Source organism: Trinickia acidisoli (genome assembly GCF_017315725.1).
Classification (GTDB): Bacteria; Pseudomonadota; Gammaproteobacteria; order Burkholderiales; family Burkholderiaceae; genus Trinickia; species Trinickia acidisoli.
Genome location: NZ_JAFLRG010000002.1, coordinates 1,672,476 through 2,342,177 on the forward strand (window position 1 = coordinate 1,672,476; position 669,702 = coordinate 2,342,177).

585 protein-coding genes and 20 pseudogenes (1 of these 605 cut by a window edge) are annotated in these 669,702 nt (G+C 61.4%); 334 read left to right on the plus strand and 271 right to left on the minus strand.

What is annotated here, in order from left to right; all coding sequences use genetic code 11:
• The 7 genes and pseudogenes from J3485_RS25765 to J3485_RS25790 all read right to left on the minus strand — a co-directional run.
• Nucleotides 1-46, minus strand: partial view of a class I SAM-dependent methyltransferase gene (locus tag J3485_RS25765; RefSeq protein ID WP_206957142.1) — the beginning only. The gene continues 1,160 nt to the left of window position 1, outside the view; the window shows 46 of its 1,206 coding nt (coding positions 1-46); it begins with the start codon at nucleotides 44-46; its stop codon lies beyond the left edge, outside the window.
• Nucleotides 47-152: 106 nt separating this feature from the next.
• The gene (locus J3485_RS25770) at nucleotides 153-1,067 is read right to left on the minus strand and encodes a DnaJ C-terminal domain-containing protein (RefSeq protein ID WP_206957143.1); all 915 of its coding nucleotides are present in this window, start codon (nucleotides 1,065-1,067) and stop codon (nucleotides 153-155) included.
• Between the two features lie 96 nt (nucleotides 1,068-1,163).
• Nucleotides 1,164-1,559: a DUF4087 domain-containing protein gene (locus J3485_RS29480; protein WP_309477087.1), complete on the minus strand. Its 396-nt coding sequence runs from the start codon at nucleotides 1,557-1,559 to the stop codon at nucleotides 1,164-1,166.
• 22 nt (nucleotides 1,560-1,581) lie between these two features.
• Nucleotides 1,582-1,872, minus strand: a pseudogene (locus tag J3485_RS29140) (GNAT family N-acetyltransferase); the annotation flags it as partial.
• Nucleotides 1,873-2,050: 178 nt separating this feature from the next.
• Nucleotides 2,051-2,296 carry a sugar ABC transporter permease gene (locus tag J3485_RS25785; RefSeq protein WP_242538930.1) on the minus strand — a complete coding sequence of 82 codons (246 nt, stop codon included), beginning with the start codon at nucleotides 2,294-2,296 and terminating at the stop codon, nucleotides 2,051-2,053.
• A 284-nt stretch (nucleotides 2,297-2,580) separates the two neighbouring features.
• The gene (locus J3485_RS29345) at nucleotides 2,581-2,706 is read right to left on the minus strand and encodes a hypothetical protein (RefSeq protein WP_277991648.1); all 126 of its coding nucleotides are present in this window, start codon (nucleotides 2,704-2,706) and stop codon (nucleotides 2,581-2,583) included.
• 160 nt (nucleotides 2,707-2,866) lie between these two features.
• Nucleotides 2,867-3,820, minus strand: coding sequence for an alpha/beta hydrolase family protein (locus J3485_RS25790; RefSeq protein ID WP_206958388.1), 954 nt, complete (start codon nucleotides 3,818-3,820; stop codon nucleotides 2,867-2,869).
• Nucleotides 3,821-4,053: 233 nt separating this feature from the next.
• Here J3485_RS25790 and J3485_RS25795 point away from each other — a divergent pair, with 233 nt between their 5' ends.
• The 3 genes from J3485_RS25795 to ald all read left to right on the plus strand — a co-directional run bounded on the left by J3485_RS25795 (nucleotide 4,054) and on the right by ald (nucleotide 7,290).
• Nucleotides 4,054-5,301, plus strand: coding sequence for an eCIS core domain-containing protein (locus tag J3485_RS25795; RefSeq protein WP_206957146.1), 1,248 nt, complete (start codon nucleotides 4,054-4,056; stop codon nucleotides 5,299-5,301).
• Between the two features lie 103 nt (nucleotides 5,302-5,404).
• Nucleotides 5,405-6,040, plus strand: a complete 636-nt coding sequence (locus J3485_RS25800) for a hypothetical protein (protein WP_206957147.1) — start codon at nucleotides 5,405-5,407, stop codon at nucleotides 6,038-6,040.
• 134 nt (nucleotides 6,041-6,174) lie between these two features.
• Nucleotides 6,175-7,290, plus strand: coding sequence for an alanine dehydrogenase (ald, locus tag J3485_RS25805; protein ID WP_206957148.1), 1,116 nt, complete (start codon nucleotides 6,175-6,177; stop codon nucleotides 7,288-7,290).
• Between the two features lie 69 nt (nucleotides 7,291-7,359).
• Here ald and J3485_RS29145 read toward each other — a convergent pair.
• Nucleotides 7,360-7,482 (minus strand): annotated as a pseudogene (locus J3485_RS29145) (transcriptional regulator); the annotation flags it as partial.
• 31 nt (nucleotides 7,483-7,513) lie between these two features.
• Here J3485_RS29145 and J3485_RS25810 point away from each other — a divergent pair.
• From J3485_RS25810 to J3485_RS25820, 3 genes are all read left to right on the plus strand, one after another.
• The gene (locus tag J3485_RS25810; protein WP_206958390.1) at nucleotides 7,514-7,795 is read left to right on the plus strand and encodes an oxidoreductase-like domain-containing protein; all 282 of its coding nucleotides are present in this window, start codon (nucleotides 7,514-7,516) and stop codon (nucleotides 7,793-7,795) included.
• 15 nt (nucleotides 7,796-7,810) lie between these two features.
• Nucleotides 7,811-8,194 (plus strand): hypothetical protein, encoded by a 384-nt coding sequence (locus J3485_RS25815; RefSeq protein WP_206957149.1) that lies wholly within the window; start codon nucleotides 7,811-7,813, stop codon nucleotides 8,192-8,194.
• Between the two features lie 244 nt (nucleotides 8,195-8,438).
• Nucleotides 8,439-9,167 (plus strand): ABC transporter substrate-binding protein, encoded by a 729-nt coding sequence (locus J3485_RS25820; protein WP_206958392.1) that lies wholly within the window; start codon nucleotides 8,439-8,441, stop codon nucleotides 9,165-9,167.
• Between the two features lie 62 nt (nucleotides 9,168-9,229).
• On the opposite strand, the gene J3485_RS25825 is transcribed toward J3485_RS25820, so the two are convergent.
• Genes J3485_RS25825 through J3485_RS25835 form a run of 3 tightly spaced genes read right to left on the minus strand, consistent with a single transcriptional unit; the run spans nucleotide 9,230 to nucleotide 13,560 of the window.
• Nucleotides 9,230-10,492 (minus strand): ATP-binding protein, encoded by a 1,263-nt coding sequence (locus J3485_RS25825; protein ID WP_206957150.1) that lies wholly within the window; start codon nucleotides 10,490-10,492, stop codon nucleotides 9,230-9,232.
• 1 nt (nucleotide 10,493) lies between these two features.
• Nucleotides 10,494-13,343 (minus strand): TrlF family AAA-like ATPase, encoded by a 2,850-nt coding sequence (locus J3485_RS25830; RefSeq protein ID WP_206957151.1) that lies wholly within the window; start codon nucleotides 13,341-13,343, stop codon nucleotides 10,494-10,496.
• 13 nt (nucleotides 13,344-13,356) lie between these two features.
• Nucleotides 13,357-13,560, minus strand: a complete 204-nt coding sequence (locus tag J3485_RS25835) for a hypothetical protein (RefSeq protein ID WP_206957152.1) — start codon at nucleotides 13,558-13,560, stop codon at nucleotides 13,357-13,359.
• 151 nt (nucleotides 13,561-13,711) lie between these two features.
• On the opposite strand from J3485_RS25835, the pseudogene J3485_RS25840 reads away from it, so the two are divergent.
• Nucleotides 13,712-13,918 (plus strand): annotated as a pseudogene (locus tag J3485_RS25840) (SDR family oxidoreductase); the annotation flags it as partial.
• Here the strand turns inward: J3485_RS25840 and J3485_RS25845 are convergent.
• From J3485_RS25845 to J3485_RS25905, 13 genes are all read right to left on the minus strand, one after another.
• Complete coding sequence (locus tag J3485_RS25845) at nucleotides 13,915-14,088, minus strand: helix-turn-helix domain-containing protein (protein WP_277991649.1); 174 nt, start codon at nucleotides 14,086-14,088, stop codon at nucleotides 13,915-13,917. The pseudogene J3485_RS25840 and the gene J3485_RS25845 sit on opposite strands and share 4 nt — an antisense overlap.
• Before the next feature lie 204 nt (nucleotides 14,089-14,292).
• Nucleotides 14,293-15,672 carry a pectin acetylesterase-family hydrolase gene (locus J3485_RS25850; RefSeq protein ID WP_242538932.1) on the minus strand — a complete coding sequence of 460 codons (1,380 nt, stop codon included), beginning with the start codon at nucleotides 15,670-15,672 and terminating at the stop codon, nucleotides 14,293-14,295.
• A 63-nt stretch (nucleotides 15,673-15,735) separates the two neighbouring features.
• Nucleotides 15,736-16,452, minus strand: a complete 717-nt coding sequence (plcR, locus tag J3485_RS25855) for a phospholipase C accessory protein PlcR (RefSeq protein WP_206957154.1) — start codon at nucleotides 16,450-16,452, stop codon at nucleotides 15,736-15,738.
• A gap of 335 nt (nucleotides 16,453-16,787) precedes the next feature.
• Nucleotides 16,788-18,224, minus strand: coding sequence for a virulence factor family protein (locus tag J3485_RS25860; RefSeq protein WP_206957155.1), 1,437 nt, complete (start codon nucleotides 18,222-18,224; stop codon nucleotides 16,788-16,790).
• Complete coding sequence (mprF, locus tag J3485_RS25865) at nucleotides 18,221-20,827, minus strand: bifunctional lysylphosphatidylglycerol flippase/synthetase MprF (RefSeq protein WP_206957156.1); 2,607 nt, start codon at nucleotides 20,825-20,827, stop codon at nucleotides 18,221-18,223. The genes J3485_RS25860 and mprF overlap by 4 nt, the downstream gene beginning before the upstream one ends.
• Before the next feature lie 254 nt (nucleotides 20,828-21,081).
• Nucleotides 21,082-21,267, minus strand: coding sequence for a hypothetical protein (locus J3485_RS25870; protein ID WP_206957157.1), 186 nt, complete (start codon nucleotides 21,265-21,267; stop codon nucleotides 21,082-21,084).
• 45 nt (nucleotides 21,268-21,312) lie between these two features.
• Nucleotides 21,313-22,587: an NYN domain-containing protein gene (locus tag J3485_RS25875; RefSeq protein ID WP_206957158.1), complete on the minus strand. Its 1,275-nt coding sequence runs from the start codon at nucleotides 22,585-22,587 to the stop codon at nucleotides 21,313-21,315.
• 166 nt (nucleotides 22,588-22,753) lie between these two features.
• A complete protein-coding gene (locus J3485_RS25880; RefSeq protein ID WP_206957159.1) occupies nucleotides 22,754-23,617 on the minus strand; it encodes a hypothetical protein in 864 nt (287 codons plus the stop codon).
• Nucleotides 23,618-23,818: 201 nt separating this feature from the next.
• Nucleotides 23,819-23,974, minus strand: a complete 156-nt coding sequence (locus J3485_RS25885; RefSeq protein ID WP_206957160.1) for a hypothetical protein — start codon at nucleotides 23,972-23,974, stop codon at nucleotides 23,819-23,821.
• Between the two features lie 178 nt (nucleotides 23,975-24,152).
• Nucleotides 24,153-24,641, minus strand: coding sequence for a hypothetical protein (locus tag J3485_RS25890; protein ID WP_206957161.1), 489 nt, complete (start codon nucleotides 24,639-24,641; stop codon nucleotides 24,153-24,155).
• Nucleotides 24,638-25,915, minus strand: a complete 1,278-nt coding sequence (locus tag J3485_RS25895; protein ID WP_206957162.1) for an AAA family ATPase — start codon at nucleotides 25,913-25,915, stop codon at nucleotides 24,638-24,640. Before J3485_RS25895 ends, J3485_RS25890 begins: the two co-directional genes overlap by 4 nt.
• Before the next feature lie 196 nt (nucleotides 25,916-26,111).
• Nucleotides 26,112-26,564 carry a GNAT family N-acetyltransferase gene (locus tag J3485_RS25900; protein ID WP_242538933.1) on the minus strand — a complete coding sequence of 151 codons (453 nt, stop codon included), beginning with the start codon at nucleotides 26,562-26,564 and terminating at the stop codon, nucleotides 26,112-26,114.
• The gene (locus J3485_RS25905; protein ID WP_206957163.1) at nucleotides 26,561-28,087 is read right to left on the minus strand and encodes an AMP nucleosidase; all 1,527 of its coding nucleotides are present in this window, start codon (nucleotides 28,085-28,087) and stop codon (nucleotides 26,561-26,563) included. Before J3485_RS25905 ends, J3485_RS25900 begins: the two co-directional genes overlap by 4 nt.
• A gap of 164 nt (nucleotides 28,088-28,251) precedes the next feature.
• Between J3485_RS25905 and J3485_RS25910 the strand changes: the two genes are divergently transcribed.
• The 3 genes from J3485_RS25910 (at nucleotide 28,252) to J3485_RS25920 (ending at nucleotide 30,573) form a co-directional block, all read left to right on the plus strand.
• Nucleotides 28,252-28,665 (plus strand): hypothetical protein, encoded by a 414-nt coding sequence (locus J3485_RS25910; RefSeq protein ID WP_206957164.1) that lies wholly within the window; start codon nucleotides 28,252-28,254, stop codon nucleotides 28,663-28,665.
• Between the two features lie 115 nt (nucleotides 28,666-28,780).
• On the plus strand, nucleotides 28,781-29,776 hold the full coding sequence (locus J3485_RS25915; protein WP_206957165.1) for a homoserine kinase: 996 nt from the start codon (nucleotides 28,781-28,783) through the stop codon (nucleotides 29,774-29,776).
• Nucleotides 29,767-30,573, plus strand: coding sequence for a BPSS1780 family membrane protein (locus J3485_RS25920; RefSeq protein ID WP_206957166.1), 807 nt, complete (start codon nucleotides 29,767-29,769; stop codon nucleotides 30,571-30,573). Before J3485_RS25915 ends, J3485_RS25920 begins: the two co-directional genes overlap by 10 nt.
• 32 nt (nucleotides 30,574-30,605) lie before the next feature.
• Here the strand turns inward: J3485_RS25920 and J3485_RS25925 are convergent, their stop codons facing one another.
• Nucleotides 30,606-30,782, minus strand: coding sequence for a DUF3563 family protein (locus tag J3485_RS25925; RefSeq protein ID WP_206957167.1), 177 nt, complete (start codon nucleotides 30,780-30,782; stop codon nucleotides 30,606-30,608).
• A gap of 133 nt (nucleotides 30,783-30,915) precedes the next feature.
• On the minus strand, nucleotides 30,916-32,052 hold the full coding sequence (locus J3485_RS25930) for an extracellular catalytic domain type 1 short-chain-length polyhydroxyalkanoate depolymerase (protein ID WP_206957168.1): 1,137 nt from the start codon (nucleotides 32,050-32,052) through the stop codon (nucleotides 30,916-30,918).
• Between the two features lie 290 nt (nucleotides 32,053-32,342).
• Between J3485_RS25930 and J3485_RS25935 the strand changes: the two genes are divergently transcribed.
• Nucleotides 32,343-33,038 carry a phosphatase PAP2 family protein gene (locus J3485_RS25935; protein ID WP_206957169.1) on the plus strand — a complete coding sequence of 232 codons (696 nt, stop codon included), beginning with the start codon at nucleotides 32,343-32,345 and terminating at the stop codon, nucleotides 33,036-33,038.
• 23 nt (nucleotides 33,039-33,061) lie between these two features.
• On the opposite strand, the gene J3485_RS25940 is transcribed toward J3485_RS25935, so the two are convergent.
• The 3 genes from J3485_RS25940 to J3485_RS25950 all read right to left on the minus strand — a co-directional run bounded on the left by J3485_RS25940 (nucleotide 33,062) and on the right by J3485_RS25950 (nucleotide 36,346).
• A complete protein-coding gene (locus tag J3485_RS25940; protein WP_242538934.1) occupies nucleotides 33,062-33,952 on the minus strand; it encodes a TOBE domain-containing protein in 891 nt (296 codons plus the stop codon).
• Nucleotides 33,953-34,018: 66 nt separating this feature from the next.
• Nucleotides 34,019-35,851, minus strand: a complete 1,833-nt coding sequence (locus J3485_RS25945; RefSeq protein ID WP_206957171.1) for a CHAD domain-containing protein — start codon at nucleotides 35,849-35,851, stop codon at nucleotides 34,019-34,021.
• A gap of 108 nt (nucleotides 35,852-35,959) precedes the next feature.
• Entirely contained in the window at nucleotides 35,960-36,346 is a 387-nt protein-coding gene (locus J3485_RS25950; RefSeq protein ID WP_206957172.1) for a tautomerase family protein, read from the minus strand.
• A 113-nt stretch (nucleotides 36,347-36,459) separates the two neighbouring features.
• Here J3485_RS25950 and J3485_RS25955 point away from each other — a divergent pair, with 113 nt between their 5' ends.
• Complete coding sequence (locus tag J3485_RS25955) at nucleotides 36,460-37,335, plus strand: LysR family transcriptional regulator (RefSeq protein WP_206957173.1); 876 nt, start codon at nucleotides 36,460-36,462, stop codon at nucleotides 37,333-37,335.
• 70 nt (nucleotides 37,336-37,405) lie between these two features.
• Here the strand turns inward: J3485_RS25955 and J3485_RS25960 are convergent, their stop codons facing one another.
• Nucleotides 37,406-37,852 carry a GNAT family N-acetyltransferase gene (locus J3485_RS25960; RefSeq protein ID WP_206957174.1) on the minus strand — a complete coding sequence of 149 codons (447 nt, stop codon included), beginning with the start codon at nucleotides 37,850-37,852 and terminating at the stop codon, nucleotides 37,406-37,408.
• 247 nt (nucleotides 37,853-38,099) lie between these two features.
• Between J3485_RS25960 and J3485_RS25965 the strand changes: the two genes are divergently transcribed.
• Both J3485_RS25965 and J3485_RS25970 read left to right on the plus strand, forming a co-directional pair.
• Nucleotides 38,100-38,462: an MbcA/ParS/Xre antitoxin family protein gene (locus tag J3485_RS25965; RefSeq protein WP_242539085.1), complete on the plus strand. Its 363-nt coding sequence runs from the start codon at nucleotides 38,100-38,102 to the stop codon at nucleotides 38,460-38,462.
• On the plus strand, nucleotides 38,453-39,163 hold the full coding sequence (locus J3485_RS25970; protein WP_206957176.1) for an RES family NAD+ phosphorylase: 711 nt from the start codon (nucleotides 38,453-38,455) through the stop codon (nucleotides 39,161-39,163). The genes J3485_RS25965 and J3485_RS25970 overlap by 10 nt, the downstream gene beginning before the upstream one ends.
• A 20-nt stretch (nucleotides 39,164-39,183) precedes the next feature.
• Here the strand turns inward: J3485_RS25970 and J3485_RS25975 are convergent, their stop codons facing one another.
• The 5 genes from J3485_RS25975 to J3485_RS25995 all read right to left on the minus strand — a co-directional run bounded on the left by J3485_RS25975 (nucleotide 39,184) and on the right by J3485_RS25995 (nucleotide 44,553).
• Nucleotides 39,184-39,927, minus strand: a complete 744-nt coding sequence (locus J3485_RS25975) for a metallophosphoesterase (protein ID WP_206957177.1) — start codon at nucleotides 39,925-39,927, stop codon at nucleotides 39,184-39,186.
• A gap of 73 nt (nucleotides 39,928-40,000) precedes the next feature.
• Nucleotides 40,001-41,494, minus strand: coding sequence for a c-type cytochrome (locus J3485_RS25980; protein WP_374192464.1), 1,494 nt, complete (start codon nucleotides 41,492-41,494; stop codon nucleotides 40,001-40,003).
• Nucleotides 41,495-41,521: 27 nt separating this feature from the next.
• Nucleotides 41,522-43,123, minus strand: coding sequence for a GMC family oxidoreductase (locus tag J3485_RS25985; protein WP_206957178.1), 1,602 nt, complete (start codon nucleotides 43,121-43,123; stop codon nucleotides 41,522-41,524).
• Between the two features lie 89 nt (nucleotides 43,124-43,212).
• On the minus strand, nucleotides 43,213-43,773 hold the full coding sequence (locus J3485_RS25990) for a sugar dehydrogenase complex small subunit (RefSeq protein ID WP_206957179.1): 561 nt from the start codon (nucleotides 43,771-43,773) through the stop codon (nucleotides 43,213-43,215).
• 294 nt (nucleotides 43,774-44,067) lie between these two features.
• Nucleotides 44,068-44,553, minus strand: coding sequence for a VOC family protein (locus J3485_RS25995; RefSeq protein WP_206957180.1), 486 nt, complete (start codon nucleotides 44,551-44,553; stop codon nucleotides 44,068-44,070).
• A 455-nt stretch (nucleotides 44,554-45,008) separates the two neighbouring features.
• Here J3485_RS25995 and J3485_RS26000 point away from each other — a divergent pair, with 455 nt between their 5' ends.
• From J3485_RS26000 to treY, 7 genes are read left to right on the plus strand one after another with little or no spacing between them, the layout of a single operon-like run.
• On the plus strand, nucleotides 45,009-48,503 hold the full coding sequence (locus J3485_RS26000; RefSeq protein WP_206957181.1) for an alpha-1,4-glucan--maltose-1-phosphate maltosyltransferase: 3,495 nt from the start codon (nucleotides 45,009-45,011) through the stop codon (nucleotides 48,501-48,503).
• The gene (gene treS, locus J3485_RS26005) at nucleotides 48,493-51,903 is read left to right on the plus strand and encodes a maltose alpha-D-glucosyltransferase (RefSeq protein ID WP_206957182.1); all 3,411 of its coding nucleotides are present in this window, start codon (nucleotides 48,493-48,495) and stop codon (nucleotides 51,901-51,903) included. The genes J3485_RS26000 and treS overlap by 11 nt, the downstream gene beginning before the upstream one ends.
• 50 nt (nucleotides 51,904-51,953) lie before the next feature.
• Complete coding sequence (gene glgB, locus J3485_RS26010; RefSeq protein ID WP_206958400.1) at nucleotides 51,954-54,167, plus strand: 1,4-alpha-glucan branching protein GlgB; 2,214 nt, start codon at nucleotides 51,954-51,956, stop codon at nucleotides 54,165-54,167.
• Nucleotides 54,168-54,218: 51 nt separating this feature from the next.
• A complete protein-coding gene (gene glgX / locus J3485_RS26015; protein WP_206957183.1) occupies nucleotides 54,219-56,369 on the plus strand; it encodes a glycogen debranching protein GlgX in 2,151 nt (716 codons plus the stop codon).
• Nucleotides 56,370-56,402: 33 nt separating this feature from the next.
• A complete protein-coding gene (treZ, locus tag J3485_RS26020) occupies nucleotides 56,403-58,331 on the plus strand; it encodes a malto-oligosyltrehalose trehalohydrolase (RefSeq protein ID WP_206957184.1) in 1,929 nt (642 codons plus the stop codon).
• Nucleotides 58,328-60,592: a 4-alpha-glucanotransferase gene (gene malQ, locus J3485_RS26025; protein ID WP_206957185.1), complete on the plus strand. Its 2,265-nt coding sequence runs from the start codon at nucleotides 58,328-58,330 to the stop codon at nucleotides 60,590-60,592. The genes treZ and malQ overlap by 4 nt, the downstream gene beginning before the upstream one ends.
• Nucleotides 60,589-63,420 carry a malto-oligosyltrehalose synthase gene (treY, locus tag J3485_RS26030; protein ID WP_206957186.1) on the plus strand — a complete coding sequence of 944 codons (2,832 nt, stop codon included), beginning with the start codon at nucleotides 60,589-60,591 and terminating at the stop codon, nucleotides 63,418-63,420. The genes malQ and treY overlap by 4 nt, the downstream gene beginning before the upstream one ends.
• 52 nt (nucleotides 63,421-63,472) lie before the next feature.
• Here treY and J3485_RS26035 read toward each other — a convergent pair whose 3' ends face one another.
• Nucleotides 63,473-64,243, minus strand: coding sequence for a sensor histidine kinase (locus J3485_RS26035; protein ID WP_309477089.1), 771 nt, complete (start codon nucleotides 64,241-64,243; stop codon nucleotides 63,473-63,475).
• 186 nt (nucleotides 64,244-64,429) lie between these two features.
• Here J3485_RS26035 and J3485_RS26040 point away from each other — a divergent pair, with 186 nt between their 5' ends.
• Together J3485_RS26040 and J3485_RS26045 are read left to right on the plus strand one after the other, a co-directional pair.
• Nucleotides 64,430-64,771 carry an FKBP-type peptidyl-prolyl cis-trans isomerase gene (locus J3485_RS26040; protein WP_206957188.1) on the plus strand — a complete coding sequence of 114 codons (342 nt, stop codon included), beginning with the start codon at nucleotides 64,430-64,432 and terminating at the stop codon, nucleotides 64,769-64,771.
• Nucleotides 64,772-64,801: 30 nt separating this feature from the next.
• On the plus strand, nucleotides 64,802-65,647 hold the full coding sequence (locus J3485_RS26045; RefSeq protein ID WP_206957189.1) for a helix-turn-helix transcriptional regulator: 846 nt from the start codon (nucleotides 64,802-64,804) through the stop codon (nucleotides 65,645-65,647).
• Nucleotides 65,648-65,650: 3 nt separating this feature from the next.
• Here J3485_RS26045 and J3485_RS26050 read toward each other — a convergent pair whose 3' ends face one another.
• The 14 genes from J3485_RS26050 to J3485_RS26115 form a co-directional block, all read right to left on the minus strand.
• Nucleotides 65,651-66,841 carry an O-succinylhomoserine sulfhydrylase gene (locus J3485_RS26050; RefSeq protein ID WP_206957190.1) on the minus strand — a complete coding sequence of 397 codons (1,191 nt, stop codon included), beginning with the start codon at nucleotides 66,839-66,841 and terminating at the stop codon, nucleotides 65,651-65,653.
• A gap of 259 nt (nucleotides 66,842-67,100) precedes the next feature.
• Entirely contained in the window at nucleotides 67,101-68,648 is a 1,548-nt protein-coding gene (gene purF, locus J3485_RS26055; protein ID WP_206957191.1) for an amidophosphoribosyltransferase, read from the minus strand.
• 60 nt (nucleotides 68,649-68,708) lie between these two features.
• Nucleotides 68,709-69,203 (minus strand): CvpA family protein, encoded by a 495-nt coding sequence (locus J3485_RS26060; protein ID WP_206957192.1) that lies wholly within the window; start codon nucleotides 69,201-69,203, stop codon nucleotides 68,709-68,711.
• 7 nt (nucleotides 69,204-69,210) lie between these two features.
• Nucleotides 69,211-70,110 (minus strand): SPOR domain-containing protein, encoded by a 900-nt coding sequence (locus J3485_RS26065; RefSeq protein WP_206957193.1) that lies wholly within the window; start codon nucleotides 70,108-70,110, stop codon nucleotides 69,211-69,213.
• 48 nt (nucleotides 70,111-70,158) lie between these two features.
• Nucleotides 70,159-71,469, minus strand: a complete 1,311-nt coding sequence (folC, locus tag J3485_RS26070) for a bifunctional tetrahydrofolate synthase/dihydrofolate synthase (RefSeq protein WP_206957194.1) — start codon at nucleotides 71,467-71,469, stop codon at nucleotides 70,159-70,161.
• A 54-nt stretch (nucleotides 71,470-71,523) separates the two neighbouring features.
• Nucleotides 71,524-72,396 carry an acetyl-CoA carboxylase, carboxyltransferase subunit beta gene (accD, locus tag J3485_RS26075; protein ID WP_206957195.1) on the minus strand — a complete coding sequence of 291 codons (873 nt, stop codon included), beginning with the start codon at nucleotides 72,394-72,396 and terminating at the stop codon, nucleotides 71,524-71,526.
• Between the two features lie 108 nt (nucleotides 72,397-72,504).
• Complete coding sequence (trpA, locus tag J3485_RS26080) at nucleotides 72,505-73,305, minus strand: tryptophan synthase subunit alpha (RefSeq protein ID WP_206957196.1); 801 nt, start codon at nucleotides 73,303-73,305, stop codon at nucleotides 72,505-72,507.
• Between the two features lie 38 nt (nucleotides 73,306-73,343).
• Nucleotides 73,344-74,204 carry a DNA-methyltransferase gene (locus J3485_RS26085; RefSeq protein ID WP_206957197.1) on the minus strand — a complete coding sequence of 287 codons (861 nt, stop codon included), beginning with the start codon at nucleotides 74,202-74,204 and terminating at the stop codon, nucleotides 73,344-73,346.
• Between the two features lie 12 nt (nucleotides 74,205-74,216).
• Complete coding sequence (trpB, locus tag J3485_RS26090) at nucleotides 74,217-75,410, minus strand: tryptophan synthase subunit beta (protein ID WP_206957198.1); 1,194 nt, start codon at nucleotides 75,408-75,410, stop codon at nucleotides 74,217-74,219.
• Between the two features lie 61 nt (nucleotides 75,411-75,471).
• Entirely contained in the window at nucleotides 75,472-76,179 is a 708-nt protein-coding gene (locus J3485_RS26095) for a phosphoribosylanthranilate isomerase (protein WP_206957199.1), read from the minus strand.
• A 4-nt stretch (nucleotides 76,180-76,183) separates the two neighbouring features.
• Entirely contained in the window at nucleotides 76,184-76,981 is a 798-nt protein-coding gene (truA, locus tag J3485_RS26100) for a tRNA pseudouridine(38-40) synthase TruA (RefSeq protein WP_206957200.1), read from the minus strand.
• 11 nt (nucleotides 76,982-76,992) lie between these two features.
• Nucleotides 76,993-79,479, minus strand: a complete 2,487-nt coding sequence (locus tag J3485_RS26105) for a FimV/HubP family polar landmark protein (RefSeq protein ID WP_206957201.1) — start codon at nucleotides 79,477-79,479, stop codon at nucleotides 76,993-76,995.
• A 221-nt stretch (nucleotides 79,480-79,700) separates the two neighbouring features.
• The gene (asd, locus tag J3485_RS26110) at nucleotides 79,701-80,822 is read right to left on the minus strand and encodes an aspartate-semialdehyde dehydrogenase (RefSeq protein WP_206957202.1); all 1,122 of its coding nucleotides are present in this window, start codon (nucleotides 80,820-80,822) and stop codon (nucleotides 79,701-79,703) included.
• An 81-nt stretch (nucleotides 80,823-80,903) separates the two neighbouring features.
• Nucleotides 80,904-81,047, minus strand: coding sequence for a hypothetical protein (locus tag J3485_RS26115; RefSeq protein WP_206957203.1), 144 nt, complete (start codon nucleotides 81,045-81,047; stop codon nucleotides 80,904-80,906).
• A 134-nt stretch (nucleotides 81,048-81,181) separates the two neighbouring features.
• Here J3485_RS26115 and J3485_RS26120 point away from each other — a divergent pair, with 134 nt between their 5' ends.
• Nucleotides 81,182-82,432, plus strand: coding sequence for an integrase catalytic domain-containing protein (locus tag J3485_RS26120; RefSeq protein ID WP_206950637.1), 1,251 nt, complete (start codon nucleotides 81,182-81,184; stop codon nucleotides 82,430-82,432).
• A gap of 252 nt (nucleotides 82,433-82,684) precedes the next feature.
• Here J3485_RS26120 and leuB read toward each other — a convergent pair whose 3' ends face one another.
• From leuB to J3485_RS26140, 4 genes are all read right to left on the minus strand, one after another.
• Entirely contained in the window at nucleotides 82,685-83,752 is a 1,068-nt protein-coding gene (gene leuB / locus J3485_RS26125) for a 3-isopropylmalate dehydrogenase (RefSeq protein WP_206957204.1), read from the minus strand.
• A 59-nt stretch (nucleotides 83,753-83,811) separates the two neighbouring features.
• On the minus strand, nucleotides 83,812-84,462 hold the full coding sequence (leuD, locus tag J3485_RS26130; RefSeq protein WP_206957205.1) for a 3-isopropylmalate dehydratase small subunit: 651 nt from the start codon (nucleotides 84,460-84,462) through the stop codon (nucleotides 83,812-83,814).
• A gap of 15 nt (nucleotides 84,463-84,477) precedes the next feature.
• Nucleotides 84,478-85,887, minus strand: coding sequence for a 3-isopropylmalate dehydratase large subunit (gene leuC / locus J3485_RS26135; protein WP_206957206.1), 1,410 nt, complete (start codon nucleotides 85,885-85,887; stop codon nucleotides 84,478-84,480).
• Nucleotides 85,888-86,124: 237 nt separating this feature from the next.
• Nucleotides 86,125-86,997 carry an aldo/keto reductase family oxidoreductase gene (locus J3485_RS26140; RefSeq protein WP_206957207.1) on the minus strand — a complete coding sequence of 291 codons (873 nt, stop codon included), beginning with the start codon at nucleotides 86,995-86,997 and terminating at the stop codon, nucleotides 86,125-86,127.
• Between the two features lie 95 nt (nucleotides 86,998-87,092).
• Between J3485_RS26140 and J3485_RS26145 the strand changes: the two genes are divergently transcribed.
• Nucleotides 87,093-87,998 carry a LysR family transcriptional regulator gene (locus J3485_RS26145; protein ID WP_206957208.1) on the plus strand — a complete coding sequence of 302 codons (906 nt, stop codon included), beginning with the start codon at nucleotides 87,093-87,095 and terminating at the stop codon, nucleotides 87,996-87,998.
• 53 nt (nucleotides 87,999-88,051) lie between these two features.
• Here the strand turns inward: J3485_RS26145 and J3485_RS26150 are convergent, their stop codons facing one another.
• From J3485_RS26150 to J3485_RS26160, 3 genes are all read right to left on the minus strand, one after another.
• Nucleotides 88,052-88,438 carry a hypothetical protein gene (locus tag J3485_RS26150; RefSeq protein ID WP_206957209.1) on the minus strand — a complete coding sequence of 129 codons (387 nt, stop codon included), beginning with the start codon at nucleotides 88,436-88,438 and terminating at the stop codon, nucleotides 88,052-88,054.
• A gap of 592 nt (nucleotides 88,439-89,030) precedes the next feature.
• Complete coding sequence (locus J3485_RS26155; protein WP_206957210.1) at nucleotides 89,031-90,293, minus strand: dicarboxylate/amino acid:cation symporter; 1,263 nt, start codon at nucleotides 90,291-90,293, stop codon at nucleotides 89,031-89,033.
• Nucleotides 90,277-90,942, minus strand: coding sequence for a GntR family transcriptional regulator (locus tag J3485_RS26160; protein WP_206957211.1), 666 nt, complete (start codon nucleotides 90,940-90,942; stop codon nucleotides 90,277-90,279). The genes J3485_RS26155 and J3485_RS26160 overlap by 17 nt, the downstream gene beginning before the upstream one ends.
• A 179-nt stretch (nucleotides 90,943-91,121) precedes the next feature.
• Here J3485_RS26160 and J3485_RS26165 point away from each other — a divergent pair, with 179 nt between their 5' ends.
• Nucleotides 91,122-91,727, plus strand: a complete 606-nt coding sequence (locus J3485_RS26165) for a GNAT family N-acetyltransferase (RefSeq protein WP_242538935.1) — start codon at nucleotides 91,122-91,124, stop codon at nucleotides 91,725-91,727.
• A 136-nt stretch (nucleotides 91,728-91,863) separates the two neighbouring features.
• Here J3485_RS26165 and J3485_RS26170 read toward each other — a convergent pair whose 3' ends face one another.
• The 8 genes from J3485_RS26170 to J3485_RS26205 all read right to left on the minus strand — a co-directional run bounded on the left by J3485_RS26170 (nucleotide 91,864) and on the right by J3485_RS26205 (nucleotide 98,698).
• The gene (locus J3485_RS26170; RefSeq protein ID WP_206957212.1) at nucleotides 91,864-92,388 is read right to left on the minus strand and encodes a helix-turn-helix transcriptional regulator; all 525 of its coding nucleotides are present in this window, start codon (nucleotides 92,386-92,388) and stop codon (nucleotides 91,864-91,866) included.
• A 301-nt stretch (nucleotides 92,389-92,689) separates the two neighbouring features.
• Complete coding sequence (gltA, locus tag J3485_RS26175) at nucleotides 92,690-93,994, minus strand: citrate synthase (protein WP_206957213.1); 1,305 nt, start codon at nucleotides 93,992-93,994, stop codon at nucleotides 92,690-92,692.
• 68 nt (nucleotides 93,995-94,062) lie between these two features.
• Nucleotides 94,063-94,305, minus strand: coding sequence for an FAD assembly factor SdhE (locus J3485_RS26180; protein WP_206958403.1), 243 nt, complete (start codon nucleotides 94,303-94,305; stop codon nucleotides 94,063-94,065).
• 159 nt (nucleotides 94,306-94,464) lie between these two features.
• On the minus strand, nucleotides 94,465-95,169 hold the full coding sequence (locus J3485_RS26185) for a succinate dehydrogenase iron-sulfur subunit (RefSeq protein WP_206957214.1): 705 nt from the start codon (nucleotides 95,167-95,169) through the stop codon (nucleotides 94,465-94,467).
• 28 nt (nucleotides 95,170-95,197) lie between these two features.
• Nucleotides 95,198-96,973 (minus strand): succinate dehydrogenase flavoprotein subunit, encoded by a 1,776-nt coding sequence (gene sdhA, locus J3485_RS26190; protein ID WP_206957215.1) that lies wholly within the window; start codon nucleotides 96,971-96,973, stop codon nucleotides 95,198-95,200.
• A gap of 4 nt (nucleotides 96,974-96,977) precedes the next feature.
• The gene (gene sdhD, locus J3485_RS26195; protein ID WP_206957216.1) at nucleotides 96,978-97,346 is read right to left on the minus strand and encodes a succinate dehydrogenase, hydrophobic membrane anchor protein; all 369 of its coding nucleotides are present in this window, start codon (nucleotides 97,344-97,346) and stop codon (nucleotides 96,978-96,980) included.
• Between the two features lie 4 nt (nucleotides 97,347-97,350).
• Entirely contained in the window at nucleotides 97,351-97,767 is a 417-nt protein-coding gene (gene sdhC, locus J3485_RS26200) for a succinate dehydrogenase, cytochrome b556 subunit (RefSeq protein WP_206957217.1), read from the minus strand.
• 142 nt (nucleotides 97,768-97,909) lie between these two features.
• Complete coding sequence (locus J3485_RS26205) at nucleotides 97,910-98,698, minus strand: GntR family transcriptional regulator (protein WP_206957218.1); 789 nt, start codon at nucleotides 98,696-98,698, stop codon at nucleotides 97,910-97,912.
• A 224-nt stretch (nucleotides 98,699-98,922) separates the two neighbouring features.
• Here J3485_RS26205 and J3485_RS26210 point away from each other — a divergent pair, with 224 nt between their 5' ends.
• The 13 genes and pseudogenes from J3485_RS26210 to J3485_RS26270 all read left to right on the plus strand — a co-directional run bounded on the left by J3485_RS26210 (nucleotide 98,923) and on the right by J3485_RS26270 (nucleotide 112,593).
• Nucleotides 98,923-99,906: a malate dehydrogenase gene (locus J3485_RS26210; RefSeq protein WP_206957219.1), complete on the plus strand. Its 984-nt coding sequence runs from the start codon at nucleotides 98,923-98,925 to the stop codon at nucleotides 99,904-99,906.
• A gap of 147 nt (nucleotides 99,907-100,053) precedes the next feature.
• On the plus strand, nucleotides 100,054-101,067 hold the full coding sequence (locus tag J3485_RS26215; RefSeq protein ID WP_206957220.1) for an HpcH/HpaI aldolase/citrate lyase family protein: 1,014 nt from the start codon (nucleotides 100,054-100,056) through the stop codon (nucleotides 101,065-101,067).
• Between the two features lie 53 nt (nucleotides 101,068-101,120).
• Nucleotides 101,121-101,210: pseudogene (gene prpB / locus J3485_RS26220) on the plus strand (methylisocitrate lyase); the annotation flags it as partial.
• 27 nt (nucleotides 101,211-101,237) lie between these two features.
• On the plus strand, nucleotides 101,238-102,410 hold the full coding sequence (prpC, locus tag J3485_RS26225) for a bifunctional 2-methylcitrate synthase/citrate synthase (protein WP_206957221.1): 1,173 nt from the start codon (nucleotides 101,238-101,240) through the stop codon (nucleotides 102,408-102,410).
• A 99-nt stretch (nucleotides 102,411-102,509) separates the two neighbouring features.
• The gene (locus J3485_RS26230; protein ID WP_206957222.1) at nucleotides 102,510-103,028 is read left to right on the plus strand and encodes a hypothetical protein; all 519 of its coding nucleotides are present in this window, start codon (nucleotides 102,510-102,512) and stop codon (nucleotides 103,026-103,028) included.
• Nucleotides 103,029-103,053: 25 nt separating this feature from the next.
• Nucleotides 103,054-104,505, plus strand: coding sequence for a bifunctional 2-methylcitrate dehydratase/aconitate hydratase (locus tag J3485_RS26235; protein ID WP_206957223.1), 1,452 nt, complete (start codon nucleotides 103,054-103,056; stop codon nucleotides 104,503-104,505).
• Between the two features lie 90 nt (nucleotides 104,506-104,595).
• A complete protein-coding gene (gene acnA, locus J3485_RS26240) occupies nucleotides 104,596-107,313 on the plus strand; it encodes an aconitate hydratase AcnA (RefSeq protein WP_206957224.1) in 2,718 nt (905 codons plus the stop codon).
• 161 nt (nucleotides 107,314-107,474) lie between these two features.
• Nucleotides 107,475-108,770, plus strand: a complete 1,296-nt coding sequence (locus tag J3485_RS26245) for a toxic anion resistance protein (RefSeq protein ID WP_206957225.1) — start codon at nucleotides 107,475-107,477, stop codon at nucleotides 108,768-108,770.
• 2 nt (nucleotides 108,771-108,772) lie between these two features.
• Nucleotides 108,773-109,189 (plus strand): hypothetical protein, encoded by a 417-nt coding sequence (locus J3485_RS26250; RefSeq protein ID WP_206957226.1) that lies wholly within the window; start codon nucleotides 108,773-108,775, stop codon nucleotides 109,187-109,189.
• Between the two features lie 61 nt (nucleotides 109,190-109,250).
• The gene (locus tag J3485_RS26255; RefSeq protein ID WP_206957227.1) at nucleotides 109,251-110,129 is read left to right on the plus strand and encodes a heavy metal-binding domain-containing protein; all 879 of its coding nucleotides are present in this window, start codon (nucleotides 109,251-109,253) and stop codon (nucleotides 110,127-110,129) included.
• A 23-nt stretch (nucleotides 110,130-110,152) separates the two neighbouring features.
• Entirely contained in the window at nucleotides 110,153-110,992 is an 840-nt protein-coding gene (locus J3485_RS26260; RefSeq protein WP_206957228.1) for a heavy metal-binding domain-containing protein, read from the plus strand.
• Between the two features lie 28 nt (nucleotides 110,993-111,020).
• Nucleotides 111,021-112,130, plus strand: coding sequence for a Rieske 2Fe-2S domain-containing protein (locus J3485_RS26265; RefSeq protein ID WP_206957229.1), 1,110 nt, complete (start codon nucleotides 111,021-111,023; stop codon nucleotides 112,128-112,130).
• A 154-nt stretch (nucleotides 112,131-112,284) separates the two neighbouring features.
• On the plus strand, nucleotides 112,285-112,593 hold the full coding sequence (locus J3485_RS26270) for a DUF4148 domain-containing protein (protein ID WP_206957230.1): 309 nt from the start codon (nucleotides 112,285-112,287) through the stop codon (nucleotides 112,591-112,593).
• Nucleotides 112,594-112,659: 66 nt separating this feature from the next.
• Here the strand turns inward: J3485_RS26270 and J3485_RS26275 are convergent, their stop codons facing one another.
• From J3485_RS26275 to J3485_RS26285, 3 genes are all read right to left on the minus strand, one after another.
• The gene (locus J3485_RS26275; protein ID WP_206957231.1) at nucleotides 112,660-113,682 is read right to left on the minus strand and encodes an SGNH/GDSL hydrolase family protein; all 1,023 of its coding nucleotides are present in this window, start codon (nucleotides 113,680-113,682) and stop codon (nucleotides 112,660-112,662) included.
• A gap of 230 nt (nucleotides 113,683-113,912) precedes the next feature.
• Nucleotides 113,913-115,076: an acyltransferase family protein gene (locus J3485_RS26280; protein ID WP_206957232.1), complete on the minus strand. Its 1,164-nt coding sequence runs from the start codon at nucleotides 115,074-115,076 to the stop codon at nucleotides 113,913-113,915.
• 78 nt (nucleotides 115,077-115,154) lie between these two features.
• Entirely contained in the window at nucleotides 115,155-115,628 is a 474-nt protein-coding gene (locus tag J3485_RS26285) for a lipocalin-like domain-containing protein (protein WP_242539089.1), read from the minus strand.
• 185 nt (nucleotides 115,629-115,813) lie between these two features.
• Between J3485_RS26285 and J3485_RS26290 the strand changes: the two genes are divergently transcribed.
• The 3 genes from J3485_RS26290 to J3485_RS26300 all read left to right on the plus strand — a co-directional run bounded on the left by J3485_RS26290 (nucleotide 115,814) and on the right by J3485_RS26300 (nucleotide 122,444).
• Nucleotides 115,814-116,689 carry a LysR substrate-binding domain-containing protein gene (locus J3485_RS26290; protein ID WP_206957234.1) on the plus strand — a complete coding sequence of 292 codons (876 nt, stop codon included), beginning with the start codon at nucleotides 115,814-115,816 and terminating at the stop codon, nucleotides 116,687-116,689.
• A gap of 260 nt (nucleotides 116,690-116,949) precedes the next feature.
• Nucleotides 116,950-118,311 carry a flavin monoamine oxidase family protein gene (locus tag J3485_RS26295; RefSeq protein WP_206957235.1) on the plus strand — a complete coding sequence of 454 codons (1,362 nt, stop codon included), beginning with the start codon at nucleotides 116,950-116,952 and terminating at the stop codon, nucleotides 118,309-118,311.
• Nucleotides 118,305-122,444, plus strand: coding sequence for an ATP-binding protein (locus J3485_RS26300; RefSeq protein WP_206957236.1), 4,140 nt, complete (start codon nucleotides 118,305-118,307; stop codon nucleotides 122,442-122,444). Before J3485_RS26295 ends, J3485_RS26300 begins: the two co-directional genes overlap by 7 nt.
• Nucleotides 122,445-122,491: 47 nt before the next feature.
• Here the strand turns inward: J3485_RS26300 and J3485_RS26305 are convergent, their stop codons facing one another.
• Nucleotides 122,492-123,391 (minus strand): LysR family transcriptional regulator, encoded by a 900-nt coding sequence (locus tag J3485_RS26305; protein WP_206957237.1) that lies wholly within the window; start codon nucleotides 123,389-123,391, stop codon nucleotides 122,492-122,494.
• A 111-nt stretch (nucleotides 123,392-123,502) separates the two neighbouring features.
• Here J3485_RS26305 and J3485_RS26310 point away from each other — a divergent pair, with 111 nt between their 5' ends.
• Together J3485_RS26310 and J3485_RS26315 are read left to right on the plus strand one after the other, a co-directional pair.
• Entirely contained in the window at nucleotides 123,503-124,486 is a 984-nt protein-coding gene (locus J3485_RS26310; RefSeq protein ID WP_206957238.1) for an aldo/keto reductase, read from the plus strand.
• Between the two features lie 30 nt (nucleotides 124,487-124,516).
• Nucleotides 124,517-125,368 carry an aldo/keto reductase gene (locus J3485_RS26315; protein ID WP_206957239.1) on the plus strand — a complete coding sequence of 284 codons (852 nt, stop codon included), beginning with the start codon at nucleotides 124,517-124,519 and terminating at the stop codon, nucleotides 125,366-125,368.
• A 450-nt stretch (nucleotides 125,369-125,818) separates the two neighbouring features.
• Here J3485_RS26315 and J3485_RS26320 read toward each other — a convergent pair whose 3' ends face one another.
• Nucleotides 125,819-126,757, minus strand: coding sequence for a threonine/serine dehydratase (locus J3485_RS26320; RefSeq protein ID WP_206957240.1), 939 nt, complete (start codon nucleotides 126,755-126,757; stop codon nucleotides 125,819-125,821).
• On the minus strand, nucleotides 126,744-127,739 hold the full coding sequence (locus J3485_RS26325; protein ID WP_206957241.1) for a carbon-nitrogen hydrolase family protein: 996 nt from the start codon (nucleotides 127,737-127,739) through the stop codon (nucleotides 126,744-126,746). The genes J3485_RS26320 and J3485_RS26325 overlap by 14 nt, the downstream gene beginning before the upstream one ends.
• 107 nt (nucleotides 127,740-127,846) lie before the next feature.
• Here J3485_RS26325 and J3485_RS26330 point away from each other — a divergent pair, with 107 nt between their 5' ends.
• Nucleotides 127,847-128,572, plus strand: a complete 726-nt coding sequence (locus tag J3485_RS26330) for an IclR family transcriptional regulator (RefSeq protein WP_206957242.1) — start codon at nucleotides 127,847-127,849, stop codon at nucleotides 128,570-128,572.
• Nucleotides 128,573-128,613: 41 nt separating this feature from the next.
• Nucleotides 128,614-129,807, plus strand: coding sequence for a pyridoxal phosphate-dependent aminotransferase (locus J3485_RS26335; RefSeq protein ID WP_206958405.1), 1,194 nt, complete (start codon nucleotides 128,614-128,616; stop codon nucleotides 129,805-129,807).
• A 22-nt stretch (nucleotides 129,808-129,829) separates the two neighbouring features.
• Here the strand turns inward: J3485_RS26335 and J3485_RS26340 are convergent, their stop codons facing one another.
• Entirely contained in the window at nucleotides 129,830-131,023 is a 1,194-nt protein-coding gene (locus J3485_RS26340) for an NADH:flavin oxidoreductase (RefSeq protein ID WP_242538936.1), read from the minus strand.
• Nucleotides 131,024-131,161: 138 nt separating this feature from the next.
• Between J3485_RS26340 and J3485_RS26345 the strand changes: the two genes are divergently transcribed.
• Together J3485_RS26345 and J3485_RS26350 are read left to right on the plus strand one after the other, a co-directional pair.
• Complete coding sequence (locus J3485_RS26345) at nucleotides 131,162-132,004, plus strand: helix-turn-helix transcriptional regulator (RefSeq protein ID WP_206957243.1); 843 nt, start codon at nucleotides 131,162-131,164, stop codon at nucleotides 132,002-132,004.
• Nucleotides 132,005-132,087: 83 nt separating this feature from the next.
• Nucleotides 132,088-132,465 carry a cupin domain-containing protein gene (locus tag J3485_RS26350; RefSeq protein ID WP_206957244.1) on the plus strand — a complete coding sequence of 126 codons (378 nt, stop codon included), beginning with the start codon at nucleotides 132,088-132,090 and terminating at the stop codon, nucleotides 132,463-132,465.
• A 146-nt stretch (nucleotides 132,466-132,611) separates the two neighbouring features.
• Here the strand turns inward: J3485_RS26350 and J3485_RS26355 are convergent, their stop codons facing one another.
• Nucleotides 132,612-133,025, minus strand: coding sequence for an SDR family oxidoreductase (locus J3485_RS26355; protein WP_242538937.1), 414 nt, complete (start codon nucleotides 133,023-133,025; stop codon nucleotides 132,612-132,614).
• 134 nt (nucleotides 133,026-133,159) lie between these two features.
• On the opposite strand from J3485_RS26355, the gene J3485_RS26360 reads away from it, so the two are divergent.
• Both J3485_RS26360 and J3485_RS26365 read left to right on the plus strand, forming a co-directional pair.
• Nucleotides 133,160-134,035 carry a tyrosine-type recombinase/integrase gene (locus J3485_RS26360; RefSeq protein ID WP_206955967.1) on the plus strand — a complete coding sequence of 292 codons (876 nt, stop codon included), beginning with the start codon at nucleotides 133,160-133,162 and terminating at the stop codon, nucleotides 134,033-134,035.
• Nucleotides 134,036-134,056: 21 nt separating this feature from the next.
• A complete protein-coding gene (locus J3485_RS26365) occupies nucleotides 134,057-135,223 on the plus strand; it encodes an IS91 family transposase (protein WP_206955966.1) in 1,167 nt (388 codons plus the stop codon).
• A 314-nt stretch (nucleotides 135,224-135,537) separates the two neighbouring features.
• Here the strand turns inward: J3485_RS26365 and J3485_RS26370 are convergent, their stop codons facing one another.
• A complete protein-coding gene (locus tag J3485_RS26370) occupies nucleotides 135,538-136,065 on the minus strand; it encodes an SDR family NAD(P)-dependent oxidoreductase (protein ID WP_277991650.1) in 528 nt (175 codons plus the stop codon).
• Nucleotides 136,066-136,158: 93 nt separating this feature from the next.
• Here J3485_RS26370 and J3485_RS29610 point away from each other — a divergent pair, with 93 nt between their 5' ends.
• Nucleotides 136,159-136,800 carry a TetR/AcrR family transcriptional regulator gene (locus J3485_RS29610; RefSeq protein WP_206957245.1) on the plus strand — a complete coding sequence of 214 codons (642 nt, stop codon included), beginning with the start codon at nucleotides 136,159-136,161 and terminating at the stop codon, nucleotides 136,798-136,800.
• A gap of 108 nt (nucleotides 136,801-136,908) precedes the next feature.
• On the opposite strand, the gene J3485_RS26380 is transcribed toward J3485_RS29610, so the two are convergent.
• Complete coding sequence (locus tag J3485_RS26380) at nucleotides 136,909-138,120, minus strand: ABC transporter substrate-binding protein (RefSeq protein WP_206957246.1); 1,212 nt, start codon at nucleotides 138,118-138,120, stop codon at nucleotides 136,909-136,911.
• Between the two features lie 116 nt (nucleotides 138,121-138,236).
• On the opposite strand from J3485_RS26380, the gene J3485_RS26385 reads away from it, so the two are divergent.
• On the plus strand, nucleotides 138,237-138,668 hold the full coding sequence (locus J3485_RS26385) for an HAD hydrolase-like protein (RefSeq protein WP_206957247.1): 432 nt from the start codon (nucleotides 138,237-138,239) through the stop codon (nucleotides 138,666-138,668).
• Between the two features lie 77 nt (nucleotides 138,669-138,745).
• Here the strand turns inward: J3485_RS26385 and J3485_RS26390 are convergent, their stop codons facing one another.
• Complete coding sequence (locus tag J3485_RS26390; RefSeq protein ID WP_206957248.1) at nucleotides 138,746-139,351, minus strand: TetR/AcrR family transcriptional regulator; 606 nt, start codon at nucleotides 139,349-139,351, stop codon at nucleotides 138,746-138,748.
• 142 nt (nucleotides 139,352-139,493) lie between these two features.
• On the opposite strand from J3485_RS26390, the gene J3485_RS26395 reads away from it, so the two are divergent.
• A complete protein-coding gene (locus tag J3485_RS26395) occupies nucleotides 139,494-140,375 on the plus strand; it encodes an NAD-dependent epimerase/dehydratase family protein (protein ID WP_242538938.1) in 882 nt (293 codons plus the stop codon).
• A 33-nt stretch (nucleotides 140,376-140,408) separates the two neighbouring features.
• Nucleotides 140,409-140,753: a DoxX family protein gene (locus J3485_RS26400; protein WP_206957250.1), complete on the plus strand. Its 345-nt coding sequence runs from the start codon at nucleotides 140,409-140,411 to the stop codon at nucleotides 140,751-140,753.
• A gap of 52 nt (nucleotides 140,754-140,805) precedes the next feature.
• Here J3485_RS26400 and J3485_RS26405 read toward each other — a convergent pair.
• The 3 genes and pseudogenes from J3485_RS26405 to J3485_RS26415 all read right to left on the minus strand — a co-directional run bounded on the left by J3485_RS26405 (nucleotide 140,806) and on the right by J3485_RS26415 (nucleotide 144,251).
• A pseudogene (locus J3485_RS26405) lies at nucleotides 140,806-142,135 on the minus strand (MFS transporter).
• A gap of 83 nt (nucleotides 142,136-142,218) precedes the next feature.
• Nucleotides 142,219-143,229, minus strand: a complete 1,011-nt coding sequence (locus tag J3485_RS26410) for a dihydrodipicolinate synthase family protein (RefSeq protein ID WP_206957251.1) — start codon at nucleotides 143,227-143,229, stop codon at nucleotides 142,219-142,221.
• Nucleotides 143,230-143,366: 137 nt separating this feature from the next.
• Nucleotides 143,367-144,251, minus strand: a complete 885-nt coding sequence (locus J3485_RS26415; RefSeq protein WP_206957252.1) for a LysR family transcriptional regulator — start codon at nucleotides 144,249-144,251, stop codon at nucleotides 143,367-143,369.
• 124 nt (nucleotides 144,252-144,375) lie between these two features.
• On the opposite strand from J3485_RS26415, the gene J3485_RS26420 reads away from it, so the two are divergent.
• From J3485_RS26420 to J3485_RS26455, 8 genes and pseudogenes are all read left to right on the plus strand, one after another.
• Nucleotides 144,376-145,500 (plus strand): mandelate racemase/muconate lactonizing enzyme family protein, encoded by a 1,125-nt coding sequence (locus tag J3485_RS26420; RefSeq protein ID WP_206957253.1) that lies wholly within the window; start codon nucleotides 144,376-144,378, stop codon nucleotides 145,498-145,500.
• A 111-nt stretch (nucleotides 145,501-145,611) separates the two neighbouring features.
• Complete coding sequence (locus J3485_RS26425) at nucleotides 145,612-145,917, plus strand: panthothenate synthetase (protein ID WP_206957254.1); 306 nt, start codon at nucleotides 145,612-145,614, stop codon at nucleotides 145,915-145,917.
• Nucleotides 145,918-146,053: 136 nt separating this feature from the next.
• The gene (locus J3485_RS26430) at nucleotides 146,054-146,503 is read left to right on the plus strand and encodes a GNAT family N-acetyltransferase (protein WP_206957255.1); all 450 of its coding nucleotides are present in this window, start codon (nucleotides 146,054-146,056) and stop codon (nucleotides 146,501-146,503) included.
• A gap of 5 nt (nucleotides 146,504-146,508) precedes the next feature.
• The gene (locus J3485_RS26435; protein ID WP_206957256.1) at nucleotides 146,509-147,126 is read left to right on the plus strand and encodes an FMN-dependent NADH-azoreductase; all 618 of its coding nucleotides are present in this window, start codon (nucleotides 146,509-146,511) and stop codon (nucleotides 147,124-147,126) included.
• A gap of 361 nt (nucleotides 147,127-147,487) precedes the next feature.
• Nucleotides 147,488-148,018, plus strand: a complete 531-nt coding sequence (locus J3485_RS26440; protein ID WP_206957257.1) for a hypothetical protein — start codon at nucleotides 147,488-147,490, stop codon at nucleotides 148,016-148,018.
• Nucleotides 148,019-148,126: 108 nt separating this feature from the next.
• Nucleotides 148,127-148,462 (plus strand): annotated as a pseudogene (locus J3485_RS29350) (LysR family transcriptional regulator); the annotation flags it as partial.
• A 135-nt stretch (nucleotides 148,463-148,597) separates the two neighbouring features.
• Nucleotides 148,598-149,071 carry a RidA family protein gene (locus tag J3485_RS26450; RefSeq protein ID WP_206957258.1) on the plus strand — a complete coding sequence of 158 codons (474 nt, stop codon included), beginning with the start codon at nucleotides 148,598-148,600 and terminating at the stop codon, nucleotides 149,069-149,071.
• A gap of 24 nt (nucleotides 149,072-149,095) precedes the next feature.
• A complete protein-coding gene (locus J3485_RS26455) occupies nucleotides 149,096-150,292 on the plus strand; it encodes an aminotransferase class V-fold PLP-dependent enzyme (protein ID WP_206957259.1) in 1,197 nt (398 codons plus the stop codon).
• Nucleotides 150,293-150,310: 18 nt separating this feature from the next.
• Here J3485_RS26455 and J3485_RS26460 read toward each other — a convergent pair whose 3' ends face one another.
• The 4 genes from J3485_RS26460 to J3485_RS26475 form a co-directional block, all read right to left on the minus strand.
• A complete protein-coding gene (locus J3485_RS26460) occupies nucleotides 150,311-151,024 on the minus strand; it encodes an RNA polymerase sigma factor (RefSeq protein ID WP_374192465.1) in 714 nt (237 codons plus the stop codon).
• Nucleotides 151,021-151,353 carry a cupredoxin domain-containing protein gene (locus J3485_RS26465; protein ID WP_206957260.1) on the minus strand — a complete coding sequence of 111 codons (333 nt, stop codon included), beginning with the start codon at nucleotides 151,351-151,353 and terminating at the stop codon, nucleotides 151,021-151,023. Before J3485_RS26465 ends, J3485_RS26460 begins: the two co-directional genes overlap by 4 nt.
• The gene (locus J3485_RS26470) at nucleotides 151,350-151,880 is read right to left on the minus strand and encodes a DUF4142 domain-containing protein (RefSeq protein ID WP_206957261.1); all 531 of its coding nucleotides are present in this window, start codon (nucleotides 151,878-151,880) and stop codon (nucleotides 151,350-151,352) included. Before J3485_RS26470 ends, J3485_RS26465 begins: the two co-directional genes overlap by 4 nt.
• A 72-nt stretch (nucleotides 151,881-151,952) precedes the next feature.
• The gene (locus J3485_RS26475; RefSeq protein ID WP_206957262.1) at nucleotides 151,953-152,909 is read right to left on the minus strand and encodes a LysR family transcriptional regulator; all 957 of its coding nucleotides are present in this window, start codon (nucleotides 152,907-152,909) and stop codon (nucleotides 151,953-151,955) included.
• A 126-nt stretch (nucleotides 152,910-153,035) separates the two neighbouring features.
• Here J3485_RS26475 and J3485_RS26480 point away from each other — a divergent pair, with 126 nt between their 5' ends.
• The 9 genes from J3485_RS26480 to J3485_RS26520 all read left to right on the plus strand — a co-directional run bounded on the left by J3485_RS26480 (nucleotide 153,036) and on the right by J3485_RS26520 (nucleotide 161,850).
• Complete coding sequence (locus J3485_RS26480) at nucleotides 153,036-153,809, plus strand: SDR family NAD(P)-dependent oxidoreductase (RefSeq protein WP_242538939.1); 774 nt, start codon at nucleotides 153,036-153,038, stop codon at nucleotides 153,807-153,809.
• 18 nt (nucleotides 153,810-153,827) lie between these two features.
• Nucleotides 153,828-154,814, plus strand: a complete 987-nt coding sequence (locus J3485_RS26485; RefSeq protein WP_206957263.1) for an aldo/keto reductase — start codon at nucleotides 153,828-153,830, stop codon at nucleotides 154,812-154,814.
• A gap of 242 nt (nucleotides 154,815-155,056) precedes the next feature.
• Nucleotides 155,057-155,395, plus strand: coding sequence for an alpha/beta fold hydrolase (locus J3485_RS26490; RefSeq protein ID WP_206957264.1), 339 nt, complete (start codon nucleotides 155,057-155,059; stop codon nucleotides 155,393-155,395).
• Between the two features lie 861 nt (nucleotides 155,396-156,256).
• Nucleotides 156,257-157,435: a porin gene (locus J3485_RS26495; protein ID WP_206957265.1), complete on the plus strand. Its 1,179-nt coding sequence runs from the start codon at nucleotides 156,257-156,259 to the stop codon at nucleotides 157,433-157,435.
• Nucleotides 157,436-157,515: 80 nt separating this feature from the next.
• On the plus strand, nucleotides 157,516-158,484 hold the full coding sequence (locus tag J3485_RS26500; RefSeq protein ID WP_206957266.1) for a LysR substrate-binding domain-containing protein: 969 nt from the start codon (nucleotides 157,516-157,518) through the stop codon (nucleotides 158,482-158,484).
• Between the two features lie 323 nt (nucleotides 158,485-158,807).
• Complete coding sequence (locus J3485_RS26505) at nucleotides 158,808-160,157, plus strand: MFS transporter (protein WP_206957267.1); 1,350 nt, start codon at nucleotides 158,808-158,810, stop codon at nucleotides 160,155-160,157.
• A 51-nt stretch (nucleotides 160,158-160,208) separates the two neighbouring features.
• Complete coding sequence (locus J3485_RS26510; protein WP_206957268.1) at nucleotides 160,209-161,201, plus strand: LysR substrate-binding domain-containing protein; 993 nt, start codon at nucleotides 160,209-160,211, stop codon at nucleotides 161,199-161,201.
• Nucleotides 161,202-161,284: 83 nt separating this feature from the next.
• The gene (locus J3485_RS26515; RefSeq protein WP_206957269.1) at nucleotides 161,285-161,482 is read left to right on the plus strand and encodes a type II toxin-antitoxin system VapB family antitoxin; all 198 of its coding nucleotides are present in this window, start codon (nucleotides 161,285-161,287) and stop codon (nucleotides 161,480-161,482) included.
• Nucleotides 161,479-161,850 (plus strand): type II toxin-antitoxin system VapC family toxin, encoded by a 372-nt coding sequence (locus J3485_RS26520; RefSeq protein ID WP_206957270.1) that lies wholly within the window; start codon nucleotides 161,479-161,481, stop codon nucleotides 161,848-161,850. Before J3485_RS26515 ends, J3485_RS26520 begins: the two co-directional genes overlap by 4 nt.
• Nucleotides 161,851-161,861: 11 nt before the next feature.
• Here the strand turns inward: J3485_RS26520 and J3485_RS26525 are convergent, their stop codons facing one another.
• The 3 genes from J3485_RS26525 to J3485_RS26535 form a co-directional block, all read right to left on the minus strand.
• Nucleotides 161,862-162,542, minus strand: a complete 681-nt coding sequence (locus J3485_RS26525; RefSeq protein ID WP_206957271.1) for a YceH family protein — start codon at nucleotides 162,540-162,542, stop codon at nucleotides 161,862-161,864.
• Nucleotides 162,543-162,632: 90 nt separating this feature from the next.
• Nucleotides 162,633-163,634, minus strand: a complete 1,002-nt coding sequence (locus tag J3485_RS26530; protein WP_206957273.1) for a tellurite resistance/C4-dicarboxylate transporter family protein — start codon at nucleotides 163,632-163,634, stop codon at nucleotides 162,633-162,635.
• A 180-nt stretch (nucleotides 163,635-163,814) separates the two neighbouring features.
• Nucleotides 163,815-164,240, minus strand: coding sequence for a VOC family protein (locus J3485_RS26535; RefSeq protein ID WP_206957274.1), 426 nt, complete (start codon nucleotides 164,238-164,240; stop codon nucleotides 163,815-163,817).
• Nucleotides 164,241-164,373: 133 nt separating this feature from the next.
• On the opposite strand from J3485_RS26535, the gene J3485_RS26540 reads away from it, so the two are divergent.
• A complete protein-coding gene (locus J3485_RS26540) occupies nucleotides 164,374-165,249 on the plus strand; it encodes a LysR family transcriptional regulator (protein ID WP_206957276.1) in 876 nt (291 codons plus the stop codon).
• A 12-nt stretch (nucleotides 165,250-165,261) separates the two neighbouring features.
• Here the strand turns inward: J3485_RS26540 and arsC (J3485_RS26545) are convergent, their stop codons facing one another.
• From arsC (J3485_RS26545) to J3485_RS26565, 5 genes and pseudogenes are all read right to left on the minus strand, one after another.
• On the minus strand, nucleotides 165,262-165,687 hold the full coding sequence (gene arsC / locus J3485_RS26545; protein ID WP_206957278.1) for an arsenate reductase (glutaredoxin): 426 nt from the start codon (nucleotides 165,685-165,687) through the stop codon (nucleotides 165,262-165,264).
• Entirely contained in the window at nucleotides 165,684-166,769 is a 1,086-nt protein-coding gene (arsB, locus tag J3485_RS26550) for an ACR3 family arsenite efflux transporter (RefSeq protein ID WP_206957280.1), read from the minus strand. The genes arsC (J3485_RS26545) and arsB overlap by 4 nt, the downstream gene beginning before the upstream one ends.
• Nucleotides 166,756-166,869: pseudogene (locus tag J3485_RS26555) on the minus strand (arsenate reductase ArsC); the annotation flags it as partial. The gene arsB and the pseudogene J3485_RS26555, both read right to left, overlap by 14 nt.
• Nucleotides 166,869-167,336, minus strand: coding sequence for an ArsI/CadI family heavy metal resistance metalloenzyme (locus J3485_RS26560; protein WP_206957282.1), 468 nt, complete (start codon nucleotides 167,334-167,336; stop codon nucleotides 166,869-166,871). The gene J3485_RS26560 and the pseudogene J3485_RS26555, both read right to left, overlap by 1 nt.
• Nucleotides 167,333-167,665, minus strand: coding sequence for an ArsR/SmtB family transcription factor (locus J3485_RS26565; RefSeq protein WP_206957284.1), 333 nt, complete (start codon nucleotides 167,663-167,665; stop codon nucleotides 167,333-167,335). The genes J3485_RS26560 and J3485_RS26565 overlap by 4 nt, the downstream gene beginning before the upstream one ends.
• Here J3485_RS26565 and J3485_RS26570 point away from each other — a divergent pair.
• Nucleotides 167,664-167,861, plus strand: a complete 198-nt coding sequence (locus J3485_RS26570) for a hypothetical protein (RefSeq protein ID WP_206957286.1) — start codon at nucleotides 167,664-167,666, stop codon at nucleotides 167,859-167,861. The two genes, J3485_RS26565 and J3485_RS26570, sit on opposite strands and share 2 nt — an antisense overlap.
• An 896-nt stretch (nucleotides 167,862-168,757) precedes the next feature.
• Here the strand turns inward: J3485_RS26570 and J3485_RS26575 are convergent.
• The 3 genes from J3485_RS26575 to J3485_RS26585 all read right to left on the minus strand — a co-directional run bounded on the left by J3485_RS26575 (nucleotide 168,758) and on the right by J3485_RS26585 (nucleotide 172,307).
• On the minus strand, nucleotides 168,758-169,150 hold the full coding sequence (locus J3485_RS26575) for a toprim domain-containing protein (RefSeq protein ID WP_508616735.1): 393 nt from the start codon (nucleotides 169,148-169,150) through the stop codon (nucleotides 168,758-168,760).
• A complete protein-coding gene (locus J3485_RS29695) occupies nucleotides 169,032-169,388 on the minus strand; it encodes a hypothetical protein (RefSeq protein WP_508616731.1) in 357 nt (118 codons plus the stop codon). Before J3485_RS29695 ends, J3485_RS26575 begins: the two co-directional genes overlap by 119 nt.
• 429 nt (nucleotides 169,389-169,817) lie before the next feature.
• Nucleotides 169,818-172,307 (minus strand): hemagglutinin repeat-containing protein, encoded by a 2,490-nt coding sequence (locus J3485_RS26585; RefSeq protein WP_309477101.1) that lies wholly within the window; start codon nucleotides 172,305-172,307, stop codon nucleotides 169,818-169,820.
• On the opposite strand from J3485_RS26585, the gene J3485_RS29485 reads away from it, so the two are divergent.
• Nucleotides 172,270-172,404 (plus strand): hypothetical protein, encoded by a 135-nt coding sequence (locus tag J3485_RS29485; RefSeq protein ID WP_309477103.1) that lies wholly within the window; start codon nucleotides 172,270-172,272, stop codon nucleotides 172,402-172,404. The two genes, J3485_RS26585 and J3485_RS29485, sit on opposite strands and share 38 nt — an antisense overlap.
• 274 nt (nucleotides 172,405-172,678) lie before the next feature.
• On the opposite strand, the pseudogene J3485_RS26590 reads toward J3485_RS29485, so the two are convergent.
• Both J3485_RS26590 and J3485_RS26595 read right to left on the minus strand, forming a co-directional pair.
• Nucleotides 172,679-173,669: pseudogene (locus tag J3485_RS26590) on the minus strand (IS5 family transposase).
• 428 nt (nucleotides 173,670-174,097) lie between these two features.
• Nucleotides 174,098-174,799 (minus strand): hypothetical protein, encoded by a 702-nt coding sequence (locus tag J3485_RS26595; protein ID WP_206957290.1) that lies wholly within the window; start codon nucleotides 174,797-174,799, stop codon nucleotides 174,098-174,100.
• A gap of 423 nt (nucleotides 174,800-175,222) precedes the next feature.
• On the opposite strand from J3485_RS26595, the pseudogene J3485_RS26600 reads away from it, so the two are divergent.
• Nucleotides 175,223-176,332 (plus strand): annotated as a pseudogene (locus J3485_RS26600) (IS256 family transposase); the annotation flags it as partial.
• Between the two features lie 87 nt (nucleotides 176,333-176,419).
• On the opposite strand, the gene J3485_RS26605 reads toward J3485_RS26600, so the two are convergent.
• Nucleotides 176,420-178,114, minus strand: a complete 1,695-nt coding sequence (locus tag J3485_RS26605; protein WP_206957292.1) for a site-specific integrase — start codon at nucleotides 178,112-178,114, stop codon at nucleotides 176,420-176,422.
• Nucleotides 178,115-178,273: 159 nt separating this feature from the next.
• Here J3485_RS26605 and J3485_RS26610 point away from each other — a divergent pair, with 159 nt between their 5' ends.
• The 5 genes from J3485_RS26610 (at nucleotide 178,274) to J3485_RS26630 (ending at nucleotide 181,126) form a co-directional block, all read left to right on the plus strand.
• Entirely contained in the window at nucleotides 178,274-178,807 is a 534-nt protein-coding gene (locus J3485_RS26610; RefSeq protein ID WP_206957293.1) for a hypothetical protein, read from the plus strand.
• A gap of 101 nt (nucleotides 178,808-178,908) precedes the next feature.
• Nucleotides 178,909-179,304 (plus strand): PAAR domain-containing protein, encoded by a 396-nt coding sequence (locus tag J3485_RS26615; RefSeq protein ID WP_206957295.1) that lies wholly within the window; start codon nucleotides 178,909-178,911, stop codon nucleotides 179,302-179,304.
• 9 nt (nucleotides 179,305-179,313) lie between these two features.
• Complete coding sequence (locus J3485_RS26620; RefSeq protein ID WP_206957296.1) at nucleotides 179,314-179,955, plus strand: PAAR domain-containing protein; 642 nt, start codon at nucleotides 179,314-179,316, stop codon at nucleotides 179,953-179,955.
• Nucleotides 179,952-180,746, plus strand: a complete 795-nt coding sequence (locus J3485_RS26625) for a hypothetical protein (protein WP_206957298.1) — start codon at nucleotides 179,952-179,954, stop codon at nucleotides 180,744-180,746. Before J3485_RS26620 ends, J3485_RS26625 begins: the two co-directional genes overlap by 4 nt.
• Complete coding sequence (locus J3485_RS26630) at nucleotides 180,731-181,126, plus strand: DUF7079 family protein (RefSeq protein WP_206957300.1); 396 nt, start codon at nucleotides 180,731-180,733, stop codon at nucleotides 181,124-181,126. Before J3485_RS26625 ends, J3485_RS26630 begins: the two co-directional genes overlap by 16 nt.
• A 338-nt stretch (nucleotides 181,127-181,464) precedes the next feature.
• On the opposite strand, the gene J3485_RS26635 is transcribed toward J3485_RS26630, so the two are convergent.
• The 6 genes from J3485_RS26635 to J3485_RS26660 form a co-directional block, all read right to left on the minus strand.
• Nucleotides 181,465-182,413 (minus strand): IS5 family transposase gene (locus tag J3485_RS26635; RefSeq protein ID WP_374192466.1). Its coding sequence is split into 2 segments (ribosomal slippage): nucleotides 181,465-181,743 and nucleotides 181,745-182,413, totalling 948 coding nucleotides; the frame shifts between segments, so codons are not numbered across the junction.
• Nucleotides 182,414-182,645: 232 nt separating this feature from the next.
• Nucleotides 182,646-183,008: a transposase gene (locus J3485_RS26640; RefSeq protein WP_374192467.1), complete on the minus strand. Its 363-nt coding sequence runs from the start codon at nucleotides 183,006-183,008 to the stop codon at nucleotides 182,646-182,648.
• A 112-nt stretch (nucleotides 183,009-183,120) separates the two neighbouring features.
• Nucleotides 183,121-184,173, minus strand: a complete 1,053-nt coding sequence (locus tag J3485_RS26645; protein ID WP_206957302.1) for an IS630 family transposase — start codon at nucleotides 184,171-184,173, stop codon at nucleotides 183,121-183,123.
• Nucleotides 184,174-184,306: 133 nt separating this feature from the next.
• Nucleotides 184,307-184,951 (minus strand): immunity protein Imm33 domain-containing protein, encoded by a 645-nt coding sequence (locus J3485_RS26650; RefSeq protein ID WP_206957303.1) that lies wholly within the window; start codon nucleotides 184,949-184,951, stop codon nucleotides 184,307-184,309.
• A 4-nt stretch (nucleotides 184,952-184,955) separates the two neighbouring features.
• Nucleotides 184,956-195,854: a hemagglutinin repeat-containing protein gene (locus J3485_RS26655; protein WP_206957312.1), complete on the minus strand. Its 10,899-nt coding sequence runs from the start codon at nucleotides 195,852-195,854 to the stop codon at nucleotides 184,956-184,958.
• Entirely contained in the window at nucleotides 195,851-197,641 is a 1,791-nt protein-coding gene (locus tag J3485_RS26660; RefSeq protein ID WP_206957313.1) for a ShlB/FhaC/HecB family hemolysin secretion/activation protein, read from the minus strand. The genes J3485_RS26655 and J3485_RS26660 overlap by 4 nt, the downstream gene beginning before the upstream one ends.
• Before the next feature lie 787 nt (nucleotides 197,642-198,428).
• Here J3485_RS26660 and J3485_RS26665 point away from each other — a divergent pair.
• Together J3485_RS26665 and J3485_RS26670 are read left to right on the plus strand one after the other, a co-directional pair.
• Nucleotides 198,429-198,599, plus strand: coding sequence for an MGMT family protein (locus tag J3485_RS26665; protein ID WP_206957315.1), 171 nt, complete (start codon nucleotides 198,429-198,431; stop codon nucleotides 198,597-198,599).
• 152 nt (nucleotides 198,600-198,751) lie between these two features.
• On the plus strand, nucleotides 198,752-199,411 hold the full coding sequence (locus tag J3485_RS26670; RefSeq protein WP_206957317.1) for a hypothetical protein: 660 nt from the start codon (nucleotides 198,752-198,754) through the stop codon (nucleotides 199,409-199,411).
• Between the two features lie 42 nt (nucleotides 199,412-199,453).
• Here J3485_RS26670 and J3485_RS26675 read toward each other — a convergent pair whose 3' ends face one another.
• Nucleotides 199,454-199,930: an OsmC family protein gene (locus J3485_RS26675; RefSeq protein WP_206957319.1), complete on the minus strand. Its 477-nt coding sequence runs from the start codon at nucleotides 199,928-199,930 to the stop codon at nucleotides 199,454-199,456.
• 145 nt (nucleotides 199,931-200,075) lie between these two features.
• Here J3485_RS26675 and J3485_RS26680 point away from each other — a divergent pair, with 145 nt between their 5' ends.
• The 3 genes from J3485_RS26680 to J3485_RS26690 all read left to right on the plus strand — a co-directional run bounded on the left by J3485_RS26680 (nucleotide 200,076) and on the right by J3485_RS26690 (nucleotide 202,160).
• Entirely contained in the window at nucleotides 200,076-200,717 is a 642-nt protein-coding gene (locus J3485_RS26680) for a GntR family transcriptional regulator (RefSeq protein WP_206957321.1), read from the plus strand.
• A 61-nt stretch (nucleotides 200,718-200,778) separates the two neighbouring features.
• Nucleotides 200,779-201,522, plus strand: coding sequence for an SDR family NAD(P)-dependent oxidoreductase (locus J3485_RS26685; RefSeq protein ID WP_206957322.1), 744 nt, complete (start codon nucleotides 200,779-200,781; stop codon nucleotides 201,520-201,522).
• Nucleotides 201,523-201,554: 32 nt separating this feature from the next.
• The gene (locus J3485_RS26690) at nucleotides 201,555-202,160 is read left to right on the plus strand and encodes an alpha/beta fold hydrolase (RefSeq protein ID WP_206957325.1); all 606 of its coding nucleotides are present in this window, start codon (nucleotides 201,555-201,557) and stop codon (nucleotides 202,158-202,160) included.
• Between the two features lie 21 nt (nucleotides 202,161-202,181).
• Here J3485_RS26690 and J3485_RS26695 read toward each other — a convergent pair whose 3' ends face one another.
• Nucleotides 202,182-202,814 carry an aspartate/glutamate racemase family protein gene (locus J3485_RS26695; RefSeq protein WP_206957327.1) on the minus strand — a complete coding sequence of 211 codons (633 nt, stop codon included), beginning with the start codon at nucleotides 202,812-202,814 and terminating at the stop codon, nucleotides 202,182-202,184.
• A gap of 20 nt (nucleotides 202,815-202,834) precedes the next feature.
• Here J3485_RS26695 and J3485_RS26700 point away from each other — a divergent pair, with 20 nt between their 5' ends.
• Complete coding sequence (locus tag J3485_RS26700) at nucleotides 202,835-203,875, plus strand: hypothetical protein (RefSeq protein WP_206957329.1); 1,041 nt, start codon at nucleotides 202,835-202,837, stop codon at nucleotides 203,873-203,875.
• A gap of 28 nt (nucleotides 203,876-203,903) precedes the next feature.
• On the opposite strand, the gene J3485_RS26705 is transcribed toward J3485_RS26700, so the two are convergent.
• Entirely contained in the window at nucleotides 203,904-204,983 is a 1,080-nt protein-coding gene (locus tag J3485_RS26705) for an alcohol dehydrogenase catalytic domain-containing protein (RefSeq protein WP_206957331.1), read from the minus strand.
• 112 nt (nucleotides 204,984-205,095) lie between these two features.
• On the opposite strand from J3485_RS26705, the gene J3485_RS26710 reads away from it, so the two are divergent.
• Nucleotides 205,096-205,872 carry a helix-turn-helix transcriptional regulator gene (locus tag J3485_RS26710; RefSeq protein ID WP_206957333.1) on the plus strand — a complete coding sequence of 259 codons (777 nt, stop codon included), beginning with the start codon at nucleotides 205,096-205,098 and terminating at the stop codon, nucleotides 205,870-205,872.
• A gap of 315 nt (nucleotides 205,873-206,187) precedes the next feature.
• The gene (locus J3485_RS26715; protein ID WP_206957335.1) at nucleotides 206,188-207,315 is read left to right on the plus strand and encodes a histidinol-phosphate transaminase; all 1,128 of its coding nucleotides are present in this window, start codon (nucleotides 206,188-206,190) and stop codon (nucleotides 207,313-207,315) included.
• Nucleotides 207,316-207,366: 51 nt separating this feature from the next.
• On the opposite strand, the gene J3485_RS26720 is transcribed toward J3485_RS26715, so the two are convergent.
• The 6 genes from J3485_RS26720 to J3485_RS26745 form a co-directional block, all read right to left on the minus strand.
• The gene (locus tag J3485_RS26720) at nucleotides 207,367-208,092 is read right to left on the minus strand and encodes a dienelactone hydrolase family protein (RefSeq protein WP_206957336.1); all 726 of its coding nucleotides are present in this window, start codon (nucleotides 208,090-208,092) and stop codon (nucleotides 207,367-207,369) included.
• 174 nt (nucleotides 208,093-208,266) lie between these two features.
• Nucleotides 208,267-209,760: a hypothetical protein gene (locus tag J3485_RS26725; RefSeq protein WP_206957338.1), complete on the minus strand. Its 1,494-nt coding sequence runs from the start codon at nucleotides 209,758-209,760 to the stop codon at nucleotides 208,267-208,269.
• 490 nt (nucleotides 209,761-210,250) lie between these two features.
• Complete coding sequence (locus J3485_RS26730; RefSeq protein WP_206957340.1) at nucleotides 210,251-211,087, minus strand: ABC transporter permease; 837 nt, start codon at nucleotides 211,085-211,087, stop codon at nucleotides 210,251-210,253.
• A 58-nt stretch (nucleotides 211,088-211,145) separates the two neighbouring features.
• Nucleotides 211,146-212,426, minus strand: coding sequence for an ABC transporter permease (locus tag J3485_RS26735; protein WP_206957342.1), 1,281 nt, complete (start codon nucleotides 212,424-212,426; stop codon nucleotides 211,146-211,148).
• A gap of 137 nt (nucleotides 212,427-212,563) precedes the next feature.
• Nucleotides 212,564-213,610, minus strand: coding sequence for an ABC transporter substrate-binding protein (locus J3485_RS26740; protein ID WP_374192487.1), 1,047 nt, complete (start codon nucleotides 213,608-213,610; stop codon nucleotides 212,564-212,566).
• Nucleotides 213,611-213,723: 113 nt separating this feature from the next.
• The gene (locus J3485_RS26745; protein WP_206957345.1) at nucleotides 213,724-214,818 is read right to left on the minus strand and encodes an ABC transporter ATP-binding protein; all 1,095 of its coding nucleotides are present in this window, start codon (nucleotides 214,816-214,818) and stop codon (nucleotides 213,724-213,726) included.
• A 147-nt stretch (nucleotides 214,819-214,965) separates the two neighbouring features.
• Between J3485_RS26745 and pdxR the strand changes: the two genes are divergently transcribed.
• Complete coding sequence (pdxR, locus tag J3485_RS26750) at nucleotides 214,966-216,513, plus strand: MocR-like pyridoxine biosynthesis transcription factor PdxR (RefSeq protein ID WP_206957347.1); 1,548 nt, start codon at nucleotides 214,966-214,968, stop codon at nucleotides 216,511-216,513.
• A 593-nt stretch (nucleotides 216,514-217,106) separates the two neighbouring features.
• The gene (locus tag J3485_RS26755) at nucleotides 217,107-218,222 is read left to right on the plus strand and encodes a hypothetical protein (protein ID WP_206957348.1); all 1,116 of its coding nucleotides are present in this window, start codon (nucleotides 217,107-217,109) and stop codon (nucleotides 218,220-218,222) included.
• Here J3485_RS26755 and J3485_RS26760 read toward each other — a convergent pair.
• The 5 genes from J3485_RS26760 to J3485_RS26780 form a co-directional block, all read right to left on the minus strand.
• Nucleotides 218,219-219,283, minus strand: coding sequence for a lipase secretion chaperone (locus J3485_RS26760; protein WP_374192468.1), 1,065 nt, complete (start codon nucleotides 219,281-219,283; stop codon nucleotides 218,219-218,221). The genes J3485_RS26755 and J3485_RS26760 overlap by 4 nt on opposite strands.
• 3 nt (nucleotides 219,284-219,286) lie before the next feature.
• Nucleotides 219,287-220,393, minus strand: a complete 1,107-nt coding sequence (locus J3485_RS26765; protein WP_206957350.1) for an esterase/lipase family protein — start codon at nucleotides 220,391-220,393, stop codon at nucleotides 219,287-219,289.
• Nucleotides 220,394-220,789: 396 nt separating this feature from the next.
• Nucleotides 220,790-222,640, minus strand: a complete 1,851-nt coding sequence (locus J3485_RS26770) for an ABC transporter ATP-binding protein (RefSeq protein WP_206957352.1) — start codon at nucleotides 222,638-222,640, stop codon at nucleotides 220,790-220,792.
• A 425-nt stretch (nucleotides 222,641-223,065) separates the two neighbouring features.
• Nucleotides 223,066-226,899, minus strand: coding sequence for a DUF748 domain-containing protein (locus J3485_RS26775; RefSeq protein ID WP_206957354.1), 3,834 nt, complete (start codon nucleotides 226,897-226,899; stop codon nucleotides 223,066-223,068).
• A gap of 54 nt (nucleotides 226,900-226,953) precedes the next feature.
• On the minus strand, nucleotides 226,954-228,426 hold the full coding sequence (locus tag J3485_RS26780) for a DUF1254 domain-containing protein (protein WP_206957356.1): 1,473 nt from the start codon (nucleotides 228,424-228,426) through the stop codon (nucleotides 226,954-226,956).
• A gap of 400 nt (nucleotides 228,427-228,826) precedes the next feature.
• On the opposite strand from J3485_RS26780, the gene J3485_RS26785 reads away from it, so the two are divergent.
• Entirely contained in the window at nucleotides 228,827-231,133 is a 2,307-nt protein-coding gene (locus tag J3485_RS26785; RefSeq protein WP_277991651.1) for a heavy metal translocating P-type ATPase, read from the plus strand.
• Nucleotides 231,134-231,189: 56 nt separating this feature from the next.
• On the opposite strand, the gene J3485_RS26790 is transcribed toward J3485_RS26785, so the two are convergent.
• Nucleotides 231,190-232,164 (minus strand): hypothetical protein, encoded by a 975-nt coding sequence (locus tag J3485_RS26790; RefSeq protein WP_206957360.1) that lies wholly within the window; start codon nucleotides 232,162-232,164, stop codon nucleotides 231,190-231,192.
• A gap of 281 nt (nucleotides 232,165-232,445) precedes the next feature.
• Complete coding sequence (locus tag J3485_RS26795) at nucleotides 232,446-233,177, minus strand: MgtC/SapB family protein (protein WP_206957362.1); 732 nt, start codon at nucleotides 233,175-233,177, stop codon at nucleotides 232,446-232,448.
• A gap of 119 nt (nucleotides 233,178-233,296) precedes the next feature.
• Between J3485_RS26795 and J3485_RS26800 the strand changes: the two genes are divergently transcribed.
• From J3485_RS26800 to J3485_RS26815, 4 genes are all read left to right on the plus strand, one after another.
• Nucleotides 233,297-234,400 (plus strand): AGE family epimerase/isomerase, encoded by a 1,104-nt coding sequence (locus J3485_RS26800; RefSeq protein WP_206957365.1) that lies wholly within the window; start codon nucleotides 233,297-233,299, stop codon nucleotides 234,398-234,400.
• Nucleotides 234,401-234,628: 228 nt separating this feature from the next.
• On the plus strand, nucleotides 234,629-235,096 hold the full coding sequence (locus J3485_RS26805) for a PaaI family thioesterase (protein ID WP_206957367.1): 468 nt from the start codon (nucleotides 234,629-234,631) through the stop codon (nucleotides 235,094-235,096).
• A gap of 74 nt (nucleotides 235,097-235,170) precedes the next feature.
• Nucleotides 235,171-235,554 (plus strand): VOC family protein, encoded by a 384-nt coding sequence (locus J3485_RS26810; RefSeq protein WP_206957369.1) that lies wholly within the window; start codon nucleotides 235,171-235,173, stop codon nucleotides 235,552-235,554.
• 102 nt (nucleotides 235,555-235,656) lie between these two features.
• The gene (locus tag J3485_RS26815; protein ID WP_206958416.1) at nucleotides 235,657-236,199 is read left to right on the plus strand and encodes a hypothetical protein; all 543 of its coding nucleotides are present in this window, start codon (nucleotides 235,657-235,659) and stop codon (nucleotides 236,197-236,199) included.
• Between the two features lie 75 nt (nucleotides 236,200-236,274).
• Here J3485_RS26815 and J3485_RS26820 read toward each other — a convergent pair whose 3' ends face one another.
• Nucleotides 236,275-238,662, minus strand: coding sequence for a bifunctional acetate--CoA ligase family protein/GNAT family N-acetyltransferase (locus tag J3485_RS26820; RefSeq protein WP_206957370.1), 2,388 nt, complete (start codon nucleotides 238,660-238,662; stop codon nucleotides 236,275-236,277).
• Between the two features lie 229 nt (nucleotides 238,663-238,891).
• Between J3485_RS26820 and J3485_RS26825 the strand changes: the two genes are divergently transcribed.
• The gene (locus J3485_RS26825; RefSeq protein WP_206957372.1) at nucleotides 238,892-239,203 is read left to right on the plus strand and encodes a helix-turn-helix domain-containing protein; all 312 of its coding nucleotides are present in this window, start codon (nucleotides 238,892-238,894) and stop codon (nucleotides 239,201-239,203) included.
• 74 nt (nucleotides 239,204-239,277) lie between these two features.
• Here J3485_RS26825 and J3485_RS26830 read toward each other — a convergent pair whose 3' ends face one another.
• The gene (locus J3485_RS26830; RefSeq protein ID WP_206957374.1) at nucleotides 239,278-240,267 is read right to left on the minus strand and encodes a zinc-dependent alcohol dehydrogenase family protein; all 990 of its coding nucleotides are present in this window, start codon (nucleotides 240,265-240,267) and stop codon (nucleotides 239,278-239,280) included.
• A 96-nt stretch (nucleotides 240,268-240,363) separates the two neighbouring features.
• On the opposite strand from J3485_RS26830, the gene J3485_RS26835 reads away from it, so the two are divergent.
• Nucleotides 240,364-241,266, plus strand: a complete 903-nt coding sequence (locus J3485_RS26835) for a LysR family transcriptional regulator (RefSeq protein ID WP_242538943.1) — start codon at nucleotides 240,364-240,366, stop codon at nucleotides 241,264-241,266.
• Between the two features lie 48 nt (nucleotides 241,267-241,314).
• On the opposite strand, the gene J3485_RS26840 is transcribed toward J3485_RS26835, so the two are convergent.
• The 6 genes from J3485_RS26840 to J3485_RS26865 all read right to left on the minus strand — a co-directional run bounded on the left by J3485_RS26840 (nucleotide 241,315) and on the right by J3485_RS26865 (nucleotide 249,015).
• Nucleotides 241,315-242,916, minus strand: coding sequence for a peptide chain release factor 3 (locus J3485_RS26840; protein WP_206957376.1), 1,602 nt, complete (start codon nucleotides 242,914-242,916; stop codon nucleotides 241,315-241,317).
• Between the two features lie 160 nt (nucleotides 242,917-243,076).
• Nucleotides 243,077-244,501, minus strand: coding sequence for a UDP-glucose dehydrogenase family protein (locus tag J3485_RS26845; RefSeq protein WP_206957377.1), 1,425 nt, complete (start codon nucleotides 244,499-244,501; stop codon nucleotides 243,077-243,079).
• A gap of 510 nt (nucleotides 244,502-245,011) precedes the next feature.
• Nucleotides 245,012-246,037, minus strand: coding sequence for a DUF6566 family protein (locus J3485_RS26850; RefSeq protein WP_206957379.1), 1,026 nt, complete (start codon nucleotides 246,035-246,037; stop codon nucleotides 245,012-245,014).
• Between the two features lie 458 nt (nucleotides 246,038-246,495).
• Entirely contained in the window at nucleotides 246,496-247,077 is a 582-nt protein-coding gene (locus tag J3485_RS26855) for a DUF3501 family protein (protein ID WP_206957380.1), read from the minus strand.
• Nucleotides 247,078-247,111: 34 nt separating this feature from the next.
• Nucleotides 247,112-248,449, minus strand: a complete 1,338-nt coding sequence (locus J3485_RS26860) for a heterodisulfide reductase-related iron-sulfur binding cluster (RefSeq protein WP_206957382.1) — start codon at nucleotides 248,447-248,449, stop codon at nucleotides 247,112-247,114.
• Nucleotides 248,450-248,592: 143 nt separating this feature from the next.
• Nucleotides 248,593-249,015: a rubrerythrin family protein gene (locus J3485_RS26865; protein WP_102609193.1), complete on the minus strand. Its 423-nt coding sequence runs from the start codon at nucleotides 249,013-249,015 to the stop codon at nucleotides 248,593-248,595.
• A 320-nt stretch (nucleotides 249,016-249,335) separates the two neighbouring features.
• Here J3485_RS26865 and J3485_RS29165 point away from each other — a divergent pair, with 320 nt between their 5' ends.
• Together J3485_RS29165 and J3485_RS29360 are read left to right on the plus strand one after the other, a co-directional pair.
• Nucleotides 249,336-249,473 carry a hypothetical protein gene (locus tag J3485_RS29165; protein WP_242538945.1) on the plus strand — a complete coding sequence of 46 codons (138 nt, stop codon included), beginning with the start codon at nucleotides 249,336-249,338 and terminating at the stop codon, nucleotides 249,471-249,473.
• 3 nt (nucleotides 249,474-249,476) lie between these two features.
• On the plus strand, nucleotides 249,477-250,535 hold the full coding sequence (locus tag J3485_RS29360) for an acyl-CoA dehydrogenase family protein (protein WP_309477090.1): 1,059 nt from the start codon (nucleotides 249,477-249,479) through the stop codon (nucleotides 250,533-250,535).
• Nucleotides 250,536-250,637: 102 nt separating this feature from the next.
• Here J3485_RS29360 and J3485_RS26875 read toward each other — a convergent pair whose 3' ends face one another.
• The 5 genes from J3485_RS26875 to J3485_RS26890 form a co-directional block, all read right to left on the minus strand.
• Nucleotides 250,638-252,833 carry a beta-glucosidase gene (locus tag J3485_RS26875; RefSeq protein ID WP_206957384.1) on the minus strand — a complete coding sequence of 732 codons (2,196 nt, stop codon included), beginning with the start codon at nucleotides 252,831-252,833 and terminating at the stop codon, nucleotides 250,638-250,640.
• A gap of 156 nt (nucleotides 252,834-252,989) precedes the next feature.
• Nucleotides 252,990-253,979, minus strand: coding sequence for an RDD family protein (locus J3485_RS26880; RefSeq protein WP_206957386.1), 990 nt, complete (start codon nucleotides 253,977-253,979; stop codon nucleotides 252,990-252,992).
• A gap of 575 nt (nucleotides 253,980-254,554) precedes the next feature.
• A complete protein-coding gene (locus J3485_RS26885) occupies nucleotides 254,555-255,658 on the minus strand; it encodes a hypothetical protein (protein ID WP_206957388.1) in 1,104 nt (367 codons plus the stop codon).
• Between the two features lie 80 nt (nucleotides 255,659-255,738).
• Nucleotides 255,739-255,867 carry a hypothetical protein gene (locus tag J3485_RS29365; RefSeq protein ID WP_277991652.1) on the minus strand — a complete coding sequence of 43 codons (129 nt, stop codon included), beginning with the start codon at nucleotides 255,865-255,867 and terminating at the stop codon, nucleotides 255,739-255,741.
• A gap of 116 nt (nucleotides 255,868-255,983) precedes the next feature.
• Nucleotides 255,984-256,700, minus strand: a complete 717-nt coding sequence (locus J3485_RS26890) for a DUF29 family protein (protein ID WP_206957391.1) — start codon at nucleotides 256,698-256,700, stop codon at nucleotides 255,984-255,986.
• Between the two features lie 255 nt (nucleotides 256,701-256,955).
• Between J3485_RS26890 and J3485_RS26895 the strand changes: the two genes are divergently transcribed.
• Together J3485_RS26895 and J3485_RS26900 are read left to right on the plus strand one after the other, a co-directional pair.
• Complete coding sequence (locus J3485_RS26895; protein WP_206957393.1) at nucleotides 256,956-257,195, plus strand: ribbon-helix-helix domain-containing protein; 240 nt, start codon at nucleotides 256,956-256,958, stop codon at nucleotides 257,193-257,195.
• Nucleotides 257,195-257,605, plus strand: coding sequence for a putative toxin-antitoxin system toxin component, PIN family (locus J3485_RS26900; RefSeq protein WP_206957395.1), 411 nt, complete (start codon nucleotides 257,195-257,197; stop codon nucleotides 257,603-257,605). The genes J3485_RS26895 and J3485_RS26900 overlap by 1 nt, the downstream gene beginning before the upstream one ends.
• 346 nt (nucleotides 257,606-257,951) lie before the next feature.
• Here the strand turns inward: J3485_RS26900 and J3485_RS26905 are convergent, their stop codons facing one another.
• The 10 genes from J3485_RS26905 to J3485_RS26950 form a co-directional block, all read right to left on the minus strand.
• Entirely contained in the window at nucleotides 257,952-258,986 is a 1,035-nt protein-coding gene (locus J3485_RS26905; protein WP_206955957.1) for an IS630 family transposase, read from the minus strand.
• Nucleotides 258,987-259,631: 645 nt separating this feature from the next.
• Nucleotides 259,632-268,157, minus strand: coding sequence for a beta strand repeat-containing protein (locus J3485_RS26910; protein ID WP_206957397.1), 8,526 nt, complete (start codon nucleotides 268,155-268,157; stop codon nucleotides 259,632-259,634).
• 117 nt (nucleotides 268,158-268,274) lie between these two features.
• Nucleotides 268,275-268,847, minus strand: a complete 573-nt coding sequence (locus J3485_RS26915; protein ID WP_206957399.1) for a hypothetical protein — start codon at nucleotides 268,845-268,847, stop codon at nucleotides 268,275-268,277.
• Nucleotides 268,848-268,858: 11 nt separating this feature from the next.
• Complete coding sequence (locus J3485_RS26920) at nucleotides 268,859-269,833, minus strand: DUF6862 domain-containing protein (RefSeq protein WP_206957401.1); 975 nt, start codon at nucleotides 269,831-269,833, stop codon at nucleotides 268,859-268,861.
• 96 nt (nucleotides 269,834-269,929) lie between these two features.
• On the minus strand, nucleotides 269,930-270,313 hold the full coding sequence (locus tag J3485_RS26925) for a hypothetical protein (RefSeq protein WP_206957403.1): 384 nt from the start codon (nucleotides 270,311-270,313) through the stop codon (nucleotides 269,930-269,932).
• 125 nt (nucleotides 270,314-270,438) lie between these two features.
• The gene (locus J3485_RS26930; protein ID WP_206957411.1) at nucleotides 270,439-281,310 is read right to left on the minus strand and encodes a two-partner secretion domain-containing protein; all 10,872 of its coding nucleotides are present in this window, start codon (nucleotides 281,308-281,310) and stop codon (nucleotides 270,439-270,441) included.
• A gap of 61 nt (nucleotides 281,311-281,371) precedes the next feature.
• On the minus strand, nucleotides 281,372-282,307 hold the full coding sequence (locus J3485_RS26935) for a hypothetical protein (RefSeq protein ID WP_206957413.1): 936 nt from the start codon (nucleotides 282,305-282,307) through the stop codon (nucleotides 281,372-281,374).
• 18 nt (nucleotides 282,308-282,325) lie between these two features.
• Nucleotides 282,326-283,222, minus strand: a complete 897-nt coding sequence (locus J3485_RS26940; RefSeq protein ID WP_206957415.1) for a peptidylprolyl isomerase — start codon at nucleotides 283,220-283,222, stop codon at nucleotides 282,326-282,328.
• A gap of 61 nt (nucleotides 283,223-283,283) precedes the next feature.
• Nucleotides 283,284-285,002 (minus strand): ShlB/FhaC/HecB family hemolysin secretion/activation protein, encoded by a 1,719-nt coding sequence (locus J3485_RS26945; protein ID WP_206958421.1) that lies wholly within the window; start codon nucleotides 285,000-285,002, stop codon nucleotides 283,284-283,286.
• A gap of 122 nt (nucleotides 285,003-285,124) precedes the next feature.
• Nucleotides 285,125-287,260: a two-partner secretion domain-containing protein gene (locus J3485_RS26950; RefSeq protein ID WP_206957416.1), complete on the minus strand. Its 2,136-nt coding sequence runs from the start codon at nucleotides 287,258-287,260 to the stop codon at nucleotides 285,125-285,127.
• 545 nt (nucleotides 287,261-287,805) lie between these two features.
• Here J3485_RS26950 and J3485_RS26955 point away from each other — a divergent pair.
• A complete protein-coding gene (locus J3485_RS26955; protein WP_374192469.1) occupies nucleotides 287,806-288,453 on the plus strand; it encodes an MFS transporter in 648 nt (215 codons plus the stop codon).
• A 77-nt stretch (nucleotides 288,454-288,530) separates the two neighbouring features.
• On the opposite strand, the pseudogene J3485_RS26960 reads toward J3485_RS26955, so the two are convergent.
• From J3485_RS26960 to J3485_RS26970, 3 genes and pseudogenes are all read right to left on the minus strand, one after another.
• A pseudogene (locus J3485_RS26960) lies at nucleotides 288,531-289,187 on the minus strand (FAD-dependent oxidoreductase); the annotation flags it as partial.
• Between the two features lie 9 nt (nucleotides 289,188-289,196).
• Nucleotides 289,197-289,484 (minus strand): DUF1330 domain-containing protein, encoded by a 288-nt coding sequence (locus tag J3485_RS26965; protein WP_206957420.1) that lies wholly within the window; start codon nucleotides 289,482-289,484, stop codon nucleotides 289,197-289,199.
• 71 nt (nucleotides 289,485-289,555) lie between these two features.
• The gene (locus J3485_RS26970) at nucleotides 289,556-290,089 is read right to left on the minus strand and encodes a DUF1330 domain-containing protein (protein WP_206957423.1); all 534 of its coding nucleotides are present in this window, start codon (nucleotides 290,087-290,089) and stop codon (nucleotides 289,556-289,558) included.
• Nucleotides 290,090-290,314: 225 nt separating this feature from the next.
• On the opposite strand from J3485_RS26970, the gene J3485_RS26975 reads away from it, so the two are divergent.
• Nucleotides 290,315-290,731, plus strand: a complete 417-nt coding sequence (locus J3485_RS26975) for an acyl-CoA thioesterase (RefSeq protein WP_206957426.1) — start codon at nucleotides 290,315-290,317, stop codon at nucleotides 290,729-290,731.
• A gap of 96 nt (nucleotides 290,732-290,827) precedes the next feature.
• On the opposite strand, the gene J3485_RS29180 is transcribed toward J3485_RS26975, so the two are convergent.
• Nucleotides 290,828-291,319 carry a helix-turn-helix transcriptional regulator gene (locus J3485_RS29180; RefSeq protein WP_242538946.1) on the minus strand — a complete coding sequence of 164 codons (492 nt, stop codon included), beginning with the start codon at nucleotides 291,317-291,319 and terminating at the stop codon, nucleotides 290,828-290,830.
• A 153-nt stretch (nucleotides 291,320-291,472) separates the two neighbouring features.
• Between J3485_RS29180 and J3485_RS26985 the strand changes: the two genes are divergently transcribed.
• Nucleotides 291,473-292,378, plus strand: coding sequence for a LysR family transcriptional regulator (locus J3485_RS26985; protein ID WP_206957428.1), 906 nt, complete (start codon nucleotides 291,473-291,475; stop codon nucleotides 292,376-292,378).
• A 25-nt stretch (nucleotides 292,379-292,403) separates the two neighbouring features.
• On the opposite strand, the gene J3485_RS26990 is transcribed toward J3485_RS26985, so the two are convergent.
• Complete coding sequence (locus tag J3485_RS26990; protein ID WP_206957429.1) at nucleotides 292,404-292,871, minus strand: VOC family protein; 468 nt, start codon at nucleotides 292,869-292,871, stop codon at nucleotides 292,404-292,406.
• A 230-nt stretch (nucleotides 292,872-293,101) separates the two neighbouring features.
• Nucleotides 293,102-294,505, minus strand: coding sequence for an aminotransferase-like domain-containing protein (locus J3485_RS26995; RefSeq protein WP_206957431.1), 1,404 nt, complete (start codon nucleotides 294,503-294,505; stop codon nucleotides 293,102-293,104).
• A gap of 193 nt (nucleotides 294,506-294,698) precedes the next feature.
• On the opposite strand from J3485_RS26995, the gene aptA reads away from it, so the two are divergent.
• The 5 genes from aptA (at nucleotide 294,699) to folE (ending at nucleotide 300,041) form a co-directional block, all read left to right on the plus strand.
• The gene (gene aptA, locus J3485_RS27000) at nucleotides 294,699-296,027 is read left to right on the plus strand and encodes an omega-aminotransferase AptA (RefSeq protein WP_508616732.1); all 1,329 of its coding nucleotides are present in this window, start codon (nucleotides 294,699-294,701) and stop codon (nucleotides 296,025-296,027) included.
• 265 nt (nucleotides 296,028-296,292) lie between these two features.
• Nucleotides 296,293-297,618, plus strand: coding sequence for an MFS transporter (locus J3485_RS27005; protein ID WP_206958427.1), 1,326 nt, complete (start codon nucleotides 296,293-296,295; stop codon nucleotides 297,616-297,618).
• 137 nt (nucleotides 297,619-297,755) lie between these two features.
• On the plus strand, nucleotides 297,756-298,748 hold the full coding sequence (locus tag J3485_RS27010) for an IS5 family transposase (RefSeq protein WP_206952492.1): 993 nt from the start codon (nucleotides 297,756-297,758) through the stop codon (nucleotides 298,746-298,748).
• Nucleotides 298,749-299,001: 253 nt separating this feature from the next.
• Nucleotides 299,002-299,250 (plus strand): hypothetical protein, encoded by a 249-nt coding sequence (locus tag J3485_RS27015; RefSeq protein WP_206957433.1) that lies wholly within the window; start codon nucleotides 299,002-299,004, stop codon nucleotides 299,248-299,250.
• A 116-nt stretch (nucleotides 299,251-299,366) separates the two neighbouring features.
• A complete protein-coding gene (gene folE / locus J3485_RS27020) occupies nucleotides 299,367-300,041 on the plus strand; it encodes a GTP cyclohydrolase I FolE (protein ID WP_242538947.1) in 675 nt (224 codons plus the stop codon).
• A 93-nt stretch (nucleotides 300,042-300,134) separates the two neighbouring features.
• Here folE and J3485_RS27025 read toward each other — a convergent pair whose 3' ends face one another.
• The 4 genes from J3485_RS27025 to J3485_RS27040 form a co-directional block, all read right to left on the minus strand.
• Nucleotides 300,135-301,097: a DMT family transporter gene (locus J3485_RS27025; RefSeq protein ID WP_206957435.1), complete on the minus strand. Its 963-nt coding sequence runs from the start codon at nucleotides 301,095-301,097 to the stop codon at nucleotides 300,135-300,137.
• A 145-nt stretch (nucleotides 301,098-301,242) separates the two neighbouring features.
• The gene (locus J3485_RS27030; protein ID WP_206957437.1) at nucleotides 301,243-302,076 is read right to left on the minus strand and encodes an AraC family transcriptional regulator; all 834 of its coding nucleotides are present in this window, start codon (nucleotides 302,074-302,076) and stop codon (nucleotides 301,243-301,245) included.
• The gene (gene epsC / locus J3485_RS27035) at nucleotides 302,073-303,020 is read right to left on the minus strand and encodes a serine O-acetyltransferase EpsC (protein ID WP_206957439.1); all 948 of its coding nucleotides are present in this window, start codon (nucleotides 303,018-303,020) and stop codon (nucleotides 302,073-302,075) included. Before epsC (J3485_RS27035) ends, J3485_RS27030 begins: the two co-directional genes overlap by 4 nt.
• A 114-nt stretch (nucleotides 303,021-303,134) precedes the next feature.
• Entirely contained in the window at nucleotides 303,135-303,371 is a 237-nt protein-coding gene (locus tag J3485_RS27040) for a hypothetical protein (RefSeq protein WP_206957447.1), read from the minus strand.
• Between the two features lie 395 nt (nucleotides 303,372-303,766).
• On the opposite strand from J3485_RS27040, the gene J3485_RS27045 reads away from it, so the two are divergent.
• Both J3485_RS27045 and J3485_RS27050 read left to right on the plus strand, forming a co-directional pair.
• Nucleotides 303,767-304,243 carry a hypothetical protein gene (locus J3485_RS27045; protein WP_206957449.1) on the plus strand — a complete coding sequence of 159 codons (477 nt, stop codon included), beginning with the start codon at nucleotides 303,767-303,769 and terminating at the stop codon, nucleotides 304,241-304,243.
• A 55-nt stretch (nucleotides 304,244-304,298) separates the two neighbouring features.
• Nucleotides 304,299-304,901 (plus strand): short chain dehydrogenase, encoded by a 603-nt coding sequence (locus J3485_RS27050; protein WP_206957451.1) that lies wholly within the window; start codon nucleotides 304,299-304,301, stop codon nucleotides 304,899-304,901.
• Nucleotides 304,902-304,914: 13 nt separating this feature from the next.
• Here the strand turns inward: J3485_RS27050 and J3485_RS27055 are convergent, their stop codons facing one another.
• Together J3485_RS27055 and J3485_RS27060 are read right to left on the minus strand one after the other, a co-directional pair.
• Nucleotides 304,915-306,495 (minus strand): aldehyde dehydrogenase (NADP(+)), encoded by a 1,581-nt coding sequence (locus J3485_RS27055; RefSeq protein ID WP_206958431.1) that lies wholly within the window; start codon nucleotides 306,493-306,495, stop codon nucleotides 304,915-304,917.
• A 426-nt stretch (nucleotides 306,496-306,921) separates the two neighbouring features.
• Complete coding sequence (locus J3485_RS27060) at nucleotides 306,922-308,220, minus strand: Nramp family divalent metal transporter (RefSeq protein WP_206957460.1); 1,299 nt, start codon at nucleotides 308,218-308,220, stop codon at nucleotides 306,922-306,924.
• A gap of 373 nt (nucleotides 308,221-308,593) precedes the next feature.
• Between J3485_RS27060 and J3485_RS27065 the strand changes: the two genes are divergently transcribed.
• The 3 genes from J3485_RS27065 (at nucleotide 308,594) to bluB (ending at nucleotide 311,238) form a co-directional block, all read left to right on the plus strand.
• Nucleotides 308,594-309,118, plus strand: coding sequence for a c-type cytochrome (locus J3485_RS27065; RefSeq protein ID WP_374192470.1), 525 nt, complete (start codon nucleotides 308,594-308,596; stop codon nucleotides 309,116-309,118).
• A 163-nt stretch (nucleotides 309,119-309,281) separates the two neighbouring features.
• A complete protein-coding gene (locus tag J3485_RS27070; RefSeq protein ID WP_206957462.1) occupies nucleotides 309,282-310,580 on the plus strand; it encodes a cobyrinic acid a,c-diamide synthase CobB in 1,299 nt (432 codons plus the stop codon).
• A complete protein-coding gene (bluB, locus tag J3485_RS27075; RefSeq protein ID WP_206957472.1) occupies nucleotides 310,564-311,238 on the plus strand; it encodes a 5,6-dimethylbenzimidazole synthase in 675 nt (224 codons plus the stop codon). Before J3485_RS27070 ends, bluB begins: the two co-directional genes overlap by 17 nt.
• 15 nt (nucleotides 311,239-311,253) lie before the next feature.
• Here bluB and J3485_RS27080 read toward each other — a convergent pair whose 3' ends face one another.
• Together J3485_RS27080 and J3485_RS27085 are read right to left on the minus strand one after the other, a co-directional pair.
• Nucleotides 311,254-311,499 (minus strand): H-NS family nucleoid-associated regulatory protein, encoded by a 246-nt coding sequence (locus J3485_RS27080; RefSeq protein WP_206957474.1) that lies wholly within the window; start codon nucleotides 311,497-311,499, stop codon nucleotides 311,254-311,256.
• A 618-nt stretch (nucleotides 311,500-312,117) separates the two neighbouring features.
• Nucleotides 312,118-316,563 carry a response regulator gene (locus tag J3485_RS27085; protein ID WP_206957476.1) on the minus strand — a complete coding sequence of 1,482 codons (4,446 nt, stop codon included), beginning with the start codon at nucleotides 316,561-316,563 and terminating at the stop codon, nucleotides 312,118-312,120.
• A 713-nt stretch (nucleotides 316,564-317,276) separates the two neighbouring features.
• Between J3485_RS27085 and J3485_RS27090 the strand changes: the two genes are divergently transcribed.
• Nucleotides 317,277-317,561 (plus strand): hypothetical protein, encoded by a 285-nt coding sequence (locus J3485_RS27090; protein ID WP_206957478.1) that lies wholly within the window; start codon nucleotides 317,277-317,279, stop codon nucleotides 317,559-317,561.
• Between the two features lie 464 nt (nucleotides 317,562-318,025).
• Nucleotides 318,026-319,447, plus strand: a complete 1,422-nt coding sequence (locus tag J3485_RS27095; protein WP_206957480.1) for a class I SAM-dependent methyltransferase — start codon at nucleotides 318,026-318,028, stop codon at nucleotides 319,445-319,447.
• A 487-nt stretch (nucleotides 319,448-319,934) separates the two neighbouring features.
• On the opposite strand, the gene J3485_RS27100 is transcribed toward J3485_RS27095, so the two are convergent.
• Nucleotides 319,935-321,101 (minus strand): IS91 family transposase, encoded by a 1,167-nt coding sequence (locus J3485_RS27100; RefSeq protein WP_206955966.1) that lies wholly within the window; start codon nucleotides 321,099-321,101, stop codon nucleotides 319,935-319,937.
• Between the two features lie 21 nt (nucleotides 321,102-321,122).
• Entirely contained in the window at nucleotides 321,123-321,998 is an 876-nt protein-coding gene (locus J3485_RS27105; RefSeq protein WP_206955967.1) for a tyrosine-type recombinase/integrase, read from the minus strand.
• A gap of 207 nt (nucleotides 321,999-322,205) precedes the next feature.
• Here J3485_RS27105 and J3485_RS27110 point away from each other — a divergent pair, with 207 nt between their 5' ends.
• On the plus strand, nucleotides 322,206-322,670 hold the full coding sequence (locus J3485_RS27110; protein ID WP_206957482.1) for a hypothetical protein: 465 nt from the start codon (nucleotides 322,206-322,208) through the stop codon (nucleotides 322,668-322,670).
• A 211-nt stretch (nucleotides 322,671-322,881) separates the two neighbouring features.
• On the opposite strand, the gene J3485_RS27115 is transcribed toward J3485_RS27110, so the two are convergent.
• Complete coding sequence (locus J3485_RS27115; protein WP_206957485.1) at nucleotides 322,882-323,583, minus strand: hypothetical protein; 702 nt, start codon at nucleotides 323,581-323,583, stop codon at nucleotides 322,882-322,884.
• Between the two features lie 624 nt (nucleotides 323,584-324,207).
• On the opposite strand from J3485_RS27115, the gene J3485_RS27120 reads away from it, so the two are divergent.
• A complete protein-coding gene (locus tag J3485_RS27120; protein WP_206957487.1) occupies nucleotides 324,208-324,510 on the plus strand; it encodes a type II toxin-antitoxin system TacA family antitoxin in 303 nt (100 codons plus the stop codon).
• The gene (locus J3485_RS27125) at nucleotides 324,507-324,998 is read left to right on the plus strand and encodes a GNAT family N-acetyltransferase (protein ID WP_206957489.1); all 492 of its coding nucleotides are present in this window, start codon (nucleotides 324,507-324,509) and stop codon (nucleotides 324,996-324,998) included. The genes J3485_RS27120 and J3485_RS27125 overlap by 4 nt, the downstream gene beginning before the upstream one ends.
• A gap of 178 nt (nucleotides 324,999-325,176) precedes the next feature.
• Here the strand turns inward: J3485_RS27125 and J3485_RS27130 are convergent, their stop codons facing one another.
• The 9 genes and pseudogenes from J3485_RS27130 to J3485_RS27170 form a co-directional block, all read right to left on the minus strand.
• The gene (locus J3485_RS27130) at nucleotides 325,177-325,869 is read right to left on the minus strand and encodes a hypothetical protein (RefSeq protein ID WP_206957491.1); all 693 of its coding nucleotides are present in this window, start codon (nucleotides 325,867-325,869) and stop codon (nucleotides 325,177-325,179) included.
• 156 nt (nucleotides 325,870-326,025) lie between these two features.
• The gene (locus J3485_RS27135; protein WP_206957493.1) at nucleotides 326,026-326,790 is read right to left on the minus strand and encodes a hypothetical protein; all 765 of its coding nucleotides are present in this window, start codon (nucleotides 326,788-326,790) and stop codon (nucleotides 326,026-326,028) included.
• A 1,560-nt stretch (nucleotides 326,791-328,350) separates the two neighbouring features.
• Nucleotides 328,351-328,515: pseudogene (locus J3485_RS27140) on the minus strand (transposase domain-containing protein); the annotation flags it as partial.
• A gap of 88 nt (nucleotides 328,516-328,603) precedes the next feature.
• Entirely contained in the window at nucleotides 328,604-330,157 is a 1,554-nt protein-coding gene (gene tnpC, locus J3485_RS27145; protein WP_206957502.1) for an IS66 family transposase, read from the minus strand.
• A gap of 30 nt (nucleotides 330,158-330,187) precedes the next feature.
• On the minus strand, nucleotides 330,188-330,532 hold the full coding sequence (gene tnpB, locus J3485_RS27150) for an IS66 family insertion sequence element accessory protein TnpB (RefSeq protein ID WP_206951009.1): 345 nt from the start codon (nucleotides 330,530-330,532) through the stop codon (nucleotides 330,188-330,190).
• Nucleotides 330,529-330,921 carry an IS66-like element accessory protein TnpA gene (gene tnpA, locus J3485_RS27155; protein ID WP_309476971.1) on the minus strand — a complete coding sequence of 131 codons (393 nt, stop codon included), beginning with the start codon at nucleotides 330,919-330,921 and terminating at the stop codon, nucleotides 330,529-330,531. The genes tnpB and tnpA overlap by 4 nt, the downstream gene beginning before the upstream one ends.
• 83 nt (nucleotides 330,922-331,004) lie before the next feature.
• Nucleotides 331,005-331,379 carry a hypothetical protein gene (locus J3485_RS27160; RefSeq protein ID WP_206957504.1) on the minus strand — a complete coding sequence of 125 codons (375 nt, stop codon included), beginning with the start codon at nucleotides 331,377-331,379 and terminating at the stop codon, nucleotides 331,005-331,007.
• A 159-nt stretch (nucleotides 331,380-331,538) separates the two neighbouring features.
• The gene (locus J3485_RS27165) at nucleotides 331,539-332,339 is read right to left on the minus strand and encodes a hypothetical protein (protein WP_206957506.1); all 801 of its coding nucleotides are present in this window, start codon (nucleotides 332,337-332,339) and stop codon (nucleotides 331,539-331,541) included.
• A 149-nt stretch (nucleotides 332,340-332,488) separates the two neighbouring features.
• Nucleotides 332,489-332,737 carry a hypothetical protein gene (locus tag J3485_RS27170; RefSeq protein WP_206957508.1) on the minus strand — a complete coding sequence of 83 codons (249 nt, stop codon included), beginning with the start codon at nucleotides 332,735-332,737 and terminating at the stop codon, nucleotides 332,489-332,491.
• A gap of 516 nt (nucleotides 332,738-333,253) precedes the next feature.
• Between J3485_RS27170 and J3485_RS27175 the strand changes: the two genes are divergently transcribed.
• The 3 genes from J3485_RS27175 (at nucleotide 333,254) to J3485_RS27185 (ending at nucleotide 335,318) form a co-directional block, all read left to right on the plus strand.
• Nucleotides 333,254-333,694 (plus strand): hypothetical protein, encoded by a 441-nt coding sequence (locus J3485_RS27175; RefSeq protein WP_206957510.1) that lies wholly within the window; start codon nucleotides 333,254-333,256, stop codon nucleotides 333,692-333,694.
• A 182-nt stretch (nucleotides 333,695-333,876) separates the two neighbouring features.
• Nucleotides 333,877-334,290 (plus strand): hypothetical protein, encoded by a 414-nt coding sequence (locus J3485_RS27180; RefSeq protein ID WP_206957512.1) that lies wholly within the window; start codon nucleotides 333,877-333,879, stop codon nucleotides 334,288-334,290.
• Nucleotides 334,291-335,021: 731 nt separating this feature from the next.
• Nucleotides 335,022-335,318 carry a hypothetical protein gene (locus tag J3485_RS27185; RefSeq protein ID WP_206958501.1) on the plus strand — a complete coding sequence of 99 codons (297 nt, stop codon included), beginning with the start codon at nucleotides 335,022-335,024 and terminating at the stop codon, nucleotides 335,316-335,318.
• Between the two features lie 296 nt (nucleotides 335,319-335,614).
• Here the strand turns inward: J3485_RS27185 and J3485_RS27190 are convergent, their stop codons facing one another.
• The 3 genes from J3485_RS27190 to J3485_RS27200 all read right to left on the minus strand — a co-directional run bounded on the left by J3485_RS27190 (nucleotide 335,615) and on the right by J3485_RS27200 (nucleotide 337,542).
• A complete protein-coding gene (locus J3485_RS27190; RefSeq protein WP_242539098.1) occupies nucleotides 335,615-336,097 on the minus strand; it encodes a hypothetical protein in 483 nt (160 codons plus the stop codon).
• A 257-nt stretch (nucleotides 336,098-336,354) separates the two neighbouring features.
• Nucleotides 336,355-336,840, minus strand: coding sequence for a nuclear transport factor 2 family protein (locus J3485_RS27195; RefSeq protein WP_206957514.1), 486 nt, complete (start codon nucleotides 336,838-336,840; stop codon nucleotides 336,355-336,357).
• Between the two features lie 9 nt (nucleotides 336,841-336,849).
• On the minus strand, nucleotides 336,850-337,542 hold the full coding sequence (locus J3485_RS27200) for a TetR/AcrR family transcriptional regulator (RefSeq protein WP_206957516.1): 693 nt from the start codon (nucleotides 337,540-337,542) through the stop codon (nucleotides 336,850-336,852).
• Between the two features lie 158 nt (nucleotides 337,543-337,700).
• Between J3485_RS27200 and J3485_RS27205 the strand changes: the two genes are divergently transcribed.
• Nucleotides 337,701-338,390 carry a YceI family protein gene (locus J3485_RS27205; protein WP_206957518.1) on the plus strand — a complete coding sequence of 230 codons (690 nt, stop codon included), beginning with the start codon at nucleotides 337,701-337,703 and terminating at the stop codon, nucleotides 338,388-338,390.
• Here the strand turns inward: J3485_RS27205 and tdh are convergent.
• Both tdh and J3485_RS27215 read right to left on the minus strand, forming a co-directional pair.
• Nucleotides 338,368-339,396, minus strand: a complete 1,029-nt coding sequence (gene tdh / locus J3485_RS27210) for an L-threonine 3-dehydrogenase (protein ID WP_206957520.1) — start codon at nucleotides 339,394-339,396, stop codon at nucleotides 338,368-338,370. The genes J3485_RS27205 and tdh overlap by 23 nt on opposite strands.
• 10 nt (nucleotides 339,397-339,406) lie before the next feature.
• On the minus strand, nucleotides 339,407-340,606 hold the full coding sequence (locus tag J3485_RS27215) for a glycine C-acetyltransferase (RefSeq protein ID WP_206957522.1): 1,200 nt from the start codon (nucleotides 340,604-340,606) through the stop codon (nucleotides 339,407-339,409).
• A 157-nt stretch (nucleotides 340,607-340,763) separates the two neighbouring features.
• On the opposite strand from J3485_RS27215, the gene J3485_RS27220 reads away from it, so the two are divergent.
• Both J3485_RS27220 and J3485_RS27225 read left to right on the plus strand, forming a co-directional pair.
• The gene (locus J3485_RS27220) at nucleotides 340,764-341,378 is read left to right on the plus strand and encodes a helix-turn-helix domain-containing protein (RefSeq protein ID WP_206957524.1); all 615 of its coding nucleotides are present in this window, start codon (nucleotides 340,764-340,766) and stop codon (nucleotides 341,376-341,378) included.
• 88 nt (nucleotides 341,379-341,466) lie between these two features.
• Nucleotides 341,467-341,844 (plus strand): DUF2471 family protein, encoded by a 378-nt coding sequence (locus tag J3485_RS27225; protein WP_206957527.1) that lies wholly within the window; start codon nucleotides 341,467-341,469, stop codon nucleotides 341,842-341,844.
• A gap of 92 nt (nucleotides 341,845-341,936) precedes the next feature.
• Here J3485_RS27225 and J3485_RS27230 read toward each other — a convergent pair whose 3' ends face one another.
• A complete protein-coding gene (locus J3485_RS27230; RefSeq protein WP_206957529.1) occupies nucleotides 341,937-343,151 on the minus strand; it encodes a DNA-binding protein in 1,215 nt (404 codons plus the stop codon).
• 1,811 nt (nucleotides 343,152-344,962) lie between these two features.
• Here J3485_RS27230 and J3485_RS27235 point away from each other — a divergent pair.
• Nucleotides 344,963-346,321 carry a replication initiation protein gene (locus J3485_RS27235; RefSeq protein WP_206957531.1) on the plus strand — a complete coding sequence of 453 codons (1,359 nt, stop codon included), beginning with the start codon at nucleotides 344,963-344,965 and terminating at the stop codon, nucleotides 346,319-346,321.
• 21 nt (nucleotides 346,322-346,342) lie between these two features.
• Here J3485_RS27235 and J3485_RS27240 read toward each other — a convergent pair.
• The 3 genes and pseudogenes from J3485_RS27240 to parA all read right to left on the minus strand — a co-directional run.
• Nucleotides 346,343-347,233 (minus strand): annotated as a pseudogene (locus tag J3485_RS27240) (ParB/RepB/Spo0J family partition protein); the annotation flags it as partial.
• Nucleotides 347,234-347,292: 59 nt separating this feature from the next.
• Nucleotides 347,293-347,404: pseudogene (locus tag J3485_RS29615) on the minus strand (ParB/RepB/Spo0J family partition protein); the annotation flags it as partial.
• 24 nt (nucleotides 347,405-347,428) lie between these two features.
• Nucleotides 347,429-348,091 carry a ParA family partition ATPase gene (parA, locus tag J3485_RS27245; protein WP_206958437.1) on the minus strand — a complete coding sequence of 221 codons (663 nt, stop codon included), beginning with the start codon at nucleotides 348,089-348,091 and terminating at the stop codon, nucleotides 347,429-347,431.
• A 627-nt stretch (nucleotides 348,092-348,718) separates the two neighbouring features.
• On the opposite strand from parA, the gene arsC (J3485_RS27250) reads away from it, so the two are divergent.
• Nucleotides 348,719-349,078 (plus strand): arsenate reductase (glutaredoxin), encoded by a 360-nt coding sequence (gene arsC / locus J3485_RS27250; protein ID WP_206957535.1) that lies wholly within the window; start codon nucleotides 348,719-348,721, stop codon nucleotides 349,076-349,078.
• A gap of 132 nt (nucleotides 349,079-349,210) precedes the next feature.
• Here the strand turns inward: arsC (J3485_RS27250) and J3485_RS27255 are convergent, their stop codons facing one another.
• The 4 genes from J3485_RS27255 to J3485_RS27270 form a co-directional block, all read right to left on the minus strand.
• A complete protein-coding gene (locus J3485_RS27255) occupies nucleotides 349,211-349,672 on the minus strand; it encodes a DoxX family protein (RefSeq protein WP_206957536.1) in 462 nt (153 codons plus the stop codon).
• On the minus strand, nucleotides 349,656-350,423 hold the full coding sequence (locus J3485_RS27260) for an HvfC/BufC N-terminal domain-containing protein (protein ID WP_206957546.1): 768 nt from the start codon (nucleotides 350,421-350,423) through the stop codon (nucleotides 349,656-349,658). Before J3485_RS27260 ends, J3485_RS27255 begins: the two co-directional genes overlap by 17 nt.
• Nucleotides 350,417-351,289 (minus strand): MNIO family bufferin maturase, encoded by an 873-nt coding sequence (gene bufB / locus J3485_RS27265; RefSeq protein WP_206957548.1) that lies wholly within the window; start codon nucleotides 351,287-351,289, stop codon nucleotides 350,417-350,419. The genes J3485_RS27260 and bufB overlap by 7 nt, the downstream gene beginning before the upstream one ends.
• Before the next feature lie 99 nt (nucleotides 351,290-351,388).
• Nucleotides 351,389-351,634: a BufA1 family periplasmic bufferin-type metallophore gene (locus tag J3485_RS27270; protein WP_206957550.1), complete on the minus strand. Its 246-nt coding sequence runs from the start codon at nucleotides 351,632-351,634 to the stop codon at nucleotides 351,389-351,391.
• 446 nt (nucleotides 351,635-352,080) lie between these two features.
• On the opposite strand from J3485_RS27270, the gene J3485_RS27275 reads away from it, so the two are divergent.
• Complete coding sequence (locus tag J3485_RS27275; RefSeq protein ID WP_206957552.1) at nucleotides 352,081-352,638, plus strand: NADPH-dependent FMN reductase; 558 nt, start codon at nucleotides 352,081-352,083, stop codon at nucleotides 352,636-352,638.
• Nucleotides 352,639-352,642: 4 nt separating this feature from the next.
• Here J3485_RS27275 and J3485_RS27280 read toward each other — a convergent pair whose 3' ends face one another.
• Both J3485_RS27280 and J3485_RS27285 read right to left on the minus strand, forming a co-directional pair.
• Nucleotides 352,643-353,377, minus strand: a complete 735-nt coding sequence (locus J3485_RS27280) for a hypothetical protein (protein ID WP_206957555.1) — start codon at nucleotides 353,375-353,377, stop codon at nucleotides 352,643-352,645.
• 57 nt (nucleotides 353,378-353,434) lie between these two features.
• Nucleotides 353,435-355,696 (minus strand): hybrid sensor histidine kinase/response regulator family protein, encoded by a 2,262-nt coding sequence (locus J3485_RS27285; protein ID WP_206957557.1) that lies wholly within the window; start codon nucleotides 355,694-355,696, stop codon nucleotides 353,435-353,437.
• Between the two features lie 446 nt (nucleotides 355,697-356,142).
• Between J3485_RS27285 and J3485_RS27290 the strand changes: the two genes are divergently transcribed.
• The 19 genes from J3485_RS27290 (at nucleotide 356,143) to J3485_RS27380 (ending at nucleotide 374,943) form a co-directional block, all read left to right on the plus strand.
• Complete coding sequence (locus J3485_RS27290) at nucleotides 356,143-356,511, plus strand: response regulator (RefSeq protein ID WP_206957559.1); 369 nt, start codon at nucleotides 356,143-356,145, stop codon at nucleotides 356,509-356,511.
• The gene (locus J3485_RS27295) at nucleotides 356,504-357,127 is read left to right on the plus strand and encodes a chemotaxis protein CheC (protein ID WP_206957560.1); all 624 of its coding nucleotides are present in this window, start codon (nucleotides 356,504-356,506) and stop codon (nucleotides 357,125-357,127) included. Before J3485_RS27290 ends, J3485_RS27295 begins: the two co-directional genes overlap by 8 nt.
• 8 nt (nucleotides 357,128-357,135) lie before the next feature.
• A complete protein-coding gene (locus J3485_RS27300; RefSeq protein WP_374192471.1) occupies nucleotides 357,136-358,065 on the plus strand; it encodes a sensor domain-containing diguanylate cyclase in 930 nt (309 codons plus the stop codon).
• A gap of 255 nt (nucleotides 358,066-358,320) precedes the next feature.
• A complete protein-coding gene (gene hpnD, locus J3485_RS27305; protein WP_206957576.1) occupies nucleotides 358,321-359,169 on the plus strand; it encodes a presqualene diphosphate synthase HpnD in 849 nt (282 codons plus the stop codon).
• Nucleotides 359,170-359,246: 77 nt separating this feature from the next.
• Complete coding sequence (shc, locus tag J3485_RS27310) at nucleotides 359,247-361,244, plus strand: squalene--hopene cyclase (RefSeq protein WP_206957580.1); 1,998 nt, start codon at nucleotides 359,247-359,249, stop codon at nucleotides 361,242-361,244.
• A complete protein-coding gene (locus J3485_RS27315; RefSeq protein ID WP_206958439.1) occupies nucleotides 361,244-361,942 on the plus strand; it encodes a phosphorylase in 699 nt (232 codons plus the stop codon). Before shc ends, J3485_RS27315 begins: the two co-directional genes overlap by 1 nt.
• 353 nt (nucleotides 361,943-362,295) lie before the next feature.
• Entirely contained in the window at nucleotides 362,296-363,372 is a 1,077-nt protein-coding gene (locus J3485_RS27320; protein ID WP_206957581.1) for a Gfo/Idh/MocA family protein, read from the plus strand.
• Nucleotides 363,373-363,448: 76 nt separating this feature from the next.
• On the plus strand, nucleotides 363,449-364,567 hold the full coding sequence (locus J3485_RS27325; protein ID WP_206957582.1) for a DegT/DnrJ/EryC1/StrS family aminotransferase: 1,119 nt from the start codon (nucleotides 363,449-363,451) through the stop codon (nucleotides 364,565-364,567).
• Nucleotides 364,564-365,082, plus strand: a complete 519-nt coding sequence (locus J3485_RS27330) for an NUDIX hydrolase (protein WP_206957583.1) — start codon at nucleotides 364,564-364,566, stop codon at nucleotides 365,080-365,082. Before J3485_RS27325 ends, J3485_RS27330 begins: the two co-directional genes overlap by 4 nt.
• Nucleotides 365,079-366,182 (plus strand): DegT/DnrJ/EryC1/StrS family aminotransferase, encoded by a 1,104-nt coding sequence (locus J3485_RS27335; RefSeq protein WP_206957589.1) that lies wholly within the window; start codon nucleotides 365,079-365,081, stop codon nucleotides 366,180-366,182. Before J3485_RS27330 ends, J3485_RS27335 begins: the two co-directional genes overlap by 4 nt.
• Nucleotides 366,163-367,548, plus strand: a complete 1,386-nt coding sequence (locus J3485_RS27340) for an NAD(P)/FAD-dependent oxidoreductase (protein WP_206957591.1) — start codon at nucleotides 366,163-366,165, stop codon at nucleotides 367,546-367,548. Before J3485_RS27335 ends, J3485_RS27340 begins: the two co-directional genes overlap by 20 nt.
• Nucleotides 367,545-368,252, plus strand: a complete 708-nt coding sequence (locus J3485_RS27345) for an HAD family hydrolase (protein ID WP_206957593.1) — start codon at nucleotides 367,545-367,547, stop codon at nucleotides 368,250-368,252. The genes J3485_RS27340 and J3485_RS27345 overlap by 4 nt, the downstream gene beginning before the upstream one ends.
• Complete coding sequence (locus J3485_RS27350; RefSeq protein ID WP_206957595.1) at nucleotides 368,249-369,364, plus strand: fatty acid desaturase family protein; 1,116 nt, start codon at nucleotides 368,249-368,251, stop codon at nucleotides 369,362-369,364. The genes J3485_RS27345 and J3485_RS27350 overlap by 4 nt, the downstream gene beginning before the upstream one ends.
• Before the next feature lie 14 nt (nucleotides 369,365-369,378).
• Complete coding sequence (gene mtnP, locus J3485_RS27355) at nucleotides 369,379-370,275, plus strand: S-methyl-5'-thioadenosine phosphorylase (RefSeq protein ID WP_206957604.1); 897 nt, start codon at nucleotides 369,379-369,381, stop codon at nucleotides 370,273-370,275.
• Nucleotides 370,244-370,876, plus strand: coding sequence for a GDP-mannose pyrophosphatase NudK (nudK, locus tag J3485_RS27360; RefSeq protein WP_206957606.1), 633 nt, complete (start codon nucleotides 370,244-370,246; stop codon nucleotides 370,874-370,876). Before mtnP ends, nudK begins: the two co-directional genes overlap by 32 nt.
• Nucleotides 370,877-370,974: 98 nt before the next feature.
• The gene (locus tag J3485_RS27365) at nucleotides 370,975-372,174 is read left to right on the plus strand and encodes an MFS transporter (protein WP_206957608.1); all 1,200 of its coding nucleotides are present in this window, start codon (nucleotides 370,975-370,977) and stop codon (nucleotides 372,172-372,174) included.
• Nucleotides 372,175-372,191: 17 nt separating this feature from the next.
• Nucleotides 372,192-372,881 carry an HAD family hydrolase gene (locus J3485_RS27370; RefSeq protein WP_206957610.1) on the plus strand — a complete coding sequence of 230 codons (690 nt, stop codon included), beginning with the start codon at nucleotides 372,192-372,194 and terminating at the stop codon, nucleotides 372,879-372,881.
• Nucleotides 372,878-373,867: an ABC transporter substrate-binding protein gene (locus tag J3485_RS27375; RefSeq protein ID WP_206957612.1), complete on the plus strand. Its 990-nt coding sequence runs from the start codon at nucleotides 372,878-372,880 to the stop codon at nucleotides 373,865-373,867. Before J3485_RS27370 ends, J3485_RS27375 begins: the two co-directional genes overlap by 4 nt.
• Nucleotides 373,864-374,943: an aldose epimerase family protein gene (locus J3485_RS27380; protein ID WP_206957614.1), complete on the plus strand. Its 1,080-nt coding sequence runs from the start codon at nucleotides 373,864-373,866 to the stop codon at nucleotides 374,941-374,943. Before J3485_RS27375 ends, J3485_RS27380 begins: the two co-directional genes overlap by 4 nt.
• A gap of 85 nt (nucleotides 374,944-375,028) precedes the next feature.
• Here J3485_RS27380 and J3485_RS27385 read toward each other — a convergent pair whose 3' ends face one another.
• Complete coding sequence (locus J3485_RS27385; protein WP_206957616.1) at nucleotides 375,029-375,868, minus strand: helix-turn-helix transcriptional regulator; 840 nt, start codon at nucleotides 375,866-375,868, stop codon at nucleotides 375,029-375,031.
• A 101-nt stretch (nucleotides 375,869-375,969) separates the two neighbouring features.
• Here J3485_RS27385 and J3485_RS27390 point away from each other — a divergent pair, with 101 nt between their 5' ends.
• The 6 genes from J3485_RS27390 to J3485_RS27415 all read left to right on the plus strand — a co-directional run bounded on the left by J3485_RS27390 (nucleotide 375,970) and on the right by J3485_RS27415 (nucleotide 381,941).
• Nucleotides 375,970-376,863 (plus strand): SDR family oxidoreductase, encoded by an 894-nt coding sequence (locus J3485_RS27390; RefSeq protein WP_206957618.1) that lies wholly within the window; start codon nucleotides 375,970-375,972, stop codon nucleotides 376,861-376,863.
• Nucleotides 376,864-377,363: 500 nt separating this feature from the next.
• Entirely contained in the window at nucleotides 377,364-378,626 is a 1,263-nt protein-coding gene (locus tag J3485_RS27395) for an amino acid ABC transporter substrate-binding protein (RefSeq protein ID WP_206957620.1), read from the plus strand.
• A gap of 83 nt (nucleotides 378,627-378,709) precedes the next feature.
• Nucleotides 378,710-379,591 (plus strand): branched-chain amino acid ABC transporter permease, encoded by an 882-nt coding sequence (locus J3485_RS27400; RefSeq protein WP_206957622.1) that lies wholly within the window; start codon nucleotides 378,710-378,712, stop codon nucleotides 379,589-379,591.
• Nucleotides 379,584-380,540, plus strand: coding sequence for a branched-chain amino acid ABC transporter permease (locus J3485_RS27405; RefSeq protein ID WP_242538949.1), 957 nt, complete (start codon nucleotides 379,584-379,586; stop codon nucleotides 380,538-380,540). Before J3485_RS27400 ends, J3485_RS27405 begins: the two co-directional genes overlap by 8 nt.
• Nucleotides 380,530-381,237: an ABC transporter ATP-binding protein gene (locus tag J3485_RS27410; protein WP_206957632.1), complete on the plus strand. Its 708-nt coding sequence runs from the start codon at nucleotides 380,530-380,532 to the stop codon at nucleotides 381,235-381,237. The genes J3485_RS27405 and J3485_RS27410 overlap by 11 nt, the downstream gene beginning before the upstream one ends.
• On the plus strand, nucleotides 381,237-381,941 hold the full coding sequence (locus J3485_RS27415) for an ABC transporter ATP-binding protein (protein WP_206957643.1): 705 nt from the start codon (nucleotides 381,237-381,239) through the stop codon (nucleotides 381,939-381,941). Before J3485_RS27410 ends, J3485_RS27415 begins: the two co-directional genes overlap by 1 nt.
• Before the next feature lie 108 nt (nucleotides 381,942-382,049).
• Here the strand turns inward: J3485_RS27415 and J3485_RS27420 are convergent, their stop codons facing one another.
• From J3485_RS27420 to hpnN, 3 genes are read right to left on the minus strand one after another with little or no spacing between them, the layout of a single operon-like run.
• On the minus strand, nucleotides 382,050-382,841 hold the full coding sequence (locus J3485_RS27420) for a sulfite exporter TauE/SafE family protein (protein ID WP_206957645.1): 792 nt from the start codon (nucleotides 382,839-382,841) through the stop codon (nucleotides 382,050-382,052).
• A 28-nt stretch (nucleotides 382,842-382,869) separates the two neighbouring features.
• Nucleotides 382,870-383,766: an MlaA family lipoprotein gene (locus J3485_RS27425; RefSeq protein ID WP_206957647.1), complete on the minus strand. Its 897-nt coding sequence runs from the start codon at nucleotides 383,764-383,766 to the stop codon at nucleotides 382,870-382,872.
• Between the two features lie 9 nt (nucleotides 383,767-383,775).
• The gene (gene hpnN, locus J3485_RS27430) at nucleotides 383,776-386,394 is read right to left on the minus strand and encodes a hopanoid transporter HpnN (protein WP_206957649.1); all 2,619 of its coding nucleotides are present in this window, start codon (nucleotides 386,392-386,394) and stop codon (nucleotides 383,776-383,778) included.
• A gap of 239 nt (nucleotides 386,395-386,633) precedes the next feature.
• Between hpnN and J3485_RS27435 the strand changes: the two genes are divergently transcribed.
• The gene (locus J3485_RS27435) at nucleotides 386,634-387,230 is read left to right on the plus strand and encodes an MlaC/ttg2D family ABC transporter substrate-binding protein (protein WP_206957651.1); all 597 of its coding nucleotides are present in this window, start codon (nucleotides 386,634-386,636) and stop codon (nucleotides 387,228-387,230) included.
• A gap of 4 nt (nucleotides 387,231-387,234) precedes the next feature.
• On the opposite strand, the gene J3485_RS27440 is transcribed toward J3485_RS27435, so the two are convergent.
• The 4 genes from J3485_RS27440 to ispH all read right to left on the minus strand — a co-directional run bounded on the left by J3485_RS27440 (nucleotide 387,235) and on the right by ispH (nucleotide 391,494).
• Nucleotides 387,235-387,879, minus strand: coding sequence for a response regulator (locus J3485_RS27440; RefSeq protein ID WP_242538950.1), 645 nt, complete (start codon nucleotides 387,877-387,879; stop codon nucleotides 387,235-387,237).
• Nucleotides 387,876-389,306 carry a cache domain-containing protein gene (locus tag J3485_RS27445; protein ID WP_206957659.1) on the minus strand — a complete coding sequence of 477 codons (1,431 nt, stop codon included), beginning with the start codon at nucleotides 389,304-389,306 and terminating at the stop codon, nucleotides 387,876-387,878. Before J3485_RS27445 ends, J3485_RS27440 begins: the two co-directional genes overlap by 4 nt.
• A gap of 81 nt (nucleotides 389,307-389,387) precedes the next feature.
• Entirely contained in the window at nucleotides 389,388-390,539 is a 1,152-nt protein-coding gene (gene hpnH / locus J3485_RS27450; RefSeq protein ID WP_206957666.1) for an adenosyl-hopene transferase HpnH, read from the minus strand.
• Nucleotides 390,540-390,549: 10 nt separating this feature from the next.
• Nucleotides 390,550-391,494, minus strand: coding sequence for a 4-hydroxy-3-methylbut-2-enyl diphosphate reductase (gene ispH / locus J3485_RS27455; protein WP_206957668.1), 945 nt, complete (start codon nucleotides 391,492-391,494; stop codon nucleotides 390,550-390,552).
• Between the two features lie 389 nt (nucleotides 391,495-391,883).
• Between ispH and J3485_RS27460 the strand changes: the two genes are divergently transcribed.
• Nucleotides 391,884-393,065, plus strand: a complete 1,182-nt coding sequence (locus J3485_RS27460; RefSeq protein WP_206957676.1) for a glycosyltransferase — start codon at nucleotides 391,884-391,886, stop codon at nucleotides 393,063-393,065.
• 10 nt (nucleotides 393,066-393,075) lie between these two features.
• Here the strand turns inward: J3485_RS27460 and J3485_RS27465 are convergent, their stop codons facing one another.
• From J3485_RS27465 to J3485_RS27475, 3 genes are all read right to left on the minus strand, one after another.
• Nucleotides 393,076-393,549 carry a hypothetical protein gene (locus J3485_RS27465; protein WP_206957678.1) on the minus strand — a complete coding sequence of 158 codons (474 nt, stop codon included), beginning with the start codon at nucleotides 393,547-393,549 and terminating at the stop codon, nucleotides 393,076-393,078.
• Nucleotides 393,550-393,672: 123 nt separating this feature from the next.
• A complete protein-coding gene (hpnA, locus tag J3485_RS27470; RefSeq protein WP_206957680.1) occupies nucleotides 393,673-394,683 on the minus strand; it encodes a hopanoid-associated sugar epimerase in 1,011 nt (336 codons plus the stop codon).
• 93 nt (nucleotides 394,684-394,776) lie between these two features.
• Nucleotides 394,777-397,569, minus strand: a complete 2,793-nt coding sequence (locus tag J3485_RS27475) for a sensor domain-containing protein (protein ID WP_206957682.1) — start codon at nucleotides 397,567-397,569, stop codon at nucleotides 394,777-394,779.
• Between the two features lie 166 nt (nucleotides 397,570-397,735).
• On the opposite strand from J3485_RS27475, the gene J3485_RS27480 reads away from it, so the two are divergent.
• Complete coding sequence (locus J3485_RS27480) at nucleotides 397,736-398,032, plus strand: acylphosphatase (protein ID WP_206957684.1); 297 nt, start codon at nucleotides 397,736-397,738, stop codon at nucleotides 398,030-398,032.
• 96 nt (nucleotides 398,033-398,128) lie between these two features.
• The gene (gene rarD / locus J3485_RS27485; protein ID WP_206957687.1) at nucleotides 398,129-399,049 is read left to right on the plus strand and encodes an EamA family transporter RarD; all 921 of its coding nucleotides are present in this window, start codon (nucleotides 398,129-398,131) and stop codon (nucleotides 399,047-399,049) included.
• Here rarD and J3485_RS27490 read toward each other — a convergent pair.
• Nucleotides 399,037-399,594, minus strand: a complete 558-nt coding sequence (locus J3485_RS27490; protein WP_206957689.1) for an Mpo1 family 2-hydroxy fatty acid dioxygenase — start codon at nucleotides 399,592-399,594, stop codon at nucleotides 399,037-399,039. The genes rarD and J3485_RS27490 overlap by 13 nt on opposite strands.
• Before the next feature lie 764 nt (nucleotides 399,595-400,358).
• Between J3485_RS27490 and J3485_RS27495 the strand changes: the two genes are divergently transcribed.
• The 15 genes from J3485_RS27495 to J3485_RS27565 all read left to right on the plus strand — a co-directional run bounded on the left by J3485_RS27495 (nucleotide 400,359) and on the right by J3485_RS27565 (nucleotide 420,474).
• On the plus strand, nucleotides 400,359-400,934 hold the full coding sequence (locus tag J3485_RS27495; protein ID WP_206957691.1) for a helix-turn-helix domain-containing protein: 576 nt from the start codon (nucleotides 400,359-400,361) through the stop codon (nucleotides 400,932-400,934).
• A 382-nt stretch (nucleotides 400,935-401,316) separates the two neighbouring features.
• Nucleotides 401,317-404,103, plus strand: coding sequence for a TonB-dependent receptor (locus J3485_RS27500; RefSeq protein WP_206957693.1), 2,787 nt, complete (start codon nucleotides 401,317-401,319; stop codon nucleotides 404,101-404,103).
• Nucleotides 404,104-404,326: 223 nt separating this feature from the next.
• Complete coding sequence (locus tag J3485_RS27505; protein WP_206957695.1) at nucleotides 404,327-405,022, plus strand: energy transducer TonB; 696 nt, start codon at nucleotides 404,327-404,329, stop codon at nucleotides 405,020-405,022.
• 104 nt (nucleotides 405,023-405,126) lie between these two features.
• The gene (locus tag J3485_RS27510; protein WP_206957697.1) at nucleotides 405,127-406,047 is read left to right on the plus strand and encodes a MotA/TolQ/ExbB proton channel family protein; all 921 of its coding nucleotides are present in this window, start codon (nucleotides 405,127-405,129) and stop codon (nucleotides 406,045-406,047) included.
• A 26-nt stretch (nucleotides 406,048-406,073) separates the two neighbouring features.
• Entirely contained in the window at nucleotides 406,074-406,493 is a 420-nt protein-coding gene (locus tag J3485_RS27515; protein WP_206957699.1) for an ExbD/TolR family protein, read from the plus strand.
• A 14-nt stretch (nucleotides 406,494-406,507) separates the two neighbouring features.
• Nucleotides 406,508-406,936, plus strand: coding sequence for an ExbD/TolR family protein (locus J3485_RS27520; RefSeq protein ID WP_206957702.1), 429 nt, complete (start codon nucleotides 406,508-406,510; stop codon nucleotides 406,934-406,936).
• 10 nt (nucleotides 406,937-406,946) lie between these two features.
• The gene (locus J3485_RS27525) at nucleotides 406,947-408,152 is read left to right on the plus strand and encodes a tetratricopeptide repeat protein (RefSeq protein ID WP_206957704.1); all 1,206 of its coding nucleotides are present in this window, start codon (nucleotides 406,947-406,949) and stop codon (nucleotides 408,150-408,152) included.
• Between the two features lie 139 nt (nucleotides 408,153-408,291).
• Nucleotides 408,292-410,139, plus strand: coding sequence for an extracellular solute-binding protein (locus J3485_RS27530; RefSeq protein WP_242539102.1), 1,848 nt, complete (start codon nucleotides 408,292-408,294; stop codon nucleotides 410,137-410,139).
• A gap of 25 nt (nucleotides 410,140-410,164) precedes the next feature.
• Nucleotides 410,165-411,223 (plus strand): microcin C ABC transporter permease YejB, encoded by a 1,059-nt coding sequence (locus J3485_RS27535; RefSeq protein ID WP_206957707.1) that lies wholly within the window; start codon nucleotides 410,165-410,167, stop codon nucleotides 411,221-411,223.
• Nucleotides 411,177-412,286, plus strand: a complete 1,110-nt coding sequence (locus J3485_RS27540; RefSeq protein ID WP_206957709.1) for an ABC transporter permease — start codon at nucleotides 411,177-411,179, stop codon at nucleotides 412,284-412,286. The genes J3485_RS27535 and J3485_RS27540 overlap by 47 nt, the downstream gene beginning before the upstream one ends.
• Nucleotides 412,286-413,923, plus strand: a complete 1,638-nt coding sequence (locus J3485_RS27545) for an ABC transporter ATP-binding protein (protein ID WP_206957712.1) — start codon at nucleotides 412,286-412,288, stop codon at nucleotides 413,921-413,923. Before J3485_RS27540 ends, J3485_RS27545 begins: the two co-directional genes overlap by 1 nt.
• Nucleotides 413,920-415,356 (plus strand): TldD/PmbA family protein, encoded by a 1,437-nt coding sequence (locus J3485_RS27550; protein WP_206957719.1) that lies wholly within the window; start codon nucleotides 413,920-413,922, stop codon nucleotides 415,354-415,356. The genes J3485_RS27545 and J3485_RS27550 overlap by 4 nt, the downstream gene beginning before the upstream one ends.
• A complete protein-coding gene (locus J3485_RS27555) occupies nucleotides 415,356-416,690 on the plus strand; it encodes a TldD/PmbA family protein (RefSeq protein WP_206957721.1) in 1,335 nt (444 codons plus the stop codon). The genes J3485_RS27550 and J3485_RS27555 overlap by 1 nt, the downstream gene beginning before the upstream one ends.
• A gap of 5 nt (nucleotides 416,691-416,695) precedes the next feature.
• Complete coding sequence (locus tag J3485_RS27560) at nucleotides 416,696-419,863, plus strand: multidrug efflux RND transporter permease subunit (RefSeq protein ID WP_206957723.1); 3,168 nt, start codon at nucleotides 416,696-416,698, stop codon at nucleotides 419,861-419,863.
• An 8-nt stretch (nucleotides 419,864-419,871) separates the two neighbouring features.
• Nucleotides 419,872-420,474 (plus strand): helix-turn-helix domain-containing protein, encoded by a 603-nt coding sequence (locus tag J3485_RS27565; protein ID WP_206958444.1) that lies wholly within the window; start codon nucleotides 419,872-419,874, stop codon nucleotides 420,472-420,474.
• 74 nt (nucleotides 420,475-420,548) lie between these two features.
• On the opposite strand, the gene J3485_RS27570 is transcribed toward J3485_RS27565, so the two are convergent.
• Nucleotides 420,549-421,067: a DUF6622 family protein gene (locus J3485_RS27570; protein WP_206957725.1), complete on the minus strand. Its 519-nt coding sequence runs from the start codon at nucleotides 421,065-421,067 to the stop codon at nucleotides 420,549-420,551.
• A 443-nt stretch (nucleotides 421,068-421,510) separates the two neighbouring features.
• Here J3485_RS27570 and J3485_RS27575 point away from each other — a divergent pair, with 443 nt between their 5' ends.
• The 7 genes from J3485_RS27575 to J3485_RS27605 all read left to right on the plus strand — a co-directional run bounded on the left by J3485_RS27575 (nucleotide 421,511) and on the right by J3485_RS27605 (nucleotide 429,405).
• A complete protein-coding gene (locus J3485_RS27575; protein ID WP_242538951.1) occupies nucleotides 421,511-423,046 on the plus strand; it encodes an efflux transporter outer membrane subunit in 1,536 nt (511 codons plus the stop codon).
• A gap of 55 nt (nucleotides 423,047-423,101) precedes the next feature.
• Entirely contained in the window at nucleotides 423,102-424,355 is a 1,254-nt protein-coding gene (locus tag J3485_RS27580; RefSeq protein WP_206957726.1) for an efflux RND transporter periplasmic adaptor subunit, read from the plus strand.
• 51 nt (nucleotides 424,356-424,406) lie between these two features.
• The gene (locus J3485_RS27585; RefSeq protein WP_206957728.1) at nucleotides 424,407-425,102 is read left to right on the plus strand and encodes an ABC transporter ATP-binding protein; all 696 of its coding nucleotides are present in this window, start codon (nucleotides 424,407-424,409) and stop codon (nucleotides 425,100-425,102) included.
• Nucleotides 425,103-425,106: 4 nt separating this feature from the next.
• The gene (locus tag J3485_RS27590) at nucleotides 425,107-426,252 is read left to right on the plus strand and encodes an ABC transporter permease (RefSeq protein ID WP_206957730.1); all 1,146 of its coding nucleotides are present in this window, start codon (nucleotides 425,107-425,109) and stop codon (nucleotides 426,250-426,252) included.
• A complete protein-coding gene (locus J3485_RS27595; RefSeq protein ID WP_206957732.1) occupies nucleotides 426,249-427,427 on the plus strand; it encodes an ABC transporter permease in 1,179 nt (392 codons plus the stop codon). Before J3485_RS27590 ends, J3485_RS27595 begins: the two co-directional genes overlap by 4 nt.
• 162 nt (nucleotides 427,428-427,589) lie before the next feature.
• Nucleotides 427,590-428,675 carry a sensor histidine kinase gene (locus J3485_RS27600; protein ID WP_206957734.1) on the plus strand — a complete coding sequence of 362 codons (1,086 nt, stop codon included), beginning with the start codon at nucleotides 427,590-427,592 and terminating at the stop codon, nucleotides 428,673-428,675.
• A gap of 1 nt (nucleotide 428,676) precedes the next feature.
• Complete coding sequence (locus J3485_RS27605; RefSeq protein WP_206957736.1) at nucleotides 428,677-429,405, plus strand: LytR/AlgR family response regulator transcription factor; 729 nt, start codon at nucleotides 428,677-428,679, stop codon at nucleotides 429,403-429,405.
• Between the two features lie 15 nt (nucleotides 429,406-429,420).
• On the opposite strand, the gene J3485_RS27610 is transcribed toward J3485_RS27605, so the two are convergent.
• The 10 genes from J3485_RS27610 to J3485_RS27655 all read right to left on the minus strand — a co-directional run bounded on the left by J3485_RS27610 (nucleotide 429,421) and on the right by J3485_RS27655 (nucleotide 440,106).
• Nucleotides 429,421-431,058 (minus strand): AMP-binding protein, encoded by a 1,638-nt coding sequence (locus J3485_RS27610; RefSeq protein WP_206957737.1) that lies wholly within the window; start codon nucleotides 431,056-431,058, stop codon nucleotides 429,421-429,423.
• A 13-nt stretch (nucleotides 431,059-431,071) separates the two neighbouring features.
• Nucleotides 431,072-431,467 carry a RidA family protein gene (locus J3485_RS27615; RefSeq protein WP_206957739.1) on the minus strand — a complete coding sequence of 132 codons (396 nt, stop codon included), beginning with the start codon at nucleotides 431,465-431,467 and terminating at the stop codon, nucleotides 431,072-431,074.
• The gene (locus tag J3485_RS27620; protein WP_206957741.1) at nucleotides 431,464-431,943 is read right to left on the minus strand and encodes an acyl-CoA thioesterase; all 480 of its coding nucleotides are present in this window, start codon (nucleotides 431,941-431,943) and stop codon (nucleotides 431,464-431,466) included. The genes J3485_RS27615 and J3485_RS27620 overlap by 4 nt, the downstream gene beginning before the upstream one ends.
• Nucleotides 431,940-433,190, minus strand: a complete 1,251-nt coding sequence (locus J3485_RS27625; protein ID WP_206957742.1) for an acyl-CoA dehydrogenase family protein — start codon at nucleotides 433,188-433,190, stop codon at nucleotides 431,940-431,942. Before J3485_RS27625 ends, J3485_RS27620 begins: the two co-directional genes overlap by 4 nt.
• Nucleotide 433,191: 1 nt before the next feature.
• Nucleotides 433,192-434,049, minus strand: coding sequence for an enoyl-CoA hydratase family protein (locus tag J3485_RS27630; protein ID WP_206957743.1), 858 nt, complete (start codon nucleotides 434,047-434,049; stop codon nucleotides 433,192-433,194).
• Nucleotides 434,050-434,125: 76 nt separating this feature from the next.
• Entirely contained in the window at nucleotides 434,126-434,647 is a 522-nt protein-coding gene (locus tag J3485_RS27635; RefSeq protein WP_206958450.1) for a MarR family winged helix-turn-helix transcriptional regulator, read from the minus strand.
• A gap of 20 nt (nucleotides 434,648-434,667) precedes the next feature.
• Nucleotides 434,668-435,459: an SDR family NAD(P)-dependent oxidoreductase gene (locus J3485_RS27640; protein ID WP_242538954.1), complete on the minus strand. Its 792-nt coding sequence runs from the start codon at nucleotides 435,457-435,459 to the stop codon at nucleotides 434,668-434,670.
• Nucleotides 435,456-437,807, minus strand: coding sequence for a bifunctional salicylyl-CoA 5-hydroxylase/oxidoreductase (locus tag J3485_RS27645; protein ID WP_206957744.1), 2,352 nt, complete (start codon nucleotides 437,805-437,807; stop codon nucleotides 435,456-435,458). The genes J3485_RS27640 and J3485_RS27645 overlap by 4 nt, the downstream gene beginning before the upstream one ends.
• Before the next feature lie 359 nt (nucleotides 437,808-438,166).
• Nucleotides 438,167-439,036 (minus strand): hypothetical protein, encoded by an 870-nt coding sequence (locus J3485_RS27650; protein WP_206957745.1) that lies wholly within the window; start codon nucleotides 439,034-439,036, stop codon nucleotides 438,167-438,169.
• Nucleotides 439,024-440,106 carry a hypothetical protein gene (locus tag J3485_RS27655; RefSeq protein ID WP_206957746.1) on the minus strand — a complete coding sequence of 361 codons (1,083 nt, stop codon included), beginning with the start codon at nucleotides 440,104-440,106 and terminating at the stop codon, nucleotides 439,024-439,026. The genes J3485_RS27650 and J3485_RS27655 overlap by 13 nt, the downstream gene beginning before the upstream one ends.
• 574 nt (nucleotides 440,107-440,680) lie before the next feature.
• On the opposite strand from J3485_RS27655, the gene J3485_RS27660 reads away from it, so the two are divergent.
• From J3485_RS27660 to pstS, 3 genes are all read left to right on the plus strand, one after another.
• Nucleotides 440,681-442,306: an L-lactate permease gene (locus J3485_RS27660; RefSeq protein WP_206957747.1), complete on the plus strand. Its 1,626-nt coding sequence runs from the start codon at nucleotides 440,681-440,683 to the stop codon at nucleotides 442,304-442,306.
• Nucleotides 442,307-442,773: 467 nt separating this feature from the next.
• Nucleotides 442,774-444,261, plus strand: coding sequence for an MFS transporter (locus J3485_RS27665; protein WP_206957748.1), 1,488 nt, complete (start codon nucleotides 442,774-442,776; stop codon nucleotides 444,259-444,261).
• 134 nt (nucleotides 444,262-444,395) lie between these two features.
• Nucleotides 444,396-445,418: a phosphate ABC transporter substrate-binding protein PstS gene (gene pstS / locus J3485_RS27670; RefSeq protein WP_206957750.1), complete on the plus strand. Its 1,023-nt coding sequence runs from the start codon at nucleotides 444,396-444,398 to the stop codon at nucleotides 445,416-445,418.
• Between the two features lie 46 nt (nucleotides 445,419-445,464).
• On the opposite strand, the gene J3485_RS27675 is transcribed toward pstS, so the two are convergent.
• Entirely contained in the window at nucleotides 445,465-446,211 is a 747-nt protein-coding gene (locus J3485_RS27675) for a TetR/AcrR family transcriptional regulator (protein ID WP_206957752.1), read from the minus strand.
• 195 nt (nucleotides 446,212-446,406) lie between these two features.
• Here J3485_RS27675 and J3485_RS27680 point away from each other — a divergent pair, with 195 nt between their 5' ends.
• From J3485_RS27680 to argP, 7 genes are all read left to right on the plus strand, one after another.
• The gene (locus J3485_RS27680; RefSeq protein ID WP_206958452.1) at nucleotides 446,407-448,038 is read left to right on the plus strand and encodes a bifunctional 3-(3-hydroxy-phenyl)propionate/3-hydroxycinnamic acid hydroxylase; all 1,632 of its coding nucleotides are present in this window, start codon (nucleotides 446,407-446,409) and stop codon (nucleotides 448,036-448,038) included.
• A gap of 9 nt (nucleotides 448,039-448,047) precedes the next feature.
• Nucleotides 448,048-449,118: a VOC family protein gene (locus J3485_RS27685; RefSeq protein ID WP_206957755.1), complete on the plus strand. Its 1,071-nt coding sequence runs from the start codon at nucleotides 448,048-448,050 to the stop codon at nucleotides 449,116-449,118.
• A gap of 35 nt (nucleotides 449,119-449,153) precedes the next feature.
• Nucleotides 449,154-450,113, plus strand: coding sequence for a fumarylacetoacetate hydrolase family protein (locus J3485_RS27690; protein ID WP_206957756.1), 960 nt, complete (start codon nucleotides 449,154-449,156; stop codon nucleotides 450,111-450,113).
• The gene (locus tag J3485_RS27695) at nucleotides 450,110-452,077 is read left to right on the plus strand and encodes an acyl-CoA synthetase (RefSeq protein WP_206957757.1); all 1,968 of its coding nucleotides are present in this window, start codon (nucleotides 450,110-450,112) and stop codon (nucleotides 452,075-452,077) included. Before J3485_RS27690 ends, J3485_RS27695 begins: the two co-directional genes overlap by 4 nt.
• Nucleotides 452,078-452,162: 85 nt before the next feature.
• A complete protein-coding gene (locus J3485_RS27700) occupies nucleotides 452,163-452,888 on the plus strand; it encodes an OmpW/AlkL family protein (protein WP_206957758.1) in 726 nt (241 codons plus the stop codon).
• A gap of 108 nt (nucleotides 452,889-452,996) precedes the next feature.
• Nucleotides 452,997-454,124, plus strand: a complete 1,128-nt coding sequence (locus J3485_RS27705; protein ID WP_206957759.1) for an NAD(P)/FAD-dependent oxidoreductase — start codon at nucleotides 452,997-452,999, stop codon at nucleotides 454,122-454,124.
• A 50-nt stretch (nucleotides 454,125-454,174) separates the two neighbouring features.
• Complete coding sequence (gene argP / locus J3485_RS27710; RefSeq protein WP_206957760.1) at nucleotides 454,175-455,113, plus strand: HTH-type transcriptional regulator ArgP; 939 nt, start codon at nucleotides 454,175-454,177, stop codon at nucleotides 455,111-455,113.
• On the opposite strand, the pseudogene J3485_RS29185 reads toward argP, so the two are convergent.
• Together J3485_RS29185 and J3485_RS27715 are read right to left on the minus strand one after the other, a co-directional pair.
• Nucleotides 455,114-455,221: pseudogene (locus J3485_RS29185) on the minus strand (PDDEXK nuclease domain-containing protein); the annotation flags it as partial. It lies immediately after the preceding gene.
• Nucleotides 455,222-455,585: 364 nt separating this feature from the next.
• Nucleotides 455,586-456,044 (minus strand): annotated as a pseudogene (locus J3485_RS27715) (cation:dicarboxylate symporter family transporter); the annotation flags it as partial.
• On the opposite strand from J3485_RS27715, the pseudogene J3485_RS29190 reads away from it, so the two are divergent.
• From J3485_RS29190 to J3485_RS27735, 5 genes and pseudogenes are all read left to right on the plus strand, one after another.
• Nucleotides 456,038-456,226: pseudogene (locus J3485_RS29190) on the plus strand (hypothetical protein); the annotation flags it as partial. The pseudogenes J3485_RS27715 and J3485_RS29190 sit on opposite strands and share 7 nt — an antisense overlap.
• Before the next feature lie 308 nt (nucleotides 456,227-456,534).
• Nucleotides 456,535-457,983: a methylenetetrahydrofolate reductase C-terminal domain-containing protein gene (locus J3485_RS27720; protein WP_206957761.1), complete on the plus strand. Its 1,449-nt coding sequence runs from the start codon at nucleotides 456,535-456,537 to the stop codon at nucleotides 457,981-457,983.
• Nucleotides 457,984-458,056: 73 nt separating this feature from the next.
• Complete coding sequence (locus J3485_RS27725; protein ID WP_242538955.1) at nucleotides 458,057-459,334, plus strand: MFS transporter; 1,278 nt, start codon at nucleotides 458,057-458,059, stop codon at nucleotides 459,332-459,334.
• Nucleotides 459,335-459,416: 82 nt separating this feature from the next.
• Nucleotides 459,417-460,454: a DODA-type extradiol aromatic ring-opening family dioxygenase gene (locus tag J3485_RS27730; protein WP_206957762.1), complete on the plus strand. Its 1,038-nt coding sequence runs from the start codon at nucleotides 459,417-459,419 to the stop codon at nucleotides 460,452-460,454.
• A gap of 145 nt (nucleotides 460,455-460,599) precedes the next feature.
• Entirely contained in the window at nucleotides 460,600-461,022 is a 423-nt protein-coding gene (locus tag J3485_RS27735) for a cupin domain-containing protein (protein ID WP_206957763.1), read from the plus strand.
• 61 nt (nucleotides 461,023-461,083) lie between these two features.
• Here J3485_RS27735 and J3485_RS27740 read toward each other — a convergent pair whose 3' ends face one another.
• The gene (locus J3485_RS27740; protein ID WP_206957765.1) at nucleotides 461,084-461,956 is read right to left on the minus strand and encodes a LysR family transcriptional regulator; all 873 of its coding nucleotides are present in this window, start codon (nucleotides 461,954-461,956) and stop codon (nucleotides 461,084-461,086) included.
• 344 nt (nucleotides 461,957-462,300) lie between these two features.
• On the opposite strand from J3485_RS27740, the gene J3485_RS27745 reads away from it, so the two are divergent.
• The 5 genes from J3485_RS27745 (at nucleotide 462,301) to J3485_RS27765 (ending at nucleotide 467,034) form a co-directional block, all read left to right on the plus strand.
• A complete protein-coding gene (locus J3485_RS27745; protein WP_206957767.1) occupies nucleotides 462,301-463,668 on the plus strand; it encodes an aminomethyltransferase family protein in 1,368 nt (455 codons plus the stop codon).
• Nucleotides 463,669-463,721: 53 nt separating this feature from the next.
• A complete protein-coding gene (purU, locus tag J3485_RS27750) occupies nucleotides 463,722-464,615 on the plus strand; it encodes a formyltetrahydrofolate deformylase (RefSeq protein WP_242538956.1) in 894 nt (297 codons plus the stop codon).
• A gap of 7 nt (nucleotides 464,616-464,622) precedes the next feature.
• Complete coding sequence (locus J3485_RS27755) at nucleotides 464,623-465,486, plus strand: bifunctional 5,10-methylenetetrahydrofolate dehydrogenase/5,10-methenyltetrahydrofolate cyclohydrolase (protein WP_206957768.1); 864 nt, start codon at nucleotides 464,623-464,625, stop codon at nucleotides 465,484-465,486.
• Nucleotides 465,479-465,892: a dihydroneopterin aldolase gene (locus J3485_RS27760; RefSeq protein ID WP_206957770.1), complete on the plus strand. Its 414-nt coding sequence runs from the start codon at nucleotides 465,479-465,481 to the stop codon at nucleotides 465,890-465,892. Before J3485_RS27755 ends, J3485_RS27760 begins: the two co-directional genes overlap by 8 nt.
• A 116-nt stretch (nucleotides 465,893-466,008) precedes the next feature.
• Entirely contained in the window at nucleotides 466,009-467,034 is a 1,026-nt protein-coding gene (locus J3485_RS27765) for a porin (RefSeq protein WP_206957772.1), read from the plus strand.
• A 38-nt stretch (nucleotides 467,035-467,072) separates the two neighbouring features.
• Here J3485_RS27765 and J3485_RS27770 read toward each other — a convergent pair whose 3' ends face one another.
• Nucleotides 467,073-467,876: a carboxymuconolactone decarboxylase family protein gene (locus J3485_RS27770; RefSeq protein WP_206957774.1), complete on the minus strand. Its 804-nt coding sequence runs from the start codon at nucleotides 467,874-467,876 to the stop codon at nucleotides 467,073-467,075.
• 73 nt (nucleotides 467,877-467,949) lie between these two features.
• Between J3485_RS27770 and J3485_RS27775 the strand changes: the two genes are divergently transcribed.
• The 3 genes and pseudogenes from J3485_RS27775 (at nucleotide 467,950) to J3485_RS27785 (ending at nucleotide 470,536) form a co-directional block, all read left to right on the plus strand.
• Nucleotides 467,950-468,858: a LysR family transcriptional regulator gene (locus tag J3485_RS27775; protein ID WP_206957776.1), complete on the plus strand. Its 909-nt coding sequence runs from the start codon at nucleotides 467,950-467,952 to the stop codon at nucleotides 468,856-468,858.
• A gap of 173 nt (nucleotides 468,859-469,031) precedes the next feature.
• Nucleotides 469,032-470,044: pseudogene (locus J3485_RS27780) on the plus strand (aldo/keto reductase).
• A gap of 354 nt (nucleotides 470,045-470,398) precedes the next feature.
• Nucleotides 470,399-470,536 carry a hypothetical protein gene (locus J3485_RS27785; RefSeq protein ID WP_206957777.1) on the plus strand — a complete coding sequence of 46 codons (138 nt, stop codon included), beginning with the start codon at nucleotides 470,399-470,401 and terminating at the stop codon, nucleotides 470,534-470,536.
• Nucleotides 470,537-470,612: 76 nt separating this feature from the next.
• Here J3485_RS27785 and J3485_RS27790 read toward each other — a convergent pair whose 3' ends face one another.
• The 5 genes from J3485_RS27790 to J3485_RS27810 form a co-directional block, all read right to left on the minus strand.
• Nucleotides 470,613-471,593, minus strand: a complete 981-nt coding sequence (locus tag J3485_RS27790; RefSeq protein WP_309477091.1) for a PHB depolymerase family esterase — start codon at nucleotides 471,591-471,593, stop codon at nucleotides 470,613-470,615.
• 255 nt (nucleotides 471,594-471,848) lie between these two features.
• On the minus strand, nucleotides 471,849-472,916 hold the full coding sequence (locus tag J3485_RS27795) for a hypothetical protein (RefSeq protein WP_206957780.1): 1,068 nt from the start codon (nucleotides 472,914-472,916) through the stop codon (nucleotides 471,849-471,851).
• A 241-nt stretch (nucleotides 472,917-473,157) separates the two neighbouring features.
• Entirely contained in the window at nucleotides 473,158-474,486 is a 1,329-nt protein-coding gene (dmeF, locus tag J3485_RS27800) for a CDF family Co(II)/Ni(II) efflux transporter DmeF (RefSeq protein ID WP_206957788.1), read from the minus strand.
• An 8-nt stretch (nucleotides 474,487-474,494) separates the two neighbouring features.
• Nucleotides 474,495-474,770 (minus strand): metal/formaldehyde-sensitive transcriptional repressor, encoded by a 276-nt coding sequence (locus J3485_RS27805; RefSeq protein ID WP_206957790.1) that lies wholly within the window; start codon nucleotides 474,768-474,770, stop codon nucleotides 474,495-474,497.
• 81 nt (nucleotides 474,771-474,851) lie between these two features.
• Nucleotides 474,852-475,892 carry a LacI family DNA-binding transcriptional regulator gene (locus J3485_RS27810; protein WP_206957792.1) on the minus strand — a complete coding sequence of 347 codons (1,041 nt, stop codon included), beginning with the start codon at nucleotides 475,890-475,892 and terminating at the stop codon, nucleotides 474,852-474,854.
• Between the two features lie 218 nt (nucleotides 475,893-476,110).
• Here J3485_RS27810 and J3485_RS27815 point away from each other — a divergent pair, with 218 nt between their 5' ends.
• The 5 genes from J3485_RS27815 to J3485_RS27835 all read left to right on the plus strand — a co-directional run bounded on the left by J3485_RS27815 (nucleotide 476,111) and on the right by J3485_RS27835 (nucleotide 482,418).
• Complete coding sequence (locus J3485_RS27815) at nucleotides 476,111-477,265, plus strand: ABC transporter ATP-binding protein (RefSeq protein ID WP_206957802.1); 1,155 nt, start codon at nucleotides 476,111-476,113, stop codon at nucleotides 477,263-477,265.
• A gap of 20 nt (nucleotides 477,266-477,285) precedes the next feature.
• Nucleotides 477,286-478,521 (plus strand): ABC transporter substrate-binding protein, encoded by a 1,236-nt coding sequence (locus J3485_RS27820; RefSeq protein ID WP_206957811.1) that lies wholly within the window; start codon nucleotides 477,286-477,288, stop codon nucleotides 478,519-478,521.
• Nucleotides 478,522-478,690: 169 nt separating this feature from the next.
• Complete coding sequence (locus tag J3485_RS27825; RefSeq protein ID WP_508616733.1) at nucleotides 478,691-479,485, plus strand: carbohydrate ABC transporter permease; 795 nt, start codon at nucleotides 478,691-478,693, stop codon at nucleotides 479,483-479,485.
• A gap of 16 nt (nucleotides 479,486-479,501) precedes the next feature.
• Nucleotides 479,502-480,353, plus strand: a complete 852-nt coding sequence (locus J3485_RS27830; RefSeq protein WP_206957816.1) for a carbohydrate ABC transporter permease — start codon at nucleotides 479,502-479,504, stop codon at nucleotides 480,351-480,353.
• A gap of 82 nt (nucleotides 480,354-480,435) precedes the next feature.
• Nucleotides 480,436-482,418, plus strand: a complete 1,983-nt coding sequence (locus J3485_RS27835) for a beta-galactosidase (RefSeq protein ID WP_206957818.1) — start codon at nucleotides 480,436-480,438, stop codon at nucleotides 482,416-482,418.
• 68 nt (nucleotides 482,419-482,486) lie between these two features.
• Here the strand turns inward: J3485_RS27835 and mctP are convergent, their stop codons facing one another.
• From mctP to J3485_RS27850, 3 genes are all read right to left on the minus strand, one after another.
• Nucleotides 482,487-483,983: a monocarboxylate uptake permease MctP gene (gene mctP, locus J3485_RS27840; RefSeq protein ID WP_206957820.1), complete on the minus strand. Its 1,497-nt coding sequence runs from the start codon at nucleotides 483,981-483,983 to the stop codon at nucleotides 482,487-482,489.
• Nucleotides 483,980-484,192 (minus strand): DUF3311 domain-containing protein, encoded by a 213-nt coding sequence (locus J3485_RS27845; RefSeq protein ID WP_206957821.1) that lies wholly within the window; start codon nucleotides 484,190-484,192, stop codon nucleotides 483,980-483,982. Before J3485_RS27845 ends, mctP begins: the two co-directional genes overlap by 4 nt.
• Nucleotides 484,193-484,377: 185 nt before the next feature.
• Nucleotides 484,378-485,268, minus strand: a complete 891-nt coding sequence (locus tag J3485_RS27850) for a LysR family transcriptional regulator (protein WP_206957824.1) — start codon at nucleotides 485,266-485,268, stop codon at nucleotides 484,378-484,380.
• Between the two features lie 189 nt (nucleotides 485,269-485,457).
• Here J3485_RS27850 and J3485_RS27855 point away from each other — a divergent pair, with 189 nt between their 5' ends.
• The gene (locus J3485_RS27855; protein WP_206957826.1) at nucleotides 485,458-486,198 is read left to right on the plus strand and encodes an SDR family NAD(P)-dependent oxidoreductase; all 741 of its coding nucleotides are present in this window, start codon (nucleotides 485,458-485,460) and stop codon (nucleotides 486,196-486,198) included.
• Nucleotides 486,199-486,266: 68 nt separating this feature from the next.
• On the opposite strand, the gene J3485_RS27860 is transcribed toward J3485_RS27855, so the two are convergent.
• Complete coding sequence (locus tag J3485_RS27860) at nucleotides 486,267-487,259, minus strand: zinc-dependent alcohol dehydrogenase family protein (RefSeq protein ID WP_206957828.1); 993 nt, start codon at nucleotides 487,257-487,259, stop codon at nucleotides 486,267-486,269.
• A 152-nt stretch (nucleotides 487,260-487,411) separates the two neighbouring features.
• Here J3485_RS27860 and J3485_RS27865 point away from each other — a divergent pair, with 152 nt between their 5' ends.
• Nucleotides 487,412-487,783: a winged helix-turn-helix transcriptional regulator gene (locus tag J3485_RS27865; RefSeq protein WP_242538957.1), complete on the plus strand. Its 372-nt coding sequence runs from the start codon at nucleotides 487,412-487,414 to the stop codon at nucleotides 487,781-487,783.
• Between the two features lie 32 nt (nucleotides 487,784-487,815).
• Here the strand turns inward: J3485_RS27865 and J3485_RS27870 are convergent, their stop codons facing one another.
• A complete protein-coding gene (locus tag J3485_RS27870; protein ID WP_206957830.1) occupies nucleotides 487,816-488,103 on the minus strand; it encodes a hypothetical protein in 288 nt (95 codons plus the stop codon).
• Nucleotides 488,104-488,344: 241 nt separating this feature from the next.
• Here J3485_RS27870 and J3485_RS27875 point away from each other — a divergent pair, with 241 nt between their 5' ends.
• The 5 genes from J3485_RS27875 (at nucleotide 488,345) to ppnP (ending at nucleotide 493,669) form a co-directional block, all read left to right on the plus strand.
• Nucleotides 488,345-489,229 (plus strand): LysR substrate-binding domain-containing protein, encoded by an 885-nt coding sequence (locus J3485_RS27875; RefSeq protein ID WP_206957831.1) that lies wholly within the window; start codon nucleotides 488,345-488,347, stop codon nucleotides 489,227-489,229.
• A gap of 185 nt (nucleotides 489,230-489,414) precedes the next feature.
• Nucleotides 489,415-490,803: an MFS transporter gene (locus J3485_RS27880; RefSeq protein WP_206957834.1), complete on the plus strand. Its 1,389-nt coding sequence runs from the start codon at nucleotides 489,415-489,417 to the stop codon at nucleotides 490,801-490,803.
• A gap of 40 nt (nucleotides 490,804-490,843) precedes the next feature.
• Nucleotides 490,844-492,184 carry a glucarate dehydratase gene (gudD, locus tag J3485_RS27885; RefSeq protein ID WP_206957836.1) on the plus strand — a complete coding sequence of 447 codons (1,341 nt, stop codon included), beginning with the start codon at nucleotides 490,844-490,846 and terminating at the stop codon, nucleotides 492,182-492,184.
• A gap of 53 nt (nucleotides 492,185-492,237) precedes the next feature.
• Entirely contained in the window at nucleotides 492,238-493,155 is a 918-nt protein-coding gene (gene kdgD, locus J3485_RS27890; RefSeq protein ID WP_206957838.1) for a 5-dehydro-4-deoxyglucarate dehydratase, read from the plus strand.
• 193 nt (nucleotides 493,156-493,348) lie between these two features.
• Complete coding sequence (gene ppnP, locus J3485_RS27895; protein ID WP_206957840.1) at nucleotides 493,349-493,669, plus strand: pyrimidine/purine nucleoside phosphorylase; 321 nt, start codon at nucleotides 493,349-493,351, stop codon at nucleotides 493,667-493,669.
• Between the two features lie 908 nt (nucleotides 493,670-494,577).
• On the opposite strand, the gene tauC is transcribed toward ppnP, so the two are convergent.
• The 9 genes from tauC to J3485_RS27940 all read right to left on the minus strand — a co-directional run bounded on the left by tauC (nucleotide 494,578) and on the right by J3485_RS27940 (nucleotide 502,941).
• Complete coding sequence (gene tauC / locus J3485_RS27900) at nucleotides 494,578-495,453, minus strand: taurine ABC transporter permease TauC (protein ID WP_206957842.1); 876 nt, start codon at nucleotides 495,451-495,453, stop codon at nucleotides 494,578-494,580.
• Nucleotides 495,450-496,235, minus strand: coding sequence for a taurine ABC transporter ATP-binding subunit (tauB, locus tag J3485_RS27905; protein ID WP_206957844.1), 786 nt, complete (start codon nucleotides 496,233-496,235; stop codon nucleotides 495,450-495,452). The genes tauC and tauB overlap by 4 nt, the downstream gene beginning before the upstream one ends.
• Before the next feature lie 23 nt (nucleotides 496,236-496,258).
• Nucleotides 496,259-497,245 (minus strand): taurine ABC transporter substrate-binding protein, encoded by a 987-nt coding sequence (gene tauA, locus J3485_RS27910; protein WP_206957846.1) that lies wholly within the window; start codon nucleotides 497,243-497,245, stop codon nucleotides 496,259-496,261.
• A gap of 99 nt (nucleotides 497,246-497,344) precedes the next feature.
• Entirely contained in the window at nucleotides 497,345-497,920 is a 576-nt protein-coding gene (msuE, locus tag J3485_RS27915; protein ID WP_206957848.1) for an FMN reductase, read from the minus strand.
• Between the two features lie 22 nt (nucleotides 497,921-497,942).
• Nucleotides 497,943-498,761, minus strand: coding sequence for an ATP-binding cassette domain-containing protein (locus J3485_RS27920; RefSeq protein ID WP_374192472.1), 819 nt, complete (start codon nucleotides 498,759-498,761; stop codon nucleotides 497,943-497,945).
• On the minus strand, nucleotides 498,710-499,579 hold the full coding sequence (locus J3485_RS27925) for an ABC transporter permease subunit (protein ID WP_206957850.1): 870 nt from the start codon (nucleotides 499,577-499,579) through the stop codon (nucleotides 498,710-498,712). Before J3485_RS27925 ends, J3485_RS27920 begins: the two co-directional genes overlap by 52 nt.
• A 66-nt stretch (nucleotides 499,580-499,645) precedes the next feature.
• A complete protein-coding gene (ssuD, locus tag J3485_RS27930) occupies nucleotides 499,646-500,803 on the minus strand; it encodes an FMNH2-dependent alkanesulfonate monooxygenase (RefSeq protein WP_206957852.1) in 1,158 nt (385 codons plus the stop codon).
• Nucleotides 500,804-500,825: 22 nt separating this feature from the next.
• Nucleotides 500,826-501,824: a sulfonate ABC transporter substrate-binding protein gene (locus J3485_RS27935; RefSeq protein WP_206957853.1), complete on the minus strand. Its 999-nt coding sequence runs from the start codon at nucleotides 501,822-501,824 to the stop codon at nucleotides 500,826-500,828.
• Between the two features lie 229 nt (nucleotides 501,825-502,053).
• A complete protein-coding gene (locus J3485_RS27940) occupies nucleotides 502,054-502,941 on the minus strand; it encodes a LysR family transcriptional regulator (RefSeq protein ID WP_206957854.1) in 888 nt (295 codons plus the stop codon).
• A 98-nt stretch (nucleotides 502,942-503,039) separates the two neighbouring features.
• On the opposite strand from J3485_RS27940, the gene J3485_RS27945 reads away from it, so the two are divergent.
• The 7 genes from J3485_RS27945 (at nucleotide 503,040) to J3485_RS27975 (ending at nucleotide 510,932) form a co-directional block, all read left to right on the plus strand.
• Nucleotides 503,040-503,834, plus strand: coding sequence for an HpcH/HpaI aldolase family protein (locus J3485_RS27945; protein ID WP_206957856.1), 795 nt, complete (start codon nucleotides 503,040-503,042; stop codon nucleotides 503,832-503,834).
• 15 nt (nucleotides 503,835-503,849) lie between these two features.
• Nucleotides 503,850-504,728 carry an amidohydrolase family protein gene (locus J3485_RS27950; protein ID WP_206957858.1) on the plus strand — a complete coding sequence of 293 codons (879 nt, stop codon included), beginning with the start codon at nucleotides 503,850-503,852 and terminating at the stop codon, nucleotides 504,726-504,728.
• 38 nt (nucleotides 504,729-504,766) lie between these two features.
• Entirely contained in the window at nucleotides 504,767-505,915 is a 1,149-nt protein-coding gene (locus J3485_RS27955) for a DUF5624 domain-containing protein (RefSeq protein ID WP_206957860.1), read from the plus strand.
• Between the two features lie 105 nt (nucleotides 505,916-506,020).
• Complete coding sequence (locus J3485_RS27960) at nucleotides 506,021-507,367, plus strand: MFS transporter (RefSeq protein WP_206957861.1); 1,347 nt, start codon at nucleotides 506,021-506,023, stop codon at nucleotides 507,365-507,367.
• A 1-nt stretch (nucleotide 507,368) separates the two neighbouring features.
• Complete coding sequence (locus J3485_RS27965; protein WP_206957863.1) at nucleotides 507,369-508,460, plus strand: hypothetical protein; 1,092 nt, start codon at nucleotides 507,369-507,371, stop codon at nucleotides 508,458-508,460.
• Between the two features lie 171 nt (nucleotides 508,461-508,631).
• Nucleotides 508,632-509,744 (plus strand): porin, encoded by a 1,113-nt coding sequence (locus J3485_RS27970; RefSeq protein WP_206957865.1) that lies wholly within the window; start codon nucleotides 508,632-508,634, stop codon nucleotides 509,742-509,744.
• A gap of 87 nt (nucleotides 509,745-509,831) precedes the next feature.
• A complete protein-coding gene (locus tag J3485_RS27975; RefSeq protein WP_206957867.1) occupies nucleotides 509,832-510,932 on the plus strand; it encodes a methyl-accepting chemotaxis protein in 1,101 nt (366 codons plus the stop codon).
• Nucleotides 510,933-510,977: 45 nt separating this feature from the next.
• Here the strand turns inward: J3485_RS27975 and J3485_RS27980 are convergent, their stop codons facing one another.
• Nucleotides 510,978-512,897, minus strand: a complete 1,920-nt coding sequence (locus J3485_RS27980; protein ID WP_206957869.1) for a potassium transporter Kup — start codon at nucleotides 512,895-512,897, stop codon at nucleotides 510,978-510,980.
• Nucleotides 512,898-513,125: 228 nt separating this feature from the next.
• Here J3485_RS27980 and J3485_RS27985 point away from each other — a divergent pair, with 228 nt between their 5' ends.
• From J3485_RS27985 to J3485_RS28000, 4 genes are read left to right on the plus strand one after another with little or no spacing between them, the layout of a single operon-like run.
• Entirely contained in the window at nucleotides 513,126-513,797 is a 672-nt protein-coding gene (locus tag J3485_RS27985; RefSeq protein WP_206957871.1) for an ABC transporter ATP-binding protein, read from the plus strand.
• Nucleotides 513,794-515,197, plus strand: coding sequence for an ABC transporter permease (locus J3485_RS27990; protein WP_206957873.1), 1,404 nt, complete (start codon nucleotides 513,794-513,796; stop codon nucleotides 515,195-515,197). The genes J3485_RS27985 and J3485_RS27990 overlap by 4 nt, the downstream gene beginning before the upstream one ends.
• Before the next feature lie 25 nt (nucleotides 515,198-515,222).
• Nucleotides 515,223-515,999: an outer membrane lipoprotein-sorting protein gene (locus J3485_RS27995; protein WP_206957875.1), complete on the plus strand. Its 777-nt coding sequence runs from the start codon at nucleotides 515,223-515,225 to the stop codon at nucleotides 515,997-515,999.
• A gap of 3 nt (nucleotides 516,000-516,002) precedes the next feature.
• On the plus strand, nucleotides 516,003-517,265 hold the full coding sequence (locus J3485_RS28000) for a hypothetical protein (protein ID WP_242538958.1): 1,263 nt from the start codon (nucleotides 516,003-516,005) through the stop codon (nucleotides 517,263-517,265).
• A gap of 66 nt (nucleotides 517,266-517,331) precedes the next feature.
• Here J3485_RS28000 and J3485_RS28005 read toward each other — a convergent pair whose 3' ends face one another.
• Nucleotides 517,332-518,765: an ATP-binding protein gene (locus J3485_RS28005; RefSeq protein ID WP_242538960.1), complete on the minus strand. Its 1,434-nt coding sequence runs from the start codon at nucleotides 518,763-518,765 to the stop codon at nucleotides 517,332-517,334.
• A 10-nt stretch (nucleotides 518,766-518,775) separates the two neighbouring features.
• Nucleotides 518,776-519,498 (minus strand): response regulator, encoded by a 723-nt coding sequence (locus J3485_RS28015; protein ID WP_206957877.1) that lies wholly within the window; start codon nucleotides 519,496-519,498, stop codon nucleotides 518,776-518,778.
• 8 nt (nucleotides 519,499-519,506) lie between these two features.
• Here J3485_RS28015 and J3485_RS28020 point away from each other — a divergent pair, with 8 nt between their 5' ends.
• From J3485_RS28020 to J3485_RS28030, 3 genes are read left to right on the plus strand one after another with little or no spacing between them, the layout of a single operon-like run.
• Nucleotides 519,507-519,977: a hypothetical protein gene (locus tag J3485_RS28020; protein WP_206957879.1), complete on the plus strand. Its 471-nt coding sequence runs from the start codon at nucleotides 519,507-519,509 to the stop codon at nucleotides 519,975-519,977.
• Nucleotides 519,978-520,019: 42 nt separating this feature from the next.
• Nucleotides 520,020-520,220 carry a hypothetical protein gene (locus J3485_RS28025; protein ID WP_206957881.1) on the plus strand — a complete coding sequence of 67 codons (201 nt, stop codon included), beginning with the start codon at nucleotides 520,020-520,022 and terminating at the stop codon, nucleotides 520,218-520,220.
• A 27-nt stretch (nucleotides 520,221-520,247) separates the two neighbouring features.
• Nucleotides 520,248-520,469, plus strand: coding sequence for a hypothetical protein (locus J3485_RS28030; RefSeq protein ID WP_206957883.1), 222 nt, complete (start codon nucleotides 520,248-520,250; stop codon nucleotides 520,467-520,469).
• A gap of 256 nt (nucleotides 520,470-520,725) precedes the next feature.
• Here J3485_RS28030 and J3485_RS28035 read toward each other — a convergent pair whose 3' ends face one another.
• Nucleotides 520,726-521,340: a TetR/AcrR family transcriptional regulator gene (locus J3485_RS28035; RefSeq protein ID WP_206957886.1), complete on the minus strand. Its 615-nt coding sequence runs from the start codon at nucleotides 521,338-521,340 to the stop codon at nucleotides 520,726-520,728.
• Between the two features lie 81 nt (nucleotides 521,341-521,421).
• On the opposite strand from J3485_RS28035, the gene J3485_RS28040 reads away from it, so the two are divergent.
• From J3485_RS28040 to J3485_RS28100, 13 genes are all read left to right on the plus strand, one after another.
• The gene (locus J3485_RS28040) at nucleotides 521,422-522,549 is read left to right on the plus strand and encodes an MBL fold metallo-hydrolase (protein ID WP_206957888.1); all 1,128 of its coding nucleotides are present in this window, start codon (nucleotides 521,422-521,424) and stop codon (nucleotides 522,547-522,549) included.
• 389 nt (nucleotides 522,550-522,938) lie between these two features.
• Entirely contained in the window at nucleotides 522,939-523,625 is a 687-nt protein-coding gene (locus J3485_RS28045) for an RraA family protein (protein WP_206957889.1), read from the plus strand.
• Nucleotides 523,626-523,656: 31 nt separating this feature from the next.
• Nucleotides 523,657-524,196, plus strand: coding sequence for a type 2 periplasmic-binding domain-containing protein (locus J3485_RS28050; protein ID WP_206957891.1), 540 nt, complete (start codon nucleotides 523,657-523,659; stop codon nucleotides 524,194-524,196).
• Nucleotides 524,193-525,050 (plus strand): aminotransferase class IV, encoded by an 858-nt coding sequence (locus J3485_RS28055; protein ID WP_206957893.1) that lies wholly within the window; start codon nucleotides 524,193-524,195, stop codon nucleotides 525,048-525,050. The genes J3485_RS28050 and J3485_RS28055 overlap by 4 nt, the downstream gene beginning before the upstream one ends.
• Nucleotides 525,051-525,081: 31 nt before the next feature.
• Entirely contained in the window at nucleotides 525,082-525,750 is a 669-nt protein-coding gene (locus J3485_RS28060) for a 2OG-Fe dioxygenase family protein (protein ID WP_206957895.1), read from the plus strand.
• A gap of 1 nt (nucleotide 525,751) precedes the next feature.
• Nucleotides 525,752-526,129, plus strand: a complete 378-nt coding sequence (locus tag J3485_RS28065) for a cupin domain-containing protein (RefSeq protein ID WP_206957897.1) — start codon at nucleotides 525,752-525,754, stop codon at nucleotides 526,127-526,129.
• A 12-nt stretch (nucleotides 526,130-526,141) separates the two neighbouring features.
• Complete coding sequence (locus J3485_RS28070) at nucleotides 526,142-527,689, plus strand: AMP-binding protein (RefSeq protein WP_206957899.1); 1,548 nt, start codon at nucleotides 526,142-526,144, stop codon at nucleotides 527,687-527,689.
• A gap of 42 nt (nucleotides 527,690-527,731) precedes the next feature.
• Nucleotides 527,732-527,995 carry a phosphopantetheine-binding protein gene (locus tag J3485_RS28075; RefSeq protein WP_206957901.1) on the plus strand — a complete coding sequence of 88 codons (264 nt, stop codon included), beginning with the start codon at nucleotides 527,732-527,734 and terminating at the stop codon, nucleotides 527,993-527,995.
• A gap of 35 nt (nucleotides 527,996-528,030) precedes the next feature.
• Nucleotides 528,031-528,912, plus strand: coding sequence for a chlorinating enzyme (locus J3485_RS28080; RefSeq protein ID WP_206957908.1), 882 nt, complete (start codon nucleotides 528,031-528,033; stop codon nucleotides 528,910-528,912).
• A 28-nt stretch (nucleotides 528,913-528,940) separates the two neighbouring features.
• Nucleotides 528,941-529,870 carry a 3-oxoacyl-[acyl-carrier-protein] synthase III C-terminal domain-containing protein gene (locus J3485_RS28085; protein WP_206957910.1) on the plus strand — a complete coding sequence of 310 codons (930 nt, stop codon included), beginning with the start codon at nucleotides 528,941-528,943 and terminating at the stop codon, nucleotides 529,868-529,870.
• Between the two features lie 67 nt (nucleotides 529,871-529,937).
• Entirely contained in the window at nucleotides 529,938-531,197 is a 1,260-nt protein-coding gene (locus tag J3485_RS28090; protein WP_206957925.1) for a cation:proton antiporter, read from the plus strand.
• Nucleotides 531,198-531,299: 102 nt separating this feature from the next.
• A complete protein-coding gene (locus J3485_RS28095; protein ID WP_206957927.1) occupies nucleotides 531,300-532,229 on the plus strand; it encodes a DMT family transporter in 930 nt (309 codons plus the stop codon).
• Between the two features lie 61 nt (nucleotides 532,230-532,290).
• A complete protein-coding gene (locus tag J3485_RS28100; RefSeq protein WP_206957929.1) occupies nucleotides 532,291-532,863 on the plus strand; it encodes a gamma carbonic anhydrase family protein in 573 nt (190 codons plus the stop codon).
• An 8-nt stretch (nucleotides 532,864-532,871) separates the two neighbouring features.
• Here the strand turns inward: J3485_RS28100 and J3485_RS28105 are convergent, their stop codons facing one another.
• Nucleotides 532,872-533,303 (minus strand): YybH family protein, encoded by a 432-nt coding sequence (locus J3485_RS28105; RefSeq protein ID WP_206957931.1) that lies wholly within the window; start codon nucleotides 533,301-533,303, stop codon nucleotides 532,872-532,874.
• A 123-nt stretch (nucleotides 533,304-533,426) separates the two neighbouring features.
• Nucleotides 533,427-534,203 carry a serine O-acetyltransferase EpsC gene (epsC, locus tag J3485_RS28110; RefSeq protein WP_206957932.1) on the minus strand — a complete coding sequence of 259 codons (777 nt, stop codon included), beginning with the start codon at nucleotides 534,201-534,203 and terminating at the stop codon, nucleotides 533,427-533,429.
• Nucleotides 534,204-534,497: 294 nt separating this feature from the next.
• Here epsC (J3485_RS28110) and J3485_RS28115 point away from each other — a divergent pair, with 294 nt between their 5' ends.
• A complete protein-coding gene (locus J3485_RS28115; RefSeq protein ID WP_206957934.1) occupies nucleotides 534,498-535,211 on the plus strand; it encodes a LuxR C-terminal-related transcriptional regulator in 714 nt (237 codons plus the stop codon).
• 98 nt (nucleotides 535,212-535,309) lie between these two features.
• On the opposite strand, the gene tam is transcribed toward J3485_RS28115, so the two are convergent.
• The 7 genes from tam to J3485_RS28150 form a co-directional block, all read right to left on the minus strand.
• On the minus strand, nucleotides 535,310-536,089 hold the full coding sequence (gene tam, locus J3485_RS28120; protein ID WP_206957935.1) for a trans-aconitate 2-methyltransferase: 780 nt from the start codon (nucleotides 536,087-536,089) through the stop codon (nucleotides 535,310-535,312).
• A gap of 274 nt (nucleotides 536,090-536,363) precedes the next feature.
• Nucleotides 536,364-537,188, minus strand: a complete 825-nt coding sequence (locus tag J3485_RS28125) for an OmpW/AlkL family protein (RefSeq protein ID WP_242539111.1) — start codon at nucleotides 537,186-537,188, stop codon at nucleotides 536,364-536,366.
• Between the two features lie 76 nt (nucleotides 537,189-537,264).
• Nucleotides 537,265-538,515: a DUF2957 domain-containing protein gene (locus tag J3485_RS28130; RefSeq protein ID WP_206957939.1), complete on the minus strand. Its 1,251-nt coding sequence runs from the start codon at nucleotides 538,513-538,515 to the stop codon at nucleotides 537,265-537,267.
• A 107-nt stretch (nucleotides 538,516-538,622) separates the two neighbouring features.
• The gene (locus J3485_RS28135; protein WP_206957941.1) at nucleotides 538,623-539,099 is read right to left on the minus strand and encodes a PraA/PraB family alkane oxidation protein activator; all 477 of its coding nucleotides are present in this window, start codon (nucleotides 539,097-539,099) and stop codon (nucleotides 538,623-538,625) included.
• An 84-nt stretch (nucleotides 539,100-539,183) separates the two neighbouring features.
• On the minus strand, nucleotides 539,184-540,788 hold the full coding sequence (locus tag J3485_RS28140) for a DUF2957 domain-containing protein (protein WP_206957943.1): 1,605 nt from the start codon (nucleotides 540,786-540,788) through the stop codon (nucleotides 539,184-539,186).
• A 600-nt stretch (nucleotides 540,789-541,388) separates the two neighbouring features.
• A complete protein-coding gene (locus J3485_RS28145) occupies nucleotides 541,389-541,589 on the minus strand; it encodes a hypothetical protein (RefSeq protein WP_206957945.1) in 201 nt (66 codons plus the stop codon).
• Nucleotides 541,590-541,738: 149 nt separating this feature from the next.
• Nucleotides 541,739-542,377, minus strand: coding sequence for a LysE/ArgO family amino acid transporter (locus J3485_RS28150; RefSeq protein WP_206957947.1), 639 nt, complete (start codon nucleotides 542,375-542,377; stop codon nucleotides 541,739-541,741).
• 109 nt (nucleotides 542,378-542,486) lie between these two features.
• Between J3485_RS28150 and J3485_RS28155 the strand changes: the two genes are divergently transcribed.
• Complete coding sequence (locus tag J3485_RS28155) at nucleotides 542,487-543,383, plus strand: LysR family transcriptional regulator ArgP (protein ID WP_206957949.1); 897 nt, start codon at nucleotides 542,487-542,489, stop codon at nucleotides 543,381-543,383.
• Between the two features lie 190 nt (nucleotides 543,384-543,573).
• Entirely contained in the window at nucleotides 543,574-544,149 is a 576-nt protein-coding gene (locus J3485_RS28160) for a helix-turn-helix domain-containing protein (protein ID WP_206957952.1), read from the plus strand.
• Between the two features lie 23 nt (nucleotides 544,150-544,172).
• Here the strand turns inward: J3485_RS28160 and J3485_RS28165 are convergent, their stop codons facing one another.
• Together J3485_RS28165 and J3485_RS28170 are read right to left on the minus strand one after the other, a co-directional pair.
• On the minus strand, nucleotides 544,173-545,033 hold the full coding sequence (locus J3485_RS28165; protein WP_206957961.1) for a DUF72 domain-containing protein: 861 nt from the start codon (nucleotides 545,031-545,033) through the stop codon (nucleotides 544,173-544,175).
• A 48-nt stretch (nucleotides 545,034-545,081) separates the two neighbouring features.
• On the minus strand, nucleotides 545,082-546,596 hold the full coding sequence (locus J3485_RS28170) for a peptide MFS transporter (RefSeq protein ID WP_206957962.1): 1,515 nt from the start codon (nucleotides 546,594-546,596) through the stop codon (nucleotides 545,082-545,084).
• Nucleotides 546,597-547,007: 411 nt separating this feature from the next.
• On the opposite strand from J3485_RS28170, the gene J3485_RS28175 reads away from it, so the two are divergent.
• Nucleotides 547,008-548,372, plus strand: a complete 1,365-nt coding sequence (locus J3485_RS28175) for an OprD family outer membrane porin (protein WP_242538961.1) — start codon at nucleotides 547,008-547,010, stop codon at nucleotides 548,370-548,372.
• Between the two features lie 137 nt (nucleotides 548,373-548,509).
• On the opposite strand, the gene J3485_RS28180 is transcribed toward J3485_RS28175, so the two are convergent.
• A complete protein-coding gene (locus tag J3485_RS28180) occupies nucleotides 548,510-548,755 on the minus strand; it encodes a hypothetical protein (protein WP_206957965.1) in 246 nt (81 codons plus the stop codon).
• A 269-nt stretch (nucleotides 548,756-549,024) separates the two neighbouring features.
• Entirely contained in the window at nucleotides 549,025-549,594 is a 570-nt protein-coding gene (locus J3485_RS28185; protein WP_206957967.1) for a TetR/AcrR family transcriptional regulator, read from the minus strand.
• Nucleotides 549,595-549,973: 379 nt separating this feature from the next.
• Between J3485_RS28185 and J3485_RS28190 the strand changes: the two genes are divergently transcribed.
• Complete coding sequence (locus J3485_RS28190; protein ID WP_206957969.1) at nucleotides 549,974-550,621, plus strand: J domain-containing protein; 648 nt, start codon at nucleotides 549,974-549,976, stop codon at nucleotides 550,619-550,621.
• Between the two features lie 16 nt (nucleotides 550,622-550,637).
• Here J3485_RS28190 and J3485_RS28195 read toward each other — a convergent pair whose 3' ends face one another.
• A complete protein-coding gene (locus J3485_RS28195; RefSeq protein WP_374192489.1) occupies nucleotides 550,638-551,477 on the minus strand; it encodes an oxidoreductase in 840 nt (279 codons plus the stop codon).
• 329 nt (nucleotides 551,478-551,806) lie between these two features.
• On the opposite strand from J3485_RS28195, the gene J3485_RS28200 reads away from it, so the two are divergent.
• The 4 genes from J3485_RS28200 (at nucleotide 551,807) to J3485_RS28215 (ending at nucleotide 554,036) form a co-directional block, all read left to right on the plus strand.
• Nucleotides 551,807-552,085: a hypothetical protein gene (locus tag J3485_RS28200; protein ID WP_374192473.1), complete on the plus strand. Its 279-nt coding sequence runs from the start codon at nucleotides 551,807-551,809 to the stop codon at nucleotides 552,083-552,085.
• A gap of 159 nt (nucleotides 552,086-552,244) precedes the next feature.
• Nucleotides 552,245-552,538: an H-NS histone family protein gene (locus J3485_RS28205; protein ID WP_206957973.1), complete on the plus strand. Its 294-nt coding sequence runs from the start codon at nucleotides 552,245-552,247 to the stop codon at nucleotides 552,536-552,538.
• A gap of 128 nt (nucleotides 552,539-552,666) precedes the next feature.
• On the plus strand, nucleotides 552,667-553,056 hold the full coding sequence (locus J3485_RS28210) for a cytidine deaminase (protein ID WP_206957975.1): 390 nt from the start codon (nucleotides 552,667-552,669) through the stop codon (nucleotides 553,054-553,056).
• A gap of 2 nt (nucleotides 553,057-553,058) precedes the next feature.
• The gene (locus J3485_RS28215) at nucleotides 553,059-554,036 is read left to right on the plus strand and encodes a nucleoside hydrolase (RefSeq protein WP_206958468.1); all 978 of its coding nucleotides are present in this window, start codon (nucleotides 553,059-553,061) and stop codon (nucleotides 554,034-554,036) included.
• Nucleotides 554,037-554,156: 120 nt separating this feature from the next.
• On the opposite strand, the gene J3485_RS28220 is transcribed toward J3485_RS28215, so the two are convergent.
• On the minus strand, nucleotides 554,157-554,870 hold the full coding sequence (locus tag J3485_RS28220; RefSeq protein ID WP_206957994.1) for a CerR family C-terminal domain-containing protein: 714 nt from the start codon (nucleotides 554,868-554,870) through the stop codon (nucleotides 554,157-554,159).
• Between the two features lie 118 nt (nucleotides 554,871-554,988).
• Here J3485_RS28220 and J3485_RS28225 point away from each other — a divergent pair, with 118 nt between their 5' ends.
• From J3485_RS28225 to J3485_RS28260, 8 genes and pseudogenes are all read left to right on the plus strand, one after another.
• The gene (locus tag J3485_RS28225) at nucleotides 554,989-556,125 is read left to right on the plus strand and encodes an HlyD family secretion protein (RefSeq protein ID WP_206957997.1); all 1,137 of its coding nucleotides are present in this window, start codon (nucleotides 554,989-554,991) and stop codon (nucleotides 556,123-556,125) included.
• Nucleotides 556,118-557,719, plus strand: a complete 1,602-nt coding sequence (locus J3485_RS28230) for an MDR family MFS transporter (RefSeq protein WP_206957998.1) — start codon at nucleotides 556,118-556,120, stop codon at nucleotides 557,717-557,719. Before J3485_RS28225 ends, J3485_RS28230 begins: the two co-directional genes overlap by 8 nt.
• Nucleotides 557,720-557,737: 18 nt before the next feature.
• On the plus strand, nucleotides 557,738-559,207 hold the full coding sequence (locus J3485_RS28235) for an efflux transporter outer membrane subunit (RefSeq protein ID WP_206958000.1): 1,470 nt from the start codon (nucleotides 557,738-557,740) through the stop codon (nucleotides 559,205-559,207).
• A gap of 302 nt (nucleotides 559,208-559,509) precedes the next feature.
• Nucleotides 559,510-561,375, plus strand: a pseudogene (locus J3485_RS28240) (glycosyltransferase); the annotation flags it as partial.
• Nucleotides 561,376-561,507: 132 nt separating this feature from the next.
• On the plus strand, nucleotides 561,508-562,401 hold the full coding sequence (gene galU, locus J3485_RS28245) for a UTP--glucose-1-phosphate uridylyltransferase GalU (protein WP_206958004.1): 894 nt from the start codon (nucleotides 561,508-561,510) through the stop codon (nucleotides 562,399-562,401).
• 171 nt (nucleotides 562,402-562,572) lie between these two features.
• On the plus strand, nucleotides 562,573-562,992 hold the full coding sequence (locus tag J3485_RS28250) for a hypothetical protein (RefSeq protein WP_206958006.1): 420 nt from the start codon (nucleotides 562,573-562,575) through the stop codon (nucleotides 562,990-562,992).
• Between the two features lie 187 nt (nucleotides 562,993-563,179).
• A complete protein-coding gene (locus tag J3485_RS28255) occupies nucleotides 563,180-565,288 on the plus strand; it encodes a phosphocholine-specific phospholipase C (protein WP_206958008.1) in 2,109 nt (702 codons plus the stop codon).
• Nucleotides 565,289-565,550: 262 nt separating this feature from the next.
• Nucleotides 565,551-565,997: an HU family DNA-binding protein gene (locus J3485_RS28260; RefSeq protein ID WP_206958009.1), complete on the plus strand. Its 447-nt coding sequence runs from the start codon at nucleotides 565,551-565,553 to the stop codon at nucleotides 565,995-565,997.
• A gap of 106 nt (nucleotides 565,998-566,103) precedes the next feature.
• Here the strand turns inward: J3485_RS28260 and J3485_RS28265 are convergent, their stop codons facing one another.
• From J3485_RS28265 to J3485_RS28275, 3 genes are all read right to left on the minus strand, one after another.
• The gene (locus J3485_RS28265; RefSeq protein WP_206958012.1) at nucleotides 566,104-567,543 is read right to left on the minus strand and encodes a cytochrome-c peroxidase; all 1,440 of its coding nucleotides are present in this window, start codon (nucleotides 567,541-567,543) and stop codon (nucleotides 566,104-566,106) included.
• A gap of 125 nt (nucleotides 567,544-567,668) precedes the next feature.
• Complete coding sequence (locus J3485_RS28270; protein ID WP_206958014.1) at nucleotides 567,669-569,324, minus strand: phospholipase C; 1,656 nt, start codon at nucleotides 569,322-569,324, stop codon at nucleotides 567,669-567,671.
• A gap of 335 nt (nucleotides 569,325-569,659) precedes the next feature.
• Nucleotides 569,660-570,823, minus strand: coding sequence for a porin (locus J3485_RS28275; protein WP_206958015.1), 1,164 nt, complete (start codon nucleotides 570,821-570,823; stop codon nucleotides 569,660-569,662).
• Between the two features lie 52 nt (nucleotides 570,824-570,875).
• Here J3485_RS28275 and J3485_RS28280 point away from each other — a divergent pair, with 52 nt between their 5' ends.
• Entirely contained in the window at nucleotides 570,876-571,163 is a 288-nt protein-coding gene (locus J3485_RS28280; RefSeq protein ID WP_206958017.1) for a hypothetical protein, read from the plus strand.
• Between the two features lie 40 nt (nucleotides 571,164-571,203).
• On the opposite strand, the gene J3485_RS28285 is transcribed toward J3485_RS28280, so the two are convergent.
• Both J3485_RS28285 and J3485_RS28290 read right to left on the minus strand, forming a co-directional pair.
• Complete coding sequence (locus tag J3485_RS28285) at nucleotides 571,204-572,112, minus strand: YihY/virulence factor BrkB family protein (RefSeq protein ID WP_206958019.1); 909 nt, start codon at nucleotides 572,110-572,112, stop codon at nucleotides 571,204-571,206.
• Between the two features lie 84 nt (nucleotides 572,113-572,196).
• The gene (locus J3485_RS28290; RefSeq protein WP_206958021.1) at nucleotides 572,197-573,081 is read right to left on the minus strand and encodes a LysR family transcriptional regulator; all 885 of its coding nucleotides are present in this window, start codon (nucleotides 573,079-573,081) and stop codon (nucleotides 572,197-572,199) included.
• 94 nt (nucleotides 573,082-573,175) lie between these two features.
• On the opposite strand from J3485_RS28290, the gene J3485_RS28295 reads away from it, so the two are divergent.
• Nucleotides 573,176-574,156, plus strand: coding sequence for a nitrilase-related carbon-nitrogen hydrolase (locus J3485_RS28295; protein ID WP_206958023.1), 981 nt, complete (start codon nucleotides 573,176-573,178; stop codon nucleotides 574,154-574,156).
• 3 nt (nucleotides 574,157-574,159) lie between these two features.
• On the opposite strand, the gene J3485_RS28300 is transcribed toward J3485_RS28295, so the two are convergent.
• Nucleotides 574,160-574,708 carry a GNAT family N-acetyltransferase gene (locus J3485_RS28300; RefSeq protein WP_206958025.1) on the minus strand — a complete coding sequence of 183 codons (549 nt, stop codon included), beginning with the start codon at nucleotides 574,706-574,708 and terminating at the stop codon, nucleotides 574,160-574,162.
• Between the two features lie 676 nt (nucleotides 574,709-575,384).
• On the opposite strand from J3485_RS28300, the gene J3485_RS28305 reads away from it, so the two are divergent.
• Nucleotides 575,385-576,077, plus strand: coding sequence for a glycoside hydrolase family 26 protein (locus J3485_RS28305; RefSeq protein WP_206958026.1), 693 nt, complete (start codon nucleotides 575,385-575,387; stop codon nucleotides 576,075-576,077).
• Nucleotides 576,078-576,156: 79 nt separating this feature from the next.
• Here the strand turns inward: J3485_RS28305 and J3485_RS28310 are convergent, their stop codons facing one another.
• Nucleotides 576,157-576,858, minus strand: a complete 702-nt coding sequence (locus tag J3485_RS28310) for a FadR/GntR family transcriptional regulator (protein WP_206958028.1) — start codon at nucleotides 576,856-576,858, stop codon at nucleotides 576,157-576,159.
• A 233-nt stretch (nucleotides 576,859-577,091) separates the two neighbouring features.
• Between J3485_RS28310 and J3485_RS28315 the strand changes: the two genes are divergently transcribed.
• From J3485_RS28315 to J3485_RS28365, 11 genes are all read left to right on the plus strand, one after another.
• Nucleotides 577,092-578,642 (plus strand): sugar ABC transporter ATP-binding protein, encoded by a 1,551-nt coding sequence (locus tag J3485_RS28315; RefSeq protein ID WP_206958029.1) that lies wholly within the window; start codon nucleotides 577,092-577,094, stop codon nucleotides 578,640-578,642.
• Entirely contained in the window at nucleotides 578,635-579,666 is a 1,032-nt protein-coding gene (locus tag J3485_RS28320; protein WP_206958031.1) for an ABC transporter permease, read from the plus strand. Before J3485_RS28315 ends, J3485_RS28320 begins: the two co-directional genes overlap by 8 nt.
• A 76-nt stretch (nucleotides 579,667-579,742) precedes the next feature.
• Complete coding sequence (locus J3485_RS28325) at nucleotides 579,743-580,690, plus strand: ABC transporter substrate-binding protein (RefSeq protein ID WP_206958033.1); 948 nt, start codon at nucleotides 579,743-579,745, stop codon at nucleotides 580,688-580,690.
• A gap of 100 nt (nucleotides 580,691-580,790) precedes the next feature.
• Nucleotides 580,791-581,807, plus strand: coding sequence for an aldo/keto reductase (locus J3485_RS28330; RefSeq protein WP_206958035.1), 1,017 nt, complete (start codon nucleotides 580,791-580,793; stop codon nucleotides 581,805-581,807).
• 46 nt (nucleotides 581,808-581,853) lie between these two features.
• Nucleotides 581,854-582,864, plus strand: coding sequence for a zinc-binding alcohol dehydrogenase family protein (locus J3485_RS28335; protein WP_206958037.1), 1,011 nt, complete (start codon nucleotides 581,854-581,856; stop codon nucleotides 582,862-582,864).
• A gap of 31 nt (nucleotides 582,865-582,895) precedes the next feature.
• Entirely contained in the window at nucleotides 582,896-584,032 is a 1,137-nt protein-coding gene (locus J3485_RS28340; RefSeq protein ID WP_206958039.1) for a mannitol dehydrogenase family protein, read from the plus strand.
• Nucleotides 584,033-584,047: 15 nt separating this feature from the next.
• Nucleotides 584,048-585,574 (plus strand): UxaA family hydrolase, encoded by a 1,527-nt coding sequence (locus tag J3485_RS28345; RefSeq protein ID WP_206958041.1) that lies wholly within the window; start codon nucleotides 584,048-584,050, stop codon nucleotides 585,572-585,574.
• A 30-nt stretch (nucleotides 585,575-585,604) separates the two neighbouring features.
• Complete coding sequence (locus tag J3485_RS28350; protein ID WP_242538963.1) at nucleotides 585,605-585,886, plus strand: hypothetical protein; 282 nt, start codon at nucleotides 585,605-585,607, stop codon at nucleotides 585,884-585,886.
• Between the two features lie 63 nt (nucleotides 585,887-585,949).
• On the plus strand, nucleotides 585,950-587,542 hold the full coding sequence (locus tag J3485_RS28355) for a methyl-accepting chemotaxis protein (protein ID WP_206958043.1): 1,593 nt from the start codon (nucleotides 585,950-585,952) through the stop codon (nucleotides 587,540-587,542).
• Between the two features lie 269 nt (nucleotides 587,543-587,811).
• Nucleotides 587,812-588,675, plus strand: coding sequence for an N-formylglutamate amidohydrolase (locus J3485_RS28360; protein WP_242538964.1), 864 nt, complete (start codon nucleotides 587,812-587,814; stop codon nucleotides 588,673-588,675).
• A 47-nt stretch (nucleotides 588,676-588,722) separates the two neighbouring features.
• On the plus strand, nucleotides 588,723-589,757 hold the full coding sequence (locus tag J3485_RS28365) for a LysR family transcriptional regulator (protein WP_242538966.1): 1,035 nt from the start codon (nucleotides 588,723-588,725) through the stop codon (nucleotides 589,755-589,757).
• 28 nt (nucleotides 589,758-589,785) lie between these two features.
• Here the strand turns inward: J3485_RS28365 and J3485_RS28370 are convergent, their stop codons facing one another.
• On the minus strand, nucleotides 589,786-591,045 hold the full coding sequence (locus tag J3485_RS28370; protein ID WP_206958045.1) for an aromatic ring-hydroxylating oxygenase subunit alpha: 1,260 nt from the start codon (nucleotides 591,043-591,045) through the stop codon (nucleotides 589,786-589,788).
• Nucleotides 591,046-591,337: 292 nt separating this feature from the next.
• On the opposite strand from J3485_RS28370, the gene J3485_RS28375 reads away from it, so the two are divergent.
• Nucleotides 591,338-592,258: a LysR substrate-binding domain-containing protein gene (locus J3485_RS28375; RefSeq protein ID WP_206958047.1), complete on the plus strand. Its 921-nt coding sequence runs from the start codon at nucleotides 591,338-591,340 to the stop codon at nucleotides 592,256-592,258.
• A gap of 22 nt (nucleotides 592,259-592,280) precedes the next feature.
• Here J3485_RS28375 and J3485_RS28380 read toward each other — a convergent pair whose 3' ends face one another.
• Together J3485_RS28380 and betI are read right to left on the minus strand one after the other, a co-directional pair.
• Complete coding sequence (locus J3485_RS28380) at nucleotides 592,281-593,423, minus strand: FAD-binding oxidoreductase (RefSeq protein ID WP_206958049.1); 1,143 nt, start codon at nucleotides 593,421-593,423, stop codon at nucleotides 592,281-592,283.
• 206 nt (nucleotides 593,424-593,629) lie between these two features.
• A complete protein-coding gene (betI, locus tag J3485_RS28385; protein ID WP_206958051.1) occupies nucleotides 593,630-594,286 on the minus strand; it encodes a transcriptional regulator BetI in 657 nt (218 codons plus the stop codon).
• A 619-nt stretch (nucleotides 594,287-594,905) separates the two neighbouring features.
• On the opposite strand from betI, the gene pruA reads away from it, so the two are divergent.
• From pruA to putA, 6 genes are all read left to right on the plus strand, one after another.
• A complete protein-coding gene (pruA, locus tag J3485_RS28390; protein WP_242538967.1) occupies nucleotides 594,906-596,513 on the plus strand; it encodes an L-glutamate gamma-semialdehyde dehydrogenase in 1,608 nt (535 codons plus the stop codon).
• A gap of 44 nt (nucleotides 596,514-596,557) precedes the next feature.
• Nucleotides 596,558-597,634, plus strand: coding sequence for an ABC transporter ATP-binding protein (locus tag J3485_RS28395; protein ID WP_206958055.1), 1,077 nt, complete (start codon nucleotides 596,558-596,560; stop codon nucleotides 597,632-597,634).
• A gap of 70 nt (nucleotides 597,635-597,704) precedes the next feature.
• Nucleotides 597,705-598,769, plus strand: coding sequence for an ABC transporter substrate-binding protein (locus tag J3485_RS28400; RefSeq protein ID WP_206958057.1), 1,065 nt, complete (start codon nucleotides 597,705-597,707; stop codon nucleotides 598,767-598,769).
• Nucleotides 598,770-598,820: 51 nt separating this feature from the next.
• Nucleotides 598,821-600,104, plus strand: a complete 1,284-nt coding sequence (locus J3485_RS28405; protein ID WP_242538969.1) for an ABC transporter permease — start codon at nucleotides 598,821-598,823, stop codon at nucleotides 600,102-600,104.
• Between the two features lie 4 nt (nucleotides 600,105-600,108).
• On the plus strand, nucleotides 600,109-600,945 hold the full coding sequence (locus J3485_RS28410; RefSeq protein ID WP_206958059.1) for an ABC transporter permease: 837 nt from the start codon (nucleotides 600,109-600,111) through the stop codon (nucleotides 600,943-600,945).
• A 50-nt stretch (nucleotides 600,946-600,995) separates the two neighbouring features.
• Entirely contained in the window at nucleotides 600,996-604,772 is a 3,777-nt protein-coding gene (gene putA, locus J3485_RS28415) for a bifunctional proline dehydrogenase/L-glutamate gamma-semialdehyde dehydrogenase PutA (protein ID WP_242538970.1), read from the plus strand.
• 54 nt (nucleotides 604,773-604,826) lie between these two features.
• On the opposite strand, the gene J3485_RS28420 is transcribed toward putA, so the two are convergent.
• Nucleotides 604,827-606,155, minus strand: a complete 1,329-nt coding sequence (locus J3485_RS28420) for an MFS transporter (protein ID WP_206958060.1) — start codon at nucleotides 606,153-606,155, stop codon at nucleotides 604,827-604,829.
• A 228-nt stretch (nucleotides 606,156-606,383) separates the two neighbouring features.
• On the opposite strand from J3485_RS28420, the gene dapA reads away from it, so the two are divergent.
• From dapA to J3485_RS28475, 11 genes are all read left to right on the plus strand, one after another.
• On the plus strand, nucleotides 606,384-607,283 hold the full coding sequence (dapA, locus tag J3485_RS28425; RefSeq protein WP_206958062.1) for a 4-hydroxy-tetrahydrodipicolinate synthase: 900 nt from the start codon (nucleotides 606,384-606,386) through the stop codon (nucleotides 607,281-607,283).
• A gap of 38 nt (nucleotides 607,284-607,321) precedes the next feature.
• Nucleotides 607,322-608,392 carry an ABC transporter substrate-binding protein gene (locus J3485_RS28430; protein ID WP_206958064.1) on the plus strand — a complete coding sequence of 357 codons (1,071 nt, stop codon included), beginning with the start codon at nucleotides 607,322-607,324 and terminating at the stop codon, nucleotides 608,390-608,392.
• A 69-nt stretch (nucleotides 608,393-608,461) separates the two neighbouring features.
• Complete coding sequence (locus J3485_RS28435) at nucleotides 608,462-609,298, plus strand: ABC transporter permease (protein ID WP_206958066.1); 837 nt, start codon at nucleotides 608,462-608,464, stop codon at nucleotides 609,296-609,298.
• Nucleotides 609,295-610,146 (plus strand): ABC transporter permease, encoded by an 852-nt coding sequence (locus J3485_RS28440; protein ID WP_206958068.1) that lies wholly within the window; start codon nucleotides 609,295-609,297, stop codon nucleotides 610,144-610,146. Before J3485_RS28435 ends, J3485_RS28440 begins: the two co-directional genes overlap by 4 nt.
• A gap of 16 nt (nucleotides 610,147-610,162) precedes the next feature.
• On the plus strand, nucleotides 610,163-611,341 hold the full coding sequence (locus J3485_RS28445) for an ABC transporter ATP-binding protein (protein WP_206958070.1): 1,179 nt from the start codon (nucleotides 610,163-610,165) through the stop codon (nucleotides 611,339-611,341).
• A gap of 7 nt (nucleotides 611,342-611,348) precedes the next feature.
• Nucleotides 611,349-612,779: an FAD-binding oxidoreductase gene (locus J3485_RS28450; protein ID WP_206958072.1), complete on the plus strand. Its 1,431-nt coding sequence runs from the start codon at nucleotides 611,349-611,351 to the stop codon at nucleotides 612,777-612,779.
• 14 nt (nucleotides 612,780-612,793) lie between these two features.
• Entirely contained in the window at nucleotides 612,794-613,951 is a 1,158-nt protein-coding gene (locus J3485_RS28455; RefSeq protein WP_206958073.1) for an alpha-hydroxy acid oxidase, read from the plus strand.
• A gap of 25 nt (nucleotides 613,952-613,976) precedes the next feature.
• Nucleotides 613,977-614,783, plus strand: a complete 807-nt coding sequence (hutG, locus tag J3485_RS28460; RefSeq protein ID WP_374192474.1) for an N-formylglutamate deformylase — start codon at nucleotides 613,977-613,979, stop codon at nucleotides 614,781-614,783.
• Nucleotides 614,784-615,020: 237 nt separating this feature from the next.
• Entirely contained in the window at nucleotides 615,021-616,097 is a 1,077-nt protein-coding gene (locus J3485_RS28465) for an ABC transporter substrate-binding protein (RefSeq protein WP_206958075.1), read from the plus strand.
• A gap of 50 nt (nucleotides 616,098-616,147) precedes the next feature.
• Nucleotides 616,148-617,221 (plus strand): hypothetical protein, encoded by a 1,074-nt coding sequence (locus tag J3485_RS28470; RefSeq protein ID WP_206958077.1) that lies wholly within the window; start codon nucleotides 616,148-616,150, stop codon nucleotides 617,219-617,221.
• Between the two features lie 34 nt (nucleotides 617,222-617,255).
• On the plus strand, nucleotides 617,256-618,803 hold the full coding sequence (locus J3485_RS28475; RefSeq protein ID WP_206958079.1) for an AMP-binding protein: 1,548 nt from the start codon (nucleotides 617,256-617,258) through the stop codon (nucleotides 618,801-618,803).
• A 195-nt stretch (nucleotides 618,804-618,998) separates the two neighbouring features.
• On the opposite strand, the gene J3485_RS28480 is transcribed toward J3485_RS28475, so the two are convergent.
• Both J3485_RS28480 and J3485_RS28485 read right to left on the minus strand, forming a co-directional pair.
• Nucleotides 618,999-620,186 carry an NAD(P)/FAD-dependent oxidoreductase gene (locus J3485_RS28480; RefSeq protein ID WP_206958081.1) on the minus strand — a complete coding sequence of 396 codons (1,188 nt, stop codon included), beginning with the start codon at nucleotides 620,184-620,186 and terminating at the stop codon, nucleotides 618,999-619,001.
• 178 nt (nucleotides 620,187-620,364) lie between these two features.
• Nucleotides 620,365-621,990: a DUF3422 family protein gene (locus J3485_RS28485; protein ID WP_242539114.1), complete on the minus strand. Its 1,626-nt coding sequence runs from the start codon at nucleotides 621,988-621,990 to the stop codon at nucleotides 620,365-620,367.
• Here J3485_RS28485 and J3485_RS28490 point away from each other — a divergent pair.
• On the plus strand, nucleotides 621,890-623,563 hold the full coding sequence (locus J3485_RS28490; RefSeq protein WP_206958085.1) for an electron transfer flavoprotein-ubiquinone oxidoreductase: 1,674 nt from the start codon (nucleotides 621,890-621,892) through the stop codon (nucleotides 623,561-623,563). The genes J3485_RS28485 and J3485_RS28490 overlap by 101 nt on opposite strands.
• A gap of 50 nt (nucleotides 623,564-623,613) precedes the next feature.
• On the opposite strand, the pseudogene J3485_RS28495 reads toward J3485_RS28490, so the two are convergent.
• The 4 genes and pseudogenes from J3485_RS28495 to J3485_RS28510 form a co-directional block, all read right to left on the minus strand.
• A pseudogene (locus J3485_RS28495) lies at nucleotides 623,614-624,072 on the minus strand (PDDEXK nuclease domain-containing protein); the annotation flags it as partial.
• Nucleotides 624,073-624,454: 382 nt separating this feature from the next.
• Nucleotides 624,455-626,293: a type VI secretion system baseplate subunit TssF gene (tssF, locus tag J3485_RS28500; protein WP_206958095.1), complete on the minus strand. Its 1,839-nt coding sequence runs from the start codon at nucleotides 626,291-626,293 to the stop codon at nucleotides 624,455-624,457.
• Between the two features lie 13 nt (nucleotides 626,294-626,306).
• Nucleotides 626,307-626,945, minus strand: a complete 639-nt coding sequence (locus tag J3485_RS28505; RefSeq protein ID WP_206958096.1) for a hypothetical protein — start codon at nucleotides 626,943-626,945, stop codon at nucleotides 626,307-626,309.
• Nucleotides 626,946-627,082: 137 nt separating this feature from the next.
• Nucleotides 627,083-628,249, minus strand: a complete 1,167-nt coding sequence (locus tag J3485_RS28510) for a hypothetical protein (RefSeq protein WP_206958098.1) — start codon at nucleotides 628,247-628,249, stop codon at nucleotides 627,083-627,085.
• A gap of 375 nt (nucleotides 628,250-628,624) precedes the next feature.
• Here J3485_RS28510 and J3485_RS28515 point away from each other — a divergent pair, with 375 nt between their 5' ends.
• From J3485_RS28515 to J3485_RS28620, 24 genes and pseudogenes are all read left to right on the plus strand, one after another.
• Nucleotides 628,625-630,736, plus strand: coding sequence for a type VI secretion system Vgr family protein (locus tag J3485_RS28515; RefSeq protein WP_206958105.1), 2,112 nt, complete (start codon nucleotides 628,625-628,627; stop codon nucleotides 630,734-630,736).
• Nucleotides 630,737-630,755: 19 nt separating this feature from the next.
• Nucleotides 630,756-632,099 (plus strand): hypothetical protein, encoded by a 1,344-nt coding sequence (locus J3485_RS28520; protein WP_206958107.1) that lies wholly within the window; start codon nucleotides 630,756-630,758, stop codon nucleotides 632,097-632,099.
• Nucleotides 632,096-632,359 (plus strand): hypothetical protein, encoded by a 264-nt coding sequence (locus tag J3485_RS28525; protein WP_206958109.1) that lies wholly within the window; start codon nucleotides 632,096-632,098, stop codon nucleotides 632,357-632,359. The genes J3485_RS28520 and J3485_RS28525 overlap by 4 nt, the downstream gene beginning before the upstream one ends.
• Nucleotides 632,360-632,362: 3 nt before the next feature.
• Nucleotides 632,363-633,433, plus strand: coding sequence for a DUF2169 family type VI secretion system accessory protein (locus J3485_RS28530; protein ID WP_206958111.1), 1,071 nt, complete (start codon nucleotides 632,363-632,365; stop codon nucleotides 633,431-633,433).
• A complete protein-coding gene (locus tag J3485_RS28535; RefSeq protein ID WP_206958113.1) occupies nucleotides 633,430-634,524 on the plus strand; it encodes a beta-ketoacyl synthase in 1,095 nt (364 codons plus the stop codon). The genes J3485_RS28530 and J3485_RS28535 overlap by 4 nt, the downstream gene beginning before the upstream one ends.
• Nucleotides 634,521-635,567, plus strand: coding sequence for a DUF4150 domain-containing protein (locus J3485_RS28540; RefSeq protein WP_206958114.1), 1,047 nt, complete (start codon nucleotides 634,521-634,523; stop codon nucleotides 635,565-635,567). Before J3485_RS28535 ends, J3485_RS28540 begins: the two co-directional genes overlap by 4 nt.
• Nucleotides 635,568-635,600: 33 nt before the next feature.
• Entirely contained in the window at nucleotides 635,601-636,590 is a 990-nt protein-coding gene (locus tag J3485_RS29195; protein ID WP_309477092.1) for a type VI immunity family protein, read from the plus strand.
• A 311-nt stretch (nucleotides 636,591-636,901) separates the two neighbouring features.
• Nucleotides 636,902-637,204 (plus strand): hypothetical protein, encoded by a 303-nt coding sequence (locus J3485_RS28550; protein WP_206958116.1) that lies wholly within the window; start codon nucleotides 636,902-636,904, stop codon nucleotides 637,202-637,204.
• On the plus strand, nucleotides 637,201-637,767 hold the full coding sequence (locus J3485_RS28555) for a transglycosylase SLT domain-containing protein (RefSeq protein ID WP_206958118.1): 567 nt from the start codon (nucleotides 637,201-637,203) through the stop codon (nucleotides 637,765-637,767). Before J3485_RS28550 ends, J3485_RS28555 begins: the two co-directional genes overlap by 4 nt.
• 83 nt (nucleotides 637,768-637,850) lie before the next feature.
• A complete protein-coding gene (locus J3485_RS28560) occupies nucleotides 637,851-638,327 on the plus strand; it encodes a hypothetical protein (protein WP_242538972.1) in 477 nt (158 codons plus the stop codon).
• 65 nt (nucleotides 638,328-638,392) lie between these two features.
• Complete coding sequence (locus tag J3485_RS28565) at nucleotides 638,393-638,866, plus strand: hypothetical protein (RefSeq protein WP_206958122.1); 474 nt, start codon at nucleotides 638,393-638,395, stop codon at nucleotides 638,864-638,866.
• 128 nt (nucleotides 638,867-638,994) lie between these two features.
• Nucleotides 638,995-639,654: a tyrosine-type recombinase/integrase gene (locus tag J3485_RS28570; protein ID WP_206958124.1), complete on the plus strand. Its 660-nt coding sequence runs from the start codon at nucleotides 638,995-638,997 to the stop codon at nucleotides 639,652-639,654.
• Nucleotides 639,655-639,814: 160 nt separating this feature from the next.
• A pseudogene (locus J3485_RS29200) lies at nucleotides 639,815-640,104 on the plus strand (nucleotidyltransferase family protein).
• Nucleotides 640,105-640,305: 201 nt separating this feature from the next.
• Complete coding sequence (locus tag J3485_RS28575) at nucleotides 640,306-640,722, plus strand: hypothetical protein (RefSeq protein WP_206958125.1); 417 nt, start codon at nucleotides 640,306-640,308, stop codon at nucleotides 640,720-640,722.
• 195 nt (nucleotides 640,723-640,917) lie between these two features.
• Nucleotides 640,918-641,541 (plus strand): hypothetical protein, encoded by a 624-nt coding sequence (locus J3485_RS28580; RefSeq protein WP_206958127.1) that lies wholly within the window; start codon nucleotides 640,918-640,920, stop codon nucleotides 641,539-641,541.
• A gap of 64 nt (nucleotides 641,542-641,605) precedes the next feature.
• On the plus strand, nucleotides 641,606-641,989 hold the full coding sequence (locus tag J3485_RS28585) for a Rap1a family protein (RefSeq protein WP_206958129.1): 384 nt from the start codon (nucleotides 641,606-641,608) through the stop codon (nucleotides 641,987-641,989).
• 60 nt (nucleotides 641,990-642,049) lie between these two features.
• Nucleotides 642,050-642,529 (plus strand): hypothetical protein, encoded by a 480-nt coding sequence (locus tag J3485_RS28590; protein ID WP_206958131.1) that lies wholly within the window; start codon nucleotides 642,050-642,052, stop codon nucleotides 642,527-642,529.
• 21 nt (nucleotides 642,530-642,550) lie between these two features.
• Nucleotides 642,551-643,282: a DUF6283 family protein gene (locus tag J3485_RS29700; protein WP_508616734.1), complete on the plus strand. Its 732-nt coding sequence runs from the start codon at nucleotides 642,551-642,553 to the stop codon at nucleotides 643,280-643,282.
• 4 nt (nucleotides 643,283-643,286) lie between these two features.
• Nucleotides 643,287-643,418: a hypothetical protein gene (locus tag J3485_RS29370; protein WP_277991654.1), complete on the plus strand. Its 132-nt coding sequence runs from the start codon at nucleotides 643,287-643,289 to the stop codon at nucleotides 643,416-643,418.
• A gap of 234 nt (nucleotides 643,419-643,652) precedes the next feature.
• Nucleotides 643,653-643,910, plus strand: a complete 258-nt coding sequence (locus tag J3485_RS28600) for a dsRNA-binding motif domain-containing protein (RefSeq protein ID WP_206958134.1) — start codon at nucleotides 643,653-643,655, stop codon at nucleotides 643,908-643,910.
• Between the two features lie 23 nt (nucleotides 643,911-643,933).
• A complete protein-coding gene (locus tag J3485_RS28605) occupies nucleotides 643,934-644,122 on the plus strand; it encodes a hypothetical protein (RefSeq protein WP_206958137.1) in 189 nt (62 codons plus the stop codon).
• Between the two features lie 19 nt (nucleotides 644,123-644,141).
• Nucleotides 644,142-644,372: a hypothetical protein gene (locus J3485_RS28610; protein ID WP_206958139.1), complete on the plus strand. Its 231-nt coding sequence runs from the start codon at nucleotides 644,142-644,144 to the stop codon at nucleotides 644,370-644,372.
• 63 nt (nucleotides 644,373-644,435) lie between these two features.
• Nucleotides 644,436-644,660, plus strand: a complete 225-nt coding sequence (locus J3485_RS28615; protein WP_206958141.1) for a hypothetical protein — start codon at nucleotides 644,436-644,438, stop codon at nucleotides 644,658-644,660.
• 12 nt (nucleotides 644,661-644,672) lie between these two features.
• On the plus strand, nucleotides 644,673-645,038 hold the full coding sequence (locus tag J3485_RS28620) for a hypothetical protein (protein WP_206958142.1): 366 nt from the start codon (nucleotides 644,673-644,675) through the stop codon (nucleotides 645,036-645,038).
• A gap of 180 nt (nucleotides 645,039-645,218) precedes the next feature.
• Here the strand turns inward: J3485_RS28620 and J3485_RS28625 are convergent, their stop codons facing one another.
• The gene (locus tag J3485_RS28625) at nucleotides 645,219-646,568 is read right to left on the minus strand and encodes an IS4 family transposase (RefSeq protein ID WP_206954153.1); all 1,350 of its coding nucleotides are present in this window, start codon (nucleotides 646,566-646,568) and stop codon (nucleotides 645,219-645,221) included.
• Between the two features lie 155 nt (nucleotides 646,569-646,723).
• On the opposite strand from J3485_RS28625, the gene J3485_RS28630 reads away from it, so the two are divergent.
• From J3485_RS28630 to J3485_RS28655, 6 genes are all read left to right on the plus strand, one after another.
• A complete protein-coding gene (locus J3485_RS28630; RefSeq protein ID WP_206958144.1) occupies nucleotides 646,724-647,098 on the plus strand; it encodes a hypothetical protein in 375 nt (124 codons plus the stop codon).
• Entirely contained in the window at nucleotides 647,095-647,445 is a 351-nt protein-coding gene (locus tag J3485_RS28635) for a hypothetical protein (RefSeq protein WP_206958146.1), read from the plus strand. Before J3485_RS28630 ends, J3485_RS28635 begins: the two co-directional genes overlap by 4 nt.
• Before the next feature lie 227 nt (nucleotides 647,446-647,672).
• Nucleotides 647,673-647,960, plus strand: a complete 288-nt coding sequence (locus J3485_RS29620; protein ID WP_206958149.1) for a DUF2628 domain-containing protein — start codon at nucleotides 647,673-647,675, stop codon at nucleotides 647,958-647,960.
• Between the two features lie 37 nt (nucleotides 647,961-647,997).
• Entirely contained in the window at nucleotides 647,998-648,498 is a 501-nt protein-coding gene (locus tag J3485_RS28645) for a hypothetical protein (protein WP_206958151.1), read from the plus strand.
• Nucleotides 648,499-648,528: 30 nt separating this feature from the next.
• Entirely contained in the window at nucleotides 648,529-648,801 is a 273-nt protein-coding gene (locus tag J3485_RS28650; RefSeq protein WP_206958153.1) for an ASCH domain-containing protein, read from the plus strand.
• 297 nt (nucleotides 648,802-649,098) lie between these two features.
• Entirely contained in the window at nucleotides 649,099-649,374 is a 276-nt protein-coding gene (locus tag J3485_RS28655) for a DUF2164 domain-containing protein (protein ID WP_206958485.1), read from the plus strand.
• Nucleotides 649,375-649,431: 57 nt separating this feature from the next.
• Here J3485_RS28655 and J3485_RS28660 read toward each other — a convergent pair whose 3' ends face one another.
• The 3 genes from J3485_RS28660 to leuC (J3485_RS28670) form a co-directional block, all read right to left on the minus strand.
• Nucleotides 649,432-650,772 carry an MFS transporter gene (locus tag J3485_RS28660; protein WP_206958155.1) on the minus strand — a complete coding sequence of 447 codons (1,341 nt, stop codon included), beginning with the start codon at nucleotides 650,770-650,772 and terminating at the stop codon, nucleotides 649,432-649,434.
• A 62-nt stretch (nucleotides 650,773-650,834) separates the two neighbouring features.
• Nucleotides 650,835-651,473: a 3-isopropylmalate dehydratase small subunit gene (leuD, locus tag J3485_RS28665; RefSeq protein WP_206958156.1), complete on the minus strand. Its 639-nt coding sequence runs from the start codon at nucleotides 651,471-651,473 to the stop codon at nucleotides 650,835-650,837.
• Complete coding sequence (leuC, locus tag J3485_RS28670; RefSeq protein WP_374192475.1) at nucleotides 651,466-652,950, minus strand: 3-isopropylmalate dehydratase large subunit; 1,485 nt, start codon at nucleotides 652,948-652,950, stop codon at nucleotides 651,466-651,468. Before leuC (J3485_RS28670) ends, leuD (J3485_RS28665) begins: the two co-directional genes overlap by 8 nt.
• 116 nt (nucleotides 652,951-653,066) lie before the next feature.
• Here leuC (J3485_RS28670) and J3485_RS28675 point away from each other — a divergent pair, with 116 nt between their 5' ends.
• From J3485_RS28675 to J3485_RS28725, 11 genes are all read left to right on the plus strand, one after another.
• Entirely contained in the window at nucleotides 653,067-653,972 is a 906-nt protein-coding gene (locus tag J3485_RS28675; RefSeq protein WP_206958158.1) for a LysR family transcriptional regulator, read from the plus strand.
• An 871-nt stretch (nucleotides 653,973-654,843) separates the two neighbouring features.
• The gene (locus J3485_RS28680; RefSeq protein WP_206958160.1) at nucleotides 654,844-656,133 is read left to right on the plus strand and encodes a quaternary amine ABC transporter ATP-binding protein; all 1,290 of its coding nucleotides are present in this window, start codon (nucleotides 654,844-654,846) and stop codon (nucleotides 656,131-656,133) included.
• Nucleotides 656,130-657,017: an ABC transporter permease gene (locus J3485_RS28685; protein WP_206958162.1), complete on the plus strand. Its 888-nt coding sequence runs from the start codon at nucleotides 656,130-656,132 to the stop codon at nucleotides 657,015-657,017. The genes J3485_RS28680 and J3485_RS28685 overlap by 4 nt, the downstream gene beginning before the upstream one ends.
• A gap of 121 nt (nucleotides 657,018-657,138) precedes the next feature.
• Nucleotides 657,139-658,020: a glycine betaine ABC transporter substrate-binding protein gene (locus J3485_RS28690; protein ID WP_206958164.1), complete on the plus strand. Its 882-nt coding sequence runs from the start codon at nucleotides 657,139-657,141 to the stop codon at nucleotides 658,018-658,020.
• Between the two features lie 34 nt (nucleotides 658,021-658,054).
• Nucleotides 658,055-659,350, plus strand: a complete 1,296-nt coding sequence (gene glyA / locus J3485_RS28695; protein WP_206958166.1) for a serine hydroxymethyltransferase — start codon at nucleotides 658,055-658,057, stop codon at nucleotides 659,348-659,350.
• Between the two features lie 94 nt (nucleotides 659,351-659,444).
• Nucleotides 659,445-660,332 (plus strand): dihydrodipicolinate synthase family protein, encoded by an 888-nt coding sequence (locus J3485_RS28700; RefSeq protein WP_206958168.1) that lies wholly within the window; start codon nucleotides 659,445-659,447, stop codon nucleotides 660,330-660,332.
• 5 nt (nucleotides 660,333-660,337) lie between these two features.
• Complete coding sequence (locus tag J3485_RS28705) at nucleotides 660,338-661,669, plus strand: NAD(P)/FAD-dependent oxidoreductase (protein WP_206958170.1); 1,332 nt, start codon at nucleotides 660,338-660,340, stop codon at nucleotides 661,667-661,669.
• A 17-nt stretch (nucleotides 661,670-661,686) separates the two neighbouring features.
• A complete protein-coding gene (locus tag J3485_RS28710) occupies nucleotides 661,687-663,180 on the plus strand; it encodes an aldehyde dehydrogenase (protein WP_206958172.1) in 1,494 nt (497 codons plus the stop codon).
• A 305-nt stretch (nucleotides 663,181-663,485) separates the two neighbouring features.
• The gene (locus J3485_RS28715; RefSeq protein WP_206958174.1) at nucleotides 663,486-664,487 is read left to right on the plus strand and encodes a LysR substrate-binding domain-containing protein; all 1,002 of its coding nucleotides are present in this window, start codon (nucleotides 663,486-663,488) and stop codon (nucleotides 664,485-664,487) included.
• A gap of 32 nt (nucleotides 664,488-664,519) precedes the next feature.
• Complete coding sequence (locus J3485_RS28720; protein ID WP_206958177.1) at nucleotides 664,520-665,554, plus strand: GlxA family transcriptional regulator; 1,035 nt, start codon at nucleotides 664,520-664,522, stop codon at nucleotides 665,552-665,554.
• Nucleotides 665,555-665,637: 83 nt separating this feature from the next.
• Nucleotides 665,638-666,042, plus strand: coding sequence for a cupin domain-containing protein (locus J3485_RS28725; RefSeq protein WP_206958179.1), 405 nt, complete (start codon nucleotides 665,638-665,640; stop codon nucleotides 666,040-666,042).
• A gap of 27 nt (nucleotides 666,043-666,069) precedes the next feature.
• Here J3485_RS28725 and J3485_RS28730 read toward each other — a convergent pair whose 3' ends face one another.
• On the minus strand, nucleotides 666,070-666,732 hold the full coding sequence (locus tag J3485_RS28730; RefSeq protein ID WP_206958181.1) for a TetR/AcrR family transcriptional regulator: 663 nt from the start codon (nucleotides 666,730-666,732) through the stop codon (nucleotides 666,070-666,072).
• A 279-nt stretch (nucleotides 666,733-667,011) separates the two neighbouring features.
• Between J3485_RS28730 and J3485_RS28735 the strand changes: the two genes are divergently transcribed.
• Both J3485_RS28735 and J3485_RS28740 read left to right on the plus strand, forming a co-directional pair.
• A complete protein-coding gene (locus tag J3485_RS28735; RefSeq protein WP_242538973.1) occupies nucleotides 667,012-668,673 on the plus strand; it encodes a long-chain-fatty-acid--CoA ligase in 1,662 nt (553 codons plus the stop codon).
• On the plus strand, nucleotides 668,670-669,491 hold the full coding sequence (locus J3485_RS28740; RefSeq protein ID WP_206958183.1) for an SDR family oxidoreductase: 822 nt from the start codon (nucleotides 668,670-668,672) through the stop codon (nucleotides 669,489-669,491). Before J3485_RS28735 ends, J3485_RS28740 begins: the two co-directional genes overlap by 4 nt.
• The last annotated feature ends 211 nt before the right edge of the window (nucleotides 669,492-669,702 follow it).

Sequence of the window (669,702 nt, forward strand, 5' to 3'; positions counted from 1 at the left end):
CTGGACGAGCCTGGTCGAGCCATCCAGTCAATCCACTTGCGTTCATTGAAATTCGTTGCGGCAGTGAGTTCGGCGTTCACGCAGGGTGGCACGGTGCCCGGCTGGCGCGGCAAGTCAACACGCGACACCATTCGCTAGGTTATCGGCAAGATTTAGCCAAACTTAATCGCACGACGTTGCGCCGTCGCGAACATCTCACGCAAACGCTCCCGCTCATCCTCAGTCAGATGCAAAGCTGCGGCAGGCATATCGAGCACCATGCGCAGCGTCAAATCCCCACGCATGCCGTTGCGATCCGAGAGACCCTGCCCTCGCAAACGAATCGTGCTGCCAGGTCCGGAATTGGGCTCGATCTTCACTTGCAATGCACGCCCCAACACTTGGGCTTCGAAGCGGCCGCCAAGCATGGCCGTCACGAAATCGACGGAGATATCGCAAGCGACGTGCAAACCGTCGCGGCGAAACGACGAGCTGCATACGATCACCACCGAGAAAATCGCGTCACCCGCGGGGCCGCCATTGGGCCCCGGATGGCCCGCACCCTCGATCACGACGCGCTGACCGTCCCATGCCCCCGGCGAAACGTTGACTGTCTCGCACTTGCGATAGGCCGTGACGCCCTTGCCGAAACACGTTGGACAGCGACTGCGCGCGTGCCCGTGACAATGACAGCACGGCCCCTTCACCGCGTAGTTCGCCTCCACGTCGCCACCATGAATCGCAACCTCGAGCGGCACAAACAGTTCGGTCATGCAATTCACGCCGCGCATCGGGGGCGCGCTGCGATGCGTGCGCGACGGATGCTCGGGTTCGCGATGTTTCGTCGATGCGGGAGGCGAAGCGGGAGACGAAGCGGGGGTAGCGGTGGATAGCGGCGCCTTACGTTCGCCGATCAGAATCTCGAACGCCTCTTGAATACGCTTGAACAGCGGCTCGACGGAGGCTTCCCGCCCCTTGTTCCGATCGGGGTGGTACTTCGCTCTGAGCCGCCGGTACGCGCGTTTGACCTCCGTCGCCGACGCCGTGCTCGGCAGCTCCAGCCGCCTGTAATATTCGTCGAGGCTCACGCGCTCTCCCCGGTTGTCTTTCTCGATGTGCAAGTCTATCAAGAAGACGCCAAGACGCCGCAAGGGCGGCGGCGGGTCATGTCCGCGAGGACGCGGTTACTGTTTCAGGCTCTTGTCGCGCTGGCATGCCGATACCGGCTTGAGCTTGCCGCCGAGCACCTTCGTGATGCGCATCGTCGCCTTGTCGGCCTCGACCGACAAGCAACCGCACGAGTCGCCCTTGTTGGTATCGGGCATGTGGTCGGCGAAACCGTCGGCTTGCTTATCGATAGAAACGATAGTCCATGTTCCTTCGCGATCGTCCAGCGTCAGACTGGACGGCATGTCGTTTTCGATCCAACCGCAGCGCGTCTGCGCCGCCGAGGCGAATTGCGGGCAAAGCAATGACGCCGATAGAAGCACGGCGTAAGGCACGCGCAGCGACAAACGAAAGCTTCTCATTGACTGAAATCCCCGATCGATTCGATGAATAAAATTTCCCGGGCGGATCATAAATTAATTCTTCGTGGACGGGTAGCTTGCACTCGGACGCGTCGTCGCGAGCATAGAGCGTCACCGTACCGATCACCTGTCCGCGAACCGAGGCGACGAAGCATTCGCCGGCCTGCGCGCGCTGCCGCGTAACATCCGCACTCTGCGCCACGCACGTGCAATTCAGTCCCATCATGCCGAGCTGCGCAAATGCGCGATGCAGCATCGTCGTCAGCTTCTCGTTTGAATCACGTGTCGGGTCGAAGCGCCGCACGGCCACTCTGCCCGCGCCGCGATCGATATCGTGCTCGGTGGCTCTTCGGCGCTTGCGTATGCGGCACGTGGCACATTGCTTCGACATGACGCTTCTCCAAGGCTTGTCCTTTCCCCGAAGTCTAGTTTCGCGCACTCACCCGAACAAGAAAAAATCCCGTAACGATCGGGCGGTGCGTTGCATAAATCTCATATCGGACGAGCGGTCATTCGAGAAGCCACCCGCCTGCCCGCCTCGCTCAATGCGCCAACGTTAGCGGAGAGGGGCGGATAGAGCCGAATTCAGCTTCGGGAAGCACGCTCATGATGAGCGCCATTGCATGATCGACGCGCTGCGCGGCAAGTACGACCTGAAGACTCGCGCAGTCGCGCTTGTTGTCGATGACCGCTGTGTAGATGTCGAGGTCGGGGCCGAGCATTTCATGAAGCGCGCGCCGGACGAAGACCAAATCGCTGCTGGCAACGCGAATCGACATGAGGACCATGTACCCGTCTTTGCTTGCGTCGATCAGCGCGTCATCGCGCTTTCGCGCTCCCGTCGATCGGGATGCATAGCATGCTCGGGTATCGACTGCCGCGGAGCTTCCATTGAACGATCTCATCGTGATTTACGTCCGCCGTTGACCTGAATGGGATTCGTGGTCGTCATCTGTTGGACACGACGTCATTCTATGGATCATCGTGGAAATGCAGTGCAAATATCAAAGCCCGTGATGATAAAAAGTTATAAACGCGCTAAAAAGTATCGGCGTAGTGCGTAAAAAAACCATCAATATTTCGGGCTCTTTTCACTCGCGAGCGCCTCGTGCGGCTGCACGCGAAACGCTACCTCTATCAGGTTCATGCGATCGGTCACGCGAGCCGGATAGCCTTTCGCGCCGCCGCTGTATCGCATCAGCGCCCCGTGCAAGTCGCCGTCCGCCGAATTTGTTCGTCATTCTCATCACCGTCCTGCCGAGGGGTCAGGCACAAACGGTATCCGATCGCGCAGCAAGAATGCTGCAAAATCGCGGCTCAATCCCGTATAGATCGCGTCACGACGATGCTGTGCCGGTCTACCGCAAATGTGTTTTGTAAAACGCGAGCGCCTCTTCGTCGAATGCCTTGTGAAATACGACGCGATCGAAGCCCTGCGCGTCGGTGCAGATTCCCGGAACGTCCTTCGTCAGTTGCTCGGTGCAAGGCGCAAGAAATGCGAAATGCGCCGCCCCGGATACGACGTGAAGATCGGGCTGATTCGGAAGGATGCGGGCAAGCGCGGGCGTCGTTTCGGGCAGCACGCCGTCGCCGCCGAACTGAGAAGCCCAAAGCTGAATCGGCGCTTCCACTTTTTGCACGCTCTTCTTGGTCGGGAATTCGTCGAGTGGGTCAGCAAGTACGTAGGCTTTGATACGCGGATCGTGAGTCAATGGTTCGCGCGGAATCTTCTTGTGCCGCAATTCCACGCAAATCGGCAGCGTCGGATCCGGGCACGGAACATTCGCATGGAGGAAATCGGGGTTGCCGCCGGCCAACACGAGGCCCGTATAGCCACCGCGCGAAAAGCCGAAAAAACCTATCCGATTCGGATCGATCTTGTTCGCGTCCGGTGCGGCACTGAGCATATAGTCGATCGCACGTTTGATGTCGGCCGGGCGCTCGACGAATGACGAGATATCTGCCGCTCGGCTCATATCCGAGAACGTGTCACCGGGATGGTCGATCGCGACCACGATGAAACCGGAATCGGCCAGCGTTTCGGCAAGGTCGTGATGGCCGAGCAACGATCCCCCGTGGCCGTGTGAGATCACAATCAAAGGCAACTTCTCTCCGACCGTGGGGCAATCCCGCCGCCCACTGAGAACATAAGGTCCAATCGTTATGTTTTGTGCGGTGGCAGCGCACGGAGTCCAGACGGCCGCCTTTATCGCCGGACCTTTGGCATCGGCAGGAATTTGCACGAACTTTATCCCTGCTGCTTGTGAAAGCGTTGCATAAAAGCAAAGCAATAGCGCCAACATCGATCTCATGCGGCCTCCCGTAGTGGTGAAACGGAAGGCCGATTCTATCCGATGCGTCGAAGACACTCGCCTCTCATCTTGACGAAGAGCAAGCGATAGTTCAATGTTCGGACAAATTGTCTGGCAGGGGATCATCCTGCTCTTCGTATCGTCGGCACGTCTGCTACTTCATCAAGCGCTATCGCGGCAGATTTCGCGCTGAGATACCTACTCGATTGTTAGTACACCGCACGGGGGTGGTTATGGCTGGGCATGTCATTCAAGGCTTTTTTCCCAACGGACAGATGGCGCCCTCGTTCGGTGGCCGCAATGGCATCGTGCAGATGCGACCGACTAGCGGAGCGGCGCGCGGGCCTCAGCCCCGGGACAGTGTCGCGATCGACCCGGCGCGGCTCGGCCTTGTGCGCGGGGGTGGGCAGCCCCTGCCGCTTCCTCTGCTCGAGAAAATGCAGTCGGCGTTCCAGGCGGACTTCTCGACGGTGCGCGTTCATATCGGGCCGCAAGCCGAGCGCCTAGGCGCCATCGCGTTCACCACAGGTAACGACGTTTATTTCGCGCCGGGCCGCTATCAGCCGGATTCAATCCATGGCCAGGAGTTGATCGGGCACGAACTCACTCATGTCATTCAGCAGCGCCAAGGCCGCGTTCGCATGCCGATGTCCGGCGTATCGGTGCTGCAGGACGCTGCGTTGGAGGCAGAGGCTGACCGGCTCGGCGCGCAAGCCGCACGGCATATGCATGCCAATGTGGCGAACGCCGCACCGATATCGCACGCAGAGCGCCACGCTCTGACACCAGATCTCGTCAGTGGTGCGCACCGGGTTGCCGTGGGCGGTGCGGCCTCGGTCCAGCTTCGAGGAGGGAGCGGCTCCGTATTCGTCATTCAGCGCAAGACCGCGATCAGCTTCAATCCGGCGGACGACAAGGCGGGTAGCGTAAAAATCGCAGCGGTATCGCACCAACGGGAGTTGCACAACAGCACCCAGCGAACGCTCGCGGCGTATCTGAGCGGTTATAACCAACCGCCCTCCGGTCTCATCTGCAACCATCACGTTCCCTACAGCTATATTCGAAGCGAGATCGAACGCATACTCACTAGCAAAACGGATCTCGAGACCGCCGTTCAATGGATGAACGGACTCGCCCTGCCACAGGCGAAAGTTTTCGATTGGAATAACTGGGGATGGAATTTAACGAGTAACAATACGTTCACAGTGGGCGCGATGCCAAAGCCGAATATCAAGCCGACCAAAACGGTTGGACTCACGAAGTACTATGCCGAGGCCACCTTGAACACGGAGGTGAACGATCTGATATGGAATCTCGCCAACGATCCTCGCAACCTGTTTTACTGGCCAAATTCGACGGGTGATGGCGGCGGTACGCAGGTCGACACGCCGACCGGTACCGGGCCGATGGGCATCACTCATATCAAGACCCGCTTGAATGATTACGTTGTGAAGCTACGAGGCCTTGGCATCAACGTTTAGCGCTCGATCGCCGGTCGAGCACATCATGTACCTCTTTCAAACGCAAGCTAAAGCGCTAGACAACGTAATCCACCGCCCACGATTGTGGGTGGCGCTCATGCTAATGACCGCTTTCACGATTTCGCATGCGGCAGACGCTGCCACAGCAAAAGCGCCTTGCGGCAATGCTCCACCGGGATCCGTGCTCGACGACAGCGTGCGCGGCGCTATCGGTTCGACCGACCCCGTCAACGCATGCGTCGACGTGCTTCGCTCGCCGAAGGACGGGCCGCGCCGTCTACGCATCTTCGTAGACGGCAAGCAGGTGCTCTCGAACCACAGCGTCGCACTGGGGCCAAACGACGGCGGCGTCAATGGAGATCCATTTCAACCGCTCCAAATCAATCATGGCTCTCTGGTCGTACAGAACTCCGGCGGCGGCGGCCCGTTGACTTGGACCGAGACGTGGCACCTAACGATACGCAATGGTCAATGGATCGTTGCAGGGTGGGACTACGACGCAACGGACACGCATTCCGCGGCAGACGACGGCGGCCAATTCGATACGAGCGTCAACGCGTTGACAGGCGAAATCCGTGACAGCTACGACCCGCCCGACGATGACGATACGAATACCAAGCCTTCGACGCGTCGCATCTGCAAGTTGCCACCCGATTGGCGCAGCCCATCGATCTCGCGCGTAGCGACGATCCGCAATACGAGCTGGCGCTGCGACGCGCAGCTCGGGAAGCCACTTTGAATCGAAGGCCGCCCACAGGTTCAGGGCATCACGCGCAACGGCGTAGTATGTCGTTCAGCAGGAGACGTCATCCCATGCCATAAGCTTGGGCTGACCATTCGATCAATCGATTCCGTACACGGAGGAGGTGCATCATGCTGGTCGGCGTTCCCAAAGAGATCAAGAACCAGGAATATCGCGTGGGACTGACTCCCGCAGGCACACGCGAATTCGTCGGCCGAGGTCACCAGGTACTCGTGCAAAAGGATGCTGGCGCAGGCGTCGGGTTACCCGACGAAGCCTATGCCGCGGCGGGCGCAACGCTATGCGGCGACGCACAAGAAATCTTCGCGCGAGCCGACATGATCATCAAGGTCAAGGAGCCGCAGGCCGTCGAGCGCACCATGCTGCGGCGCGGGCAAATCCTCTATACGTATCTACATCTCGCACCCGATCGCGAACAGTCGATGAGCCTCATCGCATCAGGCGCCGTTTGCATCGCGTACGAGACGATTACCGGCCCGGGAGGGGGGCTTCCGCTGCTCGCGCCGATGAGCGAAGTGGCGGGCCGCATGTCGGTTCAAGTGGCCGCCGCGCATCTCGAGAAGCCGCACGGCGGCATGGGTTTGCTGTTGGCCGGCGTACCCGGTGTCGCGCCTGGACATGTCGTCATCATCGGCGGGGGCATGGTGGGGACGAACGCGCTGCAAATGGCGGTTGGCATGGGGGCGCGCGTGACGATTCTCGATACGAACGTCGATCGCCTGCGTCAATTGGATCTCATTTTCGGCAATCGCATCATGACGATGTTTTCAAGCACGCATGCGATCGAGCGATGTGTCGCGAGCGCCGACGCCGTCATCGGTGCCGTTTTGATTCCGGGGGCGACGGCGCCGAAGCTCGTTACGCGCGCCATGATTTCGACGATGAAGAAAGGCGCAGTCGTCGTGGACGTCGCGATCGATCAAGGCGGATGCTTCGAGACGTCCCACGCCACTACGCATGCCGAGCCAGCCTACGTCGTCGATGGCGTCATTCACTATTGCGTCGCGAACATGCCGGGCGCCGTTGCTCGTACGTCGACCTTCGCATTGACCAATGCCACCCTCGGGCATGCGATCGCGCTTGCCGGTAAGGGATGGAAGCGTGCGATGGCCGATGATGCGCATCTGCGAGCCGGTCTCAATGTATGCGAGGGGCAGGTGACGCATGAAGCCGTGGCGAAGGCGCTCGGGCAACCGTACGTGCGTGCCGGGGATTTGTTGGGGTAACGCACGTTAGCGAGTCACCACGCGAATCGCAAGCATATGTATCGGCTAAACGCGGGCTTTGTGCGGAGGCCCGCGTTTCCGAGTGAGGACTTCGTAGACTCTGTTCAGATTACCAAGGTACGGCTGCATATCGCTGGCCGACAAACCGGCCTGCTCCATACGAAACTTGATCGCTTCAATCGGATCGGGCAGACAATGAGCCTGATCGGCGATGCAACGCAGTATGCCTCGCCGGCGCGTCACAGTACCCGCAAAATGCGGATACCCTTTTATACTAAGCGCCCGACATCGCTCAAACAGCGCCGTGCCCAAAGCTTCCCCTCGGGGCCCCTCTCTCGACGATCCTCGCCCAACGCCGCCGAAACGGCCGACGCAAGACGATTGCTGCCACAGCGGCTGCTCGCCTTGCGTATTCGAGCTCTATGAAGAAGCACTCGACAGATACGAGGCATCGCTCGCCGCATGGGAAGCGCGTCAAGCAAAGCGCAAGGCGCATCGCCGATAGGCCGAGAACCCGAACATGCCCTCCACCGTCCGCAATTCACTCGCCTGGATCTTCGAAGCATTCGAGCGTGATCCGACCTTCGTTCGCAAACGTATTTTCGGCACGGATGCGGCCTACATCGACGGGCTCCTATGTATTGCGGCCGGCGATCGCGAGGAGCCTTGGAACGGCATGCTGGTCGGCACGTCACAAGACCATCATGCGACGCTCGTCGAGGAGATGCCGTCGCTGCGGCCGCATCCGGTGCTCGGTAAGTGGCTGTACGTTTCGCAAAGCGATCCTGCGTTCGAAACGATCGTTGAGCAGGTCACCTCGCTCGTGCTGGCGCGAGATCCTCGTATCGGCGTCGAGCCGAAACCGAAACGCAGGCGCAAAACCACGCTTCCGAATGGCGTCTGACGCTATCCACCAACGCGCTGCTCATACGTGCTCTCTTGGGTGCGTAGCGCCATGTTATCGCGGGCGCGCTGGACCTCGTGGGGGCACCAAGGCTTCCGCGTCCGCACCTGGATATTGCCTTGAAGGAAACAATGAAATGCACTATAAAGTGAGCAAAACTCCATAAAATGCTCCATTTATAGCGCATGAAGCTTTCGACCTCATACTCGTTCCAGACTGAGGACGCCCTTCGGGCGATCGGCTAATCGATCCCTCCGTCATTACCGCATTCACGCCCACCGGCAAGCTGCGGGCGTCGATCAATCTCGGCAATCCGATTCTCGTCAATCGCCATCCCGAGACCGGCGAGCCGGTCGGCGTCTCGATCGATCTTGCCCACGCGTTCGCGAAACGGCTCGGCGTCGAACTGGAGCTCGTGATCTTCGATACGGCGGGCAAGTCGGTTCAAGCCGTGAGCGAGGAGCGCGCCGATTTCGGTTTCTTCGCCATCGATCCGCTGCGCGGTGAAAAGATTGCGTTCACGGCGCCCTACGTCTTGATCGAGGGCTTTTATCTCGTGCGCGACGACTCGCCGATCAAAACGAACGAAGAGGTCGATCAATCGCACAATCGAGTTACCGTCGGCAAGGGCAGCGCTTACGACCTCTTTCTGACACGAGAACTGAAAGCGGCGCAGATCGTTCGCGCACCTTCGTCGCCGGCGGTCGTGCAAACGTTCCTCGAGCAAGATCTCGAAGTGGCGGCAGGCGTGAAGCAACAGCTCGAAATCGATGCGCAAAAAACCACCGGGCTGCGCTTGCTCGGCGAGCGCTTCATGGTGATTCGGCAAGCGATGGGCACGCCGAAGCGCCGCGGTAACGCCGCGGCGGCAGCGCTCGATGCGTTCGTCGAAGAGATGAAGGCGTCGGGCTTCGTGACCGAGGCGCTGCGCCGGCATGGGATCGCCGGAGCTTCGGTGGCGCCGAAGGGCTAACCTTGCACGTTGTGTCGAGCGCGCCTCAAGTTCGGCAACGCCGATCACCTGTCGCGCAAAAATTATCCCTCCACAGGCATCGCGGCAGGGATGACGAGTAGCAGCTCGGATTCATCGACCAGTCGAAATACCGGCCGCTTGCCGGACAACCGCTCGCTGCCGTCGAGTATGATCTGGACACCCTCGCCGCGCTTATCCATCATGGCAGTACGTCCACTAAGATCTCTTTCGCCATCAGGCACTGGACATTTAGCAAGCAGACTTGTAATTGCTTCATTACGAGACGCTTGGCGGTAAGGCAAACTCTCCACCGTCATCGTATTCGGGATCGCTCCCGGCGAATACAACTCGAGTCGGTCGGCGAACAAACGAAGCCTGATCTTAGCGCCATGGATCGAGTAGTCCCGATGCGCAACGGCATTGACAAGAGCCTCGAATACAGCCGTCATGTCGTATTGCGGGAGGTCGTGACGCCCCTCTCGCTTGCTCGCGAACACACTCATGTTCTTTTTGACGAAATGGCTGGCCTCCAGCACCTGCACGTCGAGTGAGCCGGTGATGTCTTGTGCATCGACCTGATAAGCCGCGTCGGCTTGGGGTAACGCTTCGGTTCCTCGGTACGCCACGGCCTGAATGAATGCGTTGGGTAGCCAGCGGCGCGGGTCCGCGCTTGCCATCAAAACGCCTGCAACAGTGGGGCGTATCGTACCGTCCGCGTCTGGTCGAGCCATAGCTAACTTATCCAGCAAAACCTCACGACTATCCGGAACACGAGCGCTGGCAAAGCGCTGCCAGAGCGTAGCCGTCAAGTCGTCCAGGGTCGCGCCGGGCACCGGCTGTTCATCGAAGCGAATGATGCGCGCTTGGCTGCGCTGTTGAAACAAGCGAGCCAGAAAATCAGGAGCCATCTCGCGTTTTGCGCTTCCCACACGATGCAGATACCCGCCTGGACTGCGATGCACGAACAGGCTGCTCGCCACGTCGATTTTCAGCACGGGCAGTTGCTCGCCCATGGTGCTCGGCAAAGTCAAACGTTCGATCACCGGGGCAAGCGGGGGATTAACACTATCTATGCAAAGCTGCCGAACGAAGTCCTCTACGCTGTCCAAACGCTCCAGTGGAACGCCAAGAACCTCCCCGGCGTCATCCACCCCAAGAACGCACACCCCGCCACGACTGTTGGCCAAGGCCGATAGTTCATCCGCCAGGGAATCTCGATGCGGAGCAGTAATTCTCTGCCCAGCAAAGCGCACTTCCTTGAGTTCGAGATAGGAATCTTCGCCAAGGCGGATCTTTTCGAGTAAAGCGGCGGCGTTGTCGAACATCTCAGCCCTCCCTTCCCAATCGTTGATACCGGCGCTCGAACGCCTCCTTGCCCCCTTCCATCACCTGGCAAACCTCGTCACGCATTGCCTGATCTTGCAGCGAGCCAATTTGCTTTACGTAACACTGATTGTTGAAATCCAACACATGGATCAACTCCGCGTCGCCGTTCACAACGATGTTCGGGTTGTGAGTCACGATAGTGAGTTGCCGACGCAGCTTGTTCGATCGAATCTGTTGTACCACCAGACGGTAGATGAGATGGTTGTCCAAATCGTCTTCTGGTTGATCCAGCACCAGCGGTTCGCTACCATGCGCCAACAGAAAGGCCAACATGGCTGCGGCGCGCTGACCAGCAGAAGCCTGTCCGATCGACAGAAAATCGCGACCATCCCCTTTTCGGCTGTACCAGACCTGCAAGCCGTCCTCCGGGAACCAGCACAGAATGTGATCGATGAACTCCGGTCGCTTTTCCGCCTCACCGTTTAGGTACTTGTTGAACCAACTCCCAAAGTCGCCCTCGCCCCGGCACGCCTTCACGAGGCGCGTCTTCAATTCTCGGATAGCGACTCCGAATGCAGCGGTATCCCACTCGCCAGGTTTCTCCGCAAGCTCCGACAGGCGCATTAGGTCTGCCACCAGCCCTTTCGCCGGCGCTCCATCTTGGGATTCCTCGTACACATCGTCCGCGTATTTTCCTTCCGCAGCGCCAAGCAAATCCCTTAGCGAGCGCTCGATAGCACGTGCATCGCGGCTGTGCGGTATAAGCGCCATTCGCACATAGAGGTTCCCGTCCAAGGAGGATCTCAGGAAGTCATCGCGGCGGGCGCTGATCGCTTGTCGGGCGGACTCGACTTCGCTCAATTGGATATGCGCCTTCTGCTTGAGTGCGTCACGCTGCTTTTGCAATGCGTCCAGCCGCTTGATCTCGTTTTCCAGCCGCTGTTTTTCCTGCACCAGACGCCCGTACTCGCTCGGGTCATTCACGCCCTGCTGCTGCAAATCCGTCTTGAGCTTCTCATACGCGGATGTGGCATCTTCCGCCCGGGTTGCCCATGCGGAGGCTTTCAATTCCGCCCTGAGTACCCGATGTCGCTCATCGATTTGCCCGGCGGCGCGATCGAGTTCCGCCCGTGCCTTGTCGATAGCGGCATGCAACATGCGAACGATCTGCAGAACGGATTCATCGCTTACGGCATCGAACAGACCTTCCGGCAAGTCTTCTGCCAGTAGTTCTCGAGCAAAGCCCTTCAAGCGATTCGAAAGATCGGCGGCGCTCTGGAACTGGCGGTCCAACTCGCGGCTCTGCCGGCTGGTCCGCTGATAGTTCTTCAAAATCACAGTGTGATCGTCACCTTCAAATCGTGCCAGCTTGCGCTGTACATCTTGCAGGCTAAGACTCAGGGCATCGCGACTCTGCAACTTGCCGTCAAGCTCGCGTATCTGCGCACGCGTCGCGCCGAACGCTCTCCTAGTCTCATCGAAAGCCGCTTGCTGCACACGTGTACCAGCCGCATCGTCGATCACCTTAAGTAATGCCTGTTGGCTGTCACCAGCAAGTGCCGCAATCTGCCCCTGGCTAAACAAGCGGATCGGAAAGCGCTGCTCGTCAATGAGCTGGCTGCTCGACGGCTTGAAGTCTTTAATCGACTCGTCCCACTCTTCGACGACCTGCCCCTGGCCATCTTGTCGCCAAATCAGCCGATACGAGACGCCGTCCCGGCTAACGCGTGCGGATACCCGCATCTCCGGACGCAGACCGCCTTCATCATTGCGGTTCTTCGCTACCTTGTCGAATCGAGCAAACGTCTGCCCAGCCTCGGAGCTCGGCGCAAGCTCCTTCTCGCGCCGATACGCAAGCCGCAATGCGTGTACGACCGTGGACTTCCCTGTGCCTCGCCCGCCGATCAGCGCATTGAAATAGGGGTTAAACGTCAGAATGGCCGGCTGACGACGCCCCATGAATCGAGCATCGTCGATCTCGATGGATTCGATGAAATGCTCAGGCCTATCGAATGGCGTAAACCCGTCACGATCGTCGCTGCGTCGAATCGACACGCCTTGCTGGCCATCCAACAGCGCCAAGCGTAGACCTTCGACGCTGGGCCTGGACATCTTGACCCACGTATAGCGAGAACCTGGAACCGCCAATCCTTGAAACGTATGGCAATCGCTCCCAACGACCTTGGCAAACGGTAGCTTCAATTCGTCCAACAGCGTTGGCGGTTGACAGGCCTGATCACACCACTCCACAGCGAGGATGCCAGGCTCTTGCACGACCTGCTTCACCGTAGTCGTGTCGAGTCGGCACTTACGCGTCCCTGGCTCCACTTGCAGCAGGCCCTTATCGCAGTCTGCATGCGCGGGTATCGCTACCCCGCCAGCCGCCAGGATCTCTTTGACCACTTTCGCGGCTCCCTCTCGGGTTACGTCATCGCTGTCGCCGCGAGTACCCTCATAGCGCACAACCGCCAACAAGTCGCTGACGGTTTGGCCACTTGCGGACGGGTCAAAGATCGCCAGCAGATGGAAGCCGCCCTGCACGGAAATCTCCACCCCTGGGAAGATATGCAACTCCCGAAAACCTGCTGCAGCAGCGCCCGCATCCGCCTCGCTCTTCATCCACGCGTACGCAAGCTTGAGCTTATCGATCCACTCGCCACTGTTATGGTCTGTCACGGCAACACAATCGATCTCGGCCGCCATGTACTTGAGCAACCACTTTTCCGGCGTGATTTCATCCGGCGTGCCAACAACCTTTTGCCACGCAACGGTGTCTTTGGATGCGGGCGTATGCGTATGGATGTCGAACTTCCACCATCGAGCGCCGGGATATGGCCAGTTCTGGGTCATGAAGGATTCCTCGCTAGGTCGCATGCGAAGTGCCTCCCTTTACCGAGCCACGGTCTTGTCGATCCACTTTCAGTTTGTGAACTCGCGCGTAGTCAAGGACCAAGATTTCGATCATCGAAGCAACAGAGCGCCGCTCCCGCTCGGCGGCCATCCGCAGCAATTGCTTGATATCCGCAGAAGTGCGGATAGAAAGGGTTTCGTCCTTCACGCGTGTCATAGCATCGTCTCGTCAACGAGGTAAGCAAATGTACTGCCTTTTGCGCCCTTTTTCCAGTATGAAGCGCCGTGACAACCGTCCCCCCTCCGCCTCGGCTGAGGTTAGCGGCCTCGACGTGATTGTCAGGCACGTCAGGCGTCTGAAAATCGCCGTCGCTTCAGGCGCTGTCGAGACCGACTTCTGCGGCGGCATGGTGCGTGACAATCCCGAAATCAATCGGTTTGTCGCCGCTGCAACCGCACTCGGCCGCGCCGGCGTGCCGGACGACATCGAGCCGATTATTGCGGCCCTGCTCTCCGATGACAACCGCTGGGTCAATGCCCAGCGTATCGAGGTATCGGGTGGGCTGGTCACCTAAGGAGTCCTAACCTTCGCCGATAGAAATTTCTTCCGATAGGCGGCGGGCAGCAAACCGACTCGCTGCTGAAACAGTCGCCGAAAGGAATTGCTGTCTTCGTAGCCCACTTGGAACGTGATGCTGTCGAAGCTCATGCGAGTCGATTCGAGCAACTGCTTGGCCCGCTCCAATCGAAGCGTCTATTCGAGGCCCCTCGAGGCGCTCGTGGCCGAGCATTGTTCGGCAAGCAGCAAGGTAACGTGCATGGCGTGGCGGTTTGCAGTTGTCGCATGATATGCGTGATTTCTACATCTACCTTACAGGAATCGTTCTCGGCATCTCCTACAGGACAGCGCGCGCCGACGCGCCGCCCTGTATGTCCGATCCCTCCTGCGCTATGCGCGATGTCCCGAGATCGGTCCCGCCTCGCCTGTCAGGTTCAGGATACGGTCGACCCAAGAAAGAAACGTCGACAACGTGAAATCCGAAGATCGGTCGGTGCGGAACGCCTTCATCACCGGTGTATCGGCCGGGTCCTGCTGATTGAGCAAATCGGCGACGAACGTGCCGACGTCCGCATTGATGCCGTTCTCATGGACACGCGATCCCGTGAAACTGACTACGGTGACCTGGTGGTTGTGCATGAAATCGTTGCGCGCCCAAGGCATGAAGTAGCCGAAGTTCGGCAACGGATTGAGCGTGCGTTTCAGCAGATCCAATTCCTGCCCGAACATCGCCATCGAGAGCGCATCCTTGCTCCCATCGTCGGGCGTGGCGATCACCGCGGGCGTGAACGCGCGATAGTGATAGGCGGCGATGATCTCGTCGCGCTGATACGTCGTGTACCCGAATCGATCGTGGGGGAACGTTTGCGACAACGCCGCATACGCGCTGCCCATATTGTTCGGATCGAAGTATGGCGACAGCTTGCTGTTGATCGTGATCATGCCGTCCGGTCCCGTCATACCCCATTCCGTCTTCACCCTGTCGTAGAGCCCGACGGAGGGATGCGTCGAAGGATCGGCGCCGAACGCGGTATTGAAGACAGTGCCCGCGTCGTCGAGCATCGAGCTGTGCGCTTGGGGCTGCAGCGTGTTGCGCAGCGTCGCATAATTGGCCAGTGCGCCGTAACCGCCCGCGCTCGTGCCATACACGAGCAGCCGGTTCGGTTTGCCGAAGCCGTGATCGACGAGCCATTGCGCCACGGCTTGCGCGTTCTTCATGCCGCCGTAGTGTTGAATGCGCCACTCTCCGGTAGGCGCCGTGTAGCTGCGCACGGCACTGCCCATATGAATGTCGCCCGTGCAATACGGCACGAACACTTGGGTCCAGTTCTGCGTTTCGACTTTCGGCTCGCCGACGAGGATATGCGCGAGATCCATCCGGATCATCAACGGAGATAGAAATGACGACAGCACGCTCTGGCTCAACGTGCCGTTCATATAGTTATGCGGGATGCCGTCCGAATTGAACGCGCCGAGCCCGGCCTCGGGGCCCGTCGTCGCCGTCTCCGAACACGTCGCGTAGTCCCAGCAGGCACCGCCGGGCTCCATCATGTAAAGCATGTTGTCCGATTGCGCTCGATTGATATAGAAGCGCATCGGCGTGCCGTTTCCGCATGACGCGCCGCTGCTTTCAGGCAGCACGACTTCGTACCATGAGTAGAACGGAATCGACGGATCCGGCAATGTCGTGTCCGTCGCTTTTGCGTTCAATGCGGCGCAGCTCAGCAAGCCGGCGAGGCATACTCGCTTCAGCCATTTGGATGCAGACATCCTCCCTCCCATGTCGATGACTCGAGGCATCGCAGGCTCGTGCAGGATGCACCGGCCCTACGTTCAATGCGCGTCGGATGAAGAAGCGTGATCGAACAACTGAACACGCAACGCCTGCAAACGCTGCGCGATGACGATTTGTTGCTGCTGGGGATCGGGTATCGTCGCTTGGACCTGATCGAAGATAGCTCTGCTCTCGCGAGCGTAGGCCAGATAGCGAGGATCCCGCGCGGGCGACGGCCCTACGGTTTGACTCGCGTACGCGTCCCACTGACGGCGTGACACCTCGAGATCGGCGCCGCGCGTGACCGGGTCGGGGTCGGCATCGGTCAGCAACGTTGCCGTCATCGCCTCCGCTTGCACCGGCACGATCTCGTTGCGAGCAACGTGCTCAGGCAGCTCCGCGAGAATTTGGCGGGCCAATCGGGTTCTTTCCGCGGCGTGCAGGCTGTCTCTGCCGCTCCCATAAGCCGCGATCCGATCGCGAAACCGCGCGAACGCGACGATGCGTTGCAGTTCCGCCTGCGCATCGGATCGCCCGGCCAGCGCTTTGCGCAATGCCGCGAGATCGAGTGCGCGCTCGGCCGGTCCTGGTTCGAGCGCAGGTGTATTCGTCGAAGCATCCGGTGACGGAAGCGCTTGCGCGGGTACCGTGTTCGTCGAGCGGGCGGGCGCGTCGACGGCTGCCTCCGAGAGCGTTTCGTACCGCCACACGGCTACCGCAACGATTGCGCACGCAACCAATAGTGCACGTCTCCAAAGCGATTGAGTTGTTTTCACACCGCCTTTCCAGTGAGCCGCCGTGGGGAATTGGACTACGTTGTAGGTCGAAACCTGTACATCGTCAAAATCGGCGTTGAGCGTGGAACTCTAATTTTCGAGGGAATTAAATCCCGTCTCGCGGTTAGGCATAAGTCGACCGCCGTCGTCCTATGCGGAAGGCGTGGTCGGAAAGCTGTAACGAGATGAGCCGTCCGCTACGGGAAGAAGAGGGACGGCCGATCGAGATCGCCCTCGATGTCTCCCCGTGAGCGTGGAAGGTAAACGCGGCAGCTACGCGTGGAAGCTAAGCGTGCAAGCTGCCGGACTTCACGGCCCGATTGCTCGCCGACGGGCTACCGCGCCGCGTGGCTCGTGTCCTCGCTGTCCAAGCGCTTTTCCCACCCGGTCAGGATTCGCTTTTCCAACGCGTCGTAGCTGCGGCCGAAATGATGTCCGCCCGACGTGCGGATAACCTCGTCCGTGCCGGCAAGGGTGGGACACAGCGTGTCGTGCTCGTCTTCGCCATAGAAACATTGTGCGAGCCCCGCGGGAAGGCGGTCGATTTCAGGCTTCGCCGGCAACGCCGTGTCGCTCGGCGGCAATCCAAGCCAACCGGTCACGCGAATCTGAAAATCCGCGGCAGACGCGAAGCCGAGCAGCGAAACGATCGCTACCTTGTCGCGCAGCGAGGGGGGCAGCCGGTTGTACGCGAATGGCATCACGTCCGCACCGAACGAGTATCCGATCAATGCGAACGAATTCGCATGCCAGCGCGCGCCATAGACCTGCAGCACGCGGGCGAGATCGCGGCTCACTTGCTCGGGCGTCTTCTCGCTCCAGAAATAGCGCAAGCTGTCCCAGCCGATGACCGACACGCCGTCCGTGCGCAACTGCTCGCCGATCGTCTTGTCGAGATCGCGCCATCCGCCATCGCCCGACATGACGATCGCCAACATCCCGTGCGGATGCGCGGCGGGCAACTCGACGAGCGGTAAATCGGAGACGTCTTGGTCGCTACCCACATCCGCCTGCAAATGCGGCCGTATCAACGCGAGAAGCGAGTCCGCGGGCGGCGTCGTGGCACCGAACATGCGCGGCGGCTTGTTCGTCAGCGGCGCCATCAGGCGATTCACGTTCTTGTCGAAATGAAACCCCGGCGAATCGGCCCCTTCCTTCACGGCCGATCGTTCCGCCTGCCGCATCGCGGCGACCGCGCTCGACGTCGTCACGCCCGCTTCGACGAACCCCGGCAAGGCCCTGCCGCGACTAATCGTCGGATCGGGCGGACATTGAAGAAAGTTAGGATCGAGAGCGGCTTCGGCATCGATGGCCACCGCGCCCGCGATCGTGTTCGCCGGCGCTTGCGCGAGCACGTGCAGCGCAAGCGTCGCCCCCTGACCGGTACCCGCCATGATCGGCGCGAAGTATTGGTTCGACTTCAACTGACGCTCGAGTTGATGGCTGACCGCCTCGGCATCGCCGTCCAGATGACGACAGGCTCGCCCCGTCGCCGCGAGATTGGCCGCATAGCGGCCCGTGTCGACGCCTACCGTCAACGCACCTTCGTCGGCCAATGCGTGCGCCGCTTGCGAATCGGCCGCGGTCCAGCCCTTGCCGGCGGAGAACAGTACGACGAAGCCGCGCATCTCGCCTCGCGGCCATTGAACCGTCACATCGCCATAACGCCCGCCCGATACGTGCGACTCGATCGCCTGCGCGGCCGTGCAGAAGGATAGACCTGCCAGCAAGGCAAGCCATTTAGCGTTTCTCAATGCTGCGTGAAGTGTCATGAACGGCGGCCCCCCGCCAAAATCGAAAGATCCAGCAACGTCAGGACGGCGCCCGCCCACCCCGACACCGCGAGATAACGCGGCTCCCACCGCGGCTGAAACTTGCCCTTGAACGCACGCAGGCCCTGAAAGTTGTAGAAGCGCCCGCCGAATCGCCACACCATCGACCCGAGCTGATGAAGCGGCGAGCCGAGCGGCATCGACCGTACGCCGGAGAACGGCGCCACGCCAAGGCTCAAGTGACGGTAGCCTTTGTCCTTCAAGTGCAATGCCAATTGCAGAAACAGGTAGTCCATGACATAAGGCGACGTATCGGACAGATGGCGCATCACACCGACCGTCGCCTCGACGTTCAGATCGGTCGTCATGAAGGTCGTGAAGGCGACGGGCAGGCCATGCTCGCGCACCAGCATCACCGACTGCGCCGCGAGATACGGATCGCTGAAGGCGGCCACGGAAAAGCTCTTCTCTCTGCCCGCCCGGCTTTCGAGCCAACTGTCGGAAATGCCCCGCAAGAGGTCGAGATGCTCGGGAACGGCATCGGCATCGATGACCTCGGCAGTGCAACCGTCACGCTCGGCACGGCGCAGCGAGTAGCGCAGCGCGGCGCGCTTGGGTCCGCTCAAGTCGAAGCCGTCGAGCGACAGGCGCGCTTCTTCGCCGAGCTTCATCAGTGTCAAACCCGAATCCAAGTAGAGCGGCAGCGAATCAGCCCTGACCTGATAAAACGCGGCACGTCCCCCGTGTTTGTGTGCGAGCATGACGAAGCTGCGGATCAATTCGGCCCATTCGCCGCGCGGTCCGACGGGATCGTGCAGCGCGGCCCACGTGCGTCCATGCTTTGCATACATGAGGAACGCCTCGCGCGAATCGGAGAACAAAAAGCTCTTGTCGCCCATCATCGCAAGCCCCGCATCGCTGCGCTCCTGCGCGCGAATGATGCGCACCGCGTCGATCAGATCCTCCGAACTCGGATGCACGAAGCGCCCCGCCGCGGGCCGCAGCAATTGCCACACCGAGAACGCCGTGGCGAACAGGGTCGAGGCGAGCATCGCCCGCAGCGAACGAGAGGCACGCTCGTCGAATGCGAACTGCCACCACAGATCGCTGCGATATGGGACGTCGCGGTAGGCGAAGAACATCACCCACGCCGCGCAGATCAGCACGATCGCCACCGAGATCAGCCATCCGGGCGTGAACGGCTCCGCGAACAGCGCGGCGCGCCGACTGAAGTGGCGGCGCGTGCAAAGCAGCAACACGAGCAACGTGGCGAGCACGCCCGCTTCGAAAAACGCCAATCCCTTGATGACCGAGAGGACGAGGCTGACGGTCGTCAGCGCGAGGGTCAGCCACCATGCGGCATCGAGCCTGCGCAGCAAGCCGCGCGAGACGAACAGCAGCAGTACGCCGAGGATGCCGCTCGTCAATTGCGAGCCTTCGAGCGCCCAAAGCGGAACGAGTTCTTGCAAGAGCGCAAGGCGATGCGCCAACGCCGGCGTCGCGCTCGATACAATCAGCATCGCGCCGACGACGAACGTAATGAGGCAGAGAAATAGCGGTGCGATGCGACCGATACGCGCGACGCGCCCGAGCGGCAAACGTGCACGCAGGGCGCTGCGTAGTGCCCGGCCCTCGTAGCAAGCGAGCACGAGCGCGGACAACACGAGCGGCAAACCGAAATAGACGGCGCGATAAGCGAGCAAGGCTGCGAGTAACGCAGGCGCCGCGACGTGGCCGCGCAAGGCGAACACCATCACCGATTCGAATACGCCGATGCCGCCCGGCGTATGGCCCACGATGCCGAGCAACAGCGACGCGGAATAGACGGCGAGAAAGCTGACGAAATCGGTATGCACGCCGGGGAGAAAGACCCACAACGCCGCTCCTGCTCCCGCGACGTCGACGATGCCGAAGACGATCTGCGCGAGCAGCGCGGCGCGCGTGGGCACGTCGAGCGTAATGCCGCGCCAACGCGTGCGAATCCGCTTCGTCGCGGCACCGCAGCATGCCACGATCAGCACCGACGCAGCGAACATGACGAGGCTGCTCGCGCGCAGAGCACCCGGCACGAGGTGCGTCATCGCTGATAGCGGGGCGGTATTCCAAAAGGCACCCAGCGCGCTGATCAGCACCATCGCAAGAATCAGCGAGCCGCTGGCGAACACAGTGAGACGACCGACCTGCGACGGTGTGACGCCGACCGCGCCATAAACGCGGCAACGCACGGCACCGCCCGTCAGCGCGCCGAAGCCCGCGATGTTGCCGAGTGCGGAAGCCGCCGTCGCGCCGATCCAGAGCAGCGTTCGCGGCACTTTCGCTTCGACGTGCCGCAGCGCGACCCCGTCGCGCGCCACGAGCGCGACGAAGCTCAGCGCCGTGGCCGCAAGCGCAGCAGCCCACCTAGCGGGTGCAATGCCGAACAATTGCCGGCTGACCGTGTGGTAGTCGATGCTCTGCGAGATCTTCTGCAGCGCAAGCAGCAGCAAGATGCAGATGGCCAGCGCAAGCGCAGGCGACGCCAGCCGCCTGTAGTTGATATTGCGTGTCTTCGCATATAGAGCGGCGATGACCTTCGAACCCCGGTCGCCGTGACTTCGTTGCATCTTTCCCGTGAATCGATCGTGTCATACCGGCAACGGGCGAGCCATGGCGACAGCCGTGACGCTGCCGTTGGTCAGCCATTATCGAGAATGTCGCACCCGCAGACCGATCGATATAGCAGATTGTGATCTATTACAACGCGGCAAGGGGCAATTCGGTTGACGAGGAAATCGTCGCGCGAAAGGGGATGCCGCGGCCCGGAGGGTGGGTGGGCTGCGGCGCTAGCTCATGTGGCGATGGCGACAAGGGGAAGGCCCTAAACGAACGGTTTGCCCTCGATTTGCTCGTAGACGACCGTACCGTCCTCGGCTTCGAATTTCTCGACGTAGTTGCGTGCGCCGCACATCGGGCAGCGAAACAGAAAGCCCTGACCTTCGTTCTTGATGACGACGTCGGACTGCTCCCATCGCGCTTGGCAGCTTTGATTTCTACAAGTGAACATATGTGGTGCTCCTACCGGGTCCTGGCCCTATTGCTTATCGATTGCTTACTGCTCGTTGTTGTTTTCCGCCTCGGGCTTACGGGAACGACCGGCACGCGAGGCGGGCTTGCGCGGCGCTCTCGCCTGCTTCGCCGCTACCGGCTTCGTTGCTGCCGGCACCTGAATCGCAGGCTCAACGGCATCGCTCGTGTGCTCCGGCGTTTGAGACTGCGCGCTTCGCGCCTTTTTCGCCGGCGCTTTGCGGGCGCGGCGCGGCTTCGGGGCTTCTTCCGCCACCTCGCTCGGCACGACAGGCGCGACCAACGATTCTTCGATGACCACCGCAGGCTCTGTCGCGACATCCACCGCGACGGAAGGCGCTTGTTCGCGCCCTTGCTTGCGAGGGCCCTTGCTCTTCTTCCGGCCCTTGCCGGCGGCTACTTCCGCCGGTACGCCGTGGTCCTGCGCGACGGCAGCGGCTGCCGTGGGGGCTTGTCTTGCCACGTCATGGCCCGCCGGCTGACTCGGCCGATAGACGAACGCGCCCGACTTGTCGTCGCGACCGACTTCGAGCAACCCGCGCGCTTGCGCTTCGTCGAGCAAATTGCCGAAGGCGCGAAAGCCGTAATACGACTCGCTGAAATCGGGCTTGCGCCGCTTGATCGCGCTCTTGAGTACCGACGCCCAAATCTTGCCGCTCTCGCCGCGCTCCGATGCAAGGGCATCGAACGTCTCGACGGCGATCGCGATCGCCTTCGCCTTGCGCGATTCCATCTCCGCCTTCGGCTGCTTGTCCTCATCGGCGGTGCGTTTCACGGCCACGCTCGCTTCGCGTGCCTCGCGCTTGGCCGTCGCACGCTGCTGCTCGCGGACCAGATCGTCGTAGAAGATGAATTCGTCGCAATTGGCAACCAATAGATCGGACGTCGAGTTCTTCACGCCCACGCCGATGACTTTTTTCGCGTTCTCGCGCAGCTTGGAGACGAGCGGGGAAAAATCGGAATCGCCGCTGATGATGACGAACGTATCGACGTGCGACTTCGTATAGCAAAGATCGAGCGCATCGACGACGAGCCGAATGTCCGCGGAATTCTTGCCCGACTGCCGCACGTGGGGAATCTCGATGAGTTCGAAACTGGCCTCGTGCATCGAAGCCTTGAACCCTTTGTAGCGATCCCAGTCGCAGTAGGCTTTCTTGACGACGATGCTTCCTTTCAGCAGCAGCCGTTCGAGCACGGGCTTGATGTCGAATTTCTCGAACTTCGCATCGCGAACGCCGAGCGCGACGTTTTCGAAGTCGCAGAACAGCGCCATGCTGACACTCTCTTGGGGGGAAGCCATACAGTTCTCCGGCCGATCGGGCGCAATGGTTCTTTGGTTTCAGATTGCGCACATGATAGCCGGTTGCGAGGATGACACTCGCGCGGCAGGCGCCGAGCTCAGCGCTCGCACGATGAGCGCCGGCGCCCAATTGTCGCCTCGAGCCCCCTTTTGGTACGAGCCTGGATCAAAGCAGCGGATAAGGACACCTACCGTTGATGGTGGGCGCACCGATCGTCGCATCGAAGATCTTCGCCGTAAAGTAGGCTCCGCCCTTCTCGGTACGCACGGTGCCTTCCCTCGTGCAGGTCGAGCGATGCCACGCTTTATAGAACTGCAATCCCGAGGCCGACGTGTCGCTGGCGAGCTTGTACTCCCATGCGATGTCCCATTCGAACGTCCCGACCTGCAAAGTATCGCCGTTCACCCAGCCTCCCGATGGCACGGTAGCCCGACTGAAAACCTGATCGGCGCCATCGAACAGCGTTCCTTGCGCCACGACCTTCGCTGCGGCGACCCATTTGGCGGTGATGGCATGAATGTCGCCGGTCCCGCCTTGAAACACGCCGGTTCCTTTGCCCGTGCCGCGGTTTTCGCGCATGACCAAGTTCATGAAGGAGACATCGTTCGGCATCAGCACCGGTTGCCCCCAAAAGCCGCTTTTCGCCTGGCCGTTGGTGTGAATACCGCCCAAGAACATCAGCCCGCATGTCGACGGGCGCACGATCGTCAATTCGACGCATGCAACCTCGGCGTTTTTGCTGTCTTTCAACGACAACTGGACCGTCTTCGTATCCGCGCCCGTCATCAACTCCTGCGCGGAGAAATCGGCCGCGGTGTAGTCCGCGGTGCCGCTCGATAGGTTATGCATCTGCCCGCCGCCCGACTTGATCGCCCAGTAGTAGGGCTGGTTATCGGAGGGCAACGATCGCGTCGGCAAAAGCTTGATCACCTCCCCTACGCCGTACCGGGCCGATTCGCCCGCGGCGCGCGACGGCACGCTCACTGCCGGAAGCGCGCCGATCTGCAGACTTCCCGAGATTAGCTTCATCCTATTCCTCACGTCGAACATTAATCGCGGCCTCATACGAGGCCGGCCGCGAGCGGCGAAGCGCGTCGACGTCACGCGTTGCCGCTCGCAGTCCGTAAGGTAGGTGGATGTAGCGCGAAGCAATATGGGCTTTACTTCACGCACGAAGACAGGGGAAGCAAGGGATGAGACGCGCCCCGGGCCCGGGCCATCGCTCGACCGTCATGTGCCTGCGCGGGGCCGGCGCGTACGGCAAGCGGCACTCGCTGCGATGCCGAGGCACAGCGGCAGCGCGACGAGAAAGACGATGCCGGCACGGACGTCGCTGTGCAACGCGGAGAACGAGGTGGATATGCTCGAATCAGGAGATTGGGGCATGGGCTTTCGAAGACGAATTGAGCCGCACCGCGGGTGACAGCGTTATGCGAATCATCGACAACAATTAGGACTGCTAACGGAAGTCTATAATTACAAATATCTTACATTCGAAGGATTCGAAAAAAATGGGAAAAATATTCGTTGGAGACAGCGGGACACCAACAAGCAGCCGCTTGCGTCACTCCACGATGACGACTCTGGCCTGAATATCGAGGCGAAAGCCGAATTCCTGGAAGAATGCCTTTTGCGTTTCGTTGTCGATGACGCCAAATGCCTGATGCCTGCGGTTGCACGCGAAGGCCTTCTTATGCCGATACCCACTCAGATCCGCCGATTCTTGAAGAAAGCGTAGCGTCGACGTCAATTGTCCGACTGCGTCGTCGCGCCACGAACTGCGTTGGTTCTTGAGTTCGACTAGATAAAGATGCTTAGACGTCGTCAGCATGCCGTCACAGCGCCCTCTGCCCGGCTCCTCGTCGTCCTTGATCACGCATTTGTCTATCGCCGTGAAGGTGACTTCTTCCTCTCGCGGATTCTCAACCGTGGCGCCCCACGATGACGGTGTGGTCATCGAAACGTAAGCGACGCCTCCGTTTTCATCGTCGCAGATGCCAAAGGCCAGGTCGGTGAACGGTCCTCGTTGACAAGCGTTGTCGAAAAAATTCACGCGCCCAACTCCTGCTCGATGTCGAGAAGGCCGTCGAACAACGCGTTGCCTTTCATGAGTTGGACGTTTAGATCATTCTGATCGGACGGGATGCCATCGGTAGTCGCTAGCTTCTGGATGCTTCCCGTCGTTTCGTCCGACTGATAGATCGATACGTCACCGCCGTCTATAAGCGCGCCGAGCGGGACGATGCGTTCGAGTCGTTGAAGCATTTCGCTAGAAGCACCCCGCGTTTCGATTTTCCGCCGAAGATAGTGGCCCTGGATCACGATGCTCAGGAAATTGACCATATAGGGGCTGTGGGTCGTGAGCACGAGCCGGTTTGCCGTTCCCAGGTTGTTCAGCGCGAGAAGTTCCGTAATAACCGTCCATTGCGACGAGGGAAACAGGTTCTGCTCCGGTTCCTCGATTACGTTGACGAACGCGGCCTTGTTGAACTGCGACGAGAGCACTGAAATGGCCACACGCCTCTGTTCATTCGTAAGCGATTCGTTGACGTAAATCTCGGCAACGCGGTGCCGGAAGCGCTCGACCTGTTCCGTACTCATCGGCTCGGCTTCTCCGCCAACGTCAACGCCACCGCCTGCAGCTTGCTGCTGGACCTTGTGTGCAAGGTGATGACTGACGAGGAACAACGGTACCGCCGACTGAAACCCGCTCGACGCGTCGGTCAAGCGGAGTTTGTACGCGTCGTCGCGGATGTTGAGCGTGTCATTGAGCTTGTCGTATTCAAGTTCCGCGTCGTTAATGGGAAGCCGCAGGCGGCCCCGCAACTCGGACTTGGCGTTTTCGAATTCGGACAGGAATTCCTTGAGCGCCTCAGACGAAAGCTTGAGTTCCTGGGGATGCCTAACATACGAGATGAAGTTACGTTCGGCGGGAACGTACATGATCTGCGGTAACGCGTACGGCGTCGCAGGCTTGGCCTCCTCGACGCGAAGCAGCCCGCCGGAAAAGGTGATCGAGTACGCATCGCCTTCGTATTCGATCATTGCGTCTTCCGCCCCATCCGACGGAAGGTAATTCTCGAGACGGTGATACCTGAGAAATTGACTTTGAAGTCGATTCTTGCGTTCAAACCATCGCTTCTCGTAGTCGCCGCGGACGAGCGCCTTCTCGATCCAAGCGAAGGTGGCAAATAGTTTGGCCAACGTGCTTTTGCCGGAGCCTTGATTGCCAACGAAGATCGTGACCTTCGTAAAATCGATCCACCCGTCGTTGTCCTTCCGCCCCTGACGAACCGGACCGAAGTTTTTCACGCGCATTCGTGGCATTGAGCCCTCCAAGTAAGCCGGCTGCCCCGAGGCGGATCGACACTGACGCGCGGCGGCCGCGGTCGCACCACTTGTTTGCGGTTTCCGGCTGATAGGCCGCGTATTTTACCGATTGTCCGACGGGAATAGAACGTCAGCAGTGTCCGAGTCCAGCAGCCGCTTTCCGTGGAAAAGAAGTTGATACGAACGGCACAGGCTATGCATTGCTTCCGCCACCCCTAATCAGGGAGTAGCGATCGATGTCCGTTCTGCGCTTCCACCCGTGACGCGCCCAGAACGCCGCGGCCGATTCGTTCGTCTTGAGTACGTCGACATGGCTCTTGCGGATGCCCAACGCATCGAGCGCGGTCAAGCAGCATTCAACGAGCGCATTGCCGATGCCCTGGCGGCGATGTTCCGGCAACACGACGAGATGCTGGAGATAACCACGACGGCCATCGTGGCCGCACATGATGCAGCCCACGAGTTCGGCGTCGATTTCGGCCACGAAGCTGAGCCCGGGGTTGCGTTCGAGGTAGCGGCTCGTCGCTGCGCGCGAATCGGCGTCGCGCATCGACACGCCCGGCGTCGCGCTCATCAGGCCGATGACCGCGTCGTAGTCGCTCATCGTCATCGGCCGAATGGCGCACGTGAAGCCGCGCTCGCTCATTGAAACGCGACCTCGGCGAAACTGCGCAGTTTCCGGCTATGTAGACGATCGAGCCCGTTCATTCGCAGCAGCTCCATCGCCTTCACACCGATCTGCAAATGCTGATCGACCTGCGCGCGATAGAACTGATCGGCCATGCCCGGCAACTTGAGTTCGCCGTGCAGCGGCTTGTCCGACACGCACAGCAGCGTGCCGTACGGCACACGAAAACGAAAACCGTTCGCCGCGATCGTCGCGCTTTCCATATCGAGCGCAACCGCTCGGCTTTGCGAAAGCCGCTGCACCGGTTCGCGATGGTCGCGCAATTCCCAGTTGCGGTTGTCCACGCTCGCGACCGTGCCCGTGCGCATCACCCGTTTGAGTTCGACGCCTTCGAGCTTCGTCACGTGCGCGACCGCGCGCTCGAGCGCAACCTGCACTTCCGCGAGCGCCGGAATCGGCACCCACAGCGGCAGATCGGCATCGAGCACGTGATCTTCGCGCACATACCCGTGCGCCAGCACGTAATCGCCGAGCCGCTGCGTATTGCGCAGCCCCGCGCAGTGGCCGAGCATCACCCATGCATGCGGGCGCAGCACCGCGATGTGATCGGTGATCGTCTTGGCGTTCGACGGTCCCACGCCGATATTGATCATCGTGATACCGCTGCCGTCCGCCCGTTTCAAATGGTAGGCGGGCATTTGCGGCAACCGCGCCGGCGCCGTGCCCTCGTCGGGCTGCTCGCCCAGATTCGCGTTGTAGATGATCACGTCGCCCGGCTCCACGAACGACGTGTATTCGCTTCGATAGGCACGCAGTTCCTCGTCGTCCGTATGCGCCATCAACTGACGGCCGAGCTTCGTGAACTCGTCGATATAGAACTGATAGTTCGTGTAGAGGACGTAGTTCTGAAAATGGGTGGGCGACGTGGCCGTGTAATGCTTGAGCCGATGCAGCGAGAAATCGACGCGCGGCGCCGTGAACAGCGCAAGCGGCAACGGGTCGCCCGGCAGCGGTTCGTAGGTGCCGTTGACGATGCGATCGTCGAGCGCGGCCAGATCGGGCGTATCGAACACGTCGCGCATGGCCATCAAGCGCTCGCGCCCGAGATCGCCCTCGAGGTGGATACCCTCGGCAAAGGCGAAATGGATCGGGATCGGCTGCTGCGACACGCCCACTTCGATCGCGACATGGTGATTCTTCGCGAGCAGGCGCAATTGTTCGCGATAGTAGTTGCCGAACAAATCGGGGCGCGTCACCGTGGTCTCGAACACGCCCGGCCCGGCGACGAATCCGTACGAGCGGCGCGAATCGACGTGCGTGTTCACTTCCGTGCGCACGCGAATGAACGGATAGCAGGCGCGCACCCGCTCGTGGAGCGGCTCGTTGCGCCGATAGCGCGCGAATGCATCGCGCAAAAAGGCCGCATTCGATTCGTAGATTTCGGATAGACGCGTAACGGCGTCGGCGGCATCGGCGAACGCCTCGGTCGGGAAATCGGGCGCGTGCATGGCACGCGCGTGTTGCGTCAGATCGTTTTTCATCGTTCGTTTCGCCTCGTTCGTTGCAACGACATTACCACGAAGCAACGTCATCCGGCCCTCTCGCTCCGACGGTCCCGTAGGCTCGCCCACACAGCCGAACGACGGTTAGCGCGCGAATAGAGGGGCGCATTTGCTAGAATTCGAAGATATTCCGGAGACCCATCATGAAGCCGTTCTTTTCCGCCGCTGTTTGCGCGGCGCTCGCCGCCGCGAGTCTCGCCGCCGCCCCGCGCCTCGTACTCGCCGCGCAGGCCGACGACGCGCAAGCGCGCGAGGCGCAACGCACCGCCGACGAGGCGGCCGGGTTGCCCGACCTGACCCAGATCAACCGTCCCGCGGCGCAGGTTTCGTCGAAGGTCGACATCAACGACGTGCAGCGCACGCCGAGCTTCTACGAGAAGAGCCCCACGGGCACCGAGATCACCGAGTACCGCGATCGGGGCAAACCCGTCGAAATCGACGTCCACTCGAACTTCGGCACGCATTACCAGATGAGCGCATCGCCGGACACGTCGCCGCAAGTCCACAGCAGCGCGCAACCGAGCACGCGGCTGCCGTCGATCAACCTGCGTTACTGACCCGCACCGCCCAGTACGCCGCGCACGATCGTCGATCGCCTGCGCGGCGACCAAGCGCGGCTGCCGCCATCGTGCGCGCCGCCCCCCTCGTTCAATCGCATTCGAAGCCTCCCGCATGGCCGTCTTTACCGTCGTCAACGAAACCGATCTCGCGCACTGGATGCGTAGCTACGATCTCGGCGAAATCGTCGATTTCCGTGGCATCCCCTCCGGCATCGAAAACAGCAACTTTTTCCTGACGACAACGCGCGGCGCCTACGTTCTGACGATCTTCGAGAAACTGACGGCCGGCCAGTTGCCGTTCTATCTCGAACTCATGCGCCACCTCGCGCATCATGGTGTGCCCGTGCCCGACCCGGTGCCGCGCCACGACGGCGCGCTGTTCGGTACGCTGCACGGCAAACCGACGGCCATCGTCACGAAGCTGCCGGGCGGGGCCGAACTCGCCCCCGCTGCCGAGCATTGCGCGGAAGTGGGGCAAATGCTCGCGCGCATGCATCTGGCCGGGCGCGACTTCAAGCCGTATCTGCCGAACCTGCGCAGTCTTGCCTGGTGGCAGGAGACGGTACCGCAGGTGCTGCCGTTCTTGACGGGCTCGCAACGCGAGCTTGTGTCGTCCGAACTCGCGCACCAGGCCGCGTTCTTCGGATCGGACGACTACGCGGCCTTGCCGGGCGGCCCGTGCCACTGCGATTTGTTTCGCGACAACGTACTGTTCGCGCCGGCACAGCCGGGTACGGGCCACACGGTGCGGCTCGGCGGCTTCTTCGATTTCTACTTCGCCGGCTGCGACAAGTGGCTGTTCGATGTGGCGGTGACGGTCAACGACTGGTGCGTCGACCTCGCAACCGGCAAGCTCGACGAGACGCGCGCCGGCGCACTACTACGCGCCTACCAGAGCGTGCGTCCGTTCACGCCCGAGGAACGGCGTCATTGGACCGACATGCTGCGGGCGGGCGCCTATCGTTTCTGGGTGTCGCGCCTGTATGACTTTTACTTGCCACGCGCGGCTGAGATGCTCAAGCCGCACGATCCCACCCATTTCGAACGCATCTTGCGCGACCGCCTTGCCGGCGTCGCGCCTTTGGCTGCGTCAAGTCCATGCAACTGACTGAAGTTTCCGCAAAGACCGGCTACGTCTGGTACCGGCAGGGTATTTGGCTGTTTCGTCGCAATCCTCTCGGATTCCTGACGATTTTCTTCACTTATCTGCTGGCGATGTGGGCAGTATCGTTGATCCCGATCGTCGGCGCAGTGCTGCCGCTTGCGTTGATTCCGGGCGTGGCCGTCGGCTTCATGGCCGCCTGCCGCGATACCGTCGCCGGGAAAATGGTGTTCCCGACGGTGCTCGCCGATGGATTTCGGTCATATGGGGGAACGGCCGCCATGCGGCTGATCGAACTCGGCGGCATCTACGTGGCCGCGATCGCGCTCGTTTTTGCCGGATCGGCAGTGGCCGACGGCGGTGTCCTGTTCAAGCTGATGATGGGCACGCAAGCCATCTCTCCCGAGACGCTGGCCGCCAGCCCGCTACTGGTGGCTGGTCTCGTTGCATTTGCATGCTATGTGCCGGTCGCGATGCTGTTCTGGTTCGCACCGGTGCTGACGGTGTGGCACGACGTGCCGCCCGTCAAGGCGATGTTCTTCAGCCTCGTGACCTGCTGGCGCAACCGCGGCGCCTTCATTGTGTACGGCGCGCTATGGTTCGCGACAGCGATCGTCGTCTCGACCGGCCTATCGCTGCTGATGGACGCGGTCGGTGCGCGCGACTACGCGTTCACCGTGCTGTTTCCGGCATCGATTACGTTGACGACGATGCTCTATTGCTCGTTCTATGCCACGTATCGCGGCTGCTACGGCGTGCAGGAACCCAACGGAGCCGGTGCACCGGGAACGCCCAGCGCCTAATCGATGCCGGGGCGACCGCACTGGGCCGCGGTTCAGCGTGCCGTCTGCCAGGACGGATGCGCGATCGTCGCTTCGCGGTCGAGCTTGCGCATGCGAAATTCAAGATCGTAAAGATCGGCGGCCTCGGACAAGTAGGCGTCGCGGTTCGCCTTTTGGCGCGCTTCGGCGGTTTGGGTCAAAAACAGGAACAAGCGGCTAAGTAGGAACATGATGGCCTCGTGCGGTTATAGGCGTTAACACCTAAGCGATAACCCTGATTATAGGGAAAACCCTAGGCGTACGCCAGCGCCATTTTTGGCTGTGGCTTTTTCGCATCAAAGGCCAGCGCGGCTGGCCGCACCGCTATCGGGCCGCGGCGCGGCGCCCCGCGGCGGACGAGCGGCGGCGTTGATCGCGCAGGAACGCCCAGATCATGGCGCTCGCGTCAGGACCGTGCTCGGAATGGAACGGCACGGCTTCGTCGCCGCCGGCCCAGGCGTGGCCGAGGCCGGCCACGCGGCACACTCGCACCACGCGGCGGCCGCTCATCGAATAGTCGTGAAGCTGCGCCGTGCCTTCGTGCGTTTCGTGCAGCGAACCCGCAATCCAGGCGCCCTCGCGGTCAATGAAGCCGTTCAGGCGAAGAAAAGCCAGGCCGAGCTGTTCCGCGTTTTTCGGGGCGACGACATGATCAGCGTCGCCATGCACGATGATCGCCGGCATGCCAGGATAACTCGCCGTATCGACCATCGCGTCGATGAGGGCGATGGGATCGTGCCGCGCGCCGCGCCGCATTACGTCCATCGCGGTGATACCCGAATGCGCTTCGCCCAAAACGGGCGCGGAATGCAACGCGACGGCCGCGAATCGCTCCGGATAGTGAAGCGCGAGCAATGACGCCAGGCCTGCGCCGGCGGACACCCCCGCGAGATACACACGTTCGGGGTCGAAACCTTGGTGCTCGATGAGTGCGTCGACGAGCGACACGACGGCGCGCGCTTCGCCGAGTCCAGCTTCTCTATCGTCATACCAATGCCAACATCGATGCGCATGGGCGTGCTTCGACTGCTCCGGGTAGACGACCGCGAACCCGTTCTTGTCCGCGACGAGGTTCATCCGCGTGCCCGTTGCGAACTCATCGATCGTTTGTTTGCAGCCGTGCAGCATGACGAGCAGCGGCATCGGACGTTGCGCCTTCGTCGGCGGAACGTATAGGCCGTACGACAAATGGTTGACGAGGCGGCCAGGCAGAGGCGGCGCCGAATGGTAGGAGCGCGTCCAGTCCCCCTTCGTCCAGGCGCCGGCGCGCGGACGGACGCGGGATTCGCGTGACTCCCGCGCACCCTGTCGGTCACGCGCGGGCGCGCGCCGCACTGAATCGGCGCGCGTTCGACGCTTCTTTTTCGTCACATCGCGCAGGTACTCGGCTTGCGCGGCCGGCACGCTGGACATCAAGCGCTTGAGGCCCTGCAGCCAGAGTTTCGTCAGGCTTTTGGTCATCGGACGTAGCTCGCTAAAAAGGGAGGGGTCACCTGTGCGGCGCAGTTTTATGATGCAATGCACAATATACCCTCTTCGTGTTCCCCCGCCCGGACGCTCCCCCTAAGCACCCGCACGCACTTGCCCGAATCAGGGCGCCCTGTCGCGTGCGCCATCGCACGCCGCGCGGCCACTGCGCGCGGCGGCGCTCGGTATACTGTCCCTTCACGCGATGACTGTCGTCGTTTCAGACGGCTCGCGCGTTAAGCAGATAGGAATCCTGCGGTCGATCCGCCTGGCATACGCCCGATATGTACGATTTGCCTCTTCACCTTTGGTTTTCCATTACGCGCCTCGGCGGCGCCGGCCTCACACTGCCGCTCGCCGTCGCGATCGCGCTGTGGCTCGCGCTCGGCTACACGCGGCGCTTGGCCGTCGGCTGGCTGGTAATCGTCGGTGCGGCGGCGGCCGTCGTCGCGCTCACCAAGATCGCTTTTCTCGGCTGGGGCGTCGGGATACGTGCATGGGACTTCACGGGGGTCAGTGGACATTCGATGCTCTCGACCGCCGTCTATCCTGTCGCGTTCTTTCTTACGCTGTTGCCGACCCGAGCCAGCATCCGCCTGTTCGGCGTCGCCTGCGGCATCGCGGCCGGGCTTGCGGTGGGCCTGTCGCGCGTCGTGCTCAGCGCGCACTCGCCGTCCGAAGCCGTAGCCGGCTGTGTCGTCGGCGCGCTGGCCGCCGTCCTGTTCGTGTGGTGGGCCTGGGATACCAAGGCCGGCAAATTGTCGGCCGTGCCCGTCGCCGTCAGTCTGCTGATGCTAACGGCGGCCCTGCACGACGTGCGCGTGCCGACCCAGCATTGGATCACCCATATCGCCCTGCACTTGTCCGGCCGCGAGCGGCCGTTCATCCGCGCTCGGTGGAAAGCGGGTCATGAAGCGCCCCACCCTGTGATTGCGCCCCCCGCGGGCCGTAGCGCGGCACTCGCGCCTTCCTTCGTCTAATCGCCGTCCCGTCCCAGGCAATCTCAGTCGGCCGTGCCGAGAATCACGCTCGACGCCTTGAAAACGGCGGTTGCCCGCTTGCCCGCGGCAAGGCCGAGCGTGTCGGCACTTTCGTTCGTCACGACGGCGGTGACCACCGGAGAATCGACATCGGTCGGCGAGCCTGTTGCGCCGTCGAGCGCCAGCGACACTTCGGTGTTGACGGCGCCGCGCGTGACCTGCGTGGCCACGCCGCGTAGCTGATTGCGGGCAGACAAGCGCAGCGGCTGGACCGCGTCGGCATCGTCCACCACGAGCATCACCCAAGATGCCTTCACGAGCGCGAGCGCAGGGGCGCCGACGACCAACCCCAACGTCTCGGTGCTCTCGTGCGTCACCACTGCGACGATCATCTGCCCGCCCGGCAGCGCCAGCGAAATCTCGTCGTTGACACTGCCGCGCGTCACGCACGACACCGTCCCGTATAGCTGATTGCGCGCGCTCGTCTTCATGCCGATTCTTCCGATCAATGCCCAATCGCCCGCGAAATGGTCGATCGCCGCGCTCGCGCGTTCGATGAACCTGCGGTGCTCGCGCTCGACCGCGTGGAAAGTTTCGATCAGGCGATGAGCACGCGGCGTCAGCGTCGTGCCGCCACCGCCCTTGCCGCCCACCGAACGCGTGACGAGCGCCTCGCCCGCGAGATTGTTCATCGCATCGACCGCATCCCATGCCGCCTTGTAGCTGATGCCGACCGCCTTGGCGGCAGCCGTGATCGATCCTGTTTCGCGGATCGCGGCCAACAGCGCAATGCGCGCCGCGCCGCCGAGCGTTTCCCGCCCCGCCCGGAGCCAAACCGAGCCGCCCAGTTCGAGCGGTGCGGCCGGGCTGCCGCCCGCGGAGGAAGGAGCCGATGACGGGATGTGTTCGCTCATGAGGGGCATGGAGACAGACGGAAGTCGAAATTATAGGCGGCGGGCCCCGCGCGTAGGATGGGGAGGTCAGGGCTCGCGCACGATCTTCGGTTTGCCCAAGTCCTGCAACAACCGTTCACCCTCCGCCGCGGACCAGCGATTCACCGCTTCGCACCAGCCGCGCGCAAAACCGTGCTCGTAAGGCGGCACGTCGAGCGCTTCGAGGAAACGCAACGCCGCCGTGGCATCGCTGCCATCGCCGAGCACGCTTTGGATTCGCCCGAGCTGCTTGGCCACCTTGCGTCGCGTCTTGCGCGACACCCGCGACTCGAAAAACTCGAGCGTGTATCGCAGGCGCTTGGCCTCGATGCGTCGACGATGGCGCTCGGCGGGCGTCAGCGACGTCAGCACGGGCTTCGCGACCAACCGCACGTAATGCTTACGGGCGCGTTTTGCCGCGTAGGCGGTGAGCGCCTTGTCGGCCATCGCGGGCGGTCCCGAAGATAGGCGCTGCACCGCGAGCCATCGAAGCCAAGCGAGGGACAGCGCCGCATAGCGGCGCGTGCGCAGGGCCTCCCGCACTTGCGCACGCGCTTCGTCGCGCCGCGCGGCCGCACGCGTCTGCAACGATTGCCAGGTTGTCGCGTCGACATCGGCCGCGGCCAGCGCGGGCAGCATCGTGTCGACGAAGACGTCGAGGTCGCGCGCTTGCCCGAGCAAACCGGCGAGCCAGTCGAGGTCGGGCGCGACCGTGCGCTTCCACATCTCATCGACCCAGCGCGGAAACGTCTTGAGCAATGTCTTTAGCCGGCGCATGGCAACGCGCATCTGATGCACGAATTCGGCGTCGGTGCCGTCGCGCACGCCAGCCTCGTTGCCGAACCACTGGCGGGCGACGTTCGCCCCTACCTCGATCAAAGCGTCGTGCGGCCGTTTCGCATCGGACACATCGATGCGAGCCGCCCGCGCCGGCGCCTCGCGTTCGGTCATCACGCAGGCTCGCGCGTAGCCGTCCGTCAATGTCGGGAAAATCGGTAGCGTATCGGCCAACATGCCGGCCACCGTGAACAGTGCTTGCAGCGCGGCAGCCGCCGGCTCGGGGTGCGGAGCCGGCGCGGCAGCGGATGTCTTGATGACCTCCGAAAATTCCGCTTGCGCGGCGGCCGTCGATGGGTCGACTTCGATCGAGCGCTGGCCGCCCTCGACGTGCGCCGAAAGCCGCAATTCGCAAAATGCAATCGGCTTGGCATCGGCGGCCGGCGCCGTGGACCCCGTCTGGGCGATCGGCCCCGCCGTCGCGCCGTCCAGCCTATCGCTTACCGCGCTTGTTGCGTCCCGCGCGTCGTGCAGCTCGATGTCGACGACGGCACCATCGGCTCCGCTCCAGCGCCAAATACCCCGACGAACCACGAGCGTCGGCGCCTGCGCCAATTTGTCGGGCTTGCCGAGCACGTCTCTAAGCGATGGGGGAATAGCGTCGTTGAGCGCGAGCGGGGCGCCGGCCTCGAACGGCTCATCGCACATCGTCTCGCATCGCCACACGCCAGGGGTAGCTTCATTCGCGCGCGTAGCCGTGATGCGGCGAACGCCGTCCTCCGCATCCAACAACGTGACGCGCCAGGCACCGTGCGGCTCGACGAACGCACGCACCGTCCACGGCTCGACGGCGTGTAACTCGGCGATGCCCGGCATTCTGCTCAGCGCATCGGCAATCGCCGCTCCGATGTCCTCGCGCGCCTTCGCTTGCGCGCCTGGACTGCCACGGCTCGCCCGCGTCACCTTCTCGGCGGCGCTCCCTTCCCTATGCGCTGCCGCTTGGCGAGTCGCGCGGCCGCGCCCCTCGGACTCGATAGGACCGGCCATCCATGCGCTTGCGGCCGCGCGCTCGACCGCAAGCACGAGTTCAACGGTGCCCGACATCGTCGCTCCTCAAGCTGATGTGCACCGTTCATGTTACACACGCTCGGAGCGGCGAACTGCGACAAAAGTAAGCGCGGACACTTTCGCCGTGGGGGGCGAGCCGCCCATTCAGCCTGGAACGTATTGCGCCTCGCCGTTGCCGAACGACCAGTTCTCCGGCAAAACCTCGAGCAGATTGATGAAGACATCCTCCTTTCGGACGCCCGGGTTATCGGCCAGTAGCTCAACGATGCGGCGATAGAGCGCACGCTTCTTTTCGAGCGGCCGCGTGTTGCTGACCGTCAACTGAATCATGACGAAACCGTCGCTGCGCTCGATACCGAGGTAGTTGCGGTTGTAGATCAAATCTTCGGCCGCATGCTCGGTCAGCACCATGAATTGGTCGTCTTTCGGGACGTTGAACGTCTCGACGAGCGCGCGCAGCACGCCATCGGTCAATGCCTTCTTGTACTCGGCCGAGCGGCCGGCGGGGAGCGAAATACGTGCGAGTGGCATGGCGTTTCTCCGTTGAGTGTCAGCAGGTCATCGGTCATCAGATGTAGGCAGAATACGGCACATCATTCATAATTAACACAAATCTATATTGATTTCTATCATTTACATTTGAAATGAAAGTACTTGATCTCGATGCCGTGCGTGCGTTCGTCCACGTTGCCGATTTGCGCAGCTTCACGCGCGCCGCCGACCTGCTCGGCACGACGCAGTCGGCGGTCAGCCTCAAGGTCAAGCGGTTGGAGGCGCATGTCGGCAAGCCGTTGTTCGAGCGCACGCCGCGTTCGGTGCGTTTGTCCGCGGCTGGGGGCGCATTTCTCGACGCCGCGCGCGAGCTCCTGCAAGCGCATGACCGCGCGTTGGGTTCGCTCGGCACGGAACGGCGGCGGCTCAAAGTCGGGCTCAGCGAGCACGTGGCGGGGCCGGATCTCGCGCCACTCGTCGCGAGCTTGCATCGGCACGATCCGCGCCTCGTCCTCGAGATGCATTTGGGTTCGTCCGCTACGCTCGTCGCTCAGTACGACGACCGGCAGCTCGACGCCGCCATCGTGCGATACGAGCCCGATGAGGTCGCAGCGCGAACCGCACGCACGCATGGCGCGCCGGACGGCGAGGCGCTGTTCGTCGAGCCGCTCGTCTGGCTCGCGGCGCCCGACTGGATGCCGCCCGCCGGCGCGCCGCTGCCGCTCGCCGTGCTGTTGGCGCCTTGCGGCGTGCGCACAGCCGCGGTGCGTGCGCTCGAGCGCGCGTCGATCGAATGGGAAGAGACGTTCGTGGGCGGCGGCATCGCCGCGATCGGTGCTGCGATCTCGGCAGGGCTCGCCGTATCGGCGCTCGCCCGGCGCGTGGCGCCGGCCGGCGTCGTCGACGTCGGCCAGAAGCTTGGCTTGCCGCCGCTGCCCGAATCGCACGTCGTCATGTACTCGCGCGTGCGCGAACGCCGTTCTTCCGACGCGCTGCGCTCGCTCGCGAAATCGCTGGCGCGCACATAGCGGCGAACGGGCGCCCGGTGGAGTGGCACGACGGTACGGCACGGCACGACCGCATGGCACGGCCGCGCGATCAACGCCTATCGATTCGATACTGCACGAACTCGCTGCGCGGCGTATAGCTATCGTAGAGCGCGCGCGCCCGGTAGTTGTTTTCCTTCGTCGTCCAATAGACGCGCGACCAACCTTGCCGGCGCGCCTCCTCGAGCAACCAATCGATCAGTTGGCGCCCCACCCCGCCCGCACGCACGGCCGGATCGACGAAAAGGTCCTGCAAGTAACAGACTGGCGTGGGCAACGACGTGCTTTCGTGAATCACGTAGTTGGCGATGCCTATGACTTCGCCGTCATGCTCGGCGACGGTTGCATGAACGGGCGAGCGCTCGTCGAGGATACGCGACCACGCGTGGCGCGTAATCGCCTCCGACGGTTCCCGTTCGTAAAAACGCGTGTAGCCGTCCCATAGCTCGCGCCAGCGCGCTTCGTCACGCGCTTCGATCTTGCGTATCGTCACCGTCATCGAACCGAATCCCCTGTCGTCTGAGAAGAAAGCACGGGCGCCATGCGGCGCGCGAGCCGTCAATCTACCGCAGGCCGGACGAAAGCACAGCGCGCAGCGCAGTCGTCTTGCATTAATCCACAAATAGACTAATATAAAACAGTGGTTCAACTAGAGATTCATCATGTCGCCTGCCGCGGTCCATCGCCTGTCCACTGCCGCCCCGCACGCGCTGAAGCACGCGCCAGGGGCCCCGTCGATTGCCGACATGTCGGCAGCCGGCCTGCGTGCGTTTTTCAATATCGCCCGGGACTGGGGGCTCGCCATCGACGAGCAACTCGTTCTACTTGGCTCGCCCGGCCGCTCGACGTTCTTCAAATGGAAGGCTGCGCCCGGCACCGCGCGGCTCTCGCGCGATACGCTCGAGCGCCTATCGCTGCTGCTCGGCATCTATAAGGCGTTGCAAATCCTGCTGCCCGAGCCCGCCGCCGCCGATGCATGGGTCAAGCGGCCGAACAGCGCTCCCCCGTTCGGCGGAAACAGCGCGCTCGATCGCATGCTGGCGGGCAACGTCAGCGATCTGGTCGCGGTACGGCAATATCTCGATGCCATGCGGGGCGGATGGGCGTGACGAAGGCCGAAAACTGGTTCTCCCTCCAGCGCCTCGCCCACATCGATTGGTCGCCGGCGTATCGCGTGATTCAGACGCGCTTTCCCGCCGTCAATCTGTTCGATCGCGTCGCATCGTCCGAGGATTTCGAAGCCCTCTATGCGCTCGAAGCGATGACGAACGATCGCTTGCGCACCGAAGTGGGCGAGCTCGATCTCGTTCCGCCCGAGGAGCGCTGCTTCGGCCCCGGCTGCGGACCGATCATGGCGGCGTTCACGCATCTGAATCCGCTCGGCAGCCGGTTCTCCGACGGCAGCTACGGCATCTTCTATTGCGCGCGCGAGGCGCGCACGGCCGTTGCCGAAACGCGCTATCACGCCGCCTTGTTTCTCGCGGCGACGAACGAGCCGCCGCTACGGCAACAGATGCGCCTTTATACGGTACTCGCGCGCGGCGAGTCGATCGACCTGCGCAACGATCCGACGCTCGATGCCGCCGTGCTGGCTCCGGCCAACTATTCGGCGGGCCAGGCGCTCGGGCGTCGCCTGCGGGAAGCGGGCGCGGCAGGCATCGTCTATCCCTCCGTGCGCGATTCGTCCGGCGAATGTCTTGCCGCGTTCAAGACAACACTGCTGCGCGACTGCCGCCATGCCGCGTATTTGGAATACAACTGGAACGGCCACGCGATCGATAGCGTGTTCGAGCTCAATCAGATCGGGTGATGCGCTGTTTCGTCAGCCACCTACGGCAGCGACATCTGGTCCGCTCCTTCGGCCAGTGCCTGTTCGACCGACACCGACCACGCGCGCGGCGTCAATGCCTCGGTGACGGTCAGCTTGCCCGTCGCCGCGAATGCGCCCGTGTCGATGAAGATTTGCGCGCCGATGCGTCCCATCTCGCGCATCGGCGTGTGGCCGCAGTAGGTCGGCGATAGGCCGGCCTGCCGCTCCACCATGCCGCTGCCGAGCGCGAGTTCCCTTCCCCACAGCAACTGCTGGCGCACGCGCTCGGTGAAGATGCCGACGTCGAGCGCAGCGTCGTCGCCGAAAAATTCCGCATGCAAGACGTTGAAGCGGCGCGCTCCGCTGCCGACGACGCGCACGAGCGGCAAGGTTCGCAACCACCGCGCATAACCACGCAGAATGCGGTCCGGCAACGCTTGCGCCCACCCGCCCCCGAGCGAATCCCAGGCGCTGCGCCGCATGGCGCCTTCGGCGACTAGGCATAGCGCGTCTTCGTGGTTGCCGAGCACGGGGAAGAACCACGGCTTGTCGAGCAATGCCAGCGCCTCTTCGGATTGGCTGCCGCGATCGATCAAATCGCCGACGGAGAAGAGCCGGTCGCACGTAGGATCGAACACGATCTCGCGCAGCAAGTAGCGCAACGCATCGACACAACCATGCAGATCGCCGACGACGAAATCGCGGCCGGCGGTATTCACCGCATGCCGGCGGACGATGGGATAGGCCTCGCTTGTCGTATCCATACGGGCAATCATAGTCCGGCGCGGTGGCCCGTGCGCCCAAGTCGCGTTTGGATCGCGCCGGCACGCACGGCCGCTATGGTTGACGCGTGCGCAATTTGGCGACGTCGGCGGCCGTCATGGTCGCCTTCGGATCGCCGAAATGCTGCGTCACGTAGTTCGCGATCGCGGCAATTTGGTCGTCGTTCAATTCATCGCCGAAGCCCGGCATCATCACGTGGACGTCTTTCGTCCGGCGATTCACGCCATACAGGATGACCATCGCCAAATTGCCGGCATCGGCGACACCGACCGCGCTGTTGTGGATCAGCGATGGATACGCAAGCGGTGCCGCACCGCCGACGCCCTGGCCCGTCCAGTTGTGGCAACTCGCGCAGTTCCCCACGAACAATTGCGCACCGTCCACCCCTGTCACGCGCGTGCCGCGCAGACGCAACACATCGTCGGCGGGGCGGCCCCATTGATCGCGCGCACGCGTTTGACCACCCGCAATCGGCGGCACCGAGCGCAGATAGACAGCCATCGAGCGCAGATCGTCGGACGTCAAATACTGCGTGCTGTTCTCCACTACGTCACCCATCGGGCCGGCCGCGTTGGCCCGTCCCGGCACGACGCCCGTGGCAAGGTAATGGGCGACGTCGTCGTCGCTCCAATTGCCGATCCCGCCGGCCTTGTCCGGCGTAATGTTGAATGCGTGCCAGCCCGCTTGCACTTCGCCCGAAAAGCGATCGCTCGATTTCAGCCCCTGCATGAAGTTGCGCGGCGTATGGCATTCCTCGCAATGCGCGAGACCTTCGACGAGATAAGCGCCGCGGTTCCATTGCGGGCTTTGCTTCGGATCGGGCACGAAGCGGCCTTCGTGGAAGTTGAACAGATTCCAGAAGAACATCAGCCAACGCTGGTTGAAGGGAAAGCTCAGTTCGTTGCGCGGCGGCGTGTAACGGATCGGCGTCAGCGTGTTCAGATAAGCGCGAATGGCGAGCACGTCGCGCTCGGTCACGCGCGTGTACTCGGCATACGGGAATGCCGGATACAAATGCTCGCCGCCTTTGCCGATGCCCTGCTGCATCGCACGGACGAAATCGGCATCGGTCCAGCGCCCGATTCCGGTATCGGGATCAGGCGTGATGTTCGGCGTATAGAGCGTGCCGAATGGCGTACCGATCGGCAGACCGCCCGCAAAAGGCCGGCTCTTGTCCGCCGTGTGGCATGCGATGCAATCGCCGGCGCGCGCCAGATATTCGCCGCGCTTGACGAGATCGGCCGTGTCGGCGTCCATCGGCGCGGACGCGTTCGCCGCAGACGAAACGGCCGCCGCCGAGGCCGCATTCGCCCCCGATGCCCGGGCCGTCGCGACTTCGCTCGCGCCTTGCGCCTGTGCAATGGACAGCGGCAACTCGTCGGCCGGCGAGGTCTCGCGATCGTTCGACGCATGCCACGCGAGATACAAAGCGAAAACCGAGAAGGCCGCCGCCAAGCCGGCCATGCGCATCGGGCGGCGCCGCGCGCCGTGCTGCGTCGAACCGTGACGCGGGTCGATCGCTTCGGAACGGAGTCGCAGGTTCGTCATCGGAGGTCTCATCGAGTCGTCGCGCAATCAGAGCTCATGCTTGAGCTTGTCGGCGAGCCGCAACGCAAGCGCGGCGATCGTCAGCGTGCAATTGACCGAAGCGGCGGTCGGCATCACGCCGCTCGTCGCGAGGAACAGATTCGGATGATCGTGCGTGCGGCAATCGGCATCGACGACGCAATCTTGCGGATCGGCGCCCATGATCGTCGTGCCCATGATGTGGTTGTTCGGCGCGAAATGGTCGTCGAACGCCACCTCGGTACCGCCGAACAAACCCGCGATCTGCGCATAGAGTTCGTGCGTATTCGCCGCGCTCTTCTTGACGTAATCGTTGATCGAGTAATAGATCTCGGGCTGCGCGATGCCGAGTGCGTCCTTGCGGCTCGAAGACGGCACGATGCGGTTCTGAGGCTCGGGCAGGTGTTCGTGGAAGCTGTTGATCGTCAAGGTGCGCGCCGCACGATCCCGAATCTGCCGGTCGAATTCCGCACCGGTCACGCCCTTGTCGATCAAAGCGGCAGTCACCGACATCGTCGCCACGCCGTTCGACAAATGCAGTTTCTTCGAAGCGTAATCGGAGCGGAATGCGCCGTCGCGGAAATTGACGACCGACGTCATCTCCATCGGGCCGCGCCCCGGCCAGAGCGCTTCGTTCGCGAGGAAACTCACGCCCGTGCCCGGATGGTCCATCAAATTGCGTCCGACCTGATCGGAGCGATTGCCGATGCCGTGCGGAAATTTGTCCGACGTCGACATCAGCATCAGTTTCGGCGTTTCGATGCCGTTCGCGGCGAGCACGAACAGCTTGCCGCTGACGCGCGTCGTGCCGCCCGAGGGGTCCTTGTAGTGCACGGCCGAAATAAGCCCTTGGTCGTCCGCTTCGATTCGATAGACGACCGCTTGGTCGATCAGCTTCGCACCGGCGCGTTCCGCTTTCTCGGCATGCACGATGCCGTTGTACATCGCCGCGATGGGGCAAATCGGCATGCAATTGTTGTTGCCGCAGCAGATCGGACGCTGATCGTAAGGGCGGCTGTTGCGTGCGACCGGCTCGGGCACGACCTTGAAGCCGTTGGCGTTCAGCACGTCGCTAAAACGCGTATCCATGTAGGACAGCGGCAATTGCGCCATCGGATAGGGCTTGGCGCGCGGCGAGCCGAGATCGATCGACGCATCGGGCCCGGACACGCCGAGTTCGATCTCCGCGTCGTAATACCAGGGCTCGAGCGCCTCGTACGGAAACGGCCAATCGCGGCCGACGCCGTACATCGTCTTCAGCTTGAAATCGGACGGCAGCAAGCGCCACGCGGCTGCGGCCCAGTGCCACGTCGTGCCGCCGACGAGGCGCAGGTATTGCGAGTTGTAGGGATAGTCGCCCTTTTGGATCAGATAGCCGTTGTCGGGCGAGTATTCGGGATGCGGTGCGTACGGCGTCGACGGATACGGCGTCGCGAAATCGCTCTTGGCCGGCGAGTTCCGAAAGTTCTCGACGATTTGCCAGCGTTCAATACGCGGCCCCGCTTCGAGGATGATGACCGACGCGCCCGCCAGCGCCAGTTGATGCGCGACGAGACCGCCCGCCACGCCCGAGCCGACGATCACGACGTCGGCAGAAGGGTTGTTTGCCATAAGCGCTTCGCCTATTTCGTTCTTTTGCAGTGCCGAATGCGGGGACTACGGAGCAAAGCACACGCCGCTCCCGTCGCGTCATGGCCACGTCAAACACCGGCCGGTTTCTGCGCCCAGTAGAACGGCACGTCCCGGCAATACGAGGGGATCGTCAGCACGTCGTGTACGGGGTCGAACATCAGCGCATGCTCGTACGCCACCACCTGAACCGTCGGCAGTTCACCCACGAGCCCAAGATACCAGGCGCGCATGACGTGGCCGACCGTTTTGGCCAAACGTGGATCGTCGCTTGCCAGCGCGGCGGTCACGGTATCGCTCGGCACACCGGCGTGCGTCTTGAGCCAGGCGTTCAGCGCGGCGACGTTGGAGACGAAAGCGCTATCGGCTTTGGAGAGCGCGTCGTAGATGCGCGAAGCGAGCGTCGCGTTCAGGCTCGTGCGCCCCGTGAGCTGCTGCGAAAGCGCCGTGAAAGCGTCCAGCCCGCCGCCGGCCGGCGGAGCGAACGCGAATGCGCACCGCACGGTGAACGGCAACCCGATCGCGGCGGTGAAAGCCAGGGCCGCCGCCGAAGCGCCGGCGCCGACGAGGAATTGCCTGCGGGCCGAAGCCGGCTCCCTCTCGCGTGGCTGGCTGGTTCGCGCATCTGTCATGTGGGCTCCAGCATCGTGTCCAAGACACCGCCGACAGCCGCCGACGGTTCGCCCCCCGACTCCGGTCTTGAATGCCGCCCTTGCCGTGGCGGTCTTTCGTTATCGGTACTTTCGTTATCGGTAATAACCCGCGGGCGGCGCCCACTGGCTGCGACTATAGCCGCGTCGCCGCGTTTAGACAATCGGCATACGTCGATCCATAGGAGCAAAGCCCAATGATCGTTTGATTGGAAACGATCTCGCCCGCTTTACGATTACATCCACTTCGCCGGTGCGCCGACCGAGCGCCACGCATTAGGCCCCTTCCCCATCGTACGCGCGCCGCAACTGCGCTATATCGAGCTTGCACATCTGCATCATCGCCCGCATGACGCGCGCCGCCCGCATGCCGTCCTCGTCGCGCAGCATATCGCCGAGCACGGTCGGCACGACTTGCCACGTCACGCCGAACTTGTCCCGCAGCCATCCGCATTGCAGCCGGTCGCCGCCCTCGCCGAGTTTCTCCCACAGCGTGTCGACCTCCTCCTGCGTCCGGCAGTGGATGAAGAACGAAATGGCCGGGGAAAACGCAAACTGCGGATTCGGACCGCCGTTCAGCGCGATGAAGGTTTGTCCGTCGAGCTCGAACGTCACGCTCATCACGCTGCCTCGCTCGCCGGGGCCGGCATCCGTATACCGCATGACGTCGACGATTTTCGATCGGTCGAATACGGACGTATAAAACGCGGCTGCCTGTTCGGCTTGATCGTCGAACCAAAGAAACGGGGTGACTTTCTGCACAGCGTCTCCTTTCCGTGTACCGAGATTCACGCGCGCGCACGACGCACGCGCGATAGACGACGAACGACGCGCACCGCAATCGACATCTACATCGATCATCGATGTAAAAATGCGCCGCAGCCTGTCACATTTACACCGCGCCGAGCTGATGATCGCATCATGAAGACTAGTCGACGCTAAGCCACATGTCACAGCCGCAGGCACGGAAAAGCGCATGCCGGCCTCGGCCAACGCGCGCATACTTGACGCCACCGACGCCATCCGTTCGTCGAATGCGGGCCCGCTCAGGGCACGGCGGCATGCATCGTGCTTTCCGCTCACTCGCGCGCTCATGTCTCCGCCTCTTCGTGCCGTTGCCCGTGCCGATGCGCGGATCATCGAACGCCGCCTGACAACGCGATGCGATCGCACGGTGGACGTGCATCCACATCGCCCGGACGAACTGGAACGGACCGATGGAATATCGTCACGCCTATGCGCCGCGGATTTACTTTCTTCACCCTCTACTCGTCGGGCCGCTCGAGGCTTGGCCCGCTCACTTCGAGCGCGCGGCGGCACTCGGCTTCGACCACGTCCTGATCGGCTCGCCTTTCGCCACGGGGCAAGCCGGCCACTCGCAGCTCACCGCCGATCACGCACGGCTGCACGCGATCTTCGGCACCGCCGACGATGCCGACAACGGCCTGCGTCGACTTGCGGAGGCTGCCCGCGCCGCGGGTCTCGCATTGCTCGTCGACGTCGTGCTCGATCGGGTCGCGGCCGACGGCGAACTGCTGCGCACGCATCCGCAATGGTTTCATCCCTACGAGCCGGCGCGCGTTCGGCTCGATCCGCGCCATGCGCGCCACGAGGACAACGCGGCCTATGCCAACTTCGGCGATCCGCACGCTGCGGCGCAGTTCGGCCGCTGGTGGAACGAGCGGCTCATCGCGCTGACCGATGCCGGCGTGGCCGGCTTCCGCTTCGACTCGCCGCATCGCGTGCCGATCGACATGTGGCTCGAACTGCGCGCGGCAGTGCATGCGCGGCGCGAGGACGTGCGTATGCTGGCCGCGACGCCGGGGCTTGCGCGCGACGATCTCGCGCGCCTCGAGCGAGCGCAGTTCGACAGCGTCTTTTCGTCCGTGCGCTGGTGGGATTTCCGCGAAACCTGGCTGGCCGAGGAACATGCGGCGCTCGCGCGCGTCGGCGCGCCGATCGCGTTTCCCGAAGCGCCCTATGGGTCGCGCCTTTCGAGTGAATTCGCCTATGCCGCGGATGCGGTCGTAATCGAGCGCGCCTATCGCCGCGCAATCGTGACGAGTGTCTCGCTCGGCACCGGCTGGCTCGTGCCGATGGGCTTCGAATATGGGGTTGCAGAGCCGCTCTCGCACACGAGCGGCAATGCGCAGCGGTACCGCGACGCGTGCGCGGCCGCGCGCTTCGATCTATGCGACGCCATCAAACAGGCCAACGCGCTGCAACGGCAAACGCCTTTGCTGGCAACCGTCGGTGAAGCGCGGCAACTTTCGGCGGCCGGATCGAATGTCGCCGCGATGCTCCGCGGCGACTGCTTCGACCTACGCGATGCGCGCACGGCCGTGCTGCTCGTCGTCAACCCCGACTTGAGCCGGCCGGCGTTCCTCGAGCCGGCTCGCTTGCTCGACGGCGTTCCCGGCAACTTCGCGGCGTTCAAGCCGCTCGGGCGCCCATGCAGGGACGAAGCCGAGCCGCTGCCCGCCTGTGCCCTCGACCCGGGCGAAGCGCGCATCTATCGCGCGCAGCCGTGCCCGAACGTGGCCGCGCGGCGCGCCACGAAGCGCGGCGCAACGGCCTTGGCTATGGAAGCACTCGCCGCGCCACGCATCGCGATCGAAAGCGTCACGCCCAGCGTCGACGGCGGGCGTTTCGTCGCGAAGCGCGTCGTGGGAGAAGAGATCGAAATCGGCGCGGCAATCTTCGGCGAAGGCCACGACAAGATCGCGGCCGCCGTGATCTGGCGCGCCATCGATGAAACCGCCTGGCGCGAGACCCCGATGCAACCGGCCGAGCCCGCCGGTCTCGACCTTTGGCAAGGCCGCATCACGCTCACGCGCGTCGGTCGCCATGAGTTCACGGTCGTTGCATGGCGCGACGATTTCGCTTCGCTCGTCGATCACATCCGCAAAAAGCTCGATGCCAATCAATCGGTCGAACTCGAACTCGAAGAGGCGCGCCATCTGCTAGCCCGCATATTGGCCGAGGCCGAGACGGCCGACGAAACGGGCGCGCAACAGCAGATTCATCAAGAGCATCGCGGACACGAAGCGCAGCACGCTGCCATCGCCGAACTGAAGCGCATCGCGATGCGCTTCGGCAATGCGAGCCACGCAGCGCGGCTCGAAGCCGTACTTGCACCCGAGACGGCCGAAGCCGTCGCGAAGTCGCGACATCGCCCGTTTCTCACACGCGATGCGACGATCTATCGCATCGACGCCGAACGCGCCGCGGCTCGTTTCGCAAGCTGGTACGAGATCTTCCCGCGTTCGATGAGCCGCGATCCCACGCGCCACGGCACGTTCGACGACGTGATCGCACAACTGCCGCGCATTCGGGACATGGGCTTCGACGTCCTTTACTTCCCGCCGATCCATCCGATCGGCAAGATCAATCGCAAGGGCCGCAACAACACGCTCAAAGCGCAGCCGGACGACGTCGGCAGCCCGTATGCGATCGGCAGCGACGAAGGTGGTCACACGGCCGTGCACCCCGAACTCGGCACGCTCGACGACTTCAAGCGCATGCTTTGCGCCGCCCATGCGAACGGGCTCGAAATCGCACTCGACTTCGCGATTCAATGCGCACCCGATCACCCGTGGCTGACCGAGCACGCGACGTGGTTCGCGTGGCGACCCGACGGCACGCTGCGCTACGCCGAGAATCCGCCGAAGAAGTACCAGGACATCGTCAATCCCGAGTTCTACGCGCACGATGCCAAGCCCGCGCTGTGGCTCGCGCTGCGCGACATCATCGCGTTCTGGATCGATGCGGGCGTGCGGATCTTTCGCGTCGACAATCCGCACACGAAACCGTTGCCGTTCTGGGAGTGGATGATCGCCGATATTCGTTCGCGCGAGCCCGGTGTCATCTTCCTCTCGGAAGCATTCACGCGCCCGCGCCTCATGTACCGCCTCGCGAAGCTCGGCTTTTCCCAGTCGTACACCTACTTCACGTGGCGCGAATCGAAACGCGATTTCACGGAGTACCTGACCGAGCTCACGCAGACGAACGTGCGCGAGTTCTTCCGGCCGAACTTCTTCGTCAATACGCCCGACATCAATCCTCGCCATCTGCAGGCGCAAGGTCGCGCCGGCTTCATGATCCGCGCGGCCTTGGCCGCCACGCTGTCCGGCCTATGGGGTGTCTATTGCGGCTTCGAGTTGTGCGAAGCGGCCGCCTTGCCGAGCAGCGAGGAATATCTCGACTCGGAGAAGTATCAGTTGCGCGCGTGGGATTGGCATCGACCCGGCAATATCGTCGACGTGGTCACCGCGCTCAATCGCATTCGGCGTGCCAATCCCGCACTGCATTCGCATCTGGGTCTCACGTTCCTGACCGCTCACAACGACCGCGTTCTCTTTTTCGAAAAGGCGACGCGCTCGCGCGAAAACGTGATTCTCGTCGCGATCAGCCTCGATCCGTTCGGGCCGCAAGACACCGATCTCGAACTGCCCTGGCACATGTTCGAGCACTGGCGCATGCAGGAATGGGACGCGCTTGCCGTCGCCGATCTCGTCACGGGCCAGCGCTTCGAATGGCGCGGCCGGCGGCAGCACGTAAGGATCGAGCCCGACGCGCGGCCTTTCGCCATTTGGCGTATCGCGCCCGCCGCGGGTTTGCCGCGCGACGAGCGTGCCCATACGGCCGCGAGCCCAATCGGACACGATGGACACAGCGGACACGGCGCCTCGGAGATGCACCATGAAGCGTGAAGATCAATCCCTGGATTCGGCCGCCGCGCAGTCGGAGTCGGGAAAACGCGCGCGCGCTTCGCGGCGCGCGGCGGGCGCACCGTTGTCGGACGATCCGCTGTGGTACAAGGACGCGATCATCTATCAGGTGCACGTGAAGTCGTTCTTCGATGCGAACAACGACGGCGTCGGCGATTTCCCCGGCCTCATCGCCAAGCTCGACTACATCGCCGAGCTCGGCGTCAACACGATCTGGCTGCTGCCGTTCTATCCGTCGCCGCGCCGCGACGATGGCTACGACATCGCCGATTATCGCGGCGTGCACCCCGATTACGGCACGCTCGCCGACTTGCGCCACCTCATCCAAGGCGCGCACGCGCGCGGCATGCGTGTCGTGACCGAGCTCGTCATCAATCACACGTCCGATCAGCACCCGTGGTTCCAACGCGCGCGCCGCGCCAAGCCCGGGTCCAATCATCGCAATTACTACGTGTGGTCCGATACGGACAAGAAGTATGAAGGCACGCGCGTCATCTTCATCGATACCGAGCCGTCGAACTGGACGCACGACCCCGTCGCGGGCGCCTATTACTGGCATCGCTTCTACTCGCATCAACCCGATCTGAACTTCGACAACCCCGCCGTGCTGCGCGAAGTGCTGCAAGTCATGCGCTTTTGGCTCGACATGGGCATCGACGGACTGCGGCTCGATGCAGTGCCTTACCTCGTGGAGCGAGAAGGCACGAGCAACGAGAATCTGCCGGAAACGCACGCGATCCTCAAGCGCATTCGCGCCACGATCGACGCCGAGTATCCGAACCGGATGCTGCTTGCCGAGGCCAACCAATGGCCGGAGGACGTGCAGGAATACTTCGGCCAGGAAGACGAATGTCACATGGCGTTTCACTTCCCGCTGATGCCGCGCATCTACATGGCGATCGCGAGCGAGGATCGTTTTCCGATCACCGACATCATGCGGCAAACGCCGGAGCTGCCGCCCACGTGCCAATGGGCCATCTTCCTGCGCAACCACGACGAGCTCACGCTCGAGATGGTGACCGATTCCGAACGCGACTACTTGTGGAATACCTACGCGAGCGACCGGCGCGCGCGGCTCAATCTCGGCATTCGTCGACGGCTCGCGCCGCTGATGGAGCGCGATCGGCGCCGCATCGAACTCATCAACTCGCTGCTGTTGTCGATGCCGGGCACGCCCGTGATCTACTACGGCGACGAGCTCGGCATGGGCGACAACATCCACCTCGGCGACCGCGACGGCGTCCGCACGCCGATGCAATGGTCGTCGGACCGCAATGGCGGCTTTTCGCGCGCGGACCCCGAGCAACTCGTCCTGCCACCCGTCATGGGCACCCTGTACGGCTTCGACGCCGTCAACGTGGAAGCGCAGACGCGCGACCCGCACTCGCTGCTGAACTGGACGCGCCGCATGCTGGCCACGCGCCGCTCGAAACGCGCGTTCGGTCGCGGTACGGTCCGCTTCCTGCGCCCGTCGAACCGCAAGATACTCGCGTATCTGCGCGAAATGGAAGGCGAGGCGCCGATTCTTTGCGTGACGAATCTTTCGCGCGCGCCGCAGGCGGTCGAGCTCGATCTGTCCGAATTCGCCGGCCGCGTACCCGTCGAGATGACGGCCGATTCGGTGTTTCCGGCGATCGGCCAGCTCACGTATCTGTTGACGTTTCCGCCCTACGGCTTCCTTTGGTTCATGCTCTGCAACAGCGAGGATAGCCCGTCGCGGTCGCAGCCCGGCTCCGAGCAATTGCCGGAGTTCGTCACGCTCGTGCTGCGCACGGGACAAACGGGCCCCACGCCCGAAAACGTGCGGCTGCTCGAATCGGAAGTGTTGCCCTCCTATCTCAGCCGTCGCCGCTGGTTCGCCTCGAAGGACCAAAAGCTTCACGCGGTGCGGCTCGCCGCGCTAACGACGATCCCCGACGCCGGTTTCGCCTTCACGGAGATCGAAGCCGACGTCGGGCGCCATACCGAACGCTACGTGTTGCCGCTGGCGATTTCATGGGGCGCGGATACGACCGTCCCGCTGTTCACGCAGCTTGCGCTCGCGCGCGTTCGACGCGGACGCACCATCGGGCATTTGACCGACGCCTTCTCCCTGCCGCTGTTCGCGCACGGCGTGCTGCAGAAGTTGCGCGAGCATGCAGCCGTGCCCACCGTCCAAAAGAGCGAGATCCGCTTCGTCCCAACGGCACGTTTTCCAGAACTCAGCGAGCTAGGCGACTCGCCGGAAATTCGCTGGATTTCGGCGGAGCAAAGCAACAGTTCGCTCGTGATGGGCGAGCGCGCCGTTCTCAAGCTCGTGCGGCGCTTGATCGGCGGTATTCATCCCGAAGCGGAAATGAGCCGGCATCTGACCGAGATCGGCTATGCGAATACAGCCCCCCTCTTCGGCGAGGTGGTGCGCGTCGATCCGCAAGGGGTACCGCACACGCTCGCGCTGCTGCAAGGATTCATCGAGAACCAAGGCGATGCGTGGAACTGGGTGCTCGACTATCTGCGCCGCGTGATCGATGAGCTTGCACTCGCGCCCGAAACCGACGAACCCGATCCGGAGAAATTCGACGGCTACCGCGCGCTGACCGGCATGATCGGCCGCCGCCTCGGCGAATTGCATGCGGCGCTGGCCGCGCCGTGCGACGACCCTGCGTTCGCGCCCGAGACGGCCACGCGAGCCGATATTCGCGGCTGGGTGGAGGGCGCGCGCACGATGCTCGAGCGCGCGCTCGACGTGCTGGCGACAGAAGGGGGAAAAGAAGGATCGAAAGAAGGGGCATTGATGGGCCATGAGATGCGCACGCTGGCGCAAGAACTCGTCGATCGGCGTGCGGCGCTCGTCGAAGCCCTCGAACGGCACGTGCCGCGCGACGTCGACGCGCAACGCATCCGCGTGCATGGCGATTTTCATTTGGGTCAAGTGCTGATCGCGCAAAACGACGTCTATCTCATCGACTTCGAGGGCGAGCCTGCTCGCAGTCTCGATGAGCGGCGCATGAAGCGCAGCCCGCTCGTCGACGTGGCCGGCATGCTGCGCTCGCTCTCGTATGCGAGCGCGGCGGCACAGCCCGTGTCGGAAAACGCGCCGACTCAGACGGCCGATCGCAAGCGCGCGCTGTTCGAACGCTTCCGCGAAGAAGGCCAGCAAGGTTTCCTCGCCGGCTATCGCGAGGCGGTCGGTCATGCCGCGCGTCCGCTCGTCTCGCCCGACGTCGAAGCCGTCCTGCTCGATCTGTTTCTCGTCGAGAAGGCCTCCTATGAAGTGCGCTACGAAGCCGCCAACCGGCCCACCTGGCTCGGGCTACCGCTACGCGGCCTCGCCGCGCTGGCCTCGCGGCTGCTCGGCGACGCTCGCGACGATGGCGAAGCCTCGGCGCCCGAGCAACCGTGAGCATTGCCGAGATGGCTCCCATGAACGACCAACCTTCACGCATCCGCGCGATCTCCGATCGCGATCCGAACGTAGGCATGCATTCCGTCGACATCGAAGCGCTCGTCGACGGCCGCCACCCCGATCCGTTCTCGCAGCTCGGACCGCACCGCACCGCCGCGGGCGACACCGTGCGAACGCTATTGCCGGGCGCGGCGAGCGTCTCCGTCATCGCAAGCGCAAACGGCGAGTGCATCGGCAAGCTGGCCCAGATCGATTCGCGCGGGCTCTTCGCCGGGCTCGTGGAGCGCGACGAACCCTATCGACTCCGCATCGACTGGCATGGCGTCGAGCAAGAGATCGAGGATACTTATTCGTTCGGTCCCGTGCTATCCGAAGACGCGCTCGCGCGCCTCGCGCGCGCCGATCCGTATGCGGTGCTCGATTGCCTCGGCGCGCGGCCCTGCACGGTCGAAGGCATACCGGGCGTACGCTTCGCCGTCTGGGCGCCGAACGCGCGGCGGGTATCGGTCATCGGCGACTTCAACACGTGGGATGGCCGCCGTCATCCGATGCGGTTGCGGCACGTGGCCGGCGTCTGGGAACTGTTCGTGCCCCGGCTCGCGGCCGGTGCGCGCTACAAGTACGAGATCGTCTCGCGCGACGGTCGCACGCTGCCGCTCAAGGCCGATCCGTGCGCATTGCAAACGGAACGCACGCCGGCGACGGGCTCGGTCGTTGCCGATTGGAGCGGGCTCGAACAATTCCCGTGGACGGACGGCGCCTGGATCGCAAATCGAGCGGCCCGGCAAAGCGCACGGGCGCCGATCGCCATTTACGAGGTGCATGCCGAATCGTGGCTGCGCGTCGAGGAGGACGGCCGCCGCGGTCTCGATTGGTACGAACTCGCGGACCGCCTGATTCCGTACGCACTCGGGATGGGCTTCACGCACGTCGAGTTCTTGCCGATCGCGGAACATCCGTTCGGCGGCTCGTGGGGCTACCAGCCGCTGTCGCCGTTCGCGCCGTCGGCGCGCTTCGGTCCGCCGCAGGGGTTCGCGCATTTCGTCAATCGCGCGCATGAGGCGGGGCTCGGCGTGATCCTCGATTGGGTCAGCGCGCACTTTCCGAACGATGCGCACGGCCTCATCCAATTCGACGGCACCCCGCTCTATGAGCACGCGGATCCGCGCGAGGGGTACCACCAAGACTGGAACACGATGATCTACAACCTCGGCCGCAACGAGGTCAGCGCGTTCCTGGTCGCATCGGCCCTCGCGTGGTTGTTGCGCTATCACGTCGACGGGCTGCGCGTCGATGCCGTCGCTTCGATGCTCTATCGCGATTACTCGCGCGCCGAAGGCCAGTGGGTGCCGAACATCCATGGGGGCCGCGAAAATCTCGAGGCGATCTCGTTCTTGAAGCGCGTCAATCATGAAGTCGGATACGCCCCCGGCGTGCCGGGTGCGGTGACGATCGCCGAAGAATCGACGGCATGGCCCGGCGTGACGGCGCAGCCCGAGGACGGCGGCCTCGGCTTCCACTTCAAGTGGAACATGGGCTGGATGCACGACACGCTCCATTACATGCACGAGAACCCGATTTATCGCCGCTATCACCATCACAACATGACGTTCGGGATGGTCTATGCGTACTCCGAGCGTTTCGTCCTACCGCTCTCGCACGACGAAGTCGTCCACGGCAAGGGCTCGCTGCTCGGCAAGATGCCCGGCGATCGCTGGCAGCAGTTCGCGAACCTGCGTGCGTACTTCGGCTTCATGTGGACGCACCCCGGCAAAAAGCTGCTGTTCATGGGCGGCGAATTCGCGCAGTACGCCGAATTCGATCACGACGCCTCGCCGCATTGGCATCTGCTCGACGAGCCGCTGCATCACGGCGTGCAAACGCTCGTGCGCGACCTGAACCGGCTCTATGCCGCCGATCCGGCGCTGCATGCGCTCGACGCCGAGCCGGGCGGCTTCGAATGGCTCGTCGGCGACGACAACGCGAACAGCGTCTTCGCTTATCGCCGCTGCGACGGCGCGGGGCGCGAAATCACGGTCGTCTGCAATTTCACGCCCGTGCCGCGTCACGGCTATCGCATCGGCATGCAACGCCCCGGCTGGTGGAGCGAAGTGCTGAACACGGACGCAGCCGTGTACGGCGGCTCGAACCTGGGCAACGGCGGGGGTGTCGTCACCGAAGAAGTGGCGAGCCACGGCAAGCCGCAATCGGCCGTCCTCACGCTGCCGCCGCTCGCCACGATCGTGTTGCGCGCGGCGTAACCGCGCGCAGCACGACAAGGATGATGACAAGGATTACAACAAGGACGCGGCATGGCGAATTCACTCCCCGACCGACTCGACCCCGGCGCACCGTATCCGCTCGGTGCGACGTGGGACGGTCTCGGCGTGAATTTCGCGGTGTTCTCGGCGAATGCAGAGCAGATCGATCTTTGCCTGTTCGATCCGACCGATCACAAGGAGCTTGCGCGCTTGCCGCTCGCCGAGTGTACGGACGAAGTCTGGCACGGCTATCTGCCCGGTGCGCATCCGGGCACCGTCTATGGCTTTCGTGCTCACGGCTCCTATCAGCCGCAATACGGCCATCGCTTCAACGCGGCGAAGCTGCTGATCGATCCATATGCGAAGAAGCTCACGGGACCGTTTCGCTGGTCCGATGCGCTGTTCGGCTATCGCGCGCACTCGAATCGGCTCGACTTGTCGCTCGACAAACGCGACTCGGCGCCGGTCGTGCCCAAATGCGTCGTCATCGACGAAGCGTTCGATTGGTCGCGCGACATACGTCCCGACGTGCCGTGGTCGGAGACCGTCATCTACGAAGCGCATTTGCGCGGCCTATCGATGCTCAACCCCGACGTGCGTCAGCACGAGCGCGGCACGTTTGCGGCGCTCGCTTCGCCGCGCTTCATCGATCATTTGCGCGATCTCGGCATCACGGCACTCGAGCTGATGCCGATTCACGCGTTCCTCGACGAACGCTTCCTGCTCGAGCGCAATCTGACGAACTACTGGGGCTACAACACCGCGGCGTTCTTCGCGCCGCAAGCGTCGTATTTATCGACGCGGCGCTTGAACGAGTTGCGTATCGCCGTGCGCCAGTTGCATGCGGCCGGCATCGAGGTGATTCTCGACGTCGTCTACAACCACACCTGCGAAGGCAACGAACTCGGCCCGACGATCTCGTGGCGCGGGCTCGACAACGCAAGCTACTACCGGCTCATTCCCGGCGACGAACGCCACTACATCAACGACACGGGCTGCGGCAACACGATGAATCTGTCGCATCCGCGCGTGCTGCAGATGGTGATGGATTCGCTGCGTTACTGGGTAAGCGCGTTTCACGTCGACGGTTTCCGTTTCGATCTCGGCGTGACGCTAGGGCGCGAAGGCACGGGCTTCGATCCCGGCTCGGGCTTTTTCGACGTGATTCGGCAAGACCCGATCCTATCGCAGCGCAAGCTCATCTCCGAGCCTTGGGACGTTGGCCCCGGCGGCTATCAAGTCGGCCGTCACCCCCCGGGATTCGCGGAATGGAACGACAAATTCCGCGACTGCGTGCGGCGCTTCTGGCGCGGCGATGCGAGGATGCGCGCCGAGCTCGCCGCGCGCATCGCCGGGTCGTCCGAACTGTTCAACCACCGCTTCAGGCGGCCGTGGGCCTCGGTCAACTACGTCGCGTCGCATGACGGTTTCACGCTTGCGGACGTCGTCTCGTACGAACGCAAGCACAACGAAGCGAACGGCGAGAACAACGCCGACGGTCACAACGAGAACTGGAGCGCGAACTGGGGCGTCGAAGGCCCGACCGAGGATGCGGCGATCGAATCAATGCGCGCGCGCGTCGCGCGCTCGATGCTCGCGAGCGTGTTCACGTCGCTCGGCACGCCGATGCTCACGGCCGGCGACGAGTTCGGACGCAGCCAGCGCGGCAACAACAACGCCTATTGTCAGGACACCGAACTATCGTGGCTCGATTGGCGCCACGCCGATTCGGACGAGGGGCGCGCGTTGATCGCATTCACCGCGCGCCTGATCGCACTGCGCCGACAGCATCCGCTGCTGCGCGACATGCGTTTCTTGAACGGCGACGCCGACGTGTCGGCGGACATGAAAGACGTCGGTTGGTTCGACGAATGCGGCAAGCCGCTCACGAGCGAGGCATGGCAAGCCCCCGAAGCGCGCGCACTCACATTGCGCCGAGCCGGGCCCGACCTCGAGGGAAAAGTCGAGGTGCTGCTGATGATGCACAACGGCTCGAACACAGACCTGATGTTCGTGCCGCCCGCACCGCGTCTGGAATGGAACGTGCTGGCCGATAGCACGAACCCGAGTTCACCCGTGCATCGGCTCGACGGCGAGCAACTTCAAGTCGGCGCGCACGGCTTCGTCCTGCTCGCCGCGAAGCCACCGCGGACCGAAACCACAGCGTCGGCCCACGCGCCGACGGAAGGCCTGGACCGATGATCGTCTCGCCTTCTCGAGCAAGGAGCCGCTGACATGTCAGAACACCGACCCAACTCACCGAATCGCCGCGCGCATCGATTACCGTTCGGCGCCGAATTGATCGATGCGCCCGCCGGCGAATCGCCGCGCACGCGTTTCCGGCTTTGGGCGCCCTCGCGTGCCGCGGTGCACGTGGAATTCGAATACGAGGGCAACGCGAGCATCGTCGGCATGACGCCGACCGGCAACGGCTGGTTCGAAGCGCAAGCCGAATGCGGCGCGGGCACCCGCTATCGCTATCGGCTCGACGGCGACCTCGCCGTGCCGGACCCCGCCTCGCGCTTTCAGCGCGAGGACGTGCACGGGCCGAGCGAAGTCGTCGATCCGCTCGCCTACCCATGGCGGCACCCCGAATGGCTCGGTCGTCCTTGGGAAGAGATGGTCGTCTACGAATTGCACGTCGGTGCGATGGGCGGCTATGCGAACGTTGCTCGACGCCTGCCGCATATCGCTCAGTTGGGGGCAACGGCGATCGAGCTGATGCCGCTCAACGATTTCCCGGGTCTTCGCAATTGGGGCTACGACGGCGTGCTGCCGTTCGCGCCTGATTCCGCCTACGGCCGTCCCGAGGACCTGAAGGCGCTGATCGATCGCGCACACGAGTTGGGGCTAGCCGTGCTGCTCGACGTCGTCTACAACCACTTCGGCCCCGACGGCAACTACCTGGCGCAGTATGCGCAAGCGTTCTTCCGCGACGACGTGAAGACACCGTGGGGTCCCGCCATCGATTTTCGGCGCGGCGAGGTACGCGAATTCTTCTGTCAGAACGCGCTTTACTGGCTGCACGAATACCGCTTCGACGGCCTTCGCCTCGACGCCGTCCATGCGATCGGCGACGACGGTTGGCTGCGCGAACTCGCCGACCGCGTGCATGCCTCGCTCGAGCCGCGGCGGCATGTCCATCTCGTGCTCGAAAACGAGCACAACACGGCGAGCCTGCTGCAAACGCACTTCGACGCCCAATGGAACGACGATGCGCACAACACGCTGCACGTCCTGCTTACGGGGGAGCACGAAGGCTATTACCGCGCCTATGCCGACCAGCCCATCGCCAAGCTTGGGCGTGTGCTGTCGGAAGGCTTCGCCTATCAAGGCGAGCCGTCTCCGATCCACGATGGCGCCCCGCGCGGCGAACCGAGTGCGCAGTTGCCGCCGACAGCGTTCGTCATGTTTTTGCAGAACCACGATCAGATCGGCAATCGCGCGTTCGGCGAGCGCCTGCGAACGCTTTGCGCACCGCAAGCGCTGCTCGCGGCCACGGCGTTGCTGCTGCTGTCCCCGCAGATTCCTCTGCTGTTCATGGAAGAGGAATTCGGCTCGACGCAGCCGTTCCTCTATTTCACCGACTATGCAGGCGGCCTCGCGGAGGCCGTACGTGAAGGCCGGCGCCGCGAGTTCGCGAAGTTCTCCGCCTTCACGGCCCCCGAGCGCCGCGCCCGCATCCCCGATCCGAACGCCGTGCAGACGTTCGCGCTGTCGTCGTCGCCCACCGAGGAGGAGCCCGACGGAACGGGCGTCGCGACGCACGGCGAGCGCTCGGCATGGTTGCACTTCTACCGCTCGGCGCTCGCCGTGCGCGCAAAGCTCATCACGCCGCGCCTGCGCGGCGCGCGCGCGCTCGACGTCACGCTGCTGCGAACGGCGGTCGGCCACGATGCCAATGCACTCCTCGTGCGCTGGCGGCTGGGCGACGGCGAAACGCTCACGGTCGCCTTGAACCTGAGCGCCGATACGCTGCCGTTCGAAAAACGGCCCGACGGCATGGTCATCTTCGAAACACCGCCGCGCGCGCGCGACAGCGTCGATGCTTATCGATTGCCAGGCTATGCCTGCCTCGTCTGGCTGACGGGCGACGTCAACGCGTTCGCCCTGCAACACGATGCGCGCCGCCCCGCTGCGGAAGGGAAAGGAAGCGCGCCATGAACGGGCCCGGATCGACCTCGCCGTCGCTCGGCCGCGAGACGATCGAGCGGATCGCCGCGCGCGCCGGCTTCGAAGTGCATTGGGAAGATGCAGGCAAGCGAACCCACCGCGTGAAGCCCAAGACGCTCGCGACATTGCTTGCCGCGCTGGGCCTGCCCTGCGGCACACAAGCCGAGGCGCAAGCAACGTTGGCCATGCTCGACGCCGAACGTGCCTCGCACAAGCTGCCGCCGCTCGTGACGGCCGAATGCCATCGCGCCACCGCGCTGCCCGTCATGCCGACACAAACGAGCGCCCTCTATCGGATCGAGCTCGAAGGGGGTGGTGTCATCGAAGGGCGCTTGGCGGCCCCGAGGGGCGAATCGACATTGCTCGCACCCATCGCGGAGCCGGGCTATCACACGCTCGAGCTCGGCAATCAGCGCACCGTGTTGGCGGTCGCGCCGCCGCGCTGCTATACCGTCGAAGATGCCTGTCGCGACGCGAGCGCCGCAACCAACGGCAAGCGCGCGCGGCGCAGCGACGCCGACGCACCGCGCGCCGCCTCGATCTGGGGCATCGGCGCGCAACTCTACGGGCTGCGCCGTACCGGTGACGGCGGCATCGGCGACTACACCGCGCTCGCGTCGCTCGCGCGGCACAGCGCACGCGCGGGCGCCGACGCGCTGGCGATCAGCCCGACGCATGCGATGTTCAGCGCCGACCCGCGCAAGTTCAGCCCCTATGCGCCGTCGTCTCGGCTGTTCCTGAACGTCGCCCATATCGACCCGTCCACGGCGCTCGGCACCCAGGCCTTCGAGGCCGTGCTCGACGCCGCCGGCGCGCATGGCGAGGGCTCGTTCCGCGAACGATGGGCCACGCTCGAAACGTTGCCGCTCATCGATTGGTCGAACGCCGTCACGCTGCGCCTCGCGATATTGCGCGCGCTGTACGCACGCTTTTGCGAGCACGAGCGGACGGCCGACACACCGTTGGCCCGCGAATTCGCCGCGTTTTGTTCGCGTGGGGGACGCACGCTCGAAGATCACGCACGTTTCGAAGCGATCGATGCGATCGAGCGCGGACAGCACGGCACCGGTCATTGGCGCGACTGGCCCGCCGAGTTCACCGACCCGCGTCGCCCCGAGGTCGATGCCTTCGCGCGCACGCATCGCCACGAAGTCGATTTCCATGTGTTCCTGCAATGGCTTGCCGCCAAAGGCATGACATCGGCTCAGCGCGCCGCGCGCGACGCCGGGATGGCGATCGGGCTCGTCGCCGACCTTGCCGTCGGCTGCGATGGCGCCGGCAGCCATGCCTGGTCTTATCCCGACGATATGCTCAGGTCCGTCTCGGTCGGTGCCCCGCCCGACTTGTTCAATCAAGCGGGCCAAGCCTGGGGGCTGACGACGTTCTCGCCTCGCGCCATGCGCACGCAAGGCTTCCGCGCGTTCATCGACATGCTGCGCGCCACGTTCGCCTATGGCGGCGGATTGCGCATCGATCACGTATTGGGCCTGCAACGGCTATGGCTCGTGCCCGAAGGCGCCAGCGCAGCCGACGGAGCCTATCTGCGCTACCCGATGACCGATACGCTGCGTCTCATCGCACTCGAATCGATGCGCCATCGCGCAATCGTGATCGGCGAAGATCTGGGCACCGTTCCCGACGGGTTCCGCGAACGCCTGGCACGCCACGGCCTGCTCGGCATCAGCGTGCTCTGGTTCGAGCGCAGCGAAGACGGAGGCCGCTTCAGGCCGCCCGCGCAATGGAGCCGCACAGCCCTTGCCACGACGACCACGCACGATCTGCCGACCGTCGCGGGATGGTGGTGCGGCGCCGACATCGCCTGGCGCGACAAGATCGGCCAAACCACCGCGCGTGCGGACGGCCGCGATCCCGTTGCGCTGGCCAATGCCGAACGGGCCGCCGATCGCCACGCACTGTGGCGCGCATTCCAGCATGCGGGCGATGCGGCGCCCGGCGTCGGCGCGCCGCCGAAAGACCAGCCGCCCGTCGACGAAGCACTGACTTTCGTCGCATCGACGCCGGCGCCGCTCGCGCTCTATCCGCTCGAGGACCTGCTGGGCCTCGCCGACCAACCGAACTTGCCGGGCTCGATCGACGAGCATCCGAATTGGCGCCGACGTCTCGCCGCGCCGATCGAAGCGCTCTTCGACGGCGGCGTGCTGACCGATCGCTTGCTCGCCCTCTCGGGCAGGCGCGCGTCTGCGGCACGCCCTCGCAACGGCCCGACCTCCGACAAGCCCAGCAAGCCATGACCGTCCCGCGCTCCACGCTACGTCTGCAGCTCCATCGCGGCTTCACGTTCGACGACGCGCTCGCTCACGTCGACTACTTCGCCGCACTTGGCGTGAGCCACCTCTATTTGTCGCCGATTACGACGGCAATGCCCGGCTCGCTGCACGGCTACGACACGATCGACTACACCCACGTGAACCCCGAGCTCGGCGGCGAAGCGGGCCTGCTGCGTCTGGCCGACGCTGCGCATGCGCGGCAAATGGGGCTCATCGCCGACATCGTCCCCAATCACATGGGGATCGCGAGCAGCCACAACGCGTGGTGGCTCGACATTCTCGAATGGGGCCGGCACGGCACGCATGCCCGCTACTTCGACGTCGACTGGCATTCGCCCGATCCGGCGCTGCGCGGCAAGGTCCTCGCACCGTGCTTGGGCGCGCCCTACGGCGACGAACTCGCGGCCGGCCGCATCATGCTGTCGTTCGACGCCGCGCAAGGCCGGTTCTTCGCGTGTTACGGCGAGCATCGTTTCCCGATTTGTCCCGTCGACTATCCGCTGATCCTGCGCAGCGCGGCGCATGCCGAGCATCCCGAACTGACCGCGCTCGCCGAGCGCTTCGACGGCCTCACGGTGCAGCCCGAGCAGCGGCCGCGCGCCCAGGCCGCGCTCGACGCGCTGCGTGCATTCGTGTCGGCGAACGGCGCGCAAGCGTTCGATGCCGCGCTCGCCGCCTATTGCCCGAGCCACCACGCGTCGCGCGAGCGACTGCATCGTCTGCTCGAGCGGCAGTTCTTTCGCTTGGCGTGGTGGCGCACCGCAGCCGACGAAGTCAACTGGCGGCGCTTCTTCGACATCGGCACGCTCGCGGCCATGCGCACCGAGCGCGCGGAAGTGTTCGACACGGTGCATGCGCTCGTATTGCGCCTGTTCGCGCAAGGCGTCATCGACGGCGTGCGGATCGACCACGTCGACGGGCTCGTGGACCCGCGCGAGTACTGCCAGCGGTTGCGGGAAAAACTGGCCGAGCGCGAATCCGAGCGCCCGCCGCAGCTCGACGGCTCGCGTGCCTATGTCGTCGTCGAAAAGATCCTCGCGCGCGGCGAAGCGTTGCCTGCCGATTGGGGCGTCGACGGCACGACGGGCTACGACTTCATGAACGACGTCGGCGCGCTGCTGCACGATCCTCAGGGAAGAGCGCCACTGACGGCGGCGTGGGCCGAGCTGTCGGGATCGAGTGAGACGTTTGCCGATCTCGTCTGCGATGCACGACGCAAGATCCTCACTGAAAACCTGTCGGCCGAGCTCGATCGCGCAGCGCGCGGCATCCATCGAATCGCGCGGGAGCACTCGGCCAGCCGCGATTTCACGTTCACGGCGATCCGTCGCGCCCTGGCCGAATTGGCCATCCACTTTCCCGTCTATCGGATGTATCCGCACAACGGCACGCGTACGGCCGCCGACGAAGCCTACTTCCGCCAAGCGCTCGAAGGCGCGCGCCGGACGATGGCGCGCGGCGATCATGCGGTCTTGGCATACGTCGCGGCGTCGCTCGGCGGCGACGGCCACGATGGTCGCGACGTGCGCAACAACCGCGCCAGCGAGCCGCGCTCGGCAGCCGGCATCGTACCCGCCCGCGAACGGCGCGCGGCGGCCACGCTGTTTGCCCAGGTGACCGCGCCGTTGGCGGCGAAGGCGCTCGAAGACACCGTCTTCTACCGCTACGGGCGCTTGCTCTCGCGCAACGAAGTCGGCGCGGATCCCGACGAATTCGCACTCGATGCGCACGCCTTTCACGCCGCCAACCTTGAACGCGCGCGGCGCCTTCCGCATGCGCTCGTCGCGACGGCCACGCACGATCACAAGCGCGGCGAAGACGTGCGGGCGCGCCTTGCCGTGTTGAGCGAAATCGCGGACGAGTGGACGGCAAAACTGCGCGCCTGGTCAACGCTGAACGCGCCGCATCGGCGCGCGTTCGACCCAGCCGCCGAGGCCATGCTGTATCAAACCTTGGTCGGCGCGTGGCCATACGAGCTCGACTGCGCCGACGCGGAGGGTGTTCGAGCATTCGCCGAGCGCGTCGCGCAATGGCAATTGAAGGCATCGCGGGAAGCGAAGCTGCAAACGAGTTGGCACGCCTGCGACGAAGCGTACGAAGCGGCCTCGCGCGCGTTTCTCTTCGATATCCTGGCGCCCCAACGGCGCGAAGGCTTTCTGCGCGAACTGTCCTCGTTCGTGGCGCGCATCGGGCGTGCCGGCGCGATCAACGGTTTGTCGCAAGCCCTATTGCGCATGACGTGCCCAGGCGTGCCCGACCTTTACCAAGGCACGGAGCTTTGGGATTTCAGCCTCGTCGACCCGGACAACCGGCGGCCCGTCGATTTCGACCAACGACGCGCGTGGCTCGTCGACACCCCGCCGAGCGAACAGTTGCAGAACTGGCGCGACGGCCGCGTCAAACTCGGCCTCGTGCATCGGGCGCTGACGTTGCGTGCGGTCTCGCCGGCGCTCTTTCTCGAAGGCTCGTACGTCCCGCTGGCGATATCAGGCGTTCACGCCGGGCATGCGATCGCTTTCGCAAGGCAACATGGCGACGCTTACGCCATCGTCATCGCAACGCGGCTCGCATCGTCGCTGATCTCGGCGTCGGGCGATGTCCCGCTCGTCGATCCGGCGGTCTGGGAAGATACGTCGATCGCGTTGCCGCCCGCGCTGGCGGGACGCGCGTTGTTCGACTGCTTGAGTCCCGCGGCGCCCAAAGCCGACGGCGCGGGCAGGCTCTATCTGTGCGACGCGTTGAGCGCGTTGCCGGTCGCGCTGCTCGTGGAGGAAGGCGTGCCGCGCGACTAGCTTGCCGCGCTTTCGCCGAACCGAGCCGAGTCCCGCGCTGATCGGCGCAGCGCTACTGCGCAGCGAGCGGGACGCGCAACAGAAGCGTCGACGGCTCCCCGTCGGCCAGCGCGCTTTGCTCGAACGTGCCGCCATGCGCCAATGCGACGCGCTGCACGAGCGCGAATACCCAGGCAATGCGCCCCGCCTCGCGCGGCTGTACCGCTTGGCTGCGCGCAAACGGCTCCAACGCGTGCTGCAGTTCCGTATCGGCCAACGCGGCGAAACGTGTCGTGAACGCGATTTCGATGCGCCAGAAGCCGGCGTCCAAATCGCTCTTCAGCGCGATCTGCGCGCCGGGCGCGCTCGCTTCGGCGGCAAAGACGAGCATGGTCCACAGCGCTTGCGCGAGACGCTCGCGATCGCCGTCGCAACGCTCCCCATCGAGCGACGACATGACAGTCACCGTCGCGCCGCGCGCCTCCACGAGCGCACGCCACGCATCCTCGAGTGCACGTTCGACGACGGCGCGAACCGGAAAGGATTCGCGCGCGAGCGGCAACGACTTCGTTTCCGCGCGCGTCTTGTCAACGGCATCTTCGAGCAGCTTCACTTGCTGCTCCACGCCCGAACGAATGCCCGCCAGCGCGCGCTGGGCCGATGCATCGGCGGTGTCCAGCTTGCGTTCGAGCACGTACGCCCAGCTATGAATCGCGTTGAGCGGACTGCGCAAATCGTGGGAGACGAGGGACAGGACATGATCGCGCATGAACAGCGCGACTTCGGCCCGCAGGTGCGCGAGACGTTCGTCGGATGCGGCAACGGCGTTGAAAGACGTCGACACGATCGCCCTCTTGGAAAGTCGCTCGGCTGTCCCGGCAGCGTCGCCGCAACGAGAGGGCAAGTGCCGCTCGTCACGTCGCAACGGCCCGTGACGCCATAAGCGTGTTGAGTAGACGGACATTATAGGCACCCCGGGCGGTGCAGCGCCTACAATGACGGTTTCATCTGAAATCGGAGCGTAACCATCATGACAATCGTGACCACCGAATCGGGATTGAAGTACGAGGATTTGACTGAAGGTACGGGTGCCGAGGCGGCCGCAGGCCGCACGGTCAGCGTCCACTACACGGGCTGGCTGGCCGACGGCCAGAAGTTCGATTCGAGCAAGGACCGCAATGATCCGTTCGCATTCGTACTCGGCGGCGCAATGGTCATCAAGGGCTGGGATGAAGGCGTGCAAGGCATGAAGGTCGGCGGCGTGCGGCGCTTGACGATTCCGCCGCAACTCGGCTACGGCGTGCGCGGCGCGGGCGGCGTCATTCCGCCGAATGCGACGCTCGTCTTCGAAGTCGAATTGCTCGAAGCTTGAGCGCATAGCCGAACGGCATACCGCATAACGATGAACGAGCACGCAATCGTATCGCCCGCCTTGGCGCTGCGCCACTACGGCGCCGTCAGCGCATGCGACGTGCATACGTTCCATCAGATCGTGCTCGGCGTGGACGGTGCGATGGAGATGGCCGTCGACGGTGTCGGCCATCGCATCGACGCGCGCCACGCTTGGCTGATTCCCGCCGGCGCGCGCCACGAGTACGCGGGCATCGGCGAGAACCGGCAGCTCGTGCTCGACGTACCGTGCGCTTCGTTGGCGCTGCCCGAGCGTTTTTTCTCGCGCGCGCTGCCGTTGACGATGAACGATGCGCTCGTCGGCATCGTGCACGATGCCGCTTCGTATGCCGCACGCATGGACCGGCTGGATGCGACGTCGGAAGCGGATCGCCGTGCAGTCGGTACGCTGGCTGATGCGCAGGACACGGCGCGCGCGGCAGGTTCGGCACATTCGGCACGCCGCTTGGCATGGGATACCGCGGCGCGCTTGGCGGTCTTGCTCGGCGACAGCATCGGCGTCGAAACGCCGGCCTCGGGGCTCGACTATGCGCGCATCGACAAATGGTTGCGCACGCATCTATCTGAGCCTCTGCGCGTCACCGATCTCGCCGCGCACTGCGGCCTCGGCGAACGCCGTTTCCATCAGCTCTTCGACGAGGCGTTCGGCACGACACCTCATCGTTATCTGCAGCGGCTTCGTCTCGACACGGCGCTCGCGCTGCTATGCGATCCGCGCCATACGTTAGCGGATGTCGCGCTGATGGTGGGTTTCGCCGATCAAAGCGCCTTCACGCATGCGTTCACGCCACGCTTCGGGCTCGCGCCCGGACAGTGGCGAGCGACGCGGATGCAGTAACATCTACCCCCGCAACCCCGGCGCCAGATCATCGCAAATGTCCTGCGCATCCTCGAGCCCGATCGCCATGCGCAGCAGCGCCTCGGTAATCCCCGCGGCGGCACGTGCCTCAGGCGTAATGCGGCTGTGCGTCGTCGAAGCCGGATGCGTGATCGTCGTGCGCGTGTCGCCAAGATTCGCCGTGATCGAGCACAGCTTGGTCCCGTCGATCACACGCCATGCGTTGGCACGCTGCTCTTCCGGCGTGTCGCCCACCACGTCGAACGCGAGCACCGAGCCACCCGAACGCTGCTGGCGCCGCGCGAGCTCGTACTGCGGATGCGATTCGAGCCCCGGGTAGTACACGCGCTTGACGCCCGGCTGCGCTTCAAGCCAGCGCGCAACGTGCAAAGCACTGGCCGAATGACGCTCGGCCCGCAACGAGAGCGTCTCGAGCCCCTTCAGCAGAACCCACGCATTGAACGCCGAGAGCGTCGGCCCCGCCGTACGCACGAACGGAAACACCTTATCCATGATGAACGCGCGCGAGCCGACGAGCGCGCCGCCGAGCACACGCCCTTGGCCGTCGATGAGCTTCGTCGCCGAATGCATCACGACGTCGGCGCCAAGCTTCAACGGCTGCTGCACGGCCGGGCTGCAAAACGAGTTGTCGACGACGAACAATGCGCCGGCCGCTTTCGCGATCTTGCCGATGGCTTCGATGTCGCACAGCTCGGTCAGTGGATTGGACGGCGTCTCGACGAAGAACAGCTTCGTTTCGGGCCGCACGGCCCCGCGCCACGCGTCGAAATCGTTCGGATCGACATAGGTCGTCGCGATACCGAACCGGCCGAAGATCTGCGAGAACATGCCGAGTGTCGAGCCGAACAACGCACGCGAGCTGACGATGTGGTCGCCGGCCTGCAGCGCCGCCATCACCACCGACAAAATCGCGCTCATGCCCGATGCCGTCGCGATGCACGCCTCGCCGCCCTCGAGCGCCGCCAGACGCTCTTGAAACATCGTAACGGTGGGGTTCGTGAAGCGCGAGTACGTGTAGTACTCCTCGGAATGCTTGAATCGCTCGGCTGCTTCGGCTGCGCTCGTAAAGCAAAAGCTCGACGTGAGAAAGAGCGCTTCCGAGTGCTCGTTGTAGTCGGTCCGCAGCGTGCCCGTGCGCACCGCGAGCGTATCGAAATTCAAAGAGTCGTCCATAGTCCTGATGCCTTAGGCGTTCGACGCCGTCCCTAAGCCAGCAACCGCACAAACGGCGGCCAGCAAAAAGCCCGCTTCGCGTCGGCAAAAGCGGGCTTCGTGTGCGGGGCCGTTTCGGCGTCGGACGGCGTGGCCGCCGTCCTTCGCTTTAGCTGTTTTGGGTCGCCCCGCGTCCGCAAGCTGAATTCAAATCGACGCTGAGCGGCATAGTAGCACGCCAGCCCCGGCGCGTGCGCGCTGGAACCCAACGCGCCGTGCCTTATTCGACCGACAACTGCAGATGAAGCTGCGAGCGCGTCACCGTGCCGTCTACGACATCGCCCGCGAAATCGCGCTCCGACTGCGATTGCGGCGAAAGCCGCGCACGCTCGATCGCGTCGAGGTACTGCGAAGTGATGTCGCCGGTGATGTAGTCGCCATCGAAGCACGACGCCTCGAAGTGCGACAGCGCGGGATTGATGTCGTTCACGGCTTGCTTGAGCGCGTCGACGTCCTGATAGACGAGATGATCGGCGCCGATGATCTTGGCGACGTCTTCATCGGTACGGCCGTAGGCAACGAGCTCGCTACGCGTCGGCATATCGATGCCGTACACGTTCGGGAATTTCACGGGCGGCGCCGCCGACGCGAAGATCACGCGCTTCGCGCCCGCATCGCGCGCCATCTGCACGATCTCGTGCGAGGTCGTGCCGCGCACGATCGAATCGTCGACGATCAATACGTTTTTGTCCTTGAACTCGATCGTCATCGCATTGAGCTTCTGACGGACCGATTTCTTGCGCACCGCCTGCCCCGGCATGATGAACGTGCGGCCTACGTAGCGGTTCTTGAAGAACCCTTCGCGATATTCGACGCCGAGCTTGGCCGCCACTTGCATCGCCGCCGGGCGCGACGAATCGGGAATCGGCATGACGACGTCGATAGGCACGCCGGGCAGCACGCGCTTGATCTTCTCCGCGAGGTAATCGCCCATGCGCAAGCGCACGTTGTAGACGGAAACGCCGTCGAGCACCGAATCGGGACGCGCGAGATAAACGTATTCGAAGATGCAGGGGTTCAGGCTCGGCGTATCGGCGCACTGCTGGCTGTGCAGATGCCCTTCGTTGTCGATGAAGATCGCTTCGCCGGGCGCCACGTCGCGCACGAAATCGAAGCCGATCCCCTCGACGGCCACCGATTCCGACGCGACGATCCACTCGACGCCGTGCTCCGTTTCATGTTTGCCGATGCAAAGCGGGCGAATGCCGAACGGATCGCGGAACGCGAGCAACCCATAACCGGCGATCAGCGAAACGATCGCGTACGAACCGCGCACGCGGCGATGCACACCGGCAACGGCCTTGAACACCGTAGTGGGTTCGAGTTGCAGCCCCGAACTGGCCAATTGCATCTCGTGCGCGAGCACGTTGAGCAGCACCTCGGTATCCGAATCCGTGTTCACGTGGCGACGATCGATGCGGAACATCTCGTCTTTGAGCTGCTGCCAGTTCGTGAGATTGCCGTTATGCGCGAGGATGATGCCGAACGGCGCGTTCACGTAGAACGGTTGCGCTTCCTCTTCGCTCGACGCCGAGCCGGCCGTCGGATAGCGTACCTGGCCGATGCCCATGGTACCGGGCAAGCTGCGCATGTTACGCGTGCGGAATACGTCGCGCACCATGCCGTTGGCCTTGTGCATGTGGAATGTGCTGCCGTTCGCTGTCGCGATGCCGGCTGCGTCCTGGCCTCGATGCTGCAATAGCAGGAGGCTGTCGTAAAGCAACTGATTGACCGGGGAATGGGAGACTACGCCTACGATGCCGCACATGGCAGGGTCCTTCAAGGATACGAAAACATGGGCGCCGGCCGTGCGGCCGACACACGCGCCTCACACGCGAACGTACGCGGCAAGCGCGGGCGGAAGCAGAGGCTTCAAATCACGCACGCCCTGCTCGGCATAAGGCCGCAGCAGCGCGTTGCGCCAAAATTCTTGCTTCGGCAACTCGGTCAGACCTGCCAGCGCCACGAGCAGCAGCACGCATACCACGCCGCGCACGATGCCGAACAACAAACCGAGCGACCGATCCACACCGCCAAGACCGGTAACGACAACGAGCCGCGCGATCAAGGCGTTGACGACACTCGCGACGAGCACGACACCGACCATGATCGCTGCGAAGGCCAGCAGCCACTGCGTCAGCGCGCCGCCGGGCCAGTCGCTTGGAATATAGGGCACCAGAAGCTGCACGTAGCGGCAGGCCACAAAAAAAGCCACGACCCAGCCGATCAATCCGAATACTTCCGACAATAAGCCGCGCCACGCGCCGCGCAGGGCCGATAGGCCGATGACGGCGAGCACGGCGTAATCGAATGCTGTCAGCATCGGGCCGTCACTGTGCCGCGTTGCCCGCGTTCGCCGTCAAGCCGGCGTCGCGCACTTTCGCGATCGCGGCCGATGCGGCTGCGCGATCGACGAACGGACCGGCCCGCAGCAACGTCCGCGTCTTACCGTCGGCCTGCTGGCGATGTTCGATGTATGCGGGCACGCCCGCGGCTTTGAGCTTCGTTTCCCAAGCGCGCGCGCTTGCGTCGTCGGCAAACACACCCAATTGCACGGCAAACCGCGCGCCCGGCGGCGCAGCGGGTGTGCCGGAATCGGCGTCGGCCGAACCGGGCGCGGGAACGGGACTCGCTTTAGCCGGCGGCGACGCGCTCGTACGCGCCGCTTGCGTTGCCGTAGCGCCCGACTGCGTTTGCTTGGCCGGGGCTTGCTTCGCTTCCGCTTGCTTGGATTTGCCTTGCGCAGCGAGAGGCGCCGCGTTGGCCGGCGACTGCAGGGTGGCGGGGGCCGGTGCAGAGGCAATCCCAGCCACTGCGGTGCCCGAGCCCGCGGCAACGTTGCCCGCATCGGCTTGATCAGGCACGACACCGGTTTGCGTATCGTCGGCGTGATCGTCGTCCGCTCGCGACGGCACGGTCGCGGGACGATTCGGGATGTCGATTGCGATGTCGTCGGTCACCGGCTTCGGGTGCGAATCGAGCACCATCGGCAAGACAACGATCGCAGCCACCACGAGCGCGATCGCACCGACGAGACGCCGGCGCGCGCGCTGCTTTTCGGGCAACGTCGGATCGAGCAGCATGGCATCGGCATCGCCGGCTCGCTCGCTGCGGCGGCTGCGCCGTGCCTCGCGCACTTCGGACGACGCTCCCCCGCTACGCGTGGATCTTGTGCCGGCGCTCCGCCGGCGCGGGGCATCGTCTTTCTTGCCGAACGAGAAAAATCCCATGAATCGCTGAGTTCGAGGGGGGCGGCGCGCGCTTCTGGCGCGCGTCGATCAATGTTGCCGCGACTTACGGTAGGCCATCACGCCAGCCACCGTATAGAAACTGCCGAAAACCACGATTCTATCATCCTCTGTCGCGCGGCTCAGCGCGTCTTGAAACGCCTCGGCCGGCGAAGCGAAGCGCTGGATGCCGCCGTCGGGCCCGCTTTCCACACCGACAGCGCGCAAAGTCTTTTCCAACGCCTCGGCCGAGGCGGCGCGCCCCAGCGGCAAATCGGTCACGCACCAGTGATCGATCTCGCCTTTCAAATGCTTGACGACACCTTCGATGTCCTTGTCGCGCATCGCGCCGAACACGGCGTACGTGTAGCGGAAAAAGCCCATGCCGCCCAAATTCTGGGCAAGGACGGCCGCCGCATGCGGGTTGTGCCCCACGTCGAGCACGACCGCGGGCCTGCCCGGCAGCACCTGGAAACGCCCGGGCAGTTCGACGTTGGCAAGGCCGAGCCGTACGTCTTGTGCGGACACGGGCAGACGATCGCGCAACGCCTCGAGCGCGGCCAGCGCCGCCGTCGTATTGATGAGCTGATTGGCGCCGCGCAGTGCCGGATAGGCCAGCGCAGAGCGCCGCAACGTGGGGCCGACGTAGCTCCACTGCTGCCGCTCGCTGCCCGCTTGGCCTTCGTATCGAAAATCACGCCCGAACAACCGGAGGTCTGCACCGATCGCCTGTGCATGATCGATCAGCGTCTGCGGCGGAGCGGGATCGGCACAAATGGCCGGCCGGCCCGGACGGAAGATGCCGGCCTTCTCGTAGGCGATCTTCTCGCGCGTATCGCCGAGATACTCGGTGTGATCGATGTCGATGCTCGTTACGATCGCGCAATCGGCGTCGATGATGTTGACGGCATCGAGCCGCCCTCCGAGTCCGACCTCGAGAATCACTGCGTCGAGCCCGCGCGACGCGAACAAGTGCAGGATCGCGAGCGTCGTGAATTCGAAGTACGTCAGCGTCACCGGCTCGGGCAAGCTCGTGCGGGCCGCTTCCACCGCCTCGAAATGAGGCAGCAGTTCGTCGTCGGTCGCATTTTGGCTGTCGATGCGTGCGCGCTCATTGAACGCGAGCAAGTGCGGCGAGGTGTGGCAACCAACGTGGTAGCCCGCGGCACGCAGGATCGACTCGAGCATCGCGCACGTCGAGCCCTTGCCGTTCGTGCCGCCCACTGTGATGACAGGGCAGCCGAGTTCGAGCCCCAGCGCATCCTTTACCTTCCGGATGCGCGTGAGCCCCATGTCGATGCCGACCGGATGCGCCGACTCGAGATGCGCGAGCCAGGCGTCGAGGGAAGAAAAAGTGGTCATCCGAAACCGCGGGCCGTCCCGCATGAGAGCAGCATTTAACGTTTAGGCGACGGTTTAGGCGACGGCGTCCGCGGGCTGGCGCGTGAGCAACGCGATGAGCCGCGCCACTTCCTCGCGCAGCTTGCGACGGTCGACGATCATGTCGATCGCACCCTTTTGCACCAGAAACTCGGCGCGCTGGAAGCCTTCGGGCAGCTTCTCGCGCACGGTTTGCTCGATCACGCGCGGGCCCGCAAAGCCGATCAGCGCCTTCGGCTCGGCGATCACCACGTCGCCGAGGAACGCGAAGCTCGCGGACACCCCACCCATCGTCGGGTCCGTCAGCACGGAGATGAACGGCAGCTTCGCGTCGGAGAGCTTCGTCAGCATGGCCGTCGTCTTCGCCATCTGCATCAGCGAAAGCAGGCTCTCCTGCATCCGCGCGCCGCCCGAAGCGGTGAAGCAAATGAACGGCACTTGCTGTTCGAGCGCATTTTGCGCGCCACGCGCGAAGCGCTCACCGACGACCGAGCCCATCGATCCGCCCATGAACGCGAATTCGAAGCAGGCGACGACGACGGGCAGCGTATGGATCGCACCGCCCATGACCACCATCGCATCGGTTTCGCCGGTTTCGTCCATCGCGTCCTTCAAGCGCTCGGGATACTTCCGGCTGTCCTTGAATTTGAGCGCGTCGACAGGGACGATTTCCTGTCCGATCTCGTAGCGGCCTTCGGCGTCGAGCAGCGCATCCAAACGAGCGCGCGCACCGATGCGCATGTGATGGCTGCATTTCGGACAAACATGCAGATTCGCCTCGACGTCGTTGCGATAAAGCACGGCCTCGCACGACGGACACTTGACCCAAAGCCCCTCGGGAATGCCCTTGCGGCTTTTCGGGTCGGTCTGTTTGATCTTGGGCGGCAGCAGTTTGTCGAGCCAGCTCATCGTTGTTCCTTCAAATGGTGTTGTTTCTTGCGCACGCCGCGCGCAGGCCGCTCGTCATCCAACGCCGGCCCGAAGGCCGGCGCGTGGAGCGTCGAACAGCGTCCCGCGTCAGGCGCCGTCGAGCGCCTGGCGAATCTCGGCGACGAAGCGCGTCAGCGCCGTGGCGGCCGTCTGCGGCGGCTCCTCTTCGAGCAATTGCACCAGACGGCTGCCGATCACGACGGCATCGGCCACCTCGCCCACTGCGCGTGCCGTCGAGGCGTCCCGGATCCCGAATCCGACCCCGATAGGCAACTGCACTTGCGACTTGATGGCCGGGATTTTACTCGCGATGTTGGAAACGTCCAGATTTGCGGCGCCCGTCACCCCTTTGAGCGACACGTAGTAGATGTAGCCGCTCGCCGCTTTGCCAACCGCCGCAATGCGCTCGTCGGTTGAGGTAGGCGCGAGCAGGAAGATCGGATCGATGCCCACCGCGCGCAAGCGCTGAGCGAACTCCGACGATTCCTCGGGCGGGTAATCGACCGTCAGCACACCGTCGACGCCCGCTTCGGCAGCCGCGGCGGCAAAGGCATCGACGCCCATGCGCTCGATCGGATTGGCGTAGCCCATCAGTACGACCGGCGTCTTCGCATCCTGCTCGCGGAACCGCTTCACGTCGGCGATCACGTGCTTCAACGTCACGCCGTGCGCGAGCGCGCGCTCCGACGAGCGCTGGACCACGGGGCCGTCGGCCATCGGGTCCGAGAACGGCACGCCGAGCTCGATGACGTCGGCGCCGCCGGCCACGAGCGCATGCATGAATTCGACCGTGCGCGCCGGGTCCGGGTAGCCGGCCGTGATGAACGGAATCAACCCTTTCTTGTTTCGTGCGGCCAGCGCCGCGAATGTTTGTTCGATACGGGACATGGTGTCTTCTCTACCGATAAGTGCGTTGCGCCGTGCCCTTACGAGGCGACGGCGGGCGCGTCGAGCGGTGCGCCGCTGATGGCGGCCACGCGCTCGCGCGCGATCGCGCAGTAATTTTCATTGATCTCATAACCGACGAACCCGCGCCCATGCCGCGCGCAAGCCGCCGCAGTCGTGCCACTCCCCATGAATGGGTCGAGGACACGGCCGCCGGGCGGGCAGCTCGACAACACCATTCGCTCGACGATTTCCAGCGGCTTTTGCGTCGGGTGATCGACGCGCTCGGCATGCTGGCGATGCAGCCGCGACACCGACCACACATCCTTCGGGTTGTAGCCGACCTCGAGCCACTTGCTGCCCTCGAACAGCTTGCGCGAACGCGCCTTCTTCGTCGCCGCGTCGTACGGGATTCGAACGGGATCGAGATCGAAGTAATAATCCTTCGATACCGCGAAAAACCCGATGTTGTCGTGTACGGACGTGAAGCGGCGCGTCGTCCCGCCCATGCTGGGCACGCGACGGTCCCAGATGATCTCGTTGACCATCGTGAGCTTCGTCTTCAGGAACGAGAATATCTCCGGCGCGTACTGCCAGGTGCAGAAGACGTAGAGCGAACCGCTTGCCTTCAGCTTAGGGATGGCCAGATCGAGCCAACACCGCGTCCAGACGAGAAAATCTTCGCCCGAGCGCATGTCGGAATCGTTGCCGTAGTCCTTGCCGAGCCCATAAGGCGGATCGGCGACGATCAGGTCGACCGAGCCGTCGGGCACCGTTTGCGCATCTTCCAGAAAATCGCGGTTGCGCAAATCGATGGGCAGGCGCGGCGCACTCGTGCTGCCGAGCGCGCCGCCGGCGGCCGCGGCCTGCGGTGCGTCGAATTCGTCGATGAGATCACGCATTGCCGATCGGGCTCAGAGCGCAAGGCCCGAGCGTTCGGCGACTGTGTGCATATCCTTGTCGCCGCGGCCCGAAAGGTTGACGAGCAAATGCGTGTCGCGCGGCAGCGTCGGCGCGATCTTGGCCGCATACGCAAGCGCGTGACTCGATTCGAGCGCGGGGATGATGCCCTCGATCCGGCAGCAGTCGTGGAACGCCTTGAGCGCTTCGTCGTCGGTGATGCCGACGTATTGCGCACGGCCGCTGTCCTTCAGCCACGCGTGCTCGGGGCCGACGCCGGGATAGTCGAGGCCCGCCGAAATCGAATGCGTCTCGATGATCTGGCCGTTTTCGTCCTGCAGCAGGTAGGTGCGATTGCCGTGCAGCACGCCGGGGCTGCCGCCGATCAGCGAAGCGGCGTGGTGCCCCGTTTCGATCCCCTCGCCCGCCGCCTCGACGCCGACCAGCTTGACGGCCGTATCGTCGATGTACGGATAGAAGATGCCCATCGCATTGGACCCCCCGCCGACGCAGGCGATCACCATGTCAGGCTGCCGGCCCGTGAGTTCAGGCATCTGCACGCGGCATTCGTCGCCGATCACGCGTTGAAAATCGCGGACCATCATCGGATACGGATGCGGGCCCGCAACGGTGCCGATGATGTAGAACGTGCTTTCGACGTTCGTCACCCAGTCGCGCATCGCTTCGTTCAACGCGTCCTTGAGCGTGCGCGAACCCGATTCGACGGGTATGACCGTGGCGCCGAGCAGCTTCATTCGATAGACGTTGGCGGCCTGCCGGCGCACGTCCTCGGCACCCATGTAGACGACGCACTCCATGCCGAAGCGCGCCGCGATCGTGGCGGTGGCCACGCCGTGCTGGCCGGCGCCCGTCTCGGCGATCACGCGCGGCTTGCCCATGCGCTTGGCGAGCAACGCTTGGCCGATGACGTTGTTGACCTTGTGCGCGCCCGTGTGATTGAGATCCTCGCGCTTGAGGAACAGTTGCGCGCCGCCGAGCAGCTCGCTCCAGCGTCGGGCGTGATAGACCGGCGACGGACGGCCGACGAAATACTTCAGCTCGTGCTGATACTCGGCGATGAAATCGGGATCTTGGCTGTACTTCTCGTAGGCGAGGCGCAACTCGTCCAGGGCATGAACGAGCGTTTCGGCGACGAACGTGCCGCCGTATGGGCCGAAGTGGCCCCGTTGATCAGGAAGGTTGTACATGGTCAGAACTCTTCGCAGCGGCGGCGAGGCGCCTATTGGCAAGCCCGCCGCCTTGGCTTTGTCACCCGGCGTCCGCCTCGCGCACCGCGCGCACGAACGCCGCCATTCGGGCGGGATCTTTCACGCCCTTGGCGCCCGCTACTTCGATGCCGCTCGAGACATCGACCGCGTAGGGGCGCACGCGCCGAATGGCGTCACCGACGTTTTGCGCGTTCAACCCACCACTCAAAACGGCCCGACGCGCGAGCTCTGCTGGAATAAGTGACCAATCGAATATCTTCCCGCCGCCGCCATAGCCTTCCACGAGCGTGTCGAAGAGCAAGCCGCCGGCTGTCGAATAGTTAAGGGCCGATTCTACCAAATCGGCAGGCCGCATATCCGCCCCGATGCGCAAGGCACGCAGCCACGGCAGCCCCGCGACGCTCGCAAGCTGCTCGCACTGCGCGGGCGTTTCATCGCCGTGGAACTGCAGCATCGTCAACGCCACATTGCTCGTCACTTCGCCGACCCACGCCGCGGTCGGATTCACGAAGAGGCCGACGACGGAGACGAACGGCGGTAGCCCGCCGGCGAGATCGATGGCTTCGGCAACGCCGACCGAACGCGGGCTCGGCGGATAAAAAACGAGGCCGATCGCATCGGCGCCAAGTTCGACGGCCAGCTCGACGTCCGCGCGGCGCGACAAGCCGCAAAGCTTGATGCGCGTACGCCGGGAAATCGGGCCGATGGCTTGCGAGATGGCTTGAGAAACGGGGACAGCGTGGGTCATGGGCTCACTCGCTCCAAATGCCGCTCCAAGGCACACTGCCGAGGGGCGCGGGCGGCACCGCATAGGCCTCGGGGTAGCCGACATGGGCCAGGTAAAGGCCCTCCGGCATGAAGGTTGGCGCGGCGCAATCGCGATCGCGGCTTGCCAGTACGTCTGCCATCCACGACACGGGATGGCGCCCTCGGCCCACGGCCACGAGGCAGCCCATCAGGTTGCGCACCATATGATGCAGAAACGCGTTCGCCCGAAAGCGAAAATGGATCAAATCGTCGGCCTGCCGGATGTCGATTCGATAGAGATGCTTGATCGGCGTTTTCGCCTGGCACTCGGACGAACGAAACGCCGAAAAGTCGTGCTCGCCGATCAAGCATTGCGCCGCGGCGCGCATGGCATCGAGATCGAGCGGCGTGTGAATCCACCCGGCGCGGCCGGTCAACATCGGCGAGCGCACGGCGTTGACATAGAGCACGTAGTAATAGGTGCGCTCGAAGGCGGCAAAGCGGGCGTGGAAATCGTCGGGCATCTGCTTGGCCCACGTCACGGCCACGCTCGGCGGCAAGAATGCGTTCGTGCCGCGCACCCACGAAAAATCCTGGCGATCGAGGTCCGTGTCGAAATGAACGACCTGCCCGAGCCCATGCACGCCCGTGTCCGTGCGCCCCGCCACGACCGTATGCAACGGCTTGCAGGCGAAATCGGCCAGCGCCCGTTCGAGCGCGTCTTGCACGGTCTTGCCATGCGGTTGCGACTGCCAGCCGCAAAACGCCGTGCCGTCGTACTGAATGCCGAGAGCGATGCGCATGTCAGCGGGCGTCAGGAAAGCGGCGCGAGCGTCGCGAGAAGCGCGTGCGCGTCGTCGTGCGTCGCCGCGTCGCTCGACTCGATCACTTCGTGAATCAGCGTGCGAGCGCCACCCAGATCGCCGAGCGCAATGTACTCCGTCGCCAGATCGAGCTTGTTGCGGGCAATCCGTGCAAGCTGCTCGGGGGTGAATTGCGGCTGCGGCGCGGCGTCGGCGTGCTCGCCCCCGCGCTCGCTCGCGGCCGCGCCCGGCAAATCGAGGTCGAACGAGAGATCGAGGCGGCCGACCGGCGCAGCGCCCAGTCCAGACACCCCGGGGTAGACGGCGGGCATCGCGCTCGCCCGCGCTTGAAAATCAACGCGCTCGCTCGGCTCGGCATGCTCAATGGGGGCGTCCGTCGGCGCGACATGCGCGGCCCCATCGATGCTCGCAGCCGAACCGGCCGCCGGTTCGGCCGCTTCGTGCTCCGGCTCGCCCGCTCGCTCTGTAGGGTAGGCGCCGCCTTCAACCGCCGGGCCGATGCGCGGCGGCAAACCCAGATCGAGATCACCCAGCGCTGCGATCGCCTCCGGAGGCAGCGTCGCCTCGCTCCCCGGCACGCCGGTGGCTTCGGCTGCGGGCGTGGCCTCGAATACAGCCGTTTCGTGCGATCCCGGCCGGCCCGGGTGCGCTGTTTGGGGTTCCTCCTCCACCGCCGGGGCGTGCGGGGCAACCGTCTCAGGCGGCACGAGCTCGATCGAAGGCGCGGCTTCGACAGCCGGCGACGCTGCGCGCGCGGCGGTTTCGGTCGATGCGCCGTCGTCCAGCGCCGCCGCCGCGGGACTCGTCTCGGAGGACGGCTCGGCGGGCGTACCGGGTTCGTCGGCCCCGGTCAAAGCATCCTCCTCGCCTTCGCCGGCTTCGAGCGCGAACAGAGGATTGTCCGGGTCGAGTTGACGTCCGATCGACGCGACGTGAATCCAATTCGGGCCGCGTCCGCCCGAAAGGCGGTAGATGCGCTGGGCGATTTCGTCGAAGCCTCGCACGTTCTTGCGTTCGGCGTAATGCCCGGCGAGCCCCATCAGCGCGCGTTTGCTCGACGGGGCGCGCGCGAGGATCGCCAAGAATTCGGCCTCGACCGGGTCATCCGCCGTCGCGGCGGGGGCAAGCGACGTCTGAGCGGCGTCCGCGCCCTGCGCGGGCGAAGCGGCACCCGTCGCGGAGCCGTTGGTCAAACCGCCAACCGGCGGCACAGGGCGACGGCGACGGCTGATGCCGAGCGCGCCGAGCAACACGAGCAGTGCCGCCACGATGGCGGCGGCAATGGCGGCGACAGCCGGAATATCGTTGCGCGCCAGGCTGAAGCCATAGCCGCCGATGCCGATGAAACGTCGATTGGCGGCGGCTCCGGCACGCGAGCGCCCCGGAGCGGACGCGGCGGCCACGCCCGACGCCGGCGGCGGCGCCGAGAAACCGGAAGCGGCGACCGGCGGCGCACTGCCCGATGCCGCGGGATGCCCCATCGAAGGGGCTCCGACGCCATGCTGCTGCAGCTCCATCAACACGCGATTCTTGAGTGCAAGTAATTGCTGGAGACTTGTGACCTTTGGATGCGAGGCCGCAACGGCCGGCGTTGCCACGGACGATGTCGTAACGGTGGGCCTCGGCGCACTCGTCACGACGGCCGTGGATGCGGACGCCGCTGCCCCCGCGCTCGCTGCGGTTCCACCGGATGCGACCGTCGGCGACGAAGCGTTCACGCTCCCCGACGCCGCGACGCCGGCTGACGCCCCGACAGCGCCAGCCGGGGTCTGGGTCGCCCCGCTCGCCGGCGCCGCAGTTGCCGGTGCCGATTGAATGGCACCGGCCCAAGCATGCCCGCCGCTCGCACCGCTCGGCGCACTCGGCTGCGGGCGAGGCGCGGCCGCCGGCGCAGTCTTCGGGGCAACCGCGACGGCTGCCGCAGCCGCCTTGGCTGCAGCTGACGCACCCGCGACTGCGCTGGCCGGTGCGGGCAAGGCCGTCGCGCCGGGTGCGGGTGCCGGCTGCGTCGCGGGCGCGCCGCTCGCCTTCGCGCCAACGGCGGCGCCTTGTGATGCCGCAGCGCCGACAGGATTCGCATTTGGCGCGCTGGCGGAGGCCGCCGGCGCCGGCGCGGCCTTGACGACCGCCCCCGTCGCATCGAGCGCGGGAACGTCCAGCACGACGCCGAGCTTCAATAGGCTCGGATCGCCGCGCATGAATGCCGACGGATTGGCATCGAAGATCGATTTCGCGGCCCGAGCCAGCACCGCCTTGTCGTGCGACTGAGTGGCAGCCGCGGCAATATCGGCAAGCGACTGCCCGGGCTTGACGGTGTACTGCATCGCGGCCGAAGCGGCGGGCATGCTCTGGGCGACGGGCGCCAAGGCGGCTGCCCCCGCGGTGGCGGGCGACGCGGCCCCGGCGGGCGATGCGCAAGCGAGCCAAGCGCAGGCGACCGCGAGGGGGACGACGCAGCGCGTCGAACGTGTTGTCATGGAGGTGTCACGCGCGTTCAAGCGCGCCTCGAAATGGCGTTTGGGGGAGACCAAAATTCGCTGCGGCACAAGAAAAAAGGCGTCGCGGTAAAGCGACGCCCTTCATGGGTTCCTATGCGTCGTAACCGCGTAGTTTACGTGAGGAACCTGGGCAAAACCACTGCGCGACGCAGCGCATCGAATCGAGCGTTCCATACGGCGCACGTCACACGCGCCGCGGCTTACTTCTCCAGCAGGATGCGCAGCATGCGGCGCAGCGGCTCGGCCGCGCCCCACAAAAGTTGATCGCCGACCGTGAAAGCCGACAGATACTCCCCGCCCATCGCGAGCTTGCGCAAACGGCCGACGGGAACCGACAGCGTCCCGGTCACGACAGCCGGCGACAATTCGCGCATCGATGCTTCGCGCTCGTTCGGCACGACCTTGACCCAATCGTTCGCCGCCGCAAGGATACCGTTGATCTCATCGAGCGGCACGTCCTTCTTCAGCTTGATGGTCATGGCTTGAGAGTGGCAGCGCATCGCGCCGATACGCACGCACAGGCCGTCGACGGGAACCGAACCGGGCTGCCCCATTGCCGGCTTGCCGAGGATCTTGTTCGCCTCGGCGCCGCCCTTCCACTCTTCCTTCGACATGCCGTTGCCGAGATCCTTGTCGATCCAAGGAATCAGCGAGCCGGCGAGCGGCACGCCGAAATGCTGCGTCGGCATCGCATCGGCGTTCATCGTTTCGAGCACGCGCCGGTCGATGTCGAGGATGGCCGAAGCGGGATCGGCCAGTTGCTCCTTGACGGCGCTGTGCAGCGTGCCCATTTGCGACAGCAGTTCGCGCATGTTTTGCGCGCCTGCACCCGACGCGGCCTGATAGGTCATGGCCGTCATCCAATCGACGAGATTCTCGTTGAAGAGCCCGCCGAGCGCCATCAGCATGAGGCTGACCGTGCAGTTGCCGCCGATGAAATTCTTCGTGCCCGCCACGAGCGCTTCCTTGATCACGCCAAGATTGACGGGATCGAGGATGATGACGGCGTCGTCGGACATGCGCAGCGACGAAGCAGCATCGATCCAATAGCCCTTCCAGCCCGCGGCGCGCAGCTTCGGAAACACCTCGTTCGTGTAATCGCCGCCTTGACAGGTGATGACGACGTCGCACTTCTTCAGATCGTCGATGCTCGTGGCGTCTTTGAGCTTCGTCTCGTTCTTGGCGAACGACGGCGCGTTTCCGCCCACGTTGCTGGTGCTGAAAAACACCGGTTCGATCAGATCGAAATCGCCTTCCTGCTGCATTCGCTGCATCAGGACGCTGCCGACCATGCCGCGCCAACCTACGAGACCTACGTTCATGACTAACCCTTGGAGTGGACGCTTCCCCGCAACCTTGCCCGGCGTGACCGCGCGGGGAAGACGAGCGGGCACGACGGACGATCAGCTTTTCGTGATCGTTTTGGGGGTAATCGTAATGATGGCGATGCCGGCAATGCCGACGACACCAGCGATGGCGAGCCCACCCACACGGGCCGTATCGCCGTGCAGGTTTTCAATCGAGGAGATTTGGGACAGTTGCGCCATCGCGACAGTCTACACGAAAAATCGGCATCGGCGCGCCCGAGCCTTGTCCAATGGCAAAGGAGTCTGGGCGGGGCGGCGTGATTCCAACGGCAAAGGAGTCTGAGCGGGGAGTTTTAGGGGTCGATCATTGCGCGATGGTGATCGACATGAATACGACAAGGCTGGAGACGATCGGGCAAGTCCGGGAGTTCCTGGCGGGGGTCTGCGACGTTGAGCTGCACGTCGTTCAGGACGAGGCTGAGCGACGACGGTTCGTTGAGCGCACGCTGCGTTGGTTCGGCTATTTTCGGCGGTCTCGCGGTGAGCGCGGGCTGCTGTTCGCCTATGTGCAGCGGGTCTCGGGCTACTCACGTGCCCACGTCATTCGACTCATTGCGCAGTACCGCGAGAGCGGCACGCTCGAGCAGCGTGAACGCGGCACGCGCACCCAATTCCCACGTCGCTACACGGACGAGGATGTCGCCTTGCTGGTCGAACTGGACAGCCTGCACGACACGCTCTCGGGGGCGGCCACGCGGGCGCTGGCGCGGCGGGCCTGCCAGGTGTATGGCGATGCGCGCTACGAACGCTTGTCGCACATTTCCGTGTCGCACCTATACAACTTGCGCGCGGGCCAGGCGTACCGCCAGCGGCGCCTCACATGGACGAAGACGCGGCCCAGCCCGGTGCAGATCGCCGTGAGGAAGGCGCCGGCGCCTGAAGGCCTGCCCGGTTATATCCGTATCGATACGGTCCATCAAGGCGATCAGGACGGCGTCAAGGGCGTCTATCACGTCAACGCGGTGGACATCGTCACGCAATGGGAGGTCGTGGCCGCTGTCGAGCGCATCAGCGAGGCGTACCTGCTGCCGGTCATCGCGCTGATGCTCCAGAGTTTTCCGTTCGTGGTGCGCGGCTTTCACTCTGACGGTGGTAGCGAGTACATCAACCGCGACGTGGCTGGCCTGCTCGAGAAGTTGCGCATCGAGTTCACCCGCTCACGCCCGCGCCAGACCAACGACAACGCACTGGCCGAGTGCAAGAACGGCGCGGTCGTTCGCAAGCTCATCGGCTATGGGCACATCCCGCAGAGGCATGCCGCGGCGATCAACCGCTTCCACGAACAGGCGCTCAATCCGTACCTGAACTTCCACCGGCCCTGTTACTTCGCCGTGGACACGGTGGATGCACGTGGGCGCATCCGCAAGAGCTACCCGAGCGAGCGGATCATGACGCCGTGGGACCGGCTGCGCTCGATCCCGGATTTCGAGCAGTACCTCAAGCCCGGCGTCACCGCCCAGACCCTTAGCGACACTGCCATGGCCATGACCGACTCCCAGGCCGCCCAGCAGCTTCAGGACATGCGCCGCAACCTGTTCGCCTCGTTTCGTCGCAAACGAGCCTGAGCCGCTGCCGGTGGCTACGGCATAATCCGGGGGCGGGAGTTGCCCACCGCCGTGCCGGCCGTGGACAACTTCCGCTTTCCGATAGAGACACAGCGACCCCTGAACCCCACACCACCTACAGGTTCAGACTCATCTCAGGATTGGAAAATACTGCCCGCGAACACGGCCGATTCTGCAAAAACCACGCTATTTCAGGCTGATTTCGTGCGAACGGACGGAAAAAACCATTCGCACGAAACAGTGCCGGAACGATCAGAGTGCCGCGCGCACCGCGTCGCCCATTTCCACCGTGCCCACTTGACGGCCGCCCGGCGTGGCGATGTCGCCCGTGCGATAGCCAGCCTCGAGCACCTTTTGCACGGCCTTCTCGATTCGGTCGGCCTGCTCGGCTTTGTTCAGCGAATAGCGCAGCATCATCGCGGCCGACAAGATCGTCGCGAGCGGATTGGCAATGCCCTTGCCGGCGATATCGGGAGCCGACCCGTGCGAAGGCTCGTAAAGCCCCTTGTTGCTCTTGTCGAGCGAAGCCGACGGCAGCATGCCGATCGAGCCCGTGAGCATCGCGGCCTGGTCGGACAAAATGTCGCCGAACAGGTTGCCCGTCACGATGACATCGAACGATTTCGGCGCCTTCACGAGCTGCATGGCCGCGTTGTCGACGTACATGTGCGAGAGTTCGACGTCCGGATACTGCTTCGCGACGTCGATCATGACGTCCCGCCAGAATTGCGACGTCTCGAGTACGTTCGCCTTATCGACCGACGTCACACGCTTGCCGCGCTTGCGCGCCGCCTGAAACGCAACGTGCGCGATCCGCTGCACTTCGGGCTCCGAATAACGCATCGTATCGAAGCCTTCGCGCGCCCCTTCGAACGTGCCGTCGGGTGCGTTGCGCGTACCGCGCGGCGTGCCGAAGTAGACGTCGCCGTTGAGCTCGCGCACGATCAGGATATCGAGCCCCGACACGATCTCCGGCTTCAGCGAGGAAGCACCCGTCAATTGCGGATAGCAAATGGCCGGACGGAAGTTGGCGAACAACTGCAGATGTTTGCGCAGCCCCAGGATCGCTTGCTCGGGACGCAGCGCGCGCTCGAGCGAATCGTACTTCCAGTCGCCCACGGCGCCGAACAGGATTGCGTCGGCCTCCTTGGCAAGAGCGAGCGTCGAATCGGGCAGCGGGTGACCCTTCGCTTCGTACCCGGCGCCGCCGACGGGCGCCTCTTCCATCTCGAACTTCTCGCCGAGCGCGTTCAGTACCTTGACCGCTTCCTTGATGATTTCCGGACCGATGCCATCACCGGGGAGCACTGCGATTTTCATTGGGAGTCCTATCGAGTTGTGCAATTGCGTGTTCGCTGCGGCTGCGGCTGCCGAGGGCATCACCCGAGAATCCGGTGAGCAAGCCACGGCTGCTTCGCGATCCGCTCCGCTTCGAACGCACGAATCTTGTCGGCATGGCGCAGCGTGAGCGCGATGTCGTCGAAGCCGTTCAAGAGACAGTACTTGCGGAAGCCGTCGACTTCGAACGGGTACTCGCGGCCGTCGGGCGTGCGCACGACCTGCGCTTCGAGATCGATCGTCAACTGATAGCCGTTGAACGCGTATGTCTCATTGAATAAGTGATCGACCTGCTGCTCCGACAGCACGATCGGCAACACGCCGTTCTTGAAGCAGTTGTTGAAGAAAATGTCGGCGAAGCTCGGCGCGATCAACGCGCGAAAGCCGTACTGCTGCAGCGCCCACGGCGCATGCTCGCGCGAGCTGCCGCAGCCGAAGTTCTTGCGCGCGACCAGCACCGATGCGCCTTGATAGCGCGGCTGGTTGAGCACGAAGTCCGGGTTCAGCGGGCGGCGTGAATTGTCCTGCCCCGGCTCGCCGTGATCCAGATAGCGCCACTCGTCGAACAGGTTCGGACCGAAGCCCGTGCGCTTGATCGATTTCAGAAACTGCTTCGGGATGATCGCGTCGGTATCGACGTTCTCGCGATCGAGGGGCGCAACGAGCCCCGTATGCACGATGAATTTGTCCATGGTTCTTTACCTATCTCATCCCAACTTGCGAATATCGACGAAGTGGCCTTCGATGGCAGCGGCCGCGGCCATTGCCGGGCTCACGAGGTGCGTGCGTCCGCCCGCGCCTTGACGCCCTTCGAAATTGCGGTTCGATGTCGAAGCGCAACGCTCGCCCGGCTCGAGCCGATCGGCGTTCATCGCGAGACACATCGAGCAACCGGGCTCGCGCCATTCGAAACCGGCTTCGACGAACACCTTGTCGAGCCCCTCGCGCTCGGCCTGCGCCTTCACGAGCCCCGAGCCGGGCACGACCATCGCCAGCCGAATGTTCGGCGCGACGCGGCGCCCGAGCTTCTTCACGACGTACGCCGCCGCGCGGATGTCCTCGATGCGCGCGTTCGTGCACGAGCCGATGAACACCTTGTCGACCTTGATCGATTCGATCGGCAGATTCGGTTCGAGCGCCATGTACTGCAACGCGCGCTCCATCGCATCGCGCTTGACCGGATCCTTTTCGCGCTCGGGGTCGGGTACGCGGCTGTCGATCGCAGTGACCATTTCGGGCGACGTGCCCCAGGTGACTTGCGGGACGATCTGCGCGGCATCGAGTTCGACGACGCGATCGAAATGCGCGCCCGCGTCTGACACGAACGCGCGCCAGTAGGCAACGGCATGGTCCCACTCGACGCCTTGCGGCGAATAGGGACGCCCCTTCAAATAGTCGATCGTCGTATCGTCGACAGCCACCATGCCTGCACGCGCACCGGCTTCGATCGCCATGTTGCAGACGGTCATGCGGCCTTCCATCGACAGCGCGCGTATCGTCGAGCCGCCGAATTCGATCGCGTAGCCCGTGCCGCCGGCTGTGCCGATCTTGCCGATGATGGCGAGCACGATGTCCTTGGCCGTGCAGCCGCGCGGCAGTTGGCCGTCGACCTTCACGAGCATGTTCTTGCTCTTTTTCTGCAAGAGCGTTTGCGTCGCCAATACATGTTCGACTTCGGACGTACCGATGCCGTGGGCCAGTGCGCCGAACGCACCGTGCGTCGACGTATGCGAATCGCCGCAGACGATCGTCATGCCCGGCAGCGTCGCGCCTTGCTCGGGCCCGATGATATGAACGATACCTTGGCGCATGTCGTTCATCTTGAATTGCGTGATGCCGTAAGCATCGCAATTGGCATCGAGCGTATCGACCTGGAGCTTGGACACCGGATCGGCGATGCCGTGGCTGCGATCGGTCGTAGGCACGTTATGGTCGGACACGGCCAAGTTCGCACTCACGCGCCACAGGGGACGCTCGTGCATCTTCAGCCCTTCGAACGCTTGCGGGCTCGTGACTTCGTGCAGCAGTTGGCGATCGATATAGAGCAGCGTCGTGCCGTCTTCTTCCGTGTGGACGACGTGTGAATCCCACAGCTTGTCGTAGAGCGTCTTTGACATGGTATGCGAGGTAATCGTGGCAACGGGCAATCCCCGGTGCGGTCGATTATGCCACGCACATTACCGTCACGACACCGGCGAAAAAGAAAAAAGCGATAAAAAACAGAGAGTTGGGTGGTAGTCTCAGTACTAGTTTCGTCGTTACCAGGGCGCAGATCCGTCGCACTTCGTCTCCTTGAAGACCCTGTTGAATCCGCGAGTTCTTCCGAATTGCGCCGCTGGCCGACACGTCCGCCGTCAGTCCGTTCCAATACGCGTCAGCCGCTCCAGCGTCTCCATTGCATCATCGGGCAGGTCGAATGAGGCCGCGGCGAGGTTCTCCCGCAGATGCGCGACAGACGACGTGCCCGGAATCAGAAGGATATTCGGCGCGCGACGTAGCAGCCAGGCGAGCGCGATCTGCATAGGGGTCGCGTTCAGGCGCGCGGCGACTTCGGACAACTCGGAGGATTGCAAGGGCGTGAATCCGCCCAACGGAAAGTACGGCACGTAGGCAATTGCGTCGAGATCGTCGATCAAGGCGTCGTCTGCCCGATGGGCGAGGTTGTAGTTGTTCTGCACGCAGACGATCTCGCAGATCCGGCGCCCTTGCGCAATCTGTATCGGTGTGACGTTGCTCAAGCCGATGTGACGCACGAGCCCCTGCCGCTGGAGTTCGGCGAGAACGGTGAGTGGGGCTTCGATCGAGCCCTCCGAGGGATGGTGCGCGTTGAACATGATCCGGAGACTGACCACGTCCAGCACGTCGAGCCCGAGATTGCGCAGGTTGTCATGCACCGCCTGGGTCAGCGCTTCGGGTGAGAAAGCAGGCAGCCACGACCCATCCTCGCCGCGACGCGCGCCGATCTTCGTGACGATGACGAGGTCGTCGGAATAAGGATGGAGCGCGTCGCGGATCAATTGATTCGTGACGTGCGGCCCATAGAAATCGCTGGTGTCGATGTGATTGACGCCGGCAGCGACAGCCTCGCGCAGCACCGCCAGCGCTGCATCGCAATCTTTCGGCGGGCCGAATACGCCCGGCCCCGCGAGCTGCATGGCGCCGTAGCCGAGCCGATTGACGGTGCGGTCGCCGAGCTTGAATGTGCCTGACTGGTTGACGCTGGACATAGTCGATCTCCTCTGAACGGGAAGCTCAGCTTAATCGTTGCACCCCCGTGCGATAAGTCGTCATAATTTGCACGGGCTGTGCGAAAGGACGAACAATGCAAGTCAACCTGGCGGATCTGAACGCCTTCGTCGCAGTGGCGCGCGCCAAGGGCTTTCGCGACGGAGCGCGCGCCAGCGGCGCCAGCCCGTCCGGGCTCAGCGAGGCGGTACGCCGCCTGGAAACCCAGCTAGGCGTCAGACTGCTTCACCGCACGACACGCAGTGTCGTGCCCACCGAAGCCGGCGAGCGCCTGCTCGCACGGCTCGCCCCCGCGCTGGGCGAAGTCGAAGCGGCGCTCGACGTCGTCAACGCGTTTCGCGACAGGCCTGCCGGAACGCTCCGGCTCAACGTGCCGGTCAGCGCGGCACGGCTCGTGCTGCCTTCCATCGTGCCGCGTTTTCTCGAGGCCTATCCCGAAGTACGGCTCGAGGTGATTGCCGAGGAAAGTTTCGTTGACGTGCTGGCGGCCGGATGCGACGCGGGCATTCGCTACGACGAACGGCTGGAGCAAGACATGATCGCCGTGCCGATAGGCCCTCGCGTTCAGCGCATGGCAACGGCTGCTGCCCCTGCTTACCTCGATCGCCATGATCGGCCCACGCACCCGCGCGAACTGCTCGCCCATGCGTGCCTGCTTGGCCGTTTCCCCAGCGGCGCGATGTCGACATGGGAGTTCGAACTCGGCGGCGAGGTGGTGCGGGTCGATCCCACTGGCCCGCTACTGGTGCAGATCGGCGGAGCAACCGATCTCATCGTCGACGCCGCGATCGCCGGTACCGGCATCGTGCATATCTTCGAAGACTGGTTGCGCCCGCACTTTGAGCGCGGCACGCTCGAACCCATCCTCGAGCCCTGGTGGCGACCCTTCTCCGGGCCATTCCTTTACTACTCCGGGCGACGTCTCGTGCCGGCGCCGCTTCGCGCGTTCATCGATTTCATCAAGATTTACGGATCGCGCTAGCCAATGCGACTTACACCGTAGCCGCTCCCGGCGTCGATACCTGCTCGAGCCATTCACGCCTCTGAGCAACAACTGCATACAGCGCCTGGCTCGTCACGTGCCTTGGGCTCGACAAAACTGCCGAATTCGACAGGGAGGCGGTACGCCTGCGCAATTCGCATCGCGGCGTAGGTCGCATTGCTCGCGCTTGCGAAATCGAGGAACGGATGCTCGCCGCCGTCGCAATCGAGCAGGTAGACCCCGTAGCACAACCGCAACTCCGCACCGGCACACGACACGTTGCCGGCCCGCTCGACGGCATGAACCGCAACCCGCCTGATCGCAGGCAGCAGCGCGCGAAACGCGACGATGCGCATGTCGCCGGACACCGGCAGGCCATTGCAACAACCGAACACATCGACCGGAAACTCGACGACGCGTTCGCGTTCCGTCTCTTGCACGGTATGGCACCCCGGCTCGGGTCGAGCGCGATCAGGTGCGGAAGAAGAAGCGCGGCCGGCGGGCGAGCCGGCCGCAAAACCGCCTGCATGGGAGGCCGAGGAGGCGCAGGCGGGGCACGGCTCGCAAGCGGGCCGTGCGGGCGAAAGGTCGTGGGCGCCGGTCATTACGTCAAAGGCGGCGCGCGTGGTTGAGCATGCGACTACGAATAAATAGCATCGCGCCCAACCCGCGAACGGGACTGCTTGAGCGCGACGAAGCCACCTGCGTCCGAGGCCGGAGCAAAACGTTACTGACAGGTGGGACACGACGTCGAAGACGCGTGCCATGAGGGATCGGATGACGAGCGCGCCAGCCAATTGCGGCAGAGTGCACGAACTGCATGCGCGCGACGACGAAGGGCGACGCCGCATGCAGCCGACGTTGCCGTAGAATACGAACAGCCATGGGTGGTCTCGTTCAAAAACGTCCGTGGTCAGGCCGGCAGCGAGTGCTGCAACACTCACTGCCGCCGTTCTTTCTTCCTTCCTTCGCTAATCAAGTTCCTTCTCGATTCCTCACCGGTCCCGCCGACCGGCGATGTCCATCATCGAATCAAACATTCCCGCGCAGCGACGTGAATCCTTGCGGCCGGTCATTTCGCTCGACGGCGGGTTGAAGCGGCTCGCCGGAGATACGCAATGCAACCGTCGTCGCAACCGTGCTCGCATAAACGTTCAGCGCGGTACGGCCCATATCGAAGAACGCATCGATGCCGAGGATCAACAAGACCGCTTCGGCGGGCAGCCCGATCGCCGCCAAAATAACGGTGATCGCCACCACGGCGCCTGACGGCACGTTCGCCGCGCCGTCGATCATGATCGTCGTCAGCACGATGATCGTGAATACGAGCGGCCAGCTCCAAGTCAGGTGATAAACATCGGCGAGATAGCCGACGGCCAGTGCCGTATAGAGCACGGCACCATCGCGATTGAAGATGTACGACAGCGGCAGGATGGTAGATGCGACCGACTGCGGCACGCCCATCTCGGTCAGCTTCTTCAGATGCAGCGGGTACGTGATTTCCGATGAACGCGTCGTGAACGCGAGAATCAGCGGCTCACTCACGTGCTTGACGACGGCGCGCGCCGAAAGCCCGGTCGACTTGACGATCAACGTCAGCAAAATCGCGAGGATCGCCAAGCCGAGGTATGCCACACCTAGCAGCTTGAGCAGGGGCATCAATGCCGATACACCCTTCGAAGCAAGCAGCCCCGCCAGCGTCGCGAAAATCGCGATCGGCGAAAGCGCAACGACCCATTCGGTCATCTTGAACAGCGCGGCGAGCGCCGAATCGAGCACGGCCACGAACGGCGCGGCCTTGTCCTGCACCGCTGCTAGCGCAGAGCCCAACAGCACGCCGAAGACGAGCACGGGCACCGAATTGCCCGACGTAAGCGCCCCTACGATATTGGCCGGGACGAGATCCACGATGAACTGAACCCAGTCGACGTTGCCGGCCAGGTTTTTCGGCATGGTGGCGGTCTGCGTCATGCTCGCGCCGACACCGGGGTGGAACAAGAAATTAAGACCGAGGCCAAGCGCGGCGGCGATGGCGGTCGCCACGATGAAGAACGCGATGCTGAGCACGGCCGTCTTGCCGAGGCTGCCGCGTTGCACACCCGCACGATACGTTCCGACGGTGACCGACAGCAGGATCAACGGCATGACGACCATCTTGATCGCATGCGCGAAGATCGTCGACAAAAACGACAGCTTAGTTGCGAATGCCGGAACGAAAACGCCGAATAGCGCGCCCAGCACGAGCCCCGCGATCATTTGAACGGGAACGGAAATTCCTTTACGTTGATTTGTCATGTTGGCCTCGGATTAGTTTGATTCTTGCGTCGGTCCCATCCAGAATATGGTTCCACATGTGCCGGCGTGCCGCTTCGGGCTCTTTTGATTGGATTGATGCGTAGATACTAAGGTGTTCCAACGTACCGCGCCGCACCGTCGCGGCATCGTCTCGATGCAATTCATTGAGCGCAAGCCCGGTTTGGGCGCGCAGCATTCGATAGGATGTGTAAAGCCGATCGTTTTTCGCGGCTTCGAACATTTCTTGATGAAATACCCAACCGATTCTCTGCTCCGTCATCAGGTCCGCCGATTCGTCATCGATAACCCGATGCAATTGATCCACCGCCGTCGTCAGCCCGTCGGTCGGGCCATTGACGGCGGCCAAGTACGCGGCTGTGCTCTCCAAAGCAAGCCGCACTTCGAAGATCTCGCGCAAATCGATCTTCGTCGGCGCCGTCACGTAGGTGCCTTTGCGGGGAATGACTTCGACCAAGCCTTCGACGACAAGACGTTGTATAGCGGATCGCACCGGCATATGACCGAGCATCAACTCGTCGGCCATATTGCGCGGAGAAACCGGATGTCCAGGCGCGAGCCGTCCTTCGAGAATTCGAGAACGGATCTGCGTATAAGCTGTTTGCGTATCGGATTGACGGTCTTCCGTCATCTGAGATCTCAGTTGATTTGCTATCCCGAAAAATTTCGGCTCGCCTAGAGATTACCCTATCGTGCGAGAGAATGGACCTGACATTTTTCGGAGTATAAACGGGTTTGACAACGGGTTTGACAATTGAGGCCGCGAGATAACGCTCGAGGTAACGAGCTCGGGCAACACACCCTGGTAACATGCCGCCCTTCGTCGAAGCCCAGCAATCGCAAGATGGACAAACCCGTCTTTCCTTTTTTGCCGGCGTTCGGAACACTTATAGACTACTACTAACAACAGACTCACAACTCGAGCCGCCTATGCCTGATAGCCCCCCGCTGTTTTCCATCCATGCCGTCTCGGCCGAGCATGTCCTACCATTGCGACGGACGATCCTTTTGGACAATCAAACCGATTCGTGTCGCTTTCGAGGCGACGACGAACCGACGACATTGCATGTCGCCGTCTACCAAGGCGAGCGCATCGTAGCCGTGGCAACCGTATGCCGCGAGGCGCTGCCCGGATTGCAAAACGATACGGCCTGGCGCCTTCGCGGCGTAGCGGTCGAGTCGCATGTGCGCCGTTATGGTTTCGGACGCACGCTCATGAAGCTTTGTTTCGATCACGCTCGCCGGCATGGCGGCAGGCTCGCCTGGTGCACTGCCCGCGAAACGGCACGCGGCTTTTACGAAGCGCTCGGTTTTGCATCTTCGTCCCCGCCGTTCAAGCTGCCTTCCAGAGGGGATCTACTTTTCTACGAAATGCATTACATATTGCCGGGCGAGCCCATCACGGACGTCGAATAAACCCGTGCGGGCCATTGCGCCGAATCTCCGATACAGCATGGGCATGTCGTGCGAAAACCCGCGAACGCGTGCAACGATTCCTGCGCCTTCAAATGCCGCCCGACGACGCATGTCGGCGACGCCGATGGCGCTACGCTTACGCCACGAGTGAGGTCAACTGCTGATTGGCACGAGGCTCGATTTCACGCGCCCCCTTCGCCAAATTCACCTGCTTGGTGGACTTCGCCATATCGATGAGATCCGAGGCGATCGGATAGTTGCCTCGCCCCATCAGCCAAACGAGCACGTCCGACAGATGCCAAACGGACGGATTGCCTTCATGAACCGGCAAAGGAAACTGTGATGCATGCGCGAGCATCAGCTTACGCATGTTTTGACGCGTGACTCCGGCTGCATCCGCCACATCTGTCAGGCCAACGAAATCGGGACCCGCTTCCACGAGCCGTGCCGATGCGATTGCTTGCTTGACGTCGCGCAACGCCGTATAAATCGCAGACCAAGCATCTGCGCTTTCGCGCCTAAACGCCAATGCGATTCGGCCCGGCTGACCGATACCGATCGTGGCATCGTCACAGCCCGCTTCGAAAAGGCGCTCGACAATCCGCTCCTGATCGCAATCGTCGTCTGCAAGCTGATATTTGAGCGTAAAAGCGTATTCCATTAGGACTCCTATGTTCTTGCGCGTCTACCCGGCTCGACACTCGCAATCCATTGCGAAATCGCGATGTGGTCGTTGCATTCATCAACACGGCAAGCGTACCGCTCCATAGTTTGGTTGTCAATCGACAACTTTAAAATTGATCAACGAATGGAGAGTACCGGCCGAGCGATCCGACGGTGAATACGTCGAACGGCATAGTCCCAGCCTGAAGCAGACGACAAAAAAGCCCCGACGGCATGACCCGTCGGGGCTTTGGCGATTTCGACGAACCGGCTGGTGCCGGCCGGATCGACGCGAGCGATTAGCTGCGTTGGCTGATCGGCTTCGCTACGCGCGACGTTTCGCCGATAAACAACTGACGCGGGCGGCCGATCTTCTGCTCGGCTTCCGAGATCATCTCGTTCCACTGAGCGATCCAACCCACGGTGCGCGCCATCGCGAAGATGCAGGTAAACATCGACGTCGGGATGCCGAGCGCTCGCTGAACAATGCCCGAGTAGAAATCGACGTTCGGATAAAGCTTGCGCGACACGAAGTATTCGTCTTCGAGTGCAATCTTCTCGAGTTGCATCGCGAGCTTGAACAGCGGGTCGTCGTGCAAGCCGAGTTCCTCGAGCACTTCGTAACACGTTTCGCGCATGAGTTTCGCACGCGGATCGTAGTTCTTGTACACGCGGTGGCCGAAGCCCATCAGCTTCACGCCCGAGTTCTTATCCTTGACCTGCTTGATGAACTCGGGAATGTTGTCCGGCGAGCCGATTTGTTCGAGCATGTTCAGTGCCGCTTCGTTCGCACCGCCATGCGCCGGGCCCCAGAGACAGGCAATACCGGCAGCGATACACGCGAACGGATTCGCGCCCGACGAACCGGCCAGACGCACGGTCGACGTCGACGCGTTCTGCTCGTGATCGGCGTGCAGAATCAAAATGCGATCGAGCGCGCGCACCAGCACGTCGTTGATCTTGTACTCTTCGCACGGGTTCGAGAACATCATGCGCATGAAGTTCGCGCTATACGACAACTCGTTCTTCGGATACACGAACGGCTGCCCGATGCTGTACTTGTACGCCATTGCCACGAGCGTCGGCAGCTTCGCGATCATGCGGATCGCCGACACGTCGCGATGGTGCGGATCGTTGATGTTCAGCGAATCGTGATAGAACGCCGACAGCGCGCCAACCGACGCGACGAGAATCGACATCGGGTGCGAATCGCGACGGAAGCCGCGGAAGAAGAACTGCATCTGTTCGTGCACCATCGTGTGGCGCGTCACCGTGCTGACGAATTCTTCTTTCTGCTCGACGGTGGGCAGGTCGCCCTTCAACAGCAGATAGCACGTTTCGAGAAAATCCGCGTTTTGCGCGAGATTGTCGATCGGGTAGCCGCGGTACAGCAGCTCGCCCTTGTCCCCGTCGATATACGTGATGGCGGAATTGCACGACGCCGTCGACATGAAGCCGGGGTCGTACGTGAATTTGCCGGTTTGGCCGTATAGCTTGCGGATGTCGATCACGTCCGGGCCCAACGTGCCCTTGTAGATCGGCATTTCAACGCTCGGCGAATTATCGCTGAACGAGAGCGTGGCTTTAACATCTGACGGAGTCATAGCATCCTCAATCGAAGTTGGAACGGGTTTCCGATCATGCGCGCGCGGCGCGTCTAGCATTGCGGCACTCAAACGGCGCGCAACAGCCCCAGCACCCGGACGATGTCCGGGTCGGAAAGGTCGCCTTCCGGTTCCTTGCGAGCGAGAAGCAAGTCCATCAGGTCGTTGTCGCTCAGCTCGAACAAACGTGTGAGCGCACCCACGTCGTCGTCGCTGAGGTTCTCCTCGTAACGGCTGAAGAAACGTTCGAAGATCAAATCGTTTTCCAGCAAACCACGCCGCGCGCGCCAACGAAGGCGCGCACGACGCAACGGGTCTGACTGATGCGAAGCATCAGTATGCGCCGAGCCGGCCCCGGGCGTCCCGAAGGACTCCTCGGGGGGAGCATCGCACGGAACCGAAGTAGACGCCGTAGCGCCAACTTCGGTGGCCGGCGAATGAAGCGAGCGCGGAGAGGCAAGTCTCATTCTTTAAACCGCGCGGCGCACCATCAGTTCCTTGATCTTGCCGATCGCCTTCGTCGGGTTGAGGCCCTTCGGGCACACGTCGACGCAGTTCATGATCGTATGGCAACGGAACAGACGGTAGGGGTCTTCGAGATTGTCCAAACGCTCGCCGGTCGCTTCGTCGCGGCTATCGGCAATGAAGCGATAGGCCTGCAACAGCCCGGCCGGGCCGACGAACTTGTCCGGATTCCACCAGAAGCTCGGGCACGAGGTCGAACAACTCGCGCAAAGAATGCACTCGTACAGGCCGTCGAGCTCGTCGCGTTCCTGCGGCGATTGCAGACGCTCCTTTTCGGGCGGCGGCGTGTCGTTGATGAGGTACGGCTTGATCGAGTGATACTGATTGAAGAATTGCGTGAAGTCGCAAATCAAATCGCGCACCACCGGCAGCCCCGGCAGCGGACGCAGCACGATCTTTTGCGGCAGATCGTTCAGGTTCGTCAAGCAGGCGAGCCCGTTCTTGCCGTTGATGTTCATTGCATCCGAACCGCAGACGCCCTCGCGGCACGAGCGGCGGAACGACAGCGTTTCGTCGAGTGCCTTCAGCTTCACGAGTGCGTCGAGCAGCATGCGGTCGCCCACGCCGATCTCGAGATCGTACGTCTGCATGCGCGGCGCGGCATCCTTGTCCGGATCGTAGCGATAGATTTCGAAAGTACGTTTTGCCATTTCGCGTGTGTCCTTTGATTTCGCCGGATTAGAAGGTACGGGCCTTCGGCGGCACCGATTCGACCGTCAACGGCGTCATGTGCACCGGCTTGTAATCGAGGCGATCGCCTTCGCTGAACCACAGCGAGTGGCGCAGCCAATTGACGTCGTCGCGTTCTTCGTAATCGCTCTGTGCATGCGCGCCGCGGCTTTCCTTGCGCGCTTCGGCCGAAACCATCGTCGCACGCGCGACTTCGATCAAGTTCGCGAGTTCGAGCGCTTCGACGCGAGCCGTGTTGAACACCTTCGATTTGTCCTTCAGGTGCACGTGGTTCACGCGCTCGGCAACTTCCTTGATCTTCTCGACGCCTTCGGCGAGCAGCTTCGACGTACGGAACACGCCGGCATGCGCTTGCATCGCCGAGCGGATGTCGCCCGCGATCGCTTGCGTATATTCGCCCGAGCTCGACTTATCGAGCTTGTCCAGGCGCGACAACGCGAAATCGGCAGCATCGGCCGGCAGCGGCTTGTGCTCCTTGATTTCCTTGACGTGCTTGACGATATGGTTGCCCGCGGCACGGCCGAACACGACGAGATCGAGCAGCGAGTTCGTGCCGAGGCGGTTCGCACCGTGCACCGACACGCAAGAGCATTCGCCGACGGCGTAAAAGCCGTTGACGACTTCTTCGTGTCCGCGCGGCGTGCCCACGACTTGGCCGTGGATATTCGTGGGGATGCCGCCCATTTGGTAATGGATCGTCGGCACGACGGGAATCGGCTCCTTGATGCAGTCGACGTTCGCGAACTTGAGCGCGATCTCGCGAATCGACGGCAGACGCTTCATGATCGTCTCGGCGCCGATGTGCGACAGGTCGAGCAGCACGTGATCCTTGTGCGGACCCACCCCGCGGCCTTCCTTGATTTCCTGGTCCATCGAGCGCGACACGAAATCGCGCGGCGCCAAATCTTTCAGCGTCGGCGCGTAGCGCTCCATGAAGCGCTCGCCGTTCGCGTTGCGCAAGATACCGCCTTCGCCGCGCACGCCTTCGGTGATCAGCACGCCCGCGCCGGCTACGCCGGTCGGGTGGAACTGCCAGAACTCCATGTCCTGCAGCGCGATGCCCGAGCGAGCCGCCATGCCGAGGCCGTCACCAGTGTTGATGAACGCATTCGTCGACGCCGCGAAGATACGCCCCGCACCGCCCGTCGCGAACAGCGTGCACTTGCCTTCGAGGATGTACACGTCGCCCGTTTCCATTTCGAGCGCCGTTACGCCGAGCACGTCGCCGTCGGCGTCGCGGATCAGATCGAGCGCCATCCATTCGACGAAGAACTGCGTCTTCGCCGCGACGTTTTGCTGGTAGAGCGTATGCAGAAGCGCGTGGCCGGTACGGTCTGCCGCGGCGCAGGCGCGCTGCACGGGCTTCTCGCCGTAATTGGCCGTGTGGCCGCCGAACGGACGCTGATAGATCGTGCCGTCCGCATTGCGGTCGAACGGCATGCCGAAGTGCTCGAGCTCATAGACAGCGTTGGGCGCCTCGCGGCACATGAATTCAATGGCGTCTTGATCGCCGAGCCAATCCGAGCCCTTGATCGTGTCGTAGAAGTGATAGTGCCAGTTGTCTTCGCTCATGTTGCCGAGCGACGCGCCGATGCCGCCTTGCGCTGCGACCGTGTGCGAGCGCGTCGGAAACACTTTCGAGAGCACGCAAACCGACAGGCCGGCACGCGCGAGCTGCAGCGACGCGCGCATCCCCGAACCGCCCGCGCCGACGATGACCACGTCGAAGCGGCGACGCGGCAGAGAATTCTTGATTGCAACCATTCTTTTACACTCTCCAGAGAATCTGCGCAGCGTAGCCCGCACACGCGAGCAGCCAGACGATCGTCAGCGCTTGCAACACGAGCCGCGTGCCGACGGGCTTCACATAGTCCATCCAGATGTCGCGCACACCCACCCACGCGTGGTAGAAGAGCGAGAGCAAGGTGACGAACGTCGCGAGCTTCATCCATTGAGTGGCGAAGATCGAGGCCCAACCGTCGTAGGAGAAATCCTGCGCGCCGAAGAACCAGACGAGCAGGATGACGGTGTAAATCGCCATGATCGTGGCGGTCACGCGTTGCGCGAGCCAATCGCGCAGGCCGTAATGCGCGCCGACGACGAGGCGCTTCGAGCCGATTCGGTTGTTGGCTGCCATTTTCTTAGAATGCTCCGAACAGTTTGAGCGCGAAGGCAATCGTAAGGATCGACGACACGACGAGAACGACGACGGAAGTGCGCTTGCCGCTCTCCTTCGTTACCGCATCGTGATTCGTGTCCATCACGAGGTGACGGATGCCGGCGCAGAAGTGGAAAAGAAACGCCCACGCGAGCACGAGCGTGATGAGCTTGACGACGATGTTGGCGAGAAAGCCCTTGAAGACTTCGAAACTGAGTTCGGAAGTGAGGCTCTGATCGAAGAGGTAGAGCAGGAAGGGAAGGAAAACGAAGAGAAGCGCACCGCTGACCCGGTGCAGGATCGACACACGCCCCGCTAACGGTAGACGGTATGCCGTCAAGATTTGCCCTAGGCCGATGTTCCGGAACTCCGGCCTCGGTTTTTTTACGGCTTCTGCCATGCTAGACCCCTACTAGTAGTCACACTAACCCGCGATTTTAGCGCTTTTTCATTCTGCGGCGCAGCGAAAACCGGTGGACACCGTTGCGCCCCGTGCAATGATCTCGCTTGCCGGGTGCCGTCGCCGCGACGCTTTGGCGCTGTCAGCTCAAGTCGTTCTGATAGTAGTACCCGGTTGTGACATACCAACCACGGCGCACTTCGACGGGCCGATCGCCATAGGTATAGGACACCCGCTCGACCGACAGCAACGGGAATCCGGCCGCCACGCCGAGCAATTCCGCCACGGCGGGCTCTGCCGCCACCGCGCGGATCTTCTCCGACGCCCGAATCATGCGCGTGCCGAATTCCGCCTCGAACATCGCATAGAGCGGCCCCTTGTACTCGCTTAGGCGCTCGACCGTCAGCCCGCGAAACACGGCTCCAGGCAGCCAGATTTCGTCCAGCACGGTCGTCACGCCGTCGAATTGCAGCAGGCGCTTGATCAGGACCACAGGCTCGGCCGGCTTCAAGTCGAGCTGGCGCGCGATCTCGGCGGACGCGCGCAAGCGGCGGCATTCGAGCAGCTTGCTGATGTGCGGATGTTCGGCGGCATCGTCGGCCAAAAGCCGCAGGAACCGAAACTGCGCGCGATCCTCGTTGTGAGTCGCAACGAACGTACCCTTGCCCTGGCGCCGCACGAGCAGATTTTCCGCGGCCAGTTCGTCGATCGCCTTTCGGACCGTGCCTTGGCTCACCTTATAGCGCGCCGCGAGTTCGACTTCGCTCGGGATGATCTCCCCGGGCTTCCACTCGCCGGACTCGAGGCTCTGCGTGATGAGCCCCTTGATTTGCTGGTACAGCGGGCTGAACGTGGGCGAAGGGGCGCTCGCAGCCGTGCCGTCGCCGGACTGGCCGTTCGCATTGCCCGCGCTTGCCTGGTTCGCATTCATCCGCGCATTTCAACACAAAGGGCCCGCGCCCGTCCAGGCCTTAGTGGCGGATTCATATGTCTTATATAAGACATAAGATACGGTTGACTTTGGGAAGCCTCGCTCCTACACTCCGTCGCGGGCAAGGATTCCGGCGTACACGCTTGGCACAACGCGCATAAAATAGCGTTTTTCCCTAAGCGTAGACGCACCAAACGCACCAACGCATCTCTGGAGAGTTCTCAATGGCTAAGTCCGCAAAGCGCGTTGCCGTCACCGGCGCCGCAGGTCAAATCGGTTACTCGCTGCTGTTTCGTATCGCCAACGGCGATCTGCTCGGCAAGGACCAGCCCGTCATCCTGCAACTGCTCGATCTCCCGCAAGCGCAAGCCGCCGTCAAGGGCGTCGTCATGGAATTGGAAGACTGCGCATTCCCGCTGCTCGCAGGCGTGGTCGTGACGGACGATCCGAAGGTCGCGTTCAAGGACGCAGACGTCGCGCTGCTCGTGGGTGCTCGCCCGCGCTCGAAGGGCATGGAGCGTAAGGATCTGCTGTCGGCCAATGCCGAAATCTTCACGGTTCAAGGCCGCGCGCTGAACGAAGTCGCAAGCCGCGACGTGAAGGTGCTCGTCGTCGGCAATCCGGCGAACACGAATGCCTACATCGCCATGAAGTCGGCTCCCGATCTGCCGAAGAAGAACTTCACGGCCATGCTGCGCCTCGATCACAATCGCGCGCTGTCGCAGCTCGCCGCGAAGTCGGGCAAGCCCGTTGCTTCGATCGAAAAGCTCGCCGTGTGGGGCAATCACTCGCCGACGATGTACCCCGATTTCCGCGTCGCGACGGTCGATGGCCAATCGCTCACGCAACTCATCAACGACGACGAGTGGAACCGCAACGTGTTCATCCCGACCGTCGGCAAGCGCGGCGCGGCGATCATCGAAGCGCGCGGCCTGTCGTCGGCGGCCTCGGCGGCCAATGCGGCGATCGATCACGTGCGTGACTGGGTGCTCGGCACGAACGGCAAGTGGGTCACGATGGGCATCCCGTCGGACGGCTCCTATGAGATCCCCGAAGACATCGTCTACGGCGTGCCGGTCACTTGCGAAAACGGCGAGTACAAGCGCGTGACGGGTCTCGAAATCGATGCCTTCTCGCGCGAGAAGATGGACTTCACGCTGAAAGAATTGCTCGAAGAGCGCGACGGCGTGCAACACCTGCTCGGCTGATCGCCGAACGCCGGCGCCGCCCGCGCAAGCGGGCGCGCCGGCAGACGATTCGAGAGCCCGTACCCGAGGCTCTCCCCCGCGACACGTCCCGCAGAGTTCGCCCGAATCCGGTTTTCTTGAACACGTTTGACGCTCCTGACGCCGAAGATGCGCGCCCTCACTCCCGCGGAAGTGTTGTTTGACGGCGAAGCGCCGCCCGTGCTCCTACCCGTGTGCGATCACTACGCGGGCAGCGAAAAGCTGATGCTGAAATCGCTTGCGTTGCAGGCGCAACTCGGGCCCGTGTTCGACGTGACGCTCGATTGCGAAGACGGCGCCGCCGTCGGGCACGAAGCGGAGCACGCCGAACTCGTCGCATCGCTCGTGGGCGGCGAACACGACTGCTTCGGGCGTGTCGGCGTGCGCATTCACGACTTCGCCCATCCGCATTGGCGCGACGACGTCCGCCTCATCCTGCGGTCGGCGAAGCGCGCCCCCGCTTACGTAACGCTGCCGAAGGTGCGCAGCATGGCCGATACCGCGGAAATGTGCGCGTTCATCGAGGCGACACGCCGCGAATTCGGGATCGCGCAACCGGTTCCTACGCAGCTTCTCATCGAAACGCACAGCGCGCTCGCCGATGTCTTCCGCCTCGCCTCGCTGCCGACCGTCGAGGCGCTCTCGTTCGGCTTGATGGACTTCGTGTCGGCGCACGACGGCGCCATCCCCGATTCGGCGATGCGTTCCCCCGGTCAGTTCGACCACCCGCTCGTACGCCGCGCGAAGCTCGAAATCGCGGCGGCCTGCCACACGTACGGACGCGTGCCCTCGCACAACGTCAGTACCGAGATTCGCGACATGTCGATCGTGGCGGCAGATGCCGCCCGTGCCCGCGACGAATTCGGCTATACGCGCATGTGGAGCATCCACCCGGCGCAGGTGCCGGTCATCGTTGCCGCGTTCGCGCCGCGCGACGAGGCGATCGCCGCCGCGGCCGAGATTCTGCTGGCCGCCCAGGCCGCGCAATGGGGACCCATCCGCCACGGCGATACACTGCACGATCGCGCAAGCTACCGCTACTACTGGTCGGTGCTGCGCCGAGCGCGTGCAACCGGACGGCCCCTGCCGCCGGAAACGGCGCCGTTGTTCGCCAGCCCCGTTCCGCCGAAGGAGTCGTCATGACAGCGCAGCAACCGTCCCGCGAGTCGCCCTCAACATCGGCCGGTGCGGCATTGCGCGTGCAAACGCGCGACGATCTGTACCAGTACCTCGGCTATCACGCGTACGAAGACAAACTCGACGCGCTCTTCGCCGCGCAAAAATGATGGCGCATGCAGCTTGAGGATTCGACCATGAGCCAAGCCCGCCAAACCACCGCGCCCGTACTGTCGGGCTTCAAACCGAAGAAGTCGGTCGCGCTTTCGGGGGTGAGCGCGGGCAATACGGCGCTTTGCACGGTCGGCCGCACGGGCAACGACTTGCACTACCGCGGCTACGACATTCTCGACATCGCCACCACCTGCGAATTCGAGGAGATCGCCTATCTGCTCGTGCACGAAAAGCTGCCGACCGCCGCCGAGCTGACCGCCTACAAGAAGAAGCTGAAAGCCCTGCGCGGCTTGCCCGCCAACGTGAAAGCCGCGCTCGAATGGGTACCCGCTTCGGCCCACCCGATGGACGTGATGCGCACCGGCGTATCGGTGCTCGGCACGGTGCTGCCCGAGAAAGACGATCACAACGTCGCCGGCGCGCGCGACATCGCCGATCGCTTGATGGCCTCGCTCGGCTCGATGCTGCTGTACTGGTACCACTACTCGCACAACGGCCGTCGCATCGAAGTGGAAACCGACGACGATTCGATCGGCGGCCACTTCCTGCACTTGCTGCATGGCAAAACGCCGTCGAAAGCGTGGGTGCAAGCGATGCATACCTCGCTGAACCTGTACGCCGAGCACGAATTCAACGCCTCGACGTTCACGGGCCGCGTCATCGCCGGCACGGGCTCGGACCTCTATTCGGCCATCACGGGCGCGATCGGCGCACTGCGCGGGCCCAAGCACGGCGGCGCGAACGAAGCGGCCTTCGAGATCCAATCGCGCTACAGCTCGCCCGATGAAGCGGAAGCCGACATTCGCCGCCGCGTCGAGAACAAGGAGGTCGTGATCGGCTTCGGTCACCCCGTCTACACGATTTCCGATCCGCGCAACAAGGTCATCAAGGAAATCGCTCACGCGCTCTCGAAAGAAGCCGAAGATACGCGTCTGTTCAATATCGCCGAGCGCCTCGAATCGGTGATGTGGGACGCCAAGAAGATGTTCCCGAATCTGGACTGGTTCAGCGCGGTGTCGTATCACATGATGGGCGTGCCGACGGCAATGTTCACGCCGCTGTTCGTGATCTCGCGAACGGCGGGCTGGAGCGCCCACATCATCGAGCAACGCATCGACAACAAGATCATTCGTCCGAGCGCAAACTACACCGGGCCTGAAAATCTGAAGTTTGTCCCGCTAAATAGGAGAAAATAGCGACCGCCGCGCGCCGCCGAGCGTGCGCCGCCGGCGGGTCAACCCGCCGCACGGTTTGTGTTCTATTTGTCTCACCGACATTCAAAAGGTCTTGATTCCATGAAGAAACTGCTGATCGCCGCCGTCGTCGCCTCGCTCTCCGCCACGACGCTCGTCGCCGCGAACGACGCATTCGCGCAAACTGCCAGCAGCACGACGGCCACCAAGAAGCCCGTCGTCAAGAAAAAGGCGAGGGCACCGGCACCGAAACACCGCCTCATCAAGCGCAAGCCGGCGAAAACGGTCGCGAAAACCGATCCGGTACTGCCGGGCTCGGTGCTGTGGTCCTGCGAGGACGGCCTCTCGTTCGATTTGAAGGGCGACATGAAGCGCGACCAGATCGTCACCGTCCACTGGGCCAACAAGAACTACAACCTGCCGCGCGAATCGACGACCACGGGCGCCGACCGCTTCCACGACGCCGCCACGGGCCTCGACCTCGTCGTCATCCCGACGAAGGCGATGCTGTTCTCGGACCACGACGACTCGCGCCTCGCGGACGAATGCAAGACGGCCGAGATGATGCAAGGCGCTCCGGCCCCGACGCAATCGAACGCGCTGCAAAAGTCAGGCAGCTAAATTCTCGGCGAGGAAGCCTCGACCCATGTCCGCCCCGATCTCCAATGTCCGGCCCGCGCCGGACACGGTGCTCGCCGATATCGTCGACTACGCTCTCGATTTCCGAATCGATAGCGCGCTCGCGCTCGACACGGCGCGCAATTGCCTGATCGACACCCTCGGCTGCGGACTCGAGGCCCTCTCCTACCCCGCCTGCACGAAGCTGATGGGGCCGATCGTACCCGGCACCATCGTACCGAACGGAGCCAAAGTGCCCGGCACGCCGTTCCAGCTCGACCCCGTGCAGGCCGCCTTCAACATCGGCGCGATGATCCGTTGGCTCGACTTCAACGACACGTGGCTCGCCGCCGAATGGGGGCATCCGTCCGACAATCTCGGCGGCATCCTCGCGACGGCCGATTGGCTGTCGCGCAATGCCGTGGCGGCGGGCAAGCAGCCGCTCACGATGAAGGACGTGCTCGTCGCGATGGTCAAGGCGCACGAGATCCAAGGCATCATCGCGCTCGAGAATTCGTTCAATAAGGTCGGGCTCGATCACGTGTTGCTCGTCAAGCTGGCATCGACCGCCGTCGTCGGCCAGATGCTCGGGCTCTCGCGCGACGAACTCGTCAACGCGGTCTCGCTCGCGTTCGTCGACGGACATTCGCTGCGCACCTATCGGCACGCGCCAAACACGGGTTCGCGCAAATCGTGGGCAGCCGGCGACGCAACCTCGCGCGCCGTGCGCCTCGCGCTCATCGCAAAGACAGGCGAGATGGGTTATCCGTCGGCGCTGACGGCCAAGACGTGGGGCTTCTACGACGTTCTGTTCAAGGGCAACGCGTTCAAGTTCCAACGCCCGTACGGCTCGTACGTGATGGAAAACGTGCTGTTCAAGATTTCCTTTCCGGCCGAGTTTCATGCACAAACGGCAGCCGAAGCGGCGATGGCGCTGCACGATCGACTGCGGGCGAACGGCAAGCGTGTCGAGGACGTCGCGAAGATCACGATTCGCACGCATGAGGCGGCAATCCGTATCATCGATAAAACGGGCCCGCTCGCCAATCCGGCCGATCGCGATCACTGCATCCAGTACATGGTGGCGGTCCCGATGATTTTCGGGCGCTTGACGGCGGCCGACTACGAAGATGCCGTCGCAACCGATCCACGCATCGATGCCTTGCGCGCGAAGATCGTTTGCGTCGAAGATCCGCGGTTCACGGCCGACTATCACGATCCGGACAAACGTTCGATCGCCAACGCATTGACCGTCGAGTTCGGCGACGGGACGAAGTTCGACGAAGTCGTCGTCGAATATCCGATCGGCCACAAGCGGCGCCGTGCGGAAGGCATCCCGCTGCTCGTGGACAAGTTCAAGACGAATCTCGCGCGCCGCTTTCCCGAAAAGCAGCGTCAGGCGATTCTCGATGCCTCGCTCGACCAAGCAAAGCTCGAGACGATGCCCGTCAACGAATACGTCGATTTGTATGTGATTTAGGCAACCGAATTCAAGCAACCCCGAACGCTGGTTCAAGGTTCAATAAAAACGTAGCAACGTCATTTCCTCGCTCTCAACCTAGGAAAAGCCATGGCCCACAATCTGCACAACACGCTCAAGGAATTCGACAGCGGCGCCGGTAAAGGCAAGTTCTATTCGCTGCCGCAGCTCGGCAAGGCACTGAACGTCAAGATCGACCGCCTGCCCGTGTCGATCCGCCTCGTTCTCGAATCGGTGCTGCGCAATTTCGACGGCAAGAAGATCTCGGAAGAGCACATCAAGCAACTCGCCAACTGGAAGCCGACGGCCACGCGTGTCGACGAAATCCCGTTCGTGGTGGCGCGCGTCGTGCTGCAGGACTTCACCGGCGTGCCGCTGCTCGCCGACATCGCCGCAATGCGCGGTGTGGCGAAGCGCGCGGGCAAGAACCCGAAGTCGATCGAGCCGCTCGTGCCGGTCGATCTCGTGGTCGACCACTCGGTGCAAGTCGACTACACGCGCCAGAAGGATGCGCTCGATCTGAACATGAAGCTCGAGTTCCAGCGCAACAACGAGCGTTATCAGTTCATGAAGTGGGGCATGCAAGCGTTCGATACGTTCAAGGTCGTGCCGCCGGGCGTCGGCATCATCCATCAAGTGAACCTCGAATATCTCGCGCGCGGCGTGCATAAGAAGGCCGACGGCAGCGACACGGTGTACTACCCCGACACCCTCGTCGGCACCGACAGCCACACGACGATGATCAACGGCATCGGCGTCGTGGGCTGGGGCGTGGGCGGCATCGAAGCCGAAGCCGGTATGCTCGGCCAGCCCGTCTACTTCTTGACGCCCGACGTCGTCGGCGTCGAGCTCAAGGGTAAGCTGCGCGAAGGCGTGACGGCGACCGACCTCGTGCTGACGATCACCGAAATGCTGCGCAAGGAGAAGGTCGTCGGCAAGTTCGTCGAATTCTTCGGCGAAGGCACGACCACGCTCACGCTGCCCGACCGCGCGACGATCGGCAACATGGCGCCCGAGTACGGCGCGACGATGGGCTTCTTCCCCGTCGACGAAAAGACGATCGATTACTTCAAAGGCACGGGCCGCACCGACGCAGAAATCTCTGCCTTCGAGAACTACTTCAAGGCGCAAGGTCTGTTCGGCATTCCGAAGGTCGGCTCCATCGACTACACGAAGGTCGTCACGCTCGACCTCGGCACGGTTGCGCCATCGCTGGCGGGTCCGAAGCGTCCGCAAGACCGTATCGAGATCGGCAACGTGAAGTCGACGTTCGTCGATCTGTTCAGCAAGCCCGTCGGCGAAAACGGCTTCGCGAAGAAGCCGGCCGATCTCGACGCCGTGTACAAGACGTCGAAGGGCACCTCGCTCAAGAACGGCGACATCCTGATCGCCGCCATCACGTCGTGCACGAACACGTCGAACCCGAGCGTGCTGCTGGCTGCCGGCTTGCTCGCAAAGAAAGCCGTCGAAGCGGGCCTGACGGTGGCACCGCACATCAAGACGTCGCTCGCTCCGGGATCGCGCATCGTCACCGAGTACCTGACGAAGACGGGCCTGCTGCCGTACCTCTCGCAACTCGGCTTCGAATTGGCCGCTTACGGCTGCACGACCTGTATCGGTAACGCGGGCGATCTCACCGCGGACCTGAACGAAGCGATCGTCGAGAACGACGTCGTCGCGGCGGCTGTGCTGTCGGGCAATCGTAACTTCGAAGCGCGTATCCATCCGAACATCCGCGCGAATTTCCTCGCTTCGCCGCCGCTCGTCGTGGCGTACGCGATCGCGGGCAACATCACGCACGATCTGATGACCGCGCCCGTCGGCAAAGGCAAGGGCGGCAAAGACATCTATCTCGGCGACATTTGGCCGTCGAGCGAAGAAGTCAATGCGCTGCTCAAGTACGCGCTCGATGCCGACGCATTCCGCACGAACTACTCCCAGCTCACGAAGAAGGGCGACCTGTGGAGCAAGATCGAGGGCGAGGAAGGTCAGGTTTACGATTGGCCGAAGTCGACGTACATCGCCGAACCGCCGTTCTTCGGCGATGAATTCTCGATGACGCCGTCCGACACGATCCCGACGATCAAGGGCGCGCATGCGCTCGGTATCTTCGGCGATTCCGTGACGACCGACCACATCAGCCCGGCGGGTTCGATCAAGGAAGATTCGCCTGCGGGCAAGTGGTTGAAAGCGAACGGCGTGCAAAAGGCCGACTTCAACAGCTACGGCGCACGCCGCGGCAATCACGACGTGATGATGCGCGGCACGTTCGCGAACGTGCGGATCAAGAATCTCATGATCCCGGTGAAGGCCGACGGCACGCGCGTCGAGGGCGGGCTGACGATTCACCAGCCGAGCGGCGAACAACTGTCGATCTACGACGCCGCGATGAAGTACATCGCCGACGATACGCCGACGATGATCTTCGCCGGCGAAGAGTACGGCACGGGTTCGTCGCGCGACTGGGCGGCCAAGGGCACGCAGCTCTTGGGCGTGAAGGCCGTCGTCGCACGCAGCTTCGAGCGGATCCACCGTTCGAACCTCGTCGGCATGGGCGTCCTGCCGCTGCAATTCAAGGGTTCGGACAGCGTGCAATCGCTCGGCATCACAGGCGAAGATACGTTCGACATCGAAGGCCTGGGCGACGACTTCAAGCCGCAACAAGAAATCACGCTCGTCATCCATCGCAAGGATGGCCAAACGCAACGCGTGGCTGTGCTGCTTCGTATCGATACGCCGATCGAAGTCGACTACTATAAGCACGGCGGGATTCTGCCGTTCGTGCTGCGCTCGCTGTTGGCGGCGTAAGCAATCGACTGCAACCTTGCAGGTACCGCGCTTCGTTGGGAAGCGCGGTCATTCGGAGCCCGGCCTTGGCCGGGCGTTTTTTATTGTGGCTTTATCGATTCGACGCGATTATAGTTTTGGCGCGTTTTAGAGAAGTTTCACTCTTACTCGAGCATAGGTATATGAACGACGAAGCGTCGAATTCGAAACCTACCGATACATCCGAAGCGCCGCTGGATTTGACGGCCTATCTCAATCCGGCAAGCGATTCACCGGCAACCACCGGCGAATCGACTGCACTGGCCGCCCCTGCCGAGTCCGCGCTTCCGGCAAATCTTCCGCCCGAAGTGCAAACACCGATGGCGCCGATGGCACGGCTAGTCGATCTCTCCACGCTTTCGCCTCAGCAGCGCGAGATTGCGCAAGAGCGGGCCAACGCCATCCGTTTCGACGATGCCACATCGACATTGAATTTCGTCGACGATGCCCTGGCGCCGTTAGCCACGGCATCGCGCCGGCTGCTGTCGGAAACGACCGTGGGCGAAGCCGGCGAGATCGGGCGTATTGCCGCCGCCGTGATCGACGGCATCAAAATCTTGAAGATCGAGGAGTTGCAGGAGGAAGCGCGCGAAGTCGCACCGAAGGCCACGGGCTTCCTTAGCCGGCTCGGTCGGCTCGGCAAGGTCGCGCATGGCGCCATCAAATCCTTTCAGGAAAATCGCAAAGCGTTTCTCGCCCTAATGGACGAAGAAGTCGCAAAAGCGCGGCGCATCAAGAGCGATTTGATGATCACCATCCAGCAACTCGATCAACAGTCTCAATCGGTACGCACGGGCGTGTCGGAACTGTCGATCAGCATCGCCGCGATGCAAGTGGCACTGGATCGCGGGCTCGTCGAAGCCGAGCAACTGCGCCAGGTCGCGCTGCGCACCAACACGGCCGGCGATGCCGCGATCGCCATGGACTACCGCAATACGCTCGCCAACTTCCGCGGCCGGATTGCAGACCTGCGCGAAGCGATGATTTCGGCCGCGAGTTTGATTCCCTTGATCGCGTCCAACCGCAAAGCGGCCGAAACCCGCGTCAGCAAACTCAGCACCGGCATCATGGTGACGATTCCGCGTCTGATGGCGGTGGCCGCCCAGGCCGTGGTGCAGGCGGACACGCGCCGCGCCGGCGCCGAAAGCGAGAAGTTGGACGATGCCGCGCGCAAGATCACCGAGCTCGCCGTACAGGGCACCCACGACGCTGCCGTGGAAGCGGCCCGCAGCCTAGGTGGCGATCCGCGCAGCCTCGACACGCTGGCCGCCGCGGCCGATCAGTCCATTGCGACCATGAGAGAGGTACAAGAAATCGAACAACAGGTGCTTGCGCAGGATCGCGAGCGCGAGCAGAAATTGATCGAGGTGCGCGACAAGCTGGTTGCAGGCATGCGCGGTGTGCAAGCGCAAGCACTGGCACGGCCGCTAGGAGAGTGACAATGGGTAAGCTCGACAGCCTGTCCGGCACCGGCGAAAACGACACGCCGATCAACTTCGATCTGGCTGCGGCCTGGCTGCGCCATGCGGAAGCCGATCGAGCGGCCTTCCTCAACCGCTTCGTCGCGATCGTCTCGCAAGCGCTGCCGAATCACACGCAGGTCCAGAGAGTCCGCCGCGGACTCATCCGCAAAACGGAAGAGATCGTCGGCATCTCGGTTGCGTTCGAAAATGAAACCTACTTGATGCGGATGAAGGACGGTCATCATCTCGCCACCGAAGTCGAAAAGAAGGTCAAAGGCGTGGTGCTCTCGACGCGCGAAGTCGATGCCCACACGTGGATGACGGGACTGATGACGCACGTACGCGAACGCACGCAACAAGCACGGGCGATTTCCGAATTGCTGGCTGCGCTGTAGCTTTAGTGCCTACCCTAACGCCTGCCTTAGCGCTCGTGCATCATTGCCCGGAGATACACCGATGGGATGGTTGAATTCGCTTTTCGGCAGCAAATCGGGGCCTGCTGTCCCCGAGCAGCGTTTCTTCGATGACGACGGCGTGCCTCGCCTCGTTCATCAGCGTCTCGTCGATTCAAAAAGCGGCGCACTGCCGTGGGTCTCGACGTTGACCGCGCCGGAAATGGCACTGGCGCGCAGCCATGGTCTGAAGATGCTGGCGCCGATCGCAGCCACGTGCTGGATGCACTACGGCTACTCTTGGACCGAAGGACATGCAATGGGCTGGCGCCAGGCCTTGAGCCGTCTGCAGGCCGAAGCGGCGGCGCTCGGCGCCAATGCCGTCATCGACACCCGGATGGTAACGGTCGACCTCGCCATCGAAAACAGCATGGACTACTCGCTGGTCGGTACCGCCGTGCGCATCGAGGGCTTGCCGCCAAGTAACACGCCGGTGGTATCGACGGTGCCCGCGCTCGAATTCGTGCAGTTGCTGGAAGCCGGCATCGTGCCCGTCGGCCTCGCGATTGGCGCCCGCTTCGAGTGGAGCAGCGGCCCGCTCGATACCGGCAAAGGATACGGCTGGGGCAACAATCAGCCGCTCAAACAAACCACCGCGTTCTGGGAGCGCATCCGGCGCAATGCGCATGCCGATCTGCGCGCGGACACGGCGCGACAGGGAACGGGTGTGCTCGCGCAACTGCAATTCAGTCAGTTGTTCAAGGTCGAGAGCCCGGAGCCGGGCCGTTTGCTCGGCCGGCACATTGTGATCGGGACCGTGGTCGATTGCGAAGAAGCCGCCACGTTTCGGCATCCCGTCGAATTCGTGCTCGACCTGAGCGACAAGCCGGACAATCTGCGGACCACCTCGGTTCATCACAATTCGTACAACGACGGGATCTGAACCCCCATCACTGAGAGAGCAGCATGAGCGAAACGATCACCCAGAATCCCGGTACGCAACTTCCCGCCAATGCGCGCGCGCGACTGCAAGGTTTGCGCAGCAGTGCTCATCCTACGGCGGTGTTTACTTCCGACCTATCGGTCAATGAGTTCTTGCTCGTCCGCAAGGCCGGGTTCGAGCCGATCGGCCTATGCGTGGGCAGCAGCATTTACCACGTGGGGATTCAATACGGTTCGTGGAGCAAGAATCAGGAGCTCGAAGTGCTGTCGCAGGCGATGTATCACGCGCGCGAACTGGCGATGTCGCGCATGCGTGAAGAAGCACGCAGCATGGGTGCCGATGGCATCGTCGGCGTGCGTCTCGAGATCAAGCATGTGGAATGGGATGCCGACATCCTGGAGTTCGTGGCAATCGGCACCGGCGTGGTCCACAACCACGATCGCGAAGGGTTTCGCGCTCACGACGGCGGCCCCTTCACTTCAGATCTCTCCGGGCAGGATTTCTACACGCTGCTCAATTCCGGCTATCGGCCCATCGAACTCGTGATGGGCAGTTGCGTGTATCACGTCGCGCATCGAGGCATGCTCAAGGCGTGGAATCAAATCGGCCGCAACGTCGAGCTCGAGCAGTTCACCCAGGCGATTTACAGTGCCCGTGAGTTGGCGATCGAACGCATGCAAGTCGAAGCACAGACCGCGAAGGCGGAGGGCGTGATCGGCACGATCATTCACGAGAAATCGTATCGATGGGAAAGTCATGTGATCGAGTTTTTCGCGATTGGTACGGCCGTTGCGCCGCTGCACGTCGAGATCGATGCAAAGGATATTCCCGCGCCGACGCTGGTGTTGTCGGTGAATGATTGACGAAAGGTTGAGCCAGGAGGCGTTACGCATGCATGCCGTACCTTCGCAGGGTAGCAGTGTCGTCGATCCGCCTGTAAGCGCGCCCGCGCGCGACCTGCGCCGTGTACCCATCCATCCCGATCACTGGTATCCATTGGCATGGTCGAGCGAGGTCAAGCGGGGCAAAGCCCTTGGAGTGCATTTTGCCGGCGATCCGATCGTGCTGGTGCGTACCGAGGCCGGTACGATATTCGCACTGGAAGATCGTTGCGCACATCGACAAGTGCCGCTGCACGCGGGCGTGGTGGAAGGCGAGTCGATCCGCTGCGGCTATCACGGCTGGACGTATGACTGCACCGGCCACTGCGTCGACGTGCCATACCTCGGGCGTGAGCGCCTGCCCAACGGCGTGCGTGCTTATCCCTGCCGCGAGGTGCACGGCCTGATCTTCGTCTTTCCCGGCGATGCGGTGCTTGCCGAAGAGCGGCCGCTGCCCGCCATGCCATCGGCGGCAGACAAAGCGTACAAGACGCGCCGCTTTGGCCGCGAGGTCAAGTGCCACTACTCCTTCATGCACGAAAACCTGATGGACATGAACCACCAGCTCCTGCACCGGCGGGAGATGGGGCGAATGCGTGCGCGCTCGCTGGGCCGGCGTCGTGGCGTGGACTGGGTGGAAGTGGACTATACGTTCGCGCGCGAGGAAGGCAAACAACCCGTGGGTGAAGCGCTGGTGTTCGGCGCCAGCAAGAAGAACGGCGATCAGGACGAGAAGGACGTGATGACAGTGCGCACCGGCTACCCGTACCAAACCCTCCAGATCCGCTCGAGCGACGGCACATTGGTGATGGACTTGTGGATCGTCTACGTGCCGCTGGACGCCGCACAGCGTACCAACCGAACGTTTGGTCTGCTTTCCATCCGCAGGCCCGGCATTCCGTTCGCACTGGACCTCGCATGGCCGCTGTTGGTTTGGTTCACGGAATGCATCTTCAAGGAAGACCGTTGGATCGTCGAGCGCGAGCAAGAAGCCCACGACAAGCAGGGTGCCGATTGGAACCATGAAGTGTTCCCGGTCATCAACGAATTGCGAGACCTACTGCGCCACTGCGGCGGCCGTGCCGTGATCCCGATCCGCGCGTTGAGCGGCGCGGCCTGACGATGACGCCACGCGGATTATGAACAAATTCGTAACGATGATTTATTCAAATAGGAGTTAACCCTAAGACCTCCAGTCTCTACACTGCAGTCATCGGTTCTCGCAAATGAACACGATGCAGCAGATAGGACAAATAACTTTTGGAGGTATTGCCATGAAATCGCTCGTTCAATCCGTCGTTATCGCCGCCGCCCTTGCCGCTCCTGTCGCTGTTTTCGCGCAGTCGAACGCACCCGTGACACGTGCCCAAGTCAACGCCGAACTCGTGCAATTCGAGCAAGCCGGCGGGCGCGTCAACTTCAGCAACGATCCGAACTATCCGGCCGACGCTCAAGCCGCACAAGCGCGCGTCATTGCGCAAAACGGCAACAATCAAGCGTTTGGTGGCGTGGCCGCCGGTTCGTCGGCTTCGGGCGCCCCCGTGAAGGCCGATGGCGTCAAGCCGTTGTTCTTCGGTATCTAAATCACACCGTGACGATAAGTCGCCAGCGAGGCCCAATGGGCCCGCTGGCTGAAGTCGCTGCGTGACTCAACGGCCGAGCCCGCTGGCGGCGATTTGCTGTTCGACGTATTGAGCAAAGAGCGTATGAAGACGTGTCGTCGGATGCAGATCGTCAGCGAACATGTAGGTCTGATCGGCATTGGCCGTGACATAGGTACTCGGTGAGCACAACAAAGACGTATCGTCGGGCGTCTTCGAAGGATCGCAAGCCTGGCCGGTATTGGATACGAGGAAGCCGTTGGCCTGGTAGTTCGCGATCATCTGATTCAGCCACGTGTAAGAATCGATTTCGATCACCTTGCTTTGCAGGCCGGCCGTTTGTAGCGCGGCGTTCAAATCGTCGTTGAACAATTGCGACTCCTGCGTGAAAGTCGCGCCGCCGTCGGCCGCCGCGAGGCCCTTGGGTGACAACCCGACGTTCGGCACGTTGACCAACACGACATGGGTTGCGCCATTGTCGACGATCTGTCCGACGATTTGCGCGAGCGCAGTGGCCGCTGTCTGCACGGTCGACGCTCCCGCGGGCAACGCTCCGGCGCGCAGCACGTCGTTCGCGCCCGCCCACACGAGCACGAGTTGACTCGAATTGAAGCTTCCGTGCGCAGACAAATAGCTCGACACCTGTTGATTGACAGGCATTTCGACATCACCGATTACGCTGGTGAGAAAGTTGTTGAGATTGGCCGGCGTCGCCACCGTGGCGCCGCCTTCCGCATAGCCGAGGCCGCCTTGCGGGCTCAATTTCTGGGTGGCGTCGATCGTATAAGCGGCGGTAAGTGTGTTGCCGTAGTACTGCGCGACGTCCTGCGTCCACACTTGCCCTGGGTTGGTCGTGAAGCGGCCGCCGCCCACTACGCTCGCGATCGGCGCGTAGGTGCCGACGTCCGAAAGGCTATCGCCAAACGAAACGACTTGTAAATTGACACCGCCCGCAGGCGTGCCGCTGCTTGCACCACTCGCGCCACTGCCATGCCCACCGCATGCGGCGAGCAGCGAAACCGTCATGGCAAGAATTACAGTACGTACCTTGCCTTCGTTCATTGTTCTCATAGCGAATCCTCGACTGGTCGGCCGGGCGCTCGCGACCCAATGGCTATCGGATCGCGAGCGCCCGTATGTCGACTTAGCAACAAGCACTCCCTCTAAGCAAAAAGGATGCTCGGTTGGTGCGACGCGGCTGTCGGCGTAATGAACAGAAGGCGAATGTCGTGCGTGAGGGGCGTTGCTGGGGGTAATCGGAACACGCTGCTATGGGGCGCTTTTCTGTCGGGCCCCCACTCTCACAAAATCGCCGCCAGCTTGGGCATGCGAAGCAAAAGACCCGCAATCAGATAGCACAACACACAAGCGAGGCTGCCGGTCGATACGAATTTCAGGAAAGGATTTACCGGTACGTCTCTCCACATCAGTGCGACAGCAACCAGCACGGGAGGATGAACGATATAGATCGTATACGCACGTCTCGACAGTACGCGCCATACCCCAACCAATCTGTCGAACCGCTGCTGAAAGCGCTTGGCGAGAAACAAGATCGTTCCCCATGCGACCAATGGTTCCCAGAACGCGTAAACGACCGAAAGCGGACGACCACGCAATTCAGGAATGTACCCACCGAGAAAGTAGACGAGCGGTAGTACAGGCACCGCCATCAGCGCGACACGCCACCATAGGCGAACTTGCCGCTCCGGCAACCGTTCGATCCAATGCACGCGGGCCGTGCGGTAGCCCGCCACATACAGCACGACATAGCTCGCGAAGTACCCGAGTTGAAGGCCCCAGACGTTGACCCCAACAGGCCATACGGACCGCAACGCCAGCGCTACGGTGCCAGTGAAAAGCGCAGCGCCGGCTAGCATCATGTTGGACGGAAATAGACTGCGATGCGGCCGGTCATTTCGGTCATCTTCAAAACGAGTGTATGCCACGCTCCACAATGCAGCGCCCGCACTGAATATCAACAAAGCCTGGGCAAACCACATAGGTCCATTTTCGAACGTGCCTTTTCGCCATAAGTCACTCAGCGTGCCGACAAAGGGGTGACCCCGGGCTGTCTGCGCTAGTGCGATCGTCGCCGGCCCGATCAGCACACCGTAGACGAGCAAAGGTGCGCCTAGGCGAACCAGCCGGTCAGCGAGAAAACGGCGCGATCCCTTGTGATCGATTGATTTAGAGGTGTAGTGGCCCGCCAGGAAAAAGAAGAGGCCCATGAAAAATGCCTGGTTGATCGTGCAGAAGAGCACCAACACCACGGATTCCAGAGACCTGCTGCTCGGCGTCACCTCATGGTAGTACCAGCCGCCGATTGCGCCATACGTAATGGCACAGTGATGAAATACAACGAGCAACGTCAAGCATGCCCGCAACGCGTCTAACCCCGCGTTTCGACGCGTCGCAGCTTCGATCGATGCAGCCGTGGGGTTGATCGGCAAATTTTGAGTGCTCATCACATCGCCTGATGCTGTTAGCCAGCCATTGCTCACGAAGAGACAGGACAGATCGGGAAAACATGCTCGCGGCCAAGTCTAATTCACTCTGCGCCAGACGGAAATGGGCACATCGCCATTCGGCCTCGGCGGCACGCGATAGCTCAGCTCATCCCCTCGCAACTCATAGGTCCGCTTTTGCTCTTGACCTTCCCAATTTGGAAAAGAGGCGCTGCGGATATGAAAGGTCAAAGTCTTGTTCACCGGATCAATGTCGACCGAGCCGAAGTGCGTGCTCGAGCCCATCACGGCGGCCCTGTATTCACCGGGCGAGCCGGTCGCCTTATTACCCGACGAAAAAGACGTTCGTTCCGACTTAAAAATTTGCAGAGAGTAGTTTCCCTCGCGATCGATCATCAGAAGGCCCTTCGGCGAAGCGCCGTAATCCCGTGCTCGCGTGCCGTCTGGATGCTGAACGTCGGCGGCCACGAGCGTCCACGTTCCCTCGAGGGATGGTGCACTAGTCGTCTCGCCCGCAAACGCCAAGCTCGCGAGCGACATGCATGCAGCCATAAAAATTCGAAGTAAGCTGCCTTTCAGAATTCCGCCGCTATTCATGATCAAAATTTCTCCGTAAAAAGGCACTGCACACCCTGCTTTGGGTAAGAGATATCACAGCGAGTCCGTCGGTCATATTAGCCAACGAAACAGGTCATGGATGCGATAATTCCGGACCATCGATTAAGAGAATCCGAACCATGGCGCTGCCCAATCTGGACATGGATGCATTGCGGACGTTGCTTGCAAGCCAACAGCTAGGCGGTCTTCATCGGGCCGCCGAGCGTGTAGGCCGTTCGCAATCGGCCGTTAGCCAGCAAATGCGCAAGCTGGAAGGCCAGGTGGGCCAATCGCTATTTCGTCGGCAAGGCAAAGGACTCGCTTTGACGGAAACCGGGGAGCTCGTGCTCTCCTACGCGCGACGGATACTGGATCTCAATGACGAGGTCGTGCTGGCGATTCAGGGCGCGGCGGTCGCGGGTGCGGTGCGCTTCGGCTTACCGGGAGATTTCGCGGAGACATGGTTGCCGGCTGCGCTTGGACACTTCAAAAGAACACACCCCGGTGTGCATGTGGAAATCGCCGTCGAGAAAAACGGCGTACTGCTTGAACGGTTGGACCGCGACGAACTCGATCTCGTGCTGGTCATGGGCTACGGTAGCCGGCAAGATGCCGAGCCGATAGCAAAACTGCAAATGGCCTGGATCGGGGCACCGGGAGGGGACCCGGTGTTACGGCGCGATACGCCGCTCGACCTCGCCCTGTATAACCAACCCTGCTTCTTTCGCCGCGCGGGAATCGAGGCGCTGGAGAGTGCGAATATCTCTTGGCGATTGGCCTACACCACCGCCAGTCTGCAGAGTCTTTGGGCCGGCGTTGCAGCCGGGCTTGGCGTGACGGTGCGAACCATGTCGGGCGTGCCGTCGTCCCTGCGATTGCTCGACAGCAACGATGGCCTTCCGCCGTTGCCGGCCGTTGAACTTTGCCTACACAGTAGTGCTCGTAGAATGTCGCCCGCGTTGGCGGAACTCAAGCGAGTCGTCACCGCAAACGCGGCCGTCAATATTCGTTGCTGATTCCGGAAGGCTCGTCGACGTCGATATCAAGAAGCGCCGTGCTAACCGACTTGCCATGCGCGTCGAGCGCCAACGACTATCCTATGTGCACCAGCGAACGTTGCACACGATTTCGCTGCTTCAGACTACAAAGGATAAGCATCTACCGATCGATCGTGTCCGGCACCGGGAGTTGAAAATTGACTAACAGAGCCGATGGCAATCATCCAGCCGTTCAGCCTTTCGCACCGCCAAGTCCCGCTCTCGCCAAACCAAGTGATATGCACGTTGCCGTCGTCGGCGCGGGCATCGCCGGCCTCGTGGCAACGCGAACGCTGAAACGCGCTGGCGTTTCGGTCAAACTCTATGAAGCCGGAAAGCGCGTCGGCGGCCGAACCCACTCCTTACTCAATTACTTCAGTCCCGGTCTTTCCACCGAGGTAGGCGGCGAATTCATCGACAGCCGGCATGCCGACATGTTCGCGCTAGCTCACGAATTCAATCTGGACATCCTCGACACCGCAGCCCCCTCCGAACGAAGCTTCGCGTCGAGTTACTTCTTTCGCGGACGTCATCGCTCCGAGTCCGAGATCATGCACGAATATGGTCCGTTGGCCGAACGCATGCGCGCCGACGTGTCGCAACTGTCCCCCGACATCTCCGCGTTCAAGCACGCTTCATTCGACGCGTATCTCGATCAGATGTCGATCGCGGCCTACCTCGATCGAATCGGTGCGCAAGGATGGTTGCGTGGACTCCTCGCGACGGCGTATCTGACCGAAATGGGTGTCGAAGTCGACCAGCAATCCTGCCTCAATATGCTGACCGTGTTGCCGCTCGACACGTCCGATGGCTTCAATATCTTTGGCGAGAGTGACGAACGCTACAAGATTCGCGGCGGCGTCGAACAAATTGCGCAAGCATTGGGCGCCGAACTTGCATCCGAGCTTCACCTCGAACATGCGCTCGTCTCGCTGCGCGACGGCGCGCAAGGGCTCTCGCTCGAAGTCGAACACGATGGGCAGCGCCGAACTGAATCGGCGGACTTCATGATCCTGGCAATCCCGTTCTCCGTCTTGCGCACCATCCCGATGGCCGTGGATTTGCCGGCGCCAAAGCGCCTCGCGATCGATACCTTGGGCTATGGCAGCAGTGAAAAAGTCATCGTGGGCTTGCGCGAACCCGTATGGCGCAATGCCGGCCGAGACGGTCAAGCGTTTTCGGACTTGAGTTTCCAGAGCGGCTGGGACTCGAGCCGCATGCAAGGAGCAGGCGCGACGTTCTCGTTCTACGTCGGCGGGCAAGCGGGACTCGAGCTTAACCCGGCCAATGCGGAATCGACCGCGCGCCGATATGTGCACGAGGCCGACGCACTCTTCCCAGGCTTGCTACGAGCATTCGACGGGCGGTCATACGCGACCAATTGGCATTCCAACGTGTTTTCACGTGGCGCGTATTCCTTTTATCGTCCGGGCCAATGGACCACGATCGCGGGCTGGGAACGCGAGCCCTGCGGCCGACTGTTCTTTGCGGGGGAACACTGCAGCCGCGCGTTTCAGGGATATATGAACGGCGCTGCCGAAACCGGTCGTGAGGCGGCGCAGGACATCATTCGTTTGGTCACGGGAGGCGCGCAATGCTAGCCTCTCAGGAAACTGCGTCGATAGATTCATCCGAGTCGACCATCGATTGGAGCCGGTGGTCGCTCGCCGTGGCGGTCGCACTGCTCATCTATTGGTTGCTCTATAAGATCGGGGCCGTGATCGGTCTTCCGGTCAGTGATCTACTCCTTCGAAAGGGTAGTTTTGACTCGCTCAAAGCGCGAGGCGGCCTCGTACCGTTGATGTTGATCGTCATCGCGTTATGGCCTTTCGTCAAACTCATCGACTACGCTCTCACGAAACATATCGATTTTCTTCTATTTTCCCCAAAATCCAGCATCTTGCATCGATTGAAGAAGCCGGCCAATGCAATGCTTTGGCTTGAACTGATTCAGAGCGACCTTCAGGCCGACTGCAAGGAATTGCAAGCATGGGCCCTGCTCGATAGCGATAAAAAATACTGGGGCCGGTTTTGGCATCATCGCAAACAAGACGACGAAGCGTTTCTCTCGCGAGAAGTGTCAGGGGAAGGCGAACGCGACAGGGAGGCGCTGGGCTGGGCTCTGGCGCACTATCTGGAAACATACGAACAAACCTTAGCCCCCGACGCCTCGTCGAGTATCGTTTCGCGAATCGAACGAGGCTTTCAGTCTTTCGCAGTGAGATTCCGAACCGCTTGCCTGACGCGTTCGCTCAGCGCCAGACGTCTGCCCTGGGACGTGGGCTCGATTGGGCATGGCCGGGATCACACGTCGGTCAAGCGGATTGCCAAATGGCGGCCGCGCCGCCCGACTCTACTGCTGTTGCACGCACAAGACGAAGATTTCCATACCCGTATCAAGTCCGCTCTCGAGGATGAATCCGATTCTTATCTCTATCCGGTGCGGCTGCTGGTATTGATAAAAGGGAAATTCCCGGATGCCCTTCTTAGCATGCGGCGGCAGACCGGTGCGGTGACTTACAAGGAATTCACGGGCCGGGAGTGGTTCACGCGACAGATCGATACGCGAGTCAAGGCATGCGGCCGGGGAGGCGGCGTTGTCATCCTTCAAGCGCCAAGCGGCTGGGGCAAGACGGCGCTCGCGCTGAGTTGGTTGGAGTCAACCCGGAATTGGCTCAGGATTCAAATGGAACACGGATGTCGGGACTGGAATGCCGCCATCGAGAAGCCCGATGTGTATCGGCCATTGTTATTGGATGGCTGGACGTTCGCTCGTGCAAGCCGCTCCAGGAGCCTTGATCCAAGCGGCTTCACGTCGGACGTCAATGTCGTGATCAATCAACTCGACGCCTGCACGCGATCACGTCTGGACATGGTCCACCACGCTGCGCGCCGCGAATCAGCCTTCGATACGTTGCAGGAATTATTGCGAGCGTGCGGCGAGCGTGGGCTCCACAGGGGTGAGCCGGTGGTGCTCCTGCTCGATGCGGTGGACGAGATCGATTTCTCGTCGGCGCCAAAGATCGACGACATCGATTCGCTGCTGCCCCGCAAATGGCCTGACGGTGTCGTGCTGCTCATGACCACGCGCACGCCCGAAGGAGCGGATAGCAGCCGCTCCTGGCGCAGAACCCAAGATCGGCAGGTCCAACATCTGAACGTCGAACTCGATGAACCGGACGAGAACGGAAAAAGGCACGCACACGATTCGTGCGAAACCAAGAAGGCGGGCGACAACGAGGAATTTCAGCGGGAAGCCCGTAAAGCCAACGAAGAAGATATCAAGCACTATATCGATCTGCGCTTCGCCGAACTCGAAAGGAGCTACGGTGAGGCGCTCAGTGATGCCCGCGTCAAGGAGGCGTTGTGGATTGCCTCGGAGGGTTACTTCATCGTCGCCTGTGGCCTGTTGAACGAGAGCGGGGATGGTAGCGACGCTGAGCGCAGAGCGAACCTGTTGAAGGCGCTGAGACAAAATTACGTTAATCCGTACAAAAATCTACCCCGAGGTCCTGCGGAGTACTTTGACGTTCAAATAAACGACAAGGAAGTATGCCTTGCCGGGCGATTCGAGAATCGTGGACTGACTAACGGCCCTGACGCAGTCAATCCAAAGCCGTTCGCACCTGCGTTGCTAGCGATGTTGGTCACCCGCAAAGGGTCGCTCCGAGCGAGTGACTTTCTGGCGATTCTTTGTGCCATGCGAGAGGCCTGTGAGGCACCTGGCAGCCATGCGCGAGAAGCATGGCGTAAGTTGTGGGAGATGTCTCCCGAACGGGGGCCGCACGAACAGCCCTTCCGCCAAGGTCTGCTCGCACTGCGAGGGCTGTTCTACGGAAGCGCGCGCGACAACGAAAGAGAGACCGCCGCCGAAGTACCGGAAGATGCGGACCACGATCTCGATTTCAAGCTCAGCTTTTCGCATAGATGGGTGCTGGCAACTGCGAACCGAAGAACCGAAAATCTCCATAGGCGAGCCGAGATTCGCGAGATCTGGGCCGCACTCTGTGCTCATCAGCTCTCCCGGCATAGCGACGGGCGCACGCCCGATCCGGTCGCAAAGTACGTGGACGCGTATGGCATCGATCATCTGCTCGAAGCCGAATATCTCGCTGAGGCGCTCACGCTGCGAAGCCGATTGTCCCGCCGATGGGCGGCGAACGAATACAAGCAGGCGTCGAGCCGCGGATCGGACGAGGACAAGACGTATCCCAATCTCGCGGTGTTTTCGAAAAAGATCGCACAGGCAATCGAATTCGCGACCGCTCACGCCGACACGGGAAATCGATATGCCGAGGCGCTTGCGAGCATCGCGCCCGATAATCTCGTCGAGTTGCTCAATTCCAAGATCTATCTCACAGGGCTCTATACAGCGGTGCTGCAGGCGCTGCTGACTTACCACGCACTGACATGGTCCCAGTGGGACGCGTGCGCCACCGCGCTGATCGGATCCTCGGACATCGTGTTTCGACACGACTTCGGCGAAGCCTATGCAGCGGTATGGGAGCGCCCGGGGATGAGAGCGTCGGTTACCGACACCATTCGTGCAATGGCGGCCGGGAAAACGGACATCACGGCCGACGATGCCGACGTCGTGGCCTACAAGCGCGAGATAGCAGGCTACGCGCTCAAATTCATATGGCGGGCGTCAGTTCCGAACGACACCGGCCTCGGTCGCTTCGACCCGGACATCATCCGCATGTACGGCACGAGCAAGTCGCCGACCGACCGCATGATTGCATCGGAACTGTTGCTGGCCTATGCAATCGGTACGGGAAACGATCCTACGGATGCGATTCCGCCGTCATTGTTGAATTCTCATTGGCCCTATCACGAGTGCGACATCCTTGATCTTCAGTATGTCGTTGCGCGTGACAAGCAGGCCCTTCCGACGGACGCAAACGTGTCTAACGCACTACGGGAGCGTGCACGCGAGCACCTGGGGGTGGATGCCAAACGGCGCACGCTCCTTCAGCAGCCGCTCGTCATAAACACACCCGCGTTGAATTGCCTGCTTCGGGATAACGCGTATCAAGCGCAATTGAACGGGGCGGAAAATGAGTTGGAGCAGGCACTCGAGGCATTGCGCCCGATCTTGACGGACCGCTGGTCGAGTGAACGCGATGTCGCGAAAGACATCGTGCGTGTCCTGCTGTCCCACCCGCTCTGGAACGTCACCGAAGCGGTGACCACGACGCTCTCCGACATCGTCGCCTCGCATGGGGACAACCGTGCCCTGGTCGAAGAACTGCGCCGTGACAACGCTTGGCGAGTTCGATACGGGGCGGTCGATGTGAGCTTCAACATCGGCCACGTCGACGGCTTCGAGACATTCGAGGAAACCTTGCTCGACCTCAATGCGAGAGCGGAAGACGATCCGAGGAAAGAAAAGAATTGGCGGGTACTGGGTTTGTGTGCCGACAATTTTTTCGGCTGGATTCGTGATGGCGCGGGAAGCGACACGGATCGCAAAGCCATTCTCGAGCGTCGTGAAATCCAATCCGTGGTCCAGGGGTGGGTCAGGACGGCCGAGGATTCGTGGCTGCTCGAGTACGTGTATTTACTGTTCAAGTACTTGAACACCATGCGACTGCCGTTCGATGCAATGCTGCCCAGCCCGGAACGATGGTCGCCGTACCTTGCAGGGCCGATTCCGTTCTATCAATGCGGTCATGCCGAGTTCCTCGATCGCATTGAAGACAACCGCATGCGGGAACTCTATGACGTAGTTTGAGTTCGCGTTGCGTGAGTCCTGTGGTTCAAGCGCCGGCCATCCACCTCTCACTTTGTATCCGCCCACTCACGAACCGCAGCAGCAAAGAGTCGCAGTGCCGTTGGCGGATGGCGATTGGCGGGGTAATAGAGACAGAGCCCCGGAAACGATGGGCTCCAGTCGGCAAGCAAAGGGACCAGGCGCCCCGACAGCACGTGCTCTGCCGCAAGATAGTCGGGAACCCAAGCGATACCGATCCCATTGAGCGCCGCCTCGATCATGAGATTGAGATTGCCGAGCGTCATCGGACCATCGACGTCGATGCTCGCGCTCTTTCCACGACGTTCGAGATCCCAGCGATACAGCGCGCCGCTCTCGAAACGAAATCGGATGCATCGATGTTGCGCAAGATCATGCGGCGCCCGCGGTGCGGGATGCTGCCGCAAATAGTCGGGCGATGCCACGGCGACGAAGCGCATATCGTCGCCGAAACGCACGGCAATCATGTCGCGCGGAACGTCTTGCAGTACGCGAATGCCGGCATCGAATCCGTCCGCAACGATATCGACCAACCGTGTGTCGACGACGATTTCGACGTGAATGTCCGGATATCGCGTCAGAAAGCTCGGCAAGACATTACGCACGAGTAGCTTCCCTGAGGACTCCGACGCGCTGATGCGAATCACCCCCGACGGACGATCGCGTGTGGAGGCCGCTTCACTCACGGCGTCTTGCAGGTCGGCGATGGCAGGGCCGACACGCTGCAGCAACCGCTCTCCTGCCTCAGTGAGCGCAACGGAGCGGGTCGTACGATTGAACAAACGTACCCCGAGACGCGCCTCGAACGCGCGCATCGTATGACTGAGCGCCGACGGCGACACGCCCAAATTACGCGCGGCCGTACTGAAGCTGCGCTGATGAGCGATCTCGACGAATACCGTCAACTCGGACAGCCCTGCTTTTTGCATAGTTGAGAAATGTTCATAGGCCCATGAAATTGTAGACCGATTGTTGAATTCAATACATGAGCATAAGCTCGACGCTTCACATGCCACATGGCGATCGAAGGAGATAGCGCAATGCAAAAACGTAAGCTTGGTCACGGTGGGCTCGAGGTGTCGGCTATCGGTCTCGGTTGCATGGGCCTCAGTTTTGGCTACGGCCCGGCCGTCGAGAGAGCAGATGGCATTGCACTCATTCGATCGGCGTTCGAAGCGGGCGTCACGCTCATCGATACGGCCGAGTGCTACGGGCCGTTCGTCAACGAGGAACTAGTGGGCGAGGCAGTCGCTCCGTTTCGCGATCACATCGTCATTGCGACGAAATTCGGGTTTCAAGACGGCGATTCAAAGAACCCGGTAGACAGCCGTCCCGAACACATCCGCGCGGTCGCGGAGGCGTCCTTGAAGCGACTCAAGACTGATCGCATCGATCTGTTCTACCAGCATCGCGTCGATCCGAATGTTCCGATCGAAGACGTGGCGGGAACCGTGAAAGACCTCATCAAGGAAGGCAAGGTCAAGCACTTCGGCTTGTCGGAGGCCAGCGCTCGAACGATACGTCGTGCGCATGCGGTACAACCGGTCGCCGCGCTGCAAAGTGAATACTCGATGTGGTGGCGCGAACCGGAGCAGTCCGTGCTCCCGACGCTCGAAGAGCTCGGCATCGGCTTCGTTCCTTTCAGTCCATTGGGCAAGGGCTTCCTGACCGGCGCAATCGACGCGAGCACCGAGTTCGCTTCGAACGACTTTCGTAACGTCGTGCCTCGCTTCTCCGAAGAGAATCGCAAAGCGAATGCGGCGCTCGTCGACGTGCTCGGACAAATCGCGGCCGCAAAAGGTGTCACGCGCGCGCAGATCGCACTTGCCTGGTTGCTCGCGCAAAAGCCGTGGATCGTGCCGATACCGGGCACCACGAAGCTGCATCGATTGAAAGAGAACGTGGGGGCCGCAGCCGTAGCGCTATCGTCGGACGAACTGTCGGCAATCGAATCGGCGTTGCGCGAGATTCGAATCGTCGGAGAACGCTACCCGGCTCACATCCAGCAACGCGTTGACCGATAACGCAGCGCAATCGACAGACAGGAAATCGATATGCAACAAGTCACGCTCAATAACGGCGTCGAGATGCCTATCCTCGGCTTCGGCGTTTTTCAGATACGCGACCACGACGAATGCGAACGCTGCGTGATCGACGCCATCAACGCCGGCTACCGCCACATCGACACGGCCGCGTCTTACATGAACGAAGAGTCGGTCGGCAAAGGCCTCCGCGGGAGCGGTGTTGCAAGGGACGAACTCTTCGTTACGACGAAGCTCTGGGTGCAGGACGCCGGCTACGAGCGCACCCAGCACGCTATCGATCAGTCGCTGCGCCGGCTGCAACTCGACTATGTCGATCTCTATCTGATCCACCAGCCCTACAACGATGTACACGGTTCATGGCGAGCGATGGAAGACGCACTTCGCCTGGGCAAGGTTCGCGCGATTGGCGTGAGTAACTTCCACCCCGATCGCCTAATGGACATCAAGGCGTTCAATGAAATTGCACCGGCCGTCAATCAGGTCGAAGTCAACCCGTTCCATCAACAAGCCGAAAACGCGAACTTTATGAAGGACATCGGCGTGCAGGCCGTGGCGTGGGCGCCGTTTGCCGAGGGTAAGAACAATCTCTTTCATCACGATGTCCTGGTGCAAATCGCCGAGAAGCACGGGAAGTCCGTCGGCCAGGTTGTTCTGCGCTGGCTGATTCAGCGAGGGATCGTCGCCTTGGCGAAGTCGGTGCGCAAGGAAAGAATGACGGAAAACCTCGACGTGTTCGACTTCCAACTCGACGAGTCTGATTTCGCGCAGATCGCCGGGCTCGACACCGGGGAAAGCAGCTTCTTCTCGCATCGAGATCCAGCGATCGTCAAGTGGATGAGCGAAAGAAAGCTGGGGGTATAGCACCTTCGAACAACGCGCGCACTCGCCGTCGATGGAGTAATCGGACAAACTGACTCAGAATCTGAAAACGAGCCGAGCCACGATTCATTCCCTTTTTGCCTCCGGTTGCCGGGGCTTCTGCTGCTTCGGGTCGGATCCGCGTCGCGTCGGCGCCCTCGTACATGCGTCCGGGGGCGTTTCATAGGGCACGTCGTTGCAACAGCACGCATAAACCGGAAACCCATACGCGTTCGTGCCGATGATAGTCGTTGGCCCGTGCAGCGGGCAGACCGCTTTCATGGATGCCTCCTGAAACTCATTGGCGAGCGGATTCTATCGTACACGCGGCTCGCCCCTTCGGCATGCGAAAGATGCTTGCAGCAGCGGGCGATTGGAATCGGCCTATCCAGGCCGATCGCTTCCCACCCATCGTCAGTAGGAAGCGCCCGCGCCGGAGTGCTTACGCGAAAGTCAGTTCCGATTCGCTCCGATCGTGCGCGGATCAGCGTTCCCACCACAAATGACGACAACGACGCTTTCTCCAGGTTTGCGCTGATATGCCCCGGAAGCCAGCGCCGCGAAAGCGACTGCACCTCCCGGTTCCGCAACGATCCTAAACTGCTCCCACAAAGAGATTTGGGCATCGCGAATCTGTTGGTCCGATATGAGCACCGATTCGCTGACGCGTTGCTGCAAGATCTCGAACGTGATATCGCCTATGCGCCGACACCCGAGAGAGTCAGCAGCAAGCCCCCCGGTTTCCACATCGACAGGATGCCCGACGGACAGCGCGTTCGCGAGCGTTGGACACAACGCCGGCTCGACCGACACGATCTTGACGCGCGAGTCGAAATACGCGGCTATCCCCGCAGCAAACCCTCCACCGCCCACAGCAAGCAGGACGGTATCGATTTTTTCGATTTGCTGCTCCAGTTCCATCGCGATCGTGCCTTGACCGGCAACCGTCAGCGGATGATCGAATGCGGGCACTTGCATTGCACCGGATTCGGCCGCCCGTGCCTCACTCGCAGCAAGTGCCTCTGCATAGGTATCACCAGCGACGACGGTTTTCGCTCCCAAGCTGTCCAGCAGCGCGCGTTTGAGCGGCGTTGCGAGACTGGGCACGTATATCTCCGCTTTTACGCCGAGCGTGCGCGCAGCATGCGCCACGGCGATGCCGTGGTTACCGCCGGAGGCGGCGATCACCCCTGCCTCCGGAAGCGGTTCGCCCAGTAGCCGGTTGAAAGCCCCGCGCGGCTTGAAAGAACCGGTCACTTGCAGCGACTCGATCTTCAGGTAGGTGTTGCCTGGAACGCCGAACGCCTGCGAGTCGACCCGCAGGATTGGCGTGACTCTTACATAGGGTGAGATTCGGCGAGCTGCGCTGAGGATATCGTCACGCGTGATCATGCTGTTCTGCCTCCTGAGTCATGCGAAACGCCGAATTTGCAGAGCTCGTGACGGATTGCCGTGCTCGCTCATCGACCGAAAGATTGAAAATATCGGGACGTGCATAGTGCCCCGTCACATCGAGATCAAACTTTCCTCGTATGACGTCGTGCAAATCCACTTCAGCGGTCAAGATCGCTTCTTCGTTAAAAACGGGCCCAGCGATGAGTTCGCCGAATGGATTGACGATGCAACTGCCGCCTGCCTGCAGGACCATCTCGGGATCGTCACCGAGCTCGCAGGGATACGCATCGTCGAAATCACCGCACCTCAGAAATTGATTGCATGAGAGCACGTAACACCTTCCTTCAACAGCGATGTGCTGCATGGACGCGATCCAACTCGGCCTGGGGTCCGCCGTTGGCGCGCAATAGATTTGAATACCCTTCGCGTACATTGCCGCTCGCATGAGAGGCATGTAGTTTTCCCAACAAATGACTGCGCCCACGTTGCCAATGGGTGTCTGAAAGACTGGCATGGTCGACCCGTCACCGAACCCCCAAATCATGCGTTCGGCGCCGGTAGGCATGAGCTTTCGGTGCTTACCGAGAAACGTGCCGGACGGATCAAAAAACAGCACGCAGCAGTACAAGGTGCCACCGTCTCGTTCGATGACACCGATCACGAGATAAACCGAACGTTTCCGCGCGATCTCTGAAAGTGCGGTGACAGCCGGGCCGGGGACGTCGATTGCCGCTTCCCAATACCTGCGCCAGGCGTCTCGTCCCTCGCCCGTTCTGCCTCCGACATACGAACCGAACATGTGCCCTTTCGGATATCCACCGATAAATGCCTCGGGGAAGACCACGAGTTGCGCTTCGCGCTTCACAGCGGACGCGACGAGTTCGTCGACTCTCGCCAGCGTGCCGTCGACGTCGAAAGGCACGGGCGTCCCTTGCACGACCGCGGCGATATACGGGGAAGAAGTGCTGTTGGGTTTCATATCCACCTTGTGCATCAATAATGGACAGTGTAGTATCACTGTTAGACACATTATAGACGCGGCACATCCACTTGCAAGGGTGCAGCGTTAGAGCGAGGGTAAGTACGATGTCGGAAGCGGCAACCATCAGCAGCGTGAGTCACGCAGTTCGCCTCGTCGAACTGCTCGCGCGGGCGTCGAAAGCTATGTCGGTGAGTGAGTTGGCTAAATCGCTCGACCTCCCGCGTCCCACGGTTTATCGACTATTAAGAACGCTCCAATCCTTCAACTGGACAGTGCAGGACGGGACGACGTACAGGCTGAGCTATCGGTTGCCGGGCTTGTTCGCTGCGCCCGATGACCTCACGGCACTGGTGGACCGCATCAAACCGCTGCTGTCTCGACTGGCGGCCGAAACGCGGGAAACGGTGCACTTCGCGGTGGCCGAAGGCGATCGCGTCGTGTACTTGGCGAAAGTCGATTCGCCTCATCCTATTCGCATGTTCTCTTACGTCGGCTGGCACGGCCCAATGCACGCGACAGCGGTAGGTAAAGCGCTTCTTGCATGGCCCACGTTATCGCCAGCGATAGACAGAATCTGCGATGAGGGTTTGCATCGCTATACTGCGCGGACGATCGTGGATAAGGATTCGCTCCTGGCAGAGCTCGAACGAACCCGCGCACGCGGCTATGCGGTCGATGACGAAGAACTGATCGACGGATTGATTTGCCTTGCCGCACCGGTGTTGAGTGACGATCGCGTCATAGGCGCGATCTCCGTTGCAGGGCCCAGCAACCGAATGCGTGAGATCGACACGTTTGCGTCGTTGCTGTTGGCATGCGCCGCCCAATGACCGCATACGTATCGATTGACTCATCCCTCTCTGGACGCGCCATGACCCAAAGCCATACGCATTCGATACAAACAAGAACGTCCATCCATGAACTTGCCGGCTCCTTGATCCGCGAAGTCGCCAATAGCGGCATGGGCAAAGCCGATGTCTTGCCGTTCTGGTTCGGGGAATCCGATCTGGCAACCGCCGGCTTCATCCGGGATGAAGCGGCACGCTCGCTTGCCAACGGCGAAACCTTCTACTCGCAAAACCTCGGGCGCCCGTACCTGCGCGAGGGCATCGCAAGCTACCTGACGAGCCTGCACAACCAGCATGTCGAGACGGATCGCATCGCGGTAGTCAGTTCCGGCGTAACGGGGCTCATGATCACCGCGGAATTGCTGCTGGCCCCTCGAGATCGGGTCGTCGCCATCACCCCCCTGTGGCCGAACGTTTGCGAAATTCCAAAGATTCTGAGCGCCGAGGTCGAGCGTGTCCCGCTCTGTGTTCGCGAAGGACGATGGACGTTGGATCTCGATCGCCTCCTCGGCGCGTTGACGCCGAATACCAAAGCATTGATCGTCAATTCTCCGAACAATCCCACGGGCTGGGTGATCGACGAGCAAAGCGTGGCGGCCATCTTGCAGCACTGCCGCCAGCACGGCATCTGGATCGTCTGCGATGACGTTTACGAGCGGCTTGTTTACGACCCGGATTTGCGCTCGGCGCCATCGTTTCTCAAGTACTACAAGGAAGGCGACCGAATCATTTCCGTCAACAGCTTTTCCAAGGCATGGTCGATGACGGGCTGGCGCGCGGGCTGGATGGTGGTGCCACAGGAATTGACTGCCGATCTCGCGAAAGTAATCGAATATAACTTTTCCTGTGTGTTCGAGCCTGTGCAGCGCGCCGCCTCGGTTGCGCTTTTGCATGGAGAGCCGGAAGTTGCGCGCCTCAAAAGAAGGCTGGCAGACACCCGGGCATTACTCAAGGATGCGCTCGTCAGCCTTCCGGATGTCGAAGTGCCTGACGCCGGCGGCGCAATGTATATGTTTTTTCGCATCGCCGGTCGCGACGACTCACTGGCTTTGGCCAAGCAACTCGTGAGCGAAGTCGGCCTCGGCCTTGCCCCGGGCTCGGCTTTCGGTGCCGAAGGAAATGGCTGGCTGCGCTGGTGCCATGCCGTCAGCGCCGATGCAAAGTTACTCGATGGCGTGGACCGGCTGCGCACGTTTCTTTCGCAAAGCAAAGGCTGACGAATATGAGTTCAAACAGTGACTAACGCAGGGTGGCAAACGCGGCCGACGTGAAGTCGGCAATCTGGTCGACGCGATTTTGCCGTATCTTCTCGAGCCACGCAGGGTCTTGCAGCAACGCACGGCCAACTGCTACCAGATCGAACTCGCCGCGCTCCAGCCGCGTGAGCAATCCGTTCAGCGGCGCGAATTGAGCGCTTTTGCCCCCAAAGGATTCGTAGACGTCACCGGACAGCCCGACGGCGCCGACGGTTATCGCGGTGACGCCCGTGAGTTTCTTCGCCCAGCCGGCAAGGTTCAACCCCCCATCGATCTCAGGGAAGGCGGGCTGCCAGAATTTTGGCTGCGAGAGATGGAACGCATCCGCACCCGCTTCGGCGAGCACGGTAAGCCACTGTTCGAGCGCCTTCGGCGTCTCGGCAAGTCGTGCGCTGAAGTCTTTTGGCCTCCACTGCGAAAGACGAAGAATCACTGGGAAGCCCGGGGTCACCACCGTCCGGATTGCCTTCAGAATCTCGACCGCGAAGCGAGAGCGTTCAACGAGCGTCGAGCCGCCATATCTGTCGTTGCGCAAGTTGAGGTGGTCGTAGAAGAACTGATTGATGAGATAGCCGTGCGCGCCCATCAACTCTATTGCGTCGAATCCGAGCCGCTCCGCATCCGACGCTGCGCGCGCGAAGGCGTCGATGGCATTGGCTACATCGGATTCGCTCATCGGTCGACTGATGCGCCCGCCTGTCACTGAAAACCCCGAGGGACTTTCATAGGGCGCGGATGGTATCCAATCGGGTGTCGAGTTCGAGCGCTTATGGCCCACATGAACCAACTGCGGCGCGATGCGCCCACCCGCCGCATGAACCTCGTCCACCACCTTCTTCCAGCCTGCGAGCGCCGCTTCGCCATGAAAGCGGGGCATATCAGGTTCATTGAGCGCAGCCGGACGGCCGATCCCCGCCGCCTCTGTGATGATGAGACCGACGCCATTCTCAGCGCGGCGGCGATAGTAGCCGGCAACCTCGGCGGTCGGCACACCGCCCGGACACATGGAGCGAGTCATCGGCGCCATGACCACGCGGTTCGGTAGGTTGAGGGCATTCAGCCGGTAGGAATTGAACAGAACGTCGAGGTTGGGCATGGGATGTCTGTCGGCCTGTTCGTGAATGACAGGTTCATGGTAGTTACCTTCGGCGGGAATGATAATGCGCGGATTTCCCATAAGATCTATTCTTCAAGAGAATGAGTCAGATGAGAGAAATGCGATGGCTCGGCAGGAATTGAGTGCCTTTATCGGCCTTCGAACGGCTCTGGAGAGGCGTGTAAAATCGACTGCAACGTCTCTTTGGGAGTCAGTCCCATGCTAAGGGTACTTGAACCGGGTGACTACTTTGGCACCACTACCCTGCAATATGGCGATGACGGGATCTCAGTCGTGGAGACTCATTTCGCAACGGATCTGATCATCCCGCAGCACGAACACGTCAATCCGTTTTTCTGTTTCGTGCTGGACGGTCACGGCACACGATCCTGGCCGGCACGCCGTGGCGAAGACGGGCCGATGTCACTGACGCTTTTCCCCGCAGGCGTACCGCATGCAAATTGTTGGTACGGAGCCGGCGGCAAGGCACTCCATGTCGAGTTTTCGCCCACGTGGCTGCAGCGGCTTGGTGGCCGAACCCGGGTTCTCGATCGTCCCGATGACTTTGCCGGCGGAGCTCCGCTGTCGTTCATGCGCCGTCTGGTCCGCGAGTGCCGCGAACAGGATTTCGCTACGTCGTTGGCGGTTGAAGGGCTGGTACTCGAACTTCTTGCGGCCTGCGAGCGGTCCGTCCCGCGTGCTGCAACAGTTGGCGGCTCACGTCGATGGCTCGGCCGCGTGGAAGCATTACTGCACGATCGCTTTCGCGAGGCACTAACGTTGGATGAAATCGCTTCAGACAGCCATGTTTCCGCCGATCACCTCGCACGTGAATTCCGTAAGCACTTTGGCCGCACTGTTGGAGAATACGTGCGCCAGCTTCGGCTCGATTTCGCATGCGCCCAATTGGCCGGTGGACGCCACTCGCTCGCAGCCATTGCGGAGGCCGCCGGTTTTGCGGACCAAAGTCACTTTACGCGTGTCTTTCGGCGCCGAATGGGACTGACGCCAGGCGCGTACCGCGCGCAGTTGCTTGAAGATCGCTCCTGTACCAACGATTGACGGTTCGGTACAAGATCCACGGAACGGTTACGGCTTAGAGTTGCTCGCATGTTCGACACGAACCAACGTTCAAGGAGATCGATGTGAGCAACGACGCCTTTCCGTATCTGACCCGCCTCAACGTCCTCCACGCCTTCGGCGAAATCATCGACGTTCCTGCCCTCGTGGCGGCAAACAACCACCCCTGGTATAACCAGACGCTATGTGAGGTGAACCAATCGGTAGTCCGGCTTGGCGTGGTGCAAGGCGAATATCACTGGCACAAGCATGAAGCTGAGGACGAATTCTTTTATGTCGTGAGTGGGCACTTCCTCATTGACCTCGAGGGCTGGAGCGTGGATTTGAAACCGGGGCAGGCGTTTGTCGTGCGTAAAGGTCTGTTGCATCGCCCTCGAGCGCCCGAGAAAACGGTGATCCTGATGGTAGAGGCGGCGGGAATCGTTCCCACCGGTAACACGTGATGCACTGAGGCTGGTTACTCGTTGCGTGATCGTCTGCGACAAAACATAAACGGACCATGCCGAGCATGAAGCTGGCGTCCGTATAGTGCAGAGGTCCGGTCACTAGCGGTTGCCGCAAACCGATCGCTTGACGGCAACCCGAAGTTTTAGAGCCGGGCACCACCCGTCGCGTCGATGACCTGTCCCGTGATCCATCGGGCGTCAGACGACGCGACGAAGGCGATGACGTCTGCTACGTCGGCGGGTTGACCGACACGCGAGAACACCGACAGGGCTTCAGCGCCGGCGCGTGCTTCGGGAATCGTGATCCAGTCCGCATTCATGTCGGTCTCCGTGACGCCCGGCATTACCGTATTGACCGTGATGCCGCGAGGACCGAACTCGGGTGCGAGCGCCAGCGTTAGCGTTTGAATTGCGCCTTTCGACGCCGCGTAGGCGGGATGCGTCGGCGCCGCGACACGCGTAAAGCCTGTCGAAATGTTGATGATCCGTCCGTTATCGCGGATATGATCAGCAACGGTCTGGATCAAGAAGAACGGTGCCTTGAAGTTGATCGTCAACAACTCATCGATGGACTAAACCGCTCGCGCGGTAGGGGCTACGATCCGACGCTGAAGGTCAGGGAGAGGCCGGTCGCGCGGCTTTATGTTGGCGAATGAGGCAATCCGCCTCGTTCTTCAGCAGGAGTCCCATCATGACCTCCTCACAGTCAAACGTCAGTCCGCTGCGCCAGCGCATGATCGACGACATGCGCATGCGCCAGCTTGCCCCCAAGACGCAGGACATCTATCTGCACATCGTGCGTGAGTTCGCGCGGTTTCTCGGACGCTCACCGGACACGGCCACCGTCGAGGACCTGCGCCGCTACCAGCTCCATCTGGTCGACCACGGCACATCGGCCGTGTCGCTGAACCACGCGATCACCGGCCTGAAGTTCTTCTTCACCGTCACGCTCGACCGGCCCGAGCTGATGGTCAGAATGCATCCCGTGCGCGTGCCCCGCATATTGCCCGTCGTGCTCAGTCCCGATGAGGTCCGGCGCCTCATCGAGGCGGCCGGCAACCTCAAGCACCAGACCGCGCTGTCGGTCGCGTACGGCGCGGGGCTACGCGCCAGCGAAGTGGTCGCGCTGAAGGTCACCGACGTCGACAGCGAACGCATGACACTGCGTATCGAGCAGGGCAAGGGCCGCCGCGACCGCTATGCGATGCTCTCACCGGTGCTGCTCGAGCGTCTGCGTGCGTGGTGGCGCGTGGCGCGTGCGCAGGGCAAGATGCTCGATGGCGGGTGGCTGTTTCCCGGCCTCGATCCGCTCGATCAGTTGAGCACGCGGCAACTGAACCGCGCCATTCATGCCGCCGCCGAGGCTGCGAACATCGACAAGCGCGTGTCCATGCACACGCTTCGGCATAGCTTCGCGACACACTTGCTTGAACAGAAGGTGGACATCCGCGTGATCCAGGTGCTGCTCGGCCATGCGAAGCTCGAGAACACCGCGCTCTACGTCCAGGTGGCCACCGACCTGCTGCGCGAGGTCACCAGTCCGCTGGACCGTCTGCCCTCCGAGTAGACCCGCGTGCTGTAGCGCCTCATGCTGGAGGTTGCGGACATCTTCCGCAGCCACGGGCCAGCGTGGCGGGCCACCACACAGTTGAGCCTGGGGCAGCTGAAGGTCATGTCGGCCATCGAACGGTGCCGCACGGCGGCACTGGGCGGGCATGTGCTGCGCTGTTCAGGCTGCGCAAGGACAGAGGTGTCCTTCAACTCGTGCCGCAACCGGCATTGCCCGAAGTGCCAGGCCAGCGCAGCACACCGCTGGCTGGAGGCACGCCAGGCCGATCTGCTGCCCGTCGAATATTTCCACGTCGTCTTCACGCTGCCCGCGCCCGTCAGCGCCATCGCCTGGTACAACAAGCGGATCATCTACGGCCTGCTGCTCGACATCGCCTTTGAGACGCTGCGCACGATCGCCGCCGATCCCAAACACCTCGGCGCCCAGATCGCGGCCACGCTCGTACTGCATACCTGGGGCTCGGCCCTCACGCATCACCCGCATGTGCACGGCATCGTGCCCGGTGGCGGGCTGTCGCCCGATGGTGAGCGCTGGATCGCCTGCCGGCCCGGCTTCTTCCTGCCGGTGCGCGTGCTCTCACGCCTGTTCCGCCGACGCTTCCTCGAAGCGCTCGAAGTGGCCCACCGCAATGGCCAGCTACAGTTCTTCGGCGAGTACACCGGGCTCGCGGACCCCGCCACCTTTGCCCGGTGGCTGGCACCGCTGCGTACCTGCGAATGGGTGGTCTACGCAAAGCGCCCGTTCGCCGGACCGAAGGCGGTGCTCGAGTACCTCTCACGCTACACGCACCGCGTCGCCATCTCCAACCAGCGTCTGCTCGCCTTCGACGAGCGCGGCGTGACGTTCCGTTGGAAGGACTATCGCGCGAAGGGGCGCACCCGCTACAAAACCATGACGCTAGAGGCTAGCGAATTCATGCGCCGCTTCCTGCTCCATGTGCTGCCCGGTGGTTTCCATCGCATCCGTCACTACGGGCTGCTCGCCAACCCGGTCCGACGCGCCAGTCTCGCCAAAGTGCGCGAGCTGCTGCACGTCGCACCCGGCATCGCCCCGTCACCGGACACCACCATCGCTACCCGGCCCGTCTTCGTCTGCCGCCACTGCGGCGCGCCGATGATCGTCATCGACGTATTCGCGCGCAGCGCCCCAATCCGCGCACCCCCAACGCACCGGCCGCACACATGAACTCCACGGTTCCCCGATATCCGAACCGACCGTCGGCTTTGCGGCAACGCGGCCCACGAGCGGACGTTTGCGCGTGTCACGTCGCCACGCTCCTCGCACGGCCGCCTCGTCATCGCGATTACACGACGGCACCGCTTCGCTACCCTGTCAGCGCCCAGCCAGCATCCAACTCCGTCCAGTTGCACCCGGCACGATTGAGCATCCCCGCCTATCAATCGCCATAGCCGCGAAATCTCCAACCGCATCGGGGCACTCCGCGGTTTCCTCCATCGGGCTTATTCGACGCCTGCCGACATGTGCAGAGGTATGCACATTCATGCGCCCGATGGCTGGCATCGAATAAACCTTAACGATTTAACGATAGCCGCGAAATCTCCAACCGCATCGGGGCACTCCGCGGTTTCCTCCATCGGGCTTATTCGACGCCTGCCGACATGTGCAGAGGTATGCACATTCATGCGCCCGATGGCTGGCATCGAATAAACCTTAACGAAGATGGACTCACTGGTCTGCGCCAGAGAAACGGCAGGTGCCACACCGGCATTGTTGACGAGAATGTCGAGCCGAGGCTCACCGGTAGCGGCAACCGCAGCCCTTGAGAACTGTTCCCAAAGGCTGTCCGTCGCTTCCTTACCCCCTCTCAGATCGGCCTTGATAGCGACGGCTTTTGCACCAAGACGCTCGATCTCTCGGATCGTTGCGGCGGCCGCATCGGTATTGGTGCCATAGTGCACACCGATCAGCGCGGCACCTTCTCGTGCGAAGGCCAGCGCTGCTGCACGGCCGATCCCACGTGAGCCTCCCGTGATAAGGGCAACCTTGCTTGATAGCTTTCCAGACATCGATCACTCCGTTTTCAGTTAATTTTCTAGGGATCGCTATAATATTGAGCGGCGAAGAGTGCTGTCAACGATTTTTATAGGCTTCGATACAAAATGAGCGAATCACCTCGGAAACGCGGCCGGCCCAGGACGCTGGACCGCGATGTCGGGCTCGACATCGCAGCGCGGCTATTTTGGGAGCGAGGATACGAGGGCACCTCGATAGCCGACCTAACCCAGGCCATGGGCATCACGCCTCCGTCGCTCTACGCGACGTTCGGTTCGAAGGATGATTTGTTTAGGCAGGCACTCGACCGGAACGGTGAGCGCGAGAACCAAAATCGTCTTGGCGCGCTGCAAAGGCATACGTCGGCTTACGACGCTATAGCGTGCTACTTGCACGATGCGGCGGCGGGTTTTACGGACCCCAGCAAGCCGCGGGGGTGCATGGTGTCGACTGCCGTTCTTCAGCATGGCGACAAAAGCGAGGCCGCAGCGCGAGAAGTCGCTGCACGGCGCGATCTTGCAATACAGTTGATCGAGAAACGGTTTGACCGCGCGGTCGCCGAAGGGGAACTTGCAACCGAGACCGACACCAACGCACTCGCACGCTTTTATGCAGCCGTCGTGCAGGGCATGTCTGCGCAAGCATGCGACGGAGCTTGTTCTGAGACATTGAGGCGTTTGGCCGATATTGCGTTGTCGGCATGGCCAGGAATTTCAACAGGCCGCCGGGCACAGGCTTCGCAGGCGTAATTTCGTTCTTCCGCGAAAAGAGTACGTTCAGGTGTGCCCAATTTCGCGCTCGTCAGCCGGCCATGATCATGTAGCCGGCTTCCTCGACCTGCGTCGCAACCATCGAGTTCAGTCGCCGGCGACATCGCCGGTCGGCACCCAATGCTGCCCGTTGAAGCGGAGAAGATAGAGTTGCTTGATCGGGCGATAGTCGGTGGGCGACGTCGAAATCCGAATTCCGGGGCGCAGCATGCCCAGTTCGAGGTTCAAGCTCGCGGCCTGCTTCATCACGTTCTCTCGGGTCAAATCGTTGCCGCATTGCTTTAGCACCGCAACCAGCGTCTGCGCGACTTCATAGCCGTAGACATTGTTGGCGTCACGCTCGTTGGCTTCGGTGTTGTATTGCTTCATCCAGGCGAGAAACGCGCGCACGTCCGGGTCCTGCCTCGAACGAGGATCGCTCCAGCCCTTCGAGCGCGCGTTGGTGATGATGCCGTTGGCTTTCTCGAGACCCGCGGGTTCGATAAACGCCGCAATGGAAAGCGACCCGTTTGGGATGAACTGCAACGGATGCCAATCGATATCGTAAGCTTCGCGTATCGCTTCGGTCGCGAACCGGCCGAATGTCATGTTCAGGAAAACGTTGGCGCCCGAGTCCTTGAGCGCAACGACGTGCGCGTCGATCCCAGTAGGATCGCCGTACGAGATCGCCTCTTCCTTGACGATCATCGTTGCCGCTTTTTCGCCTAGCGCTTCGCGAATGGCGGTCACATATTCGTGTCCTGCTTCGTCGTTGCCGTAGAGCACGCCGATCTTCGCGTCGGGCTTGTTGCGCAGGATGTACTTGGCGTAGGCGGCCGCCTCGGTGTGCCGTGAGGCTTCCCAGCCCATCGTCCAGGGGAAATGCTGCGGATCGTCGAACGTCGATGCGTTGCTCGCAACGAAGAGCTGAGGCACGTGTTTCTCGTTCATGTACGGGCGGATCTCGAGATTGCTCTGTGCGCCGAACACACTGACCAGCAGTAGCACCTGATCCTCGTCGACGAGTTTGTGCGCGAGCGCGACCGCGGTTTGCACGTTCGAGCCGCTATCGACGCTCACGAAATTGATCTTGCGGCCGTTGATGCCGCCTTCATCGTTGATCATCCGAAAGTACGCCGCCTCGGCGCGTGCGATCTGGCCATATTCGGCGAATACGCCGGTGTAGGCCGTCACGTTGCCCACTTTGATCTCGGTATCGGATGCGCCAGGGCCATATTTGCCCTGTGCCGATGCAACGGTGCACGCCATGCATGCCGTCATGAACGCGAGCGAAACGAAGCGCAGCTTGTGGCTGTTCATACGTGGCGCCTCCGTTCGACTTGTTGCGTGCTACGGCGAAAGGGGTACGGCACCCGATGATGCACCCTGCCCTGCATGTCATCTTAGTGGCGGGTGCAAGGGCGGTCTAGCGCGCTTTGAGGGTTGGCCCTCAAAAAGGACTCTTCTGGTTTGATCGCGATGGTCCAAAGCTGGACTGCGGCAGTTTCATCGTCGGGCTGGAAGCGGCTACGGGCAAAGCAGCGACAGTCACAGGCAAGCCGTCCGAAATGTTCTTTGAGCAGGCACTCACTCATGTCGGCTGCGGCGCCAACGAAGCGCTGATTATCGGTGATGACATCAGCACCGATGTGCTCGGCGCAGCGCGCGTAGGCGCAACATCGCGCATGATGAAGTGGAAAACGCACCTTGAAGAAACCCTCGTCCAAACGCTTGAGGGTTGTCGTCTCGGCTCGCTGCGCATCGATATAGGTATATCTTCATCACCCTATACTTTGCTAGATTTCAATATAGACCACCTCATTCGCTCTCGGGTGAGCGAAGTGGACTCGACAACTACAGTTCCTTAGCTCGTGGAGCGTTGCAGGTGGGAAGTATGGCGAGGCGCGCTCCGCACGCAGTAGCTCGACATCTCATACGGCGCTCCTTAGCGAAGTGCCGCCGCCACCGCCTCGTCAATCTGCAGTGCAAAGCGCGCGTCGACATCAGGCACCGTGAAGCCAATCGACAGTTCCAGATACGCGTCGCCGAGCACCAACTGAACGAATGTCGTTGCCCGCAATGCAGCAGTCGATTCGTCAAATCGCTTTCGCAGAATTTTTGCGGCGAAGGCACGCACGACCTTTGCCCCATTTTCGTAAAACACCTGGCCCAGCTCCGGAAGACGCTCGGCCTCGGCAACGATGGCCCGGTAAAGTCGCAGGTTATCCGGCGTGATAAGGATTTGGGCCAACACCCACCCCAACTCGCGCAACTCGACTTCGGGGGATTCAGCGGATTGCTCGTCCAAAGCGCGGGCAAGAAATCCACCCACCTGAGCGCACATCGAACTCACCAGACCAACGAAGAGCGCCTCCTTCGACTTGAAGTGACGGTAGACCGTCTGTTTGCCAACGCCAGCGGCCGCGGCAACATCGTCCATCGTTGCCAGACCGAAACCTTGACTTAAAAAAACGATTTTCGCGCCGTCGAGGATTGCAGACCGCTTGCGGCATTGCAGCGGGCTCAGGCCGGGGAGAGAAGAAGTATCCATGCCAGATAAATAGCAGATCACCGAGTAGTTGACAAGACTGGCTAGTCTCGTTTAGATTTGTCAAAACGAGACCGATAAGTCTCGTTCGTGAGACTCATCAACTTCGCAGGCAATCATCGAGGGGAATGCTTTGAAACTGTTCATGACAGGTGGTACGGGCTTCATCGGGCAAGCGGTCGCGCGCAAGGCAATCAGCCTCGGCCATCAGGTGACGGCGCTGGTGCGCGATGACAGGTCGGCGGCCGCGAGCGCGCTGGCACGTCTCGGCGTGCACCTGCATGGCGGCGACTTGCGTGAGCCACAGTCTTTCGCTGCGGCTGCCGGTGCCGCCGATGGCGTGGTGCACGCCGCGTCGACCAACGATGCTTCCGCCGCTGCCGCTGATGAAGCCGCAGCCGTCGCGATGCTTTCGCATTTGCATCCGGGCGCGGCGTTTGTCTATACGTCCGGCACTTGGGTTTACGGCAATACGGAGGGCAAGCTCGCGACTGAAACATCGGCGCTGAACCCGACTCCACTCGTCGCCTGGCGGCCCGCAGTGGAGCAACAGGTGCTGGCGCTAGCAGGACGCCGCTCGATTGCAGCGGTGATCCTCAGGCCGGCGATGGTGCACGGCCACGGCGGCGGCGTCTTCGGCATGCTTGCCGGCATGGTCCGTCAAACCGGCAGTGTGAGAGTCGTCGGCGATGGCCGCAACCACTGGCCTGCCGTGCACGTCGATGATCTCGCCACGGCCTACCTGAGCGCGGTGGAGCGAGCGGCAAGCGGGGATGATCGAGTCGCGGGACAGATCTTCAACGTAGTCGCGGAAGATGCCGTTGCCGTTGCCGAAATGGGTGAAGCCATTCGAGCCTCGGTCGGCGCCGATCGCGTCGAATTTTGGCCGCTCGACGATGCTCGCAAATCGTTTGGGCCCTTTGCCGATGCACTGGCGCTCGACCAAACGGTAAGCGGCCAGCTTGCCCGGCGAGTGCTTGCGTGGGAACCCAACGGCCCTGCCCTGCTTGCGGACCTCTCCGCATAGAAGCACTTTCAGCAAAGCTGACGGAGCATGACGATGGCGTTAAACACTGCATCTTTCGAATCGATTCTCGCGATGATCGTAGCGGTTCTGTTCGCGGTTGCTGGGGTGGTCAATCTCGCAGGACTTGGCGCGGTGAAGCGTGACTTCGCACGCTGGGGTTACCCGGCATGGTTTCGGTTGCTCTGCGGCGCTCTCGAGCTCCTTAGTGCAGCACTTGTTCTGGGACAACAAACCAGCGTTTTAGGCTTAGCGCTGGCCGGGACGATCATGATTGGCGCGCTCTTCACGTTGCTACGAAATCGAGAGCCGTTCCGACATCTCGCCCCGGCGCTGATCTTCTCGGCTCTCATTGTGGTGGCTGTGGCGGTCCGCGGTTGAGCTTCCTTGATGCTCCGCGCTACCTGAGTGAAATGATGGCGGCGTCCAATGATCAATTCGCCGAACCATAGTCCCGACGCCCCTCAGGCTGCGCCGGCACAAAAAGCAACACGAGCAAAGCGGAAAGCGTAAGCATCGCAGCCGTCAACATGAGCCCCGATGCTAGCGTATGCGTCCAACTCTTCAGCCAGCCGATCACCGTCGGACTCACGAAGCCTGCCAAATTGCCGGTGCAGTTGATGAGCGCAATGCCAGCCGCTGCAGCGGTGCCACCGAGGAACGCGGTGGGCAGCGCCCAGAACATCGGCAGCGCGGTGATCACGCCCGAGACGGCCAACGTCAGGCCCACCATCGAAAGCAACGTGTCGTTGCCATTCGCCGCGCAAAGCGTGAAGCCCGCGGCCGCGGTCAACGCGGGAACGATCACATGCCAGCGGCGCTCGCGCGTGCGGTCGGCATGACGACTTACCGCGATCATCGAGACGAGCGCCGCTGTGTATGGGATCATCGTGAGCAAGCCGATCATGAGCGGATCGGCCACGCCCGCATGGCGGATGATCGTCGGCTGCCAAAAGCCGATCGCGTACGAGCCCATCACAATACCGAAGAGGGTCAGGCATAGCACCCAAACGCGAGCGGAGCCGAACATGGCCGCCACCGAAGCGTGAGTGCGCGTCGCCTCTTCCGCTGCGATCTCGTCTTGTACCCAACGCTTCTCTTCGCGACTCAGCCACGCCGCGTCGGCAACGCGATCGTCGAGCCAGCGATAGACGATCACACCCAGTAGCGCGGAGGGCAAGGCCTCGACAATGAACAACCACTGCCAACCTTCTAAACCACCTAGGCCGTTCAACGCATCCATGAGGTAGCCCGATAGCGGGCCGCCCAGCAAGCCGGATACGGGAATGCCGGCCATCAACGTGGCAACCATGCGTCCGCGCCGCCGCGCGGGAAACCAGTAGGTCAGATACAGGATCATGCCGGGAAAGAATCCGGCTTCCGCCACCCCAAGGAGGAAGCGCACCACGTAGAACATAGCCGGCGTGCGCACCCACGCGGTGGCCATCCGTCAGCACCGCCCACGAGATCATGATGCGTGCGATCCATCGGCGAGCGCCAACTCGATGCATCAGCAGATTGCTTGGCACTTCGAACAGAAAGTAGCCGATGAAGAAAAGTCCGGCACCGAGCCCGTATGACGCATCGCTGAAGTGCAGGCTGGAGAGCATTTGCAGTTTTGCGAAACCTACGTTGACGCGATCGAGATAGGCCGCAACGTAGCTCGCAAAGAGAAGCGGCAGGAAACGCCGCGCGATGCGGCGGAACGCGAGGTCGGCAAGATCGGGGGCGAGCGCCTCCGGATAGGTGGTACGGCTGAACATGGTGTGTCTCCTCGACCGCCGGTCCGTGGTTCGCCACGGTATCGCGCGGGTGCATTTGTCGTAGGTAGTGCGCGTCGGTTACTTCAATTTCGCTCTGCAGCGGCAGCAAGAGCGACTGCGCCCTCAGCGGCGGCGCAGAGCGAGCCGGCATCGTCGATATGAAACCCGATATCCGTCAGAGCGCGCTGCAATTCGCCCTGTTGAGCGCGATCCAGTTCGACCAGCGGCGCGCGGACGGCCGCCCATTGCACGTCTCCCGACTGCCATGCAATCGCCGCTTTCATCGCGGCAATGATCGGATAGCGCTGGAAGATGGCCCGCGTATCGTTCAGTTGGCGCTGCCGTGCTTCGGCGTCCTGCGCTTGCCAGCTTCGCTCAAGCGCCACGATCGCCGCGGCATTGACGTTGCCCGTCGCTGTAATGCACCCCGCGCCTCCGTGCTGCAATGTGGGCAGCAATACCGCTTCGGTGCCTGCGAACACGTCGAAGGTCGGAGACTGGAAAGTGTCCAGCAGCGCGCGCGTATGGATCCAGTCGCCGGCGCTATCCTTGATGCCCGCCATCACGCCGGGGTACTGGCGAAGCAATCGCTCGATCAGACTGAAGTTGATACTCACCTGCGATACCGGTGGGATGTGATAGAGGTACACGCGCAGCCGTGGATCGGCTACGGTGTCGATCACGGTAGCGAACGCGCGATACAGCCCTTCGTCGCTCACGCCCTTGTAGAAGAACGGAGGCAACATGAGTGCGCCGGCACAGCCAGCTTGCACTGCGTGACGCGTGAGCTCGATCGCGTCGAGCAATGCGCAAGCGCCGGTGCCAGGCATCATCCGCGCCGCGGGCAAGCCGGCCTCCAACAATGCGTCCAGCAATCCGCGTTTTTCCGCGACCGAGAGCGAGTTTGCCTCCGAGTTGGTGCCGAACAGGGCTAGGCCTACCCCTTGTCGCATCAGCCAGCGGCAATGCTTCACCAAGCGCGGGATCGAAGGCGCTTGCTCGGCATCGAACGGTGTAAGTACCGGCGAAAGCACGCCACGCAGGCGCTCGTCGGTTGGGTGGCTGGGGTGGACGCTGGCCGAATGTGCACTCATGCGCTCTCCTTCAGGTGATGTTCAGGGCAGTCGGTGCAGTGCCGCCTGTTCGCCTGCCGAGCCGACGATCTGACGCTGCCGGCGCAGTATCACGCTGCCAAAGCGCACGTGAAAGTACGGTCCGCTTGCTTCACACCTCAGGAGTTTTTGTGTTCGACGAAGGCCTTGGCCGCTTCGAGGAAAGCGCGCACGAGTCTGATGCGGGCAGACGAGCGATTCCACAATAGGCCCACGGTACGCGTCGGAAACGCATGCGGGAGGGGCCATTTCGCGAGCGAAAGACCGGCAAAGCGCGAACTGAGCCAGTCCGGCACAAGCGACACGCCAAGGCCCCGATCGACCAGCACGGCAATGGCATCGAGGCCGTCCAGCTCGCAGCGGTGGCGCGGCTGCAGCCCGTGTTGGCGCAGATAGGCGTCCGCGAGCTGCCCGCCCACCGCATTGCGGTCGTAGCGCACGAACGGTTCGGTCTCAATGGTGCGGTGCACGTCGTTCACCCGCATCGCCGCAGGCGTGAGGAGCACGAGCGGCTCCTCTCGGAAGGTGTGCCAGTCGCAACTCTTCGGCAGGTCCGTCAAAGGATGCACGAGTACAGCGGCATCGAGTTCTCCGTGCGTGACCCTGCGATAGAGTTCGAGAGAATTCGCGGGCTCGAGCCAAATATCGATCTGCGGATGCCGCGTGAGCATCTGCGCCAGTGCATCCGGTATCAAGCCGGTCATCATCGTGGGCGTGCCGCCCAACCGCAGTTGCCCTGCCAGTACGGAGGCATCGACGAGATCCGACGTAAGGTCGCGGATGCCATGCAGTATCGAGCGCGCCCGCTCGAGAATGCGCTCGCCCGCCTCGGTCGTGCCCACGGTGCGCCCATTACGTCGTACTAACTTCGCACCGAGTTCCTCCTCGAGCATCTTCACACGCTGCGCCACGGCTGCGGGTGTGAGGTCTAATCGACGCGCGGCTTCGGCGATCGAGCCCAGCTCAACCACATAGACGAAACTCTGCAGATAGCGCGAGTCCATCGATAGAAACTCTATGGTTTGAAGAAGGCGAAGGATACTGTTTTTACGGTCCGGCGGCTATCAGACTTCACCCGGCCCGCTCGTACACGACACGCGAGCGGCATTCAACGAGGAGGAGTCAGTCATGCCGAGAATCGAATCAGTTTCAGTCTGCGCCGTCGGCGTACCGCTCGACAAAGTCACGTCGTTCGCCACACGCACGGTTTCCACTCGCCACTACGGGCTCGTCAAAGTGCGTTCGAGCGACGGCGTGGAAGGTATTGGATTTTGCTACGTGGGCAGCAGCGGCGACGAGTTGCTTCGCGTGGCGGTCGAACAGTTGTTGGCACCCGTGCTCGTCGGCCAGGATTCGTATGCGGTAGAGGGCCTGTGGCAGGCGATGTATCAGGAAGCGTTGTTGCAGGGGCGGGCCGGCACTGTCATGCGCGCCATCAGCATTCTCGACACAGCGCTGTGGGATTTGAACGCGCGCACGCATCAAGTTCCGCTCCACAAATATCTAGGCGCGGCAGAGTTGGAAAGCGTTCCCGCCTATGCGAGCGGCGGGTACTACCTGGAAGGCAAAACGCCAGCGATGCTCGGCGAGGAAATGGCGCGCTATGTGGAAATGGGGTTCAAGGCCGTGAAGATGAAAGGCGGCCGCCTCTCGCCGCGCGAGGAAGAGGCGCGCGTGCGGGCAGCACGCGAAGCGATCGGGCCCGACGTCGAACTCATGATCGACATCAACAACGGTTGGACCGATGCGACGGAAGCGCTTCAGCACGTGAAACGTATCGAGCAATACGACCCCTACTTCATCGAGGAGCCGTTCTCGCCCGACGACATCGCCAACCACGCGCGGCTAGCAAAGCTCACGCGCGTACCCATCGCAACGGGCGAAATCGGCTACGGCCGGTGGTATCACCGCGAACTTCTCGAACGAGGCGGCGCGGCCATTCTGCAGACTGATGCCCTGGTATGTGGCGGTATCAGCGAATGGCGGCGCATTGCGGCCACTGCGGCGAGTCACGGTGTGGTGATGTGCCCTCACTGGTTCCACGACGTGCATGCGCCGCTCGTGGCGGCCACGACGAACGCACGCTATGTCGAGTACTTCTGGGACGATCAAGTACTGAACTTCCGCCGGCTCATCGACCACCAACTCACTCATCGCGATGGGCGCATCGTGCTGCACCAAACGCCGGGACTCGGCTTCGACTTCGACGAGGCGGCCGTAGGGCGATACGGCACCTGGACCGTCGTGAAGTGAGGCTGGGCCGCGCCAATACATTGGGGTGTTACCGAGCCCACTAAAGCAACATGGAAGGTCTCGTATGCTAGAGGAGTTTTTCACGGCCCCACTCGAGCAAGGAGAACGACCATGCGCATGCTTCTGAACGTACGAATTCCCCATGAGCCATTCAATGCCTTCGTGCGCGGCGGCACCATCGAGGAAGTGATAGCGAAGATACTCGAAGAGATGAAACCGGAAGCCGCCTATTTTACGGAGCAAAGTGGCGGACGCGGGGCCATCCTCGTCATCAACCTCGATGATCCGTCGCAGATTCCCGCATTTGCCGAGCCGTGGTTTCTCACGTTCAACGCCGACTGCGAGTTTCGCGTTGTGATGGGACCGGAAGACCTGCAGAAAGCCGGGTTGGCGATGATCGGGGCGAAGTGGAAATAGTAAGCGCTGCATGCCGCAGAGCCGACCCCTTCCAATCCCGCACACACGGGATGGCCTAGTCCGATATGCACATCTTGGCTCTTCTGACTAGGCCATGGCGGCGCTATCGTGCATACCATCTCAAGCGGAGAAACGTATGGCCGATTCGCTCACTTTCGATCATTTGGACACGCCCGCGTCGTTTGCCGCGGCCTTCGAAATCATGAAACAATTGCGCCCGCATTTGACGGACGTCAACGCATTCGTTGCACAGTTGGCGCATCAGCATACCGAGGGGTATCGCCTGCTGGCGGCACGTGATGGGACGGAGGTTGTCGGCCTCGCGGGCTATCGAGCGCAAACCAATCTCTTGCGCGGCAAATTTATTTATGTCGACGATCTCGTCGTCAACGCCGATCTGCAACGCGGCGGAGTAGGTGCTCAACTACTCGAGGCCGTGCGCGACGTTGCGCGCAATTCCGGTTGCGCGCACCTTGTTCTTGATACCGGGCTAAACAACGCGTTCGCACAGCGGTTCTATTTCCGTCAAGGGCTGCTCGCAACAGGGATGCACTTCGCCGAGCCGCTCACCCTCGTCACAGAGTGAAATTAATGAGAATCTTATCGATCAATGCCAGCCCACATGGCAGTGCCAGCCACGGACACAGCCTCGTACGCGAAGTCGAGCAACGTTTGAGTAAGAACGCGTCGTCTAGTGTCGAGGTCATTTCCCGAGATCTAACGGCCGATCCCCTGCCGCCCGTATCGATCGAATATGCGCGGGCGATCACGTCGCGCACGCCGGACCCAGCCATGTTCGAAACCTCGGAACGATTGATCGCCGAGCTCGAATCCACGGATGTTCTTGTTATCAATACGCCGATCCACAACTTCACGGTGCCGGCGGCATTGAAATTGTGGATTGATCATGTGCTGCGCATTCACCGCACGTTCAGATCGACGCCGGAGGGAAAGGTCGGTCTCATGAGGGACCGCCCGACAATCGTGATCGTGGGGTCCGGCGGCTTTCACTTTGGCGAACATGCAAGTCAACCCGATTTCCTGACGCCCTACCTCCGTTACGCGCTCGGCTCTATCGGAATCACGACCGTACAGTTCCTGCCGCTACAGGGGCTCGTTAGGGGTGAAGACGCGGTGAAGCACGCATTGGATGGCGCTCGCGCTGAACTCGAAGCGCATTCGCTTTTTTCTTCCGTTAAGCCGTCCTAGCCGCGACGGCAGCCGGGGGAGCGCTCTCCCCCGGTCCTCTGGTGTCGTCGAGACACTACACCCGCATTTTCGCAAGCGAAACAGCCACACCCGCATCTTTGGCGTTCGCAAAACCCATTACTAGCCCGCGAGACATCGTCGGTCACGGCGTTGTGGCGATCGGCATCAAATCGGTGCATTATTGCAACCGCTCGGCGAGTGGGATAGCAAGCGTCTATCCGATTAGGTGGTTCCTCAATGCCTACGTCGATGCTCTGTCCGGCGATCGATCTAGGCGAAGCGCCGTGAAAAATGAGCTCAACGTATTGCGGTAGCCACAGGCAGCGGTAAGTGCAATCCTCAAACAAGAAAGGCTAAGCATATGGACCGACTGGGGCCGTTCAATGAAGCGCATCAAAAGGTTCTTGCCGATGCGAAGCGCTCACTGGATACGATCCGTCGTCTTTCGTCACTCCCCTGCGAGTCGACCGAGGCGAGCATCGACGTTTTGCGACGGCTACGACAAGAAACGTACGAGGACCTCAACCAAATTCAGCACGAGCACCTCATCATCCGGGCTGCGGAGTGGCTCTCCGCGTCGAGTGCTGCCTCCAACGAAGTCGCTTGGTTTTGGAATCCTCGGCAAACCGGAGATAGTTCTGAACCCGATCTTCGAGGAATGCTTTCAGGGCGAGTCGAAGTGTCCGCCGAGGTGACGACTTCGGAGCGTCCTGTAGGAACGATTGATACCCGAATGCAGCAGACTCTAGCGAAACTCGCACGGATGGATGGAAAGAAGTTCTACTTCGTTCGTACGGGAGAGATGCGCCAGCGTGCGGCCACGAAGGCTGCCAAAGGCGGGTGGGCAATTGAGGTTGTTCTATTGGGTTCGGTAACATCGTTCCCGTCATGAGCCCTCGTCAAACACCATGCGTTCGTCGCGTTCAATCCCCCGCTCTTATCGCTCCGTGTCTTCGAGGCGGTCGCGCGACATCTAAGCTTCACTGACGCGGCACAAGAGCTTCATGTCACGCAAAGCGCCATCAGCCATCACATCAAAAAATTGGAAGACGATTTGGGGCGGCTCTTGTTCGATCGACGTTCCCGCGCGGTGACTCTCACTGATGCCGGAATCGCGTACTACGAAAAGATGCATGCTGCGTTCGCACTCCTGCGCCACGGCACGGATGAACTTCGCGCGCCACCGGGAGCGGCAGGCACCCTGACCGTCGGGCTGTTAGCTTCATTTGGCACGCGCTGCCCGAAGCGGCACTCGACGATCCGGAAATCGGATGGTGGCTCGTCACGCCACGCGGCCCACGCAGCGAGGCCACCACGGCGTTCTGCGACTGGCTGACAGACCTTGCGAGCAAAGACTCATTCAACGTGACGGATTAGTTTTGCTAATGCAAGGGCGACAAGAATTGATTGGCCATCAGGCGCGCGAATCGATAGGATTGTCGTTTCTCAAACTCGATCCAAAGCGATGCAGATGAGTCAATCAATTTCCGCGCGTGTAGCCGAACTCGGCCTGAGCCTTGGTACGCCGACATCGCCCGCGGCGAACTACGTCTCGTTCGTCAAGGAGGGGAACCTCGTCCACATATCCGGCCAGGTTGCGCGCAAAGACGGGCAGGTGGCGTACGCCGGCCGCCTCGGGGCCGAACTGACTGAAGACGATGGCATCGAGGCGGCTCGCCTTTGCGCCCTGAACGTTCTATCGCAGATTGCGGCTGTCACGGACGATCGGATCGATCGCGTGGCACGCGTTTTGAAACTGGGTGTTTTCGTGGCTAGCGCGCCGGGGTTCACGAAACAAAGTGCGATCGCCGACGGGGCATCCAATCTAATGGTTCAAATATTCGGCGATGCCGGACGGCACGCACGCAGTGCTGTGGGCGTGGCGATGCTCCCTGCTGGGTCGGCAGTGGAAGTAGACGCTGTGATCGCCCTGCGCGACTTCTAACCGCGATCTTCATTGGGAAATACCATGTCCGCGCCTTTCACTCGCATGGACGTCGAAGCGTTGCGCGCTCAAACGCCGGGTACACACGGCACCGTCCATTTCAATCACGCTAGCGCATCGCTTCCCTCCTCCGCCACGCTGCGCGCAATCACCGATCATCTGGAACGCGAGGCCACGCACGGCCCGATGGAAGCCGGCGCAGCCGCAGCCGACGAGGCCGATCAAGCACGTACTCTTGCGGCCGCGCTACTCAATGCCCAGCCTGACGAGATCGCGCTGACCGGCGGAACTTCCCAGGGATGGGGGACTGCATTTGCGGCCATGGGAGAGTGGCGTGCCGGCGAAAGGATTCTCGTCGGACGGCACGAATGGGGCGGCAATCTTGCTGCGATGTATTTGGCGGCGCGGCGCAACGGGGTATCAATCGACGTTATCCCATCTGACGTAAGCGGCGCCGTCGATCCCGAGGCACTGGCTGCCATGTTGGACGAGCGAGTGCGGTTGATCGCACTGACTTGGTTACCGGCAAACGGCGGCCTCATCAACCCTGCCGAAGCGATCGGGAAGGTAGCTCGGCGCCATCGCATACCGTACTTCATCGATGCCGCCCAAGCAGTCGGTCAATTGCCGGTTGACGTCGCGCGGATCGGTTGCGACGTATTGAGCACGGCATGCAGGAAGGCGCTGCGCGGCCCGAGAGGAACGGGACTGCTTTACGTGCGACGCGATTTCCTGCATCGGCTGACGCCACCTTTGGTCGATCGATATTCCGCACCTATCGATGCACATGGAGCGCCGATTCTTCGCGAGGACGCAGGTCGCTTCGAGTCGGCCGAAACATCCGTGGCACTACGCTGCGGCCTCGCCAACGCGCTCCGCGAAGCATTGACGATTGGCGTCCCCGACATACGAGCGCGGATCGACCATCTCGCCACGAGGCTGCGCGAGCAGTTGTCCGAGATCCCATCCGTCACACTGTTGGACGATGGCGTGGAGCGGTCCGGGCTCGTCGCCTTCAATGCGGCCGGTCGCGACGCGCATCGGCTTCAAAGCGAGTTGGCGACGCGAGGTATATCGATTGGCGTCAGCGGCGTTCCTTATACCCCGCTTGATATGCAGGCTCGCAAACTCAATCAGGTGGCGCGAGCGTCAGTGAGTTATTTGAACGACGAATCGGAGATCAATCACCTCGTGGATACGCTACGGGCTTTGATGCGCTGACCGGGACTCTCGACCTCACTATGGCTGTCGCAGCCGCGCGAGTACGGCTGCGACGATGCGATCGCAATGCTTGCCGCCAAATTCGAACAACTCCGGCCCGAGCCGCTCGAGTTCTTCGGCCAACGATTCACGCAGCATTTGCCTTGCCCTGAAATGGCGACTGCGTACCGTGGCCTCGGGAATATTCACGCTCTGCGCAGTTTCTTCGATGCTCATCTCCTCGACTGATCTCAGCACGAACACCGTACGAAAATCCACGGGCAACGCGTCGAGCTTGCGTTCGAGCAGCGCGCGGATTTCCGTGCGGGAGGCTGCGTGATCAGGAGCGCAGTCATCGTGGGCGTGGGTCAGGTCCATATGAATAGACATTTGCTCGTCGTCTGGACAATCCGGCAGTGTCGGCATCGCATTCTGGCGGCGAGCCTCACGACGCATCTTGCCGAAACATTCGTTGAGCACGAGACGCGAGAGCCACGTTGCGAGCGCCGCATCGCCGCGGAACTGCGCGAGCGCCCTGAAGGCTTTCAGATACGCCTCCTGCAAAGCATCTTCCGCGTCGGCGTCATTGCGCAGCGTGGCGCGGGCAAGCCGATAGAGGCGCCGATTATGGCGGCGCATCAGCAATTCGAAAGCCGACAGATCGCCTTCCACGATGCGACGCACAATGTCCCCATCGCCATCCGTCAACTCGCCTGCGTGCACATGGGCCATTGCCGCCCCTGGTTCTGTCATGGTGTCGGCTCGACGATCAGTGTGCCATGCATCGTCGGATGAAACAGGCACTGGTAGGGATAACGCCCGGACCTGCTCGCGACGTATCGCCATGAAGCTTCGGGCGCGATGCTGCCCGAATCGAAGCCCTTTGCGTTGGTGCTCGCCGTATGGGCCACGAGATCCTTGTTGACCCAAACGACGCTATCCCCGCGATGCACGATCACGGTAGGAGGGGCGAAGTGCATTTGCTCGATTGTCACGATGTAGGTGCTCGCATACGCCGGCTCGGCACCGGTCACACACAGGATTGCACTCACGCCCAGCAAGATACGACGCAACCGGCTCATTGCGCTTTCGCCAACGACGCCTGCACGTGCTTCGCATGATCCAGGTGGGCGACGAACGCCGGCCTGACTTTGACGAGCAGCGCCTTCAGTTCGGCGTTTTGCGCGCTCGGGATCAGCGTCTTGTCGAGCGCATCGATGACCTGTTCGTGATAAGTGACTTCGTGATCAATATACGCTCGATCGAACTGCGCGCCATGCAGCGATTTTAGATTCGCGATGTTGGCCTCACCTTCCTGCGTGAGGCTGTCGCTGGTCGGATTCGCTTCGGGCGTGACACCGAGCTTGTGCACGAGAGCGACGGCCGCTTGGTTGACGCTTGTATGATCCGCAACCATGCGTTGCGCGAACATTTTCACGTCCTTCGATTTCGTTTTCGATTCGGCAAGCTTGCCGGCGTCGATATCTGTCTGATTCGCTGCAACGACAATCGCGGCTATCTGAGGATCAGTCGGGCCGGAACCCTGAGCCCAGACGATGCCGCTTGTCAACGCGAGTGCGGCGGCCAACAACCAGCGAAGGGTTTTCATGTGAGTTTCCTCGATGAGTGGATGGTCTGCCGTTCATGATGAATGTCTGGCGCATTCTCGGCATCCGATGACTTAGATGTCGCGAGCCGGAAGGCTGTTCCCAATCCTCGTCCCCGCGAGCTTGGGAAGCGACTGCTGTTCCCGAATGACGTTGATCAACGTGAGAAGAGCCGGGTGATTGTAGCGACGACTGCTGTAGTAAATATGAAACGGATCCTCCACATACGTGTTCTTCTTCAGCACGATCTGCAGTTCTCCCCGTGCCAGTTCGTCAGCGATCCGTGCTTCGAGTAAGTACGCAATTCCCAACCCTGCCTTGCACGCGCTGATCGTGGTCGCCGTGTCGTTGATCGTAAGCATGCCGGGGACTCCCAGACGGCGCGGCGCTCCCCCGTCATTGATTTCCCACCGGTAGCTCGAATTGTCGCCAAGCAAGAGTTGCAGGCAATTGTGCTTCGCCAACTCATCGGGCCGGCGAGGTATGCCATGTCGCTCCAGATAAGCGGGAGAGGCAGCCATTACCCACCGCTGTGGGCCCGTCAGCGGCACCGCCACCATATCTTCCGGAACGTAGTGACCATATCGAATGCCCGCGTCGTAACCCTCTGCCACGATGTCGATTGGTCTGTTTTCGACGACGACGGTAAGCCGCACTTCAGGACACCTGCGCACAAACTCGGGTAGCGCGGGCGCAACGAGTAAATGAGCCGCATCGGCGAAAACGTTCAGCCGGATCTCCCCGAACCGCGCTGTGCCGGGCGCCTCGAATGTCTCGAGTGCGGAGCCGATCTGATTGAAGCCGTCTTCCAACCGCGCGGCCAAGTCTCGTCCAACAGCGGTTGCGGAAACGGCCCTGCTCGTTCTGTTCAACAGCTTTGCGCCGAGACGATCTTCCAGTCGACGCATTGCGTGGCTGACGGCCGATGGCGTTTGCCCCAATTCAATCGCCGCAAGCCGGAAGCTTCGACACCTCACGATCGTAAGGAATGACTTTAGGTCGGCGAAGTCGATTCGGTCCGTTTTTACCATGATGAATACAGTTCATCCACTCAGTGAATTCCATTCATTCTATCCCGTGCAATCATTCATACCCGGCCGATGTGAGCCGACGCGTGCTGCGCTGGGCCCACGGCCTGACCTTTCTTGGGGAAATCCATGCCGAGTTTCGAGCACATGCGGATTCGCGATCTGAACGGCACCAAGGTTCTCGTCACCGGCGGTTCCACCGGAATCGGAGCGGCGGTCGTTCGCGCATTTGCCGCACAGGGCGCGCAGGTGGTTGCCCACTACAACCAGAGCGAGGCAGCCGCGCAAGCGCTGCGTGCTGAATCACCCGAGCGGATTCGGCTCATTCAGGGCGATCTGAGCGAACCCGGCAGTGCAACACGTGTGGTGGAGGTCGCGGCGGAAATGCTCGGTGGGCTCGACGGGCTTATCAACAATGCCGGGAGCATGTTGGGGCGGATCGGAACGACGGAGATGCCCGAAGGCCATTTCGATGAGGTCGTGAACCTCAACGTCCGTTCGGTCTGGGACGCAACCTTGGCTGCCTACCCACTTCTGAAGAAAGCCAAGGGCTACATCATCAACACGTCGTCCATCGCTGCCCGGACCGGCGGCGGTGCAGGCGCGGTGCTGTATGCGGCCACGAAAAGCTTTGTCAGCAGCTTGACGCGCGGCCAGGCAAAAGAATTCGTCGGCGACGGAATTCGCGTCAACGCCGTAGCACCGGGACTGATCCGGACACCGTTCCACGACAAATACACGCCACCCGATGTCTTTGCATCGCAGACAGCTTCGATACCCATGGGGAGAGAGGGTTTGCCGGAGGAATGCGTCGGCGCGTTCCTTTTCTTGGCCTCTCCCGCACTGTCCGGGTACATCACCGGCCAGGTGATCGAAGTGAACGGCGGGCAACTCATGCCTTGAAAGAGGAAAGGAAAGAAGATGAATCAACGGCCATTTGGGCAGACAGGAAAAGTAGTTTCAGAAATCGGGTTCGGTGCCTGGGCGATTGGAGGCTCGTGGGGCGACGTTTCAGAGAGCGATGCGAAGGCGGCGCTGCACGCAGCGCTTGATAGCGGCACGACCTTTATCGACACGGCCGATGTATACGGCGACGGACGCTCTGAGCGGATCATCGCGGCCGTGCTCAAGGAACGGGGCGGGCCGCGGCCGTTCATCGCGACCAAAGCAGGCCGTCGCCTCCATCCTCATTTGGCGCAGGGCTATACCGCGGCCAATCTGAATGCGTTTGTCGACCGCTCCCTCGAGAATCTCGATACCGACTGTCTCGACCTGGTGCAACTCCATTGTCCGCCGACGGAGGTCTACTATCGACCGGACGTTTTCGACGCCATGGATGGCATGGTTGCGTCGGGGAAGATCCGGAATTATGGAGTGTCGGTGGAGAAAGCCGAGGAAGGTCTCAAGGCAATCGAATACCCGGGTGTCAAGTCGGTGCAAGTGATTTACAACATCTTCAGGCAGCGGCCGGCCGATCTTTTCATGCGCGAAGCGCAAGCCAGAGGAATCGCCGTCATTGTCCGCGTGCCGCTTGCATCGGGCGTGCTAACCGGGAAGATGACCGGCGACACAACATTTGCAACCGATGACCATCGCCATTTCAATCGTGACGGCCAAGCTTTCGACAAGGGAGAGACGTTTGCCGGAGTCCCCTATGACGTGGCGCTCGAAGCGGTCGACGAGATCCGCCCTTTTGTCCCGAAGGACGTCACCATGGCGCAGTTTGCACTGCGCTGGATTTTGATGAATCACGGGGTCACCACTGTCATCCCGGGTGCTAAGAATCCGGAGCAAGCCAAAGCAAATTGTGCGGCGAGCGAACTGCCGCCTCTGACAGAGGCCGCGATGACTGCGCTGCGCACGCTGTATCTGGAGAAGATAGCGCCCTTTGTGCATCATCAATGGTGAAGCCGGTATGCCTGGTCAGCCGAAATGCGTGCCCGCCGGAATTGCTATTTCCGGCGTCAATTCGTCTGCGGTTCAGCGCGACTAAGTACTTTATGCGCGCGATCAATGACGGGGCGATCAATCATCCGACCGTCGATCATGATGGCGCGTGAGTTTCGCGTGGCTTCTAATACTCGCTTCGCCCAGGCGATTTCCAGCTCGGCCGGTGCGAAGGCCTGACGAGCCGGTGCCGGTTGGGAAGGATGGACGCAAAGTTTGCCGAATGCAATCCGGCAAAGATGGCCGCACGCCGCAATCTGCTCGACCAGGTCTACCTCCCGGTACAAAAAGAAACGTCACGGCCGTTTCCAGCAACGTTCGTCCTTCTCGTTTCGTTGGACGCAATCACTTGTCCCGTGCTGATTATTGGCTCCGTCAACGACAAGCTTGTGCGGCTCGATGATCTTCATGAGATGAACAACCGCTTCCGGGATAGCAGACTGAAAGTGCTCAAAGGACCCGGTCACATGATTCCACTTGAAGCGCCAAAAGAACTGGGAAACGAGATCAACTCCTTCTATCGAGCCAGAGGGTTTCTTTAGGTCCTATCACGTTCGCGGCCCACGAAGGCAGAGTCGCTGCATCCGGGCTGACTCGATCGATTCATGATTCGCCCCTCACCGGTTATCAGCGAAGCGGGGCTGGGTCACGATACAGCAACGAAGGCAGGCCGGATGCGGCCGCCAATTCCCTTTCTCACTCTCTCAGCGGCCGCCGAACCGTTGCTTCGCGGCGTCGGTCACGGGCGTGTACATGCCTACGAGCGTCCCTTCGGGGTCACGGAACTGAGCCGCGCGGTTACCCCAAGGCATCATCTTCGGCTCGTGCACCACCGGCACTTCATCTTTGAGCCTCGCGAAAGATCGTCAAGCGGGTTATCCGCTGAACAGGAAAATGGCCGCTCGTGACAGGAAGCTCTGGACTACGAGCGGCTCACGCGGGTCGCTATACGCGTCAGAAGGGGAACGAAGAGCTACAAAACGGTTAACGTCGTTAAATTTATATTCAATAGACGACGTAGGTGCCGGGTGATACGCTGACCCTCATTGAGATTTCGATTGCAGCACTTCGATAGTTCACGAAAAACTGCCAATGAGACACATTAAGATAAATACTTAGTACTCCAAAAGTTTATTTGTATTTGCACAATCAAAGCAGACTTGCGAGTATTCTATTTATTTGACCCATATCACTTTACTTCACTGCACCATCTGATCAGCTTTAATCGGTCGCCTTCCTTCAAAGCATGCAACAACGTCTGTTTCTGCGGCCCTCATAGGTCAGCAACTTAAATGCGGCCGCAGGCCCACGCGCGGACGTCATTGTTTGGATACGTTGGCCGTAGCTTTTGATTGTGTTCGTCCAATGTCTAACTTTCGTCTGATCTATATCAGATTCTTAGTGTGCCGCCACGCCACGGCTGCGCGGCCTCAACGTACTTCATCGTTCTTTCAACAACTGAACTCGACCAAAAGGGAGGAAAGAGACTAGCCGCTATTAATGGAGGAGGCCGACCCCGTGAGATGAATATCACAGGGCAAATAACATCGAATAAAGAAGGTGGAGCTATGTTTTTTAAAGCAATCGCGGCGGCTACGCTTGCGTCCGTCGCCTGCGCCGCGCAGGCGCAATCGTTTGTGACATTGGATGGAAGTCTCGACAGTGGCGCGCGCTACACCAACAACGGCCACGGTGCGGCGATCACGATGAGCACGAACGGCTGGTATATGTCGAATCGTCTCGATTTCCGTGGACAGGAAGATCTGGGCGCGGGGTGGACGACCGGCTTCACGCTCGAATCCGGCCTCAACTCGGGTACCGGGGCGCTCGACAACACGACGGGGATTCTCTTCAACCGCTTGTCGTACCTGAAAGTGGGCAGCCCGTACGGGACGTTATTCCTCGGTCACCAGTACAGCATCGCGCACGATATTGCCCGCGACATCGACCCGATGTATCTCGCGTATCCGACTCTCGTTGCCGCCGCGCCTTCGAACTCGGGTTATCACTTCGACGATGGCGCGAAGTATGTCGGCGACTACGGCCCGCTCCAAGTCCGGCTGGAAAACGCATTGGGTGGGGTAGCGGGCAACTTCGCCGACGGCTCCGCTCGCGGCATCGGTCTGCAGTACAAACAAGGCTTCATCAGCGCGGGCAGCGGGTATATCCACCGGCGCATCCTGATCGGAGCAACCTATGATTCCGACGATTTCTACATCGCGGGCGCGCGCATGCATTTCGGCCCGGTGATGCTGGGCGGCGGATTCATGGACGAAAACCTGAGCAGCACCGGCGCGTCCGCCGCCGTGCGCACCGTAAACTATTGGGCAGGCGCGACATACGATGTCGATCCGTTCTTGCAAATCGGCTTTCAGGCATATGAAACGAGCCTTCCCAACACGAACGGCAACCGCGACCAGGCTCTGTTCAGCGCAACCTATCGGCTATCGAAGCGCACGTTCCTCTATGCCGAGTCGGACTATGTCCGTTTCCGCGGATCTTACGTGACCAACACGACATTGAATCCGCAGAAGGCACAACGCCAGATCGGCGCGACCGTCGGCATCAACCATACCTTCTGATCTTCCAACGAATAGATGGGCCAGCCACGGGATGGGTACGAATCACGCCTTCCCTTGGCGATCCAGACGAGGTTTTCCGCATGACGAAAGAACGCTCCGGACATGTGATGGATCACCTGAACCGGTACATGACGACCAACATGAACGCACGGCATTTGCGCTTGCTGGTTGCGATAGAAGATTCGCGCAACCTGACACAAGTGGCGTCGAGCCTGTTTGTCACTGTGCCGGCCGTGTCGAAGACACTCAGTGAAATCGAGCGCACGGCCGGCGTCCGGATATTCGAGCGTACCTCGCATGGATTGCGGCCCACCATCTATGGCGAATGTTTCGTTCGCCACGCGCGTGCGGTTCTGACCGAACTGAACCAGACCGCGACCGACATCAAGGCGCTGAAATCAGGCAACGCCGGCCGAGTGCGTGTCGGCATCACGCGCACGTTCACCTCGACGATCATGCCCAAAGCGCTCGCGCTGTTGAAGCAGGGCTCGCCTCATGTCGGCGTGTCGATCTATGAAGGACGCATGACGACATTGCTGGAACAATTGCTGCGCGGCGAAGTCGATCTGATCGTCGGCCGCCTGCCGAACAAGTCCGATCGTGCGGGATTACAGGAGAAGGTGCTATTGGACCTGCCGATCAAGCTCGTGACGGGGCGCCATCATCCGCTAGCTACGCAAGAAAAACTCGCATGGTCCGATCTCGAGGGATTTCCATGGATTCTCCCGCCCGCCGAATCGTTGATGCGGCAGTCGCTTGAAAACACGTTCGCCTACTACGGCCTGCCGCTGCCGCAAAACTACATTGAAACGCGCTCGTCGCACCTGATCCGCGCGTACATCCAACTCAACGATGCCATTGCGCCGCTGACGGTCGACGCGTCGAAGAAATTCGGCTCCCTCGATCCTGTTCACGTCCTGCCGCTCGATCTGCGCTGCATGCGGCGGCCACTCGGCGTCGTCTGGCGAACCGAAAAGCAACTCGAGCCGGGTGCGCTGCTGCTCTTGCGCAGCCTGGAAAGCAGCGTGTCGGGCGATGAGATCGACTGACCGGTGTCACACGATTTCCGCGCCGACACGGCAGCCCTCGACAACCACGCACCTTCCTGGATTAACCGGTTGGTTAACGCGTTAATCATTAATTTCAACCTCGTGGCCGATGGATTGCGCGATGATCGTCATCGAGCGACGCGGGGAGCGTTGCCTGAAATCAGCCGGGACCGAGATCCGGTAGCAGAACGATTACGCATTCCGTGCCGCGCACGCTTGCGGCAGATAGGCAGATTGGGACCACTTCCTTGCCCAAGTGCGCGTTGCCGCTTGCAACCGCCATGCACCGCCTTCCACAACTGCTAGAGACATCCGGGAACCCCATGAAGTTTGGCTGGTACACAGAACTGACGCCGGTAGAACGGCGCACCTATTGGGCCTGCTTCGGCGGCTTCACGCTCGACTCGCTCGATTCCACGATGTATGCGTTGCTCGCGCCGCTACTGATCGCCGTCGTCGGCATCAGCCGCCCCGAAATCGGCGTACTCGCAACTGCCGGCTTGATCGGCAACGCGATCGGCGGTTGGACCGCCGGCATCGTTGCGGACAGATTCGGCAGGGTACCCGTGCTGAAGTTCACCATCTTGTGGGTCGCGGCGTTCAGCCTGCTCGCTGCGTTCGCATCGGGCTTTCATGAACTGATGGTGATTCGTGCTTTGCAAGGCCTGGGTTATGGCGGCGAAGCGGCGGTCGGCGGCGTGCTGATCAGCGAAGTGGTGCGTCCCGAACTTCGCGGACGAGTCGCATCGTCGGTGCAGGCCGGTTTTGCGGTCGGCTATGCGTTAGCGACCGCGTTGATGCCGATCGTGTTCAATCTGTTCCCCGAAACGATCGGCTGGCGCGTTATGTTCGCGATAGGCGTCATACCCGCGCTGCTCGTGCTGATGATCCGAAAGACGGTTCCGGAAAGCAGGATCTTCGAAGCCGAGGCGAAAGCGCGGCGGAACGGCGGCGCGAAAAATCCGTTCTGGCAAATTTTCCAGCCGGCGCATCGGCGCGGCACTCTGTTGGGCTTGATGCTGGCGAGCGGTGTCGTCGGCGGCGCCTTCGCGATGAGCGCGTGGCTGCCGGCCTATCTGCGCATCGATCTTCATCTGGCCGTCGCGTCGGCGGCAGGATATCTCGCGATCAGCATTGCCGGATCGTTGACTGGCCCATTCGCGAGTGGCCTGCTTAGCGACAAGATCGGGCGTCGCGCGAATTTCGTCGTGCTGGTGTTGTGCCAGGCCGCGGTGGTTAGTGTGTTCCTTTTCTTTCCGGTCAGCCCGACCGCCACACTCGCGCTGATCTTTCTTCACGGCATGCTGCAAAGCGGTTTGGCGGCAGCGTTGCTGCCGACGTTCGCCGAATTGTTTGCCACTCATATCCGCGCGAATGGAGCGGGATTTTGCATCACGGGCGGCCGTGGGTTTGCCTCGATCGCGCCCGCTGCGGTCGGCTTGATGTCGGCGACGATGCCGCTAGGTCGGGCAATGGGCATCAGCACGCTAACGGCGTTCGCCGTCGCGCTGGTGGCGGCGATCTTCATGCCCGAGCGTTCCGGCGCGGATCTCGAACAAGACGACCATCCCGAACGATCGGACGAGATGAAGGCGAATCACGTCGAGGCTGCCAGGATCGACGCTGTCTGTCGCGATGATCAGTCGGAAAATCGGATAAGCCGAATCGCGTGAAGATGGCGGAGGTGATTCGCGGCAAGCGCACATCAACGATGCGGAGCAAGCGTGGGGCAACTGGACTGGTATCTGACCGTCAATCTGAAGGTGCGGCACTTGCGCCTGCTGATTGCCGTATACGATTTCCGCAATCTACGGCAGGTTGCGTCCAATTCCTATATCTCGGTGCCGGCGGTATCGAAGGCGCTTGCCGACATCGAGCGAGCACTGGACGTCAAGCTGTTCGAGCGCACTGCGAATGGGCTTCGGCCTACTGCTTACGGCGAGAGCGTGGTCCGGCATGCGCGGTCCGTACTGAGCACACTCAACCAGACCGCCGAAGAGATAAGAGCACTGCGAACTGGCAGCACGGGCAAAGTGTACGTGGGCACCTCGCCCATCATCGTGTCTACCATCTTGCCGAAGGCGCTGACGCTGCTCAAGCAGGACTCGCCGCTTATCAACGTGGAAATTCGAGAGAACGAGATGCGCTCGCTGGTGCGAGACCTGCAGCGAGGCGATCTGGATATCATCGTGGGCCGACTGCCGAACAAGGCGGACACTGTCGGTCTGCGCGAGCAGGTGCTTACCGCGCCGCAAACCAAACTTGTGACAGGGCCGCACCATCCGCTCGCGGGTAGACCGACAGTAGAATGGTCGGACCTCAAGGACTTTCCGTGGGTGCTTCCGCCTCAAGGCTCCTTATTGCGTGAACCCATCGAAAACGCGTTCGCTCGTCACGGCCTCGCCATGCCGGCGAATTACGTTGAAACCTTGTCGAACCACCTGATTCGGGCCTATCTCCAGTTCAACGACGCAATCGCGCTGCATACGGGTGACGTGCTCTGTCCCTATGCCGACGTCGGCGCGATCAACATTTTGCCGATCGATCTGGATCTCGTGACGCGCCCCCTTGGCGCGCTGTGGCGGGAGGACAAGCCGCTCGCCTCGAGCCCCATGTCGTTGTTGCATTGTCTGGAACAGATTTGCTCCACCACCACTGGGATCGAGAAAGAAACCATAAACCCTACGACGAGCCGTGAATCGGCCCGCGCGAGATAGGACGGCATGCACTGATTTAGGCATCATTTGATGCTATAATCCGTGCCTATCATCGGCTTGACTCTGAACGGAAGGAAGCAACGATGCGCACCACGATCGCGCTTGATGACGATTTGCTCGCCAAGGCCCAAGCCTATACGGGTGTGGAAGAAAAATCGGCGCTCGTGCGGGAGGCCCTCACGGCGTTGATCCAGCGTGAAGCCGCCAAACGGCTCGCCAATCTCGGCGGAAGCCAGCCGGGCGTCGAGGCAGCACCGCGCCGCAGACAGGGCGTCAAATGATCCTGGTCGATACGTCTATCTGGATCGATCACATCAATGCTTCGGATCCGGTGCTGGTCCGCCTGCTTACCGACGGACGAGTACTCGTTCATCCGTACGTGATCGCCGAGATCGCGCTGCGCAGCCTGCGCAATCGCGCAGTCGTACTTGGCGCCTTGCGGGATCTACCCGACGCCCCCGTTGCCACGCCTGAAGAAACGCTGTTCTTCATTGAGCGGGAGAAATTGTTCAACCGTGGCATCGGCTATGTCGATACATCCCTGTTGGCCTCGGCGCGATTGCAACCCGGGATTGAGATTTGGACGAGGGACAAGCGGCTGGGAAAGGCCGCCGAAGAATTAGGGCTAACCGCGGGATTGTTGCATTAGCAGGGCCACCCTCAGCCCTCCCCCTCACGATCAATAGCAATCCCCAATTCAAGCGCCATCCGTTCGACAAGCGCACGCAACTGCGTCACCTCACTCGCCAAGCGCTTTTGCTCGGCTCTCAACATCTCGACCTCGCCGGACGAAATCGATCCTTCAGCGGATTCACGCGCTGCGGCGATTTCATCAATGCTCACCTCGCCGCACATCAAATGCATCCAGCGATTTCCCCGTTCGCCTGGGGCGCAAGGCAGCTTCACGGCGAGCGGCGGCGTGCGCGCCGCGAGTTCGTCGAGAAACGCCTCGACGGATGAGTTATCCGCAAAACCATGTAGACGCGCGGCATTCAAACGCAATTCGGCAGCAGTCTGCGGACCGCGAAGCAGCATGATCGTCAGTAGCGCAGCCGATTGACTCGGAATACCAAGCACGCGATTCATGTTGTGCTCGAAGCGCGTAACGCGGCTGCTGCTCGCCTCCATGACGAGGCTCAGACGTTTCAAACCATCGATCGCGGTTTGGACTTCGGGCTCAATGGCACTCATCACCGGAAAGCGGGCGGTCTTCTGGTTGCAGCCGGCGGTTAAAGCATTCAGCGAAAGCGGATACGTATCCGGCACCGTATGCTGCTTTTCGACCAGCACGCCAAGGACACGGGCTTCGAGCGGGGTGAGGTCGCGCAGGGGTTGGGTCATGGGGCAGCTACAAGCGATGAAATGGATCGATATGATAAGCCCGGCACGGATAAAGCGCCCTTCGTTGCTCGCATCACGTGTGGCTGTCCTTCATGCCTTTCCCCTTCCACTGAAAATCGCCGCCAACACACGCACCGTCACACGCACCGCGCCGATGAACGCAAGCACCCATGCGGCGAACGCGATCAGTATCGCCACACGTGGCACGCCATCCAAATAAGCGGCAGGTGCAGCCACCGCATAAACGTGCGTCGCCACGGCATACATACCAATCGGAAAAACAACGGACCATTCGGCAACGGAATAACGAATCGGATCGCGCGCGACCACATGCTTGGCGACGAACAGGATCGCCAACTGCGGAATCCAGAACGTTGCCATGGCCCAGAACGCAGTGGTCAGCGTAAACAGCACAGGGCGCAGATCATGTGCGAACAAGGTCGTCGTTTGCGCGAGCAGCAGCAGACGGCTTCCCGCCAATGCAGCGATGGCCATTGCACCCATCGTGATCCACCACGGCTCGGTCAAGTCGTGCGGCGTCATCGGCACGAAGCACCAACGGTAGAAGATCAGCGTGATCATCATCAGATAGAGGAGCCCGCCGAGCAGCCACAGGCCCAAGGCCAGATGAGCGAAAGGGATAGGATCGGTTGCGGTCCCGGCGACTGCGACGGCGAGAATCGCGCATGCTTCAGTCGCAACGACGAGCAGCAGCCACGTGCCGTCAAGGCCCGTCTGCAAGTTGGGCTTGCGCTGGCTGATCGTCATGGCGGTCATAAACGCATAGATCAACAAGAACCAGAGCACGAGCGACGCGACGAGCAGACATAGCGACACGGCCGGCGACATGTCGTATGCGGAGCTTTGGCTGCCGAGCACGGCCGTGGCCGCAATCAATGTCAGGAATCCGGGGCCACGCTGGTGGTCGGGGAAGTCGACGCGTACCGCGTGCGCGTAGCGGACCAGCCGGCACAGTGTGATGATCCAAAGGAGCGGGTACACGCCTACATTGATCGCGAGCAGCACCCATCCGATCTTCGGATAGCCAAGCAGGCGCGCCGCGATCGACACGATACCGGTGGCCATCACCATGACGAAGGCGCCCGGCGGGAAGGTTTCCAGCCATGATGCCGCGGTGCGTTTGATATTTCCCCCGTTTTGGCCGCCGCTCGGTAGGTGCCATAAGGTTGAGACGCTTCAAATATAGCGCTTCGCGAGGGTGTCCGCGCGTTGGCGATCTCAGGCATCCAGCGATGGTTGTGCTCTTCGCACCTACTTCGCGAACAGCATGTCGAGGTTGGCGAACGATTTGAATTCGAGTGCGTTGCCGCTCGGGTCCAAGAAAAACATCGTGGCTTGTTCGCCCGGCTCACCCTTGAAGCGAATGTACGGTTCGATCACGAACTGCACACCGGCTGCCTTGAGTTTCTCGGCGAGTGCAGTCCATTGCGGCATCGTCAGGATCGCGCCGAAATGACGGACGGGCACGCCATGTCCGTCGACGGCATTGGTCGTGCTGACGCCCGTTTCACCCGGCGCGAGATGCGCGACGATCTGGTGACCATAGAGATTGAAGTCGACCCAGTCGGGCGCGCTGCGGCCTTCAGGGCAGCCAAGCAAGTCGCCATAGAACGCGCGCGCCGCTTCGATGCTATGGACCGGAAACGCAATATGGAACGGCAGGATGGGAGTATTCATGGTGATGGAGCTTCCAGAAGTTGAAGAAAGCGGTGCTTTATCGAGCGTCTGAGCAACATCTTATGCATAATCACACCGAATGAATAGCGACAGATTTCCAGTCTCAGCACCCATTTTTTCGATCAATCGAACCATGCTCAGAGAGCTCAAAACATTCCTCGCTGTCGTGCGCCACGGTACGTTTGCGCGCGCCGGCGCGCAGATTGGATTGACGCAATCGGCAGTCAGTGCGCAGATCCAGCGTTTGGAAGACGAACTCGGCTTCGCCTTATTCGACCGTACCGGCCGCTCCGCCAGCCTCAACGCAGCGGGCAAGCGTACCGTCGAAGTCGCGCAAGAATTGCTCGGGGTGTACGCGCGCTTGGCCACGCAGGGCGCAGTGAGCGAGAACGCGGGGCTCTTGCGGGTAGGTGCGATCGCGTCGGTACAGAGTTCGCTGCTCGTTGGTGCGATTCAACAGTTTCGTGCCGCGTTACCGGGTTGGCGGATACGCGTGTCGCCGGGCGTGTCGCTCAATCTACTCGCGCAGGTAGACTCGGGAGAGTTCGATCTCGCGGTGATCATCAAGCCGCCATTCGCGTTGCCGCGGGAATTGAAATGGCACTTGCTCGTTAGCGAACCGTTCGTGTTGTTGGTACCGCGCAAACTTGCGAAGGAATCGTGGCGGGTGCTGCTCGCTCGCGAACCGCTGATTCGCTACGACCGCAATTCATTCGGCGGACGGCTCGTGGACCGCTTTCTCAAACGCATGCGGATCAATGTGAACGATGTCGTCGAGTTGGACGAACTGCAGGGCATCGTTGGGCTGGTGGCTGCGGGGGTGGGCGTCGCGATCCTGCCGCAGGCGGCGACGCTGCATATTCCCTCGGGTGTGCGTGAGATTACGTTCGGCAATGACACGTTTTATCGAGAGGTTGGGATCGTGGAGCGAGCGGCGGCGGATAAGCAGGGGGCGGCTAATAATTTTGTTGCGTACTTACGGGCGATGGGGGCTAGCGGGAAAGCGTAAATTGCACAGGCGTCATGAACGAACCCTTCGCCCTTCACTGTCGATGACCCGTTCGCCGTCTTCCTTCGCGAACGAACCTTTCTGCTCCGCAGGCAGGATATCGAGCACAGCTTCGGAAGGCCGACACAAACGCACACCAAGGGACGTAACGACGAACGGACGATTGATAAGGATCGGGTGCTGCATCATTGCGTCGAGTAATTGTTCGTCGCTCAGCGACGGGTCGTCCAAGCCAAGCTCAGCGTAGGGCGTGCCCTTTTCGCGCAATGCGGCGCGCACCGTCAAGCCAGCGCGAACGATCAGGGCCATCAGCGTATTCCGATCCGGTGGAGTCTTCAGATACTCGATGATTTCCGGTTCGATGCCTGCGTTTCGGATCATCGCGAGCGTGTTGCGCGATGTGCCGCAGTCCGGGTTGTGATAAATGGTGACGCTCATATCGGTTGCCTCTCGACTGTGCTTTTCGTTTCGTACCAATCTTGCGAGCGATTTACGATCCCGACGACGAGCAACATCACCGGCACCTCGATCAGCACGCCGACTACCGTCGCAAGCGCGGCACCTGAATTGAATCCGAACAGACTGATCGCCGTGGCAACGGCAAGCTCGAAGAAATTGCTCGCACCGATCAGACTCGACGGGCCCGCGACGCAATGCGCAACGCCAAGCCGACGATTGAGCAGATACGCGAGACCGGAATTGAAGAACACCTGAATCAGGATCGGCACCGCAAGCATGGCGATGACAAGCGGCTCTTTAACAATCGCCTGCCCTTGAAAGGCAAAGAGCAGCACGAGGGTCGCGAGCAGTGCAATGATCGAATAAGGACCGAGACGTGCGACGGCCCGCCTGAAATGTGCGTCACCTTCGGTCAGCAAGTAACGACGCAGCAATTGCGCGAGCATCACCGGAATGACGATGTACAGACCAACCGAAATGATCAACGTATTCCACGGCACGGTAATGGCGGACAAGCCGAGCAGCAGCGCGACGAGCGGCGCGAACGCAACGATCATGATCGAATCGTTCAGCGCGACTTGCGACAGCGTGAAATACGGATCACCCTTACACAACTGCGACCAGACGAACACCATCGCTGTGCAGGGTGCCGCAGCCAGCAGAATCAAGCCGGCGACATAGCTGTCGAGTTGTGCGACGGGAAGCCAGGATACAAACACATGGCGGATGAAGATCCACCCGAGGAATGCCATCGAGAACGGTTTGACGAGCCAGTTCACGAACAGCGTGACGCCGATGCCGCGCCATTGGTGCTTCACCTGCGCCATCGCAGCAAAGTCGATCTTGACCAGCATCGGAATGATCATCACCCAGATGAGCACGCCGACCGGCAAATTGACGTGGGCCACCTCCATTCGGCCGATTGCCTGGAAGAGCGGCGGAAACATCTGCCCTCCCAAGATGCCGCCCACAATACACAACGCAACCCACACCGTAAGGTAACGCTCGAAGAATCCGATCGCTGGCCGCGCGCCGACGATTGACGAATCAGTGGTGCTCATTGGTTTCCTCGGCGGGTCTTTCGCCGATCGCGCGCATTTCATGCTGGATGGCGTTGTGGTCGAGAACATGCAGCGGCAGGTTCACGAATTGGCTTACGCTCACGTGCGACTCCGGAAGGTCACGGTGGATGCTGTCGGCGTGCAACATGATTCCGACGGTTGAGAATCTGATCGCGTTTCATCGCGCGAATGGCCGTAAATTGGCGCAGCGTCGAGTGTTCTGAACGTCTCCCATGCGACGCCCTGCGGATCGATCGTCCAGGCCTTGTCGGATCGCGCGTAGCAGCAGGTCGTGTCGGTCTGTATTTGCACGGGCAGTTGCGCCGCCTCGAAGCGAGAATTCATTTCTTCGAGCTCAGCGTCCGTCTCGACCTGAATGCCGATGTGATCGACGCCCGGCTTCGCACCGCGCTGCGAGATAGCGAAATTCACGGCGGGGTCTGCGAGCTCCCATTTGCAGTAATCGCTCTTGAGAACGGTCGGCTCGGCGTTGCCGAACATGGCTTTGTAAAACCGAATACTGTCGGGCAAGTTATCGACAGCGACATGGATGTGCATACGCTTCATGGTGTGTCTCCACAGCAGTCTCGAAGATCGCTTGCAGCACAGGTGGCGCCGGCGCAGCAGTTCTCCGTCAGGAAACCAATCAAGCTTGTCATCGCGGTGAAATTCGCCGTGTAGATGACGAAGCGCCCCTCCTGCCTCGGGCTCACCAAGTCTGCATGCGACAGATCTTTCAGATGAAAGGAGAGGCCGGAAGGGGAAATCCCAAGTTGCTGCGCGATTTCACCCGCGGCCATTCCATTCGGCCCCGCGACGACCAAAGAGCGGAAGATCGCGAGACGCGATTCGTGGGCGAGCGCGCTCAAGGCGCGTACGACGAGGTTTGAGTCCATGGGCGAACCATACATCAATCATTTCTTTATTTCAAGAAATGTTGAAATTATGGATCTGCCGGGGCGTGGCGTGCAATCGGGCGCCCGCCGTCAACGTGCAGCCCTCGTTCGTCACCGAGTTGCCGTACCGCCACCGATGCTCGCCGTCACCTTCACCAAGCTCGATGCCGTCGGACTCGTCGTGCTCGTCCGGTAGGCTCCATACGCCGACAGTGCCGCCTGCGCTTCGGATGGCTGGCTAAAAAGGAGACGTCGCTGCCGTGTAACGCTGCACACCCTCAACCAATGCCGCGCACAGGCGCGTCAAGGGCAGGCGCAGCCCGGCGCAGCGAACCCTTGACGCGCCGAGCACGGCGTTACACTCGCCAGGCCAGCAGCGTGAGTCCCCCATCCACCTGCGCAGAAGGTCCGGCATCACCCCCCGTCAAGGCCGCGCGCGAGCGCGCCCGTAGGGCTTGGCCTTGACGGCGATCGGTTAGCCACGCTCGGACACTGCGGTGCAAGACGACTCGGCAGCTTGCATCGCATGCCGAACCGCGCTTTTTCGTTGGGGGCCTTCCGCCGAAGGCGGCTAGACAGGGAGCCCCTTGGGGGTGGACGGTGGGCGGGGCGCATCGCTTATGCGGCCGCAACGCGGCCCCTAGCTTCGTTCTTGCCCGCCAGCGCCATGCTTCGATTTACTTCGTAGTCCTAATCATGGCCGCACAGCGGCCCCTAGCATCGTCCTTGCGCAGCACATGCCTCAGGGCCGGGGGCGCCCCCGGCCCTTCGTCACCCTCGGCCCAACGGGCCGCACGAACTCTCTTCGTCACACACTCGGGCCGCATGGCCCGCTTGAACCCTTCGTGTCCAATCCTGGCCCACGGCCAGGATTTCCGGGCCGCTCCGGCATGGCACTTTTTCATTCGCTGCAGTCTCAGGCCGCATGGCCTGCTCGAACTCTCATCGGCCCTCGCCAACTGTCACCGCGTCGGTGGCTGGCTAAAGAAGGAAGCGCTACGACAGAACAGCGGCGTTCGCGCCGCAACGGAGGCTCAACCGACGACCACTTTGACCGGCTTGCCCACGCGGGCCAACATGTCCACCAAAGCGTCAATCGTAAACTTGCCGGCCTTCTGGTTCACCACATCCGACACGCGAGGCCGCGAAACATGCAGTATCTCGGCCGCCTCGGCTTGCCTCAGATGGTGGTCCTCGATCCACGAAGCCAGCTCGCTCATCAACTGCTCCTTCAGGGCCAGCGTTTGACTGATCAAGGCTCGCGATTGCTCTTGGTACAGCCGCGCCTCCTCGGGCGCGAAGCCCAATTCGGCAAACAAGTTCGCGCCTGGCTTCGTCACATGACGGATACGCGTGTCTACTTTGCTCATTTCTGCTCCTTTCCGCCGCGGCGTTGCCGGCGTCGTCGCGGTCGTATGCAATCCACACGCGCTCGGTGCCGTGGCGCTTCAAGGCCGTCCAATGGTCTTGCGTAAAGCCGTTCACGCCGTACGCCGCGATCACGTTGCGATACCCCGCGCACCAGAACGTGCGCATCAATCAGCGCCTCGCACACGATCACTTCGCGGCTCGCGATCAAGGCCGCTTCATTCCACACGCCCGCCAGCGGCAACGTCAGATACAGGTGCTTCGGTTGGTTCGCCGGAATCTTATGACCCGGCGCAATGCGTCGGCCGTACAACTGCCGCACATCGCCCGTTTCCAAATCGAGCACCGGCACCACCAAGCACCCGTTCATGTGCTCATGGCCCGAGGCGCGATGTCCGCATCACGCTTAAACGACTTCACGAACTATATGCCCGGCCGATGCCGGGCCCGCGGTTTCACTGAACCATCAGATCCATCAATCTACACGTGCCTCTTAGTTTGATTTCGGCCTTGGCAATACTTCCTCACAGCCACCACACCCCAGCCGAGGGCTTCAATTGAAAGCGCAATGGTGATTGCAATCCGGTAAATCGACAGGGTCGTGCCGTAGCTTGCGACTTGGCGTGCAGACATCGGCGTTAGGCCCCAATGTTTGGTGCCCCAAATCATAGCGTCCGGAAGGTACACAAGTCCGAGATAGGCCAGGACTACTAGAGTTACTCGGGCACAAGCTCCTTTCCAACTGCTGCTCTGTAAGAGTCGGTCAATTCGTGATTGCTTCATTTCATTTCGGTGCTGGTTGGCTAGGGACAAAGGATGCCGTGCCGGACGCTATCCCTCCCGAAGTAGCTCCGGCAAGTCCCGGAACAGGATTCGGAACCCTGGGCTGCAATAGCGCCGGGATCGTCGAGTTGAGATTTTCGTAGATAAAAGGCTTCAGTATCTGGCTCAGCCCTTGCGTCGTTAGCATGCCGATCCCGTAGCCCACAGTCCCGCCCAGTGCCCCCAGCGCACCAGCAAAGGACAGGCTGTCGGATTCCCCATAGTAGGCATTGTTAAACGCGGTACTAACGCTACTGGTCGCGGCACCCAACAGCACATTATTCATAAAACCAACGTTGGCTCCGATAGGCCCGGCGAGCGCTCCAGTCATCGCTGCAAAACCCGTCTCTGCTGGGCGAACAGTACCTGACTGCCCGTATTGCCCAGCCGCATCCATCCCTCCACCTGTAGTGCCTCCGATCGCCGCGTAGCCCAAGGCCCCTATTGAAGCCGCAACGGGAGCTCCAACGAGAAGAGCAGCCCCTGTTGCTCCAGCGATAACACCAGCGCCCATCAGGTTCCGATTCGCTTGATCCCTGCTGGCCGAAGTTGTGATCGCATGAGCACTCGGCATATTTAACTCCGCGCCATTTGGATAATATCCAGCGTACATATTCGGGTCTGCCTTTTGAGCCGGCGTCGCATAGAACATATAGCCTGGCCCACAGCTCGGACAGCTAGGATCGACCGCCAACAATCCGTAAGCCTGATCTAGAAAAGCGCTTGCATTTTGGTCCCACGCCCCGGGCGAACCATTCTGCACCTGCCGGTCGGCCTGAGCTGTCAGTTCCTGCACGGCTGCATCAACGGAAATACCCCGCAGCTTGGCAAAATCCCCCGCGTGATCCTTGATCCACTGCTGCTCATCCGGATGCAACTGCCGATTGTAAAGATCGGCCCCCAGCGCCCCATTGGCCCCACTCACCGCCCCGGCCCCTCCACCCAACAACGCACCCGCCGCCGCGCCCGCAGCCCCCGACACGATGTTCGACAGGATCTTGCCGCCCAGCGTATTGTCTAATGCCGAACTCACCTCCCCACTCGCCTCATCGCCCGCGATCGTACCACCCACCGCGCCGAGCACATTACCCCCGCCCATCGCCGCGCCCAGTCCGGCCACGATCGCATGCAGCCCCATACGTCCCGCTCCGTCATTACCCCACAACTGCGCCTGCAGGGCGGCCGAGTCAGCGTTGGCCTGCGCTTGCGCTTCGGCGTCCGTGTCTCCAGAGTTCGTCGCATCTTTAAGCTGTTGCTCAGCCTTCCTGTAGTTATCCAGCGCCTTATTCTCCAGATACGTCCCCACATCCCCCACCACCTGCATCCCCACCTGCACCGTCTGCGTCTGCATCGCCAAATCGTCGCCCACCGCCTGCGCATCGAACGAGTTCACCAACGCCCCCGCGTTCGCATTCGTCGTATCGCGGCTCAACCCAGCCGTGCTGTCTTGCCCCGTGCCCGCATCGCCTCGCACCGTGATCGTGCCCGCGCTCACCGCCGCATACGTCGTCCCCGACTCGCTGCTGCTCGTGCCCCCCGCGCCGAACCCGCTCGGCCCTAAACCAGCGGAGTTCGTCGCCCCCGGCGTATTGCTCTGCGTTTGTACCACTCCTGTCGTGCCCTGCGCACTCGGCGTCTTAAATCCCACACCGCCACTCGCACTCAATCCAACACTCGAGCCCGAATAGTCCGACGTGTTCTCCAAGTTCGTGAAGCTCAGCGTCTGCGTCGACAGGGTGTTCTTGTCCGCCCCGGCCGTGCTCGCAATCACCCCGCCGTTCAGTTGCGTGTGATTGCCCACCTGCACGTCGAACCCGCCCGTGCCCGCATAGATACCGCTTTGCTGACCGACCGATTGGTAGTTGTCCTTGATCGTTTGCTGACTGACGCTGGCCGAACCGCTCGAGCCGCCAACGCAGAATGGCGGTATGCAAAGGCTCAGTTGCACGCCCGCGCTCGTCTGCTTGCTGTCGTACGTATTCGTATCCTGCGGGCTCACGATGTTCAGATTCCGGCCCACATTCGCATCCACCGTGTTGCCCGACACCTCCGCCCCAATCAGATTCGTGTCGCGCCCGCTCGTCATCGACAACGTCTGGCTCGCCGTCACTTGCGTGTTGCGATTGGTCGTGCCGTCGCCGTTCATCTGCCCCTTCGAGCCGTTGGCAGCCAACTCCAGCGAGAAGCCGTTTTGCTGACCGCCAAGCGTGAAGCCCAACCCGATGCTGCCGCCACTGCTGCTGTTGCTGCTCGTCTGCTTGTTCGTGTCCTGCGCGCTTTGCAGGTCGATGTCGCGCGCGGCGCTCAGCTCGACGTTTTGCCCTGTGATTTGCGTACCGCTTGCCGTGATGTCGCCATCCGTGGCGTTGCCGTTCGCATCCTTCGCGCCACTACCTGTCGCGACGATCGTCACGTTGCCGCCCGCCGTCAGCGTGCTCCCGTCGTTCGTCACCGAGTTGCTGTTCGAGGCGCTGTGGCTCGTGCCGCCACCGATGCTCGCCGTCACCTTCACCAGGCTCGACGCGGTAGCGCTCGTGCTCGCTTGGTAGATCCCATACGCCGACAGTGCCGCCTGCGCTTCGGATGGCTGGCTAAAAAGGATGCCGTTGCAGCGTAACGCTGCACACCCTCAAGTACGCCTCCAATGCGGCACGTCCAGCTCGAATTGACATGCGACGCGCACCGATCCTCTAAGGAAACGCTGATCAATGAGTTCGTCGCCAGCGTTTCCGATGCGTCAGTTTGCAGTTGTCAGAATTGCGAACGAATTTTGTCGCGTTCGCGGTGAGTTTTGTTCGAATACGGGGCGACCTCTCGCGTTTTTCATAAGCATGACGGACTTTCCCCATGTATCGAGCGCAGCCGGTTCTTCGCGATCACCAGGTTCGCCAAGGCGAACAGGCTGAACAGTTGCACCGTGTTCTTGGCTAGACCTTTGTAGCGCACCTTGCGATGACGGAACAGATTCTTGACGACATGAAACGGATGCTCGACCCGTGCGCGAATCTGCGCCTTGGTTCGCTCTACCTGGACCAGCAGGTCCTTAAGCGTACCGTCTCGCATGGCCTTGATCTTGCCGCGCTTAACGGCTACGTGCCACGTCACCGACCTGCCTTGCATCTGGTCGCGCTTGTCTACGCCCGCGTAACCAGCGTCGCCGAACGCTTCACGCTCATGGCCGTGCAGCAGGGCATGAGCATGCGAGACATCCGACTCATTGGCCGAGGTGCCGATCACGCTGTGAACCAGTCCCGAATCGGCATCGACGCCGATGTGCGCCTTCATGCCAAAGTGCCATTGGTTGCCCTTCTTCGTTTGATGCATCTCGGGATCGCGACTGTTCCGGGCATTCTTGGTCGACGCCGGCGCCTCGATAATCGTCGCATCGACCAACGTGCCTTCCTTCATCAACAACCCGCGTTCGCACAGCGAAATGCCAATCTCGTCGAACAGCTTGCGCGCAAGTCATGCTCGAGCAGCAGGCGCCGGAACTTCAACAGCGTCGTCGCATCCGGCACATCCTCGATAGCCAGATCAATGCCGGCAAACGCACGCATTGCGATGCTGTCGTACAGCGCGTCTTCCAACCCTTCGTCCGACAGACCGTACCACTGTTGCAGAAAGTAGATCCGCAGCATACGTTCCAAGCCAATCGGCGGCCGGCCTCGCTTGCCCTTCGGGTAGTACGGCTCGATCGCCGACAGCAAACGCGGCCATGGGACAAGCTTGTCCATCTCCGTCAGAAACGCTGCCGCTTGGTTACGCGCTTCGCGCCACGGCTTTCCGCTTCTGCAAAACCAATCTGCCGCTTCATGTCGTGGGATCCGTTCCGTGAGCCTCTTTCTACAACGCCCTCCGCCGCCGGTGCGATGACCGCCAAGTCGAATAAATCAGTGTTTCCCTAGTAATGTCAGTCGTAGCTCGCGCCAAGCCATTGATGTGGTGAGAAGTTTTTTTGCACCATATTGACGCTACAAGCCGAAGTCTTAGTAAATAGATAACAAATTGCTTCGGCAAACAGGAATGAATAAAAAACTCCGATTCCAAACGTCAACGACGCAACGATTGCTGACGTTCGGACCTTCCGATATGTGTCTTGGGAGATCATCAATTCTTTCACCATTATCGGTAGGAAGTCGGCCCATTCCGAATGCAACCGCTTAACCGCTCACAAAATGGGTTTACTCCCAGATTGTGAGCGTCGCGAGCGTTACCTTGTGTCATGTCAACCCACGTCGAAATCTACGATCTCCGCAGCGCCTCCAATGAGACGATCTCGTCGAAGTCGGGCCAATCTTCGCGCACACGGGCGAGCGTCCCTTGCACGAGGTCGTCCGAAACATAGGCTGGTTGAGACTCGGGCAGCTTATCAAACGGAGCTTCCAATAACGGGTGGTTAAGTACAGGGTTCGTCAGGCCCACCAACTCGCGCAACCTGAACAGGTACAGGATTTCCAGCGGCGTCCGCGGAAACGCGGAGCAGTCGTAAAACTTCGTCTCGCTGTCTCGTTTCGATTCGTGGGTATGGCGGTCACAGGCTGCCAACAACCAAGGCGTCAATATCTCAGGATCGGGCTCGCGCCATCTCTCGAGAATGCCCTCGTAGATGGGTTCTGAAAATGCGTATGGTGGCCATTCGTGCTGCACTTCGCCGCACCATGCAGCAAAGAGTCGCAACATAAAGCTGTGGACTCTGCGATGACGATCTTCGTACGACGATTGCAGCTGATAGGTCCGATTTAGTGCAGCGAGCGTGAGTGCTCCTTGGTAGAGGCCTTCATCCGGCTGGCCCAAGATGAACATCATGGCCATTGTTTCTGTCATCGACTCCCAATTCATCATTCGCAACGGCTGGGGATTTTCTGGGAACAAGATTCTGAACTTGACATGCCAGAAAAAGTACAACCTCGCGCTAAACGCCGCATATCCTATTGCGTTGGACATTTCTTGAGTCCAGGGACAACCCGTAAGTGCCAGCACCTCAGATCTCACCCGCAATAAGGAGGCAACTGGAACGTACGTCGAATTGGGTGGAACCTTTACCGTGTTTTCAGCATCAGTACACGCGTTATATGAGTTGATAGCATCGATTGATCTGGGAATCGCCCTACCGAGCCACTTAGTAACCGCCTGCCGTGTTGGCCAACGAGGATCGATTCCCAATGGAGTGATAGCATTTAAGTCGGTCATAATGATTACTTTGGCAACCAAGGTTGAATCGAGATTTGCGTGGTGCCCGTCGCTCCTGGGAGCTAAAGTCGAATCTGGTGTACGGGGGAGTTGAGGCGGGAAGTTGAAGGCGGTGGAGGTTTCAGCTGAGAATCTGATTGTCGAAGTCGGAAACCAGCAAACAACAAACCATCCACCATGAGCAAGGATACGGAAAAAGCAATCGTCGGTCTATCGGGTGTCGGTCTCGGTCTGGACGAATTGGTCCGAGAAGGGGCGCGGCAGGTGATTCAACAAGCGATTGAAGCGGAGCTGGCAGAGTTGATGGAGCGATTCGCGAACGTCAAGACCATGCACGGACAACGCGCCGTGGTGCGCAACGGCTACTTGCCGGAACGCGAGGTGTTGACGGCCGCCGGGCCGATTGCGGTGAAGGTGCCCAAGGTGCGCGATCGCTCAGGATCGGGTGTGAAATTCAATTCATCTATTGTGCCGCCGTACGTGAGGAAGTCGCCTCGCGTGAGCGCGGCGCTGCCATGGCTGTATTTGAAGGGCATCTCGACGGGCGATATGGGTGAAGCGTTGAAGGTGCTGGTGGGCGAAGACGCCAAAGACCTGTCGGGCAACGTGGTGAGTCGGCTGAAGGCGCAATGGGCTGAAGAGCATGCGGGCTGGAGCAAGCGGGACCTGTCGAAATCACATTACGTGTACTGGTGGGTTGACGGCATTCACACCGGGCTGCGCAGCGAGAATTCGGACGGTCAATGCCTGCTGGTGATTATCGGCGTGAAACCGGATGGGAGCAAAGAGCGTGTGGCGATCGGCGACGGTTACCGCGAGACGAAAGCGTCTTGGCTGGAGCTGCTGCTGGACCTGAAAGCACGCGGCCTGCAGGCGGGCCCCCGGTTGGCGGTCGGCGACGGCGCCATGGGCTTCTGGGCGGCGCTGGAAGAGGTGTATCCGGCCACGCTGGGCCAGCGCTGCTGGTTTCACAAGATGGGCAATGTGCTCAACGCGCTGCCGAAGTCGCAGCAGGCGCGTGCGAAGGCCGACCTGCAATCGATCTGGATGGCTGCGACGCGCGCCGACGCGTACGCTGCGTTTGATCGTTTCGTGTCGATCCATGCGGCGAAGTATCCGAAGGCAGCCGAGACATTGAAAAAGGATCGGGACAGCCTGCTGGCTTTCTATGACTTCCCCGCCGAGCACTGGCAGCACCTTCGCACGACGAACGCGATCGAGTCGACATTCGCGACGGTTCGTCATCGCACGACACGTACTCGCAATTGCGTGTCGCGACCGACCTTCGGGTATGAACAAGGTAAGCGTAAATTCCTATCATAAGCCGTTGGGTTATGGGATCGCCCGCGCTTACCGCTGATGCGTTATAAAGAGCTACCGCTTGAGGTCTCGTGCAGCGAACGCCTGATCAAACTGCCGGGCACGCTGCACCTCGTCGCTATGCAGATACGTTGACGTCGTCGAGATCGACGCATGGCGTAGGTTGTCGCGGACCATGATCAGCTCGGCACCACGTGCGAGCGCGTGCGAGGCGTGCGTGTGGCGCATCCAATGCGGACTCGCTCGGCGCAGCTTCTCGGCGGTCGCTGGCCGCTCGTCCTCAATCGCGTCGGCCACCAGCCCGAAGAACCGTCGCAGCACCCGCCAAAGCCGCGTGCTTTCGATGCCGCGATCCTCCTCGAGGCTTGCCACGAGCGGCGTTGTGGGATTCCAGCGCGCCGGCGTGACCGGCAGGGAGCGCTGTACGAGATACTGATCGAGCGCGGTGCGGGCCAGCGGCGGCAATGCCACCTTGCCGAGCTTGCCGCCTTTACCCAGGACATGCAGCCAGTGATCCCCATGCTCGTCCCGACGAATATCGCCGAGCGATGCGCTGACCAACTCGCTTGCGCGCAGGCCGGTCGCGTAGCCGAAGTCCAGCAGGAATCGCAAGCGCTGGGCGGCCGGCACGCTCCAGCCGTACGACCACTCGAGCCCGTCAGCAAGCGTGCGGATCAGCAGCCACTCGCCCTCGGAGAAGCCACGGGAGACATCCAAGCCCGCGCGCCGGGCGTGGCTCTTGACCTTGACGCCGGCGAACGGATTCGCAAGCACGTAGCGCTGCTCGACCAACCAGCGAAACAACGCCGACAGGACGTTCAATGCGTATGCGGCCGAGCGGGCGGACAGCGGGCCAGTAAACGGCCGCCATTCGATGCTGTGCCGCGGCCGTGATGGGCCGATCCAGCGTTCGCGCGGCGTCGGCCGTCGCAAGAACCCGCGATAGGCGATCGCGTCATCGGTGGTGAGCGACGACAGTGCGCGACTGCGTTCGATGATCGCCCACAGGATCAGGCGCTCTGCCTCTTTCCGATACGCCCGCTGCGTAGCGGCTGATTCATGCAGCGAGAGCCAGGATTGAATCGCCTCGTAGTCGTTGGACGCGTTCAGCAAACAAGCCGCCTGCGAGGCCCGAAACTGTCCACGCGAGCCGTCGACCTCGTGTGGCACGCGGAGTTGCTCCCACGGAACGATGTTGCCGGACGGCGCAGCGGCGATCAAGGCCCGCGCCCGCTCGGTGAGCTTCGGATGCGCGGCGAAGAACGTCTCGACGCGACGTGCGCCAGCGGTACCGAGTCCGGCGATCGCCGACCACCAGCGGCGGCGCCGCGGAATGCGCACAGTCAGGTCGGCCAGGGTGAGAATGCCATGCGCGTGCAGCGACGCGACAATGCGAGGCGGTAGCCACATCTCGATTTGGTCGGTGATCGAGGGCGACGGAACCGGCAGGTTTCGGAGCGACTCGATCGCGCGGGCCACGCGCTCGCCTGAAGTCTTCGTCGGGCGAGTGACGAAAACAGCCGCCAGATCTGCCCGAAGGCGAGCCAAAGCGTACGCGACGAGCTGCCGGCGAATCTGGCCGAGCACGCCGCGCGACGACGCCCCGCTCGCCCGTCGTTCACCCAAATATCGGGCGACAGAGGCCCGTGCGTCCAGGCCAACGTACCAGGCGCGCAGCGCGGCCAGCTCGGCCTCATCTGGGAGGTCGGGGCCCATGTCGTCGATGGAGAGGGTCTCGCGCGTTTCCATGACCGCCAGTTTAGATCAGAAACAGCGGTGGACTGATAAGATTAATTATCTGTCCGGCATTGCTCGCGTTGCTTACGATTCTCTTTCTTCTTGTTGACCAAACTGGTCTGAAACGCTTCCTCTGTCAGAATGGACGCGTTCCAGACGAGACCGCGAACCATGAAGCACTCCGACTTTCACATTGGACTCGAATTTCTCGGCCTGGCTGGTTTCCGTTGGCGCTGTACCGACGTTGGCACCCGAACCATCGTCGCTATCCGCCTCGCGCACGAAGATCCGAACTGGTATCGCGGCCCGCCGTACGTCGCGACAGAAGAAGTGTTCGACGAGCATGAGATGGTGGACTGCCACCTCACCGAAGAGGACGCCATTCGCGCTGCGATCAAGGAAGCGGACACATCTGGCCACCCGGGTTTTCCGCATGACGTCGTCACCCAAATGATGCAGGCGCGCCGCGAGGAGTCCTCGGCCCCATATCCCAATAAAGGCGTGCTGCGCTTTGATCGGCGAGCTGCGGACGGCGAGATCCTTCACCTCTACGCCGCGCGCAGGAACGGCAAGCGCCGGATCGTGAGGCTTTACCTACCGTTCCCGCAGACGTTTGACGAAATGCCGGAGCACGATTTCATCGCCTTGCCGATCGCAACAACGGACGATGTACGCGCTCGCTCCAAGCGTCACGCGATTGAGTAAGTGCGCTTAGTTGCTATAATCGCCGACCAAAATAACGGCACCTGCTGCCGCACGAGAGTATTCCGAGAATTCAGGCCGACTCTTAAAAGGAGCAAGCGTTTATGCAAAACGCAAAAAACGAGCAACAAGAAAATGCTGAAGCAGTCATCGAGAAATATCATCCGTTTGCGACGGAGGGCTCGATTACCGAGCGCGGTGGGCGAGTCGCTCACGGGAGCAGTGGCGCAAAAATCGCCGACCTGACCATCGCCCGTGTCGGCGATAAGGTCGTCTACGAGGACGGAAGCGAGGCATATATCATCGACGGGGCAGGCTTTGCGGCCGTCTACTTGGACAAGCCGCTGGCGCTTGTCGGCAGCCGGCTGAGCAACGGCGATCGCATCATCAAATCCATGCACAACGGCGCAGGCATTAACGAGCGCGCCGGGAAACCGATCGTGGGGTTGTTCGACCCCGACTACGTCCCCCCGCCGGCGAACATCGAAGCGCTTCATTGAGGAGGTGCGATGCAACGATATTTTCTAGCCAAGGGCGACCGCGCGGGTGCTGCGGTGATCGTCGAGGGCTTGCCTACGAGCACGTATCAGGGCGCGGACGGAGTGCGCGTCGAGCTGTCGACCGTCTACATGAAAACTTGGTGCGATGCCTGCAAGAAGGACGGCTACATCTCACCCCGTGGCCCGCGCCATGCCGGCACAGCCGAGAACGGCCGGCAGCACGCTCTTTCCGGCGACGTCAACGCTTGTGATTGCAATCCGCCTCCGGTCTTCCAGGTCGTTCGCACGATGTCCGAAACCATCGGCGACGGCGACATTGCGCGGATGAGCCCGGCCGTTGCTCGATTTTCGGCTGACAACTCGGCCGAAGATGCGTGGCATTGGATTGGGTTTTCCTTGCGTGACGCGGGAAATTACGAAGGAATGCGCTGTGCAGCGCACTTCGCGGACGGCTCGGTCGAGGCGGGAGCTTTCGACGCACAGAACACTGTGAGTTTTGCTCGACCCAACGGTAGCCCATGTACGAAAGTTGAACTCTTGGGGGATAACAACGCCACTGCGGGCTCAGCCACCGAAGCCTTGCTATCCGCAATCTTCGATCGGGAATCGCCAGGCGGCAGTCTTGCCGAAGACGCACGAGGAATGCTATGACAGGAATCCAAACGAGTCAGGCATTCAACGGCACATATCAGACGAAGCACGAGCACGCCCTGGACGGTGCCAATATCTTGCGGTCCGCTCGCGAAGCGTTGGAGAGTGCCGGCGTCTATTTCGGGACGCAGGCGATTAGCGATGCGCAGACGCGGACACGCTACGCCGAGGGCATTCGAAGGATGAGCCAGATGGTCCAGGACGAGGTGAACGCCGGGAACATGACGGCTGCCGAGGGAGCAGCGTTCTGCCAGCAAATGCGCAACCGGATCATGGAGGAAACCCGGAAGGCGACTTCGCCGCAAGGGCTCCCCTTTGCACAGGCGAAGAAGCTTGACGGCCGGTCGCTCGATTGGTTGCTGGATCGATATTCGCAGAAGCTGTTCTCCAAGCCATTTTCCAGTTTGTCTACAGCGGAGCGAGATCGAGCCTACTGGGCCGTGATTGAGGCAGCGGGCCATAACAATGCGTCGGTGACGGCGAAAGTGGCAAGGCTCCGTATCGCCGGAAAGGTCGGCATTTTGATAACTGCTGCTCTTGCCGCCCATGAGATTGTTGCGGCTAACAACAAGGTGACCGAGACGGCCAGGCAGGGGACGATCATAGAGGGGGGCATACTCGGCGGGTTTCTCGCAGGTCTAGCCGTATCACCGGTATGCGGCCCCGCCGCTCCGATTTGCGCGATTGCGGTCTTGTTGATCGGATCGACTGCGGGCGCCGTTGCAACCGAGAGGACTTTCGACGCTTATCAAGACGAGCTCAGGGAGTTCCAAGCATGGCAGATGCGCTGAGCCAGGTCGACCGGGAATTCATTTGGGAGGTCATGTCGGAGTTCTTCGTAGACACCGAAGTCGACTACGACCTCGAAGCGAGGCGCCTCAAACAATTCCCGCGGGGAACCCTGCGGGAGATATTCTTTCGGGAAGTGGCGCCGGTCTGTGGTCCCAACTTCCTGACGCCGGTTCCGCCGGTCTGGCAGGGCTTCGATGCCGACGAGCTCAAGCGCGAGATCAACGAATTGCTGGCTCGCCGGAAGAAATCGGTTGCACGTCGACTGCTATGCGAGGCCAACATCTCGTTCTATCGATTTTGGCTCAGGGACGTGTGGAAGAAGGTGGATACCGCCTTGGAAAGAAGTCCGGCTGGGCCAGGAAAGAACGCGCCCGGATGAGGTTGCACTACGCTTCGCAGGTGGGCGCGCGAAGCGCGCCGGTCGCAGTGACAACAATATGTTTCGGGGAATCTCCAAGTTGCTAATCAAGCTAATTGTAGGCGCTTGCATTTGAAACCCGCCGTGCTTGTATTCCATCGCAGCCTGCTCACATTATCTGCAACTAACGGAACTGCTAGCCAGTCAGTTAGGGAATCTCTGATCAAGTTCAACTGACAGATTGCCAGTCGACCATAAGGGGCCGATTTTTTCGCGAGAGGACCGAATTGATCCGAGTTCGCGCTGATTCAGGGGCCGGTTTCGCCCCGCTTGCGCCGCGACGGGCGCATCTCTCCCGCTTACGTCAGCATGGCTCGCCTCGCCAGATAAAGATTGGTCAGCCCGATCAAGGTGAACACCTGGGCTGCGTTCTTCGCCAGCCCCTTGTAGCGCACCTTGCTATAGCCGAATTGCCGCTTGATCACGCGAAACACATGTTCGACCCGGCTGCGAATCGACGACATCTTTCGATTGAACCGTTTGTTCGCTTCAGTCAGCTTGTACTGCGCGCTCGCTTTGAGCGACACGCCCCAGAACACGCCTGCCTGACGCGCCGCGCGCTTGATGCGATTATCGATCGTAGCCTTTGTCGCCGAATACGGCCCGGTCGTCTTCGCGCAGCAGTTTGGGCAACTGGCTCACATCCGGCGCGTTGGCCGGCGTCACCGAGACCGTATGGACCAGTCCGCTGTCCACGTCTGCTCCCACATGAATCTTCATGCCGAAGAACCAGTTGTTGCCCTTTTTCGTCTGGTGCATCTGGGGATCGCGTTGCTTGCTCTCGTTCTTGGTCGACGGCGGTGCATGAATGATCGTCGCATCGACCATCGTGCCGCCCTTGAGCAGCAGGCCCTTGCCCTCCAGCACCTCGTTGATCGTGTTCATGATCGCTGCCATCAACCGGTGCTGCTCCAGCAGGCGCCGAAACTTCAGGATCGTCGTTTCGTCCGGCATCGACTCGTCGAACAGGTCCAGCTTCGCGAACGCCCGCATGCACGGCACGTCATAGAGCGTGTCTTCCATGCCCGGATCGGACAAGTTGAACCATTGCTGCATGAAGTAAATGCGCAGCATCGTTTCCAAGCCGCGCGGCCGGCGACCTCGGCCCGCTTTCGGGTAGTGCGGTTCGATCAATGCAATCAGCTTCGCCCACGGCACCACCTGCTCCATCTCTTCGAGGAACCGCTCACGCTTGGTCCTGCGTTTCTTGCCCGTCTCGGCCAGCGTTGCAAAGCTGATCTGCTTCATCGTCCTTCTTGTTCTTGGTTCGTTCGTGTCGGCGAGCATCTTACCCACAAGCCCCCGGGTCGTCACTTGATCAGAGGTTCCTTAGGTAGCCGCACCGCACGGCTGGCGCAAGTCGCGCCATTACCAGACCGACGACCGCGCTGCACCCCGCCACTCAATAAGCGTAATTTCGAAAAATATGCGGATCATTACCTAATATCCCGGCCCCGAGACCTGTCAATGTTGACAGGTCTCACATGGCGATTCGCGTAGTGGATGGTCGGCCGGGATTCGTAAATATCTTAAGCTTCAGATATTTACGAATCACGGCCATCCCTCGTGTGGACGCAGGCGGTACCGAAACCACAGGCACGAACGCGGGTGGTGCCGCTGCAACGACGAGCTGGTGAGAACTCGGAGGATCGGTCGCCAGGCTGTCAGTCGCATCACCCGAAGGCGGCCGGTCGTCGCCGTTATCCTGCTGCGTCAGCGAGACCCCTTTCTCGCGCTCCATCAGGTATTTCGTGATCCACTTGCGCAGCAGGTTGGCGTTGATCCCGTGCTCTTGCGCCATGCGGGCCACCGACACGCCCGGGCGTAACGTCGCCTCGACCAATGCTCGTTTGCCATTTTCATCGTAACGGCGACGGCCGTCACTGCTTTGCCGAACTACTCTCAGCTCGGAGTTTTGTCAGCCATAGGTGTCCACCTCCAAAATAGGTGGACACCTATGCTCCTCGCTCAGAGTCCTGTTGGGTAGACGTCGATAATGGATCGCTTACAAACGATTTGACGAGGTCGGGCAGTTTTTGAATGCGTCGCAACGCACCGAGGGCGAGCGACTTCATGTCGTCCAGGCTTTGCACAAGCTGCCGGCTGACTCGCCGTTTGACGTGTGCCCACACTTGTTCATCGGGGTTCAACTGCGGCGCGTAGGGCGGCAGGTAGAACAACGTGAGCTGCCCATCGAGCGATGCGACGTAGTCTTTGACGAGCTTGGATTTATGGATCGGATGACCATCGACGATCAAGAAGATTGGCTTGCTTGCACCGACCATCAGACGAGCGAGAAATTCCTTGAAGGTCGTCGCCCTCACCGATCCCTCGTGAATCATGAAGCGAAATTCGCCACCAGGACTGACCGCCGAGATCATGTTGAACGAGAAGCGTCGCCCAGTTACCTCGACGACGGGCGTTTGGCCGACCGGAGCCCAGGTCGTGCCGGTATGGTAGTCGGAGCGAATGCCCGCTTCATCGGCAAAATAGATCACCGCGCCTTGCGCGCGGGCTTGCGCCTTGATCGCCGGATACGTCTTGGTTTCCCACTCGTGCACGAGTTGGGTGTCTTGCTGCCAAGCTTGATACAGCGGCTTTTGGACGGAAAAGCCAAGCAGCTTCATGACACGGCTGACCGAGGCCAACGCCAAAGATTTGCCGAACTGGCGCTTGATCAGCTCGCTGATCAACGACAGTGTCCACAGACCGAATTCGAACTTGAACTGTTGGGGAGAGTTGTCGCGAACCGCCTGGGCAATCCAACGCATTTCGTCGGCACTGATCTTCGGTGGCCGCCCCGGAATCGGCTTGGCCAAAAGTGCATTCTGTCCGCCTTCGGCGAACTGGGCGAGCCAGTTAAAAACCGTGCGAGTGCTCACGCCGAACGCAGCCGCTATCGATGCCACCGTTGTGCCTTCGCGCGCCGCCTTAACCGCTTGTTGGCGCATGACCTGGAGCGTGTGGTGATCCAGCTTGCGGCCGTCTGATGAACGTTTGCATTTCATCCAGCCATTGTCTCACGGATGTGAAATTACTTTCTAAAAACTTAGTAACCAGCTACCGTTGGTATCCGAAATTCGCGCCCAACCTCATGAGCTCGAACTGGAACCGGGCTAGTCAAATAGCAAGGCATGCAATCTATGCCCGGCTCGTATGCAGCTTGCGCAGGAACTCATTTGAATCTGATGAAACGGTGGTTCGCTCACGATCAACTCGAATTCCGGCGCTCGAGTACCTCACGTGAGAGCCAGCAGGGAGACCTAAAAATGGAATTACCCGCAAATCACGTAGGGCGACTTCGAACAAGGAGCAACGCTTGCCTTCCACGTTTGCATCTTCTCGCGCCGCAAGCACCCACCCAGAATCGTTTCCACAAGACTCCTGCCTTGCCATGACGAAATTGCCGTCTGCACCATAATTTGCCGACACCACTCCGGATTGCCTAAGCGAAGGGAAGTCTGGCTCAACACCAAGCTGGGCGCAAATCTCGCGTTGAAGCAGAAGATGCTGCAACGTCTTATTGACTCCTCGAACCCAGTTAATCGGCATTGAATCGAACCCCGGCTCCCAAACCTCTAGGTCACCGTCATGGTTGGCCTTCAACATGGACACCATCCACCCGATCTGTACCGTTTGGCCGGATCGAAACACTACGCCTCGGCGAATTTCGCTCTCAAAGAAATCGAGCAACCACTGAGTCCCTACGTCAAGTTCAGGGTCTACGGCCACCACAATATCGGGATGGACATTGCCGCTCCGAACGTTGGTTCGATAATCCCTCATGGCATCACTTTCCGAGCATGGATCCAATTTGATCAGTGATATAACCCTTCAGGGTTTCCGCCTGCTGGGCACCGCTTTGAATATATCCGGGATCCAACGGCTGCCCCTTGTATGTTTGCCAATCTCCCGGCATCTTTGCCCCCTTTGAGGAATTAAACGTCGTTGGCAACCCTTGCGTGTTTGCTGGATCGTTCAGTAGAGCGCTTTGCTGCGCGGGCGTCAACTGATCGAAGCCAGGTTGCGCCTTGATCCAACTTTGCGGAACGATATGGTCAGCCGCAAGCGTCCCATCTGCAGGTACGGTTTCTCCCGTCAACGGGTCGACATATGTTCCCGTTGCGTTGGCATTAGTGCGCATCGCGTCGTTGGGAGACGTAACATTGCTGCCTCCATTTGCATTGGACCCATTGTTATTCGATGACGCGTTGTCATCGCCGCCGCTACCGCTCGACAGCGTTGCCGTCGGCGGCACATACCCAGGACTACCTGGAACCGCAACGCCAGGGGTCAGAACCGGCCCCTCGGGCGTCATCAGAGTCGTTGCTGGCGTCACTACCGCCGGCGTCGGAGGCGTGCCCGTGCCTCCGTTGTTTGCGTCGGTCAGCGGATCAGCGGGTGCTGGCGTGCCCAGTCCCTGCCTGATCTTCGTGAGCAGTTGGCTCCCAAGGTTCTGCGCACCTCGCATCGCGCCAGGACCCGTCCAGTCCCACGCCGAACTAAGCCTATCACCCCACCCGTCGACAACTGGGTCATATATGAACAGGCCCGTCGAGCTCAATGCGTTTTGCTCGTCGATGTCCCCCGCACCACGCTGCTGCGACGCTAACGCGTCGGCCTCGCCTGGATTGCTGTCCGATAGCTGCGCAGCACACTGCACCAGATAGCACGCCGCATCGGCCAGCCGCTGCTGTTCCTCCGGTGTCTGGCCTTGCTGCAACTGCGCCAGCTTCTGCTTCTCATCCGGATGCAACTGCCGATTGTAAAGATCCGCCCCCAGCGCCCCATTGGCCCCACTCACCGCCCCGGCCCCTCCACCCAACAAAGCACCCGCCGCCGCGCCCGCAGCCCCGGACACGATGTTCGACAAGATCTTGCCGCCCAGCGTATTGTCTAATGCCGAACTTACCTCCCCACTCGCCTCATCGCCCGCGATCGTACCACCCACCGCGCCGAGCACATTACCCCCGCCCATCGCCGCGCCCAGTCCGGCCACGATCGCATGCATTCCCATACGCCCCGCACCATCATTGCCCCACAACTTCACCTGCATTTCCGCCGACTGGAGATCGGCCTCTGCCTGCGCCAGCGCTTCCGGGTCTTTCGCGTCTTGTACCTCGGCTAAGGCAGCTTTTACCTTCGCGGCCGCACTGGTCTCCAAATACGTGCCCACATCCCCCACCACCTGCATCCCCACCTGCACCGTCTGCGTCTGCATCGCCAAATCGTCGCCCACCGCCTGCGCATCGAACGAGTTCACCAACGCCCCCGCGTTCGCATTCGTCGTATCGCGGCTCAACCCAGCCGTGCTGTCTTGCCCCGTGCCCGCATCGCCTCGCACCGTGATCGTGCCCGCGCTCACCGCCGCATACGTCGTCCCCGACTCGCTGCTGCTCGTGCCCCCCGCGCCGAACCCGCTCGGCCCTAAACCAGCGGAGTTCGTCGCCCCCGGCGTATTGCTCTGCGTTTGTACCACTCCTGTCGTGCCCTGCGCACTCGGCGTCTTAAATCCCACACCGCCACTCGCACTCAATCCAACACTCGAGCCCGAATAGTCCGACGTGTTCTCCAAGTTCGTGAAGCTCAGCGTCTGCGTCGACAGGGTGTTCTTGTCCGCCCCGGCCGTGCTCGCAATCACCCCGCCGTTCAGTTGCGTGTGATTGCCCACCTGCACGTCGAACCCGCCCGTGCCCGCATAGATACCGCTTTGCTGACCGACCGATTGGTAGTTGTCCTTGATCGTTTGCTGACTGACGCTGGCCGAACCGCTCGAGCCGCCAACGCAGAATGGCGGTATGCAAAGGCTCAGTTGCACGCCCGCGCTCGTCTGCTTGCTGTCGTACGTATTCGTATCCTGCGGGCTCACGATGTTCAGATTCCGGCCCACATTCGCATCCACCGTGTTGCCCGACACCTCCGCCCCAATCAGATTCGTGTCGCGCCCGCTCGTCATCGACAACGTCTGGCTCGCCGTCACTTGCGTGTTGCGATTGGTCGTGCCGTCGCCGTTCATCTGCCCCTTCGAGCCGTTGGCAGCCAACTCCAGCGAGAAGCCGTTTTGCTGACCGCCAAGCGTGAAGCCCAACCCGATGCTGCCGCCACTGCTGCTGTTGCTGCTCGTCTGCTTGTTCGTGTCCTGCGCGCTTTGCAGGTCGATGTCGCGCGCGGCGCTCAGCTCGACGTTTTGCCCTGTGATTTGCGTACCGCTTGCCGTGATGTCGCCATCCGTGGCGTTGCCGTTCGCATCCTTCGCGCCGCTACCTGTCGCGACGATCGTCACGTTGCCGCCCGCCGTCAGCGTGCTCCCGTCGTTCGTCACCGAGTTGCTGTTCGAGGCGCTGTGGCTCGTGCCGCCACCGATGCTCGCCGTCACCTTCACCAGGCTCGACGCGGTAGCGCTCGTGCTCGCCTGGTAGATCCCATACGCCGACAGTGCCGCCTGCGCTTCGTCAAGCGCGGCCAGCCGCTGATTGTCCGCATGCTGCGCCGCCGACATGCTCTGGTTGATCGTCGCCACCGCATTGCCCAGCGCTCCGCCGATCGTCGTCGTCACGCCGAACTGGCTCGAGCTTTGGCTCATGCTGCTTTGCATTGCATCGGTGCCGGCATCGAGCGACACGTTCTGCCCCATCAGCGTCAGGTCTTTGCCCGCCGACAAGTCCGAACCTTGCACCGTCAGATTCTGCTTCGCATCGAGCGATACGTTGCCGTTCGCGCTCACGATTTGCCCGCGTATCGTGCTCTGCGTCTGCGCCGCCGTGTCCTGCACCATGTTCGTCTTCGATATGCCGACGCTGAAACCCGTGCCCGTGCCGTTGCTGCCCAGATCGCCGATCTGTTCGCTGCTCGATGCTTGATGGTTCTGGCTCGTGTCGATGCCGGCCAGCACATTGATCGCGCCTTGGCTTGCGATCATGTCCACGCCCTGCGTGCCGCTGATGCCCGAGCCGATGACGTCGATGTCGCCTGTCTTGCTCGTCACCACGACGCTATTACCGATGACGGCACTCGCCGTCTGTTGCGTCGTCGCCGAATTGCCGTCCGAATTGCCGCGGCTCGCGTTGTAAGGTGATGGCCCGACGCCTCCGCTATTGGGGCCGCCCGTCACCCAACGGACGAAGTCTCCCGGGCTCGGGCTGGCCAGCGAAAATCCCGAGCTCGAACTGCTCGACTGCATGCTCTGCTGCAATTGATCGGTCGACGTTTGAAGCACGACGTTGCGATTCGCACTCAACGACGCGATGCCACCGGCGGTAAGGGTCGACCCGATCATCGTGATGTCGCCATCGATCGGGTTGCCGTTGGCATCCTTCTGTGCGCCGCCCGTCGCGATCAGCGAGACATTGCCGCCGCCGCGGATCGTGCTGCCGTTATTCGTCAGGCTCGAGAGATCGGTCGTGCTCGAGCTGCTGCTGTGACTGAAGGATACCGACACCGACGGCATATCGAGCGAGCTGGCAAGCAATTCGTCAGATACGCCCTCCAAGCGCTGGAAACCGTTCCCCGACGAACCTGCCTGGCTCAAGTTACGCGCCGTGTCGAGCGGCGTACCGGTAATCCCCACGGAGAACCCGCTTGAATGCGCGTTCTGCTGGTCTTGCGACTGCTCGTTGTCCTGGCCGGGATCGATGGTGATGTTCTGCGCTTGGACCGTGATGTTGCCGGTCGCACCCGTCGTATCGTTGCTCGCCTTGCCTGCAACGACGTTGCTGCCGCCGATATGCACGTCCTTGCCGGCCGAGATCGACACGTTGCCGGCCACGCTGCCCACCGTGCTGCTCGACTGGCTTTGCGTCACCGATGTGGCGTTGTATTGATCCGTCTGCTCGCTCGAGCCATAGCTGATGCCAATGCCACCCGTGCCCGAAAAACCCGAGTGCTTGACGTCGTGATATTCGGAGTCCTGGTAAGTGTCCGTCGCCGCCGTAATGTTGACGTTGCCCGTTGCGGCAAGCGAAACATCATTCGTCCCGACGATGTTACTGCCGGTTACATTGATGTCCTTGCCGCTCACGATCGAAACGCCATCGGCGGATAGGGTGCTGCCGTCCGCGAGCGTCGTGGTCTGATCAACGCGATCAACGGCGCTCGTGCTGCTCATAAAACCCCCGTGGCTGCCCGAGGAGCTAACGTCGGAGACATGGGTTTCCGTCGTCGCGCCGATGTTCACATTGCCCGCCGCCATCAGCGCCGCGTTGCCTTGCGTCAGATCGATCGTGCTGCCCATCACGTTGATGTCTTTGCCCGATACGATATTCAAGCTGTCGCCGCTTTGCAGCGTCGTGCCCGTGACTGCATCGTCGGATGTGTGTAGCGCCGCCGTATAGCTGCCGTGATTGTCGCTGCCGGAGCTGTTGCTATCGACCGTCGACGTCGCCGTCGCTGCCTGCAACGTGACGTTGCCCGCAGCCGCGATCGTACCGCCGCCACCCAGATTGATGTTCGCGCCGGTCGCGGTGAGGTCTCCGCCGACGCCGATCGAGGACGCGCCCCCCACCTTCACGCTGCTGCCCGTATCGCTCACGATGTGCGTATCGGACACGCCGTTCGCACCGGCAACCACCTTCGTTTCACCGGTCTGCTGCACGCCGAGATCCCAATTGCCGCCGATGTTCATCCCAAGCGCGCCGCCCACGTTCAAGCTGCCGGCGTTCTGCTCGAAGTTGCCACCGGTCACGATCGCGGCATCGCCCGTCACATTGATGCTCGCGAGAGGCGCAAGCGTCGTCGTGCTGCGCGTGGCACCCGTGGCGCTGACCTGGTTGAGCGTCTTTGCAGCCGTATCGAGAATCAGATTGCCGCCGGCCTGCAACTGAAGGCTGCCCGCGTTCACCGTCGCCGAGGTCAGATCGACGTCGCCTGTCGTCGCCAGCGTCATCTGGCCGCCGCTCGCCAACGTGCCGTACTGGTTATTGATGCTTTGCCCGGTGATGGTCAAGCTGTTCGCCGCGCTGACCGTGCCGCTATTCGTGAAGGATTTCGTGTTCTCGAGGTCGATGTCGGTCGCGGCAATCGTCGGCCCATTGCTCATGTTCTGCTGGTTCGCCTTGGCCAGATACACCACGGGCACGAGCACCGACTGTCCGTCCACGACCTCGGTCTGCATGATGACGACGTTGCTCGTGAGCTGCGAAACCTGTGCGGGCGATAAGCCCATGCCCGGCGTAAGATCGAGCGCTTTCGCGAGCTGCGCGCCGGAGGTCATCAACGCCTGAAATTCTTGCTGCGTGTTCGAATAATCGGTCAGGACCGACTTCCCCGTCAGCGACATGATCTGATTCTGTACGAGCTGCTGCTCGTAGAAGCCGTCGCCAAGCCGCATCTGAATCTGTTGCGGGTTCATGCCGAGCTGCTCGAAGTAGTAATTGCTCGACAGCCATTGCTGCTGATTCGTGAAAGCGGAATTGGTCGCGATCAGATACGGTGCATTCGGCGCGGTGTCCTTGTGGAACAGGCCACCTTGCGGCACCGTCAGATTGTTGAGCACGTTCTCGGCCGTCGCGCCCGCGATGATCGGATTCGCCGCGCTGCCGACGCCGCTCGACAATCGGCCACCAACGGCCGATTGAGCCGTCGACGCGTTCGACGAGACACCACGGCCCATGATGCCGGTCACGACACGCATCCCCCCTTCGCTCACGCTCTGGCCCGGCAACAATCCGAGAGGCGTCACCGACGCATTGCCCGCCGTGTTGTCGATGCTAACGCCCGTGCCGCTCAGTGTTCCACCGGCCGTAAAGGTCGATTCGTAGGCCGGCAGTGCGTAGGTGCGGATGTCGGCCGGCGCTGCTTGGTAACCGCCGGGATTGGACGTTACAAACCCGGCATTGCCGAACGGCAACTGCCAGTTGTATTCGCTATTGTCATAGTTGTTGTAGTGATATTCGCCCGAGTATGTGACCTGCACTTGCGGCGCCGTCTGGCCCGCCCAGCTATTCTGGTCGAGAACCTGTGGCGCCGCGATGTTGCCTGCGGCGGCCACCTGGCTCCAGTAGTTCTGGAACGTCCCGACCGACGCCGCATACAAATTGCCGCCTGCGATGATCTGCGATTCCGGGCTGATCGACGTCACCGTATTGGCCACCGCCGTGCCCGTGTACGTCGTGTACTCGTACGTGCTGTTCCATTCGCCGCCGTGCGGCGGATCGATATAGACGCCACCGATGCTGTTGGCGTCTTGCACGCCCACCTGACCGGTTTGGCCGGAGAGGCTAATACCCATGCTCGCCAGCAGGTTCGGATCGACAGACGAGGTGAAGCCCGACGTCGTCATGATGCGCCGCGTATTGGTCACCTGACTCGCCACGAGCTGCATATCGCCGCCCGATTCGATCAACGCCGACTGATTGTCGATGAGATTCGCGCTCGTGTAGTTGCCGCTCGCATCCTTACCCCCGGCGAGCACGACGTTGCCGAGGCCGTAAATCGCCGTCGTCGCTTGCGTATCCGTGCCTGTGACGTCGTCGCGATTTTCAATATCGGGAGCCAGGAGTTCGAGCGTGCCCGCGCTATCCGTTGCGCCGATCAACGCCGTCGTGCCGAGATTCGACAATGTCTGAGAGGCGGTCAGCGATACGCTGCCGCCCACGACGGTGCCCGTATTGGTCAATATGGATGACTGCGTGCTCAGCAAGCCCCCCGCGGCGAGTGCACCGCTGTTGTAGATATTCCCCGCGTTGATGCTCAGGTTGTTGACCGCGAGAAAGCTGCCGGCGTTGGAGAACGTGCCGGGCAACGTGAACGTCAAATCATTGCCGGCACTGAAGCTATACCCCGGAGCGGTGCTGAAATCGCCTTGCAGATTCAACGTCAGATTGCCCGCTGCGCTGAACGCTCCGCCGCCGGACAAGGTGCTTGCTCCGATCGTGAGGTTTTGTGCCGCGCTGATCTGCCCGCCGGCGTTCGTCAACGCACCACTCGTTGAAATTCCGATGTCGCCGTTAGCGTTCGCGACGTTGCCGACGAGACCGCCGGTATTGTCCAGGCTCCCCGCGTTGATTTGCAGATCGGCACCACTCAGTTGGCCGCCCTGCTTGTTCGTGAGGCTCGACGTGGTGATCGTAACGCTGCCGTTACCGCTGATGAGCCCCATGCCGCTCACGCTCGCAGCGTTGCTGTTGGTGATCTGGCTTGCGCCGTCGACTGTGGTGGCCCCCGTGCCTGCGTTGTTGATCGCACCACCCGTGTTGTCGATCGATGCAGCGCTGACATCAAGCGTTGCGGCGGTTCCGCCCGCCCCTCCGGCGTTGATCGTGCCGCCCGCGTTGGTCAACGCGGCACCGCTCGTCACCGTCAACGAGCCGCTCGAGCGCAGCAGACCGCTCGTATTGTCGAGCGCGCCAGTCGCTGAAGCCGACACGGCTCCCTGCCCTGAAACGGTGCCGCTCGTATTGTCGAAGCTGCTGGCCGTGATGGCGATCGCACCGTTACTGCCGATGCTACCGCCAACGTTCGTGAGCGCTGCCAACCCGTTGCCCGGGTCGATCGTCAACGTACCCGCGCCTGCATGGGTAATCGTGCCGTCGTTATTGTTCAGTGCCGCCGGGTTTAGCGTGAAGTCCTGGCTGTTCGTCTGAATCACGCCGCCATTCGAATTGTCGATGGCATCGCTCACATTCACGCTGATTGCGCCCGTGCCCAGTTGCGTCAACGTGCCGTGCTGGTTCGTCAGATCGGTTGCTGCGAGCGTCAGCGCATCGGTGATGATCTGCCCGCTGCTGTTATCCAATTGCGGGATCGTCAACCCGACCGTATTCGCACTGATCGATCCCGAAACATTCGTCAGCGCTGCCGCACTTGCGGTCAGCGTCGTCGCACTCATTGTGCCGCCGCTATTGTCGAGCGTGCCCGCGACGGTTGCCGTCAGCGTCCCGCCCGCGCCGATGCTGCCGCTGTTCGTCAACGACGCCGCTTGGACATTGACGTCGCTTCCGCCAGCGATCGTTCCGTTCGCGTTGGTCAGTGCCCCGCTTGCCGTTACGCTCACGTTTGCGTTCGAAACAAGGCTCCCGTTCGTGTTGGTCAACGCGCCCGCAAGCGTCGCAGATAGATCCGATTGCGCCGAAACACTGCCGCCCATGTTGTCCAGATCCGCCACCGAAATAGCGACCTGGCCATTGCTGACGATCTTGCCCGCGGCATTGGTAACGCTTCCTGCCCCATTACCTGCATCGATCGTCAGGGTTCCCGTGCCGGCATCGGTGATCGTCCCGCCGTTGTTGTTCAACGTCGCGGGTGCCAGCATCAAGTCCTGGCTGTTGGTCTGTATGACGCCGCCGTTTGAATTGTCGATGCTGCCGGTTACGCCGATGCTGATCGGGGCAGTGCCAACTTGCGTCAGTGAGCCTTGCTCATTCACGAGATTCGTCGCCGCAAGCGTCAACTGATTGGCGATGATCTGGCCGCTGCTGTTATCCAACTGCGGAATCGTTAGAGCCGCGGTGTCTGCACTGATGGTGCCTTTGACGTTTTCCAGCGAAGCGGCATCGGCTGTCAGCGTTTCGGCGCTTAGCGTTCCACCGCTGTTGTCGAGCGTGTTTCCAACGGTTACATTCAACGCCTGCGAGGCGGTGACTGTGCCGCTGTTGGTGAGCGTTGCGGCATCGATCGTCGCATTACCGTTACCGCCGATGACGCCGCCGGTCGTGCCCTGCGCGGTCGTGCCGGTGGCGTTCGTGATCTGTCCGGTCGCTGAGATCGACAGCCCATCCGCATTCAGCGATACGATGCGTCCGGCCGTGTTCCATACATCGGCGCCGGACAGGTTCGCCGCGCCGCCCGCGAGGATGCTGCCTTGCGTGTTGTCGATATCGCCGGCAACGGTCACGTTCAACGCCTGCCCCGCCGTGATCGAGCCGCTCGCGTTTGAAACACCCGATGCGGCGATCGAAACACCCCCGTTTCCGCCGAGGGTCCCGCCACTGTTATCGATGGCTCCGGTGGTAAGTGTCAGCAGACCCGTTCCGGTATCCGTGATCTGACCACCCGCGTTCGTCAGGCTGCCGGTTTGAAGGTTCGTGTTCGTCGCATTCGTCGCAACGTGACCATTGGTATTGTCGAAGCTGCCCGTTACCGAAACATCGGTAACGCCCGTGCCCGTTTGCGTCAGCGTGCCGGAACGGTTGGATACCGACGCGGCGCTCAAGCCGAGTTGCGACGCGCTCATCTGCCCTTGATCGTTGATGAGCGCACCCGCGGCCGTCAGCGCGAGTCCGCCGCCCGCGCTCAGCGTCGCGCCCGTGTGCACGATGTTGCCGGTATCTGCGCCCGCACCCGTCGCCGATAACGAAACGTTGCCGTTCGCGAACGTCTGCGCGCCGGCCATGTTCAAGCTGCTGCCGGTCGCGACGAGATTGCCGCCCGCGAGATTTTGTCCCGTGATGCTGACGGTGCCCGGCGCAGTGACGGCCAGATTCCCCGTTCCCGTGACGTTGCCGTTTGCATCGATACCCGCGCCGAACGCACCGCTCGACGCAATCGCCGCGCCGCTCACGTTCGTGTTGCCCATTGCGGCGAACGTGCCGCTGTTGCTCACCTGCCCCTGGCTCGCCACCGTCGCATTTTGTGCGGCGTAGGCGTTGCCGCTATTCGACACATCGCCCACCGCTTGAACATTGATGTTACCGGCGGCACTCGTCGCACCCGTCAACGTCACTTTGCCCTGGCTGCTTAGCGTGAGATCACCCGATTGCGCTTCGATCGTTCCTTCGCTATTGACCCCGACACCTGCCTCCGTGCCGACGAGCGTGATCTTGCCTGCGTACATCCCGCCGAGCTGCGCCACGTCGATGGCGACGCCGGGCGAATTGCCGTCGGGCGCAAGCGCTTGCGCGCTCAGATTGCCGTACTGCACATCGTTGGCTCCGGCCACGACGTTGAGCGTCTTGTTGGCCCAGAGATTGCCGTTGATTTCGACGCTGCGCGCGATCAGATCGACTTCGTCGACGTTGCTGGCGTTCAAGCCCGACGTACCGATCTGAATGTACCCACCGGTCACATGAAAGGCATCGAGGCTACCGCTGCCGCCAAACACCGGAGTTCCGGTCGTCAGCACCCCGCGGCTCGTATTGACGAACCCGCAACCGTTGCAGTAAATGCCCGAGGGATTCGCGACGATGACTTGCGCCTGCGGACCCGCCACCTCGATATAGCCGAGCAACTGGCTCGCGTTGCCGCCCACCACCTGGTTCACGATGATGCTTGCGCTGCCCGACGCAAGATACGGATTGCCCGTGACGTACCCCGCCTGCTGCGTGAGCACGTTGCCCTTCGAATTGTTGAGAATGAGCCCTTGCGGGCCGACGTTGAATTGCGAGTAAAGATTGTTCGATACGCCGGCGCCGTTCGGTGTCACGATCTGCACGATCGGCAACCCGTTCGCCGTTGCCCCAACGGTCGGCTTGCTGGCAGCCGGTGCGCTCGGCAAAGCAGTGACCTGCGCGTGCACCAAGAGCGGCTGCATGCCTAACACACAGAGCGCGGCAAACGCGACATGCCGCATCTCGAGCATATCTAAGACGCCGAACATTCCGGCCCTATGCCACGGGCCACGCGCGATGGCCGTTGCGGTGTTCTTGCCCGCGCCGCTCGCCGCGCGGCCCTTACCGAATCCGTTTGCGGTTTCTTGAACGGCCATCCACAGTCCACGGGCCGCATTGAAGACGATGCGATAGAGGCGTCTGTTCATATCTGGAAGCTGATGCTGAAGCCCGCGACGGGCCACCGATTGGGGAAACGGGCTGGCTGATACAGCGGGCCGCCGATAAACACGTCGTAGTAGACGTTTTTGAATGGACTGCCGCGCATGCCGACAACGGCGCCCGCGAGCCTGCGGCCAAGGAGGTTCTGGGCCGAGGGACCGAACACTTCGCCGCCGTCGATGCCGAAGTAGAGCGTTTGGCCGGTCTGCAAGATCGGCACTTCGAGATCGTTGCGAACGTAGAAGCCTTTCTCGGCCTCGAGCATCGTGTTGCCATCGAAGCCGCGCACCGTGTAGCGGCTACCGATCGCGATGTCCTCGGTCGGATAGAGCACGTTCGGCGAGTTCTGCGCATGCACGGTCGTCGTGTAGCGCAATGGCACTCGGCCGATTGCGAACGGCACGCTCAGCGTTCCGTCCAGCGTTTCGATGTGGTAGTAGTACGTCGGCGTGCCCCCGCCGACACCGGGCAAATCGCTTTGCGCACCGTACCAAGGCACGCCCCATCGATAGGCGATCGTGCTGTCGAGTTGCGCCGAACCGAAGTAGTGCTTGTGCTCCCAGCCCACTTCGGCATAGCTGTTGTCGCGATGTTGAACGTCGATCTCGGAGCCGTCGACGAATGCTTCGCCGTAGTACTTGCCCGTGCGGAATTCGAGCGTGTTCTTCTGTACTTGATTGCGATAGAACAGGTACTCGGTTTTGACGTCGAAGGTGTTCGTCACGCCGCTCGATACGAAATCGTCGAACGCTCCCGCGATTTGTTGATGGTAGTGGTACTGGCTCGCCGATGCGGTGAACGTCCAGTTTCCCCACGGAATCGAGTAGGAGCCGCTGTCCCCTCGCGTGCCGTAACGATCGGTATGGCCATTGACATCGTGGTTGTAGCTGAGGTCCAGGACGTCGGACAGGCCGAACAAGTTGCTCACGCCGAAATGAGTCGTTGCCTGCAACTGGCCGGTGGACTTGAGCCCGCTGTCGTCGAAACTCATCGACAACGTCCAAGGTTTCGTGCGCTTGACCGTGATGACGACATCGCTCTCACCCGTCGATGCACCCGGGACGATCTGCATGTCGACGTCCTGGTTCGGCACGCGCTTCATCTGCTCGAGGCCCTGCTCGAGATCGCGCAGATTGAGCAACCGCCCCGCGTGCGTGGGAAACGCGTTACGCCATGTCCCATAGGTCTTCGGATCGGCGAAACGGATCTCGCCGATCACGCCGGGGATCAGTTCAAGCCTGAGGTTGCCGCTTCCGAGGTCTTGCTCGGGGATGACAACACGCGTAGTCGTATAGCCCTTTTCGAGGATCAGCGCCGACAAGCGATGGACGATTAGATTGAGGCCCTCGCGGCCGACGCATTGACCGCGATAGCGCTGCAGGTACGCCGACGCGAAGGCGAGCTTGCCGGGAAAAAGCGGATCGGGCGATAGCGCGCGCATACCCGCTGCCCGCACGCTCTCGCTAAGGCCCGCGGGAAGCTCCAACGTCAGTTGCGTGACGTTGAAGCAGGGCGATTCGTGAGGCACGCGACCGTCGTCGACGGCTTCAGCTTGTTGCTTCGGCTCGAGTTGCACGTTCGGCGCATGCAATTCGCGATCGCGTTCGATCGCCTGCTGCTGCGCGCGACGCCGTTGCTCCTGTTGGTCGAAGTTGTTCGTGACCTGTGCGTTCGTACCCTGCGTGTTCGTGACCTGCGCATGCGAAGCACACGGCCACGCCATCGCCATGAGCGCGCCGCAAAGCGATGCGATCGCCCGCAAACGAACGCGCATCACAACGCGCGGTGTCGTTCCCGTCCAACCCCGAAGCCTGCTGACGGGCGCAGGCGTTTTACCTTGTTTCTTCATTGTTCTTGATACGTTGTTCTTATAGCTGCTCTCTCAACCGCGACGACAATGGATTGCCATCAATCGGTCTCGCGACAAAAAAGCCGCAAAGGTAGTCCCGCCGCATTTCGATACGGCCCGGCAACGGGCGCTCCCCGCATAGGTTCACGATCACTTCGGACGCAAAACGGCCGTGTGCCTATGCTTCGGTGGAAGCGGCACTACCTTCCAATCAGCCTATCGAGGCCGCTTGGAGAAACGAGCGCAATGAATGTCCGAACGAACTATCCGATTGACCGCCGCAAGCACAGCGTCTGCGCGGGGCACACGGATAAACCGGCTGTCCCAAGCTCGGGACAGCCGCTAGCCAAGCCGGCCAGCACGCGGTTCGCTCGAAATGTGATGGAATGACAACGTCGTTGTTGTGATATTGCCGATGTTGGCCGCAGGGTCGACGTGTTTGGGCATCGACCGTCCAACAACGATTACAAATGCTTGCTGCATGTTCAGCCCCGGAACTCTCAAAATTTTTTAGTCAGCGTAAGCGCATCGCCCCGACACTCGGCAACCGTCAGCGAATCTTATTTTCTTTCGTATTGCTAACAGCATCCATTAGGTCAGGCCATACGGCTGCGCATTATCGCCGATCCAAGAAATTTTTGGAAATTTTTTGTAACATGCGTGCCGGTAAGCGAATTGTAGCGTTGCATGGATTTAAGACCATTGGGCGGCATTGCTGCGCGCAGAGAGGGCGATTTCTTATTGTTTTGCTGGGTACGCTTCCGCAGTTGGGCGCAATCTCATTGCCGCGGTCGTTCCGTGCCATCGTGCGGTAGCGACTTCCGACAGCCTGACAGGGTATGCCGGCGGCGCTGATCTTGTCGCCCGCGCTACGAATGCATAACTCCGTCCGCTCAATTTTTACAAATAGCTTAGCAAACTTGCCAAGTTGTTAGTTTCGAGCGATCATCCCTCGTCGCCGCGCAGGAAGCTATCCTGGCCGACAGCTTGACGATCTGCTGAACGGAATTCCTTATTGTTAAAGGATCGGGACTTATGCCAATGGATGCGGTGATAAATCAGCAACAAGCGGCGGACCTCTATGTCAAATCAAGACGCCCTGGCTATACGCGGATCAACGGCGCCTATCACTATTCCTGGCATCTAAATAATCGTATCGTCGTTGGCGTGGGGGGCGGCCCCGGCCATCATCGGAATTTCACATGCGATATAAGTAATGCCGTTGCGATCACGCTTGATGAAGGCCCCGGCTTCCTCGACGTCGGCGGTGCAGGGGGAATCAATGCAGCGACATTACTCCAAAGCGTATCCACCGTGCTCAAGGCACGCTTCAGGACGTTGATCCGGACGGCTGCCTTCAACAACATGGGTAGAACACCCCAGCGGGTAACGCTTCAAAATACCAAGATCGTCAACCGGTTTAATCGATCAACCATCATCATCAATTTGGGAGCCAATTCAGTCGAGATTGAACCCGGGCGATCCCATACTTTTGCCGATGGCTTTTTGACTGGGTTTGCCGTGGTGCGCCATCTTGCCGCCGGCGATACCTATTACCGCAACCTCGATGTCCGCGAAAATGTCGTGCTGACCAATGGTGAGCCATTGAGAATCATGCAAGCCACCCCGTCCACTCCGGACAAGCCGGTCACGCTAACCGGGACGGTGTCGGGCGCTATTAATGTCGAGGTTTGAAGCGTCGGGCCGGCCGCCGAACCGACGATCCTCGAACAACCGTCAGGTCTGCGCAAACTCAATGGTAGGTTCGCAACGAACAGGGAAGTTCACCGAGTTGGCGACGTAGCACTTCTCGTGCGCTGTGTGGTGGAGCTTCGCCGCCAGATCCCGGTCATCACCCTTTCGAATGACAACGCGAGGACGCAAGATGACTTCAGTGAATCGGCCTTGTTCGGGGCTGTCGAGCATCGTCCCTTGCGCCTCGTCGAGATACGCCAGAACATGAACACCCGCATCCGCACACAGATGCAGATACCAGAGCTGATGGCACGCGGACACCGAAGCAAGAAACAGATCTTCGGGATTCCAGCGAGCCGCATCCCCGCGGAACGCCGCGTCGGCCGAGCCCGCAATCTCCGGCTTCGAGCCTGATCGGATGATGTGGTCGCGACCATATTCGCGGTATCCGGACGTGCCCGTTCCTTCATTGCCCGTCCACAGTACAGCAACGTTGTATCTATGTTCTCCGTGTGCCATCGCGCGATCCTTCAGTTTGAAGAGATTGAATCTGGACGGTGCCGGTAACGCCAGGCTCGAGTCCAGTGAGCGGAACTACAGAAGGCATTTTGGCACAGGCCATCGAAATGGTATACCATTATTCCAAAATGAGGGGCCGACTTGCATGAACACGACATTGGACTCAACCTCTGACACGGTGGTTACATCCCTACGAGAGATGATCGTAGGCGGGCAATTCGAGCCTGGAGAACGGTTGGTCGAGCGAGATCTGGCTAACGCGTTTGGCGTCAGTCGAATTCCATTGCGTGAGGCCATCCAGCAACTGGAACGCGAAGGTCTCGTGGAAATTTTCAGGAACCGGGGCGCTGTGGTTCGGATATTGACTCTGTCGGACATCGACGAGATCTATGATCTACGGACGCTCCTCGAAGGAGACGCGATCCATCGCAGCGCAAAGCGAATGGACGAAGAGACGCTGGCGCGCGCGGAACTCGCCCATCGCCTCCTTGAAGGTGCGAAGACGAAGGCGAGACAGGGCGAACTCAATCGTGAATTCCATGAGCTCCTGTATTCGCAATGCGGTAACGATCGTCAGTTGAAGGCGATCAAGGAACTGCGTGCGCAAGTTGAACGCTACGAGCGCTTGCAGGACACGCTGCTCGACGACACGCCGTCGTTTCAGATAGAGCACGAAGCGATTCTGCGTGCCTGCAGGGAGCGCAATGCGCGAGAAGCTCGCTCGCTCACCATCAGTCATCTAAATTCAGCCAGGACAATCGTCGCGCGGCTTGTTGCGGTCAACTAACCGACTTGTTTCATACTGCCTGCGCGCGCCCCCGAAACTTACTCGGCATGTCAGCGTCACCATGAAAACTCTGTTGCCTGTCGCTCTTGTCACCGGCTCGACTTCCGGTATTGGCGCCGCGATCGCGCGGCGCCTGTCGAAGGACGGATTCTCAATCGTCCTACATTCGCGGAGCTCGGCAGACGCGGGCCATGCGCTGGCCCGAGAACTCGGATCGGCAGCCTACGTGCGAGCCGATTTGGCCAATGACGCGGACAGAGTGAAGCTCATCCGCGAAGCGATTGCCGTATGGGGCCGACTCGACGTTCTGGTCAATAACGCCGGAATCAGTCGCGTTATCTCCCATGCCGATCTGGCGGCGGCCACGCCCGACGTGTGGCAAGAATTGTATGAAGTCAATGTCGTCGCCCCATTTCGCCTGGTAACCGAAGCGCAATCCGCCCTGCGTGAAGCCGCCACTCGAGGAAGGCCGGGTTGCGTCGTCAACGTGAGTTCCCATGCCGGCGTTCGGCCCAAGGGCGCGTCCATTCCTTACGCCGCGACCAAGGCGGCGTTGAACCACGTGACCCGCTTGCTCGCCCTTTCGCTTGCCCCGGACATCCGCGTGAATGCCGTTGCGCCTGGCTTGGTCGATACGCCTCTCACGGCGGGCTGGACGCAAGCTCAACAACTTTGGAAAGAGCGTTCGCCCATGCGGCGGGCTGCTAGCCCAGACGATATTGCTCAGGCAGTGGCATGGCTGGTCGCCTCTGATTATCTGACGGGAGAAATCCTCCTCTCGGACGGTGGATTGAATCTCACGTAGACGAAGACGCAACCCAATCGAGGAGCCGCCCCTTGCATCAGCCATCACAGTTGCTTTTCCTCCCAGGCGCCTCCGGAAGCACGGCGTTTTGGGAGCCTTTGGCGAATCGCATCTCTATCGACGTCAAACGTCTCATCGTTGGCTATCCGGGGTTCGGCCAAGAACCCGTCGATCCGGCCATCAGTTGCTTCGAGGACCTGGTCGATCGAGTCGTCCGCTATATCGATCAACCCACCGCCATCATCGCGCAGTCGATGGGCGGCGTAATCGCGATGCACGCCACGCTGAAACGCCCCGATCTCGTGACCCATCTCGTGCTGACAGTCACATCGGGCGGCATCGACATGAATGAATTCGGTGCGGCGGATTGGCGGGCGGATCTCGTCGCCGCCAATCCACATTTCCCTGATTGGTTCGTGACGCTCAAGTCGGATCTCGCTAACGAATTGCGTGGAATCACTCAGCCCGTGTTGCTGCTATGGGGAGATGCGGACCCCTACAGTCCCGTTGCCGTTGGCCGCCGGCTCTCGGAACTCATTCCGCGCGCGCAACTGCATATCGTGTCCGGGGGCGAGCACGATCTAGCCAACGTTTATGCAGCGGACATTGCAGACCTAGTCAATGCGCACTTGGCGTAAGCGTGAATTAAAACGGCCGCCTCACCGCTCCATTACGGCACGCAGCGCCGCATCGGCGCTGTGCAGCGGCCGACGTTTTCCGCGTACGAGATTGGCGGCGGGCGCCATCCACGGATGAGCGAGCGCAACGACAGTCGCTCCCGCGTCATAGGCTTTATCCGCGGCAGCCGCGATGGCAGCGTAACAACTGTCGAGGCAACCGCCTTGGTAAAGCGCCCATACCGATGTGACGTGAACGATCTTGATCGTCGCGCCTCTATCGCTCACATGTTCTTCAAAAAGCTGTCTATTAGGGTTGAGGCTGGACTCGACCGCGCACAACACCGCGATTCTCCTTCCGGCCTTCGTTGCCGCGGCAGCCAACGCTCTATCTGCTCTCACAATCGGAACGGCGGCATGCTCGAGTTCGTCGACCGCCGGCCCCAGCGTCGCACAGGTCAAGATGACAGCGTCCGCCTCCGCCGCTTGTCCCACGGTCATGTCTTCAGGAATCCATTCCCGCAGCACCTCGCCCGGGTGTGCCGGATTGTGCATCATCGTCATAACAACCACCTCAATACCAGGCAGGAGCGGCCATTCGACATGGTCGCTCTGATCGTTGACAATTGCTGGGTCAAACGTCTCGCGACTGCCGGAGTCGGGGATGATACGCACGAAAAGAAGGAGACCAGCCCATGCCGACGACCGTCTGCCCAAAATGCAACCGCTATTCGACCGTCCCGAACGTACAGAATGCCGAGCCGTATCGGTGCCCCTATTGCACGACACCGGAAGCATCCCTTCTTTACAAATGCTTTTCATGCATGAAGGTGTCCATCTTCGTCGCAGCGCGGCTGCCTCGTGCCTGCCCGTACTGCATGACGATCGTGCGCACGCTCCCACGCGACGTGATCCCGACCCCCGTCATAGTCACCCCATTCGTCGAAACGGATTGGCTCTATCACGTCACGAGCATGACCATCGCCCGCTCGATCAAACGGATCGGACTTCAATCAGCGCTCAGCCGCACTGGGGTCGCGAGACCCGATCCAAACGGCTCGTTTGCGCTCGATCGCGTGAACCGAGTCGCGAAATCGATCAAGGGTCGACTCAAGGAATATCTCGGCGTCTGTTTGGGTAACGTGGATAGCAATGTTTGGCGCGATGCCGTCGTGCCCTATACGGCGTTCCCGTTCGTGTGCACGGGCAGCAACGATGATTACGTGCCCCTGAAGAGGCTCGAGGACGTTGCACTTACGGCTTTCGGCAACGCAGTCATGGGCGCCAAATTTCAGTTGAAGCCGAAAAACAAGTTTGTCATCGCCAAAAAGGAGACCACGCGCGTCCTTTGCGACCTGCTCGCCACCAACGCAGATCACTACCTGACGAAGCTGGCGACTCAGTACGCGAATTTCGACTTCGATATCGAAGGGGCGATCACTGCCTGTCACGTGTACTTTCTGAACACGAGGCTCGATCCGCTCATATTTCAAGGCGGCTTCACCGACTACACCAAGCTTCGCAGCCCATCCTCGATCGTTGTTCTGCGCGTGCGCCGCGCCGACGTACACGGCGCGGAGGACGATTTGGCGGATTTTCGCGCGGTGCGGACCAGAGTGGATGTGCCTCCCGCCAGGCTAGAGATTCTCACTGGAACCGCGATCTACACCGACTTCAAGCGGTTCGACTTCCGCAGCCGAGCCGAGAACTGGACGCCCCTGTTGCAATGGCGCTGATAAACGGACCTAAGCCGCGTATCACCGGTTAAGGCTGCAGCACGGTCATCTTGAACGGGCCGCCGTTCGCGGTGGCATGCGCAACCGCTTCGTTCGCGTCGTCGAGCGCGAATGTCGTCACGTCGAAGTGATCGAGGTCGAGCAAGCCCGAGCGGATGAGCCCCGTCATGCGAGTCACGGCTTGCGGCGGATACATCCATTTGCCGCGTATCGTGATGTCGTTTCGCATGATCCACGGATAGGGCAAGTCGAGCCCATCCCCGCCCAGCATGCCTACCCCGCCCATCAAGATGACGCGGCCGTATGGGCGAACGGCCATGATCGCCGCGCGCACGACCTTCGTGCTCGCCGACGGCGGCAGCAAATCGATCACGCAATCGATCGGACACGGCGCCGCCTGCCGCATCCGTACGCGGTCCTCCTCCTCGTTGCCCGTCAGCCTGACCGTTTGCACGCGTTCGCCGAAGCGGCGCTCCAAATCAGCGAGCGCCTTTTCGTTACGTCCAGGCGCGACGACGCAGCGCACGCCCATCGCCAGCGCGACAGCCACGCAGGCGCTGCCGAAGTTGCCGGTCGCTCCGCTCACGAGCAACGTTTCGCCAGCCTGCAAGGCGGCCGCAAGCAGCCCGCCGTAGGGCACGAGCATGACGTTGAGCGCGCACCAGCGCGCGGCCTCTCGCGGATCGACATCGCCGATGCGAATCGCGTTCTCGGTCGGGACACGCATCTCTTGCGCAAACGGGCCGTCGTGAAAATATCGTTGCAGACGCAGGCCGCCCTCACTACGCGCACTCCATCCCTGCAATGTGATGTCGGGCATCAAGGCATCGTCGCGCGAGCGCACGGTCGGATCGCAAAACACCCAATCGCCCTCCTTCAAATGGGTGGCGTCAGGCCCGCTCGCCTTCACGCGACCGATCGCGCCGCAGCCCGGTACGATCGGCAGTTCCATCGAATAGCGGCGTTCGCCATTGAACACTTCATTCGCGTAGGACAACACCGGCGCGGCGACAACGTCCACGATCACCTCACCTGTTCCCATCTCGGGGCTCGGCATTTGAGCAATCGCGAGGGGCTGACTCAGTGATTTCAAAATGGCGGCTTTCATCTTCGTACTCCATCGAGCGTGATAGAACGAAATCATTCTGGCACGCGCAGATTTTCCATCCAGGCCTGGTACTATCCTAGGATTGTCCTGTACTACCCTGCATGGATCGCACATGTCGTCGACGTCGAGACGAACTGAATTCGGAGATTTCCTGCGTTCGCGGCGAGAAAAGCTGACGCCGGACGCACGAACGCTCAAAAGCGGGCGGCGGCGGCGCACGCCGGGCTTGCGGCGCGAGGAAGTCGCGGAGTTGGCGGGCATCGGCGTGGACTGGTATGTGCGGCTCGAACAGGGGCGCACGGTCAGCCCGTCCGATGCCACCCTCGTCGCGTTGGCCCATGCGCTACGGCTCGGCAAAGCGGAAGCCGCCCATCTGCGGGCTCTGGCCCGCGGCAGCGATTCGCGCGCGTTCGTTTCCGAGCACGTGCCGCCGGCAATCGAGAGAATGGTCTCGAAGCTCGCGCTGCCGGCCTACGTGACGGGCCGGCGCTGGGACATCCTGGCCTGGAACCGCGCCGCCAACGATCTCTTCGGATTTGGCCGCTTGGCTCAAACGAACCGCAATATCCTGGTCTTCATATTTGCCGAGCGGAACGCACGGCAATTGTTCGGATCGACATGGCAGGAGGAAGCGCGACGCATGATCGCTCTTTTTCGCGCGACGCACGATCTGCATGCCGACGATCCGGCGTTCGTCGATCTAGTAGAACGGCTGCGATCGGTAAGTCAGGAGTTCTCGAAGTGGTGGAAAGCTCATGATGTTCGTAGTGGTGCGTCGGGGCAGAAGGCTCTAGCTCATCCGAAACGCGGCATACAACACTACGAATATGCGACGTTTCAGGCGAACGACGATCCGGCCTTGAAGCTCGCGATTTATACGCCCGTATGACGTATCACCGCAGTCATGCTTGATCGCGACGGTCTTGCAGCTTTTCATTCGCACAAAGCTATGCCATCATAGCCGCATGAAATTTCCACGCATCACGTCCAACCCGCATCGCCATCACGGTCGCTCTTCATTGCGCCGTGGTTCGTCACATCGAAATCATTGATCGGTCTGCTTCACCCACCGACAAAACGACCAAGGCGCCTTCGGCGCCTTTTTTATTTCGGCGTCCTCCTGCAATCGGATTCAATCGGATCGAAGCCGAAGTCACCTTGGAATGTGCTGTACCCACTCGCGTTCGACAGAAGGAGCGACTCAATGCAGCAACCATGGAACGCTATCGCTTTCGCTGATTTACCTATCCGCGATGAACTCAAATCGCAGCATGCGTATGGCGCACCGCAGCTCGATGTGCCCGTGCGCTTGAACGTCAACGAGAACCCGTATCCGCCATCGCAAGTGCTTGCCGAACGCATTGCGCAAGCGGTGGCCGAGGCCGCGACGCAAGCGCATCGATACCCCGATCGCGACTTTACGCAATTGCGTAGCAGCCTCGCTACGTATCTGACGCACGATACCGGCGTAGCGGTCGATCCCGATCAGGTGTGGGCTGCCAATGGCTCCAACGAAGTTCTCCAGCAGATCCTGCAGGTGTTCGGCGGCCCGGGGCGTTCAGCATTGATCATGACGCCGGCGTATGCCATGTACGAGGAGTATTGCCGTACGACTTTCACTCAATTGCACACGCTACCACGTAAAGAAGACTTCGACGTGGATCTCGATCGCGCGATCGCGACGATTCAGGCATTGCAGCCCAGCGTGATTCTATTGACGTCGCCCAACAACCCGACCGGTACCGCGCTTTCGTTGGAGACGATCGAGGCGATACTCGAGGTCGCGCCGGGCATGGTCGTCATCGATGAGGCGTATACGGAGTTCCGACGTCACGGTGTGCCGAGCGCCGTGGCTTTATTGCCGCGCCATCCTCGTTTGATCGTCTCGCGTACGCTCAGCAAAGCATTCAAATTTGCCGGCGCACGCGTGGGCTATTGCGCGTGCGCGGCGGCCATCGTGGACGCGATCAAACTCGTCCGGCTGCCGTACCATCTATCGGCCTTCACGCAGGCCGCTGCTTGCGCCGCGCTCGCGGCCCGCGACGAAATGTTGTCGCAGGTGGAAATTCTAAAAGCGGAGCGCGACGAGACAGTGCGCTGGCTTCGAGGTCTCGACCTCGAAGTGCCGGATTCAGATGCCAATTTCGTCATGTTCGGACGGTTCGAAGATCGGCATTTGATTTGGAGCGAACTCTTACGCGATGGCGTATTGATTCGCGAGACGGGGCCGCGAGGATACCTGCGCGTATCGATCGGTACCCCGGAAGAAATGACCGCGTTCCGCACTGCCCTGCTGAAGGCGATGCATTCACAACGCGCCGTCTTCGGATGACTTCGGCAATACGCATACATGCACCCAAGGCGGCGCATTGCTGCGCCGCCATCAGTTCGAAGCGAAGCTCTCCGTGAGCCAGTCCCGCATCATCGTGTATGAACGCGCCGCGGCCTTGGCGTCATAGCGACAATTGCCCGTCTTGGCCGTTGCCTCGGTTTCGGTGAAGCAATGCACGACGTGGCCGATCTCGACGAACTGCCAATCGGCGGGGCTGCGCTTCATTGACTCGGTGAAAGCCGGTACTTGAGGCATGGTGAACGCGTCGTCGGCACCGTTCATCGCGAGCACGCGCGCCTTGATGTTCGCGGCAAGCGCGGGATCGTCGGTGCTCAAATCGCCGTGAAAGGCAACCACGGCCTTGACGTCGGAGCCGCTGCGCGCGAGATCGAGCACGGCGGCGCCGCCGAAGCAGAAGCCGATCGCCGCGAGACGCGACGAATCGATGGGCGCGTCGGCGGCCGCGGCTTTGAGTTGCTCGAATGCTTTGCCGATACGCGCGCGCATCAATTGGCGATCGTGATAGAGCGGCGCGACGGCAGTTTTTGCCTGCGCGTCGCTCGTGGGGCGTATCCCGGTGCCGTACATGTCGGTCAGCAAGATGACGTAGTCCTTGCCGGCAATCATCTCGGCTTTTTTGACGGCGGTATCGTTGACGCCGTACCAATTCGGCACCATCACCAAGCCGGGGCGCTTGGCCGTCGTGGCATCGTCATAGATGAGAAAGCTGTTGAAGGTCGTACCGTTCAGCGTCCAGCCGACGGGCTTGGCGACCATCTTCGCCATCGCGGGCGAAGCAACGACGATGCCAAACAGGATAAAAGCGAGGCTACGAATCGCATGGCGGTATTCTCCGAGCAGGTTGAATAAGTTGGAAGACTAGAACCGACAGCCCGCCGTGTCGAGCCCTCCCCCTCGCCCGATGCCGCAACGCAAGATGTCGTTATGTCCTTAAGTCGACGTCAACTGCGATGTGCTGCCTATGTTGCCCTCCTCTTGCGAAAGCCGCGACGTAGCACGATGCAAAATGCTGCCCGTAGGAGGCGTGGTCGAGAGCGACGTGGCGAGTATCGCGCCGCTCTGCGTCGCATCGTCGATGCTCGTTCCAATCGGGATCATGTGCTCGGTCGTCGGTGCGACAGGCTCCTCGTTGATGACAGGCACGTCGTTGACGACGGGTGTCAGACGCGGCGTCGTCATCTCGATGAACGCCTGCCGGCCCAATTGATCCACGTTCACTTCTTCGACCTGCTCTTCCTCATCTCGCTCGGCTCGCGCGTTTGGGTCTTTCTTCGCAAACATGCCCGCAAAGGCCGTATAGAGCGCGCCGAGAATCAACGCCGTCACCATGTTGCCGTAGTTGTTTTCCTCCTCGGGGTCGAGGTTCGGCGTCTTGACGCCGAAGTTCACCGCGGCCATCACCACGACACCGAACAGCGCCGCACGGGCCGGATACGAGCCGAGCAGCATGTTCGCCACTTCCCTACCGGTAGGCACCTGCGGCGACAAGCGGCTACGGAAGTTGTCGCGTACTCGGGTCAGGCCACCGCCGAATTTCGTCAGTACGTTGCCCTGCGTATCGTCCATCCCCTCTTTGAAAAGATGAGCCAAGGTCAGATTGATTTCGTCCGTTGCTTCGCCGCCACCGTTGATCGAGCCTCTCAAGCCATCCGAGCGAACCGATGAGCCCGGCGCCCCATACGACATCGCGGAGCCCACGCCCATCTCCACGCCGCCGTAGGCAACCCCGGACACGAGCGACGGCTTGAATTGGATGCCCCGGATTTGGTTAGGTGTGCGAATGAATAGCTGCGATGTATCGCGTCCCAAGCAATACGCCAGCCCGAATGCCACCAAGCTGGGCGCTGCCGCATCGAGATTACCGAGTGCCGCCGTCACCGCCAGCGCGGTCGCGCCTACGAGCGCGAGCGTACCGCGACTGATCGACGACCAGGTCGTCGCCGTACGGTCCCTGTAGTCCTTGATGCCGCCTGCCGTGAGCAGTGCCACGGGGAGTGCCGCGACCAAACCGCCCGCTACCTTGCGCATGTCATCGGTGAAGCCGGCATCGTCGCTCATGCCGTTCGCGGCCAATTGACGCGAGAACGTCATCAGCATCACGCAAAAGCCGGTCTTCACCGAGATGTTGAACAGCGACGCCAACGCCATTGCCGCCTTGTTTTCAAAGTTGTTGTTGGCGACGTCCAGCAAGAAGTTGGCAATGGCATGTTGCTGCTGGCGCGGTGTCTTTATTTGCCAGTTGGCGAACAAGCCTGCGCTTTTGCCTTGCTCGATAACGGCGCGCAACTCGGGATTGTTCGCGAACTCGCCTCTCTGCAACGCGGCCATCCCGTCTGCGAGCCGCCTCTCCTCCGGCGTCAAATTCGCTTCGACGCGATCGAGCGCCTCGTCTATCTCTTGATGAGACCTTTGCGCGAGAACCATCGCGTTGTTCGAAGCGGGGCGGCTCAGCGACGTCCGCGGCACGTCTATCGCGACGGACTGGATCGACTGGCTGCGTTGGCTTTGATGGCTACGTATCGACGGCGTCCGGCTGGGCACCGGCCGTATCGACTCGTCGGTGCTTGTCGACGATCGCGCAGAGCGCGGCGCCAACCCATCGAGAGAACTCGATCGAGACATCGACGACGACTGCAGGGGGTCGTCTACCGTCACCGTATTCTGCTGCTCGTTTTCGTGGGCCGGGAGGGTCCCATCGGAGTTGTCTGCCGGAATGGTGCTCATTGAAATCCCCTTGTGTCGTGTCAATCAGCGATGCACTGCGAGCGATGCACTGCGGCTGACTATAAGCAAGCTCGACAAAGCGGGGTAACCATCAAAGCACGATGCGTCGAACGAAAAAGCGAAGTATCGGGGAAAGCCCCAAGCGGCGTCATCAACGCGTCACCTCCGCACGCCGCGGTGCGTCTTCACCTCACGCGACAGCGCGCGCCGCATTCCTACCGCGCAGCCATTCGAGCGCCAGCAGCAGCGCTGTCGAAAAGAGAATCAGAATCGTCGCCAGCGCCGCGATCGTCGGCGTAATGTTCTCGCGGATGCCCGTAAACATCTGACGCGGCAGCGTCGTTTGATCGGCGCCCGCAAGGAACAGCGTCACGACCACCTCGTCGAATGAAGTCGCAAACGCGAACAAAGCGCCGGAGATCACGCCCGGCGCGATCACGGGCAGCGTGATTCGAAAGAACGTGCGCGTCGGATCGACGCCGAGCGATAGGCTCGCGCGCACGAGGTTGCCGTCGAAGCCTTGCAGCGTCGCCCCCACCGTCGTCACGACGAACGGCACGCCGAGCGCCGCATGCGCCATGATCAGGCCGATATAGGTGTTCGCGAGCCCGAGCGGCGCGAAGAACAAATACATGCCGACGCCCACGACGATGACGGGCACGATCATCGGCGAAATCAGCACGGCCATGACGATCGCCTTGCCGCGGAAATTCGCCTTGGCCAGGCCGAGCGCCGCCAGCGTGCCGAGCACCGTCGCCAACAGCGTTGCCGACGGCGCCACGATGAAGCTGTTTTTCGCGGCCATGCGCCACTCGTCGGACATGACGAGGTTCTGATACCAGCGCCATGACCAACCCGGAATCGGATAGACGAGGAACGTACTCGACGAAAACGACAACGGCACGATCGCGAGCACGGGCAGGATCAAGTAAAGCAGCGTCAGCACAGCCAGGCCGCGCAAGAGGAAATACCACGCGCGTTCGACGAGCGACGTGTGTGGGGCGAATAGCGGTTTGGAAAGTTTCATCGTCGGCTCCGCCGCGAAGGTCTCACGGATGCGCAAGGAATCAAGGGCGATCGCGGCGTTACAGGTTCGGCGCCGCCCTCGTGAAGCGGCCGTACACCGCGTACAGCACGAGCGTCGCCGCGAGCAGCAGGCCGCCGAGCGCACATGCCATGCCCCAGTTGATCGTCACGTTCGTGAAGTACGCGACGTAGTAGCTCACCATCTGATCGTTAGGACCCCCAAGCAATGCCGGCGTGATGTAGTAGCCGATCGCCAGGATGAATACGAGCAGTGCGCCGGCGCCGATGCCCGGATACGTTTGCGGGACATACACACGCCAGAACGCCGCGAACGGATGGCTGCCGAGCGAAACCGCCGCACGCTGGTAGGTCGGGGGAATCGACTTCATCACGCTGTACAGCGGCAGAATCATGAATGGCAGCAGGATGTGCGTCATCGAGATATAGACACCTGTGCGATTGAACAGCAGCTCGAGCGGCGCGTGAATCAACCCGAGGCCGCGCAACGTGCGGTTCACGAGCCCTTCGGTCTGCAAGATCACGATCCATGCGGCAACGCGCACGAGGATCGACGTCCAAAACGGAATCAGCACGAGAATCATCGCCAGGTTCGCGCGACGCTCGCTCAACGTCGAAATCCAATAGGCGAGCGGATAGCCTAGCAACAGCGCCGCCACCGTGACCACCGCGCCGATCACGAACGTGCGGCCGAATACGCTCACGTAGATGCGCTGATCCGGATCGGTCTGCTCGATGTGGCCGAATGCATCCTCTCGATGATCGAGCGCCGCCAGCAAGTAAAACGGCGAATAGCGCGAGCCGTTCTTGGCGATCGCGCGCCAGTAGCGCGCGTCACCCCATCGCGCATCGAGATCGATCAGTTTCGCACGCACTTGCTCGGGCTCGAGCGCGAGCGGATGGTTGTCGTCATCGGTGAAAGGCAGCGCGCTCGCCGTCTTCGATACGAGCGAATGAAAGCCCGGTATCTCGACGTTGAGCCGACGCTCCAAGCTACCCATGACTTCGCCGTCCTGCGTCGAGGTCGATGCCAAATCGGATGCGAGCGACCCATAGGCTGCCGCCGGCGGCTCGCCCTTGCGATCCCATCGAGCGAGTTGCGCCGCGGTTCGCGGCAGCGCGTCGGCCACCTCGGGGTTCTGCACCGCGCGCGTCAGCAGCGCGGCGATCGGCACGACGAATATCAGCAACAGAAAGATCGCCAGCGGTGCGATCAAGAGCAGCGCCGTCATTCGCTTGCGTGCCTGCGCAGCCTTCAACTCGCGCTTCAACGCCGCGGTCGATGGGCCGCTCGGCTCGCTCGAAATCGTCATCGTTTGCATGCTCATCGCTCGCATTGCCTCTTGCGGGTACTGCTTGGTTCTTGCCTTGTGCCACGTTGTGTCGCCCGGGTTGCACGTTGGACGACACAACATCTCTTACTCGATTACGCGCGTTCGTTGTCTTTATCGTTGTCGAATCACTTCGACGCCCACGACGCGAAGCGCTGTTCGAGTTCATCACCGTAGTCGGTCCAGAACGCGGCGTCTTGGAGCACGGCGTCCTGGCCGTTGGCCGGTGAGTTCGGCAGATTCGACAGCGTCTTTGCATCGAGCGACTTGATCGCATCGCGATTCGCCGGACCGTATGCGATGTGCTGCGCGTAGACCTGCTGCGGCTTGGACGAAACCGAGTAACCGATGAACTGCTCGGCCAGCGCCTTGTTCGGCGATCCCTTCGGAATCACCCAATAGTCGAGGTCGTAGATGCTGCCGTTCCAGACCACCTTCAGGTTCTTGCCCTCGCGCTGCGCGGCGTCGATACGGCCGTTGAACGCGGAGGACATGACGACGTCGCCGGCGACGAGGAACTGCGGCGGCTGTGCGCCCGCCTCCCACCATTGGATGTACGGCTTGAGTTCGTCGAGCTTCTTGAACGCGCGATCCTGGCCCGCCTTCGTTGCCAACACCTTGTAGACGTCCTTCGGTGCCACACCGTCGGCCATCAGCGCGAATTCGAGGTTGCCGCGCGCACCCTTGCGCAGCGCGCGCTTGCCCGGGAATTTCTTCACGTTCCAGAAATCGGCCCAGCCTGTCGGCGCCGTCTTCAGCTTGTCGGCGTTGTAGGCGATGGCCGTCGACCAAACGAAGAAGCCCACGCCGCACGTACTCGGCGATTCGGGAATCAACGCCGACTTCTTCGCGATCTTCGACCAGTCGAGCTTTTCGTACAGGCCTTCGTCGCAGCCGCGGCCGAGATCGCCCGACTCCACTTCGACGACGTCCCAGTTCACGTGCTTGGCTTCCACCATCGCCTTGATCTTGGCCGTTTCGCCGTTGTATTCGACGGCGGTGATCGTGTCGCCCGTCTGCTGCGCGAACGGCTGGTAGTAGGCAACCTTCTGCGCATCGGCATTGGCTCCGCCGAAGTTCACGACGGTCAACTCGGCGGCGCGGGCGCCTGCCGCACAGAGCATCGTCGATGCAGCGGCAACGGCCAACGTCGCAGCAGCGCGGCGCATCGTCATGGTGTTCGTCTTCATCTAACGCTCTCCTCTATGGGGTCCTTCGTGGGTCTTCGTGAGTCTTCGTTACTGCGTCAGTCGGAATGGGACATCCAGCGATTCCGGATCGCGCGCGGTCACGCAAAAACACGCAAATGCTCAGGCGCGAACTCGAGCCCGATGGGCACGCCAGGCGCGAACGTATCGAGCGCTTCGGTGCCGAGCGGGACTTTGACGAAACATTCGTCCTGCTCGGGCACCGCGCACCGCATGCGCACGTGGTCGCCGAAATAGATGAGGCCGCGCACGTGGCTCGCAAGCGCATTGATGCCGTCTCGCGCGCTCGCTTGGGCTGCCAAACGTACGCGCTCGGGGCGAATGCAAGCAACGGCGGGCGCACCGGCCCTCGCGTTCGCCACGTTGCGGCCCACGACGTGCGTGCCGTCGCGAAGGCGCAAGCGGCAATACTCACCGTCGACTTCGGAGATCGTGCCTTGCAAGCGGTTGCTGTCGCCGATGAAGTTCGCGACGAATTCGTTGCACGGCGTTTCGTAGAGGCGATCAACGGTATCGAGCTGCTGCACGATGCCTTTGTCGAACACGGCGACGCGATCGGACATCGTCAGCGCTTCGCCCTGATCGTGCGTGACATAGACGAACGTCAACCCCAGCTTCTCGTGCAGCGCCTTCAGTTCGTATTGCATGTGTTCGCGCAGTTGCTTGTCGAGCGCGCCGAGCGGCTCGTCCATCAGCACGAGCCGCGGCGCGAACACGAGCGCCCGCGCCAGTGCGATCCGCTGCTGCTGTCCGCCCGAAAGCTGCGCGGGATAGCGCTTGGCGAAGCCTTCCATCCGCACCATCTTCAGCGCCTCGGCAACGCGATCGGCGCGCTCGGCGGCGTCCATCTTGCGCACTGTCAGCGGATAAGCGACGTTCTGCTCGACCGTCATGTGCGGGAACAGCGCGTAGTTCTGAAACACCATGCCGATATTGCGTTTGTGCGGCGGCACGGTATTGAGCAGTTGCCCGTCGAGACGGATTTCGCCGCCGGTCGGAAATTCGAATCCGGCCAACATCATCAGGCAAGTTGTCTTGCCCGATCCCGACGGCCCGAGCAACGTCAGGAATTCGCCCTGATAAATGTCGAGATCGAGCGATTTGACGACGAGCGTTTCGCCGTCGTACGTCTTGCGCACGCCGCGAAAGCTCACGATCACCTGATCTTTTTGCATCGTCTGTCTCCTACGTTCCGTCGGCTTCGCGATCGATGCGCCGATTGGCTCCATCGACCAGCGAACACCGCACTTCATTTGCGATCCAATATAATCGGTCGCGGTTCCACGCAACGGAGCCATTTCATTATTCCGAAGGGAACCACTTTGGATACGATCATTCTGTCGGACTGGCTCGCGGCCCGGCTCGAGCGCAGCGCCGCCGAGCCCATGTATCGCCAAGTGCTGCGCCTCGTGCAGCACGCCATCCTGACGGGGCAGCTCGCGCCCGGCACGAAACTGCCGAGCTCGCGCACGCTGGCGGACGATCTCGACGTCGCGCGCAACACCGTTCTGCGCGTCTACGATCAATTGACGGCCGAAGGCTACGTGCTGTCGACCACGGGCAGCGGGACGTACGTGGCCGATACGCGTCCCGATGCCGCAACGGTCCGTCCGCGCTCCGCGGCACCCGTGAGCACACCGGGCGCACCAGGCGCACCGGGTACCCCGAGTGCGACGCGCGAAACCCTCGTCCGAGAAAGCCTCTCCACGCGCGGACGGCGTCTGATCGGCCGCGCGGGCGTGGCGCCGAAACAGTGGGGCGCGTTCATGCCGGGCGTGCCGGACGTCACCGAGTTTCCGTCGCGTACGTGGAGCCGCTTGCAGGCGCGGCTTTGGAAAGAGGCGAACCCCGAGCTCTTGACCTACGCGCCCGGCAGCGGCTACCGGCCGCTGCGGCGTGCCCTGTCGGATTACTTGCGCGTGGCGCGCTCGGTCAAATGCTCGCCCGATCAAATCATCCTCACGACGGGTATCCATCAGTCGATGGACCTCGCCGTGCGGCTCCTGACCGACGTCGGCGATCGCGCGTGGGTAGAGGAGCCTTGCTATTGGGGCGCTCGCAGCGTCCTGCAATCGGCGGGGCTCGAGCTCGAGCCGATTCCCGTCGACGGCGAAGGCTTGAACCCGCGCGAGCTTGCGCTGGCCGCACCGCCACGCCTTGCGCTCGTCACGCCGTCGCATCAATATCCGCTCGGCATGGTCATGAGTCTCGCGCGGCGGCGCACGCTGCTCGAATACGCCCGCCAACACGGCGTATGGATCGTCGAAGACGACTACGACAGCGAGTTCCGCTACGGCAGCCGTCCGATCGCTTCGCTGCAAGGCCTCGACGACGCGGGGCGCGTGATCTATGTCGGCAGCCTCGGCAAGATTTTGTTTCCGGGGCTGCGCATCGGCTACATGGTCGCGCCCGAGCATCTCGTCGAGACCTTTCGTACGGGGGTGGCCGAACTGTACCGCGAGGGGCAGCTCATGCATCAAGCCGTACTCGCCGAATTCATCTTGGGCGGCTACTTGACCTCTCACGTGCGGCGTATGCGCGCACTGTACGGCGAGCGCCGGCAGATTCTCATCGATGCAATCACCTCGCACTTCGGCGACGCATTGCCCGTAATGGGCGACGAAGCCGGCCTGCACTTCGTGCTCGGGCTGCCCGATACCGTCGATGATCGAGCGGTCACGGCCGCGGCGTTCGACGCGGGTGTGATCGTGCGCCCGCTCGCGGCGTACTACAGCCGCGAGGAAGTCGCGCGGCGCGGCTTGCTGCTCGGCTATGCGTGCGTGCCGAACGATCGGATAGGGCCTGCGTTCGACACGCTCGCACGCGTCATCGAACAGCACATGGAAGCAGGCGCGGCACGGGCCGCTTGAACGCGCACGCGGTGGCGACTCGCTCTCGGACGGTATGGCGGCCGCCTGCGGCGATTTACATAAACATATACACAACACCCGTCGCATTCGTTTCCCGTTATCCGTAGTCGGTTCGATTCAAAATCGTTTCAACGCCACTCATCGCTGCCTTTATTCGTAGAACCTTCTTGTCACCGGCAAGCGATTTACTACGTACAATACTCAATAACAAAACGCTCCCCAAAAGGATTTTTTTCGATTCCGAATTATTTTCTCTTGCAAACCGGCGATTCTCATCTACAATCCGCTTACCCGATTAAGACAACCCGAATAACTACGAACTTTCGATCTTTTCATTTTATTTGATCATTTTCGTATTCTTGTCGCCTCGAACGGCACCGATAACACGCGCCGCTATGTGCGCGCACAGCAATCCTACCGTGCACGGTGGAAAAAGCCGCCATGAAAATGGCGTTCTAAATCTGCTCTAAGGAGAAGATCATGAGCATCAAGAAAATTACCACCAAGACGGTGGTGTTCAAGTATTTCTAAGTAGTCGACCGGCGGTTGAAGTTCTTCGCTTCAACCGCCTCTTCTTTTCGGAGATGCGATAAATGCTAGAAGAAACAAGGTTCGTTCCGTATAAGCAAACGGCTTTCGCGGCCACCGAAACCGGCATCAATGTAACCGCGCCCTGGCTGTCGCTCGACGTCGATGTCGACGACGAGCAGAAGATCGCCGTGAAGCGGCTACTGGATCGCATCGCCTCGGGCGTCGAATTGTCTTCGGACGCCGAAATCCAAAATTTCCTGGCCTTCTTCGCCGACTACCCCGTATTGCATGCCGCACCGCGTGCATTCGGTTCGGGCGGATCTATCCCTTATTCGAGCGATGCACCGGAGCTGATGAGAGCGAAAGGGCCAAAGCAATTTCTCGAAGCATTGAATCCATTTCCCGATATCGACATTTACGATGCGTTCTCATATTTCCCGGATACCTGGGAATGGAACGTCGACGAAATCGCAGCCGAATCGCGCATAGCGGGCTCCGGAACACTTTTCGATCCGATTTCCGTCTATACGGCCATCCGAGCTAGGCGGTTGCAGTTTCAAATCGAGCAATCCAAATTCGCTCATGAGTTGCTCGAAAATATCGAAGCGCTGCGCGAGCGCGATGAATCACGCTTCTTCCATCTTTTGGCGATCGTTCTTTCGCAGCAGTTTTACGTGACGCGCGAATGCTGCTCATGTTTGGATCCGGCCATCGAACACCTTTCCGTGATCAGCGATCAGATCCGCGCGTATAAGGAGGAGGAGGTTCATCACGACCGCCTGATCCTCGCGAGCATTCGGGAGCTCACCGATCAGCCGGAGACGGAATTTACGTTCACGCCCGATACCAAGCTCGGTATCGAGGTCATCAAATATGCGGCGAAAACCTGCGCACTAGGATTCTCCGCGCTGGTTTCGATCATGGAAGGCACGGCCTATCCCGCCAGCGATCCTGTCGGCGACATCCTCGTCAAGTCGTCCAAACCGTCGGCCCGCATCGGCGTGGAAGCGCATTTCCAGATCAATAAGCGCGGCAATCACACGGCGATTCCGGAAACGTTCGTCAGGCAGTTGCCGCCGGTCACGGAGAACACGGTCGCCATCGCAACGCGTCTCGCCGAAGTGGCGATCAGGCTCGACAGCGGTCTCGCTCAATCGGTGCTCAGGGATCACTTTTAACGATCGAGCGACGCCGCGCGCAGCGCTTCGGCCGGATTCGTGAACATATGCTGCCGCAGTTGTTCGATCTGCACATCGCGCTCGGTGGGCGATAAGCCCATCGCATCGATGCGCGCGCGCTGCGCCGCGTAGTCAGCGTATTTCGCGTGCCAGGCGTCGTCGTTCTGCTGCATCTTCACGATCCGCTCAGCCGCCTGAGGGCCGAGCGCCTGCGTGGCCTTCGCCCGCAACTCGTCAATCGTCATCCCCCGCTGTTCGAGCTTGGCGATCGTGTCGACCGTTGTGCGCGCATGTCGATCGCGCGCGAGCGCCGCGCGCTCTTCGGGCGGTAGGCTCTCTTCGAGCGCCTGCAAGCGGGCCGCCTTCTGCGCATCGGTCAACGTCGTATCACGCACGATACGCAGGCGCTCGAGCGTGTAGTGCGCATGCCGCCAATCCGGGCCGAAGAATGCCTCATTCCAATCGGCGCCGAGCGTCCGGCCTGCCAGCGACGCACGTTCGTCAAGCGAAGTCTGCATCGCATCGAGATCGGCTGTGCCCGCGTGGCTCGAGCCGCTTCCGCTTTCGCGTTCATTTCCCTGAGCCGGCACCGATAGCCGCTCGATGCTGCCGAGCGCCTGCCGGTATGCCGTGTAGCGTTGCCACACGTCGAGCGCTTCGGGTTGTGCCGAAGTACCGTCGAGCTGCGCCGCGATTTCCTTGCGCACAAGCGCATCGAGCGATTTCGGTGGCATCTCGTTCTGCGCCGTCAGGAAATAGTCGAAGAAGTCGCGCACCGCGCGCACTTTGCGCAAATGGCCATGCTCGTCGAGCGGCAGGCGCGGCGGCGTCGAGCCCGCCAGCGAGACGGGCAACGCCGGTGCCGCAGGGCCAGGCTGCGCCGGCGACGCCGTCGGCGCGGACACGACGGCCGTCGCCACGCTCGCGGCGCGCGGCGCGCTCGCTTGCGGCGCCCCGGCCGGCGCATTGAAATACCAGACCGCGGCAGCCGCGGCGAGACCCGCGAGGCCGAACAGCGCGAGCGTACCCGTGGTCTGCATTGCATCGGCAGGGCGCGTCATCGGTTACAGCCCCTGAAGTTTCAAACGATTGGCATGCGCACGAATGACCGCTACAGGGTCTTCCGCGTTTTGTCCGAGCACGCCCAGAATTTGATTGATTTCGTCGACGTGATCCCAGTGATAGCTCGTGCTCAGCACCTGGCCGTACAGCGCGCTGCAGACCGACACGAGGCCGTCGTTCGGGCCGGCGTTGCGATTGATCATGACCGTGCCCGAGCCGAGCAGCGTCAACGTCGAAGGATCTTCGGCATTGGCCGGGTCGAACGGCCCCGACACACTCGTATCGGCCGCACCTTCCACCCCGAGCACGGACCAGGTCGGTTGGATCGCGCTGCCGGCCCACGAATAGAGGTAATGCGTATAGCCGTTGACCGTCTCGGTCGGCGCGCCTGTTTGGCACGAACCGGCTGCGCCAAGGCCGGCGCTCGGAACGGCCGCATTGAATTGGGCGGCGCCCGCACTCGTCAGTGCGGTCAGCGCGGCGATCGCGTTCTGGTTCGTGTTGAGGTTGCTGCTGAAGAGCGTGCCGAGCACATCGGCGAAGTCCCCGATCAACGGCTCGGCCAAACCTGTCGGATCTTTCGCCAGCACCTGCGCGACGTAATCGGCGAACTGCGAGCCTCGATGCGGCGTGCCGATCGTCGTCACCGACGCGACGAGTTGAGGCGCCACCGCCGCGACGTACCGCGAGGTAAGCCCGCCCTGACTGTGCCCGATCAGATTGACCTTCTGCGCACCCGTGGCCGCCAGCACTTGTTTGACGTAGGCGAGCAACTGCTCGCCGCGTCCGTTCGGGCCCAAATCGCTTTGGAAACCCGACAGGTTTGCCACGTATACGTTGGCGCCATGCGACTCGAGGTCGGACGCGATGCCGTACCAGTAATCGACCACGTTCGCGTAGCGGTTGGTACCCGAAAGGCCGTGCACGAGCACGATCGGGTATTGCGTCGCGGCGTAGTGATCGACGGCCGGCGCCGTATCCGCCAATGCGGCACTCGGCTCGGCAAGCGAAAGAAATGCGGTCATACCTGCAAATCCGGCTAGCGAGGCGCTGCCCACCACCAGCGCCGTCAAACTGGCCAGCATATTCTTCTTCAAAGACCTGGTCATACCGTTTCCTCCAATTTCTGTCGCGGCGAAATGCCGATTCAATTCATACGGTGTTTTAAACGGTACCGCGCCGAGAGCCTTGAGCGGCAGCTCGTGCGGCGCATTGGAGTGAAGCAGTAAATGAGATTCGGCGTAAGGGGAATTTCGCAATTAGACAGGTATCACTAATCGGATCAAGGCATTACGTATTATTATTTTTCGTTTAGATTACAGTGAAATTTGATTATCATGAAACGAGGTTTTTATCCATCGACTAAAGGTTCGCATAAAAAATGCGCCACTCATTCTTTAGGGTTATTCGCGATTGAAAGAGATCTCGTTAAAGTGTGAACCATGTCGGCGGCGCACCCGAAAAAGGCCGGCATAGCCGGCCCCGCGATCCGATCGTCAGCTTACTCAGGCTGCGGCGGTCGTCGCTGCCTGATGGGGACGGTATGACGGCTGAACGTCGAGCCCCTTCGTCAACTCGAGCGCCTGGCGCTCGAACAAACGCCGATACAAACCGCGCTCGAGCCGAATCAGCGTATCGTGATTGCCTTCTTCGACGACGCACCCTTTGTCGAGCACGAGCAGCCGATCGAGCGCGCGCACGGTGGACAGCCGGTGCGCGATGACGAGCGTCGTGCGCCCCACCATCAAGCGCTCCATCGCTTGCTGAATCAACGCCTCGCTTTCGCTGTCGAGGCTCGACGTGGCCTCGTCGAAAATCAGCACGGGCGCATCGGCAAGAAACGCCCGTGCGATCGCGACGCGTTGCCGCTCGCCGCCCGACAGCTTTACGCCACGCTCGCCCACGAGCGTGTCGTAACCGTTCGGCAGCGAGACGATGAATTCGTGCGCGTTCGCGTACCGCGCGGCGCGCTCGATTTCGACTTGCGACGCGCCGGGCCGCGCATAGGCGATGTTTTCAGCCAGCGACCGGTGAAACAGAAGCGGCTCCTGCTGAACGATCGCGATCTGCGCGCGCAGCGAGGCTTGCTTCACGTCAGCGATGTTTTGGCCGTCGATGGTGATCTTGCCCTCCGAGACATCGTAGAGACGTTGGATCAGCTTGATGAACGTCGTCTTGCCTGAGCCCGAATGGCCGATCAACCCAACGCGCTCGCCGGGCGCGATCCGCACCGAGAAGTCGGCATAGAGCGGCGCCGCGTGTCCGTCGTAACGGAACGTCACGTGCTCGAAGCGGATTGCGCCGCGCTCGACTACGAGCAAGCCGGCACCAGGCTTGTCCTCGATCCCGAGCGGCTGATGCGTAAGCTGCGCGAGCTCTTCCATGTCGTTGACGGACCGCTGCAGTTGGCGCACCAGCGTCGCGACGTCGCGCAAATAGCCTTGCAGGACGAGGAACATCGTCAACGCGAACGCGATGTCGCCCACGCCGGCCCGGCCGTTCAGCCACAACAAGAGGCCCACGCCGAGCATCGCTGCCTGCATCGCGGTCAGCATGACGTTTTGCACGCTGGCGTTGAACGTGCCGCGCACCCACGCCCGGCGCGTACGATCGCGCCATTTGCCGACCACGCGCGAGAAGCGCTGCTCCTCGCGCACCTCCGCACCGAACGCCTTGACTACGGCGTTGCACGTGACGGTATCGGCCAGCGCGCCGCCCATGCGCGTATCCCACGCATTGCCCAGGCGCGCCGCGGGCGCTACCAGGCCGAGCGTCATTGCCAGCGTGATGCCGATAAAGAGCACGGCGCCGGTGCCGACGACGACGCCCATGATCGGCCAGTGCACGCCGAGCAGCACCGTCGCGCCGACGAGCATGACGACCGACGGCAACAGCCCGAGCAGCAGGGTGTCGTTGAGCATGTCGAGCGCCCACATCCCGCGCGTGATCTTGCGCACGGTCGAACCGGCGAAGCTGTTCGCGTGCCAGTCGGTCGAGAGGCGTTGCACGCGATGGAATGCGTCGCCGGCGATTTCGCTCATCATCCGCAGTGTGAGCGCGATGATGCCCGAGTACGTGAGGTAGCGCAGCGCGGCACTGCCGAGTGCCAGCGCGATCAGCGTCGCGAACGGCGCGAGCGCGCTATGCAATGCGCTGGCCTTGTCATGGCCCGCGCCGGCCAACGCGTCGACGAGATGTCCCGCGAACAGCGGCGTCAATACGTCGGCCGCCGCCGTCAGCAATGCGACCGCGAGGATTCCGCCGATGCGCCAGCGCTGCCGGAGCCAGTGAGTGAAGGTGAACCGGAAGACGTCCTTGAACGTCTGCCCACCGAGATCGAATTTTTTGCGAGTCATAAGCGCTCCGCCCGAGGTACTTGTGGCGCCCAGGGCTATGAAGTGGAGAGAAAACGCTTCGCGACGTCGACGGTTAACGTCGGCGACGCCAATACACCGCTTGTCGCGGTGACCTAGTGGAAAATCGAGGGAGCCGGTTTGCGCGCCGGATGACTCCGGCTGAACGCGGCGGTGAGCATTGCGACGTCAGCGTCGCATGTCGCCAGCAGGACCACCTGCCACGTTTGGGACGGCTGCAAGCGTAGTGTTGTTGGACATCGAACGCCTCCCCACGTGGTTGAGTGCAATTGAATGGATTGATGCGACGATAGTGTAGCAGCATCGCCAAGCATCGGTCCAATACTGCGACGCGTAGCACAGCTATTGCGCAACACGGGCTACGGGCTAAGGACTACGGGTGCCGTCGCCGCGCGCCGCGCGGACGGTCAACCCGCCGGCGCCAGATCCACGCGCGTCGCCGGGCCGTTGTCCTTCATGCCCTCCGTCCCGAAATGAGGCGCCGTGACCTCGAGCCTGCTCGGATCGACCTTCGCACTCAGATACTGTCGAACGCTCTGCGCGCGCTGGTCGGCAAGGGTGTGCAGGCTCGTGTCGTCGACAGTTGCGTGAGCAGCGAGCGCGCGCTTCATGTCGTCATCGGGCACCGTCTTCGTCAGGCCGATGAAATTGCGCGGCTTCTTGAAATCGGCGTCCTTGTAGGCTTGCGTCAGATAGCGGTGGTATTCGTCCGCATTAACCGTCAGGGTCGATGGGTCGACATGCTGTCCGTCGCTCTCCAGCGCTTTCGCCTTTTCCTTCTTGACGAGATCGTCGACGTACGCGAGCCGTAGGCCCGGGGTATCGACGTTCGCGTCGGCGCGTCCGCTCAAATCGAGTTTCACTTCGGGCTTTTCGCCCAGCAGCTTGGCGAGCGTGTCGAGTTTCTCGCGCGACGCATCGGTCAGCACGGTCGAGCCCGGCGCGAACGCGACGTATTGGAGCTGTTGCGCGCTTGCCGAACCGCTTCCCCCGCCGCCGAACGCGTTCGCGAGCAACGAGAACGGCGCAGTGACGGCCCGTTCGATCAAGTGCGTCACGGCACTCCAGATCAAGCTGCCCAAACTGAATTGCGGATTCGACAGCGATCCCGAAACGGGAATGTTGACGTCGATCTGACCGCGCGAATCTTTCAAAAGCGCGATGGCGAGACGAACGGGCAGATGCGTTTCCGTGTCGTTTTGCACGTGGTCGCCGAACGTCAACTGATCGATGAACAAATGGTTGGTCGCGCTGAGCAGATCGTTGGCGAGCTGATAGTGCAAATCGACGTTCAGGCTCCCCTTCACGATCGGATAGCCCGCGTACTTCAGCGAATACGGCGTCAGGTTCTTGAGTTCGATGTCATGCGCGCTCGCGCTCAGATCGAGCAACGGCTTCGGCGCCAGCGGATTGGCCGTGCCGCGAATCGTGATCGGGCCGTTGTTCGCCAAGCTCGCGCTGACGTCCACCGGCGCAGGCGTTGCGACGTCGGTACCGAACGTGCCGATCGTACCCGTGATGTCGACGAGATCCGCTGTGTAATTCGGCCTGACGAAGTCATCGGTGTAGGTGACGTGGCCTTGCTGCAGCACGATCTGGCCGATGCGCGCATGCAGCGGCGTAGACGGCTCCTTCGGCGACGCCGTTTCCACGTGCGCGGTACTCGTCGACGGCTTTGGCTGACCGGCCCCGTCGCTCGACGCCTCGCGCTGCTGGGCCAGCACGTCGTTCAGGTTCAGCTTGCCCTGCGCATCGAGCAGCACGCGCCCGGAAAAGCGAGTGAAAGTGACGCGCGCGATGTCGAGATTGACGCCGTGTGCGTCGTACCGCGCGTTGATGCCCGCGACCCCGAGCGTGCCCCAGCCGGCGAGCGGCGCCGAATTGGTGCGATCGAGCAAGCGCACGTCGACCAGCGCCGCACCGCCGCGGTAGGAGTAGGACGCGGCGCCTCGCGCGGGCAGCGCGGCCTTCAGTTGGCCGCGGGCGTTCAGCTCGGCGCGGGCGATCTTCGCATTGAGCTTGCCGCCGATATACGGCTCGAACGGCGAGAGGTCGAGCCGGTTCGCTTCCACCGTCAAGGTGGCGTCGAGCGGGCTCGGCACGATGTCGCCGTTCACGCTCAACGTGCCCTTCCCGTTCAACGAAGTCTCGAGCTTGACCGCAAGCGGTCGGCTCATATCCTCGGTCACGTTGCGCACGTCGAGCTCGATAGGCGCGAGATGCAGCTTCGCGGGGTGCGGCGCCGCTTCGTCGGTCATCTGCGCCGAGCCGTCCTTCAGGACCAGTTCGCCGATCCGGTAATGCCAGCCGGGTTCCGCCGATTTCGCCGATTTCGTTTCCGTGCCGCGGGCCGGCTCGCGGGTGCGGGGCTCGTGGGTGCGACGACGGGAATCGGTCGCGTGCGTCGGCGGCTCCTTGGCCGAGTGCTGCGATCGCGGCGACCGCGGCGCTTGTGCAAGCTCCGTCAAGCTGATGCGGCCGTCCTTGTCGCGTGCTCCGGACACTGCCAGGCCCGTCGCCTCGACGCGGTCGATATCGGCCGAGCGCGCGGCCAAGTCGATGCTCTTGATAACGACGCGGCCTTGCGCCAACGCAACGGCCGGCGCGGCGCCCTGCGCGGCGCCGGGGTCCATCACCTTCAACGATTTGAGCGACAGCTCGCCGGCGCCAACGCGCACTTGGGCCGCGGGCCCCGACCAGTCGGCATCGAGCGGGAGCGACGCGCCTAGCGTGCCGTCGGCGAGGCTCGCCCTCGTGACACCGTCCCAGTAGGGCTGCGCCAGCGGCAGGGCCAGGTCGTCGATCGTCAATTGCGCGTCGGCCCGTTTCGCCGCTAGGCCGAGCGCGCCGGTCGCCGCGATGCTGCCGCCCTGCGTGAGCGCGGTGTGAATCGTATAGCGTGCTTTGGCTGAGCCTAGCGTCGAAAAATCGTCGAGCGTGACCGTCAAGTTCGTCAGATCGAGGGCGACGGCGCGTTCGGGCACGCGATCTTCCAGCCCGACGTTGCCGTCGTTCAGCGCGAAATGCTTGATCGACAAATCAAGGGGGGTGGGCTTTTGCGTATTTTCGCCGGCCGGCGAGGAGGCGGAGGAGGCAGCGGAAGTGGTGAAAGCGCCCGCGGCCGGCGGCGATGAAGCAGCCGCGGCCGCACTCGCCGCACTCGTTTCGCCGGAGGCTGGAACGGACTTCGCCGCGAACGCCTGGGCGATGCTGAGTTCGCCCGAATGCTCGCGGGTCAAATGCAGCGAAGGCTGATCGAGCCGAATCTCGTCGAATCGATAAACGCCCGCGAGCGGCTGAAGCCCCGACGCGGCGACGTGCAGCGCGTGCACGGAGAAAAACGGCGCATGCGAGGCGTCAACGATCTGCGCGTCGGTCAGATCGGCCGTGCCGGTGACTGTCAGCGTCGGCTTGTCGGCCGACATCATGAATCGCAGTTCGAGATCGCCGGCCAGCGTGCCGCTTTGCATCTCGAGCGGCAGCTTGGCCGGCACGTAAGAAAGCAGGCGCGGCACGTTAAGACCGCTGAACTTCAGCGCCACATCGGATTCGCGCGATTGCGCGAACGGCTTGGTCTTACCGTTGATCGCGATCGGACTACCGTCGACGCGCGCTGAAAAACGCGGATCGACGAAGATGTCGGTTTGCGACGGCAGCGTCGCGATGAACGGAACGCCGAGCGAGAGTCGGTCAACGACGTGCCGAGCGCCGAGCAAGCGGTCGTCGAAATCGACGCTGCCGTTCTCGACAGCGATGTTGGACACCGAGAACAACGTCGGGCCTGCTTGCGGCTTCGACGGTTTCGCGAATTTTTCCGCGATGTCGCTGAAGTTGAAGCGCTGGGCGTCGTAGCGAATCACGTTGATGCGGGGCGAATCGACGCGTAGCTCGGTCACGATCGGCGCAAAACGCAGCAGCGTCATCCACGACACGCGCACGACGAGGCGTTCGATAGCGGCGAATTCGCCGGCACCGCCGCGTTCGCCGATGCGCACGCCGTCGACTTCGAGCCGAAGCGTATAGGGATTGAGCGCGACGTGAGCAATCGCCGCCGGCCGATCGAGGGCCTCGCCGAGTTGCCGCTCGGCAATATGCCGGATCAGCGGCGGCGCCGCGAAAAAGCCGAGCAACCCGTACAACACCACGGCAATCGCCACGCCTATCGCCGTGCGGCGCGCGCCGCGCGACCGCATCCTATCCCCCAGGCGGCGCAGCATGCCGCCTTTCGGTTCGCTCGTCATCGCACGGCTCCAATCACGCTCGGTTGCTCCTTTGCACTCGCTTCACCCCCAATGTTATCGACGCTCGAGCTTCGGCGGCGCCCAACTGCCGTCCGTCGCCGACGGCTGCGGCGCGAACAGCCGCATCACGAGCTGGAATGGCCCCTGCGGCGTGGGCAGCCAATTCGATTGGCGCATCCGACCCGGCGACTTCGACGACACGTAGATATCGATCGAGCCGTCGCGGTTGCGACGCAGGCGATCATGCGAATCGATCGAATGATGCGGGACACGGTCTGCCACCAACGCACCGTCCGACGTGTAGGCCGTGATCGTCCAGTACGCGCGCGCCGGCGGCAGCGTCTTGCGCGTGAAATGCATCACGTACTCGTGGCTGCCGTCGAGCGGCTGTCCGTCGCCGTCGACCGATACGGTCGGAAACACTTCGTCTCGCGTGGTAGCGGCGCCCGCATGCGAGAAGGTCGCATAGGCGCGCAATGCGTAGTCGTCGCGATAGTTGCCGGTGCTGTCGCCTGCCCAGCTCCAACCGTCGCCTGACACGGCGTTGACGGGCGGCGTCTGTACGCGCTTGATGCCGTCGGTCACGCCCGCTGCGATCGCCTTGGCCGAACCGTCCTGGAAATGAAAGGCCTCGCCCGGCTTCACGCCGATATCGGCCAGTTCCTTGAGGGCATGGCTGTCGTCGGACGACGGGGGATTGTCGTGCAAGGCGTCCGCCAGCTTGCCGAAGAAACCGTTCGCATCGAGTTGCGTGACGGCAGCCGCGTTCGCGGGCAGGCCCGTCGAGACCTCGGCGATGCTTTCTTGCGGATCGTCGGCGCGCTCCTGCGCGGCTAGGCGCTCGCGCTTGGCGTGCTTGCCGCGCGCGGCATGCGATTCGTGCTCGTCGATCAGATAGGCCGACAGCGGCGCAACCTTCACCTCGTTGAGCATACGGCGCGCCGACGGCACCGAACGGGCGTCGAGCGCCGCGATGCGCACACCGAGCCAAAGGTTGTTGCTCGGTGCATCCACGCGCTCGACGCCGGACGGCAGATCGCCGCTCCAACCCGGGGGAACGAGCGCGATCGTTTGCGGCTTGGGCGCACCGGTGCGCGCGTTGGCGCTCGCCCCCGTCGACCAGACGACGTTCGTCCACATGTCGAGGACGCGGGCATCGAGGAAACGGCCACGCGTGTTGGGCAGCGACACCACTACGGGCTCTTTCGACAGATCGAGCCATGCGTTGGCCGACAACGTGTCGACGTCGGCCAGCGGCGGCACTTCATCGCCCGCGGTCTCGACCATGGGCAGCGGCCGCAGCGTATTGAGCAGCGCGCCCGCATCGGTATCCGCGCCCGCCAGTGCCGCGGCACGTGCCGTCGTCATGACGACGAGCGGGTAGCCGAACACGTATGAATCCACGACTTCGTCTTGAGTCCAGCCGCCCGCGTTCGACGGCGGCGGCGCCTTGACCGGCGCGGCGCAACCCGCAAAGACGACGGCGGCAAGGCATGCCAGCCACGAATGCGCCCCCAAGGGCAGCATGGATTTTCGAGTTTTTGTTGTCATGTGTACGATCTCTTGGCCAGGCACACGGCGGCCTAGCCTCCGCCTTCACCGTTTGCAGCGTTCGATCCGGCCGGGATCGGGTGCTGCATCGATTCTCCATCGAATCGCGAGAGCGTTTTATCGTATCCTCGGCTGCTAGGCAAGGAGCAAGCTGCATTCGAGGATAAGACGCGTCCGCCGCGCCCGGCATATTGTGCGCCCGTTGTGTTTGCACGAATCCCACTATCTATCGCTCGCGGCACGCGCGGGCAAACGTGCCGACGCGCGACGGCCTCCGAACGCGCCGCTTGACCTTCCCATCATGGGAAGCTCGATCGTGTTTTCCATTGTTGCAATCGCCCGTCCGTTTACGCGTGTTTTCGTCGCTTCAGCCATCATGACCGACTTAGCCTCTGCCGTCGGCGTCGACGTGTCGACGACCGAGCTCGACATCGAAGGAATGACCTGCGCCTCGTGCGCCGCGCGCGTCGAAAAAGCGCTTGCGCGCGTCCCGGGGGTGACTGCTGCCTCCGTCAATCTCGCCACTGAACGCGCCACGGTACGCGCGGCCGAATCGCTCACCGCCCTCGACGTTCAACGGTTCGTCGATGCCGTCGTCGACGCCGGGTACCAAGCCCGGCCCGTCGTCGCCGACGAAGCGGCCGGCGCGCAAGGGCACGCCTCGCCCGCGATCGACGGCATCCGCGCGCGGCAAGCCCGGCGTGAACTGGCCGGCGTTGCGCTCGCGGCGCTGCTCAGCGTTCCGCTCGCGCTACCGATGCTGACGACGCCGTTCGGTGTCGAGTCGGCCCTGCCGCCATGGCTGCAGCTCGTGCTGGCGAGTATCGTCCAATTCGTCTGCGGCGCGCGCTTCTACGTGGGCGCTTATCGAGCCCTTCGGGCGCGCGCCGGCAACATGGACCTGCTCGTCGCACTCGGCACCTCGGCGGCCTACGGACTGAGCGTCTGGCAGACGATCGCTCACCCCGGCGACGCCATGCACCTGTATTTCGAGGCGTCCGCCGTCGTCATCACGCTCGTGCGGCTCGGCAAGTGGCTGGAAGCCCGCGCCAAACGGGAAACGACCAACGCCATTCGCGCGCTGGCCGCGCTGCGGCCCGATCGCGCCCACGTCAAGGACGAATTCGGCGGCGAGCGCGAGGTGCCGATCGGCCAGGTGCGCGTCGGCATGACGGTCGTCATCCGGCCCGGCGAACGCGTGCCCGTCGATGGGCTCATCGCCGCGGGTCGGACGCACGTCGACGAATCGCTCGTCACCGGAGAAAGCCTGCCCGTCGCGAAAGGCCCGGGCGATCGCGTCACCGCAGGGTCGGTCAATGGCGAAGGCACGCTCGATGTGACGACGGGCGCAACGGGCGCCGAGACGACGCTCGCGCGCATCATCCGGCTCGTCGAAAGCGCGCAAGCGGAGAAGGCGCCGATCCAGCGGCTCGTCGATCGCGTCAGCGCCGTGTTCGTGCCGGCCATCCTCGTGCTCGCCGCGGCGACGCTCGGGCTTTGGCTGCTCGCCGGCGCATCGGCGCAGGCTGCGATTCTCGACGCCGTGTCCGTGCTCGTCATCGCCTGCCCATGTGCGCTGGGGCTCGCGACGCCCGCCGCGATCATGGCCGGCACCGGGGTGGCCGCTCGGCACGGCGTGCTGATCAAGGACGCCGAAGCGCTCGAGCTCGCGCAGCGCGTGTCCATCGTCGCGTTCGACAAGACCGGCACGCTGACGGTCGGCAAGCCCAAGCTCGTCGCGTTCGAACCGTTCGGTATCGCCTGCGACGACGCGCTTGCGCTGGCCGCCGCGGTCGGGCACAACAGCGATCATCCGCTGGCGCAGGCCCTTCTAGCCGAGTACGACGCCCGTTTGGCCTCGCCGCACGCTTCAAGCGCGGGCGAAGCACGTCGGGGCCTGCCGTCGGCCAAGCACGCGCAAGCCGTGGCCGGGCATGGGATGCAAGCCGAGATCAACGGATCCACCGTTTGTGTCGGCAACGGACGCTGGCTCGAAGCGCTCGGTATCGAGCCGCCAACCGAGGCACGTGCGCGCGCAGCGGAACTGGAAGCCGCCGGCAATACGGTTTCCTGGCTCGCCCGTACGGGCACGGGACATGCGCCGGCCGAAGCGCTCGCCCTCATCGCTTTCGGCGACAGCGTCAAACCGACGGCCCGCGCCGCCGTCGAGCAACTGGCCGCGCGCGGCGTCAAGAGCGTGCTCGTGACGGGCGATAATCGCGGAGCGGCGGCCAGCGTCGCGGCCGCACTCGGCATCGACGAATACTACGCACAGGTATTGCCGGCGGACAAAGCCAACATCGTCGCGCGGCTCAAAGCGCGCACAGGGCAAATCGTCGCCATGGCCGGCGACGGTATCAACGATGCGCCGGCGCTCGCCGCGGCCGACGTCGGCATCGCGCTCGCGACAGGCACGGACGTCGCCATGCACGCGGCCGGCATCACGCTCATGCGAGGCGATCCCGCGCTCGTCGCCGACGCGATCGATATCTCGCGCCGAACGTATCGGAAGATCCAGCAGAACCTGTTTTGGGCGTTCGTCTACAACTTGATCGGCATTCCGCTCGCTGTGTTGGGGCTGCTCAATCCGATGCTGGCCGGCGCCGCCATGGCGTTTTCGAGCGTCAGCGTCGTCACGAACGCACTGCTGCTGAAACGGTGGAAAGGCGCCGGGAGGGTGTGACGGGCTGTGGCGGAGCGCCGCGCGTCTAACGCTACGCTCAGCGGGCCCGGTAACCTTCAATGCGCGGCGGGCTTGCTCTTTTCTTTGAGGTGTCGCGCGTGCGCGGGCTTGACGTGGTTCGCCGGCCGCTGTGCGGCGGTTGCCGCCTCAGGCGCCGAGACGGCCCCAGGCAGCGTCTGCATCCGTGCGGCCAGGGCCGACGTACTGCTTGCCAGGCTTGCCAAAGCCGCTTGTTGATCGTTCAAGGTCGCTTGGGTTTGCTGCCGGGCGGTTTGCGCGCGATGCGCGAAACCGAACAGCGCGACAGTCTGCACAACCGATACCGCAAGCAGCAGCACGAGTCCAACCAGCGCAACGGCAAGCCAATGCCGTGTGCGTCGCCAACGCTCTTCGGCCGCGCGGCGTTCCTGCACTACCGCCTCTTGCAACGAAGCGACGGCCTGCGCGAATGCCGCCGGCAGCTCGGCATCGAGTGCGCGCGAAGCGTTGTCGGCAACGCTTGCAGCACCGGCGGCTTGTGCGACGACAGGCGGAATCGGCAATGCATCCGCGCTCGGCGTGGGACGCCGCGTCATTTCGTCCGCTGGCGGCAAGCCGCTTGTGCGCGCGGTCTCGGCGGGCTTGCGTGCCGCTTGCTGACGTACGCTTGCCAGCGCGGCGCCCGGGGACAACAATTTCGGCGCTTTCGGCTCCGGCGCGCCAGGCGATGCGCCACTCGCCGCATCGCTCGAAGATGTCGCTTGCACTTGCGCCGGCTCAGGGCGCTGCCCCTCCTCGAGCGAGACGACCTTTGCGGGGACGGCCGGTTTCTCACGCGCAGCTTCCAACGCGTGCGTCGGCGCTGCCGGCGCGCCTAACGCCACCAGCGCCGCATCGGTCGGCCCGCGATCGTCCGTCGTCGATACCCGCACGTCAGCCGGCACTTCGAAGCCGAGCAGCGTCCCTTGGCGCGGATCGAACGGCAGCGATGGCGCAGCGTCGCCGGGCTCGTGGGCAGTGTCCGGCGCCGTCGACGCTTCAGGCTCGATCACAGCGCGCGCGGGGCGGCCGACGTCGTCCGACGAGGCGGCTCGGGCCCGGCCTTTCGCGGTCGAGGAGCCCTCGGAACGAGGGGTGGAGGATGCTGCGGAATCTGCCATGGCGTATGGGGGCCGCTGCGACCTGGCGCGGCTCATTGGTATCGTGATCGAAGCGAAGCGTATTGCGAACGCGGCATTGTCTCACGATCGGTTCGCCATGCGCCCCGCGACGGCAGGATCCAGCGCCTCGCGCACCTCTTGCAGCCGTCGTCCGCGGTAGTTGGCAGTGGTAGTCAGCGGCCGTCCGCCCGCACATCGTCCTGCCCGTTGCCGTCGCTCAGTCCGTTCTCGGTTTCATCCCGCAGCGCGCGCACGCCCGGCGCATTGCGCAGTTGGCGGCACAACGACTCGAATTCGTTGGCGGACACGCGCGAGAAGCCGATGGTGATGTCGTCGCATTCGGGCTCCTCCTCGCTTTGCTGGACGATGAATTGCTTCACGCGCTCGCTCGCGTGCCCAAGGATCGTCCGCAGCGCACCGAGCGTGAGCGCGCCTCGATCCACGCGCAAGGACACTCGCCGCCGCAACCGCACCGAGATGTAGCGCCGCTCGATCGGCTTTATCCCCGCGAGGATCACCAGGATGATGATCGTTGCCGCGATCGCGGCGGTGTTGAGCCCCGCCCCCACGGCCAAACCGATGGCGGCGACGGACCAGACGCTCGCTGCCGTCGTGAGCCCGCGGATGACTTCGCCGCGCAGCAAAATGGCGCCCGCCCCGAGAAAGCCGATACCCGAAACGACCTGCGCTGCGATCCGCGAAGGGTCGAGCACGACATCGGGACGGCCCAGTACGTCGGCAAAGCCGAACGCCGATACGATCATGACGAGCGCCGAACTCACGCATACGAGCATGTGCGTGCGCAAACCGGCGGCCCACGCCTGCCGCTCGCGCTCGAAACCGATAACACTGCCAAGGATCGCGGCAAGAATCAGTCGCAAAACGAGTTCGACGTTGCTCAACATGGTCCAGTCCTCCTTTATCGTCGGCCGGGCCGCCTCGCGCCGCGGCTTTGCATTATGCTTTGCGCTTCGCGCGACGCCGCAACGGCACGCGCCATTTCGTCGTCAAGCCAAACCGCATCATGTCCATCTCGATCGACCGTTCGATCGCGGCCGAGGCCGCCACGCTCCGCGCGCACTACGCACAAACCGTCCTGCCGATCTGGCGCGGGCCCGGTTTCAACAGCGCGTTGCAATTACCGTACGAGGCCGTAGGCGCGGACGATCACGCGCCGTTGCCCGCCGCCCGCTACCGCGCCATGGCCTGCGCCCGGCAATTGTTCATATTTTCACATGCCGGCGATGCAGCGCATGCCGAGCAACTCTTTCATGCGATGCGTCGGTATTTTCATGACGAGAAGCATGGGGGATGGATTTACAGCGTCGACGCGCAAGGTGCGCCGCTCGATACCACCAAAGACCTTTACACGCACGCATTCGTGATCTTCGCCTGCGCCCACTACGCGATGGCGACGGGCGACCGCGACGCGCTGCGCGTGATTGCGGAGACGGCCTTGCTCGTGCAGGCGCGTTTCGCCGCACCCGATTCGCTGCTGCATGCCGCGCTCGATGCCGATTTCTCGGCGGTACGCACCGGCCCGCTGCAAAACCCGCTGATGCACTTGACCGAAGCGTATCTAGCCGCCTATGAGACGACGGGCGAGCCCAGCTACGAAACGACGCTCGCGCAACTGGCCGGTTCGGTGGCACGCAGCTTCGTCCATGCGCCAACAGGTGCGATTGCCGAGTTGCCGATCGGCAGCGCCGATAACCGGCTCGAGCCGGGGCATCAATTCGAATGGTTCTATCTGATCAAGCGGGCCGGACCGGCCATCGCGGAATCGGGGCTCGAGCGGGAGCTGTCACGCGCGTTCGACTTCGCGCAGCGCAACGGCGTGGACCGGGCGACAGGCGGCGTGTACGCCGCGCTCGACGAGCAGGGTGCCGTGAAGGATGCGACGCAGCGAATTTGGGCGCAGACCGAGTATCTTCGCGCGCTGGCCACGCGAGCTCGCGACGAAGATTTGGAAGCGCTCGCACTGCAGATTCCGCGCTTTCAAGCGCGCTTTTTGCACGCGCGGGGGTGGTACGAATGCTTGACGCCGGCGGGCGACGTGGCGCGCGCCGATATGCCGTCGACGACGCCTTATCACCTCGCCACAGCCTATGCCTCGTTGACGAACTAACGAACTAACGAACCAGCGCTTCGGCAAGCTCGGCCGCTTAGGGTTTACGGCAATCAGCCGGCTCGCTTGAAGGTCGATCGTCGATTCCTGCCGGATCGTTGATAGCGAGGCCGGCCTGAGCGGGCTCCGAGAAAGGGATCGCCTACACTCGCTGCTTGACGCAACGCGTCCTGCCTTCCTAGAGTTGAACGCGACACCACACGGGGCGATGCCCCGAAGGGGCTCGGCATGACCGATCTTTTCGATCTCGCGCGCGGCGCGCTCCACGCACAGCCGTTCAGCATGCTGCTGGGCACGGAGCTCGTGAAAATCGGCGAACGCGAGGTGACGCTGCGGCTGCCGATCCGCGACGAGTTGCGCCAGCAGCATGGATTCGTACACGGCGGCATCACGAGCTACCTCGCCGACAACGCGCTGACATTCGCCGGTGCCCTAGCGCTGGGGCCACGGGTCGTGACCGGGGAGTACAAGATCAACTACCTGCGCCCGGCCGTGCGCGGCACGCTGCTGGCGCGCGCCGAACTCATTTACGCCGGGCGCGGCCATGCGATCTGCCAATGTCGCGTGTACGTGATCGACGGCGAAAAGGAGACGCTCGTTGCGCTGGCACAAGGCACGATCAACCGCGTCGGCGACGGTCCGAACGCTTCGCTGCCGCACGACGACCACGAGCCACACGGTGACGAGCGCGCCTGACGCGTAGCCGGCGCACAGCACAGCACGCACGGCTGCGGCTAGACCCACTTTGCGACCTACTTCGGAGGAAGACGATGATTGACCACACCGGCGTGCTCGTCAGCGATTTCGAAAAGAGCAAGCGTTTCTATCAGCAGGCGCTCGCACCAATCGAGTACGCCATGCTGCACGAATTTCCGGCGGCCATCACGGGTCACACCGACGTGGCCGGCTTCGGCGCGGGAGGTGTCTCAGACTTCTGGATCAGCCGCGGCACGCCCAACGATCCGCCTGTCCACATCGCGTTCCGCGCAACCGATCGCGCCGCGGTGGATGCCTTCCATCGCGCGGCGATCGCGGCCGGCGGTCGCGACAACGGCGCGCCGGGCCTGCGTCCGCATTACCATCCGGGCTATTACGGCGCATTCGTGTTCGATCCCGACGGACACAACATCGAGGCGGTATGCCACGAAGGCTGACGCACGCGGCACCCCTGGATTGCGAGGACGAGGGGCGCTAGAATGGCGACCCCTCAAAAAAAGCGTGCGTGGCCTCGTCCGCGCACGCCGTCGTTCGACCTCATGGCAAAACTTCTGACCGATTCCGAATTCCAACGCTTTTCCGAACTCCAGCAAAAGCAAGCCGGCTTCACCATCACCAGCGAAGAAGCCGACGAACTGCGCACCATCGTCGAGCGCGCGCAGCAAAAGCGCGACGACCGCACCGCGGCCATGCAAGCGATCGAAACCTATATCGCCCAGTTCGAAATCACGCCCGACGAGCTGTTTTCGCCGGAGCAGATCGGCGAGGCGGCACGGGCATACGGCCTGATCGCAGCCGTGAAGAAGGAGCGAACCTTGCCGCCCGCGCTGACCTATAACGGCAAGACCTACCAATGGACGCGCGCGTTGCCCGACGACATCCGCGCACCGCTCTTCGAAGCGTTCAAGGCGGGACAGTCGATCAAGACGTTTCTCGCCACGCCGAAAGACGCGGCCCGCAATGCTGCAACGATCGCACGCCTCGAGCGCGAAACGGGCGCCGTCTATGCCGATGCGTGGCTCGACGAATTGTCGATCGCGCGCACGCTCGTCGACGAAGCCGTTGCCAAGCTCGCAGCCTAATCGGCGTACGAGGCGTATGGGGCCTACGAGACATAGACATACGCGGCAAGCGACAGGCGAACGCGCTCCGCGCCCTTACGGCGCACGCGCGTCGTCCCGCAGCGGCATCTTCACTTCGACGACGGCCGGGTCCGCCGTCGAACTCGCCGCGAAGCCCAGTGCCTTCACGAGCCCCAGCATCGGGGCGTTCTCGCGCAGCACCTCGCCGACGATCCAACGCGTGCCGCGTCCGCGCACGTAGGCCACCATCCGTTCCATCAGCGTCCGGCCGAGCCCCTTTCCCTTCAAGTCCGACCGTACCGCTACCGCAAATTCGGCGCACTCGTTGTCGGGATCGGTGATCGTGCGCACCACGCCGAGCGTGACAGCCCGACCGCCCTCGCCTGTCGTTGCGATCAAAGCCATCTCGCGGTCGTAGTCGATCTGCGTCATGCGCGCAAGCTGAGTGTGGTCGAAGCCGCTGACGGCACCAAAGAATCGCAGGCGCAGATCGTCGCGCGTCATCGCTGCGACGAACGCGCTATGGGCGGGTTCGTCTTCGGGGCGAACCGGCCGGATCGTCACGCGTTGCCCGTGCCAATCGAGCGTCTCCTCGAGCTCCCGAGGATATGGCACGATGGCAAGCCGCCCGCGTACCGGTCCGAGCACGATGCGCGGCGTAGCGAGCCGTGCGTGAGTACGCGTGACCGTGAGCGCAGCCGTCAAGCCCACGATCTGCTCCACGCAGCAAACGGCCTCCGACAACGCCGTCAGCGCATGGAGCACGGGCCCCACCGGTGCACGCCGAGCATAGGGAGAGCGCGAGACGATCTCGCGTGCGAGCACCGGATTCAGCGGCAGCAAGCCGTAAACCGCAAACGGGGCCGACGACCCGTCGGCCGGGGGCGCGGTGAACTCGAAGATCGGACCGAACTCGGCGTCGTCGCGCAGGGTCACGGCAACGTCGACGATATGTTCGTCGCCCTTTCCGCGGCCGACAGCGTGAGCCTCTTCCATATCGACAATCTCGAGCCCAAATCCCTGCAACAACTGCGCGGCTTCGTCGCCCGCGAGCACCGTCCGGCCGGCATCGAGCGCCGCTTTCGCTTGCGCCATCGTCGCTTCGACGGCCGCGGGCACCTGGGCCGGCAACCCCTGCGGCGTCTGCATGAGCAGCTCGCGCCCGAGCCGGTAGTCGACGAGACGCGCGAACGCACGAGCGAGCCGATGCGGCGTCGAATGGACGGCGATCCCGTGAGCGCGCAGAGCATCGCGCGTCGTTTCGTCGACACCGCCGAAAAAGCAGGCGAGCAGCCCCCGATACGCGAAGCGCTGATGCTCGATCAGCACCCGCGCAACATCGGCAACGGGCGCCCCCAACGTCGACGCATGCACGACGAACGCCGTGCCCGTGTCGCGATGCGGCGCGAGCGCCTCCAGCGCAAGCCCGAAGTGCTCGGGCCTGGCATCGTTACCGAGCACGAGCGGATTGCCAGGCACGACGTGCGGCAATGCGGACGAGACGGCGGCCGCCGCCGTGCCCGACCAATCGGCAAGCGTCGTCCCCGCCGCGGCAAACGCATCGGCTGCCAAGGCGGCGACGCCGCGGTCGCTCGTCACGAGCGTGGCCGACGAACTCGCGGCGATACGCCCGACACCGAGCGTTTCGATTTCGTCGATCAAATCGTCCAGCGAGTCGACGCGCACCATGCCCGCACGCCGAAATGCGGCGGCGTAGAGCGCGTCAGCGGGGTCGGCCCGGCCCGTGCGCAGCACGAGCACCGGCTTGTTGCGCGCAGCGGCACGCGCGGCCGACATGAACTTGCGCGCCGCCCGCACGACCGACAGTTCGAGCAAAATCGCGCGCGTGCCCGGGTCGCTCGCGAGATAGTCGAGCACGTCGCCCGCGTCGACGTCGGCCTCGCCGCCAAGCGCGATGGCATGCGAAAACCCGAGCCCGCGCGCCTGCGCCCAACCGAGTACTGCATTCGTCAACGCGTTCGACTGCGACACCCAAGCAACGCCACCCGCCCTAACCATCGCAGACGGCGCCCCCAAGTGCGCGTTGAGCGCCGGCGTGACGACACCGAGACTGCCCGGCCCGACGATGCGCAGCAGATGAGGCTTGGCCGCCGCAAGCGCCCGCGCGAGCGCCGGCGATGCTTCTTCGCGCTTCGCGTCGCTGACGATGATGGCCGCGCGCGTACCGAGGCGGCCGAGCTTGCCGACGACGTCGGACCAGGCTTGACACGGCGTACAGATCAGCGCGACGCACGGCGCTTCGAGCAAGTCGGCGGCGTCCGAGAACGCGGCGTATCCGTCCAGTTCGGCATACTTGGGATTAACGGGCCACACGGGGCCTTCGAAGCCGCCGGCCAGCACGCGGCGCCACACTTTCCCGCCAACGCTCTCGGGCCGCGCCGACGCACCGATGACGGCGACCGATTTGGGTCTGAACAGAGCGTCGAGATTGCGAACAGTCATAGCTGCGCAAACCTAGCGAAGAGAAGAAAGAGGGCCGTGAAGAACGCAGATTGCCGCCCCGTTAGCATAGGCGATGCCGATGCCCGCTGCCGGCCGTCCCGATGAGGCGGTGAACCGCTTTATGCCCTGTCATAAGGGCGCAACATAACGGCGCCACATTGCGGCGCAACATTATGCGCATAAATGTTATATTGCGACATAACTCCCAAACCATTCGAACAGTGACGCCATGTATTTCACGGATCAGCTTGCCGCGCTACGTGCGCGTCGTCGCATGAGCCTGGCCGCGATCGGCGGCATCGTCGGAATGGCCGTGCCGAATCTATCCGCTGTCCTACGTGGCCGAGGCGATACCAAAGCATCGACACTCGCGTCGATTGCTTCGGCGCTCGACGCCGAGTGGGTACTCGTGCCGAAAGAGCATCTCGACGAGGTGCGGTACGCCATCGAGTCCAAAAGCGCATGCGCGGGTACAGGTGCAGGTGCCGCGCCCGACAACCCGGCGCCTCGCACGATCGAGATCTTCTCAGGCAAAAAGTGACATGCGCTGCTCGGCAGCGATAGCCCTATCCGAAATCGAGACCAAGCGCAGAACAAACGCAAACGCAACCGCAATCACACCGTCACGACGATCTTCCCCAACTGCTCGTTCGACTCCAAGAAACGGTGTGCGGCGACGATGTCTTCGAATCCGAACGTCTTGGCGATCACCGGCCGCAACGCACCCGATGCGAGGCCATCCAGCACGAATGCCTTGGCTGCCTCGCGTCGTGTAGGACTACTAATGATTTCGTGAACGAGGTAGCCGCGTAACGTCAGCATTTTGCTTAGGACTGCGAACAATGGGAACGGCGTTGGCTCCGGGCTGAGACCACCGTATTCGATCAATATGCCGCCCCGCGACATCGCAGCGGTGAGCGGTTCGAAGATCGGCCCGCCGATCGGATCGAGGACGACGCGCACCCCATCCGCTCCGGCGATGTCGCGCAAGCGAGCGGCCAAGTCCTCCTCGGCGGACGCGACGACATGTACCGCGCCTTGTTCGAGCAGCGCCTGCTTTTTAGCCGACGTGCGTGTGACGGCAATCGGTACTGCGCCGACGGCATTGGCGGTCTGAATAGCGGCGAGGCCGACGCTGCTCGATGCCGCTGTCACGACCACGAATTCGCCTTGGGTCAACTTCGCTATGTCGATCAACGCGCCGTAGGCCGTCAGATACGACATCCAAACGGCCGCCGCCGCTTCCCAACTCAGCGACGTAGGGTGCTTGACGACGAGTTCGGCCGGAAACGTCGCCCGCTCCCCGTACGCCGGCCAGCGCACCATCGACAGCGGCGGCACGATGCTGACGGCATCGCCGGTCGCAAAGCCCTGAACGTCCTCGCCAATCATCTCGACGATTCCCGCGGCTTCCAGCCCAAGTCCCGACGGCAACACCGCCGTTTCGATGTACGTGCCCTTGCGCAGCAGCGTTTCGGCGCGATTGAGTCCGAGCGCCTTGATGCGAATTTGAACCTCACCAGCCCCCGGCCGTGGCAGATCGACTTCCTCGATTCGCAGCACCTCAGGGCCGCCATGCTGATGAAAACGAACGACGCGTGTCATATCGACTCGGAAGTAGTTGAATTGAATACACTATGCCGGCGCCACCAAAGAAGAAAAATCGCGTAAAGACAGAACACTTATAACCAGGAGTTTCGAATGATGGATCGCCTCACCAGCATGGCGGTATTCGTCAAAGCGGTCGATCTGGGCTCGTTCGCGGCCGCGGCCGACGCACTCGAACTGTCGGGGCCGATGGTGGGCAAGCATGTTCGGTTTCTCGAGGGGCGGCTGGGCGTCCAATTGCTCACGCGCACGACACGCCGTCAAAGCCTGACGGACTTCGGGCGCGCGTTCTACGAGCGTTGCCGTCTCGTCCTCGCGGAAGCCGACGCGGCCGAAGCGCTCGCCGCCGATCAACTCGCGCAACCGCGCGGCAAGCTGCGCGTCACGATGCCCGTTCATTTCGGCAGACGCTGCGTTGCGCCGATCTTGCTCGAACTCGTGAGGCAGTACCCATCGCTGGAACTCGATCTGTCGTTCAACGATCGCTTCGTCGACTTAGCCGAAGGCGATTACGATCTTGCGATTCGAACAGGAGCGCTCGACGACAAAGCCGGCATCGTGGCTCGGCGCGTAGCGCGCCAACGCATGGTGGTTTGCGCCGCGCCGGGCTACCTGAAAGCCCGCGGAACACCGCGCTGCGTCGAAGACTTGGCGCGCCACGAGGCTGTCGTGTATCGACGCTCGGGCCGCATTCGGCCCTGGCTGTTTCCGAGTGAAGAAGGAACGGCGGAGGAAGTCACGCCGGCCAACCGCGTGCGGCTCGACGATCTCGACGCGATCGCCGATGCGGCCGCGAGCGGCATTGGGCTCGCTTGGCTGCCGTCTTGGCTCGTTCGCGAACGCATTCGAGCGGGAACGCTCGTGCAACTTCTGCCCGATCGGCGCGCGTTTCTCTACGACGCGTACGCGCTATGGATGCAGACGCCGCACCTGGCGCTGCGAGTGCGTCTCGCGATCGACACGCTCGCGGCTCAGCTTGCCGACCTCATGAACTAGCGAATGACGTGGCGCGAACGGCTCGATTCGAAGCGTGATGAGCGCCGTTCAAAGATTCTTCTTGAACGGCGTGCCCGAATGCTCGCGCAACTCGTTGAATACGATGTTGGGCCATGCCTTTTGCGCAACCTCGATCTCCGAGATATGCGATGCGAGATAGGTCGGCGCATTGGCCGCATCGAGTGCCATCCGCGCCGCATAAGCATCGGTAAAGCGCCGCAACTCGGCGGAATCGCTGCATGTCACCCAGCGCGACATCCGATAGCGCGCCGGCAAAATGCGCACGTCGACCTTGTACTCGGCCGACAGCCGGTGCGATACGACCTCGAATTGCAGTTGCCCCACCGCGCCGAGAATGATCGAGCCGCCGTGCGCAGGCCGAAATACCTGGATCGCGCCTTCTTCCCCGAGCTGCTTGAGCGCTTCGCCGAGCTGCTTGGCGCGCATCGGGTCGACAACTTCAACGGTCTGGAAAATCTCCGGCGCGAAGAACGGCAAGCCAACGAATTGCAGCGATTCGCCTTCGGTCAAGGTATCGCCGAGACTCAGCGTCCCATGATTGGGAATGCCGATGATGTCGCCGGGATAGGCTTCGCTGACCGTCTCTCTACGCTGCGACAGAAACGTCACGACGTTGTTGGCACGGAACGTCTTGCCCGAACGCGTGACCTTGAGCGCCATCCCGCGCTCGAAGCGGCCCGAGCAGACGCGAATGAATGCGACGCGATCGCGGTGCGCGAGGTCCATGTTGGCCTGCACTTTGAACACGACGCCGGTGAATTTGGGTTCGTCCGGCTGCACGGGCCTCTCGACCGCCATACGCATCGAGGGCGGCGGCGCGAGTTCGACGAGCGCGTCGAGAATCTCCTTGACGCCGAAGTTATTGATCGCCGAGCCGAACAGCACCGGCGACTGCTGCCCCGCCAAGAACGCTTCGCGATCGAATGCCGGCGTCGCCGCGCAAATGAGATCGATCTCTTCCTTGGCCTTCTTCCAGGCGAAGCCGAAGCGCCGTTCGCCCTCTTCGTCGTCGAGCGCCGACAGCGTTTCGACCACCCCACCCGCCGTGTCCTGGCCCGCGCGAAAAACGCGTACCTGGTCGCGGATGACGTCGTAGACGCCTTGGAAATCCTTACCCATCCCGATGGGCCACGTAAACGGCACGGCCGATACACCCAGATGCTGCTCGATTTCGTCGAGCAAATCGAGCGGCGCGCGCACTTCACGGTCGAGCTTGTTGATGAACGTGACGATCGGCGTGCGGCGGCTACGACACACTTCGAGCAGCTTCAGCGTCTGCGCCTCGACGCCGTTGGCGCCGTCGATCACCATGACGGCCGCGTCAACGGCAGTCAGCACGCGATAGGTGTCCTCGGAGAAGTCCTCGTGCCCCGGCGTGTCGAGCAGATTGATGACGGCATCGCCATACTCGAACTGCATGACCGAACTCGCCACCGAAATGCCACGCTGCTTTTCGATCTCCATCCAGTCGGACGTCGCATAGCGATTACTCTTCCGACCCTTGACGGTACCCGCGATTTGAATCGCACCGGAAAAAAGCAGCAGCTTTTCGGTGAGCGTGGTTTTCCCGGCATCGGGGTGCGAAATGACCGCAAACGTGCGGCGGCGCTTGAGTTCGGCAACTGACATCGTATGAATGGGGGCTTTCGGTATTGAGCGGCGCGGGGGCGATGATACACGCGTCGCCCCCGATACGCCCAATGCCATGCCATCCGCCGGCGGATTCGCGCCGATACGAAACCGCCGGCGTTCAACGTCTCCGGAAGCGTCTTCCGAAGCCGCTCACCGCTCAGAGCGAGACGGCGGCCGCGCTGCCGAACGTGCCGATCGCATCCTGCGCCGACTGTGCGCCGGCACCCGGGCGTCCGATCGAGTGATACTCGATGCCGAGCTCATCCATCGCGGCCGGCTCGTACAAATTGCGGCCGTCGAAGACGATCGACCGCTTGAGCCGCGCTTTGAGGCTGTCGAAATCGGGGCTCTTGAATGCCTTCCACTCCGTCATGATGACGAGTGCGTCGGCGTTCGCGGCCACGTCCACTTGATCCTCGACGAACGTCAGGCGCGCAAGCGCCTCGGGTTGGCCACGCAAATCGCTTGCCAGTGCGCGCTTCGCCTCTTTCATGGCAACGGGGTCGAACGCCACCACGCGCGCGCCGCGCTCGAGCAGCGCCGCGATGAGCACGCGGCTGGGCGCCTCGCGCATGTCGTCGGTGCCGGGCTTGAACGCGAGCCCCCAAACGCCGAACACGCATTCGCTCAAATCCTCCCCGAAGCGCTCGACGATCTTGCCGACGAGCACTTGCTTTTGCGCAGCATTGACCGCGGACACGGCGTCGAGAATGTGCAGCGTCTGTCCGTGGTCGTGCGCCGTTTGCATCAACGCCCGGACGTCCTTCGGAAAACACGAGCCGCCGTAGCCGCAGCCGGCATAAAGGAAGTGATAGCCGATACGTGGATCGGAGCCGATACCGCGACGCACGGCTTCGATGTCCGCACCGACGCGCTCGGCCAGATTCGCGAGTTCGTTCATGAATGAAATGCGCGTGGCAAGCATCGCGTTCGCCGCATACTTCGTGAACTCGGCGGAGCGCACGTCCATGAACAGCATGCGGTCGCGATTGCGATTGAAGGGCGAGTACAGGCGCTTCATCGTCTCGCGCGCACGTTCGCCGGGCACATCCTCGTCGCAACCGACGACGATTCGCTCCGGACGCGTGAAATCTTCGATGGCGGCGCCTTCCTTCAGGAATTCCGGGTTGGACACGACCGAGAACATCGAATCGACGCCACGCTGCGTCAATTGCTCCGCGACGGCCTCGCGCACGCGGCGCGCGGTGCCCACGGGGACGGTCGACTTGTCGACGACGACGGTGAAGCCTTCGATGTGGCGCCCGATTTCGCGCGCGGCGGCAAGCACGTACTGCAGATCGGCGGAGCCGTCTTCGCCGCTCGGCGTCCCGACGGCGATGAAGATCGCCTCGCGCTGTGTCATCGCACAACGCGCATCGGTCGTGAACGAAAGCCGTCCTGCCGCTTTGTTGCGTGCAACGATCTCGTGCAGCCCGGGTTCGTGAATCGGGATACCGCCCGATTCGAGGAGGCTGATCTTGTCCTGATCGACGTCATAGCAGCAGACGTCGTTGCCGACGTCCGCGAGACAAGCCGCCGTCACGAGGCCGACGTAGCCGCAGCCAATGATGGTCACATTCATGGTGGTGGCCCTTCAAAAAACAACGAAAAATGGGGCGAGGTTGGGCAGACGCCACTAGAGAGAGAGAGACGAGAGACGCGCGCGTGCCCACCGGCAAAGCGCTCATCTGGCGCTAACAAAAAGCCGACGGCAAGCGCCGCAAAAATGCAAAAAATTTCCAGGCCTTGCGTACCCCGATAATTTTTCCGATTTTTTTGTGGCAGGCACAAGGAACAGCGGGGGAACAGCGGGCGGGCGCGCGAAGCAGGCCGTTACGGTTTTTTTGTCGATTTACTTCCTGTCACACTTCCCTTGGTCCCTTGCTCGATCACGTCGTAACGATGTCGATACCCTCACCCGCCTTGCGCAGCCGAGGCACCGCACCCGCGCCGCGAGCGACGAGCGCTGAGCGGTGGTGCATGCGCGGGGCATGCACCACGCCAAAAGGCAGTGCGCGAGATTCGACGAGAGGAACCGACGCGCGCAAGCGCGCGTCGAAGGGGAACGTGCAAGACCGGCTGCCGGCCGGATTCAGGCGTGATACAGGAGCTCGGGGGGCTTCGTATCACCTCGACTGTCGGCGCGGAGCAGCCACTCCGGCGCGCGGCCGCGAATCATGCTCGGGTCCAGCGCGCGCTGGCTCTGGGGGGCTGTGGCCGCAGCCAAGGCCGGCGCGCTCTGCGGGTGCTCTTGCGCGGGCTGCACCTGAGGCGGCGCAGCGACGGGCATGCTTTCGACGGCCTCGGGGCGCGCCAGGGCAGCGGCTTCGTGCCTGTCGATCCAATCGCGCCCCCAATCGAGCGCGTAGCGCTCGGCGCTGTCATGATCGGCGAAGCGCGGGCCGATGAGGCCGGACCGCTCGACGCGCTGACCGTCTTTGACGATCTCGGCAGACGCGCGATAACTGACCTGAAGCTGCTTCTCGACGGGCTGCGCCACAGCGTGAATCATGTAATCGCGGTAGTCGTCGGAGCGTTTGGTCACGGCCATCGAATCGACGAGCGGCGAACGCTCGGCGGCACTGCGCAGTAGGGCGCCGGGCGTCGGTGCCCTGCGCGACGAAGCAACCGGTGCTTCGCCGCGCGCGGTGTGCATGCATGCGCTGTTCGCGTCATCGATCGCGCCGTCATAGGCGCCATCCGCCTCAGGGCATTCGTCCGCCGTATGCCACGACTCCGGATTCGTCCAAAACACGCCACGTAGGCGCGGCGATTCGGGCACCGGCAAAGGCGCCGCCTTCGGGGCGACTTGAACCGTCACGTCAGGTTCGGGCACATACGCAAACGTGCGGCCAAACTCCGAGAGAACCTTCACGATATGAACCAGCGTACCGTCCGCCAACCAATCGTCGAAGCGGCGCCGGCACGTGGGCCCTGACGGATAGCGGGCGGGCAGCTTCGACCAGCGTTCGCCTGTCGTCAGAATCCATAACACCGCATTCGTCACCACGCGCGGCTCGGCGCGCGGCCGTCCGCGGCGATGGGGATGCACGGGCTCGTCGGCCGCCAGAGGCGCCAGGCGAGTCCACTCGTCGTCGGTCAATTCCTCAAAGAACATGTTTTTCTCCACGCAGCCTGGCCGGGCTGCGACACTTGGGCGGCGAGAATGGCCCATTCCCGACGACCGCCAGGTTGCACAAATTGTTTTGTTCTGGGTTACTGCCAATCAAAATCGCACGCAGGCTGTGCGGCATTGCCCTCAGTTGACGCACTAAAGGCAGTCTCGCTCGTGCATGGGAAAATGGTGCAGAAAGCATACCATCGCGACGGCGTAACAAAAATCATGCCACGCGTAAATGCAACGCATAACGATCGCCCGAGCGAGGGTCACATATGCGTTCGAATGTGAATTCGTGAGAGGTGTCCATATTAGAATATTTTTTGCGGACCGCAATCCCGGGATATGTAACGAAGTGATTCCGAAACGATTTCACGCCCTATAACGACACGCCGAACTGTCGTCTCGCGCAATAATTCGAACGCGCAATCGTTTGCGCGGCGCAAGCGTACCCTAAATTATTCGAGATCGGCACACAAGGCTTGCGCGACCGTATCGTCGATGTGGCAGGGCGGGACGGGGTAGTTGGGGTGGTCGCAGCCCAACTGCACCGGTTCGCCGGCACGCAGCGCAATCTTCATCGAATCGGTCAATTCGAAACGAAGAAAATGCACAGCGGAAGTTTTTTCACTGTTCTCTCGCTCGAGATCCTCGTCGGCGATCGCGTAGACAGAAGGTTCTTCACCGACGCGGATATACACGTGATCTTCGATGCCGATTAGCCGTGTAAGGGCCGCACGCCGTTCCGCCTCGTTTTCATACTCAATCTGCATCGTTGCTTTCAAATTACTACCATCGGGCACGAGCGGTAAATACGCCTCTAATTCGGCAGCAATTCCCGCCTCATCGAAAATTTTTTCGATATGAAGCATTTCTTGTATCTGATACCTGATCGTCGTCTCGTCCTCGAACAAAAAAGTCAGATGATTGCCGAGCCGAACGCATCGTGTCTTCTTATGCGCGATGACCTGAGCGCGCGTCCTATCGCGAACTTTGGCATAAGCTTCCAAGGTCAATAGGGAATTGCTTGAGATGACCATTTACATTTCCTCGCAAAATTAACACGACCGCGTGTTAGATCCCGTAGGCCTTGCGCAACAACGCCAATGGATGCGAAAGCGGCGCGCTCGTCGCCCCGCTTTCGCTGATCCCTTGCTCGATGTGATGCCCCGCGAGTTGACAATCAGATGAAATATAAGCGGGTGAAGATTCTGCCATCGCCTTGAAAACCGGCGTGCCGATCCGCATCGCCGTGGCATGAAATTCCTTCTTCACGCCAAACGTGCCAGCATGTCCCGAACAACGTTCGACCACTTTGAGTTCGGTGCCGGGTATCAATGAAAGCGTGTCGTAGGTTTTCCGGCCGAGGTTCTGCACGCGTCCATGACAGGGCACGTGATAGGACACCGTGCCGAGCGCGTGCTTGAAGTCCGTCTTCAAAAAGCCGTCGCGATGTCGCGAGACGAAATACTCGAACGGGTCCCAGAACGCATCGGCAACGGCGCGCACGTCGGCATCGTCGGGAAACATCAACGGCAGTTCCTGCTTATACATCAGCACGCAGCTCGGAATCGCGGCCATCAACGCATAGCCCTCGCGCGCATAGCGAGCGAGCGTGGGAATGTTCTTCTCCATTTTCGCGGCGACGCCTTCGAGGTTGCCTTGCTCGAGTAGCGGCATGCCGCAACACGCCTCCTTATCGACGAGCACATACGGAACCTCGTTGTGTTCGAGCACGGCAAGCAGGTCATGGCCGATGCCGGGCTCGTTGAAATTGACGTAGCACGTCGCGTAGATCGCGACCTTGCCCGGCGTACGTTCGCCGTCCCGCACGGGCGCGTCGGGCGACGCCTTCGCATGCGGGCGAAACTTGCGCGGCGCGAACGGCGGAAGCCAGGCATTGCGGTCCACGCCTAGCGTTGCTTCCACCGCGACGCGCGCGGGCTTCGTTCCGTTCACGGCGTTGACCGCTTGCGTGACGATCGGAATGCCGGCGAAATGGCCGAGCGCATCGGTATTCGACAGCACCTTGTCGCGCAAGGGGACGTCGCCGCGCTGATAGCGCGCCGCCTTGGCGCGCAGCATGAGATGCGGAAAGTCCACGTTCCACGGATGCGGCGGCACGTACGGACATTTCGTCATATAGCAGAGGTCGCACAGATAGCATTGATCGACGACCTTCGGAAACGCACCGCGATCGACGTCGTGCGCTTCGCCGCTGTCCGTTTCGTCGACGAGATCGAATAGTGTGGGAAACGCGCCGCATAGCGACACGCAGCGCCGGCACCCGGCACAGATGTCGAATACGCGGGCCAACTCTGTGTCGATCGACGCTTGATCGTAAAAGTCGGGAGCACGCCAATCGAGCGGATGACGCGTGGGCGCCTCGAGATTGCCTTCTTTATGGGGCATGAAATGACGCTCCGTGACGGTTGCGCGCCGCGACGAACGCGCGCAACGGCAAACACGCGACGCACGAAAGATGCGCCGCAGGCACAACGCGCGCCGTCAATCGAGGCGACGGCGCGCGATCGAACGGCTTGCTCGCCGGACGATCAATCCGACAGTGCCTCGAGCGCCTTGGTGTAGCGATTCGCGTGGCTGCGTTCCGCTTTCGCAAGCGTTTCGAACCAGTTGGCGATCTCGTCGAAACCTTCATCCCGCGCGGTCTTCGCCATACCGGGGTACATGTCCGTATATTCGTGCGTCTCGCCTGCGATGGCCGATTGTAGATTTTGCCGGGAACTACCGAAAGGAAGGCCCGTAGCGGGATCACCTACGGCTTCGAGATATTCCAGGTGCCCGTGCGCGTGTCCCGTTTCGCCTTCCGCGGTCGAGCGGAACAACGCGGCCACATCGTTTTGACCTTCCACGTCGGCTTTCGCCGCGAAGTACAGATACCGACGATTAGCTTGCGATTCGCCGGCAAACGCCGCCTTGAGATTGTCTTCCGTCTTGGAGCCTTTCAACTGAGCCATTGTGAGCCTCCTTCGTGGACCGGCCGGCGGCGCGAGGCTCGTGGCCAAGGTCTTGTGCGGCATTGGGGGAATGATATGAAGCGCCGCTCCGCTAGGTACGGAACGCCGCATTCTCCAATCTAGGACGCCAAAGTACCGTTCCCCAATTGGCAATTTCTATGCACACGATAGGCTTTTCGTCGACATGAGCGTCGTGTTGCCGGCGCGAGCCTGAGCAATTGCCGAATCGGGCCGGCTGGCATTCCTGCCAGTTTCGTCGCCACCGGTCGACGCATACATTGCGCGCATGCGAATGACAGGGCGCCCCGAGCGCGGCCAACATGGATTTTTCGTTCGACGATCGACAACGGCAACTCGCGCACCGCTATAGGGAAATAGGTCTGCGGCATGTGCGCCGCCCCGAGCGCAACGATTTCGACTGGGACGCATGGCGAGCGATTTCCGATGCCGGCCTCTAGCGCGTGCCCGTTTCTCGCGACTTCGGCGGTGCAGGCTGCAATGGGCTCGAATTCGTCGCGGCGTTCGAGGCGTTGGCCGGCACGATGCGCTCGCTCGGCTTTGCCATGGCGGCGGCCAATCAAGCAACATTGATTGATTGCATCCACTCGATGGGAACACGCGAACAGCAGATCGCGCTATTGCCTCGTTTGCTCGACGGCGAACCGGGCGCGACCGCGATCTCCGAGCGCGGCACGGGCACGGAGATCCGCGCACTGCAAGCGAGATTGACGGGCGACAAACACGGCTACCGGCTCAACGGACACAAATACAACATCAGCCTTGCGCCCGACGCATCGATCATCCTCGTGGCCGCGCGTTATGACGACGATGCGCGTACCCATACGAGCCTCGTGCTGCTCGACGCGGCATTGCCCGGCATCGTGCGCAGCGGCCCGCAGGGCACGCTGGGCGTGCGCGACCTTCCGATCGGTGATCTTCAGTTCGACGACGTGCCCGTCGATCGCCAACGCGTTCTCGGCGCGCCGCGCGACGGGCTCAAATGGCTGATGCATATCGCGTCCATGAATCGTGCGTATTTCGCGTTGTCGTGTGCAAGCGTCGTGCGGCCCTTTCTAGCCGATGCGCTCGCTTATGCCGCCGAGCGCAAGATCCTCGACGTACCGATCGATGCGCATCAGTATGTGCAACGCAGGCTCGTCGACGTGCGCATGCGTGCCGAACGATCGCGCTGGATGGCGCTTGCCGCACTGGGGCAATGGTTGCACGGAGATCCCGATGCCTTGGAGAGCTGCTCGATCGCGAAAATCACCGCCGCGCAAGACTTGACGCAGTCGGCCATCGATCTATTGGCGCTCCACGGCAGCGACGGCTATCGATACGGTGCGCTCTCCACATTCGTTACCGATGCGCTGGCGATGGTCAGCGCCGGTGGGACCGAGGAGATGCATCGAAGAAATGTGTTCGCTCAGATGCAGCGGCGGCGCGAGCGCGACATGAAAACGGCGGTCTACACGCCAGCCGTGGAAGACACCGCGGAAACATCGGCGGAGTCGGCCTAAACATCCGACGAATGTCCGCACGCGCGAACACAGGCGATCGAGTGGTGTTCGATCGGCTGTCTTATGACTTATGCCATCACCTCTGCTAGTAAGCAGTCCTAATTACTTTTCTTTGAGACGAATGTCGCGCGAAGACGCTCCAACGTAAAACCGTCCACCCGTAGCAAGCGTCCACTCATTGAGGTTCGTATTCCAAACACGGCGCATTTGCGCCGGAACTTCCACGTGCACACGCTGCGTTTGGCCCGGATTCAAGCTCACCTTCTCCCATCCGACGAGCCGTTTCGGCGGCTCGACCGGGTCGCTCAGATCGGCGAGATAAACCTGCGGGACCTCCGCGCCGGCGACGGCCCCATCGTTGCGCAGCGTGAACGAAACGGTTGCTGAATGATTCGCATGCTGGAGAACGCGCAGATCCGAATAAGCGAAGTGCGTATACGACAAGCCATGGCCGAACGGGAACATCGGTTGGATGTGCTCAGCGTCATACCAGCGATAGCCCATCTCGAGCCCCTCCGAGTACACGGGATTGGGCGCGATCGTACCGTTGTTCCAGGTCGGCGTATCGGCATCGCGCACCGGGAACGTGACCGGCAGCTTGCCCGAAGGATCGACCTTGCCGAACAACACGTTGGCGATCGCATTACCGCCGCCTTCGCCGGGGAACCACGCCTCGACGATCGCCGACACCCGATCCTTCCAGGGCATCAACACCGGATTGCCGCTCTCGACCACGACGACGACATGCGGATTGACCTGCGCGACGGCCTCGACGAGCGCGTCTTGATTGGACGGGTTGGCGAGCGCAAGACTATTCAATTCGCCGAAGCCCTCGCCCGAGGCTTGCGTGACGAACACGATCGCGACGTCCGATTGCCTCGCCAAGTTCACGGCCGCATCGATTTCCGGTTGCGTGTAGGCCCTGAACGGCGATTGCATGTCTTCGCTGCCCGCAAACGTGACCGTCGCATTCGGCGCGAGATTCCGAATGGCCGTCACGATCGGCGTGGGCAGCTTGATCCAGGGATTCGGCCACCAGCCACACCCCGTCGAAGTCGGGAGCGTCAAGCCGCCGCAGCCGGGAAACGCACCGGTTACGGGATCGCGAGTATCCCCCGAGCCCCCGCCCGTGATCACGCCGACGTCCGCATGACCGCCGATGACAGCGATGCGCTTCACGCTCGACGCATTGAGCGGCAACTGATTGTCTCGATTCTTTAGGAGTACGATCGATTGCTCCTCGGCGTACTGCGCGAACTGCCGGGCCGCACCGAAATCGATCGTCTCGCCGCTTTTCGGCGGATCGTCCATCACACCCGTGCGAATCATGACGTACAGCTTGCGCCGCACCATATCGTCGAGCCGCGCCTGCGTGATTTGATGATTGGCAAGCGCCTGCTTGACGAACGCAGGCGTGAGGTACACCGTTGGGCCGACGTCTTCTTCCTCGTCCAAGCCCGCGTTGATTGCGGCCGCCGTGCTATGCGTCGCGCCCCAATCCGATTGAACCTGGCCTTTGAAGTGCCAGTCGCCCTTCAGGACATCGTCGAGCACGTGCGCGTTTTCGCATGCATAGGTGCCGTTGACCTTGTTGTAGCTGCACATCACGCTGCCGGGATGCGCTTGCTCCACCGCCAGTTCGAACGGCAGCAGATAGAGCTCGCGCAGCGTGCGCTCGTCGATCGTATCGTTGCCGCCCCCGCGATTGGTTTCTTGCTCGTTGCCGACGTAGTGCTTGATCGTTGCGATGACCTTGTTGTCCTGCGTGGCGCGCGTCCGTGCTGCCAACATTTCGCCGGCCAGCACGGGATCTTCGCCGAGGAATTCGAACATCCGGCCGTCGCGTGCCTCGCGCGCGAGGTTCGTGCCACCGCCGAGGCCCATGGCGAAGCCTTGCTCCCTGAGCTGCCGAGCAATGGTGGCGCCGAATTGATACGAAAGATTGAGGTCCCAGCTTGCGGCAAGTGCGATCGTGGCGGGGAACGTGGTGCTGGGTTGAACGGTGCTACCCGAGCCTGTCGCCGAGTCGACCATATCGATGTCGGGAATGCCTAGCCGCGGCACCCCCTGAATGTAGCCGGCGCCGCCGCCGGGCACCGCGCTCATCTGATATTCCGAGTGAATTAGCTGCAGCTTTTCGTCGAGCGTCATTTGCTTCACGAGCGCATCGGCGCGACGGGATGCCATATCGCTCGTGAATGCGTTGTTCGCGGCTGAATCGGCGGCATGCGACACGGTTTGCGCTAAAGCGCAAAGCGCGACGGAAGCGATTGCAAGGGATAAGCGTTTTATCGGCATGGGCTCGGCTCCGTGATTGATGCTTGGCTATGTGCTGCCTGGTCATGCTTACGCCGCGCCGCGCAAAAGCGAGCGAACATGCGAGACCATCGTTCCTCCGCAAATGCGTCTTACGGATGACATGCTCTTAACTCATCGGGTCTCGCTGTCGTTCACTCAACTATGCGGTGCCGCCGGATTGATTTTCAGCTTCGCCAACCACTGGCTGGGTGTTCGCGCGTCGACAGCCTGCCAACGCCATGAAGCAATGCCGAGATCGACGCTGCGGGCGCAGACGATCGTCACGAGATCATGTTTTGCGAGATCCGGCGATGCTGAGAAGGCCGCTGTCCCGACAGCATCAAAACAACGATCGGGCGACAGCGCGGGATTTCGCACGACGACTGAAATTGCGACTATCCTCCGAACGCTTTGCCGCGATGAGCCGAGTTGTCGAACGCTAGTCGTCGAGATGCCCGCCTGGCCCACGCCAGGGACGGATGACACTGCTCGCTGAACTTCGTAAAGATTCGTCAATCTTGATGCAACCCATCGGTTTGCGATTGCCCCCGTCACCATCATTAGCGCGCCTAATGCCACCATGATGACGTAGTGCTTCTTTGCAGGCGGAGGTGCCACAGCGTAGGTCGCGGTCTCACGCACGACGACGCTGGAAGTCGCTAGGTCATGCAACGAACGTCGACTCGGGCGATTGAACGCGAGTAGGTAAAACAATGCAGCACCCCATAGTGATATCAGGATACCGTTGGTTACCGTTAGCCATTGCATGCTTGGCATTTGCAGCGCGGGCGTGTCGACGAAGCCGATACCGTGAAGAACGAGAGGGACAGCGATGATCACGTATCGCAGGCAAGCCTGACGAGCGCTTAGTCGGGTTAGTTCGCCCGCTTGGCACCGCATCACCTTAATCCGCATAACTTGCTTGCCGAGCGATTGGCTGCGGCCGCCGAAGTCGCCTTCAAGCAACGTGAAGTAGGCCGCACCGATGAGGAAGCCGATTATGCGGCCCCACTCGCCGATCATCGATAGGACGTCGAAGAAAAGAATGGCGAGTGCCATCCCGATGAGGCCCAATACAAGGCTGTCGATTGCGAAGGCAGCGGTGCGCCGCCAGAAGCCTGCAGTTTCGTTGTTCGGTGTTTCCATGCGTTTCCTCGGAGGCGGGCTGGGATGCTGCGGGGCAACCGCCTTATAACCGCTTTTCTCGGCAAAGTGCACACCTTCTCTACCGCGACCACCGGTCAGATCGCACCCGTAGCACACTGGGAAATTTCATAAATCTATAAATACTTGAATTTCCTGATCCGTATCTGGCCGTTAAACCGACCCACAACGAACTGAATCGGTTCCTCCGTATGGGCGACTGTTCGTTCAAGAATCCATGGAGTCGGCCGATACATCAATATCTGACCGTTTATCCGCAAGTCCAATATTTCATATTCCTCTACGAACTCACGTCGTCGCCCGGTCCATTCGTAGTGAGCAGGGACGGTTCGCTTCGCAACCACAATGGCGATTCCCGTTTGAACAGCGACACCGATATAGTTCCACACTTGAAAAACGATCATCGCAAGCGTTGCCAACATCCCAACGTAGATGACGAGGAACAGACAACCTCCGATGATTCCACCAATCCCACGGTGCATAAGGACAAACGGCAGCAATGCTATGTTATGCCATATCATCATTGATATTCAATTCTCATGATAGCGTTCGGAGCATCACGGTCTATCGATCCGTTTGATAGACTCGATGTGTATGCCAAAGGCGTTGCTTGACTGGTCAATACGGACATCTTCTACCCCACGCCAGTAGTCAGCGGCATAGGGATCGCAGAATTGGATCGTCTTATCAAGCGAAGGCTCCCTAAGAATCAAGAACCTATGACAACCCTTTCCAGTGGTTGTTTTTGTCAACCGTAACGGTTCATCAATGAATGATACCGTCGCAGGCGTCGCGCGCATTTCAAAGATCTGCGCGTAATGGCCAACAATCGAACATCCGCCAAGGATCATCAAAAGGGTTATCGCGACATCTACAACCCAAACTCCGCTACCTCGTCTGATCGCACTCCTTGCTATGGTGCTCCACCGGATGCAAGCCCCTATCACGGCCAATGCTGTGAATATCGAAATCGAAACTTTAGCCCACGATCCAATTTTCGCCTGAGCATTGAGATAACAATGTCCTCCGCTAGCTACCTCACCTAAAATTGCAGTAAGTACCATCACCGAAACGTAGCACACCGCCGCATTTATGGCAGGTGGTGATTTCGATGCTTCAGACGAACCGGCCATGCCGCTGATTCGCAGTTTTACCCATCGATTGATTTGGGCTGCGAGGCCAATCGTTCCGCCCTCAGTCTCATCGCCCGGCAAGCGAATCGTGGACGAGCCATATCGCAGATTGATCCAGTAGACAGGTGATTTACCCCCTATCGTTATCGGACTTGCTGCCATGGGCCCAGGAAAGGCCCAACTTCCGATGCCTTGCCGGACGGTCCCATCGGAACTTATATGGGCGGCAGATTTGATGGTGCCACTACGAATTAGGAATATAAGAAGCCCAGCGTTCCCGAAGAGGCATATCGGAATTAATTCCCACTCGCCCGACAGAATCGTGACTTGTGCCTGATAGAGGAAATAGTGGCACACAGATAGGACTATACAAAATATGCTGAAAAGCAGAGCAGGTTCCGCTCGCGCGCTAGCGGAATAGGAAACAACCAGACGATCGGGCTCTTCAATCAGTTGGGAGGAGCGAGAATTTTTATTCATTATAAGTTGAAAGGATTCGCAACGCATTGGCCATGCGGTTTTAATCATACCTCACTATCGTATCAAGTTATCTAATTTCCCGACGGACAGGTTGAATGACCTGGACGCGACCTTATCCGACAAAGCCTCTAGCCGGCGATGCCGTCGTCCTCTATGAGCCTGATCGCGACAACTGTACGCGTGCCGACATCGGTGCAGCGATACCAGAACGGGCCACAGATGAATTCAAGGCCGATATGAAAATCAACGGGCCTCATTGAACGCTCCATCGACTGTGAGCGAAGCCGATCCCGACTCATTGATGAGGCGATACATCACGTAACTCAAGGGACGGCTCGTGTCCGTCTTCTCAATGCAGACGACCGTATCCGGCTTACTCACGGGCGTGCCCTCCAGGCCAGAATGCATTGGAAAGCAGTTGCGCTTTCCCGTATGGGCATTGCTCAGGCACAAGGGAAGCGATGATCCCGGTTGAGTCGGACACGCCCAGCCTGGCCGACTCCCAAGCTTTTGCATACATCGCATCCCACTCCTCGGCGAGACTCGGAGCATCCTCAAGAATGAGCGGGATCATACTTCGCTCTTCTACGATCGCGATATACCAGGCTGGTTGTCTCACGCCGCTCAGGTATTCCCATTGGGCGAGATGTTGCAACAGGCAGGCGAGGCGATCGACAAGCTCCCGCCGGAGAGCGCGCGCAAGCGTGTCGAGTTCTTCCGCAACGTTTTCGACATCCAGGCTGTCGAATCGGCCCGACCGCAGCTTTGCGGCCTGATCACATGCCCAGAGAATAAAGTCCGAATCGTAGGCATCGACTAGCACTGAGGACGCACTTCCGACACTGGAATTCGGCGTGTCTCCACGCCCGGCGAGAAGCCCGGTGATGGAAATATTCTCGTCGACGCATTCCCAGTGCACCCCACGACGACTTAATGTGTAAGTCGAGCGTTGTTCGGGCGTTGCCCTCACCAACTGGGGAAACCACGCGAGCGGTACGCCGAGCGTGCGACCGTCTGCGAGATCAACCCAGAGCGTGAAATCGTCGAATCGGATGCTCTTTGCGGTGACCACTTCCCTGATGACCCTCATGTGCTGCCTCATGTAACTCGACAACGTTGCGCGCATCGCGCATGCACTCCTGCAAATCAGCTATCGCCGCGCAACGACCTCCATCTCCGACTGAAGATCCTTTGCGATGTTCCGGTGTTCTCGCGCGTTTTGCCAATGGACAGCGTGGAAGAGGGAGAGCAGCCCCAAAGCGGCTAAAGAGGAGGCCGATCGGCCAGTTGCCATCGATTTGAGATCGGTGTATAAACACCTATACACCGATACAGGGAAACAGCCATGAATTCAGTACGTTGGAACGTCGCCGTGTCGGCCGACACCGATCAGTCGGTTCGCATGTACCTTGCCTCCCAAGGCGGAGGCCGCAAGGGTGACCTCTCGCGCTTCATCGAAGAAGCCGTGCGCGCCCACCTCCTCGAACTATCGGCCGAGCAAGCCAAGATGGCCAATGTCAACGTCAGCGAAGCTGACCTGATGGCCATCGTCTCCGAGGCGGTGCAATGGGCGCGTGAACATTGATGCGCGTCGTTCTAGATACCAATATCCTGCTGAGCGCCCTTATCTCTCCACACGGCTCGCCCGACATCATCTATCGAGCTTGGCGGGCCGCTCGCTTCGAACTCGTCACCTCAACCACACAACTCGCCGAATTGCGTCGCGCCAGCCGTTATCCGAAGCTCAAAGCCGTGTTGCAGCCGCATCTTGTCGGCACGATGGTCAACAACCTACAGCGCGCGATTGTTCTGAACCATCTGGTGGTGAACATCGAGACCAATGATCCCAACGATGCCTTTTTGCTTGCGATGGCTCAAGCCGGTGACGTGGACTACCTCGTGACCGGCGATCATCGCGCTGGGCTCTTGCAGCGCGGCAACCATGGTCGCACTCGCATTGTTACACCCGCAGCGTTCTGTGCCGAGGCGCTCTAACCGACGCTCGATAATTGCCGCGTTATGTTTAATCGTGGGATTCGGCCCGCAAGGGACGAAGCCCGCGATTTACCCCCGGCCCTTCGTTACCCTCGGCCCAGCGGGCCGCACGAACCCTCTTCGTCACACTCTCGGGCCCACTGGCCCGCTTGAACCCTCTTCGTTGCCAATCCTGGCCACAGGCCAGGATTTCCGGGCCGCTCCGGCACGGCACTTCTTCATTCGTCGAGGTATCGGGCCGCATGGCCCGCACTGCATTACCCAGCGTCCTAGGCCGATCGGCTAATGGTTAGGACTCCTGATTTTTAATACAATCAAAGACTTACTAAGATTTCCGAAAGAAATGTCACATAGAGGCATATTGACATTCGGGCTGGCGAAAGAAGGACTTCACCAGCGCAGGCAACTTCTGGATGCGGCGCAGAGCACCGATAGCCAATCGCTTCATTTCGTCTTTGGACTGCACGAGACGTTTGGAGACGCTGCGCTTCACGTGCGCCCAAACTTGCTCGTCAGGGTTCAGGTGCGGCGAGTAAGGCGGCAGAAAGAACAGCTTCAGTCGTCCTTCCTGCGCCTTCACGAAATCCTGGACCAGCTTGGCCTTGTGAATCGGATGGCCGTCGACTACGAGGAACACCGGCTCGCGTGCGCCGAGCATCAGGCGAGTGAGAAACTCTGGGAAGACGACAGCGGTGACGGCTCCCTCATGCACCATGAAGCGGAACTCGCCCTGAGCACTGACCGCCGAAATCATGTTCAGCGAGAAACGCCTGCCTGTCGCTTCCACCACCGGCGTGCAGCCCTGCGGCGCCCATGTCGTGCCCGTGTGGTAATCCGAGCGAATGCCCGACTCATCGGCAAAGTAGATGCTCGCGCCAACGGCTCGTGCCTCGGCTCGAATCGCCGGGTAGGTTTCGAACTCCCACTGCCGAACGAGCGTCGCGTCCTGTTGCCACGCCTGATACAGGGGCTTTTGCACCGTGAAGCCCAACAGCTTCATGATGCGGCTCACCCCGGAAAGCGCCAGCTTTTTGCCGAACTGCCGCTCAATGAGCGCGGCAATCAGCGACAGCGTCCACAGCCCGAATTCGAACTTGAACTGCAGTGGAGTATTGTCTCGCACCGCTTGTGCCAGCCAGCGCATCTCTTCGGCATTGACCTTGGACGGCCGCCCCGGTATCGGCTTGGCCAGCAACGCGTTTTGACCGCCGTTGGCGAAATCGGCCAGCCAACGATACACGCTGCGTTCGTTCACCCCGTAGGCCGCCGCCACACTGGCCACGTCCTGTCCTTCGCGTATGGCCTTCACCGCTTGCTGGCGCATCGCCTGCAACGTCGCGTGGTCCAGTTTCCGGCCGTCCGATGTGCGTTTCGATTTCATGCACGTATTGTCTCATGTGTATGACAATACTTTCGAAAAACTTAGTATCACGCCCGCCTGAGGGACTTCATAGCGGCAATCGGCCGTGGCCATGCACTCATTTACCCGACCACGGCGGCACCGCCCGGCCATGATGAGAGCTATACCGTAGGGATCGGCACGTATCAACTCGGCGTGCCGATCAGTTCATGGATTGCGTATGGCAAGTTTGCGCGCCAGTCACTTCCATGACACGACCACCTCTGCTTGGCCACCGCGAGGATCATACTCAGAGGCTACAGTCCCCCACGAGAATACGTACATCAACTTCCGCGCATCACGTACTTGCGGAATTCCGAACTCACTCACCAGTGTGTTGTCGTGAAGCTTCCTGATGTCTTCCGGGGTAGTTACACCAGCCTCTAACAACGTGGCATGCACTTGCCTTAACTCGTCATTGTGGAGAAGAAGGGCAAGGTTAGCGCTTTTACCAAAGAGTTCCCTTGGTCCTATCGATATCAGATGCCAACCAGTCTTCATGTCAAGAGCACGATGCACCGTGCCCCCCATGGCAATAACCCGTTGGAGACTCATACCTCGGACAAGTACCAATCCGGAATCTAGATGGATCGATCCGTCAATAGCGTTGATGCTGTCTACCATGTGTTACTTCTTGAATGGGATCGAGAGTACCGGAGTCAGGAAGTCCTGGTAGCCCGGGACAAAGAACTGCGGCGCCCCACCCACACCATATTGTGGATTCGCCGTCGTTGCAGGACTGAACGCTGCCGGCATATCACCATTCACCTGGTATATCGTCACGCCATTCCGGTACATGGGGTACGCCGGATTCGTTAGATTCGGCTGAATCTGCAAAGCTTGATAGTAACTCTGGGCAGTGCCATCAGTGCCAAAGAACCCAGCCAGGCTCGTATAGTAAGGGGACTGCCCGGGCGCGGCACCGACAACAAAGCTCCCCTTCGGCAACACAACATCAGTATAGGTGTCGACACCAGGATACGCTCCACTTCCTTGCCAAGCAGTAGCTTGCTGCGAAGGAGTAAGAGTCGCTTGGCCACCTTTAGCGGCCGCACTCTGACTGGCTCCGGCCATTCCCGCTGCCAACGCCCCCGCGCCCACCGTGGCCGTTTCCGTCTCGACGCCGGTCGATGGATCGATGCTGTCCTGCTCGCTGCCCTCCATCGGCGGCTCTAGCCGTACCGGCTTTACGGTGTCATTCGGGTCCTCTCCGCATCCGCGCGCACAAGCATTATTCAGTGTCTCGTTTGCAGCAGAATTCACCGCCCCGGCTGCGTTCTGCCCCAATGCGGCCGCGATGCCCCCACCCAACAGCGTCGTGCCCGCCGTAATCATTGCCAGTTGCGCGGGATCCGTCACCCCTTGGCCGTTGGTCACCGCCTTAGCGATATCGTTGGCAGTCAGGGCCGACACCGCTCCGCCAATGGCCCCACCCGCACACCCAGTCCCGTCCGCCGCCGACGCCAAACACCCCAGCCCCGCATGCAAACCGACATACGCCAACTCTCCACCAACCGGCCCTAAAGCGGCGTTCAGCGCAGTTTGCGCATTTCCAATCGCATCCGCCCCCGCGGCAGCTAAATCGCTCACCGCGTCACCCTTCAGGTTGTTCAGGAAGCTACCGCCTTCGATCGCCGTCTGCACCCCCGCATCGAGCGTCGCGGATGCCCCCATCGCTGCGAGCTCCTCCGGCAAATTGCCCGCCGCTTGCCCCGCCTGCGAAACCAGCGAGTTGCCGATATTCGATATCCCGGCCAATTGGGCCAGCGTGCTCGTGCCCTGCCCCAGCACCATCGGCGCCGTCGTAAAGCCCAGGCCCGTACTCGCGTTGTACGTAATCCCGTTCGTCAACCCCGCCGTTAGCGCCGCAACCGCACCCGACTCGAACACGCTGCTCGCATTAATGCTGCCGGTTGCAACGAGTTGGCTCAGCGAACTCGATACCATCCCCGCAATTGCGGAAGACAGAACAACATTGCCAAGACCGGCCGAAACTCCCGCAGCAGCAGCCATGAACGTGCCGCCGGCTTCCGCTGCAGTCGCGGCCGTCGCAGCCGCAGCCGACGCCGCAGTCGACGCGGCCGCAGTCGCACCCGTTGCCGCTCCAATGGCTGCACTCGCCGCACCGTACGTTACGATCGTCGCAATGATCGCCACCACGATCGCCGCCAACTGCAACATCCCAAACCCACCCGAGGCCACGAAACTCGACTGCAGGTTGTTGCTCACCGTCGTCTGCGTGAAGTTACTGCCCAACTGCTGCAGCACTTGCCCCAACAATTGTTGCGTCGCCGCGTTATTCGCCGAGCCGTCGGGATTGACTTCCTCCAACAACCCACCAATCTGATTGAGCTGCGACACGTTCAGCGTCATCTGCCCCGCTGCCGCGCTCATGAAGCCGCCGGACTGCGCCTCCGTGCCCGTCGTATCTTCGTATCCGCCTTTTACGTTCGTCCAAATCTGGCCAACGTTCACCTGGTTCTGCTGATTGGTCAGCGTCCCCGTATTGACCGTGAGCGATCCGCTCGACGCGATCGTGCCCGTGTTCAGGATGCTGCCGCCCGTCGCCGCGCTACCGAAGTTCAGCGCAAGGCTGTCGCTCGCGACAATGTTCCCGTCCGCCGAGAGCGCCGACGTATTGGCCGGCAAGTACACTTGCGGCATCAATGCCGTCACCGTCGGACACTGCGCCGTGCCCGTTGCCGTGCACCCCGGCTCCGGCACCGTCTGCTCCACGTACCACAGCATCGGCTGCGTCAGCTCGCCGATCTGCTGCTGCGTCAGCGCTTGACCCAGTTGAACGTCGTTCGCTTTTGCAAAGGTCACCGCATTCGCGTACAACACCAACTTTTCTTGGTCCGTCACCGAGAGTTGCTGCTGACTGTCGCTCGACAAGCCACTGACGAACGTCGCCTGCCCCGTCTCCTTCAACGCTTGCGTTTGCAGCGCCGCATCTTCCGCTTGCGGGTTGTAGTAGAACAGCGTCGTACTCGGCTGCAGATTCAACGGCAGATTCGAGAGCAGCAACTGTGGCGTGACGGCGTCTACATTCGCACCGGTATTGCCCAGCACGTACATCGAGCCTGACGAGGCCGTCCCTTGTTCGCCAGAATGCAACTGCGGACCTAGCGTCGTCGCCGTCTGCGTGAGTGAATAGCCCCCGAGCATTGAAGGGATCGACAAATTCAAGCCGCCCGCTGCGGGTGCGAGGCTGATCACTTGCGGCGGGTTGCCCACCAACGGCGTATACGTATTCGACGACGTGATGCCGTTCGCCAGGTTCGTACCCGTGAGCGACACCGACTGACCGATCACGTTGCCCACGTTGACGATCTGCCCTCCCGAGGTAATCGAGAGGGTCGGCGCTTGGATCGTTGCCGCGATGTTGCCGACCGGTGTCGGCGGATCGATCACACCGCCAACGCTCGTGTACTCACTACCGTAAAGCGCCGTGCATTCGGCCGCGCTGCCACAACCCCACACTTCGTGGCGTATGTCGGAGCTGAAGTCGCCCGTCTCTTGCACCCAGTGCGAATGCCAATATGCGTCCAGCGTTTGCGCTTGATTGACGACCGGCCCTGTTACGTTGATGCTCGCGTTCACCCCCGCTGTAATCAGGCTGCCCACGTTAGTGAGCGATCCCGCCTGAATAGCGAGCGTGTTGCCCGCGCTGATCACCGACGAATTGCCCGATTGCTGATCGACGTAGGCTTCGCAATAGCTGTTTTTGTAGCCCCCCGCCGTCATGCAGCCGGAGTACTGCTCGACCGTGCCATAGTTCTGATGCACCGGCACGGGCGGCGGCAACGTGTTCGTCACCGCCCCGGAAACGTCCAGCGTAATGTCGTTCCCGGCAATGATGTTGCCCGACGTGTTCGTCAGCGATTGCGCGGCCGTGGTCGAGCCCGCACCCGTGCTCACACCCGTCACCACAATGTCGTGGCCTGCGATCAAATTGCCGTACGTGTTGTTGATCGTGCCTGCCGAAATCGTCAGGTCGTTGCCGGCGATGATCGAGGCATTGTCTTGCGTGTAGCTGAAGGTCGATGTGTTCGGGTTCTCGCCTCTGATGTGGTCACCGGGCTGCAAGCAATCGAGCTCGCTCGTGCCCGCGACACAGCCTGTCTGCGAGGACGTTTGCTGAGTGTTGGTCCCTTGGTTCGTTATAGTCGCGCCGGTCAAGTTGACGTTGTTCTGCGCGTATAACGTGCCCGCGTTGACGAGATTGCCGCCGCTGATGTTCAGATCGTTGCCTGCGGCCACGAGACCGGTGGGTGTCGACCACGTCACCGTCGATGCCGCACTCCCCGGAGACGTTGCCCCAAGCGCAAACGTCACGGGCGCGAGATTGTCGTTCGGATCCAGCGAGTTTTGCGCCACCACCGCCCCACCCCCACCTCCCGGCTGGATGGTCTCGGTGTTTTGCATCGTCAGAACCTGATTCACGAACGCCGACAATTGCGTCGGGTCGACCCAGTCCGTGATCTGTTCCGTTGTCGTCGGCGACACCGCGCCGTTGCTCAACGACTGGACGTTCAGTGAGATATTCCCCACCGCGCCGATCTGGCCACCTTTGTTCGAGAGTGAATTTGCTGTCAGCGACACCGCGCCGCCCGCCGAAATCACGCCGGCATTGCCCGGTTGCACTGAGGTCGTCGTTTCATAGACCGTCGGCAGCGTCAGGGTCACCGTGTTCAACTCGCCACCCATCGGACCGGGTTCGGCAAACCAAACGTACCCGTACAACGGCATATCGCCAGCACCGTAGTCGCTCTGAATCTCGACATTGAATTCGTCGAACGTCACCGTGCCACTACCCGAGACAGGGGTCGCCGACGGCAGCGTGCAATTGATGGTGCAGTTATAGACGAGCGTGCCACCGTCGGAAAAGCCTTGCACCGTGCCCCACATACCGGTAGGCGACAGCAGGTTGCCGAGCGTCGCCGTTGCGCTTACAGCGTTTCCCCCGCTGTTGCCATCGCCGGCGTTAAAAGCCCATGCGGTTCCCCAATTCTGAGTTCCCACCACGGACGACCATAAGACGTCCGGGTTCGTTACCGCAGTCGTTGTCGTGGTCGGCGTGGTCGATGCCGCTTGATCGTTTTCAATTGAAGCCGCGTTAATGGTGACGTTGTTTCCGGCAATGAGGTTTCCGCCGGTGTTGTTCACGTCCCCTGTGAGAGTGAACGTCACATTGCCCTGCGCCTGCGTCGTCCCCGACTGGTTATCAAACGACGACCCCGAAGCATTGATGTTGCCTTCCGCCTCGACCGTCCCGCGATTGATCACCGCCCCAGTCACATCGAGATCACCGTTCGCATGAACGAGTGCATTGGCGGCATTCGACAACACCCCCGACACACTAACCGTCGAACCCCCAATGATCTGCCCGAAGTTCTGAATCACGCCGTTCGATGCGAGCGAGAATGCGCCCGTGCTTTCGATCGACCCGCTGATCGTCGCGCCATTGAGCGCAGTAATCGAAGCACTCCCCGCATTGACGTTCCACGTTCCGGCAACCGCGAGATTACCCACCGTCATCGACAACTGCCCACCGGCATAGATACCGCCGCCCGATGCCGCCGAAGGGTCCCACGTCATATTCACGAGCGCGACCGCCGCACTTTCCGCCGCGCTCAGTTGCCCGTTCGTGTTGTCGAATCCACCCGTGCCGCCCGCCACCGTCAACGACAAGTTGCCCGTCGTCGCCCCCGCCTGGAGCGGGTTGCCCGCGATGACCAACCCGTTCGCATTACTGAACGTACCCGTCGTGATCGCAACGGCATCGGAACCCAGAATCGTCCCGCCGCCGTTCGCCAGATTCCCGCCGACGTTGATGGTCGTCGATTGCGCGCTGATCGTGCCGGCGTTGGTCATGTTCGACGATGCCGTCAGCGTCGCCGTTCCCGTCGAAGCGAGCGATGCGCCCGTGCTGTTTGCGATCGTCCCCGCGTTGACCGTCAGCGTGCCGCCTGACAACACTTCGTTGTTCGCCGCATTCGTGAACGCGCCGCCGTTCGCGTTGAATGTCGCTGCTCCGGAAACGAGCGTTTGTCCCGACACACTGATCGCATTCGTTGCGGTTTCCGTCAGCGCGCCGCCGATGATCGCCGCGCCGCTATTGATCGTCGCACCGCTCAGCGCCGCATCTTGCGTCACATAGAGTTGCGCCGCGCTCGTATCGAGCGTATCGGTTGCCGTAGCCGTGAACGCTTGCGAGGCGGTCGTGGTCCCCGTCACCGTGACATTGCCGCCCGTCAGGGAGACATTGCCTGCCAGTACGTTCGTACCGCTGAGCGTCAAAGATTGCCCAGCAGTCAGCGTCGCCGTACCGTTGCCTTGCAAATCGGCAGCAGTCAGGTTGCCGTTCGTTGCGCTCAACGTCAGCGGGCCAGCCGCCGCAATGCCCGCGATCGCACTCAGGTTCTGTGCGGCCGTTGCATTCAAGGTTCCACCAACCTGCGTCGCCCCGAGCGACACGCTGCCTGCCGTGGAGGTCAACGTCGCGTTGCCGACTGCGGTCAGTGCACCCAGCGTCAAGTCGTTAGTACTGCTAACCGTTACATCGCTTGCGCCTTCGATGCCTTGAGTCAGCGAGAGCGCCCCGCCCGACGTTGCGTTGATGGCTTGCCCGAATGCAAAACCACCCGCTCCCGTCATGTCGCTACCGGATTGGAACGTGCCCATCCCATCGCCCCACAGCGCGCCGCCAATTGACATCGCACCGCCCGACGTGAGTTGCGTATTCCCGTTGATGAGCGCACCACCGATCGACAACGCTCCGCCGGCAGTCGCGGTCAAATCCGCGACTGCCGATACCGGGCCATTCAACGCGAGTGCACCGTTCGTCGCCGCGAGGACGATGTCGCCATTCGCACCGAGCGAATCGCCGATCGTCAAATTGCGGCCTGCTGTCGCGTTGAACGCTCCGCCTACTGTCACCGGCCCGGAAACCGTCACGTCTTGCGCGGCGGACAATGTCGCCGCGCCGCCGGCTTGCGCGGCACCCGCCACCGTGAGATCACCCGCGCCGTTATGCCCGAGTGCCTGCAACGTCAACGTCGTTCCCGCTTGTACGCTACCGAACGACGCATCGTTGGCCGCGGTCGCGTTGATCGTCGTTCCGGCCGTCAATGCCCCCGTGATGCCAATCGATCCGCCGGCCTGCACTGTCGCCGCACCATTGCCGAATGCGATCGACGTCGCGTTCAGATCGCCGCCTGCTTGCAGTACCCCGGCGAACGCATCCGATGCTTGACCGCTCAAGGCACCCAGCGTCATCGTGCCACCGGACGTGAGCGCGATATCGCCGTTGGCCGTTATCGTTCCACCGATCGCAAGCGATTGACCGGCCGATGCCGTCAATGCGCCCTGTCCGGCAATGCCGTTCGCAATCAGCGAACCGCTTTGCGCCGTCAGCGATACATCGCCGACCGAATTGAGCGCACCCGTTAACGTGAGATTGCGTCCGGCGCTCAACGTCGTCGCGGCGCCGCCGGTCGTCGCACCGGTGACAGAGATATCGCGTGCGGCCGAAACGTTCAACGCACCGAGCGCGGCAACGTCGCCGCTGAACGTCGCATCTCCGCCGCCGGCATTACCGCTCGCGGTCACCGTCAGCGTCTTGCTCGCTTGAACAGATCCAAGGCCCGCGCTATTTCCTGCCGTGACACTGACCGTCTGTGCCGAAAGCGATCCTGTCAGCGCCGTATCGTGTCCTGCGTTCAGTTGGGCCGTCTCGCCGAAGGAGAGCGTTCCAGCGCCGCCGAGATCGGTGCCGGCCGTCAGTGTGCCGTTGCCCTGCGCCGTCATCGCGCCGGAAACGGTCAGCGCCGCGCCTGCGCTCGCATTGATGTCGGTAGCAGCCGTGATCGGCGCCCCGAATATCGCATTCGCACCGGCCGACGCGTTCAACGTACCGCCTGTCGTCAAGGCCGCCGATGTCGTCAAATTACCGGCCGATGCAGTAAGCGACACATCGGTCGATGCGGTCAGCGCCCCCGCCACCGTCAGATCCTGGCCTGCGTTCACCGAGCACAACGCCCCGCAAGCAAGGGCACCATTGAGCGCGACATCGCGCGCCGCTTGCACGGTGAATGCGCCCGGCGATGCAATGGCCCCGTTGAGCGTTACGTCGCCTGGGCCGCCGAGTGTGGCCGACGCGGTACCGTTTGCGGCGAGTGCGATCGTCGTCGCGGACGTCAAGGCACCGAGCGTTGCGCTCCCGGCTGCGGTCACTTGAATCGCGTTTGCTTGAAGCGCCCCCGTCAGATCAACGTCGCCTCCGGCTTTGAGCGTTGCCGCGCCGGAAAACGCGTTCACACTCGTACCGCTGCCGTCGTCATTGATAGTTGCGCCCGCAACCAAATTGCCGTTGACGCCGACCAGCGTTCCGCCAAGCGTCAAATTGTTACCGGCGTTCAGGTTCACATCGGCGATCGCGCTCGTCGATGCGCCAAGCGTGATGTTCTGCCCCGTCGTGACGGTAAGCTGGCCGCCACTGTTGATCCCGCCCGTGGCCAACAAGCTACCCGATGTCGCGGTCAGCGCGGTATCGCCGACCGATTCGATCGTGCCGCCCACGTTGATGTTGCCCGATGCCGTCAACGTCGTGAGCGCACCACCACCGAGCTTGCCGACGACGTCGATGTCTTGCGCGGCCGTCAAGCTGATCGCGCCCGGTGCCGCCGATGTTCCGTTGAGCGTGATCGTGCCACCGCCCGCCGTGCCGTTCGCTTGAAGCGTCAGCGCATTCGACGATTCGACGTCGGCGAGCGTGAGATCGTTGCCCGCGGTAATACCGATGCCGGCGCCTTGCAGCAAGCCGTCGAGTTCTACGTTGCGTCCCGCCAGCACGGTCGCCGTCTGCGCAAACGCGGTACTGCCCGCGCCATTCAGATCGCGCCCGGCGATGAGCAGGCCCGTACCGTTTCCGTTGAGCGTGCCGCTCACCGTCATGTCTTGGCCCGAGCCGAGCGTGGTCGTTCCCGCAACGGTCGTCTGGCCGCCCAGCGTCAAATCTGTCCCAGCGCTAGCCGTGAAGTTGCCGCCGACGTTCAATGACCCGCTCGTCGTAACAGTACCGCTACTCGCCGGTGGCTCGAGCACACCAGCTTCATGCCTCGCCAGCGCCTCAAGATCGAAGTCCAGCACGAACGGCTTGTGATCACGCCCGCCTGAGTTATCACATCGACAACGATGCCATAAAGGCGAGCCCGACTATCGGCCCGGCTCGTCTCTTTGCTGCTATCCAGGTAATAACCCGCGTGATCAACTGCCCGCTTTCTCAGACCAGAATTTATAAACTTGACCGAGCCTTGATCCCGACTGCGTACCTGCTGCCACACCATAGGCCAGCGTAACTGCTATTCGCACCGGATTGAGAATCGCCGCATCGAAACCAACGATCACTGGTTGCCCGTAATCCGCAAACCGCTTGCTCTCTGTTTTGACGTCCCAGTGCAACGACGGATGGTTCTTCAACAAGACCATTCCGAAGTACATGCCCACGTCTATAGCTTTCGACACCGTTTCGTCGGTCAACTCCTCATTTGAAACGTCGACCGGAAACGTTAGACGAGCTTCTATCGCGTGCAATTCAGCCTGCGTCCGATCTCGTGTCTTCACCTGCGAGGCAAACCAATCACCAAGCGTGACCAATGATCCAGGAGCGAAATCAGTAATCCAATCTTCATATCCACTGCTGGCCTTTACGCACGATTCAAGTATGGCTATCCGGCCGGGTAGCTCTGCAACAAACCACTCGTTGTATTTTTTCAGCTCCTGCTTCGAAAGCCCCACAAAGTTAAGAGGACATGGAGGACTGATCAACTGGTAGGTCATATTGGCAAACCTTAGTGGATTATCACCCCAATACCCGAACCCTGAAGAGTATTCAGCAACGGTTGGCTCGGGCCACCTAGTCCAGTGACGGGGCTCGTGAAGAAGTGCCAGTTTACGCCATTGACGGCACCAGAGTTCATCAACTCCGCATCCTTTGCGATTTGAGTCTGCACGCTACTAGTAAGGCTGGTGTAGCCAACTTTGGATTCGTTGGCGACACCATCGACGAGTTGGTCCACATAACGCCCGCCAAGACTGGTACTGAAATAGACCTGCGATTGCCCGCCAAGCGACTGAAGGTACTGCTCCCCTACTTGACCTGTGGCGCCGATTCCACTGTAGTCCGCGCTATCGGTGGCACCGAGCGTAGGCGCCTCCGGCATCTGGTACCCAGCAGATCCAGCCAAGACCCCATCCACTGCAAGGCCCATTTGCGCGGCGGAATAGGCGCTCGCATTCGACCCACCCGTCGCATACACCAGCCCCCCGAAGGCTCCTGCGAGCGGACTGCCCAGCATGGTGTCCAGAGTTGCGGCACCAACCGACGGCCCGGAACCGCTCGTAGCACTCGTGAGCTGAGGACCGGTAGCAAGCGAGGAGGGGAAACTTTCCGGCCCCATCGCATACGAAAGCGGATTCGCATACGTGTAATTCAGCCCACTCCCCAGCGACTGCGTGTAGACCAGATTTCCGCCCGCCTGCGCCGCTTGAATCTGCGCTTGGCATCCGGCACTGCCTGTTCCACCTGCACATGCCTGAGCCAGGCTCTGGTCATTCTGAGCCGACAACGCAGCCAATTGATCCTGTTGGCTGGAGTCCCCTGTGTCCACCGCCTGCTGGTACTGCTCCGCCTGCGACAGCGACATGGGCTGCGGTCGGACATGGTTCAGCCAGTTGTTCAGCGTCTCGTTTTCCGCTGACGTCGCTGCACCCTGCGCGTTGGCACCCAAAGCTCCGGCGATCAACCCACTAGCCATCGTGGTCATCGCAACGTCGAAAGGCGCCGGGATATTCCCATTCGCGTCGACAGTCGAATTCAGGAACGCCCCGGCCGCCCCGCCAATGGCCCCACCCGCGCAGCGTCAAAGCGTTGAGTCGCCTTCTTTCTCGTTGCTCTCATATGGTTTAAAAGCTTTCTTTGAGGATCCACGTTTCACTGCCCTTTCCGCTCGCTGCCTCAGCCGTTGCGTTACCCACGGCCGACTCAACAAAGTTCGCAGGCTCTCGCCGATTTCCGAATCGACCGTGGCTCCAGCGTCGAGCCAATCGAGCGCCTTGAGAGGCCAATAGTCAGACACCGATGACTCGAACGCGAACTTGAGCAGGAGAATGGCAGGAAATGACTGGGGAGCTTCCGCCAACTCAGTCCTGGTTTGGGCAAGGCGATGCAGATACTCGTAGAACTGCACCCTGCCCATCTCGAGCAATGGAAGCAAAGGCATCACATCCTCCTGCTTCGACAGCACCCTTGTCCGCCCTCCTATGTCGATGCACCATCCATCCTGCAAGTGAACGCCAAGCCGAACATTACCAATGCCTGCCAGCCAGACAATCGGAAGTTCGAAAGACGGAGGGATCAGTAGTTTCGCCCTCATTCGCTCCCCCAAGGTTGATGATTCACCGGAACGCCGACTCGATTTGAAAGCCACTGCTGGAATTGATTCCAAATTTGAGGGGTCCAATTCTGCCCGTAGTGACCGCTGTTCTCTGTCGTAACGATCGAACCGTCAGCAGCCCGACTGAACGTCCCTCCAACTACATTTTGATCGTTGGCTCCAATTGATTGCACAAGTTGTTGGTGTGGCGAACCATCAAACGAACCGGCTGTCGGTGTTCCCACGGCAAACGTGTTAGTCGTTGGGTCGTAGACAAACTCTACGCCCCCGCCCGACGGGTAGTAGTTCCGCAACGCACCGACCGACGTACTGTCCGTGATTGCTATCACCCCGGGGGCGGGTCCTGATCCCGAAAACGTCGGTGCCGTAGAGCCCGTGTTTGGTGTGCCATCCGACCAATCATTCGCACCAGTACCAAAGTCCACCCCGCTGCCGAGGCCGGTCAATCCCGCCGCGTTTCCAGACGCGCCTTGATTGCTCCCCGTCGACCCAGCTAGACCAAACAACGAGGGCGACGGCTTGTAAGCCATTATCGGGTTACCTTCGTCGTCATACCCAATAATTTCCTGTCCGCCGCTCAGCATGGCCCGCTCTTGCGACAGTTCCTCCTTCAGTTGGTCCTCGCCCTTCTGCTCCTCGGTGCGGTGATCTTCCGTGCTGTTATTCAGCGACTCATTCTCTGCCGCAGTTGCCCCACCCTGCGCGTTCTGCCCCGCCAGCCCCGCCGTGACACCACCCAGCAGTGTCGAGATCCCGGCGATTGCTGCCCGCTGTCCGTCCGTGAGATTCGCTGCCCCGCCAGCCTCGCTTACGAGGAACGGCGCAACAAGCGCGGAGGTCGCCCCACCAATGGCCCCACCCGCGCACCCAGTCCCTTCCGCCGCCGACGCCAAGCACCCGAGCCCAGCGTGAGCACCTAGGTAAGCCAACTCTCCACCGGTCGACCCAAGATCGGTGAAGAGCGTATTTTTCGCGTCGCCGATCGCGTAGGCCCCGGCCGCAGCCAAGTCGCCGGCTGCATCATGTTCGAGGTTGCCGAGGAAGCTCCCGCCCCCAATCGTCGTCTGAACACCGGCAGAAATCGCCGCGTTAGCCCCGAGTGCCAGCATTTCCTCCGGCAGATTCTCCGCGGCTGTGGAGCCTGCCTGCGGGACCATTGCGTTACCCAGCGACTGCACGCCCGACAACATTGCCAGCGAACTCGTCGGGCCGCCAATGGTTAGCGGCTGAGTCGCGAACCCTACCCCCGACGACGGGTCATAGGTGATGCCGTTGGTCAAGCCAGCGGTGATAGCTCCAATACCCGCCGCTTCGAATGCGCTCCCTAAGTTGAGACTGCCAGTGGCGGCGAGCTGCGACATCGCACTCGTCGTAAAGCTTGAAATAGCCGCGGAAAGGGCAATGTTTCCAAGTCCCGCGCTAGTTCCCGCGGCAGCCGTCGTCGCCGGCACTGCCGCCGCAAACGTCGCATTAGTCGCACCAAGCGTCGCGCCAATCTCTGCGCTCGCTGCGCCGGCTGACATGATGGAGACCACGACCTCGAAGGCCATCATGACGATATCGCTGAATCCGAAGCCGCCTTCAGCCGTGAAGCTGGTATGAAGGTTATCGCTGAGCGACGTCTGGGCGAAATTCGCCCCCAGTTGCTGCTTCAGCGAATTGATCAACTGTTGCGTGCCGGCTTGATTGGTCGTGCCGTCATCATTCAACGATTGCAGTGCGCCGCCGATCTGATTGAGCGTCTGGACGTTCAGGTTCATGTTCGCTGCGCTCATGAACCCACCAGGTTGCACTGTCGTTCCCGTCGTATCCTCGTAGCCCGTGGCTTGCAGGTATTGCCAAATCTGACCTACGTCGACCTGGTTCGCTTGGTTCGTCAACGTGTTCGTATTGACGGTGAGCGTATTCGACGCGGCGATGTCTCCCGTATTGAGGACGCTGCCGTTGCCGTCTTGATTGAAATTGAGCGTGACGTTCTGTCCGACGATGTTGCCGCCCGCCGACAGCGTGCTCCAATTAGCCGGCAGGTACACCTGCGGCATGAGCGCTGTAACGGTCGGGCACGCCATGATGGTGCCGGTAGCCATACAACTCGGATCGGGAACGGTCTGCTCTACATACCAAAGCATCGGCTGCGTCAGCGCACTGACTTGCGTTTGCGTAAGTGCCACGCCCAACTGCAAGTTGTTTTGCTCGGCATAGTTGAGCGCGTTCTGATAGAGGATCGCCTTTTCCTGGTCAGTAACGGAAAGGCCGGTGGTGCTGTCGTAGGCCAGTCCACCAATAAAGCTCGCCTCGCCCGTTTGCTGCAACGCCTGCTGCTGCAGCATCAAGTCTTCGGCCTCCGGGTTGTAGTAGAAGAGCGTCGAGCTCGGTTGCAAATTCGCGGGGAGTTCACTTAGCAATTGTTGAGGGCCCACTACTGTACCGGCCCCGCCCATTACCCCCTCAAGGTAGGAGACTTGCCCCGACGCCGACGCGGAAGAACTACCATTGCCGCTTCCCAATGCCGACAGATTCAACCCGGGCAGATTGAATCCACTCAACGAAATAATCTGCGACGGCCCATTCACACGCGGCGTATAGGTATTCGCAGTGGTAATGCCGTTGATCAGGCTTTGGCCGGTCAATTGCACCGATGTGCCAACCACATTGCCGACGTTCTGGATCACGCCGTTTGCCGAGATCGACAAGTTCGGAGCTTGGATCGTTGCAGCGATATTTCCGATCGGTTGCGGCGGATCGATGGTGCCGCCGACACTCGTATATGCGCTGCCATAGAGCTGCGTACACTCGGCGACCGAGCCGCAAGCCCAGACATCGTGACGTATGTCGGAACTGAAGTCGCCTGTCTCCTGCACCCAATGCGAATGCCAATAAGCATTGAGCGTTTGCGCTTCGTTTACGACGGGGCCAGCAACATTGATCGTTGCGCTCGTACCCGCCGAAATCAGGCTGCCGATGTTCGCGAGGCTGCCCGCAGCGATCTGCAAGTTGTTCCCCGCGCTGATGTTCGATGAATTGCCCGATTGCTGATCGACGTAACCTTCGCAGTAGCTCTCCTTATAACCGCCTGCAGTCATACAGCCTGAATACGCTTCGTCCGATCCGTAGTTTTGGTGAATCGTGACCGGAGGCGGCAACGTGTTCGTCACTGCGCCAGAAACCGCGAGCGTGATGTTGTTGCCGGCAATGATGTTGCCCGACGTGTTCGTCAGGCTGTTGGCCGGTGTAGTAGAAGTTGCCGTGGTGCCCACGCCACCGATGACGATGTCGTGCCCCGCGAGCAAGTTGCCGTACGTGTTGTTGATTTGGCCTGCGGCGATGACCAGGTCGTTGCCCGCATAGACCGTGGCATCTTGCTGGGCATAGGAAAACGACGTGCTGTTGGGGTTGCCGCCGCGGAATCCATTACCCCTTGCGCATTCCGTTCCGCTTACGCCCGCGGCACAACCAGGCTGCGTCGTCGTATTGGAGTTGTATTGGCCTTGGTTACCGAATGACTGAGCCCCGCTCGCACTGAAGTTATTGCCGGCATAAAGCAACCCGCCATTGACGAGATTGCCGCCCGACAACGTCATGTTCCGGCCTGCGATGATTTGGCCTTGCGATCCGAAGCTCGTGACCGTGCTGACCGAACTGGGTGGTACGCTAACGCTCCAATTGAGCGCAACCGTCTCCGGGTACAGTGTGTAGCCCCATCCTCCACTGGTGGTACCCGCGATACCTAACACAGCACTGTCCGCCCCGCCGATTGTGTTCAACTGCGCCATGAAGGCGTCGAGTTGCGTCTTGTCGACAGTATCGACAGTCGAAGAGACGTTGTTGCCGATCGGCGCATTGTTGAGAGACTGCAAGTCCAGGCTGACATCCAGGGCAGCGGATATCGTTCCGCCGGCGTTCGAGAGCTGGCCGGCAGAAAGATCTATGCTGCCGCCCGCGGTGATAACGCTCGGGGAAATAGCGCCGGCTGTAGTGGTCGTCCTATCAATGCCAGGCAATGCGATGGTCTCAAAGTCCCCCGGCGAAGAGGCCAGCCCCGTTCCCACCTCAGCGTTCGGGCAAGTGGAATAAAGCGAACAATCGGGGACTAAATTGACATCGAGTACTCCGTTCGTCATGTCCGGCTGCAGCGAGGCGATCGTACCCGTGAACGAATACGCCTGCGCGAAACACGTCCCCTGGATGTCCAAACAATCCCATCCGGTGCCCGAGCCAACAACAATTCCTTGCAGTAGGCTGGGATCCGCCGACGCACTAACTAGCTGCGTCTGCGTTTGTGTAGGCCCTTGCAGAGCGTCGTTGATAACGGCTCCGGCGTTGATATTGATATTGCCGGCCGCACTGATCGTCCCAACGGTGTTATAGATCGTCCCCCCCGTGCTCAGGGCGATGTTCCCATTCGCCTGCGTCGTGCCGTATTGATTATCGAAATTATTGCCGCCCCCGTTGAACGTGATGTTGCCCGCACTTTCGATCGTGCCTCTATTTGTGACGCTGCCATTGAGCACCATCGCATCGCCTGCATGCATCACCGCGTTGGCAACGTTGTAGAGCGCACCATTGAACGTCACGTCCTGACCGATGACCTGCCCACTATTCGTGAACGTGCCGTCCGTCGAAATCGTCAGCGGCGCGGCGCCCGTCATCGTGCCGCTATTGGCAATACCGTTGATCCCGTAGATCGAAACGCCTTGGCCGCCGTAGTCCCACGTTCCGGCCACGTCGATCGACCCGGCCGTGATCGACAACTGCCCACCCTGGCTGATCGTCCCCTGCGACGGATCGAGCGTCGCGCTAACCGCGCCGATCGTCAAATTACGTTGCGCCAGCAGTTCCCCACCTGCGTTCGCGAATGCGCTGCTGCCGCCTCCATTGATCGTGACTGACAAGTCCCCTGTCGCACCGGTCGATGAATTCGGGTCGCCCGCGAAGATCAAACCGTTTTGGTTATTCAAGACTCCTGTATTGATGGTCAGCGCGTTGACACCCATCAACGAGCCGCCGCTATTGTTCAGCGTGCCGGCGACATTGATCGATGTCGTGTTGCCATTGACGAGGCCCGCGTTCGTGAAGTTCGTCGCGGAGATCGTCGTTGTGCTGGTGGATGCAAGCGACGCATTGGCGGCATTCGTGATGTTCGGCGCCGACACATTGAGCGCACCTCCCGACAACACGTTGCTCGCGTTATAGATGCCGTTCTGCGACGTAAGAGTGGTACTGCCGACAACATCGACCGCACTGCCCACTAACGACAGTTGATTCGATGCCTGCGCATTCAACGTTCCGCCGACAACCGCACTGCCGAGCGTGATATCCGTACCGCTCATCTGCAGATTCTGCGATGACACGATCGACGATTGGCTGGCATCGAGCGCGCCCTGCGCCGCCACCGTGATGCTCTTCGAACTGCTTTGCGAGCCCGACAGCGTCACGTTCGCGCCCGCGAGCGCAAGCGCCCCTGCCACCACGCTCGTGCCGCTCAGCGTGAGTGATTGACCTGCCGTCAACGTCGCGCCGCCGTTCGTCGATACGCCCGCCACATTGACGTTGCCGTTCGTCCCCGTGACGGTCACGCTGCCAACCGACGACACCGCACCTGTCACCGCCACGTTGTTGGCCGCGGTAAGCTGAACATTGCCTGCCGACTGCAAGTCGCCATTGAATGTGACGCTGCCCGCCGTCGAGTTTGCAGTCACGTTGCCGACAGCGGTCGTCGCGCCCAGAGACATATCGCCGACCGATGTGGCTGTGAGTTGTCCCGCGCCCTGAATGCCGCCAAGCGTTATGTCCGCACCTGAGGTCAGCGCAATATCGCTGCCGACCGTCAGCGATCCTCCACCCGCGATCGCGCCGCTCGCTGAAATCGTGGCGGTGCCCAGGCCATAGAGCGTACCCGTGAGCGCCATCGCCGTGCCCGAGGTCAATGCCGTATTGCCGTTGACCAAACCACCGGCCAGTGCAAGCGATCCCCCTGCGCTCGCATCGAAGTTGCCGGCAGTCGTGATGGAGCCGGACGCATCGAGATTGCCGCTCGTCGCGGTCAAGGAGGTGTCGGCGCCCGTCGAGATGTTGCCGTTCGCCGTCAGATTGCGGCCGGCCAAGACCGTCAGCGCATTGCCCGCAGTCACGGTGGAACCGAACGTCGCATCGCGTGCCGCGGTAATGACGGTGGCAGAACCGGCGGCCAACGCGCCACCGACATTAACGTCACCCGTTCCGTCGAGACCCTGCGCTTGGAACGTTACCGTTCCACCCGCGTTGACCGAACCCGTCGATACGCTATTGGCCGCCGCACCAGCGAGGTTCGCATCGGTCGTCAGGTTGCCCGCACTCAGGCCGCCGTTCGTGGCGGCCATGGAAAGCGCGCCCCCTGCCGTGACGTCGGCCGCCGTTAGGTTGCGCCCTGCGGAAATCGTAGCTGTCCCGATAGCACTGGTCGCGCCGGCCACGTCGATATCGCGTGCTGCATCGAGGAATACATTCCCCTTCGACGTCGCAGGGCCGCTAAGCGTCAGATCGCCTTGCCCCGCGAGGCCGAGCGCGGTAACGGTGATGTCGCCCGACATGGACTGCACCGAGCCAAGGCCAGCATTGTTGAAGCCGACCACCGCCACGCTCGCGCCTTGCACCGAGCCGGTCAGCGCAAGGTCATTCCCGGCTGTCAGCTCGGCTGCTTGCGCGAAAGCTGCCGAGCCTCCTCCGCTGATGTCCTGTCCCGCGGTCAACGTGCCAGTGGATTGGCCTGCGAGCGATCCAGTCAGTTGAACGTTGTTCCCCGCGGAGACAGTGACGGCGCCTGTTGCATTCGTCTGTCCACCGAAGACGGTGTCGAGACCCGAGCCAACGTTCAGCGCACCCGATGTCGTCGTCGTACCTGTGAGCGATACCGTGCCGTTCGTGGCAACGACAGTCAAGTCCGAGGCCGACTGCACACTGCCCGCTACCGTGACGTTGCGCGCTGCCGCCAGCCCGACCGTCGAACCGCCGATTACCGAGCCGCTGACGATCACGTCACGAGCGGCCTCCACGGTCACCGCGCCAGGCGCCATTGCCGTACCGGTAATCGATGCATCGCCATTGCCGGCGTTTCCGTCAGCCGTCAACGATAGCGTCGTCCCCGACGTCACATCGTTCAGCGACGCGCTATCGCCGCCCGTCGCTTGCACCGCGTTCGCTTGCAGGCTGCCGGTCAGCAATATATCGCGTTGCGCACTCAGTACCGCGGCAGTGCCGAACGCTTGTGTGCCGGGACCGGTAATGTCTTGGCCGGCCGCCACATAACCGTTGCCTTGGCCCACCACCGTGCCGTTCAGCACGGCATTTCGCCCAGCGGTGAGCGTCATGTCGCCGACCGACGTCGTGCTCGCGCCGAGCAACAGATCGAGCCCCGTCGTGATCGACAGAATCCCACCGCTATTGATGCCGCCCGTTGCATTCAAGCTGCCGAGTTGAGCATTGAGCGTCGTATCGCCCGTCGATTCAAGTGCTCCGGCAACGTTGATATTGTTCAGGGCGCTGACACCCAGCGTCAAACCCGCAGCGAGCTTGCCGTTGCTGCCGATCGTGACATTCCCAAACGCGGTGGCTGTGATGCTTTGAGCAGCCGAAACCGCGCCATTGATCGTCAAGTCGCCGGTACCGCTTGCCCCGGCGTTCAAGCCGACAGTCGTTGCCGATTGGGCCGTATTCAGCGTCAAGTTGCCGCCGGCCAACGCCTGTATGCTCTGCCCTTGAACAAGCCCGCCCTGTGCAATATCAGCCGCGGCAGTTAGGAGTGCCGACTGTTGAAAGCCGAGCGTTCCGTTGCCGACGATATCGCGTCCAGCCGAAAAGTATCCGTTGCCCTGGCCGTTCAACGTGCCGGTGACGTTGATGTCGCGACCACTTTGCAATGCGGTGTCGAGCGTGACGGTCGTCGTGCCGCTAACGTTGATGTCGTTTCCAGCCGTCAGGCTCACGTTGGAGCCGCCGACAAGCGTGCCCGTCACGCTTAGATCGCCGATCGCCACCAGCGCAATGTCAGAACCGGCTTGCACGTCGGCGAAAGTGCCGGAACCACCCGCGTTAGTTTGGATCGTCGCGCCGCGCAGCGAGCCCGTGAGGGTCGTGTCGCCGACCGAATTGAGGTTCGCAGCCAAACCAAATGCGAGCGATGCCCCGCCACCGATCGCTCCTCCTGCCTTGATCGTCCCGTTGTCTTGGCTGACGATCGTTCCGTTCATCGTGACGTTTTGACCAGCGGTCAACGATAGATCGCCCAGTGACGATGTCGCACCCGTGCCGAGATCGATCGACTGCGCCGCGTTGGCCGTCAGGTTTCCGCCCGACTGAATCGTCCCAGTGCTTGTCAACGAACCGGTCGAATTTGCGAGCGTCATGTCGCCGTTGGACGTCAGCGTTCCCGCTATCGTCGTATCGGTCGTCGCGGTGACGTTCAGCGCGCTCGACGTCTTCAATGTGCCATTCACCGCAACAGCACCGGCCGCGCTTACGGTACCGGTCGAAAGGGAAGCGACCGTACCATTGACGTCGATATTGCCGCCACCGGTGGCTCCGGTCGTCGTTACAGCCAGTGCCGCATTGGACTGAACGTTGTTCAACGCGATGGCATTGTTAGCCGTCAGCGTGACGTTGTTACCTTGCAGCGCGCCGGTAACGGACAAGTTGTTGCCGGCGCTCGCCGATACGTCGTTCGTGAACCCGCTGTTGCCGGCGAGCGTGACGTCGTGCCCAGCGGTTATCGTTCCGTTGCCTTGGCTTGCAAACGTGCCATCGACGGTCACATCGCTAGCCGCCGTCAACGTCGCATCGCCGGTCGCGTTCGTCGTTCCGGTCAGCGCCACATTCTGTGCGGCGTTCGCCGTAAGCGCACCGTGGCTGGAAATGGCTCCAGTCGAGTTGACGCTACCCGTCGATGCGCTCATCGACAAGTCGCCAACGGATTGCAGCGTCCCCGTTGCCGCGACCGTGACGTTGCCTTGCGCCGCGATGTTCGTCTGCGCTCCCCCGGCCAGGGTGCCGTTGACGACGATGTCGCCGGCCGCCACAACGGACGCATCGCCTACCAAGGCGGCGTTCCCGTTGAATGTCACGTTTCCATTGCCGGCCGAGCCGTTGGTCACGACGGCAAACGCACCGCCGGCTTGTACATCGGCGAACGTCGCGCTGTTGGCCGCACTGACTTGCAGAGCGTTGGCCAGGAGCGTCCCGGTCAGGTTAACATCATCGCCGCTTGTCAATGCACCGCTTTGGCCGAACGCAATCGAGCCGCTGCCTGTGATGTCTCCTCGCGTGGTTAAGGTCCCGTTCTGCTGGACGATAGCAACGCCCGGTACGTCGAACGTTCCACTCGCGATCGTCGCGTCGGTGCCGACCAAGAGCGAGCCGGCAATATCGAACGCGCCGCTGACGTTTGCATTGAATGCCTTACCGCTGGCGAGAGAACCGGTCAAGGCAACGTCTTGCCCCGCTGAGAGCGCAATGTCGTTGACCGCCGTTGTCTGAGCGGTGAGGCTGATGTTGCCTCCTGCGGACATCGACACGTCTGCGTTCGATGTCACCGTTCCTGTCGACAAGATGTCGCCTGCGGCAGTGACCTGGTAGTTGCCGACGCTGAGGCCGGAGCCGTTCGTCGTCAAATCTCCATTGGACGACAGCGTCAAGCTCCCCGCGGTGGCTGCGAGCGCCGCATCCGTGCGCACCCCCATCCCCTGCGCCGTGCCGATCACGGAGATCTGCCCCGCCGTCATCGCCCCGAAGTTCGTCGCATCGATCGCATAGCCTTGCGTGGCATTGCCGATCGAAGCCAGCGTATTGGCGCTGCCGTTCGACTGTGTCGAATACGTCGTCCCCGTCGCATCCGATGCGCTCGGGCTCACGAGTTGATCGCCCGCGATCACGTTGATACGCGTGCCCGCATACAGCGGCGCGTTGATCCCCACCGTCTCGCCGATCAAATCGATCGTGCCAACGGTGCCCTCGATACCCGAGCCCGGTCCGTTCGTGCCCGCGTTGCCTTCGATTTGAATGTGACCGCCGGTCACATCGTACGCCACCGCCTGCGCATTCGTGAAATCCGTTGACGTGCCGCCAATTCCCGTCAGGAATTGCGGCGCGCCCGTCGTCAGCGTCACGCCGATCGTGTTCGTGAAGCCGGCGCCGCGCACCGCGATACCGTTCGGGTTCGCGATGATCACCGTGGCCGGCGCGCCGAATACTTCGAGCGGCCCATTGAGTGCGCTCATGAACGCACTGCCGGTCGAGGTGACCTCGTTCACGATCATGCTGGCCGTGCGGCCGTTCAAGTTCGGATTGGCCGTGACGTTGCCGCCCGTCAGCGTCGTGCCGCCTTGCAGGCTGTTGTTCAGAATCAACCCGATCGGGTCGACGTTGAAGCTTTGATATTGATTGAGCGAGATGCCCGCGGCATTCGGCGCCGTGATATTGACGACGGGCACACCGCCGTTCGTACCGGTCGATTGCGTGATCTTCGGTTGAAACGACAGCGGCGCCGTGGGATCGGTGATCGGGGCGGCTTCCGCCACTTGCATCGCGAAGCGAATGCGCAGCGAGGCGAGGTCTTGGATCACGCGCCATGCATTGTCATCGAGACGATGATCGCCCGCGGCAATCACGCCTGCCGCGGCCCGACCTTGCTCGACGGTGATGGTGATCGGAGCGACGAAAAGGGTAGCGGCAACGAGCGCACTCACTGCGCGCTGCCATGCGCGATAGCGACGCATACCCGCATCGCGCATCGGCTCTCCCGCGCGCAATTGCATTTGGTCGCGCGCTGCCTGAGCAGCTTCCAGTTGGCACCACTCGCCCCGCTTAGCCCGTTTCATTATTTATTGTTCTCGATCGCTTGTTCGCGTTATCGACGCACTCATCCGACGTGCACGACGCCTATTCCGCCTTCACGGTCTCCGGCGCCTTCGCAGGCTCCGGTGTCGTGGCAGTCTCCGCAGTCTCCGCCGTCTTCGCAACGGCCGACGTCTCCGGTGTCTTCGCCGTCTGAACGGTGGCCGCCGATACACCCCGGCTCGCGAGCAAATCGGCCTGAATGTTGGGCACAAGCCCCATCACCGCTTCGTCCACCCCCTGAATCGCGTGAGGCAGATCGCCCTTCAGCTCCGAGTACAGGGTGTAATGGTACGGATCGGCATTTCCCTTGTTGAAATGCAACTGGTCTTTGAAAATCGGCTCGAACGTATCGGCCTTATAAATCGTGACGTTCGCTCGGACGTCACGCGTGTACCAGGAAAACGAGCCGGGGGCAAAGTAGCCATTGGTGTTCTGAACGACCATGATCGCGTCGGCGCCCGCATAGCGCTTCCCCGCCAGAACCCACGTCGCTCCGTGATTCTTGGAGACCAGCTTTGGCATATCGTCGCCGGCTAGATCGATTTCCTTGACGGCGTATCCCTCGTTTCGGAGTTCGCCTTCGATTGCATCGACAAACTTCCGGTTCAACGCCGTGTCGCCCAGTTTTTCCGTCACGAAATCGTTGAACGTCGGATTGGTTCTGTGCGAAGCCGCACTAATGGCGCCGGAGACTGCGCCCGTGATCGCCGCCACGAGTATGCCGGGACCAATGATCATCACCGGACCGCTTCCGGCACTGAAGGCGTAATAGTTCGTCTTCTTCGGCGTGACAACCGCAATCGTCTTTACGGCGTCCATCTTCGCCGAATCGTAGGTCGCCCGGGGCGGTGCTGCGCAAGCAGTCATAAGGCACGCACAGACAGCAACCGTCACTAGCTTAGTTACCGATTTCAATTCGATACTCCGTTTAACAATGCTTTTTGGTCGCCGCGTCCTTTGTTCGCCACGGCTACGCACACGAGCGAACGACCGCCCTTACTGCTCGATATGCGCACCCTTCACGAGGTCGGTCACCACCTGCGCCGTCGCCTTCGCCACCGCAACTTGCTCGAGTTCTTTGCGCAACTGCGCCTTCGATTGATCGAACGTGGGAATTTGCGTGGGACGCATTTGATCGACGCGCAGGATCCAGAACGCATTGCCCACTTGCACGGGCGCGCTGGAGACCGCGCCCTGCGGCAGTTTCACGAGCGCTTCGGCCAGCGGCTGCGGCCAGCCCTGCGTCTGCCCTTCGGCAATCGGCGTCTTGAACGACACCCAGTTCAGCGCGCCGCCTTGCGCCGCCGCGGGCCCTGCGCTGTATTGCTTGGCGAGTTGCGTGAAGTCGCCGCCTTTTTTCAGTTGATCGAGCACGGTCTTGGCCGTCGCGGCGTCCTTGACCACGATCGCGCTCGGCTTGTATTCGTTCGTGCCGAGCGAAGCGACGATCGAGTCGTACTTGGCCTTCACGTCCGCGTCGCTCACGGGCGCCGGTTTGATGGCATCGCGCAAGTACGCTTGCATCATCAACATGGCCTTCGCTTGCTCGACTCCCGCCTTCACATCGGCGTGCGTGTCGTAGTGTTCCTTTTGCGCGGCCTGGCGGAACAATTCGCGCGCGATGAGCTGGTTCTTCAACGATGTGCGCAGCGCGGGCGTGTCTTGCTGGCCGCTCTGCCGCACTGCCGCGTCCAAATCCGATTGCGCGATCGCAACGCCGTTGATGCGCGCAATGACACCCGCAGGCAACGATGCGCCCGCGACCGAAGCGGCATGCGCGGGAGCCGGCGGCTGCGCGCCGAATGCCGGCGCGACGAGCGCCGAAAATACCGCAGCGGCAGCCATGCCGCGCTTGAACGTCGCTTTCAGATCTTGCTTCTGTTCGTGTTTCATCGGAGGGTCCTCGTAATCGGTTGGATAAGGGAAGCGACATTCGGCGCCAAAGCCGCCTAACCTATGTCGCCCAGTTCAAAGTGAAAAGCAGCACACGCGATCTCGGGCCCAGTGCCGCGGGCTGCAATAACGCTTGCCCCGCGAGCACCTCGCCCGAGATCGACTGCGAATGAAACGTCCATTGCACGCGGGCGCCGATACCTGCGCCGGCCATCGTTGGCCACCCGCCTTGCGCAACCAGATGCGCCTTGCCGCCGTCGAGAAAAACGTAGGGCTCCCAGTGCGCGTCGTGCCAAGCCGGCGCGTTCGACCAGACCCATTCGTTGCGCAGATAAAACCCACTGTCTCCGCTAACAGCCGCCTGCGAAAAACCACGCACGGTGTCGCTTCCGCCCAGAAAGATTTGCTCGTTGCCGAACAGTGCGTCGTGGCTGTATTGGCCGTTGAGCGTGCCGCGATAAGTCCAATCCGTCGGTCCGATACTGGCGAGCGGTAGTTGTAGCGTCGCATTCCAATCGGCACGCGTGAACTGTGCATGTGCATCGGTTTCGTCGATGCCGTGCTCATCGTGCGTCGCCGCGAGCCACGGCAATCCCTCGGAAATGCCGAATTCCGCCGTCAACGCACCCGGCTCCTTGTGTGCCGAGAAATGCCAAAGCCCCGACAAAGCCAAGCGCAGTACCGTCAAGTTCTCGGGTGAGAATTCCAAATCGTTCACGTTGCGCTGTGTGCTGAGCTTCGTCAGCGTCGCATCGACGGAGAGGCGCGACGTAGCGGAGTTCGCAAACACATCGTTCCAGCCGAGGATTTGGCTGAATGTTCTTCCGTACAGCAACGCAGAATCGCCGATCAGTTGCTGATACTCCGACACCGAAGTCGTATAGCTATAGGTCTGAAACCCGAACGGCACGGCTGCCGACAGCACCACCGCATTCGTATCGGTGCTGCCGATATACGAAAGTCCTAAGGACTCCTGAAGACCGAGGACGTTGTCCGCTTCCGCAGCGCCTCGATAACGAAGCTTGCCTGTCGAGGGATCGCCGTAATTGTCGATGCCGAAGTTGTAGTTGAATCGATTGCCGTACGGGTTGGTGATCGCGACGATCGAATCGCCCGCGGCTTGTCCCGGCAAAACCTGGATCTGTGCTTGATTGCGACGCAATCGGTTGATCTGATCGACGCCTTGTTCGAGATCGGGCAAGCGCAATACATCACCGACGCTTTCGGGGAACGCCCACGCCGTACCCGCATCGGTGAAGAGTCCACCGCCCTTCGTTTGCGGCAGGCCGCTTTCGGGCAAGGTAGGCGCGGGCCGCAGCGGTGCACCGTTGAGCATCATCGCTTCGATACGGCCGGGGACGATCGTCACGGCCAACGTGCCCGTCGCGAGATGTTGAGGCGTACTCAGATAAACGCGCGTCGTGATGTAGCCGTGCTCGATGTAAGCCTCGGTCAATCGGCGCAGCAACAGGTCGATGCGATTGCGGCCGAGATGTTTGCCGATGAATGGGCGTGTTACCGCGGCGAGCTGCTTGTCCGTCAGCACCTTCTCGCCCGAGAACGCGATGCGGTTGATGAGGAACGTCGGCCCCGGATCGGGCAGCGATTCGACATCGGCGCCTGCGGGAAGATTGGGTGCGGCAGGCAGCGAGGCGGGCGCGGCTTCGATCTGTGCCGGCGCTGCATTGAGTTCTCGCTGTCGTTGCTGCGTCCGCGCATCGTCGAGCATTCGCTGGCCGGGGTCTTGAATCGACGGCAACTCGGGCGCAAGCGGCGGCATGCCAGCTTGGCCCAGTCCTGGCCTAGGCGGCAGCGGCGGCACGGCTTGCGCCACGGCATCGCATGCTGGCCACGCCAGCGCGACAGCGAGCGATAACCGCGAGAGCGCGATGTTCAAAGACCTTAGAGACCGATCCACGAGACCAATCCCAAGTGACTGCCGATCGTGACCGGCTGTTGGCGCGGCGGCGCGATCGTGACGATGCCGTTCGTTGCGGTTACGCCGTTGGCGCCGGAGAACGAACCGCCGTTGACGACGCCTTGACCGACCAACGTGACCTGGCCTGAACCCGCTTCGAACACGCCGCCGTCATCGTCCGCATAGAGCATCGCCCAGCTATTGCCGAACCACGCCTTGAGGCCGAAGTCGCGATCGTAAGCCGTATAGCCCATGACGCCGGTCGCCGTCACGGTAGGCGCCGTGACGGTCAAATTACCGTCGAACGAATCGACGTATCCACCGACGTTGACCGCTTGCGTCCCCGCCTTGATCGCGATGTCGTCGTTGGCTTCGATCATTCCGCCGTAAGGCTGGACCGTGCTCGACGCACTTTCGTGGCAAAAGATGAAGCACGACTGCTGGAACGCGGCTTGCCCCGTGAATACCGCTTGGTTGAGGAACTGCTGTTGCGCCGTGATCGTGATCTTGCCGGCGTTCGTCGTGATCGAACCGCCGTCGTTGGCGACGTTGCGCCCGCTCAGCGAGATGTTGCCGCTATCGGACCAAATGTACGGTTGCTGGGTGGGCGCCTGCAGCGAGCCGTAGTCGACCGAATAGCCGTCGTCGTCCGCCGTCAAGAACAAGAAACGATGGCCGTCGTCCGAGTAGCTCGTCGGTGTGCCGCCGTTGACGCCCGAGGTGTGATCGATGACGTTGTCGATATCGCCGCCGGCACTGATCGTCACGTTGTCGTTCGATGCAATGCGCGCGTCTTGATTGACGACGTTGCCGCCGGCTTTGACGACGACATCGTCGCTCTGACCGAACACGACGCCGAGCGTGCCGGGCTGCGTCGCATCCGATGTGTTCGCGACGTTGCCCGTGACCGACAAGGTAACGGCGCCGAGCGATGCCGTATCGTTCTGGATACGCGTTGCGCCCTCGATCAGGCTGCTCGTCTCGGTGAAGTCGCCGCTGCTTTGGATGACGACACCGCTATTGGTGGACGAAACCGTCGATCCGGTCGCGCCGTCGTTCGTTGCAGTGAAGCCGTCGCTCGACAAAGTGACGCCGCCTGCCGCGGCCATCACGCTCGCCCCCGTGAGGGACAGCGCACCGCTCGTTTGAATCGATACGTTACCGGCCGCGTTCACGCTGCTGCCGGTCAGCAACTGGACGTCGCCGGCGCCGCTGAGCGTAAAGTCGCCGGCGTTCGCGAGCATCGTTCCCGCGCTGCGCACGCCGGCGCCGAGATCCGTTGCGATGAGGCTGATGCTGCCTGCGGTGATGCTGCCCGCGGGCTCGACGTTGATGGCGATCGCGTTCGGATTCGAGATCTGCGTGTTGGCCAGCGTCAGCCAGTCGTTGTTGTTGTCGTCGGGCGAGACGCCTGTGTTAAGCGTGATCTGCGATGTGCCGGCGACAGCGCGAACGTAGGCGGTGGACGACGTGTATGTGTTCGTCACAGGGCCGTTCAATTGAATCTGCTTGGCGATCAACTCCAGGCCGATCAGCGTACCGGCCAGGCCACCGGGCCCGATCGTGATCGTCCCGCCTTGCGTATCGAGCAAGACGTTGCGTTGATATTGCCCCGACCCTAGCGGCACATCGTCGTAGCTGACTTGCCCCGTGGCGAGCGCGACGTGCCCCGTGTTGACGAACGATCCACCGTTGACGGTAATGCCGTTGGGATTGGCCAGCACCACGTTCGCACGCGAGCCGAGCACGGTGATGTCGCCCTCGATCAGGCTCGGGTTCGTGCTCGTGACTTGATTGACGATCGTGCGCGCATTAGCGCTCGTGTTGTCGAGCGTCGCACCCGCTTGGGTAACGTTGAAGTTCGTGTAGGTGTTGCTCGAAACGCCGTAGGTGGCCGGCGCGATCGAAACGGTTTGACGCCCGTTGCTCGCGCTCGTCACGGTCGTTTGCGTGCCGCCGTCCGGCACGATGCCCGGCGCGGCGCCGGCATGCGCAGCACCTGCGACTAGGAAGGTCAGCAATACCGCATGGCTTAGCCATCGTCGCGCACGCGACGATGGCGCAAGCGTCGTATCGACGGTCTCTACCGTGAGCCCCGCACGGCGTATCCGCAATTGCATTGGTCTATCTCGCCGATGCGTCCGCGCCGCCATCGATGGCGATCTTGCGCTCGGTATTTCGGTTCGTTATTTACGTTGCTTCGCCATTCAATGACGCTATGGCGGATAGCCCCCGGAACAGCGTGCGCATCGTATCAAAGGAATCACCGGCATTTCCATTTGAAAAAACTATCGATATGGGTGCGACTGACGTATCGGGTCTTCGATTGAAGCGGCACTCGACGCGATGAAAGGAAATGCTGCGTTGCGGTGCAACTGCGGTGCGCCCATATGGGGCCTGAGATCTAACGGAGGCAGCGCGTTAGCTGAGCGAAAGGAAAAGTCTTACCAAAAATTACTTATTTGCTTTCTAAAAGCTTTCTTTAAAGCGTTAACTCATTTTGTCAAGCCCTGTTGTAAAAGACCATCGGTCGTGTTTATGCGGGATTCGCAAACGTTTGCGAAATTTGCGGGGCAATCCGATGCGATTAAAACAACTCGCGTGCTTGCGCTAAGCGACAACCACATGTGTATGTCCGAGCATGCCGCGCAAAGGGATTGCCCTCGTGCTCGTACCGTTATGGCTGCAGACACAGCAAGGCTATACGGCAACATGGGCCGGTATCGCCACGGCGCCGCTCGGTATCGCGGGCATCGTCATCGCGCCGCTGATCGGTCGCGTGCAGCATCGCGTCGATCCGCGCTGGTTCGCATCGCTCGCACTCGTCGGATGGGGTGCGGCTTCGTGGTGGCGCATGCGCTTCGACACGAACGTGCCGCTTGGCGAGATTGCCGGCAATGCGCTGCTAATGGGTGCAGCGACGGCGTTCTTTATTACGCCGCTCGTTTCGCTCTCGCTCGCGGCACTGCCGCGCGAGCGGCTGCCTGCCGCGTCCGGGCTGCAAAATGCGCTGCGCCGTATCGGTACGAGCGTGGCCACGTCGCTCGCCCCAACCTACTTCGAACGCCGCGCACGCGTTCACAGCACGTATCTCGTCGAGCGACTCTCCCCGCTCGATCGCGCGTTCACCGGATGGTTCGATAGCCTGCGGCACGCGGGACTATCGTCCGACGCTGCGCTCGCGACGATGTCGAAATCGGTCGACGTGCAGGCGCACATGCTCGCGCTCGACGATTTCTCCGGCGGGTGTGCGCTGCTGTTCGCGGCAACGCTCGCCGTTGTTTGGCTCGCCCGGTATCGTCGGCCAAGGTGATGCGGCCTATCTCCATCGCTATGCCGCCATCGCGCTAGCCGGAGGCGTGCGCAATGCCGGCAGGCGCGCCGACGAATCCGCGCCAAATAAGAGAGAACGAACGTCTCGTCGTCCCACCACTTCGTTAGATCGTCCACGGCCAGCCCGCCCAGCCCTTCGCGCGGATACCAGCCGCGAAAGGCCACCTGCCCCGAGAACACCGGCTGTTCGTTGCCGCGCAGCGCGCTTCGCACTTTGGAGCGCAAACCATCGGATGCGATGACGACGTCGGCATCAAAACGCGTGTCGTCGTCGAACGCAAGTACGATCGTCTCGCCGCGCCAATCGATGCCTGCCAAGCGCTTGCCCCATCGCACGCTGCCCCGCGCGACGGCCGACATCAGCGCCGCATGCAGCTCGCCGCGCAGCACGGCGACGAACGGCGAACCGAATCGGCGATGCGCGTCTTCGCCGAGGGACAGCGCATAGCGCACCTCGCCGCTCGTCGCAGTGCGGTTCAGAAAAGCACTGGGCTCTTGGCCCTTCAACAACACATGCCGATGCACGTCGAGATGGCGCAGGACGCGCATCAAGTTCGGGCTCAGATGAATGCCTCCGCCCGCCGGCGCGAATCGTTCGTACTGCTCATGAACGGTGACGTCATAACCGATGCGTTGCATCAACGCAGCCACCGCCGCGCCGCCGATGCCCGCACCGATGACGGCCACGCGTGCGCGGTCGCGGATTGCATTCATCTTCTTCCCCTAAACGCCTTCGACGATGATCGCCTTGCCGTGCGCGCTACGTTCTCGAATTGCCTTGGCCGCGCGATACTCGGGCGAGTCGTACCACGCGCGTGCTTGATCGATCGTGTCGAACTGCAGGACGACCACGCGCTTCGGCTCCCATTCGCCCTCGAGACGGCTTGCCGCCCCCCCGCGAACGATATAGCGCCCGCCATGCTGCGCGACGGTGGGCGTAGCGAGCTGTCGATATTCGCCGTACTGCTGCGGATCGTGTATCTCGATGTCGAAAATGACATAAGCGGCCATGGTTCCGGTCCTCTCGAAGTAGGACGGCGGCGGCGCACCGGGCCGGTGCGCCGCGTCCGTCACCCGTGACGCTACGCCATTAGCCCTTCGAACGCCACACTGCGCGTGGTACCGGCACAGAGGCGCAACTGTCGCGCGGCTTGATAGCCCGGCGATGCATGCCAATGCTGCGCGGCTTCCACGCTCGGGAATTCGAGCACGACGATGCGCCGCGGATGCCATCCGCCTTCGAGCGGCACGGCTTCGTCGCTGCGCGCGAGCACGCGTCCACCATGTTCGGCGATCGTCGGCAGTCCTAAGCGTCGATAGGCCGCAAACGCATCGCTATCGCGCATGACGATTTCGAGCGCATCGCGGTAAGCGTCGCGCAGCGGCGCGAGGCGCTTCGCATAGTCGAGCGCCGCGCGCGCATCGTGAACCGAGCACGGGCCGACGATCAACGCGACGCGCGTGTCCTCGCGCGCAACGATGCGTGCGAGCGCTTCGCGCGTTTCGCGCACGAGTGCCAGCAACGGCGGGTTCGGCGGCAACAGCGCGCGCAATTGCGCGGCGGTGATGAGCCGCTCGGGCATGATCGGCGATCGATAGGCAACGACAGAAGCCATGGTCTCCTCCGCTCTGTGTGGCGCGGCGAGTCGCCGCGTCCGATGGAATGGGACGCATTAGAACGGAGGCCGACCGATGCGAAAACTGGCAGAACTCTCAGAAACCGTAGGTTCGCTGGCACTTCTCTCAGTTCATTCGCGAACCGATGGGCCGTAGCCTGTCTGCGCTCGTTCACGTTCGGAACGGGCTAGGCCAGCCAGGGCACTTTCAATGGAGACACGATCATGGAAACGCAAAGGTTCGAAACGCCGATCGAGGTGAAATATCGCGACGTGGACACAATGGGACACGTCGGCAGCGCCGTCTACTACGACTACCTTCAACATGCCTATCTGACCTTCATGCACGCGCTGCTCGATCTTCCTTTGTCGAAGAAACTGCCGCACATCATGGTCAAGACGGCATGCGAGTACGTGCGCCCCGCAGGTTATGGGGATCGTTTGAAGGTATGCAGCAGCGTCACGCGATTCGGTCAAAAGAGCTTCGATATCGAGCACGTGATGCGGCTCGATAGCGACGGTGAGCCGATCGTCGCCAAAGCGTATTCGACGCATGTGATGTTCGATTACGAGCGCAATGCATCGTTACCGGTTCCAGATTCATTCAAAGAGCAAGTGAAACGGTTTCAAGGAGAAATTTGATTAGGACTGCCGAATTTTCACTGACTTGATTCGGGACGGCGACGGCGACGAGAGGGAAGCGGCGACACCCTCTCGTTTCGCCGAGCGAGAGGCGTACTAATTGAAAACGATAATGCCGAGCATAAGCGCCTTGACGGCGGCATGGGTCTTGTTCGAGGCGTTGAGCTTCGAAATTGCGCTGGCTACGTGAAAATTGATCGTTCGTTCGGTCACGCCGAGAATCATGCCGATTTCGCACGACGTCTTGCCGACCGCGGCCCAGCGCAATACTTCACATTCGCGCTCGCTCAGACGCGACACCCCCCTCGCATCGCCGCGCAACGGCAAAGGCGGCACCGTCTCCTCGCGCTTCATCAGTTGCTCCATTTTCTGCTCCGCAAAAGAAAGCAAACATGCCAGGTCACTTGCACCATGCACCGTCCGCCGCGCCGGAAACGACAATCGCATCGCATCCGAACGAAAACGGGACGGCGTATTCGAAAAAAATTCCCCGCTCACTCGATGAGGGATAAAGAGAACTACAGGATCAGCGGTTCGTTCGAGGCTTGAACTGTCGGGCGTATGCGGTTTTCGATCCGCATCTCGCATGGCCACGATAAGGCAGAAAAAGGCGTGAGCACCTGTGCGGCTTTTTATTTGTGGCGTTCAGCATAATCGTAGTTTCCGCACTGCGGAAGACGCGTAAAACGCACTATATTCATGAGTACCACGCCATGAATAGCGCTCTCGCCGGTGGCCGCCATGACTTCGATCGATCTGAATATGCTCGTCGTGCTCGACGTGCTGCTTACCGAACAGAGCGTCGTGCGCGCCGCTCAGCGCCTCGAACTGAGCCCCTCCGCGATGAGCCGAGCGCTGGCGCGGCTGCGCAACGTCACCGGCGATCAGTTGCTCGTGCGCGCCGGCCATAGTCTCGTGCCGACGCCGCTCGCGCTCGAATTGCGCGGCAAAGTCAGCGCCGTCGTCGCCGATGCGCAAAACGTCTTGCGCCCGTCGATACGGCTCGATCTGGCCTCGCTCGAACGCACGTTCACGATCCGCGCCAACGACGGTTTCATCGAGCGCTACGGCGCCCGCATCGCCGCGCTCGTCGAAGAACAGGCGCCGCTCGCGAGGCTGTGTTTCGCGGCGAAGCCCGACAAAAGCGGATCGATGCTGCGCGACGGCATCGCCGACCTCGAAGTGGGGGTGGTCAGCAACATGGCGCCGGAACTGCGCATCCAGGCCCTGTTTCGCGACAAGTTCGTCGGCGTGGTCCGCCTCGGGCATCCGCTCGTCGAAGGTGGGATGACGGCCGAACGCTACGCGGCGTATCGGCACATCAGCGTGTCGCGGCGCGGCCACGCATTCGGCCCGATCGACGATGCGCTGCGCGAGCGCGGCGCGAAACGCATCGTCAGCGTCATCGTGCCGAGCTTTCCCGACGCACTCGCGCTTGCCCGCATGACCGATCTGGTGGCCAACGTCCCCGAGCGCCAAACAGACGCCACGCGCGCAGGCATGCATACGTTCAGCTTGCCGGTCGCGACGCCCGACGTCACCGTCTCGCAAATCTGGCACCCGCGGCTAGATGGGGATTGCGCGCATCGCTGGCTGCGCATGTGCCTGCGGCACGCCTGCAGCGATGCGCCCGAGACGCTTCAGTAGGCGGCGGCGCCTGCTGCGTGGGCGATCAGCCGCGCTGCATCTCCGCCATCGCTTGCTGCATTTCTTCCATGCTCGGCTCGCGCTTGCGCGTGGCGATGTGCCAGTGGTGTCCGAACGGGTCTTCGACTTGGCCCCAGCGATCGCCCCAGAACATGTCGGCGAGCGGCATGCGAACCGTCACGCCGGCAGACACGGCACGCTCGAACGCTTTGTCCGCGTCCTCGCAGTAAAGGTAAAGGCTGACGGGCGTTCCCTTGAGTGTCTGCGGGCCGATGGCGCCGCATTCGGCGTTTTCGTCGGTCATCATCACCACCGAGTCGCCGATCTTGATCTGCGCGTGTGCGATCTTGCCGTTGGGACTGGGCATGCGGAACAGTTCCACGGCACCGAACGCCTTGACATAGAACGCGATCGCTTCGGCCGCGTTCGCGCAAATGAGGTGCGGCGTGATCGTATGCATCCCTTCGGGAATGGGCTTGACGGATGAGGTCATTCTAAGCGCTCCAAAGTCATTAATCGGTTAACGAGTGGGCCTCGTGGCGGGCAATACAGCGAGTGCACGTTCGTCCGCGTCGCGGATCGCATCGCTCATCGCTTACTACGTATTGACGTATTGCGTACCGAGAGGCTCCATTGCTACGACGAGCGGCCGCGGGCAAATTCGACATCGTCGCGCCGTATTTTTTCTCGACATGATCCGGCGCTCGCCCGACGCTTCGAAATCTAGATCATTCGCCGCAAAAAGCGCCATAAATCTTCGTCCGTCGAATAGGGCACGTTGAAGCGAAACCAGCTACTTGCCGCATCGTCAGGGCGAAAGTACGAGCCCGGCGCCAGCCAAATGCCGTCGCCGAGTGCCTCCGTGGCGATCGCGCCCGCACGCTCGGCATCGATCGGCAAACGGCCCCAAAGAAAAAGGCCGGCGCGCGGACGATGAAACAACTCGAAACCGAGCGCGTCCATCTGCGCCTCGACGAGGGCATGCGCCTGCTTGAGCCGCTCGTCCACACGCTCCACATGCCGCGCGTAACGCCCTTCCGCAATGACTTTGTCGACGATGCGCTCGTTGAGTTCCGACGACGTGAGACCGACCGCCATCTTCGTGCGCGCGAGTTCGCGCAACACGTCGCGCTGGGCCACGACGTAGCCGCAGCGCAACGCCGGCGTGATCGTCTTGGAGAAGCCCCCGACGTACAGGGCACGCCGCAAGCCTTCCATCGCCGCCACGACGGGCGCACCGGGCGCCGCGAGCTCGCGGCTCACGTCGTCCTCGATCAGCCAAAGCCCCGCACGTTCGATCGATTGCACGAGCCTGAAGGCACAGGCCATGCCGAACGTGGCGCCTGTCGGGTTTTGCAGCACCGTGTTGATGAAGGCGGCTTTGGGCCGGTGCGCGGCGATCAACGCGTCGAATGCGTCGATGTCGATCCCTGACGGCGTACGCGGCACGCCATGCACGACCAACCCCGCGAGCTTCAAGATTTGCAGCAGATTGCAGTAGCCCGGATCTTCGACGATCACAGCGTCGCCGGGCCGCAGCAACGTACGCACGATCAAGTCGAGCGCCTGCGTCGCGCCTTGCGTGAGCAACACGTTTTCGCGCTCGACCGGCAGCCCCAACGCGTCGAGCTGCTCGGCCACGCGCTCGCGCAGCGGCGCGAAACCATACGGATGTCCGTAGTCGGCGTAACGTGCTGCCGGCACGCGCGCGAGGGTGCGCAGCGCGTGATGCAGGCCGCTTTCGTTGACCCACTCGTTCGGCAGCGTGCCGCAGCCGGCTTTGATCGGCACCGATCGATCGGCGTATACGTCGGACAGCAGCCACGTCGCCGTCAAGCTTGGCGGCTGCCACTCGCGCGCTGCCGCACGCGGTGCGGGGGTGCGCCCCGCAACCCGATAACCCGAGCCGCGCCGAGCCGTCACGAGCCCCATCGACACCAATCGCCCATAGGCTTCCGTCACCGTAAACGTGCTGAGGCTCTGCGTGCGGGCGAGTTGGCGCACGGACGGCAGCGCCGCACCGGGCCGCAGCGATTGTGCGTCGATGGCCCCGGCAAAGGCGCGGACGAGTTGTTCGACAAGCGTCGGCGCGCGTGCGCGATCGCGTTCGAGGTTCAGTTCGATCATTGGATACGACCCATTCTGCCAACACAGTTTGCGCCAATTTACCAGCACAGTTGGCAGCGCAGTCGATCAACTGTTCATGTCCATACTTCGGGCACGAGCGCTACAGTGGGCGAAATCGGTTGCCGTCGTCGGTTGCCACATCGAAGCTCGAGGGCCGCCCGCGCCGCCGCCCCGACACAACAGGAGAAACGCCGTGAACTCGCCCGTCGCCGTCGAAGATCTGTCGAATTTTTGGATGCCTTTCACCGCCAACCGCCAGTTCAAGGCGGCTCCACGCTTACTCGTGTCGGCGCGCGGCATGTATTACCGCTCTCATGACGGCCGCGAAATCCTCGACGGTTGCGCGGGGCTGTGGTGCGTCAACGCGGGCCACTGCCGCGATGAAATCGTCGCCGCCGTGCAGCGCGCCGCCGGGGAACTCGACTTCGCACCAACGTTCCAGATGGGCCACCCGCTCGCATTCGAAGCCGCCGCGAAAGTCGCGCAGATGATGCCCGCGGGCCTGGACCGGATCTTCTTCGCGAATTCAGGGTCGGAGGCCGTCGATACCGCCCTGAAGATCGCGCTCGCCTATCACCGCGCACGCGGCGAAGCGCAGCGCACGCGGTTCATCGGGCGCGAGCGCGGCTATCACGGCGTCGGCTTCGGCGGCATCTCGGTTGGCGGCATCGCACCGAATCGCAAGACGTTCTCGGGGTCGCTGCTCGGTAACGTCGATCATTTGCCGCATACGCACAATCTCGAGCGCAACGCGTTTTCGAAGGGGCAACCCGCTTGGGGTGCGCACCTGGCCGACGAACTCGAGCGTCTGATCGCGCTGCACGACGCATCGACGATCGCCGCCGTCATCGTGGAGCCGGTCGCGGGCTCGACGGGCGTACTGATTCCGCCGCAAGGCTATTTGCAGCGCCTACGCGAGATCTGCACGAAGCACGGCATCTTGCTGATCTTCGACGAAGTCATCACGGGCTTCGGCCGGCTCGGCCATGCAACGGCGAGCGAGCACTTCGGCGTGACACCCGATCTCATCGCGCTGGCCAAAGCCATCAACAACGCGGCCGTGCCGATGGGGGCCGTCGCGGCCAGCCGCCAGGTGCACGATGCGATCGTGCAAAGCGGCATGCCGGGCGCCATCGAGTTGTTTCACGGCTATACGTATTCGGCGCACCCGCTTGCGAGCGCAGCCGCCATCGCCGCGCTCGAGCTCTATCGCAAGGAGCAACTGTTCGAGCGCACGCTCAGCTTGGGCGGCGCCTTCGAGCGCGCCGCGCACGCGCTCGCCGACGCACCGCACGTGAGGGATGTCCGCAACCTCGGCCTCGTCGCCGGGATCGAGCTCGAATCGCGCGAAGGTGCGCCCGGGGCGCGCGCCTCCGAGGTCTTCGTGAAATGCTTCGAGGCTGGCGTGCTGGTTCGCTACACGGGCGACATTCTCGCCTTCTCGCCGCCGCTCATCGTGAGCGAAGACGAGATCGGCAGAATCTTCGATACGGTGCGGCAAGCGCTCGCCGGCGTGCGGTGAGGAAAATCGGGGGTTTTGATGCTAGTCTCGTCCGTGTTCGCACCCATTGTTAAGTAGTTGACGACATGCGACATTGCTGCGGGGATGCCGCACGAGTGCCGCACCGATGCGCGCGTCTTTGCTACGGCGCGCCCATAAGGCGCTCGAAAGCATCCGACAGCAAAACGCAAAAGAACGGAAAGAGGCGAAGATGACCAGTCAGCAACAATCATTAGCAATCGCAGCGCGGTTCGACCGCCTGCCGCCGTCGCGCACCGTCTGGACCATGGTGATGCTGATTTCGCTCGGCGGCGTGTTCGAGTTCTATGACCTGTTCTTCACCGGCTACGTCGCGCCGGGCATGGTGCAGTCGGGGTTGTTCAAGCCCGAATCGCTCGGCTTTTTCGCGGCGCTCGCGCCGATTGCCGTCGCGGGCTTCGGCACCTTCGTCTTTGCGACGTTCGCCGGGCTCTGGCTCGGCACGCTCATCTTCGGCTTCGTCGCCGATCGATTCGGACGCCGTTTCATCTTCACGTGGTCGCTGATCTGGTACGTCGTTTGCACCGCGATCATGGCGTTCCAGCATTCGGGCCTCGCGATCAATCTGTGGCGCATCGTCGCCGGCATCGGTATCGGCGTCGAGCTCGTCACGATCGACTCGTACATCTCCGAGCTGATCCCGAGCGGCGAACGCGGCCGGGCCTACGCGATCAACCAGTTCATCACGTTCTGCGTCGTGCCGCTCGTCGCGTTTCTCGCCTACATCCTCAAAGATACGCACCCGTTCGGGCTCGAGTATTGGCGTGTCGTCATTCTGATCGGCACGCTGGGCGCCGTGTTCGTGTGGATCATTCGCCGCAACGTGCCGGAAAGCCCGCGCTGGCTCGCACGGCAAGGGCGCGTCGACGAGGCCGAGCGCATCGTCGCCGACATCGAACGCCGTGTCGAAGCCGAGAAGGGTATCAAGCTGCCGCCGCCGCAGCCGATCGGTAACGAAGTCGAAGGACGCGGCTCGTTCAGCGAAATTTTCGGCCCGCTCTATCTGAAGCGGACGATCTTGCTCTCGATCTTCAACATGGCTCAGGCGATCGGCTTTTACGGTTTCGCCGCGTGGGTGCCGACGCTGCTCATCAGCCGCGGCGTTCACATCACGACGAGCTTGCAATACGCCTTCATCATCGCGATCGCGAACCCGTTCGGCCCGCTGCTCGGTACCCTCTTCGCCGACAAGATCGAGCGCAAGACGCAGATCTGCGGCGGCCTGTTGATCATGGGCATCGTGATCGCGCTGTTTTCGCAGGCGTCCGCACCGGCGCTGCTGATCGTGCTCGGCGTGCTCTTCACGCTCGCCTCGAACGTCATGTCGTATGCCTATCACGGCTATCAGGCGGAACTGTTCCCGACGCGCGTGCGCGCGCGCGCCGTGGGCTTCGTCTATTCGTGGAGCCGGCTCGCCGTCGCCTTCGCAGGGCTCGCAATCGGCGTTTTGCTCCACAAGTACGGCGTGCCGGGAGTCGCGGTGTTCGTCGCCGCGGCGATGGTCATCGGCATCTGCATGATCTTGCTCGGACCGTCCACGAAGGGACGCGCGCTCGAGGCGATCAGCCACTGATCGCGCGCACTGGCCCACTAACGCACGCGGCGCGATACCGCGTGCGCTAGGGAAACACTGATTTATTCGACTCGACGGTCATCGCATCGGCCGCCGAGGACGTTGTAGAAAGAGGCACGCGGAACGGATCCCTGAACATGAAGCGACAGATCGGTTTTGCAGAAGCGGAAAGCCGTGGCGCGAAGCGCGTAACCAAGCGGCAACGCTTTCTGGCGGAGATGGACAAGCTTGTCCCATGGCCACGTTTGCTGTCGGCGATCGAGCCGTACTACCCGAAGGGCAAGCGAGGCCGACCGCCGATTGGCTTGGAACGTATGCTGAGGATCTACTTCCTGCAACAGTGGTACGGGCTGTCGGACGAAGGGTTGGAAGACGCGCTGTACGACAGCATTGCGATGCGTGCGTTTGCCGGCATCGATCTGGCGGTCGAGGACGTGCCGGATGCGACGACGCTGTTGAAGTTCCGCCGCCTGCTGGTCGAGCATGACTTGACGCGCAAGCTGTTCGACGAGATCGGCATTTCGCTGTGCGAACGCGGGTTGCTGATGAAGGAAGGCACCTTGGTGGATGCGACGATTATTGAGGCGCCACCGTCGACCAAGAATGCCGAGAACAGCCGTGATCCTGAGATGCATCAAACGAAGAAGGGCAATCAGTGGCACTTCGGCATGAAAGCGCACATCGGCGTCGATGCCGACTCGGGTCTGGTGCACAGCCTGGTGGGTACATCGGCCAACGTAACGGACGTATCGCAAGCGCACGCTCTGTTGCACGGGCACGAGCGGGAAGCGTTTGGTGATGCTGGCTACACGGGCGTTGAAAAGCGCGACGAGATGCGCGGCAAAGCGGTGCAATGGCGCGTGGCTGTCAAGCGCGGAAAGATTAAGGCAATGCGAGACGGGGCGCTGAAGGATTTGCTGATCCAGGTGGAGCGAACCAAAGCGCAAATTCGCGCCCGGGTCGAGCATCCGTTTCATGTCGTCAAGAATTTGTTCCGCCACCGCAAGGTCCGCTATAAAGGCCTAGCCAAGAACACGGCGCAACTGTTCAGCCTCTTCGCCTTGGCCAATCTGGTGATCGCAAAGAGCCAGTTGAACTCGATACATGGGCAAAGTCCGTCATGTGTATGAAAAACGCGAGCGATCGGCCCGCATTCGAGCAAAACTCAGCCCGATCGCAACGAAATTCGTTCGCCGTTCTGACACTTGCAAACTGACTCGTGCAAAACGCCGCCGGCGAACTCATTGATCAGCGTTTCCCTAGGTGCGGGAGTGGCGTACTCTTTTTCCCAAGCCAGTGCGTAGCCTCTGACGGAACCCAAGCGCCCAAGCGCCGGTACCCGTCGACGGCCTCGCCACGGGCTCTGGCTCCGAGGAGGCTCCGATGACCGCACCGGTTCGCACGGGCACCCATATCGAAGGGATTCATTGGGTTGCCGAATATCTCGAAGGCACGCATGAAATTCGCGTGCTGCGCGAGGGTTTCGAAGTGGGCTTGTACGACGCGCCGCCCAGCCTGTTCGGCGAAGAAGCCGAAGCCGGCTCGAAAAGCGTCGCCGATCACCGTGCGCTCGAAGCCGCGCTACGCGCGTACTTGATGCGCTTCGTCGCCGAACACGACGCCGAAGAGTAGCTGCGGCACGCGGCAACGCCGGCCGCGCAACATCGTTTCAGTTCTGCAGCGCAAATCGTGAAACAATGGCCCCCATTTCGAAGAGCCCCGCAAGCGAAGCAGACGAGGAGCAAACGATGAAGGAAGGATCCCGAGCGAAGAAAGCCGGCCAGGCGAGCCAACGCGGCAAACGAGCCGGCGCCTCGGCCGTGGCGCCGGTGCGGCCATCGCGCAGCGAAGCGGAAGACGCGGTGCGCGTGCTGCTGCGCTGGGCCGGCGACGATCCCGCACGCGAAGGCCTGCTCGATACGCCCGGGCGCGTCGTGCGCGCCTATGAAGAATTCTTCGAAGGCTACTCGCACGATCCGCGCGAGATTCTCGCCCGGACGTTTTCGGAGGTGGACGGCTACGACGAAATGGTCGTGCTCAAGGACATCCGCTTCGAAAGCTATTGCGAGCATCACATGGTGCCGATCATCGGCCGCGCGCACGTGGCTTATCTGCCCGATCATCGCGTCGTCGGCATCTCGAAGCTCGCGCGGCTCGTCGACGCATTCGCGAAGCGCCTCCAGATTCAAGAGAAGATGACGGTGCAGATCGCCGATACGCTCAACGAAATCTTGCAGCCCAAAGGCGTCGGCGTGATCCTCGAAGCCGCCCATCAGTGCATCACGACACGTGGCGTGCACAAGCCCGGTGTGCAAATGGTGACCTCGCGCATGCTCGGCTCGTTCCGCGACGATCCGTCGACTCGACGCGAGTTCTTGGCTATCGTCGGCAGTTCGGGCGGGCTGGGCATCCCGAACGCCTGAACGACGCGCGCTGCCGTATGAACGCATGCGGCAGTCATTTCGCTCGATCGTCAGGACTCCTTATCGTTATTGCTATCGTTTTGCTTCGGACTCCTAATCGATACGCAAACGATGTACCGTGACCGACGAGGCGTTGGCGTCGCGCCTCCTTGCCCCCTCGCACGCGATGAGCAACACGGCGCCGAGCACGCACGCCATCGCCCCCCATTGCGCCACACCGATCGTCTCGTGCAGCACGGCCGCGGCGAATATGGCCGCCGAAATCGGCACGAACGCCGTCAACGCGCTGGCCTGCGCACCGGCGATACGCGCGGCACCCGCGAACCAAAGCATGAATCCGCCGACGGTCGGCACGAGCGCGTAGTACACGACGCCTTCGATGGCCGTCGGATCGTACGCCATTGTCCAGGGCCGTTCGAGGAGCGCGGGGATGAACGACAGGGCAAGGCCGATACCCGACATCAGCGTCGACATCTGCAACGGCGAAACGGGTGTCCGCAAACGCTTGTTGAGCAAGATGAACAGCGCTTCGCAAAGGACGGCCAAGAGAACGAAGACATTGCCGAGCAGCATCGATGCAGAGGCAGAGGCGGGGGCGGAAACGCCAGCCGGCTCGCTTGCGCCGGCCGTGTGCAGCGTACATACGGCTACGCCCAACGTCGCCAGCGCGACGGCGCCGATCGTGAGCATCCCCGGCCGTTCGCGCAAGGCAACAACGGCGACCAGCGCCGCCACGGCCGGCAAGCTGCCCGCGATCACGCCGGCATCGGTTGCCGACGTCAGCCGCATGCCGCTCAACAACAGCACCGTATAACCCATGCTGCCGGCAGCGGATTGCAAGAGAAGCAGCAGCGCCTCGCGTCGGCTGACGCGCGGCCAAGCTTCGCCTGTCAGTTGCATCGCCAGCACGAACAGAGGGAAGGCAATCGCAAACCGCAGCGCCGTTGCAGCGAAAGGCGGCAGCCCATGCGCAATCAGCTTGCTCGCCACCACGGTGCTGCCCACGCCGATCATCGCCAGCGTGCAAAAGAGATAGCCGGTCAAACGCGAATTCATCGTGTCGCTCCCATCGTTAAAAGGATGCGACGCAGCCTAGAGAGTCCGGCGAAAACGGTCTTGAATGAAATTGCAGCGAGCCGCACGGCATGCGTGGGCGTGAGTGCGGACGTGGGCGGCGAAACGAGAAGCGATCGTCGGGCGGCTAGCGGACGGCGCCGGCGTAATGCGCCGGCGTTACACCAAAGGCGCGCACGAACGCGCGTGTCATATGGCTTTGATCGGCGAAGCCGGCATCGGCTGCGGCATCGGCAAGCGGCCTGCCTTGCGCGATCAAGCGGCGGGCGAGTGCAATGCGGCGTTGAATCAAATAGGCGTGAGGCGGCAGCCCCGTCTCGCGCGCGAAGCCGCGCAAAAGCTGAAATCGGCTCAGCCCGGCCTCGGCCGCCAGGCCGGCCAGCGTAACGGGTTCATGCGGATCGTCGTCGATCCGTGCTTTCGCGCGCCGAATCGAAGTGCTCGCACCGTCGAGCGCCGCTCGCACCGGGGCGCGCAGCCGCACGGTCGTATGCCCGCCCACCAATTGCATCATCAGGCCATACAGCAACGCCTCGCGCGTCAATGCGTCGGCTGCGTCGACAGCGCCTATCACCGCGGCGAATGCACGTTCGAAGCACGCGGCCAAAGCGTGGTCATGCAACACCGGCTGCTCGAGCTCAACCGATGTCGGCGCTGGCGCACCGAGTTCGCACGCAACGTCATAGACGAGCGCGGGCTCGAGGTAGAGCATGCGCCAGGCCCGGCCGCGCTCGTCGAACGGGCTGCCGTCATGCACCTCGCCGGGATTGACGGTGATGACGTCGCCGGCTCGCGCTTGGACGGGACCGCGGCCGCTCGCCGAACGTTGCGCGCCGCGCCGGACGACCCCGACGCCGAACGTATCGTGCGAGTGGCGGCCGAACGATCGCGCCGTGTCGGCCGCCGTGGCCTGCACGCCGGCAACGGCACAACGATGCATGACGACGCGCCCGCGATTCATCGGCGCGTGCGCCCCCGCGCGTCTGGGTTTTCGTCGCCGCGTCCGCCTTCGCGCACGCTACCTTGCGACACGCTCGCGCCGGGCGCCACGCTGTGCGTGAGCCACACGTTGCCGCCGATGACGGCGCCGCGTCCGATCGTCACGCGCCCGAGAATCGTCGCGCCGGCATAGATGACGACGTCGTCTTCGACGATCGGATGCCGTGCGTGCCCCTTGACGAGCGTACCGTCGGCATCGGCCGGAAAGCTCTTGGCACCGAGCGTCACCGCCTGATAAAGCCGCACGCGCTCACCGATGATCGCCGTCTCACCGATGACGACGCCGGTGCCGTGGTCGATGAAAAAGCTCGGGCCGATCTGTGCGCCGGGGTGAATGTCGATCCCCGTGGCCGAATGCGCGATCTCGTTGATGAACCGCGCGAGCAGCGGCACGCCTAGAAGATGCAGCGCGTGGGCGAGCCGGTGATGCATGATCGCGAGCACGCCGGGATAGCACAGCAAGATTTCGGTGACGTGCTGTGCGGCCGGATCGCCGGCATGCGCGGCCCGGATGTCGCTTGCAAGAATCGCGCGGATACCGGGCAACGCTGCCCCGAACGCGCGCGTAATCTCGAACGCGCGCGCTTCGAGTTCAGGCTCGAGCGTCTCGGCGTGCTCCGGCAGAAAGCGCAATGCGCGGCGCACTTGCTCGTACAACACCCGCAATGCGCTTTCGAGCGTGTGGCCGACGTAGTAATCGACGCTTTCGTCGGTCAAATCCGGTGCGCCATAGTGAGTCGGAAACATCACGGCACGCAGGGCCTCGACGACGCCGACGATCGCCGCGCGCGACGGCAGCTCTCGAATGCCTTGCGGATGGCGCGTTCGATGCAGATCCTCGCGCGACGCGCGCAACTCGGCCACGATTCGATCGAGGCCCCAATGGTGGGAAGGCGGGTTCGGCATGATGATGAAAACGGCGGCGAGGCGGCTGCTGGAGTCGGCGATCCGAAGAGATTACCGCGTTTTCGGTGAGGGTGTTCGAGCGCTCGGGATAGGGCAAATACGGGCGCGCGCGAGCTACACAGTCAGGCTGCTCACGTCGATCCAGCGAACGGCCCAGTCACGCGCATGCGCGATCGCCGCGGCTTCGTCGGTGAAACGCAGCTCATTGGGGAAAAAGCGATTCGCGACGAGCTCGCCGTCGCTCGAGCGCGAGATCACGACGTACGGCTGATACGTGCCGTCTCCGGACCGCGCGGGCGCGCAATTGAGCAAATATCCGCGATGCGTGAATGCGGCGTCGGGGTGATGCATGAGTCACCTGCCTCCCTGAATACGCTTGCTGCGTCGTCGTGCGATGCGTCGCGCAGCCGCGAGAGCAAGCGCCTGACTGCGTTTTCACTACGGGCGCCGGCTTGCAGGATTCGAATCATACTCTGTAGGAAACGCCGGTTCTATCGAAAAAATTGCAGTTTTTTGACTGCTCGAGTCATAACGGCCGCTGCGCCATGTCGCACCGAGGCCGGAACGGCTCTTGCAGCGACGATGCCGTGCGCGCAAATGCGACCATCCGGCACGATCGTGCGCCGGGGCTCGTGCGACGCTTGAAGTTGCTTCAGGCTGCGCTACGATAAAGGAACGTCTGCGCATGCTCGATGCTTTTGGGTCGAAGACAAAAAAATCATGCGCACTCACCTTGCGAGCGGACTATGAGCGCGAGCCATCCGAGCCATCAGTTACCCGGCGCCACTCCACGGCGCGTACGCCATCCGCTCGCGCCACGCCGCGCACCGCTCGAACCCGGCGCGGCCAGACGGTTTTCGATCGCGCTCGCCTGTCTCGGCGTCAGCTACGCGCTCGCTTGGATCGAGCTTCCGCTCGGGCAGATCGCACCCACGTCGACAGACGGCGCGATATCACTGTCGTCAACGCTCGCGGCCGCGCTGACGGCACGCGTGATCGTCGGCCTGCTCTACGCATTCGTCGCGCTGCGCCGCCCCTGGGCACGCTGGATCACGGTCGTGCTCTGCTTCGCGTCGGTCGCGTTCGTGGGACCGTTGCTACCGGTCGAATGGCGCATCTTTCCGCTCGGCGCCCTCGTGACCGGTCTCGGGCTCGCAGGCAAACTGATCGCGGCCGTCTTGCTCACACTCCCGCTGCGCACCCGGAGCGACACGCGTCCATAATGCGCGTAGACGCGGCGCGAGGCGCAGCGCATTCTTCCTTTCCTGAGGAGCCGGAATGAAAATCGTCGTGATCGGGGCGAGCGGCACGCTCGGCCAAGCCGTTTGCGCAGAGCTGAAGCAACGTCATGAGGTGATCGAAGTGGGCGCGACGCGCGGCGACTATCACGTCGACGCAACGAACTTGCCGAGCGTGGAGCGTCTGTTCCACGAGATCGGTCGCGTCGACGCAGTCGTTACCACGATCGGCAAGGTGCATTTCGGGCCATTTCACGAAATGACGGCCGACCAGTTCTGGATCGGCCTGCGCGACAAGCTGATGGGCCAAGTCAACGTGGTGCTGGCCGCCCAGCACCACGTCAACGACGGCGGCTCATTCACACTGACAAGCGGCATTCTGGCCGAGGAGCCGATCCGCGAGGGCATCAACGCGACCACCGTGAACCTCGCGCTCGAAGGGTTCGTGCGCGGCGCGGCGATCGAACTGCCACGCGCGCTGCGCATCAACCTCGTCAGCCCAACCGTCCTCGAAGAATCGCTCGACGTCTACGCCCCGTATTTTCGCGGATTCGAAGGCGTCAGCGCGCGCCGCGCCGCGCTTGCGTTCTGCAAAAGCGTGGAAGGCGCGCAGACGGGCCGCGTCTATCGCGTGGGAGATTGATTTCTCCCTCCGCTCAGCGACGCTCGAACGTGCCGTCGCGCAGGCGCCAGAGGTTCAACGGGTTGTCGTCCTGCACGGCCTGCGGCAACAATTCGGCCGTCAAATCCTGATAACAGACGGGCCGCAAGAACCGATCGATCGCGAGCGAGCCCACGGACGTCGAGCGCGGATCGGACGTGGCCGGAAACGGGCCGCCGTGCACCATCGCATGCGCCACTTCGACGCCCGTCGGGAACCCGTTCGCTAGAATGCGGCCGGCCTTGCGCTCGAGCGTCGGCAACAGCTTGCGCGCAAGCTCGACGTCGTCGCGCTCCATCTGCAGCGTCACCGTCAACTGGCCTTCCACATGCTCGGCCAATTCGATCATTTCGTCGACGTTCGCACAGGTCACGACGAGCGAGGTCGGCCCGAAGATTTCGTCTTCGAGCGGCGGCTCGGCCAGGAAACGCGGCTGCGTCGTCGCGAACAACTCGGGTAGCGCCGCATGCTGAGCGTCGCTGCTCGCGCCGTGGCCGACACGCGTCACGCCCTCGACGCCCGCACGCCGCTTCACGCCGTCGCGGTAAGCGCTCGCGATACCGGCCGTCAGCATCGTTTGCGCGCCCTTCTTCTCGAGCGCCTTCGAGGCGGCATCGACGAACGCTTGCCGATGCGGACCGTCGAGTACGACGACGAGCCCCGGATTCGTGCAGAACTGTCCGACGCCGAGCGTCAGCGAGTCGACGAAGCCGTTCGCGATTGCTTCGGCACGCGTTGCCAGCGCGCCGGGCAACACGAAGCACGGATTGATGCTGCTCATCTCGGCATAGACCGGGATCGGTTCGCGGCGTCGAGCGGCGATGTTCATCAGCGCAACACCGCCGCCGCGTGAACCCGTGAAGCCGACCGCCTTGATGGCGGGATGGGCGACGAGCGCTTCGCCGACGGCATTGCCGACTCCGATCACCAGCGCGAACACGCCGGCCGGCAAGCCGCACTCGGCCACCGCCTCTTGGATCGCCCGGCCCACGAGCTCCGAGGTGCCCAGATGCGCCGGGTGCGCCTTGACGACGATGGGGCAGCCGGCTGCCAACGCCGATGCGGAGTCGCCGCCCGCCACCGAAAACGCGAGCGGAAAATTGCTCGCGCCGAACACGGCCACGGGGCCGACCGGGATCATCTGCAGACGCAGGTCGGAACGCGGCAGCGGCTTGCGCTCGGGCATGGCCGAATCGAGCGTCGCGCCGAGCCAGCGGCCGTCGCGCACGAGCTGCGCGAATAATTTGAGTTGGCCGATCGTGCGCGCGCGCTCGCCTTCGAGGCGCGCCTTCGGCAGTGCCGATTCGGCTTGCGCCCGCTCGATGAGCGCGTCGCCGAGCGCCATGATGCGCTCGCCGATCGCCTCCAGCAGACGCGCACGCGTCTCTAGCGGCGCTTGGCGGAACGGATCGAACGCCGCTTGCGCCAGCTTGCAGGCGCGATCGACGTCGCCGGCATCGCCAGCGCCGAAGGCGGGCTCGATTTCCGCGTTCTTGGCCGGGTCGAACGCGCGCAACGTGCCTGCGCTACCGCGCACCGAGCCGCCGCCGATCAGCATGTCTCCCGTGATCTGCATCATCAAGTTCTCCAATTGAGCCGGCTCGCTGTCCGGCAGTAGTCGCAATAGCGATGACGGGCCAAGCCACGTCGGAGCCTTTGATCTTCGCACGAATCCTGATTTCGCGACGCAGGTCGGCTGCGATGCCCACATGGTGGAACAAGTCGCTCCCGAAAACACTCACCTTGGCCCGCCTCACTGCCATGCGGTGAGGTGCTAGACGGCGGAACGACTCACCGCACATCGCCTGCAACGCGCCTTTCATGCGCCGTGCAGGTGCATAACCGCGTCTGTGCGCGCGATGTCTCGCCAGAATGGCATTTGGCGTGAGGCAAGAAGAGCGTATCGACCTCACCGCCCGTGCAATCCCGAAAACACTCACCTTTGCGCAGAGGATGGCGGCTGCCGCGACCGAAGAGGCACCGGCCTGCGGGACCGCCGACGTTAGAAAGACGGCCAGGTCTGCGCAAGCAGCACGATATTCATCGCCACGACGACGACGAATACGACGAGGGTCAGCAGCACCATAGCTGGGCCCAGACGATGATCGCCCATAACGGCGCGGCTGCTCGCAAAGCCGATCAGGGCGAGCATCGGCACCGGCACGGCAAAGCTCAGGACGACTTGGCTCAGCACCAGCGCCCGCGTCACGCCGCACCCCAGCGCAACCACGACGAAGCTGGGCACCATCGTCACCAGGCGCCGCAGCCACAACGGCAGCGATACGCCGAGGAAATCCTGCATGATCATCTGCCCCGCCATCGTGCCGACGACCGAGCTCGAAATACCCGACGCCATCAACGAAGTCAAAAAGAGCCCCGCTGCCATCGACCCGAACAGCGGCGTCAAGGTACGGTAGGCCGCACTGATTTCCGTCACCTCACGATGCCCGCCGTGAAACGCACCGCATGCCATGACGACCATACCCATATTCACGAGCCCGGCGACGGTCAGCGCGATGATCACCTCGGCGTTCGCATAGCGGACGAGCTTGGCGCGCTCGTCCTCGGTGCGCGGGACGATGCGCTCGCCGGTCAGGCCCGAATGCAGGAAGAGCGCGTGCGGCATGATGGTCGCGCCGACGATGCCCGCGCATACGACGAGCGCTTCGCGATCGGGCAGCAACGGGACGAACATGCCACGCAGCACCGGCCGCCACGGCGTGGACACGAAGACGAGTTGTGCAACGTAGGCGACGGCGATGAGGCCGACGAGCGCGCCGATCGCGAGTTCGATGGGACGAAAGCCGCGCCTTTGCAGCGACAACAATGCCCAGGTGAGGACCGCCGTGATCGCCATGCCGACGATGAGCGGTATCCGCGCAAGCAGCGAAAACCCGATCGCGCCGCCGAGGAATTCGGCAAGATCCGTCGCCATCGCCGCAATCTCGCTCACGACCCACATCGCAAGCACCACGGGCGGCGATAGCCTGCGCGCGCACAGCTTGGCCAAACTCAGCCCGGTCGCGACGCCGAGCCGCGCCGAGACGGCCTGGAACAACATCGCCGCGCCATTGGCGAACAGCACGACCCATAGCAACGCGTAGCCATAGCCGGCGCCTGCCTGCAAGTTCGTCGCCAGATTGCCGGGGTCCATGTAGGCCACCGACACGACCACGGCCGGGCCGGCGAACGGCAACAGCAAACGCGCGCCGCGCCGGCGCCCGGCGAGCGCTTCGTGAACTTGCGACGTCGTGCGCGCGCTCAAACTGCGTTCGCGTTCCGACACCGGCGTGTCGTTCATAGAATGAGCCTCGCTCGGAGACGAATAACGAATAACGGATGACGGGCACCGCGCCGACCGCTCGGCGAGCGGCGTATGTCCGAACACTCGTCCAATACACGTCAAGTTTGGCAGTGTTTTACGACTTCGGCAGTACCCCAGCGGATTCGATACGCCGTGCGCACAATAGGAATGGAACCTGCTGCCTGCAAGGCGTTCGCCTCATGGATCCGTACCGCCGCGGGAAGAGAGCGCCCGCGTTGCGCCGCATCGCCTTGCAAAGGCCGTGCCGTATTGGTGTTACGTCGTATTGAGTTGGCTGCCGATCTATGCGGTCATCTATGTTGCGCCCGTGTTCGTGGCGGGGATGGTCCTACTGCGGGGAATAAACGCGATGAAAAAGCCACCGCGTATGGCAACCGATCTGCTCCTGCTGACTTTGCCTGCCGTCCTCGCCATCGCGATGGGCAGCGCGCGACACCACGCGGCTCCCGCGGCACAGGTGCGCGCCCCCGCCGACGCAGCGTTGCTCGCGCGCGGCAAGAATGTTGCCGAAGCAGCCCACTGCGCGAGATGCCATACGGCCCCGAACGGCGGTGCGCCGTTTGCCGGCGGGCTCCGCATGGTTTCGCCGCTCGGCCCCGTCGAGGCGAGCAACATCACGCCCGATCCGCGCTACGGCATCGGCCGTTACACCTACGAGGATTTCGATCGCGCCGTACGGCGCGGCGTCGCACCCGGCGGCAAGGTGCTCAATCCCGCGATGCCTTACCCCGAGTTCTCGAAGATGTCGGATAACGACTTGCGCGCCCTCTACGCCTATCTGATGCAACGCGTCGCACCCGTCGCCAAGCCGACTGAGCCGCCCGAGCCGACCGACGTCGCATCCTCGCAGCACCCGCCGCCGTACCCGTCTTAATTCGCACTCCTAACGACATTGCCAAGCGTGCGCGCGATGCCGAGCCGCTTTACACTGCGCGTATCGTCATCATCGCCCACGCAAGCACCCGTCCCATGCCCCATCCCTCATCGTCGATTCCGTCATCTTCGGCCCGGTTCTCACCTACGGCCGCCCGCTGACCATGCCGTCGTGTCCTGCGCTCTTCATCGGCGCCGCTGCATCGGGCCAAGGCAAGACCACCGTCACGGCCGCGCTCGCGCGAGCCCATCGTCGTCGCGGCTTGCGCGTGCGCGTCTTCAAGATCGGCCCGGATTTTCTCGATCCGACGATTCTCGAACGCGCGAGCGGCGCGCCCGTCGATTCGCTCGATCTTTGGATGGTGGGGGAAACGCTCTGTCGTCAGTTGCTGGCCGACGCAGCGCGCGAAGCCGATCTCATCCTCGTCGAAGGCATGATGGGACTATTCGACGGCACCCCGAGCGGCGCCGATTTGGCTTTGCGCTTCGGGCTGCCCGTCGCCGTCGTCATCGATGCGCAAGCGATGGCTCAAACCTTCGGTGCCATCGCGCTGGGCTTGGCGAGCTTCAATCCATCGCTCGCGTTTCACGGCGTCTTCGCCAATCGCGTCGGGTCCGAATACCATGCGCGGCTGCTCGAGGACGCATTGCCGACAAGCGTGCGCTGGCTCGGCCATGTGCCCGGCACCCCGGATATCGCACTGCCCGAGCGGCATCTGGGCTTGCATACCGCCAACGAGATCGACGATCTCGATGCGCGCCTCGAGCGCGCCGCCGATGCGCTCGAGGCGACCGCGCTCGCGCGGCTACCGCCCGCGGCCGACTTCGACACGCCGCCTCGCTCACCGCTGCCTCGCCTACTCGACGGCCTGCACATCGCGGTCGCGCACGATGCCGCGTTCTCCTTCGTGTATCCCGCCAACCTGCGCTTGCTGACCTCCCTCGGCGCGCGCGTGAGCACGTTCTCGCCGCTCGCTGACGAACCGTTACCTACCGCAACGGATGCCGTCTACTTGCCGGGCGGCTATCCCGAGCTGCATGCGTCCGCGCTCGCACGACACACGCGCACCGCCAGTGCGATCCGCGCGCATGCCGCGGCGGGCCGCCCGCTCTTCGCCGAATGCGGAGGCATGCTTTATCTGCTCGAGAGCCTGACCGACAGCGCCGGCGAAACGATGCCGATGCTCGGCCTGCTGCCCGGACACGCCGCGCTCGGCAAACAGTTGGCGGCGCTCGGCATGCAAGCGATCCACGGCGCGCAAGGCGAAATGCGCGGCCACACGTTTCACTACTCGCACGTCGAAACCCCGCTGGCCCCGATCTTGACGGCACGGCGTGCTCAATCGGAGACGCCTGGCGAACCGATGTACCGCTCAGGCGCAATCGTCGCCTCGTACCTCCACGGCTATTGGCCGTCCAACCCGGCTTTTATGGCAGCAATATTTCATGGCGATGCAATTTGACGACGCGCAGCGCGCAGCCGTATACCGCGCGATTTACGAACGCCGCGACATGCGGCACTTCGTGCGAGGGTCCGTCGATGCAGCCGTCCTCGCGCGCTTGATCGACGCGGCGCACCACGCGCCGAGCGTCGGCTTCATGCAGCCATGGCGCATCATTCGTATTACCGATGCGGCGCTGCGCACAGCCTTGCACGGCGCGGTGGAGCAAGAACGTATGCGCACGGCGGAAGCGCTAGGCGAACGGCACGACGAATTCATGCGGCTGAAGGTGGAAGGCATGCTCGAATGCGGCGAGCTGCTCGTGATGGCGTTGATGGACGGCCGCGAAAAACACGTCTTCGGGCGACGCACGCTGCCCGAGATGGATCTAGCGTCAGTCGCATGCGCGATTCAGAACCTGTGGCTCGCGGCACGCGCCGAGGGCCTCGGCATGGGATGGGTATCGCTCTTCGATGTCGATGAGGTGCGTACGCTGATGCGCATGCCGCCTGGCGCGAAGCCGATTGCGATTCTATGTCTCGGGCATGTCGAAGCCTTTTACCCGAAGCCGATGCTCGAGCTCGAGCAATGGGCCAAGCGAATGCCGATCGGCGAATGCGTCTTCGAGAATTATTGGCCGACTGACCAGACAACCGCTAAAACGTCCGAGGCCGAATGAAGCGTGGCGTGCGCGTCAGCTTTCGCAGCGGAAGAAATCCATTTGCTGGCCCGCTGCCACGGCGCGGCGCAGCCAATCGGGCGGATCCCCGTACCCATCCCACGTGTTGCCCATCGCATCGCGATAAAGTATGGGCCGCTCCGCCTGCTTATCGGCGGAAATCGATTCGGCGACGGCTTCCACGGTAATGCCGTACTCGTCCATGCGGCGTCGCAGCCAGCGAATCAACCGTTCGCGAGCCTCGCCTTCAAGCTGTTCCATCGATGATTCCGGTTATGGTTGATGCGAGGGTGGCTAAATCCCCCGGTTGACCCGAGCCGAATCATACTCGACTCGCGGCCGAAAGGTGGCAGCCGTCCGCAGGCGCGGACCGTGGAGGCAGCGCACGAGGGTTTTTCAAGCGGTGTCGGCTTGAATTATCGATACAAAATCGGCAAAAAGCAAAACCGACAAAAAGCCCGTGTCTCCGGCTACGTGCACAGACCGTTCCAGCGCCGTTCGATTAATCACCCGCGCCCGTGCGTCACTCGAGGGAAAATGCATTGATAGATGCCCCCGTAAACACTCACCTTTCGATGGGTTAACGCCGGTCACGCCTATCGACGCAAGATCGGCACGGAACCGATTGGAGGTCAATGAACGTGAGCATAATGCCGCTCCTCGCAGCCCGAATCGCCTGACCGGCCGGGAATTTGAGCGCAGCATCGATGCGAATCGTACGTCGGCGCAAGGTGAGTGTTTTCGGGAGGCGACGCGCCGATTTGGGCGCTCGACATGCAACGCGATACGTACTCCCGAATTCCCTCACCTTTGAATCTTTGAACCGATCGGGACTGCCGGCTATGCCGGCGTCTCGTCGAAACAGGAGTGAGGACCGCTTCAAATCGACGGTATTTGCTTGGCCGATTTCTCGGCGACAGCCGGTGCCGAACGTTCCTCGATGGCCGCACGCGACGCCCCCGCCGCGAGGCGCGCGGCCATCGCGGCGTTCATCGCTTCTTCGATGCGCTCCTTGTTGTACGGCTTGCGCAGCAGCATCGCACCCGCGAGCGCCTGATGATCGCTGTCGTCGGGTAGTGCGTCGTAGCCCGTCGCAAATATCACGCGCAAGCCCGGCTGCAGCGCGATCGCACGCATGGCCAGCTCGTCGCCCGACAAATCGGGCAGCGCGATATCGGTGACGATGACGTCGAACGCCCGCTCACTGAGCAGCCGCAACGCGTCGGTCGCATCGCCGGCTTCGGTGACGACATGCCCGAGGTAGGCGAGCATGTCGGCCGTCGTGAAGCGAACCATTGCGTCGTCATCGACGAGCAGCACGCGCGCCGTCAATTGCGAAGCGTCAGGCAACACCTCGCGTTCGAGCAACTGCGGCGGCAGACTCGGCGCTGGGGCCGGCACGCTCACGCCGCGCACCTGATTGCGCAGCACATGCCGTATCTTGCGGGCCATCGCCTCTCGGCTGTACGGCTTGCTGAGCAAATCCACGCCATCGTCGAGACGGCCGCCGTGCACGATCGCATTATCGGTATAGCCGGAGGTAAACAGCACGGCAACGTTCGGCAGACGTTCGCGCGCCTTGCGGGCAAGCTCGGGACTGCCGAGCGGGCCCGGCATGACGACGTCGGTGAACAATAGATCGATCGGCACGCCGCTCTCGACGATAGCGAGCGCGCTCTGAGCGTCCTTCGCCCGCAGAACGCGATAGCCGAGTTCCGAGAGCAAATCCACGACGGTGCCGCGCACGTCTTCGTCATCCTCGACGACGAGCACCGTTTCGCTACCGCCCGTGATCGGTCCCGTTTCGATATCGGTCTCGATGTCTTCCGGCTGGCGCGCGCGCGGTAAATAGATGCGCACCGTCGTGCCGTGCCCCACCTCGCTGTAGATCTTGATGTGTCCGCCCGATTGCTTGACGAAGCCGTACACCATGCTCAGCCCGAGACCGGTCCCTTGTCCTTCGGGCTTGGTCGTATAGAACGGCTCGAAGACGCGCTCGAGCAATTCGGGGGGAATACCGCACCCCGTATCGGTCACGGCCACCATCACGTATTGCCCGGCCATCACGTCGCCGTGACGTGCGACGTAGGTTTCGTCGAGGAACGCATTGCCCGCCTCGATCGTGAGCTTGCCTTGCCCTTGCATGGCATCGCGCGCGTTGATCGCGAGGTTCAACAACGCGTTTTCGACCTGGACGGTATCGACGAACGTATTCCAAAGGCCGCCTGTGACGAGCGTTTCGATTTCGACGCCCTCGCCCAACGAGCGGCGCAGCATATCGTCGATGCCGCGAATCAGCCGGCCGAGATTGACGCTCTTCGGTGAAAGCGGTTGCCGGCGGCCGAAGGCGAGCAGTTGCGAGGCAAGCCGCGAACCGCGCGACGTCGCCGCGATCGCGGTCTGCAAGCGCTGCTCCGCGCGCAGATTGCCGGCCACGTCACGGCTCAGCAATTGCAGATTGCCGGCGATCACCTGCAGCACGTTATTGAAATCGTGCGCGACACCGCCGGTCATCTTGCCGATCGCCTCCATCTTTTGCGCCTGCCTCAGTTGCGCTTCGGTGTGCAAGCGCTCCGCGATCGCCGAAGCCACGCGCCGCTCGAGCACCACGTTCGTCTCCCGCAAGATTCGTTCGGCCTCCTTACGATGCGTGATATCGATGATCGAGCCGATGTAGCCGAGAAACGCGCCGTCGTCGCTGAAGCGCGGTGCGGCCGCGCTCAGTGCCCAGCGATAGACGCCGTCCGCGCGGCGCACGCGGCACTCGGCGCTGAACGCTTCGCCGGTCGTGTTGGCCGACAAGAACGAATCTTCGTACTGCTTACGATCGTCGGCATGCAACGCATTCCATGCGCCTGCGCCCAATGCCTCGTCCAACGACTGCCCGGTGAACTCGCACCAGAGCCGATTGAGGTAAGTCAACGAGCCGGTGGGATCGCTGACCCACATCATCACCGGTGCATGGTTCGCCATGTTTCGAAAGCGCGCCTCGCTCTCGAGCAACTCGCGCGTCGCATCGCGCCGCAAGCGCGCCATTTCGAGATTCGCATTGACGCGCGCCATGAGCTCGCGCGCGGAGAAAGGCTTCGTCAAATAATCGTCGGCACCCGATTCGAGCCCTTCGACACGCGCCTCTTCACCCGCCCGCGCGGACAACATGACGACGGGCAAGTGCTGCAATTGCGCGTCGCCGCGAATCTCGCGCAATAGACCGAAGCCGTCGAGCCCGGGCATCATGACGTCGGTCAATATGAGATCGGGCTCGCGCCTGCGGATCGCTTCCAATGCCGCGCAGCCGTCCCGTACCGTCTCCACGTCCCAGCGGCTCCTCAGCAAGCGGCCGATGTAATCGCGCATGTCGGCGTTGTCGTCGGCAACGAGCACGCGCGCGCCCATCGTGCCTCGACCAAACGACCACTCGGGCATCTCGTCGGCGCGATCGACCGGCACGTCGTCGCTATCGATCTCGCCCACATCGCCGTGCGGCAGCCAACGCAGCGCCTCTTCCACGTAAGCGTCGGCACGCCCCGATCTCGGCGACGACGCGCGCGTGGAACCGACGCGCTCGGGCGGCAGATGGGCGTATCCGAGCGGCAGCCGCAGCTTGAACGTCGTGCCGCGTCCGACCTTGCTGTCGACGCCAATGGTGCCGCCGTGCAGTTTGACGAGCTCATGAACCAGCGCGAGCCCAATGCCGGATCCTTCGAACGAGCGGCTGCGCTGCCCTTCGACACGATGAAACCGTTCGAACAAGCGCGGCAACTCACGCGGCGGAATGCCCACGCCGGTATCGCGCACGATGACTTCGGCAGCCGTTCCGTCGTCGGACAGACGCGTCGCCACGCCGATCTCCCCTTCGAACGTAAATTTGAACGCATTCGACAACAGGTTCAGGATGACCTTTTCCCACATGTCGCGGTCGACGTAGACGGGTTGCGGCAACGGCTCGCATTCGATCGACAACGCGAGTTGCGCGCGTTCGGTCGCCGATTCGAAGTTCGACGCGAATTCGGCGGTTAGCTTGGCAAGATCGGTCGGCTCGAACGTCGCAACGACTCGCCCGGCCTCGATGCGCGAAAAATCGAGCAACGAGTTGACGAGCTTGAGCAGACGCAGCCCGTTGCGATGTGCCGTCGCGAGGCGCTCCCGCTGCGACGGCGCGAGCGCCGCCTCCGTCGCGTCGCCGAGCGCGTCCTCGAGCGGGCCGAGCATCAGCGTGAGCGGAGTACGAAATTCGTGACTGACATTCGAGAAGAACGCGGTCTTGGTGCGGTCGATCTCGGCCAATGCTTCCGCGCGCCGACGCTCTTCCTCATACGCCTGCGCGTGGGTGACGGCCGCGCTGATTTGACCGGCGACGAGACCGAGGAAGCTGCGATAGTTTTCGTCGAACAACCGAAACGGATTCAAACCGACGACGAGCGCCCCGGCGCGCCCCGCGTCGCCCGAAAGCACGATCGGCACCACGACGCCTTGTTTTGGCGGCTCGTCCCACGGACCCATCGGCAGTTGCGAAGTCACGCGAGCGCGCAGATCCGACACGACGACGGGGCAATGGCTACGCAGCGCTTCGTGCACCGGCCACAGTCCCGCTGCGTCGAACGAAATGCTGGATGGCGCTGCTTCGTGCGCCGCGTCGATGCCTGAGGCACCCACGAGTTTGACAGCCGTATCGCCAGGTTCGGCCAGATAGAGCATCGCGAAGGGCAGATCGCGTGCTTCACGGCCGAGCGCACGGATGCTGTACTCGCTCGCCTCCTGCCAATTGCGCGCGTTGGCCGTCCCTGCGGCGAGATCGCGCAACAGCGCGAGCTGTCGCTCCCCGATCACGCGCTGCGTATCGTCGGTGTTGGCGCAGATGATGCCGCCGATGCTGCCGTCATCGTTGGGAATCGGACTGTACGAGAACGTGTAATAGGTCTCTTCGGGATAGCCGTTGCGTTCCATGATGAGGTGCTGCGCTTCGACATAAGTCGCCTCCCCTCCGCTCATCGCAAGCGCGAGCATCTCGCCGATGTCGCTCCAGATCTCGTGCCAGACCTCCGCCGTCGGCCGCCCCAGTGCCCACGGGTGCTTGCCGCCGATGATCGATTGATAGGCATCGTTGTAGAAATAGACCAGCGAAGCGCCCCAGCCGATCCACATCGGCTGGCGAGAATTGAGGATGATGCGCAGCGCGAGCTTCAGATTCTGAGGCCAGCTTTCGGGGTCGCCGAGCGGCGTGGAGCGCCAATCATGAGCGCGAATGAGCCGGCCCAGTTCGCCGCCCCCGGACAAGAAATCTTTTCGCTCGCGGTTGGGCAATATGCTTCGTGCGTCGCTCATTGGGTGTCCCTATTCCGATTCACAGCAAAGATATGCTCGCGGCGCGCAAAAACCAACACGCGTGCGGACGCAACGCGTGTCGATTCGTAACCGGTGGAGCGCGTCGAGACACGTTCCTGCACGGGAAAATTTACCGTGCAAGCAGGGCGTCGGGAAGTTAGACCGACTGCCATCGAACAGGCAGCCGAAACGCGTTGCCGAGTTCATGTGACTCACTGCTCCTCAGGGTCGCCCTCCAAAGCGGCGACACAAATGCCCGATCGGACAAACACGCACGGCTCGTGCCATTGCGGGTACGGAGCGATGTCGATGCAGGCAGAGTCCTTGCGCTAAGCTGGTTCGCCCAGACTCGCGCGCCGCACCGCCGCCGCGCGACGCGCCTTGGCACGGACCCACGGCCGTGTTGTCGATGGCTGTCGGGCTGAAGTATTGAATACACAACGGTGAAAGAACCGTTTCTTTTTTTCATTTCCTGCAGCAAAACCGCGCAACAGTGCCAACCTGAAATGGCCGACAAGACATGCGAAGGCCGCGCATGATGCCAATGCATGACTTTTCTCAAGACGAAAGCCGCGTGCCGATCACAAACGACTGTTGGGTTCGCACCGAAAGGACGAACACCCAACCGCTTAGGAGTCCGAACCTTCTTTGTCGCGGCGAGAACCGCGCCAGCTCTACTACGACTTCTCGATTTCCTGCGCGCCCTTGCCGACGTGAACGTCCCGGTATTCGGACTTGCCGGAACGTGCGACCGGCTGATCGCGCCCGGCCGTGGTTGCGAAGCGCTCGTCGTGGCTTATGGCAGCGACGACGCGACATATCGTCTATGCGGCAAAGCGCAAGGCTTCGCCGAGGACTATATGCACGATCGGCTCGTCCTTTCGCGCAACGCGAACCGGGAGACCTGGCCGATGATCACCGGCTGGCTGCGCGCGCATAGCGGCGAGACCGCGATAGCCGACAAAGCATGCGACGTCATACGCGGGCAGCGTCTTTAGTCTTTAGCCTTTAACCACGCTCGTTTAACCACTCCCGAAAACCCTCACCTTAAAGCGGATCGCGGCGGCGGGATAGGCATGTCGATGCGTGAACTGCTTGCCGGCCGAACATCGTTTTGACGAGGACAGGTATCGACTTTCGCTGCGTGCGCGCTTTGCATGCAACCGCAGAACGAAGGGCATTCGATACGCGTGGCAATTGATCCTGAAAATGCTCACCTTTGATAAGGTGCGGCACACCAGAGGAGCGTGTGCGCACACACGCTCCCTTGCCGTACTCTGAACGTCGGCGCGTTACGTTTCGCGTGCTCCCGAAAACACTCACCTTTGCCGATGCATGTCGAAGTGACTCGCTCGATGTGATGTGATGCGCCTGCAAGCGCCGGACAGCACCGCTGTAGGACAGCATGCTAAGCTCGCCCAGCATCTGACGCGCTGCGCGGCTGACAAACGTACTGGACATCATGCAAGCACCCGATCGCTTTTCCGGTTATGTCAGCGAGGTGACGTTTCCGGACAGATTTCATCGCGAACTGTCGCCTGCGTGGCTCGACTATGTCAGCGCGTTGGGTGGCGTGGAGCCTCGAGACTTGACTCGGCCTTTCGCCTACCTTGATCTGGGTTGCGGATCCGCGCATTCGACAATCGTCAACGCAGGCGCATTCCCACACGCGCAATTCCATGCATGCGACTTCAATCCGGCGCATATCGAGGCGGCCGCGCGCCGAGTGTCAAACCTCGGCGTCCACAATATCGCTCTTCACGAAGCCGCGTTCGACGCATTGCTCGACCGCGATCTGCCCTCGTTCGACTTCATCGTTCTGCACGGCGTCTATAGTTGGGTCGATGCCGACGCGCGTCGCACACTTCTAGAAATTCTCTCGCGCAAGCTCAATGACGGCGGCATCGTATATCTGAGCTACAACTGTTTTCCCGGATGGTCCGCGGAGACGCCTCTACGCAAACTCATGCTCGAATTGTCGCGAGCGGCGGATGGAGATGTCGCGCATCAGGTGAGCGCAGCAGTCGATGCCATGCAGCGATTGGGCAACTCGGGCGCCAAGTACTTCCGCGACAATCCCGCGGTAAACGAAGCACTGAAAGCCATTTCGAAAGATCCGGTCGACTATCTCGCGCATGAGTTTCTAAACGACACGTGGAAGGTGCATTACTCCGTCGACGTCGCCGACGAAATGGCCGACATCGGTCTAACGTACGTGGGCAGCGCAACGCTGGCCGACAATCACCTTCCGCTGATCATCGATAAACGCGCAGCCGAATCGATCGCCACACTAGCGAGCGCACGGCTGCGACACTTGGCGGCGGACTTCGCGGTCAATCGACGATTCCGCCGAGATGTATTCGTTCGCCGAACGCAAGAGACGGATCGGCAAGGCGATGTGGTCGGACATCTCGACGACGCGGTCGTCGGCTGCGCCACCGATGTCGAGCAAATCGATGTGCGCGTGAATATTCCTCGAGGGGTATTGAACTTTCAGGCCGATTTCATTGGAGATTTGCGCGTGCTGATGGCGGAGGGTTCGATGCGTATCGGTGACATCGTTACACGGTTGCACGGGCGCGATCCGCGACGCAACGCGATGGAAATACGGCAAAACGTGCTCTTTCTGGTCGCGGCAGGAGCGTTGATGCCTTTTGCTAATGCCGGTGGGTATTCGGATGGAACGACCCGGCGTGCGGTGAATTCGGTTGTCGGGCGTGCGTTGGAAAGCATCGTCGAGAGTGCATCGCCGGGGTTCGTTCCTTGCGAGCGTGCCGGCAACGGGGTGTGGGTTACGGTAGATGAGGCTGTTCAAGCGAGGCGATGGTTCGTCGACGAAAGCGCAGTGCGCCCGGATCGGCTCGCGCGGCTTGGGCTTGTTTGAACGAGCATGGATCGGGGGCGTAGCAACGCCCCCGAAAAGGCTCACCTTAGGAGGCTCGTCGGCTTTTGAAATGCACCAGCGAGCCTGAGCAGCGTCTTCAGGAAGGCGGGCCTATTGCTGCAAAATGGCAGCGTCCGTTAAGGTTTATTCGATGCCAGCCATCGGGCGCATGAATGTGCATACCTCTGCACATGTCGGCAGGCGTCGAATAAGCCCGATGGAGGAAACCGCGGAGTGCCCCGATGCGGTTGGAGATTTCGCGGCTATGGCGATTGATAGGCGGGGATGCTCAATCGTGCCGGGTGCAACTGGACGGAGTTGGATGCTGGCTGGGCGCTGACAGGGTAGCGAAGCGGTGCCGTCGTGTAATCGCGATGACGAGGCGGCCGTGCGAGGAGCGTGGCGACGTGACACGCGCAAACGTCCGCTCGTGGGCCGCGTTGCCGCAAAGCCGACGGTCGGTTCGGATATCGGGGAACCGTGGAGTTCATGTGTGCGGCCGGTGCGTTGGGGGTGCGCGGATTGGGGCGCTGCGCGCGAATACGTCGATGACGATCATCGGCGCGCCGCAGTGGCGGCAGACGAAGACGGGCCGGGTAGCGATGGTGGTGTCCGGTGACGGGGCGATGCCGGGTGCGACGTGCAGCAGCTCGCGCACTTTGGCGAGACTGGCGCGTCGGACCGGGTTGGCGAGCAGCCCGTAGTGACGGATGCGATGGAAACCACCGGGCAGCACATGGAGCAGGAAGCGGCGCATGAATTCGCTAGCCTCTAGCGTCATGGTTTTGTAGCGGGTGCGCCCCTTCGCGCGATAGTCCTTCCAACGGAACGTCACGCCGCGCTCGTCGAAGGCGAGCAGACGCTGGTTGGAGATGGCGACGCGGTGCGTGTAGCGTGAGAGGTACTCGAGCACCGCCTTCGGTCCGGCGAACGGGCGCTTTGCGTAGACCACCCATTCGCAGGTACGCAGCGGTGCCAGCCACCGGGCAAAGGTGGCGGGGTCCGCGAGCCCGGTGTACTCGCCGAAGAACTGTAGCTGGCCATTGCGGTGGGCCACTTCGAGCGCTTCGAGGAAGCGTCGGCGGAACAGGCGTGAGAGCACGCGCACCGGCAGGAAGAAGCCGGGCCGGCAGGCGATCCAGCGCTCACCATCGGGCGACAGCCCGCCACCGGGCACGATGCCGTGCACATGCGGGTGATGCGTGAGGGCCGAGCCCCAGGTATGCAGTACGAGCGTGGCCGCGATCTGGGCGCCGAGGTGTTTGGGATCGGCGGCGATCGTGCGCAGCGTCTCAAAGGCGATGTCGAGCAGCAGGCCGTAGATGATCCGCTTGTTGTACCAGGCGATGGCGCTGACGGGCGCGGGCAGCGTGAAGACGACGTGGAAATATTCGACGGGCAGCAGATCGGCCTGGCGTGCCTCCAGCCAGCGGTGTGCTGCGCTGGCCTGGCACTTCGGGCAATGCCGGTTGCGGCACGAGTTGAAGGACACCTCTGTCCTTGCGCAGCCTGAACAGCGCAGCACATGCCCGCCCAGTGCCGCCGTGCGGCACCGTTCGATGGCCGACATGACCTTCAGCTGCCCCAGGCTCAACTGTGTGGTGGCCCGCCACGCTGGCCCGTGGCTGCGGAAGATGTCCGCAACCTCCAGCATGAGGCGCTACAGCACGCGGGTCTACTCGGAGGGCAGACGGTCCAGCGGACTGGTGACCTCGCGCAGCAGGTCGGTGGCCACCTGGACGTAGAGCGCGGTGTTCTCGAGCTTCGCATGGCCGAGCAGCACCTGGATCACGCGGATGTCCACCTTCTGTTCAAGCAAGTGTGTCGCGAAGCTATGCCGAAGCGTGTGCATGGACACGCGCTTGTCGATGTTCGCAGCCTCGGCGGCGGCATGAATGGCGCGGTTCAGTTGCCGCGTGCTCAACTGATCGAGCGGATCGAGGCCGGGAAACAGCCACCCGCCATCGAGCATCTTGCCCTGCGCACGCGCCACGCGCCACCACGCACGCAGACGCTCGAGCAGCACCGGTGAGAGCATCGCATAGCGGTCGCGGCGGCCCTTGCCCTGCTCGATACGCAGTGTCATGCGTTCGCTGTCGACGTCGGTGACCTTCAGCGCGACCACTTCGCTGGCGCGTAGCCCCGCGCCGTACGCGACCGACAGCGCGGTCTGGTGCTTGAGGTTGCCGGCCGCCTCGATGAGGCGCCGGACCTCATCGGGACTGAGCACGACGGGCAATATGCGGGGCACGCGCACGGGATGCATTCTGACCATCAGCTCGGGCCGGTCGAGCGTGACGGTGAAGAAGAACTTCAGGCCGGTGATCGCGTGGTTCAGCGACACGGCCGATGTGCCGTGGTCGACCAGATGGAGCTGGTAGCGGCGCAGGTCCTCGACGGTGGCCGTGTCCGGTGAGCGTCCGAGAAACCGCGCGAACTCACGCACGATGTGCAGATAGATGTCCTGCGTCTTGGGGGCAAGCTGGCGCATGCGCATGTCGTCGATCATGCGCTGGCGCAGCGGACTGACGTTTGACTGTGAGGAGGTCATGATGGGACTCCTGCTGAAGAACGAGGCGGATTGCCTCATTCGCCAACATAAAGCCGCGCGACCGGCCTCTCCCTGACCTTCAGCGTCGGATCGTAGCCCCTACCGCGCGAGCGGTTTAGTCCATCGGCCAGGAACGGTTACTGGCACTCGATGCAGGAACCGTCGACAATCCCGAGATTCGATGCCAAGGCGAACGCGATGAGAATAATGACTGATCGTCAACACTTGCTTGACGGACGGACGCTCACATTACTACTGCTGGCCTCCTTCTGGTTTTCCACCAATGCAATGGCCATTGGCGGCCGCGGTGGAGAGGGAGCGCATTTTGGGGGCGAGGACGCTGGTTTTGGCCGCTATGGTCGCCGCAGCGAGGCAGATGCACTTCATGACGGCGCAGGCAATCGCTTGCCGGGCGCGGTCACTTCACAGGAGGAAGGAGGCAGGATCGCCGGCCACGAATATGATCGGGATGGGATCGATCTCAGCGAGCAGAAGATCCATCCCGATGAATACCCGGTTGTTTCCGGCGGGCATCTTACAGGCTGGCAATCCCTGAGTGACAGACAGGCAAGCCGGGCGGCTTGGCGTGACGCTCATCGTGTCCGCACGCTTTTCATTCTCGTTGGGCTTGTCGTGCTCGGCGTTGTTGTATCTGCGTTTGCATTCAGCTAACCTGTGTGTGCACCTGCTAGAGAGACGCCAGTCGGCCAGCTACTGCCCTTCGCCCGTTGCGTTCCAGCGTCGCTTGAGCGACCGCTATGCCCGAACATCGGACCAACGTTGTGAGGTTGAGCGAACGGCGAAAGTCTGGATTGCCCGACCAACGATGACACGTCCGTACCCTTCGAATCAAACTACGCACTCATCGTGAGAATTCGAATGCTTAGCCGTGTTCGAGGGACGGTTTGGGTTCAAGCACCTTAGGCGGAATTCCCGGGACTAGAGGTACAGGTGGCCCCGGCACCAGCAGCATTTCCACTTCGATAACTCCGCCGCCTTTTGACAATAGATCGCCGGGCCACGAGGGCGCGTCTGTCAGGCACTCCAGATAAAAATGCGGCTCCGCGTAGTCATAGGTCCGTCGAGTGCAAAGGAAAGACACAGAAATATGGTCGGCACCATTGTCGCGAACAGCCAGTAATCCGCTCATTCCGCCGGGGCCGTTAGCCTCGTCAGGTAAAAATGCTGCACGGAGTATCGCAATCGCAGTCCATCCGCAGCGGGCGGGGCTGTATTTGTCCAGAAAAAACTGTACGGAGTAGTTCGTTTCCCCTGGTGGCACACGAACAGAGTCGTAGACCGTTTGGGCGATCATCGGAGCGCCCCACACGGCTTGGCCAAACGAGCGCGTACGGCACGCATCATTGGTCGTGCTGTACGCGGCAATAAACCAAAGCTCCATACGAGGATCTTTTTGTCCTCGGATCATAACGGCCGCGCGGGGAGCCTGATTCTCCTCCGGGCTATCGCTCGACAAATTTTGCGGCTCCGCCCGGTGGCTCTCGAAAGGCATCACCCGCGCCGGCGCTGAGGGCGAAAGTATTGCAAAAACGAACGCGCATACGACCAAACGTCGTGCATTCATGCTGCCTCCCGATAGTGCGCGTTTGCGCCTACCACTACGCTAAAGCATCGATCGATACTTGCGTCCTCCATCAGACACTCAGCTTTCCCTCGCCCGGCGGAAGCCAATTTCGCTCCCCAAACGAGTTTGTAGACTCGCCCCCTCTCTTGTTGGGCGTCTGTACGATACCCAACAACAAGCCGCGGAGTAGGTTCAAACGGCTGTTGGCGCTCGGAACCGGTCATGCGGCCGATGGCAGGCATCGAATAAACCTTAACGATTGCGGTCGGTCGAGGGCGCGGACGACGGGTACGGAACGCACAATTGTAGGTAGAAGTGTGGGGTAGCCAAACCCGCAAAACCCAGAACCCTTACCTGGCGTGCCTTTGCGGGCAGCGGTTGGAATCGGCTGTCTTCCGCCCCTAATTATCAGGCGGTCTCCGCGGTGCTCAGCGGTTCTCATGGGCAGGCAGGATTCCTGCTGATCCATTGAGCGCATTGGATCTCCGAAATCGCTTGCTGCCATTCTCTCGCAGGACTTTGAGCAGCTATCAATCGTCGTGTCGGCGTCATTGCTTTCGTAATGACATTGTCATCACGTCTCTGCTATACTCGGGCCTTCTCCAGTTCTTCCGGGAGGCCTTCATGCCGACCCCCCAAACTGCTGCTCCGAAGCGCGAGGCGCTCAACATGCGGATCACGCCCGACGAGCGCAACCTGATAGATCGGGCCGCTGCTGCCCGAGGCCTGACGCGCACCGACTTCATCCTTGCGGCAGCGCGTGCTGCGGCCGAGGAAACGCTAGTCGAAGCCACGCTTGTGCGTGCGACGCCCGAGGCGTTCGCCGAGTTCCTTGCGCGCCTGGACGCTGTGCCTGCGTCGAACGAGCGCCTTAAGCGCACTATGCGCACCCCCGCGCCCTGGGAATCTCAGAGCGGAGCGGCATGACGCTGCACGCCCCAGAACTCCTCACTGCGCGGCATGTGCTTGAAGCGTTCGACTCGGGCGAGCCTAGCCTCGATGAATGGCTGAAGCGCCGCGCGCTCAAGAACCAGGCGAGCGGCGCCACGCGTACCTTCGTCGTCTGCAACGATGAGAGCGTCGTGGCCTACTACGCTCTCGCCTCGGGCGCCGTCGATGTCGACTCGGCGCCGGGCCGATTCCGTCGCAACATGCCCGATCCTGTACCCGTGGTCGTGCTCGCAAGGTTGGCCGTTGATCGCGCTTGGCAAGGCAAGGGTGTGGCTCGGGCACTGATGCGCGATGCTGGCGGGCGCATCGCACAGGCCGCTGACGTCATCGGGATTCGCGGCGTTATTGCCCACGCGCTCAACCAGGACGCGCACCGCTTTTATCTCGCGCTGGGTTTCGAGGCCTCGCCGCTTGCGCCGATGACGGTCATGATGACGCTGGCGGACCTGAAGGCGGCGCTTTGATCCTGCGCTAGGCAAGCCTCTTCGGGCCAGGGGAGGGTCGCGCGGCGACCTCATCGGGCAGTAGCCGGCCATGAAGCGTCGCTCGTCTTGGCGCTTGGCGTAGCATTCGGACGGCGCTTTCACTTCGACAGCGGTCAGTCGCTCGACATCGCTTTGAGGGATTATCATGCGTCAGTTTTCAATTCGGTTCGGACGACGCGAATCGCTGGGTGTACGCCCAAATCATATCGAAGAGCTTCTGGTCGCCGAACGCCTTGGCCGCGATACAAAACGCCGTTAATGCTCGATAAATGTAATTCCAGATGTCGTCTCTATGATCTTGCCAGAGCGGGGAGTCGCGCAGCCCGTTCATGTGAAAGAGCGCAGGGTGACCTTCGTACATCTCCATTAGAAACGGCGATGCTCCGTGAATGTACCCTGACGTGGCTTTGTGAACAGTCTGCATTGCCGCGATCGCCGTACTCGGGTCGTCGCCAGATATGGGGGTATTCACGATAAACGCAATGATTCTGTCCCGAGGGATATTCCCGCGCTTGATGCGCGTATGCATTGGCCGCTCGGGGTCGTCATGTTCCTCCTGATAGAAATCAGTGAGAAAGCGCTTGTGAAGTTCTGTTTCACCATAGACAATACCCAACGCCAAGAACGTCACGTCGACCTCCGCTTCGCCGACAATACGACATATTGCAGCCTGCTCCTGAATAAAGCCGTGCGCAAGGAGTAACCGTGCCGCTCGTAAGGCGCTAACTATTCGAGCCATCTTCTGGATTATTGCGCGGTACGCGTCCTTCTCCGCATAGCGGTATCCGCGCTGTTGCACTAGCGATGGTGGCGGCATCCGTCCAGTGACATCGTGGACGGTTCGCTCCATGTTATCAATCGCTTCGTCGTAAAGCCTTTCCCTATCCATATTGACCGTGCCTCGTGGCAAGTGCCCTCTGACATCCACGATGTCTATTGAAGCTTTGTCAACAATCCTCTAATCGTTGGAGGCTCCGACGACGCGCAGCGTAACTCAACAAAACGTTCACAGAAGACCGAATATATTCTCTATTGCCGCCAAAGTGGCGATCAAGCGCGGAGCCACATCTTTAACAAACGCCACTTGTGCCTTACTGACCGACTCCCCGTGAATTGCCGGCGAGCATACCGAGTACACTTCTCGAATCGCGCCGGCCAACTGTCGGTCGATTAAGCCCAGGTCCACAAGCGAACGAAGATGTACAGGGAGTGGAACCGCACGCCTTCTCACTGTTTCTGTTGTATCCGCATTGGAAACCGCTGTTGGGCTCGATTCCATAATGCGTCGAAGTTCCTTCTCAAGGTTGTATCTCGCTGCAAACAGGAACGAAACGTCGTTGTCTACATTGATCGGTAGGATGGACGGCGAGACGTGCACACCCAGCGCAGAAAGCCGCTCAGAAATGATCTCGTTAATGCGTCTCTCAATCGCAGGCAGTTGTGCATCTGATGGCGCAGCAGGAATATTGAAGCTTGGGCTGATCGTGGTGCGCACGTCAATGGTGTTACGCAGATCATTTCGGATATCCGTGATCTGTGTAGTCATCATATTTTCCAGTTCGTCAAACTGTTGTTTTAACTTGATACCAAGTAGCGATACCTCACCGAACAAGGGAGCCAACAGTAACGCGATCCATATAACGAACACAACGACATCTGCAGCCGCGGCCCGCCCCGCTTTAAGATCAGGGTAGCGACCATACAAGAACACCGTCAATACCACAATCAGAATAACCCACCATCCAGTCCTTACCCAATTCGGTAGCTTCATATATTTTCGATATTGAATCGTTCATTAAAAGCGCGCCACTCGTGTGTGGCATTTTAGACCATGCGAACGACCGTGGATGCCCGCCAAGTGGCAGGCGATCTAGCGTTAGCGAATGGCCGTTGCACTCTTACAACCGATGTTGCCGCTACGGTGACCCGGACGACCGCAACGGGTTGAATAATAGCGCTCGCGTGCCGAAAGACTTGGTCAAGGGGCAGGTCCGCGCGGGCCGATTGCGCTTCGTGCTGAAAGGCTTGTTTCCGACGTTCGTCGGCCCTTGCGTCTTTACGTCAGCAGCCGCTAATCGTCGCGGGCGGTCAAGCTCGTAGTTGGGGCGTCGAAAGCGGTTAGAAACTGCGCACACTGGAGAACGGCAACCACGAGCAAGCAGGCAGCAGCGGGTCGTCTATTCGACGATAGGGCTTCCTCCGAAACAGTCCACACCCGCTTCGCGCAGTCGCGTCCGCAACTGCGGTGCTTGGTCGCCAGCCAGCCCGAGAAGGCGGAGCAAAATCTCTGAATTCGACAAGATCAGGTGTGGTTCGCCACTGGGTTTTGTCCATAACGACCTCGGGTCTTCTATCCAGTCTCTGAGTACCTGTTTTAGGTCTATGGGACCGTCGTCGCACGGAGGGTGTAGTTCCGCGATGAGTGCAATGGATGCGAGGCTATCCCATTTATCTCGCGCACAAATTGCCAGCGCTGCGCGACAGTCTCCATAACGAGCTAGCATTGTCTTAATGAGCGCCAGCGGGACAAACGCCCCCGAAGTGCAGAGGCGAACCCCGACTTTTCTGACCTTTCTGGATTGGTCTAGCAGCGCACGTGACGCAATCTCATCCCTGAGGGATGGCAAAACCTTAGCCTGTAGGGCAACGGCATGAGCGCGGACCGCCGGTCGAGGATCGCTTACATAATTCGTAAGCGTCGCGACGATTCCCGGCGCATGCTGCTCGGATAGAAGCGATAGCGCCGCCGGGACCTGCCGGCTAGTGAGCTGTTTTGTACCGAGCATTGCATTGCACTGGGCTACGACATCCAGACCACGCGCTAGCAGCAATCGAACTGCCGCTGACCGGAGGCTACCTTGACGGTCAAATACGGTACGCCATAGAAACGGTTCGTAATCGGTGCTGCTCTTGCCGGCGGCAATGAGATTGAGGGCCGCAAGGCGTACTGGCCCGAATGGCGATGCGATTACAACGTCGATGTAGCGGGCTCGGTCCGAAGCTGGTATGCGGTCAAGCAGGTTGATCGCGGACTGAGCAAGCAAGATATCTCCCGAGCTCATGCCGATCTCTATTGTGTCGCTAAGCGGTAGAAGTTGATGATCAACGGCAACAAAAAAAGCTGCGCGCCTGAGCCGATGATCTTTTCCGGTTACAGCCGCAACGATCGCAGTGCTTCCGCCGGCTTCGACCAGACGACGTTCAAACTCGAACAACCAAGCGCTGTGGTCCGTACGTGTGGCGTAAGCACCTCGCGAAGGCCGTTCGCAATACGGCGTGCGCGTAAGGCATGATCAGGTATCGGGCGATTTGATTTTTTGGCCGCTGGCAATCAGTCCGTGGAGGCCGGTAAGCAAGACTGCCCTGGCAGTTTGCTAGCGACGTTCCAGGGCAGCAGTTCGTCGATACGGTTGATAGGGTGATCAGCGATATGGGTCAGGACGTATTCGAGGTAGGCGCGTGGATTGATCGCGTTGAGCTTGCACGTGCCGATCAAGCGTAAGCACCTCGCGAAGACCGTTCGCAATGCGGCGCGCACGTGAGGCATGATTGGGTATCGGGCGCTCGGGTTCGCCCGCTGGCAATCAGCCCGTGGAGGCAGGCGAGCAAGGCTTGCCCGGCAGCTTACTTGCTACGTTCCAGGGTAGTAATTCGTCGATGCGGTTAATGGGGTGATCAGCGATATGGGTCAGCACGTATTCGAGGTAAGCGCGCGGGTTGATGGCGTTGAGCTTGCACGTGCCGATCAAGCTGTACATCGCGGCAGCGCGCTCACCCCCGCTATCGGAGCCTGCGAACAGGAAGTTCTTACGTCCCAAACTCACGCAGCGCAGCGCGTTTTCGGCCAGGGCGTTGCTGATTTCGGCACGCCCCTCTTCGCAGTACAGCACGAGGGCATCCCACTGGTTAAGCGAGTAACGGATCGCTTTGGCAAGGTCGGATTTCTTCGACAGTGTCGCGAGTTTGTCCGTCATCCACGTCTTGATGGCCGCGAGCAGCGGGATGCTTTTCTCCTGCCGCACGCGAAGCCGCTGCGCGGCGGGTTTGCCGCGGATGTCGGCCTCGATCGCGTAAAGTCCACCGATCAGCTCGAGCACCTCCCGGGTCGCCTCGGTCGGCGTTCGGGCATGCACGTCGTATATGTACCGTCTCGCGTGGTCCCAGCATGCCGCCTCGCGAATCTTGCCGCTCTCGTACAGTTCGTTGAAGCCACTGTAGGCGTCCGCTTGCAAGATACCCTCGAATCCGGCCAGATGGGTCTGGGGATGGATGCCTTTGCGGTCCGGCGAGTAAGCAAACCACACTGCGGCCGGTTCGGTCGAGCCCGAACGGGTGTCATCGCGCACATACACCCACAGGCGCCCAGTCTTCGTCTTCTTCTTGCCCGGCTCGAGTACCGGGATAGGTGTGTCATCCGCGTGCAGCTTCGACGGTGCCACCGTGTAGCGGCGCAGTGCCTCGGTCAGCGCATCGCAAAGGGCCTCGCACTGGCCGACCCAGCGGCCCATGCTGGCGGGGTCGAGCTTCACGCCGTCGCGCGCGGCAATCTGCGACTGCCGGTACAACGGGGTGTGGTCAGCGTACTTCGAGACGAGGATGTCGGCCAGCAGGCTCGGATGGGCGATGCTGCGCGTGATCGGCAGGCCGGGCATCGGCGGCTGCGAGAAGTGGTGACCGCACGGGCAAACCGTTTTGCGCCGGATCGTACGAATCACCTTGAACACCGCCGCGACGCGGGCGAGCTGCTCGGACACGTCTTCTCCGAGCGGCTGCATCGCGCTGCCGCACTTCGGACACGTTGCGTCAGCCTCCAGTACACGTTCTTCGCGTGGCAAATGCGGCGGCAGAGCTTCTTTCGGCGATGCGTCGCCCACAGGCGTGCCCGCGCTTGATTGGCGGGCGCGCCGCACATCAGCGACGCCGCGCTCGCCCGTCAGGTCCTCAAGCGCGGTTTCCAGCCGTGCGACCTCCCGGTCCAACTGCTCGGACTTGCGGCCGAATTGCATGCGCCTAAGCTTGTCGAGCTGCGCCTTGAGCTGCTCGATCTCCAGATCGCGCTCGGCAAGCTGAGCACGAGCCTCGAGCAGCAAGGCTCGCAGCGTTTGAACATCGTCAGGAAGTTCGGCGCCGTTCGACATGCGGCGCAGTTTACGAGCCTTCTGCTCGGTTTACAACATCGACAGTGCAGCGGTGCGACGCGGTTGCCGCCAATCGATGCCTTCGAGCAACATGGACAATTGCGCCGCCGTCAGATGGACCTTGCCGCCATCGGCCTGTGGCCACACGAAGCGCCCACGCTCGAGCCGCTTCGCAAGAAGCCAGAGCCCGTCTTCGGTCGCCCACATGAGCTTCACGAGATCGCCGCGCCGGCCCCGGAAGATGAACACGTTGCCGCCCAACGCATTGTCTTCGAGCGCCGTCTGCACCTTCGCCGCCAGCCCTTGGAATCCGCAGCGCATGTCGGTGACGCCGGCCACCAGCCAGACGCGTGTACCCGTGGGCAGCGAGATCACGATTGCAGGCTCCCCAGAACGAGCCGCAGCGTCTCGGCGTCGACGGCGCCGTCGACCTTGACGAGCGCGCTACCGATCCGAATCTCGATCGTCCCATTTCGCGGTGTCCGATGGTCAACGCCGGATGCTTGCGCCGACATCGCCACGCGCGCCGGCGGCGTCTCATGAACTACCGCCACGGGAATCAGGGGCGTCGTTTCGGCCTGCAATTGCGCGCGATAGCGGCTGCGCCAGGTGAACAGCATGTTCGCGTTGATGCCATTGTCTCGCGCCAGCTTCGCCACCGACACACCGGGCTCGCATGCCGCAGCGGCAAGTCGGCGTCGAAACTCGCGATCATAATTCGGGCGTCCCTTGCGGCTACCCGGCTTGGCTTCTGGCTCTGTCACAGTGATGTCCATCAAATCGAAAATGATGGGCACCACTTTGATGTCGGTTCTCGCCGTCGTCTACGACGGTTGTCGTGAGGTGCTTACCGTGTGGCCAACGTGAGAGCGCGCAATCGCGGAATAAGCGAGACGAAGTGCTCTGCCGGAACGATTGCAAGAAGCGTAAGCAAAGCGCTCGCCGCCACCCGTCGCACCTCGGGCACCCAATCGTTCAAGCGCTCCGCTATCGACCCTACAAAAGAGCTGTCGCCGAGTTCGACCGCCCGGCTAATAGCAGCCTCCCTGACATAGCCACAATAGTGCGATATACACAGCGCGATGAATGCGCGGTCGACGCTGAAGGCGATGGCCTCCAGCGCGGCATCAAGCGGCATCGATTCGCCCGCCAACAAATATACCGTCTGCGCAGGCGCCGTCCGAGGTGAGCGGGTTCCGAAAATCTTTGCGATGAGGTTCATTTAAATTGCTGTTCCTCTCGGCTCAGATTGCCGACCGCGTTCCCGCTGGCTGTGAGGAAATTGTATGGTTCCCGGAATTGGAAGGGGCCTCTGAAGTCTGTGACCCTATGCAATTGGCCGGATTCCGCCCAAACGCAACACCGAAATTCCCTCGGTGCCCTACGCTGCTGGCGCCCCTGGCGATTGAACGTTGCTCTTTGCGCGATTGGGCCAACGCTTCAACCAGAAGATGATCGCCCCCACCGGAACGGAGACGTTGAGAATGATCGGCGCATACGGGCCGGCTCGAAAGAACCCTGAGCCGAGGGCCACGAAGCTGATTGGTTGAATGCTCGACGCGCCATTTGTCCAGTTGAACGACAACTGACCGATCCCGACGGCGACAAACAACAACCAAAGCCACTTGCGCTTCGCCAGGGGCGTACGAACGCAAGCGATAAAAGTCAGAACAACGAAGATCGGGATTGCAGTCGCGAGCCCGAAAACGACGTAGTGGACGGCTGTCTTGCCCGTGAAGGTGAAACGATTTTCCGTTTCGAGCGACTGCGTTCTCGGATAGACATGCATTCCCAGGATGACCCAGTGTCCGCTTTCCTTCCGCAGGACAACATTGGCCAGCGGCCACGTACTCGGATACTCGCTTTCCACAGTCAAGCTGTAGGTGATGGTCCCGTTTACCGTTGATGTATTCACACCGACAACGTGCGTTTTTGCCGGTTTTCCCACAGGGAATACGTCTGCCATGCGTTCCAGTTGGCTGTGCGTCGACGCGGTATTGATTCCTGGATCAAGCTGACTTTCGACGCTCGAATAGTTCTTGTTTGAGAGTTCGGCAAGAACCTGCGTCGCCACGGCCAATGGCTCTTGGTGAGCTGGTGCTTCAAACGAAACTTGGTGATTGCAACCACCAAGCGTTACGAGAAGGGCGGACACACAGAGGAACCACTGAAGAGCGCGCATGCTTTTGTTCGTACCAAATTGCATCGTTGGGTAACTCATGAATGCATACCGCGCACTCAACGCCCCCTATTACGTCTCCGCCGAATACTGCACGCATCGACGGAGCTCGTTTGTTTTGCAGGCGCGGTGGTCACCGAGCCCAGGAACCGTCAATCACAAAACGACGACCCCTCATCAAACCCGCGCTTCCACCGTCGAACCTCAATCGCATCCTCGGGTACATCGGTCGGCGCTTGCCCAGCCTCGGCGCGCGTCAGCTTGATCGCGCAGGCGTTGCCATCAGCCACCATATTGGCGACGTACGTCGCATCCTTCTCCGGCGTAAACGTAATAGTCGGGTTGCACCCGCGCACGATAAAGCCCACTGGCAACGGGATGACCGCGTGATCGACGCTCATCGTGACAGAGACGGGCGCCCCGGCTCTCACTGCAATGCTTTTCTTCGAGTCGGACCTGAGCAACGCAACCCCATGCCGAGACGTGCAGGTTTGCGCGACATCATAGATCTGTACGGCTGTTGTCGAGTCCTGGTACCGATTGAAAGTAATCTGCGCGACGTCACCGGATGCAGGCGGTACGTACGCACTCACGCATCCACTGATACAACCGACTGCCGTCAATATGACGGCGAGACGCGGAATCCCCATATCCGGAAAGCCTTCCTAAAGGTTTATGTAAGAATTGTTGTGCGACAAGTTTAAGGCGAGCATATCACGGTGATTTCCCGGTACGAAACCATAAAGATTTTTTGTCTGGTGCCGATATGTTCGTGGTCCGTTACTGGAATGCGATTAAATTGAAGCTCGTCGGCTCTACCGTTGTCGAACGTTTTTATACGCGGGTGCTGAACGAACGTACGTCTGCCTGCATCGTATCCTCAGCGGCACGATAAATTGAGCATCTTGGAGGCGGTAGTGAAGAAGTGGTCGTCGCTTATGCCATTGGCGATGCTCGTATGGCATGCTCAATCGATGGCGATAGTGCCAGCGTCATACCGGGTGGAGATCCAGTTTCGCTTTGATCGAGGCGAGTTCGAGCTTTCCGAAGGGAAGCGGCGTTCGCTTGAACGACTTGCTGGGCGTGTCGATGAACTCCGCTCCGGGGTCATATACATCGTTGTGCATGGCGACAGAGAGAGCGCCGACGCAACGATAGCCACGGACGAGGAGCTAGCCAGTGCTCGCGCAGGCATTGTTACCGCGATTTTCGCTCGAAAGGCGACGCCCGAGTTTGCGATCCACACCTACACGGAAGCCGTGCGGGACAAGGAACACGAAGGGATGGCTGATATCGTGATAAGGGGCGAGTGCAAAGCCGCTTATGCAGTGTGCGATGCCCGTTGGAACGAGCGGTAGCGGCAAACGCGCTCTCCAAGGTGGGTAGGCCTAGCCGATTGGTTGTGCGAGTCGGAAACTATCCCCGATGGAGCGAGCGCTGCGGGCGTCTGGCTGCACGCGGCCACAACCGGTCGTTCGACAGCCCCACGCAGATCGTCAACAATCGGCTCAATCACTCATCGCGATGGGAAGTAAACCGGATGGAACCTCGCAAGATTCAATTTACGGTGGATGAGCTTAGCCACTGGGCTGGGATGAGTGACTATGTGTTGATCCCGCCGGATCGCAGCTACAAGCTAGCCTTGCAATACGAAGGAGAACCGCCGAATGGTGATTCATATCACCTCGTCACGGTGGGCAGTCGCCAGTTACCCGGCTATGCGTGGGGCAGCATATTCTCGATGTCCGCTTGCTCGAGCTTCGTAGCGTTCAGTTGGATGGAGCGCAAGTTCGAAAGGCTGACGGCAATCGTCGATGTGAGGCGCAGCTTGTACTTCGCCTTACCCGTGTATATCTATCATCCGCGCATCGAATGGCCATTCGTTCAAAATGGGGCTACCTCCGGGCCGGAATCCTACACATTCGTTGGCTCCGAGGTCTGGCGCGCGTTTTGACGCCGCCATGATCGCTATATCCGGCGCCGCTCATGTAGCATCAGTCGGCATGAACGGCCAGTCGACACCGCTGCGTAGATCGTTGACAATTAACCTGATTCTCGCGGGTAACAGGTGCTCCGAGAGATCGAAGTTGCTTTGCAGTCGCTTTTGAAACCTTTTCTGACTGGAAATGCTCGTGGATCTCCAAGTGATCTATACGCGAAGTAATCGAATTCTCCTGTCGCGCCGACTTTATGAGTCATGGCATCAGGTCCAAGATGACTTTTGTGGTTACATGGCTTCTCTTGGACCTTGGTCACCCGCCGAGACAATTGAATACTTGGGCGACGAACATCCTGAGCTCCATCCAAATGCAATCGACCAAGTCACCGCTTTTCTAGCCTCTGCAGAGCCCTTTGTCGAGCTACGATTCTAGCTATGGAAAATGATCGTCTAACGACGCAAGAAGCGTATCTTGCGATGTTTGAATTTATTGTCGAACTCTACCGACGGACAAACTCCGATGATCTCGGTTCGGTATTGGGAGATCTAAGTCTTCTTTCAGATGGAACAACCGCCGATCCCGCAGCTTGGGGGGACTGGCTTAAGTGTGTTGAGAAGGCATGTGGTGGCGGCGTAGACACAAGTCTTGTAATAACTCCGCCCCCGAACTAAGACATGGCGATCAAGACGGAATAGCTTTGCTTGGTGCTACTTGTGGGCGGTCGTGGAAAGCGAAATGAGGTGCTATGGGACAGAAGCTGGGCGAAACAGAATTAGAACTATACCGAAGAGTGGACGAGATTCTGTACTACGTATGGGATCCTATTGGCGTCGCCCCGAATGCCGTTACACGTGACGAATACCAAAGGTATTTGCCGAAAGTGTTCTCAATGTTGCAGGAGGGCGCGGACGCCTCGTCTATCGCCGTTTATCTGGACAACATTGCGACTGAAAGCATGGGACTGAACGGAAATCCGGAACATTCCAGACGAGTTGTTGAATTTCTGCTCGACTGGAAAACCGAGATTTACCGAACGCGGTAGCGACAAACTTAAAACAAGCGGTGCGGCGAGGCAAAGTCTGCGCCTGACTATTACGCAGACGGTGCCCAAGACCCTGGGCGCGGTCGGCATTACCCACTGGTGCCCCTGACGGAGTGTCCTTCCCCCCGCCGCGACAATAGTATATCGACCTTGTGGAACTAGCCCAATAGTTGACCGCTCCGAATGAACGATCCGGATGGTCGCTTGCGACTGTTCGCTAACAGGAACACTGAAGGTCTCTTCTGGGTCGGATACGACCGCCCACCTCCGCTACTGGCCAGCCCATCAAAAACCCCTCAAAACCCCACCTTCAACTGAAACCCGATCGTAAACGGCAAGTTATCTGAGGGAATCGGCGGCACGAGAATAAAGTTCATCCCCACGCGCTTATACGTGACCATCACGATCGGCGCGGCCACGGGGCCGATCGAATGATCGTGTCCGAAACCGTAGCGTCCGTAGTTGTAGCCGGAGATGAGCCCGCCCATGACAGCCAACCGCACGATTCCCCAATGGACGAATTCAGGCGCCCAAACGCCGCCGCCGTACCAAGAAGGATGAGAAAGCGAATTGCGGTACTCGCCTGCCGTCACCGCCCATTCCCCATTGACCCAGCATTCGACGCCAAGCCCGGGATTGAAGTCTTCAAACGATTGCTTCGGATCGATGTGATGGGAGCCGAGCATCGCATCGACCCATAAACCACCGCCGCACCAATCGGCCGCGCGCGCCTGCGTGGCACCGATCGTGAATGCGATTGTCCCGAGCACGACCGCCATTGCAGCCTTAACCACCCGCTTGCCGATGCCGGGCACCCCCATCCTCAAACGCATGTCCGCTCCATTTGCCGGCCGCCACCAGCGCTGGTTGTTGTTCATCATGGTTCGTCCGGCGTCGTGCCGTTCGTCGCGAACTCTACTACAGCAATTCGCGTACGTGACGACTAGAGACACGACTCGACCAAAGAACGTTGTGGATGATACGAACAGAACACGACATGACAAACAGCAAAAGCGGCACAACGAAACGCCAGCGATCAAAGCCCGAGATCGGACAGCCCCGGATGATCGTCGGGCCGGCGGCCAAGCGGCCACCGGAATAAACGATCTCCCTCGCGAATCGGCAAATCGTTGATACATGCAAAGCGCCGCGCCATCAGCCCATGCTCGTCGAATTCCCAGTTTTCGTTGCCGTATGACCGAAACCAATTGCCCGAGTCGTCATGCCACTCATAAGCGAAGCGCACGGCAATACGATTTCCGTCGTGCGCCCACAACTCTTTGATGAGCCGGTAATCGAGTTCTTTCGCCCACTTGCGCCGCAAGAACGCGACGATGTCCGCGCGCCCCGTCACGAACTCGGCACGGTTTCGCCACACACTTTGCGCCGTGTACGCCAGCGCGACACGCTCGGGGTCGCGCGAATTCCAACCATCCTCGGCCGCACGCACTTTCTGCTTCGCGGTCTCGAGCGTGAAGGGCGGCAACGGCGGTCGCGTTTCGTTAGGACTCCTATCGGACATGCGTTTCTCCTAGGTGGATGCCGGCTTCGATCTCGAAGCCCGGGATTGCGACGACGATGTCGCTTGATCGAGCAAATGCCGCGCGGCGGCTTGCGCGTCGTGGGCGGCATCGGCCGATCCGCTCACGAGCGCAACGCCGATGGCCCCATCGACGAGCACGAGCCACTGACGCGCGAGCGCCGCGGCTTGCCGGGCGCCGATACCGTACTCGGCCGCGAATGCATCGCAACGCTCCTCGATGAAGCGCAGCAATCCTGCTTTATGCGCTCGCGCCACAACACGAATCGGATCGTCGGGCGAGGCGATTTCACCCGACGCATTGAGAAAGGCGCAGCCGTGAAAGCCCGGCGACGCAAACCATTCCCGCAACAGATCGAACATGCCGAGCAGTTGCGTGCGAGGCGTCCGCCCCTTGCGCAGCGTGCCTTGCTCGAACCAATGCATCCATCGCGTGTGCCGACGCTCGAGCGTCGCGGCCACCAGCGCATCCTTCGATTCGAAGTACGAATAGAAACTCTTACGCGTCGCGTGCGAGGCTCTGACGATGGCATCGACGCCCGTCGCGTGAATACCGCCCGAGTAGATCAGCGCTTCCGCCGCATCTAAGAGCCGGTCTCGCGGCCCCGGTGGTGTCGCGGGTATCGCGGGTATCGCGCCCGCATCGCTCCGGCCTCCTTGAGAAACATCGATTGGGGTTTTCATGGCGACAAAGGTAGAACGATCATTCTCCTTTGTCAATCGCACGGTCGCATATAAGCTATCGGCCGAAGGGTTGAAGGTGAGAACTTACGGGAACCCGATGCGAAGCCGCTGTCGAACCGGAAGCGTCGGTCGAAGAAACGATGAAGGAAGCGATGACGATGAAACGATTTTCGGTGCGCTCCGCTGGCATGCGCACAGCACTGAGTGCGGCCATCTTTGCGCTGTGCACGCTATCGATGTCGGCCTGCACGCCGCTGCGTGTGGTCACGCATACGGTTTCCGCCGACGAAGCGCGCGTACCTGTCGGTGACTATGTACTCGACGCCGACCACTGGAGCATCACGTTCGATGTCGAACACTTGAAATACTCGCGCTTCGTAATGCGCTTCGATCGTGCGCACGGCACGCTCCACTGGAAGACAGGCGGGCTCGACGCCAGCACCGTCGACGTGGCGATCGACGCGGGCAGCGTCGATACGAAAGTGCCGTTGCTCGACAAGGTGGTCAAGGGGCCGGACATGTTCGACGCCGCGACCTATCCAACCATCCAATTCGTAGGCAAACGCTTCGTCGCAGCGGGCCCGGCGCAAGGGAAATTGGAAGGCGATCTCACGATCCGAGGGGTCACGCGCCCCATGACGCTAGACGTCACGTTCAACGGATACGGGCGCAATCCATTGACGAAAGCCGACACGCTCGGGTTTTCAGCACAGGGGGCGTTCAGCCGCGCGCAGTTCGGATTGGGAACGTGGTATCCCGCCGTCGGCAACGATGTGCGAGTGCGCATCGAGGCCGAATTCGAGCGGCCCGCGGAGCAACCGCCTACTACGCCGTCCAGTCCAAAATAATCTTCCCGCTCTCGCCGGACAGCATCGTCGCGAAAGCCTTTTCGTAGTCGTCGACGGCGAAATGGTGCGTGAGGATCGGGGAGAGATCGAGGCCGCTTTGCAGCATCGCCACCATCTTGTACCAAGTCTCGAACATCTCGCGCCCGTAGATGCCTTTGATCTCGAGCCCTTTGAAGATCACCTGATTCCAATCGATCGCCGTCTGCGCCGGCGGGATGCCGAGCAGCGCAATCTTGCCGCCGTGATTCATCGCTTCGAGCATGCCCGTGAACGCGCTCGGCACGCCCGACATTTCGAGGCCTACGTCGAAGCCCTCGGCCATGTGCAACTCGCTCATGACGTCGCGCAGCGACTCCTTCGTAATGTTCACCGCTCGCGTCGCGCCCATTTTGCGCGCCAGGCCGAGCCGATATTCGTTGACGTCGGTGATCACGATATTGCGCGCGCCGACGTGCCGCGCGATCGCCACGGCCATGATGCCGATCGGCCCGGCTCCGGTGATGAGCACATCCTCGCCCACCAGGTTGAACGACAGCGCCGTATGCGTCGCGTTGCCGAACGGGTCGAAGATCGCGGCGAGGTCGTCGGAAATCTCGTCGGGAATCTTGAACGCGTTGAAGGCCGGAATCACGAGATATTCCGCGAACGCACCCTCTCGGTTCACGCCGACGCCGATGGTGTTGCGGCACAAGTGACGCCGCCCCGCCCGACAATTTCGACAGAATCCGCAGGTGATGTGCCCTTCGCCCGACACGCGATCGCCGATCGCGAAGCCGCGCACCTCTTGCCCCATCTCGACGATTTCGCCAACATACTCGTGCCCCACGTGCATCGGCACGGGGATCGTCTTTTGCGCCCAGTCGTCCCACTTCCAAATGTGGATGTCGGTTCCGCATATCGCCGTGCGCTTGATGCGAATCATGACGTCGTTGTGGCCCACTTCGGGCTTCTTCACTTGCGTCAGGGTGAGCCCCGGCGCGCGTTCGAGTTTGGCGAGTGCCTTCATTTAGGACTCCTTAGATAATGCCGAGCGTGCGGCCGACGCGCGTGAATGCATCGACAGCGCGATCGATTTGCTCGGGCGTATGGGCGGCGCTCATCTGCGTACGGATGCGCGCGCGGCCTTTCGGCACGACCGGATACGAAAACCCGATGACGTAGACGCCCTCCTTCAGCAAAGCGTCGGCCATGCGGGACGCGACCGACGCGTCGCCGAGCATCACGGGAATGATCGGATGCTGGCCCGGCACGAGCGTGAATCCCGCCGTGCTCGTCGCCTCCCGAAAACGCTCACCGTTCTCGCGAACGCGCCGACGCAGCCGTGCGCCTTCGTCGCTCGCGAGTAGTTCAAGCACTTTGAGGGAAGCCGCGGCAATGCTCGGCGTCAACGTATTGGAGAAAAGGTAGGGCCGCGAGCGCTGGCGCAACAGCTCGACCACCTCGCGACGCGCCGCGATGTATCCGCCCGAAGCACCGCCAAGGGCTTTGCCGAGCGTACCGGTAATGATGTCGACACGACCCTCGACGCCGCAAAACTCCGGCGTGCCACGGCCGTGCTCGCCGATGAAGCCGACCGCATGCGAATCGTCGACCATGACGATCGCACCATAACGATCGGCCAAATCGCAGATGCCGGCCAGGTTCGCGATAATGCCGTCCATCGAGAAGACACCGTCGGTGGCAATCAGCTTGAAGCGCGCGCCGGCGGCATCGGCTTCACGCAGCTTCGCTTCGAGATCGGCAAGATCGTTGTTCTTATAGCGATAGCGTTTGGCCTTCGACAACCGAACGCCGTCGATGATGCTCGCATGATTGAGCTCGTCGCTGATGATCGCATCGGTTTCGTCGGTCAGCGTTTCGAACAAGCCCCCGTTCGCATCGAAGCAGCTCGAATAGAGAATGCACTCTTCCGTACCGAGAAACGCGGATAGCGCGCGCTCGAGTTCCTTGTGGACGGTCTGCGTGCCGCAGATGAAACGCACGGAAGCCATGCCGAAACCGTCTTGGTCGAGTCCGGCTTTGGCCGCGGCGATCAAGCGCGCATCGTCGGCAAGGCCGAGGTAATTGTTCGCGCAGAAATTGAGGACGTCTTCGCCGCTGGCGAGGTGCACGTCGGCAGACTGCGGGCTTGCGATCACCCGTTCGGTTTTGTAAAAGCCGTCGGCACGAATCTGATCGATCGTGCCGCGCAAATGGGCGAGAAAGGTATCGCGCATCGGTTCGCTCCTGACAGAAAGGGCGCCGCTCGCACCGGATGGCGGGCGTTGCGGCTGTCTATTGCTGTTATAGTCGGTCGTCCGGTTTTGCCGAACAATTCCGGTTTTTCGAACCAAAGTTCGATATAGCGAACAACTCTAAGCGATCGAAATTGAAATGGCAAGCTCCGCCACACGGCGCACCGCGCCTTCCTCTGCTTCAGCCACACCTGCCCCGGCATCGGCACCGCCACGCGTTGGCGAACAAATTCAGCGAATGCGCACGGAACGGAAGTTGACGCTAGACGATCTTTCGCGGGCAGCCGGCGTGTCGAAATCGATGCTCTCGGAAATCGAGCGCGACAAGGCCAATCCGACGATTGCCGTCGCCTGGCGGCTGACGAACGCGCTCGGTATCAGCCTCGATCAATTGTTCGCCACGCAGCGTGCGCACGAAACGATCGCTGTGTCCGGCCCGCACGAAATTCCGACACTGGACGGACACGACGCGAAGTATCAACTACGCGTTTGGGGCCCCATCGAGTTGGCCGGAAAATTCGAGTGGTACGAGCTTACGCTGCAGCCGGGCGGTGCGCTCGTATCGAACGCGCACGAACCCGGCACGCGAGAGCATCTGACGGTGCTGGCCGGGGCGATCGAAGTCGAAGCGGACGGGGACACGAAGCGGCTCAAGCTTGCCGACACCGCGCGCTACCAAGCCGATGTGCCGCACGCGATTCGCAATGCCGGCAAGACCGAGGCGAAGGCGCTGCTCGTCGTCATCCATGGGTAGCCGCTAGCACTAGCCCGCCGCGGGCAATTGGCCGTCTTGGTCGAGATACTGTATATTTGCACAGTATCTCGATATTCGGAGAGCGGCCATGCAGGAACACGATCTCGCCGCGCTGCGCTTTCAGGCCGCGGCGCGCGACCTCGATCACATCGTCCGTCATATTGCGGCGCGCTACGTCGTGCAAGGCGTGCCGTTGACATGGCGGCTGCTTCACGCGATCGAAGCGGAGGCGCTGGCGGACCTCGGTTTCGCGAGTCGGCACGAGCCTGACGTGCTCGAGCTTTTCAAGCGTCCCGACGACATGAACTACCCGGAAACGGACGACCCGGCGACATTCGGCAGATCGAATGCATTGCCGGCAGCGTTTGCGTTCGCCGTCGCGGCCTACGAAGAGGCGCAGATTGCGCAAGCGCCCACGGCGATGCAGCGCCATGAAACCACGCAGTCGCCGCGACGCTCGCGCTGACGGTGCAGACCGAGCGCTCCTGAAAGGGCTCACCTTTTCGCTCCCGAATCATCTCACCTTCGATGCGATGGGAGCGTAGATACGGCAATGAATCAAGCACTTATGTCGGGCGAGCCGGTTCGCGCTTCGTCCATGAAGCGTGTCACGGCTTCGAGCCGCGAGCGTTTGATCCCCGACGAGTGATCGCATTCCGGGCACAGCAATTCGTAACCGTCGTCGGCTCGCGCCAGTTCGGGCTCGCCGTCCGTACACTTCGGGCAGTGGGCAGGCAGTTCCGCGAAGGCGTCGAGCGCCGTGCCGAGCGCGGCAAAGTCGGCATCGGCAAATCTTCCCGTCGCGGCCCATGAGCGAACAAGGGCGGCGAGTTCGGGGGAAAGCGTTCCACGTCCTCGCGCGGCGGTGAGCTCGCGTGTCAACGCGTCGATTTCGTCGGATTGCTCGCGCACTTGCGCGTCGAGGCGGTCGCCTCGGCTCTTTGCCGCACTGAGTTGCTGGATGAAATCGAACTCTTTCCGGCTCGCGTCGCGAATTCCCGTTTGATAGGTAGCCGCCATGTTGCGCAGCGAATCGAGTTCGACGAGCATCGGCTTGACCCTGCGTTCAGCTTCCGCGATTGCATCCTTGATCTGCGCGGCGTAGTGCTCGGCGCTCTGACGCAGTTCTTGATGTAGCGAATCGATACGCTCCCGTAACGAGGCGTTGGCGATTTGTTCAGTTTCGAGGCGCTGCTCGAGTCGAGCTCGTTCGACGTCGAGCCGGCCAACGGTTGCTTGCAATGCTTCATCGCTAGTCGTGCGAACAGCCGCGGACGCACTGATTTGCACCTCCAACTCTCGCACACGTGCAAGTGCTGTCTCGGCGCGCGCTTCGCTACGCTGCCATGCCTCGTTTGCTGCTTCGCGACGAATTTGCGCTTCGCGCAAGTTGCTCGTGGCTTCTTCGAGTGCTTCGAAGACTTGCTTGCGCTCGGCCTCGAGTGTCTGTTTGGCCTCCTCGATCGCATGCTCGAACAACGCGCCCAACAATTCGCCGGCTTTTTCCTCGAGGCCGTGTGGAATAGCACCGGCTCCGATTCTCACGCGCGACGCATCCCGGAGTCGTTCCCAGAAATGATCGATGTCTTTAGGGATGTCGCTTGCGCTGCCTGTTTGCGTCAGGTCGCGGACGGCTCCCGCGGAGGGGCGAATGCCCAGGTCGAAAAATAGGCGCTTGCACGCATGCAAGGAGAGTTCGCGACGATGCACGCCGCTGTTGCGTAGCGATTCGAGCTCTTTTCGAATAGCTTCGCGTTGTTCGTCGATAGTCATAGAAGCCGTCAGCGCGCTTGAAACGTGTTAATAATAACGAATTACGTATCAAATGCTACATTTTTTTGAGGGACGCGTGGTTTGTTGCAGAAACGGGTATGGCGATGGTCACGTTGACGGTGTAGGCGTAGCTAGGTATCCATTTTCCGTGAAACAAAGCGAGAAACATGATGTAATCTATTGTTTTTAAAAGATTTAATCTTGCTTTTGCAAAATTTCCCATTGTTTCACGGGACGGACCCGTTTTCCAAGTGTCTATCTCAACGAACTCGCGGGTGTTGTCCTTGAGAGTACTTGAAGTAAACACCCTTGAACCCTTGTTAAAAACGTTAACGCCTCACGGAACCCTTGCTGGACAAGGCGTTCCGGCCGATCGGGTGAAGCTTTGCGGGAGCCGAGGTGAGCTTCGACAGGACCCATCCGTGATGGAGTTCGGGGATGTCCGTGAGCCATATCGGGATAGGTCGTGAGGGGATTCAGGAGAGCGGCGCGCATCGTGGTGCCGCGATGGTGAGCGATTACGGGAGACGTTGCCGTTGCAGGCTCCGTCTGTGCTCAAGCGGCCGCAATCGGCGAATCTTCGATAGGTGAGGTTTTACGGGGCCTACCAAATCAACCGATTTCATCGTCGAACGACCGCCCTCGAGGGGCTGGGTGAGACATTTCGGGAAAAACCGCGCATGCCAGGTGAGATTTTTCGGGAAAACCCGGGGTTTTGCAGCCTCCAATGACGCATAGGTGAGCTTTCTCGGGGGCATGACCGGCCGAAAATCGTCGCCCGGTGGGTACGAATCTCGCGGTCTGGGGTCGCGATCCCTATGGTGAGGTTTTGCGGGACCAACGGCTTGGGTGATCTACGCATCGAGATGGACACGCACCCAGCTTCGCAGGTGAGCGTTTTCGGGATACGAATTGGCGGTTGGAGGCGTATTGTTAGCGAAGTTAGCCTCCACTTTCGTCAAAAGCTAGTCTTTATCGCATTGGTGAGCTTGATTGGATTGACCTTGAAATCAGGATGGTGAGCTTTTTCGGGGGGGCTTGGAGGCGATTGCGGAACATGGGGTGCTCGAGGTGTGGTTTGGGTAAGGTGAGCCGATCCGGGAGCGTTTGTTCGATAAGGCGCGCGCGAGGCTGCTGCGCTAAGTATCGGATCCGTTTGGAAAATCTCGGTTGCGTATCGATAAGGTGAGTCTCTGCGGGAGCCTATCGGCTCGATGTCGAATCGCTTGCGCAGGTTCGTCGAAGCCTTCAAAGGTGAGTGTTTCCAGGAGTTGTTTGCAGCATGCGAAACACGGGAAACCGCGAAGTCCTCAGCACTAGTGCTTCTCGAGCAGGGAAAGGTGAGCTTGTTCGGGATATGCCTCGATCCGTGCGGTGGAATGTATAGGGACGCTCACGGTTCGATCCGGACTCCCGCATCGTGTAGCTGGTGCCCCCATGATCGGGATGAGTTCGGGGGCGCGATTGAGCTTGACGGCGGGGCGATGTCGAGACGTCAATGCGGTCGCCTCCGAGCGAAATTGCTTTGCCGATTCGCCGTCGCGAAATAGCGACAATCGTGAAGGTGAGTCGACACGGGAGCGCTCGCCAAAGCGCTTGGGATGCGCATTCGGCAAGATCTGACGACGGACGCCAAGTCCATCAACGAAACGTTTCGACTCCCGACTCCCGCGGCGGTGAGCCTTTCCGGGAGACAATCGAGGTGAGGCGTTGGCGCGAGCCGCGTTTCACCGCGAAGGGTGAGAACGGGGCTCTAGACGCCCATCACCGCACTCTGTATCCTGTCGAAAAATTTCCTTCCCGATCGACGCATGGCAACAAAGCGCGCGAAGAAAACCGATGTGGTGAGCCCAAGCTCCGCTGAGCTGCGAAAGGCCGTCGAAGCGATCGCCATTCAGCCGAAGAGCGGCAAGATCACGCTCCTAACGCGAAAGCTGTTCAACGTGCTGTTGGCCGTTGCGCAGCAGGCGGACGAATCGGGCGATACGTATCGCGCGTTGTTGTCGGACATCGTCGCCAACTCCGCTTTCGACTCGAACGATACCGCACTCGTGAAGGAACATCTGCGGCGGATGGTTTCCGTGCAGGTCGAGTGGAGTCAGGGCACGTCGAGCCAGAAGCCGGGACGAAAGTGGGGCATCTCGACATTGATCGCCGATGCCGAAATTCTCGAAGATCCTGCCACGCGACGTGTCTGGGTGGAGTTCTCGTTCGCGCCGAAGATCAAAAAGAAATTGCTGGATCCGGTGCAGTACGCGCGGCTCAGCTTGCAGTTCCAAAGCCAGTTGCGCAGCAGCGCGGGCCTCGCGCTCTACGAGATTTGCGTGCGATACCTGACCAACCCCAGCCATCTGACGATGCGGGAGTCATGGGCTTGGTGGCGTCCGATCCTATCGGGCACGCCCGACACCGAAGCCGGCGACGAAGCCAAGCGCGAGTACAAGTATTTCAAGCGCGACTATCTGCGCCCTGCGATCGCTGAAGTCAACGCGGTGACGAATATTTTCGTGGAGCTCATCGAGCACCGCGAAGGCCGGCGGGTCGCGGAGATCCAATTCCGCGTCACCGAACGCAAACAGCCGATGCTTGCGCTCGATGAGCATCCCAATGTCTTCGACAGTACGCTGATCGACCGAATGGTGAAGATCGGAATTCCGTTGAAGGAAGCGCAAACGCTATACGCCGATAGCGAGGAAAACCGTATTCGAGCTGCTTTGCAGATGACGGAGCAACGCATGCGGAGCGCGACGCTGCCGCCTGTTCGCAGTGCCCCGGCGCTGTTCAAGGATGCGCTGAAAAAAGGTTATGCTCCGGCCGTCGACCTGCTCGATCAGCCGGCCAACGGCGTCGGCAAGGCATTGGCTGCTGTGGCGCCGGCCGATGACCGCAAAGCACGTTTGCTGGACGAGTATGCGGCTTACCGCCGCAAAGAGGCGCGCGCGCTGTACGAAGAACAAGGTGAGTCGGAACAGGAGCTCGCGCGGCAGTCGTTCGAAGAAGACATGCTGCCGCAACTCGGGTCTCATCTTCGCGAAGATTGGCGTCGTCGCGGTTTGGGTTCGAAGCTTGGCGAGACCGCTTTCTTCGATTGGCTCGCACGCAAGACGTGGGGCGAGCCGACCGACGGCGATTTGCTGGCATTCACGCTGGGGCAATCGCGAGCAGCTTGACGCTCGGGCGCGCCGATTGCTTTAGCTCGATTGCAGCATTTGTTCGATCTGCCGCAGGATGTCGTCGCGTTTGTCACGCGATAGCCCGCGTAACCGCAACTCGAGCCGATCGTCACCATAGGATTTCAGGTCACCCACCGCCACGCCATCCAGCTTGATTTCCATACGCTGCGCGTAACGTTGGCGCGTCGTAGGCTTGAGGTCCTCCTGCGGAGTCGCTCGGCCTTTGACGATGTCGGCGACTTGCCGTGTACTAAGGTCGTCCGAAACGATGCGATTGATCAAACGCAGCGTTGCCTCGATTCCACGCGCCGAGAAGTAGCGGCCCACCTGATACGCCATGTTCGAACCGAAGCGATCGGGGCGAGCAACCATTTCCTGCATGATCGATTCGGGAAGCTTCGCGAGCGACAGTGCTACGGCGATGGTGGATTCGTCGAGCCCAAGGTGTTCGGCCAACTCTTTTTGACTCTGGAAATGCATTTCATCGAGAAACCGTCGCCAGACAACGGCGTTGTCGAAAACGGTTTGCGAATCGCGCTGGACGTTAAGGTCGTAACCGAGCTTGTAGCTTTCGATGCCGATCGGTAGATCGACAACGACGGCCTTGACCGTTTCCTTATTCGCCTCTTTCAAGGCGCGGACGCGGCGGCCCCCGTCGCTGACGAAATACGTACCGACATTGGCATAGTCTGGAATGACGTGGATCGCTTGCTGCTGGCCTTGCTTTGCCAGATTGACGGCCAGCTCGGCGATCGACGCCTTCAGATAGAAATGTCGTGGATTGAACGGGCTCGGTTTGATGGCCTTCAGTTCGAGTTCGATCACTTGGCCCGCGTGGTAATTATTCGCAATACGCCACGTGCGGTAGTCGACCGATTCGTTTGCATTGGCTGCGTCGATAGCAGGCGGAACAGCGTGAAGAGCCGGTTCGGTGCGCGGCGTCGCGGTTTTCACGGACGGTGCCGCGTCGTTCTTTACGAGATCATCAATCGCGTTGAGCCGATCGAGTGCCGTGCGCTTCTCGCTGCTCGTTGTGTCGGGGCGCGCTTGAAAGCCTTTGGCCAACTGAGAGGGTTTCATTCAGGGTCCTTTATGCGCATAAAGTCAGGGGAGCATCGAGGCGATTTCGTTGGCGCAGGCGCGGATTTCCGCAGCGGCCAGTTTTGCGCCCCGGTCGCTCATTTGCAATACGGTCTGCCCCAGCGCCATCGCCTGTTTATAGGCTTCGCGCGTGGGGATTTGTGTCTTGAGGAGAGGGAATCCGAGATCTTCGAGCGCGCGCTTGAGTTCACGCGTCAGCATGCGTTTTTCTTCGGTCTTGTTTAGCAGGAACACCGCGCGAAGGTCCTCATTCATGACCTGGGCCTGCTGCACGAGCTTGACTAAGCCGACGCTCGACCAGTAATCCGCAGGCGATGACGAGGTCGGGATGACGGCAACCGACGCTGCCAGCAACACGACGCCGGATACCTTCTCTGTGATGGAGGGTGGGCAGTCGACGACGATGACGTCGTAGTCGCCAATGAACTTCTTGATCTCTCGATGAATTTGCCCGCCGGCTTCCGACAGATTGACGACAGGGAAAGGGATGCCGGTTTCATCGTTGGCGGAAGCGCTGGCCCAGTGCACCAAGGTGTTTTGACCATCAGCGTCGACAACGAGGACGCGCTTCCCTTTTTCATGAAAGGCCGCGCCGAGATGCATGGCGATCGTGCTTTTGCCGACCCCACCCTTCTGTTGAGTTACCGCGACGATTTCCGCTGCCAATTTTTCACTCCTTAAGAGATCGACGAATTTTACAGTGTAAATTTTAGTTTTCAATGTTTTCGTCGTTATGTCACCACGCATTAGCTGTTTGGCCAGGTGGTTTATGCGCATAAATCAAGGAATCGGGCGTCGCTCGGGCGATTGAGTCGAGGAGGGTTCTCGATTTTGATCTGGGCGATGTGGAGTCCCACCGAATGCTGGCTCCGGTGTGACGCTGGCGGGATTGGTGGACGTGGTGCCCGTTCGAGAGGTTCGACATACCAGGGAAGATCGCCTCTATTCTTCGAGGCTGATACCTCAACAATGAGGGCAGTCAGGTCGCTGTGGGATACGGAGATGTAGCGGTACGACGACGCGAAGTGCGCAGCGTAACCCCGCTGAGATCGAACAGCAGCCTTCTTACCCAGCGTGCCGCCCTCTTTATGCGCATAAACCCGTCGGCACCTGCAGCGATTCGGATACCAAGTCCTTCCAGCGCTGTGATTGTGATAGGCGAAAACCAGCCGTGGGTCTTTGCTAATGGATATGCCTTGTTGTGCGGCTCAGTAAGGCGTGAAATGCAGATCGCCCCTCGCGCAAGCGTCAACGCCTTAAAATGAGGGCCTCTCGCAAATAGGTGTCGCACCCATGATTACCGTCTATCACAACCCTCGCTGCTCGAAGTCTCGCGGCGCTTGCGAACTCGTCAGCGATCGGATTCACCAATCGGGCGAGGCAGTGAAAATCGTCGAGTACTTGAAGGAGCCGCCGTCCGTTGCCGATCTAGAGGCGCTCCACAAGATGCTGGGCGGCACCGTCAGAGATATGATCCGCGACAACGAGGCCGCATATCGGGAACTGGGACTCGCCGAGCCAACCCTGAGCGACGATCAACTCTACGAAGCGATTGCTGCGCATCCCATTCTGTTGCAGCGGCCCATCATCGTACGCGAGGGCCGCGCGGTAATCGGGCGGCCGCCGGAAAACGTCGAAACGCTCTTCAAGTAACGCTCCAATCACGCGCGTGCAGGCTCGTACCCAAGCGAGCCGCGAGCCAACGCCGGCAATCGACGTCCTGCCGCGCACTTCCCTTTCGTTGGAGATATCACGGAATAGACTCGTTTTGTACAGCATCAGCCGTCACGCGTGCGTTCCTTGAACGCGAGCGACTTTGAACCGTTGAATGAGTCCTTGCAGCGACCAGCGCCCAACGCCGTGGAAGAACAAATAAGCGATAAGCACGGCCCACAGAATGTGGTCCTTGATCATCACGAGTTCGAGGTCTGGGTAGGATGTGACCGCGACGAAATTGACGACGAAAAGTCCCGCTGCCGCAAACCGGCCCTGCCAGCCGAGCAATAGCAGCACCGGGAAAATCAATTCGCCTCCGGCACCCATCACGGCAGCAACGGCGGGAGGTAAAACGGGGACGTGATATTCGTTGGAAAACAAATAGAGCGTACTGTCCCAACTGCGCAATTTGGTCAGCCCGGAAAGGAAAAACACGCGAAATAGGTAAAGCCTGACCGCGAGCGTGAACAGCGGCTGCAGCGCAACCGCAACGTCGTCGAGACGGCGGAGCAGGTTAGAAATGATTTTCATGGCGATGCTCCTCGATGGAAAGAACGAGTCGGTGGCCAAATAGTTGCGTGAGCAACCAATTGACATCTGCGCTTGATCGATTGAATGCCGTCTGAACGGGGGTGCCGGCCATTAGCGCGGTCATCGCTTCGGCCTCGGCGGAGGCGAGGGGCTGCCAACGCACCGCGAAGGCTTCCCGCCAGATCAAGACGGATTGTCCGCCGGCGCCCAACTGCGCAGCGACACCACCCGCATGCATCTGCAAGATGTCGGCGATGGGCCATAGGCGCGAGCGCACCAGTCCAGCCGACGGCACGAATCGCAACGAGGCTGCCGCGAAACGCTCAGGGCCGAGCTCTGCAAGCATCGCGCCATCGGTCGCGTTCGTATCCATGTCAGCGGCGAAGTACGCATGGTGCAGCAGCCAGTCGACGTCCGCGACGTCGCCCAAATACGGAAGTTCGGCAGCGGGCTCGAAGCTCCGAATGAAGGCGGGTAGGTCGATGCCGTCGTCGTGAAGGTTTGCCGACTTCGCCGGCACATGATCGACATAGGCACGTGCGAGCGCTCGGAAGTACTCGTCCCCGACGAGCTGTACGACGTTGGGGAAAGCATCGGTCAAGGCCGCAATGCGGTTCAGGCGCGAATTGTTTCGATAGACGTCCACTTGCCGACGCGTCGCAGCGGTGATGCCATGCGATACGAACGTGTCGTCGACGAGCGACGCGGCGAAATCGCCGAGCAGCGCTTCGTACACCGTCTGCGTCAGCATGTTGCCACCTCGGCCAGCGCTAAGCCTGCCGCGCCGGCATCCACGCGTGCCGTCGCTGCGAGCAGCCGTCGTTCGAGGTGTTCGTACTCATGCAGCAGCACGTCGAATGGAGGCAGGTTCGTATCGCGCTCGAGCAGCACCGGCGTCGGCCCGAAGCGTTCCAGCGCGGCATCGAGCAATGTCCAAACGGCGTCGGAGACGGGCGCGCCGTGCGTATCGATCGCAACGTCGTCGAGCCACTCGAATCCGGCCACGTGCATTTCGCCGATGCAGTGCTTCGGCAATCGCGCAAGTTCCGCCAACGGGTCGATGCCGAGGTTCAATGCGTTAACGTGCAGATTGTTCAGGTCGACCAACACGCCGCAGCCGGTTCGCGAGACGAGTTCGGCGAGCATGTCCGCTTCCGTGCAGATCTCCCCTTCGAAAGCGACGTACGCGGAGACGTTTTCGATCAAGATCGGCCGGCCGAGGGCGTTTTGAACGACGTCGATGTGCCGAGCAACGACCTCCAGCGCGCCTTCGACACGCGGCACGGGAAGCAGATCGTTGAAATAGCGCATGCCCGCGCGATTCCAGGACAGATGCTCGGAGACGAGCGCGGGCTCGATGCGTGCGACGAGCGATTTCAATTGATTCAAGTGATTCTCATCGGGCGTTTCGAGGCTCCCGAGCCCGAGGCCCACTCCGTGCAGACTCACGGGATAGCAAGCGCGTACTCGTTCGAGCGCCGCAACCGGTTCGCCACCGCCGAAATAGTTTTCGCTGTGGGCCTCCCACCAGCCGACCGCGGGGCGCTGCGTGAGCACGGCGGCGGCATGTGGTCCGCGCAGTCCCAGCCCTGCTCCGCTCAATGCCTTCGAATTCATTTTCGTTGCTCCTTGTATGCGGCCGATCGCGTACGCGCGCGGGCAATCGATCGGCGGCCGCACTCGAACCGGCGGCCGCCGGTGCAGAGTCAGCCCCGCTTACATACCAGGCGTCAGCGAGCCGCCGAGGTTCGCGCACGTCCCCTTCGGCACCACCCTGAATTCGCCCTTGTCCATGTCCTTCGTCGATTGCCCGGCGCACGAGTGGGCGTTGCCTTTGCAATCGTTTTGTCCGGCCTTCGCGATTCCATAGCACTTGGCCATGTCGGCAGCGAAAACGGGCGTGGCGAGCGTTGCACCGAGGGCGGCGGTGAAGGCGGCGGCAGCGATCCATTGCTTGTTCATTTGATTCTCCTGAGGTGGATGTAAGAAAGCCGATAAAGAGGCTTTGATTGCTCGAGCCGGCGTCGGTCTGTCGAAGCGCCAGTGGAGCGAACCGTTTCGATGGCTGCTCCACCGGTCGGCGCTTAGTCGCGACGCACGACCCTTGCAGTCCTCAATACGCGGGGCCGGTACGATCGGATGCAACGCGATCTTAAAAGTCGCGCCGTTGCGTCATCGGACCGTCATAGATGTGTCGATTCGTAATCGGTACGGGATATCGACGAGTTATCCACAGATTCTGTGGAAAAGTTTGTGGAAAGGGTGACGCGAACCCACAGCCCACCGGGCGTTTAGTGGTTTGCCGGTAAAACGGGCCGACGCGGCGCAGTACCGGCGACTATCATGGAAAGCTCGGGCCGAGCCTATCCGTTTGGCGTTGTCGTTCTCACTCGAAGGGGGCAAGAACCATGACCTACAAGATCGAAGTCGTCGTCGGCAGCTTGCGACGGGAATCGTTCAACAAGCAACTCGCGCACGCCTTGACCAAACTCGCGAGCAGCGAATTCGAGTTCTCGTTCCTCGATATCGGCACGCTGCCGTTGTACAGCCAAGACTACGACTCGAATTATCCCGACGTGGCGAAGCAGTTGAAGGCGCGCGTGGAGGCCGCGACCGGGTTGCTGTTCGTGACGCCCGAATACAACCGTTCGATGCCGGGCGTGCTGAAAAATGCGCTCGATTGGGGTTCGCGGCCGTGGGGCACGAACTCATGGAAGAACAAGCCGGCAGCCGTCTGCGGGATTTCGGTCGGCGCGACGGGCACCGCGCTGGCGCAGCAACATCTGCGCAACGTTCTCGCTTATTTGGACGTACCCACGCTCGGTCAGCCCGAGATTTTCCTCAAACACGCCGAGGCCTTTTTCGACAGCAACGGTGCGATTACAAACGAGGACACGCGCAAGTTCCTCACGACGTTCGTCCAGCGCTTCGAAGCATGGGTGGAGCGCCACTCGCCTGCGAAGTGATCACTTACCGCAGGTCAGGGCCTGGCTCGTCGCCATGATAGGTTTCCTCGTCCTGCAGGTCCTCGTCGGGGACCGTCGTCGGGCGAGCCGCGTTGTCTTGTTGAGCAGCAGGCGGCTTGCCATGCCCGGCGGCGAAGACCGCGCCCATCCCCGGCGCCGAGCCTGCGGCGACCGCAGTCGCCGCCGCTTCGGTCGCGGGGCGTGTGGCTTGCGCTATCCCGCTCGCCGGATTGACGGCGGTGTCTCGGGCATAGCTGTAGACGGTGGCGCGTGATGTGGGCGGCACGGGAGCGCTCGATTTGAAACCGAGTTCTTCGAGCGGGGAATGCGAACGGGTGGCTTCGTCGATGGGCGGGTGCCACGTGGAGGCGCGCGCCTCGATGTCGAGCGGCGCCATCGTTTCGAGCGTTGCGCGCGTCAGATCAGCTATCGCATCGGTTGCGGCGTCCACGCACACCATGACCGCGCCGCGTCGAACCGCCTCGGCGTATTGCACGCGCTCGTGCTCGGGAGGCGCGGTCTCGAATAACGACTCGAAAAAGCGCTCGATGCTCGCAAGCAACCCCTCGTTTGTCGTCGGCGCGGACTCGTAGGCCGTCGTCGCATCGCTTGCGTAGGTCGGCTCGCATTTGGCCTTCAGCGTGACGTTTTCCGACGTGACGCCGGCGGCAATGAGCGCGTCGCGAGCGGCTTCAGCTTGGGGATACGTATCGAAAAACGCGATGACGGTGTGCTGCATGATGACCTCCTCGAGGCTTGTTGCGAGTACGGCACGCAAAATTCGCGCCGGACCCGCTCAAGTTGCCTTGCCGTGCGCGTGTGCGCTGACTTCGCGCTCGCGTCGAATAGTCTGAAGCATCGATTCCAGCAAGGCGATATCGAAAGGTTTTGACAGCACACGCACGTTGACATTCCGCGCCCGCTCGAGCTCCTGCGCGTAGCCCGTAATGAGAATGACGGGAAGCGGCGCATCCAACGCCTGCGCGGCTTCCGCGAGGTCGATGCCGTTGTTGGCGCCCGGCATATGGATGTCGGAGATCAGCGCGTCGAAGGGATCCGCGGGGCGCGACAACGCGTCGGCGATCAATCGTAAGGCGGCATCCGCGTTGAACGTGCAAGTGACACGATGGCCCATCATGCGCAGCAGCGCCTCGGTGCCGGCCGCAACTTCGTCGTTGTCTTCGACCAGCAGCACGTGCAAGCCGCCCGACGGCTCCGTGTCGACCGTGTGTTGGGGGGCGGTCGGTACGGGGGCGGGAGCGGCGTGGGCGCGCGGCAAGTAAAGGCGCACGGTCGTACCTGCGTCCGGCTTGCTGTCGATCGTCGCGAGCCCTCCCGAGCGGTCGCAAAACGCGAACACCTGCGGTAGGCCCAGGCCCGTGCCCATTCCTTTCGGCTTCGTCGTGAACAGCGGTTCGAACGCGCGCGCAAGGATGTCGGGCTGCATGCCGGCGCCGGTATCTTCGAGCGAGATTTGTACGAATTCGCCCGTGAGTGCAAAACCGCCTTCGGGCTCGAGCCGAACGTTCGTCGCCCGCACGGTGAAGCGTCCGCCGTTCGGCATCGCGTCGCGGGCGTTGACAGCCACGTTGATGAGGGCGAGCTCGAGTTCGGCGCTATCGACCTCGATGGGCCACACGTCCCGGCCGATGTCGACGACGAGCGCGGCCTTGGCGCCAAGCGAGGCACGCAGGAGCTCGCGGCTCGCGGCCAACCAGCGCGACAGATCGATCGTTTCGCTGCGCAGCGGCTGCTTGCGTGCCACGCCGAGCAACTGGCGCGTCAGCGACTGGCCGTTTTTCAGGGCGCGCTCGATCGCGCCGAGTTCGCGATCGATGCCTGCCGCACCGCGTCGGCGCACGATCTGAACGTTCGTTGCGACGATCGTCAGCAAATTGTTGAAATCGTGTGCGACCGAGCCGACGAGGTTGCCGAGCGCTTCCATCTTGCGTGATTGGCGATACGCCGATTCGATCGAGCGCCGCATCGACGCTTCCGTCTGCCAACGCTCCCACGCCTGCTTTTCCGCGGCGAGACGCCTGAGGGAGAACGCGAGTACGAACCAAAGCACGATGGAAGGCGTGAAGATGGAAGCGGCAAAAATCAGTGCATGACGATACCAAGCCCCCCAGATCGCCGATTCGCTATACGCGCACGACACGTACACGGGGTAGCCGCCGACTTGGCGGTACGCGAGGATCTGCCCGTCGCGGCGGCTGCGTTTCGTGTTGCCGCCGACGAGCCGAAGCACGCCCGAGCGACTTCCCGCAGCGAGCGCCGCGGCGAACTGGGGCGCAACCTCGGCCGATTCCGGGCGCGGCGGATACGATGCGAGCACGGCGCCGTCGGTGCGCGTGAGCATCATCGTCATGGCGCCGCGCTCGGGGCCCAGCAACTCCCGATAGAACGACTCGAAATAGGAACGCCGCAGCGCGACCGAGACGAGCCCGGCGAACGCGCCGTTGGGGCTGTGCCGCGCGATGCCGGTATTGAAGACGGCTTCGCCGCTACCCGCGTGCCAGACCATGACTTTCGAGACGTGCTCGAGAATGTGTCCGCCGCGGATGCCGACGAAGTCGTCGCGGGCGGCGATCGAGGCGTGCGGCGCGGGGTAATAGCGGCTGTTCGCCAGCAGAAGGCCCTCCGGGCCGAAGATGGACACCGACGCGACCTGCGGGTAGCCTCCACCGATGTTCTGCAGCTTGTTGTGGATCTCCGCCTCGTGCGCGCTGATGGCCTCGTTACCGAGCCCCCGGACGAGATCGTCGACGCGCGCGTCGAGCGTTTCGTTCAGATCGAATACTTTGAGCGCGTGTTCTTCCGCGATGCGGACCGTTCTGATGGTCGCATCGGTGGCCGATGCAACGCGCCCGCGGAAATTCGAGTATGCGACGGCGGCCGCGTAGACGCCCGGCAGGATGATTGCCGCGGCGAGCAGCGCGATCAGCGTGAGGCGCCGAACCGCGAAATCGGGCTCGGGCATCCCCAGCCCCGGCGAGTCGTCTGGCCAATTGTCAGGCAAGGCGTTCGTCGGGGAGTCATCGAGCCGTCGGGTCATGTCTGTGGTCGTCCAATTGGCAGCGTTCGCCATTCAATCATCATAAGCGAGTTGGTCCGGCGCCGGCTTTTTTGCACCGACGCGCGTCATAAAACGAATCCGAACGTTCGCCCTAAAACAGCGACGAAATCGGAAGCGCAAACGTACACAAAAGAAAAAACCACGCATATCAGTATGAATTCGCACCATTTTTTTCTTCATACTGAAAAAACGTAGGGGCTTGCTCGACCTATTCGGAAATTGGAGAGTTGATTTTCCGCAGGTTTGCTCCGAGAATTTCGCTTCCTTTTTAAGAGGCATGATGGGCCCGCTGTAGCGGGCACACGCTGAAGTGCGAACCGCTCGCGCTTGCCACCGCCCGTCGACACGCCCGCTCCCGTTAAAGAAAACGTTTCGAGCCGTCGTTAACGCGATATAGACCGCTTTCGTTTTTCGTCACGCTTGCCATGCCTTTGCCGATTGTGATCGCCGATGACTCTCTCCTCGCCCGTAAGGTTCTGACGAAAGCCTTGCCGGCCGACTGGGACGTCGACATCGCATACGCATCGAACGGCCGCGAGGCCCTCGCACTTTACCGTGAGGGGAAGGCCTCGGTGATGTTTCTCGACCTGACGATGCCTGACATGACCGGTTATCAGGTTCTCGAAGCCCTTCAGCACGAGGACTTGAACACGTTCGTGATCGTCGTGTCGGCCGACGTCCAGCCGCTGGCCCAGGAGCGCGTGCGCGCGCTTGGCGCCGCCGCCTTCGTCGCCAAGCCCGTGACCCCAGAGGCAATATTGCCCATCCTCAAGGAGTACGGGTTGTATGCGTGAGAACGTCTTCACCGAAGAGCAGCGCGACGCCTTGCAGGAAATCGCCAATTTGGCGATGGGGCAGGCCGCCACGCGCCTGGCTCGCCTACTCGATACCTTCATAGAGCTGTCCGTGCCGCGCGTGCGCGTCGTGCGCGCCGAGGATGCGGCGCACACGCTGCGCGAAATGACCGGCATCGACGAGAGCGTCACGGCGGTCCGGCAGGGCTTTCGCTCCGACATCAAGGGCGAGGCGCTCGTCATTTGCCGCAGCAGCGGGGTGGGCCACCTTTGCGCCCTCGTCAACGATCCCTACGTTCATTCCGCTTACGACGCGGTGAGCCAGACCGAACTGATGTTCGACATGGCCAACGTGCTGACGGGCGCGTGCGTGTCGTGCATTCTCAATCAGCTCGATCGCACGCCGATTTTTTCCCCGCCCGGGCTGCTCGGCGAAAAAATCTCGCTCGAAGATGTCTTTCAAGCGGATGTACTCGCATGGAAGATCGCGCTGCTGCTCGAGGTCAACTTCGCCCTCGAGGATCAAACGTTTCGCGCGCACCTCGTCATGCTGATGGCCGAAGATTCGATTCGTCGGATGAACGACGCGCTCAATGCGCTGCTGTCCAGTCTATGAACGATGCGATGGAGCAAACTCTCAGCGACTTGGTGATCGAGCGGGTCGGGTTCGGCATCTTCGTGCTCGACCGCGACATGAAGGTGCTGATGTGGAACCGGTTCATGCAGGACCACAGCGGACAAGCGGCCGAAACCGTCGTCGGCAAATCGATTTTCGATAGCTTTCCCGAGTTGCCGCGCGTGTGGCTTTCGCGCAAGGTCGAAAGCGTGTTTCAGCTCGGCAGCTTCGCGTTCAGCTCGTGGGAGCAGCGCCCCTACCTCTTCAGGTTCGACCATGACCGGCCCATCACGGGCGGCGTCGACTTCATGCAGCAAGACTGCACGTTCATGCCGCTGACGCGTGAACGGGAGGTCGTCGCAGTCTGCGTGACGATTTCGGACGTGACGCACGTCAGCGTCATGCAGCGCGAGCGCGAGGAAGCCGTCGAAAAGCTGCAGGAATACGCGAATCTCGACGGCCTCACCGGCATCGCGAACCGACGCTTCTTCGAGGGTAGGCTGCGCGACGAGTTTCTACGTTGGCAGCGTTACGGCGGCGAATTGTCCGTGCTGTTGTTCGACCTCGATCACTTCAAGGACATCAACGACCGCTTCGGGCATGCGGTTGGCGATACGGTGCTGCGTGTCATGGCCCAGCGCGTGGCCGAGGCCGTGCGCGTCCAAGATACGTTCGGGCGCTTTGGCGGCGAGGAATTCGCGCTGCTGCTGCCATGCACGCCGCTGGCCGATGCGATGGTCGTCGCCGAAAAGATCCGTATGACGATCGCCGACACGCCCATCGAGGCCGAAGGCGCGCGCGTGCCCGTGACGGCAAGCGTGGGCGGCGCATCGGCGCGTCCGGGCCTGCCTACCTACGAAGTCCTCATCAACGAAGCCGACGCCGCGCTCTACAGCGCGAAACGACAAGGGCGCAACCGCTCCGTCGCGCTCGCCTGAGCGCCCGCTCGCATCGTACGGGCGCGCGCCGTATCCGCGCCGGCAGCCCGCGTCTGTGGCACCGAATAAAACGTTGGTATACTTTTGCGCGTTCCCGGCACCCTTGCCGGTGCGCCGCGCCGCTCACGACGCGAAGCGCGTTGCGTGTGCGGAATGTGCCGTAATGCGCCGCAGTGCCCCGCAGTGCCCATGCGGCACGTCGCGGATAGCATCGATTCTCATGCGCCCCGCGAGGGCGCCACAGCGGAGTTTGCCTTGGCCGTTTCCAATCTCGTCGCGGACGAAGCAGCACCCGACGTCGCAGCCGTCACGTCGAGCAGCTCGTTCTATCTCGCCATGCGCATCTTGCCCGCTGCGCAGCGCGACGCGATGTTCCAGATCTACGCGTTTTGCCGCGCTGTCGACGACGTCGCCGACAGCGATGCGCCGCGCTTGGAGCGCAGCGCCGCCCTCGATCGGTGGCGCGCCGACATCGACGCATGCTATGACGGCAAGCCGCGTCCCGCGTTGGTCCCGCTCGTGCATCAGATTCGAGCGTTCGATCTGCGCCGCGAGGATTTTCACGCGATGATCGACGGCATGGCGATGGATGCCGCGGCCGACATTTGCGCACCGGATGAAGCGACGCTCGATCTTTACTGCGACCGTGTCGCCAGCGCCGCCGGCCGCCTGTCGGTGAGAGTTTTCGGGATGAGTGAGGAAGCGGGACACACGCTGTCGCACCATCTCGGCCGGGCGTTGCAGTTGACGAACATTTTGCGCGACATCGACGAGGACGCCGCGATCAACCGCTGCTACTTGCCGCGCGAACTGCTTGCGCGCGAAGGTATTGCCGCGACGAGCCCGACCGAGATCGCCGACGATCCCTCGCTGCCGCGCGTCTGCGCGACGCTGGCGCAGCGGGTTTTCGCGCATTTCGCGCAGGCCGACGCAATCATGGATGCCGCGCCGCGCAAGGCGGTGCGTGCGCCGCGCATCATGTCGGGCGTCTACCGGTGCCTACTCGAGCGCACGCTCGAGCGCGGCTTCGATCTGCCGCGCCCGCCCGTCTCGAAGCCGCGCTTGCGGCTGCTGTGGATCGTCGCGCGTTATGCGCTCTTCTGAGCCGCGCACCCCACTGATAGAACGTAGAACGTGATCGACGAAGCCATGCGCTTCGTCTCAACTCCATTGAGATGCCGATGAACGACATTTCCGCCCCTGCCGCCGTCATGGCGGCCCCGAGCATGGACGACGACGGCACGCCGGCGCGCGTCGCGCTCGGCGCCGCCATCGCACGCGCGACGGACGCCATCCTTGCCGATCAGCGCCCCGACGGGCATTGGGTCTATGAACTGGAAGCCGACGCAACGATTCCAGCCGAATACATCCTGCTCGTCCACTATCTCGGCGAAACGGCCAACCTCGAACTCGAGGGCAAGATCGTGCGCTACCTGCGGCGGATTCAATTGGCTGACGGCGGCTGGCCGCTCTTCACCGACGGCGCGATGGACGTGAGCGCGACCGTGAAAGCCTATTTCGCGTTGAAGATGGCCGGCGAGCGCGAAGATGCAGAGCACATGCAACGCGCCCGCGCGGCGATTCTCGGCGCCGGCGGCGCGGAAGCCGTCAATGTCTTCACGCGTATCCTGCTCGCGCTGTTCGGTATCGTGCCCTGGAGCGCGGTTCCGATGATGCCGGTCGAAATTACGCTGTTGCCGCAATGGTTTCCGTTCCATCTCTCGAAGGTGTCCTATTGGGCGCGCACGGTTATCGTGCCGCTGCTCGTGCTCAATGCGCGGCGACCCGTCGCGAGAAATCCGCGCGGCGTGCGTATCGACGAACTCTTTCTCGGCGCGCCGTCCGCCACGGGTTTGTTGCCGCGCGCCGGGCATCAGAGCCGCGGTTGGTTCGCGTTCTTTCGCGTCGTCGATAAGGTGCTGCGCGCCGTCGACGGCCTGTTCCCGCGGAAAACGCGCGAGCGTGCGGTGCAAGCTGCGATCGCGTTCGTCGATGAGCGACTGAATGGCGAGGACGGGCTCGGCGCGATCTTTCCCGCGATGGCGAACAGCGTGATGATGTACGACGCGCTCGGCTACGGGCCCGAGTATCCGAATCGTGCGATTGCGCGCGCGTCGGTTGATAAGCTGCTCGTGATTGCCGAAGACGAAGCGTACTGCCAGCCATGTTTGTCGCCGGTATGGGATACGTCGCTCGTCGCGCATGCGCTGCTCGAAACCGAAGCGCCGCAGGCGCAGGCGGCGGCATTGCGCGGCTTGCAATGGCTGCGTCCGCTGCAAGTGCTCGATGTTCGCGGCGATTGGATTTCGCGCCGTGCCGACGTGCGCCCTGGCGGCTGGGCGTTCCAGTACGCCAATCCCTACTATCCCGACGTCGACGATACGGCCGTCGTGGTGATGGCGATGGACCGCGCGGCGACGCTGACGCGCTCGAACATCGATCGCGAAGCGGTTGCCCGCGCACGCGAATGGATCGTGGGCATGCAGAGCAGCGACGGCGGGTGGGGCGCCTTCGAACCGGAAAATACTCAGTACTACTTGAATAACATTCCGTTCTCGGATCACGGTGCGCTGCTCGATCCGCCGACGGTCGACGTTTCGGGCCGATGTTTGTCGATGCTTGCGCAACTCGGCGAACTGCCGGGCAACAGCGAGCCCGCGCGGCGTGCATACGATTACATCCTCGCCGGCCAGGAAGACGACGGTAGCTGGTACGGCCGCTGGGGCATGAACTACATCTACGGGACGTGGACTGCGTTGTGCGCGTTGAACGCGGCCGGCATCGCGCACGACGACGCACGGGTCAAGCGCGCAGCGCAGTGGCTGATCTCGATCCAAAACGAAGACGGTGGTTGGGGCGAGGACGGCACGAGCTACAAGCTCGACTATCGCGGCTACGAAAAGGCCGCGAGCACGGCGTCGCAAACGGCATGGGCGCTGCTCGGGTTGATGGCCGCGGGTGTCGTCGAGCATCCGGCCATTGCACGTGGCGTTGCTTACCTCGTCGACGCACAGCGCGAGCACGGCTTGTGGGATGAGACGCGCTTCACGGCCACGGGTTTTCCGCGCGTGTTCTACCTGCGCTATCACGGCTATCGCAAGTTCTTCCCCCTGTGGGCGCTGGCACGCTACCGCAACCTCGCGCGCGACGGTCGCGTGCGCGTCGCGGTCGGCATGTGATGACGGCAAGCGCGGCACCGCCGCTCGTCATCGTGACGGGGATGGCATTCGAGGCGCGCATCGCTCGCGCGCCCGGCGTCGAGGTTGTCTATGCCGCGCGTGCCGACCGCCTCGAACGTGCGTTGGCGCAGGCTTTGGCGCGTGGCGCATCGGGTGTGATGAGCTTCGGTACCGCGGGTGGGCTCGCGCCTGATTTGATGCCTGGCGCACTCGTCATTGCCGATGCGATCGATGGGCCGTTTGGTCGCGTATCGACCGATATCGCTTGGAGCGAGCGTATCGTTTCCGCGCTGCGTGCGTCGCTGCAAGGCGTACGCATCGAACGCGGCCCCAGCGCCGCGGTGGCCGCGCCGGTCGTCACACGGCAGCAGAAAGAAGCGCTTCATCGCGCGACGGGCGCGCTTGCCGTCGATATGGAATCGCACATCGCGGCCGCGCAGGCTAGCGCGAAAGGGCTGCCGTTCGTCCTTTGCCGTGCGGTAGTCGACCCCGCCTGGCGCACATTGCCCTCGGCCGCGACGGCAGGCTTGCGTGAGGACGGGACCACGGCGCTTGCGCCGATCTTGCGAGAACTCGCGCGTGCGCCCGCACAATTGCCGGCGATGATCCGCCTGGCGCTCGATGCGCGTGCGGCACGCGCATCGCTCGTTCGCGCGCGCGCGGCATTGCTGAGCGCGGGTGCGTTGAGCGCCGTTTAAACACGTATTCAGTGCGTATTCAATTCGCATTAAAACGAGCATTGAGCGCGCATTCCTCCCACGTATTTGTAACGTAGCGTTTCCGCGCGCATTCGTTTTTAACTCACTACATAAATCGCGGGTATCGCGCGTTTATCTGTGCATCGACTAATTGCTTGCCGGTTGATTGTGAGTCCGAGCAAATCTTCCTCGAATGGGTGGCGATCGGCATGAGCGATAGCAGTGCTTTTTCGTCGCCGAACAGACGCACACGCTACTAGATCTAGTAGATTTCAATTGATTAGCATTCCTATAGTCTTTGCCGACGGAACACGGGACGGCGTTCCGATCGCACGAATTTCTCGGAGACTAGGATGAGCCTGATTAAAGTTGGCCTCGTCGGCATCGGTGCGCAAATGCAAGAGAATTTGCTCCCGTCGTTGCTGCAAATGCCGGACATTCGGATTGTGGCGGCGTGCGATAGCGACCCTGCACGCGCCAAACAGATTCACCGGTTCATTTCCGATATCCCGACGATGGACAGCGTGCCGGCAATGCTCGACGCGGCGTGCTTGGATGCGATCGTCATGGCCTGCCCTCCGCAAGTGCATCGAGAAATGTCGATTCGCGCGATGCAGCGCGGCGTCAGCGTTTTCGTCGAAAAGCCGCCTTGCGCCACGCTGGATGAATTGCAAGAACTCGTCGAGCTGGCGCGTCAATGCGGCGTGAGAACCGGCGTTGGAATGAATTTCAAGTTCGCACGGCCGGTGCGCCAATTGCGCGAAATGACGACGAGCGAAGAGTTCGGCCGCACGCTTCATATTCAATTGAATCACTATGCAAACAAACCGCGTACGCCGCTATGGGGGCTCGATTCGACGCTACGCTCATTTCTGCTCGCGCAAGCGATTCACACGATCGATCTCGCGGTAACGTTCGGCCAGGGCGACCTCGTCGACGTTCAATCGCGCGTGCAACGTCATGGCGATGCGCTGATCGTCAAAGGCGAATTCACGTTCTCGTCGGGCGCGACGGCGAGCTTGCTCTCGGGAACGACCTTCCCGTACTTCGAATTCCAAATGAAGCTCGTCAGCTCCAGCTCGACGATGGTGGAACTCGACAATCTTTGGAATATCACGGTGCACGAGCCCGAACACGGCACACGTGCCACCGGCGCGGCCAAACGCTGGCGCGGCGCATGGCAGCCGGGGCCACTCGATTCGGGCTACGAGCGCAGCGGCTATTTCGGCGAACTGTATGAATTCTTCGACGCATGCCGCACGCGCACGCGCTTCGAGGCCGACTTCGAGAGTTTGCTGCCGACCTACCGGATCATCGAAGCGATCTGCAGAGCCGATTGCGCAACGGACGCCGATCTCGATGCCACGGCGATTCGCGGCATGCATGCCTTGCCGTCGAAAGGCGCCGGGCTCGAACGCTTGTCTGCTTGAGATTTGCCTGAGTTCTGCTTGAGCGTCTTGCTCGCTCATCCATTCCCGACCGCATACATAACGGAAAGCGTCAGACATGTCCGATACGACCATTGCCGTTTCGCCCGATGTACGCCGCACCATCTCCGACAAATATCGCCCGGTCTACGCCGACGATCTGCCGACGCTGGAAAAGACGCTGCGCGGCTCGATCTCGGGCACGAGCGACGTCGTGACCGCTTATGAGCGCTCGCTCGCCGAGTGGTTCGACGCGAAGGAGGCCGTGGCCGTGTCGTCCGGCGGTGCAGCGTTGAACGTCGCGCTTTACGCCGTCGGCATCGAAGCCGGCAACGACGTTCTGCTCACGCCGAGCTGTCCGCTTTGCACGATCTATCCGATCATCGCCGCGGGCGCGAACCCGATCTTCGTCGATACGCGCACGCACGGCTTCGGCGCCGACCCCGAATCGGTGAAGCGTGCCCTCACGCCGCGAACCAAGGCCATCATCGACATCCCGATGTGGGGGTATCCGACCGAAGTCGACGAACTCTACGCACTGACGCAGTCCCTCGGCATCAAGCTCATCCTCGACCTCGCGCACTCGCACGGCACGACATTGCATGGCCGCCCGCTGTCGCATTTCGGCGATATCTCGTGCTTCAGCACGCATGAGCGCAAGCCGCTCGCTACGGGCGAAGGCGGCTTCATCCTGACCGGCGATGCCGCCCTCGCGCAGCGCAGCCGCGATTACAGCCGGTTCGGCAACCTGAACGGCAAGGATTTCGGTCTGAACTACAAGCTCGCGGCGCTGCCGGCCGCGATCGGCCACAGCCGTTTGGCGAGTTTGTCGGAGCAGATCGCCAAACGGCGCGAGAACGCGCGCTACCTCCTCTCGAAGCTCGATTCGGCGAAGGTGCGCGAAAAGCGGATCATCGACGGCGGCGAACCGAACTACTACTTTCTGAACCTCGAACTCGAGTTCGCCGACAACCGCGCGTTCATCGACTACCTCGACGAGGCAGGCATTCCGTCGGACATCAAGCGATACGGCTGCAAGGCGCTATACGAGTTTCCGGTGCTGGCCAAGTATCGGCGTGCCTGTCCGAACGCGGAAAACCTGTTGGCGAGCATGACGACGATTCCGGTTCATCCCGACATCACGGCGGCCGAGCTCGACTATATGGCGGCCCACATCAACGCATATCGCGGCGTATGACGACACTCGAGGCACACGATCGATCCGGGCTCGAGAAGCACTTCACGGCTTCCGCGTTCGTTTTGAATCCGCATCGCGAAGTGCTGCTCGTGCATCACCGCAAGCTCGGCGTCTGGCTCTATCCGGGCGGCCACATCGATCACGGCGAAACGCCCGACGATGCGGCTTTGCGCGAGGTGCGCGAGGAGACGGGCATTCGTGCCGCGCTGATCGGCGAGCGCGACGAATCGCTTGCCGATCGCGCGGCCGACGTGTCCGTCCTGCATCGTCCGTATCGCGTGCTGTGCGAGTTCATCGACGACAAGAAGGGTCCGCATTACCATCTCGATTTGATTTATCTGTGTGTAACCGATGCCCGCGAGCTACCGGCGCAGCGCGAAGTGCAGGAAGCGGCCTTCTTCGGTCGCGGCCGTGCGCGCGAGCTTCGGATGTTCCCGAACTTCGCCCGCATGCTCGATCGGCTCTTCGACGACGAATCGGTGTGGGACGCGGTGAGCAAGGAGGCGAGCCGATGAGCACGACGGCGATCGCGCTTCGCACGGTTGCGGAAACCTGTTCGCATGACACGCCCGACGATATGCCGGCAATCGAGCGCGCTTTGCGAACGGGGCTTTCCGGCACGGCGCAAGTCGTTGAGGAGTACGAAGCATCGCTCGCTGCGCTATACGGCGTTCGGCACGTGATCGCCGTCTCCTCCGGTGCTGCTTCGGTGGCGGCCGCGCTCTCCGGCGTCGATCACGCGCCGGGCGACGAGATCGTCGTCTCGCCGGCGTGTCCGATCTGCACCGTGCTGCCGATTCTCTCGTTCGGGCTCACGCCCGTATTCTGCGACGTCGCACCCGACAGCTTCGGCTTGGACGAAACCGACCTTGCTCGCTGTATCGGCGCGCGTACGCGTGCCGTCATCGAAGTGCCGATGTGGGGCTACCCGATTCGCTCCGACCGCACGGCGGCTTATCTTTCGACGCGCGGCATTCCGCTGATTCAGGACCTCGCCCATTGCCACCTGACGCGCTTGAACGACGACTGGCTCGCCCGCATCGGCGATCTGGCTTGCTTCAGCACGCACGATTGCAAGTTCATGTCGACGGGCGAGGGAGGCTTCGTCATGACTGACGACGATAGGTGCGCCGCACGTATTCGTGCCTATACGCGCTTCGGCAATTTGACGGGCGAGACGATCGGGGTGAATCTGAAGCTCGGCGGCTTGCAAGCGGCGCTGGGCCTCGCGCGTTCGCGCCGGATGGCGGCGCATCGGGAAGCGAGGTTGCGCAATCGCGAGCGCTTGCTCGCGCGCCTCTCCAACGAAGCGTTTCGCGAATTGCCCGTCGCGCAAGGCGGCGAGGTCAACGGCTATGCGCTGATGTTGCAGGCTATCGATCATGACGGACGAAAGCTCGTGCACTATCAGCAGGCGCACGGGATTCCATCGGACATCGGCAAGTACGACAACCGGCCGTTGTTCGAGCAGCCGATTCTGTCGCGGTACGCGCGGCCGTGTCCGAACGCTGCGCGCCTATTGCGTTCGCTGACGACCGTGCCGATCCACCCGGACCTGACCACGAGCGATATCGACTACATCGCGAAGGTGCTCAATGGCTACGTCCCCGATTGATGCCGTCGCGCGGCAGGGCCATGCGGTCGTCATCGGTGCGAGCGTGGCGGGCTGCCTGATCGCCGCGGTGCTCGCACGGCGCTTCGCGCGCGTGACGCTCATCGAGAAAGGCAACTTCCACGACGAGCATGGGCCGCGCCAAGCGGTACCGCAGGAGCACCACGTGCACCTGTTGCTGTTGCGCGGCAAGCAGATCATGGAGGACGTCTTTCCCGGCTTGCTCGACGAACTCGAGGCGAGCGGTGCGCAAGTGGCCGACCTCGGGCACGACGTGAAGTGGTATCAGGGCGGTTTGTGGAAGAACCGCTACCGCAGCGGCATCCACGCGCACTACTGCAGCCGGCGTTTAATCGACAATCATCTGCGCCGGCGCGTCGTGCGCGAACAAGGCGTCGATGTCATGTCGATGACGCGCGTGCAAGGCTTCGAGTTCGCGGGAGGCGACGCCGAACGCGGCGACTTCGCCGAGCGCGCCGTCTGCGGCGTCAAAGTCGAAAACGATGCTGGCGCGTACACGGTGCCGGTCGATCTCGTCGTCGACGCAAGCGGCCGCGGGACGCGCACGCCCGAATGGCTCGAGCGAGCCGGCTTCGGCACCGTGAAAAATAGTATCGTCAAGACCGAGCTCGGATACGCTTCCCGCATTTATCGGCGCATGCCCGAGTACGCATCGAAGTGGAAGGTGCTGCTCGTGCTGCCGAGAACGCCGATTCAACGCTCGATGGGCGTGATCAGTCCCATCGAAGACGACCGATGGATGGTGACGACAGGCGGTTGGTTCGGCCATTTTCCCGGCACCGATCCAGACGACTTTCTGCAAGCGCTCGCGGCCTTGCCCGTACCCGACATTCACGATGTCATTCGCCGCGCCGAGCCGCTGTCGGGCGTCGCCACGTTCAGGATGCCGGGCAGCCAGCGGCGGCACTACGATAAGCTCCCTTCATGGCCCCGCGGTTTGCTCGTCGTCGGCGATGCGCTCACGGGCATGAACCCGCTATACAGCCAAGGTATGACGCTGTGCGCACTCGAAGCGCAATGCATCGATGCGCATGTCGATGAGGCCCGCTCGGGCGCGCTCGCTTATCAGGCACTGCAGCGCCGTTTGTGCGAGGTCGTCGATCCGGCTTGGCAGATGGCGACGACCGAAGACCTTCGTTTTCCCGAGACGACGGGCGAGCGCAACTGGCAGACGAAATTTCATCACTGGTACGGATCGGGGCTGGTCCGCTTGTCGGCACGCAATCGCCGCGCGCTCGAAACGCAGATCGGCGTGACGAACCTCGTCACGGAGCCGGGACGCTTGTTTGCACCGGCGATTGCATCGCGTATCGTCATGGATTTCGCATTTTCCGTGGGCAACCGATGAAGACTTTCGACGCCAAGCGCTTGATGGACATCGAGCACATCGTATTCGACTGGAACGGCACGTTGCTGGACGATATCGAGCTTGCCGTGAAGAGCGTCAATCTCTGCGCACGGCGATTCGACGTGGCGTCCGTCACGCGCGAGCGCTACCGGGAAGCATTTCATTTTCCGATTGCGAGCTTTTACGCCACACTCGGCTTCGACCTCGAACGCACGCCATTCGCCGAAATCGTGCAACGCTATCTCGAGCATTTCGATGCGAACGTCGCGCAGTGCCCGCTGCACGATGGAGTCACGGCGCTGCTCGATGCGGCGGCGGACGCGGGAGTCGGCGTATCGGTGTTGTCGGCATCGCATCGCGACACGCTGACGAAAGTGCTCGACGCAAAAGCCCTATTGCCGCGATTCGCACACGTCGTGGGCCTCACGCACAATCTCGCGACGAGCAAGACCGCCGAAGCCGCATTGCTGCAGAAGCGCCTCGGCGGCGAGGCTGCACGCACGCTGTTCGTCGGCGATACGACGCACGATTGCGAGGTGGCGCACAGCGTGGGTTGGACGCCGCTGCTCGTTTCGACAGGACATCAAACGGCTGCACGTCTGCTATCGAGCGGCGCGACGGTGCTGAACGGGCTCGGCGAATTGCTGCCGACGCTGTCGGGCGAACGCGCCGCCATCGCATGCCGGAAGGAAGGGCTGCAATGAACGATGCTCCCGCGACGGCGCTGGCCTGGGTGATCGTGCTCGATTTGGCGATGCGTGCCGCGGTCGCACTCTACTATCGCGACAGCACGCGCATACTGCGTTTGCTGCGATTGACGCCTCGCGAGCCGGGGCGCATCGAAACGTATTACCGGCCGCTCGACGCTTGGTTCGCACCGTTGCCGTTTCTTTGGACATGGCTCGACATTGTCGCGGGTGTGCTGCTCGGCATGCTGATTCCTTCGCCGCTCGTGTGGCTCGCCGTCGTGCTATGGAGCGGTGGGCGCATGCGCGCGCTGCAGGAGTTCGGGCACAACGCCGTGCACTTCGCGCTGTGCCGCTCGCACGCCTGGCAATGGTGGCTCAGCGATCTCTTCTATCAATTCCCCGTGTTCAAGCGCGACATGCATAGTCGCCACAAGACGCATACCGTTGAACACCATAGGAATCCTAATCATCCGTCGCTCGACCCGAATCGTGCGCGCGTGATTGCCGGCGGCTACGTGGCCGGCGTCTCGCCCACCGCGTTCTATGCGCGCCTGCTATATCCCCTGATGCCCGCCGGCGCAAGAGCCAATTTTTCGATGATGGTGCGCAACAGCCTGCTCAACCACTCGCGATGGACTGCGTTCGCGCGATGCGTTTCGCTCGTTGCCGCCGTGGCCGTGCTTTATTGGGCGGGTGGATGGAAAGGCATCGTCTTCGGATGGCTGCTGCCGCTCGTCACCTCGTATCCGGTGTTCGCTTGGGTATCGCTGCTGACCGAGCATCGATGGCTGATCGAAGGCAGTCCTGACGATCGGCTCGAACTCGAGTATTTGATGGGTCGCCCGACCGATTACTTCGGCATGTCCGGTTGGCTCGTTCGCGTGTTCATCGCACCGACCTCCGATGCGTACCATCTGGTCCATTCTTTGTATCCGGGTGTGCGATGGAATTACCTACCGGCAATCGACCGGCATTTGAAGGTGCATGAACCGCGCTACGCGTCGAATGCCAGCGAGGGCTTGCTGATCCGACGCGGTAATGCGCCTGCGGCGCTATCCGAGCTTTACGAACGGCTCGTGGCGACGGAGCGCGACGATCAACTCATTGGAGCGAGAGGAACGCTGTGACGATAGAGGCTGCTTTGGATCGACCCGTGGCGCGCATCGGCATCATCGGCGGCAGCGGCTTTCAGCAACTACTCGGATTGACTGGGACGACGATCGTCGAATGCGAAACGGCGTTCGGCAAGCCATCGTCGCCCGTCGCGCTTGGTCTGCTCGACGGCGTACCCGTTGCGTTTTTGCAGCGACACGGGCTCGGTCATACGATTCCGCCGACATCGATCAACGTGCGCGCGAACATCGCCGCGCTAAGACAAGTGGGCTGCACGCAGGTGTTGTCGATGAGCGCCGTCGGCAGCTTGACGGCCGAGGTGCCGCCGGGCCACTTCGTGCTGATCGATCAATTCATCGATCGTACGATCATGCGCGAGAAAACGTTCTTCGGGCCCGGCCTCGTCGGCCACGTGCCGTTTGCCGATCCCGTGTGCGGACGCATGCGCGAGGCGTTGGCCGAAAGCGCTCGAGCGGCCGACGCGCAGGCACGCAACGGCGGCACTTATATCGTCATGGAAGGGCCTCAATTCTCGACGCGCGCGGAATCGAATCTCTACCGCCAATGGGGCGGCACGGTGATCGGCATGACGGCGATGCCCGAGGCCAAGCTCGCGCGGGAGGCGGAGCTTTGCTATGCGCTCGTGGCCATCCCCACCGACTTCGATTGCTGGCACGATGGCCACGAAGACGTTAACGCGGCACTCGTCGGCGAACGCATGAAGCGTATCGGCGCGACGGCGCGGCGCCTCGTCGGGGAAGCCGTCGCCCGGCTCGGGCATCATCAGGGCCCGTGCCGCTGCGGTTGCGATCGCGCGCTGGAGACGGCCGTCATGACGGCGCCTGAGTATCGCGATCCGAAGATGGTGGAGCGTCTACTGTCGGTCGCACCCCATGCATTGCATCTTTCGTCGACGAAGGAGTGACGGTTTGGCTACGAACGAGCATCAAAACGAACGCGTGCGGATGAAGTCGACGCAAGTGCTGTCGGACAACTGGTATATCCTGCGCAAACACACTTTCGATTTTCAGCGTAGGGATGGAAAATGGCAGACGTTGACGCGCGAAACGTATGATCGCGGCAACGGCGCTACAATCCTGCTCTACAACGCGGAAAAGAAAACGGTCGTTTTAACGCGCCAATTTCGACTCCCGGCATTCGTGAACGAGCATGACGGTATGCTGATCGAAGCCTGTGCGGGGTTACTCGATCGCGACGACGCCGAAACTTGCATTCGGAAGGAAACGGAAGAAGAAACCGGCTATCGCGTGGAAAACGTCCGCAAGATATTCGAGGCCTTCATGAGCCCCGGCTCCGTCACCGAACGGCTGTATTTTTTTGTCGGCGAATATTTCGGCAAGGACAAGATCAGTGAAGGCGGAGGTGTCGAGTCGGACGGCGAAGAGATCGAGGTGTTGGAAATAACACTCGATGAGGCACTCGCACGTGTCGAGCGTGGGGAAATCATGGATGGCAAGACGATTATGCTTTTGCAGTACGCCAAGCTTCATCGGCTGATGGGGTAGCTGAGTAGTTGGTTTGAACGTCGTTCGGGCGGTATGAGAGGCCGTGCCGAACGACGCTGAAAGTCAGACGCAGCATTGCATGGCACCGGAGACAAATAATGAATGATGCCGAGCTAAATTCGCGAGCGCGCTTTCGCCGCGATGGTCCGACCTGGTTTCTTTATCTCGTCTTGACGATTTTCGGGTTTCAGCAATCCGTGCTCGGCTCGACGTTGCCGTTCCTGCGCAACGAATTCCACTACGACACCGTTCATGTCGGCTGGCACTTCACGTTTTATGCGATCGGGCTCGTGGCTTCGGGGCTGCTGAGCGGCGTATTGCTCAAGCGGGTGCCGCTCAACGTTTTGATTCGCGCGAGTGCGGTGACGATGGTGCTCGCCGTGCTCAGTATCACGCAGGCAAGGGGCTATTACAGTACGTTGGCGGTGGCCGTGGCGATGGGCTTCACGGGCGGCGTCGTGCAGGCGGCCGTGCAGGCCGGCATCGCTTGGCATCATCCTTGTCACCGCGACATTGCGATGGTCGAAGCGTTCGTCTGCGCGGGCACGGGTGTCTTCTTCGGGCCGTTGCTCGTCGGCCAGATCGCGGCGGCGGGCTTTTCGTGGCGCATTTCACTGCTCGTCTGCGCGATTGCCTTGACGCTCGTCTTCGTTCTGTTTAGGGGGCCTAACGAAAGCGCGAGCGCGGCGGCGCGTGAAGCCGACGACTTGCGCGACGTGCAAGACGGCGGTATTCCACTGCCGGTTGCACTGAGTTGGTTGATGGTGCTGCTCGGAATCGGCGCGGAATGGGGCATCGGCTTCTGGGGCGCGCAATTCCTCGAAAGCCGCTTGACACTCGATGCGGCCAAGGCCGTCAGCCTCATGGCGTTTTTCTTCGGCGGCACCGTATTCGGGCGCCTCGTGTCGAGTCGGTTGCTGTCGATCTTCGACGGCCGCATCATGCTGTTCGTCGTGATCTTCCTAGGCAGCGGCGCAATCCTCACGTTGTGGACGAGCGAGCAATACTTCAGCACGATCGCCGCGCTCGCGATGGCCGGCATGTGTCTCGGCAACTTCTTTCCGCTCATCATCAGCAATGCGATTCGGCTCGCGCCGACGCGCGTGAGCTTGATTTCGGTCGGTGCGACGCAGGCGGTCGGCGTTTCGCTGCTCGTCGTGCCGATCGCGCTCGGCTATGTCGGCCGCTCGATCGGGCTCATCAACGCCGTCGGCATTCTTGCCGTGCTGCCCGTGTTGATGGCTGTCGCCTATCTTTGCGCATCGTCGTATGGCCGTATGGCTTTGCGCCGCGCTTGAACAGGGAAGGACATCTCATGCAGTCGAATTTTTCATTGTTGTTCGATTTGGACGGCACGCTCGTCAATACCGACGAACTCCATTTCGGCGCTTATCAGGTCTTGCTCGGCGAGCTCGGGCGCAGCATCACGATCGAGACGTATCAATCGCGGATCATGGGTGCGCCGAACGATGCGATCATGCGCGAGTTTTTTCCTGACGTGCCCGAGAGCCGTCATCAAGCGTTGGCCGATCGCAAGGAAGCGCTGTTCCGTGCATCGGTCACCCGTTTGGAGCCCACCGCGGGCGCGCTGAGGGTGTTCGAATGGGCGCAAGCACGAGGCGTGGGCATCGCCGTCGTCACGAACGCGCCGCGAGCCAACGCCGAATTGCTGTTGAGCGGATTGAAGCTGACCGATCGCATCGACGCGCTCGTGATCGGCGAGGAGTTGCCGCGCGGCAAGCCCGACCCACTGCCGTATTTGACCGGCCTCGAACGGCTGGGCGGTAACGCCGAGCGTGCGCTTGCATTCGAAGATTCGCTGTCGGGCATTCGCGCGGCGAGCGCGGCGGACATCTACACGTTCGGCATGCGCACGGGATTGCCGACGCAAACGCTGCTCGATGCCGGCGCGAACGACGTCATCGATGATTTCACGGCGGCCTCGCTCTGGCACATCCTCGACGATGTCGCGACGGGCGCGTTGTCAGCGGAGCGTCGAGCATGAAAGGCGATCATACGGATTGCGGGCCCGTGCTGCCGGCAACTGCGTTGCGTATCGATGCGCCGACCGGCAACGGCAGCGCCGGCACGCTGCGTGCACTGAGTTCGTTCGAGCCGTACGAGTTGGCCGATTACTTAGGCCTCCTAAAGGAACGGCTGCCCGACGTCGCGATCGAATTGTGGCGTATGCCCACGGCGACGCTCACTGAGTATCTGCTGGCCGGTGCGCGGGCCGATTTGATCATTGGATGGGCGGATACGGCATCGGCGACACCGGGCGTCGCCGAGCGAATCGCACAGCCCGATGCAGCCGACATACGCCCGGATGCGGATGGATTCTGTCGCCCGACCGGATTCTCCACTGCGTTCGTGACCGATCCGGCCGAGCTCGCGCGGCGCGGTGCGGCGACCCCGAACTCATGGTCGTCGCTTGCCGACGCGTCGCTCGCGAATGGCGTGATCTTTCCCGATCCGCGCCGCTCGGGTGCGGGCTACTTGGCATTGACTACGCTCCTGCAATATTTAGGAGAACGAAGCGGTTGGGAGCTGATGCGCGCGATCGATCGCAACGTCGTCGACTACCCGGGCTCGGCGTGGTCGCCGGCGGCGAGCGTCGGTGCGGATCGCGATATCGCGGTCGGTGTGACCGTGAAGATCGCCGCCACTCGGCGGATGCACGAGAACGCCGCATTGGCGATCGCATTGCCGAACGAGGCGATCGGCGCGGAAGCCGAGGTGTACGGGATGTTGCGCGGCACGACGCAGCGTCGGGCCGTCGAACGCGTACTCGCCTGGCTGACGTCGCCCGATGCCAAACCGTACTTCGAGCGGCACGCCAAGCTCATCCTCGACGACGCGAACCGCGAAACGCTGTTCGAGGTCGACGCACCGCGTGCGACGCGCGAACGCGACACCGTCCTGCGTCGATTCGATGAGTTGATCCATGCGCGCGTCGAACGATCGGCGCTTTCGTTGCGGGCGAGCCGATGATCCATCGCTCGACGTTCGGTACCTCCGCGCGCCGCGATCGTATCGAGCGAATCGAGTTGTCGCTGTCGAACGGCTTTTCCGCGAGCGTGCTCTCGTGGGGCGCCACGCTGCAATCGATCAGCGCCCCCGATGCCCGTGGTCATTTCGATTCGGTGGTGCTCGGCTATACGTCGCTCGACGATTACCGCTGCGCGCATGGCCGGCTCGGCGCGACGATGGGGCGTTACGCCAATCGCATCGCCAATGGCCGCTTCGAGATAGACGGCGTCGCGTATCAAGTCGAATGCAACGAAGGCAAGCATGCGATTCACGGCGGCCCCGAAGGCTTCGATCGCCGGCCGTGGCAAGTGGCCCGCATCGTCGACGAGCCGAACGGCCCGCAAGTACGCTTCGAACTAAGAAGCCCCGCGGGCGACCAGGGCTTCCCCGGCGCGATGGTGATGGCGGTGACTTATGCGTTGGTGCCGCCCGGCGACGTCGTGATCACCTACGAGGCATGCACCGATGCGCCGACCGTATTCAACACGACGAACCACGCGTATTTCAACTTGGCGGGCGAGGGTAGCGGCAGCGTGCTCGATCATGAAGTGACGCTATTCGCCGATCGTTTCCTACCGGTCGACGACGAGTTGATACCGCTTGGCGAGATGAGAGACGTGACGGGTACCGTCTTCGATTTTCGCGAACCGAAGCCCTTGGGCCGCGACATCCGCTCGGACGATGCACAGGTGCGGCTCGGCCGCGGTTTCGATCATTGCTATGTGCTCTCGAGCAGCGAGCGATCGACGACACCAAGGCTTGCGGCACGTGTGCTCGAGCCGACGAGCGGGCGCACGCTCGAAGTGTTGACGACGGAGCCGGGCCTGCAACTGCATAGCGGCAACGTGTTGAACGGGCGCTATGGCGGCGCGTCGGGCCGAGCGTACCGGCAATCGGACGGTTTTTGTCTCGAGGCGCAGCACTTTCCGAACGCGCCGAACGTCAGCCACTTTCCGAGTACGGTGCTGCGGCCCGAAACCGTGTATCGCTCGATGACGGTCTATCGCTTCGGCGTGGACGACACGCCGCGCGTGTAATCAACTTCCGCCGAAACCTTGCGCTGTCGATTCGTGCAGTTGTCGTGACCGTCCTTCGGACAGGTTACCGCGACTGACCGCTCGCTCAGCCGGCCACTGCGTGCTTGGCTTCGAGGAGCTTGCGAATCGCATCGACGTCGGCGGGCGTGGCGGGTTGATAGATGACCATGCTCAGATCGGGTCGCGCATCCACGGCAAACGACGAATACTCCATCGAAATCGGCCCAACGACGGGGTGCCGCAATTGCTTGGTACCTTCGCCGTGCGAGCGAACATCATTGGCTCGCCAGATTGCCGCGAATTCAGGGCTTGCCAAGCTAAGCTCGCCGACGAGCGCTTCGATGGCCTTCGATGCCCCGGCGCGTGCGGCCTCCATGCGAAACGTCGACACGGCGAAGCGCGCGACGCTCTCCCAATCGAACTGCCGCTCGCGCACGCGTGGGTCGGAAAAAATGAGGCGCAAGATATTGCGCTGCTGCGCTGCAAGCGTGTCGTAATCGGTCAGCACGACGTTCGCGGCGCGATTCCAGGCCACGACGTCCCACGTCGCCGTCTTGATGAAGGCCGGACTGAATTCGAGCGCATCGAGCACGCGTTGCAGCCGCGGCGTGACACCGTCGACGGCGTGATAGCGCGCTTCGGGCGGCCGTCCGAGGCCGAGCAAGAAAACGTGCTCGCGCTCGATGTCGGTCAACATGAGCGCGTGCGAAATACGATCGAGCACCTCGGCCGACGGTGCGCCACCACGGCCTTGTTCGAGCCATGTATACCAAGTCGCGCTGACGTTGGCGCGCTGCGCGACCTCCTCGCGTCGCAGGCCCGGCGTTCGACGGCGGGCAAGCGGGAAGCCGAGCGCCAGCGGGTCGAGTTTCGTGCGGCGGTCCTTCAAATACTTGCCGAGCAGATTGTCGTTGACGTCCGACATGTTCGATCCTGTTAGTCCGTTTACCCGTATAACGTCACTACTTCACCCCGATGAGCTGCCGGACCATAGTAACGCCACATCGACTTGTGGAGGATTTCACGATGCGTGTTTTCGTAACGGGTGCGAGTGGTTTCGTCGGGTCGGCCGTCGTCGCGGAATTGATCGCGGCGGGGCATCACGTGGTGGGTCTCGTGCGTTCCGAGGCGGGCGCGGCAGCGGTTGAAGCGGCCGGAGCGGAAGTGCTGCGCGGCTCGCTAGAGGATATTGAAAGCCTGCGTAAAGGAACGGTAAACGCGGACGGTGTCGTTCATACGGCGTTCAATCACGACTTCACGCGGTTTGCTGAGAACTGCGAGTTGGATCGGCGTGCGATCGCAGCGATCGGCGATGCGCTTGCAGGGTCGGAGCGGCCGTTGTTGGTGACGTCAGGGTTGGCTTCGGTGGCCAAGGGAAGGGCTGCGACGGAGGACGATGCGGCCGTGCCTCACTCGGATGCGTATCCGCGTGTGTCGGAAGCGACTGCGCTCTCGCTGATCGAGCGTGGCGTGCGCGCTTCGGTGGTGCGGTTGCCGCCGTCCGTGCATGGCGATGGCGATCATGCTTTCGTGCCGCGGTTGATTGCCGTCGCGCGGGAAAAGGGTGTGGCGGCGTATGTCGGGGATGGGGCCAATCACTGGCCTGCAGTGCATCGGTTGGACGCGGCGCGAGCCTATCGGCTGGCGTTGGAGCGTGGCGTCGGCGGCGTGCGGTATCACGTCGTGGCGGAAGAGGGCGTGCGGCTCAAGGATATTGCCGAAGTGATTGCGCGGCGGTTGAACGTGCCGTTGGTGTCGAAATCGCCGGAGCAGGCGATGGCGTATTTCGGCTGGATGGGTGCATTTACGGCGATGGATGTAACCGCGACGAGCCAGTGGACGCGCGAGGCGTTGGGATGGCAGCCGGAGCGGGTCGGATTGATCGAGGATCTCGAGAAGGGGACGTACTTCAAAGGGTAAACGTGGGGTGCCCAAGATCGATCGCCGTTATCGGACGGCAGATGATTCGTTCTCCTAAATAATTCCGTCGAATGCCTCGCCGGCGGAGGCGCAGCGCTCGCGGTGCTGCACTCGATGGCCTGCTCGCTCATGCCCGGCGATAGCGGGCCGTCACTTTTTCCGGACACACACGACCGAAGAATTGCGGTTTTTCGCACAACGTGCGCGTTGCCTCGCGGAAGAACCTCGCCGCATCAAGTCCCCTTGCTGATTGATCGAACTGGCACGCGACTTGCTCTCCGTATCTCCAAAAATATCAATTCAATTACAAGGAGACGCCCAATGAAACCCATTCTTCATCTTCATCCGTGACGGCCTGGGGCGAATCGCCCCTGTCCTCGACCACTGCTTCCCTTCCGCTTCCATATCCATGAGAATCGGGCCACGCGCATCGGCCGTGTGCCGTCACGCGCCGTGGATTGGTTTCGATGGTTTAACTTAACAATTCAGAGGAGACATCAATGCACGCTCGACGTATCCGCAAGCCTCTCGCTTCGCTCAAAGCCGCCGCGGCGGCCATCGCCTGCGCCGTCGCTAGCTTCGGCGCGCACGCCGCGCCGGCGGCTCCGGCGCAAATCACGATCGGAACGCTCTACGCGAGCACGGGCCCGTTCGCGGTCGCGTCCCTCGGTCAATACGAGGGCCTCAAGTTCTGGGCCGACGACGTCAACAAGCAGGGCGGTGTGTTCATCAAGTCATTCGGCAAAAAGATCCCCGTCAAGATCGTCGCCTATGACGACCAGAGCTCGACGTCGACCGCCACGACGCTCTACAACCAGTTGATCTCGCAGGACAAGGTCGACGTGCTCGTCGCCGACTTCGGCTCGGTGTTGACGTCGGTCGCCGTGCCGCTCGCGGCCGAACATCACATGCTGCTGATCGACCCGACCGGCTCGGGGGCGAACTTCTTCACGCAGAAGACCGACTATCTCGCCGACGTGAGCATTCCGGCGTCGACGGTATGGCCGATCCCGCTTGCGAAGTTCTTGCAGCAGCAGAACATCAAGCGCGTCGCGATCATCTACGGTGCGAACGATTTCGACGCGTCGCAGGCCGAGACGATGAAGGCCGAGCTCGTGAAGGGCGGCGTGACGCCCGTCTACTACCACAGTGTGCCGACGACGGAATCGAACTACAGCGTGCTGCTGCACACGGTGAAGGCTTCCAATCCGCAAGCGGTGCTCGAGTTCGGCTACGCGCCGAACGACATCGCGTTCCTGCGCGCGCTGTCGCAAAGCGGCTTGCACTTCGACATGACATTCACGGTCTTCCCGGGCCAGTTGCTGGACCTGATGAAGAAGAACGTCGGCGTCGACGCGCTCGCCTACACGTACACGTATCCGACGCCGCCGCTCGTCAAGTACGACAAGGTCAACTACGGGATGAACACCGCACAGTTCGTGCAGGCGTTCCAGGCTGTGCAGCACAAGGAGCCGTCGTTCCTCGACTCGGCCGGATACAACACGGGCGTCATCGTGCAGCAGATGCTCGGCACCGCGCCGCAGTTCACGCAGGCCGATTTCCATCAGGCGCTGATGGACATGTCGGGCAAGACGACGACACTGCTCGGGCCGTTCGAGATCAACGCGAACGGTGCGCAGCTCGGGCAGCCGTTCCCGGTCGCGCAGATGGTGCCGGACGGCAACAAGGATCTGAAGTTCGTTGTCGTGTATCCGCAAGAGCATGCGACGGGCAAGCCGGTGTTCCCGGCACCGCAGCACTGATCGCCGGCTGCATCATTTGATCGGGAACCGGTCGACGCCCGTGACGGCGCCGACCGCGACCTCTTGCTTGCGAAAGGACGAACGTGGAACTTCTCGCTTATGCCGTCATCGGCGGCATTCTGTACGGCATCTTCTTCACGCTGGTCGGCTTGGGGCTCAACCTCGTGTTCGGCGTGATGCGCATCATCAATCTCGCGCACGGGCAGTTCATCGTGCTCGGCGGCTATGCCGCGTGGCTCGTGTCGCAGCGCTTCGGCCTCAATCCGCTGTGGGGCATCCCATTGTCGGTGATCTGCGCGATCGGGATCGGTTGGCCGCTGTATCGCGCCGTCGTGCCGCGGCTGCAGCGCAGCGACGACCCCGAAATGCTGTCGTTCATTCTGTTCTTCGGCGTCGGCCAGATATTCGAGGCGCTGACCGTGCTGATGTTCGGCGCCGATCAGCGCTCGCTGCCCGAGGATGCGCTCGGCGGCGGCAACCTGGGCGTATTCGGCCAGCAGTTTCCCGATAGCTGGTGGTGGGCGGCCGGCGTCAGCATCGTCGTGCTGGCGGGGCTGTGGCTGTACTTCTCGCGCACGCGCCTCGGTTACGCAACGCGTGCCGTGATGGCGAACCGCGAGGAGGCGATCGCGACCGGCATCGACGTGCGCCGCGTGTCGACGATCGCGTTCGTCGCGGGCCTTGCGCTCGCGGGCATCGCGGGGGTGTTCGTGCCGTATCTGCTCGGCTCGGTGTCGCCCGACCTGGGCGATAACCTGACGACGACCGCGTTCGCGATCGTGATCATCGGCTCGCTCGGCAATCCGATCGGCACGATCGCCGGCGGCCTCGTGTTCGGGCTCGGCACGATGCTGATGCAAACCTACTATTCGTCGTGGTCGAACGTAGTGCCGTATGCGCTGCTGTTGATCATCGTGCTCATTCGTCCCTCGGGCCTGCTCGGAAAGGCGGTGCGTCTTGCTTAATCCAACTTTGCGCGAAACCGGCTCGGCCGCGACGCGCGGCTTGCGCGCGGGTGCCATCCTGCTCGCGGTGCTCGCCGCGATCTTCCTCGTTGCACCGCACGTCTACGCGAACCAGTCGCTGCTGTTCACGATCATGACGTTCATCGTGCTCACGCAGGGGCTCAACCTGCTGTACGGCTTCACGGGCTATCTACCATTCGGGTACGTCGGCTTCTTCGGTAGCGGTGCGTACGCGACGTCGCTGCTCGTGCTGCACACGCACCTACCGGTGCTTGCATGCGTCGCGGGCGGCGCGCTCGCGGCCGCGCTGATCGGGCTCGTGCTCGGGCCGCTGCTGCGGCTTTCGGGCGCGTACTTCTCGATCGCGAATCTCGCGGCGTCGCAGATCATCTACTTCGTCGTCTCGAACCCGAACCTGTCTGCCATCACGGGCGGGCCGTACGGCCTCAAGATCGAACAGGTCTACGATCCGCAGGCGAGCTACTACTGCATGCTCGCCGTGCTGCTCATCGCGTGCGCGCTCGCCGCGTATTTCCGCACGTCGGGTTTCGGCATGGCGTTGCGCGCAGTCAAGCAAGATCCCGTGAGTGCGGCGATGGCGGGCGTGAACGTCGTGCGCGCGCGTCTTATCGCGTGGCTCGTGTCCGCGCTGATCGCGGGAGCGGCGGGCGGTGTCTACGCGTGGGGCATCTCGGTGTTCTACCCGGATGCCGTGTTCACATTGCAGTTCTCGGTGTTCGCGATCGTGTTCGCGCTCTTCGGCGGCGTCGGCACCGTGATCGGCCCGATCGTCGGCGCGGGGCTGCTCTACATCTTGTACGCGGCGATCGGCATCTCGACGCCGCAATATTTCCAGTTCATCTACGGTGGCCTCATCGTGTTGCTCGTGCTGTTCCTGCCGGGTGGCCTCCTGTCGCTGCTGCAACGCCGGGGGATCCATGTCTTCTGAACTGCTGCAACTGGTCGGGATCCACAAGCACTTCGGTGCGCAGGTCGTGCTCAACGACGTGAACTTCGGGGTCGTGCCCGGTGAAATCGTCGGCCTCGTCGGCCCGAACGGATCCGGCAAGACCACGACCATCAACGTGATTTCGGGGCTGCTGCAAGCCGACGAAGGCGTGATCGACTTCATGGGGCACAAGATCAACCGCTTGCCGATGCACCGGCGCGCGCATCTCGGGATCAACCGCACGTTTCAGGTGCCGAAGGTATTCCGCGACATGACCGTGCGCGAGAACATCGAAGTCGCCGCGCGCAGCGTGCGTCTGGATCCGCGCGAGATCGGGTCGATTCTCGAAGACATCGGCTTGGCCGATGCGGCGTCGCGCGTTGCGGGCTCGCTGACCGTGAACCAGCAAAAGCTGCTCGATCTCGGGCGTGCGCTCGCTACGCGCCCGAAGCTGCTGCTCGTCGACGAGATCGGCGCGGGGCTCAACCCCGCCGAGTTGAACGTGGTTGCCCAATTGCTGGAAAAGCTGTCGGCGCGAGGGATCGCGATGATCGTGGTCGAGCATTTGCTCGATTTTCTCAACCGCATCACCGAGCGCGTGATCGTACTCGGCGCCGGGCGCATGCTGTTCGAGGGGCCGCTCGCAACGGCCTCGCGCGACCCCGAAGTGATTGCGGCATTCATTGGAGTGGCGTGATGACGGCATCCCTTGTAATCGAAGGCGTGGAAGCCGGCTACGGTGCCATGCAAGTGCTGTGGGGCGTCGACATGCAGGTCGACCCAGGGCAGACCGTGCTGCTGCTCGGCGCGAACAGTGCGGGCAAGACTACGTTGCTGCGCACGTTGATTGGACTGCTGCCGTGCCGCGGCGGGCGCGTCACGCTCGACGGCGAACGCATCGACACGCTGCGGCCCGATCAGCGGATTCGGCGCGGGATGGCGTTCATGTCTGAGCTTGGCGTGTTCCCGACGCTGTCGATCGACGAGAACATTACGCTTGGCGGTTACTTCATGCCGGAGGCCAAGATTCGTCAGCGCAAGGAGGTGCTGTTCGAACTCTTTCCCGATCTTGCCTCACGGCGGCGCGCGGCCGCGGCGAGCCTATCGGGTGGGCAGCGCAAGATGCTTGGCATTGCGAAGGTGCTGATCTCCGAGCCGCGCCTCTTGCTGATGGACGAGCCGTCGTCGGGTCTTGCGCCGATTTTCGTCAAGCATGTCATCGACGCGTTGCGGACTGCGATCGGTGATGGTACGTCGCTGCTGATTGCGGAGCAGAACATTGCGTTTCTCGATTTGGCCGATCGCGGCTATCTGCTCGACCACGGCAAGGTGCGCGTGTCGGGCACGCGCGAGGAGTTAGAGGCGAGCGACGCGGTGCGCGAGACTTACTTCGGGCTTTGATGATTGTTCGAGGGGCAGGCTCGTCCCTTCCGGACCTTGCCTCGCCTAATCGGAGCGCTTGTAATCGAATGTGCGCGTGGTCAGCGTGGCGCTTTGCTTCCGATTGCCTTATGCGCCCATCGCTTTGCGAATCATTTGGGCGGCGGCCGCGAGCACGAACAGCAATACGAGGATGCGGAACGCGTGCGGCGGCAGCTTGTCGCGCAGCGGCCGCGCGATCACGATGCCTGCGATCACAGGCACGCTCGCGGCGGCGGAAATGAGCACGTCCCCGATCGAGGCATGCGCGCCGCTTTTGAAAGCCACCAGCAGCGTCAGGATCGAGACGACGAGGATGATGGCCATCTGCTTCGTGAACGCTTTGCCGCGTGCGCCCGTTGCAATCAGATAGATCGCGAGCAGCGGGCCCGGGATCGACGCGATGCTTTCCATGAGGGCCGCGCCGAAACCGAGCCCGAATCCCGCCGGCTTGACCCAGCGGGGCGCGATAGAGAACCGCGGAGAGGCGAGCAGCAGCAGCGCGGCAAAGATCAACAGCGCGCCCGCGATGGCTTGCGCATGATGCGGCTCGAGGGAGATCAGAATCGACACGCCGATGATGTTGCCGAGCACCGTGCCGACGAGGGGTGCGGCGATGCCGCGCGCCGTAGCGAAAGTCTCGCCGCCTTCCAAGGCTTGGGGGATGTTGCCGAGAATGACGGGCATCGAGAGCAGCAGCACCGCTTGCTTCACGGGCATCATCTGGCTCAGGATCGGCATTGCCACGATCGGCACGCCAATGCTGACGATGCCCTTGACGATGCCGCCGATAACGAGCGCCGCGATGATCCCGGCGAGCGCGTAAGGATGAAGCGCATGCAGTGTCGAGGCGAGCATGCCGTGAAAAGCGGCGTGAAGCATGAGTGAGGTCTGCCTGTTGGTTTGCTTGCTATTTGTCGCCGGTGTTCTTTGGAACCGGTGTGGCGGTAGCCGGTGGCGCTGAAGGTGTCGCGCTCGTCGATGCGGCCGAAGGCGCTGCCGCGCCCGATGCCGGTGCCGCGGGTGCCGTTTCGGTTGCGCCGCTTGCCCCGCCGGGTGCGGCCGGCGTAGCGCTGTCGTCCTCGTCGCCGTAATTGGGCAGCACGGGTGGCGTCGACGTACCGGCGCTCAGGGCTGCGCGGCGCTGCTGCGTATAGGCGTCGCGCACGAAGGAGTATTTATCGAGCGCTGCTTGCTCGAGAATATTCGTCGCGCCGAGCATATCGGAGCGAGCGCTGACGAATTGCACACCGTAGAGCGGCTTGCGCGAATCGGCAGGCGCATAGATCAGCGGGCTGAAGCGCGTATCGACGGCGAGCCCCACGCCGTCGCGGAACGAACTCGGCCCGAAGATCGGCAACACGAGATAGGGGCCGGACGGGATGCCCCAATGTCCGAGCGTGAGCCCGAAGTCTTGATGGTGCTTCGGCAAGCGCGCGGGCGTGGCGAAATCGATGAGGCCGCCGATGCCGAACGTCGTGTTCATCGCGAAGCGAATCACGTCTTCGGTGGCATCGGTGATCTTGAGCTGCAGCAACTCGTTCGCGATATTGTTTAGGTCTCCTAAATTGGAAAAGAAGTTGCTGATTGCCGTGCGCAGCGGATGCGGCGTCACCTTCTGATAACCCTTTGCGATCGGCACGGCGATCGTGCGGTCGATCGTGTCGTTGACCTTGAACACGACACGATTCATCGGCTCCAGCGGATCGCCGGGCGTGCGTTTGTCTGGGCTCGCGCAGCCGGCCAACAGCGTCGCGGCGGTCAACGTTGCGGTGAACGTCGCGCTCAAGGTTCGTCGGTTATCCATCGATTCCTTCTATTCTTTCTTCTGGACGCGCGCGGCGCGTGGTTTTCCCATCAGCACGGGCTGGAACACGACGGCGCCGACGAGCGTACAAGAAAGCGAGAGGGCGAGTAGCCGCCCCATGCTCGCGGTACCGGGATGGTGCGACAGCCAGAGGCTGCCAAATGCGGTGGCCGTCGTGGCTGCGCTGAACAATACTGCATGAGTGAGGCTCGACGAGAGCAGGTTGGTTTGCCCTTCGCGCCATGCCATCACGAAATACACCTTGAATGCCACGCCCACACCGAGCATCAGCGGCAACGCGATGATGTTCGCAAAGTTCAGCGGCATGTCGAAGACGACACAAAGCTCGAGTGTCACGAGCGCGGAGAACAGCAGCGGAATCATCGTGCGCAGCACGTCGCCGAAGCGGCCGAGCGTGACCCACAACAGCAGCGTGATCGAGAGCACCGCCCAGGCGGCCGCCTGCAGGAAAGCCGTAATGATCGTATCGGCCGAATGCAGGATCGAGATGGGGCCGCCGATCGCATCGGGCTCGGCTTGCTTTACGGCATGCGCGAAGCCGCGCAGCATCGTGTCGTCGTCCGGTTCGACGCCGGGCGGCACGCGCGGCGAAACCTGAACGAGCGCGCGACCGTCGGGCGTGACCCAGTCGCGCACGAGCGCAGGCGGCAGCGTCGCGCGCGTGATCTCGAACGGTTGCAGCAGTGTCGTCAGTTGATGCAAAGCGAGCCGCAGTGGCGTGGAGAACGCGGCTTCGGCGCGATCGCGTTTCGCGACGTCGGCTGCTGCGAGCTTGGCCAGCGAGGCCGAGAGCCGTTGAGCTTCCTTCGCGCCGGCGCCTGGATAGTCTTGCGCGGCGTACGCGAGCTGATTCGATGCGCGTTTCAATGCGGCGACGCGCTGCGCGTCTGTCGCCGCCGGCGCTGCCGGTTGCGTCAGAGCGGGCAAGAGGGTGTGCGCAGCCTGTGCGATCAGTGCGAGTTTTTGCGGTTGGTCGGGCGGAATGAACGTTGTCAGCGTTGTGATGCGCCCCACTTCGGGCAGCTTGCCGATGCGGCGCGCGGTCAGATCGGCGGCCGCGACCGAGGGCGCGAGCACGGTGACGTCGTTGACGCCTGCCTCGGGGGAGTTCTTCAGCGACAGCAGGGTCGCCATCGATTCCGTCGTCGGATCTTTCAGATGCAGCGGGTTGAAATCGAAGCGCAGATGGAGCAGCAGCGGCGTTGCGCCGAGGACGATCACGAGCGTGCCCAGCAGAATCGGCTTGCGGTGGTCTTGCAGATAATCATCGATCGGCGCCAAGCGCGCAAAGCCGGGACGCGACGCTTCGCCCGGCGGCGCCATGAGCTTGAGCAGGGCGGGCAGCAGCGTCATCGTGCTGAAGTAGGCGATGACCATGCCGACGCCCGCAATGAGGCCCAATTCCGATACGCCGCGGTAGGCCGTCGGCAGAAACGAGAAGAAGCTCGTGGCGACGGCCGCTGCCGCGAGCGTCAGCGGCAGGCCCATCGAATGAGCGGCTCCGATGAGCGCATGATCGATCCGCTCGTCGCGGTGGCGCTCCTCGCGATATTTCACGCCGTATTGGATCGCGAAATCGGCACCGAGCCCGATGAACAGCACCATGAACGCAACCGAGATCATGTTCAGCGAGCCGACCATCATGAGGCCGAGCGCGGCGGTAATCGGCAAGCCGACGGCCAGCGTGACGAGCACGGCGAGAATCATGCGCTTGGAGCGCAGCGCAAGCCACAGGATCGCCAATACGACGACGAGCGTGCCGATGCCGTTGACGAGCGCGCCGTCTTCGACCGAGGCAAATTCTTCGTCGGCAAGCGGCTGCGCGCCGGTCAGGCGCACGAGGGCGCCATAACGTCGTTGCAAATCGAGTTCGCGCGCGACCGCGCGGATCGTGTCCGAAGCTTGAGCGCCGGCTTGCAATGCACCGTAATTGACCACGGGCTGTACCGTGACGAACGCGCGCGCGGGCCGGTGCGCCGCGTCGGAGTCGACGAGCGCGCGCCACGAGAACGCCGCGGGTTTGCCCGCGAGCACCGCGTCGACCGTATCGGCCGCGCGCGTCAGCAAGTTCGCCATGGCGGGCAGTTTTACTTGGCCCGATTGCAGCGGCAAGCCGAGCATCGTCGACAAGGTGGTCGATAGCCCCGCGACGCTCGGGTCGTGAGCAAGCGTGTTGACGAGCGGACGCGCTTGCGAGAGCTGCGCCGTCGTGCTGGCCACGCTCGCGGTGGGCAGGAACAGCATGCCGTCGTGCTCGAACAACGGCCCGCCGCCCGGCTGCGAGACCGCGCCGATTTGCGCGCGGTGCGCGGGGCTCGACAGACCGGCGGCAAGCGCATCGGCCGCCGCATCGGCCATCTCGGGCGCGCCTGCCTCGACGACGGCAAGAATGGTTTGATCGCGTTGCGGAAACGCGCGATCCATCGCGTCGCCGAGCGCCGACCATTGAGCATCCGTGTCGATCAACTTGCTGATGTCGGTGTTGATCTCGAAGTGCCGCACCGTATAGACGCCGCTCGCCGCGGCGAGCACGAGGGCGAGCGCGACGACCCAGATCGGTCGGCGCACGGACCAGTCAACGAGTCGAACGATAAAGGACGTCAGCATGGATCGGGAGGCAACAAAACGAAAGGCGCAAAACGCCTAAGTATACCGGTGGATGGGATTGCCCCGCCCGTCGCCGAGCCGGCCGTTGCGGAACCCGGTGCGGAACCGTCCGTCGGCGGCGTGCGTCCAAACCGAAAGCGAACGGGCGAGGATCGGTATACTGCCCGCACCCGCCCGCTGGCCGGTCGCATGCGTGCGAGCGGCACCGCCGGCACTCTTTCAACCGAGCTCGAAATTCCATGAAACGTCATTTGTTCGCATTTTTTACCGCAGCGCTCGTGAGCGCCGCCGCCTGGGCGCAGACGGCGCCCGTCGACGTGGTCAAGCAGGCCGTCGTCGGCACCGTCAATGCGATGAAACAGGACCCGGCCGCGCGCGGCGGCGATTTGACGAAGATCACGCAGATCGTGCAGTCGCACTTTTTGCCGGCGACCAACTTCGACCGCACTGCCCGAATCGCCGTCGGCGAGGCCTGGAAGCAAGCGACGCCTGCGCAGCAGCAAGCGTTGACGCAGCAATTTAAAGTCCTGATGACGCGCACTTATGCGGCTTCGCTTGCGCAATTGGGCACGCAGGATGCGCACTTTTCGTTCAAGTCCGAGGAAGCGACGGCCAACGACGCGCTCGTGATGTCGACGGTCGCGACGCCGGGCGACAGCCAAGAGGTGGGCTACCGTCTCGGCAAGGTCGGTAATGAATGGAAGATTTACGACATCGACATGTCGGGCGCTTGGCTGATCCAGGTCTACCAAAATCAATTCAAGGGTCAACTGAGCCAAGGCGGCATCGATGGCCTCATCAAATTCCTGACCGCGCACAACGCGCGCACCGAGTAACCCGTCAGCGCCGGCGCCGTTCGACGGCGAACTTGATCAGTTCTGCTTGGCCTTCTATGTCGAGCTTGCGTTTGAGGTTGTGCCGGTGCGTTTCGACGGTTCGTACCGAGAGGCCGTAGCGTTCGGCGATCTGCTTGCTCGACAGCCCCTCGGCGAGCGCATCGAGAATCTCGCTCTCGCGCGGCGTCAGGCGTTCCACGGGCGTTTGCAGGGCACTTGCCCGAATCATGCGCGCGGCGATCCCCGCGCTGAAGAACGTGCGGTTCGCGAGCACCGTCGAGATCGCTTGAAGAATCTCGGTGGCCGGCGAATCCTTCAGTACATATCCGCTCGCGCCCGCCCTCACTGCCTGCATCACATACTCGATGTTGTCGTGCATCGAGAGCATCAATACGCGCACGGCCGGAAAGCGTTCGTGGAATATGCCGGCCAGCGCGATTCCGTTCATTCCGTTCATCCCCACGTCCATCAGGACGAGATCGGGCGATAACGTCTCGGCCAGCGCGAGCGCTTCCTCGGCGTTGCCCGCTTCGCCGGCCACGACTAGGCCCGGCACGCCTTCGAGCCGGAGACGAAGCCCATCGCGCACGAGCGGGTGGTCGTCGATGAGCATGATGCGAGCTGAGCTGGAGGGAGCGAGTGCGTTCATGTTCGAGGATCGTCCTGCACGGATTGCGCGATGCGCGCGGAAACGGGGTGCGGCAGCGGGACCGCCGCCGTGACGACCGTATGCCCCGGCGCCGACTCGATCGTCAGCATACCGGCCAGCGCATCGAGCCGTTCGCGCATGTTGCGCAAGCCGATGCCGCCGCGTAGGTCGGCTTGCGCGTGTTCGACGTCGAAGCCGTGGCCGTCGTCGGTGATCGCGAGTGTCGCGCTCACCTCGCAAACGGTGAATGCAAGCGTTGCATGCGCAGCGTTTGCGTGCCGCACGATGTTCGTCAACGCTTCTTGAGCAATCCTGAACAATGCCGTGTTGACCGTCGTCGGCAGCGCGGCCGCGCGCGACGCGGCGTCCGTCTCGACGCGCATCTCGATGCCGGTTTCTTCGCCGAGTTCTCGCGTCAATTGCTCGAGCGCCACGGCAAGGCCAAGGTCGTCGAGCATCGAGGGGCGCAACGCATGCGAAATGCGCCGCACTTCGCGCAGCACGTGCGATAAGCGCGTGAGCGCCGTACCGAGTGCCGCTTCCGCGCTGGGTACGCGCACTTGCGGATGGCCTGCGCGTTCGAGGCGCGCGAGCGCCGATTCGAGCAGCAGCTTGACCGACACCATCATTTGGCTGATGCCGTCGTGCAGTTCGCGCGACAGCCGGGCGCGCTCGTGTTCTTGCGATTCGACCACCTGCTGCGCAAGGTGCTTGAGCTTCGCATCGGCGCTGCGATATTCCGACACGTTCAGAAAGAGCGCGCACGCGGTAATGATGCCGAAGCCCATCAGCGCGATGATGCCGATCCACGTCATCGTGCGTGCGATGTTGGCCGAGGCGCTTGCATCGATGCGTGCCAGCGCTTCGTTGACGCCGTCGAGATAGATGCCGGTGCCGACCATCCAGCCCCAGCGAGGCAGCGGCACCACGTAGCCGAGCTTCGCCTCCAAGCGATTCGTCGACGGCCGATGCCAGACGTAGCGCACATAGCCGCCGCCTTTGCTCGCGGCGGCGATGAGCTGCTGGATCGTGAGCGAACCGTTAGGATCCCTAAGCAACCACCAGTTGTGCCCGACGAGATCGGGTTCGCGCGGATGCATGAGCGAATTGCCCCGCATGTCGTAGACGAAGAAGTAGCCGTCGGGCCCGAAGTCCATTCGCTGCAGCATAGCGAGTGCTTCGCGTCGGCGCGCCGCATCGTCTTTCGCATCGCCGTGTGCGTCGTAAAGCGGTGCAATGGCGCTCGTCGCGAGATCGACGTAATGCTTGAGTTCGCTTTGCTTGCTCGAAAGATAGGCCGCCTTGACCGTTTCGCGCTGTGCATCGGCGAGCGCCGACGCCTGCAAGCGCACGCCGATGCCGATGCCCACGATCGCCACGACGAACGGAACGATCGCCAGCAGAAAGATCTTCGTCTTGGTTTTCATCGCGCGGGCATTTCAAGCGAAACGGCGCGGCCCATCGGGACCGCGCCGTTTTAGTTAGGCGTACGAACGATTCGCGCGCTTTCAGTGCGCCGCGGCCGTACGCGTGCTCTTGGAATTGGCTGCGTGCTTGATTTCCTCGAGCTTGATCTCGACGTGGTGCGCGAAGACGTATTCGGCCGGACGCTGCTTGTCGAGCGGAATGTCCTTCGCGAAAGCGCCTTCGATCTTCGGACCGCGCATGCTGACGCGCAGGGCTTTGAGCGGGTGCGCGACGGTATCCATCACGGCCGTTGCTTCGAAGCCGCTATGCACCATGCAATCGGCGCACTTTTCGTAGTTGCCGGTACCGTATGCGTCCCAATCGGTTTCCTCCATCAGTTCCTTGAAGGTCTTCGCATAGCCTTCGCCGACGAGGTAGCAGGGACGCTGCCAACCGAACACCGTGCGCGCCGGATTGCCCCAGGGCGTGCAGTGGTAGGTTTGGTTGCCCGCGAGGAAATCGAGGAACATCGCCGATTGGCTGAACGACCAATTCTTGCCGCGACTGCCGCGCTTGAAGATCTCGCGGAAGAGCTGCTTCGTCTTGTCGCGATTGAGGAAGTGCTGTTGATCGGGCGCGCGCTCATAGGCATAGCCGGGCGAGACGGTGATGCCGTCGACGCCCATCGGGCCGAGCGTGTCGAAGAACGCCGCCACGCGCTCGGGCTTCGCATCGTTGAACAGCGTGCAGTTGATGTTGACGCGGAAGCCGCGGCGCTTCGCTTCGCGAATCGCGGCGACGGCCTTCTCGTAGACGCCTTCTTGCGACACCGAGTGATCGTGCATTGCCTGGTCGCCGTCGAGGTGGACCGACCAGACGAAGTACGGGCTCGGCTGGTAATCGTCCATCTTCTTTTCCATCAGCAGCGCATTCGTGCACAGATAGACGAACTTCTTGCGCGCGATGATGCCCTTGACGATCGTGGGCATTTCCTTGTGCAGCAGGGGCTCGCCGCCCGCGATCGAGACGACGGGCGCGCCGCACTCATCGACGGCGCCGAGGCATTCCTCGACCGACAGCCGTTGATTGAGGATGGGATCCGGGTAATCGATCTTGCCGCAGCCGTTGCAGGCTAGGTTGCAGCGGAAGAGCGGCTCGAGCATCAGCGCGAGCGGATAGCGCTTGTTACCGGTGAAATGTTGGCGCGTGATATAGGCGCCAACGCGAACTTTCTGCAAAAGTGGGATCGACAAGGCAACCTCCTTAAACTTGGCGTGCGGCGAGGGGCTCGGTGAGCTTCGCCGGCAGCTTGAATTCGACTTTTTCTTCACGGCCGGCCATCGTCGAAACTTCGACGGGACCAAGCGCGCGCAGCGCGTCAATGACGTGCTCGACCATTTCCTCGGGCGCGGATGCGCCGGCTGTGATGCCGACGGTTTGCACATCGGCGAACCATGCGGGCTCGAGCTCCGAGCCGTCCGCGACGAGATAGCTCGGCACGCCCGTTTCGGCGCCGATCTCGCGCAGGCGGTTCGAGTTGGAGCTGTTCGTCGCACCAACCACGAGCAGGACATCGACTTGCGCGCTCAATTCGCGGACAGCGGCCTGCCGATTTTGCGTCGCATAGCAAATATCGCGTGTATCGGGCCCCACGATATTCGTGAAACGCCGTGTCAACGCTTCGATGATGCCGCGCGTGTCGTCTACGGACAGCGTGGTCTGCGTGACATAGGCGAGCGGCGCATCCTCGGGCAGATCGAGTGTGGCCACTTCCGCCTCGCTTTGAACGAGCAGCACTGTGCCCGGAATCTGACCGATCGTGCCTTCGACCTCGGGATGCCCGGCGTGACCGATCAGAATCAACGTGCGGCCCGCCGCCACGTATTGACGGCCTTGCACGTGCACCTTCGTGACGAGCGGGCACGTGGCGTCGAGCACGTCGAGCCCGCGCGCATCCGCGTCGCGCTCGACGCTTTGCGCCACACCGTGCGCGCTGAAAATGGCGACCGCACCATGCGGAACCTCGTTGAGTTCCTCGACGAAACGCGCGCCCTTGCTGCGCAGGTTTTCGACGACGTGCCGGTTATGCACGATTTCATGTCGCACGTACACGGGGGCACCGTGCCGTTGCAACGCGCGATCGACAATTTCGATCGCGCGAACGACGCCCGCACAAAAGCCGCGGGGTTGAGCAAGGATGACTCGCATGTATGGCGAACTCCGACCGAATCGGGACATCGAGCCGCCGCCGATTAGCGGCGTGATCGCCCAGACTCCAACTATTATTAGAAAGCGGGCGTGATAGCCGGCAAACCAACCCAAACGCGCATTCTAACGCTATCGGGCTACCCACGCTCCCGCGTGGGTAGGCGGGCGTTGCAAGAATGTCAGCGCCCCGGCCCGATGCGGCTCGCGGCGATGCAGGCGATGCAGACAATAGGCCGGTAAACTAAGCAGCTTCACGCACAGGGCTACGTTTTTATTACAACAATACTTTCAATTTCATTTCATCGCATGGCTGGCAGGATGCTCTTTGCTCATTACTCATACTGTTTTTCGCTTTGCGCCGCCGCGCGCCACACGAGCCGGAGGCGCGCATGAGCGTGCTGCTCTTTTGCTTGTCCATCCTCTCGCTCGTCATTTGGTGCGTTCTGCTGTGCGCGCGAGGTGGGTTCTGGCGCACGCGCTGCGCACCGCCGATCAAGGCTGAAACCCTCGATGCGATCGACGCGTGGCCCGCCGTCGCGGCCGTCGTGCCCGCGCGCAATGAGGCCGACGTGATCGGCGCGGCCGTGACGTCGTTGCTCGAACAAGCGTATGCGGGCGCGTTTCACGTCATCGTCGTCGACGATCACAGCACCGACGGCACCGCCGATTGCGCGCGCGCGGCAGCCCTCGCCCTGGGCAAGCCCGAATGTTTGACCGTCATCAAAGCGGAACCGCTGCCGGCCGGCTGGTCCGGCAAAGTATGGGCGCAAGCGCAGGGCGTTGCGGTAATCGCCGCGCGCGGCATGCCGGCCGACTATTTGCTTTTGACCGATGCCGACATCGCGCATCCGCCGGACGCCGTGACGCAACTCGTTGCGCGCGCAACGATCGAGCAGCGCGACCTGGTCTCGCTGATGGTACGGCTGCGGTGCGATTCCATCTGGGAGAAGGCGCTGATTCCGGCCTTCGTCTTCTTTTTCGCCAAGCTGTACCCGTTCCGTTGGGTCAACAATCCGCGCAACAAAACGGCGGCCGCGGCCGGTGGCTGCATGCTGGTCAAGCGTGCAGCTCTCGAAGAGGCGGGCGGCATGGAATCGATTCGGGCGGCGTTGATCGACGACTGCACGCTGGCTGCCCGCATCAAGCATCGCGGGCAGGGCGGACATTCGATTCGGCTCGACGTGGCGGCGGCCAGCCGTTCGCTGCGCCCTTACGACGGCCCGGGCGAGATCTGGAACATGATCGCGCGCACAGCGTTCACGCAATTGCGCTATTCGCCATGGCTGCTTGCCGGCACCCTGGCCGGTATGGCGGTGATTTATCTCGTGCCGCCCGTCGTGGCGCTCGTGCTCGGCCCGTTCGGTTGGCCGGCATGGCTGGCTTGGGGTGTGATGTGCTGCGCCTATGCCCCGATGCTGCGCTATTACGGCCGTTCGCCTTGCTGGGCGCCGGTGTTGCCGCTCGTCGCGTTGTTTTACGTCGGGGCGACACTCGCCTCCGCCGTGCGCTATTGGCGCGGCAAAGGCGGCCAATGGAAATCGCGCGTACAAGCGCCCGCGCAGGGCGGGTAGCGGCGGCGCGCTACCGCTGCGTCAGCATCATATAGAGCTGGACGGCGGCATCGGGCGAAAACGTAAACGGCACCCAGCCGTGGCCCGTATGCCGCGCGATCAGCAAACGATCGCCGTTCGGTTGCTTCTGCATGGCGATGAGGGGATTTTTCGTCGATGCGAAGCGCCAGCCGGGCGCGAGCGCTGTCGGCGGCTCCGGCGTCATCGAGGCGCGAGCGTTCGCCAACTCCTCGATCAACTGTCCGATCTGCTCGGGATGCAGCGTCACGGCCTGCGAGTCGATACTCAGTGTCAATGCGTTGTGCGAGGGACGCGCGACGCGCAGCGTGGGCGTTTCGTCGCTCGTCGCCGCCGCACTCACCGCTTGCGCGGCATCGTGCGCCTCGCAAGTGGCCTGCTCGGCCTGGGCCTGCGCGAGCCCGACGAGTTCGCTTAGCCGATCGACTTGCGCGTCGATCGCATCGATCTGTTCTTCCAGGTTCATGCGCGACTATCTCAGCCAAAGAGACGCGATTCTACCGGCTCTTGTCGCCAGCACTCGCGAGCGGTGCCGCGCAGTTGTAACAAAATGCACGCGCGGCGATCAACGCACCAATCAACGCGCCAATCAACGCTGCAAGTAACCGGCTTCGCGAAACCATTGCAGCGCATCGCGCAGCCCGTCGAGATAGGGCCTCGCACGATAGCCGATTTCGCGTTCGGCCTTGGCCGACGTGAAATACATCTTATTTTTCGACATCTTCAGCCCATCGACCGTGACGAACGGTTCGCGCTTCGTGAGCTTGGCCACGCATTCGGCGCCGAACGCGAGCGGATAGAGCGGCCAGCGCGGCAAGCTGATCGTCGGCGCCTTGCGGCCTGTTTCCTGCGCGATGTCGGCAAGCATGCGCTGCAGCGGCAGGTTCTCGCCGCCGAGGATATAGCGCTCGCCGATGCGCCCGCGCTCGAGCGCGAGCAAATGACCTTCGGCGACGTCGTCGACGTGCACGAGATTCAAGCCCGTATCGACGAAGGCGGGAATCTTGCCGAGCGCAGCCTCGACGATGATGCGGCCCGTCGGGGTGGGACGTACGTCGCGCGGACCGATCGGCGTCGAAGGATTGACGATGACGGCAGGTAGCCGGTCGCGCTCGATCATGCGCTCGACGGCGCGCTCGGCCAACACCTTGCTGCGCTTGTAGACGCCGATGGCCTGTTGCGCCGTCAGCGGCGCCGTTTCATCGGCGACGCGGCCTTCGCGCGTCACTTTGAGCGTTGCGACGCTGCTCGTATAAACGATGCGCTCGACCCCTTCCGCGAGCGCGGCGCGCATCGTGGCCTCGGTGCCTTCGAGATTGGCGCGCTCGATCTCCGAGGGATCGGGCGCCCAGAGCCGATAGTCGGCCGCCACGTGAAACAGGTACCGCACGCCGCGCAGCGCGGCGCGCATCGAAGGCTCGTCGCGCATGTCGCCGACGACGATTTCGGCGTCGAGCGCTTCGACGTTCTTGCGCGGACTCGTTGCGCGCACGAGCACGCGGACGCGCATGCCGCGTGCGAGCGCCGCGCGGGCGACGGCGGAGCCGACGAAGCCCGATGCGCCCGTGACGAGCACGAGGTCGCCTGAAGATTCGGTCATGGTGTGGCGCGGATGGATTCGGTTGCGTGGATGCGGCGAGATTGTACTGGTTCCCGCCGCTCAGCCGCTGCTTAGCTGCCGCTCAATCGCCGCTCAACTATACGCAACCGCGCCCGCGTTGAAATGCATGATGAATGCGTGCGCATCGGCGGCGGGCATCGGGCGCGCGAAGCGGTAGCCTTGCACGACGCCGCAGCCGTGCCGACGCAAGAAGGCGAGCTGCGTGTCGGTCTCGACGCCTTCGGCTACGACCTTGAAGCCGAGCGCGCGTCCGAGCGAGAGAATCGCGCGCGTAATGACTTCGTCTTCACGATGACGGCCGATGCCCGATACGAACGACATGTCGAGCTTCAGGCGTTCCGCGTGGAAGTTGCGGATGTACGACAGGCTCGAATAGCCGGTGCCGAAATCGTCGATGGCAAGATCGATGTCCATCGCGCGCAATGCGCGCAGCACATCGATTGCGCCGACCGTCATCAGCGCGCCTTCGGTGATCTCGATTTCGAGCAGGCGCGGCGAGAGCCGCGCACGCGCCAGCGCACGCTGGACGACGCGCAGGATGTCGCCGCGCGCGAATTGCCGCGGCGAGAGGTTGACCGACATGCGCACCCCCGGCAGCGTTTCCTGCCATACCTGCGCTTGGAAGCACGCCTGCTGCATGACCCATTCGCCGATCGGAACGATGAGGCCGTTTTCTTCGGCGATCGGAATGAAGGTGCCGGGACTGACGGGGCCGAGTTCCTGGTCGGTCCATCGCAGCAGGGCCTCGACACCGGTGACGCGGCTCGTTTGAAGATCGACCTGCGGCTGATACTCGAGACGGAATTCGCCGTTCGCGAGTGCGGCGCGCATGCGGCGCGACAGTGCCAGGCGCTCGTCCGCGCGACGGCCCAGCTCGGGCGTGAAGCGCTGCAAGACGTTGCGCCCGTTCGATTTGGCGCGATACATCGCAAGGTCGGCGCGCCGCAGCAGGGTTTCGGGGTCGTTGCCGTCGGTCGGGAAATAGGAGATGCCGATGCTCGTTTCGACGTGGAACTCGGTGTCGTCGATCCAGACCGGACGCGAGAACGCTTGCGATACGCGCGTGAGCACTTCGGTGAGCCGGTCTTCGTGCGCGCTTTCGCAGACGACCATGACGAATTCGTCGCCGCCATAACGCGCGACGGTGTCGAGTTCGCCGACGCACGATCCAAGCCTTGCGCTGATCTCGCGCAGTAGGCGATCGCCGATGCCATGCCCGAGACTATCGTTGACGTCCTTGAAGTGGTCGATGTCCATGAATACGACGGCAACGCGCGTGCCGTCCCGATCGGCATCGCGTATCGCTTGGACAAGGCGTTCGTTGAGGCGATGGCGATTCGGCAGCGTCGTCAGCGAATCGAAATTCGCTTGTCGAGTCAGCAAATCGCGCGACTGCACGAGTTCGGTGACGTCGTTGACGACGCTGATGTGATGCGTGACATTGCCGCCATCGTCGCGCACTGGGGCGATGTAGATCTGATTCCAGAAGAGCGTGCCGTCGCGCCGATAATTGCGTATCAGCGTCGTGACCTCGCTTTGATTGGCCAGCGCGCGGCGGATCGATTCGATGCCTTCTTGATTGCGATCCTCTCCGTGCAGGAAGCGGAAGTCCATGCCCTTGACGTCGTCGACCGAATACCCCGTGATGCGCTCGAATGCGGGGTTGGCGTACTCGATCAGATCGCCGTCTTCCGTGACGCGGGTGATCAGCACCGCGTTGACGATGGCATCGAGCGCGCGGCTGCGCAATCGGAGTGCGAGATCGACGCCCTTGCGCTCGGTCACGTCGTCGTAGGTGGCGAGCAGGCCCATGACCGTGCCGTTCGTATTGCGCAACGGCACCTTCGTTTTACGCAGCCATCGCCATGCTCCGCTTGCCGCCGGGGAGAACTCTTCGTAGTTCGTGAGCGGCTGGCCGCTTTGCACGACCTCGCGATCGCGCATGCGCGCGTTCGGTGCTGCCGAGCGCCAAGGCAGATCGTAATCGGTGAGCCCGATGATTTGCGAAGCGTCGGCCAGGCCCACGTCTTGTGCGAAGGCGCGATTGCATCCGATGTAGCGCGACTCCGTGTCCTTCCAGAAGATGCGTTGCGGCACGCTGTCGATGACGGCTTCGAGCATTTGCTTCGATTGCCGCAACGCTTCCTTCGCGTTTTCTTTTTCGGTGACGTCGATCGCGACCACGAAGCACGCGCGCCGATTCGCGTAAGTCAGAAAGTGATATGAGGGTTCGATGAAGAAACGCGAGCCGTCCTTGCGTACGTGCGTGCGCATATACGACGAGCCGCTTGCCGAGGCGCTCGTCGGGTCGCCCGCGGCGCCCAACGATTTTGCGAACTCGGAAAAGCGTGCGATGAACGCTTCGCTTTCTTCCGGCGGCCGTAACGCGGCGATCGACATACCCTCCAGTTCTTCGCGTTCGTATCCGTATTGCTGTATCGCGGCGCGATTGATCGCGGCGATCGTCAGCGTTTCGACGTCGTAGATGAGCATCGGTAGCGGATGCTCTTCGAAGTACTCGCGAAAGAGCGCTTCGCCTTCCTCGGTCGAAATGCGCGCACGCGCACGCGCGATGCGACGGTTGGCGAGAAACCCATGGACGAGAAGGACGAACGCCGCGGCGGCGGCCGCGGCGAACGCCGTCAGTTCGGACGCGTGGCGCAGGTTGTCACGAACTTGTAACGTGCGCGCGAGTTGCGCATCGGCGAACTCACGCGCCGCGAAGATCTGGCTTGCTCCGAATGCGACGATGCCCACCGCGATCGCGCAAACGGCGACGGCCAAGAGGGTCGCGCTGTGCTCGTCCAGCCATGTTCGAAAGGAGCGGTTGCGAGCGACTCGTGCCGCATGATTCAGTAGCGCCACCGTAAGGTCTCCTCTCGCCAATTGAGCTGTCGCGCATACGCAATCAATGCATTTAACGACAGCGAGTCTTACTTTCTTTAGCGCCGAATGCAAGCTATGGATAAAAACGATTGCAGTCGGACGACTACAATGCGGGAATCGACATAAGGGCGCTGGAGAGTCAGTAATGGAAGGTCCCGATTTGGACAAGAAGCTCGAGACGTATTACGTGCGTGTGCGCGGGGTGGTGCAGGGTGTCGGTTTTCGGCATGCGACCCTACGGCAAGCGCATGCGCTGGGGATTACCGGCTGGGTGGCGAACGTTGCGGACGGGTCGGTCGAAGCGATGCTGCAGGGAACGGCGAACCAGATCGACCGGATGCTCGAATGGATGCGGCGCGGGCCGCCTTCCGCCCGCGTGATCGATTGCATCAGTGAGGAGCGCCATGTCGACAAGCGCTTTGCGCGTTTCGAACAGCATTGAAAAAGGAGCCACTAAAATTGCTGTCCTTTTACCGGCAGCGCGAATGAGCGCGCTCGGTGCAGAGCCGCCGAGCGAAGATAGTGCGCAGCTTACGCGATGAATCGACATGAGAATGGGCATGAAATGGGGCGCGGCATTGCGCTATCGGTCGCGGCCACGACATTGTTCGCGCTCTTATCCGTGTATACCCGGATGCTGCGCCCGCTCGACGGCCTCGACATTTTTGCGTGGCGTATCGTCTGGACGGTGCCGGGCGCGTTGCTGCTCGTGTGGATACGGGGCCGCGGCCCACAGTTGAAAGCGCTCGCGTGCGCGGCGGTGCGCGAGCCGCTCAAAGGGCTCATGCTGCTGTTGGCCTCGGCTTTGCTCGGCGCGCAACTTTGGCTGTTCATGTGGGCGCCGTTGCACGGGCGCATGCTCGAGGTATCGCTCGGGTACTTCCTCTTGCCGCTGTCGATGGTGCTGGTCGGGCGCTTCCACTATCGCGAACGGCTCGTGCCGCTGCAGTGGCTCTCCGTCGGTTTTGCCGCGCTCGGCGTGGCGCACGAGTTGTGGGCCACGCATGCGTTCTCTTGGCCGACGCTGCTCGTCGCCGTCGGCTACCCGCCTTACTTTGTGCTGCGCCGCAAGCTCGGCGGCGATTCGCTCGCCACGTTCGCGTTGGAAGTGCTGCTTCTGTTGCCGGCGGCGCTGCCCGTCATCGCGCTGAGCGCGAGCGCGCAGGCGGCGCTGCAGCGGCCGTTGCTCTGGGCTGTGCTGTTGCCGGGGCTCGGTGCATTGAGCACCGTTGCGCTCGCGAGCTACCTCAAGGCCAGCCGATTGTTGCCGATGGCGTTGTTCGGCATTCTCGGCTACGTCGAACCGGTGCTGCTCGTGCTCTTTTCGGTGACATTGCTTGGCGAAACGCTATCGACGCGACAACTCGCCACCTACGTGCCGATCTGGATGGCAGTGTTGGTGACCGCCTTGCATAGCGTGTTGCTGTTGCGCGAGCGAGCGGATGTTCAGATCGGCTGATGTCGCGTGTGATGGTTTTCACGCAGCGCGCTGGCTTGGCGTTCGACCGAATCGCGCAGGGTGCTGCGCCAGCCGAGCCCGAACGCGATTTCGGCGAGCACGAACAGCGGGCCGATGATGAGCCCGATCAAATCGTCTGCGAACGCGGGCTTGCGATGCTCGTACGCGACATGTCCCACGAATTGGAACACCCAGCCCACGATGAACAATGCTGCGCCGCTTCCGGCCCAGATCACGACCGATGCTTGCGCGAGGTAGGCGCCGACGACGAGGCAGACGACCGAGACGATCGCCATGACGAGTCCCAAGGCAACGTCCAACGCGATGTAATAGATCGCGGCGCAGCCGAACAGCACGAGTGCCGGCGAAGCCGCCAAGGAAAGGGCGGCGAGATTCAAATGCGGCCCCTGCGACCACTGAGGGCGGCTCAGCAAGACGGCCAGCGCAAGCACGATCATCGGGATGCCGACGAAATGGGTGGCAATGTTGCGGCGGTCGCGATGGTACGACGCGTACTGCGCGAGCTGGTCGGTAAGGGATTTCATCTGCGCGTTCCCGGAGGAGGTGCGGCTACGGATCTCCGAACCATCGCACGAGCGTGGCCGATCTTCAAGCGATTGAATGTGTCATTCGCATAAAAGTAGGAGTACCAAAATCGTTAGGACTCCTATCTATTTCTTCGCCTGCACGATCGGCGCGAGGCTGACGATAGTCGATAGTCGGCAACCAGCGCGAGCGTGCACGCCAATCCGGACCCGCGTCATGTCGGATCGAGCGGAGATTCGATTGCTGCGACGCACAACGTTCAATGCGTTGAGAACCTTGTCGACTGCCTAACGGCTAATTCGAGTTGAAGCTTTTTAGAAATAAACATGAAAGTAAATAGCAAGAATTACAGTTAACAAAGTTAGATTGAGTCCTCTAAAGTCAACCGGAGCGGTTGCGAACGTCATCCTGTTATCGTCGTGCGGCGCGCATCGATAAGTGGCATCAGCATGGGTTGCGATTTGCCGATGCGGGTTGCGACGCGAGTTGCAACTCAGAAGGCACTCGTCGATTTTCCGTGAACGCAGTAACTCAAATTTCCATACGACAAAGGAACTTACCGCCATCACGATAATTACTGAAAGGTTGCACCATGGGTTTTCCCGTATCGACCGAACAGCCGTGCTTCGCACTACGGTAAAAGGGGTGCCGCGGGGCCGGCACCGGCACGGTGCATCAAGGAAAGAGCCGCATTCGGGTAAACCTTGGGTAAACCTAATTTGCTTATATCAAACAATTTTTGACGACCGGTTTCTGTCCTGCTATGGTTCCGCACACTGAAGATAAGACAAGCGCTGCTCTTGTGCTAGGCAGCAAAATTAGAGCGCTTCGCAAAAGGCTCCAACGCACACTCGACGAAACGGCAACGGCTGCCGGCATATCGAAGCCGTTCCTTTCGCAAGTTGAGCGAGGGCTCGCCACGCCGTCCATTACGTCGTTGGCAGGTATTGCGAGAGCGCTGGGGGTGACGGTGCAGTACTTCGTCGATACGCCGACAGAAGCAAAGTCGGTGCGGCGTGCAGACGAATTGCAGTTCTTTAGCTTTGCCGATTCGGCCAACCTTTTCGCCCGGCTCACCAACGTGTCGGGCGATCGGCAACTTGACGCGATTCTCGTCAGGTTGCGAGCGGGGCAGCCGCCGTCGGAAGTGACGACGCATGCGGGAGAAGAGTTCTTGTATGTGTTGCGCGGTGAGATATCGCTGAGCCTCGAGGGAACGGCCTTCGTACTGCACGCGGGAGACAGCGCGCACTACGCGTCGACGGTCCCGCATGGGTGGGCCAATACCCACGGCGATGAAACCGTGCTGGTTTGGGTCGGAACGCCAAGGTTGTTTTGATTAGCCGCTGTTCGTTTTTTGCGGGTACCGGTCTTCGCATAACAGTTAGGAATCCTAAGTTTCCCAAACTGTGAATGTGTCGACAGTAGCCGAGTGAATCTCGTCGCCTAGCAGCGACCGAGATCGTACGCTTGCACGCCGACATCCGGTTCGCAGGCGGAATGCGTACTTGATGATTTAGGACTACTAACTAAATTGAGGCGTGCTCGTTTCAAACGGAGCGGCGCGCGAACGTGGTGGCGGATTTGTGACGCAGTGCGGGAACGAAGTAATCAACAGGGGCAGTCAACACGGGGCGGTGCAAGGGGTGCCGCCAGTGCGAAGGTGAGCCAGGCCCTCGCGCAAAACAACTTGGCGTTATCGACGAGAGAGAAGGGGAAAAATGAAACTGACGGCTTTAGGATCGGCCATACGAAAAATAGTGTGGGCCGAGGTGGCACTGACGGCGGCATTGGGCACGTCGGTTGCCTTCGCGCAGAGTCAGCCGGCCGCGGCGCCGGCCAGCGCATCGGGTGCGGCCACCGCGGCGGCGCCGAGCGCGGCATCGGGCACGGCGGCCGCGGCCGCGACGCCCGCTTCGGCGACCCCTGCCGCGGGTGCGGCAGAGAAGTCTTCGGGCAACGTGCAGAAGCTCAAGCGCTTCGAAGTGACGGGCTCGCTGATTCGCAGCTCCGATAAAGTCGGTTTCAATCAGGTTCAAACGGTTACGGCCAAGCAGATTCAAGACAGCGGCTACTCGTCGGTTGCCGACTTCATGCGCGGCATTTCCGCCAACTCGGCCAATAGCTGGAGCGAAGGCCAGTCGGGCAACTTCGCGGCCGGTGCCGCGGGGATGGCCCTGCGCGGCCTGAGCGAGAAATACACGCTCGTGCTCGTGGACGGTCAACGCGTCGCGCCGTTTGCCTTCTACTCCAACAGTGTCGATCAGTTCTTCGATCTGAACACGCTGCCGCTGAACGTCATCGACCGCATCGAAGTGGTGAAGACGGGCGCCGTGTCGCAGTACGGCTCGGACGCCATCGCGGGCGTCGTCAACATCATCACGAAGCACAACTTCCACGGTCTCGAACTCGACGGCAGCTACGGTAGCGCCGTCAATGGCGGCGGCGGTGCCGGCACGACGAAGTTCAGCATCTTGGGCGGCTTCGGCGATCTGAATTCCGATCGGTTCAACATCACGGCTGCCGCGAGCGTCTATAAAGACAACGGCTTTACGATGGCCGATCGCGATTCGACGCAGAATCAGAATTACTTGAATCAACCGGGCGGCTTCAACACGTTCGCGCCTTCGTTCTGGAACGTGGGCGGGGCGGGCGGCACCGGCGTCGCGGCGCCCGTGGGCAATTGCGTGCGCGGTACGGCAATGCCGGCCGGCAACAACTATCTGGGCGGCGCGGCCATCGCCGGCGGCGTGATCAGCGGCGGTACGTTGTGCGGCTTCAACAATGCCGAAGGCATGTCGATCGCACCGATGACGGAGCGCGCGAACGTGAAGGTTCACGCCGACTTCAAGATCAACGATACGACCACGGCATTCGCCGACCTGCTGGAAAGCAACAATACGACCACGACGAACGACGGCACCTGGAGCAACACGATCGGCAGCCCGCAGTCGCCGACGCTCGTGCTGACCAATCCGGGCGGCACCACGCTGGCGCCGTTCAACTACACCGTGCCGGCGAGCAATCCGTACAACCCGTACCACACCGCGACACCGCTCATCTATACGTTCCCGAACACGATCGCCGAGAACACGTACGCGAACTACTATCGCGCGGCGGCAGGGGTCAAGGGTTCGTTCACCGCGCACGGCGATTGGGATTGGTCGACTTCCGTCAGCCACTCGCAGAGCACGGTTTCCAACGTCTACACCAACAGCCTTAACGAAAGCGTTCTGAACAATATCTATCAGAACGGCACGTACAATTTCGCGAATCCGTCCTCGACGCCGAACGGTTTGAACGGCTTGTACATGGACGCGCGCAACGGCGGTATCTCGAAGCTCGATTCGCTCGACGCGACGATTTCGACGCCGAACTTGTTCCATCTGCCTGCCGGCGACGTGGGTATCGGCTTCGGCGCTCAGTTCCTGCATGAAAACGAGAACCTGACGCCGGGTGCCGAGTACCTCGACGGGCTGGTGGTCAACCCCGATCTGGAAACGGTGCACGGTAACCGCAACATCGGCGCCGTGTACTACCAGATCGACGTTCCGATCATCCATAACCTGACGTTCAGCCAGTCGGGCCGCTACGACCACTACAGCGACGTGGGCGGTGCGTTCTCGCCGCGCTTCGCGTTGCGTTACCAGCCGGTCCAGCAGTTGACGATGTACACGTCGTACGACCGCGGCTTCCGTGCCCCGACGTTCGTCGAGGACAGCACGTCGCAAACGCTGGGCATTCAACAGTTGCAAAACGGTACGGTGACGACGATCACCGAAGGCAACCCGAACCTTCAACCGGAACGCACGAAGAACTTCAATATCGGCTTCCAGGTGGCGCCGACGCGCACGACGGACCTCGGCCTCGACTGGTACAAGATTCACATCGACCACGTGATCGGTCAGGGTAGCGGTACGACGGTGAACGACCCGAACACGGGCCTGCCGCTATACGAAATCATTCCGTATCAGAACCTCGGCTACCTCGACACGACGGGTTTCGAAACGACGTTCCGTCAATCGCTGCCGACGCATATCGGTACGTTCACGTTGTCGGGCGACTGGGCTTACGTCTCGACGTTCATGCTCGGCATTCCGGGTCAAACGCCGATCAACGGCGCGGGCAACAACTTCACGATCACCCAGCCGTTCGGTGCGAGCTTCCCGCGCTGGAAGGGCAATACGACGCTGAGCTGGGCGTATCACAAGTGGAATGCGGCGTTTAGCTGGGAGTACACCGGGCCGTACACGCAAGCCATCCAGGCCGCGGGCACGCCGACGCCGTCAACGGGCAGCACGCCGTCGTACAGCCAGTTCAACTTGATGATGACGTACACGGGCTTCAAGCATTGGACGATCTACGGCGGCATCGACAACATCTTCAACCGTACGCCTCCGTTCGATCCGGTTTGGGCGAGCAGCGCGCTCGATCAGAACGGCTACGACCAGTCGCTGTACACGTATATCGGCCGCTTCGCGCAGATCGGTGCGACGTACAAGTTCTAAAAGCTAAAAACAAGGCATCTCGAGCTAGCTAGTCGGTCAGCCGCCTTCACGCGAAGCACAACGCTTCGATTCGAAGGCGACGCGCAACGCGCGAAGGCGGCGGACCTGTTTTAAAGCAGTGGCAAGAAGTCCCTTGTGATCGGCCTCATCCCGCGGTTCGTTGCACGACGAGCGCCGCAATCACGGAACAAGGCGATTCACGCCGGGAGGATCGAAGGTGGGTATGAAAGTGGAAGGACAATCGCCCGGGGTTCAAGCCGGGTTGGCATGGTCAGGTCGCCCACGCGAGTTCGGGCGAAAGCAGCAAAATCCCGTGCGCCGCTTCGGCGGCATCGCAGTCGTCATCGCGTTGCACATCGTGCTCGTGTATGCACTGCTGAACGGCCTCGCAACGAAGGTCGTGCACGTCATCCAGCATCCGATCGAAACGAAAATCATCGAGCCGATCAAGCCGCCTCCGCCGCCGCCGTTGCCGCCCGTGCAACTGCCGCCGCCGAAGTTCGCACCGCCGCCGCCGCCGTTCGTGCCGCCGCCGGAAGTGCAGGTGCAAGCGCCGCCGCAGGCAACGATCACCCATCAGGCGAGCCCGGTTCAATCCGCGCCCGTCGTGGCGCCGCCCGTGCAAGCACCGGCGAAGCCCGTCGTGCATCGGGAAGTCGGTGTCGTGTGTCCGAATTCGGATCAGATTCGCGGGTCGATTCCTTATCCGAAGGACGCGCAGGAAAACGGCGATACGGGCGACGTGTTGATCGAATTCACGGTCGATCCGCAAGGCCACATCACGAACGAGCACGTAGCTAAGTCGTCGGATCACGACAGCCTCGACGACGCGGCGTTCAAGGCGGTCAAGCGATTCAACTGCATCGCACAAGGTCAAGCCGTTCCGGTGCAAGTGCCGTTCTCGTTCAACCTCAACTAAGTCGAGCTTAGTTGAGTGCCGAACAACGACGGACATACGCATACGAACGACACAGGTACAACAGGATTCACGAGTTCAACGATTGAACTGAACTGGAGCAGATCATGAAGAAGCATTCCCTCGCCGCACTCGCCACCACCACGGTGATCGCCTTGGCTACGGCCAGTATCGCTCTGCCGCAATTCGCCTATGCGCAAGCAAGCGACACGGCAGCCACTGCCACCACGACCGCTACGGCAGCGGCAAGCGCCACCGCCGCACCGCAAGCCGCGGCGCCCGCAGCCGATCAACCGGTGCCGCCGCCGGCGCCGGCCGCCACTGAAACGGTGACCAATCCGTACGGCCTCGGCGCGCTCTGGAAGAACGGCGACTTCGTCGCGCGCTTCGTGCTGATTCTGCTCGCCGTCATGTCGATGGGGAGCTGGTACATCATGATCACGAAGTTCTTCGAGCAATTCCGCGCGAACCGTCGCGCCAAGGCCGCAGATCAGCAGCTCTGGAGCGCGCCGTCGCTCGCCGAAGGTACGAAGCAACTCGATGAATCGTCGCCGTTCCGCTTCATTGCCGAAACGGCGATCGAAGCCGGCGAGCACCACGACGAAGCACTGCTCGAAGCCGTAGACCGCAATACGTGGATCGACGCCTCGGTCGAACGCGCGATCACGAATGTCTCGAACCGCATGCAAGACGGCCTCGCGTTCCTCGCGACGGTCGGCTCGACGGCCCCGTTCGTCGGCCTGTTCGGTACGGTGTGGGGGATCTATCACGCACTGACGGCGATCGGCATTGCCGGTCAAGCATCGATCGATAAGGTTGCGGGCCCCGTCGGCGAAGCGCTGATCATGACGGCGGTCGGTCTTGCCGTGGCCGTGCCCGCGGTGCTCGGCTACAACTTCCTCGTGCGCCGCAACAAGTCGGTGATGGAGCGGGTGCGCGCCTTCGGCGCTCAACTGCACGCGGTCCTGCTCGCGGGCGGCAAGCGTCCCGTGCGCGCCGCGAGCCGCGCTGCATCGCTCGTTCAGTAATCCCGTTTCGATAAGCGAGGTCCACCATGGCCATGAGCGTCGGAGGCGAGGAAGACGAAGTCATCGCCGCCATTAACACCACGCCGCTCGTCGACGTGATGCTCGTGCTGTTGATCATCTTTCTGATCACCATCCCGGTCGTCACGCATACGGTGCCGTTGCAGTTGCCCCAGGAACGGGTGCATCCGCTGCAAACGACGCCGAAGAGCATCGAAATCGCAGTCAACAAGGACGGCGATTTCTTCTGGAACGAAGCGCACGTCGACGGACCGACGCTGCTCGCGAAGCTCAAGACGGTGTCGGTGACATCGCCGCAGCCCGAAGTTCACGTGCGCGGCGATCAGAACACGCGCTATGAGTTCATCGGCCGCGTCATTACCGATTGCGAGCGCGCCGGCATCGCCAAGGTGTCGTTTATTACTGAGCCGCCCGCGCGCGGCGGCTAGGCAGGGAGTCGATTATGGGGATGAACGTACCCTCGGGTAGCGGCGGCGAACCGGAAGTGATGGTGGATATCAACACGACGCCGCTGATCGACGTGATGCTCGTGTTGTTGATCATGCTGATCATTACGATTCCGATTCAGATGCACGCGGTGAAGATGAATCTGCCGGTCGGCAATCCGCCGCCTCCGGCGGTACAGCCGCAAGTCGTGCAGATCGATATCGACTTCGACGGCACGATGACGTGGAACGGCGCGCCGGTTCCGGACAAGGCCACGCTCGAATCGAAGCTCGCACAGGTGGCCGCCGAGCCCGTGCAGGACGAGATTCACGTGCGGCCGAACAAGCTCGTGCCTTACAAGGATGTCGCGGCCGTCATGGCGGCCGCGCAGCGCGTTGGTGCGACGAAGATCGGTTTGATCGGCAACGAGCAGTACATGCAATAAGGAAGTGGCAATGCGAACGATCCATCGACGGTTCAAGCACGCCGCGCTCGCGGCGGCGAGCTGTGCGTTCCTCATGCTGGCGACGGCGCCGGCCGCGACCTTTGCGGCCGACACGCTGCGCCCTGAAGTGGGCAAGCCTTTGAACGACGCACAAAATCTATACCGCGCGCACAAGTACAAGGATGCGCTCGGGAAGATCGCGCAAGCGGCGGCCGTGCCGAACAAGACACCGTACGAGACGTACATGGTCGAGGAAATGCGCGGCGCCGCGGCGATGGCGGCCGGCGACACCGGCACTGCCGCGCAGGCATACGAAAGCTTGCTCAGCGGCGGGCAGTTGAAGGGCGAGGACGAGCAGCGCGTCACCGCCACGCTGGCCGGCGTGTATTTTCAGCAGCGCAATTATGGGCGCGCGATCGCGGTTGCGCAGCGTTACTTGAAGGCGGGCGGTACCGATCCGCAGATGCGCACGCTGCTCGTGCAGTCGTATTACTTGTCGAACGATTGCGGCAGCGTCGTCAAGCTGCTCAAGCCTTCGATCGATGCGGACGTGCATGCGGGCCGCGTGCCGGACGAATCGCAGCTACAACTGCTCGGCACCTGCGCTCAGCGCGTCAAGGATGACGCCTCGTATCGCGGCGCGCTCGAAAAGCTCGTGGCCTATCACCCGAAGCAGTCGTACTGGGACGATCTGTTCACGGCGATTCGCAACAAGCCCGGCTATTCGTCGAGTCTCGACATCGATACGTATCGTTTGCGCCGCGCCAACGGTTCGCTGACGAGCGTCGACGATTACATGGAGATGACTCAGCTCGCGATCGTCGCCGGTACGCCGTTTGAGGCGAAGCAGGTCATCGATCAAGGGTTCACCTCGGGTGTGCTGGGCCACGATGCGCAGGCCGCGCGCGAGAAACGTTTGCAGGCGCTCGCGACCAAACGCGCGCAAGCCGGCGTGGACAAAACCAATCCGCCCGCACCTGTCGACGAGGGTTTCAACCTCGTCTTCGCCGGCAAGGCGCAGCAAGGCTTGCAGATGATGGAAGCGGCAATCGTGAAGGGCGGGCTCGATCACCCCGATCAGGCGCAATTGCATTTGGGCATCGCGTATTACGTGGCGGGACAAAAAGCGCATGCCGTGCAAGCGTTTCGTGCGGTGAAGGGCACAGACGGGTCGAGCGACTTGGCTCAACTCTGGTTGCTGGTAGCGTCGAAGTGAGGCGGCGCTAGGGAGCAGCCGTCGCGGCGGCGGTAACGCTGCCCGCGACGGCTCATGTTCGCTTTAGCACTGTTCCGATGAATGGCGCGCCGGCGTCGGTCGGCGTGCGTCCATACGCACTGAGAAGATGAAACCTTCCATGTATCGCCTAGCGTTCGCGGCAGCGCTCGGCTTGGCATTCGCGCTCGGCGCGCAGGCCAAGCCCGCGATCGCGCAATTCGGCGATCCTAAATATCCGGCGGATTTCACGCATTTCGATTATGCGGACCCGGACGCCCCGAATACGGGGACGCTGAAATTCCAGAATTACGATCAGTCGCAAAGCTACGATTCGCTCAATCCGTTCATCGTGCGCGGGCAGCCCGCGCCGGACGTCAGAAATCTGATGTTCGACACGCTGATGCAGCGTAGCTGGGACGAACTCGCTTCCGAATATCCGTTGATCGCCGACGACGTCGAAGTGGCGCCCGATGGATTGTCGGCCACGTTCCATATCGATCCGAAGGCACACTTTTCGAACGGCGATCCGATTACGGCCGCCGACGTCAAGTACTCGTTCGATACGCTCAAGAGCCAGCAGGCTTCGCCGATGGTCTCGTCGCAGTTCGCCGAGATCAAGCGCGCGACGGTGCTCGATCGCTTAACCGTGCGCTTCGATTTCGTCGACAACTCGCGCGCCGCGCCACTGATCGCGGGCGATCTTCCCGTGTTTTCGCCCAAATGGGGTGTGCAGCCGAACGGCAAGCGCCTGCCGTTCGATCAGATCTCCGTCGAACCGCCGATCGCGAGCGGCCCTTATCTGGTCGAGCAGCGCAAGAACGACAAGGACATCGTGTATCGCCGCGATCCGAACTATTGGGCGGCGAACCTGCCTTCGCGGCGCGGCATGTTTCATTTCGAACGGATCGTCTTCAAGCTCTACCTCGATCAATACACGAAGCTCGAAGCCTTCAAGGCCGGCAACGACGACGTCGATCGCGAATACAGCGCGACGCAATGGGCGCGCAAGTACGTCGGCAAGAATTTCGACAACGGCATGCTCGAGAAGGAGACGTTTCCCGATGGCCCGGCGCAAATGCAGGGCTTCATGATCAATACGCGCAAGCCTGAGTTCCAGGATCGTCGCGTGCGTCATGCATTGGCGCTCGCGTTCGATTACGACTGGATGAACCGCATGATGTTCTACGGTCAGTACACGCGATTGAATAGCTTCTGGGATGCAAGCCCCTTCGGCGCCACGGGTATGCCGAGCGACAAGGAACTCGCGTTGCTCGACCCGTTCCGCGCGCAGTTGCCGCCCGAGGTGTTCGGCCCCATGGTGCGGCAGCCGAGCACGAAGCCGCCGGGCTCGCTGCGCGCGAATCTGCGCGAAGCACGCGCGTTGCTCGGCGAAGCCGGCTGGCACTATCGCGACGGCGCGTTGCGCGATGCCGCCGGCACGCCGATGAGGATCGAGATCATGGACGACGAGCCCGGCTTCGATCGCCTGCTGATCCCTTATACCCAAGCGCTGCAAACGCTCGGCATCGACGCCCACATGCGGGAGATCGACAGCGCGCTCTATCAAAAGCGGCTCGACAATTTCCAATTCGACATGACGACCTACATCTATCCGCCGGTGACGATTCCGGGCATCGAGCTCGAACGCCGGTTCGGCAGCCGGGCGGCGTCCGAGGTCGGTTCGGAGAATTACTCCGGCATACGCTCGAAGGCCGTCGATGCGCTCGTGCATGCGGCGATCTCGGCCACCAATCTCGACGATCTCGAAGCGGCCACGCGCGCACTCGATCGCGTATTGATCAACGAGTACTACGTGGTGCCGCAATATTACGAGCGCAACGTCCGTATCGCTTATAAGAAGACGATCGCGCACCCACGCGTGGTCCCGGACTCGTATCAATCCGAAGACTGGGTCATCGATTATTGGTTTCGCAGGCCGCGGGGCGCAACGCCCGTCAAGACGTCGGCCGCGGCCGCGGCGCACTGAGACATCGAAGTATTGAGGACTCCTTATGTTTGCCTACATTCTCAGACGCCTGCTCTTGATGATTCCGACGTTGATCGGCGTCGTGACGGTCACGTTCTTCGTCACGCAGTTCGTGCCGGGCGGGCCCGTCGAGCAGATGATCACGCAACTGCGCCACGGCCAGGCCAATCACGGCGGCGACGGCGGCGGCGGTGGCGGGGGCGGGTATCACGCGAGCCAGGGCGTCGATCCGCAGCAGATCGCGCAGATCAAGAAGCAGTTCGGCTTCGATAAGCCGCCGCTCACGCGCTATTTCTTGATGCTCAAAAGCTACGCGACGTTCGATCTCGGTCAATCGTACTTTCAGCACGAGAGCGTTTGGCAAGTGATCAAATCGAAGCTGCCCGTATCGATCTCGCTGGGCTTGTGGACGATCATCCTGACCTACGCGATTTCAGTGCCGCTCGGCATTGCCAAGGCCGTGCGCAACGGTTCACGGTTCGACGCGGTGACGAGCGTGCTCGTGCTCGTCGGCTACGCAATTCCGGGCTTCGTACTAGGCGTGCTGTTGTTGATGCTGTTCGGCGGCGGCACGTTCTGGGACGTATTCCCGATGCGCGGCCTGACCTCCGACAACTTCGACGACCTCACTACGATCGGCAAGGTGCTCGACTATCTCTGGCACATGGCGTTGCCCGTGACGGCATCGGTGGTCGGCAACTTTGCGATCGTGACGATCCTCACGAAGAACACGTTCCTCGAGGAAATCGGCCGGCAATACGTGTTGACGGCCCGCGCCAAGGGGGCCCCCGAGCGCGACGTGCTGTGGAAGCACGTGCTGCGCAACGCGGCGATTCCGCTGCTGACAGGCCTTCCGGCCGCCTTCGTCGGCGCTTTCCTGAACGGCAACTTGCTGATCGAGACGCTGTTCTCGCTCGACGGCATGGGCCAGCTTTCGTACGACTCGGTGATACGCCGCGACTACCCCGTAGTGCTCGGCTCGCTGTTCCTGTTCACCTTGATCGGCCTCGTAACCAAACTGATTGCTGACGTCTGCTATGTCCTTGTCGACCCCCGCATCCAATTCGACCGCATGGACCGCTAAGGCGCCCAGTGCGCCGGTAGCGTCGATTTCGCCGTGGCGGCGCACGTGGCTGCGCTTCAAGAGCCAGCGGCTAGGCTATTGGAGCCTCGTGATCTTCGTGACGCTGTTCGTGATCAGCTTGTTCGGCGAAGTGCTGTGCAACGACAAGCCGCTCATCGTGCGCTACGAAGGCCACTACTACTTTCCGATCGTGAAGGATTACCCGGAAACGCAGTTCGGCGGCGACTTCCCGGCCAAGGCGAACTATCTCGATCCGTATATCCGTTCGCACATCGAATCGAACGGCAATTTTGCGATCTATCCGCCGAACCACAACTATTACGACACGATCGACTACTTCGCCGTGCGCCCGTTTCCGGCGCCGCCGTCCTCGAGCAACTGGCTAGGAACCGATCAGTTCGGCCGCGACGTGCTCTCGCGGCTACTCTACGGCTTTCGCGTGTCGGTGCTGATGGCGCTAGCGCTGACGATCTCCGGCGTATTCTTCGGAGTCCTAACCGGTGCGCTGCAAGGCTTTTATGGCGGCCGCACCGACCTGATCGGGCAGCGGATCATCGAGATCTGGAGCTCCATGCCCGATCTCTACTTGCTGATCATCTTCGCGTCGATCTTCGAGCCTACGCTCTGGCTGCTGTTCATCTTGCTATCGATGTTCGGTTGGCTCGTGCTGTCCGACTACGTGCGTGCCGAATTCTTGCGCAACCGCTCGCTCGATTACGTGAAAGCCGCGCGGACGATGGGTCTGTCCAATTGGCAAATCATTTGGCGTCACGTGCTGCCCAATAGCTTGACGCCCGTCATTACGTTTCTGCCGTTTCGCATGAGCGCCGCGATTTTGTCGCTGACGAGCCTCGACTTTCTCGGGCTCGGCGTGCCGCCGCCCACGCCTAGTCTTGGTGAGTTGTTGCAGGAGGGCAAGAACAATCTCGACGCGTGGTGGATCTCGGTGTCGGCCTTCGCGGCACTCGTCGTGACCCTGTTGCTGCTCACGTTCATGGGCGATGCGCTGCGCAACGCGCTCGATACGCGCAACCGCGGCTCGGCTTTCGGAGGAGCGAAGTGATGCCAACGAGTCCTTTGCTCAGTATCGAAAAGCTGTCGATCAGTTTCGGCGAGAAACAGTGCGTTCGCGAGCTGAATCTGGCCGTCGCGCGCGGCGAGCGCGTGGCGCTCGTCGGCGAGTCGGGATCCGGCAAGAGTTTGACGGCGTTGTCGATCCTGCGCCTGGTGCAGCATGCGACGGTGTCGGGCCGTATTCTGTTCGGCGGCGAGGATCTGCTCGCCAAGACGGAGCAGCAGATGCGCGGCGTTCGCGGCGCCGATATCGCGATGGTGTTTCAAGAGCCGATGACGGCGTTGAATCCGCTCTATACGGTCGGCAAGCAGATCGCCGAAAGCTTGCGTTTGCACGAGGGCTTGCGGCCGAACGCGGCGCGCGCGCGCGGCATCGAACTGCTGCGCCGCACCGGGATTCCCGAGCCGGAACGCCGTATCGACAGCTTTCCGCATCAACTTTCAGGCGGACAACGCCAGCGCGCGATGATCGCGATGGCACTCGCGTGCCGTCCGAAGCTGTTGCTCGCCGACGAACCGACGACGGCGCTCGATGTGACCGTACGTCAGCAAATCGTCGATCTCTTGATTGAGCTACAGGAGCAAGAGGCCGCCGACCGCGGCATGGCCGTGCTCTTGATCACGCACGATCTGAATCTCGTGCGGCGCTTCGCGCAACGCGTCGCCGTGATGGAAAAAGGCGTGCTCGTGGAAGCGAACACGACCGAGGCATTGTTTAGGAATCCTCAACATCCGTATACGAGGCGATTGCTCGATAGCGAGGCGCATCGATGCGTCGATCCGGTGCCGGCGGAATCGCGAAAGGTGCTCGAAATCGAAGGCCTTGCCGTCGACTACCGGATGAGCGCGAAGGGGCTGCAGGGATTGTTCGGCAGTGCGAAATTTCGGGCGTTGCAGGACGTTGACTTGACCCTGCGGCGCGGCGAGACGGTCGGCATCGTCGGCGAATCGGGCTCGGGCAAGTCCACGCTGGCCTCCACGGTGCTGGGGCTGCAGCGCGCGGCGCAGGGGCAGATTCGGATCGGCGGCAAGCCGCTTGCGAGTTATCGTTCGTCGAGCGCCGAATGGTGTGCGCTGTGCGCCCGCATGCAGGTGGTTTTTCAAGACCCATTCGGCTCGCTTTCGCCGCGTATGACGATCGAGCAGATCGTCGGCGAAGGGTTGCGCGTGCACAAGCCCGATCTCGGCGCGCGCGAGCAGGCCGCACGCGTGGTCGAATTGCTGGAAGAAGTGGGCCTGCCGGCCGATGCGCTGCTTCGGTATCCGCACGAGTTCTCGGGCGGTCAGCGTCAACGCATCGCGATCGCGCGTGCACTGGCCGTCGAACCCGAATTGCTCGTGCTCGACGAGCCGACGAGCGCGCTCGACGTTTCCGTGCAGCAGCAGGTCCTCGCGCTGCTCACGCGGCTGCAGAAGAAATACGGGCTAAGCTACTTGTTCATTACGCATGATCTCGCGGTCATGCGCGCGATGGCGCATCGCGTCGTCGTGATGAAATCGGGCCGTATCGTCGAATCGGGCGATACGCTCGACGTGCTGCGCGCGCCGACCCACCCCTATACACAATCGCTGCTGGCGGCATCGATGCAGATGCCGGCGGCAGACGCAAACGAGGCCGTTGCATGATCGATGGACATTGGACGCAAGTAATCTCGACCTTGACGAGCGATGCCGACTTCTGGTCGCTGCGCATCGTCGATGAAAGCAGTGACGAGCACGCGGTGCGCAACGACGTCGCGCAGCCGTTCGCGACGGTTCGCGAACGCGGCGCGATGCTGACGGCATGGCACGGCGCCGGTGCGGGCTACGCTGCAACGGCCGATCTGTCGGCGGCGGGCCTACAGGCGGCCCTCGACCTTGCAGGGGCACGCGCGCACGCATCGGCGGCCGTCACGCTGGTCGATCATCGGAGCGCGCCGCGGCCCACCGCGAGCGGTAGCTATGTTTCGCCGAATGCGGACTCGGCGCTGCCCACGCGCGGTGAATGGATCGAGCGGCTCGCATTCGAATGTGCCGCGGCCGCGATCGATGCGCGCGTCGTCGAGCGCACGGCGGCCATGCGGATTACGCACAGCGATCAGCTTTACGTGACGAGCGATGGGGTACGAATCGAGCAGCGGTTTCGCTACCTGCTGCCGCAAATGGCCGTCGTGGCTCACGGTAACGGCGACACGCAGGTGCGCACGCTCGGCGGTTTTCAGGCATTGCTTGCGCAGGGTGGCTTGGAGATTCTGGCTCGATATCGATTCGACGGCTCCGGTGCGCGCTTGGCCGATGAAGCGTTGCAATTGCTGGCTGCGCCCAATTGCCCGTCGGGCGTGCGCGATTTGCTGCTGATGCCCGATCAGATGATGTTGCAGATACACGAATCGATCGGACATCCGTTGGAACTCGATCGCATCTTGGGCGACGAACGCAACTTCGCGGGCTCGAGCTTCGTGACGCCCGACATGTTCGGCAGCTATCGCTACGGTTCGGCGTTGCTGAACGTGACGTTCGATCCGTCGCCGCGCGAGGAGGCGGCTTCCTACGGCTTCGACGACGAGGGCGCGGAAGCGCGCAAGCAACATTTGATTCGCAACGGTGTTCTCGAGCGCCCGCTCGGCGGTACGTTGTCGCAGCAGCGAGCGCAACTTCCCGGCGTAGCGAATTCACGCGCGTCGAACTGGAACCGCGCACCGATCGATCGGATGGCGAATTTGAACATCGAACCGGGCGACAGCACATTCGAGGACATGATCGCGGGGATCGAGCGCGGCATCCTCATGCGAACGAATACGTCTTGGTCGATCGACGATCGGCGCAACAAATTTCAATTCGGCTGTGAGTTCGGCCAATTGATCGAGAACGGCGAACTGACGCGGGTCGTCAAACGGCCGAACTATCGTGGCCTCTCCGCCAGCTTTTGGCGCAGCTTAAAAGCCGTCGGCAACGACGCCACGCGCGAGGTCTACGGCACCCCGCTGTGCGGCAAGGGTGAGCCCGCGCAAATCATCCACGTAGGCCATGCATCGCCGGCGTGCGTGTTTGCCGACGTCGACGTATTCGGGGGTGCGTGATGGCGACATTCGATTGGAAACGCCATTTCGGCATGCTCGCCGATGCGATCGAGCAATTGCGCGAAGGCGGCGAGGTAACGCTGGTTTCGTTTGCGGCGGAAAACTCCGAGTTCATTCGCTTCAATCAAGGCAAAGTACGGCAAATCGGCGCCGTTTCGCAGGGGCGGCTCACGTTGCGCTTGATCGATGGCGCGCGCCAGGCGTACTCGACGATGACGGTGGGCGGACAGGCGCAGGAAGACGTGAATGAGGTTGCGCAAGCGTTCGCCACGCTACGCACGGGGTTGCGCGATGCTCCCGAAGATCCTCACCTGTTGTTCGGCCAGTCGAAATGGTCTCAATCGACGCAACGCGCCGGACGTTTTCCGGAGCCGCAAGCGCTCGTGCACACCGTGGCCGAATGCGCCAAGGGGCTCGATTTCGTCGGATTCTATGCGGGCGGGACCATTGCGCGCGGTTTCGCTTCGTCGATCGGTAGTCGCGGCTGGTACGAAGTGGACAACTTCAATTTCAGTTGGTCGCTCTACGATCGCAGCGGTCGCGCGATCAAGAGCGAGTACGCGGGCGATGCTTGGGATGACGCCGTTTTCGCGCATAAGGTCGAAGAGGCCGCGGCACGATTGCCCATTCTGAGCCGCACACCGCGCGTACTGACACCGGGGCAGTACCGAACCTATCTGGCGCCGGCGGCGATGGGCGCGCTGATCGAGCTCGTGGCTTCCGAAGGATTTTCGGCACGCCAACAAGCGACTTCGCGCAGCCCGCTCTACAAGCTCCACACGGGCGCGGCCGCATTCGACCCGCGCGTCGCGATGACCGAGGACCTGAGCCTCGGCATGACGCCCGGCTTCAATCGCGACGGTTATCTGCGCGAAAGCGTGCCGCTCGTGACGAACGGGCGCGGCGCCGAGCGCTTGACCGATGCGCGCAGCGCGCGCGAGTACGGTTTGACGACGAACGGCGCACTCGCTCATGAGTCGACCTCGACGCTCGCAATGGAGGGCGGCGATCTGCGCGCCGGCGACGTGCTCGCCGCGCTCGATACGGGCTTGTACGTCGGCAATCTTTGGTACGTCAACTTTTCGGACCGCATGCACTGCCGCATGACGGGCATGACGCGCTTTGCGACGTTCTGGGTTGAAAGCGGCCGCATCGTGGCACCCGTCGAGGCGATGCGTTTCGACGACAGTCTGTATGAGCTGCTAGGCGATCGGCTCGAGCGGCTCGACGTCGAGCCTGAACTGTTGCTCAACGATTCCACATGGGGCGAACGTGCCACCGGCGGAATGAAATTGCCGGGGGTGCTCGCGAAGTCGTTCGAACTTACCCTCTGATCCACATGCCGTCATTTTTTATCGACCGCCCCGTCTTCGCGTGGATCGTCGCGCTCGCGATCATCGTCGCGGGTGTGCTGGCTTTGCCGACGCTGCCTGTTGCTCAGTATCCGCGGCTCGCGCCGCCGCGCGTCATTATTTCCGCGCAATACCCAGGCGCCTCGGCCGAAGAAGTCGACAGCAACGTCGCGAGCTTGATCGAGCAGAGCCTCGACGGTGCCGACGGTCTTCAGTACTACGAAACAACGAGCGACGCACTCGGCGAACTCGAAATCGACGTCACGTTCGCGCCTGGGACCAACCCGGACTTGGCGATGGTCGACGTGCAGAACCGCATGAAGCAGATCGAGCCTCGTTTGCCGCAAGCGGTCGTGCAGCAGGGTATCAGCGTATTCAAGGCGGCCAACACGTTCCTCATGCTCGTGACGCTCGTCTCGACGGACGGCAGGCGCGACTCGACCGCGCTCAGCGATTATCTGAACCGGTACTTGCTGCGCGAACTGAAGCGCACGCCGGGCGTTGGCTCCGCGCAGCTATGGGACGCCGATCGTGCGATGCGAATCTGGCTCGATCCGATGAAGCTGCGCGAATACGAGCTCTCGCCGTCGGAGGTGACAGGCGCGATTCAAGCGCAGAACGCGACCGTGACGGCCGGAGCGATCGGCGACGCGCCGGCGGTCGACGGACAGGCGATTACGGCATCGGTCAGCGTGCGCGGCCAACTGCATTCGCCGCAGGAATTCGCCGCGATCGTGCTCAAGGCGCTACCCGATGGCTCCGTCGTGCGGCTCGGCGACGTGGCGCGCGTCGAACTCGGGGCCGACAGCTATACGTTTTGGTCGCGCCTGAACGGCAAGACGGCCGCCACGGTCGGCATCCAACTTGGGCCGCTCGGCAACGCACTTGAAACGTCCAATGCGATCCGTCAGCGGATCGCCGAATTGTCGAAGACGCTGCCGCCCGGCATCGCCGTGGAAATACCCTATGACGGCGCGCATTTCGTGAAGATCGCGATCAGCGAAGTCGTGCTCACGCTCGTGGAAGCGATCGTGCTCGTCTTTTGCGTGATGTGGCTGTTCCTGCGCGATTTGCGCTACACGCTCGTACCGACGGTCGTGATTCCCGTGGCGTTGATGGGCGCGTTCGTATCGATGCATCTCTTCGGGTTGTCGATCAACGTGTTTACGTTGTTCGGGCTCGTGCTCGCGATCGGTATTCTCGTCGACGATGCGATCGTCGTCGTCGAGAACATCGAGCGGATCATGCGCGACGAAGGGCTTTCCCCGCGCGAGGCCACGCGCAAGGCGATGGCGCAGATCGGCGGGGCAATCGTCGGTGTCACGGCGGTATTGACGGCCGTGTTCGTGCCGATGGCGTTTTTTACCGGCGGCGTCGGCGGTATCTATCGTCAGTTCTCGATCGCGATGATCGCGGCCATTCTCGTGTCGGCGTTCATGGCCCTCTCGCTTGCGCCGGCACTCTGCGCGAATCTGCTCAAGGCGCCCGCGCACGATGCGCAGGGGGGAAAAGGGCTGGCCGATCGATTTCTGGCGCGCTTCGAGCGTGCGTCGGATGGGTACCGCGGCGTCGTCGAGAAATTGCTTCGGTGTCCTAAGCGTGTGTTCGCCGTTCATCTCGCCTTGATCGGTGCGGGTGTGCTCATGTATGTCTCGCTGCCGGGCGGCTTTTTGCCGACCGAAGACCAGGGCCAATTGCAGGTGATGGTGCAATTGCCGCCTGGCGCGTCACAGCAACGCACTTACGCCGTGGTTCGTCAGGTCGAGGACATCTTGCATCGACAAAGCGCGATCTTGAATGTGACGACCGTCATCGGCTGGAGCTTCGCCGGCAGCGGCCAGAACGTCGGGATGGCGTTCGTCGAATTGAAGGACTGGTCGAAGCGCGACGTCGGTGCGTTGGCGCTGCGCGATACCTTGAATGCGTCGTTCGCGAAGATTCGCGACGGCGAAGTCATTGCGCAATTGCCGCCCTCGGTGCCGGGCTTGGGTCATGCCGAAGGGTTCACGTTCCACCTCGAAAATCGCGGCGGCATGAGCCGAGCGGACTTCGATGCGGCGCGCGAGCGCCTGCTCGAATTGGCGAAGAAAAGTCCCGTTTTGGCCGACGTGCATTCGGAGACGCTGCCCGATGCGCCGCGTGTCGTGCTCGACATCGATCGCTCGAAGGCGTATGCGATGAACGTGTCGTTCGATACGATCCAGGACGTGCTCGTCAATACGTTCGGTACGTCGTACATCGACGACTATCCGGCGGGAGGGCGCATGCTGCGCGTGCTCGTGGCCGCGGACTCGCCTGCGCGCATGACCGATGCGGATCTGCTGCAGCTCTCGGCGCGCAACATGCTGGGCAAGATGGTGCCGTTCTCGGCGTTCGCTTCGTTGAAATGGTCGCGCGGGCCGATCATGCTCGCGCGCTACAACGGTTACCCGTCGCTCGACGTGACGGGCCGCGCGGCGGACGGTTACAGCTCGGGCGCGGCGATGGCGGAGATGGAACGGCTTGCCGCGCAACTGCCGCCGGGCACGTCGTACGATTGGGCCGATGCGGCGCTCGCCGAAACGCAAGCCGCCCGCCAGACGCCGCTCTTGATCGGCCTGTCGCTGCTGGCGGTTTTCATGGCGCTGGCCGCGCTTTACGAAAGCTGGACGATTCCGCTGTCGGTGCTGATCGTCGTGCCGCTCGGCATGATCGGCGCCGTTGCGGCGATGCTGTTGCGCGGTTTGCCGAACGACATCTACTTCAAGATCGGGCTCGTCACCGTCATCGGTCTTGCGGGTAAGAATGCAATCTTGATCGTTCAGTTCGCGCGCGATGCGCAAGCGCGCGGCGTAAGGCTCGTCGATTCGATCGTACAGGCGTGCGCGATGCGCTTCAGGCCGATCGTCATGACGTCCGCGGCATTCTTGCTCGGGGTCGTGCCGCTCGTGTTCTCGAGCGGTGGCGGGGCCGAGAGCCGTCATTCGATCGGCACGGGCGTATTCGGCGGTGTGATCGCCGCGACGGCGCTTGGGCTCGTGTTCACGCCGGTCGCGTTCTACATCGTCATGCGTGCGACGCAGCGGCGGCGCCCATCGTCCGGATCGAAGCCAATGGGCGGCGCTGAAGATGCAACGGGAGAACGCGTGCCCGATCCGGAAACGGAGCCCTCATGAAGGACAGCATGAGACGGCACCGGAGGACATACGAACGCGGCGCGTGGCTCGACGACGAACGTCCGAGTTCGACCGTGCTCGGCTCCAAGATTCGATCCCTGCGTCAGCGTTTATTGCTGACACTCGACGAAGTAGCCACGAATGCCGGCATCTCCACGCCGTTTCTTTCGCAGGTCGAACGCGGATTGGCGCGGCCCTCGGTGATCACGTTGATGGCGATCGCGCGCGTGCTCGGCGTGAAGATCCAATACCTGCTCGATGCGCCGCGCGAGGAGCGCTACGTCGCGCGCGGCGATCACTTGACCTTCTTCGGGTTTGCCGATGCCGACAATCGCTTCGCACGCCTGACCCAGGTAACCGAGGGCGGCCTGATGGAAGCGTTGCTCGTGCGCATCCCCGCGGGGCAGAAACTCGACGAGATCACGGCGCGCGCCGGCGAGCAGTTCTGGTACGTCCTGTCCGGCACCGTGACGCTGACGCTCGAAGGCAAGATTTATGTCTTTCGCGAGGGCGATTCGGCGCACTACGATTCGACCGACGCGCACCATTGGGAGAACACGGGCGAGCGCGAGGCATTGCTGATGTGGGTCGGTACGCCGAATTTGCTATAGCGTGCCGCGGCAGCGCGTTCGCTACGCCGCCCGGGCTTGCGCTGTTTCGTAGGTTTCGACCCCGGCCGGAGCGCTCATTCCAATGTGGGTGACGCGCTGCCGCGTGTCTTGGCCTGCGTCGCGCGCAGCAGCACGTTGATCGACCGGCCGAGCGGCATGCCGGCAAGCGCCCCCCAGGCTACGAACGAAAGAATTTCGAAAGCATGCGTCGCACTCCACGGCGTGTGCACGGCGAGTGCATAGTGCTGCGCGAAGTCGACGAAGAACGAAAGCAGCAGCGTGACGAGCAGGCTCGGATCGCCGGGCAGAAGAACCTTGAATCCCGTATCGGTAGTGTGGAACTGCAGGCGCCAGCGGCTCGCTTGCAACCAGCCGAGGCCGGCGCCGAGGATGAATGCGACGAGCGCCGCCGCTTGTGCCGGCACACTTGCATCGGGAAAGAGGCGATTGAGGCTCGAGGCGCCCAGTGCGACGAACATGAGCGGAAAGACGAGCGCGCGCTCGGGGCGCACAGTGCGCGGAAAGCAGCGCCGCACACCTAGATAAACGAGCACGCAGAACAAGACATAGACGTACGTCGGAATGTAATGCATGGCGAATCGCTCCTTCTTTTATGACGCATATGTGATGCGATACCTTTGCCCAAGCGGCAAGCTTCAGGATATTTGCATACGGAAACGCTATGCGCGGCATACGACGAATCGCATTCTGCGGCGACCAACGGTGTTTGGCGGCGACGAGCCGGTCGATGCGGCGAGAGGGTGCATCGGGTTAGCCCACTAAACCTCGTAGCGAACGACGTTCGCGGCGTCACGCGAGCCGTGCGCGCTTCGATGCGTAGCGGCCGAGCGCGATCCGAAGCTTTAATGCACGCGTGCGCATCGATTGCGGAATGCGACTATCGTTAGCGGAAAGCGGGCGCTATACTCTGTGCCGCATTTGATTGTCCTGATTGTTTCGATTGCACGATAGCCAGCTTCATCGTTCCTCCGCTGACGAATCGGGGGATTTATGTCGAACCGCCCCCATTCCGAATATGGAAAAGAACGAGCGTGGCCAACTGCGCCGATTGATGCCTGAGCGCGGACCGAGTGCGTCGTGGCTCGGCATTGCCGCATCGATCGCATCGTGTGCGGTCGCGCTTGCATGCGGCGGCTGTGCCGTCGGCCCCGATTTCAAAGCGCCCGCCGCGCCCGAGGCGAAAAGCGTCACGCGCGAGCCGTTGCCCGTGCAAACGCAGGCCACGCCCATTGCCGGCGGTGAGGCGCAGCATTTCGATCCTGCCGCCGCACTGCCGTCCAAGTGGTGGACGGCATACGGATCGCCACAACTCGATCGGCTCGTGTCCGAGGCGTTTGCCAATAGTCCGACGATCGCTTCGGCGCAAGCGGCATTACGCATCGCTCAAGAGCAAGTGAACGCGCAACGCGGCGCGCTGTATCCGTCGCTCAGCGGCAGTGCGGGTGCCACGCGAGAAAAGCTGAACGGCGCCTCCGAAGGTTTCCCGCAGGCCGGCAATTTTCTGTTCACGCTTTACAACGCCTCGGTGAGCTTGTCATACGATTTCGACGTGTTCGGCGGTGTGCGGCGCGGCATCGAGGCGCAAGAAGCCGGACGCGATGCGCAGCGCGAGGAGTTGCAGGCGACGTATCAAACGCTCGCGGCCAATGTCGTGACGACGGCCGTGCTCGAAGCGTCGCTGCGCGCGCAACTCGATGCAACGCGCGATCTCGTTGCCTCGGCGCAACATGAAGTCGATCTCAGTCGGCAGGAGTTCGAGCTAGGCGGTGCGGCGCGTTCCGATGTGCTGTCGGCCGAATCGAATTTGGCTTCGGTGCAGGCGACGTTGCCGCCATTGCGGCAGCAGCTCTCGGCGGCGCGCAGCCAACTCGCCGTGTACCTCGGCAAGGCGCCGAGCGAGTATGACGCTACCGCATTCGATCTCGCTTCGCTGCAATTGCCGCTCGATATTCCGTTGATGGTGCCGTCCGAGATCGTGCGTCAGCGGCCCGACATCCGGCGCGCGCAAGCGCAGCTCCATCAAGCGAGCGCGCAAATCGGCGTCGCCACGGCAAACATGTTGCCGCAGATCGGCATCACGGGAAATTTCGGCGATTCGGCTGCGTCGATCCGATCGATTTTCACGAGCAACGTGTTTTCGCTGGCCGGCAACGTCACGCAGCCGCTGTTTCAGGGCGGAACGTTGAACGCGAAACGGCGTGCCGCCGTTGACGCTTACGATCAATCGCTCGCGCAGTATCGGCAGACCGTTTTGCTGGCGTTCAAAAATGTTTCCGATTCACTGCGCGCACTCGATGCCGACGCGCAAACGCTGGCCGCGCAATACCATGCGCAAACGGCGGCGGCCGACAGCTTGAATCTGATTCAGCAGCGTTTCGGCATGGGCGGCGCGAATCACCTCGAATTGCTCGTCGCGCAGCAACAGTATCAACGCGCGCGCATTGCCTACGTGCAAGCGTTGGCTGCTCGCTATCAAGATACCGCTGCGCTGTTTCTCGCATTGGGCGGCGATTGGAAGCAGTTAGGCGAAGGCAAATCGATCACGCAGTAGCCATCGCAGGGAAGCGGTGGCGCGCTTATCCATTTACACCGCGGAAATCCAGTACATGACGGACAAATCGGAGTTGTTGCGGCAGTTGCGGATCGATCGCGAGGACCGGCCTGCGCATACGGCGCCTTCGCGGCGCTGGTGGTGGCTGGCGGGGCTGCTCGTCCTTTTGATCGCAATCGCGGCCGGGCTGTTCTTTGGGTTGCATGCCGCGGTGCCGGCGGTGCAAGCAGTGGTGGCGCGGCCGGTGGCGACGGGAGCCGGTCCTGAGAGCGGGACGTCGATTCTCGATGCTTCGGGCTATGTCGTTGCGCGTCGTCAAGCGACGGTATCGGCGAAGATCACCGGCAAGCTCGATCAGTTGTTCATCGAGGAAGGCGTGCACGTCAAAGAGGGCGACATTGTCGCGAAGCTCGACGATCGCAACGCAACGGCCGCGCTGCTGCAAGCGAAAGCGGCCGTGACGCAGGCCGAAGGCACGCTCGCCCAGGCGATGTCGGCCGCGGCCGACATCGCGCCGATCTACGAGCGCGATCGCAAGATGGCCGCCGCCGGTGTCATCAGCACGACTGCGCTCGAGCAGAGCAAGGCGAACTACGACGAGAAACAAACGGACGTCACCGTCGAGCAAGGCAATTTGGCCGTGCGGCGCGCGGCGCTCGAAGTCGCGCAGCGCGATCTCGACGATACGATCGTGCGCGCGCCGTTCACGGGTGTCGTGACGAGCAAGAACGCGCAGCCGGGCGAAATCGTATCGCCGCTGTCCGCAGGCGGTGGCTTTACGCGCAGCGGTATTTGCACACTCGTCGACATGGATTCGCTCGAAGTCGAAGTGGACGTCAGCGAAAACTTCATCAGCCGCGTGCAAGCAGGCGAGGACGCCACGCTCAAGCTCAACGCGTATCCTGATTGGGCGATCCCGGCCTACGTCATCGCGGTCGTGCCGACGGCCGATCGCAGCAAGGCAACGGTGAAAGTGCGCGTGGGCTTCAAGTCGCGCGATCCGCGCATCTTGCCCGAGATGGGCGCGCGCGTATCGTTTCTGAGCCGTCCGCAAAAAGGGGCGAACGGCGCTGCGAGCGCCGGCAGCGTTACGCTGCCGCTGAACGCGGTGCAAGCGAGCGACGGCGCGGCGATGGGCGTCGTCTACGTGTTGCACGACGATACCGTCGAGCGGCGCGAGGTCAAGCTCGGCGTGCGCAGCGCCGATGCGCAAACGGTGATAGCCGGGCTATCGGCAGGAGAGCGCGTAGCCGTCGGCGATTTCACGAAGCTATCCGACGGTGCGCACGTGAAGGTCGTCGATCGGTAAGCCGCCGGCCATGATCGAACCGGAATCGAGATTGAACGAGGAGCGAAGCAAATGACTGCGATGGTGTTTCTGAAGAACGTCGTGAAGACGTACACGCGAGGCAAGCAAACGGTCGAAGTGCTTCATCGTCTCGACCTGCAAGTGGCCGATGGCGATTTCGTCGCACTCATGGGGCCGTCGGGATCGGGCAAGACCACGGTGCTCAATCTGATCGGCGGCATCGATCATCCGACGAGCGGCGAGATCGTCGTGGCCGGCGAGCGGATCGATCAATTGAAGGGCGGTGCTCTTGCGCGCTGGCGGTCGAACAACGTCGGCTTCGTGTTTCAGTTCTACAACTTGATGCCGATGCTCAGCGCCGAGCGCAACGTCGAGTTGCCTTTGCTGCTGACCTCGCTCGGCAAGAGCGAGCGTATGAAGCGCGTGCACGCGGCGCTCACGATCGTCGGTCTCGAAGATCGCGCCAAGCACAAGCCGTCCGAGCTTTCCGGCGGCCAAGCACAGCGCGTGGCGATCGCGCGCGCGCTCGTGTCCGATCCTAAGCTGCTCGTTTGCGACGAACCGACGGGCGATCTCGACCGCGCCACGGCCGACGAGATCTTGCACTTGCTGCAAGTGCTCAATCGCGAACACGGCAAGACGATCATCATGGTGACGCACGATCAGAAGGCAGCCGATTACGCGACGCATACGCTGCATCTCGACAAGGGGCAGTTCGTTCAAGAGCGGCAAAAGACCGAGGCCTGATGCGATGAAATTCATTCCGCTGATATGGGCGATGCTCTGGCGCAAGAAGGTGCGCACGTCGCTGACCCTGCTCTCGATCCTGATCGCGTTCTTGCTGTTCGGCATGTTGCAAGGCGTGAATGCCGCGTTTCAGCAAACGGTCGACAACTCCAACGTGAACCGTCTGATCGTGACGAACAAGATCTCGATCACGGAGAGCCTGCCCTACGCTTACCTGCAGCAGCTCGCGGCTTTGCCGGGGGTGGAGCGCGTATCGCACGAATCGTGGTTCGGGCCTTATTACCAGGACCCGAAGAACTTCATTGCCGCCTTCCCGGTCGAGCCTGAACTCGAGTTTCCCGCCCACCCCGAGTTTCAGATTCCTCAGGACCAATTGACGGCGCTCGAGCACACACGCGACGGCGCCATTATCGGCGCCGGCCTGGCGAAGAAATACGGCTGGAAGATCGGCGATCACATTCCCCTGCATTCGACGATCTGGGTGAAGGCGGCCGACGGCAATTCCGACTGGGATTTCGACATCGTCGGCATTTACCAAGATTCCGGCGATCGCTCGCGTGAAGACGCGATGTTCTTCAACTACAAGTACTTCGACGAGGCGCGTAGCTTTGCGAAGGGGACCGTCGGCTGGTACATCGTCGTGTTGAAGGACCCGTCGAAATCGGCGCAGGTGGCGCAGGAGATCGATCGGCATTTCGCCAATTCGCCCGACGAAACGAAGACGCAAACCGAGAAGGAGTTTCAGCAGTCCTTCATGAAGCAGATCGGCGACATCAATCTGATCGTCACGTACATCTTGTTCGCCGTCTTCTTTGCATTGTTGTTCGCCGTCGGCAGTACCGTCATGCAGGCCGTGCGCGAGCAAGTGCCGGAGTTGGCCGTACTCAAGACGCTCGGCTTCAGCGATACGCGCATGCTCGTTCTCGTGCTCGTGCAATCGCTGACGCTGTGCGTGGTCGCGGCGCTGCTGGGCCTGGGGCTGGCCGACTTGCTCTTCCCGTTGCTGCGCAACACGCTCGGTGTCGTGAAAATGCCGGCGGCGGTGATCGCTGAAGGTGTGCTGATGGCTGCGCTGCTTGCCGCGGCAACAGGGATCGTTCCCGCTTGGCGTGCTAAGCGGCTCGTCATCGTGGAGGCGCTGCGCTCATGATCAAGCAAATCGTTGCAGTTACGTCGATGAATCTGCGTAGCCTGCCGCAGCGTATCGGCACCGCGTGGGTCATCGTGATCGGCATCGCCGTGACGGTTGCGGTGATGGTGTCGGTGCTTGCGATGGCCGCGGGTTTTCAGCGCACGCTCAAGGGCACGGCGCGCGACGATCGCGCGATCGTGCTGCGCGCGGGTTCGCAAGCGGAACTCGAAAGCACGATCGACCGCGACAACGCGCAGACGATCATGGATGCGCCGGGCGTTCGCAAGGATGAAGCGGGACGACCGATCGCCTCGGCCGACGCCGTCGTGATCGTCGCGCTGCCGCAGAAGAAGGACGGCGCCGATGCGAACGTTACGCTGCGCGGCGTAGGTGCGAATGCGATGAAGCTGCGCCCCGAGATGCATTTGATCGCGGGCCGTATGTTCCGCCCCGCGGTGCGCGAACTGATCGTCGGCAAATCGGCTCTTGCCCAGTTCAAGGGGCTCGAGATCGGCAGCCACATCGCGTTTCGCAATTCCGAATGGACGGTCGTCGGTATCTTCGAAAGCGGCGGCGATGCGCACGAGTCGGAATTGCAAGGCGACGTCGAGACCGTACTGTCGGCTTATCGCCGCAACGGTTTTCAGTCGGTCACCGTGATGCTCGATTCGGCGGCGGCGTTCGATCGCTTCAAAGCGGCTTTGACGACGGACCCAACGCTGAAAGTGAGCGTGCAACGGGAGGTCGATTATTACGCGGCGCAATCGCGCAATCTGTCGAAGCTGCTGAATCTGCTCGCCTATTTCGTCGGCGGCATCATGGCGCTCGGCGCTTGCTTCGGTGCGCTCAATACGATGTATACAGCCGTCTCGGCGCGCACGCGTGAAATTGCGACGCTGCGGGCGATTGGCTTCAGCGGTGCGCCGATCGTCGTTTCCGTGCTCGTGGAATCGCTGTTGCTGGCGATCGTGGGCAGCGTGATCGGGTCGGCGGCCGCTTGGGTGTTCTTCAACGGGAATACCGTCAATACGCTCGGCGCAGGCTTTACGCAGGTCGTATTTCATCTGACGGTGACCGCTTCGCTGCTCGTATCGGGCGTTTTTCTCGCGTGCACGATCGGCATGCTCGGCGGCTTGCTGCCGGCGATCCGCGCGGCGCGCCAGCCGATTGCGACGGCACTGCGCGCGAGTTGAAGCAATGGCGTAGGGGCGGCTGACGTTCGTCGCCTCGTTCGACCGTTCGTCGCATGCGAGCGCTGCTCGTCGCACGTTGTGCGGACGGGGCGAAGGACAGTGTAAAGTCGGCGCATCGTCTCTCGTCGGTTTCGTTTTTTGGCGACACCCGAATCGCACACCATGTATAGCGAGCCCAACTCTCCCATCCCGTCGCATGCCGATGGTTCGCGCCCCCGCTTCGGCACGCTCGCTCGCCGCGCGGCGTCGGTCGTTTCGATCCTCGTGTTCAATTGCGTCATTGGCCTAGCGTTTTGGATCGGCCATCGCAGCAATCCGATGTTGTCGTATCTCGTCGTATCCAACGCAATCGGGTTTAGCGCGATGATCCTGAGCATGCTGCTCGGCATGGCCGGCCCGAGCGGGTTCGGAACGATCCCGAAGGTGCTGCTAGTCGCGGCGGCCAGCGTCGTCATCGGCGTGGAGTTCACGGCTTCGACCGTCGGCGGCGTGCCGCATTTGATCGGACGAACGGGTATCGACGCATGGCTCAACTATGGCCCCTCGTTCTTGGTTGCCGGTGCGGCGTGTTCGTTCATCGTGATTTCGGTGCGGGCCATGCGCATGCGCGCGTCGCTCGAGACGCAACGCCGCGAAGCGGCCGAGTTGCGGCAGTCGGAGACGGCAGCCCGTCTTGCGCTCCTGCAAGCGCAGATCGAGCCGCATTTTCTGTTCAATACGTTGGCCAACGTGCAAAGCTTGATCGAACGCGATCCGAGTCGAGCCGCGTCGATGCTCGATAGCCTCAATCGCTATTTGCGGGCGAGTTTGAGTCGGACGCGCAATACCGCGTCGACGCTCGACGATGAACTCGAACTCGTGCAAGCGCTGCTCAATATTGCAACGATCCGCCTAGGCGACCGGCTGCGTTACACGATCGACGTGCCCGAGCCGCTGCGCCAATCGACGCTGGCACCGCTGCTTTTGCAGCCCCTTGTTGAAAATGCGCTGCTGCACGGCATCGAGCCGTCGATCGAAGGCGGAGAGATTCGCATCGTGGGTCGCCAGGAGCACGACATGTTGGTGCTCGACGTGATCGATACAGGGGTGGGTCTCGGCCAGGGTACGAAGCTGCATGGTGGCGTGGGGCTCTCGAACGTGCGCGCCCGTCTCGGCAGCTTATATGGCGAACGCGGACGAGTATCCGTCGCAGCGAACGCCAACGCCGCGCGGGGCGTGACCGCGAGCTTGTCGATTCCCATTCGCTGACATGCCTTCTGCTTTGATTGCCGACGACGAGCCGAATCTCTCGGCCGAGCTTGCATCGCGTCTGACCCGCTTCTGGCCCGAGTTGCAGATCGTGGCGATGCCGCGCGATGGTGTCGACACCCTTGCTCAGATCAACGAGAAACGCCCCGATTTCGCGTTTCTCGACATCCGCATGCCCGGCATCGATGGGCTCAAGGTCGCGCAACTCGCGGCGGGCGTGCGCGTGGTATTCGTGACCGCTTACGACGCTCACGCAGTGGAGGCATTCGAAACGTCGGCGATCGATTATCTGCTCAAGCCGGTTACGGACGAACGTCTCTTGCGATGCATCGCGCGCTTGCAGCGCCATGGTGTGCCAACGGCTGATGCGGCAGCGTTGGCGGCCAGCCTCGCAGCGGACACCTCACCGATTCGATGGCTGACCGTCGGCGTAAAAGACACCACGAAGCTCGTTTCGATCGACGACGTGCTCTTCTTTCAAGCCACCGACAAATACACCGAAGCCGTGACGGTCGACCAGCGTCATCTGATTCGCACGCCGCTCAAAGAGTTGCTGCCGCGGCTGGATCGCGACCGCTTCACGCAGGTTCATCGCGGCGTGATCGTCGCCTACGCCTCGATCGATCGAATCGAGCGCGACCTACTCGGGCGGATGCGCATCCATCTGATTGGTCATGACGCGGTACTGCCCGTCAGTCGCGCCTATGCCTCTTTGTTCAAGCAGATGTAAACGCTTGCCTTTGGATCACATGCTTCGGAGTGCGAAACGTTTGATCTTGCCCGTTTCCGTGCGCGGCAACGCATCGATGAACTGAATCACGCGCGGATACTTATACGGTGCGACCGTCTGCTTGACGAACGTCTGCAATTGCGCGGCGAGCGCGTCATCGGCCACGTATCCGGGCTTCACGACGACGAACGCTTTGACGACTTGCCCGCGCTCTTCATCGGGTGCGCCGATGACGCCGCATTCGGCGACGGCCTCGTGCTGCATCAGCACGCTTTCGACTTCGGGCCCGGAGATGTTGTAGCCGGCGGAGACGATCATGTCGTCGGCGCGTGCCTGATAGAAGACGTATCCGTCCGCATCGACATAAACGGCGTCCCCCGGCAGATTCCATCCGTTGCGCACGAACTTCTTTTGCCGTTCGTCGGCTAGGTAACGGCATCCCGTCGGCCCGCGCACCGCTAGCTTGCCGACGGTACCGGCGGGAACGGGGCGCATCTCGTCGTCGACGACTTCGATCACATAGCCGGGGATGGCCTTGCCGATCGCGTGAGGGCGCACCTCATCGCCGGCGGAAGCAATGAAAATATGAATCATCTCCGTGCCGCCGATGCCGTCGATCATCTCGATGCCGGTCGTCTTGCGCCACAGTTCGCGTGTCGAATCGGGCAGCGCTTCGCCGGCCGATACGGTTTTCTGCAAGCTCGCGATGTCGAAGCGGGATACGAGCGGTGCCATTTGACGATAAAACGTCGGCGCCGTAAACATCGTGGTCGCTTGAAAACGCTCCACGGTGCGCAGCAGCGTTTCAGGCGTGAGCTTTTCGATGAGGACGGTGGAGGCGCCCACCCGCATCGGGAAACACAGCAGCCCGCCGAGGCCGAACGTGAACGCGAGCGGCGGCGTGCCGCAAAAGACGTCCGCCTCGGTGGGCCGCAGAACGTGACGGGGAAACAGATCGCACATCGCCAGCACGTCGCGATGAAAATGGATGCAGCCTTTCGGCGCGCCGGTCGTGCCGCTCGTGAACGAGATCAAACAGGCGTCGTCGGCCGCCGTATCGCAGGCGGAAAATTCAGCCGATTTTGCCGCGGCCAGCGATTCGATTGCATCGGGCGCATCGCTATGAAACACGCGCACGTCGGCGAGATCGGCGCAGAAAAACTCACTGTTCCTATCGCGGCATCGGTTCAGCTCGTCGATGAGCCGCGCATCGCACAGCGCGGCGCCGATCTTTGCTTTGTCGATGATCTGCTTGAGTTCCTTCGCACGCAGCAGCGGCATCGTTGGTACGACGACGAGTCCCGCCTTCAAACTGGCAAGGAGCGCGGCGGCCATCTGCAACGTATTGGGCCCGCGCAGCAGCACACGGTTGCCGGGCACGAGGCCCATGTCTTCGACGATCACGTGGGCCCAGCGATCGACGATCGCACGCAATTCGCGGTACGTCGTGCCCTGCGGCGCATCGTCGATCTCCGACCAGATCGCTACGCGATCGCCGAGCCCGGCTGCGATCGTGGCGTCGAGCAACTCCGTCGCACAGTTGAAACGCTTGGGGTAGGCGACGTCGGGATGATCGAGCAGCAAGACGGGCCATTGATCTTGCGGCGGCAGATGGTCTCGCGCAAACGTATCGACATGGGCAGACGGTTCCATGACTCGCTCCGGGTCAGTCTGGTATCACGGCGGTGGCTTCGATTTCTACTTTTGCTCGGTCTTCGATGAGCGCGGCGACTTGCACCGCGCTCATGGCGATGTCGTAGTCGCCGATCAGTTCGCGGAACGCTTGACCGATGTCCCTCGATGCCGCGAGGTATTCGCGTTTGTCGGTCACGTACCACGTCATTCTGACGAGATGCTCGGGGCGTGCGCCGGCCTCCTTGAGCACGGAGACGATGTTCGCCAGCGCTTGGCGTGCTTGATCGGCAAACTCATCGGAGCGGATTTGACTCGTTTCGTCCCAGCCGATCTGTCCCGCAACATAGATTTGCGTACCGTGTGCGGCGACACCGTTGGCATAGCCGCGCGGCTTCGGCCAGCCGGCCGGCAAAAGCGGACGTTTCATGATGAGGCACCTTCGTGTTCGGTCGTGAGTGAAGAGGAGGAAGACGCTGAAGAAGCGACTGCCCGCATGAGCGCCGTACGAATATCGTTAGGAATACTGATCGATTCGCCTGTCTCGAGCGAAGTGGTGACGAGCACCTGCGTGGCGACGAAGCGCACACCGTCGTGACCGCGGCCGACGATGCCGATTCGTATCGAGCGCCCTCCGACGTGTGCTACCGACAGCGCGAGCGAAATCGTTTCGCCCATCCGGCTGGGCCGTACGAACTCGCATTCGAGCTTCACGATCGGCAGACCGAGACGGCGCTGGCCGATCATGTCGGCATAGTCGATGCCGAGCGAGTCGGTGAACCAGTCTTCGACGAGCCCATTCGTGAGCGTCAAATACTGCGGAAAGAACACGATGCCTGCCGGATCGCAATGCGCGAAGCGGATGCGTACGGGGCGCTCGAACGCGACCGGTGCGTGATCTGTCATCGCGCGTCCCCGATTTTCTCGGTGCTCTCCGCGGTCTGCGCCGCCGCGTATGTCTTGAGCAGATCACGCCCGACGATCAACTGCTGCACCTCGGTCGCGCCTTCATAGATGCGCAGCGCGCGGATTTCCCGATAGAGCATTTCGACTGGCGTGCCGCTGCATACGCCTTGGCCGCCCCACAGTTGCACGGTCGCGTCGATAACGCGTTGCGCGCCTTCGCTCGCATGCCACTTCGCTAGCGCGGCTTCGCGCGTGACGCGCTTGCCTTGATCGCGCATCCAAGCCGCGCGATAGACGAGCAGGGCAGCGGAATCGATCGTGAGCGCCATCTCGGCGAGCTTCGCCTGCGTCAACTGAAAATCGCCAAGCGTTTGCCCGAACATACGACGCGACGATGCGCGAGCCAGCGCTTCGTCGAGCGCATGCCGCGCGAAGCCGAGCGATGCCGCGGCAACCGATGTTCGAAAGATATCGAGCGTGCGCATCGCGAGTTTGAAGCCTTCGCCGGCCGGACCGAGCCGCTGCGACTTCGGCACGCGCGCGCCTTCGAAACGCAGACGCGCGAGCGGGTGTGGCGCAATCACATCGATGCGTTCGGCGACGGTGAACCCAGGCGTGTCGGCATCGACGACGAAAGCGCTGATACCGCGCGCGCCGGGTGCTTCCCCCGTGCGTGCGAAGACGACGTAGAAGTCGGCAATGCCCCCGTTCGAGATCCATGTCTTCTCGCCGTCGAGCACGTAGGCATCGCCATCGTCGCGAGCTACGAGCGAAAGGGCGGCAACGTCCGATCCCGCCTCGGGTTCGGAAAGCGCAAAGGCCGCGATGGCCTCTCCGCTCGCAACGCGCGGCAAGTACCGTTGCTTTTGCGCTTCGGTGCCGGCGAGGGAGATCGCCCCCGATCCGAGCCCTTGCATCGCCAGGGCAAAATCGGCGAGGCCCGAGCGTTCGGCCAGCGTCTCGCGCAACAGACAAACGGCGCGCGTATCTATCGTGTCCCCGTGGCCGCCATATGCGGCGCCACCGACGCCATAGCGCAGCCATCCGCCCTCACCGAGCGCGCGCACGAGGCGGCGGCATTGTTCGTCGACGCTTGCTCGCCCTTGCGGGCCGGACATGATCGGGTCCGCATGCGCAAACGTCGCACGATGCGCGTCGCACCAGGCTTCGAGTTCGGTGACGAGCGTGCGATGCCGCTTCTCGAAGAAAGGCCAGTCGAGCATCTCATGCCGATGGGTGCGTGCCATGTCAGTCCCCTTCGAACACCGGGCGTGTCTTCGCTGCAAACGCGCGATAGGCACGCTCGAAATCGCGCGTCGCCATGCAGATGGCTTGTGCCTGCGCTTCGGATTCGATCGCTTCGTCAACGCTCATGCTCCACTCTTGATGAAGCATCTTCTTCGTGACGCCGTGCGCGAACGTCGGACCGGCGGCGATCGAGCGAGCGAGTTCGCCGGCATCGCCAAGCAAGCGCTCGGGATCGCACAAGCGGTTGTAAAAGCCCCAAGCGAAACCTTCATCGCCGCTCGCGGCTCTACCGGTAAACAACAATTCGGAGGCGCGCCCCTGGCCGATGATGCGCGGCAGGATCGAGCACGCGCCCATATCGCAACCGGCGAGGCCGACGCGCGTAAACAGGAAGGCGAGCTTGCTGCGCGCGGTGGCGAGGCGCATGTCCGACGCCATCGCGATGATCGCGCCGGCTCCGGCGCATACGCCGTCGACGGCCGCGACGATCGGTTGCGGACAGTGCCGCATGGCTTTGACGAGATCGCCGGTCATGCGCGTGAACATCAGCAAATCGGGCATCGGCAGCCCGACGAGCGGGCCGATGATCTCGTGCACGTCGCCGCCCGAACAGAAGTTTTCGCCTGCACCGTGGATCACGACTACTTTGACGTCCGTCGCGTAAGCGAGCGCGCGAAACAGATCGCGAAGTTCCGCATAGGAGTCGAACGTCAAAGGGTTCTTGCGCTCAGGACGATTCAACATGATCGTCGCCATACCGTCTTCGAGTCGCCATCCGAAATGGCGTGGCGCATACGAGGCGAGCGTGGTGCGATTGCCCGCGCGCAGCGCGTCGGCAGTGGGTGCAGCATCGGTCATTGTTTCGTTCTCCTATCCAATTTGCGTCGCGGTATGCCGCGCAGCGTTTCGCTTTGTCTCTTCTCGCCCCGGCTCATCAATCCTGATTCTTGAGGCAATCGAGCAGATGCGCCTTGAGCTTGCCGAGGCGTTGCTGCATCTTCGATTTGTCGTCGCCGGAAAGGCCGCCGAACAACTCGACGACCCAGCGCTCGTGCGCTTGCGCCATCTTGTCGAACAGCGTGCGGCCGGCGGGCGTGAGCCGTACCGTGAATGCGCGGCGATCGTTGGGATCGGCATCGCGCGCGACGAACCCTTCTTTCTCGAGTTGATCGGTCAGCCCCGTGACGTTGCCGCCAGTCACCATCAGGCGTCGCGAAATCTCGCTCATCTTGAGCCCTTCGGGATGACGCTCGAGTTGCGCCATGAAATCGAAGCGGGGCAGTGTCGTATCGAACTCGGTGCGCAGCCGGCGGCGCAGCTCGGTTTGTACGAGATTCGTCGTCGTCAATAGGCGCAGCCACAGACGCAGGCTCATATGGCTATCGGCATCCGTACTCATTTCGAGGTCGACGACGTTTTCCACGCGCGATTCGCGCGGCGTGGGCTTTTTCTTCATCGATGCGCGAACGGGGTCGCTCACATCACTTCTCCACCAGAGATCGATATCGATTGGCCCGTCATCGAGCCCGACTCGGGCATGGCGAGCCACAGTACGGCGTGCGCGACTTCGTCGGGCTCGATGAAACGCCGTTGAGGATTGGCGCGCTGCAGCGCCGCGCGTGCATCGTCTGCACTGCGGCCCGTTTTCGTGATGACTTGATCGAGCGACGTTTGCAATAGCGGCGTTTCGGTGTAGCCGGGGCAGACCGCATTGACGGTCACGCCCGTCGTGGCTGTTTCGAGCGCGAGCGCGCGCGTCAAGCCGATGACGCCGTGCTTGGCCGCGCAATACGCCGTGACATACGGATAGCCGATTTGTCCCGCCGTGCTCGCGACGTTGACGATGCGCCCGAAACCGCGTTCGATCATCGATGGCAATGCCGCTTGCGTGCAAAGGAATACGCCTGTCAGATTGACGTCGAGCATCCGTTGCCACAAGCCGAGATCGGTTTTGCCGAACGGCGCCGCTTGCGCTTGGCCTGCGTTGTTGACGAGGATGTCGATGGGGCCGAGCGCATCGCGCGCCGAGGCGAAGGCGTCTGCTACCGCATCGGGTTGCGTCACATCGACCGCGACGCAGTGAATCGCATGCGACTTGCCGAGCTCGGCGCGCTGCGCTTCGAGCTTGGCCGCGTCGCGGCCCATCAGCGTGACGCGCGCGCCTGCCTCGACGAGCTCACGGGCAATGGCCGCGCCGATACCGCTGCCACCGCCCGTGACGACGGCGTGCATGTCGTCGAGTGAATATGCGTTTGCCGTTGCGTTCATCGCGCGACCTCTGCCATAGCGGGCGCATGCGTTGCACGCTCGCGCTCGAAGTTGCGTTCGAGTTGGGCCTTGCCCGCGGCGTATTGCTTCGGCCAAGCGACATCGAAATAGCCGATCTTCGCCGCTTCGGTCAACGTCCAAGCCGGATTCGCGAGATGCGGCCGCGCGATGGCACAAAGATCGGCGCGGCCTGCGGCGATGATGCTGTTGACGTGATCGGCTTCGGAGATGGCACCGACGGCGATTGTTGCAATGCCGGCCTCGTTGCGAATGCGATCGGCGAACGGCGTTTGGAACATGCGCCCGTACACGGGCTTTTCCGCTTTGCTGACCTGGCCCGACGAAACGTCGATCATGTCCGCACCCGCCGCTTTGAATGCGCGAGCGATTGCGACGGCATCGTCGGGCGTGGTGCCGCCGTCGACCCAATCGTTTGCAGAAATACGAACCGAGATCGGTTTGCCTTGCGGCCAGACGTTGCGAATCGCCTTGAAGACTTGCAGCGGATAGCGCAGACGATTTTCGAGGCTGCCGCCGTATTCGTCGGTGCGCCGATTCGTGAGCGCGGAAATGAAGCTCGATAGAAAGTAGCCGTGAGCGCAGTGCAATTCGAGCCAATCGAAGCCGGCATCGTTGGCCATTTGCGTGGCGCGCACGAATTGCGCCTCGATCTCGCGCAGCTCATCGTGGGTAGCCGCGTGCGACCACTGGCTGACGCCTGCGAGATACTGCTGCGGCGAGGCGGACACGATCGGCCAATTGCCGTCCGGCAGCGGTTGATCGATGCCTTCCCAACTCACACGCGTCGATGCCTTCGCACCGGCGTGGCCCAACTGCATGCCGATCTTCGCATCGCTCATGCTGTGGGCGAAATCGACGATCCGGCGCCATGCATGCCGATGCTCGTCGCTATACATACCGGGGCAGCCTGGTGTAATGCGTGCTTCGGGCGACACGCAGGTCATCTCCGTCATGACGAGCCCGGCACCGCCCATCGCGCGCGCGCCGAGGTGCGTTAGATGATAGTCGCCGACGGTCCCGTCCACGGCCGAGTATTGCGCCATTGGCGAGACGATCACGCGATTCTTGAGCGTGACCTCGCGGACGGAAAACGGCGTGAACATCGGGGGAGTCGAATGCTTGGCATCGCGCTTGTGTTCGTGTGCCGTGCCGGCTGCTTCGGCGAGCCATTGCTCGAATGAGCGAACGTAGCTTGCGTCGCGCTCGCGCAGGTTCTCGTGCGAGATGCGTTGCGAACGCGTGAGCAGCGAGTAAGCGAATTGCTCGGGCTCGAACGAAGCGTAGCGCTCGACATGCTCGAACCATTCCGTCGAATTGCGAGCGGCGTTCTGAATGCGAAGCACGTCGACGCTGCGCGTTTGCGTGTAATGCGTGAGCGCCGCGTGTAGATCATGCGGATGCGCGTCGATACTGTCGGCCAGAGCGATCGCATCTTCGAGCGCGAGCTTCGTACCCGAGCCGATGGAGAAATGCGCGGTATGCGCGGCATCACCCATCAATACGACGGGCGTCGTGCTGCCGCCGGCGCGCGGCTTGTAATGCACCCACTCGCGATTGACGACGCGCGGAAAGCGAATCCATTGTGCGGAGCCGCGCAAATGCACGGCGTTGGACATCAATGGGTGGCCGTCGAGATACTTGGCGAACAGCCGCTCGCAAAAGGCGATGCTGTCCTCCTTGCTCATTTCGTCGAGGCCGGCGGCGCGCCATACGTGCTCGGGTGTTTCGACGATAAAGGTCGAGGTGTCCTGATCGAACCGATAGGCGTGCGCCTGAAACCAACCCCATTCGGTTTTTTCGAAGGCGAACGTGAAGGCGTCGAAGAGCTTGTGCGTACCGAGCCAGACGAAGCGGCAATCGCGCATGTCGATGTCGGGGCGGTACGTATCGGCATATTTCTGACGAATGGCGCTGTTGGCGCCGTCGCAGGCAATGACGAGGTCGGCGTCGTAAACGGCGTCGTCCGTGACGTTCGTTTCGAAGACGAGCTCGACGCCGAGCGCTTCGCAGCGCGCTTGAAGGATATTGAGCAGACGTTTGCGGCCGATGCCGCAAAACCCGTGACCTGACGAGCGGATGGTGCGCCCGCGGAAATGGACGTCGATGTCGTCCCAATGATTGAACGCATCGAGAATCATCTCGGCGCTGGGTGTGTCTGCGGTGCGTAGGTTTTCGAGCGTTTGATCGGAGAAGACGACGCCCCAGCCGAAGGTGTCGTAGGGGCGGTTTCGCTCGATGACGGAGACTTCGTGCGCAGGGTTGCGCAATTTCATTAGTAGTCCGAAATAGAGGCCGGATGGCCCGCCCCCGATGCAGACGATGCGCATGGTTGCTCCTCGCGTGTCGATGGAGGAAATTTAGAAGTAAATAGTTTAGGTGTCAAGTAAGTATGTGAGCAGCGGTGCCGAGAGCGCGACGTTGTTCCGAAACAATAAAGTCCGTCATGGGGGCGGATGGCGGGAAAGATTGCATCGCCTGCAAAGGGTTGACCGCCGGACCGGCCGCGAGGGTGGTGGGTGAAGTAGAGGCACCGGTCGATTGGCACTGCGGTTGCGGTGACGCCGCTGCGGTTGGCGCTGACCGGATTCGGGCAACGAGAGGCGCTTGTCCGGGCGTTGACCTCACGTGGCCGGCTGGGGCAGATTGTGCAGACGATGTCTGCACAACGAACGTTCATATGCGTGGCTCAACCCCGCAGCACCATGGCACGCAGCAGCGCGTCGATCTGTCCGAATGCATCCTGCTGCCACTGCTCGGGGGTGCGATCACCCAGCGCACGCGTGTCTTCGACGAAGCGCCTCACGCAGGTAGGCCCATAGCCATCGAAGGTGTCGAACTTCTCGGCGATGTGCCGGAAACCGCGTTCCCCACTCGGATGCCCTAGCAGTGGTCGGCATTCCTGTGCCAACACCTCAAGGCCGCCCGGGTAGTTCCGCACACAGTAGTAGATGTCGTAGGCGTCCTTCTGCTTGTAGCGGCCCGCCAGCGCATAGCCCTTCATCGCGAGAAGAGCGGGAATGGAGCACACCGCGATCTCTACGCGATTCGTCCCACCGTCCGGCATCGGTCCGGCCACAGCGACCAGTTGGTAGAAGCGCATTGCCAGGTCCGCGCCATCGGCGCGTTGTACGGCGAAGTTGTGGACCAACGGAGGATCATTCCTGACGATTTCCGCATCACGCGGCATCAGGAAGTCGACCACGACGTCGATCGCCTCTCCCCCATCTCGCGCGGGAACCCGGCGAACCAATTGGAAGCGCCGAAGGCCCTCGCGCTGGGCGTAGCCATGGCCTTGAAGCGCACCGACCAAGGTTGCGTACTCGCCTTCACCCAGCGCTTCCGCGTCTAGACCAACGTCCACGTCGAGCGTGCCGACGTGCGGCATGTCCTCGTTGGCCAGCAGTAGCCAAGGAACCGCGCCACCGATGATGGCGAACTTGCCCTTGAAGCTGCCGAGGATCTGGCCGATCTCGATCAGCACGGATTTAACTGCTGCAGTCGTCCGGTCGTCGTATTCGGCGGCTGACTGTGGTTCCTGGGGTGTCATTGGGGCCATGAGAGCCTTTGTAGGCGCAGGTGCTCGGCAGCCTCCGCGCCGCGTTCACCGGCAATGGAGAGGTCAAGGTATGTCTGAACTGCGCTCGTGCAGATCGCGCCCGGAGCAGGTTCAATCGTGTCGGCGAGCAATCCCAAGTCTTTTGGCACGATGACTACTACGTTCTCGCCTTTCGAGGCAGGCGTGAGCTTCAGTGCTGCCTGGAGCGTGCGCAGACCTTCTTCGTCGGCAAAGAAGTAATGCGTGCCGGTGCGCCCGTAAGGAGCAAGCCAATGCGCTGCCGAAAAAGAGGCGAAGACGGCATGTCCGGGGCCATCTTCGGCGCACAGAGCGCCGCGGGCCGAGTCTTCGAACGCACTGCCATGTAAGGGTGTGTAGAGCCGAAGCCGCTCACCTGGCGGCGCGGTGTAGCTATCTCGCCAAGCGTCGAGCAGCGCGTCCGGCTTTGAGAGGACGAGGCCATCGTCCGATACGCGCGCCCATTCCCGATCGATCAAGCCGGTGCGTACATTGCTGACGTGCCCAAGGCTGACCCCGGAGATTTCCGACAACTCGGTGACGCGCCATGCACGGCCTGGCTCGCGCAGCATGGCGCGTAGAACCTGTGCCGACTTCGGCCGGAACAGCGACTTGAGTTCGCGTTGCTCGGCCGCCGGCTTGTCCGTCACCATGCGTTCAATGAACACGCCGCCGAAGGCGATGCGGGCGTTTCCCTCCAGGTCGAGGTAGCCGACGCCTTTGTCTTCGCAAAGCTGCCTCACCGCGGGTGAAATGTAGGGCGCGATGAAGACGGGCGTTGCCAACGGCGCTCGCTGTGCGACGTAATTGCGCAGTTCCAGCAGGGCGGAACGGGCGTACCGCGGCTGGCCGTTCGACTTGTACGCGCAAATGAGCAGGTGTTGACGGCCGTCCACGAGCAACCGGGCGATCAAATCCGGCTCCCAATCGCCGGACACAGCTTCGGTCTCGATACCTTCGATCTGAAGGATCGGGATGTTCCGCAGCAGCCGCTGCAACGCATCACCAGCGCGGACTTCCACCTGTTTCATTAAATTCGGCTCTTTCAGCATTCGCTGAAAATACCATATTTTTTGAACTACAGGCAAATTTTCATTAAATTTCGTGCTTTCAGCGGATTCTGAAAATTCCTAAAATAGTGAAAATTGTGAGCATGGGCGGGGAGCGTTCCACACCATAGCTGTGTGTCGAGGTCAAAACCGATATCCGTTCTCGGCGCCTCACGTGCCGCAAGACGGACTTTATTCTCCGGGATCAGATTGTTCCGAAACAATAAAGTCCGTCATGGGGGCGGATGGTGGGAAAGATTGCATCGCCTGCAAAGGGTTGACCGCTGGACCGGCCGCGAGGGTGGTGGGTGAAGTAGAGGCGCCGGTCGATAGGCGCTGCGGTTGCGGTGACGCCGCTGCGGTTGGCGCTGACCGGCTCCGGGCAATACCGTGCAGCTACCGGCCTACTGTCCGTCATGCCAGGATTTGGGACTCGACGTGGACTCGCCACAAGACAGCATCTGCATTTTCTGCAAAAGTCGGGCCATTTCAGCGAATTTTTTCCTACACTTTGAAGCACATCACATTGTGATCATTTGTCTCCTGGCGTCGCCAATAATCAGAGGGAGTCAGGTCCATGTTTCAGCAAATCCTCAATCCGACCGGTAACCTGTTCCTATCCTGGTTGCTGGCTCTGGTGCCCGTGGTCGTTCTCCTCGTCCTGCTCGCCGTCTTCAGGCTTTCCGCCTGGCTTTCCGTGCTGATCGGGGCGATCGTCACCTTTATCCTGGCTGCGGCGGTATGGGGTATGCCGCTCGGAACGGGGATACGGGCTTATGTCTATGGTTCGCTGACGGGGATCTGGGCGGTCGACTGGATTACCTTCTGGGGCGTAATGCTCTTCAACTCGCTGACGCTCACGGGTGTGTTCGATGATTTCCGCCGCTGGCTGACCGCCCAGGGAACCGCTGACGTGAGAGTTCAGACGATCCTGTTTGCGTGGGCTTTCGGCGCATTGCTCGAGGGGTTGGTCGGATTCGGCTATCCCTGGGCGTTTGTGGCGCCGATACTCATCGGGCTCGGCATTCCGGATCTCGATGCAATCCGCGTTGCGGCGCTCGCCAATAACGCCCCCGTTTCCTACGGCGCGCTCGGCGTACCGATCCTTGCGCTGGGGGCCGTGACCGGCCTGCCGGTACTGGCGCTGTCAGCTTCGGTCGCGCATATCGTTGCGGTACTTGCATTGCTGCCGCCATGGGTATTGATCTATCTCGTGTCCGGACGAACCGGCTTGAGGGACGGCTGGCCGCTGGCTGTGGTCGGCTCGCTCGCTTATATCGCCGGGCAATATCCGGTCGCGGTTTTCCTGGGTCCCTATTTGCCAGACGTGACCGGCTCGATCGTCTGCTTTGCCGCGCTGTTCGTGCTGCTCAAGTTCTGGCGCCCGAAACGCACGCTTGGCTACGGCGGAACGCCGATCGATACGGATCGCGCCAAAGCCGCCAACGCGCCGCACGGAATGACCCGCGCGCAAGTATTGCGAGCATGGCTGCCATTTATCGTGTTGATCGTTGTGGTTGTCCTGTGGACTGGCCCATGGTCGCCACTGCCGAAGATCGTATGGCTCAAGCTCTCTGTGTCGGCGGCGTCGTCGATTCACCAGGGCGCCACGGTGGGCGCGGTATTTTCCTTCGCACCTTTTATTGGCGGTACGGCAATCTTCGTCGCTTGGCTGATAACGGCGCTCTTGATCGGCATGAAGCCCGCACACTATGCGGAGGCGTTCAGCCGCACCTGGCATCAGATGTGGGGCGCCTTCCTCGTCGGGGTCTTCATATTTGGCCTCGCGTATATCTTCAATTTTTCGGGCATGGCCGCCTCGCTTGCCGAGGGATTTTCGAAGATCGGCGTCGCCTTCGTCATTGTCGCCCCGATCCTTGGCTGGATCGGTGTGGCGCTTTCAGGCAGCAATACGTCAACCAACGCGATGTTCGGCTTCTTCCAGGTGACAGTCGGGCGGTTGCTCGGCTTCCCAATCCTGCTCCTGCCGTCGCTCAACTCGGTGGGCGCCGAGGTAGGGAAGCCGGTCGCACCGCAAACGACGAGTGTGGGCGTCGCAACAAGCCGGTTTGTGCGCAACGAAGGCGAGGTCATCCGGCACAACATGGGGTGGACATTCATCCTGCTGGGTTACCTGATCATCATCGGAGTGGGCTTTTACCTGCTGGCGCCGGGAGTGATGACGCTGGCAACGGGCGGCTAGCCGCGGGCGGGGGGCGACATACTCCCGCTCTGCTCCCTGACTCGGAGCAATGATTGCTTAGAAGTCAAAATCCCGTTCGCGCATCTGCCCATCAACGTGCGCCGCACGGGCTGCGCTAGCATCCAGGTCGTCGTTCTTGGCCGTCGCGAGCCCCGCAAGACGGACTTTATTCCGCGGCAGGATCACTGGACGGCGATTTCCTCGGCACCTGTCATCCGCGCGACATTGGAGAGCGTCACCATCCCGTCATAAAGATTGCCGACGCTACGGTAATTACATGACGAGGAGCTTTCGCATGCGCGACGCAGCGGCCCGTCGCGAGCCCCGCAAGACGGACTTTATTCCGCGGCAGGATCACTGGACGGCGATTTCCTCGGCACCTGTCATCCGCGCGACATTGGAGAGCGTCACCATCCCGTCATAAAGATTGCCGACGCTACGGTAATTACATGACGAGGAGCTTTCGCATGCGCGACGCAGCGGCTACGGGCGAGTTGCAAAAAGAGACGCTCAAGTCGGTTCAGGAGTACATCGACGAACGGCCAATGTGGCCAGACGGTACGCGCCTTCCTTCGATCCCGATGACGGGAATGCAGTGGCGCATCTGGTCGCTGGCCGCGGCCGGAAAATTCTTTGAAGGCTTCGTCGTGTTCATGACGGGGGTGGCGTTGCCGCTGATCTCGCGGGAGTTTGGCATCAACGCGGCACAGAACGGATTTATCAGTGCGGCGAGCCTGTGTGGCATCCTCGTTGGCGCGGTGGGTTTGGGCGGCATGTCCGATCACTTCGGACGCAAGCGGATGTTCATCGTCGAGATGGTCATCTTCGTCGCGTTTCTCGTGCTGCTGGTTTTCTGCACCAATTTCGTCTCGCTCGTGGTCTGCCTGTTCGGTTTGGGTGTGGCGCTTGGCTGTGACTATCCGACAGCCCACATGATCATCTCCGAAAGCATTCCAAGCACGAGCCGCGGCAAGCTGGTGCTCGCCGCATTTGCCTTTCAAGCTGTGGGGGCGTTGGCGGGGACCGGCATCGGCTTTTTGGTGCTGTCGATGGCGCCTACGCTCGACGCGTGGCGCTGGATGTACGGCACGGCGATTTTCCCTGCATTGCTGGTCACCGTCGGGCGTTTCTTCATTACCGAGAGCCCAAACTGGTTGCACGTGCGCGGCGCGACCGAACGTGCGGAATTGGCCGCGCGCCGGCTGTTGGTTCGCTCGCCGCAGTATCCGGCCGAGATTGTTCTTGCGCGCGAGTTTGTCGTCGTCGGCAAGGGTGAGCACGAGAAAGGCGGCTTCCTTGCACTGTTTGAACGGAAAAACCTGCGCGCGACGATCTTCGCCTCGGTGCCTTGGTTCTTGCAGGATCTGGGGACTTACGGCATCGGTATCTTTACGCCGACGATTCTCGCCACGGCGTTTGGCGCCAAGGCTGATCACGTGCGCAGCATCGCCGATCTGATTCTCAACGACATCCTCGCCGCGAAGGGCGCTGCGCTGATCACGACCTTGCTGATCATTGGCATCATCTTCGCAGTTGCGCTTGCGGATAAGTGCGGGCGGATCTGGCTGCAAGTCATTGGCTTTATCGGTTGCGCGGCGGGGTTGCTGATCGCGTCGTTCTCCGACGGCTTCGATGGCACGACGAAAACCGCCATGATTTTCGTGGGCTTCATGATCTTCAACTTCATGACCAATCTCGGGCCGAACGCGCAAACCTACCTACTGGCCGGCGAGGTCTTCTCCACCGCGATTCGCGGAACGGGCGCAGGCTTCGCCGCGGCGGTCGGCAAGATCGGCGCGGTCGCCACGGCCTTTTTGTTCCCGATCTTGCTCGCCGGCATCGGCACCGGTCCGCTTCTTTATATCCTCGTGGCCACTTCGATTCTGGGCGCTGTGGTTACCTGGGTGTTCCGTATCGAAACCAATGGGGTGAACCTCGACGAGATCGGCCGCTAATCATCGGCGCTCGCCATGAGGCAGGCAATCGACGCAGTGGCTTCCCTAAGGTGATGGAGACGCGCATGGCTTACCGGCATAAAAGGCAGGTTTTCTGGTTGCGGTGGCGCACGTTTGCAGGAGTGAGGCTTGGCATGGCGATGATCGCGATGCTAGCTAGCGCGCCCGGTTTCGCGCAAGAGACGACGCTCAACGAGACAGGCTCGACCCTCCTGTATCCGCTTTTTACTACGTGGATTGCGCAATATGCCAAGTCGCATCCCGATGTTCACATCAACATCGGCGCGTCCGGCTCCGAGGCTGGAATCCAGCAGGTGATCGCGGGCAGGGTGAATATCGGTGCTTCGGATGCCTATATGTCGGATGCCGAGATCCGGCAACATCCGCATATCATCAATGTACCGTTGGCGATCGCCGCGCAGACGATCAATTACAACGTGCCGGGCCTGAACGCGCTTCATCTGAAGCTCGATGGGCCGACGCTTGCGGGTATTTATTCGGGGGCCGTGCGCTCGTGGGATGCATCGCAAATCGCGGCGCTCAACCCGGGTGTTTCATTGCCGCACCACGCGATCGTGCCGATTCGGCGCGCGGAGGGTTCCGGCGATACCTTCGTGTTCACACAGTTCTTGACGTTCTCGACCCCTTCGTGGGAGAGCGATCACGGATACGGTACGACGATCTCATGGCCCAATGTGCCTGGCGGCATGATGGCCGTGGGCAATGCGGGGATGGTGAAGGCGATTCAGTCGACAGCGTATTCGATCGGTTATGTGGGCGTGAGCTATAGCAACGATATCGCCCGAGCGAAGATCGGTACTGCAGCGCTGAAGAATGGAGCTGGCGAATTTGTCTTGCCCACCAAAGATACGATTATGGCGGGTGCCGCTTCGCTCGACGCGCGCACGCCGTCCGACGAGCGCCTGACGCTGGTGTTCGCGCCCGCCAGCGGGTCCTATCCGCTCGTGAATTACGAGTACGCGGTGGTGTCCGCCAAACAACCCGACCCCGCTACCGCGGCTGCGATGCGTCGTTTCCTGCTCTGGACGATCGTGCCGTCGGAAGATAACGAGGCTTGGTTGGCTGCGGTGCATTTCATTCCCTTGCCGCCGCACATCTGGGAATTGAGTCAGGCGCAGATTCAATCGATCAAATAGCGCTGGGGTGCTCGGCCAACCGGCAAGTTGGCAAGCCCACCGCAACTCACTCGCTTTCGATAGCGCGCTCATCAACAGGCAGCAGCCGATTCGCGATTTCTACCGCCTCGGCACGTGACAGGCCAAGCGTTCGCAGCATTGCCGCGGCTGCCCGTTCCGCGAATTGATCCTCCGCGTAGCCGAAGGCTTTCAGCATGTCAGTCAAGGGCGTACTGCTGGCGCCATCGCGCAACTCGACCGCAATCGAGGTGAGCACCGCGCCGCCAATCGTCACGACGCTCATCAGCGGGTCGTCGGCGGCAAAGCGCCCCGCGCCAATCCCCTTCTGAATGTCTCTCAGCAGCCGGGGCCCTAGTCCGCGGCTCAGCCCACGTGCCGAAAGCCCTTCCCGAATCAGGAAATGCCCCCAAACGGGCTCGCGCCTCGCTCGCATCAGCGCATGCCGAATCGAGACCGAAATGACTTCCGCGGGATCGGTTAGCTCAGCGGTAATGCGGTCGAGCGTGTCGGCGAATTCCTCGAACACCCAGTCCAACAGTGCGAGATGGATCGCCTCCTTCGACTCGAAGTGGTTATAGAACGAGCCGAAGCCGACGTCAGCGGCTTCCGTAATCTCGTTGATTGCCACCCCCTCCATGCCTTTGTCGGCCATCAATTTGAGCGCCGCTTCCATTAAACGCATGCGTGTCTCGCGTTTACGTCGAGCCCCGCGCGGTTCGCGTATGGGGGCAGTCGGCTCAATAGCTTCGACCGCTGCGTGCGGCGTTTTCGTGCGGCGAGGAGGGTTGGGCATCGGCATCCAGCAGGCTCACTGTGTTTCGAGTATACCTTCCATCATCGAAATTGACAAAATTATCAGTTATGACTTTAATGTCACAAAAGCGGCTTGAAGCGGTCGCTCCGTATGACGAATGGAGACGGTAAGGTGGCGCAGACGAACCAAGCAAGCGAGGGCAGGAAACCCGCCGACAAGGCAGAGCCACGCCAAATGCCGCTCGCGTTGCCGTCGCACGTGGACGTACTCGTGGTGGGCTGTGGACCGGTCGGCGCGACGGTCGCGAATTTGCTGGCGCGCGACGGGGTGCGGGTGCTCGTCATCGACAAAGCGACCGAAATCTTCATGGCGCCACGTGCGATCGCGCTGGATAACGAGGCGCTACGAATCCTGCAGTTCGCGGGCGTGACGGACGCCGATTTCGAAACCATTGCCATACCGCACGTGCGCATGCGTTCACCGTGGCTTGGCGAGTTCGGTCGAGTCAATACGCTTGGCAGTGCGGACGGACACCCGAAACTCGTGACTTTCTATCAGCCCGACCTCGAACGTTGCCTGCGCGCGCAACTCGCCGCAAAAAATGCGGCTCGAATGGCGCTCGGTCTCACGCTCATATCGTTGGAGGAGACGCACGCTCAGGCCATCGCGTTGCTGGACGATGAGTTTGGCCAGCGCCATCGCGTCAGTGCCCGCTACGTGGTTGGCGCCGATGGGGCTAGCTCAGTGGTGCGGCAAATGATCGGTCAGGAATTCAAGGGCAAAACGTTCCCGGAAGATTGGCTCATCGTCGACGCTCGTCATGTGCGCCGTCCCATCGACCACGTCGAATTCATTTGCGATCACCGTCGGCCCACACCGCACATGGTGGCGCCAGGCGCCCGGGAGCGCTGGGAGTTCATGCTTCGTCCCGGCGAAACGCGCAGCGAAATGGAATCCGACGCACGCGTTCGCGAGCTACTTGCACCGTGGGGTGGCCTCGACGAAATGCTCATCGAGCGCAAGGCCGTCTATCGGTTTCATGCGAGAACAGTGAAAGCATTCAGCAAAGGACGCGTCTTTCTCGCTGGCGACGCCGCGCACATTACGCCGCCGTTCGTGGGGCAGGGACTCGTCGCCGGCTTGCGCGATGCGGTGAATCTGTGCTGGAAGCTCACTTGGGTGGTTCAGGGAAGGGCCAGTACTCGCATCCTCGATACTTACGATCAAGAGCGCCGCCCTCACGTGAAGGCGATGATCGGCCTCGCGAAGTTCATGGGCAAGCTCGTCATGCCGCGCAATGCGGTAATCGCGTTGCTCACGCACGGCTTGATGCGACTTGTGCGACTTGTTCCCCCGCTGCGAGCGCATTTCGACGAACTCGGGATCAAGCCTAAAAACGTCTTCCGACGAGGTTTGTTCATTAAAGGTGCGGCCAGAACCCGGCTCGTACGCGGCGCCGTGCTTCCGCAAGGCTGGGTGCGTGGACGCGATGCCGCCATTTGTCTGAGTGACGATGCGCTCGGCACGGGCCTAACGCTGATTGGATTCGGCATCGATGCCGGCATAGCACTCGATACGAACACGCGTGCCGCATTCATCAACGCCGGCGGCTCGGTGATCCAGATCGTGCATCGCGGGCAGCATTTGCATCGCGCGGAAAGCGGGTGTTGGGAGGACCTGGACGGCACCTTCATGCCGCGAGTGGCGCCGTTCGGTTGGGCAGCCGTGGTGCGCCCCGACAAAACGATCCTGCACGATGGGCCAGCATCCGAATCGATGCGTCTCGTTCGCGAATCGCTTCAACTACTCGGCTCACCGGCACAAGCCCTGGCTCCGTCTGTGCAAATTGTCTTACCGTCTGCCTGAGGTTTCCGCATGAAACTCACCACCCCACAACCGGCCCGCCACGCGAGTCCGACGACGAAGGCATTGGCGCTCGCCTATCTGATGTTCGAACGCCCGGACCTCGAGAAGGCCGAGCAGTTTCTCAACGACTTTGGTATGCGGACCGTGTTTCGCGATGACGGATACCTGTTTCTTCGGGGGACTGCCGCGACGTCATTCTGCTACGTGATCAAGCGGGCAGAAAAAGCGCGCTTCGTCGGCTTCGCGCTCGAAGTGGATGGTATGGCATCGCTGGAAAAGCTCGCGCGCGTATCGGGCGCATCCCACATCGAAGCATCGCCATGGCCTGGCGGGGGACATCGAGTGCGGCTCGTCGATCCGTCGGGTTTTCGTGTCGACGCGATTGCGGGGCAGGCGGCGGTTAGCGCGCTGCCGCACCGCCCGCCGCTGCCGTTCAACTCCGTCGACGCGACGGTCCGAGTGAATGATACGCAGCGTCCGCCGGCCGGGGCACCTGAAGTGATTCGCCTTGGGCATGTGGTGCTGGAGGTGGCCGACTATCAAGCCACCTGTGCTTGGTACACCCACCATTTCGGCTTCATTCCGAGCGACATCCAAGTGCTGCCCGACGGTTCTCCTGCTGTCGCATTCATGCGACTCGACCTCGGTGCAACGCCGGCGGACCATCACACGCTCGCACTTGCGCAAGGATTCGCACCGATATACAGCCACAGCGCATTCGAACTCGTGGATGCAGATGCGATAGGTGTCGGGCAGCGCCTGCTGCGCGACAAGCGTTGGACGCATGCATGGGGCATCGGACGACACATCCTAGGGAGTCAGGTGTTCGATTACTGGCAGGACCCATGGGGCGATAAGCACGAGCACTACTGCGACGGTGATTTGTTCACAGCGCAGATGCCAACGGGCGTGCATGCGATCAGCCGAGAAGCGATGGCTCAATGGGGGCCGACGATGCCACCTAGCTTCACGAAGCCCAAGTTCACGCTATCGAATATCGCGGCGCTCTTGCGCAACTTGCGCCGCAGCCCCGACTTGACCGTCGCGAAGCTGCGGACGCTCGCGAAGCTGTTCGCTTGATCTCTATTTCTTGAAAGATTGTTCGAGGCGCATTCATGGCATTGCACGTTCTGCACTATCGATTCGAAGGCCGCGCGCGGTGGGGCGTGATCAGGGACCGTCGGATCACGCCGATACCGGGCGAATTCGCGACGACCGCTGCGTTTATACGCGCGTGTCGGATCGAAGAGTTGGCGGCGCTCGAGAGCGAGAGAACGATCCCCGAGTCGGACGTCGAATGGCTCTCACCTGTGACGAGCAATCAACAGTTCGTTTGTCAAGGTGCGAATTACCGTCAGCATATGATCGAATCGGGCATGGATCCGGATGCGAAGAAGTTCAACATGATCTTCACAAAAGCACCGAGCTGCATCGTGCCCGCGAATGCCTTCCTTGTGCGGCCGACTCACGTACGCTTTCTCGACTACGAAATCGAGCTGGGACTCATCCTCAAACGCGACATCACATCGCGCCGGACGATCGCTGAGGTCAATCTCCATGAGTACGTTGCTGGTGCGGTGATCGTCAACGACTACTCGGCGCGCGACATCCAAATTCCTCAGATGCAGTTCTACAAAGGGAAGAGCTATCGCACGTTCGGACCTGTGGGTCCCTATCTCTGCCTTCTGGAAGCGCGGGACATTGCCCAATTGCGCGATCTGCAATTGACGCTGACCGTGAACGGCGAAGTGCGTCAATCCGATTCCACGGCGAACCTAGTCTACGGCCCGGCCGAGACGCTGACGGAGTTGTCGGGCGTGCAGGATCTTTATGCGGGCGACCTGCTGGCAACGGGAACCCCATCTGGATGTGCGCTCAGCATTCCGTCACCGGCCAAGCAACGGATCGCAGGGTTGTTGCCGGAGCGCGCGAAGTGGCGAATCTTCGACAAAGTGCAAGCAGGTTGCGATCGGTATTTGAAGGCGGGCGATGTTGTCGAGTCGCGTATTGCAAGTCGTGACAGGACGATCGATCTCGGTGTGCAACGCAACTGTGTCATCGACGAGGTCGCATGAAAGCCGTCGCTACCGAAGCCGACGTGGTCGCAATCGAAATTCAGGGGCCGCCCGCCGACCTACCGGTCAGCACCTACGAGATGATTAGCCGAGGCGCGGCGCTCGATCCCTCTGCGCCTGCGTTGTCATTTTTTCTGCGCACGGGCGATCATTGCGAACCCGTTCGCTGGGCGTACTCCGAGTTGCTTCGCGACATCACGCGAACGGCGAACCTGTTCACGCGTCTCGGCGTCGATAGCCAGTCCGTTGTTGCCTACGTACTGCCCAACCTTCCTGAAACGCATTTTGTGATTTGGGGCGGCGAAGCGGCAGGCATCGTCTGCGCAATCAATCCGCTGTTGGAGAGCGCGGCAATCGCATCCCTGCTGAAGGCGGTGAATGCAAAAGTGCTGGTCACGTTGGCGCCGTTTCCCGGCACGGATTTGTGGCCGAAAATTCAACCGGTGCTGGCTCAAGTGCCTTCCCTGCGCCATCTCGTTCTGGTTGACCTGGCGAATCACGTGCGTGGGTGGCGGCGCCTTCCCGTCCGGCTCATGCGATACCGCGAAGCTCGGCGACTGCACGGCCGCCGCGGCGTGCGCGGCGCGGTTCCCGCCTTTATCGACATACATGACTTCACGCGATCGATGGCGCGCGAGTCGGGTAGTGCGCTGATGAGCCAGCGCCGCATCGACGCGGATGATTTCTCGTCCTACTTCTGTACGGGCGGGACGACCGGCCTGCCGAAGGTCGCGATGCGGCGACACGGAAACGAAGTGGCCAACGCGTGGAGCGTCGGGGAAGTGGTGGGCTCCGGGATCGGGCCGGGGAAGACGATCTTTTGCGGGTTGCCGCTTTTTCACGTGAACGCGGTACTGGCAACGGGGCTCGTGCCGTTCTCGCGCGGGGCGCATGTCGTACTCGGCACGCCCCAGGGCTATCGTGGCGAGGGGGTAGTCAAGCGCTTCTGGGAAATCGTCGATCGTCACCGAATCAACTTCTTCAGTGCCGTACCTACGCTGTACTCGGCGTTGCTCGATATCCCGATCGATGGTCACGACATCAGCTCGCTCGAATACGGGCTGTGCGGCGCGGCGCCTATGCCTGTCGAGATTTTCCGTGCGTTCCAAGAGCGCATCGGAGTGCGAATTCTCGAGGGTTATGGATTGACCGAAGGCACGTGCGTAAGCAGCGTCAATCCACCCAACGGCGAGCGCCGGCTCGGTTCGATCGGCCTACGGATTCCAGGACAGGCTATGAAGGCCGTGGTCCTCGACGAGGCGGGCCATTACGTACGCGACTGTGTGGATGATGAAGTAGGACTGTTGATCATCTCGGGACCGAACGTGTTTGCCGGCTACGTACAGCAAGAGCAAAACGACGGGCTTTGGCTTGGTCTGCCCGATGGCAAACCCTGGCTGAATACGGGCGACCTTGCGCGACGCGATGCGGATGGCTATTTCTGGCTCACGGGCCGGCGCAAGGAATTGATCATCCGGGGCGGGCACAACATCGACCCGGCGACGATCGAGGAGCCGCTGCACCGGCATCCCGCCGTCCAGATCGCCGCAGCCGTCGGGCGCCCGGACGCGCACGCGGGCGAATTGCCGGTTGCGTACGTTCAGCTCAAGCCGGGAGCAAGCGCCACCGAACAAGCGCTGATCGACTTTATGCGCGATGCGATCAGCGAACGAGCGGCTCTTCCGAAACGAATCCGCATCGTCGATGCGGTGCCATTGACTGCCGTGGGAAAAATCTTCAAGCCTGAGCTCAAGCGCCGCGAGATGCTGGACGCGCTGAATCATGCGCTGCGGGAGGCACACGTCCAGAGCGCGCGTTTGAGTATTCGAGATGACGCGGCGCGCGGCATGACCGTGCAGGTAGAGCTGACTGACGAGTCTGAGCTCGCAAAGGCAAATTCGACGCTAGGACGCTTCCCCTTCGCATACTCGATCAACCCGCCGCGGGCGCCAGCGCATAGCTAACCATTAAGAGGAATTTTCCACGCAACATCCTTTTGATTTACTTAGGACTACTAAATTTCTAAAACCAAAATTCGGAGACGAACACATGAAGCGCATCTACGCAGCAGCCGTAATGTCGATTGCAGCGGTTTCGGCTGCTCACGCCCAGTCAGCAGGTCAGTTGGTCATCAACGCGGGATGGTCACATTTTTCGCCCCAGGGCTCGAGCGACCCTTTGACAGTGAATGCACTAGGTCAGTCGGCAGTGATGGCAGGCAGCGGCGCCACCATTTCGAGCGGAGATACGTTCGGACTGACGGCCTCGTACTATGTGACCGACCACATCTCCGCGGACACGGAGATGGGCGTGCCTCCGACATGGCATTTGAACGGCTCGGGGACGCTTGCGGGTGCGGGCGAACTAGGCACGGCGCGAGCGTGGAGCCCAGCGATCCTCGTGAACTACCATTTCGGCGAACCGAATGCGCGTTTGAGACCGTATTTGGGAGCGGGCGTCACGTATACATGGTTCAGTAACGTTAAGCTCAGCAATGCCGTATCGGGTGGGCAAATCCTCGCTTCGCCTGCGGTCGGCACTGCGCTGGAGGGCCCGACGTCGGTGTCGTTGAGTCAGTCGTTTGCGCCCGTCGTCAATGCGGGTCTAACTTATAACATCGACTCGCACTGGTCGATCGGCGCTTCGATCGCATACTCGTGGCTTACGACCAAGGCGACGCTGACGACACAGTCGTCTGTCGGCACTGTCACGAGCACGACGAAGTTGAAAGTCAATCCGATCGTCACGTTCCTATCGGTTGGCTATCGTTTCTGATCCTTCGCGACGTAGTTGAACAGCAACGATCGCACCACCGCCCGCAGTTCCGGCTTGCGGGCGTATCGGATCCACGGGCGATACCATTCTTACTCCTACCGTGAAAACATGAACTCGTCCATCGCTTCCAATGGCGTCGTTATCTACGGTGGTGGCATGGCCGGCGCTTTACTTGCAAAGGCACTTTCATCTACCGCTCCCGTGACGCTTGTCGACCCCCTCGACTACTTCGAGGTACCGATGGCTGCGCCTCGCAATCTAGTGCGAGCAGACTTCGCCGATCAGGCTATCGTTCCATTTGAGCTTGCGCTACCGACGGTGAAACACATTAGGGGTAAGCTCATTACGATATCTCCGTCAGACGGGCTCATCGAAGATCGTCACGGTAAGCAGATGACGCTGAAGGCAAGCGTGACGGTGTTGGCAACCGGTAGCCGCTTCTCGAACGAACTGATGCGTGGGTTCGACGACAGTACGGCAAAACGGAAGTCGTTCTATGCGAAATACAGCGAGCGGATCCAGTCTGCCAAGCAAATCGTGATCGTAGGCGGTGGGCCCATTGGTGTCGAGGTAGCCGGCGAGATCGCAGAGGTATACCGCAACAAGAAGATCACCATTCTGGAGGCGGGGCCTCGCATCCTGAGAGGAACAACCGAAGCTGTTGCGGCGCATGCCATGCATCTTCTTCAGAGCAGAGGCATTACCGTTCGCACGAACGAAAGGCTTGTCGAGGGCGGCAGCGCTCCGCACGAGGTGTTTTCGAAACCCGGGGAGGCAACGACGACGAGCGGGGCTCGCATTCCCTATGACCTGATGATTTGGTGCATTGGGGGGCGACCGAATACGGGCTATATGCGAAAGCACTTCGCATCCCTGTTGAATGAGCAAGATCGTGTGATGGTGACCCCTGAACTCCTCGTGGTCGGGCGCACGACTATGTACGCACTCGGCGATATCACCAATCTCGACGAAAATAAAATGGCATGGCACATCGGCGGACAGGTGAAGGTTGCGGCCTGGAACATCCGTCAAACCCTCCTGGGAGAGGGCGACCGGCGAAACATGAAGCGATATCGCCCGCAGACGGGTAATCCGTCAATGGTCGTCACCATGGGCAGCAAAGCCGGCGTCGCGCATTTGAAAGGTGTCGGTATCGTGAAGGCCGGATGGTTCGTCAGCATGGTCAAGGCGCGCGACATGCTCGTGCCGAAGTACCGGAAAGAACTGGGCGTTTGACGCAGAGCAGAGTGATTTTTTTGATCAGCATTATTGTGTAGTTCGTTATCGTGAATTTTGACCGACGTTACCTCGAAGCATTCTCTGCCCTTGTACGAACTCAAAGCTTTGGGCTGGCCGCACGCGAACTCAATATCTCTCGAAGTGCGCTGTCGCAGCGAATCGCTGCTTTGGAAGGTGTCCTCGGCACCCCGTTACTCGTCCGTGACAGCGTTGTGCCGACGCCACCAGGCGAGATACTTCTTCATCACTGCCAAGCTGTGACGACGCTTGAATTCGATACGATGAAGCGGCTAAAGCTTGACACCCTCGCCCGGCCCAACGTCGCCATTGCCGTCAACGCAGATTGCCTGACGACGTGGTTTGAGCCGATTGCCTATGCCATTGCAAAGGAGAACGTGGCGATCGAGGTTTTCACTGACAACCAGATTGACGCTTTGACGGCACTTGCACGCGGGGAGGTCATGGGTTGGCTTTCGAAGACACGGACCGCTCTGCCGGGATTTGCGGCAGAGCCGATCGGGTTGATGGAGTACGAATGCGTTGGGACACCTGCGTTGGCGAAGCGGTATTTCGCTAATGGACTCAAGCGCGAAAGCGTCGTTGCCGCTCCCGCGGTCCTTCCAAATAGGAGCGACCCCGTGCATGAGGCATTTATCGAGAAGGCGCTGGGTTTCGTGGTGAGCGGCTATGTCGCACATTGCTTCCCGACTTTGGAGGCACGGCTTTCTGCTATTCGCCGTGGAATTGGGTACGGGCTTGTGCCGACGATGCTGGCTCGCGCATGGATGGACTCGGGGGACCTCGTTGGTTTGGCGCCGCAAGCCAAGATATCGGTTGACCTATATTGGCATCACTGGACGAAGGCCCCGCCGACTGACAGCGCGATCAGTAAGTTGGTAATGCGTCATGCGTGTAGAACGCTGACTCGATCCTGTGTGCTGCCGCTGCAGGACGTCCTGGCCGATTTGCCAGTAAAGAGAAACTAACTCATGGTTCACCGCCAGCGCTGCGCGCTGGCGTGCGGCCTCTACACGGGTTTTGAGTTCTGCAAGCCAGGTGGCGTAATCGGTGGGCGAGATAGCGACTTCGGTCATGCGGCTCCGTAGGGAAGTTCGCGCGCCACAGCGCGCGGTTGAGGACCGATTATCCCGTGGAGGCAAGATCGGGGCAACATTCGGGGCGATGCCCTTGCATCTGGACCCGTCCTTGAGCCGAGAGCTCTTTCATTCAATAACCTATGGTCTGTCTTGGGGGCAGGTCCCTTGGCTTATCTCATACCGATGATGCTTGGAATGGGTGGCAAGTCAGCCAGCGCCTGAAGCTCGTCGCACGGTGAACCGGCGGCGCCGTCATATTGACGATCCTAGGCATTGTCGCGGAAGGGGGGCCGCAGATCTTCTTGCCAATCACCTTGGCTGGTCATGGCCATGGCGCGCAGGATGAAGTGAAGTGGACGGCTCAATGCGCGTGAGACCGGACGACGCCGTCTTCGAGCGGCGGCCGATCCGCCATCCCAACCTCGGCGGACTCCAATGCATCAATGCTCGTATCCGAATTCCGGTTGAGCATCGCTTGCGCCGTGTTCATATCGAGCGCCCCTTCCCATCGGGCCACCACGATGGTCGCCACGCCATTGCCGATCAGATTCGTGACCGCACGGGCTTCATTACGAAACCGGTCAACGCCCAGCAATAGCACCAGACCGGACACCGGGATTTTGTGCGTGATGGTCAATGTGCCGGCCAGCGCCACAAACCCGGCACCGGCCACGCCTGCGGAACCTTTGAACGTCAACAACATCACGCTGAGCAACAGCAATTGCTCCCAGATCGTCAGGCGGATATTCATTGCCTGCGCGACGAAAAGGGCGGTCATTGTTAGATAGATCGCGGTACCGTCGGCATTGAAGGTATAGCCCCCAGCGAAACCAGGCAGCACGCGCTCGCGCATTCATTGATTTTCTGATCGACCACGTTCAGGCACCGTTCATCCCGGTCGAGACGGGCGCTTTGATCTACGCGAAAAAAAGAGTGCGGCACGCAAGCCTTGAGTCGCCGATAGCCGTGACGTATGGCGTGACAAGCATTGCCCTTCAATGACGCTTCGATCAGCCGCGACGCCGAGGACGGACGATTCGAACGCGGCTTTGGTTGTCGTCGCACCGCTGCCTCGCCGTGCAGCCGGGATCGATTTGAGCGATTTCCGCAAGGTAAGTGTGCGACCAGCGCGCTTTTTTCGGCTCCCCCTCCTCAGTAAGATCACTTCAAGCGCTTTTGCAACGGCGCTGTTCCCCCACGACCAATCGGGAATCGAGGCGAAATCGATGCCGACCTGGAGATTATCGAATGACACCTTCTTCCACTGAAGGCCGGGAATCAGCGATTCGGCACGGATCCGCGAATTCGCTATGAACCTTCTGCGTCGCTGGTCATTGAATCACGCACGCGGTTTGCGCAGGTTGTACCGTGTGTTCGAGCATGTCGCCCCTCACCTCGAGCTAATTGCTGGATGGATCGGCACGAGCAGGCTCGAAGCCATTTTGCTTCCGGTCGAACGCGCAACCAAAGGCGCGTTCTTCAATTGCCGAATGTGCGGACAGTGCGGCCTTTCGGTGACGGGCATGGCCTGCCCGACGGGCTGTGCCAAGGGCATGCGCAACGGACCCTGCGGGGGGGTGCGCGCCAACGGTCATTGCGAAGTCGAACCCGAGCGCCGGTGTACCTGGGTGGACGCGACTGAAGGCGACACGCGCATCCGTCCTGGCCATACGAATACCTGGACGCAGCGAGTCGCTCCGCGGGACTATCGGCTTGCCGGCAAATCGACGTGGGTGCCCATGATCGCGCCGAAGGCGCCAGCCAGGGCTCTCCCGCCTTCACACCATGCAGCCGCGGTGTCGTCCGCTTCGCACTTCTCAGAGGATCCGGTCGTCAACCGATTTGAGACGCTGTGCCGCGAGCGAAGCAGCTTCATCGTCACGGTCGAGATCTCTCCGCCCGACTCGGCGGACCCGCAAGCGCTTCTGAGGCGAGCCGCTGTGTTCAGCGGCCTGACAGATGCCATCAACATCACTGACGGCGCGGGAGCCAATTGTCACATGTCCAGTGCGGCTGCCAGCGCGCTCCTCCACTCGGCGGGCTACACGCCCATCAGCCAGGTCAGTTGTCGCGACCGCAATCGCATCGCGCTGCAAGGCGACGTGCTCGGCGCTGCTGCGCTGGGCATCCGTAACGTGCTGTGCTTGACGGGCGACGACGTGTCCCAAGGTGATCATGCTGGCGCCAAGTCGGTGTTCGATCTGGACTCGGTCAATCTCTTGCACACTTTGCGTGGCATGCGCGAGCGCGGCGAATATGCCTCAGGCCGCAAGCTCGAACACGCCCCACGCCTCTTTCTGGGCGCATCGGCCAATCCCTTCGTGCCGCCATTCGCCGAGCGCATCGGCAACCTTCAGCGCAAGGTCGATGCCGGAGCGCAGTTCATCCAGACGCAGTTCTGCTTCGATCTGAATCTGCTGGAGCATTTCATGCACGAAGTGCGAGCGCGGGAACTGCATAAGCGGGCGGCAATCATCGTCGGCGTTGGCATCCTCTCGACAGCCAAGGCGTTGAGATGGATGGCTGACCATGTGCCTGGCGTGAACGTACCGAGCTCGGTCACCGAGCGCATCGCCGCGGCGACCGATCAGCGTCTTGAAGGAAAGCGCTTCTGCATAGAAATGATTCGAAGCGTTCGCAATATTGAGGGCGTTGCCGGAGTCCATCTCATGGGTTACAAAAACGAGGACGTGTTGGCCCAGATCATCGTGGAGGCGGGCCTGCGCGCTCCGGCTCAGAGAATCGAGTCAGTCTCGTGAAGCGATCCGCCGATTCGCGACGACATATGCGTGGTCGTTATGAAGATAAACAAAGAAATTGGAGACAGTACATATGAGGACGATTGAGATGGAGATAAGGGCATCGGACCGATTCGGGGTTGCGAGCCGTTGGGCCACCCTCGCGTTACTGGCGCTCGGTGTGCTGATTTCCTTTATCGACCGCACGAGCATGTCCGCTGCGCTGGCGGACAATGGGTTCATTCGAGAATTCGCGCTGACGAACGTTGATCGCGGCTGGGTCAACTCAGCGTTTTTCTGGTCCTACGGCGTCGTTCAAGTCCCCATGGGGTGGGCGGCCGATCGTTACGGTGTGAAGTGGCCTTACGCCATTTGCTTTGCGCTTTGGTGCATCGCCACTGCGCTCATGGGTGCGGTGACGGCTCTTACCGGTCTGCTCGTTGCGCGCTTGATCATCGGCATGGCCGAAGCCATCGTGATTCCTGCGAGTTATCGGTGGATTCGATACAACTTCGACGAAAGCCGAAACGGCCTGGCAGTCGGCATTTTCACTATGGGCAATAAGTTCGGCCCCGCCATCGGCGCACCCGTTGGCGCCTGGCTCATCGTCAATTACTCTTGGCAGGCCATGTTCGTTGCGACCGGCGCCGTGGGCGTGCTTTGGCTGGTTCCCTGGTTGCTGTGCGTCCGAAACGATTTTCCGTCCCAAGCAGAACGCCGTGCGAAAACGCGCCGAGACCCGGCAGTGTCTTTCGGCAACATTCTGTCCAGTCCGGTTGTCTGGGGCGGCATGATCAACAGTTTCTGCTACGGCTACTTCACGTTCTACTGCGCGACCTGGATGCCCGCTTATCTGGTCGAGCAACGTGGCCTGTCTCTTGGACAGTCCGGGCTTTATACCTTCTTCAGCTTTGCTGGAATCGCAATGGTCGGGGCAATCTCGGGGTGGGCTGCGGACTGGATCATTGCCGGCGGACGCGACCCCATCTTTGTGCGCAAAGCATTCGTCATCGCGGGCTTCGTGGGTGGATCCACCGTTTTGCTAGGCGCCTACGCAGGATCGCTTTCGATGGCGTTGTTCTGGAACGTGTTCTCTCTTTCTTTCCTCGGCCTTGCCACCGCGAACGCACTGGTTCTGTCGCGTCTTACTTTGCTCCCCAAACAAGCAGTCGGGTTAGTCACGGGCGTTCAGCAAATGGCGACCAGCTTCTCGGGCGGTGTGGCGGCAAGTCTTTCCGGTTGGCTGCTCCATCTGGGCGGCAGCTTCACGCTGCCCATGATGGTGATTTTTGTGTTTTTGCTGATCGGTGCAGCATCAACGGCCATCCTGCTTCGCCCGGAATGGGCGCCGAAGGTGATCGCTGTAGTGTGACCGCTGCAACCACTCCGCACGGAGCCCATGCTGAATGCCGGGGGCATCCGTTTTCATTCACTCACCAAATCATTGAAAGCACGTGGCGAAAATTACGTTTGGCATGGCGGTGCCGCACAGCGGCATGCTCGGGCAGGCACCGGAAGACTGGCTCAACAACGGCGAGCGGGATCGAAACAACGCGGAACTTTGGTACCGCAATCGGACCTGGACCTATCCAGAGCTCGAAGCGCATCGTGGGGCCGCATTCGAGCAATACCTGACGCTCGACGAGCGCACCGCGCGCGCGGCGCGCTGCCGTGACGCGCTCGACAAGATGGCCGCCGCCTATCGCGATGCGCGCATCGACGTCGCGATCATCCTCGGCAAAGATCAGAAGGAAATGTTCACCGATTTCCTGCCCTCGATCGCGATCTACTCCGGAGAAGACGTGCACAACGGGCCGCCTCAGCGCTCTGTCTACGCGCCGGACCATCACGTCACGCATCAGTGCCATCCGCAGCTTGCCAACTATTTGATCGAATACTTCCAGCGTGAGCGCTTCGATCTGACCGATCTCTTCGCGTGGCCCGACAACGTGTGGATGAAACCGCTACCCGAGTATCCGGTGGTGCCGCATGCGTATAGCTTCGTCTATCACCAGATCATGAACGACGATCCGCCGCCGCATGTGCCGATCATCATGAACTGCTTCTATCCGCCGACGCAGCCGTCGATGTCACGCTGCATCGAATTTGGTCGCGTACTGCGCGATGCAATCAATGCATGGCCCGAAGACATTCGCGTCGGCATCATCGCTTCGGGCGGCCTTTCGCACTTCGTCAACGACGAAGAGTTCGACCGCAGCATCATAAAGATGCTGGCCCGCTATGACTACGATGGACTCGCCGCCGTCGACGAGCGTTCGTACCAATCCGGCACCTCGGAGATAAAACTCTATGTCAGCGTAATGAAGGCCGTTCAGGACACGGGCGCCGAGATGACGCTGGTGGATTACGTTCCGTGTTGGCGCACGCCTGCCGGCACCGGCGAGGGCATGGGCTTCATGTACTGGAATGCCGCCGACTGCGCGACGCCGCTCCTCACTCATGATCGAAATGGCAATGAGCCAACCGCCTGAATTTGCGCCGTACTACGCTCGCGCCTACCATTGAGCAAACCGACAAGTTGCTTCGACTTTCATGCAGCGATTCCGTTGGGAAAACTCACTCCCTAACCCGTTTGTCTCCACGAGTCCTGGCCGACTTCAATCAAGGTGATCCATCATGAGCAGCGACAGCCTAAGCCTTCAGGATGTCATAAGCATGTTTGCCATGGAGCGGCATCATGCGGCGGGATGGTATTCGCCACATTATGCCGATAGTGAGATCTGGGGGCGGCCCAAGCTTTCGTCGATGTACTACTTACTAGCGGGCGATGATCCTCTTCCCCTGCACCGATTGGACGGCATCGAGGTGTGGCATTACTACTTGGGCGCGCCCGCAGAAATGGTCGTGACCAACGGAAGCCGCATACATGAAGTCAGCGTACTCGGTTCAAATCTAACGGCCGGCGAGCGCCCGCAACTCGCCGTGCCGGCGCATTTCTGGCGCTCTTCTCGCAGCCTGGGGGCATGGACACTGCTGGGCTGCACCATGTCGCCGGGTTACTCGCCCCGAAGCTCGTTCGTCCTCAATGCGAATGATTAGGAGTCCTGAGCCGAGGGTGAGCGCCGCGCGCTCGTGATTTGGCCAAGGAGGCGCCTCGTGGTCATAGTGGGTTCGTCGCGAACCAGCCGACGACAAAATCCATCAAGAGCCTGACTTTTGCCGGCACGCCGCTGCCCGGAGCGATCGCGACATAAAGCGTTTGACCAAACGGGGTCCACTCCGCTAAAGAATGCTTGAGTCTCCCCTTCGCGAGGTCGTCGCGAATCAATGGCATGGGCAGGACCGCCAATCCGAAGCTTTCGAGCGCAGCCTCTCGCAACGCGGAAAAGCTGTTGGTAGAGAAAGCCGGGATAGGCTGAAAGCGTTCCTCTTGTCCGTTCCGCTCAAATTGCCACGTATGGTAGTTGAAATGAACCAGCGTGCTGTGCCTCGCGATGTCGCCCGGGTTATCTAGTGCCGGCGCCGATTCCAAATATTCCGGGGAAGCACATAGGCCGTAGGGAATGTCCACGATCTTGCGGGCGAGGATTCGGCTGTCGGGAATAGGGCGCGTATGCAGTGCGATATCGCAACCCTGCTCGAGGAATCCGTAAGCAGTCTGGGCCACTCCTCCAAGAACTAAGCGCGGCCGGATTTCGGGGTGGCGTTTGGCAAAGGCAGTGAGCAGACGAGTCGCAGTGGTCTGCAGCCATTTCGGGCCGAGGACAGAGATCTCGCCGCGTGCCTCGGCCGCCTCCGACGACACCTGTCGGTCCATTTCATCGACGCGGGTCAGGATCTCGTCGCAGAAGTGAAAATAGCGCTGACCCGCTTCGGTCAGGGACAAAGATCGCGTCGTGCGGTTCATCAGGCGGACGCCCAGTTCGTCCTCGAGCGCCTGGATATGGCGACTGACAAGAGTTCGAGAGATGCCGAGATGTTCTGCAGCAGCCCCAAGGCTACGCTGCTTCACCGCCTCGACGAAAGCTGCCATCGCACTCATTCGATCCAATCTCTTCTCCTGAGGTGACCTTGGTCGGGGCTAACCCAGGGAACCACGATCAGATCGATAGGCTGATGGCAACTGTTCCTCGGTTCCGAGCAAGCCGCTCCATGATAGCGGCTTTTCAAGCGAGTCAACGCTTCAATCTCGGCCCTCTCGCAGTTCGTACGTTCACTGAGATTTGATCGATTTTCGCAAGGTAAGTGTGCGACGGGCACGCTTTTTCCGATTCATCCCCCACATTAAGATCACTTCAAGCGCTTCTGCTATCGCGCTGTTCGCCGCAGACGAACGGCAAGCGAGAAGACATCGAAACCGACCTAGGAATTCATGAAATGACAGTTGCACTCACTGAAAGCTTGGAAGAAGCAATTCAACGTGCTGGAAGCGCCGTCGATCTGTTGCGCAATAGCCAGCGTCGCGCGTTTTCGCACGGCACGGTTTCGGGCCAGTTCACGAACTGGCAGAGCGAGGTCAATTCCTGGCGAGAGACCTGCGGGTTCATGGACCAGTCGCATCACATGGTGGATCACTATGTTAAGGGCCCCGGTGCATTCGATCTGCTCTCCAGCCTGGCCGTCAATAGCTTCAAGAACTTTAGGCCAGGCATGGCCAAGCAGTTCATCGCCACCACCCCGGACGGCTACTACCTCGGTGACTGTGTCCTTTTCTATCTCGAGGAAGAACTGTTCAATCTGGTAGGTCGTCCGACGGCCCTCGACTGGGTTCAGTATCACGTCGAAACCGGCAAGTGGGATGTCACGACAGAGCGCGACCCGCAATCGATGGATCGCGGCGGACGTCCGCCGATCGTGTACCGGTACGAGCTGCAGGGACCGCTCGCCGGCCCGCTCGTGGAAAAACTCACCGGACAGCTTCTGCCGGACGTCAAGTTCTTCGGCATGACGGATTTCCGGATCGCTGGGCACCGGGTTCGCGCGCTACGTCATGGGATGGCCGGTGCCGTGGGCTTCGAGATGTTCGGGCCTTGGGCAGAGGGAGATGCGGTACGCGATGCCATTCTTTCGGCCGGTCAGGAATTCGGGCTGCTTCGGGTGGGCTCGATCGCCTATTCCACGGCGAACCTGGAATCGGGCTGGATTCCAGGTCCTTTGCCTGCGATCTTCAGTCAGAACGAACTGAAAGCCTACCGCGAATGGCTCCCCGCCAAGGCTGCTGGAAGCCTAGCCGGCAGCCTCTATTCGAAGGATATCGCCGATTATTACGTCACGCCGCTCGACCTTGGCTATGAACGCATGGTGGCGTTCGACCATGATTTCGTCGGCTCGGAAGCCTTGAAGGATCACGCCAAGGGAAGGCGTCGCAAGAAGGTGACACTCATGTGGGATCCGCAAGACATGGCGCGCGTCGTTGCCTCGGCCTGGACAGCCGGTCCCAAGTACAAGCACTTCAACATGCCCAAGGCGCGCTACGGGCTCTATCAGATGGACGAGGTACTGATAGGCGGCAACCGTGTCGGGATCTCGATGGACTGCGGCTACATCGCGAATGAGCGCTCCGTCGTTTCGTTGGCGGTGGTCGATGAGCAATTCGCCGAAACGGGTACTGAGGTCACGGTGCTCTGGGGTGAGAATCCGATTTCCCGCAAGCCGCAGGTCGAGCCGCACGAACAGACCGCGATCAAGGCGATCGTGGCGCCCGCACCCTATGGCGTGCACGCACGCAACGTGTACCGCAAGTGATGCGTTCGACGGGCCGGTGCGATTCGAGTCCGTCGCGGTGGCCGAGATCGGCAATGGCAACAAATCCTTCTGGAATGAGAGAGTCTGGTGTGACGGAAACTTGCATCCTAACCCTTCAGTGTGACGACCGTCCCGGGCTCGTCTCGACAGTCACCACGTGTCTTGCCTCGCACGGCGCCAATATTGTCGCTGCCGCGCAATTCAACGATCGCGAAGCCGATCGGTTCTTCATGCGGATCGAAATGGATGTTCCCGGTTGGGAAGCACTAGACCCGTTCAAGAAGGACTTCAGCAATCTTGCAAAATCAGCCGCGATGCGGTGGAAGATTCGGCGCAAGGCGACACCGACCAAGGTTCTTTTCCTCGTCAGCAAATTGGACCATTGCCTCGGCGATTTGCTTTATCGCCGCCGCATCGGAGAGTTGGCGATGGAGGTTGTAGGCATCGTCGGAAACCACCCGAGAGAGGATGTGACGATCTCCCTGAGCAGTGGCATTCCCTACCACTACTTGCCAATCACGCGTGAAACGAAACCGCAGCAGGAAGCGCAGATTCGGGCGATCGTAGAGGAGACCGGCGCCGACCTGGTTGTGCTCGCGCGCTACATGCAGATCCTCTCGGACAAGATGGCGAGTTTCCTTACGGGCCGCTGCATCAACATCCACCACTCGTTCCTTCCCGGCTTCAAGGGCGCCAAGCCATATCACCAGGCGTATGCGCGCGGGGTGAAGATGATCGGCGCGACGGCTCACTATGTGACTGCCGATCTCGACGAGGGACCGATTATTCATCAGGATGTCGAACCGATCACTCACGCCGACACGCCTGATGATCTCGTGCGCAAGGGACGCGATATAGAGCGGCGCGTGCTCTCCGAAGCGGTGCGATTGCACGTTGAAGACCGAGTGCTGCTCTCCGGCAGCAAGACCATCGTGTTCCGGGACTGAGGTCGACGTGTCGAAAATCATTCAGGGCAAGCGGATTGCGAGGGAACTGTGTGACAGGGTGGCGATCGAGGCCGCTGAGTTTCGCCAGAAGCACGGTCTACCCCCTGCACTCGCGGTCGTTCTCGTAGGGGCGAATCCCGCGAGCGAGATCTACGTCCGGCAAAAGGTCGTCGAATGTCGCAGGGCGGGAATTCGTTCGATGGAATACCGACTACCCGCCGTGACACCGGAAGCGGCCTTGCTCGATCTCATCGATTCTCTGAACCAAGACGCGACCATTCACGGCATCCTTGTTCAATTGCCGTTGCCGGACCATATCGATGCTAGCGAGGTGCTCGATGCGATAGATCCGGGCAAGGACGTCGATGGCTTCCACCCCGTGAACGTGGGGCGCCTCTCGACCGGAACCGCGGGGCTCATTCCATGCACTCCGCTTGGATGCATGATGCTTGTCGACACCGTCGTCGACGAACTTCGCGGCAAGCACGCGGTGGTCATCGGTAAGTCGAATATCGTGGGCAAGCCGGTCGCCTTGCTCTTGCTTGAACGCGAATGCACCGTGACCGTGACCCATATCGCCACACAGGGACTGCCCGACATTGTCCGCAACGCTGACATCGTCGTGGTAGCCGCCGGCGTACCGCACCTTGTTCGCGGTCACTGGGTCAAGCCCGGAGCCGTGGTTATCGATGTGGGCATCACGCGCAGAGAACGTTCCGACGGAAAGGCTTCGATCGTCGGCGACTGCGCCACCGAGGAAATGGCGCATGCCGATGCCGTGACGCCGGTTCCCGGCGGTGTCGGCCCAATGACCATCGCGTGTTTGCTCGCCAATACCTTGAAGGCCGCGAGGACGTTAAACGATGGATAAGCTAGCGACTGCACCACGTGGACAAAATCTTGCGCCCCTTGTGGCGTTGTCCTGTCAGGTCCTGCTGAGTGATATCGAGGTCATGGCCGATATCGGCGCGCTGGAAAGCGAAAGGGGGGTGCCGCAACCGCTGCGGATCGATGTCAGGGTGAGCGTCGTGCCCCCGTCAAGAGACGAGCTTTCGCATACCTTCGACTACTCCCGTATCCGGGCCTTTGCCCTCGAACTCGCTGCCGAACGTACCGTGCTCATAGAGCGCTTTGCGCTGAAGCTTGCGCTGAGATGTCTGGCTGACGACACGGCGCTCGAGGCTGAGGTGCGAATTGGAAAACCGTGCGCCTTGCCTGGCTGTCTTGCCGGCACCCGTGTCGTAGTAAGCAAATGCCGAGGCGTGATATCTGCCTGAGCGGTTGAGATTCGTGCCTCGGAATGATTGCGCTATTTTTTCACACTCAAATAAATTTAGGAGTCCTAATTTAAAAGTGCAGGACATCAACTTATATAACGAAGATCTGGAGACAAATGAAAAAGACCTTTCTCGCAGCGTCCGTCGTCATCTCGTCATGCATCTTCCACGCTGCGCATGCGCAATCGTCTGTGACGCTATACGGTATTGTCGATAACGGCATCGAGTATCAGAATGGCGGTGCAAACCGCGTGATCCGCATGTCGTCGGGCGGCATGTTCGCAACGGTTTATGGACTCATCGGTCATGAGGACATCGGCGGTGGCGTACACGTCAATTTTCAGCTTGAACAAGGTTTCTCCGCCGCCAACGGTGCTGCATCCGTCCCGGGCGACGCCTTCAATCGGCTGGCATGGGTCGGCATGTCGGGGCAATTCGGCGAATTCCGCGTGGGGCGACAGAAGAAGCCCCAGTATCTGTACCTCGATGGCTTGCTCGATCCGCTCGCGGGGAAATCTATCGCGTCGCCGCTCGGCAATTTCATGTCGACGACGGTTCGCGCCAACAATGCCATCGCCTACTTCACGCCGAACTACCGGGGCCTGACCGGGCAGTTCATGGTGGCCATGCGCGACTCGACCACCAAGCCTTCCAACGGCATTCAGTTTTACAACGCGGTGTTCAAATACGTCAATGGTCCGTGGATCCTGGGCACCGGTTACGAGCAACAAGACAGCCCGGCGGGAACCTCGGTGCAAAAGGCATTTACGGCAGCCTCGTCGCTCAAGGTCAACGCGGCGCGCTTCTATCTCGTCTATCACACGGAAACGCAGTCCGATGGCAGCGAGAACGTAGCCGTCTATTCGGCATCGGCTTCTTACCTGTTCAATCCAGCCAATGAGATTGTCGTGATGTATGGCTATCTTCACGATCGCAGTGGCAGAGGCGACAACGCGCAGCAACTCGGTCTGTCCTACGAATATTTCCTATCGAAGTCATCGATGATCTATGTCGCCGCGGGCCTCATCGACAACCGCAATCAGGCGGCCTATACGCTCAAAGGGACTGAATATGCGGGTATTGCGGTCACGCCGGGTGCGACCGCGCGCGGCATCATCATCGGGCTGACGCACAAGTTCTGAATCGCTGGCCTGACAGGCTGCTGCCGCCACGGCGACGTTTAGCCAGCGGTTGGCCAGGGTCGTTTTTCAAGCACATCCTTAACGACGGGAAGTGCCGTAAAAACATTCGGCCAACCCGCGTAAAACGCCAGTTGGGTCATGACCTCCGACGCCTGCGCTTTGGTCAGTCCGCTATCCATTGCCCGGTTCAGGTGGAAGGTCAACTGTGCGACTTGCCCCGTCGCGACCAGCGCACTGACTGTGACGAGACTGCGGTCGCGCGGTGCAAGGCCCGGTCGTAGCCACAGGTCGTTGAACAGCGCGTCTCGAGTGAATTGAACCACCCCTGGCGAGACCGCGCCGAAGTTTTGTTGCACCATGGCCTCGCGCTGGGCTTCGGCCACCTTGTCGAGAGGGAGAAGTTCAACCGACGCCGGCGGAAGCTGCGCCGCTGTGGTTCCGCGTCTTTCATACACGGCGTTCGTCACCTTCACGGCCGAGGTCGCATTGGCCCAACCGGAATAGAACGCCAGATGCGCGATGATTTCCGAAATCTCGCCGGGCTCGAGGCCGCTATCGAGTGCGAGATCGAGGTAGAACGGCAACTCTGCGCTCTGATTGCGAGCAATCAACACCGAGAGCGTCACTACGCTTCGATCCCGCGCGGACAGTGGTGGACGCTGCCACAAGTCGCCGAGCACCACATCGTTCGTATAACGCTCAAGGACAGGTGAAACGGTGCCGATTCCGGCGAGTAAATCGACACCAGACGAGAGAGCCGGACTTTCCATATCAGTTTTCCTTTCGACCTGAGAACCGGCCGCGATACCGAGCGCAAGCGATGGATGGACGATGGGCTGCATTTGAAATCTAACGTACTCACTCATGCTCGACTAGGCGCTAGAATCGGCAAACACCTATGAAGTGAGTTCATCAATGCGTCGCGAAGGCTATAACGACCTGCTTGCACTGATCGCCGTCGCGCGCGAGCGCAGCTTCACGCGTGCTGCCGCGCAACTCGGCGTATCGCAATCCGCCTTGAGTCATACCATTCGAGCACTCGAAACCAGGCTCGGAATGCGACTCCTAACTCGAACCACGCGCAGCGTCTCGCCAACCGAGGCAGGTGAACGTCTCATTCGGACAATCGCTCCGCGCTTTGAGGAAATCGAATCCGAGTTGGCAGCCGTGGCAGAGTTTCGGGACAAACCTGCGGGCACGATCCGTATCACTGCAACCGACTACGCGACCGAGACGGTTCTGTGGCCTAGGTTGGCGCCGGTCCTGCGTGAATATCCGGACATCAAGGTGGAAATCATCACCGACTACGGCCTGTCCGATATCGTGGCGGATCGTTATGACATCGGCGTTCGCCACGGCGATCAGGTAGCCAAGGACATGATCGCTGTCCGCCTCGCCCCCGAAATGCGCATGGCCATCGTCGGTGCGCCGGAGTACCTGAAGACGCGTGCGTTGCCACAGAAACCCCAGGATCTGACCGCACACAACTGCATCAATCTGCGTTTGCCGACGTTGGGCGGCTTTTACGCATGGGAGTTAAAAAAGGGCCGTCGCGAGATGCAGGTTCGCGTCGACGGACAACTCGCTTTCAACGGAACCTACCAGATGCTGGCGGCAGCGTTGTCGGGATATGGCCTGGCGTACATTCCGGCTGACCTCGCCCAGTCCCATGTCGAAGCAGGTCGCCTCGCGAAAGTATTGGAGGAATGGTGTCCCACGTTCCCGGGGCTGCACGCCTGCTATGCGACCCGACGTGAATTCTCGCGAGCGTTGACCGTGGTGATCGATGCGATTCGTTATCGCAAGGCAGAGCACAGGAACTGAAATACGATTCATGAGCTGGATTCATGGGGGCTTGCCGTTTCACGGGCTTTATCACTGGATACTCTCCACCTATCATCATCCATACAGACGGCGATCGAAGCGCCAGCTAGTGCGCTGGCTTCGGCGCTCACGCTTTAGTAACCGCAGGCGCAGCCTGCATGGAGATGTTGACAGTGGACTATCGATATCTGGGTGGCAGCGCCCTCAAGGTGTCGCCCCTGTGCCTCGGTGCGATGATGTTTGGCGGCGAAACCGATGAAGCCACCTCCCGCAGGATGATCGACAAGGCTTTCGACCAGGGTGTCAACTTCCTCGACACCGCCGATGTCTACCACGCGGGTCGGTCTGAAGAAATCATTGGCCGGGCGATTGCACAGCGACGGGACGATTGGGTCGTAGCAACCAAGTTTGGCTATCCGGCTTCGGCAACCTCCCGTCCGAACGCACAGGGGCAATCACGCAAATGGATTTGCCGGACAGTCGACGCTAGCCTAAAGCGTTTTGGTACGGACTACATCGACATTCTCTACTTCCACCGGTCGCTAATCGACGCGCCGCTCGAGGAAGGGGTTCGTGCCATCGGCGATCTCATTCGCCAGGGGAAGGTGCGTTACTTCGGCTTGTCCAATTTTCGCGCTTGGCGCATTGCGGAGATTGTGCGCCTAACCGATCAGCTCGGCCTCGATCGTCCCGTTGCGATCGAACCGGTTTACAACATGGTCGACCGTACGGCCGAGGTCGAGTTGATGCCTGCTGCCGGACACTATGGCATTGGCGTCGTGCCCTACAGTCCGCTCGCGCGGGGCGTACTGACCGGCAAATATGCCTCCGGCGATGCGCCGCCAGCCGACTCTCGTGTGGCGCGCGGTGACAAGCGCATCCAGCAGACCGAGTGGCGTCCGGAATCGCTCGCCGTCGCCCAGAAAGTCGCGGCGCACGCCGCTGAGCGCGGGACCACTTCGATTGCGTTCGCCATCGCGTGGGTACTCAGAAACAAGCTCGTGAGTTCTGCCATCGCTGGTCCGCGCACGGAGGCGCACTGGGACAGCTATATGGACGCACTGACGCTGCAACTGGGGCCGGACGACGAAAAGTTTGTCGACAGCCTGGTTCCCCAGGTCATGCATCGACACCCGGCTATACGGATCCGAACTATCCGGTCGAAGGCCGACGCGTGAGGGGTTGATCTGCGAGGCGCCCTAAGACCAGATGCTACACGCGCAAAGCGTCGATGCCCGGGCGTTCCTTTATCGGATCGGGCAATCGGCGTTCTAAGCAAACCGCCGCTCAACTGCTAAGCCACTGACTCAAGTGGTCGAAGACCGGGCGCGCTCAATCGTGCTGCAGGAAGTGAGTGGAGTTGCGCACACCATGAGTCTGGAAGACCAACGTCCGGCAACCGACCGACTTCGAAAGCAGGTTGAGCAGAGAACGGCAGAACTACTCCGGGGCCGCTGGTCCGACCTATGGCGATAGATTTAGACGAGCACGACGGCCAGACCTCGACCCTGGCGAGCTTGCAGGGCTGATACCGACGCACATGGCCACCAAGGGTGACCTGAATGACTGGGAGCAGGAGAACATCCTGCAAGCCGTGCAATGGGTTCGCCGTCAACGCAAGGTCGATGTCCTCAGTGAAGCGTTCTGTCATGAGGCGATGCGCGGTCACAATGGATAGCGTCAAGCAGAATGGCCCAATCTACAAGCGTGAGATGTAGCGCGAAACGACCCCCAGCGCATGCATCCCATCGCCCTTAGTGTCCCGACAGGTTCGCCACTCGATTAACCAAACGGTTCAACCACGCCATTTGCGGTGCCGCGCGGGTATCGAACTGTGTCCCCGTGTAGCCCCACCAATCCCAGCATCCGCCGTAGTTTTGGTCCACGGTTCGTGTCTGCGGGTAGACGACGATCACGCGATAGTCGTCTGCCCAACGATTGAAGCCGACGTCGCGGACGAACTTTAGACCGATGGCGGTTTCGTTTTGATTGCAGCCGTGCAGGGCAAGCACCAAGCCGCAGGGTTGCCCGTTCATGCACGCTTTCGGCGTGTACACATAAACGAATTTCCCGGCATATGCCGCGCTCGGCGGGAGAGAGTTCGCCGATCGAAGCTTGGTGATCGCGCCCGCGGCACCATCGGGCTGGTCTCCTGTCTTGATGTCCGGGTATAAGTGCTCGAGGATGTTCTTGGCGCCGTCGAATCCGCAGTGCCCGAGATAAGGCGAAACCGATTTGATGCAATCGTCATCGGGTAGCGGCGGAAGATAGGTGGGAAAGGTATGGCCAAATCGATGCGTTCCATCTTCGCTGATTTGCAATCCGGCGAGTTGAGTGGGAAGCGTAGCTTGGAGTTTTTTATAAAACGTCGTGACGGCCCCCGCGATTTTCGTACCCACCACTTGGTCTGCCGTACCGTACAGCACGTAGATCGACCCATGATTGAGTAGGTTCAAATCGCCGAGCGAATGGTCCTTGGCGTTTTGCACGGCTCGATTGACTGCCGACGTCAATTGTTGATCGGTCAGTGCCGACGGAGATAGGCAACCTGCCATCGCGCCTGCCACTTTCAGGCAATCATAGGGACCACCGGCAAGAACTGCTGCTAGTGGGAATGTTTCGGGGTAAGCCAACTGAAGTTGCGTGGTCATGAACCCACCGGAAGAAATGCCGGCGACGGCTACGCGGTTTGCTTGAATATTGAGGCCCGATGGCAACTTATCCGTGACCTTCACTGCGTGCTGCGCCGTTTGCCCAGCGGCCATGCACGTGATAAAAATCGCCATCAACGCGATCCACGATCTCCCAATGCGCATATTCACTCCCTCGGATAAATATTTGAGAACAGGCGCATGGTAGGTTAACGGTTCATTAAAGCGGTTCTGCTGCTCCCATATGTTGGGGATTGGCGAGGAATGTAGCGGGACAGGCAATGCGGTGCGGCACGATGGGGCAGCGTGCCGCTCAAGCAAAGCCGACTAAATACCTACTCACGAGTCACCAAGTAGCGTGGTTTCGTGGCCGCAGGCCACGGCGCTGCACCTTCGGGTTCTGCGCAATCTGCCAATATAGTTGCCGCCGTTCCAAACCAGCCGCGCGCCGCACGGCCCGCAATAATGGTGGGGCGCAGCCGCGGTGCATTCGTGCCAGCGGGTACTGAAGGTCGTAGTGCGCGGCTTGACCTTATTGCAAAGCCTGCATCGTGGCATCCGGAGGAAGCACTCTATTACTTCGATATGCGCTGGGAGCAGGTCAGCGATATAAAAGCTGGCGTCGATGTGTCCGTCCCGATTGGCTTCCCATATCCGCGTGTGCCCCCATTCGATCGAGCGATTAGGCTCGGTCTGGATAAATCGGGTCCTCCCGTTGTGGGTGATCGACAATGCCCAGTGCTGCCAGTGATACCAATCGGCGAGTGGGGCCGTCACATGTATTTTGTAGGGGGAGAAGTGAGCCTGGGGCTGCAATCCATTGCGACGGGCCGCTTCGCGGGCCATGGCCGCCATGAATAGCTTCCGGGGATCACGATCGCCCAACGCCGCAGCATTGACATCGTCTATGGCGCTCGCTCGTGCTGCTGCGGCTTCTGCTTCGGCGGCACGGCGCTCCGCGGCGGCGGCGGCGCGCGTTGTGGCAGCAGTAGCGCCGTTGGCAGCAGCAACGCGTGCGGCTGCCCTTGCGTCGGCGCGTGCGTCGGCGAAGCGTTCCCTGGCAGCGGCGGCGGGCGCGGAGGCGTTGCGTGCCGCGAGCCATAGTGCGCCAATGCCAGGCTCGCCGGGAAAGACATGCGCGAAGGCGGGCCGCGGTTGGCCGTCGCGGTAGTCCACCGGTGCGTTCTCCTCGTACAGCACCACTGGCGAGGACGGAGCGTCAGGGTTATTTTGAGCAGAGCCACACAGCGCCCAGTTCCAACATGCGCGCGACACAGTGTTTGCGAGGCGGGCGGCGTTTATCGGCCCCACGTAGCCTGCCGGGATGTACAACTTCGCGGTATCCGCTGGAATATCACCACCGGCGATATCCGTTATTCCAGTTAGTTGTGCAGGCGTCAGTGGCATGAATTGTCCTTGCTTAAGGTTAGAGTTGTAAGGAAAGCAAGATGAAGAAGCGTGTGTCAGAATTTGCAAGACTCACGCGTCAATATGCCTGTGCTCTGCAATTCGTGCAACACCATCTCAAACTCGGAGCCTCAGCACTGTTCGCCATTCGAATAGACGGTGTTCCCTCGAACATAATGGCCGGACGCAATTCTATGACGTTCGGATCGGCGCATGAGCCCTGTCCAATAGGCGAACGACTTTATTCCGTAGCGGCGCCAGTGAAGGGCAGGCCTGTCGTTTCAAGACGGGCTTTACAGCTAGCCTGAATCTCCACCGTAATATGCGAAAGCCCTTTAAAGCGCTGAAGCGCAGCATGATAAAAGCGAGCATCCCGCTGTGAGTCGCTGGTCTCAACCGATACGACCGCGCTCATATGCCCCGGACCTACTCGCCATACATGCAGGTCGATCACCTTATCGCCACGGTCCTCGACAGCATGGCGAACGTTCTCCGCCATACGTCGGTCCGGATTCATATCGAGCAGGATGGCGCCGGTATCACGCATCAATCCGTACGACCAGTTTGCGATCACCAGTGCGCCGACGACGCCTGCGAGCGGGTCCATCCAAAGCCAGCCGAACGTGCGCGCTAGAACGAGCCCAATGATTGCCAGCACGGACACCGCCGCATCAGCCATGACGTGAATGTAGGCCGACCGGATGTTGTGGTCGCGAGTCGCTGCGTCATGAGCCTCATGAGCCTCATGGCCGTGCTCGCGCTCTTCGAATTCGATCTCGTGTTCGCCGTCCGACATTCGCACGACGGCCTTGAAGGCGTGCGGTTCAGGAATATCTTCCTTCGATTCCAGATAGTCACCGCGGTTCGCAAAAGTGAATACCTGTTGTATTCCGTCAGACCGTACGGTCGTTACCGACACGCCCGACGGGTCCAGCCGCGAACTCACTGTTGCCGGCGTAATGCGGAACACGGGAGGCACGCCATCCTCGAAGATGGAAACCGCAAACACACCCGACGGCGTAAAAATCGTCTGCACTTCGTCTTCGTGAGCGTGCTCGTCATTGCCATGACTGTGTCCGTGGCTATGACCATGACCATGCCCGTGGTGGTCTCCGCTCAGGAGCCACACGCTTGCCAGGTTGACCAGCAGACCGACCACCGCGATCGGAATCGCTTCGCCGAAATGAATCGGCACGGGCGACAGGAAACGTGACACAGCCTCGTACCCTATCAGCACTGCGATCATCGCAAGCACGATCGCACTCGTGAAGCCCGCGAGGTCGCCCAGCTTGCCCGTACCAAATACGAAGCGAGGATCAGTAGCGTGCTTGCGCGCGTAGGTGTACGCGAGCGCCGCAATCAGCATTGCACCGGCATGCGTCGACATGTGCAGACCATCGGCAACGAGCGCCAGCGATCCGAATAGACTGCCGCCGACGATTTCAATCAGCATCATCGCGCTGCACAGCGCAATGACCGCCCACGTCCTGCGCTCGTTCTGCTCATGGGCTGCGCCGAGAAAGATATGGTCGTGTCCTGCGCCGAACGCGACGTCTTTGAAATCACTCATGGTCTGCTTCACTTGAAATAGCTGCGAACGACTTCGACGAGCTGGTCAGTCGCACTGCCAGCCGGCTCATCATGCGTTTCAGCATCGACGAGATGCGTGCGGATATGGTCCTCGAGCACCACAGCTAGCAGGCCATTCATCGCGCCGCGACAACTGGTTATCTGTTGCAGTACGTCGATGCACCCTCGCTCTTCTTCGAGTGCTCGCTCGATGGCTTCCATCTGCCCCTTGATGCGGCGGACTCGATTGAGAAGCTTCTGCTTCTCACGAATGGTGTGACTCATTGATGACCTCCACGACTGCGGCGGAGTATAGCTCAGATAGGGTAGGGGGGTATGCCAATGTTTGGTCTGACTACCCCCTCATCATTTCCCCACCTGCCTCGTCGAGCCTCGCACGATCAACCGCGGAGCGGACGTATGAACGACTGCCGAATTCGATGCACGCCCCGCCATGAGTTCAACGAGCAAGCCTATGCCTTTCTCGGCCAGCTCCGCGGTAGGAATCGCGACGGTGGTCAACCCTGGGCGGCATTGGCGCGCAGGAAGGATATCCGTGATACTCACTACCGATAGATCCTCGGGGATCGAATAACCAAGATCCGCCGCGGCATTCAGCACCCCGAGCGCAGGCAAATCGTTCGAAACAAAAATCGCCGTCAGGTCAGGCCGTGATGCGAGCAAATCCCCGGCTGCTTCGTAGCCCGCCTCGAACGAATCGACGATGAATCGCTCGTCGGCGGCCACGGAGCGAATCTTCGCCTCTCGCATCACTTCTCGATACCCGGCGTAGCGTCCCCGATGTATTCCCTTCTTCGCGCTGCCGATGATGGCGCCAATGCGACGATGGCCGAGTTCGATCAGATGTTCCACGGCAAGCCTGGCCGCCCCCTTTGAATCGAACGTTACGCACGGAATGTCAGGCGGTTCGTCAGGTAGCTCCCACACCGAGATCGCCACGGGAACGCCGCGAGCCTGAAGTCTTTTGAGCTCCTCGATCGGTAGGTTTCCGTGATTTGCGACCAACACGCCATCGGAGAGCGATCCGGCGACCTGCTCGAGAAAGCTCGTACCCCCATCCGATTCGTGATCGGTGTTGCAGACGAGAAGGTGCCGCTCGTGCTTGAGCGCAGCAAGGTTCGCAGCGAGCGTGAACTCGGGATAGAACGGGTTCGTGATGCAACTGAGCATCAAGGCGAGTGTGGGCGCTTTGCCTTCGACGAGTGCGCGAGCGGTCAGGTTCGGCCGGTACCCCTGCTGTTCGATGGCATCGAGAACTCGCCGGCGTGTTTCTTCGCCCACGCGCCCCCGGCCGCGCAATACGTTGGAGACGGTCATCACGGAAACGCCGGCCTGCTCCGCAACGTCTCGAATCGTCGCAGCCGGATTGAAGGGTTTGCTGCTCATGCGTAGCGCCGTTGGCCAGGTCATCACTGAGAATTTGCCGCCACATTCAACCGACGTGACACGACCTTGTCAATCGAAATCTCAGGGGAAGCCCTATTGCACGTACCCATGATGGCGTGTAGAGTCCGACAAAACAATGAGGGAATAGCTTCCTCGCGGCGCTCGGCGCCATTTTTTAAAACTCGCTGGTGTAACGTTAAACCAAGCTTGGTGGAGACATGGCGGCAATCACACTGCAAGGCGTCAGCAAGGCATACGGAGAGCACGCGCCCGTGCTGCGCGGTATCGACCTCGACATCGGGGAGAATGAGTTTTGCGTCTTCCTCGGGCCGTCGGGATGCGGCAAGTCCACGTTGCTGCGCATCGTTGCGGGGCTCGAAGACGCGACGTCCGGCGATATTCGCATTGGGGGCCGTCTCATGAACGCCGTTCCGCCTGCCCAGCGAGGCGTGGCGATGGTCTTCCAGAGTTATGCCTTGTTCCCCCATATGACGGTCGAGCAAAACATGGGCTTCGGCCTCAAGCTCGCCGGACTTCCAGCGGACGAAGTTGCTCGCAAAGTCGAGCAGGCCGCGAAAATCCTTCAACTCGATCCATTGCTCAAGCGCAAGCCTGCTGCGCTCTCGGGCGGGCAGCGGCAGCGAGTGGCTATCGGGCGAGCCATCGTGCGCGAACCCGGTGTGTTTCTCTTCGACGAACCGCTATCGAATCTGGATGCCATGCTTCGCGGCCAGACGCGTGTCGAGATTGCAAAGCTGCATCGTCGATTCGCACAGGCAAGTACCGTTTACGTGACCCACGATCAGGTCGAGGCGATGACCCTCGGAGACAAAATCGTCTTGCTGCGTGCGGGCGCCGACGCCCAGCGTTTCGGCAGCATCGCACAGGTTGGCTCTCCGCTGGCGCTATATCACCGGCCGAACAGCCGATTTGTCGCGGAATTCATTGGCAGTCCTAAGATGAATTTTATGAGCGGATCGGTGTGTGCGCTGAGTGACAGCGGGGTGAGTGTCAAGTTGGACAACAGCCATGACATCGTCGTGGCGAGTGTTCAACCATCGTCGCTGGCACTGGGGCAGCCTGTTCAATTAGGCATTCGCCCCGAGCACTTCGAACGGATTGGCGATCCCCGGCAATCTGTGAAACGCGTCGATGAACGAGCATCGCAAGTTCTGCACCGGGACGTCACGCTCGTCGAGCATCTTGGCGAGCACAGCTACCTCCATGTCGAAGATGCCGACGGCAACGTCATGCTGGCGAAGCAGCCCGGCGACGCGAATCATCCGGTCGGCGCTACCGTCGCGCTCGAATTCAATGCGAGTACCTGCCATCTCTTTACCGCCGACGGCCGCGCAGTGCCGAGACCTCAATAAAACGATATCCGGAGACATCAATGAAACGAATGTTTGCGCTTTCAGCCTTGAGTGCCGCCCTCTTGTTCTCGGGGGTGGCCAATGCCGGGACGCTTCAACTGAACATCGCGTTCAAGGGCGCGGAGACACGCGCTGTTTGGGAGCATTTGATTCAAGAGTTCGAAAAGGAAAACCCGGACGTGAAGACGAAGGTCGCGTTCGTCGAGGAAGAAACTTACAAAGTACAACTACCCGGCTGGCTGTCGTCGGTCGCGCCCGACGTGATCAACTGGCATGAGGGCGAGCGCATGGCGTACTACGCTAAACGCGGATTGCTGCAAGACCTATCGGCGGATTGGCAGAAGAATGACTGGAATAGTCAGTTCGCGTCGCTCAAGACGGCGTCTTCGTTCGACGGTAAGCAGTACGCGATGCCGACGCAGTATTTTGCATGGGGGCTCTACTATCGCAAGGATCTGTTCGAGAAGGCCGGTATCAAGGGCGAGCCGCAGACGTGGGCGGAGTTTCTCGATGCGTGCAAGAAGCTCAAGGCGGCTGGTATCGCACCCATCGCCGTGGGTGGCCGTGACTCGTGGACGCTGGCCGCGTGGTTCGACTACCTCGATCTGCGCATAAATGGCTATCAGTTCCATATGCAGCTCATGAACGGCGACATTCCGTACACCGATGCGCGAGTCAAGCAAGTCTATCTGGCGTGGAAGACGCTTATCGACGACAAATATTTCATCGACAATCCACTGTCCTATAGCCTCGATTCGGTGCAGCCGCTGTATATCCAAGGTCAAGCGGCGATGATGCTGATGGGTACGTTCTTGTCTCCAGGCCTGCCTCCGGCAACGAAGGCGCAAACTGGGTTCTTCCGCTTCCCCACCGTGGATCCGAAAGTCACCGAGGCGGAGGATGGTTCTGCCGAGTGCCTCAATATCCCCACTCGCGCATCGAACAAAGCTGACGCCCGCAAGTTCCTCGCATTCATGGGCCGGCCCGAGAACGATGCGGCACTCGCCAAGGGTGTCGGTACGCTGCCGGCCAACAGCAAGGCCGCGATGCCGGACGACCCGATTGCAAAGATTGGATTCCAGATCTTGTCGCAGACCACAGGTGGTGTCGCGCAATTCTATGATCGCGATATGACCAAGGAGATGGCTGACGAGGGCATGAAAGGCATGCAAAAGTTCATGACCGATCCGTCGAAGCTCGACGAGATCCTGGCCGACCTCGAGAAGACACGCAAGCGCATCTACCATAAGTCCTGACGCGACGAGGGTCAAAATGGCTACAGCCGAGACGAGTAAGTCGGGGCGAGACGAGTCGCCCGCTGGTTTGCCTCATGGGTCGGCTCGCTCGTTGAAGCGATCCTTATCCGCACCGTTGGCGAGAAAGCGCAAGCGCGTGGCGATCTTGTTTCTCTTGCCGGCGTGCACGATGTTCAGCATCTATGTGATCTATCCGATCATCAGCAGCATCGTGCTCAGTTTCTATCGCTGGGACGGCATGAGCGAGAAGACGTTCGTCGGTTTTGCGAACTACGTGGAGTTGTTTCATACGGACACGTTCTACGTTGCCCTGAAGAACAACGTGCTATGGCTCGTCTTCTTCTTGCTCGCTCCCCCGATCGGGTTGGCATTCGCGCTCTACCTGAATCAGAGCGTCAAGGGCATGCGGCTGATCAAGTCACTGTTCTTTTCGCCGTTCGTGCTGTCGGGCGTCGTCGTGGGTCTCGTGTTCAGTTGGTTTTACGACCCTACGTTCGGTCTTCTCAAGCTGTTGGTGGGACACGGCATTCCGGTGCTGGGCGACGAGCGGTATGCGACGTACGGTGTCATCGCGGCGGCGCTATGGCCGCAGATTCCGTTCTGCATGCTGCTCTATCTCACTAATCTCACGAGTATCAATCCCGAGATCGTCGAAGCGGGGCGGATGGAAGGCGCGTCGGGATGGGCATTGCTCTGGCACGTTGTGCTGCCTCAATTGAGGCCTGCCACGTTTCTCTCCATCGTGCTCACGATCATCGGTGCGCTGCGCAGTTTCGACCTCATCGCGGTCATGACCGGAGGGGGGCCCTTCGATAGCTCGACCATCCTCGCCTACTTCATGTACGACCAGGCGATCAAGTATTTCCGGTACGGCTACTCGGCGGCTATCGCTGTGGTCCTGTTCCTGATCATGCTGGTATTCATCGTGTATCAGTTGCGCGGGCTTCTGCGCGCTGAAAGGTAATGAAGGAAGAGTGACTATGTACCCGACTCCCGTAAGCAGATGGAGCCCTGCCGGCCGGCGGCTCTACAAGGCCTCGCTCCCGGTTGCGCTCGTGCTCTGGCTGCTGCCGCTCATCGCCGTTCTCATTACGTCCGTTCGCTCGTCGGACGAGCTCATGATGGGAAACTATTGGGGCTGGCCTCATAGCTTCGCACTGTTCGACAACTACAAAACGGTGATCGTCGGATCTCCGATGCTTCACTACTTTATGAACAGTTGTCTCATCACGATTCCGTCCGTGCTCGGGTCTGTCGCGTTGGCGGCGATGGCGGGTTTCGCATTGGCGACGTACCCGTTCAAAGGCAACAACGCGATTCTAGGAATTTTTGTCGCGGGAAATTTCGTGCCTATTCAAGTGCTGATGATTCCAGTGCGTCAGCTCACGCTGCAGCTTGGATTGTTCAACACACTCACGGGCCTGATTCTCTTTCATGTTTCATTTCAAACCGGCTTTTGCACGCTGTTCCTGCGCAACTTCATCAAGGAGCTCCCGTACGAGCTGGTCGAGGCGGCGCGTATCGAAGGCGCGACTGAGTGGCAATTGTTTTACCGCATCATTCTGCCGCTGATTGCGCCTGCACTTGCGGCGCTAGGCATCCTCGTCTTCACCTTTGTCTGGAACGACTACTTCTGGGCGCTATGCCTGACGCAAGGAGACGACGCAGCCCCGATTACGGTGGGCGTTGCGAGCCTCCAGGGGCAGTGGACCACAGCATGGAATCTGGTCTCGGCAGGCTCGCTCCTCGCGGCGTTGCCGTCGGTGGTCATGTTCTTCGCCATGCAAAAGCATTTCGTTGCAGGGCTGACATTCGGCGCAACGAAGGGCTGAGCGGCCTTCCTACAAACACTATGCGCGAGCAGCGGGCTCGCGGGGCGTTGTGCGCCCATGACATCTAGAAAGGAACCGATCCATGAAAGTGGGTGTCGATTATTACCCGGAGCACTGGGACGTTGCGCTTTGGGAGCAAGATGCGCGACAGATGCAAGAAACGGGCATTTCGATCGTTCGTCTTGCGGAGTTCGCGTGGTCGAGGCTCGAGCCGCGTGAGGGGGAATTCGATTTCGATTGGCTCGATCGCGCCATCGCCGTGCTCGCTCGTCATGGCATCGAAGTCGTGCTTGGAACGCCGACGGCCACGCCACCCGTTTGGTTGACGCACAACTATCCCGACGTGCTTCCTGTCGATAACAAAGGGAATGCGCACTACGCGGGCGTGCGGCTCCATCGCTGTTACAACAGTCCTTCTTTGCGCAAGTATGGGGCGCGCATCATAGAGAAGCTCACGCAGCGTTACGCTATGCATGCCGCGGTAATGGGTTGGCAAACCGACAACGAGCTCGCGGCCAACGATTGTCATTGCGAAAACTGCACACTGCGCTTTCGGGGTTGGCTAAAGAGAAAGTACCGAACGCTCGACGAACTGAATCGCGAATGGGGCACGGTGGTTTGGAGTGGCGAATACAGCGATTGGGAGCAAGTCAAGACACCGCTGGGCGGCTCGCCCCATTTGAATCCATCGTTCCTGCTCGACTTCCGACGCTTCTCGTCGGACGCGGTTGCGGATTTCAATCGCTTTCAGGCGGACCTGATTCGCAAGCATAGCCCGGGTAAGTTCGTCACACACAATCTTTGGGGCTATCCGGTCACGGCCGATTACTACGATATGTTCGACAGCATGGACTTCGCCTCTGTCGACTACTATCCCGCGACGGATCTTCGCGATGACTCGAAGTCTCGCATGTATCACGGTGCGCTGACGCTCGATTTGACGCGCGGTGTGAAGCGCCGGAATTTCTGGGTGATGGAGCAATTGAGCGGAACTCCGGGATGCTGGTATCCGATGTCGCGTACGCCATTCCCCGGGATGATCCGCGCTTACGCATGGCAAAGCGTCGCTCGCGGTGCGGATGCGATCGTTCAGTTCCGGTGGCGCTCCGCGCGCGTCGGCGCGGAACAATTCTGGCACGGGCTACTGGATCATCATGGCTTGCCCGGCCGCCGCTATGCCGAGTTCGTCCGATTCAGCGAGGAAGCTGGGCGACTGACGCCGTTGCTCGAGGGTACGACGTTGCAGCACGACGTTGCGATGCTGTTCTCACACGAGCAACTCAATGCATTCCAGATCCAACCCCAAGCCGATGGTTTCGACTATGTCGGCAACTTCAAGCGCTTTCATACCGCGTTGCTGAGAATGGGCATCGGTGCCGACGTAATCAATTGGCGCTCGGACTTCGACGGTTATAAGTTGGTCATCGCGCCCATGCTCTATCTCATCGACGACGAGATGGCTGCGAAACTGCGGCGGTACGTCGAAACGGGCGGCACGCTGGTTTTGACCATGCGTTCTGGGGTGAAGAACATGAACAATGTGTGCTTGCCTGAAAGGCTCCCGAATTTACTGACGAATCTGATCGGCGCTCATGTCGACGAATACGATCCTGTAGGCAAGGATGTGCAAACACTCACCTTCGAGTCGGGAGAGACACATGCCTGCGCTCAATGGTGCGACCTCTTGATCCCCGTTGAAGCGCGTTCGATCGCGTCGTACTCGAGCGAATATTTCGCGGGCCGCTCGGCCATCACCAAAAACGAGATCGGGGCCGGTGTTGTCTACTACATCGGCACGGTGTTGGACGCGGTAGGGACGAAGTCGTTGCTGCGCCGTATTGCGACGGATGTCGGGATCGATTGTTCGCTGGATCTGCCGGAAGGCGTCGAGATGACGACGAGGAGGGCGGAAGGCAAGCAAATTACGTTCGTGTTGAATTTGTCGAAAGACGTCCAAACGCTATCGCTGCCCTTGCGTGATTGCGTGAGCGCACTATCGGACAGGCGATTTGCAGGCGGCGATTTCGAGCTTCAACCTGGCGCGGTTGAGATTCTAGTGCGGTAAACGAAAAAGGCAGAGGCGCCGCAACAACGCCTCTGCCTTCGATGAGAACTGCGAAGCCGTGCTATCCCTTAGGCCGCCAGTTGTCCCTCGGCGGTACTACGCCGCGCGGGCATCGCGAGCGACACGACCGCCGCTACGACAATGTTCGCGACCAGCGCAATCAGCCCGATATACATCGGCCACGTGGCACCGCCGATATGCAGCGCATAGACGGGCTTCAGTCCTTGCGACGCCGCGAGACTCGTACCGACCACGATCCCGACGAGCCAGCCGGCCAGCAGACCGGCCGAGCCGAGGCGGCGCGTGTACAGCGTAAAAACCACTGCCGGGAAAATCTGCAGAATCCACACCCCACCCAGCAGTTGCAGATTGATCGCAAACTTCGTCGGGAGTGCGACGATGAAGAGCAGCGCACCGAACTTGACGACCATCGACACGAATTTCGCAGTCGACGCTTCCGAAGCCGACGACATATTGGGCGATACGAGCGGGCGCCAGAGGTTTCGCGTGAACAGGTTGGCCGCGCCGATCGACATGATCGCAGCCGGCACCAACGCGCTGATTGCAATTGCCGCTGCCGCGAAACCGACGAACCACGACGGGAACAATGTGCCGAAGAGCGCGGGCACGACGTCGCTGGGCGACTTCACGTGGATGCCCGCGGCGATTGCCATGTAGCCGAGCAGCGCAATCAGACCGAGCAGCAGCGTATACGCAGGCAGGAAGATTGCGTTTTTCTTCACGGTATCGGCGGACGCCGACGACAACACGCCCGTCATCGTGTGCGGATACATGAACGCGGCGAGTGCCGAGCCGAGCGCGAGGGACGCAAACGCAGTGAATTGCGAAGGTTTCAGCAGAATGCCGGTCGCGCCGCCTTTCGCCTTGAAGTAGGTGTCGGCCGCATCGAACACATGGCCATACCCGCCGAGCTTCACGGGAATCAGGCACACGGCGGCGATGACGACGATGTAGATCATGATGTCCTTGACGAACGCGATCATCGCCGGTGCGCGCAGGCCGCTCTTATACGTGTAAAGCGCAAGAATCAGGAATGCGATGACGAGCGGCAGTTCGCCCGATACGCCGAGCCCCTTGATCACGACCTGCATGCCGATGAGTTGTAGCGCGATGTAGGGCATCGTTGCGACGATCCCAGTCACCGCGATCGCGGCGGGTAGCCATTTACCGCCGTATTCTCCGTGAACGTAGTCGGCGGCGGTGATGTGGCCTTTCGCATGCGCAGCCTTCCACAGCTTCGGCATGACGGCGAACACGAATGGATAAACGATGATCGTGTACGGCAGCGCGAAAAAACCATATGCCCCGACAGCGTATACGAGCGCCGGTACGGCGATCACCGTGTACGCGGTGTAGAAGTCGCCGCCCACGAGGAACCACGAGATCACGGTGCCGAATTGTCTGCCGCCGAGGCCCCATTCGTGCAACTGGGTGAGATCACCGCGTTTCCAGCGCGCCGCGACGAAGCCGACCACCGTCACGAGTGCGAACAATGCGATGAAGACGGTCATCGCGACCGGATCGATCGGAGGCGTATCGCTCATTTGGTGCTCCTATAGACAACGTACAGCAGCAGCGAGGTCAGCGGAACCCAAAGGAATTGGTACCAATAGAAGAACGGGAAGCCTGCGAAGGAAGGGTGGTTGCCGTTATAGAACGGTAGCCATAGCAGTGCGACGTAGGGAATCAGCAGGACGATCCAGTGCCAGCCGCGGCGGGTCTGGACCTCGTCCGTTAGCGGACGGTCGGTCATTGGGTTGGTCTCCTCGAAAGCTATTCTTTATTGCGCACTCCGACGTTCCGGGCGCGCCCGCCCTAACGTCGGAACCGATCTATTCGGCAGGCCGAGTATGTTCGATATGCCCCGCGAGTCACAACCGCACAACTACGCAAGCGGTCTACGTAGGATTACTTAGCTGCGCGATTCCTTTCGCTCTTTTAAAGCCGAGGCGGGAGTGCTGCGGCAAAAAACTCGGTTGCGCGACGAACGCGTGCAGGGACGAACCGCCTTCTTGGCCAGACGATGCTGACATCTCTGACGTCGCTTATGAATTCGTCGAGTACCGTGATCACGTCCGGATGCCGGAGTTCCTCGGCAAGAGAGACCTTCGCAAACAAACCGATTCCGACACCGGCCAGAACGCCTGCGCGGATCGTTTCGACACTGTTGGACGAAAGATTTCCGCGAACGGTTACGCTGAATCGACCTTCCGGTCCAACGAACGGCCAATTCGCCGACTCCATCAAGCCGCCGTATAAAAGGCAGTTGTGATCAGTGAGTTCGGCGGGCGTCTTCGGTATCCCGTGCTGCTCGAAGTAGCGACGAGAGCCGACGCAGACGAGCGGCGTGCGAGCCACGCGTCTGACGACCGCATCGGGATCGTCGACGGGGCCGACCCGAATCGCCAGATCGATCCGATCTTCCGTCATGTCTCGTATGAAGTCCGAAAGAACGAGGTCTACCTGAAGCCCGGGATTGCGCGACAACAGATCGGGTATGAGCGGAAGAACGTGAAGGCGGCCGAACGTGGCGGCTGCCGCGATTCGGATCAAGCCTGGAACATCCGTGGTACTGCTGGCCAGTTCGCCGTCGGCTTCATCCATCTCGTCCATGAGCGGCTTGATCCGATCGTAGTATCGCTGTCCTTGGTCGGTCAGCGTTACGCTGCGCGTGCTTCGGTTCAATAGCACGACGCCGAGGCGCTTCTCCAGCGCACCGATGGCCTTGCTGATAGCGGACTGCGAATCGCCGGTTCTACGCGCCGCGGCGGAAAAACCGCCGGCTTCGACAACGGCGACGAAGGCACTCAGTGCGTGAAATCTATCCATGGTCGTCCCTAACGGAATCAATCGTTTGCAAGGCCGCTTGATTGCCGGCGATTTCGGTACGACCTCGATCGGTCGTGCCCTCCCGCTTATTCCTATAAAGAATAGGTCTTATGGGAAGCTATGGGATTATCGCTCCGGGCGCCGGTAATTATCATCTTTCTGTCATTCACGATCAGACAGAGGAATTCAATGTCCACTCTCGCAGGCAAGACCGCCGTCATCAGCGGCGGCACGACCGGAATTGGTTTGGCGATCGCTCAGCGGTTTGTCGCCGAAGGCGCTCATGTGTTTATCTTCGGCCGTCGGCAAGCGCAGCTCGACGAAGCCGCCGAATCGATCGGACGCAACGTCACGGCTATTCGGGCCGACGCTTCGAACCTCGATGACCTCGATCGCGTCGCGGCCTCGGTCAGGGAAGAAAAGGGCGTCGTCGACATCGTCGTGTCGAACGCGGGCTTTACGGAGCAGGCTTCGATCGACACCATCACGCCTGAGCATTTCGACAAGGCATTCAATCTCATGGCCCGCGGCCCTGTCTTCATGGTGCAGAAGCTGCTGCCGTTGATGACGGGGAGTGGGTCGATCATTCTCGTTTCGTCGGCGATGCACCTCATGGGCATTCCGGGCCACACCGCCTATGCGGCGACCAAGGCGGCGTTGCGCTCTTATGCCCGCACGTGGGCTGCTGAATTCAAGGATCGCGGCATTCGCGTCAACATGCTCAGCCCTGGCGTAACCGACACGCCGATCCTCGACACTCAGTCGGCGACACGCGAGGATCTCGTGAAGATGTACCAGAGCATGGTGCCGATCGGTCGACTCGCGCGGGCCGAGGAGATTGCCGGTGCGGCGCTCTTCCTGGCCTCCGAGCAGAGTTCGTACGTGACGGGTGCAGATCTGATGGCCGACGGCGGTATTGGTCAGGTTTGAGATCTGAGCGTCGTCATCGACTGCTTGTCGAAACGGGGCGCTGCCGGCGGCAGCGCTCGCGGCGTGGCTTAGTCGACCGTAACGACGATCTTGCCGATTTGCTCGTTCGATTCGAGGAAGCGGGTTGCTTCGCGGATCTGATCGAATTGGAAGGTCCGCGAGATAAGCGGGGCGAGCGCGCCAGATTCCAGACCTTCGCTAATGAACGCCTTGGCGCGTGCGAGAAGAGCGTCGTTGCTCGTGATCTCGATGTAAAGATAGCCCTTGAAGGTAAGGCTCTTGCCTAGTAATGCGAACTGCGGGAAGGTTCCTTCGTCCGTGCTGAGTGCGCCGTATTCAAGAAGGATGCCGCCGAACGACATGCACTGTGCAAGCTGGGCTACCGCGGGGCCGCCGATTGGATCGAAAACGACGCGAGCACCCTTCCCATTCGTGATCTCCTTCACGCGTGCCGCGAGGTCTTCTTCCGACGTGGCAATCACATGGTGCGCCCCGGCATCGCGAAGCGGTTGAGCCTTCGCACTTGTTCGAGAGGTAGCGATAACGGTTGCGCCAACGCTTCGAGCGACTTGAATCGCGGCGATGCCAACACTGCTCGATGCCGCTGAGATGATCACGAAATCATCGGAATTCAATTTCGCTTGCGCAATCAGCGCACCCCACGCGGTGATGTACTGCATCCACGATGCAGCGGCTTGTTCATAAGTCAAACGCGCCGGGTGCTTGACGACATATTGGGCGGGAATGTTGATGAGTTCGCCGTAGGTGGGCCAGCGCGACATATCGAGTGTCGGAATGACACTGACAGCATCGCGTTCAGCAAGGCCCGTGACGTTTGCGCCCAGCGTCTTGACGACACCCGCCGCCTCGTAGCCAAGTTGAGACGGGAAGACCGCTTCTTGCAGATAGTGGCCAGTGCGGAACATAACCTCGGCACGATTGAGGCCGATGGCCTTCACGGTGATTTGAACTTCGTCTGCGCCAGGTGCGGGAACGTCCACGTCTTCAATACGCAGCACGTCTGCATCGCCATATTCATGAAAGCGGACAACACGAGTCATATATCGCTCCTTGGAGGGTAGCTCGGGCTGTGCTGCCGAGCGTTGACTCCATTGTTCGCATATGCGTTGTGCGGAGCAATACTACAATTTTTTACACATACTATACAAAAGGGTAGTGTAATGTGCTGCCTCGCTCTGCTCGAATCTTGGAGATGGTGATGCCGAAGCGTCGCAAATACGATGAAGTGCCGGCGTGCGCAATGGTCGCGACGCTCAACCTTATCAACGGTCGCTGGAAAGGTGTGATCCTCTACTACCTACAGACCAAAGGTACGTTGAGGTTCAATGAGTTGCACCGTCAACTGCCCGGCTGCACGCCGAGGCTACTCGTGAAGCAATTACGTGAACTCGAAGACGACGCGTTCATTACCCGCACTGTTTATCCTGTCGTGCCGCCCAAAGTCGAATATGCCTTGACGGACGAGGGGCGCACTATCGGTCCTATTCTTTTGCAGCTCAACGAGTGGGGAACGGGCTGGCTCGAGCGGCGGGGTTTGCGACCCAAAGCCGTCGACGCGGCGTAGTCAAACTGCCGAGTTGCCAGCCCCGATGGTGCTTATTGGCCTACCGGCGATTTCGTGGTCGGGGTCGCCAGCGTGTTGTTAGTTCCGTAGGCGGGGGCGGCCGGCATCGAGTTAGTGTCCGTGCTATTGGGCTGAGCCGAGTTCATCGACCCAGCGCCGCTGTCCGAGTTGGTGATGCCGGGCGTGCCGTAGCCGCTCGTTGCAGCGGCCGGCGACTTCGTGGTCGGGGTCGCCAGCGTGTTGTTGCTTTGTGCATAAACGCCGCCCGACAGCATGAGTGCGACGGCGGCCGCGATCAGTGTGCTGGTTGACTTGTTCATGATCCGCTCCTCCTTGGTTGGGCTGAAATTTCGACGCGAACGATTCTTTCGTATTTCGTCGTGCCATAAACCGACAACTCGAGATCGAGTCCGCGCCAGCTAACACCAAGCTTAGGAAAGCGGCCGCTGATAATTCAGTGCGTTGTTCGCAATGGTGAATTTCGATTTTCGGGTTAACCGGTTCCGAAATGCGCTATGTTGCTCACCTGCGTTTCGGATTCCACTCAAAAGCCGCTCCATCATGTTCGAGATCAGTCAACTCCGGTGCTTCGTGGCTGTTGCCGAAGAACTGCACTTCAGCCGCGCGGCCGAGCGCTTGAACATGACGCAGCCGCCGCTCAGCCGGCAAATCCGCCTGCTCGAGCATCAGATCGGCACGGCGCTGCTGGACCGCACGAGCCGTACTGTCAGGCTCACCGCCGCGGGTCGTTCGTTCTTTCAGGAAGCGGCGCGGATTCTTCGCCTCGCCGAGGAAGCGGCTTACACGGCCCGTCGCGTCGCGAAGGGCGAGACCGGCTTTCTGTCGATCGGCTTTACCGCCGCCTCCGGCTACGGCCTTTTGCCGAACCTCATACGCCTCGTGCATGAACACTCGCCGGGCGTTGCGTTGACACTCAAGGAGCTCGTGAGTCGCGATCAACTCAAGGCGCTCGAGTCGGGGCAACTCGACCTCGGGCTAATGCGTCCGCATGTCGACAGCGGCGAGCTCGAAACAGCCTTGCTCAGCAAGGAAGGGCTCGTACTCGCGATTCCCGAGCGGGAGGCCGCGAACTGGCCCGAGTATCCGGTTGCCGCGGACCTGCACGGCCGCGCGCTTCTGATGTACTCGCCCTACGAGGCCGATTACTTCTATCGCTTGATGCAGATGATTTTCGATCGCGCGGGCGTGGTGCCGGACATCGTCGAACATGTCGCGCAGATTCATACGATGCTGGCGCTCGTCCATGCGGGTATCGGCGCGGCATTGATACCGGCAACGGCAACGCGGCTGCGCTTCGAGGGCGTTGTATTGCGTAGGATCGAGACGGATCCGCCGCAGCCGGTCGAAACCATCTGCGCGTTCCGGCGCAACAACGACAACCCGATCCTCGAGATCGTCAAGACGCGGATTCTGCCGACTTTTTAGAACTCATGATTTTAGAACTCATGAGCACGCCACGCCGCCGATTCACTGCATTGATCCACAATTTGAATCGTTCGAGTCACTGGTTGATTTGATCCTGAATCCATCTCTTCCGACAATGCAACGGACAACAATGTCGGAGCCGCTCGTTGCCACGCTACGGGTACTTCGAATCGGAGGAGACGGAGATGGAACAGATACACGTGCCGACTGCGTCGAGTGCACCGACCGCGGCACCGACCGCGGCGATCGCCGGCAAGCTCGCATCCCGCACCCGCTGGGGCATTCTCGCGATGCTTTTCATCGTCACGACGGTCAACTACGCCGACCGCGCGACGCTCTCGATTGCCGGATCGGCGATTCGCAAGGCGATGGCGCTTTCGCCTGTCGAAATGGGCTACATTTTTTCGGCATTCGGATGGTCGTACGTGATCGCGCAGTTGCCCGGCGGCTGGCTGCTCGATCGGTTTGGTTCTCGGATCACTTATTTCTTCAGCATCCTGCTCTGGTCGGTCTTCACGCTGTTTCAGGGAGCAGTCGGTTTCCTGACCGGCGGTGCGGCAGTTGCTGCATTGTTCTTGCTGCGTCTCGTCGTCGGCGCGGCCGAAGCGCCTTCGTTCCCCGGCAATAGTCGGATTGCCGCCGCGTGGTTTCCATCCCATGAACGGGGTATGGCCGCTGCGATCTTCAACTCTGCGCAGTATTTTGCGACCGTGCTGTTTGCGCCGATCATGGGCTGGCTCGTGCACAACTACGGATGGCAGAGTGCATTCGTATTCATGGGGGCGATAGGTATCGTCTGTGCGTGTATCTGGCTCAGCGTCATCCACGGGCCAAAGGAGCATCCGCGCGTCAGCGAAAGCGAACTCAGGTATATCGAGGAAGGCGGCGCGCTCGTTGCGCTCGATGCGGGCCGCGGCATAGCGCAACCTAAGCAGGTCGAGACATGGGCTTGCGTCAAAGAGCTGCTTGGCAATCGCATGTTGCTCGGGGTGTATATCGGGCAGTACTGCATCACGACGCTCACCTACTTCTTTCTGACCTGGTTTCCGGTGTACCTCGTTCAGCAGCGCGGCATGACGATCCTCAAGGCCGGCGTCGTCGCATCGCTGCCGGCAATCTGCGGTTTCCTCGGCGGGATTGTCGGCGGCTGGCTGTCCGATCGCATGTCGACGTCGGGTCTCTCGCTGTCCGTTGCGCGCAAGACGCCGATCGTCGTAGGCATGCTGATGTCGATGAGCATGATTGCTTGCAGTTATATCCAAGCGAATACGTTGGTCATCATCGTGATGTCGCTCGCGTTTTTCGGTAAGGGTATCGGCGCGCTCGGCTGGGCCGTCGTGTCCGACACCTCGCCGCGCGAAGCGGCGGGCCTATCGGGCGGGCTCTTCAACACGTTCGGGAATGTCGCCGGTATTACGACGCCGATCGCGATCGGCTACATCGTGCAAGCAACCGGGTCGTTCGCGGGCGCACTCGTGTTCGTCAGCGCGAACGCGGCGATGGCCATCGTCAGCTACCTTTTCATCGTCGGCGAAATCAAACGCGTGCACCTCGTGAAATCGCTGGCGAAGTAAGCCGCGGCGTCGACTTTTCCTACTCAGCGGAGCTTTGAAGATGAATACGTTTCTTTCCGGCACGCCGATCGTGACGGACCTGCGGGTCATTCCGGTTGCAGGCCAGGACAGCATGCTGCTGAACCTAAGCGGCGCGCACGGCCCCTGGTTTACGCGAAACATCGTCATCGTGCAGGACAGCGCCGGCCGCACAGGTTTGGGCGAAGTGCCCGGCGGCGAGGCAATCAGAAAGACGCTCGACGATGCACGCGCGCTCGTCGTGGGTCAGCCGATCGGGCGCTACAACGAGGTGCTGAATGCGATGCAAGCCGCATTCGCCGACCGCGATGTGGGCGGCCGTGGCCTGCAGACCTTCGACCTGCGCACGACGATTCATGCGGTGACCGCGGTCGAATCGGCGCTGCTCGATCTGCTCGGCCAGTTCCTCGACGTGCCGGTTGCGGCGCTGCTCGGCACCGGGCAGCAGCGTGACGCGGTCGAGATGCTCGGCTATTTGTTTTACGTCGGCGATCGACGCAAGACGCCGCTCGACTATCGTGCGGAGCCCGATGCCGGCGATGCGTGGTTCCGCTTGCGCAACGAAGCTGCGCTCACGCCCGAGGCTGTGGTTCGGCTCGCGGAGGCCTCGCAGGCGCGCTACGGCTTCAATGACTTCAAGCTCAAGGGCGGTGTGCTGAGCGGCGAGGCGGAGATGGACGCGATCGTCGCGCTGCACGAGCGCTTTTCCGATGCGCGCGTCACGCTCGATCCGAACGGTGCGTGGTCACTCGCGCAGGCCGTGCGGCTGTGCCGCGACAAGCATGGCGTATTGGCGTACGCCGAAGACCCGTGCGGTGCCGAAGGCGGTTATTCGGGCCGCGAGGTCATGGCCGAATTCCGCCGCGCGACGGGTCTGCCGACCGCGACCAACATGGTTGCGACCGACTGGCGCCAAATGGCGCATTCGATCCAATTGCAATCAGTCGACATTCCACTTGCCGACCCGCACTTCTGGACGATGCAGGGTTCGGTGCGCGTGGCACAGCTTTGCCAGATGTTCGGACTCACATGGGGATCGCACTCGAACAATCACTTCGACATTTCGCTCGCGATGTTTACGCATGTCGGCGCGGCTGCGCCAGGCAGGGTGACCGCGATCGACACGCACTGGATTTGGCAGGACGGGCAGCGCTTGACGCGCGAGCCGCTGCAAATCGCAGGCGGCAAGATCTCGGTGCCGCAGAAACCGGGTCTCGGCATCGAAATCGATATGGACGCACTCGAAAAGGCACACGCGCTTTATCTGAAGCACGGCCTCGGCGCCCGTGACGACGCCGTCGCTATGCAATACCTGATTCCGAACTGGACATTCGACAACAAGCGTCCGTGCCTCGTACGCTGAACAGCACACGCTCTACTCCATACATTCACGGATTTCGTTGCAGGATCAAGATCATGACCACACCGCAAGAACTCAAGGCCATCATTTCCGAAGGACTCCTATCTTTTCCCGTTACCGACTTCGATGCCAATGGTGATTTTCAGGCGGATACCTACGCGGCTCGCCTCGAGTGGCTCGCCCCTTACGGTGCCAGCGCGCTGTTTGCTGCGGGCGGTACGGGGGAGTTCTTTTCGCTGACGAAAAGCGAATACTCGAACGTGATCCAAACGGCCACCGAAACGTGCAAGGGCAAAGTGCCGATTTTGGCCGGCGCGGGCGGCCCGACGCGCGTGGCGATCGAATATGCGCAGGAAGCGCAGCGCAAGGGTGCGCAGGGAATCTTGCTGATGCCGCATTACCTGACGGAGGCATCGCAAGAAGGTATCGCCGCACATGTCGAGCAGATCTGCAAGGCGGTGCCGACGATGGGGGTGATCGTCTATAACCGTGCGAACTCCAAGCTCAACGCCGATATGCTCGAGCCATTGGCGGATCGTTGCGAGAATCTAATCGGCTTCAAGGATGGCGTGGGCGAGATCGAGGCGATGGTGACGATTCGCCGACGGCTCGGTGATCGCTTTGCTTATCTCGGTGGGTTGCCTACGGCGGAAGTGTATGCGGCGGCGTACAAGGCACTTGGCGTGCCGGTGTACTCATCGGCTGTCTTCAACTTCATTCCGAAGACGGCAATGGCTTTCTATCGTGCGATCGCTTCTGATGATCACGCCGAGGCGGGCCGTTTAATCGATGAGTTTTTTCTTCCGTATCTCAAGATCCGCAATCGTCGCGCGGGTTATGCGGTGAGTATCGTGAAGGCCGGTGCGAAGTTGGTCGGCCGCGATGCGGGTCCTGTGCGCGCGCCGCTGACCGATTTGAACGACGAGGAATTGGCGCAGTTGGATGCGCTTATCAAGAAGCTGGGGCCGCAGTAAGTACGGTTGCATCGAGTCGCCGGCTTCCGATATCCGAGCCGTTGCGGTGTGACTCGGATGTCGGGTTGGGTTTGCGCAGTCGGTTTGGACCGACCGGCTTCGACAGCCGGTATGATGGCGGGCTTGCGCCGGGCTCAAAGCCCGCGCAGATCAAGCCCCCTTTACGACGATCCAAATCCAAAGGAAGACCGCCATGACGGCCGAAACGCAATTCGACCAAGTTTCCGTTATCAAACGAGCGAACGTCTACTTCGACGGCAAGTGCGTCTCGCACACCGTGCTCTTCGCCGACGGCTCGCGCAAGACGCTCGGCGTGATCCTGCCTGGCCTGCTGAACTTCGGCACCGATGCGCCGGAACTCATGGAAGTGCAGGCCGGCCAATGCCGTATCCGCATCGAAGGTAGCAATCAGTGGACGACGTATGGCGCGGGCGAGTCGTTCTCCGTGCCTGGCAAGAGCCGCTTCGATATCGAAGTGAGCGAAACGCTGGACTACGTTTGTAGTTATCTGTGAGGATGACGTGCCCGACGATACTTCAGAGGGTCACCGGTGGCGATAAGCGCGCGGGCAGCGTAGCGATCGGATTCGTTTCGTGCTGCTTGCGCCGCGCCGATGACATCCCTGGCTTGCACCTTCAGGATCATAGCCACCCGGGCTCGTACACCGGCGGTGTCAAACCCGTGTTTTCTCAGCCATGTGATGATGGTCGCACCCTGCAACCACGATGACGGCACGCCGTTGGGCAGCGTTGGCATAGTGGTGAACGCCAGCAACACCTCGAACTCCCGTCGAGGGCTTGCCAACACTTCTGCCCGCATCGCGTCGCAAAGCTGTGCCAGTGCGATTGGGCATCGTACAGGTAGACGATTAACTGAGCGAGCTAACGCAGCTCCGGCAACCGAATGATGCGTCCCGGGCGCGTGACCTTATCCTACCGCCGGTGTAATGCGAGCGCATGAAGAACACGACAGCGAATCCGACGAAGGAGAACGTCGCCAGCACGCGCGTGTCTGACCGCGACATCAGTTGGTCGACGACGGGCGCGAGGGCTCGCGGACGACGACCCGTTGCACCAGGCCGATCTGTCGACTAATATCGCGCAGGATTTGTCACTGAATCGTCCACTGAACATATGCCGCGCCCCGCGTGCGCGGTGTATGTTCAGGACTCCGAACGATGTCGCAGGTTGGACGAATCCGCGGTGGCACAAGGCTGCGGCCGCAACAGATAGTTTTGGTCAGATGAAAGGGTAAGCGTATGTCGAAGCGGTGGGTAACGAGGCTGGTGCTGGTAGGCGGTTTGCTCTTGTTGGCAGGCTGCAACACGGTGGCTGGAATGGGCCAGGACATCTCCGGCTCCGCCCGGGCCGTTCAACGAGCCATGTAAGCAGATGTAAAGAGTTCAACCGGATTTAACCGGATTCAGCCGCCTTTCCCGCTCCAGGGTACAAGGCGACGCTGAAGTGCCCGCAGTCCGAGTTCGAGCGCGACGGCGATGGCCGCTATCACCAGGATGCCGACGAGCACGACGTCGGTCGCAAGGTATTGCGAAGCGGACTGCACCATGAAGCCGAGGCCACGTGTGGCGGCAACGAGTTCGGCCGCCACGAGCGTCGACCAGCCGACGCCGAGGCCGATCCGTATCCCGGACAGAATATCGGGCAATGCATGAGGCAGCACGACGTGGCGGATCAGTTGTCGGCCGGTCGCGCCGAGCGCCTGGGCCGCGCGAATCTTCGCCGCATCGACGTGACGCACTCCATTGGCCGTGGAGATTGCGATCGGTGCGAAGATCGCGAGATAGATGAGCAGCACCTTCGCGAACTCTCCGATGCCGAACCAGATCACGATCAACGGTAAATAGGCAAGCGGCGGAATAGGCCGGTAAAACTCGATCAACGGATCGAGTACACCGCGCGCGATCCGGCTGCGGCCGATCAGCACGCCGGATGGAATGGCGGTCGCGGTTGCCGCCGCGAGCGCAAGCAGGATTCGCCGCAGGCTCGCCCAAAGATGCTGCCCGAGCGTCGCATCCATGTAGCCGCGCGTGCTCACGATCCAGAGCCGCTTCAGTACGTCGCCCGGAGAGGGCAGAAAGAGCGGCGGGATCCAACCGCTGCGGGTGGACAACCACCAAAAGAGCAAGAGCAGGGCGACAGTCGCCATGCTGATCGTCGACGGCGAAACAGCCGTTTCGCGTAAGCGGCGCGAACGTCGGAATGCTTGGTTTGCTGGAAGGACTTCTTCGCTTTCGTTATCGGTGAAGGCGCGCGGCGAATCGATCGAGATGCGGTTCATACGGTGCGCTCGCTGAGGCGTTCGGCAAAGACGCGTTCGAGAATATGCTCGCGCGTTGCGATGAATGATGGATCGGATTTGATCGAACGCGCGCTTTCGCCCTGAGCGTAGCGCCGCGCGAAATCGAGCGAGCGCCGCTCGATGATGCGGCCCGGATGCGCCGCCAAGAGGACGAGGTCGGTTGCGAGGAACGCGGCTTCTTCAATGTCGTGCGTGATGAGAAGCGCCGGCTTGCGGGTGCTCTGCCAGAGCTCGAGAAGCAACTCCTGCATTTGCTCGCGCGTAAACGCGTCGAGCGCGCCGAACGGCTCGTCGAGCAGCAACAGGCTCGGCTCGGCGGCCAGCGCTCGCGCAAGGCCGACGCGTTGCTTCTGCCCCCCCGACAGCGCCCACACGGGTCTACGCTCCAACCCTTCGAGCCCGACACGCGTGAGCCATTCGCTCGCGCGCCGTTCGCGCTTCTGCCGCGGTATGCCAGCGAGTTGCATGCCGAAGCCGACGTTGCTCAGCACGTCTTGCCACGGCAGCAGCACGTCATCCTGGAACACGATGCCGCGCTCGGCGCCGGGGCCTTCGATCGTCCGGCCGTCGAGCGTAATCGTTCCGCTCGCGGGCTTCGTGAAACCCGCCACGAGGTTGAGCAACGTCGTCTTGCCGCTGCCCGAGGGGCCGAGGATGACGAGCAGTCGATCCTCGGACAGGTCGAGCGAAATGTCTTGCAGCACGGGCTGTGCGGCGCCCGGGTAGTGCGCGGTCACGCGATCGAGCTTAAGCGATGCCATCGATGAAGCACTCCGGCGTTGCGTTACTGGCCCGTAGGCAGATAGCGTGTGCTGACATAAGGCGTGTAGTCGGCGAGCACGTCGTCGATCTTGCCCTGGTCCTTCAGAAAGCGCGAGGTGTTCGAGAGCGCGCTCACCGTCGGCGTGCCGAGCGTGCCGCGCTGCTGCGCGAGCGTCGGGAAATCGTTGCCTTCGAGGAGACCTGGGATATCGGACTTCTGCGCGCCCGTGATGCGTGCAACCGCATCGATATGGGCGGGATCGGCGAGCCACGCCTTCGGGTTGCGCTCATAGTCGGCGTATGCATGCAGCGTCGTGGCCGCAAACGCCTTCACGATATCGGGATGCTGCTCGGCGAAGTCTTTGCGCACCACCCAGACGTCGAATGTCGGCGAACCGAAGCGCCCCACTTCGCCGGACGTCACGAGTACCTTCCCGGTCTCCTTCGTCACGCCGAGTGCGGGGTCCCATACGTACGCGGCATCGATGTCGCCGCGCCGCCACGCAGCGCTGATTGCCGGCGGATTCAGGTTCAGGATCTGCACCTGCGACGGATCGATGTGCCAGTGCTTGAGCGCGGCGAGCAGCGAATAGTGGCTCGTCGAGACGAAGGGCGTGGCGATCTTTTTGCCGATCAGGTCGGCCGGCTTTGCGATGCCGGCACCGTCGCGCGTGACCAGTGCCTCGCTATTGATCAGTTTTGCCGCGATCAGGAATGTCTCGATGGGCACCTTGCGGCTTGCGGCCGCTGCGTCCGGGCTCGAGCCGAGATAGCCGAACTGCACGCTGCCCGAGGCGAGTGCGGCGACGACGGACGCACCGTCGTCGAACCTGCGCCAATCGATCTGGCTATGTGTGGCCTTTTCGTAGGCGCCGTCGGCTTGGGCGACGACGGCCGGAGAGACCGAGGTTTGATAGGCGACGGTGAAGTCGGCTGCTTGGGCACCGAGCGTGGTACCAGCGAATGCGGCGGAAACGATGAGACGACGAACGATCGGCAATGTGCGCATGGAGAGATTTCCCTTTTTTTAATGAATGCGTGAGCCGCGTCGCGGCGAGCGACGCGTGCGCGCGTGGTGACGGCAAAGTTCAGAGCAGATCCGTGCGGATTAGGCGGCAAGGCTGGCCAACGCGGCGCTGCGTCCTTCGCGCAGCCACGGTACGGCGCGTTGAGCCGCGAGCGCAACGCGGTCTTGCAGTGCCGCGCTCGTGACGGAATAGCCCGTGAAATCGCGCTCCGAAGCGTAGACGCCGATCGGCAGCGTGCGCGCCTGAAAGAAGCTGAAAAGCGGTCTCAATTGATGTTCGATGACGAGCGCATGACGTTCGCTGCCGCCGGTCGCGGCGAGGAGCACGGGAACGTCGATGAGCGCGTCTTGATGGACGAGATCGAACAGATGCTTGAAAAGCCCTGAAAACGAGGCGCGGAAGACGGGACTTGCGACGAGCAGTGCATCGGCGGTCTCGATTGCACGTAGATGCCCCTCCGCGTTCGCGGACAGTTGGCTTCGATAGGTTGCACGTCCGAGCTCGGGCGCGAGCTGTCCGAGTTCGATGAGATGGATATCGAGCGGCAGCACTTCGGCGAGGGCCGTCGAAAGTGCCTCGACGAGCGCGAGCGTGCGCGAAGGGCGCTGCAGCCCGCCCGATACGGCCACCAGTTTCAGCTTGGGTTCGTTGCTCATGGGTGAAGGTCCTATTACTGAGTCACTGGATCGCCGGGTGCAGTACGCGCTGCAACACGTTGTCCTCGATCGAAGCAAATGCCGCGGTGCCGCGGGCACGCGGTCGCGTGAGATCGACCTTGCGATCGAGTGCGATACGTCCGCGTTCGATCAGCAAGATCCGCCCTGCCAGCGCCACGGCTTCCTGCACGTCGTGCGTCACGAGCAAGGCGGTGAATCGATGCTCGTGCCAAAGCCGTTCGATCAACTGATGCATTTCGATGCGTGTGAGCGCATCGAGTGCACCAAGCGGCTCGTCGAGCAGCAGCAGATCGGGGCGATGCACGAGCGCTCGGGCAAGCGCGACGCGCTGCCGTTGTCCGCCCGAGAGCTGCGCGGGCCAATCGTGCTCGCGGCCGCTCAGGCCCACTTCGTTCAACGCTGCCCGTGCCTCGTTGCGCGCGGTATTCGGCAAGCCGAGCATCACGTTGCCCAGCACGCTTCTCCAAGGCAACAGACGTGCGTCCTGAAACATGATGCGCGTGCGTGGGGCCGTGCTCTGCTCGTCGTCGAGCGGTGCCGCGACGCGCTCGAGTTCGCCGGCGTCCGGTGTTTCGAGGCCGGCCACGAGGCGTAGCAACGTCGATTTTCCGCAGCCGCTGCGACCGATGATGGCAACGAAGCTGCCTTGTTCAATCGAGAGATCGATTCCGTCGAGCACGAGGCGTCCGCCATAACGCTTTGAAAGCGACTTGATCACGATTGCGGCGTCACTGGCGGCATCGATCGACGTCTCGTTCGTCGTCATGTTCATGCCTTCGCCTCCGTCAAGTCCAACGGACGTTTCACGGTCTTTTTCCATACCGATTCGAGACGACCGAGACGATCGCTGCGTGCACGCACCGCGCCGCCGTTGTACGCCGGATGCCATGGCAAGAGCCACTGTTCGAGGCCGTGCGCGAAGAGGTCGGCCAGCTTGCCGAGCAGCGCATAAAGCAGGACACCCACCACTACGACGTCCGTCTGCACGAACTCGCGGGCGTTCATCGTCATGTAACCGATGCCCGACTGCGCCGAGACCATTTCCGCGACGATGAGCATGCCCCACATCAATCCGAGCGAGAAGCGCACGCCCACGAGAATCGACGGCAGCGCCCCCGGCAGAATGACGTCGCGGTAAAGCGTCCATCTGCGCACGCCGTAGCTCTTGGCCATCTCGACGAGATTCGCGTCGACCGAGCGAATGCCGTGATACGTATTCACGTAGATCGGAAAGAACACGCCGAACGCGACGAGAAAGAGCTTCGCTTCTTCCTCGATTCCGAACCAGAGGATCACGAGTGGGATCATTGCGAGCGCCGGGACGTTGCGGATCATCTGAATCGTCGAATCGAGCGCGGTTTCCACCGGCTTGAAAAGACCGGTCCCGATGCCGAGCGCGAAGCCAATACCGCCGCCGACGGCAAATCCGCCCAATGCGCGCAACGCGCTGATCTTGACGTCGGCCGACAATTCACCGGTACGCATGAGGCTCCATGCGGCTTGCACCACGGCTAGCGGCTCGGGGAGAACGCGCGAGGAGAGCCAACCGAGGCGCGCGCTGAGTTCCCAACACACGAGCACGAGGGCCGGAACGATCCACGGTACGACGCGTTTTGCCAGCGCTGCTTCCTTCTTCATCTTGGCTCTCCTTTCATCTCGTTCAACGTGTAGGACTGCTAATCATCGTTTGGGCGGCTGCATCGTTCATGCAGCCGCAACCTTCGGCAGATGCGTGACGCCGACGATCTCGCCAAACGGCCCCGGCAGCGGCGCATCAATGCGCTCGCGCACGCGCTGGGGTAGCAGGGGGAATACGAGTTCGGCGAAGCGGTAGGCTTCTTCGAGATGGGGATATCCGGACAAGATGAACGTCTCGATGCCGAGGTCCGCATACTCCGTCATACGCGCGGCGATTTGCTTAGGACTCCCGACCAATGCCGTGCCCGCACCGGTGCGCACGAGCCCGATGCCGGCCCATAGGTTGGGGTAGATTTCGAGCTCGCCACGCGTGCGGCCCTTGCCGCCGTTCAGCGCGGCCATGCGGCGTTGGCCTTCGGAGTCCATCTTCGAGAAATCGGCTTGCGCTTTGGCAATCGTCTCGTCGTCGATGCGGCTGATGAGGCGGTCCGCTTCGGCCCATGCCTCTTCTTCGCGTTCACGCACGATCACGTGTAGCCGAATGCCGAATTTGAGCTTGCGGCCCTTTGCCTCGGCTTTGGCGCGCACGTCGGCAATTTTCTTTGCCACGGCAGCGGGGGGCTCGCCCCAGGTCAGATAAGTGTCGATGTGGTCGGCGGCAACGTCTTGCGCCGCCGGCGACGAACCACCGAACCAGAGCGGCGGGTGCGGCCGTTGCACCGGCGGGTAAAGCAGTTTTCCGCCGCGCGAGTTCAGATGACGGCCCTCGAAGTCGACCGTACCGCCTTCATTGGCGGACTTGAAATGTTCGCGCCAGATCGTGAGGAATTCATCGGTGATCTCGTAGCGCGCGTCGTGATCGGCGAAGAAGCCGTCCCCTTCGAGTTCGACGGGGCTGCCGCCCGTTACCACGTTGATGAGGAGACGTCCCTTCGAGAGCCGATCGAAGGTGGCTGCCATGCGGGCCGACAAGCCGGGTGAGGTGAGTCCGGGCCGTATCGCGACGAGGAACTTCAGACGCTGCGTTGCGGCGATGAGGCTCGAGGCGACGACCCAAGCGTCCTCGCAGGAGCGTCCCGTCGGCAGCAGCACGCCTTCGTAGCCGAGCGTATCGGCGGCTACCGCGATCTGTTGGAAATAGTCGTAAGTCGCGGCGCGTGCGCCTTCGGACGTGCCGAGATAGCGCGTGTCGCCGTGCAACGGGATGAACCAGAATACCTTCATGCGATTTTCTCCACTTCCGCTGTCAGGCCAGCCATTGCGCGTCTTTGACGGCAATCTGCTTCGGGATGAGCTTGAGCTCGCTGAAGGTGTCGGCGATCGTCTGCTGTGCAGCCAGCACTTTTGCGGAGACGGGGACGACGCCATACGATGAGCGGCGCGCAGCCACTTCGACGATGGCGGGATCGAGTCCCACGAGCGGGGCCAGCTCGTTCGCGACCGCAACCGGGCTCGCCTTCGCCCACGCGTCGGCGTCGGCCAACCCATCGAGCACCGCGCGCACGAGTTGCGGCTGCGCGGCGGCGAAGCGTCTGCCTGCGAGGTAGAACTGGAGGTTGTCCACGAGGCCTGTGCCGTCGGCAATCACGCGCGCGCCGGCTTGTTTTTCGATTGCCGCGAAATAGGGATCCCAGATGACCCACGCATCGATGCTGCCTTGCGTGAATGCGGCACGCGCGTCGGAGGGTGCGAGATAAATCGGTTGAATGTCGGAGTACTGAAGCCCCGTGTGCTTCAATGCCCGCACGAGCAAGTAGTGGACATTCGAGCCCCGGTTGAGCGCCACTCTTTTGCCGCGAAGATCACTGACCGATTTGATGGGCGAGTTGTGCGGCACGACGATCGCCTCGGACGTGGGCGCGGGCGGTTCGTTGCCGACATAGACGAAATCGACACCCGCTGCCTGAGCGAAGATCGGCGGCGTTTCGCCGACCGTACCGAAGTCGATCGCGCCCGCGTTCAATCCTTCCAATAGTTGCGGGCCTGCCGGGAATTCGAACCACGAGACGGCGATGCCTTGGCTTGACAGACGTTTTTCGAGCGTGCCGCGCGCCTTCAGCAGCGTGAGCGTGCCGTACTTCTGATAACCGATTCGCAGTGTTTTGGCGGTGGCGCCTTGCGCATGGGCGGCTTGCCCGAAGCCCACGCCGAGCGCGCCGGTTGCGAGCGCGGCGCCGCTCGCGGCCGCGGCTTTGAGCCAGCGGCGGCGAGCGGAGTGGTGAATTGGATTGCTGATCGATGACATGACTTCCCCCCGACGCTGATTTCGCGCCTTCGTCACAAACGGTTCGGGTTTGCAGATGAAAGGAGTGCCGTCACTGCGGCGGCAACTGGAACGCCCAGTCTAGAAAAGGGACGAAGTCGTGAGAACGATTGTTTTCAGCTTTGCTCTTGCTAGGCCGTCATAAGTGCCTCATCAGTGCTCGACGCCTTTTATTCCGAGAGCACGAGAGCGCCGTATCGCCTGCTGCGATCTATCGGAACGACAGCGCGAGTTCGACGAATTGGGTGACGCGGGCGTTGACGTCGCCGTAGCGATGCGCGACGTAGAGGGTGGTGGTCGTGTCGTCGTCTGCCAGGGTCCGAAACGTCACGCCAGGCACCGCGATGGCGCGCAACGATGCCGGCACGAGCGCCATACCGAGGCCTGTTGCAATCAAGCCGACCAACGTCGATGCCTGTTGGGCTTCCTGAAGAATCTTGGGTTCGAAGCCGCGCTTGGCGCAGAGCGATAGCGTTTGTTCATGCACGGCAACCCCGGCTTTGCGTGGGTAAGCGATGAAAGGCTCATCGCGCAGATCGGCGATACACACGTTACGCGCCTTGGCGAGCCGATGGCGCGATTGCACGGCGAGCAGCAGCGGCTCGGTATAGAGCGGCGAGAGCACGACGCTCGCAGGGCTGCCGCTCAGCGGCGCGCGCAATAGGCCTACGTCGAGTTCGCGTTGCTCGATCGCCTCGAGCTGCCGCGCCGATGAAAGTTCAACGAGCGTAATCGCCACCTTCGGCCTTCGCGTGCGGTAGGCATGGATCAGCTTGGGAAAAAACGGCGAGAGCGAGCACGCGTTCGTGAAGCCCAGGCGCAAGCGACCGACGTCTCCGCTGACGGCTTCCCACACTGATTCCCTCGCTTGCTCGATGCGCGCGAGGATCGCACGGGCATCGTCGAGCAATGCGAGCCCCGCTTCCGTCAGCGTGACCTCGCGCCGCGTCCGATGAAAGAGCCGCGCACCCAGATCCTCTTCGAGTGTCTGGATGCCGAGGCTCAGCGGGGCCTGGGTGATGCCGAGCCGTTCAGCGCTGCGGCGGAAGTGGAGCTCGTCGGCGAGCACGACGAAGTATTGGAGGTGACGGATGTTCATTGATTTAATCCGTAAATCAATAACCTGGTTCCAGAGAATAAATGAAATCGATGCCGCGGGCCATACTGCGTCTCAACGGAATTGACGTTGGAGGCGATATGAACGGGGCGGAACTGGTCGAACGTTTGCGCGGAGGACAGCCGGTGATGGCGCTCGGCATCCGCGCGTCGCGCACGACCGATGCGGTGCGCTGGGCGAAAGCAGCGGGGTACGACACGATTTGGATCGATATGGAGCACAGCACGTTGCCCGTCGATACTGTCTCGCAGCTCTGCTCATGTGCCGTCGATCTGGGCCTGATGCCGTGGGTGCGGGTGCCGGAGCGCGATTACGGCACGATCAACCGCGTACTCGATGGCGGTGCGCTCGGCATCATCATCGCGCGCGTCGAAAGCGCCGAACAAGCGCGCCATGCCGTGACCGCAACGCGCTTCCCGCCGCTCGGCCAACGTTCGCAACTCGCTACGCTTGCCTATCTCGACTTCGCAAAACTGCATGCGCGCGAGCTCAATGTGCGCATCGATCGTGCGACCGCGCTCGAGGTGTTGATCGAGAGCCGCGCCGGCGTCGAGGCGGCGGAGGCGATCGCCGCGGTGGAAGGGGTCGACGTGCTCGCGCTCGGCTGCAACGATCTATCCGCGGATATGGGGCACACCGGCGAGTCGGCGCATCCCGACGTCGTCGCGGCGTGCCGTCGTGTGATCGATGCGGCTCGGCGTCACGGCAAGGTTGCGATCGTCGGCGGGATGCCCGAATGCGAGGCGCTCGATGGGTTGCGTCGCGATGGCGCCGCGCCGTTCGTATTCGCAGGCATCGATACCGATGTTTTTCTCAACGCATTGCGGCAACGCGTCGAGCAGGCTCGCGCCGCGCTGCAGCCGCTCACATTTTGATCATGGTCCACAGTCATGGCTGAAACCCCGCTGATTTCCACGCCGATGCGCACGGCCGGCTCGCTTGCGCGCCCGTCGTTCGACATGCCCGATCTCGCCTGCGATTCTCACATGCACGTCTTCGGTCCCAGCGACCGATACCCGCATGTGGCACAGCCGCATTACACGCTGCCCGACGGTAAGCTCGCGCATTATCTGCAGTTGATGCAGGTGTTGCAGATCAAACGCTTCGTCATCGTGCAGCCCAGCTTCTACGGCACCGATAACCGTTGTCTCATCGATGCGCTGCACACGGCCGGCTCGATCGCACGAGGCGTCGTCATGATCGATGAAGACATCGATGCCAAGACACTCGACACGTTCCACGGCGCAGGCGTACGCGCGGTACGGCTCGACCTGTTTGCGCGTTCAGCGTTCTCGACCATCGAACTTCAGCAGTACATCACGCGGATGGCGGCGCTCTGCGGGTCGCTCGGCTGGCATCTGCAGTTCTATGCGCCGGGCTGGGTCGTGCGCAATCTGATTCCGTTTCTCGCGGATGTGCAGACCGATTTCATGATCGATCACATGGGCTACATGCTCGAAGAAGATGGACTCACTGCCGATGACTTCAATCGGTTGATCGGCTTGTTGAAGGACGGCAATTGCTTTCTCAAGCTCAGCGCGCCGTACCGGATCGCGAAGCATCGCGGCTACGACGCCGTGGCGCCGATGGCGCGCGCGATCGTCGAGGCCGCGCCGCGGAAAGTGGTGTGGGGTTCGGATTGGCCGCATATCCCCGACGGATCTCGCGACACCGGCGAATTGCTGAACTTGTTGGGCGCATGGACGGATAGCACGGAAATTCGCCGCATGATCCTTTCGGACAATCCCGCGCGTCTATTCGATTTTTGATGCGCGGTTGTTGGGATCGAATCCATGTTGGAGGGGGCATGATGAGTTATCAACCGAATGCGGTGTTTGCCGGGCTGTTTCGCGCATTCACTTCCGATGGGCAAAGCATTGGTGCGCACATCACGCAGCAGATGGCGCGGCTCGATGCGAAGGACCCGCTCATCGTGTCGACCGGGTCGGACATCGTGCTGTTTCCGGGCGAAGGTGCCGCGCCGCTGATCGAGAGCTTTCGGAAATCGACGCGCGGCTTCATCGAGCTCACGGCGATCTCGCATTTGCCGCTTGCGCTTGCTTACCTCGCACGGATGCGCGAGCTTTCATCCGATGACGAGACATGGCGAGCCGACGCGGAGAAGCTGCTCGATCACGCGCGTCGGACGCGAGCCGAGAATTCGGTGGCGTTGTGGCGCGATCGAATCTCGGTGGATAGTTTCTCCGGGCAAGAACACAAGATCGCGAATCTCGTCGACTACACGTGCGGCGCATCGATCGAGCGGCTCGAGCGCGCGCTGGCCGATTCGGCGTTGCTTGGCTTCGAGCCGCTATTGCGCGATTTCTTCGATCCGAAGCCGGGCCAGGGTGTGCCGGTTCCGATGAACGACGTGATGTTCGCGACCTTCGGCCTGGCGTTTCTCGACATCGTCTACCGAATCGGCAACTGGCTCGACGCGCAGCGCATCGATTGGACGCGTGCGATGGTGCTTGTCAGCGGCCAGTCGGGGCGGCCGACCGCGGGTGTCACCTGGGCTTCGAACAACATGTGCCATCTGCTGTGGCGCGCATCCGGCCGCCTCTTGCCGCCGGAGCGGGTATTCGTTGCCCCTCATGCTCCGGGGTTTTCGATCGAATCGATGCCGGATAACGCGGGGATGGCCGAACTCGAACGGACTTGGCGTGGCTTATGGCTCAACACGAGATCGAGCATCGACGTTGCGCGCAGGCTTTTCCCCGAACAACCGCCTTATAGCGTCGAGCCTACGTCGGCGCAAGATATGCCGCCTATCACGGCCGTCGGCGATCGAGCAGCGGCGAATGCGCGGCTGCGCCGAATCATGGAGGACCCCACGCAATTGCTGTCGAATGCGGTGGCGGACTATATCGTCGACCAGTTGCATGAGAACGGTAACGATCCGCGACGTGTGCCGATTCCAGGCTTCACGAACGCAACGTATCCGGGGCCGTATTGAAAAGCATTAAGACGCATTAATACGCCTTGCGCACGGGTTTGCCGGGGCACAGCGGGACATCACGACGATAGGGACGGCCATGTCGCCGTCCGACGGAGACATGACATGACGAGCCACCTCGAAGCGAGCGTATCCAATACGTCGCCCCCATCTTTCAACGGCCCACTCGCTGCCTCGCTGGTGATACGTATCACGCTCGTTTGCTTTGCCGTTTCGATGATCGACGGTTTCGACACCTTGATGATGTCGTTCGTCGCGCCGCTGCTCTCGAAGTCGTTGCAGATCGATCACGCGATGTTGGGCCGCGTGTTCAGCGCGGGTTTCGTCGGCACCGTGATCGGTTCAGTCGTCGTCGGTCCCGCGGCGGACCGCTTCGGGCGCCGCCCGATGCTGTTGCTCGCGCTGCTGGTGACGGGCGTCTTCACGCTCGCATGCGGGTTCGCCACGTCGGCGACAATGCTCGCGACATTGCGCTTTCTCGGCGGCCTAGGAATGGGTGGTGCCATTCCGCCCGTGACCGCCATCACCGCCGAAAGCAGCCCTGTGCGTCGCCGCTCAACGCTCGTCATTCTGATGTTCATCGGCTTTCCGCTCGGTGCCGTGGCGGGCGGGGCGATTTCAGCGGTGCAGATGATGCGCTTCGGCTGGCCTTTCGTGTTCGAGATGGGAGGTGCGTGCGCATTGCTCGTGTTGTTGTTGGTGTGGCTCGTCATTCCGGCCTCGGTCGCAGGGCATCGCGTTGCGACGGCCACGATGCAGGGCGAGGGTAGGCGCCGTTTGAATCCGGTCGTCGACGTGCTGGCCGATGGCCGCGCAGCCGCCACTTTCGCGCTCTGGTTCGGCGTGCTTGCGACGATGATCTTGTCGGGCTTTCTCGTCAGCTTCATGCCGATGATTCTCAACATGAACGGCGTGCCGCCGACGCGTGCGGCGTTCGGTTCGGTGCTGCTGAACCTTGGCGCGATCGGCGGTGCGTTGACGATCTCCGCGCTCGTCGGCAGGCGCGATCCCTTCCGGCCGGTTTCGATCGCTTTCGTCGGCGGTGCAGTGCTTACGTTCGCGTTGGGCGAGGCGATCGGCGCGGGCGATACCGTGCTTGCCATGCTGTTCGCCGTGGGCGCCTTTCTCGTCGGTGGGCAACTGACGATCCCGGCCATGGCGAGCCGACTGTTTCCGCCTGGCGTGCGTGCGGCGGGCGTGGGCTGGACGATGGCGATCGGCCGTTTGGGCTCGATCATCGGTCCGTTCGTCGGCGGGATCTTGCTTGCGCGGCAAGTGCCGTTCGAGCGGTTGTTCATGATGGCTTCGGTGCTCGCGGTCTGCGGTGCCGCCGGTATCGCCCTTGCGGATCGTCGGCGGCCGCGCGACACCGTAGCCGTGGTAGCGGGCGCAACAACGGGCGCCTCGGCGTTCGACATCGAAGGTGCGAGCGTGGTCAATGGAAAGCACTGACATGGAAAACAAGTGGTTGACGCCGATTCAGTCGTTGGCGACGAGCGGTGCCCGGGCCGTCGAAAGTTTCGCGATCGATGGCGCGCGCTATCTCGTGATTGCGCAACTCGCGCGCGATATACCCGGCTCGCCCGCGCATATGAATGGCGGCGATAGCGATATCGAAGCGCAACGCTTTCGCTGGACCGACGATGCGTTCGTTGCCGCGGGCACGCTGCCGCTTGCGGGGGGAGAAGACGTCGAATACTTCGAAATCGGCGCACGACGGTTTTTAGCGACGGCAGGCATTCGCTCCGGAAAGGGCCCGTACGCGTACGACTGCGAAGCGATCGTGTACGAGTGGATCGGCGAACGATGGGTGCCGCTGCAACGCATTCCGACGTTCGCGGCGAAACAATGGCGCGCGTTCTCGATCGATGAACGATATTTTCTCGCGCTAGCGCAAGGCGTTGCGATCGACGGCGTGGCACCGGAACATCCGCGCACGTCGCGTATCTTCGAATGGGATGGCGAACGATTCGCGCCGCATCAGGATGTGGGCGGCCTTTGGGGTTACGACTGGATTCATGCGAGTTTTGGTCGTGAGCACTACGTTGCCTATGCGGATCATGTCTGCGGCTCGACGATCTATCGCTGGAACGGCGCGAGTTTCGAGTCGTTTCAAACATTCCATGAGAAAGGCGGCCGCACCTTTCGTTTCTTCGAAGCGGACGATGCGTGGTGGATGGTGCACGTCAATCTGCTCAGTCACACCACGCTATATCGCTTCGATGGCGTGCGATTCGTCGAGACGCAGCGGCTCGGCGATGCAGGGTGTCGCGAGCTGTGCATGATCGACGGCGAGCGCGGCCGCTATCTGTTGTGCCTGCGTTTCATCACCGGCACGCCGCAAGCGCCGGTCGTGGAAACCGAGTCTGAACTGTTTCGCTGGGCCGGCGCGGGCTTCGATCGTATCGAGACCCTAGCGACTTCGGCCGCGACCGATGCGACGACGTTCGTCGAAGGCGGTCGGCGCTATGTGGTCGTCAGCAACAGCCTGAGCAGGGATCTTCGCTTCGGCACGACCTCGACGGTTTATCGCTTTCACGGTTGAACGGCTGAGATCATGAAGTCGCAAACGTTCCGGTCATTGCTCGTCCGCTAGCGACGCGCATTCCTTCGTGTTGCCCCGATATTCCCTTTCCGCGGGGAAGGGGATCGCTTTGCCTCGTTTTACCTGAAAGACGCACATGAAAAACTTTTACAACCACAATCGGAGACAGCAATGAGAAAGTCCTTTGGACGTGCCGCACTGTGTGCCGCAACGTTGATGCTTGCCGCGCAAGTTGCCCATGCTCAGAGCAGCGTGACGATGTACGGCATCATCGATGCCGGCATCACGTACTTCAGCAATTTGAACGGACACGGCACCTTCGTCGCCAATGACGGTTCGATTCAGGCGAATCGCTGGGGATTGCGTGGACAAGAGGACCTGGGCGGCGGCACCAAAGTCATTTTCGACCTTGAAAACGGCTTCAATCTGTACAGCGGAACGATGGTGCAATCGGGCGTGTTGTTCAGCCGGCAAGCCTGGGTCGGGTTGAACGATCAGCGCGACGGCACGTTGACGCTCGGCAAGCAGTACGACTTCTTCTGGGACAACCTCACGCAGTTCGCGATGGGGCAGTTGGCGGGGCAATTCGCGTGGCATCCGGGCGATTTCGATCACCTCGCGGGGACGCTGCACATCAACAACGCGCTCAAATATACGTCGCCATCGTTCGGCGGCCTCACGTTCGGCGGCTTGTATGCGTTCCCTTCGCAGTCGGTCTCTGCCGGGACGGGGCGTGTAATTTCATTCGGCGCGCGCTATTCGAATGGTCCGCTCAATCTCGGCGCCGCTTATACGGACACGCACGATCTTGGCGTCAACGCGCCGACGCAGGCCGGCACGACGCTGTTTTCCAATCTGCCGCCGGCACCGGTCGTCGCCACGGATGTCAGCAGCTTCGGTGTGGGCGGCAGTTATCGATATGGCCGAAGCCTGACGCGCCTGCTGTTCACCGACGTGCATTTTCGGGTGCTCGACGACAACGGCTCGCTCGTGACCTACGAAGCGAACGAGGCATACCAGGTTACCCCAGCATTAACGTTGATGGCGGGTGCCTGGTATAGCAAGCTCGGGGGGGAACGGTGGCAAAATGGCACGCTCCTCGCTGACTACGCGCTCTCGAAGCGCACCGACGTATACGCATCGGCGAGTTATTTGCACGCGGGAGGCGGGGCGGCACCGGTATTTCTCGGCGGGGGTTCCGCACCGGTATTCGTCAATGGAGACTACGTGAGTACGGGCGCTTCATCGACAGCGGTGCGAGTGGGGATTCGCACGACGTTCTGAGTTCGGCGGTTCCGGATGCATAGCTATTGCGCAAGCTAGAGGTAGAAAGTGCGACACGCGACGCTCACGATCAGATTCAAGCTCGGCATGGCCTTTGGAACATGCGCGATCTTAGGTTTCGCAGCCGGGCTGGCCGGGACGATCGGCTTCGTTCGCGTGGGCGCACATGCATCGGCGTTGGATCGATGGTTGCTGATGGGACAAATCGCGGCAGCGTTCGGCATGTGCGCGTTGGCGGCGTGTTCCGGCATGCATCTGTTGCGCGTGGTATGCGGAGGGCTGGACCGCATGGGCAGAAAATTCGAGGAAATCGCGGTGTCGCTCGATTTATCGAAACGCTCGGCCAGCCCTCGAAGGGATGAGTTCGGCCGCGCCGCCGTTGCTTTCGATCGACTGATGCAGCGCGTCGAGTCCTCCGTGCTCGAAGTTCGGTCCGCGGCCGATACCGTCGCCATCGCGGCTCGGGAATTGGCCTGCGGCAATCTCGATTTATCGACTCGCACGGAGCAGCAGGCGACCTCGCTCGAAGAAACCGCGGCCAGCATGACGCAGCTCATCAAGACGGTCAAAGACAACGCGGATAACGCGCGGCAAGCGCATCAATTGGCGTCGAGCGCGTCGAACGTCACCGATACCGGCGCCAACCTCGTGGGCGCAATGGTCGATGCGATCGCGGCGATCAGCCGATCTTCGATGCGCATTTCCGCGATCACCAGCATGATCGAGGGCATTGCGTTCCAAACGAACATTCTCGCGTTGAACGCCGCGGTCGAAGCCGCCCGAGCCGGTGTACAAGGGCGCGGCTTTGCCGTGGTCGCGGCCGAGGTGCGAAGCCTCGCTCAACGCGCGGCATCCTCGACGAAGGAAATCAATGAACTGATCGCGTCATCGGTCGAGGCAATCCAGGCCGGATCGCAGCAGGCAGGCAGAGCCGCAACGGCGATCGCAGACATTAGAACCGCTATTGCCCGCGTATCGGGAATCGTCGGCGAAATCGCCGCGGCTTCGGATCGACAATCGCGCGGCATCGAGCAGATCGGGCAAGCAATCGGCGAGATCGACTCCGTTACCCAGCAAAACGCCGCGCTGGTGGAGCAGGCGGCCGCCGCCACGCAATCGCTGAGCGAGCAGGGGGACCGACTCAAAGTGGCCGTGGCTTCGTTCAAATTAGCCGAGGCCGTGCATTGACTAGCGCCGGCGGTGGAACGTGTGCCGCGCGGACGCTGCTCGCAGCTACGCCAAGTCTAGCCGCGCCCCCATCTCGATGACCCGGTTGGGCGGCAACCCCAAATGCTCGGTTGCGTCGAGTTCGTTCCTGCGCAGCAGAGCGAATAGGCTCAGGAGTAAACCTCGCCCGAAGCTGTGCGTTTGCACCGAGAGCGAATCGCGCCCCAGGTAAAACGTGGTCGTCATCGCGTCATACCTCGGACATTTCGCCCGCGGTAAAGCCTGTTCGAGCAGTTGCGGTACATCCAAGGTGTCCAAGTAGCCGTAGTGACCTTCGATCCGCACGAAGCCTTGTTCCAAGCGCCGTACGTTGTATCGTTCGGCGAGCGGCACCCACGGCGTTTCATGGGTGAGCAACGTCAGCAAAATCACCTGCTCGTGGAGCACCTGATTGTGCTTGAGGTGATGCAGCAAGGTCGTGGGTATCGAGTCGCCCGCGGCCATCAGAAACACGCTTGTGCCACTAACGCGATGCGGCGGTGTGGCAGCGATGCTGGCGATGAATGCGGCGAGCGGCAGGCCGGAGTCCTTGCGGGCGCGGTGCAATGCCCGCAACCCAATCAGCCAGGAAGTCGAGATCAGGAACGTCAGTGCGCCGATGCCGAGCGGCAACCAGCCGCCATCGGCAAACTTCATGGTGTTGGCCGAGACGAAGGCCACATCCACCACCATGAATCCCCCGGCGATGAGCGCAACGTGCCACACCGGCCACTGCCGGCGCACGCGCGCAAACGCGGCGAACAGCAGCGTGGTGATCGCCATGGTCGTCGATACCGCGATGCCATAGGCGGCAGCCAGCTTGTCTGAAGTCCGGAATCCCAACACGATGGCAATCGTGCAGACCATCAGCACCCAATTGAGGCTAGGCAGATAGATCTGCCCTGCCGTGTTCGACGACGTATGCTTGATCGCCACGCGGGGCGACAGGCCAAGCTGCGCGGCCTGTCGCGTCAGCGAGAAGACGGCCGAGATCAGGGCTTGCGACGCGACGATGGTGGCAAGCGTGGCCAGTACCACCATCGGATACACGCCCCATGACGGCACGAGTGAGTAGAACGGGCGATCGGCAGCGCCGGCGTTGCGCAGCAGCAACGCGCCCTGCCCCAGATAATTGACGCTCAGCGCCGGCAATGCGAGGCAATACCAGGCCAGGCGAATCGGTCGGGCGCCGAAGTGACCCATGTCGGCATACAGCGCCTCGCCGCCGGTCAGACATAGCACGACGGCGCCCAATGCGACGAAGCCTTTGAATCCGTTATGTACGAAGAACGCAATGCCGTTGAGCGGGTTGAACGCCGCTAAAATCGCCGGCGTTTGCGCCAACGACGTCAAGCCTAGCGCGAAGATGACGATGAACCAGACGGCCAGGATCGGACCGAATGCCACGCCGACGCGGCCCGACCCCAACGGTTGCACGGCAAACAGCACGACGAGGATGACGACCGTGATGGGCACGGTGTAGTGCGCGAACGCGGGCGTCGCCACCTCGATCCCCTCGATCGCGCTCAACACCGAGATGGCGGGCGTAATCACGCCGTCGCCGTACAGCATGGCAGTGCCGAACATCGCGATGAACACCCAGCGCAACGCGCTGCGGCGGGTCACGCGCCTGGTGCGCTCGCCCACCAGAAGTGCGAGCAGCGCCAGCAGCCCGCCTTCGCCGTGGTTGTCGGCCTGCATCAGGACGAATACGTATTTGATGCTGACCATCAGGATCAGCGACCACAGGAACAGCGAGACGATGCCGATGACGTTGGCCGGCGTCGGCGCTACGCCGAGCGTGCCGCTGAAAGACGCTTGCAAAGCATACAGCGGGCTGGTACCCAGATCGCCGAAGACGATGCCGAGCGCGGCGAGCGCCAGCGCAAACATTGGGCCGCTACCGCTTTCAGGCTGCGAAGCTTGGGGAGCATGCACGTCGTTCATGGGTTCGTTCAAGGCTAGGGAGTGAGTTCGAACACGGCTCGCGATTGCTGGGGGACTCGTGCGTCAGCAGTCTAACGTTATTCGTCGCCTTGCAAAGCATTCCGTCGGTGTTTTCCGCCGCTCGTCGCATCGATCCACGAGACGCCGATAAAGCGATCACAGTACGTCCTCGATAAACGATCGAGAGAGGTGCCCGTGATAGCGGCCAGTCTGCATAGAGTGACGAGAATGTATGGCGCCGGCGAGACAGTCGTGCCGGCCGTGCGCGATGTTTCCGTCGAAATCATGTCGAGCCGGTTCACCGTGCTGTCGGGGCCGTCCGGCAGCGGCAAGACGACGATGCTCAATCTGCTTGGCGGGATCGACCGCGCGACGAGCGGCAGCGTCGTGGTGGCCGGTCAGGCGCTCGAGACGCTGCGAGACACCGCGCTTTCCGATTTTCGTGCGCGGCATATCAGTTTCGTCTTTCAGTCCTTCAATTTGATTCCCGTTCTAAGCGCTTATGAAAACGTCGAATATCCGCTGACGTTGCTCGGCGTATCGAAAGCGCAGCGCCGTGCCGACGTGCTGGCGTTGCTCGATGCCGTCGGTGTTGCCCAGCATGCTCACCGCAAACCGGGCGAGCTTTCGGGGGGGCAACAGCAGCGCGTTGCCATCGCGCGTGCGTTGGTGACGCGTCCGGCGCTGGTATTGGCCGACGAGCCGACCGCCAATCTCGACAGCGCGACCGGCGCAGCCATTCTCAGCCTCATGCGCAAGATGCAGCGCGAACGGGCAACGTCGTTCATCTTTTCGTCACATGACCCGCAGTTGCTCGCGTCGGCGGACGACGTCGTCAACATTCGCGACGGGCGCATCGTCTCGATCGAACGGATGGCACAACAGGAGGCGACGCTGTGAAGACATGGATCCTCGCTTTTCGAAATCTGCAGCGCAACCGGCGGCGTTCGTTCACCACGTTGCTGGCAATGATGATTGGCCTCACGGCCGTGCTGCTGTTCGGCGGATATACGCGCAATATCAACTACGGTTTGCAGACCAGCTATGTGCGGTCCGGCGGTCATTTGCAGATTCAACGTCGCGGCTACTTTCTTTACGGCAGCGGCGATCCCGTTTCCTATGGAATCGCCGACTACGCGCGCATCGTCGATGCGGTGCGTGGCGATCCGCAGCTTCGATCGATGGTCACTGTCGTGACGCCCGTTCTGGCCGTCAATGGGATTGCCGGTAATTTCGCCGCGGGTGTGTCGCGCACGGTGTTCGGCAACGGCATCGTCGTTGCCGAGCAGAGCCGGATGCGGGAGTGGAATGATTACGGCTTCCCCACTCATGCGGGCCCGTTGGCGCTGGCCGCGACGCCGCCCAATGCCGTCGTGATCGGGACCGGCGTTGCACGGGTACTGCGCTTGTGTACCTCGCTGAAGGTGGCGAACTGCAGCGATCCGCGCTCGACGCGCGATACCGCTCGGCAAAGCGCGGCGCCGAACGATCTGGTCGAACTCGCCGCGGCCGAATCGCGTTCGCTTCATGGTGCTTCATCGTCGGCGCCGGCGGCGCATATCCAATTGTTGACGTCGAATGCGTATGGCGCACCAAACGTTGCGGATCTCGATGTCGTTGCCGCGCAGAAGCAGGGTGTAAAGGACGTCGACGACATGTACGTGCAATTGCATCTGGCGCAGGCGCAGCGGCTCGTCTATGGCGGCGGGCAGCCGAGGGCGACGTCGATCGTCGTGCAACTGAACCACACGGCGGACATCGATCGCGCGCGCGCCCGGCTCACGGCTTTGCTGCGCCGAACGCCGGGGGGCGATGCGCTAGACGTGCTCGACTTCTCGACGCTGAATCCGCAATACGGGCAGATCACCGGGATGTTCAACGCAGTGTTCGGCTTTATCGCCATTCTGATCGCGACCGTCGTGATGTTTACCGTCGGCAACACGATGAACATGGCCGTCATGGAGCGCACGCATGAAATCGGCACGTTGCGTGCGATGGGCCTACGCGGTGCCGGCGTTCGCCGCATCTTCGTCTGCGAGGGTTTTCTGCTCGGGCTGTGCGGCGCTGTTTCCGGCACGCTGATCGCGCTTGCCGGTTCCGCGCTCATCAATCACGCGGGATTGCATTGGATGCCGCCGGGGCAGACCGATAGCGTCCCGTTGACCGTACGCGTATGGGGCGAGACGGCCATGATCTTGCGTAATGCGCTCGGTATCTTGTTGGTGGCCACGGCTTCGGCTTGGCTTCCGGCGCGGCGCGCGTCACGCATGCCGATCGTCGAAGCGCTGCGCTTCTCGTGATTTCCCCTTTTCCATCGGAGCGCTCATGAGATCAACCCTATCGCGTGGGTTTGCCGGCATGCTGCTTTTCATCGCAGCGGCTGCGAACGCGGCGCCCAGCGCGCAGCAATTGCTGGAGGCCAGCGACGCCATTCGCAACCCCGACAAGCCCTTCAGCTTGACCACTACGCTGATCGAATTCCACCAGGGCCGGCAGACCGATCAGAACATATTGACCGTCTATTCGAAAACCGATCCCGACAGCGGACAGTATCGAAGTCTCGTGCACTTCGACGCACCGGCGCGCGACGTCGACAAGTTGTTGCTGAAAAACGGCTTGGACCTGTGGTTTTACGATCCGTCGAGTCAGGCAAGCGTTCGCATCTCGCCGCAACAGCGATTGCTCGGGCAGGCGGCCAACGGCGACGTCGTGACAGTGAATTGGGCGCACGACTACAGTTCGTCGCTTGCGGGCGAGGAGGACATCACCGACGGCGATCGGCAGCAAAAGCACTGCTACAAGTTGGCGCTGGTGGCGCGTTCGCCCGAAGCAACTTATCACGCGATCGACCTATGGCTCGACAGCGTAACCGATCGGCCCGTCAAGGCGCGCTTTTACGCGGAAAGCGGGACCGTGCTGAAGGTGTCGTATTTCCGACGTTTTCAAGCGGAGCTAGGATTGGTGCGGCCCACCGAAATTGTCATCATCGATGGGCTCGATCCAGGCTGGGTAACCGTCATGCGTTATTCGAACTACGCGTGGCGAAACATTCCCGATGCGTGGATGCAGCGCGACTACCTTGCTCGCTTCAAGACGAACTAACCAATGCGATGCTTATGTAAAAGGGCATGGCTCGTTGTCGGCATGCTGTGCGTATCGACGGCCCATGCGGCGGCGGATGCCGACGCCGATGCATTGAATCTCGCGGATACGGCAACGTCTACGGCTTCGGCGCCTAGCAATTGGCGCGGATCGTTCGAAACGGCGACGGCAAACTACAATGCGGCCAGTCAAGCGAGCCGCTTGGAATTGAACGATACGGTTCGTGCGGCTTCATCGCTGTCCTACGACGGCGTTTTTTTCGGCGATTGGCGAGCGGTGCTATCGAATCGATTCGACACCGGCTGGCGGGACGCGAGCGGCGAGTACAACGCCGTCGACACGCTGAAGCAGGCGTATTTGAGTTGGCATTTGACGCCATCGGCCTTGGTCGACGCGGGACGGATCAATTTGCGCGAGGGCGTTGCTTCGGGCTTCAATCCAACGGACTTTTTCAAGGCGGATGCGATCCGCTCGATCGTTTCGATCGATCCCGCGAGCCTGCGTGAGAATCGCCTGGGCAGTGTAATGCTGCGCAGTCAAGTGCTATGGGCTGGCGGTTCGCTGAGTGCGCTCGTGTCGCCGAGGCTGGCCGACCATCCGAGCGATGCGACCTTCAGTCCGGACTTCGGCGCAACCAATCGACAGTGGCGTTATTTGATTAGCGGCACGCAGCGTCTTTTCGGGAGCTTCTCTCCGCAATGGCTCGTGTATGGCGGCACCGATATATCGCCGCAATTCGGTGTCGATGCGACCGCACTGCTCGGCGACGCAACGGTGTCTTTTGTCGAATATGCGGGCGGGTGGGGCAAGGCGCTTGCGGACGATTCAACCGCAGGCAATCGCTTTCATTCGCGGCTCGCGACGGGGGCGACACATACGTTTCCGGGCAAGGTCTCGGTCACGCTCGAATATGACTATGACGGCCTGAGTGCGAACCCGTCCACTTGGAACGCGTTGGCAATGGACCCCGCGCGTTATGGCGCATACAGAGAGACAGTCACTCAAGATCAGGAGTTGACCACACGTCAATCGATGTTCGGCTACATCAGTTGGCAGGACGCGCTTATTCTGCATCTCGATGCGACGCTGATGGGCCGGTACGATCTCGTCGATCACAGCTTCTTCACTTGGCTCGAGGCTCGCTATCACTGGCCGCGCGCCGACGTTGCCGTGCAATGGCAAGTGGATCATGGCGGTGCGTATAGCGCGTACGGTAGCGGATCGCAAAGCATGATCTGGCAAGGCATCGTGACGGTTTACTTTTGAGTGCGATCGCGGATGATCGCTCGTGGCGCTTACGACGCTCGCAGTCTTTTTATCGCTCTTTCACCGTTACGTCACAGGCAAGGCAATCTTGACCTGCAACCCACCCTCCGGATGATTGCTGACGTCGCATCGGCCGCCATGATCGCGGACCAGCCGCGACACGATCGCAAGCCCGAGTCCGCAATGACCTTCGCCCCCGCGTGCCGCATCGAGTCGCACGAACGGCTTCATTGCCGCAGCGATTCGATCTTCGGGGATACCAGTTCCGTGATCGCGCACCGTCAGAACCCACTCGCCGTCTTCGCGTGCCGTGTGAATTCGGATGGGCGCGGCGCCGTGCTCGAGCGCATTGTCGACGAGATTCGTCATGAGCCGGTCGAGCAGCACGCGAGGCAGCGTAAACGACGGGCCCGCGTGTAGATCGAGTTCGAATAGCGGGCCGTCGCCGCCGCCTTCTTCCACGACCGTGAATTGCGTCCGTAGGAATGCTTCGGTCTCGACTGGCAAACCGTCGTCGATGGCCTGTCCCGCAAACTCGAGAAACTGCTCGACGATATTCGACAGTGAATCGACATCGTGCAGCAGGCCGGCCCGATCTTGCTCGTCCGCAATCAAACTCGCGCGCAGCTTCAGGCGTGTGAGCGGCGCCTTCAAGTCGTGCGCGACGCCGGCGAGCATCACCGCTTGATCGTCGTCCGCTTCGTTGAGCCTGCGCATCATGTCGTTGAACGCACTGATCAAATCGCGCAACTCGCGTGGCCCTCGCTCGCCGACCGGCGCCGGTCGCCCACCCGCGCCGAATGTCCGCGCGGCGAGCGCAACGCGCGACAGGGGGCGCTGCATCTGCCACGCGACGAACACCGACAAGATGATCGCGGCGATCAGGATCGATGCTGTTTCGAGCATGAAGTGCGGCGGCGGTGGCATGTTCAGCGGCACGACGATCCAGTTCGCCGAGCTGGGCGTGCGTACCCAGATGTGCGGCGGACGATCGTCGTCGACTGCAATCGTGCTGCCGGTCGGCAGATGTTCGCGCAGGAAGCGAATCGTATGGACGAGCGGCGGCTCGGTCGGCTCGTGAAGATGGGACGTCGGCGGCACCTTATTCCACGGCACCGTTCTTATCGGTGGGCCAGGCGGTCCGAGCGGTCCATGCGGCCCCCGCGACATCGGTGGAGGGTGCAGCCCGTTGCCGTCGTCCATCGGCGGTGGTCCAAGTGGCCCAGGCGGTCCATGAAAAGGCCCGTTCGGCGACATGTCGTCCAACGGCAGTGGACGCATCGGCGAATCTATCGGCGAATCCATCGGCGCTCGCGGGAGACCCATGTCGCGGCTGTTCGCGGCTTGCAGCGCGAGCAATATTCCGTGCGCGAAACCGTCCGCTTCGTGCCGCGGCTCGCGAATCGCGAGCGTGATGAACCAGGTCGATTGAATGGCGAGCAGAACGACGGTCGTCAGCAACGCCATTCTGCCGAACAACGTGTTCAGTGGATTTCGCATCGACGCTCCGTTACGCGTGGGCGGGCGGTTCTGTCGCATCGGGCACGAACACATAGCCCTTGCCGCGCACGGTCTGTATGTAGCGGGGGCGCGACGGATCCTCTTCGATCGCGCGGCGCAGCCGCCAGATGGGCACGTCGAGACTGCGATCGTGGAATGCAATCTCGTCGCGATGCATCAGATCGTGGATCAGCACCCGCGACAGCACCTTGTACGGGTGGCTGGCCAGAATCTTCAACAGACCGAATTCGCTGTTGCGAAGCGGCAGCGCTTCGCCGTTGCAAAAGAGCGAACGTGCGCCGAAATCGAGCGCAAACGGGCCGAAGCAATATCGTTCGCGCGTATCGGGTGCACTCGCGAGTGCCGGCCCGCGGCGGCGAAGCACCGCCTCGATTCGTGCCAGGAGTTCATCGGGATCGAACGGCTTCGGTAGATAGTCGTCGGCGCCGAGCTTGAGCCCGGCGATGCGCTCGGGTATCGAGCCGCGCGCGCTGACGAAGATCACCGGGATGTCGTCGCCGGCTGCGCGCAGCGCGGCGAGCGCGGTTAGCCCGTCCGTGTTCGGCATCATGACGTCGAGCACGATGACCGATGGACGTTCGCGTTCCAGCCGGCGTCGCAGATGCGTACCGTCGTGGAGCACGGACGTATCGAGTCCGTTCGACTGCAAAAAGCGGCACAGCAGATCGCGTACGACGGGGTCGTCGTCGACTATCAGAACCTGGGGTTTCATGTCGGGCATTGGGGCGGGATGACGCCGGCGATACTGAGATCACGACGGCATACGAATTCGCGATCATCGCACGGATCGATCCGCGAAAGGCTCTCTGCCGCGCGGCGGCACACGCGTGCACCGCCGCGGGAGCGGGCGCGGCGCGCGTTCAGGCGCCGGCCAGCCAAGTTGCCGCGTATCAGGCGGACGTGCTGACGAAAACGCCGCTCGACGAAGACCCGGCGCTTTGCAGGTTGCTCGCGAGTGCCGTCAGAAACTGCTGCAGCGTCGACGTGTCGCTCGACGTGCTGCTGCTCGATGCGCCGAATGCCGACAGCAAGTTCTGGAAGTCGCTCTCGAGCGTGCTCGTGCTCGACGAGGTGCTCGTCGTATCGCTCGTCGTCGAAGTGCTCGCCGTGGCGTTCGTCGACGTGCTGTTCGAACTCGACGACAACGATTGCGCGAGGCTTTCGATCGCCGCCGCAAGGCCATTGCCGTAGCCTTGGCCTTGCGGCGGAGGCGGCGGGGGTTGCATCGATGCGGTGCTCGTCGACGAATCCGTCGACGAAGAACCCGTCGATGCGGAGGTCGACGACGTCGAATCCGAAGACGAGGTCGATGCGCTCGTCGTACCGGTCGTGCTCGACGTGCCGTCGCTGTCCGCTTGCTGCGGAGGGGGAGGCGGCATCCCGCCGCCGCTCTGCTGCGAAACGCTCGAGAAGAGGTCGCCGAGGAATTGCTGAAGTGCGGCGCTGATCGAACTCGCCGACGTGCCGCTCGTCGTGCCGCTCGTCGATGCGGTCGAGCTCGAGTCCGTGCTCGTGGACGACGTGCTCGAGCTATCGGAGGAGGTCAGTCCGACTTGGGCTAGCGCAGCCGCGATCGCCGCGGCGAGCGGGTTCGTGCTCGAGCTTGAGCTATCGCTCGACGACGTGTCGCTGGTATTGCTTTGCGATTCTTCACGCTTCGTCTTGAGCGTTTGCCAGATTTGAGCGCTGGCGCTCGTATCGGTCAACGCGGAAATTGACATGGATGGTCTCCGTAAGTGTGGCGGTAAGGCTTGCATCTCGACCCGGACGGTCGAGGCACACGCGACATTACGGCCAACGGCCCTTAATTTGAATGTCGGGCCGGCTTCGGATGCCTTACCAAAACTTTCTTGCGGTGGGGGGCAGCGGGAATGCCGGGCGCAATGGAGTGACGATGACGAGGGTAGCGGTCGAAGTTTTGCGGCGCTTGTAAACGGGGCTAAGCATACCGCGCGAGAAACATATCGGCAGCCGATTCCGCGATTTTCTTTTGCTCGCTGTTGCTCAGAGGCGGCTGCCCCATCGTCACCTGCGGCCAGAAAGCGAATCCTTTCACGAGCCCCTGCAATTGCAGCGCGGCGAAGACAGGGTCCGCTGTCTTGAGGCGGCCATCGGCCGCGGCCGCTCGCACCCACACCGTCAGGTCTTCCTCGCGTTCGCCGAGCCGTGCCACCATATCGCGCGCACGCTCCGGCGAATGAATGCCCGCCGCGATCGCGACCCGCGCAAGCGACAAGAATGCTTCGTCGTTCAGCAGACGAAGCTTGCGCATCAACAGTTCCAACAACTGCGGACGCAACGGTTCGTCCGCGCGATAGGCCGGCGCCTGACTCGTTTGGCTCTCGTCCCATAGCTCGTGAAGGATCGCCGCGAACAGCGCTTCCTTGCTCGGGAAATGGTTGTAGACCGTCCGCTTCGAGACGCTCGCGCGGGCCGCGATGCGGTCCATGCTGGTGGCCTCGAAGCCGGCCGCCCGGAATTCCTCGATGGCCGCGCCAATGATGGCGGCGCGCTTCCGATCGGTCAGGCGTCGATAGAGGGTACAAGGGTCCATCGCGAAATTTTACACCAGGCAGTTTACTTTTCTCGACAATAAACTACACTAGCAAGTCTACTTTTGTCTCAAGGTCCTCGCATGTCATCGATCCCCGATCTGATCAGCAGCGTTCTAGGTATGACGGCGGCGAAGCGCGGGCGCGCGTTGTCCAGCACTTCGCCGCAGCACGACGGCCAGCGTTTTCGCAACGTCGCGCCGCGTCCTGTCGAAGGATTGGGCAAGACCTTGGGTATTGCGTGGAATCTTCTGTTCAATAAACCGCGCGACACGGTCCCCGGCGGCGCGGTGCCGGTCGATGCGCTGACGCGCGCGCAACTCGATGCCGCGCCCGATCGCAGCCTCTATCGGCTCGGGCATTCCACCATGCTGTTGAAGCTGCGCGGCCAGTTTTGGTTGACCGATCCCGTGTTCGCCGAACGGGCGTCGCCGTTTCGGCACGTCGGCCCCAAGCGCTTTCACGCGCCGCCCATTGCGCTCGCGGATCTTCCGCCGCTGAGCGGCGTCATCCTGTCGCACGACCACTACGATCATTTGGATCGCGATGCAGTGCTCGCATTGGCCCCGACGACGAACCTGTTTCTCACGCCGCTCGGTGTCGGCGATCGGCTGATCGAATGGGGTATCGATGCATCGAAGGTGCGCCAGTTCGATTGGTGGCAGAGCGCGGAGATCGGCGCGTTGTCGTTTACTGCCACGCCCGCGCAGCATTTTTCCGGGCGCAGTTTGTTCGACGGCAACAGCACGCTCTGGGCATCGTGGGTCATCGTCGACGATGATGTGCGCGTGTTTTTCAGCGGCGACACCGGGTACTTCGATGGGTTCAAGACGATTGGCGAACGGCTCGGCCCGTTCGACGTGACGCTGATCGAAACGGGCGCGTACGACGTTCAGTGGCCCTATGTCCACATGCAACCCGAGCAGACTGTGCAAGCGCATATCGATTTGCGCGGCCGGTGGTTGCTGCCGGTTCATAACGGCACCTTCGATTTGGCGATGCATCGTTGGCACGAACCCTTCGAGCGTGTGATGTCGCTGAGCGCCGCGCGCGGCATTGCGATCTCGACGCCGCGCATGGGCGAGCGGCTCGATCTCGCCGCGCCGCATCGAGGCGAACGGTGGTGGCGCAACGTCGTCGAAGTCGCGGAAATGCCGAAGAAGGCATGGCGCCTATGTTCAGGCCGCGATGCAGGGCGTGCGAATCCTTAGGAATCCTTATCGATAAATTTCGAGCGGCGCGACGACGCAACGCGCCTGGATCGATCCTGTTTCAACTCATCGTGCCCGCATAGGCGGCCTTCAGCGCCGCCGTCAATCAGTTTCGTGACGCTTGCCTTCCTCGTGGCGTTCAAAATTCACATTTGGCATTCGCACCGCGCATCGTAAAGTCGAGTGCGCGGCGTAACTGCTTTAACGCCATCATTGCAATTCAATGCATTCATTAGGGTGAGACTGCGCGCTTCGAATGCGTATTCAGGATGACATCGGGTTACCCCCTAATATCTTAGAGGTAGACGTGCGTCGCGGCGGGCAAATATATTTGCCTCGCATAACAAAACAAACCTATCCATTAACCGCATGTTTACCGGTTTAACGAAATGGACAGCAAAGCTTTGAAGTTGATTTATGAGAGAAAAATCAATACTTCGACGATTTCGGACATCCTGGATTCTCTTGGCGTCGAGGCGGCTCTCAATCCTGAGATTCATCCGATTGCCCAATCCAATCATTACTTCGCGGGTTTGGCGCATACGGTTGAATGGACCCGCGTAAGAAAGGGTGGCGATATTCTCGCTTCGCAAGAATCGACGTGGGAGCAAGTCAAGCACTTTCTGGTTCCGGAGATAACCGACGGCACCGGCAAAGTCTATGTGGCCGGCGCTGGCCCGATCTTGAGTTCTGCAGCGCTCGCCGGCGCCATGAGTTGCACTTACTTCGATCGGCTCGGTTTCGAAGGGGTCGTGCTGGGCGGAGCGGTCAGAGATATTCCCGAATTGCGCGAACTCGGCATACCCGTATTGGCCAGCAATCCCATTCCGGTCGATACACAGGGCAGCTATCGCGTGGTCAGTACCGGCCATTCATGCGTGATAGACAACAAGACCGTCAATACCGGTGATCTGATCGTATCCGATAGCAGCGGGACCGTTGTCGTGCCGGCTGAATTGATTGACTGTGTTTTAGAGCGCGCTTGGAGAACCGACGAGCTCGAAACCGACATGCTCCGGCAAATTCGCGGCGGACGTTCTCTGCCTCAATTGGTCGAAGAGCGACGCCGGATCTGATGGCTGGCTGATTATCTTCAAGGAGATTGACGTGTTGAAAATTCACACGCTGGGCCCCGCCGGAACGAATTGCGAAAAAGCCGCGGGCGTCTATCTAGACCGCCGTGGGATCGACGGTCAAATCGTGCTCTACGACACGCTCGAAGAAGCGGCCGACGAGATGATGGGCACGGAGGAGTCCGACGATCTGCTGCTCGGGTGCATCGTCTATCCCTATCTGCACGAGCTCGTGTTTCGCAATCATCACTGGATGAAGCTCGTCGATTGCTTCGTGATCGATACGTACGACATGGTGTTTGCGAGCCGGCTCAACGATGCCTCGCGTGTCGAGAGCATCGGCTCCCATCCCGCGCCGGTCGATCTGCTGGCCGGGGTCGCCGGGCTGTCGTCGTCGTTGGAGCCGATGCTCGTCACGTCGAATTCGGAAGCCGCTCGGTTGTGCGTGGCCGGCCGATTCGACGCTTGCATATCCACGCGCGTCGCGGCGGAGCGCGCCGGCCTCAACGTGTTGCAGAACTTCGGCCCCGTGCCGATGGGTTTCAGCATCCATGCGAAGGGGGCACGTCAATGAAATGGTGGCTCGACGGTAATTTGATTCCCAGCGACACGTTGTCGATCCCGATCAATACGTACTCGCTGCACTACGGCCTGTGTGTTTTCGAGGGCATTCGCGCCTATGGCGTCCACGGCGGCCGCTCGATCTTTCGTTTGGAGGAACACGTCGCCCGCTTTTTCGCATCGGCCGAGATGCTGGGCTCGCCGATCAAGCGCTGTCGCCCCGTCGACGTCTGCGATGCCGTGATGGCCGTGGCAGAGACGGCGCCGAGCAACGATCTTTATATCCGGCCGCTCTACTACGTCGGCAACGGCATCATGGGTTTGCGCGCCACGCCGCTCGAACAGCATGTGGCGGTGACCGCATGGCAATGGCAGACAGACCGCTCGCACGCACGATACACCTCGGGAATCAAAGTTGCGATTTCCCGGCACGTGCGGCGCAAGGACTACGCGCAAGCGAAGGTGTCGGGCAACTACTTGGCATCGGTCGCCGCAGTGAATTCGATTCCCGAAGGATTCGATGAAGCGATCTTGCTCGACGAGGACGGCTATCTGTGCGAAGCAACCGCGCAGAACGTTTTCATGATCGTTCGCAACGAAGTACATACGCCGCGCGTCAAGTCGTGCCTGAACGGCATCACGCGCAATGCAGTGATTGCATTGGCACGCCAAAACGGATTGAGCGTGTACGAGCGCGATATCACGCCCGCCGAGTTGCTGGCCGCCGACGAGGCGTTCCTGACGAGCACGGCATCCGAGGTGTTGCCGATCGCGCAGGTCGAATCGCACGCGCTCGAATCGGCCGCGCCGGGTTCTTGTACGTCGCGCATTCGGCAAGCGCTTCTCGATCTCGTTCAATCGAACTGAATTCTCTTGTTGCACAGCCAAAGGAGCCGAAATGGGAGCGCCGTACTTCATGCACAACCGGAGCTTTTTCCGCCACACGCCCGATGTCGACCTTGCTTTCTTGCAAGCGTCGTTCGACAACGTGCCGTACGACCAATATTTCACGAACGGTCAGCGTTTCAGAACGACCTCGCGCGTCGAGATCACCGATCGGGGATTCAAGCTGTTGCCGAAACGTCCGCTGTATCAGCCGCCTTCCGTCAATAAGCTCGAAAAGTACGGCGGAATTTGCCGCGATTACGAGGATGCCCCCGTTTCGCTGATCGAATCGGAGCCGTTTCATCAGCTGATCATGGAGTGGATTTCGCGCACGGGCCTGACAGTCAAAAGCTTCTCGGTCCACCAGATTCGCACGACCGGTACGGGTAGTCCCGTCCCGGAAGGCCGGCACCACGACGGCACCGACTGGACGGGACTCTATGTCCTCAAACGCCACGGCATCGAGCCTGAGAGCGCACGCACGACGTATTGGGACCGCGACGGCGAAATCGTCATGTCCGACATCCTCTCCGAAGGCGAACTCATCACGTTCGAGGACGGCAAATACACGCACGATACGACGGCGCTCGAGCCGACGCGCGAAGGGGCTTACCGCGACGTGTTCGTGTTGACGCTGCCCGAGCACGGCGTGAACGTGCCCGCCGACATGATCGGGGAGTGACATGCCGCTCTTCAACCGCAGCGATTTGCGCGTTCACGAAGTCATCGACGGCGGGCGGGCAAGCTTCATTCACGGCGAGCGGTTTTCATTGGCGTTCTGGAAGCTCGATGCGGGGGCCGTGCTGCCGCTGCATCGGCACCCTCACGAGATGGCGCCCAACGTCATGTCCGGCGCCATCGAGTTGACCGTGGGCGACGAAACGTTCCGGCTGAGTGCCGGCGATACGTTCGTGATTCCGCCGAACGTTCCCCATTCGGCGGTGGCGCTCGAGCCCTCCGAAGTGATCGACATCTTCGCGCCGACGCGCGAAGACTACCGCGCGCTTGCCGAAGGGGCTGAATCGACCTATCTCGGGCCGACGCAGACCGACCCATCCTAAACGAGGCATACGATGGAAACGTACTATTCGATGCTGTCGCGGCATCGCGACAGCACGCGGCCCGCTTTCGTCGACGCGGGCGGTCAAATGCTTTCGTTCCGCACCCTGTTCGAACATGCCGATACGATCGGGCAATGGCTGACGAGGCTGCTTGGGCAATCCAATTGCGCGGTCGGCGTGCTTCAAGACAAGAGCCTTACCGCTGTCGTTTCCATCTTCGGGACGCTGGCCGGCAATAAGGTTTTCGTGCCCATTTCGCCGGCGTTGCCGGCAGCGCGCCGCGAGTCGATCGTCGAGGCAACGGCGATGAAGGTCGTGATCGTCGACTATGCGTTGGACGACGCCATCGCCCTCGAATTGACGCGGCTCGGCCTCGTTTTGCTGTTTTGCGCGGTGGACGAAGACGGGTTGCGAGTGCATGTCACCAACCGTGAATTGCTCGGCGGCGAACCCGCCGCTGCCGTATTCGATGAGCCACTGAGTCACATCCTCTTCACGAGCGGTACGACCGGCACGCCGAAGGGCGTCATGATCAAGGCCGAGAGCCAAGCCGCTTTTACTCGGACCATGGCAGCCGCATTCGGCCACGGTTCGTCGACACGCTGGCTTTCCGTCTCGCCGCTTTATTTCGATGTCGTGACGCTCGATCTCTTTGTCGAAGTCTATAGCGGCGCGACGGTCTATCTTTATCCGCCGGGTCTGCCGGCCGCCGAACTCGCTTATACGCTCGAGAAGCATGCGATCACCGACGTGCTGTTCATTTCGTCGGTCGTGAAGATGTTGGCATCGGAATTCTCGGAACTCGGGCGGCGCGATCTGTCACGTCTCAGGCAGCTTTGGTACGGTGGCGAACCGTGCCCGATCGAAGCGCTGAGAAAGATCAAACAGTGGGTACCGCATATCGGGTTTGCACAGTGCTACGGCCCGACGGAAGTGTGCAACAACTCGACGCTGATGCGCTTCGATGACGTGCCGTTCGATCGCACCGGATTCATGCCGCTGGGCAAGCCCATCGAGTCGGTCGAGGCCTATGTGGTGGATGCCGACGGCCAACTGCTCGTGGGCTCGGGTATCGGTGAACTCTATCTGGGTGGCGTGCAAGTGATGGCCGGCTATCTGGGCGATACGGTGGGCACCGCGACGAAGCTGATCCCGAATCGATTCAACTCCGCGTCGCCCTATCGGCTCTTTCGCACCGGCGACTTCGTTCGGCGCGACGACGAAGGCTTGCTTTGGTTTCACGGCCGCCAGGACGATCTCGTCAAAGTGCGCGGCAATCGCATCTCGCTGCACGAAGTTCAGGCCGCATTCGTCTCCGAGCCCGAGATCGCCGATGCGGTCGTGCGCGTCGTACCCGATTCCATCGGCGGCTTTCTCGATGCGCTCGAGGCCGTACTGATCTGCCATAGCGCCATCGACAAACGTGCGCTCGTCGAGCGCTTGCGCGAGCGGTTGCCCGCCTACATGGTGCCCGATCGAATCCATATCGAGCTCAGAAGCGATGTGCCGATCAAAGAGAACGGGAAGCTTGATCGGCATCGACTGCTTTCGCGTATTTGAACGATTCAACAACTCATTGATTCTATGACTCAAGGAAAGGACATGTCCGAGATCAACGACTACCAAACGCCAGAAGAAGCGGGGCTTGCTTCCATTTTTTGCGAGGTGCTGAACCTCGATCGGATCGAGCGCAACGCCGGCTATCTCGAACTCGGCGGCAACTCCGTCTCGCTCTATCTGATCTTGGAAAAGGTGAAGGAGCGCTATGCGATCGATCTCGATCCGCAGTTGTTCTTCAAAAAGGAAACGTCCTCGCTGCGCGAGTTGGCCACGGCCCTCGCACGGCAGACGACCGTGCTCTTCTGAACCGCCATCGCGCTCATCCAACAAGGCAGACAGTCATGACGAGCAAATACAGCCTGACCCAGGAAGAATTGTCGAAGTTTTGGGCGAACGGTTTTATCGGCCCCTTCACGTTGTACGAACCGGATGAAATGGAGCGGTTGTGGGCCGACGTGCGATTGAACTTATTCGATCGTTCTCGCTCGCCTTATCCCGAGTCGCGCTTGAATTACGACCGGCACCTGGACGTCAAGGCACTCAGCGACGTGGCCAGTAACGCGCGTATCGTCGATCGCGTGGGCAGTATCCTGGGCGACGATCTACTGTGCTGGCGCTCCGAATGGTTTCCCAAGTATCCGGGCGATGAAGGCACGGAGTGGCACCAGGCCAAGACGTTCGTCGAATTCGAAGGCAATCCGCGCCTGCGCCCCACCGAAAACAAGAGCGGCTTGTGGGGGCTGACGGTTTGGACGGCGTTCACGGAAGCGACGCGCGAGAACGGCTGCATGAAGCTCATGGCCGGGACGCAGAACGAATGGTTCTTCGACGAAACGCGTTCGGTCGAACATGATCCGACGCGCATCAACAACAAGATCGCCGACAACGAAAAGCAAGGCTTTTTCGGCTACGACTGGGACAAGCTGAAGGTCGATCCGAATTGGAAGCCGGACGAATCGCGAGCGGTTCATATGGAAATGCGCCCAGGTCAATTCTTTATCTTCTCGTCGCAAACGCTGCACGGCTCCGAACCCAATCGCAGCCGCACGCAATCGCGCTTCGGTTGGTCGACGCGCTACGTCGCGACGCAAGTGCAGGTCTACCCCGGCTACGATCGCTACACGAGCCTCGGCGAAACGTTGTCGCTAGACAATTACTCGACGGTGCTCGTGTCGGGCGCCGACCGCTTCGGCCACAACAAGGTGCGCGCGCCGCTCGCGTGATTTGCACCCCACCCGGAAGAAAGCAATCATGAAAGAACCTGTATTCATCAGCGCCCCGGCGTTCGTGACCGGCGAATTCGTCGAGCTGGCGCGTTTCGAACTCGACGAAGCGAGCGGCGCGTCGTTGGCCGACGTGGGGGTGATCGGCGCCCGTACGGTTGTCGACGTTCCGTTGATGACATTGGCGGCAAGCGCGGCTCGGAAGGTGATGCAGGCGACGAAGGTTCCGGGCAGCGAAGTCGATGCCGTCGTCGTGTGTACGTCGAGTTTTTGGCGGCATCGGCAGCTTTCTTCCGGCGAGATCAGCCGCGCGTTGCTCGATCTGGGCATGGATCGCGCGCAAGTGGTCATGGCATCGGTGATGGGTTGCCATAACGCCGTCGCGGGTTTTCGGCTCGCGCGCAGCCTGATTCGCGCCGAGCAATTCAAGCACGTGCTGCTGATCACGGTCGACGTTGCCGATTCCCCTGCATCGAGGCTCGCCGATGGCCCTTCGCTGCTCGGGGACGGTGCCGCGGCGTGCTTGATTGCGACGCAGCCGTACGGCGACGCCTTTCAATTGATGGACCTCGTGCTGTGTGACAAGCATTCGATCGCGCGGCTCGGCGATAGCGCCGAAGATCGTCAACTCAAACTCGTGGCGTGGCTGGCGGCAATCAATAGCGTTTGTTCCGATCTTTTGAAGCGCAACGCATTGTATGGAGATCAAATCGATCGGCTTATATGCAACAATTACAACCCTCGAATGAGCCAGTGGATTGCAACGCAAGCCGGTGTCGGTCAGAAAAAAACTTATCCGTTCGACGGCACGCGCGGACATATCTGGTCTTCCGACATTTTGATCAGCTTGTCGGAGATCGCCGAGCAACGCGACTTCGAAGGCTTGGAGCGTCTCATCTGCGTGGGATCGGGGCCGCATAACTTCGGCGCCGCGCTGCTGGAACGGCGTATCCGCTGAGGCGTCATTCGAGCTTCGACAATCGGCGGCCGTTTGCCCAGCAATCAAATTTCCGGGGAATCCCTCTATGCTTGAGCTGCAAATACTCGTGATCGTCTGCGCGACGATGCTGACCGGCTTTTGTGCCAGAGCGATCGGTCAGCCTGTCGTGGTCGGCGAAATGGCTGCGGGGATTCTGCTCGGGCCGGTGATATTCGGCGGCATTGCGCCGGCGCTGCAACATCGAATTTTTGCGGCCGATTCGCTGGGTGGACTGCAAGCGATCGCCGAATTCGGGCTCATGCTGTTCATGTTCATCGTCGGCACCGATTTGTCTCAGCCGGAAAAGGACCGCGGCCACGGTCGCAAGCAAACGGGCGATAGCCGCCTCGTCATCGTGACGGCGACGGTGAGCGTCGCGGTTCCTCTGCTCATCGGCGCAACGTGCACCTACGTGTTGAGCCAAGTCATGGATATACCGGCAGGGCAACAGACTAGGTTCGCGCTGTTTCTCGGTACTGCCATGGCCGTCACCGCATTTCCCGTATTGGCGCGGATGCTGACCGATCATGCGTTGCTTCGCACGCCGATCGGGCGAATCGCGATGAAGATTGCCGCGATGATCGATCTGTACGCTTGGATTCTGTTTGCGATTTGCACGACGCCGACGCATGCGCTCACAAGCGCCACGTCGGTCGCAAAGCTGGTTTTGGTGCCGCTCGCGTGCGCCGCTGCCATTTGGATTGCGCGGCCGCGCATCTCGGCGTGGCTTGCGCAATTCGGCGACGACGGTCAGGCGGGCGAGATGCACTTGCTCATGCTCGCGGTGGTCGCTGCGATCGTCGGCGCCGCGATCTTGAGTCGCGCCGCGGGGCTGCATCCTGTGCTGGGGGCATTCGCGGTGGGCTGCTGTTTTCCGTCGGGGACGGCGGTGAGCGAAAAAATCAGGCGCGATCTCGGGTCCATTGCGAGTCGCGTTCTGATGCCATGCTACTTCGCGCTCGCGGGTTTGAATATGACGCGCGACGCGTTTATCGGCGTTGGCTTCACGCTCTTTTGTGTGCTGTTGGCCATCGCAGTGGCATCCAAGGTGTTCGGTACCGCTGCCGGTGCGCGCTTGGGCGGCGCGACGTGGCGCACAGGCATGCTGTTGGGCGTGCTGATGAATACGCGAGGGCTCGTCGAATTGATCTTGCTGAAAGAAGGCCTGAATGCCGGCGTCATCACACCGAAGCTTTATACGTTGATGTTTCTCGTCGCGTTGGTCACGACGGCACTCACGGGTGGTTTCAATACGTTTTTTGTTGCTCGACAACGTTTTTCACCAACCAGTTCGTACGCTCCATGATCGTGGTATGGTTTCGCGATCGGTAGTTCAAAGCTCACGCATGCCGCGCTGATCGGCGCGGCGTGTGTCGATCGTCGTTTCCACCTTTCGCGAAGGCCAGGTATGAATACCATTCTGTATGCCGTGACGGTAGCGATTTGGGGCAGCACTTGGATCGGCATTCATTACCAAGTCGCGTCTGTGCCGCCGGGTGTGTCGCTGTTTTATCGGACGGTGATTGCCGCGCTCGTCATGCTGAGTATTTGCGTCATCAAGCGCCAATCACTGCGGTACTCCGGTAAAGACCATCTGTTGTTGGCACTGCAAGGCTTTTGTTTATTCGCGGGCAGCTACTGGCTCGTCTATGTCGGAGCGCGGACGCTCGAAAGTGGATTCGTCGCACTCGGCGTTTCGACAGTAATCGTTTTCAACTTGATCAATTCGCGTCTGTTCTTATCGAAGTCGGTTGAAAAGATCGTGGTATTGGGGGCATTGCTCGGCTTGGCGGGTGTCATGTTGGCACTCATTCCGAGCTCGGCGGAGCCGGCGAGCGGCGAACGAATTCGCGCGATCGTCATTACGCTTGCGGGGGCCTATGTGGCATCGGTCGGCAACATCGTCTCGGGCAAAACGCACGCGCGCGGCATTTCGGTATTGCCGGCCAATGCGCTGTCGCTCACGTACGCCTCGTTGGCGCTCGCCGTGCTGTTGCTTGCGAGCCGCACGGGCCTGACGTTCGACCCCAGCCTGCCTTATGTCGTTTCGCTGCTTTATCTTGCGCTGTTCGGAACGGTGATCGCATTCCTGTGCTACCTCACGTTGATCGGCCGCATGGGGCCGTCGCGTGCCGCTTATGCGATGCTGGCCTCGCCGGTCATCGCGCTGATCATTTCGTCACGGATGGAAGGGCTCACGCTGAGCGCGCGCGTCGTGGCCGGCGCGGCCCTCGTCGTCCTCGGCAATTGGATCATCATGCGCAAGCCCAAGCTCGTGGGGCAGCCGAATCGTCCGAGCACGTCGGGCGTCACCGCCGGGCCCGGCGAGCGCGGATGATCGTGGGTCGACGCGCTCGACACGCCCCGCGCGGCGGATCTCGCTAACGAAGGTAAGCACAATGAGCCAAGAAACACTGTATGCGTTTCGCGGATGCTGCCCGCGCGTCGTCGGTACGGGGCATTACTTCGCCCCTGGCGCGTGCATCATCGGTAACGTCACGATCGAAGAACGCGTCAGCGTTTGGTTCAATGCCGTGATTCGCGGCGATCGGGACAGCATTCGAATCGGGCGAGAGACCAATGTGCAGGATCTGGCGATGCTGCATGTCGATACCGGCTTCCCATTGATCGTGGGAGAGGGCGTGACGATCGGCCATCACGCGGCGCTGCACGGTTGCACGGTTGGCGACTATGCATTGATCGGTATCAACGCCGTCGTGCTGAACGGCGCGCGCATCGGTCGCTGCAGTGTGATTTCCGCGAACGCACTCGTCGGGGAAGGTGTCGAGGTACCCGATCGTGCGGTGTTCGTCGGCAATCCGGGGCGTGTGATCCGGCAACTCAGCGACGACGAAGTCATTGCGTTAAAGGGCGTCGGAGTGAATTACGCGGCGCACGCCGGCGAGTTTCGGGTTGCCTGCGCGCCCGTCGCGCCCAGCGACGTGCTACGCGATGCATTCAGCGACGCGTAACGAGATGCTTAGACGAATTCGAGCCCGGGCTTTTCGGTAAAGATCTGGCGGCAAATTTTCCAATTCCCGACTTCTTTGCGCACGTGCCACAGTGCGCGATAGATCAAATCCTCGGTGGGTGTTTGATTGAACGGCGCCACGTGTACTTGCACGAGTGCTGTCGCGAAGCCGAAGCCCACCGAGAACAAGCCGCATTCCTGGAAATTCATTTTGATGTGGATGTCGGCCTGCTTGGCGATGAACGCGAAGCGGATGGCAGCAGGCCCGCGCCTATCGGGTGCGCTGGGCGGAGACCACAAAGCATCCGCGGTATAGAGCGACGCGTAGCGTGCGGCGTCGTTGGAATTGGCGGCCGCGACGTAATCTTGTTCGATGTAACGTCGGATCTGTTCGAGCTCGGTTCCCGACTCGACATCAGTAGCGTTGAGCGATGGATGCATGGTAAGGGACGTGGCGAATGAGTGGATTTCAGCGGCTGCAGGATTGAGGCAAGTCATTCGCAGTGTATTGAGAGTCTCATCGCATTTGAGCTCTAACAATTGAGGGGTACGTAGGCCTCGATCTCAATCGTCGAGCAGGCGCTGCTCCATCGAAATGGCGGGGGCCGCGCGGCCCGACGACCCGACGACGCGTGCGGGCACCCCGGCCACCGTTGCATGCGCCGGCACGTCGCGCAGTACCACGCTGCCGGCTGCAACCTTGGCGGATTCGCCGATGACGATGGCGCCCAGCACGGTTGCACCCGCACCGATGAGTACGCCGGTGCGCACCTTCGGATGCCGGTCGCCTGTGTCCTTACCCGTTCCGCCGAGCGTTACCGACTGCATGATCGAAACGTCGTCGTCGATCACGCACGTTTCGCCGATCACGATGCCCGAACCGTGATCGAGCATGATGCCGCTGCCGATCACGCTGGCCGGATGAATATCCGGACCGAGCACGATCGATGCGCGACCTTGCAGATGCTGCGCTGCTTCACGGCGGCCGGCTTGCCACAGCGCGTGAGCAATTCGATAGACCTGCAGCGCCTGAAAACCTTTCTGATTGAGCAGAATCGGGAGTGGCCCCGAGGACGCGGGATCGCGAGTCAACACGGCCTTGACGTCACGCATCATGCTCTCGGCGATCGACGGCTTCCTCGTCAAGCATTCGCTGACAAGGCGCTCCAAATCCGCAACGCCGACGTGAGCATCGGCCACGCTACTCGCGATCAGATGCACCGCCATCGGCGCGAACGAATCGAAGCGTAAAACGAAATGCTCCAACTTAGGGCGCAAGAGCGGTTCGCTCGCGGCGACACGCTTCGCGTCGTTTTTGATGCGCTCGAATATTTCTTCCATATAAATTAAATTCCTTCGTGTCGGCGGCGCGAACGGCCATTCGCGTGCCGAATTTTCAGCGCAGTCTACAGCAAGCCGGTTCCGCCACGCGACATGCGTCGCGGATCGCCGGCCGGTCAGTGTTGGGATCTCAGAGAGTGATAGCCCGGCTGCCCGGACGTTCGAGGTCGTTGGATAGGCTTGGGAATTGCGGTTAATTCCGTGTCGACGCCGAGATATTTATTCAATAAACGCGGAAATCGTGTCTCCGCAAGCGGCGCCATGCCCTCTCAAATCATACAGGTAGAGGGCCCAATGAAAAACCGGTACGAAGAATACCTTAGTACGTATGGATTAAATGCAACGGATGCCGACGAGTCGTCGCGCGAAATCGATCGGCGGGTTCGGTCGCTCGGATTCGATACATGGTGGTTCTCGCTGCTCGTTCCGAGTCCTGTCACGTTGCCTCGCCTTTACCTGCGCGGCAATTTTCCCGAGGACTGGACGCCGCGAGGCATTCACGGCGGGCATCCGAATCGCAATCCAATTCTTCGTCGCGCGCACTATTCGAGCGTGCCGATCGTTTGGGAGAGCGATGGTCAGAGCGGCGATGCCGAATTTTGGAAGCGGCTCGCTCAGCGAGGCAGCCGCTACGGCTGGTCAAAACCCACTCGTATTTATGCTTACGCCTCGTCGGTTCTGACGCTTGCGCGCAGGAACGAGCCGCTTTCTTATCACGAACTCATGGAGAAGGACCCCGCGCTGACCTGGCTGGCCTATAGCGTTCAGCAGTACATGTGCAAGGAACTCGGCAACGAATCGCGGCTCGCCGATCGCTTCAGTCTCACGGCGCGAGAGAGAGAGGTCATGTTATGGACGGCCGAGGGAAAGACTGCGTCGGAAATCGCTTCCATTCTCAACATCGCCGAGACCACCGTCATCTTTCACATTTCCAATGCCGTTAGGAAAACGGACTCGGTCAATCGAGCACAAGCGGCGGCGAAAGTCGCGTTGTGGGCGTTGTTTTGAGCGCGGCGTGTTGACCTGAGTGTAGGCGAGGGAGGTCCTAAGTAGCTCGGGTTGCGGATGAAGCGTCGGTGTCGACGAGTGATGTTCCTGCGGACGCCTCACTTGCGCGTCGCCACGATGAACAGCCGTGGAAACGGCAACAGCACCGTACCATCGGCGAGCGACGGATAACCCAGTGCGACGGCGTCACGATAGCGCTCGAGAAATGCGCCGCGCTCGCCGTCGTTCAGCGCTGCGAGAAACGGCCGCAACGCGCTTCCCTTGAACCACTCGACGACCGCATTCGCACCGCCGCGAAGCGGGTGATAGTAGGTCGTGCGCCACACATCCACACGCGAGCACAGCGGCGAGAGCAGCGCGTAATAGTGCCGCGCATCGAATCGCTCCGTTCGCGCCGCACTTTTGAGCTTCTCCGCCCACGGCCCCGCCGCCGCGACTTCACGCATCGCGCGGTGCGCGGGCTCGTCGAGATTGTCGGGCATCTGCACGGCGAGGTGCCCACCATGCGCGAGTTTGCCGACGAGCGTCGGAAACAGCGTCTCGTGCGAAGGCACCCATTGCAGCACCGCATTCGAAAGCATCAAATCGTACGCGCCGGGTTCGTCCCATGCGGTGACGTCCGCAACGTCGAAACGGATGTTGGGCAGACGTTTGCGTGCCGCCTCGATCATATCGGCCGACGCATCGAGCCCGCGAACTGCGGCGAGCGGCGCTCGCACCATCAACGCTTCGGTCGAATTGCCCGGTCCGCAGCCGACGTCGATCGCCGTGCGGATCGACGTTTGCGGGACGGCGGCCAGCAGATCCCTGACGGGTCGCGTGCGCTCGTCCTCGAATTGCACGTATTGCTTGGCATATGGATCGAGCGAGTGAGTCACGATGCGCCTCCTTGTCGAGTCTGTCGGGCCGCCGCATCCGGATTCGGAAACGCGCGGTCCGTCGATGGCGCGAATTTTGCGACTATCCCGATCATCAGTAAAATGAATTTAATATCGTGATTGATTCAAATTTCTTATCGCATGATCGCATGATCGCAAGATCGCGTGAAGATTCTCGATCACGCGTCCGAGTCGTCGGTTTTGCGCACGCTCGTCCTCGTCGAGCGCGCGGCGCCGCTGGGTTGATTGCCCGGTGAGCGGGGCGGTAGCGCGCTCAAAACCGATACGAAACGGCGAGAAACGTGATGATCGGATCGGCTTTGAGTTTCGCTTTGCTGACAGCGAGCAACGTGCCGTCGGCGGCCTCGATGTCGGTTTCGGCGTACGTTTTCAGCGGTATGTAGGATACCGAAGCATTGAGTTGCCAATGCTTGCTGAGCGAGTACGCCGCACCGATGTTGAAAATCGGCGCCCACGACGAAGACGATTTCGCCGAGATGCTCGTCGGCCCCGGTTTGCCTGCACCGGCAGCGAGAATGCCGCCGAGGTTTTCGTTGAGCGATTGCGAAAAGTACGGATTGAGCTCGAACGAGTTGAACCAGTTATAGGTAAGGCCGATACCGAGGAATGGCCGAAATCGTGTTTCGGCCTCACCGAAGAAGTACTGCAACATGGCGCCGGCCGTCCATTGACGCACTTTCCCGACGAGTGGATTGTTCGACGGCGCGCTGAGATTTTCTTGACCGAGCGCACCGGCCGGCCCCGGCGGTTGAATCACGCCGTAGCCGCTGATCCGAAATTCCGGCGGTATGCCGCCCAACGCCGTCACCGCGATGTGGTCGGTAAAGAAATGACTGAACGTGAGCCCAATCGTGTTGGTATTGCTGACGGCCAGCCCCGTGCCCGCCGACGTAAACGCGGACGGTAGGCCAAGCGGCCCGTTGATCGGTACGGGCGCGACGTGCGTTGTCAGCGGGTCGCTCGAATACTGCGGCGCGATGTGAAACCAGCCCAACGTGACGACGTTGTCGCCGGCCGCTTGCGCATAGGCGCTTGTCGACACGCAAGCCATACCCGCCATACCCGCCACACCCGCCATGCCGGCCGCGATGAACGGCGTGAATATCTTCCTCATCCCCATGTCTTCGTTTCCTTAGGTCGTCGTTGTTATCGGGTCATTGGACGAATGCGCTGACGGCGAAGTACGGTGCGCTCGGGTCCGACGTATCGAGGTAGCCGATCGTGCCGCCCGTGAAGATCATCTTTCCTGTCGGCATCGTGCCGGCCATGCCCTTCGTCGTCGTGACGAGTCCGGGAAGCGCCTGCGTGTAATCGAGATCGAGCGCGGTGGCGAGTGAGGCTTGCGCCGCATTGAATGGATCGAGCATCGTCGCCTGCGCATTCATGAGCGCCGTCGTGCGATAGGCGAAATTGCTGTCGACGCCGACGTACTCGCCGTTTTGTAACCCGAGGGCGACGTTTGCCTGCGGTGCGAGCATTGCGATGCCTGATTCGTCGTCGGCGAGCGGCGTTTTAGGTGGCGAGCCTGGCGGAGAGAAGATCGAAGGATCGGCTGCGCCTACGCGAATCAGAATCGGCACGAGTTGGCCGCGCAGCTTGCCGACGATCAAGATGCCCTGTGCTTGGGGGCCGTTCACGGCTTGCGTGGGCGCGACTTGTCCCGTGAAGTGAGCGGTCTCGAACGTCGGCGAGTCGGTACGCGCGACGAAGTTCGTCCCCGATTGCCGGCATTGCCCCGCGTAGAGCCCACGGTTGTCGCATTCGGTGAAGCTACCGTCGGCATTGATCGTGAACGATGCGTCGATGCCGACGGGGGCGAAATTCTGCGACGGTACCTTGTGATACCCGAGCATCGAATATTTTCCGGCGATGTCGGCAAGGCTCGTGGACGTTTGCGCGAATGCGATGAACGGATAGTAGGGGAACGTCGTATCGGGCACGACGCCGACGCCCGCCACGCCGTCGAACGAAATCTCGGCGCCCGGAATCGTGCCGCCCAGCACACCTTCGCCGAGAAACACGCGCGCGGGGCGCGTTGCGTCGAGGCTCGCGTTGTTCAGGCGGAATGCGCATTCGTTGAGCTTCGCTGCCGGCAGCAGCGTCTCTTGCGTCAACGTGCCCGACACGACATTGTTCGGCGCGGATGACCGCGTCGGCGACACGGTGCCGGTGGTCACGGGCACAGGCGACGCGAGATACGTGATCTTGTACGTCATCGCCGTCGTGTCGACCTGCACCTGCACGAGTTCGCCCGAGCCCGCGCCGCCAGTGAAGACGGTGTCGTAGTCGATCGACTGCGGACATAACCGCGTCGCGATCGGGGCCGGCGGATCGCCGCCGCTTGCGCCGCAGGCAGACAGAACGAGAGCGGCCAGCGCTATCGAGAGCAGACTACGCCAAATCATAAGGAATCCTAAATAAATGATCGTGAGTGAGAATCGATGCTGCGCGCGCCCGCTCCTCGTGAGGCGGGCGCGCTCGACGCCGCGGCGGATCAGCCGCGGCTAATCGGTCATTGGACCGTGAGGTACGGCGTCGTCGTGAGCGAACCCGATACCTTGCAGCCGCCCGAAAGGATTTGCTGTGCGAAGCCGATGACGGTTTCTTTGTCTGCCGGGTTTTCTGTCATGCTGGCGCCGATGGTGCTCGGGCCGCAGTTACCCAGGGGCGTGTTGACGCCGACGCCGCTCAGCGAAAGGCTAGTCGTCGACAGTACCTGGCCTGACCACGGCAAGCTTGCCGGCGTGACGTGAGAGCACAGGCTGTTACCCGAGAAGCTGGCCGACGTGATCGAGATCTCGCCGCTGCCGCCGATGGTGCCGGTCATCGTGGCCGTGCAACCGAGCGAGGTGACCGGATTCGTCAGCGTGGTGGAACCCGATAAGGTGATCGGGCCGGCCGGAGCGACCGTCACGGCAAACGCCGGCGCCGAAGCAGCGACGCACAACGTCAACGCCGCCCCTATGGGGATGAGCTTGAAACTCTTCATGTTGAGAACCTCTCATCAGGTTGATGGCAGGATGGGATGGCGGTCGGCTGGTGCGGCCGGCCGCCCCTTGAAGCGCTACCGCCGCTACTGTACGAACGCGCCAATCGTGAAGAACGGATTCGGAAGGCCCGTGCCGTTCATGAGCAACGCGAACACGGAACCGACTTGAATCAGATAGCCGGTGTCGCCTGCCTTGAAGAGGGTGGCGGCGCCCGAAGTGAAGTTGTTTTGCGCGGTGACTTTCACGAGGCCCGGCCGTGTTTGCGTGAAGTCGAGTGTGAAGTTCGTGGCGGCGGTGGACGTGAACGGATCGAGGAATGCCGCGTTCGCGCCTTGGAATATCGTCGACGTGTAATTGACGCCGGGATTCGTCGTCGCCGTATCGTCGAGGCATGCGCCTTCGTAGATCGGCGGCGACGTCGATGTCGGTCCGTATGCGCTGACGATGCCGCACGCGGTCGCGCTGTTCGCCCCGATGAATGCGCCGGTCAGCGACGACGCAGTGACGTTTTGCGCGGGCGCGAGCAGCGAGATGCCGAGCTGATCGTCGACCGAAGAATTCGAGAGCCCCGTGCCCGAGAGAGCGTAGCCGACGCGCAGGACGATCGGAATGATCTGGCCGTTCAGCTCGCCGGCGATCATGATGCCGTGCGCTTGATTGCCGGCCAGCGCGGATTGAAGTTCGCCGGCGCCGGCATCGGGATAGACGTTTCCAAGCCCCATGTCGATATTGGCCGCGCTCGTAAACACGTTGTCTTGTGACCCATCCGCATTGGTTCGCAGCGTCCAATTGCCGCCCGTCGTCGGACAGGACGTGTAGGCCTGGCCGCTGTCCGGGATGCATGATCCGTCGGCGTTCATCGTCTCGGCCAACTGGATGCCGTCCACTTGCCACCCGAGCGCGATACCGCCCGGGCTGGCAGCCGTCGTCTGAAAGTTGCCGCCCGACGGCGTGAAGTGGATACCCAGCTCGTTGTAGCGGCCGGCGACCTTCGAGAAATCGGTGACGGTCCGGCTAAACGCAATGAACGGGTAGTAATCGAACGTTTTGCGCGGCACGGCGGCCGCGCTGAAGCCGGGTGCGATCTGCACCCCGTCGAACTGCACGGTCGATCCCGGAATGCCGCCGCCGACAATGCCGTTGCCGACGAACAGCATCGGCGGATCGTTTGGATGGATCGCAACCTTGTAGCTGCCGTCCGCCGTTTGACCGTTCTCGAGCACGAACGCACAGCGGTTCTGTTCGACGGTCGGCAGTTTGAACGGCGTCGTCGCGACGCCTTGCGCGTTCGGGACGGAGTAGAGATCGGGCGTCTGATAGCTTCCCGTAATTGTGAGACCGGCCCGCGTCGTGTTGATTTGTCCCGCGGACGTGGGCACTTCCGATTCGATGAAGGTCATTCGATACTGCTGCTTCGACGTATCGAATTGGACTTTGATGTACTCGCCGCTGCCGGCGCCGCCGGTAAACGTCGTGCTGTAGTCGAGCGAGGCCGGGCACAGCGCCTTTGCATCAAGCGGCTGCGTCGCCGCTCCCGATCCCGCGCAGGTGTTACCGGGACAGGATGCGGCGGCGATCGGCGCGGGGTCGTCCGAGCCGCCGCCGCTGCACGCGCTCGACAGCAGTGCGATGCCCAAGGCGCCGACCGATGCTGCAATAACGGATTGAATGCGCACGCTAGGCGCCATAGCTGTCTCCCATACTTGTCGGTCGAGCCGATTTAGCGCTTTGGGAGCTGGAGAAAATCAGCACTCGCGTGCCTTGCTCTCGCTCCAAATAAAACGCTCCCTCCAGCCGCATGCAATGCATGCGATATGGATCGATGAATATTTACCGATCATTTGGCATATTCGAGGGCGGCGGGCGTTACCTTACGAGCACCCAACGATTGATGTAAATAGAGACGCAGATCCAAACTAGCTTTTTTAATTTCTTCAATCATTCCGCGGGTTTGAGTGATCGTTTAAAACACGAGAGAATTTGAATTTCACGCATTTTCGATGCGATTTGAGTGATTGTTTTTGAGAGACGCATTGAGCGTGGTATTCGATTGCTGTGTCGCGCACTTGCGTGCGCCGGCTAGCACCTCGGCCGATATAGAAAAGTCATTTCGGCGTGTGCGATTGAAGGGTGTTAAAAATGGGTGATTACGGAAAGCGATGCGTTTTACTTAGATTTGATTCAATCTCGTGCGTGGGTATCACGTGTGTTTGCGGCCGGCGAGCAGCCGTGCGCACGCCGCGGCAGACACCCCAGCGGGTCAACGAATCAATCGAGTCAAACCTGAGTCAAACAGAACGCAGTGCGGCTCGCGCGGTGGGTTCGGACGCCGCGGGCGCAGGTGCCGGCGGCGCATGGGCGGCGGACGTGCCGGCGACGGCGTCGGTCGCGTCGCCGCTGCCGACGTAGCCGTCCTTGAGGATGGCGCACATGGAGACGAGCAGCGCGAACGCGATCGTCAAAAGCAGACCGTAACCGACGATTTTCATGAGCGACACCTCATTCGTTGAACGCGCATTCCAAGGCGCAAACGATTGCCGTTCGGCGTTTATATCATGAACGCATGACAGTTCATGACGCCCGAACGCTTAGGTGTCCGATCTAATGGGATTGGCCGAGCTTGCCTCGGCCCTCGGCATCAGCGCAGTTGCGCAGCCGCAACGAATAGCACCATGCTGCCGATCGCGCCGTCGAGCACGCGCCATGCCGTTGCCTTGCGAAATAGCGGGGCCAGCAGCCGCGCGCCATAGCCGAGCGAGGCGAACCACAACGGACTGATCGTCATCGCGCCGAGCGCGAACGCCGTTCGTGCGCCTTCCGGCTCGCGAGCCCCGGCGGTACCGATCAACAGCAGCACGTCGACATAGACGTGCGGATTGAGCCAGGTGAACGCCAAGGTCATTAGGACTACTGACCATCCGCTTTGCGGCGACGTAGACGTTACCGGCGTTTCCATTACAGTGCCCGCGGTCACGTCGATGACGCTGTGGCCGGGGCGCCAGGCGCGCCTCAGCGTCGACAGGCCGAACCAGGCGAGATACGCCAGGCCGCCGTATAGCACCCATTCGACTACGCGTGGATATCGCAACGCGAGCGCGGAGGCGCCGCCGACGCCGGCCGCGATCAACAAGAAATCGGAGAGCGTGCACAACGCGACGATCTTGCCGACGTGCGAGCGCAAGATCCCTTGGCGAAGCACGTAAGCGTTTTGGGCGCCGATGGTGACGATGAGCGAGGCGCACAGCGCCGCGCCGTGCGAGTAAGCGGTCCAGTTCATGATGATGCGGGTGGTGACATGGGTAGACGAGGCCGAGCGATGGCGTTAGTCTGCATGCCGGTTGCATCTAAGAACAGCTAATTTCTCTAAGCTGGATTAAGGAACGCTAATGCTCGACTACGCTTTGCTGGACGCACTCGCTTCGGTCGTGCGTCACGGCTCCTTCGATCGCGCGGCCGGCGAATTGAACGTGACCGCTTCGGCCGTTTCGCAACGTGTGAAGTTGCTCGAGGAGCGGGTTGGCAGCGTGCTCGTGAAGCGTGGTCAGCCGTGCGTGGCGACCGCGTCGGGCGCATTGCTGTGTCGCCATACCGAGCGGGTGCGGCTGCTCGAGGCGCAACTGTCCGATGACATGCCGTCGATGACCAGTACGCTGCTCGGCGAGTCGTGGCCGACGTTGCGCGTGGCCGTCAACGACGACAGCGTCGGTACCTGGTTCGTCGATGCCGTGGCGGCGTTTTGCGAGCGGCGGCGCATGCTGCTCGATCTCGTCATCGACGATCAAGACTACACGGCCCAACGGATTCGCGACGGCAGCGTTCAAGGCGCGGTTACCACGCAAGCCGAACCCGTGCAGGGATGCCGTTCCGTGCGGCTGGGCCGGATGCGCTATTTGGCCGTTTGCTCGCCGTCGTTCTTCGCCCGCTATTTTGGCGATGGGGTTAACCGCGAGGCACTGCGGCGAGCGCCGTGCGTGGTGTTCAATCCGAAGGATGCGTTGCAAGCGCGATTCATGCGCCGCATTACGCGCGCGGAAGTCGATCCGCCCCAGCACTGGGTCCCGCACGTCGGCGGTTTTCTGCGCGCGTGCATCGGCGGTCTCGGCTGGGGCATGTGCCCGACGCAGATGGTCGACGGGCCGCTCTCGCGCGGCGAGCTCGTCGAACTCGCGCCGGGCCGGCACCTCGACGTCGACCTGTATTGGCAGAGCTGGCGCTTGTCGATCGGCTGGCTCGACGAGTTCGGCGCGGTATTGAAACAGCGTGCCGGCGAATATCTCGACTGAGGGCTGGAATGAAGGTGTTGTGTAAGCTGCGGTAAACCCTCGGAAAGCGTTGCTTTTTGCGCTTTGCATTGCTGTTCTGGCAACATAGAGTGCTTCGTCAAATCTGAAGATCGTTGCGCGTAGACGCGACGGGCGCTCAGCGCCGCATAAATAGCGGTCTTTTCCAACCACCACGAGCAGCGCATTCCCTATGGTTTTGAACGTCGAAAGTGCCCGCCAAGCTGCGGATTTAGGCAGCAAGATTCGAGCGCTGCGGCATCGGCTGCGCAGGACGCTCGACGAGACTGCAACGGCGGCCGGTATTTCCAAGCCGTTTCTGTCGCAGGTTGAACGCGGCCTCGCCACGCCTTCGCTAACGTCGCTTGCCGGGATCGCCACCGCGCTCGGCGTCACCCTTCAATACTTCGTGGATACGCCGAGCGAGGAGCGTTCGGTGCGCCGTGCGGGGCAACTGCGGTTCTTCAGCTTCGCCGATTCGACCGACTTGTTCGCTCGATTGACCAACTCGGCGGTCGGTAGTCAGCTCGAGAGCATCCTGGTCCGCTTGCCCACGGGGCAGCCCTCGGCCGCGGAAGTGACGACACACGCGGGCGAGGAGTTCGTCTACGTCATAGCGGGCGAGCTATCGCTGACGCTCGAGGGCAAAACCTTCATGCTCTATGCCGGCGATAGCGCACATTACGAATCGACGGTGCCGCATAGCTGGGCGAATACGGGCGATATCGAAACCACGCTCGTCTGGGTCGGCACGCCGCGGCTCTTTTGACGCCAGGCTCGTGCACATGATGCCTACGCTTTACCGATCCGCTCGATCAGCGCCATCGCCGCTGCCGGATTGCTGGCCTTGTAGCCGCTGATCACGTACAGGTAGACTTCACGCGGTGTGGATTTCTGCTTCGTTTGAGCGACCGCCTGCAAGTCGTCGGGTTGTGCGCCGGCGGCCCACCGGTTCGCACGCGTGGCCCACGCGTCCAGTGCGTCATCCGAATAACCGAGCGATTCCGATTCGATCGTGCCCATGATGCGTGCGTAGATGAACGGGGCGGTGACATCGGCGATTTGCGGATGTTTGCTGTCGCCCGCCATGACGATCGCGACGCCATGTTCGCGGGCGAGCGCCACGAACTCGGGATGCCGGAAGCTGTCATGTCGAACTTCGACGGCATGCCGGATCGCGACACCCTCGGCGCGCTGCGGCAGGAGCCGCAAAAATGCGTCGAAATCTTCCGCATCGAATTGCTTGGTCGGCGCGAATTGCCAGTTGATGGGGCCTAGCTTGTTCTTGAGCGCGAGCACGCCGCTCGCAAAGAAGCGTTCGACCGAATCGCCGGCTTCTGCCAGTACCCGACGGTGCGTGGCGAATCGTGGCGCCTTCAGCGCAAAGACGAAATCGTCGGGTGTTTCGTCGTGCCACTTTTCGAAGCTCGTCGCGCGCTGCATGCCATAGAACGTGCCGTTGATTTCGATCGAGGTGAGTCTGCGGCTCGCGTATTCGAGTTCGCGCTTTTGCGTCAGATCGCCGGGATAGAAGCGCCCGCGCCACGGCTCATAGGTCCAGCCGCCGATGCCGATGCGAATCCGTGCGGCAGGGTGGCTCGCGCCTCCGGTGCTAGCGCGAGGGCGAGGCGTGGCGCGATGCGTGTCGTTCATGGCCGCTCCGTCGTGTACGTTGCGTGTATCTAGACCGTTACTCTAACGTCACTCGGTCGCCATGCCGTGCGCGTTCGATGCGGCTAGCGCATTGCTCGATGCGCGGCGGTGCTGGTCGGACAGCTTTCGCATCAACGGCAACAGCGCGAGCGACATCACGACGCCCGCCGCCGCGAGCCAACTGAGTTCCGTGAATAGATTCGTATAGAGCGGCAGCGATTGTGTCGCGGGCAGGTTGTTGGACGGCAGTTGCGCGAAATTCGCAACCACGCTGCCCAGGTACTGAGAGATGCCCGTTGCGAGAAAGTAAGCGCCCATCATGAAGCCGCTCATGCGTGCCGGGATGTAGCGCGCGATCATCGCGAGGCCCAGGCCGCTCACGAGCAATTCGCCGAGCGAGTTCAGCCCGTAGCCCCAGACCATGAACCACGATGACACGCGGCCGTCGACGGCATAGCGCCCGCTGAATGCATAGATGACGAACCCAACGGCGACGGCCACGTAGCCGAGCGCGAATTTCGCGGCGATGCTGATGTCGCCGCGGCCTTTGGCCAGCCGCGTATATGTTGAGGCCAGCACGGGGCTCAGTAGCATGATCCAAATCGGGTTCAGCGCTTGGAATTGCGCGGCGCTCCATGAGAAGAGGCGCACCCCGAAGATCGAGAACGTCGGATCGACGTTGCGCAGCGCGAATAACGTCAGCGACGTCATCTGCTGCTGGTAGAAGATGAAGAACAGGATCGATTGCAGCACCAGCACGAGGGCCGCGATGAGCCCCGCGCGCTCGGAGCGATCGCACTTGGCGATCATGTAGGCGAACAAAGCGAGAATCACGAGGGCCGCGACATCGACGCAGGCCACGGCGAGCGTCTTGCTGCCCAGCACGAACGTCGTCGCCGCGCCGAGCGCAACCGCGCCGACGGCGACGGCCGCCACGCGGCGCCATACGATCGGCTTGCCGTCCGGCGCGGAGCCGACGTGGGAAAGCGAGCGGTAGCGCAACAGGAAATTTAGGACTCCTAACACCATGCCGGCGCAGCAGACCGCGAATGCCGTGCGCCATCCCCAGCGATCCTTGATCCAAGGCGTCGCGAGGATGGAGATCGTCGAGCCGACATTGACGGCCATGTAGTAGATCGTGAACGCGCTGTCGATACGTGCGTCGTCGCCTTCATAGATACGGCGCACGAGATTCGCCGAGTTGGCCTTGAACAAGCCGTTGCCGACGACGATGACGCCGAGGGACGTATAGAGGAACGACAAATGATCGTTCGGTAGCGCGAGCATGCCGTAGCCGATCGAGAGCACGATAGCGCCGAACAGCATCGTGCGCCGCGAGCCGAGGATCTTGTCGCCGATCCATCCGCCGATCGACGGGGCGGCATAGACGAGCGCGGTGAATGCGCCCCACGTGAGGTTCGCGCGCGCATCGCCGAATCCGAGCCGTTCCACCATATAGAGCACGAGCAGTGCGCCCATGCCGTAATAGCCGAAACGCTCCCACATTTCGACTAAGAAGACCGTCGTGAACGATCTCGTTTGCGAAACCGACGAATTCATCAAATGTTCTCCCTGATAGGTCGAATTACGTTCGCACGTTGTGCGTGCGGTGCTCGAACGCCGGCGCTGGGTAGTGCGCGGTAGCGCGCGATTCTCCTAGCGTTGGCCTCGAGCGTCACTTCGGGTATGCACCAGTGAGCGTTCCCAATAGTGTTGCTAGCTGCACATGGAAAAGGGCCCGTGCTTTGATGCGCCTTGCAATCGACCGATTGCATTTTCCTTGCCGCTTTTTTCGAATCGCCATTCGCCACTATGAAAGCCACGCCACTCTTCACGACGGCCGTCCCGCGTATCGACGCGACCGGCGCTATCGTACCCTCACTTGTACCCGCATTTGCACGTTTGCGGCCGAGGCCCCTCTCTCTTGACAGGACGATCGCCTCGACCTCGCGGGCCGTCGCATTGACCTGCGGCATGCAGGCGCTTGCCGGTATCGCGGCGGCGTGTGCCGACGAAGTGCCGCAGGTCGCGCAGCAAGCGACGACGCCGAACGCCGTCGTCGGTGCCGAGTCCGCGCTGACGGGCAAGCCGCCGGCGCCGCACTCGAGCCAGGCGGGCAGCGCGGGGCGCGTCGCCGATAGCCGGCTCGATCTCGAATGGCGCAATTACACCGACTACTTTCATGCCGACGGCTCCAACCATCGTCATGCTTGGGTCGAAGGTCTGCAAGCCAAGTTCGAATCGGGCTTCACGCGAGGGCCGATCGGTTTCGGCGTCGATGCGGCGCTGTTCGGCGCACTGAAGCTCGATGGCGGAGATGGCGCGCACAACATGGTGTTCATCGGCCGGCACGGCGATGGCGAGCACCGGACCGCGTGGGCCTATCCGGGCATGTATGCGATCAAGGCGCGTATTTCGGAGTCCTTACTGAAGTACGGCTTGCAAGATGTGTCGAATCCGTTTCTCGACCCGCACGACAATCGTGCATTGCCGCCGACGTTTCTCGGCGCATCGCTGGTGAGCCGGGAAATCACGGGTCTATCGATGCAAGCGGGCAGCTTCACGAAGGTGGACGCTCGCGGCCGGACGAACTTGACCGACTTGAGGACGGCTTACGGAGGCGTCGCGTTCAAGCGCGTCAGTTACGCGGGCGCCACGTGGGATTATTCGTCGAACGGGTCGGCGTCGCTCTATGCCGACCAGGCGGACGACGTATGGCGTCAATATTACGCATCGTTGCAACACGGCATCGGCAACGTGCGGTCGATCAGACTGACCGGCTTCGCTAACGTTTATTCGACGCACGACGCCGGTGCTGCGCTGCAAGGGCCGATCCGCAACAACGCTTGCAGCGTGTCGTTATCCGCGCAGCACGGTCCGAATGGACTGCTGATCGGCTATCAAAAGATCTTCGGCGACCAGTTCTTCGACTACATCGACGAAACGGCGGGCGTCTATCTCGTCAATTCGATGAACGTCGACTACAACGCACCGCACGAGCAGTCGCTGCAATTGCGCTATACGTTCGACGGCAAATATGCGGGCATACCGGGCTTTTCGGCGATGGTATGGGCACAGCAAGGATGGGGTGCCGACGCGTCGGCGGCGCAGCGCAACGCGAACGGGCCGCTTGGTTCGCTCTACTTTCGCAATGGACAGCCCGTGCACGGTCGGCATCACGAGTTCGGATTCATTCCGACCTATGTCGTGCAAAGCGGACGGCTCAAGAATACAAAGATCACGCTCATTGCGCAGTGGCATGTCGGATCGGCATCTTACTCGGACAGCACGAATCAGGCATATCGTCTTTTGGTGACGTTGCCGGTGCGCGTTTTTTGATCGGAGCCGGTACGATAAGCCCGCGACGGCGCTCATGGCCGTCGCGAGCCTCTACTAATAAGAAAGAGAAATGAGGGAACGCAGTGAAGCGAGAGACGATAGCGATCGTGTGAGAAAGACGATGGCTTTCGGTAAATTCATCGAACGTGCTGTTCGCCCGGTAATTCTGCCCCGTGCGCGCGTATCGCCGCGATCAGCTCGGCCGGCGTGATCTCATAGCGGACTTCCCGGTGGATGCCCGGCTTGCGCTCGTCGATTTCGATCAGATGAATACTTTTCCCGTCGTCTGTCGCTTCGAGCCGCAATGTGCGGACGACATGTCCGCCCGTGTCGTGGATTTCGGTGAGCAGGGTCATTGCCCCGGAAGAGCCGGTGGTGCGCATCGAACGTTTCCTCGAGTCGTGGTGAAGCGATTGTACGGGCTTACAGAGGCTTATGTCTGTCGCCGCGCGCGCATAACGCTCATAGCGCCGCCGCGACGGACAAGGCCGGCATGCCTCGCGCCCATTTCATGCCGATGAGTGTATCGCGAAGTTCGGTCGCGCCAGCGCCTTTTAAAAGTGCGCGAACACAATGCGCCACAGCGCGCGCGCTTGGGGTTGACGCTCTTCCCGAAGTGCCTCACCGTCGGCGCGAGTGCCGGCGGTGAGCCTTAGGCGATGTGCATGCGTTCGTTTTCGATGACCGCCTGCGCGATTTCCCATGCGTCGCGCGCGGCATCGACGCGTCCGCTCAGTTGACGTGCCAGCGTTGCACCATCGAGGAGCAGTGCGCAACGGCGTGCGAGACGGATCGCCGTTTCACCATCGAAACGCTCGTCGAGAACGCGTTCGAGCGAATGAACGAAGGCGCGGCGCTGCGCCTGCGACGCGGCGAGAATCTCGTTCTCCTCCGCGTGGTATTCCGCCGCCGCATGGATCAGCATGTTGCCGGTGAACGTTTCCGAGCGAAACCATGCGTCGTGCCATTGGAAAATCGCATGGAGCTTGTCGAGCGCATCCGTATGCGCCGCCACGGCTGCGGCGATCCCGGCCACCAGGGCCGCGCCTTGCTCGTTCAGTACTTCGACGACGAGGCGGCTCTTGGACGGGAAATGCTTGTACATCGTCATCTTGGCGACGCGCGATTCGGCGATGATTCTGTCGATGCCGACGGCGTGAAAACCGAACTGCGAAAATAGCCGAGTTGCGGTTTCGATCAGCGCTTTCTTTTTTTCGCTCATTTAGAGGCCCGCTTCTATAGTGGAAGTTATGTGTTTTCGCGTCGAAACCCGTCAAGTGCGATGTTTCTTTCCTTAAAAAACGGTTTTAGGAAGAAACGTTTTCGCGGCAGATGACTTGGTTCGGCCTGCCGGCAATCTCTCAATGCGCGGCAATGATCTCGAAGCTTCGTAATTCAAATCGAAGCGCGCGCCGAAATCAAGCCCTTTCCCTTGGTTATTGAAAGGCACGCGCTGTTCATTCGAGGTGTCGGACGATGCATTCGAACCCGGCGGTGCCTGCCGACCTGACAGTTTGCTTGCAGTGCTGCATCGACGTCCGTTGCTCGTGCGAGCCTAGTGATACGATCGCCGGGCCGGCAACTTCCTCTTTCGACGACACATGGTGACGCTGTACGAAGCGCTTGGCGTGCGCGAAGACGCCTCCGACGACGAAATCAAACGTGCATATCGAAAGGCCGCGATGCGAGCGCACCCCGATCGCAATAAGGGGCGCGAAGCCGCGGCGCACGATGCGTTTCAGGAAATCAAGCAGGCTTATGCGATTTTGTCCGACCCGGCGCAGCGGCACGTGTATGACGCCGTCTTCGCGGAAGAAATGAGCAAGCTGGGCGAACGCGAAGCGCAAGAAGCACAAGAAGCGCGCGAGCGGGCCGAGCGTGAAGCGCGTGCCGAGCGGGAACGATATGAAAAATACGTCTCGCAGGCGATGCGCTACGCCGAGCGCGGGCACAACCGAGACGTCGTGTTCGGCGTCTTGCTCGGCCGAGGATGCGACGAAGCGCTCGCCGCGCGGATCGCCGACGGCATAGCGGCGCTTTGCGCGTCACGCACGCATGCGGCTTATGCCGAGGGCGCCGCGGCCTCGAGCCGCGCCGAGGATGCAACGGCCGGCGATCGGCGGCGGGCATCTTCGCCGGCACCGCTCAACGAAGCGAGCGCCGACGACGACGCCCTGTCGCCCGAACCCGCCGCACACGCGGGACTGTTTTCCACCCTCTGGCACGGCGTTTTCGGCTTGCACTCTTAACGCTTGCAGTTTGTCGTCAAGCGGGGAAATCCGTCGATGTCGATAGCGCTTCCCACGCATCGAATTCCGCGCGCAACGCGTCGAGCTGTTCGCGCACACGTGCGACGGCGTCCGTGCCGAGCAGTAAATGCATCGGCGGGTTGCTCGATCCGACGATTTCGAGAATGGCGCGCGCGGCTTGCGCCGGATCGCCGCGCTGCTTGCCGCTCGTCGATTGCCGGCGGGTGCGCATCGGGTCGAACAAAGCGTCGTAGTCGGAGATCGAGCGCTGCGCGCGCACCAGCGAGCGTCCGGCCCAATCGGTGCGAAATGCGCCGGGCGCAACGGCCGTCACGTGGATGCCCAGGTCTTTCACTTCTCGGGCCAGGCTCTCCGAAATGCCTTCGAGCGCGAACTTGGTGCCGTGATACGCGCTCAAGCCCGGGTGCGTGATGTAGCCGCCCATCGACGTGATGTTGATGATGTTGCCGCGCCTGCGGCGGCGCATGTAGGGCAGCACGGCTTGGATCATGGCGACGGCGCCGAAGACGTTGACGTCGAATTGCTTGCGCCAGTCGGCCAGTGTCGATTCTTCGAGAATGCCTTCGAAACCGTAGCCGGCGTTATTGACCAGTACGTCGATCGCGCCGACTTTGCCTTCGACGTCGGCAACGGCATCGGCGATAGCATCGGTCTGCGTCACGTCGAGCAGCTTGCCGATGGCTCGACCGGGGCCGAGCAGTTCGAATTCGCCGAGCGCCGTTTGATCGCGCAACGTACCGACGACGCGATGGCCGCCCGCGATCGCCGCCTGTGCCAGCGCGCGGCCAAGGCCGCTGCTGACGCCCGTGATGAAAAACACCTTGCTTTGCGTAATGGACATCAGTTCCTCCGGTTGGAATGAAGTCGGCGTCTATGCTACGGCAAGTACGACAAGGGCGGCATACCGACGGTTCGTAGGCGCAATGCGCGTGTCCGCCCGATTGCTCGGCGGACACGATCAATGTCCTGACGATTCATGCGCCGCCGATGTCGGGCCTCTTCGACGATCCGAGCACCCGACTCGCTATAAAAAGAGTGCGGCATTGGCTATCGATATCCGATCGATCGCGGCTGCAAAGATGCGTCGCACTCATTGCATACGCTTAATGCCGTGGCATACTCCGGCCATTCGAAAAAGAACGTTTGGCCAAAGGAGTTCGTTCGATGAAGGACATGTCTTTCTTGCAGTGGCGCGCGGGTGCGTTTGCGCGCTCGATGGCGGCGGCTTCGCTGGCCGCGTCGATTCTGGCCGGATGCGGCGGTAGCGCACCGCTCTTTACGGGCGACGGCAGGCCGACGACGGTTGTTCAATGCTCGGCGGGCAGTTCGTGGGATAACTGCACCGAGCATGCGCGCGCCATTTGCGAGGGCGATATCGACGTCATCCAGCAATCGGATGCCAATGGATCGCATAAGTTACTGTTCGCTTGCCGGGCTAAATGACCGCATACCGATGAGTTGCATGTTCCAGCGCGCGGCAACTCTATAGCGCCGAGGTCCGTAGCTTGCTGTCTTTTTCATGGATACCCGGCGATTGCACTTTTGCGCGAATGAGCAGTCAGAGGAGTGGTAACCGTCAATCAACGAGGAGGGTGAATTTTTATGGCGACGTACAGGCAGTTGACCGAACAACTGGCGAAAGTGCAAAGAGAAATGGCTGTGGCACGCGAACAAGAGTTGCACAGCGCCATCTCGCAGATCAAGGAGCAGATCGCGGAGTACGGCATTACGGCCGAAGAACTCGGGTTCGCGAACAAACGCGCGGCGTCGCGTAAAGCAGCGGGCGGGTTACCTCCGAAATATCGAGATCCGAAGACGGGGGCAACCTGGAGTGGGCGTGGGCGCGCGCCGGCTTGGCTCGGTAAGCGGCGCGAGCGATTCCTCATCCAGCCGTAATTTCAGCCGTCATTCGCACGCCGATCGGCGCCCTCCGAGCCTAGCGAAAAGCGCGATGACGCTTTTCGCTAGGCCGCGGCTTCGTAGTCGCCGTCCGCGGGCAGTCGGCCATGACGAAGAGGGCGTCCATGACGTTGGAACAATTGCTGGAAAGAGCGAAGACGGCGCGTGAAAGGGCGTATGCGCCGTATTCGAAGTTCAAGGTGGGCGCGGCGTTGCTGACGAAGGACGGGCGCGTCTTCGATGGCTGCAACGTCGAGAATGCTTCGTACGGGCTTTGCAATTGCGCCGAGCGTACGGCGCTCTTCAGCGCGATCGCGGCAGGCTGTCGACGCGATGAATTTTCCGCGCTGGCGGTCGTGGGCGATACCGATGGACCCATCGCACCGTGCGGCGCATGCCGGCAGGTCATCATCGAACTGGGCGGGCCCGATCTCGAGATTCGGCTCGGCAATCTACGCGGCGAGGTGCGCGATACGACGGCGCGCGAGCAGTTGCCCGACGCTTTCCACTTGTGAGTATCCGTATGCACAAGGTCATCTACGACACCGATCCGGGCGTCGACGATGCGATGGCGCTCGTCTTCCAAGCGATGCATCCGCAGATCGAACTGCTCGGCGTCACGAGCGTATTCGGCAATGCCGCGATCGAGACGACGACGCGCAACGCACGCTATCTCGCGGAGCGTTTCGCGCCGGGCGTGCCGGTCGCGCGCGGTGCGGCGGCGCCGCTTCGTCGTGCGGCGCCTGCGCCCGTCGACTGGATTCACGGCGATGACGGTCTCGGCAATACGGGTTTGCAGCCGACCGATCGAAGCACGTTCGATGCGCGCTCCGCGCATCGCTTTATCATCGATACCGTTCGCGCGTTGCCCGGCGAAGTCACGCTCGTTGCCGTCGGACCGTTGACGAATCTCGCGCTTGCGCTCGGCGAGGACCCGGATGTCGCACGGCTCGTCAAGCAGGTGGTCGTCATGGGCGGCGCCTTCGGTGCCGGCGGCGTGAACGGCAACGTGTCGCCGGCGGCCGAGGCCAACATGCTCGGCGATCCTCACGCGGCCGACATCGTCTTCGGTGCGGCGTGGCCCGTTGCCATCGTCGGCCTCGACGTAACGGAAAGCACCGTCATGACGACGGACTATCTTGCCAAGCTGCGCGACGACGCGGGCGAGATCGGCCGATTCGTCTGGGACGTTTCTCGGGACTACGAAGCATTTCACCGATCGAGCGCGGGGCTCGAAGGCATTTACGTGCACGATGCGTCGGCGGTTGCGTATTTGCTGGCGCCGCAACTCTATACGACACGCAAAGGGCCGGTGCGGGTGCTGACCGAAGGCATTGCCGCAGGCCACACGATTCAAAAGCCCATGACGTTTCCGGCGAGCGCGCCCGATTGGGACGATCGGCCGCCGTGCGAGGTGTGCGTTGGCGTCGACAGTACGCAAATGCTTGCACTCTATGCACGCACGTTGTGCGGCAAGTTATCCGGCAAGAATTGATGGGTCCCGAAAACCCTCACCTTTGAGGTCGAACGGCGAACGCCGCAGCCGTAGCGGGAGCGGATGTGCGTCTTGGGATTTAGCAGGTCCCGAAAAAGCTCACCATGCGAGCGTGGCCGACTATCTTCCGGCGTCGCGCTCGCATGCCCAGGTGCTCAGCAATGTGCGCGTATTCGTAAAAATCGTTTGTTTGACGAACTCGATCTTCTCCGCATCGAGACTCGGCCATTTGAGCAGCGTTAGCAGGCTGCGCGGCGCCGTATGGAACAACATGAATTGGCCGTGCAGCGTCACCAATCGAATGATCGTCAGTGGATCGTCGGGGGCCGTGCCGCCAATCTTCGCGATGAGCTGGGTGGCGACGCGGTTGAGCGGGCCGCGCACGCGCTCCTGAAAGATCTCGGTGGCGATCGACGGCTCCTGCCCACCTTGCTCACGCACGAAGAAGAGCTTCAGCGTCGGTGCACTGGGCGTGCCCAGCGCTTTATCGATCATGACGTTTTGGATGTCGACGAATGCTTCGATCAGGGCGGCGACATTGTCCGTCGACTCGAGCGTCGCCGCAGAGCGCAGGACCACCGGCTCGAATTTGGTCCATACGTCGTCGGCCAAATGTTCGGCGCACGCTCGATAAACCCCTTCCTTGTTTTCGAAGTAGTACTGCAGCGCCGGCGCGTTGACGCCTGCTCGTGCCGCGATGTCGCGCGTCGAGGCCGCGACGAATCCATGTTCGCCGAATAGCTCGATGGCCGCGTGGATGATGCGAAGGCGCGTTTCCTCGCCGCGCGCGTAGCCCCCTTCAGTCGAACGGCGTGGGCGCTTCGTCTCGGTCATGACGTGAATCCTTTCGAACGGTTACGGCGGTGCTGGTCAGAAATATATCACTTGACACATTTTTTCCAACTGGAATAATTGTCAGGCGTAAGGCTACGCCCCCAGAGGACACAGGAACATGGCAACGACCATCGACGCGCGGCCGCGCGAGAACACACAGCAAGAAGGCGGCGCTCCGCGACGCTCGCGCAACCGCGGCTGGCTGATCGGCGTGCTGATCGTCGCGCTCGTGGCGGGGATTGTATGGCTCGCGCACTGGTGGACGGTTGGCCGGTTCATCGAAAGCACCGACGACGCTTATCTGCAAGCCGACAGCGTTACCGTTGCACCGAAGATCAGCGGCTATGTCACACAGGTTTACGTGCAAGACAACGAGGCCGTCGCCGCAGGTGCGCCGCTCGCGCGGCTCGATATTCGGCAGTACGAAGCATCGCTCGCACAGGCGCAAGCCACGGTCGATGCGCGGGAGGCCGATCTCGCGCGGGCTCAGGCCGACTTGAAGCAACAGCAGGCTGGCGTCGTGCAAGCGCAGGCGCAAGAGCAAGTGGCGCGCGTCGCGGCACAGCATGCGCAAGACGACGTGAGCCGCTATGCGCCGCTTGCGGCAACGGGTGCCGAAACGAGCGAGCGGCTCGCAAGCCTTGTCAGTACGCGCGACCAAGCACGCGCGACGCTGACGGCCAATACGGCGGCCGTGCGTTCCGCACAGACGCAAATCGATGCCACCACTGCTCAGATCGCGCAGGCCCGCGCACAAATCGAAGCGGCGCAAGCGAGCTTGCGCCAGTCGCAGCTCGACGTGAACGACACGACCCTCTACAGCCCGATCGCAGGTCGCATCGGCGATCGATCCGTGCGGGTCGGTCAGTACGTGCAGCCCGGAACGCGCTTGTTGACGATCGTGCCGGTGCAAAGCGTGTATCTCGAAGCGAATTTCAAGGAGACGCAGATCGGTCATATGCGCGTCGGTCAGCCGGCGACGCTGCATGTCGATGCGCTGCGCGGTGTTGACCTGCATGGCGTCGTCGACAGCTTCGCGCCCGGCACCGGCGCGCAGTTCGCGCTATTGCCGCCGGAAAACGCCACGGGCAATTTCACGAAGATCGTGCAGCGCGTGCCCGTGCGGATTCGCATCGATGCCGGTCCGCGCACGCGCAGCCTGCTGCTGCCGGGCCTATCGGTGACAGTCGACGTCGATACGCGCTCGGCGCAAGCGGACGATCGGCGTGTTGCCGCCGAGAACGCTCATGGCTGACGCCGCGTCGCAGGCGAGCGCCGGCGGTATGCCGAGCCATCCCGAGCGCGCGGGCGCCGCCGATTGGATCGCAGTTGCGGCCGGGTCCTTGGGCGCCTTGATGGCGACGCTCGACATCTCGATCACGAACTCGGCGTTGCCGCAGATTCAAGGTTCGGTCGGCGCGACCGGTACCGAGGGCACGTGGATCTCGACGGGCTATCTCATGTCCGAGATCGTCATGATTCCGCTCGCGGCATGGCTCACGCGCGTGTTCGGGCTGCGCAACTTTCTGCTGACGAACGCCGTGTTGTTCATGGCGTTTTCGATGATGTGCGGCGCATCGCATTCGCTCGAATGGATGATCATTGGCCGCGTCGGTCAAGGCTTCACGGGCGGCGCGATGATCCCGACGGCGCAGACGATCATTCGCACGCGCCTGCCGCGCTCGCAGCTTTCCGTCGGCATGACGATCTTCGGTCTCATCGTGCTGCTCGGTCCGCTGTTGGGACCGGCTGTGGGCGGCTGGCTCGCCGAGAATGTGTCGTGGAAATGGTGCTTTTTCATCAACTTGCCCGTTTGCATTGCGTTGATCGCGCTGTTGATCACGGGCCTGCCCGCCGATCCGCCGCATTGGCACGACTTCATCAACGCCGATTGGATCGGCATCGTCGGTCTTTCGATCGGCCTTAGCTCGCTCACGCTCGTGCTCGAAGAAGGGCAGCGGCATCAATGGTTCGAATCGAGCGAAATCGTCACGTTCACTCTCCTCGCGGCGCTCGGTTTCATCTTGATCGGCATTTCGCAACTCGTCGCGAGCAGGCCGATCATGCGCTTATCGCTGCTGCGCAATCCGCGTTACGCGAGCGTCATCGCCATCGTGGTTGCGGTCGGCGCGGGGCTTTACGGCGTGGCGTATCTCGTGCCGCAGTTCTTGAGCCTCATTTCCGGCTACAACGCCGAGCAAGCGGGCGACATCATGCTGTTGTCGGGCATACCGGCATTCTTGATGATGCCGGTCTTGCCGCGCTTGCTCGGAAGGATGGATTTTCGAGTGCTCGTCGTGAGCGGTCTGGTGTGCTTCGCCGTGAGCTGCATGCTCGATACGAGCTTGACCGCGCAAAGCGCGGGTCACGATTTCGTTTGGTCGCAACTGTTGCGCGGCGTGGGGCAAATGCTTGCGATGATGCCGCTCAATCAGGCATCGATGGCGGCGGTGTCGCGCGAAGAATCGGGCGATGCGGCCGGGCTCTACAACATGGCGCGCAACCTCGGGGGCTCCTTGGGGCTCTCCATCATCGGTGTCGTGATCGACCGGCGCAACGCGTTTCACGTTGCAGCGATACGCGAATCGGTGACGGCCAATTCGCTCATCGGCCAGGAGCGAATCGCGGCGAGCGCGGCCAGTTGGCTCGCGCGAACCGGCGATGCCGCTTACGCGAAGATGCAGGCGCTTGCTGAACTGGCGGCGCAAATCCAGCAGCAAGCCGCGGTTATTACGTTCTCCGAAACGTTTTACGTGCTCGCCATTGCGCTGCTCGCTTGCATACCGCTTGCGCTCTTGCTGAAACACCCGGCTTCGCAGCCGGGCAGCCCGCCTTCGGCGGGACATTGATGCCTTCAGGTCACGACCATGTCGATTCGTCGTTCCCCGCGGTTCGTCGCCGCATCTTGTACCGCAATTGCACTGTGCACGCTATCGGCGTGCACGGTAGGGCCCGACTATCACGGCGCTCCGCCTGTCGCGGCCGATGCGATGAAGGCGCCGACCTTCGTGCGCGCTCCGTCCGCCGGCGTGCTCGCGACCGCGCCGGCGGCGAGCGCATGGTGGCGCGCATTAGGCGATCCGCAACTCGATGCGCTCGTCGATGCGGCGCTCGCACACAACCCCGACGTGCATGTGGCGCAAGCTCGTTTGCGTGAGGCCCGTGCACAACTGATGGGGCAGCGTGCGAACGAACTGCCGAAGGCATCGGCCGACGCGGCGGCCGTGCGCATGCGCAGCCCCGATCTGTCCGCGCTGTCTTCGGGAAGTAATGGCGGTAGTGGAAGCGGAGGCGGTGGCGGTGGCGGTCCCTTGCAGCTCTACACCGCTGGCCTCGACGCCTCGTGGGAGATCGATCTGTTTGGGGGCACGCGGCGCTCGATCGAAGCGGCATCGGACCAAGCCGACGCGCTCGATGCCGATCTCGCCGATACCCAAGTGTCGCTTGCCGCGGAAGTTGCGCAAGCCTATATCGACCTGCGCGACGAACAGCAGCGGCTCGTGCTCGCGCGGCAATCCGCCGAGTTGCAGCAACGCATGCTGGCTTTGACGCAACAACGGCGCGAACACGGAACGGCAGCGGACGTCGACGTCGAGCGTCTCGCGGGGCAGGTCGAGACTACGCGTGCGGCGCTCGTGCCCCTCGATGAGCAGATTGCCGAATCGCTCGATCAGCTCGCCGTCTTGACGGGGCGCGCGCCGGGTGCGCTCGACGCAGACCTTTCGGCCGCCAAGCCGCTACCGGCCCTGCCGGCTACGGTGCAAGTGGGCGATCCCGCGGCGCTGTTGCGCCGGCGCCCCGACATTCGCGCGGCGGAGCGTCGGCTCGCCTCGGCCAACGCTCAGATCGGCGCACATATCGCCGATTATTTCCCCAAGGTTTCGCTGCTCGGCGATCTGGGATTCACCGCGGCAGACCCCGCGCATTTGTTTAGGAAAACTAACTTTTCTTGGCTCGGCGTACCTTATCTGCAGTGGAACGTGCTCGATTTCGGGCGGACGGCCGCCGACGTGAAGTCGGCCCGCGCGTCGCGCGATGAGGCCGGTGCGCACTACGAACATACGGTGCTGGCCGCGCTCGAAGACGCCAACTCGGCGCTCTCGCGCTATGGTCATCAACGCGAGCACGTGGTTCGGCTCGAGGAAGTCGACGCGTCGGCGCAGCGCGCATCGACGTTGATGCAGCAACGCTATACCGCTGGCGTCGCAACGGCGATCGACTTGCTCGATACGGAGCGTACGCAGTTCTCGGCGCAACAAGACGTGATAGCGGGCCGCGCGCAGTTGCTGGAAGACTTCGTGCTGCTGCAAAAAAGTTTGGGCCTGGGGTGGCAATGAGGCTGCAGCTTTTACAAGGCATGTAATTTCGAAACGGCGCTGCCTCGCAATCCTTTCGAAAGGCTATCAGTGCGACGGCCGCGTCGTATCGGCGATGGCTGTCGCGAGGACGCTGCGACAGCCGGCGCATGCACATCGATCGCCGTAAAAAAATCAATCAAAAAAACGGACTAGATCGACGATCGAATGACGGAAGCCCCCGTGTAGCGAGGATTGACGGGGCGCTTGCATTTTTTTGAAATATTTTAGGGGTTTACGCGGAATACTTTGTTCGTAGGCTAGGGCGCTTAGAGGAGAAGCGCATGAGCCACGACATTTTCGCCGATGCATCCGCCACGCTCGATCACCCGAGCGAAACATATCGCGTCCTACGGACGACGTCGATCGCGCGCGCGCCTCGCGTCGCGATCGTGCATGATTGGCTCGTTACCTACGCGGGCGCCGAGCGCGTGCTCGAGCAGATGATTGCTTGCTTTCCGCAGGCCGATATCTTCAGCCTCGTCGATTTCGTGGAGGATCGGAAGTTCTTGCACGGCAAGCGCGCCACGACGTCGTTCATTCAGCGGCTTCCGTTTGCCAGAAAGAAATACCGTGCCTATCTGCCGCTGATGCCGCTTGCGATCGAGCAACTCGACTTGGGTGCGTACGATCTCGTCATCTCCAGCAGTCACGCCGTCGCCAAGGGCGTCTTGACGGGTCCCGATCAAGTGCATGTCAGCTACGTGCATTCGCCGATTCGCTATGCATGGGATCTCCAGCACCAATACCTCCAGCAGTCGAATCTGACGCACGGTGTGCGCTCGTTCATGGCGCGCCTGGTGCTTCACTACATCCGCAACTGGGATAGCCGCACGTCCAATTCCGTCGATCACTTCGTTGCCAACTCGCAGTTCATCGCGCGTCGAATCAAGAAGGTCTACCAGCGTGAGGCGCGCGTGATCTTCCCGCCCGTCGACGTGCAGTCGTTCCACGTCGGCGAGGACAAGGAGGACTTCTATCTGACGGCCTCGCGCATGGTCCCGTACAAGAAGATCGATCTGATCGTCGAGGCGTTTTCGCGCATGCCGGGCAAGCGTCTCGTCGTGATCGGCGACGGGCCGGAGATGAAGGCAATTCGTGCGAAGGCAGGCCCCAACGTGGAGATCTTGGGCTATCAGCCATTCGCTGTGCTTCACGATCACATGCGTCGAGCGAAGGCATTCGTGTTCGCGGCCGAGGAAGATTTCGGCATTGCGCCCGTCGAAGCGCAGGCGTGCGGCACGCCGGTCATCGCGTTCGGCAAGGGCGGCGCGCTCGAAACGGTTCGCGAACTAGGCGAACCGCACCCGACCGGGATCTTTTTCCGGGAACAGACCGTGCCGGCCGTCGTGGCGGCCGTTCGCGACTTCGAGCACAATGCGCGGCACTTTTCGGCGCTCGATTGCCGCCGGAACGCCGAACGTTTTTCGATCGCGACGTTTCGCGAACGTTTCATGGCGTTCGTCGAGCAAGTCATGCCCGGTGCGACGATGCATGGCGACGACGCGCAATCGGACGACGATGTGAGCGGCATCGGGCATTCGCCGGCGGCGGGGCCTGTCAGAGTGCTCGCGCTCGATCAGAGCGGCGGGCTCGACGAAGCGGAAGTATCGTTGCTCAACGTCGCCAGTCATCTGAAGGAATCGGTCGAAGTGGTCCTGTTCGACGACGGCCCGTTTCGCCTGGCGCTCGAAGAGGCCGGGGTCGCGGTCGACGTGCTCGACGCACCCGTGCTCAGAGGCGCGACGCGTCGCGCGAGTCTGCCAAAGGCACGCACGCTGTCGGGCATCGTTTCGCTCGTGCGCGAGACGGTCAAGCGTGCGCGGCACGTCGATGTCATCTATGCCAATACGCCGCGCACGATGCTCGTCGGCGCACTCGCCGGCATGGTCGTGAGGCGGCCGGTGGTATGGCATTTGCGTAAAAGCGTGGGCGCCGATCCGATCGGACGTGCCCAGCGCTTCGCGCTCAAATGGTGCGCGCGCGTGGCGCTCGATCGCGCGATCGCCGACAGCACGGCCTCCAAACATGCTTTCGAGGCTTTCACGAAAGCACGCCGGCTGCGCATCGACGTCGTCGACGAAGCACCGTCGACACAAAGCTGCGCCGACGCGGTCAAGCAGCGCCAGTCGTATGTGCTGCGCAAACAGACCGAGAGCGTATCGGCCATCCTCGCGCAAGCTGCCATGCGCGGGGCCCGCTGAGCGCTCGTATCGAGCGACGCGAAGCTTGGGATGGGCTCGCGTCGCAATTGCGATAGCAATTTCCCAAGGGAACGGACGATGTTGAAAGTTACCAAAGCGGTGTTTCCGGTGGCGGGATTGGGCACTCGATTCCTCCCGGCCACGAAGGCAAGCCCAAAGGAGATGCTGCCCGTCGTCGATAAACCGTTGATCCAGTACGCGGTCGAAGAAGCGATCGAAGCGGGCATCACCGAACTCATCTTCGTGACGGGCCGCAGCAAGCGTGCGATCGAGGATCACTTCGATACGTCGTATGAGATCGAAGCCGAACTCGAGGCACGCGGCAAGGAGAAGCTGCTCGAACTCGTGCGCGGCATCAAGCCGAGCCACGTCGATTGTTTCTATGTGCGCCAGCCGGCTGCGCGCGGCCTGGGCCACGCGGTGCTCTGCGCCGAGAAGCTCGTCGCGGAAAATCCGTTCGCGGTCATCCTCGCCGACGATCTGCTGCACGGTGCGCAGCCCGTGATGAAGCAGATGATCGACGTCTTCAACCACTATCACAGCACGATCATCGGTGTCGAAGCGATCGCGCGCGAAGACAGCCGCTCATACGGCATCGTCGAAGGGCGCGAGTGGGAGGAGGACATCTTCAAGCTGTCGGGTATCGTCGAAAAACCTTCCCCGGAGGCCGCACCGTCGAATCTCGGCGTCGTTGGCCGGTATGTCTTGATGCCGAGCATCTTCGAGCATTTGCGTCGGCTCGAACCGGCCGTGCTCGGCGAATTGCAACTCACCGATGCGCTTCACTCGTTGCTGGCGGAAGAGCAGGTGCTCGCGTACCGCTACTACGGCAGGCGTTTCGATTGCGGCAGCAAGCTCGGATATCTGAAAGCGACCGTCGAATTCGCACTGAGGCATCCTGAGATCGGCACGGCATTCGACACCTACTTGCGCGACTACGTCGGCCATCTCGCGTCGTCATCGTCGTCGTAAAGTCGTTATCAAGGTGATGTAGCGCGAAGGGGGCGTCATGCCCTGGGGACATCGCTGCTGCATCGCTTCCCGCTTTTGCTTTGCGCGCGTGCTCGGCGTCCGCCGTGCGCGCGTTTTCGCGGTGCGCGTTCATCGACACAGCGATTCATCAAGCGGACACGATTGCTTCCTATGCTGATTCACTATTCGGTCGGGTGTGGTGCGCATGAGGCGGTACTCGCCGGCCCGGGGCTGACTTTCGAACGGGAGTGTGCCGTGGCGATCATCGATCGGCGATCGTGGATGGAGCGTGCCTCACGAAGCAAACGTTTGTCGTGCGCATCGTTTCTCGCAGCGCGGGTATGCGTACCGACGCTGGTCACCGTCGTGGCCTGCGCAGCTTGCATGCTCGCGGCCGGATGCGATGGGGGCCACGACGATCTCGCCGCACAATCGAGCGCTGCCGATGCGACGCCGGTATTGCCGGGTACCCGCGGCGCGGTTGGGCCGTCGACGAGTAGCGGCGCCCAGCGATTCGATACCGCCAGCGGTTCGTCCGAGCGCGATGGGCCCGGTGCGCTGCTGCCGCCTGTCATGCACACGGCCGATTGACGATTCGCCGTGGGTTCCGCCGTAGTTAGTGCGATGCAGCGGTTGCCGCAACGCTGCGTGCATCGCACTATCTGCGTCATGCTGTCCGTTGTTCTCTGGTGATTGGTTGTGCCGTAGTGCGTCGACGTGCATCGCTCATGGCGAGGCCGTCCCCGTTCCATCCCTTTGTCGGACACACGAATTCAATATGACATCGACAACCCGCCGTGACTTTCTGCGTGCCGCCGCTCAAGCGGCAGGCGCGGCCGCCGCGATGGGCGCGTTGCCCGCCGGCATTCGCAACGCGCTTGCAATCCCCGCCAACGATGCGACGCGCAGTATCGACGACATCGAGCACATCGTGATCCTCATGCAGGAGAACCGCGCGTTCGATCATTATTTCGGCACGCTTCGCGGCGTGCGCGGCTATGGCGATCGGCGCGCGATCCGTTTGCCGAACGGCAATGGCGTGTGGTATCAACCGTTGCCGGCCAACGCAGGCTACGTGCTGCCGTTCCGGCCGAGCGCGCCCGACCTCGGCATGCAATTCCTGCAAGATCTGCCGCACGATTGGACGACGACGCACGCCGCTTGGAATGGCGGCCGCTACGATCAATGGGTCGGCGCGAAGGGCACGACGACGATGGCGTACCTCACGCGCCAAGACATTCCGTTTCACTACCAACTGGCCGACGCATTCACGATCTGCGATGCGTATCACTGCGCCGGCTTGACGCCGACCGACCCGAATCGCTACTACATGTGGACGGGCTGGGTCGGCAACGACGGCAAGGGCGGCGGCCCGGTCATCGACAACGCGGAAGCGGGCTACTCGTGGTCGACCTACCCCGAAGTGCTGCAAGCCGCGGGCGTGACTTGGAAGATCTATCAAGACATCGGCACGGGCCTCAATGCGGCGGGTTCTTGGGGATGGACGCAAGACGCCTACATCGGCAACTACGGCGACAACTCGCTGCTCTATTTCAATCAATATCGCAACGCGCAGCCGGGTAATCCGCTCTACGACAACGCGCGCACGGGTACGAACGTCGCCGTCAGCGGCGGCTATTTCGACATCCTCAAGAACGACGTGCAGAACGATACGCTGCCGCAAGTGTCGTGGATCGTCGCGCCCGAGGCCTACTCTGAGCATCCGAATTGGCCGGCCAATTACGGCGCATGGTATGTCGATCAGGTACTGCAGGTGCTGACGTCGAATCCGGCGCTCTGGAGCAAGACGGCATTGCTCGTCACCTACGATGAGAACGACGGTTTCTTCGATCACGTCGCGCCGCCGTTCGCACCGTGGTCGAAAGAGGCGGGGCTCTCGAGCGTCGACACCGCCAACGAATATTTCGCCGGAAACGCGACCTATCCGGCCGGCCCCTATGGGCTGGGGCCGCGCGTGCCGATGCTCGTGGTGTCGCCGTGGTCGAAGGGCGGCTGGGTGTGCTCCGAGACGTTCGACCATACGTCGATTATTCGCTTCATCGCGAAGCGTTTCGGTCACGGACACAACCTCTGCGAAGCCAACATCACGCCGTGGCGCAAGGCCGTTTGCGGCGATTTGACGCGCGCATTCGATTTTGCCAATCCCAATGCGGCCTTCCCAGCGCTGCCGAGCACGAGCGGATATGTGCCGCTCGATCAGCAACGCCATCCCGATTACGTTCCGCTGCCGCCGCTCGTGCAGGCCAAACCCGCGCAAGAGCCGGGGTTGCGTCCGGCGCGCGCGTTGCCGTACGAACTGTTCGTGCGCGCGCAGGTCGAGGCGGCCCGGTCGAAGTTGTATCTCAAGCTGACGAACACGGGGCTCGCCGGCGCGGCGTTCCATGTTTACGAGACGCAGAGCGCCAATGCCCCGCGGGCCTATACGGTCGAGCCGAATAAGCATCTTCGAGACGAATTCGCGCTCAATTCCGACGGCAGCTACGATTTCGCCGTGCACGGGCCGAACGGATTCGCGCGCCGTTTCGCGGGCCGCGCCGTCGCGGTGCATGGGTGGAGCGCGAGCGTGGCCCTGCCGGAGGTGATCGAGTCGTACGACGTGGCGAACGGCAACGTCGAGTTGCGTCTCGAAAATACCGGGACGGCGGCGTGCGAGTTTACGGTGTCGAACGGATACGACGGCACGAGCGTGAAGCGTGGCGTCGCGGGCGGCGAAAGTGTGGACCTGTACCTCGATTTACGCGCCTACCACGCGTGGTACGACCTTCACGTCACCGTCGACACCGATGCGTCGTTCGTGCGCGCGCTTGCCGGCCACGTCGAAACGGGCCGACACAGCATGAGCGATCCCGCGTTCGGCATGGCCTGAACGAACGGACACGTCCCCCGTATTTTCAGGGTTCGCGCGGTTCGGGCAAACCCTCTCTACCCGTCGTCGACGGCGCTTGCCGGCCGACGACGGGCCCCATTCCCGCTGAAATAGTCGGCGGCGCGCAACAAATCCCCCCGTAAACACGCTCCCGAAACACAAAACAGATGCATGAAGCTGCGCGGCGCTTGTAGAATCCGGCGTTGAAGCGGCGCACACCGTGCGTGCTTCATGCGTTCAACGACCAACAGGTAGGAGAAACATGTCGACTTCCGCAAAGAAGGTTGCGAAAAAGGTTGCCGCCGCTCCGGCGAAAAAAGTGGCTGCCAAAAAAGTGCCCGCGAAGACTGCGGCGGCTAAGAAGGTCGCCGTGAAGGCGTCTGGCGCTCCGTCGCCGATCAAGGACACCTTCACGAAGGCCTCGCTGGCTGCCCACCTCGCGGAGCGCTCGGCTATCGAGCCGAAGTCCGTCAAGGCTGTGCTCGCCGCGCTCGAAGACACGATCCTCGGCACGGTTCACAAGAAGGGGGCGGGCGAATTCACGCTGTCCGGCCTGCTGAAGATCGTCGTGCAAGCCGTGCCGGCGAAGAAGAAGCGCTTCGGCAAGGACCCGTTCACGGGTGAAGAGCGCTGGTTCCCGGCCAAGCCGGCAAGCGTGCGCATCAAGGCACGCGCGCTGAAGAAGCTGAAGGACGCGGCGTCGGCCTAACGCGGCTTCGCCGAAACAAAAACCCGCAAAGGCGTGACGCCTTTGCGGGTTTTTTTTCGATTATCGGCTATCGAGCACCGGATGCGTCGCGCGGGGCGTTCGGCGCTCAATGCGAACCCGCGTCCGGCTGATATCCGTCGGTCAGCGTATGCAGGAACGCGATGATGTCCTTGATGTCGGCGTCCGTCATCGAGGGCGTGTCGCCTGGGTTGCGATCGAAAGGCGCATCTGCCTTGTCGATGTTGGCGTGGTATTTTGCCGGCAAATCATCGTATTGCTCGACACGTCCTTGCGCATCGCGCGGGTAGATCTTGCCCGGCTCGATGTCGCGCAGGTTATAGAACTTCATCACCTGATCGAGCGAGTGATAGACGCCGTTGTGAAAAAACACCTGACGGGTGGCCGCATTGCGCAGTGTGGGCGTGAGGAACATGCCGCAGTATTGTGTTTGCGCACTCAGGTCCGTACGGTAGGGGCCGCATATGCCCATATCGTAGTAGCCGGCATTGTGATTGACGGCGAGCACCTTGTTGCGCGGCACGCCGAGCGCCTCGTATTGGTAATCGGTAAACATCGGCGGCAGGCCGTCGTGCGACGGCTTCGACAAGTGACAGCCCGCACAGTTGGCTTTTTTCGGATCGTTGAAGAGTTGCAGGCCGTGTAGCTCGGCGTGCGTCAAACGTGCACGGCCCTCGAGCCAGTAATCGTATTTGCTCGTATACGGGTGAAACGAAGGGTCTTCCACCTGGTAACGCGCGACGGCGAACATTGCTTCCGACAACAGCAGGCGCCGATTCTTGAAAATCTCCGGCCCGAAGAGCTGCAGGAATGCCGTGCGATACGTACTGCCTTCGAATTTGCGCGCAGCGTCGTCTTCGCTCGTGTTCGCCATTTCGACGGGATTGAGCAGCGGTCCGAACGCTTGCGCTTGCAGCGTGTCGGCGCGGCCGTCCCAGAACATGCCGCCTTGCGGCACCATCGCGGGCGCGGCGGGTGCGACGCCGGCTGTTTTTTGCGCGCGCGCGACCCCCGATGCCTGCACCGCTTCTTGCGCGAAGTTCGCGGGCGTATCGACGTCGCTCTGATCCGGTCCGATGCTGAAATTCGGCTGACGATACAGATACATCAGCGAAGGCGGCGGCCGGTCACCTTGCAGCGTCATCGAGGGGCCGCCGAACTGAACGGGCAATCCGTTGGGCGGCCCGTAGGCATGCGCAGGGCTGTGGCACGACGCGCACGAAAGCTTGCCCGAAGCCGACAGGCTCGGGTCGAAAAAGATGCGTTTGCCGAGCTGTGCCATCGCGCTGAGCGGCGCGGCGGGCGGACGCTGGAGATGAACGGGGTGCGGATTGGCCCCCGTCAATTGCTCCACGATTTCACCGACGGCGGGCGGCGTGTGCTCGGGATAGGCGAGCGCCCATGCGCAGGCACCGGCTGCGGCGATGCCGATGCCGAGCGTGACAACGCGGACGAGTGAACGACGGCGCACAGCAGAGGGGTGGCGGTCGGCGGGCGGGTTCGGCAAAGCGGAATCGAGCGGCTGCATCGGGTCGTTGGCGAAACGTGGCGTGCGATCTGATTCGATCTAATAAAAGGCCACAGCCCGTTGCCGGGCTGTGGGGATTCATTGCTGAGCCAGCGCACCTTTCGGTGCGCCCAGCGCTCAGGCGATCAGGTTTGCGGCGGCGTGCTCACTTGCGTGCCCAACGTCGGATCGAGGTACACAGGCGTCGTGTGCGGCGCGGCCGAGAAGTTGAACATGTTCATGATGCTGCCCGTCGTGGCGTCGAACGCACCGTCGCCGAGGCGTTGGCCGCCGAGCCAGTTGTCTTCGATGAAGCGGACGACCGAGGCTTGCGAGATCTGCGTATTGTCGACGTAGTTTTGCTTCGCATACGGCGAGATCACGAGGAACGGGGTGCGCGTGCCGGGGCCGCAGCGGCCGTTGACCGGCTTGCCGTTCACGCCGTTCTGTTGCGTACCCGTGCCGCAAATACCGCTGCCGTTCAGTTCGTCCGCGCTCGAGAACGAGGCCGATTTCGGCGTCAAGTACTGATGGTCGTACCAGCCGTCGGAGTCATCCCATGCGACGATCACGGCCGTGTCCTTCCAGTCCGGCTGTTGCTCGAGGAAGTTCACGACCTTCGTCACGAACGCTTGCTCGTCGAGCGGATCCGAGTAGCCTGCGTGGCCGTCCTCATAGGCGGGGGCCTTCAGGAAGTTGACCGAGGGGAAGTTGCCGGCGCTGACAGCGGCGAAGAAATCGTCCGTGTCGTATTGATGGTTGGCCGGATCGACGGTCGTGCTGTTGGGCACGTCCGTATAGCCGATCGAGGCCGTGGACGTCGGACGCAGATGGTTCGGGTTCGACGTCGACTTGAAGTATTGGAACCAGTTGTGATGCGGAACGTAGTCGGCCGTGGCGGCGCCCACGACGGTCGACATCGTGCTGCGGCTGCAGCCCGTGGTGTTGTTGGCGTTCGTCGTCGACAGATTGAAACCGCCCATGAAGCCGCCCCACGTGACGTTCTGCGCGTTGAGCAGATCGCCGATGTTCTTGCCCGTCATCATGGCCTGGTCGGTCGTGCTCGAGCAGGTGTCGTAGCCGGGGTCGACGTCATTGATCATCGTCAAACCGCCTTGGCCGTCCGCCACGTAATACGAGCTCTTCGACGACTTCACGATCTGCATGCCGTTCGTCTGGCCGGAGACCACCTCGAGCGCGCCGGGCGTGGACGGGCCGTACGTGTCGGTGTACGCGTTATCGCTCATCGCGAAGTTTTGCGCGTAGTTCCACAGTGCGGTGACGGTATTGCCGTCGAAGTAGCCCATGACCTGGCCGGTCGTGCCGAATGCGCCTGCGCCGCCGCTCGTGCCGTTACCCGTGTACTTCGGGAAAAGGTCCATGAGGCCGTTGTCGTAGGCTTGTTGTTCGGGCGTATAGGAGTGGTTCTGGTCGGCCGTCGCCGCTTGCGTGCGATCGAGGCGGAACGGGTTGGTCTCGCCGGCACCGTTCGCCGCGTTCGTCGAGTTCGGGTTGGCCGTCAGCAGCGTGCCGCTCAAGCCGTTGACCGTCGGCGTGCCCGCGGCCGCCGTAAACGCCGGCTCGCCGGAGGGGTTCGTTGCGCTCGGATACGTCGCAAAGTAGTGATCGAACGAAACGTTCTCGCCGTAAATCACCACGAGGTGTTTGATCGGCGTCGCGGTCGCGGTGAAGTTTTGGACGGTCGCGGGCGAGATCATCGGGGCGGAGCTGCTGCCGCACGCGGCGAGCACCGCCAGCGATGCAACGGCAACTGCGATGGGGACGAGCTTACGGCCAAGCATGAGGACGAACTCCTGGATTATCGTCGCCGCGAGTCCCTTAGCGCGGGGTTGTCATTGATTCCCGAGAGAATGACAGCGAGGAACAGCACGGCCGACGGTGGTTATTTTCGGAAGAACGGCGCATTGGACCATTTGCGTATGAAGCGCCCGCGACACATAGCTTTCTAATTGATTTCAGTTGCTTTCTATTTCATTCGATGCATGCCATCGTGAGGACCTCCGCGCGAACGATGGCGAACGGTAACAAAAAAGCCAGCCGGGGCGACCCCGGCTGGCTCGATACTGCGTACTCCTAACGATTCGTTTCGTCGATGGCTCGATCGAGTCCGAGTCGATCAGAACTTGTGGCGCAGGCCCAGTGCGACGAGCTCTTGCGAGTTCGTGCCGTTGTAGCTGTAGGAACCGATCGATGCCGTGGCGGCAACCGCGCCGCCGGTACCGTTGCTCGTGTTGCCGCTGGCGTGCTGATACGCGCCGACGAGGTACACGTCCGTGCGCTTCGATAGCGAGTAATCGGCACCGAGCGAAGCTTGGTGATAGGTGGCCGACGTGTCGCCGCTCGACTTCGTGTAGGTATAGCCGAGGCCCAGCAGCAGCGCCGGCGTGGCCTGATAGTTGAAGAAGCCGTTGCCGACGTTGTACTTCTCGGTCGAACCGAACGTCGAGAAGCCGTCCGGTTTGTACTGCGCGTTGCTGTAGCTCGCGCCCATCGTGAACGGGCCGACCGCGTATTGCGCAGCGAGGCGTGCGATGCCGATCGACTTCGCCGAGATGTAGCCCTCGTTGATGTTGCTATCGAACGTGCCGCCCGACGTGCCGCCCCATGTCGTGCGGACGCCGTTCGTCAGCGTGTTGCTGTTGTCGGCGTGGAAGTAACCGGCAGCCAAGCCCAGCGGGCCGTTGTTGTACGCGGCCGCGATCGACCACGTTTGGCCGCTTTCGGTCGAACCCGCAACGCCGCCCAACGCATACATGCCTTCGATTTGGAAGCCGGCATAGTTCGGCGACAGGTACTTGATCGCGTTATCCGTACGCGAGCTGTTGTCGTAATTGTCGACGTCGCCCGGCGTGGCGAACGAGCTGCCGAAGTAGTTGTCGGCCGTGATCCCTTGAACCAAGTCGACCACGGGGTCGTATTGGCGGCCCAGCGTCAACGTACCGTAGGTTTGGCTGGTCAGACCGACGAACGCTTGACGGCCGAATTCGCGGCCGTTTTGTTGCAGCGAGCCGTTCGACGGATCGAAGCCGTTTTCCAATTGGAAGATCGCGGCCAAGCCGCCGCCGAGATCTTCTTGACCCTTGATGCCCCAGCGCGTCCCGGCAAGATCGCCGCCGCTGTTATTGCCGAGCGACCACTGGCTCTTGTCGCCCGCGGCGTTATGCACGTAAGTGAGCGAATCGTCGATCACGCCATAAAGCGTCACGCTGCTTTGCGCATGTGCCGCACCGGCGACGCCGAGCAATGCGAGCGAGAGGGTTGACAAAGCGATTTTTTTCATCATTTCTCCACGCGAAACGTTTATTAGACTGCTGCGGGAGGAGAATAGCGCAATGTCATTGAAAGGAAGAACGGAAAAAAAGCCGCTGTCGTCAAAAGGAAACAAATCTGTCTTATGTGGCGTAAAAATGGCATATAAGATTATTGCTGCCCTCGAAATGCTTAATTATAGAAATTGCAAGATTGCGACGCAATTGGGCAAGATTTCCCAGCATATGTGCTGCATGCACGGCGCCGATGCCATGAGGTCGCGCGGCGGATCGATCAAATGCGATGCGCCGGTGCTTAACGCACGTAAATGCGGCATCAAGCCCCACGGCGGCGCGATCGGCTGCGAGTAGACAGAATTGTCGAAATGTGTTTTGACTTGCGTCGCGAACGCTAATGATCAGGTTTATTAATTTCATTAGATAAGCCGACGTGCCTGCGACGTCGTCCGCGGGCGGCCGCGTATTCCGCACCGAGCAATAACACCGCGGCCGAGAAGTACAGCCACATCAATAATGCCGCGAGCGAACCGGCGGCGCCGAATGCATTGGCAAGTCCCGCATGCGCGAGATAAAGCGCAAAGAGCTTTTTGCCGGCCGTGAATAACAATGCGGCGACAATGCCGCCCGTGAGTGCGTCGTGCCAAGCAACGCGCGCGTCGGGCAGAAACTTGAGCAGCCCCGCGAACGCGAAGGCGAGCACGATCAAGCCGAGCGCGAGCTGCAAGATGTCGCCGAAGACGATGAAAGGCGTGCCGCCCAGGAGCCACTCGCCGATGAACGTCACGACCGTGTCGAGCACGAGCGAGACGATCGCGAGAAAGGCGACGCCGAGCACGAGACCAAACGAAATGAGCCTGACCTTGACCAAGGCGATTACGCTGGATACGCGCTCCGATGCATCGCACGGCCAAACGATGGACAGTGCCGTATTGAGCGAAGCGAACGTTGCCGAGGCACCCAGCGCCAGTGCGATGACCGACACGAAGGCGGCCGTGCCGCCGGTGCCGCTGTGCGAGCGCGCATTCGCGACGATCGTTTGCACGGCAGCCGCAGCCTCGTCGCCGATCAACAGGTGCGCGTCTTGAAAGATTTGCCCGCGTATCGCCTCGGTACCAAAGAACCAGCCGGCGACGGCGATGACCATGACGAGCATCGGCGCCAGCGAAAACGCGGAGTAGAAGGCGATGCCGGCTGCCATCGTGGTGCAGCGGTCGCTGCTGAAATGCTGCACGGCATCGACCGCGCAAGCGCCCTCCCGGCGCGCGGCGCGCGGCAAGTCACGCAGCAAGAACGAAGCCATCGATCGACCCTCGTGCGTTGGTGTGCCCTGATGCTTTGCACCGTCGCAGGCAGCATGCCTGTTCGGGTGCGCGCTGCAACGCGATTACGCCGCGCGTTCGCGCTTGAGCGCCGCGCGGGCGAACGCGACGAAGCGTTGCGTGACGACGTCGTCGCGGCCGGCCTGCCAAACGAGCCCGACGCGCCAACGCGCATGCGCGCCAGGTAGCGCTAGTACCGTGGCATCGCGCAGCAGAAACCGCATGCGCGACGGCACGAATGCAACGCCCACTCCCGCCGCGACCGTTGCCAGTACCGATTGCACGTCCTGCACTTCCTGAACGATGCGCGGCACGAATCCACGTTGCGCGCACCAGCGGTCGACCTGGTCGGCGGTTCCCGCTTGCCGCGCGCGGGTCAAGGTGACGAAGCCGATGTCGTTCAAGACATTGAGATCGGTTGGCAGCCGCTTGATCCGCGCTGATTGCGGAATGGCCAGCGCGAGCGATTCCTCGACGATGGGAAGCCCCGCGAGCGCCTCGCTTTTCTGCATCCGCATAAAGCCGACGTCGAGCGTACCCGCGAGCAGCCTGCGCGTTTGCTCGGCCGATGACAGATCGACGAGCGTCACGTTGACGTTCGGATGTAGGCCACGGAACTCGGCAATCCAACGCGGCGCAATCGTGAGGACCGACAAACACAAACCCACGCGCAGGCGGCCGCGCTTGCCGCCGCTGGCTTCCTTCGCGCGCAGCAGCATGTCGTCGGCATCGCGAATGAGCGCGGCGGCGTCGGGCAGGAAATCCGCGCCGAACGTCGTCAGCTCAGCGCCGTGCCGCCCGCGTTCGAATAGTCGTGCCCCCAGGCTCGTCTCGAGCGCGCCGATTTGCTTGCTCAGTGCCGGTTGGCTCGTATGCAATGCATCGGCGGCGCGGCCGAAATGCCTGAGTTCGGCCACCGTCAGGAAGGCTCGCAGTAGTTTGAGATCCATTCGCTTTGGGAATCGAATGCGGAAAATCATTCATTTTACTTATCGATCGCGGAGCGATTCAATAGGGTCATTCCTTCGTTGATTCGTTCATGCCATGTCGAGAATTATCGTTCCCCCGCTGCGGGTTGCAGCGTTGCCGTTCGCTTCGTTTTGCGCGAGTGCGGATGGGCGATCAAATGGGCTGCAATACGGCGTGATTGCCGAGCGGCTCGCCGATGCTGCGCGCGATGGCGTGGGCCTGGCCGTGTTTCCGGAAATGAGCCTTTGCGGCGTCGCGAGCATGGAACGGTTGCGGCGCTCGGAACTCGAAGCGCTGTCGGAGCCGGCCGATGGCCTGTCGATCGGGGCCGTCGCGCAAGCCGCGGAGGTAACGGGGGTAGCGGCCGGCGTAGGCTGGCTCGAGCGCGCGCGCGACGGTGCGCTCTACAACAGCTACGTCGTGTGTATGCCGGACGGCACGAGACATGTCCATCGCAAGGTCTATACGATGGGGAGCGCTCATCTGCGCAGCGGCGAGTGCTTCGACGTGTTCGACACGCCGTGGGGGATCACGATGAGCATCTTGATCGGCGCGGACAACTACCTGCCTGAGAATGCGCGCGTGGCTGCGCTGAAGGGCGCGACGTTGCTCGTCGCGCCGCACCGTAGCGGCCTTGGCACGGGCGTTGGCGCTGGCGCTTCGCCATGTCCCGATTGGTTCGCGCATGCGTTGCCCGCGCGTGCAGGCGAGAACGGAATGTTCGTAGTCCTAAGCGATGCGCAGGCCGAACCGAAAGGGCAGTGGGGGCCGGGCGTCGCACTGATTGCCGATCCTGGCGGCGCCGTCATTGCCGAAAGCAAGGCACCGCATTGCCCCGTTGCGACGGCGGTGATCGATCCCAAGCTGGCGCGGCAAAGCATTGCCCGTCACTGGCTGGCCGCGCGCCGGCCGGAACTCTACGCCTCGTTGATCGCGCCGGAATCCGAGGTGCGCGGTGACGCGCGACCTTGGGCTGTGCCTCAACGAGAGGCGAGTGCGCGCGGATCGGTGGCAGTGAGCTTTGCGATCGTGAGAAGAAGGCGTCCGTTGCGGTAGCGCCTATCGACGATCGGTGCGCAAAAGCCCGTAGATTTCGCCATCAGAGATTTCGCCGTCGATGATCCATCGCTCGCGCAGTAGACCCTCGCGAACGAAGCCTAGGCGTTCGAGCACACGCGCCGATGCCGTGTTGCGCGGATCGATCTCGGCTTCGATGCGATGCAACTGCAAGACGTCGAAGCCGCAATCGATGGCGGCGCGGGCGGCTTCGCTCATATAGCCGTGGCCCCAGAAAGGGCGCAGCAAGCCGAAGCCGATTTCGGCATGCTTGGACGTGGCATCCGCGTTGAACAAGCTGCACGTTCCAATCACTTCGTGCGTCGCGGCAAGTTCGACCACCCAGACGATTTCCGTTTCCGTGGCCGCGCCCTGCATCCTGCGAGTCAGGTATTCGACGGCCTGCTCGAAGCGCGTCATGGCGGGAAACGACCAGTAGCGCATGAATTCGGTGTCGGAGTACATGGTGAACAACGGCGCGGCGTCTTCCGTGCAAAGCGGACGCAATCTCAAGCGTGCGGTCGACAACGTGGAGGCATCGGGTAGCGGCATGAGGGTGCGGAAACGCGGGGTGATTTGGTGATCGGCAGTGTATACCGACGTTTGTTTTTGATGTGCTTTGTCGTCCGGCCATGATCTCCTCATCTCCACGCGATCACGTAGCCCCAAATAAATTCACTCCCTCTGCGACGGTAAACGCATCACCGCGCGTTTAAGTCACTAGCGTGTCATCCACGCTCGCGTGGAGCATATCTTTGCAGTGGTCAAGCGACTACGGGGTTGAGTAAGTTGCTCGCTTGGCTGTGCCTAAATCGATGACGCGTCGCCGATTTCTCGGCTTGTTCCGCGCAGCTCAGTTCACACCCAGTGGAGGGCGAAGATGGATCGGCTCGAGCAAAGAACAATGGTCGCCGGCGTGGTGCTGCTTGCCGCATTGATGAGTGGGTGTGGCGGGGATGGAAGTGGGGGAGTGACCGATGATACGGCGGTGCAGGCTTCATCGCTAATGCAGGTTGCGTCGCGATCGGGTTCGCCCGCGATACCCATTCCCGCCTCGGGCGCCTATTTCGGCGCATGGGCGAATCCCCAGGGCATAAAAGGGCCCACGGCCGACGAGGTCGAAAGTGCTACTCGAACGCTCGAGTCCCAGATTGGCCGAAAGCTGAGCTTGCACATGCACTACTTTCCTTGGAGAACAGGTAACGTACCCGCCTTTCCGGATGCGACCATGCAGTTCGATCTGAAAGCGGGGCGTACGCCCGTCGTGACATGGGCCTGTGGGGACATGAACGCGAACGTCGCCGCTGGTGCCGACGATCAACTGATCATCGACACCGCCAATGCAGTGAAGCAGTTCGGTGCACCGATGTTCATTCGCTGGTATTGGGAAATGAATTTGCCCGCGGGGACCAACAATCAGGACTGTATGGGCAACGACGGTGCCGCGGGCTACATCGCGGCTTGGCGACACATCCACGACGTCTTCAAAGCCCAAGGTGTCACCAATGTGTCGTGGCTATGGAATCCCGCGGGTGCCAGCACGAACGCCGATTCATCGCCCTACTATCCGGGCGATGGCTATGTGGACTGGATCGGCTTCGATGGCTATGACAAGGTCGAGGCGCATGACTTCGGTCCGATCCTCAATAGCTTCTACGCCGCGTTCAGTTCTCACGGCAAGCCGATGTTGATCGCGGAAACGGGGGAATGCGCGGCCGTGCAATCCACCTATCTAGCTTTGGCGCAAGCTGAAATCGAAAGCAAGAACAATCCCGGTGGATATGCGTTCCCACTCGTGAAAGGCTTCATGTATTTCGATGCCCCTGGTCACTATCCGCCCTGTCCGTGGGTTTTCGGCGCAGCCGGAACGACGGCGTTTGCGGCAATGGGCGCGGACAGCTACTTCCAACAGAAGCCTTGACCGACTCGGCACGAGGTGCGGCGGGAGGCGACCTTCAGCATATTCAGGCGAATATGGTTCGACTCCCTGCTATCCGCAGCTATTGCGCGCCCTGTTTCAACGCACCGCTAATCCATCGCTCCTCGGATGCCATGAGGTGCGCGCGCATCGCCGTTTGCGCGGCAATCGGATCGCCAGCCTGAAAAGCCTTTAGCACGGCCTCGTGCTCCTGCACGGCCGCGGTCCATGTTTGCGCGCTCTCGGTGTGGCCACGCATGGCGGCAGCGATCGGATCGTGGCGACTGTCGAATAGTTCTCCCACATAACGACTGAGCACCGAATTCCCCGCGGCTTCGGCAATCAGCATATGAAATTGCCGATCCGCCTCAATGGGTGACTTGCCTGCGGCAGCGAGCCTACGCATCCGCTCCACGGTGCGGCGTAAGCGATCCAGCATCGCAGCGGTCATGTGCGCGGCGGCTAACACCACCACGTTGCCCTCGATAGCTGCCCGCGCCTGCATCAATTCCGACGGACTGTCGCCGAGTGCTCCCACTGCGCTCGCGTCGTCTGCACCGGTCTCACAGGCATAGACGCCCGAACCCATTCGGATCTCCACTTGGCCGCCTATCTCCAGCGCGATCAGTGCTTCGCGTAGCGACGGGCGCGAGACGCCCAGCTTCAACGCCAGCTCGCGTTCGGGGGGCAGGCGTTCTCCTGCGGGGAATTCGCCCTGACGAATCAACGCGAGGATCTGTGTGGCGACGGATTGGTAAAGCCGCTTTGGTTCTGTCGATTTCATGATGCCAGTGATTGTGCCGCTGAGATGGAGGGCTCAGCTAGGCAAGGAGTCTAGCACGATAGGCTGAAGTGCCATCCTGGTAGGCAGTTCTGCGTCAAATTAGGGTTTTCACTATTGGTAAGGTCAATGTTGATAACTAAAAATTGGCTTGACCATGTCAGTGAATAGAGCTTTAATTTGCACAAATTGGACTGACCACGCAGAAGCCGGGTTAGCCGTTCATAGGAGACGTAATGACAATGCCTCGCGATCCATCGAGCCTCGCCGGTGTCGATCGAGATGCCCCGGGCCGGGAAATCCTGCGCCTCGAGTGCATCGTGAAGCGCTTTCCCGGCGTCGTCGCCCTCGATGGCATTCATCTCGACCTGCGGGCTGGCGAAGTTCATGCGGTCTGCGGCGAGAACGGAGCAGGGAAATCGACACTGATGAAAATCATCAGCGGTCAGTACCTGCCGGACGAAGGCGCCATTCGTTACCGCGGCGAGCCGGTGCGATTCGTGTCGACTTCCGAAGCGCAGGCGGCCGGCATCGCGATCATTCATCAGGAACTGAACCTCGTTCCGCATTTGAGCGTGGCGGAGAACCTCTTTCTCGCTCGTGAGCCGAAGCGAGGGCCGTTCGTCGATACCCGCAAGCTCAACGCCGACGCAGTGCGGTGCTTGGAGCGAATTGGCTTGGATGTCGCGCCTACGACGCTGGTGGGTACGCTGTCCATCGCGCAGCAGCAAATGGTGGAGATTGCCAAGGCGCTTTCGTTCGATGCGCACGTGCTGATCATGGACGAGCCGACCTCATCGTTGACCGAGTCGGAAACGGTTCAGCTCTTTCGCATCATCAAGGAGTTGCGCGCAGCCGGTGTCGCCATCCTTTACATCTCGCATCGCCTCGACGAAATGGCGCAGATCGTGGACCGCGTCACGATCTTGCGCGACGGCCGATATATCTCGACCGACGACTTCGCGGCGCTGACCGTGAACGACATCGTCGCGCGCATGGTGGGGCGCTCCCTCGACGATGCGTACCCCACGCGGCAATCGGTGCCGACCGAGGACGTGTTGCTCAGCGCGCGGGATTTACGCCGCGACGGCGTCTTCGGGCCCGTTTCGTTCGAACTGCGCAGAGGCGAAATTCTCGGTTTCGCCGGCCTCATGGGCGCAGGCCGTACCGAGGTTGCCCGAGCAGTTTTTGGCGCTGACCGGTTGGAGGATGGATCGATCGAGCTGCACGGCGTACCCGTCACGATTCGCTCGCCGCGCGAAGCGATCCGCCATGGCATCGCTTATCTGTCGGAGGACCGCAAGCAAGAAGGTCTTGCGCTCGGGATGTCGGTCGCCGCGAACATCACGCTTGCCAACGTAGCCGGTATTTCGTCGCGTGCGCGCTTCCTGCGCTTTCATGAAGAAGCTGTCGTTGCGCGTCGCTATGTGCATGAGTTGGCCATCCGCACACCGTCGGTCGACCAGATCGTGCGCAACTTGTCGGGTGGAAATCAGCAGAAGGTCGTGATCGGCAAATGGCTGTACCGAGGGTCGCGAATTCTGTTCTTCGATGAGCCCACGCGCGGGATCGACGTGGGGGCGAAGTTTGCCATTTACGGGCTGATGGATCGGCTCGCCGCGGATGGTGTGGGGGTCGTGTTGATCAGTTCGGAATTGCCCGAACTGCTCGGTATGACCGATCGAATCGCCGTTTTTCACGAAGGCCGGATCACGGCCGTTCTCGAAACGAAACAAACCAGTCAGGAGGAGATCATGCACTTTGCTTCGGGGCGTACATATGCTTGAAATGACATCGGATCGGAGCCAAGCCGCCGATCGCTCGGCCCGGAAGCGGCGCCGCGACCTCATCCAGAAGTTCGCGGCATTGGGCAGCTTGGTTGCACTCGTGATCGCGTTTTCGATTACCAGTTCGGCGTTCTTTTCGGTCGGCAACATGATGACCGTCTCGCTGCAAGTGACGTCGATCGCCTATCTCGGCGTTGCGGCCACCTGCGTGATCATCACGGGCGGGATCGATCTATCGGTCGGCTCGGTGCTTGCGCTCGCGGGTGTGTCGGCCGCATTGCTCGTGAAAGTCGGGATGCCGGTGCCGGTCGCCATGCTCTGCGGGGTCTTGGTCGGTGCGCTGTGCGGATTCGTCAACGGCATCTGCGTGACGCGCATGGGCTTGCCGCCGTTCATCGCGACGCTAGGCATGATGCTCGTCGCGCGTGGCCTCGCACTTGAGATTACGGGGGCGCGTCCCGTCTCGGACCTTGGCAACGCCTTCGGTGCGCTCGGCAATGGCGCATTGTTCCGCATCTCGCACATCGGTGCGGACGGGTTTCCGGACACGACGTTTCCGGGCATTCCCTATCCCGTCGTCATCATGGTCGTGCTGTTCATCGCGGGCGCGGTGCTCTTGTCGAAGACATCGCTCGGCCGCCACATCTATGCGGTCGGTTCCAATGCCGAGGCGGCTCGGCTTTCCGGCGTCGACGTGCGAGGCGTCACGCTCTTCACCTATGTGCTCTCGGGTGCATTGGCCGGCGTAACGGGCTGCGTATTGATGTCGCGTCTCGTGACCGGGCAGCCGAACGAAGGCGTCATGTACGAACTCGATGCGATCGCCAGTGCGGTGATCGGCGGGACGTCGCTGATGGGAGGCGTGGGCACGATCTCGGGCACGGCCATTGGTGCGTTCGTCATCGGCGTTCTGCGCAATGGGCTGAACATGAACGGAGTATCGAGCTTCATTCAGCAGATCATCATCGGCGTCGTGATTCTGGGCACCGTTTGGATCGACCAATTGCGAAGCCGGAAGCGGTGATCAAAACCGGTGATCAAACTCGTTAGTCAAGCGCGGTAATCAAACGAAGTTCAACCACGAGAAAGAGGAGCGAGACATGAAGAGGTTTTCCATCTTGGCGGGCGCCGCATTGATGTGCGCGGCGTTCAGCGCGGGTGCGTATGCCGAGGGCGGCGAGATCGCCGTGATCGTCAAGACCGTCAATTCGAATTACTGGCAAAACGTGCAGAAAGGCGCGAAGTCCGCGCTCGGCGAATCGAAGGGCTATACGATGACCTTCCAAGGCCCGGCTGCCGAATCCGATATCGCGGACGAAGTCAACATGGTCGAGAACGCCGTCAATCGGCACGTTGCAGGCATCGTGCTCGCGCCGTCCGATCCCGATGCGCTCGTGCCTGCCGTCAAGAAAGCGTGGGAAGCGCACATTCCTGTCGTGCTGATCGACTCCGCGTTGTCCGATGCCGGCAAGCAGTATTACCAGTCGTTCTTGTCGACCGACAACGAGAAGGCAGGAGAGTTGTGCGCGAAGGCGCTGATCGATCGCGTCGGCCAGACCGGCAAGATCGCGCTCATGTCCTATGTGCCGGGCGCGGGATCGGAAATCGGGCGCGTTGGGGGCTTCCGAAAATATATTGCCGCGCACTCGAAGCTGCAGATCATCGGCCCGTACTACTCGCAATCGCAGATGGCAACCGCGCTCAATCAGACCACCGACGTTCTGTCCGCGAATCCGGACTTGAAGGGCATCTTCGGCGCGAACGAGCCCACCGCAGTCGGAATGGGGCGTGCGCTCAAACAATCCAGTAAGGCCGGCAAACTCGTTGCCATCGGTTTCGACGGCAACCAGGATCTACAAGGCTTCGTGCGCGACGGCACGATTCAGGGGATCGCCGTTCAGGGCTCCTATCAAATGGGATTCAAGGGCATTCAAGCCGTGGTCAACGTCATCGAACATAAGCCTGTCGCGAAGGATATCGATACGGGCGTCGTGATGGTCGACAAGCAAAACCTCGATTCGTCCGAAGCGAAGAACGTTCTCTATTGATGATGACCGCCGCCTGCGTCGATTTCCATATTCGATCGGCGCAGGTCCGCTTACCGCATTTCTTCAACGACAGATGCTTTCTCGATCGCGTCCCTCGACCATGAACGCTTGTGAAATACGTACCTTGCCGCGCAGCGGACTCGGGCTCACTGCCTTGGGTCTTGGCTGCTCTCAACTCGGCGGTTTGTACCGTCCAATGTCGTGGGCAGACTCGGCCGCACTCATCGACGCGGCATGGTCCGCGGGCCTGCGCTATTTCGATACGGCGCCTTACTACGGCTATACGCTTTCAGAGCGGCGCGTGGGTCAAGCGCTCGCGGCCCGCGAGCGTGACGTGTTTTCGCTGAGCACGAAAGTGGGCCGCTTGATGCGCCCCGATATGAACGTGCGGCCAGGAGACGATGGCTGGGCCGAACCGTTGCCCTTTAGGCCGTTCTTCGATTACAGCTACGGCGGCATCATGCGCTCGTACGAGGACAGCCAACAGCGGCTTGGGACTGGACGGCTCGACATCCTCTACGTGCACGACATCGGGACGATGACGCACGGCGATCGCAATGGGCATTACTGGGCCCAACTGACTGAGGGCCGCGGGTTTCGAGCACTGGAGGAATTGCGAGCGAGCGGCGCGGTACGTGCGATCGGTCTCGGCGTGAACGAGTGGGAGATCGCGGTCGATGCGATGAATGAAGTGCTGCTGGACGTCATTCTGCTTGCCGGCCGCTATACGTTACTTGAACAGTTGGCACTGGAGCCGCTGCTCGATCCCTGCGCGCGTGCGCAGACCGCCATCGTCGTGGGCGGTGTTTTCAACTCTGGCGTGCTGGCCGGCAATGGCAAGTTCAACTATGGAGATGCGCCCGCCGCGGTTGTCGAGAAGGTGCGTCGCTTGACTGCACTGTGCGAGCGTTTCGATGTTCCGCTTCCGTCCGCCGCGCTGCAATTCCCGTTTGCGCATCCGGCCGTCGTTTCGTGTGTCGTGGGTGTGCGAAGCATCGCGCAACTGCAGCAGAACATCGCGTGGTTCGAGCGGCCCTTGCCGGCGCGATTTTGGCAGGCTGTGAGCGACGAAGGGCTGGTGGCCGCGAATGCACCCATTCCCAAGGGGCAAGCATGATGGGGCGTATTGCGGCAACGCTTGATTTGACCAAGAGGACATCAATATGCTTAGCGTGATTTGCGAATCACCCGGAGTGCTGCGCACGCAGCAATGCGATCCACCAGTCCGAGCCGCCGGTGAAGTATTGCTGCGCGTGTGTCGTGTCGGAATTTGCGGTACCGATTTGCACATTTTCACGGGCAATCAGCCGTATCTCGAGTATCCGCGCGTGATGGGTCACGAGTTTTCCGCGGTGGTCGTCGAAGCGGAACACGACTCGGGATTGGCCCCAGGAGACGGCGTGTACGTCATGCCGTATTTGTCATGCGGCCGCTGCATTGCGTGCCGTCAGGGGAAAACCAACTGTTGTGTCGACATCAAGGTGCTGGGCGTGCATCGTGACGGCGCGCTCACCGAATATCTGAGCGTACCCGCGCAGTTCGTCCATAAAGCCGAAGGCGTCACGCTCGATCAGGCTGCGATGCTCGAATTCTTGGCGATCGGGGCGCATGCGGTGCGACGGGCCGACGTATTACCCGATCAGCGCGTACTGGTGGTCGGAGCGGGCCCGATCGGCATGGCTGCCATGATCTTTGCGAAGCTGCGCGGCGCCAACGTAACGTGCCTCGATACGCGTTCCGATCGTCTCGCGTTTTGCAAGACTCAACTGGGTATGGACGCTGCTGTCGCGGTGGGCCCGACTGATACGGAGCAACTTGCATCGCTATCGAACAACGAGTTCTTCGATGTCGTCTTCGATGCAACAGGGAACATCGACGCGATGAATCGCGGCTTCGGCTTTGTCGCACATGGTGGCAAATACACGTTGATCTCTATCGTGCAGGGCCAGGTGATGTTCTCCGATCCCGAATTCCATAAGCGCGAGACCACTTTGCTCGCGAGCCGAAACGCCACCGCTGCCGATTTCGAAATTGTGCTCGAGGCGATGCGCGCGGGCCGCATTCCAGATCAAGCGCTCAATACGCACCGCATGCGGCTTGAAGATGTACCGGAGGCGCTTCCCCGTTTGCTGGAGCCGGGGCAGACCGTGGTGAAAGCCTTGGTGGAATGCTGAGCGGATGCACTGAGCCGTCAGGATAAGCCGCATGAGCGAACCCATACTTCAATTCGGCACGAGCCGATTTCTTCTGGCGCACGTCGCCCTATTCGTATCGCAGGCGCTCGAGCGTGGCGATGCGATGGGGGGCATCAACGTCGTTCAGACGACCGGGAATCCAGTCAGCCACGCGCGCGCCGCGGCGCTCTCACGACCGGGCGGGTATCCGGTTCGGATTCGCGGGAGCGAGCGCGGTGGGATCGTGGATAAAGTCATCGTTTGCGATGCCATCCGCACGGCTTGGATTGCCGATCGAGATTGGGCGGCGGTGCGCCGCGCGGCGATCGAAGACGTGCGTGTGATCGTATCGAACACCGGCGACATAGGCTATCGACTCGATGAGCGCGACTCATCGGGCCTGCTTGCAGATGACGCCGCCGTACCACGCAGCTATCCCGCGAAACTGCTCGCGTTGCTCCATTCACGCTGGCGTGAGCGTGCCCTCGATGGCGTGTCGATTTTTCCGTGCGAATTGGTCGAGAACAATGGCGACACCTTGCGCGAGATCGTGCTCGATATTGCGCGGCAATGGGCGCTGCCCGAGTCGTTCGTCGACTATTTGCGGGAGCAGTGTGTCTGGGTGAATTCGCTCGTAGACCGGATCGTATCCGCACCGATCGATCCGATAGGTGCAGTGGCCGAGCCATACGCGCTCTGGGCTATCGAGCGGCGTCCCGGCATGGAACTGCCGTGCGTGCACGAGAACATCGTGCTAGCGGATGACCTACGCAGTTATGAGCGATTGAAATTGTTCTTTCTCAACCTTGGCCATAGTTGGTTGGCGGAGCAGTGGATCGCCGAGCGGCGGCCGTCATCCGAAACGGTTCTCGATGCGATGAACGATCCACACCTGCGCACCGGAATCGAGACCGTCTGGCAAGAAGAAGTCTTGCCGGTTTTCGTCGCGATGGGCTTGCGCGATCAGGCCGAGCACTACATAGCCAGCGTGCGCGAGCGATTCATCAATCCGTATCTCGATCATCGAATCGCGGACATTGCGCAAAACCATGTCGAGAAGGTTAAAAGGCGCGTGCTCCCCTTGATCGAATTCGCAGACCTGCTGTCGGTGCAAGCAGCCCAGCCGCGCTTGCGTGGCGTGCTCGCGAAACACGGACTCATTTCGTAAAGGGGTATAGGCACCATGACAGATCGGATGGTCGTGCTTCTACACGACGACGACAACGTGGCGGTAACGCTGCGCGCAGTGGAAGAGGGTGAGCACGTCGACGTAGGCGGACATCGAGTGCGCGTGCTGACGAACGTTCCCGCAGGTCACAAGATTGCAACGCGAGACATCGCGGGCGGCGCGCAAGTCACCAAGTATCGACAGGCCATCGGAATGGCGCTGTGCGACATCGCGGCGGGCGAGCACGTCCACGTACATAACGTCGGCATGCCCGAACACCGCGAGCACGGGCGGCCAATGGACGATTCGCCTCGCCCGGTTCGCGCGGACGCACGTTCGGACACGTTCATGGGTTTCGTGCGGCCCGGCGGCCAGGTCGGAACGCGCAACTACATCGGCGTGATTGCGAGCGTCAATTGTTCGGCGAGTGTCTGCCATGCGATCGCCGATGCGTTCAAGGGCGATGCGATGGCTGCATTCGGCAATGTCGATGGCGTCGTCGCCATTACGCACCAGAGCGGATGCGCGATGCCGTCGGCAGGAGACGGCATCGCGCTGTTGCGCCGCACGCTGACGGGTTACGCGCGGAATCCGAACTTTGCGGGCGTGCTGCTCGTCGGGCTTGGTTGCGAGGTCAACCAAGTCGGTGCGCTGGCCGAGTTGCTCGCGCCGCTCGACGCGTGCCCGACAAGAATGCTTGTGATACAGGATGAGGGCGGTGTCCGCGAGACGATCAGTCGCGGAGTCGCAATCGTCCAAGAACTGCTCGATGTGGCCAACCGTGCAACCCGCACGGTGGTGCCCGCTGCGAGACTCAAGTTAGGGCTCCAATGCGGCGGCTCCGATGGCTATTCGGGAATGACGGCCAATCCTGTGCTCGGCGTCGCCGTGGACTTGCTCGTGCGTCATGGTGGAACGGCGATCCTCTCCGAGACGCCGGAAATCTACGGGGCCGAGCATCTATTGACGGCTCGAGCCGCATCGAGCGATGTGGCCGAACGTCTGCTCGAAAAGCTGCGCTGGTGGGAACGCTATGCGGCCGCAGGCGGGGGCGAACTGAACAATAATCCGTCTCCGGGAAACAAGGCGGGTGGAATTACGACCATTCTTGAAAAGTCACTGGGCGCGGTATCGAAGGGGGGAAGCTCCGCGCTCAAAGCCGTGTACGACTATGCCGACGCCGTACGCGAATGCGGTTTGGTATTCATGGATACGCCCGGCTATGACCCTGTGTCCGCAACCGGGCAAATCGCGGGCGGTGCGAATCTGATTTGTTTTACGACCGGACGCGGCTCCGTATTTGGTTCGAAGCCGGTTCCGACGATCAAGGTTGCAACGACCACGAGCCTTTTCGAGCGCATGCGTTCCGATATGGACTTCAACAGCGGCCCAATCGTCGATGGATCGCTCAGTGTCGAAGAGGCCGGCGCGCAGCTATTTCGGCTCATGTTGTCCGTCGCATCGGGACAGAAAACATGCAGCGAAGTCAACGGTATGGGTGATCGCGAGTTCGTGCCGTGGTTGCAGGGCGCGGTTATGTAGGGAGCGAACGTGGCTCGTTATGCGCGGTCGTTGAAGACGATCTATCGGGAACAAGCGTCGATGGATAACGCAGCGTTTGAATCTGTCGTTGAGGAAGTCAAACAGGAGTTTGGGTTGACTGCGCTGGAGCGGCGCTTGTTGGGCGAAGCACTCGTATTGCTCGCCGATACGCGCACGCGGGCATTGCAGCTCACTACCGAGTTTAGCCGCCGGCAAGGCCGTGCCGCTCCAGACGTTCACGACTTTCAGCTTCCCGCGATCATCGATCTGCAACGGCGATTCTGCGGGCAGCAGCAACCCTTGATTGAATAACTAGGTTCGGCGGGCATGACCGCTTTGACGCATCGCCGGGCGACCGCAGCGACAGGGAATGGTATGTTGAAAAGCCTCACTTTTCGTACGAGCATCACGATTGTCATTGCCGCGTTCTTCGCGATTTTGCTCGCGTCGAGCATGGTGGGCGTCGGCGCGCTGAGGCTGAGCAACGATGCCTTGCGCGAGATGTATGAGAGCGACACGCAGTCGCTTGTCGCGCTGGAGACCAGTGACGCCGTGCTGCAACGTGTGCGGGTATCGCTCGATAGCTACCAGGCGCTATACGCGCTCGGCGACACCGAACCGGCGTTATTGGCGGCGGCGCGCCAGGGAATCGCCGAATCCGATCAGGCTTTCGCACGTTTCGTGGCGCTGCAGTCCCGCTTTCCGGAAGCACGGGCGGCTACGGGGTTGCTCGAGAGCCAACGTCGTGCTGTCCTCGACAAGGTGGTGCTGCCCGGCCTTCTTGCGCTGGAGAGCATGAATTTCGGCAACTTCAAGGCGCTGCAGGGTAAGGACTCAGAAACGCTGGCCAAGGTCTATGAAGCCGGTATGAACGCGCGGGAGCGTGCTGTCATAGACGGTCAACGCGTGCGTTATGCGAGCGCACAAGTCAGATTCCAATGGATGACCGGCATGCTGGTGATCACGTTGTTGATCGCGCTCGTGCTCGGCGTTTTCGCGCGCGCGATGCTGATTCGCGTCGTGGTGCGCCCCGTTTCTCAGGTGATGGCGCATCTTCAGCGCATCGCATCGGGCAATTTGAGCGCAGAGGTGCGAGTCGAGTATCACAACGAAATGGGCGCTGTGCTCACCGATCTTGGAACGATGCAGCATTCGCTCGTCGAAATGGTGCGCAGCGTGAGAAATAGCACGGAGACGATCAGCGTCGGCGCGCAGGAAATCGCATTGGGCAACGCGGATCTCTCACGACGTACCGAACAGCAGGCGGCTTCGCTGGAGCGTACCGCCGCGAACATGAAGCAGTTGACAGCCAGCGTCAAGAGCAATGCCGAACACGCTCGTCAAGCCAGCGAACGCGCATTGCAGGCATCGCGGACCGCGGCGGCCGGGGGGCAGGTCGTGAGCGACGTGGTCCGGACCATGCAGGGCATTGCCGTTCATTCGAGCAAGATTGCCGAGATCGTTCGCCTGATCGACAGCGTCGCGTTTCAGACGAACATCCTTGCTCTGAATGCCGCGGTCGAGGCGGCGCGGGCCGGCGAACTGGGGCGCGGATTCGCGGTGGTTGCACACGAAGTGCGCAACCTCGCACAACGTTGTGCGGATGCGGCGAAGGAGATCAAGCTGCTGATCGATGAGACCGTCGACAAGATTTCCGAAGGATCCATGCTTGCCGATCGGGCGGGCCATACGATGAGCGACATCGTGTCGTCGTTCGAAACGGTCAGCGAATTGACGGCCGAGATCTGCACGGCCGTCCAAGTGCAAAGCGGCAGTATCGAGGGGATGAATCGAGCCGTCATGGACATCGACGTGGCCACACAAAAGAACGCAGCATTGGTCGAAGAGGTGAGCGCGGCGGCAACGTCGCTCGAAGGGGAAGCGTCGGTGCTCATCGATGCCGTGGCGGTGTTCAAACTGATTTCGGGCGGTGCGGTGTCAGACTCGACTCCCCTTACTAAGGAATGAATGCCTGTACGCGAGTGCCGTGAAGGATGCCGCTGCGTCATCATCCGGCAAGGGGCGTTCGGCCCGTGCGCAGCATGAGAATCGAAGGCGACGGGCGCTACAAAAGACGGTACTTAAGCGCGCCTTATAGACAGATTAAGCGGCGCTTACGATTGGGGTTCGCGATACGCGTGCCGCTACCTTGGGGTTCATCTACGTTTGTTCAGACATCGATACGTTGCGCGTATAGGTAAGCGAACGCAGTTCGATGCGAACCAGAGGGCCCCGCGATGCGTAACTTCGTGCAGAACTTCGATTACGGGCAGATCTTTCGGGCCGACTCGCCGATCCTCGTCGTGACGCCTCATACGGGTGTCTTCGTCCCTGCCGATCTGCTCGCCTATCCCGCTTGGCGGGACGTTCCGGAACGCGCTGCCGATCCCGCGGGAATGGCGGTGCAAACGGCGGCACCGAGCTGCGGTGTTTCATCGATCTCGGCGTGCTATCACCCCTGCGTGATCGATCTGAACGTGGCGGCCGTCGAGCGGCCGCTGCCGCACCGCGTGGATCGCAAAGGGCTATGTCGCACTCATACGGCGCGGGGGCAAGCACTGTATGCTCCGGGTTGCGAGCCGTCGGACGAGGAGGTGGCGGCACGCGTGCAAGCGCATTGGCTTCCCTTTCATGCGGCGGTCTCGTCAGAACTGACTCGCTTGAGAAAGCTGCACGACAACGTTCTCCTACTCGTATTTCATGCAAGTTTCTGGCTATCGCCCTATCGCGACCAACTCGCCACCTCCGACTGCAATATCGGCACGGCGCGCGGTAGGGCCTGCGATCGGCGGCTGGTATCGGCGCTGACGGAGCAGGTCAAGGCGGACGGTCACTCTTGGGTGGTCAACGGTAGGGTTGCCGACGTATTCGCGGCCGAGCACTATGGCTTGCCCGAAGGCGGTATCCACGCCATGGAAGTCGAAATCGCGGGCCGCTGGCGCGCGGATTTCGAACGGCAAGTGCAACTCGGGCCGAGCGGTGAGGAGTTCGCCGCATCGGTGGCCGCCTTGTTTGCCGCGCTCGAACGTGCGCTGCGTGCGTTGCCGGCATCGCAAGACGCCGCACGCCTTGCGATGCCGGCGCGTGACAGCGCAAATTAACCATTCGGAGAGTCTTCCGCTTCAGCCTTCAATTCGCCGGGGCATCCATGCTACATTCCGATGTCACCGCACAGCAGACCATGAAAGAGAGCGTACCCGACCCATATCCCGACTGGAGCCTTTTGGCGAGCTGGGTAGCCGTCGTCGAGGCCGGCTCGATCTCCGACGCCGCCGATCGGCTCGCCATATCGCAGGCCGGTGTTTCGCAGCGCATCAAGGCGCTCGAGACGTTATTGGATACGACGCTGCTCGATCGTACGACGCGCCCGGCTCGGCCGACCGCGGCGGGTCAGCGCTTGTTCGAGCACGCTACGGTGCTGCTCAGAGGTGCCGACGAGATGGTGGAGAGCGTGCGCAACGTCACGCGCGCGAAACGTGTGGTGGTGCGGCTCGGATGCGTCGATTCATTCGCAGCGACGATCGGGCCGATCATCATCAAGGCGCTATCAGGTACGTCGCACCAAATTCGCTTGTGGTCCGGCATTACGCCAACGCTCGATGCGCAGTTCGAGTCGCGCCAACTCGATATGGCGATAACGACCAATGGCATTTCCCAAGCGCCGGGCATCCGTCGGCAGAAGCTGTTTTCGGAGCCGTATTTCGTCGTATTGCCGGCGAGTTTCGAAGTCGACCGATTCACCACGCTTGCCGATCTGAGTCGAAACCTACCGTTCATCCGCTATAGCGCTCGCTCGGTGATCGGGCAGCACATCGATGCCTATCTGGCGTCGAACGCGGACAACGTCGAGCGGACATGCGAATTCGACGCCACCGATCCCATGCTGAGTCTCGTCGCTGCGGGCCTGGGCTTCGCCGTGACGACGCCGTTATGTCTGTGGCAATCCAGGCACTACGTGCCTGATCTCCGCGTGGTGCCGCTGTCGTCGTTTTCTCATCACGGGCGGCCCTATCAAAGGTTGAGCCGTTCGTTCTTCCTGGCGTTTCGCGAAAACGAACTGGGCCATCTGCCGGCCGACATGTACGAGATGCTTCGGCAGTCGTTCGAGCGTCAGGTGTCGCGCGACATCGCGAAGGCGCTTTCGTTGAAGCCGGAAGAAATTTGCCTACCCGACGAAGAGTAGGCAGACGGGCTAACGATTCGGCATTGCGCTACACGCCGTGCGCCTTGAGGCGTGCGTCATACCAACGCGCAAATTGTTCGAGCTCGCCTTCCGTGTACTGCGAGAAGGGGCCCGGAACGTAGCCCGGGTCTTGCGTCCCGCTGTGCGTGTTGCCGACGAGTTCCGCGTCCTGCTGAGTGGTGGCGACCCACACTTCGGTCAGCGTTTGCAGATCGTAGTCGACACCTTCTATCGCATCTTCATGCACCAGCCACACCGTGCGCACCCGTGTCTTGTCCGGTGCGATCGGAATGGCGGTTGCGACAACCGCGTGGTCGCTCATCACGTGCGTCCAGGAATGATGCCCCCACATGTGTACGTCGCCGAGATCGCGGCGTTGTAAGTTGCCCAGCAGCTTCGTGCTCGCGACCTTGGTGTCCATCGTCTGCGATTCGCCGGCCCCGGCGATCACGAGCCGCTGCGAACGGAAATTCGTTTCGACGCTTTCGTCGAGCGATTCGAACAATTCGCAAAGATACCCGTCCTTCTCCCACTCTTCTTTGCGGGTGGCATTGTGCGCGAGGTACTGCTCGTAATCGTGCAGCGCGGCTTCGCTTTGCCCGTCGGGGCAGAAGCCGAAGTCGTGCGCAAGGAACGATTGAGTGAGTTCCGGATGCGTGGCGCCGCAGTGGTAGCACTCACGGTTGTTTTCCATGACGAGCTTCCAATTGCCGTTCTCGATGATCTCCATCTCGTACGCGATCTTCGTGCGCTGCATGTCGTGCGGCGCGAATCGCGGCGTCATGGCCGTCTCGAGCTTCGAGAAATCCTCGGGCGCTTCATCCGCAAGGCAAACGAAGATATGCGCACCGACCACCTTGATATGGACCGGGATCAGGCTTCGACAATTCGCGTCGAACTCCTTGCCCATATGCGACGTGTGACGCAGGCTGCCGTCCAAGTCGTACGTCCACTGGTGATACGGGCAAACCAGCATGCCGACGCTGGCCTTGCCGGCGTTCTTCATGAGGCGCGAGCCACGATGCCGGCAGATGTTTCGGTACGCGCGGACGTTTTCGTCGTCATCGCGCACGATCAAGATCGAGGCTTTGCCGATATCGATCGCGTATACATCGCCAGGCTCGGGCACGTCGGCCGTTACCGCAACGAGAATCCAGAGTTTGTGGAAAAAGACATCCATGTCCGTCTCGAACACGTCTTGTCGTCCAAAAAGCTCGCCGGGCATCCCGCATCCGGGTTGCCGGCTATCGAGCAGTTCGCGGTGGGTCTTGATGGGAATGACGGGCATCGTGTGCCTCCAGTAGGTTGTTTTTTGCAATGTTTTGCATCGAGCTATGTGCCGAGTATTGGAGTGGCGATGGGTAGCGTCAACGCGCTTTATTTTTCACATCGCATTACATTAAGTTATGCAGTGCCGGACGAGGCGGCTGTAGCCTCTCCCTCGCCTCCACGATCCGGTGCGGTTCAGGATGCGATGCCTACGCCTATCCGACTTGACTGATAGGGCGTTTGAACAGAGGATTTCGCAGCGGGAGGGGGGATCGAATCGGACTTCGAATCGGGACAACGAGCGGGCAAAGATGGAAAAGGGAACGAAGGGGTATCGACGTATCGTGCCGTCCTTGACGGCGCTGGTCGAATTCGAGGCGGTGGCCCGCTTGGGTAGCTTTACCCGCGCCGCGACCGAGTTGGGGGTGACCCAGGCCGCGGTCAGCCGGCAAGTGCGGTTTCTCGAGGAAGCGCTGGGCGTGCGCCTGTTCCATCGCTTGCATCGCTCGATCGCGCTCACCAACGAGGGCGAGGCGCTCTATGTCGTTGTGGCCGAATCGATGCAGAAGATTGCCGGTGTGTTCGATCGTCTGTCGATCGGTGCGGAGCAGCAGGAACTCGTGCTGGCGTCGACGGCGCCGTTCGCGCAACTACGATTGCTGCCGAGGCTTCCGAACCTGAAGCAACTCGATCCGCCCTTGCAGTTGCGATTGACCACGCAAATGTTTACGGCCGACCTTCGTCACGTCGAGGTCGATGTTGCGGTGCGCTATGGCGACGGCAACTGGGACGACGGTACGTCCGCCTTGTTGTTCGATGAAGAGATATTTCCCGTCTGCTCGCCCGGTTTTCGTGAGGAGAACGAAATATCGGAATCACTCGAGGCGCTTGCCGCTTTGCCGCTCATCGAATCCGATTCCACGTACGAAGGATGGATGGGCTGGGACGCGTGGTTTCGATCGGCGGGCCATCGTCCGGCCAGGCTGAACTACGTGCTTCGCAGCAGTCTGTACACGGATGCCGTTCAGGCGGCAAGGTATGGCCAAGGCGTCGCGCTCGGGTGGAGCCGGCTCGTACACGACTTGCTCGAAGCGGGCGACCTGGTGCGCTTGACGGCCGTATCGTGCAAACCGCGCGATGCCTACTACGTCATCGTCCCTCACGGCCGAACGATCACGCCGGCCGTTACGCGATTGATCGAGTGGTTGCGCGAAGACGCGCCTATTTGCTGAGTCGCGCGTTCTTGCCGATGAGTTAGCGCTCGAGCACCAAATCCGACATCGGGCGGCTGCAACAGAGCAATCGGAATCCCTTCTGGATTTCTCGATCGCGGATGCCGCCGTTGTGTTTCATGTCGACCTCGCCTTCGAGTATCTTGGTCTTGCATGTGCCGCATATGCCTTGGCTGCAAGACGAGGGGATCGCGACGCCAGCCTTTTTTGCAGCGGCGAGCACGGTTTCGGAAGCGCTCATCGTGAACGTCTTCGCGGAACGCGAGAGCTTCACGGTGAAGGTCTCTTGGGACGCATCGCTTTTCGGAGTGGCAGGTTCTGCCTGTTTCGCAGCCGCCGCGTCCGCGGAGAAATCGAAGCTTTCTTGGTGGTAGCGCACCGGGTCGTGCCCACCTTCGCGGAGCAATGTGCGCACGGCGCTCATGTAGCCCGCGGGGCCGCACGTGAAGACTTCGCGCTCGATGTAGTCCGGCACCCACTCGGAAAGAAGCTGCAGACTGAGCCGACCCGTGGGCCCCGGCCAATTGCTTTCGTCTCCGATGCCTTCGCAAAGGAAGAACGTGCGTAGGCGAGGAGATAGCGCTACGAGTCTTTCCAACTCCTTTCGAAAAACGATATCCGCCGGTGTCCTGGCGCTATGAACGAATACGACGTCGCGGTCTAGCCCAAGATCGATGCTCGCACGCGTCATCGACATCAGCGGCGTTACCCCTGAACCGGCGGACAGGTAGAGCGATTTCGCAGCCGGGGCCGATGTGGGCGTGAAGCTGCCGGACGGACCGTACGCGCGTAACTGCATGCCGGGTTTCATATTGTCGTGAAGCCAGTTCGACACGGTGCCGCCCGGCACTCGCTTCACGGTGATCGACAGCAGATAGGGACGCGTCGGTGGAGAGGAAATCGTGTAGCAGCGCTGGACCAACTGGCCTTGTACGTTTGCCGACACGGTCATGAATTGGCCCGGTTCGAAGCGAACCGGTGAGCCGTCGCCCACGCGGAATTCAAAGCTTTTGACGTCGTGGGTCTCGTCAACCACACGACAACATGTCAGGATCTGTTCCTCGCTGCTCGCCCAAAGCGTCGCACTGCTCTCCCATGTACGCGTGCTCGAGAGTCGATCTTCCGCTTCCTGCGCAGGGACGAACATTCTTTCTACCGAGTTCATAGCTTCAATTCAGTTGGGACGCCTTGCGCGATCATGCGGCTGCCTACCTGCGCGTGAACGGCTCAACGTGCATTGTCGTGAATCGCGAAAGTAGGACGCCGTTCAGCGTGCCTTCGCTGTGATTCGAGTATTGGTGCGGGGCAGAGGTAGCGTCAATGCGCTTTATTTTCAGGGCGCTATTACATTAGGTTATGCGTCGCGCGCGCCTAATGACGCGGCCGATCGAGGTTCATCCGCCAGACGCGCCGTGTCGCGTCGTCGATGACGCCATGAAACACACCAAGGACCTCTTCGATCGAGATCGTTGCGGCAACGCGATGTTCTATCCATAGGCCATGCACCAACGCCATTGCCTGAATGGCGTGGATGGTCGCGATCGTCCGGTCGCAGCCGGCCTGTCTCAAGTCGAAGATGAAGTTCGATCGAAGCCGCCGCGAGAATGCGGCGCATAGGCGTTGCACCTCTTCGTCGTGCGCGGACGAACTCCACATGTGCGGCCAGACATTCGCGGCACCGGGGCTCATGACTTCATCGCTGAAACACATATCGGCCGTGAACTTCATTCGCTCGACGGGATCGGCGATGCCGCGCCGGCCTGCCGTCAATTGATCTCGGACTCGCCGAATCAGATGGACGAACGTCTTGTAGACGAGGTTGCTCTTGTTCTCGAAGTGATGATGCACGAGCCCGACCGACACGCCCGCATGCTCGCTGACCTTGCGGATCGTGAGGTTCTCCAGCCCGACTTGACCTACCACCTCGAGCGTCGACTCGATGAGCCGCAGACGCATGCCTTCGTAGTGGGCCGTGTCGTCCTTTCTCGCATCGCTCGTGGATGACGGCGCCGAGCTCGTTTGCTGCATCTTCGTTCCTTCGTCGTAGGGGCCGAGCCGGCGAGAACGCTTCAGTGCGGCATTCGCGTGGCACAGGATGGCAGGAATGGTACATCGGAATGAAGTGAGTTTGAGCAAACGTTCAATCTCTTGTCATCGCCTCGCTCGAATTGGTATCAGTGAATGCTGAACAGATGTTCATGCTTAAATATCTCGCCGTGAGTGCGTGTTTACCCGTAAATTTCCCGTGAAATGAGTGAGATTGGGGAAAATACGGAGGTGTCTTCCCTCTTCATCTCGTCGGATTTGCATATATAGTTCGCGTTAGTTGAATTTATGTTGAACGTTTGTTCAGCACAAATGCAAGGGTGTGCGCAAGGAAGAGATCGAACGAGGGCGAGTAGTACCGTTGTTGCCAGATTGAGTCGAAAAATATTGAACGATTGATCAGTGCATAACAGCGACCGATCCTCAGCATAAGTCCGGTTTAAACAAGAAGCCGTCCGCTTTGCGGCAACTAAGCTGCAAGCGCAGCTTTTTCACCGGGCCCATCGGGCGCAAAGCCTTATCTGGTAAGGGAAAACCCGATAAATGGGGCTCGGCTTGTTCGGTATGTCGTCCGAAAGTTCTTCCTTAAGGAGTTAGCGTGATGTCAGGTCCACAATTTCCGTTGCCGGCGAACGAGCCGGAAGTCCACTTCGGCAAGGGAACGGCTGCGGCAGCCGAATTGAGCCAGGCGCTCGCGGTACGCGAAGTGGTCGAGATTCCGACAGTCATCGGAGGAAAGCGGTATTTCTCGGACGACGTCGTCGAAGTGCGCGCGCCGCACGACACGCAACGTCTGCTCGCTCGAATCCATCGCCCCACGCAAGCGCAAGTGACTGAAGCGATCGCGTGTTCCAAAGCGGTCGCTCGCGATTGGGCGAGTCTGACGCACGCGAGCCGCGCCACGATTTTGCATCGTGCCGCTCAGATCGTGGGCACGCGCCTGCGCATGAAGATCAACGCGGCCACGATGCTCGGCCAGAGCAAGACGATCGACGAGGCTGAGCCGGATAGTGCGTGCGAACTCATGGACTTCCTGCGTTTCAACGCCTACAACGCGCAGCGTGTCTACGCCGAGCAGCCGATGTCGGTGCCGACTGCCGTCAACCGTGCGGATTGGCGTCCGCTCGAAGGCTTCGTCTACGCCGTTTCACCGTTCAACTTCACGGCGATCGGCGCGAACTTGACGACGGCGCCCGCGATCATGGGCAATACCGTTCTTTGGAAGCCATCGGAGAAGTCGGCGCTCGCGAATTACATCTTTTTCGAAGCGCTCGAGGAAGCCGGCCTGCCGCCCGGCGTCATCAACTTCGTGCCGGGCGAGGCGGAGATGACGACGCGCGCGGTGATGTCGTCGCCCGATCTTGCCGGAATTCACTTCACGGGCTCGTCTGCTGTTTTTCAATCGCTTTGGAAGGGCGTGGCGTCCAAGGTCGATCGCTTCCGGACCATTCCGCGCATCGTCGGCGAGACGGGCGGCAAGGACTTCGTGCTCGCCCACCCGTCGGCCAACGCGGCGGAAGTTGCGATCGCGCTGATCCGCGGCGCGTTCGGGTATCAGGGGCAAAAGTGCAGCGCAGCGTCGCGCGCGTATATCCCGCGCAGCCTGTGGGGCGAAGTGAGCCGGCAATTGCGCGATCGATTGGCCGCGCTGAAGGTGGGCGACGTGGCCGACCTCGATACGTTCATGGGTGCGGTCATTTCGCAGGCGTCGCATCACAAGCTGTCCAGCGTGCTCGCAGCCGCGAAGGATGATGCGGCCGTCACCGTGATCTCGGGCGGCCGGACCTGGTCCGAACCGGGCTGGTTCGTCGAACCGACAGTCCTGCAGGTCAGCGATCCGAAGCATGCGCTCATGAAGGACGAACTGTTCGGCCCCGTGCTGTCGGTGTTCGTCTACGACGACAACGCGTGGGGCGACACGCTCACGCTCATCGATTCGACGAGCCCTTACGCGCTCACCGGTTCGATCTTCTGCACGGACAGGTTCGCGTTGCATCAAGCCGAAAGCGTGCTCATCAATGCGGCCGGCAACCTCTATCTGAACGACAAGCCGACCGGCGCGATGATCGGCCAGCAACCGTTCGGCGGCGGCCGCGCGAGCGGCACGAACGACAAGGCGGGCTCGTACCTGAACCTGCTGCGTTGGGCTTCGCCTCGCGTGGTGAAGGAAACGTATTTGCCCACGCGCGAGTGGCAGTTCGGCGCTTGATGAGTCGCAACGGCCTCTGAATCGAAGAACCCTGAGGAATGGCGATGTCGACGATTGTCTCTTTCAAAAACGTCCAGAAGACCTACGACGGCGAAACGCTCGTTGTGAAGAATCTCAACCTCGAGATTTGCGAGGGTGAGTTTCTGACGATGCTCGGGCCGTCGGGGTCGGGCAAGACGACCTGTCTCATGATGCTGGCGGGGTTCGAAACCGCCACGCATGGCGAGATCCTTCTTCAGGGGAAACCGATCAATCGCATCCCCCCGGAGCGACGCAACATCGGCATGGTGTTTCAAAGCTACGCGCTATTTCCGCATAAATCGGTTGCCGAAAATCTTGCGTTTCCGCTGCGGGTTCGCAAGCTGCCGAAAGACGAGATCGCGCGGAAGGTGAAGCGGGCCTTGCATATGGTGAACATGGATAAGTTCGCCAATCGCATGCCCGGCCAGCTTTCCGGCGGTCAGCAGCAGCGGGTTGCCGTCGCGCGCGCACTCGTGTTCGAGCCCGCGCTCGTGCTGATGGATGAGCCGCTCGGTGCGCTCGACAAGCAACTGCGCGAGCAGATGCAGTATGAAATCAAGCAGATTCACGAACAGAGCGGGCTCACCGTCGTCTATGTGACGCACGACCAAGGCGAAGCGATGACGATGTCCGATCGCATCGCGGTCTTCAATAACGGTGTCATCCAGCAACTCGCCTCGCCGCCCGAACTCTACGAGCAGCCCGAAAACGCGTTCGTCGCGCGTTTCATCGGAGAGAGCAACGAGCTGAAGGGGACCATCGCTTCGGTCGATCAGCAACGCTGCACGGTCCAACTCGACGGCGGACATCGCATCGTCGCGAGCGCGGGCGCTGCCCTGCGCGCGTCGAGTAACGCAAGCGTGTCGCTGCGGCCGGAGCGAATCGTCGTCGGCGCGCAGGCAAGCGCATGCGACAACGTGTTCAACGGTGGAGTCAAGGATTTGATCTATTACGGGGATCACCTCCGTGTCGTCATGCAGGTGTGCGGGCGTAACGACTTCATCGTGAAGCTACCCAATGACGGCGCCGCACGCCAGTTGCGGATCGGCGAATCGGTCGACGTCGGCTGGATGGCCGACGCGTGTCGAGCTTTGCAGTAGGGGTTGCAGTAGACCCAGTCGGGGACGTCGTACTGGGCATTCGGGTATTTCTCTTTGACGGAGCGGGATGATGAAGCGCAAGAAATTGTTAGGACTACTGATTATTTCAGGATGTATCGCCACGTCCGCGTCGGCGACGCAACTGACCTTCGTTTCATGGGGTGGGGCATGGCAGGACGCGCAGGAACAAACCGCCGTCAAGCCTTTCGCTCAGAAGTCGGGCGTCGAACTGAAGACGGACACCTATAACGGTGGCATCGCACAGCTTCGCGCCCAGGTTCAGACCCACAACGTCACGTGGGATGTCGTCGACATGCAGATGGCCGACGCGATTCGCGCGTGCGACGAAGGTTTGCTCGAAAAGATCAACCCTGCGAGCCTGGCCCCCGCGAAGGACGGCACGCCGGCGAAAGACGATTTCGTCTCGGGCGGATTGTCCGATTGCCTGGCCGGCAACATCACGTGGTCCACGCTCATCACCTACAACACGAGCAAGTTCAAGGGACATGAGCCGACGAAGATCGCGGATTTCTTCGACCTGAAGGATTTCCCCGGCAAGCGTGGGCTGCGCAAGTCGCCCGAGGGCGCGCTCGAGTGGGCGCTGCTCGCCGATGGCGTGGCGCCAAGCGATGTCTACAAGGTGCTCGCGACGCCGGCCGGCTTGGATCGCGCGTTCAAGAAGCTCGACACGATCAAGTCGTCGATCGTCTGGTGGGAAACGGGCGCGCAGCCGGCGCAACTGCTCGCGGATGGCGAAGTGACGATGACGAGCGCCTATAACGGTCGCATTTACAGCGCGATGATCACCGACAAAAAGCCGTTCGGCTTCCTATGGGATGGCCAGATCGAAAACGTCGAAGGCTATGCGATCGTGAAGGGCGCGAAGGATCCGAAAGCCGCTCAGGACTTCGTCCGCTATGCGACGCAGGCCGACGTGCTCGCGAAGCTCGCACCGCTGACGGCCTATGGCCCGGCGCGCAAATCGGCTATCCCGATGATCGATGCGAAGGTCGTGCCGTATCTGCCGACAGCGCCGGCCAACCAGAAAGGCGCCGTTCATGTCGACACCGAGTTCTGGGCCGACCACACGGACGATCTGAATCAGCGGTTTGCCGTCTGGCTCAGCCAAAAGTAATCGCTTTCTGTTGTTGTATCGACGAGGAGGGCGCGGGAGCTGCCGCCGAACATGATGATCTTGCCAACCGAGTTTGCGGTATCACAGGGCGACGCCGAGCAGGCGGTCGTCGTCGATTCGAAGAGTCTGAAGGCGAGGCTTCGCGGGGCGGAGCGCGCCGAACGGATCAAGGCGACGCTGCTTATCTTCCCCTTGCTTGCGTTTCTTCTCGTCACGTTTCTCGTTCCGATCGGAAGCCTGTTGATGAAAAGCTTTCGCGATCCGACCGTTTCGCAGGAACTCCCTCATGCGGCCGTGCTGTTGCGCGAGTGGAATCCGGCCGCCGGCAAACTGCCGCCCGAGCATGTCTATGAGACCTTCGGCGAAGATCTGCTCGCGATCAAGGGCACGGACGGCGTCAGCCGTGTCGCGTCGCGATTGAACTATGACGACACGGGCATGCGCAGCCTCATCATGAAAACGGCACGCCGGCTCGGTGAAGCGAGTGGGGGGACGTGGCATCGGCGCCTCTGCGCGATCGACTCGCGTTGGGATGATCTCGGCGCGTGGTCGACGCTCAAATACGCGGCTTCGCCTTGGACACTCGGGTATTACTTGAAGGCATTCGACTTCACGCGTGACGAACGAGGCGACATCGTCAGGCAATCCCACGATCAGCGGCTTTACGTGGGCGTGTTCGTCCGAACCGCGTGGGTCAGTATTTCCGTGAGCTTGCTGTGTCTGCTGTTCGGTTATCCCGTCGCCTATTTCCTCGCCAACATTCCGGCGCGATACAGCAACCTCTTCATGATTCTCGTGCTGCTGCCGTTCTGGACATCGATTCTCGTTCGCACGACGGCATGGGTGGTCGTGCTGCAGACGCACGGCGTACTGAATGACGTCCTCATTCGCCTCGGGTTGACGAACCATGCGCTGTCGCTCGTTTATAACCGATTCGGCGTGCTCGTCGCCATGACGCACATCTTGCTGCCCTACGCGATTTTGTCGCTCTACAGCGTAATGAAGGGTGTGCCGAATCTTTATGTCAAAGCGGCGCGTTCGCTGGGTGCGGGGCCGGTGCGTTCGTTCTTCGAAGCGTATTTCCCGCAGACGCTGCCCGGTGTCGGCGCCGCCTGCATGCTGACGTTCATTCTCGCCGTGGGCTACTACATCACGCCGGCTATCGTCGGCGGACCGGACGATCAGTTGGCGAGCTACTACATCGCCTATCACGTCAACACGACGCTCAATTGGGGGTTGGCCAGCGCGCTCGCATCGATCCTGCTGGTCGGTGTGCTCATCGTCTACGGGCTGTTCGTGAAACTGACCGGCGGCGCCGGCGTGAAACTGGGGTAAGCCAATGTTCAATTTTCCGGCCTATGTGACGGTGTGGGGCCGTCTCGGACGATTCGCTCACATCGGTGTGTCGCTCCTCGTGTTGCTGTTCTTGGTGTTGCCGGTCTTGGTGGTGATGCCGCTGTCGTTCAATGCGCAGCCGTACTTCACCTATCCGCTGCCCGGTGTCAGCCTGCGCTGGTATCGGCACTTCGTCGATAGCCCCGAGTGGATGCTCGCATTGAAAAACACGATGATCACGGGCGTATCCGCGACGGCCATTGCGACCGTGCTCGGCGTGACGGCGTCGCTCGGCCTGATGAGTCCGCGTTTGAAAGGCAAGGCGCTCATTACCGGCGTGCTCGTCTCGCCGATGATCGTGCCGCTCATCATTACGGCGGTGGGCGTGTACTTCGCTTTCAGTCCGTTCGGCCTTACGAACAACCTGTGCGGCCTGATCCTCGCGCATGCGGCACTGGGCGTTCCGTTCGTCGTCGTGACGGTTACCGCCACGTTGGCCGGGTTCAACGAGGCATTGTCGCGCGCCGGCCGCAACTTGGGTGCGTCGCCGCTGCGGGTCTTTCTGCAAATCAAGCTGCCGATCATCGCGCCGGGCGTCGTTTCGGGGGCCTTGTTCGCGTTCGCGACTTCCTTCGACGAAATCGTCGTCGCGCTGTTCTTGACGGGCCCGGATCAGCGCACCGTCCCTCGTCAAATGTGGGCCGGTATTCGCGAGCAACTGAGCCCGACGATTCTCGCAGTCGCCACCATCCTCGTCGTCATCTCGACCTTGCTTCTCCTCACGCTCGAACTTCTGCGCCGCCGAACCGAGCGTCTGCGGGGCAGCGTCGAGGTGTTTTGAGCAAGACGACGAGCCGTTTCCGAAGTGCAGCACCTATCGAACCTCTCAACATGTTGTCCGAAATCCAAACCATGCGGACCGTCGCGACGGATCTCCCCACCTTGCGTCAGCGCATTCACGATGCGACGGCCATGCGCGAGGAGGACGTCGTTCAAGCATTGATGCAAGAGGCGCGGATGGATGCGCCTACGCTTGCGCAAGCACAGGAGTTGGCGGCGCGCCTAGCGCAGGGCGTACGCGATGCGCGCATCGATGCGGGTGGCGTCGATTTGTTGACGCAAGAATTTTCGCTCGACAGTCGCGAGGGCATCGCATTGATGTGCCTAGCCGAAGCCATGCTGCGGATTCCCGATACGGAAACGCGCAACCAATTGATTCGCGACAAGATAGTCGATGCGGACTGGCGCGCCCATATCGGCAAGTCGCCGTCGCTGTTCGTCAATGCCACTGCATGGGGCTTGCTCGTCACCGGCAAGCTCTTGAGGCAGCCCGATGAAAGCGCCTTGGCCGAAGCGCTGACGCGCGTAGTTCGTAAGGGCGGCGAGGCGATCGTGCGTGCGGGCGTCGCGTATGCGATGCGTATGCTCGGCAAGCAGTTCGTGACGGGGCAAACCATCGAGGAGGCGATCGGTGCAGCGAAGGGCCGCGAGTCGAACGGTTACCGCTACTCGTACGACATGCTCGGCGAGGCCGCGCTGACCGATGAGGATGCGCAAGGCTATTTCGAGTCGTACCGGCATGCGATCGAAGCCATCGGCAAGGACGCCAAAATGCGCGGCCCGATCGAAGGCCCCGGGGTGTCGGTCAAGATATCGGGCCTGCACCCGCGCTATGAATTGATGCAGCGCGAGCGTGTGTTGATCGAGCTGTATCCGCGATTGTTGGAGTTGGCTCAGTTGGCGAAGCACTACGGCATCGGCTTCCATCTGGATCAGGAAGAATCGGCGCGCTTCGATCTGACGCTCGAGATGTTGGATCGACTGTGCCGCGAACCGAGCTTGCGTGGCTGGAACGGTATCGGCATTTCGCTGCAGGCTTATCAGAAGCGCGGCCGCGCGGTTGCCGAATGGATCATTGCGCTCGCGCGTTCGACGGCGCGGCGTATCAACATTCGATTGGTCAAAGGCGCCTACTGGGACACCGAAATCAAACTGGCCCAGGATGCCGGCGCGGCCGGCTATCCGGTGTTTACGCGGAAGGTGCATTCGGACGTCAGCTATATCGCTTGCGCCAAGGTGCTACTGAATGCGCCCGATGCGATCTTTCCGCAATTCGCGTCGCACAACGCCTTCACCATTGCCGCGGTTCATACGCTGGCGCAGGGCAAGGAATACGAATTCCAGTGTCTTCATGGAATGGGCGAAACGGTTTACGACCAAGTGGTCGGATCGTCGAAGCTCGGGCGTGCCTGCCGGATCTATGCGCCCGTGGGGCCGCATGCGACGCTGTTGGCCTATCTCGTGCGGCGCTTGCTCGAGAACGGCGCGAACTCGTCGTTCGTCAATCAGATCGTCGATTCGGCCGTCAGTATTGCCGACATCGTCGAGGATCCCGTCGCTCGCGCGGCACGAACGGGCGGCAAACCTCATGCCGGTATCGCGGCGCCGGGCGCGGTCTTGCCGGGGCGGGTCAATGCCGCGGCACTGAGTTTTGCCGATTCGGTCGAGTTCGATGCGGCCGCCGAACAGATTCGCGCCGAGCGCATTGCGGCGCGGGCGATCATCGCCGGCAACGACGAGAAATGGAGTGCTTCGTCGGAGGCGACACGGGTCGTCTACAGCGCGAGCGACGTGACATCAACCGTCGGCACGGTTGTCGATACAGGACTTCACTTCGTTGCCGAGGCGTTATCGCGCGCCGAGGCTTGCGCTGCTGCCCAAGCGTCGACGTCTGCAATCGAGCGAGCCTCGATGCTCGAGCGCGCGGCCGATGAGATTCAGCGTTCGAGCGCCCGGCTCGGTGCGCTGCTCGTGTTGGAGAGCGGCGCCACGCTAGCCGAATCGGCCGACGAGGTGCGCAGCGCGGTCAATCTGTGCCGCTTGTACGCGTATCAGCTCAGGACCGATCGGCGATTGGACGGCACTCGGCCGCTCGGGGTCGTCGTTAGCGTGACGCCCGCATCGTCGCCGCTGACGACATTCGTCGGACAGATTGCGGCGTCGCTGGCGGTAGGCAATGTTGTGATCGCGAAGCCATCGAGCGATGCATCGCTGATCGGATATGAGGCGACGCGTGCGTTGCACCGCGCTGGGGTCCCGATGGGCGCGCTTCAGATCGTGCCCGGCGCGGGCGGAACGGTCGGCCATGCATTGACCTGCGACGATCGTGTCGGCGCCGTGCTGTTCTCCGGGAACGCGAAGGTCGCGCAGTTGATTGCGTCCGATCTAGCGGCGAAGGTCGCGCCGCCCAAGTTTGTAAGTACCGTAGGCAGTGTCAACGCGATGATCGTCGATAGCTCGGCGTTGCCCGAACAGGTCATCTCCGATGCCATCGTCTCCGCTTTCAAATGCGCGGGACAGATGGCTTCGTCGCTTCGTCTGCTTTGCTTGCAGGATTCCACGGCGGACAAAGTGCTTGGCATGCTCAAGGGCATGCTCAGCGAACGCAGGACAGGTAGTCCGCTCGACGTCGCCTCCGACATCGGGCCGGTGGCCACGCGCCGAGCCCGCGACCGTGCCGAGATTTATATCGAGCAACTGCAGCGAAAGGGGTTCGCGCTCGCGCGCGGCTTGCTCTCGAATGCTTGCGCGAAGGGTAATTTCGTCGCACCGACGATCGTGGACTTGGGCGACGCGAAGGCGCTCGCATCGATCGCCCCGACCGTGGTTGGGCCCATCCTGCACGTAGTGCGGTTCAAGACCGGTGATATGGCGGCGCTCGTTGCGCAAGTCAACGCCTTGGGCTGTGCGGTCCAAGGGCTGCACACGCGCATCAACGAAGCCGCGGGAAGACTCTTGTCGCTATCGCGTGCGAGCAGCGTTTGCATCAATCGCTCGATGCATGGCGCGTTCGCCGGTATGCAGCCGTTCGGCGGCGTGGGCGCCTCCGGCACTGGCCCAATGTGGGGCGGGCCGTTGACGTTGTTCGCGTTGACGCGAGAGGTTGCGCCGTCGTTCGATGCATCGGCGGGCCCGTTCGCATCCGAACCCAGGGCCGGCAGCGAAAAGTTCTACGAATTCCCGATCGAAACGGCGGAAGGAAAGTTCACCGAGCGCCGCAAGGCCATGAACAACGCGCGCGTGGCTAGCAGCGCCAACGTTGAGGCGCTATTTGCACGCGCACCGGAATGGTTGTCCGATCACGATCAGCACAATGCGCTCGAGCGCATGAAGCAGCGTCTCGCGCAACGGGCGGACGGACTCAAACCAATCAGCTTACCGGCGCTGACCGGGGAGGAGAATACCGTCGAGCTGCTGCCGCGTGGGCAAATGCTGTGCTTGGGCGCATCGCCCGCCGCGATCGTCGCTCAGGCGATGGCCGCGTGCGCGTTCGGAAATCGGATCGTGCTGCTGCGTTCGCCGCTCGCAGAAGCCATTGCGCGGACGTTGGGCGATGCCTGCCGGGTTGTCGACTCGACGGATGCGATTCGCGTCATGAGCGGCGACTTCGCCGGCGTGCGCCCCGATCTGGTGATGCTGACGCGGGATCAAACGGGCATTACGGAGATTCGCTCGACGGCGGCGCAACTGATGATCGCATGCGTTCAAGAAGATAGCGACGGCCTATACGACTGGACGCAACTCGTTCGCGAGCGCGTGACGACCGTGAATGCGAGTGCGGCCGGGGGCAATACGCAATTGATGGTGCTGAGCGAGGACACCTTCTGATTTTCTGATTGCTGCTTTTGCGATTTTTGTCGCTTTGGATTTGGCGCAGCGTGTCTATCGCATGGCACGCTGCGCTCGCTTCGCGCTCAACGCCATCATGAGGCTCGAGCAAGCATTGAATACGAACAACCCTCTCGGGCCGATGGCGGTCATCAGCAGCGAAGCGATAGCAGGCCCGATGAGGCCGCCGATCGAGAACAGCAGAAGCAGCGTAGCGGAAACGGCTACGCGCAGATGGGGTTCCGTGCGGTCGTTGACGTGCGAGACGATCAGGCTGTATTGCGTGAACGTGACCGCGACATAGGCGAGCATGCCGACCCAGACGATCGCCGATACGTGAAACACGGCCAGTGTCAGGCTGATGCTCATGGAGATCAGCGCAGTAACGTGGACGAGACTGCGCCGATCGATGCGGTCCGATAGCCGCCCCATCGGCCACTGCGGAACCAGCGCGCCGATCAGCGCCACGCCCATGAACGTCGACAGATCCGACGTCGAGAATCCCGTGCGTTCGAGGAACACGGGCGTCATCGAATAGAACGTGCTGTAAAGAAACCCGGCAAGGATGCAGCCGGGTATCGCAAGCGGCGATGCATGCGCCATCGAACGAAGACTGTCGCGCCAGGTATGGGCAGGCAGGCGGTTCAGACTCTCGTCCGCAACCCGCACGGGCCATCCTTCGAATAGCGAAACAGGCATGACCGCCGCGGCGAATAGAGCCGCGACGAGCGAGAACAAGCGGCCATCCGAACCATCGCCGAGCCGCAGCAAAAACTGTCCCGTGCCTACCGCCAGATAGTTGATCCCCGCGTATAGGCCGAAAACCTGACCTCGATTCTCATTGCGTGACGTGCCGTTGAGCCAGCTTTCGATCGACGTGTACAAGCCCATGAAGGCGAAACCGGTCAACAACCGGATCGGGGCCCACGCCCAGGGCGATGCGAAGACGTTGAAGGCCGATGCAAGAATCGCCACCGCTGCCGCGAAGGCCACGAACGTGCGGTGCTGCCCGATTCGGTCGATAAGACGGCGGTTGAATACCGCGCCCGCCACGAAACCGCCGTAATAACACGATTGCACGAGCCCGACGATGAACGTCGAAGCGCCGGTATGCAGCATCCTCAATGGGATGAGGGTCTGGAACAACCCATTGCCTGCGATGAGCAACGCATAACCGAAAAGCAGGCCCGCGAGCGATCGATAGCCGTCGAGTGGTTGGGCGACGGGCCGATGCGGTGTCGCGGCTGCGACCGGCGGCGTTCGCCTCCCGAGAAGCTTGGCTTCGGACAGTGGCCCAGTGCGCACAGGATCAGGGCGAACCGTGGTGTGATGTTCGTTACCGATATCCGACTTTGAAAGATTTTCCTCTCGAAACTCTGCCATAACACCTTCTTGGGCACCCGCATTGCTGCAATGCCGGTCGTTCTTTTCCGGGGGCGTTCGATGGAAAGCAGAATCTCCCCGCGCGGGCATACGAGGGCTTAGATAACAATTTCTTATAAACACAGTAAGGCGCCGTGATGGTGCGGCCAGTTCTCTTTTGGCTATCTATCGTTGTCTTACGGCCGGCATTGCGGTGCCGAGTGGGTTTCTACCAGTAGAGGACGAAGGATGGAGACGAGTCTCAAGTACACGGGGATATTGACCGCCGTGCCGACGCCTTTGGACGAGTGCCTGCGTTTTACCGCCAAGCCGCTCGTGCGGCATATCGAGCGGCTCGTCGCCGCGGGCACTGACGGCATCGTCCCCTTGGGCGGGACCGGCGAGTATACGGCGCTGTCGCCCGATGAGCGGCTGCGCGTCGTCGAATGCGCGCTTGAAACCGCCGCCGGCAGGACGCCGGTCGTCCCGGGCATCATTTCGCCGGGACTCGGCGATGCGATCGGGCAGGCGCAGGCATTCGTGCGCGCCGGTGCCAAAGCGCTGATGGTGGTAACCCCGTATTACTTCAGACCAACTCAGGACGGTATCGTCGACTATTACCGTCGGTTTGCCGACGAGGTCGATGCCGACATCATCCTCTACGAAATTCCCTATCGAACCGGCGTCTCGCTTCATTACGAAACGGTTGCACGCTTGGCTGGGATGACGCGCGTCGTCGGCATCAAGGCTTGCAATCCGGATCTCGCTCAGCAGATGCGTGCCGCCGAATTGGCCGCGTCGAAGATCTCCATCCTGAGCGGCGAGGAAGATGTCTTGCCGCTGCACGTTGCCATGGGCGCCGTGGGCGGCATCATCTCCAGCTCGAATCTGATTCCAAGGCAATGGTCACGGGTGCTTGCGTTGGCCTCGGGCGGGCGGCTCCAAGAGGCGATCGCCTTGCATGCGACGCTTCGTCCGCTCATCGATGCGGTCTTCGCCGAACCGAATCCCGCACCGATCAAGGCGGCATTGACGCTGCAAGGGCTCCCATTCGGCGATGTCCTGCCGCCGCTGCGCCCCGCCTCGGCTGCGCTGAGGCAGCGGCTCGCCGAAGTGATCCCAACGATCACCGCGCGTGAAACCGTATAGACACCACAACGTTACGCTGACCAGAAGGGGACACAGCCATGGCTTCAGACAGCAAAATCGTTCTGCCGCGCCGCAGGTTCATGCAAGCCGCGGGCACGGCCCTGCTGACGGGCGCGATCGGGGCGCCGATGATCATCACCTCGCGCAAAGCGATGGCGGCCGGCAATCTGACCGTGGTCAGTTGGGGCGGAAACTATCATCAAGCGGTCGAGGAGGCACTGGCGAAACCCTTCGAGAAAGAGTTCGGCGTGCATGTGACGTTGGTCGACACGCCCGATCTCGCGAAGGTCAAGGCGCAGGTCATGACGAACAACGTTCAATGGGATGTTTTCGATGCCGTTGGCCCTATGGCCGTGACCGGTGCGAAGAACGGCTACTGGGAGCCGCTCGATCCCGCTATGTTCGACAAGAACGACCTGATTGCGCCGATGATGAAATACGCGGTGCCTTTCTATGGCTATACCGGCGGCATCTGTTGGGACAACAGCAAGTATCCCGCCGGCAAGCATCCCGAGACGTTTGCCGAATACTTCGACGTCAAGCGGTTTCCGGGTCAAAGGACGCTGCGCAATCGGGCGAGCGAAACACTCGAAATTGCGCTACTGGCCGACGGCGTGCCACCGGACAAGATCTATCCGCTCGACGTCGAGCGCGCATTCAAAGCACTCGACCGGATCAAGCCGTATATCGGCAAGTGGGTCGACCAGACGCCGCAGACGGTGACGCTCGTCGAAACGGGACAGGTCGACTTCAGCTATACCTATGCAACACGCGTGAAGGCCGCGCAGGAAGCGGGCAAGCCGATCGACTTCTCGTTCAAGCAGGACTTGATCGGTCTCGAGTACTTGGTTGTGCTGAAGAATGCGCCGAACAAGCAAAGCGCCATGAAGTTCGTGCAATTCGCGCTGCGCCCCGACCGGCAGGCTGCTTTGATGGATCTATTCGGTAACACGCCCGCCAGCAGGAAGGCGTTGCCGATGGTGAAGCCCGAGGTGCGCAAATGGCTGTCCGATCCGTTCAACAAGATGAATCTCGTCAGCAACGATGCATGGTGGGGCGATCATTACGATGAGTTGACCCTACGGTTCAAGGAATGGGTGATGACTTGAAGTCGTGATCGCGCAGTTGCGCGATTGCGACGGAAATGCGGCAATGGCAGTGTGTATCAGGGAGGAGCAATGAAAAGTCGAAGCGACGGGATCCTATATGTGGGGCCTGCGACGGTGTTTCTCGCGCTCGTGGTATTCGTGCCGCTCGCATACGTTGTCTACACGAGCGTCGCGATGCCGGACGGTTTCTCTTTGTCGGCGTATCGGCGACTCTTCACCAGCGAGCTGTTTCTGCGCACGTTGTGGTCGACGATCGAAATCAGCGTATCGGCGTCGGTGGCGAGCCTGCTGCTCGGATACCCCATTGCGATGCAACTCGCGAAGCAAACGCCGAGAAAGCGGTCGATGTACATGGTCCTCGTGCTCGTGCCGTTTTGGACGAGCATTCTCGTCAAAAGCTATGCCTTTACCGTGTTGCTCGGCCGTGACGGGCTCGTCAATAAGTTGTTGTCGACAGTCCTCCATACGCAGGTGCATTTGCCGATGTTGTTCAATCGCTTCGGCGTCATGGTCGGAATGACCAACTACCTCATTCCGTTCATCGTGTTTCCGGTGCTCGCGAGCTTGTTGTCGATCGACCGATCCTTGTATCGCGCATCGGAAATCATGGGCGCGAAGCCGCCCCGCATGTTCTTCAAGATCACGTTGCCGCTCAGCATGCCGGGCGTCGCGGCGGCCACCGTGAGCACTACGGTGATGTCGATGGGGTTCTTCGTCATTCCCGCACTGCTGGGCGGCAGAACGGACGCGATGATGTCCAATTTGGTCGACTTCTACACGCGCGAAACGATGGACTGGAATATGGCTTCCGCCATCGGCGTCATTCTGTTGGGGATGGTCACGCTCGTCGCAGCCGGGGCCGACTGCTTCCAGAAGCGGGATCAGAAAGTAAAGGTGATGGCATGACAGCAGCCGCCGGAGTCAATGTTCCCGTCGCGCGCGGACGAGTGGTCATCGATCGGCTCGAGCAGCGTTATGGGCATCTGCGTAATGTCGTCGCGTTCGCCGTCTATGTCTTCATCCTGGTGCCGACGCTCATCGTCATTCCTATTTCTTTCGGCGGAAGCGGTGAGTTGTCGTTTCCTCCCAAGGTCTGGACGTTCGAGCTCTACCAGCGGCTCTTCATGTCGAGTAGTTGGGTCGGCCCGATCCTTCAGAGTCTGAAGGTGGCCAGTATCACGATGGTGGGAGCGGCCATTATCGGGGTGCCCGCTTCGTACGGTCTCGTACGGTTCGAGTTTCCGGGCAAGCGGCTCGTGATGCTGCTCTTGATGAGCCCGATCTTGGTGCCGGTGATCGTGATGTCGCTGGGGCTTTATCTCTACTTGTCGAGGCTACATCTCGTCGGTACCACGGCCGGGCTCGTGGTCAGCCATATCGCTTACGTGACGCCCTTCATGATGATGACGGTCATGGCCGGCGTGAAAAAGCTCGATCCCGCACTCGAATTCGCGACCGCCATCATGGGCGCGAATCGCAGGACTGTTTTTCTGAAGGTTGTATTGCCGCAATTGCGGCCGTCGATTTTCGCCGGTGCGCTGTTTGCGTTCCTCGTGTCGTTCGATGAAGTCGTGATTGCCTGGTTCATTACGAGCCCGGCCACGACGACATTGCCGGTAAAGATGTACAGCAGCATTCAGTGGGATATCTCGCCGGTCATTGCAGCGGTTTCGGCGCTCTTGACCTTGCTTTCCCTGGTTTTCTGCTGCGTATCGGTGTTCCTGCAGCCGGCCGCCGAGAGCGCGTCGCATTGAAGTTGGGAGAGAAAGCATGTCACATGTTTTGCGTGCAAAAGATCAGCGGCCGCCTGCACTCGTCGTTGCTGCGGGAATCGAAGAGGCGGAAGGCGTGCGTACCACGGACGCGCCGGCCGGAAACATGATCGAGTTTCGCGGCATCAGCAAGACGTACGGCGCATCCGTGGCGCTTCACGGCACGGATCTGGCCGTGCGCAAGGGCGAATTCTTGAGCCTGCTCGGGCCGAGCGGCTCGGGCAAGAGCACGATCCTGAACATCATCGCCGGTGCGATCGCGCCGACGACGGGCGCCGTCGTGCTGGACGGCACCGACGTCTCGACGGTTCCGCCTCGCGATCGCGGGCTCGGCATGGTGTTTCAGAACTACGCCTTGCTGCCGCATCTGAACGTGTTCGACAACGTGGCGTTCCCGTTGCGCATCCGCGGTTTGTCCAAGGCGGATATCGAGCAGCGCGTACGCAATGCGCTGGAACGCGTCGGATTGGTCGGCTATGAACATCGCAAGCCGCGCGAGATGTCGGGCGGGCAGCAGCAGCGCGTCGGTATCGCCCGCTGCATCGTCTATTCGCCTTCGGTGATCTTGATGGACGAGCCGCTTGGCGCACTCGATAAAAAACTGCGGGATCAGTTGCAGGGCGAGATCAAGCGGTTGCATCGCGAACTTGGCACGACGCTCGTTTACGTGACGCACGACCAGGAAGAAGCGCTGAATCTTTCCGATCGGGTTTGCCTCATGAACGGCGGCCGTATTGCGCAGTTGGGCACGCCGGACGAACTCTATTTCGAACCGGTGAGTGAGTTCGTGGCCGATTTCGTCGGTGAGTCGAATTTGATCGACGCAGTGATCCAAGCGAACGGTACGGTGCAATTCGACGATACGCGTGTCATGAACGTGAAGAACACGGAAGGGCACGCGGTGGGGACTCGGGTAAAGGTCCTGGTGCGGCCGGAACGGATCGCCGTCGTCGATTCGTCATTCGGCTCGCCCACCGCAAGCGACGCGAACGAGTGCACGGGCACGATCTCGCAGATTTCGTTTGTTGGCGGCATGACGCGTTTGGAGTTGAAACTCACGAGCGGTCGCTCGCTTCTAGTCAAAACCTTGTCCGCTCCGGCGGTCGAGCGTGCGCCGCTCGGCCAATCCTTGACGGTGCGCTGGTCAGCACGCGATACCGTCGTCTTGAAGAAGTGAAGAAGCGATGGATCGAAATAGCATTGTCGGCGTAATGCGTGAGTTGGTCGGCGAATCGAACGTGCTCGACAGCGCGGCCGACATCGCACCGTATTTGATCGACTGGCGCAAGCGTCACATAGGTGTGGCTGCGTGTGTGGTCTTTCCTCGCAGCACCGCGCATGTGTCGAAACTGCTCGCGTATTGCAACGAGCATGACATCAAAGTGTTTCCGCAGGGCGGCAATACGAGCGTATGCGGTGGCTCGGTGCCGGACGCGAGCGGCGACAGCATTGTGTTGAACATGGCTCGCATGAATCGGATCGTGGAAATCAACGCAGGCAACAACTCGATCACGGTCGAGGCCGGTTGCGTGCTGGCCAATCTCCAAGCAGCCGCGATCGAAGTAGATAGAATCTTTCCGCTGACGCTGGGCGCCGAGGGTTCGTGTCAGATCGGCGGCAATCTCTCGACGAACGCGGGCGGGACGAACGTACTGCGTTTCGGCAATACGCGAGATCTCGTGCTCGGGCTCGAAGTGGTGCTCGCCGACGGACGTGTTTGGAATGGCTTGCGTACGCTGCGCAAGAACAACAGCGGGTACGATCTGAAGAATCTCTTTGTCGGTGCCGAGGGGACGCTCGGCATCATCACGTCGGCTGCATTGAAGCTCTTTCCGCGCCCACATGCGACGGCTACCGCGATGCTGGGGGTGGACGACGTCGAGGCGGCGGTTGCCGAGGGGCTCAAGCTTCAGGCGGCCTTTCCCGGCGAATTAGTTGGCCTGGAACTGATTTCGAAGAGTGAATTCGACATTTCGTTGCGCCATTCGGAGCACGCCCGCAATCCGTTTTCGACGGTGCCGGAATGGATCGTACTCGTGGAACTCGCCGCGTCGACGGGGAGTGACGAATCGCTGGCCGAGCGGCTGACCGACGCGCTTCAACCTTCGTTCGCGAGTGGCGTCATTCAGGATGCGGTGATTGCGGCGAGCGAACAGCAACGCGCGGCGCTCTGGCAAATTCGCCATCACGTGACCGAAGCGAACGGGCGCGAGGGAATGGGGCTCACGCACGATATCGCCGTTCCGACCTACCGTATCCCCGATTTCGTCCACCGTGCCGAGCAAGTGCTAGCTCGACATTATCCCGAGGCGACGCAGGTGATCGTCGGCCATATGGGCGACGGTAACCTTCATTACATCGCGATGTTTTCGCATGAATACTGGGCGCAGGTTCATGACAAAAGGCGCGTGCAACTGGAATTGAGCCATTTGCTTTACGACATTGCAAGCGAGATGGGCGGCACGTTCAGCGCAGAGCACGGCATCGGCGCGCTGCATGTGCCGGAGATGTCCGTCTACAAGAACGCCGTCGAGATCGAACTGATGCAGCAAATGAAAGCGCTGCTGGATCCGAACAACATCATGAATCCGGGCCGCGTGTTGCCGGCAAACTGAAAAGGCGCGGCGAGATGTTCTCGAACCTCGACGATTACCGGGAGGCCGCAAAGCGCTTCCTACCGGAGTTTGCTTTCTGCTATCTCGAAGGCGGCTCGGAGGACGGCGTCACGTTGCGCAGGAACCGGGCCGCGTTCGAACGCATTACGTTCGAGCCGAAGATGATGGTCGATGTGACCGCCGTCGGTACCGGAACCGAGTTGTGCGGGAAATATGCGGCGTGGCCGGCCGTGGTGGGGCCCACGGGCCTGAATGGTCTGTACCGCCGGGAAGCCGAAGAATCGTTGGCGCGCGCCGCGCATCGATTCGGCTTGCCGTTCGTACTGTCTACGGCCTCGACGAGTTTGCTCGAGGACGTTCGCCAGTGTTCGGATGGCGAACTGTGGCTGCAACTCTATGTTCAGCGCGATCGCCGCATTGCCGAGGACATGATGGCGCGGGCGAGGGGGTGCGGGTATTCCACACTCGTCCTAACCGTGGATACGCCGGTGCCGGGGCAGCGCGATCACTACGCGAGGACGGGCTTTAAGCTGCCGCTACGTTGGACGCCTCGATTGCTGTGGGATGTCGTCACGCATCCGCGCTGGACGGCCACAGTGGGAATTCACGGCATTCCCCAACTCGTCAATCTGGCGCGGAGTGCGGGGCTAGGCGCGAACATTGAAGCGCAGGCCGCGGCGCTCGGTAGTCAAATGGATATGTCGTTGGAATGGCATGACATCGCGTGGTTGCGCAGGCACTGGCAGGGCAAGATTCTGATCAAGGGGCTCTTGAGTGTCGCGGATGCGAAGCGGGCCGCGCAGCATGAAGCCGATGGCGTCGTGCTCTCGAATCATGGCGGTCGTCAATTGGATGGTGCGCCGAGCGCGATCGAGATGCTGCCTCACGTCGTGGCATGTATGCCGCGCGGCTTCGAAGTCTATATCGACGGGGGCGTGCGTAGAGGTAGCGACATTGCGAAAGCCGTGGCGCTCGGCGCAAAGGGTACGTTGCTGGGGCGCGCCCCGCTGTACGGGCTTGCCGCCGCGGGGATAGACGGTGCGATAGCCGTGCTCGCTCAATTGAACCGAGAACTCGAAACGTGCCTGCGGCTGCTTGGTTGCGCCGACATCAACGCATTGACGGACGCCTATCTTCTCGGCAATTGCGTATCGGCGCTAGAATTCGAATAGGTTTTACGAAATCGATGGAGCGTGCATGTTGAACGATACAGGTTTCCATTTTCATCGGGGTAACGTTCCGCTACTGATCTCGATTCCTCATCTCGGTACGGACATTCCACCGGACATTCGTCGGCAGTTGACCGATGTGGCCGATGTCGTCGCGGACACCGACTGGCATCTCGATCGCCTCTATGATTTCGCGATTGCGGCGGGGGCATCGGTGCTTGGCGCGCGCGTCTCCCGCTACGTTGTCGATCTCAATCGCCCGTCGACCGGCGAGAGTCTTTATCCGGGGCAGACGACCACAGGGCTTTGCCCGACAGAAACGTTCCGCGGGGAGCCGCTGTATCCGAACGCAGGCGCAGCGGATGCGACCGAAGTGGAGCGTCGTCTGAATGCTTATTGGCGCCCGTACCATGCAAAGCTTCGCATGGAGTTAGATCGCTTGAAAGCGGAATTCGGCAACGTGCTGCTGTGGGAGGCGCATTCGATCGCGAGCGTTCTTCCTAGGCTGTTCGACGGCAAGTTGCCCGATTTGAACGTGGGCACGAACTCCGGCGAAAGCTGCGACGCGCGCGTGCTCGATGCGATCACTGCATCGCTGAGCGATCAGCCTTTCACGTGGATTGCGAACGGACGATTCAAGGGCGGGCATATCACACGCGCCTACGGCCGGCCTGCGCAAGGCATACACGCGGTTCAACTCGAGATGTGTCAATCGACCTATATGAATGAGGCGGCACCGTTCGACTATCGGCCCGATCTTGCAGATCAGGTCAAGCCCGTGGTGCAGGGGATGGTATCGGCGGCACTGGAGGCCGTGCGCTCGCTTCCACGGTGATTCGGGTTCGCGTGCCTTGCTCGCAGAGAGGCCGATTCGAAATACAGAGCGGCGAGAGGATTGAATCACCGATGCTTATTTAAAGGATCAAGTTTCGTACGGAAGACCTTCTCCCATTTTTGCGCGCCTACGCTGAAGGTACCCGCTCGAAGAAGCCGGGTTCTTATAGGGCTACAGGAGACCGGACCACCGATCTCGTCGGACAGCGCAATCAATCAGTAGGTGAGGAGGTCAGCCATGCCGAAGGTTCGTCAACCGCTCGTTTCCCAAGGACGCCGAGCGTTCGTCTCGGGTGCATCCAGTATCGCCATTGCCGCCGCGGCGTCGCCGCTAATCCTGACGTCGAAGCGCGCCCGGGCAGCGGACCGGCAAATGTCGTTGGTGAGTTGGGGCGGTGATTATCGTCGCGCTGTCGAGGAGTCGGTCGTCAATCCGTTCATGAAGGAAACGGGTATTCAAGTGACGATCGTCGATACGCCCGACATGGCGAAGCTTCGTGCGCAAGTGATGACCGGTAATGTCGAGTGGGATGTGTTCGATGCCCCGGGTGCACTCGGTGTTGCGGGCGCAAACGCGGGACTTTGGGAGCCGTTGGACCCGGCGATATTCGATCGCAACGATTTGATCATCGACGTCAAGAACAATCTGTTGCCGTGGTATGTCTTCGTAGGGGGTATCGCGTGGGATCCGAAACGCTATCCGGCCGGCAAACATCCACGTAATTTCAAAGAGTATTTCGATACCAAAACGTTCCCTGGCCGTCGTACCTTCCGAAATCGGCCCAGCGAGACGTTCGAAGCCGCGCTGCTTGCGGACGGCGTGCCGCCCAAGCATCTTTATCCACTCGACGTGGACCGCGCGTTTCGCGTGCTCGACCGCATCAAGCCCGACGTCGTCAAATGGATCGACCAGACGCCGCAAACATTGACGCTACTGGCGACAGGCGAAACCGACTACACGTACACCTACGCATCGCGTGTGAAGCCGGCGAAGGCCTCCGGTCAATCGGTCGACTTTTCGTTCGACCAGACCGTCAATGGATTCGAGTATTTGGCGGTGGTCAAGAACACCCCGAACAAGCAAGCGGCGATGAAGTTCCTCGCATTCGCGGCGCGTCCGGATCGTCAGGCGGCATTCATGGAACTCATTGGAAATACGCCTAGTAGTAAGAAAGCACTTGGCCTCATGAGCGCGGAGAGCCGTAAATGGATACCCGATCTGAATTCCCCAAACAGTGTGCTGATGGACGACTCGTGGTGGGCGAAGAATTTCGACGAGGTGACGCGCCGATTCAAGGAATGGACGATGTCCTGACTGCGCCGATGAACTCGGCATAGCGTACGCAATTCATTCAAGGAGAAAGCATGGAGTCACGTAATCCGATGAGCGAAGACATCGACGCGCTGAAGCGACGCGTCGATATTTCAACCGCGTTCGGTTGGTCGGTGGTTTCCGGGTTGACGGCCATCGTATTGCGGGAGAAAGGCGAGACGGCACTCAACGACGTATGGCGCGCATTGATGACCGCGGAGCAATCGCACCGCTTTGTCGACGCGCTCGAAAAGCTCGGCATTCGCGGCGGCACGCCCGCGGTGACGGCCGCGAAATATCACTACTTCAGCAATTCGATCGGCGGCATCGACATGCAGTACATCGAGGAGTCGCCGAAGAAGGTATGGATTCGCTATCTGCCGCCGTGGGGAACGTATCCGGGCATCTCGGCACTCACGGTACCGCCGTCGGTGCGGCGAACGATTCTTTCCACGTGGCACCCGCGTAACGGCGAGTTTCTCGGATGCCCCAGGCTGGGATGGGTTGCGACGAAATTCGTGGCGGAAGGACATCAGTACGACGAGGGTTATTTCATGGAATACGACCATGACTTGACGCCGCAGGAGCGCTTCAGGGTCGAACACGTCGAACGAACGCCCGAGTTCGACGCGGCGAAGGCACCCAAGCTCGATCCTGCTGTTTGGCCCGAGCAGCGTGTCCTGAAAGGCAGCGCCAACTATGCCTCGGATTACGTCAAGCACGTTATCGAAGTCATGGTGCGGCAGTTCGGCATGCATAGCGCTTGTCATATGGTGGCCACGGCGATGAAACTGCTTGCCGTGCAATTCACACCGTCGCTGAAAGCGTTGACGAAGGTGCAAGGCAACGGCGCATTGGCGTTGGCGCAAACTTATGCCGCCGTCATGGGCGCTTTCAAGAACGCGCCGCGCGTGCAGGAAACCGAGCCCGATTCTGCCGAGGTGAGCTTCGATACCTTCGAACCGTTTCCGTTTCTCACGTCGTCATCGATGCGAGCGGCCGTGTTCGCGTTCTTCGAGATGAGTGTGAGAACGCTGAATGGACATGTACGTATCGAGCGCGCGTTCGACGAGAAGGCGAGCACCGAACGGTGGACCCTGACCGACACGCATCGGTGGCTTTGGTGAAGCGGACGACGAAAGAATGGAACGACATCTTCCGATGAATCACTTTTCGACTGACGACAATATTCCGAAGCTGCTTCGCGATTGTGCGAAACGAAGCCCCGAGCATGTGTTCTGCCGAAGCGACACCGAGACGCTCACCTATGCCACGCTGAACGAGCGAGTCAATCATCTCGCGAATGGGTTGAGTCGCATGGGTGCGGCGGCGGGTACGCGAGTCGCGGTCATGCTTGCGCATCACATCGACCACGCGCTGGCATTCTTCGCGCTGTGCAAAATCGGCGCGGTTCAGGTGCCGATTAACGTTCATTTGAAGGGTGCCGGGCTCGAGCATGTGCTGACGCATTCCGAGCCCGAATTCGTGATTGCGGATCGCTGCTATTCGGATGCGCTCGCTCCGATTATCGAGCGTATGCGTGTCCGCGTGATTTGGCGCGGCGACGTTGAGGGTGCCGCGGATAGTGACGGCAATTTTGCTTGCGCGGCGTCGCACCCGAGCGCGGCCGAACCCGCGTTTGACGCAAGCGATGCCGATTTGCGCGCGATCCTCTACACGTCCGGCACGACGGGCCCAGCCAAGGGTGTGCAGATGACCGACCGGATGTACCGCGCCGCGGCACTCGGATCGTCATGGATCGGCTCGATCGAGCCTGGCAGTGTGCTGCATTTCTGGGATCCGATCTATCACGTCTTCGGTAGCGAAGTGCTGGTCATGGCACTAATGCAGCCCATTACGCTCGCGTTCGTTCCGAGGTTCAGCGCGTCGGGTTTCTGGGGCGAGGCGAAGAAGTTTCAGGCAACTCATCTGCATTTCGTCGGCGGTGTGCTGCAATTGCTTCTCAAACAACCGCCGTCGGATCTGGACCGTTGCCATGCCGTGAAAGTGGCGTGGGGAGGCGGTGCCCCGGTCGACGTATGGAGAGCGTTCGAAAGCAGATTCGGCGTGCTGGTTCGAGAGGGATATGGCATGACGGAAACGTCGAGCTTCAGTGTGATCAACGTGGACGGCAGAGTCGGTTCGATCGGGAAGGCGGTCGATTACTTTACCGTTGAAGTCGTAGACGAAGGTGGCAGGTGCGTCCCGCCTGGGGCGATCGGCGAAATCCGCGTTTCGCAGCGTGAGCCCGGAACGATGACGCCGGGCTACTACCGCAATCCGGAAAAGACGGCCGAAGTGATCCGTGACGGTTGGCTTTACACGGGTGACCTGGCTCGACAAGACGACGAAGGTTTCTTCTATTTTCTGGGGCGTAAAAAGGATAGCCTGCGCCGTCGAGGCGAGAACGTCTCGGCATGGGAAGTCGAAAACGTCGTGAACGGACATCCTTGCGTCGAGGAGAGCGCACTGATCGGCGTGCAGAACGAGTTTGGCGACGAGGATTTGAAGATCTTCCTCAAGCTGAAGGCCGACGTGCCGGCGTTCTCGCCCGACGAATTCGTTTCTTGGTGCCAGGCGCGGATGGCAAAATTTCAGGTGCCGCGCTTCGTCGTCGTTGTCGATGACTTTCCCAAGACGCCTACGCAGCGAGTGCAAAAGACCATGCTGTCGCAGCGAATCGATGACTGCTGGGATTCGGAAGCTTAGGCTTTCAATCGATTGCGCTGTTCGTAGCCGACTCAATGGTGACTAGCACCGAAGGGCGGGCGTCGCGAGTGAGCGGCGACCCGCATGCGGCCGGTGCGAGGTGAAGTGGCCGATCAACGTTGCTTGCCGACATGATGTATCCCGGCGCGAGCCTGACGGCCGATGCATCGTGACGCAGCGTCGCGCCGTTGCCGCTCAGGACACCGCGCCCAGGCCATACTTGCCCGTCAACAATTCGCCGGTTGCGAAGCGTTCGATCGAGTACGGTTTGAGCGACACATCGGTCGGCAGGCCGAGCGCTTCTTGCGCGAGCACGCGGCCGACTGTCGGAGAGAGCTTGAAGCCGTGGCCCGAGAAGCCATAGCCGACCACCAGCCCCTCAATTCCGGGCAGTTTGCCCAGCACGGGATTCCAGTCGGGCGTCACGTCGTACACGCCGGTCCAGGACGAAGCGATGCCGGCTGTCTCATACGCCGGAAAGCGTTCGGCCACTTGAGCGCCCACTTCGACCACGTAGTCCATCGGAATATCGCCTTGCTCGGTTTCGGCCGTATTGAGTTTTTCGCCGACCACGCCCTCGCTCACGAGCATCTGATTGCCGCCATAGCTGCGGTAATAGAGCATGCCCGGCGATGCGAGATCCTTGAACACCGGCATCGAGAACGTGTACTTCGCAGCTTCGCATTCGAGCGCGAGTACGGCATGGCGCTCGGGCATGATCGGGAGACTCAGGCCAGTCCAACCCGCGAGTTCCGGCGTCCAGATATTCTGCGTACTGATGACCATCGACGTGGTGAAATCGCCGATGCTCGTCGAAACGCCGACGACCTTGTTGTTCTCGAAGAGAATCTTGTTGACGGTCGCGTTCTCGCGAATCGTGATGCCGCCGCGGCGAGCGGCCCGCGCGAAGCTGGTCGCGACGAGGTAGGCATCGGCGAAGCCCGCTTCCGGTTCATAGCCGATCAGTGCCGCATCGTCGAACCGCGCGATCGGCAGCAATTCCTTCGCCTGCCGCGCGTCGAGTAATTCGAGCGGAATGCCTTGCGCTTGCTGTTGCGCGAGTGAGGCACGAAGCGGTTCGATCTTGTCGCCCTCGCTGGCAACGATCATATAGCCGCACTTCACCAAGCCGCAGGACGCTTCGTCGTCGCCGAGATAGGTGGCGAAGTTGTTGAACACCTCCCACGATTTGCGGGCGAGTTCGACGTTCTCCTTGACCGAATAATGAGTCCGCAAGATGCCTGAGGATTGCGAGGTCGTGCCCGCTCCAATCGTTCCGCGGTCGAGAACCAGTACGTTCTTCGCACCCAACTTCGACAGTTGGAACGCCACCGAGCTGCCGATGACACCCGCCCCGATCACCACAACGTCATATGTATTCACAGATCCATTCCTCTTTTTCAGCAAGGCATGGACGAAGTGTGAGTCGGAAAAATCAGCGCCGCGGAAATATAAGGAGATTCGATCTTTAGTAAAAGCGCCTATCGATAATCCCGGCATTCGGCGCCTGACTGCCGGGCGATCGAGCCGGAACGGCGACGAGAATGTCGCCGTTTTGCGTTTACTTGACTCGGTGCGGGTCCTCGTGACCAAGCCGGCGAATTCGTCCGGTGAAAAGCACGACCGCCGCAACCACGGGGATGATGAGCATGCCTTCGAGAACGTCGGGATCCAGCGGTAGATGAGCTGCGTGAAGCGCCCGTAACGCCGCGCCCGAAAGATTGAGGACGTAGTAGGAGATCGCGGCTACCGATAAACCCTCGACGGCGTGTTGCATCCGCAGTTGCGTGCGTGCCGTCCGATTCATCCCTTCGAGCAGTGCGGTCGTATGTTCTTCCTGCGCTAGGTTGACGCGAGTTCGCAAAAGATCGACGGCGCGCGCGAGCCGCGTTGCGGATTGTTGGTGGCGCGCCCAAACCGAACTGCAGGTTTGCATGGCAGGCAGAAGCCGGCGTTGCATGAATTCGGCGATGGTCGGAAAGCCTTCGATTCGCTCTTCCCGAAGTTCGGCGATGCGGGCGACGATGAGCTTTTCGTACGCTTCGGATGCGCTGAAGCGTGTTTCAAGGCCGGCGTGCGCCTCCATTTGCCCTGCCAGCCGCGTGAGTTCGCGCAGTAGATAAGCGTCGTCGTGGTCGTGACCGGGCTGCTCCATGCGCCGCATGAGCGCGGAGAGCGATCCGTCGAGCTTGCTTAGAAACTGACTGTGACGGCGCGCATCGGGCAGGGCGAGCAGCGCCATCATGCGATAGGTTTCGATTTCGAACAGGCGTTGGATGAGACGGCCGGCCTGCGCTTCGCGGAATCCGAGATCGAGCACGAGAAAGCGCGAGAAATGATCTTCATGCACGAGCCAGTCGCAATAGACCTCGCCGCCTGTCAGAACCTTGCTTCCCACGAGCACGGGCCCCGGCAATAACTCGTGAACCTGCATGCGGGCACGTTCAGCGTCTTCATTGCAGCGCAATTCCGCATGAACGGCGACGAAGACGCTTTCTTTCAGCATGGCGAGCCACGAAGCGGGGAGATCCCGCATGGCCGCCCCGCAAAACAAACCATCGGGTGCGCCGGTATGGACGAACGTGAAAGTGGAGAACTCCGTGTGTTTCTCCCACTTGACCTGCCAGTTATCTTTTTTTGCCGCGTAATGATTGTGCTGCGGCGACGGCGGCGGCAGATCCATAGCGACAGACAATGCGGCTAGCAAGCGGCCGTGGATCTCTTCGTCGCGCTCGGAATAGATGGCGAGATGGCTCAGGGATGCGGGGCCGTCGATCCGAAGGAACGGGCGGGCGTGAAGCTCCTTCGAGAGCGGATCTCTGAGCGGATGGTCGAGCGAAGAGAACATGGATGTATCGATAGCCGGGCGTGACAGTGTAGCGTGTTCACATGGTGGGAGCGGAGGACTGTGGTTTTCACCGTCCGATGGATCTTCGGGCTGCTGTTCTTTCTGCTGTCGAGCGTTCGATTCCGCAAAATTAAACGAGCGGTTGTGTGCAGCATAAGAATGATTTATGTCGGAGGCACTTAAATCGTTCCTGCCTATGATGAGCCAAGCATGAGCCAAGCCTAGATACGCTATCGATATGAATACGCAAAAACTTACTGAGCAATACGGCCCTCGCGAGTCGATGGAATACGACGTCGTGATCGTCGGCGGAGGCCCCGCCGGTCTGTCCGCGGCCATCCGGCTCAAGCAGCTCGCGCAAGACAAAGGCGTCGAGCTGGGCGTGTGCGTGCTCGAGAAGGGGTCGGAGATCGGCGCGCACATCCTCTCGGGCGCCGTGATGGACCCGCGCGCCATGGACGAGCTCATTCCCGATTGGAAGGAGAAAGGTGCGCCTTTGAACGTTGCGGTGACGGAAGATCGTTTCCTCTTTCTCACTGAGAAAGGTTCTGTCAAGACGCCGAACTGGGCGCTACCCGAGAATTTCAAGAACCACGGCAACTACGTCATCAGTCTGGCCAACGTCACGCGCTGGCTTGGGCAGCAAGCCGAGGCGCTGGGCGTCGAGATCTTCCCCGGCTTCGCCGCAGCGGAGGTGCTCTATCACGACGACGGCTCGGTCAAGGGCGTGGCGACGGGCAACATGGGCATCGGCAAGGACGGCGAGCCCACCGAGAATTTCCAACTCGGCATGGAGCTGCACGCGAAATACACGCTGTTCTGCGAAGGCGCGCGCGGCCATCTGGGCCGCCGCCTCAGCGAGAAGTTCAAGCTCGAGCAAGGGGCCGACCCGCAGGTCTACGGCATCGGCATCAAGGAACTGTGGGAAATCGATCCGGCCAAGCATCAGCCGGGGCTGGTGATCCATACGGCCGGCTGGCCGCTCGATACGCAAACGTACGGCGGCTCGTTCCTCTATCACATCGACAACCACCAGGTGATGGTGGGCTTCGTGGTCGGCCTGGGCTATACGAATCCGTACCTGTCGCCGTTCGAGGAATTCCAGCGCTACAAGACGCACCCCGAGATCCGCCGGTTCCTGGAAGGCGGCAAACGCATTTCGTACGGTGCACGCGCGATTACGGCCGGGGGCATCCTATCGCTGCCCAAGCTCGTATTCCCGGGCGGCGCGCTCGTGGGCGACGACGCGGGCTTCTTGAATGCCTCGCGCATCAAGGGCAGCCACGCCGCGATCAAGAGCGGCATGCTGGCGGCGCAGGCCGCGTTCGACGCGGTGCAGGCGGGCCGCCAAGGCGATGAGCTGGCGGCCTACCCCGAGTCGTTCAAGCAATCGTGGTTGCATGAAGAACTGAACCGTGCGCGCAATTTCAAGCAGTGGATGAGCAAGGGGCTCTATCTGGGCACGCTGATGGTCGGGATCGAGCAGAAGCTGTTCGGTGGCAAGGTGCCGTGGACGCTGCATCATCGGCATCGCGATCACGAGATGCTCAAGCCGGCCTCGCAGTGCACGCCGATCGTCTATCCGAAGCCGGACGGCAAGCTCACGTTCGATCGGCTCTCGTCGGTGTTCCTCTCGAACACGAACCACGAGGAAAATCAGCCGGCGCATTTGACGCTCAAGGATGCAGCGGTGCCGGCGGAGGTGAATCTGCGTACCTATGCGGGCCCCGAAGGGCGCTACTGCCCGGCGGCCGTGTATGAGTTCGTGAAGAACGAGGACGGGGGCGACCGGCTCGTCATCAATGCGCAGAACTGCGTGCATTGCAAGACGTGCGACATCAAGGACCCGACGCAGAATATCGTTTGGGTGACGCCCGAAGGCGGCGGCGGGCCGAACTACGCGAATATGTGAGGGTACGGGGGTAAGTTACCGATGGGCCCGTCGATGCGTTGATATTGCTTTCATCGCGGTGACGCCTCTTCGATTGCGCGGCGTGCGCGGAGAAGTTCATCGGCAAGACGGTCGACATTGGGGAGGAGCGTTCGGTATTCGGCAGCAAGCACCTTGTTCGGCAACCCGTCCAGTGCATATTTCGCGACGGCAAGATCCTTCTGCGCGCAGAGAGTCAATCCAACGGGTGGGTTCTCGTCCTCTCGCATCCAGTGCTCTCTCGCATAGTTTAGATACCTGTGCATTTGGCCCGCGTCGGCATGACTAAATCTACCGATTTTCAAGTCGATTACTACAAGCGCTTTGAGCCGGCGATGAAAAAACAGAAGATCCACTCGGTACCATTCATCGCCGATCCGAAGAAGCCGCTGGCGCCCGACGAACGCGAAATCATCGCCGAGTTCGAGGAGAAAATCTTCAAGGCGGCGAACGAGCGCAGCTTCAAGATCGGACTCTGAATATTCATCTCGATGTGTCGGCCGATTTCCCAGTAGCTTGCAGTCATTAATGCATTGACCGTTCGCGCCGCCATGTGTCGCGCGCTTTCCAGCATGCCGACGATCGCAGTTCGCAACTGCTCGTAGTTAGCCGCCCCTGTGAGTACGTCAGTAATCTTCTTTCGTCCAGGCATAGTTTGCGTCTACTCGATTGTGATTGGCGTGACGGTGCGCCGAGTAGTGTAGTACGGCCACTTGAGACGTTCGACTAGGCAAGATAGTTTTACGGACGAATGACCGGTTACCGAGACTTGCGGCCGGTCTCGAAGCTGCGCATCTTGAGGGCGGTTTGGCAAGGGCGGGGACGGACGTGGGTCGCGCTGTGGCTTTGCTCGTGCAGCGGCTTGCGTGACGACTATAAGTAGCCGAGCCCTGGTGGCCCCAACTGCGGTTTCCCGCGATAGAGATCGGCGCCATGTTGCGAGCTGACGATCAATTCTATGCAATCCTGGTCCGCATACCGCAGGAAATACCGCTCCATCAGCAGCGCGAAGATGTACAACGAATGGCCGGCAAACGCCGCCCCGTCGATCGTCAGCGTCACCTGAATGCCGGGCACGAGGACGGGCATCGGAATGGGCTCAATGCGCATCATCCGCTTGATCGTGCGAGAACTCAGTCCGGAAATGCCGGCGATATATCGGCTAGCATCGGGCGGGGCGGGCTTGGCAAGCTGGTATAGCAGCGCTTGCAGTGCGAAAAGGCCGGAAGGCGAGAGCGCCGCATGGTTCGGCGAGAGCGCCGAAAGTAGCCGCCAGAGCGCGCGATCTTCGTACGGCGGCTGACTGCTTGCGGACGGGTTCACGAGCATCGTGATCGGCCTGCCGAGGTTCAGCGCCTCGCTATGCAGATCGCCGTCGGGGGCCCCGATGCCGATCGTTGTCGGCACTTGACCGTTCGTGCACGTTAGTTTGATCGCGAGCTTGGATGCATCGGGCGTCACCGGTTGTTCGTCGAGGTCGACCAGCCGAATCGCGGTGCCGCGCCCGATATCCCAACTATTCTTTTCCTGCAGCCAGAACATGCCCACGGGCGACTCGTGTTGCAACGATTTGTGCGGCGGAATTTCGGCGCCTGGCGTGCCGCCCTCTACACCGTGCATGATGCGCACGGAGTCAATCGAATGGATGACGGCAGGTGCGCCATCGCTGCTGGGCAACGCAACAGGGTAGGCGGATGTGTCCGCCGTCACGTCAATGGGCTTCGCGTCGGCCTCGAACAAGTTGATAACGGGCGCGCAAAAGAGTTGCAGATGGCCAGCATCGAGTTGGCCGAGCCGCTGTATTGCCGCTGCGTTAGCGGCCTGTGCGACGACGGGAAGATGCAACGCGAGCCTACTGCACGGGCCGGCTGCACGCAGCAATTGGGCGAAGTCGATATCGATGAAGTGAAACTTCCGCGGAAATGCGGCGTATTCGAGTAGCAGCCGTAGGGCTGGCTCTCGGGCGTGCTGTGGCTCGGCCATGATCGCTTCGTCGTCGGCGAAACCGACTGCGGAGGCGGGTGTTTTCTCGAGTGCTTGCCAGCGGCGGCTGCCGTCGGCTTCGACGAACGCCGTCTGCGGATGCAGCAGCAGTGCATCGATGAGTGCTGCCGTGAGGAAGCGATCGGCATTCAGATAGATGCGGAGCGCCTGCGGCAGGAGTTCGCTGCCGGATGTCAGTACGTGGCCTGATGATACGAATTCGATCGTGACGATGCCCAGCATGTCACTCGGCAGTTGTCCGATGCCAAGAGGTGGCGCGGCGGTCGGCGGCGAGAACTGCGCACGCGTAATACCGAGTGGTGCGAGCGTGACGTCCCACGCTGTGTTGAACCGACATAACGACGGGCGATGCTCGAGCTTCGTGCCGCGCGGCATGACGACCGTTCGCGTGAGGCCATCAAACATGCCATCGACATCGAACTGTGCAATGGAGCAAGACGGAATCGGCTTCAAATAGGCGGGAAACACCGTTTCGATCAGTGCGTCAGTGAATTCCGGGTAGTGATCGTCGATGCGTTTCGCGGAGCGGGCGTTGAGCCAGGCAGCCGATTGAAGCATGCGCTCGACGTGGGGATCGTCTGTCTGCCCACCGGACATCGATAACCGAGCTGCCGCTTTCGGATGGGCTCGCTCGAACTGAAGCATGTCCTGACGCAATTGCGCGAGTTCGCGTTCGAAGTACGGCAGAAGTTTTTCGAATTCGTCCATGTGGGCGCCCTTCTTATCCGCCGATGCGTCGACGCCAAAACGCAGCATGCCTGGTCATGAAGCAGAGCGCCAACACTAGAACGGGAACGAGCAAGGCTGCGATCGCGGCAAGCTCTTTCCCTATGTCGTTGCTCGATAGCCATGCACCGAACCAGTCCATTTGGAGAATGCCGGTGTAGTAGCGAATCATCATGGCAAGTACGATGACGCAGATAAGCACCCATCCGAAGAAGCCCCGCTTCGGTCGGTCACCGCTTCGAGCTGGGTCGATGGGCTCTGCCGGCGCCTCCCATTCATCCGGTAGTGATTTGGGATCGAGCCAGCGGACACGCTTGAATGCGCGGTAGATCACGAAGAACAGCGGCAATTGGATCGCGGACGAAATGAAGACGATCGAGGCAAAAGGTGTGTCGAAGGGCGATGTACCTGACCGCATATGGATCGCATACGCGACGATGACGGGGTACAACGCCGTGACGGCGTACGTGGACCCGCGGAGCAGCTTGATTGCCCATAGCCTACCCCGCCCCATACCTGCGAGAATCGTGAGCAGTACCGCGCTGATGCCGAGCCACATGGCTAAAAATCCCGGGCCCGCAAAATTGAATTGCAGGAGATCGGACAGGCAGAGGTAGCTCTCGATGAGGATCATGGCTGCCAGAAGGCAGAAACTCGCCCCGGCAAACGCTGCCGGCCATGGTGCTCTGGGCGGTCGGTTACCCGGTTGCCCTGTCTTCTGGGTCGGCCGCAACTCGTGTCGGGCTGCGGTGCGGGAAGGCTTCATAGAACTCACTCTGCTGCTCCTGCATGTGGGCGAATGCCGACCTGAAACTGCATGACAGGGCGGATATCGCCGGCCGCATGCGGCACCGCCTGGGTCGGTACCAGAACGTGGGCTGGGTGGTGCGGGTCCTGCGTCGCTGCCTGCCGCATCCACCCGTCTTGCCATGCCTGGCTAACCGAATGACGGGCTTGCCCCCAGTCCGGCGGGCTGACGGCATACTCGCTCATTCCGAAGAGGGTCCCCCCATAGGCAGGCAGTTCGAGCAACCGTAGCGCAGTCAATTTCTGACTCATTTTCTTTAGCTTGGCCTTGGCCCGGACTAGGTCGCCATTCATGCGATTGGCCTTCGCTCGCATGCGTTGCGACCTGGTCATGATGTTGGTTTGGCCGAGTTTGTTCGCGTGCGCTTCCGTGTATGCGTCAATCGCTTCGCGTTGACTGGCTAGCTCCTTTTCGGCGGCGTCCACACGGTTGGTCATTGCACGAACCTTCAGTGACGTCCCGGCCTGTTCCGCAACGGCGCGCGGGCCGCCGAGCAACAGATCAGGGACAGCCATCCACGGACCGACCGCCTCGACCAACTGATACGCCCACGAATTCTCGAGCTCCCGCTTGTGCATCTTGTCACCGGTCAGTTCAAAGTAGGACATCGTACCGTCGGCGACGACGAGCCCAAGTGCACCTATCAGGGAGGCGATGGCAAAGGCAGCGGGGATAAGCGCGGCTCCTTCCGCTCCGATGGCGGCCACCGCAAGCACGCCCGTGATCACGCCGAGTACGTCAATGGCCGTGTTGGTGCTATCGAACAGGGTTTTATTGTGTTCAATAACAGAGCCCAGTGCGTGGTACGCAGATCTGGTCGCATCCAGCGCCTTGCCCCCATCCTGCAACGCACCCTGTAGCTGCCCCTGAGCAAACTGCGCAAAGGACTGCGATTTTGCTGTGCCTCGAAACGCAAAAGGAAGCAGCGGCGGACGTTGAACCGACACGATCAGGTCGGTTGTGTCTCCGTCTTGGTCGGGCACGGCTGACTTGAGCCGTGCCGCACCCGCGCCGTCGAAGAAGATAACGCCCGTATCGTGACCGAGCACGTTGCTCGCGAACTTCGACAAATGAAATGTGGCATCGGGCCGGTGGCAATACGGCTTCCACGATGCGGGGACTTTCGACATGGTAACGGGCGAACCGATATGGAAGCGATAAAGAAAGCCACGATGCTAATGGCAAGCCGCGTACATGCGACGCCAAATCCAGCGAGTGCCGGTCGTGCGGAAATATAAGCCAGAAGAGCGTCAGCTCACAACGGCGGCGCTCAATTTAAAGGGTAGAACGCACGTATGGAAATATTTCCCTTGTAAATTCCTTTCGTAAGTGGAATTTATTTCCGATCTATCAATGCCCCTGTCATCTGACCGGCTAATCGCATCTTCGATGAATTGAAGTCTCCACTCGCATACACCTTCTCTGTACACTTTGCCTCTATCCGGCCTCGGAGTTTATCGCTAATATTTTGGCCTTCCCTTTGTGACGGGTTTTGGGGCGTCCCCATGCAAATGTCCGATCTTGCGAGCTTCGTTCAGCTTCAAAACAATCGGTTGTTTACCGTCGACGCGTCGCCGAAGGGGGCGTCGGAGCTGGCACTGGTCGATTTTCAAGGCACCGAAGGTCTCTCGCAGCTATTCGACTTCCATCTGCGGCTCGCTTCGCAAGATCCAAATATCGAACTCAAGCAGATGATCGGGCAGCCGGTAACGATTACGTTGCAACTGACTGGTGCGCTTGCGAGTTCAGAGCAACGATATTTTCACGGCTACGTCACGAATTTTTCACAACTTGATGCTGACGGTGGTTTGGCGACCTATAGCGCTGCGGTCCGACCGTGGCTTTGGATGCTTTCTCGTCGTCAAGACATTCGGATATTTCAAGAGCAGACCGTTCAGTCTATTCTCTCGGATGTATTTCAGGAATACGGCTCGCTCGCCTCATATGAGTTCCGGTTGTCGAAGGCAACGGCTAACCGCAGCTACTGCGCGCAGTATCGGGAAACCGACCTGAACTTTGCGCTGCGCCTGATGCAGGAAGAGGGGCTGTTCTTCTATTTCACGCATTCGAAGACGGGCCATAAGCTCATCGTGACCGACAGCTCGACGAGTGCGAAGCCGATCGATGGTGACAGCGCTTCGATGCCCTATGCGAAGGGCGAGATGCTGGACGACGTGGACGTGATCACGTCTTTCCAATCCAAGCGGGAGCTGACGCCGGGCAGCGTGGCGCTGAAGGCCGCCGATTACAAGGTGCCCAATGCGCGCCGATTTCAATCGAGCAAGACGGACGTTGATCAGGGAGACGTTCCATCGTACGAGATTTACGACTATGTGGGACCGCAAGGCTTTCCAGATAGCGATCGCGGTCATGAGTTGGCGAGCTTCAGAGCGGAGGCGCTGGCGGCCAACAGCAAGACCTTCTCGGGTGTGAGCACGAGCCGGCGGCTGATGCCGTTGCGCTACTTCCAACTCGAAGATCATTACGATCACGATGGCGCGCAGCCGCAGGATCGACAGTTCGTCATTCTCACGGTCAGCCATTTCGGGCAAAACAACTATCAAGCGGGCAACGGTTCAGCTTCGTATAGCTGCAGCTTTACCTGCATTCGCAAGAAAATCCCGTACCGTCCGTTGTTGACGATCGCGCGGCCGACTATTCCGGGGCCGCAGACGGCTGTTGTGGTGGGGCCGCAGGGAGAGGAAATCTACACAGATGCGCTAGGTCGCGTGAAGGTGCAGTTCCATTGGGACCGGCTCGGCAAGAAAAATCAGTCGAGTTCGTGCTGGGTGCGCGTGGGGCAACCGTGGGCGGGGCGAAGCTTCGGCATGATCCAGATCCCTCGCATTGGGGAAGAGGTCGTTGTGTTGTTCCTCGATGGGAACCCCGATCGTCCGCTGATCATCTCGCGCGTCTATAACGCGCAGAACATGCCGCCGTGGGCCTTACCGGCAAATGCGACGCAAAGCGGAATTCTCACGCGCTCGAGTAAGGGTGGGACGAGCGCCAATGCGAACGCCATTCGCTTCGAAGACAAGATGGGGCAGGAAGAGGTCTGGATTCATGCCGAGAAAGACCAACGCATCGAAGTCGAGAACGACGAATCGCATACCGTCGGCAACGATCGGACGAAGACCATCGATCACGATGAGACCGTGCAGGTCAACAACAATCGCACGGAGACGGTTGGCAACAACGAGACGATCTCTATCGGTGTGAATCGGACTGAGCAGGTAGGGAGCAATGAAACGCTGAACGTTGGCGGTAACCGCAGCGAGACGATCGACGGCGCACAGAACGTGATGGTCGCGCTTGCATCAGCGGAAACTGTGGGTTTGGCAAAGGCGTTGACGGTCGGTGGTGCATACATCATCACGGTTGCCGGCGGAATGAACACAGCGGTCGGGCTTGTTTGTGGCGAGGAGGTCGGGTTGTCGAAGACTACCCAAGTCGGCAAGACGTACACCCTCAACGTCGGCGATCGCATTGAAATCAAGGCTGGCAAAGCGAGCATCGTGATGACCAGCGACGGGGACATCGTGATCAGCGGTGCAAATGTCACCATCAAGGGATCGGGCGCGGTGAAGCTCGACGGCAACTCGATCAACAACAACTGATACGTCGCAAACTCACGTCGTGAACGAACCGATAACGAGCGAAATCGCGCGCGGCTTGGCCTGCGCTCAATCGCCGACGCCGCCACACGAACTGCTCGTCGCAAGCACCGCCGGCGCGCTGGCGGATCACCACGCGGATTTGCTCGCGTTCGCTTGGCGCCGGCGGCCGGGTCAACTCGCCAGCCCGCTCCTGGATTTTGCCGACCTCGCGGCGGCAGACGATCGTCTACTTGCCTCGCTCAGTGCGCTTACCGCACTTGGCACTCCCGCACGTGATCATCTGCAAGCGATGCTGAAAGAGCCATTGCGTCCTGGCGACATGTTCGTGATGGCGCTTTATTCGTTCGCGAACTCGGATAAGACGTTGCTCGACGCCTGCACGGCGCTTCAAGCGGTATTGCCGGAATTGAGGGGGGCATGCATTGATGCACTTCGATGGGCGCCGTCTTCGCCATTGCTTGAATCACAGATCGTAAATCTTCCGCTGCAGACACGCCTTCAACTGGTGGGCTTGCGATACCGCGATTTCGACGGCATGGCGGAGCAGGTATTCGGTGCGATGAGAGCCGTCAACGAGCCTGAACCAGATGAAATTTCTTCCGCGCTCGACATGGTGAGCCGGCTCGGCAGAAGTGATTTGGCTGTCGCGGCGCGGTCGTTTTTGGATCACGGTGTTGAGGCCGTACGATTGGCTGCGGTGCAGACACTGCTTTCATTGGGTGATATCAGCGATGCGGCACTGGCGCTGGATGTACTGCTTTCGCTCGCACGGAGCGAAGATTCTGCGGTTGTCGAATCCGCTGTTCGTTGCGTTTCGCTGCATGCTTCGGAGCGACTCTCTGATGTCATGGATGTTGTCAAAAGCTCCGAAACGAAGCGATTGCATATCAAGGCACTCGGATGGGCTGGGCGCATCGACGCGATGCCGATTCTCATCGACTACCTCGACGATCCTGATCTTGCACGCGTAGCAGGTGCATCGCTTTCTCTCATCACAGGCTCAGATCCAGCGCGTGACGGTTGGATGGCCGCTAATCAGCGCCGTCCGGAACAGGAGCGCACCGACGACCATATGCCGGCACTGGACGAAGACGATGCACTGCCTTGGCCGAAGCCCGAAGCATTTCGCGCGTGGTGGCAAAGCAGCCAGAGCCGCTTCGAGTGCGCGCGCCAATACTTCCTCGGCGGCCCGGTAGCGGTGGACTGGATGGCGAAGGTGATTGCCGGTGGTCCTCTCGCATGGCGCCCACTCGCGGCCGAACATTGGCAACGACTGACGCACGGCCCGCTCTTTCCGACCCATCTGCCCGCCTCTGCGCAGCGCGCCATCTTCCCTGAATTGGACAGGAGACTGACGTCATGACCAATGAGATCGAATTGATGCTCTCTCCCGAATCCGCACCCTCCGACGCGGCTGATAGCGCACCGAGCGGCAGCGCGCCGCCTCCCGCATCTATGGAAGATGAATTGGTGCTGGAAGCCCGCCAGAAAATCACGCTACGTTGCGGGAAGGCCAGTATCACGCTTTACCCGAACGGGAAGATCGCGCTCCGGGGTGAATACATCGTGAGCGATGCTGCGGGCGTCAACCGCATTGCCGGCGGTCAGGTTGAGTTGAACTGATCCATGTGGCGCGTCGAGAATCGCACCCCGTTCATGGTTGATTGCACTTGGGTGCGTGATGTCAACGGGGCCGAGGTCTGGGTGATCGCAATCAAGGCGACGTACGACATTCTGTCGGACGGCACGACGCGGCTCGCCGCCGAGCAGGTGCCAGTGCATACCGGTCCGGTACCGCGCGAGGGATCTGCAAGTTTGAAATACGACACCGACCTCGGCGCCGCGAAGCAGGCTACCGACGTCATCCTGAACGGGCATGCATGGACCCCGAACGGAAAACCTATGCGCCAGTTGGACGCGGGTTTCCATATCGGGGGCATGAGCAGGATGGTGCGAGTTTATGGAGACCGCTATTGGCAACGCAAACGCTGGTCGTGGCGCCCGAGCGAGCCGGAGCCGTTTATCAGCATGCCGTTCATCTACGAGCGAGCCTTTGGTGGAGACATCCCGGAGTTTCCCCCTGCAAGTCGCAACCCAGTTGGACGCGGCATTGCAGCCGACGCTGAAGGCCGAGTTTGGATGCCGAACATCGAGTCGATGGCGCACCTCATCCGTGATCGTGACGATGTGCCGGCGGCGGCTTGCTTGGGACCGATAGCAAGTCACTGGCCGCTGCGTCGACAATATGCCGGAACCTACGATGATGCATGGCTCAAGGAGCGGCACCCGTTACCCCCCGAAGACTTCGATCCGCGTTTCTGGCAGATTGCACCCGAAGCGCAGCAGGTGCCTGGGCATTTCAAAGGCGGGGAACCCGTCACGCTGATTAACGTAACGCCGCAGGAGTTTGCGCCCGGCGGCAAGCTCGCATTTCGGTTGCCGAAGATAACGCTGGTCTGCGAAACATTCTTCTACGATGGCTCACGTGAGCATACCCGGCCCGTTATCCATACGGTCATTCTTGAGCCGGACATGCCGCGCGTCAGTGTCGTTCATCACATGGCCTTGCCTTGCCATGTGAAAGTCAATCAGCTCGATCGCACGCGTATTACGCAGAAGCGGCGGCCATTGGATCGAACGGATGCACCGGGGCCGGACGCGAAGGATGCTCGTTCCATTGCGGCGAGGTCGGCATGAATCCGGCACCGGTTATTGCGGCCGCCGCTTGCACATTCCCCTCGGGGCCAACACTGGAACTGGCCGATGCCGCGGTGCGTGCGCAACTTTCATTGTTGCAACGACACCCTGAGTACATCGACCAAGCTGGTCAACACTGTCGCGGCAGCTTCTTTCCTATCGACGCACCTTTCAATGCAGCACGCTGGGCATTGCTGGCGAAAGCCGCGCTTGAGCAGCTAACCGTCTCGGTGGAGCAAGCGCTCTCATCGGTCGTCTGGCGGCGACCGTGCGTACTCTGGCTAGTCCTGCCGGATGCCGATAGGCGACCCGGTCTGCCCCATGATCTCGTCGACACCGTGATGCAGAGCGTCCAGGACGAACCGTTTCGATGGGACCGTATCGTGCCTTATTCAGGCGGGCATGCGGCGGGACTCGCGGCGTTGCGCGAAGCATCGGATTACCTTTCCATCCAGCCTGAGGCGCTTGCTGTCGTGCTGGGTGTCGAGTCCGGCTTGGGCCGCGAGGCGATGCTTTGGCTCGATATGCAGTCTTTGCTGCATGGCGCGCGTCACGGACATCAGTCGCGTCCTCAACCGGAGTCATATGGCCGCATTCCAGGCGAGGGGGCAGCGGCGGTTGCCCTGACAGGACGCGTTCCTCGGGGATTCGGCATGGCGAGATTGCTCGGAGCGAGTGTTGCGGAAGAGCCGATCACCCATGCGTCTGACGGTGTTTGTACTGGAGCGGGACTCACGCGGGCTGCGCGCACGGCGCTCGAGCAGGCCCAGGGCTATGGTGAGGGCCAAGTCTGCTCGATCATTACAGACCTCAATGGGGAACCATACCGCGCCGATCAGTTTGGCTTTACGGCACTGCGTCTTTCCAGTTTCCTGGCGCCGCAATGGCAACGCAGCCTGCCGGCGCTCGCGAGTGGCGACCTGAACTCGGCCAGTTCGGTCGCGCACGTCGCGCTCGCCGCCTATACCGCGCGCAAACAGCCGGCGACAGCTAGGCAACTGGTACTGGCCAGCTCCGACGATCCTTTGCGCGGCGCGGTAGTCATCGGCGCACCGGATCTCGTACACAACTTGCAGGAGACACGCCTATGACGGTCAGCATTAACGTCAACGGATTGACGCTGTGCCATCGCGGCAGTGGCGGCGTTTCCCACAACACGCTGCCGGATGTTTGCAAGACGCCCGGTAACGGTACGCCGGTGCCGTATCAGAACGAGGCGTATTCGGGCGACCTGGTGAAGGGCTCGACGTCGGTCCTCGCCGATGGCGGAAACATGATCGCGATCGATGGCAGCCAGTTCTCGAAAAGCGTGTTCGATGAAGGCGGCTCGATGGGCGGCGTTGTTTCCGGCACGCACCTGGCGGAAACCGACTGGATCACGCACTCCTTCGACGTATTCATCAACAAGAAGCCAGCCTGTCGTTTGACCGACAAGCTCTTCATGAATCATCGAAACACGGTGAACATGGCGGGGCTGAAGCAGCGGGATCTGCCGAAGAAGGATCAGGACTTTTTTGACGAGTTGTGCCGCATGGCGTGTGAGTGTCTAAACGAACTGAAGGGGAAGATGTCCCCGGGGCAGACGTACCAGGACTGCGTGCGACGTAAGATCGACGAGAAGTATTACGATGGTCGCTACCCCAAGTCCGACTCGCCGATGTGGCGGGAAGTACCTTATGATCGCGGTAGCGACTGGGACATGATCGGCAGCAAGGCGAACCCGGATATCCCTAGTTCGAATTTCATTCGGCCAGATTCTCGGCGGCTCGACGTCGCGCAGGTGGAGAACGGCAAGGTGACGAAGCTTTATGACATGAAGTTTGGAGATGATTCCCTTTCTCCGAGAGCGCAGGCCGATTACGAAGACATCGCTCAAAAACATACAGGTGACGCTGACAATTTTGAAGAGTTCCGCGTCGACGAACGCTGCGATTGCGACGACGACTGGCCCCCGAAGCAGCCGGTTCCGATCACCGCGCCTGCGCCGGAGCAGGAGAGCTTGCTCGACAAGTTTGGTAAAGCGCTGCAGTCGACCACCGGCCTGAAGCTGACCGGGGCGGCGCTCGTTGCTGCGCTGATTATCTCTGAAGGAACTCGGTTGATTCCTGTCCGCAACGCGATCCCGGTACCTTGATCCTCCATCTTTAAACCAAAAGAGTGTGCCTTCGTGAAACCTGAAGAGGTCATTGCTGATTTAGTCCTATCGCATGGCGGTCTGTGCGTGCTGGACAAGCTGCATCTGCCGTATGACCGAGCGAGTGCTGGGCCGGCGGCGAAGTTCGGCCTAGGCTGTGAGTTGTATCTGCCTAACGTCGATCGGTCGATTCAACGTGAGCAGGCATTGCAGTTCCTGCTGGACTTCCAACGTACGTTCTCGGGTCGGGTCAACGAGTTTTTGCCGACGGACTCGCGCCGGGCCGTCAAGTTTGCCGGAGGCCTAGAGTCACGTATCCGTGCTGAATACGACCAACAACCCGTTGAGAGCGGCTACAGTACTTCGCTGTTCGGTGCGATTGATATTGGTGTGTCCAAGGACGATGCCAAACCTTTCCAGGCTCATGTCTTAGTACGACGAGCAGCAGAGAGCCAACTCTCGTTTGTTACAACCAACATGCAGGTTTGTGATGCGTTGGATGAGCCGCATTTCGGTACGTTATTGAATGCTGTCTTGCGGTGGTGTGAGATTGTTCAACCTGTCCACGGCACGGCGGGGTTTGCCTTAATTTTTGCGTCGGGCATGTCTCAGAACACCAAGTACGCACTGCACTTGATGAAGCGTTTCCCCGGTTTTGATTTTATTGAGGGTATTGCTTTTAGTCGCGAAGCCGGTACGGTTCACAATCGCATTAAGTGCGTAAGCTGGTTGACCATCCTGCGCAATGACCTCGTATTGGAACTAGGAGGCGTCGACTCGATGCGCGCTGCACTTGAACCTGTCTGCAAAATTCACGAATACGCCGGCGGCGTCGTCATTCAAGCCGGAGAGGCACCGCAACTTGGCGACACCTATCGTAAAGACATTCCAGAAGCGTATCGACTGGTCGCAAGATACACAAAGAACATCCGTTTCGAGGCATATCAGAGCAGGCTTTTTAGGGTGCCAGAAGATCTCGATAAAAAGGAGGAGACACTGGCATGGATTCGTCGGTTCGACTGATGCTCCGACCATACACGCAACTCCGAGGGCAAGCGGATCGTCGGACCACTTTCGTGGCGATAACGAGCGGCTGCGTACGTGTGCTGGCCCTTGGTTGAAATATGCGAGAACGTATTGACCATATTGACCGCAGCGCGATCAGCAGACGTTCGGCATATAACGACGACAACGTTCCAACAGCAAATTAGCCCATGCCTACCGACCACAAACCGGACACTCATTGCGCGATGTTGCATTCGATCATGTCGACGTTCCCCAACATGTCGAAGTTGCCGGGTGCAGCGTCAACGATGGACGCGCAAGGAAACCGCGTGCCATTCTCTCAGGTTCAATCCGAGTCGTCCGGTTGCTCGATGCTCGACACGCTCGGATACAACACGACGTGCTCGTGTTGGAGTCACAATCAATACTTCCACCTAACGGACGACTACACCGGCAAACCCTTGCCCGACGTGCCATACGAAATCGTGACGGTGGACGGCGAAAAGATCGCGGGGCGCACGGATTCCCGGGGCCGCACGAAGAAGATCTCGGACGACGCAGCTTCCTCGGCGACGATCTACGTGTACGAAGAGTACACGCCGTTAAATCCCGATTGGGACAGGGCCGCATGACTACCAAGAAAAAGCTGGTTAAACAGCAGACTGCGCAGCTCACGCCGAAGTCCGACACGGCGCCGGTACCGGTGGCCGTCGACGACTCGGCACGGCTACGCGAGATTCGGGGCCTCGTCAAAGCCAACAATCATTCGACACTGGACGACAACTTGATCGTCTGTCAGATCTATATGGAGTCGCGCTTCGATGCAGAAGCTGCGGCGGGTGGCAGTAGCGCGAAAGGTCTGATGCAGATGACTGCGATCGCCACAAAACAGGTTTACAAGGAGCGACTGAAGAAGGACCTTGGGCACACGCCCAGCGACAAACAGTCTCAGGAGGCTTTTCAAGAAGCAGTCGCCTTCCACGGCGCCCCACAGATATTTGACGAACCCACCAACATCCAACTGGGCACGGAATACATGCAGTATTGGGTCGACACGACATCGACGATCGAGGATGCCTACAAGAAATATCGCGGGGTCGAGAACGGCATCTACTACAAGAAGATCAGGGCCTGTGCCGATAAGCTCAAGGACGACCCGGATTCGATGCAACCGCTACGTGATATGGTCAAATGAAATACTTGATGCTTGCCTTGATATGTTTCGCGACGACGTTTTCGAGTACTGCCTCGTACGCGGTTGTTCCTGTTCCAACGAAATTGCACACCATCACGTCATGCGTGCTTGCTGACGGCACTCGCGCCACGCTGAAGGCCGAGTCTCGCGGCGACGACGGCGATGCGCTCTTCGTCGATGAAGGTGGTAAGACGCAGCCTGCGTTTCTCGACATGCCAGACACCCAATTCGTGGGCCACGTTGCGCTGGCCCGGTGCGTTGGCGGCGTACTTATCTTCGCTCTGGAGTACGGGCCGCCGTACCTGAAAGGCGTCGCCATTCGCCGGAACCCTCAAACACACGCGGACGAGCGAATCTATTTCGCAGAGAAATCGCTGCCGAAGTGGCTTTATCTGAGCAATCAGAAAATGCTCGTCGTGATTCCGAACACGGGACATGAGACGGACAAGAAGTATCTCGTCTATCAGTATGTTGCAGGGAAGGGGCAACCCGACCAAAGTACTGCAACGGACAAACTACCGGCGTCAACGCGAGTGCTGCTCTCCGTGCGGCCGAGATGATGCCGCGATGGGGCTCATTTCTGGAGGCTACCGAGCGTCTCGCGATCGTCTTCTGCAGGAACGCAATGCAACCGATAGGCGATAACTCGATGCGGCCGGCGGCGCGATCACATCGCATCGCTCAGTTCCTGTACGGTCTGACCGCGGGGCTGCTTTCGTTGTTCGTGACATTGCCATTCCTCTTTCTCGCACCTGCCCCGCAAGACGACGAATATGGCTTCACGTTTCTAGCCATTGCCGCGATTGTCGCGCTGCTTGTCTCTTGGATGGCAACGCGGGCAGCCGGGCGACGCCGACGGATATTGTTTGCGTGTCTTTGTGCCGCGGCGCTTCCATGCATCGCCAACCCGCTCGCGGTCCGGGTACTGGGGCACTTCCTTGATTTGGACGTGCTGATACCGGATGTCCTTGCTGGGTTATTCGGTCTCGATGGTGAGCGCGCATATGACGCTGCGCTCTACGAGCTATGGTGCGAACTGTGGCTGCTGTTTGCGCTGCCGTTTTTTGCGGTGATCTGGCTGGTCCTGCGACGTCGATAGCGGGGGTGCGCGGAGTTGCGCGCTGGTTTTTCCGATGAATTTCGACGGGGTGCGTCTGCCTGGTTGCGTTTGCAGCGCTCGGCGGCCATACTTCCTCGTAATACAGGCGGTTTGGAGCGCATTACGGGATGTCAAAACCACCGATCATCGAGCCGAATCAGATACGCCATGCTCTAAAGGTCGCAGCAGTCACCGGGCAAAACCCCATCCGCGATGTCGCGCTGCTGACGGTGTTCTACAGCACGGGACTCACGTCCAACGAAGTCGCGAAGTTACTCGTGTCCGATTACCTGACTGATAGCGGGAAGGTGCGTGTCGATTCGGAAGTGCGCGCGGAGATTGCCTTCAATGGCAAGGCACGGCCGCTGATATGGGCTAACGCCAAGGCGTGTGCCGCGATCGATGATTACCTCGCCTATCGTCTGGCAGCACGTCACGGGGTCACTGCCCGCCGCGCAGCCTTTCGCGGACTGGACCAGGACGGCCCATTGTTCTTCACTGGTGACGGAGCGCCCTTCGTTTTCACGAAGCGCGTTACGGGTACCGGCGCGGTCAGCTATTCGTGCGAGTCGCTGACTGAGATAGTTCGCCGCCTGCATCAACAGGCCGGGATTGAGAACGGGAACGCGAGTGCGGCGCGCCGTACCTTCGCGGTGCGGCTACACCGTGACGGCCGTTCGCTAAAGGTCATTCAGAAACTGATTGGCGTTTCCAGTCTCTCTGCCGTTAAGAACCAGGTGGAGGGCGATGCTGTGAGGTTATCTACGATCGTAAGCGGGGTCATCTGATGGCGGATATGAAACGTAGCCGCGGGCGGCCGCCCGCCGGTCAGGCAATGTCGAGCACGGAACGAGCAGCGAAGCGTGAGCGCGAGTTGCTTGATTCGCGATCGGCATTCACGTGTCGATAACGGAATCAGTAAAATCGGCCGTACCTCGGGAGAAGTCCATGAAACCATCCGAAGCATTACGTCGGCATCGCGCAGAGATTCGAAGCGTTGTCTTCGCCAATCGGGCAGCGAACCCTCGTGTCTTTGGCTCCGTCGCTCGCGGCGAGGACGAGGACGGCAGCGATCTAGACATTCTTGTCGATCCGACGCCGGACACCTCATTACTCGTATCGGGGGGATTCAGTACAAGTTGCAAGAGCTGCTTGGGGTGCCGGTGGATGTCCTGACGCCGAAGGCTATTTCGATCAAGTTTAGAGCTGATGTTCTGGCCCAAGCGGTGCCCGTATGAGTAAAGATAAACCGCGGCTGTTCGCGTACCTCGGACATATCGTGGGTGACGCCAGCAACAACATCCGGAAGCATCATAAGGAACTTTCGACGTATGAGAAGGTTCGGGCGGTCCTTGATACGCTGGACGAGAACGTTGGCGGGTAACCGGAAAAACGTTATGGTGCACCCTTCAAGTCTCGCTCACGAACTGGCCGCGGAATTGTACAAGCGTACCGGCGATGCGATGGATGTCGCTCGTAGTGGCGAGTATGTTGATAACCATGTCGAGCGTCGAGGGAAGTGTCATGAGAACGTCGCGCAATGGTTGCAAGAGCATCCGCTCGATCGGCCGGTGCGTGGTTGGCTGGTTGACCAAAGTCAGTGGCAGAACGGCTTCGTGGAGTTTCACGCGCACTCGGTGGTCGCCCTTACGGGCGGTGGCCTGATGGATGTGACGCTCAGTGCGAGTGACCGGTGCTATCGATTCTTGTCTGACGAGCGCTCCGACGAAGAGTTTCTGATGCACGCGAGGGAGGAGCCGACGCTACGTCACGTGGTCGATCAGGCTCGCTATGACGCATTTCGACTGGCCGTGGATGATTCGCTTCTCTATGGTCGCTTCGACGCGCAAGGCTGACGTTTAGGAAAACGACCATGCCCGACTTGACTCTTACGGATGCTCTTCGGCTCGCGATCAACACGCTGCGGGACGTCGCCGAATCACACTAGATGTCCTCTGGACGACAGAACGGCAGAACTGCATGCGAACGCGGCTTGACGTGCTGGATGAATCGCTCGAGCAGTTGCACGGGCACGAATAGGAAAATTCTCGATGGACGCTGTAAAGTCGATCAACGTAGCAGGCGCGACAATCGTCGTGCAAACATGCATGCTCTTTATCGTGACGCTAGGGGTCGTATGTGCGCCGACTGTTTGGGGAAAGCGTCATCTCCGTAAGTCAACGTCGTACTTCATTACCCTGCTGCTTGCACTGATCAGTGTGTTGATCGTCGCGTTCACAAAGGATTTCTATCAGGTATGGTCGCCCATCTTGGGAGACTTGAGAATGCCAACTATGTCGAGCTCCACCGGGCTTCTTATGGTCTTCTCCTTCGACATCTTTGTCGTCGCGGTTCTCATGCTGGGAACGGGTGGATCGAAGGACAGCCCATTCACATCGATTCTATTTATGTTGCCAGCATTGGCAATATTCCTCCGCGAACCGCCGCACCGATTTTTCTCATATGCCTTCGCGGTCGTGTTGATTTATATCTTCGGTCTCCACTATGCCTGGGCCAGCCCCGACATTCTCGGCCATTCAATTGACCGGGCGTACGGCGAGCCGCCAAGGGTAGCGACCGGTGCCACGTCGAGCTTCGCGCATGGCATCGTGAATATCGCTTGCCTTGGTGTCGCCATGCTTACTGGGTACATTACACGCCCACTGCCGATCTAGGAAAACGCCGGCAGGGCCGGCGCAGGATGAAGGCGACAAATGAATCAGCGGGTGAGGGGGCAGGATGAAAAAGCTGATTGCGGCAGTTTGCTGTGGCGCGGTGGCAGCTAGTACACGCGGTGCCGGTCCCAAGCCCATCGCCATTTACCCTGGCTTTTACACGGGCAACACCTATCGTCATCTTGCAGTGCCGTCACGGCAACATTACGTGGCGGGCGTCATTGATGGCCTGCTCGCCGCGGGCCTAATGGCGGGCCAAAGCCTTCCGTCAAAAACGGACTTGCGTCTCGCAAATTGCTTGGGTCGAGAGCCGATGACCGATGAACAGGTTACCGCGATCGTCGACCAGTTCTTGACGAACAATCCTGAGGTGTGGGAGCAGTCAATGCCGTTCCTGGTGCTAAATGCAATGCTCAAGGCCTGCGCAGACCTCGGGATGAGCAAGTGATCCGCGCGAGTGCATCCTCTGATTGGAAGGGATAGGAAAACAGGAATTGGGTGGAACTCCATGGACTACTACCAAGGCGTGGTAACCGAATTCTTGCGGGCAGACCGGGCCGTCTTCTTGAACACCGAATGCTGCCTCCAGCTACATCCCGGTTCAAAGCCTGAAGTCGGGAAGCATTGGTTTTGTGATGCTGTGGCCATCAACATGCGCGAGAGGCAGGTGTTCCTGTGCGAAATCACGTACTCGAAATCCCTCGACGCGCTCTTGAAACGTCTGACCGCCTGGCGCACGAATTGGCCCGCTCTTCGAATCGCCCTTGTTCGTGACCTGTGCGTACCAGCGGAGTGGCCGGTCATCCCCTGGGTGTTCATTCCGTCCGAGCGCGAAGGCCTGCTTAAACGCAAGCTGGCCCGACTCGCGCGCCAGGAGGGCGACGCATCGAACCACATGCCAGACCCGAAAATCACCCATCTTGAGCGAGTCGCCCCATGGAACTGCAACGCATGGAACTACAACGCCTGGATCATGAAATCGGAATAGGTTGCGATGAGTTCATGCAGCATGAACAAGCTGGGTAGGCCGTGTGCGTCGTGCCCGTGGTGTTGCGAGGCAGTCGCCGGTGACATCCCGAATTTCGATCTGGATCTAGCGGAAAGCTTGGCTGCCACCTGCCCCGATCATCGAGGTATGGGACCGAACTTCGGCGCAAGCATTTTCGCGTGCCACCAATCGAAGGACGGCGATGAATTCGCTTGTGCTGGCTGGCGACAGTCGGGCATCGGCATCCTGGGGTGCGCCTGGCGGCCACGTCCAGTCGACTGGATCCGGCAGCGCTCGCGCTTGGTTCCGACTGGCCCCGGCTGCACGAGAACTACCAGCAGGTTTTGGAGAAGCTGCGCGCAACACATGCGGCGGACTAACGTAACGGAAAACCGCTTGACGAGAACGAGGTGTCCAATGGGATTGCTGAAAGACGTAGCGCATATTGCCGGCAACATTATGAAAGTCAATTCACTTTGGCATGATGTTCGCATGATCGTTATCCGCGACCGTGGCGTTGATCTCGAACGCTTGCCGAAGAACATCAAGATGCAGCTCTACGATCGCGTCAAGCAGGAATATCTGAACGGCAGCACATCCGCTGAGTCGATTGTGGCTCTGTTCACTGGGTTGCTGTCGACGCAGGACGGAAAAGCCTTTTTAGCCTCGAATGTTCACTTCTGGGGGACCTATGGGACTCTTCAAAGCGTTGAAGTCGGCGGCGTCAGCGGGTGCTATCGTTGCTCGGGGTGACAGGGTGGCCGATGAAATTCGAGTGATGATGGAGACCTTGGCGAGCGGTCCTGAGGACATGCGCATTGCGGCGATTGAACTGTTTGTCGCTCGCCGGGATGAATTGCTGCGGCAAAAGGGTGACTATGTCGTCTGAGCAGCAAAGGACCGCGGGCAAAAAGTTGTTTGAGATGGCACAGCTTGAAAGTCGGAGCGCACACGATCGTAGGGCGGAAATCCGGGCTTGCGGGGATGCACTCGCGGCTTTGTGGCTAGAGAGTGGTGGTGCGGCGTCTGAGCGCACCGCAATTGCGCACGCGACGCTTGAGGCGATCGTTCGCGGGTGATCAAGAAATAGGCAGGGCACACCGGCGCATAGGAAAAGCAGGCAATGAAAACAACCCTCCGACCGGGACCGCTCGGTCAAGGCCGAATCGTTAACGTAGTGTTTTGTCTGGGTGATGGGCCGCGTGAGACGGTTGAAACGGCACCTGATGAGGCCGTTATGGACGCGCTCGCGCGTGAGATGCAGCGTCGCGAACTCTTGCCCGTGCATCGCGTCGAAAAGAGCGACATTGCTGAGGGCCGAATTAGCTATCGCCTGCATTTCGTCGGCAGCCGTTCAATCGACATAACTGTGTTCATCTGATCGGAAAAGAGGAAATCATCGACGTGAAATCTCAGCAGCGACGGGATGCATACGAGAAGCTCGAGTCTGCGCGCGAAGCTTTCGACGCGGCGTTTAAGCTGTACATCGCCGGGGTCATCCCGAATGACAAGGCCGACGCTATTCGAGACAAACGCATCGCCGACATGGATCGCGCTCTGAGCGACCTTCACAAGGCTTTCGGTCAAGGCTAGGAATAGCCGGTATGGTCCGATGGAGGGAAAATATGAATGCAATACGGTCTTTGTGGGCGACCGCACTTTGAATGCGAGCATCGAGCCGGATGCTACCGTAATCCTCTGCGAGGATGGGCACACGGACGTGCAATATCCGGTCGCGCATGCATTCGTCGCCTTCGTGGAACGCAAGGGGCCGAATGCGGTGATTGGTTCCTCGATCCATGAACTGCTGAGAGCGCTTGTTGACAAACACGTCTCACAGTGAGCGATTGGAACGGAAAAGCAGCAACGACCAGACAAACAGAAGCGGAGAGAGATTGAAATGACAATGGAAACGCGTGATACTACCTTCGCGAATGCCTCCAGCGAGGCGATCGAAGCGCACGGCGAAGCAAAGAAGCACAGCTCGATGATGACCGGCTACGAGTGCCCTGATTGCAGCCGCGGTAAGCTGTTCGCTGATGTATTTGACGTCAACGAGAACGGTCATCGATACGAGATCGACGTTAGGTGTATTGCCGCCTGCGGCGCCGCGCAAATATTTCGGGTTTGACCGGAAAACATAATGGTGAAGATGGGTAACGGGGCGGGTCTGGTCACTAAAGTTGCGCTGCTTTCTGCGGCGGTTGTCATCGGCGGGTGTGCTAGCACCCCTCCAACGAAGATCGGCGGAGATACCTACTATTCGTCAAAGACAAATACGGCAGGTATCTTCGGGGACGTGAGCGCGGTGAGCGGAAAGTTGATGATCGAGGGCAATCAGTTTTGCGCTTCGATGGATAAAGAGTTCGAACTGGTGACGCAAACAACCACGTCCAATATTCCTGGTGTTCGGTTGGGCGGGGCGTCAATCACGTTCAGATGCGTCGTGCATGCCAACGATGTTCATATGCGCCCGGACAACGGCGTCACGACCACCACGACTCAATAGGCCGCCGCTGCGACGTTCCAGAGAGATAGGAAAACGGTGTGCCTATGAGCCATATTGCTATTGGTTTAGATCCAAATACATCGCTCGCTTATGAGGGCTCCCTGTCGCTCTACGGACGGGTTATATGGCCATCGCCGTTCATGTCCATCGCCGGGCATATTGGACGCCTACAGCACCTCGTTATACATAAGACTCGTCACCGCCTTCGTCGCGTAGCAAGCGCATTGTTTCTGCGGCGATGCGCACGTGAGTGAGTCCCTTCCAGATTGTTTCCGCACCGGGTTCGCCGTCGCTTTTGCGTGCTAGGAATCCGCCTCGGCGAGCAATCAAGCGCAGCACCTCGTTGAGTTTGGGTTGCGCTGTGCGACGGGTCTTCGTGAGAAGGTAGGCAGCGCGAATTTCATCGGGATCGAAGAACAGATGGGCGTCCAGATCGGGGCAGGTTCGGCCCAGCCGCATCAAATGAGCCACACGCCAGGCCACCACCAGAAACAGCGCCAACGCGCGTTCGAGCCGTTCAATCGTACCCAACTGCAGTTCTTCGACCTCACAGCCGTTCTTCAGAACGTTGAACAGGATCTCGATTTCCCATCTCGCCCTATACCACTCGATCAGTTCGATCGCTTCATCGAGCGTGCTCGCCCCACGATTAGTCAGCAAGCGCCATTCGATCGGTTTGACGCCGGCAGGCGCGTCGAACTCGCGCGCAACCAGGCACGTTGCAGCAATGCTTTTCCCTTTGCTGGCGGGCAACTGCACACGCTCAAGCCACAGGCGCTGGCGTACCGTGCGCGCTTTCAGGCCTTGGCGCGCGGCCATCGTAAAGGCGATTTCGCCCACCGCTTCGCCGCACGTCGTGCGCTCCCACAACTTATCGCCTTCAGGCAAGCTGCGGTTATGCGAGGCACGCACCAGCCAGTCGGCCGGGTTGCCCAATGCATCAGCGCGCTCCATCAACGCCATCAGATCCGCTTCGCGGTCCGCCACATATACCAGGCGAGTCGAGGGCATATCCGGCGCCATCTCGGCGATGCGCTCGTAGCCTTCGATCCAACGCAAACTTTCCTTCGGGCCACCGCGCTTTCCCGACTCGTCCTTCTTCTGGCGAGCCCACATCCACGCGTCCAGGATGCCCAACGGCTCGCGCTGTGGCGTCACCGCATAGGTCGGATGAACGAACATCCCGCGCTGCGCCTCATACGTCAGCGGACCCAGTCCGACCGCCTCCTGACCGTTGAAATCAAGCTCGGTGGTGTCTTGAAGACAGAGCACGACCTGATGCGCCCGCATCCGCTTTTGCGTCTGCTGCCAATGCGGCTCCAGAATCGCATGCCATTGGACCTTCTCGTTATCGAAGAAGCGGTACGCCGCTATCGTTTCGCCCCAACCATGGCATGCCTGCGGCACACTGGCCGTCGGCTCGGCCGACATTCTTTCCATCAAAAGCCTCGCTCGCTTATTCAGGCGCGCGTCGCCCAGGTCCAGTTGCTCGAATTCCGTTTGTGTCCAGGGCGTCGATTCGGTGACCAAGGCGTGCGCTCAAAAGCGCAAAGTAAACGACATCCGCCGACAGTTTACAAGCGCCGCGCTATGTCATTGAAAGTAAACAGGCTTTCTCGCCCGCTCGGCGTGACCGCGACGTTGTGTATAACGACATGCGCCTACAGAGGTGGCAACAAGGGGCGATGACGGACAGTCTCACGGGCGCGGCCATGCTTTTTCGTGAGGACTCTTTCGATCCGGTCGCTCGCGTGCGGCGAGGCCGATTGTATGTACGTGCCGACCGAAGCCCAGCCCCGTGGCGCGTCGTGCGCGACGTCGCCGACGTGCACGGCTCGATGGCGAAAGATCTGGCGACATTTCTCTCATGGCGTGCTTCGGACGCCTTCTTTCGGCACCGTAGCGATGCTGTCTTGGTGCTCGGATCGACGGTGCATACCGTTCTTGATGTGGAGCGGTTGGCAAACAGCGAAGAGCTTATAACGGTCAGAATCCGAGCAAATCTGAGTGGCTTGCCAAATCTGATCGAGTCGCTGCTTCCCGGAAATCATGAGCTTTGATCAAGGAGCAGTGCGAAAAGGCAGCAAGTTCTGCATTCCGGGATGATTCCGAAAGCGTGATTGATCGCTGTCGAGAGGCCGCCACCGCCGCGCTAAATGCTGAACGCCTTTTGATTGAAAATTCCGAAATCCAGAATGGCAAGGACCTCGTGAAGTTGGCCGAGTACTTCGAAGGTCAGAAAAGGTTTATCTTGAGCAACGCTGCTCGGACAATAGCTCTCCTACACTCTAGGGCAAAGTCTGTCGAACGGCTCAATAGAGGTACTTCTGCGCCCCACGAAGCAGACGCCGAGCTCGCCATCGCACTGCTTGGCAGCATCTATCGTGAACTGCGATGGGTCCAGTAACGCAGGAAAACAACCGCCCGGGAGCGGCCCGCAACGGCCGGTCGCCGTGGATGATGTGGAGCAAATCACTGTGGATATTACGAATAAAGAATCGTGGTTCAGCACAAGTCGATCACAAGCTATGACATGCTCGACGAATAGGTCCCACGACTCTCCCGAGCACGTTGACGGTCACGCAGGCCAACGTGAAGCGCTTTAAGACGACATAGACGTGGGGAAGGCAACGAATGAGTGATCGGATATACCTGCAACATCCAACCGACGATGACTCGGTCGCAATTCCTGTGGGATTCAGTTGGATGGCTTTCTTGTTCGGCCCAGTCTGGGCATTTTCGCGTGGGTTGCATTTGATAGGTGGAGCGATGATTATTGTCGCCATCCCAGTCACGATCTTGTCTGCGGCGCTACCGCCACTCGGTTTCCTAATAGGTATTGTTATCGCCGCGCTGTACGGAGCCAAAGCGAACGAGTGGCACAAGTTGGTCCTCCTTAGGGCAGGTTACTGGGCCCTGTAGTGCTATGCCTAACCGACTAGGAAAACGAGGAAATAGCGTGAATGTGTCGATGTCACGGCTTCTCCGGTCGAAATGGAAGATGGGCCTGCTGGTGGCGATGTTCGCGATTTGCATATCGATCGCTGCTGGGGTGCGTATTCACTTCGGCTACTTCTCAGATGACAGAGCTGCCGCAATTGCAGCAGAGAGCACAATGATCCGTCAGTACAACGCAAAGGACTTCGATGCGATCTATGACGGCGCAGCAGACGCGCTCAAGTCAGGAGTATCACGTCAGCGAGTGACCGACGCGATGAGGCTGACCTTCGACAAGTTCGGCGTAGTGATCGAGGACAAGGAGGCGGCAACCACGTGCTTTCCGAATCAAGTTCGAATGGTGCGTTGGATGAGATCAGGGAACGGGGACGAACTCACGGCATTGGTGACGTGGTTTGTACCTGATGGGAAGAATGCGAAGCTGGTTTCGGCACAGATTAGCCCAGGTCACGCTTCGTTCGACCAGGCTATCGTGCGTGCCCACTCCTGCGCCCCTCGATAGCAATTCAGCTGGGAAAGCGGAACCCGTGTTATGACCGAGCTGCGCCTCAATCTGAATGGCGAGTACTTCGATGCGATCGCCGCGGGAGAGAAAGGCGAGGAATACCGTCTCATGACGCCTTGCTGGCGACGTCGCGTCGAGGGGCGAAAATACTCTGGCATTGTGCTCAAGAACGGGTACCCGAAGCGCGGCGACACCGCTCGCACGCTCGGCAGGCCTTGGGCTGGCTTCTGTATCAAAGAGATCACGCATCCGTACTTCGGCACCGAGCCGGTGCAGGTATTCGCGATCAAAGTTAACTGACCAGGAACGCGCTGGCCGGTGCCGGCGCGACCAAAAGCAGGAAACAAAAAAGGAGCCCGACAAGTGAGCATGGCCGACGAAAAGCAAGCGTATGTCGTTGAAGCAATGACGTGCATTGTGGCCGCGATAAGTGCAGGATATCTTGCCTACCCAGATTCCCGTTGCGAGGCTGGGCGATCTGGCAGACCGCGCGTTTCAGCTTGCCGAAGCGACCTACGAACGCCTCAAACGACGATGCCGGCCCACCCCTATCGCGAGGGTTGTCCGGGCGGCGCTACACCCCAACCCCTGCCCCCCATGACCATCGAATTGACCAAAGAAGTTCGAGCAGATGCGATCGCATCTCTCCAAAAATACTTCGACAAGAATTTCGAGGAGCCGATCGGCAACATCGCCGCTGGCGCGCTCCTCGGTTTTTTTCTCGAGGAGATCGGCCCCACGATCTATAACAAGGCGGTAGCCGACGCGCAAGAACGACTCCAGCAGCGCGTCTCCGAACTCGATTTCGAGGTACACGAAGACGAGTTCCAGTACTGGAAAAAGTACGAAGGAAAACCCAAACCGCGCAAGTAACTAGACCGTGCGCGGTTTCAGAAACGTATCCCTTCAAAAAACGCAGCAACGAAGGCTTCAGCGCGGCCCCGCCACATCGGCGCTAGTCCGTAGGCCGCCATCCCGAGCTCGCCGACCAAACGAATACGACAGAATCGCCGAAACGAGCAGCGTGGCACTGACGAAATACAGCCCCAACGAATAATCCCCGCTGATATCGCGCAGCCTGCCGATCACCATCGGCCCAATGGTGCCGCCGATCAAGCTACCCATTGCGTTGATCAATGCGATTCCCGCTGCCGCCGCGGAGCCGGACAGGAACTGAGTGGGCATGCTCCACAGCGGCGGCTTGGCCGCGTTGATGCCGAAGCTCGCGATCGACAACCCGACGATCAACACGATTGCACTGTTCGTATGGCCCGACATCATCATCCCGACCCCTGCCGCAAGACAGGCGATCGCGACATGCAGACGGCGTTCATTCCTGCGATCCGAATTTCGCGCCCACAGCACCATCGTCACCACGGCGAACAGGTTCGGAATCGCATTCACGAGACCAAGCTGGAAGTAGCTGAAACCGAAGTGATGAATGATCATCGGCGCCCAGATCCCGATCGCGTACAGGCCGGTCGACGTTCCCGCATAGACGATCGCGAGCAGCAGCACGCGCGGGTCCTTGACCGCACCCCACACGCTCGACTTGCTCTGTGCCATCTTCGCGGTCCGTTCGCGCTGCATCTCTTCGCTCAGCCATTGCCGTTCGGCAGGCGCGAGCCAATGCGCGTCTTCGGGGCGGTCGGTCAGATAGAAGAACGAAACGATTCCGAGCAGCACGGTGGGCGCGCCCTCGACGAGGAACAGCCACTGCCAGCCGTGCAGATGTGCGACGCCGTTCAGATTCATCAGCGCGCCGGAGATCGGCGATCCGATCATGTTCGATAGCGGCGCCGCTGCCATGAACATCGCGGTGACGAACGCACGATGGCGCGCCGGAAACCAATAGCTCAGGTACAGGATGACGCCGGGGAAGAAGCCCGCTTCCGCTAGGCCAAGGGTGAAGCGCAGCGCGTAGAAGCTATACGGTCCGATAACGAATGCATTGGCTGCCGATAGCAGCCCCCACGCGATCATCAGCAGCGCGATCCAGCGACGCGCGCCGACTCGCTGCAGCACGAGATTCGACGGCATCCCCGCGGCGATATAACCGATGAAGAAAATCCCCGCGCCGATACCGAACATCGCCTTCGTGAGTTCAAGGTCGTGATTCATCGTGAGGCCGGCGAAGCCGACGTTCACGCGATTCAGAAAGCTCATGAAATACAGGGCGATGATGAACGGCGTGATACGCCGCGATATTTTGCGCACGACGCCGGTTTCCAGCGCGACGTCGTCCTGTGGTTGGACTGCGGCAATACTCATGACTGTCTCCATGCTGAACTGCCGTTGCGCGCGGTGTGCGAACGGTCTGGTTATGTTGACGTTTATGCCCGCGTCTGCTGCGCGGGAAGATCGATCCGGCACCACGGTTGCGTGGCCCAGTGGCGTGCTTCGAAGTCATCGATCGCGTCCGCGTCGCGCAACGTCATGCCGATCGTGTCGAGCCCTTCCATCAGCATCCGCTTCTGTCGCGCAGGCAATGAGAACGGATAGCGCTGGCCGGTCGGTGTCGATACGACTTCGTTTGCGACGTCGATCGACAGGTGCTTGTCGATGCCGGTCTCGACTTCGGCGACCAGCGCCTCGATCTGCTCCGGCGCCAACGTGACGAGCAGCAGTCGATTGTTCGCCGAGTTGAAGTAGAAGATCTCGCCGTAGCTCGGTGCGATCACCGCTTCGAAGCCCGCTTGCTGCAGACCCCACACCGCGTGTTCGCGGCTCGATCCGCAGCCGAAGTTCGAGCCGCCTAGCAGAATCTTTGCGCCGCCATACGCGGGGCGGTTCAGTACGAACTGTTCGCGCATGTGTCCGTTCGCATCGAAGCGCAGGTCGTACATGAGCCCGCGCGCGAGCCCGGACTTGTCAACGCCGAGCAAGAACTGCTTGGGCATGATCTGGTCCGTATCCAGATTGTTGATGGGCAGCGGCGCGGCGATACCCGCGATCACGAATGGTTCAGTCACGAGCGAATTCCTTGCGAACGTCGACGATACGGCCCGCGATCGCGGCGGCAGCGGCCATCGCGGGGCTCATCAAATGGGTCTTGCTGTCGCGCCCTTGGCGCCCCTCGAAATTGCGGTTCGTCGTGGATGCGCAGCGCTCGCCCGGTGCGAGTACGTCGTCGTTCATCGCGAGGCACATCGAGCAGCCCGGTTGCCGCCATTCGAAGCCGGCGTCGATCAATATCTGCGCGATGCCTTCGCGCTCCGCCTGGTCGCGCACCAGGCCCGACCCCGGCACGACCATCGCGCGCACGGTCGGCGCTACCTTGTGACCGCGCACGATTTGAGCGACTGCGCGGAGATCTTCGATTCGCGCATTCGTGCATGAACCGATGAACACGCGATCGATCGGTGTGCCTTCGATCGGCGTGCCTGCGGGCAATGCGATGTAGTCGAGCGCTTTACGCATCGTCGCGAGATCCAAGCCGGTGCCGGCGCCATCGCCGTCGGCCAAATCGGGAATGCGGCCGTCCACGGGTATGGCCTGATCCGGGCTCGTGCCCCACGTGACATAGGGTGCGACACGTGTCGCGTCGAAACGGTACTCGACGTCGAAGGGCACCTCTGTATCCGAGCGTAGTTGCGACCACGCGTGGCAGGCGGCATCGAGCGTTTCGGCGGCGAGGTCGCGCACTTTACCGCGCACGTAGTCGATCGTCGTGCGATCCGGAGCAATCAGCGCGGCACGTGCGCCGGCCTCGACCGTCATATTGCACAGTGTCATTCGGGCTTCGGCGGACAGCGCGGCGATCGCATCGCCCGCATACTCCACCGCGTATCCGCGCGCGCCTTGCGCACCGATACGCGCAATGATGTGCAGCACGAGATCCTTCGATGTCGTCCCCGGCGGCAGTACGCCATCCACGGTGATCCGCATGTCCTTCGCAACGCGATAGACGAGCGTCTGCGTGGCGAGCACATGCTCGACCTCCGACGTGCCGATGCCAAAGCCGAGTGCGCCCAGCGCGCCGTATGTGGTTGTGTGGCTATCGCCGCACAGCACCACCATGCCAGGGCGAATCAGCCCGATCTCCGGCGCTACGACGTGCTCGATACCCTGCATCGGATCGTCGATATCGAACAGATGAATGCCTTGCTCCACGCAGTTGCGCGTGAAATTGGCGGCCTGCTTCGCAGCGTCGACGATCTCGATCGTACGCATGGGTACGGGCACCGGCCGGGTCGGGATGACGTGATCGACCACGCCCATCTGCTGGCGCGGACGCCGCACGCGCAAGCCCTTGTCGCGCAGCCCCGCGAATGCCTGCGGGCTGGTGTACTCGTTCATGATGTGCAGATCGGCGTAGAGCAAGACATGCTCTGCATCGATCGTTAATACGGTGTGCGTATCAACGAGTTTTCGATAAAGCGATCGTGACGACAGGGTGCGGCGTGCGCCGTCGATGCGAGCGGGCGCGTCGGTGAAGCCTTCGAGCATGGTTATCTCCCAACAGTGCTTGCAGTCTAATTGGTGCCTTGCACGATTGGGTTTTCGAAAAGGCAATTCGGTCGTAACCTATAGGAACGAATCGAGTGATATGAGGAAATGAGGCGATGGACGGCTTCTCCGATCTGAATCTGTTCGCGTTGGTTGCGCGCAATCGCAATCTCGCCGCCGCGGCGCGCGAATTGGGCGTGACGCCACCGGCCGTCAGCAAGCGGCTGGCGCAACTCGAGCGGCGCCTCGGCGTGCGGCTGATGAACCGCACGACGCGGCGTTTGAGCCTCACGCCGGAGGGCGAACTTTATCTTGCGAACGGCTCGCGCATTCTCGATGAGCTGTCCGAATTGGAGCAACTCGTGACGCGCAGCCGTGCCGAACCAACGGGGCTGCTGCGCGTGAACGCGTCTTTCGGTTTTGGGCGGGCCCATATTGCTCCCGCTGTGTCGGAGTTCGTCGAGCGCTTTCCCGCGATGAAGATTCAGCTTCATCTAACCGACAGGCCGCTGAGTCTTCAGGAGGAGGGCTTCGACATCGGCATTCGATTCGGTGAAGTGCCGGACGTGCGGGTCAATGCGCGTTTGTTGTTGAAGAACCGGCGCATCGTGTGCGCGTCGCCGGCCTATCTGAAGCGGCATGGCAAGCCATCGGGGCCGCACGACCTCACGCGTCACGCGTGCATCGTGCTGCGCGAGAACGAATCGGCGTACGGCAGTTGGCATTTCTCGCGAGGCAAGCGAACTGAAACGATAAAAGTCGATGGCGCGCTATCGAGCAATGACGGTAGCGCCGTGCTGCGGTGGGCGCTCGATGGGCGGGGTATCGTCGTGCGCTCGCAGTGGGAGATCGCGGGCCACATCGCGCGCAAAGAATTAGTGCCTTTGCTCGTCGAATGGATGCTTCCGAACGCGGATATTCACGCGATCTATCTCGAGCGCAACAAGCTGTCGGCCAAGCTGCGCACGTTCGTGGATTTTCTAGGCGACCACTTGCGGGAGGCGTTCGGCGCAGAGGGTTAACGTTTCGGTTAAACCATCCGCCGCTAAGTTCAATAGACGGCAACCCCATGCGGCTCGATCATCACGATGCCACCTCCGCTTCCTCACTGACTGCCGATGTGGCCGCGTCTCGGTTTGCCGGTTTGGACGCGCCGCATGGAGACGTGTATGAGCAGTGGATGCAAATCCCTTCGGGGTCTCGTCAATGATTGGTTCGGAAACGGCCAGAATTTCCGTGTCGTCCGGCCGGATCGTTCGAGGAAAATGCCGTGGCGGGCGGTGAAGGTCGAAGTGGAACGGGCGTCTGGAACGTTGGCGATCGTCTTCTTTCGACACGGCGACGGCTCATGGTGCGTCTATCCGCCCTCGACGATTCAACCCGCGATGAATTGGAGTCATTGACTCTCGGTTTGTCGAGCCAGTGGTCAGTGTTTGCGCCGCAATTCGGCGCGCAGTGCTGCCAACGTCACCGCGACGCCTGATAGATCAGTAAATTCCCTACGTCGGACGCGCTTCGACTTCTCCGCAAGCGCGCGCCGAACCCATCCCCGCCCCTTCCTGCCGCCCGGAAACCCTTGCCACTCAAGGCTTCCCCGCCGTCCTTCCTTCCCGCCTAATTTTCAGCGACCACTCCATACATCGGCTGCATAACCAGAGGTATGGGTAAAGGCCAAGGAAATGTAGCGGGATGGGTCGATTTGGCTTGGTACGCTGCAATCCATGCAATAGACGACCGGCCAGTGATTCGCCATCGCCGCAATACCGCGCACATCGCGCATATCGCGTAACGCGTTGGACTAGAAAAATAGACGAGTCAAAGCACGGCCGCCTCGACCGAGGGCCGCCTGGTCGAGGTCTTCGATTTCTTGAACTTGCCCGTTGGGATGAATCAATGCCCCCGAATCTGACATTCGCACCGCAGGACGTGATCCCGCCAAGTGCAATCAATGTGGAAGCCGTCTCGCCGGTCGCAAATTCGATTGCGGTTTCCGGGACCGATATTCTGACGGTCCGGCGTTTGTCGAAAATCTTCGGTCCGAAGCCCGAGCGTGCCGCCGATCTGATCAAGCAAGGGCTTGGGCGAGACGAAGTATTCGAGCGCACGGGCAACATGGTGGCGGTGAACGACGTCAGCCTCAGCGTCAAGGCCGGCGAGATCTTCGTCATCATGGGTTTGTCGGGTTCCGGTAAGTCGACGCTCGTGCGGCTACTCAATCGGTTGATCGAGCCCACGTCCGGCCAAGTCGTGCTCGAAGGCCGCGACATCGCGCCGATGTCGACGTTGGAACTGCGCGACGTGCGCCGCAGAAAGATGGCGATGGTGTTCCAGTCATTTGCGCTGTTGCCCAATCGCACGGTGCTCGACAACATTTCATATGGCCTCGAAGTCGCCGGCATGAAAAAGACGGCGCGCTACGAAATCGCGCGCGCCGCGCTGACGCGGGTGGGCCTTGGTTCATACGAAAAGCTCTTGCCCGGCGAACTCTCTGGCGGCATGCAGCAGCGAGTCGGTCTTGCCCGCGCGCTGGCCGTGAATCCGTCGGTGCTGTTGATGGACGAAGCATTCTCCGCATTGGACCCGTTGATTCGATTCGAAATGCAGAGCGAATTGCTGCGGCTCCAGAAAGAGGAGCAGCGGACCATCGTTTTCATTTCGCACGACATCGACGAAGCGATCAAGATCGGCGGCCGGATCGGCATCATGAAGGACGGTTGCCTGATTCAAGTCGGTACGCCGGCCGAACTCATTCAGTCGCCCGCCGACGATTACGTGCGGGACTTTTTCCGCCATGTCGACGTTTCGCGCTTTCTCAAAGCCCATAGTTTGCTGACCAAGGTGGAACGAGGGCTCATATCCGGCGATATGGGCAAGCCGGCGGAGCGTTACCTCAATCAGATCATCGACAGCGGTGTGGAGTGCGGTTATGTGTGCGATCCGTCCGGCCGATACCAAGGCTGTGTCACACCGGCGTCGCTCCACAAGGCCGGTGCTCGCGCGCTGCGCGAAGCGTTGCTGAACGATGTGACGGCAGTCTCGCTGAGCACGGACCTGCATGAACTCGCCGCCATTGCCTTGAACCAACAGCACGACGTGCCGGTTCTCGATGCGGCCGGGGGGCTCGCGGGCATCGTGTCGTGCAGGACGATACTCAAGCAAGTGATGGAGCGGAGGGCAGCATGAATTCTTCGATCGTCGGCCAGTTTGCAGAGAGCGCCGTCAACTTTCTGTTCAATCATTTCCAGGGCGGCTTCAATGCGTTTTCGGCGGGGCTGGGGGCGGTGGTCAAGCTGCTCGAGAATGGCCTAGGAGCGATTCCGTTCGTCGTCATGCTCGTTGCGTTGGTGGCGCTCGCACTCTGGCGCCGAGGGATCGCGTTTGCGATTTTTGTGGGGCTCGCGCTGTTGCTCATTCATTACATGAAACTCTGGCCGCAAACGGTTTCGACGCTGGCGCTCGTGGTTGCGGCCACGGTTTTCAGTTTGATCATCGGCGTGCCGCTCGGTATCTGGGGTGCCCGCAACAATCGGGTCGAACTGATTCTGCGCTCGCTGCTCGATTTCATGCAGACGATGCCGGCGTTCGTTTATCTCATTCCGGCCGTCATCCTGTTCGGATTGGGCCGAGTGCCCGCCGTGATCGCCACGGTGGTATTCGCCATGCCGCCCGTCGTGCGCCTTACGACGCTCGGTATTCGGCAAGTGCGAGCAGAACTGCTGGAGGCTGGGCGTGCGTTCGGCAGCACCGATGCACAACTGCTCTGGAAAATTCAACTGCCGAACGCGATGCCGTCGATCATGGCCGGCGTCAATCAAACCATCATGATGTCGCTCTCGATGGTGGTGATCGCCTCGATGATCGGTGCCGGCGGACTCGGCGAGTATGTGCTGAGCGGCATCCAACGCCTCGACATCGGCATCGGCTTCGAAGGCGGGCTCGGCGTCGTGCTGCTCGCGATCGTGCTGGATCGATTGACCGAGACGTTCGGCGTGAAGTCGAAGAAGGCGCGGCCCGCTGCCAGGGCGGCGAAGTCCGGCGTAAAAAGCGACGCGGCGGCGCGTACTTGACGGCAAGGTGCAGGCGCGCGGCTCGATAGCTGAGGAAGGTGAAGGGCGGGAGACCGCAGACTCGACGTGGCAGTACCGGTGACATGGTTCAAAACCACACAAATCAAGTTAGGAGTCCTAAATGAATGGCAATGTTTTCAGATCGCTCATCGCCAAGGTTGCGATATCGGCGTTCGCTGCTTTGAGCCTTGGGGTGGGATCCGCCGCGGCAGCGGAACCGATCAAATTGGCGATCACGGATTGGGCCGATGTCCTGGCCACGGCCAACGTCGCGAAGTACGTGCTCGAAACCAAGCTCAACCAGCCGGTCAAGTTCGTCAATGCGGATATCGGCATTCAGTTCGAAGGCGTCGCACGCGGCGACCTCGACATCATGGTGGGCGGATGGCTTCCCGTCACGCATGCGGTGTACTACGCAAAGTACAAGAATGATTTGGACGACGTCGGCATCATCTATACCGGCGGTAGAAACGGATGGGCCGTGCCGGCGTACGTGCCGGAATCCGAACTGTCGTCGATCTCAGATCTGAACAAGCCGGACGTCAAGAGCAAGCTCGACGGCACGATTCAGGGAATCGGGCCGGGAGCGGGCTTGATGCAGGCGTCGGAGAAGACGATGCAGTCCTATGGCCTATCCGACTACCACCTGCAATCTTCTAGCGAAGCCGGGATGCTGGCCGCCGTATCGCGCGCCTATCAATCCAAGCAATGGGTTGTTGCCACGGTTTGGAGCCCGCATTGGCTCTGGCAAAAGTGGCATATGCGCTATTTGAAGGACCCCAAGGGCACGTTGGGCGGCGAGGAACAGATTCACGCATTCGCGTCCAAGCAGTTCGCCAGTAAGTTTCCTCGTGCGGACGTGTTCTTCAAGCATTTCAAGCTGACGCTCGCCGATGTCGAGGCCATCGAATTCGACGGCAACAGTACGAACGACTATGCGGCAGCGGCGAAGAAATTCGTCGACGCGCATCCGGACAAGCTGAAAGCTTGGTTGCAGCAGTAAATCGAACCCATGTAATCGCCTTCGGGAGTGACCAGTGAACGAACACGCGCGCTTTTTTTCTGAAACGCTCCAGGGCCGTGATCCCGTCATCGCATCGGAGATCGCACTCGAATTGCGCCGCCAGCAAACCCAGATCGAGCTGATCGCTTCCGAGAACATCGTCTCGGCTGCCGTGATGGAGGCACAAGGTACGGTACTGACCAACAAGTACGCCGAGGGATATCCGTCGAAGCGCTATTACGGCGGCTGCGAGCACGTCGACCGAATCGAGGCGCTCGCGATCGATCGCGTCAAAGCGCTCTTCGAAGCCGACTATGCGAACGTGCAACCGCATTCGGGCGCACAAGCGAACGGCGCCGTGATGCTCGCGCTGGTCAAGCCCGGCGATACCGTCATGGGAATGTCGCTGGACGCCGGTGGGCATCTCACGCATGGTGCGCGTCCCGCGCTGTCCGGCAAGTGGTTCAACGCGGTGCAGTACGGCGTGAGCCCGGAAACGTACCGGATCGATTACGACAAGCTGCGCAGGCTCGCGCAAGAGAGCCGTCCGAAGCTGATCATCGCGGGTTACTCGGCCTATCCGCGAGCGCTCGATTTCGCGGCGTTCCGGGACATCGCGGATAGCGTGGGCGCCATGCTGATGGTCGACATGGCGCATATCGCGGGCATCGTGGCGGCTGGGCGACACGAGAATCCGATCGGCTTCGCGGATGTGGTGACGTCGACGACGCACAAGACGCTTCGCGGACCGCGCGGCGGCTTCATTCTCACGAACAACGGCGACATCGCCAAGAAGATCAATTCGGCCGTGTTCCCCGGATTGCAGGGCGGGCCGCTCATGCACGTCGTCGCGGGCAAGGCCGTGGCGTTCGGCGAAGCGCTTCGGCCCGAGTTCGCGCTCTACATCGATCAAGTCCTGCGCAACGCCGAAGCGCTCGGCAACGTCCTGCAATCGGGCGGGCTGAATCTCGTGACGGGCGGCACCGACAATCATTTGCTCCTCGTCGATTTGCGCGCGAAGCGAATCACCGGAACGCAGGCCGAGAAGGCGCTCGAACGCGCGGGTATCACTTGCAACAAGAACGGCATCCCGTTCGATACGGAAAACCCGACGGTGACTTCCGGCATTCGGCTGGGCACGCCGGCCGGCACGACACGCGGATTCGGCGCGGCTCAGTTCGCGCAGGTCGGGGAAATGATTCTTGAAGTGTTGTCGGCGCTCGAGCACGAGCCCACCGGCGACGAGAAGGTGGAGCGCGCCGTGCGCAGCCGCGTAAGAGATCTCTGCAGCCAGTTCCCGATCTATTCGCATGCGGTGGATGTCGTGTGACAGGCGAATGTGAATCACGGACGCGACGAACCATGACTGGCACACGCTTCCTTCCAAATTACTTGTTTGAAGATCACTGAAGAGAGATACCGAAATGAGCTTCGAGGGCGTACATACTCCGCTGGTGACCCCGTTCAAGGCGGATGGGGAAATCGATCATGACTTGCTCGGCAAGCACGCCGCCGACCTCGCCCGTCGTGTGTCGGGCTTAGGCGTGGGCGGAACGACGGGCGAATACTACGCGTTGAGTTTCGAGGAACGCGTGAAGACGTTCGACACGGTTGCCGAGGCAGCCGGCGGCAAAACGTATTTGACCGCCGGCATCAATGCGACCACCACCCAGGAAGTGATTCGACTCGGCAAGGCGGCCAAGCGCGCCGGGATGCAGGCCCTGCTGGTTGCCGCACCGTACTACGCGCAGCCTACGCAGGAAGAGTTGCTCACCCATCTTCTGAAGGTGGACGACGCACTCGACTTACCCATCATGCTCTACAACTTCCCGGCCCGAACTGGGACGGAAATCGGCGACGGTGTTCTGGCCGCACTGCTCGAACGCCCGAACTTCATCGCCATGAAGGAGAGCACGGGGGACATCGCGCATCTGCATCATCTTGCTACTCACTTTCAAGGTCGGCTAGTGCTGAGCTGCGGCATGGACGATCAGGCGCTCGAATTTTTCGCGTGGGGCGCGCGCAGTTGGGTTGGCGGGGCCTCGAATTTCTTGCCGGAGGCGCACACCGAACTTTTCGATGCGTGTGTCGAGAAAGGCGATTTCGCGCTGGGGCGCAAGCTGATGGCGCAATTGCTGCCGGTGCTCGAGTTACTGGAGCGCAGTGGGAAGTTCATCCAGTACGTTCGCTACGGTTGTGAGTTGGCAGGCGTCCCCGTCGGCGTTGCACGCGCGCCGCTCGGCGCGCTTTCCAACGACGAGCGCAGCGCATTTGCAACGCTCGTCGAACCGATGTTGCGCAACGATCGATAATTCGCATGGCCTCGAAACTGGAATTCGCGCGGTTTCCCGCACCCGATGGCGTGAACGGATGGTGGGAAAGCTTGCCGCCGCCGGCCCCGGCACTGACGGTGTCGTCGGAGCATCGCTTCGATTGGGTCGTCATCGGCGGCGGCATGACGGGCCTCTCCGCGGCTCGCCGCTTGGCCGAGCTCGCGCCCGGCGCTTCGATTGCACTCGTGGAGGCGGACCGCATCGGACGCACGACCGCCGGGCGCAATTCCGGTTTCTTCGTGGATCTGCCGCACGATATCAGCAGCGAGAGCTATTCGCGCAGCGTTGACGCCGATAAGGCGGACGTACGGCTGCAACGTCACGGCATCGACTATGTGCGCTCGATCGTCCGTCAGCACGGCATCGATTGCGATTGGCGAGACGACGGTAAGTTTCATGCCGCGGTCAACAAGAAGGGACAGGCGGCGCTTTTGCACTTCGCGCAGGGCTTGGATCGTATCGGCGAGCGTTTCGAATGGCTCGACGAAGCCGCGATCGAAAAGGTGACCGGTACCGGCTTCTATCGTGGCGCGCTCTTTACGCCCGGTTGCAGTACGGTTCAACCGGCTGCGCTGATGCGAGGCCTTGCGGCGACGTTGCCGGCGAACGTCAAGGTCTTCGAGATGAGCGCCGTGAAGGCGATCGGGGACGGTCGCGAGGCGAAAGTGTTGACCTTCGAGCGCGGCAAGATCGTGGCGAAGCGGGTGGTGCTCTGCACGAATGCCTATGCGGCGACGTTTGGAGGGCATCCGAATGGTTTGTTGCCCGTTTATACGTTCGCGTCGTTGACGCGCGTGATGAATGCCGACGAGGTGAGCAAATTGGGGGGCACGCGATCATGGGCGCTGATTCCGGCCGATCCGATGGGCACCACCGTGCGCCGTTTGATCACGGACCGCATTTGCGTTCGCAATCACTTCGCATTCAGACCTAACCTCGAAGTGTCTCAAGCGGATCTCGCGAAAGCGAAGAGCCTGCATCGACGTTCCTTCGATCGGCGCTTTCCGATGCTCGAGAACGTGGAGTTGGAATGTACGTGGGGCGGGCCGTTGTGTCTCTCCGCCAACAACGGCGCACTTTTTGGACAGCGAGGCGATGGTGTTTTCGAAGCCGTCGGTTGCAACGGTCTCGGCTTGAGCAGAGGGTCGGCGGCGGGCAAGCTCATTGCGGAGTACGCGCTTGGGCAGTCGAACGACCTCGTGCTTCAGCTTCTGAATCAGCCGCATCCGCGTTCGCTGCCCGCCCGTCCCATTGCCGACGTGGCGGTATCGGCCGCGATCTGGGTCAAGGAATTCACGGCAGGGGCCGAGCTTTAATTTTCAAGGACGAGACGATGGCGACTCATCAGGAATGGAAGCAAAGAGCGGAAGCGCTACGGCTGGACGGTCGCGCTTTCGTTGCCGGGCAACGATGTGCGGCCGTTTCGAACGAAACGTTTAGTACGCTCAATCCGTCGACCGGCAAAGTGTTGGCCGATGTGGCCAAGTGCGATGCGAAAGATGTCGATCGCGCCGTCATCGCGGCTAGGGAAGCGTTCGAGCGTGGCGTTTGGTCGAAAGCCACGCCGGCCCAGCGCAAAGCTGTTTTGCTCCGGCTCGCGCAGTTGATCGAGGAAAACGCCGAGGAGCTTGCGCTGCTCGAAGCACTCGAAGCGGGCAAGCCGATCAGCGAATGCCTCGGATTGGACATCCCCGATTCGGCGGCATGCGTTCGCTGGCACGCGGAGGCCACCGATAAGCGCTACGACGCACTGTCGCCCTCCGGTCCGAACGTCGTCGGCATGATCACGCGGGAGCCGATCGGCGTGGTCGGCGCCGTGCTGCCGTGGAATTTCCCGGCGCTCATGCTGGCTTGGAAGATTGGCCCGGCGCTTTCCGTCGGCAATAGTGTCATCGTGAAACCTGCCGAGCAGACCTCGTTGTCGACGTTGCGTATCGCCGACCTCGCATTGGAAGCGGGGGTGCCCGCAGGCGTCTTTAGCGTCGTCACGGGTTTCGGCGAAGGCGCGGGGCAGGCGCTCGGGTGTCACGCCGATGTCGATCTCGTCGCATTCACAGGCTCCACGGAAACGGGCAAGCGCTTTCTGCGGTACTCCGCCGATACGAATCTGAAGCGTGTCGTACTCGAGTGCGGCGGTAAGAATCCTCAGGTTGTTCTGCCGGACGTGGCCAATCTCGACCCCGTTGCCGAGAACGCAGTTGCCGCTGCGTTCTGGAACATGGGCGAGAATTGCAGTGCCGGGTCACGTATCCTCGTGCCGGCGGCGATGAAGGCGCAATTGCTGCGGAAAGTTCAGGGCGTGCTCGAGGGCTGGAAGACCGGCGATCCGCTCGACCCCGCTGTGAAACTCGGTTCGTTGATCGAGCGCCAGCATTATGAAAAAGTGCTCGCGCACATCGAGAAGGCGAAGGCCGAAGGCGCGCGGTTGGTGTGCGGCGGCAAGGCTACGCTGACTGAGAGCGGCGGCTGGTTCGTCGAGCCGACCCTCTTCGATAACGTCACGCCTGAAATGACGATTGCGCGCGAAGAAGTGTTCGGTCCGGTCCTGTGCTTCATCGAATACAGCGACGTCGATGATGCCGTTCGAATCGCCAACGACACCTGCTATGGGCTGGCCGCATCATTGTGGACGGACAACGTCAATCAAGCACACAAGATTGCAGCGCGTATCCGCGCGGGGACGGTCACGGTGAATTGCTTCGGCGAGGGCGATCTGTCCACGCCGTTCGGCGGCTTCAAACAGTCGGGCTTCGGCGGCCGCGACAAATCGATTTACGCACACGATCAATATTGCGAGCTGAAAACCACCTGGCTGAAGCTGGAATGAAGGTGGTTCGCGTGATCGGCGGCCCAGCTTGGGAGGTTGGGTCGATCGTTCTTGCGGAAAGCGTTGGCAGCGTAGGTGGTAGGCGGATAGCAGCCAGCGTGTAGCGCACGGAAGCGTCACCGGCGTCGACCTTGAGTTGGCCTGGCGTTGATCTCTTGCCAGAAAGTGGGGTCGCTAGCAAACTGTTCTCGTTCCGAGTGTTCGTCGACCGATGGACGACGGCCGCCTTATCAAGGGACAATGCGACCGCTTTATACGTCTCCGACCCTCGAATCTCTCGGGTGTGCGCTTATTAGGTGGTGGCCATGCAAAAAAAGCAGTTGTTTGCTGACAGACTTCTCGCCCAGATGCCGTCGCTCAGGGCATTGAGATGCTTTGTCACGGCGGCGCGATACGAGAGCTTCACGCAGGCTGCCGAGGTGCTGTGCGTCACCCAGGCTGCGATCAGCAGGCAAATCAAAGAACTGGAGGATTCACTCGACGTCGCGCTCTTCGAGCGCTCGGGAAGACACATCGCGCTGACCGACGCCGGACGCATTCTTTACAACGCGTCGTATCTGTCGATCATGAACATCGCGGAAGCGGCCGAGGCCGTGCGGCGCACGGATAAGCACGCGCTGACGGTGTGCGTCTCCCACACGTTCTCCGCACTGTGGCTGTCGTCTAGATTGCCCATGTTCCGCAAGCGGTACCCGGATATCCGATTGCACGTGATGGTGACCGAGCATTTCATGGAGCTCGATGGGCTCATGGAACCCGACGTCATCATCACCAAAATTCCGCCGCGCGAAGCGGAGTATGAAGTGGAGCCGCTTTTTCACGACGTCGTTTATCCGGTATGCAGCCCATCGTTCTATGAGCGTCGCTTTCAGGGTAGATCGTTGAAACCGATGGACCTTCTGTTGCATCCGACGTTGAATCTTTCCCTGCTAGGGCGCGCGCAAGTTTGCGAGCATGTCGACTGGCGCGTATGGCGCAACTGGTTTCAGCAGAGCGATAGCTCCGACGTGCTGGCGGGCGATGATCATCTGGAGAGCAATGACTATCGGCTACTCGTCGCACAAGCTGAAGCGGGCGAGGGGACGCTGCTTGGCTGGCATCATCTGGTGCATCGCCAGGTGGAGCAGGGAAGCCTCGTTCGGCCGGTTCAGGACGCGCTCGTGTTTCACGACCGCCATCACTATTTGATTACGCACAAGAACGCCAAGCTCCGCCCGGAATATCTGCACTTCCGCGAGTGGCTCGCCGAAGAGGTCGGCGCGATGATGCGCGAATGGCGCGACGCTGAAGCCGGCATCGTCGAGTAAGGGCATACAGATACCGCGTTGCAGGCAGCTCCATGCGCAATTCCTCGATCGAATCCAAAACCGAACCTACTCCGAGGATTCGCTTTGGGATCGTGCTGTTGCCCAACTTTACGTTGACCGCGTTTTCCGGCTTCGTCGATCTGCTCCGCCTCGCGAGCGACGAAGGCGATATGAGCCGACCGGTTCGCTGCTCATGGACCATCGTTGCCGAGTCGATCATTCCCGTTAGAGCGAGCTGCGGCATTCAGATCACGCCTTGGACGACGTACGAAGAGGCCGGGCCGTTCGATTATGTCGTCGTCGTGGGGGGCTTGCTCCATTCGGGCTCATCGGCCAGCGAGGCCACGCTGCGATTCATTCGCGCCGCGGCCAATACGTCGGCGACGCTGGTCGGCATCTGCACAGGCGTGTTCGCCTTGATGCGAGCAGGTGTCATGGACGGATATCGCCTATGCGTGAGTTGGTTTCATTACTGGGATTTTGTCGAGCGTTTTCCGCAAGCCGATGAACGCAAGCTCGTTGCGGACCGGCTCTTCGTCATCGACGGGCGACGCATCACATGCTCCGGGGGACGGGCGTCGATCGACGTGGCTGCGGCTATTTTGCTACGGCATGTGGAAGCGACGATCGTGCGAAAGGCCCTTCGCATCCTGCTCGTGGACGACGCTCAAAAGGGGCATGCCCCCCAGCCCTATCCGCCAGGGCTCGAACCCGCCACGCATCCCAAGGTGAGGCGAGCGATCCTTCTGATGGAGCAGCATATCGGCCAACCCTTGAGCCTGGCGGAGCTTGCCCAGCGGCTCGAGGTATCGGCGCGGCAACTCGAGCGTCTCTTCACCGCCGAAACGGGGAAATCCCCGAACGCATATGGACGGCAGATTCGGATTCGGATGGCGTCTTGGCTGCTGACGAGCTCGGATAGGACGGTTGCGGATATCGCGACGTCATGCGGCTTCTCCGATGCGTCGCATCTTGGGCGTGAATTCAGAAAGGAATTCGGCGAATCGCCGCATGCGTTTCGTATGGCACGACTGCCGAATCATGCGTTGGTGTCGGCTGCCACTTGATCGGCGTGCAGGAAAGATTTCATGGATGACGCTGCATGCAAATCGACGCTTCTCTCTCTTAATTCCTAAAGGAAACGATACGAATGACTACAAACCCTATCGACGATGAACCGCATGCGCTAGCGGGATTGAAGGTGAAGGAAGGGCGGCGCTGCTATTCGATCGATGAGCGCGATTGGCGTGCAATGAAGATCGGCGATGCCGTGCTGCCCGGTTTTTTCTGGATTCCGGTGGCGAAGGACGAAAGCGGTGCGTGGAGCAGCTATTGGATGCGACTCGAGCCCGGTGCCCGCTCGTTCGAACATCGGCACGACTCGACGGAATTGATCATGATTCTCGACGGCGTGTTTACCGACGACGACGGTACCGACTTCCATCCGGGAACGACGGTGTCTTACCCTGCCGGCTCACGGCATAGCACCTCGTCCGCAACGGGATGCACGGTGCTGGTCGTGGCGCGGACTGAATCGTCGGTCGTCGATCACTGACTCCTGCATGAAAAGCAGCCCTGACGCTCAAGGCACGAGCGCACCCAATCCGATCGTAGGCGTACGCAGATACTGCGTCGCCATGATCTTCAGGTCGCGCCGCAATTCGAAGCTGAACAACTCGGGCGCATAAAGGATCGACCGATGCGTGAGCGCCTCCACGGCCGATTCGACGATGAACGCGGCGAGATGGATGTTCGGACGTTGAATCGGTTCGCCACAGCTTTGCAAGGCCTGCTCGAGCAAGTCGGTGATGGCTAGCGACACGCGGCTCAGGTGCCGCAGTTTGCTGACGCGGCCGATCTGCTCGAGCAGCGCGCGCTGAAGTGCCACGTCTTCCGCATAGGCATCGATCGTCGTATCGACCCAGGCCGCCACCGCGGCCTCGATGCCTTGACCTTCGACGGCTTTGAACGCTTGCGCGTACAGCTCCAGCAGATGGTCGCAGTGCCGCTTGATGAGTTTTGCTGCAAGCGCTTCCTTGCTCGTGAAGTACTCATAGAGCGAACCGACGCTGACGCCCGCGGCCTCGGCGATGCGCGTCGTGCTGGTGGCGTCGAACCCATCGCTCGCGAAGAGCTGACGCGCCGCTTCGAGAATCGCGTCGACCGTCATGTGCGAGCGCCCCTGGCGGGGTTTGCGCCGCACGGCAATCGGTTCGATGGGTTTGGTCTTGCTGCTGAACGTCACGATTTCACTCTCCGGATGACAGCGTGGGCGCGAGCGGCGAAGCCTCGAGCGCAAAGCGCGCAGCGCCCCGTGGCGATTGTAGCGGCGGCAAACGCGCGGCCGAAGCCGCATTAACCCTTGGCATGCGAAGGATCCGAATGACGCGTGCCAATCGGGCTGGCATGGCCCATAACCCCGCGCCGCAAGGGCTTGCGCGCGCACCGACGAAATCCGAATAGAGCCGCTTGCACGATCTGTCTATGATCGGTTCCATCAGCTTTCCATAGCAAAAGAGGGGACATGTCAGGACACATGATGCGCATGCCGCTGCGGGTGATCGACCTGCTGCGACATGCGAAGCGCAACCATCCGCGTGCGGAGATCGTCAGCCGCCGCGTCGAAGGCGACATCCATCGCTATACCTATGCGGATGCCTACGATCGCGTTTGCCGCCTGGCTCGCGCGCTGGGCCGGCTTGGCATCGGCCGAGACGCGCACGTCGGCACGCTCGCCTGGAATGGCTACCGGCATTTGGAGCTTTACTACGCGAGCGCCGGCCTCGGCGCCGTTTGCCATACGCTGAACCCGCGCTTGCTGCCGCAACAAATCGCCTGGATCGCCGCGCACGCCGGCGACGAGATCCTATTCTTCGACGCGACCTTCGTAGGCCTCGTCAAAAGCATTCGCGCTCAGTTGCCGCGCGTGCGTCATTTCGTGTTGCTCGGTGCGTCCGACAACGCTGAGATGGCCGACGCCGCGGATGATATTCCGGGCCTCTTGTTCTACGAAGACTTAATCGCCGGTGAACTCGGCGACGAGTTCGACTGGGCGAGCTTCGACGAGAACCAAGCGTGCGGCCTTTGCTACACGTCGGGCACGACGGGTGACCCGAAAGGTGTCGTCTATTCAAATCGCTCGACGATTCTGCACGCCTATGCGAGCGCGCTGCCCGATTCGCTCGGTTTGTCGGTGCGCGACACCGCACTTCCTGTCGTGCCGATGTTCCACGTCAACGCCTGGGGGTTGCCCTATTCGATGCCGATGGTCGGCGGCAAGCTCGTGTTTCCCGGCCCCGCGCTCGATGGCAAGAGTCTCTATGAACTCTGCGAAAGCGAGGGGGTGACCGTCGCCGCCGGTGTGCCGACGATCTGGCTCGGCCTGCTGGACCATGTGCGTTCGCGCGCTCTCTCGTTCAGTTCGCTGCGGCGCACGGTGTTGGGCGGCTCCGCCGCGAGTGAGGCGATGATTCGCGAATTCGAAGAGGTCTATGCCGTGCGCGTGATTCACGCATGGGGCATGACCGAAACGAGCCCGATCGGCGCGGTCAATCAATTCAAGCCGGTGCACGATGCGCTCGCGCCTGCCGAGCGCTATCGGTTGCAGGCGCGCCAGGGCAGAGCGCTGTTCGGCCTCGAGATGCGGATCGAAACCGACGAAGGCGAGGCGGCGCCGCATGATGGAGAGGCACGCGGGCGTTTGCTCGTCAAAGGTCCGTGGGTCGTCGACACCTATGCGGGCAGCGTGCGTGCCGCGCGGGGCGACGGCTGGTTCGATACCGGCGATATCGCCACGATCGACGCCGACGGATACATGAGCATCGTCGATCGTTCGAAAGACGTGATCAAGTCCGGTGGCGAATGGATCAGTTCTATCGAGTTGGAAAACGCGGCGATGGGCCATCCGTCGATTCAAGAGGCCGCGGTGATCGGTCGGCCGCATCCGCGATGGGTCGAGCGGCCCCTGATGCTATGCGTGCTGCGGCCGGGGCACGCGCTCACGTGCGAGCAATTGCGCGACTGGTTGCGCGAGCGGGTGGCCCGGTGGTGGTTGCCCGATGCCGTCGAATTTCTCGACGAACTGCCGCATGGCGCCACGGGCAAGCTGCTGAAAGCGCGTTTACGGGAGCGCTTCGCGCATTACCAATTCCAAGACACCACACAGAACTCGGAGGACCGTTCGTGAGTTCCGTTTTCAACGCGAATCTGCTCGCTGGGCAGCATGCCGTGATTACCGGCGCCGGCAGCGGCATCAACAAACGTATCGCGGAACGCTTCGCGATTCAGGGGGCGTGTATTTCGATCGTCGGCCGCAACGCTGGCAAATGCGAGGTCGCCGCGGCGGAGATTCGCGCGCTCGGCGGGACGGCGCAGGGTGTGGCGGCGGACGTGCGCGACGCCGACACGCTTGCCGATGCCTTCCATCAGGCGAGCGACGCCTTCGGTCCGATCGATATCTGCATCGCGGGCGCGGCAGGAAACTTTGTGGCCGAAGCGGCCACGATGTCGACGAACGGATTTCGCACGGTGATCGATATCGATCTGATCGGGACATTCAATACGTTTCGCGCGGCGCTGCCGTTGCTGCGCGAGAAACGCGCGAATTTGCTGGCCGTATCGGCCGTGCAGTCGGCACTGCCGACCGCGACGCAGGCACACGTCTGCGCGGCGAAAGCCGGCATCGACATGCTCGTGCGCACACTGTCGATCGAGTGGGCTGCGCGCGGTGTGCGCTGCAATGCGATCGCACCCGGGCCGGTGGCCGATACCGAAGGCATGAAGCGTCTCGCGCCGAGCGGCGAGGCGAGTTGGCGCCGTCTGTTGTCGGGCATTCCGATGCGCCGTGCGGCGGAATGCGATGAGATCGCCGATCTCGCATTGTTCCTCTGCAGTGGTGCCGCGAGCTACATCAACGGGACCGTGATCGCCATCGACGGCGGTCAATCGAATCTCGGTTCGCAACAGTTCGGCGACATGTTGCTCGATTCGCTGCGAGAGACCTGACAGGCATCGCGCTATGACATTCGCCGCGCGGATCGAAACTACTTTCTCGAGCGAGCGACGCACTCTAACGAAGCAGGAGACGCCATGACAATCAGTGAAACGGCATTCACGCTCAGCGCGCGGGACGATCACCCCATCGAAGCATTCTGCTGGCGTGGGGAGGAGGGCGCGGCGCGGGGCGTTGTGCAGATCGTGCACGGCATGGCCGAGC

Excerpts from the sequence above, each read along its gene's own strand:
- J3485_RS29480 (WP_309477087.1), bottom strand. The coding sequence starts at position 1,559 with ATGATCCGCCCGGGAAATTTTATTCATCGAATCGATCGGGGATTTCAG.
- J3485_RS25785 (WP_242538930.1), bottom strand. The coding sequence starts at position 2,296 with ATGGTCCTCATGTCGATTCGCGTTGCCAGCAGCGATTTGGTCTTCGTC.
- J3485_RS29345 (WP_277991648.1), bottom strand. The coding sequence starts at position 2,706 with ATGCGATACAGCGGCGGCGCGAAAGGCTATCCGGCTCGCGTGACCGAT.
- J3485_RS25790 (WP_206958388.1), bottom strand. The coding sequence starts at position 3,820 with ATGAGATCGATGTTGGCGCTATTGCTTTGCTTTTATGCAACGCTTTCA.
- J3485_RS25795 (WP_206957146.1), top strand. The coding sequence starts at position 4,054 with ATGGCTGGGCATGTCATTCAAGGCTTTTTTCCCAACGGACAGATGGCG.
- J3485_RS25800 (WP_206957147.1), top strand. The coding sequence starts at position 5,405 with ATGACCGCTTTCACGATTTCGCATGCGGCAGACGCTGCCACAGCAAAA.
- ald (WP_206957148.1), top strand. The coding sequence starts at position 6,175 with ATGCTGGTCGGCGTTCCCAAAGAGATCAAGAACCAGGAATATCGCGTG.
- J3485_RS25810 (WP_206958390.1), top strand. The coding sequence starts at position 7,514 with ATGCCTCGCCGGCGCGTCACAGTACCCGCAAAATGCGGATACCCTTTT.
- J3485_RS25815 (WP_206957149.1), top strand. The coding sequence starts at position 7,811 with ATGCCCTCCACCGTCCGCAATTCACTCGCCTGGATCTTCGAAGCATTC.
- J3485_RS25825 (WP_206957150.1), bottom strand. The coding sequence starts at position 10,492 with ATGTTCGACAACGCCGCCGCTTTACTCGAAAAGATCCGCCTTGGCGAA.
- J3485_RS25830 (WP_206957151.1), bottom strand. The coding sequence starts at position 13,343 with ATGACCCAGAACTGGCCATATCCCGGCGCTCGATGGTGGAAGTTCGAC.
- J3485_RS25835 (WP_206957152.1), bottom strand. The coding sequence starts at position 13,560 with ATGACACGCGTGAAGGACGAAACCCTTTCTATCCGCACTTCTGCGGAT.
- J3485_RS25850 (WP_242538932.1), bottom strand. The coding sequence starts at position 15,672 with ATGTCTGCATCCAAATGGCTGAAGCGAGTATGCCTCGCCGGCTTGCTG.
- J3485_RS25860 (WP_206957155.1), bottom strand. The coding sequence starts at position 18,224 with ATGACACTTCACGCAGCATTGAGAAACGCTAAATGGCTTGCCTTGCTG.
- mprF (WP_206957156.1), bottom strand. The coding sequence starts at position 20,827 with ATGCAACGAAGTCACGGCGACCGGGGTTCGAAGGTCATCGCCGCTCTA.
- J3485_RS25870 (WP_206957157.1), bottom strand. The coding sequence starts at position 21,267 with ATGTTCACTTGTAGAAATCAAAGCTGCCAAGCGCGATGGGAGCAGTCC.
- J3485_RS25875 (WP_206957158.1), bottom strand. The coding sequence starts at position 22,587 with ATGGCTTCCCCCCAAGAGAGTGTCAGCATGGCGCTGTTCTGCGACTTC.
- J3485_RS25880 (WP_206957159.1), bottom strand. The coding sequence starts at position 23,617 with ATGAAGCTAATCTCGGGAAGTCTGCAGATCGGCGCGCTTCCGGCAGTG.
- J3485_RS25885 (WP_206957160.1), bottom strand. The coding sequence starts at position 23,974 with ATGCCCCAATCTCCTGATTCGAGCATATCCACCTCGTTCTCCGCGTTG.
- J3485_RS25895 (WP_206957162.1), bottom strand. The coding sequence starts at position 25,915 with ATGCCACGAATGCGCGTGAAAAACTTCGGTCCGGTTCGTCAGGGGCGG.
- J3485_RS25900 (WP_242538933.1), bottom strand. The coding sequence starts at position 26,564 with ATGAGCGAGCGCGGCTTCACGTGCGCCATTCGGCCGATGACGATGAGC.
- J3485_RS25905 (WP_206957163.1), bottom strand. The coding sequence starts at position 28,087 with ATGAAAAACGATCTGACGCAACACGCGCGTGCCATGCACGCGCCCGAT.
- J3485_RS25910 (WP_206957164.1), top strand. The coding sequence starts at position 28,252 with ATGAAGCCGTTCTTTTCCGCCGCTGTTTGCGCGGCGCTCGCCGCCGCG.
- J3485_RS25915 (WP_206957165.1), top strand. The coding sequence starts at position 28,781 with ATGGCCGTCTTTACCGTCGTCAACGAAACCGATCTCGCGCACTGGATG.
- J3485_RS25920 (WP_206957166.1), top strand. The coding sequence starts at position 29,767 with ATGCAACTGACTGAAGTTTCCGCAAAGACCGGCTACGTCTGGTACCGG.
- J3485_RS25925 (WP_206957167.1), bottom strand. The coding sequence starts at position 30,782 with ATGTTCCTACTTAGCCGCTTGTTCCTGTTTTTGACCCAAACCGCCGAA.
- J3485_RS25930 (WP_206957168.1), bottom strand. The coding sequence starts at position 32,052 with ATGACCAAAAGCCTGACGAAACTCTGGCTGCAGGGCCTCAAGCGCTTG.
- J3485_RS25935 (WP_206957169.1), top strand. The coding sequence starts at position 32,343 with ATGTACGATTTGCCTCTTCACCTTTGGTTTTCCATTACGCGCCTCGGC.
- J3485_RS25940 (WP_242538934.1), bottom strand. The coding sequence starts at position 33,952 with ATGAGCGAACACATCCCGTCATCGGCTCCTTCCTCCGCGGGCGGCAGC.
- J3485_RS25945 (WP_206957171.1), bottom strand. The coding sequence starts at position 35,851 with ATGTCGGGCACCGTTGAACTCGTGCTTGCGGTCGAGCGCGCGGCCGCA.
- J3485_RS25950 (WP_206957172.1), bottom strand. The coding sequence starts at position 36,346 with ATGCCACTCGCACGTATTTCGCTCCCCGCCGGCCGCTCGGCCGAGTAC.
- J3485_RS25955 (WP_206957173.1), top strand. The coding sequence starts at position 36,460 with ATGAAAGTACTTGATCTCGATGCCGTGCGTGCGTTCGTCCACGTTGCC.
- J3485_RS25960 (WP_206957174.1), bottom strand. The coding sequence starts at position 37,852 with ATGACGGTGACGATACGCAAGATCGAAGCGCGTGACGAAGCGCGCTGG.
- J3485_RS25965 (WP_242539085.1), top strand. The coding sequence starts at position 38,100 with ATGTCGGCAGCCGGCCTGCGTGCGTTTTTCAATATCGCCCGGGACTGG.
- J3485_RS25970 (WP_206957176.1), top strand. The coding sequence starts at position 38,453 with ATGGGCGTGACGAAGGCCGAAAACTGGTTCTCCCTCCAGCGCCTCGCC.
- J3485_RS25975 (WP_206957177.1), bottom strand. The coding sequence starts at position 39,927 with ATGGATACGACAAGCGAGGCCTATCCCATCGTCCGCCGGCATGCGGTG.
- J3485_RS25980 (WP_374192464.1), bottom strand. The coding sequence starts at position 41,494 with ATGACGAACCTGCGACTCCGTTCCGAAGCGATCGACCCGCGTCACGGT.
- J3485_RS25985 (WP_206957178.1), bottom strand. The coding sequence starts at position 43,123 with ATGGCAAACAACCCTTCTGCCGACGTCGTGATCGTCGGCTCGGGCGTG.
- J3485_RS25990 (WP_206957179.1), bottom strand. The coding sequence starts at position 43,773 with ATGACAGATGCGCGAACCAGCCAGCCACGCGAGAGGGAGCCGGCTTCG.
- J3485_RS26000 (WP_206957181.1), top strand. The coding sequence starts at position 45,009 with ATGGAATATCGTCACGCCTATGCGCCGCGGATTTACTTTCTTCACCCT.
- treS (WP_206957182.1), top strand. The coding sequence starts at position 48,493 with ATGAAGCGTGAAGATCAATCCCTGGATTCGGCCGCCGCGCAGTCGGAG.
- glgX (WP_206957183.1), top strand. The coding sequence starts at position 54,219 with ATGGCGAATTCACTCCCCGACCGACTCGACCCCGGCGCACCGTATCCG.
- treZ (WP_206957184.1), top strand. The coding sequence starts at position 56,403 with ATGTCAGAACACCGACCCAACTCACCGAATCGCCGCGCGCATCGATTA.
- malQ (WP_206957185.1), top strand. The coding sequence starts at position 58,328 with ATGAACGGGCCCGGATCGACCTCGCCGTCGCTCGGCCGCGAGACGATC.
- treY (WP_206957186.1), top strand. The coding sequence starts at position 60,589 with ATGACCGTCCCGCGCTCCACGCTACGTCTGCAGCTCCATCGCGGCTTC.
- J3485_RS26040 (WP_206957188.1), top strand. The coding sequence starts at position 64,430 with ATGACAATCGTGACCACCGAATCGGGATTGAAGTACGAGGATTTGACT.
- J3485_RS26045 (WP_206957189.1), top strand. The coding sequence starts at position 64,802 with ATGAACGAGCACGCAATCGTATCGCCCGCCTTGGCGCTGCGCCACTAC.
- J3485_RS26050 (WP_206957190.1), bottom strand. The coding sequence starts at position 66,841 with ATGGACGACTCTTTGAATTTCGATACGCTCGCGGTGCGCACGGGCACG.
- purF (WP_206957191.1), bottom strand. The coding sequence starts at position 68,648 with ATGTGCGGCATCGTAGGCGTAGTCTCCCATTCCCCGGTCAATCAGTTG.
- J3485_RS26060 (WP_206957192.1), bottom strand. The coding sequence starts at position 69,203 with ATGCTGACAGCATTCGATTACGCCGTGCTCGCCGTCATCGGCCTATCG.
- J3485_RS26065 (WP_206957193.1), bottom strand. The coding sequence starts at position 70,110 with ATGGGATTTTTCTCGTTCGGCAAGAAAGACGATGCCCCGCGCCGGCGG.
- folC (WP_206957194.1), bottom strand. The coding sequence starts at position 71,469 with ATGACCACTTTTTCTTCCCTCGACGCCTGGCTCGCGCATCTCGAGTCG.
- accD (WP_206957195.1), bottom strand. The coding sequence starts at position 72,396 with ATGAGCTGGCTCGACAAACTGCTGCCGCCCAAGATCAAACAGACCGAC.
- trpA (WP_206957196.1), bottom strand. The coding sequence starts at position 73,305 with ATGTCCCGTATCGAACAAACATTCGCGGCGCTGGCCGCACGAAACAAG.
- J3485_RS26085 (WP_206957197.1), bottom strand. The coding sequence starts at position 74,204 with ATGCGTGATCTCATCGACGAATTCGACGCACCGCAGGCCGCGGCCGCC.
- trpB (WP_206957198.1), bottom strand. The coding sequence starts at position 75,410 with ATGTACAACCTTCCTGATCAACGGGGCCACTTCGGCCCATACGGCGGC.
- J3485_RS26095 (WP_206957199.1), bottom strand. The coding sequence starts at position 76,179 with ATGACCCACGCTGTCCCCGTTTCTCAAGCCATCTCGCAAGCCATCGGC.
- truA (WP_206957200.1), bottom strand. The coding sequence starts at position 76,981 with ATGCGCATCGCTCTCGGCATTCAGTACGACGGCACGGCGTTTTGCGGC.
- J3485_RS26105 (WP_206957201.1), bottom strand. The coding sequence starts at position 79,479 with ATGACAACACGTTCGACGCGCTGCGTCGTCCCCCTCGCGGTCGCCTGC.
- asd (WP_206957202.1), bottom strand. The coding sequence starts at position 80,822 with ATGAACGTAGGTCTCGTAGGTTGGCGCGGCATGGTCGGCAGCGTCCTG.
- J3485_RS26115 (WP_206957203.1), bottom strand. The coding sequence starts at position 81,047 with ATGGCGCAACTGTCCCAAATCTCCTCGATTGAAAACCTGCACGGCGAT.
- J3485_RS26120 (WP_206950637.1), top strand. The coding sequence starts at position 81,182 with ATGGTGATCGACATGAATACGACAAGGCTGGAGACGATCGGGCAAGTC.
- leuB (WP_206957204.1), bottom strand. The coding sequence starts at position 83,752 with ATGAAAATCGCAGTGCTCCCCGGTGATGGCATCGGTCCGGAAATCATC.
- leuD (WP_206957205.1), bottom strand. The coding sequence starts at position 84,462 with ATGGACAAATTCATCGTGCATACGGGGCTCGTTGCGCCCCTCGATCGC.
- leuC (WP_206957206.1), bottom strand. The coding sequence starts at position 85,887 with ATGTCAAAGACGCTCTACGACAAGCTGTGGGATTCACACGTCGTCCAC.
- J3485_RS26140 (WP_206957207.1), bottom strand. The coding sequence starts at position 86,997 with ATGTCCAGCGTCAACCAGTCAGGCACATTCAAGCTCGGCGACCGCACC.
- J3485_RS26145 (WP_206957208.1), top strand. The coding sequence starts at position 87,093 with ATGCAAGTCAACCTGGCGGATCTGAACGCCTTCGTCGCAGTGGCGCGC.
- J3485_RS26155 (WP_206957210.1), bottom strand. The coding sequence starts at position 90,293 with ATGACAAATCAACGTAAAGGAATTTCCGTTCCCGTTCAAATGATCGCG.
- J3485_RS26160 (WP_206957211.1), bottom strand. The coding sequence starts at position 90,942 with ATGACGGAAGACCGTCAATCCGATACGCAAACAGCTTATACGCAGATC.
- J3485_RS26165 (WP_242538935.1), top strand. The coding sequence starts at position 91,122 with ATGCCGCCCTTCGTCGAAGCCCAGCAATCGCAAGATGGACAAACCCGT.
- J3485_RS26170 (WP_206957212.1), bottom strand. The coding sequence starts at position 92,388 with ATGGAATACGCTTTTACGCTCAAATATCAGCTTGCAGACGACGATTGC.
- gltA (WP_206957213.1), bottom strand. The coding sequence starts at position 93,994 with ATGACTCCGTCAGATGTTAAAGCCACGCTCTCGTTCAGCGATAATTCG.
- J3485_RS26185 (WP_206957214.1), bottom strand. The coding sequence starts at position 95,169 with ATGGCAAAACGTACTTTCGAAATCTATCGCTACGATCCGGACAAGGAT.
- sdhA (WP_206957215.1), bottom strand. The coding sequence starts at position 96,973 with ATGGTTGCAATCAAGAATTCTCTGCCGCGTCGCCGCTTCGACGTGGTC.
- sdhD (WP_206957216.1), bottom strand. The coding sequence starts at position 97,346 with ATGGCAGCCAACAACCGAATCGGCTCGAAGCGCCTCGTCGTCGGCGCG.
- sdhC (WP_206957217.1), bottom strand. The coding sequence starts at position 97,767 with ATGGCAGAAGCCGTAAAAAAACCGAGGCCGGAGTTCCGGAACATCGGC.
- J3485_RS26205 (WP_206957218.1), bottom strand. The coding sequence starts at position 98,698 with ATGAATGCGAACCAGGCAAGCGCGGGCAATGCGAACGGCCAGTCCGGC.
- J3485_RS26210 (WP_206957219.1), top strand. The coding sequence starts at position 98,923 with ATGGCTAAGTCCGCAAAGCGCGTTGCCGTCACCGGCGCCGCAGGTCAA.
- J3485_RS26215 (WP_206957220.1), top strand. The coding sequence starts at position 100,054 with ATGCGCGCCCTCACTCCCGCGGAAGTGTTGTTTGACGGCGAAGCGCCG.
- prpC (WP_206957221.1), top strand. The coding sequence starts at position 101,238 with ATGAGCCAAGCCCGCCAAACCACCGCGCCCGTACTGTCGGGCTTCAAA.
- J3485_RS26230 (WP_206957222.1), top strand. The coding sequence starts at position 102,510 with ATGAAGAAACTGCTGATCGCCGCCGTCGTCGCCTCGCTCTCCGCCACG.
- J3485_RS26235 (WP_206957223.1), top strand. The coding sequence starts at position 103,054 with ATGTCCGCCCCGATCTCCAATGTCCGGCCCGCGCCGGACACGGTGCTC.
- acnA (WP_206957224.1), top strand. The coding sequence starts at position 104,596 with ATGGCCCACAATCTGCACAACACGCTCAAGGAATTCGACAGCGGCGCC.
- J3485_RS26245 (WP_206957225.1), top strand. The coding sequence starts at position 107,475 with ATGAACGACGAAGCGTCGAATTCGAAACCTACCGATACATCCGAAGCG.
- J3485_RS26250 (WP_206957226.1), top strand. The coding sequence starts at position 108,773 with ATGGGTAAGCTCGACAGCCTGTCCGGCACCGGCGAAAACGACACGCCG.
- J3485_RS26255 (WP_206957227.1), top strand. The coding sequence starts at position 109,251 with ATGGGATGGTTGAATTCGCTTTTCGGCAGCAAATCGGGGCCTGCTGTC.
- J3485_RS26260 (WP_206957228.1), top strand. The coding sequence starts at position 110,153 with ATGAGCGAAACGATCACCCAGAATCCCGGTACGCAACTTCCCGCCAAT.
- J3485_RS26265 (WP_206957229.1), top strand. The coding sequence starts at position 111,021 with ATGCATGCCGTACCTTCGCAGGGTAGCAGTGTCGTCGATCCGCCTGTA.
- J3485_RS26270 (WP_206957230.1), top strand. The coding sequence starts at position 112,285 with ATGAAATCGCTCGTTCAATCCGTCGTTATCGCCGCCGCCCTTGCCGCT.
- J3485_RS26275 (WP_206957231.1), bottom strand. The coding sequence starts at position 113,682 with ATGAGAACAATGAACGAAGGCAAGGTACGTACTGTAATTCTTGCCATG.
- J3485_RS26280 (WP_206957232.1), bottom strand. The coding sequence starts at position 115,076 with ATGAGCACTCAAAATTTGCCGATCAACCCCACGGCTGCATCGATCGAA.
- J3485_RS26285 (WP_242539089.1), bottom strand. The coding sequence starts at position 115,628 with ATGGCTGCATGCATGTCGCTCGCGAGCTTGGCGTTTGCGGGCGAGACG.
- J3485_RS26290 (WP_206957234.1), top strand. The coding sequence starts at position 115,814 with ATGGCGCTGCCCAATCTGGACATGGATGCATTGCGGACGTTGCTTGCA.
- J3485_RS26295 (WP_206957235.1), top strand. The coding sequence starts at position 116,950 with ATGCACGTTGCCGTCGTCGGCGCGGGCATCGCCGGCCTCGTGGCAACG.
- J3485_RS26300 (WP_206957236.1), top strand. The coding sequence starts at position 118,305 with ATGCTAGCCTCTCAGGAAACTGCGTCGATAGATTCATCCGAGTCGACC.
- J3485_RS26305 (WP_206957237.1), bottom strand. The coding sequence starts at position 123,391 with ATGCAAAAAGCAGGGCTGTCCGAGTTGACGGTATTCGTCGAGATCGCT.
- J3485_RS26310 (WP_206957238.1), top strand. The coding sequence starts at position 123,503 with ATGCAAAAACGTAAGCTTGGTCACGGTGGGCTCGAGGTGTCGGCTATC.
- J3485_RS26315 (WP_206957239.1), top strand. The coding sequence starts at position 124,517 with ATGCAACAAGTCACGCTCAATAACGGCGTCGAGATGCCTATCCTCGGC.
- J3485_RS26320 (WP_206957240.1), bottom strand. The coding sequence starts at position 126,757 with ATGATCACGCGTGACGATATCCTCAGCGCAGCTCGCCGAATCTCACCC.
- J3485_RS26325 (WP_206957241.1), bottom strand. The coding sequence starts at position 127,739 with ATGAAACCCAACAGCACTTCTTCCCCGTATATCGCCGCGGTCGTGCAA.
- J3485_RS26330 (WP_206957242.1), top strand. The coding sequence starts at position 127,847 with ATGTCGGAAGCGGCAACCATCAGCAGCGTGAGTCACGCAGTTCGCCTC.
- J3485_RS26335 (WP_206958405.1), top strand. The coding sequence starts at position 128,614 with ATGACCCAAAGCCATACGCATTCGATACAAACAAGAACGTCCATCCAT.
- J3485_RS26340 (WP_242538936.1), bottom strand. The coding sequence starts at position 131,023 with ATGGGAAATCCGCGCATTATCATTCCCGCCGAAGGTAACTACCATGAA.
- J3485_RS26345 (WP_206957243.1), top strand. The coding sequence starts at position 131,162 with ATGCTAAGGGTACTTGAACCGGGTGACTACTTTGGCACCACTACCCTG.
- J3485_RS26360 (WP_206955967.1), top strand. The coding sequence starts at position 133,160 with ATGACCTCCTCACAGTCAAACGTCAGTCCGCTGCGCCAGCGCATGATC.
- J3485_RS26365 (WP_206955966.1), top strand. The coding sequence starts at position 134,057 with ATGCTGGAGGTTGCGGACATCTTCCGCAGCCACGGGCCAGCGTGGCGG.
- J3485_RS26370 (WP_277991650.1), bottom strand. The coding sequence starts at position 136,065 with ATGTCTGGAAAGCTATCAAGCAAGGTTGCCCTTATCACGGGAGGCTCA.
- J3485_RS29610 (WP_206957245.1), top strand. The coding sequence starts at position 136,159 with ATGAGCGAATCACCTCGGAAACGCGGCCGGCCCAGGACGCTGGACCGC.
- J3485_RS26380 (WP_206957246.1), bottom strand. The coding sequence starts at position 138,120 with ATGAACAGCCACAAGCTGCGCTTCGTTTCGCTCGCGTTCATGACGGCA.
- J3485_RS26390 (WP_206957248.1), bottom strand. The coding sequence starts at position 139,351 with ATGGATACTTCTTCTCTCCCCGGCCTGAGCCCGCTGCAATGCCGCAAG.
- J3485_RS26395 (WP_242538938.1), top strand. The coding sequence starts at position 139,494 with ATGACAGGTGGTACGGGCTTCATCGGGCAAGCGGTCGCGCGCAAGGCA.
- J3485_RS26400 (WP_206957250.1), top strand. The coding sequence starts at position 140,409 with ATGGCGTTAAACACTGCATCTTTCGAATCGATTCTCGCGATGATCGTA.
- J3485_RS26410 (WP_206957251.1), bottom strand. The coding sequence starts at position 143,229 with ATGAGTGCACATTCGGCCAGCGTCCACCCCAGCCACCCAACCGACGAG.
- J3485_RS26415 (WP_206957252.1), bottom strand. The coding sequence starts at position 144,251 with ATGGACTCGCGCTATCTGCAGAGTTTCGTCTATGTGGTTGAGCTGGGC.
- J3485_RS26420 (WP_206957253.1), top strand. The coding sequence starts at position 144,376 with ATGCCGAGAATCGAATCAGTTTCAGTCTGCGCCGTCGGCGTACCGCTC.
- J3485_RS26425 (WP_206957254.1), top strand. The coding sequence starts at position 145,612 with ATGCGCATGCTTCTGAACGTACGAATTCCCCATGAGCCATTCAATGCC.
- J3485_RS26430 (WP_206957255.1), top strand. The coding sequence starts at position 146,054 with ATGGCCGATTCGCTCACTTTCGATCATTTGGACACGCCCGCGTCGTTT.
- J3485_RS26435 (WP_206957256.1), top strand. The coding sequence starts at position 146,509 with ATGAGAATCTTATCGATCAATGCCAGCCCACATGGCAGTGCCAGCCAC.
- J3485_RS26440 (WP_206957257.1), top strand. The coding sequence starts at position 147,488 with ATGGACCGACTGGGGCCGTTCAATGAAGCGCATCAAAAGGTTCTTGCC.
- J3485_RS26450 (WP_206957258.1), top strand. The coding sequence starts at position 148,598 with ATGAGTCAATCAATTTCCGCGCGTGTAGCCGAACTCGGCCTGAGCCTT.
- J3485_RS26455 (WP_206957259.1), top strand. The coding sequence starts at position 149,096 with ATGTCCGCGCCTTTCACTCGCATGGACGTCGAAGCGTTGCGCGCTCAA.
- J3485_RS26460 (WP_374192465.1), bottom strand. The coding sequence starts at position 151,024 with ATGACAGAACCAGGGGCGGCAATGGCCCATGTGCACGCAGGCGAGTTG.
- J3485_RS26465 (WP_206957260.1), bottom strand. The coding sequence starts at position 151,353 with ATGAGCCGGTTGCGTCGTATCTTGCTGGGCGTGAGTGCAATCCTGTGT.
- J3485_RS26470 (WP_206957261.1), bottom strand. The coding sequence starts at position 151,880 with ATGAAAACCCTTCGCTGGTTGTTGGCCGCCGCACTCGCGTTGACAAGC.
- J3485_RS26475 (WP_206957262.1), bottom strand. The coding sequence starts at position 152,909 with ATGGTAAAAACGGACCGAATCGACTTCGCCGACCTAAAGTCATTCCTT.
- J3485_RS26480 (WP_242538939.1), top strand. The coding sequence starts at position 153,036 with ATGCCGAGTTTCGAGCACATGCGGATTCGCGATCTGAACGGCACCAAG.
- J3485_RS26485 (WP_206957263.1), top strand. The coding sequence starts at position 153,828 with ATGAATCAACGGCCATTTGGGCAGACAGGAAAAGTAGTTTCAGAAATC.
- J3485_RS26490 (WP_206957264.1), top strand. The coding sequence starts at position 155,057 with ATGGACGCAAAGTTTGCCGAATGCAATCCGGCAAAGATGGCCGCACGC.
- J3485_RS26500 (WP_206957266.1), top strand. The coding sequence starts at position 157,516 with ATGACGAAAGAACGCTCCGGACATGTGATGGATCACCTGAACCGGTAC.
- J3485_RS26505 (WP_206957267.1), top strand. The coding sequence starts at position 158,808 with ATGAAGTTTGGCTGGTACACAGAACTGACGCCGGTAGAACGGCGCACC.
- J3485_RS26515 (WP_206957269.1), top strand. The coding sequence starts at position 161,285 with ATGCGCACCACGATCGCGCTTGATGACGATTTGCTCGCCAAGGCCCAA.
- J3485_RS26520 (WP_206957270.1), top strand. The coding sequence starts at position 161,479 with ATGATCCTGGTCGATACGTCTATCTGGATCGATCACATCAATGCTTCG.
- J3485_RS26525 (WP_206957271.1), bottom strand. The coding sequence starts at position 162,542 with ATGACCCAACCCCTGCGCGACCTCACCCCGCTCGAAGCCCGTGTCCTT.
- J3485_RS26530 (WP_206957273.1), bottom strand. The coding sequence starts at position 163,634 with ATGGTGATGGCCACCGGTATCGTGTCGATCGCGGCGCGCCTGCTTGGC.
- J3485_RS26535 (WP_206957274.1), bottom strand. The coding sequence starts at position 164,240 with ATGAATACTCCCATCCTGCCGTTCCATATTGCGTTTCCGGTCCATAGC.
- J3485_RS26540 (WP_206957276.1), top strand. The coding sequence starts at position 164,374 with ATGCTCAGAGAGCTCAAAACATTCCTCGCTGTCGTGCGCCACGGTACG.
- arsC (WP_206957278.1), bottom strand. The coding sequence starts at position 165,687 with ATGAGCGTCACCATTTATCACAACCCGGACTGCGGCACATCGCGCAAC.
- arsB (WP_206957280.1), bottom strand. The coding sequence starts at position 166,769 with ATGAGCACCACTGATTCGTCAATCGTCGGCGCGCGGCCAGCGATCGGA.
- J3485_RS26560 (WP_206957282.1), bottom strand. The coding sequence starts at position 167,336 with ATGAAGCGTATGCACATCCATGTCGCTGTCGATAACTTGCCCGACAGT.
- J3485_RS26570 (WP_206957286.1), top strand. The coding sequence starts at position 167,664 with ATGGGCGAACCATACATCAATCATTTCTTTATTTCAAGAAATGTTGAA.
- J3485_RS26565 (WP_206957284.1), bottom strand. The coding sequence starts at position 167,665 with ATGGACTCAAACCTCGTCGTACGCGCCTTGAGCGCGCTCGCCCACGAA.
- J3485_RS26595 (WP_206957290.1), bottom strand. The coding sequence starts at position 174,799 with ATGTCCAACGCAATAGGATATGCGGCGTTTAGCGCGAGGTTGTACTTT.
- J3485_RS26605 (WP_206957292.1), bottom strand. The coding sequence starts at position 178,114 with ATGGAAACGCGCGAGACCCTCTCCATCGACGACATGGGCCCCGACCTC.
- J3485_RS26610 (WP_206957293.1), top strand. The coding sequence starts at position 178,274 with ATGAAGCACTCCGACTTTCACATTGGACTCGAATTTCTCGGCCTGGCT.
- J3485_RS26615 (WP_206957295.1), top strand. The coding sequence starts at position 178,909 with ATGCAAAACGCAAAAAACGAGCAACAAGAAAATGCTGAAGCAGTCATC.
- J3485_RS26620 (WP_206957296.1), top strand. The coding sequence starts at position 179,314 with ATGCAACGATATTTTCTAGCCAAGGGCGACCGCGCGGGTGCTGCGGTG.
- J3485_RS26625 (WP_206957298.1), top strand. The coding sequence starts at position 179,952 with ATGACAGGAATCCAAACGAGTCAGGCATTCAACGGCACATATCAGACG.
- J3485_RS26630 (WP_206957300.1), top strand. The coding sequence starts at position 180,731 with ATGGCAGATGCGCTGAGCCAGGTCGACCGGGAATTCATTTGGGAGGTC.
- J3485_RS26645 (WP_206957302.1), bottom strand. The coding sequence starts at position 184,173 with ATGAAATGCAAACGTTCATCAGACGGCCGCAAGCTGGATCACCACACG.
- J3485_RS26650 (WP_206957303.1), bottom strand. The coding sequence starts at position 184,951 with ATGAGGGATTATCGAACCAACGTTCGGAGCGGCAATGTCCATCCCGAT.
- J3485_RS26655 (WP_206957312.1), bottom strand. The coding sequence starts at position 195,854 with ATGAACAGACGCCTCTATCGCATCGTCTTCAATGCGGCCCGTGGACTG.
- J3485_RS26660 (WP_206957313.1), bottom strand. The coding sequence starts at position 197,641 with ATGCGCGTTCGTTTGCGGGCGATCGCATCGCTTTGCGGCGCGCTCATG.
- J3485_RS26670 (WP_206957317.1), top strand. The coding sequence starts at position 198,752 with ATGCCAATGGATGCGGTGATAAATCAGCAACAAGCGGCGGACCTCTAT.
- J3485_RS26675 (WP_206957319.1), bottom strand. The coding sequence starts at position 199,930 with ATGGCACACGGAGAACATAGATACAACGTTGCTGTACTGTGGACGGGC.
- J3485_RS26680 (WP_206957321.1), top strand. The coding sequence starts at position 200,076 with ATGAACACGACATTGGACTCAACCTCTGACACGGTGGTTACATCCCTA.
- J3485_RS26685 (WP_206957322.1), top strand. The coding sequence starts at position 200,779 with ATGAAAACTCTGTTGCCTGTCGCTCTTGTCACCGGCTCGACTTCCGGT.
- J3485_RS26700 (WP_206957329.1), top strand. The coding sequence starts at position 202,835 with ATGCCGACGACCGTCTGCCCAAAATGCAACCGCTATTCGACCGTCCCG.
- J3485_RS26705 (WP_206957331.1), bottom strand. The coding sequence starts at position 204,983 with ATGAAAGCCGCCATTTTGAAATCACTGAGTCAGCCCCTCGCGATTGCT.
- J3485_RS26710 (WP_206957333.1), top strand. The coding sequence starts at position 205,096 with ATGTCGTCGACGTCGAGACGAACTGAATTCGGAGATTTCCTGCGTTCG.
- J3485_RS26715 (WP_206957335.1), top strand. The coding sequence starts at position 206,188 with ATGCAGCAACCATGGAACGCTATCGCTTTCGCTGATTTACCTATCCGC.
- J3485_RS26720 (WP_206957336.1), bottom strand. The coding sequence starts at position 208,092 with ATGGTCGCCAAGCCCGTCGGCTGGACGCTGAACGGTACGACCTTCAAC.
- J3485_RS26725 (WP_206957338.1), bottom strand. The coding sequence starts at position 209,760 with ATGGTTCTCGCGCAAAGGTCTCATCAAGAGATAGACGAGGCGCTCGAT.
- J3485_RS26730 (WP_206957340.1), bottom strand. The coding sequence starts at position 211,087 with ATGAAACTTTCCAAACCGCTATTCGCCCCACACACGTCGCTCGTCGAA.
- J3485_RS26735 (WP_206957342.1), bottom strand. The coding sequence starts at position 212,426 with ATGCAAACGATGACGATTTCGAGCGAGCCGAGCGGCCCATCGACCGCG.
- J3485_RS26740 (WP_374192487.1), bottom strand. The coding sequence starts at position 213,610 with ATGACGATGCGCCGCGCTGCTGCGACGTTGGCCGTTGCCGCTGCATCG.
- J3485_RS26745 (WP_206957345.1), bottom strand. The coding sequence starts at position 214,818 with ATGCAAAAAGATCAGGTGATCGTGAGCTTTCGCGGCGTGCGCAAGACG.
- J3485_RS26755 (WP_206957348.1), top strand. The coding sequence starts at position 217,107 with ATGCTAGAAGAAACAAGGTTCGTTCCGTATAAGCAAACGGCTTTCGCG.
- J3485_RS26760 (WP_374192468.1), bottom strand. The coding sequence starts at position 219,283 with ATGACGCGCCCTGCCGATGCAATGCAGACCACGGGTACGCTCGCGCTG.
- J3485_RS26765 (WP_206957350.1), bottom strand. The coding sequence starts at position 220,393 with ATGACCAGGTCTTTGAAGAAGAATATGCTGGCCAGTTTGACGGCGCTG.
- J3485_RS26770 (WP_206957352.1), bottom strand. The coding sequence starts at position 222,640 with ATGACTCGCAAAAAATTCGATCTCGGTGGGCAGACGTTCAAGGACGTC.
- J3485_RS26775 (WP_206957354.1), bottom strand. The coding sequence starts at position 226,899 with ATGACGAGCGAACCGAAAGGCGGCATGCTGCGCCGCCTGGGGGATAGG.
- J3485_RS26780 (WP_206957356.1), bottom strand. The coding sequence starts at position 228,426 with ATGCTGCCCTTGGGGGCGCATTCGTGGCTGGCATGCCTTGCCGCCGTC.
- J3485_RS26785 (WP_277991651.1), top strand. The coding sequence starts at position 228,827 with ATGACCGACTTAGCCTCTGCCGTCGGCGTCGACGTGTCGACGACCGAG.
- J3485_RS26795 (WP_206957362.1), bottom strand. The coding sequence starts at position 233,177 with ATGTTGAGCAACGTCGAACTCGTTTTGCGACTGATTCTTGCCGCGATC.
- J3485_RS26800 (WP_206957365.1), top strand. The coding sequence starts at position 233,297 with ATGTCCATCTCGATCGACCGTTCGATCGCGGCCGAGGCCGCCACGCTC.
- J3485_RS26805 (WP_206957367.1), top strand. The coding sequence starts at position 234,629 with ATGACCGATCTTTTCGATCTCGCGCGCGGCGCGCTCCACGCACAGCCG.
- J3485_RS26810 (WP_206957369.1), top strand. The coding sequence starts at position 235,171 with ATGATTGACCACACCGGCGTGCTCGTCAGCGATTTCGAAAAGAGCAAG.
- J3485_RS26815 (WP_206958416.1), top strand. The coding sequence starts at position 235,657 with ATGGCAAAACTTCTGACCGATTCCGAATTCCAACGCTTTTCCGAACTC.
- J3485_RS26820 (WP_206957370.1), bottom strand. The coding sequence starts at position 238,662 with ATGACTGTTCGCAATCTCGACGCTCTGTTCAGACCCAAATCGGTCGCC.
- J3485_RS26825 (WP_206957372.1), top strand. The coding sequence starts at position 238,892 with ATGTATTTCACGGATCAGCTTGCCGCGCTACGTGCGCGTCGTCGCATG.
- J3485_RS26830 (WP_206957374.1), bottom strand. The coding sequence starts at position 240,267 with ATGACACGCGTCGTTCGTTTTCATCAGCATGGCGGCCCTGAGGTGCTG.
- J3485_RS26835 (WP_242538943.1), top strand. The coding sequence starts at position 240,364 with ATGATGGATCGCCTCACCAGCATGGCGGTATTCGTCAAAGCGGTCGAT.
- J3485_RS26840 (WP_206957376.1), bottom strand. The coding sequence starts at position 242,916 with ATGTCAGTTGCCGAACTCAAGCGCCGCCGCACGTTTGCGGTCATTTCG.
- J3485_RS26845 (WP_206957377.1), bottom strand. The coding sequence starts at position 244,501 with ATGAATGTGACCATCATTGGCTGCGGCTACGTCGGCCTCGTGACGGCG.
- J3485_RS26850 (WP_206957379.1), bottom strand. The coding sequence starts at position 246,037 with ATGTTCTTTGAGGAATTGACCGACGACGAGTGGACTCGCCTGGCGCCT.
- J3485_RS26855 (WP_206957380.1), bottom strand. The coding sequence starts at position 247,077 with ATGGTCATCTCAAGCAATTCCCTATTGACCTTGGAAGCTTATGCCAAA.
- J3485_RS26860 (WP_206957382.1), bottom strand. The coding sequence starts at position 248,449 with ATGCCCCATAAAGAAGGCAATCTCGAGGCGCCCACGCGTCATCCGCTC.
- J3485_RS26865 (WP_102609193.1), bottom strand. The coding sequence starts at position 249,015 with ATGGCTCAGTTGAAAGGCTCCAAGACGGAAGACAATCTCAAGGCGGCG.
- J3485_RS29165 (WP_242538945.1), top strand. The coding sequence starts at position 249,336 with ATGGATTTTTCGTTCGACGATCGACAACGGCAACTCGCGCACCGCTAT.
- J3485_RS26875 (WP_206957384.1), bottom strand. The coding sequence starts at position 252,833 with ATGCCGATAAAACGCTTATCCCTTGCAATCGCTTCCGTCGCGCTTTGC.
- J3485_RS26880 (WP_206957386.1), bottom strand. The coding sequence starts at position 253,979 with ATGGAAACACCGAACAACGAAACTGCAGGCTTCTGGCGGCGCACCGCT.
- J3485_RS26885 (WP_206957388.1), bottom strand. The coding sequence starts at position 255,658 with ATGATTAAAACCGCATGGCCAATGCGTTGCGAATCCTTTCAACTTATA.
- J3485_RS29365 (WP_277991652.1), bottom strand. The coding sequence starts at position 255,867 with ATGAGGCCCGTTGATTTTCATATCGGCCTTGAATTCATCTGTGGCCCG.
- J3485_RS26890 (WP_206957391.1), bottom strand. The coding sequence starts at position 256,700 with ATGAGGGTCATCAGGGAAGTGGTCACCGCAAAGAGCATCCGATTCGAC.
- J3485_RS26895 (WP_206957393.1), top strand. The coding sequence starts at position 256,956 with ATGAATTCAGTACGTTGGAACGTCGCCGTGTCGGCCGACACCGATCAG.
- J3485_RS26900 (WP_206957395.1), top strand. The coding sequence starts at position 257,195 with ATGCGCGTCGTTCTAGATACCAATATCCTGCTGAGCGCCCTTATCTCT.
- J3485_RS26905 (WP_206955957.1), bottom strand. The coding sequence starts at position 258,986 with ATGAAATCGAAACGCACATCGGACGGCCGGAAACTGGACCACGCGACG.
- J3485_RS26915 (WP_206957399.1), bottom strand. The coding sequence starts at position 268,847 with ATGACCTACCAGTTGATCAGTCCTCCATGTCCTCTTAACTTTGTGGGG.
- J3485_RS26920 (WP_206957401.1), bottom strand. The coding sequence starts at position 269,833 with ATGACCACGATGGCTAGTGGGTTGATCGCCGGAGCTTTGGGTGCCAAC.
- J3485_RS26930 (WP_206957411.1), bottom strand. The coding sequence starts at position 281,310 with ATGAAACGGGCTAAGCGGGGCGAGTGGTGCCAACTGGAAGCTGCTCAG.
- J3485_RS26940 (WP_206957415.1), bottom strand. The coding sequence starts at position 283,222 with ATGAAACACGAACAGAAGCAAGATCTGAAAGCGACGTTCAAGCGCGGC.
- J3485_RS26945 (WP_206958421.1), bottom strand. The coding sequence starts at position 285,002 with ATGCCGCCGCTTGCGCCCGAGTTGCCGTCGATTCAAGACCCCGGCCAG.
- J3485_RS26950 (WP_206957416.1), bottom strand. The coding sequence starts at position 287,260 with ATGCAATTGCGGATACGCCGTGCGGGGCTCACGGTAGAGACCGTCGAT.
- J3485_RS26965 (WP_206957420.1), bottom strand. The coding sequence starts at position 289,484 with ATGGCCGCTTATGTCATTTTCGACATCGAGATACACGATCCGCAGCAG.
- J3485_RS26970 (WP_206957423.1), bottom strand. The coding sequence starts at position 290,089 with ATGGCTTCTGTCGTTGCCTATCGATCGCCGATCATGCCCGAGCGGCTC.
- J3485_RS26975 (WP_206957426.1), top strand. The coding sequence starts at position 290,315 with ATGGAAACGCAAAGGTTCGAAACGCCGATCGAGGTGAAATATCGCGAC.
- J3485_RS29180 (WP_242538946.1), bottom strand. The coding sequence starts at position 291,319 with ATGCGAGATGCGGATCGAAAACCGCATACGCCCGACAGTTCAAGCCTC.
- J3485_RS26985 (WP_206957428.1), top strand. The coding sequence starts at position 291,473 with ATGACTTCGATCGATCTGAATATGCTCGTCGTGCTCGACGTGCTGCTT.
- J3485_RS26990 (WP_206957429.1), bottom strand. The coding sequence starts at position 292,871 with ATGACCTCATCCGTCAAGCCCATTCCCGAAGGGATGCATACGATCACG.
- J3485_RS26995 (WP_206957431.1), bottom strand. The coding sequence starts at position 294,505 with ATGATCGAACTGAACCTCGAACGCGATCGCGCACGCGCGCCGACGCTT.
- J3485_RS27005 (WP_206958427.1), top strand. The coding sequence starts at position 296,293 with ATGGTGATGCTGATTTCGCTCGGCGGCGTGTTCGAGTTCTATGACCTG.
- J3485_RS27010 (WP_206952492.1), top strand. The coding sequence starts at position 297,756 with ATGAAGCGACAGATCGGTTTTGCAGAAGCGGAAAGCCGTGGCGCGAAG.
- J3485_RS27015 (WP_206957433.1), top strand. The coding sequence starts at position 299,002 with ATGACCGCACCGGTTCGCACGGGCACCCATATCGAAGGGATTCATTGG.
- folE (WP_242538947.1), top strand. The coding sequence starts at position 299,367 with ATGAAGGAAGGATCCCGAGCGAAGAAAGCCGGCCAGGCGAGCCAACGC.
- J3485_RS27025 (WP_206957435.1), bottom strand. The coding sequence starts at position 301,097 with ATGAATTCGCGTTTGACCGGCTATCTCTTTTGCACGCTGGCGATGATC.
- J3485_RS27030 (WP_206957437.1), bottom strand. The coding sequence starts at position 302,076 with ATGAATCGCGGGCGCGTCGTCATGCATCGTTGTGCCGTTGCCGGCGTG.
- epsC (WP_206957439.1), bottom strand. The coding sequence starts at position 303,020 with ATGCCGAACCCGCCTTCCCACCATTGGGGCCTCGATCGAATCGTGGCC.
- J3485_RS27040 (WP_206957447.1), bottom strand. The coding sequence starts at position 303,371 with ATGCATCACCCCGACGCCGCATTCACGCATCGCGGATATTTGCTCAAT.
- J3485_RS27045 (WP_206957449.1), top strand. The coding sequence starts at position 303,767 with ATGAGCGCGAGCCATCCGAGCCATCAGTTACCCGGCGCCACTCCACGG.
- J3485_RS27050 (WP_206957451.1), top strand. The coding sequence starts at position 304,299 with ATGAAAATCGTCGTGATCGGGGCGAGCGGCACGCTCGGCCAAGCCGTT.
- J3485_RS27055 (WP_206958431.1), bottom strand. The coding sequence starts at position 306,495 with ATGCAGATCACGGGAGACATGCTGATCGGCGGCGGCTCGGTGCGCGGT.
- J3485_RS27060 (WP_206957460.1), bottom strand. The coding sequence starts at position 308,220 with ATGAACGACACGCCGGTGTCGGAACGCGAACGCAGTTTGAGCGCGCGC.
- J3485_RS27065 (WP_374192470.1), top strand. The coding sequence starts at position 308,594 with ATGAAAAAGCCACCGCGTATGGCAACCGATCTGCTCCTGCTGACTTTG.
- J3485_RS27070 (WP_206957462.1), top strand. The coding sequence starts at position 309,282 with ATGCCGTCGTGTCCTGCGCTCTTCATCGGCGCCGCTGCATCGGGCCAA.
- bluB (WP_206957472.1), top strand. The coding sequence starts at position 310,564 with ATGGCGATGCAATTTGACGACGCGCAGCGCGCAGCCGTATACCGCGCG.
- J3485_RS27080 (WP_206957474.1), bottom strand. The coding sequence starts at position 311,499 with ATGGAACAGCTTGAAGGCGAGGCTCGCGAACGGTTGATTCGCTGGCTG.
- J3485_RS27085 (WP_206957476.1), bottom strand. The coding sequence starts at position 316,563 with ATGAGCGACGCACGAAGCATATTGCCCAACCGCGAGCGAAAAGATTTC.
- J3485_RS27095 (WP_206957480.1), top strand. The coding sequence starts at position 318,026 with ATGCAAGCACCCGATCGCTTTTCCGGTTATGTCAGCGAGGTGACGTTT.
- J3485_RS27100 (WP_206955966.1), bottom strand. The coding sequence starts at position 321,101 with ATGCTGGAGGTTGCGGACATCTTCCGCAGCCACGGGCCAGCGTGGCGG.
- J3485_RS27105 (WP_206955967.1), bottom strand. The coding sequence starts at position 321,998 with ATGACCTCCTCACAGTCAAACGTCAGTCCGCTGCGCCAGCGCATGATC.
- J3485_RS27110 (WP_206957482.1), top strand. The coding sequence starts at position 322,206 with ATGACTGATCGTCAACACTTGCTTGACGGACGGACGCTCACATTACTA.
- J3485_RS27115 (WP_206957485.1), bottom strand. The coding sequence starts at position 323,583 with ATGAATGCACGACGTTTGGTCGTATGCGCGTTCGTTTTTGCAATACTT.
- J3485_RS27120 (WP_206957487.1), top strand. The coding sequence starts at position 324,208 with ATGCCGACCCCCCAAACTGCTGCTCCGAAGCGCGAGGCGCTCAACATG.
- J3485_RS27125 (WP_206957489.1), top strand. The coding sequence starts at position 324,507 with ATGACGCTGCACGCCCCAGAACTCCTCACTGCGCGGCATGTGCTTGAA.
- J3485_RS27130 (WP_206957491.1), bottom strand. The coding sequence starts at position 325,869 with ATGGAGCGAACCGTCCACGATGTCACTGGACGGATGCCGCCACCATCG.
- J3485_RS27135 (WP_206957493.1), bottom strand. The coding sequence starts at position 326,790 with ATGAAGCTACCGAATTGGGTAAGGACTGGATGGTGGGTTATTCTGATT.
- tnpC (WP_206957502.1), bottom strand. The coding sequence starts at position 330,157 with ATGTCGAACGGCGCCGAACTTCCTGACGATGTTCAAACGCTGCGAGCC.
- J3485_RS27160 (WP_206957504.1), bottom strand. The coding sequence starts at position 331,379 with ATGAACCTCATCGCAAAGATTTTCGGAACCCGCTCACCTCGGACGGCG.
- J3485_RS27165 (WP_206957506.1), bottom strand. The coding sequence starts at position 332,339 with ATGCGCGCTCTTCAGTGGTTCCTCTGTGTGTCCGCCCTTCTCGTAACG.
- J3485_RS27170 (WP_206957508.1), bottom strand. The coding sequence starts at position 332,737 with ATGAGCGTCGATCACGCGGTCATCCCGTTGCCAGTGGGCTTTATCGTG.
- J3485_RS27180 (WP_206957512.1), top strand. The coding sequence starts at position 333,877 with ATGGAACCTCGCAAGATTCAATTTACGGTGGATGAGCTTAGCCACTGG.
- J3485_RS27185 (WP_206958501.1), top strand. The coding sequence starts at position 335,022 with ATGGGACAGAAGCTGGGCGAAACAGAATTAGAACTATACCGAAGAGTG.
- J3485_RS27190 (WP_242539098.1), bottom strand. The coding sequence starts at position 336,097 with ATGGCGGTCGTGCTCGGGACAATCGCATTCACGATCGGTGCCACGCAG.
- J3485_RS27195 (WP_206957514.1), bottom strand. The coding sequence starts at position 336,840 with ATGTCCGATAGGAGTCCTAACGAAACGCGACCGCCGTTGCCGCCCTTC.
- J3485_RS27200 (WP_206957516.1), bottom strand. The coding sequence starts at position 337,542 with ATGAAAACCCCAATCGATGTTTCTCAAGGAGGCCGGAGCGATGCGGGC.
- J3485_RS27205 (WP_206957518.1), top strand. The coding sequence starts at position 337,701 with ATGAAACGATTTTCGGTGCGCTCCGCTGGCATGCGCACAGCACTGAGT.
- tdh (WP_206957520.1), bottom strand. The coding sequence starts at position 339,396 with ATGAAGGCACTCGCCAAACTCGAACGCGCGCCGGGGCTCACCCTGACG.
- J3485_RS27215 (WP_206957522.1), bottom strand. The coding sequence starts at position 340,606 with ATGCGCGATACCTTTCTCGCCCATTTGCGCGGCACGATCGATCAGATT.
- J3485_RS27220 (WP_206957524.1), top strand. The coding sequence starts at position 340,764 with ATGGCAAGCTCCGCCACACGGCGCACCGCGCCTTCCTCTGCTTCAGCC.
- J3485_RS27225 (WP_206957527.1), top strand. The coding sequence starts at position 341,467 with ATGCAGGAACACGATCTCGCCGCGCTGCGCTTTCAGGCCGCGGCGCGC.
- J3485_RS27230 (WP_206957529.1), bottom strand. The coding sequence starts at position 343,151 with ATGACTATCGACGAACAACGCGAAGCTATTCGAAAAGAGCTCGAATCG.
- J3485_RS27235 (WP_206957531.1), top strand. The coding sequence starts at position 344,963 with ATGGCAACAAAGCGCGCGAAGAAAACCGATGTGGTGAGCCCAAGCTCC.
- arsC (WP_206957535.1), top strand. The coding sequence starts at position 348,719 with ATGATTACCGTCTATCACAACCCTCGCTGCTCGAAGTCTCGCGGCGCT.
- J3485_RS27255 (WP_206957536.1), bottom strand. The coding sequence starts at position 349,672 with ATGAAAATCATTTCTAACCTGCTCCGCCGTCTCGACGACGTTGCGGTT.
- J3485_RS27260 (WP_206957546.1), bottom strand. The coding sequence starts at position 350,423 with ATGCTGACGCAGACGGTGTACGAAGCGCTGCTCGGCGATTTCGCCGCG.
- bufB (WP_206957548.1), bottom strand. The coding sequence starts at position 351,289 with ATGAATTCGAAGGCATTGAGCGGAGCAGGGCTGGGACTGCGCGGACCA.
- J3485_RS27270 (WP_206957550.1), bottom strand. The coding sequence starts at position 351,634 with ATGAACAAGCAATGGATCGCTGCCGCCGCCTTCACCGCCGCCCTCGGT.
- J3485_RS27275 (WP_206957552.1), top strand. The coding sequence starts at position 352,081 with ATGACCTACAAGATCGAAGTCGTCGTCGGCAGCTTGCGACGGGAATCG.
- J3485_RS27280 (WP_206957555.1), bottom strand. The coding sequence starts at position 353,377 with ATGCAGCACACCGTCATCGCGTTTTTCGATACGTATCCCCAAGCTGAA.
- J3485_RS27285 (WP_206957557.1), bottom strand. The coding sequence starts at position 355,696 with ATGACCCGACGGCTCGATGACTCCCCGACGAACGCCTTGCCTGACAAT.
- J3485_RS27290 (WP_206957559.1), top strand. The coding sequence starts at position 356,143 with ATGCCTTTGCCGATTGTGATCGCCGATGACTCTCTCCTCGCCCGTAAG.
- J3485_RS27295 (WP_206957560.1), top strand. The coding sequence starts at position 356,504 with ATGCGTGAGAACGTCTTCACCGAAGAGCAGCGCGACGCCTTGCAGGAA.
- J3485_RS27300 (WP_374192471.1), top strand. The coding sequence starts at position 357,136 with ATGGAGCAAACTCTCAGCGACTTGGTGATCGAGCGGGTCGGGTTCGGC.
- shc (WP_206957580.1), top strand. The coding sequence starts at position 359,247 with ATGAACGACATTTCCGCCCCTGCCGCCGTCATGGCGGCCCCGAGCATG.
- J3485_RS27315 (WP_206958439.1), top strand. The coding sequence starts at position 361,244 with ATGACGGCAAGCGCGGCACCGCCGCTCGTCATCGTGACGGGGATGGCA.
- J3485_RS27320 (WP_206957581.1), top strand. The coding sequence starts at position 362,296 with ATGAGCCTGATTAAAGTTGGCCTCGTCGGCATCGGTGCGCAAATGCAA.
- J3485_RS27325 (WP_206957582.1), top strand. The coding sequence starts at position 363,449 with ATGTCCGATACGACCATTGCCGTTTCGCCCGATGTACGCCGCACCATC.
- J3485_RS27330 (WP_206957583.1), top strand. The coding sequence starts at position 364,564 with ATGACGACACTCGAGGCACACGATCGATCCGGGCTCGAGAAGCACTTC.
- J3485_RS27335 (WP_206957589.1), top strand. The coding sequence starts at position 365,079 with ATGAGCACGACGGCGATCGCGCTTCGCACGGTTGCGGAAACCTGTTCG.
- J3485_RS27340 (WP_206957591.1), top strand. The coding sequence starts at position 366,163 with ATGGCTACGTCCCCGATTGATGCCGTCGCGCGGCAGGGCCATGCGGTC.
- J3485_RS27345 (WP_206957593.1), top strand. The coding sequence starts at position 367,545 with ATGAAGACTTTCGACGCCAAGCGCTTGATGGACATCGAGCACATCGTA.
- J3485_RS27350 (WP_206957595.1), top strand. The coding sequence starts at position 368,249 with ATGAACGATGCTCCCGCGACGGCGCTGGCCTGGGTGATCGTGCTCGAT.
- nudK (WP_206957606.1), top strand. The coding sequence starts at position 370,244 with ATGCATTGCATCTTTCGTCGACGAAGGAGTGACGGTTTGGCTACGAAC.
- J3485_RS27365 (WP_206957608.1), top strand. The coding sequence starts at position 370,975 with ATGAATGATGCCGAGCTAAATTCGCGAGCGCGCTTTCGCCGCGATGGT.
- J3485_RS27370 (WP_206957610.1), top strand. The coding sequence starts at position 372,192 with ATGCAGTCGAATTTTTCATTGTTGTTCGATTTGGACGGCACGCTCGTC.
- J3485_RS27375 (WP_206957612.1), top strand. The coding sequence starts at position 372,878 with ATGAAAGGCGATCATACGGATTGCGGGCCCGTGCTGCCGGCAACTGCG.
- J3485_RS27380 (WP_206957614.1), top strand. The coding sequence starts at position 373,864 with ATGATCCATCGCTCGACGTTCGGTACCTCCGCGCGCCGCGATCGTATC.
- J3485_RS27385 (WP_206957616.1), bottom strand. The coding sequence starts at position 375,868 with ATGTCGGACGTCAACGACAATCTGCTCGGCAAGTATTTGAAGGACCGC.
- J3485_RS27390 (WP_206957618.1), top strand. The coding sequence starts at position 375,970 with ATGCGTGTTTTCGTAACGGGTGCGAGTGGTTTCGTCGGGTCGGCCGTC.
- J3485_RS27395 (WP_206957620.1), top strand. The coding sequence starts at position 377,364 with ATGCACGCTCGACGTATCCGCAAGCCTCTCGCTTCGCTCAAAGCCGCC.
- J3485_RS27410 (WP_206957632.1), top strand. The coding sequence starts at position 380,530 with ATGTCTTCTGAACTGCTGCAACTGGTCGGGATCCACAAGCACTTCGGT.
- J3485_RS27415 (WP_206957643.1), top strand. The coding sequence starts at position 381,237 with ATGACGGCATCCCTTGTAATCGAAGGCGTGGAAGCCGGCTACGGTGCC.
- J3485_RS27420 (WP_206957645.1), bottom strand. The coding sequence starts at position 382,841 with ATGCTTCACGCCGCTTTTCACGGCATGCTCGCCTCGACACTGCATGCG.
- J3485_RS27425 (WP_206957647.1), bottom strand. The coding sequence starts at position 383,766 with ATGGATAACCGACGAACCTTGAGCGCGACGTTCACCGCAACGTTGACC.
- hpnN (WP_206957649.1), bottom strand. The coding sequence starts at position 386,394 with ATGCTGACGTCCTTTATCGTTCGACTCGTTGACTGGTCCGTGCGCCGA.
- J3485_RS27435 (WP_206957651.1), top strand. The coding sequence starts at position 386,634 with ATGAAACGTCATTTGTTCGCATTTTTTACCGCAGCGCTCGTGAGCGCC.
- J3485_RS27440 (WP_242538950.1), bottom strand. The coding sequence starts at position 387,879 with ATGAACGCACTCGCTCCCTCCAGCTCAGCTCGCATCATGCTCATCGAC.
- J3485_RS27445 (WP_206957659.1), bottom strand. The coding sequence starts at position 389,306 with ATGAAAACCAAGACGAAGATCTTTCTGCTGGCGATCGTTCCGTTCGTC.
- ispH (WP_206957668.1), bottom strand. The coding sequence starts at position 391,494 with ATGCGAGTCATCCTTGCTCAACCCCGCGGCTTTTGTGCGGGCGTCGTT.
- J3485_RS27460 (WP_206957676.1), top strand. The coding sequence starts at position 391,884 with ATGAGCGTGCTGCTCTTTTGCTTGTCCATCCTCTCGCTCGTCATTTGG.
- J3485_RS27465 (WP_206957678.1), bottom strand. The coding sequence starts at position 393,549 with ATGAACCTGGAAGAACAGATCGATGCGATCGACGCGCAAGTCGATCGG.
- hpnA (WP_206957680.1), bottom strand. The coding sequence starts at position 394,683 with ATGACCGAATCTTCAGGCGACCTCGTGCTCGTCACGGGCGCATCGGGC.
- J3485_RS27480 (WP_206957684.1), top strand. The coding sequence starts at position 397,736 with ATGGAAGGTCCCGATTTGGACAAGAAGCTCGAGACGTATTACGTGCGT.
- rarD (WP_206957687.1), top strand. The coding sequence starts at position 398,129 with ATGAATCGACATGAGAATGGGCATGAAATGGGGCGCGGCATTGCGCTA.
- J3485_RS27490 (WP_206957689.1), bottom strand. The coding sequence starts at position 399,594 with ATGAAATCCCTTACCGACCAGCTCGCGCAGTACGCGTCGTACCATCGC.
- J3485_RS27495 (WP_206957691.1), top strand. The coding sequence starts at position 400,359 with ATGGTTCCGCACACTGAAGATAAGACAAGCGCTGCTCTTGTGCTAGGC.
- J3485_RS27500 (WP_206957693.1), top strand. The coding sequence starts at position 401,317 with ATGAAACTGACGGCTTTAGGATCGGCCATACGAAAAATAGTGTGGGCC.
- J3485_RS27505 (WP_206957695.1), top strand. The coding sequence starts at position 404,327 with ATGAAAGTGGAAGGACAATCGCCCGGGGTTCAAGCCGGGTTGGCATGG.
- J3485_RS27510 (WP_206957697.1), top strand. The coding sequence starts at position 405,127 with ATGAAGAAGCATTCCCTCGCCGCACTCGCCACCACCACGGTGATCGCC.
- J3485_RS27515 (WP_206957699.1), top strand. The coding sequence starts at position 406,074 with ATGGCCATGAGCGTCGGAGGCGAGGAAGACGAAGTCATCGCCGCCATT.
- J3485_RS27520 (WP_206957702.1), top strand. The coding sequence starts at position 406,508 with ATGGGGATGAACGTACCCTCGGGTAGCGGCGGCGAACCGGAAGTGATG.
- J3485_RS27525 (WP_206957704.1), top strand. The coding sequence starts at position 406,947 with ATGCGAACGATCCATCGACGGTTCAAGCACGCCGCGCTCGCGGCGGCG.
- J3485_RS27530 (WP_242539102.1), top strand. The coding sequence starts at position 408,292 with ATGTATCGCCTAGCGTTCGCGGCAGCGCTCGGCTTGGCATTCGCGCTC.
- J3485_RS27535 (WP_206957707.1), top strand. The coding sequence starts at position 410,165 with ATGTTTGCCTACATTCTCAGACGCCTGCTCTTGATGATTCCGACGTTG.
- J3485_RS27540 (WP_206957709.1), top strand. The coding sequence starts at position 411,177 with ATGTCCTTGTCGACCCCCGCATCCAATTCGACCGCATGGACCGCTAAG.
- J3485_RS27545 (WP_206957712.1), top strand. The coding sequence starts at position 412,286 with ATGCCAACGAGTCCTTTGCTCAGTATCGAAAAGCTGTCGATCAGTTTC.
- J3485_RS27550 (WP_206957719.1), top strand. The coding sequence starts at position 413,920 with ATGATCGATGGACATTGGACGCAAGTAATCTCGACCTTGACGAGCGAT.
- J3485_RS27555 (WP_206957721.1), top strand. The coding sequence starts at position 415,356 with ATGGCGACATTCGATTGGAAACGCCATTTCGGCATGCTCGCCGATGCG.
- J3485_RS27560 (WP_206957723.1), top strand. The coding sequence starts at position 416,696 with ATGCCGTCATTTTTTATCGACCGCCCCGTCTTCGCGTGGATCGTCGCG.
- J3485_RS27565 (WP_206958444.1), top strand. The coding sequence starts at position 419,872 with ATGAGACGGCACCGGAGGACATACGAACGCGGCGCGTGGCTCGACGAC.
- J3485_RS27570 (WP_206957725.1), bottom strand. The coding sequence starts at position 421,067 with ATGCATTACATTCCGACGTACGTCTATGTCTTGTTCTGCGTGCTCGTT.
- J3485_RS27575 (WP_242538951.1), top strand. The coding sequence starts at position 421,511 with ATGGAAAAGAACGAGCGTGGCCAACTGCGCCGATTGATGCCTGAGCGC.
- J3485_RS27580 (WP_206957726.1), top strand. The coding sequence starts at position 423,102 with ATGACGGACAAATCGGAGTTGTTGCGGCAGTTGCGGATCGATCGCGAG.
- J3485_RS27585 (WP_206957728.1), top strand. The coding sequence starts at position 424,407 with ATGACTGCGATGGTGTTTCTGAAGAACGTCGTGAAGACGTACACGCGA.
- J3485_RS27590 (WP_206957730.1), top strand. The coding sequence starts at position 425,107 with ATGAAATTCATTCCGCTGATATGGGCGATGCTCTGGCGCAAGAAGGTG.
- J3485_RS27595 (WP_206957732.1), top strand. The coding sequence starts at position 426,249 with ATGATCAAGCAAATCGTTGCAGTTACGTCGATGAATCTGCGTAGCCTG.
- J3485_RS27600 (WP_206957734.1), top strand. The coding sequence starts at position 427,590 with ATGTATAGCGAGCCCAACTCTCCCATCCCGTCGCATGCCGATGGTTCG.
- J3485_RS27605 (WP_206957736.1), top strand. The coding sequence starts at position 428,677 with ATGCCTTCTGCTTTGATTGCCGACGACGAGCCGAATCTCTCGGCCGAG.
- J3485_RS27610 (WP_206957737.1), bottom strand. The coding sequence starts at position 431,058 with ATGGAACCGTCTGCCCATGTCGATACGTTTGCGCGAGACCATCTGCCG.
- J3485_RS27615 (WP_206957739.1), bottom strand. The coding sequence starts at position 431,467 with ATGAAACGTCCGCTTTTGCCGGCCGGCTGGCCGAAGCCGCGCGGCTAT.
- J3485_RS27620 (WP_206957741.1), bottom strand. The coding sequence starts at position 431,943 with ATGACAGATCACGCACCGGTCGCGTTCGAGCGCCCCGTACGCATCCGC.
- J3485_RS27625 (WP_206957742.1), bottom strand. The coding sequence starts at position 433,190 with ATGGCACGCACCCATCGGCATGAGATGCTCGACTGGCCTTTCTTCGAG.
- J3485_RS27630 (WP_206957743.1), bottom strand. The coding sequence starts at position 434,049 with ATGACCGATGCTGCACCCACTGCCGACGCGCTGCGCGCGGGCAATCGC.
- J3485_RS27635 (WP_206958450.1), bottom strand. The coding sequence starts at position 434,647 with ATGAAGAAAAAGCCCACGCCGCGCGAATCGCGCGTGGAAAACGTCGTC.
- J3485_RS27640 (WP_242538954.1), bottom strand. The coding sequence starts at position 435,459 with ATGAACGCAACGGCAAACGCATATTCACTCGACGACATGCACGCCGTC.
- J3485_RS27645 (WP_206957744.1), bottom strand. The coding sequence starts at position 437,807 with ATGCGCATCGTCTGCATCGGGGGCGGGCCATCCGGCCTCTATTTCGGA.
- J3485_RS27650 (WP_206957745.1), bottom strand. The coding sequence starts at position 439,036 with ATGGCCCCAATGACACCCCAGGAACCACAGTCAGCCGCCGAATACGAC.
- J3485_RS27655 (WP_206957746.1), bottom strand. The coding sequence starts at position 440,106 with ATGCTGAAAGAGCCGAATTTAATGAAACAGGTGGAAGTCCGCGCTGGT.
- J3485_RS27660 (WP_206957747.1), top strand. The coding sequence starts at position 440,681 with ATGTTTCAGCAAATCCTCAATCCGACCGGTAACCTGTTCCTATCCTGG.
- J3485_RS27665 (WP_206957748.1), top strand. The coding sequence starts at position 442,774 with ATGCGCGACGCAGCGGCTACGGGCGAGTTGCAAAAAGAGACGCTCAAG.
- pstS (WP_206957750.1), top strand. The coding sequence starts at position 444,396 with ATGGCGATGATCGCGATGCTAGCTAGCGCGCCCGGTTTCGCGCAAGAG.
- J3485_RS27675 (WP_206957752.1), bottom strand. The coding sequence starts at position 446,211 with ATGCCCAACCCTCCTCGCCGCACGAAAACGCCGCACGCAGCGGTCGAA.
- J3485_RS27680 (WP_206958452.1), top strand. The coding sequence starts at position 446,407 with ATGCCGCTCGCGTTGCCGTCGCACGTGGACGTACTCGTGGTGGGCTGT.
- J3485_RS27685 (WP_206957755.1), top strand. The coding sequence starts at position 448,048 with ATGAAACTCACCACCCCACAACCGGCCCGCCACGCGAGTCCGACGACG.
- J3485_RS27690 (WP_206957756.1), top strand. The coding sequence starts at position 449,154 with ATGGCATTGCACGTTCTGCACTATCGATTCGAAGGCCGCGCGCGGTGG.
- J3485_RS27695 (WP_206957757.1), top strand. The coding sequence starts at position 450,110 with ATGAAAGCCGTCGCTACCGAAGCCGACGTGGTCGCAATCGAAATTCAG.
- J3485_RS27700 (WP_206957758.1), top strand. The coding sequence starts at position 452,163 with ATGAAGCGCATCTACGCAGCAGCCGTAATGTCGATTGCAGCGGTTTCG.
- J3485_RS27705 (WP_206957759.1), top strand. The coding sequence starts at position 452,997 with ATGAACTCGTCCATCGCTTCCAATGGCGTCGTTATCTACGGTGGTGGC.
- J3485_RS27720 (WP_206957761.1), top strand. The coding sequence starts at position 456,535 with ATGAACCTTCTGCGTCGCTGGTCATTGAATCACGCACGCGGTTTGCGC.
- J3485_RS27725 (WP_242538955.1), top strand. The coding sequence starts at position 458,057 with ATGAGGACGATTGAGATGGAGATAAGGGCATCGGACCGATTCGGGGTT.
- J3485_RS27735 (WP_206957763.1), top strand. The coding sequence starts at position 460,600 with ATGAGCAGCGACAGCCTAAGCCTTCAGGATGTCATAAGCATGTTTGCC.
- J3485_RS27740 (WP_206957765.1), bottom strand. The coding sequence starts at position 461,956 with ATGGCAGCTTTCGTCGAGGCGGTGAAGCAGCGTAGCCTTGGGGCTGCT.
- J3485_RS27745 (WP_206957767.1), top strand. The coding sequence starts at position 462,301 with ATGACAGTTGCACTCACTGAAAGCTTGGAAGAAGCAATTCAACGTGCT.
- purU (WP_242538956.1), top strand. The coding sequence starts at position 463,722 with ATGGCAACAAATCCTTCTGGAATGAGAGAGTCTGGTGTGACGGAAACT.
- J3485_RS27760 (WP_206957770.1), top strand. The coding sequence starts at position 465,479 with ATGGATAAGCTAGCGACTGCACCACGTGGACAAAATCTTGCGCCCCTT.
- J3485_RS27765 (WP_206957772.1), top strand. The coding sequence starts at position 466,009 with ATGAAAAAGACCTTTCTCGCAGCGTCCGTCGTCATCTCGTCATGCATC.
- J3485_RS27770 (WP_206957774.1), bottom strand. The coding sequence starts at position 467,876 with ATGCAGCCCATCGTCCATCCATCGCTTGCGCTCGGTATCGCGGCCGGT.
- J3485_RS27775 (WP_206957776.1), top strand. The coding sequence starts at position 467,950 with ATGCGTCGCGAAGGCTATAACGACCTGCTTGCACTGATCGCCGTCGCG.
- J3485_RS27785 (WP_206957777.1), top strand. The coding sequence starts at position 470,399 with ATGGCCACCAAGGGTGACCTGAATGACTGGGAGCAGGAGAACATCCTG.
- J3485_RS27795 (WP_206957780.1), bottom strand. The coding sequence starts at position 472,916 with ATGCCACTGACGCCTGCACAACTAACTGGAATAACGGATATCGCCGGT.
- dmeF (WP_206957788.1), bottom strand. The coding sequence starts at position 474,486 with ATGAGTGATTTCAAAGACGTCGCGTTCGGCGCAGGACACGACCATATC.
- J3485_RS27805 (WP_206957790.1), bottom strand. The coding sequence starts at position 474,770 with ATGAGTCACACCATTCGTGAGAAGCAGAAGCTTCTCAATCGAGTCCGC.
- J3485_RS27810 (WP_206957792.1), bottom strand. The coding sequence starts at position 475,892 with ATGAGCAGCAAACCCTTCAATCCGGCTGCGACGATTCGAGACGTTGCG.
- J3485_RS27815 (WP_206957802.1), top strand. The coding sequence starts at position 476,111 with ATGGCGGCAATCACACTGCAAGGCGTCAGCAAGGCATACGGAGAGCAC.
- J3485_RS27820 (WP_206957811.1), top strand. The coding sequence starts at position 477,286 with ATGAAACGAATGTTTGCGCTTTCAGCCTTGAGTGCCGCCCTCTTGTTC.
- J3485_RS27825 (WP_508616733.1), top strand. The coding sequence starts at position 478,691 with ATGTTCAGCATCTATGTGATCTATCCGATCATCAGCAGCATCGTGCTC.
- J3485_RS27830 (WP_206957816.1), top strand. The coding sequence starts at position 479,502 with ATGTACCCGACTCCCGTAAGCAGATGGAGCCCTGCCGGCCGGCGGCTC.
- J3485_RS27835 (WP_206957818.1), top strand. The coding sequence starts at position 480,436 with ATGAAAGTGGGTGTCGATTATTACCCGGAGCACTGGGACGTTGCGCTT.
- mctP (WP_206957820.1), bottom strand. The coding sequence starts at position 483,983 with ATGAGCGATACGCCTCCGATCGATCCGGTCGCGATGACCGTCTTCATC.
- J3485_RS27845 (WP_206957821.1), bottom strand. The coding sequence starts at position 484,192 with ATGACCGACCGTCCGCTAACGGACGAGGTCCAGACCCGCCGCGGCTGG.
- J3485_RS27850 (WP_206957824.1), bottom strand. The coding sequence starts at position 485,268 with ATGGATAGATTTCACGCACTGAGTGCCTTCGTCGCCGTTGTCGAAGCC.
- J3485_RS27855 (WP_206957826.1), top strand. The coding sequence starts at position 485,458 with ATGTCCACTCTCGCAGGCAAGACCGCCGTCATCAGCGGCGGCACGACC.
- J3485_RS27860 (WP_206957828.1), bottom strand. The coding sequence starts at position 487,259 with ATGACTCGTGTTGTCCGCTTTCATGAATATGGCGATGCAGACGTGCTG.
- J3485_RS27865 (WP_242538957.1), top strand. The coding sequence starts at position 487,412 with ATGGTGATGCCGAAGCGTCGCAAATACGATGAAGTGCCGGCGTGCGCA.
- J3485_RS27870 (WP_206957830.1), bottom strand. The coding sequence starts at position 488,103 with ATGAACAAGTCAACCAGCACACTGATCGCGGCCGCCGTCGCACTCATG.
- J3485_RS27875 (WP_206957831.1), top strand. The coding sequence starts at position 488,345 with ATGTTCGAGATCAGTCAACTCCGGTGCTTCGTGGCTGTTGCCGAAGAA.
- J3485_RS27880 (WP_206957834.1), top strand. The coding sequence starts at position 489,415 with ATGGAACAGATACACGTGCCGACTGCGTCGAGTGCACCGACCGCGGCA.
- gudD (WP_206957836.1), top strand. The coding sequence starts at position 490,844 with ATGAATACGTTTCTTTCCGGCACGCCGATCGTGACGGACCTGCGGGTC.
- kdgD (WP_206957838.1), top strand. The coding sequence starts at position 492,238 with ATGACCACACCGCAAGAACTCAAGGCCATCATTTCCGAAGGACTCCTA.
- ppnP (WP_206957840.1), top strand. The coding sequence starts at position 493,349 with ATGACGGCCGAAACGCAATTCGACCAAGTTTCCGTTATCAAACGAGCG.
- tauC (WP_206957842.1), bottom strand. The coding sequence starts at position 495,453 with ATGAACCGCATCTCGATCGATTCGCCGCGCGCCTTCACCGATAACGAA.
- tauB (WP_206957844.1), bottom strand. The coding sequence starts at position 496,235 with ATGGCATCGCTTAAGCTCGATCGCGTGACCGCGCACTACCCGGGCGCC.
- tauA (WP_206957846.1), bottom strand. The coding sequence starts at position 497,245 with ATGCGCACATTGCCGATCGTTCGTCGTCTCATCGTTTCCGCCGCATTC.
- msuE (WP_206957848.1), bottom strand. The coding sequence starts at position 497,920 with ATGAGCAACGAACCCAAGCTGAAACTGGTGGCCGTATCGGGCGGGCTG.
- J3485_RS27920 (WP_374192472.1), bottom strand. The coding sequence starts at position 498,761 with ATGGAAAAAGACCGTGAAACGTCCGTTGGACTTGACGGAGGCGAAGGC.
- J3485_RS27925 (WP_206957850.1), bottom strand. The coding sequence starts at position 499,579 with ATGAAGAAGGAAGCAGCGCTGGCAAAACGCGTCGTACCGTGGATCGTT.
- ssuD (WP_206957852.1), bottom strand. The coding sequence starts at position 500,803 with ATGAAGGTATTCTGGTTCATCCCGTTGCACGGCGACACGCGCTATCTC.
- J3485_RS27935 (WP_206957853.1), bottom strand. The coding sequence starts at position 501,824 with ATGTCATCGATCAGCAATCCAATTCACCACTCCGCTCGCCGCCGCTGG.
- J3485_RS27940 (WP_206957854.1), bottom strand. The coding sequence starts at position 502,941 with ATGAACATCCGTCACCTCCAATACTTCGTCGTGCTCGCCGACGAGCTC.
- J3485_RS27945 (WP_206957856.1), top strand. The coding sequence starts at position 503,040 with ATGAACGGGGCGGAACTGGTCGAACGTTTGCGCGGAGGACAGCCGGTG.
- J3485_RS27950 (WP_206957858.1), top strand. The coding sequence starts at position 503,850 with ATGGCTGAAACCCCGCTGATTTCCACGCCGATGCGCACGGCCGGCTCG.
- J3485_RS27955 (WP_206957860.1), top strand. The coding sequence starts at position 504,767 with ATGATGAGTTATCAACCGAATGCGGTGTTTGCCGGGCTGTTTCGCGCA.
- J3485_RS27960 (WP_206957861.1), top strand. The coding sequence starts at position 506,021 with ATGACGAGCCACCTCGAAGCGAGCGTATCCAATACGTCGCCCCCATCT.
- J3485_RS27965 (WP_206957863.1), top strand. The coding sequence starts at position 507,369 with ATGGAAAACAAGTGGTTGACGCCGATTCAGTCGTTGGCGACGAGCGGT.
- J3485_RS27970 (WP_206957865.1), top strand. The coding sequence starts at position 508,632 with ATGAGAAAGTCCTTTGGACGTGCCGCACTGTGTGCCGCAACGTTGATG.
- J3485_RS27975 (WP_206957867.1), top strand. The coding sequence starts at position 509,832 with ATGGCCTTTGGAACATGCGCGATCTTAGGTTTCGCAGCCGGGCTGGCC.
- J3485_RS27980 (WP_206957869.1), bottom strand. The coding sequence starts at position 512,897 with ATGAACGACGTGCATGCTCCCCAAGCTTCGCAGCCTGAAAGCGGTAGC.
- J3485_RS27985 (WP_206957871.1), top strand. The coding sequence starts at position 513,126 with ATGTATGGCGCCGGCGAGACAGTCGTGCCGGCCGTGCGCGATGTTTCC.
- J3485_RS27995 (WP_206957875.1), top strand. The coding sequence starts at position 515,223 with ATGAGATCAACCCTATCGCGTGGGTTTGCCGGCATGCTGCTTTTCATC.
- J3485_RS28000 (WP_242538958.1), top strand. The coding sequence starts at position 516,003 with ATGCGATGCTTATGTAAAAGGGCATGGCTCGTTGTCGGCATGCTGTGC.
- J3485_RS28005 (WP_242538960.1), bottom strand. The coding sequence starts at position 518,765 with ATGCGAAATCCACTGAACACGTTGTTCGGCAGAATGGCGTTGCTGACG.
- J3485_RS28015 (WP_206957877.1), bottom strand. The coding sequence starts at position 519,498 with ATGAAACCCCAGGTTCTGATAGTCGACGACGACCCCGTCGTACGCGAT.
- J3485_RS28035 (WP_206957886.1), bottom strand. The coding sequence starts at position 521,340 with ATGGACCCTTGTACCCTCTATCGACGCCTGACCGATCGGAAGCGCGCC.
- J3485_RS28040 (WP_206957888.1), top strand. The coding sequence starts at position 521,422 with ATGTCATCGATCCCCGATCTGATCAGCAGCGTTCTAGGTATGACGGCG.
- J3485_RS28045 (WP_206957889.1), top strand. The coding sequence starts at position 522,939 with ATGGACAGCAAAGCTTTGAAGTTGATTTATGAGAGAAAAATCAATACT.
- J3485_RS28055 (WP_206957893.1), top strand. The coding sequence starts at position 524,193 with ATGAAATGGTGGCTCGACGGTAATTTGATTCCCAGCGACACGTTGTCG.
- J3485_RS28060 (WP_206957895.1), top strand. The coding sequence starts at position 525,082 with ATGGGAGCGCCGTACTTCATGCACAACCGGAGCTTTTTCCGCCACACG.
- J3485_RS28065 (WP_206957897.1), top strand. The coding sequence starts at position 525,752 with ATGCCGCTCTTCAACCGCAGCGATTTGCGCGTTCACGAAGTCATCGAC.
- J3485_RS28070 (WP_206957899.1), top strand. The coding sequence starts at position 526,142 with ATGGAAACGTACTATTCGATGCTGTCGCGGCATCGCGACAGCACGCGG.
- J3485_RS28075 (WP_206957901.1), top strand. The coding sequence starts at position 527,732 with ATGTCCGAGATCAACGACTACCAAACGCCAGAAGAAGCGGGGCTTGCT.
- J3485_RS28080 (WP_206957908.1), top strand. The coding sequence starts at position 528,031 with ATGACGAGCAAATACAGCCTGACCCAGGAAGAATTGTCGAAGTTTTGG.
- J3485_RS28085 (WP_206957910.1), top strand. The coding sequence starts at position 528,941 with ATGAAAGAACCTGTATTCATCAGCGCCCCGGCGTTCGTGACCGGCGAA.
- J3485_RS28090 (WP_206957925.1), top strand. The coding sequence starts at position 529,938 with ATGCTTGAGCTGCAAATACTCGTGATCGTCTGCGCGACGATGCTGACC.
- J3485_RS28095 (WP_206957927.1), top strand. The coding sequence starts at position 531,300 with ATGAATACCATTCTGTATGCCGTGACGGTAGCGATTTGGGGCAGCACT.
- J3485_RS28100 (WP_206957929.1), top strand. The coding sequence starts at position 532,291 with ATGAGCCAAGAAACACTGTATGCGTTTCGCGGATGCTGCCCGCGCGTC.
- J3485_RS28105 (WP_206957931.1), bottom strand. The coding sequence starts at position 533,303 with ATGCATCCATCGCTCAACGCTACTGATGTCGAGTCGGGAACCGAGCTC.
- epsC (WP_206957932.1), bottom strand. The coding sequence starts at position 534,203 with ATGGAAGAAATATTCGAGCGCATCAAAAACGACGCGAAGCGTGTCGCC.
- J3485_RS28115 (WP_206957934.1), top strand. The coding sequence starts at position 534,498 with ATGAAAAACCGGTACGAAGAATACCTTAGTACGTATGGATTAAATGCA.
- J3485_RS28125 (WP_242539111.1), bottom strand. The coding sequence starts at position 537,188 with ATGGCGGGTGTGGCGGGTATGGCGGGTATGGCTTGCGTGTCGACAAGC.
- J3485_RS28130 (WP_206957939.1), bottom strand. The coding sequence starts at position 538,515 with ATGATTTGGCGTAGTCTGCTCTCGATAGCGCTGGCCGCTCTCGTTCTG.
- J3485_RS28135 (WP_206957941.1), bottom strand. The coding sequence starts at position 539,099 with ATGAAGAGTTTCAAGCTCATCCCCATAGGGGCGGCGTTGACGTTGTGC.
- J3485_RS28140 (WP_206957943.1), bottom strand. The coding sequence starts at position 540,788 with ATGGCGCCTAGCGTGCGCATTCAATCCGTTATTGCAGCATCGGTCGGC.
- J3485_RS28145 (WP_206957945.1), bottom strand. The coding sequence starts at position 541,589 with ATGAAAATCGTCGGTTACGGTCTGCTTTTGACGATCGCGTTCGCGCTG.
- J3485_RS28150 (WP_206957947.1), bottom strand. The coding sequence starts at position 542,377 with ATGAACTGGACCGCTTACTCGCACGGCGCGGCGCTGTGCGCCTCGCTC.
- J3485_RS28155 (WP_206957949.1), top strand. The coding sequence starts at position 542,487 with ATGCTCGACTACGCTTTGCTGGACGCACTCGCTTCGGTCGTGCGTCAC.
- J3485_RS28160 (WP_206957952.1), top strand. The coding sequence starts at position 543,574 with ATGGTTTTGAACGTCGAAAGTGCCCGCCAAGCTGCGGATTTAGGCAGC.
- J3485_RS28165 (WP_206957961.1), bottom strand. The coding sequence starts at position 545,033 with ATGAACGACACGCATCGCGCCACGCCTCGCCCTCGCGCTAGCACCGGA.
- J3485_RS28175 (WP_242538961.1), top strand. The coding sequence starts at position 547,008 with ATGCAGGCGCTTGCCGGTATCGCGGCGGCGTGTGCCGACGAAGTGCCG.
- J3485_RS28180 (WP_206957965.1), bottom strand. The coding sequence starts at position 548,755 with ATGCGCACCACCGGCTCTTCCGGGGCAATGACCCTGCTCACCGAAATC.
- J3485_RS28185 (WP_206957967.1), bottom strand. The coding sequence starts at position 549,594 with ATGAGCGAAAAAAAGAAAGCGCTGATCGAAACCGCAACTCGGCTATTT.
- J3485_RS28190 (WP_206957969.1), top strand. The coding sequence starts at position 549,974 with ATGGTGACGCTGTACGAAGCGCTTGGCGTGCGCGAAGACGCCTCCGAC.
- J3485_RS28200 (WP_374192473.1), top strand. The coding sequence starts at position 551,807 with ATGAAGGACATGTCTTTCTTGCAGTGGCGCGCGGGTGCGTTTGCGCGC.
- J3485_RS28205 (WP_206957973.1), top strand. The coding sequence starts at position 552,245 with ATGGCGACGTACAGGCAGTTGACCGAACAACTGGCGAAAGTGCAAAGA.
- J3485_RS28210 (WP_206957975.1), top strand. The coding sequence starts at position 552,667 with ATGACGTTGGAACAATTGCTGGAAAGAGCGAAGACGGCGCGTGAAAGG.
- J3485_RS28220 (WP_206957994.1), bottom strand. The coding sequence starts at position 554,870 with ATGACCGAGACGAAGCGCCCACGCCGTTCGACTGAAGGGGGCTACGCG.
- J3485_RS28225 (WP_206957997.1), top strand. The coding sequence starts at position 554,989 with ATGGCAACGACCATCGACGCGCGGCCGCGCGAGAACACACAGCAAGAA.
- J3485_RS28230 (WP_206957998.1), top strand. The coding sequence starts at position 556,118 with ATGGCTGACGCCGCGTCGCAGGCGAGCGCCGGCGGTATGCCGAGCCAT.
- J3485_RS28235 (WP_206958000.1), top strand. The coding sequence starts at position 557,738 with ATGTCGATTCGTCGTTCCCCGCGGTTCGTCGCCGCATCTTGTACCGCA.
- galU (WP_206958004.1), top strand. The coding sequence starts at position 561,508 with ATGTTGAAAGTTACCAAAGCGGTGTTTCCGGTGGCGGGATTGGGCACT.
- J3485_RS28250 (WP_206958006.1), top strand. The coding sequence starts at position 562,573 with ATGCTGATTCACTATTCGGTCGGGTGTGGTGCGCATGAGGCGGTACTC.
- J3485_RS28255 (WP_206958008.1), top strand. The coding sequence starts at position 563,180 with ATGACATCGACAACCCGCCGTGACTTTCTGCGTGCCGCCGCTCAAGCG.
- J3485_RS28260 (WP_206958009.1), top strand. The coding sequence starts at position 565,551 with ATGTCGACTTCCGCAAAGAAGGTTGCGAAAAAGGTTGCCGCCGCTCCG.
- J3485_RS28265 (WP_206958012.1), bottom strand. The coding sequence starts at position 567,543 with ATGCAGCCGCTCGATTCCGCTTTGCCGAACCCGCCCGCCGACCGCCAC.
- J3485_RS28270 (WP_206958014.1), bottom strand. The coding sequence starts at position 569,324 with ATGCTTGGCCGTAAGCTCGTCCCCATCGCAGTTGCCGTTGCATCGCTG.
- J3485_RS28275 (WP_206958015.1), bottom strand. The coding sequence starts at position 570,823 with ATGAAAAAAATCGCTTTGTCAACCCTCTCGCTCGCATTGCTCGGCGTC.
- J3485_RS28280 (WP_206958017.1), top strand. The coding sequence starts at position 570,876 with ATGTCATTGAAAGGAAGAACGGAAAAAAAGCCGCTGTCGTCAAAAGGA.
- J3485_RS28285 (WP_206958019.1), bottom strand. The coding sequence starts at position 572,112 with ATGGCTTCGTTCTTGCTGCGTGACTTGCCGCGCGCCGCGCGCCGGGAG.
- J3485_RS28290 (WP_206958021.1), bottom strand. The coding sequence starts at position 573,081 with ATGGATCTCAAACTACTGCGAGCCTTCCTGACGGTGGCCGAACTCAGG.
- J3485_RS28295 (WP_206958023.1), top strand. The coding sequence starts at position 573,176 with ATGTCGAGAATTATCGTTCCCCCGCTGCGGGTTGCAGCGTTGCCGTTC.
- J3485_RS28300 (WP_206958025.1), bottom strand. The coding sequence starts at position 574,708 with ATGCCGCTACCCGATGCCTCCACGTTGTCGACCGCACGCTTGAGATTG.
- J3485_RS28305 (WP_206958026.1), top strand. The coding sequence starts at position 575,385 with ATGCAGTTCGATCTGAAAGCGGGGCGTACGCCCGTCGTGACATGGGCC.
- J3485_RS28310 (WP_206958028.1), bottom strand. The coding sequence starts at position 576,858 with ATGAAATCGACAGAACCAAAGCGGCTTTACCAATCCGTCGCCACACAG.
- J3485_RS28315 (WP_206958029.1), top strand. The coding sequence starts at position 577,092 with ATGACAATGCCTCGCGATCCATCGAGCCTCGCCGGTGTCGATCGAGAT.
- J3485_RS28320 (WP_206958031.1), top strand. The coding sequence starts at position 578,635 with ATGCTTGAAATGACATCGGATCGGAGCCAAGCCGCCGATCGCTCGGCC.
- J3485_RS28325 (WP_206958033.1), top strand. The coding sequence starts at position 579,743 with ATGAAGAGGTTTTCCATCTTGGCGGGCGCCGCATTGATGTGCGCGGCG.
- J3485_RS28330 (WP_206958035.1), top strand. The coding sequence starts at position 580,791 with ATGAACGCTTGTGAAATACGTACCTTGCCGCGCAGCGGACTCGGGCTC.
- J3485_RS28335 (WP_206958037.1), top strand. The coding sequence starts at position 581,854 with ATGCTTAGCGTGATTTGCGAATCACCCGGAGTGCTGCGCACGCAGCAA.
- J3485_RS28340 (WP_206958039.1), top strand. The coding sequence starts at position 582,896 with ATGAGCGAACCCATACTTCAATTCGGCACGAGCCGATTTCTTCTGGCG.
- J3485_RS28345 (WP_206958041.1), top strand. The coding sequence starts at position 584,048 with ATGACAGATCGGATGGTCGTGCTTCTACACGACGACGACAACGTGGCG.
- J3485_RS28355 (WP_206958043.1), top strand. The coding sequence starts at position 585,950 with ATGTTGAAAAGCCTCACTTTTCGTACGAGCATCACGATTGTCATTGCC.
- J3485_RS28360 (WP_242538964.1), top strand. The coding sequence starts at position 587,812 with ATGCGTAACTTCGTGCAGAACTTCGATTACGGGCAGATCTTTCGGGCC.
- J3485_RS28365 (WP_242538966.1), top strand. The coding sequence starts at position 588,723 with ATGCTACATTCCGATGTCACCGCACAGCAGACCATGAAAGAGAGCGTA.
- J3485_RS28370 (WP_206958045.1), bottom strand. The coding sequence starts at position 591,045 with ATGCCCGTCATTCCCATCAAGACCCACCGCGAACTGCTCGATAGCCGG.
- J3485_RS28375 (WP_206958047.1), top strand. The coding sequence starts at position 591,338 with ATGGAAAAGGGAACGAAGGGGTATCGACGTATCGTGCCGTCCTTGACG.
- J3485_RS28380 (WP_206958049.1), bottom strand. The coding sequence starts at position 593,423 with ATGAACTCGGTAGAAAGAATGTTCGTCCCTGCGCAGGAAGCGGAAGAT.
- betI (WP_206958051.1), bottom strand. The coding sequence starts at position 594,286 with ATGCAGCAAACGAGCTCGGCGCCGTCATCCACGAGCGATGCGAGAAAG.
- pruA (WP_242538967.1), top strand. The coding sequence starts at position 594,906 with ATGTCAGGTCCACAATTTCCGTTGCCGGCGAACGAGCCGGAAGTCCAC.
- J3485_RS28395 (WP_206958055.1), top strand. The coding sequence starts at position 596,558 with ATGTCGACGATTGTCTCTTTCAAAAACGTCCAGAAGACCTACGACGGC.
- J3485_RS28400 (WP_206958057.1), top strand. The coding sequence starts at position 597,705 with ATGAAGCGCAAGAAATTGTTAGGACTACTGATTATTTCAGGATGTATC.
- J3485_RS28405 (WP_242538969.1), top strand. The coding sequence starts at position 598,821 with ATGATGATCTTGCCAACCGAGTTTGCGGTATCACAGGGCGACGCCGAG.
- J3485_RS28410 (WP_206958059.1), top strand. The coding sequence starts at position 600,109 with ATGTTCAATTTTCCGGCCTATGTGACGGTGTGGGGCCGTCTCGGACGA.
- putA (WP_242538970.1), top strand. The coding sequence starts at position 600,996 with ATGTTGTCCGAAATCCAAACCATGCGGACCGTCGCGACGGATCTCCCC.
- J3485_RS28420 (WP_206958060.1), bottom strand. The coding sequence starts at position 606,155 with ATGGCAGAGTTTCGAGAGGAAAATCTTTCAAAGTCGGATATCGGTAAC.
- dapA (WP_206958062.1), top strand. The coding sequence starts at position 606,384 with ATGGAGACGAGTCTCAAGTACACGGGGATATTGACCGCCGTGCCGACG.
- J3485_RS28430 (WP_206958064.1), top strand. The coding sequence starts at position 607,322 with ATGGCTTCAGACAGCAAAATCGTTCTGCCGCGCCGCAGGTTCATGCAA.
- J3485_RS28435 (WP_206958066.1), top strand. The coding sequence starts at position 608,462 with ATGAAAAGTCGAAGCGACGGGATCCTATATGTGGGGCCTGCGACGGTG.
- J3485_RS28440 (WP_206958068.1), top strand. The coding sequence starts at position 609,295 with ATGACAGCAGCCGCCGGAGTCAATGTTCCCGTCGCGCGCGGACGAGTG.
- J3485_RS28445 (WP_206958070.1), top strand. The coding sequence starts at position 610,163 with ATGTCACATGTTTTGCGTGCAAAAGATCAGCGGCCGCCTGCACTCGTC.
- J3485_RS28450 (WP_206958072.1), top strand. The coding sequence starts at position 611,349 with ATGGATCGAAATAGCATTGTCGGCGTAATGCGTGAGTTGGTCGGCGAA.
- J3485_RS28455 (WP_206958073.1), top strand. The coding sequence starts at position 612,794 with ATGTTCTCGAACCTCGACGATTACCGGGAGGCCGCAAAGCGCTTCCTA.
- hutG (WP_374192474.1), top strand. The coding sequence starts at position 613,977 with ATGTTGAACGATACAGGTTTCCATTTTCATCGGGGTAACGTTCCGCTA.
- J3485_RS28465 (WP_206958075.1), top strand. The coding sequence starts at position 615,021 with ATGCCGAAGGTTCGTCAACCGCTCGTTTCCCAAGGACGCCGAGCGTTC.
- J3485_RS28470 (WP_206958077.1), top strand. The coding sequence starts at position 616,148 with ATGGAGTCACGTAATCCGATGAGCGAAGACATCGACGCGCTGAAGCGA.
- J3485_RS28475 (WP_206958079.1), top strand. The coding sequence starts at position 617,256 with ATGAATCACTTTTCGACTGACGACAATATTCCGAAGCTGCTTCGCGAT.
- J3485_RS28490 (WP_206958085.1), top strand. The coding sequence starts at position 621,890 with ATGAATACGCAAAAACTTACTGAGCAATACGGCCCTCGCGAGTCGATG.
- J3485_RS28485 (WP_242539114.1), bottom strand. The coding sequence starts at position 621,990 with ATGGCCGCGGACAGACCGGCGGGGCCTCCGCCGACGATCACGACGTCG.
- tssF (WP_206958095.1), bottom strand. The coding sequence starts at position 626,293 with ATGGACGAATTCGAAAAACTTCTGCCGTACTTCGAACGCGAACTCGCG.
- J3485_RS28505 (WP_206958096.1), bottom strand. The coding sequence starts at position 626,945 with ATGATCCTCATCGAGAGCTACCTCTGCCTGTCCGATCTCCTGCAATTC.
- J3485_RS28510 (WP_206958098.1), bottom strand. The coding sequence starts at position 628,249 with ATGTCGAAAGTCCCCGCATCGTGGAAGCCGTATTGCCACCGGCCCGAT.
- J3485_RS28515 (WP_206958105.1), top strand. The coding sequence starts at position 628,625 with ATGCAAATGTCCGATCTTGCGAGCTTCGTTCAGCTTCAAAACAATCGG.
- J3485_RS28525 (WP_206958109.1), top strand. The coding sequence starts at position 632,096 with ATGACCAATGAGATCGAATTGATGCTCTCTCCCGAATCCGCACCCTCC.
- J3485_RS28530 (WP_206958111.1), top strand. The coding sequence starts at position 632,363 with ATGTGGCGCGTCGAGAATCGCACCCCGTTCATGGTTGATTGCACTTGG.
- J3485_RS28535 (WP_206958113.1), top strand. The coding sequence starts at position 633,430 with ATGAATCCGGCACCGGTTATTGCGGCCGCCGCTTGCACATTCCCCTCG.
- J3485_RS28540 (WP_206958114.1), top strand. The coding sequence starts at position 634,521 with ATGACGGTCAGCATTAACGTCAACGGATTGACGCTGTGCCATCGCGGC.
- J3485_RS28555 (WP_206958118.1), top strand. The coding sequence starts at position 637,201 with ATGACTACCAAGAAAAAGCTGGTTAAACAGCAGACTGCGCAGCTCACG.
- J3485_RS28565 (WP_206958122.1), top strand. The coding sequence starts at position 638,393 with ATGCAACCGATAGGCGATAACTCGATGCGGCCGGCGGCGCGATCACAT.
- J3485_RS28570 (WP_206958124.1), top strand. The coding sequence starts at position 638,995 with ATGTCAAAACCACCGATCATCGAGCCGAATCAGATACGCCATGCTCTA.
- J3485_RS28580 (WP_206958127.1), top strand. The coding sequence starts at position 640,918 with ATGGACGCTGTAAAGTCGATCAACGTAGCAGGCGCGACAATCGTCGTG.
- J3485_RS28585 (WP_206958129.1), top strand. The coding sequence starts at position 641,606 with ATGAAAAAGCTGATTGCGGCAGTTTGCTGTGGCGCGGTGGCAGCTAGT.
- J3485_RS28590 (WP_206958131.1), top strand. The coding sequence starts at position 642,050 with ATGGACTACTACCAAGGCGTGGTAACCGAATTCTTGCGGGCAGACCGG.
- J3485_RS29700 (WP_508616734.1), top strand. The coding sequence starts at position 642,551 with ATGAACAAGCTGGGTAGGCCGTGTGCGTCGTGCCCGTGGTGTTGCGAG.
- J3485_RS28600 (WP_206958134.1), top strand. The coding sequence starts at position 643,653 with ATGAAAACAACCCTCCGACCGGGACCGCTCGGTCAAGGCCGAATCGTT.
- J3485_RS28610 (WP_206958139.1), top strand. The coding sequence starts at position 644,142 with ATGGAGGGAAAATATGAATGCAATACGGTCTTTGTGGGCGACCGCACT.
- J3485_RS28615 (WP_206958141.1), top strand. The coding sequence starts at position 644,436 with ATGGAAACGCGTGATACTACCTTCGCGAATGCCTCCAGCGAGGCGATC.
- J3485_RS28620 (WP_206958142.1), top strand. The coding sequence starts at position 644,673 with ATGGTGAAGATGGGTAACGGGGCGGGTCTGGTCACTAAAGTTGCGCTG.
- J3485_RS28630 (WP_206958144.1), top strand. The coding sequence starts at position 646,724 with ATGACGGACAGTCTCACGGGCGCGGCCATGCTTTTTCGTGAGGACTCT.
- J3485_RS29620 (WP_206958149.1), top strand. The coding sequence starts at position 647,673 with ATGAGTGATCGGATATACCTGCAACATCCAACCGACGATGACTCGGTC.
- J3485_RS28650 (WP_206958153.1), top strand. The coding sequence starts at position 648,529 with ATGACCGAGCTGCGCCTCAATCTGAATGGCGAGTACTTCGATGCGATC.
- J3485_RS28655 (WP_206958485.1), top strand. The coding sequence starts at position 649,099 with ATGACCATCGAATTGACCAAAGAAGTTCGAGCAGATGCGATCGCATCT.
- J3485_RS28660 (WP_206958155.1), bottom strand. The coding sequence starts at position 650,772 with ATGAGTATTGCCGCAGTCCAACCACAGGACGACGTCGCGCTGGAAACC.
- leuC (WP_374192475.1), bottom strand. The coding sequence starts at position 652,950 with ATGCTCGAAGGCTTCACCGACGCGCCCGCTCGCATCGACGGCGCACGC.
- J3485_RS28675 (WP_206958158.1), top strand. The coding sequence starts at position 653,067 with ATGGACGGCTTCTCCGATCTGAATCTGTTCGCGTTGGTTGCGCGCAAT.
- J3485_RS28680 (WP_206958160.1), top strand. The coding sequence starts at position 654,844 with ATGCCCCCGAATCTGACATTCGCACCGCAGGACGTGATCCCGCCAAGT.
- J3485_RS28685 (WP_206958162.1), top strand. The coding sequence starts at position 656,130 with ATGAATTCTTCGATCGTCGGCCAGTTTGCAGAGAGCGCCGTCAACTTT.
- J3485_RS28690 (WP_206958164.1), top strand. The coding sequence starts at position 657,139 with ATGAATGGCAATGTTTTCAGATCGCTCATCGCCAAGGTTGCGATATCG.
- J3485_RS28700 (WP_206958168.1), top strand. The coding sequence starts at position 659,445 with ATGAGCTTCGAGGGCGTACATACTCCGCTGGTGACCCCGTTCAAGGCG.
- J3485_RS28705 (WP_206958170.1), top strand. The coding sequence starts at position 660,338 with ATGGCCTCGAAACTGGAATTCGCGCGGTTTCCCGCACCCGATGGCGTG.
- J3485_RS28710 (WP_206958172.1), top strand. The coding sequence starts at position 661,687 with ATGGCGACTCATCAGGAATGGAAGCAAAGAGCGGAAGCGCTACGGCTG.
- J3485_RS28715 (WP_206958174.1), top strand. The coding sequence starts at position 663,486 with ATGCAAAAAAAGCAGTTGTTTGCTGACAGACTTCTCGCCCAGATGCCG.
- J3485_RS28720 (WP_206958177.1), top strand. The coding sequence starts at position 664,520 with ATGCGCAATTCCTCGATCGAATCCAAAACCGAACCTACTCCGAGGATT.
- J3485_RS28725 (WP_206958179.1), top strand. The coding sequence starts at position 665,638 with ATGACTACAAACCCTATCGACGATGAACCGCATGCGCTAGCGGGATTG.
- J3485_RS28735 (WP_242538973.1), top strand. The coding sequence starts at position 667,012 with ATGTCAGGACACATGATGCGCATGCCGCTGCGGGTGATCGACCTGCTG.